Annotated in this window: 816 protein-coding genes, 32 tRNA genes, 9 rRNA genes, 1 other RNA gene, 4 pseudogenes and 1 riboswitch (2 of these 863 only partly in view); of the genes and pseudogenes, 532 read left to right on the forward strand and 330 right to left on the reverse strand. The window is 68.2% G+C overall.

What is annotated here, in order from left to right:
* Positions 1-349: the 5' portion of an alpha/beta hydrolase gene (locus tag NFC98_RS00520; RefSeq protein ID WP_254276324.1), read on the reverse strand. The gene continues 638 nt to the left of window position 1, outside the view; only the first 349 of its 987 coding nucleotides appear in the window; the start codon lies at positions 347-349; its stop codon lies beyond the left edge, outside the window.
* Between the two features lie 235 nt (positions 350-584).
* Between NFC98_RS00520 and NFC98_RS00525 the strand changes: the two genes are divergently transcribed.
* Both NFC98_RS00525 and NFC98_RS00530 read left to right on the forward strand, forming a co-directional pair.
* Positions 585-2,759 (forward strand): malate synthase G, encoded by a 2,175-nt coding sequence (locus NFC98_RS00525; protein WP_254276325.1) that lies wholly within the window; start codon positions 585-587, stop codon positions 2,757-2,759.
* Positions 2,760-2,937: 178 nt separating this feature from the next.
* Complete coding sequence (locus NFC98_RS00530; protein ID WP_254276326.1) at positions 2,938-3,351, forward strand: PaaI family thioesterase; 414 nt, start codon at positions 2,938-2,940, stop codon at positions 3,349-3,351.
* A gap of 12 nt (positions 3,352-3,363) precedes the next feature.
* On the opposite strand, the gene NFC98_RS00535 is transcribed toward NFC98_RS00530, so the two are convergent.
* Complete coding sequence (locus NFC98_RS00535) at positions 3,364-3,738, reverse strand: DUF423 domain-containing protein (RefSeq protein WP_254276327.1); 375 nt, start codon at positions 3,736-3,738, stop codon at positions 3,364-3,366.
* A gap of 301 nt (positions 3,739-4,039) precedes the next feature.
* On the opposite strand from NFC98_RS00535, the gene thiS reads away from it, so the two are divergent.
* The 3 genes from thiS to trmB all read left to right on the forward strand — a co-directional run bounded on the left by thiS (position 4,040) and on the right by trmB (position 5,901).
* On the forward strand, positions 4,040-4,252 hold the full coding sequence (gene thiS / locus NFC98_RS00540) for a sulfur carrier protein ThiS (protein WP_254276328.1): 213 nt from the start codon (positions 4,040-4,042) through the stop codon (positions 4,250-4,252).
* A 40-nt stretch (positions 4,253-4,292) separates the two neighbouring features.
* On the forward strand, positions 4,293-5,090 hold the full coding sequence (locus NFC98_RS00545) for a thiazole synthase (protein ID WP_254276329.1): 798 nt from the start codon (positions 4,293-4,295) through the stop codon (positions 5,088-5,090).
* A gap of 67 nt (positions 5,091-5,157) precedes the next feature.
* Positions 5,158-5,901, forward strand: a complete 744-nt coding sequence (trmB, locus tag NFC98_RS00550) for a tRNA (guanosine(46)-N7)-methyltransferase TrmB (RefSeq protein ID WP_183330878.1) — start codon at positions 5,158-5,160, stop codon at positions 5,899-5,901.
* Between the two features lie 400 nt (positions 5,902-6,301).
* Here trmB and NFC98_RS00555 read toward each other — a convergent pair whose 3' ends face one another.
* Positions 6,302-7,222 (reverse strand): AEC family transporter, encoded by a 921-nt coding sequence (locus NFC98_RS00555; RefSeq protein WP_183330879.1) that lies wholly within the window; start codon positions 7,220-7,222, stop codon positions 6,302-6,304.
* A gap of 114 nt (positions 7,223-7,336) precedes the next feature.
* Here NFC98_RS00555 and NFC98_RS00560 point away from each other — a divergent pair, with 114 nt between their 5' ends.
* Entirely contained in the window at positions 7,337-7,849 is a 513-nt protein-coding gene (locus NFC98_RS00560; protein WP_254276330.1) for a hypothetical protein, read from the forward strand.
* Positions 7,846-8,433, forward strand: a complete 588-nt coding sequence (locus tag NFC98_RS00565; protein WP_254276331.1) for an SCO family protein — start codon at positions 7,846-7,848, stop codon at positions 8,431-8,433. Before NFC98_RS00560 ends, NFC98_RS00565 begins: the two co-directional genes overlap by 4 nt.
* An 18-nt stretch (positions 8,434-8,451) precedes the next feature.
* On the opposite strand, the gene NFC98_RS00570 is transcribed toward NFC98_RS00565, so the two are convergent.
* The 7 genes from NFC98_RS00570 to NFC98_RS00600 all read right to left on the reverse strand — a co-directional run bounded on the left by NFC98_RS00570 (position 8,452) and on the right by NFC98_RS00600 (position 14,533).
* Positions 8,452-9,495 (reverse strand): poly(3-hydroxybutyrate) depolymerase, encoded by a 1,044-nt coding sequence (locus tag NFC98_RS00570; protein ID WP_254276332.1) that lies wholly within the window; start codon positions 9,493-9,495, stop codon positions 8,452-8,454.
* Positions 9,496-9,502: 7 nt separating this feature from the next.
* On the reverse strand, positions 9,503-10,189 hold the full coding sequence (locus NFC98_RS00575) for an FKBP-type peptidyl-prolyl cis-trans isomerase (RefSeq protein WP_254276333.1): 687 nt from the start codon (positions 10,187-10,189) through the stop codon (positions 9,503-9,505).
* A gap of 125 nt (positions 10,190-10,314) precedes the next feature.
* A complete protein-coding gene (locus NFC98_RS00580) occupies positions 10,315-10,758 on the reverse strand; it encodes a universal stress protein (RefSeq protein ID WP_183330884.1) in 444 nt (147 codons plus the stop codon).
* Positions 10,759-10,776: 18 nt separating this feature from the next.
* On the reverse strand, positions 10,777-12,060 hold the full coding sequence (locus NFC98_RS00585; RefSeq protein WP_254276334.1) for a TRAP transporter large permease: 1,284 nt from the start codon (positions 12,058-12,060) through the stop codon (positions 10,777-10,779).
* Positions 12,061-12,081: 21 nt separating this feature from the next.
* Complete coding sequence (locus NFC98_RS00590) at positions 12,082-12,669, reverse strand: TRAP transporter small permease (protein WP_254276335.1); 588 nt, start codon at positions 12,667-12,669, stop codon at positions 12,082-12,084.
* 220 nt (positions 12,670-12,889) lie between these two features.
* Positions 12,890-13,906, reverse strand: coding sequence for a TRAP transporter substrate-binding protein DctP (gene dctP / locus NFC98_RS00595; protein WP_254276336.1), 1,017 nt, complete (start codon positions 13,904-13,906; stop codon positions 12,890-12,892).
* 90 nt (positions 13,907-13,996) lie between these two features.
* The gene (locus NFC98_RS00600; RefSeq protein ID WP_254276337.1) at positions 13,997-14,533 is read right to left on the reverse strand and encodes a TIGR02444 family protein; all 537 of its coding nucleotides are present in this window, start codon (positions 14,531-14,533) and stop codon (positions 13,997-13,999) included.
* 53 nt (positions 14,534-14,586) lie between these two features.
* Here NFC98_RS00600 and NFC98_RS00605 point away from each other — a divergent pair, with 53 nt between their 5' ends.
* Positions 14,587-16,542 (forward strand): ATP-binding cassette domain-containing protein, encoded by a 1,956-nt coding sequence (locus tag NFC98_RS00605; protein ID WP_254276338.1) that lies wholly within the window; start codon positions 14,587-14,589, stop codon positions 16,540-16,542.
* Here NFC98_RS00605 and dtd read toward each other — a convergent pair.
* The 4 genes from dtd to thiD form a co-directional block, all read right to left on the reverse strand.
* On the reverse strand, positions 16,539-16,976 hold the full coding sequence (gene dtd, locus NFC98_RS00610; protein ID WP_254276339.1) for a D-aminoacyl-tRNA deacylase: 438 nt from the start codon (positions 16,974-16,976) through the stop codon (positions 16,539-16,541). The genes NFC98_RS00605 and dtd overlap by 4 nt on opposite strands.
* Before the next feature lie 68 nt (positions 16,977-17,044).
* Entirely contained in the window at positions 17,045-17,647 is a 603-nt protein-coding gene (locus tag NFC98_RS00615; RefSeq protein WP_254276340.1) for a chalcone isomerase family protein, read from the reverse strand.
* A gap of 74 nt (positions 17,648-17,721) precedes the next feature.
* Positions 17,722-18,567: a universal stress protein gene (locus NFC98_RS00620; RefSeq protein ID WP_254276341.1), complete on the reverse strand. Its 846-nt coding sequence runs from the start codon at positions 18,565-18,567 to the stop codon at positions 17,722-17,724.
* Positions 18,568-18,673: 106 nt separating this feature from the next.
* Positions 18,674-19,486: a bifunctional hydroxymethylpyrimidine kinase/phosphomethylpyrimidine kinase gene (gene thiD, locus NFC98_RS00625; protein WP_254276342.1), complete on the reverse strand. Its 813-nt coding sequence runs from the start codon at positions 19,484-19,486 to the stop codon at positions 18,674-18,676.
* A gap of 45 nt (positions 19,487-19,531) precedes the next feature.
* Here thiD and NFC98_RS00630 point away from each other — a divergent pair, with 45 nt between their 5' ends.
* Positions 19,532-19,963, forward strand: coding sequence for a YqaA family protein (locus NFC98_RS00630; RefSeq protein ID WP_254276343.1), 432 nt, complete (start codon positions 19,532-19,534; stop codon positions 19,961-19,963).
* A gap of 4 nt (positions 19,964-19,967) precedes the next feature.
* Here NFC98_RS00630 and NFC98_RS00635 read toward each other — a convergent pair whose 3' ends face one another.
* The 5 genes from NFC98_RS00635 to NFC98_RS00655 form a co-directional block, all read right to left on the reverse strand.
* A complete protein-coding gene (locus tag NFC98_RS00635; RefSeq protein WP_254276344.1) occupies positions 19,968-21,383 on the reverse strand; it encodes a TRAP transporter large permease subunit in 1,416 nt (471 codons plus the stop codon).
* A complete protein-coding gene (locus NFC98_RS00640) occupies positions 21,383-21,931 on the reverse strand; it encodes a TRAP transporter small permease subunit (RefSeq protein ID WP_254276345.1) in 549 nt (182 codons plus the stop codon). Before NFC98_RS00640 ends, NFC98_RS00635 begins: the two co-directional genes overlap by 1 nt.
* Before the next feature lie 91 nt (positions 21,932-22,022).
* Positions 22,023-22,847: an endonuclease/exonuclease/phosphatase family protein gene (locus NFC98_RS00645; protein WP_254276346.1), complete on the reverse strand. Its 825-nt coding sequence runs from the start codon at positions 22,845-22,847 to the stop codon at positions 22,023-22,025.
* Between the two features lies 1 nt (position 22,848).
* Complete coding sequence (locus NFC98_RS00650) at positions 22,849-23,481, reverse strand: thiol:disulfide interchange protein DsbA/DsbL (protein ID WP_254276347.1); 633 nt, start codon at positions 23,479-23,481, stop codon at positions 22,849-22,851.
* Positions 23,482-23,644: 163 nt separating this feature from the next.
* Positions 23,645-24,265 (reverse strand): c-type cytochrome, encoded by a 621-nt coding sequence (locus NFC98_RS00655; protein WP_254276348.1) that lies wholly within the window; start codon positions 24,263-24,265, stop codon positions 23,645-23,647.
* A gap of 249 nt (positions 24,266-24,514) precedes the next feature.
* Between NFC98_RS00655 and yihA the strand changes: the two genes are divergently transcribed.
* Entirely contained in the window at positions 24,515-25,132 is a 618-nt protein-coding gene (yihA, locus tag NFC98_RS00660) for a ribosome biogenesis GTP-binding protein YihA/YsxC (RefSeq protein ID WP_254276349.1), read from the forward strand.
* Here the strand turns inward: yihA and NFC98_RS00665 are convergent.
* From NFC98_RS00665 to argH, 7 genes and pseudogenes are all read right to left on the reverse strand, one after another.
* Entirely contained in the window at positions 25,129-25,896 is a 768-nt protein-coding gene (locus tag NFC98_RS00665; protein ID WP_367948957.1) for an HAD family hydrolase, read from the reverse strand. The genes yihA and NFC98_RS00665 overlap by 4 nt on opposite strands.
* On the reverse strand, positions 25,893-26,831 hold the full coding sequence (locus NFC98_RS00670) for a tyrosine recombinase XerC (protein ID WP_254276350.1): 939 nt from the start codon (positions 26,829-26,831) through the stop codon (positions 25,893-25,895). Before NFC98_RS00670 ends, NFC98_RS00665 begins: the two co-directional genes overlap by 4 nt.
* Complete coding sequence (locus tag NFC98_RS00675) at positions 26,824-27,543, reverse strand: DUF484 family protein (protein ID WP_254276351.1); 720 nt, start codon at positions 27,541-27,543, stop codon at positions 26,824-26,826. Before NFC98_RS00675 ends, NFC98_RS00670 begins: the two co-directional genes overlap by 8 nt.
* Before the next feature lie 49 nt (positions 27,544-27,592).
* On the reverse strand, positions 27,593-28,426 hold the full coding sequence (gene dapF / locus NFC98_RS00680) for a diaminopimelate epimerase (RefSeq protein ID WP_254276352.1): 834 nt from the start codon (positions 28,424-28,426) through the stop codon (positions 27,593-27,595).
* Positions 28,426-29,697, reverse strand: coding sequence for a diaminopimelate decarboxylase (gene lysA, locus NFC98_RS00685; RefSeq protein WP_254276353.1), 1,272 nt, complete (start codon positions 29,695-29,697; stop codon positions 28,426-28,428). Before lysA ends, dapF begins: the two co-directional genes overlap by 1 nt.
* 59 nt (positions 29,698-29,756) lie before the next feature.
* Positions 29,757-29,867: pseudogene (locus NFC98_RS00690) on the reverse strand (lipoprotein); the annotation flags it as partial.
* A complete protein-coding gene (gene argH, locus NFC98_RS00695; protein WP_254276355.1) occupies positions 29,867-31,285 on the reverse strand; it encodes an argininosuccinate lyase in 1,419 nt (472 codons plus the stop codon). The gene argH and the pseudogene NFC98_RS00690, both read right to left, overlap by 1 nt.
* Positions 31,286-31,566: 281 nt before the next feature.
* Here argH and hemC point away from each other — a divergent pair, with 281 nt between their 5' ends.
* From hemC to NFC98_RS00715, 4 genes are read left to right on the forward strand one after another with little or no spacing between them, the layout of a single operon-like run.
* Complete coding sequence (gene hemC, locus NFC98_RS00700; protein WP_302055085.1) at positions 31,567-32,508, forward strand: hydroxymethylbilane synthase; 942 nt, start codon at positions 31,567-31,569, stop codon at positions 32,506-32,508.
* Positions 32,508-33,305 carry a uroporphyrinogen-III synthase gene (locus NFC98_RS00705; protein ID WP_254276356.1) on the forward strand — a complete coding sequence of 266 codons (798 nt, stop codon included), beginning with the start codon at positions 32,508-32,510 and terminating at the stop codon, positions 33,303-33,305. The genes hemC and NFC98_RS00705 overlap by 1 nt, the downstream gene beginning before the upstream one ends.
* A 6-nt stretch (positions 33,306-33,311) precedes the next feature.
* Positions 33,312-34,856: a uroporphyrinogen-III C-methyltransferase gene (locus NFC98_RS00710; RefSeq protein ID WP_254276357.1), complete on the forward strand. Its 1,545-nt coding sequence runs from the start codon at positions 33,312-33,314 to the stop codon at positions 34,854-34,856.
* A complete protein-coding gene (locus NFC98_RS00715; RefSeq protein ID WP_254276358.1) occupies positions 34,853-36,136 on the forward strand; it encodes a heme biosynthesis HemY N-terminal domain-containing protein in 1,284 nt (427 codons plus the stop codon). The genes NFC98_RS00710 and NFC98_RS00715 overlap by 4 nt, the downstream gene beginning before the upstream one ends.
* Positions 36,137-36,401: 265 nt before the next feature.
* Here the strand turns inward: NFC98_RS00715 and ybiO are convergent, their stop codons facing one another.
* Complete coding sequence (gene ybiO, locus NFC98_RS00720; protein WP_254276359.1) at positions 36,402-38,720, reverse strand: mechanosensitive channel protein; 2,319 nt, start codon at positions 38,718-38,720, stop codon at positions 36,402-36,404.
* A 282-nt stretch (positions 38,721-39,002) separates the two neighbouring features.
* Between ybiO and crcB the strand changes: the two genes are divergently transcribed.
* Together crcB and NFC98_RS00730 are read left to right on the forward strand one after the other, a co-directional pair.
* A complete protein-coding gene (crcB, locus tag NFC98_RS00725) occupies positions 39,003-39,392 on the forward strand; it encodes a fluoride efflux transporter CrcB (RefSeq protein WP_254276360.1) in 390 nt (129 codons plus the stop codon).
* Positions 39,389-39,787, forward strand: a complete 399-nt coding sequence (locus tag NFC98_RS00730) for a CrcB family protein (RefSeq protein WP_254276361.1) — start codon at positions 39,389-39,391, stop codon at positions 39,785-39,787. The genes crcB and NFC98_RS00730 overlap by 4 nt, the downstream gene beginning before the upstream one ends.
* A gap of 9 nt (positions 39,788-39,796) precedes the next feature.
* Here NFC98_RS00730 and NFC98_RS00735 read toward each other — a convergent pair whose 3' ends face one another.
* Both NFC98_RS00735 and pyk read right to left on the reverse strand, forming a co-directional pair.
* On the reverse strand, positions 39,797-40,276 hold the full coding sequence (locus NFC98_RS00735) for a methylglyoxal synthase (RefSeq protein ID WP_254276362.1): 480 nt from the start codon (positions 40,274-40,276) through the stop codon (positions 39,797-39,799).
* A 3-nt stretch (positions 40,277-40,279) separates the two neighbouring features.
* Complete coding sequence (gene pyk / locus NFC98_RS00740) at positions 40,280-41,737, reverse strand: pyruvate kinase (protein WP_254276363.1); 1,458 nt, start codon at positions 41,735-41,737, stop codon at positions 40,280-40,282.
* Positions 41,738-42,089: 352 nt separating this feature from the next.
* Here pyk and gap point away from each other — a divergent pair, with 352 nt between their 5' ends.
* Positions 42,090-43,112, forward strand: coding sequence for a type I glyceraldehyde-3-phosphate dehydrogenase (gene gap / locus NFC98_RS00745; RefSeq protein ID WP_254276364.1), 1,023 nt, complete (start codon positions 42,090-42,092; stop codon positions 43,110-43,112).
* 104 nt (positions 43,113-43,216) lie between these two features.
* Here gap and NFC98_RS00750 read toward each other — a convergent pair whose 3' ends face one another.
* The 6 genes from NFC98_RS00750 to smpB form a co-directional block, all read right to left on the reverse strand.
* Positions 43,217-44,149: an alpha/beta fold hydrolase gene (locus NFC98_RS00750; protein ID WP_254276365.1), complete on the reverse strand. Its 933-nt coding sequence runs from the start codon at positions 44,147-44,149 to the stop codon at positions 43,217-43,219.
* 94 nt (positions 44,150-44,243) lie between these two features.
* On the reverse strand, positions 44,244-45,536 hold the full coding sequence (locus tag NFC98_RS00755) for an aspartate kinase (protein WP_254276366.1): 1,293 nt from the start codon (positions 45,534-45,536) through the stop codon (positions 44,244-44,246).
* A 152-nt stretch (positions 45,537-45,688) separates the two neighbouring features.
* Positions 45,689-46,855 (reverse strand): carboxynorspermidine decarboxylase, encoded by a 1,167-nt coding sequence (nspC, locus tag NFC98_RS00760; RefSeq protein WP_254276367.1) that lies wholly within the window; start codon positions 46,853-46,855, stop codon positions 45,689-45,691.
* Positions 46,856-46,858: 3 nt separating this feature from the next.
* Entirely contained in the window at positions 46,859-48,058 is a 1,200-nt protein-coding gene (locus NFC98_RS00765) for a saccharopine dehydrogenase family protein (protein ID WP_254276368.1), read from the reverse strand.
* 322 nt (positions 48,059-48,380) lie between these two features.
* Positions 48,381-48,761: a transfer-messenger RNA gene (ssrA, locus tag NFC98_RS00770) on the reverse strand.
* Positions 48,762-48,801: 40 nt separating this feature from the next.
* Positions 48,802-49,293, reverse strand: a complete 492-nt coding sequence (smpB, locus tag NFC98_RS00775) for an SsrA-binding protein SmpB (RefSeq protein WP_183330934.1) — start codon at positions 49,291-49,293, stop codon at positions 48,802-48,804.
* Between the two features lie 129 nt (positions 49,294-49,422).
* Here smpB and NFC98_RS00780 point away from each other — a divergent pair, with 129 nt between their 5' ends.
* Positions 49,423-49,857, forward strand: coding sequence for a type II toxin-antitoxin system RatA family toxin (locus tag NFC98_RS00780; protein WP_183330935.1), 435 nt, complete (start codon positions 49,423-49,425; stop codon positions 49,855-49,857).
* 4 nt (positions 49,858-49,861) lie between these two features.
* The gene (locus tag NFC98_RS00785; RefSeq protein ID WP_254276369.1) at positions 49,862-50,161 is read left to right on the forward strand and encodes an RnfH family protein; all 300 of its coding nucleotides are present in this window, start codon (positions 49,862-49,864) and stop codon (positions 50,159-50,161) included.
* Between the two features lie 49 nt (positions 50,162-50,210).
* Here NFC98_RS00785 and NFC98_RS00790 read toward each other — a convergent pair whose 3' ends face one another.
* On the reverse strand, positions 50,211-50,675 hold the full coding sequence (locus NFC98_RS00790; RefSeq protein WP_254276370.1) for an outer membrane protein assembly factor BamE: 465 nt from the start codon (positions 50,673-50,675) through the stop codon (positions 50,211-50,213).
* A 72-nt stretch (positions 50,676-50,747) separates the two neighbouring features.
* On the opposite strand from NFC98_RS00790, the gene fur reads away from it, so the two are divergent.
* Complete coding sequence (gene fur / locus NFC98_RS00795) at positions 50,748-51,194, forward strand: ferric iron uptake transcriptional regulator (protein WP_183330938.1); 447 nt, start codon at positions 50,748-50,750, stop codon at positions 51,192-51,194.
* A 190-nt stretch (positions 51,195-51,384) separates the two neighbouring features.
* Here fur and recN read toward each other — a convergent pair whose 3' ends face one another.
* Positions 51,385-53,058: a DNA repair protein RecN gene (gene recN / locus NFC98_RS00800; protein ID WP_254276371.1), complete on the reverse strand. Its 1,674-nt coding sequence runs from the start codon at positions 53,056-53,058 to the stop codon at positions 51,385-51,387.
* Between the two features lie 261 nt (positions 53,059-53,319).
* On the opposite strand from recN, the gene grpE reads away from it, so the two are divergent.
* The 3 genes from grpE to dnaJ all read left to right on the forward strand — a co-directional run bounded on the left by grpE (position 53,320) and on the right by dnaJ (position 57,241).
* Positions 53,320-53,937, forward strand: coding sequence for a nucleotide exchange factor GrpE (grpE, locus tag NFC98_RS00805; RefSeq protein ID WP_183330940.1), 618 nt, complete (start codon positions 53,320-53,322; stop codon positions 53,935-53,937).
* Between the two features lie 129 nt (positions 53,938-54,066).
* Positions 54,067-55,998: a molecular chaperone DnaK gene (gene dnaK, locus NFC98_RS00810; RefSeq protein ID WP_254276372.1), complete on the forward strand. Its 1,932-nt coding sequence runs from the start codon at positions 54,067-54,069 to the stop codon at positions 55,996-55,998.
* Positions 55,999-56,089: 91 nt separating this feature from the next.
* Entirely contained in the window at positions 56,090-57,241 is a 1,152-nt protein-coding gene (gene dnaJ / locus NFC98_RS00815) for a molecular chaperone DnaJ (RefSeq protein WP_254276373.1), read from the forward strand.
* A 77-nt stretch (positions 57,242-57,318) separates the two neighbouring features.
* On the opposite strand, the gene NFC98_RS00820 is transcribed toward dnaJ, so the two are convergent.
* The gene (locus tag NFC98_RS00820) at positions 57,319-58,275 is read right to left on the reverse strand and encodes an HNH endonuclease (protein WP_254276374.1); all 957 of its coding nucleotides are present in this window, start codon (positions 58,273-58,275) and stop codon (positions 57,319-57,321) included.
* A 145-nt stretch (positions 58,276-58,420) separates the two neighbouring features.
* On the opposite strand from NFC98_RS00820, the gene NFC98_RS00825 reads away from it, so the two are divergent.
* The 6 genes from NFC98_RS00825 to greA all read left to right on the forward strand — a co-directional run bounded on the left by NFC98_RS00825 (position 58,421) and on the right by greA (position 65,813).
* Positions 58,421-58,699 carry a DUF2218 domain-containing protein gene (locus NFC98_RS00825; protein ID WP_254276375.1) on the forward strand — a complete coding sequence of 93 codons (279 nt, stop codon included), beginning with the start codon at positions 58,421-58,423 and terminating at the stop codon, positions 58,697-58,699.
* Positions 58,696-59,610: a DMT family transporter gene (locus NFC98_RS00830; protein WP_254276376.1), complete on the forward strand. Its 915-nt coding sequence runs from the start codon at positions 58,696-58,698 to the stop codon at positions 59,608-59,610. Before NFC98_RS00825 ends, NFC98_RS00830 begins: the two co-directional genes overlap by 4 nt.
* A gap of 60 nt (positions 59,611-59,670) precedes the next feature.
* On the forward strand, positions 59,671-60,474 hold the full coding sequence (gene dapB, locus NFC98_RS00835) for a 4-hydroxy-tetrahydrodipicolinate reductase (protein ID WP_254276377.1): 804 nt from the start codon (positions 59,671-59,673) through the stop codon (positions 60,472-60,474).
* Between the two features lie 422 nt (positions 60,475-60,896).
* Positions 60,897-62,042: a glutamine-hydrolyzing carbamoyl-phosphate synthase small subunit gene (carA, locus tag NFC98_RS00840; RefSeq protein WP_254276378.1), complete on the forward strand. Its 1,146-nt coding sequence runs from the start codon at positions 60,897-60,899 to the stop codon at positions 62,040-62,042.
* 52 nt (positions 62,043-62,094) lie between these two features.
* A complete protein-coding gene (carB, locus tag NFC98_RS00845; RefSeq protein WP_254276379.1) occupies positions 62,095-65,340 on the forward strand; it encodes a carbamoyl-phosphate synthase large subunit in 3,246 nt (1,081 codons plus the stop codon).
* A complete protein-coding gene (gene greA, locus NFC98_RS00850; protein ID WP_183330948.1) occupies positions 65,337-65,813 on the forward strand; it encodes a transcription elongation factor GreA in 477 nt (158 codons plus the stop codon). The genes carB and greA overlap by 4 nt, the downstream gene beginning before the upstream one ends.
* A 197-nt stretch (positions 65,814-66,010) precedes the next feature.
* On the opposite strand, the gene yhbY is transcribed toward greA, so the two are convergent.
* A complete protein-coding gene (gene yhbY / locus NFC98_RS00855; protein WP_183330949.1) occupies positions 66,011-66,337 on the reverse strand; it encodes a ribosome assembly RNA-binding protein YhbY in 327 nt (108 codons plus the stop codon).
* A gap of 193 nt (positions 66,338-66,530) precedes the next feature.
* On the opposite strand from yhbY, the gene rlmE reads away from it, so the two are divergent.
* The 15 genes from rlmE to pnp all read left to right on the forward strand — a co-directional run bounded on the left by rlmE (position 66,531) and on the right by pnp (position 82,073).
* On the forward strand, positions 66,531-67,205 hold the full coding sequence (gene rlmE, locus NFC98_RS00860) for a 23S rRNA (uridine(2552)-2'-O)-methyltransferase RlmE (RefSeq protein ID WP_254276380.1): 675 nt from the start codon (positions 66,531-66,533) through the stop codon (positions 67,203-67,205).
* A 198-nt stretch (positions 67,206-67,403) separates the two neighbouring features.
* Positions 67,404-69,392, forward strand: coding sequence for an ATP-dependent zinc metalloprotease FtsH (ftsH, locus tag NFC98_RS00865; protein WP_254276381.1), 1,989 nt, complete (start codon positions 67,404-67,406; stop codon positions 69,390-69,392).
* A gap of 154 nt (positions 69,393-69,546) precedes the next feature.
* Entirely contained in the window at positions 69,547-70,335 is a 789-nt protein-coding gene (gene folP, locus NFC98_RS00870) for a dihydropteroate synthase (protein WP_367948964.1), read from the forward strand.
* Positions 70,332-71,687 carry a phosphoglucosamine mutase gene (gene glmM / locus NFC98_RS00875; RefSeq protein WP_254276383.1) on the forward strand — a complete coding sequence of 452 codons (1,356 nt, stop codon included), beginning with the start codon at positions 70,332-70,334 and terminating at the stop codon, positions 71,685-71,687. The genes folP and glmM overlap by 4 nt, the downstream gene beginning before the upstream one ends.
* A 66-nt stretch (positions 71,688-71,753) precedes the next feature.
* On the forward strand, positions 71,754-72,503 hold the full coding sequence (gene tpiA / locus NFC98_RS00880) for a triose-phosphate isomerase (RefSeq protein ID WP_254276384.1): 750 nt from the start codon (positions 71,754-71,756) through the stop codon (positions 72,501-72,503).
* Between the two features lie 4 nt (positions 72,504-72,507).
* Positions 72,508-72,867 carry a preprotein translocase subunit SecG gene (secG, locus tag NFC98_RS00885; protein ID WP_183330954.1) on the forward strand — a complete coding sequence of 120 codons (360 nt, stop codon included), beginning with the start codon at positions 72,508-72,510 and terminating at the stop codon, positions 72,865-72,867.
* A gap of 31 nt (positions 72,868-72,898) precedes the next feature.
* Positions 72,899-72,985, forward strand: a tRNA-Leu gene (locus NFC98_RS00890).
* A 119-nt stretch (positions 72,986-73,104) separates the two neighbouring features.
* Positions 73,105-73,181: transfer RNA gene (locus NFC98_RS00895), tRNA-Met, on the forward strand.
* 230 nt (positions 73,182-73,411) lie between these two features.
* Positions 73,412-73,873: a ribosome maturation factor RimP gene (gene rimP / locus NFC98_RS00900; protein WP_254276385.1), complete on the forward strand. Its 462-nt coding sequence runs from the start codon at positions 73,412-73,414 to the stop codon at positions 73,871-73,873.
* Positions 73,874-73,938: 65 nt separating this feature from the next.
* Positions 73,939-75,429: a transcription termination factor NusA gene (nusA, locus tag NFC98_RS00905; RefSeq protein ID WP_183330956.1), complete on the forward strand. Its 1,491-nt coding sequence runs from the start codon at positions 73,939-73,941 to the stop codon at positions 75,427-75,429.
* A 122-nt stretch (positions 75,430-75,551) separates the two neighbouring features.
* A complete protein-coding gene (gene infB, locus NFC98_RS00910; protein WP_254276386.1) occupies positions 75,552-78,059 on the forward strand; it encodes a translation initiation factor IF-2 in 2,508 nt (835 codons plus the stop codon).
* An 18-nt stretch (positions 78,060-78,077) separates the two neighbouring features.
* On the forward strand, positions 78,078-78,503 hold the full coding sequence (gene rbfA, locus NFC98_RS00915) for a 30S ribosome-binding factor RbfA (protein ID WP_254276387.1): 426 nt from the start codon (positions 78,078-78,080) through the stop codon (positions 78,501-78,503).
* Complete coding sequence (truB, locus tag NFC98_RS00920; RefSeq protein ID WP_254276388.1) at positions 78,503-79,420, forward strand: tRNA pseudouridine(55) synthase TruB; 918 nt, start codon at positions 78,503-78,505, stop codon at positions 79,418-79,420. The genes rbfA and truB overlap by 1 nt, the downstream gene beginning before the upstream one ends.
* A 79-nt stretch (positions 79,421-79,499) precedes the next feature.
* Positions 79,500-79,769, forward strand: a complete 270-nt coding sequence (gene rpsO / locus NFC98_RS00925; RefSeq protein WP_254276389.1) for a 30S ribosomal protein S15 — start codon at positions 79,500-79,502, stop codon at positions 79,767-79,769.
* 168 nt (positions 79,770-79,937) lie between these two features.
* Positions 79,938-82,073: a polyribonucleotide nucleotidyltransferase gene (pnp, locus tag NFC98_RS00930; protein WP_254276390.1), complete on the forward strand. Its 2,136-nt coding sequence runs from the start codon at positions 79,938-79,940 to the stop codon at positions 82,071-82,073.
* Positions 82,074-82,241: 168 nt separating this feature from the next.
* On the opposite strand, the gene NFC98_RS00935 is transcribed toward pnp, so the two are convergent.
* The 11 genes from NFC98_RS00935 to dksA form a co-directional block, all read right to left on the reverse strand.
* Entirely contained in the window at positions 82,242-83,417 is a 1,176-nt protein-coding gene (locus NFC98_RS00935) for an acetyl-CoA C-acetyltransferase (RefSeq protein ID WP_254276391.1), read from the reverse strand.
* A 237-nt stretch (positions 83,418-83,654) separates the two neighbouring features.
* The gene (gene panD / locus NFC98_RS00940) at positions 83,655-84,035 is read right to left on the reverse strand and encodes an aspartate 1-decarboxylase (protein ID WP_183330962.1); all 381 of its coding nucleotides are present in this window, start codon (positions 84,033-84,035) and stop codon (positions 83,655-83,657) included.
* A 36-nt stretch (positions 84,036-84,071) separates the two neighbouring features.
* Entirely contained in the window at positions 84,072-84,920 is an 849-nt protein-coding gene (gene panC, locus NFC98_RS00945) for a pantoate--beta-alanine ligase (RefSeq protein ID WP_254276392.1), read from the reverse strand.
* Between the two features lie 15 nt (positions 84,921-84,935).
* Positions 84,936-85,727 carry a 3-methyl-2-oxobutanoate hydroxymethyltransferase gene (gene panB / locus NFC98_RS00950; RefSeq protein ID WP_254276393.1) on the reverse strand — a complete coding sequence of 264 codons (792 nt, stop codon included), beginning with the start codon at positions 85,725-85,727 and terminating at the stop codon, positions 84,936-84,938.
* A 118-nt stretch (positions 85,728-85,845) separates the two neighbouring features.
* A complete protein-coding gene (folK, locus tag NFC98_RS00955; protein WP_254276394.1) occupies positions 85,846-86,340 on the reverse strand; it encodes a 2-amino-4-hydroxy-6-hydroxymethyldihydropteridine diphosphokinase in 495 nt (164 codons plus the stop codon).
* A complete protein-coding gene (gene pcnB / locus NFC98_RS00960) occupies positions 86,337-87,734 on the reverse strand; it encodes a polynucleotide adenylyltransferase PcnB (protein ID WP_254276395.1) in 1,398 nt (465 codons plus the stop codon). The genes folK (NFC98_RS00955) and pcnB overlap by 4 nt, the downstream gene beginning before the upstream one ends.
* Before the next feature lie 834 nt (positions 87,735-88,568).
* The gene (locus NFC98_RS00965; protein WP_254276396.1) at positions 88,569-89,954 is read right to left on the reverse strand and encodes a sigma-54 dependent transcriptional regulator; all 1,386 of its coding nucleotides are present in this window, start codon (positions 89,952-89,954) and stop codon (positions 88,569-88,571) included.
* Complete coding sequence (locus NFC98_RS00970; protein ID WP_254276397.1) at positions 89,951-92,890, reverse strand: ATP-binding protein; 2,940 nt, start codon at positions 92,888-92,890, stop codon at positions 89,951-89,953. Before NFC98_RS00970 ends, NFC98_RS00965 begins: the two co-directional genes overlap by 4 nt.
* A 99-nt stretch (positions 92,891-92,989) precedes the next feature.
* Positions 92,990-93,166 (reverse strand): hypothetical protein, encoded by a 177-nt coding sequence (locus NFC98_RS00975; RefSeq protein WP_183330969.1) that lies wholly within the window; start codon positions 93,164-93,166, stop codon positions 92,990-92,992.
* 8 nt (positions 93,167-93,174) lie between these two features.
* On the reverse strand, positions 93,175-94,077 hold the full coding sequence (gluQRS, locus tag NFC98_RS00980; RefSeq protein ID WP_254276398.1) for a tRNA glutamyl-Q(34) synthetase GluQRS: 903 nt from the start codon (positions 94,075-94,077) through the stop codon (positions 93,175-93,177).
* A gap of 90 nt (positions 94,078-94,167) precedes the next feature.
* Complete coding sequence (gene dksA, locus NFC98_RS00985; protein ID WP_183330971.1) at positions 94,168-94,605, reverse strand: RNA polymerase-binding protein DksA; 438 nt, start codon at positions 94,603-94,605, stop codon at positions 94,168-94,170.
* A 225-nt stretch (positions 94,606-94,830) separates the two neighbouring features.
* Between dksA and NFC98_RS00990 the strand changes: the two genes are divergently transcribed.
* Positions 94,831-95,991 (forward strand): pyridoxal phosphate-dependent aminotransferase, encoded by a 1,161-nt coding sequence (locus NFC98_RS00990; RefSeq protein WP_254276399.1) that lies wholly within the window; start codon positions 94,831-94,833, stop codon positions 95,989-95,991.
* Between the two features lie 8 nt (positions 95,992-95,999).
* The gene (sfsA, locus tag NFC98_RS00995; RefSeq protein WP_254276400.1) at positions 96,000-96,758 is read left to right on the forward strand and encodes a DNA/RNA nuclease SfsA; all 759 of its coding nucleotides are present in this window, start codon (positions 96,000-96,002) and stop codon (positions 96,756-96,758) included.
* 15 nt (positions 96,759-96,773) lie between these two features.
* Here sfsA and NFC98_RS01000 read toward each other — a convergent pair whose 3' ends face one another.
* The 6 genes from NFC98_RS01000 to NFC98_RS01025 form a co-directional block, all read right to left on the reverse strand.
* On the reverse strand, positions 96,774-97,229 hold the full coding sequence (locus tag NFC98_RS01000) for a DUF4426 domain-containing protein (protein ID WP_254276401.1): 456 nt from the start codon (positions 97,227-97,229) through the stop codon (positions 96,774-96,776).
* Between the two features lie 29 nt (positions 97,230-97,258).
* Positions 97,259-97,855 (reverse strand): methionine biosynthesis protein MetW, encoded by a 597-nt coding sequence (gene metW / locus NFC98_RS01005; protein WP_183330975.1) that lies wholly within the window; start codon positions 97,853-97,855, stop codon positions 97,259-97,261.
* On the reverse strand, positions 97,852-99,009 hold the full coding sequence (locus NFC98_RS01010) for a homoserine O-acetyltransferase (RefSeq protein WP_254276402.1): 1,158 nt from the start codon (positions 99,007-99,009) through the stop codon (positions 97,852-97,854). The genes metW and NFC98_RS01010 overlap by 4 nt, the downstream gene beginning before the upstream one ends.
* A gap of 43 nt (positions 99,010-99,052) precedes the next feature.
* Positions 99,053-99,646 carry a YggT family protein gene (locus NFC98_RS01015; RefSeq protein WP_254276403.1) on the reverse strand — a complete coding sequence of 198 codons (594 nt, stop codon included), beginning with the start codon at positions 99,644-99,646 and terminating at the stop codon, positions 99,053-99,055.
* Positions 99,647-99,706: 60 nt separating this feature from the next.
* Complete coding sequence (gene proC, locus NFC98_RS01020; protein ID WP_254276404.1) at positions 99,707-100,528, reverse strand: pyrroline-5-carboxylate reductase; 822 nt, start codon at positions 100,526-100,528, stop codon at positions 99,707-99,709.
* A gap of 62 nt (positions 100,529-100,590) precedes the next feature.
* The gene (locus NFC98_RS01025) at positions 100,591-101,298 is read right to left on the reverse strand and encodes a YggS family pyridoxal phosphate-dependent enzyme (protein WP_254276405.1); all 708 of its coding nucleotides are present in this window, start codon (positions 101,296-101,298) and stop codon (positions 100,591-100,593) included.
* Positions 101,299-101,360: 62 nt separating this feature from the next.
* Here NFC98_RS01025 and NFC98_RS01030 point away from each other — a divergent pair, with 62 nt between their 5' ends.
* Together NFC98_RS01030 and NFC98_RS01035 are read left to right on the forward strand one after the other, a co-directional pair.
* A complete protein-coding gene (locus tag NFC98_RS01030; protein ID WP_183330980.1) occupies positions 101,361-102,395 on the forward strand; it encodes a type IV pilus twitching motility protein PilT in 1,035 nt (344 codons plus the stop codon).
* Positions 102,396-102,443: 48 nt separating this feature from the next.
* Positions 102,444-103,586, forward strand: coding sequence for a PilT/PilU family type 4a pilus ATPase (locus NFC98_RS01035; RefSeq protein ID WP_254276406.1), 1,143 nt, complete (start codon positions 102,444-102,446; stop codon positions 103,584-103,586).
* Positions 103,587-103,601: 15 nt separating this feature from the next.
* On the opposite strand, the gene NFC98_RS01040 is transcribed toward NFC98_RS01035, so the two are convergent.
* The gene (locus NFC98_RS01040; RefSeq protein ID WP_254276407.1) at positions 103,602-104,741 is read right to left on the reverse strand and encodes an anhydro-N-acetylmuramic acid kinase; all 1,140 of its coding nucleotides are present in this window, start codon (positions 104,739-104,741) and stop codon (positions 103,602-103,604) included.
* Positions 104,742-104,857: 116 nt separating this feature from the next.
* Here NFC98_RS01040 and tyrS point away from each other — a divergent pair, with 116 nt between their 5' ends.
* The 52 genes from tyrS (at position 104,858) to rplQ (ending at position 145,453) form a co-directional block, all read left to right on the forward strand.
* On the forward strand, positions 104,858-106,057 hold the full coding sequence (gene tyrS, locus NFC98_RS01045; protein WP_254276408.1) for a tyrosine--tRNA ligase: 1,200 nt from the start codon (positions 104,858-104,860) through the stop codon (positions 106,055-106,057).
* A gap of 721 nt (positions 106,058-106,778) precedes the next feature.
* A 16S ribosomal RNA gene (locus NFC98_RS01050) occupies positions 106,779-108,316 on the forward strand.
* 98 nt (positions 108,317-108,414) lie between these two features.
* Positions 108,415-108,491: transfer RNA gene (locus NFC98_RS01055), tRNA-Ile, on the forward strand.
* A gap of 6 nt (positions 108,492-108,497) precedes the next feature.
* A tRNA-Ala gene (locus NFC98_RS01060) sits at positions 108,498-108,573 on the forward strand.
* Between the two features lie 348 nt (positions 108,574-108,921).
* Positions 108,922-111,910, forward strand: a 23S ribosomal RNA gene (locus tag NFC98_RS01065).
* Between the two features lie 86 nt (positions 111,911-111,996).
* Positions 111,997-112,112 (forward strand): 5S ribosomal RNA (gene rrf / locus NFC98_RS01070).
* Together the 16S, 23S and 5S rRNA genes with 2 tRNA genes alongside form the textbook arrangement of a ribosomal RNA operon.
* A gap of 350 nt (positions 112,113-112,462) precedes the next feature.
* A complete protein-coding gene (locus tag NFC98_RS01075) occupies positions 112,463-113,446 on the forward strand; it encodes a biotin--[acetyl-CoA-carboxylase] ligase (RefSeq protein WP_183332965.1) in 984 nt (327 codons plus the stop codon).
* Positions 113,443-114,282, forward strand: a complete 840-nt coding sequence (locus NFC98_RS01080; protein ID WP_183332963.1) for a type III pantothenate kinase — start codon at positions 113,443-113,445, stop codon at positions 114,280-114,282. The genes NFC98_RS01075 and NFC98_RS01080 overlap by 4 nt, the downstream gene beginning before the upstream one ends.
* Before the next feature lie 122 nt (positions 114,283-114,404).
* Positions 114,405-114,488, forward strand: a tRNA-Tyr gene (locus tag NFC98_RS01085).
* Between the two features lie 49 nt (positions 114,489-114,537).
* Positions 114,538-114,611, forward strand: a tRNA-Gly gene (locus NFC98_RS01090).
* A 23-nt stretch (positions 114,612-114,634) separates the two neighbouring features.
* Positions 114,635-114,709, forward strand: a tRNA-Thr gene (locus NFC98_RS01095).
* A 147-nt stretch (positions 114,710-114,856) separates the two neighbouring features.
* Positions 114,857-114,932: transfer RNA gene (locus NFC98_RS01100), tRNA-Trp, on the forward strand.
* Between the two features lie 72 nt (positions 114,933-115,004).
* Positions 115,005-115,373 carry a preprotein translocase subunit SecE gene (gene secE, locus NFC98_RS01105; RefSeq protein WP_183332961.1) on the forward strand — a complete coding sequence of 123 codons (369 nt, stop codon included), beginning with the start codon at positions 115,005-115,007 and terminating at the stop codon, positions 115,371-115,373.
* Between the two features lie 8 nt (positions 115,374-115,381).
* On the forward strand, positions 115,382-115,915 hold the full coding sequence (gene nusG, locus NFC98_RS01110; protein WP_183332959.1) for a transcription termination/antitermination protein NusG: 534 nt from the start codon (positions 115,382-115,384) through the stop codon (positions 115,913-115,915).
* Positions 115,916-116,004: 89 nt separating this feature from the next.
* Entirely contained in the window at positions 116,005-116,436 is a 432-nt protein-coding gene (gene rplK, locus NFC98_RS01115) for a 50S ribosomal protein L11 (RefSeq protein WP_102626767.1), read from the forward strand.
* 2 nt (positions 116,437-116,438) lie between these two features.
* Entirely contained in the window at positions 116,439-117,131 is a 693-nt protein-coding gene (rplA, locus tag NFC98_RS01120) for a 50S ribosomal protein L1 (protein WP_254276409.1), read from the forward strand.
* A 276-nt stretch (positions 117,132-117,407) separates the two neighbouring features.
* The gene (gene rplJ / locus NFC98_RS01125; protein ID WP_183332955.1) at positions 117,408-117,911 is read left to right on the forward strand and encodes a 50S ribosomal protein L10; all 504 of its coding nucleotides are present in this window, start codon (positions 117,408-117,410) and stop codon (positions 117,909-117,911) included.
* A gap of 89 nt (positions 117,912-118,000) precedes the next feature.
* Positions 118,001-118,372 carry a 50S ribosomal protein L7/L12 gene (gene rplL / locus NFC98_RS01130; protein WP_254276410.1) on the forward strand — a complete coding sequence of 124 codons (372 nt, stop codon included), beginning with the start codon at positions 118,001-118,003 and terminating at the stop codon, positions 118,370-118,372.
* A gap of 237 nt (positions 118,373-118,609) precedes the next feature.
* Entirely contained in the window at positions 118,610-122,689 is a 4,080-nt protein-coding gene (gene rpoB / locus NFC98_RS01135; RefSeq protein ID WP_254276411.1) for a DNA-directed RNA polymerase subunit beta, read from the forward strand.
* Between the two features lie 82 nt (positions 122,690-122,771).
* Positions 122,772-126,992, forward strand: coding sequence for a DNA-directed RNA polymerase subunit beta' (gene rpoC / locus NFC98_RS01140; protein ID WP_254276412.1), 4,221 nt, complete (start codon positions 122,772-122,774; stop codon positions 126,990-126,992).
* Positions 126,993-127,151: 159 nt separating this feature from the next.
* Positions 127,152-127,526 carry a 30S ribosomal protein S12 gene (rpsL, locus tag NFC98_RS01145; RefSeq protein WP_183332947.1) on the forward strand — a complete coding sequence of 125 codons (375 nt, stop codon included), beginning with the start codon at positions 127,152-127,154 and terminating at the stop codon, positions 127,524-127,526.
* A gap of 118 nt (positions 127,527-127,644) precedes the next feature.
* Positions 127,645-128,115 (forward strand): 30S ribosomal protein S7, encoded by a 471-nt coding sequence (gene rpsG, locus NFC98_RS01150; RefSeq protein ID WP_183332945.1) that lies wholly within the window; start codon positions 127,645-127,647, stop codon positions 128,113-128,115.
* Between the two features lie 45 nt (positions 128,116-128,160).
* Complete coding sequence (gene fusA, locus NFC98_RS01155) at positions 128,161-130,281, forward strand: elongation factor G (RefSeq protein ID WP_254276413.1); 2,121 nt, start codon at positions 128,161-128,163, stop codon at positions 130,279-130,281.
* Positions 130,282-130,310: 29 nt separating this feature from the next.
* Positions 130,311-131,504, forward strand: coding sequence for an elongation factor Tu (gene tuf, locus NFC98_RS01160; RefSeq protein WP_183332940.1), 1,194 nt, complete (start codon positions 130,311-130,313; stop codon positions 131,502-131,504).
* Positions 131,505-131,666: 162 nt separating this feature from the next.
* On the forward strand, positions 131,667-131,978 hold the full coding sequence (rpsJ, locus tag NFC98_RS01165; RefSeq protein WP_045990862.1) for a 30S ribosomal protein S10: 312 nt from the start codon (positions 131,667-131,669) through the stop codon (positions 131,976-131,978).
* Between the two features lie 162 nt (positions 131,979-132,140).
* Positions 132,141-132,779 carry a 50S ribosomal protein L3 gene (gene rplC, locus NFC98_RS01170; protein WP_183332938.1) on the forward strand — a complete coding sequence of 213 codons (639 nt, stop codon included), beginning with the start codon at positions 132,141-132,143 and terminating at the stop codon, positions 132,777-132,779.
* Between the two features lie 14 nt (positions 132,780-132,793).
* The gene (gene rplD / locus NFC98_RS01175; protein WP_183332936.1) at positions 132,794-133,399 is read left to right on the forward strand and encodes a 50S ribosomal protein L4; all 606 of its coding nucleotides are present in this window, start codon (positions 132,794-132,796) and stop codon (positions 133,397-133,399) included.
* Positions 133,396-133,692, forward strand: a complete 297-nt coding sequence (gene rplW / locus NFC98_RS01180) for a 50S ribosomal protein L23 (RefSeq protein ID WP_183332934.1) — start codon at positions 133,396-133,398, stop codon at positions 133,690-133,692. The genes rplD and rplW overlap by 4 nt, the downstream gene beginning before the upstream one ends.
* 17 nt (positions 133,693-133,709) lie before the next feature.
* Positions 133,710-134,537 (forward strand): 50S ribosomal protein L2, encoded by an 828-nt coding sequence (gene rplB, locus NFC98_RS01185; protein WP_254276414.1) that lies wholly within the window; start codon positions 133,710-133,712, stop codon positions 134,535-134,537.
* A 22-nt stretch (positions 134,538-134,559) separates the two neighbouring features.
* Positions 134,560-134,835 (forward strand): 30S ribosomal protein S19, encoded by a 276-nt coding sequence (rpsS, locus tag NFC98_RS01190; RefSeq protein WP_009098993.1) that lies wholly within the window; start codon positions 134,560-134,562, stop codon positions 134,833-134,835.
* A gap of 18 nt (positions 134,836-134,853) precedes the next feature.
* Positions 134,854-135,186: a 50S ribosomal protein L22 gene (rplV, locus tag NFC98_RS01195; RefSeq protein WP_010626471.1), complete on the forward strand. Its 333-nt coding sequence runs from the start codon at positions 134,854-134,856 to the stop codon at positions 135,184-135,186.
* 11 nt (positions 135,187-135,197) lie between these two features.
* Positions 135,198-135,896, forward strand: a complete 699-nt coding sequence (gene rpsC / locus NFC98_RS01200) for a 30S ribosomal protein S3 (protein ID WP_254276415.1) — start codon at positions 135,198-135,200, stop codon at positions 135,894-135,896.
* A 15-nt stretch (positions 135,897-135,911) separates the two neighbouring features.
* Positions 135,912-136,325, forward strand: a complete 414-nt coding sequence (gene rplP, locus NFC98_RS01205) for a 50S ribosomal protein L16 (protein WP_102588120.1) — start codon at positions 135,912-135,914, stop codon at positions 136,323-136,325.
* Positions 136,325-136,516 (forward strand): 50S ribosomal protein L29, encoded by a 192-nt coding sequence (gene rpmC, locus NFC98_RS01210; RefSeq protein ID WP_183332928.1) that lies wholly within the window; start codon positions 136,325-136,327, stop codon positions 136,514-136,516. The genes rplP and rpmC overlap by 1 nt, the downstream gene beginning before the upstream one ends.
* A gap of 1 nt (position 136,517) precedes the next feature.
* On the forward strand, positions 136,518-136,778 hold the full coding sequence (rpsQ, locus tag NFC98_RS01215) for a 30S ribosomal protein S17 (protein WP_183332971.1): 261 nt from the start codon (positions 136,518-136,520) through the stop codon (positions 136,776-136,778).
* 52 nt (positions 136,779-136,830) lie between these two features.
* Positions 136,831-137,202 carry a 50S ribosomal protein L14 gene (gene rplN / locus NFC98_RS01220; protein WP_183332926.1) on the forward strand — a complete coding sequence of 124 codons (372 nt, stop codon included), beginning with the start codon at positions 136,831-136,833 and terminating at the stop codon, positions 137,200-137,202.
* 14 nt (positions 137,203-137,216) lie between these two features.
* The gene (gene rplX / locus NFC98_RS01225) at positions 137,217-137,534 is read left to right on the forward strand and encodes a 50S ribosomal protein L24 (RefSeq protein WP_016419091.1); all 318 of its coding nucleotides are present in this window, start codon (positions 137,217-137,219) and stop codon (positions 137,532-137,534) included.
* An 18-nt stretch (positions 137,535-137,552) separates the two neighbouring features.
* A complete protein-coding gene (rplE, locus tag NFC98_RS01230) occupies positions 137,553-138,092 on the forward strand; it encodes a 50S ribosomal protein L5 (protein WP_254276416.1) in 540 nt (179 codons plus the stop codon).
* A 10-nt stretch (positions 138,093-138,102) separates the two neighbouring features.
* Positions 138,103-138,408: a 30S ribosomal protein S14 gene (rpsN, locus tag NFC98_RS01235; protein WP_183332922.1), complete on the forward strand. Its 306-nt coding sequence runs from the start codon at positions 138,103-138,105 to the stop codon at positions 138,406-138,408.
* 32 nt (positions 138,409-138,440) lie between these two features.
* Positions 138,441-138,833 (forward strand): 30S ribosomal protein S8, encoded by a 393-nt coding sequence (gene rpsH, locus NFC98_RS01240; RefSeq protein ID WP_183332920.1) that lies wholly within the window; start codon positions 138,441-138,443, stop codon positions 138,831-138,833.
* 9 nt (positions 138,834-138,842) lie between these two features.
* On the forward strand, positions 138,843-139,373 hold the full coding sequence (gene rplF / locus NFC98_RS01245) for a 50S ribosomal protein L6 (protein WP_183332918.1): 531 nt from the start codon (positions 138,843-138,845) through the stop codon (positions 139,371-139,373).
* A gap of 9 nt (positions 139,374-139,382) precedes the next feature.
* Positions 139,383-139,733, forward strand: a complete 351-nt coding sequence (gene rplR, locus NFC98_RS01250) for a 50S ribosomal protein L18 (protein WP_254276417.1) — start codon at positions 139,383-139,385, stop codon at positions 139,731-139,733.
* 12 nt (positions 139,734-139,745) lie between these two features.
* Positions 139,746-140,246 carry a 30S ribosomal protein S5 gene (gene rpsE / locus NFC98_RS01255; protein ID WP_183332916.1) on the forward strand — a complete coding sequence of 167 codons (501 nt, stop codon included), beginning with the start codon at positions 139,746-139,748 and terminating at the stop codon, positions 140,244-140,246.
* Positions 140,247-140,251: 5 nt separating this feature from the next.
* Positions 140,252-140,434, forward strand: coding sequence for a 50S ribosomal protein L30 (gene rpmD / locus NFC98_RS01260; RefSeq protein ID WP_183332914.1), 183 nt, complete (start codon positions 140,252-140,254; stop codon positions 140,432-140,434).
* A gap of 3 nt (positions 140,435-140,437) precedes the next feature.
* Entirely contained in the window at positions 140,438-140,872 is a 435-nt protein-coding gene (rplO, locus tag NFC98_RS01265; protein WP_183332912.1) for a 50S ribosomal protein L15, read from the forward strand.
* Positions 140,873-142,204, forward strand: coding sequence for a preprotein translocase subunit SecY (gene secY, locus NFC98_RS01270; protein ID WP_183332910.1), 1,332 nt, complete (start codon positions 140,873-140,875; stop codon positions 142,202-142,204). It abuts the gene before it with no gap.
* 78 nt (positions 142,205-142,282) lie between these two features.
* Positions 142,283-142,396: a 50S ribosomal protein L36 gene (gene rpmJ / locus NFC98_RS01275; protein WP_008959154.1), complete on the forward strand. Its 114-nt coding sequence runs from the start codon at positions 142,283-142,285 to the stop codon at positions 142,394-142,396.
* Between the two features lie 124 nt (positions 142,397-142,520).
* On the forward strand, positions 142,521-142,877 hold the full coding sequence (gene rpsM, locus NFC98_RS01280) for a 30S ribosomal protein S13 (RefSeq protein ID WP_183332908.1): 357 nt from the start codon (positions 142,521-142,523) through the stop codon (positions 142,875-142,877).
* 39 nt (positions 142,878-142,916) lie between these two features.
* The gene (gene rpsK / locus NFC98_RS01285) at positions 142,917-143,303 is read left to right on the forward strand and encodes a 30S ribosomal protein S11 (protein WP_013331014.1); all 387 of its coding nucleotides are present in this window, start codon (positions 142,917-142,919) and stop codon (positions 143,301-143,303) included.
* A gap of 12 nt (positions 143,304-143,315) precedes the next feature.
* Positions 143,316-143,936: a 30S ribosomal protein S4 gene (rpsD, locus tag NFC98_RS01290; RefSeq protein ID WP_254276418.1), complete on the forward strand. Its 621-nt coding sequence runs from the start codon at positions 143,316-143,318 to the stop codon at positions 143,934-143,936.
* Between the two features lie 86 nt (positions 143,937-144,022).
* Positions 144,023-145,021, forward strand: coding sequence for a DNA-directed RNA polymerase subunit alpha (gene rpoA, locus NFC98_RS01295; protein WP_254276419.1), 999 nt, complete (start codon positions 144,023-144,025; stop codon positions 145,019-145,021).
* 39 nt (positions 145,022-145,060) lie between these two features.
* A complete protein-coding gene (gene rplQ / locus NFC98_RS01300; protein ID WP_183332902.1) occupies positions 145,061-145,453 on the forward strand; it encodes a 50S ribosomal protein L17 in 393 nt (130 codons plus the stop codon).
* Between the two features lie 60 nt (positions 145,454-145,513).
* Here rplQ and uvrA read toward each other — a convergent pair whose 3' ends face one another.
* Complete coding sequence (uvrA, locus tag NFC98_RS01305; protein WP_254276420.1) at positions 145,514-148,366, reverse strand: excinuclease ABC subunit UvrA; 2,853 nt, start codon at positions 148,364-148,366, stop codon at positions 145,514-145,516.
* A 162-nt stretch (positions 148,367-148,528) separates the two neighbouring features.
* Here uvrA and NFC98_RS01310 point away from each other — a divergent pair, with 162 nt between their 5' ends.
* From NFC98_RS01310 to NFC98_RS01325, 4 genes are all read left to right on the forward strand, one after another.
* Complete coding sequence (locus NFC98_RS01310; protein WP_254276421.1) at positions 148,529-149,920, forward strand: MFS transporter; 1,392 nt, start codon at positions 148,529-148,531, stop codon at positions 149,918-149,920.
* 84 nt (positions 149,921-150,004) lie between these two features.
* Entirely contained in the window at positions 150,005-150,628 is a 624-nt protein-coding gene (gene ssb / locus NFC98_RS01315) for a single-stranded DNA-binding protein (protein WP_302055087.1), read from the forward strand.
* Positions 150,629-150,674: 46 nt separating this feature from the next.
* A complete protein-coding gene (locus NFC98_RS01320) occupies positions 150,675-151,568 on the forward strand; it encodes a sugar nucleotide-binding protein (protein ID WP_254276422.1) in 894 nt (297 codons plus the stop codon).
* Complete coding sequence (locus NFC98_RS01325; RefSeq protein ID WP_254276423.1) at positions 151,565-152,326, forward strand: 1-acyl-sn-glycerol-3-phosphate acyltransferase; 762 nt, start codon at positions 151,565-151,567, stop codon at positions 152,324-152,326. The genes NFC98_RS01320 and NFC98_RS01325 overlap by 4 nt, the downstream gene beginning before the upstream one ends.
* A gap of 73 nt (positions 152,327-152,399) precedes the next feature.
* Here the strand turns inward: NFC98_RS01325 and fabB are convergent, their stop codons facing one another.
* The 11 genes from fabB to NFC98_RS01380 form a co-directional block, all read right to left on the reverse strand.
* The gene (fabB, locus tag NFC98_RS01330; RefSeq protein ID WP_254276424.1) at positions 152,400-153,617 is read right to left on the reverse strand and encodes a beta-ketoacyl-ACP synthase I; all 1,218 of its coding nucleotides are present in this window, start codon (positions 153,615-153,617) and stop codon (positions 152,400-152,402) included.
* A gap of 13 nt (positions 153,618-153,630) precedes the next feature.
* Entirely contained in the window at positions 153,631-154,146 is a 516-nt protein-coding gene (gene fabA, locus NFC98_RS01335) for a 3-hydroxyacyl-[acyl-carrier-protein] dehydratase FabA (protein WP_183332890.1), read from the reverse strand.
* A gap of 162 nt (positions 154,147-154,308) precedes the next feature.
* Positions 154,309-154,851 carry a DUF2878 family protein gene (locus NFC98_RS01340; protein ID WP_254276425.1) on the reverse strand — a complete coding sequence of 181 codons (543 nt, stop codon included), beginning with the start codon at positions 154,849-154,851 and terminating at the stop codon, positions 154,309-154,311.
* A gap of 11 nt (positions 154,852-154,862) precedes the next feature.
* On the reverse strand, positions 154,863-156,077 hold the full coding sequence (locus NFC98_RS01345) for a cyclopropane-fatty-acyl-phospholipid synthase family protein (protein ID WP_254277756.1): 1,215 nt from the start codon (positions 156,075-156,077) through the stop codon (positions 154,863-154,865).
* 53 nt (positions 156,078-156,130) lie between these two features.
* A complete protein-coding gene (locus tag NFC98_RS01350; RefSeq protein WP_254276426.1) occupies positions 156,131-156,910 on the reverse strand; it encodes a DUF1365 domain-containing protein in 780 nt (259 codons plus the stop codon).
* Positions 156,907-158,265 (reverse strand): NAD(P)/FAD-dependent oxidoreductase, encoded by a 1,359-nt coding sequence (locus tag NFC98_RS01355; protein ID WP_254276427.1) that lies wholly within the window; start codon positions 158,263-158,265, stop codon positions 156,907-156,909. Before NFC98_RS01355 ends, NFC98_RS01350 begins: the two co-directional genes overlap by 4 nt.
* A complete protein-coding gene (locus NFC98_RS01360) occupies positions 158,262-159,056 on the reverse strand; it encodes an SDR family oxidoreductase (protein WP_254276428.1) in 795 nt (264 codons plus the stop codon). Before NFC98_RS01360 ends, NFC98_RS01355 begins: the two co-directional genes overlap by 4 nt.
* 62 nt (positions 159,057-159,118) lie before the next feature.
* Positions 159,119-159,559 (reverse strand): nuclear transport factor 2 family protein, encoded by a 441-nt coding sequence (locus NFC98_RS01365; RefSeq protein WP_254276429.1) that lies wholly within the window; start codon positions 159,557-159,559, stop codon positions 159,119-159,121.
* A 29-nt stretch (positions 159,560-159,588) separates the two neighbouring features.
* The gene (gene phrB / locus NFC98_RS01370; RefSeq protein ID WP_254276430.1) at positions 159,589-161,004 is read right to left on the reverse strand and encodes a deoxyribodipyrimidine photo-lyase; all 1,416 of its coding nucleotides are present in this window, start codon (positions 161,002-161,004) and stop codon (positions 159,589-159,591) included.
* Positions 161,005-161,016: 12 nt separating this feature from the next.
* Positions 161,017-161,931 (reverse strand): MerR family transcriptional regulator, encoded by a 915-nt coding sequence (locus tag NFC98_RS01375; RefSeq protein WP_254276431.1) that lies wholly within the window; start codon positions 161,929-161,931, stop codon positions 161,017-161,019.
* Between the two features lie 164 nt (positions 161,932-162,095).
* Complete coding sequence (locus NFC98_RS01380) at positions 162,096-163,145, reverse strand: NAD(P)/FAD-dependent oxidoreductase (RefSeq protein WP_254276432.1); 1,050 nt, start codon at positions 163,143-163,145, stop codon at positions 162,096-162,098.
* Between the two features lie 86 nt (positions 163,146-163,231).
* Between NFC98_RS01380 and NFC98_RS01385 the strand changes: the two genes are divergently transcribed.
* Positions 163,232-164,137: a TIGR01777 family oxidoreductase gene (locus NFC98_RS01385; RefSeq protein WP_254276433.1), complete on the forward strand. Its 906-nt coding sequence runs from the start codon at positions 163,232-163,234 to the stop codon at positions 164,135-164,137.
* A 127-nt stretch (positions 164,138-164,264) separates the two neighbouring features.
* Here NFC98_RS01385 and rapA read toward each other — a convergent pair whose 3' ends face one another.
* Both rapA and NFC98_RS01395 read right to left on the reverse strand, forming a co-directional pair.
* Positions 164,265-167,213, reverse strand: a complete 2,949-nt coding sequence (gene rapA, locus NFC98_RS01390) for an RNA polymerase-associated protein RapA (RefSeq protein WP_254276434.1) — start codon at positions 167,211-167,213, stop codon at positions 164,265-164,267.
* A 240-nt stretch (positions 167,214-167,453) separates the two neighbouring features.
* Positions 167,454-168,254, reverse strand: a complete 801-nt coding sequence (locus NFC98_RS01395) for a TlpA disulfide reductase family protein (protein WP_254276435.1) — start codon at positions 168,252-168,254, stop codon at positions 167,454-167,456.
* A gap of 156 nt (positions 168,255-168,410) precedes the next feature.
* On the opposite strand from NFC98_RS01395, the gene NFC98_RS01400 reads away from it, so the two are divergent.
* From NFC98_RS01400 to NFC98_RS01415, 4 genes are all read left to right on the forward strand, one after another.
* Positions 168,411-168,647, forward strand: coding sequence for a hypothetical protein (locus NFC98_RS01400; protein ID WP_183332862.1), 237 nt, complete (start codon positions 168,411-168,413; stop codon positions 168,645-168,647).
* Positions 168,631-170,211: a phospholipase D family protein gene (locus tag NFC98_RS01405; protein ID WP_254276436.1), complete on the forward strand. Its 1,581-nt coding sequence runs from the start codon at positions 168,631-168,633 to the stop codon at positions 170,209-170,211. The genes NFC98_RS01400 and NFC98_RS01405 overlap by 17 nt, the downstream gene beginning before the upstream one ends.
* 32 nt (positions 170,212-170,243) lie before the next feature.
* On the forward strand, positions 170,244-171,761 hold the full coding sequence (locus tag NFC98_RS01410) for a DASS family sodium-coupled anion symporter (RefSeq protein WP_254276437.1): 1,518 nt from the start codon (positions 170,244-170,246) through the stop codon (positions 171,759-171,761).
* A 95-nt stretch (positions 171,762-171,856) separates the two neighbouring features.
* On the forward strand, positions 171,857-172,309 hold the full coding sequence (locus NFC98_RS01415) for a universal stress protein (protein WP_254276438.1): 453 nt from the start codon (positions 171,857-171,859) through the stop codon (positions 172,307-172,309).
* A 97-nt stretch (positions 172,310-172,406) separates the two neighbouring features.
* On the opposite strand, the gene NFC98_RS01420 is transcribed toward NFC98_RS01415, so the two are convergent.
* Positions 172,407-172,483 (reverse strand) — tRNA-Pro (locus NFC98_RS01420).
* 82 nt (positions 172,484-172,565) lie between these two features.
* Positions 172,566-173,567 (reverse strand): octaprenyl diphosphate synthase, encoded by a 1,002-nt coding sequence (ispB, locus tag NFC98_RS01425; RefSeq protein WP_254276439.1) that lies wholly within the window; start codon positions 173,565-173,567, stop codon positions 172,566-172,568.
* A 301-nt stretch (positions 173,568-173,868) separates the two neighbouring features.
* On the opposite strand from ispB, the gene rplU reads away from it, so the two are divergent.
* The 11 genes from rplU to ispH all read left to right on the forward strand — a co-directional run bounded on the left by rplU (position 173,869) and on the right by ispH (position 185,635).
* Positions 173,869-174,180: a 50S ribosomal protein L21 gene (gene rplU, locus NFC98_RS01430; RefSeq protein WP_183332852.1), complete on the forward strand. Its 312-nt coding sequence runs from the start codon at positions 173,869-173,871 to the stop codon at positions 174,178-174,180.
* A gap of 31 nt (positions 174,181-174,211) precedes the next feature.
* Positions 174,212-174,469, forward strand: a complete 258-nt coding sequence (gene rpmA / locus NFC98_RS01435; RefSeq protein ID WP_102626715.1) for a 50S ribosomal protein L27 — start codon at positions 174,212-174,214, stop codon at positions 174,467-174,469.
* Between the two features lie 85 nt (positions 174,470-174,554).
* The gene (gene cgtA / locus NFC98_RS01440; RefSeq protein ID WP_254276440.1) at positions 174,555-175,742 is read left to right on the forward strand and encodes an Obg family GTPase CgtA; all 1,188 of its coding nucleotides are present in this window, start codon (positions 174,555-174,557) and stop codon (positions 175,740-175,742) included.
* Positions 175,743-175,788: 46 nt separating this feature from the next.
* On the forward strand, positions 175,789-176,946 hold the full coding sequence (proB, locus tag NFC98_RS01445; RefSeq protein ID WP_254276441.1) for a glutamate 5-kinase: 1,158 nt from the start codon (positions 175,789-175,791) through the stop codon (positions 176,944-176,946).
* A 201-nt stretch (positions 176,947-177,147) separates the two neighbouring features.
* Positions 177,148-177,414 carry a 30S ribosomal protein S20 gene (rpsT, locus tag NFC98_RS01450; protein WP_102626712.1) on the forward strand — a complete coding sequence of 89 codons (267 nt, stop codon included), beginning with the start codon at positions 177,148-177,150 and terminating at the stop codon, positions 177,412-177,414.
* A gap of 197 nt (positions 177,415-177,611) precedes the next feature.
* Positions 177,612-179,135: a murein biosynthesis integral membrane protein MurJ gene (gene murJ, locus NFC98_RS01455; RefSeq protein ID WP_254277757.1), complete on the forward strand. Its 1,524-nt coding sequence runs from the start codon at positions 177,612-177,614 to the stop codon at positions 179,133-179,135.
* A 350-nt stretch (positions 179,136-179,485) separates the two neighbouring features.
* Complete coding sequence (gene ribF, locus NFC98_RS01460) at positions 179,486-180,523, forward strand: bifunctional riboflavin kinase/FAD synthetase (protein ID WP_254276442.1); 1,038 nt, start codon at positions 179,486-179,488, stop codon at positions 180,521-180,523.
* Positions 180,524-180,533: 10 nt separating this feature from the next.
* A complete protein-coding gene (gene ileS, locus NFC98_RS01465) occupies positions 180,534-183,383 on the forward strand; it encodes an isoleucine--tRNA ligase (protein WP_254276443.1) in 2,850 nt (949 codons plus the stop codon).
* Positions 183,384-183,453: 70 nt separating this feature from the next.
* On the forward strand, positions 183,454-183,942 hold the full coding sequence (gene lspA / locus NFC98_RS01470) for a signal peptidase II (RefSeq protein WP_254276444.1): 489 nt from the start codon (positions 183,454-183,456) through the stop codon (positions 183,940-183,942).
* A 119-nt stretch (positions 183,943-184,061) separates the two neighbouring features.
* The gene (fkpB, locus tag NFC98_RS01475; RefSeq protein ID WP_254276445.1) at positions 184,062-184,523 is read left to right on the forward strand and encodes an FKBP-type peptidyl-prolyl cis-trans isomerase; all 462 of its coding nucleotides are present in this window, start codon (positions 184,062-184,064) and stop codon (positions 184,521-184,523) included.
* 143 nt (positions 184,524-184,666) lie between these two features.
* Entirely contained in the window at positions 184,667-185,635 is a 969-nt protein-coding gene (ispH, locus tag NFC98_RS01480; RefSeq protein ID WP_254276446.1) for a 4-hydroxy-3-methylbut-2-enyl diphosphate reductase, read from the forward strand.
* A gap of 148 nt (positions 185,636-185,783) precedes the next feature.
* Here ispH and NFC98_RS01485 read toward each other — a convergent pair whose 3' ends face one another.
* Positions 185,784-187,031, reverse strand: coding sequence for an OmpP1/FadL family transporter (locus tag NFC98_RS01485; protein WP_254276447.1), 1,248 nt, complete (start codon positions 187,029-187,031; stop codon positions 185,784-185,786).
* A gap of 313 nt (positions 187,032-187,344) precedes the next feature.
* On the opposite strand from NFC98_RS01485, the gene NFC98_RS17955 reads away from it, so the two are divergent.
* From NFC98_RS17955 to NFC98_RS01520, 6 genes are all read left to right on the forward strand, one after another.
* Entirely contained in the window at positions 187,345-187,794 is a 450-nt protein-coding gene (locus NFC98_RS17955; protein ID WP_302055088.1) for a type IV pilin protein, read from the forward strand.
* The gene (locus NFC98_RS01500; protein ID WP_254276448.1) at positions 187,775-188,263 is read left to right on the forward strand and encodes a GspH/FimT family pseudopilin; all 489 of its coding nucleotides are present in this window, start codon (positions 187,775-187,777) and stop codon (positions 188,261-188,263) included. The genes NFC98_RS17955 and NFC98_RS01500 overlap by 20 nt, the downstream gene beginning before the upstream one ends.
* Positions 188,264-188,269: 6 nt before the next feature.
* Positions 188,270-188,758, forward strand: a complete 489-nt coding sequence (gene pilV, locus NFC98_RS01505) for a type IV pilus modification protein PilV (protein ID WP_254276449.1) — start codon at positions 188,270-188,272, stop codon at positions 188,756-188,758.
* Positions 188,712-189,374, forward strand: coding sequence for a PilW family protein (locus NFC98_RS01510; RefSeq protein ID WP_254276450.1), 663 nt, complete (start codon positions 188,712-188,714; stop codon positions 189,372-189,374). The genes pilV and NFC98_RS01510 overlap by 47 nt, the downstream gene beginning before the upstream one ends.
* Before the next feature lie 28 nt (positions 189,375-189,402).
* On the forward strand, positions 189,403-190,620 hold the full coding sequence (locus NFC98_RS01515; protein ID WP_254276451.1) for a PilX N-terminal domain-containing pilus assembly protein: 1,218 nt from the start codon (positions 189,403-189,405) through the stop codon (positions 190,618-190,620).
* 326 nt (positions 190,621-190,946) lie between these two features.
* Positions 190,947-191,618, forward strand: coding sequence for a metal-dependent hydrolase (locus NFC98_RS01520; protein WP_254276452.1), 672 nt, complete (start codon positions 190,947-190,949; stop codon positions 191,616-191,618).
* Here NFC98_RS01520 and NFC98_RS01525 read toward each other — a convergent pair.
* The 3 genes from NFC98_RS01525 to NFC98_RS01535 are packed head-to-tail and all read right to left on the reverse strand — an operon-like array spanning position 191,594 to position 195,676.
* Complete coding sequence (locus NFC98_RS01525; protein WP_254276453.1) at positions 191,594-192,976, reverse strand: sigma-54 dependent transcriptional regulator; 1,383 nt, start codon at positions 192,974-192,976, stop codon at positions 191,594-191,596. The two genes, NFC98_RS01520 and NFC98_RS01525, sit on opposite strands and share 25 nt — an antisense overlap.
* The gene (locus NFC98_RS01530; protein ID WP_254276454.1) at positions 192,969-194,894 is read right to left on the reverse strand and encodes a sensor histidine kinase; all 1,926 of its coding nucleotides are present in this window, start codon (positions 194,892-194,894) and stop codon (positions 192,969-192,971) included. The genes NFC98_RS01525 and NFC98_RS01530 overlap by 8 nt, the downstream gene beginning before the upstream one ends.
* A complete protein-coding gene (locus NFC98_RS01535) occupies positions 194,891-195,676 on the reverse strand; it encodes a GntR family transcriptional regulator (RefSeq protein WP_254276455.1) in 786 nt (261 codons plus the stop codon). Before NFC98_RS01535 ends, NFC98_RS01530 begins: the two co-directional genes overlap by 4 nt.
* Positions 195,677-195,977: 301 nt before the next feature.
* Here NFC98_RS01535 and NFC98_RS01540 point away from each other — a divergent pair, with 301 nt between their 5' ends.
* The 9 genes from NFC98_RS01540 (at position 195,978) to rrf (NFC98_RS01580) (ending at position 207,853) form a co-directional block, all read left to right on the forward strand.
* Entirely contained in the window at positions 195,978-196,733 is a 756-nt protein-coding gene (locus NFC98_RS01540; RefSeq protein WP_254276456.1) for a (Fe-S)-binding protein, read from the forward strand.
* Positions 196,730-198,181, forward strand: coding sequence for a LutB/LldF family L-lactate oxidation iron-sulfur protein (locus NFC98_RS01545; protein WP_254276457.1), 1,452 nt, complete (start codon positions 196,730-196,732; stop codon positions 198,179-198,181). The genes NFC98_RS01540 and NFC98_RS01545 overlap by 4 nt, the downstream gene beginning before the upstream one ends.
* Complete coding sequence (locus NFC98_RS01550; RefSeq protein ID WP_254276458.1) at positions 198,178-198,861, forward strand: lactate utilization protein C; 684 nt, start codon at positions 198,178-198,180, stop codon at positions 198,859-198,861. The genes NFC98_RS01545 and NFC98_RS01550 overlap by 4 nt, the downstream gene beginning before the upstream one ends.
* Positions 198,854-201,709: an FAD-binding and (Fe-S)-binding domain-containing protein gene (locus NFC98_RS01555; RefSeq protein WP_254276459.1), complete on the forward strand. Its 2,856-nt coding sequence runs from the start codon at positions 198,854-198,856 to the stop codon at positions 201,707-201,709. Before NFC98_RS01550 ends, NFC98_RS01555 begins: the two co-directional genes overlap by 8 nt.
* Before the next feature lie 812 nt (positions 201,710-202,521).
* A 16S ribosomal RNA gene (locus tag NFC98_RS01560) occupies positions 202,522-204,059 on the forward strand.
* Positions 204,060-204,157: 98 nt separating this feature from the next.
* Positions 204,158-204,234, forward strand: a tRNA-Ile gene (locus tag NFC98_RS01565).
* A 6-nt stretch (positions 204,235-204,240) separates the two neighbouring features.
* Positions 204,241-204,316, forward strand: a tRNA-Ala gene (locus tag NFC98_RS01570).
* Positions 204,317-204,663: 347 nt separating this feature from the next.
* A 23S ribosomal RNA gene (locus tag NFC98_RS01575) occupies positions 204,664-207,652 on the forward strand.
* An 85-nt stretch (positions 207,653-207,737) separates the two neighbouring features.
* Positions 207,738-207,853, forward strand: a 5S ribosomal RNA gene (rrf, locus tag NFC98_RS01580).
* 227 nt (positions 207,854-208,080) lie between these two features.
* Here rrf (NFC98_RS01580) and hisC read toward each other — a convergent pair.
* Positions 208,081-209,136, reverse strand: a complete 1,056-nt coding sequence (hisC, locus tag NFC98_RS01585) for a histidinol-phosphate transaminase (RefSeq protein WP_254276460.1) — start codon at positions 209,134-209,136, stop codon at positions 208,081-208,083.
* Between the two features lie 120 nt (positions 209,137-209,256).
* On the opposite strand from hisC, the gene NFC98_RS01590 reads away from it, so the two are divergent.
* The 5 genes from NFC98_RS01590 to mnmH all read left to right on the forward strand — a co-directional run bounded on the left by NFC98_RS01590 (position 209,257) and on the right by mnmH (position 214,437).
* Positions 209,257-210,153: an AEC family transporter gene (locus tag NFC98_RS01590; protein WP_183334176.1), complete on the forward strand. Its 897-nt coding sequence runs from the start codon at positions 209,257-209,259 to the stop codon at positions 210,151-210,153.
* A 110-nt stretch (positions 210,154-210,263) separates the two neighbouring features.
* Positions 210,264-210,713, forward strand: coding sequence for a copper resistance protein NlpE N-terminal domain-containing protein (locus NFC98_RS01595; protein WP_254276461.1), 450 nt, complete (start codon positions 210,264-210,266; stop codon positions 210,711-210,713).
* A 98-nt stretch (positions 210,714-210,811) separates the two neighbouring features.
* On the forward strand, positions 210,812-212,188 hold the full coding sequence (gene radA, locus NFC98_RS01600) for a DNA repair protein RadA (protein WP_254276462.1): 1,377 nt from the start codon (positions 210,812-210,814) through the stop codon (positions 212,186-212,188).
* Between the two features lie 63 nt (positions 212,189-212,251).
* Complete coding sequence (selD, locus tag NFC98_RS01605) at positions 212,252-213,289, forward strand: selenide, water dikinase SelD (protein WP_254276463.1); 1,038 nt, start codon at positions 212,252-212,254, stop codon at positions 213,287-213,289.
* Positions 213,286-214,437, forward strand: a complete 1,152-nt coding sequence (gene mnmH, locus NFC98_RS01610; RefSeq protein WP_254276464.1) for a tRNA 2-selenouridine(34) synthase MnmH — start codon at positions 213,286-213,288, stop codon at positions 214,435-214,437. The genes selD and mnmH overlap by 4 nt, the downstream gene beginning before the upstream one ends.
* A 117-nt stretch (positions 214,438-214,554) precedes the next feature.
* On the opposite strand, the gene NFC98_RS01615 is transcribed toward mnmH, so the two are convergent.
* Positions 214,555-215,250 carry a type 1 glutamine amidotransferase gene (locus NFC98_RS01615; protein WP_254276465.1) on the reverse strand — a complete coding sequence of 232 codons (696 nt, stop codon included), beginning with the start codon at positions 215,248-215,250 and terminating at the stop codon, positions 214,555-214,557.
* A 49-nt stretch (positions 215,251-215,299) separates the two neighbouring features.
* Here NFC98_RS01615 and NFC98_RS01620 point away from each other — a divergent pair, with 49 nt between their 5' ends.
* Both NFC98_RS01620 and NFC98_RS01625 read left to right on the forward strand, forming a co-directional pair.
* Positions 215,300-215,593, forward strand: a complete 294-nt coding sequence (locus tag NFC98_RS01620; RefSeq protein WP_254276466.1) for an MGMT family protein — start codon at positions 215,300-215,302, stop codon at positions 215,591-215,593.
* A gap of 76 nt (positions 215,594-215,669) precedes the next feature.
* Positions 215,670-216,248: a YjaG family protein gene (locus NFC98_RS01625; protein ID WP_254276467.1), complete on the forward strand. Its 579-nt coding sequence runs from the start codon at positions 215,670-215,672 to the stop codon at positions 216,246-216,248.
* A 6-nt stretch (positions 216,249-216,254) separates the two neighbouring features.
* Here the strand turns inward: NFC98_RS01625 and NFC98_RS01630 are convergent, their stop codons facing one another.
* The 5 genes from NFC98_RS01630 to hisB form a co-directional block, all read right to left on the reverse strand.
* Positions 216,255-216,785: a hypothetical protein gene (locus NFC98_RS01630; protein ID WP_254276468.1), complete on the reverse strand. Its 531-nt coding sequence runs from the start codon at positions 216,783-216,785 to the stop codon at positions 216,255-216,257.
* A 20-nt stretch (positions 216,786-216,805) separates the two neighbouring features.
* Positions 216,806-217,579: an imidazole glycerol phosphate synthase subunit HisF gene (gene hisF / locus NFC98_RS01635; protein WP_254276469.1), complete on the reverse strand. Its 774-nt coding sequence runs from the start codon at positions 217,577-217,579 to the stop codon at positions 216,806-216,808.
* A gap of 2 nt (positions 217,580-217,581) precedes the next feature.
* Complete coding sequence (hisA, locus tag NFC98_RS01640) at positions 217,582-218,340, reverse strand: 1-(5-phosphoribosyl)-5-[(5-phosphoribosylamino)methylideneamino]imidazole-4-carboxamide isomerase (protein ID WP_254276470.1); 759 nt, start codon at positions 218,338-218,340, stop codon at positions 217,582-217,584.
* 150 nt (positions 218,341-218,490) lie between these two features.
* Positions 218,491-219,132: an imidazole glycerol phosphate synthase subunit HisH gene (gene hisH / locus NFC98_RS01645; protein ID WP_254276471.1), complete on the reverse strand. Its 642-nt coding sequence runs from the start codon at positions 219,130-219,132 to the stop codon at positions 218,491-218,493.
* A 31-nt stretch (positions 219,133-219,163) separates the two neighbouring features.
* On the reverse strand, positions 219,164-219,757 hold the full coding sequence (hisB, locus tag NFC98_RS01650) for an imidazoleglycerol-phosphate dehydratase HisB (RefSeq protein WP_254276472.1): 594 nt from the start codon (positions 219,755-219,757) through the stop codon (positions 219,164-219,166).
* 194 nt (positions 219,758-219,951) lie between these two features.
* On the opposite strand from hisB, the gene NFC98_RS01655 reads away from it, so the two are divergent.
* From NFC98_RS01655 to NFC98_RS01685, 7 genes are all read left to right on the forward strand, one after another.
* On the forward strand, positions 219,952-220,404 hold the full coding sequence (locus tag NFC98_RS01655; RefSeq protein ID WP_254276473.1) for an acetyl-CoA sensor PanZ family protein: 453 nt from the start codon (positions 219,952-219,954) through the stop codon (positions 220,402-220,404).
* Positions 220,401-222,755, forward strand: a complete 2,355-nt coding sequence (locus tag NFC98_RS01660; protein ID WP_254276474.1) for an AsmA family protein — start codon at positions 220,401-220,403, stop codon at positions 222,753-222,755. The genes NFC98_RS01655 and NFC98_RS01660 overlap by 4 nt, the downstream gene beginning before the upstream one ends.
* A gap of 75 nt (positions 222,756-222,830) precedes the next feature.
* On the forward strand, positions 222,831-223,919 hold the full coding sequence (mutY, locus tag NFC98_RS01665; protein ID WP_254276475.1) for an A/G-specific adenine glycosylase: 1,089 nt from the start codon (positions 222,831-222,833) through the stop codon (positions 223,917-223,919).
* Between the two features lie 26 nt (positions 223,920-223,945).
* Positions 223,946-224,218, forward strand: coding sequence for an oxidative damage protection protein (locus tag NFC98_RS01670; RefSeq protein WP_254276476.1), 273 nt, complete (start codon positions 223,946-223,948; stop codon positions 224,216-224,218).
* Positions 224,219-224,309: 91 nt separating this feature from the next.
* Positions 224,310-224,385, forward strand: a tRNA-Phe gene (locus NFC98_RS01675).
* 6 nt (positions 224,386-224,391) lie between these two features.
* Positions 224,392-224,466, forward strand: a tRNA-Gln gene (locus NFC98_RS01680).
* Positions 224,467-224,562: 96 nt separating this feature from the next.
* Positions 224,563-224,638, forward strand: a tRNA-Thr gene (locus NFC98_RS01685).
* Positions 224,639-224,745: 107 nt separating this feature from the next.
* Here NFC98_RS01685 and NFC98_RS01690 read toward each other — a convergent pair.
* Positions 224,746-225,336 carry a GspH/FimT family pseudopilin gene (locus NFC98_RS01690; protein WP_254276477.1) on the reverse strand — a complete coding sequence of 197 codons (591 nt, stop codon included), beginning with the start codon at positions 225,334-225,336 and terminating at the stop codon, positions 224,746-224,748.
* Positions 225,337-225,431: 95 nt separating this feature from the next.
* Here NFC98_RS01690 and thiO point away from each other — a divergent pair, with 95 nt between their 5' ends.
* Positions 225,432-226,523 carry a glycine oxidase ThiO gene (thiO, locus tag NFC98_RS01695; RefSeq protein ID WP_254276478.1) on the forward strand — a complete coding sequence of 364 codons (1,092 nt, stop codon included), beginning with the start codon at positions 225,432-225,434 and terminating at the stop codon, positions 226,521-226,523.
* Between the two features lie 8 nt (positions 226,524-226,531).
* Here thiO and NFC98_RS01700 read toward each other — a convergent pair whose 3' ends face one another.
* Complete coding sequence (locus NFC98_RS01700; RefSeq protein ID WP_254276479.1) at positions 226,532-226,798, reverse strand: PP0621 family protein; 267 nt, start codon at positions 226,796-226,798, stop codon at positions 226,532-226,534.
* A gap of 101 nt (positions 226,799-226,899) precedes the next feature.
* Here NFC98_RS01700 and NFC98_RS01705 point away from each other — a divergent pair, with 101 nt between their 5' ends.
* Positions 226,900-228,531, forward strand: a complete 1,632-nt coding sequence (locus tag NFC98_RS01705) for an NAD+ synthase (protein WP_254276480.1) — start codon at positions 226,900-226,902, stop codon at positions 228,529-228,531.
* 198 nt (positions 228,532-228,729) lie between these two features.
* On the opposite strand, the gene NFC98_RS01710 is transcribed toward NFC98_RS01705, so the two are convergent.
* Complete coding sequence (locus NFC98_RS01710) at positions 228,730-229,551, reverse strand: outer membrane protein assembly factor BamD (RefSeq protein WP_183334355.1); 822 nt, start codon at positions 229,549-229,551, stop codon at positions 228,730-228,732.
* Between the two features lie 141 nt (positions 229,552-229,692).
* Here NFC98_RS01710 and rluD point away from each other — a divergent pair, with 141 nt between their 5' ends.
* The 5 genes from rluD (at position 229,693) to ilvN (ending at position 237,057) form a co-directional block, all read left to right on the forward strand.
* Positions 229,693-230,652 (forward strand): 23S rRNA pseudouridine(1911/1915/1917) synthase RluD, encoded by a 960-nt coding sequence (gene rluD / locus NFC98_RS01715; protein ID WP_254276481.1) that lies wholly within the window; start codon positions 229,693-229,695, stop codon positions 230,650-230,652.
* Positions 230,653-230,676: 24 nt separating this feature from the next.
* Positions 230,677-231,432, forward strand: coding sequence for a peptidoglycan editing factor PgeF (gene pgeF, locus NFC98_RS01720; protein WP_254276482.1), 756 nt, complete (start codon positions 230,677-230,679; stop codon positions 231,430-231,432).
* Positions 231,433-231,766: 334 nt separating this feature from the next.
* Positions 231,767-234,349 (forward strand): ATP-dependent chaperone ClpB, encoded by a 2,583-nt coding sequence (gene clpB / locus NFC98_RS01725; RefSeq protein WP_254276483.1) that lies wholly within the window; start codon positions 231,767-231,769, stop codon positions 234,347-234,349.
* 492 nt (positions 234,350-234,841) lie between these two features.
* A complete protein-coding gene (locus tag NFC98_RS01730) occupies positions 234,842-236,566 on the forward strand; it encodes an acetolactate synthase 3 large subunit (RefSeq protein WP_254276484.1) in 1,725 nt (574 codons plus the stop codon).
* Positions 236,566-237,057 (forward strand): acetolactate synthase small subunit, encoded by a 492-nt coding sequence (gene ilvN / locus NFC98_RS01735; protein WP_183334361.1) that lies wholly within the window; start codon positions 236,566-236,568, stop codon positions 237,055-237,057. Before NFC98_RS01730 ends, ilvN begins: the two co-directional genes overlap by 1 nt.
* Before the next feature lie 65 nt (positions 237,058-237,122).
* On the opposite strand, the gene ilvY is transcribed toward ilvN, so the two are convergent.
* Positions 237,123-238,010 (reverse strand): HTH-type transcriptional activator IlvY, encoded by an 888-nt coding sequence (gene ilvY / locus NFC98_RS01740; protein ID WP_254276485.1) that lies wholly within the window; start codon positions 238,008-238,010, stop codon positions 237,123-237,125.
* 174 nt (positions 238,011-238,184) lie between these two features.
* Between ilvY and ilvC the strand changes: the two genes are divergently transcribed.
* From ilvC to rrf (NFC98_RS01775), 7 genes are all read left to right on the forward strand, one after another.
* On the forward strand, positions 238,185-239,201 hold the full coding sequence (gene ilvC / locus NFC98_RS01745) for a ketol-acid reductoisomerase (protein ID WP_254276486.1): 1,017 nt from the start codon (positions 238,185-238,187) through the stop codon (positions 239,199-239,201).
* Positions 239,202-239,365: 164 nt separating this feature from the next.
* The gene (gene pssA, locus NFC98_RS01750) at positions 239,366-240,250 is read left to right on the forward strand and encodes a CDP-diacylglycerol--serine O-phosphatidyltransferase (protein WP_254276487.1); all 885 of its coding nucleotides are present in this window, start codon (positions 239,366-239,368) and stop codon (positions 240,248-240,250) included.
* Between the two features lie 701 nt (positions 240,251-240,951).
* Positions 240,952-242,489, forward strand: a 16S ribosomal RNA gene (locus NFC98_RS01755).
* A 95-nt stretch (positions 242,490-242,584) separates the two neighbouring features.
* A tRNA-Ile gene (locus NFC98_RS01760) sits at positions 242,585-242,661 on the forward strand.
* 210 nt (positions 242,662-242,871) lie between these two features.
* Positions 242,872-242,947 (forward strand) — tRNA-Ala (locus tag NFC98_RS01765).
* A 244-nt stretch (positions 242,948-243,191) separates the two neighbouring features.
* Positions 243,192-246,080: ribosomal RNA gene (locus tag NFC98_RS01770) — 23S ribosomal RNA — on the forward strand.
* 86 nt (positions 246,081-246,166) lie between these two features.
* Positions 246,167-246,282: ribosomal RNA gene (gene rrf, locus NFC98_RS01775) — 5S ribosomal RNA — on the forward strand.
* Between the two features lie 195 nt (positions 246,283-246,477).
* Here rrf (NFC98_RS01775) and NFC98_RS01780 read toward each other — a convergent pair.
* The 3 genes from NFC98_RS01780 to NFC98_RS01790 form a co-directional block, all read right to left on the reverse strand.
* On the reverse strand, positions 246,478-248,007 hold the full coding sequence (locus NFC98_RS01780) for an IS66 family transposase (RefSeq protein WP_254275407.1): 1,530 nt from the start codon (positions 248,005-248,007) through the stop codon (positions 246,478-246,480).
* 80 nt (positions 248,008-248,087) lie between these two features.
* Positions 248,088-248,423, reverse strand: a complete 336-nt coding sequence (gene tnpB / locus NFC98_RS01785) for an IS66 family insertion sequence element accessory protein TnpB (RefSeq protein WP_254275406.1) — start codon at positions 248,421-248,423, stop codon at positions 248,088-248,090.
* On the reverse strand, positions 248,420-248,788 hold the full coding sequence (locus NFC98_RS01790; protein WP_254275405.1) for a transposase: 369 nt from the start codon (positions 248,786-248,788) through the stop codon (positions 248,420-248,422). Before NFC98_RS01790 ends, tnpB (NFC98_RS01785) begins: the two co-directional genes overlap by 4 nt.
* 226 nt (positions 248,789-249,014) lie before the next feature.
* Here NFC98_RS01790 and NFC98_RS01795 point away from each other — a divergent pair, with 226 nt between their 5' ends.
* Positions 249,015-249,212, forward strand: coding sequence for a hypothetical protein (locus NFC98_RS01795; RefSeq protein ID WP_343065328.1), 198 nt, complete (start codon positions 249,015-249,017; stop codon positions 249,210-249,212).
* Between the two features lie 91 nt (positions 249,213-249,303).
* Here the strand turns inward: NFC98_RS01795 and NFC98_RS01800 are convergent, their stop codons facing one another.
* Positions 249,304-250,119 carry a Tim44 domain-containing protein gene (locus NFC98_RS01800; RefSeq protein ID WP_254277759.1) on the reverse strand — a complete coding sequence of 272 codons (816 nt, stop codon included), beginning with the start codon at positions 250,117-250,119 and terminating at the stop codon, positions 249,304-249,306.
* A 119-nt stretch (positions 250,120-250,238) separates the two neighbouring features.
* Here NFC98_RS01800 and NFC98_RS01805 point away from each other — a divergent pair, with 119 nt between their 5' ends.
* Positions 250,239-250,814 carry an isochorismatase family protein gene (locus NFC98_RS01805; RefSeq protein WP_254276488.1) on the forward strand — a complete coding sequence of 192 codons (576 nt, stop codon included), beginning with the start codon at positions 250,239-250,241 and terminating at the stop codon, positions 250,812-250,814.
* 6 nt (positions 250,815-250,820) lie between these two features.
* On the opposite strand, the gene yaaA is transcribed toward NFC98_RS01805, so the two are convergent.
* Together yaaA and NFC98_RS01815 are read right to left on the reverse strand one after the other, a co-directional pair.
* Positions 250,821-251,600, reverse strand: coding sequence for a peroxide stress protein YaaA (gene yaaA / locus NFC98_RS01810; protein ID WP_254276489.1), 780 nt, complete (start codon positions 251,598-251,600; stop codon positions 250,821-250,823).
* A 96-nt stretch (positions 251,601-251,696) separates the two neighbouring features.
* Positions 251,697-252,728 carry an NADP(H)-dependent aldo-keto reductase gene (locus tag NFC98_RS01815; RefSeq protein WP_254276490.1) on the reverse strand — a complete coding sequence of 344 codons (1,032 nt, stop codon included), beginning with the start codon at positions 252,726-252,728 and terminating at the stop codon, positions 251,697-251,699.
* Between the two features lie 230 nt (positions 252,729-252,958).
* Here NFC98_RS01815 and NFC98_RS01820 point away from each other — a divergent pair, with 230 nt between their 5' ends.
* Positions 252,959-253,474, forward strand: coding sequence for a tetratricopeptide repeat protein (locus NFC98_RS01820; protein ID WP_254276491.1), 516 nt, complete (start codon positions 252,959-252,961; stop codon positions 253,472-253,474).
* 68 nt (positions 253,475-253,542) lie between these two features.
* Positions 253,543-254,043: a hypothetical protein gene (locus tag NFC98_RS01825; RefSeq protein WP_183333200.1), complete on the forward strand. Its 501-nt coding sequence runs from the start codon at positions 253,543-253,545 to the stop codon at positions 254,041-254,043.
* 33 nt (positions 254,044-254,076) lie between these two features.
* On the opposite strand, the gene NFC98_RS01830 is transcribed toward NFC98_RS01825, so the two are convergent.
* The 7 genes from NFC98_RS01830 to NFC98_RS01855 form a co-directional block, all read right to left on the reverse strand.
* Positions 254,077-254,631 (reverse strand): TIGR00730 family Rossman fold protein, encoded by a 555-nt coding sequence (locus tag NFC98_RS01830; protein ID WP_254276492.1) that lies wholly within the window; start codon positions 254,629-254,631, stop codon positions 254,077-254,079.
* A 140-nt stretch (positions 254,632-254,771) separates the two neighbouring features.
* Entirely contained in the window at positions 254,772-254,894 is a 123-nt protein-coding gene (locus NFC98_RS17960) for a hypothetical protein (RefSeq protein WP_281379297.1), read from the reverse strand.
* A gap of 45 nt (positions 254,895-254,939) precedes the next feature.
* A complete protein-coding gene (locus NFC98_RS01835) occupies positions 254,940-255,461 on the reverse strand; it encodes a DUF501 domain-containing protein (RefSeq protein WP_254276493.1) in 522 nt (173 codons plus the stop codon).
* Complete coding sequence (locus NFC98_RS01840) at positions 255,433-255,759, reverse strand: hypothetical protein (RefSeq protein ID WP_254276494.1); 327 nt, start codon at positions 255,757-255,759, stop codon at positions 255,433-255,435. The genes NFC98_RS01835 and NFC98_RS01840 overlap by 29 nt, the downstream gene beginning before the upstream one ends.
* Positions 255,760-255,841: 82 nt before the next feature.
* Positions 255,842-256,312, reverse strand: coding sequence for a Cys-tRNA(Pro) deacylase (gene ybaK, locus NFC98_RS01845; RefSeq protein ID WP_254276495.1), 471 nt, complete (start codon positions 256,310-256,312; stop codon positions 255,842-255,844).
* Positions 256,309-256,716, reverse strand: a complete 408-nt coding sequence (locus NFC98_RS01850) for a thioesterase family protein (protein ID WP_254276496.1) — start codon at positions 256,714-256,716, stop codon at positions 256,309-256,311. The genes ybaK and NFC98_RS01850 overlap by 4 nt, the downstream gene beginning before the upstream one ends.
* A 71-nt stretch (positions 256,717-256,787) precedes the next feature.
* Complete coding sequence (locus NFC98_RS01855; RefSeq protein ID WP_254276497.1) at positions 256,788-257,600, reverse strand: hypothetical protein; 813 nt, start codon at positions 257,598-257,600, stop codon at positions 256,788-256,790.
* A 49-nt stretch (positions 257,601-257,649) separates the two neighbouring features.
* Between NFC98_RS01855 and NFC98_RS01860 the strand changes: the two genes are divergently transcribed.
* Positions 257,650-257,988, forward strand: coding sequence for a hypothetical protein (locus tag NFC98_RS01860; protein ID WP_254276498.1), 339 nt, complete (start codon positions 257,650-257,652; stop codon positions 257,986-257,988).
* Positions 257,989-258,000: 12 nt separating this feature from the next.
* Here NFC98_RS01860 and NFC98_RS01865 read toward each other — a convergent pair whose 3' ends face one another.
* Positions 258,001-258,435 carry a hypothetical protein gene (locus tag NFC98_RS01865; protein ID WP_254277760.1) on the reverse strand — a complete coding sequence of 145 codons (435 nt, stop codon included), beginning with the start codon at positions 258,433-258,435 and terminating at the stop codon, positions 258,001-258,003.
* A gap of 54 nt (positions 258,436-258,489) precedes the next feature.
* On the opposite strand from NFC98_RS01865, the gene NFC98_RS01870 reads away from it, so the two are divergent.
* Positions 258,490-259,665, forward strand: a complete 1,176-nt coding sequence (locus tag NFC98_RS01870) for a MalY/PatB family protein (RefSeq protein ID WP_254276499.1) — start codon at positions 258,490-258,492, stop codon at positions 259,663-259,665.
* 75 nt (positions 259,666-259,740) lie between these two features.
* Here the strand turns inward: NFC98_RS01870 and NFC98_RS01875 are convergent, their stop codons facing one another.
* Positions 259,741-260,676 (reverse strand): tetratricopeptide repeat protein, encoded by a 936-nt coding sequence (locus NFC98_RS01875; RefSeq protein ID WP_254276500.1) that lies wholly within the window; start codon positions 260,674-260,676, stop codon positions 259,741-259,743.
* Positions 260,677-260,757: 81 nt separating this feature from the next.
* Between NFC98_RS01875 and NFC98_RS01880 the strand changes: the two genes are divergently transcribed.
* Entirely contained in the window at positions 260,758-261,540 is a 783-nt protein-coding gene (locus tag NFC98_RS01880; RefSeq protein ID WP_254276501.1) for a DUF3750 domain-containing protein, read from the forward strand.
* A gap of 136 nt (positions 261,541-261,676) precedes the next feature.
* Here the strand turns inward: NFC98_RS01880 and NFC98_RS01885 are convergent.
* Positions 261,677-261,753 (reverse strand) — tRNA-Met (locus tag NFC98_RS01885).
* A 190-nt stretch (positions 261,754-261,943) separates the two neighbouring features.
* On the opposite strand from NFC98_RS01885, the gene phbB reads away from it, so the two are divergent.
* Positions 261,944-262,690, forward strand: coding sequence for an acetoacetyl-CoA reductase (gene phbB, locus NFC98_RS01890; RefSeq protein ID WP_183333177.1), 747 nt, complete (start codon positions 261,944-261,946; stop codon positions 262,688-262,690).
* 108 nt (positions 262,691-262,798) lie between these two features.
* On the opposite strand, the gene NFC98_RS01895 is transcribed toward phbB, so the two are convergent.
* Positions 262,799-265,585, reverse strand: a complete 2,787-nt coding sequence (locus NFC98_RS01895; protein ID WP_254276502.1) for a DUF349 domain-containing protein — start codon at positions 265,583-265,585, stop codon at positions 262,799-262,801.
* 256 nt (positions 265,586-265,841) lie between these two features.
* Here NFC98_RS01895 and minC point away from each other — a divergent pair, with 256 nt between their 5' ends.
* The 4 genes from minC (at position 265,842) to sbcB (ending at position 269,287) form a co-directional block, all read left to right on the forward strand.
* The gene (gene minC, locus NFC98_RS01900; protein ID WP_254276503.1) at positions 265,842-266,591 is read left to right on the forward strand and encodes a septum site-determining protein MinC; all 750 of its coding nucleotides are present in this window, start codon (positions 265,842-265,844) and stop codon (positions 266,589-266,591) included.
* Positions 266,592-266,654: 63 nt separating this feature from the next.
* Positions 266,655-267,473, forward strand: coding sequence for a septum site-determining protein MinD (minD, locus tag NFC98_RS01905; RefSeq protein WP_254276504.1), 819 nt, complete (start codon positions 266,655-266,657; stop codon positions 267,471-267,473).
* Positions 267,470-267,721: a cell division topological specificity factor MinE gene (gene minE, locus NFC98_RS01910; RefSeq protein WP_183333169.1), complete on the forward strand. Its 252-nt coding sequence runs from the start codon at positions 267,470-267,472 to the stop codon at positions 267,719-267,721. Before minD ends, minE begins: the two co-directional genes overlap by 4 nt.
* 78 nt (positions 267,722-267,799) lie before the next feature.
* Positions 267,800-269,287: an exodeoxyribonuclease I gene (gene sbcB / locus NFC98_RS01915; RefSeq protein ID WP_254276505.1), complete on the forward strand. Its 1,488-nt coding sequence runs from the start codon at positions 267,800-267,802 to the stop codon at positions 269,285-269,287.
* Between the two features lie 71 nt (positions 269,288-269,358).
* On the opposite strand, the gene NFC98_RS01920 is transcribed toward sbcB, so the two are convergent.
* Together NFC98_RS01920 and NFC98_RS01925 are read right to left on the reverse strand one after the other, a co-directional pair.
* Positions 269,359-272,226 (reverse strand): insulinase family protein, encoded by a 2,868-nt coding sequence (locus NFC98_RS01920; RefSeq protein WP_254276506.1) that lies wholly within the window; start codon positions 272,224-272,226, stop codon positions 269,359-269,361.
* A 23-nt stretch (positions 272,227-272,249) separates the two neighbouring features.
* Complete coding sequence (locus NFC98_RS01925; RefSeq protein WP_254276507.1) at positions 272,250-272,924, reverse strand: SOS response-associated peptidase; 675 nt, start codon at positions 272,922-272,924, stop codon at positions 272,250-272,252.
* A gap of 199 nt (positions 272,925-273,123) precedes the next feature.
* Here NFC98_RS01925 and NFC98_RS01930 point away from each other — a divergent pair, with 199 nt between their 5' ends.
* The gene (locus NFC98_RS01930) at positions 273,124-273,741 is read left to right on the forward strand and encodes a TetR/AcrR family transcriptional regulator (RefSeq protein WP_254276508.1); all 618 of its coding nucleotides are present in this window, start codon (positions 273,124-273,126) and stop codon (positions 273,739-273,741) included.
* Positions 273,742-273,794: 53 nt separating this feature from the next.
* On the forward strand, positions 273,795-274,460 hold the full coding sequence (locus NFC98_RS01935; protein ID WP_254277761.1) for a 1-acyl-sn-glycerol-3-phosphate acyltransferase: 666 nt from the start codon (positions 273,795-273,797) through the stop codon (positions 274,458-274,460).
* Positions 274,461-274,470: 10 nt separating this feature from the next.
* Here the strand turns inward: NFC98_RS01935 and NFC98_RS01940 are convergent, their stop codons facing one another.
* Both NFC98_RS01940 and ccsA read right to left on the reverse strand, forming a co-directional pair.
* Complete coding sequence (locus tag NFC98_RS01940; protein WP_254276509.1) at positions 274,471-275,742, reverse strand: HlyC/CorC family transporter; 1,272 nt, start codon at positions 275,740-275,742, stop codon at positions 274,471-274,473.
* A gap of 78 nt (positions 275,743-275,820) precedes the next feature.
* Entirely contained in the window at positions 275,821-276,621 is an 801-nt protein-coding gene (gene ccsA, locus NFC98_RS01945) for an inner membrane protein YpjD (RefSeq protein ID WP_254276510.1), read from the reverse strand.
* A 236-nt stretch (positions 276,622-276,857) separates the two neighbouring features.
* Between ccsA and ffh the strand changes: the two genes are divergently transcribed.
* The 11 genes from ffh to NFC98_RS02000 all read left to right on the forward strand — a co-directional run bounded on the left by ffh (position 276,858) and on the right by NFC98_RS02000 (position 287,920).
* Positions 276,858-278,267: a signal recognition particle protein gene (ffh, locus tag NFC98_RS01950; RefSeq protein WP_254276511.1), complete on the forward strand. Its 1,410-nt coding sequence runs from the start codon at positions 276,858-276,860 to the stop codon at positions 278,265-278,267.
* A 182-nt stretch (positions 278,268-278,449) separates the two neighbouring features.
* Positions 278,450-278,698: a 30S ribosomal protein S16 gene (gene rpsP / locus NFC98_RS01955; protein WP_183333153.1), complete on the forward strand. Its 249-nt coding sequence runs from the start codon at positions 278,450-278,452 to the stop codon at positions 278,696-278,698.
* Between the two features lie 37 nt (positions 278,699-278,735).
* Entirely contained in the window at positions 278,736-279,287 is a 552-nt protein-coding gene (rimM, locus tag NFC98_RS01960) for a ribosome maturation factor RimM (protein ID WP_254276512.1), read from the forward strand.
* A gap of 50 nt (positions 279,288-279,337) precedes the next feature.
* A complete protein-coding gene (gene trmD / locus NFC98_RS01965; RefSeq protein ID WP_254276513.1) occupies positions 279,338-280,099 on the forward strand; it encodes a tRNA (guanosine(37)-N1)-methyltransferase TrmD in 762 nt (253 codons plus the stop codon).
* Positions 280,100-280,245: 146 nt separating this feature from the next.
* On the forward strand, positions 280,246-280,602 hold the full coding sequence (gene rplS / locus NFC98_RS01970) for a 50S ribosomal protein L19 (protein WP_023005502.1): 357 nt from the start codon (positions 280,246-280,248) through the stop codon (positions 280,600-280,602).
* A gap of 133 nt (positions 280,603-280,735) precedes the next feature.
* Positions 280,736-281,638: a site-specific tyrosine recombinase XerD gene (gene xerD, locus NFC98_RS01975; RefSeq protein ID WP_254276514.1), complete on the forward strand. Its 903-nt coding sequence runs from the start codon at positions 280,736-280,738 to the stop codon at positions 281,636-281,638.
* Positions 281,639-281,641: 3 nt separating this feature from the next.
* Positions 281,642-282,382 carry a DsbC family protein gene (locus NFC98_RS01980; protein ID WP_254276515.1) on the forward strand — a complete coding sequence of 247 codons (741 nt, stop codon included), beginning with the start codon at positions 281,642-281,644 and terminating at the stop codon, positions 282,380-282,382.
* A gap of 110 nt (positions 282,383-282,492) precedes the next feature.
* Positions 282,493-283,809 (forward strand): homoserine dehydrogenase, encoded by a 1,317-nt coding sequence (locus NFC98_RS01985; protein WP_183333144.1) that lies wholly within the window; start codon positions 282,493-282,495, stop codon positions 283,807-283,809.
* Positions 283,810-283,812: 3 nt separating this feature from the next.
* On the forward strand, positions 283,813-285,201 hold the full coding sequence (gene thrC / locus NFC98_RS01990; RefSeq protein ID WP_254276516.1) for a threonine synthase: 1,389 nt from the start codon (positions 283,813-283,815) through the stop codon (positions 285,199-285,201).
* Between the two features lie 285 nt (positions 285,202-285,486).
* Positions 285,487-287,298, forward strand: coding sequence for a DHH family phosphoesterase (locus NFC98_RS01995; RefSeq protein ID WP_254276517.1), 1,812 nt, complete (start codon positions 285,487-285,489; stop codon positions 287,296-287,298).
* A gap of 4 nt (positions 287,299-287,302) precedes the next feature.
* Positions 287,303-287,920: a YitT family protein gene (locus tag NFC98_RS02000; protein WP_254276518.1), complete on the forward strand. Its 618-nt coding sequence runs from the start codon at positions 287,303-287,305 to the stop codon at positions 287,918-287,920.
* Between the two features lie 60 nt (positions 287,921-287,980).
* Here the strand turns inward: NFC98_RS02000 and NFC98_RS02005 are convergent, their stop codons facing one another.
* Positions 287,981-290,743, reverse strand: a complete 2,763-nt coding sequence (locus NFC98_RS02005; protein ID WP_254276519.1) for a copper-translocating P-type ATPase — start codon at positions 290,741-290,743, stop codon at positions 287,981-287,983.
* On the reverse strand, positions 290,740-291,204 hold the full coding sequence (locus NFC98_RS02010) for a MerR family DNA-binding protein (RefSeq protein ID WP_254276520.1): 465 nt from the start codon (positions 291,202-291,204) through the stop codon (positions 290,740-290,742). Before NFC98_RS02010 ends, NFC98_RS02005 begins: the two co-directional genes overlap by 4 nt.
* A 309-nt stretch (positions 291,205-291,513) precedes the next feature.
* On the opposite strand from NFC98_RS02010, the gene NFC98_RS02015 reads away from it, so the two are divergent.
* The 8 genes from NFC98_RS02015 to NFC98_RS02050 all read left to right on the forward strand — a co-directional run bounded on the left by NFC98_RS02015 (position 291,514) and on the right by NFC98_RS02050 (position 299,508).
* Positions 291,514-292,854 (forward strand): OmpP1/FadL family transporter, encoded by a 1,341-nt coding sequence (locus tag NFC98_RS02015; RefSeq protein ID WP_254276521.1) that lies wholly within the window; start codon positions 291,514-291,516, stop codon positions 292,852-292,854.
* A 198-nt stretch (positions 292,855-293,052) separates the two neighbouring features.
* A protein-coding gene (prfB, locus tag NFC98_RS02020; RefSeq protein WP_367948958.1) for a peptide chain release factor 2 occupies positions 293,053-294,151 on the forward strand; the annotation gives its coding sequence in 2 pieces (ribosomal slippage) (positions 293,053-293,127 and positions 293,129-294,151; 1,098 coding nt in all).
* Positions 294,152-294,318: 167 nt separating this feature from the next.
* Positions 294,319-295,884, forward strand: coding sequence for a lysine--tRNA ligase (gene lysS / locus NFC98_RS02025; RefSeq protein ID WP_254276522.1), 1,566 nt, complete (start codon positions 294,319-294,321; stop codon positions 295,882-295,884).
* Between the two features lie 60 nt (positions 295,885-295,944).
* Positions 295,945-296,331: a hypothetical protein gene (locus NFC98_RS02030; RefSeq protein ID WP_254276523.1), complete on the forward strand. Its 387-nt coding sequence runs from the start codon at positions 295,945-295,947 to the stop codon at positions 296,329-296,331.
* A 78-nt stretch (positions 296,332-296,409) separates the two neighbouring features.
* Positions 296,410-297,828, forward strand: a complete 1,419-nt coding sequence (locus NFC98_RS02035; RefSeq protein WP_254276524.1) for an MFS transporter — start codon at positions 296,410-296,412, stop codon at positions 297,826-297,828.
* Between the two features lie 42 nt (positions 297,829-297,870).
* On the forward strand, positions 297,871-298,182 hold the full coding sequence (locus NFC98_RS02040; protein WP_254276525.1) for a BolA family transcriptional regulator: 312 nt from the start codon (positions 297,871-297,873) through the stop codon (positions 298,180-298,182).
* On the forward strand, positions 298,179-299,003 hold the full coding sequence (locus NFC98_RS02045) for a hypothetical protein (RefSeq protein ID WP_254276526.1): 825 nt from the start codon (positions 298,179-298,181) through the stop codon (positions 299,001-299,003). Before NFC98_RS02040 ends, NFC98_RS02045 begins: the two co-directional genes overlap by 4 nt.
* Entirely contained in the window at positions 298,993-299,508 is a 516-nt protein-coding gene (locus NFC98_RS02050) for a GNAT family N-acetyltransferase (RefSeq protein ID WP_254276527.1), read from the forward strand. Before NFC98_RS02045 ends, NFC98_RS02050 begins: the two co-directional genes overlap by 11 nt.
* A 21-nt stretch (positions 299,509-299,529) precedes the next feature.
* Here NFC98_RS02050 and NFC98_RS02055 read toward each other — a convergent pair whose 3' ends face one another.
* Both NFC98_RS02055 and rsmD read right to left on the reverse strand, forming a co-directional pair.
* Positions 299,530-299,721, reverse strand: coding sequence for a cell division protein ZapB (locus NFC98_RS02055; protein WP_183333122.1), 192 nt, complete (start codon positions 299,719-299,721; stop codon positions 299,530-299,532).
* A gap of 100 nt (positions 299,722-299,821) precedes the next feature.
* A complete protein-coding gene (rsmD, locus tag NFC98_RS02060) occupies positions 299,822-300,496 on the reverse strand; it encodes a 16S rRNA (guanine(966)-N(2))-methyltransferase RsmD (RefSeq protein ID WP_254276528.1) in 675 nt (224 codons plus the stop codon).
* Positions 300,497-300,586: 90 nt separating this feature from the next.
* On the opposite strand from rsmD, the gene ftsY reads away from it, so the two are divergent.
* The 4 genes from ftsY (at position 300,587) to rpoH (ending at position 304,608) form a co-directional block, all read left to right on the forward strand.
* A complete protein-coding gene (ftsY, locus tag NFC98_RS02065; RefSeq protein WP_254276529.1) occupies positions 300,587-301,981 on the forward strand; it encodes a signal recognition particle-docking protein FtsY in 1,395 nt (464 codons plus the stop codon).
* A complete protein-coding gene (gene ftsE / locus NFC98_RS02070; protein WP_254276530.1) occupies positions 301,978-302,646 on the forward strand; it encodes a cell division ATP-binding protein FtsE in 669 nt (222 codons plus the stop codon). Before ftsY ends, ftsE begins: the two co-directional genes overlap by 4 nt.
* Positions 302,643-303,620 (forward strand): permease-like cell division protein FtsX, encoded by a 978-nt coding sequence (gene ftsX, locus NFC98_RS02075; protein WP_254276531.1) that lies wholly within the window; start codon positions 302,643-302,645, stop codon positions 303,618-303,620. The genes ftsE and ftsX overlap by 4 nt, the downstream gene beginning before the upstream one ends.
* A 121-nt stretch (positions 303,621-303,741) precedes the next feature.
* Positions 303,742-304,608: an RNA polymerase sigma factor RpoH gene (gene rpoH / locus NFC98_RS02080; protein WP_183333112.1), complete on the forward strand. Its 867-nt coding sequence runs from the start codon at positions 303,742-303,744 to the stop codon at positions 304,606-304,608.
* Positions 304,609-304,825: 217 nt separating this feature from the next.
* Here rpoH and slmA read toward each other — a convergent pair whose 3' ends face one another.
* The 5 genes from slmA to coaBC all read right to left on the reverse strand — a co-directional run bounded on the left by slmA (position 304,826) and on the right by coaBC (position 309,756).
* A complete protein-coding gene (gene slmA / locus NFC98_RS02085; protein ID WP_254276532.1) occupies positions 304,826-305,437 on the reverse strand; it encodes a nucleoid occlusion factor SlmA in 612 nt (203 codons plus the stop codon).
* Between the two features lie 77 nt (positions 305,438-305,514).
* Positions 305,515-306,423, reverse strand: coding sequence for an acetylglutamate kinase (gene argB / locus NFC98_RS02090; RefSeq protein ID WP_254276533.1), 909 nt, complete (start codon positions 306,421-306,423; stop codon positions 305,515-305,517).
* Positions 306,424-306,503: 80 nt separating this feature from the next.
* A complete protein-coding gene (locus tag NFC98_RS02095) occupies positions 306,504-307,898 on the reverse strand; it encodes a phosphomannomutase/phosphoglucomutase (protein ID WP_254276534.1) in 1,395 nt (464 codons plus the stop codon).
* A 37-nt stretch (positions 307,899-307,935) separates the two neighbouring features.
* Positions 307,936-308,430 carry a dUTP diphosphatase gene (dut, locus tag NFC98_RS02100; protein ID WP_254276535.1) on the reverse strand — a complete coding sequence of 165 codons (495 nt, stop codon included), beginning with the start codon at positions 308,428-308,430 and terminating at the stop codon, positions 307,936-307,938.
* A gap of 27 nt (positions 308,431-308,457) precedes the next feature.
* The gene (coaBC, locus tag NFC98_RS02105; RefSeq protein WP_254276536.1) at positions 308,458-309,756 is read right to left on the reverse strand and encodes a bifunctional phosphopantothenoylcysteine decarboxylase/phosphopantothenate--cysteine ligase CoaBC; all 1,299 of its coding nucleotides are present in this window, start codon (positions 309,754-309,756) and stop codon (positions 308,458-308,460) included.
* Between the two features lie 113 nt (positions 309,757-309,869).
* Here coaBC and radC point away from each other — a divergent pair, with 113 nt between their 5' ends.
* The 10 genes from radC to NFC98_RS02155 all read left to right on the forward strand — a co-directional run bounded on the left by radC (position 309,870) and on the right by NFC98_RS02155 (position 319,710).
* Positions 309,870-310,544: a DNA repair protein RadC gene (gene radC / locus NFC98_RS02110; protein WP_254276537.1), complete on the forward strand. Its 675-nt coding sequence runs from the start codon at positions 309,870-309,872 to the stop codon at positions 310,542-310,544.
* 349 nt (positions 310,545-310,893) lie between these two features.
* Positions 310,894-311,130, forward strand: a complete 237-nt coding sequence (rpmB, locus tag NFC98_RS02115; protein WP_183333098.1) for a 50S ribosomal protein L28 — start codon at positions 310,894-310,896, stop codon at positions 311,128-311,130.
* A gap of 54 nt (positions 311,131-311,184) precedes the next feature.
* Entirely contained in the window at positions 311,185-311,340 is a 156-nt protein-coding gene (gene rpmG, locus NFC98_RS02120) for a 50S ribosomal protein L33 (protein WP_016417370.1), read from the forward strand.
* A gap of 99 nt (positions 311,341-311,439) precedes the next feature.
* Positions 311,440-312,264, forward strand: coding sequence for a bifunctional DNA-formamidopyrimidine glycosylase/DNA-(apurinic or apyrimidinic site) lyase (gene mutM / locus NFC98_RS02125; protein ID WP_254276538.1), 825 nt, complete (start codon positions 311,440-311,442; stop codon positions 312,262-312,264).
* Positions 312,265-312,299: 35 nt separating this feature from the next.
* A complete protein-coding gene (locus tag NFC98_RS02130) occupies positions 312,300-313,493 on the forward strand; it encodes a class I SAM-dependent rRNA methyltransferase (protein WP_254276539.1) in 1,194 nt (397 codons plus the stop codon).
* Positions 313,494-313,495: 2 nt separating this feature from the next.
* Positions 313,496-313,813 carry a DUF2007 domain-containing protein gene (locus NFC98_RS02135; protein ID WP_254276540.1) on the forward strand — a complete coding sequence of 106 codons (318 nt, stop codon included), beginning with the start codon at positions 313,496-313,498 and terminating at the stop codon, positions 313,811-313,813.
* 211 nt (positions 313,814-314,024) lie between these two features.
* Positions 314,025-315,140, forward strand: coding sequence for an alanine dehydrogenase (ald, locus tag NFC98_RS02140; RefSeq protein ID WP_254276541.1), 1,116 nt, complete (start codon positions 314,025-314,027; stop codon positions 315,138-315,140).
* A 330-nt stretch (positions 315,141-315,470) separates the two neighbouring features.
* Positions 315,471-316,496 (forward strand): tryptophan--tRNA ligase, encoded by a 1,026-nt coding sequence (gene trpS / locus NFC98_RS02145; protein WP_254276542.1) that lies wholly within the window; start codon positions 315,471-315,473, stop codon positions 316,494-316,496.
* A gap of 193 nt (positions 316,497-316,689) precedes the next feature.
* The gene (locus NFC98_RS02150) at positions 316,690-317,898 is read left to right on the forward strand and encodes a YeeE/YedE family protein (RefSeq protein WP_254276543.1); all 1,209 of its coding nucleotides are present in this window, start codon (positions 316,690-316,692) and stop codon (positions 317,896-317,898) included.
* Positions 317,899-318,030: 132 nt separating this feature from the next.
* Positions 318,031-319,710 (forward strand): NAD-dependent malic enzyme, encoded by a 1,680-nt coding sequence (locus NFC98_RS02155; protein WP_254276544.1) that lies wholly within the window; start codon positions 318,031-318,033, stop codon positions 319,708-319,710.
* Between the two features lie 92 nt (positions 319,711-319,802).
* Here the strand turns inward: NFC98_RS02155 and acnA are convergent, their stop codons facing one another.
* Entirely contained in the window at positions 319,803-322,574 is a 2,772-nt protein-coding gene (gene acnA / locus NFC98_RS02160) for an aconitate hydratase AcnA (protein WP_254276545.1), read from the reverse strand.
* Between the two features lie 203 nt (positions 322,575-322,777).
* On the opposite strand from acnA, the gene NFC98_RS02165 reads away from it, so the two are divergent.
* Together NFC98_RS02165 and trxB are read left to right on the forward strand one after the other, a co-directional pair.
* Positions 322,778-322,987: a CPXCG motif-containing cysteine-rich protein gene (locus NFC98_RS02165; protein WP_183330702.1), complete on the forward strand. Its 210-nt coding sequence runs from the start codon at positions 322,778-322,780 to the stop codon at positions 322,985-322,987.
* A 109-nt stretch (positions 322,988-323,096) separates the two neighbouring features.
* A complete protein-coding gene (gene trxB, locus NFC98_RS02170; RefSeq protein WP_254276546.1) occupies positions 323,097-324,047 on the forward strand; it encodes a thioredoxin-disulfide reductase in 951 nt (316 codons plus the stop codon).
* Between the two features lie 184 nt (positions 324,048-324,231).
* On the opposite strand, the gene NFC98_RS02175 is transcribed toward trxB, so the two are convergent.
* Entirely contained in the window at positions 324,232-324,477 is a 246-nt protein-coding gene (locus NFC98_RS02175; protein ID WP_254276547.1) for a SlyX family protein, read from the reverse strand.
* A gap of 95 nt (positions 324,478-324,572) precedes the next feature.
* On the opposite strand from NFC98_RS02175, the gene NFC98_RS17965 reads away from it, so the two are divergent.
* On the forward strand, positions 324,573-325,037 hold the full coding sequence (locus tag NFC98_RS17965) for a cold-shock protein (RefSeq protein ID WP_281379243.1): 465 nt from the start codon (positions 324,573-324,575) through the stop codon (positions 325,035-325,037).
* A gap of 110 nt (positions 325,038-325,147) precedes the next feature.
* Here NFC98_RS17965 and NFC98_RS02185 read toward each other — a convergent pair whose 3' ends face one another.
* The 7 genes from NFC98_RS02185 to map all read right to left on the reverse strand — a co-directional run bounded on the left by NFC98_RS02185 (position 325,148) and on the right by map (position 333,072).
* A complete protein-coding gene (locus tag NFC98_RS02185) occupies positions 325,148-325,549 on the reverse strand; it encodes a hypothetical protein (protein WP_254276548.1) in 402 nt (133 codons plus the stop codon).
* Positions 325,550-325,556: 7 nt separating this feature from the next.
* Positions 325,557-326,729, reverse strand: a complete 1,173-nt coding sequence (dapE, locus tag NFC98_RS02190; RefSeq protein WP_254276549.1) for a succinyl-diaminopimelate desuccinylase — start codon at positions 326,727-326,729, stop codon at positions 325,557-325,559.
* Complete coding sequence (gene dapD / locus NFC98_RS02195) at positions 326,716-327,741, reverse strand: 2,3,4,5-tetrahydropyridine-2,6-dicarboxylate N-succinyltransferase (RefSeq protein ID WP_183330707.1); 1,026 nt, start codon at positions 327,739-327,741, stop codon at positions 326,716-326,718. Before dapD ends, dapE begins: the two co-directional genes overlap by 14 nt.
* Before the next feature lie 43 nt (positions 327,742-327,784).
* On the reverse strand, positions 327,785-328,129 hold the full coding sequence (locus tag NFC98_RS02200) for a Spx/MgsR family RNA polymerase-binding regulatory protein (RefSeq protein ID WP_254276550.1): 345 nt from the start codon (positions 328,127-328,129) through the stop codon (positions 327,785-327,787).
* Positions 328,129-329,328 (reverse strand): succinyldiaminopimelate transaminase, encoded by a 1,200-nt coding sequence (gene dapC / locus NFC98_RS02205; RefSeq protein WP_254276551.1) that lies wholly within the window; start codon positions 329,326-329,328, stop codon positions 328,129-328,131. The genes NFC98_RS02200 and dapC overlap by 1 nt, the downstream gene beginning before the upstream one ends.
* Before the next feature lie 265 nt (positions 329,329-329,593).
* The gene (locus NFC98_RS02210) at positions 329,594-332,275 is read right to left on the reverse strand and encodes a [protein-PII] uridylyltransferase (RefSeq protein ID WP_254276552.1); all 2,682 of its coding nucleotides are present in this window, start codon (positions 332,273-332,275) and stop codon (positions 329,594-329,596) included.
* A 5-nt stretch (positions 332,276-332,280) separates the two neighbouring features.
* The gene (gene map, locus NFC98_RS02215; RefSeq protein WP_254276553.1) at positions 332,281-333,072 is read right to left on the reverse strand and encodes a type I methionyl aminopeptidase; all 792 of its coding nucleotides are present in this window, start codon (positions 333,070-333,072) and stop codon (positions 332,281-332,283) included.
* A 324-nt stretch (positions 333,073-333,396) separates the two neighbouring features.
* Here map and rpsB point away from each other — a divergent pair, with 324 nt between their 5' ends.
* The 18 genes from rpsB to tilS all read left to right on the forward strand — a co-directional run bounded on the left by rpsB (position 333,397) and on the right by tilS (position 354,285).
* A complete protein-coding gene (gene rpsB / locus NFC98_RS02220; RefSeq protein WP_183330712.1) occupies positions 333,397-334,137 on the forward strand; it encodes a 30S ribosomal protein S2 in 741 nt (246 codons plus the stop codon).
* 166 nt (positions 334,138-334,303) lie between these two features.
* Positions 334,304-335,173 (forward strand): translation elongation factor Ts, encoded by an 870-nt coding sequence (gene tsf, locus NFC98_RS02225; protein WP_254276554.1) that lies wholly within the window; start codon positions 334,304-334,306, stop codon positions 335,171-335,173.
* A 112-nt stretch (positions 335,174-335,285) separates the two neighbouring features.
* Positions 335,286-336,068, forward strand: coding sequence for a UMP kinase (pyrH, locus tag NFC98_RS02230; protein ID WP_246385923.1), 783 nt, complete (start codon positions 335,286-335,288; stop codon positions 336,066-336,068).
* 4 nt (positions 336,069-336,072) lie between these two features.
* Positions 336,073-336,630: a ribosome recycling factor gene (gene frr, locus NFC98_RS02235; protein ID WP_183330714.1), complete on the forward strand. Its 558-nt coding sequence runs from the start codon at positions 336,073-336,075 to the stop codon at positions 336,628-336,630.
* 62 nt (positions 336,631-336,692) lie between these two features.
* On the forward strand, positions 336,693-337,478 hold the full coding sequence (uppS, locus tag NFC98_RS02240; RefSeq protein ID WP_254276555.1) for a polyprenyl diphosphate synthase: 786 nt from the start codon (positions 336,693-336,695) through the stop codon (positions 337,476-337,478).
* Entirely contained in the window at positions 337,471-338,271 is an 801-nt protein-coding gene (locus NFC98_RS02245; protein WP_254276556.1) for a phosphatidate cytidylyltransferase, read from the forward strand. The genes uppS and NFC98_RS02245 overlap by 8 nt, the downstream gene beginning before the upstream one ends.
* Position 338,272: 1 nt before the next feature.
* Complete coding sequence (ispC, locus tag NFC98_RS02250; protein WP_254276557.1) at positions 338,273-339,481, forward strand: 1-deoxy-D-xylulose-5-phosphate reductoisomerase; 1,209 nt, start codon at positions 338,273-338,275, stop codon at positions 339,479-339,481.
* Positions 339,482-339,522: 41 nt separating this feature from the next.
* Positions 339,523-340,881: an RIP metalloprotease RseP gene (gene rseP / locus NFC98_RS02255; protein WP_254276558.1), complete on the forward strand. Its 1,359-nt coding sequence runs from the start codon at positions 339,523-339,525 to the stop codon at positions 340,879-340,881.
* An 89-nt stretch (positions 340,882-340,970) separates the two neighbouring features.
* Positions 340,971-343,313 carry an outer membrane protein assembly factor BamA gene (gene bamA, locus NFC98_RS02260; protein ID WP_254276559.1) on the forward strand — a complete coding sequence of 781 codons (2,343 nt, stop codon included), beginning with the start codon at positions 340,971-340,973 and terminating at the stop codon, positions 343,311-343,313.
* 56 nt (positions 343,314-343,369) lie between these two features.
* Entirely contained in the window at positions 343,370-343,852 is a 483-nt protein-coding gene (locus tag NFC98_RS02265; RefSeq protein WP_254276560.1) for an OmpH family outer membrane protein, read from the forward strand.
* A gap of 13 nt (positions 343,853-343,865) precedes the next feature.
* Positions 343,866-344,903, forward strand: a complete 1,038-nt coding sequence (lpxD, locus tag NFC98_RS02270; RefSeq protein WP_254276561.1) for a UDP-3-O-(3-hydroxymyristoyl)glucosamine N-acyltransferase — start codon at positions 343,866-343,868, stop codon at positions 344,901-344,903.
* Between the two features lie 105 nt (positions 344,904-345,008).
* Complete coding sequence (gene fabZ / locus NFC98_RS02275; protein WP_254276562.1) at positions 345,009-345,452, forward strand: 3-hydroxyacyl-ACP dehydratase FabZ; 444 nt, start codon at positions 345,009-345,011, stop codon at positions 345,450-345,452.
* Positions 345,449-346,216: an acyl-ACP--UDP-N-acetylglucosamine O-acyltransferase gene (lpxA, locus tag NFC98_RS02280; RefSeq protein WP_254276563.1), complete on the forward strand. Its 768-nt coding sequence runs from the start codon at positions 345,449-345,451 to the stop codon at positions 346,214-346,216. The genes fabZ and lpxA overlap by 4 nt, the downstream gene beginning before the upstream one ends.
* A gap of 2 nt (positions 346,217-346,218) precedes the next feature.
* Positions 346,219-347,433 carry a lipid-A-disaccharide synthase gene (lpxB, locus tag NFC98_RS02285; RefSeq protein WP_254276564.1) on the forward strand — a complete coding sequence of 405 codons (1,215 nt, stop codon included), beginning with the start codon at positions 346,219-346,221 and terminating at the stop codon, positions 347,431-347,433.
* Positions 347,430-348,050 carry a ribonuclease HII gene (gene rnhB / locus NFC98_RS02290; protein WP_254276565.1) on the forward strand — a complete coding sequence of 207 codons (621 nt, stop codon included), beginning with the start codon at positions 347,430-347,432 and terminating at the stop codon, positions 348,048-348,050. Before lpxB ends, rnhB begins: the two co-directional genes overlap by 4 nt.
* A gap of 24 nt (positions 348,051-348,074) precedes the next feature.
* Positions 348,075-351,575, forward strand: a complete 3,501-nt coding sequence (dnaE, locus tag NFC98_RS02295) for a DNA polymerase III subunit alpha (RefSeq protein WP_254276566.1) — start codon at positions 348,075-348,077, stop codon at positions 351,573-351,575.
* A gap of 286 nt (positions 351,576-351,861) precedes the next feature.
* A complete protein-coding gene (accA, locus tag NFC98_RS02300) occupies positions 351,862-352,815 on the forward strand; it encodes an acetyl-CoA carboxylase carboxyl transferase subunit alpha (protein ID WP_254276567.1) in 954 nt (317 codons plus the stop codon).
* Between the two features lie 183 nt (positions 352,816-352,998).
* Positions 352,999-354,285 carry a tRNA lysidine(34) synthetase TilS gene (gene tilS / locus NFC98_RS02305; RefSeq protein ID WP_254276568.1) on the forward strand — a complete coding sequence of 429 codons (1,287 nt, stop codon included), beginning with the start codon at positions 352,999-353,001 and terminating at the stop codon, positions 354,283-354,285.
* Between the two features lie 3 nt (positions 354,286-354,288).
* Here tilS and ppx read toward each other — a convergent pair whose 3' ends face one another.
* Positions 354,289-355,836, reverse strand: coding sequence for an exopolyphosphatase (gene ppx / locus NFC98_RS02310; RefSeq protein ID WP_254276569.1), 1,548 nt, complete (start codon positions 355,834-355,836; stop codon positions 354,289-354,291).
* A 436-nt stretch (positions 355,837-356,272) separates the two neighbouring features.
* Between ppx and rho the strand changes: the two genes are divergently transcribed.
* The 8 genes from rho to NFC98_RS02340 all read left to right on the forward strand — a co-directional run bounded on the left by rho (position 356,273) and on the right by NFC98_RS02340 (position 363,269).
* Positions 356,273-357,532 carry a transcription termination factor Rho gene (rho, locus tag NFC98_RS02315; RefSeq protein WP_183330729.1) on the forward strand — a complete coding sequence of 420 codons (1,260 nt, stop codon included), beginning with the start codon at positions 356,273-356,275 and terminating at the stop codon, positions 357,530-357,532.
* Between the two features lie 111 nt (positions 357,533-357,643).
* The gene (gene ubiD, locus NFC98_RS02320) at positions 357,644-359,128 is read left to right on the forward strand and encodes a 4-hydroxy-3-polyprenylbenzoate decarboxylase (protein ID WP_254276570.1); all 1,485 of its coding nucleotides are present in this window, start codon (positions 357,644-357,646) and stop codon (positions 359,126-359,128) included.
* Between the two features lie 17 nt (positions 359,129-359,145).
* Entirely contained in the window at positions 359,146-359,925 is a 780-nt protein-coding gene (locus NFC98_RS02325; RefSeq protein WP_254276571.1) for an NAD(P)H-flavin reductase, read from the forward strand.
* On the forward strand, positions 359,922-360,635 hold the full coding sequence (folM, locus tag NFC98_RS02330; RefSeq protein ID WP_254276572.1) for a dihydromonapterin reductase: 714 nt from the start codon (positions 359,922-359,924) through the stop codon (positions 360,633-360,635). Before NFC98_RS02325 ends, folM begins: the two co-directional genes overlap by 4 nt.
* Before the next feature lie 198 nt (positions 360,636-360,833).
* Positions 360,834-360,962, forward strand: coding sequence for a hypothetical protein (locus NFC98_RS17970; protein ID WP_281379245.1), 129 nt, complete (start codon positions 360,834-360,836; stop codon positions 360,960-360,962).
* 74 nt (positions 360,963-361,036) lie between these two features.
* Complete coding sequence (locus NFC98_RS17975; protein ID WP_302055091.1) at positions 361,037-361,162, forward strand: hypothetical protein; 126 nt, start codon at positions 361,037-361,039, stop codon at positions 361,160-361,162.
* A 307-nt stretch (positions 361,163-361,469) separates the two neighbouring features.
* Complete coding sequence (locus NFC98_RS02335; RefSeq protein ID WP_254276573.1) at positions 361,470-362,540, forward strand: 3-deoxy-7-phosphoheptulonate synthase; 1,071 nt, start codon at positions 361,470-361,472, stop codon at positions 362,538-362,540.
* Positions 362,541-362,756: 216 nt separating this feature from the next.
* Complete coding sequence (locus NFC98_RS02340) at positions 362,757-363,269, forward strand: DUF3087 family protein (RefSeq protein WP_254276574.1); 513 nt, start codon at positions 362,757-362,759, stop codon at positions 363,267-363,269.
* Here the strand turns inward: NFC98_RS02340 and ppk1 are convergent, their stop codons facing one another.
* Together ppk1 and hemB are read right to left on the reverse strand one after the other, a co-directional pair.
* Entirely contained in the window at positions 363,270-365,498 is a 2,229-nt protein-coding gene (ppk1, locus tag NFC98_RS02345) for a polyphosphate kinase 1 (RefSeq protein WP_254276575.1), read from the reverse strand.
* A gap of 61 nt (positions 365,499-365,559) precedes the next feature.
* Positions 365,560-366,567 carry a porphobilinogen synthase gene (gene hemB, locus NFC98_RS02350; protein ID WP_254276576.1) on the reverse strand — a complete coding sequence of 336 codons (1,008 nt, stop codon included), beginning with the start codon at positions 366,565-366,567 and terminating at the stop codon, positions 365,560-365,562.
* A 211-nt stretch (positions 366,568-366,778) separates the two neighbouring features.
* Here hemB and elbB point away from each other — a divergent pair, with 211 nt between their 5' ends.
* Entirely contained in the window at positions 366,779-367,441 is a 663-nt protein-coding gene (elbB, locus tag NFC98_RS02355) for an isoprenoid biosynthesis glyoxalase ElbB (protein WP_254276577.1), read from the forward strand.
* A 142-nt stretch (positions 367,442-367,583) separates the two neighbouring features.
* On the opposite strand, the gene tatC is transcribed toward elbB, so the two are convergent.
* The 13 genes from tatC to NFC98_RS02420 form a co-directional block, all read right to left on the reverse strand.
* Entirely contained in the window at positions 367,584-368,351 is a 768-nt protein-coding gene (tatC, locus tag NFC98_RS02360) for a twin-arginine translocase subunit TatC (protein WP_254276578.1), read from the reverse strand.
* Positions 368,348-368,803, reverse strand: coding sequence for a Sec-independent protein translocase protein TatB (gene tatB / locus NFC98_RS02365; protein WP_254276579.1), 456 nt, complete (start codon positions 368,801-368,803; stop codon positions 368,348-368,350). Before tatB ends, tatC begins: the two co-directional genes overlap by 4 nt.
* Before the next feature lie 6 nt (positions 368,804-368,809).
* Positions 368,810-369,067 (reverse strand): Sec-independent protein translocase subunit TatA, encoded by a 258-nt coding sequence (gene tatA, locus NFC98_RS02370; RefSeq protein ID WP_254276580.1) that lies wholly within the window; start codon positions 369,065-369,067, stop codon positions 368,810-368,812.
* Positions 369,068-369,131: 64 nt separating this feature from the next.
* A complete protein-coding gene (locus tag NFC98_RS02375; protein ID WP_254276581.1) occupies positions 369,132-369,467 on the reverse strand; it encodes a phosphoribosyl-ATP diphosphatase in 336 nt (111 codons plus the stop codon).
* Between the two features lie 39 nt (positions 369,468-369,506).
* Complete coding sequence (gene ubiB / locus NFC98_RS02380; RefSeq protein WP_254277763.1) at positions 369,507-371,129, reverse strand: ubiquinone biosynthesis regulatory protein kinase UbiB; 1,623 nt, start codon at positions 371,127-371,129, stop codon at positions 369,507-369,509.
* 2 nt (positions 371,130-371,131) lie between these two features.
* Positions 371,132-371,767 (reverse strand): SCP2 domain-containing protein, encoded by a 636-nt coding sequence (locus NFC98_RS02385; RefSeq protein ID WP_254276582.1) that lies wholly within the window; start codon positions 371,765-371,767, stop codon positions 371,132-371,134.
* On the reverse strand, positions 371,767-372,534 hold the full coding sequence (gene ubiE, locus NFC98_RS02390) for a bifunctional demethylmenaquinone methyltransferase/2-methoxy-6-polyprenyl-1,4-benzoquinol methylase UbiE (protein WP_254276583.1): 768 nt from the start codon (positions 372,532-372,534) through the stop codon (positions 371,767-371,769). The genes NFC98_RS02385 and ubiE overlap by 1 nt, the downstream gene beginning before the upstream one ends.
* A 98-nt stretch (positions 372,535-372,632) precedes the next feature.
* Positions 372,633-373,016, reverse strand: a complete 384-nt coding sequence (locus NFC98_RS02395) for a gamma-butyrobetaine hydroxylase-like domain-containing protein (RefSeq protein ID WP_254276584.1) — start codon at positions 373,014-373,016, stop codon at positions 372,633-372,635.
* Entirely contained in the window at positions 373,013-374,335 is a 1,323-nt protein-coding gene (gene hslU / locus NFC98_RS02400) for an ATP-dependent protease ATPase subunit HslU (protein ID WP_254276585.1), read from the reverse strand. The genes NFC98_RS02395 and hslU overlap by 4 nt, the downstream gene beginning before the upstream one ends.
* 11 nt (positions 374,336-374,346) lie before the next feature.
* A complete protein-coding gene (gene hslV, locus NFC98_RS02405; RefSeq protein WP_181513609.1) occupies positions 374,347-374,865 on the reverse strand; it encodes an ATP-dependent protease subunit HslV in 519 nt (172 codons plus the stop codon).
* Positions 374,866-375,001: 136 nt separating this feature from the next.
* Complete coding sequence (locus NFC98_RS02410) at positions 375,002-375,715, reverse strand: SPOR domain-containing protein (RefSeq protein WP_254276586.1); 714 nt, start codon at positions 375,713-375,715, stop codon at positions 375,002-375,004.
* Between the two features lie 3 nt (positions 375,716-375,718).
* Positions 375,719-377,404, reverse strand: a complete 1,686-nt coding sequence (gene argS / locus NFC98_RS02415; protein ID WP_254276587.1) for an arginine--tRNA ligase — start codon at positions 377,402-377,404, stop codon at positions 375,719-375,721.
* Between the two features lie 153 nt (positions 377,405-377,557).
* Complete coding sequence (locus tag NFC98_RS02420; RefSeq protein ID WP_254276588.1) at positions 377,558-379,798, reverse strand: primosomal protein N'; 2,241 nt, start codon at positions 379,796-379,798, stop codon at positions 377,558-377,560.
* 169 nt (positions 379,799-379,967) lie between these two features.
* Between NFC98_RS02420 and rpmE the strand changes: the two genes are divergently transcribed.
* Both rpmE and NFC98_RS02430 read left to right on the forward strand, forming a co-directional pair.
* Complete coding sequence (gene rpmE / locus NFC98_RS02425; RefSeq protein WP_254276589.1) at positions 379,968-380,183, forward strand: 50S ribosomal protein L31; 216 nt, start codon at positions 379,968-379,970, stop codon at positions 380,181-380,183.
* A gap of 286 nt (positions 380,184-380,469) precedes the next feature.
* Positions 380,470-381,738 (forward strand): malic enzyme-like NAD(P)-binding protein, encoded by a 1,269-nt coding sequence (locus tag NFC98_RS02430; RefSeq protein WP_254276590.1) that lies wholly within the window; start codon positions 380,470-380,472, stop codon positions 381,736-381,738.
* Positions 381,739-381,843: 105 nt separating this feature from the next.
* Here NFC98_RS02430 and NFC98_RS02435 read toward each other — a convergent pair whose 3' ends face one another.
* Positions 381,844-382,596, reverse strand: a complete 753-nt coding sequence (locus NFC98_RS02435; protein ID WP_254276591.1) for a YdiY family protein — start codon at positions 382,594-382,596, stop codon at positions 381,844-381,846.
* 102 nt (positions 382,597-382,698) lie between these two features.
* Positions 382,699-385,227 carry a penicillin-binding protein 1A gene (locus NFC98_RS02440; protein ID WP_254276592.1) on the reverse strand — a complete coding sequence of 843 codons (2,529 nt, stop codon included), beginning with the start codon at positions 385,225-385,227 and terminating at the stop codon, positions 382,699-382,701.
* A gap of 265 nt (positions 385,228-385,492) precedes the next feature.
* Here NFC98_RS02440 and pilM point away from each other — a divergent pair, with 265 nt between their 5' ends.
* The 12 genes from pilM to eno all read left to right on the forward strand — a co-directional run bounded on the left by pilM (position 385,493) and on the right by eno (position 402,752).
* Positions 385,493-386,554, forward strand: a complete 1,062-nt coding sequence (gene pilM / locus NFC98_RS02445) for a type IV pilus assembly protein PilM (protein WP_254277764.1) — start codon at positions 385,493-385,495, stop codon at positions 386,552-386,554.
* Positions 386,551-387,141 carry a PilN domain-containing protein gene (locus NFC98_RS02450; protein WP_254276593.1) on the forward strand — a complete coding sequence of 197 codons (591 nt, stop codon included), beginning with the start codon at positions 386,551-386,553 and terminating at the stop codon, positions 387,139-387,141. The genes pilM and NFC98_RS02450 overlap by 4 nt, the downstream gene beginning before the upstream one ends.
* Complete coding sequence (locus NFC98_RS02455) at positions 387,138-387,761, forward strand: type 4a pilus biogenesis protein PilO (protein WP_254276594.1); 624 nt, start codon at positions 387,138-387,140, stop codon at positions 387,759-387,761. The genes NFC98_RS02450 and NFC98_RS02455 overlap by 4 nt, the downstream gene beginning before the upstream one ends.
* Positions 387,758-388,288: a pilus assembly protein PilP gene (locus tag NFC98_RS02460; RefSeq protein ID WP_254276595.1), complete on the forward strand. Its 531-nt coding sequence runs from the start codon at positions 387,758-387,760 to the stop codon at positions 388,286-388,288. The genes NFC98_RS02455 and NFC98_RS02460 overlap by 4 nt, the downstream gene beginning before the upstream one ends.
* Positions 388,289-388,361: 73 nt before the next feature.
* Positions 388,362-390,422, forward strand: coding sequence for a type IV pilus secretin PilQ (pilQ, locus tag NFC98_RS02465; RefSeq protein WP_254276596.1), 2,061 nt, complete (start codon positions 388,362-388,364; stop codon positions 390,420-390,422).
* A complete protein-coding gene (gene aroK / locus NFC98_RS02470; protein WP_254276597.1) occupies positions 390,422-390,964 on the forward strand; it encodes a shikimate kinase AroK in 543 nt (180 codons plus the stop codon). Before pilQ ends, aroK begins: the two co-directional genes overlap by 1 nt.
* A 5-nt stretch (positions 390,965-390,969) precedes the next feature.
* A complete protein-coding gene (gene aroB, locus NFC98_RS02475; RefSeq protein ID WP_254276598.1) occupies positions 390,970-392,076 on the forward strand; it encodes a 3-dehydroquinate synthase in 1,107 nt (368 codons plus the stop codon).
* Between the two features lie 455 nt (positions 392,077-392,531).
* The gene (gene gltB / locus NFC98_RS02480; protein WP_254276599.1) at positions 392,532-396,983 is read left to right on the forward strand and encodes a glutamate synthase large subunit; all 4,452 of its coding nucleotides are present in this window, start codon (positions 392,532-392,534) and stop codon (positions 396,981-396,983) included.
* 157 nt (positions 396,984-397,140) lie between these two features.
* Complete coding sequence (locus NFC98_RS02485; protein ID WP_254276600.1) at positions 397,141-398,559, forward strand: FAD-dependent oxidoreductase; 1,419 nt, start codon at positions 397,141-397,143, stop codon at positions 398,557-398,559.
* A 336-nt stretch (positions 398,560-398,895) separates the two neighbouring features.
* Entirely contained in the window at positions 398,896-400,551 is a 1,656-nt protein-coding gene (locus NFC98_RS02490) for a CTP synthase (protein WP_254276601.1), read from the forward strand.
* 5 nt (positions 400,552-400,556) lie between these two features.
* Positions 400,557-401,423, forward strand: a complete 867-nt coding sequence (kdsA, locus tag NFC98_RS02495) for a 3-deoxy-8-phosphooctulonate synthase (protein ID WP_254276602.1) — start codon at positions 400,557-400,559, stop codon at positions 401,421-401,423.
* A 36-nt stretch (positions 401,424-401,459) separates the two neighbouring features.
* Positions 401,460-402,752 carry a phosphopyruvate hydratase gene (gene eno / locus NFC98_RS02500; RefSeq protein ID WP_254276603.1) on the forward strand — a complete coding sequence of 431 codons (1,293 nt, stop codon included), beginning with the start codon at positions 401,460-401,462 and terminating at the stop codon, positions 402,750-402,752.
* A gap of 495 nt (positions 402,753-403,247) precedes the next feature.
* Here the strand turns inward: eno and fdxA are convergent, their stop codons facing one another.
* Positions 403,248-403,571, reverse strand: coding sequence for a ferredoxin FdxA (fdxA, locus tag NFC98_RS02505; protein ID WP_102627034.1), 324 nt, complete (start codon positions 403,569-403,571; stop codon positions 403,248-403,250).
* Between the two features lie 155 nt (positions 403,572-403,726).
* A complete protein-coding gene (mutS, locus tag NFC98_RS02510) occupies positions 403,727-406,300 on the reverse strand; it encodes a DNA mismatch repair protein MutS (protein ID WP_254276604.1) in 2,574 nt (857 codons plus the stop codon).
* 106 nt (positions 406,301-406,406) lie between these two features.
* Between mutS and NFC98_RS02515 the strand changes: the two genes are divergently transcribed.
* The 9 genes from NFC98_RS02515 to NFC98_RS02555 all read left to right on the forward strand — a co-directional run bounded on the left by NFC98_RS02515 (position 406,407) and on the right by NFC98_RS02555 (position 413,534).
* Positions 406,407-406,919, forward strand: coding sequence for a CinA family protein (locus NFC98_RS02515; protein ID WP_254276605.1), 513 nt, complete (start codon positions 406,407-406,409; stop codon positions 406,917-406,919).
* Between the two features lie 118 nt (positions 406,920-407,037).
* Positions 407,038-408,099, forward strand: coding sequence for a recombinase RecA (gene recA, locus NFC98_RS02520; protein WP_183330776.1), 1,062 nt, complete (start codon positions 407,038-407,040; stop codon positions 408,097-408,099).
* A gap of 3 nt (positions 408,100-408,102) precedes the next feature.
* Positions 408,103-408,606 (forward strand): regulatory protein RecX, encoded by a 504-nt coding sequence (locus NFC98_RS02525; protein WP_254276606.1) that lies wholly within the window; start codon positions 408,103-408,105, stop codon positions 408,604-408,606.
* A gap of 110 nt (positions 408,607-408,716) precedes the next feature.
* Entirely contained in the window at positions 408,717-411,329 is a 2,613-nt protein-coding gene (alaS, locus tag NFC98_RS02530; protein WP_254276607.1) for an alanine--tRNA ligase, read from the forward strand.
* A gap of 105 nt (positions 411,330-411,434) precedes the next feature.
* Positions 411,435-412,685 carry an aspartate kinase gene (locus NFC98_RS02535; protein ID WP_254276608.1) on the forward strand — a complete coding sequence of 417 codons (1,251 nt, stop codon included), beginning with the start codon at positions 411,435-411,437 and terminating at the stop codon, positions 412,683-412,685.
* A gap of 212 nt (positions 412,686-412,897) precedes the next feature.
* Entirely contained in the window at positions 412,898-413,095 is a 198-nt protein-coding gene (gene csrA / locus NFC98_RS02540) for a carbon storage regulator CsrA (protein WP_183330780.1), read from the forward strand.
* A 94-nt stretch (positions 413,096-413,189) separates the two neighbouring features.
* A tRNA-Ser gene (locus NFC98_RS02545) sits at positions 413,190-413,282 on the forward strand.
* Between the two features lie 48 nt (positions 413,283-413,330).
* Positions 413,331-413,407, forward strand: a tRNA-Arg gene (locus NFC98_RS02550).
* 50 nt (positions 413,408-413,457) lie between these two features.
* Positions 413,458-413,534, forward strand: a tRNA-Arg gene (locus NFC98_RS02555).
* A gap of 185 nt (positions 413,535-413,719) precedes the next feature.
* Here the strand turns inward: NFC98_RS02555 and NFC98_RS02560 are convergent.
* On the reverse strand, positions 413,720-414,682 hold the full coding sequence (locus NFC98_RS02560) for a tRNA-dihydrouridine synthase (RefSeq protein WP_254277765.1): 963 nt from the start codon (positions 414,680-414,682) through the stop codon (positions 413,720-413,722).
* Positions 414,683-414,861: 179 nt separating this feature from the next.
* Between NFC98_RS02560 and NFC98_RS02565 the strand changes: the two genes are divergently transcribed.
* Genes NFC98_RS02565 through NFC98_RS02575 form a run of 3 tightly spaced genes read left to right on the forward strand, consistent with a single transcriptional unit; the run spans position 414,862 to position 418,329 of the window.
* Positions 414,862-415,113, forward strand: a complete 252-nt coding sequence (locus NFC98_RS02565) for an OadG family protein (RefSeq protein WP_183330781.1) — start codon at positions 414,862-414,864, stop codon at positions 415,111-415,113.
* A 52-nt stretch (positions 415,114-415,165) separates the two neighbouring features.
* The gene (oadA, locus tag NFC98_RS02570; RefSeq protein WP_254276609.1) at positions 415,166-416,995 is read left to right on the forward strand and encodes a sodium-extruding oxaloacetate decarboxylase subunit alpha; all 1,830 of its coding nucleotides are present in this window, start codon (positions 415,166-415,168) and stop codon (positions 416,993-416,995) included.
* A gap of 11 nt (positions 416,996-417,006) precedes the next feature.
* The gene (locus tag NFC98_RS02575; protein ID WP_254276610.1) at positions 417,007-418,329 is read left to right on the forward strand and encodes a sodium ion-translocating decarboxylase subunit beta; all 1,323 of its coding nucleotides are present in this window, start codon (positions 417,007-417,009) and stop codon (positions 418,327-418,329) included.
* Between the two features lie 70 nt (positions 418,330-418,399).
* Here NFC98_RS02575 and NFC98_RS02580 read toward each other — a convergent pair whose 3' ends face one another.
* The 6 genes from NFC98_RS02580 to NFC98_RS02605 all read right to left on the reverse strand — a co-directional run bounded on the left by NFC98_RS02580 (position 418,400) and on the right by NFC98_RS02605 (position 424,294).
* Positions 418,400-420,007 (reverse strand): gamma-glutamyltransferase family protein, encoded by a 1,608-nt coding sequence (locus tag NFC98_RS02580; protein ID WP_254276611.1) that lies wholly within the window; start codon positions 420,005-420,007, stop codon positions 418,400-418,402.
* 19 nt (positions 420,008-420,026) lie between these two features.
* Positions 420,027-421,541, reverse strand: coding sequence for a tripartite tricarboxylate transporter permease (locus NFC98_RS02585; RefSeq protein ID WP_254276612.1), 1,515 nt, complete (start codon positions 421,539-421,541; stop codon positions 420,027-420,029).
* An 18-nt stretch (positions 421,542-421,559) separates the two neighbouring features.
* Positions 421,560-422,030, reverse strand: a complete 471-nt coding sequence (locus NFC98_RS02590) for a tripartite tricarboxylate transporter TctB family protein (RefSeq protein WP_254276613.1) — start codon at positions 422,028-422,030, stop codon at positions 421,560-421,562.
* A 59-nt stretch (positions 422,031-422,089) separates the two neighbouring features.
* Positions 422,090-423,064, reverse strand: a complete 975-nt coding sequence (locus NFC98_RS02595) for a tripartite tricarboxylate transporter substrate binding protein (protein ID WP_254276614.1) — start codon at positions 423,062-423,064, stop codon at positions 422,090-422,092.
* A 130-nt stretch (positions 423,065-423,194) separates the two neighbouring features.
* Positions 423,195-423,725, reverse strand: coding sequence for a chromate transporter (locus NFC98_RS02600; protein WP_254276615.1), 531 nt, complete (start codon positions 423,723-423,725; stop codon positions 423,195-423,197).
* Positions 423,722-424,294, reverse strand: a complete 573-nt coding sequence (locus tag NFC98_RS02605) for a chromate transporter (protein WP_254276616.1) — start codon at positions 424,292-424,294, stop codon at positions 423,722-423,724. Before NFC98_RS02605 ends, NFC98_RS02600 begins: the two co-directional genes overlap by 4 nt.
* 185 nt (positions 424,295-424,479) lie before the next feature.
* Between NFC98_RS02605 and NFC98_RS02610 the strand changes: the two genes are divergently transcribed.
* Positions 424,480-425,130, forward strand: a complete 651-nt coding sequence (locus NFC98_RS02610) for a GntR family transcriptional regulator (RefSeq protein WP_254276617.1) — start codon at positions 424,480-424,482, stop codon at positions 425,128-425,130.
* Positions 425,131-425,158: 28 nt separating this feature from the next.
* Here NFC98_RS02610 and NFC98_RS02615 read toward each other — a convergent pair whose 3' ends face one another.
* Positions 425,159-425,776, reverse strand: a complete 618-nt coding sequence (locus tag NFC98_RS02615; RefSeq protein ID WP_254276618.1) for a YigZ family protein — start codon at positions 425,774-425,776, stop codon at positions 425,159-425,161.
* Complete coding sequence (lexA, locus tag NFC98_RS02620) at positions 425,776-426,261, reverse strand: transcriptional repressor LexA (RefSeq protein ID WP_254276619.1); 486 nt, start codon at positions 426,259-426,261, stop codon at positions 425,776-425,778. Before lexA ends, NFC98_RS02615 begins: the two co-directional genes overlap by 1 nt.
* Positions 426,262-426,477: 216 nt before the next feature.
* Between lexA and ccmA (NFC98_RS02625) the strand changes: the two genes are divergently transcribed.
* The 13 genes from ccmA (NFC98_RS02625) to NFC98_RS02685 all read left to right on the forward strand — a co-directional run bounded on the left by ccmA (NFC98_RS02625) (position 426,478) and on the right by NFC98_RS02685 (position 441,481).
* Positions 426,478-427,122, forward strand: coding sequence for a cytochrome c biogenesis heme-transporting ATPase CcmA (ccmA, locus tag NFC98_RS02625; protein ID WP_254276620.1), 645 nt, complete (start codon positions 426,478-426,480; stop codon positions 427,120-427,122).
* A gap of 7 nt (positions 427,123-427,129) precedes the next feature.
* Positions 427,130-427,852 carry a heme exporter protein CcmB gene (ccmB, locus tag NFC98_RS02630; RefSeq protein ID WP_254276621.1) on the forward strand — a complete coding sequence of 241 codons (723 nt, stop codon included), beginning with the start codon at positions 427,130-427,132 and terminating at the stop codon, positions 427,850-427,852.
* A 14-nt stretch (positions 427,853-427,866) separates the two neighbouring features.
* Positions 427,867-428,607, forward strand: coding sequence for a heme ABC transporter permease (locus NFC98_RS02635; protein ID WP_254276622.1), 741 nt, complete (start codon positions 427,867-427,869; stop codon positions 428,605-428,607).
* Positions 428,607-428,846, forward strand: a complete 240-nt coding sequence (gene ccmD, locus NFC98_RS02640; protein ID WP_254276623.1) for a heme exporter protein CcmD — start codon at positions 428,607-428,609, stop codon at positions 428,844-428,846. Before NFC98_RS02635 ends, ccmD begins: the two co-directional genes overlap by 1 nt.
* Position 428,847: 1 nt before the next feature.
* The gene (gene ccmE, locus NFC98_RS02645) at positions 428,848-429,369 is read left to right on the forward strand and encodes a cytochrome c maturation protein CcmE (protein ID WP_254277766.1); all 522 of its coding nucleotides are present in this window, start codon (positions 428,848-428,850) and stop codon (positions 429,367-429,369) included.
* Between the two features lie 12 nt (positions 429,370-429,381).
* Positions 429,382-431,403: a heme lyase CcmF/NrfE family subunit gene (locus tag NFC98_RS02650; protein WP_302055092.1), complete on the forward strand. Its 2,022-nt coding sequence runs from the start codon at positions 429,382-429,384 to the stop codon at positions 431,401-431,403.
* Positions 431,400-431,933, forward strand: a complete 534-nt coding sequence (locus NFC98_RS02655; RefSeq protein WP_254276624.1) for a DsbE family thiol:disulfide interchange protein — start codon at positions 431,400-431,402, stop codon at positions 431,931-431,933. The genes NFC98_RS02650 and NFC98_RS02655 overlap by 4 nt, the downstream gene beginning before the upstream one ends.
* Complete coding sequence (locus NFC98_RS02660) at positions 431,924-432,397, forward strand: cytochrome c-type biogenesis protein (RefSeq protein ID WP_254276625.1); 474 nt, start codon at positions 431,924-431,926, stop codon at positions 432,395-432,397. The genes NFC98_RS02655 and NFC98_RS02660 overlap by 10 nt, the downstream gene beginning before the upstream one ends.
* Positions 432,394-433,638: a c-type cytochrome biogenesis protein CcmI gene (gene ccmI / locus NFC98_RS02665; protein WP_254276626.1), complete on the forward strand. Its 1,245-nt coding sequence runs from the start codon at positions 432,394-432,396 to the stop codon at positions 433,636-433,638. The genes NFC98_RS02660 and ccmI overlap by 4 nt, the downstream gene beginning before the upstream one ends.
* A gap of 19 nt (positions 433,639-433,657) precedes the next feature.
* Entirely contained in the window at positions 433,658-437,149 is a 3,492-nt protein-coding gene (gene smc, locus NFC98_RS02670) for a chromosome segregation protein SMC (RefSeq protein ID WP_254276627.1), read from the forward strand.
* A gap of 226 nt (positions 437,150-437,375) precedes the next feature.
* Positions 437,376-439,031, forward strand: a complete 1,656-nt coding sequence (zipA, locus tag NFC98_RS02675) for a cell division protein ZipA (RefSeq protein WP_254276628.1) — start codon at positions 437,376-437,378, stop codon at positions 439,029-439,031.
* Between the two features lie 123 nt (positions 439,032-439,154).
* Entirely contained in the window at positions 439,155-441,215 is a 2,061-nt protein-coding gene (ligA, locus tag NFC98_RS02680; protein WP_254276629.1) for an NAD-dependent DNA ligase LigA, read from the forward strand.
* Positions 441,212-441,481 carry a YheU family protein gene (locus tag NFC98_RS02685; protein ID WP_254276630.1) on the forward strand — a complete coding sequence of 90 codons (270 nt, stop codon included), beginning with the start codon at positions 441,212-441,214 and terminating at the stop codon, positions 441,479-441,481. The genes ligA and NFC98_RS02685 overlap by 4 nt, the downstream gene beginning before the upstream one ends.
* Positions 441,482-441,583: 102 nt before the next feature.
* On the opposite strand, the gene mnmC is transcribed toward NFC98_RS02685, so the two are convergent.
* Together mnmC and NFC98_RS02695 are read right to left on the reverse strand one after the other, a co-directional pair.
* Positions 441,584-443,638 carry a bifunctional tRNA (5-methylaminomethyl-2-thiouridine)(34)-methyltransferase MnmD/FAD-dependent 5-carboxymethylaminomethyl-2-thiouridine(34) oxidoreductase MnmC gene (gene mnmC / locus NFC98_RS02690; protein ID WP_254276631.1) on the reverse strand — a complete coding sequence of 685 codons (2,055 nt, stop codon included), beginning with the start codon at positions 443,636-443,638 and terminating at the stop codon, positions 441,584-441,586.
* A gap of 160 nt (positions 443,639-443,798) precedes the next feature.
* Entirely contained in the window at positions 443,799-444,098 is a 300-nt protein-coding gene (locus NFC98_RS02695; RefSeq protein ID WP_254276632.1) for a YciI family protein, read from the reverse strand.
* Positions 444,099-444,219: 121 nt separating this feature from the next.
* Here NFC98_RS02695 and NFC98_RS02700 point away from each other — a divergent pair, with 121 nt between their 5' ends.
* Positions 444,220-445,149: a PHP domain-containing protein gene (locus tag NFC98_RS02700; protein ID WP_254276633.1), complete on the forward strand. Its 930-nt coding sequence runs from the start codon at positions 444,220-444,222 to the stop codon at positions 445,147-445,149.
* 41 nt (positions 445,150-445,190) lie between these two features.
* A complete protein-coding gene (locus tag NFC98_RS02705; protein ID WP_254276634.1) occupies positions 445,191-445,814 on the forward strand; it encodes an L-threonylcarbamoyladenylate synthase in 624 nt (207 codons plus the stop codon).
* Between the two features lie 46 nt (positions 445,815-445,860).
* Here NFC98_RS02705 and NFC98_RS02710 read toward each other — a convergent pair whose 3' ends face one another.
* Positions 445,861-446,775: an ion transporter gene (locus NFC98_RS02710; RefSeq protein WP_254276635.1), complete on the reverse strand. Its 915-nt coding sequence runs from the start codon at positions 446,773-446,775 to the stop codon at positions 445,861-445,863.
* Between the two features lie 33 nt (positions 446,776-446,808).
* Positions 446,809-447,660: a CYTH domain-containing protein gene (locus tag NFC98_RS02715; RefSeq protein WP_254276636.1), complete on the reverse strand. Its 852-nt coding sequence runs from the start codon at positions 447,658-447,660 to the stop codon at positions 446,809-446,811.
* Between the two features lie 104 nt (positions 447,661-447,764).
* Here NFC98_RS02715 and NFC98_RS02720 point away from each other — a divergent pair, with 104 nt between their 5' ends.
* The 7 genes from NFC98_RS02720 (at position 447,765) to glrR (ending at position 456,841) form a co-directional block, all read left to right on the forward strand.
* On the forward strand, positions 447,765-448,445 hold the full coding sequence (locus NFC98_RS02720; protein WP_254276637.1) for a TIGR00153 family protein: 681 nt from the start codon (positions 447,765-447,767) through the stop codon (positions 448,443-448,445).
* A gap of 81 nt (positions 448,446-448,526) precedes the next feature.
* Positions 448,527-449,792 carry an inorganic phosphate transporter gene (locus NFC98_RS02725; protein WP_254276638.1) on the forward strand — a complete coding sequence of 422 codons (1,266 nt, stop codon included), beginning with the start codon at positions 448,527-448,529 and terminating at the stop codon, positions 449,790-449,792.
* A 249-nt stretch (positions 449,793-450,041) separates the two neighbouring features.
* Positions 450,042-451,355 (forward strand): amino-acid N-acetyltransferase, encoded by a 1,314-nt coding sequence (gene argA, locus NFC98_RS02730; protein ID WP_254276639.1) that lies wholly within the window; start codon positions 450,042-450,044, stop codon positions 451,353-451,355.
* 55 nt (positions 451,356-451,410) lie between these two features.
* Positions 451,411-452,448 (forward strand): C45 family peptidase, encoded by a 1,038-nt coding sequence (locus NFC98_RS02735; protein ID WP_254276640.1) that lies wholly within the window; start codon positions 451,411-451,413, stop codon positions 452,446-452,448.
* 872 nt (positions 452,449-453,320) lie between these two features.
* Positions 453,321-454,814 (forward strand): sensor histidine kinase KdpD, encoded by a 1,494-nt coding sequence (locus tag NFC98_RS02740; RefSeq protein WP_254276641.1) that lies wholly within the window; start codon positions 453,321-453,323, stop codon positions 454,812-454,814.
* Between the two features lie 4 nt (positions 454,815-454,818).
* Entirely contained in the window at positions 454,819-455,394 is a 576-nt protein-coding gene (locus tag NFC98_RS02745; protein ID WP_254276642.1) for a hypothetical protein, read from the forward strand.
* Between the two features lie 58 nt (positions 455,395-455,452).
* Complete coding sequence (gene glrR / locus NFC98_RS02750; protein WP_302055105.1) at positions 455,453-456,841, forward strand: two-component system response regulator GlrR; 1,389 nt, start codon at positions 455,453-455,455, stop codon at positions 456,839-456,841.
* 112 nt (positions 456,842-456,953) lie between these two features.
* Here the strand turns inward: glrR and NFC98_RS02755 are convergent, their stop codons facing one another.
* The 3 genes from NFC98_RS02755 to NFC98_RS02765 form a co-directional block, all read right to left on the reverse strand.
* Positions 456,954-457,607, reverse strand: a complete 654-nt coding sequence (locus tag NFC98_RS02755; protein ID WP_254276643.1) for a peroxiredoxin — start codon at positions 457,605-457,607, stop codon at positions 456,954-456,956.
* 167 nt (positions 457,608-457,774) lie between these two features.
* Positions 457,775-459,175 (reverse strand): exodeoxyribonuclease VII large subunit, encoded by a 1,401-nt coding sequence (xseA, locus tag NFC98_RS02760; RefSeq protein WP_254276644.1) that lies wholly within the window; start codon positions 459,173-459,175, stop codon positions 457,775-457,777.
* Between the two features lie 118 nt (positions 459,176-459,293).
* Positions 459,294-459,845: a PRC-barrel domain-containing protein gene (locus tag NFC98_RS02765; RefSeq protein WP_254276645.1), complete on the reverse strand. Its 552-nt coding sequence runs from the start codon at positions 459,843-459,845 to the stop codon at positions 459,294-459,296.
* Between the two features lie 210 nt (positions 459,846-460,055).
* On the opposite strand from NFC98_RS02765, the gene guaB reads away from it, so the two are divergent.
* The 4 genes from guaB (at position 460,056) to NFC98_RS02785 (ending at position 464,806) form a co-directional block, all read left to right on the forward strand.
* Positions 460,056-461,525, forward strand: a complete 1,470-nt coding sequence (gene guaB / locus NFC98_RS02770) for an IMP dehydrogenase (RefSeq protein ID WP_254276646.1) — start codon at positions 460,056-460,058, stop codon at positions 461,523-461,525.
* Positions 461,526-461,607: 82 nt separating this feature from the next.
* On the forward strand, positions 461,608-463,185 hold the full coding sequence (gene guaA, locus NFC98_RS02775) for a glutamine-hydrolyzing GMP synthase (protein ID WP_254276647.1): 1,578 nt from the start codon (positions 461,608-461,610) through the stop codon (positions 463,183-463,185).
* Positions 463,186-463,270: 85 nt separating this feature from the next.
* Entirely contained in the window at positions 463,271-463,900 is a 630-nt protein-coding gene (locus NFC98_RS02780; protein WP_254276648.1) for a hypothetical protein, read from the forward strand.
* A gap of 72 nt (positions 463,901-463,972) precedes the next feature.
* Positions 463,973-464,806, forward strand: coding sequence for a CPBP family intramembrane glutamic endopeptidase (locus tag NFC98_RS02785; protein ID WP_254276649.1), 834 nt, complete (start codon positions 463,973-463,975; stop codon positions 464,804-464,806).
* 182 nt (positions 464,807-464,988) lie between these two features.
* Here NFC98_RS02785 and NFC98_RS02790 read toward each other — a convergent pair whose 3' ends face one another.
* Positions 464,989-465,288, reverse strand: a complete 300-nt coding sequence (locus NFC98_RS02790; RefSeq protein WP_254276650.1) for a hypothetical protein — start codon at positions 465,286-465,288, stop codon at positions 464,989-464,991.
* Positions 465,285-465,431, reverse strand: coding sequence for a hypothetical protein (locus NFC98_RS02795; protein ID WP_254276651.1), 147 nt, complete (start codon positions 465,429-465,431; stop codon positions 465,285-465,287). Before NFC98_RS02795 ends, NFC98_RS02790 begins: the two co-directional genes overlap by 4 nt.
* Positions 465,432-465,518: 87 nt before the next feature.
* Here NFC98_RS02795 and NFC98_RS02800 point away from each other — a divergent pair, with 87 nt between their 5' ends.
* Both NFC98_RS02800 and NFC98_RS02805 read left to right on the forward strand, forming a co-directional pair.
* Complete coding sequence (locus NFC98_RS02800; protein ID WP_254276652.1) at positions 465,519-465,929, forward strand: VOC family protein; 411 nt, start codon at positions 465,519-465,521, stop codon at positions 465,927-465,929.
* Between the two features lie 65 nt (positions 465,930-465,994).
* Positions 465,995-466,672 (forward strand): glutathione S-transferase family protein, encoded by a 678-nt coding sequence (locus NFC98_RS02805; RefSeq protein WP_254276653.1) that lies wholly within the window; start codon positions 465,995-465,997, stop codon positions 466,670-466,672.
* A 50-nt stretch (positions 466,673-466,722) separates the two neighbouring features.
* Here the strand turns inward: NFC98_RS02805 and NFC98_RS02810 are convergent, their stop codons facing one another.
* The 4 genes from NFC98_RS02810 to NFC98_RS02825 form a co-directional block, all read right to left on the reverse strand.
* Entirely contained in the window at positions 466,723-467,964 is a 1,242-nt protein-coding gene (locus NFC98_RS02810; RefSeq protein WP_254276654.1) for an FAD-binding oxidoreductase, read from the reverse strand.
* 243 nt (positions 467,965-468,207) lie between these two features.
* Entirely contained in the window at positions 468,208-468,423 is a 216-nt protein-coding gene (locus NFC98_RS02815) for a TIGR02450 family Trp-rich protein (protein WP_254276655.1), read from the reverse strand.
* A gap of 35 nt (positions 468,424-468,458) precedes the next feature.
* Positions 468,459-469,457, reverse strand: a complete 999-nt coding sequence (locus tag NFC98_RS02820; protein WP_254276656.1) for an NADP-dependent oxidoreductase — start codon at positions 469,455-469,457, stop codon at positions 468,459-468,461.
* Between the two features lie 456 nt (positions 469,458-469,913).
* A complete protein-coding gene (locus NFC98_RS02825) occupies positions 469,914-470,825 on the reverse strand; it encodes a DMT family transporter (RefSeq protein WP_254276657.1) in 912 nt (303 codons plus the stop codon).
* A gap of 169 nt (positions 470,826-470,994) precedes the next feature.
* On the opposite strand from NFC98_RS02825, the gene yghU reads away from it, so the two are divergent.
* A complete protein-coding gene (yghU, locus tag NFC98_RS02830) occupies positions 470,995-471,870 on the forward strand; it encodes a glutathione-dependent disulfide-bond oxidoreductase (protein WP_254276658.1) in 876 nt (291 codons plus the stop codon).
* A gap of 84 nt (positions 471,871-471,954) precedes the next feature.
* On the opposite strand, the gene NFC98_RS02835 is transcribed toward yghU, so the two are convergent.
* The gene (locus NFC98_RS02835; RefSeq protein ID WP_254276659.1) at positions 471,955-472,824 is read right to left on the reverse strand and encodes a LysR family transcriptional regulator ArgP; all 870 of its coding nucleotides are present in this window, start codon (positions 472,822-472,824) and stop codon (positions 471,955-471,957) included.
* Positions 472,825-472,954: 130 nt separating this feature from the next.
* On the opposite strand from NFC98_RS02835, the gene NFC98_RS02840 reads away from it, so the two are divergent.
* Positions 472,955-473,572: a LysE/ArgO family amino acid transporter gene (locus NFC98_RS02840; RefSeq protein WP_254276660.1), complete on the forward strand. Its 618-nt coding sequence runs from the start codon at positions 472,955-472,957 to the stop codon at positions 473,570-473,572.
* 3 nt (positions 473,573-473,575) lie between these two features.
* On the opposite strand, the gene NFC98_RS02845 is transcribed toward NFC98_RS02840, so the two are convergent.
* The 3 genes from NFC98_RS02845 to NFC98_RS02855 form a co-directional block, all read right to left on the reverse strand.
* On the reverse strand, positions 473,576-473,962 hold the full coding sequence (locus NFC98_RS02845; RefSeq protein ID WP_254276661.1) for a septal ring lytic transglycosylase RlpA family protein: 387 nt from the start codon (positions 473,960-473,962) through the stop codon (positions 473,576-473,578).
* Between the two features lie 200 nt (positions 473,963-474,162).
* Entirely contained in the window at positions 474,163-474,438 is a 276-nt protein-coding gene (locus tag NFC98_RS02850; protein WP_254276662.1) for a hypothetical protein, read from the reverse strand.
* Positions 474,439-474,602: 164 nt separating this feature from the next.
* On the reverse strand, positions 474,603-474,923 hold the full coding sequence (locus tag NFC98_RS02855) for a hypothetical protein (RefSeq protein ID WP_254276663.1): 321 nt from the start codon (positions 474,921-474,923) through the stop codon (positions 474,603-474,605).
* 156 nt (positions 474,924-475,079) lie between these two features.
* Between NFC98_RS02855 and NFC98_RS02860 the strand changes: the two genes are divergently transcribed.
* Together NFC98_RS02860 and NFC98_RS02865 are read left to right on the forward strand one after the other, a co-directional pair.
* Positions 475,080-475,472 carry an HIT family protein gene (locus tag NFC98_RS02860; RefSeq protein ID WP_254276664.1) on the forward strand — a complete coding sequence of 131 codons (393 nt, stop codon included), beginning with the start codon at positions 475,080-475,082 and terminating at the stop codon, positions 475,470-475,472.
* Positions 475,473-475,539: 67 nt separating this feature from the next.
* Positions 475,540-476,205, forward strand: a complete 666-nt coding sequence (locus tag NFC98_RS02865) for a lysozyme-like domain containing protein (protein ID WP_254276665.1) — start codon at positions 475,540-475,542, stop codon at positions 476,203-476,205.
* 44 nt (positions 476,206-476,249) lie between these two features.
* Here NFC98_RS02865 and mltF (NFC98_RS02870) read toward each other — a convergent pair whose 3' ends face one another.
* A complete protein-coding gene (gene mltF / locus NFC98_RS02870; protein ID WP_254276666.1) occupies positions 476,250-477,626 on the reverse strand; it encodes a membrane-bound lytic murein transglycosylase MltF in 1,377 nt (458 codons plus the stop codon).
* A 169-nt stretch (positions 477,627-477,795) separates the two neighbouring features.
* On the opposite strand from mltF (NFC98_RS02870), the gene NFC98_RS02875 reads away from it, so the two are divergent.
* Positions 477,796-478,362, forward strand: coding sequence for a cytochrome b (locus tag NFC98_RS02875; RefSeq protein WP_254276667.1), 567 nt, complete (start codon positions 477,796-477,798; stop codon positions 478,360-478,362).
* A 48-nt stretch (positions 478,363-478,410) separates the two neighbouring features.
* Here NFC98_RS02875 and NFC98_RS02880 read toward each other — a convergent pair whose 3' ends face one another.
* The gene (locus tag NFC98_RS02880) at positions 478,411-478,755 is read right to left on the reverse strand and encodes a hypothetical protein (RefSeq protein ID WP_254276668.1); all 345 of its coding nucleotides are present in this window, start codon (positions 478,753-478,755) and stop codon (positions 478,411-478,413) included.
* 57 nt (positions 478,756-478,812) lie between these two features.
* The gene (locus tag NFC98_RS02885; RefSeq protein ID WP_254276669.1) at positions 478,813-479,775 is read right to left on the reverse strand and encodes a patatin-like phospholipase family protein; all 963 of its coding nucleotides are present in this window, start codon (positions 479,773-479,775) and stop codon (positions 478,813-478,815) included.
* Positions 479,776-479,918: 143 nt separating this feature from the next.
* On the opposite strand from NFC98_RS02885, the gene ftsH (NFC98_RS02890) reads away from it, so the two are divergent.
* The gene (gene ftsH / locus NFC98_RS02890) at positions 479,919-481,862 is read left to right on the forward strand and encodes an ATP-dependent zinc metalloprotease FtsH (RefSeq protein WP_254276670.1); all 1,944 of its coding nucleotides are present in this window, start codon (positions 479,919-479,921) and stop codon (positions 481,860-481,862) included.
* Positions 481,863-481,907: 45 nt separating this feature from the next.
* On the opposite strand, the gene NFC98_RS02895 is transcribed toward ftsH (NFC98_RS02890), so the two are convergent.
* Both NFC98_RS02895 and NFC98_RS02900 read right to left on the reverse strand, forming a co-directional pair.
* A complete protein-coding gene (locus NFC98_RS02895; RefSeq protein WP_254276671.1) occupies positions 481,908-483,374 on the reverse strand; it encodes a dihydrolipoyl dehydrogenase in 1,467 nt (488 codons plus the stop codon).
* Positions 483,375-483,486: 112 nt separating this feature from the next.
* Positions 483,487-484,104, reverse strand: a complete 618-nt coding sequence (locus NFC98_RS02900) for a LysE family translocator (RefSeq protein ID WP_254276672.1) — start codon at positions 484,102-484,104, stop codon at positions 483,487-483,489.
* Positions 484,105-484,251: 147 nt separating this feature from the next.
* Here NFC98_RS02900 and NFC98_RS02905 point away from each other — a divergent pair, with 147 nt between their 5' ends.
* The 6 genes from NFC98_RS02905 (at position 484,252) to NFC98_RS02930 (ending at position 489,021) form a co-directional block, all read left to right on the forward strand.
* Complete coding sequence (locus tag NFC98_RS02905; RefSeq protein ID WP_254276673.1) at positions 484,252-484,767, forward strand: Lrp/AsnC family transcriptional regulator; 516 nt, start codon at positions 484,252-484,254, stop codon at positions 484,765-484,767.
* Positions 484,768-484,982: 215 nt separating this feature from the next.
* Entirely contained in the window at positions 484,983-486,386 is a 1,404-nt protein-coding gene (dbpA, locus tag NFC98_RS02910; protein ID WP_254276674.1) for an ATP-dependent RNA helicase DbpA, read from the forward strand.
* A gap of 28 nt (positions 486,387-486,414) precedes the next feature.
* Positions 486,415-487,317 carry a PA4780 family RIO1-like protein kinase gene (locus NFC98_RS02915; RefSeq protein ID WP_254276675.1) on the forward strand — a complete coding sequence of 301 codons (903 nt, stop codon included), beginning with the start codon at positions 486,415-486,417 and terminating at the stop codon, positions 487,315-487,317.
* 84 nt (positions 487,318-487,401) lie between these two features.
* Complete coding sequence (locus NFC98_RS02920; RefSeq protein ID WP_254276676.1) at positions 487,402-488,148, forward strand: creatininase family protein; 747 nt, start codon at positions 487,402-487,404, stop codon at positions 488,146-488,148.
* 100 nt (positions 488,149-488,248) lie between these two features.
* Positions 488,249-488,440, forward strand: coding sequence for a 4-oxalocrotonate tautomerase family protein (locus NFC98_RS02925; RefSeq protein WP_254276677.1), 192 nt, complete (start codon positions 488,249-488,251; stop codon positions 488,438-488,440).
* Positions 488,441-488,574: 134 nt separating this feature from the next.
* A complete protein-coding gene (locus NFC98_RS02930) occupies positions 488,575-489,021 on the forward strand; it encodes a DUF4399 domain-containing protein (protein ID WP_254276678.1) in 447 nt (148 codons plus the stop codon).
* 10 nt (positions 489,022-489,031) lie between these two features.
* Here the strand turns inward: NFC98_RS02930 and NFC98_RS02935 are convergent, their stop codons facing one another.
* A complete protein-coding gene (locus tag NFC98_RS02935; RefSeq protein WP_254276679.1) occupies positions 489,032-490,294 on the reverse strand; it encodes a hypothetical protein in 1,263 nt (420 codons plus the stop codon).
* A 5-nt stretch (positions 490,295-490,299) separates the two neighbouring features.
* A complete protein-coding gene (locus tag NFC98_RS02940; protein WP_254276680.1) occupies positions 490,300-491,193 on the reverse strand; it encodes a bile acid:sodium symporter family protein in 894 nt (297 codons plus the stop codon).
* A gap of 95 nt (positions 491,194-491,288) precedes the next feature.
* Between NFC98_RS02940 and menA the strand changes: the two genes are divergently transcribed.
* Positions 491,289-492,176, forward strand: a complete 888-nt coding sequence (menA, locus tag NFC98_RS02945; RefSeq protein ID WP_254276681.1) for a 1,4-dihydroxy-2-naphthoate octaprenyltransferase — start codon at positions 491,289-491,291, stop codon at positions 492,174-492,176.
* Between the two features lie 40 nt (positions 492,177-492,216).
* A complete protein-coding gene (locus NFC98_RS02950) occupies positions 492,217-493,068 on the forward strand; it encodes an alpha/beta hydrolase (RefSeq protein WP_254276682.1) in 852 nt (283 codons plus the stop codon).
* A gap of 39 nt (positions 493,069-493,107) precedes the next feature.
* Here the strand turns inward: NFC98_RS02950 and NFC98_RS02955 are convergent, their stop codons facing one another.
* Positions 493,108-493,830: a YebC/PmpR family DNA-binding transcriptional regulator gene (locus NFC98_RS02955; RefSeq protein WP_254276683.1), complete on the reverse strand. Its 723-nt coding sequence runs from the start codon at positions 493,828-493,830 to the stop codon at positions 493,108-493,110.
* Between the two features lie 182 nt (positions 493,831-494,012).
* Here NFC98_RS02955 and NFC98_RS02960 point away from each other — a divergent pair, with 182 nt between their 5' ends.
* From NFC98_RS02960 to NFC98_RS02980, 5 genes are all read left to right on the forward strand, one after another.
* Positions 494,013-495,203, forward strand: coding sequence for a Xaa-Pro peptidase family protein (locus NFC98_RS02960; protein WP_254276684.1), 1,191 nt, complete (start codon positions 494,013-494,015; stop codon positions 495,201-495,203).
* A 42-nt stretch (positions 495,204-495,245) separates the two neighbouring features.
* Complete coding sequence (locus NFC98_RS02965) at positions 495,246-496,247, forward strand: MBL fold metallo-hydrolase (RefSeq protein WP_254276685.1); 1,002 nt, start codon at positions 495,246-495,248, stop codon at positions 496,245-496,247.
* Between the two features lie 157 nt (positions 496,248-496,404).
* Positions 496,405-498,297, forward strand: a complete 1,893-nt coding sequence (locus NFC98_RS02970) for an ABC transporter ATP-binding protein (RefSeq protein ID WP_302055093.1) — start codon at positions 496,405-496,407, stop codon at positions 498,295-498,297.
* Positions 498,298-498,451: 154 nt separating this feature from the next.
* Positions 498,452-499,849 (forward strand): uracil-xanthine permease family protein, encoded by a 1,398-nt coding sequence (locus NFC98_RS02975; protein ID WP_254276686.1) that lies wholly within the window; start codon positions 498,452-498,454, stop codon positions 499,847-499,849.
* Between the two features lie 161 nt (positions 499,850-500,010).
* Entirely contained in the window at positions 500,011-500,229 is a 219-nt protein-coding gene (locus NFC98_RS02980) for a hypothetical protein (RefSeq protein WP_254276687.1), read from the forward strand.
* Between the two features lie 44 nt (positions 500,230-500,273).
* Here the strand turns inward: NFC98_RS02980 and NFC98_RS02985 are convergent, their stop codons facing one another.
* Positions 500,274-501,617 carry an MgtC/SapB family protein gene (locus NFC98_RS02985; RefSeq protein ID WP_254276688.1) on the reverse strand — a complete coding sequence of 448 codons (1,344 nt, stop codon included), beginning with the start codon at positions 501,615-501,617 and terminating at the stop codon, positions 500,274-500,276.
* 161 nt (positions 501,618-501,778) lie between these two features.
* Between NFC98_RS02985 and NFC98_RS02990 the strand changes: the two genes are divergently transcribed.
* On the forward strand, positions 501,779-502,246 hold the full coding sequence (locus tag NFC98_RS02990) for a hypothetical protein (RefSeq protein WP_254276689.1): 468 nt from the start codon (positions 501,779-501,781) through the stop codon (positions 502,244-502,246).
* Between the two features lie 267 nt (positions 502,247-502,513).
* Positions 502,514-505,591, forward strand: a complete 3,078-nt coding sequence (locus tag NFC98_RS02995; RefSeq protein WP_254276690.1) for an EAL domain-containing protein — start codon at positions 502,514-502,516, stop codon at positions 505,589-505,591.
* A 9-nt stretch (positions 505,592-505,600) separates the two neighbouring features.
* Here NFC98_RS02995 and NFC98_RS03000 read toward each other — a convergent pair whose 3' ends face one another.
* Entirely contained in the window at positions 505,601-507,583 is a 1,983-nt protein-coding gene (locus tag NFC98_RS03000; protein ID WP_254276691.1) for an acyl CoA:acetate/3-ketoacid CoA transferase, read from the reverse strand.
* A gap of 157 nt (positions 507,584-507,740) precedes the next feature.
* Here NFC98_RS03000 and NFC98_RS03005 point away from each other — a divergent pair, with 157 nt between their 5' ends.
* The 3 genes from NFC98_RS03005 to NFC98_RS03015 all read left to right on the forward strand — a co-directional run bounded on the left by NFC98_RS03005 (position 507,741) and on the right by NFC98_RS03015 (position 510,369).
* Entirely contained in the window at positions 507,741-508,199 is a 459-nt protein-coding gene (locus tag NFC98_RS03005) for a LexA family transcriptional regulator (RefSeq protein ID WP_254276692.1), read from the forward strand.
* Positions 508,196-509,473 carry a Y-family DNA polymerase gene (locus NFC98_RS03010; RefSeq protein ID WP_254276693.1) on the forward strand — a complete coding sequence of 426 codons (1,278 nt, stop codon included), beginning with the start codon at positions 508,196-508,198 and terminating at the stop codon, positions 509,471-509,473. The genes NFC98_RS03005 and NFC98_RS03010 overlap by 4 nt, the downstream gene beginning before the upstream one ends.
* A 143-nt stretch (positions 509,474-509,616) precedes the next feature.
* Positions 509,617-510,369, forward strand: a complete 753-nt coding sequence (locus NFC98_RS03015; RefSeq protein ID WP_254276694.1) for an SDR family NAD(P)-dependent oxidoreductase — start codon at positions 509,617-509,619, stop codon at positions 510,367-510,369.
* Positions 510,370-510,394: 25 nt separating this feature from the next.
* Here NFC98_RS03015 and NFC98_RS03020 read toward each other — a convergent pair whose 3' ends face one another.
* Positions 510,395-513,925: an EAL domain-containing protein gene (locus NFC98_RS03020; protein WP_254276695.1), complete on the reverse strand. Its 3,531-nt coding sequence runs from the start codon at positions 513,923-513,925 to the stop codon at positions 510,395-510,397.
* 158 nt (positions 513,926-514,083) lie between these two features.
* On the opposite strand from NFC98_RS03020, the gene NFC98_RS03025 reads away from it, so the two are divergent.
* Together NFC98_RS03025 and NFC98_RS03030 are read left to right on the forward strand one after the other, a co-directional pair.
* Positions 514,084-514,953, forward strand: a complete 870-nt coding sequence (locus NFC98_RS03025; RefSeq protein ID WP_254276696.1) for a bifunctional nuclease domain-containing protein — start codon at positions 514,084-514,086, stop codon at positions 514,951-514,953.
* A gap of 59 nt (positions 514,954-515,012) precedes the next feature.
* Positions 515,013-515,399, forward strand: coding sequence for a hypothetical protein (locus NFC98_RS03030; protein WP_254276697.1), 387 nt, complete (start codon positions 515,013-515,015; stop codon positions 515,397-515,399).
* A 79-nt stretch (positions 515,400-515,478) separates the two neighbouring features.
* Here NFC98_RS03030 and NFC98_RS03035 read toward each other — a convergent pair.
* Together NFC98_RS03035 and NFC98_RS03040 are read right to left on the reverse strand one after the other, a co-directional pair.
* Positions 515,479-515,554: transfer RNA gene (locus tag NFC98_RS03035), tRNA-Thr, on the reverse strand.
* A 36-nt stretch (positions 515,555-515,590) separates the two neighbouring features.
* Positions 515,591-516,415, reverse strand: a complete 825-nt coding sequence (locus NFC98_RS03040) for an acyl-CoA thioesterase II (protein WP_254276698.1) — start codon at positions 516,413-516,415, stop codon at positions 515,591-515,593.
* A gap of 85 nt (positions 516,416-516,500) precedes the next feature.
* On the opposite strand from NFC98_RS03040, the gene tadA reads away from it, so the two are divergent.
* The gene (tadA, locus tag NFC98_RS03045; RefSeq protein ID WP_254277770.1) at positions 516,501-516,959 is read left to right on the forward strand and encodes a tRNA adenosine(34) deaminase TadA; all 459 of its coding nucleotides are present in this window, start codon (positions 516,501-516,503) and stop codon (positions 516,957-516,959) included.
* 1 nt (position 516,960) lies between these two features.
* Here the strand turns inward: tadA and NFC98_RS03050 are convergent, their stop codons facing one another.
* Positions 516,961-518,946, reverse strand: coding sequence for a diguanylate cyclase (locus NFC98_RS03050; protein WP_254276699.1), 1,986 nt, complete (start codon positions 518,944-518,946; stop codon positions 516,961-516,963).
* Positions 518,915-520,381, reverse strand: a complete 1,467-nt coding sequence (gene mltF / locus NFC98_RS03055; RefSeq protein ID WP_254276700.1) for a membrane-bound lytic murein transglycosylase MltF — start codon at positions 520,379-520,381, stop codon at positions 518,915-518,917. The genes NFC98_RS03050 and mltF (NFC98_RS03055) overlap by 32 nt, the downstream gene beginning before the upstream one ends.
* Positions 520,382-520,535: 154 nt before the next feature.
* Between mltF (NFC98_RS03055) and purL the strand changes: the two genes are divergently transcribed.
* Positions 520,536-524,528: a phosphoribosylformylglycinamidine synthase gene (gene purL, locus NFC98_RS03060; RefSeq protein WP_254276701.1), complete on the forward strand. Its 3,993-nt coding sequence runs from the start codon at positions 520,536-520,538 to the stop codon at positions 524,526-524,528.
* Between the two features lie 78 nt (positions 524,529-524,606).
* On the opposite strand, the gene NFC98_RS03065 is transcribed toward purL, so the two are convergent.
* Positions 524,607-525,107: a hypothetical protein gene (locus NFC98_RS03065; protein ID WP_254276702.1), complete on the reverse strand. Its 501-nt coding sequence runs from the start codon at positions 525,105-525,107 to the stop codon at positions 524,607-524,609.
* 283 nt (positions 525,108-525,390) lie between these two features.
* Between NFC98_RS03065 and NFC98_RS03070 the strand changes: the two genes are divergently transcribed.
* The 7 genes from NFC98_RS03070 to NFC98_RS03100 all read left to right on the forward strand — a co-directional run bounded on the left by NFC98_RS03070 (position 525,391) and on the right by NFC98_RS03100 (position 531,313).
* Positions 525,391-526,188: a crotonase/enoyl-CoA hydratase family protein gene (locus tag NFC98_RS03070; RefSeq protein WP_183334322.1), complete on the forward strand. Its 798-nt coding sequence runs from the start codon at positions 525,391-525,393 to the stop codon at positions 526,186-526,188.
* A 63-nt stretch (positions 526,189-526,251) separates the two neighbouring features.
* Entirely contained in the window at positions 526,252-528,129 is a 1,878-nt protein-coding gene (locus NFC98_RS03075; protein WP_254276703.1) for a DEAD/DEAH box helicase, read from the forward strand.
* Between the two features lie 299 nt (positions 528,130-528,428).
* Positions 528,429-529,307 carry a ScpA family protein gene (locus NFC98_RS03080; protein WP_254277771.1) on the forward strand — a complete coding sequence of 293 codons (879 nt, stop codon included), beginning with the start codon at positions 528,429-528,431 and terminating at the stop codon, positions 529,305-529,307.
* On the forward strand, positions 529,304-530,179 hold the full coding sequence (gene scpB / locus NFC98_RS03085; RefSeq protein ID WP_254276704.1) for an SMC-Scp complex subunit ScpB: 876 nt from the start codon (positions 529,304-529,306) through the stop codon (positions 530,177-530,179). Before NFC98_RS03080 ends, scpB begins: the two co-directional genes overlap by 4 nt.
* Positions 530,176-531,027, forward strand: a complete 852-nt coding sequence (gene rluB / locus NFC98_RS03090) for a 23S rRNA pseudouridine(2605) synthase RluB (RefSeq protein WP_254276705.1) — start codon at positions 530,176-530,178, stop codon at positions 531,025-531,027. Before scpB ends, rluB begins: the two co-directional genes overlap by 4 nt.
* Before the next feature lie 104 nt (positions 531,028-531,131).
* Positions 531,132-531,207, forward strand: a tRNA-Lys gene (locus NFC98_RS03095).
* Between the two features lie 30 nt (positions 531,208-531,237).
* Positions 531,238-531,313, forward strand: a tRNA-Lys gene (locus NFC98_RS03100).
* A 141-nt stretch (positions 531,314-531,454) separates the two neighbouring features.
* Here NFC98_RS03100 and NFC98_RS03105 read toward each other — a convergent pair.
* Both NFC98_RS03105 and NFC98_RS03110 read right to left on the reverse strand, forming a co-directional pair.
* Positions 531,455-532,762: a peptidoglycan-binding protein gene (locus NFC98_RS03105; RefSeq protein ID WP_254276706.1), complete on the reverse strand. Its 1,308-nt coding sequence runs from the start codon at positions 532,760-532,762 to the stop codon at positions 531,455-531,457.
* 429 nt (positions 532,763-533,191) lie between these two features.
* On the reverse strand, positions 533,192-534,307 hold the full coding sequence (locus tag NFC98_RS03110) for a diguanylate cyclase (protein ID WP_254276707.1): 1,116 nt from the start codon (positions 534,305-534,307) through the stop codon (positions 533,192-533,194).
* A 362-nt stretch (positions 534,308-534,669) separates the two neighbouring features.
* On the opposite strand from NFC98_RS03110, the gene NFC98_RS03115 reads away from it, so the two are divergent.
* On the forward strand, positions 534,670-535,392 hold the full coding sequence (locus NFC98_RS03115; RefSeq protein ID WP_254276708.1) for a Crp/Fnr family transcriptional regulator: 723 nt from the start codon (positions 534,670-534,672) through the stop codon (positions 535,390-535,392).
* A 166-nt stretch (positions 535,393-535,558) separates the two neighbouring features.
* Here the strand turns inward: NFC98_RS03115 and NFC98_RS03120 are convergent, their stop codons facing one another.
* The 3 genes from NFC98_RS03120 to NFC98_RS03130 all read right to left on the reverse strand — a co-directional run bounded on the left by NFC98_RS03120 (position 535,559) and on the right by NFC98_RS03130 (position 537,706).
* Complete coding sequence (locus NFC98_RS03120) at positions 535,559-536,008, reverse strand: PRC-barrel domain-containing protein (RefSeq protein ID WP_254276709.1); 450 nt, start codon at positions 536,006-536,008, stop codon at positions 535,559-535,561.
* Positions 536,009-536,213: 205 nt separating this feature from the next.
* Positions 536,214-536,495 (reverse strand): YqjD family protein, encoded by a 282-nt coding sequence (locus NFC98_RS03125; protein WP_254276710.1) that lies wholly within the window; start codon positions 536,493-536,495, stop codon positions 536,214-536,216.
* 47 nt (positions 536,496-536,542) lie between these two features.
* Positions 536,543-537,706, reverse strand: a complete 1,164-nt coding sequence (locus NFC98_RS03130; protein WP_254276711.1) for an AI-2E family transporter — start codon at positions 537,704-537,706, stop codon at positions 536,543-536,545.
* Positions 537,707-538,058: 352 nt separating this feature from the next.
* On the opposite strand from NFC98_RS03130, the gene NFC98_RS03135 reads away from it, so the two are divergent.
* Together NFC98_RS03135 and NFC98_RS03140 are read left to right on the forward strand one after the other, a co-directional pair.
* Entirely contained in the window at positions 538,059-538,220 is a 162-nt protein-coding gene (locus tag NFC98_RS03135; RefSeq protein ID WP_254276712.1) for a hypothetical protein, read from the forward strand.
* Positions 538,217-538,609, forward strand: coding sequence for a PRC-barrel domain-containing protein (locus NFC98_RS03140; RefSeq protein WP_254276713.1), 393 nt, complete (start codon positions 538,217-538,219; stop codon positions 538,607-538,609). Before NFC98_RS03135 ends, NFC98_RS03140 begins: the two co-directional genes overlap by 4 nt.
* Before the next feature lie 92 nt (positions 538,610-538,701).
* On the opposite strand, the gene NFC98_RS03145 is transcribed toward NFC98_RS03140, so the two are convergent.
* From NFC98_RS03145 to NFC98_RS03160, 5 genes are all read right to left on the reverse strand, one after another.
* A complete protein-coding gene (locus NFC98_RS03145; protein WP_254276714.1) occupies positions 538,702-541,248 on the reverse strand; it encodes a chemotaxis protein CheB in 2,547 nt (848 codons plus the stop codon).
* Between the two features lie 60 nt (positions 541,249-541,308).
* Entirely contained in the window at positions 541,309-541,920 is a 612-nt protein-coding gene (locus NFC98_RS03150) for a PAS domain S-box protein (protein ID WP_254276715.1), read from the reverse strand.
* 474 nt (positions 541,921-542,394) lie between these two features.
* Entirely contained in the window at positions 542,395-542,676 is a 282-nt protein-coding gene (locus NFC98_RS17995; protein WP_367948959.1) for a DUF4112 domain-containing protein, read from the reverse strand.
* 70 nt (positions 542,677-542,746) lie between these two features.
* Complete coding sequence (locus NFC98_RS03155) at positions 542,747-542,905, reverse strand: YqaE/Pmp3 family membrane protein (RefSeq protein WP_254277772.1); 159 nt, start codon at positions 542,903-542,905, stop codon at positions 542,747-542,749.
* 502 nt (positions 542,906-543,407) lie between these two features.
* Positions 543,408-545,798 carry a catalase gene (locus NFC98_RS03160; protein WP_254276716.1) on the reverse strand — a complete coding sequence of 797 codons (2,391 nt, stop codon included), beginning with the start codon at positions 545,796-545,798 and terminating at the stop codon, positions 543,408-543,410.
* 218 nt (positions 545,799-546,016) lie between these two features.
* Here NFC98_RS03160 and NFC98_RS03165 point away from each other — a divergent pair, with 218 nt between their 5' ends.
* From NFC98_RS03165 to NFC98_RS03175, 3 genes are all read left to right on the forward strand, one after another.
* The gene (locus tag NFC98_RS03165) at positions 546,017-547,270 is read left to right on the forward strand and encodes an FAD-binding oxidoreductase (RefSeq protein ID WP_254276717.1); all 1,254 of its coding nucleotides are present in this window, start codon (positions 546,017-546,019) and stop codon (positions 547,268-547,270) included.
* A 17-nt stretch (positions 547,271-547,287) separates the two neighbouring features.
* Positions 547,288-548,553 carry a phosphatidylserine/phosphatidylglycerophosphate/cardiolipin synthase family protein gene (locus NFC98_RS03170; RefSeq protein ID WP_254276718.1) on the forward strand — a complete coding sequence of 422 codons (1,266 nt, stop codon included), beginning with the start codon at positions 547,288-547,290 and terminating at the stop codon, positions 548,551-548,553.
* A 133-nt stretch (positions 548,554-548,686) separates the two neighbouring features.
* Entirely contained in the window at positions 548,687-548,866 is a 180-nt protein-coding gene (locus NFC98_RS03175) for a CsbD family protein (protein ID WP_254276719.1), read from the forward strand.
* Between the two features lie 117 nt (positions 548,867-548,983).
* Here the strand turns inward: NFC98_RS03175 and NFC98_RS03180 are convergent, their stop codons facing one another.
* Positions 548,984-549,229, reverse strand: coding sequence for a hypothetical protein (locus NFC98_RS03180; RefSeq protein ID WP_254276720.1), 246 nt, complete (start codon positions 549,227-549,229; stop codon positions 548,984-548,986).
* A 341-nt stretch (positions 549,230-549,570) separates the two neighbouring features.
* Between NFC98_RS03180 and nadA the strand changes: the two genes are divergently transcribed.
* Positions 549,571-550,599 carry a quinolinate synthase NadA gene (nadA, locus tag NFC98_RS03185; protein WP_254276721.1) on the forward strand — a complete coding sequence of 343 codons (1,029 nt, stop codon included), beginning with the start codon at positions 549,571-549,573 and terminating at the stop codon, positions 550,597-550,599.
* A gap of 149 nt (positions 550,600-550,748) precedes the next feature.
* Here the strand turns inward: nadA and NFC98_RS03190 are convergent, their stop codons facing one another.
* Positions 550,749-552,215, reverse strand: coding sequence for a M48 family metalloprotease (locus tag NFC98_RS03190; RefSeq protein WP_254276722.1), 1,467 nt, complete (start codon positions 552,213-552,215; stop codon positions 550,749-550,751).
* Between the two features lie 148 nt (positions 552,216-552,363).
* On the opposite strand from NFC98_RS03190, the gene NFC98_RS03195 reads away from it, so the two are divergent.
* Both NFC98_RS03195 and NFC98_RS03200 read left to right on the forward strand, forming a co-directional pair.
* Positions 552,364-552,612 carry a sulfurtransferase TusA family protein gene (locus tag NFC98_RS03195; RefSeq protein WP_183330367.1) on the forward strand — a complete coding sequence of 83 codons (249 nt, stop codon included), beginning with the start codon at positions 552,364-552,366 and terminating at the stop codon, positions 552,610-552,612.
* Complete coding sequence (locus NFC98_RS03200) at positions 552,609-553,709, forward strand: AI-2E family transporter (RefSeq protein WP_254276723.1); 1,101 nt, start codon at positions 552,609-552,611, stop codon at positions 553,707-553,709. The genes NFC98_RS03195 and NFC98_RS03200 overlap by 4 nt, the downstream gene beginning before the upstream one ends.
* 46 nt (positions 553,710-553,755) lie before the next feature.
* Here NFC98_RS03200 and NFC98_RS03205 read toward each other — a convergent pair whose 3' ends face one another.
* The gene (locus NFC98_RS03205) at positions 553,756-554,229 is read right to left on the reverse strand and encodes a peroxiredoxin (protein WP_254276724.1); all 474 of its coding nucleotides are present in this window, start codon (positions 554,227-554,229) and stop codon (positions 553,756-553,758) included.
* Between the two features lie 211 nt (positions 554,230-554,440).
* On the opposite strand from NFC98_RS03205, the gene dapA reads away from it, so the two are divergent.
* The 4 genes from dapA to purC are packed head-to-tail and all read left to right on the forward strand — an operon-like array spanning position 554,441 to position 557,914.
* Positions 554,441-555,325, forward strand: coding sequence for a 4-hydroxy-tetrahydrodipicolinate synthase (dapA, locus tag NFC98_RS03210; RefSeq protein ID WP_254276725.1), 885 nt, complete (start codon positions 554,441-554,443; stop codon positions 555,323-555,325).
* Between the two features lie 45 nt (positions 555,326-555,370).
* Complete coding sequence (locus tag NFC98_RS03215) at positions 555,371-556,336, forward strand: lipoprotein, NlpB (protein WP_254276726.1); 966 nt, start codon at positions 555,371-555,373, stop codon at positions 556,334-556,336.
* A complete protein-coding gene (locus tag NFC98_RS03220; protein WP_254276727.1) occupies positions 556,336-557,142 on the forward strand; it encodes an MBL fold metallo-hydrolase in 807 nt (268 codons plus the stop codon). Before NFC98_RS03215 ends, NFC98_RS03220 begins: the two co-directional genes overlap by 1 nt.
* 58 nt (positions 557,143-557,200) lie before the next feature.
* Positions 557,201-557,914 carry a phosphoribosylaminoimidazolesuccinocarboxamide synthase gene (gene purC, locus NFC98_RS03225; RefSeq protein WP_254276728.1) on the forward strand — a complete coding sequence of 238 codons (714 nt, stop codon included), beginning with the start codon at positions 557,201-557,203 and terminating at the stop codon, positions 557,912-557,914.
* 61 nt (positions 557,915-557,975) lie between these two features.
* On the opposite strand, the gene tsaA is transcribed toward purC, so the two are convergent.
* Positions 557,976-558,698: a tRNA (N6-threonylcarbamoyladenosine(37)-N6)-methyltransferase TrmO gene (gene tsaA / locus NFC98_RS03230; RefSeq protein WP_254276729.1), complete on the reverse strand. Its 723-nt coding sequence runs from the start codon at positions 558,696-558,698 to the stop codon at positions 557,976-557,978.
* A gap of 102 nt (positions 558,699-558,800) precedes the next feature.
* Here tsaA and NFC98_RS03235 point away from each other — a divergent pair, with 102 nt between their 5' ends.
* On the forward strand, positions 558,801-559,331 hold the full coding sequence (locus tag NFC98_RS03235; RefSeq protein WP_254276730.1) for a GNAT family N-acetyltransferase: 531 nt from the start codon (positions 558,801-558,803) through the stop codon (positions 559,329-559,331).
* A 4-nt stretch (positions 559,332-559,335) separates the two neighbouring features.
* On the opposite strand, the gene nadC is transcribed toward NFC98_RS03235, so the two are convergent.
* On the reverse strand, positions 559,336-560,187 hold the full coding sequence (gene nadC, locus NFC98_RS03240; protein WP_254276731.1) for a carboxylating nicotinate-nucleotide diphosphorylase: 852 nt from the start codon (positions 560,185-560,187) through the stop codon (positions 559,336-559,338).
* A 113-nt stretch (positions 560,188-560,300) separates the two neighbouring features.
* Here nadC and ampD point away from each other — a divergent pair, with 113 nt between their 5' ends.
* The 6 genes from ampD to NFC98_RS03270 all read left to right on the forward strand — a co-directional run bounded on the left by ampD (position 560,301) and on the right by NFC98_RS03270 (position 568,644).
* Positions 560,301-560,867, forward strand: a complete 567-nt coding sequence (gene ampD, locus NFC98_RS03245) for a 1,6-anhydro-N-acetylmuramyl-L-alanine amidase AmpD (RefSeq protein ID WP_254276732.1) — start codon at positions 560,301-560,303, stop codon at positions 560,865-560,867.
* 347 nt (positions 560,868-561,214) lie between these two features.
* Positions 561,215-563,887: a pyruvate dehydrogenase (acetyl-transferring), homodimeric type gene (gene aceE / locus NFC98_RS03250; protein WP_254276733.1), complete on the forward strand. Its 2,673-nt coding sequence runs from the start codon at positions 561,215-561,217 to the stop codon at positions 563,885-563,887.
* Positions 563,888-563,948: 61 nt separating this feature from the next.
* Positions 563,949-565,952: a dihydrolipoyllysine-residue acetyltransferase gene (gene aceF, locus NFC98_RS03255; RefSeq protein ID WP_254276734.1), complete on the forward strand. Its 2,004-nt coding sequence runs from the start codon at positions 563,949-563,951 to the stop codon at positions 565,950-565,952.
* 234 nt (positions 565,953-566,186) lie between these two features.
* Positions 566,187-566,843: an adenylate kinase gene (gene adk / locus NFC98_RS03260; RefSeq protein ID WP_254276735.1), complete on the forward strand. Its 657-nt coding sequence runs from the start codon at positions 566,187-566,189 to the stop codon at positions 566,841-566,843.
* A 335-nt stretch (positions 566,844-567,178) separates the two neighbouring features.
* The gene (gene tsaB, locus NFC98_RS03265; RefSeq protein WP_254276736.1) at positions 567,179-567,883 is read left to right on the forward strand and encodes a tRNA (adenosine(37)-N6)-threonylcarbamoyltransferase complex dimerization subunit type 1 TsaB; all 705 of its coding nucleotides are present in this window, start codon (positions 567,179-567,181) and stop codon (positions 567,881-567,883) included.
* Positions 567,880-568,644 (forward strand): class I SAM-dependent methyltransferase, encoded by a 765-nt coding sequence (locus tag NFC98_RS03270; RefSeq protein WP_254276737.1) that lies wholly within the window; start codon positions 567,880-567,882, stop codon positions 568,642-568,644. Before tsaB ends, NFC98_RS03270 begins: the two co-directional genes overlap by 4 nt.
* Here the strand turns inward: NFC98_RS03270 and plsB are convergent, their stop codons facing one another.
* Positions 568,645-571,128, reverse strand: coding sequence for a glycerol-3-phosphate 1-O-acyltransferase PlsB (gene plsB, locus NFC98_RS03275; RefSeq protein WP_254276738.1), 2,484 nt, complete (start codon positions 571,126-571,128; stop codon positions 568,645-568,647).
* A 114-nt stretch (positions 571,129-571,242) separates the two neighbouring features.
* Here plsB and NFC98_RS03280 point away from each other — a divergent pair, with 114 nt between their 5' ends.
* Positions 571,243-572,364, forward strand: a complete 1,122-nt coding sequence (locus NFC98_RS03280; RefSeq protein ID WP_254276739.1) for a phosphatidylserine/phosphatidylglycerophosphate/cardiolipin synthase family protein — start codon at positions 571,243-571,245, stop codon at positions 572,362-572,364.
* A gap of 25 nt (positions 572,365-572,389) precedes the next feature.
* Here the strand turns inward: NFC98_RS03280 and NFC98_RS03285 are convergent, their stop codons facing one another.
* On the reverse strand, positions 572,390-573,034 hold the full coding sequence (locus NFC98_RS03285) for a YecA family protein (RefSeq protein ID WP_254276740.1): 645 nt from the start codon (positions 573,032-573,034) through the stop codon (positions 572,390-572,392).
* 116 nt (positions 573,035-573,150) lie between these two features.
* Here NFC98_RS03285 and NFC98_RS03290 point away from each other — a divergent pair, with 116 nt between their 5' ends.
* From NFC98_RS03290 to NFC98_RS03300, 3 genes are all read left to right on the forward strand, one after another.
* A complete protein-coding gene (locus NFC98_RS03290; protein ID WP_254276741.1) occupies positions 573,151-573,711 on the forward strand; it encodes a SprT-like domain-containing protein in 561 nt (186 codons plus the stop codon).
* A gap of 175 nt (positions 573,712-573,886) precedes the next feature.
* Entirely contained in the window at positions 573,887-575,836 is a 1,950-nt protein-coding gene (acs, locus tag NFC98_RS03295) for an acetate--CoA ligase (protein WP_254276742.1), read from the forward strand.
* A 220-nt stretch (positions 575,837-576,056) separates the two neighbouring features.
* Complete coding sequence (locus tag NFC98_RS03300; protein ID WP_183330347.1) at positions 576,057-576,719, forward strand: response regulator transcription factor; 663 nt, start codon at positions 576,057-576,059, stop codon at positions 576,717-576,719.
* Between the two features lie 113 nt (positions 576,720-576,832).
* Here the strand turns inward: NFC98_RS03300 and NFC98_RS03305 are convergent, their stop codons facing one another.
* The 4 genes from NFC98_RS03305 to NFC98_RS03320 form a co-directional block, all read right to left on the reverse strand.
* The gene (locus NFC98_RS03305) at positions 576,833-580,777 is read right to left on the reverse strand and encodes a NahK/ErcS family hybrid sensor histidine kinase/response regulator (RefSeq protein WP_254276743.1); all 3,945 of its coding nucleotides are present in this window, start codon (positions 580,775-580,777) and stop codon (positions 576,833-576,835) included.
* A gap of 62 nt (positions 580,778-580,839) precedes the next feature.
* Entirely contained in the window at positions 580,840-581,355 is a 516-nt protein-coding gene (locus tag NFC98_RS03310; RefSeq protein WP_254276744.1) for a hypothetical protein, read from the reverse strand.
* A gap of 95 nt (positions 581,356-581,450) precedes the next feature.
* Positions 581,451-583,247, reverse strand: a complete 1,797-nt coding sequence (locus NFC98_RS03315) for a sodium:solute symporter family protein (protein ID WP_254276745.1) — start codon at positions 583,245-583,247, stop codon at positions 581,451-581,453.
* A gap of 6 nt (positions 583,248-583,253) precedes the next feature.
* A complete protein-coding gene (locus tag NFC98_RS03320) occupies positions 583,254-583,514 on the reverse strand; it encodes a DUF4212 domain-containing protein (RefSeq protein WP_183330344.1) in 261 nt (86 codons plus the stop codon).
* A 715-nt stretch (positions 583,515-584,229) separates the two neighbouring features.
* Between NFC98_RS03320 and NFC98_RS03325 the strand changes: the two genes are divergently transcribed.
* From NFC98_RS03325 to ttcA, 3 genes are all read left to right on the forward strand, one after another.
* Entirely contained in the window at positions 584,230-586,050 is a 1,821-nt protein-coding gene (locus NFC98_RS03325) for a putative nucleotidyltransferase substrate binding domain-containing protein (RefSeq protein ID WP_254276746.1), read from the forward strand.
* Positions 586,051-586,105: 55 nt separating this feature from the next.
* Positions 586,106-586,732, forward strand: coding sequence for a 3'-5' exonuclease (locus NFC98_RS03330; RefSeq protein ID WP_254276747.1), 627 nt, complete (start codon positions 586,106-586,108; stop codon positions 586,730-586,732).
* An 85-nt stretch (positions 586,733-586,817) separates the two neighbouring features.
* Positions 586,818-587,744 (forward strand): tRNA 2-thiocytidine(32) synthetase TtcA, encoded by a 927-nt coding sequence (gene ttcA, locus NFC98_RS03335; protein ID WP_254276748.1) that lies wholly within the window; start codon positions 586,818-586,820, stop codon positions 587,742-587,744.
* A gap of 19 nt (positions 587,745-587,763) precedes the next feature.
* Here the strand turns inward: ttcA and fnr are convergent, their stop codons facing one another.
* The 11 genes from fnr to ccoN all read right to left on the reverse strand — a co-directional run bounded on the left by fnr (position 587,764) and on the right by ccoN (position 598,855).
* Complete coding sequence (fnr, locus tag NFC98_RS03340; protein WP_183330340.1) at positions 587,764-588,507, reverse strand: fumarate/nitrate reduction transcriptional regulator Fnr; 744 nt, start codon at positions 588,505-588,507, stop codon at positions 587,764-587,766.
* Positions 588,508-588,629: 122 nt separating this feature from the next.
* Complete coding sequence (gene hemN, locus NFC98_RS03345) at positions 588,630-590,021, reverse strand: oxygen-independent coproporphyrinogen III oxidase (protein WP_254276749.1); 1,392 nt, start codon at positions 590,019-590,021, stop codon at positions 588,630-588,632.
* 97 nt (positions 590,022-590,118) lie between these two features.
* Positions 590,119-590,817, reverse strand: a complete 699-nt coding sequence (locus NFC98_RS03350) for a sulfite exporter TauE/SafE family protein (RefSeq protein WP_254276750.1) — start codon at positions 590,815-590,817, stop codon at positions 590,119-590,121.
* Positions 590,817-591,047 (reverse strand): cbb3-type cytochrome oxidase assembly protein CcoS, encoded by a 231-nt coding sequence (ccoS, locus tag NFC98_RS03355; RefSeq protein WP_254276751.1) that lies wholly within the window; start codon positions 591,045-591,047, stop codon positions 590,817-590,819. Before ccoS ends, NFC98_RS03350 begins: the two co-directional genes overlap by 1 nt.
* A complete protein-coding gene (locus NFC98_RS03360) occupies positions 591,044-593,524 on the reverse strand; it encodes a heavy metal translocating P-type ATPase (RefSeq protein WP_254276752.1) in 2,481 nt (826 codons plus the stop codon). Before NFC98_RS03360 ends, ccoS begins: the two co-directional genes overlap by 4 nt.
* 31 nt (positions 593,525-593,555) lie before the next feature.
* Entirely contained in the window at positions 593,556-594,080 is a 525-nt protein-coding gene (locus NFC98_RS03365; RefSeq protein ID WP_254276753.1) for a FixH family protein, read from the reverse strand.
* A 1-nt stretch (position 594,081) separates the two neighbouring features.
* Entirely contained in the window at positions 594,082-595,521 is a 1,440-nt protein-coding gene (gene ccoG, locus NFC98_RS03370; RefSeq protein ID WP_254276754.1) for a cytochrome c oxidase accessory protein CcoG, read from the reverse strand.
* Positions 595,522-595,654: 133 nt separating this feature from the next.
* On the reverse strand, positions 595,655-596,584 hold the full coding sequence (gene ccoP, locus NFC98_RS03375; RefSeq protein WP_254276755.1) for a cytochrome-c oxidase, cbb3-type subunit III: 930 nt from the start codon (positions 596,582-596,584) through the stop codon (positions 595,655-595,657).
* Entirely contained in the window at positions 596,581-596,796 is a 216-nt protein-coding gene (locus tag NFC98_RS03380; protein ID WP_254276756.1) for a cbb3-type cytochrome c oxidase subunit 3, read from the reverse strand. Before NFC98_RS03380 ends, ccoP begins: the two co-directional genes overlap by 4 nt.
* 2 nt (positions 596,797-596,798) lie before the next feature.
* Positions 596,799-597,407 carry a cytochrome-c oxidase, cbb3-type subunit II gene (ccoO, locus tag NFC98_RS03385; protein ID WP_254276757.1) on the reverse strand — a complete coding sequence of 203 codons (609 nt, stop codon included), beginning with the start codon at positions 597,405-597,407 and terminating at the stop codon, positions 596,799-596,801.
* A gap of 23 nt (positions 597,408-597,430) precedes the next feature.
* A complete protein-coding gene (gene ccoN, locus NFC98_RS03390; protein ID WP_254276758.1) occupies positions 597,431-598,855 on the reverse strand; it encodes a cytochrome-c oxidase, cbb3-type subunit I in 1,425 nt (474 codons plus the stop codon).
* A 163-nt stretch (positions 598,856-599,018) separates the two neighbouring features.
* On the opposite strand from ccoN, the gene NFC98_RS03395 reads away from it, so the two are divergent.
* The 10 genes from NFC98_RS03395 to NFC98_RS03440 all read left to right on the forward strand — a co-directional run bounded on the left by NFC98_RS03395 (position 599,019) and on the right by NFC98_RS03440 (position 607,694).
* A complete protein-coding gene (locus tag NFC98_RS03395) occupies positions 599,019-599,735 on the forward strand; it encodes an alpha/beta family hydrolase (protein WP_254276759.1) in 717 nt (238 codons plus the stop codon).
* Between the two features lie 126 nt (positions 599,736-599,861).
* A tRNA-Val gene (locus tag NFC98_RS03400) sits at positions 599,862-599,937 on the forward strand.
* A gap of 41 nt (positions 599,938-599,978) precedes the next feature.
* A tRNA-Asp gene (locus NFC98_RS03405) sits at positions 599,979-600,055 on the forward strand.
* Between the two features lie 28 nt (positions 600,056-600,083).
* Positions 600,084-600,160: transfer RNA gene (locus tag NFC98_RS03410), tRNA-Asp, on the forward strand.
* Positions 600,161-600,208: 48 nt separating this feature from the next.
* Positions 600,209-600,285: transfer RNA gene (locus NFC98_RS03415), tRNA-Val, on the forward strand.
* 3 nt (positions 600,286-600,288) lie between these two features.
* Positions 600,289-600,365, forward strand: a tRNA-Asp gene (locus tag NFC98_RS03420).
* A gap of 211 nt (positions 600,366-600,576) precedes the next feature.
* Positions 600,577-602,589 (forward strand): NADPH-dependent 2,4-dienoyl-CoA reductase, encoded by a 2,013-nt coding sequence (locus NFC98_RS03425; RefSeq protein WP_254276760.1) that lies wholly within the window; start codon positions 600,577-600,579, stop codon positions 602,587-602,589.
* Positions 602,590-602,837: 248 nt separating this feature from the next.
* A complete protein-coding gene (locus NFC98_RS03430; protein WP_254276761.1) occupies positions 602,838-604,760 on the forward strand; it encodes a PrkA family serine protein kinase in 1,923 nt (640 codons plus the stop codon).
* A 61-nt stretch (positions 604,761-604,821) separates the two neighbouring features.
* Complete coding sequence (locus tag NFC98_RS03435; protein ID WP_254276762.1) at positions 604,822-606,108, forward strand: YeaH/YhbH family protein; 1,287 nt, start codon at positions 604,822-604,824, stop codon at positions 606,106-606,108.
* Between the two features lie 29 nt (positions 606,109-606,137).
* Entirely contained in the window at positions 606,138-607,694 is a 1,557-nt protein-coding gene (locus NFC98_RS03440) for a SpoVR family protein (protein WP_254276763.1), read from the forward strand.
* Between the two features lie 107 nt (positions 607,695-607,801).
* Here NFC98_RS03440 and NFC98_RS03445 read toward each other — a convergent pair whose 3' ends face one another.
* A complete protein-coding gene (locus tag NFC98_RS03445; protein WP_254276764.1) occupies positions 607,802-608,116 on the reverse strand; it encodes a high-potential iron-sulfur protein in 315 nt (104 codons plus the stop codon).
* Between the two features lie 195 nt (positions 608,117-608,311).
* Here NFC98_RS03445 and NFC98_RS03450 point away from each other — a divergent pair, with 195 nt between their 5' ends.
* The 3 genes from NFC98_RS03450 (at position 608,312) to NFC98_RS03460 (ending at position 610,134) form a co-directional block, all read left to right on the forward strand.
* Positions 608,312-608,785: a methylated-DNA--[protein]-cysteine S-methyltransferase gene (locus NFC98_RS03450; protein ID WP_254276765.1), complete on the forward strand. Its 474-nt coding sequence runs from the start codon at positions 608,312-608,314 to the stop codon at positions 608,783-608,785.
* Between the two features lie 114 nt (positions 608,786-608,899).
* On the forward strand, positions 608,900-609,175 hold the full coding sequence (locus NFC98_RS03455; RefSeq protein ID WP_110068493.1) for an Lrp/AsnC family transcriptional regulator: 276 nt from the start codon (positions 608,900-608,902) through the stop codon (positions 609,173-609,175).
* A gap of 116 nt (positions 609,176-609,291) precedes the next feature.
* Positions 609,292-610,134 carry a DNA/RNA non-specific endonuclease gene (locus NFC98_RS03460; RefSeq protein ID WP_254276766.1) on the forward strand — a complete coding sequence of 281 codons (843 nt, stop codon included), beginning with the start codon at positions 609,292-609,294 and terminating at the stop codon, positions 610,132-610,134.
* Positions 610,135-610,235: 101 nt separating this feature from the next.
* Here NFC98_RS03460 and NFC98_RS03465 read toward each other — a convergent pair.
* The 3 genes from NFC98_RS03465 to NFC98_RS03475 all read right to left on the reverse strand — a co-directional run bounded on the left by NFC98_RS03465 (position 610,236) and on the right by NFC98_RS03475 (position 610,613).
* A tRNA-Leu gene (locus tag NFC98_RS03465) sits at positions 610,236-610,322 on the reverse strand.
* A gap of 44 nt (positions 610,323-610,366) precedes the next feature.
* Positions 610,367-610,453, reverse strand: a tRNA-Leu gene (locus NFC98_RS03470).
* 73 nt (positions 610,454-610,526) lie between these two features.
* A tRNA-Leu gene (locus tag NFC98_RS03475) sits at positions 610,527-610,613 on the reverse strand.
* 232 nt (positions 610,614-610,845) lie between these two features.
* Between NFC98_RS03475 and rnr the strand changes: the two genes are divergently transcribed.
* The 9 genes from rnr to NFC98_RS03520 all read left to right on the forward strand — a co-directional run bounded on the left by rnr (position 610,846) and on the right by NFC98_RS03520 (position 620,152).
* Positions 610,846-613,257 carry a ribonuclease R gene (gene rnr, locus NFC98_RS03480; protein ID WP_254276767.1) on the forward strand — a complete coding sequence of 804 codons (2,412 nt, stop codon included), beginning with the start codon at positions 610,846-610,848 and terminating at the stop codon, positions 613,255-613,257.
* 70 nt (positions 613,258-613,327) lie between these two features.
* The gene (gene rlmB, locus NFC98_RS03485; protein WP_254276768.1) at positions 613,328-614,131 is read left to right on the forward strand and encodes a 23S rRNA (guanosine(2251)-2'-O)-methyltransferase RlmB; all 804 of its coding nucleotides are present in this window, start codon (positions 613,328-613,330) and stop codon (positions 614,129-614,131) included.
* 170 nt (positions 614,132-614,301) lie between these two features.
* Positions 614,302-614,670, forward strand: coding sequence for a 30S ribosomal protein S6 (gene rpsF / locus NFC98_RS03490; RefSeq protein WP_183330320.1), 369 nt, complete (start codon positions 614,302-614,304; stop codon positions 614,668-614,670).
* Positions 614,671-614,703: 33 nt separating this feature from the next.
* The gene (rpsR, locus tag NFC98_RS03495) at positions 614,704-614,931 is read left to right on the forward strand and encodes a 30S ribosomal protein S18 (protein WP_023004506.1); all 228 of its coding nucleotides are present in this window, start codon (positions 614,704-614,706) and stop codon (positions 614,929-614,931) included.
* 12 nt (positions 614,932-614,943) lie between these two features.
* Positions 614,944-615,792, forward strand: a complete 849-nt coding sequence (locus NFC98_RS03500) for a hypothetical protein (protein ID WP_254276769.1) — start codon at positions 614,944-614,946, stop codon at positions 615,790-615,792.
* Between the two features lie 15 nt (positions 615,793-615,807).
* Positions 615,808-616,254 carry a 50S ribosomal protein L9 gene (gene rplI, locus NFC98_RS03505; protein WP_183330318.1) on the forward strand — a complete coding sequence of 149 codons (447 nt, stop codon included), beginning with the start codon at positions 615,808-615,810 and terminating at the stop codon, positions 616,252-616,254.
* 204 nt (positions 616,255-616,458) lie between these two features.
* A complete protein-coding gene (gene dnaB / locus NFC98_RS03510; protein ID WP_302055106.1) occupies positions 616,459-619,341 on the forward strand; it encodes a replicative DNA helicase in 2,883 nt (960 codons plus the stop codon).
* A gap of 92 nt (positions 619,342-619,433) precedes the next feature.
* On the forward strand, positions 619,434-619,727 hold the full coding sequence (locus NFC98_RS03515) for a hypothetical protein (RefSeq protein ID WP_183330316.1): 294 nt from the start codon (positions 619,434-619,436) through the stop codon (positions 619,725-619,727).
* 122 nt (positions 619,728-619,849) lie between these two features.
* On the forward strand, positions 619,850-620,152 hold the full coding sequence (locus NFC98_RS03520) for a DUF6482 family protein (protein ID WP_254276770.1): 303 nt from the start codon (positions 619,850-619,852) through the stop codon (positions 620,150-620,152).
* Between the two features lie 34 nt (positions 620,153-620,186).
* Here NFC98_RS03520 and NFC98_RS03525 read toward each other — a convergent pair whose 3' ends face one another.
* Together NFC98_RS03525 and NFC98_RS03530 are read right to left on the reverse strand one after the other, a co-directional pair.
* Positions 620,187-620,582: a thiol-disulfide oxidoreductase DCC family protein gene (locus NFC98_RS03525; RefSeq protein WP_254276771.1), complete on the reverse strand. Its 396-nt coding sequence runs from the start codon at positions 620,580-620,582 to the stop codon at positions 620,187-620,189.
* A complete protein-coding gene (locus NFC98_RS03530) occupies positions 620,579-622,192 on the reverse strand; it encodes a cryptochrome/photolyase family protein (protein ID WP_254276772.1) in 1,614 nt (537 codons plus the stop codon). Before NFC98_RS03530 ends, NFC98_RS03525 begins: the two co-directional genes overlap by 4 nt.
* A gap of 122 nt (positions 622,193-622,314) precedes the next feature.
* Between NFC98_RS03530 and hemH the strand changes: the two genes are divergently transcribed.
* Positions 622,315-623,415: a ferrochelatase gene (gene hemH, locus NFC98_RS03535; protein ID WP_254276773.1), complete on the forward strand. Its 1,101-nt coding sequence runs from the start codon at positions 622,315-622,317 to the stop codon at positions 623,413-623,415.
* 45 nt (positions 623,416-623,460) lie between these two features.
* On the opposite strand, the gene NFC98_RS03540 is transcribed toward hemH, so the two are convergent.
* The 6 genes from NFC98_RS03540 to NFC98_RS03565 are packed head-to-tail and all read right to left on the reverse strand — an operon-like array spanning position 623,461 to position 629,343.
* Positions 623,461-623,886 (reverse strand): Na+/H+ antiporter subunit G, encoded by a 426-nt coding sequence (locus tag NFC98_RS03540; RefSeq protein WP_254276774.1) that lies wholly within the window; start codon positions 623,884-623,886, stop codon positions 623,461-623,463.
* 10 nt (positions 623,887-623,896) lie between these two features.
* A complete protein-coding gene (locus NFC98_RS03545; protein WP_183330310.1) occupies positions 623,897-624,166 on the reverse strand; it encodes a K+/H+ antiporter subunit F in 270 nt (89 codons plus the stop codon).
* Entirely contained in the window at positions 624,160-624,657 is a 498-nt protein-coding gene (locus tag NFC98_RS03550; RefSeq protein WP_254276775.1) for a Na+/H+ antiporter subunit E, read from the reverse strand. The genes NFC98_RS03545 and NFC98_RS03550 overlap by 7 nt, the downstream gene beginning before the upstream one ends.
* On the reverse strand, positions 624,654-626,195 hold the full coding sequence (locus NFC98_RS03555; RefSeq protein ID WP_254276776.1) for a monovalent cation/H+ antiporter subunit D: 1,542 nt from the start codon (positions 626,193-626,195) through the stop codon (positions 624,654-624,656). Before NFC98_RS03555 ends, NFC98_RS03550 begins: the two co-directional genes overlap by 4 nt.
* Complete coding sequence (locus tag NFC98_RS03560) at positions 626,192-626,533, reverse strand: Na+/H+ antiporter subunit C (protein ID WP_254276777.1); 342 nt, start codon at positions 626,531-626,533, stop codon at positions 626,192-626,194. The genes NFC98_RS03555 and NFC98_RS03560 overlap by 4 nt, the downstream gene beginning before the upstream one ends.
* On the reverse strand, positions 626,533-629,343 hold the full coding sequence (locus tag NFC98_RS03565; RefSeq protein WP_254276778.1) for a monovalent cation/H+ antiporter subunit A: 2,811 nt from the start codon (positions 629,341-629,343) through the stop codon (positions 626,533-626,535). Before NFC98_RS03565 ends, NFC98_RS03560 begins: the two co-directional genes overlap by 1 nt.
* A gap of 395 nt (positions 629,344-629,738) precedes the next feature.
* On the opposite strand from NFC98_RS03565, the gene NFC98_RS03570 reads away from it, so the two are divergent.
* The 12 genes from NFC98_RS03570 (at position 629,739) to NFC98_RS03625 (ending at position 639,932) form a co-directional block, all read left to right on the forward strand.
* Positions 629,739-632,069 (forward strand): putative monovalent cation/H+ antiporter subunit A, encoded by a 2,331-nt coding sequence (locus NFC98_RS03570; RefSeq protein WP_254276779.1) that lies wholly within the window; start codon positions 629,739-629,741, stop codon positions 632,067-632,069.
* Complete coding sequence (locus NFC98_RS03575) at positions 632,062-632,493, forward strand: Na+/H+ antiporter subunit B (protein ID WP_254276780.1); 432 nt, start codon at positions 632,062-632,064, stop codon at positions 632,491-632,493. The genes NFC98_RS03570 and NFC98_RS03575 overlap by 8 nt, the downstream gene beginning before the upstream one ends.
* Before the next feature lie 33 nt (positions 632,494-632,526).
* The gene (locus NFC98_RS03580) at positions 632,527-632,874 is read left to right on the forward strand and encodes a Na+/H+ antiporter subunit C (RefSeq protein WP_254276781.1); all 348 of its coding nucleotides are present in this window, start codon (positions 632,527-632,529) and stop codon (positions 632,872-632,874) included.
* Positions 632,871-634,445, forward strand: coding sequence for a Na+/H+ antiporter subunit D (locus NFC98_RS03585; RefSeq protein ID WP_254276782.1), 1,575 nt, complete (start codon positions 632,871-632,873; stop codon positions 634,443-634,445). Before NFC98_RS03580 ends, NFC98_RS03585 begins: the two co-directional genes overlap by 4 nt.
* Positions 634,442-634,915 (forward strand): Na+/H+ antiporter subunit E, encoded by a 474-nt coding sequence (locus NFC98_RS03590; protein ID WP_183330301.1) that lies wholly within the window; start codon positions 634,442-634,444, stop codon positions 634,913-634,915. The genes NFC98_RS03585 and NFC98_RS03590 overlap by 4 nt, the downstream gene beginning before the upstream one ends.
* Positions 634,916-634,936: 21 nt before the next feature.
* Positions 634,937-635,206 carry a monovalent cation/H+ antiporter complex subunit F gene (locus tag NFC98_RS03595; protein ID WP_183330300.1) on the forward strand — a complete coding sequence of 90 codons (270 nt, stop codon included), beginning with the start codon at positions 634,937-634,939 and terminating at the stop codon, positions 635,204-635,206.
* Positions 635,199-635,603, forward strand: a complete 405-nt coding sequence (gene mnhG / locus NFC98_RS03600; RefSeq protein ID WP_183330299.1) for a monovalent cation/H(+) antiporter subunit G — start codon at positions 635,199-635,201, stop codon at positions 635,601-635,603. The genes NFC98_RS03595 and mnhG overlap by 8 nt, the downstream gene beginning before the upstream one ends.
* Positions 635,604-635,737: 134 nt before the next feature.
* Positions 635,738-635,893 (forward strand): DUF2256 domain-containing protein, encoded by a 156-nt coding sequence (locus tag NFC98_RS03605; protein WP_254276783.1) that lies wholly within the window; start codon positions 635,738-635,740, stop codon positions 635,891-635,893.
* On the forward strand, positions 635,890-637,299 hold the full coding sequence (locus NFC98_RS03610; RefSeq protein WP_254276784.1) for a DASH family cryptochrome: 1,410 nt from the start codon (positions 635,890-635,892) through the stop codon (positions 637,297-637,299). Before NFC98_RS03605 ends, NFC98_RS03610 begins: the two co-directional genes overlap by 4 nt.
* An 11-nt stretch (positions 637,300-637,310) precedes the next feature.
* Positions 637,311-637,787 (forward strand): DUF3429 domain-containing protein, encoded by a 477-nt coding sequence (locus NFC98_RS03615; protein WP_254276785.1) that lies wholly within the window; start codon positions 637,311-637,313, stop codon positions 637,785-637,787.
* A gap of 196 nt (positions 637,788-637,983) precedes the next feature.
* A complete protein-coding gene (locus NFC98_RS03620; protein WP_254276786.1) occupies positions 637,984-639,255 on the forward strand; it encodes a lytic murein transglycosylase in 1,272 nt (423 codons plus the stop codon).
* A 188-nt stretch (positions 639,256-639,443) separates the two neighbouring features.
* A complete protein-coding gene (locus NFC98_RS03625; RefSeq protein WP_254277774.1) occupies positions 639,444-639,932 on the forward strand; it encodes an ATP-dependent zinc protease in 489 nt (162 codons plus the stop codon).
* Positions 639,933-639,958: 26 nt separating this feature from the next.
* Here NFC98_RS03625 and NFC98_RS03630 read toward each other — a convergent pair whose 3' ends face one another.
* A complete protein-coding gene (locus NFC98_RS03630) occupies positions 639,959-640,672 on the reverse strand; it encodes a 16S rRNA (uracil(1498)-N(3))-methyltransferase (protein ID WP_183330294.1) in 714 nt (237 codons plus the stop codon).
* Positions 640,673-640,814: 142 nt separating this feature from the next.
* Here NFC98_RS03630 and phaR point away from each other — a divergent pair, with 142 nt between their 5' ends.
* The 6 genes from phaR to coq7 all read left to right on the forward strand — a co-directional run bounded on the left by phaR (position 640,815) and on the right by coq7 (position 645,266).
* A complete protein-coding gene (gene phaR / locus NFC98_RS03635; RefSeq protein ID WP_254276787.1) occupies positions 640,815-641,267 on the forward strand; it encodes a polyhydroxyalkanoate synthesis repressor PhaR in 453 nt (150 codons plus the stop codon).
* Positions 641,268-641,427: 160 nt separating this feature from the next.
* Positions 641,428-642,720: a phosphoribosylamine--glycine ligase gene (purD, locus tag NFC98_RS03640; RefSeq protein WP_254276788.1), complete on the forward strand. Its 1,293-nt coding sequence runs from the start codon at positions 641,428-641,430 to the stop codon at positions 642,718-642,720.
* Positions 642,721-642,765: 45 nt separating this feature from the next.
* Positions 642,766-643,206 (forward strand): thioesterase family protein, encoded by a 441-nt coding sequence (locus NFC98_RS03645; RefSeq protein WP_254276789.1) that lies wholly within the window; start codon positions 642,766-642,768, stop codon positions 643,204-643,206.
* Positions 643,206-644,078, forward strand: coding sequence for a phosphoribulokinase (locus NFC98_RS03650; protein ID WP_183330290.1), 873 nt, complete (start codon positions 643,206-643,208; stop codon positions 644,076-644,078). Before NFC98_RS03645 ends, NFC98_RS03650 begins: the two co-directional genes overlap by 1 nt.
* Before the next feature lie 32 nt (positions 644,079-644,110).
* The gene (locus NFC98_RS03655) at positions 644,111-644,452 is read left to right on the forward strand and encodes a histidine triad nucleotide-binding protein (RefSeq protein WP_183330289.1); all 342 of its coding nucleotides are present in this window, start codon (positions 644,111-644,113) and stop codon (positions 644,450-644,452) included.
* Between the two features lie 169 nt (positions 644,453-644,621).
* A complete protein-coding gene (coq7, locus tag NFC98_RS03660; protein ID WP_254276790.1) occupies positions 644,622-645,266 on the forward strand; it encodes a 2-polyprenyl-3-methyl-6-methoxy-1,4-benzoquinone monooxygenase in 645 nt (214 codons plus the stop codon).
* Between the two features lie 3 nt (positions 645,267-645,269).
* Here coq7 and NFC98_RS03665 read toward each other — a convergent pair whose 3' ends face one another.
* The 3 genes from NFC98_RS03665 to NFC98_RS03675 all read right to left on the reverse strand — a co-directional run bounded on the left by NFC98_RS03665 (position 645,270) and on the right by NFC98_RS03675 (position 647,580).
* Positions 645,270-645,689: an OsmC family protein gene (locus NFC98_RS03665; protein WP_254276791.1), complete on the reverse strand. Its 420-nt coding sequence runs from the start codon at positions 645,687-645,689 to the stop codon at positions 645,270-645,272.
* Positions 645,690-645,904: 215 nt separating this feature from the next.
* A complete protein-coding gene (gene murU / locus NFC98_RS03670) occupies positions 645,905-646,567 on the reverse strand; it encodes an N-acetylmuramate alpha-1-phosphate uridylyltransferase MurU (protein WP_254276792.1) in 663 nt (220 codons plus the stop codon).
* Complete coding sequence (locus NFC98_RS03675) at positions 646,564-647,580, reverse strand: aminoglycoside phosphotransferase family protein (RefSeq protein ID WP_254276793.1); 1,017 nt, start codon at positions 647,578-647,580, stop codon at positions 646,564-646,566. Before NFC98_RS03675 ends, murU begins: the two co-directional genes overlap by 4 nt.
* Before the next feature lie 171 nt (positions 647,581-647,751).
* Here NFC98_RS03675 and NFC98_RS03680 point away from each other — a divergent pair, with 171 nt between their 5' ends.
* Genes NFC98_RS03680 through NFC98_RS03715 form a run of 8 tightly spaced genes read left to right on the forward strand, consistent with a single transcriptional unit; the run spans position 647,752 to position 655,535 of the window.
* The gene (locus tag NFC98_RS03680; protein ID WP_254276794.1) at positions 647,752-650,187 is read left to right on the forward strand and encodes an LPS-assembly protein LptD; all 2,436 of its coding nucleotides are present in this window, start codon (positions 647,752-647,754) and stop codon (positions 650,185-650,187) included.
* A gap of 47 nt (positions 650,188-650,234) precedes the next feature.
* On the forward strand, positions 650,235-650,891 hold the full coding sequence (locus tag NFC98_RS03685; protein ID WP_183330283.1) for a SurA N-terminal domain-containing protein: 657 nt from the start codon (positions 650,235-650,237) through the stop codon (positions 650,889-650,891).
* The gene (pdxA, locus tag NFC98_RS03690; RefSeq protein ID WP_254276795.1) at positions 650,891-651,937 is read left to right on the forward strand and encodes a 4-hydroxythreonine-4-phosphate dehydrogenase PdxA; all 1,047 of its coding nucleotides are present in this window, start codon (positions 650,891-650,893) and stop codon (positions 651,935-651,937) included. The genes NFC98_RS03685 and pdxA overlap by 1 nt, the downstream gene beginning before the upstream one ends.
* 20 nt (positions 651,938-651,957) lie before the next feature.
* Positions 651,958-652,779, forward strand: coding sequence for a 16S rRNA (adenine(1518)-N(6)/adenine(1519)-N(6))-dimethyltransferase RsmA (gene rsmA / locus NFC98_RS03695; protein WP_254276796.1), 822 nt, complete (start codon positions 651,958-651,960; stop codon positions 652,777-652,779).
* Positions 652,776-653,171: a Co2+/Mg2+ efflux protein ApaG gene (gene apaG, locus NFC98_RS03700; RefSeq protein ID WP_254276797.1), complete on the forward strand. Its 396-nt coding sequence runs from the start codon at positions 652,776-652,778 to the stop codon at positions 653,169-653,171. Before rsmA ends, apaG begins: the two co-directional genes overlap by 4 nt.
* Before the next feature lie 34 nt (positions 653,172-653,205).
* Positions 653,206-654,024 (forward strand): symmetrical bis(5'-nucleosyl)-tetraphosphatase, encoded by an 819-nt coding sequence (locus NFC98_RS03705; protein WP_254276798.1) that lies wholly within the window; start codon positions 653,206-653,208, stop codon positions 654,022-654,024.
* 35 nt (positions 654,025-654,059) lie between these two features.
* Positions 654,060-654,383: a thiosulfate sulfurtransferase GlpE gene (gene glpE / locus NFC98_RS03710; RefSeq protein WP_254276799.1), complete on the forward strand. Its 324-nt coding sequence runs from the start codon at positions 654,060-654,062 to the stop codon at positions 654,381-654,383.
* Between the two features lie 3 nt (positions 654,384-654,386).
* Positions 654,387-655,535 (forward strand): polynucleotide adenylyltransferase, encoded by a 1,149-nt coding sequence (locus NFC98_RS03715; protein WP_254276800.1) that lies wholly within the window; start codon positions 654,387-654,389, stop codon positions 655,533-655,535.
* On the opposite strand, the gene folK (NFC98_RS03720) is transcribed toward NFC98_RS03715, so the two are convergent.
* Positions 655,532-656,050 (reverse strand): 2-amino-4-hydroxy-6-hydroxymethyldihydropteridine diphosphokinase, encoded by a 519-nt coding sequence (folK, locus tag NFC98_RS03720; RefSeq protein ID WP_254276801.1) that lies wholly within the window; start codon positions 656,048-656,050, stop codon positions 655,532-655,534. The genes NFC98_RS03715 and folK (NFC98_RS03720) overlap by 4 nt on opposite strands.
* A complete protein-coding gene (folB, locus tag NFC98_RS03725; protein ID WP_254276802.1) occupies positions 656,050-656,415 on the reverse strand; it encodes a dihydroneopterin aldolase in 366 nt (121 codons plus the stop codon). Before folB ends, folK (NFC98_RS03720) begins: the two co-directional genes overlap by 1 nt.
* Positions 656,416-656,621: 206 nt before the next feature.
* Between folB and plsY the strand changes: the two genes are divergently transcribed.
* Positions 656,622-657,185: a glycerol-3-phosphate 1-O-acyltransferase PlsY gene (gene plsY / locus NFC98_RS03730; protein ID WP_254277775.1), complete on the forward strand. Its 564-nt coding sequence runs from the start codon at positions 656,622-656,624 to the stop codon at positions 657,183-657,185.
* Here plsY and tsaD read toward each other — a convergent pair.
* A complete protein-coding gene (tsaD, locus tag NFC98_RS03735; RefSeq protein ID WP_254276803.1) occupies positions 657,182-658,210 on the reverse strand; it encodes a tRNA (adenosine(37)-N6)-threonylcarbamoyltransferase complex transferase subunit TsaD in 1,029 nt (342 codons plus the stop codon). The genes plsY and tsaD overlap by 4 nt on opposite strands.
* 265 nt (positions 658,211-658,475) lie before the next feature.
* Here tsaD and rpsU point away from each other — a divergent pair, with 265 nt between their 5' ends.
* Positions 658,476-658,691 carry a 30S ribosomal protein S21 gene (gene rpsU / locus NFC98_RS03740; RefSeq protein ID WP_016416934.1) on the forward strand — a complete coding sequence of 72 codons (216 nt, stop codon included), beginning with the start codon at positions 658,476-658,478 and terminating at the stop codon, positions 658,689-658,691.
* A 154-nt stretch (positions 658,692-658,845) separates the two neighbouring features.
* Complete coding sequence (gene dnaG, locus NFC98_RS03745) at positions 658,846-660,681, forward strand: DNA primase (RefSeq protein ID WP_254276804.1); 1,836 nt, start codon at positions 658,846-658,848, stop codon at positions 660,679-660,681.
* A gap of 76 nt (positions 660,682-660,757) precedes the next feature.
* Here dnaG and NFC98_RS03750 read toward each other — a convergent pair whose 3' ends face one another.
* The gene (locus NFC98_RS03750) at positions 660,758-660,964 is read right to left on the reverse strand and encodes a hypothetical protein (protein WP_254276805.1); all 207 of its coding nucleotides are present in this window, start codon (positions 660,962-660,964) and stop codon (positions 660,758-660,760) included.
* A 25-nt stretch (positions 660,965-660,989) separates the two neighbouring features.
* Between NFC98_RS03750 and rpoD the strand changes: the two genes are divergently transcribed.
* Positions 660,990-662,840 (forward strand): RNA polymerase sigma factor RpoD, encoded by a 1,851-nt coding sequence (gene rpoD / locus NFC98_RS03755; RefSeq protein ID WP_254276806.1) that lies wholly within the window; start codon positions 660,990-660,992, stop codon positions 662,838-662,840.
* A 103-nt stretch (positions 662,841-662,943) separates the two neighbouring features.
* Here the strand turns inward: rpoD and NFC98_RS03760 are convergent, their stop codons facing one another.
* Positions 662,944-663,600: a hypothetical protein gene (locus NFC98_RS03760; protein ID WP_254276807.1), complete on the reverse strand. Its 657-nt coding sequence runs from the start codon at positions 663,598-663,600 to the stop codon at positions 662,944-662,946.
* A gap of 436 nt (positions 663,601-664,036) precedes the next feature.
* On the opposite strand from NFC98_RS03760, the gene NFC98_RS03765 reads away from it, so the two are divergent.
* The 5 genes from NFC98_RS03765 (at position 664,037) to NFC98_RS03785 (ending at position 668,777) form a co-directional block, all read left to right on the forward strand.
* Positions 664,037-664,810, forward strand: coding sequence for an ABC transporter ATP-binding protein (locus NFC98_RS03765; protein ID WP_183330270.1), 774 nt, complete (start codon positions 664,037-664,039; stop codon positions 664,808-664,810).
* Positions 664,807-665,553, forward strand: coding sequence for an ABC transporter ATP-binding protein (locus tag NFC98_RS03770; RefSeq protein WP_254276808.1), 747 nt, complete (start codon positions 664,807-664,809; stop codon positions 665,551-665,553). The genes NFC98_RS03765 and NFC98_RS03770 overlap by 4 nt, the downstream gene beginning before the upstream one ends.
* Positions 665,554-665,624: 71 nt before the next feature.
* Positions 665,625-666,845 carry an ABC transporter substrate-binding protein gene (locus NFC98_RS03775; protein WP_254276809.1) on the forward strand — a complete coding sequence of 407 codons (1,221 nt, stop codon included), beginning with the start codon at positions 665,625-665,627 and terminating at the stop codon, positions 666,843-666,845.
* Positions 666,846-666,903: 58 nt separating this feature from the next.
* Entirely contained in the window at positions 666,904-667,791 is an 888-nt protein-coding gene (locus tag NFC98_RS03780) for a branched-chain amino acid ABC transporter permease (RefSeq protein ID WP_254276810.1), read from the forward strand.
* A 2-nt stretch (positions 667,792-667,793) separates the two neighbouring features.
* Complete coding sequence (locus NFC98_RS03785; protein WP_254276811.1) at positions 667,794-668,777, forward strand: branched-chain amino acid ABC transporter permease; 984 nt, start codon at positions 667,794-667,796, stop codon at positions 668,775-668,777.
* A 103-nt stretch (positions 668,778-668,880) separates the two neighbouring features.
* Here the strand turns inward: NFC98_RS03785 and gfa are convergent, their stop codons facing one another.
* From gfa to pqqA, 7 genes are all read right to left on the reverse strand, one after another.
* Positions 668,881-669,612: an S-(hydroxymethyl)glutathione synthase gene (gfa, locus tag NFC98_RS03790; RefSeq protein ID WP_254276812.1), complete on the reverse strand. Its 732-nt coding sequence runs from the start codon at positions 669,610-669,612 to the stop codon at positions 668,881-668,883.
* A gap of 68 nt (positions 669,613-669,680) precedes the next feature.
* Positions 669,681-672,233: an insulinase family protein gene (locus NFC98_RS03795; RefSeq protein WP_254276813.1), complete on the reverse strand. Its 2,553-nt coding sequence runs from the start codon at positions 672,231-672,233 to the stop codon at positions 669,681-669,683.
* The gene (pqqE, locus tag NFC98_RS03800; RefSeq protein ID WP_254276814.1) at positions 672,230-673,381 is read right to left on the reverse strand and encodes a pyrroloquinoline quinone biosynthesis protein PqqE; all 1,152 of its coding nucleotides are present in this window, start codon (positions 673,379-673,381) and stop codon (positions 672,230-672,232) included. Before pqqE ends, NFC98_RS03795 begins: the two co-directional genes overlap by 4 nt.
* On the reverse strand, positions 673,374-673,661 hold the full coding sequence (gene pqqD, locus NFC98_RS03805) for a pyrroloquinoline quinone biosynthesis peptide chaperone PqqD (RefSeq protein WP_254276815.1): 288 nt from the start codon (positions 673,659-673,661) through the stop codon (positions 673,374-673,376). Before pqqD ends, pqqE begins: the two co-directional genes overlap by 8 nt.
* Positions 673,661-674,395 (reverse strand): pyrroloquinoline-quinone synthase PqqC, encoded by a 735-nt coding sequence (pqqC, locus tag NFC98_RS03810; protein WP_254276816.1) that lies wholly within the window; start codon positions 674,393-674,395, stop codon positions 673,661-673,663. The genes pqqD and pqqC overlap by 1 nt, the downstream gene beginning before the upstream one ends.
* Positions 674,396-674,513: 118 nt before the next feature.
* Positions 674,514-675,443 carry a pyrroloquinoline quinone biosynthesis protein PqqB gene (gene pqqB, locus NFC98_RS03815; protein ID WP_254276817.1) on the reverse strand — a complete coding sequence of 310 codons (930 nt, stop codon included), beginning with the start codon at positions 675,441-675,443 and terminating at the stop codon, positions 674,514-674,516.
* Positions 675,444-675,547: 104 nt separating this feature from the next.
* Positions 675,548-675,619 carry a pyrroloquinoline quinone precursor peptide PqqA gene (gene pqqA / locus NFC98_RS03820; RefSeq protein WP_119023712.1) on the reverse strand — a complete coding sequence of 24 codons (72 nt, stop codon included), beginning with the start codon at positions 675,617-675,619 and terminating at the stop codon, positions 675,548-675,550.
* A gap of 352 nt (positions 675,620-675,971) precedes the next feature.
* On the opposite strand from pqqA, the gene NFC98_RS03825 reads away from it, so the two are divergent.
* The 8 genes from NFC98_RS03825 to NFC98_RS03860 all read left to right on the forward strand — a co-directional run bounded on the left by NFC98_RS03825 (position 675,972) and on the right by NFC98_RS03860 (position 683,768).
* Complete coding sequence (locus tag NFC98_RS03825) at positions 675,972-677,795, forward strand: methanol/ethanol family PQQ-dependent dehydrogenase (RefSeq protein WP_302055094.1); 1,824 nt, start codon at positions 675,972-675,974, stop codon at positions 677,793-677,795.
* Positions 677,796-677,899: 104 nt separating this feature from the next.
* Positions 677,900-678,379, forward strand: coding sequence for a c-type cytochrome (locus NFC98_RS03830; RefSeq protein WP_254276818.1), 480 nt, complete (start codon positions 677,900-677,902; stop codon positions 678,377-678,379).
* A gap of 51 nt (positions 678,380-678,430) precedes the next feature.
* Complete coding sequence (locus tag NFC98_RS03835) at positions 678,431-679,273, forward strand: quinoprotein dehydrogenase-associated putative ABC transporter substrate-binding protein (RefSeq protein ID WP_254276819.1); 843 nt, start codon at positions 678,431-678,433, stop codon at positions 679,271-679,273.
* A complete protein-coding gene (locus NFC98_RS03840) occupies positions 679,270-679,923 on the forward strand; it encodes a hypothetical protein (protein ID WP_254276820.1) in 654 nt (217 codons plus the stop codon). The genes NFC98_RS03835 and NFC98_RS03840 overlap by 4 nt, the downstream gene beginning before the upstream one ends.
* Positions 679,924-679,997: 74 nt before the next feature.
* On the forward strand, positions 679,998-681,209 hold the full coding sequence (locus NFC98_RS03845) for an ABC transporter substrate-binding protein (protein WP_254276821.1): 1,212 nt from the start codon (positions 679,998-680,000) through the stop codon (positions 681,207-681,209).
* The gene (locus NFC98_RS03850) at positions 681,197-682,204 is read left to right on the forward strand and encodes a PQQ-dependent catabolism-associated beta-propeller protein (protein WP_254276822.1); all 1,008 of its coding nucleotides are present in this window, start codon (positions 681,197-681,199) and stop codon (positions 682,202-682,204) included. The genes NFC98_RS03845 and NFC98_RS03850 overlap by 13 nt, the downstream gene beginning before the upstream one ends.
* Entirely contained in the window at positions 682,201-682,971 is a 771-nt protein-coding gene (gene ccmA, locus NFC98_RS03855) for a heme ABC exporter ATP-binding protein CcmA (RefSeq protein WP_254276823.1), read from the forward strand. The genes NFC98_RS03850 and ccmA (NFC98_RS03855) overlap by 4 nt, the downstream gene beginning before the upstream one ends.
* Positions 682,962-683,768: an ABC transporter permease gene (locus tag NFC98_RS03860; protein ID WP_367948960.1), complete on the forward strand. Its 807-nt coding sequence runs from the start codon at positions 682,962-682,964 to the stop codon at positions 683,766-683,768. The genes ccmA (NFC98_RS03855) and NFC98_RS03860 overlap by 10 nt, the downstream gene beginning before the upstream one ends.
* A gap of 15 nt (positions 683,769-683,783) precedes the next feature.
* On the opposite strand, the gene NFC98_RS03865 is transcribed toward NFC98_RS03860, so the two are convergent.
* From NFC98_RS03865 to NFC98_RS03875, 3 genes are read right to left on the reverse strand one after another with little or no spacing between them, the layout of a single operon-like run.
* Positions 683,784-684,197: a cytochrome c family protein gene (locus NFC98_RS03865; protein WP_254276824.1), complete on the reverse strand. Its 414-nt coding sequence runs from the start codon at positions 684,195-684,197 to the stop codon at positions 683,784-683,786.
* Between the two features lie 6 nt (positions 684,198-684,203).
* A complete protein-coding gene (locus NFC98_RS03870) occupies positions 684,204-684,569 on the reverse strand; it encodes a hypothetical protein (protein WP_254276825.1) in 366 nt (121 codons plus the stop codon).
* 43 nt (positions 684,570-684,612) lie between these two features.
* Positions 684,613-685,560 carry a LysR family transcriptional regulator gene (locus tag NFC98_RS03875; RefSeq protein WP_254276826.1) on the reverse strand — a complete coding sequence of 316 codons (948 nt, stop codon included), beginning with the start codon at positions 685,558-685,560 and terminating at the stop codon, positions 684,613-684,615.
* A gap of 127 nt (positions 685,561-685,687) precedes the next feature.
* On the opposite strand from NFC98_RS03875, the gene NFC98_RS03880 reads away from it, so the two are divergent.
* The 3 genes from NFC98_RS03880 (at position 685,688) to mtgA (ending at position 688,555) form a co-directional block, all read left to right on the forward strand.
* Positions 685,688-686,797, forward strand: coding sequence for an S-(hydroxymethyl)glutathione dehydrogenase/class III alcohol dehydrogenase (locus NFC98_RS03880; RefSeq protein ID WP_254276827.1), 1,110 nt, complete (start codon positions 685,688-685,690; stop codon positions 686,795-686,797).
* A 75-nt stretch (positions 686,798-686,872) separates the two neighbouring features.
* Positions 686,873-687,730: an S-formylglutathione hydrolase gene (gene fghA / locus NFC98_RS03885; RefSeq protein ID WP_254276828.1), complete on the forward strand. Its 858-nt coding sequence runs from the start codon at positions 686,873-686,875 to the stop codon at positions 687,728-687,730.
* A gap of 120 nt (positions 687,731-687,850) precedes the next feature.
* Complete coding sequence (mtgA, locus tag NFC98_RS03890; protein ID WP_254276829.1) at positions 687,851-688,555, forward strand: monofunctional biosynthetic peptidoglycan transglycosylase; 705 nt, start codon at positions 687,851-687,853, stop codon at positions 688,553-688,555.
* Here mtgA and NFC98_RS03895 read toward each other — a convergent pair.
* Entirely contained in the window at positions 688,537-689,442 is a 906-nt protein-coding gene (locus tag NFC98_RS03895; protein WP_254276830.1) for a LysR family transcriptional regulator, read from the reverse strand. The two genes, mtgA and NFC98_RS03895, sit on opposite strands and share 19 nt — an antisense overlap.
* A gap of 94 nt (positions 689,443-689,536) precedes the next feature.
* Between NFC98_RS03895 and NFC98_RS03900 the strand changes: the two genes are divergently transcribed.
* From NFC98_RS03900 to fdhF, 8 genes are all read left to right on the forward strand, one after another.
* The gene (locus NFC98_RS03900; RefSeq protein ID WP_254276831.1) at positions 689,537-690,976 is read left to right on the forward strand and encodes an aldehyde dehydrogenase family protein; all 1,440 of its coding nucleotides are present in this window, start codon (positions 689,537-689,539) and stop codon (positions 690,974-690,976) included.
* 10 nt (positions 690,977-690,986) lie between these two features.
* Positions 690,987-691,979: a dipeptidase gene (locus NFC98_RS03905; protein ID WP_254276832.1), complete on the forward strand. Its 993-nt coding sequence runs from the start codon at positions 690,987-690,989 to the stop codon at positions 691,977-691,979.
* 40 nt (positions 691,980-692,019) lie between these two features.
* Positions 692,020-693,609 (forward strand): BCCT family transporter, encoded by a 1,590-nt coding sequence (locus NFC98_RS03910; protein ID WP_254276833.1) that lies wholly within the window; start codon positions 692,020-692,022, stop codon positions 693,607-693,609.
* Positions 693,602-695,362 carry a hypothetical protein gene (locus NFC98_RS03915; RefSeq protein ID WP_254276834.1) on the forward strand — a complete coding sequence of 587 codons (1,761 nt, stop codon included), beginning with the start codon at positions 693,602-693,604 and terminating at the stop codon, positions 695,360-695,362. The genes NFC98_RS03910 and NFC98_RS03915 overlap by 8 nt, the downstream gene beginning before the upstream one ends.
* Positions 695,359-696,126 carry an Ldh family oxidoreductase gene (locus NFC98_RS03920; protein ID WP_254276835.1) on the forward strand — a complete coding sequence of 256 codons (768 nt, stop codon included), beginning with the start codon at positions 695,359-695,361 and terminating at the stop codon, positions 696,124-696,126. Before NFC98_RS03915 ends, NFC98_RS03920 begins: the two co-directional genes overlap by 4 nt.
* Before the next feature lie 26 nt (positions 696,127-696,152).
* A complete protein-coding gene (locus NFC98_RS03925; RefSeq protein WP_254276836.1) occupies positions 696,153-696,551 on the forward strand; it encodes a RidA family protein in 399 nt (132 codons plus the stop codon).
* A gap of 158 nt (positions 696,552-696,709) precedes the next feature.
* Entirely contained in the window at positions 696,710-698,428 is a 1,719-nt protein-coding gene (locus NFC98_RS03930; RefSeq protein WP_254276837.1) for an NADH-ubiquinone oxidoreductase-F iron-sulfur binding region domain-containing protein, read from the forward strand.
* A 10-nt stretch (positions 698,429-698,438) separates the two neighbouring features.
* Positions 698,439-701,282 (forward strand): formate dehydrogenase subunit alpha, encoded by a 2,844-nt coding sequence (gene fdhF, locus NFC98_RS03935; RefSeq protein WP_254276838.1) that lies wholly within the window; start codon positions 698,439-698,441, stop codon positions 701,280-701,282.
* On the opposite strand, the gene NFC98_RS03940 is transcribed toward fdhF, so the two are convergent.
* Entirely contained in the window at positions 701,242-702,174 is a 933-nt protein-coding gene (locus NFC98_RS03940; protein ID WP_254276839.1) for a DMT family transporter, read from the reverse strand. The two genes, fdhF and NFC98_RS03940, sit on opposite strands and share 41 nt — an antisense overlap.
* Before the next feature lie 307 nt (positions 702,175-702,481).
* Between NFC98_RS03940 and NFC98_RS03945 the strand changes: the two genes are divergently transcribed.
* From NFC98_RS03945 to NFC98_RS03955, 3 genes are all read left to right on the forward strand, one after another.
* Complete coding sequence (locus NFC98_RS03945) at positions 702,482-702,865, forward strand: DUF4168 domain-containing protein (protein ID WP_254276840.1); 384 nt, start codon at positions 702,482-702,484, stop codon at positions 702,863-702,865.
* Between the two features lie 148 nt (positions 702,866-703,013).
* Complete coding sequence (locus tag NFC98_RS03950) at positions 703,014-704,927, forward strand: DUF294 nucleotidyltransferase-like domain-containing protein (protein ID WP_254276841.1); 1,914 nt, start codon at positions 703,014-703,016, stop codon at positions 704,925-704,927.
* A gap of 3 nt (positions 704,928-704,930) precedes the next feature.
* Positions 704,931-705,653 (forward strand): 3'-5' exonuclease, encoded by a 723-nt coding sequence (locus tag NFC98_RS03955; RefSeq protein WP_254276842.1) that lies wholly within the window; start codon positions 704,931-704,933, stop codon positions 705,651-705,653.
* Between the two features lie 66 nt (positions 705,654-705,719).
* Here NFC98_RS03955 and NFC98_RS03960 read toward each other — a convergent pair whose 3' ends face one another.
* From NFC98_RS03960 to NFC98_RS03980, 5 genes are all read right to left on the reverse strand, one after another.
* Positions 705,720-707,378 carry a BCCT family transporter gene (locus NFC98_RS03960; protein ID WP_254276843.1) on the reverse strand — a complete coding sequence of 553 codons (1,659 nt, stop codon included), beginning with the start codon at positions 707,376-707,378 and terminating at the stop codon, positions 705,720-705,722.
* Between the two features lie 50 nt (positions 707,379-707,428).
* Positions 707,429-707,854, reverse strand: a complete 426-nt coding sequence (locus NFC98_RS03965; RefSeq protein WP_254276844.1) for a universal stress protein — start codon at positions 707,852-707,854, stop codon at positions 707,429-707,431.
* Positions 707,855-708,112: 258 nt separating this feature from the next.
* Positions 708,113-708,985, reverse strand: a complete 873-nt coding sequence (locus NFC98_RS03970; RefSeq protein WP_254276845.1) for a glycine betaine ABC transporter substrate-binding protein — start codon at positions 708,983-708,985, stop codon at positions 708,113-708,115.
* A 77-nt stretch (positions 708,986-709,062) separates the two neighbouring features.
* The gene (locus tag NFC98_RS03975) at positions 709,063-709,896 is read right to left on the reverse strand and encodes a proline/glycine betaine ABC transporter permease (RefSeq protein WP_254277778.1); all 834 of its coding nucleotides are present in this window, start codon (positions 709,894-709,896) and stop codon (positions 709,063-709,065) included.
* Positions 709,897-709,901: 5 nt separating this feature from the next.
* Complete coding sequence (locus NFC98_RS03980) at positions 709,902-711,152, reverse strand: glycine betaine/L-proline ABC transporter ATP-binding protein (RefSeq protein ID WP_254276846.1); 1,251 nt, start codon at positions 711,150-711,152, stop codon at positions 709,902-709,904.
* A 353-nt stretch (positions 711,153-711,505) separates the two neighbouring features.
* Here NFC98_RS03980 and NFC98_RS03985 point away from each other — a divergent pair, with 353 nt between their 5' ends.
* Together NFC98_RS03985 and NFC98_RS03990 are read left to right on the forward strand one after the other, a co-directional pair.
* A complete protein-coding gene (locus NFC98_RS03985; RefSeq protein ID WP_254276847.1) occupies positions 711,506-711,838 on the forward strand; it encodes a hypothetical protein in 333 nt (110 codons plus the stop codon).
* 105 nt (positions 711,839-711,943) lie between these two features.
* Positions 711,944-712,318, forward strand: coding sequence for a hypothetical protein (locus NFC98_RS03990; RefSeq protein WP_254276848.1), 375 nt, complete (start codon positions 711,944-711,946; stop codon positions 712,316-712,318).
* A 207-nt stretch (positions 712,319-712,525) separates the two neighbouring features.
* Here NFC98_RS03990 and NFC98_RS03995 read toward each other — a convergent pair whose 3' ends face one another.
* From NFC98_RS03995 to NFC98_RS04020, 6 genes are all read right to left on the reverse strand, one after another.
* On the reverse strand, positions 712,526-713,929 hold the full coding sequence (locus NFC98_RS03995) for a sigma-54 dependent transcriptional regulator (protein WP_254276849.1): 1,404 nt from the start codon (positions 713,927-713,929) through the stop codon (positions 712,526-712,528).
* Positions 713,926-715,413: a sensor histidine kinase gene (locus NFC98_RS04000; RefSeq protein WP_254276850.1), complete on the reverse strand. Its 1,488-nt coding sequence runs from the start codon at positions 715,411-715,413 to the stop codon at positions 713,926-713,928. Before NFC98_RS04000 ends, NFC98_RS03995 begins: the two co-directional genes overlap by 4 nt.
* Positions 715,413-716,576, reverse strand: a complete 1,164-nt coding sequence (locus NFC98_RS04005) for a PQQ-dependent sugar dehydrogenase (protein ID WP_254276851.1) — start codon at positions 716,574-716,576, stop codon at positions 715,413-715,415. The genes NFC98_RS04000 and NFC98_RS04005 overlap by 1 nt, the downstream gene beginning before the upstream one ends.
* Positions 716,577-716,672: 96 nt before the next feature.
* Positions 716,673-717,548, reverse strand: a complete 876-nt coding sequence (locus NFC98_RS04010; protein WP_254276852.1) for an AEC family transporter — start codon at positions 717,546-717,548, stop codon at positions 716,673-716,675.
* Positions 717,549-717,618: 70 nt separating this feature from the next.
* Entirely contained in the window at positions 717,619-718,533 is a 915-nt protein-coding gene (locus tag NFC98_RS04015) for a LysR family transcriptional regulator (protein ID WP_254276853.1), read from the reverse strand.
* 179 nt (positions 718,534-718,712) lie between these two features.
* Positions 718,713-720,890, reverse strand: coding sequence for a TonB-dependent receptor (locus NFC98_RS04020; protein WP_254276854.1), 2,178 nt, complete (start codon positions 720,888-720,890; stop codon positions 718,713-718,715).
* A gap of 198 nt (positions 720,891-721,088) precedes the next feature.
* On the opposite strand from NFC98_RS04020, the gene NFC98_RS04025 reads away from it, so the two are divergent.
* Together NFC98_RS04025 and NFC98_RS04030 are read left to right on the forward strand one after the other, a co-directional pair.
* On the forward strand, positions 721,089-722,909 hold the full coding sequence (locus tag NFC98_RS04025; RefSeq protein ID WP_254276855.1) for an ABC transporter ATP-binding protein: 1,821 nt from the start codon (positions 721,089-721,091) through the stop codon (positions 722,907-722,909).
* 190 nt (positions 722,910-723,099) lie between these two features.
* Positions 723,100-724,374, forward strand: coding sequence for a serine hydrolase (locus NFC98_RS04030; protein ID WP_254276856.1), 1,275 nt, complete (start codon positions 723,100-723,102; stop codon positions 724,372-724,374).
* Between the two features lie 4 nt (positions 724,375-724,378).
* Here NFC98_RS04030 and NFC98_RS04035 read toward each other — a convergent pair whose 3' ends face one another.
* Entirely contained in the window at positions 724,379-724,951 is a 573-nt protein-coding gene (locus NFC98_RS04035) for a hypothetical protein (protein WP_254276857.1), read from the reverse strand.
* A 216-nt stretch (positions 724,952-725,167) separates the two neighbouring features.
* Between NFC98_RS04035 and NFC98_RS04040 the strand changes: the two genes are divergently transcribed.
* The 7 genes from NFC98_RS04040 (at position 725,168) to NFC98_RS04070 (ending at position 731,019) form a co-directional block, all read left to right on the forward strand.
* Positions 725,168-725,244: transfer RNA gene (locus NFC98_RS04040), tRNA-Ile, on the forward strand.
* Between the two features lie 164 nt (positions 725,245-725,408).
* Positions 725,409-726,638 (forward strand): integrase arm-type DNA-binding domain-containing protein, encoded by a 1,230-nt coding sequence (locus NFC98_RS04045; RefSeq protein WP_254276858.1) that lies wholly within the window; start codon positions 725,409-725,411, stop codon positions 726,636-726,638.
* A 107-nt stretch (positions 726,639-726,745) separates the two neighbouring features.
* Positions 726,746-727,396, forward strand: coding sequence for a hypothetical protein (locus NFC98_RS04050; RefSeq protein WP_254276859.1), 651 nt, complete (start codon positions 726,746-726,748; stop codon positions 727,394-727,396).
* A 108-nt stretch (positions 727,397-727,504) separates the two neighbouring features.
* Complete coding sequence (locus NFC98_RS04055; protein ID WP_254276860.1) at positions 727,505-727,729, forward strand: AlpA family transcriptional regulator; 225 nt, start codon at positions 727,505-727,507, stop codon at positions 727,727-727,729.
* Positions 727,726-728,439 (forward strand): KilA-N domain-containing protein, encoded by a 714-nt coding sequence (locus NFC98_RS04060; protein ID WP_254276861.1) that lies wholly within the window; start codon positions 727,726-727,728, stop codon positions 728,437-728,439. The genes NFC98_RS04055 and NFC98_RS04060 overlap by 4 nt, the downstream gene beginning before the upstream one ends.
* 547 nt (positions 728,440-728,986) lie before the next feature.
* Entirely contained in the window at positions 728,987-729,352 is a 366-nt protein-coding gene (locus NFC98_RS04065) for a hypothetical protein (RefSeq protein ID WP_254276862.1), read from the forward strand.
* A gap of 899 nt (positions 729,353-730,251) precedes the next feature.
* Positions 730,252-731,019: a terminase small subunit gene (locus NFC98_RS04070; RefSeq protein ID WP_254276863.1), complete on the forward strand. Its 768-nt coding sequence runs from the start codon at positions 730,252-730,254 to the stop codon at positions 731,017-731,019.
* A gap of 138 nt (positions 731,020-731,157) precedes the next feature.
* Here the strand turns inward: NFC98_RS04070 and NFC98_RS04075 are convergent, their stop codons facing one another.
* Together NFC98_RS04075 and NFC98_RS04080 are read right to left on the reverse strand one after the other, a co-directional pair.
* On the reverse strand, positions 731,158-731,859 hold the full coding sequence (locus NFC98_RS04075) for a M48 family metallopeptidase (RefSeq protein WP_254276864.1): 702 nt from the start codon (positions 731,857-731,859) through the stop codon (positions 731,158-731,160).
* Complete coding sequence (locus NFC98_RS04080) at positions 731,856-735,215, reverse strand: type I restriction endonuclease subunit R (protein ID WP_254276865.1); 3,360 nt, start codon at positions 735,213-735,215, stop codon at positions 731,856-731,858. The genes NFC98_RS04075 and NFC98_RS04080 overlap by 4 nt, the downstream gene beginning before the upstream one ends.
* A 574-nt stretch (positions 735,216-735,789) precedes the next feature.
* Here NFC98_RS04080 and NFC98_RS04085 point away from each other — a divergent pair.
* Complete coding sequence (locus NFC98_RS04085; RefSeq protein WP_254276866.1) at positions 735,790-736,722, forward strand: DUF2971 domain-containing protein; 933 nt, start codon at positions 735,790-735,792, stop codon at positions 736,720-736,722.
* A gap of 192 nt (positions 736,723-736,914) precedes the next feature.
* Here the strand turns inward: NFC98_RS04085 and NFC98_RS04090 are convergent, their stop codons facing one another.
* The 5 genes from NFC98_RS04090 to NFC98_RS04110 form a co-directional block, all read right to left on the reverse strand.
* Positions 736,915-738,174, reverse strand: a complete 1,260-nt coding sequence (locus NFC98_RS04090; protein WP_254276867.1) for a restriction endonuclease subunit S — start codon at positions 738,172-738,174, stop codon at positions 736,915-736,917.
* Positions 738,167-740,590, reverse strand: a complete 2,424-nt coding sequence (locus NFC98_RS04095) for a class I SAM-dependent DNA methyltransferase (protein WP_254276868.1) — start codon at positions 740,588-740,590, stop codon at positions 738,167-738,169. The genes NFC98_RS04090 and NFC98_RS04095 overlap by 8 nt, the downstream gene beginning before the upstream one ends.
* Positions 740,591-741,340: 750 nt before the next feature.
* Positions 741,341-742,870 carry an IS66 family transposase gene (locus NFC98_RS04100; RefSeq protein ID WP_254276869.1) on the reverse strand — a complete coding sequence of 510 codons (1,530 nt, stop codon included), beginning with the start codon at positions 742,868-742,870 and terminating at the stop codon, positions 741,341-741,343.
* Between the two features lie 92 nt (positions 742,871-742,962).
* Complete coding sequence (gene tnpB / locus NFC98_RS04105) at positions 742,963-743,298, reverse strand: IS66 family insertion sequence element accessory protein TnpB (RefSeq protein WP_254276870.1); 336 nt, start codon at positions 743,296-743,298, stop codon at positions 742,963-742,965.
* Positions 743,295-743,663, reverse strand: coding sequence for a transposase (locus tag NFC98_RS04110; protein ID WP_254276871.1), 369 nt, complete (start codon positions 743,661-743,663; stop codon positions 743,295-743,297). The genes tnpB (NFC98_RS04105) and NFC98_RS04110 overlap by 4 nt, the downstream gene beginning before the upstream one ends.
* Positions 743,664-743,697: 34 nt before the next feature.
* On the opposite strand from NFC98_RS04110, the gene NFC98_RS04115 reads away from it, so the two are divergent.
* From NFC98_RS04115 to NFC98_RS04140, 6 genes are all read left to right on the forward strand, one after another.
* Positions 743,698-746,121, forward strand: a complete 2,424-nt coding sequence (locus tag NFC98_RS04115) for a DNA/RNA helicase domain-containing protein (protein ID WP_254276872.1) — start codon at positions 743,698-743,700, stop codon at positions 746,119-746,121.
* Between the two features lie 107 nt (positions 746,122-746,228).
* Positions 746,229-746,585 (forward strand): nucleotide pyrophosphohydrolase, encoded by a 357-nt coding sequence (locus NFC98_RS04120; protein WP_254276873.1) that lies wholly within the window; start codon positions 746,229-746,231, stop codon positions 746,583-746,585.
* 220 nt (positions 746,586-746,805) lie between these two features.
* Positions 746,806-747,582, forward strand: coding sequence for a type IV toxin-antitoxin system AbiEi family antitoxin domain-containing protein (locus tag NFC98_RS04125; RefSeq protein ID WP_254276874.1), 777 nt, complete (start codon positions 746,806-746,808; stop codon positions 747,580-747,582).
* A complete protein-coding gene (locus NFC98_RS04130) occupies positions 747,572-748,492 on the forward strand; it encodes a nucleotidyl transferase AbiEii/AbiGii toxin family protein (RefSeq protein WP_254276875.1) in 921 nt (306 codons plus the stop codon). Before NFC98_RS04125 ends, NFC98_RS04130 begins: the two co-directional genes overlap by 11 nt.
* A gap of 328 nt (positions 748,493-748,820) precedes the next feature.
* A complete protein-coding gene (locus tag NFC98_RS04135; RefSeq protein WP_254276876.1) occupies positions 748,821-749,105 on the forward strand; it encodes a hypothetical protein in 285 nt (94 codons plus the stop codon).
* Between the two features lie 219 nt (positions 749,106-749,324).
* Complete coding sequence (locus NFC98_RS04140; protein WP_254276877.1) at positions 749,325-749,885, forward strand: cysteine hydrolase family protein; 561 nt, start codon at positions 749,325-749,327, stop codon at positions 749,883-749,885.
* 22 nt (positions 749,886-749,907) lie between these two features.
* Here NFC98_RS04140 and NFC98_RS04145 read toward each other — a convergent pair whose 3' ends face one another.
* Complete coding sequence (locus NFC98_RS04145) at positions 749,908-750,597, reverse strand: pirin family protein (protein WP_254276878.1); 690 nt, start codon at positions 750,595-750,597, stop codon at positions 749,908-749,910.
* A gap of 42 nt (positions 750,598-750,639) precedes the next feature.
* Positions 750,640-751,569, reverse strand: a complete 930-nt coding sequence (locus NFC98_RS04150; protein WP_254276879.1) for a LysR substrate-binding domain-containing protein — start codon at positions 751,567-751,569, stop codon at positions 750,640-750,642.
* A gap of 163 nt (positions 751,570-751,732) precedes the next feature.
* Between NFC98_RS04150 and NFC98_RS04155 the strand changes: the two genes are divergently transcribed.
* Entirely contained in the window at positions 751,733-752,005 is a 273-nt protein-coding gene (locus NFC98_RS04155; protein WP_254276880.1) for a hypothetical protein, read from the forward strand.
* A gap of 216 nt (positions 752,006-752,221) precedes the next feature.
* Here the strand turns inward: NFC98_RS04155 and NFC98_RS04160 are convergent, their stop codons facing one another.
* The 5 genes from NFC98_RS04160 to NFC98_RS04180 all read right to left on the reverse strand — a co-directional run bounded on the left by NFC98_RS04160 (position 752,222) and on the right by NFC98_RS04180 (position 758,165).
* Entirely contained in the window at positions 752,222-753,925 is a 1,704-nt protein-coding gene (locus tag NFC98_RS04160; protein WP_254276881.1) for an ExeM/NucH family extracellular endonuclease, read from the reverse strand.
* A 37-nt stretch (positions 753,926-753,962) separates the two neighbouring features.
* Complete coding sequence (luxS, locus tag NFC98_RS04165; RefSeq protein WP_254276882.1) at positions 753,963-754,487, reverse strand: S-ribosylhomocysteine lyase; 525 nt, start codon at positions 754,485-754,487, stop codon at positions 753,963-753,965.
* Positions 754,488-754,655: 168 nt separating this feature from the next.
* The gene (locus NFC98_RS04170) at positions 754,656-754,967 is read right to left on the reverse strand and encodes a monooxygenase (RefSeq protein ID WP_254276883.1); all 312 of its coding nucleotides are present in this window, start codon (positions 754,965-754,967) and stop codon (positions 754,656-754,658) included.
* Positions 754,968-755,052: 85 nt separating this feature from the next.
* Complete coding sequence (locus tag NFC98_RS04175; protein WP_254276884.1) at positions 755,053-756,786, reverse strand: isocitrate/isopropylmalate family dehydrogenase; 1,734 nt, start codon at positions 756,784-756,786, stop codon at positions 755,053-755,055.
* Between the two features lie 122 nt (positions 756,787-756,908).
* A complete protein-coding gene (locus NFC98_RS04180) occupies positions 756,909-758,165 on the reverse strand; it encodes a threonine ammonia-lyase (RefSeq protein WP_254276885.1) in 1,257 nt (418 codons plus the stop codon).
* Positions 758,166-758,327: 162 nt separating this feature from the next.
* Here NFC98_RS04180 and NFC98_RS04185 point away from each other — a divergent pair, with 162 nt between their 5' ends.
* Together NFC98_RS04185 and NFC98_RS04190 are read left to right on the forward strand one after the other, a co-directional pair.
* Positions 758,328-759,071: a tellurite resistance TerB family protein gene (locus NFC98_RS04185; protein WP_254276886.1), complete on the forward strand. Its 744-nt coding sequence runs from the start codon at positions 758,328-758,330 to the stop codon at positions 759,069-759,071.
* Positions 759,071-759,544 carry a phosphatidylglycerophosphatase A gene (locus NFC98_RS04190; protein ID WP_254276887.1) on the forward strand — a complete coding sequence of 158 codons (474 nt, stop codon included), beginning with the start codon at positions 759,071-759,073 and terminating at the stop codon, positions 759,542-759,544. The genes NFC98_RS04185 and NFC98_RS04190 overlap by 1 nt, the downstream gene beginning before the upstream one ends.
* Here NFC98_RS04190 and NFC98_RS04195 read toward each other — a convergent pair.
* On the reverse strand, positions 759,529-760,107 hold the full coding sequence (locus NFC98_RS04195) for a gamma-glutamylcyclotransferase (RefSeq protein ID WP_254276888.1): 579 nt from the start codon (positions 760,105-760,107) through the stop codon (positions 759,529-759,531). The genes NFC98_RS04190 and NFC98_RS04195 overlap by 16 nt on opposite strands.
* A 112-nt stretch (positions 760,108-760,219) precedes the next feature.
* Between NFC98_RS04195 and NFC98_RS04200 the strand changes: the two genes are divergently transcribed.
* A complete protein-coding gene (locus tag NFC98_RS04200) occupies positions 760,220-760,786 on the forward strand; it encodes an NnrU family protein (protein WP_254276889.1) in 567 nt (188 codons plus the stop codon).
* Positions 760,787-760,805: 19 nt separating this feature from the next.
* Here NFC98_RS04200 and NFC98_RS04205 read toward each other — a convergent pair whose 3' ends face one another.
* The 3 genes from NFC98_RS04205 to NFC98_RS04215 form a co-directional block, all read right to left on the reverse strand.
* Complete coding sequence (locus NFC98_RS04205; RefSeq protein ID WP_254276890.1) at positions 760,806-761,360, reverse strand: hypothetical protein; 555 nt, start codon at positions 761,358-761,360, stop codon at positions 760,806-760,808.
* A 137-nt stretch (positions 761,361-761,497) separates the two neighbouring features.
* Complete coding sequence (locus tag NFC98_RS04210) at positions 761,498-762,280, reverse strand: sulfite exporter TauE/SafE family protein (RefSeq protein WP_254276891.1); 783 nt, start codon at positions 762,278-762,280, stop codon at positions 761,498-761,500.
* Between the two features lie 28 nt (positions 762,281-762,308).
* On the reverse strand, positions 762,309-763,217 hold the full coding sequence (locus NFC98_RS04215; protein WP_254276892.1) for a LysR family transcriptional regulator: 909 nt from the start codon (positions 763,215-763,217) through the stop codon (positions 762,309-762,311).
* Positions 763,218-763,396: 179 nt separating this feature from the next.
* Between NFC98_RS04215 and NFC98_RS04220 the strand changes: the two genes are divergently transcribed.
* The 11 genes from NFC98_RS04220 to NFC98_RS04270 all read left to right on the forward strand — a co-directional run bounded on the left by NFC98_RS04220 (position 763,397) and on the right by NFC98_RS04270 (position 776,495).
* Positions 763,397-764,908 carry a CoA-acylating methylmalonate-semialdehyde dehydrogenase gene (locus NFC98_RS04220; RefSeq protein ID WP_254276893.1) on the forward strand — a complete coding sequence of 504 codons (1,512 nt, stop codon included), beginning with the start codon at positions 763,397-763,399 and terminating at the stop codon, positions 764,906-764,908.
* Between the two features lie 161 nt (positions 764,909-765,069).
* Positions 765,070-766,719 carry a GMC family oxidoreductase gene (locus tag NFC98_RS04225; RefSeq protein WP_254276894.1) on the forward strand — a complete coding sequence of 550 codons (1,650 nt, stop codon included), beginning with the start codon at positions 765,070-765,072 and terminating at the stop codon, positions 766,717-766,719.
* A gap of 202 nt (positions 766,720-766,921) precedes the next feature.
* Positions 766,922-767,128, forward strand: coding sequence for a cold-shock protein (locus NFC98_RS04230; protein ID WP_040185674.1), 207 nt, complete (start codon positions 766,922-766,924; stop codon positions 767,126-767,128).
* 138 nt (positions 767,129-767,266) lie between these two features.
* Positions 767,267-767,935, forward strand: a complete 669-nt coding sequence (locus NFC98_RS04235; protein WP_254276895.1) for an alpha/beta hydrolase — start codon at positions 767,267-767,269, stop codon at positions 767,933-767,935.
* A gap of 115 nt (positions 767,936-768,050) precedes the next feature.
* Entirely contained in the window at positions 768,051-769,253 is a 1,203-nt protein-coding gene (gene trpB, locus NFC98_RS04240) for a tryptophan synthase subunit beta (protein ID WP_254276896.1), read from the forward strand.
* Between the two features lie 105 nt (positions 769,254-769,358).
* Positions 769,359-770,714, forward strand: a complete 1,356-nt coding sequence (locus NFC98_RS04245) for a diguanylate cyclase (protein WP_254276897.1) — start codon at positions 769,359-769,361, stop codon at positions 770,712-770,714.
* Positions 770,715-770,809: 95 nt separating this feature from the next.
* Positions 770,810-771,034 carry a hypothetical protein gene (locus NFC98_RS04250; RefSeq protein ID WP_183331775.1) on the forward strand — a complete coding sequence of 75 codons (225 nt, stop codon included), beginning with the start codon at positions 770,810-770,812 and terminating at the stop codon, positions 771,032-771,034.
* A 7-nt stretch (positions 771,035-771,041) separates the two neighbouring features.
* Entirely contained in the window at positions 771,042-771,713 is a 672-nt protein-coding gene (locus NFC98_RS04255; protein WP_254276898.1) for a hydrogenase subunit MbhD domain-containing protein, read from the forward strand.
* A complete protein-coding gene (locus tag NFC98_RS04260) occupies positions 771,710-773,182 on the forward strand; it encodes a complex I subunit 5 family protein (RefSeq protein ID WP_254276899.1) in 1,473 nt (490 codons plus the stop codon). The genes NFC98_RS04255 and NFC98_RS04260 overlap by 4 nt, the downstream gene beginning before the upstream one ends.
* Entirely contained in the window at positions 773,179-774,684 is a 1,506-nt protein-coding gene (locus NFC98_RS04265) for a proton-conducting transporter membrane subunit (RefSeq protein WP_254276900.1), read from the forward strand. The genes NFC98_RS04260 and NFC98_RS04265 overlap by 4 nt, the downstream gene beginning before the upstream one ends.
* Positions 774,681-776,495 carry a complex I subunit 5 family protein gene (locus tag NFC98_RS04270; protein WP_254276901.1) on the forward strand — a complete coding sequence of 605 codons (1,815 nt, stop codon included), beginning with the start codon at positions 774,681-774,683 and terminating at the stop codon, positions 776,493-776,495. Before NFC98_RS04265 ends, NFC98_RS04270 begins: the two co-directional genes overlap by 4 nt.
* A 39-nt stretch (positions 776,496-776,534) precedes the next feature.
* Here NFC98_RS04270 and NFC98_RS04275 read toward each other — a convergent pair whose 3' ends face one another.
* Positions 776,535-777,935 (reverse strand): PhoH family protein, encoded by a 1,401-nt coding sequence (locus NFC98_RS04275; RefSeq protein ID WP_254276902.1) that lies wholly within the window; start codon positions 777,933-777,935, stop codon positions 776,535-776,537.
* 246 nt (positions 777,936-778,181) lie between these two features.
* Positions 778,182-779,216, reverse strand: coding sequence for a patatin-like phospholipase family protein (locus tag NFC98_RS04280; protein ID WP_254276903.1), 1,035 nt, complete (start codon positions 779,214-779,216; stop codon positions 778,182-778,184).
* Positions 779,217-779,740: 524 nt separating this feature from the next.
* Here NFC98_RS04280 and NFC98_RS04285 point away from each other — a divergent pair.
* The 4 genes from NFC98_RS04285 to NFC98_RS04300 all read left to right on the forward strand — a co-directional run bounded on the left by NFC98_RS04285 (position 779,741) and on the right by NFC98_RS04300 (position 782,953).
* Positions 779,741-780,934, forward strand: coding sequence for a hypothetical protein (locus tag NFC98_RS04285; RefSeq protein WP_254276904.1), 1,194 nt, complete (start codon positions 779,741-779,743; stop codon positions 780,932-780,934).
* A 101-nt stretch (positions 780,935-781,035) separates the two neighbouring features.
* The gene (locus NFC98_RS04290) at positions 781,036-781,458 is read left to right on the forward strand and encodes a hypothetical protein (RefSeq protein WP_254276905.1); all 423 of its coding nucleotides are present in this window, start codon (positions 781,036-781,038) and stop codon (positions 781,456-781,458) included.
* A 70-nt stretch (positions 781,459-781,528) separates the two neighbouring features.
* The gene (locus tag NFC98_RS04295; protein WP_254276906.1) at positions 781,529-782,269 is read left to right on the forward strand and encodes a C39 family peptidase; all 741 of its coding nucleotides are present in this window, start codon (positions 781,529-781,531) and stop codon (positions 782,267-782,269) included.
* A 123-nt stretch (positions 782,270-782,392) separates the two neighbouring features.
* Entirely contained in the window at positions 782,393-782,953 is a 561-nt protein-coding gene (locus NFC98_RS04300; protein ID WP_254276907.1) for a hypothetical protein, read from the forward strand.
* Positions 782,954-783,089: 136 nt separating this feature from the next.
* Here NFC98_RS04300 and NFC98_RS04305 read toward each other — a convergent pair whose 3' ends face one another.
* From NFC98_RS04305 to NFC98_RS04315, 3 genes are all read right to left on the reverse strand, one after another.
* Positions 783,090-784,157, reverse strand: a complete 1,068-nt coding sequence (locus tag NFC98_RS04305; RefSeq protein WP_254276908.1) for a transporter — start codon at positions 784,155-784,157, stop codon at positions 783,090-783,092.
* Positions 784,158-784,178: 21 nt separating this feature from the next.
* Positions 784,179-785,564: a sigma-54 dependent transcriptional regulator gene (locus NFC98_RS04310; RefSeq protein WP_254276909.1), complete on the reverse strand. Its 1,386-nt coding sequence runs from the start codon at positions 785,562-785,564 to the stop codon at positions 784,179-784,181.
* Positions 785,565-786,039: 475 nt separating this feature from the next.
* Positions 786,040-786,759, reverse strand: coding sequence for a murein L,D-transpeptidase catalytic domain family protein (locus tag NFC98_RS04315; protein ID WP_254276910.1), 720 nt, complete (start codon positions 786,757-786,759; stop codon positions 786,040-786,042).
* Positions 786,760-786,928: 169 nt separating this feature from the next.
* On the opposite strand from NFC98_RS04315, the gene NFC98_RS04320 reads away from it, so the two are divergent.
* Positions 786,929-788,545, forward strand: coding sequence for a murein L,D-transpeptidase (locus NFC98_RS04320; RefSeq protein WP_254276911.1), 1,617 nt, complete (start codon positions 786,929-786,931; stop codon positions 788,543-788,545).
* 18 nt (positions 788,546-788,563) lie between these two features.
* On the opposite strand, the gene NFC98_RS04325 is transcribed toward NFC98_RS04320, so the two are convergent.
* From NFC98_RS04325 to NFC98_RS04335, 3 genes are all read right to left on the reverse strand, one after another.
* The gene (locus NFC98_RS04325) at positions 788,564-790,405 is read right to left on the reverse strand and encodes an ABC transporter ATP-binding protein (protein WP_254277779.1); all 1,842 of its coding nucleotides are present in this window, start codon (positions 790,403-790,405) and stop codon (positions 788,564-788,566) included.
* Positions 790,406-790,510: 105 nt separating this feature from the next.
* Positions 790,511-792,208 carry a peptidoglycan DD-metalloendopeptidase family protein gene (locus NFC98_RS04330; protein WP_254276912.1) on the reverse strand — a complete coding sequence of 566 codons (1,698 nt, stop codon included), beginning with the start codon at positions 792,206-792,208 and terminating at the stop codon, positions 790,511-790,513.
* Between the two features lie 233 nt (positions 792,209-792,441).
* Positions 792,442-793,290, reverse strand: coding sequence for a pirin family protein (locus tag NFC98_RS04335; protein ID WP_254276913.1), 849 nt, complete (start codon positions 793,288-793,290; stop codon positions 792,442-792,444).
* A gap of 101 nt (positions 793,291-793,391) precedes the next feature.
* On the opposite strand from NFC98_RS04335, the gene NFC98_RS04340 reads away from it, so the two are divergent.
* Positions 793,392-794,309 (forward strand): LysR family transcriptional regulator, encoded by a 918-nt coding sequence (locus NFC98_RS04340; RefSeq protein ID WP_254276914.1) that lies wholly within the window; start codon positions 793,392-793,394, stop codon positions 794,307-794,309.
* A gap of 96 nt (positions 794,310-794,405) precedes the next feature.
* The gene (locus tag NFC98_RS04345; RefSeq protein WP_254276915.1) at positions 794,406-795,410 is read left to right on the forward strand and encodes a glutathione S-transferase family protein; all 1,005 of its coding nucleotides are present in this window, start codon (positions 794,406-794,408) and stop codon (positions 795,408-795,410) included.
* Between the two features lie 109 nt (positions 795,411-795,519).
* Here the strand turns inward: NFC98_RS04345 and NFC98_RS04350 are convergent.
* Positions 795,520-795,639 (reverse strand): annotated as a pseudogene (locus tag NFC98_RS04350) (DUF188 domain-containing protein); the annotation flags it as partial.
* 49 nt (positions 795,640-795,688) lie between these two features.
* The gene (locus NFC98_RS04355; RefSeq protein WP_254276916.1) at positions 795,689-796,138 is read right to left on the reverse strand and encodes a YaiI/YqxD family protein; all 450 of its coding nucleotides are present in this window, start codon (positions 796,136-796,138) and stop codon (positions 795,689-795,691) included.
* A 435-nt stretch (positions 796,139-796,573) separates the two neighbouring features.
* On the opposite strand from NFC98_RS04355, the gene NFC98_RS04360 reads away from it, so the two are divergent.
* Positions 796,574-798,283 carry a DEAD/DEAH box helicase gene (locus NFC98_RS04360; protein ID WP_254276917.1) on the forward strand — a complete coding sequence of 570 codons (1,710 nt, stop codon included), beginning with the start codon at positions 796,574-796,576 and terminating at the stop codon, positions 798,281-798,283.
* A 163-nt stretch (positions 798,284-798,446) separates the two neighbouring features.
* Here the strand turns inward: NFC98_RS04360 and NFC98_RS04365 are convergent, their stop codons facing one another.
* The 3 genes from NFC98_RS04365 to NFC98_RS04375 form a co-directional block, all read right to left on the reverse strand.
* The gene (locus tag NFC98_RS04365) at positions 798,447-799,172 is read right to left on the reverse strand and encodes a glutamine amidotransferase (protein ID WP_254276918.1); all 726 of its coding nucleotides are present in this window, start codon (positions 799,170-799,172) and stop codon (positions 798,447-798,449) included.
* A gap of 31 nt (positions 799,173-799,203) precedes the next feature.
* Positions 799,204-800,355: an acetylornithine deacetylase gene (argE, locus tag NFC98_RS04370; protein ID WP_254276919.1), complete on the reverse strand. Its 1,152-nt coding sequence runs from the start codon at positions 800,353-800,355 to the stop codon at positions 799,204-799,206.
* Positions 800,356-800,422: 67 nt separating this feature from the next.
* A complete protein-coding gene (locus NFC98_RS04375) occupies positions 800,423-801,001 on the reverse strand; it encodes an antibiotic biosynthesis monooxygenase (protein ID WP_254276920.1) in 579 nt (192 codons plus the stop codon).
* Positions 801,002-801,360: 359 nt separating this feature from the next.
* On the opposite strand from NFC98_RS04375, the gene NFC98_RS04380 reads away from it, so the two are divergent.
* The 9 genes from NFC98_RS04380 (at position 801,361) to NFC98_RS04420 (ending at position 812,714) form a co-directional block, all read left to right on the forward strand.
* Complete coding sequence (locus NFC98_RS04380; protein WP_254276921.1) at positions 801,361-802,494, forward strand: alkene reductase; 1,134 nt, start codon at positions 801,361-801,363, stop codon at positions 802,492-802,494.
* Positions 802,495-802,972: 478 nt separating this feature from the next.
* Positions 802,973-804,445, forward strand: a complete 1,473-nt coding sequence (locus NFC98_RS04385) for an N-6 DNA methylase (RefSeq protein ID WP_254276922.1) — start codon at positions 802,973-802,975, stop codon at positions 804,443-804,445.
* The gene (locus NFC98_RS04390; RefSeq protein ID WP_254276923.1) at positions 804,442-805,638 is read left to right on the forward strand and encodes a restriction endonuclease subunit S; all 1,197 of its coding nucleotides are present in this window, start codon (positions 804,442-804,444) and stop codon (positions 805,636-805,638) included. Before NFC98_RS04385 ends, NFC98_RS04390 begins: the two co-directional genes overlap by 4 nt.
* Positions 805,635-807,092 (forward strand): ATP-binding protein, encoded by a 1,458-nt coding sequence (locus NFC98_RS04395; protein WP_254276924.1) that lies wholly within the window; start codon positions 805,635-805,637, stop codon positions 807,090-807,092. Before NFC98_RS04390 ends, NFC98_RS04395 begins: the two co-directional genes overlap by 4 nt.
* A gap of 505 nt (positions 807,093-807,597) precedes the next feature.
* Positions 807,598-810,012: an EcoAI/FtnUII family type I restriction enzme subunit R gene (hsdR, locus tag NFC98_RS04400; protein ID WP_254276925.1), complete on the forward strand. Its 2,415-nt coding sequence runs from the start codon at positions 807,598-807,600 to the stop codon at positions 810,010-810,012.
* Positions 810,013-810,056: 44 nt separating this feature from the next.
* Positions 810,057-811,202 (forward strand): HNH endonuclease, encoded by a 1,146-nt coding sequence (locus NFC98_RS04405; RefSeq protein ID WP_254276926.1) that lies wholly within the window; start codon positions 810,057-810,059, stop codon positions 811,200-811,202.
* Complete coding sequence (locus tag NFC98_RS04410; protein WP_254276927.1) at positions 811,202-811,831, forward strand: hypothetical protein; 630 nt, start codon at positions 811,202-811,204, stop codon at positions 811,829-811,831. The genes NFC98_RS04405 and NFC98_RS04410 overlap by 1 nt, the downstream gene beginning before the upstream one ends.
* Positions 811,832-811,865: 34 nt before the next feature.
* Entirely contained in the window at positions 811,866-812,219 is a 354-nt protein-coding gene (locus tag NFC98_RS04415) for a hypothetical protein (RefSeq protein WP_254276928.1), read from the forward strand.
* A 12-nt stretch (positions 812,220-812,231) separates the two neighbouring features.
* Positions 812,232-812,714 (forward strand): hypothetical protein, encoded by a 483-nt coding sequence (locus tag NFC98_RS04420; RefSeq protein ID WP_254276929.1) that lies wholly within the window; start codon positions 812,232-812,234, stop codon positions 812,712-812,714.
* Here the strand turns inward: NFC98_RS04420 and NFC98_RS04425 are convergent.
* Complete coding sequence (locus tag NFC98_RS04425) at positions 812,711-814,030, reverse strand: sensor domain-containing diguanylate cyclase (RefSeq protein ID WP_254276930.1); 1,320 nt, start codon at positions 814,028-814,030, stop codon at positions 812,711-812,713. The two genes, NFC98_RS04420 and NFC98_RS04425, sit on opposite strands and share 4 nt — an antisense overlap.
* Positions 814,030-814,311, reverse strand: a complete 282-nt coding sequence (locus tag NFC98_RS04430) for a DUF503 domain-containing protein (protein WP_254276931.1) — start codon at positions 814,309-814,311, stop codon at positions 814,030-814,032. Before NFC98_RS04430 ends, NFC98_RS04425 begins: the two co-directional genes overlap by 1 nt.
* Before the next feature lie 143 nt (positions 814,312-814,454).
* On the opposite strand from NFC98_RS04430, the gene NFC98_RS04435 reads away from it, so the two are divergent.
* The 5 genes from NFC98_RS04435 to NFC98_RS04455 all read left to right on the forward strand — a co-directional run bounded on the left by NFC98_RS04435 (position 814,455) and on the right by NFC98_RS04455 (position 820,605).
* Complete coding sequence (locus tag NFC98_RS04435) at positions 814,455-815,831, forward strand: CHAD domain-containing protein (protein WP_254276932.1); 1,377 nt, start codon at positions 814,455-814,457, stop codon at positions 815,829-815,831.
* 207 nt (positions 815,832-816,038) lie between these two features.
* Complete coding sequence (locus NFC98_RS04440) at positions 816,039-817,061, forward strand: nuclease-related domain-containing protein (RefSeq protein WP_254276933.1); 1,023 nt, start codon at positions 816,039-816,041, stop codon at positions 817,059-817,061.
* A gap of 84 nt (positions 817,062-817,145) precedes the next feature.
* The gene (locus NFC98_RS04445) at positions 817,146-818,243 is read left to right on the forward strand and encodes an ABC-three component system protein (RefSeq protein ID WP_254276934.1); all 1,098 of its coding nucleotides are present in this window, start codon (positions 817,146-817,148) and stop codon (positions 818,241-818,243) included.
* On the forward strand, positions 818,225-818,749 hold the full coding sequence (locus NFC98_RS04450) for an ABC-three component system middle component 2 (RefSeq protein WP_254276935.1): 525 nt from the start codon (positions 818,225-818,227) through the stop codon (positions 818,747-818,749). Before NFC98_RS04445 ends, NFC98_RS04450 begins: the two co-directional genes overlap by 19 nt.
* Positions 818,750-818,751: 2 nt before the next feature.
* Complete coding sequence (locus NFC98_RS04455) at positions 818,752-820,605, forward strand: AAA family ATPase (RefSeq protein ID WP_254276936.1); 1,854 nt, start codon at positions 818,752-818,754, stop codon at positions 820,603-820,605.
* A 74-nt stretch (positions 820,606-820,679) separates the two neighbouring features.
* On the opposite strand, the gene NFC98_RS04460 is transcribed toward NFC98_RS04455, so the two are convergent.
* Complete coding sequence (locus NFC98_RS04460) at positions 820,680-821,300, reverse strand: tyrosine-type recombinase/integrase (protein WP_254276937.1); 621 nt, start codon at positions 821,298-821,300, stop codon at positions 820,680-820,682.
* Positions 821,301-821,543: 243 nt separating this feature from the next.
* On the opposite strand from NFC98_RS04460, the gene NFC98_RS04465 reads away from it, so the two are divergent.
* The 4 genes and pseudogenes from NFC98_RS04465 to NFC98_RS04480 all read left to right on the forward strand — a co-directional run bounded on the left by NFC98_RS04465 (position 821,544) and on the right by NFC98_RS04480 (position 826,264).
* Positions 821,544-822,233, forward strand: a complete 690-nt coding sequence (locus tag NFC98_RS04465; protein ID WP_254276938.1) for a hypothetical protein — start codon at positions 821,544-821,546, stop codon at positions 822,231-822,233.
* 176 nt (positions 822,234-822,409) lie between these two features.
* A pseudogene (locus tag NFC98_RS04470) lies at positions 822,410-822,685 on the forward strand (integrase core domain-containing protein); the annotation flags it as partial.
* Positions 822,675-824,600 carry an ATP-dependent endonuclease gene (locus NFC98_RS04475; protein WP_254276939.1) on the forward strand — a complete coding sequence of 642 codons (1,926 nt, stop codon included), beginning with the start codon at positions 822,675-822,677 and terminating at the stop codon, positions 824,598-824,600. The pseudogene NFC98_RS04470 and the gene NFC98_RS04475, both read left to right, overlap by 11 nt.
* Positions 824,597-826,264 carry an ATP-dependent helicase gene (locus NFC98_RS04480; protein ID WP_254276940.1) on the forward strand — a complete coding sequence of 556 codons (1,668 nt, stop codon included), beginning with the start codon at positions 824,597-824,599 and terminating at the stop codon, positions 826,262-826,264. Before NFC98_RS04475 ends, NFC98_RS04480 begins: the two co-directional genes overlap by 4 nt.
* A 3-nt stretch (positions 826,265-826,267) precedes the next feature.
* On the opposite strand, the gene NFC98_RS04485 is transcribed toward NFC98_RS04480, so the two are convergent.
* Genes NFC98_RS04485 through NFC98_RS04495 form a run of 3 tightly spaced genes read right to left on the reverse strand, consistent with a single transcriptional unit; the run spans position 826,268 to position 828,110 of the window.
* Positions 826,268-826,531 (reverse strand): hypothetical protein, encoded by a 264-nt coding sequence (locus NFC98_RS04485; RefSeq protein WP_254276941.1) that lies wholly within the window; start codon positions 826,529-826,531, stop codon positions 826,268-826,270.
* A 43-nt stretch (positions 826,532-826,574) separates the two neighbouring features.
* Complete coding sequence (locus tag NFC98_RS04490; protein ID WP_254276942.1) at positions 826,575-827,333, reverse strand: class I SAM-dependent methyltransferase; 759 nt, start codon at positions 827,331-827,333, stop codon at positions 826,575-826,577.
* Between the two features lie 36 nt (positions 827,334-827,369).
* A complete protein-coding gene (locus tag NFC98_RS04495; RefSeq protein WP_254276943.1) occupies positions 827,370-828,110 on the reverse strand; it encodes a dienelactone hydrolase family protein in 741 nt (246 codons plus the stop codon).
* 116 nt (positions 828,111-828,226) lie between these two features.
* Between NFC98_RS04495 and NFC98_RS04500 the strand changes: the two genes are divergently transcribed.
* Positions 828,227-829,057, forward strand: a complete 831-nt coding sequence (locus tag NFC98_RS04500; protein WP_254276944.1) for a class III extradiol ring-cleavage dioxygenase — start codon at positions 828,227-828,229, stop codon at positions 829,055-829,057.
* A 37-nt stretch (positions 829,058-829,094) separates the two neighbouring features.
* Here the strand turns inward: NFC98_RS04500 and NFC98_RS04505 are convergent, their stop codons facing one another.
* On the reverse strand, positions 829,095-830,006 hold the full coding sequence (locus NFC98_RS04505) for a LysR family transcriptional regulator (RefSeq protein ID WP_254276945.1): 912 nt from the start codon (positions 830,004-830,006) through the stop codon (positions 829,095-829,097).
* Between the two features lie 164 nt (positions 830,007-830,170).
* Here NFC98_RS04505 and NFC98_RS04510 point away from each other — a divergent pair, with 164 nt between their 5' ends.
* The 4 genes from NFC98_RS04510 (at position 830,171) to NFC98_RS04525 (ending at position 833,048) form a co-directional block, all read left to right on the forward strand.
* Positions 830,171-830,614 (forward strand): DoxX family protein, encoded by a 444-nt coding sequence (locus NFC98_RS04510; protein WP_254276946.1) that lies wholly within the window; start codon positions 830,171-830,173, stop codon positions 830,612-830,614.
* Positions 830,615-830,686: 72 nt separating this feature from the next.
* Positions 830,687-831,634 carry a glutathione S-transferase family protein gene (locus NFC98_RS04515; protein ID WP_254276947.1) on the forward strand — a complete coding sequence of 316 codons (948 nt, stop codon included), beginning with the start codon at positions 830,687-830,689 and terminating at the stop codon, positions 831,632-831,634.
* A gap of 81 nt (positions 831,635-831,715) precedes the next feature.
* Complete coding sequence (locus tag NFC98_RS04520) at positions 831,716-832,660, forward strand: pirin family protein (RefSeq protein ID WP_254276948.1); 945 nt, start codon at positions 831,716-831,718, stop codon at positions 832,658-832,660.
* Between the two features lie 37 nt (positions 832,661-832,697).
* A complete protein-coding gene (locus NFC98_RS04525; RefSeq protein ID WP_254276949.1) occupies positions 832,698-833,048 on the forward strand; it encodes a DUF3147 family protein in 351 nt (116 codons plus the stop codon).
* 3 nt (positions 833,049-833,051) lie between these two features.
* On the opposite strand, the gene NFC98_RS04530 is transcribed toward NFC98_RS04525, so the two are convergent.
* Positions 833,052-836,378, reverse strand: a complete 3,327-nt coding sequence (locus NFC98_RS04530; protein ID WP_254276950.1) for an AAA family ATPase — start codon at positions 836,376-836,378, stop codon at positions 833,052-833,054.
* Positions 836,375-837,709, reverse strand: a complete 1,335-nt coding sequence (locus NFC98_RS04535) for an exonuclease SbcCD subunit D C-terminal domain-containing protein (protein ID WP_254276951.1) — start codon at positions 837,707-837,709, stop codon at positions 836,375-836,377. The genes NFC98_RS04530 and NFC98_RS04535 overlap by 4 nt, the downstream gene beginning before the upstream one ends.
* A gap of 257 nt (positions 837,710-837,966) precedes the next feature.
* On the opposite strand from NFC98_RS04535, the gene nfi reads away from it, so the two are divergent.
* Complete coding sequence (nfi, locus tag NFC98_RS04540) at positions 837,967-838,653, forward strand: deoxyribonuclease V (protein WP_254276952.1); 687 nt, start codon at positions 837,967-837,969, stop codon at positions 838,651-838,653.
* Here nfi and NFC98_RS04545 read toward each other — a convergent pair.
* Positions 838,650-839,555 carry an aldo/keto reductase gene (locus tag NFC98_RS04545; RefSeq protein WP_254276953.1) on the reverse strand — a complete coding sequence of 302 codons (906 nt, stop codon included), beginning with the start codon at positions 839,553-839,555 and terminating at the stop codon, positions 838,650-838,652. The genes nfi and NFC98_RS04545 overlap by 4 nt on opposite strands.
* Positions 839,556-839,646: 91 nt before the next feature.
* Between NFC98_RS04545 and NFC98_RS04550 the strand changes: the two genes are divergently transcribed.
* The 3 genes from NFC98_RS04550 to NFC98_RS04560 all read left to right on the forward strand — a co-directional run bounded on the left by NFC98_RS04550 (position 839,647) and on the right by NFC98_RS04560 (position 841,367).
* The gene (locus NFC98_RS04550) at positions 839,647-840,216 is read left to right on the forward strand and encodes a DUF1415 domain-containing protein (protein ID WP_254276954.1); all 570 of its coding nucleotides are present in this window, start codon (positions 839,647-839,649) and stop codon (positions 840,214-840,216) included.
* Between the two features lie 72 nt (positions 840,217-840,288).
* Positions 840,289-840,804 carry a thiol peroxidase gene (gene tpx, locus NFC98_RS04555; RefSeq protein ID WP_254276955.1) on the forward strand — a complete coding sequence of 172 codons (516 nt, stop codon included), beginning with the start codon at positions 840,289-840,291 and terminating at the stop codon, positions 840,802-840,804.
* A gap of 128 nt (positions 840,805-840,932) precedes the next feature.
* Complete coding sequence (locus NFC98_RS04560; protein ID WP_254276956.1) at positions 840,933-841,367, forward strand: OsmC family protein; 435 nt, start codon at positions 840,933-840,935, stop codon at positions 841,365-841,367.
* Positions 841,368-841,430: 63 nt separating this feature from the next.
* Here the strand turns inward: NFC98_RS04560 and NFC98_RS04565 are convergent, their stop codons facing one another.
* Positions 841,431-842,132 carry a gamma-glutamyl-gamma-aminobutyrate hydrolase family protein gene (locus tag NFC98_RS04565; protein ID WP_254276957.1) on the reverse strand — a complete coding sequence of 234 codons (702 nt, stop codon included), beginning with the start codon at positions 842,130-842,132 and terminating at the stop codon, positions 841,431-841,433.
* Complete coding sequence (locus NFC98_RS04570) at positions 842,129-843,136, reverse strand: amidoligase family protein (protein ID WP_254276958.1); 1,008 nt, start codon at positions 843,134-843,136, stop codon at positions 842,129-842,131. The genes NFC98_RS04565 and NFC98_RS04570 overlap by 4 nt, the downstream gene beginning before the upstream one ends.
* Positions 843,137-843,248: 112 nt before the next feature.
* On the opposite strand from NFC98_RS04570, the gene NFC98_RS04575 reads away from it, so the two are divergent.
* Entirely contained in the window at positions 843,249-845,594 is a 2,346-nt protein-coding gene (locus NFC98_RS04575) for a mechanosensitive ion channel domain-containing protein (RefSeq protein WP_254276959.1), read from the forward strand.
* On the forward strand, positions 845,591-847,138 hold the full coding sequence (locus NFC98_RS04580; RefSeq protein ID WP_254276960.1) for a hypothetical protein: 1,548 nt from the start codon (positions 845,591-845,593) through the stop codon (positions 847,136-847,138). The genes NFC98_RS04575 and NFC98_RS04580 overlap by 4 nt, the downstream gene beginning before the upstream one ends.
* Positions 847,139-847,159: 21 nt before the next feature.
* Here the strand turns inward: NFC98_RS04580 and cdd are convergent, their stop codons facing one another.
* The 6 genes from cdd to NFC98_RS04610 form a co-directional block, all read right to left on the reverse strand.
* Positions 847,160-847,582 carry a cytidine deaminase gene (cdd, locus tag NFC98_RS04585; protein ID WP_254276961.1) on the reverse strand — a complete coding sequence of 141 codons (423 nt, stop codon included), beginning with the start codon at positions 847,580-847,582 and terminating at the stop codon, positions 847,160-847,162.
* Positions 847,579-848,313 carry a purine-nucleoside phosphorylase gene (gene deoD / locus NFC98_RS04590; protein WP_254276962.1) on the reverse strand — a complete coding sequence of 245 codons (735 nt, stop codon included), beginning with the start codon at positions 848,311-848,313 and terminating at the stop codon, positions 847,579-847,581. Before deoD ends, cdd begins: the two co-directional genes overlap by 4 nt.
* Positions 848,313-849,635 carry a phosphopentomutase gene (locus tag NFC98_RS04595; protein WP_254276963.1) on the reverse strand — a complete coding sequence of 441 codons (1,323 nt, stop codon included), beginning with the start codon at positions 849,633-849,635 and terminating at the stop codon, positions 848,313-848,315. Before NFC98_RS04595 ends, deoD begins: the two co-directional genes overlap by 1 nt.
* The gene (gene deoA / locus NFC98_RS04600; RefSeq protein ID WP_254276964.1) at positions 849,632-850,987 is read right to left on the reverse strand and encodes a thymidine phosphorylase; all 1,356 of its coding nucleotides are present in this window, start codon (positions 850,985-850,987) and stop codon (positions 849,632-849,634) included. Before deoA ends, NFC98_RS04595 begins: the two co-directional genes overlap by 4 nt.
* A complete protein-coding gene (gene deoC, locus NFC98_RS04605; protein WP_254276965.1) occupies positions 850,987-851,763 on the reverse strand; it encodes a deoxyribose-phosphate aldolase in 777 nt (258 codons plus the stop codon). The genes deoA and deoC overlap by 1 nt, the downstream gene beginning before the upstream one ends.
* 85 nt (positions 851,764-851,848) lie before the next feature.
* Positions 851,849-853,120, reverse strand: a complete 1,272-nt coding sequence (locus NFC98_RS04610; protein WP_254276966.1) for a NupC/NupG family nucleoside CNT transporter — start codon at positions 853,118-853,120, stop codon at positions 851,849-851,851.
* Between the two features lie 123 nt (positions 853,121-853,243).
* Between NFC98_RS04610 and NFC98_RS04615 the strand changes: the two genes are divergently transcribed.
* Entirely contained in the window at positions 853,244-854,026 is a 783-nt protein-coding gene (locus NFC98_RS04615; protein ID WP_254276967.1) for a DeoR/GlpR family DNA-binding transcription regulator, read from the forward strand.
* A gap of 152 nt (positions 854,027-854,178) precedes the next feature.
* Positions 854,179-854,862: a CBS domain-containing protein gene (locus NFC98_RS04620; protein ID WP_254276968.1), complete on the forward strand. Its 684-nt coding sequence runs from the start codon at positions 854,179-854,181 to the stop codon at positions 854,860-854,862.
* A gap of 123 nt (positions 854,863-854,985) precedes the next feature.
* Here the strand turns inward: NFC98_RS04620 and NFC98_RS04625 are convergent, their stop codons facing one another.
* Entirely contained in the window at positions 854,986-856,140 is a 1,155-nt protein-coding gene (locus tag NFC98_RS04625) for an aminotransferase class V-fold PLP-dependent enzyme (RefSeq protein ID WP_254276969.1), read from the reverse strand.
* 266 nt (positions 856,141-856,406) lie between these two features.
* Between NFC98_RS04625 and NFC98_RS04630 the strand changes: the two genes are divergently transcribed.
* The 4 genes from NFC98_RS04630 to NFC98_RS04645 all read left to right on the forward strand — a co-directional run bounded on the left by NFC98_RS04630 (position 856,407) and on the right by NFC98_RS04645 (position 860,875).
* Positions 856,407-857,522, forward strand: a complete 1,116-nt coding sequence (locus NFC98_RS04630) for an ABC transporter ATP-binding protein (protein WP_254276970.1) — start codon at positions 856,407-856,409, stop codon at positions 857,520-857,522.
* Between the two features lie 91 nt (positions 857,523-857,613).
* On the forward strand, positions 857,614-858,681 hold the full coding sequence (locus NFC98_RS04635; RefSeq protein WP_254276971.1) for an ABC transporter substrate-binding protein: 1,068 nt from the start codon (positions 857,614-857,616) through the stop codon (positions 858,679-858,681).
* Between the two features lie 88 nt (positions 858,682-858,769).
* Positions 858,770-860,026, forward strand: a complete 1,257-nt coding sequence (locus tag NFC98_RS04640) for an ABC transporter permease (protein WP_254276972.1) — start codon at positions 858,770-858,772, stop codon at positions 860,024-860,026.
* An 18-nt stretch (positions 860,027-860,044) separates the two neighbouring features.
* On the forward strand, positions 860,045-860,875 hold the full coding sequence (locus NFC98_RS04645; RefSeq protein WP_254276973.1) for an ABC transporter permease: 831 nt from the start codon (positions 860,045-860,047) through the stop codon (positions 860,873-860,875).
* Between the two features lie 8 nt (positions 860,876-860,883).
* Here the strand turns inward: NFC98_RS04645 and pta are convergent, their stop codons facing one another.
* Together pta and NFC98_RS04655 are read right to left on the reverse strand one after the other, a co-directional pair.
* On the reverse strand, positions 860,884-863,058 hold the full coding sequence (gene pta, locus NFC98_RS04650) for a phosphate acetyltransferase (protein ID WP_254276974.1): 2,175 nt from the start codon (positions 863,056-863,058) through the stop codon (positions 860,884-860,886).
* On the reverse strand, positions 863,055-864,239 hold the full coding sequence (locus NFC98_RS04655; RefSeq protein ID WP_254276975.1) for an acetate/propionate family kinase: 1,185 nt from the start codon (positions 864,237-864,239) through the stop codon (positions 863,055-863,057). The genes pta and NFC98_RS04655 overlap by 4 nt, the downstream gene beginning before the upstream one ends.
* A 134-nt stretch (positions 864,240-864,373) precedes the next feature.
* Between NFC98_RS04655 and NFC98_RS04660 the strand changes: the two genes are divergently transcribed.
* From NFC98_RS04660 to NFC98_RS04675, 4 genes are all read left to right on the forward strand, one after another.
* Positions 864,374-865,306, forward strand: a complete 933-nt coding sequence (locus NFC98_RS04660; protein ID WP_254276976.1) for an EamA family transporter — start codon at positions 864,374-864,376, stop codon at positions 865,304-865,306.
* A 149-nt stretch (positions 865,307-865,455) separates the two neighbouring features.
* Positions 865,456-865,956 carry a porin family protein gene (locus NFC98_RS04665; RefSeq protein WP_254276977.1) on the forward strand — a complete coding sequence of 167 codons (501 nt, stop codon included), beginning with the start codon at positions 865,456-865,458 and terminating at the stop codon, positions 865,954-865,956.
* 214 nt (positions 865,957-866,170) lie between these two features.
* Entirely contained in the window at positions 866,171-867,091 is a 921-nt protein-coding gene (locus NFC98_RS04670; protein ID WP_254276978.1) for a mannosyl-3-phosphoglycerate phosphatase, read from the forward strand.
* Positions 867,088-868,308, forward strand: a complete 1,221-nt coding sequence (locus NFC98_RS04675) for a glycosyl transferase (protein ID WP_254276979.1) — start codon at positions 867,088-867,090, stop codon at positions 868,306-868,308. Before NFC98_RS04670 ends, NFC98_RS04675 begins: the two co-directional genes overlap by 4 nt.
* Positions 868,309-868,351: 43 nt before the next feature.
* Here NFC98_RS04675 and NFC98_RS04680 read toward each other — a convergent pair whose 3' ends face one another.
* From NFC98_RS04680 to NFC98_RS04695, 4 genes are all read right to left on the reverse strand, one after another.
* The gene (locus NFC98_RS04680) at positions 868,352-870,121 is read right to left on the reverse strand and encodes a sugar phosphorylase (protein WP_254276980.1); all 1,770 of its coding nucleotides are present in this window, start codon (positions 870,119-870,121) and stop codon (positions 868,352-868,354) included.
* A 136-nt stretch (positions 870,122-870,257) separates the two neighbouring features.
* On the reverse strand, positions 870,258-872,153 hold the full coding sequence (gene thiC, locus NFC98_RS04685; RefSeq protein ID WP_254276981.1) for a phosphomethylpyrimidine synthase ThiC: 1,896 nt from the start codon (positions 872,151-872,153) through the stop codon (positions 870,258-870,260).
* 62 nt (positions 872,154-872,215) lie between these two features.
* On the reverse strand, positions 872,216-872,884 hold the full coding sequence (tenA, locus tag NFC98_RS04690) for a thiaminase II (protein WP_254276982.1): 669 nt from the start codon (positions 872,882-872,884) through the stop codon (positions 872,216-872,218).
* A gap of 88 nt (positions 872,885-872,972) precedes the next feature.
* Positions 872,973-873,110, reverse strand: a riboswitch (TPP riboswitch).
* A gap of 232 nt (positions 873,111-873,342) precedes the next feature.
* Positions 873,343-874,053, reverse strand: a complete 711-nt coding sequence (locus NFC98_RS04695; protein WP_254276983.1) for a CDP-alcohol phosphatidyltransferase family protein — start codon at positions 874,051-874,053, stop codon at positions 873,343-873,345.
* Between the two features lie 253 nt (positions 874,054-874,306).
* Between NFC98_RS04695 and NFC98_RS04700 the strand changes: the two genes are divergently transcribed.
* From NFC98_RS04700 to NFC98_RS04720, 5 genes and pseudogenes are all read left to right on the forward strand, one after another.
* Positions 874,307-875,293 carry a zinc-binding alcohol dehydrogenase gene (locus NFC98_RS04700; protein WP_254276984.1) on the forward strand — a complete coding sequence of 329 codons (987 nt, stop codon included), beginning with the start codon at positions 874,307-874,309 and terminating at the stop codon, positions 875,291-875,293.
* A 45-nt stretch (positions 875,294-875,338) separates the two neighbouring features.
* Positions 875,339-875,737, forward strand: a complete 399-nt coding sequence (locus NFC98_RS04705) for a 6-carboxytetrahydropterin synthase (protein ID WP_183334441.1) — start codon at positions 875,339-875,341, stop codon at positions 875,735-875,737.
* A complete protein-coding gene (locus NFC98_RS04710; RefSeq protein ID WP_254276985.1) occupies positions 875,737-876,843 on the forward strand; it encodes a glycosyltransferase family 4 protein in 1,107 nt (368 codons plus the stop codon). Before NFC98_RS04705 ends, NFC98_RS04710 begins: the two co-directional genes overlap by 1 nt.
* The gene (locus NFC98_RS04715; protein ID WP_254276986.1) at positions 876,840-877,763 is read left to right on the forward strand and encodes a class I SAM-dependent methyltransferase; all 924 of its coding nucleotides are present in this window, start codon (positions 876,840-876,842) and stop codon (positions 877,761-877,763) included. Before NFC98_RS04710 ends, NFC98_RS04715 begins: the two co-directional genes overlap by 4 nt.
* A gap of 2 nt (positions 877,764-877,765) precedes the next feature.
* A pseudogene (locus tag NFC98_RS04720) lies at positions 877,766-878,632 on the forward strand (YbhN family protein); the annotation flags it as partial.
* 66 nt (positions 878,633-878,698) lie between these two features.
* On the opposite strand, the gene NFC98_RS04725 reads toward NFC98_RS04720, so the two are convergent.
* Positions 878,699-879,574 (reverse strand): RibD family protein, encoded by an 876-nt coding sequence (locus NFC98_RS04725; protein ID WP_367948965.1) that lies wholly within the window; start codon positions 879,572-879,574, stop codon positions 878,699-878,701.
* 52 nt (positions 879,575-879,626) lie between these two features.
* Here NFC98_RS04725 and NFC98_RS04730 point away from each other — a divergent pair, with 52 nt between their 5' ends.
* Entirely contained in the window at positions 879,627-880,748 is a 1,122-nt protein-coding gene (locus NFC98_RS04730) for a GTP cyclohydrolase II (protein WP_254276987.1), read from the forward strand.
* Between the two features lie 17 nt (positions 880,749-880,765).
* On the opposite strand, the gene NFC98_RS04735 is transcribed toward NFC98_RS04730, so the two are convergent.
* Genes NFC98_RS04735 through NFC98_RS04750 form a run of 4 tightly spaced genes read right to left on the reverse strand, consistent with a single transcriptional unit; the run spans position 880,766 to position 885,861 of the window.
* A complete protein-coding gene (locus NFC98_RS04735; RefSeq protein WP_254276988.1) occupies positions 880,766-881,599 on the reverse strand; it encodes a creatininase family protein in 834 nt (277 codons plus the stop codon).
* The gene (locus NFC98_RS04740; protein WP_254276989.1) at positions 881,596-882,408 is read right to left on the reverse strand and encodes an FkbM family methyltransferase; all 813 of its coding nucleotides are present in this window, start codon (positions 882,406-882,408) and stop codon (positions 881,596-881,598) included. The genes NFC98_RS04735 and NFC98_RS04740 overlap by 4 nt, the downstream gene beginning before the upstream one ends.
* Positions 882,405-884,327 (reverse strand): glucans biosynthesis glucosyltransferase MdoH, encoded by a 1,923-nt coding sequence (gene mdoH / locus NFC98_RS04745; RefSeq protein ID WP_254276990.1) that lies wholly within the window; start codon positions 884,325-884,327, stop codon positions 882,405-882,407. The genes NFC98_RS04740 and mdoH overlap by 4 nt, the downstream gene beginning before the upstream one ends.
* Positions 884,299-885,861 carry a glucan biosynthesis protein gene (locus NFC98_RS04750; RefSeq protein ID WP_254276991.1) on the reverse strand — a complete coding sequence of 521 codons (1,563 nt, stop codon included), beginning with the start codon at positions 885,859-885,861 and terminating at the stop codon, positions 884,299-884,301. Before NFC98_RS04750 ends, mdoH begins: the two co-directional genes overlap by 29 nt.
* Positions 885,862-886,100: 239 nt before the next feature.
* On the opposite strand from NFC98_RS04750, the gene NFC98_RS04755 reads away from it, so the two are divergent.
* Entirely contained in the window at positions 886,101-887,669 is a 1,569-nt protein-coding gene (locus tag NFC98_RS04755) for a sulfatase-like hydrolase/transferase (protein ID WP_254276992.1), read from the forward strand.
* Positions 887,666-889,072 (forward strand): mannose-1-phosphate guanylyltransferase/mannose-6-phosphate isomerase, encoded by a 1,407-nt coding sequence (locus NFC98_RS04760; protein ID WP_254276993.1) that lies wholly within the window; start codon positions 887,666-887,668, stop codon positions 889,070-889,072. The genes NFC98_RS04755 and NFC98_RS04760 overlap by 4 nt, the downstream gene beginning before the upstream one ends.
* A gap of 25 nt (positions 889,073-889,097) precedes the next feature.
* On the opposite strand, the gene NFC98_RS04765 is transcribed toward NFC98_RS04760, so the two are convergent.
* The 3 genes from NFC98_RS04765 to NFC98_RS04775 all read right to left on the reverse strand — a co-directional run bounded on the left by NFC98_RS04765 (position 889,098) and on the right by NFC98_RS04775 (position 890,901).
* Entirely contained in the window at positions 889,098-890,021 is a 924-nt protein-coding gene (locus NFC98_RS04765; protein ID WP_254276994.1) for a lysophospholipid acyltransferase family protein, read from the reverse strand.
* Between the two features lie 3 nt (positions 890,022-890,024).
* Entirely contained in the window at positions 890,025-890,414 is a 390-nt protein-coding gene (locus NFC98_RS04770) for a DUF4870 domain-containing protein (protein WP_254276995.1), read from the reverse strand.
* Between the two features lie 76 nt (positions 890,415-890,490).
* Complete coding sequence (locus NFC98_RS04775) at positions 890,491-890,901, reverse strand: VOC family protein (RefSeq protein ID WP_254276996.1); 411 nt, start codon at positions 890,899-890,901, stop codon at positions 890,491-890,493.
* A gap of 43 nt (positions 890,902-890,944) precedes the next feature.
* Here NFC98_RS04775 and NFC98_RS04780 point away from each other — a divergent pair, with 43 nt between their 5' ends.
* From NFC98_RS04780 to NFC98_RS04810, 7 genes are all read left to right on the forward strand, one after another.
* Positions 890,945-891,580, forward strand: coding sequence for a class I SAM-dependent methyltransferase (locus NFC98_RS04780; RefSeq protein ID WP_254276997.1), 636 nt, complete (start codon positions 890,945-890,947; stop codon positions 891,578-891,580).
* Positions 891,581-891,814: 234 nt separating this feature from the next.
* Complete coding sequence (locus NFC98_RS04785) at positions 891,815-893,230, forward strand: MFS transporter (RefSeq protein ID WP_254276998.1); 1,416 nt, start codon at positions 891,815-891,817, stop codon at positions 893,228-893,230.
* A 99-nt stretch (positions 893,231-893,329) separates the two neighbouring features.
* Entirely contained in the window at positions 893,330-895,123 is a 1,794-nt protein-coding gene (locus NFC98_RS04790; RefSeq protein WP_254276999.1) for an acyl-CoA dehydrogenase, read from the forward strand.
* 71 nt (positions 895,124-895,194) lie between these two features.
* Complete coding sequence (locus tag NFC98_RS04795) at positions 895,195-896,826, forward strand: acyl-CoA synthetase (protein ID WP_254277000.1); 1,632 nt, start codon at positions 895,195-895,197, stop codon at positions 896,824-896,826.
* Positions 896,827-896,859: 33 nt separating this feature from the next.
* Complete coding sequence (locus NFC98_RS04800; RefSeq protein ID WP_254277001.1) at positions 896,860-897,708, forward strand: 3-hydroxybutyryl-CoA dehydrogenase; 849 nt, start codon at positions 896,860-896,862, stop codon at positions 897,706-897,708.
* Between the two features lie 35 nt (positions 897,709-897,743).
* Positions 897,744-898,724: an MDR family oxidoreductase gene (locus tag NFC98_RS04805; RefSeq protein WP_254277002.1), complete on the forward strand. Its 981-nt coding sequence runs from the start codon at positions 897,744-897,746 to the stop codon at positions 898,722-898,724.
* Between the two features lie 105 nt (positions 898,725-898,829).
* Positions 898,830-899,549, forward strand: the 5' portion of a protein-coding gene (locus NFC98_RS04810; RefSeq protein ID WP_254277003.1) for an enoyl-CoA hydratase-related protein. Its footprint extends 54 nt past the window's final position; the window shows 720 of its 774 coding nt (coding positions 1-720); it begins with the start codon at positions 898,830-898,832; its stop codon lies off the right edge, out of view.

Below are 899,549 nucleotides of genomic sequence, written 5' to 3' on the forward strand. Positions count from 1 at the left end.
AGGCGCGAGCCCCGCTGGAGAGGCCGTGGCCGGGCAGGTCCCAGAGCACCACCCGCCAGTTGCGGTCGAGCAGGCGCTCCAGCAGGTGGCGATAGAGGCCCAGGTGGTCGAAGTAGCCGTGGACCACGAAGGCGGTGCCGACCGGTCGGGCCGGGCTCCATACCTGGGTCCAGAGGCGAAAGTTGCCGGCCTCCACGTAGCCCACGTGCAGGCCCACGTGCTCGACGAGCAGCGGCGCCAGGCCGTAGTGGCCCAGGTAGCGTTCCAGGTGGTCGCCGCCGGGCGCTGCCGCGGCCGGTGTGACCAGCCTGACGGGACCCAGGGCCTGCAGGGGGGTGAAGTCGCTCATCGAGTCCTCCGCGGGGGCTCACCCATGCTAGCCTCATGCGGTGGGCGAGGCCATCGAATGCGGGCAGTGCCGCGCGTCCTGCCTTATCTTTTGGTCTAGCGAGCGGCGCTGACGGCGGTTTGCGGGTTTACATATGGAAGTATTTTCCACAAAATCCCCTTGATGCAGTCACTCACCCCTGATCCCGGCAGCCCGGCAGCGCACCGGCCGGTTGCCCCGCACGAGGAGATGCACCATGACCCAACGTGTCACTCGCCACCGCCTTCAGGTGGCCGCCGAGCTGGACCGTTTCATCAACGAGCAGGCGCTCCCGGGCACCGGAGTCGACGCCGAGGCCTTCTGGGCCGGCGTCGACGCCCTCTTCCACGATCTGACCCCGAAGAACCGCGAACTGCTCGCCGAGCGTGACCGCCTGCAGGAGCAGCTGGACGCCTGGCATCGCGAGAATCCCGGCCCGGTGGGCGACATGGCCGCCTACCGCGCCTTCCTGAAGGAGATCGGCTACCTGGCCGAGGCACCTGCCAGCGTCGCGGTCACCACCACCAACGTGGACCGCGAGATCGCCGTCCAGGCCGGCCCGCAGCTGGTGGTGCCGGTGAGCAACGCCCGCTATGCGCTGAACGCCGCCAACGCGCGCTGGGGCAGCCTCTATGACGCCCTCTACGGCACCGATGCCATCTCCGAGGAGGACGGCGCCGAGAAGGGCACGAGCTTCAACCCCCGGCGCGGCGAGAAGGTCATCGCCTACGCCCGCGGTGTGCTCGACCGCGCGGCCCCGCTGGCCACCGGCTCCCACCGCGATGCCGTCAAGTACGCCCTGCGTGACGGCCACCTGGTGGTGACCCTGGAGAGCGGCCGCGAGACCGGGCTCAAGGACCCGGGCAAGCTGGTCGGCTTCAGTGGCGACGTCGCCAGCCCCGAGTCGCTGCTGCTGGTCAACCACGGCCTGCACCTGGAGATCCAGATCGACCCCAGCAACCCCATCGGCAAGACCGACCCGGCCGGCATCAAGGACGTCGTGGTCGAGGCGGCGCTGACCACCATCATGGACTGCGAGGACTCCGTGGCCGCGGTGGATGCCGAGGACAAGGTGGGCGTCTACGGCAACTGGCTGGGCCTGATGAAGGGCGACCTGGAGGAGCAGGTCGAGAAGGGCGGCAAGACCATCACTCGCCGCCTGCACGGCGACCGCCGCTGGACCAACGCCGACGGCGAGACCGTCACCCTGCCGGGCCGCTCGCTGATGTTCGTGCGCAACGTCGGCCACCTGATGACCACCCCGGCGGTGCTCGACGCCGAGGGCAACGAGCTGCCGGAGGGCATCCTCGACGGCATCGTCACCGGCCTGATCGCGCTGCACGACCTGAAGAAGGGCGAGGACGAGCCGCGCAACTCCCGCACCGGCTCCATGTACATCGTCAAGCCGAAGATGCATGGGCCGAAGGAGGTCGCCTTCTCCAACGAGCTGTTCGGCCGCGTCGAGGACCTCCTCGGCATGGCCCGCGATACCCTCAAGATGGGCATCATGGACGAGGAGCGCCGCACCACGGTGAACCTCAAGGCGTGCATCAACGAGGCTGCCTCGCGGGTGGTGTTCATCAACACCGGCTTCCTCGACCGCACCGGCGACGAGATGCACACCGCCATGGAGGCGGGCCCGATGATCCGCAAGGGCGACATGAAGGGCGCCGCCTGGATCCAGGCCTACGAGAAGAACAACGTCCAGGTCGGCCTGGCCTGCGGCCTGCGCGGCCGTGCCCAGATCGGCAAGGGCATGTGGGCCATGCCGGACCTGATGGCCGCCATGCTCGAGCAGAAGATCGGCCACCCCAAGGCCGGCGCCAACACTGCCTGGGTGCCGTCGCCCACCGCCGCGACCCTGCACGCCCTGCACTACCACCAGGTGGATGTCACCGCCATCCAGCGCGAGCTGGAGGCCCAGGGCGAGCCGGACTTCCTGGACGACCTGCTCTCCGTACCGGTGGCCGCCGAGGCCAACTGGTCCGACGAGGAGATCCAGCAGGAGCTCGACAACAACTGCCAGGGCATCCTCGGCTACGTGGTGCGCTGGGTCGAGCACGGCGTGGGCTGCTCCAAGGTGCCGGACATCCACGACGTGGGGCTGATGGAGGACCGTGCCACCCTGCGGATCTCCAGCCAGCACATCGCCAACTGGCTGCACCACGGCGTGGTGGATGCCGCGCGGGTCCAGGAGACCCTGGAGCGCATGGCCAAGGTAGTGGACCAGCAGAACGCCGGTGACCCGGAGTACACGCCGATGAGCGCGAACTTCGCGGGCTCCAGTGCCTTCCAGGCCGCCAGCGACCTGATCTTCAAGGGCCGCGTGCAGCCCGCCGGCTACACCGAGCCGCTGCTGCACCACTGGCGCGCCGTGCACAAGGCCAAGTAAGGCGGCAATGCAAGGCGTCGGGGACAGGTCGTGAAGATGTCATGGCCTGTCGCCGGGAAAGCCTCGAGTTGTTCCTGCTTTCGCCTGTTCGAACGTGAAGCGCCCCGGGTACCTGCCCGGGGCGCTTTCGGTTATGTTGAGGCCAACGTCCCTCGCCGCGACACGCAGGAGCCAGCCGATGACCGTGATGACCGCCGCCGCCATCGAGGACTTCCTCGACGACGTCTTTCCCCAGCGCACCGGGACGATCGAGGGCGTCGGCCACATGCGGGCCACCATGAGCCTGGCCATCGAGGACGAGCACCTGCGCCCCGGGGCCAGCGTCTCCGGCCCGACCCTGATGGGCCTGGCCGACGTTGCGCTCTACGTGGCGATCCTCGCCCAGATCGGTCCCGAGCCCATGGCCGTGACCAGCGACCTGCACTGCCGCTTCCTGCGGCGGCCCAGCGGCGACCGGGACCTGATCGCCAACGCCCGCATCCTCAAGCTCGGCCGGCGCCTGGCGGTGGGGGAGGTGCAGCTCTTCTCGGCCGGCGACGAGGCGCCGGTGGCGCTGGTCACCGCCACCTACGCCCTGCCCGATCGCGACTGATCCCGGGCCTACTCAGCGGGCGCGCAGCACGGTCGACGCCAGCGCCAGCCAGCCGGCGATCATCAGCACGCCACCCAGCGGGGTGATCATGCCCAGGCCGCCCAGGCCGGTCAGCGCCATGGCGTAGAGCGAGCCCGAGAAGAGCCCCATGCCGGCCGCCCACAGGCCCATGGTCAGCCGCTGCCCGGCCAGGGGCCGGGTGGCGCGCCAGCCCAGCACGGCGAGCAGCGCCAAGGTGTGCCAGGCCTGGTAGCGCACCCCGGTCTCGAAGGCCGCCGCCAGCCGCGGGGCCAGCTGTCCCTCCAGGGCGTGGGCGCCGAAGGCCCCTGCCATCACCACCACGGCGCCCGACAGCGCCGCCCCCAGCCACCAGCCTCGGTCCTGCATTCCTTTCTCCCTCATATGGCTTCCTGGTCAGGTCGATATCGGGTGCTCAGCCACGAGGGGCGCCGGGAGCAGGGTGGAGAGGAGGTCCTATGCCAGGGATGGCATCGGTAGCGCCCAGGGAGGGGTTCACAGCGCCTCCTCGAAAGCCTGCTGCCGGATCAGCCCCGAGAGGTGGGAGCGTCATGGCCGCTACCGTACCCCGCGCGAGCCGAGTCGGCTACAATGGTGGCCCGCGATTCCTGCCCGCCCGGCGGGCCCAGCGGCCAGACAACGAGAGCATCGAGAGCGCAGAGAGGACGCCATGCAGATCCAGCTCAATGGCGAGGCGCATACCCTGGCGCCGGACCTCACCCCGGCCCCCACGATCGCCCAGCTGCTCGAGTCCTTGGGGCTCGCCGGCCGGCGTATCGCCGTGGAGGTCAACGAGGAGATCGTGCCGAGGAGCGAGCACGCCGCGACCCGCCTGGCCGAGGGCGACCGGGTCGAGGTGGTGCATGCCATCGGTGGCGGCTGAAGCCGCGGTGATCTCCCGACAACGACACAAGGCAGACGCGATGACAGACTTCTTCCAGGACCAGCCGCTGCGGATCGCCGGGCGCGAGTTCACCTCCCGCCTGCTGGTGGGAACCGGCAAGTACCGAGACTTCGACGAGACCGGCGAGGCGATCGCCGCCTCCGGGGCCGAGGTGGTCACCTTCGCGGTGCGCCGCACCAACCTGGGGCAGGAGGCCGGCGAGCCCAACCTGCTCGAGGTGGTGCCGCCGGAACGCTATACCCTGCTGCCCAATACCGCCGGCTGCTACACCGCCAAGGATGCCGTGCGCACCTGCCGGCTGGCGCGGGAGCTGCTCGACGGCCACAACCTGGTCAAGCTCGAGGTGCTGGGCGACGACACGACCCTCTACCCCAACGTGGTCGAGACCCTGGCCGCCGCCGAGACGCTGATCGCCGACGGCTTCGACGTCATGGTCTACACCAGCGACGACCCCATCGTCGCCCGCGAGCTCGAGCGCCTGGGCTGCTGCGCCATCATGCCGCTGGGGTCGCTGATCGGCTCCGGCCACGGCATCCAGAACCCGCACAACGTCCGCCTGATCATCGAGCAGGCCGGCGTGCCGGTGCTGGTGGATGCCGGGATCGGCACCGCCTCCGATGCCGCCCTGGCCATGGAACTGGGCTGCGACGGCGTGCTGATGAACTCCGCCATCGCCCATGCCCGCCAGCCGGTGCTGATGGCCGGCGCCATGAAGAAGGCCGTCGAGGCCGGCCGCGAGGCCTTCCTGGCCGGGCGCATGCCGCGCCGCCAGAGCGCCGACCCCTCTTCCCCCTTCGCCGGCCGCATCAACGGCTGACGCGTCCATCGATCGCCCGCAACGAACGCCTGAAACAGGCGCCCAGAACGAGAGCCCCGACCGCCCCATGAGTGACCAGTCCCGCGACGATACCGCCACCACCGGGCCGGAAGGCCCGGATGCGCCCCTGCACCGCCCCGGCATCAAGAGCTATGTGCTGCGTGCCGGGCGCATGACCCAGGCCCAGACCCGCGGCCTCGAGGAGGTCTGGCCGCGGCTGGGGCTGACCCTGGCCGACGGTCGCCAGGACCTCGATGCCCTGTTCGGCCGGCGTGCCCCCCGGGTACTGGAGATCGGCTTCGGCATGGGCGCCTCGCTGATCGAGCAGGCCGAGACCCATCCCGACACCGACTTCATCGGCATCGAGGTGCATGCCCCGGGTGTCGGCAAGCTGCTCGACGAGGCCGACAAGCGCGGCTTGACCAACCTGCGGGTCTACCGGGAGGACGCCCTGCGGGTGCTCGAGGAGTGCCTGCCGGAGGAAAGCCTGGACACCCTGCAGCTGTTCTTCCCCGATCCCTGGCCCAAGAAGAAGCACCACAAGCGGCGCATCGTGCAGCCCGCCTTCGTCGAACTGGTGCGCCGTCGGCTCAAGGTCGGCGGCACCTTCCATATGGCCACCGACTGGGAGGCCTACGCCGAGTGGATGGCCGAGGTGATGGATGCCGCCCCGGGCTATGCCAACACCGCCGCGCCGGAGACCGCCCCCTATGTGCCCCGGCCGGAGTTCCGGCCGCTCACCAAGTTCGAGGCCCGCGGTGAGAAGCTCGGCCACGGCGTCTGGGACCTGATCTACCGTCGCGACGATTGACCTGCCGGTGCTGACGAATCTGTCGACGGTGGTTCAAAGCGCTCGGGGCTGATATGGCGGCAAGCCTGCGAGGAGGCGCTGTGAATACCTCCCTGTACGCTACCGACGCCATCCCTGGCGTAGGACCTCCTCTTCGGCTTGCCCCCAACGCCCCTCGCCTAGGCAGCGCAAACGCTCATGTGATGCTCCCGTCCGGGGGCATCGCTGTTTCTGCGGGACGAAAAAAAGCCGCCCTGGTGAGGGCGGCGGCAAGACCGTGACTAGCAATGAGGAGGGAGAAACCATGGCAGGCGACTGGCGGTTCCTGCCGTGGCATGGCGCCTCATCAACGCCATGTAGAAAGAGTAATCATTCTCGTTTCCTGCGTCAACACAAATGCGAATCTTTTTTATTAAGCGCCTCACCCGGCACCGGCCAGGCGCAGCCACAGGGGCAGGGTGGCCATGGCCAGCAGGGTCTGTCCGGTGATCAGCGCCGCCATCATCTCGGCATCGCCGCCCAGCTGCCGGGCCAGGATATAGGCCGAGGTGGCGGTGGGCAGGGCGGCGAACAGCAGCGCCACGTCGCGGCTAACCGGGTCGAGGCCCAGCGCCAGGGCGAGGGCCAGCACCAGGGCCGGCATCAGCCCCAGCTTGACGAGGTTGGTGGCCCACACCCCCCGGTCCAGCCGCATCAGGGCGGCGGGGCGCAGGGCCACGCCCACCGCCACCAGCCCCAGCGGCAGGGCGGCCCGCCCCAGCAGCTCCACGGTGGCCTCGCTCCAGCCCGGCAGGCCGATGCCGCTGACGTTCAGGCCGATGCCGATCAGGCAGCCCAGAATCAGCGGGTTGCGCACCAGGGCGGCGAGGCTCTTGCCGAGGCTGCCGGCGCCGAGCGTCCCCGCGGCGATGAAGCTGGCCACGCAGAGCACGTTCACCACCGGCACCATCAGCGCCACGGCCACCGCCGCCACGGTGGCGCCCGGGCCACCGTGCAGGGCGGCGGCGCCGGCGACCCCGACATAGGTGTTGAAGCGCAGCGATCCCTGGAAGGCCGAGGTGAAGGCGGGCGCCTCCAGGCCGAGCCAGCCGCGCAGCGCCCAGAGCAGGGCGCCGAACAGGCCCATGGCCCCCAGCAGCGCCCCGGCCAGGCGGGTCACCGGCACCTGGCTGACGTCGGCGGTAGCCAGGGTCGAGACCAGCATGGCGGGGAACAGCAGGAAGTAGATAAGCCGCTCCAGCCGCGGCCAGAAGTCCCCCCCCGGCTGGCGTGCCCAGCCGAGCACGGCGCCCAGCAGGATCAGCAGAAACAGGGGGCCCAGTGCATTCGCCACTCCCGGCATGTCGATCTCCTCGTCGTCGGCGTACCCTGCGACATCCTTGCGCACTCTGCCACAGGCGAATGCTGATAAGCTTACCGCCATCACGCCTTCCCATGGAGTGCCGCGTTCGCCGCCATGTCCCGTTCCTTGCCGACAGAGACCGCCGTCTCGCGCCCCCCGCTGTTGCGGCTGCTGATCCTCTTCACCCTGGTGACCGTCGCCGTGGCACTCTGGTACCTCACCAGCTACAGTCTTCGCGGGGGAGAGTCGGTGCACTGGTTTCCCGAGGAGGCCGGCTGCGACCTGCGGCTCGGCCCCTGCGTCGCCTCGCTGGGTGGCACCGGCAGCCTGCGCCTGGACCTGGGGGCCGAGGGAGAGATCCGCGCCCTGGAGATCCTGCCGATGACGGTCACCCTGTCGGGCGTCGAGGCCGAGTCCGTGAGGGTCGACTTCGTCGGCCGCGACATGGACATGGGGCTGCACCGCTACCCGCTGCGCCGCCAGGGAGACGGGGTCTTTCGCGGCGAGGGACAGGTGCCGATCTGCACCGAGGCAGTGATGCCCTGGCGGGCCCGGGTGGTGGTCGACACCGGCCGGGGGCGGATCGGCAGCGGATTCGATTTCGACGTGGAGAGAAGTGCGCTATGAAGCGGAAGGGGATCTGGGCCGGCGTGGCGGTCATCGTGGTGGCGCTGGCCGTGGGTGGCCTGGGCTGGTACCAGCAGCTGGCGGGCGATGCCGACAGCGACATGCGCGGGGGCCCCGTGGAACTGCCCTCGACCCGCGGCGACTTCTCGCTGAGCCAGCTCGGGGAGGACCAGCTGGCGGTGCTGTTCTTCGGCTATACCTATTGCCCCGACGTCTGCCCCATGAGCATGGCGGTGGTTCGCCAGGCGCTCTCCGAGCTGGACGAGGCGAGCCGCGAGCGGGTGGTGCCGGTGATGGTCTCGGTCGACCCGGAGCGCGACTCCCTGGAGCGCCTGGCCGAGTATACCGGCTTCTTCGGCGACGCCTTCATCGGCGCCACCGGCTCCGAGGCGCAGCTCGAGGAGATCGCCGAGCGCTACGGGGTGGTGTGGCGCCGGGTCGAGACGCCCGAGTCGGCCATGGCCTATACCATCGACCACAGCTCCTCGCTCTACCTGGTCGACCGCGAGGGGCGGATCCTCCGGCGGGTGCTCTACTCGCCGGCCCCCCACGGCCTGCTATCGGCGCTGCGCGACGCGCTCTAGCGCCGCGGCGTCCTCGCCTCAGCGAGGCGACTCCTGGAGGCGCTCGATCATCGCCATCAGCGCACGAACCTGGGTCCCCTCGCGGCTGTCATGGAGCGGATCGAGCTGCCAGGTGCTCTCGGCGAAGCCCCACCAGTCCCAGCAGCCCTGGGGGTTGGCCAGGCTGGTCTCCGCCTGGGGATAGAGCACCACCCGCCGGTTGCTGGTTGCCCACTCGTTCAGCCCGCTGTGGCGGACGAAGGTCTCGCCGATCTGCTCGACGCCCATCCCGCAGCCGTGCAGGGCCACCGTGAGGTCGCACCCGCCCGCTTCGCAGGCCGCCGGCACGAACAGGTAGCCGGCATCGTCCAGGCCCTTGGCGCCGCGCACCGAGGCCTGGTCGAAGGCCTGCAGCTGGCCCTCGGGCGCTGCCGGCGGTGCCAGCTCGCCATGCAGCCAGCCCAGCGCCTCGCCGGCGATATCCAGGTCACAGTTCAGCACATGGGTGCCGCCCCCCTGGCGGCAGCCGGCCAGCTCGGTGGCGGGGGCCGGTTCGGCGTGGTGGCCGATGGGCCAGCCATGGCCGACCCGCTCGCTCGCTCGGGCCCTGAGCTGCTGGTCGGGGTTCGCGAGCCAGCCCCGGAACTGCTCGGCCAGGGCGCGACCCAGTGCGGGGGCGACCGTATCGTCCTCCTCTCCGTGCCAGACGAAGACCCTGAGCTCGGCCAGGTCCTCGCTCTTGCCCACCAGGTCGCGCTCCAGGTAGCCGAGGCGGCGCACCTCCAGTTCGTCCAGGTCGGGCGGTCCCAGGCGGGTGGTCATGCACTGGCCCAGCGCTCGGCGCAGGGTGCCTTGGGCGCAGGACCAGGGACCGGCGCCCAGCACGCCAAGGCCGCTGAAGCGCTCCGGCCAGGCGACGGCCAGCTGGGTGGCCATGTAGCCTCCCGAGGAGACGCCGACCACGCTGACGTCGTCGGCGGCAGTGGCCAGGCGGGGCAGGTCGGGAAGCTGGTCGGCGGCGACGGGAGCGGCCGCCAGCCCCGCCAGGGCGAGGCCGGCGAGCGGCAGGCAGCGTCGGAGCATGGCGGTCTCAGTCACCGATCACGTCGAGCAGTTCGACCCTGAAGATCAGCGTCTCGTAGGGGCCGATGGGCCCCTGGCCCTGGGCGCCGTAGGCGAGCTCGGCGGGGATCACGACCTCCCAGGTATCGCCGACGCTCATCAGCTGCAGGGCCTCCTGCCAGCCGTCGATGACCTGGTCGACCCGGAAGCTGACCGGCTCGCCGCGCTCGTAGGAGCTGTCGAAGACGGTGCCGTCGATCAGGGTGCCCTCGTAGTGCACTTCGACGCTGTCCTCGGCGCCGGGGGTGTCGCCGTCACCGGCTTCCAGTACCCGGTACTGCAGGCCGGATTCGGTCACCTCGACGCCCTCCTCCTCGGCATTGGCCGCCAGGAAGGCCTCGCCCTCGCTGCGGTTGGCCTCCGCCTGCTGTTCGGCTTCGGCCTGACGGGCGGCCATGGCCTCCTGCTGGAAGCGCATCAGGGCGTCGGCCATCTCCTCGTCGCTCATGGCCAGCTCGTCGCCGGCGAAGACGTCGCGGATCGCCTGGGTGAAGGCGTCGACGTCCAGGTCGTTGACGTCCTGCTGGATGCTCTGGCCGAGGGTCACGCCCAGGCTGTAGCCCAGGCGTTCCTCGTCGGTCTCCGGCGCAGCCAGCGCCAGCGGGGCAGCAGCGAGCAGGGTGGTGAGGGAGGCGGTAGTCAGCAGTCTCTTCATGGACAGGCCCTTGTGGGTCAGGCGCCATGGCGCCGTCGGTGAGTGAGGTCCATGGGACTCTAACAGGGCCGGGCCGGTTCCGCACCCGCACGCGGCGGGGCAGAACCGGCCCGGCAGGGCGGCGCTCAGACCACCAGGGTGGGGCAGTTGGCCGAGCCGGCGACGCGCTGTGCCACGCTGCCCAGCAGCAGGCTCTTGTCGCCGTTGGTGCCCTGGGCGCCGATCACGATCAGGTCGCACTCCCGCTTGCGGGCGAAGCGCACGATGGTGCGCGAGGGGCGCCCGCCCTTGACGAAGGCCCGTACCTTCTCCACGGGCACGCCCATCTCGATGGCATGGGACTTGGCATGCACGGCGATCTCGGTGGCGTACTCCTTGAGGGCGTCGTCGGGCAGGTCGAGGCGGTCGGGGCGCACCATGGAGAGCGAGGCCTCGAGCAGGCTGTGGTGCTTGAAGACGCACAGGATGTAGAGCTCCGCGCCGGTCAGCAGCGCCAGTCCCGTGCCCTTCTCCAGCGCCTTGAGGGCCCCCTTGGAGCCATCCACCGGTACCAGTATCCGATTGAACATCGTCAATGCCTCCTTGGATCAGCGGAACGCCAGGTCGCGCAGGAACAGGGCGATCTGCGGGAACATGATGATCAGCGCCGCCGCCAGCACCAGCATGAAGACGAAGGGCGGGGTGCCGCGGATCACCTCCCAGTAGGGGCGCTTGAAGATGGCGATGGCGGTGAATATGTCGCAGCCGAAGGGTGGCGTCGCCGACCCGATGGCCACCTGCAGGGTGATCAGCACACCGACATGCACCGGATCCAGGCCGGAGGCGGCGATGGCCGGGGCGAAGATCGGCGTCAGCACCAGGATCACCACAATGGGGTCGACGAACATGCAGGCCACGAAGAAGGCCACCGAGATGGCGATCAGCACGCCTATCGGCCCGGCCTCGTTGACGCCCACCGCCTCCAGGATCGTCTGGGGGATCTGCGCGAAGGAGATGATCCAGGAGAAGCCGTTGCCCACCGCCACCAGGATGAACACCACCGCGGTGATCAGGCCGGTGGACTTTGCGATGGCGTAGATGTGGTGCAGCTTCAGCGAGCGGAACACCACGAACTCCAGCAGTACCGCGTAGAGCACGCAGGCCGCCGCCGCCTCGGTGGGGCTGAAGACGCCGCCGTAGATGCCGCCGACGATCAGCACCGGGAAGCCCAGTGGCCAGAGGGCGTCCTTGACCGAGATGGCGCGCTCCTTCCAGGTGGAGCGGGGCTCCGTGGGTACCTTGTTGATGTAGGCGTAGGCCACGCAGTAGGCCGAGAACATGGCCAGGATCAGCAGGCCTGGCCCGATGCCGGCGATGAACAGCTCGCCGATGGAGGTCCCCGAGATGACGCCGTAGATGATCATGCCGATGCTCGGCGGGATCAGGAAGGCGATGTCGCTGGAGTTGATGATCAGCGCGAGGGTGAAGGGGTCCTTGTAGCCGGCCTTGAGCATACGCGGGCGCAGCGGCGAGCCCACCGCCACCACCGTAGCCTGGGTGGAGCCGGAGACCGCGCCGAACAGGGTGCAGGAGGCTGCGGTGGAGACGGCCAGGCCGCCCTTGATGTGGCCCACGAAGGCCATGACCATGTTGATCAGCCGGTTGGCCGACTGGCCCCGGGTCATGATGTCGGCGGCAAGGATGAACATCGGCACGGCGATCAGCGCCGTGGGGCGGATGCCACCCATCATCTGCTGGATGAGGGTCTCCATCTGGCCGAGGCCGCCGAAGGTCATGTAGAAGCCGACGAACGCCGCCGTGGCCAGGGGGATCATCATCGGGAAGCCGAGCAGCAGCAGCACGATCATGATGGAGAGGATGATGGTTGTCATGGGGGTGTGCCTCGCTCGGGATCAGACTTCCGTTTCCGTGTCCTTGTAGCCATCCACCACGTGGGTCGAGAGGTAGACGTCGCGGGAGGTCATGTTCTTGATGGCGGTCAGCAGGTACTGGATGCCGGTGATGGCGAAGCCGACCGGGACCCAGATGTACATGATCCAGACCGGGATGCTCAGCGAGGGCAGCACCCGTCCGCGACCGTAGATGGTGGAGATGTAGCCGATCGAGTAGTAGCAGAGCACGAACATCACCACGGCGGTGAACAGGCAGATGATGATCATCATCCAGCGTCGCCCGCCGGTGGGCACGGCGTCATAGATGGCCGACATGCGGATGTGGCGACCGTGGCGCGCCGCATAGCCGATGCCGGCGAAGGTGATCATCACGATCAGGATGCGATTGATCTCCTCGGAGAAGTGCAGGCTCTCGCCGAGGAGGAAACGACTCAGCACGTTGGCGATGGTGTTGACGGCCATGAGGATCACGCCCATGGCCAGGATCACCGCCTCGATGCGGCTGATCCAGGTGTCGATGGGCCCCAGGGGGCCGGGCAGCGTCGAGCGGTAGTTCTTCTCGGCGATGTCGTCTTCGTTCATTTCCATGTCGGCGGGCTCCTGTCCATTCCCCACGCACGATGATTGCTGTCGTTCTTCGAGAGTACGCCGTCAGGCTGGGTCATGCCGTCGAGCCTTCAACGCTGAGTGGCCGGCCGGCCGGGCTGGACGCGGTATACCGGCGCGACGGCGTCGGGGCGTCGAAGACAAAAGGGGGCAGCCTGCCGGCTACCCCCTTGCTCGCTGCGGTGGCGCTGATCCTCCGGGATCAGTCGGCCGTCACGGCCTCGAGGTCGGCGTGGAACTGCTCGAGCAGCTCGCGGCCGCGCTCGCCGGTCATCTCGATGAACTCCTCCTCGACCTCGGGGGCACGGGCGCGGAAGGCCTCGATCTGCTCCTCGTCGAGGCGGGTCACGGTAACCTCGTCGGAGGCCTCCTGGATCTTGGCCAGCGACTCGTCGGCCAGCCCGGAGATATGCTCGATGATGATCTCGTAGGCGTGCTCGCTGGCGTCACGCACCAGCTGCTGCTCCTCCTCGGAGAGGCCATCGAAGAAGTCCTGATTGGCCATCATGGCGGTGGTGAACCAGCCGTGGCCGGTGTAGACCAGGTGCGGGGAGACCTCGTAGAGGCCACCGGACTCGATCCAGAAGATCGGGTTCTCCTGGCCCTGGATGATGCCGGTCTGCAGGCCGCCGTATACCTCGCCCCAGGGCAGCGGCGTCGGGCTGGCACCGAAGGCACGGTAGGTGGCGGAGAGCAGCGGGTTGGTCATGGTGCGGATGTTCTTGCCGCGCAGGTCTTCCGGCGAGGTGAAGGGCTCGTCCAGGGTGACGACCATCTCGCCTTCCGGGTACATCTTCAGCAGCTCCAGGCCCTGCTCGGCGTAGAGCTCCGGGAACATCTCGTTGATGGCCACGCTGGTGTTGAAGAACTCGATGACGGTCTCTTCATCGGTGGGCAGCAGGTAGGGGACGAAGAAGATCTGCGCCTCGGGGATCAGCGCGCCGGTGAAGCCGGGGGACTGGTTGACGAACTGCAGGATGCCCGCCTGGGTCTGCTCCATGATGTCGTCGGACTCGCCCAGCTCGCCGAAGCGATAGACCTGGACGGTGTTGTCGGAGTTCTCCTCGATGTACTCCTTGAACGCCATGGCGTAGACGTCCTGGACGTCGCCCTCGAACTCCTCGTGGGCATAGCGCCAGTTGGCGGAATGGGCCGCCGCGGACATGCCGAAAAGCAGGGCGCCGACGGTGGCCGTGGTCAACAGCTTGGTTGCCTTCATTCTTGTTCCCCTCGCAGGTATGGACCGGTCAATATCAGGCGAAATTGACAGACAGAGGGCGGACAGCATGCCCGCGCGTCTGAATTCAGGCTAGCGTGGCCCCGGGGGAGGGTCAAGGCAGGCAATGATCGTCTGGAGCGTTGAAAGATGTGATTTTTTCTGCAGTTGGAGGCACTGGGCGAGACAATCTGCGGCCTTTTCCCGGGTCCGTGGCAGCGGCCGAAGGGGGCCTTGCCGGGCCAGTGCCTCGAGCCTGGCGAGGGCCTCCAGCTCGGCCTGGAGCTCGGCCTGCTTGAGGGTGGCGCGCAGCTTCTCGACGCCGGAACGGCCGGGCGCCTGGCCCTTCAGGGCGCGGCGCAGACGGCGCAGCGGGGCGGTGACCTCGCGCTGCCAGCCATGGATCTCGGCGAGCGCCTCCTCGATCGTCTCGCCCGGCACTACCCCGTGCTGGAGCAGCCAGCAGCGCCACAGCAGCTCGCAGACGTCGATGCCCGCCTCGTCCTGGAGCCGCAGGCAGGCGGCCTCGATGCCGGGACGGGCGTAGAGAGCGAGGGCAAAGGCCTCGAGGGGGGCGGCGGCCAGTCGGTCCCGCAGAGCGGCCGTCATTTCGGTAGAATCAGCGCTCATTCGTTTTCCTGCCGTCGCTTCCCGCGGCGGCCCTGTTCGCCCGTGGAGCCCGCATGATCGCACTGCGCCAAGTTTCCCTGCAACGCGGCACCCAGGCCCTGCTGGAGGGCGCCGACCTGACCCTGCACGCCGGCCACAAGGCGGGGATCGTCGGCCCCAACGGCGCCGGCAAGTCGAGCCTGTTCAAGCTGCTGCTCGGCGAGCTGGCCCCGGACCGCGGCGAGGTGGAGATGAGCGGCGGCCAGCGCATCGCCCACATGGCCCAGGAGGTGGAGGCGCTGGACCGGGCCATCGTCGACTACGTGCTCGATGGCGACCGCGAGCTGCGCGAGACCGAGGCGGCCCTTGCGGGGGCCCGGGAGGCGGGGGAGGCCCATCGCGAGGCGGAGCTGCACGGCGCCATCGAGGCGCTGGACGGCTACAGCGCGCCGGCCCGGGCCGCCCAGCTGCTGGTGGGGCTGGGCTTCGCCCAGGCGGACCTGGGGCGTCCGCTGTCGGACTTCTCCGGCGGCTGGCGGATGCGCGTCAACCTGGCACGCACCCTGTTCATGCCCTCGGACGTGCTGCTGCTCGACGAGCCCACCAACCACCTGGACCTGGATGCCCTGCTGTGGCTGGAGCAGTGGCTCACTCGCTACCCCGGCACCCTGCTGCTGATCTCCCACGACCGTGACTTCCTCGATGCGGTCTGCGACCACATCGTGCACTTCGACCGTCAGAGCCTGGTGCTCTATCGCGGCAACTACTCCACCTTCGAGCGCACCCGGGCCGAGAAGCTGGCGCTGCAGCAGGCCGAGGCGGCCAAGCAGCAGGCCCGTCGCGAGGAGATCGAGCGCTTCGTGGCGCGCTTCCGCGCCAAGGCCACCAAGGCGCGCCAGGCCCAGAGCCGACTGAAGATGCTCGAGCGCATGGGCGACATCGCCGTGGCCCACGCCGACTCCCCCTTCCACTTCACCATTCCCTCGTCGGACAAGACCTCCCACCCGCTGCTGGTGCTGGACGAGGCGCGCCTCGGCTATCGCGACGTCTCGGAGGGCGAGCCGGGCGTGGAAAAGGTCCAGCTCGACGCCGTGAAGCTGACCCTGCTGCCCGGCCAGCGCATCGGCCTGCTGGGCCCCAACGGGGCCGGCAAGTCGACGCTGATCAAGTCGCTCACCGGCGAGCTGCCGCTGCTGGGCGGCCGGCGGGTGCCTGGCGAGCACCTGGCCATCGGCTACTTCGCCCAGCACCAGCTCGAGGGGCTGGACCTCGCCTCGACGCCCTTCATGCACGTGCAGCGGCTGTCGCCCACGGCCGCCGACCTGGACATCCGCAAGTTCCTGGGAGGCTTCGGCTTCCAGGGGGACGATGCCTTCGGCGAGGTGGGGCGCTTCTCGGGCGGCGAGAAGGCGCGCCTGGCGCTGGCCCTGGTGGCCTGGCAGAAGCCCAACCTGCTGCTGCTCGACGAGCCCACCAACCACCTGGACCTGGAGATGCGCGAGGCCCTTACCGAGGCGCTGGCGGCCTTCGAGGGCACGGTGATCATCGTCTCCCACGACCGCCACCTGCTGCGCGCCACCGTGGACGAGTTCTGGCGGGTGGCCGACCATCGGGTCGAGCCCTTCGACGGTGACCTGGAGGACTACCGGGCCTGGCTCAAGGCGCGGCTCGAGGGCGAGCGCCGCGAGGCCCGGGCCGAGAAGGGGGGGCGCCAGGCCGAGAGCGCGGCACCGAAGGAGGATCGCAAGGCTGCGCGGCGCGCCGCCGCCGAGCTGCGCGAGAAGCTGCGGCCGCTCAAGAAGCAGCGCGACCGCGCCGAGCAGGCCATGGAGAAGGTCCAGGCGGAGCTGGCCAAGGTCGAGGAGGCCCTGGGCGACGCCGAGCTCTACACCGACGCCGCGCGCAAGGAGGAGCTCACCAGCACCCTGGCCCGCCAGGGCGAGCTCAAGTCCCGCCTGGACGACCTGGAGGCCGAGTGGCTGTCCGCCGAGGAGGAACTGGAGGCCATGGAGGCCGAACTCGGCTCCTAACTTTCCAGCAGGAAGGTCACCGGGCCGTCGTTGACCAGCGAGACCTCCATGTCGGCGGCGAACTCGCCGCTCTCCACCCGGGGCCAGGCCGCCTCGGCGCGCGCCAGCAGGAGGTGGAAGAGCCGGTGGCCCTCGTCGGGCGGGGCGGCGCTGGAGAAGCTGGGCCGCAGGCCCTTGCGGGTATCCGCCGCCAGGGTGAACTGGGAGACCAGCAGCAGCCCGCCGTCGACCTGCCGCAGGTCGAGGTTCATCTTGCCCTCGGCATCGCCGAACACCCGATAGTGCAGCAGCTTGTGCAGCAGCCGGTCCACGGCGGCCTCGTCGTCGCCCTTCTCGACGCCCACCAGCGCCAGCAGGCCGTGGCCGATGGCGCCCACGGTACGTCCCTCCACGGCCACGCTGGCGCGGCTCACCCGCTGGATCAGTGCCTTCATTGCTCGCTCTCCCCGAAATTGCCGATGTATTGCCTTGATCGAGGAGGCCAGCCTAGCATGCGGGCCGCTCAGCGGCGCCCGAGCAGGGCGTCGCGGAAGTCGTCTCGCAGGGGGCTCTCGCCGAGCCAGATGCCGAACAGCGCGCTGGCCAGTGTCGGGTCGTCACCGCGATAGAGCCGCTCGCCGTTGAGGGCCAGCAGCAGGGCCTCGCCGTCCCAAGTCAGGGCATAGCGGTCGCCGGGCTCGACGCTGCGATAGGCCCGGTTGAAGGCATTCAGGGCCGGCAATAGCTCGCGATAGGCCGTCTCGCCGAGTCGCTCGCGCAGGCTGTCGCGGGTGGCGGTGGCGAAGTCGTCGGCCTCGATGGCATGGAAGTACTCGAGCTCCAGCCGGCGCGGGATGTCCGACAGCGGGGCCGGCTCGGGCACCTCGGGGGCCTGGTAGTAGGCCCCCGCATAGGCGGTCCAGATCATGTAGCGGAACAGGCCGTGGCCGATCAGGCGGTAGGACTGGCCCGCCTCCTCCAGCTGGGTGGCGAACTGGACCCCCCTGACCTCCACCCTCTCCGCGTCTGCCCGCAGCGGCAGGCTGGCCAGCAGCAGGGCGAGCAGCAGGGCGGTCAGGGGGAGCGGATGGCCGTGGGACCGGGCTCGGTGGACGGGGCGTGGCATGGGGAACCTCCGGCGATGGGGTGTCGATCATGTACGGACACTAGCATCGCGTAGAGGTTCTGTATCGCTATTGCCTACCAGGCCCGGCAGAGCATGATGTCGCAGTGGGGCTCGGCCAGCAGCTGCTCGGTGATCTGGCTGTGGCGGCCCAGCTGGCCGCGGCTGCCCAGGGCCAGCAGGTCCGGCGGCTGGCGGCGCAGGCGGGTCATCAGAACCTCCAGGGGGTCGCCCTGCTCCAGCACCAGCTCGAGCTCCGGCACGTCGTCGAGCTCGGCCATCAGCTGCTCGGTCTCGCGCTCCAGCTGGGTGCGCAGCCGGGCGACCTCGCGATCGCGCCAGCGGGCATAGTCGCTGTCGGAGCCCAGCTCGCGCTCGCCGGGGATGTCCCAGGCGTGGAGCAGGGTCAGGCGCGCCTCGGGGAAGCGCTTGAGCGTCTCGCGCAGGGTGTGGCGGGAGGTCAGCGAGAAGTCCACGGGGACCAGGATGTCGCGCCACTCCTGGGTGGCCAGGTGGCTGACCGAGAGTACCGGGCAGGGCGCGCTGCGCAGCACCCGGGCCAGGGTGGTGCCGGCCACCAGGTCGGGCTGGCCGCGCTTGCGGTGGGCGCCGAGGATGATCATGTCCACCTCGCGCTCGTGGGCCTCGCGGATGATCTCCGCATAGGCCGAGCCGGCCACCGTCTGTAGCAGCGTCCTGGGCTCGGGCAGCGCGTAGTCCTCGCGGATATCCGTCAGGGTGGCCTGCATGTCCGCCACCACGGCTTCCTCGAGGTCCTGGAGGACCCGGCGCGGGAGGTAGGGGTCGAGTACGTGGATCACGTCGAGGCGTGCGCCGTGCTCCACCGCCAGGCGCACGGCCCGGGCGTAGGCGGCACGATTCTCGGCCGAGAGGTCGCAGGCGAACAGCAGGGTCTGGGTCATGACGCATCCCTCCGGGTCACTCAGAGCCGGGGAGCAGGCCCGGCGGGTGGACCTTCAGGATGGGAGGCCCGGCGGCCTCCTGCAAGACCGAATTGCGGAATGCGGGCTACCACCAGGCATGGAAATGGTGCACGGGGCCATGGCCTTGACCCACGTCAAGGCGATGGCTGGCGGCGAGGGCCTCGCCCAGCCAGGCCTTGGCCGCCGCCACCGCCTCGGCCAGGGTGTCGCCCCCGGCGAGGCGGGCGGTGATGGCCGAGGAGAGGGTGCAGCCGGTGCCGTGGAGGTTGCCGGTGTCGACGCGGGCCCCCTCGATCCAGGCGATGGAGTCGGCGGTGATCAGCAGGTCGGGGCACTCCTCGCCGCTCAGGTGGCCGCCCTTGAGCAGGGTGGCGCCGGCGCCAAGCCCGCGCAGCGCCGGGGCCATGGCGGCCATCTCGGCGCGGCTGCCCGGGGCCGGGACGTCCAGCAGCACGGCGGCTTCCGGCAGGTTGGGCGTGATCAGGTCGGCCAGGGGGACCAGCACCTCGCGCACGGCGCGGATGCCGGCGTCGTCGACCAGGATATCGCCGCTCTTGGCCACCATCACCGGGTCGAGCACGACCCAGCGGGGCCGGCGCCGGGTCAGCGCCTCGCGGATCACCTCGGCCACCTCGCGGCTCGCCACCATGCCGACCTTCACCGCGTCGATGCGCACGTCGTCGAGCAGGGTCTCGAGCTGGGCGGCGATGAACTCGGCCGGCACCGGGTGGACACCGCGGACGCCGCGGGTGTTCTGGGCGGTCAGCGCGGTGATCACGCTGGTACCATAGGCGCCCAGCGCCGAGAAGGTCTTGAGGTCGGCCTGGATGCCGGCGCCGCCGCTGGGGTCGGAGCCGGCGATGGTCAGCACGTTGGGAAGGGGTCGGGGGTCATTCATGGCGTCATCATACCGTGGCAAGTCGTTCAGGAGTCCGGGGGCCGCATGCTGAGCCTGTTCCTGGTGGCGCTGGTCAGCGCCACCCTGCTGCCGGGGGGCTCCGAGGTATGGCTGGCCCGGCTCTGGTGCCTGGGCGAGCCCGCCCTGGCGCTGTGGGCGGTGGCCACCGCGGGCAACACCCTGGGCAGCCTGGTCAATGTCGGGATGGGGCGCTATGCCCGGCGCTTCCAGGACCGTCGCTGGTTCCCCGCCTCTCCCCAGGGGCTGGCCCGGGCCGAGCGCTGGTACTTCCGCTTCGGCGAGTGGAGCCTGCTGGCCTCCTGGGCGCCGGTCATCGGCGACCCGCTCACCGTGCTGGCCGGCGTCTTCCGGCTGCCCTGGTGGCGGGCCATCCTGCTGATCACCCTGGCCAAGGGGGCCCGCTATGCGGTGGTGCTGCTGCTCGCGCAGCAGTGGCTGGCGCCCCTGTGCCAGTAGCCCGCTACAGCACCGAGGGCAGCCAGGTGGCCAGCCCCGGGAAGAAGGCCAGCGCCAGCAGCATGCAGAGCTGCAGGATGATGAACGGGATCACCCCCCGGTAGATCGCCGAGGTGGGGACCGATTCCGGCGTCACCCCGCGCAGGTAGAAGAGCGCGAAGCCGAAGGGGGGCGTCAGGAACGAGGTCTGCAGGTTCACCGCGATCATGATGCCCAGCCAGATCGGGTCGAGGCCCATGGCCAGCAGCACCGGCCCGACGATGGGCACCACCACGAAGGTGATCTCGATGAAGTCGAGGATGAAGCCCAGCAGGAAGATCACCAGCATCACCACCAGGGTGGCGCCAACCACCCCGCCGGGCAGGGCCTCGAACATCTCGGTGACCAGCTCCTCGCCGCCGAAGGCGCGGAACACCAGCGAGAACACCGCGGCGCCGATCAGGATCAGGAACACCATGCTGGTGACCTGGGCGGTGGAGCGTACCACCTGGCGCAGGATCGGCAGGGTCAGGCGGCGATTGGCCAGGGCCAGCACGAAGGCGCCGAAGGCGCCCACCGCCGAGGCCTCGGTGGGAGTGGCGAAGCCGCCGAGGATCGAGCCCAGCACGGCGACGATCAGCAGCACCGGTGGCAGCAGCCCCTTGAGCAGCAGGGGCCAGAGGCTGCCGGTGTGCCCCAGCTCCTCCATCAGCGCCCGGCGATCGGCCGGCGGCGCCAGCTCCGGCTTCAGCCAGGCGGTGACCATCACGAAGAGGATGTAGGCGACCACCAGCAGCAGGCCGGGGATCAGCGCGCCGATGAACAGGTCGCCCACCGAGAGGGTCCGGGGGCTCCACACCCCCATGGCCAGCTGGGCCTGCTGGTAGGCGTTGGAGAGCACGTCGCCGAGCAGCACCAGGGCGATGGAGGGCGGAATGATCTGGCCCAGGGTGCCGGTGGCGCAGATGCTGCCGGTGGCCAGGGCCGGCGAGTAGCCGCGCTTGAGCATGGTGGGCAGCGACAGCAGCCCCATGGTCACCACGGTGGCGCCGACGATGCCGGTGGAGGCGGCCAGCAGCATGCCGACCAGCACCACGGCGATCCCCAGGCCGCCACGCAGGGCCCCGAAGGCCAGCGCCATGGCGTCGAGCAGGGTCTCGGCGACCCGCGACTTCTCCAGCAGCACCCCCATCAGCACGAACAGCGGCACCGCCAGCAGCGTCTGGTTGGTCATGATGCCGTAGAGCCGGTTGGGCATGGCGGTCAGGTAGCGGGACTCGAAGGGCACCGGCACGCCGAGCTGCACCAGCGCGTAGCCCAGGCCGGCGAAGATCAGCGCGGTGCCGGCCAGCGACAGGGCTACCGGGTAGCCCAGCATCAGTACGCCGCACACCGCGGCGAAGAGCACCAGGGGCATCAGTTCGAGGAGCGTGGCCAGCATCACAGGAGCTCCTCGTGGGTCGGCGTGTCGTTGGGCAGACGGTGGCGGATGATCAGCCCCTGGCGGATCAGCTGGGCGATGCCCTGAATCAGCAGCAGGGCCATCATCACGAGTATCAGGCTCTTGAGCAGGAAGACGCCGGGAATGCCGCCGTCGGGGGAGCGTTCGAGGATCGCCCAGCTGCTGCGCACATAGCCGACGCTGCCGATGGCGATGAAGCCGAGCACCGGAATCAGCAGGAAGAGGGTGCCGCAGAGGTCGATCCAGGCGCGGCCGCGGGCGCCGAGCCGCCGATAGAAGATGTCGACGCGCACGTGGCCGTCGTGGCGCAGGGTCCAGGCAGCGCCGAGCATGAACACCATGGCATGCATGTACATCACCGACTCCTGCATCACGATGCTGTGCATGCCGAAGGCGTAGCGCAGCACCACGATGGCGAACTGCACCAGCATCATGGCGATGACCAGCCAGGCGATGGCATGCCCGACCCGGTCGGTGATGGCGTCGAGCCAGGCGAGCAGGACCGGTTCGCGTTTCGCGGAAGTCATGGGGCCTCTCGTGATGAAGGGTAACCGGAGGCGCATCATCGCCGATTCGGCCCCGATCGTCATCCCCGGGCCTCAACGGCGGGCGAGGGCCTCAGTGGCTGCCGGCCTTGAGCCTCGGGGTGAGGGTCGCCAGGCAGGCCGGCGGCAGGCGCACGTCCACGGCGATCGGCAGGTGGTCCGAGAAGAGATGGTCGAGCACCCGCACGTCGTCGGCCTGCAGCGAGTCGGACAGCAGGATATGGTCCAGCGCCCGGCGCGGCTGCCAGGAGGGGTAGCTCAGCAGCGGGCGCACCGGGTGGAGTGGCAGCGAGGCGCAGAAGCGCTCGTGGCCGTGCAGCTGCTCCGGGGTGCAGTTGAGGTCGCCCATCACCACCACGTGGCGCAGCGGCTGGATGATCTCGGAGAGGTAGTCGAGCTGGCGCACCCGGCCGCGGTGGCTCAGCGCCAGGTGGGCGACGAACAGGTGCAGGGCGTCGGGGCCCTCGCCGAAGCGGGCATGGATGGCGCCGCGGCCGGGCAGGGTCCCCGGCAGGCGGTGCTCCTCGATCCGGCTTGGGACGAGGCGCGAGAGCAGCCCGTTGCTGTGCTGGGCGATGCGCCCCAGGTTGCGGTTGAGCTGCTGGAAGTGGTGCGGGAAGCCGGCGCGGGCGGCCAGGTACTCCACCTGGTTGACGTGGTTCGAGCGGAAGCTGCCACCGTCGACCTCCTGGAGGCCGACGATATCGAAGCGCCCGAGGACCTCGCCCACCATGTCCAGGCGCCGCAGCCGCTTGGGGTGGGGCAGCAGGTGCTGCCAGCTGCGGGTCAGGTAGTGGTGGTAGGCCGAGGTCTGGATGCCCACCTGCAGGTTGAAGGTGAGCAGTTTCAGGTGGCCGCCCTCCAGGGGCGGCGTCCTGGCATTGGCCAGATGGGACATCTCAGTCTGCGCGCTCCTCGCGAACCTTCTCGACCAGAGCGTCGGCGATCTGCGGCATGTTGGCCAGGCTGCCGGCGCTGCTCGGGGTGACCAGGTAGCGGCCATCCACCACCAGAGCGGGCACGCCCATCAGCCGCATGGCGCGCATGCGGCCGTGGGCCTGGTTGACCTGGCTGCGCACGCCGAAGGAGCTCAGCGCCTGCTCGGCCTCCTCCTGGCTGACGCCATAGTCGCTGTAGAAGGCGGCGATGGCATCGGCGCTGTTCAGCTTGCGGCCGTCCTGGTGGATGGCGGCGAAGAAGTCGGCATGGGTCTGCTCGAGGATGCCCAGCTGCTCGGCGGCGTAGAAGGCCGTGGCGTGGGTGTTCCAGTCGCCCCCCATGGTGGCCGGCAGGTGGACCACGCTGACGTCGTCATCCAGGGTCTCGTACCAGGCGGTGACGTGCTCCTGCAGGTTGTTGCAGTGCGGGCAGCCGTACCAGAACGCCTCGGTGACCTCGATCTGGCCCTCGTCGACCCGGGTCTCGACGGCCTCGGGCAGCACCTCGTAGTGCTGGCCCTCCACCAGGGATTGCGCGGAGGCCAGGGAGGACAGGCCGAGGCCTGCCAGGGCAATCATCAGGGTCTTCAACATCGGGGGGTCTCTCCTTGAGTGAACCGGTGGCCGGCGCGGGCCGGGCATCGCTGGCTTGGAGCCCGCCGGGCCGCGAGGGTTCCCGAGTGCCGGCGTCGGTAAATGACAGGGGCGGCTCGATGGCCGCCCCTGGGTGTCGCTGCCGTCACGGACGGCGGGCGACTCAGTGCAGGCCCAGCACGTAGTTGGCCACGGCTTCCATGTCGGCATCGCTCATCTTGGCGGCGATGTCGCGCATGATGTTGGCCGGGTCGTTGGCCCGCTCGCCGGCGGCGAAGTCCTGCAGGGTGGAGACGGTGTACTCGGGGAACTGGCCAGAGAGGGCCGGGTAGACGGCGCTGCCGATGCCGACCCCGGTCGGGGTGTGGCAGGCGGCACAGGCCGGGATGCCCTTGGACATGTCACCGGCACGGTAGAGCTCCTCGCCGCGGGCCAGCAGCTCGCTGTCGGGGTCGGCCTGGCCCAGGTTGGCGTCCTGGTCGGCGTAGAACCTGGCGACGTCCCAGGCGTCCTGGTCGGAGAAGTCGTCGACCTGTCCGGCCATCTGGGCCACCACGCGGTTGCCATCGCGGATGTCCATGATCTGCTTGGCCAGGTAGGAGGCCTGCTGGCCGGCCAGGTGCGGGAAGGCGGCCGAGGGGCTGATGCCCTCCTGTCCGTGACAGGCGGCGCAGGACTGCGCCTTCTCGCGGCCGGCCGCGGCGTCGGCATCGGCTTCCAGATCCGCGTGGGCGGCGCCGACGGCGCCCATGGTGATTGCCAGGCTTGCCAGTAACTTTCTCATCGCTGTTCCACTATGCCGTTACGTTGTTGACCGGTACGTACCCTGGGTGCCGCCCGGATCGCGAGGTGTGCCAGGGACGAGCGACAGCGCCGCTCGAGGGCCTGGTGGTTCGCGGACGTCGAGGGCGCGGTGGTACACTAGCTTGCCCCGGGTCGCAGACAAAAGACACTGCATTATACCGAATCACCCCGGCGGCGGGAATGCAAGCCGCGACCCCGTCCCTATCGACTATCGTCAGGATCCGCTCGCATGTCGCGACTCAACTACCAGACCGCCCGCTTCCTCACCAGCGCCCCGACCCTGGCCGCCTGCCCGCCCGACAGCGGCAGCGAAGTGGCCTTCGCCGGCCGCTCCAACGCCGGCAAGTCCAGCGCCATCAATGCCCTGACCCGCCAGAAGGCGCTGGCGCGTACCTCCAAGACCCCCGGTCGCACCCAGCTGATCAACTTCTTCGCCCTGGGCGAGGAGAGCGAGCGCCGCCTGGTAGACCTGCCCGGCTACGGCTTCGCCAAGGTCCCGGAGCAGGTCAAGCTGGAGTGGCAGCGCCATCTCTCCGACTACCTGCAGCGGCGCGCCTCGCTGCGCGGCCTGGTGCTGGTGATGGACGTGCGCCACCCGCTCACCGAGTTCGACCAGACCCTGCTGGGGTGGGCCGACGACAAGGCAATGCCGGTGCACATCCTGCTGACCAAGGCCGACAAGCTCAAGCGCGGCGCGGCGGCCAGCGCCCTGCAGCAGGTGCGCAGCCGGCTGCGCGAGTGGGAGGACCTGGTCAGCATCCAGCTCTTCTCGTCGCTCAAGGGGCAGGGCATCGAGGAGGTGCATGCGCGCCTCGACGCCTGGCTACTGGGCAGCGAAGCGGGCTAGCGACGCGTCTCCAGCCAGGCGATCAGCTCGGGCAGTTCGCGGACGTGGTCCAGGCGGTGGATGCCGGCGGGCAGGCGGCGGTCGTCGGGACCGATCCAGGCGGCCTGCATGCCCAGGCGGCGGGCCGGTAGGGCGTCTTCCTCCCAGGAGTCTCCCACGTGGAGCGCCCTTGACGGCGCCGTGCCCAGCCGGGCCAGGGCGGCCAGGAAGGGTCGCGGGTCGGGCTTGGGCGCCAGCAGCTCGCCGGCGGCGATGGCCACCGGGAAGTGGCGCCCCAGCGCCAGGCGGGCGACCTCCACGTTGCCGTTGGTGATGCTGGCGAGCCGATAGCGCCGGCCCAGCTCGTGCAGCAGGTCGTCCACCTCGTCGTGGGGCGTGACCTCATGGCGCAGCGCCATGAAGCGCTCCATCGCCCGCTCCGCCCAGCGGTCGGCGTGATGGCCGGCCAGGCCGTATTCGCCGAGCAGCTCGGCCAGCGCCCGGCGGCGCAGCCAGGTGAAGTCGCCGCGGCGCAGCGGGTGGGCGCGGGCCAGGCGGGCGCGTCGCTCGACGAAGGCCTCCAGCGGGAAGCGCTCGACGAAGCGTCCAGGCGCGGCGGGCGGGGCTCCTCCGTGTTCCTCCGGCGCCGCTTCCGGCCGCGTTTCCATCCACTCCGCCAGCGCCTCGTCGAGCCAGGCATAGTGGCCGGTCTCGGTGCGCTGCATCACCCCGCGGTTCTCCCACAGGGTGTCGTCCAGGTCGAAGGTGATCGCCTCGAGTCTCACGATGGCTCCTCGTCGCGCTGTCCGGCGGGGCGGTGCCGCGCCCGCGGGTGGGCGCTGTCGTAGCTGGCCGCCAGGTGCTGCCAGTCCAGTCGGGTATAGACCTGGGTGGTGGCGAGGTTGGCATGGCCCAGCAGCTCCTGGACGGCACGCAGGTCCTGGCTCGACTCCAGCAGGTGGCTGGCGAAGGAGTGGCGCAGCCGGTGCGGGTGCAGGTGCTCGGCCAGGCCGCGCCGGCGTGCCAGCCCGGCTAGCCGCTGCTGGATGGCCCGGTGGCCGAGGCGGCGGCCGCGCTGCCCCACGAAGAGCGCCGGCTCGTCGCCGGCGGTGAACTGGCCGCGCACCGCCAGCCAGGCGTCCAGGGCCTGGCGGGCACGCCCGCCCACCGGCACCTGGCGGGGCTTGCCGCCCTTGCCCAGCACCCGCACCCGGCGGGGCTGGAGGTCGCCGAGATCGAGGCCGGCCAGCTCGGCCAGCCGCAGGCCGCTGGAGTAGAAGAGCTCCAGCATCGCCTGGTCGCGGCGGGCCAGGGGTGAGTCGTCGTGGGGGGTGTCGAGGAAGCGGGCCAGCTGGTCGACGTCCAGCGGCCGAGGCAGGTGGCGCGGCTGGCGCGGGGCGCGGGTCAGGGCCACCGGGTTGTGGGCCAGGCGGCCGGCGGCCACCAGGTGGTCGGCCAACCGTGAGATCGCCGAGCGGCGCCGGGCCAGGCTGCGCGCGCCCAGGCCGCGCAGGCGCTCGTCGCCCAGGAAGCGGCGCAGCAGCGCGGCATCGAGCCGCGGCCAGTCGTCGACCTGCTGCTCGGCCAGGAAGTCGAGCAGGGCGGCGAGGTCGCGGCGATAGGCGTCCAGGGTGGCCGGGCTGGCGGTCTGCGCCAGGGCCCCGAGGAAGGCCTCGACGTCCCGGGCCAGCGCACCCTCGGTCCCGGGCCGGCTAGCCATGGGGCGAGTGGGCCAGGCGTACCAGCAGCCGTGCCACCACGTCGCCCACGTACTCGGTGAACAGGGTGTCCATGCTGGCGCGGAAGTGGTCCGGGTCGGGGCTGGCCAGCACCAGGTAGCCCAGCGGCTCGCCCAGGGTCAGCCGACTGATGGCGCAGGAGCCAGCCTTGCGCGGTGCCGCTGCGTGGGGCAGCAGGCGCTTCCAGTCCGTCGGGGTCAGCCGCGTGCAGCGGCTGGTGCGGCCGTCGAGCAGCGCCGCCAGGCGCTGGCCGGCATGGTCGTCGAGCACCTGGCGAGGCGCCTGGGGCGGCTGAGGTTCGACGTCGGTGAGGCTGGCGGGGCACCAGAGCGCCACGGCCGGGGTATGGAAGCGCTCGGCCAGCTGGGTGGCCAGCGCCTGGCCCAGGGCGTCGTTGTTCTCGGCCTCGAGCAGCGCCAGCACCAGCTCCCGGGTGCGGCGGTACTGGGCCTCGTTGTGGCGGGCCGACTCCAGCAGCTGTTCCAGGCGCCACTCGGCCTGCTCGGCCCGCGAGCGCAGGTCGTGCACCAGGCGCTCCAGCAGCGAGGTCGCGCCGCGGGCCTCGGGGTGCGGCACCTTGAGCTGCTGGAGCAGCCCCTCGCGGCCGACGAAGAAGTCCGGGTGCGTGGCCAGCCATTCGGCGACCCGGTCCGGGTCCAGGGTCTTGCGCGGTTCGGGGGCGGCTCGGGTCATGCGGGACTCCTTGGGTGGCGCCGGCGGGGCCGGCGTCACGCTGTCAGGTTCAGCTCAGGGCGATGCGGCCATCGAAGACGCGCGTGGCGGGGCCGGTCATGGCAAGGGGCGCGCCGGGGCCTGCCCATTCGATGGTCAGCTCGCCCCCCGGCAGGTGCACGGTGACCGGGCTCTCCAGCAGGCCCTGGCGGATGCCGCAGGCCACCGCGGCGCAGGCGCCGGTGCCGCAGGCCAGGGTCTCGCCGCTGCCGCGTTCAAAGACGCGCAGCCGGATCTCGTGGGCAGAGACGACCTGCATGAAGCCGACGTTGACCCGCCTCGGGAAGCGCGGGTGGGCCTCGATGGCCGGCCCCAGACGCGCCACGGGGGCGCTGTCGACGTCGTCGACCCGCAGCACCGCATGGGGGTTGCCCAGGGAGGCCACGGCGACCTCGACCGGCTCGCCGTCCACCTCCAGGACATGCAGCGGGCGGTCCTCGTCGGCCTCGAAGGGCAGGTCGGCGGGGGCGAAACGCGGCTCTCCCATGTCGACGCGGACGCGGCCGTCGTCCTCGACCCGCAGTACCAGGGGCCCGCCGGCGGTCTCCACGTGGATCTCGTGCTTGTGGGTGAGCCGCTGATCACGCACGAAGCGGGCGAAGCAGCGGGCACCGTTGCCGCAGTTCTCCACCTCGCTGCCGTCGGCGTTGTAGATGCGGTAGCGGAAGTCCATGTCCGGGTCCCGGGGGGGCTCCACGACCAGCAGCTGGTCGAAGCCGATCCCGAAGCGGCGGTCGGCCAGCTGGCGGACCTGTTCGGCCTCCAGGCGCGCACGCTGGGTGATCAGGTCGACCATCATGAAGTCGTTGCCGAGGCCATGCATCTTGGTGAAGTGCAGCAGCATCAGTCGGCGTCCTCCGGCAGCAGGGCCTCGCCGGCCCAGAGGTCGACCAGGCGCTCGCGGCGGCGCACCAGGTGGGCCTGGTCGCCGTCCACCATCACCTCGGCGGGGCGCGGGCGGCTGTTGTAGTTGGAGGCCATCACGAAGCCGTAGGCGCCGGCCGAGCGCACCGCCAGCAGGTCGCCCGGGGCGATGGCGAGCTCCCGCTCCTTGCCCAGGAAGTCGCCGGTCTCGCACACCGGGCCCACCACGTCGTAGGTGGCGGTGTCGCGGGGGCGGCGGGTGTCCACCGGCAGGATCGCCTGCCAGGCCTGGTAGAGCGCCGGACGGATCAGGTCGTTCATGGCGGCGTCGACGATGGCGAAGTTCCTGGTCTCGCCGGGCTTGAGGAACTCCACCCGGGTCAGCAGCACCCCGGCATTGGCGGCGATGGAGCGGCCGGGCTCGAAGAGCAGGGTCAGCCGCTCGCTGCCCGCCCAGCTCGCCAGGCGCTCGAGCAGCGCCGTGGCGTAGTCGAAGGGCGCCGGCGGGCGCTCGTCGCGATAGGGCACCCCGAGGCCGCCGCCCAGGTCCAGGTGCTCCACCTCGATGCCCCGCTCGCGCAGCCGCTCGAGCAGCAGCAGCAGGCGGTCCAGGGCATCGAGGAAGGGCGAGAGTTCGGTGAGTTGGGAACCGATATGGCAGTCCAGGCCGGTCACCTTGACGTGGGGCAGCGAGGCGGCCAACTCGTAGACGGCCAGCGCCTCATCCACCGGGATGCCGAACTTGTTGTCCTTGAGCCCGGTGGAGATGTAGGGGTGGGTGCCGGCGTCCACGTCCGGGTTGACCCGCAGCGACACCGGCGCGACCTTGCCGAGTCGGCCGGCGACTGCATCGAGGCGCTCGAGCTCCGGGCGGGACTCCACGTTGAAGCACTTGATGCCCACTTCCAGCGCTCGGGCCATCTCGGCCTCCTGCTTGGCGACGCCGGAGAAGACCACCTTGGCGGGGTCGCCACCGGCGGCCAGCACCCGCTCCAGTTCGCCCATCGAAACGATGTCGAAACCGGCCCCCAGGCGGGCCAGCAGGCCCAGCACGGCGAGGTTGGAGTTGGCCTTCACCGCGTAGCAGATCAGGTGGGGGTGGCTGCCCAGCGCCTCGGTATAGGCGCGGAAGTGCCGGGCCAGAGTGGCCTTGGAGTAGGCGTAGCAGGGCGTGCCGAACTGCTCGGCGATGCGGGTCAGCGGGACCTCCTCGCCGTAGAGCACGCCGTCGCGGTACTCGAAATGATCCATGCCTAGGTCTCGCTGTCGTCGGGGGCGTTGTCGGCGTCGTCGGCGTCGCGGGGGCCATACTGCTCGGCGGCCTGCTCGTCATCGGGCAGGTAGAGCGGCCCCTTCTGGCCGCAGCCGGCCAGACCGACGAGCAGCGCCATGGCGAGGATGGCGAAGGCGATCCGCTGCATCAGGCGGTGCCTTCCATGGCGGCCAGGGCGTCGCGGGCCCGCTGGGCGGCGGCGCGCACCTGGTCGGGGGCGGTGCCGCCGATATGGTTGCGGGCGGCCACCGAGCCCTCCAGGGTCAGCACCTCGAAGACGTCCGCCTCGATGGTGTCGGAGAACTGCTGGAGCTCCTCGAGGCTCATCTCGGAGAGGTCCTTCTGCTGCTTCAGGCCGAAGGCCACGGACTGGCCGACGATCTCGTGGGCGTCGCGGAAGGCCACGCCGCGGCGGACCAGGTAGTCGGCCAGGTCGGTGGCGGTGGAGAAGCCGCGGCGGGCGGCCTCGGCCATCTGCGCCTGCTTCGGCGCGATGGCCGGCACCATGTCGGCGAACGCCTTGAGGCAGTCCTTGACGGTGTCCACGGCGTCGAACAGCGGCTCCTTGTCCTCCTGGTTGTCCTTGTTGTAGGCCAGCGGCTGGGACTTCATCAGGGTCAGCAGGCCCATCAGGTGCCCGTAGACGCGCCCGGTCTTGCCGCGCACCAGCTCCGGCACGTCGGGGTTCTTCTTCTGCGGCATGATCGAGGAGCCGGTGCAGAAGCGGTCGGGCAGGTCGATGAAGTCGAACTGGGCGCTGGTCCAGAGCACCAGCTCCTCGCTCATCCGCGACAGGTGCATCAGCAGCAGGCTGGCGAAACCGGCGAACTCGATGGCGAAGTCGCGATCGCTCACCGCATCCAGGCTGTTCTCGGCGGGGCGGTCGAAGCCCAGCAGCTCGGCGGTGACGTGGCGGTCGATGGGGTAGGTGGTGCCGGCCAGCGCCGCGGCGCCCAGCGGCATCACGTTGACGCGCCGGCGGCAGTCGAGCAGCCGCTCGTGGTCCCGGGCCAGCATCTCCTGCCAGGCCAGCAGGTGATGGCCGAAGGTGACCGGCTGGGCGGTCTGCAGGTGGGTGAAGCCGGGCATGATGGTGTCGGCCTCGCGGTCGGCGAGCTCGATCAGCCCGCGGCGCAGGCGGGCGAGCTCGGCCGCCACCTGGTCGATCTCGTCGCGCAGGAACAGGCGGATGTCGGTAGCCACCTGATCGTTGCGCGAGCGCCCGGTGTGCAGCTTCTTGCCGGTGATGCCGATCTTCTCGGTGAGCCGCGCCTCGACGTTCATGTGCACGTCCTCGAGCTCGACGGACCACGGGAAGGTGCCCGCCTCGATCTCGCCGCGCACCGCCTCCAGCCCCTCGAGGATGGCGTCGCGCTCGGCGTCGGTGAGCACGCCGACCCGGGCCAGCATGGTGGCGTGGGCCATCGATCCCTGGATGTCGTGGAAGGCGAGGCGCCGGTCGAAGTCCACCGAGGCGGTGAAGCGGGCGACGAAGGCATCGGTGGGCTCGTTGAAGCGGCCGCCCCAGGACTGGTTGGTGCCGGGGTTGGGGGAACTAGGGCTCATCGGGCTGGGCATCCTGCATGACGGTTGCGTGGGACGAGGGCCGGCGGATACCGGCCCCGGCGCCGCCCTGCGGCGCCGTCGGACATGCCGAGCAGTGTACCAGAGTCCGCGGGCCTGGCGAGGGGGCGCCCCGGCGGGCGGGGCCGGGAGGAGCGTGATTTTTCCTGCCCTCCCGGGTGCTTTATGATGGCAACCTATATGCTGTGGAAAAGACGCCATCTGCAACCGGGCGCAGGCGCAAGGGGCGCCGCCAGCAAGGGAACCGGGACTGGGAGAACCTCGTGCAAGCCATCACCAAGCTGCGTATCGCCACGCGCAAGAGTCAACTGGCCATGTGGCAGGCCGAACATGTCCGCGACCGTCTCATGGCCGCCCACCCCGGGCTCGAGGTGGAACTGGTGGCGATGTCCACCCGCGGCGACAAGATCCTCGACACGCCGCTGGCCAAGGTGGGAGGCAAGGGGCTCTTCGTGAAGGAGCTGGAGGAGGCGATGCTCGACGGCCGTGCCGATATCGCCGTGCACTCCATGAAGGATGTGCCGATGCACTTCCCCGAGGGGCTGGGGCTCTCGGTGATCCTCGAAGGCGCCGAGCCCACCGATGCCTTCGTCTCCAACCACTACGCCAGCCTGGACGAACTGCCCGAGGGTGCACGCATCGGCACCTCCAGCCTGCGCCGCGGCCTGCAGATGCAGGAGGCGCGCCCGGACCTCGAGGTGCTCAGCCTGCGCGGCAACGTGCAGACCCGGCTGGGCAAGCTCGATGCCGGCGAGTTCGACGCCATCCTGCTGGCCACCTCCGGCCTGCGCCGCCTGGGCCTCGAGGACCGCATCGCCATGGAGCTGCCCCCCGAGGTGTGCCTGCCGGCCTGTGGCCAGGGCGCGCTGGGCATCGAGTGCCGGCTCCACGATCCCGAGCTGATCTCGCTGCTGGCGCCGCTGGACGATCCCGCCACCGCCACCCGGGTGCGCGCCGAGCGCGCCATGAATACTCGCCTGGAGGGCGGCTGCCAGGTGCCGATCGGCGGCCACGCGGTGTTCGAGAACGACGGCCAGACCCTCTGGCTGCGGGCCCTGGTAGGCACCCCGGACGGCACCCGGGTGCTGCGCGCCGAGGGGCGCGGCTCGATCCACGAGCCCGAGGCGCTGGGCATCCGGGTGGCCGAGGAGCTGCTCGACCAGGGGGCCGGCGAGATCCTCGCCGAGGTGTACGGCGCCGGCTGATGGGTTCCTCCCCGGTACTGGTCACCCGCCCCGGTCCGCGGGGTGATCTCCTCGCCGCGGCGATCGAGGCCGCGGTCGGGGCGCCGGTGGCCCGCCTCGAGGCGCTGCGCCTCGAGGCGCTCGCCGAGACACCGGAACAGCGCGCCGCCTGGCTCGACTTCGACCACTTCCGGCGGGTGGTGGTGGTCAGCCCCTTTGCCGCCGAGTGCCTCGCCGAGGCGCTGGACCGCTACTGGCCGCAGCTGCCGCTGGGCATCGACTACTACGCGGTGGGCGCCGCCAGCGCGGCCACCCTGCATGAGCGGCTCGGGGTGCGCGTGCACGTGCCGCCGGCCGAGGCCGGCGAGGACACCAGCGAGGCGCTGCTGCGCCTGGGCTCCCTGCAGCGGCTGGCGGAGGAGAAGGTGCTGCTGGTGGCCGGCGAGGGTGGGCGGACGCTGCTGGCCGAGACCCTCGCCGAGCGCGGCGCCCGGGTCACCCGCCTGGCGGTCTATCGCCGCACCCCCCTCGACCCTTCCCCGGCCCTCCAGGCCTGCCTGGCAGAGGGCGATTACCGCGCGCTGGTGGTCAGCAGCGGAGAAATTCTCGAACATCTGGCAAGATGGTGTGCAGATGCCGCCTTGAACCAACCGCTAATCGTTTCCAGTGCCCGGTTGGCTACACTGGCCGGCAAGCTGGGGTTTCGTGCCCCCGTCGTGGCGTCCGGTGCCACGCCGGCCGCGCTGGCGGCGGCGGTGGCCGACGCCTGTGACCCGCAGGAAGCCGATGTCGACCAAGACGATCTCGAAAAGGGCTAGCGACAGATGAGCAAGCAACCACACGATCAGGACGAACAGCAGGCGCCCTCCGGCGCACAATCGGCGACCTCGGGGGGCGGCGCCGGCAAGGGCGGCGCCTCGGGCCGGCGCCGCTCGCGTCGCTACGACAAGGGCGGCAACGCGGCGGCCGCGGATTCCCCGTCGGCCGGCCAGGAGGCGGCGCAGCCCGACAGGCCCGCCGCCACGGCACCGGCTGTCGGCCAGTCACCGGGCGCGGAGACCGCCGGCGCCAGGCCCGAGGAAAAGGCCGAGAAAAAGCCCGAGGCCACCAAGGCTGCCGCCGGCCCCGGGGCGACCGGCGATGCCAGGGGCGGGGCCGGCAAGGGCGATGACAAGGGGGCGGACAAGAGCGCTGACAAGCAGCCGGCGAAGCCCGCCGGCGCAGCCGGCAGCAAGTCCGACACCGCCAAGCCCGACACCGCCAAGCCTGCGGCGTCGGCCTCGGGCGGCGGCCCCGCCCGGCCTGCCGCGCCGGCCGGTGGCGGTGATGGCAAGGGCAAGAGCAAGAGCGGCCTGGTGGCCATCGTGCTGGTGATCCTGCTTGCCATCGCCGCGGCGCTGTTCGGCTGGCAGGCCTGGCAGAAGCTCGATGCCCAGCAGGCGCGCATCGCCGAGCTGGAGTCCCGCACCGGCGAGCTGGCCAGCGCCGCCGACCTGGCCGGCCTGGAGGACCGTCTCGACGAGGGCGAGCGTGAGCGCGACGCCGCTCTGGACGGGGCCATCCAGGCCCTGCAGGGCGAGTTCGCCGACTACCGTGGCGAGGTCAACGAGACCCTGGACCAGGTGCTGGCCGAGCTGGCCAGCGAGCAGGAGACCGACGAGCGCGACTGGCTCCACGCCGAGGCCGCCTACCTGCTACGCCTGGCCAACCAGCGCCTGCAGCTGGAGCGCGACGTCCAGGGGGCCGCCGCCCTGCTGCGCACCGCCGACCAGCGGCTGCTCGAGGCCGACAACCCCGCTCTGGTGCCGGTGCGCCGCGAGATCGCCAGCGAACTGGCCGCCCTGGACGCCGTGCCGCGGGTCGACCGCACCGGCCTGTGGCTGGCCCTCAACGCCCAGCAAGAGCAGATCGCCCGCCAGCCGCTTGCCCAGGAGATCGAGGAGATCACCGTGCGCGCCGGCATGGAGGAGGCGCCCAGCGGCACCTGGCAGCAGCAGCTGTCGCGCTTCGGCCAGGAGCTCAAGGAGCTGGTCACCATCCGCCATCATGACGCCGCGCTGGAGGCCCTGATCACGCCCGAGCAGGAGTCCTACCTGCGCCAGAGCGTGCGCCTGGTGCTGGAGCAGTCCCAGCTGGCGCTGCTTAAGGAGGAGCAGGCGCTCTTCGAGGCGAGCCTCGACAAGGCCCTGACCCTGATCAACGGCTACTACGACACCGACGCCTCCGGCGTGCAATCGGTGATCGGCCGGCTCGAGGCGCTGAAGGGCGAGGCGATTCGCCCCGAACTGCCGGACATCAGCGGCTCCCAGCAGGCCCTGGCCACCTTCATCGAGCGCCGCTTCGAGTCGCGCCGGGGAGATGACGCATGAGAAAGCTGATCCTGATCGTCGTCCTGGGCCTGGCGCTCGGCGCGCTGTTCGGCCAGCTGATGATGTCCGTGCCCGGCTACTGGCTGGTGCGGGTCGGAGACACCTCGCTGCAGACCTCCTTCTGGTTCGGCCTGGTGATCCTGCTGGCGGCCTTCCTGCTGCTGCACTTCGGGCTGCGGGTGCTGATGCGCCTGACCCGCCCGGTCTCCCGCTTCAAGGTGTGGAACAGCCGCACCCGCAACCGCAACGCCATGAAGCGCACCGTGCGCGGCCTGGTGGCGCTGGCCGAGGGGCGCTGGAAGAAGGCCGAGAAGTCCCTGGTCAAGGCCGCGGATGACTCCAGCACGCCGCTGGTCAACTACCTCTCCGCGGCGCTGGCGGCCCACTACCAGGGCCGCTTCGACCAGGCCGACACCCTGCTCAAGCGGGCCCACCTCAGCACCGAGGGGGCCGACACCGCGGTGGGCATGATGCAGGCCCAGCTGATGCTGGACCGCCAGCAGTACGAGGAGGCGCTGGCCATCCTCACCCGCCTCGACCGTCAGCTGCCCAACCACCCCCAGGTGCTCAAGCAGCTCAAGCAGGCCTACCTCAGCGTCAGCGACTGGGACGGCCTGCGCCGCCTGATGCCGCGGCTGGGCGCCCAGCAGCTGATCGCCCCGGAGGAGCGCGAGCAGCTGGAGCAGCGCGCCTACCGCGAGCTGATCGTGCGCGAGGCCCGCGAGGGCGCCGACATCGAGAAGGTGCGCGGGCTGTGGGCCGACATGCCCGACCACCTGCGCGGCAACATCGACCTGATCGTGCTCTACGCCGAGGCGCTGGTGCGCGGTGGCCAGGAACCCATCGCCGAGCGGCTGCTGCGCCACTCCCTCAAGGAGCACTGGGACAGCCGCCTGGTGCTGCGCTACGGGCTGCTCGACGTGGACGCCGGCCGCCAGCTGGTCACCGCCGAGAAGTGGCTGCAGGAGCGCCCCAACGACCCCGACCTGCTGCTCACCCTGGGCCGCCTGGCGCTGCGCAACGCCTACTGGGGCAAGGCCCAGGAGTACTTCGAGGCCAGCCAGCGCCAGCGCCCCAGCGGCGTGGTGTGCGCCGAGCTGGCGCGGCTCTATGCCAACCTGGGCGAGCACAACAAGAGCCAGCTCTACTACCGCCAGAGCGTCGAGCTGCTCGACAAGTCGCTGCCCTCCCTGCCCCAGCCCAGCGAGGACAAGGACGTGCTGGCCGAGGGCAAGAAGAAGGGTGTCAGCCAGGAGGCCAAGGGCAAGGACAGGGCCTGATGCGCCCGCGGCCCCTGCCGCGGCCAGGCCACACCATCCGGGGGCGCTCAGGCGCCCCCTTCTCGTGGGCGGTGCATCGCCAGGGGAACCAGGCAAGGGTCACCGCTGCCGGCCAGCCAGCGGGCAGGCGGGTCGACAGGCGTGCCCCGTGACAGGATGGGGCGAGCCAGGCTCGCGGCGAGGGCGGCCGACACGGGCACGGAAATAGAAAGGCGGGGCTGCCGGTGGCAGCCCCGCCTTCGTCGGGGGAGGAGGGCGCGGCGGCTCAGTCCTCGTCGTCGAAGTCGCCCTTGAACGCGGGGTTGGGGCGGGAGCGCGGATCCTCCTCGCCGGCCCGGCTGCTCTCGCCGGAGCGGGGCTGCCCGCCCGGGCGGCCGTCGATGTCGAAGGGCTGCTGCATGACGCGCAGGTTGGCGGGCGGCGCCTCGCCCTCCTTGCCGACACCGAAGTAGAGGGTGGTGTGGGGGAAGGGGATCTCGATGCCGCGGGCGTCGAAGTGCAGCTTGACCAGGCGGTTGAAGGCCCGGCCGGTGGCCCACTGGGTGCCCGGGGTGGTCTTGATGCGCACCCGGATGTTCACCGAGCTGTCGGCCAGGGCGACCACGCCGGCCACCTCCAGCGGGGCGAGGATGTTCATCTTGTGCTCCTCGTCGCCGGCCAGCTCATCGAAGGCCTCGCGCAGCGCCACGATGGCATCGTCGATGCTCTCGCGGTAGGCGATGCCGTACTCGCCCACGTGGTAGCCGAACTCGCGCATGTAGTTGGAGACGGTGTCCACGCTGGAGAAGGGCACGATGTGGTAGGTGCCGTTGAGGTCGCGGATGCCCACCGAGCGGATGCTGAGCCGCTCCGCGGTGCCGGTGATGCCGCCCACCGTGACCACGTCGCCGGTGTTCATGGCGTTCTCCACCTGGATGAAGATGCCGGTGATGATGTCCTGGACCAGCTTCTGGGCCCCGAAACCGATGGCCAGGCCCAGCACACCGGCACCGGCGATCAGCGGGCCGATGTTGATGCCGATCTCGGCCAGCACGATCATCGCCGTCATGGTGATCAGGGCGATGGCCAGGGCGTTGCGGAACAGCGTCAGCAGGGTCTTGGCGCGGGCGTCGGGCTCGCCCTTGCCAGTCTCGGGATTGAGCTTGTGCTCGATCAGGCTGGCCAGGCCGAGCCAGGCGCCGATGGCGATCATCAGGATCATCGCCACGCTGACCACCTTGCCGACCAGGCCGCGGCCCGCCTCGGAGGCGTACCAGCCCGCCAGGTCGAAGGCGCCCCAGGCGCTGAGTACCAGCATCACCACCACGATCAGGATCAGGGTGCGGATGACCCGCAGGGCGTTGGGCACGTAGCTGTTGAGGCGGGGCTCCAGCAGCGGCAGCTTGCGACGCAGCTCCTCGGAGAGGGTGATGCGCCGGCCAATGGTCTGGGTCAGCAGGCTGGAGACCAGCATCCCGACCACCACCGCGGCGATGGTCTTGAGGGTGGCGAAGAGCACGAAGGGCAGGGCATCCACCGGGCGGGTCAGGGTCACCACCAGCACCATCACGAAGTAGGCCAGGGCGAACAGGTGCCAGGTGCGGGCGAAGAGCTGCAGGCTCACCCGGGTGGCGGCCATGGTGGCGCGGTCGGCCTTCTCGTTGATGGCATCGCGCAGCCGCTGGCGGTTCTTCATCACCACCGCCACGGCGTAGACGAAGGCGGCGAACATGATCAGGGTGCCGACCCCCTGGCCCAGGGCCGGGGCGATGTAGACGTTGATCAGCGGCACCACCACCATCAGGCCGTACCCCACCAGGCCGATCAGCCGGGCGATCCAGCGGTTCCAGTAGGAGGCCTCGTCCGCCGTGATCGGCAGCAGGCGTAGCCCCTCGTAGCGTGACGAGAAGAGCACCCGCAGCGCCGCCTTGAGCAGCTCGATGACCAGGAAGGCGTTGAGGAACAGCGAGGCGCGGGTGGAGAGCTCGCCGGTCTCGCCGATGGCGAAGGTGGCGACCAGGTTGCCGCCCACGTAGGCCAGCGCCACCACCAGCACGTCCACCAGGGCGGCCAGGGCCACGCAGATCACCAGTCGCAGCACCGGGGTCAAGCCGGCACCGTTGAGCGACCACTGGCTGATCCCGGTGAACAGCGGCTTGGCCAGTCGGCGGAAGGCCAGGAACAGCACCAGGGTGGCCAGGATCACCAGGCCCAGGTTGATGGTCGCGCTGGTGAAGGCCGCCGTGTCGAAGGTGCTGTCCTCCAGGCCACCGGTAAACAGGTCGCCGACCGCCTCCACGGCGCTGCCGAACTGTCCGCCGATGTCGCTGGCGATGCGGCTGGTCAGCTCGGCCAGCTGGCGAGGCAGCGAGGGAGAGGCGGCCGCCTCCTCTGGCGTCGCCTCGGCGGCCGGAGCATCGGCCATCCCGCGCAGCTGGTCGATCAGCTGCTGGCGCGTCTCCTCGTTCTCGAGCAGGTCGGCCAGGGTGGAGTGGGCAGGCGCGTCGCCGCCTTGGGCCTGCTGGGCCTGGGCCGGTGCCGCGATCGCCATCAGGGCGATCAGCAGCCAGCCGACCAGCAGGGGTAGGACTCGCTTGGAATTCACGCGGTGACCTCCGTCTCTTGGCGTGTGGGCGATGATGTCGGGTCATGATACGGACTTTGCCGCACCACCACGACCCGCGGGCCTGTGGCGGCATAACCGTATACAGGAATTGTACATGACGGCGCCCGTATGCCATATTTGCCGGAGTCCGGCGAACACGGCACCCTGCCCGCCGGCCTGGCAAGCATGCGATACTCTTCCGCCACCCCTCGGGGTGGCCTTTTTCGTTGGGTGGCGCCCTTTATCGGGTGGTGGAAGCCGGACGGCAGACAGGAGCCGGGAATGGAGCTGGAGGCAACGGGGCTGCTGCTGGTGGCGATCGGCGGTGCGCTGGGCGGCATGGCCCGGCTGGCCGTGGGCGATGCCGTGGCCCGACGTCTCGGCTCGGTCTTTCCCTGGGGGACCCTGGTGGTCAACCTCTCCGGCGCCCTGGCCATGGGCGGGCTGGTTGGCGTCCTGGGCCTGCCCGTCGGCGCGCCGGGGCTGTCCTGGCAGCTGCTGGCCATCGGCCTGCTGGGGGGCTACACCACGGTGTCGTCGTTCAGCCTGCAGACCCTGACCCTCTGGCAGCAGCGTCGCCCCCTGGCCGCCCTGGCCAATGTCGTCGCGACCCTGGTGGCCGGCCTGCTGGCCCTGCTGCTCGGCTGGTGGCTGGCGGGAGGCGCGACATGATCGGCAGGCGCGCCTACGCCGCCGTGGGGCTGGGCAGCGCCCTGGGCACCACCCTGCGCTACCAGCTCAGCCTGGCGCTGCTGACCCTGCCGGTTCCGCTCTTTCCCTGGGCCACCCTGGCCGTGAACACCCTGGGCGCCTGGCTGATCGCCGCCTTTGCGGCCTTTGCCGCCGGTCGTGTCCACGGGCGGGTCGCCCGCTGGCAGCCCTTCCTGGTGGCCGGCTTCTGCGGCGGCTTCACCACCTTCTCGCTGTTCGGGCTCGAGACCCTGCAGCTCGTGCTGCTCGGCCATCCCTGGCGGGCGGTCGCCTACGTGCTGGTCAGCGTGGCGCTGTGGCTGGCCGCGGCCTGGCATGGTCACGGCGTCGGCCGGCGGGCCGCCGCCGCGGGCTGAGGGCGGCGCTCAGTCGCCGGCCCGCGCCTGGACCCAGGCCCCGGCATCGGGAATGGCCATCTCGTAGGCCTGGTCCAGCCACGGCGAGCTGATCAGGAAGTCGGCGCTCGCCGCATTGCAGGCCACCGGCACGTTCCACAGCGCGGCCAGGCGCAGCAGCGCCTTGACGTCGGGGTCGTGGGGCTGGGGCGCGAAGGGGTCCCAGAAGAAGATCAGCAGGTCGAGCCGCTGCTCGGTGATCAGGGCGCCGATCTGCTGGTCGCCTCCCAGGGGGCCGCTCATCAGTCCCTGGACCGGCAGCGACAGCGCCCTGGCCACGCGGCTGGCGGTGGTGCCGGTGCCGGTGAGCTCGTGTCGGGCCAGGGTGTCCCGCCAGGCGGCGGCCCACTCCAGCAGCTCCTCCTTCTTGCCGTCGTGGGCGATCAGCGCGATGCGCTTGCGTGCCGGCAGGGTGCGGCGCACGGAGCGCTGCGGGCGAGTCTCGGTCATTTCTCACACCTCGAGGATCTTCAGCGTGTTGGTACCGCCATGGGCGTTCATGTGGTCGCCCCGGGTCAGGATGACATGGTCGCCGGGTTCGGCGATGCCCTTCTCCACCAGCAGCGCCAGCGCCCGGTCGTTGAGCTCGGTGGGCGCCATGTCGCGGGTGTCGAAGGGCAGCGAGACCACCCCGCGGTAGAGCGCCATGCGCCGCTGGGCCACCGGGCTATGGGCCAGGCCGACGATAGGTAACCCCGAGCGGATGCGCGAGGCGATCAAGGGCGTGTAGCCGGTCGAGGTCATGCAGGCGATGGCGGCCACGCCTTCCAGGTGGTTGGCGGCGTACATCGCCGACAGCGCGATGGTCTCGTCGATCCGCGAGAAGCCCTCGTGGATGCGGTGGCCGGATTCCTGGGCGATCTTCTCGCGCTCGGCGCCCAGGCAGACCCGGTCCATGGCCTCGATGGTCTCCACCGGGAAGTCGCCGGCGGCGGTCTCGGCGGAGAGCATCACCGCGTCGGTGCCGTCGAGCACCGCGTTGGCCACGTCGAACACCTCGGCCCGGGTGGGCAGCGGCGACTCGATCATCGACTCCATCATCTGGGTGGCGGTGATCACCGCGCGATTCAGCGTGCGCGCGCGCTTGATGATGCGCTTCTGCATGCCGATCAGCTGGGCGTCGCCGATCTCCACGCCGAGATCGCCGCGGGCCACCATCACCGCCTCGGAGGCCTCGATGATGCCGTCCAGGGTGGCCGCGTCGGCCACCGCCTCGGCGCGCTCCAGCTTGGCCACCAGGCCGATCTCGGCGCCGGCCTCGCCGAGCAGCGCCCGGGCCTCGGCCATGTCGGCGGCCGTGCGCGGGAAGGAAACGGCGAGGTAGTCGACGCCGATCTCGACCGCGGTGGCGAGGTCGGCGCGGTCCTTGTCGGTGAGGGCCGGCGCCGAGAGGCCGCCGCCCTGCTTGTTGATGCCCTTGTTGTTGGAGAGCCGGCCGCCGACCACCACGGTGGTGTGGATCTCGCGGCCGCGAACGGCGGTGACGTCGAGCACCACCCGGCCGTCGTCGAGGAGCAGGCGGTCGCCCGGGGCGACGTCATCGATCAGCTGCCGGTAGTCGCAGCCGACCCGTTCCCAGGTGCCGGCAGTGCCGTCCAGGGCCATGTCGAGGATGAAGGGAGCGCCCTCGGCGAGTTCCACGGCGCCATCGGCGAAGCGGGCGATGCGGATCTTGGGGCCCTGGAGGTCGCCCAGGGCGGCCACACTCCTGCCCAGGCGGGCGGCGATCTCGCGGACACGGATCAGGCGCTGGCGGTGGTCGTCGGCCGAGCCGTGGGAGAAGTTGAGGCGCACCACGTCGACGCCGGCCGCGATCATCGCCTCCAGCACCCCTTCGCGGTCGCTGGCCGGGCCCAGGGTGGCGACGATCTTGGTGCGGCGGATGGGGGTGTGCAGCGGCTGTGTCGACATGATGGGTTCCTCCGGGAGGGGGGTGGTCGGTGGGGTCACGATAGCGCTTTTGAGGTAAGTTTACTACATGGCGCGATACCCCAGGCGGCGCCGGCGTGCCCCCGCAATCCGCAGTGTTGCAGCGCAAAATCGCCAGGGCTGTCAGTGGCTGGCAGGGGGCTGCCATGAGGTCGAAGCTCATTATGTTGTAAAGTTACTAAAAAAATCTTGAGTCCGAGGCTGCCTTGCGCCACATTGTGGGCACACGATGAGCCGCGGGCCTGTCGAGTCGGCATTCTCGATGCCGTCCCACCTCCGCCAGTCGGCTCACCCCGGGACCCACACGTCGCCACTGGAGCAAGAGGAAGAGGACATGACGCTCAAGATCGCCATCAACGGCTTCGGCCGCATCGGCCGCAACGTACTTCGCGCCCTTTACGAGAACGGCTACCGCCGGCGGATCCAGGTGGTGGCCATCAACGACCTGGGCGACCCGGCACTCAACGCCCACCTGCTGCGCCACGACACCGTGCACGGCCACTTCCCCTTCCCCGTGGCGCATGACGACGAGAGCCTCAGCGTGGACGGTGACCGCATCGCCATCCTCTCCGAGCGCGACCCGGCGGCGCTGCCCTGGGCGTCGCTGGGTGTCGATCAGGTGATGGAGTGCACCGGCCTGTTCACCAGGCGTGAGGCCGCGGCGAAGCACCTCGAGGCCGGCGCCGGGCGCGTGCTGATCTCCGCCCCGAGCCCCGATGCCGACGCCACCGTGGTCTATGGCGTCAACGAGGACGTGCTCAAGCCCGAGCACAAGGTGGTCTCCAACGCCTCCTGCACCACCAACTGCCTGGCGCCGGTGGCCCAGGCCCTGGATGCGGCGGTGGGCATCGAGAACGGCCTGATGACCACGGTTCACGCCTACACCAACGACCAGAACCTCTCCGACGTCTATCACAAGGATCCCTACCGGGCCCGCAGCGCCACGCACTCGATGATCCCCACCAAGACCGGCGCCGCCGCCGCGGTGGGCCTGGTGCTGCCGGGCCTGGCCGGCAAGTTCGATGGCCTGGCGGTCCGCGTGCCGGTGATCAACGTCTCGCTGGTCGACCTGGTCTTCACCGCCAGCCGCGACACCACCCGGGAGGAGATCAACGCCATCGTCGCCCGGGCCGCCGAGGCATCGCCGGTGCTGGCGGTCAACGCCCAGCCGCTGGTCTCCATCGACTTCAACCACGACGCCAACTCCTCCACCTTCGATGCCAACCACACCCGCGTGAACGGACGGCTGGTGAAGGTGATGGCCTGGTACGACAACGAGTGGGGCTTCTCCAACCGCATGCTGGACACTGCGCTGGCCATGCAGGCCGCTGCCGACGCCAAGCGCGACGCGGCCTGAGCCGCGCCTGCCCGGCCGGGTAGCTACGACGGGTCCGTTCGAGAAGCGGTCGTGACGAACGCCGGGGCGTGACCGCCCCGGCGTTCGCGTGTCTGGCGTGTCGGTCAGGCGTGCCGGGGGTGGTGCCGGTGGCGGCCCGGGGCGGCCGCGGGCAGCGCCTCCTGCGTCAGCCAGGCCAGGGCGATCGGCCAGAGGCTGTGGCGGAAACGGTCGTGGAAGAAGGCGAAGTGGCCGATCCGTTCGGCGTCGATCTCCTGCGGCGAGAGCCGCAGGTGGGTGCGCGCGCTCGAGGTGAAGTAGCCGAGCAGGCGCTCGATGGCCGGTTCGGTGCCGAAGGGGTCGTCGGTGACGCTGAGCGCCAGCAGCGGGGCGCGCAGCTGGCCGAATCGGGCCCGTCGCTCGGCCGCGAGACGGCGCCCGCGCGGCGAGCGGTGGCGGAAGCTCTGCTCGAAGCCGGGGCGCATGGTCGACCAGTCGAGCGCCACGCCGCGGGGAGTGTCCTCCATCCAGCCCAGGCGCTTGGCGGGCACGTAGCCCAGCGCCACGGCCAGCAGCGGCATCACCAGGTGCCACTTGAGCAGCATGCCGCGGCGCAGCTCGGGCCGGTAGTCGCGCCAGTAGGCGAACTGGGAGCCCATGGTGAAGGCCCGCCGCACCCGGCCATTGGAGGGCGCCAGGCCCAGGGCGAAACCGCCGATGGAGTGGGCCACCACGTCCAGGGGCTGCCCCGGGAACGCCGCCAGGGCGTGCCGCAGGGCGCCCTCGCAGTCCAGCTCGCCCCAGTCGTACCAGCTGGCCGGCAGGCGACGCAGCGAGGCGGGCGGGCGCGAGGCTCCGATGCCGCGGTAGTCGTAGGTGACCACGTCCATGCCGTGGGCATGCAGGTAGGCGGCGAAGCGATGGTAGTAGCGGCTGGCTACCGAGGTGGCCGGGTTGATCACCACCACCGGGCGCGACGGGTCCGCGTGCGCATGGCGCCATTCGTGGCCCTGCAGGCGAAAGCCATCGGCGGCCGGGAAGGTGATGGGCTGGGGCATGGGGCGAGTCCTGTCGGGGCGGTCACGGGTGGCCCGCTACCATCGCACAGGCGCGCCCCGCCGGCATTGGCACCTTCGGCGAAGCCGGCGGGCCTCAGTCCGGGATATGCCAGGTCTCGGGGCACTGGTCGCCGCGGAACAGCCGCTGGGCAGTACCGGCATTGCCCCGCTCGGCGAGCACCTCGCGCCCCTCGGCGAGGGCCTCGAGCAGCGCCGGGGTGGGGTGGCGAACGGTCAGCAGGGTGAGCCCCTCGTGGCGATCCAGCCGGTAGTCGGCGGCCAGCGAGTCGGCCAGCGGTTCGAGCTTCTCGGGCTTCGGGTCGACGCAGAGCCGCAGCCGCATTGCCTCGCTGTCGATCAGGTTGGCATGCAGGCCGACCTCGACGAGGCGGCCGAGGATGTCGTGCAGCCGGGCCTCGTCCATGAAGGCGAAGTCGCGAGGCGTGACCTCCAGCAGCACCTGGTCGTCGCGCAGGATCAGGGCGGGGTGACCGGCGTCGTGGCGCGTCTCGGCGTCGATGGTGCTGGACGGGGCGTCCGGCTCCAGGAAGGAGCGCACCGTCAGCGGGATCGCCTTCTGCTGGAGCGGGCCCAGGGTCTTGGGGTGGATCACCTTGGCGCCATGCCAGGCCAGCTCGACGGCCTCGGCATAGGAGAGGTGCGCCAGCGGCACGGCATTGTCGAAGCGCCGCGGGTCGGCGTTGAAGAGCCCCGGCACGTCCTTCCAGATCACCACCTCCTCGGCCCCCAGGCAGTGGGCGAGGATGGCCGCGCTGAAGTCTGAGCCCTCGCGTCCCAGGCTGCTCATGGCCCCCGTGGGCGTGGCGCCGATGAAGCCCTGGGTCAGCAGCAGCCGGCCGTCGTCCAGCGGCAGGTCCGCGACCCGGCGGGCGGTGGCTGCCCAGTCGACGTTGGCGGCCTGGTGGCAGGCGTCGGTGATGACCAGTTCGCGGGCATCGCACCAGGTGGTTGCCACGCCGGTCGCGTTGAGCCAGGCGGCGACGAGGGTGGTGGAGAGCAGCTCGCCGTAGCCGATGGTCTGGTCGTAGTGCAGGGGGTAGGAGGCGTCGCGGTACTGACGGTGCCGGGCGTCCAGCTCGTCGAACAGCGCGGCGACCCGTGCCGCCGGGCCCGCACCCTCGCCGAAGAGCTCGGTCATCACCGTGAGGTGGGCCTGGCGCAGGGCCTCGAGACGGCGGCGGTAGTCGGCCTCGTCACCCACTCGCGCCGCTGCGATCAGCGCCTCCAGGGCGTTGGTGGTCTTGCCCATGGCCGACACGACCACCACCAGCGGTCGGTCAGGGAAGCCGGCCAGCAGCTCCCCCAGGTGGCGGATGGCCGCGGCGTCCTGGATCGAGGCGCCGCCGAACTTGAAGACCCGGGTCATGGCAGTTCTCCCTGACAGCTGAGTGCAAACGCCACCTTGCGGGAAAATCGTGGGAGGAGAAAGGGGGGGGGAGTGAAGGGGGCGGTGGCCCCAACGGGAACAGGCACCCGAGGGTGCCTGTTCGATTCCGCCGTTCGCCTGCCGCGCAGGCGTCAGCTGAGCCGCTGCATGTAGTCCACGTAGCCGAAGGTCCTGACCGTGCGCACCTCGCGGTTCGCCTCGTCGATGCGGCAGATCGACGGCAGGCGGATGCCGTTGAAGGTGGTGGTCTTGACCATGGTGTAGTGGGCCATGTCGGTGAACACCAGGCGGTCGCCGATCTGCAGGGGCGCGTCGAAGGAGTAGTCGCCGATCACGTCGCCGGCGAGGCAGGTCATGCCCCCCAGGCGGTAGGTGTGGGCCTTCTCGCCCGGCTCGCCGCCGCCGATGATGTGCGGGCGGTAGGGCATCTCCAGCACGTCGGGCATGTGCGCCGTGGCGGAGGTGTCGAGGATGGCGATGGGGCCGTCATTGTCGACGATATCCAGCACGGAGCAGACCAGGTAGCCGGTGTTCAGCGCGATCGCCTCTCCCGGCTCCAGGTAGACGGTGAGGTGCGGATGGCGCTCCCGGAAGTCCCGGATCACCCGCACCAGCCGCTCGACGTCGTAGTCGTCCCGGGTGATATGGTGCCCGCCGCCGAAGTTGACCCACTTGAGGCCGGCCAGGTAGTGGCCGAAGCGCTCCTCGAAGGCCGCCAGGGTCGACTCCAGGTCGTCGCTGTTCTGCTCGCAGAGGGTGTGGAAGTGCAGCCCCTCGAGCCCCTCCATCACCTCGGAGTTGAGGTCACGCGCCCGGGTGCCGAGCCGCGAGCCCGGTGCGCAGGGATCATAGAGCGGCACCGAACCGGTGGAGTGCTCCGGGTTGACCCGCATGCCGCAGGAGACCCGGCGGGGCGCGCCCGCGATGGTCTCGCGGAAGCGTCGCCACTGGCCCGGGGAGTTGAAGCTGAGGTGGTCTGCATAGCGCAGCACCACCGCCATCTCCTCCTCGGTGAAGGCCGGCGAGTAGCAGTGCACCTCGCCGCCGAAGGTCTCCGCCCCCAGGCGCGCCTCGTCCTGGCCGCTTGACGTGGTGCCCACCAGGTACTGGCGCACCAGCGGGAAGGTATCCCACATGGCGAAGCCCTTCAGGGCCAGCAGGATGCGCGCACCGCTGCGCGCCTGGACCTGCCCCAGCAGCGCCAGGTTGCGGCGCAGTAGGGCGTCGTCCACCACATAGGCCGGTGAGGGGCAGGCCCGGACGTCGAAGTCCAGGCCCTGCTCGCGTGCGTTCGCCATGGCTCAGGCCAGGGGGTCGTGGTCGGGGTCGAGCTCGACCACCTGCCAGGGCAGCCCCATCTCGCCGATGCGGGCCATGAAGGGGTCGGGGTCGAGCTGCTCGACGTTGAACACGCCCGCGCCTTTCCAGATCCCTTCCAGCATCAGCATGGCGCCGGTCACCGCCGGCACGCCGGTGGTGTAGGAGATCGCCTGGGACTGGACCTCGGCGTAGCACGCCTCGTGGTCGCAGATGTTGTAGATGTACACCTTGCGACGCTTACCGTCCTTGATGCCGTCGGCGATGATGCCGATGTTGGTCTTGCCCTTGGTACGCGGGCCCAGCGATGCCGGGTCCGGCAGCACCGCCTTAAGGAACTCCAGCGGGGCGATCTCGGTGCCGTTCACCGTGATCGGCTCGATGCGGGTCATGCCGACGTTCTCGAGCACCTTCAGGTGGGTGATGTACTTGTCGGAGAAGGTCATCCAGAAGCGGATGCGCTCCAGGCCCTTGATGTTCTGGCTGAGGGACTCGAGCTCCTCGTGGTAGAGCAGGTAGATGTCCTTCTCGCCGATGCCGTCGAAGTCGAACTTGCGCTTCACTGCCAGCGGGTCGGTCTCCTTCCACTCGCCCTTCTCCCAGTAGCGACCCTTCGCGGTGATCTCGCGAATGTTGATCTCCGGGTTGAAGTTGGTGGCGAAGGGGTAGCCGTGGTCGCCGCCGTTGGCATCCAGGATGTCGATGCGGTGGATCTCGTCGAACAGGTTCTTCTGGGCGTAGGCGCAGTAGATATTGGTCATGCCCGGGTCGAAGCCGCAGCCCAGGGTGGCCATGTTGCCGGCCTCCTTGTAGCGCTCCTGGAATGCCCACTGCTCCTTGTACTCGAACTTCGCCTCGTCGGGGTGCTCGTAGTTGGCGGTGTCCAGGTAGGGCACGCCGGTCTTCAGGCAGGCCTCCATGATGGTCAGGTCCTGATAGGGCAGGGCCACGTGGATCAGCACGTCGGGCTTGAAGGACTCGATCAGCGCGACCAGGTCATCGACGCTGTCGGCGTCCACCTGGGCGGTCTGGATCGGGCGATCCAGCTGGGCGGCGATCGCCTTGCACTTCGCCTCGTTGCGGCTGGCCAGCAGGATCTCGCTGAAGACCTCGGGATGCTGGGCGCACTTGTGGGTAACGACGCCGCCGACGCCGCCGGCGCCGATAATCAGGACTTTGCTCATGGGGGTTCGAATCCAGATCGGGAAATGTCAACAGTGGTAGGGTCTTATCGGTAGTGAAGCGCCTCGGCGCCCCCGACCCGATGCCACCCCGGTCTTGGCCTCGCCCGGCTCCCCGCAGGGGGGTGACGAGTGGGCGCTGATAATGGCGTCCCCTGAGGCTGGTATCAAGTGCTTTTCGCGTCAAGCGTAAGACGAAGGTCGCAGGGGTGGCTCGCGTTGGACGTTGGTGGCCCGGGAGATGGGGAGTGGGTGGGGGCACCACCGGGGTCGCAAACGGCCAGAAACGAAAAAAGCACCCGTAGGTGCTTGATTCGTATGGAGTTGGTGGAGGCGGCGGGAATTGAACCCGCGTCCGCCAGCACGCGCCCATTGGCTCTACATGCTTAGATTCCGTCTTTTGATTTAACGCCTCTGGCTCCGACGGTCAGGATCCAGCGACGCGATTCCTCTTAGATTTAACGACCGGCATGAGGACGCTACCGATCGCGATCCCATCATTCTTGGCTCGTATCCCCTCCGTGATGAATGGGCACATCACTTCGGGGCCGGACTAGAAGCTAGCAGTCTTTAAGCTGCCAGCGCGCCCTGAGCGTAGTTGTCGTCGTTTGCGACTATTTAGTCGTGATGTTGGATTTACGAGATACATCACGCTCTCGGCATGCACCGCAGGGGTTGTCACCGGCGTCGAAACCATGTCGCCCCCATAGCGATCATCCTAACAGGATGTTCAGTTCTGTGACACCTCAGGCACGGTTTTGTTCCCGCATCACGCGACCCTTCTGGCGCTGCCAGTCGCGGTCCTTCTCGGTGGCGCGCTTGTCGTGCAGCTTCTTGCCCGTCACCAGGGCCAGCTCGCACTTCACCCGGTTGCCCTTCCAGTAGAGCTTCAGCGGCACGCAGGTGTGCCCCTTGTCCTGGGTCCGCGAGAAGATCTTGGCGATCTCCTTCTTGTGCAGCAGCAGCTTGCGGGTGCGGATCGGGTCGGCGACCTCGTGGGTGCTGGCGGTGTTGAGCGGCATGATGTGGCTGCCCAGCAGCCAGGCCTCGCCGTTCTTGACCAGGATGTAGGTGTCGGTCAGCTGCGCCTTGCCGGCGCGCAGGCTCTTCACCTCCCAGCCGGACAGCACCAGGCCCGCCTCGAAGGTCTCGTCGATGTGGTACTCGAAGCGAGCCTTCTTGTTCTGGGCGATGACGTTGCTGCCGGGACCCTTTCCCTTGCCTTTCTTGTTGGCCATGAAACCTCGTATCTTGATCGTGCCCGTGGCGGCTGCCCCTTCGATATGGGGGGAAGCGTGGTACCATTCAAGGCCTGGAACAACGGCTCATGATACGCCCTGGGCACTGTGAAGTCAGCGGAGAGCTCAATGCCAACGGTCAACCGAACCGCCATGGTGCGGCACACCCCCCAGGACATGTTCGATCTGGTCAACGATTTCGAGCGCTATCCGGAGTTCCTGCCGGGCTGCCGTCGCGCCCGCCTGGTGGAGCGTGACGACTCGCACCTGATCGGCGAGATGACCCTGGGCCGTGCCGGCATCGAGCAGAGCATCATGACCCGCAACGACCTGATCGAGCCCGAGCGCATCGAGATGTCGCTGGTCAGCGGCCCCTTCAAGCGGCTACGCGGGCGCTGGATGTTCATCCCCATGGGCGAGAACGCCTGCAAGGTGTGCCTGGAGATGGAGTTCGAGTTCGCCAACCGCCTGCTGGGCATGGCCTTCGGCAAGCTCTTCCAGCAGGTCGCGGGCCAGCTGGTCGATTCGTTCACCCGCCGGGCCGACCAGCTCTATGGCCGCTAGCGGAATGTCACGCCTCGAGGTGGAGGTGGCCTTCGCACTGCCCGACCGGCAGCGCATCGTCAGCCTGACGGTCCCCGAGGGCACCACCGCGCGCCAGGCGGTGGCGCTGGCCGGGCTGGAACAGCACTTCCCCGAGTGCCCGCCGGCGACCTTCGCCGAGGCGGACCTGGGCATCTTCGGGCGGCGGCTGCGCGACCCGGAGGGCCAGCGGCTGCGCGCCGGGGATCGCGTCGAGGTCTACCGGCCGCTGGAGATCGATCCCAAGGCGGCGCGAGCCGCCCGCGCCGCCCGCGAGAAACGCTGACGCCCCGCCCGGCAGGTGCCGGTGCGGGGCGTCCAGGCATGGGGGCGGCTCAGAAGTCGCTGGAGGTCTCGCCCCCCTGGGGCACGGTGCCGCCAGCGTCCGGTTGGGGCTGCTGCGGCATGCCATCGAGGGGGTCGCTGCCCTCCACCCGGGGGCCGACGCTCTCGGTCGGGCGCAGCTCGATGTCCTGGCTCAGGTCCCCCTCCCGCTGGATATCCATCAGGCGGTTGCCCGCGAAGGTCAGGGTGACCCGGCGGCGCTCCACCTCGCCATAGGCCTCGTCCAGCCGGAAGATGTAGTCCCACTGGCTGGAGTCGAAGGGCGCCTCGAGCAGCGGCCGGCCCATCAGGTAGACCACCTCATCGCGGCTCATGCCGGGGCGCAGCTGGTCCACCATGTCGGCGGTCACCAGGTTGCCCTGGGGGATGTCGCGCTTGTAGACCCCGAAGTAGCTGCAGCCGCTGGCCATCAGCAGGGCGGCAGAAAGGGTGACGATTCTGGTCAGCTTTTGCATTTGCGCCTGTTCTTCACTATCGTGGTTTCGGTCGATCATACCCGACCCTACCCGATACTGCGAAGAGCGACCATGGCCGACCAGAACCATGAACTACGCAAGGCCGGTCTGAAGGTGACCCTGCCGCGCGTGAAGATCCTGCAGATCCTCGAGAACGCCCAGGGCGAGCATCACCTGAGCGCCGAGGATGTCTACAAGACCCTGCTGGACGCCGGAGAGGACGTGGGCCTCGCCACCGTCTACCGGGTGCTGACCCAGTTCGAATCGGCGGGCCTCGTGGTGCGCCACAACTTCGACGGCGGCCACGCGGTCTTCGAGATCTCCCAGGAGGAGCACCACGACCACATGGTGTGCCTCGACAGCGGCGAGATCATCGAGTTCTTCGACGAGACCATCGAGCGGCGCCAGCAGGAGATCGCCGAGGAGCACGGCTACGAGCTGGTGGACCATGCCCTGGTGCTCTACGTGCGCCCCCGTGGCTCCAATGCCACCCGCCAGGATGGCGCCCCCCGCAAGTAGTCGTCCCGCGCGAACGCTGCCCTTCCCGGCCGACGGCCCCGATCATTGATCGGGGCCGTCGGCGTTTGTGGGGGGGAATGGATAGCGGTTAGAAAGGCTGTCCCCCTCAGTGGTGGGGACGCTGGCTGGCGTCGAGCCTCTCCCGGGCATGGGCCGGTGGTATGGAGAGTGGTCCGAGAGGCTGTCGCGCTCAGTGGTGGGGACGCTGGCTGGCGTCGAGCATCTCCCGGGCATGGGCCAGGGTCCTGTCCGAGAGGTTGACGCCGCCCAGCATGCGGGCCAGCTCGCCGACCCGGCCGGCCTCGTCGAGCAGCGCCATGCGCGTCAGGGTGGTGTCGCGCCCGGCCTGCTTCTCGATATGCAGGTGCTGGTGGGCCTGGGCGGCCACCTGGGGCAGGTGGGTCACGGTCATCACCTGGCCCTGCTCGCCCAGCCGGCGCAGCAGCTGGCCGACGATCTCGGCGGTGGCCCCGGAGACCCCCACGTCCACTTCGTCGAACACCAGGCTGGGAATGGTGGAGTGGCGGGCGGCCACCACCTGGATCGCCAGGCTGATCCGCGACAGCTCGCCACCGGAGGCGACCCGGGCCAGCGGCCGCGGCGGCTGCCCCGGGTTGGCGCTGATCAGGAAGCGCAGGGCCTCCAGGCCCTCCGCTGCCGGGGTCTCCCGGGCCTCGATCTCCACCTCGAAGCGGGCCTTGCCCATGGCCAGGAAGGCGAGCTGCTCCTGAACGGCCTTGCCGAAGCGCCGGGCCGCCTGGCGTCGCGCCTCGCCCACGCGCCGCGCCTGCTCCTTCCAGCGTTCGCGCAGGGTGTCGACCTCGGCGGAGAGCGCCTCGAGGTCCTGGTCGCCCGCCTCGAGCCCCGCCAGCTCGGCCTGCAGGGCGCGGTGCCGTTCGGTGAGCTCCTCGGGCATCACATGGTGCTTGCGAGCCAGCCGATGTACCTCGCCCAGGCGCTCCTCCACCCAGGCCAGCCGCTCCGGGTCGAGCTCGGTGCCGGCGGCGAAGTGGTTGAGCTCCCGGGCCGCCTCCTCGACCTGGATGCGTGCCTCGCCGAGCATTGCCAGGGACTCGGCCAGGCTGCCGCGGTCGCTTCCCGGCAGCGTCGAGAGGCGGTTGATCGCCTGGGTCAGCAGGGTGACGGCGCCGCCCTCGTCGTTGTCGCAGCACTCGGCGGCGAACTGCGCCTCGCGCAGGCGCTCCTCGGCGTGGGCCAGCTCCTCCTGCTCCTCCTCCAGCCCCTTCAGCTCGCCCTCGGCCAGGGCCAGCTGGTCCAGCTCCTCGACCTGGTAGCGCACCAGCTGGCGGCGCGCCGCCAGCTCGTCGCCGTCCTCGGCCAGGCGCCTGAGCCGGCGCCGCGCCGCCTGCCAGCCGCGGAAGGTCCCGGCCATCTCGCCCACCGCCTCGCGGTGCCCGGCGAAGTCGTCGAGCAGGCGCAGGTGGGTCTCCTCGCGCAGCAGCGCCTGGTGGGCGTGCTGGCCGTGGATCTCGACCAGCCGTTCGCCCAGCGCCTTGAGGTCGGCGATGGTGGCGGGCTGGCCGTTGATCCACGCCCGGGAGCGACCGGCCGCGGTGACCACCCGGCGCAGCAGGCAGTCGTCGGCGGGCAGCTCGCGGGCCTCGAGCCAGGCGCGCGCCTCTGGCAGCTGGCGGATGTCGAAGCGAGCCGAGAGGTCGGCGCGCTCGGCGCCATGGCGCACGCTGCCGGTGTCGGCGCGCTCGCCCAGGCAGAGCCCCAGGGCGCCGAGCAGGATCGACTTGCCGGCACCGGTCTCGCCGGTGATGGCGGTCATGCCGCCGGCGAGCTCCAGCTCGAGGTGGTCGACGATGGCGAAGTCACGAATGGCGAGTTCAGTCAGCATGACGCCTCCCGGGGGCTGTGCCGGCCTCGCACCGCGGCAGCCGGCAGACTACTGGTCATTCATCCATTATGTGTGCGTTTATACAGTAGTCGAGGATGGCCAACAATGCACGGTTCGTCGCCTCCCTCTCGCTTCCCGCCTTGAGTTCGCCACAGCCAGCCCCATATACCCCGCAGCACCGAGTCAACCCGACCGTCTTGTCTGCCGGTGGCCAGGGGCCGCCGCACCCGTTTTTTCAGCCAACCGCTTCAGGAGAGACCCATGGCCAAAGACCCCCAGACCCCGCTGGACGAGGAACTCGCCCGCCAGGAGCAGGACGCCGACCCGCAGCCGGCCGAGGGTGAGCTGGAGGAAGCCGTCGAGGCGGCCGAGCAGGCCGAGGCCGTGAGCGACGGCGTCGACAACCCGGAGGCCGAGGTGCTGGCGGCTCGCGTCGAGGAGCTCGAGCAGAGCGTGGCCGAGGCCAAGGACCAGGCGCTGCGTGCCGCCGCCGAGGCGCAGAACGTGCGCCGGCGCGCCGAGCAGGAGGCCGAGAAGGCCCGCAAGTTCGCCCTGGAGAAGTTCGTCAAGGAGCTGCTTCCGGTGGTGGACAGCCTGGAGAAGGCGCTGGAGGCCATGGCCGACGAGGCCACCGAGGCCCATCGCGAGGGCGTCTCCATGACCCTGAAGATGCAGCAGGACGTGCTGGCCAAGTTCGGCGTCGAGGTGGTGGAGCCCGCCGGCGAGCCCTTCGACCCGCAGTTCCACGAGGCCATGGCCATGGTGCCCAACCCGGAGATGGAGCCCAACACCGTCATGGAAGTGATGCAGAAGGGCTACCTGCTCAACGGCCGCCTGGTCCGCCCGGCCATGGTGGTGGTCAGCCAGGCCGCCGGCTGACGCGGGGCAACAAATCCGTGCCGCGGGGCTTGAAAAGCGTCATGCGGCCCCCAGATAGACGACAACTCCGCGGCGCACGCCGCAGAACACGACTCTCAGATTCATTGCAACGACTTTCGAGGATTTCCTATGGGACGCATCATCGGTATTGACCTGGGGACCACCAACTCCTGTGTTGCCGTGCTCGACGGCGACAGCGCCAAGGTGATCGAGAACGCCGAGGGCGCACGCACCACGCCGTCCATCATCGCCTACACCGATGATGGCGAGACCCTGGTGGGTCAGGCGGCCAAGCGCCAGGCGGTCACCAACCCGCAGAACACCCTCTACGCCATCAAGCGCCTGATCGGCCGTCGCTTCAAGGACGACGTCGTCCAGAAGGACATCAAGATGGTGCCCTACACCATCACCGAGGCCGACAACGGCGACGCCTGGGTGGAAGTGAAGGGCAAGAAGCTGGCACCGCCGCAGGTCAGCGCCGAAGTGCTGAAGAAGATGAAGAAGACCGCGGAAGACTATCTGGGTGAGGAGGTCACCGAGGCGGTCATCACCGTGCCGGCCTACTTCAACGACAGCCAGCGCCAGGCCACCAAGGATGCCGGCCGCATCGCCGGCCTCGAGGTCAAGCGCATCATCAACGAGCCCACCGCGGCGGCCCTGGCCTACGGCATGGACAAGTCCCGCGGCGACAAGACCATCGCGGTCTACGATCTGGGCGGCGGCACCTTCGACATCTCCATCATCGAGGTGGCGGACGTCGACGGCGAGACCCAGTTCGAGGTGCTGGCCACCAACGGCGACACCTTCCTGGGTGGCGAAGACTTCGACATGCACCTGATCAACTACCTGGTCGATCAGTTCAAGTCGGACAGCGGCATCGACCTCTCCGGCGACAACCTGGCCATGCAGCGCCTCAAGGAAGCCGCCGAGAAGGCCAAGATCGAGCTCTCCAGCGCCCAGCAGACCGACGTCAACCTGCCCTACATCACGGCGGACAACACCGGTCCCAAGCACCTCAACGTCAAGGTGACCCGGGCCAAGCTGGAGTCGCTGGTGGAGGACCTGGTCAAGCGCTCCCTCGATCCGTGCAAGATCGCCCTGAAGGATGCCGGCCTCTCCGCCTCCGAGATCGACGATGTGATCCTGGTCGGCGGCCAGACCCGCATGCCGATGGTGCAGAAGAGCGTGGCCGACTTCTTCGGCAAGGAGGCGCGCAAGGACGTCAACCCGGACGAGGCCGTGGCCGTGGGTGCCGCCATCCAGGGCGGCGTGCTGGGCGGTGACGTCAAGGACGTGCTGCTGCTCGACGTCACCCCGCTGACCCTGGGCATCGAGACCCTGGGCGGCGTGATGACCCCGCTGATCGAGAAGAACACCACCATTCCGACCAAGAAGACCCAGACCTTCTCGACCGCGGATGACAACCAGACCGCCGTGACCATCCACGTGCTGCAGGGCGAGCGCAAGCAGGCGGGCGGCAACAAGTCGCTGGGCCGCTTCGACCTGGCCGACATCCCGCCGGCACCGCGCGGCGTGCCGCAGATCGAGGTCGCCTTCGACCTGGACGCCAACGGCATCCTCAACGTGTCCGCCAAGGACAAGGCCACCGGCAAGGAGCAGTCCATCGTCATCAAGGCCTCCAGCGGCCTCTCCGACGACGAGATCGAGCAGATGGTCCGCGATGCCGAGGCCCACGCCGACGAGGACAAGAAGTTCGAGGAGCTGGTGCAGCTGCGCAACCAGGCCGACGGCATGATCCACGCCGCCCGCAAGACCGTCGAGGAGGCCGGCGACAAGGCCAGCGACGAGGAGAAGCAGGCCATCGAGAGCGCCGCCAAGGAGCTCGAGGAGGCCATCAAGGGCGACGACAAGGACGACATCCAGGCCAAGCTGGACAAGCTGACCGAGGCGTCCGGCAACCTGGCCCAGAAGATGTACGCCGAGCAGGCCGACGCGGCCCAGCAGGGCGGTGGCGAGGCCGGCGACGCCGGCGCCAAGCAGGAAGATGACGTGGTCGATGCCGAGTATGAAGAAGTCAACGACGACCAGAAAAAGCAGTAAACCACGCATCTGAACCACGGATGACGCCAGCGCGGGGGCCAGACTCCCGCGTTGGTGTTTCCGCGGTACCGCGACGGAGGCGGACCGATCCATGTCCAAACGTGATTATTACGAGGTGCTGGGCGTAGAGCGCGGGGCCGATCAGAAAGAGATCAAGAAGGCCTACCGACGCCTGGCCCAGAAGTATCATCCCGACCGCAACCCCGACGACGAGAGCTCGGCGGAGAAGTTCCGCGAGGTCTCCGAGGCCTACGAGGTGCTCAGCGACGGCGAGAAGCGCGCCGCCTATGACCAGTTCGGCCATGCCGGCGTGGACGGCCAGGCCGGCGGCTTCGGCGGTGGCGGCTTCGGAGGCGCCGGCCCCGGGGGCTTCAGCGACATCTTCGGCGATGTCTTCGGCGACATCTTCGGCGGGGGCGGCGGGCGCCGCAATCCCAACGCCCCGGCCCGCGGCAGCGACCTGCGCTACAACCTCGAGCTCGACCTCGAGAGCGCGGTGGCCGGCACCACCGTGGATATCCGCGTGCCGCGCCACGTGGAGTGCGAACGCTGCGACGGCGGCGGTGCCGAGCCGGGCTCCAGCAAGGAGACCTGTCCGACCTGTGCCGGCCATGGCCAGGTGCGCATGCAGCAGGGCTTCTTCGCCGTGCAGCAGACCTGCCCGACCTGCCACGGCTCCGGGCAGCACATCAAGGTGCCCTGCCACAAGTGCAACGGCGAGGGCCGCGTGCGCGAGACCCGCACCCTGTCGGTGAAGATCCCGGCCGGGGTGGATACCGGCGACCGCATTCGCCTCAACGGCGAGGGCGAGGCCGGCCTCAACGGCGGGCCGCCCGGGGACCTCTATGTCCAGGTGGCGATCAAGCCGCACCACATCTTCCAGCGCGACGGCCGCCACCTGCAGTGCGAGGTGCCGATCAACTTCGTCGACGCCGCCCTGGGTGGCGAGCTGGAGGTGCCGACCCTGGACGGCCGGGTCAAGCTGAAGATCCCGCCGGAGACCCAGACCGGCAAGCTCTTCCGCCTGCGCGGCAAGGGCGTCAAGCCGGTGCGCGGCGGCCCCGCCGGCGACCTGCTGTGCAAGGTGGTGGTGGAGACCCCGGTGAAGCTCAACGAGGATCAGAAGGAGCTGCTGCGCCAGTTCCAGGACAGTCTCGGCGGCACCAACAGCGCCCACCACTCGCCCAAGAAGAGCGGCTTCTTCGACGGCGTGAAGAAGTTCTTCGAGGACATGAAGCCGTAAGTGGCATCGTGCCTCGTTTAGACAGACCGGGCCCCGGCATCGTGAGATGCCGGGGCCCGGTTGCATCCATGGCAGCCTCAGCGCTGCAGGTGGTCCAGCCGCCAGGCCAGGGCGTCGCGATCCGGTTGCCAGCGCGGATCCCGGGGCAGCACCAGCGGCTGGCCGTCCAGCTCGCATAGCCAGCGGTTGTCGGGCACCAGGGCGTCCACCGCCGGGCTGACGTGCCATCGGTGGTCAGGGCCAGGGGCGATCAGCCGGCTGTCCATGGCCCAGTGCAGGTTGGGCGTCAGCGCGATGCCATTCATCGGGCGGTCGTCCTGGCTCTCGGCGAAGGGCACCAGGTGGGCGGCCTCCACCAGGTAACGGTAGTCGGGGGTGATATAGCGCAGCCGGCTCGCCGCGCAGCGGTAGTCGTAGGCGTCCAGCACCAGCGAGCGAAAGGCGGCGGAGCGGGCCTTTTCCTGCTGGGGTGAGCCGGGTCTTGAGCCCTTGAGCTGCTCTGGTGCCTTCTCGTAGGTGCCACTGGCAAAGGCCTCTTCCAGGTAGTCATGCAGTCGTGCCTGCCGCTCTGCGCTGGACGTGAAATGGCGGGCGATGATCAGTGTGGCGGCTTCTCGGGCTGAGGTCTCCTGTTCCAGCAAGGCATAGAGCGCCGGGTGAAGCCGGGCGGTGGTAAAGCGCTTGAGCAGCTGATCGAGAGACTTGGGGGCTCCCAGCTGGTCGATGACCGCGTTCAGTGCCTCCGAGAGCACGGGCTGCCAGAGAGTCCCACCTTCATCATCGGGGCCCTTGTCGCTGGCGAGGAACCAGAGAGGGAGCCAGGGGCGTGCATGCTCCCGTTTGCCGGCGGCAAGCTCGTACAGGTCGTGATAGCGGGCAAGCAGCCGATCGTCTATGGCGACCCGGGGCGAGGCGATATGCCCCGCCTGGATCTCGCAGATGATGGCCAGCAGCAGGCAGGGCTTGTTGGGGGCCGGCTTTCCCTTGCTATGCCCGACCCTCAGCCGTGTCAGGCAGCCAAGTGTCTCCTCCATGGCGATCTCCCCTTGTTCCGTCAGGCATGGCGCCACGGTATCACGTGGCCCGTCGCCTGGGGGGCGCCGCGTGAAAGCGCGTGCTTGGCTTCGACGATGGAGCGGCATAGTCTGGGAGCTCGATGAATCTGCCAGGAGGTGTGCCATGCCGATTTCACGAGCCGAGCTGCCCGCGGAGGACGCGGTGTCGCTGATCGACCAGCTCTGCGAGCGCTGGGCCGATGCCGAGGCGATCGACCGGACCAGCGACCCGGTCAGGATCGACTTCGCCAGCGGCAGCTGCTACCTCCAGGCGCAGCCGGACAAGCTGCTGGTGGTGGTCGAGGCGGTCGATGACGAGACCCACGACCAGCTGGAAGGCGAGGTCGACGCCGCCCTGGAGGCCCTCAAGGGCGTCTCGCTGGACATCGTCTGGGAGGCGTGACCGTCGCGGTCACCCCGGCGGCCGCCCACCTGGGCATGCTGCTCTGGGCGGTGCTGGTGGGCCTTTCGTTTCCCGCCGTGGGGCTGATGAGCGAGCTGCCGCCGCTGTCGCTCACCGCCCTGCGCTTCGCCATCGCCTGCGGTGCGCTGTGGTGGCTGGCGCGCCGCTCTCCGACGTTCCTGCCGTCCTGGCGGCTGCTGCCCCTCTACGCCCTCATGGGCCTCTGCCTGGCCGGCTTCTTCGGCGCCATGTTCTGGGCGGCGCACCACGCCACGGCCCTCTCCATGGCGACCCTCTACGTTACGGTGCCGCTGCTGGCCTTCCTGCTGGGGCTGGGCCTGCGGGTGGAGCGCCCCGGTTGGCGGCTGCCGGCGGTCCTCTCTCTGGGTGCCCTCGGCGCCCTGGGGCTGGCCGTCGCCGAGGCGTGGCAGCAGGGCGGCCGCCTGCGCTTCGGTGCCGGCGATGCGGTGTTCTTCCTGGGCTGTGTCTCCACGGCGCTCTACCCGGTGCTCAGCAAGTGGGGGCTGGCCACGGGGCGCCTGCCGGCCTCGGCGGCGGTGCGCACCTTCTGGAGCCTGGGAGCGGGGGGCGTGCTGATCGGTCTGCTCGGGCTCGCGGTCGAGCCGCTGGGCGTGCTGGCCACCATGAGCGCCCGGGATCTGGCGCTGCTCGTCTACCTGGGGCTCTTCTCCAGCGCCCTGACCTTCTGGCTGATGCAGCGGGCCACCGCGGCGCTGACCCCGGGGGTGGTCACCGCCTACGGCTACCTGGTGCCCTTCGTCTCCATGCTGCTGCTGTTTGTGCAGTCGCCGGCCCGCATCGGCTGGGCCTGGCTGCCCGGCAGCCTTACGGTACTGGTGGCCATGGGGCTGCTGATGCGCCGCGAGCGGCCCCAGGCGCCGGCCGGATAGCGGCCGCTCTGGTATACTGCCGCCCATTCCCGAACCGCTACCGCTTCTACAGGAGTCCACATGACCCGTATCGCCATCGTCGGTGTCGCCGGCCGCATGGGCCGCACCCTGGTCAATGCCGTGCAGCAGGATGACGGCGCCACCCTGGCCGGCGGCATCGTCGAGCCGGGCAGCTCGCTGGCCGGCGCCGACATCGGCGAGCTGGCCGGGGTCGGCCGGCTGGGGGTGGCCGCGGTGGATTCCCTCGAGGCCATCGTCGATGACTTCGACGTGCTGATCGACTTCACCGCCCCTCGGGTGACGCTTTCCAACCTGGCCTTCTGTGCGGCCCACGGCAAGCGCATGGTGATCGGCACCACCGGGCTCTCCGACGAGGAGCTGGCCGAACTGGACGCCTTCCGCGAGGCGCTGCCCTTCGTGTTCGCGCCGAACATGAGCGTGGGCGTCAATCTCACGCTGAAGCTGCTGGAGACGGCTGCCAGGGCGCTGGGCGACGAGGGCTACGACATCGAGGTGATCGAGGCGCACCATCGCCACAAGGTGGATGCCCCCTCGGGCACGGCGCTGAAGATGGGCGAGGTGGTGGCCGAGAGCCTGGGCCGCACCCTCAAGGAGCACGGCGTGTTCGAGCGGGTGGGGCAGTGCGGGCCGCGCAGCGACAAGGAGATCGGCTTTGCCACGGTGCGCGCCGGGGACATCGTCGGCGAGCACACCGTGATGTTCGCCACCGAGGGCGAGCGCATCGAGATCACCCACAAGGCGTCGAGCCGCATGACCTTCGCCAAGGGCGCGGTGCGCGCGGCGCGCTGGGTGGCCGGCCAGGGCAACGGCCGCTATGCGATGCAGGACGTATTGGGGTTGTAATGATAGGGGCATGGCGAAGGCTCGAGGCTGTTCCGGCGACAGGCCTACGCGGGGGCGCTGTGAATACCTCCCTGTACGCTACCTCCGCCATCCCTGGTCTCCGGACCCCCTCTCCGACCTGTCCCCGGCGCCTCTCGCTGCATGTCATGGCACATGCCTTCGAGGGGTAACTCCCCGGGGGTAGTCGCCGGGCGGCGTTTCCTGTAATATCCCCAAAATTTTGGCCGGGCGCATGGGCGAAAGCCCCCTTCACAGCGCTTGTTGCTTCGGCCCAGCATTCCGAGCGAATGACAACAAGCGGGATGAAACCGGTCTTCATCGGGTTTCGTCCCGCTTTTTTGCGGGCTGGCCACCGGTAGCACCATTCCTTGACGAGCTGTCGTTGCATGGCTGTCGTTACACAGATATGGGAGGACGTTGCATTGAACAGACCCGCGATACTGGCCCTGGAAGACGGAAGCGTATTTCACGGCACGGCGATCGGCGCCGATGGACAGACCAGCGGTGAGGTGGTGTTCAATACGGCCATGACCGGCTACCAGGAGATCCTGACCGACCCCTCCTATACCCGCCAGATCGTCACCCTGACCTACCCCCATATCGGCAACACCGGCGTCAACGCCGAGGACGTGGAGTCCGGCGCCATCGCCGCCGCCGGCTTGGTGATCCGCGACCTGCCGCTGCTGGCCAGCAACTTCCGCTGCGAGCAGAGCCTCTCCGACTACCTCACGAGCCAGAACGTGCTGGGCATCGCCGACATCGACACCCGCCGGCTGACCCGCATCCTGCGCGACAAGGGCTCCCAGAACGGCGCCATCCTGGCCGGCGCCGAGGCCGAGGGCGAGGACGCCGTGGAGCGCGCACTGGCCGCCGCCAAGGCCTTCCCGGGCCTCAAGGGCATGGACCTGGCCAAGGTGGTCTCCTGTCAGACTCCCTACGAGTGGAGCGAGGGCGAGTGGGCCCTGGGCCAGGGCTACGCCGACGCGGCCAAGGCAGAGCGCCCCTTCCACGTGGTCGCCTACGACTACGGCGTCAAGCGCAACATCCTGCGCATGCTCGCCTCGCGGGGCTGCCGGCTCACCGTGGTGCCGGCCCAGACCCCGGCGGCCGAGGTGCTGGCCATGGCCCCGGACGGCATCTTCCTGGCCAACGGCCCGGGTGACCCCGAGCCCTGCGACTACGCCATCACCGCGATCCGGGAGATCCTCGAGACCGAGATCCCGGTGTTCGGCATCTGCCTGGGCCACCAGCTGCTGGCGCTGGCCAGCGGTGCGAAGACAGTGAAGATGGGCCACGGTCACCACGGCGCCAACCACCCGGTGCAGGACCTCGACACCGGCCGCGTGATGATCACCAGCCAGAACCACGGCTTCGCCGCCGACGAGGCGACCCTGCCGGCCAACCTGCGCGCCACCCACCGCTCGCTGTTCGACGGCACCCTGCAGGGCATCGAGCGCACCGACCGCCCGGCCTTCAGCTTCCAGGGGCACCCGGAAGCGAGCCCCGGCCCGAAGGACGTGTCGCCGCTGTTCGACCGCTTCGTCGAGATGATGAAGGCTCGCCGCTAGGCGGGCCCTCGATTCGTCGCCCTTCGTCACCCTCATTCAAGCGGGAAGCACCATGCCCAAGCGTACCGACATCCAGAGCATCCTGATCATTGGCGCCGGCCCCATCGTCATCGGCCAGGCGTGCGAATTCGACTACTCCGGCGCCCAGGCCTGCAAGGCGCTGCGCGAGGAGGGCTACCGGGTCATCCTGGTCAACTCCAACCCGGCCACCATCATGACCGACCCGGCCATGGCCGACGCCACCTACATCGAGCCGATCACCTGGCAGGCGGTGGAGAAGATCATCGAGGCCGAGCGCCCCGACGCCATCCTGCCCACCATGGGCGGCCAGACCGCGCTGAACTGCGCCCTGGACCTGGACAAGCACGGCGTGCTGGCCAAGTACGGCGTGGAGATGATCGGCGCCAACGCCGATGCCATCAACAAGGCCGAGGACCGCGACCTCTTCGACCAGGCCATGAAGCGCATCGGCCTGGAGTGCCCCAAGGCCGAGGTGGCCCACAGCATGGAGGAGGCGTGGCGCATCCAGGCCTCGCTCGGCTTCCCGGTGATCATCCGTCCCTCCTACACCATGGGTGGCTCCGGCGGCGGCGTGGCCTACAACAAGGAGGAGTTCGAGGAGATCTGCACCCGCGGCTTCGAGCTCTCCAACAACCACGAGCTGCTGATCGACGAGTCGCTGCTGGGCTGGAAGGAGTACGAGATGGAGGTCGTTCGTGACCGGAACGACAACTGCATCATCGTCTGCGCCATCGAGAACTTCGACCCCATGGGCGTGCACACCGGCGACTCCATCACCGTGGCCCCTGCCCAGACGCTGACCGACAAGGAGTACCAGATCATGCGCGACGCATCGCTGGCGGTGCTGCGCGAGATCGGCGTCGAGACCGGCGGCTCCAACGTGCAGTTCGGCGTGGACCCGGACACCGGGCGCATGGTGGTCATCGAGATGAACCCGCGGGTGTCGCGCTCCTCGGCGCTGGCCTCCAAGGCCACCGGCTTCCCGATCGCCAAGATCGCCGCCAAGCTGGCGGTGGGCTACACCCTGGACGAGCTGCAGAACGACATCACCGGCGGCCGCACCCCGGCGTCGTTCGAGCCCTCCATCGACTACGTGGTCACCAAGATCCCACGCTTCACCTTCGAGAAGTTCCCCCAGGCCAACGACCGCCTGACCACCCAGATGAAGTCGGTGGGCGAGGTGATGGCGATCGGGCGCACCTTCCAGGAGTCGCTGCAGAAGGCGCTGCGTGGCATGGAGACCGGCAACGACGGCCTCGACCCCATATTTCCTGATTTCAAGCCCGGCGAGTTCACCGACGAGGCCATGGCGCAGATCAAGGGCGAGCTGCAGGCCGCCGGCGCCGAGCGCATCTTCTTTATTGCCGACGCCATCCGCGCCGGCATGAGCCGCGACGAGATCTTCGCGCTGACCAAGATCGACCCCTGGTTCCTGGTCCAGCTCGAGGACCTGATCGCCACCGAGGCCGAGGTGGCCCGGCGCTCGCTTGCCGAGCTCGATGCCCGGGAGCTGTTCCGCCTCAAGCGCAAGGGCTTCTCCGACGCCCGCCTGGCCCGCCTGCTCGGGGTCTCCGAGAAGGAGTTCCGCAAGACCCGCCAGAAGGCCGGCATCCGCCCGGTCTACAAGCGGGTCGACACCTGTGCGGCGGAGTTCGCCTCGGATACCGCCTACATGTACTCCACCTACGAGGAGGAGTGCGAGGCGGAGGTCTCCGATCGCCAGAAGATCATGGTGCTGGGTGGCGGCCCCAACCGCATCGGCCAGGGCATCGAGTTCGACTACTGCTGCGTCCACGCTGCCTTCGCCATGCGCGACGACGGCTACGAGACCATCATGGTCAACTGCAACCCGGAGACCGTCTCCACCGACTACGACACCAGTGACCGCCTCTACTTCGAGCCGGTGACCCTGGAGGACGTGCTGGAGATCGCCGACAAGGAGCAGCCGGTCGGCGTGATCGTGCAGTTCGGCGGCCAGACCCCGCTGAAGCTGGCTCGGGAGCTGGAGGCCGCCGGTGTGCCGATCATCGGCACCACCCCGGACGCCATCGACCGCGCCGAGGATCGCGAGCGCTTCCAGCAGATGATCGACAAGCTGGGCCTCAAGCAGCCGCCCAACGCCACCGCGCGCAGCTTCGAGGAGGCCTTCGCCAAGGCCGAGGCGATCGGCTACCCGCTGGTGGTGCGTCCCAGCTATGTGCTGGGCGGCCGCGCCATGGAGATCGTCTACGACGCCTCGGAGCTGGAGAACTACATGACCCACGCGGTCAAGGTCTCCAACGACTCCCCGGTGCTGCTGGACCACTTCCTCAACGCCGCCATCGAGATCGATATCGATGCGGTCAGCGACGGCAAGCAGGTGGTGATCGGCGGCATCATGCAGCACATCGAGCAGGCCGGCGTGCACTCCGGCGACTCCGCCTGTTCGCTGCCGCCCTACTCGCTGCCCGCCGAGGTGCAGGACGAGATGCGCGAGCAGGTCCGGCAGATGGCCGTGGAGCTGGGCGTCAAGGGCCTGATGAACGTGCAGCTGGCCTGGCAGGACGGCGAGATCTACGTCATCGAGGTCAACCCCCGCGCCTCGCGCACCGTGCCCTTCGTCTCCAAGTGCATCGGCACCTCACTGGCCCAGGTCGCGGCGCGCTGCATGGCCGGTACCACCCTGGCCGATCAGGGCTTCACCCGCGAGATCGTGCCGCACTTCTTCAGCGTCAAGGAGGCGGTCTTCCCGTTCAACAAGTTCCCGGGCGTCGACCCGATCCTCTCGCCGGAGATGAAGTCCACCGGCGAGGTGATGGGTAGCGGCGACACCTTCGCCGAGGCCTTCTACAAGGCGCAGCTGGGCGCCGGCGAGGCGATTCCGCCCCTAGAAGGCGACCGCAAGGCGTTCCTCTCGGTGCGCGAGCCGGACAAGGCGGGTGTTATCGAGGTGGCGCGTTCTCTGGTAACATTGGGCTTCACGCTGTGCGCGACCCGCGGGACCGCCGCTGCCCTCGAGGCGGCCGGTCTCGACGTCGAGGTCGTCAACAAGGTTTTCGAAGGTCGCCCGCATATCGTCGATCTGCTCAAGAACGACGACATCGCCTATATCGTCAATACCACCGAGGGTCGCCAGGCGATCAGTGACTCCTCGGTGATCCGCCGCACCGCGCTTGCCCGCAAGGTCCCCTACGCCACCACCCTGGCGGGGGCCAGTGCCGTCTGCATGGCGCTGGAGTACGGCAATGCGATCACGGTGCGGCGGCTTCAGGATTTGCATGCAGGAGCTGCACAATGAACAAGGTCCCGATGACCGTTGCCGGTGAGGCACGCCTGCGCAAGGAGCTCGAGGAGCTCAAGAGTGAGGCGCGTCCGAAGGTGATTGCCGCCATCGCCGAGGCCCGCGAGCACGGCGATCTCAAGGAGAACGCCGAGTACCATGCGGCCCGCGAGCAGCAGGGCTTCATCGAGGGGCGTATCCAGGAGATCGAGGGCAAGCTCTCCAACGCCCAGGTGATCGACGTCACCAAGCTGCCCCAGACCGGCAAGGTGATCTTCGGCGTCACCGTGGAGCTGATCAACCTCGATACCGACGAGGAGGTCACCTATCGCATCGTCGGCGAGGACGAGGCCGACATCAAGGCCGGCCGGATCTCGGTCACCTCGCCCATCGCCCGTGCGCTGATCGGCAAGGAGGAGGGCGACGTGGTGGTGGTCAAGACCCCCGGCGGCAACGTCGAGTACGAGATCGGCGGCGTCCAGCACCTGTAAGCGCCGAGCCTGTAGGAGCCCAATTCATTGGCGGTGCGACGCTTCGCCTAAGGCGCCGCCAGGCGCCCCCGCTGCTGCGCAGCGGATCGCTCAGCGGAGCTGAGCTCCTACAGGGTGCCAAGCAAAAGGCCCGCGGCAGTGTGAACTGCGCCGCGGGCCTTTTGCTTTCCGGGTCAGGGGTGGGAGGGGCCTGGTGCTCAGTGCCGCCCGTGGTGACCCTCGTAGCGCTGGACGTTGGAGAGCTTCGGGTTGGCCTGGGGGTTCCGGCGGTAGAGCAGCGCCATCTTGCCGATGGTCTGCACCAGCTCGGCACCGCTGGCCTTGACCAGCTCCTCCAGCATGGCGGCGCGGTCGTCGCGCTCCGGCAGGGCGAGCTTGACCTTGATCAGCTCGTGGTCGGAGAGCGCCCGCTCGAGCTCCCCCAGCACTCCCTCGGAGATGCCGTTCTCGGAGACCATGACCACCGGGGTCAGGTGGTGGCCGATGCTGCGGAATGCTTTCTTTTGTGCCTGTGACAAGCTCATGGTATCTTGCGTCTTCCCGGTTGCGCGCAGCTGCCCATGGTACGCTGAAATTGTCATGGGCGAAACGTGGCGCAGTGAAGGCACGGGGCATTCGGCCAGCGTCGAAGTGGCCGGTCAGGATCCATCCGTTTCGCGTGACACTCCCGCACCCCGCTCGACCGCCTGTCCGTCCCCATTCAACACAGGTGATGCCGTGGCTCGTTCCCGCACTCCATCCCCCGATTCCGGCAAGTCGCCGGCGCGCCAGGCCTCCGCCAGCAAGACCAGCAAGGGCTGGCTGAAGGAACACTTCGACGACCAGTACGTGCAGCGCTCCTGGCAGGACGGCTACCGTTCCCGGGCCAGCTACAAGCTGCTGGAGCTCGACGAGAAGGATCGCCTGCTGCGCCGCGGCATGACGGTGATCGACCTGGGCGCGGCCCCCGGCGGCTGGAGCCAGGTGGCCGCCGAGAAGGCCGGGCCCGAGGGGGTGGTGATCGCCTCCGACATCCTCGAGATGGATGCCCTGGCCGGCGTCGACTTCATCCAGGGCGACTTCACCGAGGAGAGCGTTCTGGAGGAGATTCTCGGCGTGCTCGGCAGCAGGCCGGTGGACCTGGTGATGTCCGACATGGCCCCCAACATGAGCGGCATGGCCGCCATCGACCAGCCCCAGGCGATGTACCTGGTGGAGCTGGCGCTGGACCTGGCCGGCCAGACCCTGCGCCCCGGCGGCACCTTCCTGGCCAAGGTGTTTCAGGGCGAGGGGTTCGACGAATACCTGAAGACCCTGCGCGAGCGCTTCACGCGGGTGGTGACCCGCAAGCCGGGTGCCTCGCGGGCCCGCTCCCGGGAGGTCTACCTGCTGGCGGAGGGGTTCCGCGGCTGATTCGGCCCGGCCGGCGATAGCCCTGGCCTACCGGGCTGATTGCCGGACAGCGCGGCGCGACTGTGTCACAGTGGAGCCAGAGGCGGTCCGCCCGGGACATGAGCTCCGGCGGTGGCCGAACGCGGCGCGCTGATGTAGTGTCCAAGCAACGTGCCAGGTGCATCCGGCCGACAGTTTATTGATATTGAGGGTAGTCCCTTGAACGACATGGCGAAGAACCTGATCCTGTGGTTGGTCATCGCGGCAGTGCTGCTGACGGTGTTCAACAACTTCAGCGTCGACAGCTCACCGCAGGCGATGAACTACTCGCAGTTCGTCCAGCAGGTGCAGAACCAGCAGGTCCGCAGCGTGACCATCGACGGCTATCGGATCTCCGGCGAACGCACGGATGGCTCCCAGTTCCAGACCATCCGGCCGGCGGCCGAGGATCCCAAGCTGATCGACGACCTGCTCTCCAACAACGTCACCGTGGTCGGCAAGGAGCCCGAGCAGCAGAGCCTGTGGACGCGGCTGCTGATCGCCAGCTTCCCGATCCTGCTGATCCTGGCGATCTTCATGTTCTTCATGCGCCAGATGCAGGGCGGCGGGGCCGGCAAGGGCGGGCCCATGAGCTTCGGCAAGTCCAAGGCCAAGCTGCTCTCCCAGGACCAGATCAAGACCACCTTCGCCGACGTGGCCGGCTGCGACGAGGCCAAGGAGGAGGTCGAGGAGCTGGTCGACTTCCTGCGCGACCCCACCAAGTTCCAGCGCCTGGGCGGCACCATCCCCCGCGGCGTGCTGATGGTGGGCCCGCCCGGCACCGGCAAGACGCTGCTCGCCAAGTCCATCGCCGGCGAGGCCAAGGTGCCGTTCTTCTCGATCTCCGGCTCCGACTTCGTCGAGATGTTCGTCGGCGTGGGCGCCTCCCGCGTGCGTGACATGTTCGAGCAGGCCAAGAAGCAGGCGCCCTGCATCATCTTCATCGACGAGATCGACGCCGTCGGCCGCTCCCGCGGGGTCGGCATGGGCGGCGGCAACGACGAGCGCGAGCAGACCCTCAACCAGCTGCTGGTGGAGATGGACGGCTTCGAGGCCAACGAGGGCATCATCGTCATCGCCGCCACCAACCGCCCCGACGTGCTGGATCCGGCGCTGATGCGCCCGGGCCGCTTCGACCGCCAGGTGGTGGTGCCGCTGCCCGATATCCGCGGCCGCGAGCATATCCTCAACGTGCACCTGCGCAAGGTGCCGCTGGCCGACGACGTCAAACCGTCGCTGATCGCCCGCGGCACCCCGGGCTTCTCCGGCGCCGACCTGGCCAACCTGGTCAACGAGGCGGCGCTGTTCGCCGCCCGTCGCAACAAGCGCCTGGTAGGCATGGAGGAGCTGGAGCTGGCCAAGGACAAGATCATGATGGGCGCCGAGCGTCGCTCCATGGTCATGACCGAGAAGGAGAAGCTCAACACCGCCTACCACGAGTCGGGCCACGCCATCATCGGCCTGGTGATGCCGGAGCACGACCCGGTCTACAAGGTGACCATCATCCCCCGTGGCCGCGCCCTGGGCGTGACCATGTTCCTGCCCGAGCAGGATCGCTACAGCCTGTCGCGGCAGCAGATTCTCAGCCAGATCTGCTCGCTGTTCGGTGGCCGCATCGCCGAGGAGATGACCCTGGGGCCGAACGGGGTCACCACCGGCGCCTCCAACGACATCAAGCGTGCCACCGAGCTGGCCCACAGCATGGTCGCCAAGTGGGGCCTCTCCGAGGAGATGGGCCCGATCATGTACGACGAGGACGAGTCCCACCAGTTCCTCGGCGGCCCGGGTCAGGGCGGCGGCAAGATGAAGTCCGGCGAGACCATCTCCAAGCTCGACAAGGAGGTCCGCAAGGTCATCGACGACTGCTACGAGCAGGCGCGTGTCATCCTCGAGGAGAACCGCGACAAGCTCGACGCCATGGCCGAGGCGCTGATGAAGTACGAGACCATCGACTCCACCCAGCTCAAGGACATCATGGAGGGGCGTGACCCGCGTCCCCCCGAGGGCTGGGATGATCCGAGCGGTGGCGCTCCCACCGGCGGCGATCCCCGCGCCGAGGCGGCGGAGTCCCCGCAGGACGAGCCGGAGCAGGTCGACGGCGACGAGGAGGATGACGACGAACCGCGCCGTCGGCCCTCCGATCCGCTGGGAGGCCCGGCCGGCTCCTGAGCCTGTCGCGCCCACTCCGATCAGGCGCCCCCCAGCGGGGGCGCCTTTGCCATTCTGGCCACCCCTTTCGATACGTGACCGAGCGATGATGAACCCGACACCCGCCCCCCTCATGTGCGGTCGCCACCGGCTCGACCTCTCCTATCCCCGCGTCATGGGGATCCTCAACGTCACCCCCGACTCCTTCTCCGACGGCGGCCGCCACGTGGCCCTGGAGGATGCCCTGCGGCATGCCGAACGCATGCTGGCCGAGGGGGCGGCGCTGATCGACGTGGGGGGTGAGTCCACCCGACCCGGCGCCGCCCCGGTGAGTGCCCAGCAGGAGCTCGACCGGGTGGCGCCGGTGGTGGAGGCGCTGGTCCGCGAGCTGGATGCCCTGGTCTCGGTGGACACCAGCTGCCCCGAGGTGATGCGCGAGAGCGCGGCGCTGGGGGCGGGCATGATCAACGACGTGCGGGCCCTGGAGCGCGAGGGAGCGCTGGCCGCGGCCATCGGCACGGGGCTGCCGGTCTGCCTGATGCATCGCCAGGGCGAGCCCCGCGACATGCAGCAGGCGCCCCGCTATGATGTGCCCATCGAGGAGGCGGTCGTCGACTACCTCGACGGGCGGGTCGAGGCGTGCGAGGCGGCCGGCCTGCGCCGCGAGCGCCTGCTGGTCGACCCGGGCTTCGGCTTTGGCAAGACCGTGGAGCACAACCTGCGCCTGCTCAACCGCATGGACCGCCTGGCGGCCCTCGAGCTGCCGCTGCTGGTGGGCATGTCGCGCAAGAGCATGATCGGCAAGGTGCTGGCGCGCCCGGTGGAGGAGCGCCTGCCCGGCGGCCTGGCGCTGACGGCCCTGGCGGTGGAGCGCGGCGCCCGCATCCTGCGTGTCCACGACGTGGCCCCCAGCGTGGACGCGGTGAACATGACCTGGGCCGTACTCAAGGAAGGTTGCAAATGACACGACGCTACTTCGGCACCGACGGGATTCGCGGCACGGTGGGGCAGCCCCCCATCACCGCCGACTTCATGCTCAAGCTGGGCTGGGCCACCGGCCGCGTGCTGGCAGAGACCAACAGCAAGCGGCGCCACCGGGTGCTGATCGGCAAGGACACGCGAATCTCCGGCTACATGTTCGAGTCCGCCCTGGAGGCGGGGCTCTCCGCCGCCGGCGTGGACGTGGCCCTGCTGGGCCCCATGCCGACCCCGGGCATCGCCTACCTGACCCGCACCTTCCGGGCGGATGCCGGCATCGTCATCTCGGCCTCCCACAACCCCTTCGCCGACAACGGCATCAAGTTCTTCTCCACCGAGGGGGTCAAGCTGGCCGACGAGGTCGAGGCGCGCATCGAGGCGATGCTCGACGAGCCGCTGACCACCGTGGCGGCGGACCGGCTGGGCAAGGTGGCGCGCATCGACGATGCCGCCGGCCGCTACATCGAGTTCTGCAAGTCCACCATCCCCGACCGGGTCAGCCTGCGCGGCCTGAAGGTGGTGCTGGACTGTGCCCACGGTGCTACCTACCACATCGCCCCCAGCGTGTTCCGCGAGCTGGGTGCCGAGGTCAGCCTGATCGGGGCGAGCCCCGACGGCCTCAACATCAACAAGGAGGTCGGCTCCACCCATCCTGCCGCGCTGCGTGCCGCGGTGATCCAGCAGGGCGCCGACCTGGGCGTGGCCTTCGACGGCGATGGCGACCGGGTGCTGCTGGTGGATGCCGACGGCCGTGAGATCGACGGCGACGACATCCTCTACCTGATCGCCCGCGACCGCCATGGCCGCGGGGAGCTGGGCGGGGGTGTGGTCGGCACCCTGATGTCGAACTTCGGCCTGGCCGCGGCCTTCGAGGAGATGGGCGTGCCCTTCGAGCGCGCCAGGGTGGGCGACCGCTACGTGATGGAGCGGCTGGCCGCCAACGGCTGGCAGCTGGGCGGCGAATCCTCGGGGCATATCGTCTGTGGCCACGTGCAGACCACCGGTGACGGCATCGTCTCGGCGCTGCAGGTGCTGGCGATCATGGTCCGCGAGGAGAAGCCGCTGCAGCGGCTGCTGGCGGGGATGGAGAAGGCGCCCCAGTCGCTGGTCAACGTGCGCCTGACGCCGGGCAGCGATGCCCGGGCGGTGATGGAGATGCCCGCCCTGAAGGACGCGGTGGCCGAGGTCGAGACCGAACTGGGCGACGAGGGCCGCGTGCTGCTCCGCCCCTCTGGTACCGAGCCGCTGATCCGGGTGATGGTCGAGGGGCGGGCGCACCTCGACGTCGATGGCCTGGCGCGACGCCTGGCCGGCGAGGTCGAGGCGCTGCTGGCCTGAGGCGGCCGGTTGTCTTGACAAGGCCGCTCCTATACCATTTCGCACCACCTTGAAAGAGGACCGCCGATGCGTACCCCGCTGATCGCCGGCAACTGGAAGATGAACGGCTCCACCGAGCTGGTCGAGGCGTTCGGACAGGCCTTTTCCGATGTCACGCTGCCGGCACCGCTGGACGTGGCGATCTTTCCGCCCTATCCCTACCTGGATGCGGCGCGGAGCGCCTTCGCCGGGACCCCGGTACGGCTCGGCGCCCAGACGCTGAATCCCCTGCATTCCGGGGCCCACACCGGCGAGGTGAGCGGGCGAATGCTGCGCGAGTTTGACGTGCAGTACGCCCTGGTGGGGCACTCCGAGCGTCGCCAGCTCTATCGCGAGAGCGATGCGGAGGTCCATGACCGCCTGCTGGCCGCGCTCGGCGTCGACCTGACCCCGGTGCTCTGCGTGGGCGAGACCCTCGAAGAGCGCGATGCCGGGCGCACCATGGAGGTGGTGCTGCGCCAGGTGGGTTTCGTCATGGCGCGCCTGGAGCCCGAGCAGCGTGCCCGGGTGGTCATCGCCTACGAGCCGGTCTGGGCGATCGGCACCGGCCGCACGGCGACCCCCGAGCAGGCCCAGGAGGTGATGGCCGGCATTCGCGAGTACCAGGCCGGCTATGATCGCGACCTGGCGGCGGGGCTGCGGCTGCTTTACGGCGGCAGCATGAATGCGAGCAATGCGGTTGAGCTGCTGGCTCAGCCCGATATCGACGGCGGCCTGGTGGGCGGTGCCTCGCTCAAGGTCGACGATTTCCTAGCCATTTGTCAGTCAGCAGGTTGAATCCATGCAAGTTGCCATTCTCATGATCCATGTGGCGATCGCCATCGCCCTGGTCGTCCTCGTCCTGCTGCAGCAGGGCAAGGGCGCCGAAGCCGGTGCCGCCTTCGGTGGCGGTGCCTCCCAGACCGTGTTCGGCTCCCGGGGCAGCGGCGGCTTCCTGTCGAAGTCCACCGCGATCCTGGCTGCCGCCTTCTTCGCCACCTCGCTGACCCTGGCCTGGTATGCCTCCCAGGCGAGCCAGGCGCCGGAGGCCGGGATTCCCGACTCCCGCCTGATCGAGCAGCAGCGCAGCGTTCCGACCCTTGACGACAGTGCCGGGGGTGTGGATAATGCAGCGCCAGTGCTGGAGGGCAGCGACGACTGAGGTCGTGCCCGGATTTCCCAGCCTCCCCGATGCCGAAGTGGTGGAATTGGTAGACACGCTATCTTGAGGGGGTAGTGACCTTACGGTCGTGCGGGTTCAAGTCCCGCCTTCGGCACCATCTGATACCATGATCGCACGTCCGGATCATCGGTCCTTCAGAAGCAGGATTGGCAGAACGGTGTCGCCGGTGCCTTGACGAACGGTCAGCGCAGGCGTAGAATCACCGACCTAGATTGATGCGGGGTGGAGCAGTCTGGTAGCTCGTCGGGCTCATAACCCGAAGGTCGTCGGTTCAAATCCGGCCCCCGCTACCATCTTCCGGAAGGCGCCTTTCGAGCCACGGCTCGAACGAAGGGGCCGCCATTGACCGGAGTGGTAACCAGGTTTCTTGTGAAAGCCCCTTCCTGTGAAGGGGCTTTTTGTTAGCAGCTTGCCCAGGGCGCCAGGCGCCGGGGCACTGTTCCGGGCAATGCCAATCAGCCACCTGACTTCCCAGTTCACTCCCGGCCAGGTGCCTGATGCAACGGCTGTAGGAGCTTATTCCGTGGCAATCAAGGATGCTGCACTGCACGCGCTGATCGAACCCGTGGTCACGGCCATGGGCTTCGAGCTGTGGGGCGTCGACTTCCTGTCCCAGGGCAAGCACTCGCGCCTGGTGATCTACATCGATCACGAGGACGGCGTGAGCGTCGACGACTGCGCCGACATCAGCCGCCAGGTGAGCGCCGTGTTCGACGTCGAGGATCCGATTCGCGGCGAGTATCGCCTCGAAGTCTCCTCCCCGGGCATGGACCGGCCGCTCTACACCCTCGATCAGTTCGCCCGCTATCAGGGCCACGAGGTGGCGATCCGGCTGCGCACGCCCTTCGACGGGCGGCGCAAGTTCCAGGGGCTGCTGGCCGGCACCGAGGGCGACGAGGTGCTGCTGCAGCTCGACGGCGAGGAGTACTGCTTCCCCATCGACAGCATCGACCAGGCACACGTGGTGCCGCGGTTCGAGGACTAGGCCGCTGGCCGAGGGTGGCGAATGAGCATGAAGCTCGAGGACAGGTTTTCTGGCGAGGCAATGGCATGAGTAAAGAGATTCTGACGGTCGTCGATGCGATCTCCAACGAGAAGGGGGTCCCCCGCGAGGTGATCTTCGAGGCCGTCGAAGCGGCCCTGGCCAGCGCGTCCCGCAAGCGTTTCGAGGACGAGGAAGCCAGCGTGCGGGTGCACATCGACCGCACCACCGGCGACTACGAGACCTTCCGCCGCTGGGAGGTCGTGGAGGACGACGACTTCGACGGGCCCGATGCCCAGATCAAGCTCTCCTTTGCCGAGCGCCGTGACCCGCCCCTGGGGCTGGGTGACGTGGTGGAGGAGAAGATCGAGAACGCCGACTTCGGCCGGATCGCCGCCCAGACCGCCAAGCAGGTCATCGTGCAGAAGGTGCGCGAGGCGGAGCGCGCCGAGGTGGTGCGCCTCTACGCCGACCGCGAGGGCGAGCTGGTCTCCGGTATCGTCAAGAAGACGACGCGCGACGGGCTGATCATCGATCTCGGCGACAACGCCGAGGCGTTCCTGCCGCGCAGCGAGATGATCCCCGGCGAACGCTACCGCATGAACGAGCGGGTCCGCGCCCTGCTGGTCAAGGTCGACGCCGAGGCCCGCGGTGCCCAGCTGATCCTGTCGCGCACCTGCCCGGAGCTGATCATCGAGCTGTTCAGCATCGAGGTGCCGGAGATCGCCGAGCAGCTCATCGAGATCAAGGGCGCGGCCCGCGACCCGGGCTCGCGGGCCAAGATCGCGGTCAAGACCAATGACCGGCGCATCGACCCGGTGGGCGCCTGCGTCGGCATGCGCGGTTCTCGCGTCCAGGCGGTCTCCTCGGAGCTGCAGAACGAGCGCGTGGACATCGTGCTGTGGGACGACAACCCCGCCCAGCTGGTGATCAACGCCATGGCGCCGGCGGATGTCGCCTCGATCCTCGTCGACGAGGATGCCCACGCCATGGACGTGGCCGTCGCCGAGGACAACCTGGCCCAGGCCATCGGCCGCAGCGGCCAGAACGTGCGCCTGGCGTCCGAGCTCACCGGCTGGCGGATCAACGTCATGACCGAGGACGAGGCCGAGGCCAAGCGCGACCAGGAGATCGACAGCCTGGTCGAACACTTCATCCAGCACCTGGACATCGACGATGACGTCGCCCGGCTGCTGGTGGAGGAGGGCTTCACCTCCCTGGAGGAGATCGCCTACGTCCCGGTCGAGGAGATGCTCGAGATCGAGGAGTTCGACGAGGAGACCATCGAGGAGCTGCGCGCTCGCGCCAAGGACGAATTGCTCAACCTGGCCATCGCCTCCGAGGAGCAGCTCGACGGTGCCCAGCCGGCCGACGACCTGCTGGAGATGGACGGCATGGAGCGCCACCTGGCCTTCATCCTGGCCAGCCGTGGGATCGTCACCATGGAGGATCTCGCCGAGCAGTCGGTCGATGATCTGATGGACATCGAAGGGATGGACGAGGAGCGCGCCGCGGCACTGATCATGACTGCTCGTGCGCCCTGGTTCGATAACGAATAGCTCGATAGCGAATAGCGCTGAGGAGACAGGTTCCGTAGCGAAGCGCTCGACACCGGGAGTCCCGGGTCAGTGAAATATTCGGTAGCGAACAGAATTGGGGTCACGGGCTCAGGAGGGTCGTAATGTCAGAAATGACCGTTAAGGATTTCGCAGCGAAGGTGGGGCGCGATGTGCCTCGCCTGCTGGAACAGATGAAAGAGGCCGGTCTCGGCCACAAGTCCGAGGCTGATGCGGTGTCCGAGGAGGACAAGCGCCAGCTGCTCGACTATCTCACCAAGAGCCATGGCGGCGACGGGGCCGGTGCCAAGAATCGCATCACCCTGACTCGCAAGACGCGCAGCCGCATCAAGACCGGCGAGCGTGGCAAGACCATCGAGGTGCAGGTGCGCAAGAAGCGCACCTACGTGAAGCGCTCCGAGGAAGAGGCCAAGCCGGAGCCGGTGGAAGACGCCGGGCCGCGCCAGCTGGTCGGCGACATGGCCGACTCCCAGCAGGCCCGTGCCGAGCAGGAGGCCCGCGAGGCCGAGGAAGCCAAGGCGCGCGCCGCCGAGGACGCCGCCCGCGAGGCCGCGGCCAAGCTCGAGGCCGAGAAGGCCGCCGTCGAGCCGCAGATTCCGGTGCCGGAACTGGTCGAGCAGCCGGCCGGCGACGAGCCGCCCGCGCCGCCCAAGGAGGGTCGCTCCGACCGTCGTACCGCACCGCCCAAGAAGGCCGCCGCCAAGAAGGGGCGCCACGAGCGTGAGGACGACGACCGCGGTGATCGCGAGGAGCGCCGTCGCGGCGGCAAGAAGGTCAAGCGCGCCGAGCGCCGTGGCGGTCGTCGCGGCGGCTCCCAGGGCGGCGGCAAGCACGGCTTCCAGAAGCCGACCCAGCCGATCGTCCGCGAGGTCTCGATCCCCGAGTCGATCAGCGTCGCCGACCTGGCCGACAAGATGTCGATCAAGGCGAACGAGGTCATCAAGGCCATGTTCACCATGGGCGCGGCGGTGACCATCAACCAGACCATCGATCAGGACACCGCGGCCATCGTGGTCGAGGAGATGGGCCACAAGCCCAAGCTGATCAAGGATGACGCCCTCGAGACCGAGATGCTCGAAGGCATCTCCTACGAGGGCGAGGAGATCACCCGCTCGCCGGTGGTCACCGTGATGGGCCACGTCGACCATGGCAAGACCTCGCTGCTCGACTACATCCGCAAGGCCAAGGTCGCCACCGGCGAGGCCGGCGGCATCACCCAGCACATCGGCGCCTACCACGTCGAGGGCGAGCACGGCGGCGTGACCTTCCTGGACACCCCCGGCCACGCGGCGTTCACCGCCATGCGTGCCCGCGGTGCCAAGGCCACCGACGTGGTCATCCTGGTGGTGGCGGCCGATGACGGCGTCATGCCCCAGACCATCGAGGCGATCGAGCACTCCCGGGCCGCCGAGGTCCCCATGGTGGTGGCGGTCAACAAGATCGACAAGCCGGGGGCCGACCTGGACCGGGTGAGGAACGAGCTTTCCCAGCACGGGGTCATCTCCGAGGACTGGGGTGGCGACACCCAGTTCGTCAACGTCTCCGCCAAGACCGGCGAGGGCATCGACGACCTGATCGAGGCCGTGCTGCTGGTCTCCGAGGTGCTCGAGCTGAAGGCCGTGCCCGAGGCGCCCGGCAAGGGCGTGGTGGTCGAGTCGCGCCTGGACAAGGGCCGCGGCCCGGTGGCCACCGTGCTGGTCCAGAACGGCACCCTGAAGAAGGGCGACATCGTGCTCGCCGGCCTGCATTACGGCCGGGTGCGTGCGCTGACCAACGAGCTGGGCAAGCAGGTCGACGAGGTCGGGCCGGCCATGCCGGTGGAGATCCAGGGCCTCGACGGCACCCCGGATGCCGGTGACGACTTCATGGTCGTGGCCGACGAGAAGAAGGCCCGCGAGGTCGCCAACTTCCGTCAGGGCAAGTACCGCGAGGTGCGCCTGGCCCGCCAGCAGAAGGCCAAGCTGGAGAACATGTTCAGCCAGATGGGCCAGGACGAGGTGGCCAAGGTCAACATCGTGCTCAAGGCCGACGTCCAGGGCTCCCTGGAGGCCATCAAGGGCGCGCTGGAGGAGCTCTCCACCGACGAGGTGCAGGTGGCCGTGGTCTCCTCCGGGGTCGGCGGCATCACCGGCACCGACGCCAACCTGGCGCTGGCCTCCGAGGCCATCGTGGTCGGCTTCAACGTGCGTGCCGACGCCGCCGCCCGCGAGATCATCGAGCGCGAAGGCCTCGACCTGCGCTACTACAGCGTCATCTACCAGCTGATCGACGAGGTCAAGCAGGCGATGAGCGGCATGCTGGCGCCGGAGTGGAAGGAGGAGATCGTCGGCGTGGCCGAGGTCCGCGACGTCTTCCGCGCGCCGAAGATCGGCGCAGTGGCCGGCTGCATGGTCGTCGAGGGTACCGTGCACCGCAACAAGAAGATCCGCGTGCTGCGCGACAACGTGGTCATCTACGAGGGCGAGCTCGAGTCGCTGCGCCGCTTCAAGGACGACGTCCAGGAAGTGCGCAACGGCATGGAGTGCGGCATCGGCGTGAAGAACTACAACGATGTCCAGGTCGGCGACAAGATCGAGGTCTTCGACCAGGTCAAGGTCGAGCGGACCCTCTAAGGGGGCCAGGAGTCGTTCATGCGCGAGTTCAAGCGAACCGACCGGGTGGCCGACCAGCTCCAGAAGGAGCTGGCGGTGCTCATCCAGCGTGAGGTCAAGGACCCGCGCCTGGGCATGGTGACGGTGAGCGGCGTCGAGGTCAGTCGTGACCTCGGCTACGCCGACGTCCACGTGACCCTGCTGGGCGAGGACACGCCGGAGCGGATCAAGGAGAACCTCAAGGTTCTCAAGCAGGCCGCCGGTTTCCTGCGCGGCCAGATCGCCCGGCGGATCAAGCTGCGTCATGTGCCGGAGCTGCGCTTCCACTACGACGAGAGCGTGGTGCGTGGCCAGCGGCTCTCCTCGCTGATCGACGAGGCGGTGCAGAGTGACCGTTCCCGTCATGCCGAGGAGGGTGGCGAGCCTGACGGCGGCGGCCCCGGCAGCGACAGCGGGCGCGACTGATGGCGCGTCGGCGTCGTGGCCTGCCGGTCAACGGGGTGCTGCTGCTGGACAAGCCGAAGGGCCTCTCCAGCAACCACGCCCTGCAGCGCGCCCGGCGCCTGTTCCAGGCGCAGAAGGCGGGGCATACCGGGACCCTCGACCCCATGGCCACCGGGCTGCTGCCGGTCTGCTTCGGCGAGGCGACCAAGTTTTCCGCCCACCTGCTGGCGGCCGACAAGGTCTACCGCACCCGGGTCGAGCTCGGGGTGATCACCGACACCGGTGATGCCGAGGGCGAGGTGGTCGAGCACCGCGAGGTGCCACGGCTCACCGCGGCCGACGTCGAGGGGGTGCTGGAGCGCTTCCGCGGCGAGATCGATCAGGTGCCGCCGATGTATTCGGCACTCAAGCATCAGGGGCGCAAGCTCTACGAGCTGGCCCGCGAGGGCAAGTCGATCGAGCGTGCAGCCCGGCGCGTGACGGTGTATGATGCGCGCCTTCTTGCCCTTGCCGACACCGCCTTCGACCTCGAAGTGCGCTGCAGCAAGGGCACCTACATCCGTACCCTGGCCGAGGACATCGGCCAGGCGCTGGGCTGCGGGGCGCACATCAGCGCGCTGCGCCGCCTGGCGACGGGCCCCTTCACGAGCGAGGGCATGCTGACCCTCGACGCGCTGGAGGCCCTGCCCGGCCAGGCCGAGCGCGAGGCGGTGCTGCTGCCCGTCGACGTGCTGGTCGACCACCTGCCGCGGCTCGAGGTCGAGGGCACGGCGGGCGGCCGCCTGACCCATGGCCAGTCGGCCCGGGTCGAGACCGGCGAGCTGGCCGGGGGCGAGACGGCAAGACTCTACTGCGACGGGGCCTTCCTGGGCCTCGGCGTGGTGGCGGGGCCACAGGAGGTGGCACCGAAACGGCTGCTGAGCAGCGCAGCCGATTGAAGGGAGAGACGCCCGAGACTGCAAATATGCGTGGTCTCACACACTCATTATTCAGGCATATTGCTTACTGGAGAGACAGATGGCACTGACAGCCGAGCAGAAGTCCGCAATCGTCAGCGAGTACGGTCGTGGCGAGAACGACACCGGTTCCCCCGAAGTGCAGGTAGCCCTGCTGAGCGCCAACATCGATGGCCTGCAGGACCACTTCAAGACCAACAAGCAGGATCACCACTCCCGTCGTGGCCTGATCCGCATGGTCAACCAGCGCCGCAAGCTGCTGGACTACCTGAAGCGCAAGGATTTCGAGCGCTATCAGTCGCTGATCCAGCGCCTGGGCCTGCGTCGCTAAGCGACCCACCCCGCGCGGTACGCAAACGGGCAGCCTTCGGGCTGCCCGTTTTGCGTCTGTGGGGCGGAAATGTCGCTATCCGGTGGCCGCGGGGCGCGTCAACCCCTAAAATGGTCGCCGAGTCAAAACGACCCCAACACAGAAAAGTAGATATTGAAGGAAGTCGCCGTGAATCCGGTCAAGAAGACATTTCAGTACGGTCGCAGCACCGTCACCCTGGAAACCGGGCGCATCGCCCGCCAGGCCACCGGTGCCGTGATGGTCACCATGGACGACACCGTGGTGCTGTGCACCGTGGTGGCAAAGAAAGAGGCCAATCCTGCCCAGCCCTTCTTCCCGCTGGGGGTGTTCTATCAGGAGAAGACCTACGCGGTCGGCAAGATCCCCGGCGGCTTCTTCAAGCGCGAGGGGCGCCCCACCGAGAAGGAGACCCTCACCTCGCGGCTGATCGACCGCCCGATCCGCCCGCTGTTCCCCAAGGGCTTCATGAACGAGGTCCAGGTGGTCTGCACGGTGCTCTCCACCGACCGCAACCATGACCCGGATATCGCGGCGCTGCTCGGCACCTCCGCGGCCCTGGCCATCTCCGGCGTGCCGTTCAACGGGCCCATCGGTGCCGCTCGTGTCGGCTTCACCGAGGAGAAGGGCTACTTCCTCAACCCCACCGTCGAAGATCTGGCCAGCTCCGAGCTGGACATGGTCGTGGCCGGCACCGAGAAGGCGGTGCTGATGGTGGAGTCCGAGGCCAAGGAGCTGCTCGAGGACGAGATGCTCGGCGCCGTGCTCTACGGGCACATGGAGATGCAGGTCGCCATCAAGGCGATCAACGAGCTGGCCGCCGAGGCGGGCAAGCCGAAGTGGGACTGGCAGCCCCCGGCGGAGAACACCGCGCTCAAGTCCGCCGTCGCCGAGGCGTTCGAGGCCAGGATCGGCGAGGCCTACCGCATCACCGACAAGATGGCCCGCCAGGATGCGCTCTCCGCGCTCAAGGCCGAGGCCGTCGAGCAGCTGGCCGGCGAGGAGGAAGGCAAGTACGACGCCGATGACGTCAAGGGCGCCTTCTCGGGTCTCGAGAAGCGCGTGGTGCGCCATCGCGTGGTCAAGGGCGAGCCGCGCATCGACGGCCGCGACCTGAAGACCGTGCGTCCGCTGGCTATCGAGGTGGGCAGCCTGCCCAAGACTCACGGCTCGTCGATCTTTACCCGCGGCGAGACCCAGGCGATCGTCATCGCCACCCTGGGCACCCTGCGCGACGCCCAGCTGATCGAGTCGCTGGAGGGTGAGCGCAAGGATCGCTTCCTGCTGCACTACAACTTCCCGCCCTACAGCGTGGGCGAGGCCGGCTTCATGGGCGGCCCGAAGCGTCGCGAGATCGGCCACGGCCGGCTGGCGCGCCGCGGCGTGCAGGCGATGCTGCCCGACGAGGCGGAGTTCCCCTACACCATCCGCGTGGTCTCCGAGATCACTGAGTCCAACGGCTCCAGCTCGATGGCCTCGGTGTGCGGCGCCTCGCTGGCGCTGATGGATGCCGGCGTGCCGATGAAGGCCCCGGTGGCGGGCATCGCCATGGGTCTGGTCAAGGACCAGGACGGCTTTGCCGTGCTGACCGACATCCTCGGTGACGAGGACCACCTCGGCGACATGGACTTCAAGGTGGCCGGTTCCTCCGAGGGCGTCACCGCCCTGCAGATGGACATCAAGATCGAGGGCATCAACGAGGAGATCATGGAGCAGGCGCTGCAGCAGGCCCTCGAGGCGCGCCTGAACATCCTCGAGCAGATGAACGCAGTGATCGGCCAGAGCCGTGCCGAGGTCTCCGAGAACGCCCCCTCCATGGCCACCATCAAGATCGACCCGGACAAGATCCGCGACGTGATCGGCAAGGGCGGCGCCACCATCCGCAAGATCTGCGAGGATACCGGCGCCTCCATCGACCTGGACGACGACGGCACCGTGCGCATCTACGCCGAGGACAAGGCGGCGGCCAAGAAGGCCATCGACACCGTGCTGGCGATCACCGCCGAGGCGGAGATCGGCAAGCTCTACCGCGGCAAGGTGGTGCGCATCGCCGACTTCGGCGCCTTCGTCAACATCATGCCGGGCACCGACGGCCTGGTACACATCTCCCAGATCGTCCCGGAGCGGGTCAACGACGTGCGTGACTTCCTCAACGAGGGCGACGAGATCGTGGTCAAGGTGCTCGACATCGACAACCGCAACCGGGTGAAGCTCACCATCAAGGAGATCACCCCGGAAGAGAAGGCGGCGTTCGAGGCCGAGGAGGCCGCCGAGCCCGCGCTGTAAGCGCCGAGCGCCAAGCACCGAGCTGCAAGGTAAAACCGCCGCCAGGGACCTGCCCTGGCGGCGGTTTCTTTTTGTTACCCGGAAAAACATGCCCCGGGCATCTATCCCGGGGCACGCTGTCTGCTAGGCGCTAGGCGCTAGGCGCTAGGCGCTAGGCGCTAGGCGCTATTAGCGCTCGATGGCCAGCGCCACGCCTTGCCCACCGCCGATGCACAGGGTGGCCAGGCCCTTCTTGGCATCCCTGGCGATCATCTCGTGGACCAGGGTCACCAGGATGCGGCAGCCGGAAGCGCCGATGGGGTGGCCGATGGCGATGGCGCCGCCGTTGACGTTGACCTTGCTGACATCCCAGCCGAGCTCCTTGTTGACCGAGAGCGCCTGGGCGGCGAAGGCCTCGTTGGCCTCGACCAGATCCAGGTCGTCCAGGCTCCAGCCGGCCTTTTCCAGGCAGCGGCGGGTGGCCGGGGCCGGACCGATGCCCATGATCGCCGGGTCGACGCCGGCATTGCTGTAGGCCTTGATGCGCGCCAGGGGCTCGAGGCCCAGGGCCTTGGCCTTCTCGGCGGAGCAGAGCATCACCACGGCGGCGCCGTCGTTGATGGAGGAGGCGTTGCCGGCGGTGATGGTGCCGTCCTTCTTGAAGGCGGGACGCATGCCGGCGAGCTTCTCGGCGGTCACCTCACGCGGTCCCTCGTCGCTGTCGAAGACCACCGGGTCGCCCTTGCGCTGGGGAATCTCCACCGGGACGATCTGGCCCTTGAACTTGCCCTCCTTGATGGCGGCGGCCGCCTTCTGCTGGGAGCCGGCGGCGAACTCGTCCATCTGCTCGCGGGTGATACCGTACTTCTCTGCCAGGTTCTCGGCGGTGATGCCCATGTGGTAGTTGTTGAAGGCGTCCCACAGGCCGTCGTGGACCATGGTGTCCACGGCCTTCCAGTCGCCCATGCGCTGGCCGTTGCGGGAGTTGGGCAGCACGTGGGGCGAGGCGGACATGTTCTCCTGGCCGCCGGCCAGGATCAGCTCGGCGTCACCGCAGCGGATCGCCTGGGTGGCCAGGTGCAGGGCCTTGAGGCCGGAGCCGCACACCTTGTTGATGGTCATGGCGGGCACGGCATCCGGCAGGCCGGCCTTGATGGCCGCCTGGCGGGCGGGGTTCTGGCCTGTGCCTGCGGTCAGCACCTGACCGAGCAGCACCTCGTCGACCTGGTCGCCGGCCACGCCGGTGGAGGCCAGGATGTCCTTGATCACCAGGGCGCCCAGGTCGCTGGCGGGAATACCGGCCAGTGAGCCGCCGAAGGAGCCGACGGCGGTGCGGCGTGCGGCAACGATCACCACTTCTTGCATGGGGGAGTTCTCCTGAATCGGATGACGAGCTTGCGGCCCTGTCGCGGCAGCCGGACATGACCGGGGACTCTCAGCATAGGGGAGTCTTGTGCGCCGCGGCAATGCTTCCATGGGTCAAGAGGAGGCAAAGTTGCCGGGCAGCGTCAGGGACAGTGGCAGGGCGGGGCGATTCAGGCGGGGTGGCAGGCCGTGTGCCGGCCGCGGGCATGGCCGACCCGCGAGGGGCCGGCCCGGGGCTCAGGCCATCTGCACGGGGATGGCGTGGCTGGTGTGGCTGACCGCGTTGCCTTCCTGGAGGTAGACCAGCGCCGGCTGGTGGTTCTCCAGCTCGGCGTCGCTGTAGTGGGCATAGCTGCAGATGATCACCCGGTCGCCGGGACCGGCCAGGTGGGCGGCGGCGCCGTTGATGGAGATCACCTTCGAGCCCTCCTCGGCGCGGATGGCGTAGGTGGTGAATCGCTGGCCGTTCTCGACGTTGTAGATCTGGATCTGCTCGTTCTCACGGATGCCTGACATGTCGAGCAGCTCGCCGTCGATGGCGCAGGAGCCCTCGTAGTTGAGCACGGCATGGGTGACGCGGGCCATGTGCAGCTTGGCCTTGAGCATGATGGTGAACATGGAAGCGTGATCCTCCGGTAGCGGATGGGCGGCGCGTCAGCGCGGCAGGGTCAGGGTCAGGTTGTCGATCAGCCGGGTCGTGCCCAGGCGGGCGGCGACCAGCAGAACGGCCTCGCGGGTCGCCTCCGTGACGGGGCCCAGGTCGGCGGCGCGCAGCTCCAGGTAGTCCGGCGAGAAGCCGGCCTCCTGCAGGCGGGCATAGCCGCAGGCCAGGGTGGCGCCGGGGGCTTCGCCGGCCTCCAGGGTGTCGCGCAGCTCGCACAGGGTCCGATAGAGTGCCGGCGCGGTGGCGCGCTGCGCGGCGTCCAGGTAGCCGTTGCGCGAGGAGAGCGCCAGGCCATCCTCGGCCCGCTGGATGGGCACGCCGACGATCTCGATGGGGAAGTGCAGGTCGGCGACCATGCGGCGGATCACCGCCAGCTGCTGGTAGTCCTTCTCGCCGAAGCAGGCCACATGGGGCTGCACCAGGTTGAAGAGCATGCCGACCACCGTCGAGACGCCATCGAAGTGGCCGGGGCGGGAGGCGCCGCACAGCCCCTCGGTGACGTCGGGCACCACGATGCGCGTCTGGGCCTCGAGCCCGCGGGGGTAGACGGTGGCGGTCTCGGGGGCGAACAGCAGGTCGCAGCCGACGGCCTCGAGCTTCTCCTGATCCTCGGCCAGGGTGCGCGGGTAGGCGTCCAGGTCTTCCCCCGCACCGAACTGCATCGGATTGACGAAGATGGTGGCGATCACCACCTCGGCATGCTGGCGGGCGGTTTCCACCAGGGCCAGGTGGCCGGCATGCAGGTTACCCATGGTCGGAACGAGCGCGATGCGCTCGCCACGACGCCGGACGTCGTCCAGCGCCTCGCGCAGGGCGGGAATCTCTCTCAGGGTGCGCATGGCGGGCCTCCGGGACTAGAAGCAGTGCTCGGCCGCCGGGAAGCGCCGGGCCTTCACCTCGTCATGGTAGCGGCGGAAGGCGCCCTGGATGTCGTCCGCCTCCGCCATGAAGTTCTTCACGAAACGGGGCGTACGGCCATGGGTCACGCCGAGCACGTCGTGCATCACCAGGATCTGGCCGTCGGTGTCGGCCCCGGCCCCGATGCCGATCACCGGCACCTCCAGGGCCTCGCTGACGGCGCGGCCGAGGCTGGCCGGCACGCACTCCAGCAGGATCACCGAGGCGCCGGCCTCGACCAGGGTGCGGGCGTCCTCGAGGATCTGGGTGGCGCGCTCGGCCTCGCGGCCCTGGACCTTGTAGCCGCCCAGCTGGTAGACCGACTGGGGAGTGAGGCCCAGGTGTGCACAGACCGGCACGCCGCGGCGAGTCAGCTCGCGGATGCCCTCCGCCATCCAGGCCTCGCCCTCGACCTTGACCAGCTCGGCCCCGGCGCGCATCAGCTCGCCGGCGTCCTGCAGCAGGCGCTCGGTGCTCGAGTTGCTCATGAAGGGCAGGTCCACCATCAGCAGGCTGGCCCCCTTGCCGCGGGCCACGCAGCGGGTGTGGTAGCAGATCTCGTCCAGGGTGACCGGCAGGGTACTGGCATGCCCCTGCAGGACCATGCCCAGGGAGTCGCCCACCAGCAGCACCTCGATGCCGGCGTCGCCGGCGGCCCGGGCGAAGGAGGCATCATAGGCGGTCAGGCAGCTGAAGGGCTCGCCGTTGCGCTTGAAGGCCTGCAGCGTGCTCAGGGTGACGGTTTTCATGGCGTGCTCTCGTCGTCGTGTCGTCGAGACGGGCGGGCGTCGCGCCCCCTCGTGTGTAACCTGCGATTGTTACCCGAACCGCCTCGGCGTGTCGACCGGTAACACTTCTGCGAGTGTTTCAGGCGTCGGGTAACACCAGTTCCCGCTCGCTCCCGTCCAGGCGTGCGGCCAGCTCGGCGACGCGCCGGCCGTCCGGCAGTGCGAGCGTCGGCGCCAGCTCCGCCAGGGGCACCAGCACGAAGGCGCGTCGGGTCATCTCGGGATGCGGCACCGTCAGTCGCGGCAGCGTAAGGCAGCGGTCATCGAAAAGTAGCAGATCCAGATCCAGGGTGCGGGGCCCCCAGTGCTGGCGGCGCACGCGACGGTGCCGCTGCTCCAGCGCCTGGAGCTGGTCCAGCAGCGCCAGCGGCGAGAGGCGTGTCTCGAGCCGCGCCACGGCGTTGATGAAGTCGGGCTGGTCCTGGGGCCCCACGGGCCGACTGGCGTAGAGGCGTGACGCCACTGCGAGGCGGGTCAGGGGCAGGCGATCCAGGGCCTCGAGGGCCCGTTCGACCTGGCGGCGCGGCCCCTCGAGGTTGCTGCCCAGGCCGATCCAGGCGTGGTGCAGGCTCATGAATCGCTCGACGGGCCCCGTGGCTTGCGGCGGCGACGCTTGCGCTTGCGCGGCGCGCCGCTGCCGGCCGGGTTGGCGCCGGCCTTGTCGAGCAGGCGGCGCTGTTCGTGCTCGTCGGCCTGCTGGAACGCCGTCCACCAGTCGCCGAGGCCTGGCGCGAGCTCGCCGGCTCCCTCGCGCAGCAGCAGCAGGTCGTAGGCGGCGCGGAAGCGGGGGTGCTCACGGGTCTGGTAGACCCGGCGACCGCGGCGCATCGGCAGGCGCTGCTGGAGGTCCCAGATGTCGCGCATCGGCAGGCTGAAGCGCTTGGGGATGGAGATGTGCTGGAGCTGGCGCGAGACCACCTGCTGAGAGGCGGCCTGCAGGGCGGGGATCGGCGGCATGCCGTCGCGCTCGTGGGCGACCTGGCGCAGCTGCACGGGGCCCCACAGCAGGGCGGCAAACAGGAACGCCGGGGTGACCGGGCGCTCCTCGGCGATGCGCCGGTCGGTGCTCTCCAGGGCCAGCTCGACCAGGCGCTCGGCCCAGGGCAGCTCGGCCATGGCCTCATCGGCCTCGGGGAACAGCATGGCGAAGAGGCCGTAGTGGCGCAGCAGGTGGAAGGTCTCCAGCCCGTGGCCGCCCATGAACAGCTTGAGGATCTCGTCGAACAGGCGCGCCGGCGGGATCTGCAGCAGCAGCGGTGCGAGCTCGTGGATCGGGGCCTCGGTGGCCGGGTCCAGGTGGAAGTCGAGCTTGGCGGCGAAGCGCACCGCACGCAGCATGCGCACCGGGTCCTCGCGGTAGCGGGTCGCCGGGTCGCCGATCAGGCGCAGGGTACGCGCCTCGATGTCACGCACGCCGTCGGCGAAGTCGTGAATGGAGAAGTCGGCGATGCTGTAGTAGAGGGCGTTGATGGTAAAGTCGCGGCGCAGCGCATCCTCCTGGATGTCGCCCCAGACGTTGTCGCGCAGCAGCAGCCCCTCGTCGGACTGCTGGGCGATATGGTCGCCGTGATCGTCGCCCGGCTTGCCGCGGAAGGTGGTGACCTCGATCACCTCGCGTCCGAAGCGCACGTGGACGATGCGGAAGCGCCGGCCGATGATCCGCGAGTTGCGGAACAGCTCCTTGACCTGCTCCGGCGTGGCATCGGTGGCCACGTCGAAGTCCTTGGGCATGCGCCCGAGCAGCGAGTCGCGGATGCAGCCGCCCACCAGGTAGGCCTCGTAGCCGGCGTTGTGCAGCCGATAGAGGACCTTGAGGGCGGCGTCGCTGAAGTGCTGGCGCGACACCGGATGCTCCTGGCGGGGGATGATGCGCAGCTCGGGGCCGCCACCGGAGGAGGTCTCGGGGCCGAACAGGGATTTCAGGCGTTCGCCCGGACTCTGCAGAAAGCGGGTAAATCCTTTGAACATGCGGCGATATCGACTCGCGGGGTGCGAAAAGGCTTGAGTGTAGCCGACCCCCGGCACCTTGCATAGGTGCGTGCCGGCCGGCGGGGTCACACAGTAGAAGGGGGAGGCCTCTCGGCCTCCCCCTCAAGGAGTCTTGCAGCATCCGTGCTGCTGGTTCTTCTTCGTGATGGCACATCGCCTTGAATACGCACCACAGTCACCAAGGAGGATTCAGGCAAGCAGTGTTGTTGTCCTTGTTGGCGCTCCCGAAGGTGACCGCCTCGTATTCAAAACAATAATCCAACCACGACGGCAAGTGGATTGCCTCCCCCCGGCTTGTTGGTGTTGTTACCGGGGGTGCACCTCGTCGGCCCTTGTTCTTGTTGGCAGCCGTGACGGGTGCGTCGCGTCCTGGTCTTCCGGTGCCTCGAGCGATTGTTGTTGTTGGCTCGAGAGGGTGACACGCGTCCGGGATTGTTGTTGTTCGGTCGTCGTGTCTCGGTGGCCGGCCCGCGAGTGTTGTTGTTGTCGGCTTGGCGGGCCCCGTCACGCCTGGCTGCCTGTTGTTGTTGTTGGCAGCGGGTGACGCCGGAATTTGTTTTTCTTGCCAAATACTATTGCACTCGTCATGCCATGTCGTTTTTTCACATTTACTTTCAGTGACTTGTAGAGATGCTGCCTGGGCCGCCCAGCGGTGAGGGGGTCGAGTGTTACCGTCCGGGCGCGGTTGTGGGGCGATGGCTGTGTGGGACGGTAACAAATGGTGCAGAAAGGGGGGCGGAGGATGGCCCCGGGGCGCACCGGGCCCTGTTGCGGGGGACTTGCACCATGGTCGCATGGACCCGGCGAGGGCGGTCACTCCGGCCGGCGGCGGGGGCTCTTCTTGCGCGGGATGCCGAGGCGCTGGCGGCGCTCCCACAGGGACTTGCGGCTGATACCGAGCTTCTGGGCGAGTTCGGTCTCGCTCATCTGGTCCTGGTGCTCCAGCACGAAATGCTGGAAGTAGTCCTCCAGGGAGAGGTCCTCCTCGGCGCCGTCGTCGGCCGCGGTGCCGGCCGAGGGGTGCGGCGAGCCCGGGGTGGCGGGCGCCGGGCGGGGGGCGGGGGAGAGCCCCAGGTCGTCCGGGTGGATCAGGTGGCCCTCGGCCAGGATCACGCCGCGCTCCAGGGCGTTCTCCAGCTCGCGAACGTTGCCCGGCCAGGGGTAGTCGCGGATCTCACGCCGCGCCGCGCGAGACAGCCGCAGCCCCTCGCGGTCGTGGCGCCGGCAGGCCTTCTCCAGCAGGACATCGGCGATGGTCAGCACGTCCTCGTCCCGATCGCGCAGCGGCGGCAGGTCGATCTGCATCACGTTGAGGCGGTAGTAGAGGTCGAGGCGGAACTCGCCGGTCTTCGACAGGGCGCGCAGGTCGCGGTGGGTGGCGGCGATCAGGCGCACGTCGACGTGGCGGGTTTCCACCGAGCCGATCTTGCGGATCTCCCCCTCCTGCAGCACGCGCAGCAGCCGCGCCTGGGCGTCCAGCGGCAGCTCGCCGATCTCGTCGAGGAACAGGGTGCCGCCGTCGGCGGCCTCGACCAGGCCGGTACGGGCCGCGCTGGCGCCGGTGAAGGCGCCCTTCTCGTGGCCGAACAGCTCGGACTCGATCAGCGTCTCGGGGATCGCCGCGCAGTTCACGCAGATCAGCGGTGCGCGCGAGCGCTTGCTCTGCTGGTGGATGGCGCGGGCCACCAGCTCCTTGCCGGTGCCCGACTCGCCCTGGATGAGCACGGTGACGTCGGCCGGTGCCGTCTTGCGGATGCGCGTGTAGACCAGTTGCATGGCCGGGCAGCTGCCGATCATCTGCTGGGCCTGGCCGCTCGGTTCGGTGATGTCCGGCGGTTCGGCCTGGCGCGAGGCCTGCAGGTGCAGTACCCGGGCCACGGTCTCGAGCAGCTCGTCGTGGTCGAAGGGCTTGGCCACGTAGTCCACCGCGCCCTGCTTCAGGGCGTCTACCGCCGAGCGCATGCTGGCGTAGCTGGTCATGATCAGCACCGGGACCGGGGCGGCGCGGGGGATCAGTTCGGTGCCCGGCTCGCCGGGCAGGCGCAGGTCGCTGATCACCAGGTCGAAGCGCTGCGGGTCCAGCTCCATTGCCTCGGCCACCGAGCCGGCCTCGCTGACCCGGTGGTCGTGGCGCTCCAGCAGGCGGCGCAGGGCGCTGCGAATGATGGCTTCGTCTTCAACGATCAGGATCCTGCTCATCGGGGTGTCTCACCCTCCTGTGGGTTCAGCGGCAGCCAGAGGCTGATGCGGGTGCCGCGGGCCTGGCCGGGCGGCGGCGAGTCGATCTCGATCTGGCCGTGGTGCTCGGCCACGATGCTGTAGACCAGCGGCAGCCCCAGCCCCGTTCCCTCGCCGGGCGGCTTGGTGGTGGTGAAGGGCTCGAAGAGGTGGTCGCGCACCCGCGGGTCGATGCCGTGCCCCTCGTCGGTGACGGTGACCCGCAGCCCGCTGTCCCGGGGCTCGCCCGCGATCACCACGCGCCCTCCCGGCTCGCTGGCGTCCCGGGCGTTGCCGAGCAGGTTGACCATCACCTGCAGCAGCCGCTGGGCGTCGCCCTCGACGCGGGGTTCGTCGGGACAGCGGTTGAGGAAGGCCACATCCTCTCCCGAGCGGGCGAGGTGGATCAAGTGAAGGGCCTCGTCGGTCACGGCCGCCATGGAGACCGGGCCGAAGGCGTGGCCGGTGACGTGTCGCCCGCCGTGGGCGAAGCCGACCAGCGAGGCGACGATCCGCGAGACCCTGTCGGTCAGCTGCTGGATCTGCTCGGCGGTCTCCAGCACCTCGGGGTCCTCGGTGTCGTAGCGCAGGTTCTGGGCCAGCGAGGAGATGCCGGTGATGGGGTTGCCGATCTCGTGGGCCACCCCGGCGGCCAGCTGGCCGATGGAGGCGAGCCGCGCGGCGTGCACCAGCTCATCCTCCAGCCACTTCATCTCGCTGTGGTCCTCGATCAGGATCACCTTGCCGCCCAGCTCGTCGTCGCCGCCCTCCAGCTCGGCCTTGTGCAGGCTGAGGTAGCGCAGCCCCCCCTCCAGGGTCACCGGCTGCTTGTAGAGGTGGTCCCGGGGCTCGGCGAGGATCTGGCCGAGCAGCTCCCCCCAGGGGGCCGGCAGGCTGTCGCGACGGGCGCCGATCACGCTCTCGCCGTCGATGCCGGTGAGCGCGGCCAGGGCGTCGTTCCACATCAGCAGCTCGCCATCGTCGCCGAAGGCGCACAGGCCCACCGGGAGGCGGGTCAGGGTGCGGCGGTGGTAGCGGCGCAGGCCGTCGAGCTCCCGGGCCAGGCCGGTGAGCCGCGAACGATAGGCCTCCAGGCGGCTCTCCACGAAGTGGATGTCCTCGGTGGCCTCGGGACCGCCCTGGCGGTAGGGCAGGTAGCGGTCGACGATGTCCCGGGCCACCGAGGGACCCATCAGGCCGGAGAGGTTGGCCTGGAGCCGGTCGCGCAGCCGGCGCAGCGCATAGGGGCGGCCGTCCAGCGGCGAGAGCCCCAGGTCATCCAGGGCCCGGTCGACCTCGCGGATGGCGACCTCCTCGCCGAGCGCCCGCGCCAGGTGCCGCTTGAAGTCCTCGCCGGTGGCCGCCTCCAGGGGCAGGCGCTTGGGGCGGATCACCGCATCCACCGAACAGGCCTCGGCCGCGGCGCGCTCGCCCTCGGAGGTGCGGGTGGCCAGCGACACCAGGATGAAGACCAGCACATTGGCGGCCAGCGAGACCAGGGTCACCACGTACCAGTCGGGCTCGCCGGCGAGGCCCTCGAGCCCCGGCGGGATGATCACCAGCGGTGGCAGCTCGGTGAGCAGCGGTCCCCACAGGCCCAGCAGCCAGACCAGCAGGCCGACGGCCAGCCCCGCGACCATGCCCTTGCGGTTGGCCCCCGGCCAGTAGAGCAGCGCCAGCAGCCCCGGCAGGCACTGGGACATGCCGACGAAGGCCGCCAGCCCCAGGGTAGTGAGGTCGTGGTGGACGCCGACGATGCGGTAGAACAGCCAGCCGCCGAGGATCACCGCGGCGATCAGCATGCGCCGCAGCCACAGCAGCCAGCGGTAGAGGTCGGGCTGGGCCTCGGGCGGGTGGGCGACCAGCAGCACATGGTTGAGGATCATCCCTGACAGGGCCAGGGCGATCAGCACCATGGTGGCGCTGGCGGCGGCGAGGCCGGCGATGAAGGCCAGCGACTGGACCCACAGGGCGTCCGACAGGCCATAGGCCAGGTAGGCCGTGCCCACCGCCTCCTGGGCGCCGAGGTGCTGGCCGGCCCACAGGATCAGCGGCACCGGGATCGCCATCAGCAGCAGGAACAGCGGCAGCGACCAGCTGGCCTGTAGCAGGGTGTGGCGGGAGAGGGTCTCGGCGAAGGTGATATGGAAGATGTGCGGCATCAGCAGGGCGGCGGCGAAGAACAGCAGCAGCAGGGTGCGCCAGTGGGCCGGGTCCGTCTGGATGACGCTGGCCTGGTGGACCTGGCCGGGGCCGTCCAGCCAGGCCTGGAGGGCCATGGGGCCGTCGAAGATGCCGAACAGCGCGATGGCGCCCAGCCCCAGCATCGCCACCAGCTTGACCAGCGAGGAGAGGGCGATCACCGCCAGCAGGCTGTCGTGGCGGTCGTTCCTCCGCCCCTGGCGGGCACCGAAGAGCATCGCGAACAGCGCGATCATGGCGCAGAAGGCCAGCGCCAGCAGCGCCGGGGAGGCGGCACCGGTCATCAGGAAGATGGCGTTGCCCAGGGTCTGCACCTGCAGGGCCAGCAGCGGCAGCACCGCCAGCAGGCTGATCAGGGTGATCAGGGTGCCGACCCAGCGCGAGCGGAAGCGGAAGGCGAACAGGTCGGATAGCGAGGCCAACTGGTAGGTGCGGGTCATGCGCTGGATGGGCACCAGCAGCACCGGGGCGAGCAGGAAGGCGCCGGCCACCCCCAGGTAGTAGGCCAGGTAGCCGTAGCCCGAGGTGGAGGCGAGCTCCAGGCTGCCGTAGATTGCCCAGGCGCTGGCGTAGACCCCCAGCGCCAGGGTGTAGACCAGCGGGTGGCGGGTGATGCGCGTGGGAATCCAGCCGCGCTCCACCGCCAGGGCGCAGAGGAACAGCACCAGCAGGAAGCCGGTACCCAGGGCGAACACGCCGGCCAGGCTGGCGTTCATCGAGCTTCCCCTTCTGCAACAGCCACAGGGTCAGGGCGAACGGCACGCCCCGCGGCACGACCGGGATAGCCGGTACCCGGTACGCGACGTGGCCTAAGGCTAGCGTTCATCGAGCTTCCTCTTCTGCTCCAGCCACAGGGTCAGGGCGATCAGCACGCCCCACAGCACGAAGGGCCGGTACCAGGCCACGCCAGGGCTGGCCCAGCCGCTCATCATCAGCGGCGAGAGCAGGTAACCCCCGAGCACCAGGAAGAGCATGATGCGGTAGACGTACATGGGGCCTCTCAGCGGGTCGGGAGGCCGTCCGGCTCGGCCGGACGGTGCGGATCGGGACGGATGCGCTCCGGGCGCCAGGCGGCGACGGCCCACGCCAGCTGCTCGGCCACCGGCGCCGTGGCCAGCTCCCGGGGCGGGGCCTGGTCGAGGGACGCCAGCGCCCGGTGGAGCAGCGGTCGCACCCGGGCATCCTCCAGCGGCAGCGGCGGGGCCAGGTTCTGCTTGGAGAGCTTCTGCCCGCCCTCGCCGATGATCAGCGGCAGGTGCAGGTAGCGCGGCGCCGGGAACCCCAGGGCGTGCTGCAGCTGCCGCTGCCAGGGGGTGTTGTCGAGCAGGTCGAAGCCGCGCACCACGTCGGTGATGCCCTGGTCGGCGTCGTCCACCACCACGGCGAGCTGGTAGGCCCACAGGCCATCCTTGCGGCGGAGCACCACATCGCCCAGCTCGGGCGGGTCGAAGCGCTGCTCGCCGAACAGCCGGTCCTGCCATACCACCGGGCGCAGGCCCAGGTCGCTGCGCAGCCGCCAGGCCACCGGCTTGCCAGGCTCGCGGACCCCGTTGCGGCACCAGCCGGGGTAGACGGCGTAGTCGCGCCACTGCTTGCGCGAGCAGCTGCATGGGTAGGCCAGTCCCTGCTCGACCAGCCGCACCAGGGCAGCCGCATAGGCGTCGTCGCGGTCGTGCTGCCAGAGCACCGGGCCGTCCCAGTGCAGGCCGAAGGCCGTGAGCTGGCGCTGGATCTCGGCGGCGGCCCCGGCCGGGCAGCGCGGCGGGTCGATGTCCTCGATGCGCAGCCGCCACTCGCCGCCCGCCTGGCGAGCGTCGAGGAAGCTGGCCAGCGCCGCGACCAGGGAGCCGAAGTGCAGCGGGCCCGAGGGGGTGGGAGCGAAGCGGCCGCGGTAGCCACTCATGGGCGACTCCTGTGCCGGGCGTCAGACACGCAAACGGGCACCCAGGGGTGCCCGTCGCGGATGGCTGGCGGTCTCATCGGCATGGCCGACTCAGCCGCCCAGCTGCTTTTCCTTGAGCTCGGCCAGCGTCTTGCAGTCGACGCACAGCGTGGCGGTGGGTCGCGCCTCCAGGCGGCGGATCCCGATCTCGACGCCGCAGGCCTCGCAGAAGCCGTAGTCATCCTCGTCGATCTTCTCGAGGGTCTCGTTGATCTTCTTGAGCAGCTTGCGCTCGCGATCACGGGTGCGCAGCTCCAGGCTGAAGCCCTCCTCCTGGGTGGCGCGGTCGGCCGGATCGGCGTAGTTGTTCGCTTCCTCCTGAAGGTGACGAACGGTGCGGTCCACTTCCTCCATGAGCTCCTGCTTCCAGCCCAGCAGGATCTGTCGGAAGTGCTCCAGCTGCTGCTCGTTCATGTACTCTTCACCCGCCGCCGGCTCGTAGGGGGTGAATTTCTTGGGCGCTTCCACTTTCTTGTCGGCTACTGGCATGGGACTGCCTCGTTACTTTAGTGACTGCTGATCAATACCCGCCGCGGTGCAAGGTATCTCACGCCAAAGGGATGCTTGTTTAGCGGAAAAAGCCTCGCGTTGCAACTCTGCGTGCCCGACTGCCTGCGTCATCACCACCAAAGTCGCTACAATGTGCCCCTTTGACCGCGCGACGGCGGAGAGTCTCCCGTCGCGTCAACCCTGATTGCCGACAGGAGACCGTGCATGTCGTGGAGTTCGCGCATCGAGCGCATCGCCCCCTTCCGGGTGATGAGCCTGCTGGAAACCGCCCAGGCCCGCGAGGCGGCTGGCCATGACGTCATCCACCTGGAGGTGGGCGAGCCCGACTTCCCCACCCCCGAGCCGGTGGTGGCCGCCGGCCGAGAGGCGCTGGCCGCGGGCCATACCCGCTACACGCCGGCGGCGGGGCTGCCGGCCCTGCGCGAGGCGATCGCCGGCCACTACGCGACGCACTTCGGCGCCGAGGTCGACCCGCGGCGCATCCTGGTCACCCCCGGGGCCTCCGGCGCCCTGCTGCTGGCCAGCCAGCTGCTGGCCGGCCCCGGCGACCGGGTGCTGATGGCCGACCCCAACTACCCCTGCAATCGCCACTTCATGGCCCTGGCCGGCGCCGAGGTGGACGCCGTGCCGGTGGGGCCGGCGAGCGGCTGGCAGCTGGATGCCGCGCTGGTCGAGGCGAACTGGCATGAGGCCACCCGCCTGGCCATGCTGGCCACCCCCTCGAACCCCACCGGCCATATGCTCGATGCGGGCCAGCTCGCGGCCGTGGCCGAGACGGTGGCGGCCAGGGGCGGCCACCTGCTGGTGGACGAGATCTACCAGGGGCTCTGCTATGACCTCGCGCCGCTCTCGGTGGCGGCGATCACCCCGGACGCCTTCGTGGTCAACAGCTTCTCCAAGTACTTCGGCATGACCGGCTGGCGCCTGGGCTGGCTGCTGGCGCCGGAGGCGGCGGTGGAGCCGCTGACCCGCCTGGCCCAGAACGTCTTCCTGGCGGCCTCCACCCCGGCCCAGCATGCGGCGCTGGCGGCCTTCACGCCCGAGTGTCGGGAGCTCCTGGAGGCCCGGCGCGTCGAGCTCGGCCGGCGCCGTGACGCCCTGCTGGCGGGACTGGCACGGTTGGGGCTGGCGCCCTCGCTGCCGCCCCAGGGCGCCTTCTACCTGTGGCTCGACATCTCCCGTTACAGCGACGACAGCCAGGCCTTCTGCCGGCGCCTGCTCGAGGAGGAGAGCGTCGCGATCACACCGGGGATCGACTTCGCCCTACGGGGCGGCGAGCACCACGTGCGGATCGCCTTCACCACCGGCATCGCCAGGCTCGAGGAGGCGGTGAGCCGCCTCGAGCGCTTCCTGGCCCGGCAGTAGGGGGCGGGATGGACTACCCCGAGCTGGTGCCGGGCACCCTGCTGCGGCGCTACAAGCGCTTCCTCGCCGACGTGCGGCTCGACGACGGCCGCGAGGTGGTCGCCCACTGTCCCAACACCGGCTCCATGCGGGCGGTGAACGTGCCCGGCTGCCGGGTATGGCTCGCGCCCAGTGACAGCCCGGCGCGCAAGCTGGCCTGGACCTGGGAGCTGATCGAGCTGCCCCAGCCCGACGGTGCCCTGGCGACCGCCTCGGTGCATACCGGGCGGGCCAATCGCATCGTCGAGGAGGCGCTGCGCGAGCAGCGGGTGCCGACCCTGGCCGGCTACGCGACCCTCAGGCGCGAGGCGAAGGTGATGCCGGGAACGGGAAAGGCGTCCCGGCTGGATTTCCGCCTCGAAGAGCCCGGGCGCGCCACGGCCTTCGTCGAGGTGAAGCAGGTCACCCTCCGGGAGGCCGACGGGCACGGCTACTTTCCCGATGCGGTGAGCGAGCGCGGCCGGCGGCACCTCGAGGTGCTGGCCGAGCTGGCGGCCACCGGGCGGCGGGCGGTGCTGCTGTTCTGCGTGGCCCACGAGGGGATCCCGGACGTGGCCCCGGCGGCCCACCTGGACCCGGCCTATGCGGCGACCCTGCGCGAGGTGGCCGAGGCGGGGGTGGAGCTGCTGGCGCACCGCTGCGAGATCGTGCGGTGTGCCGGCCAGCCGGTGGCGATTCGCCTCGGGGCGGCGCTGCCGGTGTGCCTCGCGCGGTCCTGCATGCCGTGAGGGGCCGCTCAAGGCTCAGCGGTCGATGTAGAAGCGCTGGATGAAGCTGACCTGGGCCGGCGCCGCGTTGCGGTCGTGGCGGACCTCCAGGTCGAAGCGCATCGGCTCGTCCTCGTGGATGCGGAAGACCGCCACCTGGGAGGGGGTGTCGCCGCTGCGCAGGGTGCGGAAGCTGAGCGGCACGCTCTCGCTGGTACTGGAAAGCCCTCCGACGCGGCCGTTGACGCTGGCCGGCACCGCTCGGGTGGTGCCGTCCTCGAGTTCCTCCAGCACGCTGACGTTGAGCAGTGCCATCACCTGGCTGCGCTGGATGCCGTGCTCGCGAGCCACCTCCTCGGGAAGGAAGCTGGTGTTCACCGCGCTGTAGTGGATCTGGTAGCCGTCGTGGCGTTCGAACTGCTGGGCGGCCAGGGGGCCGGCCAGCAGCGCCAGTCCGCCCAGGAACAGGCCGTACAGGAGTCGTCGAGTCATCGTGAACCCTCTCGCTGCGGGAATCCGGGTCAGCCGCGGCTGACCCGGAAGATGGCGATCTCGCCGAACAGGTTGGGCCACAGCCGCGAGGTCCAGTGTCCCTCGTGGTCGCCGATGCCCACCTCCCGGTCGACGATGATCAGACCCTTGTCGCGGCAGAGTTGTTCAAAGTCGTTGAAGGTCGACAGGTGGATGTTGGGGGTGTCGTACCAGGCATGGGGCAGCGACTTGGAGACCGGCATGTAGCCGCGGATGCCCAGGTGGACCCGGTGGCGCCAGTAGGCGAAGTTGGGGAAGGTGATGATCGCCTCGCCGGCGACACGCAGCATCTCGTCGAGCATGCGGTCGGGGCGGCGCAGCGCCTGCAGGGCCTGGGTCATCACCACCAGGTCGCAGGCATCGTCGTCGAAGTTGGCCAGCCCCTCGTCGAGGTTCTGCTCGATGACGTTGACGCCGCGGGCGATGCAGGCGGTGATGCCGTCCGGGTCGATCTCCAGGCCGTAGCCGCTGACGTTCTTGTCCCGGGCCAGGGCGGCCAGCAGGGTGCCGTCGCCGCAGGCCAGGTCGAGGATATGGGCCCCCTCGGGGATCCAGTCGTGGATCAGCGTGAGGTCGGCGCGCTTCATGGGCGGTCCTCCAGGCCGAGGTCCCGGGCGATGCGGGACATGAAGGCGGCGAATACCGCCTGGTAGCGGGGCTCGGGCATCAGGAAGGCGTCGTGGCCGTGGGTCGAGTCGATGTTGGCGTAGCTGACCGACTTGCCGGCCCGCATCAGGGCATCCACCAGCTCCCGGGAGCGCGACGGCGGGAAGCGCCAGTCGGTGGTGAAGCTGACCACCAGGAAGGGGCACTCGGCCGGGGCCAGGGCGCGGGCCAGGTCGCCGCCGTGGACCGCGGCGGGGTCGAAGTAGTCCAGCGCCTTGGTCATCAGCAGGTAGGTGTTGGCGTCGAAGGAGTTGGAGAAGGTGTCGCCCTGGTAGCGCAGGTAGGACTCCACCTGGAACTCCACGTCATAGCCGAAGTTGAAGTCGTCGCTGCGCAGGTCGCGGCCGAACTTGTGGCCCATGGCGTCTTCGGAGAGGTAGGTGATGTGCCCCACCATGCGCGCCAGCTTGAGGCCGCGGCGCGGCACCTTGCCGTGCTCGGCGTACCAGCCGTCATGGAAGTCGGGGTCGGAGCGGATCGCCTGGCGCGCCACCTCGTTGAAGGCGATGTTCTGGGCCGACAGCTTGGGCGTGGCCGCGATCACCGCCGCGTTGGCGATGCGCTCGGGATAGGCCAGCGCCCACTGCAGCACCTGCATGCCCCCCAGGCTGCCACCGATCACCGCGGCGAAGCGCTCGATCCCCAGCCGGTCGGCCAGGCGGGCCTGGCTGTGCACCCAGTCGCCCACCGTCATCATGGGGAAGTCCGGCCCCCACTGGCGACCGGTCTCCGGGTTGCGGCTGATCGGCCCGGTGCTGCCGTGGCAACCGCCCAGGTTGTTCAGCGAGACCACGAAGAAGCGGTCGGTGTCGATGGACTTGCCGGGACCGATGTGGGCATCCCACCAGCCCGGCTTGCGCTCGTCGGCATCGTGGTAGCCGGCGGCGTGGTGATGCCCGGACAGGGCGTGACAGATCAGCACGGCGTTGGAGCGCTCGGCATTGAGCGTGCCGTAGGTCTCGTAGACGAGGTCGTAGGCCTGCAGCGTCCTGCCGCAGGCCAGGTCCAGGGGGTCGTCGAAGTGCGCCGTCTGGGGCGTCACCACGCCGACCGAGTCGCGCGGGAGCTCGGGCATCGGTCGTTCCGTGTCCAGTCGTTGCGTGAGGATCGTGTTCGGGTCACAGGCCGACCAGGGCACCGGCGATGCCGGCGGCGCGGGTCAGCGAGCCCACCACGATACCATCGATGAGGCTGATGGCGATGAACGCCACGATGGGCGACAGGTCGATCATGCCCAGCGGCGGGATCACCTTGCGCAGCGGCGCCATGATCGGCTCCACCAGCTGCATCACCAGCAGTGCCCCCGGATGGCTGGCGTTGGGAGCGACCCAGCTGAGGATGATCATCGCGATCAGGGCGAAGAAGTAGATCTTGAGGATGGCGTTGGCCAGTGCCGCCACCGCGCCGATGGCTACGCCGGCGATGGGGGCCATGCCGAAGCCGGCGATCTGCAGGATCACCACGATGCTGACCGCCTTGATCACGAAGCCGGCGGCCAGGGTGGCCAGGTCGAAGCGGCCCATCACCGGGCCCAGAAAGCCCTGGAAGGGGCGCACGACCGGCTGGGTGACCTTCACCACCGACTGGCTGATCGGGTTGTAGTAGTCCGCCCGGGATGCCTGCAGCAGGAAGCGCAGCATCAGCAGGAACAGGTAGATATTGATCAGGGTGTTGACCAGCAGCAGGCCGGCACTTCCCAGTTGGCTGCCCATAGGGCTCCTCCTCAGGGCTGGATAGAGAGAGTCTTCATGCCGCGTGCATCGGCGGTGCCATCACTTGCCGAGCTCGTCGGCCATCTCGCGGGCACGGGCGGCGCAGGCGTCCATGGCCTCGGCCATGGTGCGACGCAGGCCCGCCTTCTCCAGATGCTCGATGGCCCGCTCGGTGGTGCCGCCGGGCGACATCACGTTGCGCTTGAGCTCGGCGGGGGGCTTGTCGCTGGCCATGGCCATCTTGGCGGCCCCGAAGGCGGTCTGCATGGCCAGCCGGCGGGCGGTCTCGGCGGGCAGGCCCAGCTTCACGCCGGCCTCCTCCATGGCCTCGAACATCAGGAAGAAGTAGGCCGGGGCGCTGCCGGAGACCGCGGTCACCGCCTCCAGCAGGGCCTCGTCGTCGACCCACTCCACCAGGCCCACGGCCTCCATCAGCTCGGTGGCGAGCCGGCGCTGCTCGTCGCTGACCCGGGCGTTGGCGAAGAGCCCGGAGGCGCCGGCGCCCACCAGCGAGGGGGTGTTGGGCATGCAGCGCACCACCGGCAGGTCGCCGCCCAGCCAGCGGGAAAGGGTCTCGGCCGGCAGGCCGGCGGCCACCGAGATGATCAGCGGCCGGCGTCGCTGGATCACGCTGGCCATCCCCTCGCACACCTCGCGCATCACCTGGGGCTTCACCGCCAGCACCACCACATCGGCCTGGCTGACCGCCGCGGCGTTGTCGGTGTTGGTGTGGATGCCGTAGCGCTCGTGGATCGGCGCCAGGAAGGCGTCGCTGGGCGAGGTGGCGGTGATGGCGGAGGGAGAGAAGCCGTTGTCGATCATGCCCCCGATGATGGCGCCGGCCATGTTGCCCGCGCCGATGAAGGTGACTCTGGTGGCCATGGAATCTGTCCTGTGTCGGTCGACGAATGAGGCCGGTGGGGTTCACCGGCTTCCGGTAGTGGTCACGCTCGTGCGGTGCGCTCCCCGAAGATCGCGGTGCCCAGGCGGACCAGGGTGGCGCCCTCGAGCACGGCGGCCTCCAGGTCCGCGGTCATGCCCATCGAGAGGGTGTCGAGCGGCGCCTCGGGGAACCGCTCCCGGAGCGCCTCGAGGGCCTCGCGAAGGCGGGCGAAGGGCTCGCGCTGGGCGTCCCGACCCTCGGCCGGCGCGGGGATCGCCATCAGCCCGCGCAGGCGGAGGTGGGGCATCGCCAGCACGGCCTCCGCCAGCGCCGGCAGCTCCGCCAGGCTCACGCCTGACTTGGAGGTCTCATCGCTGATGTTGACCTGCAGGCAGACCTCCAGCGGTGGCAGTCCTTCGGGGCGTTGATCGTTCAGACGCCGGGCGATCTTCTCGCGGTCTACGCTATGTACCCAGGCGAAGTGCTCGGCCACGTCGCGGGTCTTGTTCGACTGCAGCGGGCCGATGAAATGCCACACGATCCCGTCGAGGTCGGCCAGCTCGGCCTGCTTGTCCAGGGCCTCCTGGACGTAGTTCTCGCCGAAGTCGCGCTGGCCGAGGTGCCAGGCCTCGCGGATCATCGCCGACGGCTTGGTCTTGCTGACGGCCAGCAGCCGGGCCGCCGAGGCGGGGCGCCCGGCATCGGCCAGGGCCGCGGCCAGGCGGGCGCGAGCCGCGGCGAGGGACTCGGAAAGTATCAGGGCCTTCATGTCGCAAGGTCTGTCATACTAATCATCACTGAAGGGCACCAATTCGGGAGCAGGGAAAACGCATGGATATTACCGAACTGCTGGCGTTCTCGGCAAAGCAGAACGCCTCCGACCTCCATCTCTCGGCGGGCCTGCCGCCGATGATTCGCGTGGACGGCGATATCCGCCGGCTCAACGTGCCGGCCATGGAGGACCGCGAGGTTCGCAAGCTGATCTACGACATCATGGCCGATCGGCAGCGCCGCGACTACGAGGAGTTCTTCGAGACCGACTTCTCCTTCGAGGTGCCCGGGGTGTCGCGCTTCCGTGTCAACGTGTTCAACCAGGCGCGCGGTGCCGGGGCGGTGTTCCGTACCATTCCCTCCGAGGTGCTGACCCTGGAGGACCTGGGCCTCGGCACCGTCTTCCGCCAGCTCTCGATGCTGCCGCGCGGGCTGGTGCTGGTCACCGGCCCCACCGGCTCGGGCAAGAGCACCACGCTGGCGGCGATGATCGACTACATCAACGACAACCGCTACGAGCACATCCTGACCATCGAGGATCCGGTGGAATTCGTCCACCGCAGCAAGCGCTGCCTGATCAACCAGCGCGAGGTGCATCGCGATACCCACGGCTTCGCCCCGGCGCTGCGCAGTGCCCTGCGCGAGGACCCGGACGTGATCCTGGTCGGCGAGCTGCGCGACCTGGAAACCATCCGGCTGGCGCTGACCGCGGCCGAGACCGGCCACCTGGTGTTCGGCACCCTGCACACCACCTCCGCCGCCAAGACCATCGACCGGATCATCGACGTCTTCCCCGGCGAGGAAAAGTCCATGGTGCGCTCGATGCTCTCGGAGTCGCTGCAGGCGGTGATCTCCCAGACGCTGCTCAAGCGCATGGGCGGCGGGCGCGTGGCGGCCCACGAGATCCTCATCGCCACCGCGGCGGTGCGCAACCTGATCCGCGAGGACAAGGTCGCGCAGATCTATTCCGCCATCCAGACCGGCGGCAACCTGGGCATGCAGACCCTGGACGCTTCGCTGGCCAAGCTGGTGGCCGACAACGTGGTGGCGCGTGACGAGGCGCAGGCCAAGGCGAAGGGCGTGCTGGCGAGCTGACCGTGGGCGGCCGCGCGGCAGGGAACAACAGGCAAGAGGAGCAGGGACATGACGGCGAAAGAGTGGCTTTACCAGCTGCTGGACATCATGGTGCAGAAGGAAGCCTCGGATCTGCTGATCTCGGTGAATGCGCCGCCGACCTTGAAGATGGCCGGGAAGCTCACCCCGCTGGGGGATCAGGGGCTCTCCGTGGCCCAGGTCGACGAGCTGGTCAGCGCGTCGATTCCGGACGTGGTGATGGAGCGCTTCCGGGTGGAGCGCGAGGCCAACTTCGCACTGAGCCTCAAGGACAAGGGGCGCTTCCGTGTGAGCGCCTTCCAGCAGCGTAACCAGAAGGCGATGGTGATTCGCCGCATCGCCTTCGAGATCCCCCACCTGGAGGAGCTGTCGCTGCCCTCGGTGCTGGGCGAGCTGGCCAACAACAAGCGCGGCCTGGTGTTCGTCGTGGGCGGTACCGGTACCGGCAAGTCGACCACCCTGGCGTCAATGATCCAGCAGCGCAACGAGACCCTGGGCGGGCATATCATCAGCGTCGAGGACCCCATCGAGTACGTGCATCCGCACAAGAAGGCGATCATCAACCAGCGCGAGGTGGGGATCGACACCGACTCCTTCGAGGTGGCGCTGAAGAACACCCTGCGCCAGGCCCCGGACGTGATCCTGATCGGCGAGATCCGGACGCGGGAGACCATGGAGCATGCGCTGACCTTCGCCGAGACCGGTCACCTCTGCCTGGCCACCCTGCACGCCAACAACGCCAACCAGGCACTGGACCGCATCATCCACTTCTTCCCCCATGAGCGGCACGAGCAGATCTGGCTCGACCTGTCGCTCAACCTCCGGGCAATCGTCGCCCAGCAGCTGCTGCCCACCGTGGACGGCGGGCGCTGCCCGGCCATCGAGATCATGCTCAAGTCGCCGCTGATCGGCGACCTGGTGCGCAAGGGCGAGGTCAACGAGATCAAGAACGTGATGGCCCGCTCCCGGGACCTGGGCATGCAGACCTTCGACCAGGCCCTGTACGACCTCTTCAGGGCGGGCAAGATCACCGAGGAGGTGGCGCTGGTGCATGCCGACTCGGCCAATGACCTGCGCATGATGATCAAGTACGGCGACGAGGGCAGCGAGGGGATGACCCAGGCCCGCGAGGCGGCCAGCCACCTCTCGCTGCGCCGCGACGACGACTTCTAGGCCGAGCCGGCACGCTCAGGGGGCGTAGACGCCCCCCAGCACGCGGGGCCCGGCGGCGCCGGTCACCGACGGCAGGTTGCCGGGCAGTCCGGCCAGCCGTCGCCAGGCCAGCCAGGCGAAGGCGCCTGCCTCCAGCCAGTCGGCGGGCCAGCCCCACGCGTCGCTCTCCGCCAGGCGCGCCTCTGGCAGGCGCGCGGCCAGCCGGCGCAGCAGGTCGGTGTTGTGGGCCCCGCCCCCGCAGGGAATCAGCGCCGTGACCGGCGGGGCATCGAGCCGCTCCCTCGCCATCTCCACCGCCAGCATCACGCTGGCCGCCGTCAGCTCGGCCAGGGTGGCCTGCACGTCCTCGGGCGCCTCATCGCCCGTCAGCTGCCCCTCCAGCCACGCCAAATGGAAGAGCTCGCGCCCGGTACTGCGCGGCGGCGGCAGGTGGAAGAAGGGCTCGGCGAGCAACCGCTGCAGCAGCGCCGCGTCGACCCGCCCCGAGGCCGCCCAGGCGCCGTCGGCATCGAAGCGGCCGCTGCGATGGCTGGCGTGCCAGGCGTCCAGCAGGGCGTTGGCCGGCCCGGAATCGAAGCCCAGGGGGGCGCGCGGGTCCTCCGCCGGAGGCAGCAGGGTCAGGTTGGCGAAGCCCCCCAGGTTGAGCACCAGGCGCCACTCGCCGGCGGCACGGAACAGCGCCTCGTGGAAGGCGGGCGCCAGGGGGGCGGCCTGGCCGCCGGCGGCCAGGTCCCGGCGACGGAAGTCGGCCACGACTCGGCAGCCGGTCAGTTCGGCCAGTCGGCTGGGGTTGTCCAGCTGCAGGGTGTAGGCGGGGCCGCCCCCGTGGCCACAGGGGGCATGCTCGATGGTCTGGCCGTGGCTGCCGATGGCCGTGACCGCCTCCTGCGGCGTGTCGCTGGCCGCGAGCAGGGCCGCCACGACCTCGGCCTGCAGGCAGCAGAAGGCCTCCTCGGCAGCGGCCAGCTCGGCAAAGCTGGCGCGCTCGGCATGGCAGAGTGCCCAGAGCCGTTGGCGCAGTCCCTCGGGCATCGGCGCCGCCTGGGTCGCCAGGAGCCGGGGTGGGGCCGCGCCAGGGGGGCTGGCGATTTCCACCAGGGCCGCGTCGATGCCGTCCAGGCTGGTGCCGGACATCAGGCCGATGAACAGGGGCATGGGTCCTCCCGGGTGATGCGGCGTCACCGCGCGCCGTCGAGTCATGCTACCATCCTGCCCCATTCGTTGGGCCCATCACGGGTCCCGCCCCCCCTAATTCTGTGGAGTAGGAGACGATGAGCGATGTGGCGAGCGCGCTGGCGCTGCTGAAGCGAGGCACCCAGGAGATCCTGCTTGAGGAGGAGCTGGTGAAGAAGCTCGAGTCCGGGCGCAAGCTGCGGATCAAGGCGGGCTTCGACCCCACGGCGCCGGACCTGCACCTGGGTCACAGCGTGCTGCTGACCAAGATGCGCCAGTTCCAGGACCTCGGCCACGAGGTGATCTTCCTGATCGGGGACTTCACTGGCCGCATCGGTGATCCCACCGGCAAGAATGTCACTCGCAAGCCGCTCACCGAGGAGGAGGTCCGCGCCAACGCCCAGACCTACAAGGAGCAGGTCTTCAAGATCCTCGACCCCGAGAAGACCGAGGTGCGCTTCAATGCCGAGTGGTTCTCCGCGATGAGCGCCGCCGACATGATCGAGCTGGCCGGCCAGAGCACCGTGGCCCGCATGCTCGAGCGCGACGACTTCGACAAGCGCTACCGGTCGGGTCAGCCCATCTCCATCCACGAGTTCCTCTACCCGCTGGTGCAGGGCTACGACTCCGTGGCGCTCGAGGCCGACGTCGAGCTGGGCGGCACCGACCAGAAGTTCAACCTGCTGATGGGGCGCGAGATCCAGAAGCACTTCCGCATGGAGCCGCAGGTGGTGATCACCATGCCGCTGCTGGAAGGCCTCGACGGCGTGCAGAAGATGTCCAAGTCGCTGGGCAATTACGTGGGCGTCGATGAGGCGCCGGGTGCCATGTTCAACAAGCTGGTGTCGATGCCCGACAGCCTGATGTGGCGCTACTTCGAGCTGCTTTCCCTCAAGCCCAACGAGGAGATCGAAGCGCTCAAGCGCGATGTCGAGGCGGGTGCCAACCCCCGCGATACCAAGATGGTACTGGCCCGCGAGCTGATCGCCCGCTACCACGGGGAAGAGGCGGCCGCCAACGCCCATCGCTCCGCCGGCAACCAGCTGGCCGAGGGCGAGCTGCCCGAGGACCTGCCCGAGGTGGAGGTGGACTTCGAGGGCAGCGACCAGGCCCCCATCGCAGCGGTGCTCAACCGCTCGGGGCTGACCAGTAACAGCGCCCAGGCCAAGGATATGCTCGGCAATGGCCGGGTCAAGGTGGACGGCGAGGTGGTCGAGCGCGACCACCTGCTGGCCACCGGCAACAGCTACGTCATCCAGGCCGGCAAGAAGCGCTATGCCCGAGTGACGCTCAAGTAGTCGGACATGACCCTTCTGGCCCAGGCCAGTGGACGCTGCGCCCGCCTAAGTGCGGGCGCAGTCGTTTCGGGACTCCACTCGCCCTATCCGAAGGCCACTCTCACCCACCCATCTGTTTATCCACAGCCTTCGGGCGCCAGGGCGCTGTGGATAGCCCGGGGCGGCACGCTGGCGCAACGGTTTCCCCGTTCTGCCACCGCCCTGACATTTTTTTACCGGAAGGGCTTGCGGGGTCCCGGGGAAGTCCGTAAAGTACGCATCCGCTGCCGGCGACGGGCAACGTTGCAGGCGGTAAAAGTGGGGAAAGTGGTTGTTCTGCTTGGGGTTTTCGAAAACACCTCGCTTGACAGTCACCGCGGATTCGGTAGAATGCGCCCCACAAGATTCGCCGCCCCCTCGATGGGGTGGGGCGGTCAGCAGCCACGGCAAGTTCGCTTCGCCAACCACTGCTTGACACGCCGAAGCGAATCGGTAAAATACCCCTTCCTCGCAGGGCGCTGGCGAGACGGGAGCCACGGCTCACGTCACGACAGCAAGCGAGCCGCTCTTTAACAATCGATCAGGTAATTCATGTGGGCGCTTGTCGATGTGTCGGTGACCAGTCACTGAAACATCAAGGCAAGCGACTCGTCAAAGATCCACGGATCTTTTTGAGAACGTTTGAACCTTGAGCCAAGTTTGGTCCGCTTCCTTCCTTGAAGGGTAAGGACTATATGATCTTAAACTGAAGAGTTTGATCATGGCTCAGATTGAACGCTGGCGGCAGGCCTAACACATGCAAGTCGAGCGGAAACGAAGGGAGCTTGCTCCCAGGCGTCGAGCGGCGGACGGGTGAGTAATGCATAGGAATCTGCCCGATAGTGGGGGATAACCTGGGGAAACCCAGGCTAATACCGCATACGTCCTACGGGAGAAAGCAGGGGCTCTTCGGACCTTGCGCTATCGGATGAGCCTATGTCGGATTAGCTGGTTGGTGAGGTAATGGCTCACCAAGGCGACGATCCGTAGCTGGTCTGAGAGGATGATCAGCCACATCGGGACTGAGACACGGCCCGAACTCCTACGGGAGGCAGCAGTGGGGAATATTGGACAATGGGCGAAAGCCTGATCCAGCCATGCCGCGTGTGTGAAGAAGGCCCTCGGGTTGTAAAGCACTTTCAGTGGGGAAGAAAGCCTTGGGGCTAATACCCTCGAGGAAGGACATCACCCACAGAAGAAGCACCGGCTAACTCCGTGCCAGCAGCCGCGGTAATACGGAGGGTGCGAGCGTTAATCGGAATTACTGGGCGTAAAGCGCGCGTAGGTGGCTTGATAAGCCGGTTGTGAAAGCCCCGGGCTCAACCTGGGAACGGCATCCGGAACTGTCAGGCTAGAGTGCAGGAGAGGAAGGTAGAATTCCCGGTGTAGCGGTGAAATGCGTAGAGATCGGGAGGAATACCAGTGGCGAAGGCGGCCTTCTGGACTGACACTGACACTGAGGTGCGAAAGCGTGGGTAGCAAACAGGATTAGATACCCTGGTAGTCCACGCCGTAAACGATGTCGACTAGCCGTTGGGAGCCTCGAGTTCTTAGTGGCGCAGTTAACGCGATAAGTCGACCGCCTGGGGAGTACGGCCGCAAGGTTAAAACTCAAATGAATTGACGGGGGCCCGCACAAGCGGTGGAGCATGTGGTTTAATTCGATGCAACGCGAAGAACCTTACCTACCCTTGACATCGTGCGAACTTGGTAGAGATACCTTGGTGCCTTCGGGAACGCACAGACAGGTGCTGCATGGCTGTCGTCAGCTCGTGTTGTGAAATGTTGGGTTAAGTCCCGTAACGAGCGCAACCCTTGTCCCTATTTGCCAGCGATTCGGTCGGGAACTCTAGGGAGACTGCCGGTGACAAACCGGAGGAAGGTGGGGACGACGTCAAGTCATCATGGCCCTTACGGGTAGGGCTACACACGTGCTACAATGGTCGGTACAAAGGGTTGCAAAGCGGCGACGTGGAGCTAATCCCAGAAAGCTGATCTCAGTCCGGATCGGAGTCTGCAACTCGACTCCGTGAAGTCGGAATCGCTAGTAATCGTGAATCAGAATGTCACGGTGAATACGTTCCCGGGCCTTGTACACACCGCCCGTCACACCATGGGAGTGGACTGCACCAGAAGTGGTTAGCCTAACTTCGGAGGGCGATCACCACGGTGTGGTTCATGACTGGGGTGAAGTCGTAACAAGGTAGCCGTAGGGGAACCTGCGGCTGGATCACCTCCTTAACGACGACGTCACCGGCACGCGGCAAGTGCTCACAATGAATTACCTGATCGACCAGAGCAAAAGACTGTTTGGGTCGCGGACCCAGTGGTTGGAAGCCGGGTCTGTAGCTCAGTTGGTTAGAGCGCACCCCTGATAAGGGTGAGGTCGGCAGTTCAAATCTGCCCAGACCCACCATTTAGCGGGGCCTTAGCTCAGCTGGGAGAGCGCCTGCCTTGCACGCAGGAGGTCAGCGGTTCGATCCCGCTAGGCTCCACCAATTTCCTCATCAGGAACTTGGCCATGGCTCAGCTGGGAGAGCGACTGCCTGCACCAGGAGGTCGCGCCGGGGTCGCGTTCGACTTCGATCCCGCTTGGCTCCACCATCTCTCTTGCATGAGAGTCTGCCCCCCGCCCACACAGTCGTTACCTGATCGGATCCGCAGTCATAAGCCCTCCTTGCACCATGCAATGACCGGTTTATGACTGTCGATTGACAGTCTGCTCTTTAACAATGTGAATCATGCTGACAAACGTTCTTTCCGCAAGGAAAGGACACGAGATACGTCTCAAGCGTATCCGGCAATTGTCGAATCGTCATCGCGGACCAGACCCCTTGGGGTTATATGGTCAAGCGATGAAGCGCACACGGTGGATGCCTAGGCAGCCAGAGGCGATGAAAGACGTGGAAGCCTGCGATAAGGCTCGGCGAGGTGGCAAACGACCTGTGACCCGGGCATTTCTGAATGGGGAAACCCACCCTGCACAAGCAGGGTATCCCACACTGAATCCATAGGTGTTGGGAGGCGAACCAGGGGAACTGAAACATCTAAGTACCCTGAGGAAAAGAAATCAACCGAGATTCCCCCAGTAGCGGCGAGCGAACGGGGACCAGCCCTTAAGCATGAGACTGATTAGGCGAACACGCTGGGAAGCGTGGCCATAGCGGGTGATAGCCCCGTAGTCGAAAATCTGATCATGTGAAATCGAGTAGGTCGGGGCACGTGAAACCTTGACTGAAGACGGGGGGACCATCCTCCAAGGCTAAATACTCCTGGCTGACCGATAGTGAACCAGTACCGTGAGGGAAAGGCGAAAAGAACCCCGGAGAGGGGAGTGAAATAGATCCTGAAACCGTGTGCGTACAAGCAGTGGGAGCAGACGTGTTCTGTGACCGCGTACCTTTTGTATAATGGGTCAGCGACTTATTTTCAGTGGCGAGCTTAACCGTATAGGGGAGGCGTAGGGAAACCGAGTCTTAACTGGGCGACCAGTCGCTGGGAATAGACCCGAAACCGGGCGATCTATCCATGAGCAGGTTGAAGGTTGAGTAACATCAACTGGAGGACCGAACCAGGATCTGTTGAAAAAGATTTGGATGACTTGTGGATCGGAGTGAAAGGCTAATCAAGCCCGGAGATAGCTGGTTCTCCTCGAAAGCTATTTAGGTAGCGCCTCACGTATCACCGCCGGGGGTAGAGCACTGTTTCGGCTAGGGGGTCATCCCGACTTACCAACCCGAGGCAAACTCCGAATACCGGTGAGTGCGAGCGTGGGAGACACACGGCGGGTGCTAACGTCCGTCGTGAAAAGGGAAACAACCCAGACCGTCAGCTAAGGTCCCGAAATCCTGGTTAAGTGGGAAACGATGTGGGAAGGCTCAGACAGCTAGGAGGTTGGCTTAGAAGCAGCCATCCTTTAAAGAAAGCGTAATAGCTCACTAGTCGAGTCGGCCTGCGCGGAAGATGTAACGGGGCTCAAACCAGGTACCGAAGCTACGGGCTTGCCTGCATCACTTAAGGCTATTCGATTAACGTCGCGAAGCGACGTTCAAGCGCTCCCCGAACGTTGAGTCGGGTGTGCGGATCAAGATGAGTAGGCTTAAGGATGCAGGCAAGCGGTAGAGGAGCGTCGTGTAAGCCGATGAAGGTGAGTCGAGAGGCTTGCTGGAGGTATCACGAGTGCGAATGCTGACATGAGTAACGACAAGGGGAGTGAAAAACTCCCCCGCCGGAAGACCAAGGGTTTCTGTTCGACGCTAATCGGAGCAGAGTGAGTCGGCCCCTAAGGCGAGGCCGAAAGGCGTAGTCGATGGGAAACGGGTCAATATTCCCGTACCTCACTGTATTGCGATGGGGGGACGAAGAAGGCTAGGTGAGCCAGGCGTTGGTTGTCCTGGTGAAAGTCAGTAGGCTGGGGGATCAGGCAAATCCGGTGCCCCAAGGCCGAGAGACGAGACGAACGGACCACGGTCCGGAAGTCATTGATGCCACGCTTCCAGGAAAAGCCTCTAAGCTTCAGATACAGTGGGACCGTACCCCAAACCGACACAGGTGGTCAGGTAGAGAATACCCAGGCGCTTGAGAGAACTCGGGTGAAGGAACTAGGCAAAATGGTGCCGTAACTTCGGGAGAAGGCACGCCGGCGTAGTGTGAAGGGCCTCGCGCCCGGAGCATGAACCGGTCGAAGATACCAGGTGGCTGCAACTGTTTATTAAAAACACAGCACTCTGCAAACGCGCAAGCGGACGTATAGGGTGTGACGCCTGCCCGGTGCCGGAAGGTTAATTGATGGTGTTAGCGCAAGCGAAGCTCCTGATCGAAGCCCCGGTAAACGGCGGCCGTAACTATAACGGTCCTAAGGTAGCGAAATTCCTTGTCGGGTAAGTTCCGACCTGCACGAATGGCGTAATGATGGCCACGCTGTCTCCACCCGAGACTCAGTGAAATTGAAATCGCAGTGAAGATGCTGTGTACCCGCGGCTAGACGGAAAGACCCCGTGAACCTTTACTACAGCTTCACACTGGACGCTGATGTTGCTTGTGTAGGATAGCTGGGAGGCTTTGAAACCCGGACGCCAGTTCGGGTGGAGCCAACCTTGAAATACCAGCCTGGCATCATTGGCGTTCTAACTCAGGTCCGTGATCCGGATCGAGGACCGTGTGTGGTGGGTAGTTTGACTGGGGCGGTCTCCTCCCAAAGCGTAACGGAGGAGCACGAAGGTACCCTCAGCACGGTTGGAAATCGTGCATTGAGTGCAAGAGCATAAGGGTGCTTGACTGCGAGACAGACACGTCGAGCAGGTACGAAAGTAGGTTCTAGTGATCCGGTGGTTCTGTATGGAAGGGCCATCGCTCAACGGATAAAAGGTACTCCGGGGATAACAGGCTGATACCGCCCAAGAGTTCACATCGACGGCGGTGTTTGGCACCTCGATGTCGGCTCATCACATCCTGGGGCTGAAGTCGGTCCCAAGGGTATGGCTGTTCGCCATTTAAAGTGGTACGCGAGCTGGGTTTAGAACGTCGTGAGACAGTTCGGTCCCTATCTGCCGTGGGCGTTGGAAGTTTGAGAAGAGCTGCTCCTAGTACGAGAGGACCGGAGTGGACGCACCTCTGGTGTTCCGGTTGTCACGCCAGTGGCATTGCCGGGTAGCTATGTGCGGACGGGATAACCGCTGAAGGCATCTAAGCGGGAAGCCCCCTTCAAGATGAGACTTCCCTGAGGCCTTGAGCCTCCTGAAGGGCCCAGCGAGACCAGCTGGTTGATAGGTCGGGTGTGGAAGCGCTGCAAGGCGTTGAGCTAACCGATACTAATGGCCCGTGAGGCTTGACCATATAACACCCAAGCGGTCTGAGATGACGACCGACAGGGGCCGGATACGCAGAGACGTGTCGCGTTGCCAGCATGATTCCGTTTTTCGCCTGACGACCATAGCAAGCGTGAACCACCTGATCCCATGCCGAACTCAGCAGTGAAACCGCTTAGCGCCGATGGTAGTGTGGGGTTTCCCCATGTGAGAGTAGGTCATCGTCAGGCACCTTTTCAGAAACCCCGGCCATTGGTCGGGGTTTCGTCGTTGTGGGGGTCTCCCCATGGAGAGTCCCGGGGTGCCGGCCCCCGGAGCCCGGCGCGATCATCGTCAGGCACCTATTATGAAAAGCCCCGTGTTCGAAAGAGCACGGGGCTTTTTGCGTTGCGGGCGTCGCCGTCGGCACTGGACCCTGCTTTGTTTCCTGTCACCCTGAGAGGCGAGCCTCCCGGGGAGGGTGCCTTAGTGGGGCCGAGCCGGCGGCGGGTGATTTGCAGGCTAGTGACTTTGGTCGGTGACGTTTCCGGGGGCTGCTCCCATCCGCTAGAATGACGGCTTTCCCGCCAGGGGCATGAGCATGACCATCGGAGACCTGATTCGCCTGCTGAGCGATGGCGAATTCCATTCCGGCGAGCAGCTGGGCGAGCGCCTCGGGGTGTCGCGTGCGGCCGTCTGGAAGCAGCTGAGGAAGCTCGAGTCCCTGGGGATCGCCATGGAGGCGGTCAAGGGGCAGGGCTACCGGCTGACCAAGCCGCTTGAACTGCTCGACGGGGCGCGCATCGTAGCCGGCCTGTCGCGGGAGTCCCGTGGTCGCCTGAGCCGGCTCTTCGTCGAGGAGACGCTGCCGTCGAGCAATGCCTTCCTGCGCGAGCGCTTCGAGCAGGGGGCCGGCCACGGCGAGGTTTGCCTGGTGGAGCAGCAGAGTGCCGGGCGTGGGCGCCGCGGCCGGCCCTGGACGACCCCCTGGGGGCGTACGCTGATGCTCTCGCTGGGCTGGCGGGTGGAGTCCGGCGTGGTGGCGCTGGAGGGACTCAGCCTGGCGATTGGCGTGGTGCTGTCGCAGGTGCTGGAACGCCACGGGCTGCATCCGCGGCTCAAGTGGCCCAATGACGTGCTGCTCGAGACCCGGGAGGGAGGCCTCGGCAAGCTCGCCGGCATCCTGGTGGAGGTCAGCGGCGATGCCGCGGGTCCCTGCGAGGTGATCATCGGCACCGGGATCAATTTCGACCTGCCCGACGACTTCCGGGCCGCCCTCGATCAGCCGGCTGCCGCCGTGCATGACCAGGCCCCCGGCGTTTCGCGCAACGCCCTGGCGGTGGAGCTGATCGATGCGCTGCTCGCGCTGATGGCGGACTTCGAGGCGCAGGGCTTCGCCGCCTGGCAGCCGGAGTGGAATGCCCGGCATGCCTTCGCGGGGCGAGAGGTGGATATCCTGCGCGGCAGCGAGCGTGACGCTGCCGTGGCCGAGGGCGTCGATGCGTCCGGCAATCTCCAGGTGCGCCAGGGGGAGCGCCTGATGAGCGTCTCGGGAGGGGAAGTCAGCGTGCGTGCCCGACCATGATACTGGACCTGGACATCGGCAATACCCTGTCGAAGTGGCGGCTCAAGGATGCCGACAGCAGCGAGATCCGCTCCCGGGGGGCGGTCTGGACGCGCGAGGAGTGGCGGCCCGGCTCCGATATTCCCGACCTGGATGTCGTCGAGGCGGTGCGCATCTCCAGCGTGGCGCGCAAGGCCGTCCTCGAGGAGACCGTTTCCCTGCTGCGCCACCGGGTCGGCGTGGTCCACGTGGCGCGCTCGACCCCGGAATCCCTCGGCGTGACCAATGGCTACGAGGAGCCGGAGCGTCTGGGGGTCGACCGCTGGCTGGGTGCCCTGGCCGGCTACCAGCTGGCGGGAGGCTGTTGTGCGGTGGACTGTGGCAGCGCCATCACCATCGATTTCGTGCTGCCGGGGGGGCGCCACCTGGGCGGCTACATCCTGCCCGGCCTGCGGCTGATGAAGGAGAGCCTCAAGCTGGGGACCCGCAACGTGGCGATCGACCCCGACAGCGAGGCCGAGGAGCTGCTGGCCCCGGGGCGGCGCACGGTCGAGGCGGTCAACCATGGCATCTACATGGCGGCGGTCAGCGCCATCAACCGTGTCTATGCGGAGGTCTGCGACAGCGAGGGGGTGGCGTTGCCGCTGCTGCTCACCGGTGGCGATGCCCGGGTGGTCTCGCGTGGCATCCAGGTGCCCCACGCGGTCTGGCCGGACATGGTCTACGGCGGACTCGAGGCCTGCTTCCCGCTCACGGCCGCGGAGCGGGCGGGGCGCATGTCGGGCGCACCCCGGGTTCCCTCGCCGGTCTCGCTGGAAAAGATTCGGGCGGGGCTTGCATTCTCCATGCTGCTTTGACACAATGCGCCGCGTTCCGAAGCGAAGGCGGTGCCGGTTTTCCGCTTCGCATGGCCGTCAAGACAGCTTGCAAAACAGCGACTTGACATCGGAGCGTGAGGTGGTAACATATGCCGCCAGTTGGAGGGGTTCCCGAGTGGCCAAAGGGAGCAGACTGTAAATCTGCCGCGAAAGCTTCGAAGGTTCGAATCCTTCCCCCTCCACCAGATTTATGCCGGCATGCATGCGCTGGATGCAGGCAGCAAGAGTGGGTAGGCGGGCATAGTTCAATGGTAGAACCTCAGCCTTCCAAGCTGATGATGCGGGTTCGATCCCCGCTGCCCGCTCCAGCATCTCAGGATGCAAAGGTTGCGCTCATGTAGCTCAGGGGTAGAGCACACCCTTGGTAAGGGTGAGGTCGACGGTTCAAATCCGTCCATGAGCTCCACATCGAAAAGGCGAGCCCAGGCTCGCCTTTTCTCTTTCTTCACCGCGGCGATGTTGCGGGGGAGGGGTTGCCAGGCGAAGCGGCTTTCGCTATCATGGCGCCCGCTGTGTTCGGGCCGCCTGCAAAGGGCGGTCGACAGGCAGACACAGGCCAGTAGCTCAATTGGCAGAGCAGCGGTCTCCAAAACCGCAGGTTGGGGGTTCGATTCCCTCCTGGCCTGCCAGTCTTCCCCAGGCTGGCGTTATTCCTGAAGATTTCACGTTTCGATTGCCGCGCCCTGAGGAGTCTCGTTTTCATGAAACACAACGCCGAGGTGCAGGAGTCGCGCCACGACGGGCTCAAGTGGGCGGCTGTCGTCACTCTGCTGGTTCTGGCAGTGGTCGGCAATACCTACTTCGCCGAGATCGGGCTGCTCTATCGCGTGATGGGCGTCGTCGCCCTGTGTGCCGTGGCGGGCCTGGTGGCCCTGACCACCACGCGCGGCCGCGAGCTCGCCGAGCTGGCCAGAAACGCGAAGAAAGAGATCCAGCGCGTGGTCTGGCCGACGCGCCCCGAAACCGTGCAGACCACGGCCATCGTCCTGGTGGCCGTGCTGGTGGTCGGTCTGATGCTGTGGCTGATCGACACCCTTCTTGGCTGGGCGATGTCCGGCGTCATTGGTTAGGAGCTCCCATGTCCAAGCGTTGGTACGTCGTGCACGCCTACTCCGGCTTCGAGAAGCACGTCATGCGCTCGCTTGTCGAGCGCGTGAAGATGCACGGCATGGAGGATCGCTTCGGCGAGATCCTGGTGCCCACCGAGGAAGTCGTCGAGGTGCGTGACGGCAAGCGCCGCAAGAGTGAGCGCAAGTTCTATCCCGGCTACGTGCTGGTCGAGATGGAGATGGATGACGAGACCTGGCACCTGGTGAACGAGACCCCGCGCGTCATGGGGTTCATCGGCGGCACCAAGGAGAAGCCGGCTCCCATCACCCAGCGGGAGGCCGACGCCATCCTGCGCCGGGTCAAGGACGGCACCGACAAGCCGCGTCCCAAGACGCTGTTCGAGCCGGGCCAGTCGGTCCGTGTCGTCGACGGCCCGTTCGCTGACTTCAATGGCGTGGTGGAAGAGGTCAACTACGACAAGAGTCGCCTGCAGGTCAGCGTGCTGATCTTCGGCCGGGCGACCCCCGTCGAACTGGAATTCGCGCAGGTCGAGAAGGAGTGATCCTCTCGCCCTGACGTCTGGAAGGCGGCCGCCGAGGTGGCCGCATCACCGGGGAGCCGAAAGGCGCTACTACCCAACTGGAGTGCAACATGGCCAAGAAAGTACAGGCTTACATCAAGCTGCAGGTTGCAGCAGGCAAAGCCAACCCGAGTCCGCCCGTGGGCCCCGCGCTGGGTCAGCACGGCGTCAACATCATGGAGTTCTGCAAGGCCTTCAACGCGGCCACCCAGGACATCGAGCCGGGCCTGCCGACTCCCGTGGTGATCACCGTCTACTCCGATCGCAGCTTCACCTTCGTCACCAAGACCCCGCCCGCCGCGGTCCTGCTGAAGAAGGCCGCTGGCATCAAGTCCGGCTCCGGTGAGCCGAACAAGAAGAAGGTCGGTACCGTGACCCGCGAGCAGCTCGAGGAGATCGCCAAGACCAAGGAGCCGGATCTGACGGCTGCCGATCTCGACGCCGCGGTGCGTACCATTGCCGGTAGTGCCCGCAGCATGGGCCTGAACGTGGAGGGTCTCTGATCATGGCCAAGCTGACCAAGCGTGCAAAGCTGATTCGCGAGAAGGTCGATCCGACCAAGGCCTACTCCCTGGAAGAGGCCGTGGCGCTGCTGTCCGAGCTCTCCACCGTCAAGTTCAAGGAGTCGCTGGACGTCGCCATCAACCTGGGCGTCGATCCGCGTAAATCCGACCAGGTCGTGCGTGGTGCCACCGTCATGCCCAACGGTACCGGCAAGGACGTGCGTGTCGCCGTGTTCACCCAGGGTGCCAACGCCGACGCCGCCAAGGAAGCCGGTGCCGACATCGTCGGCATGGACGACCTGGCCGAGCAGGTCAAGAAGGGCCAGCTGGACTTCGACGTGGTCATCGCCTCGCCGGACGCCATGCGGGTGGTCGGCCAGCTGGGTCAGATCCTCGGCCCGCGCGGCCTGATGCCGAACCCCAAGGTCGGTACCGTGACCCCGGACGTGGCCACCGCCGTCAAGAACGCCAAGGCCGGCCAGGTGCGCTTCCGTACCGACAAGAACGGCATCATCCACACCACCCTTGGCAAGGTCGACTTCGACGCCACTGCCATCCAGGGCAACCTGGAAGCGCTGGTCGCCGACCTGAAGAAGCTCAAGCCGAGCTCCTCCAAGGGCATCTACTTCAAGAAGGTCACCCTGTCCACCACCATGGGCCCGGGCCTGACCATCGATCACTCTGCCCTGGTCTGACCGGGCGGCGATCGAGCGATTTGCAAGAACTTTGCGGTCCCCGTGTCGGGTTTCGACTCGCCGGCGGGGCACCGTCAAAGACCGCAGGTGCCGCCCCTCCTCGCGAAGGGCGGCTTAATCATCCCGCCGGGATGGCCTGCGCAGATGGTGTGGCCGCCAGGTCTCTGGTGAGCACCATCACCCAGGACCTCCGGTCGTCGCCTTCGGGCGGTGCCGGGGGAGATGGTAACCACCGGAACCCTCATCGCGAGGTTCCGGCACGAAGGAGTGATCACTGTGCCACTAGCACTCGAAGGCAAGAAGGCGATTGTTGCCGAGGTCAGTGAAGCGGCCAAGGATGCTCTCTCCGTCGTAGTTGCCGATTCTCGTGGCGTCACGGTCAGCAAGATGACCGACCTGCGCAAGCAGGCCCGCGAGAATGGCGTCCAGCTGCGTGTTGTCCGCAACACCCTGGCGCGCCGCGCCCTCGAAGGCACCCAGTGGGAGTGCCTGAACGAGAGCTTCGTTGGTCCGACTCTGCTGGCCTTCTCCACCGAGCATCCGGGCGCCGCCGCCCGCCTGTTCAAGGAGTTTGCCAAGGACGAGAAGAACTTCGAAGTCAAGGCGCTGGCCTACGAAGGCGAGCTGATCCCGGCTGCGGATATCGACCGTCTGGCCACCCTGCCGACCTACGACGAGGCCATCGCCAAGCTGATGTCCGTCATGAAGGAAGCGTCCGCAGGCAAGCTGGTTCGTACCCTCGCCGCGCTGCGCGACCAGAAGCAGGAAGCGGCCGCCTGAGCGGCGAACTCCTGCGCGCAGCCTGAATCGAATACTGAATCCCGAGTCGACGGGCCTCCGCGACTCCCGCAAAGTTAGGAAACGTGACAATGGCACTGACCAAAGAAGACATCATCAACGCCGTCGCCGACATGTCCGTCATGGAAGTGGTCGAGCTGATCGAAGCGATGGAAGAGAAGTTCGGCGTCTCTGCCGCTGCCGCCGTCATGGCCGGCCCGGCCGCCGGCGGTGAAGCCGTTGCCGAAGAGCAGACCGAGTTCGACCTGGTGCTGACCAGCGCCGGCGAGAAGAAGGTCAACGTGATCAAGGTCGTCCGCGAGATCACCGGCCTGGGCCTGAAGGAAGCCAAGGGTGCCGTCGACGGCGCACCGGCGACCATCAAGGAAGCCATGTCCAAGGAAGATGCAGAAGCGGCCAAGGCCAAGCTGGAAGAAGCCGGCGCGGGCGTGGAACTCAAGTAAGTCCTTGGGCTCCATGGCTTCACGCGCTGCGTAAGCTTCCACGGCTGGTGGCGGGACACCCGCTGCCGGCCTTTTTCTGTTGTCACTGGCCTCTGCCTACAGGGCAGAACCGCCAGCCGAATTCCGAAGGCGAGCGCCCATGCCAGGCGCTTGCCTTCATCGCCTGACGGAGACGCATCCGTCGGGTGGCGCCGACCACGCATCGGTCACCCATGGTGAACAAGCTGGGGAATACAGATGGCTTACTCATACACTGAGAAAAAACGCATCCGCAAGGATTTCGGCAAACTGCCCCAAGTGATGGATGTGCCCTACCTGCTGGCGATCCAGCTTGATTCCTACTACGAATTCCTCCAGCAGGATCGCTCACCCGAGGAGCGCCTCGAGATCGGCCTGCACGCGGCCTTCAAGTCGGTGTTCCCGATCGCGAGCTTCTCCGGCAATGCCGCCCTAGAGTATGTCAGCTACCGCTTCGGCACCCCGGCCTTCGACGTCAAGGAGTGCCAGTTGCGCGGTGTGACCTACTCGGCCCCGCTGCGTGTCAAGGTCCGCCTGATCATCTACGACAAGGAGTCGTCCAACAAGGCGATCAAGGACATCAAGGAGCAGGAAGTCTACATGGGGGAGATCCCCCTGATGACCGAGAACGGCACCTTCGTGGTCAACGGCACCGAGCGGGTCATCGTTTCCCAGCTTCACCGCTCGCCTGGCGTGTTCTTCGACCATGACAAGGGCAAGAGCCACTCCTCCGGCAAGCTGCTCTATTCCGCCCGCGTGATTCCCTACCGCGGCTCCTGGCTCGACTTCGAGTTCGATCCGAAGGACAGCGTCTTCGTGCGTATCGACCGCCGCCGCAAGCTGCCGGCCAGCGTGCTGCTGCGCGCCCTGGGCATGAGCGCCGAGGAGATCCTCGAGGAGTTCTTCGAGACCAGCACCTTCCATATCGAGAAGGCCGGCTTCGCCGTGGAACTGGTGCCGTCGCGCCTGCGCGGCGAGACCGCCACCTTCGACATCAAGGATGCCGATGGCAGCGTGATCGTCGAGGAAGGTCGCCGCATCACCCAGAAGCACATCCGTCAGCTGGAGAAGGCCGGCCTCGAGCGCCTCGAGGTGCCGATGGAGTACCTGTTCGGCAAGACCCTGGCCCGTGACCAGGTGGACCCGAACACCGGCGAGCTGATCTGCCCCTGCAACACCGAGATCACCCCGGAGCTGCTGGAGAAGATCGGCCAGGCCGGCATCACCAGCCTCGAGACCCTCTACACCAACGATCTCGACTGCGGCCCCTTCGTCTCCGACACCCTCAAGCTGGACACCACCGGGTCCCAGCTCGAGGCGCTGGTCGAGATCTACCGCATGATGCGCCCCGGCGAGCCGCCCACCAAGGAAGCCGCCGAGACGCTGTTCCACAACCTGTTCTTCACCGAGGATCGCTACGATCTCTCCGGTGTCGGTCGCATGAAGTTCAACCGCCGCCTGCGTCGCGACAGCGACACCGGCTCCGGCGTGCTGGATCGTCGCGACATCCTTGACGTGCTCAAGGAGCTGATCCACATCCGCAACGGCTTCGGCGAGGTCGACGACATCGACCACCTGGGCAACCGCCGCATCCGTTGCGTGGGCGAGATGGCCGAGAACCAGTTCCGCGTGGGCCTGGTGCGCGTCGAGCGCGCGGTCAAGGAGCGCCTCTCCATGGCCGAGAGCGAGGGCCTGATGCCCCAGGACCTGATCAACGCCAAGCCCGTCGCCGCGGCGGTCAAGGAGTTCTTCGGTTCCAGCCAGCTCTCCCAGTTCATGGACCAGAACAACCCGCTCTCCGAGGTCACCCACAAGCGCCGCGTCTCCGCGCTCGGCCCGGGCGGCCTGACCCGTGAGCGGGCCGGCTTCGAGGTGCGCGACGTCCACGCCACCCACTACGGCCGCCTGTGCCCGATCGAGACCCCGGAAGGTCCCAACATCGGCCTGATCAACTCCCTGGCCACCTACAGCCACACCAACAGCTACGGCTTCCTCGAGACGCCGTACCGCAAGGTGGTGGGCGCCCAGGTGACCGACGATGTGGTGCACCTCTCCGCCATCGAGGAGGGTGACTTCGTCATCGCCCAGGCCTCGGCCACCGTGGACGAGGCCGGCAAGCTGGTCGACGACCTGGTGCAGGTCCGCCACAAGGGCGAGACGACCTTCATGCGCCCCGAGCAGGTCACCCTGATGGATGTCTCGCCGCGCCAGGTGGTATCCGTGGCGGCGGCATTGATCCCGTTCCTCGAGCACGACGACGCCAACCGCGCCCTGATGGGGGCCAACATGCAGCGCCAGGCCGTGCCCACCCTGCGTGCCGACAAGCCGCTGGTCGGTACCGGCATGGAGCGCTTCGTGGCTCGCGACTCCGGCGTCTGCGCCGTGGCGCGCCGCGGCGGGGTGATCGACTCGGTCGACGCCAAGCGCATCGTGGTGCGGATCAACGAGGACGAGATCATCGGCGGCGAGGCCGGCGTCGACATCTACAACCTCACCAAGTACGTGCGTTCCAACCAGAACACCTGCATGAACCAGCGCCCGATCGTGCGCCCGGGTGACCAGGTGGCGCGCGGTGACATCCTGGCCGACGGCCCCTCCGTCGACATGGGCGACCTGGCCCTGGGCCAGAACATGCGCATCGCCTTCATGCCCTGGAACGGCTACAACTTCGAGGACTCCATCCTGCTCTCCGAGCGGGTCGTCCAGGAAGACCGCTTCACCACCATCCACATCCAGGAGCTGACCTGCGTCTCCCGCGACACCAAGCTGGGGCCGGAGGAGATCACCTCCGACATCCCCAACGTGGGCGAGTCGGCGCTCTCTAAGCTGGACGAGGCGGGCGTGGTCTACATCGGCGCCGAGGTCGGCCCGGGCGACATCCTGGTGGGCAAGGTCACGCCCAAGGGCGAGACCCAGCTGACGCCGGAAGAGAAGCTGCTGCGGGCGATCTTCGGCGAGAAGGCCTCCGACGTGAAGGACACCTCGCTGCGTGCCCCCACCGGCATGCGCGGCACCGTCATCGACGTGCAGGTGTTCACCCGCGACGGTGTGGAGAAGGACTCCCGGGCGCTCTCCATCGAGCAGATGCAGCTCGACGAGGTGCGCAAGGATCTCCAGGAGACCTACCGCATCGCCGAGGACGCCACCTTCGAGCGCCTCAAGCGCACCCTGACCGGCGAGGCCGTCAACGGCGGTCCCAAGCTGAAGAAGGGCGACGTGCTCTCCGAGAGCTACCTGGAGGAGCTGCCGCGCCAGCAGTGGTTCAAGCTGCGCCTGCAGGACGAGGCCCTCAACGAGCTGCTGGCCCAGGCCGACGAGCAGCTCGAGAACCGTCGCCGCGAGATGGACGAGCGGTTCGAGGACAAGAAGCGCAAGCTGACCCAGGGCGACGACCTGGCACCGGGCGTGCTGAAGATCGTCAAGGTCTACATGGCGGTCAAGCGTCGCCTGCAGCCCGGTGACAAGATGGCCGGCCGCCACGGCAACAAGGGCGTCATCTCCGCGATCATGCCGATCGAGGACATGCCCTTCGACGACAACGGCGAGCCGGTGGACGTGGTCCTCAACCCGCTGGGCGTGCCGTCGCGCATGAACGTGGGCCAGATCCTCGAGACCCACCTGGGCCTCGCGGCCTGGGGCCTGGGCCGCAAGATCGAGCATCTGCTCCGCGATGCCCGCGAGCAGCAGGTCGCCCAGATCCGCGAGTTCCTGGGGCAGGTCTACAATTCCACCCCGGGGACCCGGGTCGAGGAGCTCGAGAGCCTCTCCGACGAGGAGGTGATCGCCCTGGCCAGGAACCTCCAGGCGGGCGTGCCGATGTCCACCCCGGTATTCGACGGGGCCGACGAGCACGAGATCAAGCATCTGCTGCGCCTGGCCGACCTGCCGGACTCCGGCCAGATGACGCTCTACGATGGCCGCACCGGCGACGCCTTCGATCGCTCGGTCACCGTGGGCTACATGTACATGCTCAAGCTCAACCACCTGGTCGATGACAAGATGCATGCGCGTTCCACCGGCTCCTACTCGCTGGTCACCCAGCAGCCGCTGGGCGGCAAGGCGCAGTTCGGTGGCCAGCGCTTCGGGGAGATGGAGGTCTGGGCCCTGGAGGCCTACGGCGCGGCCTATACGCTCCAGGAGATGCTCACCGTCAAGTCCGACGACGTGGAGGGTCGCACCAAGATGTACAAGAACATCGTGGACGGCGACCACACCATGCAGGCGGGCATGCCGGAATCCTTCAACGTGCTGGTGAAGGAGATCCGCTCGCTGGGCATCGACATCGAGCTCGAGAGCTGAGGCGGCCGACGCTTCACAGAATGACGGTCCGCGGGGGCGCATGCGCCCCCGCCCATGACAACTCCGCAGCGGAGCCGACCCCATGAAAGATTTGGTGAAAGTCCTCAAATCGCAGTCTCAGTCCGAAGAGTTCGATGCGATCAAGATCACGCTGGCATCGCCGGACATGATCCGCTCCTGGTCCTTCGGCGAGGTGAAGAAGCCCGAGACCATCAACTACCGCACCTTCAAGCCGGAGCGCGACGGCCTGTTCTGCGCCAAGATCTTCGGCCCGGTGAAGGACTACGAGTGCCTGTGCGGCAAGTACAAGCGCATGAAGCACCGCGGCATCATCTGCGAGAAGTGCGGCGTCGAGGTGACCAAGGCCGCCGTGCGCCGCGAGCGCATGGGCCACATCGAGCTGGCCAGCCCGGTCGCCCACATCTGGTTCCTGAAGTCGCTGCCGTCGCGCATCGGCATGTTCCTGGACATGACCCTGCGCGACATCGAGCGTGTGCTCTACTTCGAGAGCTTCGTGGTCATCGACCCGGGCATGACCACCCTCGAGCGCGGCCAGCTGCTCAACGACGAGCAGTACTTCGAGGCCCTCGAGGAGTTCGGTGACGACTTCGACGCCCGCATGGGTGCCGAGGCCGTGCAGGCGCTGCTCAAGGACATCGACCTGGGCGAGGAGATCGATCGCCTGCGCGAGGAGATCCCCCAGACCAACTCCGAGACCAAGATCAAGAAGCTCTCCAAGCGGCTCAAGCTGCTCGAGGCCTTCTACAACTCCGGCAACGATCCGGCGTGGATGGTCATGGAGGTGCTGCCGGTGCTGCCGCCGGACCTGCGTCCGCTGGTGCCCCTGGACGGCGGCCGCTTCGCGACCTCCGACCTCAACGACCTGTACCGCCGGGTGATCAACCGCAACAACCGCCTCAAGCGGCTGCTCGACCTCAACGCGCCGGACATCATCGTGCGCAACGAGAAGCGCATGCTGCAGGAGGCGGTGGACGCCCTGCTGGACAACGGCCGCCGCGGCCGGGCCATCACCGGCTCCAACAAGCGCCCGCTGAAGTCCCTGGCCGACATGATCAAGGGCAAGCAGGGCCGCTTCCGCCAGAACCTGCTGGGCAAGCGCGTCGACTACTCCGGACGTTCCGTCATCACCGTGGGCCCGACCCTGCGCCTGCACCAGTGCGGCCTGCCCAAGAAGATGGCGCTGGAGCTGTTCAAGCCTTTCATCTACTCCAAGCTGCAGGCCAACGGCCAGGCGTCCACCATCAAGGCCGCCAAGAAGATGGTCGAGCGCGAGCTGCCCGAGGTGTGGGACATCCTCGCCGACGTCATCCGCGAGCATCCGGTGCTGCTGAACCGCGCCCCGACCCTGCACCGTCTCGGCATCCAGGCCTTCGAGCCGCTGCTGATCGAGGGCAAGGCGATCCAGCTGCACCCGCTGGTGTGTGCCGCCTACAACGCCGACTTCGACGGTGACCAGATGGCGGTCCACGTGCCGCTGACCCTGGAAGCCCAGCTCGAGGCACGGGCGCTGATGATGGCCACCAACAACGTGCTGTCGCCGGCTAACGGCGAGCCGATCATCGTGCCCTCCCAGGACGTGGTGCTGGGTCTCTACTACATGACCCGCGAGAAGATCAACGCCAAGGGCGAGGGCATGGTGTTCTCCGGCCTCGACGAGGTGGAGCGCGCCTTCGGCACCCAGAACGTCGAGCTGCACGCCCGCGTCAAGGTGCGCCTGGACGAGGTGGACGTCGACGAGGAGACCGGCGAGCGCAGCGAGCACCGCCGCCTGTACGACACCACCGTGGGGCGTGCGCTGCTGTTCCGCATCCTGCCGGAGGGCGTGCCCTTCGCGCTGATCGACCAGCCGATGAAGAAGAAGGCCATCTCGAAGCTGCTCAACGAGGTGTACCGCCGTGCCGGCCTCAAGCCGACGGTGATCTTCGCCGACCAGCTGATGTACACCGGCTTCCGCCTGGCCACCTGGTCCGGGGCCTCCATCGGCGTCAACGACTTCGTCATCCCGGACGCCAAGGCCGAGATCATCGAGGCCGCCGAGGAGGAGGTGAAGGAGATCGAGGACCAGTTCTCCTCGGGTCTCGTCACCGCGGGCGAGAAGTACAACAAGGTGATCGACATCTGGTCCAAGGCCAACGACAAGGTGGCCAAGGCGATGATGGTCGGCATCTCCAAGGAGACGGTGGTCGACCGCGACGGCAACGAGGTCGAGCAGGACTCGTTCAACAGCGTCTTCATCATGGCCGACTCCGGCGCCCGGGGCAGCGCGGCTCAGATCCGCCAGCTGGCGGGCATGCGCGGCCTGATGGCCAAGCCGGACGGCTCGATCATCGAGACGCCGATCGTCGCCAACTTCCGTGAAGGCCTGAACGTCCTGCAGTACTTCATCTCGACCCACGGCGCGCGGAAGGGCCTGGCGGACACGGCACTCAAGACCGCCAACTCCGGTTACCTGACCCGTCGCCTGGTCGACGTGGCCCAGGACATGGTGATCACCGAGCCCGATTGCGGCACCGAGAACGGCCTGACCCTGCACCCGGTCATCGAGGGCGGCGACATCATCGTCTCCCTGGCCCAGCGCGTGCTGGGTCGCGTGGTGGCCCAGGACGTCATCGACCCGAGCACCGAGGAGGTGCTGATCCCGCGCGGCACCCTGCTCGACGAGAAGTGGTGCGCCGAGCTCGACACCATGGGCGTCGACGAGATCGTGGTGCGCAGCGCCATCGCCTGCGAGACCCACCACGGTGTCTGCTCCGCCTGCTACGGTCGCGACCTGGCGCGTGGCCACCAGGTGAACATCGGCGAGGCGGTGGGCGTCATCGCCGCCCAGTCGATCGGCGAGCCGGGCACCCAGCTGACCATGCGGACCTTCCACATCGGTGGTGCCGCCTCGCGGGCCTCCGCCGTGGACAGCGTCCAGGTCAAGCACGGTGGGCGCGTGCGCCTGCACAACATCAAGTTCGTGGAGCGCGCTGACGGCAAGCTGGTGGTGGTCTCCCGCTCCAGCGCCCTGGCCGTCGCCGACGAGCACGGCCGCGAGCGCGAGTACTACAAGCTGCCCTACGGCGCCGAGCTGTCGGTGCGCGACGGCGATGCCGTCGATGCCGGCCAGGCCGTGGCCAAGTGGGACCCGCACACCCACCCCATCGTCGCCGAGGCCGAGGGTACCGTGCAGTACGCCGACATGGACGAGGGCCTGACCATCCACCGCAGCGTGGACGAGATGACCGGCCTCTCCTCCATCGAGGTGATCGAGGCGGCGGCGCGGCCGATGGCCGGCCGCGACAAGCGCCCGATGATCCTGCTCAACGACGAGGCCGGCCAGCCGGTGACCGTCAGCGGCTCGGATACCCCGGTCCAGTACCTGCTGCCCGGCAAGTCGATCGTCACCGCCGACAACGGCTCGAAGATCGGCGTCGGCGAGGTGGTGGCCCGCATCCCGGTGGAGGCGTCCGGCAACAAGGACATCACCGGTGGTCTGCCGCGCGTCGCCGACCTGTTCGAGGCGCGCAAGCCCAAGGAGCCGTCGATCCTCGCCGAGATCAGCGGCGTGATCAGCTTCGGCAAGGAGACCAAGGGCAAGCGTCGCCTGACCATCACCCCCGAGGGCGGCGGCGATCCCTTCGAGATGCTGATTCCGAAGTGGCGCCAGATCGCGGTCTTCGAGGGCGAGAGCGTCGAGAAGGGCGAGGTGATCTCCGACGGTCCCAGCAACCCGCACGATATCCTGCGGCTGCTGGGCGTGGCCGAACTGGCCAAGTACATCACCGCCGAGATCCAGGAGGTCTACCGCCTCCAGGGCGTGGGCATCAACGACAAGCACATCGAGGTGATCGTGCGTCAGATGCTGCGCAAGGTGGAGATCACCGACAGCGGTGACTCCGACTTCATCCCCGGCGACCAGGTCGAGCTGGTGCGGGTGCTGGAGCAGAACGCCCGCCTCGAGAAGGAGGAGAAGTTCCCGGCCAAGTACCAGCGCGTACTGCTGGGGATCACCAAGGCCAGCCTGGCCACCGAGTCGTTCATCTCCGCGGCCTCCTTCCAGGAGACCACGCGGGTGCTGACCGAAGCGGCGGTGACCGGCAAGCGCGACTACCTGCGCGGCCTGAAGGAGAACGTGGTGGTGGGACGCCTGATCCCGGCAGGCACCGGCCTGACCCACCACGCGGAGCGCCGCCGCAAGCGTGAAGACGCCGAGCGGATGCTTCACCCGTCGGCCTTCGATGTCGAGCAGGAGCTGGGTGCCCAGCTCACCGCGCTGGACTCGGACGACGACGAGATCTGATGTCGCCGGCCCCGGGCCCGGCACCCCGTCCGAGAGGCGGGTGCCGGGCTTGACGGCCGGGCGCATCAGCCATTAGAATGCGCAGCCTTTAACAGTGGGGCGGGTGCGCCCGCACCCGCTGAAAAAGGCAAGGCAACCCATTGGAGTCAGCTACACACCATGGCAACGATCAATCAGCTCGTGCGCAAGCCGCGCAAGCGCCCCGTCAGCAAGAGCGACGTGCCGGCGCTGCAGGCCTGCCCGCAGAAGCGCGGCGTCTGCACCCGCGTCTACACCACCACCCCGAAGAAGCCGAACTCCGCACTGCGCAAGGTGTGCCGTGTTCGACTGACCAACGGCTACGAGGTCTCCTCGTACATCGGTGGTGAAGGCCACAACCTGCAGGAGCACTCCGTGGTCCTGATCCGCGGCGGCCGTGTCAAGGACCTTCCCGGTGTGCGCTATCACACCGTGCGTGGCGCCCTGGACACCTCCGGCGTGCAGAACCGCAAGCAGGGCCGTTCCAAGTACGGCACCAAGCGTCCGAAGGTCTGACCCCACCGGGCAGGCAGTCACAGAATTCATGGCATCGGTCTGATAAGAGTAAGGTCGAGCGCGCCTCGCGGCGAACGTCTCGGGTTTACCTGAAGGACCCTTAGACAGAGGGCTTATCATGCCTAGAAGAAGAGTTGCGGCCAAGCGCGAGATCCTTCCGGATCCCAAGTTCGGAAGTGAGCGTCTGGCGAAGTTCATGAACCACCTGATGGTCAGCGGCAAGAAGTCCACAGCTGAGCGTATCGTCTACGGTGCGCTGGACAGGGTTGCCGAGCGCAGTAATGAAGAGCCGCTGGAGATCTTCGATCGGGCGCTGGAAACCATCCAGCCGATGGTCGAGGTGAAGTCCCGCCGCGTCGGCGGCGCGACCTATCAGGTGCCGGTGGAAGTGCGTCCGTCGCGCCGCCAGGCGCTGGCCATGCGCTGGCTGGTGGATGCCGCCCGTCGTCGTGGTGAGAAGACCATGGTGCAGCGCCTGGCCGGCGAGATGCTGGACGCCGCCGAGGGCAAGGGCTCCGCGGTCAAGAAGCGTGAAGACGTGCACCGCATGGCGGAAGCCAACAAGGCGTTCTCGCACTATCGGTTCTGAGTGCATCGCTTCTAAACGCATCGCCAACCAACGGGGAGTTCCACCGTGGCTCGCAAGACTCCACTAAACCGCTATCGCAACATCGGGATCGTCGCCCACGTCGATGCCGGCAAGACCACCACGACCGAGCGCGTGCTGTTCTACACCGGCATCAACCACAAGCTGGGCGAGACCCACGAGGGTGCCTCCACCACCGACTGGATGGAGCAGGAGCAGGAGCGTGGCATCACCATCACCTCCGCTGCCGTGACCACCTTCTGGAAGGGCATGAACCACCAGTTCGATGAGCACCGCATCAACATCATCGACACCCCCGGGCACGTGGACTTCACCATCGAGGTGGAGCGTTCCCTGCGTGTTCTCGATGGTGCCGTGGTGGTGCTGTGCGGCTCGTCCGGCGTGCAGCCCCAGACCGAGACCGTCTGGCGCCAGGCCAACAAGTACGAAGTGCCGCGCATGGTGTTCGTCAACAAGATGGACCGTACCGGCGCCGACTACTTCATGGTCGTCGAGCAGCTCAAGGAGCGCCTGGGCGCCAACGCCGTGCCGATCCAGATCAACTGGGGCACCGAGGAAGACTTCAAGGGCGTCATCGACCTGCTCGAGATGAAGGCCATCCTGTGGAACGAGGCTGACCTCGGTGCCACCTATGACCTCGTCGACATCCCGGCCGAGCTCCAGGAGACCGCCGAGAAGTATCGCGAGGAGATGGTCGAGGCCGCCGCCGAGGCGTCCGAAGAGCTGATGGACAAGTACCTCGAAGGCGGTGAGCTCACCAAGGAAGAGATCAAGGCCGGCCTGCGTCGCCGCACCCTGGAGAACGAGATCGTCCTGGTCACCTGCGGCTCCGCGTTCAAGAACAAGGGCGTGCAGGCGGTGCTGGATGCCGTCGTCGAATACCTGCCGTCACCCACCGAGGTCAAGGCCATCGAGGGTGAGCTGGACGACAAGGATGGCACCATTGCCACCCGCGAGGCGGACGACAGTGCGCCCTTCGCCGCCCTGGCGTTCAAGATCGCCACCGACCCCTTCGTCGGCACCCTGACCTTCATCCGCGTCTACTCCGGCGTGCTGAACTCCGGGGACAGCGTCTTCAACTCGGTCAAGAGCAAGAAGGAGCGCGTCGGCCGTATCGTCCAGATGCACGCCAACTCCCGCGAGGAGATCAAGGAAGTGCGTGCCGGCGACATCGCCGCCTGCATCGGCATGAAGGACGTCACCACCGGTGACACCCTGTGCGACCTGAACGACAAGATCGTGCTGGAGCGCATGGAGTTCCCGGACCCGGTGATCTCCGTGGCCGTGGAGCCGAAGTCCAAGGCCGACCAGGAGAAGATGGGCGTGGCGCTGGGCAAGCTGGCCCAGGAGGACCCCTCCTTCCAGGTCCGCACCGACGAGGAGACCGGCCAGACCATCATCTCCGGCATGGGCGAGCTTCACCTGGACATCATCGTCGACCGCATGCGTCGCGAGTTCAAGGTCGAGGCCAACATCGGCAAGCCGCAGGTGGCCTACCGCGAGACCATTCGCGGCACGGTCGAGCAGGAAGGCAAGTTCGTGCGCCAGTCCGGCGGTCGCGGCCAGTACGGCCACGTCTGGCTGCGCATCGAGCCGCTGACCGCAGCGGACAAGGGCGAAGATGAAGACATGCACTTCAAATTCGCTTCCGAGATCGTCGGTGGCGTGGTTCCCAAGGAATACGTGCCGGCCGTCGAGAAGGGGGCCTACGAGCAGCTCCAGAACGGTGTCATCGCGGGCTATCCGATGATCGACGTCAAGGTTACGCTGTACGATGGTTCCTACCACGACGTGGACTCCAACGAGACCGCGTTCAAGGTCGCCTCTTCCATGGCCGTCAAGGAAGGCGCCAAGAAGGCCAAGGCCGTGCTCCTGGAGCCGGTGATGAAGGTCGAGGTCGTGACCCCCGAGGACTTCATGGGTGACGTCATGGGCGACCTGAACCGCCGCCGTGGTCTGGTATCAGGCATGGATGACTCGTCTTCAGGCAAGATCATCCGCGCCCGGGTTCCGTTGGCTGAGATGTTCGGTTACGCGACCGATCTGCGTTCTCAGACCCAGGGCCGCGCAAGCTACGTCATGGAGTTTGCGGATTACGAAGAGGCGCCGTCCAGCGTCGTTGAAGCCGTCATCAACCAAAACGGGTAACCGTTAGCTAACGTAAAGAGGTTATAGCAGTGGCTAAGGAAAAATTTGAGCGTTCCAAACCGCACGTCAACGTCGGCACCATCGGTCACGTCGACCACGGCAAGACCACTCTGACTGCGGCCCTGACCCGCGTCTCTGCCGAGGTGTTCGGCGGCGACTGGCGCGAGTTCGACACCATCGACAACGCCCCGGAAGAGCGTGAGCGCGGTATCACCATCGCCACCTCTCACGTCGAGTACCAGTCCGAGGAGCGTCACTACGCCCACGTCGACTGCCCGGGGCACGCCGACTACGTCAAGAACATGATCACCGGTGCGGCCCAGATGGACGGCGCTATCCTGGTCGTGTCCGCCGCCGACGGCCCCATGCCGCAGACCCGCGAGCACATCCTGCTGTCTCGCCAGGTCGGCGTGCCGTACATCGTCGTGTTCCTGAACAAGGCCGACATGGTCGATGACGAGGAGCTGCTCGAGCTGGTCGAGATGGAAGTGCGCGAACTCCTCAGCGAGTACGACTTCCCGGGCGACGACACCCCGATCATCACCGGCTCCGCCCTGATGGCCCTGGAAGGCAAGGACGACAACGGCATGGGCACCACCGCCGTTGCCAACCTGATCAAGGCCCTGGACGACTACATCCCGGAGCCGGAGCGTGCCATCGACCAGCCGTTCCTGATGCCGATCGAGGACGTGTTCTCCATCTCCGGCCGCGGCACCGTGGTGACCGGTCGTATCGAGCGCGGTATCGTCAAGGCGGGTGAGGAAGTCGAGATCGTCGGCATCCGTGACACCACCAAGACCACCGTCACCGGTGTCGAGATGTTCCGCAAGCTGCTCGACGAAGGTCGTGCCGGTGAGAACGTCGGCGCCCTGCTGCGTGGCACCAAGCGTGACGACGTCGAGCGTGGCCAGGTCCTGGCCAAGCCGGGCACCATCACCCCGCACACCAAGTTCGAGGCCGAGGTGTACGTGCTGTCCAAGGAAGAGGGTGGTCGTCACACTCCCTTCTTCAAGGGCTACCGTCCGCAGTTCTACTTCCGTACCACCGACATCACCGGTACCTGTGAGCTGCCGGAAGGCGTCGAGATGGTCATGCCGGGCGACAACGTCAAGATGGTTGTCAGCCTGATCGCCCCGATCGCCATGGACGAAGGCCTGCGCTTCGCCATCCGTGAAGGCGGCCGCACCGTCGGCGCCGGCGTCGTGGCCAAGATCGTCGAGTAAGCGAAAGCTGATCGAATGATCGAAGGGGGCTCCGCGAGGAGCCCCCTTTCTGCGCACCCGCAGGAGTGTTTGACACTGGCCTGCGGCGTGCCTATAATGCGCATCCTTTGAATGCGTGGGTAGACGGCTCGCGCCGTCGAGATCCATTGGAGTTAAGGGCAAATGCAGAACCAGAAGATTCGCATTCGGTTGAAGGCCTTCGACCATCGCCTGATCGATCAGTCCGCCGCGGAGATTGTTGAAACCGCCAAGCGTACCGGCGCCCAGGTTCGTGGTCCGATTCCTCTGCCGACCAATCGCGAGCGCTATACCGTGCTGGTGTCGCCGCACGTCAACAAGGACGCGCGCGACCAGTACGAGATTCGCACCCACAAGCGTGTGCTCGACATCGTCGAACCCACGGAAAAGACCGTTGATGCCCTGATGAAGCTCGACCTCGCCGCCGGCGTGGACGTGCAGATCAAGCTCGACTGATTCCACACTAGACACTCGCGGCCCAGCGCTCATCGCCTCTTCTTGAACAGCAGCATGAGCAGCAGCCGCCGCGCCGTGAGGCGCCACACAACGTGCTAGTGGAATGCTCTGGAAAGGGCAGCCATAGCGGGTGACAGCCCCGTACACTAAAGGAGACTGAGAATGACTATCGGTTTGGTCGGTAGGAAGGCCGGGATGACCCGCGTCTTCACCGAGGATGGCGCATCCGTGCCCGTGACCGTGATCGAGGTTGAGCCCAACCGCGTGACTCGCGTGAAGTCCGTCGAGAGCGACGGCTACGCTGCGGTTCAGGTGACAACCGGCTCCCGCAAGGCCAAGCACCTGTCGAAAGCCCAGGCCGGGCAGTTCGCCAAGGCAGGTATCGAGGCCGGTCGTTCGCTGATGGAGTTCCGCCTGGCAGAAGGCGACGAGGCTCCGGAAGTGGGCGGCGAACTCACCGTATCCCTCTTCGAAGCTGGTCAGATGATCGACGTGACCGGCACCTCCAAGGGCAAGGGCTTCCAGGGCGCCGTCAAGCGCTGGAACTTCCGTACCCAGGACAACAGCCACGGTAACTCCCTGTCGCACCGCGCGCCGGGTTCCATCGGCATGTGCCAGACCCCGGGACGCGTGTTCAAGGGCAAGAAGATGGCCGGCCAGATGGGCAACGTCCGTTGCACCGTCCAGAGCCTCGAAGTCGTGCGTGTCGACGCCGAACGCAACCTGCTGCTGGTCAAGGGCGCCGTGCCCGGTGCCACCGGCAGTGACGTCGTCGTGCGCAGCGCCGTGAAAGCTGGCTGAAGGGGATAGAGACCATGAATCTGAATCTTGCAGCCGGTGCCGGCACTGTCGAAGTGTCCGACGCCACCTTTGGCAAGGAATTCAACGAAGCGCTCGTGCACCAGGTTGTCACCGCCTATCTGGCCGGTGGTCGCCAGGGCACCCGCGCCCAGAAGAACCGTTCCGACGTGCGTGGCGGCGGCAAGAAGCCGTGGCGCCAGAAGGGCACCGGTCGTGCCCGCGCCGGTACCATCCGCTCCCCGCTGTGGCGCAGCGGCGGCGTGACCTTTGCGGCTCGTCCCCAGGACTACACCCAGAAGGTCAACCGCAAGATGTACCGTGCGGCGATGCGTTCCATTCTCTCCGAGCTGGTTCGCCAGGAGCGCCTGGTGGCCGTCAACGAGATCACCGTCGAGGCTCCCAAGACCAAGGAGCTGGTTGCCAAGCTCAGCGAGCTGGGTCTGGAGAAGGTGCTGATCGTCACCGAGGAAGTCGACGAGAAGCTCTACCTGGCCGCCCGCAACATCCCCAACGTGGATGTGGTGGACGTGGCCGCCGCCGACCCGGTGAGCCTGGTGGCCTTCGACAAGGTGCTGGTCACCGTCTCCGCCCTGCGCAAATTCGAGGAGAAGCTGGCATGAACCAGGAACGTGTATTCAAGGTTCTGCTTGGTCCGCACGTGACCGAGAAGGCCGCCATGGCTGCCGAACGCAACCAGTACGTGTTCAAGGTGGCCGGCGACGCGACCAAGCCCGAGATCAAGAAGGCCGTCGAGGCCCTGTTTGGCAAGAAGGTCGATCGCGTTCAGACGCTGAACGTCAAGGGCAAGACCAAGCGCACCGCGCAGGGTCTGGGTCACCGCAAGGGTTATCGCAAGGCCTACGTCACACTGGCCGCCGGCGAGACTCTTGAAGACTTCTCTGGCGCCGAATAAGGGCAGGAGTACGGACAATGGCAATCGTCAAGACCAAACCCACATCCGCCGGTCGTCGCCACCTTGTCAAGGTCGTGAACGACGAGCTGCACAAGGGCAAGCCCTACGCGCCCCTGCTCGAGAAGCAGTCGCGCAGCGGTGGACGTAACAACAACGGTCGCATCACCACCCGCCACGTGGGCGGTGGTCACCGTCAGCACTACCGGCTGATCGACTTCAAGCGCACCAAGGATGGCGTTCCGGCCATCGTCGAGCGCCTGGAGTACGACCCGAACCGTAGCGCTCATATCGCGCTGCTGAAGTACCTGGACGGCGAGCGTCGCTACATCATCGCGCCCAAGGGCGTGAGCGCAGGCGACCGTCTCGAGTCCGGCGTGAACGCGGCCATCAAGAAGGGCAACGCCCTTCCGCTGCGTAACATCCCGCTGGGTTCCACCGTGCACTGCATCGAGCTCAAGCCCGGCAAGGGCGCCCAGATCGCTCGCAGCGCCGGCACCAGCGCCCAGCTGGTCGCCCGTGAAGGCAACTACGCCACCCTGCGTCTGCGCTCCGGCGAGATGCGCAAGGTGCTGGCCGAGTGCCGTGCGACCCTGGGGGAAGTGAGCAACTCCGAGCACAGCCTGCGTCAGCTTGGCAAGGCCGGTGCGAAGCGCTGGAGAGGTGTGCGTCCGACCGTTCGCGGCGTGGCCATGAACCCGGTGGATCACCCGCACGGTGGCGGTGAAGGCCGTACCAGCGGTGGTCGTCACCCGGTCTCCCCGTGGGGCATCCCCACCAAGGGCCACAAGACCCGCAAGAACAAGCGCACCGACAAGCTGATCGTTCGTCGCCGCAAGGCCAAGTAACACACTTTAAGAGGTAACGGCTGTGCCACGTTCACTGAAGAAAGGTCCCTTTATTGACCTTCATCTGCTGAAGAAGGTTGAGGCTGCAGTGGAGAAGAACGACCGCAAACCGATCAAGACCTGGTCGCGTCGTTCCATGATCCTGCCCAACATGGTCGGGCTCACCATTGCAGTCCATAACGGTCGCCAGCACGTCCCGGTGCATGTCTCCGAGGAAATGGTTGGCCACAAGCTGGGCGAATTCGCTGCTACCCGCACCTATCGCGGTCATGCGGCGGACAAGAAAGCCAAACGGTAAGCCAGAGAGGATTGAGAGATGGAAGTCACAGCTAAGCTGCGTGGCGCTCGTTTATCCGCCCAGAAGGCCCGTTTGGTGGCTGACCAGGTGCGCGGTAAGCCTGTCGCCGAGGCGCTCGACCTGCTGACCTTCTCACCGAAGAAGGCTGCCAAGCTGGTCAAGAAGGTGCTGCAGTCCGCCATCGCGAATGCGGAAGAAAACAACGGCATGGATATCGACGAGCTGCGTGTCTCGACCATCTGCGTCGATGAGGGCATGACGCTCAAGCGTATCAAGCCGCGTGCCAAGGGCCGCGCGGACCGTATCTTGAAGCGCACCTGCCACATCACCGTCAAGGTAGCCGAGAAGTAGGAGTCGACCAGATGGGTCAGAAAGTACATCCGACAGGCATCCGACTGGGTATCGTCAAGGACCATACCTCTGTCTGGTACGCCGAGCGCGGCGCCTATGCCGACAAGCTCAACAGCGACCTCGAAGTGCGCCGCTTCCTCGAGGAGCGTCTCAAGAACGCTTCCGTGAGCCGCATCACCATCGAGCGTCCGGCCAACAACGCGCGCATTACCATTCACACTGCCCGTCCGGGCATCGTGATCGGCAAGAAGGGCGAGGACGTCGATCGTCTGCGCCGCGAGGTCACCGCGATGATGGGCGTGCCCGTGCACGTCAACATCGAGGAAGTTCGCAAGCCCGAGCTGGACGCCATGCTCGTGGCCCAGAACATCGCTGGCCAGCTCGAGCGTCGCGTCATGTTCCGTCGCGCCATGAAGCGCGCGGTGCAGAACGCCATGCGCCTGGGCGCTGGCGGCATCAAGGTGCAGCTCTCCGGTCGCCTGGGTGGCGCCGAGATCGCTCGCACCGAGTGGTACCGGGAAGGTCGTGTTCCGCTGCACACCCTGCGTGCGGACATCGACTACGCCACCTACGAGGCTCGGACCACCTACGGCATCATCGGTGTCAAGGTGTGGGTCTTCAAGGGTGAGATCCTCGGGGGCATCGAAGAGGTCCGCGCCAAGGCGAAGCAGCCTCAGGCCGCGCCCTCCAAGAAGAAAGGTTCCAGGTAAGGGGAGAGCGAGTCGATGTTACAACCCAAGCGTATGAAATTCCGCAAGATGATGAAGGGCCGCAACCGTGGCCTGGCGCATCGCGGAAGCAAGATCAGCTTCGGGGAATATGGCCTGAAGGCAACCGGTCGTGGCCGCATCACCGCGCGCCAGATCGAGGCCGGCCGTCGTGCGATCACCCGTCACGTCAAGCGTGGCGGCAAGATCTGGATCCGCGTATTCCCCGACAAGCCGATTTCCAAGAAGCCGCTCGAAGTCCGTATGGGTAAGGGCAAGGGCTCCGTCGAGTACTGGGTCGCTCAGATCCAGCCGGGTCGCGTCCTCTACGAGATCGAGGGTGTGTCCGAAGAGCTGGCCCGTGAGGCCTTCTCTCTCGCCGCCCAGAAGATGCCCATATCCACCACCTTTGTGAAACGGACGGTGATGTGATGAAAGCCCAGGAAATTCGTGAAAAGTCAGTCGAGCAGCTCCAGGAGCAGCTCCTCGAACTCCTCCGCGAGCAGTTCAACCTGCGCATGCAGAAGGCCACCGGCCAGCTCAGCCAGACTCATCTGCTCAAGCAGGTTCGTCGGGATATCGCCCGGGTGAAGACTGTGCTCAACGAGAAGGCAGGTGACTGAGATGGCCGAAGAGAAGAAAGCCCGTACGCTCACCGGCAAGGTGGTGAGCGACAAGATGGACAAGTCCATCGTCGTGATGATCGAGCGCCGTGAGCGTCACCCGATCTACGGCAAGTACGTAAAGCGCTCCACCAAGCTGCACGCCCATGATGAGGCGAACCAGGCGAAGGCCGGCGATACGGTCTCCATCCAGGAGTGCCGCCCGCTGTCCAAGAACAAGTCCTGGACGCTGGTCGAGGTGGTCGAGCAGGCCAAGGGCTGATCGGCTCACGCCTGTCAAACCAGTGCAGTCAGATTAGGTTTGGAGAAAACCGATGATTCAGACTCAGACAATGCTGGATGTCGCCGACAACAGCGGGGCGCGCCGGGTGCAATGCATCAAGGTGCTGGGCGGTTCACACCGTCGCTACGCCCACGTTGGTGACATCATCAAGGTCACGGTGAAGGAAGCCATTCCGCGTGGCAAGGTCAAGAAGGGCCAGGTCCTCAAGGCGGTGGTGGTTCGCACCCGCAGTGGCGTCCGTCGTCCCGACGGTTCGCTGATCCGCTTCGATGGAAATGCGGCGGTTCTGTTGAACAACACCAACGAACAGCCGATCGGTACCCGTATCTTCGGGCCGGTGACCCGTGAACTTCGCAACGAGAAGTTCATGAAGATCATTTCCTTGGCGCCTGAAGTGCTGTAAGGAGCGAGGCGGATATGCAAAAGATCAAACGTGACGATGAAGTGATCGTCATCGCCGGCAAGGATAAGGGCAAGCGAGGCACGATCAAGCGCGTCCTCAAGGACGACCGCTTCGTGGTGTCCGGTGTGAACATGATCAAGCGTCACACCAAGCCCAATCCCATGGCGGGCAATCAGGGCGGTATCGTCGAGCGCGAGGCTCCGATTCACGCGTCCAACGTAGCCATCTTCAATCAGGAGACCGGTAAGGCGGATCGCGTCGGCTTCCAGGTGAAGGAAGACGGTACCAAGGTACGTATCTACAAGTCGACGCAGACGCAGATCGACGCCTAACGCGAGTCGGGTAGCAAAATGGCGAACTTGAAAGAACGTTATCAGAACGAGGTGGTGGCTCAACTCAAAGAGCAGTTCAGCTACGCCAACGTGATGCAGGTGCCCCGGGTCACCAAGGTGACGCTGAACATGGGCATCGGCGAAGCGACCAGCGACAAGAAGCTGATCGAGAATGCCATCGGTGACCTGGAGAAGCTCTCCGGTCAGAAGCCGATGGTGACCAAGGCACGCAAGTCCATCGCGGGCTTCAAGGTGCGTGAAGGCTGGCCGATCGGGATCAAGGTGACCCTGCGCTCCGAGCGCATGTGGGACTTCCTCGATCGCCTGGTGAATATCGCGATCCCCCGCGTTCGTGACTTCCGTGGTCTCAACCCGAAGTCCTTCGACGGTCGTGGCAACTACTCCATGGGGGTGCGTGAGCAGATCATCTTCCCGGAGATCGAGTATGATAAGATCGACCGGATTCGTGGTCTGGATGTCACCATCACCACCACCGCCAACACCGATGAAGAAGGTCGTGCGCTGCTGAGCGCGCTGAACTTCCCGTTCAAGAAATAAGGGTGGGATCATGGCAAAGAAGAGCATGGTAGAGCGCGAGCTCAAGCGCACCAAGCTGGTGGCGAAGTATGCCGCCAAGCGTGCCGAGCTCAAGGCGATCATCCAGGACGTGAACGCTTCCGACGAAGAGCGCTTCGAGGCAACGCTGAAGCTGCAGCAGCTGCCGCGCGACTCCAGCCCGGTGCGTCAGCGCAACCGCTGCCGCATCACCGGCCGTCCGCACGGCTTCTACAACAAGTTCGGCCTCGGCCGCAACAAGCTGCGTGAAGCCGCCATGCGTGGCGACGTTCCCGGGCTCAAGAAGTCCAGCTGGTAACGCCACGTAGAAACATCAGGAGCGCAACGTAAATGAGCATGCAAGACACTCTGGCGGATATGTTCACCCGTATCCGCAATGCGCAGATGGCCACCAAGGAGACGGTCACCATGCCGTCCTCCAAGCTGAAGGTCGAGGTGGCCCGCGTGTTGAAGGAAGAGGGCTACATCACCGACTTCGCGGTGTCCGATAGCGCCAAGCCCGAGCTGACCGTGACCCTCAAGTACTTCGAGGGCAAGCCGGTCATCGAGCATCTCCAGCGCGTGTCCAAGCCGTCCCTGCGCCAGTATAAGGGCAAGGACGCGCTGCCGAAGGTCGCCGATGGCCTGGGGATCGCGATCGTCACCACCTCAAACGGGGTGATGACCGACCGCGCGGCTCGCAAGGCCGGTGTCGGTGGCGAAGTCATCTGCACCGTATTCTAGGAGTTTGGAATGTCCCGCGTAGCCAAATATCCGGTAAAAGTGCCCAACGGCGTCGAGATCAAGCTCGACGGCGACCAGCTGTCCGTCAAGGGCGGCCAGGGCACGCTGTCTATGACCGTTCACCCCGATGTGGTGATCGGCCAGGAGGAGGGTCAGCTGACCTTCGCACCGAGCGAGTCCGCCAAGAGCTGGGCGATGGTCGGTACCACCCGTGCCCTGGTCCAGAACCTGGTCACCGGTGTGAGCGAAGGCTTCACCCGTTCCCTCGAAATCATCGGCGTCGGTTATCGTGCCCAGGCCAAGGGCCAGACGCTCAATCTGTCACTGGGCTTCTCGCACCCGGTCGATTACACGCTGCCTGAGGGTGTCACGGCGGAAACGCCCAAGAACACCCAGATCGTGCTGAAGAGCGCGGACAAGCAGAAGCTCGGCCAGGTCGCCGCGGAAATCCGCGCCTTCCGTCCGCCCGAGCCCTACAAGGGCAAGGGTGTCCGGTACGCCGACGAGCAGGTGCGTCGCAAAGAAGCCAAGAAGAAGTAAGGCAGGGTTATGAACGCGAAGAAAGAATCTCGTCTCCGTCGTGCCCGCCGCGCTCGCGCCAAGATCCGCGAGCTGGGCGTGTTCCGCCTGTGCGTCAACCGTACCCCCCGCCACATCTACGCGCAGATCATCTCGCCGGATGGTGGCAAGGTCCTCGCCAGCGCTTCCACGCTGGACAAGGCCCTGCGTGAGGGTGCGACCGGCAATGCAGACGCCGCCGCCAAGGTGGGTGCGCTGATTGCAGAGCGCGCCAAGGAAGCAGGCATCACCCAGGTAGCCTTCGATCGCGCCGGTTTCAAGTACCACGGCCGCGTCAAGGCCCTGGCCGACGCCGCTCGTGAAGGCGGCCTGGAATTCTAAAGGGTTTTTACGATGGCGAAGAACGAACAGCAAAGCGGCGATCTGCAGGAAAAGCTCGTGCAGGTCAACCGTGTCGCCAAGGTGGTCAAGGGTGGCCGTATCTTCGGTTTCACCGCTCTGACCGTCGTGGGCGACGGCAAGGGTCGTGTCGGCTTTGGCCGCGGCAAGGCGCGTGAAGTGCCGGTCGCGATCCAGAAGGCGATGGACCAGGCCCGCCGCAACATGGTCAAGGTGAACCTCGCGGGTGGCACCCTGCAGTACCCGGTCAAGGCCCGTCACGGCGCCTCCAAGGTGTACATGCAGCCGGCCTCCGAGGGTACCGGCATCATCGCCGGCGGCGCCATGCGCTCCGTGCTCGAGCTGGCCGGCGTCCATGACGTCCTGGCCAAGTGCTACGGCTCCACCAATCCGGTGAACGTGGTTCGGGCGACCGTCAAGGGCCTGTCCGCCATGCAAGCGCCGGACGACATCGCCGCCAAGCGCGGTCTGTCCGTCGAAGCGATCACGGGGTAAACACCATGGCAGCAACACTCAAGGTTACCCAGACCCGCAGCACCATCGGCATCCTGCCCAAGCACAAGGCCACCATGAAGGGCCTCGGGCTGCGCCGCATCGGTCACACGGTTGAACTGGAAGACACCCCTGCCGTACGCGGCATGATCCACAAGGTGACCTACCTTGTGCGCGTTGAGGGAGAGTAATCCATGAAACTCAATAGCCTGAGCCCGGCACCGGGCTCCAAGCACGCCGAGAAGCGCGTCGGCCGCGGCATCGGCTCCGGTCTGGGCAAGACCGGCGGCCGTGGCCATAAGGGCCAGAAGTCGCGTAGCGGCGGCAGCGTCAAGCCCGGTTTCGAGGGCGGTCAGATGCCGCTGCAGCGTCGTCTGCCCAAGTTCGGCTTCACCACCATGAAGTCGCTGGCCTCCGAGGAAGTCCGCCTGGCCGAGCTGGCCAAGGTGCAGGGCGACGAGGTCACCCTGGAGACCCTCAAGCAGGCCAACGTGCTGAAGGACGCCACGCTCCACGCGAAGGTGATCCTGTCCGGCGAACTGAACAAGGCGGTCACTGTCCGCGGCATCAAGGTCACCAAGGGTGCCCGTGCCGCGATCGAAGCCGCCGGTGGCAAGGTAGAGGACTAAATGGCCAAGTCAGGAAAAATGCCGGCGATGGGCAGCGGTCTGGGTGAACTGTGGGCGCGTCTGCGCTTCGTGCTCCTCGCCATCGTGGTGTACCGGATCGGTGCCCACATCCCCGTGCCCGGTATGAATCCTGACCAGCTTGCTGCCTTGTTCAGGGAGCAGCAGGGCACCATCCTGGGCATGTTCAACATGTTCTCGGGTGGCGCCCTGGAGCGCATGAGCATCTTCGCCCTGGGCATCATGCCCTACATCTCGGCGTCGATCATCATGCAGCTGCTGACCGCGGTCTCGCCCCACCTGGAGCAGCTCAAGAAGGAGGGCGAGGCCGGCCGCCGCAAGATCAGCCAGTACACCCGCTACGGCACCGTGGTCCTGGCACTGGTTCAGGGCACCGGCATGTCGGTGGGCCTGGCCAACCAGGGCATTGCCTACACGGCCGACTTCAGCTTCTTCTTCACCGCCATCGTGACCTTCGTCTGTGGTGCGGTGTTCCTGATGTGGCTGGGCGAGCAGATCACCGAGAAGGGCATCGGCAACGGCATCTCGCTGCTGATCTTCGCCGGGATCGTCGCCGGGCTGCCAAGTGCCGTGGGACAGGCCTTCGAGCTGGCCCGCAACGAAGGCGCGTGGAACGTGCTGCCGCTGCTGGCGCTCTCCGTGCTGGGTGTCGCGACCGTGGCCTTCGTGGTGTTCATCGAACGCGGCCAGCGCCGCATCACGGTGAACTATCCGCGCCGCCAGGTCGGCAACAAGATGTACGCTGGCCAGAGCAGCTACCTGCCGCTGAAGGTGAACATGGCGGGTGTCATCCCGGCGATCTTCGCCTCCAGCATCCTGCTGTTCCCGGCTTCGCTTGGGCAGTGGGTCGGTAGCGGTGACGGCCTCGAGTGGCTGCAGCGGGCGTCCCAGGCCCTCGGGCCGGGGCAGCCGCTGCACATCTTGCTTTTTGGCGCGGCGGTGATATTCTTCTGCTTCTTTTACACAGCGCTGGTCTTCAATCCCAAGGATGTCGCCGACAACCTCAAGAAGTCGGGGGCCTTCCTGCCGGGGATTCGCCCAGGTGAGCAGACCGCTCGCTACGTCGACAAGGTCATGACCCGTCTGACCCTGTTCGGCGCCATGTACATCACTGCGGTTTCCCTGATGCCCCAGTTCCTGATCGTGGCCTGGAACGTGCCCTTCTTCTTCGGAGGCACGGCCCTGCTGATCGTGGTGGTGGTGATCATGGACTTCATGGCCCAGGTGCAGTCGCACCTCATGTCGCACCAGTACGAGTCGGTGATGAAGAAGTCCAACCTGAAAGGCTACGGTAGCGGCGGCATCATGCGCTGAGGCGTGCCGCCGGCGACTTGGGCGTGTCGCGCGCCGAGGGCTCGGCTCGCGACGCGAACCAACTTTGGAGATGGAACGATGAAAGTTCGAGCTTCCGTAAAGAAAATGTGCCGCAACTGCAAGATCATTCGTCGCAATGGCGCTGTCCGCGTCATCTGCAGCGAACCGCGGCACAAGCAGCGCCAGGGCTGATTTCCTGTCGCTGTGATGGACCGGTGCCGGCATGCCCCTTGCCCTCTGGTGGGTAAAGGGGTATGCTGTTGCGCCTTTTGTAGATGACCCAACGAGCAAGCCGCTCAAATTTCGGAGTAAGCTGATGGCCCGTATTGCAGGCGTCAATATCCCGGACAACAAGCATGCGGCGATCTCGCTGACCTATATCTTCGGGATTGGCCGCACTCGTGCACAGGACATCTGTGCCGCGTCCGGCATCGCGCCGACCACCAAGATCCAGGAACTGTCCTCTGAAGAGCTGGACACCCTGCGTTCCGAGGTTGGCAAGTATACCGTAGAAGGCGACCTTCGCCGTGATGTCACGCTTAACATCAAGCGTCTCATGGACCTGGGTTGCTACCGTGGTCTGCGTCATCGTCGTGGTCTTCCGCTGCGTGGTCAGCGTACCAAGACCAATGCGCGTACCCGCAAGGGCCCGCGCAAGCCGATCCGCAAATAACACGCACGTTCTGGCGTAAAGACAGGAATAGACATCAACATGGCTAACCCGCGTAGCAACCGTAAAAAGGTTAAAAAGCAGGTCGTGGATGCCGTCGCGCATATCCACGCCTCTTTTAACAACACGATCATTACGATCACAGACCGCCAGGGCAACGCTCTCTCCTGGGCGACTGCCGGTGGTTCGGGTTTTCGTGGTTCTCGCAAGAGCACCCCGTTCGCTGCTCAAGTGGCAAGCGAGCGTGCAGCGACTGCTGCAGCCGAGTATGGTGTGAAAAACGTCGACGTGCTGGTCAAGGGCCCCGGTCCTGGCCGTGAATCCGCCGTGCGCGCGCTCAACGCCGCCGGCTTCCGCGTGCAGAGCATCACCGACGCGACGCCCATTCCCCACAATGGCTGCCGTCCGCCGAAGAAACGCCGCGTTTAAGGAGACAGATTCATGGCTCGTTACATTGGACCGAAGTGCAAGCTGTCTCGTCGTGAGGGTACCGACCTCTTCCTGAAGAGCGGTGTCACTCCCTTCGAGAAGAAGTGCAAATCCGAGCAGATCCCGGGTGTGCACGGCCAGCGTCGTCAGCGTCTTTCCGAATACGGCTTGCAGCTTCGCGAGAAGCAGAAAGTACGTCGTATGTATGGCGTACTCGAGAAGCAGTTCCGCAACTACTACAAGGAAGCGGCCCGCCTGAAGGGCGCGACCGGCGAGGTGTTGCTGCAGCTGCTCGAATCCCGACTGGACAACGTCGTCTACCGCATGGGCTTCGGCTCGACCCGCTCCGAGGCACGTCAGCTGGTCAGCCACAAGGCCATCGCCGTGAACGGCCGCACCGTCAACGTGGCTTCCTATCAGGTCAAGCCCGGCGACGTCGTCTCCGTTCGCGAGAAGGCGAAGAACCAGGCGCGCATCCAGACCTCCCTGGCCATCGCCGCCAACCGCGGCGACGTGGCCTGGATCGAAGTCGATGCCAAGAAGATGGAAGGCACTTTCAAGGCTCTGCCTGAACGCGGTGACCTGACTGCCGACATCAACGAAAACCTGATCGTCGAGCTGTACTCGAAGTAAGCGGTGCCAAGCGCCGTGCCGGCCCTCAGTGACGGGGGCCGGCCAAGAGTACCGAGTATCCGTTTGGCAGCCTGAAAGGTGTTCATATGCAGCGTTCAGTGACAGAGTTTCTTCGCCCCCGCGACATCAAGGTCGAAGAGATCAGCGCACATCACGCGAAGATCGTGCTCGAGCCCTTCGAGCGTGGCTTCGGCCACACCCTGGGCAACGCACTGCGTCGCATCCTGCTCTCGTCCATGCCCGGCTGTGCCGTGGTGGAGGCCGAGATCGCCGGTGTCGATCACGAGTACAGCGCGATCGAGGGCGTCCAGGAAGATGTCATCGAGATCCTCCTGAACCTCAAGGACGTGGCGATCAAGATGCATAGCCGCGACGAGGCGGTGCTCTCGCTGAACAAGCAGGGCCCGGCCGTCGTGACCGCGGGTGACGTCGCTCTCGACCACGACGTCGAGATCGTCAACCCCGATCACGTCATCGCCCACGTCAACGAAGGCGCCGAGCTGAAGATGCAGCTCAAGGTGGCTCGTGGCCGCGGCTATGAGCCGGCGGATGCTCGTGTCGGCGCCGACGACGAGTCGCGTGCCATCGGTCGCCTGCAGCTGGATGCGACCTTCAGCCCCGTGCGTCGGGTTTCCTACAGCGTCGAGGCTGCGCGTGTCGAACAGCGCACCGACCTCGACAAGCTGATCATAAACCTGGAAACCGACGGCACCCTGGATCCGGAAGAGGCGATCCGTCGCAGCGCGACCATCCTGCAGGAGCAGCTGGCCGCGTTCGTCGACCTGGAAGCCGACAAGGAGCAGGAAGTGGAGGAGGAAGAGGATCATATCGATCCCATCCTGCTGCGCCCCGTAGACGATCTCGAGTTGACCGTTCGCAGCGCCAACTGCCTGAAGGCCGAGAATATCTACTACATCGGGGATCTGATCCAGCGCACCGAGGTGGAGCTGCTGAAGACCCCCAACCTCGGCAAGAAGTCCCTGAACGAGATCAAGGACGTTCTGGCAGCGCGCGGTCTTTCCCTTGGCATGCGGCTGGAGAACTGGCCGCCGGCAAGCCTGAAGGACGACAAGGCCTCCGCGTGAGAGCCGACTCGAGTCCCAGTTTGGTAAGGAATCACACCCATGCGTCATCGTAAGAGTGGTCGTCACCTCAACCGTACGAGCTCGCACCGCCAGGCCATGTTCAAGAACATGAGCGTGTCGCTGATCGAGCACGAAGTCATCAAGACTACCCTGCCCAAGGCCAAGGAGCTGCGTCGCGTCATCGAGCCGCTCATCACCCTGGCCAAGCAGGACAGCGTCGCCAACCGTCGTCTGGCCTTCAGCCGTACCCGCTCGAAGGAAGCGGTCGGCAAGCTCTTCAACGAGCTGGGTCCGCGTTACGTCGAGCGTCCGGGCGGTTACGTCCGTATCCTCAAGTGCGGCTTCCGCACCGGCGACAACGCGCCCATGGCCTACGTCGAGCTCGTCGATCGTCCGATCGTCGAGGCCGAGGAAGCTGCCGCCGAGGAGTGATCCTCGACCGGCTTTCCGCCAAGGCACGCCCAACCGGCCCCTCTCGAGGGGCCGGTTTTTTTATGCCGGTACGGTGGGGGTGGCGCGTGCCCGCTCCAGCAGCGGCCGGAGGAAGCGGCCGGTATGGGAGGCCTCCATCGCCGCTACCTGCTCCGGGGTGCCCTCGGCGATGATCCGTCCGCCGCCGGAGCCGCCCTCGGGGCCGAGGTCGACCAGCCAGTCGGCGGTCTTGATCACGTCCAGGTTGTGCTCGATCACCACGATGGTGTTGCCGTGATCGCGCAGGCGGTGCAGCACGGTGAGCAGCTGGCGGATGTCCTCGAAGTGCAGCCCGGTGGTGGGTTCGTCGAGGATGTAGAGGGTCTTGCCGGTGTCGCGCTTGGCCAGCTCGCGGGCCAGCTTGACGCGCTGCGCCTCGCCACCGGAGAGGGTGGTGGCGCTCTGGCCCAGGCGGATGTAGGAGAGCCCGACATCGAGCAGGGTCTGCAGGCGGCGGGCGATGGCCGGTACCGGGCTGAAGAATTCCAGCGCCTCCTCCACGGTCATCCCCAGCACCTCGTCGATGGTCCTGCCCTTGTACTGGATCTCCAGGGTCTCGCGGTTGTAGCGCTTGCCCTTGCAGACGTCGCAGGGCACGTAGATGTCCGGCAGGAAGTGCATCTCCACCTTGATCATCCCCTCGCCCTGGCATGCCTCGCAGCGCCCGCCCTTGACGTTGAAGGAGAAGCGCCCCGGCTTGTAGCCCCGGGAGCGCGCCTCCTGGGTGCCGGCGAAGAGCTCGCGGATCGGCGTGAAGATGCCGGTGTAGGTGGCCGGGTTGGAGCGCGGGGTGCGCCCGATCGGGCTCTGGTCGATGTCGATGACCTTGTCGAGCTGCTCCAGCCCCTCGATGCCGTCATGGGGGGCCGGGGTCAGGCTGGTGGCGTGGTTCAGCTCCCGGGCGGCGATGGGCATCAGCGTCGAATTGATCAGCGTGGACTTGCCGGAGCCGGAGACCCCGGTCACGCAGATGAACAGGCCCAGCGGCAGCTCGAGGGTCACGTCCTGCAGGTTGTTGCCGCGGGCGCCGGTCAGGCGCAGCACCTTCTCCGGGTTGCCGGGGATGCGCCAGGGCGGGACCTCGATGCGCCGGGTGCCGGAGAGGTACTGGCCGGTGAGGGACTCGGGGGTCGCCATCACCTCCTCGGGGGTGCCCTGGGCGACCACCCGGCCGCCGTGGACGCCGGCCCCGGGGCCGATGTCGAGCACGTGGTCGGCGGCGCGGATGGCGTCCTCGTCGTGCTCCACCACGATCACCGTGTTGCCCAGGCCGCGCAGGTGCTCGAGGGTCTTGAGCAGGCGGTCATTGTCGCGCTGGTGCAGGCCGATGGAGGGCTCGTCGAGGATGTACATCACGCCCACCAGGCCGGCGCCGATCTGGCTGGCGAGCCGGATGCGCTGGGCCTCGCCGCCGGAGAGGGTCTCGGCGCTGCGTTCCAGGGTCAGGTAGTCGAGGCCGACGTTGACCAGGAACTCCAGCCGGGCGTGGATCTCGTTGATGATCTTCACGGCGATCTCGCCGCGGCGTCCCGGCAGCTCCAGGGCCTTGAAGTAGGCCCAGGCCTCGCCGATGGGCAGGTGGACGAGGGCCGGCAGCGGGCGGTCGTCGATGAAGACGTGTCGCGACTCCTTGCGCAGACGGCTGCCGTCGCACGCCGGGCAGGCGTGGGTGGCGATATAGCGGGCCAGCTCCTCGCGCACCATGTTGGACTCGGTCTCGCGATAGCGGCGCTGCATGTTGGGCAGCACGCCCTCGAAGGGGTGCTGGCGGGTCACCTTGCGGCCGCGGTCGTTGACGTAGTGGAAGCCGATCTCGTCGCTGCCGCTGCCGTGCAGGATGATCTCGCGCTCGTGGCGGGCCAGCTCCTGCCAGGGGGTCTCGAGGGTGAAGCGGTAGTGGTCGGCCACCGCCTGCAGCTGGTTGAAGTAGTAGACGCTGCGGCGATCCCACCCCTTGATCACCCCCTCGGCCAGGGACAGCGCCGGGTGGCTGATCAGCTTGTCCGGATCGAAGAACTGCTGGACACCCAGGCCATCGCAGCTGGGGCAGGCGCCGGCCGGGTTGTTGAAGGAGAACATTCGCGGTTCGAGCTCGGCGATGGAGTAGCCGCACACCGGGCAGGCGAACCGCGCCGAGAAGGCGATGTCCTCCTGCTCGCCGTCCATGAAGTGGACCATGGCGATGCCGTCGGCCAGGTTGAGGGCGGTCTCGAACGATTCCGCCAGGCGCTGGGCCAGCCCCTCGCGCACCTTGATGCGGTCCACCACCACGCTGATGTCGTGCTTGCGGTTCTTGTCCAGCGGGGCGATGTCGTCGAGCTCGAGCACCTGGCCGTCGACCATGGCGCGCACGAAGCCCTGGGCGCGCAGTTCGGCGAGCAGCTGCAGGTGCTCGCCCTTGCGGCCCTTGACCACCGGGGCCAGCAGCATCAGCTTGCTGCCCTCGGGAAGGGCCAGCACCTGGTCGACCATCTGGGAGACGGTCTGGGCCTCGAGGTCCTCGCCATGCTCGGGGCAGCGCGGGGTGCCGGCTCGGGCGTAGAGCAGGCGCAGGTAGTCGTAGATCTCGGTGATGGTGCCCACGGTGGAGCGGGGGTTGTGGGAGGTGGACTTCTGCTCGATGGAGATCGCCGGCGACAGCCCCTCGATATGGTCGACGTCGGGCTTCTCCATCATCGACAGGAACTGCCGGGCATAGGTGGAGAGCGATTCCACGTAGCGGCGCTGGCCCTCGGCGTAGAGGGTATCGAAGGCCAGCGACGACTTGCCGGAGCCGGATAGCCCGGTCACCACGATCAGCTTGTCGCGGGGCAGCTCGACATCGATGTTCTTCAGGTTGTGGGTGCGGGCACCCCTGACCAGAATCCTGTCCATTCCCACCTCGAGCGCGCGGCAAAAGCTCGATTATACGGGTCCGCTCCCGGCGGCGGCAAAGCGCCCGCCGGGGCACGGCTTTCCCTGGGCGGTGGCGAGCCGCTAGAATATGCGATCCACCCAAGGGTGCGTCGCGCCCGTCCATGGAATACCGTACTCCCTATGCGCAAGGTCTCTGGACTGCTCCTCGCCACCGAGCGACGCGCCATCACCGGGCTCGCCGGGCTCTATGCCACCCGCATGCTGGGCCTGTTCATGGTGCTGCCGGTCCTGGCCCTCTATGCCGACGACCTGGCCGGCGCCACTCCGCTGCTGGTGGGGCTGGCGCTGGGCGTCTACGGGCTGACCCAGGCCGTGCTGCAGATTCCCTTCGGCGCGCTCTCCGACCGCCTCGGCCGCAAGCCGGTGATCGCCGCGGGGCTGCTGCTGTTCCTGGCGGGCAGCGTGGTGGCCGCCAGCGCCGAGAGCATCGGCGGGGTGATCCTCGGGCGCTGCCTGCAGGGCAGCGGGGCGGTGGCCGCGGCCATCATGGCGCTGCTTGCCGACCAGACCCGCGAGCAGGTTCGCACCGCGGCCATGGCCACCATCGGGCTCTCCATCGGCGTGGCCTTCGCCGTGGCCATGGTGCTCGGGCCCTGGCTGGCCGCCGCCTTCGGCCTCTCGGCGGTATTCTGGTTCACCGCGTTGCTGGCCGGCGCCGGGCTCGTGGTACTGTGGAAGCTGGTGCCGCCGGCGCCGCGTCGGCTGCAGCATCGCGACGTGGGCATCGACCGGGCGCAGCTCGGTGCCACCCTGGGCCGCCGTGACCTGCTGCGCCTGGACCTGTCGATCTTCGCCCTCCACCTGATCCTGATGGCGATCTTCGTGGCGGTGCCGTTTCGGCTGCTCGAGGCGGGGGTCGCCGTGGAGCGCCACGGGCTCACCTATCTGGGCATCATGCTGCTGGCCTTCGCCGCCATGGTGCCGCTGGTGATCCTGGCCGAGAAGCGCCGGCAGATGAAGGCGATGTGCCTCTCGGCGATTGCCGCCATCACCCTCAGCCTGGGTGGGCTGGCCGGCCTGGGCAGCGGGCTGTGGAGCCTGTTCGGCTGGCTGCTGCTGTTTTTCGTCGCCTTCAATCTGCTGGAGGCGACACTGCCGTCGATGCTCAGCAAGCTGGCGCCGGCGGGGGCCAAGGGCACGGCGATGGGGGTCTACTCCACCGGGCAGTTCCTGGGCGCCTTCCTGGGCGGCGTGCTGGGCGGCTTCCTGGCCCAGCAGTGGGGGCTGTCGGCGGTGTTCCTCGGCTGCGCCCTGTTCGGCCTGGTGTGGCTGGCACTGATGGCCGGCATGGCCTCGCCGCCGCACCTGGCCAGCGAGGTGGTGGCCCTCGACGGCGACCACCACGGCGATGCTCTGGACAGCCTGATGGCCCGCTTCGCCGAGGTGGCCGGGGTCGAGGACGTGCTGGTGGTGCCCGAGGAGCGGCTCGCCTACCTCAAGGTGGATCGCCAGCGCCTCGACGAGGAGGCCCTGGCGCGATTGATCGACACGGGAAACAATCGCGGCGCCTGAGCGCGCCGCCATGAGACAGGGCGCCCCCGGCGCCACCTGGCAGGCCTGGCCTGCACACCCATTCATGACAGCAAGGAGTCCATCATGGCCCGCGGCGTCAACAAGGTCATTCTCATCGGCAACCTCGGGCAGGATCCCGAGGTGCGCTTTCTGCCCTCCGGTGCCCCGGTCGCCAACCTGCGCCTGGCCACCACCGACACCTGGATGGACCGCCAGAGCGGCCAGCGCCAGGAGCGCACCGAGTGGCACACCCTGGTGATGTTCAACAAGCTGGCCGAGATCGCTCAGCAGTACCTCAAGAAGGGCTCGCGCATCTACGTCGAGGGTCGCCTCCAGACCCGCAAGTGGCAGGGGCAGGACGGCCAGGACCGCTTCAGCACCGAGATCGTCGTCAACGACATGCAGATGCTCGACTCACGCAGCGGCGGCGACTTCCAGGGCGGAGGTGCGTCCCAGGGCGGCGGCTATGGCGGCCAGCCCCAGGGTGGCTACGGCAATGCGCCCCAGCAGGGAGGCGGCCTCGGCGGTGGCCAGGCCCCGCAGGGGGGGGGCTTCGGCGGTCAGCCGCAGCGCCCGACCCCGCAGCAGCCGCCGGCCCAGGGGCAGCAGCAGCCGGGGCAGCAGCCGGGACGCCCCCAGCAGGGTGGCAACTATGGCGCCCCGGACCCCGGCAGCTTCGACGACTTCGACGACGAGATCCCGTTCTGACGCGCCGTCGCATCGTCGACGCCAGTCGGCTGCGGAAGGAGGTTGAGTGAAGCTGCTGATACTGGATGCCGGCCACTGCCTGAGCCTTGCGCTGGCCCGGGAGGCCAACCGGCGTACCGACACCGAGCTGGTCATCGAGGAGGGGCTCGAGCTGTCCTCCGAGCGGCTGGAGGCGCTGGCCCCGGATGCCCTGGTGATTCCGCCGCTGGCGCGGCCGATCCGTGCCACGCCGGCGGCGGTGACCGCCCATGCCGAGGCGGTGGAGCGCTGCATGGAGGCCTGTCGCGCCGCCGGGGTGCCCCTGGTCTGGTGCGTCTCCGACCAGCTCTACGAGGATGGCTTCGCCGAGCCCATCGACGAGCACGTCATCCCGCGCCCCCGCGACGAGAGCCTGCGCCGCCTGGTGGCCACCGGCGACCGCATCCGTGCCGAGTGCCCGCAGCACCTGATCGTCCGCCTGGGCCCGCTGTTTGCCCTGGAGGGCAGTCACGCCTGGCTGGGCGAGCTGATCGATACCCTGGTGATGGGCGAGGAGCTGCGCGGCGAGTCGGACGTGACCTGCTGCCCCACCTCGGCGGACGCCGTGGCCATGGCGCTCATCGGCATGCTCCAGCAGCAGTACTGCGGCGCCGGCTCCTGGGGCAGCTACCACCTGGCCGGCACCGAGCCGATCAGCGTCTACACCTTCATCTCCGTGGTCCGCACCCAGCTGGCCACGCGGCTTGAGGGGCGCGGGGACCACCGTGAGCTGGGCAGCGTGAAGGCGCTGCACCACCACCACGACCATCCCCTGCGCCGGGTGCTCAACTGTCGCCGCGTGCTCGAGGTGTTCGGCGTGCACCAGAAGCCCTGGCGGCTGGAGGTGGGCCGGATGCTCGATGCCTGGTGCCAGGCCAACGAGGCCTGCCGGCCCGAGAGGGAGGACGAGACACGCCCATGAATGTCCTGCGCAGCCTGCTCTTCTATGCCGGCTACTTCATGGCCATGCTGGTCTGCGGCGTGCTGTTCGTGCCGGTGGCGCCATTGCTGCCGCTGCGCCACCGCTACCGGCTGCTCAATCTCTACAACCACTTCATCATCGCGTGGTTCCGCTGGACCTGCGGCGTGCGCTACGAGGTCCGGGGGCTCGAGCGACTGCCGCCCGGCCCCTGCGTGATCCTGGCCAACCACCAGTGCGAGTGGGAGACCGTCTACCTGCAGCTGCTCAAGCCGCCGGTGTGTACCGTGCTCAAGCAGGAACTGCTGCGGATTCCGCTGTTCGGCTGGGGGCTGCGCCTGCTGCACCCCATCGCCCTGGATCGCTCCCGGCCGGCCCGGGCCATGAAACAGGTGCTCACCCAGGGCAAGTCCCGCCTCGAGGAGGGGCTCTCGGTGCTGATCTTCCCCGAGGGCACCCGGGTCGCACCCGGCCATCGCCGCCGCTACAACAAGAGCGGGGCGGTGATTGCCTGCCGCGCCGGAGTGCCGGTGCTGCCGGTGGCCCACAATGCCGGCGAACGCTGGCCGGGGCGGCACTGGGTCAAGAATCCGGGGCGCCTGTCGCTGGTCGTGGGCGAGCCCATACAGACGGAGGGGCGCTCGCCGGAGGAAGTGCTGGTCGATGTGGAGGCCTGGATCGAGTCCCGGCTGGCCGAGATCTCCGAGGTGCCGCGCCCGGTGACGGCTGTACCGCCGGCCACCGAGAAGCCCCAGGCCTGACGCTGGTTCACCCCGCAACGCAAGAGGCGCCCACCTGGGGCGCCTCTTGCGTTGCGGCTTTCAGTGCGACGGGTCAGTCGCGGAACTTCTCCAGCACCAGGCAGGCGTTGGTGCCGCCGAAGCCGAAGCTGTTGGAGAGCACGCGCTCGACCTTCACGCCGTCGCGACGCTGGGTAACGATATCGAAGCCGTCGGCCTGCTCGTCGAGGGTCTCGACGTTGGCCGAGGCGGCGATGAAGTCGTTCTCCATCATCAGCAGCGAGTAGATCGCCTCCTGCACGCCGGTGGCGCCCAGGGAGTGGCCGGTCAGTGACTTGGTGGAGCTCATGGCCGGGGTGGTGTTGCCGAACACCTCGCGGATCGCCTTGAGCTCGGCCACGTCGCCCACCGGCGTGGAGGTGCCGTGGGTGTTGATGTAGTCGATCTTGCCGTCCACCGTGGCCATGGCCTGGCGCATGCAGCGCACCGCGCCCTCCCCGGAGGGGGCGACCATGTCGTGGCCGTCCGAGGTAGCGCCGTAGCCCACCACCTCCGCGTAGATCTTCGCGCCGCGTGCCCTGGCGTGCTCCAGCTCCTCGAGCACCAGCATGCCGCCGCCGCCGGCGATGACGAAGCCGTCGCGGGCCTGGTCATAGGGGCGGGAGGCCTTCTCGGGGGTGTCGTTGTAGTGGGTGGAGAGCGCCCCCATGGCGTCGAACAGGCAGGAGAGGGTCCAGTGCTCCTCCTCGCCGCCGCCGGCGAAGACCACGTCCTGCTTGCCCATCTGGATCTGCTCCATGGCGTTGCCGATGCAGTGGGCGGAGGTGGCGCAGGCCGAGGAGATCGAGTAGTTGACCCCCTTGATCTTGAACGGCGTGGCCAGGCAGGCGGAGACGGTGCTGCCCATGGTGCGGGTCACCCGGTAGGGCCCGACGCGGCGCAGGCCCTTCTCGCGCATCACGTCGGCGGCTTCCACCTGGTTGGCGCTGGAGGCACCGCCGGAGCCGGCGATCAGGCCGGTGCGCTCGCTGGAGACCATCTCCGGGGCCAGGCCCGAGTCCTCGATGGCCTGGGCCATGGAGACATAGGCGTAGGCGGCGGCATCGCCCATGAAGCGCCGCAGCTTGCGGTCGATCAGCGCATCCAGGTCGATGTCCACCGAGCCGGCTACCTGGCTGCGGAAGCCCCGCTCGGCGTACTCCTCCTTGAAGCGAATGCCGGAGCGCCCTTCCCTGAGCGCCTCGAGAACCTGCTGCCGGTCGTTGCCCAGGCAGGACACGATGCCCAGGCCAGTGACTACCACTCGTCGCATGGGAGCCTCCTGATCAGAAATTCGCGGTGGAGGTGAACAGGCCGACGCGCAGGTCATTGGCCTGGTAGATATCACGGCCGTCGACGGACACGGTGCCGTCGGCGATGCCCAGGATCAGGCGCCGGGTGATGATGCGCTTGATGTTGATCCGGTAGGTGACCTTCTTGGCGTCGGGAAGGATCTGGCCGGTGAACTTGACCTCACCGCAGCCCAGCGCCCGGCCACGGCCCGGGTGACCGAGCCAGCCGAGGTAGAAGCCCACCAGCTGCCACATGGCGTCCAGGCCCAGGCAGCCGGGCATTACCGGGTCGCCGGGGAAGTGGCACTCGAAGAACCACAGGTCGGGGTGGATATCCAGCTCGGCGATCAGCTCGCCCTTGCCGTTGTCACCGCCGTCCTCGTAGATGCGCGTGATGCGATCGAGCATCAGCATGTTGGGAGCCGGCAGCTGGGCGTTGCCGGGGCCGAACAGCTCGCCGCGCGAGCAGGCCAGCAGTTCTTCGCGATCAAAGGAGTGTTGCTTGGTCACTGGGTCATTCCGAGAGTCGAAGTTGTTGTTCGTCCCGGGCGGCAGCGGTCGCTGCCGCCGGACGACTTCGCCTAGTCTACTGTTCGCGAACGGTGAATGCACGCCGGGCGGGGTGTCGCATTGACTCGGGCGGCTTGGCAGCGGGCGCTGATACGGCAGAGATCATCTGACCGTCACCCGGCCGACGGCAGCGGCCGGCAGGCGGCCGAGGCGTCGGCATAGCACCAGGCAGATCAGTGCCCAGGCCAGCGACTGCACCGGCAGCAGCCAGGGGGCGAGATCGACGCCGGCCAGGTGGGCGCCGGCCAGGTAGGAGGAGGGCCCGCTGGTGGCGCCCCCCAGCACCGCCAGCCAGGGGCGCTGCCAGAGCCAGGCCAGGGAGTGGTGGAGCAGGGTGGCGAACAGCGGCCAGAGCAGCCACAGCCAGAGCGGCAGCACCCCGAGGGCCAGCGGTGCGTCGCCGAAGTCGAAGCCGCCGGCCAGTGCCAGGCCGCCGTCGACCAGCAGGCCCAGGCCGGCGAAGCCGGCCAGCCAGCGCCACTCCCCGGGCCTCGCCTGCCAGCGCAGGTGCAGGGCCAGGATGGCGGCGGCGGCCAGCGCCCCGATCAGCGAGCCGCCCAGCACGCAGGCGAACCAGCCTGCCTGGAAGGCGGCCAGGTTGGCCAGCAGGCGACGAGTGTCGGGATCGCGCAGTGCCCGGAACATGGCGGTGCGCCTCACACCACGCCGGAGAGCGGCGCGGGGCGTGCGCCGGGCTTGGCCAGCAGCAGGTGGCAGGTGCCGATGGTGCGCTCCAGGAAGCCTCCCTCGCAGTAGCAGAGGTAGTAGCGCCACATGCGGATGAAACGCTCGTCGTAGCCCAGGCCGCGCACCGTCTCCAGGCTCGCCTCGAAGCGGTGGCGCCACTCGCGCAGGGTCCGCGCGTAGTGCAGGCCGATCTCGTCCAGGGCCACCACGTTGAGCGAGGTACGCCGGGTGAGCCCGCGCAGGATGGCCTGGTGGGAGGGCAGGAAGCCGCCCGGGAAGATGTAGCGCTTGATGAAGTCCATCTCACGCTTGGCGGCCTCGAAGCGCTGGTCGCGGATGGTGATCGCCTGCAGCATCGCCTGGCCGTCATCGGTCAGCAGCCGGTCGAGGGTGGCCAGGTAGGTGTCCAGGTACTGGTGGCCCACCGCCTCGATCATCTCCACCGAGATCAGTCGGTCGTAGCGGCCCTCCAGCTCCCGGTAGTCCTGCTTCAGCAGGGTGATGCGGTCGCCCAGCCCCTCCTCCTCGATGCGCCGCGCGGTGTGGGCGTACTGCTCCTCGGAGATGGTGGTGGTGGTGACCCGGCAGCCGCGGGTCTTCGCCGCGTGTATCGCCAGCCCGCCCCAGCCGGTGCCGATCTCCAGCAGGTGGTGCTCGGCGCGCACGTCGAGTCGGTCCAGCATGATATCCAGCTTGAAGGTGGAGGCCTCCTCCAGGCTCGCCTCGGCGTGGGGGAAGACCGCGCTGGAGTACATCCAGTGCCGCTGGTCCAGGAAGGTCGCGAAGAGGTCGTTGCCGATGTCGTAGTGGGCCGAGATGTTGCGCCGCGAGCCCCTGAGGCTGTTGCGCTGCAGGCGGTAGAGGCCGGCCAGCAGCCAGCGCCCCAGCCGCGCCGGGCCGTTCTCCAGCTCGCCGTTGACCCGTTCGAGGTTGGCGGCCATCAGGCGCACCAGCGCCACCAGGTCGTCGGCGTCCCAGTCGCCGTCCATGTAGGCCTCGGCGGCGCCCACGGTGCCGCCGAGCGCCACGCGCTTCCAGACGCGGCTGTTGCGCACCACCAGGGTGACCGTCAGCGGGCCGCCCTGGCCCAGCCGGTGCCGGCGGTGCCCCTCGATCAGGGTGATCTGGCCGCCCTCCAGCCGTTCGAGCTGGGACAGCAGCCGGGGGCGGACCCAGCGGGTCATCCGGTCGGCATCATCCGACAGGGGGCGGGTGGTGCTAGCAGAGCGCAGGGTGTTCACGACGAACTCTCCTTACGGGATCTCGGGGCGGGGCCGGGGTGGTCGTGGATCGGCACGCGCTTGAGCCACAGGCGCAGCGCCTCGAAGTGGATGCCGGCCAGGGTCTTCAGGCTCATCCACGGTTGGCGGGCCAGGGTGCCCACCAGGGCGCCGCGGGTGGCCGGGCGGGCCGTCAGGGTCAGGGTGGCGTCGAAGTGCCGCTCGCCCGCCTGCCAGGTCTCCATGTGCATCATCAGCCGCTCGCCGGGGGTGTTGAAGCGCCAGCGGTAGGTCATGTCCATGGGGTTGAAGGGCGAGACATGCATGGCCTTGTCGAACTCGGCCACATGGGTATGGCGCTCCGGCGCCACGGCACAGGCATAGCAGGCCCGCTCGCCCCAGGGGGTGTTGGTCACCTCGCCGAGCACGGCGCGCAGCTCGCCTTCGGCATCGAAGGCGTAGTAGAGGGAGACCGGATTGAAGCCCACGCCGAGGGTGCGCAGCTGGGTCAGCACGCAGATGCGTCCCTCCGGGACGAAGCCGAGCCGGCGGGTGAGCTCCTCGCGAACCGCCTGCTTCAGCGGCCGGTCGTGGGGGGCCAGGTAGTCCTCGCGCCGGAAACGCGCCAGGGCGGGGCGCCGGGCGCTGAAGCCGGGCACCCGGTCGAACAGCTCGGGCAGCTCGTCGAGGTCGAGCCAGGCCATCCACACCCCGTAGGTGAAGGCGTGGGAGCGCGGCACGAAGCGGCGGTGGGCCAGGCTGCCGCGATAGATCCGCGAGCGGGGGGCCACGATCATGCCGGGACGTCCTCGTCGGCGACCACGCCGGCGGTGGCCGGCTCGGCCGGGGCGCCCTCCTCGTCGCAGCCCAGCGCCCGGGCGACGCGCAGCGCGCTCCACACCCCGTCCTCATGGAAGCCGTTGCGCCAGTAGGCGCCGCAGTAGTGGGTGCGCCGCTCCGGCCCGGAGATCTCGCCGTGGCGCGCCTTGGCCGCCTCGCCGGCCAGGGTGAACTGGGGGTGGGCATAGGTATAGCGGCCGAGCACCTTCTCCGGGGCGATGGCGTCGCTGTCGTTGAGGGTCACGCAGAAGGTGTGCGGAGACTCGATGCGCTGCAGGATGTTCATGTCGTAGGTCACCGAGACCCTCGAGGCCTCGTCGCGGCCATCGAGGCGGTAGTTCCAGCTCGCCCAGGCGCGACGGCGACGCGGCAGCAGCCGGGTGTCGGTATGCAGCACCACCTCGTTGTCCTGGTAGGGCAGGGCGCCGAGCACCTCGCGCTCCGCCGCCGTGGGGTCCTCGAGCAGCGCCAGCGCCTGGTCGGCGTGGCAGGCCAGCACCACCTGGTCGAAGGCCTCGACGCCGGCATCGCTTCGCACCTCGACCCGGTCGGCATGGCGGCGGATGCCGTGGACCGGGGTGGCCAGCCGGATGCGTCCGGCATAGGGCGCGGTCAGCGCCGGGATGTAGCTGCGCGAGCCGCCGACCAGGGTGTGCCACTGGGGCCGGTCGTTGACCGAGAGCAGGCCGTGGTGACGGAAGAAGCGCACGAAGAACAGCAGCGGGAAGTCGCGCAGGTCGCGGATGCTGGCCGACCAGATCGCCGCCCCCATGGGCAGCAGGTAGTGGCGCTGGAAGTCGGCGCCGAAGCCGTTGGCATCCAGCCAGGCGCCCAGGGTCATGGCCGGGTCGAGCCTGCCGTCCTCCAGCGCCCGGGTGGCCTCGCGGTTGAAGCGCAGGATGTCGCGCAGCAGGCGGTGGAAGCTCGGGCGCAGCAGGTTGCGACGCTGGGCGAACAGGCTCGCCAGGGTATGGCCGTTGTACTCGAAGTCGCGGGCCGTCTCGTGGACCGAGAAGCTCATCTCGGTGGGCTGGGTTGCCACCCCGAGGCGCGCCAGCAGCCGCTGGAAGTGGGGGTAGGTCCAGTCGTTGAAGACGATGAAGCCGGTATCGATGGCGTAGTGGCGACCCTCGAGCTCCACGTCCACGGTGGCGGTGTGGCCGCCGAGGCGCGACTCCGCCTCGAACAGGGTGACCCGGTAGCGGCCGGAGAGATACCAGGCGGCGGCCATGCCGCCGATGCCGCTGCCGATCACGGCGATGCGGGGGGCGGCGCCGCCCCGAGGGGGCGGCGGCGAGAAGGGGGCGGTCATGGCGTGGCCTCCGGGGCGGGCTGTTGCCGGGTCATGCGCAGGCCCAGCCGGAAGCGCAGGGCCGGGGGCAGGATGCCCATCAGCTTCACCAGCAGGGTGAAGCGGCGCGGGAAGTGGATGTCCAGGCGGCGCCTGGCGAGGCCGCGGAGGATCGCCTCGGCGGCGGCGTCGGCGCTGATGCGCAGGGGCATGGCGAAGTCGTTGCGGTCGGTGAGCGGTGTCTCGACGAAGCCCGGGTGGATCAGGCTGACGTCGATGCCCTCGGCGTGCAGGTCCAGACGCAGCGACTCCATGAAGTGGCTGAGCGCCGCCTTGGAGGCGCCGTAGGCCTCGGCGCGCGGCAGCGGCACGTAGGCCGCGGCGCTGGAGGTGGCCGCGATCAGCGGCCGGCCGCCCTCGGCCCGGGCCCGCCGCAGCAGCGGCAGGGCCGCCTCGACGCCGTGCAGGGCGCCGAAGAAGTTGGGAGCGAAGACTCGCTCCACCAGGGCCATGTCGAAGTCGCGGGCGTCCAGGTACTCGCAGGTGCCGGCATTGAGGATCACCAGGTCCAGCCCGCCGAAGGCCTCGGCGAGCCGCTCCCCGGCGCGCTGCACCGCCGCGCGGTCGGCCACGTCCAGCGGCAGCGTCAGGGCGTTGTCGTGGCCCTCTGCCAGTTCGGCCAGCGCCGACTCGCTGCGGGCGGAGAGCGCCACCCGGTGGCCCTGCGCCAGCAGGCGCAGGGCCAGGGCGCGGCCGATGCCCGAGGTGGCGCCGGTCAGCCAGATGCGTTGGGTGTCGCGCGATGCGGTCATGCGGCCTCCTGTGGGGGTGGGGCGCTCCCGGCCCGCCGGGCTGTCGTCGAATCGGTCGGGCGTTATACGTCCAGCTGTCGCTTCACCAGCCGTATCGCCCCGCCCAGCAGCGGCAGGCGCTCGTAGAGCATGGCGCCGGCGTCGAAGTAGTCGCGGTGGCGGGCCACCTTGCCGCTGCCGTCGGCGGCGAACTGCAGGTGGGAACACCCCGGCACCTCGATTTCCCGGCCCCGGTCGAGGCGCGGATGGACAAGCTGCATGGTCCAGGTGACGAAGGCGTCCTGCCCGCTGCGCTGCCCGTGGTGGAAGGTGAAACGACACGATGTCACGTTTTCGTACAGGGTCGAGAAGTAGGCCTCAAGCGCCCTGGCGCCCTCCACCCGGTGCAGCGGGTCGGTGAAGACAACGTCGTCAGTATAGAACTCGTGAAGCTTTCTTGTACAGCTCTTGTCCAGCTTATTGAAGAAGGCGCAGAAGGCCTCCAGCTCCGGGTCCCGGTGCATGGGCGGTTCCTCCGGTCGGTGTGGCGGGGTCAGTCCCGCGCCAGGGCCTTGAAGGCGTCGAGGGCGCGCTGGCGGGCCGCCCGGTGGTCGACGATGGGCGGCGGGTAGTCGATGCCACCCGCCAGATCGTGGGGCGGGGCATGGCGTGCCTTCGCCGGCAGGGCGGCGAGCTCGGGCAGCCATTCGGCGATGAAGCGGCCATCGGGGTCGAAGCGAGTCGACTGGGTGGTCGGGTTGAAGATGCGGAAGTAGGGGGCCGCGTCGGTGCCGGTGGAGGCGGCCCACTGCCAGCCGCCGTTGTTGGCGCAGAACTCGCCGTCCACCAGGTGGCGCAGGAAGAAGGCCTCGCCGCGCTGCCAGTCGATCAGCAGGTGCTTGCTGAGGAACATGGCGGTGATCATGCGCAGGCGGTTGTGCATCCACCCGGTGGCGACCAGCTGGCGCATGGCCGCGTCGACGATGGGGTAGCCGGTACGCCCCTCGCACCAGGCCGCGAAGCCCACCTCGTCGTCGCGCCAGGCCAGCGCCTCGGTGTGGGCCTGGAAGGCACGATGGCGGCAGACCCGGGGGAAGCCGAAGGCCACATGGCGGTAGAACTCCCGCCACACCAGCTCGTTCACCCAGGCGGTGAGGCCTGCATCGCCCTCGGCCAGGCGGCCGTCGTTCTCGGCCAGCACCGCCTGCAGGCACTGGCGGTGGGAGATCATGCCCAGCGCCAGGTAGGGCGAGAGCTCGCTGGTGCCGCGGATCGCCGGGAGATCCCGCTGCGCGGCGTAGTGGCGACCGCGGAAGCGCAGGAAGCGCTCCAGGCGGTCGGCGGCAGGACCCTCGCCGGCGGGCCACTGGCGACCGTCGATGGGCGTCTCCTCCCCCTCGGGGAGCTCGGGCAGCGGGTCGGACACGATCGGCAGCGGCGCCTGGGGCGCGGGCGAGTCGCTCAGCGCCAGGCGCTCGGGGGTGAGCCGGCGGTGCCAGGCCCTGGCGAAGGGGGTGAACACGCCGTAGTAGTCGCCCTTGCCGGTGAGCAGCTCCCCGGGGGCGAAGGCCACGGCGTCATGGTGGCCGGTGGCGGCGAGGCCGGCCGCGTCGAAGGCCTCGACCACGGCGCGGTCGCGGCGCACCTCGTCCAGCGGGTACTCGTGGTTGAAGTGCAGGACCTCGGCACCGGTCTCCCGGGCCAGGGCCAGCAGCGCGTCGGGGGCCTCGGCGAAGTCGTCGATGTCGCGATGCAGCAGCGGGATGTTGAGGCCCTCGAGGCCCTCCTTCAGGGCGGCCAGGCCGCGGGCCCGGAAGTCCAGCTGGTTGGCGCCGTGGCCGTGGCGGCGCCAGTGGGGCAGGGCGCGCAGATGGACGGCCACCACCGGCCCCTGCCGGGCGGCGGCCGCCAGGGCACGATGGTCGGCGAGGCGCAGGTCGTTGCGAAACCAGACGAGGGAGAGGGGCATGGCGGCTCCTGGTCAGGCGCTGGGCACGAGGGTCTGCAGCCGGCCCACGGCCTGGCCCAGGTCGTCGCCCAGCACCTCGACCCGGGTCTCGGCCAGTTCCGCGGCGCGAATCCGCGCCACCGGGCCGCACAGGCCCACCGGAACGGCGAGCTGCTCGGCCAGGCGCGGCAGCTGGCGCCGCACCAGGTCGGCCTTGCCGGCCTGGCCGCCGGCCAGCAGCAGCGCGCCGGCGCGGAAGTGCTCGATGGCCAGGGGCAGTTCGCCGAAAGGCAGCGGGGCGTCGAACAGCTGCACCCGGTAGCCGCGATCGCTGGCGGCGAGCGCCGCCAGCAGCCCCCACAGCGGGCCGGCGTCGTCGGGCAGCGGCACCACTAGCAGGGTGGAGCCGGCCGATTGCGCATTGGCATGGAACAGCCGGGTGCCGATGCGGGTGCGCAGGAAGGCCTCCAGGCTGCGGCGCTGCAGGGTATCGCCGAGGCGGTCCCCCCAGCGCTCCTCCAGCTCGCGGATCACCGGCTCCCAGAGCTCGCCGATGCACACCGGCACCGGATAGAGGGCCAGCGACTGGCTGAACAGGGTCTCCAGGCGGTTCTGGTCCAGCGACTCCACCGCGGCGACCAGCTGGGCGCGCTGGCTCGGCCAGTCGCTGGCATCGGGGGGCGGCGCCTCGCTCGCCTCGGGGCGGTCGAGCAGCTCGCGGACCTGGCTCACCGGCACGCCGCGGTTGAGCCACTGGAGGATCTGCTCCACCCGCTCGATGTCCTCGCGGGCGTAGAGGCGATGCCCCTTGGGCGTGCGCTGGGGCTTGATCAGCCCGTAGCGACGCTCCCAGGCCCGCAGCGTCACCGAATTGACGCCGGTGAGCCGCGACACCTCGCGGATCGGGTAGAGCGGCGTTTCGCCGGTGTGGGGTGCCTGCTCGCTCATGAGACTCGGGACTCCCCGGCCGGTGCGACGGGCCTCGTCGCCGGGGCCGCGTGAAGGCGTTCGAAGGGGGTTCGCCCGCGGGGGGCGCTGGCGCCACGGGCCCGCGGGACCGGGGCGTAAGGGGGGTGGGCGTCGCTCATGGGAGTCTCCCGTCGCAGAAGGTATCAGGAGGCGTCGGCCAGCAGGGCCTCGCCGAGGTGATGGCCCGAGAGCCAGGCATCCTCGACCCGGGGGCCCCGCCAGCCGTCGCCGCACAGCGCCAGGCCGCTGGCGGAGCGGCGGTAGTCGAGGTTGACCGGCTCGCCGCCGGCAAAGACATCCGGCTGGGCGTAGCGCCAGCGGTGGGCCCCCAGCTCGCGGGGCTCGGGCAGCGCGAGGCCGCCGGGCAGGGCGCGCTGGAAGGCGTCGAAGAGCGCCTCCGCCGCCGTCTCGGGGCTGTCCTCCAGGCGCGCTTCGCTCCAGTCGAGGTGGGCCAGCAGGCTCAGGCTCTCGCCCTGGTCGGCGCGGCCGGGCTTGCGATGGTTGCGGGTCACGAAGCGCAGCGGGCCGCCGCCATGGCCGGGGGAGAACCGCACCGCCTGCCAGTCGTCGTCCACCCCGGGCAGCGTCGGCAGCGGTTCATCGAACAGTGCCCAGGCGGTCCAGCAGGGGCGCTGGATCACCGCCTCGCAGGCCGCGGCCAGGGAGGCGTCGTGGGCGGCGACCAGCGCATGGGCCTGGGGCGTCGGGGCGCTGATCACCACATGCGCAAAGGGGCCGTGGCGCTCACCGTGCTGGTCGACCAGCCACCACCGGCCGGCATTGCCTTCCAGGTGCTCGATGCGGGTCTCGGCGATGATCGTCAGCCCCTCGGCCAGGTGGCGGGTCACGGCGCTCATGCGCGGGCTGCCGATGAAGCGTTCCCGGTCGTCCCGGTGGCGCTGCCAGCCCGCGGCCTCGGCGGACCACAGCGACTCCGGCCAGCGGCTGGCGCAGCCGGCCTGGCGCCAGGCCTCGACCTGGCGGCCGAACGCGGGATCGCGCACGCTGAAGAACTGGGCGCCGAGGTCGACCACGGCATCGGGCAGGCGCCGGCTGGACATCCGTCCTCCCGCGCCGCGGGCCTTCTCCAGGAGGGTGACCGGCAGGCCCGCCTCGTGGAGGACCCGCGCGCAGGCCAGTCCGGCGATGCCGGCCCCGATGATGGCGGTGTCGAGGTTGGGTCGGGATGTCATGGCGGACTCACGCTGGGGGTTTTCAGCTAGACTAGCAGAAGTGTACAACAGCTGTATAACTCATGGCAGACAGGAAGGAGGTTGCGATGCGCGTGCTGATCACCGGGGGGAGCGGGTTTGTCGGCCAGCGGCTGTGCCAGAGCCTCGCCGAGGCCGGTCACCGGCTGCTGGTGGTGTCCCGTGATCCCGAGGCGGTGAGGGGGCGGCTGCCCCGCGGGGCCGATATCCGCCGCTCGGTGCTGGACTTCGTCGACACGCCGCCGGACGCCATCGTCAACCTGGCCGGGGAGTCGATCGCCGCCAGGCGCTGGAGCGACGAGCAGAAGGAGCGCCTGATCGACTCACGGGTCAACATCACCCGCGACCTGGTGATGCTCTGCGAGCAGCTCAGGTCCGCCGGCGGGCGGGCACCCCGGGTGATGGTCTCGGCCTCGGCGATGGGCTACTACGGCGACCAGGGCAGTCGCGAGGTGGGCGAGCAGACCCCGCCCCACGACGAGTTTGCCCATCGCCTCTGCAAGCGCTGGGAGGACACCGCGCGGGAGGCGGCCGACTTCGGCACCCGGGTGGCGATCCTGCGCATCGGCCTGGTGCTGGACGCCGGCGGCGGCAGCCTGCAGAAGATGCTGCCGCCCTTCAAGCTGGGCCTGGGCGGGCGCTTCGGCAGCGGCGAGCAGTTCATGCCCTGGATCCACCGCGAGGACCTGGTGCGGGCGATCCTCTTCCTGCTCGACAACGACGAGCTCGAGGGCCCCTTCAACGGCAGCGCCCCCCATCCGGTCACCAATGCCGAGTTCACCCGCACGCTGGCGAAGCAGCTGGGGCGCCCGGCCTTCTTTCCGGTGCCGGCCATCGTGCTGGAGACCGCCTTCGGCGAGATGTCGCGGCTGCTGCTCACCGGCGCCGACATGCGCCCGAAGCGCCTCCAGGAGGCCGGCTTCCGGTTCGAGTACGAGACCCTGGAGGCCGCCCTGGCGGATATTCTGGGCTGAAAGTCAAGCGGCCAAGGGGCGCCGGGGACAGGCCGTAGAGGAGGTCCTATGCCAGGGATGGCATCGGTAGCGCCCAGGGATGGGTTCACAGCGCCTCCTCGCAGGCCTGTCGACGGATCAGCCCCGTCTACCTTGCTTCCTCCCCCACCGTTACGATCACCCGCACCGCGTCCAGGCGCAGGCGGGTGCCCTCGATGGCCTCGTCCAGGGCGGCGCGCTCGGCGCGCAGCGCCTCGAGCTCGTCGTCGCGCACTGCCGGGTTGTGGCGGGCCAGGGCCGCCAGGCGCGCCAGCTCGCCGTCCAGCGCCTCGCGCATGCGCATCTGGGCCGCCTCGACGATGGAGGGCAGCTCGCGCTCGGCCTCGGCCTCGCCGCGGTCGAGCATCTCGCGCAGCGCCTCGAGGCGGCTGCGGATCAGGTCGCGGGCCATGGCCTTCTTGACCTTCTGCAGGTTCTTCGAGAGTCCGGTGAAGGAGATCCTGTCGGTCAGGTTGGCGCCGGACTCGTCGAGCAGCACGCGTACCGCGGTGGGGGGCAGGAAGCGGTTGAGGTGCAGCCGCCGTGGCGCCGGGCAGTGGGTGCGGAACACCAGCTCGGCCATCACCCGTCCGGCGGGCAGCGCCGGGTGCCTGAGCAGCGCCAGGGCGGTGTTGCCCATGGTGCCGTCGAGGATGCGGCCCATCATCTCGCGCAGCAGCGGATGCTCCCAGGAGAGCCGCTGGACGTCGTCCCGGGCCAGGGCCCGGGAGCGGGAGAAGGTCGCCGAGAAGCCCTCCTCGCCCTTGGCCAGCCCGGGCAGGCCGTCGAGCATCTGAGGGCTGGGCTGCAGGTGCTGGATACCGCCGCCCAGCTCGTGGCTGTCGACGCCGAAGATGTCCAGCGCCAGGTCCAGGTAGCGGGGCAGGGCGCGGTCCTCGTCCAGCTCGCGGATCGCCGTGGCCACGGCATCGGCCCGCTCGTGGCGGCAGGCGTTGAGCTCCAGCAGGCGGTTGCGGCCGGCGTCGCGCTCGGCCAGGCGGCTCTCGAACAGCGCCCGGGTCTCCTCGATCACCTCCTCGAGGCTCTCGTCGTCGAGCAGGGCATCGGCCAGGGCATCGCCGAAGGCGTCGAAGATCTCGCTGCCCACCCCGTGGGGGGCGCTGAAGGCGTCCATGCCCTCCCGGTACCAGCGCAGCAGCTTCTCGCCGGGGCTGCCGGTGAACACCGGCACGTGGATCTCGATGGCATGGCGCTGGCCGATGCGATCCAGGCGGCCGATGCGCTGCTCCAGCTGGTCCGGGTGCAGCGGCAGGTCGAACATCACCAGGTGGCGGCAGAACTGGAAGTTGCGCCCCTCGGAGCCGATCTCCGAGCAGACCAGCACCTGGCAGCCCTCCTCCTCGTCGGCGAAGGCGGCCGCGGCGCGGTCGCGCTCCACCAGCGAGAGCCCCTCGTGGAACACCGGGGCTTGCACGCCGCCGAGCACCCGCAGCCCTTCAGCCAGGCCCTGGGCGGTCTCGCGGTCATGGGCGATCACCAGCACCTTGTCGTCGGCGAAGCCGCCCTCGTCGGTATCGGCCAGGCGCTCCATCAGCCAGGTCACGCGCGGGTCGAACTGCCACCAGGGCTCGGTGTTGAGGGGGTCGTCGGCCAGCGCCCGGTACATGGTGTCGAGGTAGACCAGCACCTCGGGGTGGTCCAGGCCGGTCTCGATCAGCAGCTCGTCCAGGTAGTCGTCGTCCCGCCCCAGGCGGCGCAGCACCCGGCGGTAGGAGGAGGGCGGCTCGAGCTCGGTGACGTGCAGGCGGCGCTCCGGGAAGCCGCCCACGTGGCGGCGGCTGTTGCGGAACATCACCCGACCGGTGCCGTGGCGGTCCAGCAGCTGGTCGCGCAGCTGGTCGCGGGCGGCGGCCTGCTGGTCGGCGCCGCTCTCGACGTTGGCCAGGGTGGCCAGCAGCGCCAGGCTGTCGGGCTCGTCGATCACCGCGGCGACCCGGGCGCGGTCGGCATCATCGCCGGGCAGGCGCTCCAGGGCATCGATGGCCTCGGCCACCTCCACGTAGTGGGCCTCCTCCTCGCGGAAGCGCGCCAGGCTGTGGTAGCGGTCCGGGTCGAGCAGCCGCAGCCGGGCGAAGTGGCTCTCCAGCCCCATCTGCTCCGGGGTGGCGGTGAGCAGCAGCAGCCCGGGCACCTCGGCGGCCAGGCGCTCCACGCAGGCGTAGCCGGGGCCCACCAACTCCTCGGACCACTCCAGATGGTGGGCCTCGTCGACGATCAGCAGGTCCCAGCTGCAGGCCTGGGCCTGGGCCTGGCGGTGGGGGTTGGTGAACAGCCAGTCCTGGCTGGCCAGCACCAGCTGGCCGGCCTCGAAGGGGTTGGCATCGCCGTGGGCCAGGCTCTGCTGCTCGTCGAGCAGGGTCACCTCCAGGGCGAAGCGACGCAGCAGCTCCACCAGCCACTGGTGGGTGAGGCTCGCCGGCACCAGGATCAGCGCGCGCTCGGCGCGGCCGGTGAGCAGCAGGCGGTGCAGGATCAGCCCCGCCTCGATGGTCTTGCCCAGCCCCACCTCGTCGGCCAGCAGCACCCGCGGGGCGTGGCGGCGGGCCACCTCGTCGGCGATGTAGAGCTGGTGGGGGATCAGGTCGATGCGCGGGCCGGCCAGGCCCAGGGCCGGGTTCTGCTCGATGCGGTGGAAGTGGTGCAGGGTGCGGAAGCGCAGGTCGAACCAGTCGTTGCGGTCGACCTGGCCGGTGAGCAGGCGGTCCCGGGCCTGGTCGAACTGCATGGTATCGGCCAGCTGGGCCTCGGGCAGTTCGCGCAGCTCGCCCTGGCCGTCCTCGCCGATGTAGACGACCAGGCCGCCGACCTCCTTGGTGTCGTCGACGGTGAGGGTCCAGCCCTCGGCGGCGCGGATGCGGTCGCCGCTGCCGAACACCACCCGGGTGAGCGGGGCCTGGCGGCTGCTGTAGGTACGGGTTTCCTGGCTGGCGCCGAAGAGGACGGTGACGCTGCGGGCGTCGACGCCGAGGATGGTGCCAAGGCCGAGTTCGGCCTCGCCGTCGCTGATCCAGCGCTGGCCGGGAGAAAAGTCGCTCATGGTGCCTCGGAGGATGCTGAAAACGGTGCGCTCGTGGCCGCGGCGCCGGAGGCGGCGGCAACAGGGCGCGGTATCTTACAGCAAAGGTTGGCGCGGCTTAAGCGTGATGATTCGTCTCGGGCCGTTGCTCGAGGCTGTTCCGGCGACAGGCCCCACCCTCTCCGACCTGCCCCCGGCGCCTCTCGCTGCAGGCAACTGCAAAAGAGCTTGTCGCGTCGGGACATGTGGATCGGGCGTGGCTCAGTGGCGGTCGAGCCAGGCCTCCAGCTGGGCCCGGGAGAGCTCGCCCACGTGGCGCTCCACGGCGCGCCCCTCGGCGTCGAACAGCACCGTGGTGGGCAGGCCGGGGGACTCCAGCAGCACCATCAGCTCCTGGCGCGGGTCGAGCAGCGGGTAGCGGAACGCCAGCCCCTGGTCATCCAGGTAGCGCACCACCGGCAGCAGGTCCTCGCCCTGGTTGGCCACCACCACGGTGACGCCGTCGCGGGTGTCGGCCTCGGCCAGCAGCGGCATCTCGCGCAGGCAGGGCGGGCACCAGGTGGCCCAGAGGTTGAGCACGACCCTTTCCCCCTGCAGCTCGCGCAGGTTGACGGCCTCGCCCTCGACGCTCTCCAGGGTCAGGTCGGGGAGCGACTGCAGGGTTATCCCGCCGCCCAGTGGCGCCAGGGTCACCAGCACCAGCCAGAGGCTGGAGGCCCCCACCAGCAGGGCCATGGCGCCGATCAGCCGCAGCAGGTGGTCGCGCAGGGTCCAGCCGGTCCAGACCAGCGCCGCCAGCAGCCCCCAGAGCCCGTGGAAGCCCGGCTGCCACACCTTGAGGATGTCCAGCGGGGCGACGGCGTAGGCCTCCAGGTTGAGGGCCGCGTGGCCCAGGCGGGCACCGACCAGCCAGGCCAGCACCAGGCCGTTGAACCAGCGTGCGTGCCGGCGACGGGGCAGGCCGAGCAGCCAGGCGCTGGCCGCCAGCAGCACGATCGCGGCGCCCAGGGCGTAGAGGCGAGGCAGCGAGACGAGCACGGGACCCAGGGCGATAGCATCCATGGTGAGGCAAGACTCCTTGGCTGGCGCAGCGGGGTCGGCGCCCGGCGCGCGACCGGGTACACTTGGGCTCCCGGGCACGACCGGCCCGAATCCGTGCAACCTGTTCCTGCCAAGCCTACTGCCGGTAGGCATGGCTGTCATCCTGCGGGAGCCCCCATGGCCAAGCCTGCCTTCGACACCCTGCGTGCCCTGGCCATCGCCAGCCAGGCGCTGGGCCTGATCCTGATCATCACCCTGGAGACCGTGCTGGGCGATGCCGCGCGACCCTGGCAGGGCTGGACCCTGGCGGCCATGGTGACGGCCGCGCTGTGGATCGCGCTGGTGCGCCTCTACCGGCGCAACCGGGCGCGCAAGGCGCTGGCGCGGCGGCTCGACGATGATGACGACGCCTGACGCCGCGGGCCCCTCGCCGGCCCGCCGGGGCGGCTGGCTGCTGGCGCTGGCCTGCCTGCTGCTGGCCGGCTGCGCCGCCGCCCCGCTGCCTCGGGAGCACTCCTTCGCGCTGCCCCCCTGGGAGGTCGCCGACACTGCGCTGGGGGAGTGGACCACCCGGCAGGCGGCGGACCACCCGGGCCTGAGCGGCTTCACCCTGCTGGCCGACGGCCGGGACGCCTTCGCGTTGCGGGCGCTGCTGACGCTGCGCGCCGAGCGTCGCCTGGACATCCAGACCTACCTGATGGGCGATGGTCTCACCACCCGGGTGCTGCTGTTGCGGGTGCTCGAGGCCGCGGAGCGCGGCGTCGAGGTCCGCCTGCTGCTCGACGACTTCGGCGCCGTGGGCCAGGGTGACCGGCTGGCGGCCCTGGACAGCCATCCCAACATCCAGGTGCGGGTCTACCACCCGCTGCCCGTGGGGCGGGGCAGTCTGGCGACCCGGGTGCTGGCCTCCCTGCCGGTGCTGGGACGCCAGCACCGGCGGATGCACAACAAGCTGTGGATCGCCGACAACGCCCTGGCCATCGTCGGCGGCCGCAACCTGGGTGACGAGTACTACAGTGCCAGCGAGCCGCGCAATTTCGCCGACCTCGACCTGCTGACGCTGGGGCCGGTGGTGGCGCCGCTGTCGATGAGCTTCGACCTCTACTGGAACCATGGCCTCGCCCAGCCGATCGGCCGCTACCATGGCGCCGAACCTGACGCCTGGCAGGCGCTGAAGGGAGCGCTGGACGCCGGGCTGCGCGAGGAGGCCGATTCCGACTATTTCGCCGCCCTGCGCCAGCGGCAGGAGGAGCGCGACCGCGACCGCCTGGTCGACGAGCTGCGCTGGGGCGAGGCCGAGGCGCTGTGGGATCCGCCCGGCAAGCCGGCCTGGCGGGGGCGCCCGCCGCTGGCGACGACCATGGCCGGCCAGCTCTGGGCGCGTGCCGAGCCCGAGGAGAGCCTCAGTCTGGTCTCGGCCTACCTGGTGCCCACGGCGGCCGGCAGTCGGCTGCTGCAGGCGCTGGCCGAGTCGGGCGTCAGGGTGGTGGTGGTCACCAACTCCCTGGAGGCCACCGACGTGCCTGTCGCCCACGGCGTCTACGCGCCCCACCGCGCCGCCCTGGTGGCGAGCGGGGTGGCGCTGTTCGAGCTGCGCGCCGAGCATGAGGGCGGCGAAGAGGACGCCATCGGGGTGCCCGGCACCTCCGCCTCGACCCTGCACATCAAGGCCCTGGCCGTGGATGGCGAGCGGGTCTTCGTGGGCTCGGCCAACGCCGACCCGCGCTCGGTCTGGTGGAACAGCGAGGTGGGCGTGCTGGCCGTGAGCCGCGGCCTGGTAGACGACTTCGAGGTCCTGGTGGAGGGCGGTGCGAGCCCCGCGCTCAGCTATGCGGTGCTTCTGGATGACCAGGGGCGGCTGGGCTGGCTGACCCAGGTCGATGATCGGCCGGTATGGCTCGAACGCGAGCCGGGCAGCGCCTGGCGGCACTTCAATGCCTGGCTGAGCCGGACCCTGCGCCTGGAGCGCTGGCTCTAGCCCACTCGATCCCGAGAGCAGAAGGAGGCTCCATGACCGATTCGACATCCCCCGCCGGCCGTGACGAGGCGGCGTCGGACGGCGAGGCGCGCCAGGAGCGGGTCCGCCGGGCCAAGGTCACCCTGGGCCTCTTCCTGGGGCCGCTGGCCGCCCTGGGGCTGCTGCTGATGGAGGCGCCGGCGGACATGCCCCCGGCCGCCTGGCAGGTGGTGGCGCTGACCGCTTGGATGGCCACCTGGTGGGTGCTGGAGCCGGTGCCGATCGCCGTCACCGCGCTGCTGCCGGTGGCGGTGCTGCCGCTGCTCGGCGTGGGCACCATCAACGAGGTGGCCGTGCCCTATGCCAACCCGCTGATCTTCCTCTTCCTCGGTGGCTTCCTGCTGGCCGAGGCGATCCAGCGCTGGGGCCTGCACCGGCGCATCGCCATGCTGGTGCTGCGGGTCTCGGGCAGCCGCCCGGACCGGCTGGTGGGGGGCTTCATGATCGCCACCGCGGCGCTGAGCATGTGGGTCAGCAATACCGCCACCGCGGCGCTGATGGTGCCCATCGGCCTCTCTGTGCTGGCCATGCTGGAGCGCCAGGGTGGCTCGGGGGCGAGCCGCCACACGGCGCTGACCCTGCTGCTGGGCATCGCCCTGGCCGCCAACATCGGCGGCATGGGGACCCTCATCGGCACGCCCCCCAACGCGCTGCTGGCGGGCTTCATGGGCGACAGCTACGGCATCGAGATCGGCTTCGCCCAGTGGATGGCGGTAGCGGTGCCGCCCTCGCTGCTGCTGCTGGCGCTGGGCTGGTGGCTGCTGACCCGCTGGGTCTATCCGGTGGCGCGCGACGAGGTGCCGGGGGTGGCCCAGCTGCTCGCCGACCAGGCCCGGGACCTCGGTCGCATGACCCGGCCGGAGCAGCGCGTCGCGGCGATCTTTGCCCTGGTGGCGCTGGCCTGGGTCACCCGGCCGCTGCTGGAGCGGGCCCTGGGCGTGGGGCTCAGCGACGCGGGCATCGCCATGGTCGGGGCGCTGCTGCTCTTCGTGGTGCCGGCCCGCTGGCGCCAGCGACAGTTCCTGATGGACTGGGATAGCGCCAGGCACCTGCCCTGGGGCGTGCTGATCATGGTGGGGGGCGGGCTCAGCCTCGGCACCGCCATCGAGGAGAGCGGCCTGGCCGCGGAGGTGGCCGAGGGGCTCGGTGCCTTCGGCAGCTGGCCCACCTGGGGGCTGGTGGGCATGGTGGCGCTGGTGGTGATGCTGATGAGCCACGTGACCAGCAACACCGCCACCGCCGCGGCGATCCTGCCGCTGACCGCCTCGCTCACCGTCAGCCTGGGCGCCAGCCCGCTGCTGCTCTCGGTACCGGTGGCCATGGCCGCGAGCTGCGCCTTCATGCTGCCGGTGGCCACGCCGCCGAATGCGGTGGTGTTCGGAAGCGGGCGGATCAGCGTGGCCGAGATGATGCGTGCCGGGGCCCTGGTCAGTGTCGCCGCGCTGGGGGTCATCACCCTGGTGGTGTTCGCCCTGGCGATGCCGATCCTGGGTTTCGGCTGGGCGGCTTGATCCAGGACATTGCCGAACGGCGGCGAGCGTCTAGGCTGGAAGCAGAGGGGCCCTCGCGTCCCGCTTCCAAGGCAGACAAGAAGGACAGTCCTCCCATGTTCAAGACCATCCTGGTTCCCGTCGACGGCTCCGCCCATGCCGAGAAGGCGCTGGGTGTCGCCGCGCAGCTGGCCCGCGCCTCCTCCGCGACGCTCCACCTGATGACCGTGGCCGAGTTTCCCCCCGACAACATCGGCCTGTTCACCGGCGGCACCGCCGAGCCCTTCTCCGAGGTGGAGCGCGAGAAGCTCGCCGAGGGCATGAAGCAGGAGGCCCACAAGGTCATCGAGAAGGCGCTCGCCGCGGTCGACCTCGCCGGCATCGAGGTCAAGGAGGTGACGCGGCAGGGGCGCCCGGCCGACCTGATCAACAAGGAGGCCGAGAGCCTCGGCGCCGATGCCATCGTCATGGGCAGCCGCGGGGTCAGCGACATGCGCGGGATGGTGTTCGGCAGCGTCTCCCACAAGATCAGCCATATCGCGAGCTGCACCGTCATCACCGTAACCTGATCAAGCGATGGCCGCAGGGGGCGTCGGCCCCCGGGCGGCCGGTTGTTCGGCGAGCACGAAAAAGGCCCTGCGGGTAACCGCAGGGCCTTGAATTCGTTGGTCGGAGTAGCAGGATTCGAACCTACGACCTCTGCCTCCCGAAGGCAGCGCTCTACCAAGCTGAGCTATACTCCGACGCGTTGAGCTGGCGTCTCAACAGGGCGGCATTATACTCACCGCCGCGGGCTTTGCAAGCCCCGCGTGACGCGCCCCGTCGTCATGCCTGGCGATCCACCGCCAGGCGGGCCAGGTCGGCCATGCTGTCACGGAAGGGGCTGGCCGGCAGGGCCTCGAGCTGCGCGAGGGCCAGGTCGGCCATCTCCTCGGCGCGGGCGCGGGTATAGGCCAGGGCGCCGGTGGCGTGGACGATCTCGAGCACCTCATCGAGGTGGTCGAGGCCGCCCTGGCGGATCGCCTGGCGGATCAGGGCGGCCTGCTCCGGGGTGCCGGTGGCCATGGCCTGGATCAGCGGCAGGGTGGGCTTGCCCTCGGCCAGGTCGTCGCCGACGTTCTTGCCCATGGCGTCTGCATCGCCCTGGTAGTCGAGCAGGTCGTCGATCAGCTGGAAGGCGAGGCCCAGGTAGCGGCCATAGTACTGCAGCGCCGCCTCCTGCTCCGGGGTCGCCTCGGCGAGGATGGCGCCGCTGTGGCTGGCCGCCTCGAAGAGCATCGCCGTCTTGCCCTGGATGGTCTCGAAATAGGCGGCCTCGTCGGTGTCGGGGTTGCCGACGTTGGTGAGCTGCTGCACCTCGCCCTCGGCGATGGTGCAGGTGGCCGCGGAGAGCACGTCCATGATCCGCATGGAGCCCACCTCGACCATCATCTGGAAGGAGCGCGAGTAGAGGAAGTCGCCCACCAGCACCGAAGGGGCATTGCCCCAGGCGTCGTTGGCGGTGGCCTTGCCGCGACGCAGGTGCGACTCGTCGACCACATCGTCATGCAGCAGGGTCGAGGTATGCATGAACTCGATTAGGGTGGCCAGCGTCACGTGGCGGTCCCCCTGGTAGCCCAGCGCGCGGGCCGCCAGCAGCACCAGCAGGGGGCGCAGGCGCTTGCCGCCGCTGGCGATGATGTACTGGCCGATGGTCTCCACCAGCGGGATCCGCGAGCTGAGCTGGGCCATGATGGTGCGGTTGACGGCGGCGAAGTCGTCGGCCACGACGGCATGGATCGGCGAGGGGGCGGCGGCACTGGCGGGGGACGAGGCGTTGGCTGGCATGTGGGTGACATCGACGAGTAGGTGGGGGCCGGGGCGCATCACCCCGCTGGCCTTGGGTTGCCGGTCATGCTATGGGGCCCCCATGAGGGCGTCAAGGCAAGCCGCTCGCCGCTGCCCGCGCCCCGGAAAAGGCCGGCCGGCCCGATGACGTCTCGGCGCGTACGCGGGTTGTCTGGCGGGTCGGGTGTCGCTATAATGCGCGGCCCACTCATCTCGCTCCCTGTCAGATGGCTGCCGGAAGGGGCGCCACTCGAAGCAGGCCGATGAAGAGCCAACCCCGATGAGTCCTGGAGAGAGAAGCATGTACGCAGTTATCAAGAGCGGTGGCAAGCAGTACCGCGTTCAGGAAGGCCAGACCCTCAAGCTCGAGAAGATCGAAGTCCCGACCGGCGAGTCCATCGACTTCGACGAGGTGCTGCTGGTCGGCAGCGACGACGACATCAAGGTCGGCGCTCCGCTGGTGGACGGTGCCAAGGTCTCTGCCGAGGTCGTCTCCCACGGCCGTGGCGACAAGGTCACCATCATCAAGTTCCGCCGCCGCAAGCACCACATGAAGCGTCAGGGCCACCGCCAGTGGTTCACTGAAGTCAAGATCACCGGGATCTCCGCCTAAGCGGTCCATCCCCTGAACGGAGGATATTTTCATGGCACATAAGAAGGCAGCCGGCTCCACGCGTAACGGTCGCGATTCCGAATCCAAGCGCCTTGGCGTCAAGCTCTACGGTGGCCAGGCCGTCACCGCCGGCAACATCATCGTGCGCCAGCGCGGCACCAAGTTCCACGCCGGCACCGGCGTCGGCCTCGGCCGCGACCACACCCTGTTCGCCCTGAACGACGGTGTGATCAAGTTCGAGACCAAGGGTCCGAAGAACCGCAAGTTCGTCAGCGTCGTCTCTGCCTGAGACGCCTGACCCTTGCCGCAGGAAGGCCCCGCCACGGCGGGGCCTTCTTGTATCATGGCGGTATGAGCCGCCGGGAGAGTGACAGATGCAGTTCGTCGACGAAGCCTCGATCATCGTGGAGGCCGGCAAGGGGGGCAACGGCTGCCTCAGCTTCCGCCGCGAGAAGTACGTGCCCAGGGGCGGCCCCGATGGCGGCGATGGCGGCCACGGCGGCAGCGTCTACCTGATCGGTGACGATGCCCTCAACACCCTGATCGACTTCAAGTACCAGCGCTTCTACAAGGCCCAGAACGGCCAGCCCGGCATGGGCCGCCAGATGAGTGGTCGCGCCGGCGAGGACCTGCACGTCAAGGTGCCGGTGGGCACCACGGTGATCGACGAGGACACCCTGGAGGTGATCGCCGACGTCACCGAGATCGGCCAGGTGGTACTGGTGGCCCACGGCGGGCGCCGGGGGCTGGGCAACATCCACTTCAAGTCCTCCACCAACCGGGCGCCGCGGCGCACCACCCCGGGCACCGAGGGCGAGCGGCGCAACCTGCGCCTGGAGATGAAGGTGATGGCCGACGTGGGCCTGCTGGGCATGCCCAATGCCGGCAAGTCGACGCTGATCCGCGCCGTCTCCGCGGCCAAGCCCAAGGTGGCCAACTACCCCTTCACCACCCTGGTGCCCAACCTGGGCGTGGTGAAGCTCGGCATGCACGAGCACTTCGTGATGGCCGACGTGCCGGGCCTGATCGAGGGCGCCTCGGACGGGGCCGGTCTGGGGCTGCGCTTCCTCAAGCACCTGACCCGCACCCGGCTGCTGTTCCACGTGGTCGACGTGGCGCCCTTCGACGAGTCCGACCCGGTGGAGGCGGCCGAGGCGATCGTCCACGAGCTGGGCGAGTTCTCCCCGGCGCTGGCCGAGTTGCCGCGCTGGCTGGTGCTCAACAAGCTCGACCTGCTCCCCCCGGAGGAGCGCGAGGCGAAGGCCGACGAGATCGTGCGCCGCCTCGGCTGGGAGGGGCCGGTGTTCCGCATCTCGGCGATCTCCGCCGACGGCACCCTTGCCCTGGTGCAGGCCGCCCACCGCTGGCTCACCGAGCAGCGCCAGCTCGAGAACGAGGACGAGGAGGCCGCCGAGCGCGCCCGCGAGATGCGCCAGCGCATGGAAGAGGAAGCGGTGGCCCGCACCGAGGCGCGCCTGGGTCGTAAGCGCAAGCGTGACGACGAGGATGACGACGACTTCGATGATGATGACTTCGACGTCGAGGTCGAATACGCGCCCTGAAGGACAAACCGGCTGCGCTCGCGCAGTGTCTATGAGCTAGAGGTTGATGGCCTTGGACAACCAAGTGGAAGGCAACGAGCAGGTGGCAGGCCGCGAGGCGCTGGTCGGCGCCCGCCGGGTGGTGGTGAAGATCGGCAGCGCGCTGCTGACCAACGACGGTCGCGGCCTCGACGAGGCGGCGATCGGCGGCTGGGTCGACCAGATCGCCGCCCTGCACAAGCGCGGCATCGAGGTGGTGCTGGTCTCCTCCGGCGCGGTGGCGGCCGGCATGGTGCGCCTCGGCTGGCAGGCGCGCCCCTCGGCGGTGCACGAGCTCCAGGCCGCCGCCGCGGTGGGGCAGAACGGCCTCACCGAGTGCTACGAGGGGCACTTCGCCCGCCACGGCCTGCTCACCGCCCAGGTGCTGCTGACCCACGACGACCTTTCCAACCGCAAGCGCTACCTCAACGCCCGCTCGGCGCTGCGCACCCTGGTGGACCTGCGGGTGGTGCCGGTGATCAACGAGAACGATACCGTGGTCACCGACGAGATCCGCTTCGGCGACAACGACACCCTGGGCGCCCTGGTGGCCAACCTGCTGGAGGCCGAGGCGCTGGTGATCCTCACCGACCAGGAGGGGCTGTTCGACGCCGACCCGCGCGGCAACCCCGAGGCGCGGCTGATCAGCGAAGGGCGCGCCGACGACCCGGCGCTGGCGGCGGTGGCCGGCGGCGGCGGGGCGCTCGGCCGCGGCGGCATGGCCACCAAGCTGCGGGCGGCCCACCTGGCGGCGCGCTCCGGCGCCTTCACCGCCATCGCCGGCGGCCGCCAGCCCGAGGTGCTGACCCGGCTGATGGCCGGCGAGCGGCTGGGCACGCTGCTGCGCCCGGACCAGGCGCCCATGGCGGCGCGCAAGCGCTGGCTGGCCGGCCAGCTGCAGGTGCGCGGCACCCTGACCCTGGACGCCGGGGCGGTGAAGGTGCTGCGCGGCAGCGGCTCCAGCCTGCTGGCGGTGGGCGTCAAGGCGGTGGCGGGCGAGTTCCGCCGCGGCGACATGGTGCTCTGCGTGGACGAACAGGGACACCGGGTGGCCAAGGGGCTGGTCAACTATGGCGCGGCGGACACCGCCCAGATCCTCGGCAAGCCGAGCCACCAGATCGAGGCGGTCCTGGGCTTCATGGAGGCCCCGGAGCTGATCCACCGCGACAACCTGGTGGTGTTGTGACGCCCGCGCTATAGCAAGCGCGGCGCGGGCTGTGATAGGATACGCCATCCTCTCAGACACGGCCCGTGAACGATCGCTGATGTCAAGCGGTCGGCCAGATGGCCAAGCCGGCGGAAAGGCTCGCGCCTTCCTGCCGGATCAATACGTTATCGAAGCCATCGCCGAGGGCGATGACGACAGAATCTCCAAGGAGACAGTTCAGTGGCAAACAGCAAGCAAGCCCGCAAGCGCGCCCGCCAGGCCGAAGGCCGTCGTGTCCTGAAGGCCAGCCAGCGCAGCATGGTCCGCACCTACATCAAGCGCGTGATCAAGGCCATCAACGGCGGCGACCACGCCGAGGCGATGACCGCGTTCCAGAAGGCGCAGCCGGTCATCGACCGCATTGCCGACAAGGACGTGCTCTCCAAGAAGAAGGCCGCCCGCCTGAAGAGCCGCCTGAACAAGCGCATCAAGGCGCTGGCTGCCTGAGCAGACCGGATGCCAACGGAGTGACGCGCCGGCAAGGTCCGTCGCTCCCGCAAGAAAACCGGCTGCGGCCGGTTTTTTTGTGGCTGCCGTTCCCCTGACGCCCGCCAAGGAGCCCGAACGTGACGGATCGCGAGCAGTCGCCACCCACGCCGGTGGACGAGCACGACAAGGTGGTGGCCCCCAAGGCCGGCGGCCTGATGCGCTCGGGGCTGGTGGTCAGCGTGATGACCATGCTCTCGCGGGTGATGGGGCTGGTGCGCGATGTGGTCATCGCCGCCCTGTTCGGCGCCGGCAGCGGCGCGGACGCCTTCTTCGTCGCCTTCAAGATCCCCAACTTCATGCGCCGGCTGTTCGCCGAGGGGGCCTTCAACCAGGCCTTCGTGCCGGTGCTCTCGGAATACGCCACTCGTGGCAGCAAGCGCGAGGTACGCGAGCTGCTCGACGCGGTGGCGGGCAGCCTCACGGCGGTGCTGGCGCTGCTTACCGCCGTGTTCATGCTGGCCGCCCCCTGGCTGGTGTGGGTCTTCGCCCCCGGCTTCGGCCGCGACCCGGCCAAGCTGGCGCTCACCGCCGACATGCTGCGGCTCACCTTCCCCTACCTGCTGCTGATCTCGCTGACGGCCTTCGCCGGCAGCGTGCTCAACACCTGGAACCGCTTCGCCGTCCCGGCCTTCACCCCGGTGCTGCTCAACCTCTCGCTGATCGGCGCCGCACTGCTGCTCACCCCGCTGATGAGCGAGCCGGCCATGGCGCTGGCCTGGGGGGTGCTGATCGCCGGCGTGGCCCAGCTCGCCTTCCAGGTGCCCTTCCTGGTGCGGCTGGGGCTGATGCCGCGGCCCTGGCCTAGCTTCGTCCACCCCGGGGTGAAGCAGATCATGGTGCTGATGGCGCCCGCGCTGTTCGGCGTCTCGGTGTCGCAGATCAACCTGCTGCTCGACACCATCCTCGCCTCGCTGCTGGCGCCGGGCAGCGTCTCCTGGCTCTACTACTCCGACCGCCTGGTGGAACTGCCGCTGGGGGTGTTCGGCATCGCCATCGGCACGGTGATCCTGCCGGCGCTCTCCAAGCGCCACGCCGAGCAGTCCGGCCAGCACTTCAGCGCGATGCTCGATTGGGCGATCCGCGCCGTGCTGCTGCTGGGCCTGCCGGCGGCCCTGGCGCTGGCGATCCTGGCCGAGCCGCTGCTGATCTCGCTGTTCCACTACGGCGCCATGACCGAGCACGACATCGCCATGGCGGCCATGAGCCTGAGGGCGTATGCCTTCGGCCTGGTGGCCTTCATGCTGATCAAGGTGCTGGCGCCGGGCTTCTTCGCCCGCCAGAACACCAAGACCCCGGTGAAGATCGGCATCATCGCCATGGTCGCCAACATGGTCTTCAACCTGATCCTGATCTGGCCGCTGGCTCACGCCGGCTTGGCCCTGGCCACGGCGCTCTCGGCCTTCCTGAATGCCGGCCTGCTGGGCTGGCTGCTCCACAAGGAGCGAGTGCTGGTGTTCCAGCCCGGCTGGGGCCGCTACGCGGTGCAGCTGCTGGGCGGCTGCGCGGTGATGGGAGTCGGCCTGTGGGTGAGCTCGCCCGACTGGCAGGCGTGGCTGGGCTGGGACGTCTGGACGCGGGTCGCCTGGCTGGCGGCGCTGGTGGTGGCCGGCGCGGGGGGCTACTTCGCCTGGCTCGCCGCCACCGGAGTGCGCCTGCGGCACTTCCGGATGAAGAGCTGAGTACCTCCGTGGCCCCACGTGGCGAGGGGCGCTGGGGACAGGCTAAAGAGGAGGTCCTACGCCAGGGGTGAGGAGCATGGCTCTGAACGGGCTGGCCATGGATGGCCAGCACCGGACCTGCAAGCGGAGCGGGACGCGAGAGCGCCGCAGGGCGTCGGTAGCGTACAGGGAAGTATTTACAGCGCCTCCTCGAAAGCCTGTCGCCAGGTCAGCCCCAATCAACCTGGCTTTGCCGTCGCCCGGCCCGGCTGTCAAGGGGCCAGCTGTCCGGTATAATCGCCCACTTTATGACCATCCTTTCGCCACTCACCTTTCTCCATACACCAAGGCAGCGGGGCTCGAGCAACGCCATGCAAGTGATCCGAGGACTGCACAACCTGCGCGACGAGCACCGCGGCTGCGTGGCCACCATCGGCAACTTCGATGGCGTACACCGCGGCCATCAGGCGATCCTCGAGCAGTGTCGCGAGCAGGCCGCCAAGCTCCAGCTGCCGGTGACCGTGGTGGTCTTCGAGCCGCAGCCCCGGGAGTTCTTTGCCGGCGACCAGGCGCCACCGCGGCTGACCCGGCTGCGCGAGAAGGTGCGCCTGCTGGGCGAGGCGGGCGTCGAGCGGGTGCTCTGCCTGCCCTTCAACGACGCGCTGCGCGGCCTCACCGCCGAGGCCTTCATCGAGAAGGTGCTGATCGACGGCCTGGGCGTGCGCCACCTGGTGGTGGGGGACGACTTCCGCTTCGGCTGCGATCGCCGCGGCGACTTCCACCTGCTCACCGAGGTGGGCGAGACCCGCGGCTTCGGCGTCGAGCATACCCGCACCTTCACCATCGACGACGACCGGGTCTCCAGCACCCGCATCCGTACCCTGCTGGCCAGCGGCAACTTCGCCGCCGCGGCCCGCCTGATGGGGCGCCCCTATCGCCTGGAGGGCCGCGTGGTGGCCGACCAGAAGCTCGGCCGCACCATCGGCGTGCCCACCGCCAACCTGCCCCAGCCGGTGCGCTCCCTGGCCCTGCAGGGGGTCTATGCGGTGGTCAGCGAGCTGCCCGACGGCCGGCGCCTGCCCGGCGTGGCCAACATCGGCTGGCGCCCCACGGTGGGCAGCACCCGGCCGGTGCTCGAGGTGCACCTGTTCGACTTCGACGGCGACCTCTACGGCCGGCGGCTGGCGGTGTTCCCCTGCGCCAAGCTGCGCGGCGAGGTGAAGTTCGAGCACTTCGATGCCCTCAAGCAGCAGATCGGGGCCGACCAGCGCCGCGCCCGCGCCTATTTTTCTCAGCGTCCCACCTTCAATAACGACGATTCTCTTCCTCTGGCATCGGCGCCGCTGGCGCGCGAGGCCGTGACTTCCGATTCCTCGGCGGGTGCGCCCGCCGACCACGACGACGGCTGACCCCCAGGATATGAGCGACTACAAGCACACTCTGAACCTGCCAGAAACCGACTTCCCCATGCGCGGCATGCTGCCCAAGCGCGAGCCCGAGCGGCTGGCCCAGTGGGACCGCCTGGACCTCTACTACCGCCTGCGCGAGGAGCGCCGGGGCAAGCCGCTGTTCGTGCTGCACGACGGCCCTCCCTACGCCAACGGCAGCATCCACATCGGTCACGCCGTCAACAAGATCCTCAAGGACATCATCGTCAAGTCGAAGAACCTGGCCGGCTTCGACGCCCCCTATGTGCCCGGCTGGGACTGCCACGGCCTGCCCATCGAGCACAAGGTCGAGACCACCCACGGCAAGCACCTCGAGGCCGAGCGCGCCCGGGCGCTGTGCCGCGAGTACGCCGGCGAGCAGATCCAGGGCCAGCTGGCCGACTTCGTGCGCCTGGGCGTGATCGGCGACTGGGCCAACCCCTACCGCTCCATGGACTACGCCAACGAGGCGGGCGAGATCCGGGCACTTGCCGACATGGTCGCGGCGGGCTACGTGTTCAAGGGCCTGAAGCCCGTCAACTGGTGCTTCGACTGCGGCTCCGCCCTGGCCGAGGCCGAGGTGGAGTACGCCGACAAGCAGTCCGACGCCATCGACGTGGCCTTCCCGGTGGAGGACGCCGACCGCCTGGCTGCGGCCTTCGGCCTGGAAGCGCTGGCCAAGCCGGCCGCCGTGGTGATCTGGACCACCACCCCCTGGACGGTCCCGGCCAACCAGGCGCTCAACATGCACCCCGAGTTCACCTACGCCCTGGTGGATACCGGCGAGCGGCTGCTGGTGCTGGTGGAGGAGCTGGTCGAGTCCTGCCTGGCGCGCTTCGGCCTCACGGGCGAGGTGATCGCCACCGCCCCCGGTGAGGCCTTCGACGGCATCCGCTTCCGCCACCCGCTCTACGATCGCCTGTCGCCGGTGTATCTCGCCGACTACGTCGAGGCCGAGGTGGGCAGCACCGGTATCGTCCACTCTGCCCCCGCCTACGGCATGGATGACTTCATCACCTGCCGCGAGCACGGCATGGCCTTCGAGGAGATCCTGAGCCCGGTGCAGGGCAACGGCGTCTATGCCGACGACCTGCCCTTCTTCGGCGGCCAGATGATCTGGAAGGCCAACCCGCAGATCGTCGAGAAGCTGCGCGAGGTCGGGGCGCTGATGCACCACGAGCCGATCACCCACAGCTACATGCACTGCTGGCGCCACAAGACCCCGGTGATCTACCGCGCCACCGCCCAGTGGTTCGTGGGCATGGACGTGCAGGGCCGTGACGGCAAGACCCTGCGCGAGCGCGCCCTGGAAGGCATCGAGGCGACCACCTTCACCCCGGCCTGGGGCCAGGCGCGCCTGCACAGCATGATCGCCAACCGCCCGGACTGGTGCATCTCCCGCCAGCGCAACTGGGGCGTGCCGATCCCGTTCTTCCTGCACAAGGCCACCGGCGAGCTGCACCCGCGCACCCTGGAGCTGATGGAGGAGGCCGCCCAGCGCGTCGAGAAGGAGGGCATCGACGCCTGGTTCCGCCTCGACCCCGCCGAGCTGCTGGGCGAGGAGGCCGCCGACTATGACAAGGTCACCGACACCCTGGACGTCTGGTTCGACTCCGGCACCACCCACCGCCACGTGCTGCGCGGCTCCCACCCCCACGGCCACGAGAGCGGCCCGGTGGCCGACCTCTACCTGGAGGGCTCCGACCAGCACCGCGGCTGGTTCCACTCCTCGCTGCTGACCGGCTGCGCCATCGACGGCCACCCGCCTTACCGCGGCCTGCTCACCCACGGCTTCACCGTGGACGCCCAGGGCCGCAAGATGTCCAAGTCCATGGGCAACGTGGTGGCCCCCCAGGAGGTGATGGACAAACTCGGCGCCGACATCCTGCGCCTGTGGGTCGCCTCCACCGACTACGGCCACGAGATGGCGGTCTCCGACGAGATCCTCAAGCGCACCGCCGACGTCTACCGCCGCATCCGCAACACCGCGCGCTTCCTGCTCGCCAACCTCAACGGCTTCGAGCCGAGCCGCGACGCCGTGGCCTTCGACGAGATGCTGGCCCTGGACCAGTGGGTGGTCGACCGCGCGGCCCAGCTGCAGGGGCGCATCGAGACCGCCTACCAGGAGTATCGCTTCCTGGACGTCTACCAGCAGGTGCACGGCTTCTGCGCCCGGGAGCTGGGCGGCTTCTACCTGGACGTGATCAAGGATCGCCAGTACACCACCCAGGCCGACTCCCTGGCCCGGCGCAGCGCCCAGACCGCCCTCTACCACGTGGTGGAGGCGCTCTCCCGCTGGGTGGCGCCGATCCTCAGCTTCACCGCCGAGGAGATCTTCGAGAACATCCCCGGCCAGCGCGGCGACAGCGTGCTGCTCGAGGAGTACTACATCGGCCTCTCCACCCTGGACGATGGCGCCGAGCTGGGCCGCGACTTCTGGGAGCGGGTGCTGGAGGTCAAGCAGGCCGTCAACAAGTGCCTGGAGGACGCCCGCAACGCCAAGACCATCAAGGGCAGCCTGGCCGCCGAGGTCACCCTCTACGTGGACGACGCCCTGCAGGCGACGCTGGCCAAGCTGGGCGACGAGCTGCGCTTCGTGATGCTGACCAGCGAGGTGACCGTCAGGCCGCTCGCCGAGGCTGCAAAGCCCGAAGGAGAGAGCGCCGAGGCCACCGAGCTCGCCGGCCTGAAGGTGGCCGTGGCCGCCAGCGCCCACCGGAAGTGCGAGCGCTGCTGGCACCACCGCGAGGACGTGGGTCACCACGAGGGCCATGATGACCTGTGCGGGCGCTGCGTGAGCAACCTGCCGGACGGCCCCGGCGAGCACCGCCACTATGCGTGAGGTGGGCAGCATGCCTGGAAGCGAGAAGCGAGAGAGACTGGGCGCCGAGCCAGAAACGGAGAGAGCGCCCATGCAGCGCCCGCTGCGCTGGCTGTGGCTGGCGCTGGCGATCATCGTGCTGGACCTGGCCACCAAGTACGCCGCCAGCGCCTGGCTGGAGTACGCCCGGCCGGTGGAGGTGCTGCCGTTCTTCAACCTGACGCTGCTGCACAACACCGGCGCCGCCTTCAGTTTCCTGGCCAACCACCCCGGCTGGCAGCGCTGGTTCTTCGCCGCCATCGCGGTGGGGGCCAGCGTCGGCCTGACCATCTGGCTGAGCCGGCTCAAGCGCGACGAGACCCTGCTGGCGGTGTCGCTGGCGGCCATCATCGGCGGGGCGCTCGGCAACCTCTATGACCGCCTGGTGCACGGCTACGTGGTGGACTTCCTCTCCTTCCACGTCGCCGGCTGGTACTACCCGGCCTTCAACGTGGCGGACATCGGCATCACCCTGGGCGCCGTCGGCATGATCTGGGAATCGGTGTTCGGCGAGAAGCGCCGCGCCCGGCAACGAAGCTGACGACTGAATTGTAGGAGGGCAGCTCCGCTGCGCGACCGGCCCCGTCAGGCGCCCCGGCGGTGTCGCCCGGCCTCAGCGAGGCCAGCGAACTTAATCATCTTTACCGAGCCCTAGATACCATGACTGACCAGAACAGCGAGCAGTACCGCGTCGACGAGGGCATGGAAGTGACCCTGCACTTCACCCTCAAGCTGGAAGACGGCACCGTGGTGGACTCCACCCGCGACAAGGCCCCGGCCACCTTCCAGGTGGGCGACGGCAACCTGCCGCCCGGCTTCGAGCACCCCATGAAGGGCCTCACCGCCGGCGAGAGCGGCAGCTTCGAGATCACCCCGGAGCACGCCTTCGGCCAGCACAATCCCCAGAACATCCAGCGCCTCAAGCGCGACGACTTCGGCGACGAGGCACTGGAGGTGGGCACCGTGATGTCCTTCGCCGACCCCTCCGGCGGCGAGCTGCCCGGGGTGATCAGCGCCATCGACGGCGAGATGGTCGACGTGGACTTCAACCACCCGCTGGCAGGGCGTACCCTGACCTTCGAGGTGGAAGTGCTGGACGTGAAGCCCGCCACGAGGCATTGACCCCATCGCTTTGCAAGCAAAGCTCCTACATTGTCTGGCGGATGGCCGAGGTTCTGTTGTGTAGGAGCGCTGCTTGCAGCGCGATAGCGGTGTCTCACGATTTACCCAATGCAACGATGCTGCGGCATCAAGGCAAGGCAACCATGCAAGCTAACTCTTTGCAGATCAGGCTGGCCAACCCCCGCGGCTTCTGCGCCGGCGTCGACCGCGCCATCGAGATCGTCAACCGGGCGCTGGACACTTTCGGCCCGCCGATCTACGTGCGCCACGAGGTGGTCCACAACCGCTTCGTGGTGGATACCCTGCGCAGCCGCGGCGCCATCTTCGTCGAGGAGCTCCACGAGGTGCCCGACGACGTCATCGTGATCTTCTCCGCCCACGGCGTTTCCCGCGCCGTGCAGGAGGAGGCCGATCGCCGCGGCCTCAAGGTGTTCGACGCCACCTGCCCGCTGGTCACCAAGGTGCACCTGGAGGTGCTGCGCTATGCCAAGCGCGGCCAGGAGTGCATCCTGATCGGCCACGAGGGTCACCCCGAGGTGGAGGGCACCATGGGGCGCTACGACACCTCCCACGGCGGCGCCATCTACCTGGTGGAGGACGAGGCGGACGTCGCCCGGCTGGAGGTGAAGGACCCGAGCCGGCTCGCCTTCGTCACCCAGACGACGCTCTCCATGGACGACACCGCCCGGGTGATCGACGCCCTGCGCGCCAAGTTCCCGGAGATCGAGGGGCCGCGCAAGGACGACATCTGCTACGCCACCCAGAACCGCCAGGACGCCGTGCGCGAGCTGGCCGAAGGCGCAGACCTGGTGCTGGTGGTGGGCAGTCCCAACAGCTCCAACTCCAACCGCCTGCGCGAGCTCTCCGAGCGGGTGGGCACCCCGGCCTACCTGATCGACAACGCCGAGCAGGTCGACCCGACTTGGCTCGAGGGCGTTAGCGCCATCGGCGTCACCGCCGGCGCCAGCGCCCCCGAGGTGCTGGTGCAGGGCGTGATCGATCGGCTCAAGGCGCTGGGCGCCGCCGCCCCGGTGGAACTCGATGGCCGCGCGGAGACCATCACCTTCTCCATGCCGCGGGAGCTGCGCGAGCGGGTCATCGTCAGCGAGTAGCCGTGCCGCAGTGCCGGAACGAGAACGCCGCCGTCATGGCCATGACGGCGGCGTTCTTGTCGAGGCCCTCTGTGCCGAGGCCGCTGCTGCAGGAGCGCTGCTTGCAGCGCGATCCATCGCGCAGCGATGGTAGATCAGCGATGGCGGGTCAGAACCGCCACCCCAGGCTCACCGCCGCACCCAGCTGGTACATGCTCAGCTCGATCTGCTGGCCCGGACCCAGCGGGTTCTCGCCGCGCACCGTCTCCTCCGGCGAGTAGAAGGCCATGCCGGAGACGCTCAGCCCGCTGGTGAGCTCGCGGGTGAAGCCGCCGGTGACATGCCACTGCTGCACCCCGGGTGCGAGGATGTTGAACAGCACCTCGCTGTCGGGGATCGGCTGCTCGCCGTAGCTCACGCCGGCTCGCCAGGCCTGCTGCGGGGTCTGCTGCCACTGCCAGCCCAGCTTGACCACGGTCATGTCGTCCCAGCCGAAGCCGGCGCCATCATCGTCGCCCAGCCGGCCGGGGGAGGCGAAGGGGTTGCCCACGCTCGCGATCTCGCTATAGCGGACATGCTGCACGTCCAGCAGTAGCCAGTGGTCCTCGATCCCCGACCAGGCCAGGCCGGCGTGGAACATCTGCGGGATGTCGAAATCCCCCTGCTCGGCGAAGAGCCCGCGGTAGTCGTCGAACTCCTCCATCTTCAGCACCTTTCGCCAGCTCAGGCCGCCCCGCAGGGTGTCGGTCAGCTGGCCCTGCCAGCCGAGCTGGAGGCCGTAGCCCCAGGCATCGTCGGTGCCGTTGTCGGAGAGCGCGGCCGGGTCCGACGAGAAGCCGGCAAGGCTGGTAAGGCCCGTGGCGGAGAAGCGCTGGTAGGCGATCACCGGCGAGAGGCCGATGGCGTGCCGTTCGGCAAAGCGCCAGGTCCAGGTGGGGGCGATGAAGGCCTGCTCCAGGTTCACGCCCGCCTTGCCGGCGAAGAAGGTGCCCATGTCGCGTCCGCTATACTCGGTGTTCATCCCGCCGTTGGCGAACACCGAGACGCCCAGGGTCTGGGTCTCGCTGACCTGCCGGTTGTAGCCGGCGTGGGGGATCAGGAAGGCGCGGTTCTCGCTCTCGCGGCTGCCGGGCATCAGGTAGAAGGCGCCGGGCTGCGGCTCGCCGCCACCCTGCACGGCATACTCGCGATGGGGAGAGAACAGCTCGGCGCCGATGTCGAAGCGGTCACCCACGAAGGCCATGCCGGCCGGGTTGGTGGCCGCGGCGATGCTGTCCTGGGCCAGGGCGGTGCCGGCACCGGCCATGCCCTGGTTGATGGTGCCGTAGCCGTGGGAGAAGTAGCCGTTGGTGGCCAGCGCCTGGGCAGGCGCCAGCCCCGCCAGCAGGAGAAGCGGCAGTACCTTCCTGGAAGTCATGTCGTCTTATGCCTGTCGATCAGGGGGTGGGGAGGTGGGGCACGTTCTATCGCAGCCTGGTTATAATGAAAAGTGATTAATTGGAATCCATATATTCCATAAGGAAAGGCGCATAGGCTCTGTTTTCCCCACCGGTGGCCGCCAAGTGATTGTATTGGCAGGGCAGGCGAGGCTTCGCCGGGACAGGTGAGGCGTGAGGTGGCCGGTGAGCGGCCATTCACCCGGGGTGAGATTCTTGACTCCGAACCCTAGCAGGAAGCCCGCCTGTGCTACATACTGAAACCAAACGTAACGAAAGCAGGAGAGGCGCGGCGTGACCCATCCGAGCACCCGACGCAGGCCACAGGGCCCCACAGGAAGCACCCGGCGCAGCGCCGGCTTTACGCTCATCGAACTGATGATTGCGGTAGCTGTGATCGGGATATTGGCGTCGATTGCGATTCCTAGTTACCGCGGATATGTTGAACGTGCAAGAGTTTCTGATGGAAAAGCAATTTTGATGGACACAGCCTCTAAATTAGAGGTATGTTATACGGCTAAAGCCGATTATGGTGCATGTTTCATTGATCTTGGTTTGCGAGACTCAGATGGTGTTTCGCAAGAGATACAGTCTGAAAGCGGCTGGTATGTTGTTACTGGTGCCAGTTCACGTGCCTCACAATACAGATTAGAAGCCAATGCATCTCCAGCTAATGTCGCTGACAATTGTGAAACCCTTTGGATAGACCAATCTGGAGATAGAGATGCTTCAGGCTGTTGGTAAATCAAAGGAAAAAAAATCATGTGCAGGGTTTACCCTCATAGAACTTCTTGTAACTGTGGCTGTTTTGTCCGTTATGGCTACAATTGTTTTTCCTAACTTCTCGACTTTGTTAGCTAGAAGTTCCATGTCTTCTAGCTTTAATGGGGTCGTTGCAGGTCTAAATTATGCACGAAGCGAGGCTGTAAGGAATAGGGAAGATGTTACAGTAACGGTGGGGAGTGATGAGGCAGGTTGGCAGGTTGCGGTAGAAACTACTGACCTTGGTGTAATATGGCGGGCATCTGAAGATGGTGGAAACGTTGATGTTCAAGGTGGCTCTCTTACCTTTAACGCACTTGGTAGATCAAGTTGCGACCCGAAGTGTGAATTTGTATTCTCGCATCCCAAGATTTCTCAAGACCTGTTTTTAGAAGTGAATAGGATGGGGAGGATTGGTAAACCTTTGTCATCATCGGAAGATGGGGGTTGATTTCAAATGGTAAGGTCTGAAATTTCAAAAAATATGTTTGCGTATCCCAAGAGTCGTGGGCATGGTTTTACTTTGCTAGAGGCTCTAATTGCACTTCTGGTTTTGGCCGTTGGATTGATTGCTATTGCTGGAATGCAGTTAAAGGCTTTGCAGGCAGCTCAGGTTTCTTATTTTCATACGCTTGCGTCAATTGCGGCACAAGATGCTGTTGAAAGGTTGAGGGTACTGTCAAAAATTTCTGATGAAGATGGCTCTGTGACATGTTATTCGGTTAATGAAATATTAGCGTCGGGTGGTATTTTTGCGACAAGTTGGACTGATGCATGGGGCGGCTCTCTTCCAGGGTTGTCTGTTTCAGATTCTTCCACAGATCCATGTGTGTATACACTTTTGGTTGAGTGGGAGGAGGCTAGGCTCTTAACCGAAGGCGCTGGAGCATTGCTTTATCATGCAAAAGTTCCTGATGTGGGATATATTGATGATGAAGAAGCGTAATTTCTCTTTTAGAGAATCGCAGGAAGCTTTGCTGCCTGTGAGATATATCCGGGAAAAAGGTTTTTCTCTAATAGAGCTTATGGTTGCACTAGTTGTCGGTCTTCTGATTATTCTTGCGGCAACTCAATTGTTTATATCCATAAACAGGCTTGATGATAGGGTTAGAGCTTCAGCGGACAGGCAAGAAAGTCTGCGTTATTTTTATGATTCTTTGGTTTTTGATGTGAGAAATGCCACTAGCTTAAGTTATAATTCTGATTCTCAGGAGTTGATACTACAGTTTGCTGGTTTCACAAGTTCCAGTGAGTGCGCTGGAGGCTCTTCTGGGTACTCTAAAGTTTATCATTACATGGATGCTGGCCCTAGTGGTGGTGGGGATTCAGGCATATATGCTGAGACGTTATGCCTGTTAGTTGGTAGCGAAGAGGATGTATCTGTAGATCCTGAGCTTTTGGTTTCCGGGGAAATTGCAAGCAGCTTGAGTTTTAGTTTTTTGCCTGGTCTTTATGGGCTGAGAGTAGTGCTGAGCTTAACAGATCCTCAAGGCAGGCTTCCTGATGAGGAACTTACATTCTATGTCGCTAATCGTAATGTTGGTGCTAATAAGTGGGAGTGATATATAAGGGTTTCTACGGGGGGTGGATATGAGATCTTGTAAATGCCAAAACGGTGCCGCTTTAATTGTGGCGATCGTGCTTTTGGTTGTCGCAACGCTGCTAGGCCTTTCAAGCTATCGAACTTCAGTTATGGAAGAACGCATGTCTGCAAACCAGCGCTTTTCGATAGCTGCATTCCAGGCAGCTGAAGCCGGGATAAGTGATGTTGTGGGCAGCTTGAGAGCTACTTATGCTCCAGATAATCCTGTTACATGTGAAGGAGGGGTAGTGACAGAAGGCGCTGCGCTTCCAGGGCAGCAAGAAGTTACTTTTTCTGCATCTGGCGCGCTCTCTGGTTCATATGTCTACTGGATGGAGTGCGAAGGTGATCAGTTAGTAGGTTTTAGTCGTGGCCAGATTGATATGGGTGAAGATGTTTCACCTGTTACGCGCATTGTTAAGCTCTACTTGCAGCCGCCTGGCGAAGGGATAAGTACTGATACATATTATGGAATTAAGGCTGATGGTGATATTGTTCTAAGGGGCCAAAATGTTATAAACGGTAATATCCATACAAATTCCAACCTAACTATCAATAATGTTGATGGTGAGGCGGTGGGTGCAATTACAGCGACTGGAACAATAACCACTTCTGATAAGGATTTGGATGTGGTTGATGCCGAGACGGGAGAGTGTGGTTCTGTCATGTGTGCTGTTTCTGGTGCTGATAGTATGTTCATAGAGCCTGCAATTGATAAAATTAATTCCATTATCGAAGGCGAAGAGTATCAGCCGTATATTGTAGATTTGCTTACACATCCAGATTATATGAGTTGCGATATAGATCTTGAAGGTCCTCAGTTTGGGGCGATATATTATTGCAGTGACGGTCGAGATTTAGATGTTAGTGGTAACTTTAATGGTGCAACCTTGCTTTCTATGGGTAAAATTATCCACAGAGGAAGGTCAGATTTGGGCGACTATAACGATGAAGTTGAGGGGCCGGATTCTGTCGATACACAATTGATTGCAGTTGGAAATATTGAAATGAGGGGTAATGATGACTCGTATGTTGCTCTTTGGTCTGACGCCGATGTTGTTCAGAGTGGCACGTCAACCCTTTATGGATCAATCATCGCCGGAGGTACTGTGACTCGCGCTGGGGGTATTAACTTCTCATCCTGGGATAGCTATGAGGGGATTACTTTTAATCGCGTAAAAAGGTTTGGGAATATACTTTATTGGGTTGAGCTGGAAAGTAACTGATTTTTAGATATTGATGCTAAGTTGTTGGATATTTAATTCATAAATGCGCTATTTTCGAACTCTAAGTTAACTGTTGGTTCGTATTTTCTAGGCTCCCCAAAACTTGGGGAGCCTTCTTGTCCAAGTATATATAGGGTTTCCGCTGTCCAGTGTCCCTTATTGAGGGCTCCAATAGTTAGAACCCATTGCACGCTTGTCGATGGGACAGAAACGAGCCAACTTTCCAGAACCAGAAAACCAAGCTAAAGCTCCTAATCCATTGTTTTTCCATGCCCTGGCGGTGATAATCTGGTGATTTATCCAGTGATTCGAGGGCTCGCCGCGGCATGGCCGACTTTCGCACCCATCTCGGCGTGGCCGCCGCCGGCGGCGCCGTGGTTGCCCATGGCGGCTGGCAGGCGGGCCTGTGGGAGGCCTGGCAGGCCCTGCCGATGCTGGCGCTGGTGACCTTCGGCGGCATCCTGCCGGATCTCGACGCCGACCGCTCCAAGGCCATCCGCTTGATATTCAACCTGCTGGCCGTGCCGGCGGTGGTGGCGGGCGCCCTGCTGCTGCAGTCCCGGCTGGCCATCGGGCCGCTGCTGCTGGCCTGCGGAGGGATCTACCTCGCCGTGCGCTACCTCGCCGGGGCGCTGTTCGCCCGCTTCACCGTGCATCGCGGCCTGTGGCACTCGCTGCTGGCGGCGGGGCTGTGTGGCCTGGTCACCGCGGCGCTGAGCCAGCGGCTATTCGCCCAGCCGGATACCCTGGCCTGGGCCCACGGCGTGGCGGTGGCGCTGGGCTTCGTCATTCATCTGACGCTGGACGAGCTCTACAGCGTCGACCTCACCGGCGCGCGCATCAAGCGCTCCTTCGGCACCGCGCTCAAGCCCTTCGACTGGCGCTCGCCCGGCAATTCGCTGGTGATGCTGCTGGCGGCGGTGAACCTGCTGCCGTGGCTGCCGGCCTGGCCGCCGCTGTGGGCGCTGCTCGCTCAGGGCTCGGCGCTCTGGCGGTAGTCCTCGGCCTTGAGGCCGTACTTGCGCAGCTTGTCGTAGAGGGTCTTGCGCGGCAGGCCGAGCTGCTCGCTCACCTCGCTGACGCGGCCGCGGTGGCGGGCCAGGGCCTGGTCGATCAGGCTCTTCTCGAACAGCTCCACCTGCTGGGGCAGGGCCAGCTCGCCGGCCTCGCTCTCCGCCCCCTCCAGCAGCGCATCCAGGCGGTAGCCGAAGGCGGAGCCCAGCAGCACGTAGCGCTCGGCCAGGTTGCGCAGCTCGCGCACGTTGCCGGGCCAGTCGTGGGCCAGCAGCGCCGAGATGCCGGCGGCATCCAGCGGCGGGGCCTCCAGGCCGCTGCGGTTGGCGGCCACCACCGCGAAGTGCTGGAACAGCAGCGGGATGTCCTCACGGCGCTCGCGCAGCGGCGGGATCGGCAACGTGACCACGTTGAGGCGGTAGTAGAGGTCCTCGCGGAACTGTCCCGCTTCGGCGGCGGCCTTGAGGTCGACCTTGGTGGCGGCGATCACCCGGATGTCCAGGGGGATCGGCACGTTGGCACCCAGCCGCTCGACGCTGCGCTCCTGCAGCACACGCAGCAGCTTGACCTGCAGCGACAGCGGCATCGACTCGATCTCGTCGAGGAACACGGTGCCGCCGCTGGCATGCTCGAACTTGCCGATGCGCCGCTCCACGGCGCCGGTGAAGGCGCCCTTCTCGTGGCCGAACAGCTCCGACTCGATGGTGCTCTCGGGCACCGCGCCGCAGTTGATGGCGACGAAGGGGTGGCCGGCCCGCGGGCTGCGCTCGTGGATGGCGCGGGCCACCAGGTCCTTGCCGGCGCCGGTCTCGCCGAACAGCAGCACGTCGGCGTCCACCTGGCTGATGCGCTGGACCATGGAGGCGAGGCGCTGGATGGCCGGGGTGCGGCCCACCAGGCGCGGCCCCGGGGCCGACTGCTGCGCCTCGAGCTCGGCCTTGAGGGCGCGGTTCTCCAGGCTCAGCCGGCGCTTCTCGATGCCGCGGCGCACCACCTCCACCAGCCGCTCGCCGGCGAAGGGCTTCTCCAGGAAGTCCCAGGCGCCTTCGCGCATTGCCTCCACGGCGGTGGAGATATCGCCGTGGCCGGTGATCAGGATCACCGGCAGGTCCGGGTCGCGCAGCCGCACCTCGCGCAGCAGCGCCATGCCGTCCATGCCCGGCATGCGGATGTCGCTGACCACCACCCCGGGGAAGTCCGGCGGCAGCCGTTCCAGGGCCTCCTCGGCGCTGGCGTAGGGCTCCGGGGTGTAGCCGGCGAGCTCGAGGGTCTGGCCGGCAGTGATGCGCAGGTGGGGCTCGTCGTCGATGATGATCACCGGAATGGCCGCCGGGTCATGCATGGGAAGCGTTCTCCTGGGTGCGGTGGTTCGCGGCGCCGGCCGTGCCGTCGTCGCGGGGCAGGATGAGGGTGAACAGGGCGCCGCCGGTGGGGCGGTTGCTGGCGACCAGGCGGCCGCCGAGGTCGTCGACGATACGCGAGGAGATCGACAGGCCGAGCCCCAGGCCACTGCCCGGCGACTTGGTGGTGAAGAAGGGCTCGAAGATGCGGCCCAGGTGCTCCTCGGGAATGCCGGGGCCGTTGTCGGCCACGCCGAGGCGTACCCGGGTGTCGTCCCGTTCGATGGAGAGAGTCAGGCGCGGGGCCTCGACCTCGGCCATCGCCTGCAGGGCGTTGCCGATCAGGTTGACCAGCACCTGCTCCAGGCGCACCAGGTCGGCCCGCACCCACACCTCCTCTTCGGGCCACTGCCGCTCGACGCTCACGTCGGCGTCGCGCAGCCGGGCCTGGAAGAGGCGCAGGGCATAGTCGATACAGGCGGGCACCGAGACGGCGGTGAGGCTCTCGCCGCTCTTGCGCGAGAACTGGCGCAGCTGGGCGCTGATCTCGGCCATGCGCCCAGTGAGCTCGATGATCTGCTCGAGGTTGCTGTCCGCGCTCTCGGGGCGCTGGCGCTCGAGCAGGATGCGGGCGTTCTCGGCGTAGGCGCGGATCGCCGCCAGGGGCTGGTTCAGCTCGTGGTTGATGCCGGCGGCCAGCTGGCCGAGCACGGCGAGCTTGGCCGCCTGGATCAGCTCGTCACGGGTCTGGCGCAGGTTGTCCTCGGCGCGCCGGCGCTCCTCGATCTCGTCGGAGAGGCGGCGGTTGGTCTCCACCAGGTCCCGGGTGCGACGCTGGACGTTGCGTTCCAGCTCGTCGCGGGCGCGGGCCAGGGTCTGGCGCTCGCGCTCGGCGAACTGTTCCCGCTCGCGGCGCAGGCGCAGGCGCTGCCAGCCGACCCCGCCGCCCAGCAGCACGATGCCGTAGAGGCCCCCGGCCAGCAGTGCGGAGACCCACTGGGCCTGGATCACCGGGGAGAGCGGCTTGAGGATGTGCATCTCCCAGCCGAGTTCCTCCAGGGGCCGGGAGAGGCCGAGGTAGCGATTCTCGGCGAGCGGGCCCGAGGAGAAGCCGACCAGGCGGGTCTGGTTGCCCAGGGGCTCGACCACCTCGATGCCGGAGTGGGCCAGCGGTTCGTCGGCGTAGCGCCGGGTCGCCAGCAGGGCCTGGCGCTGGTCCTCGGAGAGCGGGTGCAGCGAGGCCATGCGCAGCTCAGGACGGCTGGCCATGAAGATGATGTCGTCCTCGTCGGTGACCAGCAGCTCGGCATCCTGGTCGGCCCAGCCCGCCTCCACGGCGTCGAGCAGCACCTTGACCACCATCACGCCGTCCGGCGTCGAGTCCGGCTGGGTGTCGTCGAGCCAGACCGGGGCCGAGAAGTAGTAGCCGCGCTCGAGCGACTGCACGCCGAGGCCGTAGAAGCGGCCCTGGCCGCCGGCGATGGCATCGGTGAAATAGCTGCGGAAGGCGTAGTTCTGGCCGATGAAGCTGTGCGGGAGGTGCCAGTTGCTGGCGGCCAGGGTATCGGCGTGGCGGTCGAGCAGGTAGACATCGGAGACGTCGGCGGTGGCGCGGAAGCGGTCCAGCAGCAGGTTGAGCGGCATGGCGTCCTGGCTCTCGGGGGAGGCGAGGAAGCGCTGCACCCCCTCGCGGGAGGCGAGCAGCCGGGGCAGGTAGTCGTGCCGCGAGAGGTGGCCGACCAGCCCCGCCGCCGAGAGCCGCAGCTCGTTCTCGGCATCCTGGCGCAGCTCCTGAAGCGCCTGGACCCGGGCCACCTGGGCGGCCTGCCACATCACGGCGACCAGGCCCAGCGGCACCAGCAGCAGCAGCAGGCGTCGCCAGCCGTTCGGCAGGCGCGCCGGTCGCTCCGCCCTTGTCACGAGGCCGGTGCCCGGCGCGAGGCCGGCGTGGCCTGGGCGCGGCGCAGGGCGCGCTGGGCCCGGGTCTCGGCCCGTGCCACCTCCAGCAGCCCCTCCTCGACATAGACCAGGTGCTCGTGGGCCCGCTCGCGGGCATCCTCGGCGCGGCCCTCGAGGATCGCATCCAGCAGCGCCCGGTGCTGGGCCATCAGCGTCGTCCGCGAATCGGGCTTCTCGAAGAGGTGGGCCAGGTTGTCGACGATGCTGCGCTCCAGCAGGTGGAAGATGCCGCGGATGGTGTGCAGCAGCAGCACGTTGTGGGCGGCCTCGGCGATGGCCAGGTGGAAGGCGGCGTCGGCCTTGGCCTCCAGGGCCGGGTCGCGCCCCTTGAAGCAGGCGTCGAGCTCCTCGAAGCGCTTGATCAGGATGGCCTTGTCGGTGGGCGTCGAGCGCAGGGCGGCGTAGTAGGCGGAGATCCCCTCCATGGCGTCGCGGAACTCCAGCAGGTCCAGGTGGAACTCGCCATGGCGGGCCAGCATCTCGAGCAGCGGGTCGCTGTAGCTGCTGTTGAGCTCCTGGGTGATGAAGGTGCCGCCGCCCTGGCGGCTGACCAGCAGCCCGCGGGCCGCCAGCTTCTGGATCGCCTCGCGCAACGAGGGTCGCGACACCCCGAAGCGCTCGGCCAGCTCCCGCTCCGGGGGCAGGCGCTGGCCGGGCTTGAGGCTGCCCTCGAGGATCATGGCCTCGAGGCGTTCGGTGATGACGTCGGCGAGCCGGGGCTGGCGGACGGGCTGGTAGGCCATGGCGAGGTGCCTCCGAGTGTTGTGGCGCTGGCCGTATGGTACGACAACGAATTGGTATTACCAATAATGGCGGCGCATGGGGTGCCGCACGCGGCGTGGTCTTTGCCTGTGCTTTCAGCGAGTTGCTGTACGGCCTCGATACGCTATACCAAAGTATAGCGCGATGGGGCAGGAAAAAAGCGGCCGCGGGTTTGACACTGTCAGGGGCGCCTCATAAGGTGCGCCCACGCCTTTCTGTCAATTGGTTTTACCAATTTTCCATCGAGGCACAACAATCCGAATGCCGCCGAGGATCCTGCCGATGACGCCAGTCAAGTGCTATCCGCCGAAACCGGAGAAGGTCTACTTCTTCGGTACCTGCCTGATCGACCTTTTCTACCCCGAAGCCGGAATGGATGCCATTCGCCTTCTGGAGAGGGAGGGCGTCGAGGTGCTGTTTCCCGAGGACCAGACCTGCTGCGGACAGCCGGCCTACACCTCGGGCTACCACGACGAGGCGCGGGCGGTGGCGGCGGCACAGCTCGGGCTCTTCCCCGAGCCCTGGCCGATCGTCGTGCCTTCGGGGTCCTGTGGCGGCATGATGCGCAAGCACTACCCCCAGCTGTTCGCCGGCACCGACCTGGAGGCGCAGGCCAACGACGTGGCCGGGCGCATCCATGAGCTGACCGAGTTCCTGGTTCACGTCTGTCACCTGCAGCTCGAGGACCGCGGCGAGCCCGAGAAGGTGGCCATGCACACCTCGTGCAGCGCCCGGCGCGAGATGGGGCTGGCCGAGACCGGCCCGGCCCTGCTGGGCCAGCTGGGGCGGGTGGAGCTCGTCGAGCAGGAGCGCGCCGCGGAGTGCTGCGGCTTCGGCGGTACCTTCTCGGTGCGCCACCCCGAGATATCGGGAGCCATGGTCGACGATAAGACGAAGGCCATCGAGGCGGCCGGCGCGGCGCGCTTCGTCACCTCCGACTGCGGCTGCATGATGAACATCGGCGGCCGCTTCGAGCAGCAGAAGAAGGCGGTCAAGGGCGAGCATATCGCCAGCTACCTGTGGCGGAGGACCTCATGAGCGTACAGACCTTCACTCCCCGGGAGTTCCACCGCCAGGCCCACGATGCCCTGGGGAACCCCCAGATCCGCGCCAACTTCCGCAAGGCGATGGATGGCCTGATGACCAAGCGCCGCGATGTCTTCAGCGACTGGGACCTGGAGACGCTGCGCGAGCTGGGCGCCAACATCCGCCTGCGGGCCCTGGCGAAGCTGCCCGACCTGCTGGAGCAGCTGGAGGCCAACTGCGAGGCCAACGGCATCCGGGTGCACTGGGCCGAGGATGGCGACGAGGCATGCCGGATCATCCGCGGGATCTGCGATAGCCACGGTGCCAAGTCGGTGATCAAGGGCAAGTCGATGGTCTCCGAGGAGATGCACCTCAATGCCCACCTGGAGGAGGCCGGCATCGAGGCGCTGGAGTCGGACCTCGGCGAGTACCTGGTGCAGCTCAACGAGCAGACGCCCTCGCACATCATCATGCCGGCGATCCACCTCAATACCGACGAAATCTCCGAGATCCTCCACGACAAGACCGGCACCGAGCGCTCCCGGGACGTCGACTACATGACCGCGGCGGCCCGCGCCCAGCTGCGCGAGCGCTTCATGGCCGCCGACGTGGGGGTTTCCGGGGTCAACTTCGCGGTGGCCGAGACCGGCACCCTCTGCCTGGTGGAGAACGAGGGCAACGGACGCATGACCACCACGGTACCGCCGGTGCACATCGCCGTGACCGGCATCGAGAAGGTGGTGGAGCACCTGCGCGACGTGCCGCCGCTCTATGCGCTGCTGACCCGCTCGGCCACCGGCCAGCACGTCACCACCTACTTCAACATGATCAGCTCGCCGCGCAAGGAGGGCGAGCATGACGGGCCGAAGGAGGTGCACCTGGTGCTGGTGGACAGCGGTCGCTCCCGCATCTATCAGGACGATGAGCTGCTCGACACCCTGCGCTGCATCCGCTGCGGCGCCTGCATGAACCACTGCCCCGTCTATACCCGGGTGGGGGGGCATACCTACGGCACCACCTACCCGGGGCCGATCGGCAGCATCCTCTCGCCGCACCTGATGGGCCTGGAGGACACCAAGGACCTGCCCACCGCCTCCAGCCTGTGCGGCGCCTGCGGCGAGGTCTGCCCGGTGAAGATCCCGATTCCCGACCTGCTGGTGCGCCTGCGCCGCGAGTCGGTGGGCGAGGGGCGCGGCAACGTGGCGGGGGCCGGCGTCAAGCGCACCCGCAAGGAGGCCGCGGCCTGGAAGGGCTTCGAGTGGATGGCGACCCATCCCGGCGTCTGGCGCAGCGGCACGGCGCTGGCCGGCAAGCTCCAGGCGCTGATGCCCGCGAAGCTGGCGCCCTGGACCGACTACCGCACCGCGCCGAAGCCCGCCCGGGCGTCGCTGCACGCCCTGGTGAAGCAGCACAGGCGCCGGCAGCAGGCCGACGGCAGCGAAGGGGAGAATCGCTCATGAGTGCCCGGAACAACATCCTCCAGCGGCTGCGCGAACGCCTCGATGGCCCGCTGAGCGCCCCCGAGAGCGACTTCGCCGTGGTGACGAATCGCGGCTGGGACCCCGAGGAGCGCCTGGCGCGCTTCGAGCGGCTGATCGGCTCGGTACACGGCGAGGTGGTCCATGCCAGCCGCGAGAGCTGGACCACCGCCCTGGCGGAGGTCCTGGCCGAGAAGGGCGTGCGCCGGCTGGCGCTGGGCAAGGAGCACCCGGTGGCCGCCGAGGCGCGCCGGGCCCTGGCCGATGCCGAGGTGGAGCTGGTCGACGTGGATCGCGAGATCGAGACCTGGCAGCAGGAGCAGTTCGAGACGGTCGACGCCGGCCTGACCTCGACCCTCGGCGCCATCGCCGAGACGGGCAGCCTGTGGCTCTGGCCGACGCCCGACGAGCCCCGGCTGATCAGCCTGGTGCCTTCCCTGCACATCGCCGTGCTGGATGCAGAGACCCTGGAGGACACCTTCTTCGACGTGGTCGAGAAGCACGGCTGGGCGAAGGGAATGCCCACCAATGCGCTGCTGATCTCCGGGCCCAGCAAGACCGCCGATATCGAGCAGACCCTCGCCTATGGCGTGCACGGCCCCCGCGAACTGGTGGTGCTGGTGCGTCACGCGGGAACCACCCAGGAGTCGCCCGATGCCTGAATCCAACGCCGTCGCCTTCCGCGAGCTCAAGGCGGCCCTGGCGGGCACGATTCCCGCCGAGCGGCTGATCGACGATCCGCTGCGCACCCTGGCCTATGGCACCGACGCCAGCTTCTATCGGCTGATTCCCGGGCTGGTGGTGCGTCCGGAAGGCGAGCGGGAGCTGCAGCTGACCCTGGCGGAGTGCCGGGCCCGGGGCCTGCCGGTGACCTTCCGCGCTGCCGGCACCTCGCTCTCCGGGCAGGCGGTGACCGACTCGGTGCTGATCCAGCTCGGCCGCGGCTGGCGGGGCCACGAGATCCTCGACGAGGGCCGGGCGATCCGCCTGCAGCCCGGGGTGATCGGGGCCCGGGCCAACCAGCTGCTGGGGCCCTTCGGCCGCAAGATCGGGCCGGACCCGGCGTCCATCGCGAGCTGCATGATCGGCGGCATCGCCGCCAACAACGCCTCCGGCATGTGCTGCGGCACGGCCCAGAACAGCTACCGCACGGTGCGCGACATCCGCGTGGTGCTGGCCGACGGCGCCCTGCTGGACACCGCGGATGCCGACAGCGTGGCGGCCTTCCGCCGCAGCCACGCCGACCTGCTGGCGGGGCTCGAGCGCCTCTCGGAGACGACCCGGGGCAACGACGCGCTGGCCGAGAAGATCCGCCACAAGTATCGGCTCAAGAACACCACGGGCTATGCCCTCAACAGCCTGGTGGACTTCACCGACGGCATCGAGATCCTCAAGCACCTGATGATCGGCTCCGAGGGGACCCTGGGCTTCATCAGCGCCATCACCTACGACACCGTGGTGGACGAGCCGCACAAGGCCGCCGCCCTGGCCTTCTTCCCCGACATGGCCACCACCTGTCGCGCGACCATTGCCCTCAAGCGCTCTCCGGTCTCGGCGGTGGAGCTGATGGACCGCGCCGCGCTGCGCTCCGTGGAGAACGAGGCGGGCATGCCCGAGGTGCTGCGCACGCTCCCCGATGGGGCGGCGGCGCTGCTGATCGATGTGCGCGGCCACGACGATGCCGATCTGGCCGCGCGCATGGAGGAGGTGCAGGGGACGCTGGAGGGTATCCGTACCCTGGAGCCGGTCACCTTTACCCGCGATGCCGATCGCTACGCCCTCTACTGGAAGATCCGCAAGGGCCTGTTCCCCGCGGTGGGGGCGGTGCGCGACACCGGCACCACGGTGATCATCGAGGACGTGGCGTTTCCCATCGAGCGCCTCGACGAGGGGGTGCTGGCGCTGACCGACATCTTCCACCGCCACGGCTACCAGGAGGCGATCCTGTTCGGCCATGCCCTGGAGGGCAACCTGCACTTCGTCTTTCCCCAGGGCTTCGACAAGCCCGGCGAGGTGGAGCGCTACCAGGCGCTGATGGACGAGGTGGCGCAGCTGGTCGGCGTGGAGTACGGCGGCTCGCTCAAGGCCGAGCACGGCACCGGGCGCAACATGGCCCCCTACGTGGAGCTGGAGTGGGGGCCCGACGCCTACGCCCTGATGTGGGAGATCAAGGCGCTGTTCGATCCCGAGAATCTGCTCAACCCCGAGGTGATCCTCAGCCGCAACCCGACGCTGCACCTGGAGAACCTCAAGCCGTTGCCGGCGACGGATCCGATCGTCGACAAGTGCATCGAGTGCGGGTTCTGCGAGCATGTCTGTCCGTCGAAGGACCTGACGCTGACGCCGCGGCAGCGCATCGTGATCGCCCGGGAGATGTCCCGGCTGGAGGCGCTGGGCGGCCGGCTCACCGACGAGGAGTCGGCGCGGCTGGAGGCGATGCGCCAGGACTATCGCTATGCCGGCGACGAGACCTGCGCGGCGGACGGCCTCTGCGCCACCCAGTGCCCGGTCGGCATCAACACCGGCGACCTGGTTCGCGAGCTGCGTCGGGACCGCCTCGCCGAGCGGGCCGGGCTGGCCCGGCGGGTCGGGCGGCACTTCTCCGGCGCCACCCGCGTGGCACGGGGCGCGCTGAACGTGGCCGGCGCGGCGAACCGCGTGCTCGGCGACGACCTGATGGGCAAGGCCAGCGCCGGGGCGCGGCGCCTGAGCGGCGACCGCCTGCCCCAGTGGACACCGGCACTGCCCCAGGCGGCACCGATCCGCGTACTCAAGCGGGCGGCCGCCGCCGATGCGGGGCGTGACAAGGTGGTCTACCTGCCCTCCTGTGCGACACGGGTCTTCGGCGCCACGCGCCGCGACGCCGAGTCGCGCTCGGTGATGGAGATCACCCTGTCGCTGCTCGAGAAGGCCGGCTTCGAGGTGATCCTGCCGGAGATGATCGGTCACCTGTGCTGCGGGATGGCCTTCCAGTCCAAGGGGCAGTTCGATGAGGCGACCCACAAGGCGCGGGAGCTCAACCGCGAGCTGCTGCTGGCCAGCCAGAACGGACGCTACCCGGTGCTCTGCGACACCAGCCCCTGCACCCTGCAGATGCGGGAGACCCTGGACGAGCGACTCGAGATGCTGGAGCCGGTGGCCTTCGCCCACGACCACCTGCTGCCCCGGCTCGCCGTGACGCCGGTGGACGAGCGTGTCGCGGTGCACGTGACCTGCTCGAGCACCCGCATGGGGCTGGCCGACAAGTTCGTCGGGCTGGCGCGAGCCTGTGCCAGGGAGGTGGTGGTGCCCGCCGAGATCACCTGCTGCGGCTTCGCCGGCGACAAGGGCTTCAGTACGCCCGAGCTCAATGCCTCGGCCCTGGCGGGGCTGGCCGAGCAGGTGGCGGAGTGCAGCGCCGGCTACTCCAACTCGCGGACCTGCGAGATCGGCCTGAGCCAGCACGGGGGCATTCCCTACCGCTCGATTCTCTCGCTGCTCGACCGGGCCAGCCGACCCGCCCCGCCGTGAGACTCTCCACAAGGGCCACCACAGGGGGCCGGCAGCGGCCTCTTGTGGATAGCCGGGTCGGTTCTCTGACCTTCCTGCCACCGCCCTGAACTTTTTGGCACATCGCACCTTGGCGTGGTTCTGCCTGTAGGAGGGGTCGGTCCGGCGTCCCGGCTCTGCATCGCGACTGGAGGCCGAAGGCCTCCCTCAGGGCTCGCATGACGCCAGGCGGTTTTGTCGGGCGCCTGGCGGCGCCAGTCGCGCAGCAAAGCTGCCCTCCTACTACTCAGCTGTCACGCTGATGTGCCAAGAACCAATTTTTTTACCGGAAGGGCTTGCGGGGTCCCGGGGAAGTCCGTAAAGTACGCATCCGCTGCCGGCGACGGGCAACGTTGCCGGCGGTAAAGAGTGGGGGAAGTGGTTGTTCTGCTTGGGGTTTTCGAAAACACCTCGCTTGACAGTCACCGCGGATTCGGTAGAATGCGCCCCACGGGATTCGCCGCCCCCCTCGACGGGGTGGGGCGGTCAGCAGATACGGCAAGTTCGCTTCGCCAACCACTGCTTGACACGCCGAAGCGAATCGGTAGAATACGCCTTCCTCGCAGGGCGCTGGCGAGACGGAAGCCACGGCTCACGTCACGACAGCAAGCGAGACGCTCTTTAACAATCGATCAGGTAATTCATGTGGGCGCTTGTCGATGTGTCGGTGACCAGTCACTGAAACATCAAGGCAAGCGACTCGTCAAAGATCCACGGATCTTTTTGAGAACGTTTGAACCTTGAGCCAAGTTTGGTCCGCTTCCTTCCTTGAAGGGTAAGGACTATATGATCTTAAACTGAAGAGTTTGATCATGGCTCAGATTGAACGCTGGCGGCAGGCCTAACACATGCAAGTCGAGCGGAAACGATGGGAGCTTGCTCCCAGGCGTCGAGCGGCGGACGGGTGAGTAATGCATAGGAATCTGCCCGATAGTGGGGGATAACCTGGGGAAACCCAGGCTAATACCGCATACGTCCTACGGGAGAAAGCAGGGGCTCTTCGGACCTTGCGCTATCGGATGAGCCTATGTCGGATTAGCTGGTTGGTGAGGTAATGGCTCACCAAGGCGACGATCCGTAGCTGGTCTGAGAGGATGATCAGCCACATCGGGACTGAGACACGGCCCGAACTCCTACGGGAGGCAGCAGTGGGGAATATTGGACAATGGGCGAAAGCCTGATCCAGCCATGCCGCGTGTGTGAAGAAGGCCCTCGGGTTGTAAAGCACTTTCAGTGGGGAAGAAAGCCTTGGGGCTAATACCCTCGAGGAAGGACATCACCCACAGAAGAAGCACCGGCTAACTCCGTGCCAGCAGCCGCGGTAATACGGAGGGTGCGAGCGTTAATCGGAATTACTGGGCGTAAAGCGCGCGTAGGTGGCTTGATAAGCCGGTTGTGAAAGCCCCGGGCTCAACCTGGGAACGGCATCCGGAACTGTCAGGCTAGAGTGCAGGAGAGGAAGGTAGAATTCCCGGTGTAGCGGTGAAATGCGTAGAGATCGGGAGGAATACCAGTGGCGAAGGCGGCCTTCTGGACTGACACTGACACTGAGGTGCGAAAGCGTGGGTAGCAAACAGGATTAGATACCCTGGTAGTCCACGCCGTAAACGATGTCGACTAGCCGTTGGGAGCCTCGAGTTCTTAGTGGCGCAGTTAACGCGATAAGTCGACCGCCTGGGGAGTACGGCCGCAAGGTTAAAACTCAAATGAATTGACGGGGGCCCGCACAAGCGGTGGAGCATGTGGTTTAATTCGATGCAACGCGAAGAACCTTACCTACCCTTGACATCGTGCGAACTTGGTAGAGATACCTTGGTGCCTTCGGGAACGCACAGACAGGTGCTGCATGGCTGTCGTCAGCTCGTGTTGTGAAATGTTGGGTTAAGTCCCGTAACGAGCGCAACCCTTGTCCCTATTTGCCAGCGATTCGGTCGGGAACTCTAGGGAGACTGCCGGTGACAAACCGGAGGAAGGTGGGGACGACGTCAAGTCATCATGGCCCTTACGGGTAGGGCTACACACGTGCTACAATGGTCGGTACAAAGGGTTGCAAAGCGGCGACGTGGAGCTAATCCCAGAAAGCTGATCTCAGTCCGGATCGGAGTCTGCAACTCGACTCCGTGAAGTCGGAATCGCTAGTAATCGTGAATCAGAATGTCACGGTGAATACGTTCCCGGGCCTTGTACACACCGCCCGTCACACCATGGGAGTGGACTGCACCAGAAGTGGTTAGCCTAACTTCGGAGGGCGATCACCACGGTGTGGTTCATGACTGGGGTGAAGTCGTAACAAGGTAGCCGTAGGGGAACCTGCGGCTGGATCACCTCCTTAACGACGACGTCGCCGACACGCGGCAAGTGCTCACAATGAATTACCTGATCGACCAGAGCAAAAGACTGTTTGGGTCGCGGACCCAGTGGTTGGAAGCCGGGTCTGTAGCTCAGTTGGTTAGAGCGCACCCCTGATAAGGGTGAGGTCGGCAGTTCAAATCTGCCCAGACCCACCATTTAGCGGGGCCTTAGCTCAGCTGGGAGAGCGCCTGCCTTGCACGCAGGAGGTCAGCGGTTCGATCCCGCTAGGCTCCACCAATTTCCTCTTGAGGAACTTGGCCTTAGCTCAGCTGGGAAAGCGCCTGCCGGCACCAGGAGGTCGCGCCGGGGTCGCGTTCGATTTCGATCCCGCTTGGCTCCACCATCTCTCTTGCATGAGAGTCTGCCCCCGCCCACACAGTCGTTACCTGATCGGATCCGCAGTCATAAGCCCTCCTTGCACCATGCAATGACCGGTTTATGACTGTCGATTGACAGTCTGCTCTTTAACAATGTGAATCATGCTGACAAACGTTCTTTCCGCAAGGAAAGGACACGAGATACGTCTCAAGCGTATCCGGCAATTGTCGAATCGTCATCGCGGACCAGACCCCTTGGGGTTATATGGTCAAGCGATGAAGCGCACACGGTGGATGCCTAGGCAGCCAGAGGCGATGAAAGACGTGGAAGCCTGCGATAAGGCTCGGCGAGGTGGCAAACGACCTGTGACCCGGGCATTTCTGAATGGGGAAACCCACCCTGCACAAGCAGGGTATCCCACACTGAATCCATAGGTGTTGGGAGGCGAACCAGGGGAACTGAAACATCTAAGTACCCTGAGGAAAAGAAATCAACCGAGATTCCCCCAGTAGCGGCGAGCGAACGGGGACCAGCCCTTAAGCATGAGACTGATTAGGCGAACACGCTGGGAAGCGTGGCCATAGCGGGTGATAGCCCCGTAGTCGAAAATCTGATCATGTGAAATCGAGTAGGTCGGGGCACGTGAAACCTTGACTGAAGACGGGGGGACCATCCTCCAAGGCTAAATACTCCTGGCTGACCGATAGTGAACCAGTACCGTGAGGGAAAGGCGAAAAGAACCCCGGAGAGGGGAGTGAAATAGATCCTGAAACCGTGTGCGTACAAGCAGTGGGAGCAGACGTGTTCTGTGACCGCGTACCTTTTGTATAATGGGTCAGCGACTTATTTTCAGTGGCGAGCTTAACCGTATAGGGGAGGCGTAGGGAAACCGAGTCTTAACTGGGCGACCAGTCGCTGGGAATAGACCCGAAACCGGGCGATCTATCCATGAGCAGGTTGAAGGTTGAGTAACATCAACTGGAGGACCGAACCAGGATCTGTTGAAAAAGATTTGGATGACTTGTGGATCGGAGTGAAAGGCTAATCAAGCCCGGAGATAGCTGGTTCTCCTCGAAAGCTATTTAGGTAGCGCCTCACGTATCACCGCCGGGGGTAGAGCACTGTTTCGGCTAGGGGGTCATCCCGACTTACCAACCCGAGGCAAACTCCGAATACCGGTGAGTGCGAGCGTGGGAGACACACGGCGGGTGCTAACGTCCGTCGTGAAAAGGGAAACAACCCAGACCGTCAGCTAAGGTCCCGAAATCCTGGTTAAGTGGGAAACGATGTGGGAAGGCTCAGACAGCTAGGAGGTTGGCTTAGAAGCAGCCATCCTTTAAAGAAAGCGTAATAGCTCACTAGTCGAGTCGGCCTGCGCGGAAGATGTAACGGGGCTCAAACCAGGTACCGAAGCTACGGGCTTGCCTGCATCACTTAAGGCTATTCGATTAACGTCGCGAAGCGACGTTCAAGCGCTCCCCGAACGTTGAGTCGGGTGTGCGGATCAAGATGAGTAGGCTTAAGGATGCAGGCAAGCGGTAGAGGAGCGTCGTGTAAGCCGATGAAGGTGAGTCGAGAGGCTTGCTGGAGGTATCACGAGTGCGAATGCTGACATGAGTAACGACAAGGGGAGTGAAAAACTCCCCCGCCGGAAGACCAAGGGTTTCTGTTCGACGCTAATCGGAGCAGAGTGAGTCGGCCCCTAAGGCGAGGCCGAAAGGCGTAGTCGATGGGAAACGGGTCAATATTCCCGTACCTCACTGTATTGCGATGGGGGGACGAAGAAGGCTAGGTGAGCCAGGCGTTGGTTGTCCTGGTGAAAGTCAGTAGGCTGGGGGATCAGGCAAATCCGGTGCCCCAAGGCCGAGAGACGAGACGAACGGACCACGGTCCGAAAGTCATTGATGCCACGCTTCCAGGAAAAGCCTCTAAGCTTCAGATACAGTGGGACCGTACCCCAAACCGACACAGGTGGTCAGGTAGAGAATACCCAGGCGCTTGAGAGAACTCGGGTGAAGGAACTAGGCAAAATGGTGCCGTAACTTCGGGAGAAGGCACGCCGGCGTAGTGTGAAGGGCCTCGCGCCCGGAGCATGAACCGGTCGAAGATACCAGGTGGCTGCAACTGTTTATTAAAAACACAGCACTCTGCAAACGCGCAAGCGGACGTATAGGGTGTGACGCCTGCCCGGTGCCGGAAGGTTAATTGATGGTGTTAGCGCAAGCGAAGCTCCTGATCGAAGCCCCGGTAAACGGCGGCCGTAACTATAACGGTCCTAAGGTAGCGAAATTCCTTGTCGGGTAAGTTCCGACCTGCACGAATGGCGTAATGATGGCCACGCTGTCTCCACCCGAGACTCAGTGAAATTGAAATCGCAGTGAAGATGCTGTGTACCCGCGGCTAGACGGAAAGACCCCGTGAACCTTTACTACAGCTTCACACTGGACGCTGATGTTGCTTGTGTAGGATAGCTGGGAGGCTTTGAAACCCGGACGCCAGTTCGGGTGGAGCCAACCTTGAAATACCAGCCTGGCATCATTGGCGTTCTAACTCAGGTCCGTGATCCGGATCGAGGACCGTGTGTGGTGGGTAGTTTGACTGGGGCGGTCTCCTCCCAAAGCGTAACGGAGGAGCACGAAGGTACCCTCAGCACGGTTGGAAATCGTGCATTGAGTGCAAGAGCATAAGGGTGCTTGACTGCGAGACAGACACGTCGAGCAGGTACGAAAGTAGGTTCTAGTGATCCGGTGGTTCTGTATGGAAGGGCCATCGCTCAACGGATAAAAGGTACTCCGGGGATAACAGGCTGATACCGCCCAAGAGTTCACATCGACGGCGGTGTTTGGCACCTCGATGTCGGCTCATCACATCCTGGGGCTGAAGTCGGTCCCAAGGGTATGGCTGTTCGCCATTTAAAGTGGTACGCGAGCTGGGTTTAGAACGTCGTGAGACAGTTCGGTCCCTATCTGCCGTGGGCGTTGGAAGTTTGAGAAGAGCTGCTCCTAGTACGAGAGGACCGGAGTGGACGCACCTCTGGTGTTCCGGTTGTCACGCCAGTGGCATTGCCGGGTAGCTATGTGCGGACGGGATAACCGCTGAAGGCATCTAAGCGGGAAGCCCCCTTCAAGATGAGACTTCCCTGAGGCCTTGAGCCTCCTGAAGGGCCCAGCGAGACCAGCTGGTTGATAGGTCGGGTGTGGAAGCGCTGCAAGGCGTTGAGCTAACCGATACTAATGGCCCGTGAGGCTTGACCATATAACACCCAAGCGGTCTGAGATGACGACCGACAGGGCCGGATACGCAGAGACGTGTCGCGTTGCCAGCATGATTCCGTTTTTCGCCTGACGACCATAGCAAGCGTGAACCACCTGATCCCATGCCGAACTCAGCAGTGAAACCGCTTAGCGCCGATGGTAGTGTGGGGTTTCCCCATGTGAGAGTAGGTCATCGTCAGGCACCTTTTCAGAAACCCCGGCCATTGGTCGGGGTTTCGTCGTTGTGGGGGTCTCCCCATGGAGAGTCCCGGGGTGCCGGCCCCCGGAGCCCGGCGCGATCATCGTCAGGCACCTATTATGAAAAGCCCCGTGTTCGAAAGAGCACGGGGCTTTTTGCGTTGCGGGCTGCCGAGCCGATTGAAGGAACGCCAGCCCGCGGGCTGGCGTTCTCGGGCGAGGGGCCGGGGCTCAGGCGCAGAGCAGTTCGAGGGTCTCGACCAGGCTGTCCATCTCGTCGTCGGTGCCGATGGTGATGCGCAGGAAGTTGCGGAGCGCATCGGTGTTGAAGTGGCGTACCAGGATGCCCCGCTCGCGCAGCCCGACGAACAGCTGGGCCGCGTCGAACTCGGGGTGAGAGACCAGCACGAAATTGGCCCGGGAGGGCAGTACCTCGAAGCCGAGCGATTCGAGCTGGCGGCGCGTGCGCTCACGGGTGGTGATCACCTTCTCGCGGCAGGCCTCGAAGTGGTCGGCGTCCTCGAGGGTGGCAATGGCCACGGCACTGGCGAGGCTGTCCACGGGATAGGAGTTGAACGAGTTCTTGACCCGCGTGAGCCCCTCGATCAGCTCGCGGGAGCCCACCGCATAGCCGAGACGCAGCCCGGCGAGGCTGCGGGACTTCGAGAAGGTGCCGGTGACCAGCAGGTTGGGGAAGCGCTCGACGAGCGACACGGCACTCTCGCCGCCGAAGTCCACATAGGCTTCGTCCACCAGGACAACCGAGTCGGTGATTCGCTCGAGCAGCCCGGCGACCGCCTCGCGACCATGGCCGTGGCCGGTCGGGGCGTTGGGGTTGGCGAAGATCACGCCGCCGCAGTCGCTGTCGAAGGCGTCCAGGTCCACCTCCCAGCGGGTATTCAGCGGCCGGACCCGACGCTCGACGCCATACAGCCGGCAGTAGACGGGGTAGAAGCTGTAGGTGATGTCCGGCATCTCCAGGGGCCTTTCCTGACGGAAGAAGGCCTGGAAGGCCAGGGCGAGCACCTCGTCGGAGCCGTTGCCGACGAAGACCTGGTCGGCATCCACGCCGAAGGTCCTGCCCAGCGCCTCGCGCAGCGCCCGCGACTCCGGGTCGGGGTAGAGCCGCAGGTGGTCGGTGGGGAACTCCCGCAGCACGGCACCGACCCCGGGGGCCGGCGGGTAGGGGTTCTCGTTGGTGTTCAGCTTGATCAGGCGCTCACGGGGCTGCTCGCCGGGAATGTAGGGCGTCAGTTCGCGGACGGCGGGACTCCAGAACTTGCTCATCGGCACTCGCTCGGGGGCTGGATGGAAACTCCTGCCATGGTGACGCGACCGACCTGACCGCGCAAGCCAGAGCCGTGCTAGGCTGACGGCTTTTGCCTCCCGAGTGCATGAGACCCCGACATGACTGCACAGATCCTCGCCACCCTGCTGCCGGTCTTCCTGATCGCCGGCTGCGGGACCCTCTATGGTCGCTTCCGGACGCCGGATATCCGCAGCATCAACACCCTGAACATGGAGCTGTTCGTGCCCATGCTGGTGTTCGCGGTGCTCGCCGATGGGCAGGCCCCGCTCGAGGAGTACCTCGGGCTGGCCCTCGGCGGAGCGGTGATCGTGCTCGGCTCCGGGCTGCTGCTCTGGCCGGTGGTGAAGTGGCTCAGGCTGGAGCCGAAGACCTTCCTGCCACCGATGATGTTCAACAACTCCGGCAACATGGGCATTCCGCTGCTGCTGCTGGCCTTCGGCGAGGCGGCGCTGCCCGCGGCCATCGTGCTGTTCATCGTCGAGATGCTGCTGCACTTCTCGGTGGGGCTCTACATGCTCAGCCCCCACACCCCGCTGTGGCGCATCCTGCGCATGCCGATCGTGCTGGCCAGCCTGGCGGGCCTGGGCGTCAACCTGGCCGGCGTGCCGCTGCCGGCCTGGCTGCTCGAGGCGCTGCACATGCTGGGCGGGGTCTGCATCCCGCTGCTGCTCTTTGCGCTGGGCGTGAGGATGCTCGACATCGACTTCGGCGACTGGAAGACCGGGCTGCTGGGGGCGCTGCTCTGCCCGCTGTCGGGGCTGGTCCTGGCGCTGCCCCTGATCTGGCTGCTGGACCTCACGGGCCTGCAGGCCGCCGCGCTCTGGGTGTTTGCCGCACTGCCGCCGGCGGTGCTCAACTACCTGGTCGCCGAGCAGTACCGCCAGGAGCCCCACAAGGTGGCCTCCCTGGTGCTGATCGGCAACCTGGGGTCGCTGGTGGTGATGCCGGTGGTGCTGGCCCTGGTGTTCGCCCATGTCCACTCGGGTGTCTCCTGAGCCGGGGAACGCCCGGCCCGCGGGACTGTCCGCTGGTGACCTGAGAGGTTATGCTGTCTCTCAGGCCGCCGTGGATTACGGTGTCATGCCCACTGTTCAGGAGGACACACATGCAAATCAGGACCTTGCTTGCCGGTTCGGCCTTGCTCGCACTGCTGGCGGGCTGTGCGGCCGGCCCTACCGACCGGGCCGACGAGCCCGCTGTCGACGCCAGCGTGGCGACTTACCAGGGTACCCTGCCGTGCCGCAACTGTGATGGCATCGACATCGATGTCGAACTGCGCGGTGAGGAGCAGGCGGCGCCCGAAGAGCGCACCTTTACCCTGCAGGCGTCCTATCGGGAGCACCCGCAGGATCCGCCGGACGAGAACTATGCCGGCAACTGGGAAGTGCTCAGCGGGACGGCCACCGACCCGGACGCGACCGTCTATGAGTTGACGCCGGACGGTGAAGGCCAGATCTACTACTTCCTCCGTATCGACGCGAACACCCTGGAGCTGATCGACCCCCAGCGTCGTCGTTTCCAGAACAACGAGATGCTGCAGCTGCAGCGCCGCTGAACGGCGCAGCGGCGAGTCGGGGGCGGCCTTGGGCCGCCCCTCGTCGTTTGGGCGCCTGGTAGACTAGTCCCATCGATTTCCCGAGCCGAGAGCACCGCATGGCCAAAGCAAGGAGCGCCTTCGTCTGCACCGAGTGTGGCGCCGAGTACCGCAAGTGGCAGGGGCAGTGCACCAGCTGCCAGCAGTGGAACACGCTGAGCGAGGTGCGCCTCGCCTCGGCCCGGCCCGGCGCGGCGGCCGGAACCCCGGCCGGCCGGGGTGGCTATGCCGGCAGCCTCTCGCGGGAGGTGGTCGACCTCGCCCAGGTGGACCTCTCCGAGGTGCCCAGGCTCTCCTCTACCTTCGAGGAGTTCGACCGGGTGCTGGGCGGCGGCCTGGTGCCCGGGTCGGCGGTGCTGCTGGGCGGTCACCCCGGGGCGGGCAAGTCGACCCTGCTGCTGCAGACCGCCTGCAAGCTGGCCCAGTCCCGCCGGGTACTCTATGTCACCGGCGAGGAGTCGCTCTCCCAGGTGGCGATGCGCGCCCACCGGCTGCAGCTGCCGGTGGCCGGCCTGAAGATGCTGGCCGAGACCAGCGTCGAGACCATCCTCGCCGTGGCGGAACGCGAGCGCCCGGAAATCCTGATCATCGACTCCATCCAGACCATGCACCTAGAGGACATCGCCTCGGCCCCCGGCGGCGTGGCCCAGGTGCGGGAATCGGCCGCGGCGCTGACCCGCTTCGCCAAGCAGAGCAACACCGTGCTGCTGCTGGTCGGTCACGTCACCAAGGATGGCACCCTGGCGGGCCCCAAGGTGCTCGAGCACATGATCGATGCCTCCCTGCTGCTGGAGGGGGGCGCCGATTCGCGCTTCCGCACCCTGCGCGGCCAGAAGAACCGCTTCGGGGCGGTCAACGAGCTGGGCGTCTTCGCGATGCTCGAGCACGGCCTCAAGGAGGTGAAGAACCCCAGCGCCATCTTCCTCTCGCGTACCGAGGAGCAGGCGCCGGGCAGCCTGGTCATGGTGGTGTGGGAGGGCACCCGGCCGATCCTCGTCGAGGTGCAGGCGCTGCTCGACGACTCGCCGCTGGGCAATCCGCGGCGGGTCGCCGTGGGCCTGGACGCCAACCGCCTGGCCATGCTGCTGGCCGTGCTGCATCGCCACGGCGGGCTCTTCACCGGGGACCAGGACGTCTTCCTCAACGTGGTGGGCGGGGTCAAGGTGCTGGAGACCAGCGCCGACCTGGCCGTGCTGCTGGCGGTGGTCTCCAGCCTGCAGAGCCGGCCGCTCCCCCGGGAGCTGGTGGTGTTCGGCGAGGTGGGGCTCTCCGGCGAGATCCGCCCGGTGCCCAGCGGCCAGGAGCGCATCGTCGAGGCGGCCAAGCACGGCTTCACCCGCGCCATCGTGCCCCGGGCCAACGCTCCCAAGACCTCGCCGCCGGGCATGGAGGTGGTCGCCGTGGACAAGCTGGCCGATGCCCTCGAGGCGCTGTGATCCCGGCCGAAGTCGTGCCATGCATGTTGTAGAATGTCGCTAACGAACGCCAAGGAGAACACGATGAGCGCCATCCGCCTGACCCAGTACAGCCACGGTGCCGGCTGCGGCTGCAAGATCGCTCCCGACGTGCTGGACGGCATCCTGGCCAAGGCCGGCCCGGGCGCCTCCCATTCCCGGCTGATCGTCGGCAACCAGGGGCGCGAGGATGCCGCCGTCTACGATCTCGGTGACGGCCGCGGCATGATCGCCACCACCGACTTCTTCATGCCCATCGTCGATGACCCCTTCGACTTCGGCCGGATCGCCGCCACCAACGCCATCAGCGACGTCTACGCCATGGGCGGCACGCCGGTACTGGCGCTGGGCATCCTCGGCTGGCCGCTGGACAAGCTGCCCGCGGAGGTGGCCGGTGACGTGCTGGCGGGCGCCCAGGCGGTATGCCGCGAGCTGGGCCTGGCGCTGGCCGGCGGCCACTCCATCGACGCCCCCGAGCCGATCTTCGGCCTGGCGGTCAACGGCCTGGTCGACCTCGAGCACCTCAAGCTCAACAAGGGGGCGAAGCCGGGTGACCTGCTGTTCCTCACCAAGCCGCTGGGGGTGGGCATGCTCACCACCGCCGAGAAGCAGGGGCGGCTCGAGGCCGGCCACCAGGGCCTGGCCCGGGAGACCATGCTCAAGTCCAACCGCATCGGCGTGGAGCTGGCCAGGGTGAAGGGCGTCAATGCCATGACCGACGTCACCGGCTTCGGCCTGGCCGGCCACCTGGCCGAAATCTGCGCGGCCAGCGGGGTGGCGGCGCGGGTGGATTTCCGCCGGCTGCCGCGGCTCGCCGAGGCGGAGGCCTACCGGCGCCAGGGGGCAGTACCCGGTGGCACCCTGCGCAACCGCCAGGCGCTGGGGGAGAGCCTGCCCGAGATGGACGAGCCCCACTGGCAATGGCTGTGCGATCCCCAGACCTCCGGCGGCCTGCTGCTCTCCGTGCATCCCTCCTGGGAGGATGACGTGGAGCGCATCGGCCGCGCCCACGGCATCGAGCTCAAGCCCTTCGGCGAGGTGGTGAAGGCCAGCGGCCCCGGGCTGATCGAGGTGCGGGGATGAGCGACCTGCCGCTGGTCGAGCCCGACCTGGCCCTGCTGCGCGAGGGGCGCGTGCTGATCGACGTGCGCGCCCCGGTGGAGTTCGCCCAGGGCGCGCTGCCCGGTGCCGTGAACCTGCCGCTGATGGACGACGAGGAGCGCCACCTGGTCGGCATCGAGTACAAGCAGCGCGGCCAGCAGGCCGCCATCGCCCTGGGCCAGCGGCTGGTCAGCGGTGGCATCAAGCGTGCTCGGGTCGAGGCCTGGATGGCACAGCTCGAACGCCATCCCGATGCCATCGTCTACTGCTTCCGCGGTGGGCTGCGCTCGCAGATCGCCCAGCAGTGGATCAGCGAGGCGGGCATCACCCGCCCGCGCATCCGCGGGGGCTGGAAGGCGATGCGCCAGGCGCTCTGCGCGCGGATCGATGCCGCCGCCGAGCAGCCGCTGCTGGTGGTGGGGGGCCTCACCGGCTGTGCCAAGACCGCGCTGATCCAGGCCCTGGATAACGGCCTGGACCTGGAGGGCTGCGCCCGCCACAAGGGCTCGGCCTTCGGGCGTCACCCGCTGCCGGCCCCGAGCCAGATCGACTTCGAGCACGCCGTCGGGCGGCGCCTGCTGGACTTGCCCGGCCCGCTGGTAGTGGAGGACGAGTCGCGCCATATCGGCGCCGCCAATGTGCCCCTGGCGTTCTGGCGGGCGATGGAGCAGGCGCCGCGGCTGCGGGTGGAGATGCCCCTGGACTGGCGGCTGGCGCAGATTCACAAGGACTACATCGATGACCTCTGGGAGGTCTATCGGCAGCAGTGCGGGGAGTGGCTGGGCTGGTCGCTGATGCGCCGGCAGCTTGCCGCCTCCCTGGCCCGGCTCAGGAAGCGGCTCGGTCGCGCCCGGCTAGACCGCCTGCAGCGCCTCCAGGCGCTGGCCTTCCGCGAGCACGAGCGCGGCAACCGCCAGGCCCACGAGGCGTGGCTGGCGCCGCTGCTCACCGAATACTACGACCCCATGTATCGCTACCAGCTGGAGAAGCACCCCGAGCAGCGCTTCCTCCACGTGGGTGACTGGGAGAGCTGCCTGGCGGTGGCCCGGCAGTGGTCCGAGGAGCAGTGGGCAATTCCGGAGTACGTGGACAATGAATCAGTTGCGGAGACTGACGACGCTCGGGGCTGACCCGGCAACAAGCTTTCGAGGAGGCGCTGTGAATACGTCCCTGTACGCTACCTCCGCCTTTCCTGGTCTCCGGACCTCCTCTTCGGCTTGTTCCCGGCGCCCTCGCTGACCACAGGGTCAGTTTGCTGCCTGGCGCAGCCACTGGCTGAGCACCCGGTCGAGCAGCGGCGCCAGGTGCACGAAGCGCTGCGGGTCGGCCAGCATGGCCTCGGGTGACTGGGCGTGAGGGCTGCGGTCGCTGCCCTCGGGCTGGGCGCCATGAGCGAGCAGCGCCGCCACGCTCTCGGGCGTGGCCTCCAGGTGGCAGAGAAGGCCCACCACCCGACCGGCGTCCCAGCTGAAGCCCTGGAGCGGGCTCGCATCGCTGCCGCCCAGCGGCTGCGCGTCCGCGGGCAGGGCGAAGACCTCGCGGTGCCACATGAAGGCATCGAACTGCTCGGGCAGGTCCAGCGGGCTCTCCGGCGCCAGGGTGACGCGGTGCCAGCCGGTCTCGGCGAAGGTCCCGTGGCCGACCACGGCGCCCAGCGACTCGGCAATCAGCCGGGCGCCGAAGCCGATGCCGAGCAGCGGCTTGCGGCTGTCCAGGGCACGCTCGACCAGCTTGCGCTCGCGCGGGAGCCAGGGGCAGGCGTCAGGGTCCGGGGGGGCGACGGGGCCGTCGAGCAGCACCAGGGCATCGCAGTCGCCGAGCCGCGGCGGCGTCTCGCCCGCGTCCAGATGGAAGATCGTGTGGCTGTGCCCCATGCTGGAGAGCCAGTCGGCCAGGCGAGCCGGCCCCTGGTGGGGGCTGTGCTGGAGCAGGTGAAGGTGCATGGGAACCTCGCCATCTTGGGGTTGCAGCCGACAGGGGGCGCAAGGGTACATGAAGCCGGTGCTGCGTGAACAGATACTGACGATCCTGGCGGCCATTCCCCCCGGGAGGGTGACCACCTACGGGCGGATCGCCGCGATGACCGAGGGCGCCACGCCCCGGCTGGTGGCCCGCGCCCTGCGCGAGCTGCCCGAGGGCCACGGGCTGCCCTGGTTCCGGGTGATCACCGCCTCGCGCCGGCTGGCCGACCATCCCGGCGCCATCGAGCAGCGCGAGCGCCTGGCCGCCGAGGGGGTCCTGCTGGATGCCCGCGGCCGCGCGCCAGCGGAGCGGATGTGGCCGTGAACCCTCCCCAGCGGCCTGCTCCCGACGCCCCTCGCGGTTCAACGAGATTTCGACAGTGTGAGTCCAAGGAGAGTCCATGAGCGGTTTCCATCAGCGCCTGCAGGAACTCGAGCCTCGCGCGCAGCAGGCCTTCATGGCGGCGCTGTGCGAGCGGCTGCTGCCCAACTATGCCCTCTATGCCCAGACCGCCGGCCTCGGCAAGCCGCAGGCGCTGCGTGCCATCCTCGACCTGGTGTGGGAGCGCCTCTCGGTCAGGGAGGCGAGGATCGACTTCGCGCTGCAGGCGGAGAAGCTGGCGGAGCTGGCGCCGCCGGAGGGGGACGACAGCTTCGGGGCGCGGCGCGCCACCGAGGCGGTGGCGGCGCTCTCGGCGCTGCTCGACACCCTGCAGGGCGAGGCGCCCGAGGCGGTACTGGAGGTGAGTCGCGCATCCCGGGGGGGCGTCAGGGCCTTCATCGAGCTGACCGAGGGCGAGGAGGACGGCGAGCGCCTGGCCGCCCTGGTGCGCGAGCATCCGCTGATGGCGGACGAGAACGACTTCCAGGATGCGGTGCTGGAGGCCGTCGAGGCGCCCCTGGGCCGCGACGAACTCAAGGCGCTGCGCCGGCTGGGGCGCAACGAGGGCGTCAGCAACCTGGGGCTCTCCGCCGAGTAGCGGTGCTCAGAAACGCCAGCCGGCGGTGACCATCAGGCCGGCGGCGCCGAACACGATCAGATCGGCCTCCAGGCGCTTCCAGCTGGCGCCCACCGTGGGCAGGATGGCCGGGGCGACCTCGTGGCGGTTGAAGGGGATCTTGTCGCGGTATTCGCCGCGGTAGCCGTGCAGGGCGCCGGCGGTGAGCTTGGCGCGCACGCGGGTGTCTCCGGACTCCCAGATCGGCAGCTCCCGACCCACGTAGAGGTAGTGGGAGTCCTGCCCGAAGGAGTTCTTGAAGCGGGCCAGCCCGGTGAACCACAGCTCGGGGTTGTGCAGCTCGACGGCCATCAGCTGCTGGTTGTTGGTGTGATCCGGGTCGGGGCTGAAGTGGTCGGTGTAGAGGCCGGTCTGTACCAGCACATGGCTCAGCTCCATGGCCGGCGGCCAGTCCAGCCGCTCCCGCCAGCCGCCGGCCATCTCCGCCGGGGCGGGCGAGGCGGCCAGCAGGGCCATGAGGCCCGGCAGCAGGGCGGTCAGTCCGGGGCGCCGTGACATCCTGTCGTCTCCGCCGGCGCTCAGAGCCGCATCTCGACGCCGCGCTCGGCCATGTAGCGTTTGGCCTCGGGGATGGTGTACTCGCCGAAGTGGAAGATGCTGGCGGCCAGCACCGCATCGGCGCCGCCCTCGAGCACGCCCTCGACCAGGTGGTCGAGGTTGCCCACGCCGCCGGAGGCGATCACCGGGACGCTGACGGCGTCGGCGATGGCGCGGGTCACGCCCAGGTCGAAGCCGGCCTTGGTGCCGTCGCGATCCATGCTGGTCAGCAGCAGTTCGCCGGCACCGTACTCCACCATCTTCCTCGCCCACTCCACGGCGTCCAGGCCGGTGGGGCGGCGCCCGCCATGGGTGAAGATCTCCCAGCGCGGCGCCTCGCCCTCGGCGGAGACCCGCTTGGCGTCGATGGCCACCACGATGCACTGGCTGCCGAAGCGCTCGGCGGCCTCGCGCACGAACTCGGGATTGGTCACCGCGGCGGTATTGATGGAGACCTTGTCGGCACCGGCGTTGAGCATGGTGCGGATGTCATCGCAGGTGCGGATGCCGCCGCCCACGGTGAGCGGGATGAACACCTCGCCGGCGATGCGCTCGACCATCTCCACCGTGGTGTCGCGGTCCTCGTGGCTGGCGGTGATGTCGAGGAAGGTGATCTCGTCGGCGCCCTGCTGGTTGTAGCGCTGGGCGATCTCCACCGGGTCGCCGGCGTCGCGGATGCCGATGAAGTTGACGCCCTTGACCACGCGGCCGGCGTCCACGTCGAGGCAGGGAATGATGCGTTTGGCGAGTCCCATGGTCAGCTCCCGGCTCGATCGAGCCCTGCAGTCAGTTCATCGCACAGCCGCTGGCCCTCGGCCACGTCCAGGCTGCCCTCGTAGATGGCGCGTCCGGTGATGGCGCCCAGGATCCCCGGCTCGCCGGCGGCCACCAGGGCACGCAGGTCGTCGAGGTTGGTGACACCGCCGGAGGCGATCACCGGCAGGCCGCCGTCCCGGGCCAGGGTCGCGGTGGCCTCGACGTTGACCCCGTTCATCATGCCGTCTCGGGCGATGTCGGTGTAGACGATGCTGGAGACGCCGTCGTCGGCGAAGCGCTTCGCCAGGTCCACGGCCTTCACCTGGGAGACTTCGGCCCAGCCGTCGGTTGCCACGAAGCCGTCGCGGGCATCCAGGCCGACGATCACGTGCCCCGGGAAGGCGCGGCACATCTCGCCGACGAAGGCGGGCTCCTTGACCGCCTTGGTGCCGATGATCACATAGGACACCCCGGCGGCCAGGTAGTGCTCGATGGTCTCGGCACTGCGGATGCCGCCGCCGATCTGGATGGGAAGGTCGGGCCAGCGGCGGGCGATGGCAGTGACGGCCTCGCCGTTGACCGGCTTGCCCTCGAAGGCGCCGTTCAGGTCGACCAGGTGCAGGCGACGGGCGCCGGCCTTGACCCAGCGCTCGGCCATGGCCACCGGGTCGTCGCCGTAGGTGGTGGCCTCGTCCATCCGGCCCTGCTTGAGGCGGACGCACTTGCCGTCCTTGAGATCGATGGCGGGGATTACCAGCATGTCAGTGTCCTGTTGATCCGTGTTCTGGACGGCGGGGGTCGGAACGCCCAGTGGGCCGGGCGCGGTTCGGGGCGCCCGGTTGACCAGGCGCAGTTCGAGACGCCCAGTTGACCAGGCGCAGTTCGAGGCGCCCAGTTGACCAGGCGCGGCTCAGGGCGCCCAGTTGACAAAGTTCTCCAGCAGCCTGAGCCCGGCCCGGGAGCTCTTCTCCGGGTGGAACTGCACGGCGAAGGTGGCGTCGCGGCCGATGGCCACGTGGGCATTGATGCGGCCGTAGTCGGTGGTGCCGAAGACGGTGGCGTCGTCACTGGCCTCGACGTAGTAGCTGTGGACGAAGTAGAAGTGCTCGTCCTGGTCGATGCCGGCCCACAGCGGGTGGTCGCGGTGCTGGTGCACCAGGTTCCAGCCCATGTGCGGGACCTTGAGGCGCCGGCCGTGGTCGTCCTGCATGTCGGGCGGGAAGCGCTTCACCTCGCCGCCGAGGAAGCCCAGGCAGTCGATGCCGCCGTTCTCCTCGCTGTGGTCGAGCAACATCTGCTGGCCCACGCAGATGCCCAGCAGCGGCTTGGACTGGCGAGTCAGCAGCTCCTCGACGATGCCACGTAGCTCGGTCTTCTCGAGCTCGCCCATGCAGTCGCGGATGGCGCCCTGACCGGGCAGCACCACCCGCGTGGCGCCGCGGATGCAGCGGGGGTCGCGGGTCACGATCACGTGTTCGTGGGTGACGTGCTCCAGTGCCTTGGCGACGGAATGCAGGTTGCCCATCCCGTAGTCGATGACGGCAATGGTCATGGGGCGCTCCTCGTGTGATCGTTGCGCGGCCTCACAGGCAGCCCTTGGTGGAGGGCATCTGGCCGGCCATGCGGGGGTCGGGTTCCACGGCCATGCGCAGGGCGCGGCCGAAGGCCTTGAAGATGGTCTCCGCCTGGTGGTGGGCGTTGAAGCCCTTCAGGTTGTCGATATGCAGGGTGACCATGGCGTGGTTGACGAAGCCCTGGAAGAACTCCCAGAAGAGCTGGGTATCCAGGCGGCCGATGGTGGCGCGGGTGAACTCCACGTCCATGAACAGGCCGGGACGGCCGGAAAAGTCGATGACCACGCGGGAGAGCGCCTCATCCAGCGGCACATAGGCGTGGCCGTAGCGGCGGATGCCGCGCTTGTCGCCGATCGCCCTGGCGAAGGCCTGGCCCAGGGTGATGCCCAGGTCCTCGACCGTATGGTGATCGTCGATGTGCAGGTCGCCCACCGCCCGAATCTCGAGGTCGACCAGGCCGTGGCGGGCCACCTGGTCGAGCATGTGGTCGAGGAAGGGCACGCCGGTCTCGCAGGCCAGCGTCCCGCTGCCGTCGAGGTTGACGGTGACGGTGATCTGGGTCTCCTGGGTGTCGCGGCTGACCGTGGCGATACGCTCGGACATGGTGCATCTCCAGCGCCTTGGCGCATGTCGAAGGGAGGCCGATGGCGGACACCGGCCTGAGGCATCTGGGCGGCGACGGATCCCTGCCCGTCGCCCGGAACCTGCCATTATAGAGAATCGCCGACCCCATCCGCTACAATGCACCCCATCGCGCGGCGGCGACCCACGCCGCCCCGGCCCAGGGAGATCCTTCTATGCCGGTGACACTCCACCATGTCGATCGCGCCGCCTGGGAAGCGGATGCCCAGGCGCAGGTCGACCTCGCCCGCATCTACGCCGACGCCCCCCAGGAGCGCCTGCCCGCCGCGGTCGACGCCTTCATCGACGGCCACCTGGCCGCCGGCCACGCCTTCCTCTGTGCCCGCTTCAATGACCGCCTGCTGGGCGCCGTCGCGGTGCGCGATGACGGTGTGGCCTGGTGGCTGTCGCACTTCTGCGTGCGCAAGCCCACCCGGCGCCGCGGCGTGGGCTCGCGGCTGCTGCTGCTGGTCGGCGCGGCCGCCGGGGCCGAGGGGCGCCCGCTGCGTGCGGAAGCCGCCCAGCTGCAGATGGCGGACCAGGTGCTGCTGTCGCGGCTCGGCTTCCGGGTGACCCGTGACGGCGACCACTATGAGCTCGTGCGGATCGGCCAGGGAGACCCCTCATGAAGCGCCTGCTGCGAACCCTGCTGGCCGCCGTCGGTATCCTCGCCCTGGTGGCGGTGGCGGCGGTGGTCTACGTCACTACCTTCTTCGACCCCGAGGACCTCAAGCCCCGGCTGATCGAGGTGGTGCGCGAGCAGAGCGGCCTGGAGCTGGCCCTGGAGGGCCCGCTGACCTGGTCCTTCTACCCGCGGCTGGGCGTCAGCGTCGAGAAGGCCGAGGCCTGGCTGCCGGAGCAGGAGGTCGAGGAGGAGGCCTCCTTCGTCGCCTTCCGCCGAGCCGAGGTCAGCCTCGCCTTCGGCCCGCTGCTGCGTGGCGAGATCGCCATCGACGGGCTGACCCTCGATGGCATGCACCTGAACCTGGAGCGCGACGAGACGGGGCGCGGCAACTGGGAGTCCCTGATGGAGCGTCTCGCCGAGCGCAGCGAGGCCGCCGAGGAGGTCCTGGCCCCGGCGAGCGCCACCGCGGGGCCGGTTCCCGGCGGCGAAGGGGGGCTGGCGGTGGCACTCAACATCGCCAGCGTCCAGGTCCGCGATGGCGAGGTGACCTACCGCGATCTAGGGGCTGGCCAGGAACTGCGCCTCGAGGAGGTCGGCATCACCGGCAGCAACGTCAACCCGCGCCGCCCCTTCCCGCTGCGCGCGAACTTCCGGCTGGTCAGCCATGACGACCTGGCCTGGGAGGCGGAGGAGGGCGCTCCCCGACTCTCGAGCGATATCACCCTGGAGAGCCGTGTCACCCTCGGGCTGGCCGAGCGACGCTATGTCTTCGAGGCCCTGGCGCTGAACACCCGCAGCCGGGTGGCGGGGCTCGAGGGCGAGCAGACCCTGGGGCTGCAGAGCCGCCAGCTGACGGTCGACGTCACCCAGGGACGCCTGAACCTGGAGGAGGGGCGGCTCGAGGGCAGCTTCGCCCACCCCGCCCTCGGGGAATCGGCCCTGCCGCTGACGCTGGTGTTCGCCCTGGAGGCCGATCGGGACGCCCAGACGGCCCAGCTGCGGGACCTGGAGCTGACCGGCGAGCACGGGTTGCGGTTGAGCGGCAACCTCAACCTGGAGGGCCTCCTGGAGGCACCGACCTACGGCGGCCAGCTGAGGCTGGCGCCGATGTCGCTGCGCCCCTGGCTCGAGCGCTTCGATGCGCTGCCGGCCATGGCCGACACCGAGGCGCTTTCCGACGTGGCCCTGACCAGTCCCCTGCAGGGCGACCTGGAGCGCCTCGCCCTGACCGGGCTGACCCTGGTGCTGGACGACAGCACCTTCACCGGCCGCCTGGAGGCGGGCCTCGATGGCCGGCTGCTCGACTTCGACCTGCAGGGCGATCGCCTGGACCTGGACGCCTACCTGCCGCCTGCCGAACCGGACGGTGACACGGCATCGGCCGTCGGCGTGCCGGGCATCGCCCGTGCCCATGCCGTCGAACCGGGCGCCCTGTTACCGGTCGACTGGCTGGCGGCCCTCGACCTCGAGGGTCAGCTCACCCTGGGGCGCCTGACCCTGGCGGGGCTCGACTTTCGCGACGTGGCGCTGGCGCTGTCGGGCCGTGATGGTCGCCAGCAGCTGGTCGACTTCACGTCGAGCTTCTACGAGGGCAGCCTATCGGCCAGCGGGGCGCTCGACCTGACCCGCGATCCCACCCATTGGCAGCTGGCGCCGCGGATCGACCGGGTGCGCACCGACGCCTTGCTCGAGGCGCTGGGCGAGGAGCCGTCACCGCTGCGCGGCCGCCTCAACGCCGAGGGGGAGCTCACCTCCCGCGGCAATACCTGGCCGGCGCTCAAGCGCCAGCTGGACGGGCAGATCACCTCCAGCATCGAGGACGGCGCCATCCTCGACGTCAACGTCTCCCGGGAGCTGTGCACGGCGGTGGCGACCCTGGAGGGGGAGACCTCCACCCGCGACTGGCATCCCGACACCCGCTTCGAGCGTGCCGAGGCCAGCTTCCAGCTTCGCGACGGCACTGCCAGCAGCGATGACCTGCTGATCACCCTCCCCGGTATCGAGATGGGTGGCGAAGGCTGGCTCGACCTGACCAGCGAGCGCTTCGAGCTGCGTGCCGCGGCCCGCTTCGTGGATTCCGCCGATGCGGCCTGCCGGGTCAACCCACGCCTGGAGCGGGTGCCCTTCCCGGTGCGCTGCGAGGGCAGCCTGGGCGGCGACAGCGGCGAGTGGTGTCGCTTCGACCGCTCGGCCTTCCAGCAGACGGTGGCGGACCTGCTGCGCGAGGAGGCGGGCCGCCGCGCCGGCGAGGAGGTCGAGCGTCGCCTGGAGGGGGCGCTGGAGCGCCTCGACGAGCGCGTGGGCGAGGATGCCGGCAGGGAACTCCGCGACGCCTTGCGTGGTCTCTTCAACTGAGCAAAGTCAGTCCCTGCGCCGGCCATCGTGTCGGCGCTTTTTTTCGCCGGTTCCCGGCCCTGCCATGGAGGCCGCATGACAGAGATGCCTGATCCCGTTCTCGCTCCCGAGACCTTCCAGCGGCGCCTGCTGGACTGGTTCGACGTGCACGGCCGTCACGACCTGCCCTGGCAGCACCGGCGCACGCCCTACCGGGTGTGGGTCTCGGAGATCATGCTGCAGCAGACCCAGGTGGCCACGGTGATCCCCTACTTCGAGCGCTTCATGGCGCGCTTCCCGACGGTTCGCGAGCTGGCGGTCGCGCATCAGGACGAGGTGCTGCACCTGTGGACGGGGCTCGGCTATTACGCCCGGGGGCGCAACCTGCACAAGGCGGCTGGCGTGATCCTCGACACGCACGGCGGTGAGTTTCCCATGGACATCGAGGCGCTGGCGGCGCTGCCCGGCATCGGCCGCTCCACTGCGGGGGCCATCATCGCTCAGAGCAGCGGGCGCCGGGCGGTGATCCTCGACGGCAACGTCAAGCGCAGCCTGGCCCGCCTGCATGCGGTGGAGGGCTGGCCCGGCCGCCCGGCGGTGGAGCGTCGCCTGTGGGCGTTGGCCGAGCACTACACGCCCGATGAGCGCCTGGTCGACTACACCCAGGCGATGATGGACCTGGGGGCCACGCTCTGCCGCCGAGGCACTCCGGCGTGCGGGCGCTGTCCCTTCGCGGACGTCTGCGTGGCCCACGCCCGCGGCGAGGAGCGCCGCTTCCCGGAGTCGAAGCCGAGCAAGGCGCTGCCCACCCGGACCACCCGCATGCTGCTGCTGCGCGATGCCCGGGGGAGGGTGCTGCTCGAGCAGCGGCCGGCCAGTGGCCTCTGGGGTGGGCTCTGGAGCCTGCCGCAGTTCGACGACGAGGCGGCGCTTCAGGCCTGGCTCGATACCCAGGCCCCGGGCAGCCGGCTGGAGGCCCCGCGGACGCCCTTCACCCACGTCTTCAGCCATTTCCGCCTGGAGATCACCCCGCAGCCGGCGCAGATCGGCGCCCTGGATTCGGTGGGCGAGGCCCGGCGCTGGTACGATCCACAGGATCCCGACAGCATCGGCCTGGCGGCGCCGGTCAAGGCCCTGCTGGACTCGCTGTCGCCCTTTTCGCTCACCGCACCGGCGGGCCCCTGACCCCCGGTCCTCACGAGGAGAGTCCCATGAGCCAGACCGTCTTCTGTCGCAAGTACCAACAGGAGCTCGAGGCCCTGCCGTTTCCGCCCCTGCCCGGCAAGAAGGGGCAGGAGATCCAGGCCAGCGTGTCGAAGCAGGCCTGGGAGGCGTGGCAGGCACTGCAGACCCGCCTGATCAACGAGAAGCACCTCAACATGCTCGAGCCGTCGGCCCGGGAGTACCTGATGGAGCAGATGGAGCGCTTCCTCGACAACCGCGAGACCGACCAGGCGGAGGGCTACGTGCCGCGGGAGAGCTGAGCCCTGCCCCGGTCCGGCGGCGGCCATCGTTTTGAAACGGAAGGGGTTGACGCGGAAAGTCGGTTGGGGTTTAATACGCACCGTTGGCAGCGGCCAGATAGCTCAGTTGGTAGAGCAGGGGATTGAAAATCCCCGTGTCGGCGGTTCGATTCCGTCTCTGGCCACCACACTGCTGGGGTATCGCCAAGTGGTAAGGCACCGGTTTTTGGTATCGGCATTCCCAGGTTCGAATCCTGGTACCCCAGCCATCGCCAACCTCGATTCCGAAAGACCGTGAACGTGGGTTCACGGTCTTTCTCGCTCAGAGGATGCCCATCCTCCACGCGAGCCCATCGCGTCGCATTGCCGGCATAGCTCAGTTGGTAGAGCAACTGACTTGTAATCAGTAGGTCCCGGGTTCGACTCCTGGTGCCGGCACCATCCCCGCCCTTTATCGATTCGCCGCTCCCTCTCGAGTCGGCCGCAGTGTCGTTCCGGCATGGCGCGCCCCGTTCCTGCTTGTTCTGCTTGTCCCTAGCCTTGCCGCCTCAACATTCTGCCGACTGGTCCTCGGGTACCCTGACGCGTCCCATATTGCTGATGATGACCTCCACCGCCCTTCCGTGCCTGCCGCAGATGGTGAAGGTGCCGTTGTGGCCCCGGCTCCAGCCCGTCGACTGGAAGCGAATCGGGTAGTCACGGTTGAAGCCGATCTCGGGGCCACCGCTGGGCTCGACGACCTTGAGGATCTCCACCCCCGCCAGGTCGCCGGCGGTGGCATGGCCATCCAGTATGGCGATGGGCAGGCTCCAGTCGTGCTTCTCGCACTGATCCGCGTCGGGGGAGGTGACCGGGCAGACCGCAATCACCTGTCGTCGTGTCACCGCGGTGCTCTTGGCCATCGCCAGCGCCGACTTGATGCGCATCACCTCGGCCGCGACCTCGTTGCGTGCCGTGAACTGCTGGAAGCCGGGTATCGCCCAGGTGACCAGGATCGACAGCACGGCGATGGCCGTGATCAGCTCGATCAGCGTCAGCCCATGCTGATGCCGGGGCGGGCAGGGCTTTGCCAGCCCCCGGCGAGCGCCGGTATGGTAACGGCTGGCGTGGCGGTAGCGGCAGGGTGTTGCGGGGCACATGATGCCCTCCCGGAGTGGGCTCCTTGACCGGCGGGTGGTCTCTTCACCCTAGCCAAGCCTCGCCAGTCCCCTGTCAGCGATAACGGACACGTCCTGTGAGCGAATTTCTTGTCGTGGGTGGCGGCGTCATCGGCATGATGACGACGCTGCAGCTGGCCGATGCCGGCCATTCGGTGACCCTGGTTGAGCGCGGTCGCTGCGGCCGCGAGGCCTCGTGGGCCGGTGGTGGCATCGTCTCCCCGCTCTACCCCTGGCGCTACAGCGCGCCGGTCTCGCGGCTCTCCACCTGGTCGGAGGGCTACTACCCCGAACTGGCCCTGCGCCTGCTGGAGGAGACGGGCGTCGATCCCGAGTACCGCCAGCGAGGGCTGCTCTACCTGCGCGTGGACGACGAGGCCCGTGCCATGGCCTGGGCGCGGGAGGTCGGCAAGCCGCTGGAGCGGGTGGGACCCGGCTTCCTCTATGCCAAGGAGCCGGAGGTGGCTCCCGGCCTCGAGGAGGCGCTGTGGATGCCCACCCTGGGCAGCATCCGCAATCCGCGGCTGGTCCGCTCGCTCCATGCCCGACTGGCCGCCATGCCGGGGGTGACGCTGCGCGAGGGTTGCGAGGTGACCGGCTTCCGGAGGGCTGCGGGGCGGGTCGAGGCGGTGGTGACCACGGATGGCGAGGTGACCGGTGATCAGGTGATCGTCTGCGGCGGGGCCTGGGCCGCCGGACTGCTGGTGCCGCTGGGCGTGAGCCTGCCGGTGCGCCCGGTGAAGGGGCAGATGATCCTGTTCCGGGCGCCGCCGGGGCTCGTCCGGCGGGTGGTGCTGATGGACGGACGCTATGTGATTCCCCGGGCGGACGGTCGGGTGCTGGCGGGTTCCACCCTCGAGGAGGCCGGCTTCGACAAGACGATCGACGCCGCGTCGCGCGAGTCGCTGTGGGAGAGTGCGGTGGCCATCGTGCCGGCGCTGGCGGGGTGCGAGGTGGAGCACCACTGGGCGGGGCTGAGGCCCGGCTCGCCGGACGGGGTGCCGTTCATCGGCGCGGTGCCGGGGGTGGCGAACCTGCACGTCAATGCCGGGCACTACCGCAACGGCCTGGTGCTGGCGCCGGCCTCGACGCGCCTGCTGGTGGACCAGCTGCTGGGACGCGAGCCGATCGTCGACCCGGCGCCCTATCGCCTGGGAAGGGAGGGGTAGCGCTCGCGCTACTCCTCGTCGGTGCGCTTCTCTTCCAGGTATCGGTCGCGGTGGGCGCTCGAGCAGAACCACTCGCCCTGTTCGCGCAGGGCGTCGGTCTCGGGCACGTGCACCTGACACCAGGTGCAGCGTACCATCCGTCCGCCCTCCTGGCGGTCGTCACCTTCCAGCAGTTCCTCGCGGTCGAGTTTCCACTCCCGGTACATGCGATAGAGCTTGAGGCCGGCGAAGAACAGCACGGCGAAGATGATCAGGCGGATCAGCAAGAGGTTCATTCCTGTGGGGACTCCCAGGTGGGGGTGGTCGGCTTTGCCAGTCGGCCGCCCTTGCGGGACAATGGAGGCTATCCATCGATTCTCGAGAGATTTCTACGCCCATGCAAGACCTGACGCTGGTGATGGCTCAGCTCGACCCGCTGGTCGGGGACATTCCCGGCAACACCGATCGTGCCATCGAGACGGTGCGCGAGGCGCGCATCGAGCATGGCGCCGACATCGTGGTGCTGCCCGAGCTGTTCCTGACCGGCTACCCGCCGGAAGACCTGCTGCTGCGGCCCTCCATGGAGACCCGCCTGCGGGCCGCCCGCACGCGCATGGCCGAGAAGGTGGTGCGCGACGTGCTGGTGATCGTCGGCTATCCCGGTCGCCGCGAGGGGCAGACCTGGAACCTGGCCGGCGTGCTCTACAACGGCGAGTGGCTGGGCGAGTACGCCAAGCAGGCGCTGCCCAACTACCAGGTGTTCGACGAGCAGCGCTACTTCGCCGCCGGGCGCGAGCCGCTGGTGATCGATCACAAGGGGGCGAAGCTGGGCCTGCTGATCTGCGAGGACCTGTGGGACGGCGGACCGGCCCGCGCCGCCAAGGCCGCCGGCGCCGAGATCCTGATCAGCCTCAATGCCTCGCCCTTCCATCAGGACAAGCCCGCCGAGCGGCTGCGGCTGCTGGAGGAGCGGGCCGCCGAGGTGGCGCTGCCGCTGGTCTACGTGAACACCATCGGCGGCCAGGACGAGCTGGTATTCGACGGCGGATCGGCCTGCGTGAATGCCCAGGGCGAGCTGATGGTCCAGGCGCCCCACTGGGCGGTGGGCCTGATGCCGGTGCAGTTCGTGCGGGAGAAGGGGCGCTGGGTGCCCCGGCCGGGCGAGACCGAGCCAGAGGTCGAGCCGGAGGAGAACCTCTACTGCGCGCTGGTCACCGGCCTGCGCGACTACGTCAACAAGAGCGGCTTCGAGGGCGTGGTGCTGGGTCTCTCCGGCGGCATCGATTCGGCGCTCTCGCTGGCCATCGCGGTGGATGCCCTGGGCCCGCAGCGCGTGCATGCGGTGATGATGCCCTACCACTACACCGCGGACATCTCGAAGCAGGATGCCGCCGAGCAGGCGGAGATGCTGGGGGTGGCCTACGAGGTGATGCCCATCGAACCGATGGTCGAGGCCTTCATGGCCACCCTGGCGAAGACCTTCGAGGGCACCGAACGTGACACCGCCGAGGAGAACCTGCAGTCGCGCTGTCGCGGCGTGCTGCTGATGGCCATCTCCAACAAGAAGGGCCTGATGGTGCTGACCACCGGCAACAAGAGCGAGATGGCGGTGGGCTACGCCACGCTCTACGGCGACATGGTGGGCGGCTACAACGCCATCAAGGACGTCTACAAGACCTGGGTCTACCGCCTGGCGCGCTGGCGCAATACCCAGTCGCCGGCGGTCCCCGAGCGGGTGATCGAGCGGCCCCCTTCGGCGGAGCTGGCGCCCGACCAGCAGGACAGCGACTCGCTGCCCGACTATGACACCCTGGATGCCATCCTGGTGCGCTACATCGAGGGGGACATGAGCGCCGAGGCGATCATCGAGGCTGGCTTCGGCCGCGACGACGTCTACAAGGTGGTCCGGCTGGTGGACCGCTGCGAGTACAAGCGCCGTCAGGCGCCGGTGGGCGTGCGGGTCACCCGCCGCGGGTTCGGCCGCGACCGTCGCTATCCCATCGTCAACGGCTGGCAGCCGGGGGAGTGACCCATAGCGCCTAGCGGAAAGCGCCGAGCGCCCAGCCGCTCAGCAACGGTCGGCAGGTGTTGAGGTAGAAAACGAGAACCCCCGTCGACTCGACCTCGGCGGGGGTTCTTCGTTGACGCCGGTAGCGATGGGGGCAGCATCCTGGAGCGCTCGGCGCTCGGCGCTCGGCGCTCGGCGCTCGGCGCTCGGCGCTCGGCGTCAGGCCGACAGCGACTGGGCGCGCACGTGCCTGGGCTCGAAGGTGCGGCCGCGGAGCTGATCGTGCCGCGGGGCGTTCTCGATCAGCACGTCGAGCACCTCCCGGGCACGGTCGCGCATCTCCAGGCCCAGGTAGCCCTCCACCATCACCGCCAGGGCGTCGCGGGTCGCCTCGGTCTCCGGGTAGTTCTCGATCACCCAGCGGCCGCGTTCCACGGCGGCCAGGTAGGCCCCGCGGCGCAGGTAGTAGTCGGCCACGTGGAGCTCATGGCGGGCCATCAGGTTGCGCAGGTAGACGATGCGCTGCTGGGCGTCGGGGGCGTACTCGCTGTTCGGGTAGAGCCGCACCAGCTCGCTGAAGTCGGTGTAGGCGTCCCGTGAGGCGCCCAGGTCGCGCTTGGAGATGTCGATCAGCTTCAGGCGTTCGAGGCTGAAGCGGCCCGCCTGCCAGGAGGACAGGCCGCGCATGTAGAGCGCGTAGTCGGCCTGGGGATGGCTCGGGTGCAGCCGGATGAAGCGGCTGGCGGCGGCGCGGGCGGCCTCCCAGTCGCTGGTCTCGTAGTAGGCGTAGATCAGCTCCAGCTGCGCCTGCTCGGCGTGGTTGCCGAACGGGAAGCGGGTATCCAGGGCCTCGAGCCGCGTGATGGCGGCGGTGAAGTTGCGCCGCTCCAGGGAGCCTCGCGCCTCCTCGTAGAGCTCGCGCTCGGCAACGCCGGCGAACTCGTCCTCTTCCTCGGTGGAGCCGCTGCTGGCGCAGCCCACCAGCAGGGTGGAGGCCAGCAGCAGGGCCGCGAGACGGGCAGTGGGGGTGAAAACGCGCATCGTGATCCTCGTGGCAAACAACGCGGATTGGCCGTGTTAGAATCGACCTGAAACCCGCTCACTATAAAGCACTGCGTGGCAAAACGCAGTGGTTCGGCGGCATCCCGACCACGACACCTGCATACGGGCTCCCTCTCGCTCATGTCCCAGACCCTGGAAGCACAGCAACGCGTTCCCGACGCCATGGCCGGCCTGCGCCTGGACCAGGCCGCGGCCGAACTGTTCGCGGACCACTCGCGTGAGCGCCTCAAGGCCTGGATCAAGTCGGGGGAGCTGACCGTCGACGGCAATCCCGCCAGGCCGAAGGACAAGGTCTATGGCGGCGAGCAGCTGCAGCTGACCGCCGAGGTGGAGGACGACACCCGCTTCGAGCCCCAGGAGATCCCCCTCGACGTGGTCCACGAGGACGACGAGGTGCTGGTGATCGACAAGCCGGCCGGGCTGGTGGTCCATCCGGCGGCGGGCAACCCCGACGGTACCCTGCTCAATGCGCTGCTGCACCACTGCCCCTCGCTTGCCGGCGTGCCGCGGGCGGGCATCGTGCACCGCCTGGACAAGGACACCACCGGCCTGATGGTGGTGGCCAAGACCCTGGCCGCCCAGACGGCGCTGGTCGAGCAGCTGCAGGCCCGCACGGTGTCGCGGGAGTACGATGCCGTGTGCGTGGGGACGATGACCGCCGGCGGCACCCTGGAAGCGCCCATCGGTCGCCACCCCAAGGACCGCAAGCGCCAGGCGGTGACGGCCTCCGGCAAGCCGGCGGTGACCCACTACCGGGTGGTGGAGCGCTTCCGCGCCCATACCCATGTGCGCTGCCGGCTCGAGACCGGCCGTACCCACCAGATCCGCGTGCACCTGGCCCACCTGCGCTATCCCCTGGTGGGCGACCCGGTCTACGGTGGGCGGCTGAAGCTGCCGCCCGGGGCCGCCGAGCCGCTCAAGGAGATCCTGCGCGAGTTCCCGCGCCAGGCGCTGCATGCCCGCAAGCTGGCCTTCGTGCACCCCGGCAGCGGCGAGCGGGTGACCTTCCGCTCGCCGCTGCCCGATGACATGCTGATGCTGGTCGACTACCTGCGCGAAGACCACGCCACGATGCGCTGACACCCCTGCGCCAAGGAATCCGCCATGAGCGACGCCCCTGACCTGCGCCCGACCCTGATCCTGCCTGACTGGCCGGCGCCCACTACGGTGGGGGCCTTCGTGACCACCCGCGAGACGGGGCCCAGCCAGGGGGACTTCGCCTGCTTCAACCCGGCGGAGCATGTGGGCGACAACGCCGACCACGTGGCGCTGTGCCGGCGGCTGCTGCAGAAGCAGGTGGACGACGAGCGCCCGCTGCTGTGGCTCGACCAGGTGCATGGCGCGCGGGTGCAGCACGCCTATGAGGCCCACCCCCCGGAGGCCGACGCCGCGGTGGCCTTCGACCGCGACTACGCCTGCGTGGTGCTCACCGCCGACTGCCTGCCGGTATTCTTCAGCGACCGTCGCGGCACCCGGGTGGCGGTGGCCCATGCCGGCTGGCGCGGGCTGGCCGGGGGCGTGCTGGAAGCCACGGTGGCCGCGCTTGGCGTGCCGGCGGAGGAGCAGCTCGCCTGGCTGGGCCCGGCGATTTCCAACGCCCAGTTCGAGGTCGGCCCCGAGGTGCAGCAGGCCTTCGTCGGCGTGCACCCCGAGGCGGTCGATGCCTTCGACCCCAGCCCCTATCGCCTGGGCCACTACATGGCGGATCTCTACCGCCTGGCGCGCCTGCGCCTGGAGCGCCTGGGCGTGTCGCACATCAGCGGCGGCCACTTCTGCACCGCCTGCGAGCCGCGCTTCTACTCCCACCGCCGCGACGATGGCCGTACCGGGCGCATGGCCAGCGTGATCTGGCTGCGATAGCGCCAAGCGCCGAGCTACAAGCGCCAATAAAACCCCAGGGCCATCTCAGTGGCGTCAAGCGAGAGGCGCCGGGGACAGGTCGAAGAGGGGGTCCGAGGACCAGGGATGGCCGAGGTAGCGTACACGGACGTATTTACAGCGCCCCCTCGCAGACCTGTCGCCGGAAAAGCCTCGAGTGACTCCTTTTGCCTTGATCCGCGTCAACTTGCCACGCGCTTCCCCTGGCGACCGACTTGAAAGCCGGCCAGCCTGACTCCATTGAATGTGTCAAGACGAATTGACAGGGCCAAGCGGTGCGTCCAAGCGCGCCGCCACCCCGATGGAGGAAGGTTTCATGCGTTTCGACAAGTTCACCGCCAAGCTGCAGAACGCCGTGGCCGACGCCCAGTCCCTGGCCGTGGGCCGCGGCCACAACCAGCTGGAACCCGGGCACCTGCTGCTGGCGCTGCTGGAGGCCACCGACACCGGCGTCAAGGCGCTGGTGCAGAAGGCCGGCGGCGACGCCGCGCGGCTGCGCGAGGGCCTGACGGGCCACCTCGATGACCTGCCGAAGGTCGCCCACTTCGACGGCGAGGTGCAGCCCTCCCGTGACCTGATCAAGCTGTTCAATCTCACCGACCGCGAGGCCCAGAAGCGCGGCGACCAGTACATCGCCAGCGAACTGGTGCTGCTGGCCGCGCTGGAGATGGGCCACGCGGTGACCCGGCTGCTGACCCAGGCGGGGGTGACCCGCAAGTCGCTGGAGGCCGCCGTCGACAGCGTGCGCGGCGGCGAGAGGGTCGCCGACCCCAACGCCGAGGACCAGCGCGAGGCACTGGAGAAGTACACCCTGGACCTCAACGAGCGGGCGGCCAGCGGCAAGATCGACCCGGTGATCGGTCGCGACGACGAGATCCGTCGCACCATCCAGGTGCTGCAGCGGCGCACCAAGAACAACCCGGTGCTGATCGGCGAGCCCGGCGTGGGCAAGACCGCCATCGTCGAGGGGCTGGCCCAGCGCATCGTCGACGGCGAGGTGCCGGAGGGTCTCAAGGACAAGCGCGTGCTGTCGCTGGACATGGGTGCGCTGCTGGCCGGGGCCAAGTTCCGCGGCGAGTTCGAGGAGCGCCTCAAGTCGGTGCTCAAGGAGCTGGCCCAGGAGGAGGGCCGGGTGATCCTGTTCATCGACGAGCTGCACACCATGGTGGGTGCCGGCAAGGCCGAGGGCGCCATGGACGCCGGCAACATGCTGAAGCCCGCCCTGGCCCGCGGCGAGCTGCACTGCGTGGGGGCCACTACCCTCGACGAGTACCGCAAGTACATCGAGAAGGATGCCGCCCTGGAGCGCCGCTTCCAGAAGGTGCTGGTGGACGAGCCCTCCGAGGAGGACACCGTGGCGATCCTGCGCGGCCTCAAGGAGCGCTACGAGGTGCACCACGGCGTCGACATCACCGACGGGGCGATCATCGCCGCGGCCAAGCTCTCGACCCGCTACATCACCGACCGCCAGCTGCCCGACAAGGCCATCGACCTGATCGACGAGGCCTCCTCGCGCATCCGCATGGAGCTCGACTCCAAGCCCGAGGAGATGGATCGCCTCGACCGCCGGCTGATCCAGCTGAAGATGGAACGCGAGCACCTCAAGAAGGAGAGCGACGAGGCCTCGAAGAAGCGCCTGGAGAGCCTGGAGGAGCAGATCGGCGAACTCGAGCGGGAGTACGCCGACCTCGACGAGATCTGGAAGGCCGAGAAGGCCAGCATCCAGGGCGCGGCCCAGTTCAAGGACGAGCTCGACCGGGCCCGCGTCGATCTGGAACAGGCGCGTCGCCAGGGTGACCTGGCGAGGATGTCCGAGATCCAGTACGGGGTGATCCCCGCGCTCGAGAAGAAGATCGCCGAGGCCGGGGAGGGCGAGGCCGATACCTCCAAGCACCAGCTGCTGCGCTCCAACGTCACCGAGGAGGAGATCGCCGAGGTGGTATCGCGCTGGACCGGCATCCCGGTCTCCAAGATGCTCGAGGGCGAGCGCGACAAGCTGCTGCGCATGGAGGAGGCGCTGCACGAGCGGGTGATCGGCCAGGACGAGGCGGTGACCGCGGTAGCCAACGCCGTGCGCCGTTCCCGCGCCGGGCTGGCCGACCCCAACCGTCCCAACGGCTCCTTCCTGTTCCTCGGCCCGACCGGGGTGGGCAAGACCGAGCTCTGCAAGTCACTGGCCCACTTCCTCTTCGACACCGAGGAGGCGATGGTGCGCATCGACATGTCGGAGTTCATGGAGAAGCACTCCGTGGCCCGGCTGATCGGCGCGCCCCCCGGCTATGTGGGCTACGAGGAGGGTGGCTACCTGACCGAGGCGGTGCGCCGCAAGCCCTACTCGGTGCTGCTGCTCGACGAGGTGGAGAAGGCCCACGCCGATGTCTTCAACATCCTGCTGCAGGTGCTGGAGGATGGACGCCTGACCGACGGACAGGGCCGCACCGTGGACTTCCGCAACACGGTGATCGTGATGACCTCCAACATGGGCTCGGACATCATCCAGCGCATGGGCGGCGACGACAGCGACTATGCGCAGATGAAGGAGATGGTGATGGCGGTGGTCGGCGACCACTTCCGTCCGGAGCTGATCAACCGCATCGACGAGGTGGTGGTGTTCCACGCCCTCGGCCAGGCGCAGATCCAGGCGATCGCCGAGATCCAGCTCGACCGCCTGCGCGCGCGGCTCGCCGAGCACGACCTCTCCCTCGAGGTCAGCGAGGCGGCGCTGGGCCTGCTGGCCGAGGCGGGATTCGACCCGGTGTTCGGGGCGCGGCCGCTCAAGCGGGCGATCCAGGCGCGCATCGAGAACCCGCTGGCCCAGGACCTGCTGGCCGGCAAGTTCTCGCCCGGCGATGTCATCCACGTGGAGGCGGAGGGCGACCAGCTGGTGTTCCAGAGCTGAGCCCAACAAAGCGTTACCGTGCCGACCGGGCGTCCGGTCGGCAACTGTCTACACTGAAATCAGGTTGCGTCCTGTAACCCCCTTGCCCGCCCGGCACCCAGCCCGGCGGGCTCTTTTATGCCGTCGCGCCGGGCGCGTCGGCCCACTCACGCCTTTTCCGCGGTTGACACCGTTGTGTCGCTAATGGAATCTTGGCCCTTCCTGATTTGCGGGCGCGGAACTCTGCGGGCGACCCCCCACTCCCGCGCGAAGGGTAGGCCCCATGGCCTCTACCCGCCGAAGGACTTCCAGGCTCGGGCCAACCGCCCGTCCTGACCAACGCCCCGACGCGGCGATCCGCCGCGATGAGAGTGCAGGCCCCAACAGGGCCGAACAAGCCAGGGTTTGGCATCAGGTGCCGGCGAGGCCGGCAGCGACATACCGTCGCACTCGACCCCGTGTCCCGCATTCGAGACACGGATCGCACTCGAGACCTCCAGGGGAGAGACATCAGTGGAATTGCTTTCAGGCGCGGACATGATCGCCCGCTTCCTCCAGGATGAGGGCGTCGAATACATCTACGGCTATCCAGGCGGCGCGGCGCTGCACATCTACGACGCCCTGTTCCGTCAGGACAAGGTCAAGCACATCCTGGTACGCCACGAACAGGCCGCCACCCACGCCGCCGACGGCTACGCCCGAGCCGCCGGCAAGCCCGGCGTGGTGCTGGTCACCTCCGGTCCCGGCGCGACCAACGCCGTCACCGGCATCGCCACCGCCTACATGGACTCGATCCCGATGGTGGTGCTGTGTGGCCAGGTGATGAGCCACCTGATCGGCGACGACGCCTTCCAGGAGACCGACATCATCGGCGTGACACGCCCCATCGTGAAGCACAGCTTCTCGATCAAGCATCCGACCGAGATTCCGGAAGTGCTGAAGAAGGCCTTCTACCTGGCAGCGACCGGCCGCCCGGGCCCGGTGGTGGTGGACATTCCCAAGGACATGACCGCCCCCACCGAGCGCTACGAGTACGTCTACCCGAAGAAGGTCAAGATGCGCTCGTACAACCCGGTCTCCCGCGGGCACAGCGGCCAGATCAAGAAGGCCGTGGAGATGATGCTCAAGGCCAAGCGCCCGGTGTTCTACACCGGCGGTGGCGTGGTGACCGGGCGGGCAAGTGAAGGGTTGACCGACCTGGTCAAGCGGCTGGGCTACCCCATCACCACTACCCTGATGGGCATCGGCTCCTATCCGCAGAGCGATCGCCAGTGTCTCGGCTGGCTGGGCATGCACGGCTCCTTTGAATCCAACATGGCCATGCACCATGCCGACCTGATCATCGCCATCGGCGCGCGCTTCGATGACCGGGTGACCAACAACACCTCCAAGTTCTGCCCCACGGCCAAGATCATCCACGTGGATATCGACCCGAGCTCGGTCTCCAAGACCGTGCGGGCCGACGTGCCCATCGTGGGGCCGGCCGGCAGCGTGATCAGCGAGATGATCAGCCTGGTGCAGGGCAAGGAGATCGCCCACCCCGAGGCCCTGGCCGAGTGGTGGCAGAAGATCGACGGCTGGCGCGAGGAGCGGGTCGGCAGGCTCTACGAGCCCTCGAAGCCCGGCGAGGCCATCAAGCCCCAGGAGGTCATCGAGGCGCTGTGCCGGTTCACCCGCGGCGAGGCCTACGTGACCACCGACGTGGGCCAGCACCAGATGTTCGCGGCCCAGTACTACAAGTTCGACAAGCCCAACCGCTTCATCACCTCGGGCGGTCTCGGCACCATGGGCTTCGGCTTCCCGGCGGCCATGGGCATCAAGCAGAACTTCCCGGACGAGGAGGTGATCTGCGTGACCGGCGAGGGCAGCTTCCAGATGATGATGCAGGAGCTCTCCACCTGTAAGCAGTTCGGTGGCGGCGTGAAGATCGTCAACCTGAACAATGCTTCGCTGGGGATGGTGCGGCAGTGGCAGGACCTGAACTACAAGTCCCGTCACGCCCACTCCTACATGGAGTCGCTGCCCGACTTCCAGAAACTGATCGAGTCCTATGGCTTCACCGCGCTGAAGGTCGAGACCCTCGACCAGCTCGAGCCGGCACTGGAGAGAACCTTTGCCGACAAGCACGAGCTGGTGTTCCTCGACGTGGCGGTCGACCCGCACGAGCACGTCTATCCGATGCAGGTGCCGCTGGGCGCCATGCGTGACATGCTGCTTTCCAAGACGGAGCGGACCTGATGCGCCATATCATCTCGATTCTGATGGAAAACGAACCGGGCGCCCTGTCTCGCGTGGTGGGGCTGTTCTCTCAGCGCAACTTCAACATCGAGACGCTGAACGTGGCGCCCACCGAGGACGAGACCCTGTCGCGACTGACCGTGACCACGGTGGGGGACGACCGGGTGATCGAACAGATCACCAAGCATCTCAACAAGCTGATCGACGTGGTCAAGCTGGTGGACCTCACCGAGGGCAACCACATCGAGCGTGAACTGATGCTGGTGAAGGTCAAGGCGCTGGGGGCGGCCCGCGACGAGGTGAAGCGCACCGTGGATATCTTCCGTGCGCAGATCGTCGACGTGACGCCGAGCCTCTACACCGTGCAGATCACCGGCGACGCCGGCAAGCTGGATGCCTTCCTGCAGGCCATGGCGCCGGTGGGGATCCTCGAGGTGGCGCGTACCGGGGTCTCCGGCATCGCCCGCGGGGACAAGGTGCTGTCGCTCTGAGCGGACCATCCTGCCGAAGAGACAAGGCCGCCCTTCGGGCGGCCTTGCTGTTTCCGGGGGAGGCGTCAGCGCTCCACCACCTCGTCCCATAGCGCGCGGATCAGCGGACTCCTCAGGCGGCGCTCCAGCACGCAGAGGCCGACGTCGTAGTGGGGCAGTTCGGGCTTTACCGGCAGCACCCGCACCCGCTCCACCAGTGGGCTGTTGTCGAGCACGATCTTCGGCACCACGCCCACGCCGAACCCCAGTCCCACCATGCTGACGATCGCCTCGTGGCCCGCCACCTGGGCGTAGATCCGCGGGGTGATGCCCAGCGCCCGGAACCAGGTGTTGGCGAACTCCCGGGAGAGACCCGCCTCGGAAAGCACCATCGGCACCTGGCGCCACTGCTCGGCACTGGGCGTCTCGGGGGTCGCCGGAATCCAGTCGTGGCGTTCGTGGGGGGCGATGAACACCAGCGGCGAGCGGGTCAGAGACTTGAAGGCCAGCGCCTCGGGCGTCTGGCGGGGGCGAGGGGTGATGGCCATGTCCTCGTCGCCGGCCAGTACCCGGGACATCGCCTCGGCCGGGTCGCCGGTGTGGAGCTTGAGCTCGATGCCGGGGTGGTGGGCGCGGAATTCGCTGAGCAGTTCGTAGAGGAAGCTGTAGCTGGCGGTGACCGAGCAGTAGACGCTGATCTCGCCGGTCAGGCGCCGGGCCTCGCTCATCAGCGAGAGGCGCAGCTGCTCCCACTGTTCCAGGGTCTCCCTGGCGTAGCGCTGGAAGGTCACCCCCTGGCGAGTCAGGGCCACGTGGCGGTTGTCGCGCTCGAAGAGTGCCACGCCAAGCGTCTCCTCGAGCTGGCGGATCGAGCGCGACAGCGTCGAGGGGCTGACGTGGCAGGCTTCGCTGGCGCGGCCGAAGTGCAGGGTCTCCGCCAGGGCCAGGAAGTGTTTCAGGGGTCGCAGGTCCATGGGGCCAGTATTGCACAATCCGGCATGTGTCGTTGCAAATATAGCGTTTTACGCAATGGCGGGTCCGGCGTAAGGTGGAGCCATCGGATGCCGCGAATCCCGACCCCGCGCCAGACGGGGCGGGTGGTCATCAACGCTGACACGATACCTTCACCACGCTTTCAGGAGTTCACCATGCACGTGTATTACGACAAGGATTGCGACCTCTCCCTCATTCAGGGCAAGAAAGTCACCATCGTGGGCTACGGCTCACAGGGCCACGCCCACGCCAACAACCTGAAGGAGTCCGGCGTGGACGTCACCGTCGCCCTGCGTGCCGGTTCCTCCTCCGCCGCCAAGGCCGAGGCCGCCGGCCTCAAGGTCGCCAGCGTGCCCGAGGCCTGCAAGACGGCCGACGTGGTGATGATCCTGGCCCCGGACGAGAACCAGAAGGCCATCTACGAGAACGAGGTCGAGCCGAACCTGAAGCAGGGCGCTACCCTGGCCTTCGCCCACGGTTTCAACATCCACTACAACCAGATCGAACCGCGCAAGGACCTGGACGTGATCATGATCGCGCCCAAGGCGCCGGGCCACACCGTGCGCTCCGAGTTCGTCAAGGGCGGCGGTATCCCCGACCTGATCGCCATCCATCAGGATGCCTCCGGCAGTGCCAAGGAGCTCGCGCTTTCCTACGCCGCCGGCGTCGGCGGCGGCCGCAGCGGCATCATCGAGACCACCTTCAAGGACGAGACCGAGACCGACCTCTTCGGCGAGCAGGCCGTGCTGTGCGGTGGCGCCGTCGAGCTGGTCAAGGCGGGCTTCGAGACTCTGACCGAGGCGGGCTACGCCCCGGAGATGGCCTACTTCGAGTGCCTTCACGAGCTCAAGCTGATCGTCGACCTGATGTACGAGGGCGGCATCGCCAACATGAACTACTCCATCTCCAACAACGCGGAGTATGGCGAGTACGTGACCGGCACCGAGGTGATCAATGAGCAGTCCCGTGACGCGATGCGCAACGCCCTCAAGCGCATCCAGACCGGCGAGTACGCCAAGATGTTCATCCAGGAAGGCAACAGCAACTATCCGTCGATGACGGCACGTCGCCGCCTGAACGCCGAGCACGACATCGAGATCGTCGGCGCCAAGCTGCGCGGCATGATGCCGTGGATCGCCGCCAACCAGCTGGTCGACAAGTCCAAGAACTGATCCTCGACCGGTTCTGGATGGACCCGAAGGGGCGCGGACTTCCGCGCCCCTTTGCTCGTTCATGGGGGTGAGCCGCCTGGGGTGCGCCGTTGTGGGGGCGTGGCGGGCGTGTAGAATGACCCTAGCGCCCCAGGGCGACCTCATTCCGACAATGGACGAAACGCATGAGTCAGGACCCCCGCAATACCGAGCATGATATGTCGCAGCAGCCCGGTAACGAGACTCCCGGCGAGGCGGCCGCCGACAGGGCGCCTCCCGCGGAGGAGGATCTGGCGGCGGCCTTCGTGCGCGAGACGGAAGTCATCGAGGAGGCCGTGGAGAACGGGCAGAAGGTGCGCCGCAAGGGCATCTACCTGCTGCCCAACCTGTTCACCACCTCCGCCCTGTTTGCCGGCTTCTTCGCCGTGGTGGCGGGCATCAACGGCGACTTCACCGCAGCGGCGGTGGCGATCTTCATCGCCATGGTGCTCGATGGCCTGGATGGTCGCGTGGCGCGGATGACCAATACCCAGAGCGCCTTCGGCGCCGAGTATGACAGCCTGGCCGACATGCTCTCCTTCGGCGTGGCGCCGGCCCTGGTCGCCTTCACCTGGATCCTGCAGGACATCGGCAAGACCGGCTGGGTGGTGGCCTTTCTCTACGTGGCCTGTGCCGCGCTGCGCCTGGCGCGCTTCAACGTGCAGATCGGCAGCGTCGACAAGAAGTGGTTCATCGGCTTGCCCAGCCCGTCGGCGGCGGCCCTGGTGGCGGCCAGCGTCTGGACCTTCCACACCCTGGATGCCGAGGCCTTCGGCTTCAAGCTGCTGATGCTGTTCATCGTCGGGGCCGCTGGTGTGCTGATGGTCAGCAATATCCGCTACCACAGCTTCAAGGAGATCGACCTCAAGGGGCCGGTGCCCTTCGTTGTGCTGCTGGCCATCGTGCTCGGCTTCGTGGTGATCTCCGTGCAGCCGTCGGTGATGCTGCTGTTGCTGTTCGGCGCCTACGTGGCCTCCGGCCCGGTCATGGCGGTGATGCGCAAGCTCAGGCATGCGCCGCCGACGGCTTGACCCGCCTGCCGCTCTCGCCTCGACGCCCGCCCTGCGCGGGCGTTATCGTCCGGGCGCCACGGCTTGTCCACAGCCCCGGGAGCCAGGGCGCTGTGGATAGCCCGGGGCGGCACGCTGGCGCAACGGTTTCCCCGTTCTGCCACCGTCCTGACATTTTTTTACCGGAAGGGCTTGCGGGGTCCCGGGGAAGTCCGTAAAGTACGCATCCGCTGCCGGCGACGGGCAACGTTGCAGGCGGTAAAAGGTGGGGGAAGTGGTTGTTCTGCTTGGGGTTTTCGAAAACACCTCGCTTGACAGTCACCGCGGATTCGGTAGAATGCGCCCCACGGGATTCGCCGCCCCCTCGACGGGGTGGGGCGGTCAGCAGATACGGCAAGTTCGCTTCGCCAACCACTGCTTGACACGCTGAAGCGAATCGGTAGAATACGCCTTCCTCGCAGGGCGCTGGCGAGGCCCGCCGGATCATGGATCCGCGGCCACGACAGCAAGCGAGACGCTCCGCTCTTTTATCGAGCCCGGAGCCGCTCTTTAACAATCGATCAGGTAATTCATGTGGGCGCTTGTCGATGTGTCGGTGACCAGTCACTGAAACATCAAGGCAAGCGACTCGTCAAAGATCCACGGATCTTTTTGAGAACGTTTGAACCTTGAGCCAAGTTTGGTCCGCTTCCTTCCTTGAAGGGTAAGGACTATATGATCTTAAACTGAAGAGTTTGATCATGGCTCAGATTGAACGCTGGCGGCAGGCCTAACACATGCAAGTCGAGCGGAAACGAAGGGAGCTTGCTCCCAGGCGTCGAGCGGCGGACGGGTGAGTAATGCATAGGAATCTGCCCGATAGTGGGGGATAACCTGGGGAAACCCAGGCTAATACCGCATACGTCCTACGGGAGAAAGCAGGGGCTCTTCGGACCTTGCGCTATCGGATGAGCCTATGTCGGATTAGCTGGTTGGTGAGGTAATGGCTCACCAAGGCGACGATCCGTAGCTGGTCTGAGAGGATGATCAGCCACATCGGGACTGAGACACGGCCCGAACTCCTACGGGAGGCAGCAGTGGGGAATATTGGACAATGGGCGAAAGCCTGATCCAGCCATGCCGCGTGTGTGAAGAAGGCCCTCGGGTTGTAAAGCACTTTCAGTGGGGAAGAAAGCCTTGGGGCTAATACCCTCGAGGAAGGACATCACCCACAGAAGAAGCACCGGCTAACTCCGTGCCAGCAGCCGCGGTAATACGGAGGGTGCGAGCGTTAATCGGAATTACTGGGCGTAAAGCGCGCGTAGGTGGCTTGATAAGCCGGTTGTGAAAGCCCCGGGCTCAACCTGGGAACGGCATCCGGAACTGTCAGGCTAGAGTGCAGGAGAGGAAGGTAGAATTCCCGGTGTAGCGGTGAAATGCGTAGAGATCGGGAGGAATACCAGTGGCGAAGGCGGCCTTCTGGACTGACACTGACACTGAGGTGCGAAAGCGTGGGTAGCAAACAGGATTAGATACCCTGGTAGTCCACGCCGTAAACGATGTCGACTAGCCGTTGGGAGCCTCGAGTTCTTAGTGGCGCAGTTAACGCGATAAGTCGACCGCCTGGGGAGTACGGCCGCAAGGTTAAAACTCAAATGAATTGACGGGGGCCCGCACAAGCGGTGGAGCATGTGGTTTAATTCGATGCAACGCGAAGAACCTTACCTACCCTTGACATCGTGCGAACTTGGTAGAGATACCTTGGTGCCTTCGGGAGCGCACAGACAGGTGCTGCATGGCTGTCGTCAGCTCGTGTTGTGAAATGTTGGGTTAAGTCCCGTAACGAGCGCAACCCTTGTCCCTATTTGCCAGCGATTCGGTCGGGAACTCTAGGGAGACTGCCGGTGACAAACCGGAGGAAGGTGGGGACGACGTCAAGTCATCATGGCCCTTACGGGTAGGGCTACACACGTGCTACAATGGTCGGTACAAAGGGTTGCAAAGCGGCGACGTGGAGCTAATCCCAGAAAGCTGATCTCAGTCCGGATCGGAGTCTGCAACTCGACTCCGTGAAGTCGGAATCGCTAGTAATCGTGAATCAGAATGTCACGGTGAATACGTTCCCGGGCCTTGTACACACCGCCCGTCACACCATGGGAGTGGACTGCACCAGAAGTGGTTAGCCTAACTTCGGAGGGCGATCACCACGGTGTGGTTCATGACTGGGGTGAAGTCGTAACAAGGTAGCCGTAGGGGAACCTGCGGCTGGATCACCTCCTTAACGACGACGTCACCGGCACGCGGCAAGTGCTCACAATGAATTACCTGATCGACCAGAGCAAAAGACTGTTTGGGTATAGGCCCAGCGTGACCAATGGGTCTGTAGCTCAGTTGGTTAGAGCGCACCCCTGATAAGGGTGAGGTCGGCAGTTCAAATCTGCCCAGACCCACCATTCTCGGAACGGCCGGGACGCTCAGTTGGTTAGAGCGCACCCCCGGAAGTTCTGTAAAGAGAAGGGTGAGGTCGCGGGGTTTATTTCAAATCTGCCCAGACCCACCAAATTTTATCCAGTCCTGCGTTATTTTGCGACTCGCATAGCAGGCTATGCGTCGCCACAAAATGCCTGGGTCTGAATAAAATTACCCGTGATGCGGGTATCAGTGGGGCCATAGCTCAGCTGGGAGAGCGCCTGCCTTGCACGCAGGAGGTCAGCGGTTCGATCCCGCTTGGCTCCACCATCTCTATTGCATGAGAGTCTGCCCCCCCCGCCCACACAGTCGTTACCTGATCGGATCCGCAGTCATAAGCCCTCCTTGCACCATGCAATGACCGGTTTATGACTGTCGATTGACAGTCTGCTCTTTAACAATGTGAATCATGCTGACAAACGTTCTTTCCGCAAGGAAAGGACACGAGATACGTCTCAAGCGTATCCGGCAATTGTCGAACCGTCATCGCGGACCAGACCCCTTGGGGTTATATGGTCAAGCGATGAAGCGCACACGGTGGATGCCTAGGCAGCCAGAGGCGATGAAAGACGTGGAAGCCTGCGATAAGGCTCGGCGAGGTGGCAAACGACCTGTGACCCGGGCATTTCTGAATGGGGAAACCCACCCTGCACAAGCAGGGTATCCCACACTGAATCCATAGGTGTTGGGAGGCGAACCAGGGGAACTGAAACATCTAAGTACCCTGAGGAAAAGAAATCAACCGAGATTCCCCCAGTAGCGGCGAGCGAACGGGGACCAGCCCTTAAGCATGAGACTGATTAGGCGAACACGCTGGGAAGCGTGGCCATAGCGGGTGATAGCCCCGTAGTCGAAAATCTGATCATGTGAAATCGAGTAGGTCGGGGCACGTGAAACCTTGACTGAAGACGGGGGGACCATCCTCCAAGGCTAAATACTCCTGGCTGACCGATAGTGAACCAGTACCGTGAGGGAAAGGCGAAAAGAACCCCGGAGAGGGGAGTGAAATAGATCCTGAAACCGTGTGCGTACAAGCAGTGGGAGCAGACGTGTTCTGTGACCGCGTACCTTTTGTATAATGGGTCAGCGACTTATTTTCAGTGGCGAGCTTAACCGTATAGGGGAGGCGTAGGGAAACCGAGTCTTAACTGGGCGACCAGTCGCTGGGAATAGACCCGAAACCGGGCGATCTATCCATGAGCAGGTTGAAGGTTGAGTAACATCAACTGGAGGACCGAACCAGGATCTGTTGAAAAAGATTTGGATGACTTGTGGATCGGAGTGAAAGGCTAATCAAGCCCGGAGATAGCTGGTTCTCCTCGAAAGCTATTTAGGTAGCGCCTCACGTATCACCGCCGGGGGTAGAGCACTGTTTCGGCTAGGGGGTCATCCCGACTTACCAACCCGAGGCAAACTCCGAATACCGGTGAGTGCGAGCGTGGGAGACACACGGCGGGTGCTAACGTCCGTCGTGAAAAGGGAAACAACCCAGACCGTCAGCTAAGGTCCCGAAATCCTGGTTAAGTGGGAAACGATGTGGGAAGGCTCAGACAGCTAGGAGGTTGGCTTAGAAGCAGCCATCCTTTAAAGAAAGCGTAATAGCTCACTAGTCGAGTCGGCCTGCGCGGAAGATGTAACGGGGCTCAAACCAGGTACCGAAGCTACGGGCTTGCCGAATGGCAAGCGGTAGAGGAGCGTCGTGTAAGCCGATGAAGGTGAGTCGAGAGGCTTGCTGGAGGTATCACGAGTGCGAATGCTGACATGAGTAACGACAAGGGGAGTGAAAAACTCCCCCGCCGGAAGACCAAGGGTTTCTGTTCGACGCTAATCGGAGCAGAGTGAGTCGGCCCCTAAGGCGAGGCCGAAAGGCGTAGTCGATGGGAAACGGGTCAATATTCCCGTACCTCACTGTATTGCGATGGGGGGACGAAGAAGGCTAGGTGAGCCAGGCGTTGGTTGTCCTGGTGAAAGTCAGTAGGCTGGGGGATCAGGCAAATCCGGTGCCCCAAGGCCGAGAGACGAGACGAACGGACCACGGTCCGAAAGTCATTGATGCCACGCTTCCAGGAAAAGCCTCTAAGCTTCAGATACAGTGGGACCGTACCCCAAACCGACACAGGTGGTCAGGTAGAGAATACCCAGGCGCTTGAGAGAACTCGGGTGAAGGAACTAGGCAAAATGGTGCCGTAACTTCGGGAGAAGGCACGCCGGCGTAGTGTGAAGGGCCTCGCGCCCGGAGCATGAACCGGTCGAAGATACCAGGTGGCTGCAACTGTTTATTAAAAACACAGCACTCTGCAAACGCGCAAGCGGACGTATAGGGTGTGACGCCTGCCCGGTGCCGGAAGGTTAATTGATGGTGTTAGCGCAAGCGAAGCTCCTGATCGAAGCCCCGGTAAACGGCGGCCGTAACTATAACGGTCCTAAGGTAGCGAAATTCCTTGTCGGGTAAGTTCCGACCTGCACGAATGGCGTAATGATGGCCACGCTGTCTCCACCCGAGACTCAGTGAAATTGAAATCGCAGTGAAGATGCTGTGTACCCGCGGCTAGACGGAAAGACCCCGTGAACCTTTACTACAGCTTCACACTGGACGCTGATGTTGCTTGTGTAGGATAGCTGGGAGGCTTTGAAACCCGGACGCCAGTTCGGGTGGAGCCAACCTTGAAATACCAGCCTGGCATCATTGGCGTTCTAACTCAGGTCCGTGATCCGGATCGAGGACCGTGTGTGGTGGGTAGTTTGACTGGGGCGGTCTCCTCCCAAAGCGTAACGGAGGAGCACGAAGGTACCCTCAGCACGGTTGGAAATCGTGCATTGAGTGCAAGAGCATAAGGGTGCTTGACTGCGAGACAGACACGTCGAGCAGGTACGAAAGTAGGTTCTAGTGATCCGGTGGTTCTGTATGGAAGGGCCATCGCTCAACGGATAAAAGGTACTCCGGGGATAACAGGCTGATACCGCCCAAGAGTTCACATCGACGGCGGTGTTTGGCACCTCGATGTCGGCTCATCACATCCTGGGGCTGAAGTCGGTCCCAAGGGTATGGCTGTTCGCCATTTAAAGTGGTACGCGAGCTGGGTTTAGAACGTCGTGAGACAGTTCGGTCCCTATCTGCCGTGGGCGTTGGAAGTTTGAGAAGAGCTGCTCCTAGTACGAGAGGACCGGAGTGGACGCACCTCTGGTGTTCCGGTTGTCACGCCAGTGGCATTGCCGGGTAGCTATGTGCGGACGGGATAACCGCTGAAGGCATCTAAGCGGGAAGCCCCCTTCAAGATGAGACTTCCCTGAGGCCTTGAGCCTCCTGAAGGGCCCAGCGAGACCAGCTGGTTGATAGGTCGGGTGTGGAAGCGCTGCAAGGCGTTGAGCTAACCGATACTAATGGCCCGTGAGGCTTGACCATATAACACCCAAGCGGTCTGAGATGACGACCGACAGGGGCCGGATACGCAGAGACGTGTCGCGTTGCCAGCATGATTCCGTTTTTCGCCTGACGACCATAGCAAGCGTGAACCACCTGATCCCATGCCGAACTCAGCAGTGAAACCGCTTAGCGCCGATGGTAGTGTGGGGTTTCCCCATGTGAGAGTAGGTCATCGTCAGGCACCTTTTCAGAAACCCCGGCCATTGGTCGGGGTTTCGTCGTTGTGGGGGTCTCCCCATGGAGAGTCCCGGGGTGCCGGCCCCCGGAGCCCGGCGCGATCATCGTCAGGCACCTATTAGAAAAGCCCCGTGTTCGAAAGAGCACGGGGCTTTTTGCGTTGCGGGGTAAGCGACCGGGCATCACCGCCGGCGCATGATCAGGCGGATTGTTGCCAGTGATGGGGCAGGAGCTCGTGGAGCTGGCTGGCCTTCTGAGTCGGCAGCCGTTCCAGCACGTCCTTCAGGTAGGCGTAGGGCTCATGGCCATTCAGCTTGGCACACTGGATCAGGCTCATGATGGTGGCGGCACGCTGGCCACTGCGCAGTGATCCAGCGAACAGCCAGTTGGAACGTCCGAGCGCCCAGGGGCGAATCAGGTTCTCGACTTGGTTGTTGTCGATCGGCAACCCGCCGTCGTCGAGGTAGCGCGTCAGCGCCGCCCAACGCTTCAGGCTGTAGTCCAGCGCCTTGGCGGTGGCTGTACCGTTCGGCACTTTCTCTCTGTGAGCCAACATCCAGCGGTGCAGCGCGTCGGCGATGGGCTTTGCTCGTGTCTCCCGCAGCCGTTGGCGCTCTTCAGCGCTCAGTGACTGGGCCTCGCGCTCTACTTGGTAGAGCTGACCGATCAGCTCGATGGCCTGACCGGCGATCTGGCTCTTGTCAGCCACGTGCAGATCGACGAACTTGCGCCGGGCGTGGGCCATGCAGCCGATTTCGGTGACGCCGTTGGCAAAACTCTGCTTGTAGCCACTGTAGTCGTCGCACACCAGCTTGCCCCGCCAGTCGCCGAGGAAGTCGCGGGCATGCTGGCCGCCGCGCCCTTCGCTGAAGTCGTAGACCACCGCCTTCAATCCGGCGTAGGGCGTGGTGGCATAGGCCCAGAGGTAGGCGCGGTGGGTTCTCTTCTTGCCCGGGGCCAACATCGGTACCGGCGTCTCGTCGGCATGCAGCACGGGTTCACTGAGTAGCAGGTCACGCAAGGCATCGATCAGCGGCTGGAGCCGCACGCCGCAGATGCCGACCCATTCAGCCAGGGTGGAGCGCGGAAGCGCCACGCCGGCGCGGGCGAAGATCTGTGCCTGACGATAGAGCGGCAGGTGATCGGCATATTTGGCGATCAGCACCTGGGCCAGCAGGCCGGCGGTGGGGATGCCCTTGTCGATGATCTGCGCCGGCATCGGCGCCTGGGTCAGCGTCTCGCACTGGTCGCAGACCCACTTGCCACGGATATGCCGCTCGACGTGGAACACGCCCGGCGTGTAGTCGAGCTTCTCGCTGATCTCTTCGCCGATCCGCCGCAGCTGGCAGCCGCAGGCGCAATGTTCGCTCTTCGGGTCATGGTGGATCTCGGTGCGCGGCAGTTCGGGGGGCAAGGGAGCGCGCTTGGGGGCCTTCTTGGTCGCCGGCGGCGTGGAGGCGAGCTTCAGGTCTTCCAGCTCGGTCTCGATGGCAGCGATGTCGGCATCCACCACCTCCTCCAGCAGGCTGATCTGCAGGACGTTGAGCTGCTCGCTGCGCTTGCCGAAGGCGTGGCGCTTGAGCAATGCCAGTTCATAGGTCAGCTTCTGGTTGACCTGCTCGCTGTGCCGGAGCGCCTTATCTTTTTCTTCCACCTGCGACATCAGCGTTGCCGCCAGGTGGCGGAGCTGATCGGGAGAGAGCTGAGACAGATCGGGCGACGTGGTCATCCGACAAGTATGCCAGCCCGACGCTGACAGCGGGATTAGCGCATCCGCGAATAGCCGGGCCGCCACGTCTGTGCCGCGGATCACACGATGGAGATCACTCCGCCGGCGCCGAGACGCTGCCAGGGCAGGCCTTGAACCAGCGCCGTCACCTGCTCGGGGCAGAGCGCGACGCGATCGCCATGCCAGTTACCGGCCCAGTGGAACTTGCCCTGGTTCAAGCGCCGGGCACATAGCCAGACACCCAGGCCGTCGTGCACCAGCACCTTCATACGGTTGCCGCGACGGTTGGCAAAGAGATAGGCACAGTGCGGACGTGCCGCGCCGAACACCTTGACCACTCGGGCCAGCGCGGTATCCGGGCCGGCACGCATGTCCAGCGGCTCGGTGGCCAGCCAGATCTCGTCGATACGGATCATGCGAGAAGCTCTCGGATCAGAGATCGGCAGGCGTCGGCCTCCGAGGCAGGCCACTCGATGACCAGCGGGCCGTTGGGGTGCGGGATCGTGAGGAGAATATGGTCCGCCACCTGATTCTGGCGAGCGACCGGTAATGAGGTGCTGGACATGGGCACCGGCACAAACGCGGGTGCTTCTGGCGCGGCAGTCCGCTGACGGGCGGTGCGGATCCACTTGTGGACCAGGTTGGCATTAAGGCTGTGCTCCAGGGCAACCCCGGCCACGGAGGCGCCGGGCTGCTGGCAGGCCTCGACGATTCTGGCCTTGAACGCGGCGGTGAAACGACGACGCTTCCGAGGGGCTTCCAGCACGCTTAAGTCAGTCATGGTAGGTGTCCACTTATTAATAGGTGGGCACCTAATGTCGCTGGCCAGAGGGTTCCGCGGAAGGCGTGTTCACCGGCCCGTTACGTTGCGGGCGCCGCCATCGGCGTGTAGCGATGTCGTTACATGGTGTTGCAGCCGGTAGTGGAGCCGGTCGGGTGTCTGGACTACGTTGGAGACGGATACTGCCTTGCAGGATCCTCGGATACCGAGTTCTCAGGAGGAGACGATGATGAAGACCGATATGCTCAAGAGGTTGGGCCTGGCGCTGCTGATCGCCATGCTCGCGGGTGGCCTGGTGGCCTGCCAGGACGACCCCGGCCCGGCGGAGGAGGCCGGCCAGGAGATCGATGAGGCCATGGAGGATGCCGGGGAGGGCGTCGAGGAGATGGGGGAGTCCATCCAGGACGCTGCCGAAGGCAACTGATGGCGGGCAAGGCATGACACGCAGAAGGCCGGGCATTCACCCGGCCTTCTGCGTGTCTGGACAGCCGGCGGGACCCTGCCCGCCGAATCGTTCAGCCGTTCTGCTCGATGCCCCGTACGTACCAGGGAGCATCGTCTCGCAGTTCGCGGACCAGGTGCCAGGTCTCGTTGAACTCGTTGTGCTCGCCGTTCTCATCGAGGATGCCGTGGAAGATCACCGTGGCCTCGGCCTGCTGCCCCAGTTCCTGGACCATGCCCAGCTCGGCGAAGAGCCGCACCACCTCGGTGCGGTTGTTGGCCGGATGCCGGGCACGTTCCTCGCGCAGCAGGTTGTAGAGCTCCGGGGTGACGTACTCCTGGATGCCGGCGAAGTCGTTGTTGTCCCAGGCGCGCTGCAGGGTCATGAAATGCTCCTTGGCACCGCCCAGGAAGCGCTCCCGGTCGAACCATTCCGGCTCGCCGGCGAAGGCGCCGCCCACGCCCATGGGCGGGGTATCGGCCTGGAAGGCCTGGGGGTTGGAGCCCGCCATGGTATCACCGCTGCCCGCGCCGGCCATGGCGGGACGACGGCGGGCCAGCAGGCGGAACAGCAGGAAGCCGATGGCGGCGACGATCAGGATGTCCATCAGGCGAAGCTCATCGAAGGCGCCGCCGAAGAACAGTGCCGCCAGCAGGCCGCCGGCGAGCAGGCCGCCCAGCATGCCGGGCATGCGCGAACCGGCCGCCGCCCCCTGCTGCTGGCCCTGCCGGGCAGGGGCGGCCTGGTTGGGTGCTGCTGCGGGGCGATCCGCCGAGCGGGAAAAGCTGCCGACATTGCCGCCGCCGCCCATGCGGCGGGCCTCGGCGAGTTCCAGGGCGGGGCCGAGCGTGAACAGCCCGACGACCAGCATGGCGAGAAGGTGACGCATCAGGGGTGCCTCCAGGGTCTGGGTGACTTCCGGTTGGATGGGGAAGGGGTCGAGTCGGTTCATTCTACCGGCTATGCTGGGGGCTCACGACAATAACCGTAGCGACATGGAGTCTGCCGATGCGCCTGACACGTGAAGAGAGCCTGATGTTGATCGTCGACCTCCAGGCGGGGCTGCTGCCGGTGATCGAGCACGGCGACCAGGCGGTCACCGAGGCGGCCTGGCTGGGGGGGCTGGCCGAGTCGATCGAGGTGCCGGTGTGGGTCACCGAGCAGTATCCGGAGGGTCTGGGCGGCAGCGAGCCGCGGCTGCTTGAGGCGCTGCCGGGGCATCGGCGCTGGCAGAAGCTCACCTTCGACGCCTGCGGCAACCCGGCGTTCGTGGCGGCCCTGGCGGAGAGCGGCCGGCGCCAGGTGGTGCTGTGTGGCACCGAGGCGCATATCTGCGTCATGCAGACGGGGCTCGGGCTGCTGGCGGCGGGCTACGAGGTCTACTGGCTCACCGAGGCCTGTGCCAGCCGCCGGGCCGGCGAGGCACGACTGGCCCGGGAGCGCATGGTCCAGGCCGGCGCCGTGCCGGTGAGCGCCGACATGGTGGCCTACGAGTGGCTGCATCGCTGCGACGACGAGCGCTTCAAGCAGGCCCACCGCCGCTTCCTCAAGGGCCGCTCGGCGCGGCCGCTGGTGTTTGTCTAGGGAGCGTCAGGCGGCGCCTTCCGGGCGGGTGAAGACCAGAGTGTCGCCCTCGCTCATGGCGGCGTTGTAGGTGTAGCCGGCGACGTTGAAGCCCTTGAGGCCTTCCGGGTCGTCCAGGTGCTCGCGGATCATCCAGGCGGCCATCAGCCCCCGCGCCTTCTTGGCATAGAAGCTGATGATCTTGAGCTTGCCGTTCTTCTCGTCCTTGAACACCGGGGTGATCACCCGTGCCTCCAGCGCCTTCGCATCGACCGCCTTGAAGTACTCGTTGGAGGCCAGGTTGACGAGCACGCGACTGCCGCTGGCGGCTACCGCGCGATCGAGCTCGACGGTCAGGGTCTCCCGCCAGAAGGCATAGAGGTCGCGGCCGGCGGGGTTCTCCAGCCGGGTGCCCATCTCCAGGCGGTAGGGCTGGATCAGGTCCAGGGGGCGCAGCAGGCCGTAGAGGCCCGACAGGATCCGCAGGTGCTCCTGGGCGAAGGCGTTGTCCTCGTCGCTGAAGCTTCCGGCCTCGAGCCCGACGTAGACGTCACCCTGGAAGGCCTGGGCGGCGGGTTTGGCATTCTCCGGGGTGAAGGGGGGCTGCCATTCGCCGAAGCGCGCGGCGTTGAGCCCGGCCAGCTTGTCGCTGATGCCCATGAGGTCGCTGAGCTGCTGGGGCGAGTAGTCCCGCAGGATCTCGATCAGCTCCCGGCTGCGGTCGAGATGGTCGGGCTGGGAGTGCATGGCCGTGGTGGCCGGCGTCTCGAAGTCCAGCGTCTTGGCGGGGGAGATCACGCTCAGCATGTGGCGCTCCTGGTCCTGGTGAGAGTGCCACGAGTATACCAAGCGAGCCGCCGGCGGTGGGCTATCGCGGTGATAGCCCACCGGTCCACGAGGGCGTCAGGGGCAGGGGTTGGGCAGTCGGGCGTGGACCGCCTCGATGGCCTCGAGGACGCCCTGGTCGAGCTTGAGGGATTCGCTGGCCAGGTTGTCCTCCAGCTGGTCCATGGTGGTGGCGCCGATGATGTTGCTGGTCAGGAAGCTTCGCGAGTTGACGAAGGCCAGCGCCATCTGGGCCGGATCCAGTCCGGCGTCGCGGGCGATCTGCACGTAGTCGCGAGTTGCCTGCTCGGCCAGCGGTGAGGTGTAGCGCTGGAAGCGCTCGAAGAGGGTCAGCCGGGCCCCCTCCGGACGCGCCCCGTCCAGGTACTTGCCGGAGAGCACGCCGAAGCCCAGCGGTGAGTAGGCCAGCAGGCCGACGGCCTCGCGGTGGGCGATCTCGGCCAGTCCCACCTCGAAGCTGCGGTTCAGCAGGTTGTAGGGGTTCTGCACGGAGGCTACGCGGGGCAGGCCCAGGGTCTCGGCCAGGTGCAGGGCGCGCATCACCCCCCAGGGGGTGTCGTTGGAGAGGCCGATGGCGCGCACCTTGCCGGCATCCACCAGTTCCTTGAGTGCCGACAGCGTCTCCTCCAGCGGGGTGGCGTCCTCCTCCTCGTCATGCACATAGCCGAGTCGACCGAAGAAGTTGGTCTTCCGGTCGGGCCAGTGCAGCTGGTAGAGGTCCACGTAGTCGGTCTGCAGCCGGGCAAGGCTGTCGTCGAGGGCACGGTGCAGGTGGTCGCGGGTGAGGCGCGGGCCGCCGCGGATGTGCTCGAGGCCTGGGCCGGCCGCCTTGGTGGCCAGTATCACGTCGTCCCGGGCGCCGCGGCGCTTGAGCCAGCTGCCGATATAGGCCTCGGTCCGGCCCTGGGTCTCGGCCCGGGGGGGGACGGGGTACATCTCGGCGGTATCGATGAAGTTGATGCCGAAGGCCACGGCGCGGTCGAGCTGTTCGTGGGCCTCGGCCTCGCTGTTCTGCTCGCCGAAGGTCATGGTGCCCAGGCAGAGTCGGCTGACCTCGATGCCGGTGTTCCCAAGCGGTCGCGTCTGCATCCGTCTTTCCCCTTGCAAGGATCTCGTGGTCTGGAAACGGCATGGTAGCGGCAGCTCGACCAAGGCAGCAAATGACAGGGGTTGAGTCACCGCAAGGGCGGGCGTATGCTGGCCGCCCGTTCGCCCCGGGAGCGCTCTCGGGGCCAGTCGATCAGGCAGTCAGGAGACGCCGAGCACAGGGTGGTGCGCGCCGTCATCTTCTCGCTTCTCACAGGATCCGGTTGTTGGCCATGTCGCAGGCATCATCACTGTTCACCCGGCTCGAGTACCGTCTGGCGGAGCAGCTGTTCCATACCCGCTGGCTTCCGCGTTCGCCGCGCACCCAGCGGCTGACCATGCACCTCTTCCAGCGCTGTGCCGATGCCGGCCATCCGGCGGCGCTCTCGCTGTACGGGCACATGCTCTTCCATCGCGGCATGAGCCCCCAGGACAAGGCGCGCGGCGCCCGCTACGTGCTCGAGGCGGCCCATGCAGGCGATGCCCGTGCCCAGTACCAGGCCGGACAGATCCACGAGCACGGCTGTGCCCTCTATCCGCGTCGCGATGACCACGCCGTGACCTGGTATGCCCGGGCCGGCGAGGCCGGTCACCCCCTGGCCGCCGCCCGCCTCGCGCGCGCCTATCGCGAAGGCCAGCTGGGCCTGCCGGTGGACGCCGAGCGCGCCGGCCACTGGCAGCGCCTCGCCGATCGCGCGGCCGGCCTGGGGGATGCGCTGGACAGCGGCGAAGCCGAGACGCGACACTAGGACCTCGATCGGCCGGGCACACCGGCCAACCGTGTCGATCCGCCCCGAGCCTCGAGGACCCGCCCACCGTGACGCTACCGACACTGCTCGATATCGAGGCGTCCGGATTCGGGCGCGGCAGCTACCCCATCGAGGTCGGCCTGGCCCGTCCCGACGGCAGCAGCTGTGCCTTCCTGATCCATCCCCTGGACGAGTGGACCCACTGGGACCCCAAGGCGGAGCTGCTGCACGGCATCTCCCGTGCGCGGCTGCATCGCGAGGGCCATCCCGTGCGTCAGGTGGCTCGCTGGCTCAACGACGAACTGGGGGAGATCGGCATCGCCTACAGCGACAGCTGGGGGTACGACAATACCTGGCTGTCGCTGCTCTTTCACCATGCCGGCATGCTGCCCGCCTTCCGCCTGGAGGCCCTGCGCAAGCTGCTCAGCGAGGGGCAGCTGGCGCTGTGGAAGTCCACCAAGGAGGCGCTGATCGAGGAGCTGGGCATCCATCGGCACCGTGCGGGCGAGGATGCCCGCCTGCTGCAGCTCACCTACCAGCGGACCCGCGAGCTGGCCGGAGACGCCTGACCCTCGCGCCCCCTGTCGGACGCTCCCCCGGCCTCAGCCGAACGCGGCGAGGCGCCCCTCCAGGATATCCAGCAGTTCGGCCGGCTCCGTGGCGTCGAACAGCTCGGCGCGGGTGCGGGCGTTGAGGAAACCGTGCTCGACCGTGCTATCCAGGAAGGCCAGCAGCGGCGCATAGAAGCCGGCCGTATCGAGCACGCCGATGGGCTTGTCGTGCAGGCCCAGGTAGTGCCAGGTCCAGGCCTCGAAGAACTCCTCGAGGGTGCCGATGCCGCCGGGCAGCACGATGAAGGCGTCGGCGTGGGCGGCCATGCTGGCCTTGCGCTCGTGCATGTTGCGCACGCGGATCAGCTCGCTGAGCCCATGGTGGGCCTGCTCGCGCTCCACCAGGTGGTCGGGCATCACGCCGACCACCTCGCCACCCTCGACCATGGCCGCGTCCGCCAGGGCACCCATCAGGCCGATGCGGGCCCCGCCATAGACCAGGGTGTGGCCGCGCCGGGCCAGTTCGCGGCCGAGCCGGCGCGCGGCCTCGAGGAATTGCGGGTCACGGCCGTCCCGTGAGCCCAGATAGACGCAGAATCTCGACATGCTCTTCTCCTTGGCGGGGGCGCTTTCGCCTCCTGGCAGGGCCTATGCTGGCGCCGCGGGGCCGACGCCGCAAGCCCGTCCCATGCCCGGAACGACGAAGGGCGCCGAATGGCGCCCTTCGCGGTCGGGGGTGTCGCGGCTCAGCGCATGCCCTCAGCATCACGCTTCATGGCCTGGCTCAGCAGCTTGAGGCCGACGCCGGTGATCACGAACATGCTGGCGATCAGGACGAGGCTGGCAACGACATGGGTATCGACGTACATCAGGGGCTCCTTGTTGGGGCTTGGGGTCAGGGAAAGGGTGCAGGCTCAGGGGAGGCAGGCCGCCACGTCGTATTCGGCGTCCATCCACTGGCCGATGACGTTGTGGCCACACAGGTGGTGGGCGTACTGGGTATGCAGGCAGCGCACCTGGTCCCAGTTCGCGATGCCGCCGATGCCGCGCTCCCGGAGCACGCCATCATAGCCGAGCCGGATTACCTCAGCCTTTTGTGCCTCGCTCATGACGCGCCAGCGCGCCTCGACGTAGTCGCGATGGCTGGCGTGGTAGGCGGCAAGAAACTCGGGGTCCTCCTGCAGGCGCGCCTCGAGCCGCTTGATCACCCCGGCGGCCTCGATGTGGGAGATCTCCACCTTGAGCCGCTCCGAACTGAGCCAGTAGAGGGTCGGGAAGGGCTTGCCATCGACGATGGGCGCCATGCGCAGCACCAGCGGGGTGCCCTCGCCGTCGGTGGCCGCCACGGCCTCGATGCCGCGCGGCGCGCGGCCAAGCTGCTCGGCGATGATTGCCAGCTGGCGCTCGTCAGGGGTCTGATCGGTGTGGATCACCATCGTCGGGGTCCCGTAGAAACTTGTTGGACTGGCCGACGGCCAGGAAGAAGGCGCGGTTGAGCTGCTCGGGGGTGGGCGCGTAGCGCCACTCCCGCTCGCAGTACTCGCCGGCCCGGGCCATCAGCACGTCATAGAGGCGATTGAACGGCGCATCATAATCGTAGGGGTCGGCGCCGAACAAGCGGATGTGCGGGTAGTCCGCGAAGCGCTCCACGAAGTAGCGGGTCAGGTCCGCCTCCACCGCGCGGTGGCGGGCGACATTGTTGGGGTCCAGCCAGAGGTCGTAGCGGATAGCCATGACCACCTCCTGTCAGTCATCGGTTGCCGGCCGGGCCGGCCATGTCGTTGGGACAGCGGGCGGAGCCGTTCGGCTCGCTCGGTCAGGCCCGGGCGATCGGGGCCAGGCGGGCCCCGGTGAGGTGCAGCAGGTCACCGGGCGCGAGCCGAATCTCCAGGCCGCGGCGCCCACCGCTGACATGGATCGCCGACAGGGCCTCGGCGCTGGCGTCGAGGAAGGCGGGCAGGCGGCGCTTCTGGCCCAGCGGACTGATGCCGCCGACCACGTAGCCGGTAGCGCGCTCGGCCTCCTCGGCCTTGGCCATCCGTGCCTTGCGGGCCCCGGCGGCGCGGGCCAGGGCCTTGAGATCGAGCTGGCCCGAGACCGGCACGATGGCCACCGCCAGGCGGCCGTCGTCGAGCCGGGCGATCAGCGTCTTGAAGACCTCGTCGGGCGAGAGCCCCAGGGCGCTGGCGGCCTCCTCGCCATAGGCCGGACTGCGCGAATCGTGGGCGTACTCGGCCAGGGTGAAGTCGACCCCGGCCTTCTCGAGCGCTCTGACGGCAGGGGTCATGCGTCGGCCGGCTCCTCCTGCAGGTGGGCCTCCAGCGCCTCGCGAAGCTCGCCCTCGATGGGGATGGCACGCTTGGCCTCGTGGTCGAAGTGCACCATCACGGTGTGGCCCAGGTTGGTGAGCTTGCCGGCCTGGCGGGCCTCCTGGCTGACCGTGAAGGAGCTGTTGCCCAGGCGCGAGACGTAGGTGCGGATCTCGATCTCCTCGCCATACTGGAGCTCGGCGCGGTAGTCGACCTCCATGCGGGCCATGATCAGGCGCCACTTGCGCGGGTCCAGGTCGGGGGTGAACAGGCGGAACAGGTCGTTGCGGGCCAGCTCGAACCAGGCAGGCAGCCGGGTGTTGTTGACGTGGCCCAGGGCATCGGTGTCGTAGAAGGCGGGTTCGACTTTGCGAACGAACATCGGCGGATTCCTTGTGGTTGTCGTGTCAGGGATACAGCCTTGCCCCGAGCAAGCGCTTGGTCAAGCCCCGGTTAGGCGGCGACGACGCTGCGTGTCCTGCGCCACGCCTGCAGGCGGGTCCAGGCCAGCAGCCAGACGGTGGCCACCGCGAAGCCGGCCAGGGTGCCCAGGGCCAGCCCCAGACGGTCGTAGGTGAGCGAGACACACAGCGCATACCAGAGCAGGGCGCCGAGCCCGGCGGGATAGTGCTTGATCACCGTGGCCACCGGTCCCGGGCCGTGGGCCAGGTGCAGGATCACCAGCATGGGGTACATGCTGATCGGGAAGGCCGACATCACGCCGGCCCAGGCCGCCGGGAGCACGTGGGCCAGGCCGGTGATGGCGAAGATGATCGCCGCCGCCAGCAGCGCCCGCAGCATCAGGGCCGGCCAGGTGACCGTGCCCCGCGCCGTCACCCGCACGTCGGGCACTCGCCGGTAGAGGCGCAGGAAGGCGGCGATGGCCACCAGGGTGGTCAGGGTGCCGGTGACCCGGGTGAACTCGACCTGGGTCAGCGCCAGGCCGGTGGCCAGGAAGGCCGCCACCCCCCCGGCGGTGCCGGCGAGCACGCCGCGGAAGCCCTCGCGGCTCCCGCACAGCAGGTAGCCGCCGCCCATCGCCAGGGTGGCGGTGAAGCCGGCGAGGGTATGCACGGCGCTCTCGGCGGCGAAGGCGGGGGAGAGCTCGAGGCCGATGAAGAACAGGGCGATGGCGGTGCCCAGGGGGTAACCGGCGAGCAGGCCGGCGATACGCGGGCTGACGCGCACGGCGATGGCGCCGAGGCCCAGCACCATGCCGATCGACACGGCGAGCTTGGCCAGCTGCCAGCTCAGGGGAACTTCCATCTCGTTTTCCTTATCCTGTCAGGGAGGCATCCAGATCCCCGGAGAGTGCATGGCCGGCCACGAGCTGTCACCGCCGCCGCGACCCGATACCTGTGAACTGTGCGGTCGTGCGGCACCGTTGACCCGCCACCACCTGATTCCGCGCTCGTTGCACGGCAAGGCGCGCTACCGGCGGCGCTTCGACCGGGTCGAGCGGCTGACCGCCATCCTCTGGCTCTGTCACCCCTGCCACCGGCATATCCACGCGGTGCTCGGCGAACGGGAGCTGGCCGACCATTATCGCAGCCGCGAGGCACTGATGGGGCACCCCGAGGTTCGCACCTTCGTCGAATGGTTGGCCACCAAGCCTGCCGGCTTCAAGCCCAAGCGGCCGCCGCGGCGGCGCTGAGGTCGGCGGGAGCTAGATCAGCCGCAGCCCCTGGCGGTCCACCCAGGCCGCCTTGAGGGGCGCCGCCAGGGGCGCTCGCAGATGCTCGGGGAGGGCCGCCTCGGCACTGGCGTGGTCGGGAAAGTCGCGGTTGCGCAGCCAGCAGTAGGCCCAGGCGCAGGCCTCGTCCTCGCCCTGCGGCAACGGCCGCGCCGGCATCTGCACCAGCAGGAAGGTGGCGGTGCGGGCCGCCCACAGCGGGATGGCGTCGCCGGCCTCGGGCCCGCTCCAGGCGGCCAGGGTCGCGGCATCGGGAGTGGCCTCCGGCTGGCCGAGCTTTGCCACCCGGGCCGTCTCGGCCAGGATCAGCGCCAGGCGCGCCTCGTCGCCCTGGCCGAGTCGTCGCCACTGGCCGATCAGGGCGGGCAGTCCGCGGCGTACCTTGGCATAGAAGCCGTCTTGGGGCATGGTCTGGTTCATCTGATGGTTGTCCCGTTTCGCTGTGCTGATGAGGGAGGGCGCATGGAGTTCGATTTTGCCACGCCGGTGGAGCGCCGCCACCCGGCCGGGGGGGAGTGGCCCTCCCAGAAGTGGCATCGCCACGGCGAGGAGGTCCTGCCGCTGTGGGTCGCCGACATGGACTTCCTCTCGCCGCCGGCGGTGATCGAGGCCCTGCACGCTCGGGTCGAGCACGGCGTCTTCGGCTACGGCCTGGTGCCCGACTCGCTGCGCCAGACCCTCTGCGCGTGGAGCGCCGAGCATTACGGCTGGGCCATCGAGCCGGCCTGGCAGCACTGGCTGCCGGGCGTGGTGCCGGCCCTGCACCTGGCCAGCCTGGCACTGACCGAGCCGGGGGACGGCGTGCTGACGGTCACGCCCATCTATCCGCCCTTCCTCCGGGTGGCCGAGCGCACCGGCCGGCTGCCCCAGCAGGCGGCGATGCGAGAGCCCGAGGCGCCTGGCGAGCCGTGGCGGCTCGACCTGGAGGCCCTGGAAGCGGCGATCACGCCTCGCACGCGGCTGCTGCTCTGGTGCCAGCCCCATAATCCCACCGGGCGGGTGTGGACCCGCGACGAGCTGGCCGGCCTGGCCGAGCTGGCGGTACGCCACGACCTGCGGGTGGTCTCCGACGAGCTGCACTGCGACCTGCTGCTGGACGCCGGGGAGCGGCATGTGCCGCTGGCGGCGGCCTTTCCCGAGCTGGCCGAGCGCACCCTGACGCTCTGGGCGCCGTCGAAGACCTTCAACCTGGCCGGCCTGACCACCGCCTGCGCGGTGATCCCCGATGCGGGGCTCCGGCGCCGCTTCACCGCGGTGGCCAGGGGATTGCAGCCGGATGGCAACGTGCTGGGGCTGGTGGCGGCCGAGGCGGCCTACGCCCGCGGCGAGCCCTGGCGGCAGGTGCTGCTCGAGGTGCTGCGGGACCACCGCCGCACCCTGATCGAACGGGTGGCGCGCTGGCCAGGGGTCGCCATGAGCCCTCCCGAGTCCACCTACCTCGCCTGGCTCGACCTGCGTCGGGCGGCGAGCCTGGCGGGCGGCGATTCGCCCTGCAAGGCGCTGCTCGAGCGGGCGGGGGTGGCGCTCTCCGACGGTGCCGACTTCGGCCGGCCGGGCTTCGCGCGGCTCAACTTCGGTACCACGGCCACCCAGCTCGACGCGGCGCTGGCGCGGCTGGATCGCGTGCTGGCGGGCTGAACGGCGCAGGGGCCGCCGGCGGGCGGCCCTTTCCGAAGTGCCGGCGGATGCCCCGGGCGATCCGCCGCTGACCGCTCAGTAGAGCAGGGCGAACAGCTTGCGGCGGTAGGCGACGGTCAGCGGATGGTCCGCCCCCAGGGCGTCGAAGACCCGCAGCAGGGTCTTGCGTGCGGCATCGTCATTCCAGGCGCGGTCCTGCTTCATCAGGGCCAGCAGGCCCTCCAGGCCCGCCTCGTAGTCGCCGTCGGCGACCCGGCGCAGGGCGCGCTGGTAGCGGGCCTCGCTGTCGTCCCGGCCCTCCAGGGCGGCGATGGCCTCGGCGGAAGGGGCCTCCTCGCCGAACTCGATGCTGGCGCGCACGCCCCGGGCCGGGGCGGCGTCTCGCTCCTCCGGCGGCAGGTTGTCGAGCAGGGCGCGGGCATCCTCCCCCTGGCCCAGGGCAACCAGGCTGCGGGCCAGCTCCACCTGGTAGGGATAGTGCTGGGGGTGCTGCTGCACCAGCTGTTCGTAGAGGCTGCGCGCGCTGGCGGCGTCGCCAGCCGCCAGCGCCTCGGCGGCTTGCTCCTCGGGGCTGGCCGGGGCGTCCTCCGGGGCCGGGAAGTAGCGCCCGAGCCATTCGCGAATCTGCTTCTCGGGCAGGGCGCCCTGGAAGTGGTCGACCAGCCCGCCCTGGCTCACCAGCTTGACGTCGGGCACCGAGCGGACCCCCAGCTGGGCGGCGATCTCCTGATTCTCGTCGATGTTGAGCTTGGCGAGGATGAAGGCCCCGCGATACTCCCGGGCCAGCTTCTCGAGCACCGGCATCAGGTTCTTGCAGGGTTCGCACCAGGGAGCCCAGCAGTCGAGCAGCACCGGCACCTGCATGGAGAGCTCGAGCACCTGCTGGATATTGCCCTGGTCGACGTCGATGATCACCTCGGCCTCCTGGCCGGCGGGTGCCGTGGCGGTCGAGTCGCCGGCAGGGGGATCGGTGGCGAGCGGCTCGCCGGTACGCGGGTCGACGATGGACATGGTGTGGGGTCCCGGGTCAGAGTGAATTCCCTCACAAGATGCGGGTGGTCAGGCGGCGATTCAAGGGGAGGCGCACCGGCGATGAGACGAATCCTTCGGCTGCTGGCCGGGATGGTCGTGACACTGGCCCTGCTGCTGGCCGGGCCGCTGTGGATGCTGGCCACCGAGGCCGAGGGGGAGGGGCGGCACTGGGCCTCGGCCAGCCGCGAGCCGGCGGGGCTGGCGCCTGCGCCGGAGGCGGCGCCCGGCGCGGTGGTGCAGCTCTACGCCGCGCGCACCTGGGGCTGGCGGGGTGCCTTCGGGGTGCATACCTGGATCGCCACCCGGGAGGCGGGCGCCGAGGCCTGGCGGATGCACCACGTGCTCAGCTGGCGCCGTCCCGCCCTGGTGTCCGAGGCGACCCGGGTGCCGGATCGCGCCTGGTACGGCAACCCGCCGGCCCTGCTGGCCGATTACCGGGGCGAGGCGGCCGAGCGGCTGATTCCCGAGATCGAAGCCGCGGTGGCCGCCTATCCGGCCCCGGCGGCCTATCGGGCCTGGCCCGGCCCCAACAGCAACACCTTCACCGCCTGGGTGGTGCGCGAGGTCGAGGGGCTCGATGCGGTGCTGCCGGTCACCGCGGTGGGCAAGGACTACCTGTTCGAGGGCCTGCTGGCCGCGGCGCCTGGCGGGCGGGGCCTGACGGTATCGGCCGGCGGCGTGCTGGGCCTGACACTGGGCCGGGACGAGGGCCTCGAGGTCAACCTGCTGGGGCTGTCGCTGGGCCTCGACCTGCGCCGCCCGGCACTCAAGCTGCCCGGCGTCGGCCGGCTGGGCATGGCCCCCACCATCAAGGGGGGAGGGGGCAGCAGCGGGGACCGCTGAGTCTGAATCGAGAGGGATCCGGTGACCTTCCCGGGGTTGTGAGAAGAGCCGAGCCCGAAGAGCTACCGGAGGGGGGCGCATCAATCGTAGGCATGAAAAAGGCCAGCCCCTTTCGGTGCTGGCCTTTCTCGATATTTGGTAGCGGGGACCGGATTTGAACCGATGACCTTCGGGTTATGAGCCCGACGAGCTACCAGACTGCTCCACCCCGCATCAACGTGAGGCGTATTCTACAGGGATTACCCCTTTAGTCAAGGGTGCAGGTTCAAACGCTCGTCCCGCCTGCACTCTGTGGTCCATACTGCGCGAAGTTGTCATCTGGTTGGCAACTTCATCGAGAATAATTCCGGTGCCGGCCCGACCCGGCCGGCCCGTTCAGCGTCATGACTATAGGGAGGTAACAATGGCCAACAACGCAACCGTTGCTTGGGTAACCGGTGGAACCGGCGGTATCGGCAGCGCGATCTGTCGCGCCCTGGCCGACGAGGGCTACCAGGTGGTGGCCGGCTACCACAACCCGGAGAAGGCCAAGACCTGGCTGGAGGCCCAGAAGTCGGATGGCTACACCAACATCGATATCGCCGGGGTGGACCTGGTGGACTTCGATGCCTGCGTCAACGGGGTCAAGGAGATCGAGGAGAAGCATGGCCCGGTCGGTGTGCTGGTCAACTGCGCCGGCATCACCCGCGACGGCACCATGAAGAAGATGACCCCGGAGCAGTGGCACGAGGTCATCGACACCAACCTCAACAGCGTCTTCAACACCTGCCGCAGCGTGCTCGACTCCATGCTCGAGCAGCAGTACGGCCGCATCATCAACATCTCCTCGATCAACGGTCGCAAGGGCCAGTTCGGCCAGGTCAACTACTCGGCCGCCAAGGCCGGCATGCACGGCCTGACCATGGCGCTGGCCCAGGAGACGGCCACCAAGGGCATCACCGTGAACACCGTGTCGCCGGGCTACATCGCCACCGACATGATCATGAAGATCCCCGAGAAGGTGCGCGAGTCGATCCGCGAGACCATCCCGGTCAAGCGCTACGGCAAGCCCGAGGAGATCGGTCGCCTGGTGGCCTACCTGGCCCACCAGGAGTCCGGCTTCATCACCGGTGCCAATATCGACATCAACGGCGGGCAGTTCATGGGCTGATCGCCCTCCCTGTCATGACGCCCCCGCGGCCGAGGCGGTCGCAGGGCGTGGCAAGAGAAAGCGCGAGGCAATCCCTCGCGCTTTCGCGTTCTCGGCAGACGGGCGGGGTCAGGGGGGCGGGAGCCGGGTCAGGTGCTCGAGCAGGCGATCGAGTTCGCCCACCTCGTGGGCCCACAGCTCGGGGGAGACGGGGCCGGTGGCCAGCAGTTCGCGCAGCACGCCGCGGACCTCCTCGGCCCGCGAGAGCTCGCGGCCGAGGTTCTCGTTGAGGCGCTCGACCTGGATCGCCAGCCGCAGCGGGTCGTCCCGGTGGCTGACGCGTCCCACCGCCAGCAGCGAGAGGTGCACCCGGACCCTGGCCAGCCGCTCGGCCACCTCCGAGGGGCTGGAAGGCTCGTGACGTGCCGCGTTGCGGCGCGCATGGGCGCCGCGCATGTCCTCGGCGAGTGACAGACCTTCCGGCAGCCCGACGTCGCGGCTGGCCTCGCCGGCCAGGCTGTCGGCGTCGGCCGCCAGGTGCTCGGCCAGCAGCGGCTGGACCGCGCGCCAGCCCTCCACCTCGTCGATCACCGCCAGGCGTTCGAGGCGTTCGCGTCGGGCGCGTACGATGCCCGACCAGCGCCGGCGCATGCCCTCGGTGCGCCGCCCCGTGGGCAGTGGCTCGAGGGCGGCGGCGTCACGGATCGCCGCGTCGAGCACGGCCTGGTCGTCGCTGCTGGCGGGGTGCCAGGCGTCGAGGCGATCGATCAGGGCCTGCATCGCCTCCAGGCGCTCCCGGGCCCGCTGGGCGCGGTCGTCGCGCTCCGCCTCCCGGGAGGCGAAGATCTGGTCGCAGAGGCCGCGGAACTCCCGCCACAGCGCCTGCTCCTCGCCCTTGGGGGCCCGGCCCAGCTCGCGCCAGCGACGCTGCAGGGTCTTGGCCTGCTCGGCGCGACGAGCGGCGGGCAGCGGCTGCTCGAGCAGGCCCCGTGCCTCGTCGATCAGCTCGCGCTTGGCGGTGGCGATGGCATGGGCTCGCTGGTCGATCAGCGCCTGAAGCTCATGGCGGATGCGGCCGAAGCGCCGCCCGATGGCCTCTGCCTGGTCGCGGGGCACGGGAGAGGCGTGGCGCCACTGCTCGCGAGCCTTGTCGCGGATGTGACGCAGGGCGTCCGGGTCGGCCTCCTCGGCGGGCTGGGCCAGCAGGGTCTCGAGCTGCTCGCAGAGCGTCTCGCGGGTGGCCAGGTTGCGCTGGCGCTCCTCGTCGAGCCGCGCCCGCCAGGGAGCGAGACGGTCATGGATGCGGTCCGAGGCGGCACGGAATCGGGCGGACTGCTCGCGGTTGGCCGCGGCGTCGCCCAGCGACTTCCACTCCTTGACCAGCTGGCGGTGGCGCCGATCGAGGGCGCCGTCGCTGGCCCCCGGCTCGTCGGCCAGGGCCTCGATGGCCTGGCAGAGCTGGTCGCGCTTGGGGCCGGCGACGAAGCCGCGCCAGTCGCGCAGCTCGGCCAGCCGGGCGCCCAGCCGCTTGAGGCGCGCCTCGTGGGGCTGCAGCTGCCGGCCAGGGAGCCGCTCGGCGGCCTGCCGCAGCCGCTGGTGCAGTCGGCTGGCTCCCTTGAAGGCGCCGCTCTCCAGCAGGCGCTCGAACTGGTCGAGCTCGTCGACGAAGCGTGCCAGCCGCACCTCGAGGTCGTCCCCGGTCGGCTCCTCACCCTCCCGCGCCAGGTGCGTTCGAGCCCGCTGCAGCAGCGGCGAGGGAGCCAGGCCCTCGGGCCAGCCGACGGCCTCCACCAGGGCCTGGAGGCGCTCGTCGTCGCCATCATGGAGCGCGCGTTCGATCTCGCCGGCGCGCTCCTCCAGCCTGACCCAGGCCTGGCTGAGGCGGTCGAAGCCCCGCCGTGCCTTGTCGTAGCGCTTGCGCAGGGCCTCGTCGGGAAGGTGCTGGTCGGAGAGTGCCTGCCAGCGGTTGTCGAGCAGCTGCTTCTGGGCGCGCAGGCTGGCGATGTCCTGGTCGGTGATGCCGTCGCTGCGGGTCAGGGCGTCCAGGCTCTCCTCCAGGGCTTCCACCAGGGCCTCGCGGGTCTGGTCGGCATCCTCGCGACGCTGGTGGGCCGCCTCCCGGGAGCGCTGGTGGGCCTCGTGGTCGCCGATCACCTTGCGGCAGCGCAGGCAGGCATCCTGGTAGCGGCGCTCCTGGCCGGCATCGGGCAGGTCCTCCAGGCCGTTCCATTCGCGCATCAGATGGCGGAAGCGACCGGCATAGAGCGGCTCCCAGGGGGCATTGGCATGGCGCTCCAGGTCGGCGAGCAGCGCCTCGCGGCGCTCGCGCGCGGCGGCCAGCGAGGCGGCGTCGGCGCGGATGCGGTTGAGCCGCTCCCGGGCCTGGCGCATCACCTGGCGGTCGCGGCGGGCGGACTGGGCCAGCCGGGCCAGCCCGGCCTCGCTCTGCACGCGTGCCGCGGCGGCATGGCGCACCGCGGCGATGCCGTTGTCGCAGGCCTGGCGGATCAGGGCCTCCTCGTCGTCGAGCCTCTCCAGGGCGGCCAGGCGCAGCTGCTGGTTGTCGCCCTGCAGGGCGATCTCGGCCAGCAGGTCAGGGGAGGCCAGCCGCTCGACCAGGGCGATTCGCGCGCCCAGCTCCAGGCTGCCCTGGCGGCCGCTCAGCAGCTCGACGAGCCGACGGGAAAGCTCGGCGGAGGCCGGCGCGGCGTCCAGCAGCGCCATCAGACGGGCGGGGTCGTCGAGCCGTGCCAGGGCGGCGGAACGCACCTCGGCATCGTCGTCCAGGGCCAGGCGCTCCAGGGCCTGGCGATGCTCCTCACGGGCGGGGTCGAGGCGGGGAATCGCCTGGCGGCGCACGGCCGGGTCGGGGTGCTGCCAGCGGGGGGCGAAGAGGCGGCGAAGGAGTCCTGACATGGGTGATCCTGAGAGGGGCGCATCACGCACCGGGAAGCGCAGGCCTGTTGTTGTAGATGTCGATGAAGGTGACCGGGGGCGTTGGAATATCTAAGCACGCGCCGCCGCTGGGGAAAAGTCCGTCTCCCCGGCAGGGTGTGGCCGATGGGAGACACTGACAAGCCCCCGCGGCTGGGCTTATGATCAGTTGCAGGGGGCGTGTCACTCGCTTAGCTTTGAGTCGATACCCCGACCAACACTGACGTGGAGTTCGGCAATGAGCCTCAAAGTGGACAGGGACAGCATGGCCTTCACCTTCAAGGGGGGGATGCTGCCGATGACGGTCATGGAGCTGACCAGCGCCGACCCCGAGCGGATTCGCGACCAGCTCGCCGGCAAGCTCAGCCAGTCCCCGGCCTTCTTCCAGCACACCCCGGTGGTGCTCAGCGTCGAGAAGCTCGATGAGCCCCACCTCGCCCTGGAGCGCATCTGCGCGGTGTGTCGCGCGCACAAGCTGCTGCCGGTGGCCGTGCGCGGCGGGGCCGAGCCGGTCAAGCAGTCGGCCTGGGCCCTGGGGCTCGGCTGGTTTCCGCCCCAGGAGGCCGCCAGGCCGCGTCCCCTGGAGAGCGTGGCCCCCAGCGAGGCCGAGTCGGCGGCGGACGCCGCGGCCGAGATCGAGGCGCCGCCCGGCGTCTCCAGCGGTGGACGCATCTACCGTGGCACGGTGCGCTCGGGGCAGCAGGTGACCTCGCCGGAGGGTGACCTGGTGGTGGTCGGGTCGGTCAACGCCGGGGCCGAAGTGCTGGCCGCCGGCAGCGTGCACGTCTACGGCGCCCTGCGCGGGCGTGCCCTGGCCGGCATCCACGGCGATCCCCTGGCGGGGATCTTCTGCCGTGAACTGCATGCCGAGCTGCTCTCGGTGGCCGGCAACTACAAGCGCCTCGAGGACATCGACCCCTGCCTGCTGGGCACCACCGTCCAGGTGCGCCTCGAGGGCGACCAGCTCGGCATCACGCCGCTGGCCTGACCCCGGGCAGGGTCGCCATCGTCAACACCCCATTACCACCTACCGACTGACAGGAAGCGTAACTTGGCCAAGATCATCGTTGTGACCTCCGGCAAAGGGGGCGTCGGCAAGACAACCAGCGCGGCAGCCATCGCCACCGGCCTGGCGCTGCGAGGCAACAAGACCGTGGTCATCGACTTCGACGTGGGGCTGCGCAACCTCGACCTGATCATGGGGTGCGAGCGCCGCGTGGTCTACGACCTGGTCAACGTCATCCAGGGGGAGGCCGGCCTCAGCCAGGCGCTGATCCGCGACAAGCGGGTCGACAACCTGCATATCCTCCCGGCGTCCCAGACCCGCGACAAGGACGCCCTGAGCCAGGAGGGGGTCGAGAAGGTCCTGGAGACGCTGAGCAAGGACTTCGACTACATCCTCTGCGACTCCCCCGCGGGCATCGAGCGCGGCGCGCAGCTGGCCATGTACTTCGCCGACGAGGCGATCGTGGTCACCAACCCCGAGGTCTCCTCGGTGCGCGACTCCGACCGCATCCTCGGCCTGCTGGCCTCCAAGACCCGGCGCGCCGAGCGCGGCGAGGAGCCGATCAAGGAGCACCTGCTGATCACCCGCTACAACCCGGGGCGGGTCGACAGCGGCGACATGCTCAACCTCGACGACATCCGCGAGATCCTCGCCATCGACCTGATCGGGCTGATCCCGGAGTCCGAGGCGGTGCTGCGTGCCTCCAACCAGGGGGTGCCCGTGACTCACGACGCCGACAGCGATGCCGGCCAGGCCTACACGGACACCGTGGCCCGACTGCTCGGCGAGGACGTGCCCCTGCGTTTCCACGAGTACCAGAAGAAGAGCCTGCTGAGCCGCATGTTCGGAGGAGGTCGCCGGTGAAACTGCTCGAATTCCTGAAGCGAGAGCGCAAGAAGTCCGCGTCGGTCGCCAAGGAGCGGCTGCAGATCATCGTTGCCCACCAGCGCAGCCAGCGCGGGCAGCCTGACTACATGCCGCTGCTGGAAAAGGAGCTGCTGGAGGTGATCCGGCGCTATGTCCAGGTGGACGACGATGCCATCAACATCAGCCTGGACAGCGAGGACAACTGTTCGGTGCTGGAGCTCAACGTCACCCTGCCGCGGGGCTGATCGCCCCCGGCTGAGGGGGTGCGCGGTGCTGTGCTAGGCTGTGGCCTCCATGCCTGATTCGCCGGAGAGACCTTGCCCATGGCGCCGCCCGACGCCCCGCTGACCTTCCTGTGGCACGACTACGAGACCTTCGGTGCCGATCCGCGCCGCGATCGCCCCTCGCAGTTCGCCGCGATCCGCACCGATGCCGACTTCAACGAGGTCGGCGAGCCGGTGGAGTGGTTCTGCAAGCCGGCCGATGACTACCTGCCCCACCCCCAGGCCTGCCTGATCACCGGGATCACGCCCCAGCAGGCCCGCCGCCGCGGGCTGCCCGAGGCGGAGTTCGCCGGGCGCATCCAGGCGCTGATGAGCGAGCCCGGCACCTGTGCGCTGGGCTACAACACGCTGCGCTTCGACGACGAGGTGAGTCGCCATCTCTTCTACCGCAACCTGATCGACCCCTATGCCCGGGAGTGGCAGAACGGCAACTCCCGCTGGGACCTGATCGACGTGGTTCGCGCCTTCCATGCCCTGCGGCCCACCGGCATGGAATGGCCGACCCGCGATGACGGCGCGCCGAGCTTCCGGCTCGAGGACCTCACCGCCGCCAACGGCATCGCCCACAAGGGGGCCCACGATGCCCTGGCCGACGTGCGGGCGACCATTGCCCTGGCGCGCCGGCTCCGGGAGTGCAATGCCAAGCTCTTCGACTATCTGCTGAAACTGCGCGGCAAGCGGGCGGTGGCCCGTCTGCTCGACGTGCCGGGGCGCAAGCCGGTGCTGCACATCTCGCGGCGCTATCCGGCGAGCCGCGGCTGCAGTGCCCTGGTGGTGCCGCTGGCCGAGCATCCCACCAACCCCAACGGGGTGATCGTCTACGACCTGTCGGTGGACCCGGCGCCGCTGTTCGACCTGACGGCGGAGCAGATCCGCCGGCGCGTCTTCGTCAGCAACGACGACCTGGCCGAGGGCACCGAGCGCATCCCGCTCAAGGTGATCCATGTCAACAAGTGCCCGGTGCTCTTCCCCGCCAGCGCCCTCAAGGACGTGGAGGGCCCGAAGCAGGGCGAGTATGGCGAGATCGTCGCGCGCCTGGGCCTGGACGTGGACGCCTGTCGGGCCCACTGGAAACAGCTCAATGCCCGCCCCGAGGTGGCCGGCCGGGTGGCCGAGGTGTTCGCCGAGCCGCCGCCCGAGGGGCCCGGGGATCCGGACCTGATGCTCTACTCCGGAGGCTTCTTCTCGCCGGCCGACCGCCAGCAGATGCAGCGGGTCCGTGACACCGACCCCTGGGACCTGGTCGGGGCGCGCTTCGCCTTCCAGGACCCCCGCCTGGAGGAGATGCTGTTCCGCTATCGGGCGCGTAGCTACCCCGAGACCCTGGAGGGCGAGGAGCTGGCGCAGTGGGAGGCCTACCGCTGGGCGCGGATGAACGACGCGGCGGTGGCCGGCCTGACCCTCAAGGGCTTCGCCCGCGAGATCGAACGCCTCAACCAGGTGGCGCTCAGCGACCGCGACCGCCAGGTCCTCGAGGAACTGGTGATGCACGTGGAGGCGATCATGCCGCCCCAGGCCTTCGACTGATTCCCGCTTCCCGTTCCCATGCGACAGCGCCCGGCCTTGGCCGGGCGCTGTCGCTGTGGGCGGTGTGACGGCTACTCCTCGAACTCGGGGAGCGGGTCCAGGTGGCGGGTCAGGGCCAGGATGTCGTCGGGCTCATCGCCGGGGTCGAAGGCGACCTGGACGGCGGCGGCCTCGCGCAGCTGATGCCAGGCCTGGCGCAGCTCCTCGGCGGAGACCGCCAGGGCGCGCTCGGCGAGCCGTTCACGGCGGTCGAAGTCGGTATCGCCGAAGGACATCGCCTGCCACAGCCGGCCGGCGCGCCCGGAGAGGCTGGTGTCGCGACGGGTCAGCTGGTCATGCACGGCCTGGCGGTAGGGGGCGAGGGCCTCGTCCTCCAGCGTCTCCAGGCGGGTCGCGAAGTCGTCCAGGAAGGCATCGATGCGCTCATCGATCGCCTCGCTGCGGGTATCCGGCGACTGCACCAGCAGCGCCAGGCCCGGCGCATCGAGCATCGGCGAGTAGCCGGCATTGACCACATAGCCCAGCTGCTCCTCGGTGCGCAGGCGCTGATAGAAGGGCGTGTCGATCAGCTGGCCGAGCACCGCCAGCTGCGCCTGGCTGGCCAGCGAGCGGTCGGGGCCCTGCAGATAGCGCAGCAGGACGGACTCCTCGCGGCTGGTGTGCGGTGTCAGGCGCGGTAGGTCGGCGTCGGCGCGCAGCGGAGTGAGCTCGGGAATGGCATCGGCCGCCAGGCGCGGGGCAAGCGCCTCGGCCACCTGGCGGCCCAGGGCCTCGGCCCGCTCGGCGGTCAGGTTGCCCACGGCCATGGCCTCCAGCCGCAGCTCGGCCAGGAGGGCGTCGCGGGCCTCGCGCAGGTCCTCCACGTCGAGCTCGCGGCTCGCCTCCAGCAGGGCGGTGCTGGGCCACTGGGGCCGCACCAGCGCCTCGGCGAGGGTGCGGCCGGCCTGGCGATGCAGCGCCGCCTGGGGAGCGTTGCGCCACTCCCGCTGCAGGCGATAGCGCACCCGCTCGAAGTCGGCCGGTTCCACCTCGCCATGCTGCAGCTGCTCCAGCACCCGCGTCATCACCCGCTCCTGGCGATCGCGCCAGCCTGCGAACGAGAGCGTGATGCCGCGGGCATGGGCATAGGCCTCGAAGTGCTGGCCGGCCAGCCGCGCCGGATAGAGGGCCTCGTTGAGGCTGTCATCCAGCCAGCCGGCGAGCAGCCGCGCCAGGGCGGCATCCCGGGCGGAGTGGGCGGCGCCGGGGTGCTGCAGGCTGAAGCGCCACTCCACCTTGGGGGTGTTGAAGGTGGCGTCCGCCATGTGCCAGAGGTCGAAGGCCGGCTCCTCCACCAGCCGTCGCGGGCGCTCGTCCTGCGCCTCGAGCAGCGTGATGTCCTCGGCGATGTAGGGGTTGGGACCGGGCAGCGCCAGGCCGGTCAGCGCCGTGGCCTCGCCGCCCGCGTCGCGCCTGTCCCCCCCCCCGTCGTGGGCCCAGGGGGCGTGGAACCAGGGTGAGGTCCGCTCGCCCTCCACGTCCGGGGCGCTGTAGAGACGGATCAGGTTGTCCGGAGCGAGGGCGTCGAGGTAGGCCTCGGCACGCTCGCGCTCGAAGCCGTCCATGCGGTAGGCGGCATACTGCACGTCCTCCACCGGGAAGCGCGACAGGTTCATGGCCAGGCGCATGGCGCCCTGCAGCGGCGAGCCATGCTGCTGGAAGCGGAACTCCTGCTCGGCCAGTCGCGCCTTCTCGTCATGGCGCCATGCCTCGAGGCCGCCTTCGCGGATCTGCTCGATGGCGTCGAACAGGGTGGCCTCGATGGCGTCGCGCTGCTCGGCGCCGGCCGGGGTCAGGCTGATGCCGATGCTGAACAGGGCATGGTGGCCGTCGCCGCGGGACACCCCGGCGGAGAGGCCGTCGGCCCAGCCGGCGGCGCGCAGTACCGCGAGCAGGCTGCCGTCGCCCTCGTGGCCCAGCAGGTGGGCGATCAGGTCGGCGGGCTTGTGGCGATACTCGGCGATGGGGTCGGGGATCGGGAACAGGAAGCGCAGCTGGCGGCTGTCACGCACCGACTGCATCGCGACCCGCTGCGGCAGGGTGTCGGTCAGCGCCAGCGGCGCGGTGATCTCGGGGGCCGAGAGCCCGCGGTCGGGAATGGCGGCGAAGCGTTCTGCCACCAGGGACTCGAGCTCGTCCAGCGGCTGCGGGGCGATCAGCGCCAGGTGCATGACATTGGCGTCGTAGTGGCGCTCGTAGAAGTCGATCACCCGCTCGCGAAGGCTCGGTTCGCCGTCGGCCGGGTCGGCCAGGGTCTCGCGGCTGCCCACCGAGAAGCCGGTGGTGGGGTTGTCCGGGTTGAGCAGCTCGTTGAGCACGTCGTTCTCGCGTCGCCCGTCGTCGCGAATGCGGGCCATGTACTCGGAGTGGACGATGTTGCGCTCGCTCTCCAGCCGGTCGGCATTGAACAGCGGCGAGACGAAGAACTGGCTGAACCGGTCCAGGGCGCCCTCCAGGGCCGCCGGGTCGATGTCGAAGAAGTAGTTGGTGTCCTGGGGCGCGGTGAAGGCGTTGTGGCTGCCGCCGTGGCGCGTGATGTAGCCCTGGTAGGCGTCCGCCTCGGGGAACGGCTCGGTGCCCAGGAACAGCATGTGCTCGAGGAAGTGGGCCAGGCCGGCCAGGTCCTCGGGGTCCTGGGCGCTGCCCACCGAGACGTTCATGGAGGCGGCGGCCTTGTCGGCCTCGGGGTCGCTGACCAGCAGGGCGGTGAGGCCGTTCTCCAGGGTCAGCACCCGGTAGTCGCGGGTATCGTGGGGGCTGACGATCGGGGTGATGGCCTCGGCAACGCCCTCTTGGGGGGCGGCCATGGCGCCGTTGACCAGCAGGGTGGCCGCCAGGGCCAGCGGGCCGAGCAGAAGCCCCGGCAAGCGCGCAGGGGCGGGGGGCAGGACGGTGGACATCGTCTCTCCTTGTCGGGAAGGTATCAGGCGCGGCGGCACAGCATGGGGCCGATAGGGTGGGCGCAGGCCGCCTCCTGATTCGCGGGATTGTTCACTCGTCTAGATACCGGAAAAGCGCCCAACAGTTCCTCACGAGCGGTCACCAGCAGCGCGCGGGCCGTGTCGGGGGGCGTCCGGGGGTCGAGCCAGCGACGTGCCGCGTCGGGCTCGATCACCGCCGGCAGGCGGTCGGTCAGCGGCGCCAGCAGCGGGCTGGTGGCCACCGTGACCAGCGCCAGCGAGTCGGTGTGCTCCGCGAGGCTGGTGTGGAAGCGGCACCAGATGGCCGCGAGCAGCAGGGGGCCGCGATCGGAGCGGGTGACCAGGAAGGGCTGCTTGGAGCGTGGCTGCGCCTTCCACGCATAGACGCCGCTGGCAGGGACCAGGCAGCGGCGCGCCAGGAAGGCCTCGCGGAACATCGGGCGTGCCTCCAGCGACTCGGCCCGGGCGCAGTGGGGGGCGTGGTCCAGCACCTCGAGCCAGGGCGGCGTCAGCCCCCAGAACAGCCGGCCCAGATGCGCCACCCCGGCCTCCAGCCGAATGGCCGAGAGCATGCGCCGCGGCGCCAGGTTGGGGCTGGTCACCAGCGGCGCGTCGACCGTCAGGTCGGGCATCAGCTGGGCGAGGTCGAGCGGGGCGATATGCAGTCGGCCGGCCATGGGCACTCCGCGAACGGTGGGGCGACAGGGTAACCAAGTCGCCGGGGGGAGAAAAGCGTCGAGGCCTCGCCTCGAGGCCGCGGCCTTGCGTTCGGCATCCGGCACGATAAGCTATCGAAAACAGTGTTCGATCTGCGCTATGCTAGCCCACCGGCCGACCCGCTCGGCCAACGCACGTCAATGGCTCGCGAGGAAACCGATGGCCCGTCCCAGACAGCATGCGCCCGAGGCGCTACATGCCCAGGTCATGGCGGCATGCGATGCCTGGCTGCAGGAGAACCCGGTGCACACCCTGTCGCTGCGTGCCCTGGCCCGAGAGGTGGGCTGTGCGCCCAGCACCCTGCTCAAGCTCTACGGCAGCTTCACCAACCTGCTGCAGCACGTCAATGTCGAGACCCTGGCGCGGCTGCGCGGGGTGATCGAACCGCTGACCAGCCAGGCCACGCCGGAGGAGCGACTGGGTGCGCTGGCGCGGGCCTACTGGCAGTTCGCCCAGCGCGATGCCTATCGCTGGCAGCTGCTCTTCGACTACCCCCTGGCCCAGGAAGGTGAGCTCGACCAGCGGCAGAGCGACATGATCGAGGCGCTCTTCCTGCGGGTCGAGACCACCCTCAAGGAGTATCAGCCGGCGCTGGGCGACCTCGAGGCACGCCGCCTGGGACGCACCCTCTGGGGCAGCGTCCATGGGCTGGTGCTGCTGGGGCTCAACGAGCGCCTGGGCTACTGGCAGGGCCAGCAGCTGGAGGTGGGCGAGCTGCTCGACCAGCTGCTCGACACCATCCTGGCCGGCCTGAGGGCGAGGCCCGACGCGACGTGACCCCGCTGGCCTGGTTCCTCCCCGCCTGCCTGGGGCTCGCGCTTGCCTGGGGGCTGCTTCGCCACCCCCGTCCCACGGTGCGCTGGCTGGTCTATCTCGCCGTGCGCCTCGTCTACCGGCTGCGCCTGAGCGGGCAGGCGAACATCCCGGCCCACGGCGCCGCGCTGGTGGTCTGCAACCATGTCAGCTTCATGGATGCCCTGGTGGTGGGTGGCGCCAGCCGGCGGCCGCTGCGCTTCCTGATGGACAAGCCGATCTACGACTCGCCCTGGCTCAACTGGCTGTTCCGGCTGGTGGGGGCGATCCCCGTGGAGTCCGAGCGGCGCGATCCCGGGAACATCCGGCGCGCCCTGGAGGAGGTCAGTCGGGCCCTGGCCGCCGGTGAGGTGGTGATGCTGTTTCCCGAGGGGCGGCTGACGCCGGATGGGGAGATCCACCGCTTTCGCCGGGGGCTCGAGCTGATCCTGGCCCGCGACCCGGTGCCGGTGGTGCCCGCCGGCCTGGCCGGGCTGTGGGGCTCCTGGACCTCCCACTGCCATGGCCCGGCCCTGAGTGGCCGTCCGCGCCGCTTCCGTGCCCGTGTGGCGCTGCACTTCGGCGAGGCGCTGATTCCCCGGGAGGCGAGCCGCCAGCGCCTGGAGGTCCGGGTCCGCTCGCTCAAGGCCGAGGCCGACCGCTGGGTCGAGGCCGAGGGCATGCAGGCGCTGGAGCGGCGCTGACCGCCGCGCCTCAGCGGCGCCGCGGCGCCTGCCAGCAGCGTGCGGCGGTGATCAGATTGTCGCGGACCTCGAGGATCTCCATGCGGATGCCGGCCAGCTGCAGGCAGGCAGGGCCGTCGGGGAAGGCTTCCAGGTGCTCGAGGATCAGGCCGTTGAGCGTCTTCGGACCATCGGTGGGCAGTTTCCAGCCCAGCGCCTTGTTGATGTCGCGGATGTTGGCGGTGCCGTCGATGACGTGGCTGCCGTCCTCCTGTCGGTGGATCTCCTGCTCCATGCCCGCCACGTCGGTGGTGAACTCGCCGACGATCTCCTCGAGGATGTCCTCCAGGGTCACCAGTCCCTCCACGTCACCATACTCGTCGACCACGATGCCGATGCGGCGCTTCTGCTTCTGGAAGTTGAGCAGCTGGGTGTGCAGCGGGGTCGATTCCGGAATGAAGTAGGGCTCCCTGGCCTCCTGGACGATGGCCGCCTTGGTCACCTCGTCGCGAGACAGGAAGCGCGCCGCGTTGCGCAGGTGCAGCATGCCGATGATGTTGTTGATGTCGCCCTTGTAGATCGGCACCCGGGTATGCTGGCTGGTGCGGATCTGGGCCAGGATCGCCTCGAGGTCGTCGTCCAGGTCGATGCCCATCACCTCGTGGCGCGGCACCATGATGTCGTTGACCGTGACGTTCTCCAGGTCGAGGATCGACAGCAGCATCGCCTGGTGGCGCTGGGGGATCAGCGTGCCCGCCTCGTGCACCACGGTGCGCAGCTCGTCGCGGGTCAGGTGGTCGGCGCTGCCGTCGATCTGCTTCACGCCCATCAACCGCAGCAGGCCGTTGGAGATGGCGTTGACCATCCAGACCAGCGGGTAGAGCAGCTTGAGCAGCGGCTCGAGGACCATCGAGGCGGGATAGGCGATGCGCTCGGGCTTGACCGCCGCATAGGTCTTGGGGGTGACCTCGGCGAAGATCAGGATGACGATGGTCAGCAGCAGCGGTGCCAAGGCCGGGCCGGTCACCTCGCCGAAGAAGTGAATGGCGAGCACCGTGGCGATGGCGGCGGCCAGGTTGTTGACCAGGTTGTTGCCGATCAGGATCACGCCGATCAGGCGGTCCGGGCGAGCGAGCAGGCGCAGGACCCGCTGAGCGCGAGCTTCACCGCTGCTGGCCTGGTGGCTCAGGCGGTAGCGGTTGATCGACATCATGCCGGTCTCGGAGCTGGAGAAGAAGGCGGAGAGGCAGATGAGCAGGAACAGCAGGCCGAACAGCAATCCCAGCGGGAAGTCGTCGCTCAAGTCGAAGGGTCCTCAATGGCGTGTCAGGCTCGATTTGACGGGACGGGCGCCGGCACTGTCAAGCCGCCTGGCCCGGCCTCAGCCGCGGCCCAGTACCACCTCCAGCACGAACTTGCTGCCGAAGTAGGCCAGCAGCAGCACCGCGCAGCCGCCCAGGGTCCAGCGCACCGCCCGCATGCCCCGCCAGCCCAGCCGATGGTGGCTGTACAGCAGCACCGAGAAGATGATCCAGGCGGCCAGCGACAGGATCGTCTTGTGGGCCAGGTGCTGGGCGAACATGCTGTCGAGGAACAGGAAGCCGCTGAGGATCGACAGCGTGAGCAGGGCCACGCCGGCCCAGATCAGCTCGAAGAGCACCCGCTCCATGGTGGTCAGCGGCGGCAGGGCCTGGACGATGCCGCGAATGTGGTGGTGACGCAGGGCGCGGTTCTGCAGGCCGAGCAGCACGGCCTGGGCCGCGGCGATCGCCAGGGTGGCGAAGGCCAGCAGCGCGCTGAGGGCGTGCAGGGCGATGCCCGGCGTGAGGCCGTTGGTGCGCTCCGGGCTCGGCAGCCCGATGGCCAGCAGCAGGGCCAGGCCGGCTAGCGGGAAGATGCCCACCGCAGCGTTGAGCACCGGCTTGAAGAGGCTGAGGACCAGCAGCAACAGCACCAGCATGGCGCTGATGACGATCACGCTGGTGGAGAGGCCGGGCAGTACCGGCGCCCCGTGGCCGAACAGCCCGATGGCCAGCGGCAGGTGGCAGAGTAGCCCCAGGATGCCCAGCCCGCGCACCAGCATGGGCTGCGGCGACACTCGGCGAGCGAGAACCAGTCCCTGCCAGGAGGCGGCGGCGATGTAGAGGATGAAGGCCAGGGTGGCCAGAGAGAGCGCCTGCATCGGTTGCTTTCCATGCGCCTGTAGGATGGGTGGCGTGCCGCTACTATACCCAATCCCCCGGTTGGCGCACAGGCCGTGGCCTGCGGCAGCTCGCCCGCAGGCTTGTCGCCAGATCAGCCCCGAGCCATGCAAGTTATCTGCGATAGCCGTGGGCTCGCCCCGGGGTGCATGGAGACTCGCGGCCACAGCGCGTATAATCCCCAGCCATATTCGGGCCGTCGCCACTGGAGAGGCCAATGTTCCAGAATCTCAGCGAGCGTCTGTCGCAGACGCTCAAGTCGATCAAGGGTCAGGCCCGCCTGACCGAAGAGAACGTCAAGGACACCCTGCGCGAGGTGCGCCGCGCGCTGCTCGAGGCCGACGTGGCCCTGCCGGTGGTCAAGGACTTCATCGAGCGGGTGCGCGAGCGCGCCGTGGGCCAGGAGGTTTCCAAGAGCCTCTCGCCGGGCCAGCAGTTCGTCAAGATCGTCCAGCAGGAGCTCGAGGCGACCATGGGCGAGGCCAACGAGGGGCTGGCCCTCAAGGGCTCGCCGGCGGTGGTGCTGATGGCCGGCCTGCAGGGCGCGGGCAAGACCACCTCCGTGGCCAAGCTGGCGCGCTACCTCAGGGAGCGCGAGAAGAAGAAGGTGCTGGTGGTCTCCGCCGACGTCTATCGCCCGGCGGCCATCGACCAGCTCGAGACCCTGGCCCGCGAGGTCGGCGTCGACTTCTTCCCGTCGCGCGCCGACCAGCAGCCCGTCGCCATCGCCGAGGCGGCAATCAAGCACGCCAAGATCCAGTTCCATGACGTGGTCATCGTCGATACCGCCGGTCGCCTGGCCATCGACGAGGCGATGATGGCCGAGATCCAGGCGCTGCATAAGGCGGTGGCGCCCCAGGAGACGCTGTTCGTCGTCGACGCCATGACCGGCCAGGACGCGGCGAACACCGCCAAGGCCTTCCATGAGGCGCTGCCGCTGACCGGGGTGATCCTCACCAAGGCCGACGGCGACGCCCGCGGCGGTGCGGCGCTCTCGGTGCGCCACATCACCGGCAAGCCGATCAAGTTCATGGGCGTGGGCGAGAAGGTCGATGCCCTGGAGCCCTTCCACCCGGACCGCATCGCCTCGCGGATCCTCGGCATGGGCGACGTGCTGTCGCTGATCGAGGAGGCCGAGCGCACCGTCGACAAGAAGAAGGCGGAGCAGCTGGCGAAGAAGGTCAAGAAGGGCGAGGGCTTCGACCTCGAGGACTTCCGCGACCAGCTCCAGCAGCTCAAGAAGATGGGCGGCATGGGCGGGCTGCTCGGCAAGCTGCCGGGCATGGGCCAGATGGCCGAGATGGCCCAGGGGCCCGGCCCCGAGAAGGAGCTGGGCAAGCTCGAGGCGCTGATCAACTCCATGACGCCCCAGGAGCGCCGCCGCCCCGAGATCATCAACGGCTCCCGCAAGCGGCGTATCGCCGCCGGGGCTGGCCTGCAGGTGCCCGACCTCAACCGCCTGCTCAAGCAGCACAAGCAGATGCAGAAGATGATGAAGAAGGCGGGCAAGAAGGGCGGCATGCAGAAGATGATGCGCGGCATGTCCGGCATGATGGGCGGCGGCGGCCCGGGAGGTCCCGGCGGCATGGGAGGAATGGGCGGCCCCGGCGGGATGCCCTGGCGGTAGGCCCGAAAAAGGTTCCCAAGCGGGGCTGTTTTCCGTAGAATGCTGCGTCTTCACTGGCAGGACCGCGATTCGTCGTGGCCGACGCCATGACCGAATGCCCGAAACGGGGTCTGTCGACGATCCGTCGGCAGGCGCCGCTTCCCGAGCAGTACAACCCAATCCGCAACGAAGGACAGACAACGATGGTTACCATTCGTCTGGCACGTGGTGGCGCCAAGAAGCGTCCCTTCTACCACCTGACCGTGACCGATTCACGCAACGCCCGCGACGGCCGCTTCATCGAGCGCCTGGGCTTCTTCAACCCGATCGCCCGCGGCCAGGAAGAGCGCCTGCGCGTCGACCTGGACCGTATCGCCCACTGGGAAAGCCAGGGTGCACAGCTCTCCGACCGCGTCGCCGAGCTGGTCAAGGAAGCCCGCAAGCAGGCCTGATGCGCCTGACTTGCCTGCTGACGTGGTGGGGTCGTCGATGAGCGAACACGCGCAAGCGCCGCAAGGCGACGATCATGTGGTGCTGGGGAAACTGACCAGCCCCTACGGCGTCAAGGGCTGGCTCAAGGTGTACTCGTACACCAGCCCCATGGACGGCATCCTCGACTATCAGGAGTGGGTGCTGCGTCATGAGGGCCGGCTGGAGCGGCGGCGGCGGGTCCAGGGTCGTCGTCACGGCAAGGGCCTGGTGGCCCAGATCGAGGGCGTCGACAGCCGCGAGGCAGCCGAGGCCCTGGCCGGTGCCGAGATCCTGCTGCCCAAGGCCGAGCTGCCCGAGCTCTCCGGCGACGACTTCTACTGGCACGAGCTGGAAGGCCTGCGGGTGGTGACCCGTGATGGCGTCGTGCTGGGCAGGATCGATCACCTCTTCGAGACCGGCGCCAATGACGTTATGGTCGTCAAGGGCGGGCTCGAGGCCGATGCCGTCGACGCCCGGGAGCGGCTGCTGCCGTTCCTGCCCGAGGAGGTCATCCTCGAGGTAAACCTCGAGGGCGGCGTGATGACCGTCGACTGGGATCCTGAATTCTGATGGATGCCGCGTCGATGGCACCGCAGTCGGGTTCCGGATCGGTCTCCGGCATGTGGATAGGCGTCGTCTCGCTGTTCCCGGAGATGTTCGAGGCGATCACTCGCCACGGCGTCACCGGCAGGGCGGTGGAGAAGGGGCGTATCGCGCTGGAGTTCTGGAACCCGCGCGACTACGCCACCGACCGGCATCGCACGGTGGACGATCGCCCCTACGGCGGTGGTCCCGGGATGCTGATGAAGGTCGATACCCTGCGTGCGGCCATCCACGAGGCCCGGGAGCGGGCCGAGCAGGCCACCGGGCAGCGCCCCAGGGTGGTCTACCTGTCGCCCCAGGGGCGGCGGCTCGACCAGGCCGGCGCGCAGGAGCTGGCGTCCGGGCCGCCGCTGGTGGTGGTCGCCGGGCGCTATGAAGGCATCGATGAGCGGGTCGTCGAGACCGACATCGATGAGGAGTGGTCGATCGGCGACTACGTGCTGAGCGGCGGCGAGCTGCCGGCCATGGTGCTGATCGACGCCGCGGCAAGGCTGGTGCCCGGGGTGCTGGGCCATCAGGATTCCGCGGTCGAGGACTCCTTCAACGACGGGCTGCTGGACTGCCCGCACTATACCCGCCCGGAGGAGATCGACGGGCGGCGGGTGCCGGAGGTCCTGCTCAGCGGCAACCACGGTGCCATCCGGCGCTGGCGGCTGAAGCAGTCCCTGGGGCGTACCTGGCTGAGGCGCCCCGACCTGCTGGAAGGCAGGATGTTGAACAAGGAGCAGCGCGAGCTGCTCGAGGAGTACCTCGAGGAACACGCCCTGACGGCCAGGTAGGCAGGGCGGAGGTGCGGGGAGCGTCGCGTCGCTGACCCGCGTCACCCATCGTCTCCCGCGCTCTCGAGCTCGCTCGGGCGCCGGGATCACGATCCATCGGCACTCCAAACCGACCGGTGGATCAACATTTTGAGGAGTTATCCGTCATGAGCAGCAAGAACAAGGTGATCCAGGCGCTCGAAGCCGAGCAGATGAGCAAGGAAGTCCCGGCCTTCGCCCCCGGCGACACCGTCGTCGTCCAGGTCAAGGTCAAGGAAGGCAACCGCGAGCGTCTCCAGGCCTTCGAGGGCGTGGTGATCGGCAAGCGCAACCGCGGCCTGAACTCCGCCTTCACCGTGCGCAAGATCTCCCACGGCGTCGGCGTCGAGCGTACCTTCCAGACCTACAGCCCGCTGGTCGACTCCATCAGCGTCAAGCGTCGCGGCGACGTGCGCCAGGCCAAGCTGTACTACCTCCGCGAGCGCAGCGGCAAGTCCGCCCGCATCAAGGAAAAGCTGGCCTGAGGCTGACGCCTCGGCCGGCCACGGACCGGGGCATCTGCCCCGGCCCCGCGCGAAACCCCGTCACCGCACCCGCGGGGCGGGGTTTCGCGCATTGGGGGCGCCATGACGGCGCGCCGAGTCCATGGGAGGCGTGATGCGCGACCACGATGACGCCGGCCAGCTGATCGATGCCTTCCTCGATGCCCTGTGGCTCGAGCAGGGCGTCAGCGACCATACCCTGGTCGCCTACCGGCGTGACCTGATGGCCTGGGCGGCGCGCCTTGCCGAGTGCGGCGAAGCGCTGCTGGCGCCCGCGCCGGCGACGCTGCCGGCCTGGCTCGACGAGCGTCGCGAGGCCGGCTATCGGCTGCGCAGCAATGCGCGACTGCTCTCGAGCCTGCGGCGCTTCTACCGCTGGGCGCTCGAGCAGGGGCGCCTCGCGCATGACCCCCTGGCCGAGGTGAGGCTGCCACGGGTGCGCCCGGCCCTGCCGGACACCCTGGAGGAGGCCGAAGTGGTGCGGCTGATCGAGGCGCCGGACGTCACCACCGACCTGGGGCTGCGCGACCGGGCCATGCTCGAGGTGCTCTACGGGGCGGGGCTGCGGGTCTCGGAGCTGGTCGGGCTGACCACCGATGCGGTGAACCTGCGACAGGGGGTCGTGCGGGTGCGGGGCAAGGGCGACAAGGACCGGCTGGTGCCGCTGGGCGAGGAGGCGGTAGAGTGGCTGTCACGTTACCTGCGTGCGGGACGTGGCGGCCTGATGGCCGACATCACTCGGCCGGCACTCTTCCCGGGGCGGGGCGACCGGCCGATGACCCGCCAGGCCTTCTGGTACCGGATCAAGGCCCATGCGCTGGCCGCCGGCATCGATCGGCCGCTCTCGCCCCATACCCTGCGGCACGCCTTCGCCACCCACCTGTTGAATCATGGGGCCAACCTGCGTGTCGTACAGCTGCTGCTCGGTCACAGTGATCTCTCGACCACGCAGATCTATACCCATGTGGCGCAGGCCCGCCTGGAGGCCCTGCATGCCGATCATCACCCGCGAGGTTGACACATGAATACCCCCTTCCGGACACTCCTCTCCGGCCTGCTGGCCGCTTCCCTGGCCGCCCCGCTGCTGGCCCAGGCCGACCCGGCCGGCGAGCTGGCGGAGCGGCTGGCGGTCAACGGCCAGCCGATGCCGGTGGAGAGCGTGCGCGAGACGCCGCTCGAGGGCTTCTTCGAGGTTCGCCTGACCACCGGCGAGCGCTTCTACAGCGATGCCGAGGGCCAGCACTTCCTGGTCGGTGACCTCTACGAGAACGGCGACCAGGGCCTGGTCAACCTGACCGAGCAGGGTCGCAACGGCGAGCGCGCCGCGCGCCTGGCCCAGGTGCCCGAGGACGAGCGGGTGATCTTCCGTGGCGCCGGCGAGAGCCGCGCCGAACTGGTGGTCTTCACCGATACCACCTGCCCCTACTGCCGCCAGCTCCACGAGGAGGTGCCGCGGCTCAACGAGCTGGGCATCGAGGTACACTACCTGGCCTTCCCGCGGACCGGGATGAACGCCCAGGGGGCGCGCACCATGCAGCAGGTCTGGTGCGCCGACAACCCCGCCGAGGCGATGAGCACCGCCAAGCGACAGGAGCCCCTCTCGGGGCCGGCAGACTGCGACAATCCGGTCGAGGCACAGTATCATCTGGGCATGGAGCTCGGTGTCCAGGGCACGCCGGCCATCGTGCTGCCCGACGGCCGCCTGGTCCCCGGCTACGTGCCGGCCGAGCGCCTGGCCGCCATGCTCGGCATCGAGGGCTGAGCCCCGGCGACCCACACACGACAGACACCGGCCCGAGCCGGTGCATCGGCCTGCCTGCGGGCGGGCCGACACGCTGAGACACAACCAGACACGCGAGCAGGAGCAAGACATTGAAACCGGTGAGAGTAGGAATCTGTGGGCTGGGAACCGTCGGTGGCGGTACCTTCAACGTGCTGACGCGAAATGCCGATGACATTGCCCGTCGTGCCGGCCGCCCGATCGTCATCGAGCAGGTCGCCCATCGCAGTCCCAACCCCGACTGCGACCTCACCGGCATCAAGACCACCCAGGACGTCTTCGAGGTGGCCAACAACCCCGACGTGGACGTGCTGGTGGAGCTGATCGGCGGCTACGACGTGGCCCGGGAGCTGGTGCTCACCGCCATCCAGAACGGCAAGCACGTGGTCACCGCCAACAAGGCGCTTATCGCGGTGCACGGCAACGAGATCTTCGCCGCGGCCCACGAGGCGGGCGTGATCGTGGCCTTCGAGGCCGCCGTGGCCGGCGGCATCCCGGTGATCAAGTCGCTGCGCGAGGGGCTGGGCGCCAACCGCATCGAGTGGGTGGCCGGCATCATCAACGGCACCGGCAACTATATCCTGACCCACATGCGCGACGAGGGGCGTGCCTTCGAGGACGTGCTGGCCGAGGCCCAGGCGCTGGGCTACGCGGAGGCCGATCCCACCTTCGACGTCGAGGGCATCGACGCCGCCCACAAGCTGACCATCCTCGCCTCCATCGCCTACGGCGTGCCGCTGCAGTTCGAGAAGGCCTTCACCGAGGGCATCTCCCGGGTGACCGCCGAGGACGTGGAGCAGGCCGATAACCTGGGTTACGTGATCAAGCACCTGGGCATCTCCAAGCGTACCGACCAGGGCCTGGAGCTGCGCGTGCATCCCACGCTCATCCCCAAGGAGCGGCTGCTGGCCAACGTGCACGGCGTGAAGAACGCCATCGCCGTGATGGGCGACGCCGTCGGCCCGACCCTCTACTACGGCGCCGGCGCCGGCGCCGAACCCACCGCCTCCTCGGTGGTGGCCGATATCCTCGACGTGGCCCGCGACATCGCCACCGACCACCACTACCGGGTGCCCTACCTGGCCTTCAGCGGCATCGACGAGGACGTCAGCCAGCTGCCGATCCTGCCCATGGAGGAGATCATCTCCGCCTACTACCTGCGGCTGCTGGCGGTGGACCGCCCCGGCGTGCTGGCCCGGGTGGCCACCATCCTCGCCGAGCAGGGCATCTCCATCGAGGCGCTGATCCAGAAGGAGGCCACCGAGGGCGAGCTGGTGCCGATCATCCTGATGACGCACCGCACCCGCGAGCAGCACATGAACGAGGCGATCCGCCAGATCGAGGCCATGGCCGACATCGCCGGTCCGGTGACGCGGATCCGCGTCGAATCCCTGGACGAACAGGAATAACCGATGCGCTATATCAGCACCCGCGGGCAGGCGCCCGCGCTCTCCTTCGAGGAGGTCGTGCTCACCGGCATGGCCAGCGACGGCGGCCTCTACGTGCCGGAGACCGTCCCCCAGCTCACCCATGACGACCTGGCCGAGATGGCGGGGCTCTCCTACGCCGAGATCGCCTTCCGGGTGATGCAGCCCTTCGTCAACGGCGAGATCGACGATGACACCTTCCGGCGGCTGGTGACGGAGGCCTATGCCACCTTCAGCCACGATGCCGTGGTGCCGCTCAACCAGCTCGACGCCAACCACTTCCTGCTCGAGCTGTTCCACGGCCCGACCCTGGCCTTCAAGGACGTGGCGCTGCAGCTGCTCGGCCGGCTGCTCGACCACTTCCTGAAGAAGCGCGGCGAGCGCGCGGTGATCATGGGCGCCACCTCCGGCGATACCGGTTCGGCGGCCATCGAGGGCTGCCGCCACTGCGACAACCTGGACATCTTTATCCTCCACCCCTATCAGCGGGTCTCGGAGGTGCAGCGTCGCCAGATGACCTCGGTGCTGGCCGACAACGTCTTCAACGTCGCCATCGAGGGCAACTTCGACGACGCCCAGGCCATGGTCAAGGCGAGTTTCGCCGACCAGTCGTTCCTGAACGGCACCCGGCTGGTGGCGGTGAACTCCATCAACTGGGCACGCATCATGGCCCAGATCGTCTACTACGTGGCCTCCGCCGTGGCCCTGGGCGCCCCGCACCGCAAGGTGAGCTTCTGCGTGCCCTCGGCCAACTTCGGCAACGTCTTCGCCGGCTACATGGCCTACCGCATGGGCCTGCCGGTGGAGCGCTTCGTGATCGCCACCAACGCCAACGATATACTGCACCGCACCCTGGCCGCCAACGACTTCTCCAAGCAGGAGCTCAAGGCGACCCTGGCGCCCTCCATGGACATCGTGGTGTCGTCCAACTTCGAGCGGCTGCTGTTCGAGGCCTATGACCGCGACGGCGCCGCCGTGGCCGAGCTGCTCGCCCGCTTCCAGGCCGAGCCGACCGCCCTGGCGGATGCGCCCCTGGCTCGGCTGCGCGAGCGCTTCGCCAGCCACAGCGTGGATGACGCCACCATCCTCGAGGTGATCCGCGAGGCGCACCACCGCACCCAGGAGATCCTCGATCCGCACACCGCCACCGGCTACCGCGCCGCCGAACGCGAGCGGGGCGACGCGAGCGTGCCGATGATCACGCTCGCCACCGCCCACCCGGCCAAGTTCGCCGAGGCGGTGGTCAAGGCGGGCTTCCCGGGCGTGCCGCTGCCGCCCCACATGGACGACCTGCTGGAGCGCGAGGAGCGCTACACCGTGCTGCCCGCCGAGCTCTCCGCGGTGCAGCAGTTCGTGGTCGAGAACCGCCGCTAAAGCCGTAAGTGAAAAGCAGCGAGGGGCGCCGGGGACAGGTTAGGAGTGTCTCGATGTCGCTGGAGCTGGATGCCCGCTCGGGGCTGATCCGTCGACAGGCCCCGGAGCGCCGGACCGACGAGGGGGCGCTGTGAACCCCTCCCTGGGCGCTACCGATGCCATCCCTGGCATAGGACCCCCTCTTCGGCCTGTCCCCGGCGCCCCTCGCTCGACACGGCATTCCCTTCGCTCGCCGCGGCGTTCCCATCGCCGTGTCCACATGGATGCGAACCAGAGGAGTCAGGCTTGAACGCCGCAAGCGATCCCATCGATCTTAACCAGCGCCTTAGGCCGCGCATCCTGCCGCGGCCCCGGGACGCCGCCCTCTACGCCCGCGCCCAGCGCGAGGGGCTCTCCGAGCTGCAGGCGCGGATCCTCGCCGGGCGCCTGAAGGGCTTCGAGGGCGAGCTCTCGCCGCTGATCTCGCCCAGCCTGCGCCACCTGGCCCACCCCGAGAAGCTGGTGGATGCCCGCCGCGCCGCCGAGCGCATCGCCCAGGCGGTGGTCGACGGCGAGCATATCGGCATCCTCACCGACTACGACGTGGACGGCATCACCTCCCACGTGGTGATCCGGCGCACCCTGGTGGAGCTGTTCGGCGTGCCGGAGGCGAGGCTGCACAGCCTGATCGGCCACCGCATCCATGACGGCTACGGCATCAGCCTGCCGCTGGTGGAGCGCACCCTGGCCCTCGCGCCGCGCCCCCGCCTGGTGATCACCGCCGACTGCGGCAGCAGCGACGAGCCCCGGATCGCCCGCCTGGCGGCGGAGGGGATCGACGTGGTGGTCAGCGACCACCACGCCCTGCCGGTGGAGGGGCCGCCGCCCTCGGCCCATGCGGTCGTCAACCCCACCCGCGACGACTGCGACTACCCCGACCCCACCATCGCCGGCTGCATGGTGGCGTGGCTGGTCATGTCGCTGACCCGTTCGGTGCTGGTCGAGTGGGGCGAGCTGCCCGAGGCCACGCCCAAGCTCTCGCCCTGGCTCTCCTATGTGGCGCTGGGCACGGTAGCGGACTGCGTCTCCCTGGGCGGCAGTCCCGCCAACCGCGCGGTGGTGACCCACGGCCTGGCGCTGATCAACCGCATGGAGGCCGCCTGCTGGCGGGCCATGGCCGAGCGCCTGGGGGCCGACAGCGTGCCCTTCGATGCCGAGACCCTGGGCTTCCAGATGGGGCCGCGGATCAACGCCCGCTCGCGCCTGGATGACCCCTATGCGGCGCTGCACTTTATGCTCGCGGCGGATGACGCCACGGCAGCGCGTCACCTGGAAACGCTGGATCAGGACAACCAGTCGCGCAAGGCGATCGAGGCCGACATGGCCGAGGAGGCGAGGGCGCTGGCGCTGCCGGCGCTGGCCGCCGACGAGCCCGCCGTGGTTGTCTTTCTGGAGAGTGGCCATCCCGGCGTGCAGGGCATCGTGGCCTCGCGGCTGGTGCAGGCCTACGGCCGGCCGGCACTGGTGCTGACCCCGGCCGCGGCCCCCGGCATGCTCACCGGCTCGGGCCGCTCCATCGAGGGGCTGCACCTGCGCGACGCCCTGCAGCGCACCTTCGAGCTGGCGCCGGAGGCGCTGCCGCGCTTCGGTGGCCACCGGGGGGCCGCCGGCGTGGGGGTTCCAGCCGAGCGGCTCGGGGCCTTCAAGGCGGCCTTCCTGACGGCGGTAGGGGAGCAGCTGGGCGAGGCCGAGCTCTTCCCCAGGATCCTCACCGACGGCGAGCTCGCTCCGCACCAGCTGAGCCTGGCGACCCTGGACGAGCTGCAGGCGCTGGGACCCTACGGACGCGAGTTCGATCCGCCGCTGTTCCAGGGGGAGTTCCTGGTGGAGCGCCTGCGCCCGGTGGGCGCCGACGGCACCCACCTGATGCTGGAGCTCTCCTCCGGCGCGGCCAGCCTCAAGGCGATCTGGTTCCGGGCGCTGACGCCCGGGGAGATGCCGACCTTCGGTGTCGGCGACCGGCTGCGCTGCGCCTTCAAGCTCAACCGCAACCGCTGGCGGGGGCACGAGAGCCTCCAGCTGATGGTCGAGCACGCGGAAGCTCTCACCCAAGGATAGCCGGATGGACCCTCAGGAACTGCCCACCGACCCCCATCGTCTCCACGAGGACGTGATGGCGATGCTGGTCGGGACCCTCTTCGTGGCGCTCGGCGTCACCTTCTACACCCAGGCGACGCTGCTCACCGGCAGCACCGCCGGCCTGGCCTTCCTGCTGCAGTACGCCACGGGCTGGGCGTTCGGTGCCTGGTTCTTCCTGATCAACCTGCCGTTCTACTGGCTGGCGATCCGCCGCATGGGCTGGAGCTTCACCCTGCGCACCTTTGCCACCATCGCCCTGGTCTCGCTCTTCTCGGAGCTGACCGGGCGCTGGGTGACCCTCGAGGGCCTCAACCCGCTCTACGCGGCGCTGATGGGGGGCAGCCTGATCGGCATCGGCATGCTGATCCTGTTTCGGCACCGCTCCAGCCTCGGCGGGGTGAACATCCTGGTGCTCTACCTGCAGGACCGCTACGGCTGGCGTGCCGGCTACGTGCAGCTCGGCATCGATGGCTTGATCATGCTGGCGGCGCTGATGACGCTGCCGATGGAGCGCGTCGGCCTCTCGGTGCTTGGCGCCGTGGCCCTCAACCTGATCATCGCGCTCAACCACAAGCCGGGCCGCTACATGGGCGTCAGCTGATCCAGAACCACCAGACGATCAGGGCGATCAGGCCCACGCCTGCCAGGTTGACGAGCCAGCTCATGGGGTGGCCTCCTTCGCTTGGGGACTGCCTGCGGATTCGCCGGCGGGCCGGAACAGCCGCAGCCGGTTGGCGTTGCTCACCACGGTGATCGACGACAGCGACATGGCCGCGCCGGCGATCATCGGCGAGAGCAGCATCCCGGTGACCGGATAGAGCACGCCGGCGGCGATGGGAATGCACAGGGTGTTGTAGCCGAAGGCGCCCACCAGATTCTGCTTGATGTTGGCAAGCGTCGCCCGGCTGATCTCGATGGCCGAGGCGACCCCGTGCAGCGAGCCGCGCATCAGGGTGATCCCCGCGCTCTCGATGGCGACGTCGGTGCCCTGGCCGATGGCGAAGCCCACGTCGGCGCGAGCCAGGGCCGGGGCGTCGTTGATGCCGTCGCCGACCATGCCGACGACCTCGCCGGCCTGCTGCAGACGCTCGATCTCGGCATGCTTGTCCTCGGGCAGCAGGCCCGCGCGGAACTCGTCGATGCCCACCTCCCGGGCGATGGCGGCGGCGGTGTGCTCGTTGTCGCCGGTCAGCATCACCACCTTGAGGCCGTCGGCCTGCAGGCGCCTCACCGCCTCCACGGTGTCATGGCGCAGCGGGTCGCTGATGCCGAACAGCGCGGCCAGCCGGCCGTCCACGGCCAGGTAGACCACGGTGCGCGCCTTCTCCTCCAGTTCGCCGGCCTTCGCCTTGCCGCCGGCCAGGTCGACACCGGCCTCTTCCAGCAGGCGGGCATTGCCCAGCAGCAGCGCCTTGCCGTCGGTCGTCCCGGCCTTCACGCCACCGCCTGTGACGCTGTCGAAGTCGCGTATCTCCGCGGCCTCGATGCCGGCCTCCTCGGCATGTGCCATCAGCGCTGCGGCCAGGGGGTGCTCGGAGCCCCGCTCCAGGGCCGCCACCAGCGCGAGCACCTGCGGCTCTTCTCCTTCCAGAATCTCTGCTTCGGTCACGCTCGGCCTGCCCTCGGTGAGGGTGCCGGTCTTGTCCACTACCAGGGTGGTGAGCCGGCTGGCCACCTGCAGGGCCTCGCCGCTGCGTACCAGCACCCCGTGCTCGGCGGCCTTGCCGACCCCGATCATGGTGGAGATCGGCGTGGCCAGGCCCAGGGCGCAGGGGCAGGCGATGATCAGCACCGTGGTGGCGGTGACCAGCATGTGGATCACCCGCGGCTCGGCGCCAAAGTTGAACCAGATCAGGGCGGTGATCACGGCGATGATCATCACCGTGGGCACGAAGATGCTGGAGACCTTGTCGGCCAGCTCGCCGATGGGCGGACGGGAGTTCTGGGCGCTGGCCACCTGCTCGGTGATGCGGCCCAGGCGGGTGTCGGCGCCGACGCGGGTGGCCCGGTAGACCAGCGAGCCCTTGCCGTTGACGGTGCCGGCGCTGACCTCATCCTCCTCGCCCTTGGCCACCGGCAGCGGTTCGCCGGTGAGCATCGACTCGTCGATATGGCTCCTGCCTTCGGTGACGACGCCATCCACCGGCAGTCGCTCGCCGGGGCGCACGCGGATATGGTCCCCCTCGCGCACCTCGTCGATGTCGAGCTCGCGCTCCTCGCCGTCGCGGATCACCCGAGCGGTGCGGCTCTGCAGGTCGAGCAGGCGCTTGAGGGCATCGCTGGTGCGGCCCCGGGCGCGAAGCTCCAGGGCGTTGCCCAGCAGCACTAGGCCGATGATCATCGCCGAGGCCTCGAAGTAGATGCCGTGGGCCACGGCGGGCAACCAGGGGGCGAAGGCCACCACGCCCATGGAGTAGACCCAGGCCGTGCCCGTGCCCATGGCAATGAGGGTGTCCATGTTCGCCTGGTGGTGCTTGAGATTCTTCCAGGCGTTGATGAAGAAGTGGCGTCCGGGGCCGGCCATCACCGCCAGCGTCAGCAGGCCGATCACCAGCCAGAACAGCCGACCCGTACCCACCGGGTGGGGGTGGTAGAAGAACATGCTGGCCATCAGCGGCACCGCCAGCGCCAGGGACCAGGCGCTGCCCTTCAGGCGGCGACGGTACTCCCGGGCGTCCTTCTCGGCACGGGCCGACTCGGCCTGGCGCAGGTCGACGATGGGCTCGGCGCCATAGCCCACCGACTCCACCGCGCGGATCAGCTCGGCCTCGCCGGCGCTGCCGCGGACCTGGGCGGTATGGGTGCCGAAGTTGACCTCCGCACCGACCACGCCGGGGGTCCGTTCCAGCGCCTGCTGCACGCTCTTCACGCAGCTGGCACAGGTCATGCCGCTGATGGAGAGACGCCGGGTGGTAGCGCGCTCGTCGTCGCCCTCGGTGGCGGCAGTAGCGGCAACCGTCGCTTCGGCCGGCGCCGGCGGGGCGGCGCTCTCTGCTTCGCTGGCCGGCTCCTCGGGATCGCCGGGCGGATAGCCGGCATCCTTCAGGGCCCGATCCAGGGCCTCGTCGTCCAGGTCGGTGGTGACTTCCAGGCGCTTCTCTGCGGGGGTGCCGACGACCTCGGCGTCGGGGTCCTCGGCCTGGATGGCCTCGCGCATGCGTTTCACGCACCCCTGGCAGCTCATGCCGGGGATCGTCCGCTCGCGCATCAGGGAGCGGCCCGAAGGCGGATAGCCGGCCGCCTGCAGGGCCCGATCCACGGCGCGGTCGTCCAGGTCGGTGGTGACTTCCAGGCGCTTCGCGGCCGGGGTGCCGACGACCTCGGCGTCGGGATCCTCGGCCTGGATGGCCTCGCGCATACGCTTCACACACCCCTGGCAGCTCATGCCGGGCACGGTGCGTTCGAGGGAGGGGCGGGCGTTCATGGGCTCTCCTTGGCGGTGCCGCCTTGGGAGCAGGACTGGCGGTCGCTGCCCTTCAGCGGTTCGGGGAAGCTCTCGATCAGGCGACACAGGCTGTGGCCGTCCGGGGTGCCGTCGGGCATCTCGGCCCAGGCCGCCAGGGCCTGCTCCATGCGCTCGGCCAGGGCCTGCAGCTCGGCGATCCGCTGGTGGATCTCGGGCAGCCGGCTGGCCAGTAGGTCGCGGACCATGGGGCAGGGGGAGTCGCCGTGGTCGGCGTGGGCGAGGATGTCGCGGATCTCGGCCACGCCGAAGCCCAGGGTGCGGGCGCGCTGGATGAAGCGCAGCCGCTCCAGGTCGCCCTGGTCGAACAGCTGGTAGCCGTTGTCGGGGTGGCGCTCGGGGTGCAGCAGCCCCTCGCGGACGTAGTGGCGGACGGTCTCGGCGGTGACGCCGGCCAGTCCCGCCAGCTCGCTGACCTTCATGGCACTTGCCTCATATGGGTCGTAGCAGTGGACCTAGTGTAAAACCCTTGTGTTACCCAAAGGTCAAGGAACGCGTGAGGGTACTGCCCAATCGGGTTTTGCAGATGGCGGGGTATTGCGTAACCTACTGAAAGTTCGATCTCTCAAACGAGTGTGCGACCAAAGTATTAGCGTTTCCGATATTAAAACGAACGTTTGGCCTTGAAACTGGGTCGCCGTTGCGAGAAAAGGGGAGGGCACGCCATCGCCCCGCCAAGAGGGCCGGTCGGACCCACTCCCCGTGAACCTGAATCCAAGGGAAGTCACCTCATGAAGAACAAGTTCAACAGGCTTTCACTGGCCGTGGCCATTGCCGCCGCCGCCTTCGCCAGCCAGGCCCACGCCGGCGGCTACCAGATCAACGAGCAGAGCGTCAGCGGCCAGGGCTACGGCCACGCCGGGCGCAGCTCCAACGTCAACGACGCCACCATCGTGTTCGGCAACCCGGCCGGCATGTCGTTCCTGGATCGCGCCCAGGTGACGGCGGGCGGGACCTATCTGGATGTCAGCACGGATATCGACAACGCGAGTGCCACGCGCAACGGCATGCCGGTCGAAGGGTCAAGCGACGGTGACATGGTGCCCGGGACACTGATTCCCTTCGCCTTCTATGCTCACCCGGTCAATGAGCGGCTGGCCTTCGGCTTCGGCGTCTACGCGCCCTTCGGCTCCAAGACCGACTACGAGGATGGCTTCATCGGTCGGAACCTGGGCAACTACACCGAGCTGACGGTGATGAGTGCCCAGCCTACGGTCTCCTACCGCTTCAATGAGCAGTGGTCCGTGGGGGCGGGCCTGATGTACAACCGCGTGGAAGGGGAACTCCATCGCCAGGTGCCTACACCTACGTTTGGTGCCATCGGCATGACGGAGGCTGGCCCCATTATTGGTGTGACCGGGACTCAGGAACTGGATGCGCGCATCGAAGGCGATGATGATGGTTGGGGTTACAACCTTGGCGTGATGTTCCAGCCTGTGCCCGAGACGACGCTGGGCCTGACCTATCGTTCCAAGGTCAGCTATACCCTGACGGGTGACTATCGTTCTCGCGATGCAAGCGGAGACATCTACGTCAACCCGCTGAGCGGTGAGGTTCAGGACAAGTCGGCCAAGCTGGGCCTGGATACTCCGGAAACCGTGAACTTCTCCATCACCCAGCAGATGACCGACCGCCTGAAGCTGATGGCGGGCGCCTCCTGGACGCGCTGGGACCGTTTCGACGAGATCCTCGTGACGGGCCCCGATGGGGAGACCATCACGTTTGAAGAGCAGGACTACTCCAATGCCTGGGCCTTTGGCGTCGGTGGCCAATATCAGCTGAACCCCCAGTGGGTTCTGCGTGCCGGCGTCACCATCGACAAGACCCCGACCAGTGATCAGTTCCGCAGCGCCCGTATTCCCTCTGATGATCGTCGCATCTTCTCCATCGGGGCCGGCTGGACGCCCGTGGACAACCTGACCGTCGATCTTGCCTACTCCTATCTGACGGAGCGGGGTACCCAGGTAGACCAGGCTCGCACGGATGCCAACGAGACCATCACCTCGACCTACACGGCCGACTACAAGAACGAGGCCCACGGCTTCGGCGCCCAGTTGACCTATCGCTTCTGAGCGGCATCCAGCCAGGCGTAACCACGGAACCCGGCCGAGGCCGGGTTCCGTGTGTCAGGGCGGCCGAGCCGAGGCGCGGGGTGGATGCGGCGGGGCGCGGGTTTCGCTACAATAGTCCTCCTTTTCGCGCCGCCGGGGCCTTGACGTCATGTCAGCGCCGCGGCGGCCGTTTTTCCAACGCTGACTCGGATGAGCCCCATGCTGGAAACCAACCCGATTCACCAACTCATCAAGGACCTGTCCGAGCGGACAGACGTCCTGAGGGGGTATCTTTGACTATGCCGAACGCAAGGATCGGCTAGAGGAAGTCACCCGCGAGCTCGAGGACCCGGGCGTCTGGAACGATCCGGACTACGCCCAGAAGCTGGGCAAGGAGCGCGCCTCGCTGGAAACCATCGTCCAGACCATCGAAGAACTCGACCAGGGCCTCGCGGACAGCCGTGACCTGCTGGAGCTGGCCGAGATGGAGGAGGACGAGGATACCGTCGCCGAGGTCCAGAAGGAGCTGGACGGCATGCAGGCGAGTCTCGAGCGACTGGAGTTCCGGCGCATGTTCTCCGGCGAGATGGACGAGAGCAACGCCTACCTGGACATCCAGGCGGGCTCCGGCGGCACCGAGGCCCAGGACTGGGCCAACATGCTGCTGCGCATGTACCTGCGCTGGGCCGAGCATCACGGCTTCAAGGCCGAGATCATCGAGCTCTCCGGCGGCGAGGTGGCCGGTATCAAGTCCGCCACGGTGCATATCCAGGGTGATCATGCCTTCGGCTGGCTGCGCACCGAGACCGGCGTGCACCGTCTGGTGCGCAAGAGCCCCTTCGACTCCGGTGGCCGCCGCCACACTTCGTTCGCCTCGGTGTTCCTGTCACCGGAGATCGACGATAGCTTCGAGGTCGAGATCAACCCGGCGGACCTGCGCGTCGACACCTACCGCTCCAGCGGTGCCGGCGGCCAGCACGTCAACACCACCGACTCGGCGGTGCGGATCACCCACGAGCCCACCGGCATCGTGGTGGCCTGTCAGAGCCAGCGCAGCCAGCACGCCAACCGCGACTTCGCCATGAAGCAGCTCAAGGCGAAGCTGTGGGAACACGAGATGGAGAAGCGCAACGCTGCCAAGCAGGAGGCGGAGGACTCCAAGGCCGACATCGGCTGGGGCAGCCAGATCCGCTCCTATGTGCTGGATGACCAGCGCATCAAGGACCTGCGCACCGGCGTGCAGACCAGCAACTGCGACAAGGTGCTGGATGGTGATCTGGACCAGTTCATTGTCGCCAGCCTCAAGCAGGGCCTATAGCCTGCTGCGCTCGCCGATACGGCGTTGCCCCTCTGCGACAGGTGCTCATTGACGACAGTCAACGCCGCCCTCTCGCCGAGGGGCGCCTTGTCTCGGCATCGCTCGCGCGGCTATAGCTATAGGCGTGTCACGGACCCCGCATCAAAGATTCCCAATTAGGTAGCGAAATGGCCAACGAGAGCTCCTCCCCGGATAGCCCTTCACAAAGCAGCCCGCAGAACGACGAGAACCGCCTGATCGCCGAGCGCCGCGCCAAGCTGGCCGCGCGCCGCGAGCGGGCCGCCGAGCGCGGCGAGAGCGCCTTCCCCAACGACTTCCGTCGCGACAGCCAGGCTGCGGAGCTGATCGCCGAGCTGGGCGACAGGGATAAGGCCGAGCTGGAGGCGCTGGACCGCCAGGCATCGGTGGCCGGGCGCATCATGCGCAAGCGGGGCCCGTTCATCGTCATCCAGGACGTCTCGGGCCAGATCCAGCTCTATGTCGACAAGAAGGGGCTGCCGGCCGAGGTGCTGGAGGACGTCAAGGGCTGGGACATCGGCGACATCGTCGCGGCCCGCGGGCCGATCCACAAGTCCGGCAAGGGCGACCTCTACGTGATGATGGTCGAGGCGAAGCTGCTCACCAAGAGCCTGCGCCCGCTGCCCGACAAGTTCCATGGCCTGACCGACATGGAGGCGCGCTACCGGCAGCGCTACGTGGACCTGATCATGAACCCCGACTCGCGCCGGGTCTTCGAGACCCGGGCCGGGGTGATCAGCGCCATGCGCCGCTTCTTCGAGGAGCGCGGCTTCATGGAGGTGGAGACGCCGATGCTGCAGCCGATCCCCGGCGGCGCCACGGCCCGCCCCTTCATCACCCACCACAACGCGCTGGACATCGACATGTACCTGCGCATCGCGCCGGAGCTCTACCTGAAGCGCCTGGTGGTGGGTGGCTTCGAGCGGGTCTTCGAGATCAACCGCAACTTCCGCAACGAGGGGCTCTCCACTCGGCACAACCCCGAGTTCACCATGATCGAGTTCTATCAGGCCCATGCGAACCACCACGACCTGATGGACCTGACCGAGGAGATGCTGCGCAGCGTGGCCCGCCAGGTGCTGGGGACCACCACGGTGGTCAACACGGTGCGCAACAGCGAGGGCGAGGTGCTCGAGACCTTCGAGTATGACTTCGGCAGCCCGCTGAAGCGGATCACGGTGTTCGATGCCATCCTCGAGTTCAACCCGGACATCCACGCCGAGGCGCTGGCCGACGAGTCCGCCGCGCGCCAGATCGCCGAGCGGCTGGATATCGACGTAAAGGACGGCTGGGGGCTGGGCAAGATCCAGATCGAGATCTTCGAGAAGACCGTCGAGCATCGCCTGAAGCAGCCCACCTTCATCACCGAGTACCCCACCGAGGTGAGCCCGCTGGCGCGGCGCAAGGATTCCGACCCCTTCGTCACCGAGCGCTTCGAGTTCTTCGTCGGCGGCCGCGAGATCGCCAACGGCTTCTCGGAGCTCAACGATGCCGAGGACCAGGCCGAGCGCTTCCGCGCCCAGGCGGCGGAGAAGGACGCCGGCGACCTCGAGGCGATGTACTACGACGCCGACTACGTGCGCGCGCTCGAGTATGGCCTGCCGCCCACCGCCGGCGAGGGCATCGGCATCGACCGGCTGGTGATGCTGTTCACCGACAGCGCCTCGATCCGCGATGTGCTGCTTTTCCCGGCCATGCGTCCCGAGGTGGAATAGTTGGTAAACACCGCCCACGGCGCCCATAATGGTCACCGTTTCGACGTCGAGGAGACCGCCATGAAACTGCTCAACCGCTCCGCCCTGAGCGTGCGCCCGACCCAGCCTTTCGTGGACTGGATCAACGGGCTCGAGCCCACCCTTGGCGATGATGACCTGACGCTCGCCGACGTCGAACGGGAGAGCACCGTCTACCTGATCCCGGAAATGGACACTCCCGAGGCCCTCGAGGCCTTCGTGCGCGAGCGCTATCTCGAGATCCTCGAGACCGAGCTGCGTGCCTGGGAGGAAGACGAGCGGCAGTGGCCCGAGGTCATCGACTGGCCGCTGTTCCAGCGCTTCCTGCGCGTCGAGCACAGCTACCTGGCCATCGACCTCGACGACGAGGCGGCCCTGGAGATCTCCGAGGTGGACGACAGCCTGCTGCTGGAGACCGATCAGGACTGAGCCCTGACCGGCCACTCCCCTCGAGAAACCGGCTTCGGCCGGTTTCTTCGTTACCGACCCCGCCGTGATGGAAACAGGATGAGCCGACTCTTCGATTCACGCCCCGGCGACGACGGCCTGCCCGGGCCGGCGCGTCGCCTGGCCGTGCTGGCGCTGGTGCTCGGCACGCTGATGGCGGTGGTGGACACCACCATGGTCAACATCGCCCTGCCCTCGATCGCGACAGGCCTCGAGGTGTCGGCCTCCCGGGCCGTCTGGGTGACCAACCTCTTCCAGATCAGCTGCGCGGCCTTCCTGCTGGTGTTCGCCGCGCTGAGCGAACTGGTCAGCCGCCGCCGGCTCTACGTGGCGGGGGTAGGCGTCTTCACCCTGGCGTCGCTGGGCAGCGCGCTCTCCACCAGCCTGGAGTCGCTGCTGGTGTTTCGCGCCCTGCAGGGGCTCGGGGCCGCGGCGACGCTCTCCATCGGGCCGTCGCTCTACCGTTCCATCTTCCCTTCGCGGCTGCTGGGCAGCGCGCTGGGCCTCTCTGCCATGGTGGTCGCCGCCGGCTATGCCGCGGGGCCGGCCATCGGCGGCCTGGTGCTCTCGGTGGCGGACTGGCCCTGGCTGTTCGCCCTGCACCTGCCGCTTGGCGTGATCGCGGTGGTCCTGGCGTGGCGGGCGCTGCCGCGGGAGACCGGTCGGCGAGGGGGCTTCGACATGGCCGGCGCACTGCTCTCGGTGGCGATGCTCGGCGGCTTCTTCATGGCCATGGACAGCGTCGGCCACCAGGCACCCGCCTGGCAGGTGGTGGCCTGGCTGGCGCTGAGCATCGCGGCGGCATGGGGCTTCCTGTGGCGCCAGCGCCGTGCCACCCATCCGCTGCTGCCGCTGGACATCTTCGCCGAGCCGCGCTTCAGCCTGGCACTCGCCGCCCAGGGCACGGCCTTCGTGGGCCAGGGGCTGGCCTTCGTGGCGCTCTCCTTCCTGTTCCAGCAGGAGATGGGGTTCTCGCCGCTCGAGACCGCCTGGCTGTTCACCCCCTGGCCGCTGGCGATCATGCTGGTGGGACCCCGGGCCGGGCGCCTGGCCGACCGGGTCAATCCCAGCCTGCTGGCCTCCACCGGGCTCTCGCTGCTGCTGGCGGGGCTGGTCTCGCTGGCCTGGCTCGATGCCGGGGCCGGGGTGGTCGACGTGCTGTGGCGCATGCTGCTGTGCGGCGTCGGCTTCGGGCTCTTCCAGCCGCCCAACAATCGCGAGCTGATGAGCACGGTGCCGCGGGAGCGCAGCGCCAGTGCCTCCGGCGCCATGAGCACCTCGCGTACCGTGGGGCAGTCCCTGGGGGTGGCCCTGGTGGGGGCCTTCCTGGCCGCCGGGGCCCCGGTGCAGGCCACGCTCTGGGTGGGCGGGGCAGCCTGCCTGGTGGCCCTGTCGGCCAGCCTCGCCCGGACTCCCCTGGCCGGTGCCGCCCAGGCCCGCCGGCGTCGCGCCGCCGAGTCGTCGTCGGCGAGCGACTGAGCGAGTACAATGGGGCATCCACTTGCCTACCGGGGAGGTGCCATGCGCATCAAGTCCATCATCGAAGAGAAGCTGCAGGCTCTCGATCCCGTCTTCGTGGCGGTGGAGAACGAGAGCCACCGGCACAGCGTGCCGGCCAATTCCGAGACCCACTTCAAGGTGACCCTCGTCTCCGAGCGCTTCGAGGGGCTGATGCCGGTGAAGCGTCACCAGCAGCTCTACGCGCTGCTGGCCGACGAGCTGGCCGGGCCGGTCCACGCCCTGGCCCTGCATCTGTATACGCCCGCCGAGTGGCAGGCCAGCGGGCAGTCCCGGCCGGACTCCCCCGACTGCCGGGGCGGCAGCCAGTCGTGACCCCCGAGCCGCAGCGTCTGCAGTATCTGGAGGCCATGGGGCTGACGGCCTGGGTGGCGCGCTATGCGCTGCCCAATGCCCGGCCGACCCCGGCCTGCGACTGGGAGCTGCCCGAGGCGCCGCCGCCCGAGGCCCCCGGGGAGCGGCTGCATGCCCTGCTGGACGAGGCGGTGAAGACCCCTTCGGTGCCGCGGGAGGCGCCGGAGCCTGCCCTCCGCGTGCGAGGCCAGCGCCCGGCCGGCCCCGGCAAGGCGCGGGCGCTGCTGGGTGGCGCTCCGCCCGAGGCCACGCCGCCCGCGGACGACTCGGCCTCAGACGAGGCCGCTATCGCCCCCGCCGAGGCGCTGCACTTCACCTTCCAGGTGACCTGTCTCGAGGGGCGCTGGCTGCTGCTGCTGCCAGGGGAGGCGGCCCCCGAACGCACCCACCTGGCGCTGCTCGGCAACCTGCTGCAGGCCGCCGGTGTCCCGGCCCAGGCGCTTCCTCCCTTCGAGCCCTTTCGCTGGCCGCTGCAGGAGGGCCTGCCGGTGGAGGCTCCCCTCGATGAGGCCCGCCAGGGCGTGCAGGCCTTCGTGGCCGGCGCGCGTCGCCGCGGCTGGCAGCCCGAGCGGCTGCTGCTGTTCGGCCATGACGAGGCACTGGACCGGGTCCTGACCGTGGCCGACGGCCGCTGCCCGCTGCTGGAGCTGCCCGCCTGGCAGGGGCCCGCCCTGGCGGAGCTGGCCGTCAGCGCCGAGGCCAAGCGAGCGCTCCTGCCGCAGCTGCTGGCCTGGGGCCAGGCGTGGCAGGCGTCCGCCGAGGAGAGGTCGGGTGAGGGCTAGCACGCAGGCAGCGAAGCCGGTGCTGGCACGCCTGACGGAGGCCGACCTCCCGCCCGTGGTGGCGCTGGAGGCGGCCCACGGCTGGCCCACGGGCGGTTCCGCGTCGCAGCTGAGGTCTGTCCTGGCGGACCCTGCCACGGCGGTGTTCGGCCTGATGGCCGGCGATACCCCGATGGGGGGTGATGGGCTCGTGGCCTATGCAGCGGTGGCTCGGCTGCCCTTCGAGGCGGAGCTCCAGGCGATCCTGGTGGACGGTCCCCGGCGTGGCCAGGGGCTCGCCGGGACGCTGCTCGGCGTGGTGATCGACCAGGCCCGCGAGTGGGGCAGCGAGCGGCTGCTGCTGGAGGTCAGGGCGGGAAACCTGGCGGCCATCGCCCTCTATCGGCGCGGCGGTTTCGGGGAGGATGGCCGCCGGCGGGGGTACTATCCGCCCCGGGAGCCCGGGGCGTCGCGGGAGGACGCGGTGCTGATGTCGCTCCCGCTGGTCCGCACGCCCGCCACCTGAGCGGCGGGCGCCCGGCCGCTGTCAGTTGCCGCCGGTATCGACGTCGTCGAACTTGCCCAGCAGGGCCGAGAGCCGGCGCTCCCACTCCTCGCGCTCCTGCTTCAGTCGGCTGTTTTCCTCGCGCAGCTCCTCGGCTTCCATCTTCAGCAGTTCCAGGGCCTCGACGGCGCTGGCGACCTTCTGTTCGAGCCGGTTGAAGAGTTCGATGCTCATCCTTTTCTCCTGGGGTGTCGTTCCGGGGGTGGTCCTTGCGGCCGAGCCGGCGCCCGTCGCGGGCGGTGCCGAGGCTGCAGCGTAACGCCGAGCCCCTGGCTCAGCAAGCGTCGTCGGGCGGCGACGAGGCGGCGGCGGCGCGGCGGTAGAGCCGGCCGTGACTGTCGCCGGCGCGCACCTCGCGGTGCAGCTGCCATGTCGCCGGTACCCTGGGCTCGAGCCCTGCTTCGGTCTCCACGTAGATCCAGGCGTCGCCGGTGAGCCAGCCCGCCTCCAGGGCGGCGCAGCAGGGCTCGGCGAGCCCCTGGCGGAAGGGCGGGTCGAGGAATGCCAGCGAGCAGGGCCTCGGCCCCTCGGCGAGGAAGGTCAGGGCGTCGCCGGCGATGACCCGGCCCCGCTCGTCGGCCTTGAGCGTCGCCAGGTTCTCCTCCAACTGGCGCGCCACCCGGGGGTCGCGCTCCACGAAGGTGGCCTCCCGGGCGCCCCGCGAGAGCGCTTCCAGCCCCAGGGCCCCGGTTCCCGCAAAGAGGTCCAGGACCCGGGCGCCGGGCGTGGCGGCGGCCAGCCAGTTGAACAGGGTCTCGCGCACCCGGTCGGGAGTGGGGCGCAGGCCGGGGCTGTCGAGCACCGGCAGCAGCCGGCGGCGGTAGTCGCCGCCGATGATTCGCAGGCGGCCGGCGCTCCGGCTGCCGGCGTCCCGGCGACCCGGGCCGTTGGAGCGGGGCGCCGTTGGTTTGCCGCCCCGGCGGCGTTGGGGAGGGGAACGTCGCGTCATGGCCGGGATTGTACCCGCGGGCTTATCCACAGTCATGGTGCGCGGTGGTAGGATGTGGCGATTCGTTCATCCGCGAGGCTGATTCTGTCCATGTTCGGTTTTTTCAAGCGCAAGAAGCAGCAGGAGCAAGAGGCGACCCGGGAAGAGCAGGAGCGCCAGGAGCAGGCCGCCCAGGCGCCCGAGGAGGGCGCGGAAGAGTCAGATGTCCGCGCTGAGCCCGAGCGCGTCGCGCCTGTGGAGCCCCTCGCCGAGGAAGCGCCTGCCGAGGAGGCGCATGAGCCTCGCCCCGAGACCGAGCCGGCCGTCGAGGAGGTCGCACCAGCCGAAGCCTCCAGCGACGGGGCCCCTGTCATTGAACCCGGGGAGGAGGTGGCGCAGCCTGCTGCCGAGCCCGAGCCCGAGCCCGAGCCCGAGCCCGAGCCCGAGCCCGAGCCCGAGCCCGAGCCCGAGCCCGAGCCCGAGCCCGAGCCCGAGCCCGAGCCCGAGCCCGAGCCCGAGCCCGCCCGCGCGGCGCTGCAGGAGAAGCCCTCCTCCGGCGAGAAGACAGGCTGGTTCGCGCGCATCAAGGCCGGCCTCGGCAAGACCCGGGCCAACCTCACCGATGGCCTGGCGGACCTCTTCCTCGGCAAGAAGCAGATCGACGACGACCTGATGGATGACCTGGAGACCCAGCTGCTGATGGCGGACGTGGGCATCGAGGCCACCACCGAGATCATCGATCGCCTCACCGAGCGGGTCTCGCGCAAGGAACTCCAGGACAGCGAGGCGCTCTACCGAGCCCTGCAGGAGGAGCTGGCCGACATGCTCGAGCCGGTCAGCGCGCCGCTGGCCTTGCCGCCCCGGGGGGAGGGGCCCTTCGTCATCCTGGTGGTAGGGGTCAACGGGGTGGGCAAGACCACCACCATCGGCAAGCTGACCCAGCGCTTCCAGCGCGAGGGGCGCAGCGTGATGCTGGCCGCCGGCGACACCTTCCGCGCCGCGGCGGTGGAGCAGCTAAAGGTGTGGGGGGAGCGCAACCAGGTACCGGTGATCGCCCAGCACACCGGCGCCGACAGTGCCTCGGTGATCTTCGACGCCGTGTCGGCCGCCAAGGCGCGCGGCGTCGACGTGCTGATCGCCGACACCGCCGGCCGCCTGCACAACAAGGCCCACCTGATGGAGGAGCTCAAGAAGGTCCATCGGGTGATGGGCAAGGTGGACGCCAGCGCGCCCCACGAGGTGATGCTGGTGCTCGACGCCGGCACCGGCCAGAACGCCCTCTCCCAGGCCAGCACCTTCAACGAGGCGGTGCCGATCACCGGGGTGACCCTCACCAAGCTGGACGGCACCGCCAAGGGCGGCATCATCTTCGCCCTGGCCAAGCAGCTCGGCACGCCCATCCGCTTCATCGGCGTCGGCGAGACACTGGACGACCTGCGGCCCTTCGTGGCCCGGGAGTTCGTCGACGCCCTGTTCGACCGAGACGGGAACGACGCCGCCCGATGATCGCCTTCGAGCACGTGGGCAAGCGCTACGGTGGGCGCTTCGAGGCGCTCGCCAACCTCGACTTCCGCGTGCGCCGCGGCGAGATGGTCTTCCTCACCGGCCACTCCGGGGCCGGCAAGAGTTCCCTGCTGCGCCTGATCATGCGCCTAGAGCGCCCCTCCCGGGGGCGCATCCTGGTCGCCGGCCACGACATCGACCGTCTGCACCACAGCCAGGTGCCCTACTACCGGCGCCAGATCGGCGTGGTCTTCCAGGACCACCAGCTGCTCCTCGACCGCTCCATCTACCACAACGTGGCGCTGCCCCTGGAGATCCAGGGCGTCGAGCCCCGTGAGGCCGCCCGCCGCGTGCGTGCCGCCCTGGACAAGGTGGGGCTGCTGCATCGCGAGAAGGCCCTGCCCATCGAGCTCTCCGGCGGCGAGCAGCAGCGGGTGGGCATCGCCCGGGCGGTGGTCAACAAGCCGGCGCTGCTGCTGGCCGACGAGCCGACCGGCAACCTCGACCCCCAGCTCTCCGCCGACATCATGGCGCTGTTCGAGGACTTCAATCGCATCGGCACCACGGTGATGATTGCCAGCCATGACCTGGCGCTGATCGCCCGCCTGCGCCACCGCACCCTGCGCCTGCGCGAGGGTCGGCTGGTGGCCGACGAGGAGGCGGCATGAGTCGTCAGCCCGCCGCGCCGCCGCCACGGGGCGCCCGTACCCATCGCACCCGCCCCCGCAGCCGTCTGCGGGGCTGGGCGCGCCACCATCGCGCCATGTGCCTGGACAGCGCCCGGCGCCTGCTGCGAGCGCCCATCGGCAGCCTGCTGACCATGCTGGCCATTGCCATCGCCCTGGTGCTGCCGGCGGCGCTCTGGCTGGCCCTGGACGGTGCCCGGTTGCTGGATGCCGAGCTGGAGGAGAGTGCCACCCTGACCGTCTACCTGGCGCTCCACGTCGAGGAGGCCCAGGCGGCGCGAATCGACGAGGCGCTGCTGGCCCACGAGGCCGTAGGCCGCACCCGGCTGATCACCGCCGCCGAGGGCATGGCCGAGTTCCAGCAGGCGCTGGGGCTGGCCGATGCCCTGGGCCGCCTGGAGGAGAACCCGCTGCCGGCCAGCGTGGTGGTGACCCCGCTGGACCCCGACCCGGCGGCGGTGCGCACCCTGGCCGCGGAGCTCGAGGAGATGAGCGGCGTCGACGAGGTGCGGCTTGACCTGGCGTGGATCGAGCGGCTGCGCCACCTGGCCGAGCTGGGCCACCGTGTCGCCCTGGCGCTGGCCGTCCTGTTCGGTGGCGGGGTGCTGCTGGTGGTCGGCAACACCATCCGCCTCTCGGTGGAGAGTCGCCGCCAGGAGATCGAGGTGGTGACCCTGATCGGCGCCACCCATGCCTTCGTGCGTCGTCCCTTCCTCTACAGCGGGGCCTGGTACGGCCTGGGCGGTGGCCTGCTGGCCTGGGGCCTGCTGGCGCTGGGCAGCGAGTGGCTCGCCGCGCCGGTGGCGGCGCTGGCGGCCAGCTACGGGGCCAGCTTCAGCCTGCCGCAGCTGGGGGCGGCCGGCTCGGCAATCCTGCTGCTTTGTAGTACACTACTGGGCTGGTTGGGCGCCTGGATCGCGGTGAGCCGACACCTCGCCGAGGTGCGGCCGCGCTAGTCCCCGGCCGACCGATGTTTCGAGTGCCAACCTGCATGTTCACGGAACATTTTCCGGTCAACGTCATCCAATGCAGCGTTCGCCAACCGCACCAATGGGCTTTCAAGGAGACAATCTGCACATGAGCACCAGTCTTCTGCCGGTGGGCCATCTCTCCCCGGGGCACGACCTCAACGGGTACCTCCAGGCGGTGAACGGCATTCCCATGCTGACCGCCGACGAGGAGCGTGAACTGGCCTTCCGCCTGCACGATGAAGGCGACCTCGAGGCGGCGCGCCGCCTGGTCCTGTCGCACCTGCGCTTCGTCGTGCACATCGCTCGCAGCTATTCCGGCTACGGGCTGCCCCAGGCCGACCTCATCCAGGAAGGCAATGTCGGCCTGATGAAGGCGGTCAAGCGCTTCGACCCCAACCAGGGCGTGCGCCTGGTCTCCTTTGCCGTCCACTGGATCAAGGCCGAGATCCACGAGTTCGTGCTGCGCAACTGGCGCATCGTGAAGATCGCCACCACCAAGGCCCAGCGCAAGCTGTTCTTCAACCTGCGCGGCGCGAAGAAGCGGCTGGCCTGGCTGAACAACGACGAGGTCGACGCCATCGCCCGGGACCTCGACGTCAAGCCCGAAGTGGTGCGCGAGATGGAAGGGCGCCTCTCGGCCCACGACGCCGGCTTCGATGCCGCCCCCGGCGAGGATGAGGAATCCACCTGGCAGGCCCCGGTGCACTTCCTGGACGATGCCGCGGCCGACCCGGCCACCCAGCTCGAGGACAGCGACTGGGAGGACGACGCCACCCGTCGCCTGCAGCTGGCCCTGGAGGCCCTGGACGACCGCTCCCGCGACATCCTGCAGCGCCGCTGGCTGGCCGACCAGAAGTCGACCCTGCACGAGCTGGCCGATGTCTACGGCGTCTCCGCCGAGCGTATCCGCCAGCTCGAGAAGAACGCCATGAAGAAGATCCGCGAGCAGATCGGCGACGCCCTGGTGGCTTGATGCCCTTCGGGCAGCGCCGAGCTACCAGCGCCGGGCGCCCAGCAGGTCAGTAACGGGCGGCAGGTGGCGAGGAAGTAAACGAAAAACCCGCCGGAGGTAAACTTCGGCGGGTTTTTCGTTGGCACCAGCACCAGCGGTGGCATCATCCTGCTCGGCGCTCGGCGCTCGGCGCTCGGCGCTCGGCGCTCGGCGCTCGGCGCTCGGCGCTCGGCGCTGGCTACGCCGGCTGCGGGCTTCCCTGCAGCAGCTGCGCCGAGAGCAGTGCCCACTGATCCTCCCAGTGTTCGGTGGGGCGGCGGTGGAAGTCGCTTCTCACGTACTGGGAGATCCGCCCCTCGGCCTGGGCCAGCATCAGGTTGGCGGCCGCCGAGACCGGCAGGCTGGGCCGCCGGCCCTCGCGCAGCTCCGCCTCGCGCAGGATCTGCTTGAGCTGGGTCTCGAGCCGCTCGAAGAGCTGGTGGATGCGCACCCTGAGGCGAGCGGTCTCGCCGGTGAGGGCGTCACCGCCCAGCAGCCGCGAGAGGCCGGGATTCTTCTCGGCGAAGGCTAGCAGCAGGGTGAGCAGCGCCCCGCAGCGGGGCAGCGCCTCGGGCTCTTCCTCGAGGATGCGGGTGATGCGCTCGAACAGCGTCTCCTCGATGAACTCGATGAGCCCCTCGAACATGCGCGCCTTGCTGGGGAAGTGGCGGTAGAGGGCGGCCTCGGAGACACCGACCTGGCGCGCCAGGGCGGCCACGGTGATGCGCTTGCCGCTGTCCTCCTCGAGCATCAGCGCCAGCGCCTGCAGGATCTGCTCGCGGCGCGTGGGGGGTTGGGTTGCCTGCGTCATATCGGTCTTTTCTTTTCTAATGGTCGACCCATGCTAGTCGTGCCCCCGCCGTGACGCAAAGGTCGCGGCGGGAAGGATCAGGCGTCCTGGCTGGCGTCGGTGATCAGGGTGCCGACGCCGGCGTTGGTGAAGATCTCCAGCAGGGTGGCATGAGGCACCCGGCCGTCGATGATATGGGCGCTCTTCACGCCGCCCTTCACCGCCTCCAGGGCGCAGCGGATCTTCGGCAGCATGCCGCCGTGGATGGTGCCGTCGGCGATCAGGGCATCCACCTGGGCGGTGGTCAGCCCGGTGAGCACCTCGCCCTCGGCGTTCATCAGGCCGGCCACGTTGGTCAGCAGCATCAGCTTCTCGGCGCCCAGTGCCTCGGCCACCTTGCCGGCCACCAGGTCGGCGTTGATGTTGTAGCTGTGGCCCTCGGCGTCCACGCCGATGGGGGCGATGACCGGGATGAAGTCGCGCTCGGCAAGCATCTCGATCAGGTCGGTGGAGATGTGTTCCACCTCGCCCACGTGGCCGATGTCGATGATCTCCGGGGCGGTCATTTCCGGGGTCTGGTGCTCCACCTTGAGCTGGCGGGCGCGGATCTGGCTGCCGTCCTTGCCGGTGAGGCCGATCGCCTTGCCGCCGCACTGGTTGATCAGGTTGACGATGCCCTTGTTGACCAGCCCCCCGAGCACCATCTCCACCACATCCATGGTCTCGGCATCGGTCACCCGCATGCCGTTGACGAAGCGCGACTCGATGTTGAGCTTCTTCAGCAGGTCGCCGATCTGCGGACCGCCGCCGTGGACCACCACCGGGTTGATGCCCACCTCCTTCATCAGCACCATGTTGCGGGCGAAGGAGTCGATCAGGGTGTCCTCGGTCATGGCGTTGCCGCCGTACTTCACCACCACGGTCTTGCCGGAGAAGCGCTGGATGTAGGGCAGCGCCTCGGAGAGCACCTCCACCACCAGGCGCGGGTCACGGGTCTGTTCGGTCATCTCGGGGTCTCTCGTCCTTCTGGATGCGTCGTTGCGGCTGCCGCGTCACGCGGCAGCCCGTGGTGTCAGGCGCGCCTCGCTCAGAGCGTCACCTCAAGCTCGGGGGCCACCGCTTCCAGGGCGGCGGCGAACTGTGCCCGGATGCGTGCCAGGGCCGCGTCGGTCTTGCCCTCGAAGCGCAGCACCAGCACCGGGGTGGTGTTGGAGGCGCGGCACAGGCCCCAGCCGTCCGGGTAGTCGACGCGGATGCCATCGAGCGTGGTCTTGATGCCGTCGCTGCCGAAGTCTCCCTCCCGGGCGAGCCGCTCGACCAGCTCGAACTTGCTCTCGTCGGTGACGGTGACGTTGATCTCGGGGGTGCCGATATCCTGGGGGAAGCGAGCGAAGAAGGCATCGGCGTCCTCCTCCTGGCGGGAGAGGATCTCCAGCAGGCGGGCGGCGGCGTAGAGGCCGTCGTCGAAGCCGTACCAGCGCTCCTTGAAGAAGATGTGGCCGCTCATCTCGCCGGCGAGCTGTGCGCCGGTCTCCTTCATGCGGGCCTTGATCAGCGAGTGGCCGGTACGCCACATCTCGGGCTCGCCGCCGGCCTCCTCGATCACCCGGGTCAGGTTGCCGGTGCACTTGACGTCGAAGATCACCCTGGCGCCCGGGTTGCGGGACAGCATGTCCTCGGCGAAGGCCATCAGCAGGTGGTCGGGGTAGATCAGCTTGCCCGCGGGGGTGATCACCCCCAGGCGGTCGCCGTCACCGTCGAAGGCCAGGCCGATGTCGGCGCCGGTCTCCTGCACGGTGCGGATCAGGTCCTGGAGGTTCTCGGGCTTGCCCGGGTCCGGGTGGTGGTTGGGGAAGGTGCCGTCGATCTCGGCGAACAGCGGGACCGTCTCGGCGCCGAGCTTCTCGATCAGCTGCGGGCCGAGCTCGCCGGCCACGCCGTTGCCGCAGTCCACCACCGCCTTGAGCGGGCGGGCCAGGCGCACGTCGGCCAGTATCCGGGCCAGGTAGGTGTCACGCACGTCCACCTGACGCACGCTGCCCTGGCCCTCGGTCAGGTCCCCCGTGGCGAGGCGGGTGTGCAGGGCGGTGATGGCGTCGCCGGAGAGGGTCTCGCCGCCCAGCACGATCTTGAAGCCGTTGTAGTCCGGCGGATTGTGGCTGCCGGTGACCATCACGCCGGAGGCGGTGCCGTCCAGCACGTGGGTGGCGAAGTAGAGTACCGGTGTCGGCACCATGCCGATGTCGATGACGTCGCGGCCGGCCGCGTTCAGGCCGCGGGTCAGGGCCGCCTGGAGGCGGGGGCCGGAGAGGCGACCGTCGCGGGCGACCACCACGGTGGACTCGCCGCGGGCCGCAGCCTCGCTGCCGATGGCGAGGCCGATCCGCTCGACGTTCGCCTCGGTGAGGGTGTCGTCGACGATGCCGCGGATGTCGTAGGCGCGAAAGATGGAGGCGGGAACGGTCTGGGTCTCGTCTGTCATGGGTGTCCTTGTCCTGTGGGTCGCGTCGGGGCGGAGGTCAGTGGCGGCCCGAGCTGCCGAAACCGCCGGTGCCGCGCTGGTCGCTGCCGCGGCGGCTGGCGTCGAAGTCATCGACCAGTTCGAGCTCGGCCTGCACCACGGGAACAAGCACATATTGTGCCAGTCGCTCGAAGGGCTGGAGGGTGAAGCTGGCCTGGCCGCGGTTCCACACCGAGATCATCAGCTCGCCCTGGTAGTCGGAGTCGATCAGGCCGACCAGGTTGCCGAGCACGATGCCGTGCTTGTGGCCGAGGCCGGAGCGGGGCAGGATCATGCCGGCCAGGCCCGGGTCGGCGATATGGATGGCAAGCCCGGTGCGCACCAGCTCGCACTCGCCGGGCGCCAGCGTCAGGGGGGCCTCGAGCAGGGCGCGCAGGTCCATGCCGGCGGAGCCATCGGTGGCGTAGCGGGGCAGGTAGTCGCGCAGGCGCTCGTCGAGGAGCTTGACGGCCAGGCGGGGCCTGGCGGCGGCGTGTCGTGCGGTGTCGGACATCGGGGGTTCCAGGGTCGTGAGTCGGGTTCAGGGGTGTGGGCGAGCTGGCAGGCAGGCGAGGGCGCGACGGATCACCGCCATGGCGAGCCGTGACTTGGGCTGGGGAGCGAGGGCTTCCTGGTCGAAACCGTCGCTTTCCGGCGACGCATCGTCCTGCCGGGCCCCGCGCCGCCACAGCACCAGCGCGGCGTTGTCGTCGGCGCCGAAGCCCAGCCCGGGGCGCGAGACGTCGTTGGCGACGATCATGTCCAGCCTCTTGCGGGTCAGCTTGTCCCGGGCATAGGCCTCGAGGTCGCGGGTCTCGGCGGCAAAGCCCACCACGAAGGGGCGGCCCGTCCCGGCGTCACGCTCGGCGGCGACGGTGGCGATGATGTCGGGGTTCTTGACCAGTCGCAGGGTCAGCCCCTCCTCGCCCTCGACCTTCTTGATCTTGTGCTCGGCGGCCTGCTCGGCGCGGTAGTCGGCCACCGCGGCACAGCCGATGAACAGGTCGCTGTCGGCGGCCAGTCGCCGGGCGGTCTCGTGCATCTCTAGGGCCGTCTCCACCTCGAGACGCTCCACCCCCGCCGGGCAGGGCAGGCTGACCGGCCCGCTGATCAGCCGTACCGTCGCCCCCAGCGCCGCCGCCGCCTCGGCCAGGGCATAGCCCATCTTGCCGGAGCTGTGGTTGGAGAGGTAGCGCACCGGGTCCAGCGGCTCCCGGGTGGGGCCGGCGGTGATGGTCACGATCAGTCCCGCGGCCGGGGCGTCGCCGGCGTTCGACACCTGGCCCTCGTCCAGCAGCGCCGCGAGGATCGCCTCGGGCTCCAGCATGCGGCCCGGGCCCACGTCGCCACAGGCCTGGTCGCCGCTGGCGGGGCCCAGCAGCCGCCAGCCGTCATCGGCGAGCCGGGCCGCGTTGCGACCCGTCGCCGGGTGGCGCCACATGGCCTGGTTCATGGCCGGGGCCATCACCCTCTCGGCCTCGCTGGCCAGGCACAGGGTGGTGAGCAGGTCGTCGGCCATGCCGGTGGCCAGCCTCGCCATCAGGTCGGCGGTGGCGGGAGCGACCAGGATGGTGTCGGCCCAGCGGGCCAGCTCGATGTGTCCCATGCCGGCCTCGGCCTCCGGGTCGAGCAGCGAGGTGCGCACCGGCTCGCCGGTCAGGGCCTGCAGGGTCAGCGGGGTGATGAAGGCCTGGGCACCCTCGGTCATCACCACGCGCACCTCGGCGCCGGCCTGCCGGAGCAGGCGGGCGAGCTGGGCGCTCTTGTAGGCGGCGATGCCGGCGCTGATGCCGAGCAGGACTCTGCGACCGGCGATGCCGGTTCCGGAAGGCGATGACATGGGCATGTTCCAGGGCGCTGTTGTCAGCCGTCTACCTTACCACTGGCGCCACACCTTGCGTAGACGAGGGAGCGGCTACACTGAGCTCAGAACGGCAGGGCAGGGAGGCGAGGATGTCGATCAGGGACTGGCCGGAGGGCGAGCGCCCCCGGGAGAAGCTGCTGGCGCTGGGGCCCGAGGTCCTCTCGGATGCCGAGCTGCTGGCCATCTTCCTGCGGGTGGGGGTGGAGGGGCGCTCGGCGGTGGACCTGGCGCGGGACCTGCTGGCCACCTTCGGCGGCCTGCGCCAGCTGCTCGAGGCCGACCGCCAGCGCTTCTGCGCGGCGCACGGGATGGGGACCGCCAAGTACGCCCAGCTGCAGGCCACCCTGGAGCTGTCGCGACGCCACCTGGCCAGCCAGCTGGCGCGTGGCGAGGCGCTCACCTCGCCGACCCTGGTGCGGACCTACCTCTCCGCGCAGCTGCGCCACCTGGGGCACGAGGAGTTCGCCGCCCTGTTCCTCGACAGCCAGCACCGGGTGATCCGCTACGAGTCGCTGTTCCGCGGCACCCTGGACAGCGCCTCGGTCTATCCCCGGGAGGTGGCGCGCCGGGCCCTGGAGCTGGGCGCGGGGGCGATCATCTTCGCCCATAACCACCCCTCCGGCGTGGCCGAGCCCAGTGACGCCGACCGGCGCATCACCGACCGGCTGCGCGAGGCGCTCGGGCTCTTCGAGATCCGCGTGCTGGACCACTTCGTGGTCGGGGATGGCGAGGTGGTCTCCTTCGCCGAACGCGGCTGGTTGTAGCGCTTTATCGAGAGCTTCGCTAGCGCTTCTTCGGGCGCTTTGAACTAGCGCTTCTTCGAGCGCTTTGATAAAGTGCGCGCCCGGCTGCGCTCGGTCAGTGTCGAGATCGCAGGTACCCGATTCTGCCGTCGACTCTCCTTCGTGCCGCCACCGACGACGCGGCGTGATGCCACGCCCCCGTCGGATGGCCGCGATATGCTTGCCCGGCGAGGCGCTCTCTGGTATAAAGTGCAGCCTTTGAATTCCCTTGGGTCAAATTTCACGGGATCTCCCGGTTTGCCCGACAGGTTTTGAACACTCAGGGTTCATGCCAGCACATGAACACCTGGCCCAGCGGTTGGAGGCTCCAATGTCAAAAGTATGTCAGGTTACCGGCAAGCGCCCGGTGACTGGTAACAACGTATCACACTCCCAGCGCAAGACCCGCCGTCGGTTCCTGCCGAACCTGCACACCCATCGCTTCTGGGTGGAGTCCGAGGGCCGCTTCGTCAAGCTGCGCGTCTCCTCCAAGGGCATGCGCATCATCGACAAGAAGGGCATCGAGGCGGTGCTCGGCGACATTCGCAAGCGCGGCGACGCCGTCTAAGCGATCCGCCTTCCAGCGATTAACCCTTAATCGACTACCCCGGGAGCAACAGTCATGCGTGACAAGATCAAGCTGGTGTCCAGTGCCGGTACCGGCCACTTCTACACCACCGACAAGAACAAGCGGAACACTCCGGACAAGCTCGAGTTCAAGAAGTACGACCCGGTGGTCCGCAAGCACGTGATGTACAAGGAAGCCAAGATCAAGTAAGCCTTGGTCGTCTTCCGCAGGTGTTCTTGCCTGTCCTCCTGAACCCGGCCCCGTGGTCGGGTTCAGGCGTTTCCGAGGCCCCCGCCGCGAGCGCCGCCCATGCCTGAACTGCCCGAAGTCGAGACCACCCGCCGCGGCATCGCCCCCCATGTCGAGGGGCGCGAGGTCAGCGAGGTGATCGTCCGCCAGCCTCGGCTGCGCGTGCCGGTACCGACGGACCTGGTCGATCGGCTGGTGGGCGCCCGGGTGGGCGAGCTCGCCCGGCGCGCCAAGTACCTGCTGGTGCCGCTCGAGGGCGCGGCGCGGGGCACCCTGCTCTGGCACCTGGGCATGTCCGGCAGCCTGCGCATCGTGCGGATCGGCGAACTGCCCAGGAAGCATGACCACATCGACCTGGTGCTCGACGACGGGGCGATCCTTCGCTACCACGATCCGCGTCGCTTCGGCTTCGTCGACTGGCTCGCCGGAACTCCGGAGCAGGATCCGCGCCTCTCGCGGCTGGGTCCCGAGCCGCTCTCCGCGGCCTTCGACGGGGAGCGGCTGTTCGCCCTCTCCCGCGGGCGTCGCCTAGCGGTGAAGCCCTTCCTGATGGACAACGCCGTGGTGGTCGGGGTGGGCAACATCTACGCTGCCGAGGCGCTCTTCCTGGCCGGCATCGACCCCCGTCGCGCCGCGGGCCGCATCTCCCGCGAGCGCTACGAGCGCCTGGCCGGCGCCGTGAAGGAGGTCCTGGCGGCGGCCATCACCCAGGGCGGTACCACCCTGCGTGACTTCGTCGGCGGCACCGGCGAGCCCGGCTACTTCAAGCAGCGGCTCAACGTCTACGGCCGCGATGGCCAGCCCTGTCGCCGCTGCGGCAGCGAACTTCGCCTGGTGACCCTGGGCCAACGGGCGAGCGTCTTCTGCTCCCGCTGCCAGACCTGACCCGGACCACTCTCCCCTTTCCTCGAGGCAAGCCCATGACCCTGCAATCCCTGCGCCTGAAGAAGCACGCCGACCGCCGCCTCAAGGCGGGCCACCTGTGGCTCTACTCCAACGAGGTGGACACCGCGGCCACGCCGCTCAAGGGCATGGCGCCCGGCGAGCAGGTGGTGGTGGAAGCCGCCAACGGCAAGGCCATGGGGGTCGCCTACGTCAACCCCAACTCGCTGATCTGTGCCCGGATGGTCTCCCGGGACCCGGCCCAGGGGCTCGACCGCTCGCTGCTGGTGCATCGGCTCAACCAGGCGCTGTCACTGCGCCAGCGGCTCTTCGACAAGCCGTTCTACCGCCTGGTGCACGGCGAGGGTGACCTGCTGCCGGGGCTGGTGATCGACCGTTTCGGCGACGTGCTGGTGGTCCAGCTCAACACCGCCGGCATGCAGGCGGTCGTGGCCGAGCTGCTCGATGCCCTGGACAAGGTGCTTTCGCCCCGGGCGGTGGTGCTGCGCAACGACACCAGCGGCCGCCGCCAGGAGGGCCTCGAGCTCTCCGTCGAGGTGGTCAAGGGGGAGCTGCCGGACCCGGTACTGATCGAGGAGAACGGCGTGCGCTTCACCGTCCCGGTCCTCGACGGCCAGAAGACCGGCTGGTTCTACGACCACCGGGTCAACCGCGCCTGGCTCAACGGCCTGGTGGCCGGCAAGCGCGTGCTGGACCTGTTCAGCTACGTGGGCGGCTGGGGCGTGCAGGCGGCCGCCAGCGGGGCCAGCGAGGTGCTCTGCGTGGACGCCTCGGCGTCGGCCCTGGAGCGGGTCGCCGAGAATGCCGCCCTGAACGGCCTGCACGAGCAGGTGGCGGTGGGCGAGGGCGATGCCTTCGAGGCCCTGGCCGCCCTGCGGGCCGATGGCGAGCAGTTCGACGTGGTGATCCTCGACCCCCCGGCCTTCATCAAGAAGCGCAAGGACATCCCCAACGGCGAGCGCGCCTACGGCAAGCTCAACCGCGAGGCGATGCGCCTGCTCGGCCGCGACGGCCTGCTGCTGTCGGCCTCCTGCTCCATGCACCTGGCGCCCGAGCGCCTGGTGGACGTGGTGCGCGGCGCGGTTCGCCATCAGGATCGCCAGGGGCAGATCCTCTTCCAGGGTCATCAGGGGCCGGATCATCCGGTGCACCCGGCGATTCCCGAGACCAGCTACCTCAAGGCCCTGGGCGTGAGGGTGTTCCGGGACTGAGCATGGCCGACGACTCGGTGCGCGTCTTCGCCCATTCCAATGCGCTGCTGGTCAGCCACGTCCACAACCTGCTGGAGGCGGCGGGCATCCCGGCGCGACTGCACAACATGACCCTGGGCGGCGGGGCCGGCGAGCTGCCGCTGGGCGAGTGCGAGCCGGAGGTGTGGGTCAGGCCCCACAATCGGCAGCGTGCCGAGGCGCTGATCCGCGACGCCCTGGACGGGATCAGCGCGGCCCCCGGCTGGACCTGCCCCGGCTGTGGCGAGGCCCTGGAGGGGGCCTTCGAATCCTGCTGGAACTGCGGCACGCACCGACCCTGAGTCGATGGCGGATGCTGCCGACCGTGCCGCGGCGCCGTCGTGAAGGATCGTCCAAAGCGGGTTTTCTGCCCCCGTTGCCTCTCGGCAGAAGAATTTCCTGGTGACGGCGCGCCTTTCCTGGAGTGTTTCCGTTCTTTCGCGTGGACTCTGCGTGGATGGACTGCCTGTGCTGTAATGGGGTGACACCCCCCATCGCGTTCAGGAGACTGCTATGCGGATTGCCGTGCCCCGGGAGATCAAGACCCACGAATACCGTGTCGCCCTGACCCCCACCGGGGCCCGGGAACTGGTGGCGCGGGGCCATTCGGTCACCGTCCAGGCCGGCGCCGGCGAGGGTGCCGGCTTCCCCGATGCCGCCTTCGAGGCGGCGGGAGCCCGCCTCGAGGCCGAGGTCGCGAGGGTCTGGCAGGACGCCGAGCTGATCCTCAAGGTCAAGGAGCCCCAGGCGGAGGAGGTGGCACGGCTGAGCCGGGGCCAGACGCTCTTCACCTACCTGCACCTGGCCGCCGAGGAGACGCTGACCCGCGGGCTGATGGCGAGCGGCGCCACCTGCATCGCCTACGAGACCGTCACCGACCGCCAGGGCGGCCTGCCGCTGCTGGCGCCGATGAGCACCGTGGCCGGCCGCATGGCCATCCAGGCCGGTGCCCATGGGCTGGAGAAGGCCCAGGGCGGCGCCGGGGTGCTGCTCCCCGGGGTGCCCGGCGTGGCGCCGGCCCGGGTGGCGGTGATCGGCGGTGGCGTGGTGGGCGAGAACGCCGCCCGCATGGCGTTGGGCCTGGGCGCCGAGGTGACGGTGCTAGACACCTCCATCCCGCGCCTCGAGACCCTCGACGACCGCTACCAGGGGCGCATGAAGACGGTGTTCTCCACCGCCGACGCCATCGACGAGGCGGTCCGCGAGAGCGACCTGATCGTCGGCGCCGTGCTGATCCCGGGAGCCGCCGCGCCCAAGCTGATCACCCGCGCCATGCTCGCCGAGATGAAGCCCGGCAGCGTGCTGGTGGACGTGGCCATCGACCAGGGCGGCTGCTTCGAGACCAGTCGCCCCACCACCCATGCCGACCCCACCTATCTCGTCGATGGCGTGGTGCACTACTGCGTGGCCAACATGCCGGGGGCGGTGGCGCGCACCTCCACCCAGGCGCTGACCAACGCCACCCTGCCGTTCGTGCTCGCCCTGGCCGACAAGGGCTGGCAGCAGGCGCTGGCCGACGATCCCCACTTCGCCGCGGGCCTCAACGTCCACGACGGCCGGGTGACCTACCGCGCCGTGGCCGAGGCCTTCGGTCTCGACGCCGTCGACCTGGCCGATCTGCTGGGGTAAGGGAGCGAGTCCAGGACTGTCGACGCGCTCAAGGCTTTCCCGGCGACAGGCCATCGAGGGGGCGCTGTGAACCCTTCCCTGGGCGCTACCGATGCCCTGTTTCGCTCTCGCGTCCCGCTCCGCTTGCAGGGCCGGTGCTGGCCATCCGTGGCCAGCCCGTTCGGAGCAGTGCTCCTCACCCCTGGCATAGGACCCCCTCTTCGGCCTGTCCCCGGCGCCTTTCGCTACTGCAGCCGAATTGGCTGTGATCGCTCTGGAGCGGGCCCCGGTCGCCTTGACCGGGGTCCCGCGTTACCATAGCGGGCATTTACGCGAGCAGAGTCCGTCTCCATGACCGCAGCATCCAAGCAGACCCGAGTCCTCACCGGCATCACCACCACCGGCACCCCCCACCTGGGCAACTACGTGGGGGCCATCAAGCCCGCCATCGCCGCGAGCCAGGACCCCAGCGTCCAGTCCTACTACTTCCTCGCCGACCTGCATGCGCTGATCAAGTGCCAGGACCCGCGGCGGGTCCAGGAGTCGCGACTGGAGATCGCTGCCACCTGGCTGGCGCTGGGCCTGGATACCGACAACGCCATCTTCTATCGCCAGTCCGACGTGCCGGAGATCCCCGAGCTCACCTGGATGCTCTCCTGCGTCTGCGCCAAAGGGCTGATGAACCGTGCCCACGCCTACAAGGCAGCCGTGGCCGAGAATGAAGCCGCCGGCAACCAGGACCCGGACAAGGGCATCACCATGGGGCTGTTCGGGTATCCGGTGCTGATGGCGGCCGATATCCTGATGTTCAACGCCCACAAGGTGCCGGTGGGGCGCGACCAGATCCAGCACATCGAGATGGCCCGGGACATCGCGGGGCGCTTCAACCACCTCTACAAGGGCAACTACTTCACCCAGCCCGAGGCGGTGGTCGACGACAACGTGGCGGTGCTCAATGGCCTGGACGGGCGCAAGATGTCCAAGAGCTACAACAACACCATCCCGCTGTTCGTCTCCGAGAAGAAGCTGCTCAAGCTGGTGCGCAAGATCAAGACCAACTCGCTGGAGCCCGGCGAGCCCAAGGACCCGGATACCTGCACCTTGTTCCAGATCTTCTCGGCCTTCTCCGGCCCGGACGCGACCGCTGCGATGCGCGAGGAGTACCGCAATGGCATCGGCTGGGGCGAGGCCAAGAACCGCCTCTTCGAGACCCTCAACGAGCAGCTCCGCGAGCCCCGCGAGCGCTACCAGGCGCTGATGGAGGATCCCGGCCATATCGAGGCGGTGCTGCAGAAGGGGGCGGAGCGAGCCCGCGCCGAGGCCGCGCCCTTCATGGACCGCCTGAGGCAGGCGGCCGGCCTGGGCCGCTTCGTCTGAGGCGCGGCCCCGTGCCGGGTCGTGGTGGCGGGCGCCTTCGGGCGCCCGTCGTCGTTGGCGACGAGGGGCAGGGTTGCTTATTCCCTTCAGCTATTGATTCTTTCTTTTAAATGCTTTTACGTGCTTTTCCGGGGTCGTTACCATGGCGGGTCATCCGGGCTCCCCGCCCCTGACGACTTCGAGAGAGCACGCCATGAGTGAACTCGCCCTGACGCAACGATCCCGACTCTCCCTGCCGGTGCTGGCCGGTACCGGCCTGGTCGCCGCCGCGCTGGTGGTCGGCAGCGCCTTCGGCGCCCGCCTCGGTGCGCTGATGCTGGTCGGCGGCCTGCTGGGCATGGTCCTCTACCATGCCGCCTTCGGCTTCACCGCTGCCTGGCGGGTCTTCATCACCGAGCGTCGCGGCCGCGGCCTGCGCGCCCAGATGGTGATGCTGGCCATCGCGGTGCTGCTGTTCTTCCCGGCGCTCTCGTCCGGCAGCCTGTTCGGCCAGTCCGTCTTCGGCTACGTGGCGCCCATCGGCGTCTCGGTGGTGTTCGGCGCCTTCCTGTTCGGCGTCGGCATGCAGCTGGGCGGCGGCTGCGCCTCCGGCACCCTGTTCACCGCCGGCGGCGGCAACGCCCGGATGCTGATCACCCTGCTGTTCTTCATCGTCGGCTCGGTGATCGGTACCGCCCACTTCAGCTGGTGGCAGAGCCTGCCCGCCTTCCAGCCGGTGTCGCTGGTCAGGGAGTTCGGTGCCGGCGGCGGCATCGCCGTGAGCCTGGTACTGTTCGCCGCCATTGCCGCCTTCACCGTGGTGATGGAGAAGCGCCGCCACGGCCGGCTGGAGCAGGTGCCGGTGATCGATGCCGGCAACCGCCGCTGGCTGACCGGCCCCTGGCCGCTGCTGTTCGGGGCCGTGGCCCTGGCGCTGCTCAACTTTGCCACCCTGGCCCTGGCCGGCCGTCCCTGGGGCATCACCTCCGCCTTCGCCCTGTGGGGGGCCAAGGGCTTCGAGGCGCTGGGGGGAGACGTCAGCCAGTGGGGCTACTGGCAGGCGAGCTGGAACGCCTCCGCCCTGCAGGCCAGCGTATGGAGCGACATCACCACGGTGATGAACGTCGGCATCATGGTTGGCGCCCTGGTGGCGGCCTCCCTGGCCGGCAAGTTCGCCCCCAACTTCCGGATCCCGGCGCGCTCGGTGCTGGCGGCGGTGATCGGCGGCATCATGCTCGGCTACGGCGCTCGCCTGGCCTTCGGCTGCAACATCGGCGCCTACTTCGGCGGCATCGCCTCCGGCAGCCTGCACGGCTGGGTCTGGCTCATCGCCGCCTTCGCCGGCAACATGCTCGGCGTGAAGCTGAGGCCCTTCTTCTTCGAGGGCGAGGCGGGCCGCCTGCCCGCGGCCAAGGGCTGCTGAACGCAGTGGATCCAGCGTGAATCCGCGCCCCGGCCCCGGCCGGGGCGCGGCCGTTTCGGGCATGGTAGAGTGAAGCCCAAGGCGCCCGGAGAGCGTCAACGGCCCGTTCCAGTCACCGCATCGAGAGCAGAGATGACCACCGACACCAAGCGTCCCCTCTATATTCCCTATGCCGGCCCTCCGCTGCTGGAGATGCCGCTGCTCAACAAGGGCAGCGCCTTCACCCGCGAGGAGCGCATCGAGTTCAACCTGATCGGCCTGCTGCCCCAGAACGTGGAAACCATCGAGGAGCAGGCGGAGCGGGCCTACCGACAGTATCGCCAGTGCCAGAACGATCTGGACAAGCATATCTACCTGCGCGCCATCCAGGACGACAACGAGACCCTCTACTTCCGCCTGGTCTCGGAGCACCTCGAGGAGATGCTTCCGATCATCTACACCCCCACGGTGGGCAAGGCGTGCCAGGAGTTCTCCAACATCTACCGCAATCACCGCGGCCTGTTCATCGCCTACCCGGATCGCGACCGCATGGATGACATCCTGCGCAGCGCCACCAAGGACCAGGTCAAGGTGATCGTGGTGACCGATGGCGAGCGCATCCTGGGCCTCGGCGACCAGGGCATCGGCGGCATGGGCATCCCCATCGGCAAGCTGGCCCTCTACACCGCTTGCGGCGGCATCAGCCCGGCCTATACCCTGCCGATCATGCTCGACGTGGGCACCAACAACCCGACGCTGCTCGACGACCCCATGTACATGGGCTGGCGCCATGAGCGTATCTCCCAGGAGGAGTACGACGCCTTCCTGGAGCAGTTCATCCGGGCGGTGAAGCGTCGCTGGCCCAGCGTGCTGCTGCAGTTCGAGGACTTCGCCCAGGCCAATGCGGTGCCGCTGCTGACCCGCTATCGCGACGAGCTGTGCTGCTTCAACGACGACGTCCAGGGGACGGCCTCGGTGGTGGTGGGCACCCTGATGGCCGCCTGCCAGGCCCGCGACGAGGGCATCGGCCAGCAGCGGGTGGTGTTCGTCGGCGCGGGCTCCGCCGGCTGCGGCATCGCCGAGCAGGTGGTGGTCGCCATGCAGGCCGAGGGGCTGGCCGAGAAGGAGGCCCGGGCGCGAGTCTACATGGTCGATCGCGAGGGGCTGGTCACCAGCGACCAGGCCTGGCTGCGCGACTTCCAGTCCCGGCTGGCCCATGACCCGGCCCTGACCGAAGGCTGGCAGGGGCAGGACCTGGTGGAGACCATTCGCCGCATCCAGCCTACGGTGCTGATCGGCGTCTGCGGGCGGCCGGGCATCTTTACCGAGGAGGTGGTGCGCACCATGCACGCCGGCTGCGAGATGCCGGTGATCATGCCGCTCTCCAACCCCACCTCCCAGGCCGAGGCGCTGCCCGCGGACGTGATCCGCTGGACCGATGGCGCGGCCCTGGTGGCCACCGGCAGCCCCTTCCCGCCGGTGGAGCACGCGGGGCGCACCATCCCTATCGCCCAGTGCAACAACTCCTACATCTTCCCCGGCATCGGGCTGGGGGTGGTGGCCTCCGGCGCGAAGCGGGTCACCGACGACATGCTGATGGCGGCCTCCCGCGCGCTGGCCCGTGAGGCACCCATCGTCAAGGAGGGCGAGGGGGCGCTGCTGCCGCCGCTCTCGAAGATCCGCGAGCTCTCCAAGGCCATCGCCTTCGACGTGGCGGCCCAGGCCCAGGGCGAGGGCATGGCGCTGAAGACCGACGGGATCAAGCTGCGCGCCGCCATCGAACGCAACTGCTGGACGCCGGAGTACCGTACCTACCGCCGCCGCTCGTTCTGAGTCGCGACACCGCCACGATAAAGGCCCTGCCGGGACACCCGGCAGGGCCTTTCTGGTTTACGTTGCAGCGGCTCAAGGCGATATCGGCGATCCTAGGCCGCCCCGATCATCTTGCGCAGCACATAGTGGAGGATGCCGCCGTGGCGGTAGTACTCCAGCTCGTTGGCGGTGTCGATGCGGCAGAGGGCGTCGATGTGCTTCTTGCCCTTGTCGCTCCTGACGGTGACTCTCACCTGGCCGCCCGGGGAGAGCTCGCCGAGCCCCTCGATGGAGATCTGCTCGTCGCCGGTCAGGCCCAGGGTCTGGCGGCTCTCCCCCTCGGGGAACTGCAGCGGCACCACGCCCATGCCGATCAGGTTGGAGCGGTGGATGCGCTCGTAGGACTCGGCGATCACCGCGCGCACGCCGAGCAGGCGGGTGCCCTTGGCGGCCCAGTCGCGGCTGGAGCCGGTGCCGTACTCCTTGCCGGCGACAACCACCAGCGGCGTGTCCTCTTCCTGGTAGCGCATGGCGGCGTCGTAGATCGCCATCTGCTCGCCGGAGGGCACGTGGCGGGTCTCGCCGCCCACCACGCCGTCGAGCATCTCGTTACGGATACGCACGTTGGCGAAGGTGCCACGCATCATGATCTCGTGGTTGCCGCGCCGTGACCCGTAGGAGTTGAAGTCCACCGGCTTGACGCCGCGCTCCTGCAGGTAGCGCCCGGCGGGGCTGTCGGGCTTGATGCTGCCGGCCGGCGAGATATGGTCGGTGGTCACCGAGTCGCCGAGCATCGCCAGGATCCGGGCCTCCTTCACGTCCTCGATGGCGTCGGGCGTCCGCCCCATGCCCTCGAAGAAGGGCGGGTGCTGGATGTAGGTGGAGGCCTCGGACCATTCGTAGACCTTGCTCTGCGGCACGTCGATGGCCTTCCAGACGTCGTCGCCATCGAATACCTCGGCGTACTCCTTCGAGAACATCTGGGTATCGACCTTGGCCACCGCCTCGGCGATCTCCGCCTGGCTGGGCCAGATGTCCTTGAGGTAGACCGGCTCGCCGTCCTTGCCGGTGCCGATGGGGTCCTTCGTCAGATCGCAGCGCACGTTGCCGGCCAGGGCGTAGGCCACCACCAGCGGCGGCGAGGCCAGCCAGTTGGTCTTGACCAGCGGGTGGACGCGGCCCTCGAAGTTGCGGTTGCCGGAGAGCACCGAGGCCACGGTGAGGTCGGCAGCCTCGATCGCCTTCTCGATGGGGCCGGGCAGCGGGCCGGAGTTGCCGATGCAGGTGGTGCAGCCGTAGCCGACCAGCTGGAACCCGAGGGCGTCGAGGTCCTCGCTGAAGCCGCCGGCGTTGAGGTAGTCGGTCACCACCTTGGAGCCCGGTGCCAGGGAGGTCTTCACCCAGGGTTGGGTCGAGAGCCCCCTCTCCAGGGCCTTGCGGGCCACCAGGCCGGCCGCCATCATCACGCTGGGGTTGGAGGTGTTGGTGCAGGAGGTGATGGCGGCGATCACGACCGCCCCCGGGTCGAGCTGGAACTGCTTGCCGTCCAGGTCCACGGCCTGGCTGTCGGCGTGCTCGTAGTCAGGAAGGTCATAGCTGCGTTCGACGCCCACCGCGGTCTGGCCGCCCTCGGACATCAGCTTGCCCTTCTCCACGGTGCGCTCGGTGGAGGAGAGCGGCTTGCCGTCCTCTTCCATGACCTTCTCGAAGGCGGCCCGCATGTCGCCCAGAGCGACGCGGTCTTGGGGCCGCTTGGGGCCCGCCAGGCTGGCCTCGACCTCGCCCATGTCGAGGTGCAGGGTATCGCTGAACACCGGCTCGGCGCCGGCCTCGCGCCACAGGCCCTGGGCCTTGCTGTAGGCCTCCACGAGGGCGACCTGGGCGTCGTCTCGGCCGGTCAGGCGCAGGTAGTTGAGGGTCTCCTCGTCCACCGGGAAGAAGCCGCAGGTGGCGCCATACTCCGGGGCCATGTTGGCGATGGTGGCCCGGTCGGCCAGCGGCAGGTCCTCGAGGCCGTCGCCGTAGAACTCGACGAACTTGCCCACCACGCCCTTCTTGCGCAGCATCTCGGTCACCGTCAGCACCAGGTCGGTGGCGGTGATGCCCTCGCGCAGCTTGCCGGTGAGCTTGAAGCCGATCACCTCGGGGATCAGCATCGAGACCGGCTGGCCGAGCATGGCGGCCTCTGCCTCGATGCCGCCCACGCCCCAGCCGAGCACGCCCAGGCCGTTGATCATGGTGGTGTGGGAGTCGGTGCCCACCAGGGTGTCGGGGTAGGCGACGGTCCTGCCGTCCTCCTCCTTCGTCCACACCGTCTTGCCCAGGTACTCCAGGTTGACCTGGTGGCAGATGCCGGTGCCCGGCGGCACCACGCGGAAGTTGTCAAAGGCCTTCTGGCCCCAGCGCAGGAACTCGTAGCGCTCTCGGTTGCGCTCCATCTCGATGGCGACGTTGTCCTTGAAGGCCGAGGCATTGCCGAACTTGTCGACCATCACCGAGTGGTCGATGACCAGGTCCACCGGCGAGAGCGGGTTGATGCGGGCGGGGTCCTCGCCGAGGCGCTCCACCGCCGCCCGCATGGAGGCCAGGTCGACGACACCGGGCACCCCGGTGAAGTCCTGCATCAGCACCCGGGCCGGGCGGTAGCCGATCTCGCGGTCGGAGCGCGCCTCCCGCTGCCAGTCCACCAGCGCCTGCATGTCCTCCCGGGAGACGCTGTCGTCATCGGCGAAGCGCAGCTGGTTCTCGAGCAGGATCTTGAGCGTCTTGGGCAGCCGCTCGATGCTGCCCAGCGCCTCGGCGGCCTTGGGCAGACTGAAGTAATGGTAGGTGCGACCGCCGGCTTCCAGGGTCTGCAGGGTATCGGGGGTAGTCTCGGTGCTCATCGTGTCCTCCTCGTCGCGGAGAGTGAACGAACCTTCCTTGTCTCCATGGGACATGGTCATCATAGGCGGGCTTTTCAAGCGCTGCTCCCCGGCATGCTTGAAATGGCGGCCCCGGGGCGCCATCTTCTTCCGCAGCGGCACGCTATTCCCTGCCATACCCTGGCACACCCCCATGACAGGCCGGCGACGGCCATGGAGTCCCCATGCATGAAGAGTCGTTGAGCCCGCGACGGGTGCGCTGCCCCTACTGCGATGCCCCCTTCGACCTGCTGCTGGACCCCTCCCAGGGCAGCCAGCTCACCTGGGAGGATTGCCACGTCTGCTGTGCCCCGATCCAGGTACGCATCGATGCGGACCCCGCCGACCCGGAGTCGCTGACGGTGACCCTGGGGCGCGACGACGAGGTGCTGTAGACGGTCTCGCTGGCGCGTGACGACGCGTCACGCCCGACGGGCCGCGGGGGCCGCGTGCGGCTGCTACAATGGCGCCACTTACCCATCCGACTGCCATGAGGTTTCTTCCATGAGCGACGCGCGTCACGAACGCCTGATCATCCTCGGTTCCGGCCCGGCCGGTTACACCGCCGCCGTCTATGCGGCCCGTGCCAACCTGAAGCCGCTGCTGATCACCGGGATGCAGGCGGGCGGTCAGCTGACCACCACCACCGACGTGGACAACTGGCCGGGGGACGATGCCGGCGTGCAGGGGCCGGAGCTGATGGAGCGCATGAAGCGCCACGCCGAGCGCTTCGATACCGAGGTGCTCTTCGACCATATCCACGAGGTGGAGCTGCGCGAGCGGCCCTTCACCCTCAAGGGCGACAACGGCACCTACACCTGTGATGCGCTGATCATCGCCACCGGCGCCAGCGCCCGCTATCTGGGGCTGGAATCGGAGCAGAAGTTCATGGGCCAGGGGGTCTCGGCCTGCGCCACCTGCGACGGCTTCTTCTACCGCAACCAGGAGGTGGTGGTAGTGGGCGGCGGCAATACCGCCGTGGAGGAGGCGCTCTACCTCTCCAACATCGCCTCGAAGGTGACCCTGGTGCACCGCCGGGACAGCCTGCGCGCCGAGAAGATCCTCCAGGACAAGCTGTTCGAGAAGGCCGAGAACGGCAACGTGGTGCTGGAGTGGAACCACACCCTGGATGAGGTGCTGGGCGACAACACCGGGGTGACCGGGGTGCGGCTCAGGTCCACCGAGACCGGGGAGAGCAAGGAGCTGGCCGCGCCGGGCGTGTTCATCGCCATCGGCCACAGCCCCAACACCGGCATCTTCGAGGGGCAGCTGGAGATGAGCGGGGGCTACATCCGGGTGAAGTCCGGCCTCGACGGCAATGCCACCGCCACCAGCGTGCCGGGCGTGTTCGCCGCCGGCGACGTCATGGACCATGTCTACCGCCAGGCCATCACCTCCGCCGGCAGCGGCTGCATGGCGGCCCTGGACGCCGAGCGCTACCTGGACGAGCTGTAAAAGCGCCAAGCGCCGAGCCGCGGAGTAGCTGCCTTGATGGCATGAGGTCGCGACTTTTCCGGCGACAGGCCTGTACGGGGGCGCTGTGAACCCTTCCCTGGGCGCTACCGACGCCATCCCTGGCGTAGGACCCCCTCCAGGCCTGTCCCCGGCGCCGCTTGCCCCTTGCCCCTTGAAGCCTGAGTCAATAGTGCGGCGGCACCTCGTCCGCGGGCCCTGGCGCCGTCGCCTCTCCCTCCTGCAGCGCGCGCTGCTGCTCGCGAATCTTCTCCTGCATCAGGTCGTTGATCCGCTCCAGCCGGGCGAGTCGCCGCTCCTGGGTGGCGACGGCCTCGTCCAGGGTGTCCAGCCAGTGCTCCTGGTAGGCGAGTCGGCTCTCCAGGGCCTCCAACCGCGTCGCCAGGTCGGCGGACGCCTGTTCCGCGCTCATGCTAGAATCTGCACGCTGTGTGTCGCCGTTCATCGTGGCACCTTCATGATGTTCCATTCCTTCCTTTCACCCCAACAAGAGAGTCACTCGAGTCCATGAATCGAAAGGTCGTGTTTCGCTGTAGTCTGGTCAGCCTGCTGCTCGCCGCACCGGCTCCGTTGCTGATTGCCCTGTTCATCCACCTGGCGGGTGGCGCCCTGTCGGAGGCGCTTTTCGAGAGCCTCGAGATCGGCGGCATCGCCGTGGTCTACGTGGCCGCGGCGCTGGCGGTCTTCCTGCTGTTGCTGGTCGCCACCCTGGCGGTCAACGTGCTCACCCCGCAGCTGGTCAACCTGGCCGAGGTGGAGAACGACGATCGCGAGATCGGCGAGGTGAAGTGGTTCAACGTCAACAAGGGCTATGGCTTCATCACCCGTGACAGCGGCGAGGATGTCTTCGTGCACTTCCGCGCCATCCGCGGCCGGGGGCATCGCACCCTGGCCGAGGGGCAGAAGGTGCGCTATCACGTCATCGAGAATGAGCGCGGGCTTCAGGCCGACGACGTCACCGTAATCACTTGAATCGAAGCGCCGGGCCATCGCTCGGCAGCTTCTCGCTCATCAACATGCGTAGCGCCCCGCCATCGTGCGGGGCGCTGTCGTTGTGGGGCCTGCAGTCGCGGAATGACCGCTCAGTGCCCCGAGTCGGGCCAGTGAATCTCGGCCTCGCTGCCGTCGGGGAGGACGCGCAGGAAGCGGTCCGGGTCGTCGCCGGGCTGCCAGCCGCCCAGCGAGCAGCGCACCTCGCAGCCAAGCTTCGTGGCGGCGGCGCGGGCGCAGGCCTGGTCGCTCTCCCAGGGCGTCGCGGGGCTGTCGAACCACAGGCTGGCAAAGCCGTCGGCGGCCTTCTCGACCAGCAGCACCGGGATCTCCTGCTCCTCCAGGCGGCCGCGGGTGCGCCACTTGCCCTTGCCGGCGGGCGCCAGGGGCTCGGCGCCGATGGCGGCGGTGAGCCACTCGCTCAGCGCCTCCAGGGGGGCCTTGGCCAGGTAGATCTCGATATCGGGGTAGGTCGTTGGGCTCTCGGGTGTCATGGGGGCCTCAGGGTCGGGCGCTGCCGTTGGCGAACAGGTGGGTGAGGATCGCCTCGTAGACCCGGCTCAGCACGTCCAGGTCGTCGGCACGGATGCGCTCGTTGACCTGATGGATGGTGGCGTTGAGGGGCCCCAGTTCCACGACCTGGCTGCCCAGGGTGGCGATGAAGCGACCGTCTGACGTCCCCCCCGAGGTCGACAGCTCCGGCCGGTGCCCGGTGACCTGCTCCACGCCGGTGACGGCGGCCTCCACCAGCTCGCCCTCGGCGGTGAGGAAGGGCTCGCCGTTGAGGGTCCAGTCCAGGTGGTACTCGAGGCCATGGGCGTCGAGGATCGCCTCGGTGCGCTGCCTCAGCTGCTCGTGGGTCACCTCGGTGGAGAAGCGGAAGTTGAACACCACCTCCACCTCGCCGGGGATCACGTTGGTGGCGCCGGTGCCGGCGCGGATATTGGAGACCTGGAAGCTGGTGGCCGGGAAGAAGGCGTTGCCGGCGTCCCAGTGCTCCCGGGTCAGGGCATCCAGGGCGGGCATCGCCTGGTGGATGGGGTTGCGCGCCAGGTGGGGGTAGGCCACGTGGCCCTGCACCCCCCTGATGTGCAGCACGCCGCCGAGCGAGCCGCGCCGCCCGTTCTTGATCACGTCGCCCAGCCGGGCCGTGGAGGAGGGCTCGCCGACGATGCAGTAGTCGAGGCGCTCGTGGCGCTCGCGCAGGTGCTCGACCACCGCGCGGGTGCCGTCCACCGCGGGGCCCTCCTCGTCGGAGGTGATCAGGAAGCCGATCTGGCCGTGGTGGTCCGGGTGGGCCGCCACGAAGCGCTCCACGGCGGTGATCATCGCCGCCAGGCTGCCCTTCATGTCGGCGGCGCCGCGACCCCGGAGCATGCCCTCATCGTCGATGCAGGGCTCGAAGGGCGGGAAGTCCCAGCGGGTGTGGGGGCCGCTGGGCACCACGTCGGTGTGGCCGGCGAAGGCCAGCAGCGGGCCGTGGTGGCCGCGGGTGGCCCAGAAGTTCTCCACGTCGCCGAAGGGCAGGCGTTCGACCTGGAAGCCGAGCGCCGCGAGGCGCTCGATCATCAGGGCCTGGCAGCCCAGGTCGTCCGGCGTCACCGAGGGACGCCGGAGCAGCTCGAAGGCGAGCTGCAGGGTGGGGGAGAGGCCGGCCGGATCAGTTGTGGGCATGCAGTGCCTCGTTGAGCGCGATGGCGCTCTTGTTGGTCAGGCACTCGATGCGGCCGTTCTGGGAGTTGCGACGCAGCAGCAGGTCATCCTGGCCGGCCAGCTCCCGGGCGGCCACGGTGCGGACCTCCTGGCCCTGGTCGTCGAGCAGGGTGACCTTGGCGCCGGCGGTGAGGTAGAGGCCGGCCTCCACGGTGCAGCGGTCGCCCAGCGGGATGCCGATACCGGCGTTGGCGCCGATCAGGCAGCCCTCGCCCACCTTGATGACGATGTTGCCGCCGCCGGAGAGGGTGCCCATGGTGGAGCAGCCACCGCCCAGGTCCGAGCCCTTGCCGACCATCACGCCGGCGGAGATGCGGCCCTCGATCATGCCGGGGCCCTCGGTGCCGGCGTTGAAGTTGACGAAGCCCTCATGCATCACGGTGGTGCCTTCGCCCAGGTAGGCGCCCAGGCGCACCCGGGCGGTGTCGGCGATGCGCACGCCGCCGGGCACCACGTAGTCGGTCATCTTGGGGAACTTGTCGACGCAGTCCACCGAGAGGGGACGGCCGGCCAGGCGGGCCTTCAGGCGGCGAGCCGGCAGCTCCTCGATGTCGATGGCGCCCTCGCTGGTCCAGGCCACGTTGCGCAGCAGGCCGAACATGCCGGTGAGGTCCAGGCCGTGGGGCCTGACCAGCCGGTGGGAGAGCAGGTGCAGCTTGAGGTAGACCTCCGGGGCCGACTGCGGGGCGCTGTCATCGGCCAGGAACATGGCCACCAGCGGGCGCTGGCTGGCCGCCAGCGACTCGGCCAGCTCGGCCTGCTGCGGGTGGCCGGCCTCGCGCAGGGCGGCCGCCAGGTCGCCGCACTGCTCGGGCAGGAAGCTGACGGCGGCATTGCCCGCCGGGGCATCCAGCACCCTGGCCGCCGCCTCGGTCAGGCTGGCGTCGGGGGAGAGCAGGGGCGCCGGGTAGTAGATCTCCAGCCAGTCGCCCTGGGTGTTCTGGGTGCCGATTCCGAGTGCAAAGCTCAGCATGGGGGTGTCCTCGTCGTGTGGGGTCGTGGGCCACGCCGTGGCGTCAGCCCTGAAGGTCGTCGTAGTCGCCGTCGCGGTAGCCCACGCGGATCTCGTCATCGATCTCGAGCAGCGGGCGCTTGAGCAGGGTGGGGTGGGCGAGCAGCAGTTCCCGGGCCCTGTTGGCATCCACCTCCTGCTTCTCCTCCTCGGGGAGGTTGCGCCAGGTGGTGCTGCGCTTGTTGAGTGCCTCCACCAGCGGGACGCGGTGGAGGATATGCTCGAGCAGCGGGGCCGAGAGGCCATCCTCGCGCAGGTCGTGGACCTGGTAGGGGATGCCCTTGCCGTCCAGCGCCTTGCGCGCCTTTCGGCAGGTGTCGCAGTTCTTGATCACGTACAGGGTCAGCATCACTGGCTCCTCTCGATGAAACGTCGGATGCGCCGTGCCGCTTCCACCGTGGCCTCGACCTCGGCGACCAGCGCCAGGCGCAGCCGCCCGGCGCCGGGGTTCACGCCGCCGGCGCCCACCCGGCCCATGTAGCTGCCCGGCAGCACGCTGACGTGCTCCTCGGCGTAGAGCGCCCGGGTGAAGGCCTCGTCGTCGCCGCCGGGCACCGCCGGCCAAAGGTAGAAGCTCGCCTCCGGCACGGGGAAGTCCATTACCGGGGCGAGGATCTCGGTGACCGCGGCGAACTTCTCGCGGTAGGCGTCGCGGTTGGCGCGCACGTGGGCCTCGTCGCTCCAGGCAGCGATCGAGGCGTGCTGCACCGGCAGGGCCATGGCGCAGCCGTGGTAGGTGCGATAGCGCCTGAAGGGGGCGATCAGCTCGGCGTCGCCGGCCACGAAGCCGGAGCGTAGCCCCGGCAGGTTGGAGCGCTTGGAGAGCGAATGGAACACCAGGCAGCGACGGTAGTCGTGGCGGCCGAGCGCCGCGCAAGCCTGAAGCAGCCCCGGTGGTGGGGTGGCCTCGTCCAGGTAGAGCTCCGAGTAGCACTCGTCCGAGGCGATGAGGAAGTCATGCTCGTCGGCCAGCGCGATCAGCTTCTCGAACTCGGCCAGGGGTGTCACCGCGCCGGTAGGGTTGCCCGGCGAGCAGAGGAAGACGATCTGCACCTCGCGCCAGGTCTCGGCGGGCACGGCGTCGAAGTCGGGGCGAAAGCCGTTCCCGGCGCTGCAGTCCAGGTAGAGGGGCTCGCCGCCGGCCAGCAGGGTGGCGCCCTCGTAGATCTGGTAGAAGGGGTTGGGTACCGCCACCCGCGCGGGGCGCGTGCGGTCCAGCGCCGCCTGGACGAAGGCGAAGATCGCCTCCCGGGTGCCGTTCACCGGCAGCACCTGGCGGTCGGGGTCGAGCCCCTCGAGGCCGAAGCGCCGGGTCGCCCAGCCGGCGATGGCGGCGCGCAGCTCGGGAAGCCCGGCGGTGGCCGGGTAGCGGGCGAACTCGGCCTGGTGGTCGACCAGGGTGGCCAGCGCGGCCGGGTAGGGGGCGTGCTGGGGCTCGCCGATGGTCAGCGGCACGTGGGCCAGCCCCTCGGGGGGCGTCACGCCGGCCTTGAGGGCGGCGAGCTTCTCGAAGGGGTAGGGCTTGAGGGCGTCGAGATCGGGGTTCATGGGTGTCCAGGCGCGCCTCGCCGGCCGTGGCCTCGGGCGTCGTTATGTGAGTCGTTGTCGAGCGACGTGGTCGGAAGGGGCTCGATTATAGGGAAGGCCGGGGAAGGCCTCAAACGCGAGCCCATGCAGGAGGGGCGCCGGGGACAGGTCGAAGAGGAGGTCCTACGCCAGGGATGGCGTCGGTAGCGTACAGGGAAGTATTCACAGCGCCTCCTCGCAGACCTGTCGACGGATCAGCCCCGAGTGCCTCACGTGGCTTATGACCTCAGCCGGAGACATCCAGCACCTCCACCAGCCGCTCGCGCAGGCGCGCCTGGCGATCGGGGTCGGTGAGGGGCCGGCCGGCCTTGTCGGTGATGAAGAAGACGTCCTCCACCTTCTCGCCGAGGGTGGCGATCTTGGCCGCGGAGAGGGCGATGTCCTGCTCCATGAAGATGCGCCCCACCCGGGCGAGCAGGCCGGGGCGGTCGGGGGCGATCAGCTCGAGCAGGGTGCGCTCGTTGGCCGGGTCCTGCTCGATGATGACCTCGGTGGGGACCTTGAAGTGGCGCAGCTGGCGCGGGGTGTGGCGGGTAACGATCTGGGGGTAGTCGTCCGGGTCGTCGAGCTCCTCCACCAGGTGGGCGTGGATCTCCTCGAGGCGGGCCGGGTCGCGGATCGCCTGGCCCTGGTCGTCCAGCACGATGAAGGTGTTGAGCGTCCAGTCGTTGCTGGAGGTGGCGATGCGGGCGTCGTGGATGGAGAGCCCGAGCTGGTCGAGGGCCGCGGCGGTGGCGGCGAAGAGGTCATCCACCGAGCGGGTGTGGATGAAGACCTTGGTGCCGCCCTCGGCCATGTCCTCGGCCGGTGCGCTGATCAGGATCAGCGGCAGCTGCGAATCGCCATGGGCGAGGATGCCTTGGGTCTGCCAGGCGATCTCGCTGGGCGCATACTGCAGGAAGTACTCCTCGCCGAGGGACTCCCACAGGCGTTCCACCCGCGCCATGTCGGCGCCGACCGCCGCCAGCAGCGACAGCGCCTCGCCGCGGGTCTCCTGCACCCAGTCGTCGCGCTCCAGGGGGTTCTCCAGGCCGCGGCGCAGGGCGCGCTTGGTCTCGCCGTGCAGCTGGCGCAGCAGCGAGGCGCGCCAGCCGTTCCACAGCGTCGGGTTGGTGGCGTTGATGTCGGCCACGGTCAGCACGTAGAGGTAGTCGAGGCGTGTCTCGTCGCCGACCAGGCGGGCGAAGTCGGCGATCACGTCGGGATCGGTGATGTCGCGCTTCTGGGCGATCATCGACATGGTCAGGTGGTGCTCCACCAGCCAGCTCACCAGGCGGGTATCGCGGGGCGAGAGGCCGTGGCGCTCGGCGAAGCCCTCCACGTCGCGGGCGCCGATCGTGGAGTGGTCGCCGCCGCGGCCCTTGCCGATGTCGTGGTAGAGCCCGGCGATCCACAACAGTTCCAGCTTGGGCAGCTGGTGGATCAGGTTGGCGGCCACCGGGAACTCGTCGCGGGCCTCGGGCTTGCGGAAGCCGTGGATGAACTTCAGCAGCCGCAGGGTATGGGCGTCCACCGTGTAGATATGGAAGAGGTCGTGCTGCATCAGGCCCACCGCGCGGCCGAACTCCGGCAGGTACTTGCCGAGCACCCCGTAGCGGTTCATGCGCCTGAGCTGGCGCGCCACGTTGCCGCCGGAGCGCAGCAGCGCCATGAACAGGCTCTGGTGGCGGACGTCGTCGCGATAGAGGTCGTCGATCAGGTGGCGATGGTCGCGGATCAGGCGGATGGTGTCGGCGCGTACCCCCTCGATCTCGGGGTGCTCGGCCATCAGCAGGAAGAGCTCGAGCAGCGCCGCAGGGCGGTCGCGGAACACGCTGCGCGAGCGAGCCTGGATGTAGCCGCCCTTGATCTCGAAGCGGTCGTTGATCGGCACCGTCTCCAGCGCCTCGCCGGCGTGGAGGATCGCCTCGTCGAAGTGCTGCAGCAGCATGTCGTTGAGGCCGGCCAGGGCCGTCACGTGGCGGTAGTAGCGCTTCATGAACTGCTCGACGGCCAGGCGCTCGGGAGTGTCGCGGAAGCCGAACAGCTCGGCGATGGTGCGCTGGTGGTCGAACAGCAGGCGATCCTCGGCCCGGCCGGTCAGCATGTGCAGGGCGTAGCGGACTTGCCACAGGAAGGCCTGACCCTGGCTGAGGATGCGCAGCTCGGGATCGTTCATGAAGCCGGTGGCGACTAGGTCCTCGTAGCGCTCGCTGCCGAAGTGGCGCTTGGCCACCCAGCCGATCATCTGGATGTCGCGCAGTCCCCCGGGGGAGCTCTTGATGTTGGGCTCCAGGTGGTACTCGGAGTTGTTGTGGCGGTGGTGGCGGCTGATCTGCTCCTGCCACTTGGCCTCGAAGAAGCGGTCGGCGGGCCACAGGCGGTCGGTGGCCAGGCGCGCCTGCATCGCCTCGCGCAGCCGTTCGGGGCCGGCGATGGTGCGGCTCTCCAGCAGGTTGGTGATCACCGTGACGTCCGCGGCGGCCTCGCGCTCGCAGTCGGCGAGCGACCTGACGCTGTGGCCGATCTCCAGGCCGATGTCCCACAGGAAGGTGATAAAGGCGGTCAGGGCTTCCCGGTAGGGTTCATCATCATCCCCCTCGAGCAGCAGCAGCAGGTCCACGTCCGAGTGGGGGTGAAGCTCGCCGCGACCGTAGCCGCCCACCGCCAGCAGCGCCACGCCGTTGTCGGGCCACTCGTGCTGCTCCCAGGCCACCGTCAGCAGCCGGTCGAGGCACCAGGCGCGGCCGTGGACCAGGTCGCGGATGTCGGCGCCGGCTCGGAAGCGCTCGTCGAGCCGGGACTGGATCTCGCGCAGGGCCGCCTTGAAGGGGGCGATGGGCGAGCGGCTGCCGGTCAGTTCGCCGCGGAAGCGGTCGACATCGAACAGCGACGCGTCCGGGGCGAAACGGTAGTGGTGGAGCAGCATGGCGCTCAGCGCTCGAGGAAGGAGAGGTCTTCGTCGCCCCTCGCGGTCAGTACCTCGACGCCGGTCTCGGTGACCAGCAGGGTGTGCTCCCACTGGGCCGACAGGCTCTTGTCGCGCGTCACCGCGGTCCAGCCGTCGCGCAGCACCTTGGTCTTGTAGCCGCCGACGTTGATCATCGGCTCGATGGTGAAGCACATGCCGGCGGCGAGCTCGATGTCCGCCTCGGGGGCATAGCCGTCGTAGTGGAGGATCTGCGGCTCCTCGTGGAAGGTGGCGCCGATGCCGTGGCCGCAGAAGTCGCGCACCACCGAGTAGCCGTTCTCCTCGGCGTGGGACTGGATGGCCCGGGCCAGCTCGGAGAGGCGGGCCCCGGGGCGGACCAGGGCGATGCTGCGGTAGAGACACTCCTGGGTGACCCGGCACAGGCGTTCGCCCTGGATGCTCTCGCCGATCACGAACATCACGCTCGAGTCGCCGTGGTAGCCGTCGGCGGTCTTCACGGTGATGTCGATGTTCATGATGTCGCCGTGCCTGAGCTTCTTGGCGTCATCGGGAATGCCGTGGCAGACCACGTGGTTGATGGAGGTGCAGATCGACTTGGGGAAGCCGTGGTAGTCGAGGGGGGCCGGGGTGGACCCCAGCTCGTCGACGATGTAGTCGTGGCAGAGCCGGTCGAGCCTGCCGGTGCTGACGCCGGCCGTAACATGGGGGGTGATCATCTCCAGCACGCTGGCGGCCTGACGGCCCGCCTCACGCATCTTCTCGATCTCGTCGGGCGTCTTGATGGGTACGTTCATGGAATCTCGGATTCTGGGGTGGGGTCGCCCAGGCGTCGACAGGCGTGGACAGGAGCGGGCGACTTCATCTCGGGGTCGATCCATGGTATAAAGCTGCGCGCCTTCCTGCAATCGCTGAACCCTCCGTGTCAGCCACGCCGGCCAGCCGAGCTGTCCCGCCGTGTCGGAGAGGGGCGACTGCAATGGCGCAACGCAAAGCAACGCCTTGAAAACACACATGCACCGGCACATGGTCCCGGGTGCTGTCGTGGTCATCTTTCGATGACCCGGCGGTCGGATCCATGGGGTGCGTGGAGGCCTAACCCGATTTTCCAGGAGTCATCCATGGCACACGTCAACATGCGTGACCTGCTGAAGGCAGGCGCTCACTTCGGTCACCAGACCAAGTACTGGAACCCGAAGATGAGCAAGTTCATCTTCGGCGCCCGCAACAAGATCCACATCATCAACCTCGAGCACACCCTGCCGGCCCTCAACGAGGCGATCGACGTGGTCGAGAAGATGGCGGCGGCCAACAACAAGATCATGTTCGTCGGCACCAAGCGCAGCGCGAGCAAGATCATCAAGGAAGAGGCCACCCGCGTCGGTCAGCCGTTCGTCAACCACCGCTGGCTGGGCGGCATGCTGACCAACTACAAGACCATCCGCGTCTCCATCAAGCGCCTCGGTGAGCTCGAGGCCATGCACCAGGACGGCACCTTCGAGAAGCTGACCAAGAAGGAAGTGCTGATGGCGACCCGCGAGCAGGCCAAGCTCGAGCGGTCCGTGGGTGGCATCAAGGAGATGGGTGGTCTGCCCGACGCGCTGTTCGTGATCGACGTCGACCACGAGCGCATCGCCATCAACGAGGCGAACAAGCTGGGCATCCCGGTCATCGGCGTGGTGGATACCAACTCCGACCCGGACGGCGTCGACTACGTGATCCCCGGCAACGATGACTCCATCCGCGCCATCCAGATCTACGTCAAGGCCATCGCCGACGCCTGTGCCCGTGCGAAGGAAGGTCGTCCCGACGAGTTCGTCGAGGTCACCGAAGAGACCCAGAGCGACGCCGCCGCCGAGTGATCGCGGCCCGTCCGGCCGGCGCCACGCTGGCCGCTGTTGCAGCGGTCGGCGCCACGGCAGCCGGTCGGACCAAAGGGGGCCGCGGCCCCCTTTCTTCTCCGAATTCGCCGGACTCTCCCAGCGAGGGTCCGGATCCCACTTCACGAGTCATTCAGAGGTGAACCCCATGGCAGCTATCAGCGCCTCCCAGGTCAAGGAACTTCGCGAGCGTACCGGGCTCGGCATGATGGAGTGCAAGAAGGCCCTCACCGAGGCCGGCGGTGACATCGACGTCGCCATCGAGAACCTGCGCAAGAGCTCCGGCCTCAAGGCCGCCAAGAAGGCCGGCCGCACCGCCGCCGAAGGCACCGTCGTCACTCGCGTGGCCGAGGACGGCAGCTACGGCGTGATGGTCGAGATCAACTCCGAGACCGACTTCGTCGCCCGCGACGACAACTTCAAGGCCTTCGCCGACAAGATCGCCGACGCCTTCTTCGCCGCCAAGAGCGAGGACGTGGCGGCCGTCATGGCCGGTGACCTCGAGGTGGCCCGCGAGCAGCTGGTCCAGAAGATTGGCGAGAACATCGGCGTGCGTCGCAGCGTCGTCGTCGAGGCCGCCGAGGGTGGCCTGGTGGGCGAGTACGTCCACGGCGGCCGCATCGGTGTGCTGACCGTGCTCAAGGGCGGCAACGCCGAGGTGGCCAAGGACGTCGCCATGCACGTCGCGGCCATCAACCCGGCCGTGGCCCGCCCCGAGGACATGCCCCAGGAGCAGCTGGACAAGGAGAAGGACATCATCCTCGCCCAGCCCGACATGGCCGGCAAGCCCGAGAACATCGCCGAGAAGATGGTCCAGGGCCGCCTGAAGAAGTACCTGGCCGAGAACAGCCTGACCGAGCAGCCCTTCGTCAAGAACCCGGACCAGTCCGTGGCCGAGTTCGTCAAGGCCGCCGGCGGCGAGGTCCTCGGCTTCACCCGCTTCGAGGTGGGCGAGGGCATCGAGAAGGAAGAGGTCGACTTCGCCAAGGAAGTGATGGAACAGGCCAAGCGTAGCTGAGGTCAGACGTTCCCGAAAAACGATGGCGTGCGCACCCGCGCACGCCTTCGCGTATCCGGCCGGTGCCTCCGGCCACCGCTGTGCCCACTGCTGACGCCCCAGGAGAGATGCCATGCCCACATCCGACCATGCCGATCTGCCGCTCGAGCGCCCCGCCAGGGCCGACAAGCCCCGCACGGAGAAGTCGAAGTACAAGCGGATCCTGCTCAAGCTCTCCGGCGAGGCGCTGACCGGCGATGCCGAGTTCGGCATCGACCCGAAGGTGCTGGATCGCCTGGCGCTGGAGATCGGCCAGCTGGTCGGCATCGGCGTCCAGGTCGGCATCGTGGTCGGCGGGGGCAACCTGTTCCGCGGGGCCGCCCTGCACGAGGCCGGCATGGATCGGGTCACCGGCGACCACATGGGCATGCTGGCCACGGTGATGAACGCCCTGGCCATGCGCGATGCCCTGGAGCGCTCCAACATTCGCTCGCGGGTGATGTCGGCGATTCCCATGAGTGGCGTGGTGGAGCACTATGACCGCCGGACGGCCATCCGCTACCTCACCTCCGGTGACGTGGTATTGTTCTCGGCCGGCACCGGCAACCCCTTCTTCACCACCGACTCGGCGGCCTGCCTGCGCGGCATCGAGATCGATGCCGACGTGGTGGTCAAGGCCACCAAGGTGGACGGGGTCTACGACAAGGACCCGGTCAAGCACAGCGACGCGGTCAAGTACGACCAGCTCAGCTATGACGATGCCCTGGACCAGAAGCTGGGCGTCATGGATTTGACCGCCATCTGCCTGGTGCGGGACCATGACATGCCGGTCCGCGTCTTCAACATGAACAAGCCGGGCGCCCTGCTCAACCTGGTGGTGGGCGGCGAGGAAGGCACGCTGATAGACAGAGGTTGATAACGTGATCAATGACATCAAGAAGGATGCGGAAGCCCGCATGAAGAAGAGCCTCGAGGCCCTTCATGGCAACTTCAACAAGATCCGTACCGGGCGCGCCCACTCCAGCATCCTGGACTCGGTGACCGTGGACTACTACGGCAGCCAGGTCCCGCTGAACCAGGTGGCGAACATCAACACCGAGGATGCGCGCACGCTCTCCGTGGTGCCCTGGGAGCAGAACATGGTGCCCAAGATCGAGAAGGCCATCATGACCTCGGACCTTGGCCTGAACCCCTCGACCGCCGGCAACAACATCCGCGTGCCGATGCCGATGCTCACCGAGGAGACGCGCAAGGGCTACATCAAGCAGGCCCGCGCCGAGGCCGAGCACGCCCGGGTGGCGGTGCGCAACGTGCGCCGCGACGCCAACGGCGACATCAAGGCACTGCTCAAGGAGAAGGAGATCACCGAGGACGAGCAGCACCAGGGCGAGGACGCGATCCAGAAGCTGACCGACAAGTACATTGCCGAGATCGACAAGGCGCTGGAATCCAAGGAACACGACCTGATGCAGGTCTGAGGATGGCGCGCCCCGCCGCATCGGCGGGGCATGCCCCGGCACACTCCCCCATGCGAGACACCATGACGTCACCGCAATCTCCTGACCCCGGCGCCACGGACGGCACCGCCGCCACCCCGGGGGGCGCGCTGCCACGCCACGTGGCGATCATCATGGATGGCAACAACCGCTGGGCGCGTGCCCGGGGGTTGTCGGGCGTGCGCGGCCACCATGCCGGCGTCGAGGCGGTGCGGGCCACCATCCGCCGTGCCGCCGAGCGCGGCATCGAGACCCTGACCCTGTTCGCCTTCTCCAGCGAGAACTGGAAGCGCCCCCGTGCCGAGGTGAGCGCGCTGATGGAGCTCTTCCTGCTGGCGCTCAAGCGGGAGGTGAACAAGCTCCACGCCAATGGCATCCGCCTCTCGGTGATCGGCGATACCTCGGCCTTCTCGGACTCGATCCAGAAGCATATCGCCCGGGCCGAGGAGAAGACCCGTCGCAACACCCGCCTGCACCTGGTGATCGCCGCCAACTACGGCGGGCAATGGGACATCGCCCGGGCCGCCCGGCGGCTGGCCGAGCGGGTCGCCGCGGGGGAGCTGGCGCCCTCGGCGATCGACGAGCAGGCCCTGGCGGGACAGCTCTGCCTGGCCGGCGTGGCCCCGGTTGACCTGTGCATCCGCACCAGCGGCGAGCAGCGCATCTCCAACTTCATCCTCTGGGAGCTGGCCTATGCCGAGCTCCACTTCACGCCACGGCTGTGGCCCGACTTCGATGCCGAGGCGTTCGACCAGGCGCTGGCCGACTTCCAGCGCCGGCAGCGCCGCTTCGGCATGACCGACGAACAGATCGAGGCGCAAGGTGCTTAGACAGCGGATTATCACCGCGGCCTGGCTGGCCCCGCTGATGCTGGCCGGCCTGTTCGGCCTGTCGGGGGGTGCCTTCGCGCTCTTCACTGCGGCCATCGTGCTGCTGGCCGGCTGGGAATGGACCAACCTGGCCGGCATCCGCCGGCGCGACCACCGCCTGCTGCTGGTGGGTGTGCTGGCCCTGACCATGCTCATGCTGTGGCTCAGCGGGGCGGCCCTGGCCGCCTGGCCGCTGTGGCTGGGGGCCATCGGCTGGCTGGCCAACCTCTACTGGGTGGTCCACTACCCGGCGCGGGGGCGCCAGTGGCAGTCGCCCTCCCGCCGCCTGGCCATGGGCCTTTGGGTGCTGCTGCCCGCCTGGGTGGGCCTCGTCGTGCTGCGCGACACCGGTGCCGTCTGGCTGCTCTTCGTGCTGCTGCTGGTGTGGTGTGCCGACATCGGTGCCTATTTCGCCGGCCGCGCCTTCGGCCGGCGCAAGCTGGCGCCGAGGGTGAGCCCCGGCAAGAGCTGGGAGGGCGTGGCCGGGGGGCTGGTCGCCACCGCCCTGCTGGCCGTGCTGTTCGCCACCTGGCAGGGGCTGGGGACGTCAGGCGGCCTGTTGCTGGTGCTGGCGACCCTGGTGGTGACCCTGGTTTCGGTGCTGGGCGACCTGCTCGAGAGCATGCTCAAGCGCTACCGCGGCATCAAGGATTCCAGCGCGCTGCTGCCCGGCCATGGCGGCGTGCTGGACCGCATCGACAGCCTGACCGCGGCGCTGCCGCTCTTCGCCCTGATCGCCCTCGGGGTGCTCTAGCATGGTCGCTTCCCGCGAGGCCCCGGCGCCCGCCTGCCAGGCCGTCACGGTGCTGGGGGCCACCGGTTCCATCGGCACCAGCACCCTGGACGTCATCGCCCGCCATCCCGAGCGCTACCGGGTCCACGCGCTGACCGCCCACCGTTCCCGCGAGGCGCTCCTCGCGCTGTGCCGCCGCCATCGGCCCGCGGTGGCGGTGCTCGACCGTGAGGCCGACGCGGCCTGGCTGCGCGAGCGGCTGGCCGAGGCCGGGCTGGCCACCGAGGTGGGGGCCGGGCCCGAGGCGCTGGTCGAGGTGGCCGAGGCCCCCGAGGTCGATGCGGTGATGGCGGCGATCGTCGGTGCCGCCGGGCTGCTGCCCACGCTCGCCGCGGTGCGGGCCGGCAAGCGGGTGATGCTGGCCAACAAGGAGGCCCTGGTGATGTCCGGGGCGCTGTTCATGGAAGCGGTGAAGCGCAGTGGCACGATCCTGCTGCCCATCGATTCCGAACACAATGCCATCTACCAGTGTCTACCCGTGGAGCATCGCGGCGGGCTTGGCCGCCACGGCGTGACCCGGCTGCTGCTGACCGCCTCCGGCGGCCCCTTCCGGGGCTGGAGCGCGGATCGGCTCGCCCGGGTGACGCCGGAGCAGGCCTGCGCCCACCCCAACTGGTCCATGGGCCGCAAGATCTCGGTGGACAGCGCCACCCTGATGAACAAGGGGCTGGAGCTGATCGAGGCGTGCTGGCTGTTCGATGCCCACCCCGACCAGGTGCAGGTGGTGGTTCACCCCCAGAGCGTGATTCACTCCATGGCGGCCTACAGCGACGGGTCGGTGATCGCCCAGCTGGGCAATCCCGACATGCGCACGCCCATCGCCTATGGCCTGGCCTGGCCCGAGCGCATCGCCGCGGGGGTCGAGCCCCTCGACCTCTTCCGGATCGCGCGGCTCGACTTCGAGGCGCCCGATGAGGTGGCCTTCCCCTGCCTGCGCCTGGCCAGGGAGGCCATGGCGGCGGGCGGCACGGCACCGGCGGTGCTGAACGCCGCCAACGAGGTGGCCGTGGAGGCCTTCCTTGCCGGCCAGCTCGGCTTCACCGGCATCGGCGACCTGGTGGAGCGAGTGCGTGACAGCCGGCCGGTGGAGGCCGCCGATGACCTCGAGACCATCCTGGAGGCCGATGCCCGGGCCCGCCACGCCGCCCGTGAGTGGCTGGCGCGGCGCTGAGGCGCCGACCCTTTCGTGCGAGACACCCAGAGGAGACAGACTTGGGCCTGATCCAGAACATCCTGGCCGTGATCGTGGTGCTCGGCCTGCTGATCACCTTCCATGAGTACGGCCACTTCTGGGTGGCGCGGCGCTGCGGCGTCAGGGTGCTGCGCTTCTCGGTGGGCTTCGGCAAGCCGATCTGGTCGCGCGTCGATCGCCATGGCACCGAATTCGCGGTGGCGGCCATTCCCCTCGGCGGCTACGTGAAGATGCTCGACGAGCGCGAGGCCCCGGTACCCGAGGACCAGCTCGACCAGGCCTTCAACCGCAAGAGCGTCTGGCAGCGCATCGCCATCGTCTCCGCCGGCCCCCTGGCCAACTTCCTGCTCGCCATCGTCGCCTACTGGGCGCTGTTCGTGGCCGGCACCACCACGGTGGCACCGGTGATCGGCAGCGTGGCGCCGGACTCGCCCGCCGAGCGTGGCGGGCTGCGCGCCGGTCAGGAGATTGTCGCCGTGCGGGGCGAGGCGGTGCGCGGCTGGGACGAGATCAACCTCAAGCTGGTGGCGGCCATCGGCATGAGCGGCGAGCTTTCCATCGATGCCCGTGCCGATGCCACCGCCGAGCCCCGCGCGTATCGCCTGCCGGTGGAGAACTGGCTGGTACGCCAGGACCCGCCCCAGCCGCTGCCGAGCCTGGGCGTGACCCCCTGGCGCCCGCCCTTCCCGGCGGTGCTGGGCCAGCTGGTGCCCGGCGAGGCGGCCGACGCCGCCGGCCTGCAGCCCGGCGACGAGGTCGTCGCGGTCGATGGCACGCCGGTGGACGACTGGATGCACTTCGTCGACATCGTGCGCGCCAGCCCCGGCGAGTCACTGGCCCTGGAGGTGCTGCGAGACGGGGAGCGACGGGACCTGGCGATCACCCCCGGACGCAACGAGCTGGAGGAGGGCGTGGCCGTCGGCTACATCGGTGCCGGGGTGGCCCCGGTGGAGTGGCCCGAGGAGTACCGCCGCGAGATCCGCTACGGCCCGGTGGCCGCGGTGGGTCAGGCCATGTCGCGCACCGGCGAGATGACCCTGCTGACCCTGGATGCCATCCGCAAGATGCTGGTGGGGTTGATCTCGCCCTCCAACCTCTCGGGGCCGATCACCATCGCCCAGATATCGGGCGACTCGGCCCGGGCGGGCCTGGAGAGCTTTGTCAGCTTCTTGGCCTACCTCTCGATCAGCCTCGGCGTGCTCAACCTGCTGCCGATCCCGGTGCTGGATGGCGGGCACCTGCTCTACTATTTCATGGAGGTGGTGCGCGGCCGGCCGGTCTCCGAGCAGGCCCAGGCGATCGGGCTGCGCATCGGCCTGGCGCTGGTGGGCACGCTGATGCTGATGGCGATCTATTTCGACCTGATGCGGCTGTGGTAGGCGCCCCTTCGCCTTGTCAGCGAGCCGCACAAGTGTATAAGGTGCCTGTCTGGACAGGTTTGGCAGATCAACGCGAGCGAATCGACTGCATGAGAATCAAGACCATCGGACTGGCGGCGCTGCTGCTCGTCGGGGCCGGGACGGCCCAGGCACAACCCTTCGAGGTGACAGACATTCGTGTGGAAGGCCTGCAGCGGGTCTCCGCGGCGTCCGTCTTCAATGCCTTTCCTGTCAGCGCCCGTGACCGGGTCGACGACCGCGAGCTGGCCGAGGCGACCCGCAGCCTCTTCGCCACCGGCCTGTTCGAGGACATCCAGCTGGCCCGCGACGGCGACGTGCTGATCATCCAGGTGGTGGAGCGTCCCACCATCAGTCGCCTCAACATCACCGGCAATCGCCAGATCGGTGACGACGAGCTGCGCCAGGGGCTTCAGCAGGCCGGCCTCGCCGAGGGGCAGGTGCTGCAACTCTCCACCCTGGACGAGATCCAGCGCGAGCTGGAGGGCGTCTACCAGGGCCAGGGCCGCTACAGCGCCACCATCGACACCAGCGTCGAGGAGGTCGGTGAGGGTCGGGTGCAGGTCAACATCGAGATCAACGAGGGGGCGGTGGCCCGCATCCGCCAGATCAATATCGTCGGCAACCGTGCCTTCGACGATGACACCCTGCGCGACGTCTTCGAGCTCAACGATCGCCCGGGGCGCATCTTCGGCTGGTTCTCCCGCGACGAGTACTCCCGCGAGGCCCTGGCCGGCGACCTGGAGCGCCTGCGCTCCTTCTACCTGGATCGCGGCTACGTCAACTTCAATGTCGAATCCACCCAGGTCTCGATCAGTCCCGACAAGTCGCAGATCTTCATCACCGTCAACGTCGACGAGGGGCGCCAGTACCGCATCGGCGACGTGCGCTTCGCCGGCGACCTGCAGATCGGCGAGCGGGAGGCCCGCGAGCTGCTGGCGGTGGAGCAGGGCGAGGTGTTCTCGCGCAGCGACGTCACCGCCTCCTCCGAGGCGCTGCGCTCGCGCCTGGGCGCCGAGGGCTTCGCCTTCGCCAGCGTCGACGGGATTCCCGAGATCGGCGCCGACGGTGAGACCGTGGACCTGATCTTCCAGGTCGACGCCGGCCGTCGGGCCTACGTACGGCGCATCGACTTCATCGGCAACACCACCACCCAGGACGAGGTGCTGCGCCGCGAGATGATCCAGCTCGAGGGGGCCCCGGCCTCCACCGAGTCGATCAGCCAGTCGCGCCAGCGCCTCGAGCGGCTCGGCTTCTTCCGCCAGGTCGATGTCGAGACCCAGCCGGTGGCCGGCGAGCCGGACAAGCTCGACGTCACCTATACCGTGGAGGAGCAGCCTTCCGGCTCGATCTCGGCCAGCGTCGGCTTCTCCCAGAGCGCCGGGGTGATCTACGGTGTGGGCCTCTCCCAGAACAACTTCCTGGGCACCGGCAACCGGGTGAACATCGGCGCCCAGCGCAGCGATACCTTCACCAGCGTCAACTTCGGCTTCACCGACCCCTACTGGACCCTGGACGGCGTCTCCCGCGGCTACAACCTCTACTACCGCGAAACCGACTACGAGGACTCCGACATCTCCACCTACTCCACCGACGCCTACGGCGCGGGGATCAACTTCGGCTACCCGATCAACGAGATCACCCGTCTCAACTTCGGCACCGCGGTGGAGGACCTGACGGTCAAGACCTACAACGATACCGCCCAGGAGATCATCCAGTACGTCGACGAGCAGGGGGCCGATGCCCAGGCCCTGAAGCTGACCGCCAGCTGGACCCGCAACAACCTCAACCGCGGCATCATGCCCACCGCCGGCAACTACCAGCGCCTGTCGCTGGAGACCGCGGTCCCGGGCAGCGACGCCGAGTACTACAAGCTGCGCGGCCAGGCCCGCCAGCTCTTCCCGCTCAACGACAATCACGACTGGGCGCTGAAGTTCAGCGGTGAGCTGGGCTACGCCGACGTGGTCGGCAACGATCCCTACCCGTTCTACGAGAACTTCTACGCCGGCGGCCTCGGGTCGGTGCGCGGCTTCACTGCCAACACCCTGGGGCAGCGCACCACTCCCCCGGCCGAGGGAGGGCGTGACCGCACCCTGGGCGGCAACGTGCTGGTGCAGGGCAGCGCCGAGCTGCTCTTCCCGCTGCCGTTCATCGAGGATCGCCGCTCCCTGCAGACCTCGCTGTTCCTGGATGCGGGCAACACCTTCCTCACCGACTGCTATGACGTGCCCGAGGGCGCCACCTCCAACTGCAGCTCTGGCGTCGACCTGGGCGACCTGCGCTACAGCGTGGGCATAGGCCTCTCCTGGCTGACCCCGGTGGGGCCGCTGACCTTCAGCATCGCCGAGCCGCTCAACGACGAGAGCGGTGACGACACCCAGTTCTTCCAGTTCTCCCTCGGCCAGACCTTCTGATCCCGCCACGACGACAAGACGGCCGCCGCCCGCGGCGGCCCGCCAAGGAGCCCACCATGCGTAGATTGACCGCCCTCCTGAGCCTGGTTCTGCTGGCCGTCCTGGCGCTGCCCGCCCAGGCCGATGACGTGGCCATGCTCGACTGGCGCCGTGCGCTGCTGGAGACCGATGCCGCCCAGCGCTCCATGAGCGAGCTGGAAGGCCAGGTCGGCAGCCAGCAGCAACAGGCCCAGGCCCTGGAGCAGGAGCTTTCCCAGCTCCAGCAGCGTGCCGACAGCCTCTCGGACAGCGAGCGCCAGGAGGCCAACCGAAAGGTCACCGAGCTTAACCGCCTGGCCGGCGAGATCATGCAGGCCCAGCAGCGCTCCGAGCAGCAGTTCCTGCAGCGCGCCGAGCCGCACCTGGATCGGGCCGTGGAGCAGCTGATCACCCGCCACAGCGTGAAGGTGCTGGTGGAGCCCCAGGGCGTGCTGCACTCCGAACAGCAGCTTCAGGACCTCACCAGCGAGCTGACCCAGATCCTCAACACCATGCTGTGAGGACCCGGGACTCATGACGCGATCCGACTCTCCGACCTACCTCCTGGGGGAACTCGCCGAGCGCATCGGCGCCCGGCTCATCGGCGATGCCGACCGCCGGGTGCGGGGCCTGGCCACCCTCAGGGACGCGGGCCCGGACCAGGTGGCCTTCCTGGCCAACCGCGCCTACCTCAAGGACCTGCCGGCTACCCGTGCCGCCGCCGTGCTGCTGCACCCCCAGCACGGCGAGGCCTGTCCGGTGGCTCGCCTGGAGCTCGACAACCCCTACCTGGGCTACGCGGCGCTGTCGCGGCTCTTCGACCCCCTGGCGAGCCGCGCGCCCGGCGGCGTGCACCCCTCGGCGGTGGTCGATCCCTCCGCCACCCTGGGGGCGCGGGTGGAAGTGGGAGCCAACGCCGTGATCGAGGCCGGCGTCAGCCTGGGCGACGACGTGGTGATCGGCCCGGGCTCGGTGGTCGGCTCGGATACGGCCATCGGTGCCGGCACGCGTCTTCACGCCAACGTCACCGTCTGCCACGGGGTGATCATCGGCCAGCGGGTCATCCTGCACAGCGGCTGCGTGATCGGCGGCGACGGTTTCGGCTTCGCCCACGACGGCGCGCGCTGGCACAAGATCGCCCAGCTCGGCGGGGTGGTGCTGGGCGATGACGTCGAGGTGGGCAGCTGCTCCAGCATCGACCGCGGGGCCCTCGGTGATACCCTGATCGGCAGCGACGTCAAGATCGACAGCCAGGTGCAGATCGCCCATAACGTGCAGATCGGCGACCACAGCGCGCTCGCCGGCTGCGTGGGCATCGCCGGCTCCACGAAGGTGGGCAGGCACTGCATGCTGGGCGGCGGGGTCGGCCTCTCCGGCCACCTGACGATCTGCGACGGGGTCCAGGTCACCGGCATGAGCCTGGTCACCAACTCGATCCACGAGCCGGGTGTCTACTCCTCCGGCACGGGGGCGATGAAGAACACCCAGTGGCGCAAGAATGCGGTACGCTTCAAGCAGCTCGACGACATCGCGAAACGGCTGTCACGACTCGAGAAGGGAAGCGACGGTTGAGGGCGCCGCGGGGGGCGCTATAATCCCCCGCCTGCCCGACGGTCGATGCCGCCGGCTCGTGCCCGCCCGGAAGGCGGGCATCTCGTCATTTCAGAGGTTGCTACGATGGTAATGGACATCAACGAGATTCGTGATTATCTGCCCCACCGGTACCCCTTCCTGCTGGTGGATCGGGTAACGGAGATTACCCTCGGCGAATCCATCGTCGCCTACAAGAATGTCAGCATCAACGAGCCGTTCTTCAATGGCCACTTCCCCCACCACCCGATCATGCCCGGCGTGCTGGTGATCGAGGCGCTGGCCCAGGCCTGCGGCATTCTCGGCTTCAAGACCGTCAACAAGCTGCCCGCCGACGGCTACGTCTACTACCTGGTCGGCAGCGACAACGTGCGCTTCAAGCGCCCGGTCATGCCGGGTGACCGGCTCCAGCTGCGCGCCGACGTGATCCGCGAGAAGCGCGGCATCTGGAAGTTTGCCTGCCAGGCCACCGTCGATGGCGAACTGGCCTGCGAGGCCGAGATCATCTGTGCCGAGAGGAAGGTCGCTTGATACATCCCACCGCGCTCATCGACCCCGCGGCGCGCCTCGCCGATGATGTCGAGGTGGGCCCCTTCTCGGTGATCGGCCCCGACGTCGAGATCGGGCCCGGCAGCCGGATCGGCCCCCATGTGGTGATCAAGGGGCCCACGGTGCTCGGGGCCCGCACCCGCATCTTCCAGTTCGCCTCGGTGGGCGAGGACTGCCAGGACAAGAAGTACGCCGGCGAGCCGACCCGCCTGGTCATGGGCGACGACAACGTCGTCCGCGAGGGGGTGACGCTGCATCGCGGTACCGTCCAGGACCGGGGCGAGACCACCATCGGTTCGCGCAACCTGTTCATGGCCTATGTCCACGTGGGCCACGACTGCGTGATCGGCAACGACTGCATCCTGGCCAACCAGGTGACCCTGGCCGGCCACGTCAAGCTGGGCGACTTCGCCATCCTCGGCGGACTCGCCGCGGTGCACCAGTTCTGCCACTTCGGCACCCACGCCATGGCCGGCGGTGGCTCCATCATCACCAAGGACACTCCCGCCTTCGTGATGATCAACGGCAACCCGGCCCAGGTCCACGGCCTCAACCTGGTGGGGCTCAAGCGCCGCGGCTTCTCCCGCGAGGCGCTCAAGGCGCTGGGCGAGGCCTACAAACTGGTCTACCGCCAGGGGCTCACCGTGGAGCAGGCGCTGGACGAGATTCGCATGCGCTTCGCGCTTGCCGAGACCGAGACCTTCGCCGCCTCCATCGAGGCCTCGACCCGCGGCATCATCCGCTAGCCATGGCCGCGGCCGAGCAACAGGCGCTGAAGCGGGTCTACCTGGTGGCCGGGGAGCTCTCCGGCGACATCCTCGGTGCCGGCCTGATGCGCGCCCTCAGGGCGCGCCATCCGGGGGTCGAGTTTCGCGGCATCGGCGGCCCGCGCATGATCGGCGAGGGCATCGACAGCCGTTTTCCCCTGGAGACCCTCTCGGTGATGGGCCTGGTGGAGGTGCTCAGGCACCTGCCCGGCCTGCTCCGGGTGCGGCGTACCCTGAAGGCCGATGCCCTGGCCTGGCGGCCCGACATCATGGTCGGCATCGACGCCCCGGACTTCAACCTGGGCCTGGAGCGGCAGCTGCGCGAGGCCGGCCTCACCACCGCCCACTACGTCAGCCCCTCCGTGTGGGCCTGGCGCCAGGGGCGGGTGAAGGGCATCGCGAAGTCCGTCGACGCCATGCTCACCTTCCTGCCCTTCGAGGCGGCCTTCTACGCCCGCCACCGCGTGCCGGTGGCCTTCGTCGGCCACCCGCTGGCCGACGAGCTGCCGCTGGTGACCGACCGGCTAGCCACCCGCGAGGCGCTGGGCCTGCCCACCGAGGGCGAGGTGCTGGCGCTGCTGCCCGGCTCCCGGGCCAACGAGATCCGCTTCCTGGGCGAGACCTTTCTCGCCGCTGCCGAAACGCTGTGTGCCGCCCGCCCGGGCCTGCGCATCGTGGTGCCGGCGGCCACCGCCCAGCGGCGCGCCGAACTCGAGAGGCTGCTGGAGGCCCATCCTGGGCTGGTGGAGCGGTTGACCCTGGTCGATGGCCAGGCCCGGGAGGCCATGGTGGCCAGCGACGCCGTGCTCCTCGCCTCGGGCACGGCGGCCCTGGAGGCGATGCTCTGCCATCGCCCGATGCTGGTGGCCTATCGCATGGCACCGACCACCCACTGGCTGGCCAGGCGCCTGGTGAAGACCGAGTGGATCTCGCTGCCCAACCTGATCGCCCGGGAGTCCCTGGTGCCGGAGCTGATCCAGGACGCGGCGACGCCCGAGGCCATCGCCGCCCGGCTCGGCGCGATGCTCGATGATGCCCCGGGCCGCGCCGCCCTGGAGGTGCGCTTCGCCGAGATGCACGAGGGCCTGCAGCGCGACGCCAGCCGCCGCGCGGCGGAGGCCATCGAGGCGCTGGTGGCCGGCCGGCCGCTGCCCGCGAGCGTCGCCCCCGAGCGGGCCGAGGAGACCGTGTCGTGACGCCGGGAAGGGGCAGCGAGCCGCCGCCGCTGGTGGTGAACTACCACGGCCAGCGCCTGGCCGGGGTCGACGAGGTGGGCCGCGGCCCCCTGGTGGGTGCGGTGGTGGCCGCGGCGGTGATCCTCGACCCGGCCCGGCCCATCGACGGCCTCACCGACTCCAAGGCGCTCAGCGCCAGGCGACGCGAGGCGCTCGACCTGGAGGTCCGCGAACGGGCGCTGGCCTTCGCCGTGGCCGAGGCCACGGCCGCCGAGGTGGATGAGCTCAACATCTACCACGCCACCCACCTGGCCATGCGCCGCGCCATCGATGCCCTGGTGCCCTCGGCCGAGTACCTGCTGGTGGACGGCAATCGCCTGCCCGGGCATCATGTCCCCGGCCAGGCGGTGGTCAAGGGCGACGCTCGCCACCCGGCCATCGCCGCCGCCTCGATCCTCGCCAAGGTGGCCCGGGATGCCCAGATGGCCGCGCTCGACGCCCGCCATCCCGACTACGGCTTCGCCCGCCACAAGGGCTACCCGACCCGCGAGCACCTGGCCGCCCTGGAGCGCCTGGGGCCGCTGCCGGAGCACCGCCGCTCCTTCGGCCCGGTCAAGCGCCAGCTGGCGCTGTTCTGATATTTTTCAAGCCCCGAGCCCTTTATGACCACGCCCTTCGTTCATCTCCGCGTCCACACCGAATACTCCCTGGTCGACGGCCTCGTGCGGCTCAAGCCGCTGGTCAAGGCCGCGGTGACACAGGGCACGCCGGCGCTGGCCGTCACCGACGAGGCCAACCTCTTCGGCCTGGTCAAGTTCTACAAGGCCGCCCAGGGCGCCGGCCTCAAGCCGATCATCGGTGCCGACCTGTGGCTCGCCAACCCCCACGACGAGGAGCACCCGTACCGGCTGACCCTGCTGGCCATGGACGCCGAGGGCTACCGCAACCTCACCGAGCTGATCTCCCGCGGCTGGGCCGAGGGGCAGCGGCAGGGCAGGGCGCTGCTCGACCGCGAGTGGGTGCTGGCGCAGAGCGGTGGGCTGATCGCCCTCTCCGGGGGGCGCGACGGCGAGATCGGCCGCCACCTGCTCACCGACCACCACGACGAGGCGCGCACACTGCTCGACGACTGGAATGCCGCCTTCCCGGGCCGCTTCTACCTGGAGCTGATCCGCACCGGCCGGCCCCTGGAGGAGGAGTGCGTCCACCTCTCCGTGGACCTGGCCGTGGAGACCGGCACCCCGGTGGTGGCCACCAACGACGTGCGGTTCCTCGCCAAGGAGGACTTCTGGGCCCACGAGACCCGCGTCGCCATCGGTGAGGGGCGGGCGCTGGACGACTCCCGTCGCGAGCGCAAGTACACCGAGGAGCAGTACTTCAAGAGTCCCGAGGAGATGGCCGAGCTGTTCTCGGACCTGCCCGAGGCGCTGGAGAACAGCGTGATGATCGCCGCGCGCTGCAGCGTCGACGTACGGCTCGGCGAGATCTTCCTGCCGGAGTTCGAGATCCCCGAGGGCATGACCCAGGACGAGTTCTTCCGCAAGGTCTCCCACGACGGCCTCACCGAGCGCCTCGACTTCCTCTTCCCGGCGGAGCGCTACCCCCGCGACGGGGCCGAGTTCGCCGAGATCGACAAGCGCTACCGGGAGCGGCTCGATTTCGAGCTCGATATCATCATCCAGATGGGCTTCCCCGGTTACTTCCTGATCGTGATGGACTTCATCCAGTGGGCCAAGGACAACGACGTCCCGGTGGGCCCGGGCCGCGGCTCCGGCGCCGGCTCGCTGGTGGCCTACGCCCAGAAGATCACCGACCTCGACCCCATCGGCTACGACCTGCTGTTCGAGCGCTTCCTCAACCCCGAGCGGGTCTCGATGCCCGACTTCGACGTCGACTTCTGCATGGAGAAGCGCGACCGGGTCATCGAGTACGTGGCCGACCGCTACGGCCGCAACGCCGTGTCGCAGATCGTCACCTTCGGCACCATGGCCGCCAAGGCGGTGGTGCGCGACGTGGCCCGCGCCCAGGGGCGCCCCTATTCCCTCGGCGACAAGCTCTCGAAGCTGATCCCCTTCGAGGTCGGCATGACCCTGGGCAAGGCCATCGAAGCGGAGCCGGCCCTCAAGGAGTTCGTCGAGGCCGACGAGGAGGCCGCCGAGATCTGGGAGATGGCGCTCAAGCTCGAGGGCATCACCCGTGGCACCGGCAAGCATGCCGGGGGCGTGGTGATCGCGCCCACCAAGCTCACCGACTTCTCGCCGCTGCTCTGCGACGAGGATGGCTCGGGGCTCGTCGTGCAGTTCGACAAGAACGACATCGAGGAGGCCGGGCTGGTCAAGTTCGACTTCCTGGGCCTGCGCACCCTGACCATCATCGACTGGGCGCTGGAGATGGTCGACAAGGTGCGCGCCGTGCAGGGCCAGGGGCCGCTGAATATCGACAGCATCCCGCTGGATGACGTCCCCACCTTCGAGATGCTCAAGCGCGCCGAGACCACGGCGGTGTTCCAGCTCGAATCCCGCGGCATGAAGGAGCTGATCAAGCGCCTGCTCCCCGACTCCCTGGACGACATGATCGCCCTGGTGGCGCTGTTCCGCCCCGGCCCGCTGCAGTCGGGCATGGTGGATGATTTCATCAACCGCAAGCACGGGCGGGCCGAGATCTCCTACCCGCACCCGGACTACCAGCACGAGCTGCTCAAGCCGGTGCTCGAGCCCACCTACGGCATCATCCTCTACCAGGAGCAGGTGATGCAGATCGCCCAGGTGATGGCGGGCTACACCCTGGGCCAGGCCGACATGCTGCGCCGTGCCATGGGCAAGAAGAAGCCCGAGGAGATGGCCAAGCAGCGCGCCGGCTTCATGGAGGGCTGCGCGGCCAACGGCATCGACAAGGACCTGGCGGGCAACATCTTCGACCTGGTGGAGAAGTTCGCCGGCTACGGCTTCAACAAGTCGCACTCGGCGGCCTATGCCCTGGTCTCGTACCAGACCGCCTGGCTGAAGGCCCACTACCCCGGCCCCTTCATGGCGGCGGTGATGTCCACCGAGATGGACAATCTCGACAAGGTGGTGCCGCTGATCGAGGAGTGCCGCCACCTCGGCCTGACCGTGACCCCGCCGGACGTCAACGTCGGCGAGTACAAGTTCAGCGTGGATACCGAGGGGCGCGTGGTCTACGGCCTCGGCGCCATCCGCGGCGTTGGCGAGGGCCCCATCGGCGCCATCGTCGAGGCGAGGGCGGCGGACGGACCCTTCGCGGACCTCTTCGACTTCTGCCGCCGGGTCGACCCCAGGCGCATGAACAAGCGCACCCTGGAGGCGCTGATCCGCTCGGGGGCCCTGGACACCCTCGGCCCCAACCGCGCGGTGCTGGCCGCGGCCCTGGACGATGCCCTGAAGGCTGCCGCCCAGACCCAGACCAACCAGAACCTGGGCATGATCGACATGTTCGGCGAGGCCTTCGTCGACGAGGCGGAGAGCGATGCCTACGCCGGCTATCTCGGGGCGCGGGAGTGGACCGACAAGGAGCGCCTCGCCGGCGAGAAGGAGACCCTCGGCCTCTATCTGACCGGCCATCCTATCGACGAGTACGAGGGCGAGCTTGCGCGCTTCGTCTCGACGCGCATCGCCGACCTCAAGCCCTCCCGGGAGCCCCAGCGCGTGGCGGGCCTGGTGGTCGGCCTGCGCACCATGAAGTCCAAGCGCGGCGACACCATGGCCTTCATCACCCTGGACGACCGCACCGGGCGCATCGAGGCATCGCTGTTCGGCGAGCTCTTCGATCAGCTGCGCGGCCAGATCGAGGCCGACCAGGTGCTGATCGTCGAGGGGGAGGTCTCCTCCGACGACTACTCCGGCGGCCTGCGCCTGCGCGGCAAGGAGGTCACCCCCATGGTGGCGGCGCGCACCCGCTTCGGCCAGGCGGTGGAGCTCTCCCTGGATGGCGCGGCCATCAACGGCCGGCTGGTCGACTCCCTGCGGGCGAGCCTCGACCCGTACCGCGATCCCGAGGGGCTGCCGGTGCGGCTGCGCTATCGCAACGCCGAGGCCACCGGCTGGCTGGAGCTCGGTGCGGCCTGGAAGGTCTCGCCCAGCGACGAGCTGCTGATCGGCCTGCGCGAGGTGCAGGGCCAGGACGGGGTGCGGCTGAAATACCGCTGAGCATGGGGCGGGGCTTGTGGTTCCTCATCGTCCTCCACAGCACGAGACGGGTCTTGCCCGGCGACAGGCCTGATCGGGGGCGCTGTGAACCCCTCCCTGGGCGCTACTGACGCCATCCCTGGCGTAGGACCCCCTCCAGGCCTGTCCCCGGCGCCCCTCAGCAAAGGCGCTCCAGCCTTGCGCCGCCTTGCGCCGCACGTTGAGGGTGCGATAATGCCAGCCACTTCCCATTTTTCGCGCCGCCCGCCACGGGCCGGGCGGTGAAACACCACAAGGCCTCCCGCCAATGAATCCCAACTATCTCGACTTCGAACAGCCCATTGCCGAGCTCCAGGCCAAGATCGAGGAGCTGCGCCTGGTCGGCAACGACAGCCAGGTCAACCTCAGCGACGAGATCGGCCGCCTCGAGGAGAAGAGCCGCAAGCTCACCGAGTCCATCTTCAAGGACCTCACCCCCTGGCAGGTTTCCCAGCTCTCCCGCCATCCCCAGCGGCCCTACACCCTCGACTACCTGGAGCACGTCTTCACCGACTTCGACGAGCTTCACGGCGATCGCCACTTCGCCGATGACGCCGCCATCGTCGGCGGCGTGGCGCGCCTGGACGACCGTCCGGTGATGGTGATCGGCCACCAGAAGGGGCGCGAGGTGAAGGAGAAGGTGCGCCGCAACTTCGGCATGCCGCGCCCGGAGGGCTACCGCAAGGCCTGCCGCCTGATGGAGATGGCCGAGCGCTTCAGGATGCCGGTATTGACCTTCATCGACACCCCCGGGGCCTATCCGGGCATCGACGCCGAGGAGCGCGGCCAGTCCGAGGCGATTGCCTACAACCTGGCGGTGATGTCGCGCCTGCGCACGCCTATCGTCGCCACCGTGGTGGGCGAGGGGGGCTCCGGCGGGGCCCTGGCGATCGGCGTCTGCGACGAGCTGGCCATGCTGCAGTACTCCACCTACTCGGTGATCTCCCCCGAGGGCTGCGCCTCCATCCTGTGGAAGAGCGCCGAGAAGGCCTCCGATGCGGCCCAGGCGATGGGCATCACCGCCGAGCGCCTCAAGGAGCTGGGCCTGGTCGATACCCTGATCCCGGAACCCCTGGGCGGCGCCCACCGCCAGCCGGTCACCACCGCCGAGCGAGTCAGGGAGGCGCTGCTGGCCAGCCTCGAACGCCTCGAGGCGATGGACATGGAGAGCCTGCTGGCGCGTCGCTATGAGCGCCTGATGAGCTACGGGGCGCCTGTTTGAGGGCCTTTCTGCGCTCGGTCATACGGCGTTAAAAATCGGCTGGTGCGCCAGCCCGGTCAAGATGCTCATTTACTAAAGTAAACTCGAGCGCGAGCCCGGTCCGTCTTCGCCGATTTTTGCCTTGACTACGCGTCCCGGTCTGACCATCACTCGAAGCGGCCCCGCTGGTCGGGAGAGGGCTCGATGTCTCTTCAATCCTCAATCGAACGCGCCCTGGCGGAGACCCCGCCAGGGCGCGTCGTCTGGCTGGCCCTTTCCGGCGGCCTGGACTCCACGCTGCTGCTGGCGCTGGCCGCCGAGGCGTGCCGCCGCCATCCCCGCCCGCTCCACGCTCTCCACGTCCATCACGGCCTGCAGGCCGCCGCCGACGGTTTCGAGCGTCACTGTCGCCGGCTCTGCTCGCGGCTCGGGGTGCCGCTGTTCGTCGAGCGGGTTGCGGTGGACCCGGGCGCGGGGCAGGGCCTGGAGGGGGCGGCGCGGGAAGCGCGCTACGCCGCCTTCGCCCGGCGTGTCCTGCCCGGCGAGACGCTGTGGCTGGCCCAGCATCGCGACGACCAGGCCGAGACCTTCCTGCTGGCGGCCCTGCGCGGCAGCGGCGTGACGGGCCTGGCCGGCATGCCGCCGGTGCGGACCTGGCGCGACAGGGCGCTGGCGCGACCGCTGCTGGCGCACTCCCGGGCCGCGCTCGAGGCCGAGGCCGGCCGTCGCGGCCTCGCCTGGGTGGAGGATCCCTCCAACCGCGACCAGGCCCTGGACCGCAACTTCCTGCGCCGTGCGGTGCTGCCGCTGCTGGCGAGCCGCTGGCCCCACGCCGGCGAGGCGCTGTCGCGCAGTGCCGCCCTGGCCGGTGAGGCCGAGGGGCTGCTCGGCGACCTCGCCGAGCTCGACCTCGCCCGCCTCGGCGGTGACCCCGCCCGGCTGCCGGCGGCGGGGCTGTCGGCGCTGACGCCCGCCCGCCAGCGGCTGCTGGTGCGCCACGCCTGTGGCCGGCTGGGTCTGCCGACCCCGCCGGCGAGGCGCCTGGAGACGCTGCTGGCGCAGCTCGGCGCCCGGCAGGACGCCCGGACGCGGGTGGCCTGGCCCGGCGCCGAGGCGCGGGTGTGGCGGGGCCACCTCTACCTGCTGGCGCCTCCGGTGGAGTTGCCGACGAGGTGGCGGGCGGCGTGGGATGGCCGCATGCCGCTGGCCACCCCGCTGGGCGAGTGCCGGCTGCGGCTGGTGGCGGAAGGGGAGCCGGCGGTCGGTTCGTTGACGGTGGTGCCTCGCCGGGGCGGCGAACGGCTGATGCTGGCCGGGCGCGGCAGCCGCGATCTCAAGCGGCTGCTGCAGGAGACCGACGTGCCGCCCTGGGTGCGCGACCGGCTGCTGGTGGTGTGGCAGGGCGAGCGGGTCGTGGCGCTGCTCGACCCGCAGGGGCCGCGCTGGCTGGCCTGCGCCGAGGGCTGGCGGGCCCTTTCGCCGTCGCGCTGAGGGTCAGTCGGCGACCAGCTCCAGGGGCAGGCCGGCGGCCTTCTGGTAGGCCACCTCCTGCTCCAGGTCGGTGACCAGCAGGGTCGCCTCGTCACCGGACTCGAGCCGCAGGCGCAGCGTCTCGCCCCGGGCCTCGAGCCGCGGCGGGGCGAGCGGCTGCTCGGGGCGGGTATGGTTCAGCAGCACCGCCAGGCGCAGCAGCCGGGCCAGGCGGGCATGGGAGCCCTGCTCCGAGTCGGGCAGGGCCTGCCACTCCTTGAGCGGGAACTTGCGCCGGTGGGCGCGCACCAGGAAGGCCAGCAGGCGCTGTTCCGGGCGCGAGAAGCCGGCCAGGTCGGAATGCTCCAGCAGGTAGGCGCCGTGGCGATGGAACTGGCTGTGGGAGATCGCCAGGCCGATCTCGTGGAGCCGGGCCCCCCAGGCCAGGAAGCGTGCCTGGTCGTCGTCCAGCCGCCACGCCTCGCGGACCTGCTCGAAGAGGGCGATGGCCGTCTCGGCCACGTTGGCGGCCTGTCGGCCATCCACCCCGTAGCAGCGCTCCAGGCTCTCCACGCTCTTCAGGCGAGAGTCCTCCGGACTGTTGCGCCCCACCATGTCATAGAGCACCCCCTCGCGCAGGGCCCCGTCGGCGTAGCGCATGCGCTCGAGCTCGAAGGCCTCGAAGACGGCGCAGAGTACCGCGATGCCGGCGGGAAAGACCCTGGCGCGGTCGGGCTTGAGCCCCTCCAGGGCGACCCGGTCGAGCCGCTTGCACTTGATCAGCCGCTCGCGCAGGGCGGCCAGGCCCTCCCGGGTGATGACTCCCTCCGGCGCCCCGCCCGCGGCATGGATCACCGCGGCGGCCGCCTTGATGGTGCCGCTGGAGCCGACCGGATCCTCCCAGCCCAGCTCGCGGTACTGGCGGCGGATGTTGGCCAGCTCCGAGAGGGCGGCCAGCTCCGCGCGGCGGAAGCGCTTCTCGCTGATCTCGCCCTCGGGGAAGAAGCGTCCCGTGAAGGTGACGCAGCCCATGCGCAGGCTCTCCAGGGCCAGCGGTTCGAAGCGTTCGCCGATGATGAACTCCGTCGAGCCGCCGCCGATGTCGACGATCAGCCGCCGACCGTCCTCGGCCAGGGCGTGGGCGGCGCCCAGGTAGATCAGGCGCGCCTCCTCGCGGCCGGCGATGATCTCGATACGGCAGCCCAGCAGCGCCTCGGCGCGGTCGATCAGCGCCTGGCTGTTGGCGGCGTCGCGCAGGGCATTGGTCCCCACCACCCGCAGGTGGCCGGGGTCGATATCGGAGAGGTAGGGGGCGAAGCGCTCCAGGCAGGCCAGGGCCCGTGCCATGGTGGCCTCCTCCAGCACGCCGTCCTCGTCCAGGCCCGCGGCCAGCTGGACCTTCTCCCCCTGGCGGGCCACCACCTGCAGCCGGTTCTCCTGGTAGTTGGCGACCAGCAGGTGGAAGCTGTTGGAGCCCAGGTCGATGGCGGCCAGGCGCCGGGGGGCGGGCGCGTCGGCAGGGGGGGTGTCAGCGGCGGCGTGGCCGGGGGCCGGGTCCAGTGGCGAGGTCATGGCGAGTCCTTGGAGTATGCTGGGTGAAAGGTTGCGGTCCGCCCGGGTCCGTGTCAATTGCCGCGGCCATGGCAGGGCTTGCGTTTGGCAGCGGCCTTGACTAGTATCGGGGCGTTCGCCTGTTCCGAATGCTTCCCGACCGTTCCACGGCGATCCCGTCTCGGTCATTTCCAAGTCGTCAGACAGCCCACTGCTCTCAGCGTCGATGCCGGCCGATTGCCGACTCCGCTGATCAGGCGAAAGTGAAACCCGCACCCTCGACTCCCGACTCGGCCCGGCTGCCCCCTGTGGTGGTTCCCCCATGGCCATGGGATGCACATGACGAGTGGCGGCCTCCCCGGGCTCTGAACGCACCCCACGCGGCGTTATCGTCTCGCCTCCCGCCACACGCGGCGTACCGACGCCCGGCTTCCACGAGCAATCTCTGAACACACCGATGAATCTTACCGACCTCAAGCAAAAGCCCGTGCCGGACCTCCTGGAGATCGCCCGCGAGATGGGCATCGACAACCTGGCGCGCTCCCGCAAGCAGGACATCATCTTCGCCATCCTCAAGAAGCACGCCAAGAGCGGCGAGGACATCTACGGCGATGGCGTGCTGGAGATCCTGCAGGACGGGTTCGGCTTCCTGCGCAGCGCCGACAGCTCCTACCTGGCCGGCCCCGACGACATCTACGTCTCTCCCTCGCAGATCCGCCGCTTCAACCTGCGCAAGGGCGACTCCATTTCCGGCAAGATTCGACCGCCCAAGGAGGGCGAGCGCTACTTCGCGTTGCTCAAGGTCAGTCAGATCAACTTCGACAAGCCGGAGAACGCCAAGCACAAGATCCTCTTCGAGAACCTCACGCCGCTGTTCCCCCAGGAGCGGCTGCGCATGGAGATCGGCAACGGCTCCACCGAGGACCTCACCGCGCGGATCATCGACCTGGTCGCGCCCATCGGCAAGGGCCAGCGCGGCCTGCTGGTCTCGCCCCCCAAGGCGGGCAAGACGCTGATGCTGCAGAATATCGCTACCTCGATCACCCGCAACAATCCCGAGTGCCACCTGATCGTGCTGCTGATCGACGAGCGCCCGGAGGAGGTGACCGAGATGTCGCGCACGGTGCGCGGCGAGGTGGTGGCCTCGACCTTCGACGAGCCGCCGGCGCGCCATGTGCAGGTCGCCGAGATGGTGATCGAGAAGGCCAAGCGCCTGGTGGAGCACAAGAAGGACGTGGTGATCCTGCTCGACTCCATCACCCGCCTGGCGCGCGCCTACAACACCGTGGTGCCGAGCTCCGGCAAGGTGCTGACCGGCGGTGTCGACGCCCATGCCCTGGAGAAGCCCAAGCGCTTCTTCGGCGCGGCGCGCAACATCGAGGAGGGCGGCAGCCTGACCATCATCGCCACGGCGCTGGTGGACACCGGCTCCAAGATGGACGAGGTGATCTTCGAGGAGTTCAAGGGCACCGGCAACATGGAGGCGCACCTGGACCGCAAGCTTGCCGAGCGTCGCGTCTACCCGGCCATCAACATCCGTCGCAGCGGCACCCGCCGCGAGGACCTGATCGCCTCCGAGGACGAGATGCAGCGCATGTGGATCCTGCGCAAGCTGCTCAACCCCATGGAGGACACCGCGGCCACCGAGTTCCTGATCGATCGCCTCAAGGATACCAAGACCAACATCGAGTTCTTCGAGGCCATGAAGCGTCGTTGAGGCGAGCCCGCCGCGACTAGGGCGCAGGAAAGCTGTGCAATAGTTGTACGGGGAATCGAGGGGCAGCATGTTATGCTGCCCCTTTCGTCGTACTGCAACCGGGAAATCCGAATGAAGTACAAGGACCTGCGGGAGTTCATCGCCGTCCTGGAGGCCCAGGGCGAGCTCAAGCGCATCACCGCCGAGGTGGATCCCTACCTCGAGATCACCGAGATCTGCGACCGCACCCTGCGTGCCGGCGGGCCCGCGCTGCTGTTCGAGAACGTCAAGGGCCACGACATGCCGCTGCTCGGCAACCTCTTCGGCACGCCGAAGCGGGTCGCCATGGGCATGGGCCAGGATTCCGTCGCCGCCCTGCGCGAGGTGGGCGAGCTGCTCGCCTTCCTCAAGGAGCCCGAGCCCCCGAAGGGCTTCCGTGATGCCTGGGACAAGCTGCCGATCTTCAAGCAGGTGATGAGCATGGGGCCGAAGACGGTGCGCTCGGCGCCGGTCCAGGCGCTCGTCTATGAGGGCGACGAGGTCGACCTCGACCGCCTGCCGATCCAGCACTGCTGGCCCGGCGACGCCGCGCCGCTGGTCACCTGGCCGCTGGTGATCACCCGCGGCCCCCACAAGAAGCGCCAGAACCTGGGCATCTACCGCCAGCAGAAGCTCTCCAGGAATTGCCTGATCATGCGCTGGCTCTCCCACCGCGGCGGGGCGCTGGACTTCCTGGAGTTCCAGAAGGCCCATCCCGGCGAGCCCTTCCCGGTGGCGGTGGCGCTGGGCGCCGATCCCGCCACCATCCTCGGCGCGGTGACCCCGGTGCCGGACTCGCTCTCCGAGTACGCCTTCGCCGGGCTGCTGCGCGGCTCGCGCACGGAGCTGGTCAAGTGCGGCCATGCCGATCTGGAAGTGCCTGCGTCAGCAGAAATCATCCTGGAAGGCTTCATCTACCCGGACGACATGGCGCCGGAGGGGCCCTACGGCGACCACACCGGCTACTACAACGAGATCGACCACTTCCCGGTGTTCACGGTGACGCGCATGACCATGCGCGAGAACGCCATCTACCACTCCACCTATACCGGTCGCCCGCCCGACGAGCCGGCGATCCTCGGCCTCGCCCTCAACGAGGTGTTCGTGCCGATCCTGCGCAAGCAGTTTCCCGAGATCGTCGACTTCTACCTGCCCCCGGAGGGCTGCTCCTACCGCATGGCGGTGGTGACCATGAAGAAGCAGTACCCGGGCCACGCCAAGCGAGTGATGATGGGCGTGTGGAGCTTCCTGCGCCAGTTCATGTACACCAAGTTCGTGGTGGTGCTCGACGACGACGTCAGCGCCCGCGACTGGGAGGACGTGATCTGGGCCATCACCACGCGCATGGACCCGGCCCGGGACACCGTGATGGTGGAGAACACGCCCATCGACTACCTGGACTTCGCCTCCCCGGTGGCGGGGCTCGGCTCCAAGATGGGCCTGGATGCCACCAGCAAGTGGCCCGGCGAGACCGACCGGGAGTGGGGCACGCCCATCGTCATGGACGAGGCCGTGAAGGCCCGCGTCAGCGAACGCTGGCACGAGCTGGGCATCGAACTCCCCGACAACACACCCTGACAACGCATGAGGCACTCATGACCCCAAGGACCCTGACCTGCCTGGTCACCGAGGTCGAGGATCTCACCCCGGACGTCTTCCGTGTCCAGCTGGAGGGCCGGCCCGAGGCCGTGGCCCACGCCCCCGGGCAGTACCTGGAACTCAGGCTCGACGACGAGACCTGGGTGCCCTTCTCCATCGCCAACGCCCACGGCGGTGACGGCATGATCGAGCTGCACATCCAGCACTGGCCCGAGCGGGAGAACTCCGCCCGCCTGCGCGAGCTGGTCCAGGTGGCCGAACGGCTGACCCTGCGCCTGCCCGGCGGCGACTGCGTGCTGGACCCGGACAGCCGCCGTCCGCTGCTGCTGATCGCCGCCGGCACCGGCTTCGCCCAGATGAAGGCGATCGTCGAGGCGGCGCTGCACGAGGATCCCGAGCGGCAGGTCGACCTGTGGTGGGCGGCCCGGGAGCGTCGCGACCTCTACCTGGAGTGGCTGCCCCGGGAGTGGGCGGAGGGGCATGCCCATTTCCGCTTCCATGCGGTGAGCGAGGTTGCCCCCGAGGCCCCGGTCGACGGCGAGCGGGTCCGCGGCCACCGTGGGCGCATCGACCAGGCCCTGGCCGCGGCGCTCGACGATGTCTCGGGCCATGACGTATACCTTTCCGGCTCGCCGGGCATGGTCTACGCCTGCGTGGACGTGCTGGCGTCGCTGGGGCTCTCCCCCTCGCGGGTCTTCTCCGATGTCTTCGCCTATGCCCCCCGGGACCCCATCGTGCCCACCGCCGGCAGCCTGGTCCGGGAGGCCCGCTCATGAGCGCCTCGCCGATCCTGATCACCGGCGGCGCCCAGCGGCTGGGTCGCCACTGTGCCGAGCGCCTGCGGGACGACGGCCACCCGGTGATCATCAGCTACCGCCGTGAGCGCCCCGAGCTCGAGGCGCTGCGCGAGCGCGGCATCGTCACCCTGCCGGCCGACTTCTCCAGCGAGGCGGGGATCCTCGACTTCCTCGCGCGCCTCAAGGCCGAGACGTCGTCGCTGCGGGCCATCGTCCACAACGCCAGCGACTGGGCCCCGGACTCCAGCGGGGCAGAGGCGGGGGCCAACTTCGAACGGCTGTTCCGGGTGCACATGCTGGCGCCCTACCTGATCAACCTGCATGCCCGCGAGCTGCTCGAGGCGTGCAGCGAACCCCAGCGTGACATCGTGCACATGACCGACTACGTGGTGCAGAAGGGCTCGCGCAAGCATGCCGCCTATGCCGCCAGCAAGGCGGGGCTGGCCAACCTGACCCTGTCGTTCGCCGCCATGTACGCCCCGACGATCCAGGTCAACGCCATCGCCCCCGCGCTGATCATGCTCAACGAGGGCGATGACGAGGCCTATGCCGAGAAGGCCTGCGCCAAGTCGGCCATGGAGATGATTCCCGGCCCGGGAGTGATCTACCAGAGCCTGCGCTACCTGCTCGACAACCGCTACGTCACCGGGGTGACCCTGCCCGTGGACGGTGGCCGGCACCTGCGCTAGGGGCTCGTCGCCCACGACAACCCTCCTGTGATCGGCATCAGGCTGCCGGTGGACGGCGGCAGGCTGATGCGCTGAGCGCCGCCATGTGCGACATCCTGGCCCGGCGGGCCCGGTCGCTGGCGCGGCGCATCTCGGCTAGAATGGCCGGGCAACCGGCAAGACACCCTGACAGCAAAACCCTCGGAGAAGGAGCAACCCATGGCGGGACACGACGAGAACTTCAAGGATGACAGCGGCCTGCTGGCCGTGGTCCTGGGCCTGGCGGTGCTGGTGGGCATGAGCGCCCTGCCGGCCACCATCGGCTGGGTGCAGGTCTTCAGCGGCTGATCGGCGCGGCCTTCGGCGCACTTGCCAGCTCCTGCCCGATACGGCACGATGTTCGCAAGACTCAGGAGATGACCATGACCGCATTCGCCATCGACTCCCTTCACCATCGCGCTGCCGCGCGTGGGGTCGTGGTGTCCGCCTGCGGTCGCCGGGGCTGGTATGGCTACTTTATGACCGGTGTGCCGGCGGCCATGTCCTGAGCAGCAGACGAGACATCGCCGAGAGGCACGCCCCACCCGGGTCGCCTCCCCACAGAACCCCCGGAAGGCGTCCCGCCCCGGGGGTTCTGCGTTTCCGGCCAGTCGATTCACCCGCACCTCAAGATGACAGACAGGAGAGGCACCATGACCGCAGCCATCGCCCATCGCCCGCTGACCGGCTTCACCGGCTATTACGGCTATTGGCGATTTAGCGAGCTGCGGTCGTGCCAGTGCGCCACCTCCGACCGTAGCGCCATCGGTGGCACCCGATCGACACGATGTATCCCCGCTATCCGGAGTTGACGCCATGAATGCTTCCCTCGCCACCGCCCTGGCCCGCACCGAGCCGGACGCCGCTCCCCGGCCCACCGCCCACCTGCCCCTGCCCACCCCCGGAGAGCTGCGCCGTGCCCTGCCCCTGGAGGAGGGCACGGCCCGCCAGGTCGAGGGTCAGCGCCAGGCGATCCGTGACATCCTCGCCGGTCGCGACGACCGGCTGCTGGTGGTCGTTGGCCCCTGCTCGATCCACGACCCCGAGGCGGCCCTGGAGTATGCCCGTCGCCTCGCCGAGCTGGCGCCGCGCGTCTCGGACCGGATGCTGCCGGTGATGCGGGTCTACGTGGAGAAGCCGCGCACCACCGTGGGCTGGAAGGGGCTCGCCTATGACCCCGGCCTGGATGGTTCGGGCGACATGGCCCGCGGCCTCGAGGTGTCGCGGCGGCTGATGCGCGACGTGGCCGCGCTGGGCCTGCCGGTGGCCACCGAGCTGCTGCAGCCGATGCTGGCGCCCTACCTGGAGGACCTGCTGGCCTGGGTCGCCATCGGCGCGCGCACCACCGAATCCCAGCTGCATCGCGAACTGGCCAGCGGCCTCGACGCGGTGGTGGGCTTCAAGAACGCCACCGGCGGTGATATCGGCGTGGCGCTGGACGCCATGCGGGCCGCGGCCCATCCCCACCAGCACTTCGGCCTCGACGCCACGGGCCGTCCGGTGGTGCAGCACACCCCCGGCAACGCCCATACTCACCTGGTGCTGCGCGGCGGCCACGGCGAGCCCAACTACCAGGCCGTTCACGTGCAGGCGGCACGCCGCGCCCTCGAGGAGGCCGGGCTCACGCCGCGGCTGATGGTCGACTGCAGCCACGCCAATGCCCGCAAGGATCACCGTCGCCAGAGCGAGGTGCTGCTGGACGTGCTGGCCCAGCGCCTGGCCGGGGAGGGGGCGCTCGCCGGCCTGATGATCGAGAGCCAGCTGCACGAGGGCAGGCAGCCCCTGGAGCCTGGTCGGCTGCGCCACGGGGTCTCGGTGACCGACGCCTGCATCGGCTGGGAGACCACCGAGCACCTGCTGCTGAGCGCCGCCGAGCGGCTGAGGTAGCGCAGTAACTACCGGCGTGAGGAGCGCCGGGGGCAGGTCTGGAGGGGGTCCTACGCCAGGGATGGCGTCGGTAGCGCCCAGGGAGGGGTTCACAGCGCCCCCGAACAGGCCTGCCGCCGGAGGCTCCGTGGTACTGGCCACCTGGTTAGCCCTGTACCCAAGGGGAGGGAGTCGGGATAATCACCTCGATTTCCGACTCGCCACCCAGGAGGCCCCATGCCGTTCCAGTTCGAAGACCACGACCCCGAGACCTACCGCCGCAAGGGCCGCTTCATCAGCCTGGCCATGGCCGGCCAGCTGATCGTCTTCGGGCTGGTCTTCTCGCAGCTGCTGCAGGCCCTCTTCGACGGCGGCTTCTGGCTCAACGTGGTGGGGGTGCTGCTCGGGCTGGTGGCCACCAGCCTGGTGTTCGCCGTGCTCCGCGAACGCCCCTGGATGACCGAGATGCGCTACGTCTGGCAGCTCAAGCACCATCTCTCACGGGTCAGCGGCTACCTGCCGGCCCTGCGCCGGGGCATGGAGGAGGACAACGACACCGCCCTGGCGGTGATGGCCTTCTACCACCAGGGCATGGCCCAGCTGGCCGAGCTCAACGGCCGTACCCTGGACGACGATGCCGAACTCCTCGCCGAGCGCCAGAAGGTGCGCCTGGCCCGCCAGGCGCGCGGCCTGCCCGAGCGCGTCGAGGGCTTCGACCCCCATGACCTGGCCGCCTTCAAGCGCGGCTGATCAGGCCCGGGCGGCGTAGGCGTAAAGCAGCGTCTCCTGGGCGCTGATCGGCGCGGCGTCCCCGGGGGTTTGCTTGACGTAGGTGCCGTCCGCCTGGAGGCGCCAGCTCTGGCAGTTGTCCACCAGGTAGGTCTCCAGGTCCTTGCGCACCCGGGCGGCCAGCTTGCGATCGCGTAGCGGGAAGCAGGTCTCGACCCGGTGGAACATGTTGCGGGACATGAAGTCGGCGCTGGAGCCCCACACCTCGGGCTTGCCGTTGTTATGGAAGTAGAAGACCCGGGTGTGCTCCAGGAAGCGGCCGATGATCGAGCGCACGCGGATGGTCTCCGAGACGCCCGGCACGCCGGGCCGCAGGCAGCACATGCCGCGGATGATCAGGTCGCACTCCACGCCGGCGCGGGAGGCGCGATAGAGGGCCTGGATCAGCTTGGGCTCGGTCACCGAGTTGCACTTGATGATCAGGTGGGCACGATGCCCACGACGAGCGTGCTCCGCCTCGCGGTCGATCATCGCCACCATCCGCTCGTGGAGCGTGAAGGGGGCGTGCAGCAGGGTCTCGATGTGCCGGGCGCGGCCCATCCCCGACAGCTGCTGGAACACCTGGTGGACGTCCTCGCAGAGCACCTCGTCGGCGGTCAGCAGGCTGTAGTCGGTGTAGAGCTTGGCCGTCCGGGAGTGGTAGTTGCCGGTGCCCAGGTGGGCGTAGTGGCTCAGCCGCCCCCTCTCGCGGCGCACGATGTGCACCATCTTGGCGTGGGTCTTGTAGGCCATCACCCCGTAGATGACGATGGCCCCGGCTTCCTGAAGGCGCGAGGCCAGCGCCAGGTTGTCGGCCTCGTCGAAGCGCGCACGCAGCTCGATGACCACCGTCACCTCCTTGCCGCCGCGCGCCGCCTCCACCAGTGAGTTGACGATCGGCGAGTCCGCGCCGGTGCGGTAGAGGGTCTGCTTGATGGCCAGCACCGAGGGGTCGCGGGCCGCCTCGGCGAGCAGCTCCTCCACCGGGGCGAAGGACTGGAAGGGGTGGTGCAGCAGGATGTCGCCGGCGGCGATGGCATCGAACAGGCTGCCGCCCTTCTTGAGGTTCTTCGGCAGCCCCGGGGTGAACGGACGATAGACGAGATCCGGGCGTTCCACCTCGGCGATCAGCGACATCATTCGGGTCAGGTTGACCGGCCCGTTGACCCGGTAGAGGTCCTCCTGCCCCAGGGCGAACTCCCTGAGCAGGAAGCCGGCCAGCTCGTCGGGGCAGGTGTCGACCACCTCCAGGCGCACGCCGCTGCCGTAGCGGCGTGCCAGCAGTTCACCGCGCAGCGCCGAGGCCAGGTCGGAGACCTCCTCCGGGTCGACGGTCATGTCGGCGTTGCGGGTCAGCCGGAACTGGTAGCAGCCGCGCACCGTCATCCCCGGGAAGAGCTCCTCGGCGTGGGCGTGGATCATCGAGGAGAGGAACACCGCCTCCTTGAAGCCCGCCTCGCACAGCTCGGGCGGCAGGCTGATCACCCGGGGCAGCGAGCGCGGCGCCGGCAGGATGGCCAGCCCCCCCTCGCGGCCGAAGGCGTCCTTGCCCTCGAGCTGGACAATGAAGTTGAGGCTCTTGTTGACCAGCCGGGGAAAGGGGTGCGAGGGGTCCAGGCCGATGGGGCTGATCACCGGCATGATCTCGTCATCGAAGTACTCGCGCACCCAGTCGCGCTGGGCGTCGGTCCACTCGCTGCGCCGCCGGAAGCGCAGCCCCTTCTCCTTCAGGGCCGGCAGCAGTATCTCGTTGAGGATGCGGTACTGGCGCTCGATCTGCTCGTGGGCGATCTGCGAGATCTCGCCGAGCACCGAGCTCGGCGAGCGGCCGTCGAAGCCGGTGGCATCGTCCCCCAGGGCCACCCGGTGCTTGAGGCCGGCCACCCGGATCTCGAAGAACTCGTCCAGGTTGGAGGAGAAGATCAGCAGGAACATCAGCCGGTTGAGCAGCGGATGGGCCTCATCCAGGGCCTGTTCCAGCACCCGGATGTTGAACTGCAGGTGCGAGAGCTCGCGGTTGAAGTAGAGCGACGGGTCGCTCAGGTCGGCCTCGGCCTCGGGCAGGGCCTTGGGCTTGATGCCCGTGCGCGTCTGGTTGAGGCGCGGTGCGGGGAGCTCGGCCGGCGCCTCCTCCCCCCGGGCGGCCGGCCCGCTGTCGGCCGGGGCGGGGGAGGTGGGGGCCGAAGGGGGGCGGGGACTGCGGTCTTCCATGGTCACTCTCTCGATGGCAGGAGGCTCGACGGGATGCAGGAAGGGCGCGCAGTCCCGTTCGTCACTTCGCGAGCAGCCGGGCTGCCCGCTTGGCAAAGTAGGTCAGCACGCCATCGGCACCGGCGCGCTTGAAGCAGAGCAGCGACTCGAGGATCACGCTGTCGGCCTCCAGCCAGCCGTTCTCGAAGGCCGCCATGTGCATGGCGTACTCGCCGCTGACCTGGTAGGCGTAGGTGGGCACCCGGAGCTCGTCCTTCACCCGGCGCACCACGTCGAGGTAGGGCATGCCCGGCTTGATCATCACCATGTCGGCGCCCTCGGCCAGGTCCAGTGCCACCTCGTGCAGCGCCTCGTCGCCGTTGGCCGGGTCCATCTGGTAGGTGCGCTTGTCCGCCTTGCCCAGATTGGCGGCAGAGCCCACGGCATCGCGGAACGGGCCGTAGTAGCGCGAGGCATACTTGGCGCTATAGGCCATGATGCGGGTGTTGATCAGATGCTCCTGCTCCAGCACCCGACGGATCTCGCCGATGCGGCCATCCATCATGTCCGAGGGGGCCACCACGTCGGCGCCGGCCTCGGCGTGGGAGAGCGCCTGCTTGAGCAGGGTCTCCACGGTGCGGTCGTTGAGCACGTAGCCCTGCTCGTCGATGATCCCATCCTGGCCGTGGCTGGTGTAGGGGTCCAGCGCCACGTCGGTGATGATGCCGAGCTCGGGCAAGGCCTCCTTGAGGGCCCGCACGCTGCGCTGGACGAGTCCCGAGGCGCTGTAGGCCTCCTCGGCCAGCTCGCTCTTCAGCGAGGCGTCGACCACCGGGAACAGGGCCAGGGCGGGGATGCCCAGCGCGACGGCCTCGCGGGCCTCCTCGATCAGCAGGTCCAGCGACAGCCGTTCGACGCCGGGCATCGAGGGCACGGCCTCGCGCTGTCCCTCGCCCTCCAGCACGAACACCGGCCAGATGAGGTCGGCCGGGGTCAGGGTGTTCTCCTGCATCAGGCGGCGCGAGAAGTCGTCGCGACGCATGCGACGCAGGCGGGTCGCGGGAAACTGGCGTGTGGTCATGAAGCTCAAGGGTTATCTCCAGCGGTGGACGCCGCCACGGGGGCAGTGTGGCGGCCGATGATGACAGACGCATGACAGCGGTACTCGGCTGACTCCGAGTATATCAGCGCCTCCGTGCGCCGAAAGTCTCGCCTTGTCGCACCCGGGCGATGGCTCTAGAGTGATGGGTTCGATCAGTGGTCCTGCCCGGCGGCAGGCGGATACCTTCAAGGAGACAGGCATGAGCAAACAGGTGGCGGTCATCCTCTCGGGCTGTGGCGTCTATGATGGCTCCGAGATCTACGAGACCACCCTGACCCTGCTGCGGCTGGACCAGCTCGGCATCGGCTATCGCTGCTTCGCCCCGGACATCGACCAGCTCCATGTCATCGACCATCGCAGCGGCGAGGTGGCCGAGGGCGAGGCCCGCAACGTGCTCACCGAGTCCGCCCGCCTGGCCCGCGGGGAGATCTCGACCCTGACCGAGCTCGAGGCCGACGACTTCGATGCGGTGATCCTGCCCGGCGGCTTCGGTGCCGCCAAGAACCTCTCGAATTTCGCCGAGGCCGGCGCCGACATGCGGGTGCATGAACCCCTGGCCGAGGTGCTCAAGGCGTTCCGCGAGCAGCGCAAGCCCATCGGCCTGATGTGCATCGCGCCGGTGATGGTGCCGCGCCTGCTCGGCGACGGCATCGCGGTGACCGTGGGCCACGACCCGGGGGTCTCCGGCGCCATCAGCGCCATGGGGGGGCTGCATCGCAGCTGTGGCGTGGAGGAGATCGTGGTGGACTTCGAGAATCGCGTGGTGACCACCCCCGCCTACATGCTGGCGACCCGCATCAGCGAGGCCGCCACCGGCATCTTCAAGCTTGTCGACCGCATCGACGAGCTGATGGATCTGTAAGCGCCGAGCAGCAACCGCCAAGCGCCTAGCCTGTCGGCAGGTGGCTCGGTAGCCAATGAGAAACCCCGCTGGGAATGCGTCCTGGCGGGGTTTCTTGGTTGATGTCCGCTTCGGTCTTCACCTCATCCTGCGGCGCTCGGCGCTATTCGCCGTCCTCTGCCTCGCGCCGTTGCTGCTTGCGTCGTGCCAGGCGACCGAACAGCAGGCCCACCTCGTAGAGCAGGTACATGGGCACCGCCAGCAGGCTCTGGGAGATCACGTCCGGCGGGGTGAGCAGCATGCCCACCACGAAGCAGCCGAGGATGATGTAGGGCCGCTTCTTCGACAGGCTCTCCACGGTGGTGGCGCCCGAAGCGATCAGCAGGAAGGTGGCGATGGGGATCTCGAAGGCCACGCCGAAGGCGAAGAACAGCTTGAGGACGAAGTTCAGGTAGGCGTTGATGTCGGTCATCACCGCCACGTTCTCGGGCCCGGTCTGGGTGAAGAACTGGAACAGCAGCGGGAAGACCACGTAGTAGGCGAAGGCGGCCCCGGCGTAGAAGAGCATCACGCTGGAGGCCAGTATCGGCAGCGCCAGCGCCTTCTCGTTGTCGTAGAGGCCCGGGGCGACGAAGGCCCAGGCCTGGTGCAGCACGTAGGGCACGGCGATGAAGACCGCCACCACCAGGGTCAGCTTGAAGGGGGCCAGGAACGGCGAGGCCACCTCGGTGGCGATCATCTGGGAGCCTTCCGGCAGCAGCGCCATCAGCGGCTGGGCCACGAAGGTATAGATGTCGTTGGCGAAGGCATAGAGGCCGAGGAAGATCACCAGGATCGCCACCACGGCTCTCAGCAGTCGCGAGCGCAGTTCGATCAGGTGTTCTATCAGCGGGGCCTGGGGCTGTTCCGGGGCGTCACCGGTCTTGCTCATCGTGAGGAAGCGTCCTTGTCGGCAACGGAGGGCTCGGGGCCTTCATCGGCCCCCTGATCCAGTCGGGCCCGGGCGAGGGCGTCATCCAGGCGCTGCTCGGGCGGTGCGCTCTCACGGGGGGCGGCATCCTGGCGCGTGGCATCGCCGTCACCCGCACGGGAGGTGCCGCGGGCGCTGTCGCCCGGCGAGTCGTCCTCGGCGATGCTCTCCACCCCGCGCTTGACCTGGCGGACGCTCTCGTCGAGCTTCTGCTGCTGCTCGTTGAGCTTCTGGCGCAGCTCCTCGGCCTCCAGCTGGGCGCTGATCTCGCGCTGCATGCCGGAGACGCTGCGCTTGATCTTGCCGATCCACAGCCCGAGGGTGCGCGCCGCCTTGGGCAGCCGCTCGGGGCCAAGCACCAGCAGGCCGACCACACCGATGAACAGCAGTTCTAGGAAGCCGATGTCGAACATGGCGGCTTACTTGCGCTCTTCCTGTTCCTCGGGTTTCCGCTCGGCCTGGACGTCGTAGGTGTTGGTCTCGTCCTCTTGGCTGACGCGGGCCTGGGGCTCCTCCGTCTTCTCCTCGCCCTTCTCCTCCTCGTTCATGGCCTTCTTGAAGCCCTTCACGGCGCCGCCCAGGTCGGTGCCGACGTTGCGCAGCTTCTTGGTGCCGAAGACCAGGATGATGATGCCGAGTACGATCAGCAGCTGCCAGATACTGATACCACCTAACATGTGTGCTTCCTCTGATTGGGGTTCCGGCGCATCCGGAACGGCCAGTGATCTTGTATGTGGTGATCTATTGCGGCCTCGCGGCCTTCTCGTCGTGTCCCGAGACGCCGAAGCGGCGCGCCAGCTCGTCGAGCACGTCGCGATGGTCGAGGTCGAGATGTGACAGCATCACCAGGCTATGAAACCACAGGTCTGCCGTTTCGGCGATCAACGCTTGCCGCTCGGCCTCTCCCCCGTGCTCGGCGTCCTTGGCCGCCAGCAGGGTCTCGGTGGCTTCCTCGCCCACCTTCTCGAGTATCTTGTTCAGGCCCTTGTGATGCAAGGCGGCCACGTAGGAATCCTGCGGTGCCGCCTGGCGGCGTTGATCCAGGACAGCTTGCAGACGGTCGAGAATATCGCTCATGGCTGAAGGTTCCGTTGCAGTGGGGCGAGGGGCTCGGCATCAGTGCCAGGCCAGCAGCAGCAGGCCGAGGGCGGCGGCGACCAGCACCGGCCATGGCTGTCCGCCGGCCCACCCGGCTAGCGGCTGCCAGGCGGCGGCCAGGGCCACCAGCAGCAGCCCCAGGCGCAGCCGACGGCTGCGGCGGCCCTGGCGTGTCAGCTGCTGGTGAATGCCGGCGACGGCCGCGCTCTGGCGACGCTGCTGGCGCTGGTCCTGCTCGGCCTGGGCGAGGGCCCGGTGGGCCAGCGCCGGCAGCTCGGGGAGCTGCCGCGAGAGCTCCGGGGCCTGGCGCTTCAGGGATTCCCAGAAGCCCAGGGCGCCGGCCCGTTCCTTCATCCAGCGCTCCAGGAAGGGCTTGGCGGTCTTCCACAGGTCGAGGTCCGGATAGAGCTGGCGGCCCAGCCCCTCGATGTTGAGCAGGGTCTTCTGCAGCAGCACCAGCTGGGGCTGCACCTCCATATCGAAGCGCCGCGCCGTCTGGAACAGGCCCAGCAGCACCTGGCCGAAGGAGATGTCCTTGAGGGGCTTCTCGAGGATCGGCTCGCACACCGTGCGGATCGCCGCGGCAAACTCGTTGGCCCGGGTATGCTCGCCGACCCAGCCCGACTCGATGTGCAGGGCCGCCACCTCGTAGTAGTCCTGGTGGAAGAAGGCCAGCAGGTTGCGGGCCAGGTAGTCCTGGTCCTCGCGGGTCAGGCTGCCGACGATGCCGCAGTCGATGGCGATGTACTGGGGGTCGTGGGGGTGCTCCCGGGCAACGAAGATGTTGCCCGGGTGCATGTCGGCATGGAAGAAGTTGTCCCGGAACACCTGGGTGAAGAAGATCTCCACGCCGCGTTCGGCGAGCTTCTTCAGGTCGGTGCCCTGGGCCTGCAGGGCCGCCACGTCGGCCACCGGCACGCCGTAGATGCGCTCCTGGACCATGACCCGCTGGCGGGTCAGCTCCCAGTGGATCGCCGGCACGTAGAGCAGCGGCGAGTCCTTGAAGTTGCGCTTGAGCTGGGAGGTGTTGGCGGCCTCCTTGTGCAGGTCGAGCTCGTCGAACAGCGTCGCCTCGTAGTCGCGCACCACCTCCACCGGGCGCAGCCGTCGCGCCTCGGGCACCAGCGTCAGGATGCGGGCGAAGCGGTACATCAGCGCCATGTCCTGGCGCATCACCCGCTCGATGCCGGGTCGGATGATCTTGACCACCACCTCCTCGCCGGTATGCAGCCGGGCGCCGTGCACCTGGGCGATGGAGGCCGAGGCGAGCGGGTCGGCGTCGAAGCGGGCGAAGGCCAGCGCCACCGGCATGCCGAGCTCCGACTCGACCACGGCGCGGGCCTCGGGGCCGGGGAAGGGTGGCACCTGGTCCTGGAGCCGCTTGAGCTCGTCGGCGATGTCCTCGGGCAGCAGGTCGCGGCGGGTGGAGAGCACCTGGCCGAACTTGACGAAGATCGGGCCCAGGGCCTCCAGCGCCAGGCGCAGCCGCGCCCCGCGGGAACGCTCGCCGATGGGGACCAGGCGCAGCGGCGAGAGCCGGAACAGCGTCCGCAGCGCCCAGGGCAGCCGCTCCAGCGGCAGCAGGGTGTCGAGCCGGAAGCGGGTGATCACCCAGACGATACGCAGCAGCCGCAGCAGCATCATCATGGTGCCACCCTCGCGTCCCGCTGCGCCGCCAGGTGGCGGTGCAGCCGGGCCAGGCGCGCCTCGAGACGGTCGGCGGACACCTCCAGCTCGGTGAGGTGGTCACGCAGTACCTCGAGCTGGTGGCGTCCCGGGAGCAGGCGGGCCTCCTCGAAGAGATATTCGGAGAGGTCGGCACAGAACTCGTCGCGGGTGCGCAGCCCGAAGCGGCCCAGGCGACGCAGTCCCTCGGCCAGGCTGTGGGCGGGGAGGTCGCCCAGCCAGCGGGCCAGCTCGCCTTCCCAGTCCAGGTCGAGGTCGAGCAGCAGGTCGCGGGTCTGCTCCAGCAGGTGGATCCGGCCGCGCACCGCCAGGCGGCCCTGGAACATCAGCCGCTCCAGGTCGGCGCCGCCGAGCAGGGCGCCGGCGGTCTCGGCGTCCAGTTCCACCACGGCATCGAAGGCCTCCTCCGCCAGGTTATCGGGACGCAGCAGGTCGAGGCCGCCGGGGTGGAAGTGGACGGCCAGGGCCAGCTCGGGCCGCTCGAGGCGCAGCAGGAGTCGGTGGCCGGCGAGCCGTGCCAGCCGTGCCGGCGCCGCGGGGTCCCGGGCGAGCAGGGTGTTCAGGGTGCGCTCGAGGCCAGCCAGCAACAACATTACAACTTGATGCCGCGGTGCAGGGCGACGATGCCCCCGGTGAGGTTGGTGTACTCCACGCGCTCCAGGCCGGCGGCTTCCATCATCCCCTTGAGGGTCTCCTGGTCGGGGTGCATGCGGATCGACTCCGCCAGGTAGCGGTAGCTGTCGGCATCGTTGGCCACCACCTGGCCGATCCTCGGCAGCAGGCGGAAGGAGTACTCGTCGTAGGCCTTCGAGAGCAGCGGGTTGCGGGGCTTGGAGAACTCCAGCACCAGCAGGCGGCCGCCGGGCTTGAGCACCCGCGCCATGGAGCGCAGGGCGGCATCCTTGTCGGTGACGTTGCGCAGCCCGAAGGCGATGGTGATGCAGTCGAAGGTGTTGTCGGGGAAGGGCAGGGACTCGGCGTTGGCCTGCACATACTCGACGTTGCCGCCGACGCCGCTGTCGAGGAGCTTGTCGCGGCCGACGCGCAGCATCGACTCGTTGATGTCGGCCAGCACCACCCGCCCGCGGGGGCCCACCAGGCGGGAGAACTTGAGGGTCAGGTCGCCGGTGCCGCCGGCGATGTCGAGCACGCTGTGCCCGGGGCGCACCCCGGCGCGCTCGATGGTCAGGCGCTTCCACAGGCGATGGATGCCCATCGACATCAGGTCGTTCATGACGTCGTAGCGGGCCGCCACGGAGTGGAAGACGTCGGCCACTCGGGAGGCCTTCTCCTCGACGGGGACTTCCTGGTAGCCGAAGTGGGTCGTCTGCTGGTCCCTGGAGCTGGGGTTGGCGCTCATGCGATGGGGCTCCCGAATCGCTGCATGGGCGAGGCCGCTGCCTCGGATGGGCGCCATTGTAGCCTCCCGCGGCGGTGGTTGTCTTGACGCGAGGCCGGCTACAGCTGCTTGACCTCGATGCCCAGCGGCTCGCGGCTGGCGCCGGCTTCCTCCAGGCGCTTCAGGTAGTCCGCCCAGTTGGCCTCGCGATGCTCGATCAGCCACCACAGGTAGTCCCAGCTGAACAGGCCGCTGTCGTGGCCGTCGTCAAAATGCAGCTTCAGCGCATAGCGCCCGGACGGGGTGATGTCCTTGAGGCCGACGAACTTCTTGCCCACCTGGAGGGTGGCGGTATCGGGACCGTGGCCGCGCACCTCGGCCGAAGGGGAGAAGACCCGCAGGTACTCGATGGGCAGCCGATGCTGCTGGCCATCGGCATAGCCGAGCTCGAGCTCGCGGGCCTTGCGGTGGTAGTGCACTTGGGTGGGTATCGGGGCGCTCATAGGATATACCGCGACAGGTCCTCGTCCATGGCCAGCTCGCCGAGCTGGGAGTCCACGTAGGCGGCGTCGATGGTCAGCGGGCTGCCGATGTCGCTGCCGCGGAAGGAGGCCTCCTCCAGCAGGCGCTCCATCACGGTATGCAGGCGGCGTGCACCGATGTTCTCGGTGCCCTCGTTGACCTGCCAGGCGATCTGGGCGATGCGCGCGATGCCGTCGTCGGTGAAGGCGATCTCGAGCCCCTCGGTGGCCAGCAGCGCCTGGTACTGCTTGGTCAGCGCCGCGGAGGGCTCGGTGAGGATGCGCTTGAAGTCCTCCGGCGTCAGGGCGTTGAGCTCCACGCGGATCGGCAGGCGGCCCTGCAGCTCGGGAATCAGGTCCGAGGGGCGCGACAGGTGGAAGGCGCCGGAGGCGATGAACAGGATGTGGTCGGTCTTGACCATGCCGTACTTGGTGGAGACCGTGGAGCCCTCGATCAGCGGCAGCAGGTCGCGCTGCACCCCTTCCCGGGAGACCTCGCCGCCACTGCTCTGGCCGCTGCCCTTGGCCACCTTGTCGATCTCGTCGAGGAAGACGATGCCGTGCTGCTCCACCGCCTCGATGGCGCGGCTCTTGATCTCCTCCTCGTTGACCAGCTTGCCGGCCTCCTCGTCACGCAGCAGGGCGAAGGCATCCTTCACCGCCACCCGGCGGGTCTCGGTCTTCTGCTTGCCCATGCCGGAGAAGAGGCTGGAGAGCTGCTGGGTCATCTCCTCCATGCCCGGCGGGGTCATGATATCGACGTTGGGACCCTGCTGGGTCAGCTCGATGTCGATCTCCTTGTCGTCGAGCTGACCCTCGCGCAGCTTCTTGCGGAAGATCTGGCGAGTCGAGCTGTCCTGGCGGGGCTCATCCTCCTGGCCGCGGGGCGGCGGCAGCAGGGCGTCGAGGATGCGGTCCTCGGCGGCGTCCTCGGCGCGATGGCCGACCTCCTCCTTGGCCTGCTCGCGCACCAGCTTGATGGCGGCCTCGGTCAGGTCGCGGATGATCGAGTCGACGTCGCGGCCCACATAGCCCACCTCGGTGAACTTGGTGGCCTCCACCTTGATGAAAGGGGCGCGGGCCAGCTTGGCCAGGCGCCGGGCGATCTCGGTCTTGCCCACCCCGGTGGGGCCGATCATCAGGATGTTCTTGGGGGTTACCTCGTGGCGCAGGTCGGTGTCGAGCTGCATGCGACGCCAGCGGTTGCGCAGGGCGATGGCCACGGCGCGCTTGGCGTCCTGCTGGCCGATGATGAACTGGTCCAGGGCGTGGACGATCTCGCGGGGGGTCATCTGGGTCATGGGGGCGGCCTTCAGAGCGTTTCGAGGGTGACGTGGTGGTTGGTGAACACGCAGATGTCTCCGGCGATCTCCAGCGACTTCTCGGTGATCTCCTTCGCCGAGAGGTCGGTGTTCTCCAGCAGGGCGCGGGCGGCGGCCAGGGCGTAGTTGCCGCCGGAGCCGATGGCGATGATGCCGCGCTCGGGTTCCACCACGTCGCCGTTGCCGGTGATGATCAGCGAGGCGTCCTTGTTGGCCACGGCCAGCAGCGCTTCCAGGCGGCGCAGGGCGCGGTCGGTGCGCCAGTCCTTGGCCAGCTCCACGGCGGCCTTGACCAGGTTGCCCTGGTACTTCTCGAGCTGTGCCTCGAAGCGCTCGAAGAGGGTGAAGGCGTCGGCGGTGCCGCCGGCGAAGCCGGCCAGCACCTCGCCGCGATAGAGGCGGCGCACCTTGCTGGCGTTGCCCTTCATCACGGTGTTGCCCAGGGATACCTGGCCATCGCCGGCCAGGGCTACCTGATCACCGCGGCGCACGGAAACGATCGTGGTCATGGAGGGGACTCCTTGGGGGAGCGGGTGGCTCCCGATGACTGTCGGCGCCTCGGGGGTGGCCCGGGCGCCGTGAGTGGGCTTTCAGGGGAGGTGCGGGCGGGGCGTCGGGAATTCAAGCGTGCCCGCCCGGGGGCGCTCAGTTGTTGAGCCGGATCAGCAGCGGCTCGATGCCCTGGGTCACCATCAGGTCCTGGGCACGGCTGAGCTCGCGGTCGTCCTCGTAGGGGCCAACCTGGACGCGGTGCCAGGTCTCGCCGCCGCCCGCCTTGACCTCGCTGATCTGGGCCAGCAGGCCGAAGTCCCGCAGGCGGCCGCGCAGCTGCTGGGCATCACCGGGCTCACGGAAGGAGGCGGCCTGCAGCATGTAGCGATGGCCGGCAGCGCTGGCGGGGGCGGGCTCGGCGGCCGCCGGCTCGTTGCGCTCCACGGCAAGGTTGGCGGCGATGACCTGGGCGATGGGGTCCTCGCCGCCCTCGGCCACCTCCGGCTCCTCGGGGGGCGCCGGGGGGCGCGCCGTGGAGGCGGGCATCTCGCCCCGCGGGGCGATGACCTCGGACTCCGGCAGCAGGGTGTAGAACTCGAAGGTCGGCATCCTCGGCTCGCTGGGAGCCGCCGGCGCCGCGGGCTCGGACGGTGGGGCCGAGCGGGGTAGCACGGTGGCCAGCGGCGAGTCCTCCACCTGCCAGGGGGCGACGCCGTGCTGGTGCTGGGAGAGCAGGAAGCCGGCCACCAGGCCGGCCAGGCCCCATAGCCAGCCCGGCAGGCGCCACTCCCGGCGCGGGGCGCTGCGGGCCGTTCGACGGCTGGTAGTGGCGCCGCGTCGCTTCGGCGGCTGCTTGCGGGTGGCCATGGCTTACATCTCCTCCGGCGCGCCGACTCCCATCAGGTCGAGGCCGTTGCGCAGCACCTGTCGAGTGGCCAGGCCCAGGGCCAGGCGGGCGTTGCGCCGGGCGTCGTCCTCGACCATCACCTTTACCGCGTTGTAGCAGGTATGGAACTCGGCGGCGAGGTCGAGCAGGTACTGGGCGATCTGCTGGGGTTCCCGGGAGGCGGCGGCGTGCTCGACCGCCTCGGGGAAGCGGGCCAGGCGATTCATCACCGCCTTCTCCTGATCCTCCTCGAGCAGGCCCAGGCTCTGCATGGCCAGGCCGTGGTCGAAGGGCATCCCGTCGGCCTCGGCGCGGCGCAGCATGCTGCAGACACGGGCGTGGGCATACTGCACGTAGTAGACCGGATTGTCGTTGGACTGGGAACGGGCCAGGTCGATGTCGAAGGTGAGCTGGGAGTCCGCCCGCCGGGCGGCCAGGAAGAAGCGCGTGGCGTCGCGGCCCACCTCGTCGATCAGGTCGCGCACGGTCACGTAGCTCCCGGCGCGCTTGGAGAGCTTCACCTCGACTCCGGAGCGGGTGACCATCACCATCTGGTGCAGCACATAGTCGGGCCATCCGGCCGGGATGCCGGCCTCCAGGGCCTGCAGCCCCGCACGCACCCGGGTCACCGTGGAGTGGTGGTCGGCCCCCTGCTCGTTGATCACCGTCTCGAAGCCGCGCTGCCACTTGTCCAGGTGGTAGGCCACGTCGGGCAGGAAGTAGGTGTACTGGCCGTCGGACTTGCGCATCACCCGGTCCTTGTCGTCACCGAAGTCGGTGGTGCGCAGCCACAGGGCGCCATCCTGCTCGTAGGTGTGGCCCTTATCGATCAGCCGCTCGACGGTGGCCTCGACCTTGCCGTCCTGGTAGAGCGAGGACTCCAGGAAGTAGACGTCGAAGTGGACGCCGAAGGCCTTGAGGTCCAGGTCCTGCTCGCGGCGCAGGTAGGCCACGGCGAACTCCTGGATGGCCTCCAGGTCGTCCGGGTCGGCCTTGGCCGTGACGTGGCGGTCATCGGCATGCACCGTCTCGCCGGCCAGGTAGGCATTGGCCACGTCGATGATGTAGCCGCCGCGATAGCCATCGGCCGGCCAGCCGTCGTCGTCCGGGTCGAGGCCCTGGACCCGGGCCTGCACCGACAGCGCCAGGTTGCTGATCTGAGCGCCGGCGTCGTTGTAGTAGAACTCGCGGGTCACATCGAAGCCGGTGGCCTCGAGCAGGCGGCAGATGCAGTCGCCGATCGCCGCGCCACGGCCGTGGCCCACATGCAGCGGGCCGGTGGGGTTGGCGGAGACGAACTCTACCTGCACCTTGCGGCCCTGGCCGGTGAGGCTGCGGCCGAAGGCGTCGCCCGAATCGAGCACCTGGCGAATCACCTGGGCGGCGGCGTCGGTGGCGGCGAAGAAGTTGACGAAGCCGGGCCCGGCGATCTCCACCTTCTGCACCGCATCGCTCGCCGGCAGGGCGACCACCAGCGCCTCGGCCAGGTCGCGGGGCTTGCGCCCGGCGGGCTTGGCCAGCATCAGCGCCAGGTTGGTGGCGTAGTCGCCGTGGGACTTGTCGCGGGTCGGGTCGACCTTGATGGTCGGGGCCAGGTCGGCGGGCACGATGCCCTGCTGCTTGAGGCTGTCGAGGGCGTCCTCGAGCAGCGCAACGATGGTCTCTTTCATGGAGCGTCGGATGTCCTGTGGCGCCGGACGGGGCGAGCGGCCGATGAACCGGCGGTGACGAGCGCTCGCCCGCGGCGCGGGCATGAAACGGAGCCTGGAATGGGCACGGCCGGCCATTATCGGCAATTGTGGCGCGGCTTTAAAGGGCGGGCTTCAGCTGAGCGTCTGGGGATCGATATCCAGCGACCAGCGGGTACGGCGCGCCTCGGGGGTCGCCTCCAGCCAGCCGGTCAGCCAGGCGCCGGCCTCGTGGAGGTGGCTGCGGCGCTCGCTGGCCAGCATCAGCTGCAGGTGGTAGCGATTCTGGCGGCGCTCCATGGGGGCCGGCACCGGACCCAGGCAGTCCACCGGCAGCTCGCGTTCGGCCAGCCAGTCGCGCAGGGCGCCGGCGGCGCGCCCGGCCAGTGCCGCCACCGCCTCCTCCCGGGGGCTCTCCAGGCGCAGCAGGGCCAGGAAGCGGAAGGGCGGCAGGCCGGCGGCGCGGCGCTCGTCCAGCAGCCGCTCGGCCAGGGCGGCATAGCCCTGCTCGGCCAGCCGTCGCAGGTGCGGGTCGTCGCCGTGCAGGGTCTGCACCAGCACCCGGCCGGGGTGGGCGGCTCGCCCGGCTCGCCCGGCCACCTGGACCAGCAGCTGGGCGCTCTGCTCCAGGGCGCGGAAGTCGCTGGCATAGAGGCCCGCGTCGGCGTTGACCACCACCACCAGGGTGACATGGGGCAGGTGGTGTCCCTTGGCCAGCATCTGGGTGCCGACCAGCAGGCAGGGCTCGCCGCGGTGGACCTCGCCGAGCACGCGTTCGAAGGCATCGCGGCGACGGGTGCTGTCGCGGTCGATGCGGTGCACCGGGACCTCGGGGAAGAGCGCCGCCAGGGTCTCCTCGGTGCGTTCGGTGCCGCTGCCCAGCGGGCGCAGGTCGATGCTGCCGCACTCGGGGCAGGCGTCCGGCAGGACGCGACGCCGATCGCAGTGGTGGCAGGCCAGCAGCGGCGGCTGGCGATGGAGGGTCATGCGGGCGTCGCAGTGGTCGCACTCGGCCAGCCAGCCGCAGGCGTGGCAGGCCAGAGTCGGGGCGAAGCCGCGGCGATTGATGAAGACCAGGACCTGGTGGCCGGCGGCCAGGGTCTCGCGGATGGCCTCGATCACCGGGGGAATCAGGCCGCCCTGGCGGGGGCGGCCGCGCAGGTCGACGAGCTCGAGCCTTGCCGGGGGGTGGCGGCTGGCGCGCCGGGTCAGGTGGAGGTGACGCCAGTCGCCGCTGCGGGCCCGGGCCAGGCTCTCCAGCGACGGCGTGGCGCTGCCCAGCAGCACCGGGATGCCGTGGCGATGGGCGCGGGCCACGGCCAGGTCCCGAGCGTGATAGCGCAGGCCGTCCTGCTGCTTGTAGGAGCCGTCGTGCTCCTCGTCGACGATGATCGCGCCGGGACTCGCCAGGGGCGTGAAGATCGCCGAGCGGGTGCCGATCACGATGGGCGCACGGCCGCTGGCGGCGGCTTCCCAGGCATCCAGGCGTTCGTGGTCGGTGAGCCCCGAGTGCAGTGCCACCACCGGCACCCGGAAGCGCTGGCGGAAGCGGGCCAGGGTCTGGGGGGTGAGGCCGATCTCCGGCACCAGCACCAGGGCCTGCCGGCCCCGGCCCACCGCCGCCTCGATCAGCTGCAGGTAGACCTCGGTCTTGCCGCTGCCGGTGACGCCCTCCAGCAGGCAGGGGTGGTAGGCATCGAGGTGCTCGTGGAGGGCGGCCAGGGCCACGGCCTGCTCGCGGTTGAGGGGCAGGGCCGGTTCGGCCAGCAGGTGGTCGGGGTCGCCCTGCCAGCGGGCGGTGCGGGGTTCCTCGAGGCGCTCGACGAGTCCCTTGTCGGCCAGGGCGCGGAGCTGCTCGCGGGTAAAGGACTGGGCGAGCACGGCCTGGCTCCCCAGGCCCTGGGGGTGCTGGCACAGCATGGCCAGCAGCTCGGCCTGGCGTGGGGCCCGAGCCACCGCCGGCGGCGCTTCTCCCCGGCCGGCCGGCGTGACCCGCCAGCGCTCCCGGGTGCGGGCCTCCAGCGGGCGGCCCTGGCGCAGCAGCACGGGCATGGCCTGCTGCAGGGTGTCGCCCAGGGAGTGCTGGTAGTAGCGGGCGGTGAAGCGGCACAGCCACAGCCAGTCCTCGGGCAGCGGCAGGCTGTCGAGGCAGGCCGATACCGGCTTGAGCTCGGCGAGCGGCAGTTCGCTGGTCTCCCGGCAGGCCATCACCACGCCGACGACCTGGCGCCGGCCGAAGGGCACGCGCACCCGCAGGCCGGGCCGCCAGCCGTCGGGCGGCCCCTCCCGGCAGGGGCGATAGTCGAACAGTCGGCGCAGGGGTGAGGGGATCGCGATGCCCAGCACTCGGGGGGCGGGTGGCGGGGATGTGGGCAATTGGCCTCCGGCGTCGGAACTGCTAGAATGCTGCGCCTCCCCGCCATGTCGAGCGTGGCCGGGGGGCAGACCGGTTTGCATGTTACGGTTCACAGTCAACCGATAGACAACCCGTATGCGGTGCCTGGCAGACGATCAGGTGGCGGCATACAGCATCATGAGGCTCAAGATGAAACAAGGTATCCATCCGGAATACAAGACGGTCAACGCGACCTGCTCCTGTGGCGCCAGCTTCGAGGTTGGTTCCACCTCGGGCCATGACTTCTCCCTGGACGTCTGCTCCCAGTGTCACCCCTTCTACACCGGCAAGCAGAAGCAGGCGACTACCGGTGGCCGAGTCGAGCGCTTCAACAAGCGCTTCGGTGCCGCCATGAAGCGGGGCTGATCACCGCCCGCTCCGCGTCGCCCGCGACCGTCGAAGAGACCCGCCCACCGTGGCGGGTCTCTTTTTGTCCGGGCTTTCGGCCCGGGTTCATCACGGTGCCACCGGGTGGTGCCGCCGGGTCGATAAGCAATGCATTATGGCTGGCGCTGCATGCATAAGTTGCAGCAAATGTCGACGAACGGCGTCAAACGAGCGTACAACAGGCGGGAAGTGGTGCGCAGTTGAGATATGGAAGTTTTTTCTATATTCTGGAGGGACTCCCTTCACTCTGACCCGGAACTTCAGCATGACTGATGCACGACAGGCGGCGCTGGACTATCACGCGAAACCCATCCCCGGAAAGCTGTCGGTGGAGCTGACCAAGCCCACCGCCACGGCGAAGGATCTCGCCCTGGCCTACAGCCCGGGCGTCGCGGAGCCGTGTCGTGAGATCGCGCGGGACCCCGAGAACGCCTACCGCTACACCGGCAAGGGCAACCTGGTCGCCGTGATCTCCGACGGCTCGGCGATCCTGGGGCTGGGCAACCTGGGTGCCCTGGCCAGCAAGCCGGTCATGGAGGGCAAGGGCGTGCTCTTCAAGCGTTTCGCCGGCATCAACTCGGTGGACATCGAGGTGAACGCCGAGAGCCCCCAGGCCTTCATCGACACCGTGGCGCGCATCGCCGACACCTGGGGCGGCATCAACCTCGAGGACATCAAGGCCCCGGAGTGCTTCGAGATCGAGCAGGCGCTCATCGAGCAGTGCAGCATCCCGGTGTTCCATGACGACCAGCACGGTACCGCCATCGTCACCGCGGCGGGCATGCTCAACGCCCTGGAGATTGCCGGCAAGGCGCTGGACGAGGCCCGCATCGTCTGCATGGGCGCCGGTGCGGCGGCCATTGCCTGCATGAAGCTGCTGGTCGCCTGCGGCGCCCGCGCCGAGAACATCGTGATGCTCGACCGCAAGGGGGTGATCCATACCGGTCGCGAGGATCTCAACCAGTACAAGGCGATGTTCGCCGCGGACACCGACAAGCGCACCCTCGATGATGCCATCGACGGTGCCGACGTGTTCGTCGGGCTCTCCGGCCCGGGCCTGATGACGGCCGACCACATTCGCAAGATGGCCCCCAATCCGGTGGTCTTCGCCTGCACCAACCCGGACCCCGAGATCCATCCGGACCTGGCCCGCGAGACCCGTCCCGACGTGATCATGGCCACCGGGCGCTCCGACTACCCGAACCAGGTCAACAACGTGCTGGGCTTTCCCTTCATCTTCCGCGGTGCCCTGGACGTCCGTGCCACCCGCATCAACGAGGAGATGAAGGTCGCCGCGGTGCATGCCCTCAAGGACCTGGCCCGCGAGCCGGTGCCCCAGGAGGTGCTGGATGCCTACGAGATGGAGTCGATGGCCTTCGGTCGCGACTACATCATCCCGACCCCGGTGGACGTGCGCCTGCTCGAGCGCATCACCTCGGCGGTGGCCCAGGCAGCGGTGGACTCCGGCGTGGCGCGCCGCCCCTACCCGTCCCACTATCCGCTGAAGAGCGTGGATGACGTCTACGGCGTGTAACGACGGCGTGTCATGATGGCGCCTGTGTCGCGCCATCGGCGCCTGCCGCCATGTTGGTCACGACGACGCCGGCCCTCGGGCCGGCGTCGTCGTGTCTCGAGGGGGCTACCAGCGGTAGAGCAGCGAGGCGCTGGTGGTGTGGTCGGTGCGCGCCTCGGCGGTATCGGGCGGCTGGGAGTTACGCTTGATCTCGTGGGAGAGGCGCAGGGCGAGGCGTGAGTTGAGGCGTGCGGTGAGCGATGACAGCGAGCGAGACGTGGTGTTGTCGTCGGTGGCTTCTACCGACAGCTCCTGGGCCAGGGTGGTGGTGTCGGTAGCCTCCAGTTCCCAGGCCAGGGCGCCATAGGCGACCGCCAGCGACAGGTTCTCCTCCTGGTCGATGCGGTCATGACGATAGCCCGGGCCGGCCTCCAGCGAGAGCCGCTGGGCCTCGCTGTCGATCAGGTCGCGGCCATAGCCGGCGATGGTGGTGAACTGCTGGTCGTAGCCGCCGAAGCGGTCCTTCTCCCAGCGGGCGAAGCCGAACAGGTAGTGGGGCCCCTCCAGGTCGTAGCGCTCTCTCCCGGCCAGCAGGTACTGCTCGGCGCTGGTCTCGCCGTCGCGGGCCACGTGGCGGACCTCGCCGCGCAGGGTGTGGGTCCAGTCCCCGGTCAGCCAGGTGAGGCGTCCCTTGGCGATCAGGGTCTGGCTGTCGGTGTTGCCGCTGAGCTGGGTGAAGCCCAGTTCGGTATCGCCGCTGAAGGTGCTGGCATCCTCGGCGGGTGGCGGCGGGGCGTAGAACGGGCTCGCCTGGGCACCGCCGGCCAGCAGGGCCAGTCCGTACAGCAGGGGGCGGAGTGACGGGGCGGGGTGGGGCATGTCGTGCTTCCTGGAGTTGCCGGTTGACGGTGGCCGCCGGAGCAGCCGTCGCGGTTGGCAGACGAGACGGGCGGCGTCCCTGCCGCCCGGGGTGCCGCGGCGCTAGAAGATCGCCTCGTAGGAGCCGGTGCCCTGGGAGCCGCTGCGCTGCTCCACCTCGGTGTCGACGCGACGCGGCTGGACGCTGGGCAGGTGGTCCGGGTGGAAGATCTCGCTGATGCCACCGCCCTGGCCGTCGGAGAGCCGGCGGCCGGTGTCCGGATCGACCCGGGCGGTCACCAGGTTGGCAGGAGCGTCGGGGCGCGCCTCGGGCCGCCCGTCGAGGGCGTCGCGCATGAAGCCGATCCAGATCGGCAGGGCGGCGTTGGCGCCGTACTCCGCCGTGGTCTCGTTGTTGTCCTTGCCCACCCAGACGGTGGCGACCAGGTCGCTGTTGTAGCCGGCGAACCAGGCGTCGCGCTGCCCGTTGGTGGTGCCGGTCTTGCCGACGATGTCCTCTCGGCCCAGCTCCAGGGCGGCACGGCCGGTGCCGCTCTCGATCACGTCACGCAGCATGTCGCGCAGGATGTAGACGGCGGTCGGATCGGCGACCCGCGGCGCCACGGGGTGCCGACGTCCGTCGATCTCCACCTCGGTCTGGCCGTCGCGGCACTCGCGACAGGCCACGGCCGGCAGGGCCTCCTCCAGCACGTTGGCATCGTCGCCGCGGGTGATCCGTTCGATGAACCAGGGGGCGACCTGGAAGCCGCCGTTGGCCAGCACCGCGTAGGCGTTGGTCATCTCCAGCGGCGTCAGGTCGGCGCTGCCCAGGGCCAGCGACAGGCCGCGGGGAAGGCGGCTCTCGGCGAAGCCGAAGCCTTCCAGGAAGTCGATGGTGGCATCCAGGCCCACCTGCTGCAGCACCCGGATGGTCACCAGGTTACGCGAGCGGGCCAGGGCCACGCGCAGGCGGGTCGGGCCGAGGAAGTCGCCACTGGAGTTGACCGGGCGCCAGATCTCGCTGCTGCCATCCTGCAGCACCACGGGAGCGTCGTTGACCACGCTGGCGGCATTCATCAGGCCGCTGTCCAGCGCGGCGAGGTAGACGAAGGGCTTGAAGATCGAGCCGGACTGGCGCTGGGCCTGCACGGCGCGATTGAACTTGCTGGCCTGGAAGCTGAAGCCTCCCTGCAGGGCCAGGATGGCGCCGGTATCGGGATGCATCACCACCAGCGAGCCCTCGGCGTCAGGGCGCTGGGCCAGCCGCAGGCTGCCGTCCTCGCGCTCCAGCACGCGGACCAGGTCGCCGGAGGCAGCGATCTCGGCCGCGGAGCCGGGTTCGGGGCCGCGGGCCCGCGGGCTGCGGTAGGCGCGGGCCCAGCTGAGGCCGTCCCAGGCGAGGGTGTGCAGCTCGCCGCCCCGGGTCATGACGCGCATCTCGCGGCCCTCGCTCGCCACCACGATGGCCGGCTGGAGCGGGCCGAAGCCGGGCGTGCGCTCCAGCACCTGGAGCCAGTTGCTGACGTCGCCGTCGAGGCCCTCGACCTCGGTCTGGCTGCGCTCGGCGGCGCGACGGGCGGTCTCGAGCACCTCGGGGGACTCGTCCAGCTCCTCCTCCAGGCCGCGACGCTCGGTGCGCTCCTGAGCCTCCACCAGGCTCGGCGGGATGTCGCGCTGCTCGGCCCCGCGCCAGCCGTGGCGGGTGTCGTAGGCGATCAGGCCATCGGCCAGGGCGCGCCGGGCGAAGGGCTGCAGCTCGCTGTCCAGGGTGGTGTGGATGCGATAGCCGCCGGTATAGGCCTCGTCGCCGAACCGCTCCACGGCGAACTGGCGGGCCATCTCGGCCACGTAGTCGGCATCCACCTCGGTCTGGGCGATGTAGCGGCGGGCGGTGATCGGTGCCTGCACGGCCTCCTCGTAGGCGGCCTGGTCGATATGGCCCAGCTCCCGCATGCGGTAGAGGATCCAGTTGCGGCGGATCAGCGAGCGCTCCGGGTTGGCCAGCGGGTTGAAGGACGAAGGGGCCTTGGGCAGGCCGGCGATCATCGCCTTCTCGGCCAGGGTCAGCTCGGCCAGCGGGCGGTTGTAGTAGATCTCGGCAGCGGCCGCGATGCCGTAGGCCCGGTTGCCGAGGAAGATCTTGTTGACGTAGAGCTCGAGGATCTCCTCCTTGCTGAGCAGCTGCTCCATCTGCAGGGCGAGCAGGATCTCGCGGATCTTGCGGGTGAAGGTGCGGTCCAGGGTCAGCAGATAGTTGCGCGCCACCTGCATGGTGATGGTGGAGCCGCCCGACTGGATGTCGCCGCCGCTGGCGACCAGCTCGAGGCCGGCGCGGGCCAGGCCACGGGGGTCGACGCCGCGATGCTCGAAGTAGCCGGCGTCCTCGGCGGCCAGCAGGGCCTGGATGAACTCCTCGGGAATCTCGTCATAGTCCACCGGCATGCGGCGTTCCTCGCCGAACTCGCCGATCAACTTGCCGTCGCGGGTGAAGACGCGCAGCGGGGAGTGCAGCTCGAAATCCTGCAGCTGGCGGACATCGGGCAGGCCGGGGGCGAAGTAGAGGGCGGCACCCACCACCCCCAGCGCCGTGGCCGCCGTCAACGAGACCAGCAGCCAGGCGATGGAAAAGAGGAGTGTTCTGAGAAACGTCATGAAATCGCGGTATCCATGCAGGGAACTGGAGCGGAACGGGGGCGATGGAGGTCACGTCCGGTTGCGCCGCCATTATAGGAAGCCCGGCGGGTGGTCACCAGCGTTGACCGTGCAGGTATGAGGATTGCCGTGTGAGATCCAGCAATATCATGTAACCTCTGCTTACAGGGTGGGGATCAACCCCGAGGCTCAGGCTCCTCGGTCGAGGAGGATGGGCGATATAACAAGCGGCAAGCCGCATGGATCAGGCAGGGGCATGACCGAGATGCGACTCAGGGCATCCAGCAAGGGACTGATCGGTGTCGATATCACCTCGGCCACCGTCAAGCTCGTGGAACTCCGGCGCGCTGGCGCCAGCTACCAGGTCGAGAGCTACGCCGTACGGCCGCTGCGCGAGGGCGCCGTGGTCGAGCGGCGCATCCATGACATGGGCGAGGTGGTCGACGCGATCTCCCGCGCCGTCCAGCAGGCCAAGCCACATTCCAAACGCGTGGTGGTGGCGGTGCCGGCCAGCGCAGCCATCACCAAGACGCTCACGCTGCCCGCCTCGCTCACCGATGACGAGATCGAGGCGCGCATTCAACTCGATTCCGACAAGCACATCCCGTTTCCGTTCAACGAGGTCGCCTTCGACTTCCAGCGGCTGGGCCTCAACGCGCGCTATGCCGACCAGCAGGACGTGCTGCTGGTGGCCTGCCGGCAGCAGGACGTCAGCCAGCTGACCGACGCGGTCCTGCAGGCCGGGCTGTCTCCCGAGGCCGTCGACGTGGAGACCTTCGCCATGGAGCGGGCCTTCACCGAGGTGCGCCATCAGCTGCCGCCGCTCAGCGACGAGCAGGACTGCGTGGCTCTGGTGGATATCGGGGCCACCATGAACACCTTCCACGTGTTGAGGGAAGGGCGCGTGGTCTACAGCCGCGACACCGTCTTCGGCGGACGCCAGCTCACCGATGAGATCCGCAACCGCTACGGGCTGAGCCTCGACGAGGCGGGCCTGGCCAAGAAGCGCGGCGGGCTGCCCGAGGACTATCAGCGCAGCGTGCTCGACCCCTTCCTCGATACCCTGGTGCAGCAGGTGGGACGCTCGCTGCAGCTCTACTATACGGCCGGTCGCAAGCAGGAGGTGCGGCACATGGTGCTGGCCGGCGGCTCCAGCGTCATCCCCGGCCTGGCCGAGCGCCTGGCCCGGGAGAGTGGCATGGAGGTATCGATCGCCAACCCCCTGCAGCGCATGAAGGTCAATACCCGCATCGACGTACAGACGCTGTCCGGTGACGCACCGGCCATGCTCACGGCCTGCGGCCTGGCAATGAGGTCCCGCTCATGACGATCGAGATCAACCTGCTGCCCTGGCGAGAGGAGCTGCGGGCCCGTCGCAGCAAGCGCTTCTACCTGGCCCTGGCCCTGGCCGCCGTGGTCGGCCTGGGCGGCGGCTACGGGATGACCTGGTACTACGAGCAGGAGCGCGAGGCGCAGCAGCAGCGCAACGCCCATATCCAGGCCCAGAGCCGCCAGCTCGATGCGGCGATCCGCGAGATCAGCGAGCTCGAGGCGATCCGCGAGCAGATGCTCGAGCAGGTCCGGATCTTCACCGAGCTGCAGATGGGGCGAACCCAGACCGTCCACGTGTTCAGCGACCTCACCACCAGCCTGGTCGACGGGGTGCACTACACCCAGCTCAGCCGTCAGGGCGACAGCCTGCGCCTGGCCGGACTGGCGGAAGACAACCGCCAGGTCTCCGACCAGCTGCGGGCGCTGGCCGCGGCAGGGTCATTCACGGTGCCGGTGCTCTCCGAGGTGGAGGCCGAGGGCGGCGGCGAGCGTCGCCGGTTCAGCCTGAGCATGAGCCAACGGCTGCCGGAGAGCGTCGAGGAGAACGCGTCGGGAAGCGAGTCGGCGGGGGAGGGAACATGAGTCTCAAGGGAGAGATGCGCCGCCTGCGCGAGCTGGACTGGCGCGAGCTGGATATCAAGGAGGCGGGCGGCTGGCCCTGGTCGCTGCAGCTGTTCAGCTGCCTGCTGGTGCTGGGGCTGACCTTCGCCGGGATGCACTGGTACCTGGCCGCCCCGGCCAAGGAGGAGCTGGACCGGGTGCGGGGCGAGGAGGCCGGGCTGGTCCGTGACTACCGCAGCAAGGCCGCCCAGGCCGCCAACCTGGAGGTGATGCGCGAGCAGATGAGCGTGCTGGAGGGTCGCATGGGCGAACTGCGCGAGATGCTGCCCACCGGTGCCGAGGTGCCGTCGCTGATCGACAACATCAGCGAGACCGCCATCGACAACCAGCTCTCCATCGACTTCATTCGGCTGCGCAGCCCGGCGACCCGCGAGCACTATGTCGAGCAGCCCTTCGACATCCAGGTGCAGGGGGACTACCACCGCATCGCCGCCTTCCTGGCCGGGGTGGCCGGGCTGCCACGCATCGTCACCCTGCATGACATGACCCTGTCGCCCGAGGGCGGCAGCGGCCAGCGGCTGCGGCTCTCGATGCTGGCGCGGACCTACAGCTACCGGCAGGGTGAGGAGGGCGCGCCATGACGCCGACACGCAGGACTCTCGGCATTGCCGGCGCTGCGCTGCTGCTGGGGCTGACCGGGTGTGCCGATCCGCAGCTGGGGGCGCTGGACCGTGAGCTGGCCTCGATCCGCAGCAACCCGGGGCCGACGCCCAGCGTCGAGCTCCCCGATATTCCGGAGTACGAGCCGGTGCCCTACGACGAGGCCGACCGGCGCAGCCCCTTCATCGCCCGGCTGCCCGAGGCCGAGCAGCCGCCGCAGGGCTCGGAGGAGCTGGCGCCGGATCTTACCCGTCCGCGTGAGCCGCTCGAGGCCTTCGGGCTCGGTCAGCTCGACCTGGTGGGGACTCTCACCCACGGCGGACAGCCCTCGGCGCTGGTGCGCTCGCCTGATGGTCAGGTGCACCGACTGCGGGTCGGCAATCACATGGGAACGGATTTCGGGCGCATCGTCAGCATCACCTCGTCGTCGGTGCAGCTGGTCGAGGTGGTGCCCACCGGGCGAGGCGGCTGGATCGAACGCACGACGCAGCTGACGCTGAACGACTAGAAAGCGAATCGCCGTGCCGCCGGCAGGGGCGGCGTGGCGTCAAGCGGGGGGGAAGGGAACAATGACACCGATCATGAAGCGTGGAATCGCGACACTCTTGCTGCTGGCCGTCTCGTCGGCGGCCCTGGCGGCGTCGAGCCTCGACGACCTGAGCTTCCGCCAGGGCAGCGGCGGCGAGCTGGAGGTGGACCTGGGCTTCGATGGCCCGGTGCCGGAGGTGAGGGGCTATCGCATGGATGACCCGGCGCGGTTGACCATCGACCTGATGGATACCGCCAACCGCCTCGACCAGCGCCGCTATGCCCTGGGCATCGGCGGCGTCCAGCAGGTGACTGCCCTGGAGGCCGGCTCGCGCACCCGCCTGGTCTTCGACCTCGAGGGGCCGCTGCCCTACAACACCCGTGAGCAGGGCAACCGCCTGCGCCTCGCCATCGGCGGCGGCGCCGCCGATACCGGGGTGGCCCAGGCTGACCCGGCGGCGACCTCCCCGGCGCCGCAGCCGACCCCGACCCGGACGGCCAGCAGCGGTCCCAGCGTCGATAACATCGACTTCCGTCGGGGCGAGGCGGGCGCCGGGCGCCTGGTGGTCACCTTCGACCGTGCCGGCGTGGATGCCCGGGTGCGCGAGAGCGGCCGCAACCGCATCACCGCCGACCTGCGCGGCGTGGAGCTGCCCGCCTCCCTGGACCAGGTCTACGACGTCAGCGACTTCGGCACCCCGCTGCGGCGCGTCACTCCCCGGGTCGGCCGGGATGGCGTGACCCTGGACATCGAGGGGGCGGGCGACTATGCCATGGTCTCCACCCAGAGCGGCCGCCAGCTGACCATCGAGGCCCAGCCGGTGACCCAGCAGGAGCGCGAGCAGCGGGTCCGCGAACAGTTCCCCTACACCGGGGAGCGCATCACCCTCAACTTCCAGGACATCGAGGTGCGCTCGGTGCTGGCGATCATCGCCGACTTCACCGGGCTCAACCTGGTCGCCAGCGACAGCGTGCAGGGGCGGGTGACCCTCAACCTCGAGGACGTGCCCTGGGACCAGGCGCTGGACCTGGTGCTCAAGAGCCATGGCCTGGCCAGCCGCCAGGAGGGCAACGTGATCGTGGTGGCGCCCGCCAGCGAGCTGGCCAACATCGAGCGCCAGGAGCTCGAGGCCCGCGAGCAGATGGAGACCCTGGCCCCGCTGGTCACGGAGTACATCCAGGTGCGCTATGCCCGAGCCTCGGACCTGGCGGCCCTGCTGCGTGGCGGCCAGGGGTTCGGCCTGCTCTCCGATCGCGGTCGGGTGGCCATCGACCAGCGCACCAATACCCTGCTGATCCAGGACACTGCCGACCAGATCGACGAGATCATGCGGACCCTGGATCGGCTCGACGTGGCGGTGCGCCAGGTGCAGATCGAGGCGCGTATCGTCATCGCCAGCGACAGCGCCTCCCGCGAGCTGGGGGTCAACTGGGGGATCTCCTCGCCGGATCGTCGCGCCGGCGGGCGCCTCGATCTCGGCGGCGCCTCGGACGGGACCCCCATCTCCGGGCTGGGTGGCCTGGCGGTGGACTTCGGTTCCACGGATCGCGGCGTGGGCGGCATGACCAGCTTCGCCTTCGGCTACCTCTCCGGCGACGTGCTGCTCGACCTGGAGCTGCGTGCCATGGAGAGCGAGGGCAAGAGCTATACCATCTCGCAGCCGCGGGTGATCACCGCCAACCAGCGCACCGCCGTGATCAAGCAGGGCCAGGAGCGCGCCTATCGCGAGGCGGCGGCCAGCGGTGCCTCGGCCGTCGACTTCAAGGAGGCGGTGCTCTCCCTGGAGGTGACCCCGCAGATCACCCCGGACAACCGCATCATCATGGACGTGGCCATCACCAACGACACCTTCGGCGAGTTCAACCCGGGCGAGGAGCCGCCGATCAACAAGAACGAGATCGAGACCCAGGTGCTGGTGGACAACGGCGAGACAGTGGTGCTGGGCGGTATCCTGCAGACCGAGGAGCTGCAGAACCTGGTCAAGACCCCCTTCCTGGGCGACCTGCCGGTGCTCGGCAACCTCTTCCGCTATACCCAACAGAGCAACGAGAAGGTAGAGTTGCTGGTATTCATCACTCCCCGAATACTGGACGACGGCGTGGTCCTTCGCTGATGCAGGCACTACCCAACCTGATACTGATCGGCCCCATGGGGGCCGGCAAGAGCACCATCGGCCGCCTCCTGGCGGCCGAGCTTTCTCGTGACTTCTACGACAGCGACCACGAGATCCAGGCGCGCTGCGGCGCCGACATTCCCTGGATCTTCGACGTCGAGGGCGAGGCGGGCTTCCGCGATCGCGAGACCCAGATGATCGACGAGCTGACCCGCCGCGAGGGCGTGGTGATCGCCACCGGCGGCGGCGCCGTGCTGCGCGAGGAGAACCGTCGGGCCCTGCGCGAGCGCGGCACGGTGATCTACCTCTTTACCACCGTCGAGCAGCAGCTCAGGCGCACCGCCAAGGACCGCAATCGTCCGCTGCTCCAGCGGCCCGACAAGGAGGCGGTGCTGCGCGAGATGTTCGCCCTTCGTGACCCGCTCTATCGCGCCACCGCCGACATCATCGTGCGCACCGACCGACGGGGCCCGCGGGCCGTGGTCAACGAGATCGTGCGGCGCGTGACGCGCCTGGTCGACCCCCTCCAATGCAAGGCGTGACAGGCATGAATGATTCCCCGAGCGCCCCGCGCACCCTCGAGGTGGCGCTGGGCAGTCGCAGCTATCCTATCCATATCGGCCCCGGCCTGCTGGGAGATCCCGGCCGGCTGACGCCCTACCTGGCCGGTCAGCAGGTGATGATCGTCACCAACGAGACGGTGGCGCCGCTCTACCTCGAGCGCTGCCGGGCCGGCCTGCCGGATGGCCTCGTGGTGCGCGAGCTGGTGCTGCCGGACGGCGAGGCCACCAAGAGCCTGGCCAGCGTCGAGCGGATCTGGGATGCCCTGCTCGAGGCCGGCTTCAACCGCCGCTGTACCCTGATCGCCCTGGGGGGCGGGGTGATCGGCGACATGGTCGGCTTCGCCGCGGCCTGCTACCAGCGCGGCGTGGCCTTCATCCAGGTGCCCACCACCCTGCTCGCCCAGGTGGACTCCTCGGTGGGCGGCAAGACCGGGGTCAACCACCCGCTGGGCAAGAACATGATCGGGGCCTTCTGGCAGCCCCGTGCGGTGCTGGTGGATACCGATACGCTGGCCAGCCTGCCGCCGCGGGAGCTCTCGGCGGGGCTCGCCGAGGTGATCAAGTACGGGCTGATCCGCGATGCCGAGTTTCTGGCCTGGCTGGAAGGATCGATGCCCGCCCTGCGCGCCCTGGAGACCCCGTCGCTGACCCGCGCCATCGAACGCAGCTGCGCGCTCAAGGCCGAGATCGTCGCCGAGGACGAGACCGAGCAGGGGGTCCGAGCGCTGCTCAACCTGGGACACACCTTCGGGCATGCCATCGAGGCCCACCAGGGCTACGGGATCTGGCTGCACGGCGAGGCGGTGGGCGCCGGGATGCTGATGGCCGCCGAACTCTCCGCCCGGCTGGGCTGGCTGAGTGCCGAGCAGGTGGCGCGCACCCAGGCGATCATCGAGGCCGCGGCGCTGCCCCTGACTGCCCCCGCCGACATGTCGGCGGAGGACTTCCTGGTTCGTATGCGCCTGGACAAGAAGAACATCGACAGCCGTCTGCGCCTGATCCTGCTGCGCGAGCTGGGAGAGGCCTGCGTCCATGACGCCACCCCTCCCGAGATGCTCGGTGACCTGCTGGCCAGTTTCCCGCGCGCCTGACCCTGCCCGCTGTGCCCCCCCCCCGGCTTCCGACGCCCGCACCCTGGTGCGGGCGTCTTCGTTGGTGGGGATGTGGCGCCGGGGGTATGGCGCAAGGCCCTCTTGCCCGGGCAATTTGCATGTCCCATGCCGTATCGGCATGGAGTGCTGGCGTGTTTATAGACCAAAGTCTAATGCTTGATGGAATGCGTTGAACCACCGTCAATGCGGTGTGCAAGTCGTTGAGTTGCGGGCTTTTTTTGCCGCGGTGGGTTTTGCAAGTCACGGATTTGACGAGGGTTTTTTGTTTCGAGGGGCAGGGGTGGCGTTGCGTGATTCCGGGGGGCTGGCTATGCTGGGCGGCCTTTTGTCGCGCAGCCGAGCCGCCCCGTCGGGTGAATCATAAAAATTAGAAAACCGGTTAAAATAACACGAATCGGCTGCAGAAAAAATACCCCACATTTCGAGGCACGCCCATGAACAGAGGTCTCCACCAGCCCGGCGAGTTCCGTGACAACTGCGGCTTCGGCCTGATTGCCCACATGGAGGGGCGGGCCAGCCACGAGCTGCTCAAGACCGCGATCGAGTCACTCACCTGCATGACCCACCGCGGCGGCATCGCCGCCGATGGCAAGACCGGCGACGGCTGCGGCCTGCTGTTGAAGATGCCCGAGGCCTTTATGCGCCAGGTCGCGCAGGAAACCCTCGGTGTCGAGCTGGGCGAGCGCTTCGCGGTGGGGGCGGTGTTCCTCCCCGACGACGACGCCCGGGCCGAGAAGGCCTGCGACACCCTCGAGGGCGAGCTGCGCGCCCGCGGCCTGGTGATCCGCGGCTGGCGCGACGTGCCGGTGGACCCGAGTGTCTGCGGGCCCATGGCGCTGGCGTGCCTGCCACGGATCCGTCACCTCTTCGTCGAGCCGGGCAAGAACGGCAGCGTCGAGACCTTCGAGGTCGACCTGTTCATGGCCCGTCGCCTGGCCGAGCAGGCCCTGCGCGACGAGGAGGACTTCTACGTCTGCTCGCTCTCCGAGAAGGTGATCTCCTACAAGGGGCTGGTGATGCCGGTGGACCTGCCGGCCTTCTACCGCGACCTGGGTGACGAGCGCCTGGAGACCGCCATCTGCGTCTTCCACCAGCGCTTCTCCACCAACACCGCGCCGCGCTGGCCGCTGGCCCAGCCGTTCCGTCTGCTGGCCCACAACGGCGAGATCAATACCATCGAGGCCAACCGCGGCTGGGCCAACTCGCGCAAGGAGAACTTCGTCTGCGAGCGCCTGCCCGAGATCGCCGAGCTCGACGAGATCGTCAACACCGTGGGCTCCGACTCCTCGAGCATGGACAACATGCTCGAGGTGCTGCTCACCGGGGGCATGGAGCTGCATCGCGCCGTGCGCATGATGGTGCCGCCGGCCTGGCAGAACGTGGAGCTGATGGATGGCGACCTGCGCGCCTTCTACGAATACAACTCCATGCACATGGAGCCCTGGGATGGCCCCGCCGGCGTGGTGATGACCGACGGCCGCCAGGCGCTCTGCATGCTCGACCGCAACGGCCTGCGCCCGGCGCGCTGGGTGATCACCAAGAACGGCTTCATCACCCTGGCCTCGGAGATCGGCACCTACGGCTACCAGCCCGAGGACGTGGTGGCCAAGGGGCGCGTCGGCCCGGGCCAGGTGCTGGCCGTCGACACCGAAACCGGCGAGGTGCTGCACACCGGGGACATCGACGAGCGGCTCAAGTCCGCCTACCCCTACAAGCGCTGGCTGAAGCAGGAGGCCCACTACCTGGAGTCGGCGCTTACGGAGCTGGCCAGCTTCCACAACATGGATGCCGACGACCTGGCGGTGGCCCAGAAGATGTTCCAGGTGAGCTTCGAGGAGCGCGACCAGCTGCTGCGCCCGCTGGCCGAGAGCGGCCAGGAGGCCGTGGGCTCCATGGGTGACGATACCCCCATGGCGGTGCTCTCCGGCAAGCAGCGCCTGCTGACCGACTATTTCCGCCAGAAGTTCGCCCAGGTCACCAACCCGGCCATCGATCCGCTGCGCGAGGCGATCGTGATGTCGCTGGAGACCTGCATCGGCGCCGAGCGCAATGTCTTCAAGGCGACCCCGGAGCACGCCCACCGCATCATTCTCACCACGCCGGTGCTTTCTCCGCGAAAGTTCACCGCCCTGGTGGAGCAGGAGGATCCGGCCTTCGCTTCCCATCGCCTGCGCATGGCCTACGACCCGGAGAGCCTCGGGCTCCAGGCGGCGATCCGCGAGCTCTGCCACCAGGCAGAGCAGGCCGTGGCGTCCGGCAAGGTGGTGCTGGTGCTGTCGGATGCCGACCTCGAGCGGGGCGAGCTGCCGATCCACGCCGCCCTGGCCGTGGGCGCCGTGCACCACCATCTGGGCAGGCTGGCGCTGCGCCCCCGGGCCAATATCGTGGTGGAGACCGGCTACGCTCGCGACGCCCACCAGATGGCGGTGCTGTTCGGCGTGGGGGCCACCGCGGTCTTCCCGTGGCTCGCCTACCAGGTGATGGCCGACATGCACCACACCGGCGAGCTGGTCGGCAACCCGGCCGACGCCCGCGAGAACTACCGCAAGGGCCTGCAGAAGGGGCTCTTCAAGATCCTCTCCAAGATGGGGATCTCGACCCTGGCCTCCTACCGTGGCTCCCAGCTGTTCGAGGCGGTGGGCCTGGCCGACGAGGTGATGGAACTCTGCTTCACCGGCATGGCCTCGCGCATCCAGGGCACCGGCTTCAGCGAGCTGCAGCTGCAGCAGGAGTGGCTGGCCCGCGACGCCTGGACGCCTCGCAAGGGCATCAGCCAGGGCGGGCTGGTCAAGTACGTGCACGGTCACGAGTACCACGCCTATAACCCCGATGTGGTCATGGCGCTGCAGGAGGCCGTGCAGGAGGGCGACTACGCCAAGTGGAAGAAGTTTGCGGCGCTGGTCAACGAGCGCCCGCCGGCCACCATCCGCGACCTGCTCAGGCTCAAGCCCGCCGCCGAGCCGCTGCCGATGGAGGAGGTCGAGGCGGTCGAGGACCTGATCCCGCGCTTCGACAGCGCCGGCATGTCGCTGGGGGCGCTGTCGCCGGAGGCCCACGAGGCGCTGGCCCAGGCCATGAACGAGGCCGGTGGGCGCTCCAACTCGGGCGAGGGCGGCGAGGATCCCGCCCGCTACGGGACCATCCGCTCATCCAAGATCAAGCAGATCGCCTCGGGGCGCTTCGGCGTGACCCCGGCCTACCTGGTCAACGCCGAGGTGCTGCAGATCAAGGTCGCCCAGGGCGCCAAGCCCGGCGAGGGCGGCCAGCTGCCCGGCGGCAAGGTCAACGAGCTGATCGCCCGGCTGCGCTATTCGGTGCCCGGCGTGACCCTGATCTCGCCGCCGCCGCACCACGACATCTACTCCATCGAGGACCTGGCCCAGCTGATCTTCGACCTCAAGCAGGTCAACCCGGACGCCCAGGTCTCGGTGAAGCTGGTCTCGGAGCCCGGCATCGGCACCATCGCCACCGGCGTGGCCAAGGCCTATGCCGACCTGATCACCGTCTCCGGCTATGACGGCGGCACCGCGGCGAGCCCCATCACCTCCATCAAGCATGCCGGCAGCCCCTGGGAACTGGGCCTGCCCGAGGTGCACCAGGCGCTGCGCATCAACGGCCTGCGCGACAAGATCCGCCTGCAGACCGACGGCGGCCTGAAGACCGGTCTCGACGTGGTCAAGGCGGCAATCCTCGGCGCCGAGAGTTTCGGCTTCGGTACCGCGCCGATGGTCGCCCTGGGCTGCAAGTACCTGCGCATCTGTCACCTCAACAACTGTGCCACCGGGGTCGCTACCCAGGACGACTACCTGCGCGGCGAGCACTTCCGCGGCACCGTGGACATGGTCAAGCACTACTTCCGCTTCATCGCCGAGGAGGTGCGCGAGCTGATGGGCATGCTGGGCGTGCGCCAGCTCACCGACCTGATCGGCCGCACCGACCTGCTCGAGGTACTCGAGGGCGTCACCGCCTCCCAGCGCAAGCTCGACCTCACCCCGCTGCTGGCCAACGACTTCGTGCCGGCGGACGCGCCGCAGTTCTGCCAGGTGAGTCGCAACGTGCCCCACGACCCGGGCGCCAAGAACCAGGAGGTGCTGGCGGCGCTGGCGGATGCCATCGAGGCGAAGTCCGGCGGGGAGTTCGCCTTTACCATCACCAACTGCGACCGCAGCGTGGGCGCGCTGACCTCCGGCGCCATCGCCAAGCGCTACGGCGAGGCGGGGCTCGAGGACGCCCCGGTGACGGCGCGGTTTACCGGCGTGGCGGGCCAGAGCTTCGGCGTGTGGAACGCCCGCGGCCTGCACCTCTACCTGGAGGGCGACGCCAACGACTATGTCGGCAAGGGCATGAACGGCGGCAAGGTGGTGATCACGCCGCCCAGGGCCAGCCGCTTCGCCAGCCACGAGACCGCTATCGTCGGCAACACCTGCCTGTATGGCGCCACCGGCGGCAAGCTCTTTGCCGCGGGCACCGCCGGCGAGCGCTTCGGGGTGCGCAACTCCGGTGCCCACGCGGTGATCGAGGGCGCCGGCGACCACTGCTGCGAGTACATGACCGGCGGCATGGTCTGCGTGCTCGGCGAGACCGGGGTGAACTTCGGGGCGGGCATGACCGGCGGCTTCGCCTACGTGCTCGACGAGGACCGCTCCTTCGTCGACAAGTACAACCACGAGCTGGTGGAGATCCACCGGGTGAACACCGAATCCATGGAGGCCTACCGGCGCCACCTGCGCGAGGTCATCGAGGAGTTCGTCGCCGAGACCGACTCCCCGCGTGGCCACGCGATTCTCGAGGACTTCAGCGACTTCATTCGCCACTTCTGGCTGGTGAAGCCCAAGGCGGCAAGCCTGAACAGCCTGTTGGCCCAATCCCGGCGTCAACCGGAATAAGAGGCGGCGTCAGCCGGAATAGAGACAGAGGCGGCGTCAGCCGGAATGAGTGAGCCCCGGCGGCAGCCGGACTGACGCCCTCGACAACAGGTGAGCATCGCCCCGGCGGGTTCCCGGTCCGCACCGGGGCCGCCAACAGGATTCCAGGAGAGACACCATGGCCAACCGTCTGAGCAACGACTTCCAGTTCATCGACGTGGGTCGCCAGGACCCGCAGAAGAAGGATGCCCGCACCCGCGCGCGGCAGTTCGCCGAGATCTACGAGCCCTACAAGCCCCAGGAGGCGGCCAGCCAGGCGCACCGCTGCCTGCACTGCGGCAACCCCTACTGCGAGTGGAAGTGCCCGGTCCACAACTACATTCCCAACTGGCTGCAGCTGGTCAGCGAGGGCAACATCCTCGAGGCCGCCGAACTCTCCCACCGCACCAACTCGCTGCCCGAGGTGTGCGGGCGGGTCTGTCCCCAGGACCGCCTCTGCGAGGGCGACTGTACCCTGAACGACGGCTTCGGGGCCGTCACCATCGGCTCGGTGGAGAAGTACATCACCGATACCGCCTTCGCCATGGGCTGGCGCCCGGACATGTCCCGGGTCACCTGGACCGACAGGAAGGTTGCCGTCATCGGGGCCGGCCCGGCGGGCCTGGGCTGCGCGGACATCCTGGTGCGCAACGGCGTGAAGCCGGTGGTGTTCGATCGCAATCCGGAGATCGGCGGCCTGCTGACTTTCGGCATCCCCGAGTTCAAGCTCGAGAAGACCGTCATGGAGCGCCGTCGCGCGGTCTTCGAGGAGATGGGCGTGGAGTTCCGCCTCAACGTGGAGATCGGTCGCGACATCGACTTCGAGCGCCTGCTCGAGGAGTACGATGCGGTCTTCATGGGCATGGGCACCTACAAGTACATGGAGGGCGGCTTCCCCGGCGAGAACCTCCCCGGGGTGCACAAGGCCCTCGACTACCTGATCGCCAACGTCAACCACTGCCTGGGCTTCGAGAAGGATCCCGGCGACTACATCTCCTTCAAGGGGCAGCGCGTGGTGGTGCTGGGCGGCGGTGACACCGCCATGGACTGCAACCGCACCGCGATCCGCCAGGGGGCTACCAGCGTGACCTGCGCCTACCGCCGCGACGAGGAGAACATGCCGGGCTCGCGCCGCGAGGTGGCCAACGCCCGCGAGGAGGGCGTGGAGTTCCTGTTCAACCGCCAGCCGGTGGCCGTGGTGGGCGAGGGCAAGGTCGAGGGGGTGAAGGTGGTGCGCACTCGCCTGGGTGAGCCCGACGAGAACGGCCGCCGCCGCCCCGAGGTGGTGCCGGGCTCCGAGGAGGTGATTCCGGCCGATGCCGTGGTGGTGGCCTTCGGCTTCCAGCCGAGCCCGGCCCCCTGGTTTGCCGATGCCGGTATCGAGCTCGACGAGCGCGACCGCGTCAAGGCGCCGGAGCAGGGCGACTTCCCCTTCCAGACCACCCACGAGAAGATCTTCGCCGGTGGCGACATGGTGCGCGGCTCCGACCTGGTGGTCACCGCCATCTACGAGGGTCGCCAGGCCGCCGAGGGAATCCTGGATTACCTGGGGGTGTGAATCGCTGGCAGGGTGAAACTGCCGCACTGGGTGGTTTCATCCCGCGGCTTACCCGGCGACAGGCCTGCGAGGGGGCGCTGTGAACCCCTCCCTGGGCGCTACCTCGGCCGTCCCTGGTCCTCGGACCCCCTCTTCGACCTGTCCCCGGCGCCGCTCGTCTCGTCGGTAGCGCCTGCCGGGTACCTGCAGTGGAGAGTTCATGCTCCTTGGCGCTTGGCGCTTGGCGCTTGGCGCTTGGCGCTGAAATTGAGCCATTGGTCGTATTCTGCTAGTCTGTCGTCCCATCCTGGCGCGGCTTCCTGCCGAGCCTCATGATCACGTTTCGACAGGTTCTCCATGACACGATATATCTTCGTGACCGGCGGCGTTGTGTCCTCCCTCGGCAAGGGCATCGCGTCGGCCTCGCTGGCGGCGATTCTCGAGGCGCGCGGCCTCAAGGTCACCATGCTCAAGCTCGACCCGTACATCAACGTGGACCCGGGCACCATGAGCCCCTTCCAGCATGGCGAGGTGTTCGTCACCGAAGATGGCGCCGAGACCGACCTCGACCTGGGCCACTACGAGCGTTTCATCCGCACCAAGATGACCCAGGGCAACAACTTCACCACCGGCCGGGTCTACGAGCACGTGCTGCGCAAGGAGCGCCGCGGCGACTACCTGGGCGGCACCGTGCAGGTGATCCCGCACATCACCGACGAGATCAAGCGCCGGGTCTATGCCGGTGGCGAGGGCTTCGACGTGGCCCTGGTGGAGATCGGCGGCACCGTGGGCGACATCGAGTCGCTGCCCTTCCTGGAGTCGATCCGCCAGATCAGGAGCGAGCTCGGGGCCAACCGGGCGATCTTCATGCACCTGACGCTGGTGCCCTATATCAAGACCGCCGGCGAGACCAAGACCAAGCCGACCCAGCACAGCGTCAAGGAGCTGCGCTCCATCGGCATCCAGCCGGACATCCTGATCTGCCGTAGCGAGGTCGAGCTCGAGGAGACCGAGCGTCGCAAGATCGCCCTGTTCACCAACGTGGAAGAGCGCGCGGTCATCCCGCTGCAGGATGCCGACACCATCTATCGTATCCCGCTGATGCTCCACGAGCACGGCCTGGACGAGATCGTCTGCGACAAGCTGCGCCTGGAGGCCGATGAGGCCGACCTCTCGGAGTGGGTCAAGGTGCTCGATGCCAAGCTCAACCCGCTCAAGTCGATCAACATCGCCATGGTCGGCAAGTACATGGAACTGCTCGACGCCTACAAGTCCCTCAACGAGGCGCTGATCCACGCCGGCATCCAGACCCGGGTCAAGGTCAACGTCGATTACATCGACTCCGAGGACATCGAGCGCCACGGCACCGAGCGGCTGGCCGGCAAGGATGCCATCCTGGTCCCCGGCGGTTTCGGCGAGCGCGGCGTGGAGGGCAAGATCGCCACCGCGCGCTTCGCCCGCGAGAACGGCATCCCCTACCTGGGCATCTGCCTCGGCATGCAGGTCGCGGTGATCGAGTTCGCCCGCCACGTGGCCGGATGGGAGGACGCCAACTCCACCGAGTTCACCCACGACACCCAGCACCCGGTGGTGGGCCTGATCACCGAGTGGATCACCCCCGAGGGCAAGATCGAGCTGCGCGATGCGGCCTCGGACCTGGGCGGCACCATGCGCCTGGGCGGCCAGGTCTGCCAGCTGAAGACCGGCAGCAAGGCCCGCGAGGCCTACGGCAGCGACGAGATCGTCGAGCGCCACCGCCACCGCTACGAGGTCAACGACCAGTTCGTCGAGCAGCTCGAGCAGGCCGGCCTGGTGGTCTCCGGCAAGAGCGTCGACAACTCCCTGGTGGAGATGGTCGAGCTGCCCGACCACCCCTGGTACGTGGCCTGCCAGTTCCACCCGGAGTTCACCTCCACGCCCCGTGATGGCCACCCGCTGTTCACCGGCTTCGTCAACGCGGCGCTGGAGCACAAGGCGGCGCGCACCCGCGCGCAGTCCTCCCACCAGGAGTGAGGCCCATGTCAGCCACGACCCCGACCGTGCCCGAGCGCCATATCGAGGTGGCCGACCTCACCATCGGCAACTCGCTGCCCCTGGTGCTGTTCGGCGGCATGAACGTGCTGGAGTCCCGCGAGATGGCCCTCGAGGTCGCCGAGGCCTACGTCGAGGTGACCGGCCGCCTCGGCATGCCCTATGTCTTCAAGGCGAGCTTCGACAAGGCCAATCGCAGCTCCATCCACTCGTTCCGCGGCCCGGGGCTGGAGAAGGGGCTCGAGATCCTGGCCGAGGTGAAGTCGCGCCTCAACGTGCCGATCATCACCGACGTCCACGAGCCCTGGCAGGCCGCCCCGGTGGCCGAGGTGGCCGATGTGATCCAGCTGCCGGCCTTCCTGGCGCGCCAGACCGACCTGGTGGTGGCCATGGCCCGGACCGGCGCGGTGATCAACATCAAGAAGCCGCAGTTCCTGGCCCCCCACGAGATGCGCCACATCATCCGCAAGTGTGAGGAGGCCGGCAACGACCGCCTGATCCTCTGCGAGCGGGGCGCAAGCTTCGGCTACAACAACCTGGTGGTGGACATGCTCGGCTTCGGCGAGATGAAGCAGACCGGCTATCCGCTGTTCTTCGACGTCACCCACTCGCTGCAGCGCCCGGGCGGTCGCTCCGACAGCGCCGACGGGCGGCGCGCCCAGGTGGCCGAGCTGGCCCGTGCCGGCGTGGCCGTGGGGCTGGCGGGCCTCTTCCTGGAGGCCCACCCGGACCCGGATGCCGCCCTGTGCGATGGCCCCTGCGCGCTGCCGCTTGACCGGCTCGAGCCCTTCCTGGCGCAGCTCCAGGCCATCGACCAGCTGGTCAAGGGCTTCGCGCCGCTCGAGATCCAATAACGACTCTTCACGCTGACACGACAAAAGGAAACTCGCATGACCAAGATCGTCGACATTCGCGCCCTCGAGGTGCTCGACTCCCGCGGCAACCCGACCGTGCAGGCCGAGGTGCGTCTGGAGAGTGGTGCGGTGGGTGTGGCCTGCGCGCCCAGCGGAGCCTCCACCGGCTCCCGCGAGGCCCTGGAGCTGCGCGATGGCGACAAGAGCCGCTATCTCGGCAAGGGCGTGCTGAAGGCCGTCGGGGCCGTCAACGGCGCCATTCGCGAGCGCCTGGTCGGCATGGATGCCCGCGACCAGCGGGGCCTCGACGACGCCATGCTGGCGCTCGACGGCACCGACAACAAGGCCAAGCTCGGCGCCAATGCCATCCTGGCGGTGTCCCTGGCCGCCGCCAAGGCCGCGGCCAATGCCAAGGGCATGCCGCTCTACGCCCATATCGCCGAGCTCTATGGCCAGCCGGGCCAGTACCGCATGCCGGTGCCGATGATGAACATCCTCAACGGTGGCGAGCATGCCGACAACAACGTCGACATCCAGGAGTTCATGGTCCAGCCGGTGGGCGCGCCGAACTTCCGCGAGGGCCTGCGCATGGGGGCGGAGATCTTCCACGCCCTGAAGAAGGTGCTCTCCGCCCGCGGCCTTTCCACCTCGGTGGGCGACGAGGGGGGCTTCGCGCCCAACCTCGAGTCCAACGCCGAGGCGCTGGCGGTGATCAAGCAGGCCGTGTCGGATGCCGGCTACCAGCTGGGCAGCGACGTGACCCTGGCCCTGGACTGCGCCTCCTCGGAGTTCTTCAAGGATGGCCAGTACGACCTCGCCGGCGAGGGCAAGCAGTATGACGCCGCCGGCTTCGCCGACTACCTGGCCGGCCTGTGCGACGACTATCCCATTGTCTCCATCGAGGACGGCATGGACGAGTCCGACTGGGACGGCTGGAAGGCGCTGACCGACAAGCTTGGCGACCGCGTGCAGCTGGTCGGCGACGACCTCTTCGTCACCAATACCCGGATCCTCAAGCGCGGCATCGACGAGCAGATCGGCAACTCGATCCTGATCAAGTTCAACCAGATCGGTTCGCTCTCCGAGACCCTGGATGCCATCCGCATGGCCCAGGATGCCGGCTTCACCGCGGTGATCTCCCACCGCAGCGGCGAGACCGAGGACACGACCATTGCCGACCTCGCGGTGGGCACCTGTGCCGGCCAGATCAAGACCGGCTCGCTCTGCCGCTCCGACCGGGTCGCGAAGTACAACCGCCTGCTGGTGATCGAGCAGGAGCTGGGTGACCGCGTAGCCTATCCGGGGCTCTCGGCCATCAAGGGTCAGTAAGCGAACACTGTTGTCTTTCGCGGGAACCCTTGTAGGAAATTGCTGACATCTGGCCGACGATATTGGCTCGTGTCAGCCGAGAAGACCGATGCTTATGGCGTCGGTCTTTTTTTATATTATTGTTTTTAATGTTTTTTATTTCATTTCTTCCCGACGACCTGAAGGGGCGGCTGCCGGCGACTCGCCGCGTGCCGCGCTTGTGTTGCAATGCAGCTCTGCCACAATGGACTCGGGACAAGGAGGTGCAGCGATGGACCTCCGGCAGGATGCAACGGGATGCTTGAAGTGATGCGTCCGGTGCGGCAGGAGGCCGCTTCCGGGCAGGGAAGACATCACGGGAGTCGGGCGGAAGGATCCGCTCAAGGAATGGCTGGGAGCGGGCGGCCTGCGGGCCGCCTTTTTTGACCCGGTGTTCTCCTTCTTCGCACGGGCAAACGACAGCGCCGAATGTCGAGAGACATTCGGCGCTGTCGTTTGCCCGTGGGTGAAGTCGCTTCAGCGCTCGAGCTGTTCCAGCTTGCCCGGCTTGCCATCCCACTCCTCGGCGTCGGGCAGCGGATCCTTCTTCTCGCTGATATTGGGCCACACCTCGGCGAGCTCCGCGTTGATCTCGATGAAGGGCTCCTGGCCCTCGGGCAGCTCGTCCTCCGAGAAGATCGCCTCGGCGGGGCACTCTGGCTCGCAGAGGGCGCAGTCGATGCACTCGTCGGGGTGGATGACCAGGAAGTTGGGGCCCTCGTAGAAGCAGTCCACCGGGCAGACCTCGACACAGTCGGTGTACTTGCACTTGATGCAGTTCTCGGTGACGACGAACGTCATGCCACTCTCCCTTCCTCGGGCCGGCGTCGCTCGGCCACTGTGGATAGTTGATGAAACGGTTATAAAAGCCGAGTTTCTTATGCTAAGGCGGCGGTGAATCTGACCATTCTAGTCGTGGCCCCATGGCCTCGCAAGAGAAGGGGCGGCGCGCCTCGCTATAAGGAGTCCCGCCAGCGGTAGAGCAGCGCCAGGGCCTCGCGCGGCGTCAGGTCGTCCAGGGCCAGGCCGCCGAGCTCCTCCACCAGCGGGTGGGGGGCGCTGGCGAAGAGGTCGCTCTGCTGCGGCGCCGGGGCGGCGCCAGATGCCGGTCGGCTGCCCTGGTCGATCTCCTGCTGCTCCAGCTGGGCGAGCTTCTCCCGGGCCCGGGCGATCACCCCCTGGGGCACGCCGGCCAGCTGCGCTACCTGCAGGCCATAGCTCTGGCTGGCCGGGCCTTCTTCCACCCGGTGCATGAAGACGATGCCGTCGCGGTGCTCGGCGGCCGTCAGGTGCACGTTGGCCACCCCCTCGGCCTGCTCGGCCAGGGCGGTCATCTCGAAGTAGTGGGTGGCGAACAGCGTGAAGGCACGGCTACGGGTCAGGTGCTCGGCGCTGGCCCAGGCCAGCGAGAGGCCGTCGAAGGTGCTGGTGCCGCGGCCGATCTCGTCCATCAGCACCAGGCTGTGGTCGGTGGCGTTGTGCAGGATGTTGGCGGTCTCGGTCATCTCCACCATGAAGGTGGAGCGCCCGCCGGCCAGGTCGTCCGAGGAGCCGATGCGGGTGAAGATGCGGTCCACCGGCCCGATCTCGGCCTCGTCCGCCGGCACGAAGCAGCCGGTGTGGGCGAGCAGGGTGATCAGTGCCGCCTGGCGCATGTAGGTGGACTTGCCGCCCATGTTGGGGCCGGTGATCACCAGCATGCGGCGCTCATCGCCCATGACCAGGTCGTTGGGCACGAAGGGAGCATCGGAGACCCGCTCCACCACCGGATGGCGGCCGCCGCGGATGGCGATGCCCGGCGCCTCGGCCAGCCGCGGACGCACGAAGTCCAGGGCCTGGGCGCGCTCGGCGAAGGCGCACAGCACGTCCAGCGCCGCCAGCCCGCGGCCGGTGGCCTGCAGCGCCGGAAGCTCGGCATTCAGGGTGTCGAGCAGCCCGTCGTAGAGCAGCTTCTCCCGGGCGAGGGCTCGCGACCTGGCGGACAGTGCCTTGTCCTCGAACTCCTTGAGTTCGGGAATGATGAAGCGTTCGGCGTTCTTCAGGGTCTGGCGGCGAACGTAGTCCACCGGGGCGTCCCGTGCCTGGGCGCGGGGGATCTCGATGTAGTAGCCGTGGACCCGGTTGTAGCCCACCTTCAGGCCGGGCAGGCCGGTGCGCTCGCGCTCACGGGCCTCCAGCTTCACCAGGTAGTCGCCGGCGTGCTCGGCGAGTCCGCGGTGCTCGTCGAGCTCGGCGTCGAAGCCCTCGGCGATCACGCCGCCGTCGCGGATCACCACCGGCGGGTTCTCCACCAGGGCGCGGGTCAGGGTATCCGCGAGTGCCGGATAGGGGCGGACATGGCGGCGCAGCTCGTCCAGCGTCGTCCCTTCGGGGTAGGGGGCGATCGCGGCCTCGAGCTCGGGCAGGGCATTGAAGGCATCGCGCAGCCGGGCCAGGTCCCGCGGACGGGCGCTGTAGAGGGCCACCCGGGCCAGGATGCGCTCAACGTCGCCGATTGCCTTGAGCGCGTCGCGCAGTGCCACGAAGCCCTCGTCCTCCAGCAGCAGGGCCACGGCGGCCTGGCGGGCCCCGACCTGCGCGCGGTCGCGCAGCGGCCGGTTGAGCCAGCGCTTGAGCAGCCGCGATCCCATGGCCGTCGCGGTGGTGTCGAGGACGCTGGCCAGGGTGTTGTCCCCCGTGCCGCCGAGGTTGACGTCGATCTCCAGGTTGCGGCGGCTGGCGGCGTCGATCACCACGGCGTCGTCGCGGCTCTCCACGCCGATGGCGGTGACATGGGGTAGCCGCGAGCGCTGGGTATCCCGGGCGTACTCGACCAGCACCCCGGCGGCGGTGATGGCGACGGTGAGGTGGGCGCAGCCGAAGCCGCGCAGGTCCTGGACCTCGAACTGGTCGCAGAGCAGGCGCGTGGCGGTTTCCAGATCGAACAGCCAGTCGCTCTGGCGGCGCAGTCCGCGCCGGCCCTCCAGGGCGGCCGGCAGGGCCAGGCTCTCGGGGACCAGCAGCTCGGCGGGGTCGAGGCGCTGGAGCTCGGCGAGCATCTCGCTCTCGCCCTCGACCTCGAGCACGCTGAAGCGACCGCTGGAGAGCTCCAGCCAGGCCAGTCCCCAGCGCTCCGCGGTCGGGTGGATCGCCACCAGCAGGTTGTCGCGCCGGGCATCGAGCAGCGCCTCGTCGTAGAGGGTGCCCGGGGTGACGATGCGCACCACGCGCCGCTCCACCGGCCCCTTGCTGGTGGCCGGGTCGCCGATCTGCTCGCAGATCGCCACCGACTCGCCGGCGGCCACCAGGCGCGCCAGGTACCCCTCGGCGCTGTGATAGGGCACGCCGGCCATGGGGATCGGCTTGCCGGCGGACTGGCCGCGCTGGGTCAGGGTGATGTCGAGCAGCGCCGCGGCGCGCCTGGCATCGTCGAAGAACAGCTCGTAGAAGTCGCCCATGCGATAGAAGAGCAGCACCTCGGGGTGCTCGCGCTTGATCGTCAGGTACTGGGCCATCATCGGCGTGTGTTGGGGACTGGCGGCCTGTGACATCGGGGATCCTGTTGGGGCTCTGCACTCGCTGGCAAAAGCCAGTATTCTAGCGTCCAGGCAGCGGCTCCGTCAGGAGCGATTGCAGATGACTCAGGAGGTTTTCCCCATGCCCCATTCCCCCGCCAGCCTTGCCAACCTCGACCTGGCCACCCTGGCCGAGCGCCTGGGACGCCGCTGCCGCGAGCAGGGCGTGACGATCACCTGCGCCGAATCCTGCACCGGCGGCGGGGTAGCCAGCGCCATCACCGCGGTGGCCGGCAGCTCCGACTACTTCGAGACCGGCTATGTCACCTACTCCGACGCCGCCAAGCGCCGCCTGCTGGGCGTGCCCGAGGCGCTGCTCGAGGCCCATGGCGCGGTGAGTCGCGAGGTCGTCGAGGCCATGGTGGCCGGCGCCTGCCGCGACAGCGGCGCCGGGCTCGGCGTGGCAATCAGCGGCGTGGCCGGCCCGGGCGGCGGCAGTGCCGAGAAGCCGGTCGGCACCGTGTGGCTCGCCTGGGGCGACTCCGAGGGCCAGCAGGCGGAGCGCCACCGCTATCCGGGGGACCGCCGCGCCGTGCGCGAGCAGGCGGTGCGCGAGGCCCTGGTGGGGCTGCTGCGCCGGCTCGAGGCGCACTGACCCGGGTGCCCCGGCGACTTTCCTCTCTTCTCCCTAGGCGAGCGCGTTTTTTTTCGCCATACTACTGTGCAGTCATACAGTACATAGACACCCCAACGACCTGATCAGGAGGCCCGTGATGGCTCAGGACGACAACCGCTCCAAGGCGCTGAGCGCCGCGCTTTCCCAGATCGAGCGCCAGTTCGGCAAGGGCACCGTGATGCGCCTCGGCGATGCGCCGCGGGTGGTCATGCCCTCGGTCTCCACCGGCTCGCTGGGGCTCGACATCGCGCTGGGCATCGGCGGCCTGCCCTTCGGCCGGGTGGTCGAGATCTTCGGCCCGGAGTCCTCGGGCAAGACGACGCTGACCCTGTCGGTGATCGCCCAGGCCCAGAAGCAGGGCAAGACCTGCGCCTTCATCGACGCCGAGCATGCCCTGGATCCCAGCTACGCCGAGAAGCTCGGCGTCAACCTCGACGACCTGCTGGTCTCCCAGCCGGACACCGGCGAGCAGGCCCTGGAGATCTGCGACATGCTGGTGCGCTCCGGCGGCGTCGACGTGATCATCATCGACTCGGTGGCGGCGCTGACGCCCCGGGCCGAGATCGAGGGCGAGATGGGCGATTCCCACGTCGGCCTGCAGGCGCGCCTGATGTCCCAGGCGCTGCGCAAGATCACCGGCCACATCAAGAACGCCAACTGCCTGGTGGTGTTCATCAACCAGATCCGCATGAAGATCGGCGTGATGTTCGGCAGCCCGGAGACCACCACCGGCGGCAACGCCTTGAAGTTCTACTCCAGCGTGCGCCTGGACATCCGCCGCACCGGCTCGGTCAAGCAGGGCGACGAGGTCACCGGCAACGAGACCCGCGTCAAGGTGGTCAAGAACAAGGTGGCCCCGCCGTTCCGCCAGGCCGAGTTCCAGATCCTCTACGGCAAGGGCATCTACCACGCCGGCGAGGTGATCGACCTGGGCGTGCAGTGCAACCTGGTCGACAAGGCGGGCGCCTGGTACAGCTACCAGGGCAACAAGATCGGACAGGGCAAGGCCAACGCCGCCCAGTTCCTCGAGGACAACCCGGCCATCATGGAAGAGATCGAGAGCCAGATCCGCGCCCAGCTGCTCGCCGCCCCGGCCCCGAAGGAGGAGGCCGAGGAAGCGGTCCCCGCCGGGAGCGACCGCGAGGACGATCTGCTGTAAGCCATGTTCGACAGGGTCGCCAACCACGATGCCACGCCGCGGGATGACGCCATTCGCCTGCTGGCCCGGCGCGAGTACTCCCGCGCCGAGCTGGCCGCCCGGCTCGCGGCAAGGGGGCACGAGGCGGCGGCCATCGCCGAGTGCCTGGATGCCCTGGCCGAACAGGGCCTGCAGTCCGACGTCCGCTTCGCCGAGAGCTTCCTGCGCTCGCGCATCCTGCGCGGCCAGGGCCCGCTGAAGATCCGTGCCGAGCTCGAGCGGCGCGGCATCGACCGCGAGCTCATCCGCGCCGCCCTCGACGAGGCCGCCGCGGAGCCTGAGGCGGCGGGCGAGGCCGACTGGCACGCCCTGGCCTGCGAGACCCTCGCCCGGCGCTTCTCCGGCCCCGGCGACTCCCCCCGCGAGCGCGCCCGCCGCGAGCGCTTCCTGGCCGGCCGCGGCTTCGACTTCGACCAGGTGCGCCACGCCCTGGATCACGCCTGGGAAAGCCCTGCCGACCAGGATTGATGAGGGGCGCCCCTTCAGTCCCTTGACAGCTGCGCTATAATGGGTCCCTTTGCGGACGCCCCGGGTGGCCTCGTTGCGACGGCCACCCCGCCCATCGCCACGGATACCCCATGAAAAGCGCAGACATCAGACAGGCCTTTCTGAGTTACTTCGAGGAGCACGGCCACACCGTCGTGCCCTCCAGCTCCCTGGTACCGGGCAACGACCCGACCCTGCTGTTCACCAACGCCGGCATGGTGCCGTTCAAGGACGTCTTCCTGGGCCGTGACCCGCGCCCCTACGTGCGGGCGGCCTCGTCCCAGCGCTGCGTGCGCGCCGGCGGCAAGCACAACGACCTGGACAACGTCGGCTACACCGCCCGCCACCACACCTTCTTCGAGATGCTGGGCAACTTCAGCTTCGGCGACTACTTCAAGCGCGACGCCATCCACTTCGCCTGGACTTTCCTCACCGAGACCCTGGGCCTGCCCAGGGAGAAGCTGTGGGTCACGGTCCACGTCAGCGACGACGAGGCCGAGGCGATCTGGAAGGAGGAGATGGGCATCGACCCGGCGCGCTTCTCGAAGCTCGACGAGGACAACTTCTGGCAGATGGGCGACACCGGCCCCTGCGGCCCGAGCTCCGAGATCTTCTATGACCACGGCCCCGAGGTGTGGGGCGGTCCTCCGGGCAGCCCCGAGGAGGACGGCGACCGCTACATCGAGATCTGGAACCTGGTGTTCATGCAGTTCGATCGCGATGCCGCCGGCACCCTGCATCCGCTGCCCAAGCCCTCCATCGATACCGGCATGGGCCTGGAGCGCATCGCCGCGGTGATGCAGGGCGTGCACTCGAACTACGAGATCGACCTGTTCCAGAACCTGCTCGAGGCCGCGGCGCGCCATACCGGCCACGCCGATACCCGCAACCCGTCGCTGCGGGTCATCGCCGACCATATCCGCTCCTGCGCCTTCCTGGTCGCCGATGGCGTGCTGCCCTCCAACGAGGGGCGCGGTTACGTGCTGCGCCGGATCATCCGCCGCGCCATCCGCCACGGCCACAAGCTGGGCGCCCAGGGCAACTTCTTCCACAGGCTGGTGGGGGCCCTGGACGCCGAGATGGGCGATGCCTATCCCGAGCTGCGCGAGGCGCGCCAGCAGATCGAGCGGGTGCTGCTCAAGGAGGAGGAGCAGTTCGCCCGCACCCTGGAGCACGGCATGGGCCTGCTCGAGGAGGCCCTGGCCGGCCTGGATGGCGAGGTGCTGCCCGGCGAGACGGTGTTCAAGCTCTACGACACATACGGCTTCCCCTATGACCTGACCGCCGACGTCTGCCGCGAACGCGGCGTGACCCTCGACGAGATCGGCTTCGAGCGCGCCCTGGAGGCCCAGCGCGAGCGTGCCCGGGCGGCCAGCCAGTTCGGCGCCGACTACGGCGCGGCGCTGGAGCTCGAGGGCGAGACCACCTTCACCGGCTACGACCGACTCGAGGATCGCGCCAGCGTGACGGCCCTTGTCGACCGCGACGGCCACGCCCTGGAGGGGCTGGCGCCCGAGCAGCGCGGGATCGTGGTGCTCGACCGCACCCCCTTCTACGGGGAGTCCGGCGGTCAGGTGGGCGACACCGGCTACCTGCACCTGTCGGGCGGCGGCCGCTTCCTGGTCACCGACACCCAGAAGCAGTCTGGCCACCACCTGCACCACGGCGTGCTGCTCGAGGGCACGCTTGCCGTGGGCGACGAGGTGCGCCCCGAGGTCAATGCCGAGCTGCGCGGTGCCACCATCCGCAATCACTCCGCCACCCACCTGATGCACAAGGCGCTGCGCATGGTGCTGGGCGACCACGTGGCCCAGAAGGGCTCGCTGGTGACCCCGGAGCGCCTGCGTTTCGACTTCAGCCACTTCGAGCCCATGACCCCGGGGCAGCTCGCCGAGGTGGAGCGCCTGGTCAACGAGCAGATCCTGGCCAATGCGGCCACGAAGATCGAGCAGATGAGCCTGGACCGGGCCAAGGCCAAGGGGGCGGCGGCGCTCTTCGAGGCCAAGTACGCCGACAGCGTGCGGGTGCTGACCATCGGCGCCGACGACTTCTCCATCGAGCTGTGCGGCGGCACCCACGTGGCTCGCAGCGGCGACATCGGCTGCTTCCATATCGTCAGCGAGCAGGGCATCGCCTCCGGCGTGCGTCGCGTCGAGGCGATCACCGGCGAGGGGGCGCTGGCCTGGTTCCGCGAGCAGGAGGCCCGGCTCACCCGCATCGGCGAGCGCCTCAAGGCCAAGCCCGAGCAGGTCGAGGAGCGCGTCGAGTCGCTGGTGGAGCGCAACCGCGGCCTGGAGAAGGAGCTCGAGCGGCTCAAGGCCAAGCTGGCCAGCGCCGCCGGCAGCGACATGCTGAGCCAGGCCCGCGAGGTCGCCGGGGTCAAGGTGCTGGCCACCCGCCTGGAGGGCGTCTCCGGCAAGGAGCTGCGCAACGTCCTGGACCAGCTCAAGAACAAGCTGGGCTCCGGCATCGTGGTGCTCGGCGTGGCGGACGCCGAGGCCGGCAAGGTCAGCCTGATCGCCGGCGTCACCGACGATCTCACCGGCCGGGTCAAGGCCGGCGAGCTCGTCAACCACGTGGCCTCCCAGGTCGGCGGCAAGGGCGGCGGCCGTGCCGACATGGCCCAGGCCGGGGGGAGCGACGTGGCGGCCCTGCCGGGGGCCCTGGAGAGCGTTCCCGGCTGGGTCGAGGAGCGCCTCGCGTAAGAGATGTTGCAGGGCCGGTCGCCGCAGGGCGCCGGCCCTGTTCGTAGAGAGTCACCTTTCACTCATCCGGGCGTACGCGCCCGACTCACGAGGGAAAAATCGCAGATGGCACTATACGTACAGAAATTCGGCGGCACTTCGGTGGGCTCCGTGGAGCGCATCAAGGCCGTGGCCGAGAAGGTCAAGGGCTTCCGCGACAACGGCCACCAGGTCGTGGTCGTGGTCTCCGCCATGAGCGGCGAGACCAACCGCCTGATCGGCATGGCCAACGAGATCAACGACGAGCCGACGCCGCGGGAGATGGACATGCTGGTCTCCACCGGCGAGCAGGTCACCATCTCGCTGCTGGCCATGGCCCTGCACAAGCTCGGCGTGGCGGCCACCTCCTATACCGGTTCCCAGGTGGGCATCCTCACCGACAGCGCCCACACCAAGGCGCGTATCCAGCGCATCGAGACCGACGAGATGCGCGAGGACCTGGACGAGGGCAAGGTGGTGGTGGTGGCCGGGTTCCAGGGGGTGGATGAAGAGGGCAACATCACCACCCTCGGCCGTGGCGGCTCCGATACCACCGGCGTGGCCCTGGCAGCGGCCCTGGGCGCCGACGAGTGCCAGATCTATACCGATGTGGATGGCGTCTACACCACCGACCCCCGCGTCTGTTCCAAGGCCCAGCGCCTCGACACCATCACCGTCGAGGAGATGCTGGAGCTGGCGAGCCTGGGCTCCAAGGTCCTGCAGATTCGCGCCGTCGAATTTGCGGGCAAGTACAATGTCGCGCTGCGCGTGCTGTCCAGCTTCGAGGATGGCCCCGGCACCCTGATCGTTGCAGACTCCGACCAAGACGAGGACTCCATGGAAGAACCGCTGATCTCCGGTATCGCCTTCACCGCCAACGAAGCCAAGCTGACCCTGCTCAACACCCCGGACGTGCCGGGTGTGGCCTCGCGCATCCTCGGGCCGATCGCCGATGCCAACATCGAGGTCGACATGATCGTGCAGAACGTGGCGCCGGCGGGTGACTATACCGACTTCACCTTCACCGTCGCCAAGGGCGACTACAAGCAGACCATGCGCATCCTGCAGGACCAGGTGATCCCCGACCTGGGCGGCGGCGAACTGCGTGGCGACGACAACATCGCCAAGGTCTCCCTGGTGGGGGTGGGCATGCGTTCCCATGCCGGCGTGGCCTCCAAGATGTTCCGCGTGCTGGCCGAGGAGAACATCAACATCCGCATGGTCTCCACCTCCGAGATCAAGATCTCCGTGGTGATCGACGAGAAGCAGATGGAGCTTGCCGTGCGCGCCCTGCACAAGGCCTTCGGCCTCGACAAGAGCGACATCGAGAGCGAATAAGGCCTGCCCCGGGGCGCCGGCACCATCTACGCTGACAGGGAAGCCCGTGATGCGCCGTGCGCGGCGCTTCCCTTCAGCACGGCGCCGGTGTGTCATGGCTCCTATGCATTGGTCACGGAGGACGTCATGCCACATAATGAGGCGGCGCGGTTCCATCGGCGTGTATCCCGTTGCCAGAAAGCCTTAGAACAAGCCTGAGAAGGAGATCAGCCATGCTCATCCTGACCCGCCGAGTCGGCGAGACCCTGATGATCGGAGATGACATCACCGTTACGGTCCTGGGTGTGAAGGGAAACCAGGTCCGTATCGGCGTCAACGCCCCCAAGGACGTCGCCGTGCATCGCGAGGAGATCTATCAGCGCATCCAGCGCGAGAAGGCCGAGGAGGGCAGCGGCGGCCAGGAAGGGTGAATGTCCTGCCGGCGCAACGGCCTGCTGAAAAAAGACGCCGGGGTCGCTGGACAAAGGCCTTCAGAAACGGTAAGATATGCGCCGTGTCGATGAGGGAGAGGTGGCCGAGTGGCTGAAGGCGCTCCCCTGCTAAGGGAGTATGGGGTTTATAGCCTCATCGAGGGTTCGAATCCCTCCCTCTCCGCCATGACGCTTGCGACTGCAAGCTCAGGGTCGACATAGGTGTGAAGATCAAGCGCCCGTAGCTCAGCTGGATAGAGTACCTGACTACGAATCAGGTGGTCGGAGGTTCGAATCCTCCCGGGCGCGCCATCTTCCTCCAGGTTCCACGTGATGGCGATTCACGCTAACCCTCGCTCTACGCGCCCGTAGCTCAGCTGGATAGAGTACCTGACTACGAATCAGGTGGTCGGAGGTTCGAATCCTCCCGGGCGCGCCAGATTTCGACCCGTCCTCCTCGCGAGGGCGGGTCTTCTGCTTTCGGGCTCGAGCTGGGCCCACCCCTTTCTGCTAGCTGGATCGACGGCGTGCGAGCGCACGGGTCGATTCCGCGATCGTTTGAGGCGCCGTCACTTCCGTGACGTGCGCCTCTTTTTTTGGTTAACCGCCGCCTGGTCCCTCGGCTCAGGCGGGCTGCGCGGCGTCGGCGCGGCACGCGTCATCCGTCGCCAGGCCGAGGAGCAGGTCGTCCAGCCGGGTGAGGCGTTTCAGCGAGGCGAAGCGGCGCGCCGCCTCGGCATCGCGGGCGCGCATCTGGTTGAGCCACTGCTTGACCAGCGAGGCGACCACGCGCTCGGGAAGTGTGCTACGCTGCAATGCAGCAAAGCGGGCAAGGATCTCGGCCCGTGCCCGCCAGGGCGTCGCGGGCAGGGTCTCGCCGGTGGCCTGCCAGTGGCGGATGCGGTGGGCGAGCCAGGGGTCGGCCAGGGCCCCGCGCCCCAGCATCACGTCGTCGCACCCCGAGAGGGTGCGGGCACGCCAGTAGTCCTCCAGGCTCCAGATGTCGCCATTGGCGACGACCGGGATCGAGAGGTGCCGGCGAATGCGGCCGATCCACTCCCAGTGGGCGGGCGGGCGGTAGCCCTCGTCGCGGGTGCGCCCATGCACGACCAGCTGACGGGCGCCGGCCTCCTGGGCCGCCAGGGAGCAGGCCAGCGCCAGGCGACGATCCGCGAAGCCCAGGCGAACCTTGGCCGTCACCGGGATCGCCTGGCCCACGGCGTCATGCACGGCCGCCACGGCGTCATGCACGCGGCGCGGGTCGCGCAGCAGCGAGGCGCCGCCGTCGTGGCGGTTGACCAGCTTGGCGGGGCAGCCGAAGTTGAGGTCGAGGCTCACGGCGCCCAGGCGCAGCGCCTGGCGGGCGTTGGCGGCCAGCGCCTCGGGGTCGGAGCCGAGCAGCTGCAGGTGCACCGGCACGCCGCTTGGGGTGGCGACCTCGGGCAGTGTCAGCTCGGGGCAGTGCTTGTGGAAGACGCGGGGCGGCAGCCGGGCATCGACGACGCGCACGAATTCGGTGACCGCCCAGTCGAAGCCCGGCAGGCGGGTCAGCAGCGCCCGGGTATGGACGTCGATGACCCCCTCCATCGGGGCGAGGCCGATGCGACCCGGTGCTCCTTGTAGTAAATTAACAACTCTGACTTCCACCATGTCCCCATTGCAATCTGTCGTGAATGTGGCAGGTTATACCATCCGAAAAAATGCGCAATCCACCCTGTTGCTGAACGATAGGCGCAAGGTGGCGACAAGAATCAGGAGACCGCTGGATGCAGGATATCGAGCTTCTACACGAGGGCCTGGCCCTGATGGGTCTCGGCATGGGGTTTGTTTTTGTTTTTCTTACCGTGCTGGTGATCACCACGACCCTCATGTCGCTGACCCTCCGGCGCTTCGCGCCCGAGCCGGCCAAGCCCGCCAGCGGCAGCGCCCGTCCCCCGGCCCCGCGCCAGGAGGACGAGGAGCTGATGGTGGTGATCGGCGCCGCCCTGCATCGCTACCGTCAGCGCCATCGCCGCTGACGGTCTCCCCCCTTTCGCCTTTCCTACTCCCTAAAATGACAAGGTCACTCCCATGACTGACAACGCTCGCCCGCTCGGCATCACCGACGTCGTCCTGCGTGATGCCCACCAGTCGCTCTTCGCCACGCGCCTGCGCCTGGAGGACATGCTGCCCATCGCCGAGAAGCTCGACCGCGTCGGCTTCTGGTCGCTCGAGTCCTGGGGGGGGGCCACCTTCGACGCCTGCATCCGCTACCTGGGCGAGGATCCCTGGGAGCGCATCCGCGAGCTCAAGGCGGCCATGCCCAACACCCCCCAGCAGATGCTGCTGCGCGGCCAGAACCTGCTCGGCTATCGCCACTACGCCGATGACGTGGTGGACCGCTTCGTCGAGCGCGCCAGGACCAACGGCGTCGATGTGTTCCGCGTCTTCGATGCCATGAACGACCCGCGCAACCTGGAGCGCGCCATCCAGGCGGTGCGCAACGTCGAGGGCCACGCCCAGGGCACGCTCTCCTATACCGTGAGCCCGGTGCACACCCTGGACGGCTGGGTCGAGCTCGGCAAGACCATCGCCGGCATGGGCGCCGATTCCCTGTGCATCAAGGACATGGCCGGTCTGCTCAAGCCCTACGATGCCTATGAGCTGGTCACCAAGCTCAAGGCCGCGGTGGACATCCCGATCCACATGCAGTGCCACGCCACCACCGGTCTCTCCACCTCCACCATCGTCAAGGCCGCCGAGGCCGGCATCGACAACGTCGACACCGCCATCTCCTCGATGTCCATGACCTATGGCCACAGCCCCACCGAGTCGGTGGTGGCGATCCTCCAGGGCACCGAGCGCGACACCGGCCTGGACCTCGAACTGCTCGAGGAGATCGCCGCCTACTTCCGCGAGGTGCGCAAGAAGTACGCCGCCTTCGAGGGCTCGCTGAAGGGCATCGACTCGCGCATCCTGATCGCCCAGGTGCCGGGCGGCATGCTCACCAACATGGAAGGCCAGCTCAAGGAGCAGGGCGCCGGCGACAAGCTCGACGACGTGCTCCAGGAGATCCCGCGGGTCCGCGAGGACCTGGGCTTCATCCCGCTGGTCACCCCCACCTCGCAGATCGTCGGCACCCAGGCGGTGATGAACGTGATGATGGGCGAGCGCTACAAGTCGATCTCCAAGGAGGTCCAGGCGCTGCTCAAGGGCGAGTATGGCGCCGCGCCGGCCGAATTCAACCGGGAGCTGCAGGCCCGCGTGCTGGAGGGCAAGGAACCCATCACCTGCCGTCCCGCCGACCTGCTCGAGGCGGAGATGGAGCGGCTGACCGCCGAGCTCAAGGAGAAGGCCAAGGCCGACGGCATCCGCCTGGCCGAGGGCGAGCGTGAGATCGACGATGTGCTCACCTATGCGCTGTTCCCGCAGATCGGCCTGAAGTTCCTGAAGAACCGCGACAACCCCGACGCCTTCGAGCCGGTGCCCCAGGCCCCGGAGGCCGGCGCCAGCCTGCCGGTCGCTTCGCCGCAGGCCGAGACCAAGGCGCCTGCCGTCAGCGGCGGCGCGCCGGCCGGTCCCGAGACCTACACGGTCAAGGTCAACGGCAAGCAGTACGTGGTCGAGGTGGCCGAGGGCGGCGAGATCGGCCAGGTGGCCGAGAAGGACGCGGCCGCGACGCCCGCCGAGAGCGCCCCGGCGGCACCGACCGGCGAGGCCATCACCGCGCCGCTGGCGGGCAATATCTTCAAGGTCAACGTGCGCGAGGGCGACAGCGTCGCTGAGGGCGACGTGGTGATCATTCTCGAGGCCATGAAGATGGAGACCGAGGTGCGGGCGGCGAGCGCCGGCACCGTGTCGGCCATCAAGGTCAGCGAGGGCGACAGCGTCGCCGTCGGTGACGTCCTGATCGAGCTCTGAGGGGCCTCACCATGGATAAGCTGGTAACCCTCTGGTACGGCTCGGGGGCCTACAACCTGACCCCCGGCCAGGCCGTGATGATCCTGGTCGGGCTGGGGCTGCTCTACCTGGCCATCGCCAAGAAGTTCGAGCCGCTGCTGCTGGTGCCGATCGGCTTCGCCGGCATCCTCGCCAACATCCCCGAGGCGGGTCTTGCCATCTCGGCGCTGGACCAGGCCATCGAGGTGGCGCGCCCCGCGGTGCTGCAGCAGATCGCCGCCGCCCTCGGGGCCACCCTCGACCCGCTGGCCGGTGAGGAGGCCTGGCGCAGCACCCTGAAGCTGATCGTCGATGACGGCGCCTCGCCGGACCAGCTGCGGGCCGCCAAGGACGTGGCCATGAACGTCGGCTACGGCGACGGCCTCCTCTACGTCTTCTACAAGGTCGCCGTGGAGTCCGGCATCGCCCCGCTGATCATCTTCATGGGCGTGGGCGCGATGACCGACTTCGGCCCGCTGCTGGCCAACCCGCGGACCCTGTTCCTGGGCGCGGCCGCGCAGTTCGGCATCTTCGCCACCCTGTTCGGCGCGGTGGGCATGTCGGCCATGGGCTGGATGGACTTCTCGCTCAACCAGGCCGCCGCCATCGGCATCATCGGCGGCGCCGACGGCCCCACCTCGATCTACGTGTCGAGCGTGCTGGCGCCGGAGCTGCTGGGTGCCATCGCGGTGGCCGCCTACGCCTACATGGCGCTGGTGCCGATGATCCAGCCGCCGATCATGAAGCTGCTGACCAGCAGGAAGGAGCGCGAGATCACCATGACGCAGCTGCGTCCGGTGTCGAAGCTCGAGAAGATCGTCTTCCCGCTGGCCCTGCTGGTGCTGGTGGCGCTGTTCCTGCCGGATGCCTCGCCGCTGCTGGGGATGTTCTGCTTCGGCAACCTGATGCGCGAGTGTGGCGTGGTGGAACGTCTGACCGACACTGCCCAGAACGCCCTGATCAACATCGTCACCATCGTGCTGGGCCTGGCCGTAGGCTCCAAGCTGATGGCCGAGAGCTTCCTGGCGGTGGAGACTCTGGGCATCATGGGGCTGGGCATGGTGGCCTTCGCCATCGGCACCGCGGCCGGGGTGCTGATGGCCAAGCTGATGAACCTGGTCAGCAAGATGCCGATCAACCCCCTGATCGGCGCCGCCGGCGTCTCCGCGGTGCCCATGGCAGCTCGGGTCGCCAACAAGGTGGGGCTGGAATCCAACCCGCACAACTTCCTGCTGATGCACGCCATGGGGCCCAACGTGGCCGGGGTGATCGGCTCGGCGGTGGCCGCGGGGGTGATGATCAAGTACCTGGGGTGAGGCCCACCGGTACCCCCATGCCAACGGCGCCCCGCGGGGCGCCGTTGGCGTATCCGGGGCGGCGGCTGCCTCACCAGGGCAGCACGGCCCCGTCGGTGCGGGGTTCGGTGCCGCCACAGAGCACCCCGGTCTCCCGGTCGCGCAGGATCACCTGGCCGCGGCCGAAGCTCAGGCTGTCGGCCACCTTGACGATGTGGTGGCCGCGGCGCGCCAGGGCCTGGGCCAGGTGGTCGGGGAAGTGCGGCTCGACCTCGACGGTCCTGCCCCGGGTCCACTTCCAGCGGGGCATGTCGAGGGCCGCCTGGGGGTTGAGGTGGTCGTCGAGCATCCCGGTGATCACCTGGACATGCCCCTGGGGCTGCATGAAGCCGCCCATCACCCCGAACGGCCCCACGGCCTCGCGGTCGCGGGTGATGAAGCCGGGGATGATGGTGTGGTAGGTGCGCTTGCCGGGCGCCAGGACATTGGGGTGCTCGGGGTCCAGCGAGAAGGACCAGCCGCGGTTCTGAAGGCTGATGCCGGTGCCCGGGACCACGATCCCGGAGCCGAAGCCTTTGAAGTTGCTCTGGATGAACGACACCATGTTGCCGTCGGCATCGGCGGTGGCCAGGTAGACGGTGCCGCCCATGATCGGGTTGCCATGCACCGGGTCCAGCGCGGTGTCGCCAATCAGGCTGGCGCGGGCCTTGAGGTAGTCGTCGGCAAGCATCTGCTCGACGCTCGGCCCCATGGCGTCCGCCTCGGTGATGTAGCGTAGGCCATCCACGTAGCCCAGCTTGGTGGCCTCGATGCGGCGATGCAGGGTCTCCACCGGGTCGCGTCCCTCCTCGCCCATGCGCTCGAGCATGCCGAGCGCCTGCAGCGCGATCATGCCGCTGCCGTTGGGGGGAATCTCCCAGATGTCGTGGCCGCGGTAGCGGGTGCTGATCGGCTCCACCCACTCGGGGCTGAAGTCGGCCAGGTCCTCGCGGCGCAGCAGGCCGCCATGCTCGCGGAAGAAGGCATCGATCCGGTCCGCCAGTTCCCCCTCATAGAAGTCTCGGGCGTGGCTCCCGGCAATGGCGCGCAGCGTGCGGGCGTGGTCCGGCGACGACCAGAGCTCGCCGGGACGCGGGGCATGGCCCTTCGGCGCGAAGGTGGCGAACCAGGGCAGGAAGGCCGGATCGTCGTAGCGGGAATAGCTCTCGTGGGCGTCCTCCCACATCTGGTTGACGATCGGCGAGACCGGGAAGCCCTCCTCGGCCAGGGCGATGGCCGGGGCCAGCAGGTCGGCAAACGGCAGCTTGCCGAAGCGCTCGGAGAGGGCGGCCCAGGCGGCCGGTGCGCCCGGCACGGTCACCGGCAGCAGCCCGTGCTCGGGCACGCGCTCATGGCCCAGGGCCCGGATCGCCTCGGGGGTCGCGGCCCGGGGCGCCGGGCCGCTGGCGTTCAGGCCGTGGAGCGCACCGTCGATCCACACGATGGCGAAGGCATCGCTGCCGATGCCGTTGGAGGTGGGCTCGACCACGGTCAGGGCCGCCGCCGTGGCGATGGCGGCATCCACGGCGTTGCCGCCCTGCTGCAGGATCTGCATGCCGGCCTGGGCGCCCAGGGGCTGCGAGGTGGCGACCATGCCGCGACGGCCGAAGCTGGCGGTGCGTCGCGAAGGGCTCGGGTAGTAGCGTGCATCATGCCGCATGGAGAACTCCTCTGGTGGCTCAGGCGTCGTTGCGTCGCGCCGCGAGCTGGTTGCGTTGGATCTTGCGATTCTGGTAGAGCGAGAAGATGACCGAGGCCACGGCCAGGGCCAGGAACAGCGCCGAGAGGGGGCGGGTCAGGAAGGTCAGCCAGCTGCTGTCAAGCTCCAGGGCGCGGAACAGCTGGCGCTCCAGGTTGTTGCCCAGCACCACGCCGAGGATCAGCGGGGTCAGCGGGACCTCGGCCTTCCACAGCAGGTAGCCGAGGATGCCGAAGCCGAACAGCACCCAGATGTCGAACAGGTTGTTGTTCAGGGCATAGGAGCCGATGGCGCAGAGCATCAGCACCACCGGCACCAGGATCTGCTGGGGGATCAGCGAGATCTTGGCGAACCAGCGGACCAGCAGCAGCTGGCAGAGCACCATCACCACGGCCCCGATCAGCAGGCTGGCGTAGATCGCCCCCACCAGTACCGGGTTCTGCTCGAACATCAGCGGCCCTGGCGTGATGCCGTGAAGGATCAGCACCCCCATCATGATGGCCATGGGCAGGTCGCCGGGAATGCCCAGCGCCAGGGTCGGCACGAAGGCACCGCCGGCCACGGCGCTGTTGGAGGACTCGGAGGCGACGATGCCGTCCGGAGTGCCGGTACCGAAGCGTTCCGGATGGCGCGAGAACTTCTTGGCCTGGTCGTAGCTGATGAAGTTGGCCACCGTGCCGCCGGTGCCCGGCAGGGCGCCGACCAGGCTGCCGATCAGCGAGGAGCGCAGGGTGTTGAGCTTCTGGCCAGCCATGTCGCGAAGGATGCGGCCGTAGGGGATGGAGACGTTGGTATCCACCCCCCGGGCATCGCTCGGTTCGTCACGCAGCTTCTCGAGGTTGCCCATCAGCTGGGAGAAGGCAAAGATGCCGATCATCACCGGCAGGATCTCGAAACCCGAGCTGAAGGCGGGCAGGCCGAAGTCGAAGCGCAGGTTGCTGTTGCGGTCGTAGCCCACGGTGGTGATCAGCAGGCCCAGCACCGCCGCCAGCAGCCCCTTCAGCAGGGCGCCGTTGGACAGCCCCGCGACCAGCGTCAGGGCGAAGATGATCAGCGCGGTGATCTCCCAGGGGCGGAAGTTCATGCTGAAGCCGGCGATCAGCGGGCCGAAGAAGACCAGCACGGCCACGCTGATCAGGGTGCCGAGGAAGGAGGCCGCCACTCCGATGCCCAGGGCCCGCCCGGGTTCGCCCTTCTGGGCCATGGGGTAGCCATCGTAGACGGTGGTGATCGAGGAGGGCGTGCCCGGGATGCCGAGCATCACCCCCGAGACGATTCCTCCCGAGTAGCCGCCGACGAAGACCCCGACCATCAGCGAGACGCCGCTGACCGGGTCCATGGCGAAGGTGAAGGGGAAGACCACCAGGATCGCCATGGTGACGGTGAAGCCCGGGATGCTTCCGCCGATGATGCCGAACAGCACGCCGACCAGGATCAGCAGCAGCACCGAGGGGCTGCCGACCTGGGCGAGAGCTTGTAGAAAGAAGTCAGCCATGGGGCTCTCCGTGGTCGGTCAGGGCAGCCAGACGTTGAGGCCGAAGCGGAAGATCACGTAGACCAGCGGCGCCAGGGTGAGGCTCACCGCGAGGTTGATGGCCCACTTGCGGCGCGTGTCGATGCCCAGCAGCAGGGCCAGCGATGCCACCAGGAAACCGATGGTGGCGGCCAGGTAGCCGACCCAAGGCAGCAGCAGGGCATAGGCCCCGAACAGTGCGAAGAGGCACAGCACGATGCGATGGTGGGCCAGCCAGGCGGTGAAGGTGCGCCGCGGTGCCGTGCGCGGCGGCACGCCCGCCATCAGCGAGCGCACCAGGATCAGCAGCGCGAGCAGGCCGATGATGACCAGCAGGATGCGTGGAAACAGGGCCGAGCCGTAGGGCTGCCAGCTGGTGGGTGGCCGGATGTGGCGGGTCTCCGCCAGCATGACGGCGGTGAGCACCAGCATGGCCAGCGCCAGGGCGCGGTCCTTGGTTAGCGTCAACATGGGGGAGCTCTCCGGCGCCCCGCTGGCCGGACTGCCGGGCCAGCGGGTGCGCCATGGTCTCAGTTCTGGAAGTCGATGTTCTCGGCGGCGGCGGACAGGGCGGCCTCGTTGTCGTCGAGGAAGGCCTGGTAGTCGTCACCGGCCAGGAAGCGCACCACCGAACCGAACTCGTTCTCGATGCGGCTGCGCACCTGCTCGTTCTCCAGCGCCTGGCCATAGGCCTCGGCGACGGTGTCGAGCACCTCCAGGGGGGTGCCCTTGGGGGCGAAGATGCCGCGGCTGGTGGAGTGATCCATCTCGATGCCCATCTCGCGCAGGGTCGGCACGTCGGGCAGGCCGTCGAGCCGCTCCGGGTGGGCGACCCCCAGGGGGCGGAAGGTGCCGTCCTCGAAGAAGGCGCCGCCGGAGGGGAGGTTGAACATGGCGAAGTCGATCTCCTCGGCCAGCAGCGCGGAGACCTGCTCGCCGGTGTCCGGATAGCCGACCAGGCGCACGTCGGCCATGTCGATGCCGGCCTCGTCGAAGAACTGCACCCAGAAGAAGTGGTCGGTGGAGCTCGGGATCATGCTGAAGCGCACCTGGCCGGGGTTCTCGCGAACGTAGTCGGCGATCTCGTCGGCGCTCTGCACCGGATGGTTGGCGTGGGCGGCGGGGATGTTGATGGTCTGGGTCAGCAGGGCGATCGGTTCGAAGGCGTCATAGGAGTAGTCCACGGTGCCGGCGAGCTTGGAGAGCGCGATGGTGTCGTGGCTGCCCAGCAGGGTGTAGCCGTCAGGCCGTGCGTCCTTGACGTTGCGCGAGCCCAGCGTGGCGCCGGCCCCCGCCATGTTGACCGGCACGATCGACTCGCCCAGGTGCTGCTCGGCCTCCTGGGAGATCAGGCGGAAGATGATGTCGGTGGCCCCGCCCGGACCATAGGGAATGATCAGGCGGATGTCCTGCTCGGGATAGTCGGCCGCGGCGGTGGCCGAGAAGGCGACGCCGCCGGCGAGGCCGATGGCGGCCAGGGTACGGATCAGTGTGTTGCGCGTCATGGTGGTACACCTCGGGTCTTGTGGCTGTTGTTGTCATGCCGGCCTCTGTCGGGAGGCGGCAAGGGTGTGAGCGCGTGTTCCCGTGTCGGGTCTTGTTATGGCGTTGTCGATGACAGGCGTCGGGCGGTGCTCACCCGAGAAAGAGTCCTCCGTAGATCAGGGCGGCCAGCACCACGAAGGCCGGGTGGGTGCGAAAGTGCAGCAGGGCGATCGCCGCGGCGGCCCCGATCAGCAGGGTATGCAGCATCCCGGCGCCCTGGAGTCCCTCGTCGAGGAAGCTCCAGGTCAGCCAGGCCATCATCATGGCGATCACCGGGCGGACCCACTGGCTCATGCGTTTCACCCGCGGCGAGTCGCGGTAGCGGTAGAGCAGCCCCAGGGCGCCGAGCATCAGCAGCAGGGAGGGCACCACGGTGGCCAGCACCGCCACCAGGGCCCCGACGACACCGGCGACCTCGTAGCCGATCTGGCCGGCCATCTTGGTGGCGATGGGGCTGGGCAGGGCGTTGCCGAGCGCCAGGGTCTCGGCGAACTGCTGGGCGCTCATCCAGCCGTAGCGACCCACCACCTCGGCCTCGATCAGCGGGATGATCGCCGGCCCGCCGCCATAGCCGATGATGTTGGGAATGAAGAAGGCGAGGAACAGCTCCCAGTAGGTCATCGGCTGGCCTCCTCGGCGGTACCGGCCGGCCGCAGCAGGGCCGCCGCCAGCAGCGCCCCGACCACCCAGCCGGGGTGGAGGCCCACCAGGTAGATCAGCCCCCCCGCCGTGGCCGCCATGGCCAGGCTGATACCCCAGCCCAGTGCCAGCCGCGACTTGTTCCAGAAGTCCAGGGTCAGCTGCGCCATCATCACCATGACCACCGGGACGACCGCCTGGCCCATGCCGCGGATCCAGTCCACGTCACGGTAGCGGCTGAACAGGCCAAGCAGCAGGATCATGGCGACGATCATCGGCAGGATCACCGCCAGCACGGCGATCAGGCAGCCCGGCAGGCCGGCCACCCGATAGCCGATATAGCCGGGCATCTTGGTGGCGATCGGCCCGGGCAGGGTGTTGCCGATGGCGAGGATGTCGGCGAACTCCTCATCGGAGAGCCAGGTATGGCGCTTGACCACCTCCTGCTGGACCAGCGGTATCATCGCCGGCCCGCCGCCGAAGCCGAGCAGCCCGATGCGGGTGAAGGCCCAGAAGAGGGCGCCCAGGGGCGCCTTGTCGGGGGCGCTCAAGGGGTCACCTCCAGGGAGTCGATGGCAGGGCAGTCGATGGTTTTTATTCTCATTGGTCGTCTTTGCGATAGAAAATCGATTATATTGTCTTCACCGACTATAGGGCGGCGCGGAAAGGAGCGTCAAGTGTTGGCGGGAGCGGACGTCGAGGAGGGGAAATGGCCATACCCAAACGGAAGGGACGCATGACCACATCCAGCCGCATCTACGACACCCTGCGGCAGGACCTGGTGAATGGGCGGTTCGAGGCGGGGGAGAAGGTGGCGATCAGCTCGCTCAAGGCGCGCTACGATGTCGGGCTGAGCCCGCTGCGCGAGGCCCTCAATCGCCTCGCGGCCTACGGGTTGCTGATCCAGGAGAACCAGCGCGGCTTTCGCGTGCCCAGGCTGGAGCGTGACGAACTGGACGATATCGCCGGGATGCGCCGCGAGCTGGAGGGCATGGCGCTGGAGCGGGCGATCGCCCGGGGCGATGCCGAATGGGAGTCGGAGCTGCTCGCGGCGGCCCATCGCCTCAAGCGCGCCGACCAGGCCCCGGAGAGTGGCGATGAGTGGGAGCGGCTGCATGGGCGCTTCCATCGCACCCTGGTCGCTCCCTGCGGCTCGGCCTGGCTGCTGCGCTTCATCGAGCAGCTGCACGACCAGTTCGACCGCTACCGGCGTCTGGCGCCGGAGGCGCCGGAGGTGCGCCGGGTGCTGGATGCCCAGCATGGCGAGCTGGTGGCGCTGGCCCTGGAGCGCGATGCGCGGGGCGCGCGCGCCCTGATGGATGACCATATCCAGCGCTCCTACGAGGTGGCGCTGGGCAGCTTTTCCCGGGGCCGCCTGACACGCTGAGCTGCAGACGACGCCCCGGCCCTCCGGATCAGGGCTCGACGAGGGCGAGCCGACCGCGCAGGCGCGACTCGAGGGCGGCGAGGTCAACGGGCTGGTCGCTGGGCCAGCCGACGGTGAGCACGACGCCGTCGGCGCCGTAGTCGGCGGCCTCGACGGGGATCTCCCGGCCGCCGAGCCAGCCGCGGGCCTCGGCCTCGCCGGCGAAGTCGACCTTCAGCTGCAGGGGCGTGCGCTCGACGACCTCGCGGCGTGGCAGGGTCTCAAGGGCCTGGGCGGCGGCCTGGGCGTAGGCGCGGGCCAGTCCGCCGGTGCCCAGCTTGGTGCCGCCGAAGTAGCGGGTGACCACGCAGGCGACCTGGCCGAGGCCCGAGCCCTCCAGGACCTGATACATGGGCCGTCCCGCGGTGCCGCCGGGTTCGCCATCGTCGGAGAAGCCGATGGCGGCCTGCTCCCCCGGCGGGCCGGCGATGAAGGCGCTGCAGTGGTGGCTGGCACCGGGGTGGAGGCGGCGCGCCTCGGCCAGCAGCGACTCGAAGGCCGCCACCTCCGGGGCGTGGCAGAGCCAGGCCAGGAAGCGGCTGCGCTCGACCTCGAGCTCGGTCTCCTGGCGCTCGCCGGGGGCCAGGTCGGGCACCGGGTAGCGCATCAGGCGGCCATCTCCCCCTGGCGAACCACGCCCATCACCAGGCCCAGTACCTGGATGTCGCTGTTCTTCAGGTAGATCGGTGCCATGCTCTCGTTGGCGGGCTGCAGGCGAACCCCGGACTTCTCGATGTAGAGCTTCTTCAGGGTGACCTCCTGATCGTTGATCATCACCACCGCCGTCTCGCCGTTCTCGGCGCTCTCCTGACGCTCGATGATGATCACATCCCCGTCGAAGATGTTGCAATCGATCATGGAGTCGCCGCGCACCTTGAGGGCATAGGTGTTGCGTCGCACCATACGAGTGGGCACGTGGATGCTGCCGCTGTCCAGGCAGGCCTCGATGGGCAGGCCCGCCGAGACGCTGCCGAGCAGCGGGATCTCGGTCATCGCCTCGTCGGCCAGCGCGTCGGCCGGCAGGGGGTCCCAGGCGACGGCTAGGGGCAGGTTGGGGCGGCGAAAGAGGAAGTGGGAGGTGGCCTCGGGCATGGCGTGGATCTCCTGTCGGCGGTCAGGCAGCTAACCCCTGTTGAAACGTACAGTGTTGTCGAAGCATAGCAGGGGCTGCCGATCTGGCAAGGAAGCCGATCGGCAGGCCGCTTGATGCAGGTCAACCGCGACCCGCTGACGCAGTCGGTCGACTGGTAGCAAAACGCCTTTCCGTGTAGAGTCTCGAGCCAAATTACCCCCATGCCGGAGTGAGCCTTGACCCTGCGCCTGCAAGCCCGAAAGCTGGCCTGTGAACGGGATGATCGGTGGCTGTTCGAGGATCTCGATCTGGACATCCGCGCCGGCGAGATCGTCCGGGTCGAGGGTCCCAACGGTAGCGGCAAGACCACCCTGCTGAAGATCCTCTCCGGACAGCTGGCCGACTATCAGGGCGAGCTGTTCTGGAACGACCGGCCGATGCGCCAGGCTCGCCAGGCCTTCCTCTCGAGCCTGCTCTACCTGGGCCATGCGCCCGGCGTGAAGGGCGCCCTGACGCCGCTGGAGAACCTCGCCTGGTACCAGGCGCTGGCCGGCGACCCGGGCCACGAGGCCGCGCGCCTGGCGGCCCTGGAGTCGTTGGGTCTGGCGGGCTTCGAGGACGTGCCGGCGGCCCAGCTGTCGGCCGGGCAGCAGCGTCGGGTGGCCCTGGCGCGCCTGGAGCTGACGCCTCGCCCGCTGTGGGTGCTCGATGAACCCTTCACCGCCATCGACCGCGATGGCGTGGCGGCGCTGGAGGAGCGGCTGATCGTCCATGCCCGCTCGGGCGGCTGCGTGCTGGTCACCACCCACCATGAACTCAAGGCCTCGGGAGAGCTGCGGCGCATCCGCCTCGGGCGGGGAGGGCAAGATGCCGAGCGGTGAGACACCCATGATCGATACCGATGACAGGCCGGTCGCCGACGGGGAACCCCGGGGCGGCCTGACGGTCGCAGTGTGGGCAACGCTCAAGCGCGACCTGACCCTGCTGCTGCGCCGCCGCAGCGAGGTGCTCAACCCGCTGGTGTTCTTCGCCCTGGTGATCACCCTGTTTCCGATCGGCATCTCGCCGGACCCGCAGCTGCTCGCCACCATCGCGCCGGGCCTGCTGTGGGTGGCGGCACTGCTGGCGGCGCTGCTCTCCCTGGACAGCCTGTTTCGCGGTGACTACGACGACGGCTCCCTGGAGCAGCTGCTGCTGACGCCGCAGCCGCTGGCGATGCTGGGGCTGGCCAAGGTGACGGTACACTGGCTGCTGACCGGCCTGCCGCTGGCGATGATGGCGCCGGTGCTGGGGATCATGCTGTCGCTGCCCGCCGGCAGCTACCTGATCCTGGCGCTGTCCCTGGCCCTGGGAACCGCCAGCCTGAGCCTGATCGGCGCCATCGGTGCGGCCCTCACCGTGGGGCTTTCGAGGGGCGGGGTGCTGCTGTCGCTGCTGGTCCTGCCGCTCTATATTCCGGTGCTGATCTTCGGCGCCGGTGCCGTACAGGCGGCCATCCTGGGCGACGGGGCCGCGGCCCATCTGGCCATCCTGGGGGCCCTGCTGGCGCTGGCGCTGATGCTGGCCCCCTGGGCGATCGCGGCGTCACTGCGCATCAGCATCAACGGTTGAGAGGTGGAAGAAGCATGTGGGCCTTCATTAACAAGTTGCGTTCCCCCAAGTGGTTCTACGCCATCAGCGAACGGCTGATGCCGTGGTTCTGGGTTGCCGCGGCCGGGCTGATCCTGGTCGGTACCGTCTGGGGCCTGGCCTTCGCGCCGGCCGACTACCAGCAGGGCAACAGCTTCCGCATCATCTACGTCCACGTGCCGTCGGCCTTCCTGGCCCAGTCGATCTTCGTCAGCATGGCGGTGTGTGGCCTGGTCTATATGGTCTGGAAGATCAAGGTGGCCGACATGGCCGCCGCCATGATGGCGCCGCTGGGCGCGGCCATGACCTTCATCTCGCTGTTCTCCGGGGCGGTGTGGGGCGTGCCCACCTGGGGCACCTGGTGGATGTGGGACGCGCGCCTCACCTCGATGCTGATCCTGTTCTTCCTCTACCTGGGGGTGATCGCCCTGCGCGGAGCCTTCGCGAGCCGCGACAGCGCCTCCCGGGCCGCCTCGGTGCTGGCCATGGTGGGCGTGATCAACATCCCGATCATCAAGTACTCGGTGGACTGGTGGTACACCCTGCACCAGCCGGCCACCTTCACCGTCACCGGACGCGTCGGCATGCCCATGGAGATGTGGGTACCGCTGCTGATCATGGTGCTGGGCTTCTACAGCTTCTTCATTGCGGTGACCCTGATGCGCACCCGTAGCGAGATCCTGCGCCGCGAATCCAACAAGCGCTGGGTGCGTGACCTGGCCGGAGAGGAGCGCTGATGGCCTTCGAATCCTTCAACGAATTCATCGCCATGGGGGGGCATGCCCCCTATGTCTGGGCGGCCTGGGCGGCGACCGCCGCGCTGCTCGTCGCCATCGTCCTGCACGCCCGCGCCGAGCGCCGTCAGCTGCTGCGCAACCTGCAGCGTCGCGCCCGTCGCGAGCAGCGCCTGGGCGCCGGCCGGGGCGAGGCGTCGAGAGTTTCACATCAATCGGGTGGTAATCGTCATGACACTTAGCCTGACACCGAAACGCAAGCAGAGGCTCTTCGTGATCCTGGGGCTCGTCGCCCTGGCCGCGATTGCCGTGGGGCTGACCCTCTACGCGCTGCGTGCCAACATCAACCTCTTCTTCAGTCCGGTGCAGATCGCCGCCGGCGAGGCACCGTTCGAGCGCCAGATCCGTGCCGGCGGCATGGTCAAGGAGGGCACCGTCGCCCGCAACCCGGACAGCCTCGACGTGGAGTTCACCGTCACCGACTACGTCGATGACCTGCGCGTGCACTACAGCGGGATCCTGCCCGACCTGTTCCGCGAGGGGCAGGGCGTGGTGGTGGTCGGCCAGCTGCAGCACGACGGCTACCTCAAGGCCGACCAGGTGCTGGCACGCCACGACGAGAACTACATGCCCCCCGAGGTGGCCCAGGCCCTGGAGGAGGCCGGTTACAAGCCGGAGGACTTCCAGCAGAAGGCCGCCGAGGTGGCCAAGCGCCTGGAAGCCGGGGAAGAGAACGGCGACGGCGCCACCAGCGGCTCGTACTGATTCGGAGTGCCCATGCTGACCCAGATGATTCCCGAGATCGGCCACTACGCCCTGGTCATCGCCCTGCTGATGGCGGCGGTCCAGGCGGTGATGCCGCTGGCCGGTGCGGCGACCCGCCGGCCGCTGTGGATGGCCTATGCCCGGCCCATGGCGGCCGGGCAGTTCCTGTTCGTGGCCATCGCCTACGCCTGCCTGACCGCGAGCTACATGCTGGATGACTTCAGCGTGGTCAACGTGGCCAACAACTCCAATTCCATGCTGCCCTGGTACTACAAGTTCAGCGCCGTGTGGGGCAACCATGAGGGCTCGGTGCTGCTTTGGAGCCTGATGCTGGCCGGCTGGAGCTACTTCGCGGCCCGCTACTCCCGCGAGCTGCCCCGCGACGTGGTGGCCCGGGTGCTGGGCGTTCTCGGCCTGGTGTGTGTCGGCTTCCTGATGTTCATCCTGGTCACCTCCAACCCCTTCGAGCGGCTGCTGCCCAACATGCCGGCCGATGGCGCCGACCTCAACCCGCTGCTGCAGGACATCGGCCTGATCCTCCACCCGCCGATGCTCTACATGGGCTACGTGGGCTTCTCGGTGGTCTTCGCCTTCGCCATCGCCGCGCTGCTGGGCGGCCGCCTGGACGCCGCCTGGGCGCGCTGGGCGCGCCCCTGGACCAACATGGCCTGGGCCTTCCTGACCGTGGGCATCGCCCTGGGCAGCTGGTGGGCCTACTACGAGCTGGGCTGGGGGGGCTGGTGGTTCTGGGATCCGGTGGAGAACGCCTCCCTGCTGCCCTGGCTCACCGGCACCGCGCTGATGCACTCCCTGGCCGTCACCGAGAAGCGCGGCGCCTTCAAGAGCTGGACCCTGCTGCTGGCGATCTCCACCTTCTCGCTGTCGCTGCTGGGCACCTTCCTGGTGCGTTCCGGGGTGCTCACCTCGGTGCACGCCTTCGCCAACGACCCGTCACGCGGCTTCTTCATCCTGATGCTGCTGGGCATCACCGTGGGCCTGTCGCTGCTGATCTTCGCCCTGCGGGCGCCGCGGGTCAGCAATCGCGTGGGCTTCAACTGGCTCTCCCGGGATGCGCTGCTGCTGATCAACAACCTGATGCTGGTGATCATGACGGTCACCGTGCTGATGGGCACCGTCTACCCGCTGCTGCTGGATGCCCTTGACCTCGGCAAGATCAGCGTGGGCCCCCCCTACTTCAACGCGCTCTTCGTGCCGCTGACGCTGATCATGTGCGTGTTCATGGGCCTGGGGCCGGTGGCGCGCTGGAAGCAGACCGATCCGCGCCTGCTGGTCCGCCGGCTGTGGCTGGCCGCCGCGGTGGCCCTGGTGCTGGGCATGGCGCTGCCGCTGGTGTTCGCCGAGCGCTGGAGCGCGCCGGTGGCCATCGGCCTGATCGCCGCGCTGTGGATCGTGCTGCCGATGGTCCGCGACCTCTTCGACAAGACCCGCCACGCCAGCTCCCTGGGGGCGGGCCTGAGGAAGCTGTCGCTGGCCTATTGGGGCATGCAGCTCGGCCACCTGGGCGTGGCGGTGACCATCGTCGGCGTGGCCGTGGTCTCCAACTACAACATCGAGCGCAACGTGCGCATGGGGCCGGGGGACAGCGTCCAGGTCGCCGGCTACACCTTCACCATGACCGAACTCACCGATCGCCGCGGCCCCAACTTCCTGGCCGACCGCGCGGTCATCGCCGTTCAGCGCGGCGACAGCGGTCGCAGCTTCGTGATGAACCCGGAGAAGCGGCTCTACCTGGCCACCGGCATGCCGATGACCCAGGTGGCGCTGCGCCCCGGCTTCCTCCGTGACCTCTACGTGGCCATGGGCGAGGACCTGGGCGACGGCACCTGGGCCATGCGCGTGCAGTACAAGCCCTTCGTGCGCTGGCTGTGGCTCGGCGGCCTGCTGATGGCCGTCGGCGGCGTGCTGGCGGTGGCCGACAAGCGCTATCGTCGGCTGGCCACCGCCCGTGACCCGGAGGAGGCCGCGCTACAGGCCGCCGCCGGCAAGGACCCGGGCAAGGAGGCGACGGCATGAAACGTCGCCTGCTGATGCTGCTGCCGCTGGCCGGCTTCCTGGCGCTATCGTTGTTCCTCTACCAGGGGCTGTCGCTGAACCCCTTCCACCGGGAGTCGGCGCTGATGGCCCGTGACTTCCCCGAGTTCGACCTCGCCACCCTGGAGGACCCCGAGCGTCGGGTGGACCGCTCGCTGCTGACCACCGGCGAGCTCACCCTGGTCAATGTCTGGGGCGAGTGGTGCCCCGAGTGCAAGCGCGAGATGCCGCAGCTGCTCGACCTCTCCCAGCGCCACGACATCCGCATGGTCGGCATCAGCTGGAAGGACACCCGGGAGAAGGGGCTGGGCTTCCTCGAGGAGTTCGGCGACCCCTTCGAGATCAACATCTTCGACCCGGACAACGAGCTGGGCTTCGAGCTGGGCGTGTTCGGCGCGCCCGAGTCCTTCCTGGTGGATGCCGACGGGGTGATCCGCTATCACCATGTGGGCTATATCGCGCCGGGTGACGTCCGCGACAAGATCCTGCCGGAGGTGGAAAGATGGCGCTGATGCGATCCCTGATCACGACGCTTGCCCTGCTGCTGGTGGCCGGCCTCGCCCAGGCCGCGGCCATCGAGCTGCGGGAGTTCGATGACCCGGTACTGGAGCAGCGCTATCGCAGCCTGACCGCCTCGCTGCGCTGCCCCACCTGCGAGAACCAGGCCATCAACGACTCCGATGCGCCGGTCTCCGGCGACATGCGCGACCGCGTCTACCTGCTGCTGCAGGATGGCCGTTCGGACATCGAGATCCGCGACCACATGGTGCAGCGCTTCGGCGACTACGTGCTCTACAACCCCCGCCTGGAGGGCCGCACCTTCCTGCTGTGGGGGCTGCCCGCGGCGCTGGTGGTGCTAGGCGGCCTGCTGGTGATGCTCATCGTGCGCGCCCGTCGCAATGCGTCGGTCACCGCTCTCTCCGCCGAGGAGCGTGCCCGGCTGGATGCCCTGATCAATCGCGAGAGAATCGAATGACCCTGTTATGGATTGCCTTCGCCGTCCTGCTGCTGCCGGCCCTGTGGCTGCTGGCGGCCCCGCTGCGTCGCGCCCGGGCCCTGCATGACGCCCAGCGCGACCACGAGCAGAACGACCGCACCGCCGAGCAGAACGTGGCCATCTTCCAGCGCCGCCTGGCGTCGCTGGAGGCCGCCCGCGAGCGCGGCGACATCGACCAGGCACGCTTCGAGGAGGACCGCCTCGAGCTCGAACGCAGCCTGCTCGAGGATACCGAGAGCCTGAAGCGCGCGCCGCTCAAGGGCTCCGCCTCGGGGCGCCTGGCCGTGCCGGTGGTGATGGTGGCCGTGGTGGTGGCCAGCGTGGTCTGGTACCAGCAGCAGGGCGCCGAGGGAGACCTCACCCTGCTGGCGGTGCAGCAGGAGGTGCAGAACCATCCGGACGGCTCGGTCGAGATGCTGGTCGAGCGGCTCGAGGAGCAGGCCGCCCGCCAGCCGGGCAACCCCAACGTCTGGATGGCGCTCTTCCCGCTCTACCGCGACATGGGCCAGGGCCGCGAGGCGATCCACGCCCTGGAGCGGTTGATCGAGATCGAGGGGCGGATCCCGTCGCTGCTCGGCCAGCTGGCCCAGATCGAGTTCTTCGTGGCCGACCGCCAGCTCACCCCCCGGGTCCAGTCGCTGGTCGACGAGACCCTCGAGCGCGACTCCAGTCAGCCGACCGTGCTGGGCGTGCTGGGCATCGCGGCCTTCGACCGCGGCGACTACGAGGCCGCCATCGGCCATTGGCGTCGCGCCATCGCCGGCATGTCGGACCCCTCCTCCGGCGAGGCCCTGCGCCAGGGCATCCAGGTCGCCCAGGAGCGCCTGGGCGTGCCCCCCGAGGAGCAGGAGCTGGCAGTGGCCGAGGGCCCCGGGATCCATGTGCGGATCCGCCTCGACGATGACCTGGCCGGCCGCCTGGACGACGACGCGGCGGTCTTCGTGGTGGCCCGCGACATGGAGGGCGAGCTGCCGCCGCTCGCCGTCGCCCGTCTGACCCTGGCCGACCTGCCGGCCGCGCTGGTGCTCGACGACAGCCGGTCGATGTCGCCCGAGGCGAGCCTCTCCCAGGTCAGCGAGGCCCGGCTGATGGTCCGCGTCTCGGCCAGCGGCCAGGCCAGCCCCCAAGCCGGCGACCTGTTCGGCGACCTGGCCGAGGTGCCGGTGGGCGACGTCGACGGCGAGCCGGTCGAGGTGGTGGTCGACCGTGTCTTCGAATAACCGGCTCGGGTAGCCGACGATGCGCCTCAAGTCGATACGCCTGGTCGGCTTCAAGTCTTTCGTCGACCCGGTCACGGTGCCCTTCGACGGCAACATGACCGCCATCGTCGGGCCCAACGGCTGCGGCAAGTCCAACATCATCGACGCGGTGCGCTGGGTGATGGGCGAGTCGTCGGCCAAGACCCTGCGCGGCGAGTCGATGACCGACGTCATCTTCAACGGCTCCACCGGCCGCAAGCCGGTGGGGCAGGCCTCCATCGAGCTGCTGTTCGACAACCGCGACGGCACCATGGGCGGCGTCTATGCCCAGTATGCCGAGATCGCCGTCAAGCGGGTGGTGACCCGCGACGCCCAGTCCAGCTACTTCTTCAACGGCCAGAAGTGTCGCCGCCGCGACATCGCCGACCTCTTCCTGGGCACCGGCCTCGGCCCGCGCTCCTACGCGATCATCGGCCAGGGCATGATCTCGCGGCTGATCGAGGCGCGCCCCGAGGAGCTGCGCGCGACCCTCGAGGAGGCCGCCGGCATCTCCAAGTACAAGGAGCGCCGCCGCGAGACCGAGAACCGCATGCGCCGCACCCAGGAGAACCTGGAGCGCCTGGACGATATCCGCGAGGAGCTCGACAAGCAGCTCGAGCGGCTCAAGCGCCAGGCCGAGGCCGCCCGCCGCTACCAGACGCTCAAGAACGAGGAGCACCGGGTCAAGGGTGAGTTGGCGCTGCTGCGCGGGCGTGACCTGCGCGCCCGCCAGGGCGAGGAGGAGGCCCGCGTCCGCGAACTCGAGACCAGGGTGGAGCGCGAGGTGCTCGGGCTGCGCCAGTGCGAGACCCGCCTCGAGGAGGCCCGCGCCGACCACGACCGACTCGCCACCGAGCTGGATGGCCAGCAGTCACAGTTCTTCGAGACCACCACCGCCATCGCCCGCCTCGAGCAGGACATCGAGCACGCCCGCGCCCGCGATGCCCAGCTCGCCCGGGACCTGGAGGCGGCCCGGCGCGAGCTGGCCGAGCTCGTCCGCCTCGGCGAGGACGACGGCGAGCGGCGGCTACGCCTGGACGAGCGCCTGGAGACCCTGGCCCCCGAGCGCGAGGCGCTGGCCGAACAGTTCGAGGAGCTCGAGGCCGCCCTCGAGGAGGCCGAGCCCGAGGCCGAGGAGGCCGACGCCGCCTGGGAAGCCTTCAACGAGCAGTGGCGCGAGGCGAGCCGCGAGGCCGAGCGCAGCCAGGATCGCCTGCGCGAGCTGGAATCCCGGCTGGAACGGATCGAGGGCGACGAGCGCCGCCGCCGCCAGCAGCACGAGGAGCTGCCCGACATCGCCCTGCTGGCCGAGCAGCGCGACGAACTCGCCGAGCGGCTCGCCGAGCTGGAGCTCGAGCGGGAGGCCCTGGAGGCGCGTCGCGAAGCGCTGCAGCAGCATCGCGACGGGGCCCGGGAGCAGGCCCGCGAGGCCGAGGCGGCCCGCGAGGCAGATCGCCAGCGTCGCAGCGAGCTGCAGGGCGAGCTCGCCTCCCTGGAGGCGCTGATCCAGGCCGGGCTGGCCGACCATGACGAGGCGCTGGACAGCCACCTGTCGGCCCACGGACTGGCCGAGGCCCCCCGCCTGGGCGAGAGCCTGTCGGTGGAGGCCGGCTGGGAAGAGGCCGTCTCCTGGGTGCTGGCGCCCTGGCTGCGTGCCCGCCTGGTCCCCCTGGACACGGGGCGGACGGCCCTTGATGGGGCGCCCGCCGAGCTCGGCCTGCTCGACGCCGACTCGCCGCCGGCCCCCGCGGAGAGCCTGGCGGCCCGGGTGCAGGGCGCCGGTGCCGCCGGGCGCTGGCTGACCGGGATCCGCTGCGTCGACGCCCGGGAGGATGCCTGGGCGCAGCGCGGCGACCTGGCCCCGGGGGAGAGCCTGATCACGCCCGACGGCCTCTGGCTCGGGCCGGGCTGGGCCCGGCACCGTGGCCAGGGCGAGGGGCCCGATGCGCTGCTGGTGAGCCGGCGCCGACAGGCCGAGGCCCGCGAGGCGCTTGACGAGGTCGAGGCGCGCCTGGCCGAGCAGGAGCAGCGGCTGGCGGAGGCCGCCGAACGGGCCGAGCGGGCCGAGGGCGATCTGGAGGCGTGTCGCCTGGAGGAGCGCGAACTGGACCAGCGCCGCCAGCAGCTGGCGGTGCAGGACAGCGGCCTGGCCAGTCGACTGGAACACCTGGAGGGACGTGCCGCGGAGCTGGCGGAGGAGCTCGCCGGCCTCGGCGAGGCCCGCGAGGAGGCGCTGCTGGCCATCGAGGAGAGCCGCGACCGCTGGCAGCAGGCCATGGCGCGGCTCGAGGAGGGCGCCGAGCGGCGCGAGCGCCTCGACCGCGAGCGTGGCGAGGCCCGCGAACGGCTGGTCTCGCTGCGCGGTCGCCAGCGTCCCCTGGCCGACCAGCTGCAGCGCCTGGCGCTGGAGCAGGAACGGCTCGACGCCGAGCGCGCCGGCCTGGCCGAGCAGCAGGGACGGGCCGGCGAGGCGCGGGAGCGCCTCGAGCAGCGGGCGGAAGAGCTCGAGGAGGAGCGCGAGTTGCTCCGCGAACCCGAGGAGGAGCGCCGCGAGCGTCTCGACGAGCTGCTCGATCGCCGCGAGCGCGAGGAGCGGGCGCTGAATGCCGTGCGCGCCCGGGCCGCCGAACTGGTCGAGCGGCTGCGCGAGGACGAGCAGGCCCGCCAGGGCCATGAGCGCAACCTCGAGGGCATCCGCGAACGGCTGCAGGAGGCGCGCATGCAGGTCCAGGCGCTGGGCCTCAAGGCCGAGACCCAGGACGAGCAGCTCCGCGAACTGGGGCACGATGCCAAGGCGCTGGCCGAGCAGCTGGACCCCGACGCCACCGAGTCGGCCTGGCAGGCGCGCCTGGAGGAGCTGGGCGAGCGCATTCGTCGGCTCGGCGCGATCAACCTGGCGGCCATCGAGGAGTACGACCAGCAGGCCGAACGGCGCGACTACCTCGAGGCCCAGCATGCCGAGCTCAGCGAGGCGCTGGAGACCCTCGACCGGGCCATCCGCCGGATCGACCAGGAAACCCGCACCCGCTTTCGCGACACCTTCGAGCGAGTCAACGCCGGGCTGCAGTCGCTTTTCCCTCGGGTCTTCGGCGGTGGAACCGCATGGTTGACCCTGACCGGCGAGGATTTGCTGGAAACCGGGGTGGCCATCATGGCGCGCCCCCCCGGCAAGAAGAACAGCACCATTCACTTGCTCTCCGGTGGCGAAAAGGCGCTGACCGCCCTGTCGATGGTCTTCGCCATCTTCCAGCTCAATCCGGCGCCCTTCTGCATGCTGGACGAGGTGGATGCCCCCCTCGATGACGCCAACGTGGGGCGCTACGCCAAGCTGGTGAAGGAGATGTCCGAGAGCGTCCAGTTCATCTATATCACCCACAACAAGATCGCCATGGAAGCGGGCGAGCGTCTGATGGGGGTGACCATGCAGGAGCCGGGTGTTTCCCGTCTGGTGGCCGTGGGCGTCGAGGAGGCGGCCGCCCTGGCCGAGGCCTGAGAGGCTTGAACGTTGGCCCCAAAAGGGGTAACAAGGAGATCAGTAATGCTGCATTGCATGGATGCACGGGGATTATCGAAGGGCGATTGCACGGGGCATCGTCGACTCACGGTGAAAAATCGCCGGGGGTTGACAAATAAAAAAAGTGGCCCCTTTTTTGGCAATCGCGCTATGCTGTTGACGGACAACCATCAGGCATGGCGCCTTAGCAAAAGGCTGACGACCCATGGAACTTAGAGAGTGGCTGATCATCCTGGGGTTGGCGCTGGTGACCCTCATCGTGGTGGACGGAGTGCGTCGCCTCCAGCGCCAGAGGAAGGTCCCGCGCCTGGACGAGGTGGCGGATGATGCCGGAGGCACCGACCTCGACCCCGACGAGGCGGCCCGCGCCGCCGAACTCAACTGGGAACTGCCCAACGGAGGGGCGCGAGTCGTCAGGCCCGCGGACTACAGCCGTGTGCAACCCAAGCCCAAGCTGGAGCGCCAGGAGCATCCCGGCGCTTCCCGCGTGCTGGCCAGCTTCAGGGAGGCCCGTGAACCCGTCGCGGCCTCCGCCGACCGTGTCGGCAAGCCGCAGGCCCGGGAAGTCGCCGGGCAAGAGGAACACGCCAGGCAGCCGGACATGCGGGTAGAACGGAAAGAGAAGAACGAGCGGAAAGAGCAGATAGAAGCGCTGCGTCAGGAAGAAATGCGGCAGGAACAGATGCGGCAGGCACCCGAAGCGACGCCCGCCGAGGCGTCGATCGAGCCGCACCGCGACGAGGCGCCCGAGACCGCATCGCGCCCTGTCGCCTCCGACGCCCCGGCCACGCCGGAGGCGCCGTCGCTGGCGTCCCCCGAGCGTCGGGAGCCGAGCCTCTCCGCGCTGGACGAGTCGCCGTCGGAGCTCGACGCCTCGCTGTCCGAACCGCTGGCGGCCGACCCCGAGGATCATGACGAGTCCCATGAGGCCGAGCGCTACCGGCTGGTGGACCTCGACGGCATGAGCGACTCCTTCAAGAGCGGCTCCAAGCGCGTCGGGGCCTCCGTGCAGCGCTTCGGCGCCTCCCTGCAGAAGACCCTGGCCGAGCGCCGCGAGCAGAAGCGTCTCGAGAAGCAGCGCCGTGACGCGGCCCGGGCCGAGAAGGCCGCCCGCGAAGCCGAACAGCGCCGCCTGGCCCAGGCCCGGGCCGAGGAGGAGAAGGCCGCCCGCGATGCCGAGCGTCGCCGGCTCGAGGCCGAGGCCATTGCCGATGCCGATGACGACGACCCGCTCTTCGCCGCGCCGCGGGCCCGCCGCCATGACGACGACGCCCACCCGGACGTCGTGGCGGAGTCGGACGCCTTGCCCGAGGCGGAAGGGCCCGCGCTCAGCGACAAGGTGCGCGTGCACCCGGTGCTGGAGAAGGCCCTGCGCCACGATGTCAGCGCCGAGCATGCCCGCCACGCCCTGAGCCACGCCGACGAGATCATCGTCATCAGCGTGATGTCCCGGGACGAGGAGGGTTTCTCCGGCACGACGCTGCTCGACCTGATGCTCGCCTGCGGGCTGCGCTACAGCCGCGACATGGGCATCTTCCACCGCTTCGAGACCGAGGACCCGGAGAGCCAGCTGCAGTTCTCCATGGTCAACGTGGTGAAACCGGGCACCTTCCCGATCCACTCCATGGACGACTTCCGCACCCCGGGGATCACCCTGCTGATGCCCCTGCCGGGGGCCGAGGACGCCTCGGCCGCCTTCGAGGCGATGGTCGAGACCGCCATGGTCATCGTCCGCCACCTCGGCGGCGAGCTGAAGGACGAGAACCACAGCGTGATGACCGCGCAGACCGTGGAGTTCGCCCGCCAGCGGGTGCAGGAGTTCGTGCGGCGCAACCGGCTCAACCGCTACCAGGTGAATTAGCGCCGAGTCAGACGCTTGAAGAGGAACAACCCCATGAATTCATGGGGTTGTTCCTTTATGGGGTGCATGAAACGCGGGTATGCGAGAATAGCCCGGCCTTTGTGACACCGGATCAGGGACACCATGAGTCAGCCCGACCAGCAGATCCTCGACGAGGTCGCGCGGCTGCGCGCCGAACTCGACGACGCCAACTACCGCTACTACGTCCTCGACGACCCGACCCTCACCGACGCCGACTACGACCGCCGGCTGCGTCGACTGCAGGCGCTCGAGGACGCCCACCCCGAGCTGGTCACCCCGGACTCGCCCACCCAGCGGGTCGGTGCGGCCCCCGACGCCGGCTTCCCCGAGATCCAGCACGCCGTGCCCATGCTGTCGCTGGACAACGCCTTCAGCGAGGAGGAGCTCGCGGCCTTCGTCAAGCGCATCAGCGACCGCCTGGAGGTAGACGGCGAGTCGCTGGCCTTCTGCTGCGAGCCCAAGCTCGACGGCGCCGCGGTGTCGCTGGTCTACGAGGCGGGCGTGCTGGTGAGCGGGGCCACCCGCGGCGACGGACGCACCGGCGAGGGGATCACCTCGAACCTCAGGACCCTGAAGTCGATCCCGCTGAGGCTGCGCGGCGAGGCCTGGCCCGAGCTGCTGGAGGTGCGCGGCGAGGTGATCATGAGCCATGCCGGCTTCGAGGCGATGAACGAGCGCGCGCGTCAGGAAGACACCAAGGTCTTCGCCAACCCGCGCAATGCCGCGGCCGGCAGCCTGCGACAGCTCGACCCCCGGGTCACCGCCACCCGCCCGCTGGAGTTCAGCGCCTACCAGGTAGCGCGTATCGAGCCCGACCCGGGCGACCCTACCCACAGTGCCCTGATGGCGCACCTGGGCCAGTTCGGCTTCCGCACCAGCGGCGAGCTCCGGGTGGTGACCGGCAGCCGCGGGCTGATCGACTACTGTCGCACCCTGGGAGAGAAGCGCGACGGCCTCGGCTATGACATCGACGGGGTGGTGATCAAGGTGGACGACCTGCGCCTGCAGCGCGAGTTGGGCTTCGTCGCCCGGGCGCCGCGCTGGGCCATCGCCTTCAAGTTCCCCGCCCAGGAGGAGACCACCCGTCTCAACGAGGTGGAGTTCCAGGTGGGGCGCACCGGCGCCATCACCCCGGTGGCACGCCTGGAGCCGGTCTCGGTGGCCGGCGTCACCGTCTCCAATGCCACCCTGCACAACGCCGACGAGATCGCTCGCCTCGGGGTCATGACCGGCGACACCGTGGCCATCCGCCGCGCCGGCGACGTGATTCCCCAGGTCGTGCGCGTGGTCGAGGCGCTGCGTCCGGCGGATGCCCGCGAGATCGTCTTCCCCGAGCAGTGCCCGGTCTGCGGCTCCCAGGTCGAGCGCCTCGAGGACGAGGTCGTGGCACGCTGCTCCGGCGGCCTCTACTGCCCGGCCCAGCGCAAGGAGGCGCTCAAGCACTTCGCCTCGCGACGGGCGCTGGATATCGAGGGCCTGGGCGAGAAGCTGATCGAGACGCTGGTCGAGCGGGACTGGGTCACCACCCCCGCCGACCTCTTCCGGCTGGAGGCCGAGCGGCTCGCCACGCTGCCGCGCATGGGGCAGAAATCCTCCGAGAACCTGGTGGCGGCGCTGGAGAAGGCGAAGGCGACCACCCTGGCGCGCTTCATCTACGCCCTGGGCATCCGCGAGGTGGGGGAGGCCACGGCGGCCAACCTGGCCCGCCACTTCGGCACCCTGGAGGCGCTGATGGCAGCGGAGGTCGAGGCGCTGGAGGCGGTGGAGGACGTGGGGCCCATCGTGGCCGCCCATGTGCACACCTTCTTCCGCCAGCCCCATAACCGCGAGACCATCGAGGATCTGATCGCCTGCGGCCTGCGCTGGGAAGAGGAGAGCGTCACCGCGCGTCCGCAGCCCCTGGCCGGCCAGACCTGGGTGCTCACCGGCACCCTGGAGAGCATGACCCGCGACCAGGGCAAGGCGCGCCTCCAGGCGCTGGGGGCCAAGGTGGCCGGCAGCGTCTCGAAGAAGACCGCCGGGCTGGTGGCCGGCGAGGCCGCCGGCAGCAAGCTCGAGAAGGCGATGCAGCTGGGCGTGCCGGTGCTGGACGAGGCGGCCTTCCTCGAGCGGCTGGCCGCCTGGGAGTCGGGCGAGGGCGCCGACGGGGAGGACGACGCATGAGCGGCCGCTTCGTGGAGATTCCCTACCGCCTGCTGCCGGGCGAGACCCTGGATGCCCTGCTGGAGGCCTTCGTTACCCGCCAGGGGTACGACACCACCGACACCGGCGAGGGCATGCGCGGCTGGGTGGCCGAGCTCAGGCGCCAGCTCGAGCGGGACGAGCTGGTCATCGCCCACGACCTGCAGACCGAGAGCACCGAGGTGATGACCCTGGCCCAGTGGCGGGCCTTCGGCAGGGACCTGGCCGATGATGAGGAAGAAGGGTAAGACTTGGCTAACGCTCGAGGCTGATTCGGCAACAGCTCTCGAGGGGGCGCTGTGAACCCGTCCCTGGGCGCTACCGACGCCTTCCCTGGCGTAGGACCCCCTCTACGAGCCGTTCCCGACGCCTCTCGCTGATGCTGAGTCATGCTTCCCTTGTATCAGGTCGCGGATCAGCCGCCGGCCGGGGTGCAGGTGATCCACCAGCGGCTGCTCCAGAGGCAGCGGCTCGTCGCAGATCATCGAGGCCAGCAGCTCCGCGCAGAGCGGCGCGCTGGCCAACCCCCGGGAGCCGTGGGCGGCACTGATCCAGAGCCCCTCGTGGTGGCGTCCCGTGACGTCGGGCACCCGGGTGGCGTCCCGGGCCAGCGCCGCATAGTCCTCCCGCCACGCCTCGGCGTCGGGCAACGGCCCGGCGTAGGGCGACTTGTCGGGGCTCGCCGCCCGCACGCCCACCCGCCCGGTGAGGCGTGCGGGGGAGAGGTCCGCCCCCGCGGCACGGAGCGCCTCGACGAAGGCGGGCAGGCCCCGGGCCAGCTCGGCCAGGTTGGCGGCGTGGTCCGCCTCGCGCGCCGCCGGGTCAGTCTCTCCCGGAGCAAAGGTGGCGCCGAAGTTGAGGACACCGTCCGCCGCCGGGGGCACATAGCCGCCGGCGCACACCACACGACCCAGGGTGGGGGCGCCTTCGGGGAGCGCAAGCTGACTGACCTGGCCGCGCACTGGCTGCAGGGGCAGGGCGGCGCTCTGGGCGAAGCCGGCGGCCTCGCTGGCTCCGGCGACCACCACCTGGTCGGCCCGAAGCACCTCGCCGTCGGCCAGGCTCAGGCGCCAGCCGTCGGCGTCCCTCTCCAGCGCCGTCACCTCGCCCTGCCGGAAGGCGACGCCCTGGGTGGCAGCCAGGCGCGTGCAGAGCGAGAGCGGCCGGACCCAGGCGGCACAGGGGTAGTCCAGGGCCGGCCCCGGCACCTCGATGCCGGCCACCGCGCTGGCCGCCTCGGCGTCGAGGCCGCGCACCACGCTCTCGGGCAGCGGGTGATTGGCCAGGAAGCGCGCCTGGCGCGCCTGCTCCTTCTCGCTCAGGGCCAGCTGCAGCACGCCGCTGGGACGCCACAGCCGCTGTTCGGGGTCGAGCCTTTCGAGCCAGCGTCGGCTGTGCAGCAGCCCGGCCAGGTAGGTGCGGCTCTGCAGGTTGGTGTCCACGGCCAGCTTCACGTAGAGCGCCCCCTGCAGATGGGTCTCGCCGAGGCTGGCGCGGTCGAAGCGGTCGATCAGGGTGACCGCGATGCCGCGCCGGGCCAGGGCGGCGGCGGCGCTGGCCCCGGCAATGCCGGCGCCGATCACCGCCACACGGCGGGGTGGCCGGGCGGCGGGCGGCGTGAACCAGGGGGTGCGGGTTCGCCGCTCATCCCGCGGTGGCGCGGCGATCTCGCCGGCGAGCATCTCACGCTTGCGGCCGAAGCCCGGCACCTTGCGCCAGGCAAAGCCCGCCGCGGCCAGGCCGCGCTTGACGACCCCGGCGCAGGTGAAGGTGGCGAAGGTGGCGCCGGGGCGCGAGCGGGCGGCCATGGCGGCAAACAGCTCGGGGCGCCACATCTCGGGGTTCTTGGCCGGGGCGAAGCCGTCCAGGAACCAGGCGTCGACCCGGCCGTCCAGCAGGGCGAGCCGATCGGCGGCATCGCCGAAGTGCAGGTCCAGGATCACCCGCTCATCCAGCCACAGGCGGTGCACCCCGGCCACCGGCTCGGGCCACTGGGCGACCAGCGTCGCGGCGCGGGGGGCGAGGTCGGGCCAGGCGGCGAGCGCCCTGGCCAGGTCCTCGCGGGTGAGCGGAAAGCGTTCGGTGGAGACCAGGTGCAGCCTCGCGCCCGCCGGGGCATGGGTCTCGAAGCAGGCCCAGGCACAGAGCATGTTGAGGCCGGTGCCGAAGCCGGTCTCGCCGACCACGAAGGGGCGTGCCTCTCGCCAGGCCCGGAAGCGTTCGGGCAGGCGGTTGCCGCCGAGGAAGACGTGCTCGGTCTCGGCGCGGCCGTCGTGGCGCGAGAAGTAGACATCGTCAAAGGCGGTGGAGCGGGGGGCCGCTTCGCCGCTGTCGTCGCGCTGCCAGTCCAGGCGGGCGGTCTCCAGGGCGGCGAGCGGGGGCAGGCCATCGGGGGCAGCGGTCACGGGGGCTCCGTCGGTGGGCATGGCTGGTCAGGATCTGATCAATGGCGCCGCGGCGGCCTGTCATCCCGGCTGGGGAAAGCCATCCGCGGCGTTTCAACAGTGTTATCCACAGACTCTGTGCAAAACCCGCCTGTGGACAGGGCGCCGCGACAGGCGCGGGTCAGGGCAGGACCTTCTTGAACGGCTTCACCGTGACCCTGGCGTAGACCCCGGCGATCATGTAGGGGTCGGCGTCGGCCCAGGCCTGGGCCTCCTTGAGGCTCTCGAACTCGGCGACCACCAGGCTGCCGGTGAAGCCCGCCTCGCCCGGGTCCTCGCTGTCGATGGCCGGGTGGGGGCCGACCAGCACCAGGCGGCCCTCGTCGCGCAGGGCCTCGAGGCGGGCCAGATGGTCCGGGCGCGCGGCCAGGCGCCGTTCCAGGCTGTTGTTCACATCTTCGCTGATGATGGCGTAGAGCATTGCTGTCGCTTCCTCGGATAGAGCGGCTCGCGCCGCGAGAAACCGCTGGGTGCGGCATTGACCGTCGCCGGTCGGGCGCGCACCATGGAAAGCCATTCTGACAAAGTCGCCTGCCGGCGTCATGCCAATGTATCCACTCCCCGCCCGCTTCGAGGGTGACCCCGCCCCGTCCTCCATCGACCTGCACATGCACTCCACCGCCTCCGACGGGGCCCTGCCGCCCGCCGAGCTGGTGTCGCTGTGCCGGGCGCGGGGGCTCACGCACCTGGCGCTGACCGACCATGACACCCTGGCCGGGGTGGCCGAGGCGTCGGCCGCCGCGACGCGGGAAGGGCTCGTGCTGATTCCCGGCACCGAGCTCTCCACCCGCTGGGCCGGCATCAACATCCACGTGGTCGGCCTGCTGCCCCGGGGCGCCCGCGGGCCCCTGATCGAGGGGCTGGCGAGCCAGACCGAGGCCCGGACCCGGCGCGCCGAGCGCATCGCCGAGCGCATGGAGAAGGTCGGCCTCGCGGATGCCCTGCAGAGGGCCCGCGAGCAGGCGGGCAGCGACCGTCCCCTGGGACGTCCCGATTTCGCCCGGGCGCTGGTCGCCGCGGGCCTGGTGCCCGACATCGCCACGGCCTTCAGGAAGCACCTGGGCGACGGCAAGGCCGGCGACGTCAAGGCGCTGTGGCCGGAGCTCGCCGAGGCGGTGGGCTGGATCGTCGCGGCGGGGGGCGTGGCGGTGCTGGCCCACCCGCTGCGCCACGGCCTGACCCGGCGCAAGCGAGGCCTGCTGCTGGACGCCTTCCGCGCGGCCGGCGGCCAGGCCGCCGAGCTGGTCAGCGGCTTCCAGAACGCCGACGTCACCCGGGACCTCTCCCGCCAGCTGCAGGAGCGCGAGCTCTACGCCTCGCTGGGCAGCGACTTCCACTTTCCCGGAGGCCACCTGGCACCGGGCAGCATGAGCCCCGTGCCGCGCACGGCCACCCCGCCGGTGTGGACCCATCCCCGGCTCGTCGACCTCGTCGGCCTGCCGCGGGGGACACAGGACGCCGGCGCGCTATAGTCACCCCATCCCATCATGGCCACTGCACAGGGAGCGCCCCCATGAGCCAGTTCTTCCAGATCCACCCCGAGAATCCCCAGAAGCGCCTCATCGACCAGGCGATCCAGATCATCCGCGACGGTGGGGTGATCGCCTATCCGACCGACTCCGGCTATGCCCTGGGCTGTCACCTCGGTGACAAGAAGGCCATCGAGAAGATCAAGTGGCTGCGCTCCCTGGATGACAAGCACAACTTCACCCTGGTCTGCTCGGACCTCTCCGAGATCGGCACCTACGCCAAGGTGGACAACGCCGTCTTTCGCCTGCTCAAGGCGCACACGCCCGGCGCCTACACCTTCATCCTCAATGCCACCACCGAGGTGCCGCGGCTGCTGCTGCATCCCAAGCGCCGCTCCATCGGCGTGCGGGTGCCGGACCATCGCATCACCCTGGCACTGCTCGAGGCGCTGGGCGAGCCGCTGATGAGCGTCACCCTGATCCCGGTGGGCGAGGAGCTGCCGATGACCGACGCCGAGGAGATCCGCGAGCGCTTCGGCGCCCACCTGGACCTGATCATCGACGGCGGCGCCTGCCATCTGGAGGCGACCAGCGTGGTGGACCTGCGCGACCTGCCGCCGACGATCCTCCGCGAGGGGCGCGGCGACGTGGAACCGTTCCGCGACTGACCGCCCCGCGCCGCCGGTTCATGCCGGCGGCGTCGCTTTGCCGTCCTTACCCTTCTTTCCCCTCCTTCCCCTTGCGGGCCTGCCACCAGGCCGCCTGCTCCTCCTCGGAGAGGTGCGGGTCGGGGGTGTCCTCGTCGAGCCAGGTGCCGCACTTCAGGCAGTAGAGCGCGCCGCGCTCGTGGCGGTCGTGGCCGCACCCCGGGCAGGCCTCGTCGGAGTAGCGCTCCTCGCGGATCGAGCGGATCACCTGGGCGGAGAAGACCCCGGTGGGCACCGCGATGATCGAGTAGCCGATCAGCATCAGCACCACCGTGATCGCCTGGCCGATGGGGGTGGCCGGCACGATATCGCCGTAGCCCACCGTGGTCAGGCTGACGATGGCCCAGTAGATGGACTGGGGGATGCTGGTGAAGCCGGCCTCGGGAGCCTCGATCAGGTAGACCACGGCGGCGAAGATGGTCACCACCATGAAGATGCTGAAGAAGAACAGGAAGATCTGGCGCAGGCTGCGGCGCATCGCCTCCAGCAGCAATCGCCCCTCGCCGACGAACTGCATCAGCCTCAGCACGCGGAAGATCCTCAGCACCCTCAGCAGCCGCACGATCACCAGCGCGTGGGCGCCGGGGAGGATCAGCATCAGCCAGGTGGGCAGGATGGCGATCACGTCCACCACCCCGTAGAAGCTGCGCAGGTACTGCATCGGGCGCTCGAGGCAGTAGAGGCGCACCGCCAGCTCCAGGGTGAAGGCGAGGGTAAAGCCCCACTCCAGCCACAGGAAGAGGGTGCCGTACTTGGCATGGAAGGCCTCCACGCTGTCCAGCATCACTACCAGCACGCTGGCCAGGATCACCGCGATCAGCGCGATATCGAAGCCCTTGGCCGCCGGCGTGTCCGACTCGAAGATGATATGGAAGGCCCGGGTGCGCAGGCCCTCGCCACCGGGTTTGAACTCGAGCGTCATGGCAGGTTTCCTTGGACGGGTCGGGAGGAGGGGTCAGGCAAGGTCGCGGTCGGCGGGCAGCCGGCGGGCCAGGCGCAGGGCGGCGAGCCCGAAGGCCGGCGTCGGCCAGTCGGGCGCGTCCAGGCCCCGGGACAGTTCGCGGGCCTCGTGAGCCTGGCCGACAAGTGGCGCCAGCGCCTCCCGGGCGGCGTCCCGCCAGGCCGGCTCGCCGGTGTCCGCCAGGGCATCCAGGGCCACCACGGCGCGATGCAGCCGGTCGGCGGCGCTGTTGCCCCGGGGCAGCGTCCAGCCCCCGGCCAGCAGCGCGCCGCCCCGGGCGGCCTTGCTGGTGTCCGAGGGGCGCAGGGGCACCGATTCGGCCAGCGCCTCGGCCAGCGACCAGAGGGCGTCGGGCGCGCCGGCCTTGAGCTCCAGCTCCAGCTCGCGAATGGCCACCCGGTGCTCGCCGGCGAGGATCTCGCCCTCGTCCAGGGCCAGCTCGATGCGGCTGCCCGCATGGGCGATCTCGCGGGTCTCGCGGCGGAAGTCGGTGGTGAAGCGGGGCGCGAGCCGGGCGAGCACCTCGTCGCCCAGCGCGGCCGGGGGCAGCGCCGCCAGGCCCTCGAGGTCCAGCCCCGGGCCGGGCACCTCCCACTCCCATTCGCCGCGGGTGGAGAGTCCGCCACCGCCCTGGCCGCGGGTCTTCACCGTCTGCAGCACGCGACCGTCGACCCGGCGCAGGCGCAGCGCCATCCGCGCGCGTTCCAGCGCCCCGTCCGGGGTGTCGAAGTAGGTGTTGCCGAGGTGGGACACCCGCACCGGCAGCGCCGCCAGCAGCGGGTGGCGGCGCAGTGCAGAGGGGCCGTCCGGGCCCAGCGCCAGCTTGAGCTCTATCTCCTGACTCATCGGATTGCCACCTCGATCGGGTTACGTCTGGATGATTTTTTCATGACGGAGCGGGGTGGGGTCACTATACTGTCGCCGCCATTTCCCAAGGGCACATGACGCCAATGGTTACTCCCAACCCGTTTTCCGCGATGTTCGGTCGCTCGCCATTCCAGCCGCTGCTGACCCATATCGTCAAGGCCAACGAATGTGCCGACCAGCTGCTGCCCTTCTTCGAGGCCGCGCTGGCCGAGGACTGGGACGAGGCCGGCCGGATCCGCGAGTCGATCACTCGCCTCGAGCATGAGGCCGACGAGCTCAAGACGGAGCTGCGCCTCAACCTGCCCAACACCATCTTCCTGCCGGTCTCGCGCACCGACATCCTCGACCTGGTCAGCGTGCAGGACAAGATGGCCAACAAGGTCCGCGACATCACCGGCATCATGCTCGGCCGCAGGATGCGGGTCCCCGAGCCCCTGGCCGAGCCGATGCGCGACTACATCCGCACCGCGGTGGCCTGCGTGGCCCAGTCGCGGGAGGCCATGGAAGAGCTCGAGACCCTGCTAGAGTCCGGCTTCGGCCGCAACGTCTCCGACGTGATGCATCGCCTGATCCGCGAACTGCACGTGCTCGAGCACCAGGCCGACAGCCAGCAGATCGACATCCGCCGCCGGCTCTTCGAGCTGGAGAGCGAGCTGCCGCCGGTGGACGTGATCTTCCTCTACAAGATCATCGACTGGGTCGGTGAACTCTCCGATCGCGCCGAGCGGGTGGGCAGTCGCCTGCAGATCCTCACGGCCCGCTGACGCCTCTCGCATGACCCGCCCGGTGATCCCGGACGATCCCGCGCACGCCACTCCCGACAAGCCACATAGGACGAATTCCCTATGTCGATCATCGCGCAGCACGGCGAAATCTTCATCATCCTGGCCTGCCTGTTCGGCTTCTTCATGGCCTGGGGTGTCGGTGCCAACGACGTGGCCAACGCCATGGGCACCTCGGTGGGCTCGAAGGCCATCACCATCAAGCAGGCGATCCTGATCGCCGTGGTCTTCGAATTCCTCGGCGCCTGGCTGGCCGGCGGCGAGGTCACCTCGACCATCCGTGGCGGCATCGTCGACCCGGCCCTGCTCGAGGCCGATCCCCAATTCCTGGTCTACGGCATGCTCTCGGCGCTGCTGGCGGCGGCCATCTGGCTGCTGATCGCCTCGGCCAAGGGCTGGCCGGTCTCCACCACCCACTCCATCGTCGGCGCCATCGTCGGCTTCGGCGCCGTGGGCCTGGGCATGGAGGCGGTGGCCTGGGGCAAAGTGGGGACCATCGCCTCGAGCTGGCTGATCTCGCCGCTGCTGGCCGGCACCATCGCCTTCGTGCTCTTCAAGTCGGTACAGCACCTGATCTTCGAGTCCCACGAGCCCTTCGCCGCGGCCAAGCGCTACGTGCCGGGCTACGTCTTCCTGGTGGGCTTCATCGTCGCCATGGTCACCCTGACCAAGGGCCTGAAGCACGTGGGGCTTGACCTCAGCTTCGGCCAGAGCTTCCTGCTCTCCACCCTGCTCGGCGTGGCGATCATGGGGGTGGGCATCGCCATGCAGCGGCGCATCAAGTACGAGCGCCGTGCCGACGACCACTTCGGCTTCAGCAACGTGGAGCGGGTGTTCGGCGTGCTGATGATCTTCACCGCCTGTGCCATGGCCTTCGCCCACGGCTCCAACGACGTGGCCAACGCCGTCGGCCCGCTGGCGGCGGTGATCAGCGTGGTGCGCAGCGACGGCGTCATCGACAGCGCCGCTCTGGTGCCCTGGTGGGTGCTGGTGCTGGGCGGCGGCGGCATCGTCGTCGGCCTGGTCACCTATGGCCACAAGGTGATCGCCACGGTGGGCACCGGCATCACCGAGCTGACCCCGAGCCGCGGCTTCGCCGCTACCCTGGCCGCGGCCACCACCGTGGTGCTCGCCTCGGGCACCGGCCTGCCGATTTCCACCACCCACACCCTGGTGGGAGCGGTACTGGGGGTGGGGCTGGCCCGAGGCATGGCGGCGCTCAACCTGGGCGTGATCGGCACCATTGTGATGTCCTGGCTGATCACCCTGCCGGCCGGCGCCGGCCTCTCCATCCTGTTCTTCTTCACCTTCAAGGGGGTCTTCGGCTGAAGGAAACTGATTTGCTACTGCGCTCGACATCCTGGTCGCCGGCGGTGCTCGCCGTCCTCATGTAGCGAGCTACACTCCGGCGTCTGCGCGCCGGCGGCGGCCAGCCTGCCATCGCTCGTGACGCAAATCCGAATTCCTTCACTACCTGGTCCAGTTTTTTGCGGGGCCTCGTCGCTGGTGCCGCGGCTTTCCCCGCTCTGCTATCCTCGACTCTCGTTTCCCTGCACTCATCGCCCCGGAGAGAGGTCCTTGGACACACGCTTTCCCTTCGTCGACTGGTTCCGCAACTCGTCGCCCTACATCAATGCCCACCGTGGGCGCACCTTCGTCATCCTCATCGAGGGCGAGGCCATGGCGCGAGGGCGAGGGGAGCAGCTGATCCAGGACCTGGCGCTGCTGCATACCCTCGGCGTGCGCCTGGTGGTGGTGTTCGGTATCCGCCCCCAGGTGCAGCAGGCGCTGGACGAGGCCGCCATCGTGCCGGGCCTGCACCAGGGGCGCTGGATCGCCGACGAGCCGGTGATGGCCTGCATCGAGCGGGTCGCCGCCGAGCAGCGCCTGTGGCTGGAGGCGCGGCTGTCGCTGGGGCTGCCCAACACCCCGATGCACGGGGTAGAGCTCACCGCGGTCTCCGGCAACCTGGTGATGGCCAAGCCGCTGGGGGTCCGCGAGGGAGTCGACTTCGACCGCAGCGGCGAGGTGCGCCGGGTGCGGGCCTCGGCCATCGAGGGGCTGCTGGAGAAGGGCTCGCTGGTGGTCCTGCCACCGCTGGGCTTCTCCAGCACCGGCGAGGTGTTCGATCTCAACGCCTCCGACGTGGCCCAGCACGCCGCCATGGCGCTCGGCGCCGACAAGCTGATCCTGCTCGGCGAGGCCAGCGGCCTGTTCGACGCCAGCGGCCAGCTGCAGCGGCAGCTGACGCCGGCCGAGGCGGAGCCGCTGCTGCACCAGGCCGACCCTGGCAGCGAGCTGTCGCGCCACCTGGAGGCGGCCTGCCAGGCCGCCCGCCACGGGGTGGCGCGCACCCACCTGCTCTCCTGGCACGACCACGATGCCCTGCTCGGCGAGCTGTTCACCCGTGACGGGGTGGGCACCATGATCACCCAGCACCGCTACGAGCAGCTGCGGCCGGCAGAGCTGGCCGACATCGGCGGCCTGCTGGAGCTGCTCGAGCCCCTGGAGCGCCGCGGCATGCTGGTGCCGCGCTCCCGGGAGCGCCTCGAGCACGAGATCGACGACTACCTGGTGATCGATCGCGACGGCATGATCATCGGCTGCGCCGCCCTGCATGGCTTCGGCGATGCCGAGATGGGCGAGCTGGCCTGCGTGGCGGTGCATGACGACTACCGGGGCGGCAGCCGCGGTGAGCTGCTGCTGGCCGAGATCGAGCGTCGGGCGCGGCGCATCGGGCTCTCGGCGCTCTTCGCGCTGACCACCCACACCACCCACTGGTTCTTCGAGCACGGTTTTCGCCTGGCCGACATCGACTCGCTCCCCCCGCTCCGGCGCGACACCTACAACCACGCCCGCAAGTCGAAGATCCTGGTCAAGTCGCTGGGCTGAGCCTGGCCGGCCGAGGGCGCCTCACGCCAACACCTCAGGAGGGAGTGCCATCGCCATGCCCGAATCGCCATCCTCGATCGGCCGGCAGCAGGCCGCCGGTGATCCCCGCACCCTCGGCCGGGCCCTGGGTCGGGCGGGGCGTCGCGCGGTCCATGAGCACCTGCTCCCCAGCGCCGACTGGGCGGCGGTGATGGACCCGGCGCACCGTGGCCACCTGGCGCGCATGGCCGACACCACCCGCCGCCACTTTCCGGCCATCTGGGCCGAACTGGAGGGGCTCGCCGAGGGCCTGGAACTGGCGTTCGAGAGCGTCTTCGCCTGGAACTGCCGGGGCGACCTCCTGGCCAGCGTGCCGGATGGCTGCACCACCCTGGTGGTGCCGGGGAAGAGGCCGCTGATCGCCCACAACGAGGACGGCCTGCCGTGCCTGCGCGGGCACTGCTTCCTGTTCGAGGCCACACCAGGGCAGGGGGGCGGGTTCACGGCCTTCTGCTACCCGGGCTCGCTGCCCGGCCATACCCTGGCCATCACCCGGGGTGGCCTGGTACAGGCGGTCAACAACCTGCGTCTGAGGGGCGTCGCTCCGGACGTGCCGCGCATGGTGCTGGGCCGGGCGGTGCTCGACCAGCCCGGCCTGGACGAGGCGCTGGCGCTGCTTCGCCGCCACCCCGGCAGCGGCGGCTTCCACTTCACCCTGGCGGCCCCGGGCGGGGGCCAGATCGTCAGCGTCGAGTTCGGCGGGGGCGAGGTGTCGGTCCGGCCGGTGGAGGCCCCGCGGGTCCACGCCAACCATGCCCTGCATCATCGCCGGGGGCTCGCCAGCCAGGTCATCACGGCCTCCTCCGCGGACCGCCAGCGCCGCGGCGAGGCGCTGATCGAAGCGGGCATCCTGGCGCCACTGGCGATCCTGCATGACCGACAGCCCGCGGGCCTGCCGATCCTGCGCCTGGACCCCGACGACCCGGATCACGAGAACACTCTGGCAACGGCGGTCTTCGAACCGGGCCCCGACGGGGTGGCATGGCGGCTGTATGACCAGCCGGACGCCGCCCCGGCCCATGCCGGCTTCCACCCCCACCACGCTGTCGGCTGAGGCGCTGGCACGCCTTCCTGTCGCTCATGAGCGTCGCCCGCTGTCGCGATGTCTCCATTTGCCAACGTTTCAACCCCCTGTCAGTAAAGGGGTTTTCGAAAGGCAGGTAAAACCTGTCGCCAGTTGGCAACGAAAATGGCCGTTCCATCCCCTCTCGAGCCCGTCATTTCGACCCCTGGCCCCCCATGCCACTTTCTATGCTTTTATAACCCATTGAAAAACAAGGCTTGGTGGGTTTTCTGGCACATTGATCGCAGTAGTCAGGGTGAGCAACGGAAGCGGTTCACTACGGCTCGAACCGCTTTCGATCGCCAAGGGAGTTCGGGCAGTCACTGCCCTGTGCGCCCGGCTCCCGAAGCGATCAGCGTCTGCTCCTAGCGATGTGTGACTTAAGGTTGCGATGAGACGGGTACCGACACGGTCAAGGACGTGTACCTCAAAGGGCAAGGATGCTCTGGCATGGATGCCTCTCCCCCACGGCTTAGGCCTCACGGGGGATCGAACAGCGCAGCATCGCCTCCGGCCCGTCCGGGGCGGTGGTGCCAGGAACGAAGCAGGGCGGTGTGCCGCACCATGGTTGGCCGCCCGCATGTGAGACCAGCCCCTGGTGGCAGATGGCTTCACATGGCTTCGGGGCCTCTGGCCCATGGCAAGACAGGCGTGCGCACCGACCAGGCGGTCGAACGGCTCTCTTTCCAACCCTTCAGTTCCCTGCGTATTGGGCCGGCTCTGCCGGCCCTTTTTTTCGCCGCACCCGGCCGGGGAGCGGAGAGGAGGAGCGCCGATTGGCAGAACTCTGGTATCCTGAGGGCGACAAGATGGCGGCTTCCCCCGCTGGCCTGCCGCGAACCTTCCTGCAAAGAACGCTGGTCATGACCACCCGTGTGTCGCGTCGCTGGCGCCCTCGCTCGTTGCTGCAGCTCGTGCTGCTCGCCTTCCTGGTGGTGATGCTGCCGCTGGGTGTGCTGATGTTCCAGGCGGGCCAGGCGCTCTCCGAGCTGTCGCGCCTGGCGGATGTTAGCGCCCGCCAGGCCGTGGAGGAGACCCGGCGTGCCCGTACCCTCGGCGCCCTGGCCCTGGAGATGGAGCGCAGCGCCCGCCAGTACGCCGTGGTCGAGCAGGAGAGCCTGCTGGAGATCTACGACGAGCGGCTGCTGGAGTATCGTCAGCTGCTCGCCCAGCAGCGCGAGCTGCTGCCCGACGACCCCGACGTGATGGCCCTCGAGGAGCAGCTGGTCGACCTGGCCCGCCTGCCGGGCCTGGAGCTGGAGGAGTTCGAGGCGCGTCTCGACCTCTTCCCGCCCTTCGCGCAGCGCACCGAGGCGATGCGCCGCGCCACCAACCGCCATATCGACAACCGCATCGAGACGATCCGCGAGCGTGCCGAGTCGGTGCAGGCCCGGCTGTGGCTGCAGACCGGTGCCCTGGTCTCGGCGAGCCTGGTGCTGATGCTGCTCTTCTCCTGGCTGATCATCCGGCCGGTGCGTCAGCTGGAGCGGCGGATACTGGGCATCGGCAGCGGCACCCGCAGCGAGAAGGTCAAGCCGGTCCAGGGCCCCGCCGAGCTGATCCAGCTCGACCAGCGGCTCGACTGGCTCGCCTCGCGCCTCGACGAGCTCGAGGCCGAGAAGCAGCAGTTCCTGCGCCACATGTCCCACGAGCTGAAGACGCCCCTGGCCAGCGTGCGCGAGGGCTCCGCGCTGCTGGCCGACGGAGTGGCCGGCGAGCTCTCGCCGCGCCAGCTGGAGATCCTCGAGCTGATCGATGCCAGCGGGGGGGAGCTGCAGCGGCTGATCGAGCAGCTGCTCGACTACAACCTGCTGCAGCACAGCCAGGTGGAGTGCGAGACCATCGACCTGGCCACCGTGGTCAAGGAGGTGCTGGCCAAGCACCGCCTGGCGCTGGAGAGCAAGGGGATGCGGATCGACACCTTCGACGGCCCCCTGGCGTGGACGGTCGACCGCACCGCCACCGTCCGCATCCTCGACAACCTGATTTCCAACGCCATCGCCTACGGGGCGGATGGCGGCGAACTCGAGATCCGCGCCCGGCGCTACCGCGATCGCCTGGAGATCGAGGTGGCCAACAGCGGCGAGCCGATCGCCGAGCAGGACCGCCCGCGGCTGTTCGAGGCCTTCTACCAGGGCCGGGCCCGCCGCAAGGGCCCCCTCAAGGGCTCCGGCATCGGCCTCTCGGTGGCCGCCGACTGCGCCCGCCTGCAGGGTGGCCAGCTGGCGCTGGTCGACGACCCGCGCCTGGCCGTCTGCTTCCGCCTCACGCTGCCGCGTCACGCCCCGGCATCGGACGCGGCCACCGACGACACCTCGACGCTCGCCGGAGAAGCGAGCCTTCACGCAAGGAATTGACGACATGCACCTTCGTCCTCTGCTGGTCTGCCTGGCGGCCACCTGGCTCGCCGGATGCGAACTGTTGTCCGAGGCCCCGTTCGGCCAGCCGGCCAGGTCGTCCTCCACCACCTCCGCGGCGGCCGCGGCCACGGGCTGCCATGCCGGGATGCCCGGCTTCGCCAACGAGGAGTGCCTGCTGAACGACTGGGTGGCCTTCGGCCTCGCCTCCCAGCGCGGCAACCGCGCCTGGCGCGATGCCATGCTGTCGCGCCTGGAAGGCCCCGGTGCCGAACGGCGCCTGGCCCGCGCCGTGGCCCTGGCCTGGGGCAGCGAGGGCGAGTGGGATCGGGCCTCCGAGCTCTACAAGGCCGATCTGCATGCCGCGCCGGTCGAGCTGCAGCCGCTGCTGCGCTACTGGCTCAACGAGCTGGAGGGGCGCCGCGCCATGGCCGGGCGTCTGGCGACCTCCAACCAGGCCCTCGCCGACATGGAGGAGCAGTACGCCGCCATGGAGGAGGAGAACGCTGCCCTGGCCGAGAAGCTCGAGGCGCTCACCGCCATCGAACAGAGCATCAACCTGCGACAGCAGAACGAATGATGGGAGACGACTCGTGAAGCACCCGACCCCCCTGCAAGCGCGAACCCAGGGCGCCCGCCTGCCCGGCGCGAGGGCGGCCGGCCATCGTGCGGCCGGCCCCCACATCCTGCTGGTGGACGACGACGTCAGCCTGCTCAAGCTGCTCGGCATGCGCCTGGAGAGCCGCGGCTACCGCGTGACCACCGCCGAGAGCGGCCGCGAGGCCCTCAAGGTGCTGGACACCGACCGCCCCGAGCTGGTCCTCACCGACCTGCGCATGGACGAGATGGACGGCCTGGCACTGTTCCAGGAGGTCCAGCGCCAGGCCCCCGGCCTGCCGGTGATCCTGCTGACCGCCCACGGCTCGATCCCGGACGCCGTCAGCGCCACCCGCCAGGGGGTGTTCAGCTTCCTCACCAAGCCGGTGGACCGGGACGAGCTGTTCGCCGCCATCGAGGAGGCCCTGGCCCAGGCCCCCGGCCAGGTCGCCGAGGGCGACGAGTCGTGGCGCGCGGCGATCATCACCCGCAGCCCCGAGATGGAGCGCATCCTCGAGCAGGCCCGCATGGTGGCGGCCTCCGACGTCAGCGTGCTGGTCACCGGCCCCTCCGGCTCGGGCAAGGAGCTGCTGGCCAACGCCATCCACAAGGCCAGCCCCCGGGCCGGCAAGCCCTTCGTGGCGATCAACTGCGGGGCCCTGCCGGAGCAGCTGCTGGAGAGCGAGCTGTTCGGCCACGCCAAGGGCGCCTTCACCGGAGCGGTGAGCGAGCACCAGGGGCTGTTCCAGGCCGCCGACGGCGGCACCCTGTTCCTCGACGAGATCGGCGACATGCCGCTGCCGCTGCAGGTCAAGCTGCTGCGCGCGCTGCAGGAGCGGCAGATCCGCCCGCTGGGGTCGACCACCTCGGTGCCCATCGACGTGCGCATCATCTCGGCCACCCACCGCGACCTCGACCGGGCCATGCGTGAGGGGGAGTTCCGCGAGGACCTCTACTACCGCCTCAACGTGGTCAACCTGCGCCTGCCCGCCCTCAAGGAGCGCGCCGAGGACGTGCCGCTGCTGGCCAAGCACCAGGTGGGCCAGGCCGCCGCCCGCCACAAGCCCTTCGTCAAGGGCTTCTCGCCGGAGGCCCTCAACCTGCTGGCGGCCAGCGCCTGGCCCGGCAACGTGCGCCAGCTGGTGAACGTGGTGGAGCAGTGCGTGGCCCTGACCAGCTCGGCGATGATTCCCGAGGCGCTGGTGGCCCAGGCCCTGGCCGCCGAGGACAACGCCCTGCCCACCTTCAACGATGCCCGCGCCGCCTTCGAGCGCAGCTACCTGATCAAGGTGCTCAAGATCACCGAGGGCAACGTCACCCAGGCGGCGCGCATCGCCGGACGCAACCGCACCGACTTCTACAAGCTGCTGGCCCGCCATGACCTGGAGCCGAGCACCTTCAAGCCGGCCGCCCGCCACGCCGAGGAGTAGTCCTCGGCGCCTTGCCGCCATCGGACACCCGAACGAAAGCGCCCCCTGCCGGAGCAGGGGGCGCGGGAGCCACGGGACACGCCCGTGGCACTTGCGGGTCGGCGCTGCGGCCTTACTTCGGCAGCTTGGCCTTGCGCAGGTACGGGAAGACCTTCTCGATGTCCCCGAACTTGGCCTTGGCGTCGTCGTCGGAGAGCGACAGCGGCACGATCACGTCCTGGCCCACGGTCCAGTCGGCGGGGGTGGCCACGCCGACGCCGTTGGCGGTCTGCAGGGCGTCCAGGGCGCGCAGCACCTCGGCGAAGTTGCGGCCCACGTTCATCGGATAGACCATCGCGAGCTTGAGCTTCTTGTCCGGCCCGATGATGAACACGGCGCGCACGGTGGCGCTGTCATCCGGAGTGCGGCCGTCCGGCAGATAGGCGTCGGCGGGCAGCATGTCGAACAGCTTGGCGACCTTCAGGTCCTCGTCGGCGATGATCGGGAAGCCGACGTCGCAGCCGGCGTAGCTGGCGATGTCGTTGATCCACTGCTTGTGCTCTTCCACGCCATCCACCGAGATGCCGATCACCTTGGTGCCGCGCTTTTGCCACTCATCGTTGAGGCGGGCGACGGCTCCGAACTCGGTGGTGCAGACCGGGGTGAAGTCCTTGGGGTGAGAGAAGAGGATGGCCCAGCTGTCGCCGATCCACTCGTGGAAGCGAATGGGGCCCTGGCTGGTGTCGGCCTCGAAGTCCGGTACGACGTCATTGATACGCAGTGACATGGTCTATCTCCCTGGTCGGGTGGGCGATGCCTCCCCGGACGACCGGCGGCCGGGCTCGGGGAGGACTCTGGTTCCTTGACGTATCAGGCATGGAGCCCGGTGCGTCAAGGTGTCGTTGGGAACAAGCTTAGTTATCATCAGCTGGAATATCTATATTCCAAAAGCTATCAAGTCGATGAGCTATCCGAGCGAGGCAGGTTGTCGCACACCCCTTGTCGCTTGACCTCGAGCTCGATCCGCCCCTCGCCCAGCCGGGCGGTCACCGTCTGGCCGGGCGAGGTCTCCCCGGCACGGCGGATGACCTGGCCCTGGTCATCCTCGAGGATCGCGTAGCCCCGCCCCAGCACCGCCAGCGGGCTGACCGCCTGGAGCTCCCGGGCCACCGCCGCCAGGCGCTGCCGATGCAGGGCCAGCGCCCGCGGCATGGCGGCGTGCAGGCGATCCCGGGCGCCGGCCAGCCGCTGTGCGGCCTGCTCCCGCTGGCGTCCCGGCGGGTGGGCGGCCAGACGCTGGCGCAGGTGATGCGCCCGACGCCGCTCGGTGGCGAGCCGGCCCTGCATGGCACGGGCTAGGCGCCCCTCCAGCTGGGCCAGGGTGGTGCGTTGGCGCGCCAGCACCTCGTCCGGGTGGCGCAGGCGGGCGCGCAGGTGGTCCAGGCGCTGTCCCTCGCGATCGAGCCGCCCCTGGGTGGCGCGCCGCACGCGCCCGGCCAGCACCGCCAGGCGCCGGTCGAGGTCGTGCCGGTCGGGCACCAGCTGCTCCGCCGCGGCGGACGGGGTGGGCGCGCGGGCATCGGCGGCGAAGTCCGCCAGGGTAACGTCCACCTCGTGGCCCACCGCCGATATCACCGGCAGCCGCGAGTGGAAGATGGCGCGGGCCAGGTGCTCGTCGTTGAAGGCCCACAGGTCCTCCAGGCTGCCGCCGCCGCGGGTGATCAGGATGGCGTCCCGGGCCGGGTCCAGCGCCTGCTGGCGGTTGAGCAGGCCCAGGGCGGCGATCATCGCCGGCGCGGCCTCGCGGCCCTGCACCGGCACCGGGATCAGCGTCACGCTGGCCAGCGGCCAGCGGGCGGCCAGCACCGCCAGCACGTCGCGGATCGCCGCCCCGGTGGGCGAGGTCAGCACCAGCAGGTGGCGCGGCGGGCAGGGCAGGGGGCGCGCATTGGCGAACACGCCCTCCTCGGCGAGCCTCGCCTTGAGCCGCTCGAAGGCGGCCAGCAGCTCGCCGACGCCGGCCGCCTGCACCGCCTCGACGATCAGCTGGTAGTCGCCGCGGGGCTCGAAGATCGACAGCCGACCCCGCACCTTGACGAGGTCACCGTCGCGCATCGGGGTGCCGACGAAGCGCGCCCGGGCGCGGAACAGCGCACAGCGCAGCTGCGCCTTGGCGTCCTTGAGGGTGAAGTAGACGTGTCCCGAGCCTGGCCGCGAGACGCCGGAGAGCTCGCCCTCCACCCACAGCTCGCCAAAGTCGCGCTCCAGGGTCTGGCGCGCGCGGCGGTTCACGTCGCTGACGGAGAGGGCCCGGGGGGGAGTCGGGGAGGGGATGTCGGGGTCGAACAGGGACATGCGGGACTCGCGGGACGGTTTGCCCAAGCCTACCACGTCCGTCGCCGGGCGCCGCAACGACGTGCCGCCGGGCGCGGGGACCGGCGGCGGGTCGGTCTTCTCGGGAGGGAGGTGGGGGTCAGTCGTTGGCACCCACCGCGTCGCGGGCCGCTTCCCAGGCGCGCTGGGCGTTCTCGCGGGTGGTCTCCCAGGCGCGCTCGGCCCCTTCCTGGGTGGTCTGCCAGGCGCTCTCGGCGCCCTCCTGGGTCTGCAGCCACGCCTCGCGGGAGCGCTCGCGGGCCCGTTCCCACCAGTCATCGCTGTAGACGGGGTAGCCCTCGATCTGCTCGGCGCTGGCGTCCAGCATCACACGGTGCTCGGTATCGCCATCGTCGTCGCGGTGGGTGGTCAGGGTGAACTGGCCGGGCTCGACGATGAACTCGCGGCCGGCGAGTCCCAGCACGCTGCCGCTCTCGACCACCAGGGCGGTGACCTGCATCGCCTCGTCGAAGAGGATGTCCTCGACCTCGCCGACCCGCTCGTCGGGATCGTAGGTGAGGTAGACGTCGGCGTCGAGGATGTCCTCGGCGGAGTAGAGGCCCTGGGGCTCGTAGGCCGGCTGGGCCTGGGCGCCGAGGGCGAGGCCGCCGGACAGCACGGCAACGGCGAGGGTCAGTGTCTGATTGCGCATGTCGTCACTCCTTTCCTTGGGTGGGCTGACTGACACCTTACAACCTAGCCGAGGGGCGACGGCCTGACAGTTATTCCGTGTGTGCCAATGTAGTCGCCGGTTACCCGCTCGAGACACGTCTACCCCGTGACGGCACCCGCCCTTGGCCGTTATAATGGTCGATTAACTTCACCTCCCTCCTTCCCACCAGCTCACTGGGTGTTGCCGATTATGCTACGTATGGCCCAAGAAGCTCTTACGTTCGATGACGTATTACTCGTGCCCGGCTACTCGGAGGTCCTGCCCAAGGACGTCAGTCTCCGGACCCGCCTGACCCGCAACCTCTTCCTGAACATCCCGCTCGTCTCCGCGGCCATGGATACCGTGACCGAGGCCCGCCTGGCCATCGCCATGGCCCAGGAGGGCGGTATCGGCATCATCCACAAGAACATGACCATCGCCCACCAGGCGGCCGAGGTGCGCAAGGTCAAGAAGCACGAGAGCGTGATCGTCAAGGACCCGGTCACCGTGGGGCCCAAGGCCAAGCTGGCCGACCTGCTGGCCATGGCCGAGGAGCACGGCTTCTCCGGCTTCCCGGTGGTGGAAGGCGAGACCCTGGTGGGCCTGGTCACCGAGCGCGACATGCGCTTCCAGCCCAACCATGGCGACAGCGTCTCCGACATCATGACCCCCCGCGAGCGCCTGGTCACCGTGTCCGAGGGCACCGGCCTGGATGTCATCAAGGCCAAGATGCAGGAGCACCGCGTCGAGAAGATGCTGGTGGTTGACGACCGCTTCCACCTGCGCGGCCTGGTCACCTTCAAGGACATCGAGAAGGCCCGCACCTTCCCCCATGCCGCCAAGGACGGCGACGGCCGCCTGCTGGTCGGCGCCGCCGTGGGCACCGGTCCCGAGACCCCGGACCGCGTGGCCGCCCTGGCCGAGGCCGGCGTGGACGTGGTGGTCGTCGACACCGCCCACGGCCACTCCAAGGGCGTGATCGACCGGGTGCGCTGGGTGAAGGAGCACTTCCCGCAGATCCAGGTGATCGGCGGCAACATCGCCACCGCCGCGGCGGCGCGTGACCTCGCCGAGGCCGGCGCCGATGCGGTCAAGGTGGGCATCGGCCCCGGCTCCATCTGCACCACCCGGGTCGTCGCCGGCGTCGGCGTGCCGCAGATCACCGCGGTCTCCAATGTCGCCGCGGCACTCGAGCCCTTCGATATCCCGCTGATCGCCGATGGCGGTATTCGCTTCTCCGGCGACCTGTCCAAGGCGATCGCCGCCGGCGCCAGCGCGGTGATGGTCGGCGGCCTGCTGGCCGGCACCGAGGAGGCCCCGGGCGAGATCGAGCTCTACCAGGGTCGCACCTACAAGGCCTACCGCGGCATGGGCTCCATGGGCGCCATGTCCCAGAGCCAGGGCTCCGCGGACCGCTACTTCCAGGACAAGAATGCCGGTGCCGAGAAGCTGGTGCCGGAGGGCATCGAGGGCCGCGTGCCCTACAAGGGCATGATGGGCGCCATCGTCCACCAGCTGATGGGCGGCCTGCGCGCCTCCATGGGCTACACCGGCTGCACCGACATCCAGGAGATGCGCACCAAGCCGGAATTCGTGCAGATCACCGGGGCTGGCTTCGCCGAGTCCCATGTGCACGACGTGCAGATCACCAAGGAAGCCCCGAACTACCGGGCCGGGTGATCCCGCACACCGATCTGACGCGGCGGGGGCAACCCCGCCGCTCGCTTTTGGATCCGGCTTGCCGCCATACCGAGACGCTTTCATGACCGATATTCACGCCCACAAGATCCTGATCCTCGACTTCGGCTCCCAGTACACCCAGCTGATCGCCCGCCGGGTGCGCGAGATCGGCGTCTACTCCGAGATCCGCGCCTACGACATCACCGAGGCCGAGATCCGCGAGTACAACCCCAACGGCATCATCCTCGCCGGCGGCCCGGAGTCGGTCACCGAGCTGGGCTCGCCCCGCGCCCCCCAGTGCGTGTTCGAGATGGGCCTGCCGGTGCTGGGCATCTGCTACGGCATGCAGACCATGGCCGAGCAGCTCGGCGGCGCCGTGGAGGGCTCCCACGTCCGCGAGTTCGGCTACGCGCAGATCCGCGTCGACGAGCCGACCGCGCTGTTCCGCGACATCTCCGACCATATCGATCACGCCACCGGCAAGAGCCTGCTGGACGTCTGGATGAGCCACGGTGACAAGGTGGCCCGGGTGCCCGACGCCTTCACTATCATCGCCTCCACGCCAAGCTGCCCCATCGCCGCCATGGCCTGGGAGGAGAAGCGCTTCTACGGGGTGCAGTTCCACCCCGAGGTGACCCACACCCTCCAGGGCCAGCGCATCCTCGAGCACTTCGTGCTGGAGATCTGTGGCGCCGAGCGCCTCTGGACCCCGGCCCAGATCATCGAGGACCAGATCGAGCGCGTCCGCGCCCAGGTGGGCGACCGCCACGTGCTGCTTGGCCTCTCCGGCGGCGTCGACTCCTCGGTGGTGGCGGCCCTGCTGCACAAGGCCATCGGCGACCAGCTCACCTGCGTGTTCGTCGACAACGGCCTGCTGCGCAAGGCCGAGGGCGACCAGGTGATGGAGACCTTCGCTCGCCACATGGGCGTGAAGGTGATCCGCGTCGACGCCGAGGAGCAGTTCCTCTCGCGGCTCGAGGGCGAGGCCGACCCCGAGGCCAAGCGCAAGATCATCGGCAACACCTTCATCGATGTCTTCGACGCCGAGGCGGCGAAGATCGAGGGCGTGGACTTCCTGGCCCAGGGCACCATCTACCCGGACGTGATCGAGTCCGCCGCCGCGAAGACCGGCAAGGCCCACGTGATCAAGTCCCACCACAACGTGGGCGGCCTGCCGGAGACCATGAAGCTCAAGCTGGTGGAGCCGCTGCGCGAGCTGTTCAAGGACGAGGTGCGCAAGCTCGGCCTGGAGCTCGGCCTGCCCTACGACATGGTCTACCGCCACCCCTTCCCGGGGCCGGGCCTGGGCGTGCGCATCCTCGGCGAGGTGAAGAAGGCGTACGCCGACATCCTGCGCGAGGCCGACGCCATCTTCATCGAGGAGCTGCACCGCGCGGACTGGTACCACAAGACCAGCCAGGCCTTCGCCGTCTTCCTTCCGGTGAAGTCCGTCGGGGTGGTCGGCGACGCCCGCCGCTACGAGTGGGTCATCGCGCTGCGCGCCGTGGAGACCATCGACTTCATGACCGCCCGCTGGGCGCACCTGCCCTACGAGCTGCTGGAAACGGTCTCCAACCGCATCATCAACGAGATCAGCGGGGTTTCCCGCGTGACCTACGATGTGAGCAGCAAGCCGCCCGCGACCATCGAGTGGGAGTGAAATTAGACTATTATAAAAGGCCTGCTTGATAAGCAGGCCTTTTTATTTGGTGAGACTTTGTGTGGGTTGTTGAGGTGGGGTTACTATGTTGTTGGCATGGGTGGTTAATCCTGAGCATGAGAGAGAGCATTTCGAGAAAATTCTAAGTGGTCTTTTTTTTCCGTTCGAAAAGCATGGTTGCTGGTATCTATCGAGTGATAGGCCGTTTTCCCACAGTTTGGTGGAAGAGAAAGCTTGGTTCTCTCAGCGCATTGATGCGGTGAACGGATTTATAAGAATTTCTTCTGTGCCCATGAGTCCTATAGAGGTCGCGGGATGGTATTTTGTCACCGATGAAGGCGAAATTAGGCCTATTCTTGAGGCTCCTTCAAATCTTGTTGTTAAGTATGTGGAAGACCAGGTTACGAAGAGACATGCAGATTTCCTAAATAAGTTGATGAACAACCAGGTTGCGCTTGATGCGTATGCGCATATGAGCCGGCATGGAGACTGGTATGGATTGTATAAAGCTTATGAAACGCTTAATAACAATATCGAAGAAGTCGATTTGATCAATGTGGTTTCAAAGAAAAAGTGGGGGAAGGTTAGGCGTACAGCAAACTCATACAGGCATTCTAAATATGGGAATGGCCATGTGGGCACGCCAATGGCATATAATGAGGCGCAGAATATTATAAAAAAAGTGCTGGAATATTTGGTGGAAAAACAAGAGTAAGCTGGGGCAGTTTATTAGCTTAATACCAGCTGAATTTATCCTTCAGTTCTGGCTGCATCAGCAGGAATCACCTTGCTCGCCTTCGGTATCACCTATTCCCTCCTCCTGATCCTGTTCGGCCTGTGCGCCGGGGCGCGCTGGCGCCACGGCGGGGCGATGGCGGTGCTGCTGCTGGCGGGGCTGGTGGGGTACGCGACCTGGCTGTTCGTGTTGCTGGCGCTGGGCTATGTGTCGCTGACCGCCTGGATGCAGGGGCAGCGGCTGCCGCTCTGGGCCCAGGCGGCGAGAATCGCCGTCTGGCTGGTGGCCAGTGCGGGCCTGGTGCTGCACGCCTGGCCGGGGTATGACGGGCTGGCGCTGGCCGAGGCGCTGGTGTGGAAGGAGGGCAGCCTGCCCACCGGCTTCTACTTCAACCACGACAAGGTGCTGGTGGCCTGGGCGCTGCTCGGTTGGGTGCCGCTGTTCGGGCGCAGCCTGACGCCGCGCGGCCAGTTGCCGCCTTGGGCGCTGCCGCTGGCTGTGGCGGGCGGGGTGGGGCTGCTGATGGCGCTGGCCGCGGCGCTGGGGCTGATCGACTGGCGGCCGGGCCTGCCCGCCGGCTTCTGGATCTTCGCCGTCGCCAACCTGCTCAACACCTGCGTGGCCGAGGAGCTGCTGTTCCGCGGCATGCTGCAGCGCTGGCTGATGGCCCGTTGGGGCGCCGCTCTGGCCCTGGTGGCGGCCAGCGCCCTGTTCGGCATCGCCCACCTGGCGGGCGGTGGCGCCTTCGTGCTGGTGGCCTTCGGCGCCGGGCTGCTCTATGGCCTAGTCTATCTCTGGACCGGGCGGCTGGTCTGGGCGGTGCTGGTGCACTGGGGGCTCAACCTCACCCACCTGTTGCTGTTCACCTATCCCATGAGTGCCTGAGGGCCCATGAGTGCCAGAGGACTCCCGCGCCGGGTGCCACCGATTCCATCGAGCACGGCCCGGTCACCGGCCATGGTGAGGTGGCGACCAAGGAAAAACCGCCACTTTCGGGTTTCCCCGGGTGGCGGTTATGCGTTGATGGTCTTTCTGGTGTTAGTTGCCGCTGAGGCAGGATCCCCGGCTCAGCCCCGCAGCTTGCGTGCGTTGGAGCGGGTCTTGGTGCTGTAGGGCTTCAGCGCCGCCGCCGTGATCTGCGCGGGATCTGCGCCTCTGGATGCCGCCACCGAGGCACGCTCGCTGGCCGTGGCGAATATCGTCGCCTTCTCCATCATCATGCCCATGGCCTCGGGGCCGGTCATGGCGCCGCTGGCCATCATCATGGTACGACGGGCGATCACCTCGCCGGCAGACAGTATCATCATGTTGTAGGAAGTGGCGATCTTCATCCACGCGAACATCATGTCCATCGGGTTATTCTTCATATCGTCTGGTACTCCTCGTTCTTTCCGGCTTCGACCCGGGGCCTGTTCATGAACACGTCGCCTGTGAAGAGCGGGTGTCGACGCCTGAACCTCGCCGTGAAGTCATCGAGATGCAGGGGTAGTAGCAAGATACGCTTGATCATGATCTGTGTCGGTGCGCTGACCCACCCTCGCCTGGTGTTTCGGCCGACATCAGACCCGGCCGGGGAGGGCCAGCGATGGAACAGCGCATGAGTCTGATCACCCTGGGCGTCGGCGACCTGGCCCGGGCGCGGCGCTTCTATGAGGGACTGGGCTGGCGGGTAGGCCTGGCGGTGGAGGGGGAGGTGCTCTTCTTCCAGCTCAACGGCCTGGTCCTGTCGCTCTATGCCCGCGCCGCCCTGGCGGAGGATGCCGGGGTGGCGGAGGCGGGAAGCGGCTTCGCCGGCATCACCCTGGCCCATAACGTGCGCTCGGCGCCCGAGGTGGACGCCGTGCTGGGCGAGGCGGAGCGCGCCGGCGGGCGGATCGTCAGGCCTGCCCGCCGTGCGGAGTGGGGCGGCTATTCCGGCTACTTCGCCGACCCCGACGGCCACCTCTGGGAGGTGGCACACAACCCCGGATTCCCCCTCGATGCCGAGGGCAATACCTCACTGGGCTGAGCGTGGTGGCGCTCGCCGATGAAGCGCTGGCACCATGCCCTGAAAGCCTTCGATGGAACCCTGCCATGATTCGACTCCACCACTGCGTCAGCGCGCGCTCCTTCCGTCCCCTGTGGCTGCTGGAGGAACTGGGGCTGCCCTATGAGCTGGTGATGCATCCCTTCCCGCCCCGGGTACACGACGAGGCGTTTCTCGAGATCAATCCGCTCGGCACGGTGCCGGCGCTCTTCGACGGCGAGGTGGCGATGACCGAGTCCGCGGCCATCTGCCAGTACCTCGCCTCCCGCCACGCCGAATCGGGCCTGGAGGTGGCGCCGGGCGATCCGGCCTATGGCGACTACCTCAACTTCCTGCACTTCGGCGAGGCGACCCTGACCTTTCCCCAGACCCTGGTGCTGCGCTATGGCCACTTCGAGCCGCCGGAGCGGCGCCAGCCCCAGGTGGTGGAGGACTATGCCCGCTGGTGCCTCTCCCGGCTGCGCACCCTGGCGCCGCGGCTGGAGCGCGAAAGCTTCCTCTGCGCCGGGCGCTTCACCGCCGCCGATGTCTCGGTGGGTTATGCGCTGCTGCTGGCCAGCCATATCGGCCTGGGCGAGCGCTTCAAGCCCGCCGTGGCCGCCTACTGGGCGCGCCTGCAGCAGCGGGAGGCCTTCCGGCGCGCCCTGGCCGTGGAGCGCGAGGCGGCGCTGGCCCAGGGCGTCTCACCCGAGTCGGCCATGGCGGTGGGAAGGGCCTCGGCCTGAGGGAGCAGGGCGGCGTCGACGTGCGCCCGCTCCGGTCATGGACCTCCCGGTCAGAAGCGGTCGAGGCGGAAGGGGGTCATGTCCACCGCGGGCGCTTCGCCATCCATCATCTGGGCAAGCAGCTCACCGGTGGCCGGCCCCAGGGTAAAGCCCTGATGGCCGTGGCCGAAGGCGAGCCATAGCCCCGCCTTGTCGGGGGCCGGGCCGATCACCGGCTTCATGTCGGGCAGGCAGGGACGGGCGCCCTTCCAGGGTTGGCTGTCGCGACGCTTGCCCAGCGGAAACAGCTTGCGAGCCACCTTCTCGGCGGCGGCCAGCTGCCTGTACTGGGGCGGCGAGTCCAGGTCGGCCAGCTCGGCGCCGGTGGTCAGGCGAATCCCGGCGCGCATCGGTTCGAGCAGGAATCCCTTCTCGGCGTCCATCACCCAGTGGTTGAGCCTGGCCCCTTCCTCGGCGGAGTAGTGCATGTGGTAGCCGCGCTTCACGAACAGCGGCACTTTAATGCCCAACCTGGCCAGCGGTTCACCGGTCCAGGGCCCCAGGGCCACCACCACCTGCTCTGCCTCCAGGGCGCCCTCGCTGGTATTGACCCGCCAGCCGCCATCCACCTGTAGCACCTCCTCGACGCTGGCCTGCATCACCTGGCCGCCCTGTTCGGCAAAGCTGCGGGCGTAGGCCTGCACCAGGCCGCCCGGGTCCGAGACCATCCAGGGCTGCGTCCAGTGGATCGCCCCGATCAGCCCCTTGCCCAGGTGCGGCTCCTTGGCGTAGAGCGCCTCGGCGTCCAGCACCTCATACTCGACCCCGAAGCGCTCGTGGTTTTCCTGGGCCTCTTTCTGGCGCTCCTCGAACTCCTTGCGGGTGCGGTAGAGCTCGAGCCAGCCGCCCTTGCGCACCAGCGACTCGGCGCCGGCGGCTTCGATCATCGGCGCGTGGGCTTCCTGGCAGCGCATGATCAGCGACGCCCATTCACGCACGATGCGCTCGTAGCGCTTTCCGCTCGAGTTCAACCAGTAGTCCAGCAGCGGGCCCGCCGCGCTCATCATGCCGGTGGGGCGGTAGCGGATATCCACCTGGCGGTTGGGCAGGACCCGTAGCATGGTGCCGATGTCACGGGGGAAGGCGTAGGGGCGCACCGCCTCGCGCTGGATGATGCCGGCATTGCCGAAAGAGGTCTCGAGCCCCGGCTCGCGGCGGTCCACCAGGGTGACGTCATGGCCGCGACGCACCAGATGCCAGGCCACTGAAACGCCGACCATGCCGGCACCAAGAACGATGATATTGCGGGCCATGAGGGTCTCCCTGCCGATGTGTCAAGAACGCCCCGCCGTGGGTGGGGCTTGTCATTCGGGGGATTCTAGCAGCGCTTCCCATAAGATCGGCATGGGGCTGATAATTAAGATAATACGTTTGTAATTTATCAGTATGTCGGAATTTTGATCCAAAAATAGCAGGGAAAATAGAATCCTTTTCGCCTTGGGGCTCCCTAGCCCGGTGCGCATGATCTCACCTAGGCTCCCCTGAGGCTGGCGCGCTCAGCGCCAGCCCATCAGCCAGGTCTCGTCATCCTTGAGAGCCTGCCAGGGGAGGGTGGTCGCGCGTCGGGTGTAGACGGCCTCGAGGACCACCGCCACCACGGCCTCCTGCTCGTCGCGCTCCAGCGCCGTCACCAGGAAGTGCTTCTCCTTGTTCCGGGGCCGTGCCGCGGTCCACTTGCTGTGGTGCAGCTTCTCGGGATTGATGGCATTCACGGTGTCGCTCCTCGGTTGTCGCCGCGGGACCCGGCTCAGAGCCGCACCAGCATCTTGCCGGTGTTAGCCCCCTCGAACAGCGCCAGGAAGGCATCCGGGGTGCGCTCCAGGCCCTGCTCGACGGTCTCCGCGTAGTCGATCTCGCCGTTGGCGACCTTCGGCCCGACCTCCTCCAGAAAGCGCGGGTAGTCGGCCCAGTGGTCGAAGATGATGAAGCCCTGCATGCGCAGGCGCTTGATCAGCAGCATGGCCAGGTTGCTCGGCCCCGGGGCCGGCCCCTCGGCGTTGTAGCGGGCAATCATCCCGCACACGGCGATGCGCCCGCCGGTGCGCAGGGTGTTGAGGGCCGCCTCCAGGCAGGTGCCGCCGACGTTCTCGTAGTAGACATCGAAGCCGGCCGGGCAGGCCGCCTGGAGCGCCTCGGTCAGCTGGGCGGCATCGCGGTCGCGGTAGCTCACCGCCCGGATGCCGTGGGACTCGAGCCACGCGAGCTTCTCGGGGGCCCCGGCGATGCCCACCACGGTGCCGCCCTTGGCCTTGGCCAGCTGCACGGCCAGCGAGCCCACCGCGCCGCTGGCGGCGCTGACCAGCACGTTGTCGCCCTCCTTCATCCCGGCGATCCGGTTCAGGCCCGTCCAGGCGGTCATGCCCGGCATGCCCAGCACGCCGAGGTAGGCCTGCTCGGGCACCTCGATGCCCGGCAGCGGCTCCACCTGGTCGCCCGGCAGCTGGGCGATGTCGCGCCAGCCGCCCATGTGCCGGACCCGGTCGCCCACGGCCAGGCGCGCATCCCGCGACTCGATCACCTCGCCCACCGCGGCGCCCTCCAGCGGCTCACCGAGCACGAAGGGATCGATGTAGGTCTTCACCCCGCTCATGCGCCCGCGCATGTAGGGATCCACCGAGAGCCAGGTGTTGCGGATGCGCACCTCGCCGTCGGCCAGGGCGGGCAGCTCGGCCTCGCGCAGCTCGAACAGCTCGCGGCCGGGGGTGCCCTGTGGGATGTCGTTGATGGTGAAGTAGCGTGACTGCATGGTGTCGTTCCTTCACGTGATGGGGAGCCCGCCAGTGTAGGAGCCTGTCGCCCCGGACGCGAATCGCGTGGTGACGCAAGGGCGCCCCGCGGGGGAGGTTCCTCCGAGGAGCGACTTCATGCCGGGCCGCTGGCAAGACCCCTGTTCGGTGTCTTGCCGGGATTGTCGTGGCGCTTTCATGCCCGAAGGCAGTTGAACTGGCGGGGTCAGCCGAGATAGGCGAGGTAGGCATCAAAGGCAGCGCGCTGCCACTCGGCCTGGCGGTACCAGAAGGCAAGGACCTCGGTGTCGAGGGTGAGTGCGTTGGAATGTGTCATGATAGGTGTCCTCCTGAGTGGGACACCTACCACCATAGGCCCTTTCTTGTTGCATTGCAGCATAAGATGGTTTATGCGGCGCCGCTCATGTGGGACCGGAGCGTGCCGAGGGCAGCGCCACGCCGGAAGAGGGCAACCCTCACGCGATGCCGGCCGCGGTGCGCGGGGCGGAGAGCCACGCCTGCAGGATGCCGCTGCCGAGAATCAGCAGGCAGCCGGAGAGCGCCAGCGGCCCGAGCGACTCGCCGAACAGGGTCCAGCCGAAGATCACCACCGCCACCGGCTCGCAGTAGGCCAGGGTGCCATAGAGCGCCGTGGGCAGGCGGCTGATGGCCATCACCGCGCACAGCAGCGCCACGAAGCCGGGCAGGAAGCCGGCCGCCAGCAGCCAGGGCCACTGCCAGGCGGCGGCCGCCAGCCCCTGGGGCTGCCAGAGGGCGAACGGCAGGATCACCAGAGCGCCGACCGCGAGCTGCCAGAAGGCGCAGCTCCGGTCGTCCAGGTGCAGGGGCAGCCGTCGGTTGCAGAGGATGAAGCCCGCGTAGGCGAGCATGGCCAGCAGTCCGAAGCCCATGCCGATGGCGTCGCGGCCGCCGTCCACGTCGAGCCGGAACTCCTGCATCATCGCGAAGCCCAGCAGGGCAGTTGCGATCAGCCCCGTCTGGCGTGCGCTCAGGCGCTCGGCGAACAGGAAATGGGCGAGCACCGAGGCGAACACCGGGGCGAGATAGACCATCAGGATGGCGTTGGCCATGCGCGTGTAGTTCATCGCCTGCACGTAGCACAGGATGAAGGCCGCCAGCAGCGCACCGCTCAGCACCACGCCGCGGCCCGGCAGGGTGCGCAGCCCGGCCGCGCGGCCGGTGAACAGCAGGTAGGCGAGCAGGAACACGGCGCCCAGCCCCAGGCGGTAGAAGGTGATGCTCTCTGCCGGTAGCCCGGTGATGCGCGATATGACCCCGATGGTGGCCATGCCCACTGCGGCGACGACCGCGAGCAGCAGGCTGCCGAGGGCAGGGGAGGGGGCTGGGCTGCCCATGCGGGCGCTCATGGTGTGGGGCTCATGATAGGTGGGTCATGGTGGCGTGGAGAGACGCGGCAGGATACCCGGCTCCCGGGCGTCGGCCAACCCATGGCTCCCCTCTATCGGACCGATGTTGTACAAGTTACCTGGAGATGTGAAAGCCTATCGGGAAGTCACTCTTCAATCAGGAGGTCATATGAGCCAGGACACCGACTACACCCCGCCGAAGGTCTGGACGTGGGAGCGTGCAAGCGGCGGCAAGTTCGCCAGCATCAACCGGCCGGTGGCCGGCCCGACCCATGACCGGGAGCTGCCGGTAGGCCGCCATCCGCTGCAGCTCTACTCCATGGGCACGCCCAACGGGGTGAAGGTCACGGTGATGCTGGAGGAGCTGCTGGCGCTGGGGCACACCGGTGCCGAGTACGATGCCTGGCTGATCCGCATCACCGAGGGGGACCAGTTCGGCAGCGGCTTCGTCGAGGTGAACCCCAACTCCAAGATTCCGGCGCTGATGGACCACACCACCCAGCCGCCCACCCGGGTCTTCGAGTCAGGGGCGATCCTGCTCTACCTGGCCGAGCGCTTCGGCGAGTTCTTGCCGAGCGATCATGCGGCTCGCACCGAGACCCTCAACTGGCTGTTCTGGCAGATGGGCAGCGCGCCCTACCTGGGCGGCGGCTTCGGCCACTTCTACGCCTACGCGCCGTTCCCCATCGAGTACGCCATCGACCGCTTCACCATGGAGACCAAGCGCCAGCTGGACGTGCTCGACCGCCGCCTGGCCGAGGCGCGCTTCCTGGGCGGCGACGCCTATACCCTCGCCGATATCGCCAACTGGGCCTGGTACGGCCAGCTGGCGCTGGGGCGTCTCTACGATGCCGGCGAGTTCCTGCAGGTTCAGGAGTACCGGCACGTGCAGCGCTGGGCCCGGGAGATCGACGCGCGCCCGGCGGTGCAGCGCGGCCGCATGGTCAACCGCACCTTCGGCGAGCCCGGGATGCAGCTCCACGAGCGCCACGACGCGGGCGACTTCGCCACCCGGACCCAGGACAAGCTCGCCCCCGTGGAGTAGCGGCGCGCCTCAGCGCAGCGCCACTTCGCCCAGCGCCGCCGTCAGGCGCTCGATCAGCTCGCCCCGGTGGAGTGGCGGCGCGCCTCAACGCAGCGCCACCGTGCTCAACGCCGCCGTCAGGCGCTCGATCAGCTCGCCGCTGTGGCGCCAGAAGTGCCAGTAGAGGGGCACCTCCAGCACCTGGCCCGGGGCGATGCTGGCCAGTTCGCCGCGTTCGACCCACGGCTCGGCCTGCATCAGCGGCACCATGCCGTAGCCCATGCCGGCGCGGGCCAGCGCCACGAACCCCTCCGAGGAGGGGCAGAGGTGGAAGGGGAAGGCGCCGCGATAGCCGCACTGGGCCAGGAAGCGGTGCTGCAGCTGGTCGTGGGGGCCGTAGACGATGGCCGGGGCGTGGCGGAATGCCTCGGGCGTCGGGCCCGCCGGGAAGTGGCGCCGGCGATAGGCCGGCGTGGCCAGCGGACGGTAGGTCATGGTGCCCAGCGCCACGCAGCGGGCCCCGGCGATGGGTTGGGGGCTGGCGCACAGGCAGGCGGCCACGTCGCCGTCGCGCAGCCGGCGCAGGCCCACGTCCTGGTCCTCCACCACCAGGTCGATCAGCAGTCCCTCCTCCCGGCAGAGCGGCCCTACCGCCTCGGCCCACCAGGTGGCCAGGCTGTCGGCATTCACGGCGATCCGCAGCCGCGGCGAGGCGCTGTCCAGGGTGGGCAGCGCCCGGCGCAGGTCGCGCTCCAGCAGCTGCACCTGCTGGATATGGTTGAGCAGCCGCTGGCCGGCGGGGGTGGGGGACAGCGCCGGCGCCCGCACCAGCACCGGCTGGCCCAGGCGCACCTCCAGCGCCTTGATGCGCTGGGACACCGCCGACTGCGACAGCCCCAGGGCATCACCGGCGCGCTCGAAGCCGCCGCACTCCACCACCGCCGCCAGCGCCTCGAGCAGCTTGTAGTCCAGCATCCGTCTCGCTCCCGCGAAGGTGTGCCTCGATCATAAGCAGAACTGATGTGGCATTAACAGGATGATTTTTGCGTATGACGGTCGCCGGGTAGGCTGGCCGCCACTGGAGACCGATGGCGGAGGAGGCAAGATGCTGGAGAGCTACCTGACGGGCCTGGTGGTCTGCGGCGGGATCATCGTGGCGATCGGCGCGCAGAACGCCTATGTGCTGGGGCTGGCGACGCGGCGCCAGTACCACTGGTGGTCGGCGGGGCTGTGCATGGGGGCCGACCTGGCGCTGCTGGCGCTGGGGATGTTCGGGGTCAGCGCGCTGCTGCTGGCCATGCCGGCCACCCTGGAGGCGATGCGCTGGGCGGGGGTCGCCTTCCTGGGCTGGCTGGCGTTCCATGCCCTGCGGCGGGCGCTGACCGGCCGCCAGGGGCTGGGCCTGGCCGGTGGCGAGGTGCGCGGCCTGCGCCAGGTGGTGCTGGCTACCCTGGCGGTGACCCTGCTCAACCCGCAGGTCTATCTGGACACGCTGCTGCTGATCCCCGCAGTCGGCGCGCAGCAGGACAGCGCGGCGACCTTCCTGGCCGGCGCGGGCACGGCGTCGGTGCTGTGGTTCAGCCTGCTGGCGTGGGGCGGGGCGGCGCTGTCGCCGTGGCTGTCGCGGCCGGTGGCGTGGCGGCTGATCGACGGGGCCATCGGCATGATGATGGCCGCCATCGCGCTGAAGCTGGCCACGGGGCAGGGGATCCCCGTGGCCTGAGGGTCAGTTGACCATGGTGACCATCACCGGGGCGACGCCGCGGTTGAGCATGCCCAGCTCGCGGGCCGCGCGCTTGGAGAGGTCGATGATGCGGCCCTTGACGAAGGGGCCGCGGTCATTGATCACTACCGTGACCTCGCGACCGGTATCGGGGCGGGTCACTACCACCTCGGTGCCGAAGGGCAGCTCGGGATGGGCGGCGGTCAGCGCGTTCTGGTCGAAGGGCTCACCGCTGGCGGTGGCACGGCCCTGGAACTTGTCATGGTAGAAGGAAGCGTAACCCTCCTGAGTCTCGGCGCTGGTGTCGTGGGCCTTTACGCTGGCCGCAGTGCCGAGGGTCAGGAGGCCTGCCAGGCAGCAGGCCGCGAACGTTCTCGATCGGGTTCCCATCGGGAAATCCTCATGGTTCTCGCTGTTGCGTCGTGCGCATGCATCGATGCGATGAGGGGCCGGGGCCCAGGTTGACTGGGCAAATTTTAACCGCCGCCGCGGTGCAGCACAACCCTTTTGAGATCGGCTTTTGGAGATCGGCGAAGATGGGCACACATTGGCGACATTATGGCCGCCATGTGGCGGAGGTAGGCCAGGGGTCAGTCGTTGCCCGCCCCGGCATGCAGGCCGCTGGCGATCAACTCGTCGGCGATGGCGCGGGAGGCCAGAGCGAACTCCACCCGCGCGGCTTCCAGGGCCGCGAGATCCCGCGAGGTAGCATCCCGTTCCAGCCGGTCCAGCCGCGTCTTGGCCTCGGCCAGCCGGCGACCCAGCTGCGGGTTGAAGCCGAAGCAGGCGGGGGGCATGTCGGCCGGGGGGAGCAGCTGGTCGACCAGCTCTTCGGCCAGTTCCACCGCCACTGTCGAGATGTTCATGGCGCTCACCTCTCTGGGTCGCCGGGCGTCGGGGAGTCGCCCATTCAATTCTTTGAATAGAGCCGAGCGGCATGAGTGTCAAAGGATATTTCGAGACCGGGCCTCAACGAAAACACCCCATCCGGCCAGGGCGGGATGGGGTGCGGTGACTGCGGGGCTTGCCCTCAATGGCGCTGTTCTGCTTCCTCTTCCTCGAACAGCTCCGCCTTGGCGTCGCGCATGACGTTCTCGCAGGCGGCCTGGTGGGCAAGCTGGGTGAGCAGGCTCTGGGTCACGGCGAAGCCCTTGCCCAGGCAGGTATCGATCTCTTCTCTGCTCACCGCGGGGGTTACGTTGCAGTCAATCTTGATCGTTCTTCCGCCGCCATCGAGCCTGTCGGCGAATCCTCGCAGCTGCCAGGCGATCCGCTCCTTCAGGCTGGCTGATTCTTCCGCGCCTTCGTTTACGCTAAACGTGCACCGCCACTCAGGTTTGTAGACCTTCATGTGAACCTCCCGTGCTGGCTTGGAATGAATGATCGATCGTGTATTCTGCTCCGTGACTGATGGTGTTGCGCCATCAGCATACCGACTTTCCGCCGCCGCTGCAGGATCTATCGGCGTCGGCGGCATTCCATCCCCTTTCGTCAGGAGAGTGCCGAGATGGCAAGCGTCTATACCCGCATCATGCAGGGCGAGCTTCCGGGCCACTTCGTCCACGAGGATGACCGCTGCGTGGCGATCATGACCATCCAGCCGATGAAGCCCGGCCACGTACTGGTGATCCCCCGGGAGGAGATCGACCACTGGGATGACCTGCCGTCCGACCTGGCCGATCACCTGATGGCGGTCTCCCGGCGGGTGACCAAGGCGATAAAGCGCGCCTTTCCCTGCAAGCGGGTGGGGCTGCTGATCGTCGGCCTCGAGGTGCCCCATGTGCATATCCACCTGACGCCGCTGGATGCCATGGAGGATATCCGGGTGGTGGGGCTGGACATGGCGCCCGCCGAGGAGCTGGCCGCCGCCGCCGATAAGATCCGTGCGGCCCTGGACTGACAGCGGCGCCCCAGGGGGGCCGAATCGTGAGCGTGGGCCGAATCCACAGCGGCAGACAGGAGGCGGGATGAGCGGAGGCATCGGGAACCATCGGGGGAGTCGGGCGGGGCGCCTGCTGCTGGCGGCAGGGCTCGGCCTGCTGGTCAGCGGCTGTGCGATGCTGGCGCCGTCGCCCCCCCAGGACCAGAGCAACATCTGCGAGATCTTCCGCGAGCAGCCGAGGTGGTACGACCATGCCCGGGCATCGGAGCAGGCGTGGGGCACGCCCATCGCCACCCAGCTGGCCTTCATCCAGCAGGAGTCGTCGTTTCGCAGCCACGTCCGCCCGCCCCGCAAGCGCTATCTGGGCTTCATACCCGGCCCGCGCCCCTCCTCGGCCCGGGGCTATGCCCAGGCCCAGGACCCGGTCTGGGGCGAGTATCGCGACGAGGCCGGCGGCACGCTGGCCCGGCGCACCCACATGAAGCACGCCACCGACTTCATCGGCTGGTACAACGCGCGCACGCGGCGGCAGACCGGGATCTCCCTGCACAACCCCGAGCACCTCTACCTGGCCTACCATGAGGGGGCGGGGGGCTATCAGCGCGGCAGCTACCGCGGCAAGCCCGCCGTCCAGCGGGCGGCCAGCCAGGTCGCCGCCCGGGCCAGCCGCTACCAGTCGCAGCTGGCCTCCTGCGAGGCCGAGTTCCGCTGCCGGCGCTTCTACCAGGTCGGGCCCTTCTGCCGGGGGTGACGCCCAGGGTGTTGTCTGGCGATGACGCGCCGACGGCCGCGGCCTCAGGGTGCCGGGGCAGAGGTCTCGTTGGCCGCCAGCGCCACGCCGATCACGTCACGGTAGTTGCGGATGCGCTGAACGAAGTGCACCGGCTCGTAGCCGCGCGCATAGCCGTAGCGGGTCCCGGGGTAGTAGCGCTTGTCGGCCTTGAGCGGCAGCACCTCCTGCATGTCGTCCCAGGAGTCGGGGTTCTTGCCGAGCTCCCGGGCCAGCTCGCGGGCATCCAGCACGTGGCCGCGGCCGATGTTGTAGCTGGCCAGGGCCAGGTAGGTGCGGTCGGGCTCGGGGATCTCCTCGGGCAGCCGCTGGTGGCGGTCGGCGAGGTAGCGAGCCCCGGCGTCGATCGCCTGGGTCGGGTCCAGGCGGTTCGTCACGCCCAGCGACTCGGCGGTGTTGCGGGTCAGCATCATGATGCCACGCACCCCGGTGGGTGAAACCGCCTGGGGATCCCAGTGCGACTCCTGGTAGGCCAGGGCGGCCAGCAGGTCGGCGGGAATGCCGGTGGCGCGCTCTGCCATGGCGAAGTCCGCCAGGAAGTCCGGCAGCCGCTCGTCGATGCGCCGGTTGAGTGCCCGCAGGTCGACGAAATCGAACTCGTCGATGTAGCCGTAGTAGCGGCTCTCCACCTCCTCGATCGCCGTTGCCGCCTCGGCGGTTCCTCGCCAGTCGTGGGCCTGCTCGGCCAGTGCCGGCTGGTCGGCGGCCAGGTACCAGCCCAGCCGGTCGCCGCTGGTCAGGTTCAGCGCGACCTCCAAGGCCGGGTAGTGGCGTCGTACCACCCGCACGATATTCGAGTCGGCCAGGGTGCAGCCGAGTTGCTGCTCGGCCACGGCGGCCAGCAGCATCTCGGTGGTGCGCGGGTCCTCCTCGAAGGTGATGCCGCTGTGTTCGTTGACCAGCGAGGCGAGCTTGTCGGCGTAGCTGGAGGCCGCCGTGACCCGAATCTCCACCTCCGCCATCTGTTCCACGCTGCGCGGCAGCGGACGAGACTCCCGATGGCAGACCAGCTGCTCGACGATCGGGGTGTGTGACGGCCCTGGCAGGAACCGCGAATCGCGGGAGGGCAGGTGGGTCAGGCCGGCGGCGGCCAGGTGTACCTCCCCCGCCTCCAGCGAGGCGAGAACATCGGCAACGGCATCATGCACCGTCCACTCGACCTGCCAGCCCCGCGACTCGGCGAAGCGGACGACCAGGTCGTGCTCGGGCCCGGCGGGGGCCTCGTCGCGATCCAGGTACCAGGTGGTGGCCGCGTTGCGGGTGGCGACCCTGAGCGTGCCGCTCTCCTCGGGAGCGGCGAGGCGTGGCGCTTCCTGGCCGCAGCCGGCGAGCAGCAGGCCGGCCAGGCCGAGGGGGAGCAGCAGGGCGGCAAGTGGCCTCATGGCGTGTCGCATGGGCAAGGGCAACCTCCAGCGGGGTTCACGCTCACCCTACCAGCCGGGGGGTGGCGCGCTTCAACGCTGCCCCGTCGGCGGTGCCCGCCGTGATCCGCTACGCTGAGACTCATCTGCCGCCTGCCGGGCGGCACCCCGCCGCGGACCGGAGAGCGCCATGCATGACCTCGAGAACGACCACGACCGTTACGCCTATCCCCACCGGGTGCTGCACTGGCTGGTCGCCCTGGTCCTGCTGCTGTCGCTGGCCACGGGCCTGACCCTCGGCTATCTGGGCTTCGAGGGGGCCATGGAGCGGCTCGGCCGCACCCTCACCGACCTGCTCTACACCTTCCACAAGACTTTCGGGGTGCTGATCCTCGGGCTGATGCTCGCCCGGGTGGTGACGCGGATCGTCTTCGTGGTGCCGGTCCATGAGCCGCCCCTGCCTCTCTTCCAGCGGGTGGTCAGCAGCGCGGTGCACCACCTGCTCTACCTGGCCCTGCTGGCCATGCCGGTGCTGGGCTGGCTGGCCACCGCCAGCGGCGGCTTTCCGGTCCAGTTCCTGCACTGGAACCTGCCCGGCCTGATCGGCCGCAACGATGCCCTCTCCGAGCAGCTGTTCCTGTGGCACGGCCGGCTGGGCCTGGCGATCCTGGCGCTGGTGGCGCTGCATGTCGCCGGGGCGCTCTTCCACTGGCTGATCCGCCGGGACGGGGTGATGAAGCGCATGAGCCTGTTCTGAGGCGGCGCCTGCTTCATCGGATGGCGCCCCGGCCGGTGATTCGCGGCATCACGGGATCTCCCTCCACCCCTCGTGGGCGCAGCTGCCGCAGCGGTAGAACGCTTCAAAGCCGCCATCGGCGCTTTCGCGGATCGAGCCTTTCTGGAAGTGGAAGCTGCGCAGCGAGCAGACCGGACAGCGCTCCACCTCGTCGCGCGGCGCCCGGGGGGCCGGCCGCTGCCGGTCCGGCTCGCCGCCCGCGGGCGCCGCAGCCTCTGCCATGAGCCGGTCGAGCTCGGCGGAGAGCTCGGCGGCCAGGGCGCGGGCCTCCCCCTCCTTGTCGCGGCCGGCCATGTCGGCCAGCTCGATGATCCGTGACTTGAGGAATGTCAGCCGTGACACGGTGTCGGCCATCGCGGGCCCTCCTGAGGGTCGTTCGTGGTTGGCCCCTTGAGCATAGCCCCAAGGGGCTCAGGGGATGGCATCGGACTGGATCGCCAGCCAGATCACCAGCTGATCGCGCAGCTCGTCGGCGGCCGGCTGGGCCTGGGCCAGGATCTCGTGGATGCGGTTGAAGTGCAGCAGGCGCACGCCCTGGGCCTCGGGCCGGAGGTAGACATGGGGCGGCGCATGGCGCACGGTCTTCGCGGTCAGCGACTGCTGCATGATCTTGAAGGTGTTGAAGAGCATGTCGGTGACGCCGGGGGGCTCATCGTCATCCGGCTGGCGGCTGCCGGTGACGTCCACGGCGATCACCAGGTCCACCTCGCCCTGGAGCAGGTCGAAGGGCAGGGGGTTGGAGGTACCGCCGTCGATCAGCAGCTGCTCCCCCCGGGTCACCGGGGAGAACAGCCCCGGCACCGCCATGCTGGCCTCGATGGCCGGAAAGAGCCGCCCCTCGTCGATCACCACGCTTTCGCCGGTCCAGTAGTCGGTGGCCACCACCGCCAGCGGAATCCGCAGCTCCGCGAAGCGGCGCACCTCGGTATGGCCGGCCAGGAAGCGCAGGAAGCCGCCGGAATCCAGCAGCCCGCCATCGCTCAGGCCGATCTGCAGCAGGTCGGCCAGGTCCAGGTCCGAGCCGGCCAGCCCCGACAGGGCATCCAGCGGGGAGCCGGCGACATCGTCGAAGATGTCCTGGATCTCGTCGGCGGAGAGTCCCGCCGCATAGAGCCCGCCGATCACCGCGCCGATGCTGGTGCCGGTGATGCGGTCCGGCACGATACCCAACTCGTCGAAGACCCGCAGCATGGCGATATGGGCCAGGCCGTTGGCCCCGCCGGAGCCCAGCGCCAGGCCGATGGTGGGGCGCGGCGGCCGCTCGTCGGCGGGCAGCGGTATCGGCAGCAGCAGGGCCAGGCACAGCACCCCGCCAGCCAGGGCGCGCAGGCGGGTGGCGGACAGGCGGCGAGGCGCCGGGACGGAAGCACGCATCATGCTCTCCTGATGGAACGGTGGCTGTCCGCCACTATCGCACAGCAACCGGGCGCCGCCCACGGGCGGCCATGGCGCGGGCCTTGCCAGTGCGGCGGCTCGGGGCCATGGTTGTGGAAGAGCCCCGCCACCTCGAGTCTGCCATGGCCGTTCCCGCTCCGCCTTCGCCGCCTCCCGCCCCGGATCCCGACGCCCGGCCCCCCGCGCCGTCGAACGGCCAGCCGCCGCCCGCCGGCACGCCCCGCCAGCAGTGGCTGCTGTTCGTGTGGATGGCCTTCGTGATCCTGGTGATGTTCCACTACCTGGAGGGCACCCAGCGTCAGGCGCGGGTCGAGCTGACCTATTCCGATTTCCTCGAGGCGGTGGACGCCGGCCACGTCGACGAGGTGACGCTGCGCGGCCAGTCCCTGGAGGGGCGCTTCAGCGACTCGGGCCGGCTGGACCTCGACCTCGGCGAGGCCGAGGCCTTCTCCACGACGCGGCCGGACGTGGAGAGCGAGCGCCTGCTGGAGCGCCTGGAGAGCCACGGGGTGCGGATCGCGGCGAGGCCCAGGGATCCCGCGCTCTGGCAGCGCCTGCTGGTCGGGGTGGTGCCCTGGCTGCTGATGCTGGCGCTGCTGTTCTGGTTCTGGAACCGCATGCAGGAGCGCCTGACCGGCGGCGGCGGCACCTTCGGCATGGGCCGGTCACGGGCCCGGCTGGTGGAGCCTCAGCAGAGCAAGGCGCGGCTGGCCGACGTGGCCGGCTCCGAGAACGCCAAGCGCGATATCCTCGAGGTGATCGAGTTCCTCAAGGAGCCCGCGCGCTTCCAGGCGCTGGGCGCCCGCATTCCCCGCGGCATCCTGATGATGGGCCCGCCGGGCACCGGCAAGACGCTGATGGCCAGGGCGGTGGCCGGCGAGGCGGGGGTGCCCTTCTTCAGCATCAGCGGCTCGGAGTTCATCGAGATGTTCGTGGGGGTGGGGGCCTCGCGGGTGCGCGACCTCTTCCGCCAGGCCAAGGAGAAGGCGCCCTCGGTGGTGTTCATCGACGAGATCGACTCCATCGGGCGCACCCGGGGTACCGGGGTGGGCGGCGGCCACGACGAGCGCGAGCAGACCCTCAACCAGATACTGGCCGAGCTGGACGGCTTCGAGGGCCACGAGTCGGTGGTGGTGCTGGCCGCCACCAACCGTCCCGACGTGCTCGACCCGGCGCTGCTGCGTCCGGGGCGCTTCGACCGCAAGGTGACCCTGGAGAATCCCCACCGCGACGCCCGCGAGGCGATCCTCAAGGTGCATACCCGGCGCATGCCGCTGGCCGCCGACGTGGACCTGGCGCGACTGGCCGAGATCACCATCGGCTTCTCGGGGGCGGATCTCGCCAACCTGGCCAACGAGGCGGCGCTGCTGGCCGGGCGGCGGGATCGGACCGACCTCGACTGGGCCTGCTTCGTCGACGCCCGCGACCGGGTGATGCTGGGCGAGGAGCGCGACTTGGGGCTCTCCGAGCAGCAGCGCCGCGTGGTCGCCTACCACGAGGCGGGGCATGCGCTGCTGGCCCACCTGCTGCCCCACGCCGACCGGCTGGAGAAGGTCACCATCCTGCCCCGGGGGCGCACCCTGGGCGTCACCGCCCAGGTGCCGGACGAGGAGCGGGTCAACTACAGCGAATCCTGGCTCCACGACCGACTGACGGTGATGTTCGGCGGCCGGCTGGCCGAGTCGATCGTCTTCGGCGAGGTGAGCAGCGGCGCGGAGAACGACCTGGAGCAGGCGACCTACCTGGCGCGGCGCATGGTGGCGCGCTGGGGCATGAGCGAGCGCATCGGTCCGGTGGCGCTCTCCCAGGGTCAGGAACATGCCTTCCTGGGGCGCGAGATGACCCAGCTGCGCGAGCACAGCGAGGCCACTGCCGGCCTGGTGGACGAGGAGATTCGCCGGCTGCTGGGCGAGATGGAGGCCCGGGGGCGCCGGCTGCTGGAGCAGCACCGCGTGGCGTTGGACGCGCTGGCCGCGGCGCTGGAGACGCGCGAGACCCTGGAGGGCGATCAGATCCGCGAGGTGCTCGAGGCTGCCGATGCCGCCCGGCTGCCGGTGCGAGCCTGAGGGAAAGGCCCGCGAGACCGCCCGGGCACCTGGCCCGGGCAGGGCTCAGTCGCCCGGCCCACACTCCATGCAGCGCTCGGTGATCGCCGGGCCCTGCTGCAGGTTGGCATTGAGGTCGCGCAGGCCGCCGCGCAGCCCCTCCTCGAGCACCGGGTGGTACCAGGGCATGGCGAGCATCTCGCTGACGCTGAGCTTCTGCTCCAGGGCCCAGGCCAGCAGGTGGGCCATGTGCTCCACCCGCGGGCCGAACAGCTCGGCGCCCAGGAACTGGCCGGAGCCGTGCTCGCCGTAGAGGCGCATCAGCCCGCGGTTCTGGCGCATCACCACCGCGCGCCCCTGGTCCTCGAAGGAGGCCTCGCCCACGGCCAGGCAGTCGCAGCCGCCCAGGCGCTTCTCCAGGTCGGCATGGCCCGCGCCCACGGTGGCCATCTGCGGCTCGGTGAAGACGATGGCCAGCGGCACGTTGCGCCGCCCGGCGCGCACCTCGGGGAAGCGCCCGGCGTTGTCGCCGGCGATGCGCCCCTCGCTGTTGGCCTCGTGAAGCAGCGGCAGCGCCTGGTTGGCGTCGCCGGCGATGAAGACATGGCCGGGGTCGTCGCCTTCGGCCAGGCACTGCAGGGTGAAGCGGTTGAAGCGCGGCACGCCCTTGTCATCCAGCGCGAGGCCCGCGTTCTCCAGGCCCAGCCGGTCGACGTTGGGGCGCCGGCCGGTGGCGGCCAGCAGATAGTCGAAGCGCTCGGTGAGCGTCTTGCCGCTGTCGCGCTCGACGAAGGTGATCACCACGGCATCGCCGTCGCGCTCGATGCTCTCCACCTTGGCGTCGGGGTCGACGTAGAACTCCTCGTTGAAGGTGCGATCGGCGTAGTCCCTCACGACCTCGTCATGGAAGGGGCCCAGGGCGCCGCCCACGCCGAACATCCGCAGCCGCACGCCCAGCCGGTGGAGCGCCTGGCCGAGCTCCAGGCCGATCACTCCGGGGCCGAACACCGCCACGGATTCCGGCAGGTCCTCCCACTCGAAGACGGCGTCGTTGGTGACCAGGCGGTCGCCGGCGGCATCGAACATCGAAGGCCAGGTGGGGCGCGAGCCGGTGGCGATGACCACGGCGCGGGCGGTCACTCGCGTGTGCTCCCCAACGACCAGGGTATGCGGGTCCTCGAAGCAGGCGTGGCCGGTGAGACGGTCCTCCTCGGGGATGCGCTTCATCGACGTGAAGACCCGGCCCACGAAGCCGTCGCGCTCCTCCCTGACCCGCGCCATCACCGCGCGGCCATCCACCTCGACGCCGCTCACACGGATGCCGAAGCCGCCGGCATCGCGGGCCTGGTGGGCCGCCTCGGCGCCGGCGATCAGCAGCTTCGACGGCATGCAGCCCACCCGGGCGCAGGTGGTGCCGTACTCGCCCCCCTCGATCAGTACCACGCTGTCGCTGTGCTTGCGGGCAGCGTGCCAGGCGCTCAGGCCGGCGCTGCCGGCGCCTATGATGGCGATATCGACCTCACGGTGCTGCATCGGGCTCTCCTCGGTGTCATCCAGGGTCTCGGTTCATCCACTATGGCACAGGGTGGGGGCGTATCGCCGAGACCCGACGGCGACGTCTTGACGCAGGACAAGTCACAGGGGGTCAGGCCGCCAGGCGCAGGCCGAAGCCGATCAGCAGCGAGCCGAAGGTCCAGCGCTGAAGCCGCGCCTTCAGGGGGCTGCCGGCGAACCAGCGCTGCAGGGCGGCGCCCAGGGTCGCGTAGCCGGCATCGAACAGCAGGCCGATGGCCACCAGCAGTGTCCCGAGCAGGGCGAACTGCAGCAGCACGGGCCCGCGGTCGGGATGCACGAACTGGGGCAGCAGCACCGAGCAGAACAGCAGCGACTTGGGGTTGAGCAGGTTGGTGAGAAGCCCGCGGCGCCAGGCCAGGCGGTGGCTCGCCTTGCTTAGCACCGTTCCGTCCGGGGCCTCCGGGAGCGGTTCGGTGGGGGCGCGCAGCAGCTGCAGGCCGATCCAGGCCAGATAGGCGGCACCCGCGTAGCGCACCGCATCGAAGGTCCAGGGGGCGGTGATGAACAGCGTGGCCAGTCCCAGGGCCGCCAGGGCCACGTGCAGGCCACGGGCCACGGCCAGGCCCGCGGCGGTGGCCAGCGCCCGGGAGCGCCCCTGCAGGCTGCCGGTATGCAGCACCAGCAGCATGTCGGGGCCGGGCAGCAGGTAGACCGCCGCCAGGGCGACGATGAACAGCCAGAGCTCCATGGGGCGCCTCCTGCCGTGGGCGAAGGTGTGTTAGGGGTAATGACGCCAGTCTAGCGCCAGGGGGCAGGGCAGGTCCTTGCAAGATTGGCCGATTTATCGGCTATAGTTGGCACTTACTGCCATCCAATGAGCCATGGGTAACAGAAAATGCCAAATCGACGGCTGGATGCCATTGACCGCCGAATCCTGGCCGCGCTGCAGCGAGACGCCCGGCTGACCAACGTCCAGCTGGCCGAAGAGGTGAGCCTCTCGCCGTCGCCCTGCCTGCGACGGGTGCGCCAGCTTGAGGCGGCGGGGTTGATCCGCGGCTATCACGCCGAGCTGGATCGCGGTGGGGTGGGCTTCGGCCTCACGGTGTTCGTCGGCATCAAGGTGGAGCGCCACCACGAGGCCCAGGCCAACGCCTTTCGCGAGGCGGTGGTCGCCCTGCCGGAGGTGGTCTCCGCCCATCTGGTATCGGGGGAGTCGGACTTCCTGCTGCAGGTGGTGGTGCCGGACCTGGCGGCCTACGAGCGCTTCCTCACCGGCACCCTGCTGCGGCTGCCCGGGGTCACCGACATCCGCAGCAACTTTGCCATCCAGACCGTCAAGGCCCACGGGCCCCTGCCCGTGGAGAGGCTGGCGGAGGCGGGCGGCGAGGTGCCGGCCCCGCGGCAGCCGTGACCCCCAGCCGCTCGCGCCCCCGGCGGCGCGCCACCCGGCAGTCGGTATCTGCAGCGTGCCGGGCAGCTTTCTGCTATCCTGCAGGCCTTCCGTCTTCCCGCTTCCCCGGCCCATGCCGTCCGGCCTTTGCTGCTCTTCATTGTCGGCCCCGGCCGTTATCGACCCCGGTTCGCTCGCTGTCGCCGGCGCCCCCTATTTGTCTGCAGGATGTTCCCTTGTCTGATTCCTCCCCCGATGCCGCCTTCGCCGCGCTGCCGCTGGCACCGGAGCTGCTCGACAACCTCGCCTCCCTGGGCTTTGCCGCCATGACGCCGATCCAGGCCGAGAGCCTGCCGCCGATCCTGGCCGGTCGTGACGTGATCGCCCGGGCGAAGACCGGCTCCGGCAAGACCGCGGCCTTCGGCCTGGGGCTGCTTTCGCGGCTGGACCTGGCGAGCTTTCGGGTGCAGGGGCTGGTGCTCTGCCCGACCCGGGAGCTCGCCGACCAGGTGGCCGGCGAGCTGCGCCGGCTGGCGCGCACCCTGCCCAACGTCAAGGTGCTGACCCTGTGCGGGGGCGCCCCCTTCGGTCCCCAGCTCGCCTCCCTGGCCCACGGCGCGCACCTGGTGGTGGGTACCCCGGGTCGGATCGAGGAGCACCTGCGCAAGGGCTCGCTCGCCCTGGACGGGCTTTCGACCCTGGTGCTGGACGAGGCGGACCGCATGCTCGACATGGGTTTCCAGGCGAGCCTCGAGGCGATCGTCGCCGAGACCCCGGCTTCCCGCCAGACGCTGCTGTTCAGTGCCACCTTCTCCGACGCCGTGCGGCCCGTGGCCGCGGCGCTGATGCGCGAGCCAGTCACCGTGGAGGTGGCCGAGACCCATGACGCCGGCAGCATCCACGAGCGGGTCTACCGGGTGGGGGATGGCGACGAAGCGCGCCTGGAAGGACTGTGCCGTCTGCTGCTGCACTTCCGCCCGGCCTCAAGCGTGGTGTTCTGCAACACCAAGCGTGAGACCGACGAGGTGGCCCAGGCGCTGGAGGCGGCGGGTTTCAGCGCCCTGGCGCTGCACGGCGACCTGGAGCAGGCCGACCGCGACCGGCTGCTGGTGCTCTTCGCCAACCGCAGCGCCTCGCTCCTGGTGGCCACCGACGTGGCGGCCCGCGGGCTCGACATCGCCGAGCTGGACGCGGTGTTCAACTATCACATCGCCCGCGACCTGGAGGTACATGTGCACCGGGTCGGGCGTACCGGCCGGGCCGGCAGTGCCGGCATCGCCTGCACCCTGGTCGGCGAGGGCGAGGCCTACCGGCTGGAGCGCCTGACCGACTTCCTCGGCGAGCCCCTCGAGGAGGCCACGCTGCCGCCTCGCTCGGTGCTCGCCCGGGAGCCGCTGGTGCCGCCCATGGCCACCCTGCAGATCGGCGCCGGCAAGAAGCAGAAGGTGCGCCCCGGCGATATCCTCGGCGCCCTGACCGGCGAGGCGGGGCTGGCCGGCGACCAGGTGGGCAGGATCAAGGTGCTGGCCAACAGCGCCTACGTGGCCGTGCGGCGCGAGGTGGTCGACGAGGCCCTGGAGCGCCTGATCAACGGCAGAATCAAGGGGCGCAGCGTGCGCGCCCGGCGGGTCGGCCGGTGAGGCGCATCGGCCAATTTCGGGAGAAGAGATGAAGATACCCAAGCGACTGCAGCCGCTGGTGGACGACGGCCTGATCGAGGCGGTCGAGGGCCAGCTGATGAGCGGCAAGGAGGCCCAGGTCTACTTGGTGCGCTCCCACGGCGAGCGTCGCTGCGCCAAGGTCTTCAAGGAGGCCAAGCAGCGCAGCTTCAAGCAGGCCGTGCAGTACCAGGAGGGCCGCCGCGAGCGCAACAGCCGCCGCTCCCGGGCCATGGCCAAGAAGACCCGCTATGGCCAGAAGGAGCAGGAGCAGGCCTGGCTCAATGCCGAGGTCGACGCCCTCTACCGGTTGGCCGCCGCGGACGTGCGGGTGCCCAAGCCCTACGGCTTCATCGATGGCGTGCTGCTGATGGAGATGATCGCCGACGCCGAGGGGCTGACCGCCCCGCGCCTGGACGATGTCACCCTGAGCGCCGAGCAGGCCCGCGAGTCCTACGCCAAGATCATCCGTGACGTGGTGAAGATGCTGTGTGCCGGCCTGGTGCACGGGGACCTCTCCGAGTTCAACGTGCTGCTGGCCGCCGACGGCCCGGTGATCATCGACCTGCCCCAGGCGGTGGACGCCGCCGGCAACAACAGCGCCCAGTGGATGTTCGAGCGCGACGTGGACAACATGCGCCGCTACTTCGGCCGCTTCGCCCCGGAGCTGCTGGCCACCGACTACGGCAAGGAGATCTGGGCGCTCTATGAGGCGGGCGAGCTGCATCCGGAGAGCGAGCTGACCGGCTGCTTCGTCCACGACACCACCCCCGTGGATGTCGACGACCTGATGACGGTGATCGACGACGTGCGCGACGAGGAGGCCTATCGCCGGGCGGCCCTCAACCGCGGTGACGAGCCCGGGGTGGAGGAGGCCGCCGAGGAGTGGCGGGAGTCCCAGCGCGAGCGTTGAGCCCCGTGCTGCGGTGATCGGCGGGCAGCGCCAGGGCGGATCTGCCATCATGGCGTCATCGGCCGGCCAACGGGGAGAGCATCGATGCGACTGCAACACGTCACCTGGCAGGAGGTGGAAGCCTACCTGGCACACTCGACGGGCATCATCCTGCCCATCGGCTCCACCGAGCAGCACGGGCCCAACGGCCCGGTCGGCACCGATGCCCTCTGCCCCGAGGCGATCGCCTGGGCGCTGGGCGAGCGCCACGGGGTGCTGGTGGGCCCGACCCAGGCGATCGGCATGGCGCAGCACCACCTGGCCTTTCCCGGCAGCCTGACCCTGCGGCCGAGCACCCTGGTCGCGGTGCTGCGCGACACCATCGAGTCGCTCGCCCACCACGGCTTCACCCACATCTTCTTCCTCAACGGCCACGGGGGGAATATCGCCACCGTGAACGCGGCCTTCGCCGAGGTGCTCGCCGAGCGCAGCCTGGGCCGCGAGGCGGTCGGCGAGCTGCACCTGCGGCTCTTCAACTGGTTCGCCGGCCGCCGCGGCCGCGAACTGGCCGAGTCGCTCTACGGCGAGGCCGAGGGTTCCCACGCCACCGCCTCCGAGGTATCGCTGGCCTGGCACGCCGCCCCCCAGACGGTGAGGGAGGTCAGCATGTCGCCACGCCGTGCGCCCGCCGGCAGCGCCCAGTGCGATGCCCATACCTTCCGCCGGCGCTTCCCCGACGGGCGCATGGGCTCCGACCCCTCCCTGGCCAGCGCCGAGCACGGCGCACGCTTCCTCGAGGCGGGCGTCGAGGACGCCTGGGAGGCCTACCAGGCGTTCGTCGCCGGCCGCTGAACCCCTGCACGCATCGCCCACCGGAACCCGCCCCTCGGCGGGTTTCTGCTATCGTGGCCTGCCATTTTCACGACGGCGATCCCCGCCCAAGGAGACCACCATGCCCATCGTCACCATCCAGCAGTTTCCCCGCGACCTGGAGCAGAAGCGCGAGCTGGCGCGACGCATCACCGAGGCCTTCGAGGAGGTCTACGGGGCCCGCCCGGAGTCCGTGCAGGTGTTCTTCCAGGAGGTGGACGGTGATCACTGGGCCCGCGGCGGCGTGATGGGCTGCGACATCGCCGGGGACTGAGCAGGACCCGCCTGCCAACCCGGCTGCCCTGGGCTAGGCTTTGAGGCGGGAGCGGGCTGCCATCGGCCCGAATGAGCCTACCGGGTGGTGGATGCCGCCCTGCACGCCATCGCGAAATGGCAAAGGAGAGAACCATGAGCAAGCGGACCTATTCCCTGGCCCTGGCGCTGGGGCTTGCCGGCAGCGCGCTGCTGGCGGCCCCGGCCATGGCGGAGCTGGAGCGCGTCTCGGCCGCCGAAGGCGCCGAGGTCTACCTCATCTCGCCGGAGGATGGCGCCACCCTGTCGAGCCCGGTGACCGTGCGGATGGGCCTCAAGGGCATGGGCGTGGCGCCGGCAGGGGCCGACCTGCCGGATACCGGCCACCACCACCTGCTGGTGAACATGCCGCTGGAGGAGGTGGACCTTGACGCGCCGCTGCCCTTCACCGACCACACCCGCCACTTCGGCGGCGGCCAGACCGAGGGCAACCTGGAGCTGGAGCCGGGGGAGTACACCCTGCAGCTGCTGTTCATGGACTACCGCCACGTCAGCTTCGACCCGCCGCTGGTTTCCGACGTCATCACCGTGACCGTGGAGTAGCAGGGGGCCGTCAGGCGCCGCGCAGGCGGCTGACGGCCATCACCCCCAGGGCGCCGACCAGGGCAAGACCGATCACCGCCAGCGACCCGCTCAGGCTCTCCATCATTCCCGGCGCCACCAGCATGGCCACCCCCAGTGCCAGCATCACCATCCCGCCGATCAGCTTGAGCGTACGGCCGTGGGTCTCCTGCATCCGGCCGATGCGCAGGGTCACGATGGCCACCGCCAGCACCAGGATCTCGTCGAGCAGGTAGACCAGCAGGTAGGCGGCCAGCAGGCCGGCAAAGGCGGCTCCCTCGACCCCGGCCTCGGCCAGCAGCGAGCTCCAGACCACCGGAAAGCCGGCGGTGCAGGGCAGCTCCACCAGGGCCACGCCCCCGGCCAGCACCACGGTGACCAGCAGGGTCACGGGGAGCGGGCGTTCGCGGCGCACCGCCCGGCTGCCGCGATAGATGCGGGGCTTGAAGCGCTCGGGAATGCTGAAGGAGACGCCACGGTGCAGGGCGAAGTAGTCCTTGACGTTGACGGCGCCGAAGGCGAGGGCGAACAGCGCCACCGCCAGCTGGATGCCGGCCAGGTGCCGGGCCACCGAGAGGGCGGCGAACAGGCCGGTGATGAAGAGTCCGTAGAGGGCGGCGGTGACCAGCAGGAAGGTGCCGCCCACCGCGGCGGTGCGCGCCCGGGAGCCGCTGCCGAGGATCATCGCCAGCAGCACGGTCAGCACCCACAGCGAGCAGGGGTTGAAGCCGTCCACGAAGGCGATCATCAGGGTGGCGAAGAGCATCGACTCCCCGGCCAGGTCGACGCGCCCCAGCGGCCCCAGATCGAGCCGCCAGCGGGAGGCGTCTGCCGCTGGCTCTGCGGAGAGTCGTGCCTCGAGGGTCTCGGCAATGGCCGGCGAGAAACCCACCCACACTTCGTCGTTCAGGATAAAGGTGGGCACGGCGTTGGGGGACTCGCCGCGCTCGGCCATCATGGCGAGGAAGCGGGCGCGTCCGGCCGGATCCTGCACCACCTCGACGCGGCGCACCTCGAGGGTGGGCTGCGCCTCCTCCAGCCGGTCCAGCCAGGCGGCGGCCTCGCGGCAGAAGGGGCAGTGGTCGCGCCAGAAGTACCAGAGCACCTCGCTCTCGCTGGCGGAGGGTGTCGGGGTCGGCGCGGCCGGCTCGGCCTGGGCCCGAGGGGCGGCGGCCAGCAACAGGATGAGCGCCAGCACCCCGGCCAGCAGCGCGACGAGCCGGCCGGGAGCGGCGCGCTCCAGGGTGAATGCCATGACGGTCAGGGCCTCCTGACGACCGTCGCTGCCGGATGGCGATCCCGCCACAGGCAGGCGAACATCCACAGGAACACCGGCACGTTCATCAGCAGGCCGTAGAGCAGCGGCACCAGGCCGATGGCCGGCTGCTGCAGCAGCACGAAGGCCACCATCATCGCCACCCCGGCGTTCTGCACGCCCACCTCCACGGTGATGGCGCGCACGCTGTCGTGGGGCAGGTGCAGCCGGCGGGCGACCCGGTGGCCCAGCAGCATGCTCGAGAGGCAGAGCAGCAGCACGGCGAGGGTCTCGAGGCTGACCAGGGACGGCAGCCGTTCGGCGTGGCTGGCGAAGAGCGCCACCACCACCGAGATCATCGCCACCCCGGTGAACCCCTTCACCCCGGGCAGCACCACCGCCAGCCAGGGCCCCGGCAGGGCCTGGCGCAGCAGCATGCCCGCCAGCACCGGCAGCAGGGTGACCAGCAGCAGCTGGCCGACGGTCTGCCAGTAGGGCAGCGAGAGACCACCGCTGGCGAGGCCCAGCAGCGTCAGGTTCCAGCCCATCACCAGCGGCAGGGTGAAGGGCGCCAGCACGGCGGCGATGGCGGTCAGGGTGACCGACAGGGCCAGGTCGCCCTGGACCAGATAGCTGAACATGTTGGAGGTGGCCCCGCCCGGCACCAGGGCCACCAGCAGCAGGCCGGCCGCTGCCAGGGGCGGCAGGGGGAGCAGCAGCACCAGCGCCCAGGCCAGCAGCGGCAGGGCCAGCATCTGCAGGCCGGTGCCGAGCAGCACCCGGTGAGGGTGGCGCCAGGTGCGGATGAAGTCGGCCCCGGTCAGGCTGAGGCCCATGGCCATCATCACGCTGGCCAGCACCCAGGGCAGTGCCACCTGGGACAACCAGGCTGCGGACATCCTTATCTCCTTGCAGGCAGGTGAGATACGCCACAGAGTATGCCCCATGTCATGCGCCGCGGCGACGGGCGGCGGCGCGCTCAGGGAGGGGGTCGATGACCGCGGCGGCGAGCCACAAGGTGAGGGTCTGGGGGCAGACGCTGCGCCCGCGCACGCTGCCCGCCGCGGTGGGGCCGGTGCTGCTGGGCCAGGCGCTGGTGGTGCCCGGCCACTTCGCCTGGCCGACCGCCGCGCTCTGCCTGGCCTGCGCGCTGGCGCTGCAGCTGGCGGTCAACCTGGCCAATGACCTCTTCGATGGCCTCTCCGGCGTGGATCAGGCCGACCGCCTGGGGCCCACCCGCGCCCTGCAGGCGGGCTGGCTCAGCGCCGGCGAGCTGCGCGCGGGCCTCGCCGTGACCCTGGGCGTTGCCGTCGCCACGGGGCTCTGGCTTGTGCTCTTCGGCCACTGGCTGCTGTGGGGGCTGGGCGGCCTGGCGCTGCTCGGCGTGCTCGGCTACAGCGGTGGCAGGCGCCCCTACGCCAACCGGGGGCTGGGGGAGGTCGCGGTGTGGGGCTTCTTCGGGCCGGTGGCGGTGCTGGGCAGTCTGCTGGCCCAGCAGAGCCCGATCACCCGGGAGGCGGTGGCGGCGAGCCTGCTGGTGGGCATGCCGGTGGCTGCCATCCTGGTGGTCAACAACCTGCGCGACCGCCATACCGACGCCCGCGCCGGCAAGATCACCCTGGCGGTGCGCATGGGGCCGGGCGCCACCCGGCGACTGTTCGCCCTCCTGACAGCAGGGCCGCTGGCGGCCACGCTGCCGCTGGGGCTGGCCGCCTGGGCCTGGAGCGCCTGGGGTGTCACGGGCCTGGCGGCGCTGGGGCTCGCGCGCGAGATGCGCCGCCGCGACGGCGCGGCGCTCAATGGGCTGCTGGGCCTGACGGCGCTCTACTCCCTGATGATGGCCCTGTGGCTGGGATTGCGCCTGGCGGCAGGGAACGGCTGAGCTTCGCTCGGTCACGAACGGGCGCGGAAGGAGGCAAACGATGCTGCTGCGCTGGTTGGTGGGGATCGCCCTGGTCTACCTGCTGGTGGTGGCGCTGGCCTGGGCCTTCCAGGAGCGGCTGCTCTACCTGCCGCACATGGGCCGCGAGCCCATCGGCACCCCGGCCGATCGCGGCCTGGCCTGGTCGCCGGTGACCCTCGAGACCGAGGACGGCCTGGCCCTGGACGCCTGGTGGCTGCCCCACGAGCGGCCCCGAGCCAGCCTGCTCTTCCTGCATGGCAACGCCGGCAACCTCTCCCACCGCCTCGACTCTCTGGCGCAGTTCCATCGCCTGGGGCTCTCGGTACTGATCCTCGACTATCGCGGCTACGGGCGCAGCGAGGGGCGACCCTCCGAGGAGGGCCTGGCGCTGGATGCCCGGGCCGGGTGGCGCTGGCTGCGCGAGGCGGCCGGCCTGGCGCCGGAGGAGATCGTGCTGTTCGGCCGCTCCCTGGGGGCCGCCGTGGCCGCCGAGCTGACCATGACGTTGGAAGCAGAGGGGCTCGAGGAGGACGGGCCGGCGGCGGTGATCCTGGAGTCGCCCTTCCGCTCGGTGCCCAAGCTCGGGCAGCGCCTCTACCCCTTCCTGCCGGCGCGCTGGCTGGCGCGCGTCTCCCATGACACCGAGGCTCATGTCCAGGGCGTCGAGGCGCCGCTGCTGGTGATCCACAGCCGCGACGACGAGATCATCCCCTTCAGCGAGGGGGAGGCGGTCTACCGGGCGGCGCGTGACCCGAAGCGGCTGCTCGAGATCCGCGGCGGCCACAACACCGGCTTCCTGGAGAGCGAGCCGGACTACTCCGCGGGGATCGACGCCTTCCTGACGGAGCTGGCGCACCTGCCGCGGCGCTGATGGCTGCCGCCCTGAGCGGGCGGCAGGCGGGGCAGGGGACTACTCGGGCAGTTCGGCGCTGTGGAAGACGTTCTGTACGTCGTCCAGGTCGTTGAGGGTATCGAGCAGCTTCTCGAACATCGCCACGTCGTCGCCCTCGATGGGCGTCACGGTCTGGGGCACGAACTGGATCTCGTCGACCTCGAAGTCGAGCTCGCCGAAGGCGTCGAGCAGTGCCTGCTTGGCCTTGGCATACTCGGTGTGCGGGGCGAAGACGGTGATCCGGCCCTCCTCGTTCTCGATGTCGGTGACGTCGACATCGGCCTCCATCAGCGCCTCCAGGGTGGCCTCCTCGTCATCGCCGGCGAAGGCCAGGATGGCGCAGTGGTCGAACATGTGGCTGACGCTGCCGGGGGTGCCGAGCTTGCTCTTGGCCTTGTTGAAGCAGGCGCGCACGTCGCCGAAGGTGCGGTTTGGGTTGTCGGTCAGGCAGTCGACGATGACCATGCAGTTGCCGGGGCCGAACCCCTCGTAGCGGGCCGGGGAGAAGTCCTCGCCGCCCACGCCGCTGGCCTTGTCCAGGGCCTTCTCGATGACGTGCGAGGGCACCTGGTCCTTCTTGGCGCGCTCGATCAGGCCGCGCAGGCTGAGGTTGCCGGCGGGGTCGGTGCCGCCCTGCTTGGCGACCACGTAGATCTCCCGGCCGTACTTGCTGTACACCTTGGTCTTGGCGGCGGCCGTCTTGGCCATGGATTCCTTGCGGTTCTGGAAGGCCCTACCCATATCGTTGTCCTGTGGCGTTCAACATGTGGCGGAATTCTACGAAACCGGGCCGGAGGCGAACAGGGATATTTTCGCTTCCTCGCGGTGGCGTGCGCCGGGTCGGGTCTACACTGCCGGTAGCCCCGACCCGTCGGGGTCGACCCTCGCTCGAACGCCATCACGGCGCTGCCCGGAGAGTGCTCATGGACCACCACGCCTACCGCCATGCCCTGGCCGACCACCTCGCCGGTGCCGAGCTGCCCTTCGCCCACGAGGAGTTCGCGTCCCGCCTCGCCCGGGTGCGCGCCGCGATGGTCGACGCGGGCCTCGAGGCGCTGCTGCTGACCGACCCCGCCGACATCTTCTACCTGACCGGCTACCACACCTTCGAGGTCTCGGTGCACACGGCACTGGTGGTCTCGGCCGACCGGCGGGTGTTGCAGGTGCCCTCCATCGAGACCGGCCCGGCCGTGGTCACCGCCGAGGTGGACGAGATCCTCGGCTACCGCTGGGAAGGGGTCGAGGAGGTGATCGAGCCACTGGCCGAGACCCTGGCCCCGTTCCGGGCCATCGGCCTGGATGCCTTCGGCGCCGGCCTGCGCTTCGGCGTGATCCGCGAGCTGCAGGCGCGGCTCGGTGCCGGGCGCTTTCGTGACGACGGCGGCGACGTCGTCGATCGCATCCGGATCGTCAAGACGCCGGCGGAGCTCGACTGCCTGCGCGAGAGCGCACGGATCACCTCGGCCGGCCTCGCCGCCGCCGAGTCGGTGATCGCCCCCGGGGTCACCGACAACGAGGTCGCCGCCGAGGGTGCCCGTGCGATGCTGGCGGCCGGCAGCGAGTTCATGAGCCTGCAGCCCATCGTCACCAGCGGGCGGCGCATCAGCATCATTCACGTCAACCACAAGCGCACCGTCATCGAGGCGGGGGACCCGGTGTTCCTGGAGTTCGGCTCGGCTTTCCAGCGCTACACTGCCCCGATGATGCGCACCGCCGTGGCGGGGCGGGCCAGTCGCGAGATGCAGGCGGTCCGCGACCTGTGTCGCGGCCTCTTCGAGGCGCTCACCGCCCAGATGCGCCCCGGCCGTACCTTCGACGATGCCGCCCGCGCCGCCGAGGCGGTGCTGGCCCCCCAGGCCGACCGGCTGTTCTTCTCGGGAGTGTTCGGCTATGCGGTGGGGGCCCAGTTCCCGCCCAGCTGGGTCGAGGGCACCGGCTATATCGCCCGCGGCCAGCCGCGGGCGTTCGCCGCCGACATGGTCTTCCACCTGCCGCTCTGCCTGCGCCTGCCGGGTGAGTGGGGGATCGGCCTCAGCGATACCGTGCGGGTCACCCCGGAGGGCGGCGAGCCGCTCACCGACAACGACTGGCAGCTCAATGAACGGCCGGCCTGAGCGCTCGGCCGCCACGATAAAGCCCTGACCGAGGAGGTACCCATGAAGGTGATGGCCCCGAAGATGCTCGTCCCCGGCCCCGTGCCGGCCGTCGGCGCCCTGGCGCTCACTCTGGCGTCGCTGTCGCTCGCCGTCCAGGCCGCACCGCCCGACCAGCGTCGCGAGCAGGTGCCCGGCTGGTTTCGCATGATGGTCGACCGGCATGAGGTCACGGCACTCTATGACGGCTACATCGACCTGGATACCGGGCTGCTGACGGGCATGGACCAGGAGGCGCTGCGCACCCACCTGGATGCGCTGTTCATCGATACCGAGTCGGGCGTGCAGACGGCGGTCAACGCCTTCCTGGTCCATACCGGTGACCATCTGGTGCTGGTGGATGCGGGCTCCGCGGCCTGCTTCGGCCCGACCCTGGGGCAGGTGGAAGCCAACCTGCGTGCCTCGGGCTATGCCCCGGAGGAGGTCGATACCCTGCTGATGACCCACCTGCATCCGGATCACGTCTGCGGGCTGGTGGATGGCGAGGGCAGGCCGGTCTATCCCAACGCCGAGCTGCGCACCAGCCGGGGCGATGCCGACTTCTGGCTGAGCGAGTCCCGGGCCGAGGCCGTCCCCGAGGAGGAGCGTGCCTTCTTCGACATGGCGCGCAACGCCGTGGCACCTTACCGCGAGGCGGGGCGCTTCTCGACCTTCGAGCCCGGTGACGAGCTGCTGCCGGGCATCCAGGCCAGGGACACCCACGGCCATACGCCGGGCCATGCCAGCTTCCTGTTCGAGGGCGAGGACGACGAGATCCTGGTATGGGGCGACGTGGTGCACAGCTACGGCGTGCAGTTCGATGACCCGAGCGTGGCGATCGAGTTCGACACCGACCCCGAGCAGGCCATCGCGACCCGCCAGGCGGTGCTCGAGGGCGCTGCCGAGGACGCGCACTGGGTGGCCGGCGCCCACCTGCCGTTTCCCGGCATCGGCCATGTGATCCGCGAGGGCGAGGGCTATCGCTGGCTGCCGGTGGAGTTCGGCCCGATCCGTGAGGACCGCTGAAGGCGGTGATCCCGGCCGACCTGGCGCCCGCTGCGGCTGCCCGCGGCGGGCATCCTCCGTGACCACCGACGACTCAGGCGGCGAGACGTCGCTCCAGATCGTCGATCAGGCCGTGAGCCAGCGTATCATGGGCCGATCACCCCCAGCCGAGATCGCCATGTTTCGCCCGCTGCTGCGCTACTTCGAGACCCTGGTGAACCCCTACCCCGAGGAGGCGCACGGCACGCCGCCCCGGGGGCTGTTCCCCTTCATCCTGCATTTCTCGCGGCCGGTGCTGCCGCTGCTGCTGGTGATGTCGCTGCTCACCGCCCTGGTCTCGGCGGCGGAGGTGCTGTTCTTCTCCTGGATGGGGGAGCTGGTGGACTGGCTGGCCGGGGCCGAGCGCGAGGGCTTCTTCGCCGAGTACGGCTGGCGGCTGGCCGGCATGGCGGCGCTGGTGGTGGTCGTGCTGCCGCTGCTGACCCTGCTGCAGGCGCTGGTGACCCACCAGAGCATCTTCGGCAACTACCCGATGATCGGCCGCTGGCTGGCCCATCGCCACATGCTGGGCCAGAGCCTGGCCTTCTACCAGGACGAGTTTGCCGGGCGGGTCTCCCAGAAGGTGATGCAGACGGCCCTGGCGGTGCGCGAGACGGTGATGAAGCTGATGGACCTGATGGTCTACGTGGTCGTCTACCTTGCCGGCGCCATGCTGCTGATGGGGCAGGCCGAGCCCTGGCTGATGCTGCCGCTGGTGGTGTGGCTGCTGGGCTATGGGGCGATCATGGGGGTCTTCGTGCCGCGCCTGCGGGCGGTCTCCATGGCGCAGGCCGATGCCCGGGCGGTGATGACCGGGCGCATCGTCGACAGCTACAGCAACATCCAGACCATCAAGCTGTTCGCCGACACCCGCCGCGAGCAGGCCTATGCCCGCGATGCCATGGAGCCGTTCATGGCCACGGTGCATCGGCAGATGCGCCTGGCCACCGGCCTCACCGTGACCCTGACCCTGCTCAACTCCCTGCTGCTGGCCGGGGTGGCGGCCATGGCCATCGGCGCCTGGTACCTGGAGGCGGTGTCGCTGGGCATCATCGCCGTGGCCATCGCCCTGGTGATGCGCATCCGCTTCATGTCCAACTGGATCCTCTGGGAGGTGGCAAGCCTGTTCGAGAACATCGGCACCGTGCAGGACGGCCTCAACACCATCGCCCGGGAGCCCGCGGTGAGGGACGCCCCCGACGCCGGCCCTCTCTCGGTGCCCCGCGGCGAGATCCGCTTCGAGGCGCTGCGCTTCGGCTACGCGCGCCAGGACGGCGAGGGCCGAAGAGTGTTTGACGGCCTCACGCTCACCATCGCCCCCGGCGAGAAGGTGGGGCTGATCGGCCGCTCCGGGGCCGGTAAGTCGACGCTCGCCAACCTGCTGCTGCGCTTCTTTGATCTGGAGGGCGGGCGCATCCTGATCGATGGCCAGGACATCGCCGGCGTCACTCAGGAGTCGCTGCGGCGCCATATCGGCATGGTCACCCAGGACACCTCGCTGCTGCACCGCTCGTTGCGCGACAACATCCGCTACGGCAGCCCCGAGGCCAGCGAGGCGGCGATCCTTGAGGCGGTGCGCCGCGCCCATGCCGACACCTTCATCGACGAGCTGGTGGACCTGCAGGGGCGCCGCGGCCTGGATGCCCACGTGGGCGAGCGGGGCGTCAAGCTCTCCGGCGGCCAGCGCCAGCGCATCGCCATCGCCCGGGTGCTGCTCAAGAACGCCCCCATCCTGGTGCTGGACGAGGCCACCTCGGCGCTGGACTCCGAGGTGGAGGCGGCGATCCAGGAGCAGCTCTACGCGCTGATGGCGGGCAAGACGGTGATCGCCATCGCCCATCGCCTCTCCACCATCGCCATGCTCGACCGGCTGGTGGTGATCGACGAGGGACGCATCGTGGAAACCGGCACCCACCGCGAGCTGCTGGCCCGCGAAGGGCTCTATGCCGCCCTCTGGCGCCGCCAGTCCGGCGGCTTCATCGGCGTGGATATCGACATCGGTTCCGGCCACGAGCGGCACGATCCGGCGTAGCGCACCCTTTCCCCAGGCAGGCACCCGGGCCTTCGCCGCGAGGCGGGCGTGGCTCGGGCATAAATGTATACAAAAGACGTCTACCTATAACTTCTCATATTGACTACCTTCTTGTGGTTACCCTGTATACATAACAACAGCCACGAGCCCTTCGATGAGCACACCACGACACAGCCAGTCCGTCTTCGACTTCCATGGCCGGCCGCCCCTGGCCAAGGCCCTGCCCCTCTCCCTGCAGCACATCCTGGCCATGATCATGGGCACGGTGACCGTGCCGATCATCGTGGTCGGCGCGGTGGGCGGCACCCTCGCCGAGCAGATGCTGCTGATCCAGGTCTCGCTGATCGCCGCGGGCGTCTCCACCCTCATCCAGCTCTACGGCCTGGGCCGCTTCGGCTCTCGCCTGCCGACCATCTTCGGGGTGGGCTTCGCCTATGTGCCCACCCTGGTGGCGGTGGGCGGACAGTACGGGATCGGCGGCATCCTCGGCGCCCAGGTCGTCGGCGGCCTGGCGATGATCCTGGTCGGCCTGTTCATCACCCGCATCCGTCACCTGTTTCCGCCCGTGGTGGCCGGCATCGTGGTGCTGGTGATCGGCCTGTCGCTCTACGACATCGCCATCCACTACATGTCCGGCGGGGTGGGGGCGAGCGACTACGGTGACCCGCGCCACTGGCTGGTGGCCCTGGTCACCCTGGGCACGGTGCTGCTGGTCTCGCAGTTTGCCCGGGGCTTCCTCAAGCTGGCGGCGATCATCTGCGGCATCCTGGTGGGCTACGGGCTGGCGCTGACGCTCGGCATGGTCGACTTCGACCCGGTGCGCGAGGCCCGCTGGCTGTCCACCCCGCGGCTGATGCCCTTCGAGCTGGAGTTCCACCCCGCGGCGATCCTCTCGGTGGTGATCATCTGCGTGGTCAACTCGGTGCAGACCATCGGCGACCTCTCCGCCACTTCGGTGGGCGGCATGAACCGCGAGCCGACCACCCGTGAACTGTTCGGCGGGCTGCTGGGCAACGGGGCCACCACTGCGCTGGGCTCCTTCTTCGGCGCCATGCCGACCTCCTCCTACAGCCAGAACGTCGGCATCGTGGCGATGACCCGGGTGATCAGCCGCCACGTGCTGGCGCTGGCCGCGCTGTTCATGCTGGTGGCCGGGCTGGTGCCCAAGTTCGGTGCCATCATGACCACCATTCCCTACCCGGTGCTTGGCGGGGCGACCATCACAGTGTTCGGCATGATCACCATGACCGGCATCCAGCTGATCACCAAGGACGAGATGTCGGCACGCAACATGACCATCGCCAGCCTGGCGCTGGCCCTGAGCATGGGGGTCTACGCCGTGCCCGAGGCCATCGCTGGGTTCCCCGAGATGCTCCAGCTGGTGGTGGGCGGCTCGCCCATCGTGGTCGCCGCCCTGGTGGCCTTCACCCTCAACCTGGTGCTGCCGCGCCGCTCCCTGGCCGACGAGGCCGCCGAGCGGGCGGCGATGGCCGAGAGGATGAACGCCGAGGGCGGTGAGCCCGCCTCGCGGTTAGCGACACAGCGTACTTGACTCGTTCGTGGGCGTTGACCCGGGACAAGGAAAGTGGCGATGGCGTGGTCGGTTATCCGCGAGGCGCTATAACTAGAGTGTGGTCGGGGGAGGCGCCTCCCCGAACCCATGTCGGTGCCCGGTGGTGCCGATGATCCTGCCTACCCGCTCAGGAGGGTGTCATGACACAGACAGTAACGGCTGCCTACGGCAGCGCCGACAAGGCGATCAATGCCTATGATGAGTTGATGTCCGAGGGGTATCCCCGGGAGAAGCTCTACCTCGACCGAGACACCCATGAGGTCAAGGTGATCGTGCCCGATACGTCAAAGCCCGAAGTCGAGGAGATCCTCGCCCGCCACGAGCCTGACGAGATTCTGGCGCGCCCCTACAAGGACTGATGGAGGCGGAGCGGTGAGGGGGAGGTTGGACAGGCGTGCCGGCCTCAGTCCAGCCAGGCCAGCATCAGCCCCGCGGCCAGCGACGCCAGCATCGGCCCCCCGACCCGCCAGCCCGTCCGCGGGGTGCCGAAGCCGGCCGCCAGGCCGGCCTTCACCAGGTTGTTCACCGCCGCGGCGATGACGATGCCCAGCACCGCGGTAGGGGCATCGATGCGCTCGAGGGACATTCGCGTCAGCGACAGGGTGATGGCGTCGACGTCGGCCAGCCCCGAGGCGGCGGCAAGCAGGTAGATGCCGGCCTGGCCCAGCCACTCCCGCAGCCACTCCCCCAGCAGCATGATCAGCGCCAGCAGGGCGCCGAACAGCAGCGCCGTGCGCAGCTCCAGCGGGTTCTGGATCGGCGTCGGCTGCTCGACCCGCGCCGCCAGGCGGTGGCGGCGCCAGATCAGCAGCGCCGGCAGGTAGAGCAGGGCCCCCATGACCAGGGTCGGCAGCAGCAGTCGCGGCAGCAGCGCGGGATGGATCACCGCGGCATAGATCAGGATGCGCGGGAACATGGTGCCGCAGGCCAGCAGGATGCCGGCGGAGAGCAGGGCGTCCAGCTCCGGGGTGCGGCGCGACTGGCGGGCGAAGTGCAGGGTCAGGGCGGTGGAGGAGCTGAGCCCGGCGAACAGACCGGTGAAGAGGATGCCCTTCTCGGGGCCGCCCACGCGGATGGCGAAGTAGCCGACGAAGGAGATGGCGGCGATCAGCACCACCATCCACCAGATCTCGTAGGGGTTGAGCACCGCGCCGGGGCCCATGCCCTGGTTGGGCAGCAGCGGCAGCATCACCACGGTGATCATCAGCAGCTTGAGTCCGGCGTCGAGCTCGTGGGCCTGCAGCTTATTGAGCAGGCCGTGGATCTCGCGCTTGTTGTCGAGGATCACCGCGGTGATCACCGCGCAGGCGGTGGCCAGGGCCAGGTCGATGGCCACCGCAATGGCGCCGAAGCAGAAGGTCAGCAGCAGCCCGATCAGGCCGGTGATGCTGTAGTCGCGATGCTCGGTCACCCGGGCCCGCCAGGCCACCAGGCCGATGGCCGCCACGGCCAGGAACAGCAGCGGGAAGGCCCAGGCGACCAACGCCTCGGTCAGCAGGGCGGCGATGCCGCCGAGCAGGCCCACCAGGGCGTGGGTGCGGATCCCGGCGATGCGCTCGCCGGACTTCTGCTCCCGCGCCACCCAGCCCCGCTCGATGCCGATCAGCGCCCCCAGCAGCAGGGCCACCGCCAGCTCGATGGCGGTCTGGTTGGCGGCGATGAACTGGTTGGCGACGTCGTCCATGGCGGTCCCGGCGGCGGTGGCGGCTCCTCCCTCAGGGTGGACGGTGCGCGTGGCAATTGCCATGCCGCGGTCGTTGCCCCGCCGCGGATTGTCCTGCATCAACCCGGCGACAGATCCCCGGCGGTTCGGTGATCCGGCCGTGGACGGGCAGCGACGCGCCAACTACATATGAAGAGGCACAGGGAATAACGTCATTCCCCTCGCTCTCCCATGAGGTAGCCGCCATGAAACGCCAGTCACTCTTCCAGCGCTGCGCCACCCTGCTGCCGGTGGCCGTGCTGAGCCTCTCCGTGGGCCTGGCCCAGGCCCAGGACGCCGATCTCGAGGAGTCCCTCTACGGCCGGCAGATGACCACCCAGCAGGAGCGCGACCAGATCCGCCAGCGCCTGCAGAGCACCCGCTCCTTCGAGGAGCGCCAGCAGATCCACAACGAGTACCAGCAGATGATCCGTCAGCGCGCCATGGAACGCGGGTTCGAGCCCGACGGCATCTATGGTCGCCAGATGATGAACCCGCAGGAGCGCCGGGACTTCGCCGAGCGCATGCAGGGTGCCCGTTCACCCGAGGAACGCCAGCGGCTGCAGGCCGAGCATCGCCAGCAGATGCGCCAGCGCATCATGGAGGAGCGGCGCCAGCGCATGCACGAGCCGGGCACCGGGGGTGGCCGAGGCGCCGGGCGAGGGCGCAACTGACGCCGTCCAGCCGGCAGCATGACCCCCGACCGGGCCGCCTCAGGGCGGCCCGCGTCGTTGCCGGGCGGCGACGAGGAGTCGCGGCCAGCGCGCCACGCCGCGCTGGCCGAATTGGGGTGAGCCTGTGCAGAGATGCGCATGGTGGCCCGCGGCGTTCTCTGCTTCAATGGGTGCCATGACGCGGTGGCTTTTGACTCGGTGCTCAAGCTGCTGAACGATCTACCGATATTCCCTCTGGATTGATTTAACGCAAGGAACGCCGGTGACATGAGTGGCGATGCCCTCACTCCTCAAGGTCAGCGCGGGGCAGGTCATGCCCGCCTGCGTCGCCGCGCCATGCTGCTCTATCTGGTGGCCCTGCTGGCCCTCCTGCTGCTGTTCGCCGGCATCCTCTGGGACCAGCACCACCGCGACCTGGAGGCCGGCCGCGAGCGCGCCGTCGCCCGGGCCGATATCGTTGCCGAGTGGGTGGCGACCACCTTCGCCGTCAGCGAGCACGCCCTGGTGGGCCTGGCGCAGCTGCTCGATGATCCCCTGGCCGGGCCGGCTCTGGAGTCCGAGCGGCTCAAGGCCCTGCTGTCTGCCCAGCGCGATCGCCTCGCCTTCATCGACGAGCTGAGCCTGGTCGATGCCTCGGGTCGCATCGTGGCCTCCTCCGCCCCCTGGTGGCCGCCCGGCTTCGACCTCAGCGGACGCAACTTCTTCACTGCCTTCCTCGACGATCTGGCGCGGGACGCCCTCGTCACCCCCCTCTACTGGTCGCCCTTCGGGCAGACCCACCATCTGGTCCATGCCCGTCGGCTGCGGGACGCGGAGGGGCGCTTCATCGGTCTCGCCGCCCTGCGCCTCGACCCTGCGATCTTCGGCCAGGCGCTGGAGGGCCTGAACATGACCCGCGGGGAGAGTATCGCCCTCCTCGACACCGACATGCAGCTGGTCACCCGGCGGCCGAGCTTCGACGGTGGTGGGGCCATGGAGGTGCTGGGCTGGCCGGTGGTCGAGCCGCTGACCCGGGCCTTCCTCGACGGCGGCGAGCGCCAGACTACGCTGCGCACCGACTCGCCACTGGACGGCCGGGAGCGCCTCTATGCCATGCAGCGGGTGGCGGACCTGCCCCTGGCGGTGGTGGTCGGGGAGGAGGTCGAGGTGATCCTGGCCGGCTGGCAGCAGCGCCTCTGGCTACTCGCCGGCCTCTTCCTGCTGGTGGCGGCCCTGGGCGGCTGGCTGCTGCGCCACTACCTGGGGCGGCTGGTGCTGGAGCGGGAACTGCAGGGCCGGCTGAGGGAGCGCGAGGAGGCCCGCCGCGAGGTGCAGTCCCGGGAGGCGCGCCTGGAGGCCCTGGTGGGCTCGATGCAGGACCTGATCTTCGTCTTCGATGGCGAGGGACGCTTCGTCTACGTGCACGCCGGCGATCCCGGCCTGCTGCTGGCCCCCCCCGCGGCACTGCAGGGGCGTCACTACCGGGAGGTGCTGCCCGACCCGATGGCCCGGCAGCTGGAGGCGGCGTTCCAGCGGGTGGCCCTGACCGGACGCCCGACCGCCTACGACTACAGCCTCGAGGTCGCCGGCGAGCCCCGCGACTTCCATACCGTGCTCAGCCCGCTGGTCGACCACGGCCAGGGGCGGGACGGTGCCCTGGCCGTGGTGCGCGACGTGACCGAGTCCCGCGCCACCGAGGCGCAGCTGCGCATCGCCGCCACCGCCTTCGAGACCCACCTGGGCATGCTGATCACCGACGCCGAGGGCACCATCCTGCGGGTCAACGACACCTTCACCCGCATCACCGGCTACGCCGAGGCGGAGGTGGTGGGCCACAACCCGCGCCTGCTCAGCTCCGGGCGCCACGACGCGGCCTTCTACGCGACGCTATGGGCCCGAGTGGCGAGGGAGGGCAGCTGGCAGGGCGAGATCTGGAATCGCCGCAAGAGCGGTGAGGTGTACCCGGAGTGGCTGACCATCAGCGCCGTGCGCAATCACGCCGGCGAGCTGACCCACTACGTGGCCACCTTCAGCGACCTCACCGAGCGCAAGGCCGCCGAGCACGAGATCCACCAGCTGGCCTTCTTTGATCCGCTGACCGGGCTGCCCAACCGCCGCCTGCTGATGGATCGCCTCGAGGGAGCGCTCAAGGACAGCTACCGCAACGGCCAGCTCGGCGCCCTGATGTTCCTCGACCTGGACCACTTCAAGCGAGTCAACGACACCCTGGGCCACCACGCCGGGGACCAGCTGCTGCAGCACCTCGCCGAGCGGTTCGACGAGGTGCTGCGCGAGACCGATACCCTGGCGCGGCTGGGCGGCGACGAGTTTGCCCTGCTGCTGCACGACCTGGGGCAGGGGGAGGACGAGGTCGCCCGGGTGGCCGAGCGCGTCGCCAACAAGCTGCTGGGGGTGCTGCAGTCGCCGGTGCGCCTGGGCGACGAGACCCTGGTGGTGACCGCGAGCATCGGCATCACCCTGTTCCGTGACCACGAGACCACCCTCGACGAGATCCTCCAGCAGGCCGACATGGCGCTGTTCCAGGCCAAGTCGGCGGGACGCAATGCGCTGAGCTTCTTCGATCCCGAGATGCAGGTGCGGCTGCAGGCCCGTGCGCGGCTCGAGGCCGACCTGCGCCTGGCCCTGCCCCGCGACGAGCTCCGGCTCCACTACCAGCCCCAGGTGGACGGCAGCGGTAAGGTGTGCGGCGTCGAGGCGCTGCTGCGCTGGCAGCATGCGGAGCGCGGCATGGTCTCGCCCGCGGTGTTCATTCCTCTGGCCGAGGAGAACCGGCTGATCGTGCCGATCGGCCACTGGGTGCTAGAGACGGCCTGTCGCCAGCTGGCGGCCTGGGCCGGTGACCCGCGGACGGCGCGGCTGACGGTGTCGGTGAACGTCAGCCCGCGCCAGTTCCGCGACCCGGGCTTCGTCGACCGGGTGCTGGCGGCCCTGGAGGCCAGCGGGGCGCCTCCAGGGCGGCTCAAGCTCGAGGTCACCGAGAGCCTGTTCCTCGAGGAGCGTGACGACGCCCGCGACAAGATGCTCAGGCTCCGGGAGCGGGGCATCACCTTCGCCCTGGATGACTTCGGGACCGGCTACTCGTCGCTCTCCTACCTCAAGCGGTTGCCCCTGGACCAGCTCAAGATCGACCAGTCCTTCGTGCGCGACCTGCTCGAGGAGGAGGCCAGCATGGCCATCGTCGCCAGTATCATCGCGCTCTCCCATAGCCTGAAGCTGGAGGTGGTTGCTGAGGGGGTGGAGACCGAGGCCCAGCGGGCCTGGCTGGTGGCGCACGGCTGCCGGGCCTTCCAGGGCTACCTGTTCGGGCGGCCGGTGCCGCTGGAGGCGCTGGCCCTCGACGCCTGAGGCGCTGGCTCAGGCGTCGCGGTCGCGCAGGTGGGCCTCGGCCTCCGCGGCGCTCTGGTAGATGTGTGGCGCCACGGCCCGCGCCTCCAGGGCGTGGCCGAGCTTGCGACGCATGAAGCCGCTGGTGGTGTAGCGGGTGACCCGGGTATAGAAGCGCTCCTCCAGGCCGCGCACCATGGCCGTGTAGGCCTCCAGCACCGCGTCGTCGATGCGGCAGTGGTCGTAGTTGACCACCGCATAGACCCGCCGGCCCAGCGGCGCCAGCCGCGCCTCCACCTCCTGCTCGATCGCCGCGACGTCGTCCGGGGTGGTGATCCGCAGGTTCTCGAAGTCGATGAACAGCACCTCGCCCGCGGCGTCCAGCTGGAAGCGCTGGGCCAGGGGCCGCTCGAGCAGCGTCTCGCGCAGCCCCATCGGCGCCTCGGCGAAGATGCGCGGGTCCATCTCGCGCGGCGGCTCGGGCATCAGCGGCGTGAAGCCCATCTGGGCCAGGATGTCGCGCTCCAGGTCCACGCCCGGGGCGATCTCGATCAGGGCGATGCCCGCCGGCGTGAGCTCGAAGACGGCGCGCTCGGTCACGTAGCGCACCGGCTTGCCGTCGGCGGCGGCCAGCTCGCCGCTGAAGGTGCGGTGTTCCACCTCGGCGATGAACTTGGGCTGGCCGCCCTCGGGCAGGCGCAGCCGGCCATCGACGATCTCGAGGGCCTCCCGGCTGGCGGTGAAGGTGCCCATGAACACCACCTTGCGGGCGTTCTGGCTGATGTTGATGAAGCCGCCGGCCCCGGCCAGGCGCGGGCCGAATTTCGAGACGTTGACGTTGCCTGCCCCGTCGACCTGGGCCATGCCCAGGAAGGCGATGTCCAGGCCGCCGCCATCGTAGAAGTCGAACTGGGCGGGCTGGTCGATGATCGCCTGGGTATTGAGCGCCGCGCCGAAATCGAGCCCGCCGGCGGGCAGGCCGCCGATCACCCCGGGCTCGGCGGTGAGGGTGACCAGTTCCAGCACCCGCTCTTCGCTGGCCACCGCGCCGACCCCTTCCGGCATGCCGATCCCCAGGTTCACCACGCTGTTGGGCGCCAGCTCGAAGGCGGCCCGCCGGGCGATGACCTTGCGCGCCGAGAGGGGCAGGGCCTCGGGGGTGGCCATGGGCGCCTTGATCTCGCCGGAGTAGGCCGGGTTGTAGGGGGTGCGGAAGGTCTGCCAGTGGTGCTCCGGCTCGTCGCACACCACCACGCAGTCCACCAGCACCCCGGGGATGCGGACGTCCTTGGGGTGCAGGGTGCCGCGCTCGGCGAGGCGCTCGACCTGCACGATCACCAGGCCGCCGGAGTTGTGCACCGCGGTGGCGATGGCCAGCGCCTCGAGCACCAGCGCCTCGCGCTCCATGGTGACGTTGCCCAGGGTATCGGCGGTGGTGCCGCGCAGCAGCGCCACCTGCAGCGGCAGGGCCGGGTAGAAGAGGTACTCCTCGCCGTCGATGGGTAGCAGCCGTACCCGCTCGTCGGGGGTCACGTCGTTGATCCGCCCGCCGCCCAGGCGCGGGTCGACGAAGGTGCCGAGCCCCACCCGGGTGAGGGTGCCGGGCTTGCCCGCGGCGATGTCGCGGAACAGGTGGGAGATCACCCCCTGGGGCAGGTTCCAGGCCTGGATGCGCCCCTCGATGGCCAGCCGCTGCAGCGCCGGCACCAGCCCCCAGTGGCCGCCGATCACCCGGGCCACCAGCCCCTCGTGACCCAGGTGGTTGAGCCCGCGGGACTTGCCGTCGCCCTGGCCGGCGGCGTACATCAGGGTCAGGTCGCGGGGCGCGCCGCTCTCCAGGAAGCGTGCCTCCAGGGCCACCGCCAGGTGCTCGGCGAAGCCGATGCCGACGAAGCCGCCGGTGGCCACGGCGTCGCCGTCGCGGATCAGCTCGACCGCCTCGTGGGCCGAGACCACCTTGCCCTTCTCGGTGAAGGGGCGGTCGGTGAGCAGCGGGTGGGTGCGGCGTTCCATGGCGGAGTCCCCTCGGCGTGCGTTGTCGTTGTTGTGGTGGTGTGTGGCGTTCACGTTAGCACGCCGCTGCGTTGAGCCGCTGGGGCGGCACGGCATTTGCCAAGCGTTTTCGGCTGCTGGATACTGTATGAAATTACAGTATTTGTCGGAGGTGCCCATGTCGCTCTCTCATCGGACGCCGGTGCGCGTCCTCGGCCGAGCCGCCCGCGAGGGGGGCGGCCGGGTCCAGCCGCTGATGGGCTGCCGGGTGCGGGCCGGCTTCCCCAGTCCCGCCGATGACCACCTGGAGGCGGAGGTCGACCTCCACGCCTACGTCGTGAAGCGTCCGGCCGCCACCTACTTCGTGCGCGCCGAGGGCGATTCCATGGTCGGCGACGGCATCCACGACGGCGACCTGCTGGTGGTGGATCGCAGCCTCGAGCCGTTGCCCGGCCGGGTGATCGTCATCGCCCTGGAGGGGGAGCCCACCGTCAAGCGCCTGGAGCGGCGCGGCGGGCATGTCTGCCTGGTGGCCAGCAACCCGCGCTTCGCCCCGATCCCCCTGGCGGGGCGCGAGTGCGAGGTGTGGGGCGTGGTCACTCACGTGGTGCACGACCTGCTGGGGCGGTCGCCATGATCGCCCTGGTGGACGGCAACAACTTCTATGTGAGCTGCGAGCGGGCCTTCGACCCGCGCCTGGCGGGGCGGCCGGTAGGGGTGCTCTCCAACAACGACGGCTGCGTGGTGGCGCGCTCCCAGGAGCTCAAGGCGCTGGGCGTGGCCATGGGGGCGCCGCTACACCTGCTGCCGCCGGCGGTGCGCCGCCAGGCGGTGCTGCTCTCCAGCAACTATGCGCTCTACGGCGGCATGTCGCGGCGGGTCAACCAGGTGCTGGCGGAGTTTTCGCCGGACGTGGAGCTCTACTCCATCGACGAGAGCTTCGTCGGCTTCGAGGGCTTCCCGTCGGCGGGGCTCGAGGCCCGATGCCACCGGCTGCGCGATACCGTGCGGCGCTGGACCGGCATCCCGGTGGGGGTGGGACTGGCGCCGACCCGGGTGCTGGCCAAGGTGGCCAACCACCTGGCCAAGCGCGAGCCGGCCTTCGAGGGAGTCTGCCGGCTGGAGGCGGATGGCGCCGTGACCCGCCGAGTGCTCGAGACCTGGCCGGTGACCGAGCTGTGGGGCGTGGCCCGGCGCAGCGGCGAGCGGCTGGCGCTGATGGGCATCGAGACGGCCTGGCAGCTGCGCGAGGCCGACCCCCGCTGGGTGCGCAGCCGCTTCTCGGTGGTCATGGAGCGGCTCGTCTGGGAGCTGCGCGGCCAGCCGTCGATCGCCCTGGACGACATGGGCGCGCCGCGCCAGCGCATCCTGGTCTCGCGCTCCTTCGGGCGGCTGGCGTCCGACGTGGTCGACCTGCGGGAGGCGGTCCGCCAGCACGCGGCCCGGGCGGGGGAGAAGCTGCGCCGGCAGGGCAGCCTGGCGCGGGCGGTGCAGGTCTTCGTGCGCACCAATCCCTTCCTGGCCGGCGAGCCCCAGTACCGCAACGCCGTGGTGGTGCCGCTGGCGGCACCCACGGACGACAGCCGCGTGCTGCTCGCGGCCGCGCGGCGCGGGCTCGAGGCGCTGTTCCTCGAGGGCTATCGCTACCAGAAGTGCGGGGTGATGCTGCTCGACCTGGTGGAGGCGGGGCGTCGCCAGCTGTCGCTGCTGGAGACCCCGCGGGACGAGGCGGTGCGCGGTCGCAGCCAGCGGCTGATGGCCACCCTGGACCGGCTCAACCGCGAGATGGGCCGCGACACGGTGCGCTTCGGCCTGCCCCGCGAGGGCAACGCCTGGACGCTGCGCTGCGAGCGGCGCACGCCCCGCTACACCACGCGCTGGGACGAGTTGATGCGGGTCAAGACCGGTTGAAGAAGGTGCTGTCGGAAGGGGCAGGGACTCGCGGCGGGGAGCGGATTCGCTACACTGAAGGCCGGCGGGTGCTCCGGGCACCCGGCGCCTCATCGACAACCGTCTCGCCCGACCCTCGGGCGAGCCGCCAAGGAGAGTCACCCATGCGTCTGCAGGGAAAGAACGTCATCGTCACCGGCGGGGCCAGCGGCATCGGCCTGGCCAGCGTGGAGCGCTGCCTCGAGGAGGGAGCCAGCGTAGTCATCGCCGACCTCGGGGAGAGCGGTGGAGCGCAGCGTGCCGCGGCGCTGGACGGCGAGCATGCCGGGCGCTGCCTGTTCATGGCGTGCGACGTCACCGACACCGCCCAGGTCGACCGCCTGTTCGCCGAGACGGTGGAAGCGCTCGGCGGGGTGGATGCGGTCTTCAACAACGCCGGCATCGGCGGCGTCACGCCCTCCGACGAGGTCACCGACGACGAGTTCCTGCGCATCATCGACATCAACCTCAACGGGGTCTTCCGGGTGGCCCGGGCCGCGCTGCGAGTGATGTATCGCCAGGGCAGCGGCAGCATCGTCAACTGCGCCTCCATCCTCGGCGTGTTCGGCCAGTCCCAGACCGCCGCCTACACCGCCGCCAAGGGCGGGGTGGTCAACATGACCCGCACCCTGGCCATCGAGGCGGCGCCGAAGGGCGTGCGGGTCAACGCCATCGGCCCCGGCTACATCGACACGCCGCTGCTCGAGGCGCTGGACGACGAACTGCTGCAGGGGCTGATCAGCCTGCATCCGATCGGCCGCCTGGGACGGCCCGAGGAGATCGCCAACGCCTTCCTGTTCCTGGCCAGCGACGAGGCCAGCTTCGTCACCGGGGCCCACCTGATGGTCGATGGCGGCTTCACCGCCGGCAAGTCCTGAGGGGCTTGGCGAGCGCCCGAGAGCGTCAGCCGGCCGAGGGGCAGCCGAGCAGGCGCTCGATCTCCACCAGCAGGGCGTCGCGCCGGTCATAGAGCTCCGGCAGCCTGTCGATGACCTGTTTCCCCTCGCCGGCGTCATGCAGCGCAAACAGGTCCGCCGCCAGCCGGTGTGCCTGCCGGTGCAGGCGATCGAGCCGCTCGATCTCCGACCCCATGGCGTCATGCAGCGGGACGAGCCACTGGCAGAATCCACATCGTGAGGCATCGAGCGGAGGGCGTTCGGGGGCCTCCGAGGTCAGCCCCGACGCGATCTGCCGGACCCAGCTGCGGTGTTCGGCGCCGGCATAGAGCAGCGGCCTGGACGCGTGATCCACGGTGGGCAGCTCGGCCCAGTGTGACGGGGGCCGCCAGTCGTGGAGCCAGCCGGGAATGGCCTCCGCGGGCATGGGGCGAGCGATGCCGTATCCCTGGGCCAGTTCGCAGCCGACGCGCAGCAGCATGTCGCCATGACGAACGGTTTCCACGCCCTCGGCGATCACCTGGCGGTCGAACGCGGTCGCCAGGCTGAATACGCCATCGAGAATCTTGAGGTCCTCCGGGTCGTCGAGGATATCGCGGACGAAGCTCTGGTCGATCTTGACGATGCTCGCCGGCAGGCGCTTCAGGTAGGTCAGCGACGAATAGCCGGTGCCGAAGTCGTCCAGGGAGACCTGGACGCCGATCTGGCGGCACCCTTCCAGCAGGTTCGAGACCTGGGCCAGGTCACCCAGGGTGCTGGTCTCCAGGACCTCCAGTTCCAGCGCGCCGGGGGGCAGGTCGGGATGGTCGCCCAGCAGCCGCTTGAGGCGGGCCACCAGGTCTCGCTGGCGGAGCTGCCGGGCACTGACGTTGACGCTCACCGGCAGGTCGAGCCCCGCCAGGCGCCAGGCGGCCGCCTGGGCCAGGGCGGTGCGGATCACCCACTCGCCGAGCGCCTCCGACAGCGGGTGCTCCTCGATCACCGGCAGGAACTGGGCCGGCGGCAGCAGCCCCCGGGTGGGGTGTTGCCAGCGCACCAGCGCCTCGACGCCGATGGTCTCGCCCGTGCGCATGTTGACCTTGGGCTGGTAGTGGAGCCGGAACTCGCCCTCCTGCAGGCCCTGCTGGATACGCTCCAGGGTCTCGTGATGGCTGCGCATCGAGCGGTCGCGTTCGGCATCGAACAGGTGATAGCGACCCTTGCCGGCGAGCTTGGCCTGGTACATGGCCTGGTCGGCCTGGCGCAGCAGCTGGTCCGCCTCGACGGGGTCGGCCTGGGGGTAGAAGCTGACGCCGAGGCTGGCGGTGACCCGCAGCGCATGGGACTCATGCCAGACGGGCTGAGAGGCGACGTGGAGCAGGCGCTCGAAGAGACCGGTGGCGACCGACTCGTCGGCCAGGTCCTGCAGGACCGCCACGAATTCGTCACCGCCGAGCCTCGAGAGGGTATCGCCCTCGCGCATGACCCCCTTCATGCGCTGGGCGACGCTGATCAGCAGCTGGTCGCCGGCGGCGTGGCCGTAACGGTCATTGATGTGCTTGAAGCCGTCCAGGTCGAGGTAGACCACGGCCAGGTGACGCCCCTGGCGGTGCTCTTGGGCCATGGCATGGGTCAGGCGGTCGGCCAGCAGCACGCGGTTGGGGAGGCCGGTCAGGGGATCGTAGTGGGCCAGGTGCTCGAGCTGCCGCTCATGCTCCTTGAGCGTGGTGATATCGGTGGAGATGCCCAGCAGGCCGATGATGTTGCCGTTCGTGCCGTCCTCGCGGATCGGCGTCTTGACCTCCAGGTAGACGCGCCGGCGGCCGGTCCCGTCGTGGACGCTGATCTCCTCGGTGGTTGGCTCGCCGTTCAGCACGCGAACGTCGATCTTGCGCAGGCGACGTGCGATATCGCTGGAGAAGAAGCGGGCGTCCTCGCTGCCGGGCAGGCTCTCGGCCGTACAGCCGAACAGTTCCAGGGTGGCACGATTGGCGAAGGTGTAGCGGGAGTCGCGGTCCTTCATGTAGATGAAGGAGCCCACGTGGTCGAGCGCCTCGCGGAAGCGTTCAGCCTCCATGTGCGCACGGCGCAGGGCGATCTCGGACTGCTTGCGTTCGGTGATGTCGTTGATCACGCCGTACCAGGTGGTGGAACCATCCGGCTCGCGGTGAGGCAGGGCGTCGCCGAATAGCCAGTGTTCGGCGCCTTCCTGGAGGATGACCCGGTACTCGTGGCGCCAGGGCGTGAGGGTCCTGGCGGAGTATTGAATCGAGGTCGCCACGGCGTCCAGGTCGTCCGGATGGATGGCCGAGAAGACCGGGCTGGCGTCCTCCGTCAGCGCCTCCGGGGCAACGCCATAGACCTGCTGCATGCCGTCGCTGGCGTAGGGGAAGCAGGAGCGCCCATCGGCGAAGAGGCGGTATTCGTAGACCACGCCGGGAACGCGGTCGGCGATGGTCTGCAGGCGAGCCAGCAGCGACTCGAGCTCGGTTTCGCGCTCGTGAACGGTCTGCGTCAGCGCCTCGGTCATGCGCAGGGCGCGGGATCGCGTGGCCGACAGGGAGAGCACCAGAGCGCCGAGCAGGGCGGTCATGATCAGGCCCCCGGCGAGCGTCATCCAGGCGGCTCGGGCCGTGATGGCCTCGCCAGGAGCCAGATGGTCGAAGACCAGCCGCCAGGGCGTGCCGTTGAACTCGATCAGGCGCTGCTGCTGGAAGGGCGTCGCGCCGGAAGGGCGGGAACTCGACTTGTTGCTGAACAGCAGGTGCTCCGCCGTCTCCCTGTCGCCGTCATAGATGCGCAGGCCCACGGCCAGGCCGTCGCGCTGCTCCCAGTCGCCGAGGATACCCTCCATGAGGTCGTGCATGCGGTAGGGGCTGTAGGCCCAGCCGATCAGCGCTTCGCGGCGCTGGGCCATGCCATCGATCGGAGTGCCCTGCCGGTAGACCGGCACATACATCAGGGTCCCGGGCTGGATGTCGGTGTCGGTCTCCTGAACCAGCATGACCCTGCCGCTCAGCGCCGCCATGCCGGTGTCGCGGGCCTGCTCCATGGCGGCGCGGCGAACCGGCTCGGCGAACATGTCGTAGCCGAAGGCGCGCAGGTTGCGGCCCTCGAAGGGCTCCAGGTAGACGATCGCGGTATAGGTGTCGCGAGGGCCGGGCGGGTGGACGCGGTAGTCCGGAAAGCCCTCGGCGCGCACCTCGGCTTCATGGCGGGACAGCGCCTCGGGAGAGAGTCGTACCGTGAAGCCGACCCCCTGCACGCCGGCGACCGCGTCGGAGACGCGCAGCTTGTCGAAGTAGGTGCGCCATTCCTGGCGGTCCACCTCTTCCGAGGCATCGAAGAGCCCCGCCGCTCCCCGCAGCACCAGCGCGTAGGCAGACAGGCGCTCCTCGATCCTCAGCGTGACCTGGTCGGCGGCGAAGCGGAACTGTTCCTGCGCCGAGGCTTCGGCGTTGCGGTAGGCCTGGTGAGTGGCAAGCAGCGACAGCCCGATGCCCGCCGCCACGATCAGCCAGACGATGCCCGGTTGGCGAGCGATTCGCTTCACTGCCATGTATGCCCTGGGTCCTGTGTGATGGAGCGCATTCACACGGCAGAGTACCGGCAAAGCGATGAGGCGTCATGGGGACCATTACACGCTTGGGAGCTCGCGCATGGCGGCGGGGCGCCGCGGCTGCCATCCTGACAGGGCAGCCATCGAGGAGCCTCGCCATGCCACAATCCCCCCCGTTCTCCTGGCGGCGCCTGCTGGTGCCCCTGGGCCTGGCCCTGCTGCTGGCCGCGGCGCCTGCGCCGGCAGCTGCACGCGAACTGGCCGTGGCGCCCGACGCCATGGTGGAGGTCGAGGTGGCCACCGTGGGCATGGCCGGCATGGGCAGCGTGCCAGTGGTGCTGCTGCGCGAGCCGGGCGCCCGGGAGGTGATCCCGATCTTCATCGGCCCGGTGGAGGCCAGGGCGATCCTGCGTGCCCTGGCCGGTGATCGTCCGCGCCGTCCGCTGACCCACGAACTGCTCGGCGACGTGCTCGACGGCATCGCGGTGCGCCTGGAGCGGATCTATATCGATGCGCTGGTCGATGGCACTTTCCTCGGCATGCTGGAGCTGCGCCGGCAGGGCGACGATGCCCCGCTGCGCATCGACAGCCGGCCGAGCGATGCCATCGCCCTGGCGGTCACCGCCGGGGCCAGCATCCATGTGGCTCCCGAGGTGCTGGAGGCCGCCCGCCAGATCGACTACGAGGGCATCGAGGACCAGGTGGTGGTGGCCCTGGGGATCGCGGTGACGCCCCTGGATGAGGACCTGCGCGAGGCCCTGGGGCTGCCCGATGCACCGGGGCTGCTGGTCAGCGACGTGAGCGGGGCGGCCCGCGAGGCCGGCATGGTGCCGGGGGCGATGCTGCTCGAGGTGAACGGCGAGACGCCGCGCACCCCGCTGCGCTTCCTGGAGCTGGTGCGCGACACCCCCGAGGGCGAGGATGCCCGGGTCCGCTTCTGGCAGCAGGGCGAGGCCGTCGAGATCGAGCTCTCCACCGAGGTGCCTGAGCCTGCCCCACGGCGGCGCGCCCCGCGGCTGGAGGCCTGAGCGGGACTTGGCAGCCGCTGGCGGACGGGCAAGAATGGGCCGGTCACCAAGGAGAGCCCATGCTGGAATCACTGATTGTCGCCGCCCTGCTCGGCGAGCCCGCCCTGGCGGGAGACGCGCCCACCGACCCCGACCTGGCCAGGCTGGAAGCCCACCACCGCGAGCTGCTCTCCTGCGACCGGCTGACGGGCCACTGGCTGCAGGAGGACGAGTACATGGCGATGCATACGGCCATCGGCGACTCCCGCCAGCGCCTCGCGGCCCTGCGCCCCATGCCCTTCAGCGAGGCGGAGTTCCCGGCCGGGGAGGTCGACCTGACCATCGGCGAGACGCACTACACCGCGGCGGACCAGGTGCGCATGACCGACCGGCCGAGCGAGGCGGACGTACGCGAGGCCTACCTGACCATCCGCCCGCACTGCATGCGGCTGATCGGCTACTTCTGAGGGGCTCCGGCGCCGGGAGCCCCAGACGCAAGACGGCCACCGCGACGAGTCGCCAGGTGGCCGTTTTCATTGAGTTTTGTGGTGCCGCAAGGCGGATTCGAACCGCCGACCTACGCATTACGAATGCGTTGCTCTGCCAGCTGAGCTATTGCGGCCCTGCGCCGATGGTAGCGCTGCCGTGGCCGTTGGGGCTAGCCCCCGGCGGGATGGCGAAGCCGGGTGAGTCCCTCCTGGGCCGTGGAGGCCACCAGGCGTCCCTGGCGGTCGTAGAGGCTGCCCCGGGCGAAGCCGCGGGCGCCGCCGGCCCAGGGGCTGTCCATGTCGTAGAGCAGCCAGTCGTCGACGCGGACCTCATGGTGGAACCAGATGGCGTGGTCGAGGCTGGCGATCTGCAGCGACGGGTCGCGATAGTCGAGGCCGTGGGGCACCAGGGCGGTGGTCAGCAGGTTGAAGTCGGAGCTGTAGGCCAGCAGGTTGCGGTGCGGGGCGGGGTCGTCGGGAAGCTCGCCCCGCAGGCGGAACCAGACCCGCTTGCGGGCCGGCTGGCCGGCTTCCCACGCCTCGCTGTCGAGCAGGAACTCGATGGGATGGTTGTCGAAGCGTGCCAGCCGCGCACCGGATTCGATCAGGCGTTCCGGGGAGACGACGTCCGGCATCTCGGTCTGGTGGTCGATGCTCGCCTCCTCGCCGTGGAAGGAGGCGCTGCAGAAGAAGATCGGCCGCCCCCTCTGGATGGCGGTGACGCGCCGGGTGGTGAAGCTGCCGCCGTCGCGGACGGCATCCACCTGATAGACTACCGGGCGGTGAGGGTCGCCGGGACGCAGGAAGTAGCCGTGCAGCGAGTGGGCCCGCCGCACGGGGTCGACGGTCTGGCTGGCGGCGGAGAGGGCCTGCCCCAGCACCTGGCCACCGAACAGCTGGGGCAGGCCGAGGTCCTGGCTCACGCCGCGGAACAGGTTCTCCTCCAGGGTCTCGAGGCCGAGCAGGCCCACCAGGTCGTTCAGGGCGTCAGTCATTATCGGGGTCTCCTGGGGCCGGCGCATCGGGTGCCCGGCGATCTCATACGAACGTTTCATGCCAGTCTACAGGGAGTCCGTGGCGTTGCGCAGTGACGAATTCTACATGCACCGGGCACTTGACCAGGCCCGGGAGGGGCTGGCCGCCGGCGAGGTGCCGGTGGGCGCCGTGGTGGTCGATGCCGACGGCGAGATCGTCGGTCGCGGCTTCAATGCCCCGGTATCGGGGCATGACCCCAGCGCCCATGCCGAGGTCCGTGCGCTGCGCGATGCCGGCGCGCGGCTGGGCAACTACCGGCTCGATGGCTGCACCCTCTACGTGACCCTGGAGCCCTGCCTGATGTGCACCGGGGCGATCATCCACGCGCGCCTGGCGCGGGTCGTCTATGGCGCCGCCGAGCCGCGCAGCGGCATGGTCGAGTCGAAGGCCAATCTCTTCGCCCAGCCCTGGTACAACCACCGGGTCGAAGTCGAGGGCGGAGTGCTGGCCTCCCGCGCCACCCAGCTGCTCCAGGCGTTCTTCGCCGAGCGGCGCGGCGACTGAATCAGCGCGCCGCCACGACCCGGTTGCGGCCGGCGGCCTTGGCCCGGTAGAGCGCCTCGTCGGCGGCGTTCAGCAGGTCGTCGACCCGCAGGGGGCCGGGGGCGCCGGTGGCGACCCCGATGCTGACGGTGAGGGGGCGGCCATCGGCGTGGGCCAGGCCGCTGGCCGCGACGGCCGCGCGCAGGGCCTCGGCGATCTGCATGGCCTCCCGTTCATCGCGACCCGGCAGGGAGACCACGAACTCCTCGCCGCCCAGCCGGGCGAAGAGCCCGCCCGCGGCCTCGATCACCTCCCGACCGAGCCGGCCGATCTCCACCAGGCAGCGGTCACCCTCCAGGTGTCCCAGGCGATCGTTGATCCGCTTGAAGTGGTCGATGTCGCACAGCAGCACGCTGATGGGCCGGTGCGGGTCGTGATCGCCCAGCGCCGCCATGAAGGTGCGGCGATTGGGCAGTCCCGTCAGCTCGTCATGGCCGGCCAGCCACTCGACCTCCTGCTGCAGCCGGTGGCGCTCGGTGATCTCCCGGCGCAGTTCGTGGTTGGTGCGTCGCACCGCCTGGTGCTGGCTGGCCATCTGCTGCTGGGAGAAGAGCACCAGGTAGAGCAGCTGGGCCAGCAGCAGGCCGACCGCCAGGCTGACCACCGGCTGGCGCGGCAGGTCGCCCAGCAGGCGGGGGAGGGTGGGCGTGGCCAGCAGCCTGACGGGGATGCCGGAGAGGTCCAGCTCGGCTTCCTGCTGCCAGGGCCCCAGCCGCGCCGCGGCGGGCCGGTGGGCGAGGCGCTCGCCGCCACGGGTCAGGCTGAGCTGCGCCTCCCCGGGATCGCTGCTGGCGAAGAGGGTCTCGGCCAGGGCGGGCAGGCTCACCACCATGGCCGCGGCGCCGGTGGGGCGGGACTCGGCGGCCAGGAAGATCGGCAGGTAGTGGATGATGCCCGGGCCGCCCTGCAGCAGCTCGATGATGTCGGTGCGCCCCTCCATGCCCTCGCGCAGGGCCCGGGTGACCGCTTCGCGGCCGGCGGGCTGCGCATCGAAGAGCCGGGAGCCGATCACCTGCAGGTTGAGGGCCGTCGGCGGATGCACCAGCTGGATGCGGCTGGTGGGGTCGATGTAGGCGATGTTCAGGAAGTAGCGGTAGTCACGCTGATAGGGAGCGGCCTGGGTGGCCCACGCCGTGGCGCCGGGCGCCACGGGCGTCAGGCGCCAGACATTGGCGAAGCGGCGCATGGCCGCGAGGTGGTCATCGATCTCCCGGGACAGGTCCTGGGCGAGCTGCACATGCTGCTGGCCGACCCGGTCGACGAGCTCGCGTTCGACCAGCGTCTTCTGATGGTGCCAGAACAGCAGGCTCAGCAGGGCCAGCGCCAGACCCGGCCACCAGGCACGGCTCAGGCGGGCGGTCTGCTGCTTCCAGGCCTCGCCGGCATCGATGACCTGGCCCAGCAGCAGGCCCAGCAGGATGGCCAGGTCGAGCCAGGTGCCGGCGAGGGGCAGCAGTCCCGGCGGGTGCAGGGTCTCCGCCAGCTGGGCCAGCAGCAGCAGCCCGGCGATGCCCAGCAGCATCGGCGCGCCGAGGCTCGCTCGGGTGCGGACCGCCAGGCTGAGCAGCAGGGCGGTCAGGCAGAGGGTCGGCAGCAGCGGGGGGCGCCAGTCCACCAGCAGGCTGCCGGCCCTCAGCTGGTCGGCCAGGCGGTCCCAGTGGGCGTGGGGCAGCCAGTGCTCCGGCAGCAGGTAGCTGGCCAGGGCGACGCCCAGCAGGGCCAGCGCGGGCCACAGCAGGACGCGAGAGGCGACAGGGCCGAGACGGTACCAGGCCAGCTGGCCCAGGGCGCCGAGACACAGCGGCAGTGCGGTCGAGACCGAACCATGCAGGCCGGTGGCCGCCAGGCCCAGGGCGATCACGGCCCCCAGCAGTGCCGCCAGACTGAGTCCGGTGGCCCGGGAGCTCACCGGGCGATCACGGGCCTGGCGCGGGGGACAGTAGGGCATCATCGCTCTCTTCCATGTCGGGCATTCGCGCATTGAGCAGGTAGAACTGCTGCTGGCTGCGATCCACGTAGCTGAGGATCTCGTGGTAGCGACGGATGTTGCGCACGTAGATCACCGGCTCGCCGCCCCGGGCATAGCCGTAACGGGTCTGGCTGTGCCACTCCCGCTCCTGCAGCAGGGGCAGCGATTCCCGGACATCGGCCCAGCGGTCCGGGTCGCCGCCGCGCTGCTCGGTGATGCGTCGGGCATCGTAGAGGTGGCCCAGCCCCACGTTGTAGGCGGCCATGGCCATGAACAGACGGTCCTCTCCGGTTATCGACTCCGGCAGGCGATCCTTGAGCTCGCGGAGGTAGCGTGCGCCGCCCTCGATGCTCTGTACCGGGTCGAGGCGGTCGTCGACGCCGAGGTCGCCGGCGGTGGCATTGGTCAGCATCATCAGGCCTCGCACCCCGGTGGGAGAGGTGGCCTCGGGGTCCCAGTGCGACTCCTGGTAGCCCAGGGCGGCCAGCAGCTTCCAGTCGAAGCCGGTCTCGCGGGCCGCCTCGCGGAACAGCTCGGCGTAGTCGGGAAGCCGGTGGTGGACGTGCTGGATGAAGGTCCGCGCACCGACGTACTCGAGGTAGTCGTCGTGGCCGAAGTAGCGCGCCACCAGCCGCTCCAGCTCGCCCTCCTGGCGAAGCGTCTCCAGGAAACGGTTGGCGGCCTCCACCAGTCCCAGGCCGCGGCCGGCCGGGAAGGCCCAGGCCATCGAGAGCGGGTCGCCAAGCAGGAAGCCGCGCTCCACGCGGGGAAAGAACAGCCGGTTGAGGCGGAACTGATGGTCGTAGATCACCGCGGCATCGAGGCGCTCGTCCTCGATCCAGCGCAGCAGCTCGGCCACCTCCAGCTCGCCCGACTCCTGCCAGGTGAGCCCGGGGTGGTCGGCTCGCAGCTCGCGCAGCACCCGGTCGGTGCCGGCGCCGGCGAGGGTGCCGATGGTGAGGCCGGCGAGGTCCTCCATCGACGTCACCGGTGGCAGCCCGCGGCGATAGACCAGCAGCGGCTGCAGGTCGAGGATCGGCCGGCTGAAGATCACGCCGGGCGTGCCCGGTTCCAGCGGCAGGGCGGCGGCCCCCAGGTCGCCCTCGCGGCGCACCGCCGCCAGCACGCTTTCGATGTTGTGGTCGGCCTCCAGGGTCAGGCTGACCCCGAGGTGGGCGGCGAAGCGCCGCGTCAGCTCGTACTCGAAGCCGGTGGGACCCTGGCGCCCCTCGTAGTAGGTGGTGGGGGTGTTGCGGGTATGCACGCTGAGGAAGTCACGGGCCAGCACCTCCGCCAGGTGGCGGCCATCGGGCACGCCGAAGCGCCCGGGCACCAGGCCGAGCAACAGGGTGGCGGCCAGGGCGGCGACGCCGCGCCAGCGGCGGCGCGAGGGGGAAGAGGGGGCGGCGGACATTCGGCAGCGGCACGGCAACAGGACCCCTCACCATAACCAGCGAAGGCGCGGCTGTCATCCGTGCGATTTCTCGCCACCCGCGCTTTCCAGTATCATGTGCGCTCGTTGCCGCAGGCCGCGGCCCCGATCTTTCCTGCTTCAGAGGCTCCAAGACATGCTCGAACTGCGTGGCGCGCCCGCCCTTTCCGCTTTCCGTCATGCCAAGCTGCTGGCCGCCCTGCGCGACACCGTTGCCGACGTCGAGTCGCTGCAGGCGGAGTATGTGCACTTCATCGACCATGACGGCGAGCTGGCCGGTGACGACCTGGCGGTGCTGGAGCGGCTGCTGGACTATGGTTCTCAAATTCAGGGTTCTCAAGTTCGGGGCTCCCACGGCCAGGGTGCCGAACGTGACGAGGCGTCACGCGCCGAGGGCCAGCTGTTCCTGGTGGTGCCGCGCATCGGCACCCAGTCGCCCTGGTCCTCCAAGGCCACCGACATCGCCCGCAACTGCGGCCTGATGCAGGTCAGGCGCATCGAGCGCGGGATCGCCTACCGGGTCAGGCTCAAGGGCATGCTCTCCGAGAAGGCCTTCGAGGCCATCCGCACGGCCCTGCACGACCGCATGACCGAGACGGTGCTGGCCGACGCCTCTGACGCGGCGACACTCTTCGCCCACCACGAGCCGGCGCCGCTGGGCAGCGTCGATATCCTCGAGGGCGGCCGGGAGGCGCTGGTCGCCGCCAATGCCGCGCTGGGCCTGGCGCTGGCCGATGACGAGATCGACTACCTGGTCGACGCCTTCCGCGACCTGGGGCGCAACCCGGCGGACGTCGAGCTGATGATGTTCGCCCAGGCCAACTCCGAGCACTGTCGCCACAAGATCTTCAACGCCGACTGGGTGATCGACGGCGAGGCCCAGAGCCACTCGCTGTTCAAGATGATCAAGAACACCTATCAGGCCTCGCCGGATAACATCCTCTCCGCCTACAGCGACAACGCCGCGGTGATCGAGGGCTCCGAGGCGGGTCGCTTCTTCCCGACGCCGCTGACCGGCCAGGCCGGCGAGCGGGCCGTCTATGGCACCTCCCGGGAGCCGATCCAGATCCTGATGAAGGTGGAGACCCACAACCACCCGACTGCCATCGCGCCGCACCCGGGCGCGGCCACCGGCGCCGGCGGCGAGATCCGCGACGAGGGCGCCACCGGCATCGGCGGCAAGCCCAAGGCGGGCCTGACCGGCTTCACCGTCTCCAACCTGCGCATCCCCGAGTTCGTGCAGCCCTGGGAGGCCTTCGACTACGGCAAGCCGGAGCGCATCGTCTCGGCGCTGGACATCATGCTGGAGGGCCCCATCGGCGGCGCCGCCTTCAACAACGAGTTCGGCCGCCCCAACCTCGCCGGCTACTTCCGCAGCTACGAGCAGGATGCGCTGGGCGCGGGCGGCATCGAGCGCCGCGGCTTCCACAAGCCGATCATGCTCGCCGGCGGCTACGGCAACATCCGCGATGGCCACGTCCAGAAGGGCGAGATCCCGGTGGGCGGCAAGCTGATCGTGATGGGCGGGCCGGCGATGCTGATCGGCCTGGGCGGCGGCGCGGCCTCCTCCATGGCCTCGGGCGCCTCCAGCGCCGACCTGGACTTCGCCTCGGTGCAGCGCGGCAACCCCGAGATCGAGCGCCGCGCCCAGGAGGTGATCGACCGTTGCTGGGCGCTGGGCGAGGGCAACCCGATCCGCTTCATCCATGACGTGGGCGCCGGCGGTCTCTCCAACGCCCTGCCGGAGCTGGTCAAGGACGGCGGCCGCGGCGGCCTGTTCGACCTGCGGGCGGTGCCCAACGCCGAACCCGGCATGAGCCCGCTGGAGATCTGGTGCAACGAGGCCCAGGAGCGCTACGTGCTGGCGGTGGCGCCCGATGACCTCGAGACCTTCGATGCCCTCTGCCGTCGCGAGCGCTGCCCCTACGCGGTGGTCGGCGAGGCCAGCGAGGCCCACCACCTCGAGGTGCGCGACGGCCACTTCGACAGCAGGCCCGTCGACCTGCCGATGAGCGTGCTGTTCGGCAAGCCGCCGAAGATGACCCGCGAGTTCCAGCGCGAGACGACCCCGCTGTCGGGGGTGATGCTCGACAACCTCGACCTGCGCGAGGCCATGGACCGGGTGCTGCGCCTGCCCACCGTGGCCTCCAAGAGCTTCCTGATCACCATCGGCGACCGCTCCATCACCGGCCAGGTGGCCCGCGACCAGATGGTCGGCCCCTGGCAGGTGCCGGTGGCCGACGTGGCGGTGACCACGGCCAGCTTCGACACCCATGCCGGCGAGGCCATGGCCATGGGTGAGCGCCCCCCGGTGGCGCTGATCGACCCCGCCGCCAGCGCCCGCCTGGCGGTGGCCGAGGCGATCACCAACCTGGCCGCGGCCCCCATCGAGACGCTCGGCGACATCAAGCTCTCCGCCAACTGGATGAGCGCCGCCGACCACCCCGGCGAGAACCAGGCGCTGTACGACGCCGTCCACGCCGTGGGCATGGAGCTCTGCCCGGCGCTGGGCATCGCCATCCCGGTGGGCAAGGACTCCATGTCCATGCGCACCGCCTGGCAGGAGGAGGCCGGCTCGGGTGAAGGGAAGGGCGAGGTCGAGGAGAAGAGCGTCACCTCGCCGCTCTCCCTGGTGGTCACCGGCTTCGCCCCGGTCACCGATGCCATGAAGACCCTGACCCCCCAGATCAACCTGGAGCAGGACGAGTCCGACCTGATCCTGATCGACCTGGGGGGCGGTCGGAACCGCCTGGGCGGCTCGGCCCTGGCCCAGGTCTACGGCCAGGTGGGTGACGCCTGCCCCGACCTGGACGACCCGGAGGATCTCAAGGCGTTCTTCGCGGTGATCCAGGGCCTCAACGCCGAGGGCAAGCTGCTCGCCTACCACGACCGCAGCGACGGCGGCCTGCTGGTGACCCTGCTGGAGATGGCCTTCGCCGCCCGCGCGGGGCTGGAGATCAAGCTCGACTGGCTGATCGACGAGCCGGCCGAGGCGGTGAACGCGCTGTTCGCCGAGGAGCTCGGGGCGGTGATTCAGGTGAACCGTGAGCACACCGAGGCGGTGCTGGCCCAGTTCGCCGCCGCCGGCCTCGAGACCTGCGGCGTCATCGCCCGCCCGCGCTACGACGACCAGGTGCGGGTGACCCTCTTCGAGGAGCCGCTGCTGGAGACCACCCGGCTGCTCACCCAGCGCACCTGGGCCGAGACCAGCTACCGGATGCAGGCGCTGCGCGACAACCCCGAGTGTGCCAAGAGCGAGTTCGACGGCCTGCTCGACGACCGCGACCCGGGCCTCTCCGCGACCCCGAGCTTCGAGGTGGACGAGGATATCGCCGCCCCCTTCGTGAACTCCGCGCGGCCCGCGGTGGCGGTGCTGCGCGAGCAGGGGGTCAACGGCCAGGTGGAGATGGCCTGGGCCTTCGATCGTGCCGGCTTCGAGGCGGTAGACGTGCATATGAGCGATATCCTGGAAGGCCGGGTATCGCTGGATGAGTTCAAGGGGCTGGTGGCCTGCGGCGGCTTCTCCTACGGCGACGTGCTGGGCGCCGGCGGGGGCTGGGCCAAGTCGGTGCTGTTCAACGAGCGGGCCCGGGAGCAGTTCGCGACCTTCTTCGCCCGTGGCGACAGCTTCTCGCTGGGCGTCTGCAACGGCTGCCAGATGCTGGCCCAGCTCAAGGACCTGATCCCCGGCGCCGAGGCCTGGCCGCGCTTCGTGCGCAACGAGTCGGAGCAGTTCGAGGCCCGGGTCGCCATGGTCCAGGTGGAGAAGAGCCCGTCGATCCTGCTGGCCGGCATGGAGGGGTCGCGCCTGCCCATCGCCGTGGCCCATGGCGAGGGGCGCAGCGAGTTCCGTGACAGCGCCCACCTGCGCAGTCTCCAGGGCAGCGGCCAGGTGGCCCTGCGCTACGTGGACAACTACGGCCAGGTGACCACCCGCTACCCGGCCAACCCCAACGGTTCGCCCTCCGGCATCACCGGCCTGACCACCTCCGACGGGCGGGTCACCATCATGATGCCCCACCCCGAACGGGTGGTGCGGGCGGTGACCAACTCCTGGCGTCCGGCGGAGTGGACGGAGGACGGTGCCTGGATGCGGCTGTTCCGCAACGCGCGGGTCTGGCTGGGGTGAGGGAGCGCCCTGCGGCAGGCGACACGGGAGGCGGCCTTCGGGCCGCCTCCCGTCGTTTCGAGGGTGGGGTGTCGCCGGTCAGGCGCGGTGACGCTGTCGTTCCCCGGTGCCGCTCTCGAGGCAGTGCTCGCGCAGGATGGCCAGCTCCGCCTGCTTCTGGCGGGCGATGGCGGTGAATTCGCGGCCCAGGGAGGAGGCCGCGCCGAGCTCGCCGAGCCGGGCATAGAGCCGGTGGGAGACGGCGGCATCGATCATGGCCTGGGACAGGGCGCCGCGCGCCATTTCCAGGCTGCTGATCAGGCCCGGCGGTGACGCCGCCGGCACGGCGAGGGGCCCGGCCGCCGCGTTGCCGGGGGCGTCCAGGCCCAGGCGGCGCGCGGCCCGGGCCAGGCCCGACAGGCGCATCTCGCACTCGATGCCCAGGGCGGCCATCAGCCGGCTGGCGGCGCTGCTGAAGGCCAGGAAACGGAAGGCGAGCCCGCGGTAGCGTTCGAGCTCGGCGTGTTCATGGTTGCCGGCGAGGGCCAGGAGCTCCTCGGGCAGCAGGCCGGGGGTGCCGCGGGTTGGACTTGTCGTCATGGCGGTCTCCTCTGCTGGGGGCGTGGGAAGAGGCATGCTCCAGCAGGTTAGCGCCGCCGGACATGACCGGGATCAAGTTTCTGCCGGTCTCGCCCACGAAGTGCCGATCTCATACGCGGGCTGTCGGCAATGTCGTCGGTTTGCTGACCGTCCGGTCGAGGCCGTTCGGCGGCGGCGGGCGGGCCGGCGTCTCCCGGAAGGGCGTCGCCGGGATCGAAACGATCGTTTGAAAATGGTCGGCACGCCGGTCACACTGCCGATAACCGGATTCAAGGAGAAGCCAATGGCAGCGACCGAGCGGTTCCATGAGCGGGTCACCCTGGAGATCGACCACCCGGTGGCCGAGGTTCGCCTGGCCCGCCCCCGGGCCCACAACGGCCTGGACTGGGCGATGATCGACGGGCTGCTGGCGGCCCAGCGTCGCCTGGCCGAGCTCGATGGCCTGCGCGCCGTGGTGCTGGCCGGAGAGGGCGACAGCTTCTGCGCGGGCCTGGACATGGGCGCCATCATGGACCAGCCGGCGCGGCTGCCGTCGCTGCTCGAGCCCGACGAGGCCGGCATCAATCCGGTGCAGCGCCTGGCGCTGGGGTGGCGCGAGGCCGGGGTGCCGGTGATCGCGGCCCTCCACGGGCATGTCTACGGCGGTGGGCTGCAGATCGCGCTGGGCGCCGACATCCGCGTGGTCCATCCCGAGGCGCGCCTGGCGCTGCTCGAGATCGTCTGGGGCATCATTCCCGACATGGGGATCAGCGTCACCGCCGGCGACATTCGCGGCGACGTGCTGCGCGAGCTGGCCTGGACGGGGCGCAAGGTCGCCGGCGAGGAGGCCGTGACGCTCGGGCTGGCGACCCGGCTGGCCGACGACCCGCAGCGCACGGCGCGCGACATCGCTACCGCCGTGGCGGCCCGCTCGCCCCGGGCGGTGGCCGCGGCCGGCGAGCTCTTCACCCTGGCGCCGGGCATGACGCCGCGGGAGCGGCTGGCGCTGGAGGCCCGCCTGCAGCGCGGCCTCCTGGGGGGCGAGGAGCAGCGAGAGGCGGTGGCGGCACGGCTGGCCGGCCGGCCGCCGCGCTTCCCCTGAGGCCCTGACGGCGGCGCCATGTCCCGCTAAGATGGCCGCTCGTCACGCCATTCCGGACCCTGCATGCCCGCTCCCGCTGCTCCCCCGCCGCCCGTCGCGCCGCCCTCCCTGCGTCCCTACCAGCAGGAGGCGGTGCGTCGGGTGGTGAGCCACTTTCGCGGCTCGGACGATCCCGCCGTGGTGGTGCTGCCCACCGGGAGCGGCAAGTCCCTGGTGATCGCCGAGCTGGCGCGCCTGGCTCGGGGGCGGGTGCTGGTGCTGGCCCACGTGCGCGAGCTGGTGGAACAGAACCACGCCAAGTACCAGGCCTATGGCCTGGCGGCCGACATCTTCAGTGCCGGCCTGGGGCGCAAGGAGAGCGGCCGCCAGGTGGTGTTCGGCTCGGTGCAGTCGGTGGTGCGCGGCCTCGATCGCTTCGACGATGGCAACTTCACCCTGCTGGTGATCGACGAGTGCCACCGGGTGTCCCCGGCCGAGGACTCCAGCTATCGCCAGGTGATCGACCACCTGCGCGCGGCCAATCCGCGCCTCAAGATCCTCGGCCTCACCGCCACGCCCTACCGGCTGGGCCAGGGGTTCATCTACCACCGTCACCACCACGGCATGGTGCGCGGCGAGGCGGACAGCTTCTTCCGCGACTGCGTCTTCGAGCAGCCGCTGCGGCTGATGGTGAAGCAGGGCTACCTGGCCGAGCCGCGGCGCATCGATGCCGCGGTGGAGAGATATGACTTCTCGGCGCTCACGCCGGGGACGAGCGGCCTGTTCCGCGAGGAGGAGCTCAACCGGGTGGTGGCGGGCCACCGCGCCACGCCGGGGATCATCGCCGAGGTGGTCGAGCGCGCCCGGGAATGCCAGGGGGTGATGCTCTTCGCGGCCAGCGTGGCCCACGCCGAGGAGATCCTCGGCTACCTGCCGGCGGGCGAGGCGGCGCTGGTCACCGGCGAGACCCCCTCCGCCAAGCGCGAGCGGCTCATCGCCGCCTTCAAGGCCCGCGAGCTCAGGTACCTGGTCAACGTGGCGGTGCTGACCACCGGCTTCGATGCCCCCCATGTGGACCTGATCGCCATCCTGCGCCCCACCGAGTCGGTCAGCCTCTACCAGCAGATCGTCGGCCGCGGGCTGCGCCTCTCGCCCGGCAAGCGTGACTGCCTGATCCTCGACTACGCCGGTAACCCCTGGGATCTCTATGCGCCGGAGGTAGGCTCCCCGAGGCCCGCCTCCGACAGCGAGCCGGTGCAGGTCGCGTGCCCCGCCTGCGGCCACGCCAACCTCTTCTGGGGAAAGCGCGACGGGGAGCTGGTGATCGAGCACTTCGGCCGCCGCTGCCAGGGGCTGGTTCTTTCTCGTCGCGCCCGACCCCGCGCGAAAAGCGTCAATTCAACCTCCGACTATCGCGATCCGACCCGCCCGCAAGCCGCTGGGCCAGAACCACCAACGACGGCGATGGAGCAATGTTCGTTTCGCTTTCGCTTCAAGGTGTGCGGCGACTGCGGCGCCGAGAACGATATCGCCGCCCGGCGCTGCCACGGCTGCGAGACCCTGCTGGTGGACGCCGATGACAAGCTCAAGGCGGCGCTGCGCCTGCGCGACGCCCGGGTGCTGCGGGTGTCCGGCATGCAGCTCGAGGCCACCGTCAACGGCCGCGGCCTGCCGCGCCTCAAGGTGACCTATCATGACGAGGATGGCGTGACACTGGCCGAGTGGTTTGCCCTGGAGACCCCGGCCCAGCGCGCCGCCTTCGCCGCGGCCTTCCTGCGCGACCATCTGCGGGCGCCGGGGGTGCCCTTTCGGCCCGCCACGCCGGAAGAGGTTATTGCCGAGCGCCGCCGCCTGCGCCACCCGGACTTCGTGGTGGGCAGGAAGGTGGGCCGCCACTGGCAGGTGCGCGAGAAGCTCTTCGACTATGTCGGGCGCTATCGCAAGGCCAGCGAGGCTGAGTAGCAGGCATGCACGGTCCGAGCGAGAGGCGCCGGGGACAGGCCGAAAGGGAGGTCCTACGCCATGGATGGCGTCGGTAGCGTACAGGGAGGTATTCACAGCGCCTCCCTGAAGGCCTGTCGCCGGGATAGCCTCGAGCGCTGGCGGCATGTCGGCAGAAGCGGCGTCAGAACTGTCTCCGGCGCCCTGCTCTTGCTAGACTGCCCCGTTGATCCTGCGTCCCCGGAGAGGCACGCTGCGTGAGCGCCACCCCCGACACCGCCAGTCCCGAGCAAACCGCCGCCGCGGCCAGGCAGGCCGAGGTGCTCGGGCGGCTGTTCGACGAGCCGATCACCGAGCTGCCGGAGGATCTCTACATCCCGCCGGAGGCGCTGCGGGTGTTCCTCGAGGCCTTCGAGGGCCCGCTGGACCTGCTGCTCTACCTGATCCGCCGCCAGAACCTCGACATCCTGGCCATCGACGTGGCCGCCATCACCCGGCAGTACATCGAGTACGTGGAGCTGATGAAGGCCATGGAGATCGAGCTGGCCGGCGAGTACCTGCTGATGGCGGCGATGCTGGCCGAGATCAAGTCGCGGACCCTGCTGCCGCGTCCGCCCAAGGAGGGCGGGGACGACGAGGAGGAAGACCCGCGGGCCGAGCTGATTCGCCGGTTGCAGGAGTACGAGCGGTTGAAGCATGCCGCCGAGTCGCTGGCCGAGCTGCCGCGCCTGGGGCGCGACTGGTTCCCGGCGCGTGCCGCGCTGCCGCCGCTGGAGTCGCGGGTGATCCATCCCGATGTGGAGCTCGACGAGCTGCTGGGCGCCCTGGCGGGGATCCTGCGGCGCGCCGAACTCAACCGGAGCCACCAGATCAGCCGCGAGGTGCTCTCGACGCGGGAGCGCATGCTGGCGATCATGGAGCGGCTCGGCCACGAGCACTTCACCCCCTTCGAGTCCCTGTTCACCCTGGAGGAGGGGCGCGCCGGGGTGATCGTGACCTTCATGGCGATCCTCGAGCTGGCCAAGGAGGCGATGATCGAGATCGTGCAGAATGTGCCCCTGTCGCCGATCCATGTGCGCGCCCGCGCCCCGATGGGCGAGGAGGCGGGGGCCTTCGAGGCCGGCGAGCTGGATGACCTGGGCGAGGGCGGCGAGAGCGCCTTCGAGGACGACGACGGCGGGGGGAGCCGCTACCCATGACCGCGATGGAATATCCCGAGGCCCTGGACGAGATCCTCGAGGCGGCGCTGCTGGCCGCCGGCGAGCCGCTGGCCCTGGAGCGGCTCGAGGGGCTCTTCGACGACCACGAGCGCCCGCCGCGGCGTGCCCTGCGCGAGGCGCTGGAGCGCCTGGGCCTGCGCCACGAGCGGGGCGCCATGGAGCTGATCGAGACCGCCTCGGGCTACCAGCTGCGCATCCGCCCGCGCCTCTCGGCCTGGGTCTCGCGGCTGTGGGACGAGCGCCCCCAGCGCTACTCCCGGGCGCTGCTGGAGACCCTGGCGCTGATCGCCTATCGCCAGCCGGTGACCCGCGGCGACATCGAGGAGGTGCGTGGGGTCACGGTGAGCGGCTCGATCATGCGCACCCTGCTCGAGCGCGGCTGGATCCGCGTGGTGGGCCATCGCGACGTGCCGGGACGCCCGGCGGTCTATGCCACCACGCGCGGCTTCCTCGACGACTTCGGCCTGAAGACCCTCGACGAACTGCCGCCGATGCACGAGCTCAAGTCCTTCGACGAACCGGCCTTCGAGGAGGAAGCGCCACCGCCACCCCAGGAGGCGCTGCTGGCCCAGGCCGATGTCCCTCCGGACGACGAGGAAGCGGCCTCTTCGGCGGAGGACGACGGTAAACGACACGACCCCGAGGCGCGCGAGGCGGACGGTATCGCCTTCGAGCGCTTCGAACCGACGGCCGGGACGGCCGACGATGACCACGCCGGGACGGCGTCAGAGCGGACCGGCCTGAGCTTCGCCGATCTCGAGGCTCGCCTGTCCGAACGTGCCCGTAGCCGCGTCGACGATGACGCTGCGCCGGGGGCGGAATCCACACCCAGTGAGAACGATGACCGATGAGCACGACCAGCGAAAAACTTCAGAAGGTCCTGGCCCGCGCCGGGCTGGGCTCCCGCCGCGAGATGGAGACCGCCATCGCCGATGGCAGGGTCAGGGTCAACGGCGAGGTGGCGACCCTCGGCGACCGCATCGAGATGCGTGACCGGGTGACCTTCGACGGTCGCCCGGTGACCCTGCGTGGCGCCGAGGAGGTACCCCGGCGGGTGATCATGTACAACAAGCCCGAGGGCGAGCTTTGCACCCGCAAGGACCCCGAGGGGCGCCGCACCGTCTTCGACCGGCTGCCGCGGCTCAAGGGCGAGCGCTGGATCGCCATCGGCCGCCTGGACATCAACACAAGCGGCCTGCTGCTGTTCACCACGGACGGGGAGCTCGCCAACCGGCTGATGCACCCCTCCACCCAGGTGGAGCGCGAGTATGCGGTGCGCGTCATGGGCGAGGTGACCAAGGAGCAGGTGGTGGCCATGGTCGAGGGCGTGATGCTCGAGGACGGCCCGGCGCGCTTCACCGACGTCCAGGAGTTCGGCGGCGAGGGGATCAACACCTGGTTCCACGTGGTGATCATGGAGGGCCGCAACCGTGAGGTGCGCCGCCTGTGGGAGTCCCAGGGGCTCACCGTCAGCCGCCTCAAGCGGGTTCGCTATGGCAACATCTTCCTCGACAAGCGTGCCAAGGCCGGCGAGTGGGTGGAGCTCTCCCAGGACGAGATCGATGACCTGGCGGAGACCGCCGGCCTGCCCGCGCGCAAGGTGCCGGAGCTGACCCCCGACGAGAAGAACCGCTGGAGCCGCGACAAGCACAAGCGCAAGCCGGTGCAGGCCATGCGCAAGCCCCGGGCGCGCCGCTAGGGCTCGCCATCCTGCCGTGGCGGGTGGCGCGGCGAGTGCGACAAAAGGCAAAAAAGTCCTTGCCAGTGCGGGGGTGAATCAGTAATATCTGCCCCCGTTCGGACGGGTCGTTAGCTCAGTTGGTAGAGCAGTTGGCTTTTAACCAATTGGTCGTAGGTTCGAATCCTACACGACCCACCATCCGAACCTGTATGCTTGTTCGCAAGCACCGGGTCGTTAGCTCAGTTGGTAGAGCAGTTGGCTTTTAACCAATTGGTCGTAGGTTCGAATCCTACACGACCCACCAGTCATATCGAAAAGCGCCGCCGCTTCCCTGGAAGCGGCGGCGCTTTTTCTTGATGCATCTTCTTGTTGCATGGGCGGCCCGCGTTCACCCTCGGGCCGGGGGGCATGATCGGGGACCACCGCCGAGCCTGGGCAAGAGGGCTCATCGCGCCTCGAGTCGGACTCGGTCGAGGGTATAGTCGCCCCCCCGGTTGGCCAGCACGAAGCCCTGGAAGCGATCGCCAAGCCCCGTGTCCTGCACGCGCAGCAGGCGCTGGTCATCCACGTGGACCTGCATCTCTCCGTTCCCGTCACGGGTCCAGACGATGCGGTGGAATCGGCCGTCCTCGAGGTCCAGGCGCTCCTGGTGGCGGGCAATCACCTCGACGCCTGCGGAGGTGATCCTGACCAGGCTGAGCCCCGGACGTGCGCCGGGCGCGTAGACCAGTCGATAGCCGGCGCCATCGGGCCGATCGCCCTGGAAGAGCCCCAGCTCCAGGCTGCCCGTCCGCTGGCGAGAGGCCAGCTGCAGCTCCATCCTGAAGGCATTGTCGACCGGGGCATTGACGAAGATGCGCGCCGGCTCCGGGGGGATGGGGGCCTCGTCGCGCCTGATGCTGCCCGACTGCTCGAGGATCAGCTCCAGCATGGCCAGGCCGATCTCCTCCGGCCGCTCGGCGCTGAGCGTGCGTGATTCGCGGCCGCCCGCCTGCGGTGCCGCCACGATGCTGCGCAATCCGTTGTCATCGATCTCGAAGTCGCCGCTGAGCACCGTCCAAGACGGATCATGACGGTAGTCCCCGTCGCTGAAGTCATCCTGCAGGACGACGCGAGGCGAGGCCGTTGGCCGTGACGGTGAGCTCGCCGTCACCGCTTCCCTCTCCGTCTGACGCAGGCGCTGCAGCAGGTCGGCGGTGGCATGGCCGTCCTGGGAGATGCCGCTGTCGGCCTGGTACTCGCGTATCGCGTTTCGGGTCCGGCGTCCCATGGCGCCATCCACCGGGCCGGCATCATAGCCGAGCCGATTCAGCTCGCGCTGTATCTCGGCTACGCCCTGCCGATTCGACAGGGTCTCGATGTCGGGCCGCGTGGTCGGTGTCGAACGTGAAGGCGCCTGTTCCAATTGCCAGGCTCGTGCCGCCTGTTGCGCCTCGGCGATCTGCCCGGCCGTCATGCGTCGGGTCAGGGACTCGCGGGCCTCGGCGGCATGGCGGTGGCCGCGAGCCGCGGCCAGGTTGTACCACTGGTGGGCCTGAACGAAGTCCTGAGGCGTTCCGCTGCCGGTCTCGTGCAGGCGGCCCAGCATGTATTGCGCATCGGCATCGCCGCCTCTCGCCGCTGCGCTGAATTCCTGCAGTGCCTGGCGGTACTCCTGCCGTTCGTAGTAGCGCATGGCCTCGGCGTAATCGGCACTGGCCGGTCCGGCATGAACGAACAGGAGCAGCAGGAGCACGACACCTTTGATGATCACGGGACACCTCCTGTGGACGTGGGCGGCCCCGTCGGCCGACCGTCTCCGGGCCTCACCGTGCGGCCCTGCCCCTAGATTCGCTTCCCGCGTGTCTCGCTTGTCTCAACGCAGGCCGAGCACGGACAGCACCACCAGCACGATGACGATTGCCCCTACGATATAGACGATGTTGTTCATGAAGTGTACCTCTGTGGCGCATCGTCCTTTTCAGGATCCTGCGGGATGGTTCGTGACATGATGGCGTCGCAGTCCGTGCGACGCGTAGTGCAACTCCCTGTACGGGCGATTCCTTGCCCCACTCATTCGAGGATACGTCCTGGCGGATCTCCCATCTGTGCGCTGGCGTACATGGGGCCGGACGCCCGGAGCCAGGCGGCATGAGTGGCCCGCGGGGTCGTGGGGGAGAGAACCCGGCAGGCCGGGCAGCGACTAGAAATCGAACGCCATCTGCGATGGCGGGAGGAGACGAGGGAGGCCAGGCTCGATTCGCCTGCGATGGGGGTGCTGGGTGTTCATCTCGGCGGTGAAGCACCGATGCCCATTTCGGCCATTCCGCTTGGTGTGGTACATGGCCGTGTCGGCATAGTGCATCAGGGTATCGGCATCATCGGCATCATCGGGATAGAGGCTGATGCCGATGCTCAGCGTGATGAGGAGCTCGTGACCCTGGATGCGGTACGGCCTGCCCAGCACGGCAAGCAGCTTTTCCGCGACCTGGGTGGCATCCTCGGGCCGCCGGATCTCGGCGAGCAGGACCACGAACTCGTCGCCACCCTGACGGCAGACGGTGTCGATGTCGCGCATGCAGTCCTGAAGGCGACCCGCCACCGCCTGGAGCAGGCAGTCACCCAGGGCATGGCCGAGGGAGTCGTTGATGGGCTTGAAGGCATCGAGGTCAAGATAGAGCAGCGCAACCAGGTGTCCGTGCCGACGGGCCAGGCCGATGGCTCGGTAGAGTCGCTCCGTCAGCAGGGCGCGATTGGCCAGGCCGGTGAGTGCATCGTGCTGGGCCAGGTAGGCCATCCGCTCGAGCATGACCTGTGACCGGGTGGCGTCATGGAACACGATCACGGCGCCGGTGACGCGGCCCTCCCGATCGTGGATGGGCGCCGCGGAGTCCTCGATCTCGAGCTTGCTGCCGTCCTGGCGGATCAGCACGCAATCCAGGGCGAAACCTGCGGCTCTGTTCTCTTCGATGGCGCGCCGTCCGGGGGGGATGGTCGTCTGGTGTGTCTTGCCATCGACGAGATGGAGCACCCGGGAAAGCGGCTTGCCGATCGCTTCCGGGTGCGACCAGCCTGTCAGGGTTTCCGCCACTCGGTTCATGTAGATGACCGTGCCCTTAAGGTCGATGGTCAGCACGGCATCGCCAATGGCGTCGAGAGCCACCCGAGCCCATGCCCTCTCGGCATCCAGTGCGGCGGGGGCTTCCCGTCGCGAGGCGAGGAACCGGGGCTGTGCCCGCGGCCCCGGTTCCTCGGCGTGCATGGCGGTCGAGGCGTGCGTCGCCCTGGCGTTGCCCTGCATCATCGGCTCGTCCATCATGCGCTTGCCCCGGCCGCTTGGATGCCCCTGGGGCCGCCCGCCGGAAGGTGAGGACGGGAGAAGGGAGACGCGATCATCGAAATCCTTGTCACTGCCATGTGTCGATTTCCTGTTCCGCCTGCGGATGAGCCCCGGCGGGTCGGCATGGCCTGACCGAAGCCTCGGGCTTGGACGTTAACTGGGGAGACTAGTGGCGTGACGGAAGCGCTTCCGTGCGCTAGCGTACACTGCATGGACGCGTTCCCCTGGCAATGCACGCGGCATCGGCGCACTGCCGGCCGCTGCCGATAACCCCCCATGGACGAGCCCACTTTCCTCCCCTCGCGCTCGGGGATGGCTTGCCCGGTACCGGAGTGCTCGTCATGGCCCCGCAACATGATCCTCGTGAGAATCACCTGCTGTCGGCCCTTCCGAAGGATGTGTATGAGCGCCTGGCACCTCACCTCGAGTGGACCCGGCTGATGCTGGGGGATTCGCTGGTCGAATCGGGACAGGTCATGCGCCATGTCTACTTCCCGACGGATTGCATCGTCTCGCTGCTGTGCGTCATGGAAGATGGCGATTCGACGGAGATCGCCGTTGTCGGCGCCGAGGGCATCGTCGGCATCTCGCTGTTCATGGGCGGCGAAACCACGCCTAGCCGTGCCATCGTGCAGAGTGCCGGGGGCGCCTATCGCCTCAAGGGGCAGGTGCTGATGGAGGAGTTCGATCGCGCGTCGACGCTTCAGCACCTGCTGTTGCGCTACACCCAGGCCCTGATCACCCAGATGGCCCAGACGGCGGTATGCAATCGGCATCACTCCCTGGATCAGCAGCTGTGTCGCTGGCTGCTGTTGAGTCTGGATCGCCTGCCGACCAATGAGCTGGTCATGACCCAGGAGCTGATCGCCAACATGCTTGGCGTACGTCGAGAGGGCGTCACCGAGTCGGCCGGAAAGCTGCAGAGGGCCGGCCTGATTTCCTATCATCGTGGGCATATCAGCATTCTGGACAGGGCCGGGCTGGAAGCACGGGTCTGTGAATGCTATTCAGTGGTCAAGCGGGAGTACGAGCGGCTGCTGAACCCCAAGCGCTGCAGGGAGTGATGTCCCTTCAGCGAAGCGGAAAACGGCGTGGCCTGGGTGCTGCCCCACGGGTCCGGTGCCCCGGGGTATCCCCCGGGGCTGGCGAGAAAATCCCGGGGAGGTAACAAGAGAGCGGGGGCACCAGGTGCCCCCGCTCTCTTCGGGTAGGATCAATCTTCGGGTTGGATCAATCGCGCTCATACGTGGGCGATTCACGCAGCGTGTCTTCGTCAATGTCGGTGTAGAACACTGACTCTTCGTCTTCCACGGTGTGCTCCACGTGTTCCCAGCTCAGGCCCACGTCCTGCCCGCCGAGCCCCAGGAAGGCTCCTGTCTTGACCACGACGCCGACCATGCGGCCATCATTACCGATGACCAGGTCCTGGATCTCGCCAATTTCCTCATCGGAACGGCGGTGCTTGAGGGTCTTGCCGATGATGTCGTCCGCGTAGAATGCGCCAGCGGGCTTGCCGCTCATCTGCTGCCCACCGGCACGCTGCTGCTCTGCATGCTGCTGGCCGGCTTGCTGCTCGGCGTCTTCCTTCATGGCATCATGCTTGTCGGCCATTGTGATCGTGCTGAAGGACAATGCCGGGACAATGGCGGCAGAAAGGAGGAGTGCTGTTAGTTTCTTCATGGGGGTATCTCCACGGGTGTATGGGGATTCTCCCGACCCAGGCGGGCGAGAGAGCCGTTCCCTTTTCGCGGGAATGCCATCTCATGATGGCCATGAAAGGGCGGCCTGTCGGTGCGCTGCCACACACGGCATCATCAATTCCTTCTGGAGATGGCCTCGATCTCCTCGGAGGATGAAGGCGTGCCGGAGCGCCGGATATCACGGGTTACCGACGACGCGTCAGGGCCGAGTAGAGCACGCCGGCTACAAAGGCGATGCCTATCGATACAAGCGGTTTCTCGCGGACGAAGCCGGTGATACGCTCAAGCGTATCGTCGGCCCGCTGCCGCCCATGGGCGGCTGCACCCCGCACGTGCTCATCGGCATGGGAGGCCTGCTGCCGAGCGTACTCCTCGGCCTTGCCCGCGGTCTGAGCGGCCCTGTCCACTGCTTCGTGTGCCTTGCCTGCCACCCGATCGGTGGTTTCGTGTTCGCCTGTTTTCATCATGGTCACATCCTCGTTATTCGCTATCCAGACGGGCAGATCATGCGCCGTCAGCCATGACGATCATCGCCGCCCATGGTCTCGATGAGGTTCCGGGGAGCGACGTCGTCGGTCCAGATCGTGGTGGGGAGCCGGCTTTTCACATGCCTGCCGAGCGTGAGGAGGAACGCCGTCAAGGGGACGGCGAGGATCATGCCCACGACGCCGCCAAGCGCAGTCCCCCAGAACAGGATCGAGATCACGACCAGGGCCGGATGCAGCCCCGAGCGGTCGGCCATGATCTTGGGAGTGAGCAGCACGCTCTCAACCAGTTGCGTGACAGCGATGACCGCCAGCACCAGCATGACAAGCTGGGTGCCGCCATCGGGTTGAAAATAGGCGATGGGCAGCACGGTGATCACGCCGACGATGAAGCCAAGGTAGGGCACGATGTTCAGCAGCCCCAGGGCGATGCCGATGAAAATGGCCGCCTCCAGCCCGATGATGGTAAAGCCGATCGCCATCATGACGCCCATGATCAGTGCGATGGTCAGTTGACCGCGGAAGAAAGCGGTCACGTAGTCGATAAAGATCTGGCCCAGATACAGCACCTCGTTCTGCCTCTTCTGCGTGAACAGAAACAGCATGCCCTTGGCTTGTGCCTTCAGGCGATCGCCGGAGAGCAGCGCGAAGAAGAGGTACAGGGGAACGAAGCCGAGTCCCAGCAGGAAGCCGAGGTAGGCCATGGTGCGGTCGGCGGCTTCCTCTGCATCCGGGAGCATCGACTGGATCTCCATTTCGGTGATGGCATCTTCCAGGACCGGCAAGGCTTTCGGGAAGCGGGCCGACAGGCTTTCGTGACCGCGCTGGGCTATCTCAGGCACGGACTGGAAGAATTGACTGCCCTGATAGATGGCCGTAGGCAGGACCAGCACCATTAGCGTAAGAAACAGGCCGAGGAGGATCACGAACAGGGAAGCCACGGCGCCAAGCCGGTTCATTCGCAAATGACGCTCGAAAAGCTCCACGACAGGGAACAGCACCAGGGCCATGACCCCGGCGATGGCCAGGGGAAAGATCAGGGCATGCAGGGCGCCGATGATCCGCCCTAGAGCCCAGATGATGACGCCAATCATGCTTGCCAGGATGACGGAACTCAGGGCGAGAAGGGTGTACCGGAGTAGTCGCTTCTCGCCGGGGGTAAAGTCGAGCTGCGGTATCTTCTCGGAACTCATGGGCTGTCTTTACCGTCGATGCAGGATCCCGTCATCGCCGCCGCGGCCATCCGTGGATGGCGGGCATGCAAGGCCCGAGCTTCCGACCCCTTCTGGATCAGGAGGTCAGCGCGCGATGAAAGGAAAGGTCATTCAAGCCTAGGCGAGGGCGAACGATCTTTCGGTGCGCTACCCCACAGAGCTGTCGTCTTAGGCCCCGGCTGGACTGGCCGCCCGAACGTTGGGGCGGCATGAGTTGGGCAGCGCACAGACCAGACCTTGCGCCTGGGCTAGTCTGGCATCATCACCTTTCGCCCACAGGGATGAAGGGTGAGGGTAAGTGCCCGGTTGGATTGATCACAGGAGGTCGCCCATGAGCAGTCATCAGGTCAAGGATGGTGTGAAAAAAGAGAAGGAAAAGGGGGGTGCCGACAGCAAGCGAAAGGAGCAGAAGGGTCAACATGAGAAGCGTGGTGGCAAGGTCGGTGCCGTGCTGAAAGATATCAATGAAAATCCCAGGAGAGAGAAGAAATGAACGAGTCAACGATGCAGTCCAGGGCCGGCCATGTCACCACCGATGACAACCTGTCCGGCGCCACCCTTCTGAGCGCCACTACAATTACCGGGGATGACATCTTTAATATGAAGGATGAAAATCTCGGCAAGATCCAGGACATCATGCTCGATATGGAGGAGGGGGCAATACGCTATGTCGTCTTGGCCACGGGTGGTTTTCTGGGCATGGGGGACCGTCTGTTCGCCATTCCATGGAAGGCCTTGCAGCATGACCCGACGAACCGGCGCTTCCTGCTCGATGTGGAAGTCGACCGCCTGAAGAATGCGCCAGGATTCGACAAGGACCAATGGCCGAACATGGCGGATCCCACCTGGAACTCGACCGTCGAGACATTCTATACTCGGTGATTGATTGGCTCAGTAAGCTGAGTCGGGAAGGTCCGGATGGCATCGACCATCCGGATCAACCGTGCCGGAAATCCTCTCTTCTGGCCTGGTCTTCATGATTTCAGATCCTTGCGCAGGGCTTGTTCCAGTTCCTTGGTTGCCGTGATGTCGACAAGAGTGATCACCACCCCGTCGATCACATTATCCAGTCGGCGGTAGGGCATGATTCGCACCGTAAACCAGCGACCGTCTGTCGCGAGAATCTGCTTCTCGGAAAATTCCAGGGTGCTCAGGGTGGTGAGCGCATCATCGTGAAGCTCGGGATACAGGAGGCTGGTGGTGAGATCGCTGAGGGGGCGCCCGACATCGCTTTCACGGATGTTGATGATCTTCGATGCCCTTTCGGTGTAGCGGCGAACGTTCAGGTTCTGGTCGAGAAAGACGATAGCTATCTCGATGCTGTTGAGCAGGTTCCTCATGTCGCTCTGCGCCAGGGAGAGGTCGTCGAGCTTGGTCTGCATTTCCGCATTGATGGTCTGCAGTTCCTCGTTCATGGACTGCATTTCCTCTTTCGACGTGGTCAGCTCCTCGTTGGTCGACTGCAACTCTTCGTTGGTCGATTGAAGCTCCTCATTGGCCGACTGCAGCTCCTCCCGGGATGCACGGTTTTCCTCCCGCAGCGCCTGGATCTCATCCTGATAGTGCCGAAGCTCCCTGTCACGAGACGGTGGCCTGGCTGTCGACTTCGCGTTCTTGCGAGATGGCGCGACATGAGGCGGGGCGACGTCGCGGAACACGATCATCGTCATCCCGCGCAGGGCGGTGGGCTCCCGCAGCGCCTGTACGGTGATGTCGACGCGCTGCAGGGTCCCGCCGGGCAGCGGTATCTCCAGGCCCTGCAGCTGAACGGCTTCGTTCTGGCTGGCGGCCTGGCGCAGGGCGCTGGCAATGGGCGTGCGTAGCCCTTCCCGTACCATGGCGTGAAAATTCCAGTTGGCCTTGCCGGCGGCGGGTTCCAGGTACTTTCCGGTGCGCCCGCTGATGTAGACGATATCCCCCTCACCGTTGACCACCACCGCGGCGGGAGCGTAGACCTGCAGCAACACCTGGTCGGCTGCCGCCTGCAGATTGTCACCGGTGCGAGCGGACGAGGGGCTGGGTGGCACGGGAAGCTCCTTGGCTATCCAGGTCAGGGGGGGGAAGGACTTGACCGGCAACCGCATGTCGCGGCTCTCCGCATTGTCCTGGCGCAGGTAGATTCGCAGCTTGGACTGAAGGGGGGCAAACAGCTGGCTGTGGCGCCCTACCGTCTCCGAGCTCCCCAGTACCAGTACACCTCCGGCGCGCAGGCTGTAGTGAAACAGGGGGATGAGCTTGCGCTGCAGGGTCTGGTCGAAGTAGATCAGCAAGTTACGACACGAGATCAGATCGAGGCGCGTGAAGGGGGGATCCAGCACCACGTCCTGCTGGGCGAACAGCACCAGGTCGCGGATATCCCGGTTGATCTGATAGCCATCGCCCTGAGCGCTGAAAAAGCGTGCCAGGCGTTCTGCCGAGACACTGCTGCTGATGCCGGCCGGGTAATGGCCGCGTCGAGCCGTGGCAATGGCATCCGGACTCAGGTCGGAGGCGAAGATCTGCAGGCTGAAGTCATGAGGGCGAGGCAGCTTTTCCAGCGCCTCGACGAAGATCATGGCCAGGGAGTAGGCCTCTTCACCGGTCGAGCAACCCACCACCCAGACACGCAGGTGATGATCGCGCCGCTGTCGGGCGAGCAGCGCCGGCAGCGTGGTAGCGGCCAGATACTCCCAGACCGGGGCATCCCGAAAGAAGCTGGTCACCCCGATGAGCACTTCCTTGAACAGCAGGTCGATTTCCTGGGGGTTGTGTTCGAGGAAATCCGCATAGTGCGTCAGGGTGTCGATTTCGTGGATCGCCATGCGACGCTCCATGCGGCGGTTCAGGGTGCTCCGCTTGTAGAGCGAGAAGTCGTGGCGGGTTCGCTGCTGTAGCAGCCGGAGTATCCGCGTCAGGGGCGATGATTCCGCCCCGGGCGCTGCTCCTGGCTCTCCCGATGGCCCGGGGGACGCGCCCGTGGCGGGTACCTGGGCAATGCAGGCCAGGATGCGGGCGGGCAGGTCGCCAGGAGGGGCGATGATATCGGCACAGTGGGCGGCGATGGCGCTCTTGGGCATGGCATCGAACTGGGCGGTGTCGGGCTGTTGCACGGCCGTGAGGCCGCCTACCGCCTTGATCGCCTGCAAGCCCAGGGTGCCGTCGGCCCCCATGCCGGAGAGTACGACCCCGATAGCCGCTTCCCCCTGCGCACGGGCCAGGGAAGAGAACAGCACGTTGATCGGCAGACGCATCCCCCGGGGCTCCATGGGCCTTGCCAGGTTCAGCACGCCGTCGACAACGCTGAGCTCGGTGTTTGGCGGAATCACATACACGCAGTCAGGCTCGATGGGCATGCCCTGTGCCGCTTGCCGGACCGACATCGGGGTGATGCGCTGGAGCAGTTCCGCGAGCAAGGCCCGATGGGTGGGGTCGAGATGCTGCACCACCACATAGGCCATGTGGCTATGGGGCGGAATCCGGGCAAGGAACTCTTCCAGCGGCGCCAGTCCCCCGGCAGAGGCGCCGATGCCGAGGATGCGCACCCCCTCCGGAGGGGGCGTGGATGTCTGGTCAGGCGTCGAGGTTGTCATGGCATGGAGCGGTTAGGGAGTGGGGGCCGCACCGTCGCGATCGCAGCAGGCCAGCAGGATATGCTCGCGCCCTGGTGGGGTGGATGCCAGTAATCGTACGTGTCGGGAACCCTTTGCGCATCCCCCCGTCTCGGCCACGCAGCCGTCGCGGATGCCGCCCTGTGCGACACGCTGTAGCAGGTCGCGCAGGCCCGGACGGCTCTCCGGGCGCAGGAAGACGTCGATGGGATGCCCGGCAAGATCGTCACCTGCCACGCCAAGGAGCTCCGCGGCGGCAAGATTGCCCTGAATCACCTTGCCCTCCATGTCGACGAGAAAATAGGCAAGCGGGGCAGAATCGTAGAGCTCCCGGTAAAGCCTCAGATCCTCGATGAGTGCCTGCTCGTTCCCGGCGAGCGCCTCGTTCTGCAAGTCCAGTTCCACCTGGTGAACCTGGAGTTCATGAAGAAGCTTGAGGGCGTCTTCTGCGTTGTCGGGATTGCTGGACAGCCGGTGAAGAAGGCTCAGGGCGTCAACGCCCAGCGACCAGTGACTCGCTGTCGATGTCGTGCCCGCTTGCAACTCTGCTTCGGCCTTGTCCCTCAGCTGTGTGAAGATGCTGGATTTGTCAGTAGCTTTGGGCATGAGGGACTCCAATATGATCCTCGGATACAGTTGTATGGTAGCTTATCCCGACAGGGGTTAGTATGAAATTTTCGGCTATTGTCGGGGTGTGCGTATGTTTCCATTCAAGAGTCTGAGAGGTTGCTGTTTAGGACCTGATCGTGCCTATTGTAAGTGGTGTTGTGTCGCTACTCTAATGGGGGGTTCTAGTCACTGTTTCAGAGCGTGGGGATAAAGAGGGTGGTGGGCGACCGCGAGATGCGAACTATGTCGCGTCCATTGAAATTACGGCAATTCAGGTTTCGATGTTTTATGGAGTGATTATAAAATTTATAGTGATCGGTTGGTTTGGGAAGGCCCAGTTTTATAGGAATATGTTTTGGCGCCCAGATTATTGAGTCTGTCCGCAACGGGCCCCGACAACCATCGCAAAGGATGTCGTCTATCTAGCGGTCTCGATCAGCGCGGTGTACGTCGATACAGATACGCATACCATCAGCCTGGCGTTGCGTAGATTGGCTTTGAACGCGAAATGAACATGTCCCCCAGTACCGGAATTGAGCCGATCAGGGTATCTAGCGCGACGTTCGGCACCATGCGCCGGAGCAGCCTGGAGGGCACTCCTTCGCGCGCCGCCAGTGCGACGATATAGAACGACACCCCCGGCCGTCGCGAAATCGCCGACCACTGGGACCAGCCCGATGAACTCGTCGACCCGATGCGGAAACTGCCGGGCAGAGGGACCGAACTTTCCATCGGCCGCGCGAGCCGATGCATGCGCGTGCGAGGGGCGTCGGTCCGGCGTGTTAGCTGGTGACATAGGCGGAGCGCTGGCGCAACGCCGTGTTCATCGCCTGGCGATGATCCATACGGCGTGAACGATGCCGGGAATATAGCCGAGCAACGTGAGCAGAATGTTTATCCAAAAATGCTTGCCGATGCCTTCCTGTAGGAAGACGCCCAGCGGCGGCAGGAAGATCGCGATGATGATGCGTAACAGGTCCAATGGCTGGTGCTCCTGGGTGTGATGGGATGCCGATTGGGCATCGAGCGTGGCCGCTCGCAAACGGGTCAAGAGACACTCAATGTTGACCCATCAGGCGCGAAGTCTAAGTACGACACCCGCATTCGTCAGATGCTAATGCAATGCCTGGCGCCAGTGCGCAGCACCAGTCAGTGCTTTGATTTCAGCATGTCGCCGCGCGGGTTCTCTTCCCGCGCCGCCCCAATTGCGAATGTAGCCTTCTTTACTTTCACGGGGGCAGTTCTAATGGCAGCCCGAGTGCGTCGAACCCTGGTTCTCGTGGTAACTTCTTGAGGTGAGGAGGTTGAGGCTATTCATCTCTCCGCCCAGAGGAAGAAGTTTTGCATATGACCGATCACTTTTTTTGGAGAGATGCGCTTGATGTCCTTGAGTTTTCCGGTTCTATACGTAGCGAGAAGTCGTGGTGTTCAAGTGTTCTCGGGAACCGTTGGCGTCATGCTCAACCGAGGGAAGATGATCAGTGTCATACGATGGGGGGATCGCTGTCGCGAGCCAGATAACGGTGAGCCGCGACCACATCGATGAATGCCGGTGCGATCTCGGCCGTATCGACGGCGTCAGCCATGAGGATCCCCTCGTCTTCATCCAGGACGGATCCGAGGCCGGCCGATTCCAGAAGCTCCCTTCCGGCACCCAGCGCGAGAATCGGCTTGCAGTGCCTGAACTGGTCGATAATGAACGCCATGGTATGCCCGTTGCCTGCGAGGGCCCGAATCGCCTCGCTGCCATCAGGCACCACCAAGGCATCGAACAGGAAACCGGGCGAATTCTCCATCGACCTGTTTGCCTCTATCTTCTCGCCTGAATCGCCGACGAACATGCCGACGCGCGGCCCCACGAAATGAACCACGGCGCCCGCGTCGGTCAGCGCTTCATGAAGGCTGACAAGCGACGCATGATGGACGCCCTCCTCGACCAGCACGGCAATCTGTCGGGTTCTGATACCGCATTCGCCCGGTAGCGCCATCAGCGACAAGGCCCGAGAGACGGTGACTTCAGGTGCTTCTGGCTCGGCGATAGCCTTAGGCATTGGCTCGGGCACCGTCATGCCCAAGCCGACTGCGACCTCTGCGGCCAGTTCCCGTGACACGTTTACCAGCGAGGACAACATCCGTTCGCGTATGGCGGTGACGCCGACCTTGCTCAGCTCGAAGCGGAAGGCGGCAGCAATATGGGCTCTCTCGACAGCCGTCTGACTCTCGAGGAACAGCGTTGCTTGCGCATAATGTTCGGCAAATTTCTCAGGCTTCCCGCGGACCTTGTCGTCGGTGATGGCCGCGGGGAAGGAGACGAATCCGGTGGTGCCGGCCTGGAAGGGGCAGCCACCCGCCAATGAGTTCGGCTCGTAGGCAACGCGGCCACGATGCAGCGCCTGACGATGCATGCCATCGCGCTGGTTGTTCTGCACCTGGGCAAGCGAGGAATTGATCGGGATCTCGTGGAAGTTGGGGCCGCCGAGTCGCGTGATCTGCGTATCCGCGTAGGAGTGTATTCGGCCGGCCAGCAGCGGATCATTGGAGAAATCGATGCCCGGGATGATATGTGCCGTACAGAACGCGACCTGTTCGGTTTCCGCGAAGAAATTGTCGGGGTTGCGATTAAGAATCATGCGCCCTACGGGAGTGACTGGCACAAGTTCTTCCGGTATTAACTTGGTCGAGTCGAGCACATCAAAGCTGAAGCCATCAGCCTGACTCTCGGTGAATATCTGCAGCCCAAGTTCCCATTCGGGAAAATCACCCGATTCGATGGCCTCCCACAGATCACGCCGATGGAAATCAGGATCGGCACCCGAGATCTTGACGGCTTCATCCCAGAAAAGTGAGTGGGTGCCCTGGATCGGCTTCCAGTGGAACTTGCAGAAAACCGATTCTCCCTTCTGGTTAATCAGACGGAATGTGTGCACGCCAAAGCCCTGCATCATTCGAAAGCTGCGCGGTATGGCACGATCTGACATTACCCACATCAGCATGTGAGTGGATTCCGGCATTAGTGAAACAAAGTCCCAGAAGGTGTCGTGAGCCGATGCCGCCTGAGGCATGCCGTGATGGGGTTCCGGCTTCACGGCATGGACCAGATCGGGAAACTTCATCGCATCCTGAATGAAGAACACCGGCATGTTGTTTCCGACCAGGTCCCAGTTGCCTTCGTCGGTATAGAATTTCACCGCGAAGCCACGCACGTCACGCGCAGTATCCTTAGAACCTCGTTCGCCGGCCACGGTGGAGAAGCGCACGAAGACGGGTGTCACCTTGCCCTTTTCGGCGAACGGGGCCGCTTTCGTGTATTCGGTCAAGGCGTCGTAGGCTTTGAAGTAACCGTGGGCCCCCGAGCCGCGTGCATGGACGATACGCTCAGGGATGCGTTCATGATCGAAATGCGTGATCTTCTCCCGTAACACGAAATCTTCGAGTAACGATGGCCCGCGCAATCCGGCTTTCAAGGTGTTCTGATTGTCGCCAATACCAACCCCTTGATTGGTCGTCAACGGTCGATCACTTGGGTCGACCCTGACCCGGCCGAGCGACGCAACCGTCGCGTTCGTGCCGAGCCGTGCGGCGGTACCGGTTTTCGCGGATTCGGTATCCTCGGTCCTGGTGCTCGCTGTCAAGGCGCTGGAGTCCGGCGCTATGGTCTCTCCGGTGGGTGGCGCCACGGCATTATCGTGACCGTGCTCGAGCTCGATGTTGCTGTTGTAGGGCATCGCGGCGACCAGCCCGTCGCTTGCGCGGGCCTGCTCGGCGACGATGTCGTTGGTTCTGAGTATCCCCCCGGCGATCTGCGTTGATTCCTCGGATTGATCGCCTTTGCCGTTTCCGCGCGACGACCGGGCTGGTTTTTTGTTCGTGGCCATGATGGTTCTCGGGAAAAGTGGGAAATGTGAACAGTCTCGATAGCGCTGGTACCGCTGGCTATGATCCTTATTACTGCCGCTGGCGATGGGCGTCTGTGCGATAACGCACACGTGCGCCGCGCTGGACGCGCTGAACTTGCCTCGGTCATCTTTCTCCACTTCTTCACTCGGTGCGGTAGCGCACCGACTCGGCGAGTGCCGTGGGGTGAAGCTCGCCGATGGACAACACAGCAAGGCGTCGTCGGGAGTCGCCGGTGGACTTGAAAAGCGGTTATCCGTTCTGGGCGGTCAAGAATGGCCTGATGTATGCCTTCCCGCAGCTCGATGCCGACCTGAACTGCGACGTGGCAGTGGTCGGCGCTGGCATCACCGGTGCGCTGATCGCCGATGAGCTGGCTGGCCATGGCCATGACGTCGTTGTACTCGATCGGCGCGACGTATGCTGGGGCAGCACATCGGCCAGCACCGCCTTGCTCCAGTATGAAATTGATACCCACGCGACAGATCTCGCCAGACGCTACGACCAGGCCTCAGCGCTCCTGGCGTATCAATCCAGTTTGCGCGCGATCACCGAGATCGAGGCAGTGGCCCATGCCGTCGGTGATGTCGATTTCGCCAGGTGTGACAGCCTCTACTACGCCAGCAATCGTGCTGATCATCCGCGCTTGGCTGACGAACTGGCCTGGCGGAAACAGCACGGCTTCCCGGTTCGCTGGTTGAGCCGGGCCGCGCTCCAAAACGAGTACGGGCTGACTGCGCCGGCCGCCATCCTCAGCTCGGTGGCCGCTCGGGTTGACCCCTACCGGCTCGCCTCACGACTCCTGGACAGGATGCAGCGAGCCGGCACGCGCGTGTTCGATCGCACGCAGGTGGTATCCATCGCGGCGAGCGCGCGTTCGGTAAAGTTGACCACCGACGGAGGCCGGTCGATCAGGGCCGGGCACGTCGTGATGGCCAGCGGCTATGAAGCACAATGCTGGTTGCGCCAGCGTGTCGCGAAGAACCTCAGCAGCTACGCCTACATCAGCGACCCCGTCGATCCCGCCACGCTGGGCTGGATGGCCAGCACACTACTGTGGGAGTCCGCACGGCCCTATCTGTACCTGCGCTCCACCGGCGATGGACGGCTGCTGGTCGGTGGCGAAGACGACGACCGCGACATTCCGGCGCGCCGAGATCGGTCGGTCGAGCGCAAGGCGGCCACCCTGCAGCGCAAGGTCGCCCGGCTGTTGCCTCGCATAGAAGCGCAGCCGGCGTTTGCCTGGGCAGGCACGTTCGCTGAAACCAGAGATGGTCTGCCGCTGTTCGGTCGCCATCCTCAGTACGGGCCACGGGTTCTGTTCGCGCTTGCCTATGGCGGGAACGGCATCACCTACAGCATGCTCGGCGCCGGATTGCTGCGCGCGCAGATTGAACGCCGTTCTCATCCATTGACAGCACTGTTCTCCTTTGCACGGTTGGCACGTCATTGACCGGGAGGCCAAACACCATGTTCTGGGTTATCAGTGGCACTGTGCTGGCCACGAGCTTGATGCTGGTGGCGCTGCAGAACTTCAAGACCCCCGAGGAAGTCGTGGATCGCAAGGTTGAGCATCGTTATGTGGTTTCCGATCCGCAGTTTCGGCGCGAGATGTCTGTCCTGCTGGGCCCGTCGATAGTGACCGGAAATAAAGTGACCGCTCTGCAAAATGGTGACGAGATCTTCCCTTCGATGCTGCAGGCGATTCGTTCTGCCCAGACGTCGATAACCTTCGAGACGTTCATCTACTGGTCCGGTGACATTGGGGATGAGTTCTCGCAAGCGCTGGCTGATCGGGCTCGCGCGGGCGTGCCTGTCAGCGTCATCATTGACTGGGTCGGCAGCACCAGGATGGATCAGTCGCTGCTCGACGCCATGCGGGACGCCGGTGTGCAGCTGCATCGCTATCGGCCGCTGCACTGGTACAACCTTGGTCGGATGAACAACCGCACCCATCGCAAACTGCTCGTGGTCGATGGCCGTATCGGGTTTACCGGAGGGGTAGGCATTGCGGATCAGTGGGCGGGCGATGGTGGCGCTCCCGAGCACTGGCGGGACACCCATTTCCGGATTGAAGGGCCAGTGGTGGCGCAGTTGCAAGCGGCCTTTAATGACAACTGGATCAAGGCCACGGGCGAAGTGCTGAACGGTCCGACCTACTTTCCTGCTCTGCAGGAGGAAGGGGAGGAGGACGCACACGTCTTTGTTGCTTCGCCATCCGGCGGGAGCGAGAGCATGCATCTGATGTATCTGCTTGCTATCGCGGCGGCGGGAGCGACGATCGACCTGGCGGCGTCCTACTTTGTACCCGACAGGCTGCTGGTCGAGGCCTTGATCGCTGCTCTAGGTCGCGGCGTTCGCGTGCGCATCATGCTGCCTGGCCCCTATATGGATGCGCTAACGGTCAAGGTTGCCTCCAAGGCCGATTGGGGCACGCTGCTGCATGCTGGTGCCGAGATCCATGTCTATCAGCCGACCATGCTGCACACCAAGCTACTTGTCATCGATGGCGAATTTGTATCGGTGGGTTCAACCAATGTCGACATGCGTTCGATTCGACTCAATGATGAGGCGAGTCTGAATATCTACAGCAGCGACTTCGCCACTCAGATGACGGTTGTGTTCGAGGAAGACTTGCTGGCGGCTGAGCCGTATTCTCTTGAGCAATGGAAGGACCGTCCGCTGCGCGAAAGGCTTTCCGAAATGATTGTGCTGCCAATCAGATCACAGCTCTGAGTTAGGTTTGGTACCGCACAGACCATGCATGGAGTATCAGCTATGGTGGTAGCGGGACTCCCTCTTCAATCTGCATCACTACAAGGGGGGGGGGAGGAAAAGGCATGCTCAACAGTTGCTTGGAGGTCGGGACATGAACAAGAACCAAGTGGAAGGTCGTGCCAAGGAGGCGAAAGGCAAGGTCAAGGAGACGGTCGGCAAGATGACCGGCAACAAGGAGATGGAGTACAAGGGCAAGGCCGAGAAGCAGGGCGGCAAGGTAGAAGCCAGCTACGGCGATCTCAAGCGCGACATCAAGAAGTCAGTGGAGTGATCGGTTCGACGGCATCCTCGATGCACCGGGGTGAGCCCGCCCGGTAACACGCAGAGCGGGATTCCCGTTGCCGCTTTCGGCTGGCGCGACCTCGACGAGGTCGCGCCAGCCGGTCTGCTACAAGAGAGGGTCGAAATCGACCGCGTTGATATCCTGGCTCATCAGGTCATCGTCGCCCTCGGCAGCGTGCCTGTCAGGTTCTTCGGGGGATGTCCTGGCGGGCGTCTCGTGCGGTACTTCGGGCAGGCGTTCTGGCGAGAAGGGGTAGCCGTGCTGCTGTTCCCCGGGCTCGCGGTCGGGCATTTGTGTGAACGTCGTGAACGTGGCGTTGGTGGGGGCGGTGTGCTGGATGGGGGTTGGCATGGTGACCTCGCGTCACTGTCCGGCCTTCACGGTGTCGTGAAGCATCAGTAAGCCATGATGACGCCGTGGCAGGCTGTCGTCGGTGCGCTGGCACACCATCGGCACCGAGGCCGACTGGAACCCGTCGTGGCCTTGACCCCGCCGGGCCCCATGGCATACCCGGAGGCTTTTTGGCCGAGACTGGTCAACAGACGACCATTCTGGTCTAGAATAGAGGTTCGGGTCGACCACGGCGAGAGACGCATGGGTTGACCCCAGGCGTATCGTCCGCGCGGAGCGCGCGAGCCACGATGCACCCGATCATGCAGGGGGAGCCCCTGCCAGTCACAGTGGTAGACACGATGACGATCATGACTTCCCGTGCCGATGTGCGTGAGCACCTGACGCGCACCTACTGCCCCACCCGGATTCCCGCCGAGGACGAGGCACGCATCGAGGAGATCAAGCGGCTCCTCGAGGCCAACAACGCCGTTCTGGTGGCCCACTACTATACCGACGACGCCATCCAGCAGCTTGCCGAGGAGACCGGCGGCTGCGTGGCCGACTCCCTGGAGATGGCCCGCTTCGGCGCTCGCCACGAGGCCGACACCCTGGTGGTGGCCGGGGTGCGCTTCATGGGCGAGACCGCCAAGATCCTTTCGCCGGAGAAGCGTGTGCTGATGCCGACCCTGGAGGCGACCTGCTCGCTGGATCTGGGCTGCCCGGCGGACGAGTTCGCTGCCTTCTGCGACCAGCACCCCGACCGCACCGTGGTGGTCTACGCCAATACCTCGGCGGCGGTAAAGGCGCGCGCCGACTGGGTGGTGACCTCGTCGATCGCCGTGGAGGTGATCGAGCACCTCCAGGCGCGGGGCGAGAAGATCCTGTGGGCCCCGGACAAGCACCTGGGCGGCTACATCCAGAAGAAGACCGGCGCCGACATGCTGCTGTGGGACGGGGCCTGCATCGTCCACGAGGAGTTCAAGGCCAAGGGCGTCGAGGACCTCAAGGCGCTCTATCCCGAGGCCGCCGTGCTGGTGCATCCGGAGTCGCCGGCCGCGGTAGTGGAACTGGCCGACGTGGCGGGCTCCACCTCCCAGCTGATCAAGGCGGCCAAGGAGTTGCCCAACGACAAGCTGATCGTCGCCACCGACCGCGGCATCTTCTTCAAGATGCAGCAGGCGGTGCCGGAGAAGACTCTCTTCGAGGCTCCTACTGCGGGCAACGGTGCCACCTGCCGGAGCTGTGCCCACTGCCCGTGGATGGCGATGAACGCCCTGGACAACCTGGCCGACGCCCTGCGCCACGGCAGCGGCGAGATCTTCGTCGACGCCGCGCTGCGCACCGCCGCGCTCAAGCCGCTGGAGCGGATGCTGAATTTCCAGAAATAGCGCCGAGCGCCCAGCTTCAGGCGCCCAGCCGCTCAATGACGGGCGGAAGGTGTCGAGGATGAAAACGGGAAACCCCGTCGGTTCAAGCCGGCGGGGTTTCTGGTTGACACCAGCAGTGATGGCAACATCATCCGGCTCGGCGCTCGGCGCTAGAACTTCTCCAGCGTCTCCCGATAGCCGATGAACGCCTCGCGGCGCTGCTCGATGCGCGCCGAGGCCGCGCCGTCCCCCTCCCGCTGCGCCACCTGCTTCGCCACGTCGAGCTGGCGGATCGCCTCGCTGATGCGGCCGGTCAGCTGCATCTGTTCGGCCCGGGCCAGGTGGCCCCAGGCCTCGCGGCCGCTGCGGCCGGCGGCCTCGGCCAGCAGGGTGAACACCTGGGGATCCTCGGGGCGCTGGTCGGCGAGCTCGCGCAGCACCCGCCAGGCCTCGTCGGGGTCGCGCTGCAGTAGCGCCTCGCCCAGCACCCGGCGGGCCGGCACGTGCCCCGGCATCAGCCTCAGCTGGCGCCGGCTGCGCGCGATGGCGTCGTCGTAGCGCCCGGCCTCGAAGGCCACCATGGCGGCCGAGGCGGGCAGCAGGGCGAGGTCGGGCAGCTCCCGCGCCAGGCCGTCCAGCCGGCGCAGCGCGGTATCGGTATCACCGCGCCCGGCCACGATCAGGGCCTCCAGGTAGCGGCGGGCCGGCTCCGGGGCGCCATCCTGCTGCAGCCGAGTGGCGGCCTGCTGCGGGTCGCGGGCGTGGATGGCGAGCAGGGCGCGGGCGCGTATCAGGTGGTACTGGATATCCTCGTCGCGGGGGCGACTCACCGCGAGTTGGCCGGCGCGGTCCTGGGTGTCGCTGATGCGCGATTCGGTCACCGGGTGGGTGAGCAGGAACTCCGGCGGGTTGCCGCCCTGCAGGCTGGCCATGCGCTGCATCGCGCGGAACATGCGGACCATGGCCTCCGGGTCGTAGCCGGCCTGGGCCATGGCCTGCAGGCCGATGCGGTCGGCCTCCTGCTCGAAGCGTCGCGAGTAGGCCAGCTGATCCTGGATGAAGGCCGCCTGGGAGCCCATGGCCACGCCGATGCCGGCATCGCCCCCGCCGGCGGCGGCGATCAGCATGCCGGCCAGCATGGCGGCCATGGCCGGCACCTGGGTCTGCTCGGCGCGGGCCTTCCCGCGGGCGAAGTGGCGCTGGGAGAGGTGGCCCAGCTCGTGGGCCAGCACCGAGACCAGGGCCGCCTCCTCCTCGGCGAAGGCGAACAGCCCTGCGTTGACGCCGACCACCCCGCCGGGCACGGCGAAGGCGTTGAGCTGCCGGCTATCGACCAGGGCGACCAGGGTGGTGGAGCCGCCCAGGCCGCTGTGGGGAAGCAGCCGCGCGACCAGCGACTCCACGTACGCCTGGGCGAGGGGGTCCTGCCACTGGGGGGCTCGCGCCCGGAACTGGCGCAGCCAGGCGCGCCCCAGCTCGAACTCCTCGCCGCTGGCGGCCTGGCTGTCGGCGCTGGAGAGGCTCGGCAGCCCGGCATCGCTGCTCCACCGGGAGTCGGTCCACTGGGCGGTGGCGGGGAGCGCCAGGGCCAGGCACAGCGCGCCGGCGGCAAGGCGGGGGACGAGTCGACGCGGCATGGCATCCTCTTTCGTGGGGCAAGGCGGGGGGCGGGCTTCTCCATCCGACATTGATTCGGCCTGCAAAGTGCCTTTAAATCTCAAGGGGTTTCGCGCTCGCCTCGCCGAGGCGGCGACGCCCATCCTCTGCATTCTCCCGGGAGACAACATGGCTGTGCAACCTGATGACGTGCTCGACGCGCGCGGTCTTCCCTGCCCCCTGCCGCTGCTCAAGGCCAAGCAGGCCCTGGCCCGCCTCGCGCCCGGCCAGCTGCTGGAAGTGATGGCCACCGACGCCGGCTCCTGGCACGACTTCGAGACCTTCGTCGCCCAGAGCGTCCATGAGATGCCGGCCAGGGAGGAGCGTGGCGACGTCTACCACTACTGGATCCGCAAGGGCGGGGAGCGCGCTTCATGACCCTGCGGGCCGTCTTCAAGGGCTGGGTCGACCACTACTTCTCCGACGAGGAGGCGGTGATCCTGCTGGTGGTGCTGGTGCTCGGCTTCACCGCGGTGATCTTCCTCGGGCGCATGCTGGCTCCCTTCCTCACCGCCCTGGTGATCGCCTTCCTGCTGCAGGGGGCGGTGAGCTGGCTGGAGCGCCGCCATGTGCCCCACCTGCTGGCGGTGACCCTGGTGTTCCTGGGCTTCATCGGCATGCTGCTGGCGCTGGCTTTCATCCTGATGCCGCTGATCTGGAACCAGCTGGTGGGGCTGGTGCAGGAGACGCCGCGCATGTTCGCCAGCGGCCAGCAGCTCCTCGACGACCTGCAGGAGCGCTACCCCCAGCTGATCACCCCGGACCAGATCCAGAACTGGATCGCCGTGGCCGGGCGCGAGATGACCCAGTTCGGCCAGCGGGCCCTGACCCTGTCGCTGGCCTCGCTGGGCAACGTGCTGGCGCTGATCATCTACCTGGTGCTGGTGCCGATCCTGGTGTTCTTCCTGCTCAAGGATCGCGAGACCCTGGTGGGCTTCACCCTCTCGCTGCTCCCCCAGAAGCGCGCCCTGATGACCCGCATCTGGAACGAGATGGACGACCAGATCGCCAACTACGTGCGCGGCAAGTTCATCGAGATCATCATCGTCGGCACCGTCGCCTTCCTGACCTTCGCCTTCTTCGGGCTGCCCTACTCGGCACTGCTGGCGGTGCTGGTGGGCTTCTCGGTGCTGGTGCCCTACATCGGGGCCGCGGTGGCCACCCTGCCGGTGGCGGCGGTGGCCGGCTTCCACTTCGGCATGACCGACGAGTTCCTCTATGTGGTGATCGCCTACGGCATCATCCAGGCGCTGGACGGCAACGTGCTGGTGCCAATCCTGTTCTCCGAGGCGGTCAACCTGCATCCGGTGTCGATCATCGTGGCGGTGCTGTTCTTCGGCGGGATCTGGGGCTTCTGGGGGATCTTCTTCGCCATCCCCCTGGCGACCCTGCTCAAGGCGCTGGTCTACGCCTGGCCCCGGGGCATCAAGCGCCACCGCCAGGAAGAGGCGGTGGCGCCGCTGGCCGAGGAGTGACGGGGGCCGCACACTGGGCCCCCGCCGGGCCCTCTCGGGGCTCGATTCAGCCGGCGTGCAGCGCCTGGGCGGCCTCCAGCACCTCCTGGGCATGCCCCGGCACCTTGACGCCGCGCCACTCCCTGGCGAGCCGGCCCTCGGCGTCGATCAGGAAGGTGCTGCGCTCGATCCCCAGGTGCTCCTTGCCGTAGAGCTTCTTGAGCTTGATGACGTCGAAGATTCCGCACACCGTCTCGTCCTTGTCCGAGACCAGTTCGAAGTTGAAGTCCTGCTTGGCCTTGAAGTTCTCCTGGGCGCGAATGCCGTCACGGGAGACACCGAGGATCACCGTGTTGGCGGCGTCGAAGGCCGCCTTGCGATCCCGGAAGTCGCCGCCCTCGGTGGTGCAGCCGGGGGTGCTGGCCTTGGGGTAGAAGTAGACCACCACCTGCCGGCCCTTGAGCTCGGAGAGGGTGACCGTGGTGTCGCCGGTGGCGGTGGCGGTGAAGTGGGGAACGGGCTGGCCGATGCTGACGCTCATGGGGTGGCTCCTTGGCGGTGTGGGTCGAGCCCCGATTACACGCAACCGCCGCGGGCCTGTCAAAGTGGCGCGCCTTGCTGTACAGGCTCTGGCCGCCTGAGTACCATCTACCCCTTGGCATGGGCGCCATCGTCCGTTGGCGTGTCCCCGTCCCCGGAGGGCGGCAGTCGCAGTCGTCGTATCGCGGAGTTGCATCGAGAGGAATGAGAGGATGATCACTGGCAGTATCGTCGCCCTGGCGACGCCGATGAAGGTCAATGGCGACATCGATTGGGAGGCGCTGCGCCGCCTGGTGAACTTCCACCTCGACAATGGCACCGACGGCATCGTGGCCGCCGGCACCACCGGCGAGCCCACCACCATGTCGTTTGCCGAGCACTTCGACGTGATCCGCGCCGTGGTCGAGGAGGTCGACGGTCGCATCCCGGTGATCGCCGGGACCGGGGCCAACGCCACCTCCGAGGCCGTCGAGCTGGCGCGCTATGCCAGCGAGGTGGGGGCCGACTACTGCCTGTCGGTCTGCCCCTACTACAACAAGCCGACCCAGGAAGGCCTCTATCGCCACTTCAAGGCGGTGGCCGAGGGCAGCAAGCTGCCGGTGATCCTCTACAACGTGCCGGGGCGCACCGCCAGCGATCTCTACAACGAGACCGTGATGCGCCTGGTCGAGGTCGACAACATCGTCGGCCTCAAGGATGCCACCGGCAACCTGGAGCGCGCCGAGGACCTGATCGCCCGCCTCAAGGGCAGCGACTTCATGCTCTATTCCGGCGATGACGGCACCGCCTGCGACTTCATGCTGATGGGCGGCCACGGCGACATCTCGGTGACCGCCAACGTAGCGCCCCGGGCGATGCATGACCTCTGTGTCGCCGCGGTGTCCGGCGATGCCGATCGCGCCCACCAGATCAACACCCGACTGATGCCCCTGCACACCAACCTGGGCATCGAGTCCAACCCGATTCCCGTGAAGTGGGCGCTCCACCGCATGGGCCTGATCGAGCCGGGCATCCGCCTGCCGCTCACCTGGCTCTCGGAGAAGTACCACTCCACCATCAGCGAGGCCCTGCAGCTGGCCGGACTGATCGACGACTGATCGGCGCCGCGCCGGAACCTGGAGAACTGGATGCAAGGTGGACGCATGAACTCTGCGCTGAAATGGCTCCCGCTGGTGGCGGCCATCGCCCTGGCGGGCTGTGCGCGCCCCGACGGCTACTACCACGATCGCAACGTCGACTACGCCGAGGCCCGTGGCAGCTCGCCGCTGGTCCTGCCCGAGACCCGTGACTCGCAGCGCTACCGCGATGCCATGCCGGTACCCGAGGCCGCCGGCGAGTTTCGTGCCCCGGACGGCCGCTTCCGGGCCCCCAGCCCGCAGCCGCTGGGCGCCGGCCGGGCCGTCGAGCGCGATTTCGTCGAACGCCGCGATATCGGCCGCGACAGCTGGCTGGTGATCGGCGCCGACCCGGGCAGCGTCTGGCCGCAGCTGGAGGACTTCGCCCGCACCCGCGGCCTCGGTGTGGTAGCCAGCGACTCCTCTCGCGGCGTGATCGAGACCCAGCAGGCGCGACTCAGCGTACGCCAGGGGCTGCGTGCCGGCGACAGCGAGGTCCGCTGCGACCAGGGCGGTGCCCCGGTGGCGGCCTGCCTGGAGGCTCTCGAGCAGTACTTCGGCGCACGCAGCGCCACGGCCAGCTCCTCCTCGCTGGCCGCCCAGCGGCTGGCCGGCGAGGAGCGCCTGCACCTCACGCAGCAGGGCGAGGAGTGGGTGGTGCAGGTGCCGCTGGACATCGACCGCACCTGGGCCGAGCTGAGCCATCAGCTGGAACTGGACTTCACCGTGGAGGATCGCCGCGAGCTGCTCGAGCGCGACCCCGAGGCCCATGACTTCCTGATCAGCTACATGACGGTCACCGAGCGCAACCGCAACCCGCTGCAGATCGTCTTCAGCCCGGACGTTCGCCAGATGCACCAGCAGATCCGCCTGGTGCTGGAGTCGGCGGGACCCGACCAGACCGTGTTGCGGGCGGAGAACGCCAGCGAGCGCGGCTTCAGCCCCGAGGACCAGCGCGAGCTGCTCGAGCGGGTGGCGGGCCTGCTGCGCTGATGGTCGAGCGGGTGGCCGAGGCCGCTCTCCCCGCCGGCGTCCTGCGCTTCGGCTCCCTGGGCAGCGGCAGCAAGGGCAACGCGACCCTGGTCAGCGATGGCGAGACCCACCTGCTGGTGGACTGCGGCTTCGGCCTGCGTGAGGCCGAGCGGCGGCTGGCCGATCTCGGCCTGCATCCCCGCCAGCTGGATGCCGTGCTGGTGACCCACGAGCACGGCGACCATATCCGCGGGGTCGGCCCCCTGTCGCGACGCCACGGCGTGCCGGTCTACCTGACCCCGGGAACCTGGGCCTCGGGCCGGCTGGGCGAGCTGCCCCAGCGTCACTGGATCACCCCCCAGGCGCGTTTCGCCATCAAGGGGCTGACCGTGGATCCGGTCACCGTGCCCCATGATGCCCGCGAGCCGGTGCAGTTCCGCTTCCATGGCGGGGGAGGGCGCTCCCTGGGGGTGCTGACCGATCTGGGCCACCCCACCGACCACGTGGCCGGGGCCTTCGCCGGCTGCGATGCCCTGGTGCTGGAGTGCAACCACGACGTGCGAATGCTCGCCGAGGGGCCCTATCCGCCGCGGCTGAAGCGCCGGGTGGGCGGGGACTGGGGCCACCTGGCCAACGCCCAGGCGGCGGCCCTGCTGGCGCGGCTGGGCCTGGACCGCCTGCAGCAGGTGGTCTGCTCGCACCTCTCCGAACACAACAATCGTCCCGAGCTGGCCCGGGAGGCCCTGGTGCCCCTGCTCGACGGCGATGAATCGCGGCTGAAGGTCGCCCGTCAGGACGAGTGCCTGGCGTGGCAGGTCATCGGCTGACCCGACATACTGTCACCACTTCCCCATTGTCACCCGCTTGCAGCCTCTGGAGGCTTCCATGGAAAAGCGTCACGAACTCTATGCCGGCAAGGCCAAGTCGGTCTTCGCCACCGATGACCCGGACCGCGTGGTCCTGCAGTTCCGCGATGACACCAGTGCCTTCGACGGTGAGCGCATGGAGTCGCTGACGCGCAAGGGCATGGTCAACAACTGCTTCAATGCCTTCATCATGGAGACCCTGGCCGCGGCGGGTATTCCCACCCACTTCGAGGCACGCCTCTCCGATACCGAGAGCCTGGTCAAGCGGCTCGAGATGATCCCGGTGGAGTGCGTCGTGCGCAATATCGCCGCCGGTGGCCTGGTCAAGCGGCTGGGCGTGGAGGAGGGCAAGACGCTCACGCCGCCGACCTTCGAGCTGTTCCTCAAGAACGATGCGCTGCACGACCCGATGATCAACGAGTCGCTGGCCGAGACCTTCGGCTGGGCCACGCCCGAGCAGCTGGCCGAGATGAAGGCGCTGACCTTCCGGGTCAACGAGGTGCTCAAGCAGCTGTTCGCCGACGGCGGCCTGCTGCTGGTCGACTACAAGCTGGAGTTCGGCCTGTTCCAGGGCCAGCTGGTGCTGGGCGACGAGTTCTCGCCGGACGGCTGCCGCCTGTGGGATGCGCAGACTCGCGAGAAGCTCGACAAGGACCGCTTCCGCCAGGGGCTGGGCGGCGTGATCGAGGCCTACGAGGAAGTGGGCCGGCGCATCGGCGTCAGCTTCGCCTGACCGCGTCGAAGCGCTGATCCGCGAAGGGCCCTGCGGGGCCCTTCGTCGTGTCCGGGGGCATTCACGCCGGCACGATCTCGACCACCTGCAGCCGCGTCTCCGTCCCTTCGGCCTGTGCCCGGAAGCGCACGTCCACGTCGCGCAGGCGCACGCCGTAGAGCCGTTCCTCGGCGCCGCGGCGATAGGCGGGACGCGGGTCCTGGGCCAGCACCTGGCCGATCAGCTCGCGCAGGGAGTCGCCATCCTCCCGCGCCGCCAGCGCCGCCTCGGCGATGGCCGAGAAGCCGACCGGCCGCCGGGGCGGCGCCTCGGAGGCGAAGCCGGCCCGCGCCTCGGGCCGCGATTCCGCCCAGGGCAGGTAGGGCTTGATGTCCAGCACCGGGGTGCCGCTGACCAGGTCGGCGCCACGCAACCGCAGGCGAACGCCGCGGCGGGTGTCGACCTCGAGGAGCTCGACCAGCGACAGCCCCAGGCGGTTGGGGCGGTGGGTGCTGCGGCTGGCGAACACCCCGACCCTGGCGTTGCCGCCGAGGCGCGGTGGGCGCACCAGCGGCGTCCAGCGTGAAGGGCTCTCGTGAAAGACGAAGGTGAGCCACAGGTGGCTGAAGGCCTCGATGCCGCGCACCGCCAGCGGGTCGTCGAAGGGCGGGGCAAGCACCAGGCTGGCCCGGGCCGCCGGGGCCAGCCCTGGCTGGCGGGGGATGCCGAACTTGTCGGGGTAGTCGCTCTCGATGACGCCGATCGGCGTCATGGCGAAGGAGGCAGGCGCAAGGGTGTCGGTCATGGCGCGATTATGCCTGGCGCTCGCTCGGCGGGCGAGGGGATTGGCCGCGGGCGCCGGCTTGTGTAGGCTCCGAGCAACAGCCATGCATCGGACAGGAGCGCCATGAGCCAGACCGCCAACGCCCCGCAGGGACCCGCTTCCGGGCCGCGCATCCTCTACCGCCAGGCGCGGGCGCGGGATGCCGCCGACCAGGCCGAGGTCTTCCACCACGCCGTGATGCAGGGGGCCATGGCTCGCTACAGCGTGGCCGAGCGGGAGGCCTGGGCCGGTGCCCTGCCGCGGGACGCCAGCGCCTGGGCCGCGCGCCAGGCGCTCTACACCACCCTGGTGGCGACCTGCGACGGGCGCTGCGTGGGCTTCCTCGAGCTGGACATCCCCCGCGGGCGCGTCGAGACCCTCTACGTCTGGCCGTCGCTGGCGCGGCGCGGCATCGGCGCGACCCTGCTGATCCACGCCGAGCGGCTGCTGCGCGAGCACGGCATCGCCCGCGTCACCATCGAGGCGAGCCTGGTGCTGGCCGAGGCACTCGCCCGGCGGGGCTGGAGGGAGGTCGGCGAGGAGTGGGTGGAGCGCGGCGGCGAACGGCTGTGCCGCAAGCGCTTCGAGAAGGCCCTCGCCCTGCTGGAGACCTGAGCGCTCAGTCGCCCTGTTCGACCAGCCGCATCGACAGGTCGATGGCCTTCAGGTCCTTGGTCAGGGCGCCGCTGGAGATGCAGTCGACGCCGGTCTCGGCAATGGCGCGCAGGGTGGTCTCGTCGACGTTGCCGGAGGCCTCCAGGGTGGCGCGGCCGGCGGTGCGCCGGACCGCCTCGCGCATGTCATCCAGGCTGAAGTTGTCGAGCATGATCACGTCGGCGCCCGCCGCCAGCGCCTGGTCGAGCTCGTCGAAGGTCTCCACTTCCACCTCCACCGGGGCCCGGGGCGAGATGTCCCGGGCCTCCCGGACCGCCGCCGCGATGCCGCCGCAGGCGGCGATATGGTTCTCCTTGATCAGGAAGGCGTCCCATAGCCCGAGGCGATGGTTGTGGCCGCCGCCACAGGTCACCGCGTACTTCTGCGCCAGGCGCAGCCCGGGCAGGGTCTTGCGGGTGTCGAGCAGCCGCACGCCGGTGTCCGCGATCAGGTCGACATAGTGGCGGGTGCGGGTGGCGGTGGCCGAGAGGGTCTGCAGCAGGTTCAGCGCCGCACGCTCCCCGGTGAGCAGGCTGCGGGCCGGGCCCTCGATCTCGAGGAAGGCCTGGCCGGCCTCGAGGCGGTCGCCGTCCGCGGCGTGCCAGCGCAGGGCGACGCTGGCATCCAGTCGACGGAACAGCTCGTCGACCCAGGCCACGCCGCACAGCACGCAGGCCTCGCGGGTGATCACCCGGGCCGTGGCGCGGTGCGCGGCGGGAATCAGCCGGGCGGTGATGTCGCCGGGCCCGACGTCCTCGGCCAGCAGGCGGGCGGCGCTGTCGCGGATCTCTTCGGCTAGGGCGTCCTGGTAATGCATGGCGGGGCGTCACTCTCGAGGTTGGGGCCTGGCGCGGCGGGCGCCGGAGTAGGCAATGAGCGTCAAGGGCGTTCATTATAGGGAATCCAGGCAGGCGACGTCAGGGGATCAGGATGCCGATCGAACAGGGATGGCTCGCGGGGGCGAGGCGGGTGCCGTCACCCAATTGCGACGCGCGGCCGAGCGGGGAGATCTCGCTGCTGCTGCTGCACTCCATCAGCCTGCCGCCGGGCGAGTTCGGCGGCGAGCATGTCGAGCGGCTGTTCACCAACCGGCTCGACCCCTGGGCTCACCCCTTCTTTGCCACCATCGACGGCCTGCGCGTGTCGGCCCACCTGCTGATCCGCCGCGATGGCGAGTGCGTTCAGTTCGTGCCCTTCCACCGCCGGGCCTGGCATGCCGGCCGGTCTCGCTGGCGCGATGGCGACAGGGAGCGCGTCGCCCTCAATGACTTCGCCATCGGTATCGAACTGGAGGGGGACGAGGTATCGCCCTATGCCGGGGCGCAATACCGGACCCTGGCGGCCGTGACCCGGCAGCTGCTGGCGGCCTATCCGGCGCTTGCCGAGCAACGCATCACCGGCCATGCCCATGTGGCCCCGCTGCGAAAGTCCGACCCCGGGCCGGCCTTCGACTGGGCCTATTTCCGCCAGACTTTGCGAAAGCTACGCACTCCGTGAGCGGTAACGCCAGCCGAGAGGGGGTCGGGAATGGCACGCTCGATTCATACGGTAGTTCGGCTACAAGCCCTTGTCCTTGGTCGCATTCGGCCCCGGGAAACGCTGCTAATCCCTTGTGTTGCGGTGCAATGCGACTAAATTGAAAAACATTTCCATTCTATCTTGAATTGGCAGGGAAGGGCGTTTACGGTATCTTCGTCGCCATCAAGGCAGCTAGATCGCTTCGTCTAGTAAAACTACTACATTACCCCGACATGCGGCGTGCATGGCTCTCCCCGCGAGAGACCCACCAGCCCCCTGCGTTGCGGGGCGCACGACACCCCCCATCGTCATTCGGAGAGACGTCTATGAGTCTGGAGGCAAGAGAGGATCTCGATCCGGTCGAAACCACGGAGTGGCTGGAATCCCTGGAATCGGTCGTGGATCGCGAGGGCGAGGAACGCGCCCGGTACCTGCTGACCCGCCTGGCAGATCGCCTGCGCCGCGACGGGACACAGGCGCCCTTCTCGGTGACCACCCCGCATCGCAACACCATTCCGGTGCATCGCGAGGCGCCGATGCCGGGGGATCTCTTCATGGAGCGTCGGATCCGCTCCCTGATCCGCTACAACGCCATTGCCCAGGTGATCCGCAACAACCGCGCCAACCCGGGCCTCGGCGGTCACATCGCCAGCTTCATGTCGGCGGCAACCCTCTACGATGTGGGCTTCAACCACTTCTTCCGTGCACCCAACGGCGACTTCGAGGGTGACCTGGTCTACATCCAGGGCCACGTGGCCCCGGGCGTCTACGCCCGCGCCTACCTGGAGGGCCGCCTGACCGAGGAGCAGATGGACAAGTACCGCCAGGAGGTGGATGGCGACGGTCTCTCGTCCTATCCGCACCCCTGGCTGATGCCGGACTTCTGGCAGTTCCCCACCGTCTCCATGGGTCTCGGCCCCATCCAGGCCATCTACCAGGCCCACGTGATGAAGTACCTTCACTCCCGTGAGATGAAGGACATGCAGGATCGCCGGGTCTGGTGCTTCATGGGCGACGGCGAGTGCGACGAGCCGGAGTCCCTGGGGGCCATCCACCTGGCGAGCCGCGAGAAGCTCGACAACCTGATCTTCGTCATCAACTGCAACCTGCAGCGCCTCGACGGTCCGGTGCGTGGCAACGGCCGCATCATGGACGAGCTCGAGGGGGTCTTCCGCGGCGCCGGCTGGAACGTGCTCAAGGTGGTCTGGGGCCGCCTGTGGGATCCGCTCTTCGAGAAGGACAAGAAGGGCGTGCTGCAGAAGATCATGGACGAGTCTGTCGACGGCGAGTACCAGAACTACAAGGCCAACGACGGCGCCTATACCCGCAAGCACTTCTTCGGGAAGTACCCGGAGACCGCCGAGATGGTCAAGGACATGTCCGACGAGGACATCTGGAAGCTCAATCGCGGCGGGCACGACCCGTTCAAGGTCTATGCGGCCTACCACCAGGCGGTGAACAACGCCAACGGCCGTCCCACCGTGGTGCTGGCGCATACCGTCAAGGGCTACGGCATGGGCAGCGGCGACGGCGAGGCGGCCAACGAGGCCCACCAGGTCAAGAGCATGGAGTACGAGGCGCTGCGCAAGTTCCGCGACCGTTTCGGCATTCCGCTGACCGACGAGCAGCTCAAGGAGGTGCCCTACTACAAGCCGGAAGACGACTCCCCCGAGCTCAAGTACATGCACCTGCAGCGCGAGCGGCTGGGCGGCTACCTGCCCCAGCGCCGCAGCGACTTCGAGGCCCTGCCGATCCCATCCCTGGAGGACAAGACCTTTGCCTCCCAGACCGGTGGCTCCAAGGGCCGCGAGGTCTCCACCACCATGGCCTTCGTGCGCATCCTCAACGGCCTGGTGAAGGACAAGCAGATCGGCAAGCAGGTGGTGCCCATCGTGCCCGACGAGGCACGCACCTTCGGCATGGAGGGGATGTTCCGCCAGCTCGGCATCTACACCTCCGAAGGCCAGAAGTACGAGCCCGTCGACAAGGGCCAGATCATGTTCTACCGCGAGGACAAGCAGGGCCAGATCCTCGAGGAGGGCATCTCCGAGGCCGGCGCCATGTCCGCATGGATGGCCGCGGCCACCTCGTACAGCAACCACAATCTGCCGCTGCTGCCGTTCTACATCTACTACTCGATGTTCGGCTTCCAGCGCATCGGTGACCTGGCCTGGGCGGCCGGTGACCTGCAGGCGCGGGGCTTCCTGGTGGGCGGTACCGCCGGGCGCACCACCCTCAACGGCGAGGGCCTGCAGCACCAGGATGGCCACAGCCACCTGCAGGCCTCCACCATCCCCAACTGCCGCAGCTACGACCCCACCTATGCCCACGAGGTCGCGGTGATCGTCCAGGACGGCCTGAAGCGGATGTTCGCCGACAAGGAGAACTGCTTCTACTACCTGACGGTGATGAACGAGAACTACGAGCATCCGGAGCTGGAGACCATCCCGGCCGAGGACATCGTCAAGGGCATGTACCTGCTGCGCGAGACCGAGGGCAAGAAGGGCCGGGTCCAGCTGCTGGGCTGCGGCACCATCCTGCGCGAGGTCGAGGCCGCCGCCGAGATGCTGGCCGAGGAGTGGGGCATCGGCGCGGATATCTGGAGCGTCACCAGCTTCAACGAGCTGCGTCGCGAAGCACTGGCCCTGGATCGCGCCGCCTTCCTGGATCCCGAGGCCGAACCGGCCAAACCGCACGTCACCCGTTGCCTCGAGGGGCGCGAGGGCCCGGCCATCGCCTCCACCGACTACATGCGCCTGTTCGCGGATCAGGTCAGGGCCTGGGTGCCGACCGACTACCACGTGCTGGGTACCGACGGCTTCGGCCGCTCCGACACCCGCGAGAAGCTGCGCCACTTCTTCGAGGTCGACCGCCACTTCGTCACCGTGGCGGCGCTCAAGGCACTGGCCGAGCGTGGCGAGCTGGATCGCAAGGTGGTCGGCGAGGCGCTGAAGAAGTACGGCATCGACCCGGCCAAGCCCAACCCGCTGACCGACTGATCCGGTGATCGGCGGGCCCCGGGCCCGCCGGTTCCAGGCACGATTTGGAAGGAGCGCGACCTTGAGTAGCGAAATCATCAAAGTTCCCGACATCGGCGGTAGCGAGGATGTCGAAATCATCGAGATCGCGGTATCCGAAGGCGATGTGATCGAGGCCGAGGATACCCTGATCACGCTGGAGTCCGACAAGGCCAGCATGGACGTGCCGTCGCCGAAGGGCGGCAAGGTCGTCAAGGTGCTGGTGAAGGAGGGCGATACCGTCTCCGAGGGCGACGATATCGTCGAGCTGGCGGTCGAGGGCGGCGGCGATGCCGAGCCGGCGGCCGATCAGGCCGAGGAGAAGGCCGAGCCGGCTCCCCAGAAAGCGCCCGAGCCCGCCGAGAAGCCCGCGGCCAAGGCCGGCGGCGGTGGCAAGCGCACCGTGGAGATCAAGGTACCCGACCTGGGTGGCTCCGACGACGTGGAGATCATCGAGGTGGCAGTGGCCGAGGGCGACGAGGTGGCCGCCGAGGACACGCTGATCACCCTGGAGTCCGACAAGGCCTCCATGGACGTGCCGAGCCCCCACGCCGGCAAGCTGGTGTCCCTGACCGTGAAGGAGGGTGATACCGTCTCCGAGGGTGATGTCATCGGCACCATGGAGGTCGATGATGGCGGTGCCGGCGAGGATGCCGACGAGGCCCCGGCCGCCACCGAACCCGAGCCCCGGGCTGCCGAGCCGGAGCCCGAGGAGGAGGCGGCCTCCGGCGAGCCGGAGCGCCGCGAGATCCGCGTGCCGGACCTCTCCGGCTCCAGTGACGTGCCGATCATCGAGATCGCCGTGGCCGCCGGCGACGAGGTGAACGAGGAAGACCCGCTGATCACCCTGGAGTCCGACAAGGCCTCCATGGACGTGCCGAGCCCCTTCAAGGGCAAGCTGCTCGAGCTCACCGTCAAGGAGGGTGATACCGTCTCCGAGGGTGACCTGATCGGCTATATCGAAGTGGCCGGCGCGGCCAGGCCGAAGGCAGCGGACAAGCCGTCCGAGTCGAAGGCGCAGGCAACGAAGTCGGAGGCATCCAAGACCGACACGCCGGCCCCGACCCCGGCGGGCACGCCCAGCCCGGAGGCCGAGATGGCGGCCCACAAGCCACGCGACGGCAAGCTGGTCCACGCTGGTCCGGCGGTGCGCATGCTGGCCCGCGAGCTGGGCGTCGACCTGGGGCTGGTGCGGCCCAGCGGGCCGAAGGAGCGGGTCCTCAAGGAGGACGTCCACGCCTACGTCAAGCAGGTGATGGCCAGCCAGGGCAAGGCCCAGGCGTCGGCCGGCGCGCCGGCGGCGGGCGGCTCCGGCATTCCGCCGATCCCGGACCAGGACTTCAGCCAGTTCGGCGAGGTGGAAGAGAAGCCCATGGGGCGCCTGATGAAGATGGGCGCCACCAACCTGCACCGCAGCTGGGTCAACCTGCCCCACGTCACCCAGTTCGACGAGGCGGACATCACCGAGCTCGAGGCCTTCCGCAAGTCCATGAAGGCCGAGGCGGAGGCCCAGGGCGCCAAGCTGACGCCGCTGCCCTTCCTGATCAAGGCCTGTGCCTATGCCCTGCGCCAGTACCCGCAGTTCAACGTCAGCCTGAAGGCCGATGGCGAGACCGTGGTGTGGAAGAAGTACGTCCACATCGGGCTCGCGGTGGACACCCCGGACGGCCTGATGGTGCCGGTGATCCGCGACGCCGACAGGAAGTCGCTGATCGACATCGCCAAGGAGTCCGTGGAGCTGGCCAAGAAGGCCCAGTCGAAGAAGCTCAAGCGCGAGGAAATGACCGGCGGTTGCTTCACCATCTCGAGCCTGGGCTCCATCGGCGGCACCGCCTTCACGCCCATCGTCAACGCCCCGGAGGTGGCCATCCTTGGCGTCTCCAAGGCCTCGATGAAGCCGGTGTGGGACGGCAAGGCGTTCGAGCCGCGGCTGATGATGCCGCTGTCGCTCTCCTACGACCACCGGGCGGTCAACGGGGCCGATGCGGCGCGCTTCACCGCGCTGCTGGCCCAGCTGCTCACCGACATCCGTCGCCTGCTGCTGTAACCGCGGGTGAGGGAGCGACGACGGCGCCTTCCGGCGCCGTCGTCGTTTGACGGCCACGCACTGCCAGACCAAAGTGTTATTCGGCCCGGAGCATGTTGATATCCCGGCCTTTTTCGGGCGTTTCGGGGCCCTGGCGGGGCGGGCGGCGCTTGTGCGGTGGCAGTCCCGCGGTTATCGTTCCCCTCCAACCATTTCTCCACTTGTGACAATCACTTATTTTTCGAGGACACGAACATGCGTTTGATCCTGTTGGGCGCCCCGGGTGCCGGCAAGGGCACCCAGGCCCAGTTCATCTGCGAACGCTTCAACATCCCGCAGATCTCCACCGGCGACATGCTGCGTGCCGCCGTCAAGGAGGGGAGTGAACTGGGGGTCAAGGTCAAGGAGATCATGACCAGCGGTGGCCTGGTGTCCGACGACATCATCATCGCCCTGGTCAAGGAGCGCATCGCCCAGCCGGACTGCGAGAACGGCTTCCTGTTCGATGGCTTCCCGCGCACCATCCCCCAGGCCGATGCCATGAAGGAGGCGGGCGTCAAGCTCGACCACGTGCTGGAGATCGCCGTGGAGGACGAGGAGATCGTCAAGCGCCTGGCCGGCCGCCGCGTGCACCCGGGTTCCGGTCGCGTCTACCACGTCGAGTACAATCCGCCGAAGGAAGAGGGCAAGGACGACGTGACCGGCGAGGCGCTGATCCAGCGCGATGACGACCGCGAGTCCACCGTGCGCAACCGCCTGGCCGTCTACCACGAGCAGACCGCGCCGCTGGTCGACTACTACCAGGCCTGGGCGGAGCAGGACCCGGACGCGGCGCCGGCCTACCACCGCGTGGAAGGCGTCGGCAGCGTCGACGAGATCACCGCGCAGGTGCTCAAGGCCCTGGAGGGCTGATACCAGGCACCATGCCGGTTGGTTGCGGGGCGCCGGGGAAAGGTCTGGAGGGGGTCCTACGCCAGGGGTGAGGAGCACTGCTCCGAACGGGCTGGCCATGGATGGCCAGCACCGGACCTGCAAGCGGAGCGGGACGCGAGAGCGAAGCAGGGCGTCGGTAACGCCCAGGGAGGGGTTCACAGCGCCCCCGAACAGGCCTTTCGCCGGAACAGCCCCGCACCCAGACGTTCGGAAAGGTGTTATCGCCATTAGATGGCCCGCTTTTGCGGGCCATCGTCGTTTTTGGCCCCGGCGCGTATAATGCTGCCACTTTTCTCCCCTGCGATGGTGCTGCCATGTCGATCCTGCTGGCCCTGGATGCCTCCTCGAGCGCCTGTTCGGCCGCCCTGCTGCGCCGCCGCCCGGGCGCCGATGACGAACTGCTCTCCCGCTTCGAGATGACCCCCCGCGAGCATACCCGGCGGCTGCTGCCCATGGTCGACGAGGTGCTGGCCGAGGCCGGCGTGCGCCCGGCGGAGATCGACGCCGTGGCCTATGGCCATGGCCCCGGCTCCTTCACCGGCCTGCGAATCGCCGCCGGGGCCGCCCAGGGGCTGGCCTATGGCCTCGACCGGCCGCTGCTCGGCGTCTCCACCCTGGCGGCCCTGGCGCTGGGTGCCCATCGGCGCCACCACTTCCGCTGGCTGGTCACCGCCCTGGATGCGCGCATGGGCGAGGTCTACGTGGCCGCCTGGCAGTGCCGCGACGGCCTGCCTGAGCCGCTCCTCGAGGAGGCCGTGATGCCGCCCGAGCGGCTGCGCCTGCCGGCCGGCCACGACGACCATGACTGGGTCGGCGTGGGGTCCGGCTGGGGGCTCTGGGAGCAGATGCCCGTCGAGGTGCAGGCGGGCCTCGGCCAGCGCCTGCCCGAGGTGGAGGCGGATGCCGCCGACATGGCGCTGCTGGCCATGCATGACCTGGAAGCCGGCCGGGGGCGGCCGGCCCATCTGGTCCAGCCGGTCTACCTGCGCAACGAGGTGGCCTGGAAGAAGGCGCGATGAGCGAGCGATCGCCGGTGGCGGTCCACGGCCCGGCCCTGGCCGCCCTGGCCGAGCGCCTGGGGTTGCCCTTCGAGGCCGAGGCCGAGCTGATCCTCGAACGGTGCGAGGGTCGCCTGGTGCTGGCCGGCGACGAGAAGCGCTACGGACACCCCCTGGCGGTGGAGTTCGCCTCCGGCCGCGCCGCCCACCGCCGGCGCTTCGGTGGCGGCCGTGGCCAGCTGGTCGCCCGCGCCTGCGGGCTCGGCCAGGGGGTGACGCCCTCGGTGGTGGATGCCACGGCAGGCCTGGGCCGGGATGCCTTCGTGCTGGCCGGCCTGGGCGCCGAGGTGCTGCTGGTGGAGCGGGTGGCGGCGATCTTCGCGCTGCTCGAGGACGGCCTGGCCCGTGCCCTGAGGGACGCCGAGACGGCCGAGATCGCCCGTCGCATGCGGCTGCAGCATGGCGATGCCTGTCGCGAGCTCGACACGCTGGTGGCTGCATCGGGGGTGGTGCCCCAGGTGGTCCACCTGGACCCGATGTTTCCCCACCGCGACAAGTCGGCGCTGGTCAAGAAGGAGATGCGCCTGTTCCGCACCCTGGCCGGCGACGACGCCGACGCCCCGCGGCTGCTCGAGGCCGCGCTGGACGTGGCGACCCACCGCGTGGTGGTCAAGCGGCCGAGGAAGGCGCCGCCCATCGAGGGGCCGACGCCGCGACACGCCATCGAGGGCAAGACCAGCCGCTACGACCTCTATGTGCATCGCGCGCTGAAGGCGAGCTGATCAGCCCCGCCGGGTGACCAGCTGCAGGCGGTGGCGCAGGGCCGGGTCGAACAGCCGGTGCGACTGCAGGGCCGCCTCGTGCAGCCGGTCGTCGAAGGCCAGGCGCCCCGCCTCCTGCCAGAGCCACCCCTCCCGCTCCAGGCTCTCCACCAGGCTGATGAACAGCCGGGTATCGAAGAACTCCGGGGCGTCCAGCCCCGATAGCAGGGCCAGTCGCTCGGCCAGCTGCCGGCTCTGGCTTGCCAGCTCATCGGCGGTGAGGCGGCCCGGCCCGGCATCCAGCAGCACGCTGAGCAGCAGGTAGCCCCGCTCCAGCGAGGGCTGCATCAGCTGGCCGAGCAGGTCGAGGCACTCGCCGGCCTCCAGCGGCTCGTCCCTCCGACGCCAGCACTCCCCCTCGCGCTCCAGCAGGCCCAGGTCGCCCAGCACCGCGAGCATCTCGGCCAGGCCCGCCTGCAGCGAGGCCGGCGGCGCCACCATCAGCTCCCGGGTCAGGATCGGCCAGGCCAGCGCCAGCAGAGTCTCCAGCGCCTCCGGGTGGTGGCTGGCCTGGTGGCGGAAGGCGAAGGCGGTGAGGCCCGCCAGGGCGAACAGGTGCAGCACGTTGTTGCGGTACCAGCCGAGCAGGGCGGCCCGGGCGGCATCGGCGACGATGATGTCGCCGAGCGGGTGGGCACGGCGCTCGACCATGCCGAGACCCACCGCCTGGTCGATCCAGCCGGCCGGCTCGCCCTCGGGCAGGCTGGCATGGGCCCCGCCGGGGAGCCGCCGCTGCAGCTCGGCGAGCAGGGCCAGCTGGCGCTCCAGCAGGCTGGCCTCGATGGCGTGGTGGGGCGTGGCCAGCAGGACCAGCGCCACCAGGTTGACCGGGTTGAGGGCCGCCGCCGCGTTGATGCGCCGACTCAGGGTCTCGCCGAGCCGAGGCACCAGGTCGCCGAGCCACTCGGGGCGCTCCTCGCGGCCGTGTCGCCAGCGGGGGCCCACGCTCTCGTCCAGGTAGTCGGCCAGCACCAGGGGCTCGCCGACGTTGACCGCGACCCGGCCGAAGGGCTGGCGCAGCTGGCCGAGCACCCGCAGCAGCGCCAGCGGGCTCTCCTTGCGCTTCCTGCCGCCGCGCAGCTCGCGCTGGTAGCTGGCGTTCTCGATGATCCGCTCGTAGCCGATGTAGACCGGCACGAAGGCCAGCGGCCGCCGGGTGCCGCCGGCGGCGCTGCGCAGGAAGGAGCGCAGGGTCATGGCCAGCATCCCGGGGCGTGCCGGCAGCATGCGCCCGCTGCGCGAACGGCCTCCCTCGATGAAGTACTCCAGCGGGTGGCCCCGCGAGATCAGGCGGTGCAGGTACTCGTTGAACACCGTGGCGTAGAGGCGGTTGTCGCGGAAGCTGCGGCGCAGGAAGAAGGCGCCGCCGCGACGCAGCAGCGGACCGATCAGCGGCATGTCCAGGTTGCGCCCGGCGGCGATGTGCGGCGGCATGAGGCCGTCGCGATAGAGCACGTAGGAGAGCAGCAGGTAATCGATGTGGCTGCGATGGCAGGGTACGTAGACGAGGGTGTGGTCGCCGGCCAGGGCCTTGACCCGCTCAAGCCCGCGCACCTCGACGCCGTCGTAGAGACGATTCCACAGCCGGCGCAGCAGGCCGTCCATGAAGCGCAGCACCGGGTAGGTCATGTTCGAGGCGATCTCCCGCCCGTAGCGCAGCGCGCGGCGCTCCAGCCGCGCGGGGGAGGGCCGGCCGTCGGCGGCGAGTTCGCCGATCACCCGGCGCACCTCGGGGCTGGCGGCCACCCCCTCGATCAGGGTGCGGCGGTGGGAGAGGTCGGGGCCGAGCACGCGGGTGCGCAGACGGCGGAAATGGACCCGCAGCAGGCGGGCCGCCTTGCGGTTGGTCTGGGCGCTGTCGGGCGCCCCGTCGGCCTCCGCCAGGAGGTCGCCGAGGCGCAGCGGGGCGCCGAAGTGGATCTCCACGCTCTTGCCGTTGACCAGCACGGACAGCGCCCGGCGCAGCCGGCCGGTGAGCCGCCAGCTGTCGGCGGAGAGCATCTTCCAGAAGCCGAAGCGCTTGCCCGGTGCCCGGCCCCAGAAGATGCTCACGGGGACCAGCTGGACCTCGCCATCGAGGCCCCGGCCGCGCTGTTCGATCAGCGCCCGGAAGGGGGCCTGGGGCCGGGTGGCCCGTCGCCAGGGACGCCGGCGGGGGACGGGCAGGGCGAGGCAGGCAGGCAGCGTCAGCGAGCCGACGGTGCGGCGCCCCCCGGCGGGCGGCAGGCCGTGGGCGCGGGTCAGGGACGCCAGCAGCAGGGTGTCGCTGAGCGCAGGCCGCGGCAGCACGTAGAGCACCGGCAGCTCGGGATCCAGATCGAGGGCGTCGGGGGGCGGCTCGACCAGGCGGGTCTCTACCCAGGCGGCGAGCAGGCGCTCCATCGGCGCGCGCAGCGGGGCCATCAGGACCCGGGAGACCAGCGTCAGCGAGTGCGGGAAGGCCATCCGTTTGCCCCGGCGTAGGAAAGGTCAGGAAAAGCCCAGTATAGTCATCGGGACGCGGCCGGTCAGGCAATGGACTGACCGGTTCCAGGCGAGGCGCGAGACAGGGATGCGGCCATGCACGGCATGTGGAGAGACGGCAATCACTTCCAGCTTCTGCCCGAGGCGGCCTGCTTCCTGCCGGCGATGTTCGAGGCCCTCGAGCAGGCGCGGGAGTCGGTGCTGATCGAGCTCTACCTGATGGAGTCGGGCCGACTCTCGGCCGCCCTGGTCGCCTCGCTGGTGAGGGCGGCGGAGCGTGGCGTGACGGTGATGCTGATGCTCGACGGCTACGGCGCCATGGGCCTCTCGGGCGCCGAGCGGGCCCGCCTCGAGGCGGGCGGCGTGGCGCTGCGCTTCTTCAACCCCCTGGGCTTCCACTCCCTGGCGCGCAACCTGACCCGTGACCACCGCAAGCTGGTGGTGGTGGACGGCAAGCTGGCCTTCACCGGTGGCTTCGGGGCGGTGGACGAGTTTCTGGACGCCTGGTACGAGGTGGCGGTGCGCATCGAGGGGCCGGTGGTGGCCGACTGGGTGCGCCTGTTCTGCCGCCTCTGGGACTCCCCCCTGACCCGCGGCAGCGGCCGGCCGTCGCTGGTGCACGACCTGGGGACGCGGCTGGAGACCCGGGAGGGCTATCGCGGGATGCGCGGGCGGGTGGTGTGGGGCCAGGGCTACCGCTACCAGGCGATCCGCCACTCCCTGCATCAGCGGGTCTCCGCGGCGCGGGGTCGCATCTGGATCTGCACCCCCTACTTCGTGCCCACCTTCGGCCTGCGCCTGCGGCTGGCCAGGGCCGCCCGCCGCGGCGTGGACGTGCGGCTGCTGCTGCCCGGCGAGCAGCACGACCACCCGGGGGTGCGCTATGCCGGCCAGCGCTTCTATGGTCGCCTGCTACGCGCCGGGGTGCGCATCCACGAGTTTCAGCCCATCTTCATCCACGCCAAGTTCTCGCTGGTCGACGACTGGGCCAGCATCGGCTCCTGCAACTTCGACCACTGGAGCCTGCACTGGAACCTGGAGGCCAACCAGGAGGTCGACGACCCCCGGTTCGCCGCGGAGGTCGCCGAGCTGTTCGAGCGCAACTTCGCCGCGAGCGACGAGATCCAGCGCGAGGCCTGGGCCCGACGCCCGCGCTGGCAGCGCCTCAAGGAGTGGCTCTACGGCAGCCTGGACGGGATACTGACACGGTTACGGTAAACGCCCAGCGCTCGGTGCCAGGCGCTTACCGCCGCCCCTTGCCTCGCCCGGCGGGCTTCTTCCGGCGCGGGGTCGGCTTGGGGCTCTCTGGCGGGACGCGATAGTGCAGGTAGAGGTCCAGCACCAGTTCGGGCAGCTGGCGAACCAGCGCCTCGAGTCGCGTAGTGTCGGCGGTGAACTCGGCCATGTCGGGCTCCTCGTCGAACAGGCCCGAGAGCGCCATGAAGGGCAGCAGCAGGGTGGCGGCGGCCTCCTCGTCCTCCTCGAACCAGGCCGCCTCGTCGAGGAAGACCCCCTCCATGAAGCCGGCGCACCAGTCGCCGATCGGGGTCTCCTCCGCCGGCAGGCCGTCCAGGGTCAGCTCGAAGGGCAGCTCCGGCAGCAGGCCCTGTTCCAGGGCGACGATCGCGTTGCGGCGCAGCCGCTCGAGCAGGCCGAGGATGGCCTCGCGCTCGGCGTCGTCGGCGAAGGCGGGTTCGCCCTGGAAGAGCTCGGCGACCCAGGCGGCGGGCGCCACGTCGCTGGGCGCCACGGCCAGTGCCACCATGAAGGCGTGGGTGCCGATCAGGTCCAGGGCATCCTCCCCCACTTTCTCGGACGCCAGGAAGTCGTCGAGGCGGTCGAGCTCGTCGTCATCGAGCAGGGGTTCGGGGGGCGGGATATCGGACATCGGATTCTCTCGGGGTGAAGGAACTCAACGGGGACGGGCGCGCCGGCGAAGGTCCGGCCCGCGTCGGGCCTGGCGGGGGTTGTCGCCCGAGGCACCAGGCGCCATTCTAGCATCCCATGGACCGTCCCGCGCTGCCCCACCCCGACCCCGCCTGGCTGGCCGCCCTCGATCACGAGGCGCTGCTGGCGGCCCTCCATGCGCGGGTCGAGGCGGCCTGGCGACTGTGTCGCGAGGTCCACCCGCACCTGCCGCGGCCGCAGGTGTGGTGCGACCTGCGCGGCAAGTGCGCAGGGCAGGCGCACTTCGGGCGCGGTGGGCTACGCTTCAACCCGGTGCTCTATGCCGAGAACCGTCTCGCGTTCCTGGTCGAGGTGGTGCCCCACGAGATGGCCCACTGGCTGGTTCACCACCTCGAGGATGGCCACCTGGCCCGCGCCCATGGCCGGGAGTGGCAGACGGTGATGCGGCGGCTGTTCGGCCTGGTGCCGAGCACCACCCATCGGTTCGACACGGCCAGGGCGAGCCCGGCCCCGCACCGCTACGCCTGCGCCTGCCGCGAGCACGCCTTCACCGAGCGCCGCCATGGGCTGGCCCGGCGGGGGCGCGGCTACCGCTGTCGGCACTGCGCTCAGACCTTGGTCTATCTTGGCCGATCGGCGTTTGAAAATGGTGTTTAAGTCTTTGTTATAAAAAAGGAATTTGATCATACCAATGTCTAAAGGGAAGTCGCCCCGGGCGGGAGTATGCTGGGGCCACCTTCCAATGGTGTCGGTCGGCGCACACACAACGCCAATGGCATGCCGGCCGGCTTCACTCATCTGACGGGGCCACCCCAAGGACAGAGGCAACTCCATGAGCGATCAGCAGAACGTCTACCCGGTGAGCGACGACATCGCCGCCAAGGCCTGGGCCGACAAGGAAAAGTACCAGGCCATGTACCAGCAGTCCGTGGACGACCCTGACGCCTTCTGGGGCGAGCAGGCCAAGCGCATCGACTGGTTCAAGGCGCCGACCCGGATCAAGCACACCTCCTATGATCCCCACAACGTGGATATCCGCTGGTTCGAGGACGGCACCCTCAATGCCAGCGTCAACTGCCTCGACCGCCACCTGGAGACCCGCGGCGACCAGACCGCGATCATCTGGGAGGGCGATGACCCCAACGATTCCAAGCACATCACCTACCGCGAGCTGCATGCCCAGACCTGCCAGCTGGCCAATGCCCTGAAGGAGCTGGGGATCGGCAAGGGTGACGTGGTGACCCTCTACATGCCGATGATCCCCGAGGCCGCCGTGGCCATGCTGGCCTGTGCCCGCATCGGCGCCGTCCACTCGGTGGTGTTCGGCGGCTTCTCCCCCGACGCCGTGGCCCAGCGGGTGGTCGGTGCCCAGTCCAAGCTGGTGATCACCGCCGACGAGTCCGTGCGCGGCGGCAAGCACGTGCCGCTGAAGGACAACGTCGACGCGGCCCTGACCCGCGACGGCACCGAGGTGTGCCAGAACGTGCTGGTGGTCAAGCGCACCGGCGGCGAGATCGAGTGGAAGGAAGGGCGTGACGTCTGGTACGGCGACCTGGTCGAGAAGCAGTCCACCGACTGTGCGGCCGAGGAGATGAACGCCGAGGATCCGCTGTTCATCCTCTACACCTCCGGCTCCACCGGGGCGCCCAAGGGCCTCAAGCACACCACCGGTGGCTATATGGTCTATGCCAGCCTGACCCACCAGTACGTCTTCGACTACCAGGACGGCGAGGTCTACTGGTGCACCGCCGACGTGGGCTGGGTCACCGGCCACAGCTACATCGTCTATGGCCCGCTGGCCAACGGCGCCACCACCCTGATGTTCGAGGGCGTGCCGAGCTATCCGAGCCATGGCCGCATGGGCGAGGTCGTCGACAAGCACAAGGTCAACATCCTCTATACCGCGCCCACCGCCATCCGTGCGCTGATGGCCCACGGCGAGAACGTCATGGACTCCAGCCAGCGCGACAGCCTGCGCATCCTGGGGTCGGTGGGCGAGCCCATCAACCCCGAGGCCTGGGAGTGGTTCTACCGGGTGATCGGCAACTCCAAGTGCCCCATCGTGGACACCTGGTGGCAGACCGAGACCGGTGGCATCATGATCGCGCCGCTGCCCGGTGCCACGCCGCTCAAGCCGGGCTCCGCCACCCTGCCGTTCTTCGGCGTGCAGCCGGCGCTCTACGACAGCGAGGGCAAGGAGCTCAAGGGTGCCGTGGATGGCAACCTGGTGCTCACCGACTCCTGGCCGGGCCAGGCGCGGTCGATCTGGGGCGACCACGAGCGCTTCGTCCAGACCTACTTCTCCACCTACCAGGGTGTCTACTTCACCGGTGACGGCTGCCGCCGCGACGAGGACGGCTACTACTGGATCACCGGCCGCGTCGACGACGTGCTCAACGTCTCCGGCCACCGCATGGGCACCGCCGAGATCGAGTCCTCGCTGGTGGCCCACGAATCCGTGGCCGAGGCCGCCGTGGTGGGCTTCCCCCACGACATCAAGGGCCAGGGCATCTACATCTACGTGACCCTGACCGAAGGCGTGGAGCCCACCGACGAGCTCAAGAAGGAGCTCACCCAGTGGGTGCGCAAGGACATCGGCCCGATCGCCTCGCCGGACGTCATCCAGTGGGCCCCGGGCCTGCCCAAGACCCGTTCCGGCAAGATCATGCGCCGTATCCTGCGCAAGATCGCCGCCAACGAGTGCGATGGCCTGGGCGATACCAGCACCCTGGCGGATCCCTCGGTGGTCGACGAGCTGATCGAGCATCGCGCCAACCGCTGAGTGTCCCGATCGTCCCGCGGCAGGCGGCCCCGTCTGCCGCCACGACACCCTCCCAAGCCGGCCCCTCGGGCCGGCTTCTTGCTGGGTGCGGGACACGTTGTCGACAATGTTCGCGGGATGCTTGGGAATCGCCTCCGGCATGGGGTAACATGCGTGACAATAACTGAAAGCCCAGCGTGGCGGCCGTCGGCCCGCTGCTCGAGGAACCGGAGGAGAATCCATGGCCTTTGCCCAGAAATTCATCGTCGCCGATGACCATCCGCTGTTCCGTGCAGCCCTGACCCAGGCGCTACGACAGCTGGCGCCCCAGGCCGAGATCGTCGAGTCCGACACCATGGAGGCCACCGCGGAGGTGGTGACCCGCCACCCGGATGCCGACCTGATCCTGCTCGACCTGCACATGCCGGGCGCCCACGGCTTCTCCGGCCTGATCCAGCTGCGCGGCCAGACCCCCGACATTCCGGTGGCCGTGGTCTCTGGGAGCGACGAGCCCCATGTGGTGCGTCGCGCCATCGACTACGGTGCCTCGGGCTTCATCCCCAAGTCCTCCTCGCTGCAGCTGATCGCCGAGGCGGTGGGGGAGATCCTCGACGGCGAGGTGTGGCTCCCCGCGGAGCTCGCCGGCGTGATGGGCGAGGCCGACGAGGAGGAGACCAAGTTCGCCGAGGCGATCGCCTCCTTGACCCCGCAGCAGTTCCGCGTGCTCAACATGCTCACCGAGGGGCTGCTCAACAAGCAGATCGCCTACGAGCTGAGCGTCTCCGAGGCGACCATCAAGGCTCACGTCACCGCCATCCTGCGCAAGCTGGGCGTGCACTCGCGCACCCAGGCGGTGATCGCCGCCCAGAAGCTCGAGGTGGAGCCGCCGAAGGTGGAGTCCTGACGCCACGCACCGTGCGACAAGCGCCAAGGCGCAAGCTACAAGGAAGCGCGAAACCCACCGTCTGGTGGGTTTCTTGCGTTAAGGATTCACGCTTTTGTGGCTTGTGGCTGTCACTACTGCGCCGCGCGGCTAGCCTGCAGGGTGCGGGTCAGCAGGGCGCGCAGGGCGGCGGGGCGCACCGGCTTGAGCAGCAGCTGGTAGCCGGCGCGCTTGACCTCCTCGGCCACCTCCTCGGTGCGGTCGGCGGTGATGACGATGCCGGGTACCGCGCCCTGGAGCCGCTCGGACAGGGCCTCCAGGGCCATCAGGCCGGTGACCTCGTTGTCCAGATGGTAGTCGGCCAGGATCGCGTCGGGGTCGCCATCCAGGTGGCGAAGCACCGACTTGGCGCCGCCGATGGTGGTGGCGGTGAAGACCTCGCAGCCCCAGCCCGACAGCATCGCCTTCATGCCCTCGAGGATCAGCGTCTCGTTGTCGATGCACAGCACGCGGATGCCGGCGAGCTTGTTGCCGGTGCGCCGCGGCGAGGCGGCCTCCTCGGCCTGCTGCGCCTCGCTGCGCGCCTCGACCATCGGCACGCTGACCGAGAACATGGTGCCGAAGCCCTCACGGGAGCGGACCTGAATGGGGTGGTCGAGCACGCGACTCATGCGGTCGGCGATGGACAGGCCCAGCCCCAGCCCCTTCTCGCTCTCCTTGTGGCGCGATGCCTGGTCGAGACGGCGGAACTCCTGGAAGATCTCCGCCTGCTTCGACTCGGGGATGCCGGGGCCCGAGTCCCACACCTGGATGGCCAGCCGGTCTCCCTGGCGGCGGCAGCCCAGCAGCACGCGGCCCTCCTGGGTGTAGCGGATAGCGTTCGACAGGAAGTTCTGGATGATCCGCCGCAGCATCTGGGCGTCGCTGTCGACCCAGGCGCGGGTGGGGACGACCTCCAGGTCGAGCCCGCGATCCTCGGCCATCACCTCGAACTCGGCCCGCAGCGGCGTGATGATATCCGCCAGGGCGAAGTGGCTGCGACGCGGGGTCAGGGCGCCGGCGTCCAGCTTCGAGATGTCGAGCAGGGTGCCCAGCAGCTCCTCGGCGGCCTGCAGCGAGTTGTCGATATGGCCGATGGTGCGCTTCATGTCGGCGGCCTCCATCTCCTGGGAGAGCGCCGAGGTGAACAGCCGGGCGGCGTTGAGCGGCTGCAGCAGGTCGTGGCTGGCGGCGGCCAGGAAACGGGTCTTGGAGGCATTGGCGTCCTCGGCCAGCTGCTTGGCCTGGCGTAGCGCCTGCTCGGCCTCGGCGCGCACCCGGTTCTCCTGGCGCAGGGCGGCGTTGGCCTCGGAGAGCGCCTGGGTGCGCTCGCGGACGCGCTCCTCCAGGGTCTCATTGGTCTCCTTGAGGGCGATCTCTGCCAGACGCCGCTCGGTGATGTCCTGGTAGAGGGCGAAGAAGCCAAGGATCGCCCCGCTGTCGCCGAAGTGGGGGGTGTAGGTCACCAGCATGTAGCGCCGCCCCTCGGGCAGCTTCAGCGAGACCTCGAAGCTGACCCGCTCGCCGGCCAGCGCCCGCTCGATCCACGGCTGGCGCTCCTCGGCCATCTGCGGCGAGACGACGTCCTCCACCCGCTTGCCGATCACCGCGTTGCGGTCGATGCCGAAGGCCTGCTCGTAGGCGCGGTTGGTGAAGAGGTAGCGGCACTCCTTGTCGAAGTAGGCGATCAGCGCCGGCACGTTGTCGGTGTAGATGCGGATGTTGTTCTCGGAGCGGATCAGCGCCTCCTCGATCCGCTTCTGCTGGGTGATGTCCTGGTAGGTGTAGACGAAGCCCCCGCCCGGCATGGGGTTGCCCTGCACCTCCAGCACGCTGCCGTCCTGGCGGTAGCGCACGTAGCGGTGGGGCTGGCCCTCGCGGATGTTGTCGAGCAGCAGGCGCACGTGCTCCTCGGGGTCGCCGGGGCCGTACTCGCCGTTGTGGGCGTTATAGCGGAAGATGCGGTCGACCGGCGCGCCGACCCGGATCAGGTGGTCGGGAAAGCGGAACAGCTCCAGGTAGCGCTGGTTCCATACCACCAGGCGCAGGTTCTGGTCGACCACGCTGATGCCCTGGTTGATGTTCTCGATGGTGGCCTGCAGCAGGGCGCGGTTGAACTCCAGCACCTGGGAGGCCTCGTCGACGATGGAGATCACGTCGGAGATGCCGATGCCGCGGCCCTGCAGCGCCGAGTTGACCACGATGCGCGCCGAGGAGGCGCCCAGCACCGAGGCGAGGAAGCGCTCGGTGAACTGGATCACGTCGATGGAGGCGCGGGTGCCGTCCTCCAGCGGCGTGCCGCTGCGCCTGGCGTAGTCGTCGAAGGCGCGGCTCACCTGGCTCGCCCCCAGGAAGCGCTCGCACAGCACCTTGAGGTCGCCCACCGTGGTGGCGCCGGTCCAGGGGCGGTTCACCGAGGTCTGGCGGGTCTCGACGCTGTCGACGAACAGCGAGGCCTGGATGCGCTCTACCACCCGCTGGGAGGTGACCTGGGAGACGAAGATGTAGCAGAACAGGTTCACCCCCAGCGAGAGCATCACGCCGTGGGTGAAGCTGTCGCCGACGTTGAGGCCGAACAGCGAGGTGGGCGCCAGCCAGGCCAGTCCCAGCGGGCCACCGTCGAGCCAGTGACCGGGCAGCACGCCGGCGGAGATCATCGCCGGCATCAGCAGGCTGTAGGCCCAGATGGCGAAGCCGGCGTTCATGCCGACGATCACCCCCAGGCGATTGCCACGCTTCCAGTAGAGCCCGCCGATCAGCGCAGGCGCGAACTGGGCGGCGGCGGCGAAGGAGAGCATGCCGATGGAGGCCAGCGAGGTGAACTCGCCGATCAGCTGGTAGAAGCCGTAGGCCATGGCCAGCACCGCGGCGATGGTGATCCGCCGCGCGCGCAGCACCAGGCGGCCGTAGTCGCGGGCCTTGGTGTCGAACCAGCGCAGGCGGAACAGCGCCGGGATGACGATCTCATTGGAGATCATGATCGACACCGCCACCGCGGCGACGATCACCATGCCGGTGGCCGCCGAGAAGCCACCGATGAAGGTGAGCAGGGTCAGCCATTCGTTGCCCGCCGCCATGGGCAGCGCCAGCACGTAGGTGTCCGGCTCGATGCCGCTGTCGGCGAACAGGGTCAGGCCGGCGGCGGCCAGCGGCAGCACGAAGAAGGCGAAGGCCGCCAGGTAGAGCGGGAACAGCCAGCGCGCCTTGGCGGCGTCGTCGCGGTGGGTGTTCTCCACCACCGCCACGTGGAACTGGCGCGGCAGGCAGAGGATCGCCAGCATCGCCAGCAGGGTCTGGGCCCAGAAGCTCTGGCCGAAGTCCTGCTGGGCCAGCTGGCGCTGCAGCTCCAGCTGGACCTCCGCCTGGGCGAAGAGCTCGCCCAGGCCATCGAACATGCCCCAGGTGACATAGGCCCCGAGCACCAGGAAGGCGACCAGCTTGACCAGCGACTCGAAGGCCACGGCGTGGATCAGTCCCTCGTGGTGCTCCGTGGCGTCGGTGTGGCGGGTGCCGAAGAGGATCGCGAAGGCCGCCATCACCACCGCCACGTAGAAGGCGGTGTCGGCGAACAGCGGGGTATGGGTGGGGTCCCCGGCGGCGGTCAGCACGCTGAAGGAGGTGGCCACCGCCTTCAGCTGCAGGGCGATGTAGGGGAGGGTGCCGATCAGTGCCACCAGGCTGGCGAAGGCGGCCAGGGACTGGGCCTTGCCGTAGCGGGAGGCGATGAAGTCGGCGATGGAGGTGACGTTCTGGTGCTTGGCCACCCGGATCATCTTGGCCAGCACCGGCCAGAACAGCAGGAAGGTGAGGATCGGGCCGACATAGATGCTGGCGAAGGACCAGCCGCCGGTGGCGGCCTGGCCCACCGCGCCGTAGAAGGTCCAGGAGGTGCAGTAGATGGCCAGCGCCAGGCTGTAGATGATCGGGCGTCGTCGGCTGGCCCCGTGCTGGCGGGCGTGGCGGTCACCGCGCCAGGCGATGGCGAACAGCACGGCGATGTAGATCAGCGATATGGCAACCAGCAGCCAGCCTGCGAACATGCGCTCTCTCCCCTCGGTGTGCGCCTATTCTAGGGCAATGCGCCGATGCTGGGCAGCGGCACTCACGCCTGACCGCAGACCGCCAGGTAGAGCGGGGCGTCCTCGGCCAGACGGCGCATGTCTTCGGTTCGGGGGCGGCGCGCCTCGCCCTCCAGCGGCAGGGTCTCGCGGGTGGTGCAGTTCATCAGCCAGGTCTGGTGGGTGACCCGGTCCTGGACCTGCTTCTCGAAGTGGTAGAGCAGGAACTCGACGCGCCGTTCGCCGTCCTGCTCCTGGACCGCCATGCTCTGCTCGTCGACCACGCTGAAGGCGGTGGCCATGGGGAAGAGGTAGGTCCAGGGGCGCCAGAACATGGCGTCGTGCTCGACCTGCACCACCTGGGCGGTGTCGGGCAGCAGCTGGCGCTTGTGCTCGTACCAGGAGTACTCGACGTTGATCTGGTAGCCGAGCATGCCCAGGCCGCCGAATACCGGGACGATCCAGCGGGGCAGCCGCTTGCCGCTCAACAAGCGCAGCAGCATGCCGATGCCGGCGGCGCCGAGGCCGGCGAAGATCGCCGCGATCAAGTGCCAAATCATAGGTCTGTTCCTGAAAGCAATCGGGCTTCCCTGGGGAAGCCCGATCGGTAAGGGTTGACTGGCCCGGCGCGCGCCGGGCCAGGGGCCATTATGGCTCAGTGGTCGACGGCAGTGCCAGCACCCTTGGGATAGCGGACGCTCTCCACCAGGTCCTGGATCTCCTGCGGGGGCTCCTCGGTCATGCTGGAGACGGCGAAGGCCACGGCGAAGTTGAAGATCGCGCCCACCGCACCGAACGACAGCGGGGAGATGCCCAGGATCCAGTTGTCCGGGGTGTTGGGCAGCATGTTGGTGCCCGGTACGAAGAACCAGCCCAGGTAGGTGAAGATGTAGAGCAGGGTGGCGATGAGACCGGTCAGCATACCGGCGACCGCACCCACGTTGTTCACCCGCTTGGAGAAGATCCCCATCATCAGCGCCGGGAACAGCGAGGCGCCGGCGATACCGAAGGCCAGAGCCACCGTCTGGGCGGCGAAGCCCGGCGGGTTGAGGCCCAGGTAGGTGGCCAGCAGGATGGCGCCGGCCATGGAGATCCGCGCCGCCAGCATCTCGCCCTTCTCAGTGATGTTGGGGTTGATCATGGTCTTGATCAGGTCGTGGCTGATGGCCGAGGAGATGGCCAGCAGCAGGCCTGCCGCGGTGGAGAGGGCCGCCGCGATGCCGCCGGCGGCGATCAGGCCGATGACCCAGCCCGGCAGGTTGGCGATCTCGGGGTTGGCCAGTACCAGGATGTCGTTGTTGACCGACAGCTCGCTGCCTTCCCAGCCGCGTGACTCGGCGGTCTCGGCGAAGTTCGGGTCGGCATCGTTGTAGAACTGGATGCGCCCGTCGTTGTTGAGATCGTTGAAGGTGATCAGGCCGGTCTCCTCCCAGGTGCGCACCCAGTCAGGCCGCTCCTCGTAGAGGATCGGGTTGGCCGTGGCCGCCTCGTAGTCCTCGACCTGGCCGGACATCTCCGGATAGACGGTGGTCATCAGGTTGAGGCGTGCCATGGAGCCCACGGCCGGTGCGGTCAGGTAGAGCAGGGCGATGAACACCAGGGCCCAGCCGGCGGACCAGCGTGCGTCGGCCACCTTCGGCACGGTGAAGAAGCGGATGATGACGTGGGGCAGGCCCGCGGTACCGACCATCAGCGACAGGGTGAACAGCACCATGTTGAGCTTGTTGTCCACGTCGGCGGTGTAGTCCCGGAAGCCCAGGGCACTGACCACTTCGTCGAGCTTGGCCAGCAGCGGCAGGCCGGACTCGGAGTGGGTGCTGAACATGCCGAACATCGGGATCGGGTTGCCGGTCAGCTGCATGGCGATGAACACCGCCGGGATGGTGTAGGCGATGATCAGCACGATGTACTGGGCCACCTGGGTGTAGGTGATGCCCTTCATGCCGCCGAATACCGCATAGAGGAACACGATGAAGGCCGCGATCCAGATGCCCCAGGTGTTGGAGACCTCGAGGAAGCGCGAGAAGGCCACGCCGGCGCCGGTCATCTGGCCGATGACGTAGGTCACGGAGGCCACGATCAGGCAGATGACGGCCACCAGGCGCGCCGCCTTGCTGTAGAAGCGGTCACCGATGAAGTCGGGCACCGTGAACTTGCCGAACTTGCGCAGGTAGGGCGCCAGCAGCATGGCCAGGATGACGTAGCCGCCGGTCCAGCCCATCAGGAAGGTGGAGTTGGCATAGCCCCCGGAGGCGAGCAGGCCCGCCATGGAGATGAAGGAGGCCGCAGACATCCAGTCGGCGGCGGTGGCCATGCCGTTGGTCACGGGATGGACGCCGCCACCGGCCACATAGAAGTCCTTGGTCGAGCCCGCTCGGGCCCAGATCGCGATGCCGATGTAGAGCGCAAAGGAGGCGCCCACGAACAGCAGGTTGATGGCAAATTGACTCATGCTGGCTTACTCCCCCAGACCGAATTTCTGATCCAGCTTGTTCATCTTCCAGGCGTAGAAGAAGATCAGGCCGATGAAGGTCAGGATGGAGCCCTGCTGGGCGAACCAGAAGCCCAGGTCGGTGCCCCCGACCGGAATGCCGGACAGCAGCGGCCGGAACAGGATGGCGCATCCGTACGAGACGAAGGCCCAGACGATCAGACAGCCCGTTATCAGGCGGACGTTCGCCTTCCAGTAGTCGGCGGAGTCGATTTTCTCTTCTGCCATTGTCGTGTTCTCCACTTGTTCTTGAGATAGGGAACTTGCGCGGTCGGTTGAGGTGGCCCAGCAGGGCAATCGCACGTCGACAGTGACGGCAGCCGCCGGTACCTGTCGGGCGATGCTCCCCGGCGAGGGAGAGTCATCGTGGCCGGAGGCCGAGTGTCATGTCGCTGCCGGCCGGCCATCGGATAGCATTGTTGTCGTGCGATTGCCCTGCATGATGCACGGTGAATAGTGGGCAATGACTGCCGAAAATAAATCCCAGACTTTCGTATCATGAGAGAAAAGCGATTTAGCCGATTTCATTAAAATCCTTTATAATCAATGAAAAGGGTGATTGTTTCTGCCGGATTACAGGCGCCCATGTAGGCCGGCTAGGACGATGGTATAGGCCGCTGCCCATAGGACGTTCGTCTAGGTCATGGCCGGGTTGGACCATGGTCTAACGGGGAGGAGGGGGAGACGATCGTCTAGCTTTTGGGGAGAAAGGCGTTGTTGCTATCCTGCCAGTAGACGACCGAAGATCGGTCGTGATGTCGGATCAATGACGTTTCGCCTCAATACATCAACAATAACGCTGCGGCAGCCGCTGTGCCGCTCCCGAAGCACCTTGCCTTCCCCTGTCGCTTCCCGCCCGCTCCCGACCGGAGGCGTCCGGCATCGGCAGCCGAGGTAGTGCGAAGCTGGGAGGCAACGCCGGCCGCCCACGGAGGGCAGTCACATGGTCGAGGTCGATCTCTCCCAACCGCCGTTCACCTTCCTCGATGACGAGGGCAGGGAGCGGGTGCGCAGCGGCATCGACCTGGCCTACTTCGATCGCGACGAGATCATCCTGGAGACCGGCCAGCCAGGCGAGTATGTGTTCCTCATCCACAAGGGTGAAGTCGCCGAGCTGGATACCACCCTGCCGGCCGCTCGCCAGCGCATCGGCCACTACACCCGGGGCGACCTGTTCGGCGCCATCAGCATCCTCAACGGCAAGAGCCGCTACCGCTTCCGCGCCGAGCAGGAGAGCCTCTGCTACCTGCTGCCCAAGGCGCTGTTCCTGGCGCTGTGCGACGACTATCCGCCGTTCGCCGAGTTCTTCCGCCAGACCCTGACCCACAAGGCGCGCCTGCTGACCGAACAGCGTGCCGAGGGAGGGGTGACCATGGCAGGCTTCATGCTGGCCCGGGTCGACGAGTGCATGCGCGAGCCGCTGCTGGTGCCCGCGGCCATGACCATCGGCGAGGCCGTGGCCACCATCAACGAGCGCCATGCCGACAGCCTGCTGGTGGAGGGCGAGTCCGGTCCCGGCATGGTGACCAAGACCGACCTGCTCAATGCCCTGGTGCTCGAGGAGCGCGGGCGAGACAGCCCCCTGGCGGGGATCGGCAGCGCCGAGCTGATCACCGTCTCCCCCGGCCAGTACCTCTTCGAGGCGCTGGTCATCATGACCCGCCACAAGGTCGAGCGGGTGGTGGTGATCGAGCAGCGCCGCCCCGTCGGGGTGGTGGAGCTGACCGACGTGCTCAGCTACTTCTCCAGCCGCAGCTACGTGGTCAGCCTGCAGGTCGAGCAGGCCAACAGCCTCGAGGCGCTGGCGGCGGCCAGCCGCCGCACCCCTGAGCTGGTCAAGGCGCTGATGGCCCAGGGCGTCAAGCTGCGCTTCGCCATGGGGCTGCTGGCCGCCCTCAACGGCCGGATCATGAACAAGGCCTGGGGCTTTTTGATCGACGAGCGCTACCACCGCGACAGCTGCCTGATGGTGATGGGCAGCGAGGGGCGCGGCGAGCAGATCCTCAAGACCGACCAGGACAACGGCCTGATCCTGGCCGACGGCCTCGACTGGCCCGACTGTGGCGAGCAGATGCAGCGGCTGACCGAGACCCTCATCGAGCTCGGCTACCCGCCCTGTCCCGGCAACATCATGGTCTCCAACCCCGAGTGGGTGGGCACCGAGAGCCAGTGGCGCGCGCGCATCGCCAGCTGGGCCGGCAAGCGGGATGGCGACAGCCTGATGAAGCTGGCCATCATGCTCGACTCCCATGCGGTGGCCGGCAACCCGGCCCTGCTCGACCGGGTACGCGAGGAGCTCTTCGAACGCTGCTCCCGCGACGAGCTGCTGCTCTCCTACTTCGCCCGCACCGCCCTGCGCTTCTCGACCCCGCTGACCCTGTTCGGCTCCCTGAAGAAGCCGCAGCACGGCATCGACATCAAGAAGGGCGGCATCTTCCCGATCGTCCACGGGGTGCGGACCATGGCGCTGGAACGGCGTATCCGGCCGACCTCGACCCTGGAACGCCTGGATGCCCTGGCGGCGGATGGCAGGCTCGAGGCCAGCTTCGCCGAGGACCTGGGCGAGGCGCTGTCGCTGTTCACCGAGCTGCGCCTCAAGCAGCAGCTGGCGGGGCTGGACGGCGAGGCGGCGAGCCGCAAGCCCGATCGGGTGGTGGTCCAGGAGCTCTCGTCCCTGGAGCGCGACCTGCTGCGCGAGGCGCTGCATATCGTCAAGGACTTCAAGCAGCGCCTCTCCCACCGTTTCCATCTGGAGTATTCGTGACGCCGAGGCGACGTCCGAAGGAACGACAACGACAACGACTCAAGGAGACCCCGTCATGATCAAGGCCCTGCGGCGCGCCGCCGACCGTCGACGACACGCCAACGGTGACTACGCCTGGCTGTTCCACCCCTACACCGGTGACGAGATGGTGGTGATCGACACCGAGACCACCGGGCTGGATACCCGCACCGCGGAGCTGGTCTCGATCGCAGCGGTGAAGGTGCGCGGCGACCGGGTACTGACCAGCGACTCCCTGGACCTGCGCCTGGCGCGTCCCGCCAGCCTCTCCGGCGACTCGATCCGCATCCATGGCCTGCGCGGCATCGACCTGGACGGCGGCGAGGAGATGGAGGCCGCCCTGGCCCGCCTGCTCGACTTCGTCGGCAACCGGCCCATCGTGGGGTGGTGCCTGGACTTCGACCTGGCCATCCTCAACCGCGAGCTTCGGCCGCGCTTCGGCTTCGACCTGCCCAATGCCACCATCGATGTGGCCCAGAGCTACGCCCGCCGGCTGCGTCGCCGCCATCCCGAGGTCGATGCGCTGCCGCGCTTCGAGCGGGTGGCCGAACTGCTGGGGGTGCCGGTCATGGGACGCCATACGGCGCTGGGCGATGCGGTGACCACGGCGCTGATGTACCTGAGGCTGGATCGCGCGACGCAGCCGGCCGGCCTGTTCTCCTGACGTCGGGAGGGCGTCGCCTCGTGCCGGCGGCGGTGGTAGGATGGGCGCCCGTCAATTTCCGTCCGCTCTGGCAGCGCCTACGACCATGCAAGACGCCGTGATCTTCGATCCCCCCACCTCGGCTTCCCCTTCCCGGGACGCCGCGCCGGCCGAACCGGCCTCATCGACCCTCGAGGCCCTGGATGCCCGCGCCAAGCGCGAGTTCAACAAGCTCCAGAAGCGCCTGCGGCGTCAGGTCGGCAACGCGATCATCGACTACGGGATGATCCACGAGGGCGACCGCGTGATGGTCTGCCTGTCGGGGGGCAAGGACAGCTACACCCTGCTGTCGATCCTGCGCAGCCTGCAGCGCAATGCGCCCATCGACTTCTCGCTGGTGGCGGTCAACCTCGACCAGAAGCAGCCCGGCTTCCCCGAGCACGTGCTGCCCGAGTACCTCGCGTCGATCGGCGTGGAGTACCACATCCTCGAGCGCGACACCTACTCGGTGGTCAAGGAGAAGACGCCCGAGGGCAAGACCACCTGCGCGCTCTGCTCGCGGCTGCGTCGCGGCTCCCTCTACGGCTTCGCCGAGGAGATCGGCGCCACCAAGGTCGCCCTGGGGCACCATCGCGAGGACATTCTCGAGACGCTGTTCCTCAACCTCTTCTTCGGCGGCAGCCTCAAGGCGATGCCCCCCAAGCTGCTCTCCGACGATGGCAGGAATATCCTGATCCGGCCGCTGGCCTACTGCCGCGAGGCGGACATCGCCGAGTATGCGCGGCTGATGGAGTTCCCGATCATCCCCTGCAACCTGTGCGGCTCGCAGCCCAACCTGCAGCGCCAGGTGGTCAAGGAGATGCTTGCCGAGTGGGAGAAGAAGCACCCCGGTCGCCTGGAGAGCATGTTCAAGGCGGTGACCAACGTGGCGCCGTCGCAGCTGGCCGACCGTGAGCTGTTCGACTTCGCCGGGCTGGAGGAGAAGCAGCAGCAGTTGCTGGCCAACCGCATCGATATTCTGAACGAGCGATAAGCGCCGAGCGCGCCCGGCGCTACTTCGCCCCTTCCTCTTCGGCGACCTGGGTCAGGGCCTCGAGGTCGAGGATATGCACCTCGCGGCCGGAGACGGCAACCAGGCCCTGGCTCTGGAAACGGCCCAGGATACGGCTGACCGTCTCGACCGCGAGCCCCAGGTAGTTGCCGATATCGGCCCGGGACATGGAGAGGCGGAAGCTGTAGGGGGAGTAGCCGCGGCGCCGGAAGCGGTCGGAGAGGCCGGCGAAGAAGCTGGCCAGCCGCTGGTCGGCGGTCTTGCGCGAGAGCAGCCGCATCATGCGGCGGTCGTCGCGCAGCTCCTTGCTCATGCTGCGGTAGAGCTGGGTGCGCAGCTCCGGCAGCGACTCGGAGAGGCTGTCGAGACGGTCGAAGGGGATCTCGCAGACCGTGGTGGTCTCCAGGGCCACCACGGTACCGGGGTAGCGTGCCTCGTCGATGCCGTCGAGCCCCACCAGCTCGCTGGGCAGGTAGAAGTTGGTGAGCTGGTCCTCGCCGCTGCCCTCGGTGGTCACCTGCTTGAGGCTGCCCGAGCGGACCGCGAAGACGCTGGTGAAGGGGCTGTCCTGGCGGAACAGGGTCTCGCCCTTCTTCAGCGGCGCACGCCGGCGGATGATGGCGTCGAACTGGTCCATGTCCTGCACCTCGAGCGCCAGCGGCAGGCACAGCGAACTCAGGCTGCAGGTCTGGCAACGGGTCTCGTGCAGCAGGGAACGCCGCCGGCCGGTCAGGGTATCCGGCATGGCCGACTCCTCCTTGATCGTGATCATGCCGGTCATTATGGAGGAAACTGCGGTCAGGGCAAACCACCCCTAAGGAGGTAGCTGCCCCGCCCGGCCGGCAGCGGGTCCCGCCCGCTGCCGGTTCAGGCGCCCGGCGGAGGGTAGGCGTCGAAGGCCATGGCCAGCCGATGGATCAGCAGCTCGCCGGCAGCGGTGGCGACCAGCCGGCTGCCGTGGCGTTCGAGCAGCCCGTCCCGGCGCAGGGGCTCGAGGCGTTGCAGGGCATCGGCCAGGCTCGCTTCGGCGTCGACGCCGTGAGCGGTGGAGAGGGTCTCGAGGTCCAGCGCCATCCCGCACAGCAGCCGCTCGATGGCGTCGCCCCTCAGGTGATCGTCGGCGGTCAGGCGGATGCCCCGCGAGGTGGGCAGTCGGCCCGCGTCCAGGGCGGCCTCGTAGGCGGCCAGGCTCTCCGGGTTGCGGGCCAGCACCTCCTCCAGCTGGCTGACGGCGGCCACGCCCAGGCCGATGTGGTCCGCCGGGCCGTGAGGGGTGTAGCCCAGCGGGTCACGCCTCAGGGTGCCATTGGCCCGGGCGATGGCCAGGCTGTCCCCGGGACGGGCGTACTGGCCCATGCCGATGGCCACATAGCCGTCGGCCTCCAGCCGCTGCCGTGCGTCGAGGAGGATCATCAGCTGCGTCTGCCGTGACGGCAGGTCCTCGGCGCGGATCTGCTGCTGGGCGCGGTAGCGTTCCGGGAGGTGCGAATAGCGATAGAGCGAGAGCCGCGGCGGCGCCATCGCGATCATCTGGTCGAGGGTCTCGGCGAAGCTCTCGCGGGTCTGCAGGGGCAGGCCGACGATCAGGTCCAGGTTCAGCGAGCGGAACCCCAGCCGTTCGGCCTCGTCGACCAGCGACTCGGTGAGCACCCGGGGCTGGATCCGGTTGATCGCCTTCTGCACCCGCAGGTCGAGCTCCTGGACGCCCAGGCTCAGCCGGTTGAAGCCCAGCGCCTGCAGGTGGCGCAGGGTGAAGACATCGGCCTCCCGCGGGTCGACCTCGATGCTGTAGTCGCGCTCGCGTGAGCCCGAGAGTCCGAAACGGGCATCCAGGCGGTCGAACAGGTCCCCCATCTGGTTCAGGGAGAGGAAGGTGGGCGCGCCGCCGCCCCAGTGCAGCCGCTGGACCTCCCGCGAGGTCGCCAGGTGGCGGGTCAGCAGTACCATCTCGCGGTCGAGCCGGGAGAGATAGGGCTCGGCCTGGCGGTTGTCCCGGGAGGCGATGCTGTGGCAGGCGCAGAAGCGGCAGGCCTGGCGGCAGAAGGGCAGCTGCACGTCCAGCGACAGCGGGCGTCCGCCGTGGTTGCTGCGCTCCAGGGCCGCGGCGAAGGCGTCCGCCGTGAGCCCGTCGCCGAAGCAGGCCACCCGCGGGTAGGTGACATAGCGGGGGCCGTCGAGGTCATGGCGGCACAGGCGCGACAGGGCGCGGTCGGTGCGTGATGGCCCGACGCGAGTCGCGGTCTTCGCATGGGCGGGCATGGCGGCACTCCCGGCGGTGGATGTGCCTTGTATGCTAGCGGGGAGGCGGCAGGGTCGGCGTTGAGCTGCGTCAATCCCGGGTGGAATAGCCGGGAATTCAGCCGTGCGCCGCGCCGGGCAGCAGTTGCCAGAGCTGCCACAGGGCGAAGGCGATGATCGAGAGCGCGGCCAGGGTGCGCGTGGCGCGGTGTCTGATCAGGCCCCCCAGCTGGCGGGCCGCCAGCCCGGTGGCCAGCAGGGCCGGCAGGGTACCGACGCCGAAGGCGCCCATCAGCGCGGCCCCCCTCAGCGGGTCGGCCATGGCCAGGCTCCAGGCCAGCATCGAGTAGACCAGCCCGCACGGCAGCCAGCCCCACACCGCCCCCAGCGCCACGGCCTGGGGGATCCTGACCACCGGCATCAGCCGCCGACCCACCGGCTCCAGGTGGCGCCACAGGCGCCGGCCCACGGCTTCCACTCGCAGCAGCCCCTTCCACCAGTCGGCGATATAGAGTGCCATCAGGATCAGCATGACCGCGGCGAACAGCTGCAGCACCACCCGCGTGGCCGGGGTGAGGGTGAGCAGGGTGCCGAGGCCCGCCACCAGGGCCCCGGCGACCATGTAGCTGGCGATGCGGCCCAGGTTGTAGCCGAGCAGCAGCCCGGAGAGGCGCGCCGGGGAGCGCATGCTGGGGGGCACGGCGAAGGTCAGGGCGCTCATGATCCCGCCGCACATGCCGATGCAGTGGGCGCCGCCGAGCAGGCCGAAGACGAAGGCCGCGGCGAGCGGCGGCAGGCCGAGTCCGGTGGGATCCATCAGCGGGAGTCGCCCGGCCCCGGGTCGTCCCTGTCGGCATCGTGGCGAACCTCGCGGCGGCGCCGGCGCTCATCGGGGGGCAGGTCGTTCTCGTCCTCGTCGAAGAGGATGCGGTGGGCGGGCCCCTCCAGGTCCTCGAACTGGTCGTTCTTCACCGCCCAGAAGAAGGCCCAGACGGCCAGGCCGAGCAGGATCAGCGACAGCGGAATCAGCAGGTAGAGGATGCTCATGCGTTCACCCGTTGTGGGGCCGGTGCGACGGCCTGCCGGGGCTCGGCGGCCCGGCTGCGGAAGCGGTTGAGGCGCAGGGCATTGCCCACCACCACCAGGGAGCTCGCCGACATGCCGATGGCCGCGAGCCATGGCGGGACGAAGCCCATGGCGGCCAGCGGCATGGCCGAGAAGTTATAGCACACCGACCAGACCATGTTCTGGCGCATCACCCGGCGGGTGGCCCGCGAGATCTCGATGGCCTCGACGATACGGATCAGCCGCGGGCTGAGCAAGATGGCATCGGCGCTGGTCCTGGCCAGGTCGGTGGCGCCGTTCATGGCGATGGCCACGTCGGCGCCGGCCAGTACCGGGATGTCGTTGATGCCGTCACCCACCATGGCGACCTTTTCGCCGGCCGCCTGGCACTCGCGGATGCGCTCGAGCTTGCATTCCGGGCTGGCTGCGCCGCGCCAGGTGGTGATGCCGAGGCGCCCGGCGAGCTCGCCTGCCGCCTGGGGGATGTCGCCGGAGAGCAGCTCCACCTCGAGGCCCAGGGCCGTCAGGGCGCGGACCGTCTCGGCGGCGTCCTCGCGGACATGGTCCTGCAGCGCGAACCAGGCGCGCGGCTCGCCCTCCTCGGTGAGCAGCAGCCACTGGCCGTCACCGGGTGCCTCGAGGGGGTGGTCCGGCGCGGCGAACCCAGGCTTACCCAGCCGCCAGCGTCGTCCTTCGATGTTGCCCTCCAGCCCCTGGCCGGTGCGGCTGGCGACCGCGTCGGCGGCCACCGTGGCCAGGCGGTAGGGGTGGAAGGCGCGGGCGATGGGGTGCTCGGAGCGCGCCTCCAGGGCGGCGGCGAGTACCCGCGCCCGGTCGGCCGCCAGCGCGCCGAGGGGGCGGGTCTCCACCAGCGCCATCTGTCCGGTGGTCAGGGTGCCGGTCTTGTCGAGGATCACCCGGTCGAGCTGGGAGAGTGCCTCGATGGCGTTGGCCCGGGTCACCAGCACGCCGCGGCGGCGCAGCTGGCCGTGTCCGGCCGTCAGGGCCGTCGGCGTGGCTAGGGCCAGGGCGCAGGGGCAGGTCACCACCAGCACCGAGAGGGTGACCCAGAGCACCCGCGACGGGTCGATGAACCACCACACCGTGGCCACGCCCAGGGTGACGAACAGCAGCCGCAGCACGAACAGGTGCGACATGCGCGCGGCCATCTGGGCCAGGCGCGGGCGGCTGGCGAAGGCGCGGTCGGTGAGGTCGACGATGCCGGCCACCCGGGCATCCCGGCCGGCGTGGGTCACGCGCACCACCAGCGGGCTCTCCACGTTCTGGCTGCCGCCGGTGACCCCGTCGCCGACCCGGCGCGTCACCGGCAGGTACTCGCCGGTGAGCATGGACTCGTCGAGGCTCGACTCGCCCTCCTCGATCACCCCGTCGGCGGGCACCCCATGGCCGGGCTTGACCAGCACCCGGTCGCCGGCAGCGAGCTCGCTGGCCGGCAGGATGCGCTCCTCGCCGTCGTCGGTGAGGCGGATCGCCGAGAGCGGCAGGGCGCCGGAGAGCGCGTTGCCGCTGTGGCCGCTGCGCCGCCGGGCGCGGGCCTCGACGTAGCGGCCGAAGAGCAGGAAGAAGGTGAACATCGCCACCGAGTCGAAGTAGACCTCGCCGGTGTCGGTGAGCACCGCGTAGCTGCTGGCCAGGTAGGCCCCGCCGATGGCGATGGAGACCGGCACGTCCATGCCCAGCACCCGGGTGCGCAGGTCGCGCAGGGCGTTGCGGAAGAAGGGCATGGCCGAGAAGAACACCACCGGGGTCGCCAGGGCAAAGGAGAGCCAGTGGAAGAGGGCATGGAAGTCCTCGCTGATCTCGCCGGGGCCGGCCACGTAGATGGGGATGGAGAACATCATCACTTGGGCCATGCCCACGGCGGCGATGATCAGGCGGCGCACGTTCATGCGCTCCTCGTGCTGCAGGCGCGCCTGGGCCTCATCGGGTTCGTAGGGCTGGGCCTGATAGCCGATGGCGGCCATCTCGGCCAGGATCCGCGACAGCTTGATCGCCTCGGGATCCCAGCTGACCCGCACCCGGTGGTGGGTAAGGTTCACGGCGCTGGAGTCGACCCCCGGCAGGGCGTTGAGGCGGTGCTCGATCAGCCAGGCGCAGGCCGCACAGGTGATGCCGTCCACCGCCAGGGTGGCATGCACCCGGTCGCTGTCGGCCTCGGGGTGGACGAACTGGCGCTGCAGGCCGGCGTCGTCGAACACCGCCCAGGTCTCGGCGCGGGCCGACTGGCGGTCGTCCGGGCGCTCGGGAAGCTCGGTGCGAAAGCGGTAGTAGCTGGCCAGGCCGCCGTCGACGATGGCGTGGGCCACCGCCTCGCAGCCGGGGCAGCAGAGCGGGTGGCGGGCGTCGTCCAGGGTGATCGACCAGGGAGCCCCGTCGGGCACCCGGCTCCCGCAGTGGTAACAGCCGTCCTCGACCGCTGTCGGGGTGTCCGCGCTCATCGACTCGGCGGGCCCGCGAACGGAGAGGCGATCACGAGTCGCTGGAGGCCGCGGCGCGGCCCGGCGTCAGCGGGATCTCGCCCTCGTCGGGGAAGCGGGCCTCGCCGACCAGGCGCCACTCGGGGGCGTCTCCCCGCGGCTGCAGCTGCAGGTACCAGCGGTAACGCAGGTTGTCCGGCGCCTGGCCCAGGTAGCGGCCATTGCGCACGTGCTCCAGCGTCAGCTCGATGTCGCGGTCGTCCTGGGTGGGGAAGATCAGCTCCAGGTCGAGGGCCTCGGGGAAGTCCTCGGCGCCCTCCAGGTCGAGTACCACGTCACTGGTCAGCGGGTCGAGGCGCAGCCGGGCAGTCAGGCCCAGGTTGGCGGCGCGCTCCTGCTTGGCCAGCACCATGTTGATGGCGCGGCCGTGCTCGTAGTAGTCCTCCTGGACCATGCCGTCGGCGCTGCGGATCGCCAGGAACGCGAAGGTGGAGCTGACGCTGATCGACAGCATCAGCAGGCCCATCAGGAACCAGGGCCAGAACTGCTTGTACCAGGGGGTCACGGGGTGGGACATGTCATCTCCGGATTTCGCCGATGAAGCGGGTCTCTCGCTCCAGCGAGATGTCGGGGTGGTCATCGGCCTCTAGGTGCAGGGTGATGGGATGGCTGGGGCGCTCGATCTCCGACGGGTCGACGGTGATCGACACCACGGCACGGCGGCTATCCCCGGCGGGGACCGAGATACGGTCGGTGTCCAGGGTCAGGCCCGGCAGTCCCGAGGCCGCCAGGCGGTAGACATGGTCCTGGCGATCCAGGTTGCGCACCGTCACCACATAGACGTTGCTCAGACGGCCGTCGCGGGTCAGCTGGTAGAGCTCGGTACGCTCCCGCTCCACCTCGAAGCCCAGCGGCGTGCGATCCGCCACTGCCCAGGCGAAGACCCCGATCATCACCACCAGCGCCGCCAGGTAGCCCATCAGGCGCGGGCGCAGGATGTGGGTGGGCTTGCCCTCCAGGGCGTTCTCGGTGGTGTAGCGGATCAGGCCGCGGGGGTAGCCCATCTTGTCCATTACGCTGTCGCAGGCGTCGATGCAGGCCGCGCAGGTGATGCACTCGTACTGCAGGCCGTCACGGATGTCGATGCCGGTGGGGCAGACCTGTACGCAGAGGTCGCAGTCGATGCAGTCGCCGTGGCCGGCCTCGCGGGCCTCGGCATGGCTGAAGCTCTTCTTGCGGGCGCCGCGCGGCTCGCCGCGGGCGGCGTCGTAGGAGACGATCAGGGTGTCGCGGTCGAACATCACCGACTGGAACCGCGCATAGGGGCACATGTAGATGCACACCTGTTCGCGCAGCCATCCGGCATTGAGGTAGGTGAAGACCAGGAAGAAGCCGACCCAGAAGTAGGACCAGCCATGGGCCTCCAGGGTGGGCAGGTCGATGACCAGCTGGCGAATCGGCGTGAAGTAGCCGACGAAGGTCACGCCGGTGGCCAGGGCGATGGCGAGCCAGATGGCGTGCTTGGTCCCCTTGCGCCACAGCTTGTCGGCCGTCATGGGCTGCCTGTCGAGCTTGATGCGCCGGTTGCGGCTTCCTTCCAGGCGGTGCTCGAACCAGATGAACAGGAAGGTCCAGACGCTCTGGGGGCAGGTGTAGCCGCACCACACCCGGCCGGCGAACACGGTGATGAAGAACAGGCCGAAGGCGCAGATGATCAGCAGCCAGGAGAGCAGCATGAACTCCTGGGGATAGAAGGTGGCGGCGAAGATGTGGAACTCGCGCCCCGGCAGGTCGAACCAGATGGCCGGGCGGTCCCCCCATGGCACCCAGGGCATCACGAAGAAGGCCAGCATCAGCAGCCAGTTAGCGCTGCGCCGCACCTTCTGGAACAGCCCCTTGATCTCGCGCACGTAGATATGCTCTCGCCGAGCGTACATCTCCTGCTGCACCGTCGAGCCGGGGGAGTGGTGCTCGACCGGTGATGGCGTGACATCGCGGGTGGGGATCTTGTCGCTCATGGCTGGCTCACGGCAGGGGGACGGAGGTCCGAACGGGCTCGGGCCGGGACAGGGCTATTGTATCGACGCACCGCACAAACGAGAAAGGGTGCGACCTGGCGCCGCACCCTTTCGTTCGCGTCACGCTGCGGGGTCAGTCCCTGAAGCGCAGGCTGTAGACGTAGGCGGCGACCAGGTGGACGCGCTCCTCGCCGATGTAGGCCGCCTGGGCCGGCATGTGGCCGTTGCGGCCGTTGCGCAGGGTCTGGCGAACCGAGTCCGCGACGCTCTGGCCCGGTGCCTGGTAGAGCCAGATGTCGTTGGTCAGGTTGGGCGCGCCCAGGGCCTGGTTGCCGGTGCCGTCGGGCATGTGGCAAGCGGCACAGACCGAGGCGAAGGTCGCCGCACCGCGTTCGGCGCGCTCGGCGTCGTGCTCGAGGTCGGACAGCGCGAGGACGTGCTGGGTGACGTTCTCGATATTTTCCTCGCCCAGCTGCTGCCAGGAAGGCATCAGGCCGTTGCGGCCACGGTTCAGGGAGGTCAGGATCTGCTCCGGCTCCCCGCCGTAGAGCCAGTCGTCATCGGTCAGGTTGGGGAAGCCGTAGCCGCCCTGAGCATTGGAGCCGTGGCACACCGCACAGTTGTTCAGGTAGATGCGCTCGGCCACCTGCATCGCCTCGCCGTCCTGGGCCAGTTCGGGGATCGGCACCTCCTGATACTGGGCGAAGATCGGCGTGAAGCGCTCCTCGGCCCGCGCCACTTCCTCCTCCCACTGGCCCTCCTGGGTCCAGCCCAGCACGCCGGCGAAGTTGCCGAGGCCGGGGTAGAGGACCAGGTAGCCCAGCGAGAAGATCACCGTGCCCACGTAGAGCTGGAACCACCAGCGCGGCAGCGGGTTGTCGTACTCCTCGATACCGTCGGCGGCGTGGCCGGTGGTCTCGACGTTGCCCTCGGCATCGGGGGTCTTGTCGGTCTTGCGGTTGGCGTAGAGCAGCCAGAAGGCAATCCCGATGGAGCCCAGCGTGATGACGATGATCCAGGCGCTCCAGAACCCGGAAAGGGAGTCACCCCAGAGATTGTTCATGTGTTCCTGTCTCCCTTGTTCTTGCGGGAAGCGGCCTCGTCCTGCGAGGCGCTCTTGTCACGGTTCGCGTGTTCATCATCGTCGGCGAAGGGTAGGTGGGCCGCCTCGTCGAAGTCCGGCTTGCGCCGCCGGGAGTAGGCCCACACGGTGATGCCGATGAAGGCCAGGATCAGCAGCCCGGTGATGATGCCGCGAAAGGTCCCGGTATCCATGATCAGCGCGTGCCCTCGAGCACGGTGCCCAGCTGCTGGAGGTAGGCGATCAGTGCGGTGATCTCCTGCTGGCCACGCACCTCGCGGGTGGCGTTGGCGATGTCCTCGTCGCTGTAGGGCACGCCCAGGGTCCGCAGGACCTCCATCTTCCGCGGCGTGTCGCTACCGTCCAGGGTGCGCTCGAAGAGCCACGGGTAGGCGGGCATGATCGACTCGGGCACCACGTCACGCGGGTTGTACATGTGGGCACGGTGCCAGTCGTCGCTGTAGCGGCCGCCGACACGGGCCAGGTCCGGCCCGGTACGCTTGGAGCCCCACAGGAAGTTGTGGTCGTAGACCGACTCGCCGGCCACGCTGTAGTGGCCGTAGCGCTCGGTCTCGGCGCGGAACGGGCGAACCATCTGGGAGTGGCAGCCGACGCAGCCCTCGCGGCGGTAGATGTCGCGGCCCTCGAGCTCCAGCGCGGAGAGGGGGCGCAGCCCGTCCACCGGCTCCGTGGTCTGCTTCTGGAAGAACAGCGGCACGACCTCGGCCAGGCCGCCGAAACTGATGACCACCAGGATCAGCACGGCGAGCAGGCCAACGTTCTTTTCGACAATCTCGTGTTTCATTGGTGTCGGTATCCCCGGTTGGCTCAGGCAGTCTGCGGAAGCGGCTGACGGGCGCCTTCGCCGCGCTTGACGGTCATGGTGACGTTGTAGGCCATGATCAGCATGCCCACGACCCAGCACAGGCCGCCGATCAGGCGCACGATGTAGCCGGGGCCGCTGGCCTCGACGGACTCGATGAAGGTGTACATCAGGGTGCCGTCGGGGTTGATGGCGCGCCACATCAGGCCCTGCAGGATGCCGTTGACCCACATGGAGGCGATGTAGAGCACGGTGCCGATGGTCGCCAGCCAGAAGTGCACGGCGATCAGGCCCACGGAGTGCATCTCGGTGCGGCCGAACAGGCGCGGGATCAGGTGGTACATGGAGCCGATGGTGATCATCGCCACCCAGCCGAGCGCGCCGGCGTGGACGTGACCGATGGTCCAGTCGGTGTAGTGGGAGAGGGCGTTGACGGTCTTCACCGCCATCATCGGGCCCTCGAAGGTGGACATGCCGTAGAAGGAGAGGGCCACCACCAGGAAGCGCAGGGTCGGGTCGGTGCGCAGCTTATGCCAGGCCCCGGAGAGGGTCATCATGCCGTTGATCATGCCGCCCCAGGAGGGGGCCAGCAGGATGATCGACATGATCATGCCCAGCGACTGCGCCCAGTTGGGCAGGGCAGTGTAGTGCAGGTGGTGGGGGCCGGCCCACATGTAGACCATGATCAGCGCCCAGAAGTGGACGATGGAGAGCCGGTAGGAGTAGACCGGGCGCTCGGCCTGCTTGGGCACGAAGTAGTACATCATCCCCAGGAAGCCGGCGGTCAGGAAGAAGCCCACCGCGTTGTGGCCGTACCACCACTGCACCATGGCGTCGATGGCGCCGGAGTAGATGGAGGTGGAGTACATGGCGGTGACCGGGATGGCGGCATTGTTGACGATGTGCAGCACGGCCACGGTCAGGATGAAGGCGGCGAAGAACCAGTTGGCCACGTAGATGTGGGACGTCTTGCGCTGCTTGACCGTCATCAGGAAGACGATGGCATAGCTGATCCACACCACGGCGATCAGGATGTTGATCGGCCACTCCAGCTCGGCGTACTCCTTGGTGGTGGTGTAGCCCAGCGGCAGCGTGATCACGGCCGAGAGGATCACCGCCTGCCAGCCCCAGAAGGTGAACGCCGCCAGCTTGTCCGAGAACAGGCGTGTCTGGCAGGTGCGCTGCACCACGTAGTAGGAGGTGGCAAACAGCGCCGAGCCGCCGAAGGCGAAGATCACGGCGTTGGTATGGAGCGGACGCAGACGGCCGAAGCTCGTCCAGGGCAGGTCCAGGTTGAGTTGCGGCCAAACCAGCTGTGCGGCAAGAATGACACCGAGGGTCATGCCCACGATGCCCCACACCACTGTCATGATCGCGAACTGCCGAACTACCTTGTAGTTGTAGGTCGGGTGTTCAAGTGCTGTGCTCATGTCAGGTTCCCATCGAACGCGGTAGCGGGGTGAAGCTGCGTCAGTTTGTCACGGACTCGGCTCCACCAGGATGATGCAGGTCAAGACGTGCGGATTCTATCGCAGCGAGGCCCAATCCTGAACACGCCAATCGGCTTATTCAGAGAACTCGGGAGACGACCCCTTGTCATATTACGCCCGCATGGATTACGCGTGCATTAGCGCCGACGAATGCCGGGAGCGCCTGGTACGGGGCCAGCGGGGCCGCTGGCTGCTGCCCGAGGGGCCGCTGGAGGTGGTGGGCGAGCCCCGGGCCGGGCGGCTGCTCATCGCCCACGGGGCGGGGGCTGGCCAGGATTCCCCCTTCATGCGCCGGCTGCGCGAGGCCCTGGCCGGGCAGGGGGTGCAGACCCTGGCCATCGAGTTTGCCTACCTGCAGCAGATGCGCCGCGAGGCGCGCCGTCGTCCGCCGCCGCGCATCGATCGCCTGGTCGAGGAACTGGCCCGCTGGTGCGACCTTCTGTCACACCCTGACCTGCCCCGCCCCTGGCTGGGCGGCAAGTCCATGGGCGGTCGTGCCGCCAGCCTGCTGGCGGCACGCGACCAGGCGAGGGGGCTGGTGCTGTGCGGCTACCCCTTTCACCCCACCGGCAAGCCGGAGTCGCTGCGCCTCTCCCACTGGCCCCTGCTCGCCTGTCCCATCCTGGTGGTGCAGGGGAGTCGCGACCCCTTCGGCAGCCGCGAGGAACTGGCCGGCTATGACCTGGGCAGTGCCGAGGTTCGCCTGCTGGAGGATGGCGACCACGACTGGAAGCCCCGTCGCGCCTCGGGCAGGACCCAGGTGGAGCTCATCGAGGAGGGCGCCGCCGCCATCGCCGATTTCATGGTGCGCCACGCCTGACCGGGGAGGGGGCGTCGCTGCGGGAGCCAAGTGGATGAATCTGCTGGGAATGAGGCGTCGGGGGTGAGCGAGAAAAAGCGTTGACATTGGGCGGCGCCCCTGTAGAATGCAGCGCCACGTGACCGGGGGTGGTTAGCTCAGCTGGGAGAGCACCAGCCTTACAAGCTGGGGGTCACAGGTTCGAACCCTGTACCACCCACCACTGCTCCAGGGCAGTGCCCGAGCACGTAGGAAGCACGCAGCGGACCGGTAGTTCAGTCGGTTAGAATGCCGGCCTGTCACGCCGGAGGTCGCGGGTTCGAGTCCCGTCCGGTCCGCCATCGTGTTGCCGCCCAGATGTCATCTTGTGGACCGGTAGTTCAGTCGGTTAGAATGCCGGCCTGTCACGCCGGAGGTCGCGGGTTCGAGTCCCGTCCGGTCCGCCACGATGGCCTGGCAGCAAAGTGCAGCAAGCGTAGTGTGCAGTCTGACGTGGGTGATTAGCTCAGTTGGTTAGAGCACCAGCCTCACATGCTGGGGGTCACTGGTTCGAATCCGGTATCACCCACCACGCGGACCGGTAGTTCAGTCGGTTAGAATGCCGGCCTGTCACGCCGGAGGTCGCGGGTTCGAGTCCCGTCCGGTCCGCCATCTGCGCCACGAATTCCGACCCCGATGCCCATGGCATCGGGGTCTTCGTGTTTCCGGCCCCCGTCCCCGATCACTCCTCGCCCGCCCCGGGCCGCGCCAGGGATCGTCCCGCCGTTCCGGCGGTCGACACCGCAGGCGGGTTTTGCACCCTCGCCTCAACTATCATACAGTTGTTTGAATTCCTTCCTGACGCCACCGCGAGGACCGCGCCGTGACCGATTACCCGCATCTGTTCCGTCCGCTCGAGCTCGGCCACCTGACCCTGCCCAACCGGGTGCTGATGGGCTCCATGCACACCAACCTGGAGGAGGCCCCCGGCGGCTTCGAGCGCCTGGCGGCCTTCTATGCCGAGCGGGCCCGGGAGGGGGTCGGCCTGATCGTCACCGGCGGCATCGCCCCCAACCCCGAGGGGGCAGTGTTCCAGGGGGCGGCCACCCTGGAGCGTGGGGAACAGCTGCCGGATCACCGCCGGCTGGTGGAGGCCGTCCACGGCGAGGGGGGGCGGATCTGCCTGCAGATCCTGCATGCCGGTCGCTACGCCTACACCCCGGATCTGGTCGCTCCCTCGGCCATCCAGGCGCCGATCAACCCCTTCCCGCCCCGGGCGCTGGGCAGCGACGAGGTGGAGCAGCAGATCGCCGACTACGTCCGCTGTGCGACCCTGGCCCGGGAGGCCGGCTACGACGGCATCGAGGTGATGGGCTCCGAGGGCTACCTGATCAACCAGTTCGTCTGTCGGCGCACCAACCATCGCGACGACGCCTGGGGCGGGGCCTTCGAGAACCGCATCCGCTTCCCGGTGGAGGTGGTCCGGCGCATCCGCGAGGCGGTGGGCGACGACTTCCTGATCATCTTCCGCCTGTCGATGATCGACCTGGTGGAGGAGGGGAGCACCCACGAGGAGGTGGTGGCCCTGGGGCTTGCCATCGAGGCGGCGGGCGCCGACCTGATCAACACCGGCATCGGCTGGCACGAGGCGCGGGTACCGACCATCGTCACCAGCGTGCCGCGGGCGGCCTTCACCGAGGTGACCCGGCGCATTAAGGCGGCGCTCTCGGTGCCGCTGATCACCACCAACCGCATCAACATGCCCGAGGTGGCCGAGCGGGTGCTTGCCGAGGGGCACGCGGACATGGTCTCCATGGCCCGCCCCTTCCTGGCCGACCCGGCCTGGGTCACCAAGGCCGCGGCGGGCCGGAGCGAGGAGATCAACACCTGTATCGCCTGCAACCAGGCCTGCCTGGACCACACCTTCCAGGGCAAGCCCACCTCCTGCCTGGTCAATCCGCGGGCCGGCCACGAGACCGAGCTTGTCATCGAGCCCGCCGCGGAGCCTCGTTCCATTGCTGTGGTGGGCGGTGGCCCGGCGGGCCTGGCCGCGGCGGTGACCGCCGCCCAGCGCGGCCATGCGGTGACCCTCTTCGAGCGGGCCGGCGAACTGGGCGGGCAGTTCAACTATGCCCGGCGGATCCCCGGCAAGGAGGAGTTCGACGAGACCCTGCGCTACTTCCGGGTGATGCTGGACAAGCATCGCGTGCGGGTGCGGCTCAACTGTGAGGCGGACCCCCATGCCCTGCGCGACTTCGATGTGGTGGTGCTGGCCAGCGGCGTCAGGCCGCGCCGGCTCGAGCTGCCGGGCGGCGATCATCCCAAGGTGATGGGCTATCCCACGGCGATCCTCCACCCCGAGCGGGTCGGTCGCCGCGTGGCGGTCATCGGCGCCGGCGGCATCGGCTTCGACGTGGCGGAGCTGCTGACCCATGTGGGCCACCCCTCGCTGGACCGCGAGGCCTGGTGCGAGGAGTGGGGCGTCGACCTGGCGGTCTCCACGCCGGGCGGACTCGCGCCGCCACGGCGCCCCGAGGTGCCGCGCCAGGTCTTCCTGCTGCAGCGCAAGGCCTCGAAGCCCGGCAAGGGGCTGGGCAAGACCACCGGCTGGGTGCATCGTGCCTCGCTAAAGCACCGCGGCGTCGAAGCCCTGGCCGGCTGTGAGTACCTGGGCGTCGATGACCGGGGCCTGCACCTGCGGGTGGACGGCGAGCCGCGGCTGCTCGAGGTCGACAGCGTGGTGGTCTGCGCCGGCCAGGAGCCGGTTCGCGAGCTGCTCGCGCCGCTGCAGGCGTCGGGCGTCGAGGTGCATCTCATCGGCGGGGCGGACGAGGCCGCCGAACTCGATGCCAAGCGCGCCATCGACCAGGGGACCCGGCTGGCGGCGCGCCTCTGAGGCGCGCAGCGACCGGCGACCGTGGCGCAGCCCCGCCATGCATGGCGGGGCTGCGTCCTTTCAGCGTTTAAATCTGCACAATTCTGCCAGAACCTCCCCGCTGGCCCGGTGTTCATAGGGATAACACCCCCAGCGTTGATTCGTTGTCCGCTAATACGGTGACCGGCTGACTACGCTGAGGGTGACCCACTCCTCGCGCGCTGCCCCGACGAGATGGCGCCGAGTCCGCGGGCTTACAGGAGGCATCGATGAGCATCTTCGATCATGTGCAGAATCGCTTCGAGCGTGTCCGGCAGGAAGAGATGAGCCTGCAGGAGTATCTGGAACTCTGTCACCGGGAGCCCATGGCCTATGCCACGGCGGCCGAACGGATGCTGGAGGCCATCGGCGAGCCCGAGGTGATCGACACGGCCAAGGACCCGAGGCTCTCCCGCATCTTCTCCAACAAGGTGATCCGCCGCTATCCGGCGTTTTCCGAGTTCTATGGCATGGAGGAGGCGATCGAGCAGATCGTTGCCTACTTCCGGCATGCCGCCCAGGGCCTCGAGGAGCGCAAGCAGATCCTCTACCTGCTGGGTCCGGTCGGTGGTGGCAAGTCCTCCATGGCGGAGCGTCTCAAGCTGCTGATGGAGAAGGTGCCCTTCTATGCCATCAAGGGCTCCCCGGTGCACGAGTCGCCGCTGGGGCTCTTCTCCCCGGAGGAGGACGGCGAGCTGCTCGAGAAGGAGTACGGCATCCCGCGGCGCTACCTGCGCAGCGTGATGTCGCCCTGGGCATCGAAGCGTCTGAAGGAGTACGGCGGCGACATCTCCCAGTTCCGGGTGGTGCGCCTCTACCCGTCGCGCCTCAACCAGATCGCCATCTCCAAGACCGAGCCCGGCGACGAGAACAACCAGGACATCTCCTCCCTGGTGGGCAAGGTGGACATCCGCCAGCTCGAGCTCTACTCCCAGGATGACCCCGACGCCTACAGCTTCTCCGGTGGCCTGTGCCGCGCCAACCAGGGGCTGATGGAGTTCGTCGAGATGTTCAAGGCACCGATCAAGGTGCTGCACCCGCTGCTCACCGCCACCCAGGAGGGCAACTACAACCCCACCGAGGGCATGGGGGCGATCCCCTTCGACGGCGTGGTGCTGGCCCACTCCAACGAGAGCGAGTGGCAGGCGTTCCGCAACAACCGCAACAACGAGGCCTTCCTCGACCGGGTCTACATCGTCAAGGTGCCATACTGCCTGCGGGTCTCCGAGGAGGTGAAGATCTACCAGAAGCTGCTCGAGCACTCCTCCCTGAACCAGGCGCCCTGCGCGCCGGACACCCTGCGCATGCTTGCCCAGTTCTCGGTGCTCTCGCGGCTCAAGGAGCCGGAGAACTCCAGCGTCTACTCCAAGATGCGCGTCTATGACGGCGAGAACCTCAAGGATACCGATCCCAAGGCCAAGTCGATCCAGGAGTACCGCGACGCGGCGGGAGTGGACGAGGGGATGGAGGGGCTCTCCACCCGCTTCGCCTTCAAGATCCTCTCCAAGGTGTTCAACTTCGACAGCCACGAGGTGGCCGCCAATCCGGTGCACCTGCTCTATGTTCTCGAGCAGCGCCTCGAGCAGGAGCAGCTGCCGCGCGAGACCTTCGAGCGCTACCTTCGCTACATCAAGGAGTTCCTGGCGCCGCGCTACGTGGACTTCATCGGCAAGGAGATCCAGACCGCCTACCTCGAGTCCTACTCCGAGTACGGCCAGAACATCTTCGACCGCTACGTCACCTACGCCGACTTCTGGATCCAGGACCAGGAGTACCGCGACCCGGAGACCGGCGAGCTGTTCAATCGCCAGGCCCTCAACGAGGAACTGGAGAAGATCGAGAAGCCGGCTGGCATCTCCAATCCCAAGGACTTCCGCCACGAGGTGGTCAACTTCGTGCTGCGGGCCCGGGCCCAGAACAACGGCATGAACCCGAGCTGGCAGTCCTACGAGAAGCTGCGCGGGGTGATCGAGCAGAAGATGTTCGCCAACACCGAGGAGCTGCTGCCGGTGATCTCCTTCAACGCCAAGGCCTCCACGGCGGACCACAAGAAGCACGAGGACTTCGTGGCCCGCATGGTCGATCGTGGCTACACCGAGAAGCAGGTCCGACTGCTCTCCGAGTGGTACCTGAGGGTGCGCAAGTCGCAGTAGGCACGAGCGCCTGGCGCCCTGCGCCAGGCGATAGCCGAGCGGCGGGCAAGAGGAGGTCGCCATGACCTATTTCATCGATCGACGGGCCAACGCCAAGCACAAGAGCGCGGTCAATCGCCAGCGCTTTCTGGATCGCTATCGCACCCACATCAAGCGCTCCGTGGAGGAGGCGGTGAACCGCCGCTCGATCACCGACATGGAGCGCGGCGAGAAGGTGTCGATCCCGAGCCGCGACATCTCCGAGCCGGTGTTCCAGCACGGCCCGGGCGGCAAGCGCAGCATCGTCGCGCCCGGCAACAAGGAGTTCACCGAGGGGGACCGGCTGCGACGTCCCGGCGGCGGTGGCGGAGGCGGCGGCGCCGGGGAGGGCGGCGCCTCGGATCAGGGCGAGGGCATGGACGAGTTCGCCTTCACGCTCTCCCGCGAGGAGTTCCTCGACTTCGTCTTCGACGGCCTGGAGCTGCCACACCTGGAGCGCAAGAACCTGGTGGATCTCGACGAGGTCAGGCCGGTGCGGGCCGGGGTCTCGCGGGATGGCGTGCCTGCCAGGATCAACATCGTGCGCTCCATGCGCGAGGCCCAGGCGCGCCGCATCGCCATGCGGGCGCCGATCCGCCGCGCCCTTCGCGAGGCCCAGGAGGCCCTCGAGGTCGAGGAGCGCAAGGACCCGGTGCTGCGTAACCCGGCGCGCATCAATGAGCTCAGGGAGGAGATCGAGCGCCTCGAGAAGCGCCTCGAGTCGGTGCCCTTCATCGACACCTACGACCTGCGCTACAACAACCTGGTCAACCAGCCCCAGCCCTCCAGCAAGGCGGTGATGTTCTGCATCATGGACGTCTCCGGCTCCATGACCCAGGCCCACAAGGACATCGCCAAGCGCTTCTTCCTGCTGCTCTACCTGTTCCTCGAGCGCAACTACGAGAAGGTCGAGCTGGTCTTCGTGCGCCACCATACCGCGGCCAAGGAGGTCGACGAGGAGGAGTTCTTCTACTCCCGGGAGACCGGCGGCACCATCGTCTCCAGTGCCCTGACCCTGGTCGACGAGATCATCGCCGACCGCTATCCGCCGGGGCAGTGGAACCTCTATGTGGCCCAGGCCTCGGACGGTGACAACTGGGACGACGACTCGGTCGCCTGTCGCGACCTGTTGCTCAAGTCGCTGATGCCCCGACTGCAGTATTTCACCTACGTGGAGATCACCCCTCACGCTCACCAGGCGCTGTGGGAGGAGTACGAGACGGTCGCGGCCGAGTTCCCGGGGCGCTTCGCCATGCGCCAGATCGTCGAGGCGGGCGACATCTACCCGGTGTTCCGCGAACTGTTCAAGCGCCGCGCCGCCGGCGGCTGAGATGTCGGCCAGGCGGCCCAGGAGGCACCATGACACGACGCAAGCCCATCGCCACGGGGTCCGACTGGAACTTCGAGATCCTCGACCGGTTCGAGCGGGAGATTGCCCGGCTGGCGGACGAGTACCGGCTGGATACCTACCCCAACCAGATCGAGGTCATCACCACCGAGCAGATGATGGATGCCTATGCCAGCGTGGGCATGCCGGTGGGCTACCACCACTGGTCCTTCGGCAAGCAGTTCCTGGCCGTGGAGCAGGCCTATCGTCGCGGCCAGATGGGGCTGGCCTACGAACTGGTCATCAACTCCGACCCCTGCATCGCCTACCTGATGGAGGAGAACACCCTGATGATGCAGGTGCTGGTCATGGCCCACGCCTGCTACGGCCACAACTCCTTCTTCAAGGGCAACTACCTGTTCCGGACCTGGACCGATGCCTCCTCGATCATCGACTACCTGGTGTTTGCGCGGAAATACATCGCCGAGTGCGAGGAGCGCCACGGGGTCACTGCCGTGGAGCAGCTGCTGGACGCCTGCCATGCCCTGCAGAACTACGGGGTCGACCGCTACAAGCGCCCCTCGCCGATCTCCGCGGCCGAGGAGGCGCGGCGCCAGAAGGAGCGGGAGGCCTACCTGCAGGCCCAGGTCAACACCCTGTGGCGGACCATTCCCGGCAGCGCCCCCGCGGATGTGCTGGCCGGTGGCCATGACGAGGAGGACCCGCTGGGCCTTCACGCGGGGGGGCGCTATCCGGCCGAGCCCCAGGAGAACCTGCTCTACTTCATCGAGAAGAACGCCCCGCTGCTGGCGCCCTGGCAGCGCGAGGTGGTGCGCATCGTGCGCAAGCTGGCCCAGTACTTCTACCCCCAGCGCCAGACCCAGGTGATGAACGAGGGCTGGGCCACCTTCTGGCACTACACCCTGATGAATCGCCTCTATGAGGAGGGCCTGGTGGACGAGGGGCTGATCCTGGAGTTCCTGCAGTCCCACACCGCGGTGGTCAACCAGCCCGACTTCGACAGCCCCTGGTACAACGGCATCAACCCCTATGCCCTGGGCTTCGCCATCTTCAGCGACCTCAAGCGCATCTGCGAGGCGCCCACGGAGGAGGATCGCCAGTGGTTCCCGGACACCGCCGGCAGCGACTGGCGGGAGACCCTGGAGTTCGCCATGAAGAACTTCAAGGACGAGTCCTTCATCCAGCAGTTCCTGTCACCCAAGGTGATCCGCGACCTCAAGCTGTTCATGGTGGTGGACGACGACCAGGAGGAGATGCTGGAGGTTTCGGCGATCCATGACGAGCGCGGCTACCGGCGCATCCGCGAGGCGCTGGCGATCCAGTACGCCCTCTCGGTGCGCGAGCCCAATATTCAGGTCTACTCGGCGGACATCCGCGGCGATCGCTCGCTGACCCTGCGCCATGTGCAGGACAGTCGCCGCCCGCTGGCGCGCAGCGTCTACCCGGTGATCCGCCACCTGCACCAGCTGTGGGGCTTCCCGGTCAGGCTGGAGTCGCTGGAGGGCGACGAGGTGGTGCGTCGCTACCACTGGCCGCTGCCCGATGAGGCGCGCCAGGAGCAGGCCTGACGTTCGCCGGCACGCCGGCCCGAAACGCACGAGACCCGCGCCGTGGCGCGGGTCTCGCGGGTTGACGAATCGCCACCGTCGGGCAGGACGGGGCGATGCGTCGGGTATCAGCCCTGGGCGGTCCAGGACTGGCACCAGCCGCCCGGCTCGACGCTGTTCTGCGGGAAGAGCTGGCAACCTTCGCTGTCGGCCTGCCAGAACATGCAGTTGTCGCAGCGTTCGCCCTCCTCGTAGGCCGGGTGATCGGCGGCGTCGGCAGCGTCCTCGACGTAGTTCAGGGCCTGGGCCTGGTCGGCGCTCGGGTCTAGGCGCGGCAGGTCCTGGGCGAAGGCGGTCTTGGAGAGGATGCCGGCACCCAGCGGCAGGGCGGCGAGGCCCAGCAGGCTGGTGCGCATGAAGTCACGACGGCTCTGATTGGCCATGGGATCTCCTTTTCGTCACGGTTTCAGGAACGATTCCTGTTCTTCTTTCGCTTCTGGCGGGTGGTCAGCCACCTCTTGCTCCGACAGGGGCTGTCCCCGGGAGTTCGCTGCTCTATGGTAGTAGAGTGACCCAAGCGATGCGATCCAGCCATTGGCCGTGCGGCAATCTGTCGCGCGGCATGTCGGAGCCCGGGAATGCCGATGATCTTCACCCGTTTTGCCTCGCCGATCGGCGAACTGTTGCTGCTGGCCGATGGGGAGGGCCTGCGTGAACTTCGTCTCGTCGCGGACGGCCTCGCCGACCCGGAATCGGCGCGCCGGGACGACGATGCCCTTGCCGAGGCCCGTGATCAGCTGCTGGCCTACCTGGCCGGCCGGCGGCGCAGCTTCAGCCTGCCGCTGGCCCCCGGGGGCAGCGACTTCCAGCGTCAGGTCTGGGCCGCCCTGCTGCGGATTCCCTGGGGCGAGACGCGGACCTACGGCGAGCTGGCACGCCGGATCGGGCGCGAGGGAGCCGCTCGTGCCATCGGCACGGCCAACGGGGCCAACCCGCTGCCGCTGCTGATTCCCTGCCACCGGGTGGTGGCGGCCGATGGCCTGGGGGGCTACAGCGGCGGGCTGGCGCTCAAGCGGCGACTGCTCGAGCTGGAGGGCAGCCTGCCCGGCTGAGCCATGATTCTGCCGAGCGCCTGGCGCTGCTATACTCGCGCCACTGCCGGTGGCCGGCCGCCGGCCGCCGGCCGCCATCGAGTAACGTGAAACTCTGGAGCAGGGGAGAGCCCGATGCAGAATGCCGTGATCCTGATCAATGCCGAGAAGGGCCAGGTCAAGGCGGTGGCCGAGCGCCTGGCCGACGTGGAGGGGATCAGCGAGGTCTACTCCACCTGCGGGCGCTATGACCTGGTGGCGATCGCCCGTACCCGCGACTTCGAGAGCCTGGCGGAGCTGGTCACCGAGCGGCTCAACGCCGTGGAGGGGATCCGCGACACCGAGACCCTCAATGCCATGCAGGTGCACTCCCGTCACGACCTCGAGACCATGTTCTCGCTGGGCTGGTAGCTCGCCCCCCTCCCGCCGGCCGGCGCCTCCCTTGCGGGAGGCGCCGCGTCGTTGATGGACGCTTCTCCACAGGACAGGATCGCGCAAGGATGGCGAGACGCCGACGACCTTCCCTCATGTCCCGCTGGCGCCGCCAGGCGCGAGGCCTCGGTGTCTCGCTGCTGTTTGTGGTGGTGGCCTCGGGGCTCTGGTACGGCCAGGAGCGCCAGGTGCGCGACCAGCTGGTGTGGATGGGCGTGCCCGAGTGGCAGGCCCTCACCCCCCTGCACTTCCATCGGGTGTTGCGCAACGACGGCTTTCTGGTCGGCTGGTCCGACGTGCGGGTCAATCCGCTGTGGGTCAGTTACCGGCTGGAGGCGGTGGAGGATCCGCGCGCAGGACCGCGACCGAACTTCCAGCGTGACTGGCGGACCCTGTGGCCGATCGGCACCGACCACTATGCCGGCAGCGGCTACGACCGTGGCCACCTGGCGCCGAACTACGCCATCGCCGCGGTGCACGGGCACCAGGCCCAGCAAGACACCTTCTTCATGAGCAACATGACGCCCCAGCGGCCCGACCTCAATCGTCGCCTGTGGCAGCGGCTGGAGGCGGCGGTGATGGACCACTTCGTGCCACGCTTCGGCGAGCTTCAGGTGATCACCGGGCCGGTGTTCCCGGCGCCTTTCCGCGACAACGTCCTCAACCGGGTCGGGTTCGTGGAGGTGCCCGAGGCCTTCTACAAGATCCTCGTGGTGCCGTCGGAGCCGCCCATGGCGCTAGCCTTCCTCATGCCCCAGGAGGTGCGCGGCGACGAGCCGCTGGACGACTACCTGGTGAGCATCGACGAGGTGGAGGCGCGCACCGGGCTCGACTTCTTCCCGAACCTGCCGGCGGCCAGCGCGGAGGTGCTGGAGGGGCAGGTGGTGACCCGCGGCTGGGCGCTGGAGGAGGTGGCCCGGCTGCCGTCACGCTTCTGAGAAGCGGGCGAGAGGCAAGTCGCGGGCACAAAAAAGCCGCGATCATCGTCGCGGCTTTCGAATGTTTGGGCTGGCTGTGTCTGCTCTGCATGACGCGGAAATGGTGCCCAGGAGAGGACTTGAACCTCCACATCCGTAAGGATACTAGCACCTGAAGCTAGCGCGTCTACCAATTCCGCCACCTGGGCGCATCATGCTGTCATCGTGTTCGCCGGCATCATCTTGCGGATGATGGTGCCCAGGAGAGGACTTGAACCTCCACGTCCGTAAGGACACTAGCACCTGAAGCTAGCGCGTCTACCAATTCCGCCACCTGGGCGAACACGAGCGATTCGAGCTGACAAAGAGCCTGGGAGTTGCCTCCCTGACATGCCGCCATGGCGGTACGTCGATGGTGCCCAGAAGAGGACTTGAACCTCCACGTCCGTAAGGACACTAGCACCTGAAGCTAGCGCGTCTACCAATTCCGCCATCTGGGCAAGCGAGGCGTATGGTACCCGTTTTCGGCGCCAATGCAAGAGGGAAGGGATGGGCGCGCGGATTTTTTTGCCCGCTTCCGGCGCCGCCGGCGCATGCCGAGGTTGGGTGGTGGCGCCCGCGGCGCTATACTGCGGCCATGACAATAGACCTTATCAGCAAGATCCCATGCCCGCGGCGCTCGTGCGCCCTCTCCCTCCTGCCGTCCCCGACCCTGCCAAGGATGCTCAACGCATGACCCACTGGACGCTCAGCGACGACCCGCACGCCAGCCGCGAGGCCCACAAGTACGACAATCCCGCCCCTAGCCGCGAGTACCTGCTCGCCCGGCTCGAGGAGGTCGGCAAGCCGATCACCCACGAGAACATGAGCCGCCTGCTGGGCCTCGACGACGAGGAACTCCAGGAGGCGGTGCGTCGCCGCCTGGCCGCCATGGAGCGCGATGGCCAGGTGCTGCGCAACCGCGCCGGGGCCTATGCGCTGATCGACAAGCTCGACCTGATCCGCGGCAAGGTGCTCGGCCATCGCGACGGCTTCGGCTTCCTGATCCGCGAGGACGGCAAGAAGCCTGACCTGGTGCTGCCGCCGCGGCAGATGCGCCGGGTGTTCCACGGCGACTACGTGCTGGCGCGCGTCAGCGGTCGCGACCGCCGCGGCCGCGACGAGGCCACCATCGCCGAGGTGCTCTCCCACAATACCCAGACCATCGTCGGCGTCTACCGCGAGAACACCCCCGAGTTCGGGGTGCTGATTCCCGAGAACCCGCGCATTACCCAGGAGGTGATCATCCCGCACAGCGCCTGCGGCGGGGCGAAGGACGGCCAGGTGATCTCGGCGAAGATCGTCCAGCAGCCGGAGACCCGGGTGCAGCCGGTGGGCGAGGTGGTCGAGGTGCTGGGCGAGCGCATGGATCCCGGGATGGAGATCGACATCGCCATCCGCAGCTACGAGATCCCCGCCGAGTTCCCGCCCGAGGTCCACGACCAGATCGCCGGCATGTCCGCCGAGGTGGTCGAGGACGACAAGCACCGCCGCATCGACCTGCGCGACGTGCCGCTGGTGACCATCGACGACGAGAGCGCCAAGGACTTCGACGACGCCGTCTGCGCCTGGAAGACCAAGTCCGGCAGCTGGAAGCTGCTGGTGGCCATCGCCGACGTCTCCCACTATGTGCGGCCGGGCAGTGCCCTGGACCAGGAGGCGATCCGCCGCGGCAACTCGGTCTACTTCCCCGGGCAGGTGGTGCCGATGCTGCCGGAGCTGCTCTCCAACGGCCTCTGCTCGCTGAACCCGGCCGTCGACCGGCTGGCGCTGGTCTGCGAGATGAACATCTCCCAGAGCGGCACCATCAGCCGCTACCGCTTCTACGAGGCGGTGTTCCAGTCCCATGCGCGCCTCACCTACAACAAGGTGGCGGCGATCCTCGACGAGGAGGACCCGGCCGGTGATGCCCTGCGCGAGGAGCATCGCGAGCTGGTGCCGTCGCTGAAGAACCTGCACGCCCTCTACCGCGTGCTGCGCGAGGCCCGCGAGGCCCGCGGTGCCATCGACTTCGAGACCACCGAGACGGCCATCGTCTTCAACGACGAGCGCAAGATCGAGAAGATCGTCCCGCGCAGCCGCAACGATGCCCACAAGATCATCGAGGAGTGCATGCTGGCGGCCAACGTGGCCACCGCCCGGTTCCTCGACAAGCATGACCTGCCGGCGCTCTACCGCATCCACGAGCGGCCGTCGCCGGAGCGCCTCGACAAGCTGCGGCTGTTCCTCGCCGAGCTGGGCCTCTCAGTAGGCGGTGGCGACGAGCCGACCCCCCAGCACTACCGCGATCTGGCCGAGGCGATCCGCGGGCGGCCGGATGCCGACGTGATCCAGACGGTGATGCTGCGCTCCATGAGCCAGGCGGTCTATTCGCCCCAGAACGAGGGGCACTTCGGGCTGGCCTACCCGGCCTATGCCCACTTCACCTCGCCGATCCGTCGCTATCCCGACCTGCTGGTGCACCGCGCCATCCGCTCGGTGATCCGCGGCCCGCGCCAGACCAATACCGTGCTGCGCGCCGACGACGCCAAGGTGGAGCCGCCCAGCAAGTGGTGCCCCTATACCTTCGAGCAGATGCTCGAGCTCGGTGAGCACTGCTCGATGACCGAGCGCCGCGCCGATGACGCCACCCGCGACGTGGAGGACTGGCTCAAGTGCGAGTTCATGTCCGACAAGCTCGGCGAGGTGTTCGAGGGAACCATCGCCTCGGTCACCCAGTTCGGCATCTTCGTGCGCCTCGACGAGGTCTACGTGGAGGGGCTGGTGCACGTCACCTCGCTGCCCTCCGACTACTACCACTACGAGCCGGAGAAGCACCGCCTCAAGGGCGAGCGCTCGGGCATGAGCTACCGCCTGGGCGATGGCGTCACCGTGCAGGTGGCGCGCGTCGACCTCAACGATCGCAAGATCGACTTCGCCCTGGCCGACGACAAGCCGCGGCCCAAGCGCACCCCGCGCCGTCGCCGTGCCGTGGACGACGCCCCCGACAAGGGGCGTGCCCGGGCCGGGGGCAAGCCGCCCAAGGCCGAGGCCGCCCCGGCGGCCAAGGCGGAGGAGGGCGACGGCAGGAAGCGCGGCGGCCGGCGGCGTCGCTCGCGCCGCTGAGCGATCCCTGACCCGACCCCGAGGGGCGCCGGCGGCCTGCCGCCGGCGCCTCGCTCGTTCTCACGCGTGGATGAAAGACATGAAACAGAAGCGACCCCGCCGCGCCGCCGGCGCCACGCCGGCCATCCCCGGCGGCCTCGAGGCCGTGTTCGGCGTCCATGCGGTGCGCGCCCTGCTCGAGCGTGGCGAGACGCCGCGGGAGCTCTGGGTGCAGGAGGGCGCTGCCGGCAGCCGCCTCGCCGAGCTGGTGGAGGTGGCCAGGCGGGGCGGCGCCCGGGTGCAGGTCCGGCCCCGCGACGACCTCGACCGCCTGGCCCAGGGCGCGTCCCACCAGGGCATCGTGGCCTTCGCCAGCCCGCTGGCCTTCGAGAGCGAGGCCGCGCTGTGGTTTCGCCTGGAGGCCTGGCCCCTGGAGGCCCCGCCGCTGCTGCTGGTGCTCGACGGGATCACCGACGTGCACAACTTCGGCGCCTGCCTGCGCAGCGCCGACGCCGCCGGCGTCCATGGGGTGATCGTGCCCAAGGACAAGGCCGCGCCGCTCAATGCCACGGTGCGCAAGGTGGCCTGCGGGGCCGCCGAGAGCGTGCCGGTCTACCAGGTCACCAACCTGGCCCGTGCCCTGGCGAAGCTCAAGGCGCTCGGCGTGTGGATCACCGGCACCGCCGGCGAGGCCGAGACGCTGCTCTTCGATGCCGATTTCACCGGGCCCACGGCGCTGGTGATGGGCGCCGAGGGCAAGGGCATGCGCCGCCTGACCCGCGAGGCCTGCGACGGCCTGGTCAAGCTGCCCATGGCCGGCTGCGTGTCGAGCCTCAACGTCTCGGTGGCGACCGGCATCTGCCTCTTCGAGGCGGTCCGGCAGCGCCGCGGCTGAAGCCCTTGGCGCTTGCCAAGTCGTCTGCCACTCTTTAGAATGCCTGCGCCCGTTCGCCTGCCGAGCGGGCGCCGGCTATTTCGGCCAATGTCATTTCGACAATCACTCCTTGCTTCCCCCGAGCGACTGCGGTCCTCGTCGAGGAAGCTGCCAAACCGCAAGGAGATCCCATGCGTCACTACGAAATCGTGTTCATGGTCCATCCGGACCAGAGCGAGCAGGTTCCGGCCATGGTCGAGCGCTACACCAGCCTCGTCACCGAGAACGGCGGCACCGTGCATCGCCTGGAGGACTGGGGCCGTCGTCACCTGGCCTACCCGATCAACAAGATCCACAAGGCTCACTACGTGCTGATGAACGTCGAGTGCGAAGGCGAGACCCTCGACGAGATCGAGAACATCTTCCGCTTCAACGACGCGATCATCCGCAGCCTGGTGGTGCGCTGCAAGGAAGCGATCACCGAGGCGTCGCCGATGATGAAGCCGGCGGAAGAGAAGCGCGCCCGTCGCGACGAGAAGCCCCGCGCCGAAACCGCCTGATCTCACCCATCGCACGTCTGAAGGAGTCTTCACATGGCACGCTTTTTCCGTCGCCGCAAGTTCTGCCGTTTCACCGCTGAAGGCGTGAAGCAGATCGACTACAAGGATCTGGACACGCTCAAGGCCTATATCACCGAGACCGGCAAGATCGTACCCAGCCGTATCACCGGGACCAAGGCCCGTTACCAGCGTCAGCTGGCCACCGCTGTCAAGCGTGCCCGCTACCTGGCGCTGCTGCCCTACACCGACAGCCACCAGTAAGAACCGGGCGTGATGCTGCCGATTGCCCGCTGGATGATGCGAGGCACGCCCCACGCCGCAGGCGGGGCGGCCATTGCCACGCTCGTCCCCTGGCTGTTCTGGCTGGGCGCGGCCATTGCCGCCCTGGTCACGCTGCGTCGCGGCCTGTCACCGGCCCTGCCGGTGATCGTCGCCGCGGCGCTGCCGGCGGGCTGGTGGTGGACCCAGGGCGACGTCATCCCGCTGTCCAGCGTGCTGCTGGTCACCCTGATGGCGGTCGTGCTGCGTTCGCGCATGCGCTGGAGCGAGGCGCTGATCATCGGTGCCCTGGTCGGCGCCGGCATGATCCAGTTCGGGGTCTTCCTGCCGCCCGGCGGCGCGGGGCCCATGCTGAAGCAGCTGCGCCAGGCCCCCGAGGTCGACCGCCTGCTCGGCGAGCTGACCAGCCAGGGGCTCGATACCGAGCAGCTGGCGGGGCTGCTGATCGGCGGGATCACCGGCCTCGTGGTGCTGATCGCCGCGGTGGCATGCCTGGCACTGGCGCGCAGCTGGCAGGCGGGGCTCTACAACCCCGGCGGCTTCCGCGAGGAGTTCCACGCGCTGCGCCTGGCGCCCCGGGAGCTCGCCGTGCTGGCGGTGCTCGGGGTGGTCGGCATGGTGCTGGGGCTGCCCGCCCTCGGCATGCTGCTGTGGATCCCGCTGCTCGTCGCCGGCATCGCGCTGGTTCATGGTTTCATCGGTGTTAAAGGGATGAACGGGCTGTGGCTGGTCGCCTTCTATGTGTTGCTGATCACCACCTGGCCCATGATTCTGATCGTGCTGCTGCTGGCCTTCATCGACGTCTTCGCGGACTTCCGCGGGCGCGTGGCCAGCCGCGACTGACAAGAGGTTTACGAGATGGAAGTCATTCTGCTCGACAACATTGGCAAGCTGGGCGGCCTCGGTGACCAGGTCACCGTCAAGCCGGGCTACGGCCGCAACTACCTGGTGCCCTACGGCCTGGCCGTGCCGGCCACCAAGGACAACATCGAGGCCTTCGAGGCCCAGCGCTCCGAGCTCGAGGCCCAGGCCGCCGAGCGCAAGGCCGAGGCCGAGGCCCGCGCCGCGCAGCTCAACGAGATCGAGCTCTCGCTGGTCGCCAAGGCCGGTGACGAGGGCAAGCTGTTCGGCTCCATCGGCCCGCGCGACCTGGCCGAGGCCATCGCCTCCGCCGGCATCGACGTCGCCAAGAGCGAAGTGCGGATGCCGGAAGGCCCGATCCGCGCCACCGGCGAGTACGACATCCAGCTGCACCTGCACGCTGACGTCGACGCCGTCGTGCGCGTGGTGGTGGTGGCCGAGTAAGGCCAGCTTGCCCGCCAGACGCCCCGGGCCTCCCGGGGCGGTCGGATCAGGGGCGCGAGGGAATCTCCCTCGCGCCCCTTTTTGGTATCTGCCTGCCGGACGGACCCGTCCCTTCCCGCGCCTCGGCGGGATAGGGAGAGCCGCCGGCCTGGGGTAGAATGTTCCCCCAGTTTCACCCAGGGGCCCCGCACCGCCATGAACGAGATGCTCGAGCACGACCAGGAAACCGCCGCCCTCAAGGTGCCGCCCCACTCGCTGGAGGCGGAGCAGTCGGTGCTGGGCGGGCTGATGCTCGACAACCAGGCCTGGGACAACGTCGCCGACCGCCTGGTGTCGGATGACTTCTATCGCTACGAGCACCGCCTGATCTTCAACGTCATGGCGGGGCTCGCCGAGGGCGGGCGCCCGCTGGACGTGGTGACCCTCTCAGAGGCGCTGGAGGGACGTGACCAGCTCGATACCGTGGGCGGCCTGGCCTACCTGGCCGAGCTGGCCCGCAACACGCCGTCCGCCAGCAACATCCGCGCCTACGCCGACATCGTTCGCGAGCGGGCCACCCTGCGCAAGCTGATCCGTGCCGCCAGCCAGATCGCCGACGGCGCCTTCAGCCCCCAGGGGCGGCCCGCCGACGAACTGGTCGACGAGGCCGAGCGGCTGGTGTTCCAGATCAGCGAGGAGCGCCCCAAGTCGGGCGGCCCCATCGGCATGAGCGAGCTGCTCGCCAAGGCGGTGGATCGCATCGACGAGCTGTTCAACATGCAGGGGGAGATGACCGGCCTCTCCACCGGCTTCCGCGACCTGGACGAGATGACCTCCGGGCTGCAGCCCTCGGACCTGGTGATCATCGCGGGCCGGCCCTCCATGGGCAAGTGCATCATGGCCGGCTCTCGGCTGGTGGATCCGGGAAGCGGGGCGCTGGTGACCATCGATGAGCTGGTGGCCCGTCAACAGGCCGACCTGTTCTCCCTGGGCGATGACTTTCGCCTGGAGCCGGCGTGCGCCAGCGCCTTCGTGGATGACGGGCACAAGCCGGTCTTCCGGGTGCGCACGGCGCTGGGGCGCGAGATCTGCACGACCCTGACGCACCCCTTCCTGACCGAGGCCGGCTGGCAGCCCCTGGAGCACCTCGAGGTGGGGGAGCGCGTAGCCGTCCCGCGGCGCCTGCCGGTCTTCGGTCGAGAGCGCCTGCCGGAGCACCAGGTGAAGGTGCTGGCCTACATGCTCGCGGATGGCGGCGCGACCCAGACCAATGCGCTGTTCACCAATGCCGACCCACGCCTGCGTGAGGAGTTCGCCGAGGCGGTGGCGGCCTTCCCCGGCCTGACGTGTCGACTGGTGGAGAGCGCCGGGCGCACGCCGGCGCTGCGTGTGAGCCGTGAGCCCCAGACCCTGTCCACGGCGCGCCAAGCCTTCGGCAAGGCGCTTCGAGAGGCGCTGGCTCGGGCCGGGATGACCGGAGAGGCGCTGGCGGGAGCGCTCGACGTCAGCAAGGCGGCGGTCAGTGCCTGGTGCCATGGGCGGACCATGCCTGTCGAAGCCACCTTCGGGAAGCTCTGCCACGTACTGGAGGTTTCACCGGCCGATCTCGAAGTGACCGATTACGCTCAGGCGGCCAAAAATGCTACCAACCCGATGCGGCGTTTCCTGGAGGCCCACGGGGTATGGGGCGTGAAGGCTACCGGGAAGCGGATTCCCGCCGGGGTCTTCAGCCTCGAGAAACCGCTGCTGGCACTCTTCCTCAACCGGCTCTTCGCCTGTGACGGCAGCGCCTTCGTGCAGGCCAACGGCCAGGCCAGGATCAGCTACGCCTCCTCCAGCCGGGAACTGATCCGCGAGGTGCAGCACCTGCTGCTGCGCTTCGGCATCCTTGCCAAGGTGCGTGAGAAGTCACATGCCCAGGCCAGCCCTGACTGCCTGCCCTGGGAGCTGGAGATTCTTGACCGCGCCAGCATCGAGACCTTTGTCGCCGAGATCGGGATCTTCGGCAAGGAGTCACGGCTTGCCGAGGTCCAGGCATGTCTGGCTGGCAAGCGGCATCACAGCAATCGCGACAGCCTTCCGCGTTCGGTCAATCGCTATGTGCAGGCGGTCAAGGGAGAACGCTCCTGGCGTCACCTGTTCGAAGCAGCCGGTCGCCGGCTGCCAGAGGGTGGCAACCTGCATCTCAGCGGCAGCAGCGAGCGCTGCCTGTCGCGGACGCGCGCGGCGGAGCTTGCCGAGGTGCTGCAGGATGAGTATCTGGCGAACCTGGCCGACTCGGATCTCTACTGGGACGAGATCGTCGAGATCACCCCCCTGGGGCGTCAGCAGGTCTATGACCTGACCGTGGAGGGGACCCACAACTTCGTCGCCGAGGATGTCTGCGTCCACAACACCACCTTCGCCATGAACCTGGTGGAGCATGCGGTGATCGCAAGCGACAGGCCGGTGATGGTGTTCTCCATGGAGATGCCCGCCGAATCGCTGATGCTGCGCATGCTCTCGTCGCTGGGGCGCATCGACCAGACCCGGGTCCGGACCGGCCAGCTTGAGGACGAGGACTGGCCGCGGCTCACCTCGGCGGTCAACCTGCTCAAGGACAAGCAGCTGTTCATCGACGATACCGCGGCGCTTTCGCCCAACGAGATGCGCTCGCGCATCCGGCGGGTGGTGCGCGAGCACGGCAACATCGGGCTGGTGATGATCGACTACCTGCAGCTGATGCAGATCCCCGGCTTCTCCGAGAACCGCACCGGCGAGATCTCCGAGATCTCGCGCTCGCTGAAGGGCATGGCCAAGGAGTTCGGCTGCCCGGTGGTGGCGCTCTCCCAGCTCAACCGCTCGCTGGAGCAGCGACCCAACAAGCGACCGGTGATGTCGGACCTGCGCGAATCCGGCGCCATCGAGCAGGATGCCGACGTGATCGCCTTCGTCTACCGCGACGAGGTCTACAACCCGGACAACCCGGACAACCAGGGGCTGGCCGAGCTGATCATCGGCAAGCAGCGTAACGGCCCCATCGGCACGGTGCACATGGCTTTCATCGGCAGGTACACCCGCTTCGAGGACCTGGCCCCGGACAGCTACGGCGATACCTTCGGCGAGTAGGCCGGGAGTCGGTCTCGACTTGAGCGCGGCGCGCAGGGCCGTATAATCCCGACCCCTCGACTCAGCAGCTAGACCCACAGGAAGGAGGCACCATGGCAGGCGGATTCCGGCGCGGCAATCGGCAGCGCACCCCGAAACTGGAGGCGCGCGGCGAACTCCAGTCGATGGAGCGGGAGGGACCCTTCAAGGAGTGGTTGGGCATGCCCGACCTCTACCGCTACCAGCTGGTGGTGGACGGCGAGGCCTACAGCTACCAGACCGAGGACGCCGAACTGCCGGTGCAGGTCGGCGACCGGGTGGTGTTCCGCTACAAGGAGACCAAGGCCGGCAAGTGGGTCGACCGCAACTCCCTGGGCAAGGCGATCGACCCCTCGACCTACCAGTGACCTCCGGAACCCTCCCCGGCGCTCGCGGTCACACCAGCGACACGGTATGTTAATTCGGATGTCATCGGGCACGGCCAGGCTGTGCCCGGTCTGCATCCGATCCATGACCATTGGAGGGAACCATGGAACTCAAGGAACTCAAGGCCTTTGCGGCCCGCCACGACAACTACGAGATTCGCGTGATCAGCCATGCGGGTAGCCGCTTCTACCAGGTGGAACTGGAGGACATCGAGGGCCAGCGTCACATGCTGAGCCGGCAGGGCAAGCCGGTGCTGTTCCGCTCGCTGGACGACGTCTACCTGGAGCTCAAGCGCGCCGGCATCCATCGCGCCTATCTGGTGCAGCAGGTGCCCCACGACGAGGTGATCGGCCGCGACGCCCACTACCAGGACCCGCTGACCTCGCGCATGCCGCTGGTCTTCTGACTCGGCCCCTGCAGGGCGGCGCCATCCCCGCCGCTCACGACTTCCGCCGCCTCTCCAGCCAGCGCCCCAGGCGCACCCGGCGGCGGGCGAACCATCGATACCCCGCATCCATCAGGCCTGCCAGCCCCGGCAGCGTGCTCAGCCACACCAGCCGACGGTAGCCGAGCACGGCATAGAGCGCGCGGCTGGCGTCCATGCCGATGAACCAGCGCCCCTCGGCGTCGCTCAGGTGCAGCCGGCCCATCATCCCCTCGAAGGTCTTTCCGAGCGCTTCGGCATCGAAGCCGGGTGCCTGGATGTCCACCAGCGCCACCCGCTCTCGTCGCGGGTGGCGCGTCAGCCAGGCCACCTCCCGCTGGCAGAGCGGGCAGTGGCCATCGTGGTAGAGGGTCACCGGAGCGTGGGCGTCCAGGGTGTCGCGTCGGCTCATGTTCTCTCCTTGCGGGGCTGAGGGGCAGGCGAATAGCCGGCCCGATGGATGCCGCGCTGCCCCTGGCCGTCATCGTGCCAGGCCGGGGCGCTCTCCAGCCCGGCCAGGAAGGCCTCGGCCTGCTCCCGCATCGCCCGCCGCTTCTCGTCGCCCATCCGCGAGAGCGAGCCGTAGATCAGCTTCATGCGCGGATTGCCCGACAGGGCGTCGGAATGGCGCTCGAGGAAGTGCCAGTAGAGGCTGTTGAGCGGACAGGCATCCTCGCCGGTCACTCGCTTCGGGTCGAAGCGGCAGTGGCGGCAGTGGTCCGACATGCGGTCGATGTACTTGCCCGAGGCGCAGTAGGGCTTGGAGCCCATCAGGCCGCCGTCGGCATGCAGCACCATCCCCAAGGTATTGGGCAGCTCCACCCACTCGCAGGCGTCCACGTAGACCGCCAGGTACCAGTCGCAGAGCGCCTCAGGCGCCACGCCACAGAGCAGGGCGAAGTTGCCGGTGACCATCAGCCGCTGGATATGGTGGGCGTAGGCATGGTCGCGGGTCATCTCGATGGCGCGTCCCAGGCAGCGCAGCTCGGTGTCGCCCGTCCAGTAGCAGGCCGGCAACCCGCGGGTGGCCTTCAGGGCATTGCCGCGCTTGTAGTCGGGCATGCGGGTCCAGTAGAGCCCGCGCACATACTCCCGCCAGCCCAGCACCTGGCGGATGAACCCCTCCGCCGAATTGAGGGGCGCGCGGCCCTCGAGGTACTCGCGTTCGACGGCCTCGCACACCTCCCGCGGCGAGAGCAGCCCGAGGTTCAGCGCCGCCGAGAGCCGGGAGTGGAACAGGAAGGGGGCGTCGTCGCTGATGGCGTCCTGGTAGCGGCCGAAGTCGGGCAGGCCGTGGCGCAGGAAGTGGTGCAGGTCGACCCGCGCCTGTCGGCGGGTCACCGGCCAGTCGAAGGCGTCGAGGCGGCCGAAGTGGTCGCCGAAGTGCTCCTCGACCAGGGCCAGCACCGCCTCGGTGGTGCCGTCCCGGCCATGGTGGGGCGGCTCGGGGAAGTTCGGCGACGCGGGCAGCGGCTCGCGGTTGTCGTGATCGTAGTTCCACTGGCCGCCGGCGGGAGAGTCGCCCTCCATCAGTAGGCCGCTGCGCCGGCGCTGCTCGCGATAGAAGTGCTCCAGGCGCAGCGACTTGCGGCCGGAGGCCCAGGCGGCGAAGTCGTCCGGGGTGGTATAGAAGCGGTCGTCCTCGATCAGCCGCCAGGGGAGGGGGGCCGTCTCGCGTTCGCGCATCGCCTGCCAGAGGCGCCACTCGCCGGGGCGCACCACGCGGATCTCGTCGCAGCCGTACAGGGTCCCCAGCCGCTCGGCCTCCGGGATCAGCGCCTGGGTATTGTCGGGGTCGTCCAGGGCGCTGTAGTGGACGCGCAGGCCCTGTTCCCGCAGCTCCTCGGCGAAGTGGCGCATGGCCGACAGCATCATGGCGATCTTCTGGGGGTGGTGGGGCACGTAGCGACCCTCGGAGGCCACCTCGCAGAGGGCAACCACGCTGCCGTCGGGCAGGGCGGCGAGGCTGGCCAGGTCGTGGCTGAGCTGGTCGCCGAGGATCAGCACCAGGGGGCGGGACATGGGTTGATCTCAGGCTGTACAAATTCTCCTGATAGTACAACTTCATCCCCGCCGCGGCGAGGGCCTGATACACTAGTCTCCGTCTCATCACCCCCGGCACGTATCGACCAAGGAGCCCTCCCATGACCACCGCGACCACGGACTCGGCCAACTCCGACATGGACCGCCCCGGCAGCGGACGCCTGGCCCATGCCCCGTCCGACCACCCCCCGGTGGCCAGGGCGAAGGTGGGCGTGCTGCTGGCCAACCTGGGCACGCCGGATGCCACCGACTACTGGTCGATGCGTCGCTACCTGAGCGAGTTCCTCTCCGACAAGCGGGTGGTCGACTACGCCAGCTGGAAGTGGCAGCCGCTGCTGCAGCTGATCATCCTGTCGCGTCGCCCCTTCAAGTCCGGCGAGGCCTACCGGAGCATCTGGAATACCGAGAAGGACGAGAGCCCGCTGCTGACCACCACCCGCGAGCAGACCCGCAAGGTGGCCGAGGGGCTCGCGGCGATGTTCGGCGATCAGGTGATGGTCGACTTCTGCATGCGCTACGGCAACCCCTCCACCGACAGCGTGCTCCGGCGCATGCAGGCGGCGGGCTGCGAGCGGATCCTGTTCTTCCCGCTCTACCCCCAGTACGCCTCGCCGACCACCGCGACTGCCAACGACCAGGCCTTCCGCACCCTGATGACCCTCAAGTGGCAGCCCGCCTTCCGCACGGTGCCGGCCTACTTCGAGCACCCCCGCTACATCGAGGCCCTGGCCAGTTCGGTCCGCGAGGGCTATGCCGCCGCCGAGACGCCGCCGGAGGTCCTGGTGGCCTCCTACCACGGCGTGCCCAAGCGCTACCTGATGGAGGGCGACCCCTACCACTGCCAGTGCCAGAAGACCACGCGGCTGCTGCGCGAGGCGCTGGGCTGGGAGGGGGAGGCCATCCAGACGGCCTTCCAGTCCCAGTTCGGCCCCGAGGAGTGGGTGGGGCCCCAGACCGTGGAGCACGTGGCCGAGCTGGCCCGCCAGGGCAGGAAGCATATCGCGGTGGTCTCGCCGGCCTTCTCCTCCGACTGTGTCGAGACCCTGGAGGAGATCGAGGAGGAGATCCGCGACGCCTTCCTCGCGGCCGGCGGCGAGACCTTCACCTACATTCCCTGCCTCAACGACCGCGACGACCACATCGCCGCGCTGCTGGCGATCATCGAGAACGAGCTGGGCGGCTGGGTCACGCCGCGCCCCTGACGGATGAGGGCCCCGCAATGCGGGGCCCTCGCGTCGTGGCGGCCGTCACTGCCGTCGCCTGCGCTGCCGCGAACGCCAGGGGTGGCGCGCCTTGGCGGGGCGTGCTACCCGGCTCTGGCCCACGTCCTCGTCGCGGAACTCCGGCACCGAGCCGCGGGTGCTGGTGAGGAAGCGCAGGTGCATGTGCAGGCCGGTCTTGGCCAGCATGTGGCCTGTCACCGGGGCGGTGATGAACAGGAACAGGGTGATCAGCAGCTCCTGGACGTGGAGCTCCCGCTGGGTGATCGTGAAGTAGAGCATCGAGGCGATCAGCACGCAGCCGATGCCCAGGGTGGTGCCCTTGGTGGGCCCGTGAAGGCGCATGAAGAAGTCCTTGAACTGCAGCATGCCCAGCGAGCCGGTGAAGGCGAAGATGCCGCCGGCCACCAGCAGGAAGGCGATCACGCCCTCGGCGATCACGTAGAACGTCATGTCGGGCTCCTCACTCGATGATGTCGCCGCGCAGCAGGTAGCGGCAGATGGCCATGGTGCTGACGAAGCCAAGCATGGCGATCAGGATCGCCGCCTCGAAGTAGGTCTTGGTGTTGAGCCACAGGCCCAGCAGCACGATCAGCGCGATGGAGTTGACGTACATGGTGTCCAAGGCCAGCAGCCGGTCGGGGATGTCCGGCCCGATCGCCAGGCGATAGACGTTCATGGCCAGCGCCAGCACGATCAGCGCCAGGCTGATCATCAGGGCGGTATCTAGCATTCGAAGATCTCCTTGAGCGGGCGTTCGTAGCGCTCGCGAATCTCCTGCACCAGGGCCTGCTCCTCGCGCATGTCCAGCACGTGGATCAGCAGCGAGGAGTGGTCCAGGCGGATGTTGGTGGAGACGGTGCCCGGCGTCATGGTGATGGTGTTGGCCAGCAGGGTGATGGTCAGCGGCTCCTTGACCTCGAGGGGATACTCCACGAAACCGGGGTGGGGCTCGCGCCGGGGGGTCAGGATCAGCAGGCTGACCTGTAGGTTGGCCTTGACGATGTCGTAGAGCACCACCAGCACGAACCAGGCCAGCTTGATCGGGTGCCTGACCGGGGGCAGCGGGTCCCAGAAGCGGCGGGTGAGCAGCGGGATGCCCACGGCGAGCAGGGCCCCGAGCAGCAGCTGGCCGGGCGCGACGCTGCGTGCCATCAGCAGCCAGACCACCAGCAGCACCAGCGACAGGGTGGGAGTCGGCAGGAATCGGCCCAGCGGCTTCATGGAATGGGCTCCTCGCGGTTTGGCGTCAGGGAGGTCGCCGGCATGGCCTCCTCGCCGAACAGCCGGGTGATCTTGGTGGCGGGGTCGGCCAGCTGTTCGGCCGTCGCCAGGGTGTAGCTGCTCAGGGGGCCGGAGAACCCCACCAGCAGCGGGGCGGTGGCCAGCAGCCAGAGTACCCCGGCCAGCTGGGCCCGGCTGACCCGGCCGGCCGCGACCTCGCCCTTGTAGCTGGCCCAGAAGAACACCGACCCGGCCCGGGAGAGGGCGATCAGAGCGCACAGCCCCGCCAGCAGCAGCAGCGGCCAGAACCACAGCCGCGCGACGCCCTCCGCCGCCTGCATCATCAGCAGCTTGCCCAGGGCGCCTGCCAGCGGTGGCAAGCCCGCCACCGCCACTGCCGAGACCAGGAAGAGCCCGCCCAGCAGCTGGCGCTGGTGGAGGCGGCGGGCGCGCACCAGGCGGGTGCCGGCCTTGCCGCGCTGCTGGCCGATCAGCTCGGCGATCAGGTAGAGGGCGCCGCACACCAGGGTGGTATGGGGCAGGTAGTAGAGCAGCGCGGTCACCGCCTCGGTGGAGCCCAGCGACTTGCCGGCCAGCAGGGTACCCACCGAGACCAGCACCAGGTAGGCGATCAGCGGTCGGAGGTCGCGGGCGGCCAGCACGCCGATGCCGGCCAGGGCGATGGTGGCGAGGCCCGACCACCAGAGCCAGGTGGTGATCGCCTCTGCCGCGGGGGTGTCGACGAAGATCAGCGACTGCACGCGCAGGATGGCGTAGAGCCCTACCTTGGTCATGATGGCGAACAGGGCCGCCACCGGGGCCGGCGCGGCCGAGTAGGTGCGCGGCAGCCAGAAGTAGAGGGGCAGCAGCGCGGCCTTGAGGCTGAAGACCACCACCAGCAGCAGCGCGCCGGCGGTGACCAGGGCGGTCTGATCGCCGGTCATGGCGGCGAGGCGCCGGGCCATGTCGGCCATGTTGAGGGTCCCGGTGGCGCCGTAGAGCACGCCCAGTGCCACCAGGAAGAGCGCCGAACCGGCCAGGTTGAGGATCACGTAGTGCAGGCCGGCGCCCACCCGCTCCTTGCCGCCACCGTGCATCAGCAGCGCATAGGAGGCCAGCAGCAGGATCTCGAAGAACACGAAGAGGTTGAACAGGTCGCCGGTGAGGAAGGCGCCGTTGAGCCCCACCAGCTGGAGCTGGAAGAGCCCGTGGAAGTGGCTGCCCCGGGCGTCGTCGCCGGCGCAGGCGAACATCACGCAGCCCAGCGCCAGCACGGCGGTGAGCAGCAGCATCAGGGCGGAGAGCCGGTCGAGCATCAGCACGATGCCGAAGGGGGCCTGCCAGTTGCCCAGGGCATAGAAGATCAGTTCGCCCCCGGCCGCCTGGGCGAACAGCCAGCCCCCGACCAGCAGCTGGGCGACGCAGAGCCCGACGCTGAGGCGTCGCTGGGCGGGGTCGCCGGCCCGGGTGGGCAGCAGCAGGACGAGCGCACCGATCAGGGGGATGAGGATCGGGAGGATCACCAGGTGCTGGCTCATCGGGAGTCTCCCGCCTCGCCCTGCTGGCCGTCCACGTGGTCGCTGCCCAGCTCGCTGCGGGCGCGGATGGCCAGGATCACCACGAAGGCGGTCATGGCGAAGCCGATCACGATGGCGGTCAGCACCAGCGCCTGGGGCAGCGGGTCGGCCGGGGTGATCGAATCGCCGATCACCGCCGCGGCGTGGGTGTTGAGGCCGCCGGTGGAGAACAGGAAGAGGTTCACCGCATAGGAGAGCAGCGCCAGGCCGACGATCACCGGGAAGGTGCGGCCGCGCAGCAGCAGGTAGATGCCGCTGGCGGTCAGCACGCCGACGACCAGTGAGAACAGGGCTTCCATCAGCGTTCCTCCAGGCGGGGACGGTGCAGGGTGGTGACACGGCCCAGGTTGATCAGGATCATCAGGGTGGCGCCGACCACGGCCAGGTAGACGCCGAGGTCGAAGAGCATCGCCGAGGCCAGCTCGAACTCGCCGATCAGCGGCAGGTGGAAGTGGCCGAAGGCGGAGGTCAGGAAGGGGTAGCCGAATAGCCAGCTGGCCAGGCCGGTGGCCACGGCGATGGCCAGGCCGGACACGGCCACCACCGGGTAGGAGAGCGGCAGCCGTTCGCGGGTCCAGTCGTGGCCGCGGGCCATGTACTGCAGGATCAGCGCCACGGCGGTGATCAGGCCGGCGATGAAGCCGCCGCCGGGCTGGTTGTGGCCGCGCAGGAAGATGTAGACCGACACCAGCAGCGCGAGCGGCAGCAGGATCTGCGCCACCACGGCGAGGATCATCGGATAGCGGTGGCGCGACCAGCGGATCCCCTCGAGGTTGCCTGCCGGCATGAACAGCTTCATGCGGTTGAGCAGCTTGAAGGTGGCAAGGCCCGCCAGGGTCAGCACGGTGATCTCGCCCAGGGTATCGAAGCCGCGGAAGTCCACCAGGATGACATTGACCACGTTGGTGCCGCCGCCCCCCGGGACGCTCTCGCGCAGGAAGTAGTCGGCGATCGAGATCGTCTCGCGGGTCAGCAGCGCATAGTTGAGCATCGCCACCACGCCCCCCAGGGCGGTCGCCAGCACCAGGTCGCGGAGGATGCGCCGGCGCGACACCAGCAGCGGCGGGCGCTGGGGCAGGAAGAACAGCGCCAGGATCAGCAGGATCATGGTGACCACCTCCACCGACAGCTGGGTCAGCGCCAGGTCGGGAGCGGAGAAGCGCACGAAGGTGAGCGAGACGGTGAGCCCCACCACCGAGAGCATCAGCAGCGAGACCAGCCGCCAGCGATGGCTCAGTGCACTGCCGATGGCGCCGAAGGTCATCAGGGCGGCGCCCAGCACCAGCATGCCGTCCAGCGGCTGCAGGCCGCGCTCGCCGGTGAGTGTCTCGAGGTTGGCCAGCCCGACGCCCACCATGCCCAGGGCGGTGAGCACCAGCAGGGCCTGGTAGCGCTGCAGCGAGCCGTTCTCCAGGCGCATGGTCAGCCACAGGGCCGCCTTGATCACCCGCAGCAGCGCCGCCTCGAAGACCCGGCTGGCATCCCGGGCGGGGAAGAGGGCGGCGATGTCGGCCAGGCGCCGCTGCTGGCGCAGCACCAGCGCCCCGGCGATCACCGCGACCAGGCTCATCGCCAGCGGCAGATTGAGGCCGTGCCACAGGGAGAGGGCGAGCAGCGGCGTGGTGTCGCCCTGCACGGCGAGGCTGGCGGCATTGACCAGCGGGGCGGCCAGGGTCATGGGGAAGAGGCCCACCGCCAGGCTCATGGCCGCCAGGAAGAGGCCGGGCGCCAGCATGCCGCGGGCCGGGTCATGGGCCTTGAGGGGCGGCTGGGCCTTCTGCTCCCGCGTCAGCTTGGGCGCGGCGAAGAACAGGCTCCAGATCAGCCGCAGCGAGTAGGCCACCGAGAGGGTGGCGGCCAGCATCACCAGCAGCGGGATCAGCGCGCTCAGCGCCCCCAGCACGTTGTTGACCAGGCTCTGCTCGAAGAGCATCTCCTTGGAGAGGAAGCCGTTGAAGGGCGGGAAGCCGGCCATGGCCGAGCCCGCCAGGATCACCATGGTGCCGGTGAGCGGCATCATCGACCACAGGGCCCCCAGGCGGTCGATGTCGCGGGTGCCGGTCTCGTGGTCGATGATGCCCACGCTCATGAACAGCGCCGCCTTGAAGGTGGCGTGGTTGAGGATATGGAACACCGCGGCGACGATGGCCAGTGGGCTGCCCAGCCCCAGCAGCAGGGTGATCAGCCCCAGGTGGCTCACCGTGGAGAAGGCCAGGATCCCCTTGAGGTCGCGCTCCAGCAGGGCGAACCAGGCGGCATAGAGCATGGTCGCCAGTCCCACCAGGGAGAGCGATATCGCCCACAGCTGGCTGTCGCCGAGCGCCGGGGTGAGCCGCGCCATCAGGAAGACGCCGGCCTTGACCATGGTGGCCGAGTGGAGGAAGGCCGATACCGGGGTGGGGGCGGCCATGGCATGGGGCAGCCAGAAGTGGAAGGGAAACTGGGCCGACTTGGTGAAGGCGCCGAACAGCACCAGGGCGAGGATCAGCGGATAGTGGGAGGAGGCGCGGATGGCGTCACCCGCCGCCAGCACCTCCCCCATGGCGAAGCTGCCCACCGCCTCGCCGATCAGCAGCAGGCCGGCGAGCAGCGCCAGGCCCCCGGCACCTGTCACCACCAGCGCCATGCGGGCGCCGCGTCGGGCATCGCTGCGATGGCCCCAGAAGCCGATCAGCAGAAAGGAGGTGATGCTGGTCAGCTCCCAGAACAGCCACAGCAGCAGCAGGTTGTCGGCCATGGCGATACCGATCATGGCGGTCATGAACAGCATCATGTAGGCGAGGAACCGGCCGTCGTCCTCGTCGGCGGCCAGATAGTGGCCCGCGTAGTAGAGGATCAGGCTGCCGATGCCGAGGATCAGCAGCGCGAACAGCAGGGTCAGGCCGTCGATGCGCAGTGCCAGGTCAAGGCCCAGCAGCGGCATCCAGGGCAGGGTGAAGGTGATCACCTCGCCGTCGAGCACGGCCGGTGCCTGGGCCAGCACCAGGCCGAGGGCGAGCAGGGGAGCGACGAGGGTGGCGAGGGTGCAGGCGCGGCGGCCGTGGCGGGTGGTGAATACCGGCACCAGGGCGCCGAGGAGGGTGAGGAGGGGTATCCACAGCAGTGCCATTGGTCAGCTCGTCCACGCAATGGCGGGGAAGCGCAATTGGCCAGGCCGGGCACCGGGGGAGCAGGGTGCGCTGTGGCCCAGGCAGCCACGTCACCGCCTGGCTCGTCGTTCCTCGACGGAGGGAGCCTCGTCGAGGCGCTGGAGTGCGACAAGGGGTCGCCCCGGAAACGGCAGGATAATCATTCACTAATGATAAGATGCCGCCTTTCGTTTAAGGTGTGGTAACGCCCTTTCTTGCCACTCGCCGGCGTGAGTCTATAGGCTTTCACTATCGATAAAAAGGCCGTCGGGTGTTGCGCTGCGTCATCCATTAGGCGAATGCTGACCCAGGTCAGTTCCCGCCGAGACGTCCTCAGTCCCCTCGTGGACGATCCAGACCAGGAGAGCTTCGTGTGATGCAACTCGCCGTGCTGTCGGGGTTCGCGCTGGCCGCCTCCGCGCCCCTCTTCCATCGCTGGTTCGGCGATCGGGCCAGTTTCGTGCTGGCCGCCTACCCGGCGCTGCTGGCGCTGTGGTTCTTCGGCCAGCTTCCCGCCGTGATGGGCGGCGAGGTGATCACCCTGGTGCTCGACTGGGTGCCGTCGCTGGGCATGAGCCTGACCTTCGTGGTCGACGGCCTGTCGCTGCTCTTTGCCCTGCTGGTCACGGTGATCGGTACCTTTGTGCTGATCTATGCTGGCGGCTACCTCAAGGGCCACCCGGACCTGGTGCGCTTCCACGTGGCGATCCTCGCCTTCATGGTGTCGATGCTGGGCCTGGTGCTGGCCGATGGCCTGATCACCCTGTTCGTCTTCTGGGAGCTGACCAGCATCACCTCCTACCTGCTGATCGGCTTCAACCATGCCGACCTGGAGGCGCGCAAGTCGGCCCGGCAGGGGCTCTTCGTCACCGTGGCGGGGGGGCTGGCGCTGATGGCCGGCCTGGTGATGCTGGGCATCGCCGGTGGCAGCTGGTCGCTCGCCGAGCTCAACGCCATGGACGACGTCCTGCGCGAGCACGACCTCTACACGCCGCTGCTGATCTGCCTGCTGCTCGGGGCCTTCACCAAGTCGGCTCAGTTCCCCTTCCACTTCTGGCTGCCCAATGCCATGGCCGCGCCCACTCCGGTTTCGGCCTACCTGCATTCGGCGACCATGGTCAAGGCGGGCATCTATCTGCTGGCCCGCCTGCAGCCGAGCCTGGGCGGGACCGAGATGTGGACGGTGACGCTGTCGGTGGTGGGGGCGCTGACCATGTTCACCGGCGCCTTCCTGGCGATCCGCCACACCAACATCAAGAAGCTGCTGGCCTACTCCACGGTGATGGCGCTGGGCACCCTGACCATGCTGCTGGGCATCGGCACCGAGGGGGCGCTGATCGCCTTCGTTACCTTCCTGCTGGCGCACTCGCTCTACAAGGGCGCCCTGTTCATGGTGGCCGGCATCCTCGACCACGAGACCGGCACCAAGGACGTCACCGCCATGGGGGGGCTGCGGGTGCTGATGCCGGTGACCGCCGGGGTGGCGATGATCGCCGCGCTGTCGCTGGCCGGGGTGCCACCGCTGTTCGGCTTCATCGGCAAGGAGCTGATGTTCGAGTCGGTGCTCCAGGCCAGTCACTACCGCTGGCTGGTCGTGCTGCTGGCCTTCGCCGCCGCGATCCTGACCATCGCCGTGGCGGCCATCGTGGCCCTGCGCCCCTTCTTCGGGCAGCGTCGCCAGACCCCGCGGGTGGCCCACGAGGCGCCGGCCTCCATGCTGCTGGGCCCCGGCGTGCTGGCGCTGCTCTCGCTGCTGCTGGGCCTGGTGCCGGTGCTGGCGGGCAGCGGGCTGCTCGCGGCGGCGGCCAGCGCCGTGGCCGGTGCGCCGGTGGCGGTCAAGCTGTCGCTGTGGCACGGCATCAACCTGCCGCTTCTGATGTCGCTGGTGAGCCTGGCGCTGGGCTACCTGCTGTTCAGGCGCTGGGACCGGGTGCGCGCGCGCCTCGCACGCCTCGATCCGCTCATCGCCCGGGGGCCGGAGGCGGGCTACGACGCCTTCATGGATGGCGTGGTGGTGGTCTCCGAGTGGCAGACCCGGGTGCTGCAGAACGGCTACATGCGCAACTACATCCTGGTGATGGTCGTGACCCTGATCGCCCTGGTAGGCAACTCGCTGCTGCTGCGCCACGCCCCCCAGTTCGCCTTCCAGCTGGACGTGCAGTTCCACGAGGCGATCGTGGTGGGGATGATGGTGATGGGGGCGCTGTTCGCGACGATCGCCCGCTCGCGGCTGGGAGCGGTGGTGTCGGTGGGCATCATGGGCTTCTCCATCGCCCTGACCTTCATCCTGTTCAGCGCCCCCGACCTCGGCATCACCCAGCTGCTGGTGGAGACGTTGACGGTGATCCTGCTGGTGCTGGTGCTGTTCCGGCTGCCCAGGTTCTCCAGCCTCTCGACCCCGCTGGAGCGCGTGCGTGACGTGGCCGTGGCCGGCAGCATGGGCGGGCTGATCACCCTGCTGATCCTCACCTCCTGGAGCATCGACCAGTTTGCCCCGATCTCCGGCTACATGATCGACAACAGTGCGCCGCTGGCCCACGGCCGCAACATCGTCAACGTGATCCTGGTCGACTACCGCTCGCTGGATACCCTGGGCGAGATCTTCGTACTGGCCCTGGCCGCCATCGGGGTCTTCGCCATGCTCAAGCTGCGCGCCCCGGAGAAGCCGAAGAAGCCCGCACCGGCCAAGGAGACCACCGATGGTTAAATCCGGCACCATCATCCTCAATACCGCGGCGCGGCTGCTGATGCCGCTGCAGCTGCTGTTCTCGATCTTCCTGCTGCTGCGTGGCCACGACGAGCCCGGCGGCGGCTTCATCGCCGGCCTGGTGGCGGCGGGGGCCTTCACCCTCTACCTCTTCGCCTTCGGAGTCAGCGCCACCAAGGAGGTGCTGCGCATGGTCGACCCGCGGGACCTGATCGGCATGGGGCTGCTGCTCGGCATGATCTCGGTGGTGCCCGCCTGGTTCGTCGGTGAGCCCTTCCTGACCGCGCAGTGGTGGACCATTCCGGGCATCGACTTCAAGGCCTCGACGCCGCTGATCTTCGACATCGGGGTCTACCTGGCCGTGCTGGGCTCGGTGGTGACCATGGTGATGACGCTGATGGAGGTGGACAAGGATGAGCCCTGAGACCGCCCCGCTCCCCCTGACAGGAGACGCCCTATGGAACCCTTGATGGCCGTGGCCATCGGCCTGCTCTACGGCGCGGCGATCTTCCTCATGCTGCGCCGCTCGATCGTCAAGCTGGTGATCGGCCTGATGCTGCTGTCGAACGCCGCGAACCTGCTGATCTTCACCTCCGCGGGCATGACCCGCGGCGCTCCGCCGCTGATCCCCGAGGGCATGCAGGCCCCGCCCGGCGTGGTGGCCGACCCCTTGCCCCAGGCGGTGGTGCTGACCGCCATCGTGATCGCCTTCGGCGTGCTGGCCTTCGCCGTGGTGCTGATCCGCCGGGCCTACGAGATCGTCAAGGCCGATGACCTGGACAAGATGAAGGATACCGACACGTGAGGCCCGAAGTCGCACTTCCCGTCCTCCTCCCGCTGCTGTCGGGTGCCATCTCGCTGCTCTTCTGGCGCTCCCGACCGATGCAGCGCTTCACCGCCGTGGCCGGCAACCTGGCGCTGCTGGTGATCGCCCTGTGGCTGTTCGCCTCGGTCCGGCAGGAGGGCTACGTGACCATCCAGATGGGGGGCTGGGAGGCCCCCTACGGCATCACCCTGGTGGCCGACATGCTCAGCGCGGTAATGGTCGTGCTGACCGCGCTCATCGGGCTGGTGCTGTCGGTCTACTCGCTGGCGTCCACCGGGCCGGACCACGAGAAGTTCGGCTTCTACCCGCTGATGCACCTGCTGCTGGCGGGGGTCGCCGGGGCCTTTCTCACCGGCGACATCTTCAACCTCTACGTGTGGTTCGAGGTGATGCTGGTGGCCAGCTTCGCGCTGCTGATCCTCGGCGGCGAGAAGGCGCAGATGGAGGGGGCCATCAAGTACGTCACCCTCAACCTGCTGGCCTCGGTGATCTTCCTCACCGCCGTCGGCCTGCTCTACGGCATGGTGGGCACCCTCAACATGGCCGATATCGCCCTGCGCCTGCACGAGGCGGAGCACCGCGGCATGGTCGAGGTGCTGGCGGTGATGTTCATGGTGGCCTTCGGCATCAAGGCGGCGGCCTTCCCGCTGTTCTTCTGGCTGCCGGCCTCCTACCACACCCCGCCGGTGGCGGTATCGGCGCTGTTCGCCGGCCTGCTGACCAAGGTCGGGGTCTATGCGCTGTTCCGGGTCTTCACCCTGATGTTCGACGAGACCCTGGACTACACCCAGGACCTGTTGATCTGGGGGGCGGCGCTGACCATGGTCACCGGGGTCCTGGGGGCGGCGGCCCAGTACGAGTTCCGGCGCATCCTGTCGTTCCATATCGTCAGCCAGATCGGCTACATGCTCCTGGGCCTTGCGCTCTACACTCCCCTGGCCATCGCCGGCGGCATCTTCGCGGTGATGCACAACATCGTGGTCAAGACCAACCTGTTCCTGATCAGCGGCATCACCCGGCGCCTGCAGGGCACCTACCAGCTGAAGAAGATGGGCGGGCTCTACCGGGAGCGCCCCTGGCTCGCCGTGGCCTTCTTCCTCTCGGCCTTCTCGCTGGCCGGCATCCCGCCGCTCTCGGGCTTCTTCGCCAAGTTCGTGATCGTGCGCGCCGGCATCGAGGCCGAGGCCTACGTGGTCACCGGCATCGCCCTGGCGGTGGGCCTGATGACGCTCTACTCCATGGTCAAGATCTGGAACGAGGTGTTCTGGAAGTCGCTGCCGGAGGACAACCTGGTGCCGGAGCGCGAGGTGCTGGTGGGTGACGACAGCCGCATGGTCAAGCCGAGCCTGTGGCTGATGACCCTGCCGGTCGGGGTGCTGGCGGCGATGTCGCTGCTGATCGGCGTCTTCGCCCAGCCGTTGATGGTGATCATGACCGTCATCGGCGACCAGCTGATGAACCCCCAGGGCTACATCGATGCCGTGCTGGGGCAGGGGGCCGATGTGACCGAGGCCCTGCTGGAGATGCCGCTCGAGGAGGTGAGCCCATGACCGGAGCCATCTGGAACCTGCTGCTGGCGCTGGCCTGGGTCGTGCTGAGCGGTGACTTCACCGGGCTGAACCTGACGGTGGGGCTGGTGTTCGGCTACATCACCCTGGTGCTGATCGAGCCCCAGGTGGAGGCGCTCCAGGGCTACCCGGCGCGCATCCCGCGAATCCTCGGCTTCCTCGGCTTCTTCATCAAGGAGCTGCTGATGGCCAACCTCAAGGTGGGCTTCGACATCCTGACCCCGCCCTGGCACATGAAGCCCGGGGTGATCGCCATGCCGCTGGACGCCCGTACCGAACTGGAGATCACCATGGTGGCCAACCTGATCTCGCTCACCCCCGGCACCCTCAGCCTGGACGTCTCGGACGACCGCAAGGTGCTCTATATCCACGCCATGTTCCTCGATGACGAGGAGGAGCTGCGCCGCAACCTCAAGGAAATGGAATACCGTGCCCTGGAACTGTTTCGCTGAGCCTGCCCGCGAGGTACCGACATGGAGATCGTGATCCTGATCAGCCAGGTGCTCATGGCCCTCGCCCTGATCCTGGCCTTCGTACGGGTGGTGCGCGGCCCGAGCCTGCCCGACCGGGTGGTGGCGCTGGAGCTGTTCGCCAGCATCGTGGTCGGCCTGGTGGGGCTCACCGCCATCCAGTCCGATGTGTCGAGCTTCCTGGATGCCGCCATCGTCATCGCCCTGATGGGCTTTCTGGCCGCCATCGGCTTCGCCCGCTTCCTGGAACGTGGAGGTCCCCGCGATGATTGAGTTTATCAAGGGCGTCTTCATCCTCTCGGGCGCGCTGTTCATGCTGCTGGCTGCCCTGGGTATCCTGCGCCTCCCCGACCTTCTGACCCGCATGCACGCCACGACCAAGGCCGCGGCCCTCGGGGTGATCCTGATCATGCTGGCGGTGGCGCTGCACTTCGGCGAGGTCGATGTGGTGGCGCGCGCGCTGGCCATCATCGTCTTCATCCTGATGACCGCCCCGGTGGCGGCGCACGTGATCGGCCGGGCGGGCTACTTCGTCGGCTCCAAGCTGTGGAGCGGCACCGTCAAGGACGAACTGCGACCCAACTATGACCCGCTGACCCACGAGCTCAAGAGCGGGATGGAGACCGAGGCCAACGCCCGGCGCGAACCGAAGGAGAGCGACCCCTCCTGAGTCGGCGCCAGCGCCCCATGAAAGAGGCCACCTTCGGGTGGCCTCTTTGCGTCATGGGGTGGCGCGGGGCTTTATCTTGTACATCTGTTGTACGATAATCCATGTATTGTCCATGATTGAGCGAGGTGACCGCCATGCACCGCAAGCCTCACCTGCCCAGCAAGCCCTGCCGCCACTGCCGCAGGCCGTTCGCCTGGCGACGCAAGTGGGCGCGCTGCTGGGAGGAGGTCCGCTACTGCAGCGAGCGCTGCCGGCGCGAGGCACGCCGCCATGCCGGGACGGTGGCATGACCCTGGCGATCGCCTGGCTGCGCCAGGACCTGCGGCTTGCCGACAATCCGCTGCTGCAGTTCGAGACCCCGCCTCGCCAGCTGCTGTGTGTCTATGTGCTCGATCCCGTCTGGCTCGAACCGCTGCCCGGTCTCGAGGTGCCGCGCATCGGGCCGGCGCGTCTGGCCTTCCTCTGGCAGAGCCTGATCGCCCTGCGCGGGGAGCTGCTGCGCCGCGGCAGCGACCTGCTGGTGCGGGTGGGAGACCCGGTGGAGGTGGTTGCCGACCTCGCCGAGAGGCACGGCGCCTGCCAGGTGCGGGTGCGTCGCGACGCGGGCAGCGACGAGACCGGGGCGGTGGTGGCCCTGGCCGGCCGGCTCGGCGAGCGCGTCGAGCTGCTGCAGCTGGAGGGGGGGCTGCTGTTCGACGAGGCGGCGCTGCCCATGGCCGTCGAGGCGCTCCCCCCGAGCTTCTCGGCCTTCCGCCGCCGGGTGGAGGGCCGGGTGCCGATCCCGGCGGCGTCCGCCGCCCCGGTGACCCTGCCCCACTGGCCCGACGAGGCGCCCCGGGGGCTGCCCCCCCTGCGCGACATCTGCGACGAGGCGGCGCGCTGGCGCCCCGACGAGCGCGGCGCCTTCCGCTTTGCCGGGGGCGAGGCCGAGGGGCTGGCCCGGCTCGATCACTACCTGTGGGACACCGGCGCCGTGGGCCGCTACAAGGAGACCCGCAACGGCCTGCGGGGAGCCGACTTCTCCACCCGGCTCTCGCCCTGGCTCGCCCAGGGCTGTCTGTCGGCCCGCCAGGTGCACGATGCCGTGCGCGCCTGGCAGGCCGAGCATGGCGCCGGGGAGTCCAGCGACTGGGTCATCTTCGAGCTGCTGTGGCGAGACTACTTCCACTGGGCGGCGCGTCAGGAGGGCAGGGGGCTGTTCGGCGCCCGTTCGCTCCCGGCGCCGGGAACGGCCTTTCGCGCCTGGGCAGCCGCCAGGACCGGCGTGCCCTTCATCGATGCCGCCATGCGTGAGCTGTCGGCCACCGGCTGGCTATCGAACCGGGCCCGGCAGAACGTCGCCAGCTTCCTGGTCAAGGATCTCGGGGTCGACTGGCGCCTCGGTGCGGCCTGGTTCGAGCACTGCCTGGTGGACTTCGACGTGGCCAGCAACTGGGGCAACTGGCGCTACGTGGCCGGTGTCGGCCGCGATACCCGGGAGCGCTGGTTCCATGTGCTCCGCCAGGCCGAGCAGTACGATGCCCGGGGCGACTACGTGGCCCACTGGCAGCCGGCGCTGGCCGAGCTGCCCGAGGGGCAGGCCCGCCACCAGCCCTGGCGGGTGGAGCCCGAGCGATTCCCCCTGCCGCTGGTAGTGCCGGCGCGCTGGCAGGATCGCCTGCTGCCGCTCCATGAAACCGCAGAACCCGACGAATGAGGGAGCCCGACATGACCGCCTTCGAGACGTCTTCCCCGCTGCCGGGCGATGGCCGGCTGCCCCTGGCTCTGGGCCTCGCCGGCCTGCTGCCGTTCCTGGCCGGTGCGGCAGCGGCCTGGCTGGCGCCGGTGGCCTGGCAGGCCATGGCCATTCCGGCCTTCCTCTATTACAGCGCGGTGATCCTCTCCTTCCTGGGCGGCGTGCAATGGGGCGTGGCGATGTCCCTGGAGCCGGCCGGCAGCGACGGCTTCCGCGCCAGGCTGCTGCTCAGCATGGTGCCCAGCCTGATCGCCTGGCCGGCGCTGCTGCTGCATCCGCTGACCGGGGCCTGGGTGCTGGTCGCCGGCTTCCTGCTGGTGCGACTCCACGAATGCGGGCGGGGGAGCCGCGAACTGCTGCCGGGCTGGTTCCAGTCGCTGCGGACCCTGCTGACCGTGGTGGTGGTGGCCTGCCACGGCCTGGTGATCTGGCGCCTCGGCGGGGCGTGAGATCGGGCTGGTGATCCGGCGGCTTGGCGGGGCGTGACATCGGGCTGGTGACACCAGCAAAACTGCGCCCCTGAGGGCGGTGGCCTGTCACGGTCTGGTGATCCGGCGGCTTGGCGGGGCGTGACATCGGGCTGGTGACACCAGCAAAACTGCGCCATGATCGGCCTGTCCCTTGCCAAGGAGTGCAGCAGTCACCATGAAACGGATCCTCACTACCTCCCTGATGCTGGCCCTGCTCGCCGGCTGCCAGAGCGGCCCGACCCGCGAGGCCAGTGCCGCCGATCGCGATGCGGCCTCGACCGACCCGGTGCAGGAGGCAGCCGCCGCTCCCCGCGGCGAGGCCGAGCCGCCCGCCGACTTTGCCACCTGGCTGGACGGCTTCCGCCGCCAGGCGCGCGCCGAGGGCATCACCGAGGCGACCCTGGCACGTGCCCTGGACGGCGTGCGCTACCGGCCCCGGGTGATCGAGCTCGACCGTTCGCAGCCCGAGTTCGTGAGGCCGATCTGGCAGTACCTCGACAGCGCCGTCTCCGCTCAGCGGGTGACCACCGGTCGCGAGCGGCTGGCCGAGCATCGTGACACGGCGCGGCGCATGGAGCAGCGCTATGGCGTGCCGGCCGAGGTGGTCGTGGCGATCTGGGGCATCGAGAGCAACTACGGCGGCAACTTCGGCGACTTCTCGACCCTGGAGGCGCTCGCCACCCTCGCCTATGACGGGCGGCGCCGCGACTTCGCCCGGGGCGAGCTGCTGGCGGCCCTGCGGATCATCGACGCCGGGGATATCGCCCCGGACAGCATGATCGGCTCCTGGGCCGGGGCCATGGGGCACACCCAGTTCATCCCCTCGAGCTTCGAGGCCTACGCCGTGGATGGCGACGGCGACGGCCGCCGGGACATCTGGAACAGCATCCCCGACGTCATGGCCTCCACCGCCAACTACCTGGCCCGGGCCGGCTGGCAGGCGGGCCAGCCCTGGGGCGTCGAGGTGCAGCTGCCGGCGGGGTTCGATCACGCCCAGACGGAGCTGTCGACCCGCCGCGCCAGCGATGCGTGGCACGCGCAGGGGGTGCGCCCCGTCGGGGAAGAGACGCTGCCCGACTTCGACCAGGCCTCGGTGATCGCCCCCGCCGGGGCCCGTGGCCCCGCCTTCCTGGTGGGGCCCAACTACCGGGCGATCCTGCGCTACAACAATGCCACCAGCTATGCCCTGGCGGTGGGCACCCTGGCCAACGAGATCGCCGGCCGCGAGGGCATCGTGCAGGGGTGGCCGCGGGACGAGCAGCCGCTGATGCGCAGCCAGGTGCGCGAGATGCAGCAGGCGCTCAATGCCCGCGGCTTCGACGTGGGGACGCCCGACGGGATCCTGGGGCCCAACACCCGACGTGGCCTGCGGGCCTACCAGGAGTCGATCGGCGTCACGCCGGACGGCTTCGCTACCGTTCGGCTGCTGGAGCGCCTCGAGCGCTGAGGCTGGCCGGCGCGCCGGGCTTGCCGCCCGGTGCGCCAGGCGGGGAACCCCCGGCCCCCCCAGGCGGTCAATCTGCACGTTTCTCGCGTTTTTCCCCTGACCCTCAAAGGAGGTCACCCATGGACTTCGCTGCCTCGACGCGCCGGATGGCGCGCCCCCTCGCCCTGGCTGCCGGGCTGCTGGCCGGCATGGCCCAGGCCGGTGCCGACGACAAGGTGTTCGGCTGGGTGGAGCGGGCCACCATCGAGCCCTGGGGCGTGGCGGTGAAGGCCAAGCTCGACAGCGGGGCGCTGACCTCGTCGCTGGATGCCCGGGAGATCGAGACCTTCGAGCGCGACGGCGAGGAGTGGGTGAGCTTCCGGCTCAAGCTGGAGGACATCGCCAGCGGTGAGGCCTTCTCCCAGACCCTGGAACTGCCGCTCTATCGTGACCTGCGGGTGCGGGGAGCCGGTGGCCGCGACGAGCGGCCGGTAGTGCTGATGAAGGTCTGCATGGGCGATACCGTCTACGAGGAGCAGTTCAGCCTGCGGGACCGCGAGGAGATGAACTACCCGCTGCTGCTGGGGCGACGCACCATCAGCCACCTGGGCCTGCTCGACGTGCGTGAGACCTTCCTGCAGCGCCCCGAGTGCGACGAGGACGCCCCGCTGGTCGAGCATGACCCGGACGAGGAGTAGCCCCGGGCGCGCCTGGCGGCGACGCGTCAGAACAGCCGTGACAGCAGGGCGGTGACCGCGGTCTCCACCCGCAGGATGCGTGGCCCCAGGTGGATGCCCTCGCAGCCCGCCTCGAGCAGTCGTTCCACCTCCCAGGGAATGAACCCCCCCTCCGGCCCCACCAGCAGCAGCGTGGGGTCCTCGATGCCGCGCGGGCAGGCCCGGGGCATGCCGGGGTGGGCCAGCAGGCCGCGCCGGCCCTTCAGCAGGTCGGGAAGCCGGTCCTCGACGAAGGGCCGGAAGCCCTTCGCCAGCTCGACCTCGGGCAGCCGCGTGTCCCGGGCCTGCTCCAGCCCCAGCACCAGGTGGGTGCGGATCTTCTGGGGGGCCAGCTCCGGGGACATCCAGTAGCTCTTCTCCACGCGCCGGGTGTGCAGCAGGGTGATCCGCTTCACGCCCAGCGCGGTGACATGCTCGAGGCTCCTGGCCAGCATGCGCGGGCGGGGCAGGGCCAGCACCAGGTGGACCGGCAATGCCGGCGGCGGGGGCTGTCCCATCTCCTCCAGGGCGAATCGGGCCTCGTGCTCGTCCAGGGAGAGCAGCTCTCCCCGGCCGATGCCGCCGCCTTCCACGCCGAGGGTGAGACGGTCGCCGGGCCGGGCGCGGTGCACCTCGCGCAGGTGGGCCAGGCGGCGCGGGTCGCGCACCCGGGCGAGCCGGTCGTGGGTGATCTCCTCCGGAGCGAGCAGAATCAGGTTCATGGGGCCTCGTTGATTGCGCTTTCCTTGCATGGATGGTGTCGCGGTGCACAATACTCTTCATGACAGGGGTTTTCCCTGCCGCCGTGCCGGCACCGGTCGCGATACCCGTCCCGGTGCGGACGCCATGACAAGGAGCAGCGCCGTGCGCGTGATTCGCAAGTATGCCAACCGCAGGCTCTATGATACCGAACAGAGCCGCTATGTGACCCTGGAAGACCTGCGTCGCCTGATCCTCGACGAGGTGCCGTTCCGGGTCGAGGATGCCAAGAGCGGCGAGGATCTCACTCGCACCATCCTGCTCTCGATCATCATCGAGCAGGAGCAGGCCGATGGCGAGGCCGAGGTCTTCTCCAACGACCTGCTGGCCCAGTTCATCCGCGTCTACGACATGGCTCAGCCGCTGCCGCTGGCGCGCTACCTGGAACAGGGCACCCAGCTGATGCTGGAGCAGCAGAAGCGCGTGCAGGACCAGTGGCAGCAGGCCATGCGCCACACCCCCATGGAGCTGATGCGCGAGCTGGCCGAGGAGAACATGAAGTTCTGGCAGAAGACCATCGGCCAGGCCGGCAACAAGGACGACGACGAGAAGCCGTGATGCGCCCGGCTGGGAGGAGGGCGGGCCTCGCCGCTTTCTGACATAATGCCGCGACATTTCGCGCGGCCCGTCGGCGATCGCCGTCGGGTATCGGGGCAGGGACGCCGTCGGTCATCGCCCCGCGTCGCTCGTTTTCGGTCTGCAGAACAAGGTGTAACGGATGAAGGTGTTGATCATCGGCGGCGGTGGCCGCGAACATGCCCTGGCCTGGAAGGTCGCCCAGTCCCCGCGGGTGGCGCAGGTCTTCGTGGCGCCCGGCAATGCCGGCACCGCCCGGGAGCCGGGCCTGGCCAACGTCGCCATCGCGGTGGACGATCTCGACGGCCTGGTGGCCTTCGCCCGGGACGAGGGCGTCGACCTGACCATCGTCGGCCCCGAGGCGCCGCTGGTGCTCGGCGTGGTCGACCGCTTCCACGAGGCGGGGCTGGTGATCTTCGGCCCCACCGCCGGCGCTGCCCAGCTGGAGGGCTCCAAGTCCTTCACTAAGGATTTCCTGGCCCGCCACGCCATCCCCACCGCCGACTACCGGACCTTCACCGAAGTGGCCCCGGCCCTCGCCTACCTCGCCGAGCAGGGCGCGCCCATCGTGATCAAGGCCGACGGCCTGGCGGCCGGCAAGGGGGTCATCGTGGCCATGACCCTCGCCGAGGCCGAGGCCTCGGTGCGCGACATGCTCGAGGCCAATGCCTTCGGCGACGCCGGGGCCCGGGTGGTGATCGAGGAGTTCCTCGCGGGCGAGGAGGCGAGCTTCATCGTCATGGTGGACGGCGAGACCGTGCTGCCCATGGCCACCAGCCAGGACCACAAGCGGGTGGGAGATGGCGACACCGGCCCCAATACCGGCGGCATGGGCGCCTACTCGCCGGCGCCGGTGGTCACCGACGAGGTCCATGCCCGGGTCATGGAGCGGGTCATCCTGCCCACGGTCCGCGGGATGGCCGAGGAGGGCCACCCCTACACTGGCTTCCTCTATGCCGGCCTGATGATCGACGCCGCAGGTAACCCCAAGGTGATCGAGTACAACTGCCGCTTCGGTGACCCCGAGACCCAGCCGATCATGATGCGCCTCACCTCGGACCTCGCCGAGCTCTGCCTGGCCGGGGCCACCGGGGCGCTTGCCTGCAAGGCGTGCGAGTGGGACCCCCGCGCCGCGGTGGGGGTGGTGCTGGCCGCCGGGGGCTACCCGGGCAGCTACCGCAAGGGCGATGCCATCGAGGGCGTCGAGGCCGCCGAGGCCACCGGCTGCAAGGTCTTCCATGCCGGTACCGCCGAGCAGGACGGCCGGGTGGTCACCGCCGGGGGGCGGGTGCTGTGCGTCACCGCCCTGGGCGAGGGCGTGAGCGCCGCCCGCGACCAGGCCTATCGTGGCGTGGCCGAGATCCGCTGGCCGGACGTCCTCTACCGGCACGATATCGCCCACCGGGCCATCGCGCGCGAGCGCGGCGAGCGCTGAACCCCGGCCTCGATCCACAACAAGAGCAACACGCAGGAGGCAAGCATGGAGCGCGTCAGGCTGGAGTTTCCCGAAGCCGCCATCGTCCACCGCCACCCGCTGACGGTGCGCGTCACCGACATGAACTACGGGCGCCACCTGGGGCATGACACCCTGGTATCGCTGCTCCACGAGGCGCGCATCCAGGCCTTCGCGGCGCTGGGGCTCACCGAGTGGGACATGGGCGGCTACCCCAGCGTGGTGGCGGACCTGGCCATCCAGTACCAGTCCGAGGCGCGCTGGCCCGATGCGCTGGTGGTGGAGACCGCGATTCCCGCGCCCGGGAGCAAGGCGGTTACCGTCTACCATCGCGTGCGGCATGCCGAGGGCGGCCGGCCGGTGGCCACGGCGCGGCTCAACGTGATGCTCGTCGACCCTGCCGCCGGGCGCCCGGTGTCGGTCCCCGAGGCGGTAACCGCGGCCATCGCCCGGGCGGGGGGCGCCTGATGTCCCGGGAGTATCCGATCATCGCCGTGACCGGCTCCTCCGGGGCCGGGACCACCACGGTGAAGCGCACCTTCGAGCGGATGTTCGCCCGCGAGGACGTTCATGCCGCCTTCGTCGACGGCGACGCCTTCCATCGCTATACCCGCGAGGAGCTCGGGCGAATCTTCCGCGAGGAGCCGGAGCGCAAGGACGAGCTCTCCCACTTCGCCGTGGAGGCCAACCTGCTCGAGGAGCTCGAGGCGCTGTTCCTCGAGTATGGCGAGCAGGGCAGCGGCACCTATCGCCACTACATCCACGCCGAAGACAAGCAGATGATCGAGGCCGGCTACCGGGTCGGCACCTTCACCGAGTGGCAGCCGCTGCCCTACGGCACGGATCTGCTCTTCTACGAGGGGCTCCATGGCGGCCTGGTCACCGCCGAGCACGACATCGCCCGCCACGTGGACCTGCTGGTGGGCGTGGCCCCGACGATGAACCTGGAGTGGATCCAGAAGATCGACCGCGACATCAAGCTGCGTGGCCACTCCCAGGAGGCGGTGATCGACACCATCCTGGGGCGCATGGATGACTACGTGCGCTATATCCAGCCGCAGTTCTCGCGTACCCATATCAACTTCCAGCGGGTGCCCACGGTGGACACCTCCAACCCCTTCGAGGTGCAGGATATCCCCACCGACGCCGAGTCCTTCGTGGTGATCCGTTTCCGCGACCCGGCCACGGTGGACTTCCCCTACCTGCTGGCGATGATCCAGGATGCCTTCATGAGCCGCCCCCATACCCTGGTGGTGCCGGGCTCGCGGCTCTCGCTGGCCATGGAGCTGATCCTCGCTCCGCTGGTACGCCACCTGCTGGGCCAGCGACGCTTCCGCTGAGCACTCACCCATCGCCACGAAGGAGCCATGCCATGGACTGCCTGTTCTGCAAGATCGTCAACCGGGAGATTCCCGGCGACATCGTCTTCGAGGATGACGAGGTGCTGGCCTTCAACGATATCAATCCCCAGGCGCCCACCCATGTCCTGATCATCCCCAAGCGCCATATCGCTACCCTCAACGACCTCGAGGAGGGTGACCTGGCGCTGGTCGGCCGCCTGCAGTACGTCGCCGCCCGGCTGGCCAGGGAGCGTGGCTTCGCCGAGGAGGGGTATCGGGTGGTGATGAACTGCAATGACCTGGGCGGCCAGACGGTCTATCATATCCACATGCACCTGATGGGCGGTCGACGCTTCACTTGGCCGGCTGGCTAGCCGGCGCACTGCGGGTCACCGCGCGAGCCCAGGCGTTCGACGCATCGGGTGCTGTTCCCTCCGACGCCACCGCAAGGTGGCGTCGGACGTTGTGGGCGCTGCTTCTGGTGACCTGCCCCCTCGGCTACAATGGGCCTTTACTTCCGGAGCTGGACGCGACGAGGCCGCCATGAATCGCCATCTCTCCCGTACCGACAACCTGATCCACCAGTTCGACACCGTGCTGCGTACCCTCGTGCCCCATGCGGCTCAGGCCTCGCGCCCGTCGCCGGCCACGGCCGATGTCCAGGATGCGCCGATGAGCGAGGAGGAGCGCCGTCATGCGGCCGGGCTGATGCGCATCAACCACACCGGCGAGGTGTGTGCCCAGGCCCTCTACCAGGGGCAGGGGCTCACCGCCAAGCTGCCGGAGGTGCGCGGCCAGATGGAGGAGGCGGCGCAGGAGGAGATCGACCACCTGGCCTGGTGCGACGAGCGGCTCGAGGAGCTCCATGACCGCACCAGCGTCCTCAACCCGCTGTTCTACGCGGCCTCCTTCGGCATCGGCGCCGTGGCCGGGGCGGTGGGGGATCGGGTGAGCCTGGGCTTCGTGGCCGCCACCGAGGAGCAGGTGGGGCGCCACCTGGAGGATCACCTGGTCAGGCTGCCGCCGGGCGACCAGCGTTCCCGGGCGGTGCTGCGCCAGATGGCCATCGACGAGGCCCACCATGCCCAGCTGGCGCTGGAAGCCGGCGGCGCCCGCTTCCCGGTGCCGGTCAAGTTCGGCATGAAGCTGATGTCGAAGGTGATGACCACCAGCGTCTATCGTCTGTAGCGCCTACTCTTCCACGATCGTGAAGGAGTGGGTTATGTCGACGCCGCCCTTCACCAGCATGATCGAGGCGCTGCAGTACTTCTCGGCGGAGAGCTCCACCGCCCGCTGCACCTGCTTCTCCTTCAGCCCCTTGCCGGTCACGGTGAAGTGCACGTGGATCTTCGTGAACACGCTGGGCACGCTGTCGGCGCGCTCCGCCTCGAGGCTCGCCACGCAGTCGCTGACCGGCGCGCGGGACTTCTCGAGGATCTCCAGCACGTCGAAGGAGGTGCAGGCGCCCAGGCCCATCAGCAGCATCTCCATGGGGCGCGGGCCGGTGTTGCGGCCGCCGTGGTCGGGCGGGCCGTCGATCACCACGCTGTGACCGCTACCGCTCTCGGCAACGAACTGGCGACCGTCGGTCCATTTCACGCTGGCTTTCATGGCAAGGGTTCCTTTTCGGTTGTTGGCTCAAGGTGGCCAGCATACAGGGGGATCGCAGCAGCCCATAGCGAGAGGCGCCGGGGACAGGTCGCAGAGGGGGTCCGAGGACCAGGGAGGGCCGAGGTAGCGTACACGGACGTATTCACAGCGCCCCCTCGGAGGCCTGTCGCCGGAATAGTCACGAGCGATCCTGCCACCTGTGAGCAGCCTTCAGTTCAGACCCGCAGGCGTCGGTCGAGCTCGGCGAGCCGCGCCGGGGTGCCTACGTCGACCCAGTGGCCGCGGTGGTGCTGGCCGGCCACGCGGTCATCCTGCATGGCGCGCCGCAGCAGCGGTGCCAGGGCGAAGGCGCCCTCCGGTTCGTCGGCCACCAGCGCCGGGTCGAGCAGGCTGATGCCGGCGAAGGTGAGGCGCGGCTCACCCTCGGCGTGGACGCGGCCTGCGGCATCCAGGTGGAAGTCGCCCCGCGCATGGTGGGCCGGATTGTCGACCAGCACCAGGCGGGCGAGGTCGTCGCCCAGCGGGGGCAGGGCGGCCGGGTCCAGGTCGCACCAGATGTCGCCGTTGACCAGCAGGAAGGGCGACTCGCCCAGCAGGCTCAGCGCCTGGCGGATGCCGCCGCCGGTCTCCAGCGGCGTCTCCTCGCGGCTCCAGGCGATGCGCACGCCGTATTCGCGGCCATCGCCCAGCGCCGCGATGATCTGCTCGGCCCGGTAGCTGACGTTGATCACCACCTCGTGGATGCCCGCCGCCCGCAGGCGTGCCAGGTGGTGGACGATCAGCGGCCGTCCCGCCACCGGCAGCAGCGGCTTGGGGTAGTGGTCGGTCAGCGGTCGCATCCGGGTACCGAGCCCGGCCGCCAGGATCATCGCCTTCATGGCCTGTCTCCCAGCCGTTCCCTCAGGGCCGGGCGGAAGGCCTCGGCGAGCCAGGCCTTGAAGGCGTGGTGGCCGTCGAGTCCGGCCAGGCTGTCCTCCAGGTGGGCGAGGAAATGCGGGAGCCGCACCAGGTAGCCGGCCTTGTCGTCGCGCAGGGTCAGCCGGCAGAAGATCCCCAGCACCTTGAGCGAGCGCTGGGCGGCCATGGCCTGGGCCTGCGCCAGGAAGGCCGCGGGCTCGACCTCGGCCGGCAGGCGCCCCTCCTCGACGGCGCGGCGGCGGAAGGCCTCGACCCAGGCGGCGAAGCGGCTGGCATCGAAACGGCAGTAGCGCCCGCGCAGCAACGAGACCAGGTCATAGGTGATCGGGCCCGCCACCGCGTCCTGGAAGTCGATCAGCGCCAGCTCGCTGCCCTGGACCATCAGGTTCATGGCGTCGAAGTCGCGGTGCACCGTGACCACCGGCTGCGCCAGCGCCGAGGCGATCAGCGCCTCGCGCAGGGTTGCCCAGCCGGGCGGCGCGGGCATCCCGAGCCAGGCCTCGAGGCACCACTCGGGGAAGAGGTCGAGCTCCCGCGCGAGCAGGGCGGCATCGTAGCCTGGCAGCCCGGCCGGCGTGGTGCGGTGCTGCAGCGCGTGGATCAGCGCCATGGCACGCTCGTGCCAGGCCAGGGTCTCGGCCTCGCCCACCAGGCACGCCTGCAGCGGGGTATCCCCCAGGTCGTCGAGGGCCAGGAAGCCGGTCTCCAGGTCGACGGCATGCAGGGCCGGCACCGGCAGGCCGGCGGCGGCCCAGTCCCGGGCGATGGCCACGAACGGACGGCTGTCCTCCCGCGCCGGCGGCGCGTCCATCAGCATGCGGGTGCTGCCGTCCGGCAGGTGGAGCCGATAGTAGCGGCGGAAGCTGGCGTCGCCGGCGGCCAGGCGCAGGTCGACCGCCTCCGGGGGCAGGCCATGGCGCTCGGCGGCCCACTGGCGGAGCGAGTCGAATCGCGACGGGGCGGCATCGGACATGATGGGGCGGGCTCCCTGGTCGTGGTGGATGTCGTCGTGGCGCGTCGGTTGACGGCCGCCGGGGCGCGCCGCATGCTGAGCGCAGCGCCGACCCCTCGCCAACCCGCCGGCAGGACAGGTCGGGTGCGGCCTGTATAATACCGATTCACCCCGCCAAGGACATCGAGGAACATGGGCAAGCGACTCTCATGGACGGCCCTTGCCGGCCTGGCGACCTGCGGCCTGGCCAGCGCTCCGCTGGCGGCGGCGCCCCCCGACCCGCTGCCGGGCGAACGGCTGGACTTCCGCCCCTGGGGCGCGGAGCGTCCCGCCGATGCCCTGTGTCGCGGCGTCTATGTGATGCCCGACTACCGGCTGCCGGCGCCCGAGGGCGGCCGCGTCGGCAGCGAGTCGGAATCCGCCAGCTACGGCGAGGACGGCGAGACCATCCTCGGCGGCGAGGTGATCCTGAGGCGTGACAAGGCCCAGCTGGAGGCGCCCCGTGTCAGGGTGCCGGGCAGCCGGGAGCGCGCCTTCGCCGATGGCCCCCTGGCGTTGCGCGACCAGAACCTGCTGGTGCGCGGCGAGGCCGCCGAGCTCTCCCTGGTCAGCGATGCGGCGCGCATCGACAGCGCCCACTACGTGATCCATGACCGCCACCTGCGCGGCGACGCCCAGCAGCTGCAGCGCCTCGAGGATGGCCGCTACCGGCTCACCTCGGCGAGCTTCACCACCTGCGATCCGGGTGACGACCTCTGGCGACTGGTGGGCGGCGACGTGGTGCTCGACCGGGAGAGCGGCTTCGGTACCGCGCGCCACGCGCGGCTCGAGGTCGGGCGGGTGCCGGTCTTCTACTGGCCCTGGGTGCGCTTTCCCATCGACGACCGGCGCCAGACCGGTTTCCTGTGGCCGGCGGTGGGCCTCTCCGCCGACGCCCTGGACTACGCCCAGCCCTTCTACTGGAACATCGCGCCTAACCAGGACGCCACCATCACCCCCCGCTGGATCACCGACCGCGGCCTGCTGCTGGGCGGCGAGTATCGCTACCTGCTGCCCAGTGACGCCGGCCAGATCGAGGGGGCCTTCCTGGGCAGCGACGACGGCGGTTCCAGCGACAACCCCAACGACGCCGCGCGGCGCTTCGAGGGCGAGGACCGCTGGTATGTCGACTACCGCCATGCCGGCACCCTCAACCCGCGCAGCCGCTACCGGCTGCGCTACGGGGCGGCCAGCGACGGTCGCTACTTCGACGACTTCGGCAGCGATTTCGCCGAGCAGAACACCTCGGCCATGTCGCGGCTGGCGCAAATCGACTATCGCGGCGACACCTGGCGCCTCGACGCCCGGGCCCAGGGCTTCCAGAAGCTCGACGACCCCCTGGCCGACCGCGACAAGCCCTTCTACCGGCTGCCGAGCCTCACCGCCGACGCCCGCTGGGCCCGGGACACCGGCTTCTACCAGCAGTGGCGCTCGAACTACACCTACTTCTGGCGCGACGTGGACGAGAACCGCGTCCCGCTGCGCGAGTCCGCCACCGGCTCCCGGCTGCACCTGTCGCCGGCCACCGGCTGGCGCTTCGACGAGAGCTGGGGGCACCTGGAGCCGCGCCTGGAGTGGCTGGCCACCGCCTACGAGCTCGACTACGGCAACCGCGACACCGACCGCGACACCTCCCTGACCCGCGAAGTGCCCGTGGCCTCGGTGGACGGCGGCCTGGTCTTCGAGCGCGAGCTCGACCTCGGCGGGCGCGGCTATCGCCAGACCCTGGAGCCCCGGGTCAACTATGCCTACGTGCCGGCCCGGGACCAGTCCGAGTTCCCCGACTTCGACACCAGCGAGCGCGCCTTCTCCTGGAACCAGCTCTGGTCGCCGCACCGCTTCTCGGGCAGCGATCGGGTCGGCGACCTCAACCGCCTCTCCCTGGGCGTGGAGTCGCGCCTGCTGGAAGACGCCCGCGGCCGGCAGCGCCTGTCGCTGGGGGTCGGCCAGTCGATCTACTTCGACGACCGCACCATCGACATCAACGGCGATCCCGACACCCTGCCGGACCGCGAGCGCCGCTACGCGGACTGGTACCGCGCCACCCGTGACCGCTCGCCGCTGGTGACCCGCGCCGACTGGCAGGTCACCGACCGCTGGCGGGCCCGCTGGCAGTGGCTCTACGACGACAATCTGGAGCAGACCGAGCGCACCGGCGTCGACCTGCACTACCGCTCGCCGACGGGGCACGCGTTGAACCTCGGCTACCGTTGGGAACTCCAAGGCTTCGATCCCTCGGTGGAGCCGGGCGACGACGACTTCCGCGACTTCAACCGCGAGGAGTACGACCTGTCGTTCGCCTGGAAGGCCAGCCACCGCGTCGACCTGATCGGCCGCTTCCTCTACGACAACACCAACGACCGCGCCCTGGAGCAGCTGGCGGGTGTGCAGTGGAACGACTGCTGCTATGGTCTGCAGCTGGTGTGGCGCGAGTGGATCGACGACAACGACACGGCCCGCCTGGCGGACGACTTCACCGATCGCGGGATCTTCCTGCGCTTCGTGTTCAAGGGGCTCGGCGGCGTGGGCCGCGAGGCCGACAGCTATTTCGAGGAGGCCATCCCGGGCTATCGCTCCACCGCCTTCTGATCCGGGTCGCCACCAGCTAGAGAGGAACGATGAGAGGAAACAACCCAATGCGCAGTCGACGTACCGCCAGGCTGGGAGCCGGCCTGCTGATGGCCCTGTGCCTGGGCGGCCTGCCGCTGGCCGGGCAGGCCCAGAGCTTCCAGTCCATGGAGCGCCAGTCGCTGGATCGCATCGTCGCGGTGGTCAACCAGGGCGCCATCATGCAGAGCGAACTGGACGAGCGCATCGCCCAGGCCCGCAGCCAGCTCACCGCCCAGCAGATCGACCTGCCGCCGGAGCGGATCCTGCGCGAGCAGGTGCTGGAGCGCATGATCGTCGAGGAGATCCAGCTGCAGATGGCCCGCGAGGCCGGGCTCTCCATCGATGACACCGAGCTCAACCGCCAGGTGCGCGCCATCGCCGAGAACAACGGCATGACCCTGGAGCAGTTTGCCGACGCCCTGGAGGCCGACGGCCTGACGCTGTCCGCCGTGCGCGAGGAGATTCGCCGCGAGATGGTGCTGCGCGACCTGCAGCAGCGCCGGGTGGGCAGCCGCGTCAACCTCTCCGAGCGCGAGGTGGAGCGGTTCATGGAGCAGGAGAACGTCGGCCGCCAGCAGGCACAGCAGGCGCTCTTCCAGCGCAAGGCCAACGAGGAGCTGGAGGCCTGGCTGCAGGAGATCCGCTCCCAGGCCTTCGTCGACAACCGCCTCGACGGCCGCTGATGGGCGACCCCGGCCCCCTCCTGGCGCTGACCACCGGCGAGCCCGCCGGCATCGGCCCCGAGCTTGCCGTGAGGCTGGCCGCCGAGGGCAGCCCGGCGGGGCGCCTGGTGGCGGTGGGCGATCCCGGGCTGCTGGCCGAGCGTGCCGCCGCCCTGGGCATCCGCCTGGCCCTGGTTCCGCTTTCGCCCGACGACCCCGTGCCGGCGGCCAGGCCCGGTGAGCTGCCGGTGTGGCCGGTGGCGCTGCGCACCCCCGCCCGCCCCGGCAGGCTCGAGGTCGCCAATGCCGACTACGTGCTCGAGACCCTTGACGTGGCGATTCGCGCCTGCCGCGACGGGTACGCCGCCGGCCTGGTCACCGCACCGCTTCACAAGGGGGTGATCCTGGACGCCGGCCACGCCGGCTTCAGCGGCCACACCGAGTATCTGCGCGACGCCTGCGGGGTGGAGGAGGTGGTGATGCTGCTGGCCACCGACCACGCCCTGCATGCCGATCGCCCCGGCTGGCGGGGCGGCCCGGCGCTGCGGGTGGCCCTGGCCACCACCCACCTGCCGCTGCGCGAGGTCGCCGATGCCATCACCGCCCCGCGGCTGACGCGCCTGCTGCGCATCCTCGCGGCGGACCTGGTGCGCTGGTACGGCATCGAGGCGCCGCGCATCGCGGTGTGCGGGCTCAACCCCCACGCCGGGGAGGGCGGGCACCTGGGCCGCGAGGAGATCGACGTGATCCTCCCCGTGCTGGAGGCCCTGCGCGACGAGGGCCTGCGCCTTGACGGCCCGCTTCCCGCGGATACCCTGTTCACCCCGCGCCACCTCGAGGGGGCCGACGCGGTGCTGGCCATGTATCATGACCAGGGCCTGCCGGTGCTCAAGTATGCCGGCTTCGGCCGCGCCGCCAACATCACCCTGGGGCTGCCGTTCCCGCGCACCTCGGTGGACCACGGCACCGCTCTGGACCTGGCCGGCAGCGGCCGCGCCGATCCCGGCAGCCTGCGGGTAGCCGTGGCCCTGGCCGCGGAGATGGCTGGCCGCGGCCTCATCAAATAGCGACAGAAGGACAGCCCTGAATGGCATCTCGCCCCCCGGTCCACCGGGCCCGCAAGCGCTTCGGCCAGAACTTCCTGCGTGACCCGGGCGTCATCTCGCGCATCGTGCGCGCCATCGCCCCGCGCCCCGGTGAGCGCCTGGTGGAGATCGGCCCCGGCCAGGGCGCCCTCACCGAGCCGCTGCTCGAGGCGGCCGACGGCCACCTGGAGGTGATCGAGCTCGACCGCGACCTGATTCCCGGGCTCAGGGTCCAGTTCTTCAACCATCCCGGCTTCGTGATCCACGAGGGCGACGCCCTCAAGTTCGACTTCCGCGCCCTGCGCGGCGAGGGCCAGCCGCTGCGAGTGGTGGGCAACCTGCCCTACAACATCTCCACGCCGCTGATCGCCCACCTGCTCCAGGCCGGCGACGCCATCGCCGACATGCACTTCATGCTGCAGAAGGAGGTGGTGGAGCGGCTGGCCGCGGCGCCGGGCGGGGCCGACTGGGGGCGGCTCTCGGTGATGGCCCAGTACCGCTGCCGGGTCGAGTCGCTGTTCGTGGTGCCGCCGGAGGCCTTCGTGCCGAGGCCCAAGGTGGATTCCGCCATCGTGCGTCTGACGCCCCATGCCGAACTGCCCCACCCGGCCGCCGACGAGGCGCTGCTCTTCATCCTGGTGCGCGAGGCCTTCGGCCAGCGCCGCAAGACGCTGCGCAACAACCTCAAGGGCCGCATCGATGCCGAGTCGCTGGAGGCGCTGGGCATCGACCCGTCACGCCGCCCCCAGACCCTCACCGTGGAGGAGTTCGTGCGTATCGCCAACCACCTGGCTGCGGCCGGCGGTGAGGAGGGCCACCGATGACGATGCTGCCCGAGGCCTGCACCGGCGAGGTCAGGGTCGAGGTCCTGCCCGAGTTCCGCGAGGAGGAGTCCTCGCCGGATGAGGCGCGCTACGTCTTCAGCTACACGGTGACCGTGCACAACGCCTCGCGGCACAGCATCCAGCTGATGGCCCGCCACTGGAAGATCACCCAGGGCAGTGGCAAGGTGCAGGAGGTGCGCGGCAAGGGCGTGGTGGGACAGCAGCCGGTGATCGGCCCGGGGCAGAGCTTCCGCTACACCAGCCGGGCGATCCTCGACGGGCCGGTGGGCGTGATGGAGGGCGACTATACCTGCGTCGATACCGCCAGCCAGCGCCCCTTCGAGGTGCCCATCGCCCCCTTCCGCCTGGCCGGCCCCAACCAGGTGCACTGAGTCCGCTGCGTGAGACACTGTACAGGGAGCCTTGATGACCACCTATGCCATCGGCGACCTCCAGGGCTGCCATGCCGAGTTCGTTGCCCTCCTGGAGGCCCTCGACTTCGACCCCCGGCGAGACCGGCTGTGGCTGGCCGGCGATCTGGTCAACCGCGGCCCGGCCTCGCTTGCCTGCCTGCGCGAGGTGATGGCGCTGGGCGATGCCGCCACCACGGTGCTCGGCAACCATGACCTGCACCTGCTGGCGGTGGCCCGAGGCGGCGCCCGCCTCAACCGCAAGGATACCCTGGACGCCATACTGACCGCGCCGGACCGCGAGGCACTGCTGGACTGGCTGCAGTCCCGCCCGCTGCTGGTCCATGAGAGCCGAGGCCAGGAGGTGGTCATGACCCACGCGGGCCTGCTGCCGCAGTGGACGCTGGCCCAGGCCGCGGGGCTTGCCGCCGAGCTCGAGGCGGTACTGGGCAGCGAGCGCTCGGGGACCTTCCTCGAACGCATGTACGGCAACGCGCCGTCATGCTGGCGAGACGACCTGGACGGCATCGACCGGCTGCGCGCGATCGTCAACGTCCTGACCCGGATGCGCTTCATCGATGCCGACGGCTGCCTGGACTTTGCCGCCAAGGAGGGGCTCGACAGCGCGCCACCGGGCTTCGCCCCCTGGTTCCAGTATCCGCGTGCCGATGACCCCTGGCTGCTCTTCGGCCACTGGGCGGCCCTGCAGGGCGAGACCCCGAGGCGTAGGGTCCGCGCCGAGGCGCTGGACACCGGCTGCGTGTGGGGGAGTCGCCTGACGGCCCTGGACCTGCAGAGCGGTGAGCGTGCAAGCGTGCCCAGCCGCCGGCGCTGAGCGATGCCCGACCATCCCCCGATGACGAGATTCCCATGACGACCTTCCGCCACCTCGATATCCCGACCCTGCAGGCCTGGCTCGACGACGGTCGCGCCCTGGCCCTGGTCGATATCCGCGACCCCATGAGCTTCGCCCAGGGCCATATTCCCGCCAGCCGGCGACTGGACAACGACAGCGTCGGCGCCTTCCTCGACGAGATGCCGGCCGAGCGGCCGGTGGTGGTGGTCTGCTACCACGGCCACTCCAGCCAGCAGGCCGCCGCCTGGCTCGCGGGGCAGGGCCTCGCCGAGGTCTACAGCCTCGATGGCGGCTTTACCGAGTGGCAGCTGCGTCACCCCGACCGGGTGGAGCGCTGAGCGATGGGCTCGCCACCGGATCCGGTCGTGGAGGGGCTCGAGGTCTACTGCGTGGGCGGGGCGGTACGCGATGCGCGGCTCGGCTGGCCGGTCTACGACCATGACTGGGTGGTGGTGGGGGCCACGCCCGAGGAGATGCGCCGACGCGGCTTCCGGCCGGTGGGGCGCGACTTCCCGGTCTTCCTGCACCCCGACAGCCATGAGGAGTACGCCCTGGCGCGTACCGAGCGCAAGGCCGGCCACGGCTATACCGGCTTCGAGGTGCACGCCAGCCCCGAGGTGACCCTGGAGGAGGACCTGGCGCGCCGGGACCTGACCCTCAACGCGATGGCCGAGACCCCCGAGGGGGAGCTGATCGATCCCTATGGCGGCCTGGCCGACCTGGCGTCCCGGCGGCTTCGTCACGTCTCGCCGGCCTTCGTCGAGGATCCGCTGCGGGTGCTGCGGACCGCTCGCTTCCTGGCCCGCTATGCCGGGCTCGGCTTCACCATCGCCGAGGAGACCCGGGCCCTGATGGCCGAACTCGCCGCCAGCGGCGAGCTCACCCACCTGGTGGCCGAACGGGTCTGGACCGAGACCGAGAAGGCGCTCTCGGAGCCCTGGCCCGAGGTCTACTTCCAGGCGCTGGACGAGTGCGGGGCCCTGGCGGTGCTGATGCCGGAACTGGTTGCCGATCGCGAGGCCCTCGACGAGGCGCTGGCCCGGCTGCACCGGCTGCCGGAGGAGATCGATGCCTCGGCCACGGTGCGCTGGCGCTGGGCGCGGCTGGTCGAGCACTTGGACGAGTCGGCGCGAAGCGCCCTGGCCGAGCGGCTGCGGCTGCCCAAGGCCCACGCCGCCCTGGCTCGCCAGGCGGCCCTGACCCGGGCCCTGCGCGAGGAGGCCGAGGCGCAGGCGCCGGACGGAGCGCGGGTGCTGGCCTGGCTGGACGCCATCGATGCCTGGCGCCGCGGCGAGCGCGTCGCCCCGCTGGTCAGCCTGGTCAGCCTGGATGCGCCGGCGCTGGCCGAGGACCTGGCGCTGGCCTGGCGGCTGGCGGCCCAGGTGCTGCCCAAGGCGCTGGTGGAGGAGGGGTTCCAGGGACGGGCGCTGGGCGACGAGCTCGCCCGGCGCCGCCGGGCGGCCATCGATGCTGCCCTTCAGGGAGACTAGCCGGCGCGGGAGACCTGACGGCCGGCCCAGTGGAAGTCCACCGCCCAGAGCTGCTGGTCGACGTCATCGAACGCCGCCCAGTGGTCGCGATAGGTCCTGCCGCTCAGGGGGTGGCGCGCCTCGGGCAGCAGCTCCGCCAGGGGCTGGAGCACGAAGGCGTGGTGGAGGATCTCGTCCCGCGGCAGCTCGACGCCGTCCTGGTCACCGGTCAACTCGCCCACGGTGAGCAGGTCGATGTCCAGGGTGCGGGGGCTGAACTTGGGGCTTCCCTGGCGGCGGCCGTTGGCGTATTCGAGCCGCTTGCACCAGGCCTGCAGTTCCCCCACCGGCCAGTCGCTGTCGAACGCCACCACCAGGTTGTAGAAGTTGCGCCCGTCCTCGAAGCCCACCGGCTCGCTCTCGAACACCCGCGAGATCGCCAACTCGCCGAAGGCGGCCGCCAGGGCGTCGAGGCAGGCCCGCACGTGATGCTCGCGTTCGATATTGCTGCCGATGCTGACCGTCACCCGCGCCATCAGGTCGCCCCCGGTCGCGTGCCGCGCTCGATACGCACCCCCACCGCCGCTGCCGCGGACACGGCGCCGGGCTTGCGCACGGTCAGCCGCAGCCAGGCGATGCTGAACGCCTGGCGCAGGGTGTCGGCGAGGCGTTCGGCAAAGGTCTCCACCAGGGCGAAGTCATGGCGGGCGGCGAAGTCGGCAATGTGCTCGCTGATGGCGGCGTAGTCCAGTGTCAGGGCGATGTCGTCGTCGGCCGCCGCGGGGCGAATGTCGGTCGCGAGTTCCAGGTCGAGCACCAGGCGCTGGGTGATGGTGCGCTCCCAGTCGTAGACGCCAATCACGGTGTCGACGCCGAGGGCCTCGATCAGCACTAGATCCATGGGGATGGTTCCGGGCATGAGAGTGGGCATGGTCTTCCGGGCGGTGCGCCGCGCCGGGCCAGTTGGCGCCGATTGTACGCGAGGCGTGCGGCGGGGGACACCGTGTCGGATCGCGCCATGGCTGGGCAGCCCCCCGTGGCGGCTGGCAGAATGACCTCTTCCCGATCACCGGAGGGCCGGCCGTGGAGGCGCCACTCGACCTGATCCTGCCGCTGATGGCGCTGGGCTATCTCAGTGGCAGCTGGCTGGGTGCGCTGACGGTCTGCCGCCTGGCCGGGGTGGGGGATCCCCGCCTGGCCGGCTCCTGCAACCCCGGCTTCTCCAACGTGCTGCGGCTTCACGGCCGGCGCCTGGCGCTGGCCACCCTGCTGGTCGATGCCGCCAAGGGCATGCCGGTGCTCGGCCTGGCCATGCTGCTGGGGCTGCCGCCCTGGGCCCAGGGGCTGGTCGGCCTGGCCGTGCTGCTGGGCCACAGCTACCCGGTCTGGCACCGTTTCCGGGGCGGCAAGGCGGTGGCCAGCGCCTTCGGCGTGATGCTGGTGCTGACCCCCGGTGTGGCGCTGGTGTGCGCTACCCTCTGGGTGCTGCTCGCCTGGCGCATGCGCACCGCCGCTATCGCCTCCCTGGCCAGCGCCGCCGCCGCTCCCCTGGCCAGCCTATGGCTGGCGCCGGACTATGTCATCGTGGTGATCGGCTTCACCCTGCTGGTGCTGGTGCGTCACGTGCTCAACATCCAGCGCCTCGGCCGCGGCGACGAGCCGGGGCTCTAGGGTGTCTGCAGCGTATCCATCGGCCAGCGCGGCACCGCCTTCATCACGCCGATCTCGTCACGCTCGCCGGCCAGCAGGCGTTGCGCGCCCACATAGGCGATCATGGCGCCATTGTCGGTGCAGAAGCGTCCGCGGGGGTAGTAGGCCCGGGCGTCGCGCTTCTCGCACTCCCGCTCCAGTCGCTCGCGCAGCCGCGTGTTGGCGCTGACCCCGCCGGCCACCACCAGGCGCTTGAGCCCGGTCTGGTCCAGGGCGCGGCGGCACTTGATCACCAGGGTGTCCACCACCGCTTCCTCGAAGGCGCGGGCCACGTCGGCCCGGGCCGTCTCGTCCAGTGCGCCCTCCGCCTCCAGGGCCCGGATGGCGGTGAGGGTGTGGGTCTTGAGGCCCGAGAAGCTGAAGTCCAGCCCCGGGCGGTCGGTCATCGGACGCGGGAAGCGGAAGCGCTGCGGGTCGCCGCCCTCGGCCAGCTTCGCCACCTGGGGGCCGCCGGGGTAGTCCAGGCCGAGCATCTTGGCCGCCTTGTCGAAGGCTTCCCCGGCGGCATCGTCCACGGACTCGCCGAGCAGGGTGTACCGGCCGAGTCCGCGAACCTCGACCAGCTGGGTATGGCCGCCCGACACCAGCAGGGCCACGAAGGGAAAGGCCGGCGGGTTCTCCTCCAGCATGGGGGCCAGCAGGTGGCCCTCCATGTGGTGCACCCCGAGCACCGGGATCCCCAGGGCGCGGGCCATGCCGTGGGCCGTGGCCGCGCCCACCATCAGGGCCCCCACCAGGCCGGGGCCGGCGGTGTAGGCGATGGCGTCGAGGTCGGTGCGGGCCAGGCCCGCCTCGTCGAGTACCTGCTGGATCAGCGGCAGCAGCCGGCGGGTATGGTCGCGGGAGGCCAGTTCCGGTACCACGCCGCCGTATTCGGCATGCATGGCAATCTGGCTGTAGAGCGCATCGGCCACGAGGCCGCGCTCGCTGTCGAAGAGGGCGACGCCGGTCTCGTCGCAGGAGGTCTCGATGCCCAGTACGCGCATGGTGTCGGCTCGTCAGCGTGCGGAAGTCAGCCGGCATTCTACGTGGTTCGGAGGTGGAAAGCATTTGCAAAGGCCCCGGGGCGCGACTAGACTACTGTGCGCTGCAAGACTGGGTCGTGCACCCAGGTGGCGATTATCCGCATGACACCGACTCGCCCTGCTCGCCAGACGAGATACGGGCCGTCGGTCGTTGTCGCGGCAGCTGCCACCCGCAGGGGTGTGCGTACTAACCGAACTCTAGTTACCTAAGGTAGGTGAGTGCTTAATGCCTTCTGTCAAAGTACGTGATAACGAGCCGTTTGACGTCGCGCTGCGTCGCTTCAAGCGTTCCTGTGAAAAAGCCGGTGTTCTCTCCGAAGTGCGTCGTCGCGAGCACTACGAGAAGCCGACCGCAGAGCGCAAGCGCAAGGCGGCCGCTGCCGTCAAGCGCCACGCCAAGAAGCTTCAGCGCGAGCGCAAGCGTTTCGAACGGCTCTATTGATCCGTACTGGAGACGGCCGGGGCCTCGGGCCCGGGCGGTCTCAAGAGGGACGCCAAGCGGCCGCCATCCGGTGGCCGCTTGTTTTTTCCGGGCCGGCGGTGCCCCGCGCCGTCGGCCCAGACGTCGCATCGCTTCCGTGAGGTGATCCCGCGACATGGCCGGACCGATACCCCAGCGCTTCATCGATGACCTGCTTGCCCGCGTCGACGTGGTCGAGGTGGTGGGCGAGCGGGTCAAGCTGAAGAAGGCCGGACGCAACTATTCCGGCCTCTGCCCGTTCCACCAGGAGAAGACGCCGTCGTTCACCGTCAGCGCCGACAAGCAGTTCTATCACTGCTTCGGCTGTGGCGCCCACGGCAATGCCCTGCGCTTCCTGATGGAGTACGACAAGCTGCGCTTCCCCGAGGCCGTCGAGCAGCTGGCCGGTCGGCTGGGCCTGGAGGTGCCCCGGGAGGGCGCCGACGACCCGCGGGCCCAGGCCCGCGAGCGCAAGCGCAAGGAGGGCGTCAACCTGCTCGAGCTGTCGGCCGCCTTCTTCCGCGAGCGGTTGAAGATGCCGGAAGGCGAGGGGGCCCGGGAGTACCTGGCGCGTCGCGGCCTCTCCCCCGAGGTGCAGCAGGTGTTCGGCATTGGCTACGCCCCGGGCGAGTGGGAGGCGCTCAAGCGCCACCTCGGCGAGCGCGGCATCGGCGAGGCGGTTCAGGTGGAGTATGGGCTGCTGGTGCACCGCGAGGAGAGCGGGCGCACCTACGATCGCTTCCGCGACCGGGTGATGTTTCCGATCCGCGACATCAAGGGGCGTACCATCGCCTTCGGTGGCCGGGTGCTGGGCGATGCCAAGCCCAAGTACCTCAACTCGCCGGAGACCCCGGTGTTTCACAAGGGGCGCGAGCTCTACGGCCTCTACGAGGCGCGCCAGGCGGACCACCGCCTCGAGCGACTGGTGATTGTCGAGGGCTACATGGACGTGGTGGCGCTGGCGCAGTTCGGCATCCGCAACGCCGTGGCCACCCTGGGCACTTCCACCAGCGAGGAGCACCTGACCCGGCTGTTCCGCCTGGTCAGCGAGGTGGTGTTCTGCTTCGACGGCGACCGTGCCGGCCGTCAGGCGGCCACCAGGGCCCTGGAGACGGTGCTGCCGCTGATGATCGACGGGCGCCAGGCGCGCTTCCTGTTCCTGCCCGAGGGCGAGGACCCGGACACCCTGGTGCGCCGCGAGGGGCCCGAGGCCTTCGAGGACCGGATCACCTGCGCCAGCCCGCTGTCGGAGTTCCTCTTCGACCAGGCGGCGGCAGGGCGCGACCTGGCCAGGGTCGAGGATCGCGAGCGCTACGCCAGCCAGGTGCTGGCCGCGCTCGGAAAGCTGCCGGAAGGCGTACTGAAATCGCTGATGCTCAGTGAACTCTCGCGTCGCACCGGCGTCGACCAGTCAAGCTTCGCCGCGCTGATGGCGCGGTCGGCACCGTCGCCCGCCGAGCCGGCGCTCGTGGCGAACGGTGTCGACGGTATGCCGGACCGGGAGATGCCCCCGCCTCGCGGGGAGCGGTCCGGCTCGCCGGCTGGGCAGGGGCCTGGCTCGCTGAGCCCGGTGGCGCGGGCCCTGCAGCTGCTGGTCCACGAGCCGTCGCTGGTGGAACGGCTGCCGGAGGAGGAGGCGTGGTGCCCGGAGGAGGATCCCGACGGGCGGCTCTGCCGCGAGGTGGTCCGCCTGCTGCGGGCCGGACGCTATCGCAGCGCCCAGGTGCTGCTGGCGCACTTCCACGGCAGTCCGGAGGGGGAGCGGCTGGCGGCGCTGGCGCGGCAAGAGCCGCTGGTTTCCAAGCCGTTCAGGGCTGAAGAGTTGGATAACTGGGTCCGGTATTTTCAACGCCACAAGCTCAAGCCGACTCGCCAGCAGGAAATCGATGCTCTGCTGGAAAGGCAGCAGCAGGGGGAACGTCTCACGGATGAGGAGAGGCAGCGGTTGATGCAACTGCTGGCCCAGGCCTAGTAGCGGAGCGGCTGTCGCGGGAGGAGAAGCAGCGGCTGATGGCCCTGCTCACCGAACTGCACGGCTGACCGGAAGGTCAAAAATGCACCATCCGCGTTGGCACCGAGGTTGATTTTTCTCCTACCATCACCATATAGGAGGAATCGCCCGGCACCGGCGTAACCTGACAACCTAACACACCTGAGTGACCGCGCAAATAGATCGAACTGGCAGAAAGGTGCTTTCTGCCGCTATACTGTTCGGCTTCACGAGTTTTCTCCACCCAGCGCTTCAGGTGCTTCATTCTTCTTCGTCGAGATAGGGTTTCTATGGCTGGAAATGCGCAGCAGCAGTCACGTCTGAAGGAGTTGATCGCGCGCGGCAAGGAACAGGGCTACCTGACCTATGCCGAGGTCAACGACCATCTACCCGAGGATATCGCCGACCCCGATCAGGTGGAAGACATCATCGGCATGATCAACGACATGGGTATCAGTGTCGTCGAGGAGGCCCCCGATGAAGACACCCTGATGATGTCGGATCACTCCACGGACGAGTCTGCCGCCGAGGAAGCCGTGGCGGCCCTGGCGGCGGTGGAGAGCGACGTGGGTCGCACCACCGACCCGGTGCGCATGTACATGCGTGAGATGGGCACGGTGGAACTGCTGACCCGCGAGGGCGAGATCGAGATCGCCAAGCGGATCGAGGAGGGCACCCGGGAGGTGATGTCCGCGCTCGCCTACCTGCCCGGTGCGGTCGAGTCGATCCTCGATGCCTACGACACCACCCAGGATGAGGAGGCGCCCGGTCGCCTCTCCGACCTCTTCTCCGGCTTCATCGACCCCGACGAGGGCATTCCGGGCGTGGCCGAGGCCGAGGTGCCCGAGCCCGAGGTCAGCGATGACCTCGACGAGGACGGCGACGGCTCCGACGACGAGGAAGAGGACGACTCCACCAGCAACGAGGGTGGTCCGGATCCGGAAGAGGCCCGTGCGCGCTTCGAGCAGATCCGCGAGCAGAATGCCACGGCCCAGGCCGCTATCGCTGCCCACGGTCGCCACTCCCGGGAGGCCCAGGACGAGCTGGCGCGCCTGGCCGAGCTGTTCTCGCCGATCAAGCTCGTGCCCAAGCACTTCGAGCGCCTGGTCAACCAGGTGCGCATCAGCGTCGAGCAGGTGCGGGCCCAGGAAAAGGCGGTGATGCAGCTGTGCGTCAAGAAGGCGCGCATCCCGCGCAAGACCTTCATCAAGGCCTTCCCGGGCAGCGAGTCCGACCCCGAGTGGCTGGCCCGCTTCGCCGCCGAGCATCCCAAGTATGCCGACCGCCTCGAGCCGCTGCGCGCCGACATCGCCCGTGCCCAGCGCAAGATTGCCTTCGAGGAGGAGATGGTTCGCCTGCCGGTCACCGAGATCAAGGAGGTCAACCGCCGCCTCTCCATCGGCGAGGCCAAGGCGCGCCGGGCCAAGAAGGAGATGGTCGAGGCCAACCTGCGCCTGGTGATCTCCATCGCCAAGAAGTACACCAACCGCGGGCTGCAGTTCCTGGATCTGATCCAGGAGGGCAACATCGGCCTGATGAAGGCGGTGGACAAGTTCGAATACCGTCGCGGCTACAAGTTCTCCACCTACGCCACCTGGTGGATCCGCCAGGCGATCACCCGCTCCATCGCCGACCAGGCCCGCACCATCCGCATCCCGGTGCACATGATCGAGACCATCAACAAGCTCAACCGGGTCTCCCGGCAGATGCTCCAGGAGATGGGCCGCGAGCCCACCCCCGAAGAGCTCGGCGAGCGGCTCGAGATGCCGGAAGACAAGGTGCGCAAGGTGCTCAAGATCGCCAAGGAGCCGATCTCCATGGAGACGCCCATCGGTGACGATGACGACTCGCACCTGGGCGACTTCATCGAGGACGGCACCATGATCCTGCCCCTCGACTCGGCCACCGGCGAGGGCCTGATCGAGGCAACCCGCAACGTGCTCGGCGGGCTGACCGCCCGCGAGGCCAAGGTGCTGCGCATGCGCTTTGGCATCGACATGAACACCGACCACACCCTCGAGGAGGTCGGCAAGCAGTTCGACGTCACCCGCGAGCGGATCCGCCAGATCGAGGCGAAGGCGCTGCGCAAGCTGCGCCACCCCAGCCGCTCCGAGCCGCTGCGCTCCTTCCTCGACGAGTAGTGACGGGAAGCCGGGGCAGGGCCATTGGCCCTGGCCTTGATGGAAAGAAGCCCCGCAGGCAGTGCCTGCGGGGCTTCTTGCTGTCCGGGGGAGCGGTGCTGGATCAGCCGGCGCTGCGCGCCCGGGCCCAGCGGCGGGCCAGCAGGGTCAGCTCGATCACCGCGATCAGGATCAGCGCATAGCCCAGCAGCTCCACCACCTCCTCGGCGGCATCCTTGAAGGTGCGCAGGTAGTGTTCCTGAAGGATCGCCTCCCAGAAGGCGCTGCGGCCGTAGAGGCGCGAGAAGACGTAGGTGGTCAGGAAGCCGGCGGCGAACAGGCCGAAGGAGAGGCTGTTGGCGTAGCTGGCGAACTCCTCCACAAATCGCTGGCGCTCACGGATCACCCGGAAGAGTATCGGCAGGATGATCAGTGCCACCAGCAGCTGCCAGGCTCCGTCGAAGACGTAGGTGTCCAGATGGGCATCCTGCTCGCGGATGAAGGAGCTGAAGGTGAAGGCAAACATCAGCAGGGTCACCGTGGGCAGCACCTTCAGCACCTGGCGGGTATACAGCAGCAGCAGCGAGGCCGTGAGCAGTAACAGGCTCTGGGTCAGCTCGGTGAAGCCGGACTCCGAGAAGCGTACCTCGGGGAAGTGCAGCGCCTCGACGTAGACGCCCTGGGCCAGGGCGGCGATGAACAGGATATAGAGTGTGGCGCGGATGCAGGTGGCGCGAAAGCTGATCGGCCAGGGGTGGCCGTGTGGGGGGAGTGCGGACATGGGGGCGGCGATTCCAATGGAGACATTCAGTAGCGTATGTCATTGTACCGTCATGCCCACGCCTTGCCCATCCGCCGACCCCCGGTGGCGTGCTGGATCGGTCCTGCCTGTCCCGCTGTGTTTCGGTCAAAAGCCTTGCACATCAATTCGATGGGGCGCCGGGGTGGGAAGCCCCGCCTCGGCAGGTCGATTTTGTTTGCAAACTACTGAAAACTCGGGGTCTACACCATTGGTCGAGTTCGACCCTCACGCCTATTGCCGACTGCCGCCGAGTCCTCTAGCTTACGTTAACGTAAAGTGCTGAGAGTCGCCCTGCACCGCAGCGCCGCCCCTGCCGCTACCGATGCCGGAATGGCCAGAACAACGACAACGGCACACAACAACGACAACAGCATCAACGGCGGATCGCCCGATGGTGATCCCGAGAGGACGTCACATGACCCAGGAGTTCATCCTCGAGACTCGGGGGTTGACCAAGGAATTCCGCGGCTTCACCGCCGTGGACGATGTCAACCTGCAGGTCCAGGAGGGGCATATCCACGCCCTGATCGGCCCCAACGGGGCAGGCAAGACCACGGTCTTCAACCTGCTCACCAAGTTCCTGCCGCCCACCCGCGGTGAGATCCTCTACCGCGGCAAGCCGATCACCGGCATGAAGGCCAACGAGATCGCCCGCCTGGGCCTGGTGCGCTCCTTCCAGATCTCCGCGGTGTTCGGCCACATGACCGCCATGGAGAACGTGCGCGTGGCCCTGCAGCGGCCCATGGGCACCTCCTTCCACTTCTGGAAGTCCGAACGCACCCTCGACCACCTCAACGACCGCGCCATCGAGCTGCTCGAGGAGGTGGGCCTGCGCGAGTATGCCGACGTGCTCACCGTGGAGATGCCCTACGGGCGCAAGCGGGCGCTGGAGGTGGCCACTACCCTGGCCATGGACCCCACCATGATGCTGCTCGACGAGCCGACCCAGGGCATGGGCGCCGAGGACGTCGACCGCATCGTCGAGCTGATCCGCCGGGTCGCCCGCGGGCGCACCGTGCTGATGGTGGAGCACAACCTCAGCGTGGTGAGCCGGCTGTGCGACCGCATCACCGTGCTGGCGCGCGGTGCGGTGTTGGCCGAGGGCGACTACGCCACGGTCTCCGCCGACCCGCGGGTCAAGGAGGCCTACATGGGCAGCGAAGCGGCGGAAGAGGAGGCCAGCGCATGAACCAGCCAGCCGAGAGCCTGATGGAGTACCAGGACCGCGACGGCGCCGAGATGCTGCGCGTGCGCGACCTGCACGCCTTCTACGGCGAGTCGCACATCCTCCACGGCGTCGACTTCGACGTGAAGCGCGGGGAGCTGGTGACGCTGCTGGGGCGCAACGGCGCCGGGCGCAGCACCACCCTCAAGGCGATCATGAACATGGTCGGCCGGCGTACCGGCTCGATCATGATCAACGGCACCGAGACCCTCGACATGAAGGCGCACCGCATCCCGCGGCTGGGGATCGGCTACTGCCCCGAGGAGCGCGGGATCTTCGCCAGCCTCGACGTCGAGGAGAACCTGCTGCTGCCACCCACGGTGCGCTCCGGCGGGATGTCGATCGACGAGATCTACGAGATGTTTCCCAACCTCTACGAGCGGCGCCGCAGTCAGGGCACGCGGCTTTCCGGGGGCGAGCAGCAGATGCTGGCCATGGCGCGGATCCTGCGCACCGGGGCGCGGCTGCTGCTGCTCGACGAGATCACCGAGGGGCTGGCGCCGGTCATCGTCCAGACGCTTGGCCAGGTGCTGGTCAAGCTCAAGGAACGGGGGATGACCATCGTGCTGGTGGAGCAGAACTTCCGCTTCGCCGCGCCGCTGGCCGACCGCCACTTCGTGATGGACCACGGCCTCATCGTCGAGGAGATCTCGGCGGCCGAGCTGCCGAGCAAGCGCGAGCACCTGCACACCCTGCTCGGCGTCTGAGCCGGCTCGGTCACGCAGATTCACTACCGGCAACAACAACAAGAGCCCCGCTTCGGGGCGAGGAGACCCACATGACCTTCATCAAGAAGACTCTCACCAGCAGCATCGCCCTGGCCGCGGCCACCCTGATGGCCACCGGCGCCCAGGCCGAGATGAGCGACGGCGAGATCCGTATCGGCTACCTGGCCGACATGTCCGGCACCTACCGTGACCTGGCCGGCCCCGGCGGCCTCGAGGCGCTGCGCATGGCCGTGGAGGACGTCGGCGGCAGCGTCAACGGCGCACCGATCGAGATCTTCAGCGCCGACGACCGCAACAGCGCCGACGTGGGTGCCAACACCGTGCGCGAGTGGTTCGATACCCGCAACGTCGACCTGGTGGCTGGCCTGGTGGCCTCGTCGGTGAGCATCGCCGCCACCCGGGTCATCGAGGAGAACAACGGCCTCGGCATCGTCTCTGGCTCCGCCGCCTCCAGCATCACCAACGAGCACTGCACCCCGAACCATATCCACTGGGTCTATGACACCTACCCGCTGGCCAACGGCACCGCCAAGGCGATCGTCGACCAGGGCGGCGACACCTGGTTCATGCTCACCGCCGACTACGCCTTCGGCCACGCCCTGGAAGGCGACGTGACCCGGGTGGTCGAGGACAACGGCGGCGAGATCGTCGGTGGTGTGCGTCACCCGTTCCCGACCGACGACTTCTCCTCCTACATCCTCCAGGCCCAGGGCTCGGGCGCCAAGATCATCGGCCTGGCCAATGCCGGCGCCGATACCGTCAACGCCATCAACACCGCCAGCCAGTTCGGCGTGGTCCAGTCGGGGCAGCAGCTCGCCGGCCTGCTGGTGTTCCTGAATGACGTCTATGCCATGGGCCTGGAGACCACCCAGGGCCTGCTGCTGACCACCGGTTGGTACTGGAACATGGACGAGGAGGCCCGCGAGTGGGCCGAGCGCTACTACGAGCGCGTCGGGCGCATGCCGACCATGGTCCAGGCCGGCATCTACTCCAGCACCAAGCACTACCTGGATACCGTGGCCGAGCTGGGCACCGACGACCCGGTGGCGGTGCGTGCGGCCCTGGGCGAGAAGCCAATCAACGACTTCTTCTCCCGCAACGGTCGTGTCCGCGAGGACGGCCGCATGGTCCACGACATGTTCCTGGCCGAGGTGAAGTCGCCCGACGCCTCCGAGCATGAGTGGGACCTCTACGAGATCCTCGCCACCATTCCCGCCGAAGAGGCCTATCGTCCGCTCTCCGAGAGCCAGTGCAAGCTGGTCCAGAACTGAAGCGTGCACGACCCGGCGGCGGCTGCGGCCGCCGCCCCTCTGACGGGAGATTCCTGACATGACGATGATATTCGGGGTGCCCCTGGCAGTGTTCATGGGGCAGCTGCTGCTGGGCCTGATCAACGGCGCCTTCTATGCCCTGCTGAGCTTGGGCCTGGCGGTGATCTTCGGCCTGCTGAAGATCGTCAACTTCGCCCACGGCGCCATGTACATGCTGGGGGCCTTCGCTACCCTGCTGGGCATGCGCTACCTGGGCATCAATTACTGGGCGGCGCTGCTGCTGGCGCCACTCTTCGTCGGCCTGTTCGGCATGCTGATCGAGCGCGTGCTGCTGCGTCGCATCGCCCACCTGGATCACCTCTACGGCCTGCTGCTGACCTTCGGCCTGGCGCTGATCTTCGAGGGAACCCTGGTCAACTTCTTCGGTGTCTCCGGGGCTCGCTACCCGACCCCCGAGGCGCTGCAGGGCGGCTTCCAGACGGGCTTCATGTTCCTGCCCACCTACCGCGCCTGGGTGCTGGTGGCGGCCATCGTGGTGTGCCTCTTCACCTGGTACATGATCGAGCGCACCCGGCTCGGCGCCTACCTGCGTGCCGGCACCGAGAACCCGGCGCTGATGCAGGCCTTCGGCGTCAACGTGCCGCTGCTGATCACCCTGACCTACGGCTTCGGCGTGGCGCTGGCCGCCTTCGCCGGGGTGCTGGCCGCGCCGCTCTATCCGGTGTCGCCCACCATGGGCTCCAACCTGCTGATCGTGGTCTTCGCCGTGGTGGTGATCGGCGGCATGGGCTCGATCCTCGGCGCCGTGCTCACCGGGCTCGGCATGGGCCTGATCGAGGGCCTGACCAAGGTGTACTACCCCGAGGCGGCCAACACCGTGATCTTCCTGGTGATGATCCTGGTGCTGCTGACCCGACCCGCCGGCCTGTTCGGCAAGGAGGCATGACCATGTCCGCGACCCAGACCCTGACGCCGTCCATGAAGCGCCAGCGCCGTGCCGACATGCGCCGCAACGTCTTCTACCTGGTGCTGATCGTCATCGGCCTGGTGGCCCCCTTCGTGGCCTACCCGGTGTTCCTGATGAAGGTGCTGTGCTTTGCGCTGTTCGCCTGCGCCTTCAACCTGCTGCTCGGCTACGCGGGGCTGCTCTCCTTCGGCCACGCCGCCTTCCTGGCCACCGGCGGCTACATCACCGGCTACCTGCTGTCGAGCCACCCGGCGCTCACCCCGGAGCTGGGCATCCTCGCCGGGACCCTGACCGCCGTGGCGCTGGGCGCGGTGTTCGGCGCCCTGTCGATCCGCCGCCAGGGCATCTACTTCGCCATGGTGACCCTGGCGCTGGCCCAGCTGGTGTTCTTCGTCTACGTCCAGTCGCCCTTCACCGGCGGCGAGGACGGCCTGCACGGGGTGCCGCGGGGCGACCTGTTCGGCGTGATCAGCCTGCGCAGCAACCTGGCGATGTACTACTTCGTGTTCGCCATCTTCCTGTTCGGCTTCGCCATCGTGCAGCGTGCCGTGCACTCGCCCTACGGCCAGGTGCTCAAGGCGATCCGCGAGAACGAGCCGCGGGCGGTATCGCTGGGCTACAACGTCGACGCCTACAAGTGGGTGGCCTTCGTGCTCTCCGCGGGCCTCGCGGGCCTGGCCGGCTCCACCAAGACGGTGGTGTTCCAGCTGGCCTCGCTGACCGACGCCCACTGGCACATGTCCGGCGAGGTGATCCTGATGACCCTGCTGGGCGGAGTGGGCACCCTGTTCGGTCCGGTGGTGGGCGCGGGCATCGTGGTCAGCCTGCAGCACCTGCTGGCCCAGTCGCCGCTGGGCAACTGGGTGGGGCCGATCCTCGGGGTGATCTTCGTGATCTGCGTGCTGAGCTTCCGCAGCGGCATCGTCGGCGAGATCCTCAAGTCCTACCGCAAGAACTTCAAGTAGGCGGACGGCTCGCCTGCGATCCCGGCAGGCAAGCCGACGAAGGCGCCCCATGGGGCGCCTTCGTCGTGTCTGGGTGGGCCTGCGTCCGGTCGGAACGAGAGGGTTACAGGATGCCCTTGGCCTTGGCGGTATGGATGGCGATGGCATCCATCAGGGGCGGCGATAGGCAGTCATAGGGTTCCAGCTTCAGCTCCTTCAGCTTGCCACGCACCTTGTCCATGTTGTCCGGGTTGGCGCCGGACTCGATGATCGATGACACGAAGGCCGCGAACTCCGGCGCTGCCCAGCCTGCGTCATCGGAGAGCTCGGTGTGGATGAAGTCCAGTCCGTGGAAGGGGTGGTCGGTATTCTCGATGCGGCCGAACATGTGAACGCCGCACTCCTTGCAGGCGTGCCGCTGGATGGCGGCCGAGGGGTCGACGATCTCCAGTTTCTCCTCGTGGGCCGTGACGCTGAGGCTGTCGCGGGGAACCACGGCCACCATGGAGAAGAGGGCACCCTCCGGCTTCCAGCACTTGGTGCAGCCGCACACATGATTGTGAGCGCACTGGGAGGTGACCGTGACCTCGACCCGGTCGTTCGCACAGTGGCAATGCAGGGTGCCGCCGCGGAAGCTCTTGCTGCCGGCCTTCAGGCCGCTGTCCACCGCGGGATGAATCCGGATGCTGGCGTTCGGTGTTGCCTGGGTGCTCGCCGCGACGGAGGGAGCCGCCGAGGTTTCCCGGGGCTGGCTGCCCGCGGCGGGAGGCGACCCCTGGCCCCCGAACCAGCGCTTCAGGGTATCCATCAGGCTCATGGGCTTGCGCTCCTCGTTCAGACTCAGTCGTGTCAGCATGATCGTTCACCTCGCGTGGCCATTGTTGTTATCGCATGGGCTCCAGGGAACTGGGGCGTGCACTGCTGTCAGTCTAGGTGGCGTCGGGAGGGGGGATTATGCCCGGGCGACACTAGTGCGTTCCCGTCAGGCAATGGCGGGGAGGGGGGCGCGTGGTACCACCAGTGGCGGGGAAGGGCGGCGCCGGCCAGGGCGCGGGCCTGCAGGGCCAGGTCGTCGACGCCGAGACCTGCCAGCACCCCCAGCTCCGCTTCCCAGGGGGCCAGCCAGCCCTCCGGTTCGTCGGGGCCGCGGTGTCGCCGCAGGACCTGCCAGATGCGCTCGATGGCTTCCCGGTGGGTCTCGGGCGCGCCGTGTCGCGCCAGCATGCCACGCTTGAGGCGCGCCAGTTCGGCCACGTCCTGCCGGGCCAGTGCCTCGCTGCGCCGGACGAGGAAGTCCTCGATCGCGCGCTGCAGCTCGGTGACGCTGGCCCAGGGGGACTGCACCACATAGCCGAGCCTGGGCCAGCCCGCGGCCTCGCGATAGCGTACCGCCGCCACATAGCCGAAGCCATGGCGCTGGCGCATCTCGTGATGGAAGGCGGCGTCGTGGCAGGCGGCCAGCAGCTTGAGCACCCAGCGGCTGCGCGGACTGGCGTCGGTGCCCCTCACCTCCAGCATCACCGCACGCTCCTCGCCCCGCGGGGACAGCCAGGACTCGCCATCCGCCTCCACCCTGGCGGCCGCCGCCGGGGGAGGGCCGGCCGGCGCCGGAAGGAAGTCGGTGAAACGCTCCGCGTCCCGCACGATTTCCCGGGGGCAGAGCTCGCCGCTGGCCCAGCCGAGCAGGCGCGGGGCGGGCTCGCCGGCGGCGGGCCCGGTCTCCAGCTGTTGCAGCAGGGTCCTGGCGAGCAGGCCCTGCGTCGGCGCGCCTGCGTGATGATCGCCGGGTCCCATCGACCAGGCGGCGAGCGCCTGCGCGACCAGGGAGACGATCCGTCGGGGATTGCCCCGGGCCATGAGCCAGTCGCCATCGGCATCCGCGGCCAGGTCCAGGCTGAGCCCCTGGGCGGCGGCGGCCTGGCGCAGCGCGAGGGTGCGTCGATGCCAGCGCCTGAGCCGCGCCTCGTGGCCGCTCGGGTCGGCGGCCCAGCCCAGGCACCAGATGGCGTCGCCTGTGGGGAGCGGCCAGTCCGGCCCGCCCCACCAGAGCGTGAGGCGGGTGTCGCGGCGAAGGCATCCCGGGCTGGCCCTCCCGGCCGGCGGCGGTTCGGGCGCTGGCTCGGGGGAGAGAGGTAGGGTCGGGGGAAGGTGCTTCGGCGAGCTGGACCCGGGAGACGAGACGGGCAGGGCGAGAGGGCGCCAGCGGGTCCCCGTCTCGTCCAGGGTCGACCAGCAGGTGCTGGCGTCCGCGGCGCATCGCCACAGGACGCGGCATCGGTCACCGGCAAGCCAGGGGGCCAGTGGCGTGGCGTCGGCTGGCGAGGCGGGATCGGCGGCGAGCCGACACGCCCGGCGACGCGGCCAGGCATCCAGGTCGATGGGCGCCGGGGCAGGTGGCGGTAGCCGCTCCTCGAGGGCGTGCCCCGGCGCCTGCCGGCACACCGCCAGCAGGGCCGCCAGGTCGGGCACCGGTGCCTCCAGCGCCAGGCGCATGGCCAGGGCGGGGCCGGTGCCCTCGGGGGCCAGGTCGACGGCGAGATCCTGCAGCTCGGCGGTGGCCTGCAGCCGGGCCGCCAGCTGGCCATCGGCCAGTCGCGCCGCCAGGGCGCCTAGCTGGTGCTGCCCGGCTCGGGCGACGGCGTCGGGAAGCGGCCAGATCAGCTCCAGCAGCGTGCTGCCATCGGGAGGCGGTGGCGTCGGTGGGCACCAGGCCAGCGCGCCGGGGGCTTGCCAGCGCCAGGCGCGGGGGGACGGAGCGCCGCCCCCCGAGGGCAGCCGGGCGCCGTGGCGCGCCAGCAGGGCGAGCTGTTCCTCCAGGGGCAGCGGGCCCAGCATCGCCAGAGCCATCCGTTGGCTGCGATAGTGGCGACGATGGAAGGCGGTAAGCCTGGCCGCGAGCGCCCGGGGCGTGCCGCCGAGGGTGCCGCGGTGGCCGGCATGACAGTGTCGGGCAGGGTGGTCGGAGCGGAAGAACCGGCCAAGGGCGGCGAGGCGATGCAGGGCCGGGTCGGCCAGCCGCGCCCGGAACTCCGCGTCGAGGACGGCGACCTCCCGGGCGAGGCGCTCGGCGTCGAGGCGCGGTTGGCCGAGCAGGTCGACGAGTCGGCGCAGCCCCTCGTCGGCGGCCTCAGGCGGCAGGTGGAGATGGACGTCGGTGACGCTCTCGTCGGTGTGGGCGTTGTAGCGGCCACCCTGCTCGCCGATCCAGGCAGCGAACTCGCCCTCGGCGGGGGCGCGGGTGGAGCCGAGGAAGAGCCCGTGCTCGAGCAGGTGGGCGAGCCCTCGGCAGTCGGCAGGCTCATCGAGATAGCCTGCGCCCACCGCGCCCACCAGGCGAAGCTGCCGGGCATCGGGAACCTCCGCCGCCACGACCCTCAGGCCGTTGGACAGGCGGCGAAGTCCGCAGCGACTGCCGGGGGGCAGCCCGGCTGCCAGCAGGGTTGCCTCCGGGGCATCGGCCGACACCGCCTCGCTCATGAGCGGCAGAAGATCCGCGACTCGTGGACGTTGCGCGGCGTCAGCTCCTCGACCGCACCGACGTCGCCCTCCGCCTCGCGGCGGGCCGCCTCGATCAGGTGGTGCTGAGGAGAGAGCGAGCAGACCGGGTCGGTGGCGGCGGGATCGCCGGTCAGCAGGTAGGCCTGGCAGCGGCAGCCGCCGACGTCGCGATGGCGCTCGTCGCAGCTGCGACAGGGTTCCTGCATCCAGGCATCGCCGCGATAGCGATTGAAGGCCTCGCTGTCGTACCAGATCTCGCGCAGCGGCCTGTCGCGGACGCTGGGAAAGGTCATCGGCAGCAACCTGGCGCTGTGGCAGGGCAGGACGGCCCCATCCGGGGCCACGGTCATGAAGATCGACCCCCAGCCCCCCATGCAGGCCTTGGGTCGATCGTTGTAGTAGTCGGGCACCACGAACAGCAGGTCCATGGCACGGCCCTTCTCGGCGAGCCGCTCCCGCCAGCGGACGGTGGTCGCCTCCGCGGCCTCGAGCTGCTCGCGGCTCGGCAACAGCCCCGCCCGATTGAGGTGTGCCCAGCCGTAGAGCTGGCAGTTGGCCAGTTCCACGGCATCGGCCCCGAGCTCGTCGCACAGGGCGATGATGGCATCGAGCTGGCCGATGTTGTGGCGGTGCAGCACCACGTTGAGCACCATGGGGTAGCCGGCGGCTTTCACCGCCCGGGCCATGGCCAGCTTCCTGGCATGCGCCTTGGGGGAACCGGCCACCGCCGCGGCCATGTCGGGGTCGGAGGCCTGCAGGCTGATCTGGATATGGTCGAGCCCGGCATCGCGCAGGGCGGCGATGCGTGCCTCGTCGAGGCCCTGGGCCGAGGTGATCAGGTTGGTATAGAAGCCGAGCCGGCGGGCCTCGGCCACCAGCGGCTCCAGGTCCTGGCGCACCAGGGGCTCGCCCCCGGAGAAGCCCAGCTGCACGGCGCCCATCTGCCGGGCCTGGGCCAGGACGTTGCGCCACTCCTCGGTGGTCAGCTCCTCCTTGACGCCCGCGAAATCGAGGGGGTTGGAGCAGTAGGCGCACTGCAGGGGGCAGCGATAGGTGAGCTCGGCGAGCAGCCACAGCGGCGCCCCGCTGTGGGCGTTGATGGTGGCGGTATCGGAGCGGTCAGTCATGCTGGATCCAGCCCTGTTGTGCGGCCTCGACGAGGAAGTCGTGGACGTCCTGGCCGATGGCCCCTGCCGGTGCCTGGGGGTAGCGCGCCTCGAGGAGGCCGATCACGGCATCCACGTCGCGCTGGCCGTCGAGCTCGCCGAGGATGGCGCCGGCGGTGTCGTTGAGCTGCACCATGCCCTCGGGATAGAGCAGCACATGGCGCTGCTGGGCCTCTTCCCACTGCAGGCGCCAGCCCGGTCGCAGGCGACAGACGCTGGTCCCGCGGATCACGGTCGTCATCACGACACCCCCCGATGGTAGACCCTCTGGTCGGTGACGGTGTGGTAGGGCGGTCGGCCGAGCTGGTAGGCCAGGGTCATGGCATCGAGCATCGACCACAGCACGTCGAGCTTGAACTGCAGGATCTCCTGGGCACGCTCCTGGGCTACCCGGGTGGTGCAGACGGCCAGGGCCACCTCGAGCCCGTGCTCCACGTCCCGCCGCGCTTCGGTAAGCCGCTTGCGAAAGTAGCCGTAACCGGCGGCGTCGATCCAGGGATAGTGGGTCGGCCAGGTGGCCAGGCGGCTGCGGTGGGCCTCCGGTGCAAAGAGCTCGGTGAGCGAGGAGATCGCTGCCTCGCGCCAGTCCGCGCGGCGCACGAAGTTGACGTAGGCATCCACCGCGAAGCGCACCCCCGGCAGGACATGCTCCTGGGACCAGAGCTCGTCGCGGGAGAGTCCCACTGCCTCGCCCAGGGTCAGCCAGGCCTCGATGCCACCGCCGTCGGCGTCGTGGCCATCATGGTCGAGCAGGCGCTGGATCCAGCGGCGGCGGAAGGTGGTATCCGGGCAGTTGGCCAGCAGGGCGGCATCCTTCTGGGGGATGTTGATCTGGTAGTAGAAGCGGTTGGCCACCCAGCCGCGGATCTGCTCCGGGGTGGCCCGTCCCTCGGCCATGTCGACCTGATAGGGGTGGTGGATGTGGTAGTAGGCGCCCTTGGCCATCAGGGCCTCGCGGAAGGCTGGCGGGCTCATGGCCTCTTCCTGAGCTGACGTCGACGTCGACGCGATGCGAGTCATGCGGGACTCCTTCTGCCGGACCTGACCACGTCAGGCCCCTTGCTGCGTGAGACGGCGGGAATGACCCGAGGGTTCACACCTTCAGGCGCATGCCGTCATGGGCCACCTCGATGCCTGCCGCCGTCAGGGTGGCATGCTCCCTGGAGTGCTCATCGAGGATCGGGTTGGTGTTGTTGATATGGATCAGCACCCGGCGGGTCGCCTCGGGCAGGGCACCGAGCTCCTCCAGCAGCCCATCCTCGCCGGCCAGTGCTAGATGGCCCATCTCGCGACCGGTGGCCTGGCCGACGCCGGCACGGATCAGCTCGTCGTCGTGCCACAGGGTGCCGTCCACCAGCACGCAGTCGGCCCGGGCCAGGAAGCCGCGAACCCGGTCATCCAGCTGGCCCAGCCCGGGGGCATAGAAGAGCCGGGAGCCCTGCTGCCTGTCCTCGATCAGCAGGCCGATATTGTCGCCGGGCGTGGGGGCTCCCCGGCGCGGCGAGTAGGGCGGGGCATTGCTGGTCAGGGACACGGCGGTGAAGCTCAGCCCCGGGCAGGCCGGCACCTCGAAGGTGGCCTCCAGGTGCGACTCGTCGATCCCGATGGGCTGCCAGGCCAGGCCGCCCTGCCAGTGCTCGAGCATCGGGAACAGCGGGAAGCCGCTGCTCAGGTCCTGATGGACGTTGGGCGTGCACCAGACGTCGAGCGGGCACCCCTCGCGCAACGACAGCAGCCCGGTGACGTGGTCGATCTGGCCATCGACCAGCAGGACGGCGGCGACGCCGCTGTCCCGAGGCACCTTCCGGGGGTGAAGTTCAGGGTTCGCCGCCAGCTGGGCGCGGATGTCGGGAGAGGCATTGCAGAGCAGCCAGCGCTCACCGTCGCTGCTGATGGCAATCGAGGACTGAGTGCGCGGCCTTGCGGCGAGCTCCCCGCGGCGCACGCCGAGACAGAGGCGACAGTTGCAGTTCCACTGCGGAAAGCCGCCCCCCGCCGCGGCGCCAAGCACCAATACCTGCATGTCACTCTCCCCGGTCCGGGTCGGCCTGCCGGCGCAGGCGCAAAGAAAAGGCCGACGCACCCTGGGGCGACGTCAGCCGTGTCGGTACCACCTTCCGATGAAGGTCAGCGATTGGAAATGTACAGCGTCACCTCGAAGCCGAGGCGTAGATCCTGATAGGCAGGCTTGGTCCACATGGGGGGTCCTCCTCGCGTGGCAGATAGGGTCTTGTTGTGCTCCACCCATCATTGAAGCATGCCCGGCGAGATCTGCCTTGCGACCAAGGTCGAAGGCTGCTGCGAGGAGAGCTGACACCGTATCCCCGAGCCGTCGATGCTCCGTCACCAGGCGCTCCAGCAGGGATGAGGTGGCTTTATTGCTGAGAGGCAAAAGTCTTTTGCACCGAATGGGGGCGTAATTCCTCCGGGCAGGGCAGGCGGCGACGAAAGATGTGCTAGACCTTCACTTGTCAACGCCTGAATCAGGACAACCAAAACAACGGGTGTGCCCAACCCTGGCCACCCTTCAGCGCGATTTCGGAGACACGCCATGCTTCGTCCAATCCTCTGCACGGCAGTGGCCGCGGGAATGCTCTCGGCAGCCGTTGCCCATGCCAACCAGAACCTGCTTGAACTGCAGGACAACCCTGAATACTGGCCGACCCAGCTAGGCAACTACCAGGGCAATCGCTACAGCCAGCTTGACCAGATCAACCGCGACAACGTGAATGAGCTGCGCTCGGTCTGGCAGTTCTCCACCGGCGTCCTGCGCGGCCACGAGGGCGGTCCCCTCTATGTCGGTGACGGCCGCCTCTATATCCATACTCCGTTCCCCAACAAGGTGTTCGCCCTGGACCTGGAGGACGAGGGACGCGTGATCTGGAGCTACGAACCCGATCAGGACTCCCGGGTCATCCCGGTGATGTGCTGCGACACGGTCAATCGTGGCCTGGCCTATGCCGACGGTCGGCTCTTCCTCGGCCAGTCCGACAACACCCTGATCGCGCTGGATGCCGAGACCGGTGAGCTGCTCTGGGATGTCAGCAACGGTGACCACACCGTCGGCGAGACCAATACCATGTCGCCGCTGGTGGTCCATGACAAGGTCATCGTCGGCATCAGCGGCGGCGAGTACGGGATCCGCGGCCACCTCACGGCCTATGATGTCGAGACCGGGGAGATGGCCTGGCGCGGCTACTCCACCGGCCCGGATGACGAGGTGCTGATCGATCCCGATACCACCCTGATGCTCGGCGAGCCCATCGGCGAGGCCGACCTGGGCCTGAGTACCTGGCCCGAGGGCGAGTGGGAGCGCGGTGGCGGTGCCCCCTGGGGCTGGGTCACCTATGACCCTGACCTCGACCTGATCTACTACGGCACCGGCAACCCGGGCACCTGGAACCCGGACCAGCGTACCAAGGATGGTGAGCCGGCGGACAACAAGTGGGCGATCACCGTGTTCGCCCGTGATCCCAACGACGGCTCGACCAAGTGGGTCTACCAGAAGGTGCCCTTCGACGAGTGGGACTATGACGGGGTCAACGAGAACCAGTTGATCGACGTCGAGTTCAACGGCGAGCAGCGCAAGGGGCTGGCGATCATCGATCGCACCGGCTTCGGCTTCCTGCTTGACCGCGAGACCGGCGAGCTGCTGGTGGCCGAGAAGTTTGCCCCCGAGACCAACTGGGCCGACAGCTATGACCTGGAGACCGGCCGTCCCAACGTCAACGAGGCGTACAGCACCTACCGCCAGGGGGTGAACGTCAACACCACCGACATCTGCCCCACCGCCATGGGCGCCAAGAACATGCAGCCCAGCGCCTACTCGCCGAAGACCGGGCTGCTCTATGCGGGGATCAACCGGATCTGCATGAACTACGAGCCCTATGAGACCGACTACGTGGCGGGCCAGCCCTATGTGGGGGCGACGCTCACCATGATGCCGGCGCCGACGCAGAACGGCGAGATGGAAGGCCGCATGGGCAGCTTCATCGCCTGGGATCCGGTGGCCGGTGAGGTCGTCTGGGAGATCGACGAGCGCTTTGCGGTGTGGAGCGGGGCCCTGGCCACGGCCGGCGACCTGGCCTTCTACGGCACCCTCGAGGGGCACGTGAAGGCGGTGGATATCGAGACCGGCGAGGAGCTGTGGCGCTTCAAGACCCCCTCCGGGATCATCGGCAACGTCAACACCTTCGTGCACGAGGGCAAGCAGTACGTCGGAGTGCTCTCCGGGGTCGGCGGCTGGGCCGGGATCGGCCTGGCGGCGGGGCTCGAGGATCCCGAGGAGGGCCTGGGGGCCGTCGGCGTCTTCTCCGCCCTGAGCGACTACACCAAGCTTGGCGGGGTGCTGACGGTCTTTGCCCTGCCGGACTGAGGCCGGCTTGATGCTCCCCCGGCGGGGCATGGACGAAGTGCCATGCCCCGTCGACCTATCCGATTCCGGGGCGAGGCCCCGGAGCCCCGAGAAGGACCGATTGCATGATGGTATTCCAGCGCACTCCCTGGCCTGCCCTGGCTGTCGCACTGCTGGGCCTGCTCCTTGCCCCCGCATCGGTGGCGAAGGAGCTGGGGGAAGCTCCCTATCGGCCAGGCGACTACGTGGTCGAGGACGGCAAGGTCGACCCCAACACCTACGAAGGTTATATCGTCTACACCCGGGCCTGCATGGCCTGTCATGGTCCGGATGGGCTCGGCTCATCCTTCGCGCCCAGCCTGATCCGCGCCGCAGAGCGCCGCGGCTGGGCCGATTTTGCCGGCACCGTGGCGGCGGGGCGTGAGGTGCAGCCGGGCCAGGTGATGCCCTCCTTCGCCGACGACCCCTACGTGATGCGCAATATCCCCTACATCTTCAGTTACATGCTGGCTCGCGGCGAGGGGGGGCTGGGTCGAGGCCGTCCCCAGATCATCGAGTCGATGCAGGATGAGGCGGAAAGCGGTGATGGCGACCAAGATGACTAGGGGCGAGGGCTAGCGCCTGGCCTGGTTTTCCTACCCGGACCCGGAGGACGCATGGGTGGAACAATTCTGCGACGCTGGCCGCTGCTGGTCGCGCTGCTTCTCGGCGGTGCCTCTGTGTCGGTGGTAGCCGACCTGCCGGAGCGCCAGGAGCGCGAGGCGCTGCGAGTCTGTGCCGATGGCAACAACCTACCCTTCAGCAACGAGGCGGGCGAGGGCTTCGAGAATCGTATCGCCGAGCTGATGGCCGAGGACCTGGGCGTACCCCTGGTCTATGTCTGGTCCCCTCAGGTGATGGGATTCGTGCGCAACACCCTGGAGCTGAGGGTCTGCGACGTCATGATCGGTGCAGTGGCCGGCTATGAGTTCGTGCAGAACTCCAACGAGGTCTATCGCTCCGTCTACTCCCTGGTGGTGCCCGAGGATTCCGACCTCCGGGTCGAAAGCCTGACGGACCCGTTGCTGCAGGGGCGACGTATCGGCGTGGTGACCGAGACGCCCCCCCTGGTACCCCTGCGACGTACCGGCGCCACCCTCCAGGGCTATCCCCTGATGGTCGATACCCGCGTCCGTGCCCCGGTACGCGACGCCATCGAGGATGTCGTGTCCGGCCGCACCGAGGGAGCCGTGCTGTGGGGGCCGCTGGCGGGGTACTACGCCGCCCGTCAGGAACCACCGCTCCGGGTCATTCCCCTGGTCGATGACGACTCGGGTGCGCATCTGGACTACCGCATCACCATGGGAATCCGCCGTGGCGAGCCCCACTGGAAGGACTGGATCAACGACTTCATCAACCGCCGCCAGGACGAGATCCACGCCATCCTCGCGGAGTATGGAGTGCCCCTGCTCGACCGCCGCGGTCGACTGCTGTCGCCCGGTGCGGGAGGTGAGTCATGAGCCCCGCGCGGTTTCCGGCGCGTGCCATGTCCCCGCTGCTGGCCCTGGCGCTCGCCACCGGACTGCTGCTCTCCGGTACGCCAGTCGAGGCCCAGCGTGCGGCGGCCGGCCCTCCCGACTGGCCGTGCGTCCAGCGCCTGATTCCGGAGCTTGCCTGGGGCACCATCTGGACCGGTCCCTCCCTGGACGAGCTGGAGCAGCGCTGGTGGGAGGACGAGGAGGTCGCTCGCGTGGCGCGCTTTGCCACGGCTCGCGATACCCCCGAGGAGCAGGCGCTGACGCGGGTGCGTGACTTCGTGGCCTCGGTGGATGATGACGAGGCAGAAGTGCGGCTGACGCTGCTGTTCGCCGGGCTGTTCGAGCTCACCGACCGCCAGCGCGGCCGGGCCATCGCGGCTACCCGCCAGGCGGCCCGGGCCCAGATGGCGAGGCTCGACACCATCTCCGGCATGGTCGATGACCTGGAGGCGCTGCGCGCCGACGACGCGGCAGATCCGGCGGACATCGAGCGACTCTCGGAAGGGCTGTTCTGGGAGCAGCGCACCTTCCAGAAGCGCCAGCAGGCGCTGCCGGCCATGTGCGAGCAGCCCTACCTGCTGGAGGAACGACTCGGCCGGATGGTGCGAGTGATCATGGAGCGGATGCCCTAGCAGCGGTGCGCGGGCACGCGATAACAACGACAAGACCACGACAGCGGCGGCATTGAGCTGCCTGAGGAGCCTGCATGATAACCTTGCCACTCCCCCCCCGCTGGCTGGCGGTGGGAGGGATCGTCATCGGCCTGGGCTGGTCGGTGGCGCTGCCTGCCGACACCCCGGACACCCTGACCCTGGGCTACCTGGGCATGGAACGGCCGGACGACCGGGAGCCGCTCTCGGTGCTCGACCCGGTTCTCGACGACGAGGGCCGCCAGGGGGCCCGGCTCGGCATCAACGACAACAACGCCACGGCACAGTTTCTCGGTCAGGAGTTCGTGCTGCACGAGGCCGAGGTGGCGCTGGGAGACGATGTCGGTGAGGCGCTGGAGCAGCTCATTGACGAGGGAGTCGACTGGATCATCAGCGGGCTGCCCTTTGATGCGCTGCTGGAGGTGATGGGGCATCCGGCCCTGGGCGACCGGGTGGTGTTCAACGCCTGGGCCCCGGATGACGCCCTGCGCGGGGAGGCCTGCCACCCCAACCTCTATCACACCACGCCGAGCCGGCGGATGCTGGCCGATGCGCTGGCCCAGTTCCTCGGCTACAAGCAGTGGGAGCGCTGGACGCTGGTCTACGGCAACACCGACGAGGATCGCCGGCTCGCCGAGACGCTGCGCGCCGCGGCCGAGCGCTACGGCCATCGCATCGTCGGCGACAGGATGTGGCCCCACGACCCCATGGCGCGTCGCGCCGAGGGGGGGTTCCATGCCATCCAGCGGGAGATCCCGGTGTTCGTGCAGGACCTTCCTGAACACGACGTTCTGGTGATCGCCGACGAGACCGACTACTTCGGTGAGTACTTTCCCTACCAGACCTGGGAGCCACGCCCGGTGGTGGGGACCCAGGGACTGATCGCCACCGCCTGGCATCGCGCCCACGAGTCCTGGGGCGCCGTGCAGCTGCAGCGGCGCTTCGAAAAGCTGGCCGACCGCTGGATGACGCCGCGTGACTTCGGCGCCTGGCTCGCTGTGCGATCGCTGGGGGAGGCGGCGGCGCGTACCGGCTCCGCCGAGCGCGAGGTCGTGCTCGAGTACATGCTCGGCGAGGAGTTCGAGCTTGCCGGCTACCTCGGGCTACCGGTCAGCTACCGCACCTGGAACCACCAGCTGCGTCAGCCGATCCTGATCACCGGCCCGCGCATGGTGGCGTCGGTCTCGCCCCAGGAGGGCTACCTGCATCCTCGTACACCACTCGATGCACTCGGCGCCGATGAGGGGGAATCACAATGTCGCTTCTGACTCCGCGGGGCTGGTTCTCCGCTTACCGACATGGCCTGCTCGGGCTGACCCTGGGTGGCTTGCTGGCACTGCCGCTGGCAGCCCAGGCGGAACGCATCTTCGTCTCCAACGAGAAGGACAACACCATCTCGGTCATCGACGGCGAGACCCTCGAGGTGGTGGAGACCATCCCTGTCGGCCGCCGTCCGCGCTCCATGGCCTTCAGCAGCGACGGCAGCGAGCTGTTCGTGGCGGTGGGGGACGACGAGTCCATCGACATGATCGACCTGGAGAGCCTGCGCGTGGTGCGCAGCCAGGCCTCCGGCGACGATCCCGAGGTGATCCGCGTGGATCCCAACCGCCCCTATATCTACGTCTCCAACGAGGACGACAACATCGTCTCGGTGCTCGACTACGAGGCCCGCACTCTGGTCACCGAGATCCCCGTGGGCGTGGAACCCGAGGGGCTCGGCATCAGCCCCGACGGACGCTGGCTGGTTTCCACCACCGAGACCTCCAACATGGCGCACATCATCGATACCGAGAGCATGGAGGCGGTCCACCATCGCCTGGTGGGGGCCCGGCCGCGGCATGCCGAGTTCACCCACGACGGTCGCGAGGCCTGGGTCTCGGCTGAGATCGCCGGCACGGTGTCGATCCTCGACATGGAGGAGACCTTCGACGTCAAGCACACCCTGCGCTTCGACGTCCCGGGCGTGCCCCGGGAGACCGTCCAGGCGGTGGGGGTCGTCCTGACCTCCGACGGGCGCTACGCCTTCGTGGCGCTGGGACCCTCCAACCGGGTGGCGGTGGTGGACCAGCAGACCTACGAGGTTCTCGACTACATCTTGGTGGGGCAGCGGGTCTGGCACCTGGCCCTCAACGGCGATGAGAGCCGTCTCTACACCACCAACGGGGTAAGCGGCGACGTCACGGTGATCGAGGTCGATGGCCTGAGGGCGATCCGCTCGATCCCGGTGGGGCGCTTCCCCTGGGGGGTGATCGTCGAACCGTGAGTGATTCGCCCACCAGGGAGGGGGACGCACCTGCCCTCGAGGTCCAGGACCTGAGCTTCACCTATGGTGGCCGGCCGGTGCTGGAGGCGATCTCCCTGGCCATCGCGGCCGGGGAGTTCGTCGTGCTGCTGGGCCCCAACGGCGCCGGCAAGACCACGCTCTTCTCGCTGGTGACGCGGCTGCACGACCGGCGCCGGGGCGAGATCCGCATCGGTGGCTTCGATGTGAGACGCCAGGCGGTGAAGGCCCATGCCCGGATCGGCGTGGTCTTCCAGCAGCCGACCCTGGACCTGGATCTCAGCGTGGCCCAGAACCTCGCCTACCATGCGGCCCTGCACGGCATGGGGCCCGGCGAGGCGCGCCGCCGGGCCGACGCCCAGCTGGCCCGGGTGGGCCTCGCCGATCGCCGGCGGACCCGGGTACGACAGCTCTCCGGCGGACAGCGCCGGCGCGTGGAGATCGCCCGGGGCCTGCTGCATGCGCCACGGCTGCTGCTCCTCGATGAGCCCACCGTGGGGCTCGACGTGGCCTCGCGGCGCGAGCTGGTCGAGCATGCCCATCGCCTCTGCGCAGAGGAGGGCGTGGCGGTACTCTGGGCCACCCACCTGATCGACGAGGTGCGCCCGGGGGATCGGGTGCTGGTGCTGCACCGCGGGCGGCTGCTGGCCGACGGCACGCCCGAGGCACTTACCGCCCGGCTTGGCGTGGCCACCCTGGGTGAGGCCTTCGACTGCCTGGTCGGGGACGAGGAGGCGCCATGCGACTGATGCCCTGGCTGCACTGCCTGCGCGGGGTGGTGGGGCGCGAGCTGCTGCGCTTCCTGCACCAGCGCAGCCGCTTCTTCGCCGCCCTGGTGCGGCCGCTGGTATGGCTGTTCGTGTTCGCCGTCGGCTTTCGGATGGCGCTGGGCGTGGCCATGACCGAGCCCTACCAGACCTACATCCTCTACGAGGTCTACATCGTGCCGGGGCTGGTGGGCATGATCCAGCTGTTCAACGGCATGCAGAGCTCGCTCTCCATGGTCTACGACCGGGAGATGGGCAGCATGCGGGTGCTGCTGGTCAGCCCCTTTCCGCGCTGGTACCTGCTGGTCTGCAAGCTGCTGGCCAGCACCCTGGTCTCGGTGGTGCAGGTCTATGTCTTCCTGGCCATCGCCTGGTGGTATGGCATCCAGGCGCCGCCGATGGGCTACCTGTGGATCCTGCCGACGCTGCTGGTCACCGGCTTCATGGTCGGTGCCCTGGGACTGCTGCTCTCCACCTTCGTGCGCCAGCTGGAGAACTTCGCCGGGGTCATGAATTTCGTGATCTTTCCGATGTTCTTCCTCTCCTCGGCGCTCTACCCGCTGTGGCGCGTCCGCGAGGGCAGCTACCTGGTCTACCAGATCGCCGCCCTCAACCCCTTCACCCACGCGGTGGAGATGCTCCGCTTCGCCCTCTACGAACGCTTCAACGGCGAGGCGATCCTGATCAGCGTGGCGGTGACCCTGGTGCTGCTGGCGCTGGCAGTCCTCGGTTACAACCCCTCCCGCGGCCTGATGGCACGCAAGGGCGGTGGTGACTGAACCAGAGGCGGGAACTCAGGGCTCGGCGTCGGCCGCAAGGGCCTCGAGGTAGCGGATGATCTGCCGGCGGGGCCGCTCGGCGAGCCCCCACAGCACCATGCGGTTGCCGGGGAGGAACTCCGCCGGGGCGGCGAGGAAGGCATCGAGGGTCTCGGCATTCCACTCGAAGTCGGCGGCCTCCAGCACCGGCGAGTAGCCGAAGCCCTCGAGGCCGCCGGCGGGGCGCCCGATCAGCCCATGCAGGCTGGGGCCGGCGATGTGCCGCCCCGGGGCCAGGCTGTGGCAGCCGACGCACTGGCTGCGAAACAGCCGTTCGCCCTGGCGGCGGTCGGCGTCATCGGCCGCCGCAGGAGTCGCGGCCAGCGCCGCCGAGAGGGCGATGCCCGTCAGGCGTCGACGCTGGCAGGGGGACAGGGGGAGGCGTGCCACGGGGCGTCAGAAACAGCGCAGGTTGGCATCGGCCTGTGCCTGATGCAGGGCCTGCACCTGGTCCTGCATGCCGCGCTCGGTACGGAACAGCACGCCCAGCTCGCCTCGCTGGTCCTGCATGCTCATCACCGTGGCGACCTGTTCATACGCTTCGTAGCTGAGGTGCTCGGCAATGACGTCGATGCTGCATGAGCACTTCTGCATGGTCAGATAGCTGTTGCCGTTGGCGGCCATGCAGCCCAGCACGTAGTCGACCCGGCTCTCCGTCGGGTAGTCGTTGGCCAGGGCCAGGGAACTGACGAGCAACGAGAGGGCCAGCAGGGGAAGGGCGGCGGAGCGGGCACCGCCCGACGGGAAGAGGATGCGCTTCATCGGGACCTCGGGAGTGGAAGCTCCAGTGCGATACCCTTTCAAGCTATGGCACCTTGCCGGATTTTTCCACCGTGTCGGTCGCCGGGGAGTCAGGCCTGGCGCTTCGGCGCACCGGCAGCAGCTCCTCGATGTGCTCGACCAGGTAGTCGATGAACTGGTAGACCTTGGGCGAGCGGTGGCGATGGCGAGGATAGACGGCCCATACCGCGGTGTCGTCATGGCGGTAGGCGTCGAGCACCGAGATCAGCTCGCCGCTGGCGAGGTAGGGGTCCACGTAGTAGTCGGGGAGCTGGGCCAGCCCCAGCCCCTTGAGGGCGGCGTCGAGCAGGGCGGGGCCGGAGTTGCCCTCCCAGGGGCCCTCGACGCGCACCTCGCGCCGCACGCCGTGCATGTCGAAGCGCCAGTGGTCCCGGGAGCCGACCAGGCAGCGGTGCCTGGAGAGCTCCGAGAGGGTGTGCGGCACCGGCACCCGGGCGAAGTAGTCCGGAGAGCCGACGACATACTCGTGGCGCTCGCAGAGCCGCCGGGCGATCAGCGTCGAGTCCTTCAGCGTGCCCATGCGAATGGCGATGTCGTAGCCCTCGTTGATGATATCCACCTGGCGGTTGGTGAAATGGAAGCGCACCTCGAGCTGCGGATTGAGCCTCATGAAGTCATTGATCAGCGGCGCCACGAAGCGCTCGCCGAAGGTGGTGGCAGAGGTCAGCTTCAGGACGCCGCGAGGCTGCGCCTGCAGGTCGTTGATGGCGGCCTCGGCATCTCGCAACCCATCGAACAGGTGGTGGCAGTGCTCGTAGTAGAGGGCTCCGGCATCGGTCAGCCGGATCTGGCGGGTGGTGCGATAGAGCAGGGTGGTCCCCAGCTGGGCCTCCAGCTGGCTGACCAGGCGGCTGACATGGGAGTTGGACACCTTCAGCTGCCGAGCGGCGGCGGCAAAGGTCCCCAGGCGCACCACTTCGACGAATGCCTCCACCCTGTCCCAGCGTTGCATGGCCACCTCGTGAGGAAGGATTGTTGTTGATGGACAATAATGTCATGTCTTTAATGCAGTTTATCCCATGCCAGGGCATTGCCTACACTGGTTCCACCTTCTGTCCATCGTCAATGAGGATATCGCCATGAAATCACGTGCCGCCGTCGCCCTGGAGCCGGGCAAGCCCCTGGAGCTCGTCGAGATCGACGTCGAGGGTCCCAAGGCCGGCGAGGTGCTGGTCCGGATCGCCGCCACCAGCGTCTGTCACACCGACGCCTACACCCTCTCCGGCGCCGACCCGGAGGGCAACTTCCCGGCGGTACTGGGCCACGAGGGGGCCGGCATCGTCCAGGAGGTGGGCGAGGGGGTCACCAGCGTGCGCCCCGGCGACCATGTCATCCCGCTCTATACCGCCGAGTGCGGCCAGTGCAAGTTCTGCCTCTCCGGCAAGACCAACCTGTGCGGCAGCGTGCGTGCCACCCAGGGCAAGGGCCTGATGCCCGACGGCACCAGCCGCTTCTCGCTGGACGGCAAGATGCTGCACCACTACATGGGTACCTCCACCTTCAGCGAATACACCGTGCTTCCCGAGGTCTCCCTGGCAGTGGTCTCCAAGGAGGCGCCGCTGGACAAGATCTGCCTGCTGGGCTGCGGCGTGACCACCGGTATCGGTGCGGTGATGAACACCGCCAAGGTCGAGCCGGGCTCCACCGTCGCGGTGTTCGGCCTGGGCGCCATCGGCCTGGCCGTGATCCAGGGGGCGGTGATGGCCAAGGCCGGCCGCATCATTGCCATCGACGTCAACCCCGACAAGTTCGCCCTGGCCGAGCAGTTCGGCGCCACCGACTTCGTCAATCCCAAGGAGTACAGCGACCCGATCCAGCAGGTCATCGTCGACCTGACCGACGGCGGGGTCGACTACTCCTTCGAGTGCATCGGCAACGTCAACGTCATGCGCTCGGCGCTGGAGTGCTGCCACAAGGGCTGGGGCGAGTCGATCATCATCGGCGTGGCCGGGGCCGGTGAGGAGATCTGTACTCGCCCGTTCCAGCTGGTCACCGGCCGGGTCTGGAAGGGCTCCGCCTTCGGCGGCGTCAAGGGGCGCTCCCAGCTGCCCGGCTACGTCGAGCAGTACATGAACGGCGAGCTCAACATCGATGACTTCATCACCCACGACATGCCGTTCGAGAAGATCAACGAGGCCTTCGACCTGCTGCATGCCGGCAAGAGCATCCGTACCGTCCTCCATTATTGAGTCGCGAGTGACACGCGCCTTTCCCTTCGCCGTCAGACGGAGGCCGGGTCGTCCCGGCCTCCAGGAGAATGATCCATGACCATGACCGAGAACCTGGAGCTGGTATCGGCCAACAAGAGCTTCGGCGGCTGGCACAAGCGCTACCGTCACCGTTCCCGGGCGCTGGACTGCGAGATGGTCTTCGCCATCTACCTGCCGCCCCAGGCCGAGACCGAGCGGGTGCCGCTGCTCTGGTGGCTCTCCGGGCTGACCTGCACCGACGAGAACTTCATGCAGAAGGCCGGTGCCCACCGCCTGGCCGCCGAGCTGGGGATCGCCATCGTCTGCCCCGATACCAGCCCGCGGGGCACCGACCTGCCCGGCGAGCATGACAGCTATGACTTCGGCTCCGGTGCCGGCTTCTACGTCAACGCCACCCAGGCGCCCTGGAAGACGCACTATCGCATGTACGACTACGTCACCGAGGAGCTGCCCTCGGTGGTACGCCAGCACTTCCCGGTGAACGGCCGCGAGTCGATCAGCGGTCATTCCATGGGCGGCCATGGTGCCCTGGTGATGGCCCTGCGCCGGCCCGGCCACTACCGTTCGGTGTCGGCTTTCGCGCCCATCGTCAATCCCACGGAGTGCCCCTGGGGCCAGAAGGCCTTCACCGGCTACCTGGGCGAGGATCGGGGGAAGTGGACCCAGTACGACGCCTGCGAGCTGGTGGCCCGCGGCGCCTCCAGCCAGCCGCTGTTCATCGACCAGGGCGAGGCCGACGACTTCCTCGAGGAGCAGCTCAGGCCCGAACGGCTCGAGGCGGTGTGTGCCGAGCACGACCATCCGCTGACCCTGCGTCGCCAGCCCGGCTATGATCACAGCTACTTCTTCATCGCCACCTTCATCGAGGACCACCTGCGCTATCACGCCGAACGGCTGCACAAGCAACGCTAGCGCGTTGAGGATGCACCGCTCGCTTGCCTCCCTTGCCGCCGAACGAGCCCGTATACTGGCCGCCTGGCGTCGGGTTCGCGGGGGCGAGTGACAGTGGGTCGAGCGATAGTGGGGCGAGGGATGATCAGGGCCTGGGGACGCCGGCTGTGGCGCTGGGCGTGGCGGGCGCTGCTGGGCTTCGTGGTGCTCTCGGTGCTGCTGGTGCTGCTGTTCCGCCAGGCGCCGGTGTTCGGCTCCATGGTGATGGTGGAGCGCAAGGTGCAGTCCTGGATCGCCCGGGAGCCCATCGAGCTCCGGCATCGCTGGCAACCCTGGGAGGCGCTGTCCGACCATGCCAAGCTGGCGGTGATCGCCGCCGAGGACCAGCGCTTCCCCGAGCATCGCGGCTTCGACCTGGTGGAGATGCGCCGTGCCTGGGAGTCCAACCGTGCCGGGGGGAGACTGCGCGGGGCCAGCACCCTCAGCCAGCAGACCGCCAAGAACCTCTTCCTGTGGACCGGCCGCAGCTGGCTGCGCAAGGGACTGGAAGCCTGGTTCACCCTGCTGATCGAGAGCCTGTGGTCCAAGCAGCGCATCCTCGAGGTCTACCTGAACATCGCCGAGTGGGACAGCGGCGTGTTCGGCCTGGAAGCCGCGGCCCAGCACTACTTCGGCGTCTCGGCGGGCCAGCTCAGCGCCGCCCAGTCCAGCCGTCTGGCGGCCATCCTGCCCAATCCGCGGGGCTGGGATGCGGCCCGGCCCAGCGCCCACGTGGAGCGGCGCAGCGCCTGGATCCGCCAGCAGATGAACAACCTCGGTGGGCCGGCCTATCTCGAGCGGCTTTGAAGCCCCACCTGTTCCTCCAGATTCTCCATCACATGGTGTCGCATTGCGGCGGCTGCCGGCGACAGGCTGACGCCGGCCCGGCAGATCAGCCCGATTCGGCGCTCCAGCCGGGGCTCCGCCAGCGGCACGAAGCGCAGCCGAGCACGCTCCTCCTGGAAGGCCAGGCGCGGCAGGGTCGTGATGCCGATTCCCGCCTCGAGCATGGCGGTCAGCGAGATCATGTTGGAGATATACAGGGCACTGTGCTCGAGGAGTTCGGAGGCGGGTGAGCCCTCGAGCAGCCGCGAGGTACCGTTGCGGATCAGGGCGTGTCCGGCCAGTTCGCGCCAGTGCAGGCGGTCGCGCCCGGCCAGGGGATGGTCGTCCCGGCATACCACGCCGATCTCGTCGTGCAGCAGCGGGATGAAGTCGAGCCCTTCCTCGGCCTGCCAGAGGCTGGTGATGCCCAGTTCCACTTCTCCGCTCAGCACCCTCTGGCTCACCAGCTCGGAGTGGCCATCCTGCAGGTTGATCTCGATGCCCGGGTAGTCGATCACGAAGCTCGCCAGGATACCGGGCATCAGGCGGCTGGCCACCGAAGGCACCGTGGCGATGTCGACACGCCCGGCCTGGTGGCTGGCCATGGCCAGGGCATCGCGGCTTACCCGATCGTGGTGGGCCACCAGCTCGCGAAAGCGCGGCAGACACCACTGCCCGAAGGGCGTCAGCGCTGCCTTGCCGTTGCCCTTCTCGAAGAGGGGCTGTCCGAGGCGCTCCTCGAGGTCACGCACCGCCATGGAGATCGCCGGCTGGCTGCGATGCAGGTGCCTGGCCGCGGCATGGAAGCCGCCCTGGTCGGCGATGGCCAGCACGCAGCGCAGCGGCTGGAGCTTAAGTTCGGGCAGCATGGTAAGTTGTCCTGATCATTTCATCGGATTTATTGATTATCCTTATCTTGGTGGCTCTCCTAGGATGGCGTCAACGCTATCCAGGAGGTATCCCATGTCCCAGTCCCATCCGCTTTTCATTGCCGGCCAGTGGCGCGAGGGCGAGAGCGCCATCGCCAACCACAACCCCTCGGACACCAATGACCTGATCGGCCACTACGCCCAGGCCAGCGTCGCCCAGGTCGGCGAGGCCATTGCCGCGGCCCGGCAGGGCCAGCGCGAGTGGGCCAGAAGCGGGCTGGAGCAGCGCTATGCCCTGCTGATGGCCATCGGCGATGAGCTGGTCGCCCGCAAGGACGAGCTGGGCCACCTGCTCTCCCGCGAGGAGGGCAAGCCGCTGGCCGAGGGGGTGGGCGAGGTCTACCGCTCGGCACAGTTCTTCCACTACTACGCCGCCGAGGTACTGCGCCAGCTCGACGAGCGGGTGGACTCCGTGCGACCCGGCGTCGAGATCGAGACCCGCCGCGAGCCGGTCGGCGTGGTGGGCGTGATCAGCCCCTGGAACTTCCCCATGGCCACGGCGGTATGGAAGATCGCCCCGGCGCTGGCCTTCGGCAACGCGGTGGTCTTCAAGCCGGCCAACCTGGTGCCGGCCAGCGCCTGGGCGCTGACCGAGATCATCAGCCGCCAGGCGCTGCCGCCCGGCACCTTCAACCTGCTGATGGGTCCCGGCGGCAGCGTCGGCGATGCCCTGATCTCGAGCCCCGACATCCATGCCCTGAGCTTCACCGGCTCGCTGGAGGTGGGACGGCGCGTGGCGGCCGCCACCGCCGGCAACCTGGTGAAGTGCCAGCTGGAGATGGGCTCCAAGAACGCGCTGATCGTGGCCGATGATGCCGACCTCGACCTCGCCGTGGAGGCGGCTTTCGCCGGCGCCTACTCCGGCACCGGGCAGAAGTGCACGGCCTCCTCGCGGCTGATCGTCACCGCGGCGGTCCATGACGCCTTCGTCGAGAAGCTCATCGCCCGGCTGGACAGGGCGACGGTCGGCCATGCCCTGTCGGAGGGGGTGCAGATCGGCCCGGTGGCGGATGCCCGCCAGCTCGAGTCCAACCTGGCCTGGATCGCGCGAGCCCGCGAGGAGGGCGCCATGCTGGCCTACGGGGGCGAGCGCCTCGAACGCGAGACCCAGGGCTACTTCATGGCGCCGACCCTGTTCACCGACACCACCAACGACATGGCGATCAACCGCGAGGAGGTCTTCGGGCCCATCGCCTGCGTGATCAAGGTCGCGGATGCCGAGGAGGCCATCACGACACTCAACGACACCCACTTCGGCCTGACCGCCGGCATCATCACCGACTCCCTGAAACTGGCCAACGCCTTCAAGGCCCGCGCCGAGACCGGCTGCGTGATGGTCAACCTGGCCACCGCCGGCACCGATTACCACGTGCCGTTCGGGGGGCGGAAGGACTCGAGCTTCGGTCCCCGCGAGCAGGGTCGCTATGCCCGCGAGTTCTACACCGTGGTCAAGACCTGCTACGTCAAGGCTTGAGGAGCGCTCCATGTCCAAGCAAATGCTGACCGTCGACGGCCTGCAGTACTCGAACTGGTCCAGGGAGATCTTCCAGCAGATGCGCGAGGGCGGCCTCGATGCTGTGCATGCCACGCTGGTCTATCACGAGAACACCCGCGAGACCCTCTCCCGGCTCGGCGAATGGAACCGCCGCTTCGAGCAGTATCACGACCTGATCATGCCGGTTCTGGAGCCGGGTGACATCGAGCGTGCCCGCGCCGACGGCAAGGTGGGTGTCTTCCTCGGCGCCCAGAACTGCTCGCCGATCGAGGACGACATCGACATGGTGGCGGTGATGCGTCGGCTGGGCCTGCTGATCATGCAGCTGACCTACAATAACCAGAGCCTGCTGGCCTGTGGCTGCTACGAGAGCGAGGACAGCGGCATCACCCGCTTCGGCCGGCAGGTGATTCGCGAGATGAACCGGGTCGGCATGGTCATCGACATGTCCCACAGTGCCGAGCGCTCCACGCTGGAGGCCATCGAGCTATCAGAACGCCCGGTGATCATCTCCCACGCCAATCCCGAGTTCTTCCACCCGGCCAAGCGCAACAAGTCCAACCGCGTGCTCGCAGCGATCGCCGAGTGCGATGGCCTGCTGGGCTTCTCCGCCTACCCCTTCCACCTCAAGGATGGCCCGGACTGCACCCTCGAGGCCTACTGCGAGATGATCGCGCGGACCGTTGACCTGATGGGCATCGACCATGTGGGCCTGGGCACCGACCTCTGCCAGGCGCAGCCCGTTTCGGTGCTGGAATGGATGCGCAACGGACGCTGGTCCAAGGAGATGGACTACGGCGAAGGCAGCGCCAGCAACGCCGGCTGGCCGCGCCCGCTGCCCTGGCTGCGCGACAGCCGGGATTTCCCCAACCTGGTCGACGGGCTGCGTCAGCGAGGCTTCGACGACACCGAGATCGAACGCATCATGGGCCGTAACTGGCTGGCACTGCTGGAACGTGCCGCGTCGCCTGTAGCCGGCTGAGACTCCACCTGACGGTTCCTCCAATAACAAGGAAAACATCATGAGTACGCCTGATAACCATACCTCGGAAAGGCCGAATACCGGCCTCATCAACCGCTTCGGCGACCCCGTTGTCCTGGGGCTCAGTGTCGGTTTCGTCGTGCTGTTCGTCGTGCTGTCGATCATCGATGTAGAGGGTGTCGCCTCTGCCATCGGTGACGGCTTCGCCTGGACCGCCGCCATCCTCGGCTCCTACTTCCAGTTGCTGCTGCTGCTGACCTTCTTCATTGCCATGGGCCTGGCCGTGTCGCCGGCGGCCAGTGCCAAGGTCGGCGGTCTCGACACGCCGGAGCTGAGCACCTTCAAGTGGCTGTCGATCATCATGTGTACCCTGCTGGCCGGGGGCGGCGTCTTCTTCGCTGCCGGTGAGCCGGTCTACCATTTCGTGGTCACGCCGCCGGCCTTCGACAGCGAGCCGGGAACCGTGCAGGCCGTCGCCGGCGCGCTGGCGCAGTCGTTCATGCACTGGGGCTTCCTGGCCTGGGCCGTGCTGGGCTCGCTGACCGCCGTGGTTCTTGCCTACTCCCACTACGACAAGGGGCTGCCGCTGCAGCCGAGGACCCTGCTCTATCCGGTCTTCGGGCAGCGCGTGATGAGCGGCTGGCTCGGTGGGGTGGTCGATGCCTGCTGCGTGATCGCCGTGGTGGCGGGTACCGTGGGGCCGATCGGCTTCCTTGCCACCCAGGTGAGCTTCGGGCTGCATGAGCTGGTTGGCGTCGCCGAGGGCTATGGCACCCAGCTGGTGATCCTGATCGTGCTGGGCGCCCTCTATGTCACCTCCGCGGCGACCGGCATCCACCGCGGCATCCAGCTGCTCAGCCGGTTCAATGTCTTCCTGGCGCTGGCCATCGCCGTCATCATCTTCCTGTTCGGTCCTACCCTGTTCCTCACCAACGCCTACCTCCAGGGCTTCGGCGAGTACGTGAGCTCCTTCCTGGCCATGGCCACCATGACCTCGGAAACCGCCCCGGCCTGGTGGATGCAGTGGTGGACGGTGTTCTTCTTCGCCTGGTTCATCGGCTATGGCCCGCTGATGGCCATCTTCGTGGCGCGCATCTCGCGAGGCCGCACCATCCGCCAGATGATTCTCGCCGTGGCGGTGATGGCACCCATTGCCACGACGGTGTGGTTTACCCTGCTCGGCGGCTCGGGGATCCATTTCCAGCTGACCGGCGCGATCGAACTTACCGAGGCCCTGAACAACTTCCAGTTCGACGTGGCGACCCTGACCGTGGCCCAGGCGTTGCCGGGTGGCATGCTCATGGCACTGGCCATCCTGTTGCTGACCACCATCTTCGTCGCCACTACCGGCGACTCCATGAGCTATGCCATCGCCGTGGTCTGCACCGGCCATGACCGTCCCCATGTCGGGGTGCGTGTCTTCTGGGGCGTGTCCATGTCGCTGATGGCGGCCATCCTGCTCTACATGGGCTCGGGACAGATCGGCGTGCTGCAGCAGTTCATCGTGATCACCGCGATTCCGGTCTCGCTGGTGCTGCTTCCATCGCTGTGGGCCGGCCCCCAGGCCGCCTATGCCATGGCGCGTCAGCAGGGCCTCACCACCCGGCCCAAGGTGATCGTCAATGACTAGTGCGGATCTCGTCTCGGCGGCACCGCTCGGCCTGCGTTCCGCCGATGAGGTGATGCGGCTCGAGCGGCTCGGCAGCCTGCATGCCACCCGGCTGAGCTTCGTGCGCAGCCTGGTGCGCCAGATGGCCCGGCAGCGCTGGCAGGTCTGCCGGGTGCGCTTCGACCTGGATGCCGAGGGCCATGGCACGGCCATCTACCGGATGCAGACGCCCCATGGCCGCTACCACGGCGTGATGTTCGCCCAGCCACTGGACGACGCACGCCGCTCCGACCGAGTCATCGCCGAGGCCTGGGACGTGACATTTGGCCTGGTGGAGGGCGACGTCGATGACAGCCTGCTGGCGCAGATGGCCGCCAACGTGCCGCTGCAGGAAGCGGGACGTCAGCATCCCAGGGTGCTGGTGCTGTCGCGGGCCAACAAGAGCCTGCGCAACTTCGCCCACTTCGCCGAGGCCCTGGCCCGCGGCGAGCAGCCCGATCCTGCCTGGCTGACTCGGGTCGGCTACCTCTACCGGACCACGGCGGTCTACGGCAACGGCAAGTTCGGCATCGCCGACTTCGCCCGACTGCTGGACAACCCCGACTTCCGGCGGCCCTTCTCGGCGCAGATGGCTGGCGTCTACCTGCTGCGGCACTTCTCCATCGAGCAGGTCGAGCACCTCGCGGCCTGCCGCTCACCGGACACCGCCTGTCGCCTGGCCACCGAACTGCGGCGCTACCTGGGGATCGGCAACTCCACCGGGCTCGGCATGGCGCCCTTCCTGATCAACCATCCGCAGCTGATTGCCCAGTGGGTCACCCAGCGCGAGACGGCCCTGACCCTGGCCCTGCGTCAGGCGCCGGAGGAGGCCGATCGCCAGCGACTGATCGCGCTGACCCGCCGTGCCATGCAGCATCTCGACGAGACCGCCACCGAGGACGCCGAGCAGACCGAGCGCAATGCGGCCACGGTGGCCGCGCTGCCCGACGTGCTGACCTGGCTTGCCAGCGTGCCGCTGGAGGCCGATATCTGGCAGCAGCTGGTGGAGTGGAGCGCCCGCACCCTGCCGCTGGAGGCCCAGGAGCTGATCAACACCCTGCTGATCGAGCTCTATCCGGATCAGGTCGACGCCCTGGAGGACCGGATGGGAGTGGCGGAGAACCTCGACCTGGAGCCCGACATGCCGCTGATACGCCTGCGTCAGCTGATCGAGACCCACTATGGCTGGGCGCTGGTCCATGACTACGCGAGCCGCGAGGGCGCCTACTGGTTCTGGTATCGCTCCGCCGAGAAGGAGGAGCCGAGGCTGGGGGTGCGCCATGCCGAGCCCGGCGCCGAGAAGGAGATGCCCATCGCCATCGGCCCGCGCGTGGCGCGTACCCACCAGGCACTATGTGACTTCCTCGAGCGTCATCCGCGGGCCACGGTGGTCGACTTCCTGCTCGAGCATCCCCGCCACAAGGAGGTGGTGCGCCGCATCCAGACCCTGGTCAGGGAGCCCTACGGCGATATCCACGCCAACCTCTGGCATCGCGACATGAAGCCGATGCACCTGCTGCGCACCAAGCTCTCCTTCTTCGGGGCCAGTCGCTTCGACCCCAAGTCGGACCGCTGGGTGCGGATCACCCTCTTCCAGGGCGCACCGCTGGTCGAGGAGCTCAATGCCGAGCCGCAGGACCTCGCCGACTTTGACGACTGGAGCTTCCCCCTCGAGCCCGCGCGGGCGGGGGAAGTCGGTTCCATCCACGGGCGTACGGGAGTGGCAGCACAATGATCGTCTCCTACAACGAACTCCAGGGCCTGTGCCGCAAGGCGTTCAGCGGGGTCGGCTTCGAAGACGGGGATGCCGCCGATGCCGCCGACATGGTCGCCTGGATGCAGTGTCACGGCCTGCACGGCGTCGAGCAGCTCAACCGGGGCCTGGACTACCTCCTCGAGGAGGATCCCGAGGCACGGCCGCGGCTGATCTACCAGGATGGTGACCTGGCGGTGCTCGACGGTCAGGGCCACAGCGTGCTGCGAAGCATCAGCCTGGCCACCGAGCTTGGCTTTGCCAAGGCGCGGGCCCGCGGCCTCTCGGTGGTCAAGATACGCCGCTGTCACAATCGCCAGCTGATCATGGGCTACCTATCGCGGCTGGCCGGGCGTGGCATGAACATCACCGCCTTCTGGCGCAATGCCCAGATGCCCCTCACCGAGCAGGTGGTGGGCTTTCGCGCGGGCCATGCCACGCCGGAGGTGCGCGTCTACTCGGTGCGCGACGTGCCCGAGGAGAACGAGCCCAACGACGGCATCACCCTGGTGATGGCCAACCACGTGGAGCTGCTGCCCTCCCTGGGCGCCGACCACGACCTCGACTTGCTGGCCCACCATCCCGAGTCGGAGCTGCTGGCCTGTCGACAGCTGGCCCTCGAGGAAGGCATCGAGGTGGACGACGCCATCTGGGAACGCCTCAAGACCCTGGCGCACCGCATCCTGGTGGAGTCCAGCGACGCCTCCCGGGGCGGCGCCGGTGCCGGCGACCACGACAACGACTGACCCCTATATCCTCACGAGACGCTTCCATGATCCAACCCGTCGCCACCGACCTCTATGCCGCCAAGGCCCCGCTGGAATGGGCCGTCATCGGCAATGGCATCCTCTTCACCGCCCAGATCCCCATCGGCGCCGATGGGGCCGTCGTCGACGGCGGGATCGAGGCCCAGGCCCGCCAGACCCTGGAGAACCTCCGTCACACCCTGGCCTGTGCCGGCGGCAGCATGGCCAGCCTGACCCAGGTGCTGATCTACGTGACCCGTCGCGAGGACCTGGCCACGGTCAATCGCCTCTATGCCGAGTACGTCAGCGCGCCTTTTCCCAACCGCGCGGCGATCATCGTCTCGGGATTCGCCCGGGAGGAGATGCTCGTCGAGATGGTGGCCTATGCTGTCATGCAGGAGACAGCCGACGGCGAGACGTGCTGAGAGCGACATCCTCGTCTCCATTCGCTCACCGGCCTTGTGCCCGGCCATTGTCCTGATCTCGGGCGGGTGACACCATGCCGATGATGGCCGTCGTCCCCGCCTAAGGGCTGCAAGCCGTCGATATCGCGCCACCTCACAAGCATCACAACGAGCCCGCCATGACAGAATCGACCGTCAACCCCAAGCGTCCCTTCCGCGGCAAGCCGCGCGGACGCGACCTGCCGCCGGTGGCGCTGGCGGCCCTGCGCATGCTGCTGGGCGACGAGCGCACCGACCCGAGCCTGCGACTGCGGGACCGGCTGATCGAGCACCTCCATGTCCTCCAGGATGCTCACGGCCACCTCTCCCTGGCGGAACTGCGGGCGCTGGCCGCCTACATGGCGCTGCCCATGGCAACGGTCTACGAGACGGCCACCTTCTATGCCCACTTCGACGTGGTCCACGACGACCAGGCGCCGCCGCCGGAGGTCACGGTGCGGGTCTGCGATTCGCTCTCCTGCCAGCTGGCCGGCGCCGAGGCCCTGCGCAAACGGCTCGCGGCCGGCTTCGCCCCCGAGACGGTGCGGGTGGTGCGCGCCCCCTGCATGGGGCGCTGCGACACCGCCCCGGTGGCGGAGGTAGGCCATCACCACGTGCTCTACGCCACCCCGGAGGGGGTCGAGGCGGTGGTGGACACCGGCCACTTCCATCCCGAGGCGATCCTCTGGCAGCGCCTGGCCGACTACCGCGGCGCCGGTGGCTACCGCCTGCTGGCCGCGTGTCGCGACGGTGAGGTGAGTGTCGAGGCGCTGATCGATGAGCTCGAGCGTTCGGGGCTGCGGGGCCTCGGCGGGGCGGGGTTTCCCACCTACCGCAAGTGGCAGGCGGTGCGCGCCGAGCCCGGCCCGCGCTATGCGGTGATCAACGCCGACGAGGGCGAGCCCGGCACCTTCAAGGACCGCCATTATCTGGAGCGCGAGCCGCACCGCTTCCTGGAGGGGGCCCTGATCAGCGCCTGGGCGGTGGAGGCCTGCGCTCTCTATATCTACCTGCGCGACGAGTATCCCGGCCTGCATCGGGTGCTGCGCGAGGCCATCGATGAGTTGGTCGCCGCGGGCCTGGTCGCGCCGGACTTCGTGATCCTGCGTCGCGGTGCCGGCGCCTACATCTGCGGTGAGGAGTCGGCGCTGATCGAGTCCCTGGAGGGCAAGCCCGGCAAGCCCCGCCACCGGCCGCCCTTCGTTGCCCAGCGGGGGCTCTTCGACCGGCCGACCCTGGTCAACAACGTGGAGACCGTCTACTGGATCCCGGTGATCCACGAGAAGGGCGCCGACTGGTTCGCCGACCAGGGCCGCCATGGCCGCCGCGGGCTACGCAGCTTCTCGCTCTCCGGCCGGGTCAAGCGCCCCGGGGTGCACCTGGCCCCGGCCGGGATCACCCTGAACGAGTTGCTGCAAGAGTATGGTGGCGGCATGCAGGAGGGCCACCGCCTCGCCGGCTACCTGCCGGGGGGCGCCTCCGGAGGGATCCTGCCGGCCAGCAAGGCCGATATTCCGCTGGACTTCGATACCCTTCAGGCCGAGGGCTGCTTCATCGGCTCCGCCGCCGTGATAGTTCTTTCGGACCAGGATGACCTGCGTGCGGTGGCCACCAACCTGCTGGCCTTCTTCGCCGACGAATCCTGCGGCCAGTGCACGCCGTGCCGGGTCGGCACCGAGAAGATGCTGACCCTGCTGGAGCGCGACGCCTGGGATGTTGAGCAGCTCGAGCGGCTCTCCCGGGTGATGATGGATGCCTCCATCTGTGGCCTGGGCCAGGCGGCGCCCAATCCGGTGCTGGGCCTGCTGCGGGACTTCCGCGATGAACTCGCCGGCCAGAACGTGATCGTGAAGGGGTAGGGAGGCAGAGATGAGCGACCCGAGCGTGAACGAGAGCTTTACCCTGACCCTGGACGGTGTCGACGTGAGCGCCCGGCCGGGGGAGACCCTCTGGCAGGTCGCCCGGCGCGCCGGCGAGACCATCCCGCACCTCTGCTTCAAGGACGCCCCCGGCTACCGGGCCGACGGCAACTGCCGGGCCTGCATGGTCGAGATCGAGGGCGAGCGGGTGCTGGCGGCGAGCTGCATCCGCGAGGCGGCTCCCGGCATGGTGGTGAGGAGTGCCAGCTCCGAGCGTGCCCGGGAGGCGCGCGAGGGCGTCATGGCGCTGCTGCTCGCCGACCAGCCGGCACGAGAGGCGGGCCCCGACCGCTCCAGCCACTTCTGGGCCATGGCCGACGCCCTGGCCATCGACGCCACCGCGGTGCACGGGCGCCTGCCCGCCCGCGCAGAACGGGCGGCGCCCACGGTTCACCATGTCGCCGAACGCTCGGCCGAGCTCCCTCATGCCGGCGGGCAGGATGCCAGCCACCCGGCGATGAGCGTCAACCTCGACGCCTGCATCGAGTGCGGCCTCTGCGTGCGCGCCTGCCGCGAGGTGCAGGGCAACGACGTCATCGGCCTGGCCCATCGCGGGGCGGCGGCGAAGATTGTCTTCGACTTCGACGACCCCATGGGGGAGAGCACCTGCGTGGCCTGTGGCGAGTGCGTCCAGGCCTGTCCCACCGGGGCGCTGATGCCCGCCACCCTGGTGGACGAGGCGGGCCGCGGCGACTCGGCGGTGGCCGACCGCACCGTCGACTCCGTCTGCCCTTACTGCGGGGTGGGCTGCCAGCTGACCTACCATATCAGGGACGAGAAGATCCTCTTCGTCGAGGGCCGCGACGGGCCGTCGAACCAGAACCGGCTCTGCGTCAAGGGGCGCTTCGGCTTCGACTACCCCAACCATCCCGCACGCCTCACCCGCCCGCTGCTCCGCCGCGAGGGCCTGGCCAAGGGGCTCGATCCCGACTTCGATCCGGCCAGGCCGCTGACCCACTTCCGCGAGGCGAGCTGGGAGGAGGCGCTGGACGCCGCCGCGGGCGGGCTCGCCGATCTCAAGGCGGCCCACGGTCCCGGGGCGCTGGCCGGCTTCGGCAGCGCCAAGTGCTCCAACGAGGAGGCCTGGCTGTTCCAGAAGCTGGTGCGCACAGGCTTCGGCTCCAACCACGTGGACCACTGCACGCGGCTCTGCCACGCCAGCTCCGTGGCGGCGCTGATGGAGTGCCTCGGCTCCGGCGCGGTGACGGCGTCATTCATGCAGGCCCTCGAGGCCGACGTGGTGATCCTCACCGGCTGCAACCCGGCGGTGAACCACCCGGTGGCGGCCACCTACTTCAAGCAGGCAGCGCGCAACGGCACCCGGCTGATCATCCTCGACCCCCGCGGCCAGGCGCTGGACGCCTATGCCTGGCGCAGCGTGCGCTTCACCCCCGGCGGCGACGTGGCGCTCTACAATGCCATGCTCAACGTGATCGTCAGCGAAGGGCTGCATGACGAGGCCTACATCGCGGCCCATACCGAGGGCTTCGAGGCGCTCAGGGCGAGCGTGGTGGACATGACCCCCGAAGCGATGAGCGGACTGTGCGGCGTGGCCCCCGAGGCCATCCGCGAGATCGCCCGCGCCTACGCCACCGCCGAGCGGGCGATGATCTTCTGGGGCATGGGCATCTCCCAGCACGTCCACGGCACCGACAACGCCCGCTGCCTGATCTCGCTGGCGCTGGCCTGCGGCCAGACCGGCCGCCCCGGCACCGGCCTGCACCCGCTGCGCGGCCAGAACAACGTCCAGGGCGCCTCGGATGCCGGCCTGATCCCCATGGTGCTGCCCGACTATCAGCCGGTGGGCGACGCCCAGCTGCGTGCCGCCTTCGAGGAGCTGTGGAACAGCGAGCTCGACCCCGAGCCGGGGCTCACCGTGGTGGAGATCATGGACGCCATCCTGGCCGGCCGGATCCGCGGCATGTATATCCTCGGCGAGAACCCGGCCATGTCCGACCCGGACCTCCACCACGCCCGCCAGGCCCTGGCCGCCCTGGAGCACCTGGTGGTGCAGGATCTCTTCGTCACCGAGACCGCCCAGTTCGCCGACGTCATCCTGCCGGCCACCGCCTGGCCCGAGAAGGACGGCACGGTGACCAACACCAACCGCCAGGTGCAGCTGGGCCGCGCCGCCGTGGCGCCGCCGGGAGAGGCGAAGCCCGACTGGTGGATCATTCAGGAGATCGCCCGGCGCTTCGGCCTGGCCTGGGACTATGCCCACCCCCGGGAGGTGTTTGCCGAGATGAAACAGGGCATGCACTCCCTGGACCATATCGCCTGGGAGCGCCTGGAGCGCGAGGGTTCGGTGACCTACCCGTGCCCGGCCGACGATGCGCCGGGTCAGGATGTGGTGTTCTCCGACGCCTTCCCCCGGGCAGGCGGCCGGGCGACGTTCTCGCCCACCCGGCCGCTGCCGCCGGACGAACCGATCGACGCCGACTACCCCACGGTGCTGACCACCGGGCGCCAGCTGGAGCACTGGCACACCGGCGCCATGACGCGGCGTGCCAGCGTCCTCGACGCGCTCGAGCCCGAGGCGTCGGCGAGCCTGTCGCCGGGCGAGCTGCACCGGCTCGGCGTGGCACCTGGCACGCCGATCACCATCACCACCCGGCGCGGCGCGATCACCCTGGCGGCGCGAGTCGACCCGGGCATGCCCGAGGGCATGGTCTTCGTGCCCTTCGCCTACGTGGAAGCGGCGGCCAACCTGCTGACCAACCCGGCCCTGGACCCCTTCGGCAAGATCCCGGAGTTCAAGTACGCGGCCTGCCGCCTGTCGCCGGCTTCCCCCTGACCACCAGCACCACGCCGGCGATGGCGATGGCCATGCCGGCCAGTGCGGGCAGGGGCAGCCGCTCGTCGAACAGCCACCACGCCTGCAGCGCCGTCACCGGCGGCACCAGGTAGAAGAGGCTGGCCACCCGGGACGCCTCGCCGCGCCGGATCAGCGCCATCAGCAGCAGGATGGCGCTGATCGACAGCACCAGCACCAGCCAGCCCAGGGTCAGCAGGAAGGTAGGCGTCCACTCCACGCTGCGCTCCTCGAAGAGCAGGGCGCCGAGTCCCAGCAGGACGCCGGCGGCCAGGTACTGCACCACGGTGCCGGAGAGCAGCGGCATGCCGGTGCAGTAGCGCTTCTGATAGAGGGTGCCACAGGAGATGCCCGCCAGCGCGACGCTCACCGCGGCCAGGGCGCCCAGGCCGAAGCCCTGGAACAGCGCCTCGCCAGGGTCCAGCTTGCCGCCCAGCACCAGGGCGATGCCCACCAGCCCCAGCGCGAGCCCCAGCCACTGTGCCAGCGAGAGCCGTTCCCCGAGCAGTGGGCCGGCCAGGGCGGCGGTGAGCAACGGCTGCAGGCCGACCAGCAGCGAGGCGAGCCCCGCCGGCATGCCCAGGTAGATGCCATAGAAGACCCCGCCGAGGTAGGCGCCATGCACCAGCAGGCCGGACACGGCGATATGCCCCCACAGCCGCGCGCCCCGCGGCCACTCGCCCGAGAGCCAGTGGGCCAGCGGCACCAGCAGCGCCAGGGTCAGGGCGAAGCGGATGAACAGGAAGGTGAAGGGTTCGGCATAGGGCAGGCCGAACTTGGCACCGATGAAGCCGGTGCTCCACAGCGCCACGAACAGCAGCGGCATGGCGGCGAGCCACAGGGTGGCCATCCGGGAGGAGGGGGCGGCAGGCATGGCAGACGTCCAGGTCAGGGGTTCCAGAGAGCCCATGACGATACTGCGCCGGCGGGGTTTCGCAAAGCCCTCCCGGGCGGACGCCTTTCTTCGTACCTCAATGCAACGCGTTCGCATTTGCTGGGCGACTGGCGGAGCCTGCCATGACGGGCCTCATGGCGGAGCTATGGTTTACCCTGTCGCCAAAAGGAGACGGATGTAACGAGCGCAACACTTCCTGTTGCCAACTTTTACATGAAAAATCTGAACGCGGGGCGACCCCGGCCGTCACAGTGGGCACATACACGCAACACCTCTGGAGGTATTCATGAAACGGATGACTGCACTGTTCTCGGCTGCCCTGCTCAGCGCCGGCCTGATGTCTGCCACTGCACACGCCCAGCAGGACCCGGCCGCAGCCACCGAACAGCCGCAGGCACAGGCGCCGGCTCAGGACTTCTCCGATCAGCAGCTGCAGCAGTTCGCCGATGCCTCCCAGGAGATCGCCGTGATCTCCCAGGAGTACACCGAGCGCCTGCATGCCGCCGAAGATGAAGCCTCCCAGCAGGAAGTGCGCATGGAAGCCAATGACAAGATGGTCGAGGTGGTCGAGGACAGCGGTCTCGACGTGGATACCTTCAACGCTATCGGTCAGGCGATCCAGCAGGATCCCGAGCTGATGCAGCGAGTCCAGGAGATGGCCCAGTCGTAAGACGGTCACCCTCCCACGCCGACTCCCATCGGCAGCGCGAACGGCCACCCCTCGGGGTGGCCGTTTTCGTATGGGCGCCGGCTTTACAGCGCCCCGGCGAGCTTCCAGACTTGGCTCAGCGAGCCACCTGACGCCGGGAGCGTGACACATGGAAGTCGAACTGCTGGAGATCCGCCAGCACATGGGGCGCTTCCCGCCCTTCGATGGCATCTCCGATGACCTGCTCGATGCGGTGGCCGGCGAGGTGGAGGTGGCCTACTACAAGGCCGGCACCGATATCCTGCTCCTCGACCGGGAGATCCACGAGCTGGGCTATATCCGCAGCGGGGCGGTGGAGGTCTATCGCCGCAACGGCGACCTCTACAACCGCCTGGGCGAGGGCGACATCTTTGGCCACTTCAGCCTGCTGCGTAACCACCGGGTGCGCTTTCCCGCCCGTGCCCTCGAGGACACCCTTATCTACTTCATCCCCGAGGCGCTGTTCCAGCGGCTCTGCGAGGAGGACGAGCACTTTGCCGACTTCGTCGAGCTGGAGCGTCCCCGCCTCGAGTCTGCCGTGGAGCAGCACAAGAAGCAGAACGACATGATGATCACCCGGGTGCGCAAGCTGCTCACCCGCTACCCGGTGATGGTGGAGGCGACCACCAGCGTCCAGGAGGCCGCACGCCTGGTCGGCGACTTCGGTGCCTCGGCGGTGCTGGTGCTGGACGAGCCCGGCGACAACCCTCGCTACACCTTCCGCGACAGCGAGGAGCGCGCCTGGCAGGTGCGTGGCATCCTCACCGACAGCGATTTCCGCCGCCTGGTGGCGGAGGGGCGCGGCCCCGGGACGCCGGTGGGGGAGATCGTGGGCGACCGGCTGGTGGCGATCCAGTCCGACGAGTCGGTGCACGAGGCGATGCTCACCATGCTGCGCAACAACATCCACCACCTGCCGGTGATGCACCGCCGCCATCCGGTGGGCATCGTCCACCTCTCCGACATCATCCGCTACGAGACCCACTCGAGCCTCTACCTGGTCAGCAACATCTTCAACCAGTCCACGGCCGAGGGCCTGGCCAAGCTGGCGCCGGACGTGCGCGCCGCCTTCGTGCGCATGGTGGAGGATGGCGCCGACTCGCGCATGATCGGCAGTGCCCTCTCCACCATCGGCCGCAGCTTCACCCGGCGCCTGCTGGAGCTCGCCGAGGAGGTGCTGGGGCCGCCGCCGGTGGCCTATTGCTTCATGGCCATGGGCTCCATGGCGCGCAACGAGCAGTCCATCGTCACCGACCAGGACAATGCCCTGGTACTGGCCGACGACTTCGATCCCGACCGCCACGACGACTACTTCCTGGAGATGGCCAGGATCGTCAGCGACGGCCTGCATGCCTGTGGCTACACCTATTGCACGGGCGACATCATGGCCACCAACTCGCGCTGGCGGCAGCCGCTCTCGGTGTGGAAAGGCTACTTCCGGGACTGGATCGCAAACCCCACGCCGGAGCGGCTGCTGCACAGCTCAATCTTCTTCGACCTGGATGTCGTGCACGGCGAGAACCGCTTCGTCGAGCAGCTCCAGGACCTGGTAGCCGAGCAGGCCCCGCAGAGTCCGCGCTTCCTGGCGGCCATGGGGCGCAACGCGCTCAACCGCACGCCGCCGCTGGGGTTCTTCCGCACCTTCGTGATGGAGAAGGACGGCAAGCACAACAACTCGATCAACCTCAAGCGCCGCGGCACCGCGCCGCTCACCGACCTGATCCGGGTGCATGCCCTGGCCTGCGGCTCCCGGGCCCAGAACAGCTTCGAGCGGCTCGACGACATCGACCGCACCCAGCTGCTGGCCCCGGGGGTGAGCGACAAGCTTCGCTATGCCCTGGAGTTCCTCGCCATGGCGCGGATTCGCCATCAGGTGATCGACCTGCAGCACGAGCGCACGCCGGACAACAATATCGAGCCCGAGAACGTCTCCGACGCCGAGCGGCACACCCTCAAGGACGCCTTCCAGGTGCTCAGCAACGCGCAGAAGTTCCTCAAGTTCCGCTACCCCATGCCGGCCGCGGGCCGGCCCCGGTCGGGCTAGCCCATGCTTGTCCTTCCCCCCCGCCGTCGCCATGTCCCCAGCTGGCCCGAGTACCTGGCCGACCGGGCCAAACGGGTCCAGCATCCGCTGCTCGAGAGCTACTTCGCCGCCGGCTGCCCGGCCCCCGACACGCCTATCGGCGAGGTGCCGCTGGTGGCCATGGACATGGAGACTACCGGCCTGGACCCGCGCCGCCACGCCATCGTCAGCATCGGCCTGGTGCCCTTCAGCCTGGCGCGCATCCGCCTGGCCGACCGCCACTACTGGGTGGTGCGGCCGCCGCGCCCGCTGAATCGCCAGTCGGTGACCCTGCACCGCATCACCCATGCCGAGGTGGAGCATGCCCCGGACCTGGAGGCGATCCTGCCCGAGCTGTTCGAGGCGCTGGCCGGCCGCCTGGTGGTGGTGCACTACCGCCAGATCGAGCGCCCCTTCCTGGACTCGGCGGTGCAGGCGCGCCTGGGGGAGGGGCTGCGCTTTCCGGTGATCGACACCATGTCGCTGGAGGCGCGCCGCCACCGCCAGTCGGTATGGGCGCGGCTGCGCCGCTGGATGGGCCGCCCCCCGGTGTCGATCCGCCTGCACAACAGCCGCGAGCGCTACGGGCTGCCGCCCTACCAGGGCCACCATGCCCTGGTCGATGCCCTGGCCACCGCCGAGCTGCTCCAGGCCCAGATCGCCGCCCACTACTCGCCCGACACCCCGGTCGGGGAGCTGTGGAGCTGAGGCCTTCGGACCCTAACAAGAAGGGCGGCCCGCAGGCCGCCCTTGTGGAACGTCGAGGAACCGGGATCAGCGAGGTTCGCTCATCAGCCCCTTGATGATGGCGTAGCAGCCCACCAGCAGCACCAGGGTGAAGGGCAGGCCGGTGGTCAGCGCCGCCGTCTGCAGGGCGGCAAGGCCGCCGCCCAGCAGCAGGGCGATGGCCAGGGCCCCCTCGATCAGCGCCCAGAACACGCGCTGGGGCTTGGGGGCGTCGACCTTGCCGCCGGCGGTGATGGAGTCGATCACCAGCGAGCCGGAATCCGACGAGGTGATGAAGAACACCACCACCAGCACGATGCCGACGAAGGAGGTGATGGCGGTCAGCGGCAGGTACTCCAGCATGGTGAAGAGCTGCAGCTCCAGGGCGGCGTCCTGCACCTCGGTGATGCCGTCATTGATCACCTGATCGATGGCGGTGGTGCCGAAGGCGGTCATCCACACCACCGAGGCCAGGGTGGGGATCAACAGCACCGAGATCAGGAACTCGCGCACGGTGCGGCCGCGGCTGACCCGGGCGATGAACATGCCGACGAAGGGGGACCAGGCGATCCACCAGGCCCAGTAGAAGGCCGTCCAGCCCTGGCTGAAGTTGGCGTCCTCGCGCCCGAAGGGCATGGAGAGCGCCGGCAGGTGGGTCACGTAGCCGATCAGGTTCTCGACCACCCCGGTGGCGATCATCAGCGTCGGGCCGACCAGGATCACGAACAGCAGCAGCAGGGCGGCGAGGCTCATGTTGATCTGCGACAGGCGCTGCACACCCTTGTCGACGCCGAGCATGATCGAGCCCAGGGCCACGAGGGTGATACCCAGAATCAGCAGCACCAGCGTGGCATCGCCCGAGGGAATGCCGAACAGGTAGTTGAGGCCGCCGGCCGCCTGGGTGGCGCCGATACCCAGCGAGGTGGTCAGGCCGAACAGGGTGGCGAACACCGCCAGGATGTCGATCACATGCCCCGGCCAGCCCCACACGCGCTCGCCCAGGATCGGGTAGAAGATCGAGCGCATGGTCAGCGGCAGGCCCTTGTTGAAGGCGAAGATCGCCAGCGACAGGCCGACGATGGCATAGGCGCCCCAGGGGTGCAGGCCCCAGTGGAAGATGGTGGCGGCCATGCTCAACGAGATGGCGCCGGCCTGGTCACCCTCGGCACCGCCCAGCGGGGCCCAGTCGGTGCGCAGGCCATCCTCGCCCAGGGAGATCCCCCCTAGGGCGGTGCCGTAGTGGCCCAGCGGCTCCGACACCCCGTAGAACATCAGGCCGATGCCCATGCCGGCGGCGAACAGCATGGCGAACCAGCCGGCGTAGCCGAAGTCCGGCGTGGCGTCGGCGCCGCCGATACGTACGCGGCCCAGGGGGGTGAAGATCAGCACCAGCGCCAGCAGCACGAAGACGTTGGCGCCCAGCAGGAACACCCACCCCAGGTTGGTGGTGAGGAAGCTGAACATGCTGTTGAAGATCGGTTCCATCTGATCCTGCAGGGCCAGCGTCAGGATCACGAACAGCAGGATCACGATCGAGGAGAACATGAAGACCTTGCCGTGCAGGTCCACGTCGATCCCCAGGGGTGAAGCGGTGATGTTGTCCTGGCCGATCACGTAGTCCGTGTCGATCAGGTTGGCGGCCCCCTCCGGGGCGGGAATGCCTTCGGAAGCCTGTGGCTTCTCGTTGGCGTTCTCGTCATTGGCCATGGTGGCTCTCTCCCTTGCGTAGCGTCGTAATGTGGATCCGGGGGGGCGGTCTACCCCTTGGACGGGCGCACCAGGAACACCGAGACGTCGGTGTGGGTGGCCACCTTGCCGCCGTGGGACGGCATGATCACGTCGATATGCTTCGGTGGATGGGTCGGCATGACCACCAGGTCGGCACCCACGTCCCTGATCGCCCGGATCAGGTCATCGTCCAGGTCGGCGATGGGATCAGGGCTGACGATGGTGTGGGTGCTGACCGGCTGGCCATGGACCTTGGCCCGCTCCTGGGCGAAGGCCTCGAGCTTCTGACTGAACTCCTGGGGGGTGCGGGCCACGCTGCCCGGGGTATTGGCGGTCACCCCGACGTAGCACACCTCGGCGTTGTAGTGCTGCGCCAGGTCCGCCACCGTCTGCAGGGTGGGCTCGATCAACTGGATGTGTGCCAGGTCGATCGGCACCATGATCTTGCTGTACATGACGTCGTTTCCCTCTTGGCTGCGATGATGCGGCGCAAAGGTCGCGTAGTGAAGCGTAGTCCCTCTCGGGAAAGAGGATTCAACGACCCTTCACGATACTTGTACCATAATTGTACGAGGCTTGAGCGCGAGTGGCGAATTCCCTCTCTGGTCCTGGCGTTGCGGCACGATCCCGGGGCGGCGGCGAGACCATGCAAAGGGGGAGGCACCCGAGAGTGCCTCCCCCTGCTCACCGGCCCGCGCGGGCCGTTATGGACCTCAGCTCTCGCCGAGCCAGGACGCCACGACGTCCGGGTTCTCCTCGACCCACTGCTTGGCGTTCTCGTAGGGGTCGGCGCCGTCTTCCTGGTTCATCAGCATCACCTCGCCCATCTGCTCCGGGGTCCACTCGAAGGCGTCGAGGATAGCGTAGGCCTCCGGCATGTCGTCGGCCAGGCCCTGACGCACGATGGTGTGAATCTGCTCAGCACCGCCGTAGACGCCCTCCGGATCCTCGAGGTACTTGAGATCCCAGCGGGCGAACATCCAGTGGGGCGTCCAGCTGGTGACGACGATGGGCTCCTCGTTGTCGATGGCGCTGGCCAGCGCCGCGACCATGGTGGCATCGCTGCCGCTGCGCAGGCGCAGGTCGAGGCCGTAGGTGTCGACGACCTCCTCGGTCAGGCTCATCAGGCCGGCACCGGGGTCGATGCCGATGATCTCGCCGTTGAAGGCATCGGCATGGTCATTGAGGTCGGTGATGGAGTCGGCCTCGACGTAGTCGGGAACCACCAGGCCGAGCTTGGTGCCGTCCAGGTTGACGCCCAGGTCCTCGACGTCGTCGCTGACGCGGTCGAGGTAGTCGGCGTGGGTGGTGGGCAGCCAGGCGGCGACGATGGCGTCGGCATCGCCGCTGCCCATGGCCTGCCACATGGCGGCGGCGGAGAGCGAGGTCATGTCGACCTCGTAGCCGGCCTGTTCGAGCACGGCGCGGACCACGTTGGTGGAGGCGACCTCGGAGGACCACTCCACGTAGGCCAGGTGAACGGTGCCCTTGTCCTGCGCCTGGGCGGCGCCGGCGGTGAGGGCGGCGCCGGTGGCCAGTGCCAGGCCGGCGAGACGGATGCGACGGTTCAGCGGGTGCTTCTTCATCGAGTTCCCCTTCTCTTGATGTTCAACTTATTACCCTGAGGGTAGCGACCGGTGGTTTCAAGGCCGGCGCTCAACGCTCAGGACTTGCGCTGCTTGCGGAGTGACTGGGTCAGGCGGTCGAGCAGCATGGCCAGGATCACCACGGCGATGCCAGCCTCGAAGCCGTCGCCCGGGCGCAGCCGCTGGATGGCGCGCCACACCTCGCTGCCCAGGCCATCGGCGCCGATCATGGCGGCGATCACCACCATGGAGAGGGCCAGCATGATGGTCTGGTTGATGCCGGCCATCACCGTGGGCAGCGACATCGGCAGCTGCACCTTGAGCAGCTTCTGGCGGCGCGTGGCGCCGTAGGCGTCGGCGGCCTCGATCAGTTCGACCGGCACCTGGCGGATGCCCAGGGTGGTGAAGCGGATCGCCGGTGGCATGGAGAAGATCACCGTGGCGAAGATCGCCGAGACCGAGCCGATGCCGAAGAACGGGATCGCCGGTATCAGGTAGACGAAGGCCGGCATGGTCTGCATGAAGTCGAGCACCGGCATGATGCCGCGGTAGAGCCGCTCGGAGAGCGCCGCGGCGATGCCCACCGGGATGGCGATGGTCACCGCCACCAGGGTGGCGATCACCACCAGCGTCAGGGTCTCGATCATCGGGTTCCACAGCCCGAGGTTCCAGATCACCGCCAGGCCGGCCACGGCCCCGATGGCCAGGCGCAGGTTGGCCACCTTCCAGCAGACCGCGGCCAGGATCGCCATCAGGCCCCACTCGGGCAGCCACATCAGGGCGTCGTTGAGCCCGTCGATACCGGTCTGGGTGACCCGGGAGATGCCGCGGGTCACCACGGAGTACTCGCTGGTCAGCCAGTCGAGGCCACCCTCGATCCACTGGCCCAGCGGAATGCGCGGAAATTCGATCGCCATTACTGTTCTCCTGCCGCTGCGGTGTCGTTGTCGGCGTCTGCCGTCGTGGCCACGTCGGCGGCCTGGGCCAGCTCATCGAGGACGGCGCCCTTGACCACCACGCCCAGCAGCCGCTGGTCGTCGTCCACCACTGCGATGGGAAAGCCCTTCTCGCTGAACATCGCGAAGAGATTGTGCAGCGGCTCGTCCGGCGTCACGCGGCGGAAGTCCTGGGTCATGGCCTCGCGGATGGTGTCCTGCCCCTGCTGGGCGGCCTGCTGGGCGGCGTCCACCTCGAGCAGCCCGTGGAGGCGGCGGTCGCGGCCGGTGACGTAGATGGAGTCCAGGTTGTGCTCGTGCATGCGGCGCAGCACGGTGCGCGGACCATCGCCCTCCCGGGCGGTGGCCCGCACCGGACGCATGGCGTGCTCGGCGGTGAGGATGCGGGACTTGTCGACCCCCTCGATGAAGCGACGGACATAGTCATCGGCGGGGCGAGTGAGGATCTCCTCGGGGGTGCCGATCTGCACGATCTCGCCATCCTTGAGCAGGATGATGCGGTCGCCGATGGTCAGCGCCTCGTCCAGATCGTGGGTGATGAAGACGGTGGTCTTCTGCATGCGGTTCTGCAGCTCGAGCAGCTCCTGCTGCATGTCGCCGCGGATCAGCGGATCCAGGGCCGAGAAGGCCTCGTCCATCAGCAGCACGCTGGCATCGTTGGCCAGCGCCCGGGCCAGGCCGACGCGCTGCTGCATGCCGCCGGAGAGCTGGTTGGGGTAGGCGTCCTCCCAGCCCTCCAGGCCGACCTGCTTCAGGGCATGGCGGGCGGTCTCGCCGCGCTCCTCGGTGGGAACGCCACGGATCTCCAGGCCGAACTCGGCGTTCTGCTGCACGGTGCGATGGGGGAAGAGGGCGAAGTTCTGGAACACCATGGAGAAGTGGCGGCGGCGGCACTCGAGCAGCGCCTTGGTGTCGAGCGTCGGGATGTCCTCGCCGTCGATGACGATCTCCCCCTCGGTCGGTTCGATCAGCCGGTTGAGGCAGCGGATCAGGGTCGACTTCCCCGAACCCGACAGGCCCATGATCACCAGCAGTTCCCCCTCGTAGACGTCGAAGTCGATGTGGGAGAGGCCCAGTGTCTGACCGGTCTTCTCGAAGATCTCCGGGCGCTTGAGGCCCTGGTTGCGCAGTTCGAGCGCCTTCTTCGGGTGGCTGCCGAAGACCTTGCTCAGGTTGCGAACCCGAATCTTGACGTTTCGGTTCTCGTTCATTGGCGATGCCTTTCTGTCAGCCCCTGGCGCGACGCAGGAGGCGCCGTGTGCGATGCGCTGCCGCACCAAGCCTGGCAGGCGGCAGCGCTGACGGGTGCGAAAGGTTACCTACCCTACGGATTCTTGAATGATCATTCAACTTAACGGACGGGTCGCTGCCGGTGGCACCGGGTGTGTCAGGGCGTTCCCATGTGCCATTTTTCACCACCCCCGGCCGGGCTCGCAGGGGGATGGACGGCGTCCGGGATTTGGTTGCAAGCTATTGATATATATTTATTTATATCTATCGTGGCATGGCTGGCACGGTGCCTGCTTGCACTAGGTGACACCACATGGAGGGAGGGAAATCCCGAATGAGCCAAGACCCGTTGAATCATCGTCAAGGCAAGCGGCGTCGGCTGAGCGCCCTGGCGGCGATCACCGCGATGACGCTGGGTAGCCTGGCGCTGGCCGGGTGCGGCAACGACGACGAGCCGCCTCCCATGGAGCAGCAGGCCCCGATGGAGGAACCGGCCCAGGAGCCGCCGATGGGAGATGACCCCGCCATGGACCAGGCCCCCGCGATGGAGTCGGCCCCGATGGATGAGGGTGGTATGGAAGGCGGCGGCATGGGAGACGACCCGATGGAAGACCCCATGGCCGACCAGGAACCGATGATGGAGGACGAGGAAGCCGGCAGCCTGTGACCGGCTCGCCCAACCGATGAGCCGACTCGTTCTTGTCCACGACCGCCATCGGAGGCGGTCAATCACTCGCCACAACCGCGATATCCCGCGAAATGGAGGTGCAGGATGAAGACCCAGGAATCCCTCAAGGCACTCGGCATTCTCGGCGTGGCCTTTGGCCTCGTGACCGGCCCGCTGGCCGTTGCCGACATGCATGACCCGCAGGCCCAGGACCCGGCCGCCACCACCCAGCCGGGCGACCCCGCGGCCCCGGCCGATCCGGCCGCGCCGGCAGACCCGGCCGCCAGCGATCCCATGGCCGACCCCGCGGCCCCGGCCAACCCGGCGGAGCCCGGCGCCCCGGCAGACCCCGGCGCCCCGGCCGATGAGCCCGGCTTCGGCGGCGGCACCGAGCCGATGCCTAGCGGCGAGACCCAGACCGACCCGTCCCAGGACCCGATGCTCGACGAGGAGCCCGAGGGCCAGGACAGCAGCTGGTAAGCTTCCGGTGAGCGTTGGTGCTTCTTGATGTTCCCCTGGCGTCGCATGGCGCGGCCGGCGATCCCACCGCTATCCCCCTCAGCCTTCGCCGGCCGTTTGACGCCCCTTCCGCCCTTGCCCTCGGCAAGGGCGTTTTTCTGAGCGGCTGCCCATCGCGCCGTTCTCTCGCGCCACTCTCCCAAGCCCCAAGCCCCAAGCCCCAAGCCTTCACGGTTCGCCGGGCTCGCCCTCCTCGAGGCGGCGGTAGAGGGTGCGCCGGGCGATGCCCAGGATGTCGGCGGTGCGCCGCTTGTTGCCCCCGGTGGCCTCTAGCACCTTGCGGATATAGCGCTTCTCCACGTCCTCGAGGCTCGGCCAGGCCTGGGCCGGGGCACTGGCCACCAGCTGGCCGGCCAGCGCCTCGCCGGTGTCGCGTCGCCGCTCCGCCGCATGCCCGCGGATGCGCTCCGGCAGGTCGGCATGGCGGATCTCGCCGGCCTCGGCCAGCGTCACCGCGCGCATGATGGCATTCTCCAGTTCGCGGACGTTACCCGGGTAGGAGTAGGCCAGCAGCGCCTGGAGGGCGGCGGGCTCGATGCGCTCCAGGCGCTTCTCCTGGGCGCCGGCATGCTTGTCGATCAGGGCGGTGACCAGCCGCTCGAGGTCGCCTTCGCGCTCGCGCAGCGGCGGGATGCGCAGCGAGAAGGTCTCCAGCCGGTAGAACAGGTCGCTGCGGAAGTTGCCGGCCTCGATCTCCTGCTCCAGGTCGCGGTGGGTGGCGGCGATGATCCGCACGTCCACCGGCTCCTCGCGCTCCGCCCCCACCGGGCGCACCGTCTTCTCCTGCAGGGCACGCAAGAGCTTGGCCTGGAGCCCCGGTGACATCTCGCCGATCTCGTCGAGGAACAGGCTGCCGCCGCGGGCGGACTGGAAGAGCCCGTCGCGGGAGTCGCTGGCCCCGGTGAAGGCGCCCTTCATATGGCCGAAGAACTCGCTCTCCATCAGCTCGGCCGGGATGCTGGCGCAGTTGATCGCCACGAAGGGACCCTCGGCCCGCGGGCTCTCGGCGTGGATGGCCCGGGCCAGCAGCTCCTTGCCCGTGCCGCTCTCGCCGAGCACCAGGATCGGGGCATCGCTCCTGGCCAGGCGGGCCGCATCGTGGAACAGCGACTGCATCGCCTCGCTCTCGCCGATGATCCCGTGGAAGTGGCCGGGTGGCGACGCCGGCTGGAAGCGCGCGGCCAGGCGGCGGTGTTCCCGCAAGCGGTAGACCGCCTCGTGGACGTTCTCCAGGTCCAGCGGCTTGGTCAGGAAGTCGTCGGCGCCGATCTTCAGTGCCTCCACGGCCTGGTCGATGGTGCCGAAGGCGGTGATGACGATGAAGCCCACCGTGCTGCCCTCGGCGCGCAGCTGCTCCAACAGTTGCATGCCGCTCATGCCGGGCAGGCGGACGTCGCTGATCACCATCGCCACCTCGCTGTGGCTCAGGGTGGCGATGGCCTCCTCGGCGCTGCCGACGCCCAGGGTGTCATGGCCGGCCTCCTGGAGCTCCTCCTCGAGCAGCTCGAGGATGGCCGGGTCGTCCTCGACGATCAGGATGGGGCAGGGGAGAGCGGGGTCCTTCCGGGTCACGTGGTGCGTCCTCTCGGGTCGGTGTCGTGGGATGCCGTCTCGTCCTGGAGGCGGTCATCGAGGGGCAGGACGATCTCGAAGCCGGCGCCGCCGAGCGCACTGTCGAAGACGCCGATGGTCCCGCCGTGGTCATTGATGATGCGGTGAACCATGGAGAGGCCGAGGCCGCTGCCCTGGCCCACCGGCTTGGTGGTGAAGAAGGGGTCGAACACCCGGGCCTTGTCGGCCTCGGCGATGCCGGGACCGTCATCCTCGAACCACAGGTGCAGCCGACTCTCCTCCTGGCGAGCTTGCAGGCGGATCCGGCGAACCGTCTCGGCCTGGGTGGCGTTGACCAGCAGGTTGGTCAGCACCTGGGTCAGCTGCTGCCCGTTGGCCAGCAGCCGGGGCGGCGGGTCGGGCAGGTCCAGCTCCAGGCGCATGCCCCGCCGCTCAAGCGCCTCCTCGACCAGCGCGACGGCCGAGGCCGCCAGCTCATCCAGGGCCAGCCACTCCTTCTCGACGTTGTGTCGCCGGCCCAGCTCCATCAGCTGGCGCACGATCTCGACGATGCGCTCCACCTCGCTGCGGATGCGGCCGAGGCGGGCCCGTTCGTCGTCGCCGATCACCTCGCGGCGCGCCAGGCGCTGGGCCTGGCCGTTGATCACGGTCAGCGGCGCGCCGATCTCGTGGGCCACCCCGGCCGCCAGTACGCCCAGCTCGGCCAGCTTGTGGGACTTGCGCAGCCGCTTCTCCAGGGCGATCTCGTTGAGTCGGCGGATCTCGATGTCGGCGTCCTTCTCGGCCATGGCATCGAGCATGCCGTTGAGGGCCGAGGCCAGGCGACGGTACTCCTGGGGCCCGCCGACCGCGGCGCGCTGGCGGCGGTCGCCGCCCTCGACCCGCGCCATCACCTCCAGCAGGCGGTTGAGCGGCCGCTCGATATGCCGCCGGAACCCCCACCAGATGCTGAACACGATGCCCCCCGCGCCGATCACGAAGACCCCGCCGGCGACCAGGCTGATGAAGCCGGTGTAGTTCTCGATGCCGGTATTGAGCCGGTTGACCTGCAGCACCCCGCGCACCTCGCCCTCCGGCGTGGTCAGCGGCATCAGCGCCGAGTAGTAGGTCCAGCCGTCGTGCTGGCGGTAGTCGCCGGTCAGCTCGCCCTCCTCGACTACGGCGCGAATGTCCTCGGGCTCGAACAGCGCCTCGCCGAGCCCCAGGCCGTAGATCTCCTCGCCATCGGGAGCGAAGACGTAGGCGCCGTAGATGCGGTGGAAGGAGAAGGCGGAGTGCAGCGTCTCCTGCATCGGCTCGGGGGTGGCCCCGGCCATGGCATGCCCCAGCGAGGTGCCGATGGCATGGGTGATGATCTGCACCTCGGTCTGCAGCTTGGAGCGTACGTTCTCCTCCAGCGACTTGATCGCCACCAGGCTGAAGACCACCAGGATCAGGAATAGCGGCACCAGCACGGTCAGGATGATCGAGTTGCGCAGCCGCATCAGTCGATGGGTACCAGCCGGTAGAGGCTGCCCCGGGGCGCATCGTCGAGCAGGTAGACGGCGCCGTCGCGGCCCTGGCGGACGTCGCGGATGCGGCCGATCTCGCCGTCGAGGATCACCTCGTTGCCGACCACCCGGTCACCGTCGAGGGTCAGGCGCCGGAGCAGTTCGCTGCGCAGGCCGCCGGCCAGCAGGTCGCCCTGCCAGGCGGGGAACTGCTCGCTCTGTACCTCCGCCAGCCCCGAGGGGGCGAAGCGGCCGTCGAAGACGTGGACGGCATCGCGCATGCCGGGCAGCGACTCCTCGCCGATGGGCCGGCGGGTCGAGTAGTCCACGCCCAGGCTCACCTCCGGCCAGCCGTAGTTCTCGCCGGCCTCGATGAGGTTGAGCTCGTCACCGCCCAGGGGGCCGTGCTCGGTGGCCCAGGCGCGGCCGTCGGCGGCCACGGTCATGCCCTGGATGTTGCGGTTGCCGCGGCTGTAGAGCTCGTCCAGGGCGCCGTCATCGTCGACGAAGGGGTTGTCGTCGGGCACCCCGCCAGTCTCGGTGAGGCGCAGCACGCTGCCGGCGTGGTCGCCGCGGTCCTGGGCGCGGGGCGGCTGGCGGCCGCGGTCGCCGATGCTCATCAGCAGGGTGCCGTCGGGGAGCCAGGCGAGCCGCGAGCCGTAGTGGCGCCCGGGGGCGGAGAAGCGGTCCTGGACGAAGAGCGTTTCTAGGTCCACCAGGGCATCACCGTCGAGCCGCGCCCGGGAGAGGGTTGTGGCGGTGCCGCCGCTGCCGGCCTGGCTCCAGGTGACGTAGAGCCAGTCGTGCTCGCCGTCCCCCTGGCCATAGCCGGGATGCAGCACCACGTCGAGCAGGCCGCCCTGGCCGTTGGCGCTGACGTCGGGCACGCCGTCCAGGTGGGTGACCTCGCCGGCCGCGTCGATCAGCGCCAGGCGCCCGGGGCGCTCGCTGACCAGGAAGCGGCCGTCGGGCAGCGGGGCCACCGCCCAGGGGTGCTCCAGGCCGGAGGCGATGCGCTCCAGGCGCAGGTCGTGGTGCTCGGTATCGATCCGCTCGACGATTATTTCGGGCAGGGTCTCGGCGGCCAGCGCCTGGCCGCCGACCACCAGGCCGCCCAGCAGCAGCGCGGCGGGCAGTCTCATGAGGTTGGCAGGCATTCCGTTCTCCCCCCTTGTCGGTATCGGGTTCCCGCGATGGGCCTTGCAACAGCTAGGGACTCCGAGGGGGGCGGGGCGTTCCCTGTCGCCCGATGGCTACATCAGCAGGGCCAGCAGGATCGGCAGGTAGAGCAGCGAGAGCAGCGTGGAGCAGAACACCAGGCTGGCGGTGTACTCCGGCTCGCGTCCGGCCTTCTGGGCGAACAGGTAGTTGAACACCGCCACCGGCATGCTCATCTGCAGCACCAGGATGCTCAGCGCCAGCGGCGGCAGGGCCAGCAGGGTGCCGATGCCCCAGGCGACCCCGGCGGCCAGGGGGATGCGCAGCAGGCTGAAGCCGATGCCGGACTTCAGGCTTCTCACCTGGATGCTGGCCAGCGAGACCCCCAGGGTGATCAGCATCAGTGGCACAGTGAAGCCGGAGATCAGGTCGACGCTGTTGTCGAGCCACAGCGGCAGGTCGGTGTCGGTGAGCAGCAGCGCCAGCGAGATAAGGATGGCGTAGACCGTGGGCGTCTTCACCAGGGTCTTCAGCGGGTTGCCCCGGCTGGCCATGATCGAGCCCACGGTGAACTGGAACAGCGCTACGGTGACCATCACCGTGATGCCGAACACGAAGCCGGTGCTGCCGAAGGCGTAGAGCACCACCGGCAGGCCCATGTTGCCGGTATTGGGGTACATGGTGGGGGCCAGCAGCACCCGCCAGTCGCGGCGCAGCACCCGGGCCAGCACGAAGGCCATGCCGGCCATCACGGTGATCACCAGGGCGGTGGCCAGCATGGTTCGGCCGAAGCTGCCGGCGTCGATGTCGGCGCCGGAGAGCGAGGCGAGCACCAGCGCCGGCGTGCCGATGTTGAAGACCAGCCGGGTGACGAACTCCACCGGGTAGGGATGGCCCAGGCGGATCCAGGTATAGCCCAGGCCGGCGCCGGCCAGCACCGGCGCCATCACGGCGAAGAGTTCGGCGATCATCGGGTCTTCCTTGTGGGACGCGGCGCGCCATTGTCCTGAATTGACGGACAGGCTGGCAAGCGCCAGGGGCTCAGGCAGCCCGGGCCGGCACCCGCCACGCTTCGGGGACCGCCCGGCGCAGGCAGTCGAGCAGGGCGGTGACCCGCCGCGGCTGGTGGCCGAAGGCGTAGAGCAGGGAGACCGGGAGCGGCGCGGGCTGCCATTCGGGCAGGCAGCGGACCAGCTGGCCGGGATGGGCCGCCTCGCGTCGTTCGGCGAGCCAGTGGGGCAGGACGCCGAGCCCCTGGCCGCGGGCGATGGCGTCCAGGTGCAGCACCGGCAGGTCGACGCGCAGCCGCGATCGAGGGGGCTGGAAGTCGAAGCCGCCCGCCTCGGGATGGCTAAGCCTCAGCCCCTCCCGGCTGTTGCCCAGCAGGTCGATCCAGGCGTGGTGGGCCAGCTCCCGGGGGTGTCGGGGCGTGCCATGGCATGCCAGGTAGTCGGGGTGGGCATAGAGGCCACGGGTGAGGACGCCCAGTGGCTCCTGGCGCAGCCCGATGTCAGGCACCGCGCCCAGCCAGACATGCACGCCATGTCTGTCCGGCGACTCGGGCCAGGTCTCCCGTGTGCGCAGGGTCAGCTCCACGTCCGGGTGTCGCGTCATGAAATCGGTGACCACCGGCGCCAGCCAGCAGCGCGCCAGGGCGCAGTGCCCCTCGAGGGAGAGCTCGCCGCTGACGTCCTCGCGCAGCGCGTCCAGGGCCGCCCGGCTGCGCTCCGCCAGGGCCAGCAGGTCCCGGCAGTAGTCATGGAACACCAGGCCGGCATCGGTGGGAATCAGCCGGTTGGCCTGGCGACGCAGCAGCGGCTGCCCCAGCCGGCCCTCCAGCTGGCTGATGCGCCGGCTCAGGGTCGACTTGGCCAGCCCCAGCTCGCGGGCGCTGCGGGTCAGGCTGCCCGATGCCATGACGGCAGCGAAGGCGTTGAGTTCGTCGAAGTCGTGCATGGCAGCGACCGGTGGCAGGTGTCCTTGGCTCGGCAGTATGCCAGCTAATAATACGGATGAAAATCATTGGCATTTGATGCTGCGCCTCATGACTTCCTCCGGCAGGCAAACGCCCCGGCGGTGCGGTGCCGGGGCGAAGGCGCGGGAACGAACGGGGCCGTCGGGCGACGGCGCCAGTCTCAGAACGCGTAGCGGGCGGAGAGCCACAGCCGGCGGCCCTCCTCGCTGTTGGCGTAGACGTTGCCGTAGCTGGCGCCCCCATCATAGGCGCGGTAGTCGACGAAATCCTTGTCGAACAGGTTCTGGAGCGTGGCGCTGACCGTGAAGGCGTCGGAAACCCGATAGCTGCCGCCCAGATGGAACAGCGCATAGGAGGAGAAGTCGCCCAGGTCGGCGTAGGACGCCGCGCCGCGTACCCGCTCGCGGTCGCGATAGCGCTCGCTGCGGTACTCGCCGGCGAGCCAGGTGCTGAGGCGGTCCGTGGCCTGCCAGCGCAGGGTGCCGTTGACGGCGTGCTCCGGGGTGTCGGTCAGCGGCTCGCCTCGCTGGGCGCCGCTTTTCTGCTCGCTGTCGGTCCAGGTGTAGTTGGCGCTCAGGTTGACGCGCTCCGAGAGCTGGATGCGGGTGGCGAGCTCGATGCCCCGGGTCTCGGCCTCGTCGATGTTGATGTCCTGGGCGTAGACGCCATCGGGAATCCGCGGGTCGCCGCTCACCACGATGTCCGGGCCGGCGGCGATCTTGTCGTCGAAGCGGTTGTGGAACAGCGTCGCGCTGGCCATGAAGCCCCCGCCGTTGTCGTACTGGGCGCCGAGCTCGCTGCTGGTGCTGGTTTCCGGTTTCAGGTCGGGGTTGCCGATGGTCAGGATGGTGCCCTGGCCGGTCACCCCGTTGATGCCGTCATGCAGGTCGTTGAGCGTCGGTGTCCGGTAGCCGCGGCTGACGCCGCCCTTCAGGGTCCAGTCGTCGCTGGCGCTCCACACCAGGTAGCCGCGCGGGCTGAACTGGCTGCCGAAGGCGTCGTGGTGGTCGTAGCGGCCGCCCAGGGTCAGCGCCCAGTCCTCGGCCAGCCACCACTCGTCCTCGGCGAACAGGGCCCAGGTGGTCTGCGAGAACGCCTCGGTGGCGAGGCCGTCGGTGAGCGCCGAGTCCATCCACTGGCCGCCGATCGTCGCCATATGGTCGCCCAGGGGAAGGATGAACTTGCTGTCGAGCACGGTATTGGTGGTTTCCAGCTCGCGATCATCGCCGCCCACGATGCCGGGGAAGCCGGCATAGGGCTGCCCCAGGGTGCCGGGGATGGTGCGTCCCACCGTTTCGGTGGTGTTGCGCATCAGGCTCGATTCCAGGGTGCCCGCGGCGAAGCGCCCGGTATGGCCGATGGCGACCTGGTCACGCTCGAAGCGCAGCTCGTCGGCATAGCCGTTGGCCGCGCCGGGGTCGGGCGCGCAGCGGCGGTCGCGGCCGTCCAGGGTACCCAGCTGGCAGTCGTCGTTGTCGAAGCGCTGCCGGCTGGTCTCGCCATCCAGCCACAGCTCGTGATCCCGGTGCGGGGTCAGGGTCAGCCTGGCGCCCAGGCTGTAGATGTCTCCCTCGACGGGGCTCGGCCCGCGCTGGCTGACCGGCACCTCGGTGCCATCCGTCTCGGTATAGGTGAGGCGGGAGGCGTCGCGTTCAAATAAGCGGCCGCGCACCTGCAGCCCCAGGGTCTCCTCGATCAGGGGGCCGGTGGCATAGACGCTGGTCTCGCGGCTGTCGCCGAATGCGTCGTGCTCGTTGAAGGTGCCTTCGGCCTGCACCGACCCGCTCCACTCGTCGCCGACCTTGCGGGTGATGATATTGATCACCCCGCCCATGGCATCGGAGCCGTAGAGGGTCGACATGGGCCCGCGGATCACTTCGATACGCTCGATGGCCGAGACCGGCGGGAAGAAGCTGGTGGCGGTCTCGCCGAAGCCGTTGGGCGTCACGCTGCCGGCGGTGTTCTGGCGGCGTCCGTCGATCAGGATCAGGGTATAGTCGCTGGGCATCCCGCGGATGCTGATGTTGCGCCCGCCGGTCTTGCCCGCCTGGCCGCCCACGTCGACGCCCTCCACGTCGCGCAGGGCATCGGCAATGCTGCTGACCCGCTTCTGCTCCAGCGCCTCGCGGGTGACCACCGAGATGCTGGCCGGCGCCTCGGCCATGGCCTGCTCGAAGCCGGCCGCGGTGACCACGATATTGTCCAGGCGCGAGCTCTCCTCGGCCTGGGCCGTGGGGGGATAGGCGGGGAGGGCGGCAACGGTGGCCAGGGCGATGGCGCTGGCCACGGCGTTCGGCCGAAGGGGATGAGCGGGGCGGGGCTGGCGAGCAGGCGACATGTTATCCTCTTGAATGAGTGTGATTCTCAGTTGCGGCGAGGATTCTAGGCGGGCAAGTTCCCCGCCGAACAGCCCCGGGCACGCAACAACGCGTTGCCGAACCTGCAACACCGCGGCTCCTCCCGGCCGCCGGGGGGGACATTGGCCGGGGGCGGGCGCCCTCGGCTATGCTTCGCGAGCTAAGCACAAGGAACCCCCATGACGACCCCTGCCTCCCCCACGGCCGCCTCGCCCAACAGCTTCCAGGCGCTGGTGCGCCTGCTGCGCTATGCCCGCGGCTACCGGCGGCGCATCATCGCCGCTACCAGCTGCTCGATCATCAACAAGCTCTTCGATATCGCCCCGGAGATCCTGATCGGCGTTGCCATCGACGTGGTGGTGAACCAGGAGCGCAGCTTCGTGGCGCGGCTGGGCTTCGAGTCGGCGCAGGAACAGATCCTGATGCTGGCCGTGCTCACCTTCTTCATCTGGGCCGGTGAATCGATCTTCGAGTACCTCTACAAGATCCTGTGGCGCAACCTGGCCCAGCGGCTCCAGGCCGACATGCGGCTGGACACCTACGAGCACGCCCAGCGCCTCGACATGGCCTACTTCGAGTCGAAGAGCTCGGGGCAGCTGGTCGCCACCATGAACGACGACGTCAACCAGCTGGAGCGCTTCCTCGACGGCGGTGCCAACTCGCTGATCCAGGTGGGCGTCACCGTGGTGGCGGTGGGCGCGGTGTTCTTCGTGATCTCGCCGCTGATCGCGCTGCTCGCCTTCACCCCCATCCCGCTGATCATCTGGGGCGCCTTCTTCTTCCAGCGCAAGGCGGGGCCGCTCTATGCCGACGTGCGCGAGAAGGTGGGGGATCTCGCCAGCCGGCTTTCCAACAACCTGGCCGGCATCGCCACCATCAAGAGCTTCACCAGCGAAGCCCGGGAGGCGGCGCGGTTGCGCGAGGTGAGCGAGGCCTACGTGGAGGCCAACCGCCGGGCGATCCGGGTCAGCTCGGCCTTCATCCCGGTGATCCGTATGGCGATCCTCGCGGGCTTCCTGGCCACCTTCACCGTGGGCGGTATGCTCGCCCTACGCGGCGACCTCAACGTGGGCGCCTACGGGGTGCTGGTGTTCCTCACCCAGCGCCTGCTCTGGCCGCTCACCGGGCTGGCCGAGGTGATCGACCTCTTCGAGCGCGCCATGGCCAGCACCCGGCGCATCCTCGACCTGCTGGCGGTGCCGATCACCGTGCGCGATAACGCCACCACGCCGCTGGCCGAGCCCGTGCACGGCGCGGTGAGCTTCGAGGGGGTGAGCTTTCGCTATGCGGCAAGCGAGGTGGGCGTCGAAGACGTCAGCCTGCACGTGCCCGCCGGCCACACCCTGGCGCTGGTGGGCGCCACCGGCTCCGGCAAGTCGACCCTGATCAAGCTGCTGCTGCGCTTCTACGACCCCAGCGCCGGTCGGGTGCGGATCGACGGCCATCCCATCGACGCAGTGAGCCTCGCCTCCCTGCGCGGCGCCATCGGCCTGGTCAGCCAGGACGTCTACCTGTTCGAGGGCTCGATTCGCGACAATATCGCCTATGGCAAGCCCGAGGCCGCGGAGGTCGAGATCATCGAGGCGGCAAAGACCGCCGAGGCGTGGGCCTTCATCCAGGCGCTGCCCCAGAGCCTCGACACCCCGGTGGGGGAGCGGGGCATTCGCCTCTCCGGCGGCCAGCGCCAGCGGCTCTCGCTGGCCCGGGCGCTGCTCAAGGACCCGCCCATCCTGGTGTTGGACGAGGCCACCAGCGCCGTGGACAACGAGACCGAGGCCGCCATCCAGCGCTCCCTGCGGCGCATCGGTCACGGCCGCACCGTGATCATGATCGCCCACCGCCTCTCCACCATCGTCCACGCCGACGAGATCGTGGTGATCGAGGGCGGCAAGGTGGTGGAGCGCGGCACTCACGCGCAGCTGCTCGAGGCCGATGGCCGCTACGCCGCCCAGTGGCGAGTGCAGACCGGAGCGCTGATGGAAGGCGAGCCGCTCGGCTGAGGTGCTGCCTGGGCGATTCTCTTCATCGTGGCGGCGTTGCTCGTGGCCCCGTTCTGGTCAAGACTCGCTCCACCACCTCGAGACAGGAGCGAGAGTCATGTCAGCGATCGCGGGGTCTGGAATATCTGGGCGTCAGCGGCCTGCGCGGCGAGGGCGCCGGGCGCTGGTCGCCGCCCTCGCGACGGCGGGCATGGCACTGCCGGCGGCGGCCGAACCGCTGCTCACAGCGGCGGAGTCCAATCCGGTGGCGCTGGGCTGGATGCAGGGCTTCCCGCCGCCGCCCGAGAAGATCATCGGCCAGCCCGACAGCGACTACTTCGGCTTTCCCAAGCTGCGCTGGACGGTGTGTCATTTTCGGGAGCTGCTGCCGACACGGCGGGTGAGCCGTGGCCTCGAGGCGCCGCGATCATTGCCCTATGCCCTGGACCCGAATATCGACGCGGTCACCTTCACCCCGCTGGGGGGCGGCGAGCCGATGACCTGGGAGGCAGCCTTTGACGCCAACTACACCGACGGCCTTCTGGTGCTGCATGACGGGCGGGTGGTCCATGAGCGCTATGCGGGCTGCCTGGACGAGGCCGGCGTGCATGGCGCCATGTCGGTGACCAAGTCGGTGACCGGACTCCTGGCCGAGATCCTGGTGGCCGAAGGGGCGCTGGACGAGACGGCCCGGGTGGCGGAGATCCTGCCGGAGCTTGAGGCGAGCGCCTTCGGCAACGCGACCGTGCAGCAGGTCATGGAGATGACCACCGGTCTCGACTTCAGCGAGGACTACGCCGACCCCGAGGCGGAAATCTGGAACTACAACGCGGCGGCAAGCCCGCTGCCCAAGCCCGACGACTACGAAGGACCGCGCAGCTACTACGAGTTCCTGGCCACGGTGCAGCCCGAGGGCACCCACGGCGAGGCCTTCGGCTACCGCACCGTGAATTCTGACGCCCTGGGGTGGATCATCGCCCGCACCGCGGGCCGCTCGGTGGCGGACCTGGTCAGCGAGCGCTTCTGGCAGCCCATGGGGGCGGAGCAGGATGCCTACTTCACCGTGGATGCCATCGGCACGCCGTTTGCCGGCGGCGGGCTGAGTGCCGGCCTGCGCGACCTGGCGCGCCTCGGTCAGCTGGTGCTGGATGGTGGCGAGCTCGACGGCGAGCGCCTGTTTCCCGAGGCGGCGGTTGAGCGCATCCGCCAGGGCGGCGACCGCGACGCCTTCGCCCAGGCCAGCTACGCGAACCTGCCCGGCGGCAGCTACCGCGGCATGTGGTGGGTGCTGCACAACGAGCATGGCGCCTTCGCCGCCCGGGGGGTGCACGGCCAGACGATCTACGTCGACCCCACCGCCCGCATGGTGATCGTGCGTTTCGCCTCCCATCCGGTGGCGGGCAACGCGGCCAACGACGCGACCTCGCTGCCCGCCTATCAGGCGCTGGCCGAGTACCTGATGGGGCGTGAGCCAGGGGCGGAGTAGCGAATCAGCGTTTCACCAGCACCGCATCCAGGCTCACCGGCACCTCGTCGCCGATCTGCTCGTATCCGAGCAGCAGCATCACCGAGCGCAGGGTGGGGTCGGCCATCAGCTCGCGGCCATCCAGCGCCACCCGCTCGGCGTTGGTGACCCGCACCCGCTCAGGCGATTCGCGGGTGAAGCGCACCGCCAGGGGTTCCGTTCGGGTGCTGTTGCCGGTCCGCACCGAGAGCGTGAGCACCTCCACCAGCGACTCGCCCACCGACAGCCGGTCCAGGCGCGCCGGCGGGAAGCGGGTGGTGAGGGTCGCCATGGGCCGCTCGGTGAACCCCGAGAGCCAGGGCGGCAGCGGTCCCATCCGCTCGATCACGTCGCTCTGGGCCAGGCGCAGCGGTAGCACCAGGGTGCCGTCCGCCTCGGCGGTGCCGCTGAGCCGGCGCACCTCATGCTGGCGGGGAATGGGGCCCTCGGGGGCGATCTGCACCACGGTAGCGGCGACCCGCGACTGGGCGGGGTCCAGTTCCCAGGCAGCGGCCGCCGCCGGCAGGGCGGCCAGGGGCCCAGACAGCAGGGCGACCACGGCAGCGCCCAGGGCCGAGGACCGGAAAAGAGGGTGAGCAAGCGAGTAGGCAAGCGAACGAAGAGGCACCGGCGAATCTCCAGAAGGGGAGGGCACAGGGAAGACCACGGCGGAGGGAGAAGGTGCCATGGAGGGCGCGAGCGGCGAGCGGGCTATGGCCACCTTCATCGCCATTCGCTATCATACGCCGGCGCGCTCGCGCACCTTCCTCTGAAAGGGCCTATAGCTCAGTTGGTTAGAGCAGGGGACTCATAATCCCTTGGTCGCTGGTTCGAGTCCAGCTGGGCCCACCACATAAAGACTTCAGGACGTTTCAGAAAACGCCAGAAGCCGCACAAGAAGAGGGTTTAAGGCCCTTTTCCCATTCCAAGGCGTTCCATAACATTCCTTGACATGCCACCTCCTAAGGGGGCACATATGGGGGCATGACCCACCCGCTGATCAGTAGGTGCCCCCAATGACCAACGCCCGCCAGACCAACAAGCTTACTGCTACTGCCGTTCGCAATGCCAAGCCCCGCGATAAGACCTACCGCCTGACCGATGGTGGTGGCCTGTACCTCGAGGTGACTCCCGCTGGTGGCCACTACTGGCGCTTGAAGTACCGCTTTCACGGCAAGGAGAAGCGTCTTGCCATCGGTGTACATCCCACCACGTCCTTGGCTGATGCCCGAGTGGCCCGGGAGGAGGCGAAGCGCCAGCTGGCCCAGGGCATTGACCCCAGTACCGCCAAGCGGATCGCCAAGCTGGAAGGCAAGGCCGCCTCGACGAACACCTTCCGTGCCGTGGCTCTGGAGTGGCTAGAGCAGGTTCACCAGCATGAGGTGGTGCCATCCCACTACAACAAGAACAAGCGTCGCCTGGAGCGAGACGTCTTTCCCTACCTTGGCACCCGCCCCGTGGCGCAGATCACTCCCCCTGAGCTGCTGGAGTGCTTACGCAAGGTCGAGAAGCGGGGGCACCTGGAGACCGCCATTCGCATCAAGACCGTCGTCGGGCAGGTTTGCCGCTACGCAATTACCACCGGGCGCGCTGAGCGGGACCCTGCGGCCGACCTTCGTGGCGCCCTGCGACAGGCCGATGTGAAGCACTATGCGGCGATCACCGATCCTGATGACTTGCCACCCCTGCTTCGAGCCATCGACGGTTACCGCGGCCAGCCTGTGACCGTTGCCGCTTTGAAGCTGGCGTCCCTGGTTTTCGTTCGTCCCGGCGATCTGCGCCACGCTGCCTGGGAGACGATGGACTTGGAGGCGGCCACCTGGACTTTCCAGCCTGGCAAGGGATCGCCGCCTCTGATCGTGCCGCTACCCCGCCAGGCGGTGGATATTCTGCGCGACCTCTATGGCCTGACAGGGCGTGGTCACTACGTCTTCCCGGGGCTGCGCAGCAGCAAACGGCCTATGAGCGAGAACACGCTGAAAGGCGCTCTGGACAGTATGGGCTTCAAGGGCAAGATGACCGCCCACGGCTTCCGGGCGATGGCCAGGACCATCCTGGCGGAGCGACTGAACTATCCAGAGCACTACATTGAGCAGCAACTGGCCCACGTGGTCCGCGACCCCAACGGCCGGGCCTACAACCGGACCAAGTACCTGGAGCAGCGCCGGGAGATGTTACAGAGCTGGGCCGACTACCTGGATGCACTGCGCGAAGGTGCTGACAACGTAGTGCTAATTCGCGCCTGAGACGCGTTTCAGAGGCCACCTCCGTTGGCCGGCTAGGGCCAGTTGGCAGCATGGCCACTCCACCATGCCCGGAAGCTATCCCTTCTTTAGTGTGCAGGAGCAGCGCTATGGAAAATGATGAAATAACGGTACGAGATATCCTGGCGAAAGAGGGACTGGGCTCATTCGCTTTCGAACTTGAGTCGCTGCACTCAGATTTGGAATCCGCCAGCGTGCCCAGACTGCTCGCCACGGTGATTGGGGAAACTCAGCGCCTACAAGACTGGCCCCACCAGCCTCCTGAGCTGGCTCATACGGCAAGAGAGTGCCAGCGCCTGGCCATTGAAGTGACCGAGGGCCTCTCCGCCAGCGAAGAAATCAAATATCGTCGCCTGCTAATAGCCGGGTACCTCTACGGGAGACTGACCCTCCCTAGCCGAGAGGTTTTCAAAAGATGCCATGAATTTGAGATGAGAAAAATGCGTGGCGAATCCGGCCTCAGGAGTAGGGATGAGCTCACCAAAAACTTCCGGGCATGGATCCAGCGAGAAGCGAGCAGAGAATGGGAAAATGACACGGAGGAAAAGCTTCGAATTTCAGATGTTTGCAATATAATTCACCCAAAAGTTTTACGCGCAAAGGAAAAGCTTATAAATCGTAATGTAAGATCAGCAAAAAAACTCCCGTCATCGAAGGAGAAAATCAGAGAGTACATAAAGGAGGATGCGCCTAAATATGCATCAAGGCCTGGGGCCCCGAGAACCCCTAGCTCAAAATGACTTCCCTCTGCAAAAGAAACCCCCCTTTCACGTACGTAGAGCCAATATTACCTTGCTGATTATGCAGCTAGCCTTGGCCATATCTCATAGACCAAGAGGTTCCGAGACATGGCCAGAGCTACCACTACACCTCCTCCCGTACTTATCCGGCGCCCTGAGGTGTTGCGACGTTGTGGCATCTCCAATACCACCTTGCACAGGCTCATCCACGCTGGCGAATTTCCGAGGCCAATCCAGCTTGGCTGGCGTTGTGTCGCTTGGATTGAGGCCGAGGTCGATGCCTGGATCGAAGCCCGGATCGTGGCCAGTCGCGGCCAAGGGGGTATGGCATGACTCCCTCCAACCTCGACACCATCCGTATCCGACGGGACGAGCACGGGCGGTACAACCTCAACGACTTGCACAATGCGGCCATGGCCTCCGGTAAAGCGACCAAGAGCCAGCGCCCTGGTGCGTTCCTCCAATCCGGAAATGTGCAGGCCTTCTTAAGCGCCCTGAGCGATGCAACGAAAATTGCATCGGTCGTGACCATCCGAGGCGGCAAAGGGCAGGGCACCTATGGTGTCGAACTTGTGTGCACCCGCTATGCCGCGTGGATCGATCCGATGTTCGAGGTGGAGGTGTACATGGCATTCCAAACCGCCCGTCAAGCTCAGCTTGAGAGCGCCCGGCACGAAGCTTGGTTCGTGGCAGCCCGTCAGCGTGCCCGCCTTGAGGCGCCTTTCCTGGCCGACGCCCTGAAAGAGGCCAGGAAGGCCGAGGGGAAAGAAACCAAGCCCTACGTGTTCTCCAATGAGCACGATCTGATTAACCGGATTGTCCTCGGCTGCAGTGCCAAGAAGTGCCGGGAGCAGCACGGCCTGCTGCCGGGCGCCAGCATCCGCGACCACATCAAGCCGGACGAGGTGGAGGCCATAGCCTACCTGCAGCACATCGATGCCGGCCTGGTGGCGGCTGGCCTGAGCTTCAAGGAGCGTCAGGGGCGGCTTGCCGAGATCTACCAGCGCCGCAAGGCAACGCGCGTTGTTGGGGAGGCGGCATGATCTTGTCACGCAGCACTTTCGACATCTTGTCAGCCATCTACCATACCGCGTCCGCTCCGGACGCCGGCCCTGAGTTAGCCCGGATGCTCGCGCCTGGCGAGGGGGTTGGAAAGGCTGACCGCCGGTGCCTGAAGCCCCTGCACGAGGAGTTCGCCAAGAAGGGGGGCCGCCATGTATGAAGCTGCCCTCGTCCTGGCCACTTGCTGGCGCTGGCTGACCCGGCACCACCCCCGTCGAAAAGGTCAGAGAGAGATGGGGAGACAATGACCATGAGCATCATGAGAACGCCCGGGATGAAGACCCAGGCCAGTTCACGAGTTACTCCTCAGATCGATGCTGCCACTCATGCAGGCCGCGTCCTGGCATCCCTTCGAGAAGAGCCGTGGAGCGCCGCTGAGGTGTACATAGCACATACCCCTGCTGCGGTGCGGGAGCTGCGTCAGGACGGCTTCTTGATCGCCTCAGAGCGGAATTCTTGGCCAGGGCGCCCAGGTAAATGGATTCATCGTCATCGCCTAGTCGATGAAGACGTCAGGGAGGGCATCTGATGCCCAAAGGACGACGCGCAGAGGCCCACGTTCGGCTCTACAGGCATGAGCTAGAGTCCCCTGCATACCGGTCCTTGGGCCCAGCATCCAGAGCCCTATTGGTAGAGTTCCGTGCGTTATTCGACGGTGGCTCCAACCGCATCCACATGAGCATTCGCGAGGCAATGAGCCGGCTTGGCGTCGGTCGGAAGCTTGCGGAGCAAGCACTCGCGGAGCTGCTAGACCGCGGGTTCATCTGCATCATCGAGAAGGGCGGGTTCAACCGGAAGACGCGGCACGCGACCGTCTACGCGCTTACCAACGAGCCGCTCGATAACCGTGACGGAGCTACTGCGACAAAGGATTTCATGAGGTGGAGGGCATGAGGTCGGATTTCGATTTTTCGGTGTGCCTGAGGGTCACTGTCGGTGTACCTGAGGAGCTCCGAGACCCAGGGATCATACTTGAAAATGCGCTTCACTGTGTACCTGAGGAGCACCGTGAAGCCCAGAATTTCGATTTCTCGGTGTACCTGAGGAGCACACAGATAAGTTACCAAGGGGGGACGGGGTTATGTGTTTGATCATGAAGGGGCAAAAAGGGTGGAAATCATCACGCGCTCCATCGAAAGTGGATGAGTTGTCACCGGATGCACAGCAAGCACTACGTGACATCGTGGCCTCAATCCTCAGACGTGCTGGTGTCGGGCGAGGCATATCCATGCCGGAGGCCATAGACGGGACAATCGCACTGATAGAGCTTGGATTTGTCGTTCTGGAGCATGACGTAGCCCGAAAAACCTACACGCTGGTGCCGACGTGAAGGGTTGTCCGTGTGGTGGGCACACGGTACGGGTGTCAGAGCGCAGAACCGGCATGGAGTTGAAGTACGAGCGGTGCGGTGCCTGCGGTCGCTGTGGTGGCTGGTACTTATCCTGGCAAAAAAAGCCCGTTGCCGATGGCGAGGAAGCCAGGAGGCAGTACCGAGACCCAGGCTTTCCACATGCTTCGACAGGCTTGCCGGGTGCTGCAGTCTCCACCATCACCGAAATCTGGCGGCTCTCAACGAACCCTGAGAGCCGAGACCTCTGAAGTCGAGGAGGTGCTGCTACTCCTCAGAGCTCGTCCGACGAGGAGGCCCTGCTGGGCTGTCTGGCATTACTTGAGGTGATCGGGGAGGGCCTGCACGGTCAGATGGCGACTTACGTGCAAATTCGATTATCCAACCTGTGCGCCCTGCTCTAAGACAGGCTCGGCGCCACTTAAGCCTGATGGAGGACATAAACATGATGGAGCCTGCAAAGAGAGCATCCAACCCCACGAAAAAAAACGAGAATGGCCTCACCGATTTCCAGAAGCGCGTCGCCGATGAGTACTTGATCGATGGGAAGGCTGGACCCGCTTATCGGCGTGCTGGCGGCAAGGCCAAGGATCCATATCGCTCAGGTTGCGAGATTGTCGGAAATCCCAAGGTCGACGCCTATATCCGTGCGCGCCAGGCCGAGATCGCCCAAAAACTGTCTGTCGACGCCGAGACCGTGGTCAAACGCTGGATGGATATCGCCACCGCCGACGTTAACGAGCTTGTGCAGCACCGGCGCTGTGCGTGCCGTTACTGCTACGGCACGGATCACCGTTTTCAATGGATCGACGAGGAGGAGTGGCTTAATGCCTGTGCCCAGGCCGAAAACGCCAGTCCACCGCGCCAACTGCCCGGCAACGATGGAGGGTACGGTTTTCTACGCAGCGCCGACCCGCATCCCGAGTGCCTGAAATGTGACGGCGAAGGCGAGGCCAGCGTCTTCATCGCCGACACTCGACGCCTGAGTCCTCAGGGGCTCACCCTGTATGCCGGGCTCAGGCAGTCCCGGGACGGCGTTGACATCAAGCTACAGGACCAGCTCAAGGCACTGGAGAACGTCGCCAGGTACCTGGGCATGTTCGACAGCAAGGTGAACCTTAGCGTGCAGGAAGAAAATCCCCTCGCGGCTTTGGTTCGTGCAATTTGCGATCCTGAGCGCCGAGAGGGGCAGACCCTGAGGCCGGTGGAGTGAAGAATCACGGGCATCCCCTTGGAGCCTCAGCCGCGAAGGGAAGCCTGCTTGGCCGTATCGTCGCTGGGGCGTAGGTACGGGCAATGCTCGACAGTCCTGCCCTCAGGCGCCTTCATCGTGACTGCCATAGGGCCCCAACTATACCCCCTCCACCTCGATGCCGTGCCGGGCGAGCCAGCCTTTCCGTTGCTCATAGTCCGGCATGGCGCGTTCCAGGCGGCGCCAGAAGGTGGGGGTGTGATGGGGCTCGTGCAGGTGGACGAGCTCGTGGACGACCACGTACTCGGCGATGTGACGGGGCAGCAGGATGGTCTTCCAGTGGAAGTAGACGCGGTTGCCCTTGCCGCAGGAGCCCCAGCGGTAGCCCATATCCTGCACCGTCACCCCGGCAGGTTCCACGCCCATCCGCCGGGCGTGCTCCTTCACTTTGGTGGAGAGCCAGTCGCTGGCGCGAGCGCTGTACCAGCGGACGAAGTGCTCGCTGGCATCGGGGAGCGCGTCCTCGCGTAGCTGGAAACGCCCGGCGACGAGCTTGAGCGGGGCATCCTGGGCGTCATTGGGCACGAGCTTGAGGCGGTAGCTGCGTCCCAGGTAGAGGAAGCCCTCGCCGTTGATGTACTCCTTGCGCGGCAGCCGGCGGCGGCGCTCGGCCTTCTCCGCCAGCTTCCGATAGATCCACAGCCGCTTCTCGAGCACGAAGTCGCGCAGGTGCTGCTCATCGGTGCCGCTGGGCGCGGAGATCACCAGCTCGCCGTCACGGTCCACGGTGATCTCAAGCGTCTTGCGGCGCGAGCTCTCGCGCACCTCGAAGTTGAGGTCGTCCACGGCGAGCTGCGTCATGCGCTCACCAGCTTGTGGTGGTTGCTGCGCGCCAGATCGAAGAGCCGTTCTGACACAGCCACAGCCTGATCCATGGGCACCAGGCCGCCCATCATCAGCTGCTCGAACAGATCCTGCTTGAGACGCTCCTGGTCGGGAATATGCGAGGGCTTCCAGAAGTCGGGGATGGCGATTTCCTGCTGGATCGTGGCCACCACCTCCTCGGTGGCGTCGAGCAGCTTCTGGGCGGTGGCGGCGTCCATCTGCTCCACCTCCAGGCCGGCGCTGGCCACCAGCTCGCGCCAGAAGGGCTCGGCGTGGGCGGGCATCTCGGGGATCGCTTCGCCATCGACGCTGGCGCCGTCGCGCAGCTGCTGGATCAGCGTCTTGAGCGCCTCCACCTGCTCGGCCCACTGGCCGTCGAGCTGGTCGAGAAGCTCCTCCAGGCGCTCGCTGAGGCGGCCGTACTTCACCGGGTCCTCATCCAGATGCTTGCGCACGTGGGAGCGCACCGCATGTTCCATCTCCGAGGCCTTGGCGCGGTCGCCGACCTGGCGGCCGAGGTGCGTGTCGAACTCGGCGTCGGTGAGCTGCACCGGTGGGATCCGCGGGTCGATACCGAGCGAGAGCACGTAGTCGTCGATCAGCTTACGCACCTTGTTGCCGATGTCGCGGCCGAGCTCCGGGGTGTCCTTGTAGCGATTACGGGCAAGGGCGTGGATATAGGCGAGCCGCTTGGCGTCGTTGACGAACTCGAGCCCCTCGGGGCGCGGCAGAACATCGTCCAGGCCGCGGTTGAACTCCTTGAGCTTGACCATGAACTCGGCGCGCACTCGTTCGTCGGCTAGCGCCTGCACCGCCTCCTCGGCGTCATCCAGGTCGTCCACGCCCTGAGCACGCAGCACGTCGATCACCCTGAGGTGGCGGTCACGCAGCAGCGGGATCTCGTCCTTGAGGCTCTGGAGAGCGCCCTCGATGTCCTCCTCGCTGTAGGCGGCCAGCGCCTCCTTGAGGTGGTTGGCCACGCCGAAGTAGTCCACCACGATGCCGTGGGTCTTGCCGTGGCCGGTACGGTTGACCCGCGCAATGGCCTGCAGCAGCTCCGCCTGGCGCAGCGAGCGGTCCAGGTACATCACCCCCTCGATGGGGGCGTCGAAGCCGGTGAGCAGCATGCTCTTAACGATCAGGAAGGCCAGTGGGTCGTTCTTGGCGGGGTCCTTGGGGGGTACCCCATCCAGCGGCGGAAGCGGCTTCTTGAAGCGCTGTATGTGGCTCTCGACGGCGGCGCGGTCGCTCCACTTCGCCCAGGTGGGGTCGTCGTTATTGCCGCTGCTGAATACCACCGCAAACTCCAGCTCGCGCAGCACGTGGCGATAGCGCCAGGCCTGGATTGCCGCCTTGACCTGGGGCGGGCGCAGCAGCAGCTCGCTATCCTCCAGCGCCATGTCCTCGGGGGAGAGCGCCATGGCCTCCTCCAGCAGCTCGGCCTTGGCCTGCTCGAGGGCCTCGAAGTAGCGCAGCGCTGCACGGCGGCTGTAGGCCACCAGCTGTGCCTTGTAGCCGTTGGGCAGGATATGGGTGACGTAGTGGCGCAGGATGTCCTGGGCCTTCTCCTGGATCAGCTGTGGCGCCTCGAAGATCTGCCCCTTGGTGGCGTACCTCTTCTTGATCGCCTCCAGCTCCTCCTTGCTGTGATCGCGGAACAGGTCCTCGAACAGGCCGTCGAGGCTGGCGCCGTCCTTGATCGCCCCCTTGGCGGTGCGTCCCTCGTAGAGTATCGGCACCGTGGCGCCATCCTGCTCGGCCTCCTTTATGGTGTAGCGGTCGATGTACTCGCCGAAGATGTCGTGGGTGCGCTTCTTGTCGCCCATGATGATGGGCGTGCCGGTGAAGCCGATGCGCGCGGCGTTGGGCAGCGCGCGCATCATGTTGGCGTGCAGGTCTCCGGCCTGGGTGCGGTGGGCCTCATCCACCAGGATCAGGATGTCCTCGCTGGTATTGAGTACCTCGAAGGGCTCGCTCAGGGTCGGCTTCTTGGGGGGCTCGGCGGCATCACGGCGGCCCGTGTCGAGCCCAGCTCCTGCGCCAGCAGCATCCGGCTCCTGCTCTGCCTCGCTCTCGCTCTCGCCCTCGGCATCCGGGTCGCGGTACTTCTGGATGGTGCCGAACACCAGGCCGGGCCCATCGCGGCCCAGCAGCTTCTTGAGCTGGGCGGTATTGCCGGCCTTCTCGACGCTCTCGCCGGTGAGCTCGGAGGTGGCGGAGAGCTGGGCCTGCAGGTCCTTGCGGTCGGTGATCACCACCACCTTGAAGCGGCGCAGCGTCAGGTCGGTGCGCAGCTTGCGCACCAGGAAGACCATGGAGAGGCTCTTGCCGCTGCCCTGGGTGTGCCAGACGATGCCGCCGCGGCGGTCGCTCTCGCCGTCCTGGCGGCGCGTCTTGCCGCTCTTCAGCCTCTCGACGGCCCGGGTAACGCCGCGGAACTGCTGGTAGCGGCACACCAGCTTGATGGTCTGGCCGCCGATGTTCATGAACAGGGTGTAGTGACGCACGATGTCGAGCAGGTTGGCCCGTGTGAGCATGCCGGCGACCAGGCGCTGCTGGGCAGAGAGATCGGACACGCCGAGGTCGATGGCCACCTCCGCCTCGCGCATCGGCGCCACCGTCTTCCAGCTCAGGTAGTGGGCGAAGCGGGCGCCGATGGTGCCGACCCTGGCCTCATCGAAGTTGCTGGCCACCAGGAACTGGCTGGTGGCGAACAGCGCCGGCGCCCCCTCGTGCTCGCCAACCTCGTTCTCCAGGAAGCGCTGGTCGTGGTAGCGACGCAGCTGGTCTACCGCCTGGCTGAGCCCCTCCGGTACGGTGCGGCTCTTGCACTCCACCACCACCAGCGGGATGCCGTTGACGAACAGCACCAGGTCCGGGATGACGTGACCCTTGGCTGAATCATGGCCGGGCGGGCACTTCACCTTGAACTGGTTGACCACGGTGAAGACATTGTTGGCGGGCTCGTCCCAGTCGATGTAGCGCAAGATCTGTCCGCGGCCGCCGTCCCAGCCCTCGAGGCCCTCCACCGGCAGGCCGTTCAGCAGCAGCTCGGTGGCCTGCTGATTGGCCTCCAGCACCTTACTGGCCGGCAGCCGGGTTATGGCCGCCACCGCCTGGTCCAGGCGCGATTCATCGAGCCAGGGCTTGCCGTCGCGCAGGTTGATCTTGCGCAGTCGCTCCCGGAGCAGCGGCTCCATCACCACGTGGGCGAAGCTCTCGCGGTGGGTAACGGCGGGATCGTCCACCGAGCCGACCAGGTACTCCCAGCCCTGGCCGACCAGCTGGTCGATGAAGGGCTTCTCGACGTCCGTGTACTCGGGACCTCCCATGCCGTGCTCCAAAGCGCGATGAGTGCCCTCGATGGTAGCGAATCCTATGCCAGTCGGGAAATGAGCCTCGATTGATGGGAAGGGTTTCGATGTCGCGGTCCTGTCAGAGCACGGAGCTGAAGAGGCTCGCTCGGCTGTGCCGATGAGAAAGGGAACTGCCCGGGTTCTCGCAGAAATATCCCGTGGACGGGAGGGTTTTCCTGTCATGTTTCGTTGTATGGTATTTTCAGGTGTGCCGTATGGTGAGGTGATGTGGCTTGATCGTCTTTAGTTATGCAATTCGTTGTAATTGCAAATAAAAAATGCAGAAACATCAAGCGGGCAGGGATTGCACCTAGGGGCGAAGTGCCAGGGGCGGTCTGACCGCAGTGGGCGAAGTACACACTGTGGCTAATGATCAACCAAGTGAAAAGAAGTTGGTGGGCAGGTAAGCACGTAGATTGAGAAGGCGCGGAAGACGCTTAGGCAGACAGGGACAGATACTGAACAATCAGGAAGGCTGTGGATAGGTGGTGTCAGAGCGGAAGGTATTTTAGGAAAATATTTAATAAGATCTTATGTATTGGGGTGTTTGATGCTTGTTTATCAGTTCTCTACTATTTCAGAGTGGCTGGCGCAAAACATTTATAACAAGGTTGTTTTTCTTAATGACCCTGCGAAATTTAATGATCCAACGGAAAGCAATTTTTCTCTAAAAAATATGGATGAGTGTGATGGTGGGAATGAGTTCAAGGAAGAGTTTCTTAAATCTATAAAAGGTGATCTGTTAGAAAGTTATAATATTAACGAAATTGAAATGAGTAAACTATCTGGCATGACGTCAGGTTTTTTTCATAATAAGTCATTTAAAGAAAGCTTTTTTGTGGACAAGTTCGCAGATGAGTTGCTTGATGGTTTGAATGGTGAAGATATAAATAATTTTTGCCATAGAGCAGTAAAGGAAGCTCAGGCGGCTTTTCGGATATCTTCTTTTTCCAAAAACAATTCTAATCCACTAATGTGGGGTCATTATGCTGATGGAATGCGAGGCGTGTGTATTGAATATGATATAGATGACAAAGACTTAAACAAAGTTGAGTATAAGGAGTGTTATAGTGTGGATGTGCTGAGGGTTTTAGCCAGGGGTACTGAAGATGAAGTTAGGAAAACCTTTCTAAGGAAAAATCCAAGCTGGGAGTATGAGGATGAGTATAGAGTAATAAAAGTTGGGGAGAGCTTTTACCCTTTAGAAGAGGGGCAGATAAAAAAAGTTTACTTTGGTTATAGGTGCAGCGAGGAAAAAGCTGATTTTATAAAAAGCTTGGCTATTTTAAGTCATGGGAGTGATGTTCAGTTTTATATAACTAGAAATCTAGTTAGTAGTCAGTATACGATAAACAGCCCGGTGGATCCAGGTAAATTGAAAGAGGAGATTGCTCGCATTAAGAAAAAAGTTAACGAGCATGAGACATATGTGGGTGATGAGGTTCTAAAGTTAGTTTGTGAAAACGAGTTCGGAAAAGACTAATGTATGGTAGTGGTTTATCTTCTGGTTAATAGTGACTATCAACTTCTCCATCACAAATAAAAGCTTATTGGTAGACCGGAGAGAGTCTTGGTTTATGCTCGCGAAACTGTTTTCGAGAGTCACTCTTAAATCTCAGAGAGTTAGTGCTGTCATGAGGTCCTGGGGTTGGGATGTTGTTGTAAGAGCCCCGGACTATGCCGGGGTGGTGGTCTGGGCCTGGTCGAGCAGCGGGGTGACGCGGACGCGTCCGGTAAGAAGGTCGTCCATTAGGCTATGCTTCTGAAGCTGTATCTTCGCGAGCTGAGTAGTCTCTTGCTGGATCTGTTTCTGTAGCGCCCTCCAAGCCCCCACAATTCTCAACTGCTCTGTCATTGTGGGGAGCGGAAATTGAATTTTTTTGAGGTCGCCAACATTGAAGTGCTGTTGAGCAAGTCCGCCTTGAGATTTCAAGACATGCCCTTTCCCAAAATCGGAGTTAATCCATAGCGACCAGAATTTCGGGTCAAGACCTTCGCCAACTCTGCTAATTATTATGTCAACGCAGTTTGCTTCCTCTATGGATCCATCAACCACGCATGACGTGCCGGGATACCCTGTTCTTACCGTCAGAACATCCCCGGATTTGACGGCACTCTTAGACATTGCCTTATGGTCCTGTTGGGACATGTACATCAGGTTGTCTAAAGAGAGACGGTTTTCTCGCACATTAGCTGAGCGAAGAATAGGCACACCTGAAGCTCGGTAGTACTGGGTCGGCTTGATGACAATTCCTACGACGATTTCCTTACATGCCTCGGCGCCGTTTGATGGGAGCCACTCCCTCGGAATCAACCCCAGCGGCGACTCCTTGTAGAGCTCCGGCGCCTGCTCAGGGCTTGGGCGGAGCTGGCTATTCTCGTCGATACCGCGGGTCAGCAGGTCGTGGAGCAAGCCCTCCTTGACCTTCTCCAGCTTGGCGATCAACGCCTCGGTCTTCTGGATCTGGGTGTCGAGGGTGTCGAGGACTCCCTCAAGAACCTTGGCTTCTTGGTTCGGTATGTCTGCGACCAGGAGTGTCCTTAAGTCGGCGCCTCCTATGGCGGCAAAAGTCGTGCCTTGAGAAACTTTATCTAATTTCTTCGCATTGAAACTGAGCAGCTCGCGCCCGAGTGATTCACCATAATGATGAAATTTCACTGCCGCCAAACCGCGGCCTATGCAGTAGAGCTGGTCAGCAATATTAGTCTCGCCGACCGGCGCCCTGACAGAAATCAGGCTACTGCCCTGTTCGGCGATCTTCGCGGGCTGGGTGCAACTATACTTCGCCGCTGGGTGCTTAACCCCAAATTCAGCATTACCTTGAAGGAACGGCACCCCTTGCTCACTTCCTTCATAAACGTAAGTTGAGTCAGGTGACTGCCCCATCCGAATCTCAGCCAATTGGCCTAATGGAACGAGAGAGAACTCAGACATACCCCAGCCCCTCCAGATACTGCTGCAGCTCCTGGGCGGCGGCATCCCGCTCGACCTCGATATCGGCCAGCGTCACCCGGTACTTGTCCCACCAGGTCTCGTAGGCGGCGATCACCTGCTGGCGCTGCTGGCGGATATAGCGCTCCAGGATGCCCTTCAGGTCGTTGTGCAGGATGGTGCCGACCAACTCGGCGGCGGCGGGCTCGTTCAGGGCATCCACGGCGGCGTTCAGGTGGGTCTCGAAGCTGGCCACCTTGGCCTTGTGGGCCTTGCGTACCTGGATGCGCTGGCTCTTCCAGGCCTTGATCTGCTCCGGCGTCGGGGCGTCGTCGTCCTCGCCGTCGCTGGATTCCGCTTCGTCGCCTTCATCGCCCTCCGGCTTGGCCTCGGCGGCCTTGATCTGGGCATCCAGCTCTGCCTTGCGGGAGGCGATCGCCTCCAGCTCGGCCACGTACTCCTCCAGCAGGAAGTGGACTAGGCGGTGGTCCAGCGGGTTGGCCTTGCTCTGCTCGTCCTCCAGCAGGCTGTTGATGCTGGTGCGCCAGGCGTCCACCACGCCCAGGCAGCCGCGGGCCTGCAGGGTGCGGAACTCGTTCTTGTTGTCGAACCAGAAGCCCGCGATGATGCCGCGCACCGCGAAGCGGTCGAGCATGGCGGTGGGCTCCAGGGCCGCGGTGAAGCTGCCCAGCAGCTCGTCGCGCAGTTGGGTGAGGCGGCCGCCGTTACCGGAGAGAGTGGTGATGCTGGCGCCGTGCTCGGCCCACCAGGCCTCGAAGGCGGCCATCACGCTGGCCTCTTTCTGCTGCAGGCCGGCGTCGGCCTCGATGGCGGGCTTGAGGTCGCGCTTCTCGCTCAGGGGCTCGGCGAAGTCCACATAGTCGGGGTCGTTCGCCCTAGGTGTGAAGAGCGCCATGGGGTCGAGGCCCTGGGCATCGAACAGCGGGCGCCTGGCCTCGATCTCGGCCACCGGCACGCCGCCCTTGAGGTGGGCGCGTACGTCCTGGGGCTCGGGCGGTGGGGTGTTGTCGGCGTAGCGGCGGATGTTGAGGTTGTAGTCGTTGTCGCGCAGCTCCGCGAGGGGCACCACCCGGGCGAAGCCGGACACGTCCTCGAAGGCATCAAAGGTGCTGGCGATCTTCTCGATGTGCTCCGGCAGCAGGTGGTTCTGGGCGCGGCCCTCGTAGAACTCCCGGTCGGCATTGATGAACAGCACCTTGCCCTGGCGCTCCTCGGGCTTGGCGCCCTTGGCGCGTAGCACCAGGATGCTGGCCGGGATACCGGTGCCGTAGAAGAGGTTGGGGGCCAGGCCGATCACCGCCTCCACCAGATCGTCCTCGAGCATGCCGGCGCGGATGCGCTTCTCATCGCCGCCGCGGAACAGCACGCCGTGGGGCATGACGGTGGCCAGGCGGCCGTCGGATTTGAGGCAGGCGACCATGTGCTGCAGGAACATCAGGTCGGCCTTCTTGGCGCCCTCCGGCACGCTGCCGTAGTGGAAGCGCTCCGGGAAGTGCTGGCTTGGCGTGTAGCCGATGGAGAAGGGCGGATTGGTAAGGATGCGGTCGAAACGCACCAGCTCGCCGCCCTCGACGTGCTGCGGGTCGGTGAGGGTGTCGTCGTTGCGCAGGTCGGCACTGCTCACCCCGTGCAGCAGCATGTTCATCTTGGCGATGGCCCACACCGAGCCGGAGGCCTCCTGGCCGAAGAGGTTGAGCCGGCGCGGGTCGCCGCCTTGCTCCTCGAGGTACTCCTTGGAGAGGATCAGCATACCGCCCGAGCCCATACAGGGGTCGTAGACGCTGTGGCCCTCCTGCGGGTCCATGAGGCGCACCATCATGCGGACCACCGGACGCGGAGTGTAGAACTCGCCGCCCTTCTTGCCGGCGGAGTCAGCGAAGTCGCGGATCAGGTACTCGTAGGCGGCGCCGAGCAGGTCGGGGAACTCGAAGTCCTCGTTGCGCAGGCGGTACTCGCTGAAGTGAACGATCAGATCACGGAGCTTCTTGTCCGGCAGGGTGGTGGAACCCACCTTGCGGGTGAAGTCGATATGCTCCAGCACCCCGGCGAGGCTGGGGTTGTGCTCCTCCAGGCCGGCCAACGCCTTGTTCAGCGCATTGCCGACGCCCTGGTGGGCCTCCTTCAGCAGGTAGGGCCAGCGCGCCTGCTCCGGCACGTAGAAGGTGGCCTTGTACCAGCTCGGCATCTCGATCACCTGGGCGATGTCGATCTCGCTCTTGCCGGCCTGCCTCAGCTGCTCGCGGACCTCCTCCTGGCGTTGCTCGAAGACATCCGAGCAGCGCTTCAGGAAGAGCATGCCGAAGATGTACTCCTTGAACTCCGAGGCGTCCATGCGCCCACGCAGGATGTCGGCCGCCTTGAAGAGGTGCCGTTCCAGCTGGTTGAGGGTGAGGATCATGTACAGCGGTTCCCTGTGTTCGATGAGTCGGCTGCCTCATGCAGCCGTGGTACTTGTCGTCTATCTCATCAAACTTGGGGACAGAAGGCCACGCGCGATTGGTGGGGTGGCGGGGCGTGCGGGGTAAGGTTAGGAGCGGTGAGGACGAAGAGGGTGGTGCTGATGGACAGTCGTCGCCCAGCTGGACGCCTCAAGAACCACGCGCAGGGACCCTGCCCATTGTAGATATTGCTCTTAGACTTTAGGCGAGCGGCCGCCCTGCCAATATAGGAGCCTTCAGAGAGCGGTAGGAGTGTACGGAAGGGGGCATATTTGGGGGCATGAAGCTTGTCTACATTTACTAAAATCTTTTTAAATCATATTGTTGTAATTGTTTTTCGAGGGAAGCTGGGCCCACCAAGAATCAATTGTTTACGCTTTTCTTTCTCCCGTCTCCCGCTGTTTTTCGTTGTACCTGTCCATCTCGTGACCATCGGAGACTGCTGCTGGTCAACTGCTGTGGTGAGAGTGAATAAGGTCTGCTCAGTGCAGACACGCTTCCAGCGAGGAGCTCTCTTCCTCGTCGCCCAGTTCACTGAGCCCAACGTAGGATGTGCAGGCTGGTGTTTTACAGCCCCTATCGCATTGACCAAGAGGCTGCGGTTACCCTACGAGTAGGATGATGGGTTCTGTGTAGAAGGAAGCTTCGAAACAATGTTGGTCTACAACGCCACCAAGCGTAAGCGACCGGGCATCACCGCTTGTCAGTGATCAGCCGGTGTGCTGCCAGTTGTGGGGCAGGAGTTCGTGGAGTTGGCTGGCCTTCTGGGTCGGCAGCCGTTCCAGCACGTCCTTCAGGTAGGCGTAGGGCTCATGGCCATTCAGCTTGGCGCACTGTATCAGGCTCATGATGGTGGCGGCGCGCTGGCCACTGCGCAGTGACCCGGCGAACAGCCAGTTACTGCGACCCAACGCCCAGGGGCGAATCAGGTTCTCCACCCGATTATTGTCGATCGGTAACCCGCCGTCGTCGAGGTAGCGCGTCAGCGCCGCCCAACGCTTCAGGCTGTAATCCAGCGCTTTCGCTGTCGCCGAGCCGTTCGGCACTTTCTCTCTGTGAGCCAACATCCAGCGGTGCAGCGCGTCGGCGATGGGCCTTGCTCGTGTCTCCCGCAGCCGTTGGCGCTCTTCAGCGCTCAGTGACTGGGCCTCGCGCTCTACCTGGTAGAGCTGACCGATCAGCTCGATGGCCTGACCGGCGATCTGGCTCTTGTCGGCCACGTGCAGATCGACGAACTTGCGCCGGGCGTGGGCCATGCAGCCGATTTCGGTGACGCCGTTGGCGAAGCTCTGCTTGTAGCCGCTGTAATCGTCGCACACCAGCTTGCCCCGCCAGTCGCCGAGGAAGTCGCGGGCATGCTGGCCGCCGCGTCCCTCGCTGAAGTTGTAGACCACTGCCTTCAACCCGGCATAGGGCGTAGTGGCATAGGCCCAGAGGTAGGCGCGGTGCGTCTTCTTCTTACCCGGGGCCAGCATCGGCACCGGGGTCTCGTCGGCATGCAGCACGGGTTCACTGAGTAGCAGGTCACGCAAGGCATCGATCAGCGGCTGGAGCCGCACGCCGCAGATGCCGACCCATTCAGCCAGGGTGGAGCGCGGAAGCGCCACGCCGGCGCGGGCGAAGATCTGTGCCTGACGATAGAGCGGCAAGTGATCAGCATATTTGGCGATCAGCACCTGGGCCAGCAGGCCGGCGGTGGGGATGCCCTTGTCGATGATCTGGGCCGGCATCGGCGCCTGGGTCAGCGTCTCGCACTGGTCGCAGACCCACTTGCCACGGATATGCCGCTCGACGTGAAACACACCCGGCGTGTAGTCGAGCTTCTCACTGATCTCCTCGCCGATCCGCCGCAGCTCGCAACCACAGGCGCAGTGCTCGCTCTCCGGGTCATGGTGGATCTCGGTGCGCGGCAGTTCGGGGGGCAAGGGAGCGCGCTTGGGGGCCTTCTTCGCCGCCGGTGCGGGAGACGTCAGCGCCAGGTCTTCCAGCTCGGTCTCGATGGCAGCGATGTCGGCATCCACCACCTCCTCCAGCAGGCTGATCTGCAGGACGTTGAGCTGCTCGCTGCGCTTGCCGAAGGCGTGGCGCTTGAGCAATGCCAGTTCATAGGTCAGCTTCTGGTTGACCTGCTCGCTGTGCCGGAGCGCCTTATCTTTTTCTTCCACCTGCGACATCAGCGTGGCCGCCAGGTGGCGGAGCTGATCGGGAGAGAGCTGAGACAGATCGGGCGACGTGGTCATCCGACAAGTATGCCAGCCCGACGCTGACAGCGGGATTAGCGCATCAGCGAATAGCGAGGCGGGAGATTCTATGCCGCTCCAAGCCCGAGGCATCAGACCATAGAGATTACCCCGCCGGCGCCGAGACGCTGCCAGGGCAGGCCTTGAACCAGCGCCGTCACCTGCTCGGGGCAGAGCGCGACGCGATCGCCATGCCAGTTACCGGCCCAGTGGAACTTGCCCTGGTTCAAGCGCCGGGCACATAGCCAGACACCCAGGCCGTCGTGCACCAGCACCTTCATACGGTTGCCGCGCCGGTTGGCGAAGAGATAGGCACAGTGCGGGCGCGCCGCGCCGAACACCTTGACCACTCGGGCCAGCGCGGTATCCGGGCCGGCACGCATGTCCAGCGGCTCGGTGGCCAGCCAGATCTCGTCGATGCGGATCATGCGAGCAGCTCTCGGATCAGAGATCGGCAGGCGTCGGCCTCCGAGGCAGGCCACTCGATGACCAGCGGGCCGTTGGGGTGCGGGATCGTGAGGAGAATACGGTCCGCCACCTGATTCTGGCGAGCGACCGGTAATGAGGTGCTGGACATGGGCACCGGCACAAACGCCGGTGCTTCTGGCGCGGCAGTCCGCTGACGGGCGGTGCGGATCCACTTGTGGACCAGGTTGGCATTAAGGCTGTGCTCCATGGCAACCCCGGCCACGGAGGCGCCGGGCTGCTGGCAGGCCTCGACGATTCTGGCCTTGAACGCGGCGGTGAAACGACGACGCTTCCGAGGGGCTTCCAGCACGCTTAAGTCAGTCATGGTAGGTGTCCACTTATTAATAGGTGGGCACCTAATGTCGCTGGCCAGAGGGTTCCGCGGAAGGCGTGTTCACCGGCCCGTTACCACCAAGCAGCAGTTCATCGATGATGTGCGAGCCAACGTCATTACTGACGCCATCGAGAACGAGGTGGCACGCAGGCTGAACCGGAACTCGCCTCGCAGTGAGGTGACGTCTTGGGAGAACTCCCTGCGCTTCATGATGAGTGCTCTGCTCGATGAGGGTATTCCCGCTTCGGCGGGAGTGGCCATCGAGTACAACATTCCGCTGACCAATCGCCGCGTGGACTTCATCCTGACCGGCAAGAACCACCAGCGGGACGATGCGGCGGTCATCGTGGAACTGAAGCAGTGGCAGTCCGTCGAGGTGACGAAGAAGGACGCCATCGTGCGTACCCAGCTGGGCGGCGGTGTACGCGAGACCAACCATCCGTCATATCAGGCATGGTCCTATGGCGCGCTGATCGAGGACTACAACGAGACGGTACGCTCTGAGTCAATCCGCCTGGTGCCCTGCGCATACCTGCACAACATGAAGCAAGGGGACGCCATCAATGACCCCTTCTACGAGCATCATACGCGCCGTGCTCCAGTCTTCATTTCGCAGGATGCCTTGAAGCTCTCGGAGTTTCTGAGCCAGCACATCAAGTACGGCGACAGCAACGACATCATGTATCGCATCGAGCATGGTGTAATCAAGCCGAGCAAGAACCTGGCGGATGCCCTGGCATCGATGATGCAGGGTAACGCCGAGTTCCTGATGATCGACGACCAGAAGCTGGTCTATGAAACCGCGATCGATCTTGCGCATCGCGCAGGCAGCGGCAATAAGCAGTGCCTCATCGTCAAGGGCGGGCCAGGTACCGGCAAGTCGGTGGTGGCCATCAACCTGCTGGTGGAGCTGACGAAGCGCGAGATGATGACGCAGTACGTGTCGCGAAACTCGGCCCCTCGGGAGGTCTTCAAGAAGAAGCTGACCGGAACGCGCAAGAAGACCCACATCGACAACCTGTTCAAGGGCTCGGGCAGCTACGTCAACGCCGAGCCGGATACCTTCCATGCGCTGATCGTCGACGAGGCGCATCGCCTCAATGAAAAGTCCGGCATGTATCAGAACCTGGGCGAGAGCCAGATCAAGGAGGTGATCGCTGCGTCACGCTTCTCGATCTTCTTCATCGATGAAGCGCAGCGCGTGACGCTGAAGGACGTGGGCACGGTCGAGGAGATCCGGCGGCGGGCAGCCGAGTGCGGTGTCGATGTCCACGAGCTCGAGCTGGCCTCGCAGTTTCGCTGCAACGGCTCAGACGGCTATCTAGCCTGGCTCGATCACGCCCTTCAGATTCGCACCACGGCCAACACCGACCTGGAGGACATCGACTACGACTTCCAGGTGTTCGATGACCCGAGTGCCATGCGCCGGGCGATTCTCGATAAGAACCGCAAGGCCAACAAGGCACGCATGGTGGCGGGCTACTGCTGGCCCTGGGCTAGCAAGAAGGACAAGCAGGCCATGGACATCGTGTTTCCCGAACATGACTTCGCGGCCCAGTGGAACCTCGATGACGACGGCATGCTGTGGGCGATCGCCGATGGATCAGCAGAGCAGGTCGGCTGCATCCACACCTGCCAAGGGCTCGAGTTCGACTACGTCGGCGTCATCATCGGTGACGACTTCGTGATTCGTGACGGTCGCGTGGTGACAGATGCGGGGAAGAGGGCTGGGCAGGATCGCTCGGTGCATGGCTACAAGAAGATGCTCAAGGAGCAGCCCGAGCATGCCCGTGCCCTGGCCGGCCAGATCATCAAGAACACCTATCGCACGCTGATGACGCGGGGCCAGAAGGGCTGTTACGTCTATGCCACGGACCCCGAGACCCGCGAGTACTTCGCGGCCTATGCTCGCTCTCGAGAAGCGACCGAGAGACTGGACGTGCCTGAGGATGCCGAGACGCTGGATGGCTTGCACCTTCCCGTCGTGACGCGTGATGAGGCCGTACCGTTCGAGCGCCATGTGCCCTTGTACGACCTGAGCATCGCCGCCGGTGAGTTCAGCGAGATGCAGGTCGCCGACGCCGAGCACTGGGTCGAGCTACCGGATCATGTACGTATAAGCCCCGACCTGTTCGTCAGCCGGGTGGTGGGGGAGTCGATGAACCGGCGCATCCCCAATGGCGCCTGGTGTCTGTTCCGTGCCAACCCCGGCGGCACGCGGCAGGGCAAGGTCGTCGTGGTGCAGCATCGCGCCATCGAGGACCCCGACCACGGCGGCAGCTTCACGATCAAGCTGTATCAGAGCGAGAAAGTCGAGGAGTATGGCGAGTTCGTGAACCAGCGCATCGTGCTGAAGCCCCAGACCAACGCCTTCGGTTACAAGGACATCGTACTCGAGGACGAGCTCGAGGATCTGAAGGTCATCGGTGAATTCCTCTCCGTGCTGTGAGCGAGTGGGCGGCTGGATGGTCGCCTATGCCGATGCTGGCTGGATAGCGAGAGGCAGAGCAGGCATGCTCACCGCTATCCGATACCGCAGAACCAGGTGAGCCCTAGATGTCAGACCCGTTCAAGCAGCTCCGCGACGCCATGGACCAGTTCGCCACCGAGCGTGACTGGGACCAGTTCCATTCGCCCAAGAACCTGGCCATGGCGCTGACGGTGGAGGCAGCTGAGCTGCAGGAGTGCTTCCAGTGGCTGACCGAGGCGCAGTCCAGGGAGTTGGATGAGCAGCAACTGGCCGCCGTACGCGACGAAATTGCCGATGTTCAACTCTATCTGATCCGGCTGGCCGGCAAGCTGGACGTGGATATCGAAGCGGCGTGTCGGACGAAGATGGAGAAGAATGCGGAGAAATATCCCACCGACCAAGTGAAGGGAAGTGCGAAAAAATACACACACTACCAGGATTGATGTGATGTGTGGCCGCTTTGTCCCCTGCAGCGGCCTTCTCAGCCTGGCTTCGTCCCTCAAGCTTCCTCCCGCTAAATTTGGACTCAAGCAAGGACGGAGACTCAGCTTTCGGTTTAAATTCTGTGCTAAAAGCGGCCTTAAATGTCGATTTTGTGCTTGAAGATAAACCAACGTGGTTTATTATTCACTCTGAAGACGGAATTTAAGGCCGCTTTTTGATGTGAAAGTAAACCAGCTGCTGCACAAGATCCCGTATGGCGCCGTCGTTACGACCGCCTGGCTGGCATCACACGGCGTCACCTCAGATCAGGCGCGTAAGCTGGCCGGCAGTGGCTGGCTGCAACGCGTGGGGCACGGCGCCTACTGTCGTGCGGGCGAGCCTATTTCCTGGGAGAGCGCTGTCTTCGCCCTGCAGGCGAGCGACGATACGGGGTTGCCACTGCTTTGGCCGGGTGGCCAGACGGCCCTGGCACTGCATGGCTTCGTCCACTATCTGCCCATGGGGAAGCGCACGACGCACCTGTATGGCAAGGAGGCCGCTCGGCTGCCTCGATGGTTGAGTGACGCCGAGTGGGCAGGGCGGATGGTGCTCCACTCTGAAAAGGGCCTTCCAGCGCAGCTTCCCGGTAGCTTCACGGACTACGCGCCGGATGGCAGGGCCTTCAGCTTGCAGGTATCGACCCCCGAGCGAGCGGTGCTGGAGTGGATCGCCGTGACGCCGAATGAGCTGCTGTTCGGCAGTGAGCTGGTGGACACCTTCGGCGGCCTCAATACGCTGCGTCCGCGTCGGCTGCAGGCATTGTTGGAGGGATGCCGTTCGGTGAGAACGAAGCGTGCCTTCCTGGTGCTGGCTCGCTACACCGGGCATGCCTGGTACGGTCGACTGGAACCAGGCCGACTCGACCTCGGCAATGGCAAGCGGCAGCTCTGCCAAGGCGGCAAGCTGGACAGGGAATATCACGTCACGGTGCCAGAGGCGTTCCTGCATGCCGATTGAAGCTCGCTACCACGAACAGGTCAGTCTGCTGGTCTCGCTGCTGCCGTTTCTCAATGACGAGCCGTGCTTTGCCCTCAAGGGGGGCACGGCCATCAACCTCTTCGTGCAGCCATTACCCCGCCTTTCGGTCGACATCGACCTGGCCTACCTGCCGTTGGAGCCCCGTGACGAGGCACTGCAACGCTGTCGCGAGGCGCTGCAGCGACTGGCAGAGACCTTCAGTGCTCGGCTGTCAGGCGTGCGCGCCGAGCTTCAGGATAATCGCCGAGATGAGCTGAGGATCCTGGTGCGCCGGGGGCGTAATCAGGTGAGGGTAGAGGTGTCGCCGGTGCTGCGTGGCACTCTGCACCCGCCTCAGGAGCGTGATGTCGTTGAAGCCGTGGAGGACGAGTACGGCTTTGCTGCGGTGCAGGTGGTGTCAATGCCGGACCTGTATGGCGGCAAGATCTGCGCCGCGCTGGATCGCCAGCACCCCCGGGACCTTTTCGATGTGAAGCTGCTTCTGAATCAGGGCGGCCTGGATCGGAGCGTATTCGAAGGCTTCCTGGTCTATCTGCTGGGACATCCCAGGCCCTTGAACGAAGTGATCAACCCACGGCTGAAACCGTTGGACGACGTCTATCGACAGGAGTTTGTCGGGATGGCCAGGGTTGGCCTTCCATTGCAGGAGCTGAAGGAAGTCCGCGTTGAGCTGCTATCGCGGCTGGGCCAACTGATGACGGATAAGGATATTCGCTTTCTTCTGTCCTTCAAGAAGGGGGTGCCTGACTGGGCGCTATTTCCGCTGTCTGGCGTCGATCGGCTGCCTGCCGTGCGCTGGAAGCTCGCTAACATCCAGAAGATGGGGGCTGACAAGCATCGTCAGTCTCTGGCGCTCTTGCAGCAGGCTCTGGGTAGTCTTCGGAGATAATGCCCAATATCTCTGCGACGTACCGTCTTAAGTAGACTTCTCCTTATAGCTGTAGGGTCCCGGATGATCAAGTCGCCTGTACAGTGACGGTATTCGACTTACACCGGCTCCCCTTGGCCGTCACTGGCCACGAAGCGTAACATTGCTCGTAGTGTGCTCAACCGGCTAGGGCGGCTGTTTCCAGAGGATTGGGCGCCCAGCCAGCCCCGTCATTACAAGAATCGAGCGTGCTTCCCCTGACTAAGCGCAGTTGGCCTGCGATGCCGCGGTGCGGCGCTACCGCGTCCGCAGGTCCACACCCAGCCAAGTCAGAGGAGATATGCAGGCCATGCCCCGGCGCAGTCGCCCCGATATCCGCACCGCCATGCTTAACCTGATCCAGGAGATCCGGACGCAGGTGCCCTTCGATACGCCCGAGGCGAGCCTCTGTCGGGGGCCCTGCAAGGGGTGCTCGAAGAAGCTGCTGGAGTTCCTCGATACCGAACTCGAGGAGTGGGAGGGCCGGCTCGAGGAGGGCGAGGTGCCTCGCTTCGGAGACCTGACCCGCCTGGAGAGGCTCGCCCGCAAGGTCCTGGCGGCGCTGCGCAGGAATGGCCTGATTGCCTCCGCCTGAGCCTTGATCGAGCCGAGTGGCTCCGGCTCAGTCAGAGTGGGGAGTGCCGAAACAAATGTGATGCTGGCTCGGCGGAAGTCCGATTGGTGGGTTACGCCTGTTGAGACAGGCGCTGATGCCTTTAGGAGCAGCGCGCCGGTATCCAGGGGCGGGGCGGGGTAGTGGGTGCGGCCAGGGCCTGCCATGATGCTGACTTCATCCTCCTAGGAGAAGCGCCTCATGAACCATACCGCCCTGATCATCGTGGACCTGCAGAACGACTACTTCCCGGCCGGAAAGTGGCCGCTGGTGGGTATCGAACAGGCCGCCGAGAACGCGGCCAGCGTGCTCGCCCACTTCCGCGAGCAGTCGCTGCCCATCGTGCACATCCGCCACGAGTTCCCCTCCGACGAGGCGCCGTTCTTCGTGCCCGGCAGCGAGGGAGCGCGTATTCACGCCTCCATGGCGCCGCAGGAATCCGCCGGCGAGGCGGTGATCCTCAAGAACAGCGTCAACGCCTTCCTGAATACCACGCTGCACGAGCACCTTCAGGAGCAGGGCATCGAGCAGCTGGTGGTCGTCGGGGCCATGAGCCACATGTGCATCGATGCCGCCACCCGGACCGCCGCCGACCTGGGCTATGGGGTCACGGTGCTGCAGGATGCCTGCGCCACCCACGACCAGGTGTTCAACGGCGAGACGGTGCCGGCCGCCCAGGTGCACGCGGCCTTCATGGCCGGGCTCGGCTTCGCCTATGCCGAGGTCACCGATACCGCCGCCTGGCTGAAGCAGCAGGGCTGATTGCCATGGGGGGAAATGCCGCTCAGGCCAGGTCGAAGAGGAGAATCTCTGCGTTTTTCACCCCTACCGCCTCGATGCTCTCCCCCGGCTGGAAGGCGGCGGCGTCACCGGCCGAGAGCTGCTGCCCGTTGACCTCTGTCTCGCCACGTGCCACCTGCAGCCAGGCATGGCGCACAGCGGGGATCGGTGCCCGCTCGCCGGCAGCGAACCGCCCGATGTAGAGGTTGACGTCCTGGTTGACGCTCACCGAGCCGTCGCGCCCCTGCTGGGAGACCACCAGCCGCCATTCCCCCTGGCGCTGCTCGGCGGGAAAGGCCTTCTGCTCGTAGCCGGGGGCGATGCCTCGCCGCTCGGGTTCGATCCAGATCTGCAGGAAGTGCAGCTCCCGGTCGGGGGCGTTGTTGAACTCGCTGTGAATCACACCGGTGCCGGCCGACATGCGCTGCACATCGCCCGGGCGCATGATCGCGCCGTTGCCCATGCTGTCCTTGTGGGCCATCTCGCCTTCCAGCACGTAGGAGAGGATCTCCATGTCACGGTGGGGATGGGCGCCGAAGCCCTGGCCGCCCTGCACGCGATCCTCGTTGATCACGCGCAGCTTGCGAAAGCCCATGTGGTTCGGGTCGAAGTAGTCGGCAAACGAGAAGGTGTGGCGAGACTTCAGCCAGCCGTGGTCGGCGTAGCCGCGCTCGTTGGCATGACGAATGATCATCGGAATCTTCCTCCAGAGGGTTGCCCATCATCCGGCGAACGGTCAGCCGGCGGTAGATTGCTCGTTCATGGGTAGCTTGCAGGGGATCGCCTCGGCAAGAAAGTCGATCAGCGCCCTGACCGCGGGGACCAGCCCCCGGCGAGAGGCGAAGACCGCCTGGATCGTCCCGTAGGGCGTGCGCCACTCCGGCAGTATTCGAATCAGCTCACCCGAGTCCAGGTCCGGCTGGCAGACGTTGTTGGGCAGCAGCGCTACGCCAAGCCCCTCGCGGGCGGCCGCCAGCAGCATGTCGAAATTGCTGCACACCAGTCTCGGACGCAGTGTGATGATCCGAGTTTCATCATCGGGACCGTGCAGCTCCCATTGGGCCATATCGGACTCCTCGGCCATAGACAGAGTCGGCACCTCGGCCAGCTGGTCGATGGTGGCGGGGAGTTCATGCTCGGCCTGCATGGCAGGGCTCGCTGCCAGTACCAGCTGGCTCTGGCCTAGCGGACGCATAACGAGGGAGGCATCGGCCATGTCCGGGCGAGTCCGCACCCGGATGGCGATGTCCAAGCGGTCCTCGAGCAAATCAGCCCGGCGTTCGAAGACCTGCATATGGACCCGCACCTTGGGGTAGCGCTTCATGAAGTCGGGCAGAATTTCCCTGATCAGGTTGTGAATCAGGCCCTGGGGGCAGCTGAGGCGAACGGTACCGTTCGGTTCGGCCTGCGCCTGGGCCGCCACCGTCTCTGCTCCCTCTACGCCTGCCAGCATGGTTTCACAATGCTCGTAGAACGCCTGGCCCACTTCCGTGGGGCGGACTATCCGAGTCGAGCGCTCCAGCAGCCTCAGCTGGAGCCGCTCCTCCAGCCTTGTCACTCGCTTGCTGAGCGTGCCCTTGGGGACGCCGATGTGCCGGGAGGCGGCAGAGAAGCCTCGGTGAGTCACCACCGCATGAAAATAGAAATAGTCGTTCAGGTCATGCATGGCACGCGGGTTTCCAGATACGAGGAAAGGACCCTAGTCGTTTCCCTGGGGAAACGCAAAGTTAAAAATTAGCCTGCTATTAAATAGCTGGGGCGACCTTATAATGCAACACATGCCTTCACACGGATGGCTCGCTCCACATTGACCAACCCAGGACTGATTCATGAAAAACCAGAAAGCCGCACTTTTCATCGCCCTTTCCCTCATTTCAGGTATTGCCCTTGCCGAAAGGGGCTCCGCTGAATTCAATCAGCCGATCCCCCCCGCTTCGGCCAGCACAGGGCAGAACAGCTTCGAGGGCCTGGACAGGAACGGGGATGGCGTCATTTCCCGGGAAGAGGCGGAGGCAGGCACCTTGCCGGCCAACTTCCTCTATCTGGATCGCAACCATGACGGCCTGATCTCCCTCAAGGAGTTCAATTACCGGCCGCGTTGATTCCTTCATTCTGAGATCGGGGATCGCGCTCAGCCCCATGCCGCCTGAGCGACAGTCACACGGGGAGAAGGGCGCCGGCTCGTCTCCCCGTGTTCGTGAGCGGAGGCCAGAACGGCCTGGCATCACGGGCGGCAGGCTCATCGCCTGATTCCCCTGACTGGCCCTTGGGGGATAGAGGCGCCCTTCGGTTTCCGCCCTCGCCTGGCCCCGGGCCAGCTATCGCCCGGGCAGGAGGTCCACCACCACCGGGTCATGGTCCGAGGAGCGGAAGGGGTCGGGGCGGAAGAGACGCGCGGCACTCTCCGGGCCATCGTAGCCGAGGAAGCGGGGCTCGTCGGCATTGATGGGCCAGGGCCGGACGGCCGCCACATCTGCGGCCAGCGCGGGGCTCGCCAGGGCGTGGTCCAGGTAGCCCGACTCGCCGCGGAACACATAGCTGTAGCGGCGTTCGGGGGGCAGCTCCCGGGCCAGCAGGTCGACCAGGCCGGCATCAAGCAGCGTGCGGATCGGATCCTCGGCGCCGTAGGCATTGAGGTCGCCGATCAGCAGCAGCCGTTCGTTCCCCTCGGCGGCGAGGCGCCCGAGGAAGGCGCTCATGGCCCGGGCCTGGGCCACCCGGCGCTCGTTCCAGCAGCCTTGGCCCTGATCGATATCGCCGCGGTCGATGTCGCCCCGGGCGGGGCAGCCGGTCTTGGACTTGAAGTGGGCGGTCACCACGCCGAAGGCGGGGCCGCCTTCCACGCTGCGAAAGAAGGCCGCCAGGGGCGGGCGGTGGTGGACGCGGTCGCCGTCGGCATGAAGCTCGCTCACGGCCTCCACCCGGTCCGGCCGGTAGAGCAGGGCGACCTTGATGGCATCGTCGCCGCGGCTGGCGCGGCCGCCCACGGCGCGATAGCGCATCCCGGTCCGCAGGCTCAGCTGCTCGACCAGGTCGGCCAGCGCCCGTGGGGCGTTCTCCACCTCCACCAGCGCGAGGATGTCGGCATTCAGGCCCGCTACCGCGGCGGCGAGCTTGGCCCGCTGGCGCTCCAGCGCGTCGGCATCCGCGGCACCGCGCTGGCCCAGGGTGGTGAAGTAGTTCTCCACGTTGAAGGTTGCCACCCGCAGCCGCTCCCCCGGCGCGTCAAGCGGCGCAGGGCGTGGGTTCGTCTCCTGAAAGCGAGGCGTCTCGGTCGGGTGCAGGCGGTGGGCGTCGAAGGCGTTGGCAAGCACCCCGGTCAGCCCCGCGACCCGGCTGCCGACGCGACGCGTGCCGTCGTCGTTCAGGTAGGGAATCGGGCTCGGAAAGGTGCGGTAGCTGCCGTCGTCGAGCATGAGGACGGCGCGCTCCGGGTCGTTGCCGGATGTGTTGGTGGGCCGGAAGAGGCGTTCGGTGGAAAGCGCGAGGGCGCCGTAGCGGGCGAGCTCGTCATTGCCGGTGACGGTGAGCGGCTGGGGGAAGGTCACCAGCCGACCCTCCAGGCGCGACAGTGACTCCTCATCCAGAGGCCACGCCAGCGCCTCGGGTGCCGGCAGCCGGTCGCGGGCACAGATCTCGACGCGATCGACCCGCTGCAGCTGGATCTGGCCGCGGTGCTCGCCGGTCCGGGCGTGGAGCTGGACGTGGCGGCCCGGGACGATGCGCGCGATGTCGCGCTCGGTGGCTGCGGGCATGTAGACGAACAGCCCCACGGGGCCCTGCTCGGTTTCCTGCTGCAGATAGAAGCCATCGAGACGCTCGCGGCCCAGAAAGGCGCCGGTCACCACGCCGTCGGCCACCACCGCCTGGCCTTCGGACAGGGCCGGGGCGCCGCCAACGCCCTTGATAGTGGCCAGGTCGACGCTGGAGGGGGCGGGGCAATCGGCCGCCGCCGGCATGGCTGTCAGCAGCAGGGCCAGCAGGCCGGCGGCGAGGGTGGTCAGGGCGCGGGAAGCTGCCATGGGATGGCGTCAGTGGGCGTCGCTCGCGGGGTGGCGCTCAGGCGAGGTCGTTGCCCAGCGCCTTGAGCTTGTCGGGGCTCAGGGCCAGGTCATCGTTGCGGTTGACGCCCACACCCTGCGCGATGATGCCCCGGGCGATCTCCTGGGCCTCTTCCAGCGAGTGCATCTGGTAGGTGCCGCACTGGTACTCGTTGAGCTCCGGGATGTCCTCCATGCGCTCGACGTTAAGCACATCATGCATGGCGGCCAGCCAGGCGTCGGCGACGCGCTGTTCGCTCGGGCTGCCCAGCAGGCTCATGTAGAAGCCGGTGCGGCAGCCCATGGGGGAGATGTCGATGATCTCGACGCCGTCGCCGTTCAGGTGCTGGCGCATGAAGCCGGCAAACAGGTGCTCCAGGGTGTGAATGCCCTTTTCGCCCATCATGTCCTCGTTGGGCTTGTTGAAGCGCAGGTCGAAGACGGTGATGGTGTCGCCCGAGGGGGAGCGCATGGTCTTGGCGACGCGCACCGCCGGGGCAGTCATGATGGTGTGGTCCACGGTAAAGCTGTCGAGTAGGGGCATGTCGACTCCTGCCGGTGATGAGTTGAGGGATGCGTCGGCGTTGGTGGCTCGCGCTGCGGGCATGGTATCTCGCCACGGCACCTGTCCGCCAACCGGAAGCGAGGGGCATCTCGCCCTGGCAAACAGCAGGGTGGGAGTCGGGCCTCCTGGATCACCTCATGGCGCGTCTCAACCCCGCTCCAGCGGCCCGCCATTGATCGCCGAGAGGGCCTCGTTGGCCTCGAGGATCTGCGCCTCGATGCCGGTCACGCCCATGCCTTCCAGGCGGGCGGTATGCATCTGCCGGTAGGCCTCGGCGTCTTCGCGGGTGGCAAACAGGTAGACGCCGCCGGCGCGCTTGCCTGCCTCGTCTTCCGTCCAGATCTTCCACAGCAGGCCGGGTTCATCGTTGATGGATCGGGCCAGCGGGGTCATGGCCTCCACCATGGCTTCGCCGAAGGGGCCTTCGAAGGGGAAATGTACCTGCAGAATCACGGCCATGGGGGCCTCCTGGTTGTGGAGCGTCACTGCATGAAGTCGGGGCGTGGGCCTGCCGCTGTGCAGGCCCACGCCCCCCGGTGGGGGATTACAACCGGCTGGCCACGGCGTCGAGGAAGCCCTGCATGTCGACGATGGTCTCCGTGGCAGGGTCGGTGGTCTTGCCCTTGAGGTCGCCGGTGATGATGCCGGCATCCACGGTATCGATCAGCGCCGCCTTGAGGCGGTGGGCGTAGTCGACCAGGTCGGCGTTCTCCTCGCGCTCGCCCAGGGTCTCCAGGGCGTTGGCCACGGCGAAGAGCAGGGCGGAGGAGTTGAAATGGGCCTCCTTGCCGTCGGTCTCGAGGTACTTCAGGTAGAGGTCGTGGGCGGTGCCGTGGGGCGCCTCGAACAGCATGGTGCCGTCCTTGCTCTCGATGATTGAGCTGGCGGTGGCCAGGCTGCCGCCCAGCGCGGCGGAGATGTCCGAGAAGATGTCGCCGTCCAGGTTCTGCGCCGGATAGAGGGCGTTGCGGGGCGGGTCGGTGATCATCTTGATCAGCTGGCTGGAGGGCCGCATGATCATGAACGACGGCGGCGGCGTGCCGGCCTCGGCGAGTTCGCGGCGCACGTCGGTGATCGCCGTGCTGAACACCTCGTCGTACTCCATGTACTCGCGCTTGAGGCCGAAGTAGACCTCCTTGCCCTTGCGCGAGGCGTCGCGGAAGACCTGCAGCACCCAGTCCTTGATCGCCGCCTGGTCGTTGGACATCAGCAGGATGGCGTCGCCCTTCCGGACCCGCCGCGCGTGCTTCTCCTCGCCGTCGACGATCACCTTGAGGATGCCGTCTTCCGCGGCGGGGGCGTTGAAGCTGCCGTACTGATCGCCGCCGCCGGCACTCATGCGCGAGATGGAGACCTGGGCCTTGCGGTCGGGAATGCCGTAGCGCTTGAGCTCCTCCACCAGCTTGTAGAGCTTGCGGCCGGTGGTGTTGTCCGGCACGCCCCACAGCGCGCGCTTCGGCGGGTTGGCGACGATGCGTGCGGCCTGGGCGTCGATCAGCTCGTAGTGGTAGGAGAGCCCCAGCGCTTCGACCTGCTCGCGGTAGTCGCGATCAAAGATCTCCTCGATGGCGGCTCGCATCACGCCGTCGTAGCCGGCGATCACGGTGTCCTTGAGGCCCAGGTAGATATCGCGCTTCTCGCCGATGGCGCGCTGGAAGAAGCGGTGGGCCCAGGCCCTGACGTCGTCCACGTCGTTGGTGGCCAGCAGCCAGGGGTCGCCCTTGTTGACCTCGCGGCGGTGCAGCTCCACCGGATCGCCGCTGGCTCCTACGAACATCAGCTTGACCACGCCGGTGGCACGGGAGAGCTCGTTGAAGCTGTCCTTGATGCCGCCGGTCTCCATGGTGTCGACCTCGATGTCCCGGTCGATCCACGCCGGGCGGGAGACCTTGAGGTTGCGAAACTCGATGTCCTCGCGGGTGATGTTGCCGCCGATGCCCTTGCGGATGGCCCCGTTGGGCGACTTGGTGGCCAGCGGATGCAGGCGGGTGCCGTCGATCTCGGGGTGCTTGGCGAGCAGCTCGCCGAGCTGGGTGCGGTTGACCGTCATGCCGGCGTTCTTGATTCCCACGCCGTGCGTCTTCAGCGCCTCGACGGCGTCGACGATCACCTGACCATTGGTGACCAGGCGATTCTCGGCCGAGAGGTCGATCTCCACCAGCGGCATCTCCAGCCGGGAGGTCACGAAGGTGTCGAGGATTCTCTCGAAGGCCACCTGGGCCATCTCGTCGCCGTGCAGGATGACGAGGGGGGCGTCGACTCTGATCTTGCTGCTCATCACTGTTCCCTTGTTGAAATGAGGTAAACCGTTGAGATGATGGAAACCGCTGCGATGTGAGAATGCGCACAGGGTACGCCTGCCGCCGGGCTCGCGCCAGGCGGCCAAGGGCGTAGGCCGTGCTACCCGTGCCCCTCCGGATCGGCCGCCCAGCGCTCGTCGGGATGTACCTCGTTGGCCGGCAGGACCGGGTCGTAGCCCTCGGCGCGCAGCGCCTCGATCACCTCGCGGGTGTGGTCGCTGCCCAGGGTCTCCAGGGTGGCCTCGACCTCGGTGGCGCGCAGCGAGAGGTCGGTGAAGGTGCGCTGGTGGGCGATCTGGATGACGTTGGCGCGCTGCTCGGCGAGCAGGCGGGTCAGCTCGGCCAGCGAGCCGGGCACGTCGGGGATCGCCACGCGCACCCGCACGATGCGCCCGGTGCGCACCAGGCCACGCTGGATCACCGAGGAGAGTGCCAGCATGTCGATGTTGCCGCCGCACAGGATCAGCCCCACCTTGCGGCCGCGATAGCGCTCCGGTTCGGCCAGCACGGCGGCCAGCCCCGCGGCGCCGGCGCCCTCGGCCACGCTCTTCTCGATCTCCAGCAGCAGCAGGATGGCACGCTCGATCTCGGCCTCGTCGACCAGGCGGATATCGCTGACCAGCTCGCGGACGATGGGCAGGGTCAGCCGGCCCGGCTGCTTGACGGCGATGCCCTCGGCCAGGGTGGCCAGGCCGCAGTGGATCGGCTCTCCGGCCAGCGCCTGCTTCATGGCCGGGAAGCGCGCGCTCTGCACGCCGATCACCTCGATGGGGGGGGTGAGCGCCTTGGCGGCCACCGCGTTGCCGCCGATCAGCCCGCCGCCGCCGATGGGGATCACCAGGCACTCCAGGTCGGGCACCTCGTCGAGCATCTCCAGGGCGATGGTCCCCTGCCCGGCGATGATCCGTTCGTCGTCGTAGGGATGCACGAACACCAGGTCGCGCTCCTCGGCCAGGCGCCGGGCATAGTCGCCGGCCTCGGCGACCCCGTTGCCCTCCAGGTGCACCTCGGCGCCGAAGTGGCGGGTATTGCGCACCTTGAGGTTGGGCGTGTGCCGCGGCATGACGATGGTGGCGTGAATGCCCAGCCGGGAGGCGTGGTAGGCCACCGCCTGGGCATGGTTGCCGGCGGACATGGCGATCACGCCGCGGGCCCGCTCCTCGGCGCTGAGCGAGAGAAGGTGGTTGAGGGCGCCGCGCTCCTTGAAGGCGGCGGTGAACTGGTGGTTCTCGAACTTGATGTAGAGCTCGCAGCCGGTGAGCTGGGAGAGGGTGTGTGAGCGCAGGCAGGGGGTGCGCTCCACGCTGCCCCGGATGCGGGCGGCGGCCTGGCGCACGTCGTCGAGGGTGACGGTCATGGTGGGCGGCTCCGAGTTGGCTGAGCCCCCCATGATGCGTCGCCGCGATACGCTTGTCGAAGCGTCGCCGACCCCGCGAGGGAAACGGTTACCGAACCCCGGCGGCTGGGATAGAGTCCATCCAGGCATCCCTTCCATGGTGATACTCACGAGGAGCATGCGATGAATGCCAGCAGGATACTGGAACAGCTGATGCAGCAGGCCGGTGGCCAGTCGGGCCGTCAGGGCGGCAGCGGGAGCCAGGGCGGTTCGGGCCTGGATATCAAGGGCATGCTGGACGGGCTCTCGCGCCAGCTAGGCGGTGGCGGCGAGGGCGCCGCCGCCGGGCAGGGCGGTGGTTCGGGGCTGGACGTCAAGAGCCTGCTGGGCGGTGGCGCCCTGGGGCTGTTGGTCGGCTCCAAGCGTGGCCGCAAGCTGGGCGGCAAGGCGCTCAAGTACGGCGCCATCGCCGGGGTGGGCGCGCTGGCCTGGAAGGCCTGGCAGAACTCGCGCGGGCCGGGCGGCGAGTCGCCCGCCGAGGGCGAACCGGTAGAGCGTCTGGGCGGTGAGGCCCGCGAGCGGCGCAGCCTGGAGCTGCTGCAGGCGATGATCATGGCGGCCCGTGCCGATGGCCATATCGACGACCAGGAACGGGCGCTGATCACCCAGCAGATCGATGCCCTGGGCGCGGACCAGGAGCTGCACGCCTGGGTGGAGCGCCAGCTGGCGGCTCCGCTGGACGCCGAGGCCCTGGCTCGCCGGGTCGATTCGCCCCAGGCGGCCCGCGAGATGTACCTGATCAGCGTGGCAGTGGTCGACGAGCAGAATGCCATGGAGCGCGCCTGGCTCGACCAGCTGGGCCAGGCCCTGGCGCTGCCCGGCGAGGTCACCGCGGCGCTGGAGCACCAGGCGCGCGAGGCCGGCTGATGGAAGCGGCACTGATGACGCTGGCCACCGGCTTCGGCCTGGGGCTCTCGCCCTGGGCCTCGGGCACGGTGGGCTCACTGCTCGGCCTGCCGCTGGCCTGGTGGCTGCTGGGGCGCACCCGCCGCGTGCAGGCGGGCGTCACCCTGGCGCTGCTGCTGGCGGCGGTGCCGGTCTGCCACCTGGCCGAGGCGCAGTTGGGCGCCAAGGACGACGGGCGCATCGTGCTCGACGAGATCGTCGCCTTCCCGGTGGCAGTGCTGGGCCAGGCGGGGGCGCGCCAGCCCTGGGCGATGGCCTCTGCCTTCGTGGTCTATCGGGTCTTCGACAGCACCAAGCCGCCGCCGGTGACCCTGGCCGAGGCGGTGCCCGGCGGTGCCGGCATCGTGCTCGATGACGTCGCAGCCGCGGCCATGACCTGGCTGGTGATGGCGGGCGGCCTCGCGCTGTGGCGGCGGCGTCAGGCGTCGCCCTGAGCGCCTGGCAGGCGAGCAGCCAGGCCGGAGACGTGGGGATCCTCCACGCCTAGCGCCTGCAGTGCGTCGGCCAGGTGGAGCAGGTAGTCGCGGTTGGGGCCGCTGGGGCCGTGGGCCCGGGCGATCTGCTCGGCGATGGCGTCGAGCGGGGCGTCGCCGAGAAAGGCGGCGTTGTCCTCGGTGGCCAGGTAGACCAGCCCCTCGGCGCGGCCGCCGGCCGGGTCGTCGAAGCACAGGGTGATGACCTCGCGCAGGTAGCCGTTCTTCTCGCGCACATCCAGCGGTGCCAGCACCTCCGGGGTGATGCGATAGGCCATGCCGTGGCAGCGGGCGCCCGGCTCGCGAGTGAGCGTGGCGACCCGTCCCGGGGCCTCGGGGGTGCCGCGATGGTCGTGGGAGCCCTGCCAGAAGCGCCTCACCCAGCCGTGGATATGGGCCGGGCGGCGCTCGAGGTAGGGGAAGTCGGCCTTCCAGATCAGCGAGCCATAGCCGAACAGCCAGATCTCGTCGTGGCCGTCGAAGTGGGTCATCTGGCGGTTGAGATGGGTGGTATCGAGTGTCATCCCCCCATGATGCGTTGCCTCGGCGGGAAAGTCGAAGGGGGCGTGGGCGACGTGGTCCCCCGGGTGCGGTAGTCTGGCGGCCTGTTCACTTTCTGCTGATGGAGCCCGTCCCATGACCGTGATGATTCTCGGCCTGCTGATCTTCCTGGGGGTGCATTCGGTGCGCATCGTCGCCGACGACTGGCGCAGCGCGCAGATCCGCCGCCTGGGCGAGCTGCCGTGGAAGGCCGCCTACTCGGTGGTATCCGTTGTCGGCCTGGCGCTGGCGATCTGGGGCTATGGCCAGATGCGCCTCGACCCCACCTGGGTATGGTTCCCGCCGGTGGGGCTGCGCCATGCCGTGTCGCTGCTGATGATTCCCGCCTTCATCCTGCTGGTGGCGGCCTATGTGCCGGGCAATCACCTCAAGGTGAAGCTGGGCCACCCGATGATCATCGCCGTGAAGCTGTGGGCCTTCGCCCATCTGCTGGCCAACGGTCGGCTCGGCGATATCGTCTTCTTCGGCGCCTTCCTGCTGTGGGCGGTGTTCGACTTCCGCGCCGCCCGGCGTCGTCCGGCGCCTGCGGCTGCGTCACCGAGCCTGGCCCGTACCGCCATCACCGTCGTCGTCGGCCTGGTTGCCTACACCCTGTTCGCTTTCCACCTGCATGTCTGGGTCACCGGCGTGCCGGTGATGTGAGGCGACGAGCGGGCGGCCCTCAGCGCGGTGCCACGGGGACGGCCAGGGCCGCCTCCTGGCTGTCGCCGAAGGGGCCTGCCGTGTAGGGCATCGCCGGCGGGCCGTCGTGGCAGGGGAAGCCCAGCGCCCGGGCCTGTTGCCGAAGCAGGGCCAGGAAGCGGTCGCCGTCGACGCGATCGTTGGCCGTGGGCCAGCGGCAGCCCAGCAGGAAGTGGGCCAGGGCGAAGGCCAGGCTCTCGCGCACCTCGAGGTCCTGGCTGGAGCGGAAGGCCGCCAGGCGAATCCGCGCGTGGGGGTAGAGCATCAGCAGGTCCCGGGCATGCTCGGGGGTCAGCGCCAGCCCGCTGATGTCGCCGAGGAAGCGGGCGGCCTCGGCGTAGTACTCTGCGGAAGGCTCCAGCTCCCTGAGCTCCAGGTAGAAGCGGGCCGCCTCCTGGCGCAGGCGCAGCCGGAAGGCGGCGTCGTTGCCGCCGGCGATGTGCGCGACATCCGCCAGGTGAAGGGTGTTGCGGGGCGTGTCGATGAACAGCATGGCCAACTCCGTGGGTTGCTGCCTGGTGTTGCTACTGGTCATGGCGGCGGCATCCTGCCGATGTCGCCAGATCCAGCGTCACGCCAATCAACATGGGTCAGGCTCTTGACCGTGGTCAAGGCCGATTCGCGACCCATGCGCGATCGGGTGCAACCATTTCGCCCGTGCCGAGGGCGTGATCAGCCCGTCGGCGCCAGCAGCCCCACCACGCTGACCAGGATGAGCACCGCCCCGAGCACCCGAAAATAGAGGTTGGTGCGGCTGGCCAGCATGTAGCGATGGGCGCGCTCGCCGACCAGATGGCCGACCAGCGCGCAGGGCAGCAGCCACAGCTGGTGGACCAGCTGCAGGTCGACGCCGGCCACCACGAACGAGACCATCTTGATCAGCACCAGGATGAACCACAGCACGAACAGCGTATCGCGCAGCTGGTGGGCCGCCACGTGGGTGGCAAACACCGCGATGATCAGCGGCGCGCCGATCAGCGAGGTGCCGCTGACGTAGCCGCCCAGGGCCAGCAGCAGGGCATCCAGGTAGCGGTTGTTGCTGCGGAAGGGCTTGTCGAGCACATAGCCCACGGCGTAGACCAGCACGATCACGAAGATGATGCTGGTCATCACGTTGCCGGGCAGGGTCAGCAGGCCCACCACGCCGATCAGCTTGGGGATGATCATCACCTTCATGGCGCGCCGCAGGTAGGCCCAGTCGATGTTGCCCTCGGCCGGTGCCTGGCCGCCGTTCTCGGCGACCAGCTGGCGGTGGCCGCGCCAGGCGATCCAGCTGGAGAAGATCATCAGGTGGATGGCGATGATCGGCAGGAAGACCAGCGGTTCGTCGTGCACCAGCAGCAGGAAGGGCAGCGACAGCACCGCGCCGCCGAAGCCCAGGCTGGTGCGGACGAAGCCGCTCCACACGAAGATCAGTCCGATCAGGGTCAGCTGGAGGGCGGAAAGCTCGGCCATCGGCGTGTTGTCTCCTAGCGGTTAGCGATCATGGCGGCGGCGCGCCCCAGACCCCGTCGAGCACTTCCATCGCCTCGGCGATCACCGCCTCCTCGCCGCGGTCGCGCCGCCAGATGAAGCTGAGCGCGCAGGGCAGCCGTACCCCCTCGGCCACCACCAGCCCGCGCTCCTGGCGCTCGGCCATGGCCAGGGCGTCGCGGGCCAGGCTGAGGCCCACCCCGGCGCGCACCAGGTCGAGCATGCAGGCCTCCTGGTCCACCTGGGCGACCCCGTTGGGGGCGAGGCCCAGCGGGTCGAGAGCGCCGTGCAGCAGCCGGTGGTGGACGGAATCCGCCGGCGTGACGATCCACGGCAGGGCGGCCAGGCTCGCCCAGTCGGTGCGGGCCAGGCGGCTCGCCCAGCCGGCCGGGGCGATGACGTGGTAGTGGAAGTGGGTCAGCTCGCGGTGGGCCACCTCGGGGGTCTCCCTGCCGGGGCCCTCGCCGGGCGGGGCCAGGAAGAAGCCCACGTCCAGCTCGCCGCGGCGCACCCGCTCCAGCACGCTGCCGCTCATGCCGTGGGACAGCTCGGTCTCCAGCTGCGGGGCACGCTCCACCAGGCGGTGCAGGAAGGCGCCCAGGCGGATGAACTCCGGGTCGACGATGGTACCGATCTTGAGCCGGCCGCGCAGGGTGCTGTGCAGGGCGCGGGCGCTCTGGTCGAAAGCGGCCACCGCGGCCAGGGCCTTCTCGGCGGCGGGCAGCAGCGCCTGGCCATCCTCGGTGAGCGCGAGCCCCTTGGGCCGTCGCCGGAACAGCGTGAGGCCCAGGCTCGCCTGGAACTGCTTGAGCTTGAGGCTCACCGCCGGCTGGGTCAGGTGCAGCCGCTCGGCGGCCCGGGAGACGCTGCCTTCCCGGGCCACGCTGACGAAGGCGCGCAGGGCCTGGAGATCCTGCATGAAAGCCTCCTCGGCATCCGGTGTGATATGAGCTGAACTTATACACTGGTTTTGAATTACTCAATTGATCCTGGCGGTGATCGCGCTAGTCTGGGCAGTCACAGACGTGCGCCTGCCCTGACGAAGTCGACGAATGGCGCGCTCCCGGAGCATACAGAGTGATAACAGACGAGGCCACCATGAGCACAGCGACCATCCAGCATTATATCAACGGGCAAATGTCCGCCGGCGAGTCCGGCCAGAGCCAGGAGGTCTACAACCCGGCCACCGGCCAGGTGACCGGTCGGGTGGCGCTGGCCTCCCACCGTGACGTGGACGCCGCCGTGGCCGCCGCCGCCGCGGCCTTCCCGGCCTGGGCCGACACCCCGCCGATCCGCCGCGCCCGGGTGATGTTCAAGTTCCTGGAGCTGCTCAACGCCCACAAGGATGAGCTCGCGGAGGCGATCACCCGGGAGCATGGCAAGGTGTTCACCGACGCCCAGGGCGAGGTGGCCCGCGGCATCGATATCGTCGAGTTTGCCTGCGGCATCCCCCAGCTGCTCAAGGGCGACTACACCGAGCAGGTCAGCACCGGCATCGACAACTGGACGATGCGCCAGCCGCTGGGCGTGGTCGCCGGCATCACCCCGTTCAACTTCCCGGCCATGGTGCCCATGTGGATGTTCCCCGTGGCCATCGCCGCCGGCAACAGCTTCATCCTCAAGCCCAGCCCGCTCGACCCCAGCGCCTCGCTGCTGATCGCCGACCTGCTCAAGCGGGCCGGGCTGCCGGACGGCGTGTTCAACGTGGTGCAGGGCGACAAGGAGAGCGTCGAGGCGCTGATCGACCACCCCGAGGTGCGCGCGCTGTCGTTCGTCGGCTCCACCCCCATCGCCAACCTGATCTACGAGCGCGGCGCCCGCCATGGCAAGCGCGTCCAGGCCCTGGGCGGCGCCAAGAACCACATGGTGGTGATGCCCGATGCCGACCTCGACAAGGCCGTGGATGCGCTGATCGGCGCCGCCTACGGCTCTGCCGGCGAGCGCTGCATGGCGATCAGCGTGGCGGTGCTGGTGGGCGACGTGGCCGACGAGGTGGTGCCGCGCCTGGCCGAGCGGGCCCGCGCGCTCAAGGTCAAGAACGGCATGGAGCTTGACGCCGAGATGGGCCCCATCGTCACCCGCCAGGCGCACCAGCGCATCACCGGTTACATCGACAAGGGCGTGAGTGAGGGTGCCGAACTGGTGGTCGACGGCCGCGACTTCGATGCCGGCACCACCGGCGAGGGCTGCGCCGAGGGCTTCTGGATGGGCGGCACCCTGTTCGACCACGTCACCCCGGAGATGACCATCTACAAGGAGGAGATCTTCGGCCCGGTGCTGGTCTGCGTGCGGGTCCCGGACATCGCCACCGCCATCCAGCTGATCAATGACCACGAGTTCGGCAACGGCGTGAGCTGCTTCACCGAAAGCGGCAGCGTGGCCCGTGAGTTCGGCCGCCGCATCCAGGTGGGCATGGTGGGCATCAACGTGCCGATCCCGGTGCCCATGGCCTGGCACGGCTTCGGCGGCTGGAAGCGCTCGCTGTTCGGCGACACCCACGCCTACGGCGAGGAGGGCGTGCGCTTCTACACCAAGCAGAAGTCGATCATGCAGCGCTGGTCCGACTCCATCAAAGGCGGCTCCGAGTTCGCCATGCCGACCCATAAGTAAAGCTGCCGATCATTGAATGAACGAGAGGCGCCGGGGATGACGTGAAGAGGAGGTCCTATGCCAGGGATGGCATCGGTAGCGCCCAGGGATGGGTTCACAGCGCCTCCTCGCAACGTCGTCTCCGGAACAGCCTCGAGTGAAGGCATCACCGAGAGCGTGCCATGGCTGACCAGGAATTCGACTATATCGTGGTGGGGGCCGGCACCGCCGGCTGCCTGCTGGCCAACCGCCTGAGCGCCGACCCGGCCAACCGGGTGCTGCTGATCGAGGCGGGCGGTCGCGACAACTACCACTGGATCCATATCCCGGTGGGCTACCTCTACTGCATCGACAACCCGCGCACCGACTGGCGCTTCCGCACCGAGCCCGACCCCGGCCTCAACGGCCGCTCGCTGATCTACCCGCGGGGCAAGACCCTGGGCGGCTGCTCGAGCATCAACGGCATGCTCTACATCCGTGGCCAGGCCCGCGACTACGACGGCTGGGCCGAGCTCACCGGCGATGACGCTTGGCGCTGGGAGAACTGCCTGCCGGACTTCATGAGGCACGAGGACCACCATCGCCTGGATGCCCCCGGCCAGGCCGATGCCGCCCATCGTGACTTCCACGGCCACGGCGGCGAGTGGCGGGTCGAGAAGCAGCGCCTCAGCTGGCAGGTGCTGGACGACTTCGCGACGGCGGCGGTGGAGGCCGGCATCCCGCGCACCCAGGACTTCAACCGCGGCGACAACGAGGGGGTCGATTACTTCGAGGTCAACCAGCGCAAGGGCTGGCGCTGGAACACCTCCAAGGCCTTCCTGCGCGGGGTCGAGACCCGCGGCAACCTGACCCTCTGGCACTCCAGCCAGGTGCTGGGGCTCGAGCTTCAGCAAGGCGAGGGCGGCGAGCCCCGCTGCACCGGCGTGCGCGTCGAGCGCGGCGGCGAGGAGGCGATCGCCCGGGCCGGGCGCGAGGTGATCCTCGCCGCCGGCGCCATCGGCTCGCCGCAGCTGCTGCAGCTTTCCGGCATCGGCCCGGCGGACCTGCTGGCGGAACATGGCATCCCCCTGGCGGTGGACCTCCCCGGGGTGGGCGAGAACCTGCAGGACCACCTGCAGATCCGCTCGGTCTATCGCGTCAGCGGGGCGAAGACCCTCAACACCATGGCCAGCTCCCTGGTGGGCAAGGCGAAGATCGGCCTGGAGTATGCGCTTAAGCGTTCCGGCCCGATGAGCATGGCGCCTTCCCAGCTGTGCGCCTTCACCCGCAGCAGCGACGACCACGTGCATCCCAACATCGAGTACCACGTCCAGCCGCTGAGCCTCGAGGCCTTCGGGCAGCCGTTGCACGACTTCCCGGCGATCACCGCTAGCGTCTGCAACCTCAACCCGACCAGCCGCGGCACGGTGCGCATCAGGAGCCGCGACCCGCGCCAGGCCCCGGCCATCGCGCCCAACTACCTGAGCACCCCGGAGGATCGCAAGGTGGCGGCGGACTCGCTGCGCGTCACCCGGCGCATCGCCGCGCAGCCCGCCTTCGCCAGGTACCGGCCGGAAGAGGTGAAGCCCGGGGTCGAGTACCAGAGCGACGACGAACTGGCCCGCCTGGCGGGGGACATCGGCACCACCATCTTCCACCCGGTGGGCACGGCGAAGATGGGCCGCGACGACGACCCCATGGGGGTGGTGGATTCCCGCCTGCGCGTGCGCGGGGTCAGGGGGCTGCGGGTGGTGGATGCCAGCGTCATGCCCACCATCACCAGCGGCAACACCAACTCGCCGACCCTGATGATCGCCGAGAAGGCCGCGGGGTGGATCCTGGCCGGGGAGTAACTTTCCTGTCACCCATGGCAAATAGTGTTTGACGTGCGTCCTCCAAGGGCGCAAGCTGTGCGCAGTTGGTTAGCAAGTCGAACATCGCAGGTGGTCATCGAAACGCTCATGGCATCGATTTCCCGGTGAAAAGTTTCTTGTTTTACCCACTGCAACTCGGGTATTTCCCGGCAAATCAAAACGCTATTAGAGGAATTCGATAATGGCTACCGGTACTGTCAAGTGGTTCAACGACACCAAGGGCTTTGGCTTCATTTCTCCGGACGACAACGGTGACGACCTGTTCGCTCACTTCTCCGAGATCAAGGCCGAAGGCTTCAAGTCTCTGCAGGACGGTCAGAAGGTCTCCTTCGACGTCACTCAGGGCAAGAAAGGCCTCCAGGCTTCCAACATCCAGGTCATCGGCTAAGCGCCACTTGATCGTGATGTGACTCTCCCGAGAGTCTGAAAGGGCCCGCTTCGGCGGGCCCTTTTGCGTATGTGCTCACCATGGCTACCCCCCGCGCTTTGCGCTAGGGTGACGCTTTTCCCGCGGAGACCATCTTCCATGAGCCAACCCGGCGAACTGATCATCGAGCCCAGGGGCGGCAAGCCCGCCGACGCCTGCGTCTTCATCCTCCATGGCCTCGGCGCCGACGGCCACGACTTCGAGCCGCTGGTGCCGGCGCTCTCGCTGCCGGCCGACGCCAGTGTGCGCTTCATCCTGCCCCATGCGCCGCGCCTGCCGGTGACCATCAACGGCGGCATGGTGATGCCGGCCTGGTATGACATCCTCGAGATGAGCCTGGACCGCCGCGTCGACGAGCCGCAGCTGATGGCCTCGGCCCAGCGCATCCAGGCCCTGGTCCGCGAGCAGATCGATCACGGCATCGACAGCCGTCGCATCGTGCTGGCGGGCTTCTCCCAGGGCGGGGCGGTGGCCTACCAGGCGGCGCTCTCCTGTGAGGCACCGCTGGGCGGCTTGCTGGCGCTCTCCACCTACTTCGCCACGGCCGACGCCATCTCGCTCCATGAGGCCAACCGCCAGCTGCCCATCGAGGTGCACCACGGCAGCTTCGACCCGGTGGTGCCCGAGGCGCTGGGCCGTGCCGGCTTCGAGCGGGTCAAGTCGCTGGGCTATCCGGCCCACTATCGCCAGTACCCCATGGCCCATGCGGTCTGCCCCCAGCAGGTGGCGGATATCGGTCACTGGCTGAGCCAGCGCCTGGCGCGCTGAGGTCCTTCCCCGGCGGTGTCGGCCGGGGGATGGTCGCCCATGGTCGCCTCGACAGCGCCGGGGCGGCTCGGCACACTCTGCGACGATATTCCGGTACGCCTCCAGGACAGACACCATGAGCACTTCCCCCTTCGCCAACCTCCCCGACGCCCAGGGCTATTTCGGCCGCTTCGGCGGCCAGCTGATCCCGCCCGAGCTCAAGGCGGTGATGGACGAGATCGACGCCGCCTACGAGGAGATCCGCGTCCGCGACGACTTCCAGCAGGAACTGGCTGACCTCTTCGCCGACTACGTGGGCCGCCCCAGCCCGATCTTCCATGCCCGGCGGCTCTCGGAGAAGCTGGGCGGCGCCCAGATTCACCTCAAGCGCGAGGACCTGAACCACACCGGCGCCCACAAGATCAACCACTGCCTGGGCGAGGCGCTGCTGGCCAAGTTCATGGGCAAAACCAAGGTGATCGCCGAGACCGGCGCCGGCCAGCACGGCGTGGCGCTGGCCACCGCCTGCGCGCTGGTGGGCATTCCCTGCGAGATCCACATGGGCCAGGTGGACATCGAGAAGGAGCACCCCAACGTCACCAAGATGAAGATCCTCGGCTGCACGCTGGTGCCGGTGACCCGCGGCACGGCGACCCTCAAGGACGCCGTGGACAGCGCCTTCGAGGAGTACCTGAAGGATCCTCAGAATTTCATCTACGCCATCGGCTCGGTGGTGGGGCCGCACCCCTTCCCGAAGATGGTGCGCGATTTCCAGTCGATCATCGGCCGGGAGGCCCGCGAGCAGTTCCTGGCGCGTCATGGCCGCCTGCCCGACCACGTCACCGCCTGCGTGGGCGGCGGCTCCAACGCCATTGGCATGTTCACCGCCTTCCTGGACGATGACGCCGTCCACCTGGTGGGCGTGGAGCCGGCCGGCGAGGGGCTCGACACCCCGCGCCACTCCGCCACCCTGACCCTGGGCAAGCCCGGCGAGATCCACGGCATGGCCTGCTACGTGCTGGAGGACGAGGCCGGCAACCCCATGCCGGTGCACTCCATCGCCTCCGGCCTCGACTACCCGGGCGTGGGGCCCCAGCACAGCTACCTCAAGGAGCTGGGCCGGGTGGACTACCAGAGCGCCAGCGACGACGAGTGCCTGGAGGCCTTCCTGACCCTCTCCCGCGTCGAGGGCATCATCCCGGCCCTGGAGAGCGCCCACGCCGTGGCCTGGGCGATGCGCGTGGCGCCCACCCTGCCGGCCGACCAGCATATCCTGGTCAACCTGTCTGGCCGCGGCGACAAGGATGCCGACTACGTCGCCGACCGCCTGGGCCTCTGAGTCCCGGCGCCCTGCCGCGTGTGCCCCGGGAGAATCTGGGGTAGGGTAGTCGCTGGGCCCGGAGCGGCCCGTCCAGACCGGTAGGGCAACCCCAGGATGCGGGGCATGAAGAGACTCAGGGAAGCTTGGCAGCAGTGGCGCGTCGGGGCCCAGGGATCGCGATCCTCGGCGGGCCTCGGCCAGCTGCTGCGTGACCACTACCCGGGGGCGGTCATGCGGCTCGACCACGAGGGGGTGGTGCGCGAGGTCAATCCGGGTTTCGAGCGTCACGCCGGGCATGCGCCGGAACAGCTGCTGGGGCAGCGCGCGGTGCTGATCGACATCGACCCCCTGCACGGCGAGTTCGCCCGGGCGCTCGCCCACTGCCTGGCGACGCGCCAACCCTGGCAGGGGGTGCTGCTATGCCGTCGTGCCGATGGCTCCCTGATGCATCAGTCCACCGTGATCCAGCCGCTGGAGGAGAGGCCCGGGGCGCCCCTCCAACTGCTGGTGATGCAGCGGGACGTGACCGGCATGCGCGAGCGTGGCCTGCAGGACAGGATGCTGCTGTCACGGCTGGAGGGCACGCTGTCGCGGGTGCCCGGCGTGCTGTTCCGGCTGCGTCAGGACGCCGAGGGCCGGCTGGAGTTCCTCTACCTGAGCGAGGGCGTCAAGGCGCTGCCCGGGCTCACCCCCGATCTGGTGATGGACAGCGCCGAGCGACTGCTGGGGCGGGTGCTGCCCGAGGATCGCCAGCGTCTGGTGACCAGCCTGACCCAGTCGGCGGTGAGCCTGGAGCCCTGGCACCACGAGTTCCGCCTGGGCTTCACCGATGGTATCCGCTGGCTGGAGGGACGGGCGATGCCCCAGCGTCGCCGCGAGGGCGACACCCTCTGGGACGGTCTGCTGATCGACATCACCGAGCGCAAGCGGGTGGAGCAGCGCGTCCAGCGTCTGGTAGGCACCGACATGCTCACCGGGGCGCTCAATCGCCGGGCCTTCTTCGAGCAGGGGGAGGCGGTCCAGGCACGCGCTAGGCGCCAGGGCCAGCGCGTGCCGGTGGCGATGCTCGACCTGGACCACTTCAAGCGCCTCAACGACACCTACGGCCATGCGGCCGGCGACCGCGCCCTGCAGGCCTTCGCCATGACCTGCCGCGACTGCCTGCGACCCTACGACCTCTTCGCGCGGATCGGCGGCGAGGAGTTCGCGGTGATGCTGGTCGACAGCGAGCCCCATGAAGCCCAGGCGATACTGGAGCGGCTGCGGCTGGCCGTGGCCGCCATCGAACTGGACGTGGAGGGACAGACCATCGGCTTCACCGTGAGCCTGGGGCTGGCCATCCTCGAGCCCGAGGCGAGCCTGGACGCGGTGCTGGCGCTGGCCGACCAGGCCCTCTATCGTGCCAAGCATGAGGGGCGCAACCGGATCTGCGGCCCCGTCGAGGGGGCGTCCCTGGCATCCGGCACCGGCCCCGCTTGAGCGGGTGAGCGGGCCCTTGCCACCTTGAAGTCGCCGGGATGGCCCCCATGTCTGTTCGCAGTGACCCTTTCACCCGTCACATGGAGGAAGTGAGCATGTCCGGACTCTCCGTCGATTTCCGCCTGCCGGTGGCCTGCCCCGGCTGCGGCAGCCACCTGATGCGGGTCTCCCAGGTGAAGAACCCCGACGACAAGGTGCACTGCGCCTCCTGTGGCAGCTATGTCTGCCTCTACCACGAAGCCTGCAGCGTGCTGGAGAAGGGCCCGGGCAGCGAGAGCGAGGCGCTGATCGAGAAGGCCGTCAACCGCGCCAATCGCTGAGCCGACGGTGTCGCTGTCGGGTGAACTGCTCCCGGCCGGCCTGCTGGTGCCCCTGGCGGCGGCCTGCCTGCTCGATCGCCGGCTGCGTCGCGCCTGCCTCTCCTTCATCGCCTTCGCGCTGGTGATGGCGCTGGCCTGGTGGCGCCTCGAGGCGCCCTGGCTGGCGCTGGCCGAGGCCGTGCTGGGCGCACTGCTGACCGGCCTGGCCCTGCTCCACGGGCTGGGGCGTGCCGGTTCCCCATCCCCCCTCCCGCCCCATGACCATCGCCGCCGTCCCCCCCACCAGGCCGCGGCGCGCTGGCTGGCCGTTCTGGTCTGGCTGGCCCTGGCGGGGGCGGCGGTGTGGCGGGTGTCCGGGAGCGGCGAGCTCATCGCCCCGGGCGACGACGCGCGGCAACCGCTGCTGGCGTCGGGGCTGGCCATCATGGGGCTGGGGCTGTGGGCCTTCGCCCACCACCTCCACCTGCTGCGTCGCCTGCTGGCCTTCAACGTGCTGGGCTCGGGGGTCTTCCTGCTGCTGGCCGGCCTGGCCGGGCCGGTGGTCGAGGTCCAGGGGCTGATCCTGGTCGGTCTGGTAGTGGCCCTGGTGGGGTCGGTGCTCGGGTCGGCGCTGCTGCGTCGGCTGCATGAGCGGGACGGCCGGGTGACCCTGGGCGACGAACCCGAGGCGACGCCATGAGCGCGCCGCTGGCGTCCCCGCTGGCCACCGAGCCGGCGCTGCTGTGGCTGGTGCTGCTCGCCCCGCTGCTGCTGGGTCTACTGGCGTGGCGCTTCCCTCCGCGCCGCATGCTGCCGGTGCTGCTGGCCGGCATGCCATTGCCGCTGGCGACCCTCTGGCTGCTGCCGCGCGTCGCGGGCGGTGGCGTGCTCGAGGGCAGCTGGGCCCCCGGTGGGCTGCTGCTCCACTGGCGCCTGGATGGCCTGGCGGGCCTGCTGCTGCTGCTGACCCAGCTGCTGCTGCTGGCCAGTGCGGCCTACGCGGTGGGGCACCGGCGGGCCACCGAACTGGCCGAGCGGGCCTTCGCCGGGTTCTGGCCGCTGCTGGGGGGCCTTGCCGCCGCGCTCGGCGTGATCTGGGTGGCCGCCGACCTGCTGACCCTCTACGCGGCGCTGGAGCTGATGGGGCTCACCGCCGTGGGCATGATGCTGCTGCCCGGCAAGCCGGAGGCCCTGGCGGCGGGCCTGCGCTACCTGCTCTATGCCCTGGTGGGGTCGCTGGCCTGGCTGCTGGGCGTGGCGCTGCTGCTGGGGGCCACGGGCCGGCTGGACCTGGCGGGGCTGGCGGCAGACGCCGAGGCGGGCCCGGTGACCGGCATCGCCATGGCGCTGCTGGCCGCGGGGCTGCTGCTCAAGGCGGCGATCTTCCCGCTCCACGGCTGGCTGGCGCCGGTGCATGCCAGCGCCTGGACCCCGGTGAGTGCCCTGCACGGGGCCCTGGTGGTCAAGGCCTCCTTCTTCATCCTGATGCAGCTGTGGCAGCGGCTGGTGCCAGAGGCGCAGGCCGCGGCCTGGCTGCTCGGCGCCCTGGGCAGCCTGGCGGTGCTGTGGGGCGGGCTGCAGGCCTGGCGGGCCAGCCGGCTCAAGCAGGTGGTGGCCTGGTCCACGGTGGGGCAGCTGGGCTACCTGATGCTGGCCTTCCCGCTGCTGGCCGGCACCTCGGCGGCGGTGGCGTCCCTGGCCTGGCAGGCCACCTGGCTGCAGCTGGCCGGGCATGCCCTGGCCAAGGCTGCCATGTTCATGGCGGCCGGCAACCTGGTGCTCGCCGTCGGCCAGAGCCGCCTGGCCGACCTGGCGGGCACCAGCCGGCAGCTTCCGCTTTCGCTGATGACCTTCGGCCTCGCCGCGGTAACCCTGATGGGCCTGCCGCCCAGTGCCGGCTTCACCGCCAAGTGGCTGCTGCTGCAGGCAGCCATCCTCGCCGGGCAGTGGCCCTGGGTCATCGTGCTGGTGGCCGGCACCCTGCTGACGGCCGCCTACGTGTTCCGGGTCTTTCGCTGCGCCTTCGTCGAGGAGGCACCCCGTCACGACTTCCGGCCGCTGCCCGCGGGGATGGACCTGATCGCCCTGCTGTTGGCGCTGGCGGCCCTGGCGCTGGGTCTCGGCGCCGAGTGGCCGCTGGCCCTGCTGCGCGAAGGGGGGCTGCCATGAGCGGTGCGCTGATCCTGCTTACGACCCTGGGCAGCTCGCTGCTCGCCGCGGTGATGATCTTCCTGCTGCCGGAACGCGCCTTCCGGGCGCGCACCGGGCTCAACCTCGGCGCGGCCCTGATCAAGCTGGGCCTGGTGGCCTGGATGGTCTGGGGGCTCAGTCGCGGCCGCGAGTACGCCGTGGAGTTCCCGGTCCTCGAGGGGCTGGCCTTCGTGCTGCGCGCCGATCCCCTGGGCATCATGTTCGCGGGCCTCTCCTCACTGCTCTGGCTGTTCACCACCGTCTACGCCATCGGATACCTGGAGGACTCCCCCAACCGCAAGCGCTTCTTCGGCTTCTTCAGCCTCTGCGTGGCCAGCACCCTGGGCATCAGCCTGGCCGGCAACCTCTTCACCTTCCTGGTCTTCTACGAGCTGCTGACCCTCTCGACCTACCCCCTGGTGGCGCATCGGGGCACGGCGAAGGCGCTGGCGGCGGGCAAGGTCTACCTGCGCTTCACCCTGACCGCCGGGCTGGTGCTGATGATCGGCATGGTGGCGCTGCATGCCCTGGCCGGGGATATCCGCTTCGGCCAGCGGGAGATCCTCGCCGAGTTCGGTCCCGAGCGCCGCCCGCTGCTGGTGGGCCTCTTCTGGGTGCTGATCGCCGGCTTCGGCGTCAAGGCGGCCCTGGTGCCGCTGCACGGCTGGCTGCCCCGGGCGATGGTGGCGCCGGCGCCGGTCAGCGCCCTGCTGCACGCGGTGGCGGTGGTCAAGGCCGGCGCCTTCGGCATCGTGCGGCTGGTCTATGACGTCTACGGCATCGAGCTGAGCGACGCGCTCGGGCTGCTGAACGGCCTGGTGGTCGTGGCCTCGGTGACCATCCTCTTCGGCTCGCTGCGCGCCCTGGCCCAGCAGGAGCTCAAGCCGCGGCTGGCCTACTCCACGGTGAGCCAGGTGAGCTACATCGTGCTGGGCATCGGCCTGTTCGGCCCGCTGGGCACCATCGCCGCGCTGTCGCACCTGCTGCACCAGGGGCTGATGAAGATCACCCTGTTCTTCTGCGCCGGCAACTACGCCGAGGAGCTCGGCATCCACCGCATCGACGAGCTCGATGGCGCCGGGCGGCGCATGCCGCTCACCAGCCTGGCCTTCACGGTGGGGGCGCTGGGCATGATCGGCCTGCCGCCGGTGGTGGGTTTCCTGAGCAAGTGGTACCTGGGCACCGGGGCGATCCAGGCTGGCCTGCCCTGGGTGATCGCTGTGCTGGTGGCCAGCAGCCTGCTCAACGCCGCCTACTTCCTGCCGATCCTCGCCCGGCTGTGGTTTCGCCCCGGGCCCGATCACGGGGTGGGGGCGTGGCCCGAGGAGCGCCGCCTGGGCCGGCTGGAGACCCACGCCTGGCTGCTGGTGCCGGCGGTGGTCACGGCGCTGTTCAGCCTGATGGCGGGCGTGCTGGCGGGCATGCCCTTCAGCCCGCTGGAGTGGGCGACCGGGGTGGCCAACGCGGAGTACCTGCCATGAGCGATGCCCAGTTTGGCCTGGCGCTGTCGTCCGCGCTGCTCTGGCCGCTGCTGCTGGCGCTGCGGCTGCCGCTGAAGGCGGCCCTGGCCCCGCACGGCCGGCCGCCGACGCCGCTGGACGGGCTCTGGTGCACCGCGCCCCTGCCGGCCCTGGCGCTGGCCCTGGGCCTCGGCGAGGGGACCCTGACGCTCGACTGGTGGCTGCTCGGCGGCGTCTGGGCACTGGATGGCACCCGGGGGCCGCTGCTGGCCTTCACGGCGCTGCTCTGGCTGGTGGCGGGCACCTACTCCCTGGGCTACCTGGCCGGTGAGCAGGCCCGGGCGGTGGCCGGCGACGGGGCGGCCGAGGCCCGGCTGACGCGCTTCGCGCTGCTATGGCCGGTGACGCTCTCCGGCAACCTGCTGCTGCTGGTCGCCGAGGACATCGCCAGCTTCTACCTGGGGTTCGCGGTGATGACCTTTGCCGCCTACGGCTTGGTGGTGCACTCGGGGACCCGCGATGCCCGCACCGGCGGACTGGCCTACCTGGTAATGGCGGTGCTGGGCGAGGGCCTGATCCTGGCCGGGCTGCTGTGGGGGGCGGGCAGTGCCGGTACCACCACCCTGGGCGGTCTGCGCGAGGGCATGCTCCAGGCGCCGGGCGGCGCCTGGATGGGGCTGCTGCTGTGGCTCGGCTTCGGGGTCAAGGCGGGGGTGGTGGGTCTGCACCTCTGGCTGCCGCTGGCCCACCCGGTGGCGCCAACGCCGGCCAGTGCGGTGCTCAGCGGGGCGATGATCAAGGCGGGGCTGGTCGGCTGGCTCGCCACCCTGCCGCTGGGCGAGCCCGGCGCCGGGCAGGCCTTCGCCTGGCTGGGGCGGGCGATGCTGGTGGCCGGCCTGGTGGCCGCCCTCGGGGCGGCCCTCTACGGGGTCTGTCAGCGCCACCCCAAGGCGGTGCTGGCCTACTCCAGCGTCAGCCAGATGGGCATGATCACCGCCCTGGTGGCCATGGGCCTGGTCGCCCCCGCGCTGTGGCCGGCGCTGTCGGCGGCGGTGGTGCTGTTCGCCGCCCACCACGGCCTGACCAAGGGGGCGCTGTTCCTCGGCGTGGGCATCGGTGAGCACCCGCCGCGCCTGCCCGCCTGGCTGCTCTGGACGCTGCTGGTGCTGCCGGCGCTGTCGCTCGGCGGTGCCCTGGCCTCGGGGCTGGCCACCAAGTGGGCCTTCAAGTCGGTGCTCTACGACGGCGGCCATGCGGCGGTGGTGACCTGGCTCTCCCTAGCGGCGGTGGGCACCGCCGCGCTGATGGCCCGCACCCTCTGGTGCCAGTGGCAGGGCGAGCGGCAGGCCCGCGAGGATGGCCTTGAGCCGCTGGTGGCCCCGATGCCGATGGCCTGGCTGGCGACCCTGCTGGCCGCGCTGACCCTGCCCTGGTGGCTGGGCGAGGGGCTCGCCACCCCCGGCTGGCCGCCGCCTGCCGAGCTACCCGGGCTGCTGTGGCCGCTGGCCGTGGGGCTGGTGCTCTCGGTCGTCGTCTGGGGCGTGGTGCGTCATCGGCCACTGCGGGTCACCTGGCGACTGCCGCCCGGCGATCTCTGGTGGCCGCTGGTGAGGGCCTTTCACGCGTTGCGTCGCCGGGGGCAGGCGCGCCTGGCACGGCTCGGTCGCGCCCAGGGGGCCTGGGTGGCCTGGTGGGTGGCGCGCGAGCACGATGCCGTTCGGGCCCTGGACGGCATGACCCGCGGGGAGGCGTGGCTGCGCCGCCATGCGGCGGTGCTGATGATGGTCGTCGCCGTGGGGCTTGCCCTGGCGCTGCTGTTCAGTGCCGCCTGAGGCCTGTGAAGGCCCCAGGCGGGACGGGGCGGGGGTGCGTCAGAGCAGTTCCTCGCCGGCCAGGGCCAGGCGCGAGCGCTCCACGCTCTTGAGGGTCACGTGGCCGGCATGGGGCCAGTCGCGGAAGCGCTGCACCAGCGCCGCCATGCCGCAGGTGTTGGCCGTCAGGTAGGGGGTATCGATCTGGCCGACGTTGCCCAGACAGACGATCTTGGTGTTGCGCCCGGCCCGGGTGACCAGCGACTTGAGCTGCTTGGGGGTGAAGTTCTGCGCCTCGTCGATGATCAGGAAGGTGTCGTTGAGGGTACGGCCGCGCATGAAGCCCGGGGCGCGGATCTGCACCCGTGACCCGAGCAGCTGGCGGGTGGCGCCGTTGTCCCAGCTCGACTCGCCGTTCTCGTCGCGCAGCAGGTTGTCCATGTTGTCGTGGAAGGCCCCCATCCAGGGCGACATCTTCTCTTCCTCGGTGCCGGGCAGGAAGCCGATGTCCTCGCTCATGGAGATCGGCGCCCGGGTGAAGACGATACGCTCGAACCGCTTGGTGTCCAGGGTCTGCTGGAAGGCGGCGGCCAGGGTCATGAAGGTCTTGCCGGTGCCGGCGCTGCCGGCGATGGTCACCAGGTCGATGTCGTCGTCCATCAGCAGGTTGAGGGTGAAGTTCTGCCGGCAGTCGTGGGCGTGCACGCCCCAGACGCTGGCGCCGTGGCGGTAGTTGGTGAGCAGCGCCAGTCGCGCCCGCTGGCCGCTCACCTCGCGCACGATGGCCTCGAAGCCGCCCTCGTCGTCGCTGTCCGCCACCAGCATGCCCGGGTGCCATTCGGCGGGAATCTTGCCGCTCAGCTGGTAGGTGACCCGTTGGGCATCGCGCTCGACGCTGACGTCCAGCGCCAGGTCGTTCCACAGCTCGCTGCCGGCATCCGGATAGACCCGTACCCCCTCGAGCATGGCGTCGCTGTCGTCGAAGGCGCGGTCGTTGAGATAGTCCTCCACCGGCACGCCCAGGGCGGCGGCCTTGACTCTCAGGTTGATGTCCTTGGTGATCAGGATCACCGAGGCGTCCGGCCGTTCGTCACGCAGCCGGCAAGTCTCGGCGAGGATGCGATTGTCGGGGCTCTCCTCGAGCGGGTCGAGGGGCTGCAGGTCGGTGTAGCAGAGCAGTCTCAGGCGCCCCTCGGGGCCGTTGAGCCGCGGGATGGGAATGCCCTCGCGGATCTGCTCGAGGTCAACGTTGGCGGTGAGGTCGGACAGGGTGCGACTGACCTGGCGGGCGGTGCGGGCGATCTCGCGGACGCCGTTCTTGTGCTTGTCGAGCTCCTCGAGCACGGTCATGGGGATGACCACCTCGTGCTCGTCGAACTGGTAGAGGGAAGCGGGGTCGTGGATCAGGACATTGGTGTCCAGCACGTACAGACGGGTGGCCTTCTTGTCGATGCGTACCATCGGCGCAGCACTCCTGCTCGTCATCAAGGTGTCGTCTTGTCGTCGACACTGCCGGCGCACGATGTCGAAAGGATGACAGGGGCGAAGGCGGTGCCGTCATGCTCGGCGCGTCTGCTCACCTCCTGTGGCGTGGCTCACGATATTTGACACTCGTTTTTCCGATTCTCTCCGGAAGGCAGGGTGCCGCCTCGCCCTCAGCATGGTGGCGGATGCGCATATTGCACAGCAGCATCTGCCAACGGTCTGTCAGCGCATCTCCTCCGTGTCGCGATAGACGCTCTCCACGTCCAGGGTGGAGCGGCTGCCCAGGTCCGCGAAGTTCTCGGCAAGCCACCCCTCGGCGGTGCGCCGACCCTCGTCACGGAGATGGCAGAGGAAGGTCCACTCGGCGTTCATCTTGCTCGAGACGGAGAGCTTGCCCAAGGTCTCGTCGCCGGCGATGCGGTGGAAGAGGGTGCCGCCGTAGCAGCCGATGTCCACGCCGTGATCACCGAGCAGCCGCTGCAGCATGGCGACCATCCGCACCTCCTTGATCAGCGAGGCGTTGAAGGTGATCTCGTTGAGCCGGTTCATGATCCCGGCGGCGCTGGTGGGCACCTCCGCGCGGTAGATGGGGTTGATCTGGACGATGACGATGTCGCGGGAGCCGCAGTGCTCCATCAGCGGCAGCAGTGAGGGGTTGCCCATGTAGCCGCCGTCCCAGTAGGCCTCGCCGTCGATCTCCACCGCCTGGAACACCGTCGGCAGGCAGGCCGAGGCCATCACCGCGTCCACGCTCATCTCCTCGCGGGTGAAGATCCGTTGCTTGCCGCTGCGCACGTTGGTGGCGGTGACGAACAGCTTTAGGTCGGGGCAGCGGCGGACCCGCTCGAAGTCGACCCGCTCGGCGAGCAGCTCCCGCAGCGGGTTGAGGTTGAAGGGGTTGAACTGGTAGGGCGAGACCAGCCGGCTCATCAGGTCCATGGCGATGTAGCCCGGCGAGTGGTCGAGGCTCCAGTTGCCGGTGACCATGTCCAGCGGGGTGCGCCGGATGGGGCTGGCCATGCCGGCGCGGCTCACCGCCTGCCAGAAGTCGTGCAGGGCCTGACGGGCGGTGTCGCGGTCGCCGCGGGTCAGGGCATCGGCCATCACCACGCCGTTCATGGCCCCGGCGCTGGTGCCGCTGATGCCCTCGATCTCGATACGCTCGTCCTCCAGCAGGCGGTCCATCACCCCCCAGGTGAAGGCACCGTGGGCGCCGCCCCCCTGCAGGGCCAGGTCGATTCGTTTCATTCTGTTCATGGGGCCCCCTGGCTGACCGGATGGGTGCTGCACTGCGTCACTGCCAGCATAACGGTCAGGGCCCTCGGGGGCCATGCGACAACGGAAAACCCGACGGCGGCCACGAGGCGCCGGGGCAGGACCCGTGGCGGGATCGGTCTGCGGGCGCGCTGAGGCGACGCGGCTTGCCGCACCAGCCGTGTCCGGGTGTCCCAGTTTCGCGGCACATCCTCGAACCTCTCCGATGCCCCGCGGCATGGGGCTTTCGTCATCTTGCCCCCGATTTCCGCTACCGGTCTGTTTCATCCCCTGGACAGTTTTCATCCGGCTCCTCGCGTGAGTGCCCCCGGTTGTTGCCGGACATTTCAATGAAGTTGCCTTGTGTTACAGGGTGTTATGTGGCGGTTCTCGCCAGGTGGCACGGAAGCTGCTCTCGATACGGGTGACTGCGGGCGGGAAGCGTCATTCAAGGGTCCGGGAAGGAAGCATCAGGACGGTGGCGCCAGTTCGCAGGCTGCAGCAGACAAACACACGGAGACATGATCATGAAAAAGTATCTTGTGGTTGCGGGTACCCCGCTGCTGGCCCTGGCTTTCGCGATTTCCACGGCCCATGCGAACCCGAGTGCCGGCGTGGCCGACAGCGTCGATCAGGAGGTGACGTCCTCGGCGACGGCAGTCGGGGGAAGCAGCGCCGGTGGCAACGGTGGGGCAGGTAGCGGTTTCGGTGCCGGAGGCTGGGGCAATGGCGGTAGTGCCAACGGGGGAGTCAACAACGATGACTCCAACGATGATGCCTCTACCGGAGCCAATGCCGGCACCGGTGGCTACGGCACCGGTGGCTATGGTGCCGGGACCGGTACAGGTGGCGACGGCGGCAGTGTCGGTCGGGGCGGCGATGCCTGGGCCATGAGCGAGTCCTACAACACCTCCACCAGCGTCATCTCCCTCCAGGAGATGAGCGCCGTGGTCAATGGCGCTGGCATCACCATCAACGGTGGCGGCGGTGCCGCCGGTGCCAGCGGTGCGCAAGGTGGAAGTGCGATTGCCGCCAATGTGGGTATCGGTGTCGGCGGTAATGGCGGCAGCGGGAACGGTGGCGCAGGCGGTGGTGCCGGCGCTTCAACCGGAACCGATGCCTCGGGCGGCGATGCCGGTGGTATCGGGCTTGGTGCCGGCATGGGGACTGGGGCCGGTCAAGGCGGTAGCTCGACTGCCGGTGCGGGTTCCTCCTCTGGGGCTGGCGCTTCCAACTTCGCCGGCATCGGGGCCATCGATGATGACTTCTCCGATGATGGCTCTACCGGCAGCTTCGATTCCGCGCAGGATGCCGCGGCTGACTCTGCCGCTACCGCCAGCGCAAGCTCCGGTGACGGAGGGGCTGGCACCGGCACCGGTACTGGCGACGGTACGGGCACCGGCACGGCCACGGCAGGTGCCGGGGGGTCCGGTGGTGATGCCAGCGCGGTGGCCGGCAACGGCGGCAACGGCAATGGCGGCGGCGGCGGCGGCGGTAGTGCCACCACCGGTGATGCCTACGCCTATGCCGGCGACGGCGGCAATGGCGGCGACGGCGGCAATGGCGGCAATGCCAGCCTGATGACCGGTGCGGCCAACGTCAACGTGGCCTCCGGCGTGTTCGGTGGCATCAACAACATGAACGTGTCCACTGGCCTCTACAACGCCCAGGTGGCCGGTACCAACGTGGCCGCACACAGCAACGTGAGCATCGGCAACTGATCCGTCGAGGCAATCGTCAAGCATGGAACGGGAAGCCGGTGGCGTAGCGCCACCGGCTTCCATTGGACCTCGAAGCAGCCTGACGGACGGGGAGACAGGTCATGAAGCGTCATGATGACAGGACAGCGGGGCAGGAGAGGCGTGGTTTCATCGGGCTGGCCGGGGCCATGGTGCTGTTCCCGCTGGCATTGGGTGGTACGGCGAGCGCCGATAGCGTGGGAGGTGCCCAAGGCCTCGGCTTCGCCGCGGTGGAACGGGTGACGATGGACGAGATGGCCGCCACCAGGGCGCGCGAAGGGGGAGGTAATCATTTTCAGTCGGCCCAGAGCATCCAGAACATGCAGGCCGTGGTCACCGATACCCATATCTCGGTGGTGAATGGCGACATGGTGTCGGGCAACATCCGCTTCGATGCCAACGCCATGGGCAACTACAGCGGCACGGGAATCTTCAGCGCCGTGACCGGCAACGGCAATGCCATCAACAATGCGGTGGGAATCAGCGTCTTCATCTCGGCCGACTAGGCACGAGACGAGAGTCACTCGGCGATATCCTGACGGGATATCGACAGGCTTTAGCTTATGGAGGGCAACCATGCCTTTCGGCACTGTTCTGCATACAACGGGTCGGGGCCTGTTGCGCGGGTTCTTGACCGTGCTGCTGTTGGCAGGCGGCGGATTCGTCGCATCGGGGAGCCTGGCTTCGGGCCAGGTGACGATCTCCAGCCACTTCGGCACCTTCCAGGTCGCCGCCAGCAGCCTGCAGGAGATCGGGTGGAAGCGCGTGGTGCCCCAGCAGTACGATTTCAGCTGTGGCTCGGCCTCGGTGGCGACCCTGCTGACCTATCACTATGAGCGCCCCACCTCGGAGGCCGAGGTCTTCGAGTGGATGATTCGTGCCGGGGACCCGGAGCAGATCCAGCGGCACGGTTTCTCGATGCTGGACATGAAGCGCTACCTGGACCATCGGGGGCTCGATTCCGACGGCTTCAGGATCTCCCTGGACGATTTCATCCGCATCGGCGTGCCTGCCATCACCATGGTCAACACGGGCGGCTACCGGCATTTCGTCGTGGTCAAGGGAATCGACAGCCAGCATGTCCTGGTCGGGGATCCCGCAGCGGGCACCCTGGTGGTGCCTCGGGATCACTTCGAGACGCTGTGGAACGGCTCCGTGCTGGGCGCACGCGCCGACCTCGAAGTGGCGCATCGCCACTTCAATCACGAGCGTGACTGGGCCGTTCGCCCCAGTTCACCCGTGGACCAGGGGGTCAGCCGCACGGGCATCGGTGCCAGTCTGCTGACGTTGCCCGCCGTCAACGAACTGGGGCGCTGAGCCATGGCAAATACCTTGGAGAGCGGGATGAGAGTTGCATGCCTGGAAAGTCAGGCGCGTGGTGGAGCCGGCGTCGCCCTCTTACGGCGATGGCCGGCCGCTGTCCTGGCGGGCTGTCTTGCCATGGCCTCCGTCGAGGTCCCGGGCAGTGAGCGGTTCTGGACGGAAACGCGCGGTGAGCACGATATCTACTACCGCGGCGAGGCGATCGAGGAGGGGGATCTGGCGTCGTTGAGGGGCGGGTTCCGTATCGGCGGCATGGAACTCGCCTTCGGCGCCGAACTCACGACCCTCATCGATGAGCAGGTCCAACTGGTCTCCCTGGTGAACATCACGCCCAGTGGCGTGGACCTGGTGTCACGAACCCTCAGCGACCCGACCGGGCAGGCCTCCCTGGTGGGGCCGGGAACGGGAGTTCGCATCACCGACCTGACTCCCAATGGCGTGGACCTGACGGGGCTTGCCGGCTTCTCCGGGATGACCCTGGAAGATACCCGGGGCTTCACGGCGGCGCTTCACCAGATCACCAACAGTGCCATCCTGAGCGGTGTGGTCACCAACGCCTCCGGCACGGCGATCGACCAGCGAATCGATATCCAGGTGCGGGCCAGCAACGTGGGTCAGCTGCAGATGGCGCGGCAGCGCCAGGCGATCGTCGACGCCTTTCCCGGACTGCTGCGCTGATCGGCCTTTGCCAATGGGGCGAAAGGGGAGACGGTTTGGGGAACGGACGAAAGAGGCCGCGGCATGGCCATGGCCCATGCCGCGGCCTTTCAATGTCACCCGACAGTCTCGGCTGGGAGGCGCAGTCAACGGCGGGTCAGAACAGGTCCATGCCGAAGGGAATGCGCAGGGTCAGAACGGTGTCCGGGGCGTCATCGGTGACGCCGAACTCCAGGTTCAAGTTGATCGCCGTGTCCTGGTTGAGCTGGTAGGACCAGCCGAGCAGCAGCGCGCCCACGTTGAGGGTGCTGGAGCTCTGGGTAGTCGAGCGGCCGGTCGTGGGGTCGAAGTACTCGGTACGGGTCTTGCCGATGAAGTCGTTCTTGTAGCCGAGGGTGAAGGAGGTTCGCGGGTTGATGGCGTAGGCCATGCCGAAGCTGACCCGGACCGCATCGCCCGGATCGACCTTGCCCACGAAGATCTCGTCGCCGACGGCGCGGTCGACGGTGTCGCTCAGGTTGTAGGTGTAGCCGAGGTTAGCGAAGTAGACCGCCGGTGCCGAGGGGAAGAGCATGGTCAGGCTGGGCTCGATGGCATGGAAGCCGGTGCCGGTGGGCAGTTCCCGAGGCGTGCCGGCGCTGTTGCGCTCGATGTCGAAGGGGCCGTCGCCGGTGGTGGACTTGTAGCGCAGGTTGCCGATGTAGATGGGGCGACCCTCGCGGGCCCGGTTCAGCTGGTAGTGGGCGGCCACTTCGATATCGCCCAGGCCGTGGTTGGAGAGAGCGCGGTCGATGTCGAAGGCGGGCTCGATCTCCGCCACGCTTACCCTCGAGGACTCGTCGCGATAGACGTAGGGCACCTTCATTTCCAGCTCGAGCCGGTCGGTGACCCCGAGCCGACCGGTCATGGCAGCCATGTAGCTGTCCCGGTCGATGTCCTGGGCGGTGAAGACCCCGATCAGCAGGGTGCTGAGGACCTCGACACCCTCGAAGGTCATGCGGTTGATGCTCTCGTGGGTGTACTGGAACTCCGGCTCGAGCATCAGGCGTCCTCGAGGGGTCAGGACGCCCCCATACTCCGCCATCGACTGAACATTGAACTCCGGCTCGCTGGGCGGCGGCTCCTGTCCGACGGGCTGAATGGATTCCTGGGCGAGCAGGGCGGGGGCGCTGGCCAATGACACGAAGCCCGTCACGCCGATGAGCAAACGCTGATATGGAGTCATGGTGGCATTTCCTGTGGCTGGTTACGCCTGGCCCGAGAGCGAGCGGTGAACTCGGTGCTTCTCGATCAGGCGGTAGAGGGTCGCCCGGGATACCCCGAGGTCGCGTGCCGCATGCAGTACCTGATGCTTGTTGCGTGCCAGGGCGGCAATTACGGCATCGCGCTCCGCGCCGTCCCGGATCTCGTCCAGCGACGAGTGACATCTGACGATATCCTTTCGCCTCTCAAGGCCGAGGTTGTCGGGGGTGATGAGGCGCTGTTCGCACATCACCACGGCCCGTCTCACCCGGTTGATGAGCTCCCTGATATTTCCCGGCCAGTGGTACTGGCGCATGGTGACCAGGCTGTCGTGGCTGAAGCCGCGCACCCGGCAGGCTGCCTCGGCGCGAAACTGCTCCAGGAAATGCCCGGCCAGCTCCTCGATGTCCTCGGGCCTCTCCCGTAGCGGCGGGGTTCTGGCCTGCAGGACATTGAGTCGGTGGTAGAGGTCCTCCCGGAATCGTCCCGCTTCCACGGCGTCTTCCAGATCGACATGGGTCGCGGCGAGCACCCGGACATCGACTTCTGTCTCCCGCAGGCTGCCCAGGCGGAAGAAGCGATGGTCCTCCAGGAAGCGAAGCAGGTTGACCTGGAGTTCCAGGGGCAGGTCGCCGATCTCGTCGAGGAACAGGGTGCCGCCCGCCGCCGACTCGATGATGCCGACCTTGCTTCGGTCCGCGCCGGTGAAGGCCCCCTTCTCATGGCCGAAGAGTTCGGACTGGATCAGGCCGGCGGGCAGCGCACCGCAGTTCACGGCATGGAAGGGGCCCTTTCGCCGGCTGGAGCGCTCATGGATCAGCCTCGCTGTCAGCTCCTTGCCCGTTCCGGACTCCCCGGTAATCAGTACCGGGGCGTCCACCGCGGCGATCTTCTCGATGTCCCTGAGCAGCGTCTGAATGGCCTCGGACCTGCCTATCATGGCGGCGCGCTGAGGGGATGCGGCGGTCGGGTGGGGGGGGCCGAACGTCGTGGCCATCAGTCCCGCCATGGTGAGCGCGCTTTCCAGGACGTGATGGGCTCGTTCGGGATTCAGCGGGAGGGGCAGGAAGGCGTGACAGTGCCTGGCGATCAGCCCGAACAGGTGCCTGTCCTTGAGGCCACCCGGATCCAGGAGGGCGACCCAGAGAGTCGTCGGACCCCGAGTGAGAAGCCTGTCCAGCTGGGGGGAGGGGCTGGCATGATGTGCCCCCAACAGTATGACACCCAGCAGTGGTGGCTTGTCCTGAATCATCTGCTCGGCCTCGTCGAGGCAGCTGGTTCGCTGGAACTGCCACGAGAACCGCTGTAATGACAGGGCTGCAGTGCCCGCGAGACGCGGGTCACCGATCAGCAGTGCCTGGCGTGAAATTTCCATCATCCCTGTTTCCACTCCCAAGGAATGCAACCGCGCTATCCCGTGCTGCCGCGCGGTATCCTTTCGTGTATTGGCCAGGCCTGTCGTGCGCCGAACGGTTTGAATCGTAAGGCGATATTGTCGTCATGATGCGACAGTAGCCTGGCGGCTTTAAGCGGGAAGCAGGGGAAGTTTTGTCGCTTTAGTGAGATTTGTAAAGTATGAGTTTTTTATGGTTACGTTTGGTAATTGTCGCGGCATGTCGCTGAAAGGTCGCGCGGTAATGGGGCGCCGAGGCGCCAGGAGGGAAGAGGCGTTGAAGACGATATGGGGTGGGGAATGGTTCGGAAAAAGGTGCTATTCATGCTTCATTGGTTGGCATGAATAGCACCTCATACTTATGAGTGAAAGGCTTCATTCTCAGGTCTGACGCCTGCGCCCCGGGCTTCGATGCCCTTGAGGCGGATCAAACCGATGCCTGGCGCCCCGGAATGCTCTGAATGGTGGCGATTCAGCGCATGGCCAACTGGCGGTCGTCGCGGTCGCAGGCCAGGTAAGCGGAGCCCTCGAGCCACTCCTGGTCGGGGTAGTAGACGAACAGGTACTGCTCCTCCTTGATGCTGTCGATCAGCGAGTAGGTGACCTCCTGGCGCACCGCCGGGCAGCCGTGGCTGCGCCCGAGTCTGCCGGTCTGCTCGATGAACGAATCGCTGACGTAGTCGGCGCCGTGGATGACGATGGCGCGCTGGTAGGCGAGGTCGTTGACGCCGGCCTCCAGCCCCTCGAGGCGCAGCGAGTAGCCGTTGCGGCCGTAGTAGGTATTCATGGTGCGGAACAGCCCCAGGCTCGACTGGTAGCTCTCCGGGACATTGGAGAAGGTGGTGGCCATGGCGTCCCCGGAGCCGCGGCCGTGGGAGACCAGCTCCTCGAACATCAGCTCGTCGCGGCCCAGGTCGAAGACCCAGAGCCGCGGCTCGGTGGAGGGCAGCGAGTAGTCGATCACCGCCAGGCGCTCGGCCTCCGGGTCGGCGCAGGCCAGGGCATGGGCGGCCAGCGACAGCACTCGGGGGTCGGCCGCCGGCGCCAGGCGGGTCAGCCGCTGGTCCAGGGGCTGGTGGTCGAGTACCTCGGGGTGCAGCGCCTGGGCGAGGAAGGTCTCGGCGTGGGCCGGGGCGGTGGCCAGCAGCGCGGCGGCGGCCAGCAGGGGAATTGGCAGCAGTGATCGGGTCATGGCGAAGGGTACCTTGAACATCATCGGCCGGGCGGGGTGCCGCGCCCTCGAGCCCTGGCCGTCAGAATGACTGACGGGGCCGACTTCCCTGCGGCCCCGCACCTGGCGCTATTATGGGGGGAGACAGCGCTAAAGCCAATTTAGCTGTCAACGATGAAAGGAGTCGAACATGCAGGGAATTGTCGCCATCCTCGCCGTCATTGCGCTCATGCTGTCGGGTGTCGTGGCCGGAGACGACAGGCACATGGCGGTGCAGGATCCGCTGGAGGTCGAGATCGCCCGCCTGGTGGCCGATGAGCCTGCCGCCCTGCGCGACTTCTATGCCGCACGGATGCATCGCCCCGCCTGGTCCGAGCGCCGTCGACTGGCGGCCTTCGCCGAGTCCTTGCAGACCCTGGAGAGCGACGGCCTGGATCCGAGCGACTACCGGGCCGATCGGCTGGTCGCCGAGCACCGGCGGCTGGAGGAGCAGGACGCCGCCGTCGAGGCGCGGGCCCGCTTCGACCTGCAGGCCACCCGGGTGCTGCTCACCGCCATGCGCCACCTGCAGCGGGGCCGGCTGGACCCCCGAGAGGTGGATCCGGACTGGGAGGTGCCCATCGAGGCACTTCCCCTCGACCCGGCGATGATCTCCCGGGCGGTGGATGGGCAGCGCTTCGAGCAGGCCTTCGCCGAGGCGCGACCCGGCTACGCCCCCTATGAGCGGCTGCGCAGCGGCCTGGCCCGCTACCGCAATATTCAGCGCCTGGGCGGCTGGCCGCCGCTTCCCGATCAGCCGCGGGTGCTGCGGCCGGGGGACGAGGACGAGGCGGTGGCACTGCTTCGCGAGCGGCTGGCGATGGAGGGGGAGCTCGAGGTGATGGTGGCGGATGCCGGCACCCTTCAGTGGGCGGCGCTCGAGGCCCCGCCCGCGAACCGTTACGACGCTCCCCTGGAGGCGGCGGTGCGCCGCTTCCAGCGTCGCCACCTGCTGGAGGTGGATGGCATCGTCGGCCCCCAGACCCGGGCGGCTCTCAACGTGCCGGTGGAGGCGCGCATCGACCAGATCCGCGTCAATCTGGAGCGCGCCCGCTGGCTGCTGCACGGCCTGCCCGAGGCCTTCGTGCTGGTGGACATCGCCGGCTACCAGATCAGCTACTTCCGCCCCAACGGCGAGATCTGGCGCTCGCGCATCGTGGTCGGGCGACCCTACCGGCGAACGCCGTCGCTGCGCTCGGAGATCACCCACCTGACCGTCAATCCGACCTGGACGGTGCCGCCCACCATCCTGCGCGAGGACGTGCTGCCCCGGGTGCGTCGCGATATCGGCTACCTGTGGCGCGAGCGGCTCCAGGTGCTCAGCCCCTCCGGCCGCCCCCTCGATCCCTGGGAGGTGGACTGGCAGAACCCCGGCAACATCATGCTGCGCCAGGCGGCGGGGCCCCAGAATGCCCTGGGCCAGGTGGTGATCCGCTTCCCCAACGACCACCTGGTCTACCTGCACGACACCCCGGCCCAGGGGCTCTTCGCCCGGGAGCAGCGCGCCTTCAGTTCCGGCTGCATCCGCGTGCAGGGGGTGCTGGAGTTCGCCCAGTTGCTGTTCGACGACACCGGCAGCAACCAGGACATGCGCTCGCTGGTGGACAGCGGCCAGACCCGCAACGTGTCGCTGGCCAGCCGCATGCCGGTGATCCTGCACTACTGGACGGTGCATGCCGACGAGGATGGCGAACTCGCCTTCCGCCCGGACATCTACGAGCGCGACGGGGTCCTGCTGCGCGCCCTCGACCGGCCGCTGGCGCTCTGACCCGCTCGCGAACCGGCGCTACTCGTAGCCCTTGGCCTGCAGCCGGAACAGCCGTGCATAGCGGCCGTTGGCGGCCATCAGGCTCTCGTGGTCGCCCTGCTCGAGGATCTCGCCGCCGTCGATGACCAGGATCAGGTCGGCGGCGCGCACCGTGGAGAAGCGGTGGGAGATCAGGATGGTCATCTTGTCCCGGCTGTGCTGGCGGAAGTCGGCGAACACCGCCGCCTCGGCGGCGGCATCCATGGCCGCGGTGGGCTCGTCCAGCACCAGGATATCGGCGCTCTCGCGCATGTAGGCCCGGGAAAGGGCGATCTTCTGCCACTGGCCGCCGGAGAGCTCCTGGCCGCCCTTGAACCAGCGGCCCAGCTGGGTGTGGTAGCCGCCGGGCATCGCGGCGATGAAGTCGTCGGCCAGCCCGCGCCGGGCCGCCTCCTCCCAGCGGGCCTCGTCCTCGAAGGCCGCCACGTCGCCGGCGCCCAGATTCTCGCCCACCTTGAGCTGGTAGCGCACGAAGTCCTGGAAGATCACCCCGATCCGCCGGCGCAGGGTGCGGATGTCCCAGTCGCGCAGGTCGCTGCCGTCGAGCAGGATGCGCCCCTCGGTGGGTTCGTAGAGCCGGGTCAGCAGCTTGATCAGGGTGGTCTTTCCGGAGCCGTTGGCCCCCACCAGCGCCAGGCTCTCGCCCGGCCTGAGGTGCACCGAGATGCCGGAGAGCGCCGGGCGCTCGGCCCCCGGATAGGTGAAGCCCACGCCTTCGAAGCGGATGCCGTCGCCGGGGCGCGCCCCTTCGGTGAGGGTGCCCCGGTCGGCGGGCACCGGCTGCTCCAGGTACTCGTAGAGGTTCGACAGGTAGAGGTTGTCCTCGTACATGCCGCTGACCGAGGTGAGGCTGGCCGAGAGCGCCGCCTGCCCCTGCTTGAAGACCATCAGGTACATGGTCATCTCGCCCAGGGTGAGCGCGCCGGTCACGGTCTCCACTACCACCCAGGCGTAGGCGCCGTAGAAGGCCAGGGTACCCAGCAGCCCCAGCACGAAGCCCCAGCTCTCGCGACGCAGGGTCAGGCGACGGTCCTCGCCGTAGAGGGTGTCGAAGATCCGCCGGTAGCGGTCGAGCAGCAGCGGCTCCAGGCCGAACAGCTTGACCTCCTTGATGCTGTCCTCGCGGGCCAGCACCGTCTCCAGATACATCTGCATGCGGGTCTGGGGCGAGCGCCAGCGGAACAGCCGGAAGGCATCGCCGGAGAACTTGGCCTCGGAGAGGAACACCGGTAGGGCGCCGACCACCAGCACCAGCAGCGCCCAGGGCGAGAACTGCACCAGCAGCACCCCGAAGCTGGCCAGCGAGATGCCGTTCTGGGCGAGGCCGAAGGTCTTGTTGACCAGCCCCAGGGGACGGATCGACGCCTCGCGACGGGCCCGGGTCAGCTTGTCGTAGAACTCCGAATCCTCGAACTGGGCCAGGCTCAGGGTGCCCGCCTTCTCGAGGATCATCACGTTGACCTTCTGGCCGAGCAGGGCGCGCAGCAGCGACTGCTGGGCTGAGAGGCCGCGCTGGGCCAGGGCGATGGTGGCGATCACCGCGGCCTCGGCCAGGACGTAGCGCAGCACCGGCCACCAGTCGACCTCGCCGGTCTCGGTATGGTGGGCCATGGCCGCGACCACCGAATCGACGATCAGCTGGCCGATCCAGGCCGCCAGCGCCGGCAGCACACCGGCCACCAGGGTGCAGGCCGCCAGTCCCAGGGTCAGCGGTCGGGAGGTCTGCCACACCAGTGCCAGTGCGCGACGGCTGTAGCGGAACACGCTGAAGAAGGCCGCCAGGCGATTCTCGGGCGGGGGCGCGGGGCGGGGGCGGCGCATGTGGGGGGAAGACACCGGGAGACTCCGTAGCGAGGATGGGGTGGGGCCACAACTGCTGCGCCCCGCTCGGGGCGGGGCGCAGCGGGTCGTCTGGCGGGCGGGGCGCTAGTCGTCGACCTCGTCGCGACGAGTCTGTGCCACCACCGTGCCGGTCTGGCCACTCTGCAGGGTCGCCAGCAGCGGTTCGGCCTGACGCTGGAAGGCCATCAGCTGCTCGCCGGAGAGGCTCTTGTTCTCGGGGAGCTTCACCTTCATGGGGTCGACCTGGCTGTTGTTGACCAGCACCTCGTAGTGCAGGTGGGGGCCGGTGCTGCGTCCGGTGTTGCCGGAGAGGGCGATGCGCTCGCCCATGGTGACCCGGTCACCGCGGCTGACCAGCGGGCGGGACAGGTGCAGGTAGCGGGTCCGGTAGCCGTTGTCGTGACGCACCACGATATAGCGTCCGGCGGCCGGGTGGTTGCCGACCTTCTCGACCCGCCCGTCGGCCGGTGCCTTGATCGGCGTGCCGATGGGCATGGCGAAGTCGGTGCCCTTGTGGGGGCTGATGCGGCCGGTGACCGGATGCTTGCGGCGCGGATTGAAGTTCGAGCTCAGCCGGTAGCTGCCCTCGAAGGGATAGCGGCTGAACGCCGGGTCCAGGCTCTCGCCGTCGGGGGTGTAGAAATTGTTGTCGGCGCCGTTGCGCACCAAGGTCAGGTCGAGGCGCTCGCCCTCGTACTGCACCGCCAGCACCCGCGGGTCGAAGCTGTCGCCATCGATGATGTCCGACTCGACCAGGACCTGAAAACGATCGCCGCGGCGTGTGTCGCGGCGAAAGTCGAGTTTCTTGGCCAGTACCCGGGTCAGTTCGGTGACCTCGGCGCTCGAGAGGCCGGTGGCCTGGGCCGAGCGGGCGAAGCTGCCGCTGACCGTGCCGGCGAAGAGACGCTGGGTGGCTTCCCCAGCGCGCTCGATGGTGGCGACGTCGAAGCCGTCCGCCTCGTCGCGCTCCACCAGGAAGCCGCTGCGGGCATTGCGCATCAGGCGCAGGGCCAGCAGCCGGCCGTCCTCGTCGAGCTGGTAGTCGAAGCTGTTGCCGGTACGCCAGCGGGTCAGGGCATTCTGGTCGGGGAGCTGGTCGAGCAGGCGCAGCACCTCGCTGTAGCCGAGCCCCAGGTGGTTCTGGGCCATCACCGCGAAGGTATCGCCCTGCTGGACGGTATAGGTCTGCCACTCCGGCACGTAGGGCTCGGCGGCGGCGATCTCTTGCTCCAGCAGGATGGGGCCCTCATCGAACAGCGCCAGCTCCTCGTCGGGCACCTCCTCGTAGGAGGTGGCGTCGGCAACCAGGCCGCCGTCATGGTCGAGCATGCCGCTGCCGATGGTGCCGATGACCACGGCCATGTGCACGGCGCCATCGTCGAGCCGTGACGGCTGTGGCTGGCCGGGCGCCTCGGCGGGGCGGGCCAGGGCCAGCGGCACCTCGGGGTCGGCACCAGCGCTGGCCGACTCGATGAGTTCCAGGTCGACGATCTCCGTGGCCGTCAGGCTGGCCAGGGGCACATGGGAGCGGGTGGCATCGAGGGCCTGGGTGGCGATCTCGATGGCATCGGCGACGGGGCTTCTGTCGAAGGTCAGGGAGGGGAGGCCGGGCCTGGCATCGGCCTCGAGGGGAACGAGCACGGTGTCGAGCGTCTGATGGGTGCGCTGGACATCCTGATAGGTGGTGACGATTTTCTGTGCGCCCAGCACGGTGACCATGGTGGCGACCGGCAACAATAACAGCTTGTGCGTGCGGGGCAGCGAATGGAGGATTCGCAGCATGGGTAAAGGCCAGTGAATAGATGAAAAAGTCGAAAATAGGCACCAGAACCATAACCCATGATGTATGGCCTGCCTAGGCTGTACGTACGTACAGGGATGTGCCGAGCCGTGCATCCAGGGAGGAAAAGGGGGCGGCGTCGGAGTAAGAGAACGTTGTTTTTCAACCCCTATGGTGGGGCGGGCCGGGGGAGAAATCAACCCCGACCCGCCGCGGGCGGCGGGCGAATCGGGGGTCAGGCCCCGGTCAGGGTGCCGTCACGGTAGTCGCGCAGGGCCTGTTCGAGCTCCGCGTGGGTGTTCATCACGAAGGGACCGTAATGGGCCACGGGCTCACGGTGCGGGGTGCCCGTCAGCAGCAGGGCCTGGCCGCCCGCGGTGCTTGCCAGAGCCAGGTGGTCGCCGCTGCCGAGCCGCGCCAGGTGGCCCGCCGGCACCGCGGCATCGCCCACGCTGAACTCTCCCTCGACCACGTAGACCAGCAGGGTGGGGGCATCGGCCCGCAGGCGGAGGGCGCCACCCGCTTCCAGGCGCACATGGGCCACGCCGCTCTCGCCGGCCAGGGCATCCAGCGGCCCCTCGACGCTTTCGCCGTCGTCGCGTGACCAGTGCCCGCCCAGGGCGATCAGCTCGGCACCGCCACCGCTCAGCCGCGGCATCTCGCTGGCGTGCACGTCGCGGTAGCGGGCGGGGCTCAGCTTCTCCTTCGCCGGCAGGTTCAGCCACAGCTGGAAGGCGTGCAGCCCCCGGTGGTCGGTAAGCGGCATCTCCGAGTGGATGATGCCGCGGCCGGTATGCATCCACTGGGCGTCGCCGGCGTTGATGGTGCTCGCGTGGCCCAGGTGGTCCTCGTGGGTCAGGCCACCGTGGATCACGTAGGTGAGGGTCTGGATGCCGCGGTGGGGGTGAGGCGGGAAGCCGCCGATGTAGTCATCGGGGCGATCCGATCCCAGCTCATCGAGCATCAGGAAGGGGTCCAGGCCGCCGCCGAAGTCGTGGATGCGGCGGATCTTGACCCCGTCGCCATCCTGGCTGGGCTGGCTGGGCTGAAGGTGGTCGACCTGGCGAAGGGCTGGGGATGTCATGTGAGTGCCTCGAACGGTGATGAGGATATGACTGGCATTCTAGGCCGGTTTTTTCGAAGATTAAGCGCATAGTTTTGCTTGATTCATTCGAGGAGTTCGAAATGTCACGCGTCACCCTGGCCCAATGGCAGATGCTGGCGGCGGTGGTCGACCACGGCGGCTTCGCCCGTGCCGCCGAGGCGATCCACAAGAGCCCCTCCACCCTCAACCATGCGGTGCACAAGCTGGAGGAGCTGCTCGGCGTCCAGGTGCTGGAGCCCGTTGGCCGCCAGGTGCGGCTGACCGAGGCCGGCGAGCTGCTGCTGCGCCGGGCCCGGCAGCTGATCGAGAGCGCCGCCGCCCTGGAGGACGTGGCCGGGCGACTGGCGGAGGGGCTGGAGGCCGAGGTGGTACTGGCCGTGGACCAGGTCTTCCCCTCCGATGCCCTGGCCCGCGCCCTGGAGACCTTCTCCGAGTCGTTTCCCCACGTGCGGGTCCAGCTCCACGAGACGGTGCTCAACGGTGGCATCGAGATGCTCTATGACGGCAGCGCCGACCTGGTGATCTCCGGCCTCTCGGCCCAGGGCTTCCTGGGCGAGCCGCTGGTCACCGTGCGTTTCCTGGCGGTGGCCCATCCCGACCACGCCCTTCACGGGCTCGATCGCCAGCTTGACCTGCGCGACCTGGTGCAGCATCGCCAGCTGGTGGTGCGCGACTCGGCGCAGCGGCAGTCTCTCGATTCGGGCTGGCTCAAGGCCGAGCAGCGCTGGACGGTCAGCCACCTGGAGACCTCCATCGACATGGTGCAGCGTGGCCTGGGCTTCGCCTGGCTGCCGGAGACGCGTATCCAGGCGGCCCTCGCGGAGGGGCGCCTGAAGCCGCTGCCGCTCTCCGCCGGTGGGGTGCGGGAGATTCCCGTGCAGCTGATCCACCGCGACCGCGACCGGGCCGGGCCGGCGACACGCGCCATGGCCGCGGCCCTGACCCGGGAGGCAGGTCGTTGCCTGGTCGGGGAGAGTTCGTCTTTATCGAATGGTTGAGCCCAGAATATGCGCTGAAGCGTCGATGAAATCGCTCTATGCTGTGAGAGATTTCAAACCAGCGGCGTTCGGCGCCAGACGAGGAGGAGGTGACGCATGGGCCTGTTGATCGACGGCAAGTGGCACGACCAGTGGTATGACACCGACAAGCACGGCGGCGAGTTCGTGCGCGAGTCCGCCAAGCTGCGCGACTGGGTGACCCGCGACGGCAGCGAGGGGCCCGACGGCCAACCGGGGCTGAGTGCCGAGGCGGGGCGCTACCACCTCTATGTCTCGCTGGCCTGCCCCTGGGCCCACCGCGTCATGATCCTGCGCAAGCTCAAGGGGCTGGAGGACCTGGTCGGCCTCTCCCACGTCAGCCCGCTGATGCTCGACCAGGGCTGGACCTATGAGGAGTCCGAGGGCTCGAGCGGTGACCCGGTCAACGGCGTGGCCTACCACCGTGAGCTCTACACCCTGACCGACCCGCACTACACCGGGCGCGTGACGGTGCCGGCGCTGTGGGACAAGCAGGGCGGGCGCATCGTCAACAACGAGTCGGCCGAGCTGCTGCGCATGTTCAATGGCGCCTTCGACGACCTGACCGGCAACCGCCTGGACTTCTATCCCGAGGACCTGCGCGAGGCCATCGATGCGGTCAATGCCGACGTCTACGACCACATCAACAACGGGGTCTACAAGTCGGGCTTCGCCACCGAGCAGGCGGTCTACGAGAAGCACGTGGTGGCGCTGTTCGAGGCGCTAGACCGCATGGAGGCGCGCCTGGGCGAGCATCGCTACCTGGCCGGCGAATGGCTGACCGAGGCCGACATCCGCCTGTTCACCACCCTGATCCGCTTCGATGCCGTCTACCACGGCCACTTCAAGTGCAACCTGCGCCGCATCGAGGACTACCCGAACCTCGCGAACTATGTGCGCGAGCTCTACCAGTGGCCGGGTATCGCGGAGACGGTGGATTTCGACCACATCAAGCGCCACTACTACTACAGCCACGACACCATCAACCCCACTCGAATCGTGCCCCACGGCCCGCTGCTGGAACTCGAGCGCCCCCATGACCGCGAGCGCCTGCCGGGCCAGGGCATCCGCGAGAAGGGGTAACGGTGCTTCGCCAGCCAGCGATGCCCCATCGCTTTGCAAGCAAAGCTCCTACGTCGCCCGAGATCGTTGGAGCGCTGCTTGCAGCGCGATCCGCCGCGAAGCGGTGGCCTCAACCCCGTGAATGCTTCGCCAGCCAGCGGTCCAGGGCATTGGCGAACTCGCGGCGGTCACCGTCGGAGTAGCCCTTGGGCCCGCCGGTGTGCTCGCCGCTGGCGCGCATGGTTTCCATGCTGCTCTTGTATCAGCCGCATCTGGCCCGAGTGCAGATGCGTTATGGGTCAGGTGTTTCTGGCCAGCCATCTATCCAGCGCATTGGCAAATTCCCTGCGGTCACCGTCGGAGTAGCCCTTGGGCCCGCCGGTATGCTCGCCGCTGGCGCGCAGGGTTTCCATGAAGTCCCGCATCTGCACTCGTGCGCGGATGTTGTTCTCGTTGAGAGCCTCGCCGCGGGTGGTCATCACCTTCGCGCCGCGCTCGATGGCGGCCATGGCCAGCGGCAGGTCGGAGGTGATCAAGAGGTCTCCCGCCTGGAGGCGGTCGACGATCTCGTCATCGGCGGCATCGAAGCCCTGGCTCACCGCCAGCGCCTTGACCCACTTCGAGCGCGGCAAGGGTACCGTATGGTTGGCCACGAACCAGGTGGGGGTGGCGGTGCGTTCGGCGGCGCGCACGATGATCTCTCGCGCCACCTTGGGACAGGCGTCGGCATCGACCCACAGGCTGGGCATGGCATCTCCTCGAAGTTGCGAGCGGCCACCGAAAAGGCTGGCCAGGGCAGGGTGGCGATGGTAGCATGCGCGCTCCTCGCATGTGTTGACCCCACCATCATGTACGACGCCATCGCTGCCGGTCATCGACCGAACCCAGCATGGGCGCCGCAACGCCAGGCCCAGCGCCAACGCTGGCAGCCACAAGCGTTCGAATTGTGTAGATGGAGCGCCACCGAGATCCCGCCACCCGGGCGAGATCGGCGCAAACGGTCGCCACAGGGCCCCAGGTTGCCATCCCCGATGGCACGGGCCCGATGCCAGGTGCGACCGGCGTCCCCGACTCCGATGTCCCGTGCTGCCACCCTCGAGGGCGCAGCGCGCCTGACCGTATTGCTCGCGTCAGGGACGCCAATGAAATTCTGCCGGTGACCCCGGCCTACCAAGGTGTGATTAATGACCTCGACTTCTGTCGCCTCGCCGAGCTTCGGTGATCTGGCCCTGCTGCCTGCCGTCCTTTCTGCCGTCCAGACCCTGGGCTACGAGACCCCGTCGCCGATCCAGGTGCAGACCATTCCTGCCCTGCTGGAAGGTCGCGACATGCTGGGCCAGGCCCAGACCGGTACCGGCAAGACCGCGGCCTTCGCCCTGCCGATCCTGTCGCGCCTCGAGCTGACCCGTCGCGAGCCCCAGGTGCTGGTGCTGGCGCCGACCCGCGAGCTGGCCCAGCAGGTGGCCGTCTCCTTCAGCAAGTACGGCCAGAACCTCCAGGGCCTGGAAGTGGCGACCCTGTGCGGTGGCCAGGAGTACCGCGAGCAGCTGGGGGCCCTGAAGCGCGGCGCCCAGGTGGTGGTGGGCACCCCGGGGCGGGTCATCGACCACCTGGATCGCGGCAGCCTGAAGCTCGACGGCCTGACCTCGCTGGTGCTCGACGAGGCCGACGAGATGCTGCGCATGGGCTTCATCGACGACGTCAAGCGCGTGGTCGCCGATACCCCCAAGGATGCCCAGCGGGTGTTCTTCTCCGCGACCCTGCCGACCGAGATCGAGCGCATCGTCAACCGCTACCTGGTGGACCCGGTGAAGGTGGCCATCGAGTCGCGCACCACCACCGGCGAGAACATCGAGCAGCGCCTGGTGCGCGTCGATGGCGGCGCCAAGCTGGAGGCGCTGTCGCGCATCCTCGAGGTCGAGCCGGTCGATGCCGCCATCGTCTTCGTGCGTACCCGGGCCGCCTGCACCACCCTGATGGAGCAGCTCTCCGCCCGCGGCGTGAACGTGGCCAGCCTCTCCGGTGACCTGGACCAGAGCCTGCGCGAGCGCACCATCCAGCGCCTCAAGCGCGGCAAGGTCGACGTGCTGATCGCCACCGACGTGGCCGCCCGCGGCCTCGACGTGCCGCGCATCACCCACGTCTTCAACTACGACCTGCCCCAGGACTCCGAGGCCTACACCCACCGCATCGGCCGCACCGGCCGGGCCGGGCGTACCGGCATCTCGATCACCTTCGTGGGCTTCCGCGAGGGCCGCAAGGCGGGCTGGATCGAGCAGGCCACCGGCCAGAAGATGACCGAGATGGAAGTGCCCGACGAGGCGGCCATTCGCGCCCATCGCGACGAGGTCTTCCACCAGAAGGTGATCGCCGCGCTGACCGCCGGTGCCGAGGAGCAGCGCGCCCTGGTCGGCCGCCTGGTCGAGGAGGGTTACGACCCCATCGAGCTGGCCTGCGCCTTCGCCCGCCTGGCCCGTGCCGACGAGGCCCCCATCGGCCGCATGCAGGCGCCGCGCAAGGAGGCCCGTAACGATCGTGCCCCCCGCGACGGCAAGCCGCCGCGCCGTGAGAGCCGTGGTCCCAGCGAGGGCATGACCCGCTACCGCGTCGCCGTGGGCCACAAGGACGGCGTCAAGCCCGGCCAGCTGGTCGGGGCGCTGGCCAACGAGGGTGGCATCGAGGGCGCGCGCATCGGCCGCATCGATATCCGCACCTCCTTCTCCGTGGTGGAGCTGCCGAGCTCGCTGCCCGCCAGCATCCTGGCCAAGATGGCCCGTGCCCGCGTCGCCGGCCGTGCCCTGGAGATCAGCGAGGACAGCGGCGCCCCCGAGCGTGCCCCGCGCCGTCGTCGCGAGGACGGTGACGCGCCGATCCGTCGTCCGTCACGCGCCTGACGACCCGCCGCTGACGGCCCGGCGGCTCGCGCCGCCGGCCTGACCGCACAGCGCCCCGCACCGGAAACGGTGCGGGGCGCTGTTGTTTGGGGCTGCGGTCCCTTGGAAGCAGGTCATCGAGCGGGCCCTGAGTTGGGCCCGGCCACATGGCGGGGCGCGCCGCTCAGGCGGTGCCGGCCTCCCTGGTCACCGCCTCGGCGAAGCGCGCCAGCAGCGAGCTCGCCTCCGGCGTGGCGGTGATGCCCGCGAGCAGCGCGTCCGGGTCCTGGCCCTGATCACGGAGCGCCGCCACCTGGCGGGCCAGGTAGGCGCGCATCACCGCCGGGGTGAACTCCGGGTGGAACTGCACGCTCCACTGGCGAGGGCCGTAGCGCAGCGCCTGGTGGGCATCGTGGTCGTTGCGGGCCAGCACCACGGCGTCTCCGGGCGCCTCGAGCACCGACTGGGCGTGGGTCAGCTGGGCGGGGAAGCGCTCGGGCAGCTGACCGAGCAGCGCATCCGCTCGGCCGGCCTCGGTGAGCGTCACCGCGTGGGTGCCGGACTCGCGCCCCGCCGGGTGGTAGTCACTGACCCCGCCGAAGGCCGCGGCCATCAGCTGGTGGCCGTAGCAGACGCCGAGCATCGGCAGGTTGCGCCGGCGGGCCTCCACCAGCCAGGGCTTGAGCGCCTCGCTCCAGGGCTCGGCGTCGCTCACCATGGAATGTGAGCCGGTGATGGTGAGGCCGTCGATCTCCGCGAGGTTGGGCAGCGGCTCGTGGCGCGCGTCGAACACCGCGGCCTTGAAGCCGGCGCGGGACAGCGCCTGCTGGAACAGCGCCTCGAAGTCGCCGTGGGCCTCCACCACCTCGGGGAAGGCGTCACCGGTCTTGACGATCAGCAGTCGGGGCATGGGGTCTCTCCGGAAGGGGCCGTTCGGGCCTTCAGCGCGCCAGCTGCCGGCCGAGCGCGACCATGAAGCGGACGCCGGCCTCCAGCTGCTCGTGCTCGATATATTCATCGGGCTGGTGGGCCTGGGCGATGCTGCCCGGCCCGCAGATCACCGTGGGCAGCCCCTGGCGCTGGAACTGCCCCGCCTCGGTGGCGTAGGCCACCGCCCCGGCGGGGCGCTCGCCGAGCAGGGCGTGGCACAGCGCCAGCACCTCGGCGTTGTTGTCGTCGGCCAGCGCCGGCACCGTCTCGTTGAGCGCCTCGGTGACGATGGACGCCTCCGGGGCGCGCTGGCGCATCTCGGCCTCGAGGTCGGCGGCCCGGGCGCTGACCCGCCCCAGCAGGTCCGAGAAGCGATCCGACGGCAGGTGGCGGATCTCCCACTCGAAGGTGCACTCCCGGGCCATGATGTTGATCGCCGTGCCGCCGGCGATCTTCCCGACGTGAAGGCTCGAGTGGACCACGTTGAAGGCCTCGTCCACGCGCCCCTCCGCCTTGAGCTCGGCCATCACCTCCTCGATGGTGGTGACCAGCCGGGCCGCCACGTGGATCGCCGAGACCCCCTGGTTGACCTGGCTGGAGTGGCTGGCGCGGCCGGTGACGGTGGTGCGCAGGTTGGTGGCGCCCTTGTGGGCCACCACCGGGTGCATCAGGGTCGGTTCGCCGACGATCACCGCGGCGGGCAGCGGATGATCGGCCATGAGCCGCTCGATCATGCGCGGCGCGCCGATGCAGCCGACTTCCTCGTCGTAGGAGAGTGCCAGCCAGATGGGCTTTTCCAGGTCGAGCGCGACCCAGCGCGGCACCTCGGCCAGGGCGCAGGCGATGAAGCCCTTCATGTCGCAGGTGCCGCGGCCGTAGAGGCGGCCGTCGCCCTTGTCGACCAGGGTGAAGGGCTCGGTGGACCACGGCTGGCCGTCCACCGGCACCACGTCGGTATGGCCGGAGAGCACCACACCGCCGGGCACCTCCGGGCCGATGCGCGCCAGCAGGTTGGCCTTCTTGCCATCGTCGCTCTCCACCCGCCAGTGCGGCACGCCGTGCTCGTCGAGGAAGCCCTCCACGAAGGTGATCAGGTCGAGGTTGGAGTCCCGGGAGACGGTGGGAAAGCCCACCAGGCGGTCGAGCATCTCGGCGGCGGTCATGGCGCGCTCCTTGGTATCGATGGAGGGAAGCCTATCACGGCGGCAGGGCCGGCCGAAGCCGGGGGCGTCATGCCCCGCGCTGGTGCAGGCGGCGGCCCAGGCGCTCCATGATGGAGACCTCGCCACGCAGCCAGGGGCCCAGCAGGCGCATCGAGAGCGGGATGAACAGGAATACCATCACCGGCGTCAGCGCCAGGGTGCTGACCAGCACCCTGGGTACCAGCGGCAGCCCCGCCAGCAGGCCGCCGAACAGCGCCTGAAAGAGCAGCGATACCGGGAAGAAGGCCAGCCAGATGGCGATGGCCTGCTTCCAGCGGGGCGGGGTCTGACCGGTGGCATCCTGGAACCAGCCGTCCAGGCCGGTGGCGCGGTGCTCCTGGGGCGCCTCGAAGAGCCCCTCGCCGCGGGCCAGCCAGGCCCGGCGAGAGGCGGAGTGCTCCCAGACGGCCAGGGTCCGGGCGTCCCGGAAGCGGAAGATGAGCTGGTACTCGTCGTCGCCCGGCGGCGGAGCCAGCACGCCGGAGCCCAGGTAGCCGGTGAAGTCGCTGGCCAGGTCGCGGCCCTCCTCCAGCCAGGCGGTGAAGTCGCGATAGCGGCCGCGGGCCACGCGGCGCGCCACCATCAGCGTCACGGGGTCAGGGGACATCGTGTATCTCCTTGTGCGTCGCGCCCGGGTAGGGCGCCTGGTTCAGTCGGGCCGGGTAGGCCCTCGTGAATCATGTGCAAAGAGTATACCAGCTATGCGACCTAAAATAGTTGAATGTACCTTAAAATTAATATTATGCAGTGAAGAAATCTGTAATCGTCGTAAAATCTCTCCTGCTGCTCTGCCAGGCCATGGCTCGGCAGCAAACGGTCCCAGGCAAGGGCCGTGATGAAGCGGCCGTGATGAAGGGGCGGCAATAAAGTGGCCACGATAGTGCCAGGCTATCCGGCCGATGCTTCTGCTGACCGGCGAAGATAGTTAACATGCTTATCAATTGATCCGCAGCAGGAGACGACTCGATGTCGGACACAACCTTCCTCAACCCCGGGCTCTTCACCCCGTTCAAGCTTGGCGGCCTCAGCCTGCCCAACCGGGTGATCATGGCGCCGCTGACCCGCTCGCGCACGCCGGACAGCGTGCCTGGCACGCTGCAGCAGGTTTACTACGGCCAGCGCGCCAGCGCCGGGCTGATCATCAGCGAGGCCACCAATATCTCTCCCACCGCCCGCGGCTACGTTTACACGCCGGGCATCTGGACCGACGCGCAGGAAGCCGGCTGGAAGGGGGTCGTCGAGGCGGTGCACGCCAAGGGCGGGCGCATCGCCCTGCAGCTGTGGCACGTGGGGCGCGTCTCCCACGAGATGGTGCAGCCCGACGGCCAGCCGCCCGTGGCGCCCAGCGCCCTCAAGGGCGAGGGCGCCATGTGCTTCGTGGAGTTCGAGGACGGCAGCGCGGGTGAGCACCCCACCAGCACGCCGCGGGCGCTTGCGACCGAGGAGATCCCCGCTATCGTCGAGGACTACCGCCAGGCCGCCATCCGCGCCAAGCGGGCGGGCTTCGACATGGTCGAGGTGCACGCGGCCAACGCCTACCTGCTCAATCAGTTCCTCGCCACCGGCACCAACCAGCGCACGGACCGCTACGGCGGCTCCATCGAGAACCGCGCCCGCTTCCCGCTGGAGGCGGTCGATGCCGTGGTCGAGGTGTTCGGTGCCGAGCGGGTCGGCATCCGCCTGACGCCTTTCCTCGAGCTCTTCGGCCTCACCGATGACGAGCCCGAGGCAATGGCCTTCTACCTGGCCGGCGAGCTCGACCGGCGCGGCCTGGCCTATCTCCACTTCAACGAGCCCGGCTTCGCGGGTGCCGACATCACCTACCCGGAAGGTTTGCGGGAAGAGATGCGCCGCTGCTTCAGCGGTGGCCTGATCTACTGCGGCGGCTACGACGCCGAGCGGGCCCAGGCCCGCCTGGACGAGAACAGCGCCGACGCCATCGCCTTCGGCCGCCCCTTCATCGCCAACCCTGACCTGCCCGAGCGCTACCGCCTCAAGGCCGCGCTCAACGAGCCCGACCCGAGCACCTTCTACGGCGGCGACGAGAAGGGCTACACCGACTACCCCTTCCTCGACAACGGCCACGACCGGCTCGGTTGAGCCGGCGTCAAGCCTCTGGAAGCAGCAAGCCCGGCCCGTGTGCCGGGCTTGTGGCGTGATGGGGAGGGCATCGTCGTGTTCACGGTATCGACGTATCGTCGGGACATGTTCAAGAAACGCGATTTTTTCGACACGTCCGCCGGATATGTCGATGGCATCGACATATCATGGCGCGATGAGTGCTCTCCGAGCGCCGGAAGTGAAAATAGCGTGGCCGCTTATTTTAATTTCGGCCCGAAATTAAAATAAGGTCATCGCACCTTGGCATGAAGCAGCCTTGTAGGAGGCCGGCTCTGCCGGGCGAATGGCGCCGCCAGGCGCCTCAGCGGTATAGCCAGTCGTAAAGGCCTCCCTCCAGACTGGCGCAAGGTGCCGCCTTCGCCATATTGAAGCGCTGCTTGCAACGCGATTGGCGCCTCCCGACGCCGCGGCGTAGCATTGCTCCCACGATTCTCATCGCAAGGAACCGCGGACCCCCATGTTCGAGCAGACCTTCAAGAACATCGACGATGTGCTGTGGAAAGAGGCCGGCTGCGCCACCGAGCTGGACTACACCGAGCAGACCTCCTGGCTGCTGTTCCTCAAGTACCTGGACGACCTGGAGCAGAGCCGCGCCATCAACGCCACCCTGGCCGGCAAGTCCTTCGACTTCATCATCGACACGCCCTACCAGTGGTCCACCTGGGCCGCCCCCCGCGACCGCGACGGCAACCTGGATCGCGATCGCGCCCTGACCGGCGACGACCTGCTGGACTTCGTCAATCGCGAGCTCTTCCCCTACCTGCAGGGCTTCCGCGAGCGCGCCAGCGGGCCGGACACCATCGAGTACAAGATCGGCGAGATCTTCGGCGAGGTGCGCAACAAGTTCCAGAGCGGCTACAGCCTGCGCGACGCCCTGGAGCTGGTAGACAGCCTGCAGTTCCGCTCCCAGGCCGAGAAGCATGAACTCTCGCACCTCTACGAAGCCAAGATCAAGAACATGGGCAACGCCGGGCGCAACGGCGGCGAGTACTACACGCCGCGCCCGCTGATCCGCGCCATGGTCCGGGTGATCGATCCCAGGATCGGCGAGCGCCTCTATGACGGCGCGGCGGGGTCGGCGGGCTTCCTCTGCGAGGCCCATGACTACCTGCGCTATGGCTTCGGCAGTGACGAGCCGCGCCGGCTCACCACCGAGCAGCTCGACACCCTGCAGAACCACACCTTCTTCGGCAAGGAGAAGAAGAGCCTGCCCTATGTCATCGGCATCATGAACATGATCCTGCATGGCATCGAGGCGCCCAACCTGGTGCACACCAACACCCTCACCGAGAACCTCGCCGACCTGCAGGAGAAGGACCGCTTCGACGTGATCCTCGCCAATCCGCCCTTCGGCGGCAAGGAGCGTAAGGAGGTCCAGCAGAATTTCCCGATCAAGACCGGCGAGACCGCCTTCCTCTTCCTGCAGCACTTCATCAAGCGCCTGAAGGCCGGCGGCCGCGCCGCGGTGGTGATCAAGAACACCTTCCTCTCGAACGCCGACAACGCCTCGAAGGCGCTGCGCCAGGAGCTGCTGGAGAGCTGCAACCTGCACACCGTGCTCGACTGCCCCGGCGGCACCTTCCTCGGTGCCGGCGTGAAGACGGTGGTGCTGTTCTTCGAGAAGGGCGCCCCGACCCGCGATATCTGGTACTACCAGCTCGACCCCGGACGTAGCCTGGGCAAGACTAACCCGTTGAATGACGACGACCTGGCCGAGTTCGTCAGGTTGCAGGCCACCTTCGCCGACTCCGACAACTCCTGGAAGGTCAGCGTCGAGGACCTGGACCGCGATACCTTCGACCTCTCGGTAAAGAACCCCAACAAGGCCGAGGCCGCGCCGCTGCGCGACCCCGAAGTGATCATCAACGAGATCGAGACGCTGGACCGCGAGGCCGAGGAGATCCTGGAAGGGATTCGGGGGATGTTATGAATGGTGATTGGTTGACGGTGCCCTTAGAGGAAGCCTGTGACATTGAGTATGGAACGCGCGTAGTAAAGAAGCGTGATGCGGGCACCTTATATCCAGTTTACGGTGGGGGTGGTGCCACTTTCTTTGTGGACCAATACAATCGGGAAGACTGCACTATCGTGTCGCGTTTTGGTATGTCGGAGGAGTGCGTTCGGCATATTGGTGGGCGTTTTTTCTTGAACGATAGTGGGTTAAGTGTCGCTCCGAAAAATCAACAGAAACTGACTAAACGGTTCGTAGATCATCTCTTGCTGGCTAATAGTTACAAGATATACAGACTAGGCCGTGGGGCCGCCCAGAAGAACCTTGATGTCAATCTATTTCGCAAGATACTGGTCTCATTTCCGCAAAGTATTGAGGAGCAAATACGCATCGTCGCCATCCTCGATGAGGCCTTCCAGGGAATTGATACGGCCGTTGCAAATACCGAACAGAACCTCGCCAATACGCGTGAAATATTCGAGAACTATAGAGACGGTATCTTTAGCGCCCAGGTGGAGGGGTGGCATTCGGTAGAGCTGGGTGAGCTCTGCAGCATCAAGCATGGTTTTGCCTTCAAGAGCGAATTCTTCACTACTGAGGGCGACTACATCGTACTGACTCCGGGCTTCTTTTGGGAGCATGGTGGTTTCCGTGACCAGGGAAAGAAGACCAAATATTACGAAGGAGAAATTCCAGATGGCTACCTTCTGGAAAAAGGCGAGTTTCTTTTCGCCATGACCGAGCAGGCGGCAGGTCTGCTGGGGAGTTCCTTGGTGGTCCCGGAGTCGAACCGCTATCTGCATAACCAACGGCTGGGCCTGGTCCAGGTAAAAAATGGTATTGAATGGCGCAACGATTTCTTCTTCCATCAGTTCAATACCCCGAAATTTCGCGCAGCGGTTCAGGCGACGGCCTCGGGTGCCAAGGTGCGGCATACCTCGCCGAAGAAGCTGTGTGCAATTCCAGTTGTCTATCCGCCCTCCCGTGAGGAGCAGATCAGCGTTGCTGACAAGCTCAATGGTCTTTGGGAGGAAACGCAACGCCTTGAAGCGATCTACCAGCAAAAACTCACTGCCCTTGCCGAGCTCAAGCAGTCCCTGCTGCAGAAGGCCTTCTCCGGCGAGCTGACGGCCAGCAAGGCCGAGGCGGCGGTGGAGGAGGCGACGGTATGAGCGATCCGCGCGATATTGACCTGATCGAGGATCTCCGCGTCCGCCCGGCAGAGCTGTCCTGGCTGGAGTTCAAGAAGGACAATGTCGACCCGGATGTCATCGGCAAGCGTTGCTCGGCATTGGCCAATGCGGCGCGTATCGATGGGCAGGACTGCGGCTATATGCTGTGGGGCATTGATGATGCGACCCATGAAGTGGTCGGCACCCGTTTCGATCCCGATGGCCAGCGAGTCGGCGGACAGGAGCTCCAGCTCTGGCTCGCCCAGCAGTTGCAGCCCAGCATTGCTTTCACTTTTCGCGTGATCGATCATCCGGATGGTCGAGTGGTCATGCTGGAAGTCCCGGCCGCTACCAATGCCCCTGTCGCTTTCAAGAATATTGCTTATATCCGGATAGGTAGCACCACCCCGAAGCTGGCCGAGTATCCCGAGCGCTACGCAAAGCTTATCGATTCACTGCGTCCTTATACCTGGGAGCACGGCATTGCACGCCAGTACGTCACCGGCGACGACGTCCTGGAGCTGCTCGATTACGCGCAGTATTTCCGATATACCCGACAGCCGCTGCCTGACAACCGTGCAGGGATCTTCGAGCGGCTGGTGGCGGATCGCCTGATCGAGCGAGACGTGGGGCAGCGATGGAACATCACAAATCTGGGAGCGCTGTTATTCGCGGCACGCTTGGAAGACTTCGAGGCATCGTTGTCGCGCAAGTCCGTCCGGTTGGTCGTCTACGATGGCCGTAACCGTGCAGCTACAGTGACCCATCGCCTGGATGGTAAGAAAGGATATGCCTGTGGCTTCGAGGGGCTGGTCGACTACATCAATGACCTGGTTCCGCACAACGAGCACATCGGCCGAGCCCTGCGTGAGTCCCGGCCATTGTTTCCGGAGCTTGCCGTTCGCGAGCTGGTTGCGAACGCCTTGATTCATCAGGATATGACGGTAACGGGGGCGGGGCCGCAGATCGAGATATTCGAAGACCGCATGGAAATCACCAACCCTGGCCGTCCGCTCATCCAGGCAGAGCGGATGATCGATCTTCCGCCTCGATCCCGGAACGAGGCGCTGGCCTCGCTGATGCGCCGTATGGGGTTCTGTGAGGAACAGGGCAGCGGACTGGACAAGGTGGTCGCCCAAGTCGAGTTGTACCAGTTGCCACCGCCGTTGTTCCGGGAAGGTGACAACTCCATGCAGGTGGTCCTCTACGGCCCGCGGACCTTTGCCAACATGACGCCAGACGAGCGGATTCGGGCCTGCTACCAGCACGCAGTGCTGAGGTTCCTGAGCGGTGGGGAGCGAATGAAGAACGCGACCCTGTGCGAACGCTTTGGTATCGACCCCAGAAACGCCTCCCAGGCATCGGCGGTGATCAAGAAGGCACAGCATGCTGGGTTGATCAAGATTGCGGACCCGGAGCACCCCCGAGCTGGCTATGTGCCCATCTGGGCCTGATTTCTTGATCGGGTTTTGATTTCTGGGGTAGGTGCAGGCATCGGTGCCTGTTTATTTTAAATAAAAACAATTGGTTATGATTTTTTGTGGGCTTAAAGTTTCTTCATCGTGTTTTCATCGGCAGGTTGCGTTTCGAGCAGACGGGTGGGCAGAGAGCCTGTTTCACACTTCCGCTGGTCTGCATGACCGGCTTGCTGATTGACCAGCGCGTCCACGACCTCGCCACCGGCTCAGCGAGGATCTGAAGAGGCGATGGCATGATCTGGTCTGCCAGCTGTTGCAAAAAATGCAACGGTTTGACTGAGCAGGTCAAGGAGCGGACACCTGAGTACCCATGAACGGCCGAGTAATCCTCGGCCGTTCATCGGCAGCCTCGCTACTGGCCGGGCAACTTGTAAGGATCTCTGAGGAGTTGCCCTGTAGGTTGGACAAGCCAAGGCCGAATCGAGATAGTGAGCCGAAGGGAACTCAAGGACGCAGGGAACGCACCACAGGGAAGCCGCTCATGAACGAAGCCGAGACCCGCGCCGAGCTGATCGACCCCGCCCTCAAAGAAGCCGGCTGGGGCAGGGTGGACGGCAGCCGGGTGCGCCGCGAGGTCATCACCCTGGGGAGGCTGCAGGGCGCCGGGAAACGTACGCGCGGTGACATCGCCGACTACGTGCTCTTCTACAAGGGCCAGAAGCTGGCAGTGATCGAGGCCAAGAAGCGCGACCTTCCCGTCACTGAAGGCCTGGCCCAGGCCAAGCGCTATGCAGAACGGCTGCAGGCCCGCTTCGCCTATGCCACCAACGGGATGGGGCTCTACCGGGCCGACATGCACACCGGCGAGGAAGGACCGGTTGACGGCTATCCCTCGCCGCAGGCGCTGTGGGCCGAGACCTTTCCCGAGCCCAACTCGTGGCGCGAGCGTTTCGGCGAGGTGCCGTTTCACGACAATGGCGGCCAGTGGCAGGCGCGCTACTACCAGCACAACGCCATCAATCAGGCGCTGGAGGCGATCGCCGCCGGCCGCCAGCGTGTGCTGCTGACACTCGCTACAGGTACCGGCAAGACCGCCATCGCGTTTCAGCTCGCCTGGAAGCTATTCCACAGCCGCTGGAATCTGGCGGCCTGGCAGTGCGATGAGAGCACACGGCGCCGGCCGCGAATTCTCTTCCTGGCCGATCGCAACATCCTCGCCGACCAGGCCTACAATAGCTTCTCCGCCTTCCCCGAGGATGCCCTGGTGCGCATTGCTCCTGATGCGATCCGCAAGCAGGGGCGGGTGCCCAAAAACGGCAACCTCTTCTTCACCATCTTCCAGACCTTCATGAGCGGCCGCGACGCGGAGGGCAACCCGGCCCCCAGCTTCGGTGACTACCCGCCGGATTTCTTCGACCTGATCATCATTGACGAATGCCACCGCGGCGGCGCCAACGACGAGAGCAGCTGGCGCGCCATTCTCGAGTACTTCTCACCGGCGGTGCAGCTCGGCCTTACCGCCACGCCCAAGCGCACCACCAATACCGACACCTACGCCTATTTCGGCGAGCCGGCCTATGTCTACTCGTTGAAGGAGGGCATCAACGACGGCTTCCTGACGCCGTTCAAGGTGCGCCAGATCGCCACCACTCTGGACGACTACGTCTACACCCCGGACGACGAGGTGGTGCAGGGCGAGGTGGAGCAGGGCAGGCGCTATACCGAGCCCGACTTCAACCGCCTCATCCGGATCAAGGAGCGCGAGCAGTACCGGGTGCAGGTGTTCATGGAGATGATCGACCCGCGCGAGAAGACGCTGGTGTTCTGCGCCAACCAGGAGCACGCCCTGGCGGTGCGCGACCTGATCAACCAGGCCAAGACGCACCCCGACCCCAACTACTGCGTGCGGGTGACGGCGGATGACGGGGCCGAGGGCGAGCGCTTCCTGCGTCGCTTCCAGGACAATGAGAAGACCATTCCCACCATCCTGACCACCTCTCAGAAGCTCTCCACCGGCGTGGACGCGCGCAACATCCGCAACATCGTGCTGATGCGCCCGGTGAACTCTATGATCGAGTTCAAGCAGATCATCGGCCGCGGTACGCGCCTGTTCGACGGCAAGGACCACTTCACCATCCTCGACTTCGTGCGCGCCTACGAGCACTTCAATGACCCGGAGTGGGATGGCGAGCCCATGGCACCCGAACCCTGTGGTCGCTGCTGCGAGAGTCCCTGCGTCTGCACGGTGACGCCGCCGGCGCCCTGTGAAAAGTGCGGCAACCGTCCCTGCACCTGCGAGAAGGAACCGCCGGAGCCCTGCCCTGTGTGTGGGGAGTCGCCCTGCCAGTGCGACGGCGGGGGCGGCAGGCCGGTGGTGGAGATCGAGCTGGCGCCGGGCAAGTACCGCCAGCTGCAGCACATGAGTGCCACCAGCTTCTGGAGCCCGGATGGCACGCCGATCAGCGCCGCCGACTTCATCCGCCGGCTCTACGGTGACCTGCCGGCACTCTTCCAGGACGAGGAGACCCTGCGTGAGCTGTGGAGCCGCCCGGATACCCGCCAGGGGCTGCTGGATCGCCTGGCCGAGAAGGGCTATGGCAGCGAGCAGCTGCGCCATATCGCACGCCTGGTGGATGCCGAGAAAAGCGACCTCTTCGACGTGCTGGCCTACATCGCCTTCGCGCTGCCGCCGATCAGCCGCGAGGAGCGGGTCGCTACCCACCGTAGCCAGCTGTTCGCGGAGTACGACTACCGCCAGCGCGAGTTCCTGACCTTTATCCTGGATCACTACGTCGAAAGCGGGGTCGCCGTTCTCGCCCAGGAGCGGCTGCCGAACCTGATCCAGCTGAAGTACCAGACCCCCACCGACGCCATCGCCGAGTTGGGCAGCGTCGAGAATATCCGTGATGTCTTCATCGGATTCCAGGCGAGGCTTTACGAACCCAGTGAGGCGTGAATCAAGACAAGAAGAACGAGACAGGCATCCAGGGAGATTGAGCCATGCAGGGCATTCAGGTCGATTCATGCAAGATCGAGTTTCTGTTCGGGCATTTCTCCGACTTCGTGGAGAGAAAATCGGGTCAGAAGCTCACTGGCTTTCAGGGTAACGAGTACCTCGAGAGGGAGGAGGGCTATAAGAAGGACCTTCATCTAGAAGGGAGAGGGAAGCTGGATGCTGAGTCATGGAAGGCGTCGGAGATCGGCAGTGGCCGAATCGTTCGCTCGACCATTTCGGCCATAGAGCTTCCCAGCAACAACACGGTGCCATGGCAGGCACGCTACGGTGAAGAAGTGCGCCCTCACCATGGTCTCTACCTTGCCATGGATGACAAGGCGCTTCGGGAAGAGGTCGAGCGTGCTCTCTACAACCTCTACAGGCAGGAAAGTGATGGCGCATGCTTTGACGAGCTGGTGAGGCTTCTCGGCAGGAAGTACTCGCTTCTCGCCTACCTCATGTTCCTCAAGGATTCGAGCCGTTACCTTCCCATCGCAACTCGAAGTTTCGACCAGGCGTTTGAACTGCTGGGTGTGGACCACAAGACCAGCTTCAAGTGCTCATGGGAGAATTACGTAGCCTTTCTCGATGTGATCAACCAGGTGCGGTTGCTGCTGGAAGGGCGGTTGGGAAACCCGGTAAGGCTGCTGGATGCACACTCCTTCGTCTGGATGTTGGTAGCGCAGATGAGCCAGGAAAACCTTGAAGGAAGCATGGAAGACCTCAACCGCCGCGAGAAGACAGAAAGGGAGTCAATCGTCAGGTCTCGCATAGGCCAGGGTGCCTTCCGGAAGAGCCTGCTGGATTATTGGGGTAATGCCTGCGCCGTCACAAGCTGCGGCAACGCAAGCCTGCTGGTGGCCTCTCATATCAAGCCATGGGCAAGGTGCGACAACGACGAACGCCTGGACCCCAGCAACGGCCTGCTGTTGTCACCCACGCTGGATGCCTGTTTCGATGCCGGTTACATCACCTTCGCCGATGACCGATCCATCATCATCTCCGAATCGCTCAGCCCCGAAGATGCAGCCAGCCTGGGTGTCGATGCCGGCTTGAAGCTGACGAGAGTCACGCCGCAGCATTGTCGATACCTTCAGCATCATCGCGAGCATGTCTTCAAGGGCGCAGGCAAAGTGGGTGGGCGGAACTGATGCCCCTCCAGAACCGGGTCGCCCCCTGGGGGCAGATCCTGTCATCACCGGCCCGCGGCACCCTGATGGGAAATCGCGGCATCCTTCATGATGCCGAGAAGAACGTGGTCAAGACGCACTCCGTCCAGCGCTGGATCATCTGTGTGCTTGAGTTCAAGGGACAGCGCAGGGAACTGATGAGCCCCGGGAAATACACGGAGCTATTCTTTCTCGACGAGGCAACGGCGCTGGCGGCGGGGCATCGTCCCTGCCAGGAGTGTCAGCGAGAGCGGGCCCTCGAGTTCAAGCACTGTTGGGCGCGGGCCAACCGCCCGGATGACCCGGATGCTGTGCTCATGCCCGAGATGGATAGGCAGTTGCACCGAGAGCGGATTGCCCGCTGGCAGAAGATCACCTGGCAAAGCCCGATCGACGCACTGCCGGATGGCGCCTTCTTCGAGCATGATGGCCAGGCGTATCTCGTCTGGGAAGGCCGGCACTGGCGCTGGAGCTTCGTGGGCTACCAGCAGGCAGCGCCTTGCAGCTCAGAGGAAGAGGTCGAGGTGTTGACCCCGCCATCCACCGTCAAGGCGTTGCTGACTGGCTTCAGGCCGGAAGTTCAGCTTCCTCTGACCTATTCTGCGACCTGAGTGACAGGGGCGCTTACATAGATAGGAGAGCTCCATGCTTAACCGCTCCGCCCTGCTGCTGCGCTACAAGGCCCCGGCCGTGCAGTGGATCAACGATGCCGACCCCGCGCCGGCTGGCAGCAGCGTTACCCTGGAAGAGGTCAACCGCGACCTCACCGTCTATTTGATCAGCGACGAGGTGGCGGAGTCGCCGGAGGAGGTCAGGCGGTGGATCAAGGCCAACTGGCGCACTCTGTTCGAGTCTGAGCTGGAGGGCTGGTACACCGATCCGACGCTATGGCCGAAGCGCACCCTGAAGCGCTTCGACGAGTGGTTCGATGTCGAGTGCCACAGCGTGATGATCGATACGTTGGGAACGCCCATCGAGGACGATGAGCCACAGGACTGATCAGGAGCCACCATGAAGCCCTTCTCCATCCTGCTGATCCGCCTGCTGGGTCTCTATCTCTTCCTGAAGACGCTGTTCGCGGTGGTGCCTGCGCTGGCGCTGCTGGGGCCCAATGCTGCCGAGCCCGGGGTCGGGAAGTTGCTGCTGATCTATGTGGCGACGGTGGGCGTGCCCATGGTGGGTGGAGTGCTGCTCTGGTGCTTCGCCGGCCGCCTGGCGGATAAGCTGCATGGTGCTGGGGATGCGGATGCCGAGGCCGGCACTCGCATCAAGGACGACGACCTGGTGCGGGCCGGCACCTTCCTGATCGGCGTGTACCTGGTGGTGCGTCACGTCGGCATGCTGGTGGCGGCCTACACGGGGGCCGGCGCCGTTGCCTACGACGCCCTGTTCATGGTGGTGGCGGGTCTCGGCATGATGCTGGGCGGCGGGTACCTGGTGGCACTCTATCGCCGGGCCAGGACGTGGGGGCTGGACGGCGAGGGGCGTTCCTAGGGTTGCTGCGGGGCCGGCTCGGCTTCGACCCGGTTCCGGCCGAGTTCCTTGGCCCGGTAGAGGGCTTCGTCCACCCGTTGAACCAGTGACCGGGAACTCTCCCGGCCGGCAAGTTCCACCACGCCGAAGCTGGCGGTAATGGTGCCGAGCCTGTCGAAACGGTGACTGGCGATCTCATGCCGCAGTTTCTCGGCCACCTCCCTGGCCGCGTCCAGGCCGGCCTGTGGCAATAGCACCATGAATTCCTCCCCGCCCCATCGCCCGTGCATGTCGCTGCCGCGCAGGTTGTCATTGACCAGGCTGGCAACGGTCTTCAACACGTCGTCACCGGCATTGTGGCCGAAGCGGTCATTGATGCGCTTGAAATGATCAAGGTCGTACATGATCAGCGAGAGCGGCGAGGCATACCGGGCGGCACGCGCCATCTCCTTCTCCAGCAGCCGCCCGAACTCCTGGCGGTTGGTGATGCCGGTGAGGCCGTCGGTAATGGCCATGGCTTTCACTCGCTCTTCCGCCAGCTTGCGCTGAGTGATATCCAGGAGGATGCCGGTCCAGAGGATGCCGCCGTCGGCTTCTACCTGTGGCGTCGAACGGCACTCGATCCAGCGAATCGATCCGTCGGCGTGCAGGGCTCGGAACTCCACGTGGACATTGGCCATGGTGGCGGCGCTGTGCCGGGTCTGGGCCTCGACGCGCTCGGCATCCTCGGGAAGGATCCGTGACATCACCGGCTCCTCTCCAGGCCCCGAAATCTCTTCGAGCGGCAGGCCACCCAGCGTGACGATCCCCTCGCTGAAGAAGGGAAAGCTGCGTTCCCCATCCGGTGCCATGCGGTACTGGTAGAGCGCGCCCGGCACCTGGGAGGCGATGCCCCGCAGCAGCGCTTCGCTCTGCCGAAGCTTCTCCTCGGTGGCCTTGCGTGCCGTGATATCTCTCACGATGCAGAAGATCAGCTTGTCACCGTCGTAGGTGGCGCCGTTGTTGCCGAGCTCGACATCGATGATGGTGCCATCCTTGCGGCGCTGCTGCGTTTCGAAGTGCGCCCCGTCGCTGTCGACGGCCCGGAGCATCTCCTTGAGCTCCTCCTTGCCGAAACGGGCATCCAGATCCCACACGTGCAGGGAGCCCATCTCCTCGGGCGAATAGCCCAGCATCTCGGCATAGCTGCGGTTGGCCCGGTAGACGCTGCCATCGATTCGGAGAATCACCATGCCGTCCCAGGTCGCCTCGAACAGGGCAGCCCATAGTGTTGCTTCGCTATTCCTTGGTGATCTCATCATCGCCAGCGTGGCCTCGGGTCGAGGTATCGACGTCACTATAGTATCTCACGGGTGGCCTCCATCACCCGCCCGTCCACGGTGCGCTGGATCTTCTCCTCGATCTCGGTGAGCAGCGCCTCCACCTTGGGTCCCTCGTTGGCCACCGCCACGAAGGTCCACTCGCTCGCCTCCAGGCGGTCCAGTTCGCCGCTCTCGCACACCGCCACGGCCGGGTTGCGCCCGTAGCGTTCGTGAAGGCCGCCCATGCGCTGGCGCTTCTCCTTGAGGGAGCGGCAGCCGGGCAGCGAGAGGCGCAGGGTGAGAATGCCGATATGCATGAAGGCTCCTGTGAGGCGATGGTGAGGGCCTGGCCCGTCTCTGCTATACCACGGGTCAGCTATACCACGGGAGGGCCCTCCCCGGGAGAGGGCGCTCGGAGTGACCTAAGCTTGGCCTGATGATCGCCCGTTCGGAGCCTGCCATGCGCCACCTCTTCCTGATGCGTCACGCCAAGGCCCGCCAGGCCACCGGCGACATGAGCGACCACCAGCGGCCGCTGCGCCGCCGCGGGCAGCGGCAGGCAACGGCCATGGCCGCCCCGCTGAAGCGGTGGGGCGCCCTGGCGGGGGAGATTCACCTCAGCAGTTCGCGGCGCACCCGCGAGACCCTGGCGGCGATCGATGCCGCCCTGCCCAGCCTCGGCCTGCGCGGCCGGGCCCATCGCCACGATGCCCTCTACGCCTTCGATGGCCAGGCGCTGCTCGCCTGGCTGCGGACCCTGCCGGACGAGGCCGACAGGGTGCTGGTGATCGGCCACAACCCGGCCCTGGTGGAGCTGGCGCGCTGGCTGTGTCGCGAAGCGCCGGACACGCTGCCCACCGGTGGCCTGCTGCATCTCGTCCTGCCGGACACTCCCTGGTCGGCGCTGGAGCCGCATGACGCCGGACTGGCCGCCAGCCTGGTACCGGAGGCGGCCAGCCATGCGCTCTTCCAGCGCCGGGCCCCGGCACCGCCGAAGCTGCCCAAGGCCGACCTGGCGGCCCGCCTGCAGGGGCAGCTCAGCCACCTCCATCGCCTGGTCAGGGCCCTGGAGCCCGGGGTGATCGCCGGCGTCGATCCGGAGTTCCTGCACCAGTACCGCGTCAACCTGCGCCGCAGCCGGGCGATCGGCGAAGCCGTGCTGGCTACCGCCAGTCAATCCGGGAGTGGGAAGGTGCCGGGGCTTAAGAAGCGCCTGAAGCGGCTCAAGCAGCGCGCCCAGGCTACCAGCGACCTGCGTGATCTCGATGTCTTCCTGGAGAGCCTGGCGAAGGCGCCGCCGCCGCTGGGGGAGGGCGCCTTGCACGCGCTCCACGACTGGCTGAGGGCTCTGGCCAGGGCGCAGCATCAGCGCCTCTGCCAGCAGCTTCGCCAGCCCGACTACGCCGAGGAGATGCAGGCCTGGCAGGCCTTCCTCGACTCCGCCGGCTTCCGGGAGGCGCTTGCCCGGCTCTCCGCGACGCGGATCGAGGCGGTGCTGGCCGAGCGCATCGCCGGCCACGACCGCGACCTGGCCGGGCTCGCTCCCGAGGCACCCGACGAGGCCTTCCACAACCTGCGCAAGACGGTGAAGCGCATCCGCTACCTGGCCGAACTGGAACCGAAGCGCAATCGCGATTTCCTCAAGGGGCTGAAGCAGCGCCAGACCCTGCTGGGGGACTTTCAGGACCTCTGCACCCGGGAGGCCTGGCTCGAGGCCTTCGCCGCCGACTCCCGCGACGCCGGCCGGGAGGCGTGTGACGCCTGGCGCCGTGAGCTTGACGCGCAGAAGCTCAGCCTGCGGGAGCAGATCATGGCGCTGGCGCCGCTGTCAGACTGAGCGCCGAAACCCGGCACTCCGGCTGCCTCGCGTCGACGGCTCGTGTCTCCAGAGGCTTCAACTTCGGATGTAGGCAGAACTGGGCGCACCCTGTAGGCATTTGCCCACTGGTGCTCAGGGCGCTTTGGTGCCAGGCTGTTCAGTTACAGAATGTTGCCGGCACATGCGCGACACGAACGACCGGCCAGAACACGCAGGGAATGACCGATGATCCTCAAGGAAAAGGATGCCTATAGCGGCACTGATGAGCGCGGCTACTATGGCCACAAGCAGGAGCAGGACGTGGCCTTCCACCTGCGCCGGGAGTTCGGCGACAGCGAGCAGGTTCGCATCATCCACGACCTGATGATCGAACACGGCGGCGAGCGTGCCCAGATCGACCACCTGGTGATCCACCCCTACGGCTTCATCCTCATCGAGTCCAAGAGCATCGTTGGTGAGGTGCAGGTCAATGCCGAGGGGGAGTGGTCCCGCAGCTACAGGGGCAACTGGACCGGCATGCCCTCGCCGATTCGTCAGGCAGAGTTGCAGAAGGACCTACTTCACGCGCTCCTGAGCAACAATCTGGCGCGTTTGCTGGGCAAGTTGCTGGGTATTCAGACCAAGCTAGGCGGCCGTGACTGGCAAACGCTTTGTGCCGTCTCCAGCACCGCGATCCTGCACCGTGAAAAGATGCCGAAGAGCGTGGCCGACAAGGTGGTAAAGACCGAGTTTGTCGCCGGTAAAGTCAAGGAGATCATCGGCAATGGCGTCAGCGCCTTCATCAAGGCAAAGCCGCGCTTTACCCTGCAGGAGCTCGAGAACCTAGGCGCCTTCCTCCTGGCACATACCGCAGCGCTGCAGGCGGAAACGGAGAAGCCGGAGCTGGCCACACCACCTGATGACCCGGCTCCCAGTGCCGCCCCCGTCGCCGAACCCGCGCCGCAGAGCTACGTGGTGACCTCGGAGCCAGCTCCCGCAGAGCCGCCGGTAGATACCGCAGCGCCCACCGAAATGCTGCTGACCTGCAAGCAGTGCGGCGAGGCCGACAACCTCAATGGCATGTATGGCCAGTATGGCTACTACGTGAAGTGCGGCAGCTGCAGCACCAACACCTCCATGAAGCAGCCTTGCCCGGCCTGTGGCTGGAAGAGCGTCAAGGTCTCGAAGGACGGCCCTAGCTATACAGCCGCTTGCCGGAAATGTGACCACCAGTATCTGGTCTATCGGCAGGCAGAGGGGAGGGCGTAATGGCAGATAACGACCCAAAGCGGACATTCGGGGAAATGAGTGAATTTAAGGTGTATAATTAAAAAGGAATAGGTTTTGGTTGTGTTGAATGACAATCTCAATAATTTTAAGTTACCTGAACCAAAATCTGGACAGGAAAACGCTTCATCTCAAAAAGTTCTGAATGGAAAGCTAATAACGCCTAAACAGCATTTGTTGCTTTTTTCCTCAGATGAATGGGAGGATTTCATCGAAGAATGGGGAGTGTTTCAAAAAACTAAGTACCACCTTGTTACTCGTTTAGGTGGCGCAAATGATTTTGGGATTGATGTCGCTTGTTTTTATACAGGGCAAGGATTTCTGGGAGAGTGGGATAACTTCCAGTGTAAATACTATAAAGGTGAACCCTTGGCGCCTAGAACTGCAATATTAGAAATAGGGAAAATTCTATGGCATATCCATAAAAATAATATTACAGCGCCGAGTGCATATTATTTCTTTTCTCCGAAAGATTGCGGGCCATCTCTAAAAAAGCTGTTGCTAGACTCGGAAAAATTAAAAAATAAGCTTTACGATGAGTGGGATAATTGGTGTGCGACCACGATCACAACAACTCAAACTGTTTCTCTTGAAGGCCAGTTCAAGAAATTTGTTGATAGTTTTGATTTTAGTATTTTTAAGTACAAACCGGTTAACCAGGTTATTGAAGAGTATAGAGAAACACCGTATTTTCTGATTCGCTTTGGTGGGGGGCTAAAAGATAGGCCTAATCCAATATCTCCTCCAGAGAGCCATGAAGATATTGAGGTGCGGTATATCGAACAATTGCATGAAGCATATGCAGAGAATAAAAAAGTTTCTAAAGGAAAATTCTGCTTTGACCATTACCCGGATTTGGAAAAGCACTTTATAAGGCAAAGAGAGGCTTTCTATTTTGCGGAATCATTAAGAGCTTTTGCTAGGGACTCAGTTCCTTCTGGAACTTTTGAGGAGCTGCAAAACGATATGTACGATGGGGTTGTCGATACAGCCGAGTCAGATCATCGGGACGGATTAGAAAAACTAAAAAGTGTTATGAAAGAGTCGAAGTCAGTTCCTCTTGATGCAAACGGCCTTTTCCAAGCTGTTCGAGTCAAAGATAGATATGGGATATGTCACCAATTAGCTAATGAAGATAGATTGGTATGGGTAAAAAGACGATGAGTAAAGGTTTGCATGCTGATTATATCTTTAATTGCGCACTAGAAACAGGTATGAGGTCAGCTTGTGTATTGGCAGCTGATCAGTCCATGAAATATGACCTGCAGCAATTGCTGGCGTTTGACCACTTGGTTGTTCACACGGGTGATATACATAATGCCCCGCCTAGCCTTCATCCTAATGTGCTCCAAAGAAACGGAGAACTTCTTGTCAGAAGGCCTTTAGTTGAGCATGGTTTGTTACTGATGGAGCACAAAAAACTGGTTGAAAAAATAATATCTATTGATGGATTTTATTATAGGGCTACTGATCTCGCCAGTGTGTTTATTGAAAGTTTAACAAATAATTATATTGAAGAGCTATGTAAGCGAGCGGACTGGGCTGTAAGGATGTATAAAGATAGCGGGGATGAATTCTTTTCGGAAGTATTTAATGCTGCATTTGATAGATGGAGAAATGAGTTTCAAATAGCAGAAATATCGATTGGAAGTGATGAGGGGTTGAAGTAGGCATGGAAATTAGGTTTATAGTTTTTACTGGGCCTAAAAAAGAACCTGCTGAGCTTAATTTTGGTTCAGGGTTGAATTTAATATATGGCCCATCTAATACAGGAAAGTCGTCTGTGTTAGATGCGATTGATTTTATGTTGGGTCGGGAAGATAGGCCTATAAAAGAAATACCTGAACATGAAGGGTATAATCAGTTATATCTCGGCGTAGAGTTTCCAGATTCTGAGAAATACACCTTTGTGAGAAGTATAGATGGCGGTGACTTTGAATGCTTTGAAGGTCTACATAAGAGAAGGCCGAAGGGTCAAGAGTCTACAGTTCTAAGACCAAAAACAGAAACGAAAAAGATAAAAAGCATATCGACATTTATCCTCGAGAAACTGGACCTCTATGGAAAGAAGCTAAAGAAGAATGCTGATAATGGCTTGGTAAGTCTAACACTTAGGAATTCGCTGTCTCTTTCGATTGTTACCGAAACCGATATACAGAAAGAAGCGTCTCCCTATATCAGTACGCAATATACAAAAAAAACGGAGCATAAATCTCGTTTAAAATTCATGCTTACGGGGGCGGATGATAGTGCTCTTCTTCCAGCAGAAGTTGAGAAAAAAAGATTGTCTCGTACTGCAAAAATAGACATTCTTGAAGAGCTGATAGCTGAGCAAGAAGAAATTATAGATTCTGTTATATCAGAAGAAAAAACTATTGAGGATTTAAAGGAGCAAGAAGAGAAGCTTGCAGAAACTATTAAAAATGAGCGCTCGGTTCTTGATGCAAATGAAGAGCAATATAATCTCTTTATATCGGATAGGGGGCGTATTCGTGGCGAGCTAGAGAAAAATAATGAGAGGCTTTCTGAAATATCGGAGATGCTTGTCCGATTTGAGCTTCTTGAGTCACAGTATTCTTCAGATATGTCAAGGTTGGATAATATTGCAGAGACAGGTGTTTTGCTTGCTGCGTTACCTTCTGATATATGCCCCTTGTGTGGCGGAGATACTGCAGAATTAAAATCTCATGAAGGGTGTGAAGGCAATATTGGTGAGATAGTGTCTGCTGCTTCATCGGAGAAAAAAAAGCTAGAAAAACTGTCTTTAGATCTTGTGGATACGATGAAAAAGTTGCGAGTGGAGAGTGGTGTCATCGAAGAAAGAATTCCTGATATATCTGAAGAATTATCTTCTGTGGTTAGGAAAATATCTGACCTTAATCCAGAGTTGTCTTCGCAGCGAGCCAGATATTCAGAACTTTTTTCAATAAAAGCAAATGTGGATAGATCTATTGAGCAGTATGAGCAGCTAAACGCACTTAAAAGGAAAAAAGAAGAGCTAGAGAAAGAGGCTCCAGAGAAGGTGGGCTCAGGGAAAGATGACACTGAGAGAACATTGCCTACCAGTGCGTTATTTAAACTGTCTAAAGAAGTGAAAGCACTTTTGAAGGGGTGGAGTGTTCCAAATTCTGATGATGTTCACTTTGACAAGGAAACAGGGGACTTTGTTATAAGTGGCAAGAACAGAGTAAGCAACGGAAAGGGGCATCGAGCGATCACACATGCTGCCGCCACTCTAGGCTTAATGAAATATACAGAAGATAATGGTCTTCCTCATTTAGGTTTTGCAATCATAGATTCCCCACTGCTTGCTTATGAAGAGCCTGAAAATGAGGCGGATGATCTTAATGGTACTGATGTAAATGTTAGATTTTTTGACAGTTTATGTCAGTGGAAAACTAGGCAGATAATAGTTTTTGAAAATAAAAAATCTATTCCATCAAAGTACAGTTCTGGGGAACAAGTTGTGGAGTTTACGAAAAGCAATGCTGGTCGTTATGGATTTTTCCCTAGAATTTCCCCGTAAAATTAATCAGTTACCGAATGTTCGCTTTTGGCCGGATAGCGACGGCCTAGATGCTAAGCCGTCGCTGGCTCTCGTTAGACCTCTGTCTGCTCAGCCATTGCCAATGCGTCATCCACCTCAATCCCTAGGTATCTGACGGTGCTTTCGAGTTTTGTATGGCCTAAGAGCAGTTGAACGGCTCTTAGATTTTTTGTTCGTCGGTAAATTAACGATGCCTTGGTGCGTCGCAACGTGTGAGTACCATAGGCCGAAGGCTCCAGACCAATAGCGGTCACCCAGGATTTAACGATGCGCGCGTACTGCCGAGTAGACAAGTGGCACGAGCTGCGCAGGCGACTTGGAAACAAGTAGTCATCGTTATGGAGATGTGCGAGCTGTATCCACTCTTCTAAAGCAGTGCGAGTCTGCTCGGTTATCTCAAACTGTACTGGCCTCTTCGTTTTCTGCTGCGTGACGATGGCTCTTGAAGACACTTGGTTGCCATGAGATATATCTCGGGCGCGTAACTTGACTAAGTCACAGGCTCTCAGTTTGCTATCGATCGCTAGCTCAAATAGCGCTAGTTCTCGTGTCTTATCTGCAAGTTGCAGTCTGACACGAATGGCCCAAATGTCTTTGAGGCGAAGCGGGGTTTTCTGACCAACCAGCTTGCCTTTGTTCCAGGGCTTGCGGCTAGCTATTGTTGATGTGTTCATGGTATGGACCTCCTCGGGTGGAATGTATAGGATGGTCCAGAACATGCTCGACGTGTGCTGGAATCCGCAGTCAGGCGCGATTCGACCCGAAGCCGACAACCTGGTGAAGGTTGCATGGTCGTTCAACGGCGTTGTTCAGCATGCGCGATAATCAGTGTTATGATTTAAAGGGGTGTTGATATCAAGGCGATAATAAAGAGCAACCTTCCTGAAATTCTGGGAGCATCATTTGCCGTTGTTTTGATGGCTTTTGCTTATGTACTCGTGTCCTTTTCAGCATCAGTGGTCAAATCACCGAATTTTTCAGCTTTAGCCGATAAAGTGGCAAATGGGGAAGTGAGTTTTCTGCCGGTCACAGTGATATCAGCAATATTGCTTTTTATCTTGAGAGAAATACTGGAGGCTATAAAAAAGAAAAGGGAGTCAAAAAGAAAACTATTCGCTTATAAGTCTCTTCTCGCTGAAGAGCTTGAGCTCAACCTGTGGGCCCAGCGTCAATTGCTAGGGATAATAAATGAGATTGAGGAGCAAGAGAAAGATCATCCGGACGCCAAATATACTCTTGTTATAAAAGAGACAGGTAAAGAATACATCCAAGGGCGCGATGGTGATCAATTTATTTTTGGTTGTCCTATACCTCCTGTCCAAGATAAATATTATGAAGTTTTTATATCAAATATCGCTGAATTGGATGAAAAGTTATTTGACCTTGCACAATCTTCTTACGAAGAGGTCAGAAACATGGCCCATGTGAGAAATGGTCTTATTGAAGGGCTTTTAGCCGATCAGAATGATGAGCCCTATCCACATGACATCAGAAAGAGCGGCTTTTTTCACTATGCAAAAAATGAGCTGCCTGATACTTTCGACGCAATGAATGCATTGTATGTAGAATGTACCGGAAAGCAGCTCAAGAATTTCAGGCTTAGATGAGCCTAACCAAGAGCTTCAGCCGACCTGTTTTCCGCTGTCGCTCCAAGCAGGTGGCTGAGCCGAAGTGTTATATAAGTACCATCTAAAGGTCTGGTTTTGGCCGACTGATGAATGTTAGTCTATGCTGATGGATAGCCTTCGGCCCTAAACGGCCAAGTCGGCGAATGCTGAATGCCCGCCTGATCAAGCCGAGAAAGCCGCAGACGAATGGCATGGTGGAAAGCTTCAATGGCCGCATCAGCGACGTCCTTGCGACTCGGCACTATACCTCAGGCGAGGACCTGAAGCAGACGCTCAAACGCTACACTGGGCTGTACAATCACCATATCCCGCAGAAGGCGCTGCACCATCAATCACCAATTGCGATGATGAAGGAATGGCAGGCCAAACGTTCTGAATTATTTACCAAGCGGGTTGTTAATCACACAGGACCAGACATATATGAAACTTGAAACGATTCGCCTATGCAATTTTCAGTCTTTTGGAGCGCAGCCAGAAGAGCTCGGACTAGATGATATATCTTTTCTTATTGGCCCCAACGGCTCAGGCAAGACAGCTGCGCTACAAGCGCTGTGTCGTATGTTTGCTTTCGACCCATCCTTGCGCCGCATTCTGCGATCTGACTTTCACGTCCCCTTTGATGAGGCTGAAGTGCCTGAAGAGCGCCAGCTCTGGATAGAAGCCGACTTCTTATTCCACGAACTGACAGAAGATGAAGATAACAGCACCGTTGCCCCTCACTTTGGCCACATGCGGCTTGATGAAGCGGATGGCATCCCGCGGGTGCGTTTTCGCCTCAGTGCCAGCATGGGGCCGGATGGCGACATCGAAGAAAACTTGGTCTATGTCTTGGACATTAAAGATGATGGTTCGCCCTTTAACACAGCGCAAGTGCCCCGACCTGAGCGCAATCATATCCATGTCCACTACTTGCCAGCCCGCCGTAATCCAGCCGACCACATTGCTTACAGCACAAATGCGTTGCTTGGGCGCATGCTGCGCGCGGTAAACTGGGATGCAGAGCGTGATGTCATAAATGGTCTCACTGAGCAAATCAGCGACAGCCTGGCGGCCAATCCATCGGTAGATGCGTTCAGCAAAAGCTTGAAAGCTTCTTGGGAAACCTTACACAAAGGTAGTTTTTTTACCGCTCCTAAAATCACCTTCGTGGCCTCTGAGATTGAAGCATTACTGAGGCATATGTCGGTGTCTTTTTCGCCAGGACACGATGAGAACTTGGTGGACTTCTCACGACTGAGCGATGGTCAGAAATCGATGCTATACTTGTCGCTCGTGCTATCATCACAGGCTATAAATCGCTCCGTGCTTGCAGGAAAAAATAAATCTTTTGACGCTGACAAGTTGCGGCCCCCTGTCTTTACACTGATTGCAGTGGAAGAGCCGGAGAACAGTCTTTCGCCCCATTATCTCGGGCGCATTGTCAAAGCCCTGGACTTGATGACCGGAGAGGGCGACGCGCAAGCGCTGATTGCCACTCACGCACCATCGATGCTGCGGCGCGTTGATCCCGAGAAGATCCGGTACTTGCGTCTGACCGATTGGCGAACATCGCGAGTAACCCACATCCAGTTGCCCGACACCGCGGACGAAGCACATAAATTTGTGCGAGAGGCGGTGCAAGCTTTTCCGGAAGTCTATTTTTCTCGCCTCGTAGTTCTAGGTGAGGGAGACAGCGAAGAAATCGTCCTTCCCCGACTACTTCAGTCCAAGGGTACTCCTGTTGATGAGTCTGCAGTCACAATAGCGCCTTTGGGAGGGCGTCACGTTAACCACTTTTGGCGTCTACTTTCGGCCCTTCAAATTCCCTATCTGACCCTGCTTGATCTAGATATTGCGCGCTACCGCGCTGGATGGGGTCGAATAAAGTACGTGAATGACCAACTGAGGAAAATTGACCCTCTGAATTCTCTTCCTACTGATTGGAATATTCCAAAATGGAATGATGGCGAGGCACCAATACGTACTCATTATTGTTTTGGTGACGACAAAACGAATGTTTTCGACACACTCGAAGAAAAAGGAATCTTTTTTTCCTCACCGTTAGATCTCGATTTTTCGATGCTGCTGGCCTATCCGAATGCCTACGGCGTAGTGAGAGAAAAGCCTGTTAATTCAACGATCAAGGCTGTGCTTGGCAGAAGTCACCACGATGCAAGTCAATACAGCGAGGCTGAACAAGAGCTTTTTGGTACTTATCATCATAGTTTCAAGCTTGGCAGCAAACCGGCAGCCCATATCGAATCTCTCGCCAACCTCCGTGATGTGGACCTCCTCGCTAATATGCCCGGATCACTAGGGCGCTTGGCCGATGCAGTGATTGCCAAACTCGAGGAGTTACCAGAGTGATATCCGTCGATGACTGGCATCCCGCAGATGGACTGACGCTAGAGCCTAACGCCCTACGTGCAGCCAAGGAGCAGATTCATAGCCTTGCTCTTACGGCTGGCCCAGGTGCAGGAAAAACTGAAATGCTTGCGCAGCGGGCTGATTTTCTACTACGTACAGGAACCTGCCGCTACCCCAAGAGAATTCTCGCTATCTCGTTCAAGGTTGACGCTAGCAGCAATTTGAAGGAGCGGGTTAAGCGCCGCTGCGGCTCTGAGCTGGCCTCAAGATTTGACAGCTACACATTTCACGCTTTTGCCAAGCGTATTATCGACCGCTTCCGGCCAGTACTAACGGGTGATTCTGCACTGGATGCCGGTTACAAAATTGCTGACAGAAAAACAGGGCCCTCGCGCAGCCTCATTGAATTTTCCGATTTGGTTCCGTTTGCCATCCAGATCCTTCAAAAATCAGTAATGGCACGTAATGCTATCCGCCAGACCTACAGCGATGTCTTCCTTGATGAGTTTCAAGACTGCACCAATCTTCAGTACAAGCTTCTGAAACTCGCGTTCCAAGGCACCAAAATTCGCCTTACGGCCGTGGGCGATACTAAGCAAAAAATCATGGGCTGGGCAGGGGCTCTGGACGGCATTTTCCAGACTTTTTCAGCCGATTTTTCAGCGACACCGCTCAATATGTATCGCAACTTTCGTTCAAAGCCGAGATTGCTGCGCTTGCAGAACGAAATCATCCGGGTGCTCGACCCAACGTCCGTCATGCCCGATGAACAGCTTATCGGTGACGAGGGCGAGGTATTCGCTTGGCACTTTGAGGATAGCCGCAAGGAAGCTGAGTATCTAGCAGGTTTGATTGATAGCTGGATAAAGACCGAACAGCTACCGCCCGCGGAAATTGCGGTTCTAATTTCCAAGCAGCTCGATCTTTATGCGGACCACCTCATGACGGCACTGGAGGCGCGAGCAATCCCTTTCCGAAATGAACAGCAAATGCAGGACATCACGGTCGAGCCCGCCGCTCGATTGATCGTAGACTACCTGTCTTGCCTCTACGGCCAACGCGAGCCACAAGCCTGGATTCGGCTCATGAATCAGCTGGCTCCCTTTGCGGATGAAGATATTCAGGCTAATACTCGAAAGGATCTAGATCGACTTATCAAGCAACAACGGAAAGAGGCAGCTCTTTCTGCCCTGGCGGAGGAGCCTTTTTCTGGCTGGTGGGAGTTTGTTAAAGCTTTCTTGCAACAAGTCAGTCTCAAAACCCTCGTAGCTCTATCGCCTGACTATGAGTCCCATGATCGGCTCAAAGAGGTCATCCGAAGCACTAAGGCACGCATACATGAGCTTCTCAAGCTGGAATCCGATTTACCGAAAGCTCTTGGTCGGTTTTCAGATGACCAGGCGGTACGCATCTTAAGCATTCACAAGAGCAAAGGTCTTGAGTTCGATTCGGTCATCATCATGGCCGTTGAAAACGAAATTTTCTTTGGTAACCAAGATGAAAACCGTTGCGCGTATTTTGTTGGCGTATCGCGGGCCAAAAGGCGCCTTGTGATAACACATGCAGACCAGCGGGAGCGCCCGGCTGGGCACACCAGACGCTGGGATGAGCAACGCACTGCTCAAGCTGAGTACTTAGGCTATGTCATACCGTTCGTGAGGTGATAATTACCCCGCTGTCAGCACCGAGTTCTCGTCCTCGTCGGGCAGGCAGCGCCACTTTTTTAGTGCATAAATCTGCAGGTGGACCTCGCCCAGCTCCTCCTTAGTTTCCCGCAGATTGGACTCATACTGCTCGCGGATATCCTTGGGGCGGGCCCTGAACCCGTTCTCCATGCTGCTCTGGGCCTCATCGATCCAGCCTTCGACCTCAGAGACAGTGAGGTCATGCCGGAGAGCCACTTCAGCGTTATACATCAGGAAAATCTCCATGACCGCTTTTGGCCGAAAGCGGACGTTGCATTGCCCGGCTTTGTCACCTTTCGCCGCACTTCCTGGCGATAAAGAACCCATAGCCGAAATACTCGCCATACCGCTCGTACAGTTCGATCTCCTGCTGCTGCTCCTCGACGATGGCCCGGGCGGCGGGGCTGTTGCGATGGGCCTTGAGGAAGGCCGGGAAGCGCTCCTGCAGCGGGCGGTAGTAGTTCTCCCGCCAGCAGTGTGGCGGTAACACGAAGTAGCCCAGCGGGGCGTAGCCGTGGTGTTCCAGCACCGCCAGCTTGGCCGAGGCGGTGTCGACTTCGGGGTACTGATCGCGCCAGTAGGCGTCGAGCTCGGCGGGGCGCTGCTCGGTGAGCCAGGTCAGCTCGGAGACCGCCAGGATGCCGCCGGGCTTGAGGAAGCGGCGCCATTCTCGCACGCCGCGCGCAAAGCCGAGGTTGTAGATCGCCCCTTCCGACCAGATGGCATCCAGCGATTCCGCCGCGAAGTTGAGCGCTTCCATGGAGGCGTGGCGGGGAGTGATGCGCTCGGCCACGCCGGCCTCCAAGGCGCGGGCCTTCAGGGTGTCGAGAAACGGCTCGAGGAAATCCACCGCCACGATCCGGGCATCGAGCGCCTCGGCGAGCACCAGGGTGGAGGCGCCGGTGCCACAGCCCAGATCGGCGATATCGAGGTCTCGCCGCTCGCAGAGCCCGGCGAGCTGGAGCGCGAGCCGGGTTTCAGCCTGGCCGCCGGGCCCCTGGCGTTCGGTGTCGCGGTGCAGGTCGGCCAATAGCTCGAGTTTATTCATGGCGAATCGCTCCTGAGCTGACGGTGGGCCCGGGCGCTACAGCGTCTCTTCCAGCAGCATGGCGAGCCGACGGTGGTGCAGATCGTCGGCGGCGGCGTCATAGGAGGGGGCGTCCCTGGCGGTGAAGCCGTGGGCGGCGCCCCGGTAGAGCTCGGTGATGAAGTGCACGCCGGTGGCGGCCAGCGCCTCGTCCATGCGGGCGATCTGTTCGGGGGGCAGCAGCTCGTCCTGGTCGGCGTGGCCGAGATAGACACGCCCCTGGATGGTGCCGACCACGTGGACGGGGCTCGCCGGGTCGTCGGCCTCTGCCAGTCGGGCCGAGTGGAATCCGGCCGCGGCGGCGACACGATCGGGGTATTCGGCCGCCATGCGCAGGGCGAAGGCGCCGGTCATGCAGTAGCCCACCACGCCAATCCTGCCGTCCGCGAACTCGGGCTCGCGGTCGAGGCAGCCGAGGAGGGCGGCGAAGTCGCGGGACTGGGCCTCGGGCGTGAGGTGGGCGGCATAGCCAAACAGCGTCGGGCGCACGTCCGGGTCGCGGAAGCACTTGCCCTTCGGCACTACGCCGCCGCGGGCATCGCGGTAGTAGACGTTGGGCATCAGCACCGCATAGCCGTGGTCGGCGAGCCGCTGGGCCTTCTCGTGATAGCAGGGGCGCAGGCCGCCGATATCGGTGAACAGCACCACGCCGGGCAGCGGGCCCTGGGCGCCCGCTGGCGTGAAGAGGTGGGCGTCGATGGTGCCGTCGGCGGCGGGAATGTCGAGGGCGCGAGGCATGGGCGGGCTCCGGGTGGCGGTGGGAGTCGGTCATCGGGGACGCAGGTCACCATGAATGCATCTTACAATAGTCATTCCCACTCCCCACGATTGGCCAGAGGCCGAGGAGCCAGACAATGCAGCGCGCTTCCCCCCACTCCCCTGACTCACCTGCCCAGCCGGTCCTGTTCATCCCCCACGGCGCGGGCCCCTGCTTCTTCATGGAGTGGAATCCGCCCGGTATCTGGGACGGGATGGCCGACTTCCTGAAGGGCATCGCGGATACCCTGCCCAGCCGTCCCCGGGCGATCCTGATGGTGTCAGGCCACTGGCTTGCCGATGACTTTCGCATCACCGCCGGTGAGCGCCCCGAGCTGATCTACGACTACCACGGCTTTCCCGACCACACCTATCGGCTCGACTATCCCGCCCCCGGCTCTCCCCTGCTGGCCGAGCGGGTCGAGACGCTGCTCTCCGCCGCCGGGCTGGCGAGCCAGCGGGACCCGGCGCGGGGCTTCGACCACGGCATGTTCATCCCGCTGAAGCTGATGTTTCCCGAAGCGGCGATTCCCGTGGTGCAGCTGTCGCTGCGCCAGGACCTCGACCCTGCGGCCCACCTGGCCGCCGGCGAGGCGCTGGAGGCGCTGCGCCACGAGGGTGTGTTGATCGTCGGCAGCGGCATGAGCTTCCACAACATGCGTGGCTATGGCGATCCGGCCTTCACCGCCCCTTCGGAAGCCTTCGATGCCTGGCTGACCGAGGCGGTGGAAGCGTCGCCGGCGCAGCGCCAGGCCGCGCTGCGGGACTGGGCCCGGGCGCCCAAGGCGCACCAATGCCATCCCCCCGGCCAGGAGGAGCACCTGATTCCGCTGATGGTGGCCGCCGGTGCGGCGGGGCAGGACCGCGGGCGCAAGGTCTATTCGGAGCAGGTACTCGAGACCCAGCTGTCGGCCTTCCGCTTCGGCTGACGGCGGCACGCCGCGGACATCGCCCGAGGCATCCCCGTCAGAAGTGGTCCCAGTAGGGCGGGTCGCCGAAGTACCCCTCCAGGAAGTCCACGAAGTGGCGCACCTTGCTGGCCAGCAGCTGGCGGTGGGCATACACCGCATAGAGCCCGAGCGGTTCGGGCTCATGCTCGGGCAGCACGATGGCGAGGCGCCCCTGGCGGATGGCGTCGCCGGAGAGGAAGGTCGGCTGCAGGGCGATGCCGGCCCCGCCCACCGCGGCCTCCACCAGCACGTCGCCGTTGTTGCTGGTCAGCTCGCTGCCCTCTCTCCCTCCTCCTCCGCCGCTGCGCGGCAGCCACTGCAGCAGCGGCTCCTGGCTCTCCTCCATGTAGCGGTAGCGCAGGAAGCGGTGCCCGGCGAGCTCCCGCGGGTGCCCGGGCGTGCCATGGGCCTCCAGGTAGCCGGGCGAGGCGCACAGCACCAGGCGCACGGGCGCGATGCGCCGGGCGATCAGCGAGGAGCTCTTCAGCCGCCCGATGCGCAAGGCGATATCGAACCCCTCCTCGACGATATCCACCTTGCGGTCGTTGAGCTGCAGGTCGATATCCACGGCGGTGTGAGCCCGCTGGAAGTCGTTGATCAGTGGCGCCAGGTGGCGGATGGCAAACGACACCGGGGCGCTGATGCGCAGCCGTCCGCGGGCCTGGCCCTGCTGCTCTCCGAGCTCGCTCTCCATGTCGTCGATCTCGGCCAGCACCTGCTCGGCGCGCTGCCGATAGGCGGCCCCCGCCTCGGTCAGGTGCAGCCGGCGGGTGGTGCGGTTGAGCAGGCGCACGCCCAGGTGCTCTTCCAGTTGCGAGACGTACTTGCTGACCAGCTGCGGGGAGAGCGCCAGGCGCTCGGCGGCCCGGGTGAAGCTCCCCTCGGCCACCACGGTGACGAAGGTGCGCATGGCGTCCAGGCGGTCCATGGTCGGCTCCGGCGGAAAGGTAAGCGGTAATTATCAACGCTTCATTGATAGTCATGCAATGTCTTCGCGCTTATTCCGCCTTCATGGCGAGAGTAGAGTGGCCTCACCGCTCGAGGCCATAGGCGGCCTCAGCTTTCCCCCGACACCCCGATGAGGAAGACCCCATGAAGACCCAGCTCGCAAAGACCCTGTTCGACACCGCCGGCGGCTACGGCGCCCTGGCCCTGCGCGTTCCCGTTGGCCTGATCTTGGCCGCCCACGGCGCCCAGAAGCTCTTCGGCTGGTTCGGTGGCTACGGCCTTTCCGGCACCGCCCAGTGGCTGGAGAGCATCGGCCTGGCGCCCGGCCTGCTGATGGCGCTGCTGGCCGGCGGTGCCGAGTTCTTCGGCGGCCTGGCCCTGATGCTCGGCCTGCTGACCCGCCCCGCGGCGCTGGTCTCCGCCTTCACCATGCTGGTGGCGATCTTCAGCGTGCATATCAGCCACGGCCTGTTCATCGCCAACAACGGCTATGAGTTCGCCCTGGCCCTGCTTGCCGCCACCGTGGCGCTCACCCTGCAAGGCGCTGGACGCCTCTCCCTGGATAGCCTGGTCGCGAAGCGCCTCTGAGCCGTCGACGCGACTGACCCGACCCGGCACCCTCCCACGGCGGAGGGTGCCCCACGAACAGGAGGAACCCCCATGCTGGTCAACGGCATCTGGCAGGAGAACTGGCAGCCGGTTCAGGCGAAGGACGACGAGGGACGCTTCATCCGCCAGACCTCGACCTTCCGCCACTGGATCACCCCGGACGGCGCCCCCGGCCCCACAGGCAGGGGCGGCTTCAAGGCCGAGCCCGGGCGCTATCACCTCTATGTCGCCTATATCTGCCCCTGGGCCTCCCGGGTCCTGATGGCGCGCCGACTCAAGGGGCTCGAGGCGCTGATCGGCGTCACCGTGGTCAACCCGCGCCTCACCGACCAGGGCTGGCAGTTCGGCGGCTTCCCCGGCGCCGACGAGGACCCCCTTCACGGCGCCCGCTACCTGCACGAGCTCTATACCCGCGCCGACCCCGAGGTCTGCGGTCGCGCCACGGTGCCGGTGCTGTGGGACACCCACACCGACACCCTGGTCAACAACGAGTCGGCCGATATCCTGCGCATGCTCAACGGTGCTTTCTCGCACCTGGTCGACCGGGGGCCGGACCTCTACCCCGACCACCTGGCCGCGGAGATCGACGCGCTAAATCACGTCATCTACACCGAGCTGAACAACGGCGTCTACCAGGCCGGCTTCGCTTCCAGCCAGGCGGCCTATGAGGAGGCCTACGGCAAGGTCTTCGCCCGGCTCGATGCGCTGGAGGCGCGCCTCGGCGACGGTCGGCGTTATCTCTTCGGCGATGAGCTTACCGAGAGCGACATCCGGCTGTTCGTGACACTGATGCGCTTCGATGTGGCCTACCACGGGCTCTTCAAGTGCAACCGCAACACCCTTGCCGCCATGCCGGCCCTGCACGCCTACCTGCACCGCCTGCTGGCGCTGGAGGGCATCGCCGAGACGGTCAACCTCGAGCACATCAAGGCGGGCTACTACTCGATCAGGGCACTGAACCCTGCCGGGATCGTGCCCGTAGGCCCCGGGGCGATCTGAGGCCGGGAAATCCCAGCGGACGCCAGGCCTGCGGCGGGCTATGGTGAGGCCATGAGCCCGTTGCCCGCTGAGGAGTGCGCCATGAGTGACATGATCAAGGACGCCACGGCGTCGTCGTCGCGGGACTGCCCGGTGGTGGAGGGCCGGCGCCAGGTGCAGCATGTGCCGGCACGCAAGGCCGAGGTGGGTGGCATCCCCATCCACCGGGTGCTGCCCTCGCGGCAGCGCCGCCTGGTGGGGGCCTGGTGCTTCCTCGACCACGCGGGGCCTGCGGTGTTCAAGGGCGACAGCCGCGGCATGCAGGTGGGGCCGCACCCGCACATCGGCCTGCAGACCTTCACCTGGATGATCGCCGGCGAGGTGCTGCATCGCGACAGCCTGGGCAGCGAGCAGGTGATCCGCCCGGGGCAGGTCAACCTGATGACTGCCGGCCGCGGCATCAGCCACACCGAGCAGTCGCTGCCGCAGGACCCGCAGCTGCATGCGGCCCAGCTGTGGATCGCCCTGCCGCACGCCCATCGCCACACCGAGCCGCGCTTCGACCACTACCCGGAGCTGCCGGTCTGGCAGGAAGAGGGCGTCACCCTGACGCTGCTGGTCGGCGAGTTTGCCGGCCACGAGGCGCCCACGCTCACTTTCTCGCCCCTGATGGGGCTGGATCTCGCCGCCGCGAAGGAGGCCGAGCTGACCCTGCCGCTTCGGCCTGAGTTCGAGTACGCCCTGCTGCCCCTGGAGGGCGAGCCGACCCTGGAAGGGGAGGCCCTGGCCGTGGATGAGCTGGCCTATCTGGGTCGCGGGCGTGACAGCGTGGCGCTGGCGCTGCCGGCGGGGGCCAGGGTGCTGCTGATCGGCGGCGAGCCGCTGGGCGAGGAGGTGCTGATCTGGTGGAACTTCGTCGGCCACAGTAAGGCGGAGATCGCCGAGGCCCAGCGCGAGTGGGAGGCCGGCGGCAAGCGATTCTGCCGCGTGGCCGGCTTCTCCGATGACGTGCGGCTGATGCCGCCGCCGCTGCCCTGGCGGGTATAGGGGCTACAGTCTAACCAGGCCAGGGAGGGAACCGGCGTTGCTCTACTACGTGGCAAAGGTGGCCATCACCGCCGTGCTGGTGGTGCTGATCGCGGAGATCTCCAAGCGCAGCTCCTTTATCGGGGCCGTGCTGGCGTCGGTGCCGCTGACCTCCGTGCTGGCCATGCTCTGGCTCTACATCGACACCGGCGATGGCGGCAGGGTGAGCGCGCTTGCCAGCAGCGTCTTCTGGCTGGTGCTGCCCTCCCTGGCGCTGTTCATCGCGCTGCCCCTGCTGCTGGCGAAGGGGGTCAACTTCTATCTCGGCCTCGCCGTCTCCATCGCCATCACCGCGCTCTGCTACTGGCTGATGGTGGCGGTGCTGCATTTCTATGGCGTCGAGCTGTGACCCTCAACCGCTGACGATGCGCGCGCGGCTGGTGCCGTTGCCCTGCGGTTCCACCCGGATCTGCACCGGTATGCGCTCGTGCATCTCCTGCACGTGGGAGATCACCCCCACCCGGCGCCCCAGCGCCTGCAGGCCGTCCAGGGCCTCCATGGCCAGCGCCAGGGACTGCGGGTCGAGGCTGCCGAACCCCTCGTCGATAAAGAGCGATTCAATCACCAGTTCGCCTGACGCCATGGAGGCGAGCCCCAGGGCGAGCGCCAGGGAGACCAGGAAGGTCTCGCCGCCGGAGAGCGAGTGCACCGAGCGCCTCTCGTCGGCCATGTCCTGATCCACCACCAGCAGGCCCAGCGGCGAGCCGCCCCGTGCCAGGCGGTAGCGGCGGCTGAGGCCCGCCAGGTGGACGTTGGCGTGCTCCAGCAGCTGCTCCAGGTTGTAGGCCTGGGCGATGCGCCGGAACACCTTTCCGTCGGCGGAGCCGATCAGCTCGCTGATCCGGCCCCAGCGGCGGTACTCGGCCCGGGCGGTCGCAAGCTCGCTCTGGCCGTCCCGCTGGCGCTCGCGGCGGCGGTCGTCGTCGCGCAGGGCGTGGAGCGCCTCGTCCCGGGCCTGCTGGGCCGCCTCCAGGCGCGGGCTGAGCTCGGCCTGGGCTTCGACCAGGGTGGCCCGGCGGCGCTCGAGGGCCTCGGCGATGGTCTCGCCGAGCAGGGCCTCGTCGTGCTTCTCCCCGTCATCGCTCTCCTGCTCCCCATCGATCAGCCCCTGGCCGCGGCGGTGGCGAAGCAGGGCGGCGCGCCGCTCGGCCAGGGTGGCGGCGGCGTGCTGGCGAGCCTGGTCGGCCGCCTCGAGCCGGCGCTCCTCCTCACGGGCCTCGGCGTCGCCCTGGGTGAGCAGGCGGGCGAGGGTGGCATCGTCCAGGTCCGGGTGCTGTGCGCGCCATTCGGCTAGGGAGCGGGAGAGCTGCGCCTGTTCCTGCTGCAGGGCGGCGAGCAGCTCCTCCTGGTGGACGAGCTGCTGGGCCAGGCGCTGCTGCTCACGTTCGGCGTCATGGCGGCGGGCCAGGGCGGCATCCCTGGCCTGGCGGGCCTGGGTCTCGTCCTCGTCCAGCCGCTGCTGCCACGCCTCCGGGGTAGCGTGATCGCCGAGCAGGGCGCGAAAGGCACGCTCGGTATCGTCATGCTGGCGTTGCAGCTCTGGGAGACGCTGCTCCTGTTCGGCCAGCTGCGTTTCGGCGGTGGCCTTCTCGGTCGCCAGGCGAGTGAGGGCCAGCTCACCCTGGCGCAGCGATTCCGCGAGGGGCGCGAGCTCGGCCTCCGCTCGATGGAGCTTCTCCAGGCGGATCTGCTGGGTGCTGCGCTCTTCCGTGCTGCGCTGGCGCTGTTGGTTCAGCCAGCTATCGCGCTCATCGGCCGCCACGGCGGCCAGCTCTCGGTGCAGAGGGTGGGCTTCCAGGGCCTCGCGGGCGGCCTCCCATCGCGCCCGGGCGGCTGGCTGCTGCTCATCGAGCTGCTGCCGGGTGTCCCGGGCGAGCTTGTACTGCGCCTGCAGCGCCTGATGGGCGTTCAGCGCCTGCTCATGGGCCTGCTGGGCGGCGTCGAGTTCGCGCTCCTCCTCGGCCTGCTGGGCGGCGAGCTGGGCCGCCTCGGGGCTGTCGGGCGGCTGCCGGCGCCAGGGGTGGTCGAGGCCCCCGCACACCGGGCAGGGCTCACCCTCCTGCAGGCCGTCGCGCAGCGTGGCCACGCTCTCGCTTCGGGCGGCGCGGGCCCGGGCGATGAAAGCGGCGAAGCTGTCGTGGCGGGCCTTGCACGCCTCCAGCTGCCGTCGGGCGGCCTGGCCGTCGCGGGTCAGGGTCGCCAGGCGCTCATTGGCCTCGGCCAGGTGGGTCTCGAGCTGCCGGTGGGCCTGTGCGGCCTGGTGGGCCTCCCGCCAGGCGGCCTGCAGCTCGCCCAGGGCAAGCTGGCGGGCGGCGGCCCGGTCGTGGGCCTGCTGGATGGCCTGGCGCGCGGCGTGAAGATGTGAGTGCTCACCCACCAGCTCGGCCAGGGCCGACTGCCACTGGCGCTGCAGTTCATGGCGCTGCTGCTGGGCGTCGTGCTCCTGCCGATGACGTTCACGAAGGCGGTCGACCTGCTCCCGGGCGCGGGTCCTCTGGTCCGCGAGCTCGGCCAGCTCGCGCTGGCGCTGGGCCAGGGCATGCTGGTGCTCGCGGGCCTCGCGCAGTCTCGGTTCGGCCTCGCGGCGTGCCTCGCCGGCCGCCTCCAGGCGCTTGCCCGCGCGGTCGTGGTCGGCGGCGGCGTCCTGTGCCGCCTGCTGCGCCCTGGCCAGCGCCTGGCGGGTGGCGTCGCGGTTGGCCTCGGCCTCATGGATGTGCCCCGGCAGGCTGGCCTGGCGGGTGAGTTCCTGGCGGCGGGGGGTGATCAGCCGGCGCCGGTCGCGGTCGCTGCGCCGGTCGGCGAGGGCCTGCCAGTCCACCTCGGCGGCCTGCTGCCGCGCCATGCCCTCGACGTAGTCCGCGTACAGGCGGGCATCGTCGTCGTGCCAGCGGCGTCGCATCTTCAGCGACTCGGCCTGGGTCTGCAGGTGAGTGAGGGCTTGCTGGGTGGCCGTGGCGGCACGATCGAGCTCGGCGCGGGCCTCGGGCTCGGCGGGCAGGTCATCGGCGAGCCTGGTCTCCAGAGCGTCCACGGCCTTCTTCGCCTCGTTGGCGCGGCGGTAGGCGGCCATGGAGATCTCGGAGTACTCGGCGGTGCCGGTGAGGCGCTCCAGCAGGTCGCTGCGGGCGTTGTCGTCGGCCTGCAGGAAGGCGGCGAACTCGCTCTGGGCGAGCAGCACGGCGCGGGTGAACTGGTCGAAGGTGAGCCCCAGGCGCTCCGGCAGCAGGCGCTCGAACTCGCGCTTCTGGGCGGTCAGCAGGCGCTCGTCATCGAGGTCGGTGAGCGATTGCTCCGCCGCCTGCAGGCGGCCGGTGGCCTTCTCCCGGGCGCGGCGCACTGCCCAGCGGGCGCGATAGCGGCGCCCGTCGCGGCCCAGGAAGTCCACCTCGGCGTAGCCGCTGGCGGTGCCGCGGCGCAGCAGGGTGCGGGCATCGCTGGTGGTGAGTCGCGAGTCCGCGGTGTCGTCGATCTGGCTGTCGCGGCTCGGCGCCTGGCGCAGCCGCGGGGTGCTGCCGTAGAGGGCCAGGCACAGGGCGTCGAGCAGGGTGCTCTTGCCCGCGCCGGTGGGGCCGGTAATGGCGAACAGGCCGGCGTCAGCAAGCGGCGGCGCGGTGAAGTCGAGCTCGAGGGGCCCCGGCAGCGAGGCCAGGTTCTCCAGGCGCAGGGCGAGGATCTTCATGGGCGCGCCTCCCGTGCGCTCGTCTCGGTGTCATCGGCGTCCAGCACCTCCTGGCGCAGGCGGTCGAAGTCTGCCAGCACGTCGTCGCCCGGCGGTTCCTTCCAGCGCTCCTCCCAGGCGCGCTCGAAGAGCTTGCGCGGGCCCAGGGTCTCGAGATCCACCCGCGCCGGGGGCGCGTCGTCCTCCCCCTTCGGCAGGCGGCGCTCCAGGCGCAGCAGGCGAAGCGCCTTGTCCTTGAGCGCGGCCTCCACCCGGGCGCGCAGGTCGGGAATGGGCGCATCGAGTTCCACGCGCACCTCCAGCCAGGGCCACCGCTCTCTAGGAAGCTCCCGCCCACGAGCTTGGCTTGGCTGCGCCGGGTCGTCCTCCAGGGCCTCGAGCTCTGCCAGCACCGCCTCGAGGGGGGCGGGGCCGATGCGGTGCATGGCGACCGGGCGCGGCACGGGAATCGCCTCTGTCGTGGCCAGCGCCTCGCCGTCCAGCGTCACCGCCACCACCTGGTGGGGGTAGGCCACCTCGCTGAAGTCCAGCGGCAGGGGGCTGCCGCTGTAGCGGATGCGCGCTTCGCCCACCTGCTGGGCGCGGTGCAGGTGGCCCAGCGCCACGTAGGCGATCGTCGGCGGGAACAGGGCGGCCGAGATCGACTCCTCGCCGCCGATCATGATGGGCCGCTCGCTGGCCTCGGAGACCGCCGCACCGTGGAGGTGGGCGTGGCTCATGGCCACCAGCGCCTGGCCGGGCTCGCGGCACGCCTCGGCGGCGGCGATCAGCTGGCGGTGGACCCGCGTGATGCCGGCCACATAGTCGTTGGGAGCCTGGTCGCCTGGCGGCGTGTCGCCGGGCTCGTTCTCGGCGTCATGGGCTGCCAGCGCCGCGCCGGTGACCTCGGCGGGGCGCAGGAAGGGCAGCGCCAGGCACCAGGCGCGGGTCTCGCCGGCGGCGTCGGTGAGCGGCACCAGCAGGCGCTCGGCGTCCAGGCGGCCGTCGTCCAGCCAGCTCACCCGGCCCAGGGCGTGGGTGCGCAGGCGGCGCATCAGCGGGGCGGGCAGCTCGATGCGGTTGCCGCTGTCGTGGTTGCCGGCGATCAGCACGATATCCAGGCGCGGCAGCCGCTCGTGGGCGGAGACGATGAAGTCGTAGAGCAGCTCCTGGGCGCGCAGCGAGGGGTTGACCACGTCGAAGATGTCACCGGCCACCAGCAGGGCGTCGGCCCGGCGCGCCACCAGGGTGTCGAGCAGCCAGGCGAGGAAGGCGCGGTGCTCGGCGTGGCGCTCCTGGCCGTGGAACGTCTGGCCCAGGTGCCAGTCGGCGGTATGGATCAGGGTCAACATGATCGGCGGGGCTCCCTTCCCTGGCTGGCGTTGAAAGGCGATAGTCTACGCCACTCGAGAGCGGCTGTTCAGGAGCCCACTGAGGCACCCCATCGGAGCTGATCTGGCGACAAGCCCCGGAGCGCCGGACCGACGAGGAGGCGCTGTGAACCCCTCCCTGGGCGCTACCGACGCCATCCCTGGCGTAGGACCTCCTCTACGGCTTGTCCCCAGCGCTCCTTGCGCCGTGCAAATTTGATAATCCTGCAGGAGTTTCCATGTCACTCACTCCCCTCCACGACTGGCACCTGGCGCCCCGCGAGGCCATCGCCCTGCAGCGGCGTCTGGCCGGGCGGGTGGAGCGTGATGATCGTCTGGATGCGGTGTGTCATATCGCCGGGGTAGATATCGGTTTCGAGCAGAAGGGTGCGATCACCCGGGCGGCGGTGGTGGTGCTGGCCTGGCCGCCGCGCTCGCCGGGGGTGTTCGACGTGGTCGAGGAGGCGCTGTACCGGGAGCCCACGCGGATGCCCTATATCCCGGGGCTGCTCTCCTTTCGGGAGGTGCCGGCGGCGCTGGCCGCCTTCGACAGGCTCAGCGTGACGCCCGACCTCGTCATGGTGGACGGCCAGGGTATCGCCCATCCGCGACGGCTCGGCGTGGCCAGCCATCTCGGGCTCTGGCTCGACCTGCCGACCATCGGCGTGGCCAAGTCGCGGCTCTGCGGGCGCCACGGGGAGCCGGGCCCCGCGCGTGGCGACTGGACGCCGCTGGTGGATGGCCCCGACGACGAGGTGATCGGCGCGGTGCTGCGCTCGCGGGTCGGCGTCAAGCCGCTCTTCGTCTCGCCGGGGCATCGGCTGTCGCTGGCTACGGCGCTTGCGTGGGTGGTGGCGTGCCTCGGGCGCACGAAGCTGCCGGAGCCGACGAGGTTGGCCGACCGGCTCGCCTCTCGACGGTCCTAGACGATATCCAGCGGCGTCTTGCGTGCCGGCGCGGGGAAGGCGTCGTCGAGGCGGGCCAGGGCCTCCTCGGGCAGCGGGATCGCGAGCGCCGCGGCGTTCTGCTCCACGTGCTCGAGGCCGGTGGCCTTGGGAATGGCGATCACGTCGCGGCGCCGCTCGCCGTCCGGTCCGGCGACGGGGCGGATCGCCCAGGCCAGCAGCAGCTGGGTGGGGGTGACGCCGAGCGACGAGGCGACCTCCAGCAGCGTCGGGTGGGTCAGCAGCTCCCGGCGCAGCTGCCCCGCCTGGGCCAGCGGGCAGTAGGCCATGGTGGGGATGGCTCGCTCGCGCTGCCAGGGCAGCAGGGCGTGCTCGATGCCCCGGGAGCCCAGGTGGTAGAGCACCTGGTTGACGGCGCAGTCGCCTGCGCCGGGCAGGGCGTGGAGGGCCGCCATCTCGTCCACGTCGAAATTGGAGACCCCGAAGCGGCGGATCTTGCCGGCCTCGCGCAGCCGCTCGAAGGCCTCCAGGGTCTCCTCCAGCGGGATATCGCCGGGCCAGTGCAGCAGGTAGAGGTCGAGGTGATCGGTTCCCAGGCGTTGCAGGCTCGCCTCGCAGGCGGCGATGGCCGAGTCGCGCCCGGCGTTCCAGGGGTAGACCTTGGAGACCAGGAAGGCCTCGTCGCGCCGGCCCACCAGCGCCTCGCCCACCACCGCCTCGGCCTCGCCGTCGGCGTACATCTCCGCGGTATCGATCAGGGTGAGCCCGAGCGTCAGGCCGTGCTGCAGGGCGCGCACCTCGTCCTGGCGCGGGGCAAGACCCTCGCCCATGTGCCAGGTGCCCTGGCCGATGGCGGGAATCTCGACCGCAGGCTCATGGGCGGTGGCGGGCAGGGTGACGGTGGGTGGCAGCGGGGCAGGCATGCGAACTCCTTGGGCGGTTTGGGGGGCGCGTTTCTGCCACAATAGCAGATCGCTTTCCCTGACCTTCTTCCCTGCTGCCGCGAGAGTCTCCATGTCCGCATCCACCGAGCCCACCCGCGATCAGGCCCTGGCCGCCACCCGCGCCTGGGTCGAGACCTTCGTGGTCGCCCGCAACGTCTGCCCCTTCGCCGGCCGCGAGGTGGCCCGCGACTCCATCCGCTACGTGGCAGTGGACGCCGGCGACTGGGAGGGCGCCCTGCACCGCCTGGTGGCCGAGTGCGAACGCCTCGATGAGAGCCCCGAGATCGAGACCACCCTGCTGGTGCTGACCCCGGGGCTCGAGGCGTTCGACGACTACCTCGACTTCCTCGCCGTGGCCGAGGCGCTGATGGCCGACCAGGGGTATGAGGGCACCTACCAGCTGGCGAGCTTCCACCCCGACTACTGCTTCGAGGGGGAGGCGCCGGAGGATCCTGCCAACTTCACCAACCGCTCGCCGTATCCCATGCTGCACCTGCTGCGCGAGGCGGGCCTCGAGCGGGCGCTCGCCCACTACCCGGACCCCGAGGCGATCCCCGATCGCAACGTCGCGGCGATGCGCGAGCTGGGCACCGAGGCCCTGGCCAGCGCCCTGGCGGCGCTGCGTGACGGCAAGCGTTGATATCCGGGATGGCCGGGGGTGCGGCGGGTCGTTAGTCTCGATGCTCCCCCTGACAAACAAGGAGTGCGTGGCATGAACCAGGTGACCCGAGCCGGCGCGCCGGTGGATGTGGCCGGCGATTTTCCCCGGGTGGGCCAGGCGGCTCCCGCCCTGACCCTGACCAATACCGACATGGCCGATGTGACGCTCGCCGACTTCGCCGGCAAGCGCAAGGTGCTCAACATCATTCCCAGCATCGACACCCCCACCTGCGCCACCTCGACCCGCAAGTTCAACGAGCTGGCCTCCCGGCTGGCCGATACCGTGGTGCTGGTGGTCTCCGCCGACCTGCCATTCGCCGCCAAGCGCTTCTGCGGGGCCGAGGGACTGGACGACGTCGAGACGCTCTCCACCTTCCGCTACCCCGAGTTCCACCGGGACTGGGGCGTGGCCCTGTCCAGCGGCGTGATGAGCGGCCTCTGTGCCCGGGCGGTGGTGGTGCTCGACGCGAACGACCGGGTGATTCATGCCGAGCTGGTGCCCGAGATCAAGCAGGAGCCGGATTACGAGGCGGCGCTCAAGGCGCTGGAGGCCCAGGCGACCGCCTGAGGCCCTGGCCGGGCGTCTCTCGAACCTCCGCCCCGGGCGTGTGCCGGCAGGCGGTGGCAAGACTCCCGGGACGTCTACACTGTGGTTGCCATTCATGTCTTCACGGCCACCCATCAGGAGAGTGACCCATGAGCATTACCAAGACGGCTTCCGCCCGCTGGCAGGGCGGCATCAAGAACGGCAAGGGCACGGTGTCCACCGAGAGCGGCGTGCTCAAGGAGACGCCCTACGACTTCCGCCAGCGCTTCGAGGGCCAGCCGGGCTCCAACCCGGAAGAGCTGATCGGTGCGGCCCATGCCGGCTGCTACTCCATGGCGCTGTCGCTGATCCTGGGCGACGCCGGCATGGAGCCCGAGAGCATCGATACCCGGGCCACCGTGACCCTGGCCGAGGATCCCGCGGGCGGCTTCCATATCCCCAGCATCCACCTGGTGACCCGGGTGAAGATCCCGGGGGCCGACCGGGCCGCCTTCGAGGAGTGTGCCGAGCAGGCCAAGGCCGGCTGTCCGGTCTCCAAGCTGCTCAATGCCGAGATCACCCTGGAGGCCACCCTGGAGAGCTGAGCAGGGCGGCCACCAGGCCCCGCCATGACTTACGACGGCCACCCTCGGGTGGCCGTCGTCGTATCAGGCGGTCGGCTCGCCAGTCGGCCGGTCGCGATGGCGGACGGCGGCCTTGACCAGGGCGCGGATCAGCCGCTGCTGGGGGCGATTGAAGATCAGCCACTCCGGGTGCCACTGCACGCCGATCAGGAAGTCGTGGTCCCGGGACTCGATGCCCTGCACCAGGCCGTCGCGGTCCCGGGCGACGATCTCGATGCCGCGGCCGGCCCGCTGGACCGCCTGGTGGTGCAGGCTATTGATGCGGCACCAGCTGACCCGCAGGATCCGGTGCAGCCGGCTGTCGCCGACGATGTCCACGGTCTTGCGCGGCAGCACCGTGCGCCGCCGCTTGAGCCCCTCGTGGGTGGTGTAGATGTCCGGGTCCAGGGTGCCGTCCAGGTAGACGTTGATCAGCTGGGCGCCGCGGCAGATGCCCAGCACCGGGGCGCCGGTGGGGATGAAGCGCTCCAGCAGCTCGAGCTCGAGCTCGTCGCGCTGGGGGTCGACCCGCACGTCGAGCTGTACCTCGGCGTTGTAGAGATGGGCCTGGATGTCGTCGCCGCCGCCGATGATCAGGCCGTCGAGATGCTCGGGCAGGGGGCGCGAGGGCGACAGCCGCTGCGGGCGGCCGCCGTGGCGCCATATCGCGAACCAGTCGAAGAGCCAGGCGATCTGGCTCTTGTCGTCGGAGGTGGTGATGCCGATCAGCGGACGGGTGTCGCTCACGAGGTCCCCACCCAGCCGCGCATGCGCAGCCACAGCCGGGCCAGCGGGGAGCGGGTGTGCTTGGCGACGTAGCCGGCGCTGCGCTTGGCCAGCAGCTCCTTGTCCGCGGCCAGCTTCTCCACCTCGAGCCAGCGGTTCCACTCCGTCACCGAGCCCCAGCCGGGCTCCGAGAGCCGCGCATCGGGCAGCCGGTAGTGGAAGGTCGGGCGGGCCTTGACCAGCTTGTTGTGGAACAGCTCGTGGGGAAAGTCCGGCCGCAGGTGGGCGAACAGCGGGGTCATGTCGAGCTCGCGATTGCGGGTCGGGTTGTCCTCCAGGTAGTCGCCGATCAGGGTGTCGAGGTCCGGCGCATAGCGGGGGGCGAGCACCTTCAGGGCATAGGGCTTGGGGAAGGGGTTGGCGTGGGGCAGCACCTCCCGGGTGATGTCCACGTCGATCTGCTCGCGCAGCCACTCGGCGGTCAGCAGGTAGGCGCGCAGGTGGTCCAACAGGCTCTCGGTCTCGAGGCTGGGGACCTCCGGGTTGAGGTGCAGGCCGAAGCCGTAGAGCAGGCTGGCGTCGGTGCCCTTGGCCCCATGCTGGCGCAGCGCCGCGAACAGCGCGTCGAGCTCGTCGAGTTCGTTCCAGGGGACCGGCGGGCAGACGATCTCGGTGGGCACCAGGCCCGTGACCACGTCGCCGATCAGCTCGCGGGTGCGGCTGTGGAAGTCGACGCGCATCTGGTGCCGCTGGCGCTCCCACTCGGTGTCGTCCTTCGGTCCGGCATTGATCACCGCATCGTCGGGGTGGGCATACTGGGTGTCCAGCTCGATGACGAAGTCGCCCCAGCGGGTGCCTTCCACCTTGAGCCGGTGGGGGCTCTTGACGATCACCTCGCCCCCGAAGAGCTCGCGGACCAGGTCGGCGGTGTCCCGCGGTGGCAGGCCGGCGAACTCGATTTCGACGCCCACGCGGCGGATCTCGCCATCGGGATTACGGGGCTCGGGTGGCGGTAGCGGCGTCATGACGGCATCCTGTGCGTGACATGGGGCGTTTTTCCCGAGCCTATCACAGCGAATGGACCCCAGGCAGGCTCGCGGCGACGCCCCGCCCCCGATCCCTCGGAATGGAGAGCCGATGTTGCCCAGCCCCTGCCGTGACTCCCTGACCCGCTGCCCGATGACGCGCTGGCTGCTGGCGCTGACGCTGCTGTTCGTCGGGCTGCTGCTGGCCGCACCGGCCACGGCCCAGCAGGTCGGGCTGGCTGGCCTGGTCACGTCCGAGGAGGGCGAGGCGCATGATCCCCGGGAATTCCAGGACTCCCTGGAGCGCATCATCGCCACCCTGGAGGATGCCGAGCAGCGCGGCGCGCTGCTGGAGAACCTGCGTGACCTCCAGGCGGCGCACGGCGAGGCCACGGAGGAGGGGGCGATCGCCCCACGCCAGGGGCTGCTCGGGGCCCTGGCCGAGACCCTGAGCGACCTGGGCGAGCAGGCCGAGGCGGGCCAGTCGCCGATCGACCAGTGGGAGCGCCAGCTCGAGGAGGGCTGGGAGGACCTGAGCACCCTGGTCAGCGAGACCGGCAATGCCGACCTGATGCGCTTCCTGGTCGAGGGCACGGTGCTGCTGGGCATCTGGGCCGGGCTGCTGGTGATCCTGATCGCCCTGGGACGCCTGCTGGCCAGGCGCCACGGCTGGCCCCTGGACCTCCCCCGGGAGCCTCGCGGCTGGCTGCTGGCTGTGCACTTCCTGCGCCGCATGCTGCCCTGGGCGCTCGCCTTCGCGCTGGTGCTGGGCGTTGCCCAGCTTGTGCCCGAGAGCTCCGGCCGGGTGATGGCCCTGGTGGTGGCCTATGTGGCGCTGTGCGGTCGCACCCTCTCGGTGGTGGTGGAGACCTTCGTCTCGGTGTTCACCCGCGGCCACCGCTTCATCGCCGTGCAGATCCTGCAGCAGCGGGCGCTGCGCCCGCTGTTCATGATCGGTGCGCTGGTCGCCCTGGGCGATGCCTTCAATTCCGAGCGCCTGTCGAGCCTGGTGGGGATCGAACTGGCCGGCCTGCTCTCGGTGCTGGCCAACATGCTGGCGGCACTGATCAGCGCCCGCTTCATCCTGCGCTTCAAGCGGCCCGTCAAGCACATCATCCGCAACCGGCCCTGGCGCGAGCGCCGCGACAGCGGCGGCAGCGCCAGCGTGGTCGGCGTGCTGGGCCGGCTGTGGCACGTGCCGGCCATGCTGCTGGTGGGAGGCTCGCTGCTGGCGATCTTCGTCACCGGCGGCGACGTCGGCACGGCGCTGGCGCGGTCGATCATCTCGGCGTCGCTGCTGGTGCTGGCGCTGGTGGTAACCGGGCTGATCCGCCGCCACGGCGAGCGGCGCAAGCGGCGCCAGCAGCGCCGCCGGGTCAGCCAGTACCGCCAGCGCCTGGAGCGCTTCGGCTATGTGCTGGCCCATGCGGCCACCTGGCTGGCCTTCGTCGAGCTGTCGCTGCAGGTGTGGAGTGGCTCGCTGGTCGGCATCGGCCAGCAGGGGGTGGCCAGCGCCCGCATCGGCCAGGCGCTGCTGGCCATCGCCCTGACGCTGCTGCTCGCCTGGCTGGCGTGGATCTTCGCCGACACCGCCATCCAGCGCGCCCTCACCAGCTCGACCCGGGCCCGCGGCCGGCGGGTCAACCAGGCGCGCGCCCAGACCATTACGCCGATGATCCGCAACGTGATCTTCACCACCATCGTGATCATCGCCGCCATCGTCGGGCTGGCCAACCTGGGGGTCAACGTCACGCCGCTGCTGGCCGGTGCCGGTGTGATCGGCCTGGCCATCGGCTTTGGCGCCCAGACCCTGGTCCAGGACCTGATCACCGGCATCTTCATCCTCATCGAGGACTCCCTGGCGGTGGACGACTTCGTGCAGATCAATGGCCACATGGGCACGGTGGAGGGGCTGACCCTGCGCACCGTGCGCCTGCGGGACCTGGACGGGGTGGTGCACATCATCACCTTCAGCCGCATCGACTCCATCCATAACATGTCGCGGCAGTTCGGCATCGCGCTGATGAAGATCCGCATTCCCCACGACATGAAGATCGACGATGCCATCACCCTGATGCAGGAGACGGCCCTCGAGCTGCGCCAGGATCCGATGATGCGCCACTACATCTGGTCGCCGCTGGAGATGCAGGGCATCCAGGCCTTCGAGGAGGGCTGCCCGATCCTGCGGATGCGCTTCCGCACCGCCCCGGAGATGCAGTGGGACGTGGCCCGCGCCTTCAACCTGCTGCTGCGCCAGCGCATGGAGGAGCAGCACATCGACCTCGGGGTGCCGCGCCTCAGCGTCAGCATGGAGGGGCGTGGCGGCGGCCGCCTGGACGGCAGCGCCGAGCGCGGCGATGGCCGCGATGCCAGCGGTCGCGAGCCCGGCGAGGCGGGCGCGGCCGATCCCGGGGGTGACACCAGCGCCCGTGGCGCTTCGCCGGATCCGTCGCAGTGATCACCATCGAGCGCCAGGACAGCTTCCACCTCAAGGTCTCCCGGGCGCTGCAGGAGGAGACCTCCCACCGGCTCGACCTCTTCCTCTTCGTGCCCGGGGAGCTGGGGCTCTCCACCCACGTGATCTCAGAGGAGGAGTTCTACCATGCGGCGATCCACGTCAAGCGCACCTACTACAGCGACCGCCACCACCTGCCGCTGGTGCTCAGCCGCCTGGCGGAGCGCGGCAAGCTGGATGCCGGGCAGTACCGGCTGAGCCTGAGCCTCTACGCCTACCAGTACGTGGTGGCCCTGGAGCGCTCCACCCGCACGCTGCTGGAGGCGGCCCGGGAGGCCCGCCGGGCCGAGAAGCAGGGCAGCGAGAAGGCGAATGGCCGGGGGAGTGGAAAGGGTGGCGGCAGCCAGGGCGCCGGCAAGGAGAAGGAGCGCGAGAATGGCGAGGCGACGCCGCGCGGCGGGAAGCACGCGGCGGGCAGCGACTCCGCCGAGGGGGAGCCGCCGACCCTGGAGGCGCGGCTCGAGGAGCTGGCCGAGCTGGCCACCGGCATCCTGCGCCGCCTGCGGCGCCAGCAGCCCGCCGAGGAGAGCCTGCACCGCTACTACGCCACCATCGACAACTACCTCTCCTGGTTCACCGAACAGCGCCTGCTGGCGCTGGTGGCCCACCTGCCCCGCGGCGGCCGCTGCCGGGAGGTGCGGGCGCGGCTGCTGGCGATCTGCCGGGACGAGGCCGACTACCGCAAGGCGCGCGAGTACAACTCCGAGCGCGTCATCCGGGACCCGACGCGCATGTCCAACAAGATGCGGCTGCTGCGCCGGCTGATCGAGTACCCGGTGACCCTCAAACAGCGCAACCAGGAGCTGGGCGGGGGCGAGCAGAAGGCGGTCAAGGCCTTCGCCACCGCGGTGGTGATGGTGTTCGTCTCGCTGGGCCTGCTGGAGGCACGCGACACCCTGGCGGACATCACCGCGCTGTTCGTGCTGGCCATGGCGGTGATCTACGCCCTGCGCGAGGTGTTCAAGGATGACCTGCGCAACACCCTCTGGCGCCTGCTGCGCAAGGGGCGCCCCAAGTGGCGCCGCCAGTACCTGGACCCGACCCGCAACACCCCGGTGGGCCGGCAGCTGGAGTGGTTCGACTACAAGCGCTTCGTCAAGCTCGACGAGGAGATCCGCCGGGTGCGCAAGCGCAACGTCGCCCAGCGCGAGGAGGTGGTGCTGCACTACCGCTCCAGCTCGCGGATGTCGCCGACCCGCTTCATGAGCGGCTACGACCATACCCGCGAGACGCTGACCCTCGACCTCTCCGTGCTGGCGCGGCTGATGGACAAGGGCAGCCACCATGTCTACCGGCTCGAGGACGGGGAGGTAGTGCGCGAGGCGGTGGAGAAGCGCCACCTGATCAACCTGGTGCTGCGCGAGGCGCAGGGAGACCGGCCGCCGATCCTGCAGCGCTGGAAGATCGTGATGAGCCGCTCGCGGATCGTCGACGTGGAGCGGGTCCACGCCGAGGGGCCGGGCCAGGAGGCGGAGTCGGGCAACTGAGCCGGCCCCCGGCCGGTCGGGTCAGCCCAGGTTCTCGGGGCTGAGGTTCTCGGGGCCGAAGGCATCCGGGAGCAGCTCGGCCATGGTGTACTCCCTGAGCAGCCGCCCCTCGGCATCCACCACCCGGATCCGCGTGGCGTCGTCGGCAAACTCGCGGATGCGCTGCCGGCAGTCGCCGCAGGGGGTGCAGAGGTGCGTGCCGGGGCCGATCACCCAGACCTCGCGCAGGCGCCGCTCCCCGGCGCTGGCCATGGCGGCGATCGCCGAGGCCTCGGCGCAGATCCCCTTGTAGTGGGCCACCTCCACGTTGGCGCCGGCGTAGCGGCGGCCGCTCTCGCTGACCACCACCGCGCCCACCGGATGGTGCGAATAGGGCGCGTAGGCCCGGTCCCGCACCGCGACCAGCTCGCCGACAAGCGTCGGGTCGAGGGGCGTGCGGCTCATGGGGTCACCCCCCGGCTGGCGTCGTCGCGCAGCACGGCCTCCAGGGCCACGTGCATCATGTCATCGAAGGTGCGCTCGCGGTCGGCGCTCGAGAGCGAGTCGCCCCTGAGGATATGGTCCGAGACCGTGCAGAGCGTCGCGGCCCGGGCGCCGAATTCCGCGGCGACCCCAAAGAGCCCGGCGGCCTCCATCTCCACCCCGACGATGCCGTAGCGCCTGAGCAGCTCGGCGGTCTCGGGGCGGGGGTCGTAGAAGAGGTCCGCGGAGAAGAGGTTGCCCACCTTCACCGGCAGGCCGCGGTCGGCGGCCGCGTCCACGGCGTGGCGGGTCAGCTCGAAGTCGGCGATGGCGGCGAAGTCCATGCCGGCGAAGCGGCTGCGGTTGACGCCCGAATCGGTGCAGGCGCCCAGGCCGACCACCACGTCGCGCACCGCCACGTCGTCGCGCACCGCGCCGCAGGAGCCGACGCGGATCAGCCGCGTCACGCCGTAGTCGGTGATCAGCTCCTTGGCGTAGATCGATACCGAGGGGATGCCCATGCCGTGGCCCATCACCGAGATCGCCCGGCCCCGGTAGGTGCCGGTGTAGCCGGACATGTTGCGCACCGTGTTCACCTGGCGCACCTGCTCCAGGTAGGTCTCGGCGATGTACTTCGCCCGCAGCGGGTCGCCGGGCATCAGCACGGTGTCGGCGAAGTCGCCCGGCTCGGCGTTGATATGGGGAGTCGCCATCACTGGCCTCCTGTCGCGGGGTGGTCGAGGAAAGCGGTGCCGTCCGCCATGGGCGGCAGGCCCAGGAAGGTGGCCAGGCTCTGGCCGATATCGGCGAAGGTCTCGCGCGCCCCCAGGCTGCCGGGGAAGAGCCCGCCCCCCAGCGCCAGCACCGGGACGTGCTCGCGGGTATGGTCGGTGCCGGCCCAGGTGGGGTCGCAGCCGTGGTCGGCGGTGAGGATCAGCAGGTCGTCATCGCCGAGCCTGGCCAGCAGCTCCGGCAGGCGGGCGTCGAAGTGCTCCAGGGCCGCCGCGTAGCCGGCCACGTCGCGGCGGTGGCCGTGGACCATGTCGAAGTCGACGAAGTTGGTCATCACCAGGCTGCGGTCGCCGGCCGTCTCCAGCGCCGCCAGGGTGGCGTCCATCAGGGCGTCGTGGCCGCTGGCCTTCACCGTGCGCGAGATGCCGCAGTGGGCATAGATGTCGGCGATCTTGCCGATGGCGATCACCTCGCCTCCGGCGTCATGCAGCTTCTGCAGGACGGTGGGGGCCGGGGGCTCGACGCTGTAGTCGCGGCGGTTGGCGGTGCGGGTGAAGCCGGCCGCGTCCGACCCGCTGAAGGGGCGGGCGATGACGCGGCCGATGTTCCAGGGCTCGAGCAGGCGGCGCGCCGTCTCGCAGACCGCGTAGAGCCGCTCCAGGCCGAAGGCCTCCTCGTGGGCGGCGATCTGGAACACCGAGTCGGCCGAGGTATAGACGATGGGCTTGCCGGTGGCGACGTGGGCCTCGCCGAGGCGCGCGATGATCTCGGTGCCCGAGGCATGGCAGTCGCCCAGCACCCCGGGCAGCCCGGCCTCGCGGACCAGGGCCTCGAGCAGCTCGGACGGGAAGCTCTGCTCCCGGTCGAGGAAGTAGCCCCAGTGTGAGCGCACCGGGACCCCGGCGATCTCCCAGTGGCCCGAGGGGGTGTCCTTGCCGGAAGAGAGCTCCCGGGCGTGGCCCCAGGCGCCCACCACCTCGGTGGGGACCGCGACGCCGTCGGCCCAGTCGCCGGTGCTGGCGTGGTGGGCGTGGAAGAGCCCCAGCCGTCCCAGGTTCGGCAGCGCGAGCGGCCCCTGACGGACCGCGCCCGGGCCTGGGCCGTCTTCGGGGCCCTGAGATAGCCCGTCTTCGGGGCCTTGAGATAGCCCGGTTTCGGGGCCCTGTGGAAGGTCGCACTCGCCGCGGGCGCAGGCCGCGGCGATATGGCCCAGGGTGTCGGCGCCGGCGTCGCCGAAGTGTCCGGCATCGGGGGTGGCGCCGATGCCGAAGGAGTCGAGCACGAGCAGGATGGCGCGGGTCATGGGGCCTCCCGGCGAAGGGTGTCATGGATCAGTGTAGGCACGGTGACCGGGGCGTCGCCCACAGCGATGGCCGCGCGGAGCCGGCGCTCGGCCCGTTCGGCCTCGGCCTCGCTGGCCGCCCGGATCCGCGCCAGCGGGCGCTCGGCGTCCACCGCCTCGCCGATGGCGGCGATGTCGCAGAGCCCCACCGCGGGGTCGATGGCCGCGTCCGGGACACGGCGACCGCCGCCGAGGGTCACCACCGCCAGTCCCAGCTCGCGGGTGTCGATCGCCTGCACCCGGCCGGGTCGCTCGGCGAACACCGCCCGGCTCACCGGCGCCTCGGGCAGGTGGCGGCCGGGGTGCTCGAGCAGGTCGGCGGGCCCGCCCAGGCCCGAGACCATGCGCGCGAAGCGCTCGGCGGCGGCGCCCGAGGCCAGCGCCGCGTCGAGCCGAGCCAGGGCCGCCTCGCGGGAGTCGGCCAGGCGCCCGGCCAGCAGCAGCTCGGCGGCAAGCGTACGGGTCACCGTCAGCAGCCGGCCATCGCGCACCTGGCCGGTGAGCAGCCGGATCGCCTCGTGGACCTCGATGGCGTTGCCGGCGCAGGGCGCCAGCGGCTGGCTCATGTCGGTGACCAGCGCGGTGGTCGGCGTGCCGGCCCGGCTGGCCACCTCGGCAATGGTCTGTGCCAGTTCCCTGGCGGCTTCCTGCGTGGGCATGAAGGCGCCGCTGCCGGTCTTGACGTCCATCACCAGGGCGTCGAGGCCGCAGGCGAGCTTCTTGCCGAGGATCGAGCTGACGATCAGCGGCAGCGACTCCACCGTGGCGGTGACGTCGCGGATGGCGTAGAGGCGCCGGTCGGCCGGCGCCAGGTCGGTGGTCTGGCCGATGATCGCCACGCCCGCCGTCCTGACCAGGCGGCGGAAGGCGGCGGTGTCCGGGGTGACTGAGACGCCGGGGATCGCCTCGAGCTTGTCCAGGGTGCCGCCGGTGTGGCCCAGGCCGCGACCGGAGATCATCGGCACGAAGCCGCCGCAGGCGGCGATCCAGGGGCCCAGTACCAGCGACACCAGGTCGCCCACGCCGCCGGTGGAGTGCTTGTCGAGCCGCGGGCCCGGCAGGTCCAGGTCGTCCCAGGCCAGGGTCTGGCCGGAGTCGCGGATCGCCTCGGTGAGGGCCACCGTCTCGGCGGTGTCCATGCCGTTGAGGAAGATCGCCATGGCCAGCGCCCCGACCTGGGCGTCGGAGAGCGAGCCGTCGCTGATGCCGGTCACCAGCTCGGCGATCGCCTCGGGCGACAGTGAATGGCCGTCACGCTTGGCGCGGATCCGCTCCTGGGGCAGCGACGCTGAGGGCTGGGCGTGCGGCGGCATCAGTAGCCTCCCTGGCTCCCGGCGGGCGCGGCCATCACGCCCAGGGTCTCGAGCAGGCTGTCGAGCAGCCCGGAGGCCCCGAAGCGGAAGTGCGCGGGGGTGATCCAGGCGGCGCCCATCAGCCGCTCGGCCAGCTGCAGGTAGGCCTGGGCGTCCTCGACGGTGCGCACGCCGCCGGCGGCCTTGAAGCCCACGTCGCGGCCGCTGGCCCGGATCGCCTCGAGCAGGATCTCGGCGGCTTCCAGGGTGGCGTTGACCGCCACCTTGCCGGTGGAGGTCTTGAGGAAGTCGGCGCCGCCCTCGATGCCCAGCTCGGCGGCCCGGCGGATCAGCGCGGGGTCCTTGAGCTCGCCGGTCTCGAGGATCACCTTGAGCACGGCATCGCCGGCGGCCTGGTGGCAGCAGGCGACCAGCTCGCGGCCGGTCTCCTCGTCGCCGGCCAGCAGGGCGCGCCAGGGGAAGACCACGTCCACCTCGTCGGCGCCGGCGGCCGCCGCCTCGCGGGTCTCCCGGGCGGCGGCCATGATGTCGTCGCCCCCGTGGGGGAAGTTGGTGACCGTGGCCACCTTGACCCGGCCCTCCAGCTCCAGGGCCTTGAGGGTGCGGCGGGCGGTGGTGACGAAGGCCGGGTAGACGCAGACCGCGGCGGGTGTGCCGGCGGGGGTCTTCACGCGGCGGCACAGCGACTCGATGCGCGCGTCGGTATCGTCGTCGTTGAGGCTGGTCAGGTCCATCAGGGAGAGCGCCTGGCGGGCGGCGCGTTGCAGGTCGGTCATGCGGGCACCATCGTGTGGGTGAGCGGATTGGCGTCGGGGACGGCCGGGGAGCGGCGGCGTGGCGCTCCCCGGCGCGGGAGGGGCCTCAGCCCAGCGCCCCCAGGGCGAGGAAGAAGCCGGCCAGCGAGGCCGACATCAGGTTGGAAAGGGTACCGGCCAGCACCGCCTTGAGGCCGAAGCGGGCGATCTCGGGGCGGCGGTTGGGGGCGATGCTGCCCAGGCCGCCCAGCAGGATCGCGATGGACGACAGGTTGGCGAAGCCGCACAGCGCGAACGACAGGATCGCCATGGTATGCGGGGTCATCACCTGGCCGGTGGCGGCCACCAGCTGGTCGCCCTCCAGGTAGGGGGCAAGGTTGATGTAGGCGACGAACTCGTTGACCACCAGCTTCTGGCCGATGAAGGAGCCGGCCAGGGTCGCCTCCTCCCAGGGCACGCCGAGCAGGAAGGCCAGCGGGGCGAACAGCCAGCCGAGGATCCACTCCAGGCTCAGCGACTCCAGGCCGATCCAGCCGCCGATGCCGCCGAGCATGCCGTTGATCAGCGCGATCAGGCCGATGAAGGCGAGCAGCATGGCGCCCACGTTGGCCGCCAGGCGCAGCCCGGAGCTGGCGCCGTTGGCCGCGGCGTCGAGCACGTTGGCGGGCCGGTCATCCTCCTCGATCACGTCCGGGACCTGCTCCGTGTCGTCCACCGGCTCGCGGGTCTCGGGCATGATCAGCTTGGCGAACAGCAGCCCGCCCGGGGCGGCCATGAAGGAGGCGGCCACCAGATACTCCATGGGGATCCCCAGGGCGGCGTAGCCCGCCAGCACCGAGCCGGCCACCGAGGCCAGGCCGCCGCACATCACCGCGAAGAGCTGCGAGGGCGTCATGCGGGCGATGAAGGGGCGCACCACCAGCGGCGCCTCGGTCTGGCCGACGAAGATGTTGGCGGTGGCGGAGAGCGATTCGGTGCGCGAGGTGCCCAGGGCCTTCTGCAGGGCCCCGCCGAGCAGGCGGATGACCCACTGCATGATGCCCAGGTAGTAGAGCACGGCGATCAGCGACGAGAAGAAGATGATCACCGGCAGCACCTTGATGGCGAACACGAAGCCGACGCTCTCCACGTCGGCCAGGCCGCCGAACAGGAAGTCGATGCCGTCATTGGCGTAGAGCACCACCTGGCTGACGGCGGAGGAGATGGCCTGGAGCACCGCCTGGCCGAAGGGCACGTAGAGCACGAAGGCGCCGATGCCGGCCTGGATGGCGAAGGCGCCTCCCACGGTTCGCAGGCGGATCGCACGGCGATCGGTGGAGAAGATCAGGGCGATGGCGATCAGCGTCACCATGCCGACCAGGCTCATCAGGAGAGTCATGGGGGCACCTGCTGGCGGCTGCGTCCGCCCGGCGGGCGGCGGAGTGGATATGGTGTGAAACCTATAACATTTCCTGTTATTTTTCTAACATTTTCCGTCCCGTTCCTCCCGGAGCCCATGCCGATGAATCCCCGCAGCGCCCAACGACTGGCACGACTCGCCGATGCCCTGGCCCGGGGCGGGCGCCTGCGCCTCGCCGAGGCCGCCGCCCTCTGCGAGGTCTCCGAGATGACCATCCGCCGAGACCTGGCGGCCGGCGAGGGCCAGCTGGTGCTGGTGGGCGGGCACCTGATGCGCGCCGATGACCCGCGCCAGGCGCCGGTCTACGACCTGGCGACCGAGCAGGATCGCCAGGCCCGGGCCAAGTACCGGCTCTGCGAGCGCGCCAGCGAGTTCGTGGAGGAGGGCGACACCCTGTTCATCGACTGCGGCACCACCCTGGTGCCGCTGGTCGGCCAGCTCGCGGGGCGGCGCGAGATCACCGTGGTGACCTATGCGCTCAACGTGGCCAATGCGGTCAGCGCCCTGCCCGAGGTGCGGCTGGTGCTGCTGGGCGGGCTCTACCACGCCAGCTCCCACTCCTTCGACGACGAGGGGGTGCACGAGGTGGTGCAGCGCCTGGGCATCAACCGGGCCTTCCTCTCGGCGGCCGGTGTGCATCCCCACAAGGGGGTCAGCTGCTTCCACTTCCACGAGGTGGCCGCCAAGCGCGCCGCGATCGCCGCGGCCGGGGAGCGCATCCTGGTGGCCGACGAGACCAAGCTCGGGGTCATTCGTCCCGCACGCTTCGCCGACCTCGCGGAGGTCGACGTGGTGATCACCGACGGCCAGGCGGGGCGTGACCTGCAGCGCGCTCGGTGTGCCGCGGATGGCGCCCCCCGGATCCTGCTGGCCGGGGAGCGTTGAAGAATCCTTGCGCCGGCTCAAGGCACACGGCGGCGGGCATTGCTATCTTCTGATAAAGGGCAGCGCCCGACGGGGCCTGCCGCAGGAATGAAGCGCCAGCAGGTGGCCCGCCAGGTGCGGGTCGCCCATTCACAACGCCCAGAGGACGCACCATGCAAGCTGCAGACATCATGACTCGCAATGTCATCACCGTGGGACCCGACAGCGAGGTGCGCGAGATCGCCGCCCTGCTGCTCGAGAACGGCATCAGCGCCGTGCCCGTGGTGGATGCCAACGACAAGGTGTTGGGGATCGTCAGCGAAGGCGACCTGATGCGCCGCGTCGAGAACGGTAGCGGTCGCCGCAAGTCATGGTGGCTGAAGCTGGTGGCCGGCCACGACCCCGCCGACTATGTGAAGTCCCACGGTCGCCTGGCCCACGAGGTGATGACCCGCGATCCGATCACCATCGACGAGGAGATGCCGCTGCACAAGATCTCCACCCTGCTCGAGAAGCACCACATCAAGCGGGTGCCGGTGGTGACCGGTGGCAAGCTGGTCGGCATCGTCAGCCGCTCCAACCTGCTGCGCGGGTTCTCGGTGGCCGAGCCCGACGCCAGCGTGACCAGCGACGACCGGGAGATCCGCAAGGCGATCCTCAAGGAAGTCGACGAGCACACCGGGGTGCTGGTCGACCGCATCAATGTCATCGTCACCGAAGGCCGCGTCCAGCTGTGGGGCCTGGTGGAGAACCAGCAGGAGAAGATGGCCGTGCAGGTGGCCGCCGAGAACACGTCGGGCGTCAAGGCCGTGGAGAATAACCTGGGCTTCATCCCGCGGGGCGTCGGCAGCATCTGATTCGTTCATCGACACCCACGCAACGGGGCGGCCCATGGGCCGCCCCGTTGCGTTATGTCCCGCTGCGTCGCCGGGTGCCGTGACGCCACCGCCTCGCCGCCAGGGCGAGGCGGTCAGCGGGGGTCAGGCCTCGCTGGCCGGCACCGGCCGGGCCGAGGCCACCTGGTCCAGCGCCGCCTTCAGGTTGGTCAGGCTGCGTTCGCGGTCATGCAGCTTCTCCAGGCCGAACAGGCCGATGCGGAAGGTCTGGAAGCCCTCGCCCTCGTCGCACATCAGCGGCACGCCGCCGGCGACCTGCACGCCCGCCGCGGCGAACTTGCCGACCAGCTTCGGGTCGTCGGTGTAGCAGACCACCACCCCCGGGGCCTCGAAGCCCGGCGCGGCCACGCTCCGGTAGCCGTACTCGGCCAGCAGCTCGCGCACCCCGTCGCCCAGCGCCTGCTGCTCCTCGCGGACCCGCTCCAGGCCATAGGCCTCGATCTCGGCCATCACGTCGCGCAGCCGCACCAGGCCATCGGTGGGCAGGGTGGCATGATAGGCGTGGCCGCCGCCCTCGTAGGCTTCCATGATCTGCAGCCACTTCTTCAGGTCGCAGGAGAAGCTGGAGCTGGTGGTCTCGTCGATGGTTTCCCGGGCCAGCCGCGACAGCATCACCATGCCGCAGCAGGGGGAGGCGCTCCAGCCCTTCTGGGGCGCGCTGACCAGCACGTCCACGCCGAGGTCCTGCATGTCGACCCAGATCGAGCCGGAGGCGATGCAGTCGAGCACCAGCAGCCCGCCCTCCTCATGGATGGCGTCGGCCACCTGGCGGATGTAGTCGTCGGGCAGCATGATCCCGGCGGAGGTCTCCACATGGGGCATGAAGACGATGTCGGGCTGCTGGTCGCGGATCGACTCGATCACCTCCTCGATATGCGCCGGCCTGAAGGGCGAGGTGGGGTTGCTCTCGTCGAGGCGGCGCGCCTTGAGCACGTTGATGTCGGCGGGGATCCTGCCCATCTCGAGGATCTGGCTCCAGCGGTAGCTGAACCAGCCGTTGCGGATCACCAGGCAGCGGCGCTCCTTGGCGAACTGCCGGGCCACTGCCTCCATGCCGAAGGTGCCGCTGCCCGGCACGATCACTGCGCTGTGCGCGTGGTAGACCTGCTTGAGGCCGGCGGAGAGGTCACGCATCACTTCCTGGAAGCGTGCCGACATGTGGTTCAGGGCGCGGTCGGTGTAGACCACCGAGTATTCGAGCAGCCCATCGGGATCGACATCGGGTAGCAAGCCGGGCATTTCAGTCTCCGTGATGTGGCCGCGCCCTCGGGGAGGGCGCAGGCGAAGGGGCGTTCATACCCAGAGCATATTCCCATTCGGGGGTTCGGGCCAGCCGCGGCGGGCCGGCGCCGGTCGTCGGCCTTGACCTGGATCATCCCCGCGGCCGGTGCGTCGGTGGCACCGTTTACGCAGCGTGGTGGAGCGACTTGACGCTGCGCAGCATCGTGCCTAGCTTGAAATTTGGACATTTTCTGCAAACGTCTTAATTTTGGCCGGGAGCCACGATGCCCGACAACAACAGCCGCACCCAGGCCCCGCTGATCCGCTTCGATGCCGTCCAGAAGACCTATGACGGCGAGACCCTGGTGGTCAAGGACCTCAACCTGGCCATCCACGAGGGGGAGTTCGTGACCCTGCTGGGCCCCTCCGGCTCCGGCAAGACGACCTGCCTGATGATGCTCGCCGGGTTCGAGAACCCCACCGGCGGCGACATCTACCTCGGCGACCAGCGCCTCAATACCGTGCCCCCCCACAAGCGCAACTTCGGCATGGTCTTCCAGAACTACGCCCTCTTCCCCCACATGACGGTGGAAGAGAACATCCGCTATCCGCTGAGGACCCGCCGGCTGCCCGCCGCCGAGGCCGACCGCAAGGTCGCCGGCATCCTCGACATGATCAAGCTCGGCGAGTTTGCCGGGCGGCGTCCCGCCCAGCTCTCCGGCGGCCAGCAGCAGCGGGTGGCGCTGGCCCGGGCCCTGGTGTTCGAACCCCGACTGATCCTGATGGACGAGCCCCTCGGCGCCCTGGACAAGCAACTGCGCGAGCACATGCAGCTGGAGATCAAGCAGCTCCACGAGCAGCTCGACCTCACCGTGGTGTTCGTCACCCACGACCAGAGCGAGGCGCTGACCATGTCGGATCGGGTGGCGGTGTTCAACGACGGGGTCATCCAGCAGATCGATACCCCCCAGGCCCTCTACGAGCACCCCGCCAACACCTTCGTGGCCCAGTTCATCGGCGAGAACAACACCCTGCCTGGGCGCATCGAGTCGGTGCAGGGCGAGCAGTGCCGGGTGCGCTTCGGCGACGACCACGTCACCGGAGCGCTGGTGGGGCCGGGGCTGGCCAGCGGCGACGCCACCCAGCTGTCGATCCGTCCGGAGCGGATCAAGCTCAACGGGGCGAGCCGCGACCTGGCCAATCGCCTGCCGGCCCGGGTCCGCGAGTTCATCTACCTGGGCGACCACCTGCGCATCCGCCTGGAGCTGGCCGGCAACGACCAGTTCGTGGCGCGGGTGCCGGTCGCCGAGTTCCAGAGCAGCATGCAGGCGGGCGACCTCGTCGAGGTCGGCTGGCGCGACGAGGATGTGCGCGCCCTGGACATGCCCGGCCCGCGATGACCGCCCGTCCGGGCACCCCGGCGGTGGCGGCCTCCGCCGTCCCCCCGAGCACCACGAGAACCACAACCACAATCACCATCGGGAGAGTCCCATGACCCATCAGCCTTCCCCCCTCACGCCCTGCCGGCTGGCCCGCGGTGTCGCCGTCGGCGGCCTGCTCGCCGCCGGCCTGGCGCTGTCGACCGGCGCCCAGGCGCTGACCGTCATCTCCTTCGGCGGCGCCTCGGGGGACGCCATGCAGAAGGCCTACTACGGCCCCTTCGCCGAGCAGACCGGCGTCGACCTGACGCCCGGGGACTACAACGGCGAGCTGTCGCGCATCCGTGCCATGGTCGAGACCGGCAACGTCAGCTGGGACCTGGTGGAGATGGAGTCCCCCGAGCTGGCGCGCGGCTGCTTCGAGGGGCTGTTCGAGCCCATCGACTGGGAACGCCTGGGGCTCGCCGACACCCTGATCGACTCGGCCGTGGACGAGTGCGGCGTGGGCACCTTCGTGTGGTCCACGGTGCTGGCCTATGACGCCGACGCCCTGGACGCGGCGCCCGGTTCCTGGGCCGACTTCTGGGACGTCGAGCAGTTTCCCGGCACTCGCGGACTGCGTCGCGGTGCCAAGTACACCCTGGAGTTCGCGCTGATGGCCGACGGCGTGCCAGCCGACGAGGTCTACGCGGTGCTGGCCACCGACGAGGGGGTCGACCGCGCCTTCGCCAAGCTCGACGAGATCAAGGAGCACATCCAGTGGTGGGAGGCCGGCGCCCAGCCGCCCCAGTGGCTGGTGGCCGGCGACGTGGTGATGACCTCCTCCTACAACGGTCGCATCGCCGCCGCCCAGGAGGAGGGCAACAACCTGGCGATCGTCTGGAACGAGAGCATCTACGACCTGGACTACTGGGCGATCGTCGCCGGCAGCGACTACGTCGACGAGGCCTACGACTTCATCGCCTTCGCCAGCCAGCCGGAGACCCAGGCGGTCTACTCCAGCGAGATCCCCTACGGCCCGGTGCACCCGGACGCCATCGCCCAGCTGGACGAGGAGCAGGCGCGGCGCATGCCTACCCACGAGGAGAACCTCGAGGGCGCGCTGGCCATCGACACCGGCTTCTGGGTCGACTTCGGCGAGGAGCTCGAGCAGCGCTTCAACGCCTGGGCGGCACGCTGATCCACCCCCGGCAGCGGCGCGAGCCGCTGCCCCCTCTTCCTGCGGCCGCGCCTGGCGCGGCCGGCACTGATCCGTCCGGGAGACGCCCATGACCCTATCCGCCGCGTCGACACCGCCGGCCAGGCCTGCCGGCAACCTGCGGGCCCAGCTCAGGCGGGCCGAGCGGATGCGCAAGCTCCGGGCGGTGGCTCTGGTCGCCCCCCTGGCGCTGTTCCTGGTGATCGTCTTCGTGGTGCCCATCGGCAGCATGCTGTGGCGCAGCGTCGACAACAGCGAGCTGGCCTCGGTGATGCCCCGGACCGCGGCGGCCCTGCAACAGTGGGACGGCGCCGGCCTGCCCGACGAGGACGCCATGGCGGCCTTTGCCGCGGAGCTGCGTGACTCCCGCCGCGGCGGCGGGCTCGGGCGCATCGGTCGACGCCTCAACTACGAGGACACCGGCTATCGCGGGCTGCTGATGCGTACCCTGCGCGGGCTGCCGGCGGCGGGGGAGAGCGTCGATGACTGGACGACGGCACTGACGGAGATCGATCCGGCCTGGGGCGAGACCGCCACCTGGCTCGGTATCCAGCGCGCCGCCCCGCCCGCCACCGACCGCTACATGCTCGCCTCCCTGGACCTGGAGCGCGGGGCGGATGGCGAGATCCAGCGCGTCGACGCCGGGGATCGCCTCTACCAGGCGGTCTTCCAGCGCACCATGGTGATCGCCGGCGGGGTGACCCTGATCTGCCTGGCGCTGGGCTTCCCGCTGGCCTACCTGCTGGCCACGCTGCCGGCGAAGACCAGCAACCTGCTGATGATCCTGGTGCTGCTGCCGTTCTGGACCTCGCTGCTGGTGCGCACCGCGGCCTGGATCATCCTGCTGCAGTCCAACGGCCTGGCCAACCAGTCGCTGATGGCGCTGGGGCTGATCGAGTCGCCGCTGCAGCTGGTGTTCAACCGCATCGGGGTGTTCTTCGCCATGGTGCATATCCTGCTGCCCTTCATGGTGCTGCCGCTCTACAGCGTGATGAAGGGCATCTCGCCCAGCTACCAGCGCGCCGCGGTGTCGCTCGGTGCGCACCCCTTCGCGGCCTTCTGGCAGGTCTATGTGCCCCAGACGGTCTCAGGGGTGGCGGCGGGGACCATCCTGGTGTTCATCATGGCGCTGGGCTACTACATCACCCCGGCGCTGGTGGGCGGCCCCGCCGACCAGATGGTCAGCTACTACGTGGCCTACTACACCAACACCACCAACAACTGGGGCATGGCCGCGGCGCTGGGCAGCATCCTGCTGGTGGTCACCCTGCTGCTCTACCTGGTCTACCACCGCCTGGTGAATCGCAGGCAGCTGATCCGGCGCTGAGCCCGGGAGGAGAACGACATGGCACTGCCCCCCTACGCCTCGCCGGTGGAGCGGCTCTGGTTCTGGACGTTCCGGCTGCTGTGCGGCCTGGTGCTGCTGTTCCTGATCACCCCGGTGCTGGTGATCATCCCGCTCTCGTTCAGCAGCGGCTCCTTCCTCACCTATCCGCTGCCGGGCGTCTCGCTGCGCTGGTATGCGGCGATCTTCGATACCTCCGGCCCCTGGCTGGCGGCGCTGAAGAACAGCCTGATCGTCGCGCCGCTGGCGACCCTGCTGGCGATGATCCTCGGCACCCTGGCCGCGGTGGGGCTCAACCGCGCCGACTTTCCCGGCAAGGGAATGATCCTGGCGCTGCTGATCTCGCCCATGGTGGTGCCGCTGGTGATCGTCGCCGTGGGCATGTACTTCTTCTTCGCCCAGGTGGGGCTGCTCAACTCCTACACCGGCCTGGTGCTGGCCCACACGGTGCTCGGCGTGCCCTTCGTGGTGATCACCGTGAACGCCACCCTGCAGGGCTTCGACTTCAACCAGGTGCGCGCCGGGGCCAGCCTGGGGGCGAGCCCGCTGCGGGTCTTCTTCACCGTGGTGCTGCCGCAGATCGTGCCGGGGGTGGTCTCCGGCGGGCTCTTCGCCTTCGCCACCTCCTTCGACGAGGTGGTGGTGGCGCTGTTCATCGCCAGCCCCACCGAGCGCACCCTGCCGATCCAGATGTTCTCCGGCATCCGCGAGAACATCAGCCCGGCCATCGCCGCCATGGCCACCATCCTGATCCTGCTCTCGACCCTGCTGCTGGTGACCATGGAGCTGCTGCGCCGGCGCAGCGAACGGCTCAAGGGCAGCGTGGAGTAAGACCCCGCTCAGCCGCGCTGGGCGGCCTGGATGGCGGTCAGGGCGATGGTGTAGACGATGTCGTCGACCAGTGCCCCGCGGGAGAGGTCGTTCACCGGCTTGTTGAGGCCCTGCAGCATGGGGCCGACGCTGACCACCCGGGCGCTGCGCTGCACCGCCTTGTAGGTGGTGTTGCCGGTGTTGAGGTCGGGGAAGACGAACACCGTGGCGCGCCCGGCCACCGGGGAGTCCGGGGCCTTCTGGCGGCCCACGCTCTCGATGGCGGCGGCGTCGTACTGCAGCGGTCCGTCGATCAAGAGGTCCGGGGCCTGCTCCCGGGCCAGGCGGGTGGCCTGGCGCACCTTCTCCACGTCGGCGCCACCGCCGGACTCGCCGGTGGAATAGCTGATCATCGCCACCCGCGGCTCGATGCCGAAGGCCTGGGCGGAGCGGGCGCTCTGGATGGCGATCTCGGCCAGGGCCTCGGCGTCCGGGTCGGGGTTCACCGCGCAGTCGCCGTAGACCACCACCTGCTCGGGCAGCAGCATGAAGAAGATCGACGACACCTGGCGGTAGCCCGGCGCGGTCTTGATCAGCTGGAAGGCCGGGCGCACGGTGTTGGCGGTGGTGTGGATGGCGCCGGAGACCAGGCCGTCCACCTCGTCGAGCTGCAGCATCATGGTGCCGAGCACCACGTTGTCATGGAGCTGCGCCTCGGCGGTCAGCGCGTTCACCTTGCCGGTGCGCCGCTCCACCATGGGAGCCACGTAGCGCTCGCGGATGTGGTCCGGGTCGATGATCTCGAGCCCCTCCGGCAGCGCGATGCCGCGCTGGCGGGCGACTTCCTCGATCTCCTCGCGCTTGCCGAGCAGCACGCAGCGGGCCAGGCCGCGGCGCTGACAGATGGCCGCGGCCTCCACGGTGCGCGGCTCGGCGCCCTCCGGCAGGATGATCCGCCTGTCGGCCTGCTGGGCCAGCTTGACCAGCTGGTGGCGAAAGGCCGAGGGCGACAGGCGCCGGGTATAGCCGCGGCTCAGGTGGTCCTTGAGCCACTGCAGGTCGATATGGGCGGCGACGAAGTTGGCCACGCGCTCGGCGCGCTCCAGATCGTCCATGGGGATGTCGTTGCCCATCTGGCCGAGGTTCTTGGCAGTGGTGAAGCTGTCGGTCTCCACGCTGATCACCGGCAGCCCGGTCTTCAGCGCCGGCCGGCACATCTCGATCATGTTCTCGCCGGGCAGGAAGCCGTTGGTCAGCAGCACGCCGGCCAGCGGCACGCCGTTCATGGTGGCCAGCGCCGAGGCCAGCACCACGTCGTCGCGATCCCCCGAGGCCACCACCAGGCTGCCGGGCTTGAAGATGTGCAGGGCATTGGACGCGCTGCGCGCGCAGAGACTGGTAGAGAGCACCCGGCGCTCGGGTTCGCCCTCGTTGAGCACGGTGGCGCCCAGGGCGCGGGCCACGTCCAGCACCCTGGGGGCCGAGAGTGCCGGGGCATAGGGCACCATGCCGATGACGTGGAAGCGGTCGGTGGCCAGCGCCGGCGAGTGGCGACGCAGTTCGGCGAGCAGCGGCTCGTCCAGCGTCGGGGCCGCCGTGCCCGCGGCGAGGCCGCTGTCATCGCCGCCCCCGGGCAGGTTGTGCAGGCGCATCAGGATGCAGCCCAGGGTGCGGGCCGAGCCGATGCCGCCGAAGGCGCGGGCGTGCATGTCGAGCTGCTCGGCCAGCGCCTGGGGTTCGGCCAGGTCGCCGCTGCCCACCAGGATGATGCGGGCATTGAGGGCGTGGGCCAGCTGGGCGTTGACCTGGGTGGCATAGCTGGCGTGGCGCGTCGGCACCAGCCCCTCCATCACCAGCAGTTCCGGCATGCCATCGCCGGCGGTGGACAGGGCGCGGTCCTGGAGCTCGACCACCTGCTCCATCAGCACGTCCAGGCGGTCCTCGCGCAGCAGGCGCTCCATCTCGGCCTGGGGGATCGGCGCGGGGGGGTGCAGCCCGAGGGTGCTGCTGACCAGGGCACAGGAGCGGTCCGGCCCCGGACCATTGAGCTCGTCCTGGCGCAGCGGCTTGAGGAAGCCGGCCTTGAGGCCGATGGTGTCCAGCGCCTGGATCAGGCCCAGGCAGGCGGAGGTGAGGCCGGCGCCCTCGCCGGTGGGGACCAGCAGCAGCACCTGGGGTTCGTGGCGGGGTTCGCGGGGTGTCATCGGGCGGTCTCTCCCAGCAGCTGGCGGGTCTCGTCGGCGATGCGGCCCTCCTCGTCGGTGGGGATCACCCACAGGGCGGGGCGGTCCGGGGCCCGGGTGTCGATGCGGCCCTCGCGGCCGCGCACGGTCTCGGCATTGGCGGGGCCGTCGAGGCCCAGGCCGAAGTGGGGGAGGTGGTCCACCACCCGCTCGCGCACCCGCGGCGAGTTCTCGCCGATGCCGCCGGTGAAGACGATGCCGTCGAGCCGGGGCAGGGCGCAGGAGAGGGCGGCCAGGGACTTGGCGATGCGGTAGCAGAACACCTCGATGGCCAGCCGGGCGCCGGCATGGCCCTCGTCGGCGGCGGCCTCCAGCTCGCGCATGTCGTTGGTCAGCCCGGAGAGGCCCAGCAGGCCGCTGCCGCGGTTGAGCACCTCGTCGATGCGCTCGAGGCTCCAGTCGAGCTGGCGCGCCAGGTGGGCGTGCAGCCCGGGGTCCACGTCGCCGCTGCGGGTGCCCATGACCAGCCCCTCCAGCGGGGTCAGGCCCATGCTGGTGTCGAGGCTCCTGCCCTCCCACACCGCCGCGGTGGAGCAGCCGTTGCCCAGGTGGGCGGTCAGCCAGCCGCCGCGGCGGCCCGCGAGGGCGTCGGCGCGGGCGCTCACGCAGGCGTGGCTGGTGCCGTGGAAGCCGTAGCGGCGGATGCCGTGCTCGCGGTAGAGCGCCTCGGGCAGGGCGTAGCGATAGGCGCGCGGGGGCAGGCTCTGGTGGAAGGCGGTGTCGAAGACGGCCACCTGGGGCAGCTCGGGGAACAGCTGGCGGGTCGCCGCCACGCCCTCCAGGTTGGCCGGGTTGTGCAGCGGGGCGAGGGCGGCGGTGGCCTCGATGGCCGCCACCACCTCATCGTCGATCCGCGCGGCCCGGGTGAAGCGCTCGCCGCCGTGGACGACCCGGTGCCCCACGGCGACGGGGCGGTGGCCCTCGAGGCTGTCGAGGATCGCCTCCAGGGCCTGGATGTGGCCGTCGCCGGCCAGCGCCCGCTGGAAGCGCTCGCCGCGGCTGTCGATGCCCGCCAGGCGCGCGTCGCTGCTGCCCAGGCGTTCGGCCAGGCCGGCCAGCCGGGGCTGGTCGGGGTCCGCCGACACCAGCGCATACTTGATGGAGGAGGAACCGCAGTTGATCACCAGCACCGGGTCGTTCATCGACACTCCTCGGTCGAGAGATTGGACTTTAGTCTACCATGAGGCGGGGCGAGTGGCGTCTCCCGGCCTTGATGCCGATCATGGTCGGGCGCCGTCTTCCCCGGCGACCTCCCATCCTGCACGGACGCTGTGACATGTCGACCCCTCGTGCCGCCTCGGCGGCCCCGATGCCCTATCCCCGCCCCCTTGCCCTGCTGCTGATGGGCGGCCTGGCGACGCTGTTCGCCGCCAACCACGTGGCGGCCCGGGTCGCCTTCGACGAGGGCACCGGGCTGCTGCTGGCGATCCTGGTGCGCTCCGGGGTGGCGCTGGCGATACTGGCCGTGCTGGTGGCGGTGCAGCGCAAGCGGCTGGCGCTGCCGCCGGGCACGCGGCCCTGGCAGCTCGCGGTGGGCCTGCTGGTGGCGGTGCAGAGCCTCTGCCTCTATTCGGCGGTGGCGCGGATCCCGGTGGTGGTGGCGCTGCTGCTGATGAACACCCTGCCGATCCAGCTGGCGCTGCTCACCTGGGCCCTGGGCGGACCCCGGCCGACGCTTCGCGCGGCGCTGATCATGGGGGTGATCCTGGTCGGCCTGGTGGTGGTGCTGGATGTGCCCGCCTGGCTGGCCGGCCCCGACGCCATGGGACCCGGCTGGCTCGCCGGGGTGGCCTTCGGCCTGGCCGCCGCCAGCGCCTTCTCCTGTGCGCTGTGGATCACCGAGCATCGGCTCGCCGAGGTGGGCAGCACCCTGCGCACCCTGCTGACCATGTTCACGGTGCTGGTGGCGATGCTGGTGGCCGGCGGCCTGGGGCTGGTGCCCGGCGGTATGGCGCTGCCGGCCTCCGCGCCCGGCTGGGTGGGGCTTGCCGCCCTGGGGCTCTGCTATGCGGTGGCCTTCTCGACGCTGTTCATCTGCGTGCCGCGCCTGGACATGGCGCGCAACGCCCCGGCCATGAACATGGAGCCGGTGGCCGCCCTGGTGCTGGGCTACCTGATCCTCGGCCAGGCGCTCACCCCGGTGCAGCTGGCGGGTGGCGGCATCGTGGTGGCGGGCATCCTGGTGCTGGGGTTCTCGCGGCGGGCCTGAGTCGCCGCCCTCCCGACTCACGGGCGATGCTGTCGCCTCTCCGCGACGCGGCGTAGCGCAGATTTGCACATTGTTCCCTTGATCTTTGGTGGGGTGGGGGCCACACTTCGGGATGTTAGGAAACGGTGTTCATTAATAAGGAGGACGCCATGAAACGTCTCACCCTCGCTGCGACGACCGCCGCCCTGTTCGCCGCCGGTGCGGTCACCACCGCCCAGGCCCAGCAGGCCTTCTACCCCCAGCCCTACATCGGCGGCGACGCCATGTTCTGGGAGGTCAATCCCGACAACGGTTCCAGCCGTGACAGCGTCGGCCTGCGCCTGAACGGCGGCATGCAGTTCAACGACTACTTCGCCGTCGAGGCGCACCTGGGTGGCGGCGGCTCCGACGGCGCCGTGGAGCTCGACTCCCTGATCGGTGCCTATGGCAAGGGCATCCTGCCCATCTCCCAGGAGTTCCGCCTCTACGGCCTGGCCGGCTTCACCGAGGTGGATTTCGACATCGACCGCGAGAGCGGCTTCTCCTACGGCGCGGGTGCCGAGTTCGACGTGGCCCCCAACCTGGCGCTGGGCGCCGACTACATGCGCTATCTGGACGAGTCGAACTACACCTTCGACGCCGCCAGCGTCGGCGTGCGCTACAGCTTCTGACCCGCGACCTCGACCCGCGGCTCACGGCACCCCGAGGCATTTCGCCTCGGGGTGCGCTTTTTTGGTGCCCTGAAAAGCACTGAAGTGGTGCGTGCGTAATCCCGAACAGTCTCGAGCATGACAGCGACATGCGATCCGCGCCTGTTACGCGACCGGGCCGGCATGGCACGCCTTGTGCAAGGACTTGAGTGACCCTCATGCCTCGGGAGCTGCCATGACCGTTTCACCGACCACGCCGGATGCCGGCTTCGATGCGGCCCTGACGCCGCGACTGCTGTTCACCGACCTGGATGGCTCGCTGCTCGACCACCACAGCTATGACTGGTCCCCCGCCCGGCCCTGGCTGGCCCGCCTCCGGCAGCTCGGGGTGCCGGTGATCCCGGTGACCAGCAAGACCCGCAGCGAGATCGTGCCGCTGCGCCAGGCCATGGGACTGACCGACACCCCCTTCATCGCCGAGAACGGCGCCGTGGTCGGCCTGCCGCCGGCCTGGTGCCATGCCCGCATCGACCGCCCGGGTCCCGACGGCCTGGCCATTCGCACCCTGGGGGTGGACATCGGCTTCGTGCGCAAGCGCCTGGCGGTGTGGCAGGCGCGGCTGGGCGTGCGCTTCACCACCATGAGCGAGATGGCCCTCGACGAGCTCGTCGCCTTCACCGGCCTGCCCGAGCCCGAGGCCCGCCTGGCGCGGATGCGCGAGGGCAGCGAGCCGCTGGTGTGGCAGGACGACGAGGCCGCCCTCGAGGCCTTCCGTGCGGGACTGGCCGGCGACGGCCTGCAGCTGGTGCGCGGCGGGCGCTTCTGGCACGTCACCGGCGAGTCCCATAAGGGCAGCGCGGTGGCGTGGCTGGTGGAGCGCTACCAGGCGCTGCGCGGCCGCCGCCCGCTGACCCTGGCGCTGGGCGACGGGCCCAACGACATCGCCATGCTCGAGGCGGTGGACCAGGCGGTGGTGATCCGCGGCTGCCACGGCCTGCCGGTGGAGCCGGCCCAGCCGGCGCTCTATCGCAGCGAGGCGACCGGCCCCGCCGGCTGGGCCGAGGGGGTGGCCTACTGGTGGGGGCGAGCCGACCGCCGGCTGAGTCCGGCGGGGGTCTCGGCCCGTGAGGCAGCCACCGAGGAGGCGAGCGCATGAGCGACTTCCACCAGAACGGCATCATCACCGACTTCCACAACCTGACCCGGCGCCCGGTGGACTCCCTGGAGGCGGACCTGGTGCGCTTCTCGCGTCGCCGCCCGATGAGCCTGATCCTGCCCTCGCTCTACTCCGAGCTGGAAGGGCCCGCCCTCGAGGCGATCGTCGAGGAGCTCCGCCGGGTGCCCTACCTCGCCGAGGTGGTGATCGGGCTGGACCGGGCCGACCGCGAGCAGTTCCTGCGTGCCCGGGAGTTCTTCGGCCGGCTGCCGCAGCACCATCGCATCCTCTGGAACGACGGCCCGCGGCTGCGCGCCCTGGACGAGGAGCTGGACGCCCAGGGGCTCTCGCCCCAGCAGCCGGGCAAGGGGCGCAACGTCTGGTTCTGCGCCGGCTTCGTCCAGGCCTCCGGGCGCGGCGCCGTGGTGGCGCTCCACGACTGCGACATCCTCACCTACGAGCGTGGCCTGCTGGCGCGGCTCTTCTATCCGGTGGCCCACCCCCACTTCAACTACGAGTTCTGCAAGGGCTACTACCCGCGCATCGCCGACGGGCGGCTCAACGGCCGAGTGTCCCGGCTGATGGTCACGCCGCTGCTGCGGGCGCTCAAGCGCATCCACGGGCCGCTGCCCTACCTGGAGTACCTGGACAGCTACCGCTACCCGCTCTCCGGGGAGTTCTCCATGCGCGCCGAGGTGCTCGACGGCATCCGCATACCCGCCGACTGGGGCCTGGAGGTCGGCGTGCTCTCCGAGGTGCATCGCAACTACTCCACCAAGCGGCTCTGCCAGGTGGACCTGGCCGACGCCTACGACCACAAGCACCAGCCGGTCTCGGAGGAGGACGCCTCCGCCGGGCTCAACCGCATGAGCCTGGACATCGCCAAGGCGCTCTACCGCAAGCTGGCCACCCAGGGGGTGACCTTCAGCGCCGAGGGCTTCCGCACCCTCAAGGCGACCTACTACCGGCTGGCCCTGGACCTGATCGAGGCCTACGACCACGACGCGGTGATGAACGGCCTCTCCCTGGATCGCCATGCCGAGGAGCGGGCCGTGGAACTGTTCGCCGCCAACCTGCTCGAGGCCGGCAGCGCCTTCCTCGACAATCCCGGCGAGCGGCCCTTCATCCCCAGCTGGAACCGGGTGCGCTCGGCGATTCCCGACCTGCCGGAACGCCTCCACGACGCCGTGGAGGCCGACAACCGCGGCGAGGTGTAGCAGGCCTGTCGCCGGAATAGCCTCGAGCGGATTCTGCTATCGCTCAGGGCTTCTGCACCAGCCACAGGCAGCGATAGGGCGCCAGGCTCTCCACCGGCGTCCAGGGGGCCTCCTCCAGCAGGTCGAACCACGCCCCCTGGCCGAGGGCCGGAAGCGTCAGCGGCTGGGGGGCGTCGGTAACGTTGTGGACCGCCAGCAGGCGGCGCCCGTCGGGCAGCGGGCCGCGCTCCAGCACCAGCAGCTCCGGCGGCGTCTCCAGCACCCGCTGGGGGGCGTCCGGGTGGAAGCAGGGCTCGCCACGTCGGACCGCCAGGCGCCGGGTCAGCGCCTCGAAGACCATCCTCGTCGGCGTGTCGGGGCTGTCCAGCAGCAGCTCCAGCTCATCGCGCTGCCAGCGGCGCCGGTTGATGGAACGCAGGCGTCCGCTGCGCTCCACCCCCTCAAGGTCGTTCAGGGTGCCGGTCAGCACGTGGAAGTAGAGCGCCGGGATACCGCGCAGGCCGAGCATCAGCTGCTGACCGCACAGGAAGCGCTGCATCTGCCAGGGGTCCGGGCCGCGACGGGTGCCCTTCATGGCGTCGAACCAGGTGATGTTGATCTCGTAGGGGCTGTCGCTGCCGTCGTCCCGGGTGCGCATGCTGACGAAGCCGCCGAAGCGGTGCATCAGCTCCAGCAGCGCATCGATCTCGTGCTGGGGCAGCCAGCCCTCCAGCGGGCGTACGCCGATGCCGTCGTGGCTGGCGGTGAAGTTGAGAAAGCTGCAGCCGGGGGGCAGGGTCGGCAGGCTGCGCAGCCAGGCCGCCAGCGTGCCCGCCTCGCCGCTGGTCAGGGTGTGCAGCAGCAGCGGCGGCAGCGGGAACTGATAGACCAGGTGTGCCTCGTCGGGGGGAGCGGGGAGACGTTCTAAACCCAGGTAGCTGAGGTTCTCCCGGTGGGGCACGTTGGTCTCGGTGAGCAGCAGGGTGCCCGGCGCCACGTGGTCCACCACCGCGCGCAGCAGCCGCACGACCTCGTGGGTCTGTGGCAGGTGGATGCAGGGGGTGCCGACGGCCTTCCACAGGTAGGCGATGGCGTCCAGTCGGATCACCCGGGCGCCCTGGTTGAGGTAGTAGAGCAGGATCCCGATGAACTCCAGCAGCACGTCGGGGTTGGCGAAGTTCAGGTCGATCTGGTCCTCGGAGAAGGTCGCCCAGAGGTGTCGGGGGCCGCGCCGGGTCGGCACCTTGACCAGCAGCGGCGAGCTGCGCGGCCGCACCACCGCCGAGAGGTCGGTCTCCGGGTCCATCTCGATGAAGTAGTCCCGCCCCGGCTGGCTGCCGGAGAGGTAGTCGACGAACCACAGCGACTCCCGGGAGACGTGGTTGAGCACCAGGTCCACCGCCAGGTCGCGCCGCCCGGCCAGGGCGCGAACATGGGACCAGTCGCCCAGGTCGGGGGAGACCTCTCGGTAGTGGATCACCGAGAAGCCGTCGTCGCTGCTCCAGGGGAAGAAGGGCAGCAGGTGCACGCCGCTGAAGGTTTCCGCCAGGCGCGCTTCCAGGAAGTCGTCCAGCACCTCCAGGGGCGCTCGCTCGCCCTCCAGCAGGCTGTCGCCATAGCTGATCAGCCACTGGTCGCGCTCGCTCCAGAGTGGCGCATCGCCTTCACCAGGGGAGGGCGGGGCCTGGTGGGCCAGCAGGGTCAGCAGCCGCCGCAGCACCTCGTCGGCGCGCGGGCCGTAGAGGAAGGCCAGGTGGCCGTGGGCGCGGCGGCTGAAGGCCTCGGCTTCCAGCGGGACGGCGACGGAGGGGGTGAAGGTCGGGCGGTCGGACATGGCCGGGTCTCCTCGTGACAACCCCTAACCCATGCAGGGCCCGTGCCAGCCTGACGGCATCCGCTGATGCAACACGCCGGCCCGGGGGCCGGCGTGAACGTTCAGGTATCCCTTGCGGGCGGAGATGCGCCGCGGCCTAGACCTCCTGGTAGAGCTGGCTGCCGGTGTCGCGGAACTTCTCCGCCTGCTCTTCCATGCCCTTCATCACCGCCTGCTGATCGCCGTCGAGGCCGTTGTCTCGGGCATAGTCGCGCACCTCCTGGCTGATCTTCATGGAGCAGAATTTGGGGCCGCACATGGAGCAGAAGTGGGCCACCTTGGCGGAGTCCTTGGGCAGGGTCTCGTCGTGGTACTCGCGGGCGGTGTCCGGGTCCAGGCCGAGGTTGAACTGGTCCTCCCAGCGGAACTCGAAGCGCGCCTTGGAAAGCGCATTGTCGCGGCGCTGGGCGGCCGGGTGGCCCTTGGCGAGGTCCGCGGCGTGGGCGGCGATCTTGTAGGTGATGATGCCGGTCTTGACGTCGTCCTTGTTGGGCAAGCCCAGGTGCTCCTTGGGGGTCACGTAGCAGAGCATGGCGCAGCCGAACCAGCCGATCATGGCAGCACCAATGCCGGAGGTGATGTGGTCGTAGCCCGGGGCGATGTCGGTGGTCAGCGGGCCGAGCGTATAGAAGGGCGCCTCGTGGCACGCCTCGAGCTGCTTGTCCATGTTCTCCTTGATCAGGTGCATCGGCACATGGCCCGGCCCCTCGATCATCACCTGGACATCGTGCTTCCAGGCGATATGGGTCAGCTCACCCAGGGTCTCCAGCTCGGCGAACTGGGCCTCGTCGTTGGCGTCGGCCACCGAGCCCGGGCGCAGGCCGTCACCCAGCGAGAAGGCCACGTCATAGCGCTTGCAGATCTCGCAGATCTCCTCGAAGTGGGTGTAGAGGAAGCTCTCCCGGTGATGGTAGAGGCACCACTTGGCCATGATGGAGCCGCCCCGGGAGACGATGCCGGTGACCCGCTTGGCGGTGAGCGGCACATAGCGCAGCAGCACCCCGGCGTGGATGGTGAAGTAGTCCACCCCCTGCTCGGCCTGCTCGATCAGGGTGTCGCGGAACACCTCCCAGGTGAGATCCTCGGCCACGCCCTTGACCTTCTCCAGCGCCTGGTAGATGGGCACGGTGCCGATGGGCACCGGGGCGTTGCGAATGATCCACTCGCGGGTCTCGTGGATGTTCTGCCCGGTGGAGAGATCCATGATGGTATCCGAGCCCCAGCGGATGCCCCAGGTCATCTTGTCGACTTCATCCTCGATGGAGGAGGTGACCGCCGAGTTGCCCAGATTGCCGTTGATCTTCACCAGGAAGTTGCGGCCGATGATCATCGGCTCGGATTCCGGGTGGTTGATGTTGCAGGGGATGATGGCCCGGCCGGCGGCCACTTCGGCGCGCACGAACTCCGGGGTGATCTCATCAACCAGCCGGGCGCCGAAGCCCTGGCCCGGGTGCTGGTGGCCCAGGATCCGCTCGACTTCCGCGGTGCCCAGGGCTTGTCGCCGCTGGTTCTCGCGGATGGCGATGAATTCCATCTCCGGGGTGATGATCCCCTGGCGGGCGTAGTGCAGCTGGGTGACGTTTTTCCCCTCCTTGGCGCGCCGGGGCGTGCGGGTCAGATCGAAGCGAAGCCTGGCAAGCGTCGGGTCGTTGGCGCGACGCCGGCCGTAGTCGGAGGTGGGGCCGTCGAGCAGCTCGGTGTCGCCCCGTGCCTCGATCCAGGCACGGCGTAGCTCGGGCAGGCCGCGGCGCAGGTCGATCTCGGCATTCGGATCGGTATAGGGGCCGGAGGTGTCGTAGACCAGCAGCGGCGGGTTCTCCTCATCCGGGCCCATGCCGGAGGTCCTGGTGGGCGAGAGCGAGATCTCGCGGAAGGGCACGCGGATATCCGGGCGCGAGCCCTCGATGTAGACCTTGCGCGAGCCGGGCAGCGGCTGGATGGCGGCCTCGTCGACCCGGGCGGTCTCGGCGAGGAAGTGGGCGGTCTTGCTCATGGCGAGAGTCCTTGGGGTGGCGGTTGTTGTCGGTGTTGTTGTCAGGGGGCAGGGCGGCGGCGCTAGAGGGCGCGATCCAGCCCCATCTGCCAGAAGTCGATCTCGAGTCGGGTGGCGTCGCGGAAGACCTGGGTGAGTTCGGCGAAGCGAGCCGGGGTGACGTCGGCCAGGCGGGCATCGAGCCAGGCTTCCTCGGCGCGGCGAGCGGCCTGGAACTCCTCGCTCTCGTACATGGCGATCCAGGCGTCATAGGGGTTGGCGTCGCCGCGCAACGTCCCGGCGCGGGCGTTGATCCAGTCGGCGATCTCGCCGTAGCCCACGAGGCAAGGGGCCAGGGCCACATGGAGGTCGAGCAGGTCGCCGCGGTTGCCGGTATCCAGCACGTAGCGGGTATAGGCCATGGTGGCGCGGGCCTCGGGCAGCTCGGCCAGCGTCGCCTCGCTGATGCCCCACTCCCGGCAGTAGCCCACGTGGAGCCCCAGCTCCAGGTCGACGATGGCCTTGAGGCCATCAAAGGCCTGGCGCAGGTCGGCGAGGGTGCGGCTCTTGTAGGCGGCCAGGGCATAGGCCCGGGCGAAGTGGATCAGGAACAGGTAGTCCTGCTTCAGGTAGTGGCGAAAGGCGCCCTCTTCGAGGGTGCCGTCGGCCAGGCCGCGCACGAAGTCGTGCTCGATATAGGCCCGCCAGTCGTCCTGGCAGGCGGCGGTGAGGTCGCTGAAGCGGTAGCCCATGATCTTCTCCGGAGACGAGTGATGATCCGGAGTGCGGGCGAGGGAGGGGGTGGGGCCTGGGAGTGAGCGCTACACAGGGGTAGTCGAGGGGCGGCCACCGCTTGATTCCTACGCCGGTACTAGCCGGATCAGGTTCAACGGGCCCCGCCGTGACGACAGTTCATTGCGAACAAGCCGTGTCGTATGGCGATCTCAGCCGGTTCCACCGGCACCCCGTCAAGCGAAGGCCCACTCTAGCAGGCCAGGAGGCATTTGCCAGCCCCGAGGCTGCACCGGCGGATAGTCCGGGTTGCCCAAACGAGAGGCGCCGGGGACAGGTCGAAGAGGGGGTCCTATGCCAGGGATGGCATCGGTAGCGCCCAGGGAGGGGTTCACAGCGCCCCATCGACGGTCCGGCGCTCCGGGACCTGTCGCCGGAACAGCCTCGAGTGTTGCGGGAGGCTCAAACGGCTTGCCATTCATCGGTGGCGGTAGAGCCAGCGCACGTCCACGGCGAAGGAGAGGGTGAGGCCCACCAGGGCGGTGGCGGCCAGCCAGGTGGCGAGCAGGTCGGACATGGCCGGCAGCAGGGCGAGCATCAGCGCGGCCACCTGCCACACGCACACCGCCTTGCGGCGCAGGCTCTCGGGCAGTTCGGCGGCGAGCCAGGGCCAGCGCCAGCTCGCCGCGACAAAGGCGTAGCGCATGGCGCCGATGGCCAGCACCCAGGGGCCGACGCGTTCCAGCTGCAGCAGCGCCAGGCAGAGTACCAGGGTGAAGAAGGCGTCGAGCTCCATGTCGAAGCGGGCCCCCACGGCGCTGGCGCTGGCGGTGCGCCGGGCCACCCAGCCGTCCACCCCGTCTAGGGCCAGGGCCACCAGCGCGAGGGTGAAGAGCCACTCCCCGCGGGCCGCCAGCAGGGCCGGGTCGGCCAGGGTGCCGGCCAGCAGGGCGACCAGCACGCCTCGCGCCAGGGTGACCCGGTTGGCCGGGCCCAGCCCCGTTCGTACCCGGGGCCCTCGCCGCAGGGCGTGCCACAGCAGGGCCGCCATGCCCAGGTAGCTGGCCAGGGCCAGCGCCGCCACCCAGGGAGCGGCGCCCGCGCCTGCCCGGCTCGCCAGCAGCCCCAGCAGCCCCAGCAGGACGACGCCTCCCAGGGTCAGCTCAAGGGCCAGGCGCCACGGCCGCATCGTCTTGGCGGACCCTGGTACAGGCGTGGGGGACGAGACTGGAGAGGGCATGCGGGCTCCCGGGGGTTGTTGATCGCCGTTGTCGGTCGCCATGGTGGCGAGGCATTGCCGCTATGCTGAGCCTCAGGGGCCCATGGTGATCACCGTAGCAGTCGGCCGCGATGGGGACCGCCGATATCGCTAAAGTTGTGCATAATGTGGTAAATGTACCATTCTTGTAAAAGTATTGCCGTTCCCTCTTGCTGGAGACCCCATGGCCGTCGACACCGCCACCGCCTTCTGGACCCTGGCCCCGGGCCACGGTGAACTGCGCGATGAGCCGCTGCCCGCCCCCGGCGAGGGGGAGGTAAGGGTCAAGGCGCGGTTCGGCGCCGTCAGCCGCGGCACCGAGGCGCTGGTGTTCCAGGGGCGGGTGCCCGAGAGCGAGTGGCAGCGCATGCGCGCCCCCTTCCAGGCCGGTGACTTCCCCTGGCCGGTGAAGTACGGCTACGTCAGCGTGGGCGTGGTCGAGGCCGGCCCCGACGAGCTGCTGGGCCGGGAGGTGTTCTGCCTCTACCCGCATCAGGATCGCTACGTGGTACCCGTCGCCATGGTCACGCCACTGCCGGCGGGCCTGCCCGCCGCCCGGGCGGTGCTCGCCGCCAACATGGAGACCGCGATCAACGGCTGCTGGGACGCCGAGCCGCGCGTCGGCGACCGCATCGCGGTGATCGGGGCCGGCGTGGTGGGCGCCCTGGTAGCCTGGCTCTGCGCGGCCATCCCGGGGACCCGGGTCTGCCTGGTGGATGTCTCGCCGGCGCGGGCGGAACTCGCCCTGGCGCTGGGCGTCGAGTTCCGCCTGGCCGACCGGGCGCCGGCCGACAACGACCTGGTGATCCACGCCAGCGGCAACCCCGAGGGGCTGCGCCAGGCCCTGACGCTGGCCGGCGACGAGGCGCGGGTGGTGGAGATGAGCTGGTACGGTGACCGCGAGGCGAGCCTGCCGCTGGGGGAGGCCTTCCACTCCCGGCGGCTGCGGCTGATCGGCAGCCAGGTGGGTCGCCTGCCCGCCGAGCGCATGCCGCGCTGGGATCATCGCCGTCGCCTGGCGCTGGCGCTGGACCTGCTGCGCGACCCTTGCCTCGATGCGCTGATCAGCGGCGAGAGCGACTTCCATGAGCTGCCCGTGCTGATGCCCCGGCTCGCCGCCGGCGCGGGGGAGGTGCTCTGCCACCGCCTGCGCTATGCCTCGCCCGACTGATTGACGCCCAAACGATTCGACGTCCCACCGACTGGAGCCCCGGCCATGTACCGACTCACCGTTCGCGACCACTTCATGATCGCCCACAGCTTTCGCGGCGACGTGTTCGGGCCCGCCCAGCGGACCCACGGCGCCACCTACGTGGTGGACGTCACCTTCCAGCGCCGCGAGCTCGACGACCACGACCTGGTGGTGGACATCGGCCTGGCGGGCGAAGCGCTCAAGGCGGTGCTCGGCGAGTTCAACTTCCAGAATCTCGACGAGCTGCCGGAGTTCCACGGGCGCAACACCACCACCGAGTTCATGGCCCGGGTGATCTTCGAGCGCCTGGCCACGTCGATCCAGCTCGGCCACCTGGGAGAGGGGGCCGGCGGGCTCGAGGCGATGACCGTCACCCTGCACGAGTCGCATATCGCCTGGGCGAGCTTCGAGGGCACCCTGTGATGGCGGAGACGCTTACCCTGATCGTGGCCGGCGACCCTGGCCAGCTCACCGGCGGCTATGTCTATGACGCCCGTATCGTCTCGGCGCTGCGGGCCCGGGGTCGTGCCGTCGAGGTGGTGGGGCTCGAGGGGCGCTTCCCCGTGCCCGACGACACGGCCCGGCAGGGCTTGGCCCGGGCGCTGGCGGCCCTGCCGGACGGCGCCCGGGTGGTGATCGACGGCCTCGCCATGGGTGGGCTCCCCGAGGCGGTCGCCCCCCACGCCGATCGGCTGGCGATCATCGCCCTGGTGCACCACCCGCTGGCCGACGAGACCGGCCTGCCCGAGGAAACCCGCCACCGGCTGCTCGACAGCGAGACCCGCGCCCTGGCCCTGGCGCGACGCGTCATCGTCACCAGCCGCTGGACGGCCCGCGGCCTCCACCGCTTCGGCGTGGCGGCCGAGCGGCTCTGCGTGGTGGAGCCCGGCGTCGACCCGGCGCCGCTGGCGTCCAGCGCCCTGGACCTGGAGTCCCCCGGGCCCCGGCGCCTGCTCTGCGTGGCGACCCTGATCCCGCGCAAGGGCCATGACGTGCTGCTGGAGGCGCTGGCCGGCCTCGGCGACCGCGACTGGACCCTGGAGGCCATCGGCAGCCACGAGCGGGATCCCGCCCACGCCGAGCGGCTGCTGGAGGCCGCGCGACGGCATGGGCTGGAAGGGCGTATCGCCTGGGCCGGGGAGCGCAGTGCCGCCGAGCTGGCCGCCGCCTACCACCGGGCGGAGCTCTTCGTGCTGCCCTCGCGCTACGAGGGTTACGGCATGGTGGTCACCGAGGCGCTCGCCCGGGGCCTGCCGGTGCTCACCACCACCGGTGGCGCCCTGGTCGACACCCTGCCGCCGGCCGCCGGGCTGGCCGTGCTCCCCGACGATGCCGTCGCCCTGGGTGACGCCCTGGCCGCCTGGCTCGATGACGCCGAGCTGCGTCGCCGGCTGCGCCGCGGCGCCCGGGAGGCCCGTCGCGACCTGGACGACTGGCAGCAGGCCGGCGACCGCTTCCTGGCCGCCCTGGACGACCCGACCTCGGCGGCCGTTGCCGCCGATCACCGCCCCGAGGAGACATCGCGATGAATGCGCCCGAGACCGACCGGCTGCCCGCCGGTACCCCCTCTCCCCGGGAGCGCTTCAGTGCCGACTGGCTCTCACGTCGCGAGTGGCTGGATGGCCGCTCGCGCAGCCACTGCCTGACCGGCCTGGCCGCCGACTGGCTCGCCGCCCGGCCCGGCGCGCTTGGCTGCCCTCGTGGCATCGTCGACCTGGGCTGCGGCAGCGGCAGCAACCTGCGCTTCCTGGCGCCGCGGCTGCCTGGCCCCCAGCGCTGGCGGCTGGTCGACCACGACCCGGCGCTGCTCGCCCTGGCCCGCCGGCATGGCGCGACCCTGCGCGACCCGGCCGGCGCCCGGCTGACCCTCGAGGCCTGCTGCCGGGACCTCGCACCGGTGGATGACGGCCTGCTGGCGGGGGCCGACCTGGTGGTGGCCTCGGCGCTGTTCGACCTGGTCTCCCGTCCCTGGGCCGAGGCGCTGGTGGCGGCCGCGGCCGGTCGTCACCAGGCGCTGCTGTTCACCCTCAGCGTGGACGGCGACTGGGCCTTCCTGGATGCGGCGGGCCAGCGACTCGAGGACGACGAGGATGCCGCGGTCCGCGCGCTGTTCCAGGCCCATCAGCGCCGCGACAAGGGGCTCGGCCCTGCCCTGGGGGGGGATGCCCCCGCCGTGCTGGCCGCGGCCATGGCCACGGCCGGCTATCGCGTGGAGGGTGCGGCCACCCCCTGGCACCTCGCCGCCGGCGAGCGCGAGCTGCTGCCGCTGGCCGAGCAGCTGGTGCAGGGCTGGTACGACGCCGCCCTGGCACAGGCCCCGGAGGAGCAGGCGCGTCTGTTCCGCTGGCGATCGCGCCGGCTGGCCGGCCTCGCCGCGGGCGAGCTGGGGCTGACCGTGGGCCATCGCGACCTGCTGGCGCTGCCGCCGCTGCCGGCCGGGGGCGCCTGAGCATGTCCGGCACCCGTCGCCTGCTGCGCCCGCTGGTGGGGCTGGCGCTGCTCGTCGGGCTCGCCGTGTGGCTGGAGCCGGCGGCGATCCTCGCCCAGGTGCAGCGGCTCTCGCCGGGCTGGGCCCTGCTGGCCCTGGCGCTGACCCTGCCGCCCCTGCTCCTCAGCGCCTGGCGCTGGCGGCTCACCGCCCGCCTGCTGGGGCTCTCGCTGGGCTTCCGCCGGGCCCTGCGGGAGTACTACCTGGCGCTGTTCCTCAACCAGGTGCTGCCGGGCGGGGTGGCCGGCGACGCCGCCCGGGCCTGGCGCCACTCCCGCGATAGCGGCCGCCGCGGCGGTGCCTGGCGGGCGGTGATCATCGAGCGCGCCTCCGGGCAGCTGGCCATGGTGCTGCTGACCCTGGCGGTGCTGGCCGCCTCGCCGCTCTGGCACGAGCTGCTGGCAGGCGCTGCCAGGGGCGTCGCGGCGTCCGGCTGGCTGCCGGCCGGGGTCGCCGCCGTGCTGCTGCTGGTCCCGGCGGGCTGGCAGCTGGCCCGGCGGCCCCCGGCGGCCCTGATGGGGCTCGGCGGCGACCTCAGGCGCAGCCTGCTGGCCGCCTCGGTGTGGCCGAAGCAGCTCGCCGGGTCGCTGCTGGTGGTGATCAGCTATGCCCTGGTGTTCGTCTGCGCGGCCCGGGCGATCGGCGTCGAGCTGCCGTTTGCCACCCTGCTGGCGCTGGTGCCGCCGGTGCTGCTGGCGATGCTGATCCCGCTGTCGCTCGCCGGCTGGGGGGTGCGCGAGGGAGCCGCCGCGCTGGTCTGGGGACTGGCGGGGCTGCCGCCGGCCCAGGGGGTGGCGGTCTCCATGGCCTACGGGGTCGTGGTGCTGGTGGCCAGCCTGCCCGGCGGCCTGGTGCTGCTGCACCGGGTGGCTCGCCCCGCCCCGGCGAGCGGCGGGTCAGGCGACGGGCGGGGCCAGGTCGAGATCGAAGAGGGTGTCATCACCGCAGCGGAAGGTCCGCGACACGGGACGGCGCGCCTCATCCAGGGTGGCAATGGGCGTCATCGAGAGCCCCGGCCGGCCGGAGCCGATCAGCAGCGGCGCCACCAGCAGGTGCAGCCGATGGAGCGCGCCGGCCTCGAGGAAGCGCGACACCGTGACGCCGCCGCCCTCGATCAGCACCCGGTCGAGCCCCCGGGCGGCCAGGGCCTCGAGCACGGCGGCGGGGGCGAAGCCGTCGGCGACCCGCGGCAGCGCCAGGCGCTCCACATGGTGCCCCGCCGGGCCTTCCGGGGGCGCCCCCTCGCCGTGCAGGTGCAGGGTCGGCGCCTCGGGGTCGTGCAGCAGTCGCCGGTCCGGCGTCACCCGGCCCCGGGGGTCGAGGATCACCCGGACCGGGTGGGGGCCCACCACGTGGCGCACCGTGAGCTGGGGGTCATCCTCGCTGGCGGTGCCGGCGCCGACCACCACGGCATCCACCAGCGCGCGCAGCCGGTGCAGGTGCACCAGGCTCTCCGGCCCGTTGATGTAGTGGGAGTGCCCGCTCTCGGTGGCGATGCGCCCGTCCAGGCTCTGGCCGAGCTGGGCGATGGCCAGCCGGCCGGTGCGGGTGGCCAGCGGCGCCAGGCAGTCGAGCAGGTCACGGGCCTCGGGCGAGACGGGGCGTTCGGCCTGCCAGCCGGCCGGCGAGAGCGACAGGCCGGCCACCGGCGTGCCGTCGCCGCCGGGATGGGCGGCATGGACGAGGGCCTGCCAGGCCTCTTCCAGGGACAGAGACAGCGTCGGGTCAGTGGCGCCCATGGGGCCTCCTGTCGGGGAGCTGACTGCCATCATGCGCAGTTCGCCGGCGGGACGCAAAGCGCATCGATACCACCAGGAGAGAGCGATGCATCAGGTTGAACGGGCCATCTTCGATCTACGACGCGGGTTGCCGGTGCTGCTGTTGGCCGGCGAGTCCCGGGTGCTGGTCCAGGCCGTCGAGGGAGCCGCCCAGGCGGCCGTCTCGCGGCTGGATGAGCTGGCCGGCACCACGCCGGCGCTGGTGCTGAGCCGGCATCGCCTGGCGGCCCTGGGGGTGGAGCCGGCCACCAGGGCGGCCCGCCTGCCGCTGCCCGCGGAGGAGGTGACGGCTCGCCTGGGTGCCCTGGCCTACGGGGCCGCGCCGGTGGCGGGCCTCGGCCAGGCCCGGCTCGAGGCGTGCCGCGCGGCCCTGCAGCCGGCAGAAGTAGCGGACCTGGCCGCCCTGGCATTGATGCGCCGGGCGTTGCTGGTTCCCTCGGCGCTGGTGGCACGGGTCGCCGAGGCGCGGCGGGATGAGGTGGCGGCAGCGGTGGCCGACGGCACCCTGCTGGCGGTGGAGGCCGAGCAGGCGGCACGCTGCCTGGAGGGTGCTGCCGGCATGCTGCGCCGAGTCAGCGAGGCCCGGATCCCGCTGGCCGATGCCGATGACTGCCGCTTTATCCTGTTCCGCGAGCCCGACGGGATGCGCGAGCACGTCGCGGTGGTGATCGGTGATCCGGCCCTGGAGTCGGCCGTGCCGCTGCGCCTGCACTCCGCCTGCCTCACCGGTGACCTGTTCGGCAGTCTGCGCTGCGACTGCGGCGAGCAGCTGCGCAAGGCCGTGGCCGAGATCGAGGCGCTGGGCGGCGGGGTGCTGCTCTACCTGGCCCAGGAGGGTCGCGGCATCGGCCTGGCCAACAAGCTGCGCGCCTACACCCTCCAGGACAGCGGACTGGATACCCTGGATGCCGACCAGATCCTCGGCTTCGGCGAGGACGAGCGGCGCTACGGGGTGGCGGTGGACATGCTGGATGCCCTGGGCATCCGCCGGGTGCAGCTGATGACCAACAACCCCCTGAAGATGGCGGCCCTGACCGAGGGCGGCATCGAGGTGGTCGAGCGCCAGGCGCTCTACGGCACCCTCAACGACCACAACCACCGCTATCTCAGCGCCAAGGCCGACCGCGCCGGCCACCTGCTCGACGAGGTGTTCCGGGCGCGACGCTGAGACGTCGAAACGGGGCGTCAGGGCCCGCCGTGGGGCCGCTCCAGGCGCATCGCCCGGGTCTCCTGCAGGATCCGGGCGATGCGCCCGGCGTAGTGATCGACCAGGCGGCGGCCCAGTTCGGCGGAGCCCAGCCCGGCGTTGCCCACCACCCCGTCCGGATGCAGGTCCTCGGCCAGCCAGGCGAAGGCCGCCTCGCCCTCCGGCCCCAGCAGCTGGCCCTCGTCGGCCATGGCCTTGCCCCGGGATATCGGGCGTCCCAGCCGGTCCAGGCGCACCTTCTCCGGCGCCAGGTGGCGCATCAGGGCGGTCTCCAGTGCCCCGCCGTGCAGGCCGTGGCGCAGCTCCTCGGCGGGCAGCATTGCCTCAGGCACCCCCTCCGGCAGGGGCATGCGGGTGTAGTGGACCTTGACCACCAGTAAGCCGTGGCGGCGGCGCAGCCGCAGGGCGGCCAGGTCCATCACCGCCTTGTTGCCGCCGTGGCTGTTGAGCCATACCAGGCGCTGGAACCCGGCCCGGGCCACGGCCTCGCCGTGGGCCTCCAGGGTGGCGATGGCCAGTTCCGGCGAGAGGCTGAGCGTACCGGGGAAACTCAGGTGCTCATCGCTGGCGCCCACCGCCAGGGGTGGCAGCTGCACCAGCGGGAAGCCCGCCCGCAGCTTGGCCAGGGCGGCGGCCATCAGCCCCTCGCCGATGTCGAGGTCGGTGGAGAGCGGCAGGTGGGCGCCGTGCTGCTCGATGGCGCCGAGCACCATCACCGCCACGCTCTCCCGGGGCAGCGCGGCGAGCTCGGGGGTCGTCAGGTCCTGCCAGCGAGGGAAGGCTGGCGGCGTGTCGGCGGGGGAGGGGCTCATGGGGTCGGCTCCGCGATCGTTGGGGCGGGGGGCGGTGGCCCGCTCGGGGCGGCCAGCCTTGCGTAGAGGTCGCCGGAGGGGAGGCCGTCGGCGCCCTGCGCGAGCCAGGCGAGGGTGGCGTCCGCCGGGTGCCATTCGGGCCAGCGGAACGTCCGGCGCTCCCCCTCGATGACGTTGAAGCGATAGTCGCCCAGCGCGGCCAGGCGTGTCACGCAGCGCTCGGCCACCTCCAGGGCGCCGGCCACGAACTCGACCGAGACCCCGGCCAGGGGCGTGGAGAGCCCCGCCAGCACCTCGGCCTCGTAGCCCTCCACGTCGATCTTGCAGAAGCGCGGCGTACCGTGCTCGGAGATCAGCGCGTCCAGGGTGGTCACCGCCACGCGCCGGCGGCTCTCCCAGCGCACGTCCCGGAAGCCGGGATTGCGCGCCCCGATGGTGGTGCGCCATTCGTGGGCCAGGGTGGAGACCGTGGGGTTGGCCTCGCTCACCGCGAGCTCGGCCTCGCCGGGTTCGGCGCCGGCGGCCCAGGGCAGCAGGGTAACCCCGGCGCGCCCGCCCACCAGCCGCGCCAGCCAGCGGAAGAGCCCCGGCTGGGGCTCCAGGGCCACCACCCGGGCGCCCAGCGCCTGGAAGGCCGCGGTGCGATCTCCCAGGTGGGCGCCCACGTCGAAGGCCAGGTCGCCCGGCCCGAGGAAGTCGGCGTAGAGGCGGCGCAGGGCGCGCTGCCGGCCGGGGCGCCAGTAGATCACCAGCGAGCGGGCGATGCCGACGCCCTGGCGCCAGCGGGCCGGCGAGAATAGGGCCGTCATCGAGGTTCCCTCTGCAGGCGTTGGCTGGGCATCTCTCCGGGGCACTCGGGAGGCGGTGGCCGAGGGGCCAGCGTTTCGGTCTCGCTCGCATCGCCGGCGGCGAGGTCGCTGCGAGCTTCCAGCAGCCCGGCATGGGCCTGGGGCTCCGGGGTGCGCAGCAGGCCGACTCTCTCCAGCCAGGCGGCGGCGCGGCGGCTGCCGCTGGCGCGTACCAGCAGCGGCGCCAGCGCCAGGCCCACCCAGACCGGTGCCAGCCAGGCAACCAGCATCGGTACCTGCCAGGTCACCAGGGCGATCCACAGCGCCCCGAGCAGGGCGAAGGGGGCGGTGTGGCGCAGCGCGGCCCGCCAGGGCACGGCGCGCCCCTCGCGATGCTGGGCACCCCACTCGACGCTGGTGCCGGTCAGCACGCCGATCACGAAGGCGCTGTGGAAGGCCATCATGATCGGCGCCAGCAGGATGGCGGCGAGGCCCTCCAGCAGGGCGCTCATCACCAGGCGCGCTCGCCCGCCGTAGCCGGCGGCGCGCCGCCCCAGGGCGAGCAGCAGGCCCAGCCCCTTGGGCAACAGCAGCAGGGTGGCGGTCATGGCCAGCAGGGCGGCGATCAGTTCCGGCCGCGCCCGGGGCCAGAAGGGGAAGAGCTGCTCGCCGCTGCCGAAGTAGGCGGGCTCGCTGCGGGCGATCAGCACCGCGTCCAGGCTGCCGGCCAGCAGGATGACGAGCCACAGCAGGGAAGAGACGAAGGCGGTGGCGCCGAGCAGGAAGTGCAGCCGGCTCAAGGGGTGCAGGCCCGGGGCCGCCAGCAGGCGCAGGTGCTGCAGGTTGCCCTGGGTCCAGCGGCGGTCGCGGCGGGCATAGTCGAGCAGGTTGCCGGGCATCTCCTCGAAGCTGCCGGTCAGGCGCGTCTCGAGCTGCACCTCCCAGCCGGCGCGGCGCAGCAGCGCGGCCTCCACGAAGTCGTGGCTCAAGATCTCGCCACCCAGCGGCGGGCGGCCGGGCAGGTGGGGCAGGCCGGCATGGTCCATGAAGGCGCGCAGGCGCAGGATGGCGTTGTGACCCCAGTAGTTGGCGGCGTCGCCCTGCCAGGCGCTCTGGCCGGCGGCCAGCATGGGGGCGTAGAGGCTGGCGGCGAACTGGGCCAGGCGGCCGTACAGGGTACGCTGGCGCACCGGCAGCGGCACCGTCTGGATCAGCGCTACGCGGGGGCGCGCCTGCAGGGCGCGGACCAGCCCCAGCAGCGTCTCGCCCTCCATGCGGCTGTCGGCGTCCAGCACCACCATGAAGTCGAAGTCCGCCCCCCAGCGACGGCAGAATTCCGCCAGGTTGCCCGCCTTGCGCCCGGCGTTGCCGGCGCGGCGCCGGTAGTGCAGGGCCTGGCGGCCCTCGAGACGTCGCTGCAGTGTAGCGATGGCGTGGGCCTCCGCCGCGGCGATGGCCGGGTCGGTGGTGTCGCTGAGCACGAAGAGCGTGAAGTGGTGTGCCTCGCCGGTGGCAATCAGCGATTCGGCGGTAGCCGAGAGGGCAGCGACCACCTGCTCGGGGCACTCGTTGTGGATCGGCATGGCCAGCACGGTGCGCCGGGTGATCGGCTGCGAGCGTTCGACCGCCACCCGCGGGCGGCGGGCCAGGGTCAGGGGGTCGCGGTCGCCGAGCAGCAGCAGGAAGCCGGCCACGGCGGTCCAGAAGCCCACTGCGATCCAGGCAAATATTGCGCTGAAGAGCGCGAGGATGCCCCACTGCAGTGGCGTGAAGCCCCCCGGCTGCAGGATGCGCCACATCAGCCCGGTGCCGACCAGGGTGGTCAGGGCGACGAGAATGGCAAACAGCGCCCGACGCGTGGCCAGCCAGGGCAGCCGGTCACCGGCCTCGCGTCCGCGGCGAGCGGCGAGCCTAGCGCTGCTCGTCGGGATGCCAGACATGGTTCCAAGTCTCGCTGATGGTCTTTGCATGTAAGCGCAATTGGAGGCGCAGGTCGCTGGGCTGCCGGCCGTCGGGGTCGAGGCGGAAGGAGGCGCGCCAGCCGCGCCCGTCCGGCAGGGGGCGGGCCTGCAGGTGGTGGACCTCGCCGCGGCTCACCGTGAGCTCGGCCTCTACCGGCTGGTCGGGGGAGAGGCCCTCGAGTTCTCCGCCGGCGAAATCGACCATGAAGTGGCGCCGGCTGCGCGGCGGCGGGCTGGGGTCGCCGGGCACGCCGCCCCAGCCCTGGCGGGTGCGGATGACCCGGGCCGGTGCCGCCGCGGCGGGCTCGGCGCCGAAGGTGTGGGTGCGGTAGCGCAGCTCGCGGTGCTCGCCGGCGGCAAGCGGCGTATCGCTGACCCAGAAGGCGACGATGTTGTCGTGGGTCTCGTCCGGCGCCGGGATCTCCACCAGCTGCACGCGGCCCGCGCCCCAGGGGGCCAGGGGCTCCACCCACTGGCTGGGACGGCGCTCGTAGCGGGCTTCCAGGTCCAGGTAGCGGCCGAAGTCGCGCTCCCGCTGGGCCAGGCCGAAGCCACCGGGGTCGTGGTCGAGCAGCGAGGAGACCCGCAGCGAGCGGGGGTTGGTGAGGGGCCGCCAGATCCATTCGCCGCCTCCGGTGAGCACCAGCAGGCCGTCGGAGTCGTGTACCGCCGGGCGGTGGTCGTCCACGGCCCGGGGGGTGGTGTCGCCGTGGGCGAACATGCTGGTCAGCGGCGCCACGCCGAGCCGCTCCACTTCGCGGCGGGCGAACAGCCGGGCGGTCACCTCCACCTGGATATCGCGCCCCGGGGCGATGTCGAAGCGGTAGGCGCCGGCAAGCGACGGGCTGTCCAGCAGGGCCAGCACCGTCATGCGGGTGGCCTCCGGGGCTGGCCTCACCAGCCAGAATTCACGGAAGGCCGGGAACTCCTCGCCCCGGGGCAGGGCGGTGTCGATGGCCAGGCCCCGGGCGGAGAGGCCGTAGCCCTGGTCGCGGCCCACCAGACGGAAGTAGGAGGCGCCGAGGAAGACCGCGAACTCGTCCTGATACTCGGCGCGATTGAGCGGAAAGTGCAGGCGGAAGCCGGCGTGGCCGGCGCCGGAGAGGTCGCGCTCCGGCAGCTCGGCGGCCGCGTCGTCATAGCGGAAGCGCTCGGGGTCGAAGTCCAGCGCGGTCACCTCGCCGTCCTCCACCGTGTGCAGCTGGACGGGCGACTCGAACAGGAAGCCGGTGTGGAAGAGCTGCACCGAGAAGAGCCCCTCGTCGCGCCACAGGGCCGCCTCGGGGCGGAAGCGGATCTGCCGGTAGGTATCGTAGTCCAGGTCGCGCAGCGCCTCGGGCAGCGCACCCGTGCCGGGGTCGTGGGGGCGAGCGGCCAGCGCCTCGGCCTTTTCGGTGACGGTGGCGAAGAGGGCGTCGACCTCCCCCGGGTCGGTCGCGGCGGCGGCCGGCGGGGCCAGCAGCAGCGCCATGGCCAGGCAGGCCGTCAGGCGGGGGTGTCGTCTCAGGGGCATCGCGTCTCTCCCGGGCTTGCTGGCGCGTTCTTGCCGACTCGCGCTTGCAGAACAGTGTCGTCTCGGACGGTCGATTCTGCACGCGCGGCTGGCAAGGGTCCTTGTGATACAAGTCTTGTACATATGGGTTGGTATGTACATAGTTTTCCCTGGGCTACGCTGTCAGGGTGGCCCGACACGTCCGCCTCGGCGGCACAAGCCTGGCTCACGAGCCTTCCGAACCCGAGGATCTCCCCGCGATGCTGCGACTGCTGGGCCTTGCCGTCCTGCTCAACCTGCTGCTGCTGCTGCCCCTGTGGCTGCGCTTCGGGGAGATCGCCACCCGCTGGGTCGCCCTGGAGGCGGTGCTGCTTACGGCCCTGCTGGTGGTGCTGCCGGCCGGTCGGCTTCCCTGGCTGCGCCCGCTGCTGACCGTCACCGTGCTGGTGGCGGTGCTCGCCGGCCTGGGCGATGCGGCCACTCACCTGGCCTTCGGGCGCTCGCTGAACCTCTATCTGGACCTGCCGCTGCTGCGCTCGGTCTTCCACCTGCTGGAGGGCAACCTGGGGACCTGGCTGGCCTGGGTCGTCTCCCTGGCGGCCCTGCTGCTGGTGGGCCTGATCGGCTGGGTGCTCAACCGGGGATTTCGGGACGGCCAGCGGCAGGCCACCGGCGCTGCGGCGGTGCCGGTGGCCGCCCTGCTGCTGGTGGCCAGCACCGCCCTGATGGCGGCCCAGTGGCACCACCAGCGCTGGCTGCCCGTGGCCCGGGCGCCGGCCATGGACACCCTGCGCTTCCAGGGCGAACAGCTGGTCGAGACCCATCGCGCCCATCGCGACTTCTCGGCGCGCATGGCGGCGGCACCCACCCGGGCCACCGCGCTGCCGGGGCTCGCCGGGCGCGACGTGCTGCTGGTCTTCGTGGAATCCTACGGGGCCTCGGCGGTGTTCGATGCCCCCTTCGCCGAGGTGGTGGCGCCGCGGCTCGACGAGATGGCCGAACGCCTGGCGACCGCCGGGCTGTCGGTGGCCACGGGGGTGCTGGAGGCGCCGATCCGCGGCGGCCAGTCCTGGCTCGCCCACGCCAGCGCCCTGGGGGGCCTGGAGATCGACAATGCGCTCTGGTACCGCCTGATGCTGGCCAGCGAGAGGCCGACCCTGGTGGATGACTTCCGCGCCACCGGCCATCGCACCCTGACGGTGATGCCCGCCATCACCCTGGCCTGGCCCGAGGGCGAGGCCTACGGCTTCGACGAGATCCACGCCGCCGCCGACATCGACTACGCCGGGCCGCCTCTCAACTGGGTCACCATGCCCGACCAGTTCACCCTGCACCACTTCGAGCAGCGCATCCGCCAGCCCCGGGAGGCGCCGCTGTTCGCCCAGATCGCCCTGATCTCGAGCCATGCCCCCTGGACCCCGATCCTGCCGGTGCTCGACGACTGGGACGCGGTGGGGGACGGCAGCGTCTTCCATCGGTGGGCGGACGCCGGCGAGCCCCCCGACGTGCTCTGGCAGGACATGGCGCGGGTGCGCGATCACTACGCCCGCTCCCTCGACTACGCTTTGGAGGCCAGCGCCCGCTGGGCCGAGGCGTTCGTCGACGACGACACCCTGCTGATCCTGCTGGGCGACCACCCGGCCGCACCGCTGATCATCGGCGAGGAGGCCGGTTTCGGCGTGCCGGTGCACGTGATCAGCGGCGACGCCGCGCTGCTCGCGCCCTTCCTGGCCCGGGGCTTTGTGGCCGGCATGCGTCCCGCCTCCGACGAGGCGTCCGCCGCCCTGGACGCCCTGCGCAACTGGCTGCACGAGGACTTTGGCCCATGATGACCCCCGTGATCCTGGCCGGCGGCAACGGCGTGCGGCTCTGGCCGCTGTCGCGCCGGACGCGCCCCAAGCAGTTCCTCTCCCTGGAGGAGGACCGCAGCCTGCTGGCCCGGACCCTCTCCCGGCTCGATGGCCTGCCGCTGGCACCGCCCATCGTCATCTGCCACGAGGCGCATCGCTTCCTGGCGGCCGAGCAGCTGCGCCGGGCCGGCGTGGAGGACGCGACCCTGCTGCTCGAGCCCGAGGGGCGCGGTACCGCCCCGGCCATCGCCCTGGCGGCCCTGCTGGCCCATGGCGAGGGGCGCGAGGGGCCGCTGCTGGTGCTGCCCTCGGATCACCACCTGGGCGACGAGGGCGCCTTCCGCGAGGCGGTGGCGAGCGCCGCCCGCCTCGCCGAACGGGGGCGGCTGGTCACCTTCGGCGTGGTGCCGACCCGCGCCGAGACGGGGTTCGGCTACCTCCAGGCCGGCGATCCCCTGGGGGCCGAGGGCTTCGTGGTGGCGCGCTTTGTCGAGAAGCCCGCGGCCGAGCGGGCCGAGGCCTTCCTGGCCGCGGGCGACCACTACTGGAACAGCGGCATCTTCGTGATGCGTCCGGCGGATGCCCTGGACGCCCTGGCCACCCACGCCCCAATGATCCTCGCGGCCTGCCGCGAGGCCCTGGCCGGGGCCGTGACCGACCTGGACTTCCTGCGCCCCGCCGAGGCGGCCTTCCTGGCCTGCCCGCCGGACTCCATCGACGTGGCGGTGATGGAGCGCACCGACCGGGCGGCCATGGTGGCGCTCGACGCGGGCTGGAGCGATATCGGCTCCTGGCAGGCGCTGTGGGAGGTACTGCCCCACGACAGCGACGGCAACGCCCTTCGCGGCGACGTGGTCTGCGAGGCGAGCCGGGGGCTGCTGGTGCATGCCGAGTCGCGGCTGGTGGCGACCCTGGGGGTGGAGGACCTGGTGGTGGTCGAGACCCGTGACGCGGTGCTGGTGGCCGACCGCGCCAGCAGCCAGGCCCTGCGCGGCCTGGTCGACCGCCTCGAGGCCGGCGGCCGTCCGGAGACCCGCCAGACCCCCACGGTCTTCCGCCCCTGGGGGCACTACGAGACGGTAGACGCCGGCGAGCGCCACCAGGTCAAGCACATCACGGTGAAGCCCGGTGCCCGGCTGTCGCGGCAGCTACACCACCATCGCGCCGAGCACTGGATCGTGGTCAGCGGCACCGCCCGGGTGACCCTGGACGACGAGACCTTCCTGGTGGGGGAGAACGAGTCGACCTTCATTCCCGTAGGGCGGGTGCACTGCCTGGAGAATCCCGGGCTGATTCCCCTGGAGCTGATCGAGGTGCAGTCCGGCAGCTACCTGGGCGAGGACGACATCGTGCGCCTGGATGACCGCTACGGGCGGGAGTGACGGGCGGGAGTGATGGGCCAGAACCTCAGTAGAGCCGGAACGCCTGGTGGTTGGGCACGCCTTCCTGCTCCTCGACCACCTTGCGGTAGCGCTTGTACTCCCACTGGTACTGCGCCGGGTCCAGGGCGATGGCGGCCTCGACGCAGGCGTTGACGCCGGTGGCGGATTCGGCCTCGTCCGGGGAGTAGACGCGTTCGTCGGCGGCCAGGAAGTGGAGCTCGAAGCCGCGCCCGGGGATGCGCCGGGCGACCCCGGTGACCACCCGCGCCTCGGTGCGCGCCACCAGCTTGGGCAGCAGGGTGGCGGTGTAGGCGGGGCGGTCGAAGAAGGGGGCGAAGACGCCGCTGCCCCAGTCCGGCTCCTGGTCGGGCAGGATGCCGATCGCCTCGCAGCGCTTGAGCGCCTTGAGCAGGGCGGCGACGCCCCGGGGGTTGGTGGGCACCAGGCTCGCCCCCATGCGCTCGCGACCCTGGCGGATCACCGGGTCGAGCGCGGTGATCTTGGGCGGCTCGTACATGGCGGTGAAGGGGAAGTGGCCGGAGAGCCAGAAGTTGAGCACCTCCCAGTTGCCGAAGTGCGGCGCCAGCACGATCACCCCGCGCCCCTCGGCGCGGGCCTCGTCGAGCAGTTCACGCCCGTGCACCTCGAGGATCGACGCCTCGACCCGTTCGGGGGCGCCCATCCAGGCGAAGCCGAGCTCCAGCATGGTGGCGGAGGAGTGGGTCAGGCTCTCACGCGCCAGGCGGCGCCGCTCGGCGGCGCTGCGCGCCGGGTAGACCTCGGCCAGGTTGATCTCGGTGACCTCGCGCTCGCGCCGGCTGAAGCGGTGCACCAGCGGGCCGGCCAGGCGCGAGAGGCGCCACAGGGTGCCCAGCCGTCGGCCGGCCAGGGCCTTCCACAGCGTTCCGATGGCGCGGGCCTGCAGGGATGTCGAACGGGTATCGGCCATGGGTCAGAACAGCCAGGTGTCCACGTTGTCCGGCGCGCGCTTCTCCTGCAGGCCGCGAAAGCCCTTGACGCAGCGCACGATCAGCCACACCGCCAGGGCGATGAGCAGGGGGATGCCGATGGCCACCAGCACCAGGATCGAGGCGACGGTGGCGTAGAGCAGGCCGATCCAGAAGGTGCGGATCTGGTAGCGGTAGTGCTCGTCGAGCCACGCGGGCCCCTTGCCGCGGTAGACGTAGGCGATCACCACGCCGATCACCGAGGTGAAGCCCACCACGAAGCTGGCCAGGTAGAGCGCGTAGACCACCATGGGCATGGTGGTGTCCGGGGGCTTGCGTGGTTCGATGATGACGTTGTCGTTCTGGACCCCGTCATGGCGAAAGTCGTCGTTCATGGGTCGTCCCTGAGGCTGGGCGAGTGTCAGGCGCCCATGATACCGGCCGCCGGCCACAATGCCACCGGCGGCGGGCTCAGTCGGCAGCGTCTTCCGTCGGACTCTCCGGGCGCTGGGGGCGGCTGATCTCGATCAGGTTGCCGTCCGGGTCGCGCAGGTAGAGCGACTCCAGCATGCCGGTGGCGCCCTGGCGGGGGACCGGCCCGAGCTCCACCTCCACCTCCAGCGCCGCCAGGTGGCGGGCCACCTCGTCCAGCGGCAGCAGGCTGCGCAGGCAGATATCGATGCTGCCCGGGGTCGGGGTCGCCGCCCGCGGTTCGATGTCGGTGGCGGTCCAGTGCAGGCGCAGGGCCAGGTCGCCGAGGATCAGGTCGACGCGCTCGCGGTCGCGATAGCGCACCTCCAGTCCCAGCACCCGGGAGTAGAAGTCCACGGCGCGGGAAATGTCGGTCACGGTGATGACCAGGTGATCCAGACCTGACAGCATTCGGTTCTCCTTGGGGGATTGTTCTGGCACAGAGGATACGACGATGCTGACCTGCCCGCTATGCGCATCTGCCGACACGGCCTTCATCCATCGCGATGCGCGGCGTGAGTACCACCGCTGCCGGCGCTGCGCGCTGGTGTTCGTGCCGCCGGCCTTCCGGCTCGGCCCGGAAGAGGAGCGGGCGGTCTACGACCAGCACGAGAACTCCCCGGACGACCCGGGCTACCGCCGCTTCCTGTCGCGGCTCTTCGACCCGCTGCGCGAGCGGCTCGCCCCCGGCGCCCGGGGGCTCGACTTCGGAGCCGGCCCCGGGCCGACCCTCTCGGTGATGTTCGAGGAGGCGGGGCACCCCATGGCGATCTACGACCCCTTCTACGCCCCCGACTCCCGGGTGTTCGAACATACCTACGACTTCATCACCGCCACCGAGGTGGTCGAGCACCTCTTCGCGCCGGGGGAGGAGCTGGCGCGCCTGGTCGACCGGCTGCGTCCCGGGGGCTGGCTGGGGGTGATGACCAAGCGGGTCACCGATCGCGAGGCGTTCGCGCGCTGGCACTACATCCTCGATCCCACCCACGTGGCCTTCTTCAGCGAGGCGACCTTCCGGTGGCTGGCCGATGAGCGGGGCATGAGCGTCGAGTTTCCCGCCGCCGACGTGGCGCTGCTGCGCAAGGCCTGAGCCGCGAGGCGGGCGAGGCGAATTCCGGAGGTTATTGCCAAATTTTTGGGCCATGGCCGAGGAAAATCCTGCCGTGTCGCCGGCAGGGCAGGAAAGCGATTGACTCGCCGCCAGCCGAGCGTATGATTCGCGCGCTTCGGAAGCGCTCCTGCGCCGTCGTCGCCCCTCCGGGCGGGCGAGACGGGGCACTTTCTGCCACCCTTCCCGTTTTCCCCCTTCGCTGTGAGGCTCTTCATGTCGCGGCAACTGCTGGCCATGGCCCTGGCTCCCCTGCTGGGGCTCTTTATCCTCGGCATCGGCAACGGCTTTCTGGCCACGGTGATCACCCTGCGCCTGGACGCCGCCGGCCAGTCGGCGGTGGTGATCGGCTGGGTCTCCTCGGCCTACTTCATCGGCCTGGCGCTGGGCGCCATGCTCAACGACCGCCTGCTGCTGCGCATCGGCCATATCCGCGCCTACGGCAGCTTCGCCTCGCTGGTGGCGGTCACCGTGCTGCTGCAGGGGCTGGTGGAGCATCCCTGGGCCTGGTTCGTGCTGCGCCTGATCGGCGGCTGGGCCACGGTGGGGGTCTACCTGGTGATCGAGAGCTGGCTGCTCACCGCCGGCGAGCAGAAGGTACGCGGTCGCCTGCTGGCGCTCTACATGATCTCGCTCTATGCCGCCGGGGTGCTGGGCCAGCTGCTGCTGGGCGTCACCGAGGCCCTGGGCGGAGCGGCCTCCTTCATGGTGATCGCCATGCTGGCTTCGCTCTCGGTGCTGCCCATGGCGATGATCCCGCGGGTCTCGCCGCTGATCGAGAAGGCCGAACCGCTCTCGCCGCTACGCCTGATCACCCTGACTCCCACCGGGGTGATGGGCAGCTTCGGCTCGGGAGTGGCGGTTGCGGCGGTCTACACCCTGCTGCCGCTCTACCTGCAGCGCATCGGCCTGCCGGTGGACCGGATCGGCCAGATGATGGCGGTGGTGGTGCTGGGGGCCATGCTGCTGCAGTACCCGGTGGGCCGCTGGTCCGACCGCCACGACCGGCAGCTGGTGCTGATCGCCATCGGCGCCTTCTGCACGCTGATCTCGGCGGCGGTGCTGTGGCTGCCGATGAACCTGTGGATCCTGGCCGGCCTGCTGTTCCTGCTGGGCGGCGGGGTCTTCTCGCTCTATCCGGTGGCGGTGGGCCACGCCGCCGACCGTGCCCCGGCCGGAGCCCTGGTGCGCATGAGTCAGGGCCTGCTGCTGATCAATGCCATCGGCTCGGCGCTGAGCCCGCCGCTGGTTTCGCCGGTGATGGGGGCGCTGGGCGATGCCGGCCTGTTCTGGGCCTTCGGCGCCATGGGCCTGTTCCTGGTGGCCTTCTTCGGCTGGCGGCGCAGCGTGCGCCCGGCGCCGGTGCCGGTGGCGCCGTTCTCGCCCTCCACCCCGATGTCCTCGGTGGGCGCCGAGCTGGCGGTGACCGAGGAGCTGGTGCAGGGGGCCATGGAGCACGAGCACATGGAGGACCTCTCCGGGGCGGTGCCCGAGGTGGAGGTGGCCGAGCCGCTGGTCGGCCCGCCGCCCCCCGACGAGGCGCATATCGCCTACTTCGACGAGCCCGAGGCGGCCGAGGCGCCCGCCCAGGAGGAGCTGCCCGGCATCGAGCCGCTGCCCGCCCGGGGCTGAGGCCGGGACGGCGGGACCAGGGGTAAGACCTTGGGATAATGGCCGGCGAAAAGTAGTGAATCTACTATCGCCGTTATCATTTTCCCCAGAGGTGCTTCCATGACCCCCTTTGTCGCTCCCGTCCGTGACCTCCGCTTCGTGCTGGAGGAGCTGCTCGAGCACGGCTCGCTCTCGCTGCCCGGCTTCGAGGAGGCCAGCCCCGACCTGGTGGAGGCGGTGCTGGAAGAGGCCGCGAGGCTGGCCGGCGAGGTGTGGGCGCCGCTCAACGCCAGCGGCGACCGTCAGGGCTGCACCCGGCGCGACGACTGTGGCGTGACCGTCCCGGAGGGGTTCGCCGACGCCTACCGCGCCTACGCCGAGGGCGGCTGGAACGGCATCGGTGTCTCCGAGGCGCTGGGCGGCCAGGGCCTGCCCGAGGTGGTGGCAAGCTCGGTGCAGGAGATGCTCCACGGCGCCAACATGGCACTCGGCCTCTGTCCCATGCTCACCGCCGGGGCCATCGAGGCCCTGGCCCACCACGGCAGCGACGAACAGCAGGCCACCTACCTGCCGAAGCTGGTCGAGGGCACCTGGACCGGCACCATGAACCTCACCGAGCCCCAGGCCGGCTCGGACCTCTCCAAGGTGCGCACCCGCGCCGTGCCCCAGGAGGACGGCAGCTACCGGCTGTTCGGCCAGAAGATCTACATCACCTGGGGCGAGCACGACGCCGCCGAGAACATCATCCACCTGGTGCTGGCGCGAAAGCCCGATGCCCCCGAGGGCAACAAGGGCATCTCGCTGTTCCTGGTGCCCAAGTTCCTGGTCAACGTCGACGGCAGCCTGGGCGAGCGCAACGACGTCACCTGCGCCTCCATCGAGCACAAGCTGGGCATCCACGGCTCCCCCACCTGCACCCTGAGCTTCGGCGAGGGGGAGGGCGCCGTCGGCTACCTGGTGGGCGAGGAGGGGCGCGGTCTCAACCACATGTTCACCATGATGAACGAGGCCCGCCACAAGGTGGGGATCCAGGGCATCGGGGTGGCGGAGCGCGCCTGCCAGCACGCCTTCGCCTACGCCCTGGACCGTACCCAGGGGCGCAGCCCGCGATCCGGCCGCAACGACTGCACCATCAGCGACCACCTGGACGTGCGCCGCATGCTGCTCTCCATGCGGGCCCGCACCGACGCGCTGCGTGCCCTGGCCCTCTACTGCGCCGCCCAGCTCGACCTGGCTCGCCACGCCGCCGACGAGGGCGAGCGCGTCGCCGCCCAGGCGCGGGTCGATGTGCTGATCCCGGTGGTCAAGAGCTTCTCCACCGATCAGGCCGTGGAGGTCGCCTCGCTGGGCATCCAGGTGCACGGCGGCATGGGCTTCATCGAGGAGACCGGCGCCGCCCAGCTGCTGCGCGATGCGCGCATCGCCCCCATCTACGAGGGCACCAACGGCATCCAGGCGCTGGACCTGGCCGGGCGCAAGCTGCAGCGCGACGGCGGCGCGGCCCTCGAGGGCCTGATCGACCGGGTGGAAGCCACCGCAGCGGCCCTCGCGGCGAACGCCGACCATGCCGCCCTCGGCGAGAGTCTGGCCGCGGGCGCCGCCGACCTGCGCGCCGCCATGGCCGCGGTGCTGGAGGCGGGCGCCGACCCCGAGCAGGGCGCCGATGCCGTCCAGGCCTACGCCACTCCCTTCCTCAACCTGGCCGGCCACGTGCTGTGCGCCTGGCAGATGGGCGAGGCGGCCCTCAAGGCCAGCGCGGCCATCGCCAGCGGCCGTGACGAGCCGTTCTATCGGGCCAAGCAGCAGAGCGCCGACTACGCTATCCGTCAGTGGCTGCCGGTGGGCCGCGCCCAGCGCGCGGTGATCGAGGCCGGCATGGCGAGCCTCGCCGCCTTCGACGCCGCCGCCCAGTAGTTCCGCCTTCCTTTCGCCGCCGGCCCCGCGCCGGCGGCGTGCTTCCCGGACACACCTCCACGGAGCCAATCATGAGCCAGAGCATCTTCGAACAGGGCCTGCCGCAGACGCCGGCCAACCACGTGGCGCTGTCGCCGCTGACCTTCATCGAGCGCACCGCCTCGGTCTACCCGGACTACCCGGCGGTGGTCTACGGCGAGATCCGTCGCGACTGGGGCACCACCTGGGAGCGCTGCCGGCGGCTCGCATCGGCGCTGTCGAAGCGCGGCGTCAAGCCCGGCCAGGCGGTGGCGGCGATGCTGCCCAACGTGCCGGCGATGTTCGAGGCCCACTTCGGCGTGCCCCTGGCCGGCTGCGTGCTCAATACCCTGAACATCCGCCTGGACGCCGAGGCGATCGCCTACATGCTCGAGCACGGCGAGGCCAGGGCGATCCTGGTCGACCCGGAGTTCGCCGACGTGATCGAGGAGGCGGTGGCCAAGCTCGACGAGAAGCCGCTGATCATCGACGTGGCGGATGCGCAGTTCCTGGCCGAGGGCCGGTCCATCGGCGAGGTGGAGTACGAGGCGCTGCTGGCCGAGGGCGACCCGGCCCACCCCTACCGGCTGCCCGAGGACGAGTGGCAGGCGATCTCGCTCAACTACACCTCCGGCACCACCGGCAAGCCCAAGGGGGTGGTCTACCACCACCGCGGCGCCTACCTGAACGCCACCAGCAATATCCTGGTGTGGGCGATGCCCCACCACCCGGTCTACCTCTGGACCCTGCCGATGTTCCACTGCAACGGCTGGTGCTTCCCCTGGACCCTCGCCGCCGCCGCCGGCACCAGCGTCTGCCTGCGCAAGGTCGAGCCGAAGAAGGTGATGGACCTGATCGCCGACGAGGGAGTGACCCACTTCAGCGGCGCGCCCATCGTGCTCAACGGCCTGGTCAACCTGCCGGACGACCAGAAGCGCGTCTTCGACCACCCGGTGAAGGTCACCACCGCCGGCGCGGCGCCGCCCGCCTCGGTGATCGCCGGCGTGGAGAACCTCGGCATCGACGTGACCCACGTCTACGGCCTCACCGAGGTCTACGGCCCGGTGACCTCCTGTGCCTGGCGCGAGGCCTGGAACGAGCTGCCCATGGAGGAGCGGGCCAAGCTCAAGTCCCGCCAGGGGGTGCGCTACCACATGCTCGAGGCGCTCTGCGTGGCCGACCCCAACACCCTGGAGCCGGTGCCCAAGGATGGCGAGACCATCGGCGAGATCCTGATGCGCGGCAACAACGTGATGAAGGGCTACCTGAAGAACGAGGCGGCCACCGAGCAGGCCCTGGAGGGCGGCTGGTACCATACCGGCGACCTCGCCGTCTGGCATGCCGACGGCTACATCGAGATCAAGGACCGCTCCAAGGACATCATCATCTCCGGCGGCGAGAACATCTCCACCATCGAGGTGGAGGACGCCATCTACTCGCACCCGGCGGTGGAGGAGGCCGCGGTGGTGGCCAGGCCCGACGAGAAGTGGGGCGAGACTCCCTGCGCCTTCGTCAAGCTCAAGGTGGGCTACGGCGAGGTGACCGAGCAGGAGATCATCGATCACTGCCGCGAGCGCCTGGCGCACTTCAAGGCGCCGAAGACGGTGATCTTCACCGAGCTGCCCAAGACCTCCACCGGCAAGATCCAGAAGTTCGTGCTGCGCGAAGAAGCGCGCAAGCAGTAATTGCCCGGCCCATAAAACCAAGGAGAGAGTGCAATGAGTGAGCAACCGATCGGCGTCGTCGGCGCCGGCACCATGGGGCAGGGCATCGCCCAGGTGCTGGTGCAGAACGGCTTTTCCGTGCAGCTCTATGACGTGGCCGACGCCCAGCTGGAGCGCGCCCGGGGCGCCATCGACAAGGGCCTGGGCAAGCTGGTAGCCAAGGAGAAGCTCTCGGCAGCCGACAAGGACGCCGCCATGGCGCGCCTGGCCACCTCCACCGCGCTGGACGCCTTGCGCGACTGCGAGGTGATCATCGAGGCCGCCCCCGAGCAGCCGGCGCTCAAGGAGAAGCTGTTCCGCGACCTGAGCCGCCTGACCCACGACGCGATACTGGCCTCCAACACCTCGTCGCTGTCGCTGACCCGGCTCGCCGCGGTGTGCGAGCGTCCGGAGCGGGTGGTGGGCATGCACTTCTTCAACCCGGTGCCGGTGCTCAAGCTCGTCGAGGTGATCCGCGCCGAGCAGACCAGTGACGCCACCGTGGCGCGCATCGAGGCGCTCACCGAGGCGCTGGGCAAGACCGCCGTGGCCATCGCCGACTCCCCGGGCTTCGCGGTCAACCGCCTGCTGGTACCGATGATCAACGAGGCGGCCTTCCTGCTGCAGGAGGGCGTGGCCAGCGCCGAGGACATCGACGAAGCCATGAAACTGGGCGCCGCCCACCCCCTGGGCCCGCTGGCCCTGGCCGACCTGATCGGCCTGGACGTCTGCCTCTCCATCATGGAGGTGCTGCAGGAGGGCTTCGGCGACCCGAAGTATCGTCCCTGCCCGCTGCTCCGCCGCATGGTGGCCGCCGGCTATCTGGGCCGGAAATCGGGGCGCGGCTTCCACGTCTACGAATAGCCAGATCCACCGAGATGACCATCGCGAGGTGAGCCATGTTCAAGGCCATAGTGATCGAGAAGCAGGACGGCGAGCAGCGGGTCGGCCTCCAGTCGCTGGAGGAGTCCCGGCTGCCGGAAGGCGACGTCACCGTGCGCGTCGAGTGCAGCACCCTCAACTACAAGGATGCCCTGGCCATCACCGGCAAGGGGCCGGTGGTCAGGCAGTTTCCCATGGTGCCGGGGATCGACCTGGCGGGCACGGTGGAGGCCTCGAGCTCGGACGAGTTCCAGCCGGGTGACAGCGTCCTGCTGAACGGCTGGGGCGTGGGGGAGACCCACTGGGGCGGGCTGGCCGAGAAGGCTCGCCTCAAGGGCGATTGGCTGATTCCGCTTCCCGCGGCCTTCACCGCCCGCCAGGCCATGGCCATCGGGACCGCCGGCTACACGGCGATGCTCGCCGTGATGGCACTGGAGCGCCAGGGGGTCCTGCCGGACCAGGGGGACGTACTGGTGACCGGTGCCAACGGCGGCGTGGGCAGCTATGCCATCGCGCTGCTGTCGCGGCTGGGCTATCGGGTCATCGCCGCCACGGGGCGCCCCGAGGAGGAGGCCTATCTGCGCGAGCTTGGGGCCAGGGAGATCATCGATCGCGGTGAGCTGTCGGAGCCGGGCCGGCCGCTGGCCAAGGAGCGCTGGGCCGGCGCCATCGACTCGGTGGGCAGCCACACCCTGGCCAACGTGCTGGCGGCGACCCGCTATGGCGGCACCGTGGCGGCCTGTGGGCTCGCCCAGGGCATGGACCTGCCCTCCAGCGTCGCGCCCTTTATCCTGCGCGGCGTCACCCTGGCCGGTATCGACAGCGTCATGAAGCCCCGCCCGGCGCGGCTCGAGGCGTGGCGCCGGCTGGGCGAGCTGCTCGACCCCGCCCAGCTGGACGCCATCACCCGGACCATCGGCCTCGAGGAGGCCATCGCCACGGCCGACGAGCTGCTCGCGGGACGCGTGCGCGGCCGGGTCGTCGTCAGCATGGTGTGAGTCTGGTGTGAGCCGGGCCCGACAAAAGAGGGGATTGCCGCCCAACCTAGCGTTCGCTAGGGTTGGGCGGTCCTACTTTCGAACAACAAGCCAAGGAGCCTCACCATGAGCGAGAACCTGATCGACGTCGTCGACAACGCCGGCGTCGTGCGCCTGACCATCAGCCGCCCCAAGGCGCTGAATGCCCTTAACAGCGACGTGCTGGCCGAGCTGGAGCGCGTGCTGTCCGACCTCGAGGCCCGCGACGACCTGCGCGCCGTGCTGATCACCGGCGCCGGCGAGAAGTCCTTCGTCGCCGGCGCCGACATCGCCGAGATGCGCGGCAAGACCCCTGAGGAGGCCCGCGACTTCGCTCGCCAGGCGCTGGCCACCTTCAAGCGCCTGGAGACCCTGCCGGTGCCTACCGTGGCCTTGGTCAACGGCTTCTGCCTGGGCGGCGGCTGCGAGCTGGCCCTGGCCTGCGACTGGGCGGTGGCCAGCGACAACGCCATCTTCGGCCAGCCCGAGGTGCTGCTGGGCGTCATTCCCGGCTTCGGCGGCACCCAGCGCCTGCCGCGCCGGGTCGGCCCGGCCATGGCGCTGGACCTGTGCACCACCGGCCGCAAGGTCGATGCCACCGAGGCCCTGCGCATCGGCCTGGTCAACCGCGTGATGCCCCAGGCCGAGCTCGAGGCCTATGCCGAGGAACTTACCAAGCAGCTCGGCGGCAACGGCCCCCAGTCGGTGCGCGCCGCCAAGCAGGCGATCCACGACGGCATGGACCAGGACCTGGACAGCGCCCTGGCGCTGGAGACCGCGCTGTTCGCCTTCTGCTTCGCCGGCGGC

The sequence above is a fragment of the Halomonas sp. 3H genome, from assembly GCF_024206005.1.
Classification (GTDB): Bacteria; Pseudomonadota; Gammaproteobacteria; order Pseudomonadales; family Halomonadaceae; genus Halomonas; species Halomonas campaniensis.

Bases quoted from the DNA above. Each gene is read 5' to 3' on its own strand.
- NFC98_RS02410 (WP_254276586.1), bottom strand. From the start codon at position 375,715: ATGGCCACCCGCAAGCAGCCGCCGAAGCGACGCGGCGCCACTACCAGC.
- NFC98_RS01355 (WP_254276427.1), bottom strand. From the start codon at position 158,265: ATGACCGCCCCCTTCTCGCCGCCGCCCCCTCGGGGCGGCGCCGCCCCC.
- ftsE (WP_254276530.1), top strand. From the start codon at position 301,978: ATGATCGCCTTCGAGCACGTGGGCAAGCGCTACGGTGGGCGCTTCGAG.
- mtgA (WP_254276829.1), top strand. From the start codon at position 687,851: ATGATCAGGGCCTGGGGACGCCGGCTGTGGCGCTGGGCGTGGCGGGCG.
- NFC98_RS02435 (WP_254276591.1), bottom strand. From the start codon at position 382,596: ATGCCCCACCCCGCCCCGTCACTCCGCCCCCTGCTGTACGGACTGGCC.
- NFC98_RS04135 (WP_254276876.1), top strand. From the start codon at position 748,821: ATGCCCCGGCGCAGTCGCCCCGATATCCGCACCGCCATGCTTAACCTG.
- NFC98_RS03515 (WP_183330316.1), top strand. From the start codon at position 619,434: ATGGCAGGCGGATTCCGGCGCGGCAATCGGCAGCGCACCCCGAAACTG.
- rplX (WP_016419091.1), top strand. From the start codon at position 137,217: ATGCAAAAGATCAAACGTGACGATGAAGTGATCGTCATCGCCGGCAAG.
- NFC98_RS01670 (WP_254276476.1), top strand. From the start codon at position 223,946: ATGAGCCAGACCGTCTTCTGTCGCAAGTACCAACAGGAGCTCGAGGCC.
- aceE (WP_254276733.1), top strand. From the start codon at position 561,215: ATGAGTCTGGAGGCAAGAGAGGATCTCGATCCGGTCGAAACCACGGAG.
- ffh (WP_254276511.1), top strand. From the start codon at position 276,858: ATGTTCCAGAATCTCAGCGAGCGTCTGTCGCAGACGCTCAAGTCGATC.
- NFC98_RS04065 (WP_254276862.1), top strand. From the start codon at position 728,987: ATGCCCAAAGGACGACGCGCAGAGGCCCACGTTCGGCTCTACAGGCAT.
- NFC98_RS00640 (WP_254276345.1), bottom strand. From the start codon at position 21,931: ATGACTTCCGCGAAACGCGAACCGGTCCTGCTCGCCTGGCTCGACGCC.
- NFC98_RS04430 (WP_254276931.1), bottom strand. From the start codon at position 814,311: ATGCATATCGGCATTCTCACCCTGCGCCTCTCGCTGCCCGGCTGCCGC.
- greA (WP_183330948.1), top strand. From the start codon at position 65,337: ATGAACAAGGTCCCGATGACCGTTGCCGGTGAGGCACGCCTGCGCAAG.
- NFC98_RS00635 (WP_254276344.1), bottom strand. From the start codon at position 21,383: ATGCTGGCCACGCTCCTCGAACTGATGCCCCTGGTGCTCTTCGCCGCG.
- NFC98_RS01615 (WP_254276465.1), bottom strand. From the start codon at position 215,250: ATGCACCTTCACCTGCTCCAGCACAGCCCCCACCAGGGGCCGGCTCGC.
- NFC98_RS04175 (WP_254276884.1), bottom strand. From the start codon at position 756,786: ATGAGCAGCAAGATCAGAGTCGACGCCCCCCTCGTCATCCTGCACGGC.
- NFC98_RS03560 (WP_254276777.1), bottom strand. From the start codon at position 626,533: ATGGAAGCCCTGTTCTCACTGGTCGTCGGCGTGCTGACCGCCAGCGGC.
- NFC98_RS02610 (WP_254276617.1), top strand. From the start codon at position 424,480: ATGACCACATCCAGCCGCATCTACGACACCCTGCGGCAGGACCTGGTG.
- acnA (WP_254276545.1), bottom strand. From the start codon at position 322,574: ATGAGCACCGAGACTACCCCCGATACCCTGCAGACCCTGGAAGCCGGC.
- radA (WP_254276462.1), top strand. From the start codon at position 210,812: ATGGCCAAAGCAAGGAGCGCCTTCGTCTGCACCGAGTGTGGCGCCGAG.
- rplW (WP_183332934.1), top strand. From the start codon at position 133,396: ATGAACCAGGAACGTGTATTCAAGGTTCTGCTTGGTCCGCACGTGACC.
- NFC98_RS00710 (WP_254276357.1), top strand. From the start codon at position 33,312: ATGAGCAAGCAACCACACGATCAGGACGAACAGCAGGCGCCCTCCGGC.
- NFC98_RS01510 (WP_254276450.1), top strand. From the start codon at position 188,712: ATGCAAAAGTTCCTGATGTGGGATATATTGATGATGAAGAAGCGTAAT.
- tenA (WP_254276982.1), bottom strand. From the start codon at position 872,884: ATGGGCTACCGCTTCAGCGACCTCACCGCCGCCTGCCAGGACGACTGG.
- NFC98_RS04785 (WP_254276998.1), top strand. From the start codon at position 891,815: ATGTCGCGGCAACTGCTGGCCATGGCCCTGGCTCCCCTGCTGGGGCTC.
- yghU (WP_254276658.1), top strand. From the start codon at position 470,995: ATGAGCCAGGACACCGACTACACCCCGCCGAAGGTCTGGACGTGGGAG.
- guaA (WP_254276647.1), top strand. From the start codon at position 461,608: ATGACCGATATTCACGCCCACAAGATCCTGATCCTCGACTTCGGCTCC.
- NFC98_RS00535 (WP_254276327.1), bottom strand. From the start codon at position 3,738: ATGCAGGACCGAGGCTGGTGGCTGGGGGCGGCGCTGTCGGGCGCCGTG.
- NFC98_RS04325 (WP_254277779.1), bottom strand. From the start codon at position 790,405: ATGCGCCGCCCCCGCCCCGCGCCCCCGCCCGAGAATCGCCTGGCGGCC.
- accA (WP_254276567.1), top strand. From the start codon at position 351,862: ATGAATCCCAACTATCTCGACTTCGAACAGCCCATTGCCGAGCTCCAG.
- NFC98_RS04435 (WP_254276932.1), top strand. From the start codon at position 814,455: ATGCGCCACCTCTTCCTGATGCGTCACGCCAAGGCCCGCCAGGCCACC.
- NFC98_RS02450 (WP_254276593.1), top strand. From the start codon at position 386,551: ATGACGATCGAGATCAACCTGCTGCCCTGGCGAGAGGAGCTGCGGGCC.
- NFC98_RS01925 (WP_254276507.1), bottom strand. From the start codon at position 272,924: ATGGCCGGCCGACTGCATATCGCCCCGCTCGACCTCGCCCAGCTGATG.
- NFC98_RS02490 (WP_254276601.1), top strand. From the start codon at position 398,896: ATGACACGATATATCTTCGTGACCGGCGGCGTTGTGTCCTCCCTCGGC.
- zipA (WP_254276628.1), top strand. From the start codon at position 437,376: ATGGAACTTAGAGAGTGGCTGATCATCCTGGGGTTGGCGCTGGTGACC.
- NFC98_RS01310 (WP_254276421.1), top strand. From the start codon at position 148,529: ATGCGCAAGGTCTCTGGACTGCTCCTCGCCACCGAGCGACGCGCCATC.
- rpmJ (WP_008959154.1), top strand. From the start codon at position 142,283: ATGAAAGTTCGAGCTTCCGTAAAGAAAATGTGCCGCAACTGCAAGATC.
- NFC98_RS02185 (WP_254276548.1), bottom strand. From the start codon at position 325,549: ATGACACCCGAGAGCCCAACGACCTACCCCGATATCGAGATCTACCTG.
- NFC98_RS02880 (WP_254276668.1), bottom strand. From the start codon at position 478,755: ATGGCCGACACCGTGTCACGGCTGACATTCCTCAAGTCACGGATCATC.
- NFC98_RS03860 (WP_367948960.1), top strand. From the start codon at position 682,962: ATGCGACTGATGCCCTGGCTGCACTGCCTGCGCGGGGTGGTGGGGCGC.
- NFC98_RS04365 (WP_254276918.1), bottom strand. From the start codon at position 799,172: ATGCCCCGACTGCTGATCGTCAAGACCGGTGACGCCTTCCCCGAGGTG.
- ccoG (WP_254276754.1), bottom strand. From the start codon at position 595,521: ATGAGCGACAAGATCCCCACCCGCGATGTCACGCCATCACCGGTCGAG.
- NFC98_RS03550 (WP_254276775.1), bottom strand. From the start codon at position 624,657: ATGAAGCCGCTGGGCCGATTCCTGCCGACTCCCACCCTGTCGCTGGTG.
- NFC98_RS02865 (WP_254276665.1), top strand. From the start codon at position 475,540: ATGAGCGGAGGCATCGGGAACCATCGGGGGAGTCGGGCGGGGCGCCTG.
- NFC98_RS04355 (WP_254276916.1), bottom strand. From the start codon at position 796,138: ATGCCCAGCCTGTGGGTCGATGCCGACGCCTGTCCCAAGGTGGCGCGA.
- dapA (WP_254276725.1), top strand. From the start codon at position 554,441: ATGATCACTGGCAGTATCGTCGCCCTGGCGACGCCGATGAAGGTCAAT.
- tsaD (WP_254276803.1), bottom strand. From the start codon at position 658,210: ATGCGCGTACTGGGCATCGAGACCTCCTGCGACGAGACCGGCGTCGCC.
- NFC98_RS17965 (WP_281379243.1), top strand. From the start codon at position 324,573: ATGAATCGAAAGGTCGTGTTTCGCTGTAGTCTGGTCAGCCTGCTGCTC.
- hisB (WP_254276472.1), bottom strand. From the start codon at position 219,757: ATGTCCGAGCGTATCGCCACGGTCAGCCGCGACACCCAGGAGACCCAG.
- NFC98_RS00545 (WP_254276329.1), top strand. From the start codon at position 4,293: ATGACAGACTTCTTCCAGGACCAGCCGCTGCGGATCGCCGGGCGCGAG.
- NFC98_RS04410 (WP_254276927.1), top strand. From the start codon at position 811,202: ATGCCCCTCCAGAACCGGGTCGCCCCCTGGGGGCAGATCCTGTCATCA.
- rplS (WP_023005502.1), top strand. From the start codon at position 280,246: ATGAGCAGCAAGAACAAGGTGATCCAGGCGCTCGAAGCCGAGCAGATG.
- NFC98_RS03715 (WP_254276800.1), top strand. From the start codon at position 654,387: ATGGGCTCGCCACCGGATCCGGTCGTGGAGGGGCTCGAGGTCTACTGC.
- NFC98_RS04700 (WP_254276984.1), top strand. From the start codon at position 874,307: ATGGCCGTCGACACCGCCACCGCCTTCTGGACCCTGGCCCCGGGCCAC.
- NFC98_RS04110 (WP_254276871.1), bottom strand. From the start codon at position 743,663: ATGACTGACTTAAGCGTGCTGGAAGCCCCTCGGAAGCGTCGTCGTTTC.
- NFC98_RS04145 (WP_254276878.1), bottom strand. From the start codon at position 750,597: ATGATCATTCGTCATGCCAACGAGCGCGGCTACGCCGACCACGGCTGG.
- oadA (WP_254276609.1), top strand. From the start codon at position 415,166: ATGACTGACAACGCTCGCCCGCTCGGCATCACCGACGTCGTCCTGCGT.
- NFC98_RS04765 (WP_254276994.1), bottom strand. From the start codon at position 890,021: ATGGCCGATACCCGTTCGACATCCCTGCAGGCCCGCGCCATCGGAACG.
- NFC98_RS02655 (WP_254276624.1), top strand. From the start codon at position 431,400: ATGAAACGTCGCCTGCTGATGCTGCTGCCGCTGGCCGGCTTCCTGGCG.
- yaaA (WP_254276489.1), bottom strand. From the start codon at position 251,600: ATGCTGAGCGTGATCTCCCCCGCCAAGACGCTGGACTTCGAGACGCCG.
- NFC98_RS04380 (WP_254276921.1), top strand. From the start codon at position 801,361: ATGTCGGACACAACCTTCCTCAACCCCGGGCTCTTCACCCCGTTCAAG.
- pqqC (WP_254276816.1), bottom strand. From the start codon at position 674,395: ATGAGCCCGCCAGCCTTCCGCGAGGCCCTGATGGCCAAGGGCGCCTAC.
- NFC98_RS00825 (WP_254276375.1), top strand. From the start codon at position 58,421: ATGCCGATTTCACGAGCCGAGCTGCCCGCGGAGGACGCGGTGTCGCTG.
- NFC98_RS03025 (WP_254276696.1), top strand. From the start codon at position 514,084: ATGCCACAATCCCCCCCGTTCTCCTGGCGGCGCCTGCTGGTGCCCCTG.
- NFC98_RS01515 (WP_254276451.1), top strand. From the start codon at position 189,403: ATGAGATCTTGTAAATGCCAAAACGGTGCCGCTTTAATTGTGGCGATC.
- lpxB (WP_254276564.1), top strand. From the start codon at position 346,219: ATGGCCGCGGCCGAGCAACAGGCGCTGAAGCGGGTCTACCTGGTGGCC.
- NFC98_RS03900 (WP_254276831.1), top strand. From the start codon at position 689,537: ATGTCCCAGTCCCATCCGCTTTTCATTGCCGGCCAGTGGCGCGAGGGC.
- dapC (WP_254276551.1), bottom strand. From the start codon at position 329,328: ATGAACCCCGATCTCGACGCCCTCAAGCCCTACCCCTTCGAGAAGCTC.
- tsaB (WP_254276736.1), top strand. From the start codon at position 567,179: ATGTCGATCCTGCTGGCCCTGGATGCCTCCTCGAGCGCCTGTTCGGCC.
- NFC98_RS03605 (WP_254276783.1), top strand. From the start codon at position 635,738: ATGCACCGCAAGCCTCACCTGCCCAGCAAGCCCTGCCGCCACTGCCGC.
- NFC98_RS04140 (WP_254276877.1), top strand. From the start codon at position 749,325: ATGAACCATACCGCCCTGATCATCGTGGACCTGCAGAACGACTACTTC.
- luxS (WP_254276882.1), bottom strand. From the start codon at position 754,487: ATGCCCCTACTCGACAGCTTTACCGTGGACCACACCATCATGACTGCC.
- NFC98_RS04760 (WP_254276993.1), top strand. From the start codon at position 887,666: ATGATGACCCCCGTGATCCTGGCCGGCGGCAACGGCGTGCGGCTCTGG.
- NFC98_RS02960 (WP_254276684.1), top strand. From the start codon at position 494,013: ATGGACCACCACGCCTACCGCCATGCCCTGGCCGACCACCTCGCCGGT.
- NFC98_RS03200 (WP_254276723.1), top strand. From the start codon at position 552,609: ATGACCCTGCGGGCCGTCTTCAAGGGCTGGGTCGACCACTACTTCTCC.
- NFC98_RS00785 (WP_254276369.1), top strand. From the start codon at position 49,862: ATGTCACGCCTCGAGGTGGAGGTGGCCTTCGCACTGCCCGACCGGCAG.
- ccoN (WP_254276758.1), bottom strand. From the start codon at position 598,855: ATGAGCACAGCACTTGAACACCCGACCTACAACTACAAGGTAGTTCGG.
- hisC (WP_254276460.1), bottom strand. From the start codon at position 209,136: ATGAGCAAGTTCTGGAGTCCCGCCGTCCGCGAACTGACGCCCTACATT.
- NFC98_RS02000 (WP_254276518.1), top strand. From the start codon at position 287,303: ATGGACCCTCAGGAACTGCCCACCGACCCCCATCGTCTCCACGAGGAC.
- NFC98_RS02455 (WP_254276594.1), top strand. From the start codon at position 387,138: ATGAGTCTCAAGGGAGAGATGCGCCGCCTGCGCGAGCTGGACTGGCGC.
- ispH (WP_254276446.1), top strand. From the start codon at position 184,667: ATGCAAGCTAACTCTTTGCAGATCAGGCTGGCCAACCCCCGCGGCTTC.
- NFC98_RS04625 (WP_254276969.1), bottom strand. From the start codon at position 856,140: ATGCCCGGCTTGCTACCCGATGTCGATCCCGATGGGCTGCTCGAATAC.
- NFC98_RS03595 (WP_183330300.1), top strand. From the start codon at position 634,937: ATGGAGATCGTGATCCTGATCAGCCAGGTGCTCATGGCCCTCGCCCTG.
- argS (WP_254276587.1), bottom strand. From the start codon at position 377,404: ATGAAAGAGACCATCGTTGCGCTGCTCGAGGACGCCCTCGACAGCCTC.
- NFC98_RS01485 (WP_254276447.1), bottom strand. From the start codon at position 187,031: ATGACTTCCAGGAAGGTACTGCCGCTTCTCCTGCTGGCGGGGCTGGCG.
- NFC98_RS02780 (WP_254276648.1), top strand. From the start codon at position 463,271: ATGTTGTTGGCATGGGTGGTTAATCCTGAGCATGAGAGAGAGCATTTC.
- ispB (WP_254276439.1), bottom strand. From the start codon at position 173,567: ATGCCAGCCAACGCCTCGTCCCCCGCCAGTGCCGCCGCCCCCTCGCCG.
- tsaA (WP_254276729.1), bottom strand. From the start codon at position 558,698: ATGACCGACACCCTTGCGCCTGCCTCCTTCGCCATGACGCCGATCGGC.
- rpsN (WP_183332922.1), top strand. From the start codon at position 138,103: ATGGCAAAGAAGAGCATGGTAGAGCGCGAGCTCAAGCGCACCAAGCTG.
- NFC98_RS04415 (WP_254276928.1), top strand. From the start codon at position 811,866: ATGCTTAACCGCTCCGCCCTGCTGCTGCGCTACAAGGCCCCGGCCGTG.
- NFC98_RS03825 (WP_302055094.1), top strand. From the start codon at position 675,972: ATGCTTCGTCCAATCCTCTGCACGGCAGTGGCCGCGGGAATGCTCTCG.
- NFC98_RS03175 (WP_254276719.1), top strand. From the start codon at position 548,687: ATGAACAAGAACCAAGTGGAAGGTCGTGCCAAGGAGGCGAAAGGCAAG.
- NFC98_RS00765 (WP_254276368.1), bottom strand. From the start codon at position 48,058: ATGAGCAAAGTCCTGATTATCGGCGCCGGCGGCGTCGGCGGCGTCGTT.
- NFC98_RS04190 (WP_254276887.1), top strand. From the start codon at position 759,071: ATGGAAGCGGCACTGATGACGCTGGCCACCGGCTTCGGCCTGGGGCTC.
- selD (WP_254276463.1), top strand. From the start codon at position 212,252: ATGAGCGCCATCCGCCTGACCCAGTACAGCCACGGTGCCGGCTGCGGC.
- yhbY (WP_183330949.1), bottom strand. From the start codon at position 66,337: ATGAGCTTGTCACAGGCACAAAAGAAAGCATTCCGCAGCATCGGCCAC.
- NFC98_RS03765 (WP_183330270.1), top strand. From the start codon at position 664,037: ATGACCCAGGAGTTCATCCTCGAGACTCGGGGGTTGACCAAGGAATTC.
- sfsA (WP_254276400.1), top strand. From the start codon at position 96,000: ATGGACTACCCCGAGCTGGTGCCGGGCACCCTGCTGCGGCGCTACAAG.
- NFC98_RS01700 (WP_254276479.1), bottom strand. From the start codon at position 226,798: ATGAACCTCTTGCTGATCCGCCTGATCATCTTCGCCGTGCTGTTCTTC.
- dnaK (WP_254276372.1), top strand. From the start codon at position 54,067: ATGGGACGCATCATCGGTATTGACCTGGGGACCACCAACTCCTGTGTT.
- NFC98_RS03450 (WP_254276765.1), top strand. From the start codon at position 608,312: ATGCCGATGATCTTCACCCGTTTTGCCTCGCCGATCGGCGAACTGTTG.
- ssb (WP_302055087.1), top strand. From the start codon at position 150,005: ATGGCCCGCGGCGTCAACAAGGTCATTCTCATCGGCAACCTCGGGCAG.
- hslU (WP_254276585.1), bottom strand. From the start codon at position 374,335: ATGACCCAGATGACCCCCCGCGAGATCGTCCACGCCCTGGACCAGTTC.
- NFC98_RS01520 (WP_254276452.1), top strand. From the start codon at position 190,947: ATGGCCGACTTTCGCACCCATCTCGGCGTGGCCGCCGCCGGCGGCGCC.
- NFC98_RS04665 (WP_254276977.1), top strand. From the start codon at position 865,456: ATGAAACGTCTCACCCTCGCTGCGACGACCGCCGCCCTGTTCGCCGCC.
- NFC98_RS03830 (WP_254276818.1), top strand. From the start codon at position 677,900: ATGATGGTATTCCAGCGCACTCCCTGGCCTGCCCTGGCTGTCGCACTG.
- hsdR (WP_254276925.1), top strand. From the start codon at position 807,598: ATGAACGAAGCCGAGACCCGCGCCGAGCTGATCGACCCCGCCCTCAAA.
- NFC98_RS02460 (WP_254276595.1), top strand. From the start codon at position 387,758: ATGACGCCGACACGCAGGACTCTCGGCATTGCCGGCGCTGCGCTGCTG.
- tnpB (WP_254276870.1), bottom strand. From the start codon at position 743,298: ATGATCCGCATCGACGAGATCTGGCTGGCCACCGAGCCGCTGGACATG.
- NFC98_RS03795 (WP_254276813.1), bottom strand. From the start codon at position 672,233: ATGAGCGAGGCGGTGTCGGCCGATGCCCCGGAGGCAACCCTGCTGGCA.
- rpsC (WP_254276415.1), top strand. From the start codon at position 135,198: ATGGGTCAGAAAGTACATCCGACAGGCATCCGACTGGGTATCGTCAAG.
- NFC98_RS04635 (WP_254276971.1), top strand. From the start codon at position 857,614: ATGACCCATCAGCCTTCCCCCCTCACGCCCTGCCGGCTGGCCCGCGGT.
- proC (WP_254276404.1), bottom strand. From the start codon at position 100,528: ATGGCCACCAGAGTCACCTTCATCGGCGCGGGCAACATGGCCGGCGCC.
- crcB (WP_254276360.1), top strand. From the start codon at position 39,003: ATGGAGCTGGAGGCAACGGGGCTGCTGCTGGTGGCGATCGGCGGTGCG.
- NFC98_RS17970 (WP_281379245.1), top strand. From the start codon at position 360,834: ATGGCGGGACACGACGAGAACTTCAAGGATGACAGCGGCCTGCTGGCC.
- NFC98_RS02980 (WP_254276687.1), top strand. From the start codon at position 500,011: ATGACACAGACAGTAACGGCTGCCTACGGCAGCGCCGACAAGGCGATC.
- pilQ (WP_254276596.1), top strand. From the start codon at position 388,362: ATGAAGCGTGGAATCGCGACACTCTTGCTGCTGGCCGTCTCGTCGGCG.
- dapF (WP_254276352.1), bottom strand. From the start codon at position 28,426: ATGCTGCTGCACTTCACCAAGATGCATGGCCTCGGCAACGACTTCATG.
- pcnB (WP_254276395.1), bottom strand. From the start codon at position 87,734: ATGTTCAAAGGATTTACCCGCTTTCTGCAGAGTCCGGGCGAACGCCTG.
- glmM (WP_254276383.1), top strand. From the start codon at position 70,332: ATGACACGACGCTACTTCGGCACCGACGGGATTCGCGGCACGGTGGGG.
- NFC98_RS04250 (WP_183331775.1), top strand. From the start codon at position 770,810: ATGTCCGGACTCTCCGTCGATTTCCGCCTGCCGGTGGCCTGCCCCGGC.
- mnmH (WP_254276464.1), top strand. From the start codon at position 213,286: ATGAGCGACCTGCCGCTGGTCGAGCCCGACCTGGCCCTGCTGCGCGAG.
- glpE (WP_254276799.1), top strand. From the start codon at position 654,060: ATGACGACCTTCCGCCACCTCGATATCCCGACCCTGCAGGCCTGGCTC.
- NFC98_RS04610 (WP_254276966.1), bottom strand. From the start codon at position 853,120: ATGACTCTCCTGATGAGCCTGGTCGGCATGGTGACGCTGATCGCCATC.
- rpoD (WP_254276806.1), top strand. From the start codon at position 660,990: ATGGCTGGAAATGCGCAGCAGCAGTCACGTCTGAAGGAGTTGATCGCG.
- NFC98_RS04545 (WP_254276953.1), bottom strand. From the start codon at position 839,555: ATGCCTGCCCCGCTGCCACCCACCGTCACCCTGCCCGCCACCGCCCAT.
- NFC98_RS02055 (WP_183333122.1), bottom strand. From the start codon at position 299,721: ATGAGCATCGAACTCTTCAACCGGCTCGAACAGAAGGTCGCCAGCGCC.
- NFC98_RS01025 (WP_254276405.1), bottom strand. From the start codon at position 101,298: ATGAAGGCCCTGATACTTTCCGAGTCCCTCGCCGCGGCTCGCGCCCGC.
- thiD (WP_254276342.1), bottom strand. From the start codon at position 19,486: ATGAATGACCCCCGACCCCTTCCCAACGTGCTGACCATCGCCGGCTCC.
- recA (WP_183330776.1), top strand. From the start codon at position 407,038: ATGGCTCAGGACGACAACCGCTCCAAGGCGCTGAGCGCCGCGCTTTCC.
- NFC98_RS00585 (WP_254276334.1), bottom strand. From the start codon at position 12,060: ATGACAACCATCATCCTCTCCATCATGATCGTGCTGCTGCTGCTCGGC.
- rpsU (WP_016416934.1), top strand. From the start codon at position 658,476: ATGCCTTCTGTCAAAGTACGTGATAACGAGCCGTTTGACGTCGCGCTG.
- rpoH (WP_183333112.1), top strand. From the start codon at position 303,742: ATGAGCACCAGTCTTCTGCCGGTGGGCCATCTCTCCCCGGGGCACGAC.
- NFC98_RS04420 (WP_254276929.1), top strand. From the start codon at position 812,232: ATGAAGCCCTTCTCCATCCTGCTGATCCGCCTGCTGGGTCTCTATCTC.
- NFC98_RS02175 (WP_254276547.1), bottom strand. From the start codon at position 324,477: ATGAGCGCGGAACAGGCGTCCGCCGACCTGGCGACGCGGTTGGAGGCC.
- NFC98_RS04155 (WP_254276880.1), top strand. From the start codon at position 751,733: ATGAAAAACCAGAAAGCCGCACTTTTCATCGCCCTTTCCCTCATTTCA.
- NFC98_RS00620 (WP_254276341.1), bottom strand. From the start codon at position 18,567: ATGACCCAGACCCTGCTGTTCGCCTGCGACCTCTCGGCCGAGAATCGT.
- NFC98_RS04300 (WP_254276907.1), top strand. From the start codon at position 782,393: ATGGCCTCCGTCGAGGTCCCGGGCAGTGAGCGGTTCTGGACGGAAACG.
- NFC98_RS01000 (WP_254276401.1), bottom strand. From the start codon at position 97,229: ATGACTCGACGACTCCTGTACGGCCTGTTCCTGGGCGGACTGGCGCTG.
- NFC98_RS00975 (WP_183330969.1), bottom strand. From the start codon at position 93,166: ATGTACGTCTACCGCATCATGCTCTTCCTGGTGCTCGGGGGTTACCTG.
- NFC98_RS03655 (WP_183330289.1), top strand. From the start codon at position 644,111: ATGGACTGCCTGTTCTGCAAGATCGTCAACCGGGAGATTCCCGGCGAC.
- dctP (WP_254276336.1), bottom strand. From the start codon at position 13,906: ATGAAGGCAACCAAGCTGTTGACCACGGCCACCGTCGGCGCCCTGCTT.
- NFC98_RS00565 (WP_254276331.1), top strand. From the start codon at position 7,846: ATGAAGCGGAAGGGGATCTGGGCCGGCGTGGCGGTCATCGTGGTGGCG.
- NFC98_RS04655 (WP_254276975.1), bottom strand. From the start codon at position 864,239: ATGAACGACCCGGTGCTGGTGATCAACTGCGGTTCCTCCTCCATCAAG.
- kdsA (WP_254276602.1), top strand. From the start codon at position 400,557: ATGTCAGCCACGACCCCGACCGTGCCCGAGCGCCATATCGAGGTGGCC.
- tnpB (WP_254275406.1), bottom strand. From the start codon at position 248,423: ATGATCCGTATCGACGAGATCTGGCTGGCCACCGAGCCGCTGGACATG.
- infB (WP_254276386.1), top strand. From the start codon at position 75,552: ATGTCAGAAATGACCGTTAAGGATTTCGCAGCGAAGGTGGGGCGCGAT.
- ftsH (WP_254276670.1), top strand. From the start codon at position 479,919: ATGGCCGTTCCCGCTCCGCCTTCGCCGCCTCCCGCCCCGGATCCCGAC.
- NFC98_RS02600 (WP_254276615.1), bottom strand. From the start codon at position 423,725: ATGACCTACTGGGAGCTGTTCCTCGCCTTCTTCATTCCCAACATCATC.
- NFC98_RS01410 (WP_254276437.1), top strand. From the start codon at position 170,244: ATGACCGATTCGACATCCCCCGCCGGCCGTGACGAGGCGGCGTCGGAC.
- coaBC (WP_254276536.1), bottom strand. From the start codon at position 309,756: ATGTCATCGCCTTCCGGAACCGGCATCGCCGGTCGCAGAGTCCTGCTC.
- NFC98_RS03685 (WP_183330283.1), top strand. From the start codon at position 650,235: ATGCGCAGTCGACGTACCGCCAGGCTGGGAGCCGGCCTGCTGATGGCC.
- hemH (WP_254276773.1), top strand. From the start codon at position 622,315: ATGACCACCGCGACCACGGACTCGGCCAACTCCGACATGGACCGCCCC.
- NFC98_RS01805 (WP_254276488.1), top strand. From the start codon at position 250,239: ATGCGCCTGACACGTGAAGAGAGCCTGATGTTGATCGTCGACCTCCAG.
- NFC98_RS03050 (WP_254276699.1), bottom strand. From the start codon at position 518,946: ATGCCCTACTGTCCCCCGCGCCAGGCCCGTGATCGCCCGGTGAGCTCC.
- pqqB (WP_254276817.1), bottom strand. From the start codon at position 675,443: ATGCAGGTATTGGTGCTTGGCGCCGCGGCGGGGGGCGGCTTTCCGCAG.
- nusA (WP_183330956.1), top strand. From the start codon at position 73,939: ATGAGTAAAGAGATTCTGACGGTCGTCGATGCGATCTCCAACGAGAAG.
- secE (WP_183332961.1), top strand. From the start codon at position 115,005: ATGAAACACAACGCCGAGGTGCAGGAGTCGCGCCACGACGGGCTCAAG.
- NFC98_RS04500 (WP_254276944.1), top strand. From the start codon at position 828,227: ATGCAGCGCGCTTCCCCCCACTCCCCTGACTCACCTGCCCAGCCGGTC.
- NFC98_RS03190 (WP_254276722.1), bottom strand. From the start codon at position 552,215: ATGCCGCGTCGACTCGTCCCCCGCCTTGCCGCCGGCGCGCTGTGCCTG.
- NFC98_RS04530 (WP_254276950.1), bottom strand. From the start codon at position 836,378: ATGAAGATCCTCGCCCTGCGCCTGGAGAACCTGGCCTCGCTGCCGGGG.
- NFC98_RS02715 (WP_254276636.1), bottom strand. From the start codon at position 447,660: ATGAGTCAGGAGATAGAGCTCAAGCTGGCGCTGGGCCCGGACGGCCCC.
- NFC98_RS02200 (WP_254276550.1), bottom strand. From the start codon at position 328,129: ATGCTGACCCTGTACGTGATCAAGAACTGCGACACCTGCCGAAAGGCG.
- NFC98_RS01790 (WP_254275405.1), bottom strand. From the start codon at position 248,788: ATGACTGACTTAAGCGTGCTGGAAGCCCCTCGGAAGCGTCGTCGTTTC.
- NFC98_RS03575 (WP_254276780.1), top strand. From the start codon at position 632,062: ATGGTTAAATCCGGCACCATCATCCTCAATACCGCGGCGCGGCTGCTG.
- purC (WP_254276728.1), top strand. From the start codon at position 557,201: ATGGAAAAGCGTCACGAACTCTATGCCGGCAAGGCCAAGTCGGTCTTC.
- NFC98_RS01875 (WP_254276500.1), bottom strand. From the start codon at position 260,676: ATGTCCATCGTCGACCCGCGTACCGGCGAGCCGCTCGCCACCGATCCC.
- NFC98_RS04670 (WP_254276978.1), top strand. From the start codon at position 866,171: ATGACCGTTTCACCGACCACGCCGGATGCCGGCTTCGATGCGGCCCTG.
- rpsO (WP_254276389.1), top strand. From the start codon at position 79,500: ATGGCACTGACAGCCGAGCAGAAGTCCGCAATCGTCAGCGAGTACGGT.
- NFC98_RS02705 (WP_254276634.1), top strand. From the start codon at position 445,191: ATGAGCCAGTTCTTCCAGATCCACCCCGAGAATCCCCAGAAGCGCCTC.
- NFC98_RS01830 (WP_254276492.1), bottom strand. From the start codon at position 254,631: ATGTCGAGATTCTGCGTCTATCTGGGCTCACGGGACGGCCGTGACCCG.
- NFC98_RS03350 (WP_254276750.1), bottom strand. From the start codon at position 590,817: ATGGATCCCACCGGACTCGGCCTGCCGCCGCTCGCCGCGGCCTTCGTC.
- ligA (WP_254276629.1), top strand. From the start codon at position 439,155: ATGAGTCAGCCCGACCAGCAGATCCTCGACGAGGTCGCGCGGCTGCGC.
- NFC98_RS04395 (WP_254276924.1), top strand. From the start codon at position 805,635: ATGAGCGATCCGCGCGATATTGACCTGATCGAGGATCTCCGCGTCCGC.
- tatC (WP_254276578.1), bottom strand. From the start codon at position 368,351: ATGAGCAAGACCGGTGACGCCCCGGAACAGCCCCAGGCCCCGCTGATA.
- pyk (WP_254276363.1), bottom strand. From the start codon at position 41,737: ATGTCGACACAGCCGCTGCACACCCCCATCCGCCGCACCAAGATCGTC.
- NFC98_RS03455 (WP_110068493.1), top strand. From the start codon at position 608,900: ATGCAGAATGCCGTGATCCTGATCAATGCCGAGAAGGGCCAGGTCAAG.
- lysA (WP_254276353.1), bottom strand. From the start codon at position 29,697: ATGGATCATTTCGAGTACCGCGACGGCGTGCTCTACGGCGAGGAGGTC.
- NFC98_RS02985 (WP_254276688.1), bottom strand. From the start codon at position 501,617: ATGGCAATTGCCACGCGCACCGTCCACCCTGAGGGAGGAGCCGCCACC.
- hisH (WP_254276471.1), bottom strand. From the start codon at position 219,132: ATGACCATTGCCGTCATCGACTACGGGATGGGCAACCTGCATTCCGTC.
- NFC98_RS01865 (WP_254277760.1), bottom strand. From the start codon at position 258,435: ATGCCCCAAGACGGCTTCTATGCCAAGGTACGCCGCGGACTGCCCGCC.
- rpmB (WP_183333098.1), top strand. From the start codon at position 310,894: ATGTCAAAAGTATGTCAGGTTACCGGCAAGCGCCCGGTGACTGGTAAC.
- NFC98_RS02040 (WP_254276525.1), top strand. From the start codon at position 297,871: ATGCGCATCAAGTCCATCATCGAAGAGAAGCTGCAGGCTCTCGATCCC.
- rpsP (WP_183333153.1), top strand. From the start codon at position 278,450: ATGGTTACCATTCGTCTGGCACGTGGTGGCGCCAAGAAGCGTCCCTTC.
- NFC98_RS03195 (WP_183330367.1), top strand. From the start codon at position 552,364: ATGGCTGTGCAACCTGATGACGTGCTCGACGCGCGCGGTCTTCCCTGC.
- panD (WP_183330962.1), bottom strand. From the start codon at position 84,035: ATGTTCACCATCATGCTCAAGGCCAAGCTGCACATGGCCCGCGTCACC.
- NFC98_RS04220 (WP_254276893.1), top strand. From the start codon at position 763,397: ATGAGCACAGCGACCATCCAGCATTATATCAACGGGCAAATGTCCGCC.
- lysS (WP_254276522.1), top strand. From the start codon at position 294,319: ATGGCCAACGAGAGCTCCTCCCCGGATAGCCCTTCACAAAGCAGCCCG.
- hslV (WP_181513609.1), bottom strand. From the start codon at position 374,865: ATGACCACGATCGTTTCCGTGCGCCGCGGTGATCAGGTAGCCCTGGCC.
- metW (WP_183330975.1), bottom strand. From the start codon at position 97,855: ATGAAGCGCGCCGACCTCACGCTGATCCACGACTGGATCCCCGAGGGG.
- rapA (WP_254276434.1), bottom strand. From the start codon at position 167,213: ATGAGCGACTTTTCTCCCGGCCAGCGCTGGATCAGCGACGGCGAGGCC.
- NFC98_RS03440 (WP_254276763.1), top strand. From the start codon at position 606,138: ATGACACGACGCAAGCCCATCGCCACGGGGTCCGACTGGAACTTCGAG.
- NFC98_RS02950 (WP_254276682.1), top strand. From the start codon at position 492,217: ATGCTGCTGCGCTGGTTGGTGGGGATCGCCCTGGTCTACCTGCTGGTG.
- NFC98_RS03915 (WP_254276834.1), top strand. From the start codon at position 693,602: ATGACTAGTGCGGATCTCGTCTCGGCGGCACCGCTCGGCCTGCGTTCC.
- NFC98_RS01540 (WP_254276456.1), top strand. From the start codon at position 195,978: ATGACGCCAGTCAAGTGCTATCCGCCGAAACCGGAGAAGGTCTACTTC.
- rpmA (WP_102626715.1), top strand. From the start codon at position 174,212: ATGGCACATAAGAAGGCAGCCGGCTCCACGCGTAACGGTCGCGATTCC.
- deoC (WP_254276965.1), bottom strand. From the start codon at position 851,763: ATGACCGACCTGCAACGCGCCGCCCGCCAGGCGCTCTCCCTGATGGAC.
- NFC98_RS03360 (WP_254276752.1), bottom strand. From the start codon at position 593,524: ATGAGCGCGGACACCCCGACAGCGGTCGAGGACGGCTGTTACCACTGC.
- rluD (WP_254276481.1), top strand. From the start codon at position 229,693: ATGTCCCAGACCCTGGAAGCACAGCAACGCGTTCCCGACGCCATGGCC.
- rplN (WP_183332926.1), top strand. From the start codon at position 136,831: ATGATTCAGACTCAGACAATGCTGGATGTCGCCGACAACAGCGGGGCG.
- tpiA (WP_254276384.1), top strand. From the start codon at position 71,754: ATGCGTACCCCGCTGATCGCCGGCAACTGGAAGATGAACGGCTCCACC.
- NFC98_RS04780 (WP_254276997.1), top strand. From the start codon at position 890,945: ATGCTGACCTGCCCGCTATGCGCATCTGCCGACACGGCCTTCATCCAT.
- lexA (WP_254276619.1), bottom strand. From the start codon at position 426,261: ATGCCCGAGGCCACCTCCCACTTCCTCTTTCGCCGCCCCAACCTGCCC.
- NFC98_RS01500 (WP_254276448.1), top strand. From the start codon at position 187,775: ATGCTTCAGGCTGTTGGTAAATCAAAGGAAAAAAAATCATGTGCAGGG.
- adk (WP_254276735.1), top strand. From the start codon at position 566,187: ATGCGTTTGATCCTGTTGGGCGCCCCGGGTGCCGGCAAGGGCACCCAG.
- NFC98_RS04735 (WP_254276988.1), bottom strand. From the start codon at position 881,599: ATGAGCCCCTCCCCCGCCGACACGCCGCCAGCCTTCCCTCGCTGGCAG.
- NFC98_RS03610 (WP_254276784.1), top strand. From the start codon at position 635,890: ATGACCCTGGCGATCGCCTGGCTGCGCCAGGACCTGCGGCTTGCCGAC.
- NFC98_RS03985 (WP_254276847.1), top strand. From the start codon at position 711,506: ATGAGCCAAGACCCGTTGAATCATCGTCAAGGCAAGCGGCGTCGGCTG.
- NFC98_RS04210 (WP_254276891.1), bottom strand. From the start codon at position 762,280: ATGGCCGAGCTTTCCGCCCTCCAGCTGACCCTGATCGGACTGATCTTC.
- NFC98_RS04660 (WP_254276976.1), top strand. From the start codon at position 864,374: ATGTCGACCCCTCGTGCCGCCTCGGCGGCCCCGATGCCCTATCCCCGC.
- NFC98_RS03180 (WP_254276720.1), bottom strand. From the start codon at position 549,229: ATGCCAACCCCCATCCAGCACACCGCCCCCACCAACGCCACGTTCACG.
- NFC98_RS04275 (WP_254276902.1), bottom strand. From the start codon at position 777,935: ATGGTACGCATCGACAAGAAGGCCACCCGTCTGTACGTGCTGGACACC.
- NFC98_RS02035 (WP_254276524.1), top strand. From the start codon at position 296,410: ATGAGCCGACTCTTCGATTCACGCCCCGGCGACGACGGCCTGCCCGGG.
- menA (WP_254276681.1), top strand. From the start codon at position 491,289: ATGACCGCGGCGGCGAGCCACAAGGTGAGGGTCTGGGGGCAGACGCTG.
- NFC98_RS04495 (WP_254276943.1), bottom strand. From the start codon at position 828,110: ATGCCTCGCGCCCTCGACATTCCCGCCGCCGACGGCACCATCGACGCC.
- NFC98_RS02895 (WP_254276671.1), bottom strand. From the start codon at position 483,374: ATGCAGCACCGTGAGGTCGATATCGCCATCATAGGCGCCGGCAGCGCC.
- NFC98_RS17975 (WP_302055091.1), top strand. From the start codon at position 361,037: ATGACCGCATTCGCCATCGACTCCCTTCACCATCGCGCTGCCGCGCGT.
- alaS (WP_254276607.1), top strand. From the start codon at position 408,717: ATGAAAAGCGCAGACATCAGACAGGCCTTTCTGAGTTACTTCGAGGAG.
- deoD (WP_254276962.1), bottom strand. From the start codon at position 848,313: ATGGCGACTCCCCATATCAACGCCGAGCCGGGCGACTTCGCCGACACC.
- NFC98_RS01920 (WP_254276506.1), bottom strand. From the start codon at position 272,226: ATGTCCACCGTCCTGCCCCCCGCCCCTGCGCGCTTGCCGGGGCTTCTG.
- NFC98_RS04010 (WP_254276852.1), bottom strand. From the start codon at position 717,548: ATGATCGCCGAACTCTTCGCCGTGATGGCGCCGGTGCTGGCCGGCGCC.
- bamA (WP_254276559.1), top strand. From the start codon at position 340,971: ATGAGAATCAAGACCATCGGACTGGCGGCGCTGCTGCTCGTCGGGGCC.
- NFC98_RS00735 (WP_254276362.1), bottom strand. From the start codon at position 40,276: ATGACCGAGACTCGCCCGCAGCGCTCCGTGCGCCGCACCCTGCCGGCA.
- NFC98_RS02735 (WP_254276640.1), top strand. From the start codon at position 451,411: ATGCCCGAATCGCCATCCTCGATCGGCCGGCAGCAGGCCGCCGGTGAT.
- NFC98_RS00530 (WP_254276326.1), top strand. From the start codon at position 2,938: ATGACCGTGATGACCGCCGCCGCCATCGAGGACTTCCTCGACGACGTC.
- trmB (WP_183330878.1), top strand. From the start codon at position 5,158: ATGAGTGACCAGTCCCGCGACGATACCGCCACCACCGGGCCGGAAGGC.
- NFC98_RS04060 (WP_254276861.1), top strand. From the start codon at position 727,726: ATGACTCCCTCCAACCTCGACACCATCCGTATCCGACGGGACGAGCAC.
- NFC98_RS03020 (WP_254276695.1), bottom strand. From the start codon at position 513,925: ATGGCAGTGAAGCGAATCGCTCGCCAACCGGGCATCGTCTGGCTGATC.
- nusG (WP_183332959.1), top strand. From the start codon at position 115,382: ATGTCCAAGCGTTGGTACGTCGTGCACGCCTACTCCGGCTTCGAGAAG.
- NFC98_RS04160 (WP_254276881.1), bottom strand. From the start codon at position 753,925: ATGGCAGCTTCCCGCGCCCTGACCACCCTCGCCGCCGGCCTGCTGGCC.
- NFC98_RS04360 (WP_254276917.1), top strand. From the start codon at position 796,574: ATGACCTCGACTTCTGTCGCCTCGCCGAGCTTCGGTGATCTGGCCCTG.
- ileS (WP_254276443.1), top strand. From the start codon at position 180,534: ATGAGCGACTACAAGCACACTCTGAACCTGCCAGAAACCGACTTCCCC.
- NFC98_RS02580 (WP_254276611.1), bottom strand. From the start codon at position 420,007: ATGCGGCATGATGCACGCTACTACCCGAGCCCTTCGCGACGCACCGCC.
- clpB (WP_254276483.1), top strand. From the start codon at position 231,767: ATGCGTTTCGACAAGTTCACCGCCAAGCTGCAGAACGCCGTGGCCGAC.
- NFC98_RS04595 (WP_254276963.1), bottom strand. From the start codon at position 849,635: ATGACCCGCGCCATCCTGCTCGTGCTCGACTCCTTCGGCATCGGCGCC.
- rpsR (WP_023004506.1), top strand. From the start codon at position 614,704: ATGGCACGCTTTTTCCGTCGCCGCAAGTTCTGCCGTTTCACCGCTGAA.
- NFC98_RS03065 (WP_254276702.1), bottom strand. From the start codon at position 525,107: ATGACGACAAGTCCAACCCGCGGCACCCCCGGCCTGCTGCCCGAGGAG.
- NFC98_RS02970 (WP_302055093.1), top strand. From the start codon at position 496,405: ATGTTTCGCCCGCTGCTGCGCTACTTCGAGACCCTGGTGAACCCCTAC.
- NFC98_RS01850 (WP_254276496.1), bottom strand. From the start codon at position 256,716: ATGTTCGTTCGCAAAGTCGAACCCGCCTTCTACGACACCGATGCCCTG.
- NFC98_RS04340 (WP_254276914.1), top strand. From the start codon at position 793,392: ATGTCACGCGTCACCCTGGCCCAATGGCAGATGCTGGCGGCGGTGGTC.
- NFC98_RS02905 (WP_254276673.1), top strand. From the start codon at position 484,252: ATGCCAAATCGACGGCTGGATGCCATTGACCGCCGAATCCTGGCCGCG.
- NFC98_RS02925 (WP_254276677.1), top strand. From the start codon at position 488,249: ATGCCCATCGTCACCATCCAGCAGTTTCCCCGCGACCTGGAGCAGAAG.
- NFC98_RS01415 (WP_254276438.1), top strand. From the start codon at position 171,857: ATGTTCAAGACCATCCTGGTTCCCGTCGACGGCTCCGCCCATGCCGAG.
- NFC98_RS04560 (WP_254276956.1), top strand. From the start codon at position 840,933: ATGAGCATTACCAAGACGGCTTCCGCCCGCTGGCAGGGCGGCATCAAG.
- NFC98_RS02805 (WP_254276653.1), top strand. From the start codon at position 465,995: ATGATTCGACTCCACCACTGCGTCAGCGCGCGCTCCTTCCGTCCCCTG.
- NFC98_RS04030 (WP_254276856.1), top strand. From the start codon at position 723,100: ATGGCACTGCCGGCGGCGGCCGAACCGCTGCTCACAGCGGCGGAGTCC.
- NFC98_RS04345 (WP_254276915.1), top strand. From the start codon at position 794,406: ATGGGCCTGTTGATCGACGGCAAGTGGCACGACCAGTGGTATGACACC.
- phrB (WP_254276430.1), bottom strand. From the start codon at position 161,004: ATGCCCCTCTCCCTCGTCTGGTTTCGCAACGACCTGCGCCTCGCCGAC.
- secY (WP_183332910.1), top strand. From the start codon at position 140,873: ATGGCCAAGTCAGGAAAAATGCCGGCGATGGGCAGCGGTCTGGGTGAA.
- ilvY (WP_254276485.1), bottom strand. From the start codon at position 238,010: ATGGACCTGCGACCCCTGAAACACTTCCTGGCCCTGGCGGAGACCCTG.
- dnaG (WP_254276804.1), top strand. From the start codon at position 658,846: ATGGCCGGACCGATACCCCAGCGCTTCATCGATGACCTGCTTGCCCGC.
- csrA (WP_183330780.1), top strand. From the start codon at position 412,898: ATGCTCATCCTGACCCGCCGAGTCGGCGAGACCCTGATGATCGGAGAT.
- NFC98_RS02800 (WP_254276652.1), top strand. From the start codon at position 465,519: ATGAGTCTGATCACCCTGGGCGTCGGCGACCTGGCCCGGGCGCGGCGC.
- NFC98_RS03445 (WP_254276764.1), bottom strand. From the start codon at position 608,116: ATGGCCAATCAGAGCCGTCGTGACTTCATGCGCACCAGCCTGCTGGGC.
- ftsY (WP_254276529.1), top strand. From the start codon at position 300,587: ATGTTCGGTTTTTTCAAGCGCAAGAAGCAGCAGGAGCAAGAGGCGACC.
- dtd (WP_254276339.1), bottom strand. From the start codon at position 16,976: ATGAAGGCACTGATCCAGCGGGTGAGCCGCGCCAGCGTGGCCGTGGAG.
- NFC98_RS02765 (WP_254276645.1), bottom strand. From the start codon at position 459,845: ATGCGCAATCAGACACTGACCCTCGCCGTTGCCGTGCTGTCCGGCGGC.
- purD (WP_254276788.1), top strand. From the start codon at position 641,428: ATGAAGGTGTTGATCATCGGCGGCGGTGGCCGCGAACATGCCCTGGCC.
- NFC98_RS17960 (WP_281379297.1), bottom strand. From the start codon at position 254,894: ATGTACGTCGATACCCATGTCGTTGCCAGCCTCGTCCTGATCGCCAGC.
- NFC98_RS02875 (WP_254276667.1), top strand. From the start codon at position 477,796: ATGCATGACCTCGAGAACGACCACGACCGTTACGCCTATCCCCACCGG.
- NFC98_RS02860 (WP_254276664.1), top strand. From the start codon at position 475,080: ATGGCAAGCGTCTATACCCGCATCATGCAGGGCGAGCTTCCGGGCCAC.
- NFC98_RS04295 (WP_254276906.1), top strand. From the start codon at position 781,529: ATGCCTTTCGGCACTGTTCTGCATACAACGGGTCGGGGCCTGTTGCGC.
- NFC98_RS01015 (WP_254276403.1), bottom strand. From the start codon at position 99,646: ATGGGCAGCCAACTGGGAAGTGCCGGCCTGCTGCTGGTCAACACCCTG.
- ccoO (WP_254276757.1), bottom strand. From the start codon at position 597,407: ATGAAACACGAGATTGTCGAAAAGAACGTTGGCCTGCTCGCCGTGCTG.
- NFC98_RS02635 (WP_254276622.1), top strand. From the start codon at position 427,867: ATGTGGGCCTTCATTAACAAGTTGCGTTCCCCCAAGTGGTTCTACGCC.
- NFC98_RS01350 (WP_254276426.1), bottom strand. From the start codon at position 156,910: ATGATCGTGGCCCCCCGCTCGCGGATCTATCGCGGCAGCCTGGCCCAC.
- NFC98_RS04615 (WP_254276967.1), top strand. From the start codon at position 853,244: ATGAATCCCCGCAGCGCCCAACGACTGGCACGACTCGCCGATGCCCTG.
- NFC98_RS01395 (WP_254276435.1), bottom strand. From the start codon at position 168,254: ATGGATGCTATCGCCCTGGGTCCCGTGCTCGTCTCGCTGCCTCGCCTC.
- thiS (WP_254276328.1), top strand. From the start codon at position 4,040: ATGCAGATCCAGCTCAATGGCGAGGCGCATACCCTGGCGCCGGACCTC.
- pssA (WP_254276487.1), top strand. From the start codon at position 239,366: ATGAGTCAGGACCCCCGCAATACCGAGCATGATATGTCGCAGCAGCCC.
- rpsH (WP_183332920.1), top strand. From the start codon at position 138,441: ATGAGCATGCAAGACACTCTGGCGGATATGTTCACCCGTATCCGCAAT.
- NFC98_RS03990 (WP_254276848.1), top strand. From the start codon at position 711,944: ATGAAGACCCAGGAATCCCTCAAGGCACTCGGCATTCTCGGCGTGGCC.
- fabB (WP_254276424.1), bottom strand. From the start codon at position 153,617: ATGCGACGAGTGGTAGTCACTGGCCTGGGCATCGTGTCCTGCCTGGGC.
- NFC98_RS03645 (WP_254276789.1), top strand. From the start codon at position 642,766: ATGGAGCGCGTCAGGCTGGAGTTTCCCGAAGCCGCCATCGTCCACCGC.
- NFC98_RS04115 (WP_254276872.1), top strand. From the start codon at position 743,698: ATGTCGCTGGCCAGAGGGTTCCGCGGAAGGCGTGTTCACCGGCCCGTT.
- NFC98_RS01800 (WP_254277759.1), bottom strand. From the start codon at position 250,119: ATGCGTCACCTTCTCGCCATGCTGGTCGTCGGGCTGTTCACGCTCGGC.
- rpmE (WP_254276589.1), top strand. From the start codon at position 379,968: ATGAAACAAGGTATCCATCCGGAATACAAGACGGTCAACGCGACCTGC.
- NFC98_RS02165 (WP_183330702.1), top strand. From the start codon at position 322,778: ATGCATGAAGAGTCGTTGAGCCCGCGACGGGTGCGCTGCCCCTACTGC.
- NFC98_RS03110 (WP_254276707.1), bottom strand. From the start codon at position 534,307: ATGATGGACGAGCCGATGATGCAGGGCAACGCCAGGGCGACGCACGCC.
- NFC98_RS01555 (WP_254276459.1), top strand. From the start codon at position 198,854: ATGCCTGAATCCAACGCCGTCGCCTTCCGCGAGCTCAAGGCGGCCCTG.
- mutS (WP_254276604.1), bottom strand. From the start codon at position 406,300: ATGTCACAGGCCGCCAGTCCCCAACACACGCCGATGATGGCCCAGTAC.
- nadA (WP_254276721.1), top strand. From the start codon at position 549,571: ATGACGATCATGACTTCCCGTGCCGATGTGCGTGAGCACCTGACGCGC.
- NFC98_RS04195 (WP_254276888.1), bottom strand. From the start codon at position 760,107: ATGACACTCGATACCACCCATCTCAACCGCCAGATGACCCACTTCGAC.
- NFC98_RS01795 (WP_343065328.1), top strand. From the start codon at position 249,015: ATGATGAAGACCGATATGCTCAAGAGGTTGGGCCTGGCGCTGCTGATC.
- NFC98_RS01400 (WP_183332862.1), top strand. From the start codon at position 168,411: ATGGCCAAGCCTGCCTTCGACACCCTGCGTGCCCTGGCCATCGCCAGC.
- NFC98_RS04730 (WP_254276987.1), top strand. From the start codon at position 879,627: ATGCATCAGGTTGAACGGGCCATCTTCGATCTACGACGCGGGTTGCCG.
- NFC98_RS02005 (WP_254276519.1), bottom strand. From the start codon at position 290,743: ATGAACGCCCGCCCCTCCCTCGAACGCACCGTGCCCGGCATGAGCTGC.
- fkpB (WP_254276445.1), top strand. From the start codon at position 184,062: ATGACTGACCAGAACAGCGAGCAGTACCGCGTCGACGAGGGCATGGAA.
- trmD (WP_254276513.1), top strand. From the start codon at position 279,338: ATGTGGATAGGCGTCGTCTCGCTGTTCCCGGAGATGTTCGAGGCGATC.
- rplL (WP_254276410.1), top strand. From the start codon at position 118,001: ATGGCACTGACCAAAGAAGACATCATCAACGCCGTCGCCGACATGTCC.
- NFC98_RS04375 (WP_254276920.1), bottom strand. From the start codon at position 801,001: ATGTCCCCTGACCCCGTGACGCTGATGGTGGCGCGCCGCGTGGCCCGC.
- NFC98_RS03310 (WP_254276744.1), bottom strand. From the start codon at position 581,355: ATGATTTGGCACTTGATCGCGGCGATCTTCGCCGGCCTCGGCGCCGCC.
- phbB (WP_183333177.1), top strand. From the start codon at position 261,944: ATGGCCAACAACGCAACCGTTGCTTGGGTAACCGGTGGAACCGGCGGT.
- NFC98_RS03940 (WP_254276839.1), bottom strand. From the start codon at position 702,174: ATGCCTGCCGCCCCCTCCTCCCGGATGGCCACCCTGTGGCTCGCCGCC.
- NFC98_RS01930 (WP_254276508.1), top strand. From the start codon at position 273,124: ATGGCCCGTCCCAGACAGCATGCGCCCGAGGCGCTACATGCCCAGGTC.
- NFC98_RS03500 (WP_254276769.1), top strand. From the start codon at position 614,944: ATGCTGCCGATTGCCCGCTGGATGATGCGAGGCACGCCCCACGCCGCA.
- ubiB (WP_254277763.1), bottom strand. From the start codon at position 371,129: ATGCTGCTGCGGCTGCTGCGTATCGTCTGGGTGATCACCCGCTTCCGG.
- NFC98_RS01325 (WP_254276423.1), top strand. From the start codon at position 151,565: ATGAATGTCCTGCGCAGCCTGCTCTTCTATGCCGGCTACTTCATGGCC.
- NFC98_RS02430 (WP_254276590.1), top strand. From the start codon at position 380,470: ATGACTGATGCACGACAGGCGGCGCTGGACTATCACGCGAAACCCATC.
- NFC98_RS04715 (WP_254276986.1), top strand. From the start codon at position 876,840: ATGAATGCGCCCGAGACCGACCGGCTGCCCGCCGGTACCCCCTCTCCC.
- NFC98_RS03675 (WP_254276793.1), bottom strand. From the start codon at position 647,580: ATGTCCGATGCCGCCCCGTCGCGATTCGACTCGCTCCGCCAGTGGGCC.
- hisF (WP_254276469.1), bottom strand. From the start codon at position 217,579: ATGGGACTCGCCAAACGCATCATTCCCTGCCTCGACGTGGACGCCGGC.
- NFC98_RS04305 (WP_254276908.1), bottom strand. From the start codon at position 784,157: ATGACTCCATATCAGCGTTTGCTCATCGGCGTGACGGGCTTCGTGTCA.
- NFC98_RS02585 (WP_254276612.1), bottom strand. From the start codon at position 421,541: ATGGCTGACTTCTTTCTACAAGCTCTCGCCCAGGTCGGCAGCCCCTCG.
- NFC98_RS04025 (WP_254276855.1), top strand. From the start codon at position 721,089: ATGACGACCCCTGCCTCCCCCACGGCCGCCTCGCCCAACAGCTTCCAG.
- aroB (WP_254276598.1), top strand. From the start codon at position 390,970: ATGAATGATTCCCCGAGCGCCCCGCGCACCCTCGAGGTGGCGCTGGGC.
- rplQ (WP_183332902.1), top strand. From the start codon at position 145,061: ATGCGTCATCGTAAGAGTGGTCGTCACCTCAACCGTACGAGCTCGCAC.
- ribF (WP_254276442.1), top strand. From the start codon at position 179,486: ATGCAAGTGATCCGAGGACTGCACAACCTGCGCGACGAGCACCGCGGC.
- fghA (WP_254276828.1), top strand. From the start codon at position 686,873: ATGACCATGACCGAGAACCTGGAGCTGGTATCGGCCAACAAGAGCTTC.
- NFC98_RS03540 (WP_254276774.1), bottom strand. From the start codon at position 623,886: ATGACGTTCTACGTGATCGCCGAGGGCGTGATCGCCTTCCTGCTGGTG.
- ubiD (WP_254276570.1), top strand. From the start codon at position 357,644: ATGAAGTACAAGGACCTGCGGGAGTTCATCGCCGTCCTGGAGGCCCAG.
- secG (WP_183330954.1), top strand. From the start codon at position 72,508: ATGCAAGTTGCCATTCTCATGATCCATGTGGCGATCGCCATCGCCCTG.
- NFC98_RS02335 (WP_254276573.1), top strand. From the start codon at position 361,470: ATGAATGCTTCCCTCGCCACCGCCCTGGCCCGCACCGAGCCGGACGCC.
- NFC98_RS00755 (WP_254276366.1), bottom strand. From the start codon at position 45,536: ATGACCCGGGTCTTCAAGTTCGGCGGCGCCTCGATCCAGGACGCCGCG.
- NFC98_RS04640 (WP_254276972.1), top strand. From the start codon at position 858,770: ATGACCCTATCCGCCGCGTCGACACCGCCGGCCAGGCCTGCCGGCAAC.
- NFC98_RS04330 (WP_254276912.1), bottom strand. From the start codon at position 792,208: ATGCTGCGAATCCTCCATTCGCTGCCCCGCACGCACAAGCTGTTATTG.
- tpx (WP_254276955.1), top strand. From the start codon at position 840,289: ATGAACCAGGTGACCCGAGCCGGCGCGCCGGTGGATGTGGCCGGCGAT.
- NFC98_RS03590 (WP_183330301.1), top strand. From the start codon at position 634,442: ATGACCGGAGCCATCTGGAACCTGCTGCTGGCGCTGGCCTGGGTCGTG.
- NFC98_RS03945 (WP_254276840.1), top strand. From the start codon at position 702,482: ATGAAACGGATGACTGCACTGTTCTCGGCTGCCCTGCTCAGCGCCGGC.
- smpB (WP_183330934.1), bottom strand. From the start codon at position 49,293: ATGGCCAACAAGAAAGGCAAGGGAAAGGGTCCCGGCAGCAACGTCATC.
- NFC98_RS02810 (WP_254276654.1), bottom strand. From the start codon at position 467,964: ATGGCCCGCAATATCATCGTTCTTGGTGCCGGCATGGTCGGCGTTTCA.
- NFC98_RS04055 (WP_254276860.1), top strand. From the start codon at position 727,505: ATGGCCAGAGCTACCACTACACCTCCTCCCGTACTTATCCGGCGCCCT.
- argH (WP_254276355.1), bottom strand. From the start codon at position 31,285: ATGAGCCCTAGTTCCCCCAACCCCGGCACCAACCAGTCCTGGGGCGGC.
- NFC98_RS04520 (WP_254276948.1), top strand. From the start codon at position 831,716: ATGAGTGACATGATCAAGGACGCCACGGCGTCGTCGTCGCGGGACTGC.
- NFC98_RS02820 (WP_254276656.1), bottom strand. From the start codon at position 469,457: ATGCAGTCACGCTACTTCACCATCAACGACATCCCACAGGGCACCCCC.
- NFC98_RS03840 (WP_254276820.1), top strand. From the start codon at position 679,270: ATGAGCCCCGCGCGGTTTCCGGCGCGTGCCATGTCCCCGCTGCTGGCC.
- fnr (WP_183330340.1), bottom strand. From the start codon at position 588,507: ATGCCGGATACCCTGACCGGCCGGCGGCGTTCCCTGCTGCACGAGACC.
- NFC98_RS03835 (WP_254276819.1), top strand. From the start codon at position 678,431: ATGGGTGGAACAATTCTGCGACGCTGGCCGCTGCTGGTCGCGCTGCTT.
- NFC98_RS04100 (WP_254276869.1), bottom strand. From the start codon at position 742,870: ATGACCACGTCGCCCGATCTGTCTCAGCTCTCTCCCGATCAGCTCCGC.
- NFC98_RS04045 (WP_254276858.1), top strand. From the start codon at position 725,409: ATGACCAACGCCCGCCAGACCAACAAGCTTACTGCTACTGCCGTTCGC.
- NFC98_RS04800 (WP_254277001.1), top strand. From the start codon at position 896,860: ATGAGTGAGCAACCGATCGGCGTCGTCGGCGCCGGCACCATGGGGCAG.
- NFC98_RS04005 (WP_254276851.1), bottom strand. From the start codon at position 716,576: ATGCCTGCCAACCTCATGAGACTGCCCGCCGCGCTGCTGCTGGGCGGC.
- rpsK (WP_013331014.1), top strand. From the start codon at position 142,917: ATGGCTAACCCGCGTAGCAACCGTAAAAAGGTTAAAAAGCAGGTCGTG.
- NFC98_RS03430 (WP_254276761.1), top strand. From the start codon at position 602,838: ATGAGCATCTTCGATCATGTGCAGAATCGCTTCGAGCGTGTCCGGCAG.
- aroK (WP_254276597.1), top strand. From the start codon at position 390,422: ATGCAGGCACTACCCAACCTGATACTGATCGGCCCCATGGGGGCCGGC.
- yihA (WP_254276349.1), top strand. From the start codon at position 24,515: ATGTCGCGACTCAACTACCAGACCGCCCGCTTCCTCACCAGCGCCCCG.
- ccmD (WP_254276623.1), top strand. From the start codon at position 428,607: ATGGCCTTCGAATCCTTCAACGAATTCATCGCCATGGGGGGGCATGCC.
- mutM (WP_254276538.1), top strand. From the start codon at position 311,440: ATGCCTGAACTGCCCGAAGTCGAGACCACCCGCCGCGGCATCGCCCCC.
- NFC98_RS02395 (WP_254276584.1), bottom strand. From the start codon at position 373,016: ATGAGCGCCCCGATACCCACCCAAGTGCACTACCACCGCAAGGCCCGC.
- NFC98_RS03330 (WP_254276747.1), top strand. From the start codon at position 586,106: ATGATCAAGGCCCTGCGGCGCGCCGCCGACCGTCGACGACACGCCAAC.
- folK (WP_254276394.1), bottom strand. From the start codon at position 86,340: ATGAGCCTGCACCACGCCTGGATCGGCCTGGGCAGCAACCTCGAGGGG.
- NFC98_RS03525 (WP_254276771.1), bottom strand. From the start codon at position 620,582: ATGAGCCGACGCGACACCCTGGACGCCCACGCTCCGGTGACCCTCTAC.
- NFC98_RS04070 (WP_254276863.1), top strand. From the start codon at position 730,252: ATGATGGAGCCTGCAAAGAGAGCATCCAACCCCACGAAAAAAAACGAG.
- NFC98_RS17995 (WP_367948959.1), bottom strand. From the start codon at position 542,676: ATGCATCGGCTCGCGCGGCCGATGGAAAGTTCGGTCCCTCTGCCCGGC.
- NFC98_RS01010 (WP_254276402.1), bottom strand. From the start codon at position 99,009: ATGCCCGAGCTCCCGCGCGACTCGGTCGGCGTGGTGACGCCCCAGACG.
- eno (WP_254276603.1), top strand. From the start codon at position 401,460: ATGACCAAGATCGTCGACATTCGCGCCCTCGAGGTGCTCGACTCCCGC.
- fdhF (WP_254276838.1), top strand. From the start codon at position 698,439: ATGAGCGACCCGAGCGTGAACGAGAGCTTTACCCTGACCCTGGACGGT.
- rplE (WP_254276416.1), top strand. From the start codon at position 137,553: ATGGCGAACTTGAAAGAACGTTATCAGAACGAGGTGGTGGCTCAACTC.
- NFC98_RS03130 (WP_254276711.1), bottom strand. From the start codon at position 537,706: ATGAGTTCCGAGAAGATACCGCAGCTCGACTTTACCCCCGGCGAGAAG.
- NFC98_RS03320 (WP_183330344.1), bottom strand. From the start codon at position 583,514: ATGGCAGAAGAGAAAATCGACTCCGCCGACTACTGGAAGGCGAACGTC.
- NFC98_RS01655 (WP_254276473.1), top strand. From the start codon at position 219,952: ATGCCGGTGACACTCCACCATGTCGATCGCGCCGCCTGGGAAGCGGAT.
- NFC98_RS04095 (WP_254276868.1), bottom strand. From the start codon at position 740,590: ATGATCCTCACCCTCAACCAGCTGGAACGGCACCTCTTCAAGGCGGCC.
- NFC98_RS02755 (WP_254276643.1), bottom strand. From the start codon at position 457,607: ATGTCACTGCGTATCAATGACGTCGTACCGGACTTCGAGGCCGACACC.
- proB (WP_254276441.1), top strand. From the start codon at position 175,789: ATGGCCTTGGACAACCAAGTGGAAGGCAACGAGCAGGTGGCAGGCCGC.
- NFC98_RS01405 (WP_254276436.1), top strand. From the start codon at position 168,631: ATGATGACGACGCCTGACGCCGCGGGCCCCTCGCCGGCCCGCCGGGGC.
- NFC98_RS02795 (WP_254276651.1), bottom strand. From the start codon at position 465,431: ATGATCAAGCGTATCTTGCTACTACCCCTGCATCTCGATGACTTCACG.
- pdxA (WP_254276795.1), top strand. From the start codon at position 650,891: ATGGGCGACCCCGGCCCCCTCCTGGCGCTGACCACCGGCGAGCCCGCC.
- NFC98_RS02885 (WP_254276669.1), bottom strand. From the start codon at position 479,775: ATGCGTGCTTCCGTCCCGGCGCCTCGCCGCCTGTCCGCCACCCGCCTG.
- rpmD (WP_183332914.1), top strand. From the start codon at position 140,252: ATGGCAGCAACACTCAAGGTTACCCAGACCCGCAGCACCATCGGCATC.
- murJ (WP_254277757.1), top strand. From the start codon at position 177,612: ATGCGCTCGGGGCTGGTGGTCAGCGTGATGACCATGCTCTCGCGGGTG.
- smc (WP_254276627.1), top strand. From the start codon at position 433,658: ATGCGCCTCAAGTCGATACGCCTGGTCGGCTTCAAGTCTTTCGTCGAC.
- NFC98_RS02695 (WP_254276632.1), bottom strand. From the start codon at position 444,098: ATGCTCTACGCCATCATCAGCGAAGATGTGAACAACAGCCTGGAACGG.
- NFC98_RS00605 (WP_254276338.1), top strand. From the start codon at position 14,587: ATGATCGCACTGCGCCAAGTTTCCCTGCAACGCGGCACCCAGGCCCTG.
- NFC98_RS03300 (WP_183330347.1), top strand. From the start codon at position 576,057: ATGGCCTTTGCCCAGAAATTCATCGTCGCCGATGACCATCCGCTGTTC.
- NFC98_RS03570 (WP_254276779.1), top strand. From the start codon at position 629,739: ATGCAACTCGCCGTGCTGTCGGGGTTCGCGCTGGCCGCCTCCGCGCCC.
- NFC98_RS01340 (WP_254276425.1), bottom strand. From the start codon at position 154,851: ATGTTCCGGGCACTGCGCGATCCCGACACTCGTCGCCTGCTGGCCAAC.
- NFC98_RS03950 (WP_254276841.1), top strand. From the start codon at position 703,014: ATGGAAGTCGAACTGCTGGAGATCCGCCAGCACATGGGGCGCTTCCCG.
- NFC98_RS03910 (WP_254276833.1), top strand. From the start codon at position 692,020: ATGAGTACGCCTGATAACCATACCTCGGAAAGGCCGAATACCGGCCTC.
- NFC98_RS02135 (WP_254276540.1), top strand. From the start codon at position 313,496: ATGGCCGACGACTCGGTGCGCGTCTTCGCCCATTCCAATGCGCTGCTG.
- NFC98_RS03895 (WP_254276830.1), bottom strand. From the start codon at position 689,442: ATGCTGCCCGAACTTAAGCTCCAGCCGCTGCGCTGCGTGCTGGCCATC.
- mltF (WP_254276700.1), bottom strand. From the start codon at position 520,381: ATGTCCGCCGCCCCCTCTTCCCCCTCGCGCCGCCGCTGGCGCGGCGTC.
- NFC98_RS04245 (WP_254276897.1), top strand. From the start codon at position 769,359: ATGAAGAGACTCAGGGAAGCTTGGCAGCAGTGGCGCGTCGGGGCCCAG.
- NFC98_RS00555 (WP_183330879.1), bottom strand. From the start codon at position 7,222: ATGCCGGGAGTGGCGAATGCACTGGGCCCCCTGTTTCTGCTGATCCTG.
- NFC98_RS04465 (WP_254276938.1), top strand. From the start codon at position 821,544: ATGGCTTTTGCTTATGTACTCGTGTCCTTTTCAGCATCAGTGGTCAAA.
- NFC98_RS02920 (WP_254276676.1), top strand. From the start codon at position 487,402: ATGCGACTGCAACACGTCACCTGGCAGGAGGTGGAAGCCTACCTGGCA.
- NFC98_RS02725 (WP_254276638.1), top strand. From the start codon at position 448,527: ATGTCGATCATCGCGCAGCACGGCGAAATCTTCATCATCCTGGCCTGC.
- NFC98_RS01385 (WP_254276433.1), top strand. From the start codon at position 163,232: ATGCGCGTGCTGATCACCGGGGGGAGCGGGTTTGTCGGCCAGCGGCTG.
- NFC98_RS03665 (WP_254276791.1), bottom strand. From the start codon at position 645,689: ATGAAAGCCAGCGTGAAATGGACCGACGGTCGCCAGTTCGTTGCCGAG.
- rplR (WP_254276417.1), top strand. From the start codon at position 139,383: ATGAACGCGAAGAAAGAATCTCGTCTCCGTCGTGCCCGCCGCGCTCGC.
- NFC98_RS00670 (WP_254276350.1), bottom strand. From the start codon at position 26,831: ATGGCTAGCCGGCCCGGGACCGAGGGTGCGCTGGCCCGGGACGTCGAG.
- NFC98_RS04225 (WP_254276894.1), top strand. From the start codon at position 765,070: ATGGCTGACCAGGAATTCGACTATATCGTGGTGGGGGCCGGCACCGCC.
- NFC98_RS01870 (WP_254276499.1), top strand. From the start codon at position 258,490: ATGGAGTTCGATTTTGCCACGCCGGTGGAGCGCCGCCACCCGGCCGGG.
- NFC98_RS04075 (WP_254276864.1), bottom strand. From the start codon at position 731,859: ATGACGCAGCTCGCCGTGGACGACCTCAACTTCGAGGTGCGCGAGAGC.
- NFC98_RS02650 (WP_302055092.1), top strand. From the start codon at position 429,382: ATGCTGACCCAGATGATTCCCGAGATCGGCCACTACGCCCTGGTCATC.
- NFC98_RS00525 (WP_254276325.1), top strand. From the start codon at position 585: ATGACCCAACGTGTCACTCGCCACCGCCTTCAGGTGGCCGCCGAGCTG.
- NFC98_RS03925 (WP_254276836.1), top strand. From the start codon at position 696,153: ATGATCCAACCCGTCGCCACCGACCTCTATGCCGCCAAGGCCCCGCTG.
- NFC98_RS02990 (WP_254276689.1), top strand. From the start codon at position 501,779: ATGAAACGCCAGTCACTCTTCCAGCGCTGCGCCACCCTGCTGCCGGTG.
- NFC98_RS02015 (WP_254276521.1), top strand. From the start codon at position 291,514: ATGAAGAACAAGTTCAACAGGCTTTCACTGGCCGTGGCCATTGCCGCC.
- NFC98_RS04385 (WP_254276922.1), top strand. From the start codon at position 802,973: ATGTTCGAGCAGACCTTCAAGAACATCGACGATGTGCTGTGGAAAGAG.
- fdxA (WP_102627034.1), bottom strand. From the start codon at position 403,571: ATGACGTTCGTCGTCACCGAGAACTGCATCAAGTGCAAGTACACCGAC.
- NFC98_RS03150 (WP_254276715.1), bottom strand. From the start codon at position 541,920: ATGCCCAAAGCTACTGACAAATCCAGCATCTTCACACAGCTGAGGGAC.
- ttcA (WP_254276748.1), top strand. From the start codon at position 586,818: ATGCAAGACGCCGTGATCTTCGATCCCCCCACCTCGGCTTCCCCTTCC.
- gluQRS (WP_254276398.1), bottom strand. From the start codon at position 94,077: ATGAGTGGCTACCGCGGCCGCTTCGCTCCCACCCCCTCGGGCCCGCTG.
- NFC98_RS04795 (WP_254277000.1), top strand. From the start codon at position 895,195: ATGAGCCAGAGCATCTTCGAACAGGGCCTGCCGCAGACGCCGGCCAAC.
- NFC98_RS03305 (WP_254276743.1), bottom strand. From the start codon at position 580,777: ATGTTCGCAGGCTGGCTGCTGGTTGCCATATCGCTGATCTACATCGCC.
- rpoB (WP_254276411.1), top strand. From the start codon at position 118,610: ATGGCTTACTCATACACTGAGAAAAAACGCATCCGCAAGGATTTCGGC.
- mutY (WP_254276475.1), top strand. From the start codon at position 222,831: ATGACAGAGATGCCTGATCCCGTTCTCGCTCCCGAGACCTTCCAGCGG.
- NFC98_RS04755 (WP_254276992.1), top strand. From the start codon at position 886,101: ATGCTGCGACTGCTGGGCCTTGCCGTCCTGCTCAACCTGCTGCTGCTG.
- slmA (WP_254276532.1), bottom strand. From the start codon at position 305,437: ATGACGCAGGCAACCCAACCCCCCACGCGCCGCGAGCAGATCCTGCAG.
- uppS (WP_254276555.1), top strand. From the start codon at position 336,693: ATGACGTCACCGCAATCTCCTGACCCCGGCGCCACGGACGGCACCGCC.
- NFC98_RS00615 (WP_254276340.1), bottom strand. From the start codon at position 17,647: ATGCCACGCCCCGTCCACCGAGCCCGGTCCCACGGCCATCCGCTCCCC.
- NFC98_RS03555 (WP_254276776.1), bottom strand. From the start codon at position 626,195: ATGAGCCAGCACCTGGTGATCCTCCCGATCCTCATCCCCCTGATCGGT.
- NFC98_RS03460 (WP_254276766.1), top strand. From the start codon at position 609,292: ATGTCCCGCTGGCGCCGCCAGGCGCGAGGCCTCGGTGTCTCGCTGCTG.
- NFC98_RS03850 (WP_254276822.1), top strand. From the start codon at position 681,197: ATGTCGCTTCTGACTCCGCGGGGCTGGTTCTCCGCTTACCGACATGGC.
- rpmC (WP_183332928.1), top strand. From the start codon at position 136,325: ATGAAAGCCCAGGAAATTCGTGAAAAGTCAGTCGAGCAGCTCCAGGAG.
- NFC98_RS01660 (WP_254276474.1), top strand. From the start codon at position 220,401: ATGAAGCGCCTGCTGCGAACCCTGCTGGCCGCCGTCGGTATCCTCGCC.
- NFC98_RS02325 (WP_254276571.1), top strand. From the start codon at position 359,146: ATGACCCCAAGGACCCTGACCTGCCTGGTCACCGAGGTCGAGGATCTC.
- rpsG (WP_183332945.1), top strand. From the start codon at position 127,645: ATGCCTAGAAGAAGAGTTGCGGCCAAGCGCGAGATCCTTCCGGATCCC.
- apaG (WP_254276797.1), top strand. From the start codon at position 652,776: ATGACGATGCTGCCCGAGGCCTGCACCGGCGAGGTCAGGGTCGAGGTC.
- uvrA (WP_254276420.1), bottom strand. From the start codon at position 148,366: ATGGACAGGATTCTGGTCAGGGGTGCCCGCACCCACAACCTGAAGAAC.
- NFC98_RS03135 (WP_254276712.1), top strand. From the start codon at position 538,059: ATGAGCAGTCATCAGGTCAAGGATGGTGTGAAAAAAGAGAAGGAAAAG.
- rplF (WP_183332918.1), top strand. From the start codon at position 138,843: ATGTCCCGCGTAGCCAAATATCCGGTAAAAGTGCCCAACGGCGTCGAG.
- map (WP_254276553.1), bottom strand. From the start codon at position 333,072: ATGAACGTACCCATCAAGACGCCCGACGAGATCGAGAAGATGCGTGAG.
- NFC98_RS02745 (WP_254276642.1), top strand. From the start codon at position 454,819: ATGCACCTTCGTCCTCTGCTGGTCTGCCTGGCGGCCACCTGGCTCGCC.
- NFC98_RS00645 (WP_254276346.1), bottom strand. From the start codon at position 22,847: ATGTCCCATCTGGCCAATGCCAGGACGCCGCCCCTGGAGGGCGGCCAC.
- tilS (WP_254276568.1), top strand. From the start codon at position 352,999: ATGTCTCTTCAATCCTCAATCGAACGCGCCCTGGCGGAGACCCCGCCA.
- NFC98_RS04630 (WP_254276970.1), top strand. From the start codon at position 856,407: ATGCCCGACAACAACAGCCGCACCCAGGCCCCGCTGATCCGCTTCGAT.
- dapE (WP_254276549.1), bottom strand. From the start codon at position 326,729: ATGCCCACAACTGATCCGGCCGGCCTCTCCCCCACCCTGCAGCTCGCC.
- NFC98_RS02010 (WP_254276520.1), bottom strand. From the start codon at position 291,204: ATGAAGGTCAGCGAGCTGGCGGGACTGGCCGGCGTCACCGCCGAGACC.
- NFC98_RS04515 (WP_254276947.1), top strand. From the start codon at position 830,687: ATGCTGGTCAACGGCATCTGGCAGGAGAACTGGCAGCCGGTTCAGGCG.
- NFC98_RS01545 (WP_254276457.1), top strand. From the start codon at position 196,730: ATGAGCGTACAGACCTTCACTCCCCGGGAGTTCCACCGCCAGGCCCAC.
- NFC98_RS02375 (WP_254276581.1), bottom strand. From the start codon at position 369,467: ATGAGCGATATTCTCGACCGTCTGCAAGCTGTCCTGGATCAACGCCGC.
- NFC98_RS03235 (WP_254276730.1), top strand. From the start codon at position 558,801: ATGAGCCAGACCGCCAACGCCCCGCAGGGACCCGCTTCCGGGCCGCGC.
- NFC98_RS03125 (WP_254276710.1), bottom strand. From the start codon at position 536,495: ATGATGAAAACAGGCGAACACGAAACCACCGATCGGGTGGCAGGCAAG.
- NFC98_RS02855 (WP_254276663.1), bottom strand. From the start codon at position 474,923: ATGAAGGTCTACAAACCTGAGTGGCGGTGCACGTTTAGCGTAAACGAA.
- fabZ (WP_254276562.1), top strand. From the start codon at position 345,009: ATGGTAATGGACATCAACGAGATTCGTGATTATCTGCCCCACCGGTAC.
- NFC98_RS03970 (WP_254276845.1), bottom strand. From the start codon at position 708,985: ATGAAGAAGCACCCGCTGAACCGTCGCATCCGTCTCGCCGGCCTGGCA.
- rplD (WP_183332936.1), top strand. From the start codon at position 132,794: ATGAATCTGAATCTTGCAGCCGGTGCCGGCACTGTCGAAGTGTCCGAC.
- dksA (WP_183330971.1), bottom strand. From the start codon at position 94,605: ATGCCAGTAGCCGACAAGAAAGTGGAAGCGCCCAAGAAATTCACCCCC.
- rimM (WP_254276512.1), top strand. From the start codon at position 278,736: ATGAGCGAACACGCGCAAGCGCCGCAAGGCGACGATCATGTGGTGCTG.
- NFC98_RS00655 (WP_254276348.1), bottom strand. From the start codon at position 24,265: ATGAGAAAGTTACTGGCAAGCCTGGCAATCACCATGGGCGCCGTCGGC.
- NFC98_RS04490 (WP_254276942.1), bottom strand. From the start codon at position 827,333: ATGAATAAACTCGAGCTATTGGCCGACCTGCACCGCGACACCGAACGC.
- rplA (WP_254276409.1), top strand. From the start codon at position 116,439: ATGGCCAAGCTGACCAAGCGTGCAAAGCTGATTCGCGAGAAGGTCGAT.
- NFC98_RS04620 (WP_254276968.1), top strand. From the start codon at position 854,179: ATGCAAGCTGCAGACATCATGACTCGCAATGTCATCACCGTGGGACCC.
- lspA (WP_254276444.1), top strand. From the start codon at position 183,454: ATGCAGCGCCCGCTGCGCTGGCTGTGGCTGGCGCTGGCGATCATCGTG.
- minC (WP_254276503.1), top strand. From the start codon at position 265,842: ATGAGCCTCAAAGTGGACAGGGACAGCATGGCCTTCACCTTCAAGGGG.
- NFC98_RS01365 (WP_254276429.1), bottom strand. From the start codon at position 159,559: ATGCACCGGGACCCGGAGCTGGAGGCCTTCTGCGCCTTCTTCAATAAG.
- rpsE (WP_183332916.1), top strand. From the start codon at position 139,746: ATGGCGAAGAACGAACAGCAAAGCGGCGATCTGCAGGAAAAGCTCGTG.
- NFC98_RS02385 (WP_254276582.1), bottom strand. From the start codon at position 371,767: ATGTTGTTGCTGGCTGGCCTCGAGCGCACCCTGAACACCCTGCTCGCC.
- NFC98_RS00705 (WP_254276356.1), top strand. From the start codon at position 32,508: ATGGGTTCCTCCCCGGTACTGGTCACCCGCCCCGGTCCGCGGGGTGAT.
- NFC98_RS00600 (WP_254276337.1), bottom strand. From the start codon at position 14,533: ATGAGCGCTGATTCTACCGAAATGACGGCCGCTCTGCGGGACCGACTG.
- NFC98_RS04090 (WP_254276867.1), bottom strand. From the start codon at position 738,174: ATGTCTGAGTTCTCTCTCGTTCCATTAGGCCAATTGGCTGAGATTCGG.
- tyrS (WP_254276408.1), top strand. From the start codon at position 104,858: ATGAGCGATGTGGCGAGCGCGCTGGCGCTGCTGAAGCGAGGCACCCAG.
- nspC (WP_254276367.1), bottom strand. From the start codon at position 46,855: ATGGCGAACGCACGCGAGCAGGGCCTGGACTTCGACGTCCGGGCCTGC.
- NFC98_RS01550 (WP_254276458.1), top strand. From the start codon at position 198,178: ATGAGTGCCCGGAACAACATCCTCCAGCGGCTGCGCGAACGCCTCGAT.
- NFC98_RS04695 (WP_254276983.1), bottom strand. From the start codon at position 874,053: ATGCGGCCGTGGCGCCTGGCCCTTGAGCTGACCCTGGGAGGCGTCGTC.
- NFC98_RS03530 (WP_254276772.1), bottom strand. From the start codon at position 622,192: ATGTCCCGCCCCCTGGTGCTGATCCTCGGCGACCAGCTCAGCCACGAC.
- dapD (WP_183330707.1), bottom strand. From the start codon at position 327,741: ATGCTGAGCTTTGCACTCGGAATCGGCACCCAGAACACCCAGGGCGAC.
- NFC98_RS04805 (WP_254277002.1), top strand. From the start codon at position 897,744: ATGTTCAAGGCCATAGTGATCGAGAAGCAGGACGGCGAGCAGCGGGTC.
- purL (WP_254276701.1), top strand. From the start codon at position 520,536: ATGCTCGAACTGCGTGGCGCGCCCGCCCTTTCCGCTTTCCGTCATGCC.
- cgtA (WP_254276440.1), top strand. From the start codon at position 174,555: ATGCAGTTCGTCGACGAAGCCTCGATCATCGTGGAGGCCGGCAAGGGG.
- plsB (WP_254276738.1), bottom strand. From the start codon at position 571,128: ATGGCCTTCCCGCACTCGCTGACGCTGGTCTCCCGGGTCCTGATGGCC.
- NFC98_RS01525 (WP_254276453.1), bottom strand. From the start codon at position 192,976: ATGCATGACCCGGCGGCCATTCCGGTGATCATCATCGACGACGAGCCC.
- NFC98_RS02340 (WP_254276574.1), top strand. From the start codon at position 362,757: ATGCCGTTCCAGTTCGAAGACCACGACCCCGAGACCTACCGCCGCAAG.
- argE (WP_254276919.1), bottom strand. From the start codon at position 800,355: ATGACCGCCGCCGAGATGCTCGACCGCCTGGTGGGCTTTCCCACCGTC.
- NFC98_RS00715 (WP_254276358.1), top strand. From the start codon at position 34,853: ATGAGAAAGCTGATCCTGATCGTCGTCCTGGGCCTGGCGCTCGGCGCG.
- NFC98_RS02935 (WP_254276679.1), bottom strand. From the start codon at position 490,294: ATGGCATTCACCCTGGAGCGCGCCGCTCCCGGCCGGCTCGTCGCGCTG.
- rplO (WP_183332912.1), top strand. From the start codon at position 140,438: ATGAAACTCAATAGCCTGAGCCCGGCACCGGGCTCCAAGCACGCCGAG.
- NFC98_RS01590 (WP_183334176.1), top strand. From the start codon at position 209,257: ATGACTGCACAGATCCTCGCCACCCTGCTGCCGGTCTTCCTGATCGCC.
- NFC98_RS03775 (WP_254276809.1), top strand. From the start codon at position 665,625: ATGACCTTCATCAAGAAGACTCTCACCAGCAGCATCGCCCTGGCCGCG.
- ppk1 (WP_254276575.1), bottom strand. From the start codon at position 365,498: ATGGAAGACCGCAGTCCCCGCCCCCCTTCGGCCCCCACCTCCCCCGCC.
- NFC98_RS03070 (WP_183334322.1), top strand. From the start codon at position 525,391: ATGGCAGCGACCGAGCGGTTCCATGAGCGGGTCACCCTGGAGATCGAC.
- pqqD (WP_254276815.1), bottom strand. From the start codon at position 673,661: ATGACGACCGTGATCCGCGGGACCAGCGTCTGTCGCCTGCGACCGGGC.
- cdd (WP_254276961.1), bottom strand. From the start codon at position 847,582: ATGAGCCGCACGCCCCTCGACCCGACGCTTGTCGGCGAGCTGGTCGCG.
- rsmD (WP_254276528.1), bottom strand. From the start codon at position 300,496: ATGACGCGACGTTCCCCTCCCCAACGCCGCCGGGGCGGCAAACCAACG.
- coq7 (WP_254276790.1), top strand. From the start codon at position 644,622: ATGAATCGCCATCTCTCCCGTACCGACAACCTGATCCACCAGTTCGAC.
- rplK (WP_102626767.1), top strand. From the start codon at position 116,005: ATGGCCAAGAAAGTACAGGCTTACATCAAGCTGCAGGTTGCAGCAGGC.
- ccoS (WP_254276751.1), bottom strand. From the start codon at position 591,047: ATGAGCATCCTCTACCTGCTGATTCCGCTGTCGCTGATCCTGCTCGGC.
- gfa (WP_254276812.1), bottom strand. From the start codon at position 669,612: ATGCTGACACGACTGAGTCTGAACGAGGAGCGCAAGCCCATGAGCCTG.
- NFC98_RS02940 (WP_254276680.1), bottom strand. From the start codon at position 491,193: ATGTCCGCAGCCTGGTTGTCCCAGGTGGCACTGCCCTGGGTGCTGGCC.
- thiC (WP_254276981.1), bottom strand. From the start codon at position 872,153: ATGAGCAAGACCGCCCACTTCCTCGCCGAGACCGCCCGGGTCGACGAG.
- panC (WP_254276392.1), bottom strand. From the start codon at position 84,920: ATGCGCACCCTGAGAGAGATTCCCGCCCTGCGCGAGGCGCTGGACGAC.
- NFC98_RS00570 (WP_254276332.1), bottom strand. From the start codon at position 9,495: ATGCTCCGACGCTGCCTGCCGCTCGCCGGCCTCGCCCTGGCGGGGCTG.
- NFC98_RS04575 (WP_254276959.1), top strand. From the start codon at position 843,249: ATGTTGCCCAGCCCCTGCCGTGACTCCCTGACCCGCTGCCCGATGACG.
- tatB (WP_254276579.1), bottom strand. From the start codon at position 368,803: ATGTTCGACATCGGCTTCCTAGAACTGCTGTTCATCGGTGTGGTCGGC.
- trpB (WP_254276896.1), top strand. From the start codon at position 768,051: ATGAGCACTTCCCCCTTCGCCAACCTCCCCGACGCCCAGGGCTATTTC.
- rplC (WP_183332938.1), top strand. From the start codon at position 132,141: ATGACTATCGGTTTGGTCGGTAGGAAGGCCGGGATGACCCGCGTCTTC.
- dapB (WP_254276377.1), top strand. From the start codon at position 59,671: ATGACCCGTATCGCCATCGTCGGTGTCGCCGGCCGCATGGGCCGCACC.
- rplV (WP_010626471.1), top strand. From the start codon at position 134,854: ATGGAAGTCACAGCTAAGCTGCGTGGCGCTCGTTTATCCGCCCAGAAG.
- rlmB (WP_254276768.1), top strand. From the start codon at position 613,328: ATGAAAGACATGAAACAGAAGCGACCCCGCCGCGCCGCCGGCGCCACG.
- elbB (WP_254276577.1), top strand. From the start codon at position 366,779: ATGAGCAAACAGGTGGCGGTCATCCTCTCGGGCTGTGGCGTCTATGAT.
- pyrH (WP_246385923.1), top strand. From the start codon at position 335,286: ATGCCCACATCCGACCATGCCGATCTGCCGCTCGAGCGCCCCGCCAGG.
- NFC98_RS02930 (WP_254276678.1), top strand. From the start codon at position 488,575: ATGAGCAAGCGGACCTATTCCCTGGCCCTGGCGCTGGGGCTTGCCGGC.
- gltB (WP_254276599.1), top strand. From the start codon at position 392,532: ATGAACAGAGGTCTCCACCAGCCCGGCGAGTTCCGTGACAACTGCGGC.
- rnr (WP_254276767.1), top strand. From the start codon at position 610,846: ATGACCCACTGGACGCTCAGCGACGACCCGCACGCCAGCCGCGAGGCC.
- NFC98_RS03010 (WP_254276693.1), top strand. From the start codon at position 508,196: ATGATCGCCCTGGTGGACGGCAACAACTTCTATGTGAGCTGCGAGCGG.
- rho (WP_183330729.1), top strand. From the start codon at position 356,273: ATGAATCTTACCGACCTCAAGCAAAAGCCCGTGCCGGACCTCCTGGAG.
- NFC98_RS00560 (WP_254276330.1), top strand. From the start codon at position 7,337: ATGTCCCGTTCCTTGCCGACAGAGACCGCCGTCTCGCGCCCCCCGCTG.
- NFC98_RS03120 (WP_254276709.1), bottom strand. From the start codon at position 536,008: ATGAAGAAACTAACAGCACTCCTCCTTTCTGCCGCCATTGTCCCGGCA.
- NFC98_RS04460 (WP_254276937.1), bottom strand. From the start codon at position 821,300: ATGAACACATCAACAATAGCTAGCCGCAAGCCCTGGAACAAAGGCAAG.
- NFC98_RS03040 (WP_254276698.1), bottom strand. From the start codon at position 516,415: ATGACTGACGCCCTGAACGACCTGGTGGGCCTGCTCGGCCTCGAGACC.
- NFC98_RS00630 (WP_254276343.1), top strand. From the start codon at position 19,532: ATGCTGAGCCTGTTCCTGGTGGCGCTGGTCAGCGCCACCCTGCTGCCG.
- ubiE (WP_254276583.1), bottom strand. From the start codon at position 372,534: ATGAGCGCCAACCCCAGCTCCAGGGACCAGCAGACGACCCACTTCGGC.
- folP (WP_367948964.1), top strand. From the start codon at position 69,547: ATGGGGATCCTCAACGTCACCCCCGACTCCTTCTCCGACGGCGGCCGC.
- nadC (WP_254276731.1), bottom strand. From the start codon at position 560,187: ATGCATTACCAGGACGCCCTAGCCGAAGAGATCCGCGACAGCGCCGCC.
- NFC98_RS02095 (WP_254276534.1), bottom strand. From the start codon at position 307,898: ATGACAGACGAGACCCAGACCGTTCCCGCCTCCATCTTTCGCGCCTAC.
- NFC98_RS02660 (WP_254276625.1), top strand. From the start codon at position 431,924: ATGGCGCTGATGCGATCCCTGATCACGACGCTTGCCCTGCTGCTGGTG.
- NFC98_RS04455 (WP_254276936.1), top strand. From the start codon at position 818,752: ATGGAAATTAGGTTTATAGTTTTTACTGGGCCTAAAAAAGAACCTGCT.
- NFC98_RS02130 (WP_254276539.1), top strand. From the start codon at position 312,300: ATGACCCTGCAATCCCTGCGCCTGAAGAAGCACGCCGACCGCCGCCTC.
- NFC98_RS04680 (WP_254276980.1), bottom strand. From the start codon at position 870,121: ATGTCCGACCGCCCGACCTTCACCCCCTCCGTCGCCGTCCCGCTGGAA.
- NFC98_RS02615 (WP_254276618.1), bottom strand. From the start codon at position 425,776: ATGCGCTACCCGGTGCCCGACCTGGCCCCCGGCGAGCGCCAGGAGACC.
- NFC98_RS03705 (WP_254276798.1), top strand. From the start codon at position 653,206: ATGACCACCTATGCCATCGGCGACCTCCAGGGCTGCCATGCCGAGTTC.
- NFC98_RS03620 (WP_254276786.1), top strand. From the start codon at position 637,984: ATGAAACGGATCCTCACTACCTCCCTGATGCTGGCCCTGCTCGCCGGC.
- NFC98_RS04320 (WP_254276911.1), top strand. From the start codon at position 786,929: ATGCAGGGAATTGTCGCCATCCTCGCCGTCATTGCGCTCATGCTGTCG.
- trpS (WP_254276542.1), top strand. From the start codon at position 315,471: ATGACCGCAGCATCCAAGCAGACCCGAGTCCTCACCGGCATCACCACC.
- NFC98_RS01080 (WP_183332963.1), top strand. From the start codon at position 113,443: ATGATACTGGACCTGGACATCGGCAATACCCTGTCGAAGTGGCGGCTC.
- NFC98_RS03115 (WP_254276708.1), top strand. From the start codon at position 534,670: ATGGCCCCGCAACATGATCCTCGTGAGAATCACCTGCTGTCGGCCCTT.
- nfi (WP_254276952.1), top strand. From the start codon at position 837,967: ATGTCACTCACTCCCCTCCACGACTGGCACCTGGCGCCCCGCGAGGCC.
- NFC98_RS04535 (WP_254276951.1), bottom strand. From the start codon at position 837,709: ATGTTGACCCTGATCCATACCGCCGACTGGCACCTGGGCCAGACGTTC.
- NFC98_RS04770 (WP_254276995.1), bottom strand. From the start codon at position 890,414: ATGAACGACGACTTTCGCCATGACGGGGTCCAGAACGACAACGTCATC.
- xerD (WP_254276514.1), top strand. From the start codon at position 280,736: ATGCGCGACCACGATGACGCCGGCCAGCTGATCGATGCCTTCCTCGAT.
- NFC98_RS01690 (WP_254276477.1), bottom strand. From the start codon at position 225,336: ATGTGCCCCGCAACACCCTGCCGCTACCGCCACGCCAGCCGTTACCAT.
- NFC98_RS04215 (WP_254276892.1), bottom strand. From the start codon at position 763,217: ATGCAGGATCTCCAGGCCCTGCGCGCCTTCGTCAGCGTGGCCCGGGAA.
- NFC98_RS01075 (WP_183332965.1), top strand. From the start codon at position 112,463: ATGACCATCGGAGACCTGATTCGCCTGCTGAGCGATGGCGAATTCCAT.
- rplU (WP_183332852.1), top strand. From the start codon at position 173,869: ATGTACGCAGTTATCAAGAGCGGTGGCAAGCAGTACCGCGTTCAGGAA.
- NFC98_RS02525 (WP_254276606.1), top strand. From the start codon at position 408,103: ATGTTCGACAGGGTCGCCAACCACGATGCCACGCCGCGGGATGACGCC.
- ald (WP_254276541.1), top strand. From the start codon at position 314,025: ATGCGGATTGCCGTGCCCCGGGAGATCAAGACCCACGAATACCGTGTC.
- hisA (WP_254276470.1), bottom strand. From the start codon at position 218,340: ATGCTGGTAATCCCCGCCATCGATCTCAAGGACGGCAAGTGCGTCCGC.
- NFC98_RS00750 (WP_254276365.1), bottom strand. From the start codon at position 44,149: ATGCCCCAGCCCATCACCTTCCCGGCCGCCGATGGCTTTCGCCTGCAG.
- NFC98_RS03955 (WP_254276842.1), top strand. From the start codon at position 704,931: ATGCTTGTCCTTCCCCCCCGCCGTCGCCATGTCCCCAGCTGGCCCGAG.
- ilvC (WP_254276486.1), top strand. From the start codon at position 238,185: ATGCACGTGTATTACGACAAGGATTGCGACCTCTCCCTCATTCAGGGC.
- NFC98_RS04130 (WP_254276875.1), top strand. From the start codon at position 747,572: ATGCCGATTGAAGCTCGCTACCACGAACAGGTCAGTCTGCTGGTCTCG.
- NFC98_RS03545 (WP_183330310.1), bottom strand. From the start codon at position 624,166: ATGCTAGATACCGCCCTGATGATCAGCCTGGCGCTGATCGTGCTGGCG.
- NFC98_RS00730 (WP_254276361.1), top strand. From the start codon at position 39,389: ATGATCGGCAGGCGCGCCTACGCCGCCGTGGGGCTGGGCAGCGCCCTG.
- NFC98_RS03960 (WP_254276843.1), bottom strand. From the start codon at position 707,378: ATGGCCAATGACGAGAACGCCAACGAGAAGCCACAGGCTTCCGAAGGC.
- NFC98_RS02440 (WP_254276592.1), bottom strand. From the start codon at position 385,227: ATGACGTTTCTCAGAACACTCCTCTTTTCCATCGCCTGGCTGCTGGTC.
- NFC98_RS02720 (WP_254276637.1), top strand. From the start codon at position 447,765: ATGGTTACTCCCAACCCGTTTTCCGCGATGTTCGGTCGCTCGCCATTC.
- NFC98_RS03220 (WP_254276727.1), top strand. From the start codon at position 556,336: ATGGTCGAGCGGGTGGCCGAGGCCGCTCTCCCCGCCGGCGTCCTGCGC.
- NFC98_RS01780 (WP_254275407.1), bottom strand. From the start codon at position 248,007: ATGACCACGTCGCCCGATCTGTCTCAGCTCTCTCCCGATCAGCTCCGC.
- NFC98_RS03170 (WP_254276718.1), top strand. From the start codon at position 547,288: ATGTTCTGGGTTATCAGTGGCACTGTGCTGGCCACGAGCTTGATGCTG.
- rbfA (WP_254276387.1), top strand. From the start codon at position 78,078: ATGCGCGAGTTCAAGCGAACCGACCGGGTGGCCGACCAGCTCCAGAAG.
- NFC98_RS02850 (WP_254276662.1), bottom strand. From the start codon at position 474,438: ATGAACATCTCGACAGTGGCGGTGGAACTGGCCGAAGAGCTGGTCGAC.
- NFC98_RS03315 (WP_254276745.1), bottom strand. From the start codon at position 583,247: ATGAGTCAATTTGCCATCAACCTGCTGTTCGTGGGCGCCTCCTTTGCG.
- NFC98_RS02825 (WP_254276657.1), bottom strand. From the start codon at position 470,825: ATGAGCGCCCGCATGGGCAGCCCAGCCCCCTCCCCTGCCCTCGGCAGC.
- trxB (WP_254276546.1), top strand. From the start codon at position 323,097: ATGAGCGACGCGCGTCACGAACGCCTGATCATCCTCGGTTCCGGCCCG.
- mdoH (WP_254276990.1), bottom strand. From the start codon at position 884,327: ATGTCTGGCATCCCGACGAGCAGCGCTAGGCTCGCCGCTCGCCGCGGA.
- NFC98_RS04290 (WP_254276905.1), top strand. From the start codon at position 781,036: ATGAAGCGTCATGATGACAGGACAGCGGGGCAGGAGAGGCGTGGTTTC.
- NFC98_RS02560 (WP_254277765.1), bottom strand. From the start codon at position 414,682: ATGGAGGGGGTCATCGACGTCCATACCCGGGCGCTGCTGACCCGCCTG.
- xseA (WP_254276644.1), bottom strand. From the start codon at position 459,175: ATGTCCCTGTTCGACCCCGACATCCCCTCCCCGACTCCCCCCCGGGCC.
- NFC98_RS03980 (WP_254276846.1), bottom strand. From the start codon at position 711,152: ATGAACGAGAACCGAAACGTCAAGATTCGGGTTCGCAACCTGAGCAAG.
- rpoC (WP_254276412.1), top strand. From the start codon at position 122,772: ATGAAAGATTTGGTGAAAGTCCTCAAATCGCAGTCTCAGTCCGAAGAG.
- NFC98_RS01625 (WP_254276467.1), top strand. From the start codon at position 215,670: ATGAGCGGTTTCCATCAGCGCCTGCAGGAACTCGAGCCTCGCGCGCAG.
- NFC98_RS04405 (WP_254276926.1), top strand. From the start codon at position 810,057: ATGCAGGGCATTCAGGTCGATTCATGCAAGATCGAGTTTCTGTTCGGG.
- rplI (WP_183330318.1), top strand. From the start codon at position 615,808: ATGGAAGTCATTCTGCTCGACAACATTGGCAAGCTGGGCGGCCTCGGT.
- grpE (WP_183330940.1), top strand. From the start codon at position 53,320: ATGGCCAAAGACCCCCAGACCCCGCTGGACGAGGAACTCGCCCGCCAG.
- NFC98_RS00970 (WP_254276397.1), bottom strand. From the start codon at position 92,890: ATGAACGCCAGCCTGGCCGGCGTGTTCGCCCTGGGTACCGGCTTCCTG.
- ccmI (WP_254276626.1), top strand. From the start codon at position 432,394: ATGACCCTGTTATGGATTGCCTTCGCCGTCCTGCTGCTGCCGGCCCTG.
- NFC98_RS04645 (WP_254276973.1), top strand. From the start codon at position 860,045: ATGGCACTGCCCCCCTACGCCTCGCCGGTGGAGCGGCTCTGGTTCTGG.
- hemN (WP_254276749.1), bottom strand. From the start codon at position 590,021: ATGCCCGCCCATGCGAAGACCGCGACTCGCGTCGGGCCATCACGCACC.
- NFC98_RS03215 (WP_254276726.1), top strand. From the start codon at position 555,371: ATGAACTCTGCGCTGAAATGGCTCCCGCTGGTGGCGGCCATCGCCCTG.
- NFC98_RS00820 (WP_254276374.1), bottom strand. From the start codon at position 58,275: ATGGAGGAGACACTTGGCTGCCTGACACGGCTGAGGGTCGGGCATAGC.
- NFC98_RS04150 (WP_254276879.1), bottom strand. From the start codon at position 751,569: ATGCATGACCTGAACGACTATTTCTATTTTCATGCGGTGGTGACTCAC.
- NFC98_RS00580 (WP_183330884.1), bottom strand. From the start codon at position 10,758: ATGTTCAATCGGATACTGGTACCGGTGGATGGCTCCAAGGGGGCCCTC.
- NFC98_RS04510 (WP_254276946.1), top strand. From the start codon at position 830,171: ATGAAGACCCAGCTCGCAAAGACCCTGTTCGACACCGCCGGCGGCTAC.
- NFC98_RS04285 (WP_254276904.1), top strand. From the start codon at position 779,741: ATGAAAAAGTATCTTGTGGTTGCGGGTACCCCGCTGCTGGCCCTGGCT.
- rpsL (WP_183332947.1), top strand. From the start codon at position 127,152: ATGGCAACGATCAATCAGCTCGTGCGCAAGCCGCGCAAGCGCCCCGTC.
- NFC98_RS02700 (WP_254276633.1), top strand. From the start codon at position 444,220: ATGCCAATGTATCCACTCCCCGCCCGCTTCGAGGGTGACCCCGCCCCG.
- NFC98_RS04280 (WP_254276903.1), bottom strand. From the start codon at position 779,216: ATGAACAGAATGAAACGAATCGACCTGGCCCTGCAGGGGGGCGGCGCC.
- NFC98_RS03015 (WP_254276694.1), top strand. From the start codon at position 509,617: ATGCGTCTGCAGGGAAAGAACGTCATCGTCACCGGCGGGGCCAGCGGC.
- NFC98_RS03290 (WP_254276741.1), top strand. From the start codon at position 573,151: ATGGACCGTCCCGCGCTGCCCCACCCCGACCCCGCCTGGCTGGCCGCC.
- dnaJ (WP_254276373.1), top strand. From the start codon at position 56,090: ATGTCCAAACGTGATTATTACGAGGTGCTGGGCGTAGAGCGCGGGGCC.
- NFC98_RS03075 (WP_254276703.1), top strand. From the start codon at position 526,252: ATGCCCGCTCCCGCTGCTCCCCCGCCGCCCGTCGCGCCGCCCTCCCTG.
- argB (WP_254276533.1), bottom strand. From the start codon at position 306,423: ATGACCGAACAGACCCGTGACCCGCGCCTGGTGGTGGAGGTGCTCTCC.
- rpsD (WP_254276418.1), top strand. From the start codon at position 143,316: ATGGCTCGTTACATTGGACCGAAGTGCAAGCTGTCTCGTCGTGAGGGT.
- acs (WP_254276742.1), top strand. From the start codon at position 573,887: ATGAGCGATCAGCAGAACGTCTACCCGGTGAGCGACGACATCGCCGCC.
- NFC98_RS03565 (WP_254276778.1), bottom strand. From the start codon at position 629,343: ATGGCACTGCTGTGGATACCCCTCCTCACCCTCCTCGGCGCCCTGGTG.
- tsf (WP_254276554.1), top strand. From the start codon at position 334,304: ATGGCAGCTATCAGCGCCTCCCAGGTCAAGGAACTTCGCGAGCGTACC.
- NFC98_RS00965 (WP_254276396.1), bottom strand. From the start codon at position 89,954: ATGAGCAGGATCCTGATCGTTGAAGACGAAGCCATCATTCGCAGCGCC.
- NFC98_RS01030 (WP_183330980.1), top strand. From the start codon at position 101,361: ATGGATATTACCGAACTGCTGGCGTTCTCGGCAAAGCAGAACGCCTCC.
- NFC98_RS01840 (WP_254276494.1), bottom strand. From the start codon at position 255,759: ATGGCTATCCGCTACGACCTCTGGCTGGACCCCAACAATGTCGCCCGC.
- ccoP (WP_254276755.1), bottom strand. From the start codon at position 596,584: ATGAACAATCTCTGGGGTGACTCCCTTTCCGGGTTCTGGAGCGCCTGG.
- NFC98_RS04235 (WP_254276895.1), top strand. From the start codon at position 767,267: ATGAGCCAACCCGGCGAACTGATCATCGAGCCCAGGGGCGGCAAGCCC.
- sbcB (WP_254276505.1), top strand. From the start codon at position 267,800: ATGGCGCCGCCCGACGCCCCGCTGACCTTCCTGTGGCACGACTACGAG.
- NFC98_RS04725 (WP_367948965.1), bottom strand. From the start codon at position 879,574: ATGATGGCAGTCAGCTCCCCGACAGGAGGCCCCATGGGCGCCACTGAC.
- ybaK (WP_254276495.1), bottom strand. From the start codon at position 256,312: ATGACCCCTGCCGTCAGAGCGCTCGAGAAGGCCGGGGTCGACTTCACC.
- NFC98_RS02485 (WP_254276600.1), top strand. From the start codon at position 397,141: ATGGCCAACCGTCTGAGCAACGACTTCCAGTTCATCGACGTGGGTCGC.
- NFC98_RS02955 (WP_254276683.1), bottom strand. From the start codon at position 493,830: ATGGGTAGGGCCTTCCAGAACCGCAAGGAATCCATGGCCAAGACGGCC.
- NFC98_RS04550 (WP_254276954.1), top strand. From the start codon at position 839,647: ATGTCCGCATCCACCGAGCCCACCCGCGATCAGGCCCTGGCCGCCACC.
- NFC98_RS03285 (WP_254276740.1), bottom strand. From the start codon at position 573,034: ATGTCCGATATCCCGCCCCCCGAACCCCTGCTCGATGACGACGAGCTC.
- NFC98_RS03630 (WP_183330294.1), bottom strand. From the start codon at position 640,672: ATGAACCTGATTCTGCTCGCTCCGGAGGAGATCACCCACGACCGGCTC.
- NFC98_RS00990 (WP_254276399.1), top strand. From the start codon at position 94,831: ATGTCGTGGAGTTCGCGCATCGAGCGCATCGCCCCCTTCCGGGTGATG.
- NFC98_RS02840 (WP_254276660.1), top strand. From the start codon at position 472,955: ATGCTGGAGAGCTACCTGACGGGCCTGGTGGTCTGCGGCGGGATCATC.
- NFC98_RS04570 (WP_254276958.1), bottom strand. From the start codon at position 843,136: ATGACGCCGCTACCGCCACCCGAGCCCCGTAATCCCGATGGCGAGATC.
- NFC98_RS04450 (WP_254276935.1), top strand. From the start codon at position 818,225: ATGGGTAAAAAGACGATGAGTAAAGGTTTGCATGCTGATTATATCTTT.
- NFC98_RS04230 (WP_040185674.1), top strand. From the start codon at position 766,922: ATGGCTACCGGTACTGTCAAGTGGTTCAACGACACCAAGGGCTTTGGC.
- NFC98_RS04120 (WP_254276873.1), top strand. From the start codon at position 746,229: ATGTCAGACCCGTTCAAGCAGCTCCGCGACGCCATGGACCAGTTCGCC.
- NFC98_RS03005 (WP_254276692.1), top strand. From the start codon at position 507,741: ATGTCGCTCTCTCATCGGACGCCGGTGCGCGTCCTCGGCCGAGCCGCC.
- NFC98_RS01040 (WP_254276407.1), bottom strand. From the start codon at position 104,741: ATGCCCCTGTTCATCGGCCTGATGTCCGGCACCAGCCTGGACGGCATC.
- NFC98_RS02965 (WP_254276685.1), top strand. From the start codon at position 495,246: ATGAAGGTGATGGCCCCGAAGATGCTCGTCCCCGGCCCCGTGCCGGCC.
- NFC98_RS00935 (WP_254276391.1), bottom strand. From the start codon at position 83,417: ATGCAAGAAGTGGTGATCGTTGCCGCACGCCGCACCGCCGTCGGCTCC.
- NFC98_RS03365 (WP_254276753.1), bottom strand. From the start codon at position 594,080: ATGTCCCACCCCGTGACCCCCTGGTACAAGCAGTTCTGGCCCTGGTTC.
- NFC98_RS04185 (WP_254276886.1), top strand. From the start codon at position 758,328: ATGAATGCCAGCAGGATACTGGAACAGCTGATGCAGCAGGCCGGTGGC.
- ccsA (WP_254276510.1), bottom strand. From the start codon at position 276,621: ATGCAGGCGCTCTCTCTGGCCACCCTGGCCTTCATCCTCTACATCGCC.
- rpsQ (WP_183332971.1), top strand. From the start codon at position 136,518: ATGGCCGAAGAGAAGAAAGCCCGTACGCTCACCGGCAAGGTGGTGAGC.
- NFC98_RS04390 (WP_254276923.1), top strand. From the start codon at position 804,442: ATGAATGGTGATTGGTTGACGGTGCCCTTAGAGGAAGCCTGTGACATT.
- NFC98_RS04080 (WP_254276865.1), bottom strand. From the start codon at position 735,215: ATGGGAGGTCCCGAGTACACGGACGTCGAGAAGCCCTTCATCGACCAG.
- NFC98_RS02590 (WP_254276613.1), bottom strand. From the start codon at position 422,030: ATGTTGACGCTAACCAAGGACCGCGCCCTGGCGCTGGCCATGCTGGTG.
- NFC98_RS02790 (WP_254276650.1), bottom strand. From the start codon at position 465,288: ATGAAGAATAACCCGATGGACATGATGTTCGCGTGGATGAAGATCGCC.
- carB (WP_254276379.1), top strand. From the start codon at position 62,095: ATGCCCAAGCGTACCGACATCCAGAGCATCCTGATCATTGGCGCCGGC.
- NFC98_RS02565 (WP_183330781.1), top strand. From the start codon at position 414,862: ATGCAGGATATCGAGCTTCTACACGAGGGCCTGGCCCTGATGGGTCTC.
- rpsJ (WP_045990862.1), top strand. From the start codon at position 131,667: ATGCAGAACCAGAAGATTCGCATTCGGTTGAAGGCCTTCGACCATCGC.
- NFC98_RS00590 (WP_254276335.1), bottom strand. From the start codon at position 12,669: ATGGAAATGAACGAAGACGACATCGCCGAGAAGAACTACCGCTCGACG.
- NFC98_RS04740 (WP_254276989.1), bottom strand. From the start codon at position 882,408: ATGACGGCCCTATTCTCGCCGGCCCGCTGGCGCCAGGGCGTCGGCATC.
- deoA (WP_254276964.1), bottom strand. From the start codon at position 850,987: ATGCCGCCGCACGCCCAGCCCTCAGCGTCGCTGCCCCAGGAGCGGATC.
- ampD (WP_254276732.1), top strand. From the start codon at position 560,301: ATGCCGATCGAACAGGGATGGCTCGCGGGGGCGAGGCGGGTGCCGTCA.
- rpoA (WP_254276419.1), top strand. From the start codon at position 144,023: ATGCAGCGTTCAGTGACAGAGTTTCTTCGCCCCCGCGACATCAAGGTC.
- ispC (WP_254276557.1), top strand. From the start codon at position 338,273: ATGGTCGCTTCCCGCGAGGCCCCGGCGCCCGCCTGCCAGGCCGTCACG.
- NFC98_RS03875 (WP_254276826.1), bottom strand. From the start codon at position 685,560: ATGCAACGCTGGGACAGGGTGGAGGCATTCGTCGAAGTGGTGCGCCTG.
- NFC98_RS02835 (WP_254276659.1), bottom strand. From the start codon at position 472,824: ATGCTGGACTACAAGCTGCTCGAGGCGCTGGCGGCGGTGGTGGAGTGC.
- dnaE (WP_254276566.1), top strand. From the start codon at position 348,075: ATGACCACGCCCTTCGTTCATCTCCGCGTCCACACCGAATACTCCCTG.
- NFC98_RS04015 (WP_254276853.1), bottom strand. From the start codon at position 718,533: ATGCACGACTTCGACGAACTCAACGCCTTCGCTGCCGTCATGGCATCG.
- NFC98_RS04705 (WP_183334441.1), top strand. From the start codon at position 875,339: ATGTACCGACTCACCGTTCGCGACCACTTCATGATCGCCCACAGCTTT.
- NFC98_RS03785 (WP_254276811.1), top strand. From the start codon at position 667,794: ATGTCCGCGACCCAGACCCTGACGCCGTCCATGAAGCGCCAGCGCCGT.
- NFC98_RS00780 (WP_183330935.1), top strand. From the start codon at position 49,423: ATGCCAACGGTCAACCGAACCGCCATGGTGCGGCACACCCCCCAGGAC.
- NFC98_RS03435 (WP_254276762.1), top strand. From the start codon at position 604,822: ATGACCTATTTCATCGATCGACGGGCCAACGCCAAGCACAAGAGCGCG.
- NFC98_RS02975 (WP_254276686.1), top strand. From the start codon at position 498,452: ATGAGCACACCACGACACAGCCAGTCCGTCTTCGACTTCCATGGCCGG.
- panB (WP_254276393.1), bottom strand. From the start codon at position 85,727: ATGAAAACCGTCACCCTGAGCACGCTGCAGGCCTTCAAGCGCAACGGC.
- NFC98_RS02710 (WP_254276635.1), bottom strand. From the start codon at position 446,775: ATGACGCTCGAGTTCAAACCCGGTGGCGAGGGCCTGCGCACCCGGGCC.
- NFC98_RS00675 (WP_254276351.1), bottom strand. From the start codon at position 27,543: ATGACCCGAGCCGCCCCCGAACCGCGCAAGACCCTGGACCCGGACCGG.
- NFC98_RS02265 (WP_254276560.1), top strand. From the start codon at position 343,370: ATGCGTAGATTGACCGCCCTCCTGAGCCTGGTTCTGCTGGCCGTCCTG.
- NFC98_RS01380 (WP_254276432.1), bottom strand. From the start codon at position 163,145: ATGACATCCCGACCCAACCTCGACACCGCCATCATCGGGGCCGGCATC.
- mnhG (WP_183330299.1), top strand. From the start codon at position 635,199: ATGATTGAGTTTATCAAGGGCGTCTTCATCCTCTCGGGCGCGCTGTTC.
- radC (WP_254276537.1), top strand. From the start codon at position 309,870: ATGTCGATCAGGGACTGGCCGGAGGGCGAGCGCCCCCGGGAGAAGCTG.
- ilvN (WP_183334361.1), top strand. From the start codon at position 236,566: ATGCGCCATATCATCTCGATTCTGATGGAAAACGAACCGGGCGCCCTG.
- NFC98_RS03280 (WP_254276739.1), top strand. From the start codon at position 571,243: ATGCACGGCATGTGGAGAGACGGCAATCACTTCCAGCTTCTGCCCGAG.
- NFC98_RS03780 (WP_254276810.1), top strand. From the start codon at position 666,904: ATGACGATGATATTCGGGGTGCCCCTGGCAGTGTTCATGGGGCAGCTG.
- NFC98_RS02740 (WP_254276641.1), top strand. From the start codon at position 453,321: ATGACCACCCGTGTGTCGCGTCGCTGGCGCCCTCGCTCGTTGCTGCAG.
- NFC98_RS03165 (WP_254276717.1), top strand. From the start codon at position 546,017: ATGGACAACACAGCAAGGCGTCGTCGGGAGTCGCCGGTGGACTTGAAA.
- rplP (WP_102588120.1), top strand. From the start codon at position 135,912: ATGTTACAACCCAAGCGTATGAAATTCCGCAAGATGATGAAGGGCCGC.
- pilM (WP_254277764.1), top strand. From the start codon at position 385,493: ATGCGACTCAGGGCATCCAGCAAGGGACTGATCGGTGTCGATATCACC.
- dnaB (WP_302055106.1), top strand. From the start codon at position 616,459: ATGCTCGAGCACGACCAGGAAACCGCCGCCCTCAAGGTGCCGCCCCAC.
- NFC98_RS02535 (WP_254276608.1), top strand. From the start codon at position 411,435: ATGGCACTATACGTACAGAAATTCGGCGGCACTTCGGTGGGCTCCGTG.
- NFC98_RS04440 (WP_254276933.1), top strand. From the start codon at position 816,039: ATGATCCTCAAGGAAAAGGATGCCTATAGCGGCACTGATGAGCGCGGC.
- NFC98_RS03030 (WP_254276697.1), top strand. From the start codon at position 515,013: ATGCTGGAATCACTGATTGTCGCCGCCCTGCTCGGCGAGCCCGCCCTG.
- NFC98_RS01595 (WP_254276461.1), top strand. From the start codon at position 210,264: ATGCAAATCAGGACCTTGCTTGCCGGTTCGGCCTTGCTCGCACTGCTG.
- NFC98_RS02150 (WP_254276543.1), top strand. From the start codon at position 316,690: ATGAGTGAACTCGCCCTGACGCAACGATCCCGACTCTCCCTGCCGGTG.
- NFC98_RS03760 (WP_254276807.1), bottom strand. From the start codon at position 663,600: ATGTCCGCACTCCCCCCACACGGCCACCCCTGGCCGATCAGCTTTCGC.
- NFC98_RS01035 (WP_254276406.1), top strand. From the start codon at position 102,444: ATGACGGCGAAAGAGTGGCTTTACCAGCTGCTGGACATCATGGTGCAG.
- NFC98_RS03625 (WP_254277774.1), top strand. From the start codon at position 639,444: ATGGCCCAGGCCGGTGCCGACGACAAGGTGTTCGGCTGGGTGGAGCGG.
- scpB (WP_254276704.1), top strand. From the start codon at position 529,304: ATGACCGCGATGGAATATCCCGAGGCCCTGGACGAGATCCTCGAGGCG.
- NFC98_RS01345 (WP_254277756.1), bottom strand. From the start codon at position 156,077: ATGACCCGCTGGGTCCGCCCCCGGCTGCTGTCCCAGCTCGAACGGCTG.
- NFC98_RS02515 (WP_254276605.1), top strand. From the start codon at position 406,407: ATGCCCCATTCCCCCGCCAGCCTTGCCAACCTCGACCTGGCCACCCTG.
- NFC98_RS03380 (WP_254276756.1), bottom strand. From the start codon at position 596,796: ATGGATACCGGGACCTTTCGCGGCATCATCACCGGGCTGCTGATCCTG.
- lpxD (WP_254276561.1), top strand. From the start codon at position 343,866: ATGACGCGATCCGACTCTCCGACCTACCTCCTGGGGGAACTCGCCGAG.
- NFC98_RS04265 (WP_254276900.1), top strand. From the start codon at position 773,179: ATGAGCGGTGCGCTGATCCTGCTTACGACCCTGGGCAGCTCGCTGCTC.
- NFC98_RS03880 (WP_254276827.1), top strand. From the start codon at position 685,688: ATGAAATCACGTGCCGCCGTCGCCCTGGAGCCGGGCAAGCCCCTGGAG.
- NFC98_RS01820 (WP_254276491.1), top strand. From the start codon at position 252,959: ATGTCGCAGGCATCATCACTGTTCACCCGGCTCGAGTACCGTCTGGCG.
- rpsF (WP_183330320.1), top strand. From the start codon at position 614,302: ATGCGTCACTACGAAATCGTGTTCATGGTCCATCCGGACCAGAGCGAG.
- NFC98_RS03520 (WP_254276770.1), top strand. From the start codon at position 619,850: ATGGAACTCAAGGAACTCAAGGCCTTTGCGGCCCGCCACGACAACTAC.
- NFC98_RS03325 (WP_254276746.1), top strand. From the start codon at position 584,230: ATGGTCGAGGTCGATCTCTCCCAACCGCCGTTCACCTTCCTCGATGAC.
- pgeF (WP_254276482.1), top strand. From the start codon at position 230,677: ATGAGCGACGCCCCTGACCTGCGCCCGACCCTGATCCTGCCTGACTGG.
- ccmB (WP_254276621.1), top strand. From the start codon at position 427,130: ATGATCGATACCGATGACAGGCCGGTCGCCGACGGGGAACCCCGGGGC.
- thrC (WP_254276516.1), top strand. From the start codon at position 283,813: ATGCGCTATATCAGCACCCGCGGGCAGGCGCCCGCGCTCTCCTTCGAG.
- gap (WP_254276364.1), top strand. From the start codon at position 42,090: ATGACGCTCAAGATCGCCATCAACGGCTTCGGCCGCATCGGCCGCAAC.
- NFC98_RS02575 (WP_254276610.1), top strand. From the start codon at position 417,007: ATGGATAAGCTGGTAACCCTCTGGTACGGCTCGGGGGCCTACAACCTG.
- NFC98_RS03000 (WP_254276691.1), bottom strand. From the start codon at position 507,583: ATGGAACGCCGCACCCACCCGCTGCTCACCGACCGCCCCTTCACCGAG.
- tatA (WP_254276580.1), bottom strand. From the start codon at position 369,067: ATGTTAGGTGGTATCAGTATCTGGCAGCTGCTGATCGTACTCGGCATC.
- NFC98_RS03770 (WP_254276808.1), top strand. From the start codon at position 664,807: ATGAACCAGCCAGCCGAGAGCCTGATGGAGTACCAGGACCGCGACGGC.
- mltF (WP_254276666.1), bottom strand. From the start codon at position 477,626: ATGAGGCCACTTGCCGCCCTGCTGCTCCCCCTCGGCCTGGCCGGCCTG.
- NFC98_RS04180 (WP_254276885.1), bottom strand. From the start codon at position 758,165: ATGACCGTCACCCTCGACGACGTGCGCCAGGCCGCCGCCCGCATCCGG.
- NFC98_RS00650 (WP_254276347.1), bottom strand. From the start codon at position 23,481: ATGTTGAAGACCCTGATGATTGCCCTGGCAGGCCTCGGCCTGTCCTCC.
- NFC98_RS04050 (WP_254276859.1), top strand. From the start codon at position 726,746: ATGGAAAATGATGAAATAACGGTACGAGATATCCTGGCGAAAGAGGGA.
- NFC98_RS01815 (WP_254276490.1), bottom strand. From the start codon at position 252,728: ATGCAGACGCGACCGCTTGGGAACACCGGCATCGAGGTCAGCCGACTC.
- NFC98_RS02915 (WP_254276675.1), top strand. From the start codon at position 486,415: ATGAAGATACCCAAGCGACTGCAGCCGCTGGTGGACGACGGCCTGATC.
- NFC98_RS03870 (WP_254276825.1), bottom strand. From the start codon at position 684,569: ATGAAGCGCATCCTCTTCCCGTCGGGCGGTGCCCGCTCCGCCGCCCTT.
- NFC98_RS03140 (WP_254276713.1), top strand. From the start codon at position 538,217: ATGAACGAGTCAACGATGCAGTCCAGGGCCGGCCATGTCACCACCGAT.
- rplB (WP_254276414.1), top strand. From the start codon at position 133,710: ATGGCAATCGTCAAGACCAAACCCACATCCGCCGGTCGTCGCCACCTT.
- NFC98_RS03680 (WP_254276794.1), top strand. From the start codon at position 647,752: ATGGGCAAGCGACTCTCATGGACGGCCCTTGCCGGCCTGGCGACCTGC.
- NFC98_RS03905 (WP_254276832.1), top strand. From the start codon at position 690,987: ATGTCCAAGCAAATGCTGACCGTCGACGGCCTGCAGTACTCGAACTGG.
- NFC98_RS04750 (WP_254276991.1), bottom strand. From the start codon at position 885,861: ATGCCCCTGAGACGACACCCCCGCCTGACGGCCTGCCTGGCCATGGCG.
- truB (WP_254276388.1), top strand. From the start codon at position 78,503: ATGGCGCGTCGGCGTCGTGGCCTGCCGGTCAACGGGGTGCTGCTGCTG.
- NFC98_RS04475 (WP_254276939.1), top strand. From the start codon at position 822,675: ATGAAACTTGAAACGATTCGCCTATGCAATTTTCAGTCTTTTGGAGCG.
- NFC98_RS04315 (WP_254276910.1), bottom strand. From the start codon at position 786,759: ATGACCCGATCACTGCTGCCAATTCCCCTGCTGGCCGCCGCCGCGCTG.
- NFC98_RS04205 (WP_254276890.1), bottom strand. From the start codon at position 761,360: ATGACCAGTAGCAACACCAGGCAGCAACCCACGGAGTTGGCCATGCTG.
- NFC98_RS03920 (WP_254276835.1), top strand. From the start codon at position 695,359: ATGATCGTCTCCTACAACGAACTCCAGGGCCTGTGCCGCAAGGCGTTC.
- NFC98_RS04085 (WP_254276866.1), top strand. From the start codon at position 735,790: ATGCTTGTTTATCAGTTCTCTACTATTTCAGAGTGGCTGGCGCAAAAC.
- NFC98_RS00790 (WP_254276370.1), bottom strand. From the start codon at position 50,675: ATGCAAAAGCTGACCAGAATCGTCACCCTTTCTGCCGCCCTGCTGATG.
- folB (WP_254276802.1), bottom strand. From the start codon at position 656,415: ATGGATCTAGTGCTGATCGAGGCCCTCGGCGTCGACACCGTGATTGGC.
- folM (WP_254276572.1), top strand. From the start codon at position 359,922: ATGAGCGCCTCGCCGATCCTGATCACCGGCGGCGCCCAGCGGCTGGGT.
- NFC98_RS01630 (WP_254276468.1), bottom strand. From the start codon at position 216,785: ATGTCACGGCGCCCCGGACTGACCGCCCTGCTGCCGGGCCTCATGGCC.
- NFC98_RS02900 (WP_254276672.1), bottom strand. From the start codon at position 484,104: ATGGAGCTCTGGCTGTTCATCGTCGCCCTGGCGGCGGTCTACCTGCTG.
- NFC98_RS01855 (WP_254276497.1), bottom strand. From the start codon at position 257,600: ATGGAAGTTCCCCTGAGCTGGCAGCTGGCCAAGCTCGCCGTGTCGATC.
- NFC98_RS04505 (WP_254276945.1), bottom strand. From the start codon at position 830,006: ATGGACCGCCTGGACGCCATGCGCACCTTCGTCACCGTGGTGGCCGAG.
- NFC98_RS01710 (WP_183334355.1), bottom strand. From the start codon at position 229,551: ATGCGCGTTTTCACCCCCACTGCCCGTCTCGCGGCCCTGCTGCTGGCC.
- NFC98_RS03965 (WP_254276844.1), bottom strand. From the start codon at position 707,854: ATGTACAGCAAGATCATGGTGCCGATCGACCTGGCACACATCCAGTTG.
- NFC98_RS03580 (WP_254276781.1), top strand. From the start codon at position 632,527: ATGGAACCCTTGATGGCCGTGGCCATCGGCCTGCTCTACGGCGCGGCG.
- rpsM (WP_183332908.1), top strand. From the start codon at position 142,521: ATGGCCCGTATTGCAGGCGTCAATATCCCGGACAACAAGCATGCGGCG.
- NFC98_RS01980 (WP_254276515.1), top strand. From the start codon at position 281,642: ATGAATACCCCCTTCCGGACACTCCTCTCCGGCCTGCTGGCCGCTTCC.
- NFC98_RS01620 (WP_254276466.1), top strand. From the start codon at position 215,300: ATGAAGCCGGTGCTGCGTGAACAGATACTGACGATCCTGGCGGCCATT.
- NFC98_RS04775 (WP_254276996.1), bottom strand. From the start codon at position 890,901: ATGCTGTCAGGTCTGGATCACCTGGTCATCACCGTGACCGACATTTCC.
- NFC98_RS04200 (WP_254276889.1), top strand. From the start codon at position 760,220: ATGACCGTGATGATTCTCGGCCTGCTGATCTTCCTGGGGGTGCATTCG.
- NFC98_RS00575 (WP_254276333.1), bottom strand. From the start codon at position 10,189: ATGAAGAGACTGCTGACTACCGCCTCCCTCACCACCCTGCTCGCTGCT.
- NFC98_RS03845 (WP_254276821.1), top strand. From the start codon at position 679,998: ATGATAACCTTGCCACTCCCCCCCCGCTGGCTGGCGGTGGGAGGGATC.
- NFC98_RS01360 (WP_254276428.1), bottom strand. From the start codon at position 159,056: ATGACCGCATCGCGCGACACCCAACGCATCTGGCTGACCGGCGCCACC.
- NFC98_RS04485 (WP_254276941.1), bottom strand. From the start codon at position 826,531: ATGGAGATTTTCCTGATGTATAACGCTGAAGTGGCTCTCCGGCATGAC.
- NFC98_RS04270 (WP_254276901.1), top strand. From the start codon at position 774,681: ATGAGCGATGCCCAGTTTGGCCTGGCGCTGTCGTCCGCGCTGCTCTGG.
- dut (WP_254276535.1), bottom strand. From the start codon at position 308,430: ATGTCCGACACCGCACGACACGCCGCCGCCAGGCCCCGCCTGGCCGTC.
- NFC98_RS02995 (WP_254276690.1), top strand. From the start codon at position 502,514: ATGAGTGGCGATGCCCTCACTCCTCAAGGTCAGCGCGGGGCAGGTCAT.
- NFC98_RS01835 (WP_254276493.1), bottom strand. From the start codon at position 255,461: ATGGTGATCCACACCGATCAGACCCCTGACGAGCGCCAGCTGGCAATC.
- NFC98_RS01705 (WP_254276480.1), top strand. From the start codon at position 226,900: ATGCAAGACCTGACGCTGGTGATGGCTCAGCTCGACCCGCTGGTCGGG.
- rpmG (WP_016417370.1), top strand. From the start codon at position 311,185: ATGCGTGACAAGATCAAGCTGGTGTCCAGTGCCGGTACCGGCCACTTC.
- ftsX (WP_254276531.1), top strand. From the start codon at position 302,643: ATGAGTCGTCAGCCCGCCGCGCCGCCGCCACGGGGCGCCCGTACCCAT.
- NFC98_RS02845 (WP_254276661.1), bottom strand. From the start codon at position 473,962: ATGGGAACCCGATCGAGAACGTTCGCGGCCTGCTGCCTGGCAGGCCTC.
- NFC98_RS02155 (WP_254276544.1), top strand. From the start codon at position 318,031: ATGACCACCGACACCAAGCGTCCCCTCTATATTCCCTATGCCGGCCCT.
- NFC98_RS04675 (WP_254276979.1), top strand. From the start codon at position 867,088: ATGAGCGACTTCCACCAGAACGGCATCATCACCGACTTCCACAACCTG.
- NFC98_RS03270 (WP_254276737.1), top strand. From the start codon at position 567,880: ATGAGCGAGCGATCGCCGGTGGCGGTCCACGGCCCGGCCCTGGCCGCC.
- ppx (WP_254276569.1), bottom strand. From the start codon at position 355,836: ATGACCTCGCCACTGGACCCGGCCCCCGGCCACGCCGCCGCTGACACC.
- NFC98_RS03205 (WP_254276724.1), bottom strand. From the start codon at position 554,229: ATGAGCGTCAGCATCGGCCAGCCCGTTCCCCACTTCACCGCCACCGCC.
- NFC98_RS03930 (WP_254276837.1), top strand. From the start codon at position 696,710: ATGACAGAATCGACCGTCAACCCCAAGCGTCCCTTCCGCGGCAAGCCG.
- NFC98_RS02210 (WP_254276552.1), bottom strand. From the start codon at position 332,275: ATGCTGCTCCACCACTACCGTTTCGCCCCGGACGCGTCGCTGTTCGAT.
- NFC98_RS04790 (WP_254276999.1), top strand. From the start codon at position 893,330: ATGACCCCCTTTGTCGCTCCCGTCCGTGACCTCCGCTTCGTGCTGGAG.
- NFC98_RS01860 (WP_254276498.1), top strand. From the start codon at position 257,650: ATGGCCGGCCACGAGCTGTCACCGCCGCCGCGACCCGATACCTGTGAA.
- pqqE (WP_254276814.1), bottom strand. From the start codon at position 673,381: ATGACTGACCGCTCCGATACCGCCACCATCAACGCCCACAGCGGGGCG.
- NFC98_RS04170 (WP_254276883.1), bottom strand. From the start codon at position 754,967: ATGGCCGTGATTCTGCAGGTACATTTCCCCTTCGAAGGCCCCTTCGGC.
- fur (WP_183330938.1), top strand. From the start codon at position 50,748: ATGGCCGACCAGAACCATGAACTACGCAAGGCCGGTCTGAAGGTGACC.
- NFC98_RS04000 (WP_254276850.1), bottom strand. From the start codon at position 715,413: ATGCGGCTGCGCAACTCGATCATCCTGACCGTGCTGGTGCCGCTATTC.
- rpsB (WP_183330712.1), top strand. From the start codon at position 333,397: ATGGCACACGTCAACATGCGTGACCTGCTGAAGGCAGGCGCTCACTTC.
- NFC98_RS01375 (WP_254276431.1), bottom strand. From the start codon at position 161,931: ATGAGCGAGCAGGCACCCCACACCGGCGAAACGCCGCTCTACCCGATC.
- murU (WP_254276792.1), bottom strand. From the start codon at position 646,567: ATGAAGGCGATGATCCTGGCGGCCGGGCTCGGTACCCGGATGCGACCG.
- NFC98_RS01895 (WP_254276502.1), bottom strand. From the start codon at position 265,585: ATGTCAGGACTCCTTCGCCGCCTCTTCGCCCCCCGCTGGCAGCACCCC.
- NFC98_RS01535 (WP_254276455.1), bottom strand. From the start codon at position 195,676: ATGGCCTACCAGCCCGTCCGCCAGCCCCGGCTCGCCGACGTCATCACC.
- pta (WP_254276974.1), bottom strand. From the start codon at position 863,058: ATGACACCCCGCGAACCCCGCCACGAACCCCAGGTGCTGCTGCTGGTC.
- rsmA (WP_254276796.1), top strand. From the start codon at position 651,958: ATGGCATCTCGCCCCCCGGTCCACCGGGCCCGCAAGCGCTTCGGCCAG.
- NFC98_RS02685 (WP_254276630.1), top strand. From the start codon at position 441,212: ATGAGCGGCCGCTTCGTGGAGATTCCCTACCGCCTGCTGCCGGGCGAG.
- NFC98_RS04020 (WP_254276854.1), bottom strand. From the start codon at position 720,890: ATGTCGCCTGCTCGCCAGCCCCGCCCCGCTCATCCCCTTCGGCCGAAC.
- NFC98_RS01880 (WP_254276501.1), top strand. From the start codon at position 260,758: ATGAGACGAATCCTTCGGCTGCTGGCCGGGATGGTCGTGACACTGGCC.
- NFC98_RS03615 (WP_254276785.1), top strand. From the start codon at position 637,311: ATGACCGCCTTCGAGACGTCTTCCCCGCTGCCGGGCGATGGCCGGCTG.
- folK (WP_254276801.1), bottom strand. From the start codon at position 656,050: ATGGCGCGGGTGACGGTCAGCATCGGCAGCAATATCGAACGCGAGCAT.
- NFC98_RS03650 (WP_183330290.1), top strand. From the start codon at position 643,206: ATGTCCCGGGAGTATCCGATCATCGCCGTGACCGGCTCCTCCGGGGCC.
- guaB (WP_254276646.1), top strand. From the start codon at position 460,056: ATGCTACGTATGGCCCAAGAAGCTCTTACGTTCGATGACGTATTACTC.
- NFC98_RS03160 (WP_254276716.1), bottom strand. From the start codon at position 545,798: ATGGCCACGAACAAAAAACCAGCCCGGTCGTCGCGCGGAAACGGCAAA.
- NFC98_RS02030 (WP_254276523.1), top strand. From the start codon at position 295,945: ATGAAACTGCTCAACCGCTCCGCCCTGAGCGTGCGCCCGACCCAGCCT.
- recN (WP_254276371.1), bottom strand. From the start codon at position 53,058: ATGCTGACTGAACTCGCCATTCGTGACTTCGCCATCGTCGACCACCTC.
- NFC98_RS02595 (WP_254276614.1), bottom strand. From the start codon at position 423,064: ATGACGCGCAACACACTGATCCGTACCCTGGCCGCCATCGGCCTCGCC.
- NFC98_RS03750 (WP_254276805.1), bottom strand. From the start codon at position 660,964: ATGAAGCACCTGAAGCGCTGGGTGGAGAAAACTCGTGAAGCCGAACAG.
- NFC98_RS04260 (WP_254276899.1), top strand. From the start codon at position 771,710: ATGAGCGCGCCGCTGGCGTCCCCGCTGGCCACCGAGCCGGCGCTGCTG.
- pilV (WP_254276449.1), top strand. From the start codon at position 188,270: ATGGTAAGGTCTGAAATTTCAAAAAATATGTTTGCGTATCCCAAGAGT.
- rluB (WP_254276705.1), top strand. From the start codon at position 530,176: ATGAGCACGACCAGCGAAAAACTTCAGAAGGTCCTGGCCCGCGCCGGG.
- NFC98_RS04710 (WP_254276985.1), top strand. From the start codon at position 875,737: ATGGCGGAGACGCTTACCCTGATCGTGGCCGGCGACCCTGGCCAGCTC.
- NFC98_RS04335 (WP_254276913.1), bottom strand. From the start codon at position 793,290: ATGACATCCCCAGCCCTTCGCCAGGTCGACCACCTTCAGCCCAGCCAG.